Source organism: Streptomyces sp. CB09001 (genome assembly GCF_003369795.1).
In the GTDB taxonomy this organism is placed as follows: domain Bacteria; phylum Actinomycetota; class Actinomycetes; order Streptomycetales; family Streptomycetaceae; genus Streptomyces.
The window spans coordinates 2,844,645-3,764,270 of the sequence record NZ_CP026730.1; the positions used below are offsets into that span (position 1 = coordinate 2,844,645).

Annotated in this window: 801 protein-coding genes, 12 tRNA genes, 3 rRNA genes, 1 other RNA gene, 12 pseudogenes and 1 riboswitch (2 of these 830 running past the window's edge); of the genes and pseudogenes, 375 read left to right on the forward strand and 454 right to left on the reverse strand. The window is 72.0% G+C overall.

Going from position 1 to position 919,626, the window contains the following annotated elements; all coding sequences use genetic code 11:
- Positions 1-1,067, reverse strand: partial view of a gephyrin-like molybdotransferase Glp gene (glp, locus tag C4J65_RS13105; protein WP_162833572.1) — the 5' portion only. The gene continues 217 nt to the left of window position 1, outside the view; only the first 1,067 of its 1,284 coding nucleotides appear in the window; it begins with the start codon at positions 1,065-1,067; its stop codon lies off the left edge, out of view.
- Positions 1,068-1,129: 62 nt separating this feature from the next.
- Positions 1,130-2,041 (reverse strand): UTP--glucose-1-phosphate uridylyltransferase GalU, encoded by a 912-nt coding sequence (gene galU / locus C4J65_RS13110; protein ID WP_115746428.1) that lies wholly within the window; start codon positions 2,039-2,041, stop codon positions 1,130-1,132.
- Positions 2,042-2,134: 93 nt separating this feature from the next.
- On the opposite strand from galU, the gene C4J65_RS13115 reads away from it, so the two are divergent.
- Entirely contained in the window at positions 2,135-2,749 is a 615-nt protein-coding gene (locus C4J65_RS13115) for a 5-formyltetrahydrofolate cyclo-ligase (RefSeq protein WP_115742578.1), read from the forward strand.
- Positions 2,750-2,887: 138 nt separating this feature from the next.
- Here C4J65_RS13115 and C4J65_RS13120 read toward each other — a convergent pair whose 3' ends face one another.
- A complete protein-coding gene (locus C4J65_RS13120; protein WP_162833158.1) occupies positions 2,888-5,707 on the reverse strand; it encodes a penicillin acylase family protein in 2,820 nt (939 codons plus the stop codon).
- A gap of 317 nt (positions 5,708-6,024) precedes the next feature.
- Here C4J65_RS13120 and C4J65_RS13125 point away from each other — a divergent pair, with 317 nt between their 5' ends.
- The 6 genes from C4J65_RS13125 (at position 6,025) to mscL (ending at position 11,845) form a co-directional block, all read left to right on the forward strand.
- Positions 6,025-7,593, forward strand: a complete 1,569-nt coding sequence (locus tag C4J65_RS13125; RefSeq protein WP_115742579.1) for a potassium/proton antiporter — start codon at positions 6,025-6,027, stop codon at positions 7,591-7,593.
- 247 nt (positions 7,594-7,840) lie between these two features.
- The gene (locus C4J65_RS13130) at positions 7,841-9,106 is read left to right on the forward strand and encodes an MFS transporter (protein ID WP_115742580.1); all 1,266 of its coding nucleotides are present in this window, start codon (positions 7,841-7,843) and stop codon (positions 9,104-9,106) included.
- 67 nt (positions 9,107-9,173) lie between these two features.
- Positions 9,174-9,512 (forward strand): FmdB family zinc ribbon protein, encoded by a 339-nt coding sequence (locus C4J65_RS13135; protein ID WP_115742581.1) that lies wholly within the window; start codon positions 9,174-9,176, stop codon positions 9,510-9,512.
- Positions 9,513-9,646: 134 nt separating this feature from the next.
- On the forward strand, positions 9,647-10,504 hold the full coding sequence (locus C4J65_RS13140) for an S-methyl-5'-thioadenosine phosphorylase (protein ID WP_115742582.1): 858 nt from the start codon (positions 9,647-9,649) through the stop codon (positions 10,502-10,504).
- Positions 10,505-10,699: 195 nt separating this feature from the next.
- Positions 10,700-11,263, forward strand: a complete 564-nt coding sequence (locus C4J65_RS13145; protein WP_240330414.1) for a hypothetical protein — start codon at positions 10,700-10,702, stop codon at positions 11,261-11,263.
- 111 nt (positions 11,264-11,374) lie between these two features.
- Positions 11,375-11,845 carry a large conductance mechanosensitive channel protein MscL gene (gene mscL, locus C4J65_RS13150; protein WP_115742584.1) on the forward strand — a complete coding sequence of 157 codons (471 nt, stop codon included), beginning with the start codon at positions 11,375-11,377 and terminating at the stop codon, positions 11,843-11,845.
- Between the two features lie 25 nt (positions 11,846-11,870).
- On the opposite strand, the gene C4J65_RS36335 is transcribed toward mscL, so the two are convergent.
- Entirely contained in the window at positions 11,871-12,047 is a 177-nt protein-coding gene (locus C4J65_RS36335; protein ID WP_115742585.1) for a hypothetical protein, read from the reverse strand.
- 113 nt (positions 12,048-12,160) lie between these two features.
- Between C4J65_RS36335 and C4J65_RS13160 the strand changes: the two genes are divergently transcribed.
- The 4 genes from C4J65_RS13160 to C4J65_RS13175 all read left to right on the forward strand — a co-directional run bounded on the left by C4J65_RS13160 (position 12,161) and on the right by C4J65_RS13175 (position 16,853).
- Positions 12,161-13,393 carry a low temperature requirement protein A gene (locus tag C4J65_RS13160; RefSeq protein WP_162833573.1) on the forward strand — a complete coding sequence of 411 codons (1,233 nt, stop codon included), beginning with the start codon at positions 12,161-12,163 and terminating at the stop codon, positions 13,391-13,393.
- Between the two features lie 111 nt (positions 13,394-13,504).
- A complete protein-coding gene (locus tag C4J65_RS13165; RefSeq protein ID WP_115742587.1) occupies positions 13,505-14,551 on the forward strand; it encodes a P1 family peptidase in 1,047 nt (348 codons plus the stop codon).
- 160 nt (positions 14,552-14,711) lie between these two features.
- Entirely contained in the window at positions 14,712-15,935 is a 1,224-nt protein-coding gene (locus C4J65_RS13170) for an Ig-like domain-containing protein (RefSeq protein WP_115742588.1), read from the forward strand.
- 168 nt (positions 15,936-16,103) lie between these two features.
- Positions 16,104-16,853: a DUF6227 family protein gene (locus C4J65_RS13175; protein WP_162833159.1), complete on the forward strand. Its 750-nt coding sequence runs from the start codon at positions 16,104-16,106 to the stop codon at positions 16,851-16,853.
- A gap of 41 nt (positions 16,854-16,894) precedes the next feature.
- Here the strand turns inward: C4J65_RS13175 and C4J65_RS13180 are convergent, their stop codons facing one another.
- The 4 genes from C4J65_RS13180 to C4J65_RS13195 form a co-directional block, all read right to left on the reverse strand.
- Positions 16,895-18,982, reverse strand: a complete 2,088-nt coding sequence (locus C4J65_RS13180) for a fructose-specific PTS transporter subunit EIIC (protein ID WP_115742590.1) — start codon at positions 18,980-18,982, stop codon at positions 16,895-16,897.
- A 148-nt stretch (positions 18,983-19,130) separates the two neighbouring features.
- Positions 19,131-20,078, reverse strand: a complete 948-nt coding sequence (gene pfkB, locus C4J65_RS13185; protein WP_115742591.1) for a 1-phosphofructokinase — start codon at positions 20,076-20,078, stop codon at positions 19,131-19,133.
- Complete coding sequence (locus C4J65_RS13190) at positions 20,075-20,836, reverse strand: DeoR/GlpR family DNA-binding transcription regulator (RefSeq protein WP_115742592.1); 762 nt, start codon at positions 20,834-20,836, stop codon at positions 20,075-20,077. Before C4J65_RS13190 ends, pfkB begins: the two co-directional genes overlap by 4 nt.
- A 240-nt stretch (positions 20,837-21,076) precedes the next feature.
- On the reverse strand, positions 21,077-22,594 hold the full coding sequence (locus tag C4J65_RS13195; RefSeq protein WP_115742593.1) for an MFS transporter: 1,518 nt from the start codon (positions 22,592-22,594) through the stop codon (positions 21,077-21,079).
- A 62-nt stretch (positions 22,595-22,656) separates the two neighbouring features.
- Between C4J65_RS13195 and C4J65_RS13200 the strand changes: the two genes are divergently transcribed.
- Positions 22,657-23,628 (forward strand): YafY family protein, encoded by a 972-nt coding sequence (locus C4J65_RS13200; protein WP_115742594.1) that lies wholly within the window; start codon positions 22,657-22,659, stop codon positions 23,626-23,628.
- A gap of 74 nt (positions 23,629-23,702) precedes the next feature.
- Here the strand turns inward: C4J65_RS13200 and C4J65_RS13205 are convergent, their stop codons facing one another.
- Both C4J65_RS13205 and C4J65_RS13210 read right to left on the reverse strand, forming a co-directional pair.
- Positions 23,703-24,407, reverse strand: a complete 705-nt coding sequence (locus C4J65_RS13205) for a TetR family transcriptional regulator (RefSeq protein ID WP_115742595.1) — start codon at positions 24,405-24,407, stop codon at positions 23,703-23,705.
- 409 nt (positions 24,408-24,816) lie between these two features.
- On the reverse strand, positions 24,817-25,815 hold the full coding sequence (locus C4J65_RS13210; RefSeq protein WP_115742596.1) for a sigma-70 family RNA polymerase sigma factor: 999 nt from the start codon (positions 25,813-25,815) through the stop codon (positions 24,817-24,819).
- Positions 25,816-26,029: 214 nt separating this feature from the next.
- Here C4J65_RS13210 and C4J65_RS13215 point away from each other — a divergent pair, with 214 nt between their 5' ends.
- Complete coding sequence (locus C4J65_RS13215; RefSeq protein ID WP_115742597.1) at positions 26,030-26,545, forward strand: GNAT family N-acetyltransferase; 516 nt, start codon at positions 26,030-26,032, stop codon at positions 26,543-26,545.
- On the opposite strand, the gene C4J65_RS13220 is transcribed toward C4J65_RS13215, so the two are convergent.
- Positions 26,542-27,303: a class III extradiol ring-cleavage dioxygenase gene (locus tag C4J65_RS13220; RefSeq protein WP_115746431.1), complete on the reverse strand. Its 762-nt coding sequence runs from the start codon at positions 27,301-27,303 to the stop codon at positions 26,542-26,544. The genes C4J65_RS13215 and C4J65_RS13220 overlap by 4 nt on opposite strands.
- Before the next feature lie 119 nt (positions 27,304-27,422).
- Here C4J65_RS13220 and C4J65_RS13225 point away from each other — a divergent pair, with 119 nt between their 5' ends.
- Positions 27,423-27,914 (forward strand): MarR family transcriptional regulator, encoded by a 492-nt coding sequence (locus tag C4J65_RS13225; protein ID WP_011028826.1) that lies wholly within the window; start codon positions 27,423-27,425, stop codon positions 27,912-27,914.
- Between the two features lie 101 nt (positions 27,915-28,015).
- Here C4J65_RS13225 and C4J65_RS13230 read toward each other — a convergent pair whose 3' ends face one another.
- Positions 28,016-29,560 (reverse strand): MFS transporter, encoded by a 1,545-nt coding sequence (locus C4J65_RS13230; RefSeq protein WP_115742598.1) that lies wholly within the window; start codon positions 29,558-29,560, stop codon positions 28,016-28,018.
- A gap of 141 nt (positions 29,561-29,701) precedes the next feature.
- On the reverse strand, positions 29,702-30,355 hold the full coding sequence (locus C4J65_RS13235) for a TetR/AcrR family transcriptional regulator (protein WP_205351002.1): 654 nt from the start codon (positions 30,353-30,355) through the stop codon (positions 29,702-29,704).
- A 325-nt stretch (positions 30,356-30,680) separates the two neighbouring features.
- On the opposite strand from C4J65_RS13235, the gene C4J65_RS13240 reads away from it, so the two are divergent.
- Together C4J65_RS13240 and C4J65_RS13245 are read left to right on the forward strand one after the other, a co-directional pair.
- On the forward strand, positions 30,681-31,979 hold the full coding sequence (locus C4J65_RS13240; protein WP_115742600.1) for a M6 family metalloprotease domain-containing protein: 1,299 nt from the start codon (positions 30,681-30,683) through the stop codon (positions 31,977-31,979).
- Positions 31,980-32,037: 58 nt separating this feature from the next.
- A complete protein-coding gene (locus tag C4J65_RS13245) occupies positions 32,038-33,636 on the forward strand; it encodes an IclR family transcriptional regulator C-terminal domain-containing protein (protein WP_115742601.1) in 1,599 nt (532 codons plus the stop codon).
- A 214-nt stretch (positions 33,637-33,850) separates the two neighbouring features.
- Here C4J65_RS13245 and C4J65_RS36605 read toward each other — a convergent pair whose 3' ends face one another.
- The 6 genes from C4J65_RS36605 to C4J65_RS13280 all read right to left on the reverse strand — a co-directional run bounded on the left by C4J65_RS36605 (position 33,851) and on the right by C4J65_RS13280 (position 40,477).
- Positions 33,851-35,248 (reverse strand): 3-deoxy-7-phosphoheptulonate synthase class II, encoded by a 1,398-nt coding sequence (locus tag C4J65_RS36605; RefSeq protein WP_115746432.1) that lies wholly within the window; start codon positions 35,246-35,248, stop codon positions 33,851-33,853.
- A gap of 245 nt (positions 35,249-35,493) precedes the next feature.
- Positions 35,494-36,270, reverse strand: coding sequence for an indole-3-glycerol phosphate synthase TrpC (gene trpC, locus C4J65_RS13260; RefSeq protein WP_115742602.1), 777 nt, complete (start codon positions 36,268-36,270; stop codon positions 35,494-35,496).
- Positions 36,267-37,298, reverse strand: a complete 1,032-nt coding sequence (trpD, locus tag C4J65_RS13265; protein ID WP_115742603.1) for an anthranilate phosphoribosyltransferase — start codon at positions 37,296-37,298, stop codon at positions 36,267-36,269. The genes trpC and trpD overlap by 4 nt, the downstream gene beginning before the upstream one ends.
- Entirely contained in the window at positions 37,291-37,845 is a 555-nt protein-coding gene (locus tag C4J65_RS13270) for an aminodeoxychorismate/anthranilate synthase component II (protein WP_162833574.1), read from the reverse strand. Before C4J65_RS13270 ends, trpD begins: the two co-directional genes overlap by 8 nt.
- 80 nt (positions 37,846-37,925) lie before the next feature.
- Positions 37,926-39,434 (reverse strand): chorismate-binding protein, encoded by a 1,509-nt coding sequence (locus tag C4J65_RS13275; protein WP_115742605.1) that lies wholly within the window; start codon positions 39,432-39,434, stop codon positions 37,926-37,928.
- Positions 39,431-40,477 (reverse strand): class I SAM-dependent methyltransferase, encoded by a 1,047-nt coding sequence (locus C4J65_RS13280; RefSeq protein ID WP_162833161.1) that lies wholly within the window; start codon positions 40,475-40,477, stop codon positions 39,431-39,433. Before C4J65_RS13280 ends, C4J65_RS13275 begins: the two co-directional genes overlap by 4 nt.
- 265 nt (positions 40,478-40,742) lie before the next feature.
- Here C4J65_RS13280 and C4J65_RS13285 point away from each other — a divergent pair, with 265 nt between their 5' ends.
- Both C4J65_RS13285 and C4J65_RS13290 read left to right on the forward strand, forming a co-directional pair.
- Positions 40,743-43,133, forward strand: coding sequence for an HAD-IC family P-type ATPase (locus C4J65_RS13285; protein ID WP_115742606.1), 2,391 nt, complete (start codon positions 40,743-40,745; stop codon positions 43,131-43,133).
- 745 nt (positions 43,134-43,878) lie between these two features.
- Complete coding sequence (locus C4J65_RS13290) at positions 43,879-45,795, forward strand: AfsR/SARP family transcriptional regulator (RefSeq protein ID WP_115742607.1); 1,917 nt, start codon at positions 43,879-43,881, stop codon at positions 45,793-45,795.
- Positions 45,796-45,855: 60 nt separating this feature from the next.
- Here C4J65_RS13290 and C4J65_RS13295 read toward each other — a convergent pair whose 3' ends face one another.
- The 7 genes from C4J65_RS13295 to C4J65_RS13325 form a co-directional block, all read right to left on the reverse strand.
- Positions 45,856-46,071: an MbtH family protein gene (locus tag C4J65_RS13295; protein ID WP_003975599.1), complete on the reverse strand. Its 216-nt coding sequence runs from the start codon at positions 46,069-46,071 to the stop codon at positions 45,856-45,858.
- Positions 46,068-47,369 (reverse strand): lipase, encoded by a 1,302-nt coding sequence (locus C4J65_RS13300; protein WP_240330415.1) that lies wholly within the window; start codon positions 47,367-47,369, stop codon positions 46,068-46,070. The genes C4J65_RS13295 and C4J65_RS13300 overlap by 4 nt, the downstream gene beginning before the upstream one ends.
- Before the next feature lie 207 nt (positions 47,370-47,576).
- Positions 47,577-48,014: a hypothetical protein gene (locus C4J65_RS13305; RefSeq protein WP_115742608.1), complete on the reverse strand. Its 438-nt coding sequence runs from the start codon at positions 48,012-48,014 to the stop codon at positions 47,577-47,579.
- Positions 48,015-48,104: 90 nt separating this feature from the next.
- Complete coding sequence (locus C4J65_RS13310) at positions 48,105-48,959, reverse strand: prephenate dehydrogenase (protein WP_115742609.1); 855 nt, start codon at positions 48,957-48,959, stop codon at positions 48,105-48,107.
- 73 nt (positions 48,960-49,032) lie between these two features.
- Complete coding sequence (locus tag C4J65_RS13315; RefSeq protein WP_115742610.1) at positions 49,033-49,488, reverse strand: phospholipase; 456 nt, start codon at positions 49,486-49,488, stop codon at positions 49,033-49,035.
- 145 nt (positions 49,489-49,633) lie between these two features.
- On the reverse strand, positions 49,634-50,428 hold the full coding sequence (locus tag C4J65_RS13320) for an ABC transporter permease subunit (protein WP_115742611.1): 795 nt from the start codon (positions 50,426-50,428) through the stop codon (positions 49,634-49,636).
- Between the two features lie 6 nt (positions 50,429-50,434).
- The gene (locus C4J65_RS13325) at positions 50,435-51,388 is read right to left on the reverse strand and encodes an ATP-binding cassette domain-containing protein (RefSeq protein WP_003975592.1); all 954 of its coding nucleotides are present in this window, start codon (positions 51,386-51,388) and stop codon (positions 50,435-50,437) included.
- 136 nt (positions 51,389-51,524) lie between these two features.
- On the opposite strand from C4J65_RS13325, the gene C4J65_RS13330 reads away from it, so the two are divergent.
- Both C4J65_RS13330 and absA2 read left to right on the forward strand, forming a co-directional pair.
- A complete protein-coding gene (locus C4J65_RS13330; RefSeq protein ID WP_115742612.1) occupies positions 51,525-53,255 on the forward strand; it encodes a histidine kinase in 1,731 nt (576 codons plus the stop codon).
- Between the two features lie 18 nt (positions 53,256-53,273).
- A complete protein-coding gene (gene absA2 / locus C4J65_RS13335) occupies positions 53,274-53,942 on the forward strand; it encodes a two component system response regulator (protein WP_115742613.1) in 669 nt (222 codons plus the stop codon).
- Here the strand turns inward: absA2 and C4J65_RS13340 are convergent.
- The 3 genes from C4J65_RS13340 to hppD are packed head-to-tail and all read right to left on the reverse strand — an operon-like array spanning position 53,932 to position 57,640.
- Positions 53,932-55,263, reverse strand: a complete 1,332-nt coding sequence (locus C4J65_RS13340) for a PLP-dependent aminotransferase family protein (protein WP_115742614.1) — start codon at positions 55,261-55,263, stop codon at positions 53,932-53,934. The genes absA2 and C4J65_RS13340 overlap by 11 nt on opposite strands.
- Positions 55,260-56,567 (reverse strand): alpha-hydroxy acid oxidase, encoded by a 1,308-nt coding sequence (locus C4J65_RS13345; protein WP_115742615.1) that lies wholly within the window; start codon positions 56,565-56,567, stop codon positions 55,260-55,262. The genes C4J65_RS13340 and C4J65_RS13345 overlap by 4 nt, the downstream gene beginning before the upstream one ends.
- Positions 56,564-57,640 carry a 4-hydroxyphenylpyruvate dioxygenase gene (gene hppD / locus C4J65_RS13350; protein ID WP_115742616.1) on the reverse strand — a complete coding sequence of 359 codons (1,077 nt, stop codon included), beginning with the start codon at positions 57,638-57,640 and terminating at the stop codon, positions 56,564-56,566. Before hppD ends, C4J65_RS13345 begins: the two co-directional genes overlap by 4 nt.
- 308 nt (positions 57,641-57,948) lie before the next feature.
- On the opposite strand from hppD, the gene C4J65_RS13355 reads away from it, so the two are divergent.
- The 6 genes from C4J65_RS13355 to hasP are packed head-to-tail and all read left to right on the forward strand — an operon-like array spanning position 57,949 to position 100,160.
- Positions 57,949-80,133 carry a non-ribosomal peptide synthase/polyketide synthase gene (locus C4J65_RS13355; RefSeq protein ID WP_115742617.1) on the forward strand — a complete coding sequence of 7,395 codons (22,185 nt, stop codon included), beginning with the start codon at positions 57,949-57,951 and terminating at the stop codon, positions 80,131-80,133.
- A complete protein-coding gene (locus C4J65_RS13360) occupies positions 80,130-82,274 on the forward strand; it encodes a condensation domain-containing protein (protein ID WP_275898151.1) in 2,145 nt (714 codons plus the stop codon). Before C4J65_RS13355 ends, C4J65_RS13360 begins: the two co-directional genes overlap by 4 nt.
- The gene (locus C4J65_RS13365; protein WP_275898183.1) at positions 82,271-91,150 is read left to right on the forward strand and encodes a non-ribosomal peptide synthetase; all 8,880 of its coding nucleotides are present in this window, start codon (positions 82,271-82,273) and stop codon (positions 91,148-91,150) included. The genes C4J65_RS13360 and C4J65_RS13365 overlap by 4 nt, the downstream gene beginning before the upstream one ends.
- The gene (locus C4J65_RS13370; RefSeq protein ID WP_162833162.1) at positions 91,150-98,424 is read left to right on the forward strand and encodes a non-ribosomal peptide synthetase; all 7,275 of its coding nucleotides are present in this window, start codon (positions 91,150-91,152) and stop codon (positions 98,422-98,424) included. The genes C4J65_RS13365 and C4J65_RS13370 overlap by 1 nt, the downstream gene beginning before the upstream one ends.
- A 3-nt stretch (positions 98,425-98,427) precedes the next feature.
- A complete protein-coding gene (locus C4J65_RS13375; RefSeq protein ID WP_115742619.1) occupies positions 98,428-99,246 on the forward strand; it encodes an alpha/beta fold hydrolase in 819 nt (272 codons plus the stop codon).
- Positions 99,247-99,257: 11 nt separating this feature from the next.
- Complete coding sequence (hasP, locus tag C4J65_RS13380) at positions 99,258-100,160, forward strand: 3-hydroxyasparagine phosphotransferase (protein WP_115742620.1); 903 nt, start codon at positions 99,258-99,260, stop codon at positions 100,158-100,160.
- Between the two features lie 79 nt (positions 100,161-100,239).
- Here the strand turns inward: hasP and C4J65_RS13385 are convergent, their stop codons facing one another.
- The 14 genes and pseudogenes from C4J65_RS13385 to C4J65_RS13455 form a co-directional block, all read right to left on the reverse strand.
- Positions 100,240-102,087 carry an ABC transporter ATP-binding protein gene (locus C4J65_RS13385; protein WP_115742621.1) on the reverse strand — a complete coding sequence of 616 codons (1,848 nt, stop codon included), beginning with the start codon at positions 102,085-102,087 and terminating at the stop codon, positions 100,240-100,242.
- Positions 102,088-102,126: 39 nt separating this feature from the next.
- Complete coding sequence (gene asnO, locus C4J65_RS13390; RefSeq protein ID WP_115742622.1) at positions 102,127-103,128, reverse strand: L-asparagine oxygenase; 1,002 nt, start codon at positions 103,126-103,128, stop codon at positions 102,127-102,129.
- Between the two features lie 57 nt (positions 103,129-103,185).
- Positions 103,186-103,628 (reverse strand): annotated as a pseudogene (locus tag C4J65_RS13395) (alkaline phosphatase family protein); the annotation flags it as partial.
- A gap of 57 nt (positions 103,629-103,685) precedes the next feature.
- Complete coding sequence (locus C4J65_RS13400) at positions 103,686-104,678, reverse strand: beta-ketoacyl-ACP synthase III (protein WP_115742623.1); 993 nt, start codon at positions 104,676-104,678, stop codon at positions 103,686-103,688.
- Positions 104,675-106,474: an acyl-CoA dehydrogenase family protein gene (locus C4J65_RS13405; protein WP_115742624.1), complete on the reverse strand. Its 1,800-nt coding sequence runs from the start codon at positions 106,472-106,474 to the stop codon at positions 104,675-104,677. The genes C4J65_RS13400 and C4J65_RS13405 overlap by 4 nt, the downstream gene beginning before the upstream one ends.
- 48 nt (positions 106,475-106,522) lie before the next feature.
- Positions 106,523-107,743: a beta-ketoacyl-[acyl-carrier-protein] synthase family protein gene (locus tag C4J65_RS13410; RefSeq protein WP_115742625.1), complete on the reverse strand. Its 1,221-nt coding sequence runs from the start codon at positions 107,741-107,743 to the stop codon at positions 106,523-106,525.
- Positions 107,740-107,985: an acyl carrier protein gene (locus tag C4J65_RS13415; protein WP_115742626.1), complete on the reverse strand. Its 246-nt coding sequence runs from the start codon at positions 107,983-107,985 to the stop codon at positions 107,740-107,742. The genes C4J65_RS13410 and C4J65_RS13415 overlap by 4 nt, the downstream gene beginning before the upstream one ends.
- Positions 107,986-108,160: 175 nt before the next feature.
- Positions 108,161-108,604 (reverse strand): MarR family transcriptional regulator, encoded by a 444-nt coding sequence (locus tag C4J65_RS13420; RefSeq protein WP_240330416.1) that lies wholly within the window; start codon positions 108,602-108,604, stop codon positions 108,161-108,163.
- Positions 108,605-108,668: 64 nt separating this feature from the next.
- Positions 108,669-109,151 carry a hypothetical protein gene (locus C4J65_RS13425; RefSeq protein WP_162833164.1) on the reverse strand — a complete coding sequence of 161 codons (483 nt, stop codon included), beginning with the start codon at positions 109,149-109,151 and terminating at the stop codon, positions 108,669-108,671.
- Positions 109,148-110,182: an aldo/keto reductase gene (locus tag C4J65_RS13430; RefSeq protein WP_115742629.1), complete on the reverse strand. Its 1,035-nt coding sequence runs from the start codon at positions 110,180-110,182 to the stop codon at positions 109,148-109,150. The genes C4J65_RS13425 and C4J65_RS13430 overlap by 4 nt, the downstream gene beginning before the upstream one ends.
- 356 nt (positions 110,183-110,538) lie before the next feature.
- A complete protein-coding gene (locus C4J65_RS13440; RefSeq protein ID WP_115742631.1) occupies positions 110,539-111,579 on the reverse strand; it encodes a ketoacyl-ACP synthase III in 1,041 nt (346 codons plus the stop codon).
- Between the two features lie 84 nt (positions 111,580-111,663).
- On the reverse strand, positions 111,664-112,386 hold the full coding sequence (locus C4J65_RS13445) for an HAD-IB family hydrolase (RefSeq protein WP_115742632.1): 723 nt from the start codon (positions 112,384-112,386) through the stop codon (positions 111,664-111,666).
- Positions 112,383-113,441 (reverse strand): ScbA/BarX family gamma-butyrolactone biosynthesis protein, encoded by a 1,059-nt coding sequence (locus C4J65_RS13450; RefSeq protein ID WP_115742633.1) that lies wholly within the window; start codon positions 113,439-113,441, stop codon positions 112,383-112,385. The genes C4J65_RS13445 and C4J65_RS13450 overlap by 4 nt, the downstream gene beginning before the upstream one ends.
- An 81-nt stretch (positions 113,442-113,522) precedes the next feature.
- Positions 113,523-114,590, reverse strand: coding sequence for an aldo/keto reductase (locus C4J65_RS13455; RefSeq protein WP_115742634.1), 1,068 nt, complete (start codon positions 114,588-114,590; stop codon positions 113,523-113,525).
- A 367-nt stretch (positions 114,591-114,957) separates the two neighbouring features.
- Between C4J65_RS13455 and C4J65_RS13460 the strand changes: the two genes are divergently transcribed.
- Positions 114,958-116,568 carry an FAD-dependent monooxygenase gene (locus C4J65_RS13460; protein ID WP_115742635.1) on the forward strand — a complete coding sequence of 537 codons (1,611 nt, stop codon included), beginning with the start codon at positions 114,958-114,960 and terminating at the stop codon, positions 116,566-116,568.
- A 61-nt stretch (positions 116,569-116,629) separates the two neighbouring features.
- On the opposite strand, the gene C4J65_RS13465 is transcribed toward C4J65_RS13460, so the two are convergent.
- Both C4J65_RS13465 and C4J65_RS13470 read right to left on the reverse strand, forming a co-directional pair.
- Entirely contained in the window at positions 116,630-117,457 is an 828-nt protein-coding gene (locus C4J65_RS13465; RefSeq protein WP_115742636.1) for an alcohol dehydrogenase, read from the reverse strand.
- A gap of 122 nt (positions 117,458-117,579) precedes the next feature.
- Positions 117,580-118,794, reverse strand: coding sequence for an amino acid adenylation domain-containing protein (locus C4J65_RS13470; protein WP_162833165.1), 1,215 nt, complete (start codon positions 118,792-118,794; stop codon positions 117,580-117,582).
- A gap of 349 nt (positions 118,795-119,143) precedes the next feature.
- On the opposite strand from C4J65_RS13470, the gene C4J65_RS13475 reads away from it, so the two are divergent.
- The 14 genes from C4J65_RS13475 (at position 119,144) to C4J65_RS13540 (ending at position 136,815) form a co-directional block, all read left to right on the forward strand.
- The gene (locus tag C4J65_RS13475; RefSeq protein ID WP_162833166.1) at positions 119,144-123,070 is read left to right on the forward strand and encodes a type I polyketide synthase; all 3,927 of its coding nucleotides are present in this window, start codon (positions 119,144-119,146) and stop codon (positions 123,068-123,070) included.
- 204 nt (positions 123,071-123,274) lie between these two features.
- Positions 123,275-123,904 carry a TetR/AcrR family transcriptional regulator gene (locus tag C4J65_RS13480; RefSeq protein WP_115742639.1) on the forward strand — a complete coding sequence of 210 codons (630 nt, stop codon included), beginning with the start codon at positions 123,275-123,277 and terminating at the stop codon, positions 123,902-123,904.
- Between the two features lie 264 nt (positions 123,905-124,168).
- Positions 124,169-125,368, forward strand: coding sequence for an MFS transporter (locus C4J65_RS13485; protein ID WP_162833167.1), 1,200 nt, complete (start codon positions 124,169-124,171; stop codon positions 125,366-125,368).
- A gap of 28 nt (positions 125,369-125,396) precedes the next feature.
- Positions 125,397-125,702 (forward strand): putative quinol monooxygenase, encoded by a 306-nt coding sequence (locus C4J65_RS13490; RefSeq protein WP_115742641.1) that lies wholly within the window; start codon positions 125,397-125,399, stop codon positions 125,700-125,702.
- Positions 125,703-125,818: 116 nt separating this feature from the next.
- Positions 125,819-126,646 (forward strand): cyclase family protein, encoded by an 828-nt coding sequence (locus tag C4J65_RS13495; RefSeq protein WP_115742642.1) that lies wholly within the window; start codon positions 125,819-125,821, stop codon positions 126,644-126,646.
- Between the two features lie 16 nt (positions 126,647-126,662).
- The gene (locus tag C4J65_RS13500) at positions 126,663-127,856 is read left to right on the forward strand and encodes an acyl-CoA dehydrogenase family protein (protein WP_162833168.1); all 1,194 of its coding nucleotides are present in this window, start codon (positions 126,663-126,665) and stop codon (positions 127,854-127,856) included.
- Positions 127,849-128,589 (forward strand): SDR family oxidoreductase, encoded by a 741-nt coding sequence (locus C4J65_RS13505; RefSeq protein ID WP_115742644.1) that lies wholly within the window; start codon positions 127,849-127,851, stop codon positions 128,587-128,589. Before C4J65_RS13500 ends, C4J65_RS13505 begins: the two co-directional genes overlap by 8 nt.
- Positions 128,586-129,431: a class I SAM-dependent methyltransferase gene (locus C4J65_RS13510; RefSeq protein ID WP_115742645.1), complete on the forward strand. Its 846-nt coding sequence runs from the start codon at positions 128,586-128,588 to the stop codon at positions 129,429-129,431. The genes C4J65_RS13505 and C4J65_RS13510 overlap by 4 nt, the downstream gene beginning before the upstream one ends.
- Entirely contained in the window at positions 129,428-130,297 is an 870-nt protein-coding gene (locus C4J65_RS13515) for a menaquinone biosynthesis protein (protein WP_115742646.1), read from the forward strand. The genes C4J65_RS13510 and C4J65_RS13515 overlap by 4 nt, the downstream gene beginning before the upstream one ends.
- Positions 130,294-132,324 carry a CoA transferase gene (locus C4J65_RS13520; protein ID WP_162833169.1) on the forward strand — a complete coding sequence of 677 codons (2,031 nt, stop codon included), beginning with the start codon at positions 130,294-130,296 and terminating at the stop codon, positions 132,322-132,324. The genes C4J65_RS13515 and C4J65_RS13520 overlap by 4 nt, the downstream gene beginning before the upstream one ends.
- Positions 132,321-133,991, forward strand: coding sequence for a class I adenylate-forming enzyme family protein (locus C4J65_RS13525; protein ID WP_115742648.1), 1,671 nt, complete (start codon positions 132,321-132,323; stop codon positions 133,989-133,991). Before C4J65_RS13520 ends, C4J65_RS13525 begins: the two co-directional genes overlap by 4 nt.
- On the forward strand, positions 133,988-135,091 hold the full coding sequence (locus tag C4J65_RS13530) for an NADH:flavin oxidoreductase/NADH oxidase (RefSeq protein ID WP_115742649.1): 1,104 nt from the start codon (positions 133,988-133,990) through the stop codon (positions 135,089-135,091). Before C4J65_RS13525 ends, C4J65_RS13530 begins: the two co-directional genes overlap by 4 nt.
- 92 nt (positions 135,092-135,183) lie before the next feature.
- Positions 135,184-135,256: transfer RNA gene (locus C4J65_RS13535), tRNA-Arg, on the forward strand.
- Positions 135,257-135,639: 383 nt separating this feature from the next.
- Positions 135,640-136,815: a lipase family protein gene (locus tag C4J65_RS13540; RefSeq protein WP_162833170.1), complete on the forward strand. Its 1,176-nt coding sequence runs from the start codon at positions 135,640-135,642 to the stop codon at positions 136,813-136,815.
- Positions 136,816-137,025: 210 nt separating this feature from the next.
- On the opposite strand, the gene C4J65_RS13545 is transcribed toward C4J65_RS13540, so the two are convergent.
- The 4 genes from C4J65_RS13545 to C4J65_RS13565 form a co-directional block, all read right to left on the reverse strand.
- The gene (locus C4J65_RS13545; RefSeq protein WP_205351003.1) at positions 137,026-137,829 is read right to left on the reverse strand and encodes a hypothetical protein; all 804 of its coding nucleotides are present in this window, start codon (positions 137,827-137,829) and stop codon (positions 137,026-137,028) included.
- Between the two features lie 3 nt (positions 137,830-137,832).
- Positions 137,833-138,222 carry a TIR domain-containing protein gene (locus C4J65_RS13550; protein ID WP_205351004.1) on the reverse strand — a complete coding sequence of 130 codons (390 nt, stop codon included), beginning with the start codon at positions 138,220-138,222 and terminating at the stop codon, positions 137,833-137,835.
- 80 nt (positions 138,223-138,302) lie between these two features.
- Positions 138,303-139,172, reverse strand: a complete 870-nt coding sequence (locus C4J65_RS36045) for a hypothetical protein (protein WP_162833171.1) — start codon at positions 139,170-139,172, stop codon at positions 138,303-138,305.
- Positions 139,173-139,857: 685 nt separating this feature from the next.
- The gene (locus tag C4J65_RS13565; RefSeq protein WP_205351136.1) at positions 139,858-140,292 is read right to left on the reverse strand and encodes a MerR family transcriptional regulator; all 435 of its coding nucleotides are present in this window, start codon (positions 140,290-140,292) and stop codon (positions 139,858-139,860) included.
- A 413-nt stretch (positions 140,293-140,705) separates the two neighbouring features.
- On the opposite strand from C4J65_RS13565, the gene C4J65_RS13570 reads away from it, so the two are divergent.
- A complete protein-coding gene (locus C4J65_RS13570; RefSeq protein ID WP_115742654.1) occupies positions 140,706-142,205 on the forward strand; it encodes a SulP family inorganic anion transporter in 1,500 nt (499 codons plus the stop codon).
- Positions 142,206-142,275: 70 nt separating this feature from the next.
- On the opposite strand, the gene C4J65_RS13575 is transcribed toward C4J65_RS13570, so the two are convergent.
- Positions 142,276-144,810, reverse strand: a complete 2,535-nt coding sequence (locus C4J65_RS13575; RefSeq protein ID WP_162833172.1) for a helix-turn-helix domain-containing protein — start codon at positions 144,808-144,810, stop codon at positions 142,276-142,278.
- A gap of 170 nt (positions 144,811-144,980) precedes the next feature.
- Between C4J65_RS13575 and C4J65_RS13580 the strand changes: the two genes are divergently transcribed.
- Positions 144,981-146,291, forward strand: a complete 1,311-nt coding sequence (locus C4J65_RS13580; protein ID WP_162833173.1) for a hypothetical protein — start codon at positions 144,981-144,983, stop codon at positions 146,289-146,291.
- Positions 146,288-146,830 carry a hypothetical protein gene (locus C4J65_RS13585; RefSeq protein WP_240330417.1) on the forward strand — a complete coding sequence of 181 codons (543 nt, stop codon included), beginning with the start codon at positions 146,288-146,290 and terminating at the stop codon, positions 146,828-146,830. Before C4J65_RS13580 ends, C4J65_RS13585 begins: the two co-directional genes overlap by 4 nt.
- A gap of 64 nt (positions 146,831-146,894) precedes the next feature.
- Here the strand turns inward: C4J65_RS13585 and C4J65_RS13590 are convergent, their stop codons facing one another.
- A complete protein-coding gene (locus tag C4J65_RS13590; RefSeq protein ID WP_162833174.1) occupies positions 146,895-147,821 on the reverse strand; it encodes an aminoglycoside 3'-phosphotransferase/choline kinase family protein in 927 nt (308 codons plus the stop codon).
- A gap of 96 nt (positions 147,822-147,917) precedes the next feature.
- On the opposite strand from C4J65_RS13590, the gene C4J65_RS13595 reads away from it, so the two are divergent.
- A complete protein-coding gene (locus C4J65_RS13595) occupies positions 147,918-148,421 on the forward strand; it encodes a DUF4396 domain-containing protein (RefSeq protein ID WP_115742657.1) in 504 nt (167 codons plus the stop codon).
- A gap of 49 nt (positions 148,422-148,470) precedes the next feature.
- Here C4J65_RS13595 and C4J65_RS13600 read toward each other — a convergent pair whose 3' ends face one another.
- Both C4J65_RS13600 and C4J65_RS13605 read right to left on the reverse strand, forming a co-directional pair.
- Positions 148,471-148,881 carry a four-helix bundle copper-binding protein gene (locus C4J65_RS13600; protein ID WP_115742658.1) on the reverse strand — a complete coding sequence of 137 codons (411 nt, stop codon included), beginning with the start codon at positions 148,879-148,881 and terminating at the stop codon, positions 148,471-148,473.
- A gap of 91 nt (positions 148,882-148,972) precedes the next feature.
- Positions 148,973-149,344, reverse strand: coding sequence for a DUF6223 family protein (locus tag C4J65_RS13605; protein WP_115742659.1), 372 nt, complete (start codon positions 149,342-149,344; stop codon positions 148,973-148,975).
- Between the two features lie 264 nt (positions 149,345-149,608).
- Between C4J65_RS13605 and C4J65_RS13610 the strand changes: the two genes are divergently transcribed.
- The 3 genes from C4J65_RS13610 to C4J65_RS13620 all read left to right on the forward strand — a co-directional run bounded on the left by C4J65_RS13610 (position 149,609) and on the right by C4J65_RS13620 (position 152,275).
- On the forward strand, positions 149,609-150,874 hold the full coding sequence (locus tag C4J65_RS13610) for a sensor histidine kinase (protein ID WP_115742660.1): 1,266 nt from the start codon (positions 149,609-149,611) through the stop codon (positions 150,872-150,874).
- Positions 150,871-151,533, forward strand: coding sequence for a response regulator transcription factor (locus tag C4J65_RS13615; RefSeq protein ID WP_115742661.1), 663 nt, complete (start codon positions 150,871-150,873; stop codon positions 151,531-151,533). Before C4J65_RS13610 ends, C4J65_RS13615 begins: the two co-directional genes overlap by 4 nt.
- 79 nt (positions 151,534-151,612) lie before the next feature.
- On the forward strand, positions 151,613-152,275 hold the full coding sequence (locus C4J65_RS13620) for a precorrin-8X methylmutase (RefSeq protein ID WP_115742662.1): 663 nt from the start codon (positions 151,613-151,615) through the stop codon (positions 152,273-152,275).
- A 34-nt stretch (positions 152,276-152,309) separates the two neighbouring features.
- Here C4J65_RS13620 and C4J65_RS13625 read toward each other — a convergent pair whose 3' ends face one another.
- Entirely contained in the window at positions 152,310-153,098 is a 789-nt protein-coding gene (locus C4J65_RS13625) for a cobalt-precorrin-6A reductase (RefSeq protein ID WP_115742663.1), read from the reverse strand.
- Between the two features lie 441 nt (positions 153,099-153,539).
- Between C4J65_RS13625 and C4J65_RS13635 the strand changes: the two genes are divergently transcribed.
- The gene (locus tag C4J65_RS13635; RefSeq protein ID WP_115742664.1) at positions 153,540-154,820 is read left to right on the forward strand and encodes an RNA-guided endonuclease TnpB family protein; all 1,281 of its coding nucleotides are present in this window, start codon (positions 153,540-153,542) and stop codon (positions 154,818-154,820) included.
- A 310-nt stretch (positions 154,821-155,130) separates the two neighbouring features.
- Here the strand turns inward: C4J65_RS13635 and C4J65_RS13640 are convergent, their stop codons facing one another.
- Together C4J65_RS13640 and C4J65_RS13645 are read right to left on the reverse strand one after the other, a co-directional pair.
- Positions 155,131-160,167 (reverse strand): DNA repair ATPase, encoded by a 5,037-nt coding sequence (locus tag C4J65_RS13640; RefSeq protein WP_115742665.1) that lies wholly within the window; start codon positions 160,165-160,167, stop codon positions 155,131-155,133.
- Between the two features lie 87 nt (positions 160,168-160,254).
- Positions 160,255-162,288, reverse strand: a complete 2,034-nt coding sequence (locus tag C4J65_RS13645; protein WP_115742666.1) for a flotillin family protein — start codon at positions 162,286-162,288, stop codon at positions 160,255-160,257.
- Positions 162,289-162,890: 602 nt separating this feature from the next.
- Between C4J65_RS13645 and C4J65_RS13655 the strand changes: the two genes are divergently transcribed.
- The 4 genes from C4J65_RS13655 (at position 162,891) to C4J65_RS13670 (ending at position 167,657) form a co-directional block, all read left to right on the forward strand.
- Positions 162,891-163,628, forward strand: a complete 738-nt coding sequence (locus C4J65_RS13655) for a hypothetical protein (RefSeq protein WP_115742667.1) — start codon at positions 162,891-162,893, stop codon at positions 163,626-163,628.
- Between the two features lie 6 nt (positions 163,629-163,634).
- Positions 163,635-165,227, forward strand: coding sequence for a hypothetical protein (locus tag C4J65_RS13660; RefSeq protein ID WP_115742668.1), 1,593 nt, complete (start codon positions 163,635-163,637; stop codon positions 165,225-165,227).
- Complete coding sequence (locus C4J65_RS13665) at positions 165,224-165,973, forward strand: nucleotide-binding protein (RefSeq protein ID WP_115742669.1); 750 nt, start codon at positions 165,224-165,226, stop codon at positions 165,971-165,973. The genes C4J65_RS13660 and C4J65_RS13665 overlap by 4 nt, the downstream gene beginning before the upstream one ends.
- A gap of 226 nt (positions 165,974-166,199) precedes the next feature.
- A complete protein-coding gene (locus tag C4J65_RS13670) occupies positions 166,200-167,657 on the forward strand; it encodes a macro domain-containing protein (protein WP_115742670.1) in 1,458 nt (485 codons plus the stop codon).
- Positions 167,658-167,773: 116 nt separating this feature from the next.
- Here the strand turns inward: C4J65_RS13670 and C4J65_RS13675 are convergent, their stop codons facing one another.
- From C4J65_RS13675 to C4J65_RS13695, 5 genes are all read right to left on the reverse strand, one after another.
- Positions 167,774-168,331: a hypothetical protein gene (locus C4J65_RS13675; RefSeq protein ID WP_115742671.1), complete on the reverse strand. Its 558-nt coding sequence runs from the start codon at positions 168,329-168,331 to the stop codon at positions 167,774-167,776.
- Positions 168,332-168,390: 59 nt separating this feature from the next.
- Entirely contained in the window at positions 168,391-168,903 is a 513-nt protein-coding gene (locus C4J65_RS13680) for a hypothetical protein (RefSeq protein ID WP_205351005.1), read from the reverse strand.
- Positions 168,900-170,240, reverse strand: coding sequence for a transferase (locus C4J65_RS13685; protein ID WP_115742673.1), 1,341 nt, complete (start codon positions 170,238-170,240; stop codon positions 168,900-168,902). The genes C4J65_RS13680 and C4J65_RS13685 overlap by 4 nt, the downstream gene beginning before the upstream one ends.
- Before the next feature lie 104 nt (positions 170,241-170,344).
- Entirely contained in the window at positions 170,345-171,013 is a 669-nt protein-coding gene (locus C4J65_RS13690) for a CE1759 family FMN reductase (RefSeq protein ID WP_115742674.1), read from the reverse strand.
- The gene (locus C4J65_RS13695) at positions 171,010-172,131 is read right to left on the reverse strand and encodes an LLM class flavin-dependent oxidoreductase (RefSeq protein WP_115742675.1); all 1,122 of its coding nucleotides are present in this window, start codon (positions 172,129-172,131) and stop codon (positions 171,010-171,012) included. The genes C4J65_RS13690 and C4J65_RS13695 overlap by 4 nt, the downstream gene beginning before the upstream one ends.
- Before the next feature lie 127 nt (positions 172,132-172,258).
- On the opposite strand from C4J65_RS13695, the gene C4J65_RS13700 reads away from it, so the two are divergent.
- Positions 172,259-172,597: a YnfA family protein gene (locus tag C4J65_RS13700; RefSeq protein ID WP_030145264.1), complete on the forward strand. Its 339-nt coding sequence runs from the start codon at positions 172,259-172,261 to the stop codon at positions 172,595-172,597.
- 55 nt (positions 172,598-172,652) lie between these two features.
- Positions 172,653-173,435 (forward strand): SDR family NAD(P)-dependent oxidoreductase, encoded by a 783-nt coding sequence (locus C4J65_RS13705; RefSeq protein ID WP_115742676.1) that lies wholly within the window; start codon positions 172,653-172,655, stop codon positions 173,433-173,435.
- Positions 173,436-173,468: 33 nt separating this feature from the next.
- Here the strand turns inward: C4J65_RS13705 and C4J65_RS13710 are convergent, their stop codons facing one another.
- Positions 173,469-174,662 (reverse strand): RtcB family protein, encoded by a 1,194-nt coding sequence (locus C4J65_RS13710; RefSeq protein ID WP_115742677.1) that lies wholly within the window; start codon positions 174,660-174,662, stop codon positions 173,469-173,471.
- A 204-nt stretch (positions 174,663-174,866) separates the two neighbouring features.
- Between C4J65_RS13710 and C4J65_RS13715 the strand changes: the two genes are divergently transcribed.
- From C4J65_RS13715 to C4J65_RS13725, 3 genes are all read left to right on the forward strand, one after another.
- Complete coding sequence (locus C4J65_RS13715; RefSeq protein WP_162833175.1) at positions 174,867-175,745, forward strand: DUF3558 domain-containing protein; 879 nt, start codon at positions 174,867-174,869, stop codon at positions 175,743-175,745.
- 117 nt (positions 175,746-175,862) lie between these two features.
- Positions 175,863-176,717 carry a DUF3558 family protein gene (locus tag C4J65_RS13720; protein ID WP_205351006.1) on the forward strand — a complete coding sequence of 285 codons (855 nt, stop codon included), beginning with the start codon at positions 175,863-175,865 and terminating at the stop codon, positions 176,715-176,717.
- 88 nt (positions 176,718-176,805) lie between these two features.
- A complete protein-coding gene (locus C4J65_RS13725) occupies positions 176,806-178,125 on the forward strand; it encodes a DUF2637 domain-containing protein (protein WP_115742680.1) in 1,320 nt (439 codons plus the stop codon).
- Between the two features lie 68 nt (positions 178,126-178,193).
- Here C4J65_RS13725 and lysS read toward each other — a convergent pair whose 3' ends face one another.
- The gene (lysS, locus tag C4J65_RS13730) at positions 178,194-179,939 is read right to left on the reverse strand and encodes a lysine--tRNA ligase (RefSeq protein WP_115742681.1); all 1,746 of its coding nucleotides are present in this window, start codon (positions 179,937-179,939) and stop codon (positions 178,194-178,196) included.
- A 185-nt stretch (positions 179,940-180,124) separates the two neighbouring features.
- Between lysS and argS the strand changes: the two genes are divergently transcribed.
- Entirely contained in the window at positions 180,125-181,888 is a 1,764-nt protein-coding gene (gene argS / locus C4J65_RS13735; protein ID WP_115742682.1) for an arginine--tRNA ligase, read from the forward strand.
- Positions 181,889-181,928: 40 nt separating this feature from the next.
- Here the strand turns inward: argS and C4J65_RS13740 are convergent, their stop codons facing one another.
- The 4 genes and pseudogenes from C4J65_RS13740 to C4J65_RS13755 form a co-directional block, all read right to left on the reverse strand.
- Positions 181,929-182,378, reverse strand: coding sequence for a peptidoglycan-binding domain-containing protein (locus tag C4J65_RS13740; RefSeq protein ID WP_115742683.1), 450 nt, complete (start codon positions 182,376-182,378; stop codon positions 181,929-181,931).
- 189 nt (positions 182,379-182,567) lie between these two features.
- Positions 182,568-183,789: pseudogene (locus tag C4J65_RS13745) on the reverse strand (PLP-dependent aminotransferase family protein).
- Positions 183,790-183,872: 83 nt separating this feature from the next.
- On the reverse strand, positions 183,873-184,775 hold the full coding sequence (locus C4J65_RS13750) for an SAM-dependent methyltransferase (RefSeq protein WP_115742684.1): 903 nt from the start codon (positions 184,773-184,775) through the stop codon (positions 183,873-183,875).
- Between the two features lie 104 nt (positions 184,776-184,879).
- Positions 184,880-186,235 carry a helix-turn-helix transcriptional regulator gene (locus tag C4J65_RS13755; protein ID WP_115742685.1) on the reverse strand — a complete coding sequence of 452 codons (1,356 nt, stop codon included), beginning with the start codon at positions 186,233-186,235 and terminating at the stop codon, positions 184,880-184,882.
- 212 nt (positions 186,236-186,447) lie between these two features.
- Between C4J65_RS13755 and C4J65_RS36050 the strand changes: the two genes are divergently transcribed.
- Positions 186,448-187,221, forward strand: a complete 774-nt coding sequence (locus C4J65_RS36050) for a DUF4232 domain-containing protein (protein ID WP_162833176.1) — start codon at positions 186,448-186,450, stop codon at positions 187,219-187,221.
- 49 nt (positions 187,222-187,270) lie between these two features.
- On the opposite strand, the gene hemB is transcribed toward C4J65_RS36050, so the two are convergent.
- From hemB to C4J65_RS13780, 3 genes and pseudogenes are all read right to left on the reverse strand, one after another.
- Positions 187,271-188,263, reverse strand: a complete 993-nt coding sequence (gene hemB, locus C4J65_RS13770) for a porphobilinogen synthase (protein WP_115742687.1) — start codon at positions 188,261-188,263, stop codon at positions 187,271-187,273.
- Between the two features lie 10 nt (positions 188,264-188,273).
- Positions 188,274-188,566: pseudogene (locus tag C4J65_RS36615) on the reverse strand (hemerythrin domain-containing protein); the annotation flags it as partial.
- A gap of 19 nt (positions 188,567-188,585) precedes the next feature.
- Entirely contained in the window at positions 188,586-189,542 is a 957-nt protein-coding gene (locus tag C4J65_RS13780; RefSeq protein WP_115742688.1) for an NAD(P)-dependent alcohol dehydrogenase, read from the reverse strand.
- Positions 189,543-189,657: 115 nt separating this feature from the next.
- Here C4J65_RS13780 and C4J65_RS13785 point away from each other — a divergent pair, with 115 nt between their 5' ends.
- On the forward strand, positions 189,658-190,344 hold the full coding sequence (locus tag C4J65_RS13785) for a TetR/AcrR family transcriptional regulator (protein WP_115742689.1): 687 nt from the start codon (positions 189,658-189,660) through the stop codon (positions 190,342-190,344).
- Between the two features lie 21 nt (positions 190,345-190,365).
- Here the strand turns inward: C4J65_RS13785 and C4J65_RS13790 are convergent, their stop codons facing one another.
- The 8 genes from C4J65_RS13790 to C4J65_RS13825 form a co-directional block, all read right to left on the reverse strand.
- Entirely contained in the window at positions 190,366-191,142 is a 777-nt protein-coding gene (locus tag C4J65_RS13790; protein WP_115742690.1) for an SDR family oxidoreductase, read from the reverse strand.
- A gap of 48 nt (positions 191,143-191,190) precedes the next feature.
- Positions 191,191-192,120 (reverse strand): MBL fold metallo-hydrolase, encoded by a 930-nt coding sequence (locus C4J65_RS13795; protein ID WP_240330418.1) that lies wholly within the window; start codon positions 192,118-192,120, stop codon positions 191,191-191,193.
- 97 nt (positions 192,121-192,217) lie between these two features.
- Entirely contained in the window at positions 192,218-193,117 is a 900-nt protein-coding gene (locus tag C4J65_RS13800; protein ID WP_115742691.1) for a helix-turn-helix transcriptional regulator, read from the reverse strand.
- A 144-nt stretch (positions 193,118-193,261) separates the two neighbouring features.
- Positions 193,262-194,959 carry a bifunctional uroporphyrinogen-III C-methyltransferase/uroporphyrinogen-III synthase gene (locus C4J65_RS13805; protein ID WP_115742692.1) on the reverse strand — a complete coding sequence of 566 codons (1,698 nt, stop codon included), beginning with the start codon at positions 194,957-194,959 and terminating at the stop codon, positions 193,262-193,264.
- Entirely contained in the window at positions 194,956-195,915 is a 960-nt protein-coding gene (hemC, locus tag C4J65_RS13810; protein ID WP_115742693.1) for a hydroxymethylbilane synthase, read from the reverse strand. The genes C4J65_RS13805 and hemC overlap by 4 nt, the downstream gene beginning before the upstream one ends.
- Positions 195,912-197,663, reverse strand: coding sequence for a glutamyl-tRNA reductase (locus tag C4J65_RS13815; protein WP_115742694.1), 1,752 nt, complete (start codon positions 197,661-197,663; stop codon positions 195,912-195,914). Before C4J65_RS13815 ends, hemC begins: the two co-directional genes overlap by 4 nt.
- Entirely contained in the window at positions 197,660-198,436 is a 777-nt protein-coding gene (locus C4J65_RS13820; RefSeq protein ID WP_115742695.1) for a redox-sensing transcriptional repressor Rex, read from the reverse strand. Before C4J65_RS13820 ends, C4J65_RS13815 begins: the two co-directional genes overlap by 4 nt.
- A 274-nt stretch (positions 198,437-198,710) precedes the next feature.
- Positions 198,711-199,007, reverse strand: a complete 297-nt coding sequence (locus tag C4J65_RS13825) for a glutaredoxin family protein (RefSeq protein WP_162833177.1) — start codon at positions 199,005-199,007, stop codon at positions 198,711-198,713.
- 141 nt (positions 199,008-199,148) lie between these two features.
- Between C4J65_RS13825 and C4J65_RS13830 the strand changes: the two genes are divergently transcribed.
- The 3 genes from C4J65_RS13830 to C4J65_RS13840 all read left to right on the forward strand — a co-directional run bounded on the left by C4J65_RS13830 (position 199,149) and on the right by C4J65_RS13840 (position 202,709).
- Positions 199,149-200,090 (forward strand): HAD-IB family hydrolase, encoded by a 942-nt coding sequence (locus tag C4J65_RS13830; RefSeq protein ID WP_162833178.1) that lies wholly within the window; start codon positions 199,149-199,151, stop codon positions 200,088-200,090.
- 327 nt (positions 200,091-200,417) lie between these two features.
- Positions 200,418-201,212, forward strand: coding sequence for an ECF subfamily RNA polymerase sigma factor, BldN family (locus C4J65_RS13835; RefSeq protein ID WP_162833179.1), 795 nt, complete (start codon positions 200,418-200,420; stop codon positions 201,210-201,212).
- A gap of 249 nt (positions 201,213-201,461) precedes the next feature.
- Positions 201,462-202,709 carry a DUF5667 domain-containing protein gene (locus C4J65_RS13840; protein ID WP_162833180.1) on the forward strand — a complete coding sequence of 416 codons (1,248 nt, stop codon included), beginning with the start codon at positions 201,462-201,464 and terminating at the stop codon, positions 202,707-202,709.
- A 199-nt stretch (positions 202,710-202,908) separates the two neighbouring features.
- Here the strand turns inward: C4J65_RS13840 and C4J65_RS13845 are convergent, their stop codons facing one another.
- The 11 genes from C4J65_RS13845 to C4J65_RS13895 form a co-directional block, all read right to left on the reverse strand.
- Entirely contained in the window at positions 202,909-203,976 is a 1,068-nt protein-coding gene (locus C4J65_RS13845; RefSeq protein WP_115742699.1) for a lysophospholipid acyltransferase family protein, read from the reverse strand.
- A 14-nt stretch (positions 203,977-203,990) separates the two neighbouring features.
- Positions 203,991-205,052 (reverse strand): NAD-dependent epimerase/dehydratase family protein, encoded by a 1,062-nt coding sequence (locus C4J65_RS13850; RefSeq protein WP_115742700.1) that lies wholly within the window; start codon positions 205,050-205,052, stop codon positions 203,991-203,993.
- A 214-nt stretch (positions 205,053-205,266) separates the two neighbouring features.
- The gene (locus C4J65_RS13855) at positions 205,267-205,365 is read right to left on the reverse strand and encodes an AURKAIP1/COX24 domain-containing protein (RefSeq protein WP_003948845.1); all 99 of its coding nucleotides are present in this window, start codon (positions 205,363-205,365) and stop codon (positions 205,267-205,269) included.
- A 108-nt stretch (positions 205,366-205,473) separates the two neighbouring features.
- Complete coding sequence (locus tag C4J65_RS13860; protein ID WP_004984898.1) at positions 205,474-205,686, reverse strand: helix-turn-helix domain-containing protein; 213 nt, start codon at positions 205,684-205,686, stop codon at positions 205,474-205,476.
- A gap of 129 nt (positions 205,687-205,815) precedes the next feature.
- Positions 205,816-206,631: a phosphatase gene (locus tag C4J65_RS13865; RefSeq protein WP_115742701.1), complete on the reverse strand. Its 816-nt coding sequence runs from the start codon at positions 206,629-206,631 to the stop codon at positions 205,816-205,818.
- Positions 206,632-206,737: 106 nt separating this feature from the next.
- A complete protein-coding gene (locus C4J65_RS13870) occupies positions 206,738-207,910 on the reverse strand; it encodes an acetoin utilization protein AcuC (RefSeq protein ID WP_115746441.1) in 1,173 nt (390 codons plus the stop codon).
- Positions 207,861-209,114 (reverse strand): MFS transporter, encoded by a 1,254-nt coding sequence (locus C4J65_RS13875; protein WP_115742702.1) that lies wholly within the window; start codon positions 209,112-209,114, stop codon positions 207,861-207,863. Before C4J65_RS13875 ends, C4J65_RS13870 begins: the two co-directional genes overlap by 50 nt.
- Positions 209,115-209,227: 113 nt before the next feature.
- Complete coding sequence (locus tag C4J65_RS13880) at positions 209,228-209,875, reverse strand: HAD family hydrolase (RefSeq protein ID WP_115742703.1); 648 nt, start codon at positions 209,873-209,875, stop codon at positions 209,228-209,230.
- A 63-nt stretch (positions 209,876-209,938) separates the two neighbouring features.
- A 5S ribosomal RNA gene (rrf, locus tag C4J65_RS13885) occupies positions 209,939-210,055 on the reverse strand.
- A gap of 84 nt (positions 210,056-210,139) precedes the next feature.
- Positions 210,140-213,260 (reverse strand): 23S ribosomal RNA (locus C4J65_RS13890).
- 273 nt (positions 213,261-213,533) lie between these two features.
- A 16S ribosomal RNA gene (locus C4J65_RS13895) occupies positions 213,534-215,060 on the reverse strand.
- The 16S, 23S and 5S rRNA genes sit together here, the layout of an rRNA operon.
- An 838-nt stretch (positions 215,061-215,898) precedes the next feature.
- On the opposite strand from C4J65_RS13895, the gene trpS reads away from it, so the two are divergent.
- On the forward strand, positions 215,899-216,909 hold the full coding sequence (trpS, locus tag C4J65_RS13905; RefSeq protein WP_115742705.1) for a tryptophan--tRNA ligase: 1,011 nt from the start codon (positions 215,899-215,901) through the stop codon (positions 216,907-216,909).
- Here trpS and C4J65_RS13910 read toward each other — a convergent pair.
- Complete coding sequence (locus tag C4J65_RS13910) at positions 216,864-217,904, reverse strand: helix-turn-helix domain-containing protein (RefSeq protein ID WP_115742706.1); 1,041 nt, start codon at positions 217,902-217,904, stop codon at positions 216,864-216,866. The genes trpS and C4J65_RS13910 overlap by 46 nt on opposite strands.
- A gap of 74 nt (positions 217,905-217,978) precedes the next feature.
- On the opposite strand from C4J65_RS13910, the gene C4J65_RS13915 reads away from it, so the two are divergent.
- Entirely contained in the window at positions 217,979-218,560 is a 582-nt protein-coding gene (locus C4J65_RS13915; protein WP_115742707.1) for a cysteine hydrolase family protein, read from the forward strand.
- 57 nt (positions 218,561-218,617) lie between these two features.
- Here the strand turns inward: C4J65_RS13915 and proC are convergent, their stop codons facing one another.
- From proC to C4J65_RS13950, 7 genes are all read right to left on the reverse strand, one after another.
- Entirely contained in the window at positions 218,618-219,430 is an 813-nt protein-coding gene (gene proC / locus C4J65_RS13920; RefSeq protein ID WP_162833576.1) for a pyrroline-5-carboxylate reductase, read from the reverse strand.
- Positions 219,431-219,666: 236 nt separating this feature from the next.
- Entirely contained in the window at positions 219,667-220,467 is an 801-nt protein-coding gene (locus tag C4J65_RS13925) for an ABC transporter permease (RefSeq protein ID WP_115742709.1), read from the reverse strand.
- Positions 220,464-221,294, reverse strand: coding sequence for an ABC transporter ATP-binding protein (locus C4J65_RS13930; RefSeq protein WP_115742710.1), 831 nt, complete (start codon positions 221,292-221,294; stop codon positions 220,464-220,466). The genes C4J65_RS13925 and C4J65_RS13930 overlap by 4 nt, the downstream gene beginning before the upstream one ends.
- A 430-nt stretch (positions 221,295-221,724) precedes the next feature.
- Positions 221,725-222,507: a class I SAM-dependent methyltransferase gene (locus C4J65_RS13935; RefSeq protein WP_115742711.1), complete on the reverse strand. Its 783-nt coding sequence runs from the start codon at positions 222,505-222,507 to the stop codon at positions 221,725-221,727.
- 134 nt (positions 222,508-222,641) lie between these two features.
- Positions 222,642-223,145: an EamA/RhaT family transporter gene (locus C4J65_RS13940; protein ID WP_115742712.1), complete on the reverse strand. Its 504-nt coding sequence runs from the start codon at positions 223,143-223,145 to the stop codon at positions 222,642-222,644.
- A gap of 41 nt (positions 223,146-223,186) precedes the next feature.
- Positions 223,187-223,837 carry a DUF4232 domain-containing protein gene (locus tag C4J65_RS13945; RefSeq protein WP_115742713.1) on the reverse strand — a complete coding sequence of 217 codons (651 nt, stop codon included), beginning with the start codon at positions 223,835-223,837 and terminating at the stop codon, positions 223,187-223,189.
- Between the two features lie 150 nt (positions 223,838-223,987).
- Positions 223,988-224,317, reverse strand: a complete 330-nt coding sequence (locus C4J65_RS13950; protein ID WP_162833181.1) for an SH3 domain-containing protein — start codon at positions 224,315-224,317, stop codon at positions 223,988-223,990.
- 185 nt (positions 224,318-224,502) lie between these two features.
- Between C4J65_RS13950 and C4J65_RS13955 the strand changes: the two genes are divergently transcribed.
- Positions 224,503-226,686 carry a serine/threonine-protein kinase gene (locus tag C4J65_RS13955; RefSeq protein ID WP_115742715.1) on the forward strand — a complete coding sequence of 728 codons (2,184 nt, stop codon included), beginning with the start codon at positions 224,503-224,505 and terminating at the stop codon, positions 226,684-226,686.
- 28 nt (positions 226,687-226,714) lie between these two features.
- Here the strand turns inward: C4J65_RS13955 and ilvD are convergent, their stop codons facing one another.
- From ilvD to C4J65_RS13975, 4 genes are all read right to left on the reverse strand, one after another.
- The gene (gene ilvD, locus C4J65_RS13960) at positions 226,715-228,568 is read right to left on the reverse strand and encodes a dihydroxy-acid dehydratase (protein ID WP_115742716.1); all 1,854 of its coding nucleotides are present in this window, start codon (positions 228,566-228,568) and stop codon (positions 226,715-226,717) included.
- 121 nt (positions 228,569-228,689) lie between these two features.
- Entirely contained in the window at positions 228,690-229,346 is a 657-nt protein-coding gene (locus C4J65_RS13965) for a TetR family transcriptional regulator (RefSeq protein ID WP_115742717.1), read from the reverse strand.
- Complete coding sequence (locus C4J65_RS13970; RefSeq protein ID WP_115742718.1) at positions 229,343-230,203, reverse strand: sugar phosphate isomerase/epimerase; 861 nt, start codon at positions 230,201-230,203, stop codon at positions 229,343-229,345. The genes C4J65_RS13965 and C4J65_RS13970 overlap by 4 nt, the downstream gene beginning before the upstream one ends.
- Positions 230,204-230,329: 126 nt before the next feature.
- Positions 230,330-231,262 carry a Ppx/GppA phosphatase family protein gene (locus C4J65_RS13975; protein ID WP_115742719.1) on the reverse strand — a complete coding sequence of 311 codons (933 nt, stop codon included), beginning with the start codon at positions 231,260-231,262 and terminating at the stop codon, positions 230,330-230,332.
- A 95-nt stretch (positions 231,263-231,357) separates the two neighbouring features.
- Between C4J65_RS13975 and C4J65_RS13980 the strand changes: the two genes are divergently transcribed.
- Positions 231,358-232,182, forward strand: a complete 825-nt coding sequence (locus C4J65_RS13980; RefSeq protein WP_115742720.1) for a hypothetical protein — start codon at positions 231,358-231,360, stop codon at positions 232,180-232,182.
- Positions 232,183-232,360: 178 nt separating this feature from the next.
- Here the strand turns inward: C4J65_RS13980 and C4J65_RS13985 are convergent, their stop codons facing one another.
- A complete protein-coding gene (locus tag C4J65_RS13985) occupies positions 232,361-234,127 on the reverse strand; it encodes a sigma-70 family RNA polymerase sigma factor (protein WP_115742721.1) in 1,767 nt (588 codons plus the stop codon).
- Positions 234,128-234,619: 492 nt separating this feature from the next.
- On the opposite strand from C4J65_RS13985, the gene radA reads away from it, so the two are divergent.
- Positions 234,620-236,029 (forward strand): DNA repair protein RadA, encoded by a 1,410-nt coding sequence (gene radA, locus C4J65_RS13990; protein ID WP_115742722.1) that lies wholly within the window; start codon positions 234,620-234,622, stop codon positions 236,027-236,029.
- Positions 236,030-236,110: 81 nt separating this feature from the next.
- Positions 236,111-237,235, forward strand: coding sequence for a DNA integrity scanning diadenylate cyclase DisA (gene disA, locus C4J65_RS13995; RefSeq protein ID WP_003975482.1), 1,125 nt, complete (start codon positions 236,111-236,113; stop codon positions 237,233-237,235).
- 36 nt (positions 237,236-237,271) lie between these two features.
- Here disA and C4J65_RS36055 read toward each other — a convergent pair whose 3' ends face one another.
- Complete coding sequence (locus tag C4J65_RS36055) at positions 237,272-238,114, reverse strand: hypothetical protein (protein WP_162833182.1); 843 nt, start codon at positions 238,112-238,114, stop codon at positions 237,272-237,274.
- A gap of 186 nt (positions 238,115-238,300) precedes the next feature.
- On the opposite strand from C4J65_RS36055, the gene C4J65_RS14010 reads away from it, so the two are divergent.
- From C4J65_RS14010 to cseC, 5 genes are all read left to right on the forward strand, one after another.
- Positions 238,301-239,227 carry an A/G-specific adenine glycosylase gene (locus C4J65_RS14010; RefSeq protein ID WP_115742725.1) on the forward strand — a complete coding sequence of 309 codons (927 nt, stop codon included), beginning with the start codon at positions 238,301-238,303 and terminating at the stop codon, positions 239,225-239,227.
- A 289-nt stretch (positions 239,228-239,516) separates the two neighbouring features.
- Positions 239,517-240,050 carry a SigE family RNA polymerase sigma factor gene (locus tag C4J65_RS14015; protein WP_003975479.1) on the forward strand — a complete coding sequence of 178 codons (534 nt, stop codon included), beginning with the start codon at positions 239,517-239,519 and terminating at the stop codon, positions 240,048-240,050.
- Entirely contained in the window at positions 240,038-240,715 is a 678-nt protein-coding gene (locus C4J65_RS14020) for a hypothetical protein (protein WP_205351008.1), read from the forward strand. The genes C4J65_RS14015 and C4J65_RS14020 overlap by 13 nt, the downstream gene beginning before the upstream one ends.
- 131 nt (positions 240,716-240,846) lie before the next feature.
- Positions 240,847-241,551: a two-component system response regulator CseB gene (gene cseB / locus C4J65_RS14025; RefSeq protein ID WP_115742727.1), complete on the forward strand. Its 705-nt coding sequence runs from the start codon at positions 240,847-240,849 to the stop codon at positions 241,549-241,551.
- 16 nt (positions 241,552-241,567) lie between these two features.
- Positions 241,568-243,136, forward strand: a complete 1,569-nt coding sequence (cseC, locus tag C4J65_RS14030) for a two-component system sensor histidine kinase CseC (RefSeq protein WP_115742728.1) — start codon at positions 241,568-241,570, stop codon at positions 243,134-243,136.
- A gap of 64 nt (positions 243,137-243,200) precedes the next feature.
- Here the strand turns inward: cseC and C4J65_RS14035 are convergent, their stop codons facing one another.
- Positions 243,201-244,034, reverse strand: a complete 834-nt coding sequence (locus C4J65_RS14035) for a phosphotransferase (protein WP_115746442.1) — start codon at positions 244,032-244,034, stop codon at positions 243,201-243,203.
- A 144-nt stretch (positions 244,035-244,178) separates the two neighbouring features.
- On the opposite strand from C4J65_RS14035, the gene C4J65_RS14040 reads away from it, so the two are divergent.
- On the forward strand, positions 244,179-244,712 hold the full coding sequence (locus C4J65_RS14040; protein ID WP_240330419.1) for a GNAT family N-acetyltransferase: 534 nt from the start codon (positions 244,179-244,181) through the stop codon (positions 244,710-244,712).
- Between the two features lie 11 nt (positions 244,713-244,723).
- On the opposite strand, the gene C4J65_RS36620 is transcribed toward C4J65_RS14040, so the two are convergent.
- Positions 244,724-245,074, reverse strand: coding sequence for a DUF397 domain-containing protein (locus C4J65_RS36620; protein ID WP_240330420.1), 351 nt, complete (start codon positions 245,072-245,074; stop codon positions 244,724-244,726).
- A 72-nt stretch (positions 245,075-245,146) separates the two neighbouring features.
- Here C4J65_RS36620 and C4J65_RS14055 point away from each other — a divergent pair, with 72 nt between their 5' ends.
- On the forward strand, positions 245,147-245,935 hold the full coding sequence (locus C4J65_RS14055) for a methyltransferase domain-containing protein (RefSeq protein WP_205351009.1): 789 nt from the start codon (positions 245,147-245,149) through the stop codon (positions 245,933-245,935).
- Positions 245,936-246,006: 71 nt separating this feature from the next.
- Here the strand turns inward: C4J65_RS14055 and C4J65_RS14060 are convergent, their stop codons facing one another.
- Complete coding sequence (locus C4J65_RS14060; protein ID WP_115742729.1) at positions 246,007-247,605, reverse strand: MDR family MFS transporter; 1,599 nt, start codon at positions 247,603-247,605, stop codon at positions 246,007-246,009.
- Between the two features lie 147 nt (positions 247,606-247,752).
- On the opposite strand from C4J65_RS14060, the gene C4J65_RS14065 reads away from it, so the two are divergent.
- Positions 247,753-248,352 (forward strand): TetR/AcrR family transcriptional regulator, encoded by a 600-nt coding sequence (locus C4J65_RS14065; RefSeq protein WP_205351010.1) that lies wholly within the window; start codon positions 247,753-247,755, stop codon positions 248,350-248,352.
- A 33-nt stretch (positions 248,353-248,385) separates the two neighbouring features.
- On the opposite strand, the gene C4J65_RS14070 is transcribed toward C4J65_RS14065, so the two are convergent.
- A complete protein-coding gene (locus C4J65_RS14070) occupies positions 248,386-249,072 on the reverse strand; it encodes a M23 family metallopeptidase (protein WP_115742731.1) in 687 nt (228 codons plus the stop codon).
- 398 nt (positions 249,073-249,470) lie between these two features.
- Here C4J65_RS14070 and C4J65_RS37045 point away from each other — a divergent pair, with 398 nt between their 5' ends.
- The 4 genes from C4J65_RS37045 to C4J65_RS14090 all read left to right on the forward strand — a co-directional run bounded on the left by C4J65_RS37045 (position 249,471) and on the right by C4J65_RS14090 (position 258,549).
- Entirely contained in the window at positions 249,471-252,059 is a 2,589-nt protein-coding gene (locus tag C4J65_RS37045) for an NACHT domain-containing protein (RefSeq protein WP_115742732.1), read from the forward strand.
- Between the two features lie 9 nt (positions 252,060-252,068).
- Positions 252,069-254,654 (forward strand): NACHT domain-containing protein, encoded by a 2,586-nt coding sequence (locus tag C4J65_RS14080; protein WP_115742733.1) that lies wholly within the window; start codon positions 252,069-252,071, stop codon positions 254,652-254,654.
- 160 nt (positions 254,655-254,814) lie between these two features.
- A complete protein-coding gene (locus tag C4J65_RS14085) occupies positions 254,815-255,474 on the forward strand; it encodes an HAD family acid phosphatase (protein ID WP_115742734.1) in 660 nt (219 codons plus the stop codon).
- A gap of 45 nt (positions 255,475-255,519) precedes the next feature.
- Positions 255,520-258,549, forward strand: a complete 3,030-nt coding sequence (locus C4J65_RS14090) for an NACHT domain-containing protein (RefSeq protein ID WP_115742735.1) — start codon at positions 255,520-255,522, stop codon at positions 258,547-258,549.
- 82 nt (positions 258,550-258,631) lie between these two features.
- Here the strand turns inward: C4J65_RS14090 and C4J65_RS14095 are convergent, their stop codons facing one another.
- Positions 258,632-261,160 carry an ATP-dependent Clp protease ATP-binding subunit gene (locus C4J65_RS14095; protein WP_115742736.1) on the reverse strand — a complete coding sequence of 843 codons (2,529 nt, stop codon included), beginning with the start codon at positions 261,158-261,160 and terminating at the stop codon, positions 258,632-258,634.
- Positions 261,161-261,601: 441 nt separating this feature from the next.
- On the opposite strand from C4J65_RS14095, the gene C4J65_RS14105 reads away from it, so the two are divergent.
- The gene (locus C4J65_RS14105; RefSeq protein ID WP_115742737.1) at positions 261,602-262,309 is read left to right on the forward strand and encodes an SCO3374 family protein; all 708 of its coding nucleotides are present in this window, start codon (positions 261,602-261,604) and stop codon (positions 262,307-262,309) included.
- Here C4J65_RS14105 and C4J65_RS14110 read toward each other — a convergent pair whose 3' ends face one another.
- The 10 genes and pseudogenes from C4J65_RS14110 to C4J65_RS36630 all read right to left on the reverse strand — a co-directional run.
- Complete coding sequence (locus tag C4J65_RS14110; RefSeq protein ID WP_003975458.1) at positions 262,310-262,645, reverse strand: Lsr2 family protein; 336 nt, start codon at positions 262,643-262,645, stop codon at positions 262,310-262,312.
- A 285-nt stretch (positions 262,646-262,930) separates the two neighbouring features.
- Positions 262,931-263,440, reverse strand: a complete 510-nt coding sequence (locus tag C4J65_RS14115; protein ID WP_115742738.1) for an amino-acid N-acetyltransferase — start codon at positions 263,438-263,440, stop codon at positions 262,931-262,933.
- Positions 263,441-263,449: 9 nt separating this feature from the next.
- Positions 263,450-263,848, reverse strand: a complete 399-nt coding sequence (locus C4J65_RS14120; protein WP_115742739.1) for a BlaI/MecI/CopY family transcriptional regulator — start codon at positions 263,846-263,848, stop codon at positions 263,450-263,452.
- A gap of 137 nt (positions 263,849-263,985) precedes the next feature.
- Complete coding sequence (locus C4J65_RS14125) at positions 263,986-264,165, reverse strand: membrane protein (RefSeq protein ID WP_011028944.1); 180 nt, start codon at positions 264,163-264,165, stop codon at positions 263,986-263,988.
- 23 nt (positions 264,166-264,188) lie between these two features.
- The gene (locus C4J65_RS14130) at positions 264,189-264,848 is read right to left on the reverse strand and encodes a hypothetical protein (protein ID WP_115742740.1); all 660 of its coding nucleotides are present in this window, start codon (positions 264,846-264,848) and stop codon (positions 264,189-264,191) included.
- A gap of 460 nt (positions 264,849-265,308) precedes the next feature.
- Positions 265,309-266,106, reverse strand: coding sequence for a type III pantothenate kinase (locus tag C4J65_RS14140; protein WP_003975453.1), 798 nt, complete (start codon positions 266,104-266,106; stop codon positions 265,309-265,311).
- 5 nt (positions 266,107-266,111) lie between these two features.
- Positions 266,112-267,101, reverse strand: a complete 990-nt coding sequence (nadC, locus tag C4J65_RS14145; RefSeq protein ID WP_115742741.1) for a carboxylating nicotinate-nucleotide diphosphorylase — start codon at positions 267,099-267,101, stop codon at positions 266,112-266,114.
- Between the two features lie 5 nt (positions 267,102-267,106).
- Positions 267,107-268,840, reverse strand: coding sequence for an L-aspartate oxidase (locus C4J65_RS14150; protein ID WP_115742742.1), 1,734 nt, complete (start codon positions 268,838-268,840; stop codon positions 267,107-267,109).
- On the reverse strand, positions 268,837-269,850 hold the full coding sequence (gene panC, locus C4J65_RS14155; RefSeq protein ID WP_115742743.1) for a pantoate--beta-alanine ligase: 1,014 nt from the start codon (positions 269,848-269,850) through the stop codon (positions 268,837-268,839). Before panC ends, C4J65_RS14150 begins: the two co-directional genes overlap by 4 nt.
- 503 nt (positions 269,851-270,353) lie before the next feature.
- Positions 270,354-271,262: pseudogene (locus tag C4J65_RS36630) on the reverse strand (DUF2520 domain-containing protein); the annotation flags it as partial.
- Between the two features lie 200 nt (positions 271,263-271,462).
- Between C4J65_RS36630 and C4J65_RS14165 the strand changes: the two are divergent.
- Entirely contained in the window at positions 271,463-272,674 is a 1,212-nt protein-coding gene (locus C4J65_RS14165) for a beta-eliminating lyase-related protein (RefSeq protein WP_115742745.1), read from the forward strand.
- Positions 272,675-272,732: 58 nt separating this feature from the next.
- Here the strand turns inward: C4J65_RS14165 and C4J65_RS14170 are convergent, their stop codons facing one another.
- Complete coding sequence (locus tag C4J65_RS14170; protein WP_115742746.1) at positions 272,733-272,945, reverse strand: hypothetical protein; 213 nt, start codon at positions 272,943-272,945, stop codon at positions 272,733-272,735.
- Between the two features lie 163 nt (positions 272,946-273,108).
- Here C4J65_RS14170 and C4J65_RS14175 point away from each other — a divergent pair, with 163 nt between their 5' ends.
- On the forward strand, positions 273,109-274,215 hold the full coding sequence (locus C4J65_RS14175; protein ID WP_115742747.1) for a DUF5937 family protein: 1,107 nt from the start codon (positions 273,109-273,111) through the stop codon (positions 274,213-274,215).
- A gap of 49 nt (positions 274,216-274,264) precedes the next feature.
- Here the strand turns inward: C4J65_RS14175 and C4J65_RS14180 are convergent, their stop codons facing one another.
- The 3 genes from C4J65_RS14180 to C4J65_RS14190 are packed head-to-tail and all read right to left on the reverse strand — an operon-like array spanning position 274,265 to position 276,901.
- Positions 274,265-274,924 (reverse strand): AAA family ATPase, encoded by a 660-nt coding sequence (locus C4J65_RS14180; RefSeq protein ID WP_115742748.1) that lies wholly within the window; start codon positions 274,922-274,924, stop codon positions 274,265-274,267.
- 40 nt (positions 274,925-274,964) lie between these two features.
- The gene (locus tag C4J65_RS14185; RefSeq protein ID WP_003975444.1) at positions 274,965-275,639 is read right to left on the reverse strand and encodes a response regulator transcription factor; all 675 of its coding nucleotides are present in this window, start codon (positions 275,637-275,639) and stop codon (positions 274,965-274,967) included.
- 56 nt (positions 275,640-275,695) lie between these two features.
- Positions 275,696-276,901: a sensor histidine kinase gene (locus tag C4J65_RS14190; RefSeq protein WP_115742749.1), complete on the reverse strand. Its 1,206-nt coding sequence runs from the start codon at positions 276,899-276,901 to the stop codon at positions 275,696-275,698.
- Between the two features lie 118 nt (positions 276,902-277,019).
- Between C4J65_RS14190 and C4J65_RS14195 the strand changes: the two genes are divergently transcribed.
- Positions 277,020-278,108, forward strand: a complete 1,089-nt coding sequence (locus tag C4J65_RS14195; protein WP_115742750.1) for an SAM-dependent methyltransferase — start codon at positions 277,020-277,022, stop codon at positions 278,106-278,108.
- Here the strand turns inward: C4J65_RS14195 and C4J65_RS14200 are convergent.
- Entirely contained in the window at positions 278,073-279,224 is a 1,152-nt protein-coding gene (locus tag C4J65_RS14200) for an NADH-quinone oxidoreductase subunit D (protein WP_115742751.1), read from the reverse strand. The two genes, C4J65_RS14195 and C4J65_RS14200, sit on opposite strands and share 36 nt — an antisense overlap.
- Before the next feature lie 31 nt (positions 279,225-279,255).
- Between C4J65_RS14200 and C4J65_RS14205 the strand changes: the two genes are divergently transcribed.
- Both C4J65_RS14205 and C4J65_RS14210 read left to right on the forward strand, forming a co-directional pair.
- Positions 279,256-279,813 carry a PH domain-containing protein gene (locus C4J65_RS14205; RefSeq protein WP_162833183.1) on the forward strand — a complete coding sequence of 186 codons (558 nt, stop codon included), beginning with the start codon at positions 279,256-279,258 and terminating at the stop codon, positions 279,811-279,813.
- 404 nt (positions 279,814-280,217) lie between these two features.
- A complete protein-coding gene (locus C4J65_RS14210; protein ID WP_115746445.1) occupies positions 280,218-281,504 on the forward strand; it encodes a PH domain-containing protein in 1,287 nt (428 codons plus the stop codon).
- A gap of 43 nt (positions 281,505-281,547) precedes the next feature.
- On the opposite strand, the gene C4J65_RS14215 is transcribed toward C4J65_RS14210, so the two are convergent.
- Positions 281,548-282,846, reverse strand: coding sequence for a hypothetical protein (locus C4J65_RS14215; RefSeq protein WP_205351011.1), 1,299 nt, complete (start codon positions 282,844-282,846; stop codon positions 281,548-281,550).
- A gap of 136 nt (positions 282,847-282,982) precedes the next feature.
- On the reverse strand, positions 282,983-284,116 hold the full coding sequence (locus tag C4J65_RS14220) for an alpha/beta hydrolase-fold protein (protein WP_115742752.1): 1,134 nt from the start codon (positions 284,114-284,116) through the stop codon (positions 282,983-282,985).
- A 162-nt stretch (positions 284,117-284,278) separates the two neighbouring features.
- Here C4J65_RS14220 and C4J65_RS14225 point away from each other — a divergent pair, with 162 nt between their 5' ends.
- The 6 genes from C4J65_RS14225 to C4J65_RS14260 all read left to right on the forward strand — a co-directional run bounded on the left by C4J65_RS14225 (position 284,279) and on the right by C4J65_RS14260 (position 289,890).
- The gene (locus C4J65_RS14225; protein WP_115742753.1) at positions 284,279-286,075 is read left to right on the forward strand and encodes a phosphatidylglycerol lysyltransferase domain-containing protein; all 1,797 of its coding nucleotides are present in this window, start codon (positions 284,279-284,281) and stop codon (positions 286,073-286,075) included.
- Between the two features lie 674 nt (positions 286,076-286,749).
- Positions 286,750-287,616 (forward strand): dihydropteroate synthase, encoded by an 867-nt coding sequence (folP, locus tag C4J65_RS14240; RefSeq protein ID WP_115742754.1) that lies wholly within the window; start codon positions 286,750-286,752, stop codon positions 287,614-287,616.
- Positions 287,613-288,116 (forward strand): nuclear transport factor 2 family protein, encoded by a 504-nt coding sequence (locus tag C4J65_RS14245; RefSeq protein ID WP_115742755.1) that lies wholly within the window; start codon positions 287,613-287,615, stop codon positions 288,114-288,116. Before folP ends, C4J65_RS14245 begins: the two co-directional genes overlap by 4 nt.
- A 247-nt stretch (positions 288,117-288,363) precedes the next feature.
- Positions 288,364-288,723 (forward strand): dihydroneopterin aldolase, encoded by a 360-nt coding sequence (gene folB, locus C4J65_RS14250; RefSeq protein ID WP_011028954.1) that lies wholly within the window; start codon positions 288,364-288,366, stop codon positions 288,721-288,723.
- Positions 288,720-289,331, forward strand: coding sequence for a 2-amino-4-hydroxy-6-hydroxymethyldihydropteridine diphosphokinase (gene folK / locus C4J65_RS14255; RefSeq protein WP_115742756.1), 612 nt, complete (start codon positions 288,720-288,722; stop codon positions 289,329-289,331). The genes folB and folK overlap by 4 nt, the downstream gene beginning before the upstream one ends.
- A gap of 70 nt (positions 289,332-289,401) precedes the next feature.
- On the forward strand, positions 289,402-289,890 hold the full coding sequence (locus C4J65_RS14260) for a DUF3180 domain-containing protein (protein ID WP_115742757.1): 489 nt from the start codon (positions 289,402-289,404) through the stop codon (positions 289,888-289,890).
- A gap of 15 nt (positions 289,891-289,905) precedes the next feature.
- Here C4J65_RS14260 and folE read toward each other — a convergent pair whose 3' ends face one another.
- From folE to dacB, 6 genes are all read right to left on the reverse strand, one after another.
- Positions 289,906-290,511 carry a GTP cyclohydrolase I FolE gene (gene folE, locus C4J65_RS14265; protein ID WP_030405001.1) on the reverse strand — a complete coding sequence of 202 codons (606 nt, stop codon included), beginning with the start codon at positions 290,509-290,511 and terminating at the stop codon, positions 289,906-289,908.
- A 130-nt stretch (positions 290,512-290,641) separates the two neighbouring features.
- Positions 290,642-292,681 (reverse strand): ATP-dependent zinc metalloprotease FtsH, encoded by a 2,040-nt coding sequence (gene ftsH / locus C4J65_RS14270; protein WP_115742758.1) that lies wholly within the window; start codon positions 292,679-292,681, stop codon positions 290,642-290,644.
- Between the two features lie 195 nt (positions 292,682-292,876).
- Positions 292,877-293,437, reverse strand: a complete 561-nt coding sequence (gene hpt, locus C4J65_RS14275; protein ID WP_007452004.1) for a hypoxanthine phosphoribosyltransferase — start codon at positions 293,435-293,437, stop codon at positions 292,877-292,879.
- A 73-nt stretch (positions 293,438-293,510) separates the two neighbouring features.
- Positions 293,511-294,569: a tRNA lysidine(34) synthetase TilS gene (tilS, locus tag C4J65_RS14280; protein ID WP_115742759.1), complete on the reverse strand. Its 1,059-nt coding sequence runs from the start codon at positions 294,567-294,569 to the stop codon at positions 293,511-293,513.
- A gap of 192 nt (positions 294,570-294,761) precedes the next feature.
- Positions 294,762-295,889, reverse strand: a complete 1,128-nt coding sequence (locus tag C4J65_RS14285) for a zinc-dependent metalloprotease (protein WP_115742760.1) — start codon at positions 295,887-295,889, stop codon at positions 294,762-294,764.
- A 171-nt stretch (positions 295,890-296,060) separates the two neighbouring features.
- Positions 296,061-297,617 carry a D-alanyl-D-alanine carboxypeptidase/D-alanyl-D-alanine-endopeptidase gene (gene dacB, locus C4J65_RS14290; protein ID WP_240330422.1) on the reverse strand — a complete coding sequence of 519 codons (1,557 nt, stop codon included), beginning with the start codon at positions 297,615-297,617 and terminating at the stop codon, positions 296,061-296,063.
- A 124-nt stretch (positions 297,618-297,741) separates the two neighbouring features.
- On the opposite strand from dacB, the gene C4J65_RS14295 reads away from it, so the two are divergent.
- Together C4J65_RS14295 and C4J65_RS14300 are read left to right on the forward strand one after the other, a co-directional pair.
- Positions 297,742-298,233 (forward strand): inorganic diphosphatase, encoded by a 492-nt coding sequence (locus tag C4J65_RS14295; RefSeq protein WP_003975424.1) that lies wholly within the window; start codon positions 297,742-297,744, stop codon positions 298,231-298,233.
- Between the two features lie 113 nt (positions 298,234-298,346).
- The gene (locus C4J65_RS14300) at positions 298,347-300,056 is read left to right on the forward strand and encodes a threonine/serine exporter family protein (RefSeq protein WP_162833184.1); all 1,710 of its coding nucleotides are present in this window, start codon (positions 298,347-298,349) and stop codon (positions 300,054-300,056) included.
- Positions 300,057-300,063: 7 nt separating this feature from the next.
- Here C4J65_RS14300 and C4J65_RS14305 read toward each other — a convergent pair whose 3' ends face one another.
- Complete coding sequence (locus C4J65_RS14305) at positions 300,064-301,011, reverse strand: VTT domain-containing protein (protein ID WP_115742762.1); 948 nt, start codon at positions 301,009-301,011, stop codon at positions 300,064-300,066.
- A 135-nt stretch (positions 301,012-301,146) separates the two neighbouring features.
- On the opposite strand from C4J65_RS14305, the gene C4J65_RS14310 reads away from it, so the two are divergent.
- Positions 301,147-301,512, forward strand: coding sequence for a YbjQ family protein (locus tag C4J65_RS14310; protein ID WP_003975421.1), 366 nt, complete (start codon positions 301,147-301,149; stop codon positions 301,510-301,512).
- 34 nt (positions 301,513-301,546) lie between these two features.
- Here C4J65_RS14310 and C4J65_RS14315 read toward each other — a convergent pair whose 3' ends face one another.
- The gene (locus tag C4J65_RS14315) at positions 301,547-302,308 is read right to left on the reverse strand and encodes a MerR family transcriptional regulator (RefSeq protein WP_115742763.1); all 762 of its coding nucleotides are present in this window, start codon (positions 302,306-302,308) and stop codon (positions 301,547-301,549) included.
- 246 nt (positions 302,309-302,554) lie between these two features.
- Between C4J65_RS14315 and C4J65_RS14320 the strand changes: the two genes are divergently transcribed.
- Entirely contained in the window at positions 302,555-303,394 is an 840-nt protein-coding gene (locus C4J65_RS14320; protein ID WP_115742764.1) for a CPBP family intramembrane glutamic endopeptidase, read from the forward strand.
- Positions 303,395-303,449: 55 nt separating this feature from the next.
- A complete protein-coding gene (locus C4J65_RS14325) occupies positions 303,450-304,877 on the forward strand; it encodes a glutamate decarboxylase (protein WP_115742765.1) in 1,428 nt (475 codons plus the stop codon).
- A gap of 16 nt (positions 304,878-304,893) precedes the next feature.
- Here the strand turns inward: C4J65_RS14325 and C4J65_RS14330 are convergent.
- From C4J65_RS14330 to C4J65_RS14340, 3 genes and pseudogenes are all read right to left on the reverse strand, one after another.
- Positions 304,894-305,004, reverse strand: a pseudogene (locus C4J65_RS14330) (DUF397 domain-containing protein); the annotation flags it as partial.
- Positions 304,988-305,173 (reverse strand): annotated as a pseudogene (locus C4J65_RS36635) (hypothetical protein); the annotation flags it as partial. The pseudogenes C4J65_RS36635 and C4J65_RS14330, both read right to left, overlap by 17 nt.
- 63 nt (positions 305,174-305,236) lie before the next feature.
- Positions 305,237-305,866, reverse strand: a complete 630-nt coding sequence (locus C4J65_RS14340) for a TetR/AcrR family transcriptional regulator (protein WP_115742766.1) — start codon at positions 305,864-305,866, stop codon at positions 305,237-305,239.
- A 70-nt stretch (positions 305,867-305,936) separates the two neighbouring features.
- Between C4J65_RS14340 and C4J65_RS14345 the strand changes: the two genes are divergently transcribed.
- The gene (locus C4J65_RS14345) at positions 305,937-306,809 is read left to right on the forward strand and encodes a 2-dehydropantoate 2-reductase N-terminal domain-containing protein (protein WP_115746448.1); all 873 of its coding nucleotides are present in this window, start codon (positions 305,937-305,939) and stop codon (positions 306,807-306,809) included.
- A 35-nt stretch (positions 306,810-306,844) separates the two neighbouring features.
- Here the strand turns inward: C4J65_RS14345 and C4J65_RS14350 are convergent, their stop codons facing one another.
- The 5 genes from C4J65_RS14350 to C4J65_RS14375 form a co-directional block, all read right to left on the reverse strand.
- A complete protein-coding gene (locus C4J65_RS14350) occupies positions 306,845-307,612 on the reverse strand; it encodes an ABC transporter permease (protein ID WP_162833579.1) in 768 nt (255 codons plus the stop codon).
- A gap of 11 nt (positions 307,613-307,623) precedes the next feature.
- Positions 307,624-308,565 carry an ATP-binding cassette domain-containing protein gene (locus C4J65_RS14355; RefSeq protein ID WP_162833580.1) on the reverse strand — a complete coding sequence of 314 codons (942 nt, stop codon included), beginning with the start codon at positions 308,563-308,565 and terminating at the stop codon, positions 307,624-307,626.
- Between the two features lie 91 nt (positions 308,566-308,656).
- A complete protein-coding gene (locus C4J65_RS14360) occupies positions 308,657-309,298 on the reverse strand; it encodes a PadR family transcriptional regulator (protein WP_115742769.1) in 642 nt (213 codons plus the stop codon).
- Positions 309,299-309,866: 568 nt separating this feature from the next.
- Positions 309,867-311,327: an aldehyde dehydrogenase family protein gene (locus C4J65_RS14370; RefSeq protein WP_115742770.1), complete on the reverse strand. Its 1,461-nt coding sequence runs from the start codon at positions 311,325-311,327 to the stop codon at positions 309,867-309,869.
- Positions 311,328-311,402: 75 nt separating this feature from the next.
- On the reverse strand, positions 311,403-312,227 hold the full coding sequence (locus tag C4J65_RS14375; RefSeq protein ID WP_115746449.1) for a helix-turn-helix transcriptional regulator: 825 nt from the start codon (positions 312,225-312,227) through the stop codon (positions 311,403-311,405).
- A gap of 377 nt (positions 312,228-312,604) precedes the next feature.
- On the opposite strand from C4J65_RS14375, the gene C4J65_RS14385 reads away from it, so the two are divergent.
- Positions 312,605-313,069 (forward strand): ATP-binding protein, encoded by a 465-nt coding sequence (locus C4J65_RS14385; protein WP_115742772.1) that lies wholly within the window; start codon positions 312,605-312,607, stop codon positions 313,067-313,069.
- A 147-nt stretch (positions 313,070-313,216) separates the two neighbouring features.
- Here the strand turns inward: C4J65_RS14385 and C4J65_RS14390 are convergent, their stop codons facing one another.
- The 5 genes from C4J65_RS14390 to rpmG all read right to left on the reverse strand — a co-directional run bounded on the left by C4J65_RS14390 (position 313,217) and on the right by rpmG (position 315,628).
- Positions 313,217-313,468, reverse strand: a complete 252-nt coding sequence (locus C4J65_RS14390) for a DUF397 domain-containing protein (protein ID WP_011028968.1) — start codon at positions 313,466-313,468, stop codon at positions 313,217-313,219.
- A 304-nt stretch (positions 313,469-313,772) separates the two neighbouring features.
- Entirely contained in the window at positions 313,773-314,012 is a 240-nt protein-coding gene (gene rpsR / locus C4J65_RS14400; protein WP_115742774.1) for a 30S ribosomal protein S18, read from the reverse strand.
- Between the two features lie 3 nt (positions 314,013-314,015).
- Positions 314,016-315,206, reverse strand: a complete 1,191-nt coding sequence (locus C4J65_RS14405) for a GTP-binding protein (protein WP_115742775.1) — start codon at positions 315,204-315,206, stop codon at positions 314,016-314,018.
- The gene (locus tag C4J65_RS14410) at positions 315,203-315,457 is read right to left on the reverse strand and encodes a type B 50S ribosomal protein L31 (RefSeq protein ID WP_115742776.1); all 255 of its coding nucleotides are present in this window, start codon (positions 315,455-315,457) and stop codon (positions 315,203-315,205) included. Before C4J65_RS14410 ends, C4J65_RS14405 begins: the two co-directional genes overlap by 4 nt.
- Before the next feature lie 6 nt (positions 315,458-315,463).
- Positions 315,464-315,628, reverse strand: a complete 165-nt coding sequence (gene rpmG / locus C4J65_RS14415; RefSeq protein WP_059301677.1) for a 50S ribosomal protein L33 — start codon at positions 315,626-315,628, stop codon at positions 315,464-315,466.
- 72 nt (positions 315,629-315,700) lie between these two features.
- Between rpmG and rpmB the strand changes: the two genes are divergently transcribed.
- From rpmB to C4J65_RS14430, 3 genes are read left to right on the forward strand one after another with little or no spacing between them, the layout of a single operon-like run.
- Positions 315,701-315,937 (forward strand): 50S ribosomal protein L28, encoded by a 237-nt coding sequence (gene rpmB, locus C4J65_RS14420; RefSeq protein ID WP_003975404.1) that lies wholly within the window; start codon positions 315,701-315,703, stop codon positions 315,935-315,937.
- Positions 315,937-316,242, forward strand: a complete 306-nt coding sequence (rpsN, locus tag C4J65_RS14425) for a 30S ribosomal protein S14 (RefSeq protein WP_115742777.1) — start codon at positions 315,937-315,939, stop codon at positions 316,240-316,242. The genes rpmB and rpsN overlap by 1 nt, the downstream gene beginning before the upstream one ends.
- Before the next feature lie 52 nt (positions 316,243-316,294).
- A complete protein-coding gene (locus C4J65_RS14430; RefSeq protein ID WP_240330423.1) occupies positions 316,295-316,903 on the forward strand; it encodes a hypothetical protein in 609 nt (202 codons plus the stop codon).
- Here C4J65_RS14430 and C4J65_RS14435 read toward each other — a convergent pair.
- Positions 316,862-318,142 (reverse strand): DUF2786 domain-containing protein, encoded by a 1,281-nt coding sequence (locus C4J65_RS14435; protein WP_115746450.1) that lies wholly within the window; start codon positions 318,140-318,142, stop codon positions 316,862-316,864. The two genes, C4J65_RS14430 and C4J65_RS14435, sit on opposite strands and share 42 nt — an antisense overlap.
- A 109-nt stretch (positions 318,143-318,251) precedes the next feature.
- Between C4J65_RS14435 and C4J65_RS14440 the strand changes: the two genes are divergently transcribed.
- Together C4J65_RS14440 and C4J65_RS14445 are read left to right on the forward strand one after the other, a co-directional pair.
- Entirely contained in the window at positions 318,252-319,052 is an 801-nt protein-coding gene (locus C4J65_RS14440; protein WP_115742779.1) for a Clp protease N-terminal domain-containing protein, read from the forward strand.
- Positions 319,053-319,187: 135 nt separating this feature from the next.
- A complete protein-coding gene (locus C4J65_RS14445; RefSeq protein WP_115742780.1) occupies positions 319,188-320,879 on the forward strand; it encodes a bifunctional 3'-5' exonuclease/DNA polymerase in 1,692 nt (563 codons plus the stop codon).
- 112 nt (positions 320,880-320,991) lie between these two features.
- On the opposite strand, the gene C4J65_RS14450 is transcribed toward C4J65_RS14445, so the two are convergent.
- Positions 320,992-321,519 carry a PadR family transcriptional regulator gene (locus C4J65_RS14450; protein ID WP_162833185.1) on the reverse strand — a complete coding sequence of 176 codons (528 nt, stop codon included), beginning with the start codon at positions 321,517-321,519 and terminating at the stop codon, positions 320,992-320,994.
- 54 nt (positions 321,520-321,573) lie between these two features.
- Here C4J65_RS14450 and C4J65_RS14455 point away from each other — a divergent pair, with 54 nt between their 5' ends.
- Positions 321,574-322,242 carry an isochorismatase family cysteine hydrolase gene (locus C4J65_RS14455; RefSeq protein WP_115742782.1) on the forward strand — a complete coding sequence of 223 codons (669 nt, stop codon included), beginning with the start codon at positions 321,574-321,576 and terminating at the stop codon, positions 322,240-322,242.
- A 13-nt stretch (positions 322,243-322,255) separates the two neighbouring features.
- Here C4J65_RS14455 and C4J65_RS14460 read toward each other — a convergent pair.
- The 11 genes from C4J65_RS14460 to bldG all read right to left on the reverse strand — a co-directional run bounded on the left by C4J65_RS14460 (position 322,256) and on the right by bldG (position 338,724).
- Positions 322,256-322,332: transfer RNA gene (locus C4J65_RS14460), tRNA-Thr, on the reverse strand.
- A gap of 127 nt (positions 322,333-322,459) precedes the next feature.
- Positions 322,460-324,079, reverse strand: a complete 1,620-nt coding sequence (locus C4J65_RS14465; RefSeq protein WP_115742783.1) for an alpha/beta hydrolase — start codon at positions 324,077-324,079, stop codon at positions 322,460-322,462.
- 126 nt (positions 324,080-324,205) lie between these two features.
- A complete protein-coding gene (locus tag C4J65_RS14470) occupies positions 324,206-325,411 on the reverse strand; it encodes a DNA polymerase III subunit delta' (RefSeq protein ID WP_115742784.1) in 1,206 nt (401 codons plus the stop codon).
- Between the two features lie 135 nt (positions 325,412-325,546).
- On the reverse strand, positions 325,547-328,879 hold the full coding sequence (tmk, locus tag C4J65_RS14475; protein WP_115742785.1) for a dTMP kinase: 3,333 nt from the start codon (positions 328,877-328,879) through the stop codon (positions 325,547-325,549).
- Between the two features lie 106 nt (positions 328,880-328,985).
- Positions 328,986-331,823 (reverse strand): type I DNA topoisomerase, encoded by a 2,838-nt coding sequence (gene topA, locus C4J65_RS14480; protein WP_115742786.1) that lies wholly within the window; start codon positions 331,821-331,823, stop codon positions 328,986-328,988.
- A 268-nt stretch (positions 331,824-332,091) separates the two neighbouring features.
- A complete protein-coding gene (locus C4J65_RS14485; RefSeq protein ID WP_115742787.1) occupies positions 332,092-332,289 on the reverse strand; it encodes a hypothetical protein in 198 nt (65 codons plus the stop codon).
- Positions 332,290-332,511: 222 nt separating this feature from the next.
- Positions 332,512-334,029 (reverse strand): class I SAM-dependent methyltransferase, encoded by a 1,518-nt coding sequence (locus tag C4J65_RS14490; RefSeq protein ID WP_115742788.1) that lies wholly within the window; start codon positions 334,027-334,029, stop codon positions 332,512-332,514.
- A 178-nt stretch (positions 334,030-334,207) separates the two neighbouring features.
- Positions 334,208-334,798, reverse strand: a complete 591-nt coding sequence (locus C4J65_RS14495) for a small secreted protein (RefSeq protein WP_115742789.1) — start codon at positions 334,796-334,798, stop codon at positions 334,208-334,210.
- A 219-nt stretch (positions 334,799-335,017) separates the two neighbouring features.
- Positions 335,018-337,423 carry a sodium-translocating pyrophosphatase gene (locus C4J65_RS14500; protein WP_115742790.1) on the reverse strand — a complete coding sequence of 802 codons (2,406 nt, stop codon included), beginning with the start codon at positions 337,421-337,423 and terminating at the stop codon, positions 335,018-335,020.
- Positions 337,424-337,840: 417 nt separating this feature from the next.
- Entirely contained in the window at positions 337,841-338,272 is a 432-nt protein-coding gene (locus C4J65_RS14510) for an ATP-binding protein (RefSeq protein WP_115742792.1), read from the reverse strand.
- Between the two features lie 110 nt (positions 338,273-338,382).
- The gene (gene bldG / locus C4J65_RS14515) at positions 338,383-338,724 is read right to left on the reverse strand and encodes an anti-sigma factor antagonist BldG (RefSeq protein WP_003975386.1); all 342 of its coding nucleotides are present in this window, start codon (positions 338,722-338,724) and stop codon (positions 338,383-338,385) included.
- Between the two features lie 82 nt (positions 338,725-338,806).
- Between bldG and C4J65_RS14520 the strand changes: the two genes are divergently transcribed.
- The gene (locus tag C4J65_RS14520) at positions 338,807-341,272 is read left to right on the forward strand and encodes a DEAD/DEAH box helicase (RefSeq protein WP_162833186.1); all 2,466 of its coding nucleotides are present in this window, start codon (positions 338,807-338,809) and stop codon (positions 341,270-341,272) included.
- Here the strand turns inward: C4J65_RS14520 and C4J65_RS14525 are convergent.
- From C4J65_RS14525 to ssd, 7 genes are all read right to left on the reverse strand, one after another.
- Entirely contained in the window at positions 341,226-341,645 is a 420-nt protein-coding gene (locus C4J65_RS14525) for an Rv3654c family TadE-like protein (protein ID WP_162833187.1), read from the reverse strand. The genes C4J65_RS14520 and C4J65_RS14525 overlap by 47 nt on opposite strands.
- Positions 341,646-341,731: 86 nt before the next feature.
- Positions 341,732-342,184 carry a TadE family type IV pilus minor pilin gene (locus tag C4J65_RS14530; RefSeq protein WP_115742795.1) on the reverse strand — a complete coding sequence of 151 codons (453 nt, stop codon included), beginning with the start codon at positions 342,182-342,184 and terminating at the stop codon, positions 341,732-341,734.
- Between the two features lie 7 nt (positions 342,185-342,191).
- Positions 342,192-342,419, reverse strand: coding sequence for a DUF4244 domain-containing protein (locus tag C4J65_RS14535; RefSeq protein ID WP_115742796.1), 228 nt, complete (start codon positions 342,417-342,419; stop codon positions 342,192-342,194).
- A gap of 114 nt (positions 342,420-342,533) precedes the next feature.
- Positions 342,534-343,334, reverse strand: a complete 801-nt coding sequence (locus C4J65_RS14540; protein ID WP_115746453.1) for a type II secretion system F family protein — start codon at positions 343,332-343,334, stop codon at positions 342,534-342,536.
- On the reverse strand, positions 343,331-344,248 hold the full coding sequence (locus C4J65_RS14545) for a type II secretion system F family protein (RefSeq protein ID WP_162833583.1): 918 nt from the start codon (positions 344,246-344,248) through the stop codon (positions 343,331-343,333). Before C4J65_RS14545 ends, C4J65_RS14540 begins: the two co-directional genes overlap by 4 nt.
- Positions 344,249-344,283: 35 nt before the next feature.
- The gene (locus C4J65_RS14550) at positions 344,284-345,459 is read right to left on the reverse strand and encodes a TadA family conjugal transfer-associated ATPase (RefSeq protein WP_162833582.1); all 1,176 of its coding nucleotides are present in this window, start codon (positions 345,457-345,459) and stop codon (positions 344,284-344,286) included.
- A gap of 437 nt (positions 345,460-345,896) precedes the next feature.
- Complete coding sequence (ssd, locus tag C4J65_RS14555) at positions 345,897-347,096, reverse strand: septum site-determining protein Ssd (protein WP_115742797.1); 1,200 nt, start codon at positions 347,094-347,096, stop codon at positions 345,897-345,899.
- A 611-nt stretch (positions 347,097-347,707) separates the two neighbouring features.
- Between ssd and C4J65_RS14560 the strand changes: the two genes are divergently transcribed.
- On the forward strand, positions 347,708-348,565 hold the full coding sequence (locus C4J65_RS14560; RefSeq protein WP_162833188.1) for an HAD-IB family hydrolase: 858 nt from the start codon (positions 347,708-347,710) through the stop codon (positions 348,563-348,565).
- A 428-nt stretch (positions 348,566-348,993) separates the two neighbouring features.
- Here the strand turns inward: C4J65_RS14560 and C4J65_RS14565 are convergent, their stop codons facing one another.
- Positions 348,994-349,818 (reverse strand): Fic family protein, encoded by an 825-nt coding sequence (locus C4J65_RS14565; protein ID WP_115742799.1) that lies wholly within the window; start codon positions 349,816-349,818, stop codon positions 348,994-348,996.
- Between the two features lie 111 nt (positions 349,819-349,929).
- Between C4J65_RS14565 and C4J65_RS14570 the strand changes: the two genes are divergently transcribed.
- Positions 349,930-350,910, forward strand: a complete 981-nt coding sequence (locus tag C4J65_RS14570; protein WP_162833189.1) for an ATP-binding protein — start codon at positions 349,930-349,932, stop codon at positions 350,908-350,910.
- Positions 350,911-350,961: 51 nt separating this feature from the next.
- Here the strand turns inward: C4J65_RS14570 and C4J65_RS14575 are convergent, their stop codons facing one another.
- Positions 350,962-352,257, reverse strand: coding sequence for a hypothetical protein (locus tag C4J65_RS14575; RefSeq protein ID WP_115742801.1), 1,296 nt, complete (start codon positions 352,255-352,257; stop codon positions 350,962-350,964).
- Positions 352,258-352,512: 255 nt separating this feature from the next.
- On the opposite strand from C4J65_RS14575, the gene C4J65_RS14580 reads away from it, so the two are divergent.
- The 6 genes from C4J65_RS14580 (at position 352,513) to C4J65_RS36640 (ending at position 360,773) form a co-directional block, all read left to right on the forward strand.
- On the forward strand, positions 352,513-355,005 hold the full coding sequence (locus tag C4J65_RS14580) for a SulP family inorganic anion transporter (protein WP_115742802.1): 2,493 nt from the start codon (positions 352,513-352,515) through the stop codon (positions 355,003-355,005).
- Between the two features lie 262 nt (positions 355,006-355,267).
- On the forward strand, positions 355,268-357,223 hold the full coding sequence (gene acs, locus C4J65_RS14585) for an acetate--CoA ligase (protein ID WP_115742803.1): 1,956 nt from the start codon (positions 355,268-355,270) through the stop codon (positions 357,221-357,223).
- Positions 357,224-357,408: 185 nt separating this feature from the next.
- Positions 357,409-358,833, forward strand: coding sequence for a Na+/H+ antiporter NhaA (nhaA, locus tag C4J65_RS14590; RefSeq protein WP_115742804.1), 1,425 nt, complete (start codon positions 357,409-357,411; stop codon positions 358,831-358,833).
- Between the two features lie 134 nt (positions 358,834-358,967).
- Positions 358,968-359,456 (forward strand): phage holin family protein, encoded by a 489-nt coding sequence (locus C4J65_RS14595; RefSeq protein WP_003975371.1) that lies wholly within the window; start codon positions 358,968-358,970, stop codon positions 359,454-359,456.
- On the forward strand, positions 359,453-360,427 hold the full coding sequence (locus C4J65_RS14600) for an alpha/beta hydrolase (protein WP_115742805.1): 975 nt from the start codon (positions 359,453-359,455) through the stop codon (positions 360,425-360,427). The genes C4J65_RS14595 and C4J65_RS14600 overlap by 4 nt, the downstream gene beginning before the upstream one ends.
- A gap of 160 nt (positions 360,428-360,587) precedes the next feature.
- Complete coding sequence (locus C4J65_RS36640; protein ID WP_078582024.1) at positions 360,588-360,773, forward strand: hypothetical protein; 186 nt, start codon at positions 360,588-360,590, stop codon at positions 360,771-360,773.
- 48 nt (positions 360,774-360,821) lie between these two features.
- Here the strand turns inward: C4J65_RS36640 and C4J65_RS14610 are convergent, their stop codons facing one another.
- From C4J65_RS14610 to nth, 3 genes are read right to left on the reverse strand one after another with little or no spacing between them, the layout of a single operon-like run.
- Positions 360,822-362,027, reverse strand: a complete 1,206-nt coding sequence (locus tag C4J65_RS14610; protein ID WP_115742806.1) for a MarP family serine protease — start codon at positions 362,025-362,027, stop codon at positions 360,822-360,824.
- A gap of 45 nt (positions 362,028-362,072) precedes the next feature.
- Positions 362,073-362,819, reverse strand: coding sequence for a CoA pyrophosphatase (locus C4J65_RS14615; protein WP_115742807.1), 747 nt, complete (start codon positions 362,817-362,819; stop codon positions 362,073-362,075).
- A gap of 52 nt (positions 362,820-362,871) precedes the next feature.
- Entirely contained in the window at positions 362,872-363,876 is a 1,005-nt protein-coding gene (gene nth, locus C4J65_RS14620) for an endonuclease III (RefSeq protein ID WP_346265876.1), read from the reverse strand.
- 369 nt (positions 363,877-364,245) lie between these two features.
- Between nth and C4J65_RS14630 the strand changes: the two genes are divergently transcribed.
- The gene (locus tag C4J65_RS14630; RefSeq protein WP_003975365.1) at positions 364,246-364,920 is read left to right on the forward strand and encodes a Crp/Fnr family transcriptional regulator; all 675 of its coding nucleotides are present in this window, start codon (positions 364,246-364,248) and stop codon (positions 364,918-364,920) included.
- Between the two features lie 44 nt (positions 364,921-364,964).
- Here C4J65_RS14630 and C4J65_RS14635 read toward each other — a convergent pair whose 3' ends face one another.
- From C4J65_RS14635 to C4J65_RS14655, 5 genes are all read right to left on the reverse strand, one after another.
- Positions 364,965-365,807 carry an MBL fold metallo-hydrolase gene (locus tag C4J65_RS14635; protein ID WP_115742809.1) on the reverse strand — a complete coding sequence of 281 codons (843 nt, stop codon included), beginning with the start codon at positions 365,805-365,807 and terminating at the stop codon, positions 364,965-364,967.
- Entirely contained in the window at positions 365,804-366,742 is a 939-nt protein-coding gene (locus C4J65_RS14640; protein WP_115742810.1) for an NUDIX hydrolase, read from the reverse strand. The genes C4J65_RS14635 and C4J65_RS14640 overlap by 4 nt, the downstream gene beginning before the upstream one ends.
- Before the next feature lie 59 nt (positions 366,743-366,801).
- Complete coding sequence (locus C4J65_RS14645) at positions 366,802-367,821, reverse strand: alpha/beta hydrolase (protein ID WP_115742811.1); 1,020 nt, start codon at positions 367,819-367,821, stop codon at positions 366,802-366,804.
- 379 nt (positions 367,822-368,200) lie between these two features.
- A complete protein-coding gene (locus C4J65_RS14650; protein ID WP_115742812.1) occupies positions 368,201-368,668 on the reverse strand; it encodes a RidA family protein in 468 nt (155 codons plus the stop codon).
- Positions 368,665-368,826: a DUF4177 domain-containing protein gene (locus C4J65_RS14655; protein WP_003975360.1), complete on the reverse strand. Its 162-nt coding sequence runs from the start codon at positions 368,824-368,826 to the stop codon at positions 368,665-368,667. The genes C4J65_RS14650 and C4J65_RS14655 overlap by 4 nt, the downstream gene beginning before the upstream one ends.
- A 129-nt stretch (positions 368,827-368,955) precedes the next feature.
- On the opposite strand from C4J65_RS14655, the gene C4J65_RS14660 reads away from it, so the two are divergent.
- Both C4J65_RS14660 and C4J65_RS14665 read left to right on the forward strand, forming a co-directional pair.
- Positions 368,956-369,933 carry an ArsA-related P-loop ATPase gene (locus C4J65_RS14660; protein ID WP_115742813.1) on the forward strand — a complete coding sequence of 326 codons (978 nt, stop codon included), beginning with the start codon at positions 368,956-368,958 and terminating at the stop codon, positions 369,931-369,933.
- Complete coding sequence (locus tag C4J65_RS14665; protein ID WP_115742814.1) at positions 369,930-371,396, forward strand: ArsA family ATPase; 1,467 nt, start codon at positions 369,930-369,932, stop codon at positions 371,394-371,396. The genes C4J65_RS14660 and C4J65_RS14665 overlap by 4 nt, the downstream gene beginning before the upstream one ends.
- Before the next feature lie 58 nt (positions 371,397-371,454).
- On the opposite strand, the gene wblA is transcribed toward C4J65_RS14665, so the two are convergent.
- Positions 371,455-371,793 carry a transcriptional regulator WblA gene (wblA, locus tag C4J65_RS14670; RefSeq protein ID WP_011029097.1) on the reverse strand — a complete coding sequence of 113 codons (339 nt, stop codon included), beginning with the start codon at positions 371,791-371,793 and terminating at the stop codon, positions 371,455-371,457.
- A gap of 460 nt (positions 371,794-372,253) precedes the next feature.
- On the opposite strand from wblA, the gene C4J65_RS14680 reads away from it, so the two are divergent.
- Positions 372,254-374,530 carry a transglycosylase domain-containing protein gene (locus tag C4J65_RS14680; RefSeq protein WP_115742815.1) on the forward strand — a complete coding sequence of 759 codons (2,277 nt, stop codon included), beginning with the start codon at positions 372,254-372,256 and terminating at the stop codon, positions 374,528-374,530.
- A 109-nt stretch (positions 374,531-374,639) separates the two neighbouring features.
- Here the strand turns inward: C4J65_RS14680 and C4J65_RS14685 are convergent, their stop codons facing one another.
- Positions 374,640-375,104: a GatB/YqeY domain-containing protein gene (locus tag C4J65_RS14685; RefSeq protein ID WP_087790088.1), complete on the reverse strand. Its 465-nt coding sequence runs from the start codon at positions 375,102-375,104 to the stop codon at positions 374,640-374,642.
- A 119-nt stretch (positions 375,105-375,223) separates the two neighbouring features.
- On the opposite strand from C4J65_RS14685, the gene C4J65_RS14690 reads away from it, so the two are divergent.
- From C4J65_RS14690 to C4J65_RS14700, 3 genes are all read left to right on the forward strand, one after another.
- Positions 375,224-376,153, forward strand: a complete 930-nt coding sequence (locus C4J65_RS14690; protein ID WP_115742816.1) for a metallophosphoesterase — start codon at positions 375,224-375,226, stop codon at positions 376,151-376,153.
- A gap of 105 nt (positions 376,154-376,258) precedes the next feature.
- The gene (locus C4J65_RS14695; protein WP_115742817.1) at positions 376,259-377,011 is read left to right on the forward strand and encodes a Pr6Pr family membrane protein; all 753 of its coding nucleotides are present in this window, start codon (positions 376,259-376,261) and stop codon (positions 377,009-377,011) included.
- Positions 377,012-377,078: 67 nt separating this feature from the next.
- Positions 377,079-377,152 (forward strand) — tRNA-Pro (locus C4J65_RS14700).
- Between the two features lie 526 nt (positions 377,153-377,678).
- On the opposite strand, the gene C4J65_RS14710 is transcribed toward C4J65_RS14700, so the two are convergent.
- The 4 genes from C4J65_RS14710 to C4J65_RS36060 all read right to left on the reverse strand — a co-directional run bounded on the left by C4J65_RS14710 (position 377,679) and on the right by C4J65_RS36060 (position 380,406).
- Positions 377,679-378,104, reverse strand: coding sequence for a GNAT family protein (locus C4J65_RS14710; RefSeq protein WP_346265877.1), 426 nt, complete (start codon positions 378,102-378,104; stop codon positions 377,679-377,681).
- A gap of 305 nt (positions 378,105-378,409) precedes the next feature.
- A complete protein-coding gene (vanS-Sc, locus tag C4J65_RS14715; protein WP_115742820.1) occupies positions 378,410-379,504 on the reverse strand; it encodes a VanSc-type vancomycin resistance histidine kinase VanS in 1,095 nt (364 codons plus the stop codon).
- A complete protein-coding gene (gene vanR-Sc / locus C4J65_RS14720) occupies positions 379,497-380,192 on the reverse strand; it encodes a VanSc-type vancomycin resistance response regulator transcription factor VanR (RefSeq protein WP_115742821.1) in 696 nt (231 codons plus the stop codon). Before vanR-Sc ends, vanS-Sc begins: the two co-directional genes overlap by 8 nt.
- 76 nt (positions 380,193-380,268) lie before the next feature.
- Positions 380,269-380,406, reverse strand: a complete 138-nt coding sequence (locus C4J65_RS36060) for a hypothetical protein (RefSeq protein WP_162832942.1) — start codon at positions 380,404-380,406, stop codon at positions 380,269-380,271.
- Here C4J65_RS36060 and vanJ point away from each other — a divergent pair.
- The 5 genes from vanJ to vanX all read left to right on the forward strand — a co-directional run bounded on the left by vanJ (position 380,391) and on the right by vanX (position 385,534).
- Positions 380,391-381,401 (forward strand): teicoplanin resistance protein VanJ, encoded by a 1,011-nt coding sequence (gene vanJ / locus C4J65_RS14725; RefSeq protein ID WP_115746455.1) that lies wholly within the window; start codon positions 380,391-380,393, stop codon positions 381,399-381,401. The genes C4J65_RS36060 and vanJ overlap by 16 nt on opposite strands.
- Before the next feature lie 143 nt (positions 381,402-381,544).
- Positions 381,545-382,768, forward strand: a complete 1,224-nt coding sequence (locus C4J65_RS14730) for a peptidoglycan bridge formation glycyltransferase FemA/FemB family protein (protein WP_115742822.1) — start codon at positions 381,545-381,547, stop codon at positions 382,766-382,768.
- A gap of 96 nt (positions 382,769-382,864) precedes the next feature.
- Positions 382,865-383,878 carry a D-lactate dehydrogenase VanH-Sc gene (gene vanH-Sc, locus C4J65_RS14735; protein ID WP_115742823.1) on the forward strand — a complete coding sequence of 338 codons (1,014 nt, stop codon included), beginning with the start codon at positions 382,865-382,867 and terminating at the stop codon, positions 383,876-383,878.
- Between the two features lie 10 nt (positions 383,879-383,888).
- Positions 383,889-384,929 (forward strand): D-alanine--(R)-lactate ligase VanA-Sc, encoded by a 1,041-nt coding sequence (gene vanA-Sc, locus C4J65_RS14740; protein ID WP_115746456.1) that lies wholly within the window; start codon positions 383,889-383,891, stop codon positions 384,927-384,929.
- Positions 384,926-385,534, forward strand: a complete 609-nt coding sequence (gene vanX / locus C4J65_RS14745) for a D-Ala-D-Ala dipeptidase VanX (protein ID WP_115742824.1) — start codon at positions 384,926-384,928, stop codon at positions 385,532-385,534. The genes vanA-Sc and vanX overlap by 4 nt, the downstream gene beginning before the upstream one ends.
- Positions 385,535-385,575: 41 nt before the next feature.
- On the opposite strand, the gene C4J65_RS14750 is transcribed toward vanX, so the two are convergent.
- From C4J65_RS14750 to C4J65_RS14760, 3 genes are all read right to left on the reverse strand, one after another.
- Positions 385,576-386,403 (reverse strand): MBL fold metallo-hydrolase, encoded by an 828-nt coding sequence (locus tag C4J65_RS14750; protein ID WP_115742825.1) that lies wholly within the window; start codon positions 386,401-386,403, stop codon positions 385,576-385,578.
- A gap of 11 nt (positions 386,404-386,414) precedes the next feature.
- The gene (locus C4J65_RS14755) at positions 386,415-387,287 is read right to left on the reverse strand and encodes a CPBP family intramembrane glutamic endopeptidase (RefSeq protein WP_240330424.1); all 873 of its coding nucleotides are present in this window, start codon (positions 387,285-387,287) and stop codon (positions 386,415-386,417) included.
- A 142-nt stretch (positions 387,288-387,429) separates the two neighbouring features.
- Positions 387,430-388,386 carry an alpha/beta fold hydrolase gene (locus tag C4J65_RS14760; RefSeq protein WP_115742826.1) on the reverse strand — a complete coding sequence of 319 codons (957 nt, stop codon included), beginning with the start codon at positions 388,384-388,386 and terminating at the stop codon, positions 387,430-387,432.
- Positions 388,387-388,450: 64 nt separating this feature from the next.
- Between C4J65_RS14760 and C4J65_RS14765 the strand changes: the two genes are divergently transcribed.
- Together C4J65_RS14765 and C4J65_RS14770 are read left to right on the forward strand one after the other, a co-directional pair.
- Positions 388,451-388,990, forward strand: a complete 540-nt coding sequence (locus C4J65_RS14765) for a helix-turn-helix domain-containing protein (protein WP_115742827.1) — start codon at positions 388,451-388,453, stop codon at positions 388,988-388,990.
- Positions 388,991-389,094: 104 nt separating this feature from the next.
- Positions 389,095-389,580, forward strand: coding sequence for a TrkA C-terminal domain-containing protein (locus tag C4J65_RS14770; RefSeq protein WP_115742828.1), 486 nt, complete (start codon positions 389,095-389,097; stop codon positions 389,578-389,580).
- 40 nt (positions 389,581-389,620) lie between these two features.
- Here C4J65_RS14770 and C4J65_RS14775 read toward each other — a convergent pair whose 3' ends face one another.
- From C4J65_RS14775 to C4J65_RS14790, 3 genes are all read right to left on the reverse strand, one after another.
- The gene (locus C4J65_RS14775) at positions 389,621-390,832 is read right to left on the reverse strand and encodes a cation:proton antiporter (RefSeq protein ID WP_115742829.1); all 1,212 of its coding nucleotides are present in this window, start codon (positions 390,830-390,832) and stop codon (positions 389,621-389,623) included.
- Between the two features lie 625 nt (positions 390,833-391,457).
- Positions 391,458-392,999: a potassium/proton antiporter gene (locus tag C4J65_RS14785; protein WP_115742831.1), complete on the reverse strand. Its 1,542-nt coding sequence runs from the start codon at positions 392,997-392,999 to the stop codon at positions 391,458-391,460.
- A 72-nt stretch (positions 393,000-393,071) separates the two neighbouring features.
- Complete coding sequence (locus tag C4J65_RS14790) at positions 393,072-393,362, reverse strand: DUF3040 domain-containing protein (RefSeq protein ID WP_115742832.1); 291 nt, start codon at positions 393,360-393,362, stop codon at positions 393,072-393,074.
- Between the two features lie 372 nt (positions 393,363-393,734).
- Between C4J65_RS14790 and C4J65_RS14795 the strand changes: the two genes are divergently transcribed.
- Both C4J65_RS14795 and C4J65_RS14800 read left to right on the forward strand, forming a co-directional pair.
- The gene (locus C4J65_RS14795) at positions 393,735-394,022 is read left to right on the forward strand and encodes a zinc-ribbon domain-containing protein (RefSeq protein WP_115746458.1); all 288 of its coding nucleotides are present in this window, start codon (positions 393,735-393,737) and stop codon (positions 394,020-394,022) included.
- 119 nt (positions 394,023-394,141) lie between these two features.
- Entirely contained in the window at positions 394,142-395,224 is a 1,083-nt protein-coding gene (locus C4J65_RS14800; RefSeq protein WP_115742833.1) for a helix-turn-helix domain-containing protein, read from the forward strand.
- A gap of 39 nt (positions 395,225-395,263) precedes the next feature.
- On the opposite strand, the gene C4J65_RS14805 is transcribed toward C4J65_RS14800, so the two are convergent.
- On the reverse strand, positions 395,264-396,715 hold the full coding sequence (locus C4J65_RS14805) for a flotillin family protein (protein WP_115742834.1): 1,452 nt from the start codon (positions 396,713-396,715) through the stop codon (positions 395,264-395,266).
- Positions 396,716-396,816: 101 nt separating this feature from the next.
- The gene (locus tag C4J65_RS14810; protein ID WP_115742835.1) at positions 396,817-397,326 is read right to left on the reverse strand and encodes a hypothetical protein; all 510 of its coding nucleotides are present in this window, start codon (positions 397,324-397,326) and stop codon (positions 396,817-396,819) included.
- A gap of 233 nt (positions 397,327-397,559) precedes the next feature.
- On the opposite strand from C4J65_RS14810, the gene C4J65_RS14815 reads away from it, so the two are divergent.
- A complete protein-coding gene (locus C4J65_RS14815) occupies positions 397,560-399,461 on the forward strand; it encodes an NAD(P)-binding protein (protein ID WP_115742836.1) in 1,902 nt (633 codons plus the stop codon).
- A 95-nt stretch (positions 399,462-399,556) separates the two neighbouring features.
- Here C4J65_RS14815 and C4J65_RS14820 read toward each other — a convergent pair whose 3' ends face one another.
- Positions 399,557-401,377, reverse strand: a complete 1,821-nt coding sequence (locus tag C4J65_RS14820; protein ID WP_115742837.1) for a prolyl oligopeptidase family serine peptidase — start codon at positions 401,375-401,377, stop codon at positions 399,557-399,559.
- Between the two features lie 198 nt (positions 401,378-401,575).
- Here C4J65_RS14820 and C4J65_RS14825 point away from each other — a divergent pair, with 198 nt between their 5' ends.
- Entirely contained in the window at positions 401,576-402,409 is an 834-nt protein-coding gene (locus tag C4J65_RS14825; RefSeq protein ID WP_240330425.1) for an SURF1 family protein, read from the forward strand.
- Positions 402,410-402,462: 53 nt separating this feature from the next.
- Here C4J65_RS14825 and C4J65_RS14830 read toward each other — a convergent pair whose 3' ends face one another.
- The 8 genes and pseudogenes from C4J65_RS14830 to C4J65_RS14865 form a co-directional block, all read right to left on the reverse strand.
- A complete protein-coding gene (locus C4J65_RS14830) occupies positions 402,463-403,533 on the reverse strand; it encodes a hypothetical protein (protein ID WP_346265878.1) in 1,071 nt (356 codons plus the stop codon).
- A 263-nt stretch (positions 403,534-403,796) separates the two neighbouring features.
- Complete coding sequence (locus C4J65_RS14835; RefSeq protein WP_115746459.1) at positions 403,797-404,369, reverse strand: SigE family RNA polymerase sigma factor; 573 nt, start codon at positions 404,367-404,369, stop codon at positions 403,797-403,799.
- Between the two features lie 486 nt (positions 404,370-404,855).
- A complete protein-coding gene (locus tag C4J65_RS14840; protein WP_115742840.1) occupies positions 404,856-405,944 on the reverse strand; it encodes an aspartate-semialdehyde dehydrogenase in 1,089 nt (362 codons plus the stop codon).
- The gene (locus C4J65_RS14845) at positions 405,944-407,221 is read right to left on the reverse strand and encodes an aspartate kinase (protein ID WP_115742841.1); all 1,278 of its coding nucleotides are present in this window, start codon (positions 407,219-407,221) and stop codon (positions 405,944-405,946) included. Before C4J65_RS14845 ends, C4J65_RS14840 begins: the two co-directional genes overlap by 1 nt.
- A 63-nt stretch (positions 407,222-407,284) precedes the next feature.
- Positions 407,285-407,884 carry a Scr1 family TA system antitoxin-like transcriptional regulator gene (locus C4J65_RS36645; RefSeq protein ID WP_346265879.1) on the reverse strand — a complete coding sequence of 200 codons (600 nt, stop codon included), beginning with the start codon at positions 407,882-407,884 and terminating at the stop codon, positions 407,285-407,287.
- Positions 407,884-408,063: pseudogene (locus C4J65_RS37190) on the reverse strand (hypothetical protein); the annotation flags it as partial. The pseudogene C4J65_RS37190 and the gene C4J65_RS36645, both read right to left, overlap by 1 nt.
- 1 nt (position 408,064) lies before the next feature.
- On the reverse strand, positions 408,065-409,294 hold the full coding sequence (locus C4J65_RS14860) for an MFS transporter (RefSeq protein ID WP_115742842.1): 1,230 nt from the start codon (positions 409,292-409,294) through the stop codon (positions 408,065-408,067).
- A gap of 122 nt (positions 409,295-409,416) precedes the next feature.
- Positions 409,417-410,373 (reverse strand): EamA family transporter, encoded by a 957-nt coding sequence (locus tag C4J65_RS14865; protein WP_115742843.1) that lies wholly within the window; start codon positions 410,371-410,373, stop codon positions 409,417-409,419.
- A 535-nt stretch (positions 410,374-410,908) separates the two neighbouring features.
- On the opposite strand from C4J65_RS14865, the gene C4J65_RS14870 reads away from it, so the two are divergent.
- The gene (locus C4J65_RS14870; protein WP_115742844.1) at positions 410,909-411,811 is read left to right on the forward strand and encodes a LysR family transcriptional regulator; all 903 of its coding nucleotides are present in this window, start codon (positions 410,909-410,911) and stop codon (positions 411,809-411,811) included.
- Here the strand turns inward: C4J65_RS14870 and C4J65_RS14875 are convergent.
- From C4J65_RS14875 to C4J65_RS14885, 3 genes are all read right to left on the reverse strand, one after another.
- Positions 411,804-412,463, reverse strand: coding sequence for a DUF5063 domain-containing protein (locus tag C4J65_RS14875; protein ID WP_115742845.1), 660 nt, complete (start codon positions 412,461-412,463; stop codon positions 411,804-411,806). The two genes, C4J65_RS14870 and C4J65_RS14875, sit on opposite strands and share 8 nt — an antisense overlap.
- A complete protein-coding gene (recR, locus tag C4J65_RS14880) occupies positions 412,456-413,055 on the reverse strand; it encodes a recombination mediator RecR (protein ID WP_007451877.1) in 600 nt (199 codons plus the stop codon). Before recR ends, C4J65_RS14875 begins: the two co-directional genes overlap by 8 nt.
- A gap of 95 nt (positions 413,056-413,150) precedes the next feature.
- Positions 413,151-413,495 carry a YbaB/EbfC family nucleoid-associated protein gene (locus tag C4J65_RS14885; RefSeq protein ID WP_078494807.1) on the reverse strand — a complete coding sequence of 115 codons (345 nt, stop codon included), beginning with the start codon at positions 413,493-413,495 and terminating at the stop codon, positions 413,151-413,153.
- A 270-nt stretch (positions 413,496-413,765) separates the two neighbouring features.
- Between C4J65_RS14885 and C4J65_RS14890 the strand changes: the two genes are divergently transcribed.
- Positions 413,766-414,527, forward strand: coding sequence for an SLATT domain-containing protein (locus C4J65_RS14890; RefSeq protein ID WP_115742846.1), 762 nt, complete (start codon positions 413,766-413,768; stop codon positions 414,525-414,527).
- 24 nt (positions 414,528-414,551) lie between these two features.
- On the opposite strand, the gene C4J65_RS14895 is transcribed toward C4J65_RS14890, so the two are convergent.
- The gene (locus tag C4J65_RS14895) at positions 414,552-416,795 is read right to left on the reverse strand and encodes a serine/threonine-protein kinase (protein WP_115742847.1); all 2,244 of its coding nucleotides are present in this window, start codon (positions 416,793-416,795) and stop codon (positions 414,552-414,554) included.
- Positions 416,796-417,011: 216 nt separating this feature from the next.
- Between C4J65_RS14895 and C4J65_RS14900 the strand changes: the two genes are divergently transcribed.
- From C4J65_RS14900 to C4J65_RS14910, 3 genes are all read left to right on the forward strand, one after another.
- On the forward strand, positions 417,012-418,367 hold the full coding sequence (locus C4J65_RS14900) for an aspartate aminotransferase family protein (protein WP_115742848.1): 1,356 nt from the start codon (positions 417,012-417,014) through the stop codon (positions 418,365-418,367).
- Between the two features lie 127 nt (positions 418,368-418,494).
- Complete coding sequence (locus C4J65_RS14905) at positions 418,495-419,196, forward strand: GntR family transcriptional regulator (protein ID WP_115742849.1); 702 nt, start codon at positions 418,495-418,497, stop codon at positions 419,194-419,196.
- A gap of 116 nt (positions 419,197-419,312) precedes the next feature.
- Positions 419,313-419,963 carry a hypothetical protein gene (locus tag C4J65_RS14910; RefSeq protein ID WP_003975315.1) on the forward strand — a complete coding sequence of 217 codons (651 nt, stop codon included), beginning with the start codon at positions 419,313-419,315 and terminating at the stop codon, positions 419,961-419,963.
- A gap of 18 nt (positions 419,964-419,981) precedes the next feature.
- Here C4J65_RS14910 and C4J65_RS14915 read toward each other — a convergent pair whose 3' ends face one another.
- The 5 genes from C4J65_RS14915 to C4J65_RS14935 all read right to left on the reverse strand — a co-directional run bounded on the left by C4J65_RS14915 (position 419,982) and on the right by C4J65_RS14935 (position 423,454).
- Positions 419,982-420,272, reverse strand: a complete 291-nt coding sequence (locus C4J65_RS14915; RefSeq protein WP_115742850.1) for a hypothetical protein — start codon at positions 420,270-420,272, stop codon at positions 419,982-419,984.
- Between the two features lie 38 nt (positions 420,273-420,310).
- Complete coding sequence (locus C4J65_RS14920; protein ID WP_115742851.1) at positions 420,311-421,201, reverse strand: sigma-70 family RNA polymerase sigma factor; 891 nt, start codon at positions 421,199-421,201, stop codon at positions 420,311-420,313.
- Between the two features lie 85 nt (positions 421,202-421,286).
- Positions 421,287-421,487: a hypothetical protein gene (locus tag C4J65_RS14925; protein ID WP_115742852.1), complete on the reverse strand. Its 201-nt coding sequence runs from the start codon at positions 421,485-421,487 to the stop codon at positions 421,287-421,289.
- Positions 421,488-421,563: 76 nt separating this feature from the next.
- Positions 421,564-422,055, reverse strand: coding sequence for a DUF3515 family protein (locus C4J65_RS14930; RefSeq protein ID WP_115746460.1), 492 nt, complete (start codon positions 422,053-422,055; stop codon positions 421,564-421,566).
- 115 nt (positions 422,056-422,170) lie between these two features.
- Complete coding sequence (locus tag C4J65_RS14935) at positions 422,171-423,454, reverse strand: adenylosuccinate synthase (protein ID WP_003975310.1); 1,284 nt, start codon at positions 423,452-423,454, stop codon at positions 422,171-422,173.
- 185 nt (positions 423,455-423,639) lie between these two features.
- Here C4J65_RS14935 and C4J65_RS14940 point away from each other — a divergent pair, with 185 nt between their 5' ends.
- Positions 423,640-424,545 (forward strand): diacylglycerol kinase family protein, encoded by a 906-nt coding sequence (locus C4J65_RS14940; protein WP_115742853.1) that lies wholly within the window; start codon positions 423,640-423,642, stop codon positions 424,543-424,545.
- Positions 424,546-424,551: 6 nt separating this feature from the next.
- Here C4J65_RS14940 and C4J65_RS14945 read toward each other — a convergent pair whose 3' ends face one another.
- Together C4J65_RS14945 and C4J65_RS14950 are read right to left on the reverse strand one after the other, a co-directional pair.
- Positions 424,552-425,142: a Uma2 family endonuclease gene (locus tag C4J65_RS14945; protein WP_115742854.1), complete on the reverse strand. Its 591-nt coding sequence runs from the start codon at positions 425,140-425,142 to the stop codon at positions 424,552-424,554.
- Positions 425,143-425,227: 85 nt separating this feature from the next.
- Entirely contained in the window at positions 425,228-425,752 is a 525-nt protein-coding gene (locus tag C4J65_RS14950) for a MarR family transcriptional regulator (protein ID WP_205351014.1), read from the reverse strand.
- An 88-nt stretch (positions 425,753-425,840) separates the two neighbouring features.
- On the opposite strand from C4J65_RS14950, the gene C4J65_RS14955 reads away from it, so the two are divergent.
- The 4 genes from C4J65_RS14955 to C4J65_RS14970 all read left to right on the forward strand — a co-directional run bounded on the left by C4J65_RS14955 (position 425,841) and on the right by C4J65_RS14970 (position 429,332).
- Positions 425,841-426,776, forward strand: coding sequence for an ABC transporter ATP-binding protein (locus tag C4J65_RS14955; protein WP_115742855.1), 936 nt, complete (start codon positions 425,841-425,843; stop codon positions 426,774-426,776).
- A complete protein-coding gene (locus C4J65_RS14960) occupies positions 426,773-428,392 on the forward strand; it encodes an ABC transporter permease (protein WP_115742856.1) in 1,620 nt (539 codons plus the stop codon). Before C4J65_RS14955 ends, C4J65_RS14960 begins: the two co-directional genes overlap by 4 nt.
- A gap of 133 nt (positions 428,393-428,525) precedes the next feature.
- Entirely contained in the window at positions 428,526-428,990 is a 465-nt protein-coding gene (locus C4J65_RS14965; RefSeq protein WP_115742857.1) for a cupin domain-containing protein, read from the forward strand.
- A 57-nt stretch (positions 428,991-429,047) separates the two neighbouring features.
- Complete coding sequence (locus tag C4J65_RS14970) at positions 429,048-429,332, forward strand: hypothetical protein (protein WP_115746462.1); 285 nt, start codon at positions 429,048-429,050, stop codon at positions 429,330-429,332.
- Here the strand turns inward: C4J65_RS14970 and C4J65_RS14975 are convergent.
- From C4J65_RS14975 to C4J65_RS14985, 3 genes are read right to left on the reverse strand one after another with little or no spacing between them, the layout of a single operon-like run.
- The gene (locus C4J65_RS14975) at positions 429,315-430,535 is read right to left on the reverse strand and encodes a cytochrome P450 (protein WP_115742858.1); all 1,221 of its coding nucleotides are present in this window, start codon (positions 430,533-430,535) and stop codon (positions 429,315-429,317) included. The two genes, C4J65_RS14970 and C4J65_RS14975, sit on opposite strands and share 18 nt — an antisense overlap.
- A 40-nt stretch (positions 430,536-430,575) precedes the next feature.
- Positions 430,576-430,770, reverse strand: a complete 195-nt coding sequence (locus C4J65_RS14980; protein WP_240330426.1) for a DUF397 domain-containing protein — start codon at positions 430,768-430,770, stop codon at positions 430,576-430,578.
- A gap of 8 nt (positions 430,771-430,778) precedes the next feature.
- Positions 430,779-431,630, reverse strand: a complete 852-nt coding sequence (locus C4J65_RS14985) for a helix-turn-helix transcriptional regulator (RefSeq protein ID WP_115742859.1) — start codon at positions 431,628-431,630, stop codon at positions 430,779-430,781.
- 228 nt (positions 431,631-431,858) lie between these two features.
- Here C4J65_RS14985 and C4J65_RS14990 point away from each other — a divergent pair, with 228 nt between their 5' ends.
- Positions 431,859-432,296 (forward strand): ATP-binding protein, encoded by a 438-nt coding sequence (locus tag C4J65_RS14990; protein ID WP_115742860.1) that lies wholly within the window; start codon positions 431,859-431,861, stop codon positions 432,294-432,296.
- Here the strand turns inward: C4J65_RS14990 and C4J65_RS14995 are convergent.
- From C4J65_RS14995 to C4J65_RS15085, 19 genes are all read right to left on the reverse strand, one after another.
- Positions 432,266-432,931: a response regulator transcription factor gene (locus C4J65_RS14995; RefSeq protein WP_115742861.1), complete on the reverse strand. Its 666-nt coding sequence runs from the start codon at positions 432,929-432,931 to the stop codon at positions 432,266-432,268. The genes C4J65_RS14990 and C4J65_RS14995 overlap by 31 nt on opposite strands.
- Positions 432,928-434,352, reverse strand: a complete 1,425-nt coding sequence (locus C4J65_RS15000) for a histidine kinase (protein WP_115742862.1) — start codon at positions 434,350-434,352, stop codon at positions 432,928-432,930. The genes C4J65_RS14995 and C4J65_RS15000 overlap by 4 nt, the downstream gene beginning before the upstream one ends.
- Before the next feature lie 14 nt (positions 434,353-434,366).
- Positions 434,367-435,053: a response regulator transcription factor gene (locus C4J65_RS15005; RefSeq protein ID WP_115742863.1), complete on the reverse strand. Its 687-nt coding sequence runs from the start codon at positions 435,051-435,053 to the stop codon at positions 434,367-434,369.
- Entirely contained in the window at positions 435,050-436,429 is a 1,380-nt protein-coding gene (locus C4J65_RS15010; protein ID WP_115742864.1) for a sensor histidine kinase, read from the reverse strand. The genes C4J65_RS15005 and C4J65_RS15010 overlap by 4 nt, the downstream gene beginning before the upstream one ends.
- Positions 436,422-437,666: an acyltransferase gene (locus tag C4J65_RS15015; RefSeq protein ID WP_115742865.1), complete on the reverse strand. Its 1,245-nt coding sequence runs from the start codon at positions 437,664-437,666 to the stop codon at positions 436,422-436,424. Before C4J65_RS15015 ends, C4J65_RS15010 begins: the two co-directional genes overlap by 8 nt.
- Positions 437,659-438,648 carry an alpha/beta hydrolase gene (locus tag C4J65_RS15020; protein ID WP_115742866.1) on the reverse strand — a complete coding sequence of 330 codons (990 nt, stop codon included), beginning with the start codon at positions 438,646-438,648 and terminating at the stop codon, positions 437,659-437,661. The genes C4J65_RS15015 and C4J65_RS15020 overlap by 8 nt, the downstream gene beginning before the upstream one ends.
- A 159-nt stretch (positions 438,649-438,807) precedes the next feature.
- Positions 438,808-439,713, reverse strand: a complete 906-nt coding sequence (locus tag C4J65_RS15025; RefSeq protein ID WP_115742867.1) for an alpha/beta hydrolase — start codon at positions 439,711-439,713, stop codon at positions 438,808-438,810.
- 164 nt (positions 439,714-439,877) lie between these two features.
- On the reverse strand, positions 439,878-441,098 hold the full coding sequence (gene kynU / locus C4J65_RS15030; RefSeq protein WP_115742868.1) for a kynureninase: 1,221 nt from the start codon (positions 441,096-441,098) through the stop codon (positions 439,878-439,880).
- Positions 441,091-441,906 (reverse strand): tryptophan 2,3-dioxygenase family protein, encoded by an 816-nt coding sequence (locus C4J65_RS15035; protein WP_115742869.1) that lies wholly within the window; start codon positions 441,904-441,906, stop codon positions 441,091-441,093. Before C4J65_RS15035 ends, kynU begins: the two co-directional genes overlap by 8 nt.
- A gap of 144 nt (positions 441,907-442,050) precedes the next feature.
- Positions 442,051-442,464, reverse strand: a complete 414-nt coding sequence (locus C4J65_RS15040; protein ID WP_115742870.1) for a DUF3151 domain-containing protein — start codon at positions 442,462-442,464, stop codon at positions 442,051-442,053.
- A 139-nt stretch (positions 442,465-442,603) separates the two neighbouring features.
- Entirely contained in the window at positions 442,604-444,073 is a 1,470-nt protein-coding gene (locus tag C4J65_RS15045) for an MFS transporter (protein ID WP_115742871.1), read from the reverse strand.
- Between the two features lie 81 nt (positions 444,074-444,154).
- Positions 444,155-445,186, reverse strand: a complete 1,032-nt coding sequence (fbaA, locus tag C4J65_RS15050; protein WP_115742872.1) for a class II fructose-bisphosphate aldolase — start codon at positions 445,184-445,186, stop codon at positions 444,155-444,157.
- 163 nt (positions 445,187-445,349) lie between these two features.
- Positions 445,350-445,898 carry an orotate phosphoribosyltransferase gene (gene pyrE / locus C4J65_RS15055; RefSeq protein ID WP_115742873.1) on the reverse strand — a complete coding sequence of 183 codons (549 nt, stop codon included), beginning with the start codon at positions 445,896-445,898 and terminating at the stop codon, positions 445,350-445,352.
- A 10-nt stretch (positions 445,899-445,908) separates the two neighbouring features.
- Positions 445,909-446,697, reverse strand: a complete 789-nt coding sequence (locus C4J65_RS15060) for an aldose 1-epimerase (RefSeq protein ID WP_115742874.1) — start codon at positions 446,695-446,697, stop codon at positions 445,909-445,911.
- Between the two features lie 70 nt (positions 446,698-446,767).
- Positions 446,768-447,619: an SRPBCC domain-containing protein gene (locus tag C4J65_RS15065; RefSeq protein WP_162833191.1), complete on the reverse strand. Its 852-nt coding sequence runs from the start codon at positions 447,617-447,619 to the stop codon at positions 446,768-446,770.
- A 52-nt stretch (positions 447,620-447,671) separates the two neighbouring features.
- A complete protein-coding gene (locus tag C4J65_RS15070; RefSeq protein ID WP_115742876.1) occupies positions 447,672-448,418 on the reverse strand; it encodes a response regulator transcription factor in 747 nt (248 codons plus the stop codon).
- On the reverse strand, positions 448,415-449,575 hold the full coding sequence (locus tag C4J65_RS15075) for a sensor histidine kinase (RefSeq protein ID WP_162833192.1): 1,161 nt from the start codon (positions 449,573-449,575) through the stop codon (positions 448,415-448,417). Before C4J65_RS15075 ends, C4J65_RS15070 begins: the two co-directional genes overlap by 4 nt.
- 259 nt (positions 449,576-449,834) lie before the next feature.
- A complete protein-coding gene (locus tag C4J65_RS15080; protein WP_115742878.1) occupies positions 449,835-451,493 on the reverse strand; it encodes a polyamine aminopropyltransferase in 1,659 nt (552 codons plus the stop codon).
- Between the two features lie 121 nt (positions 451,494-451,614).
- On the reverse strand, positions 451,615-452,151 hold the full coding sequence (locus C4J65_RS15085; RefSeq protein WP_162833193.1) for a DUF2617 family protein: 537 nt from the start codon (positions 452,149-452,151) through the stop codon (positions 451,615-451,617).
- A gap of 884 nt (positions 452,152-453,035) precedes the next feature.
- On the opposite strand from C4J65_RS15085, the gene C4J65_RS15095 reads away from it, so the two are divergent.
- A complete protein-coding gene (locus C4J65_RS15095; RefSeq protein WP_115746464.1) occupies positions 453,036-454,226 on the forward strand; it encodes a pyridoxal phosphate-dependent aminotransferase in 1,191 nt (396 codons plus the stop codon).
- A gap of 82 nt (positions 454,227-454,308) precedes the next feature.
- Here the strand turns inward: C4J65_RS15095 and C4J65_RS15100 are convergent, their stop codons facing one another.
- The 4 genes from C4J65_RS15100 to C4J65_RS36070 form a co-directional block, all read right to left on the reverse strand.
- Positions 454,309-454,845, reverse strand: a complete 537-nt coding sequence (locus tag C4J65_RS15100; protein WP_003975279.1) for a YbjN domain-containing protein — start codon at positions 454,843-454,845, stop codon at positions 454,309-454,311.
- A gap of 312 nt (positions 454,846-455,157) precedes the next feature.
- On the reverse strand, positions 455,158-457,755 hold the full coding sequence (gene clpB, locus C4J65_RS15105) for an ATP-dependent chaperone ClpB (RefSeq protein WP_115742880.1): 2,598 nt from the start codon (positions 457,753-457,755) through the stop codon (positions 455,158-455,160).
- 282 nt (positions 457,756-458,037) lie between these two features.
- A complete protein-coding gene (locus tag C4J65_RS15110) occupies positions 458,038-458,373 on the reverse strand; it encodes a hypothetical protein (RefSeq protein ID WP_003975277.1) in 336 nt (111 codons plus the stop codon).
- 5 nt (positions 458,374-458,378) lie between these two features.
- On the reverse strand, positions 458,379-458,567 hold the full coding sequence (locus C4J65_RS36070; protein ID WP_162832943.1) for a hypothetical protein: 189 nt from the start codon (positions 458,565-458,567) through the stop codon (positions 458,379-458,381).
- Between the two features lie 132 nt (positions 458,568-458,699).
- Here C4J65_RS36070 and C4J65_RS15115 point away from each other — a divergent pair, with 132 nt between their 5' ends.
- Both C4J65_RS15115 and C4J65_RS15120 read left to right on the forward strand, forming a co-directional pair.
- Positions 458,700-459,689 carry a helix-turn-helix transcriptional regulator gene (locus C4J65_RS15115; RefSeq protein WP_115742881.1) on the forward strand — a complete coding sequence of 330 codons (990 nt, stop codon included), beginning with the start codon at positions 458,700-458,702 and terminating at the stop codon, positions 459,687-459,689.
- Positions 459,690-459,714: 25 nt separating this feature from the next.
- The gene (locus C4J65_RS15120; protein ID WP_115742882.1) at positions 459,715-460,698 is read left to right on the forward strand and encodes a helix-turn-helix transcriptional regulator; all 984 of its coding nucleotides are present in this window, start codon (positions 459,715-459,717) and stop codon (positions 460,696-460,698) included.
- On the opposite strand, the gene C4J65_RS15125 is transcribed toward C4J65_RS15120, so the two are convergent.
- The 7 genes and pseudogenes from C4J65_RS15125 to C4J65_RS15155 all read right to left on the reverse strand — a co-directional run.
- On the reverse strand, positions 460,661-461,698 hold the full coding sequence (locus C4J65_RS15125) for a helix-turn-helix transcriptional regulator (RefSeq protein WP_162833195.1): 1,038 nt from the start codon (positions 461,696-461,698) through the stop codon (positions 460,661-460,663). The genes C4J65_RS15120 and C4J65_RS15125 overlap by 38 nt on opposite strands.
- A gap of 156 nt (positions 461,699-461,854) precedes the next feature.
- Positions 461,855-462,973, reverse strand: a complete 1,119-nt coding sequence (locus tag C4J65_RS15130) for a substrate-binding domain-containing protein (RefSeq protein WP_115742884.1) — start codon at positions 462,971-462,973, stop codon at positions 461,855-461,857.
- 204 nt (positions 462,974-463,177) lie between these two features.
- Positions 463,178-463,633: a MerR family transcriptional regulator gene (locus tag C4J65_RS15135; protein ID WP_109029321.1), complete on the reverse strand. Its 456-nt coding sequence runs from the start codon at positions 463,631-463,633 to the stop codon at positions 463,178-463,180.
- 5 nt (positions 463,634-463,638) lie between these two features.
- Positions 463,639-464,841 carry a molecular chaperone DnaJ gene (dnaJ, locus tag C4J65_RS15140; RefSeq protein WP_115742885.1) on the reverse strand — a complete coding sequence of 401 codons (1,203 nt, stop codon included), beginning with the start codon at positions 464,839-464,841 and terminating at the stop codon, positions 463,639-463,641.
- Positions 464,842-464,883: 42 nt separating this feature from the next.
- Positions 464,884-465,561 carry a nucleotide exchange factor GrpE gene (gene grpE / locus C4J65_RS15145; protein ID WP_115742886.1) on the reverse strand — a complete coding sequence of 226 codons (678 nt, stop codon included), beginning with the start codon at positions 465,559-465,561 and terminating at the stop codon, positions 464,884-464,886.
- Positions 465,558-467,417, reverse strand: coding sequence for a molecular chaperone DnaK (gene dnaK, locus C4J65_RS15150; protein WP_115742887.1), 1,860 nt, complete (start codon positions 467,415-467,417; stop codon positions 465,558-465,560). The genes grpE and dnaK overlap by 4 nt, the downstream gene beginning before the upstream one ends.
- 329 nt (positions 467,418-467,746) lie before the next feature.
- Positions 467,747-468,705: pseudogene (locus C4J65_RS15155) on the reverse strand (MraY family glycosyltransferase); the annotation flags it as partial.
- 234 nt (positions 468,706-468,939) lie between these two features.
- On the opposite strand from C4J65_RS15155, the gene C4J65_RS15160 reads away from it, so the two are divergent.
- The 5 genes from C4J65_RS15160 to C4J65_RS15180 all read left to right on the forward strand — a co-directional run bounded on the left by C4J65_RS15160 (position 468,940) and on the right by C4J65_RS15180 (position 476,711).
- Positions 468,940-471,222 carry a heterodisulfide reductase-related iron-sulfur binding cluster gene (locus C4J65_RS15160; protein ID WP_115742888.1) on the forward strand — a complete coding sequence of 761 codons (2,283 nt, stop codon included), beginning with the start codon at positions 468,940-468,942 and terminating at the stop codon, positions 471,220-471,222.
- A 133-nt stretch (positions 471,223-471,355) separates the two neighbouring features.
- On the forward strand, positions 471,356-472,687 hold the full coding sequence (locus C4J65_RS15165; protein ID WP_115742889.1) for a VCBS repeat-containing protein: 1,332 nt from the start codon (positions 471,356-471,358) through the stop codon (positions 472,685-472,687).
- Positions 472,688-472,758: 71 nt separating this feature from the next.
- A complete protein-coding gene (locus C4J65_RS15170) occupies positions 472,759-473,793 on the forward strand; it encodes a Yip1 family protein (protein WP_115742890.1) in 1,035 nt (344 codons plus the stop codon).
- A 202-nt stretch (positions 473,794-473,995) separates the two neighbouring features.
- The gene (locus C4J65_RS15175; protein ID WP_115742891.1) at positions 473,996-475,435 is read left to right on the forward strand and encodes a recombinase family protein; all 1,440 of its coding nucleotides are present in this window, start codon (positions 473,996-473,998) and stop codon (positions 475,433-475,435) included.
- A 415-nt stretch (positions 475,436-475,850) separates the two neighbouring features.
- Positions 475,851-476,711 carry a hypothetical protein gene (locus tag C4J65_RS15180; RefSeq protein WP_240330427.1) on the forward strand — a complete coding sequence of 287 codons (861 nt, stop codon included), beginning with the start codon at positions 475,851-475,853 and terminating at the stop codon, positions 476,709-476,711.
- Positions 476,712-476,996: 285 nt separating this feature from the next.
- Here the strand turns inward: C4J65_RS15180 and C4J65_RS15185 are convergent, their stop codons facing one another.
- Together C4J65_RS15185 and dcd are read right to left on the reverse strand one after the other, a co-directional pair.
- Entirely contained in the window at positions 476,997-477,506 is a 510-nt protein-coding gene (locus C4J65_RS15185; protein WP_115742892.1) for a phosphoribosyltransferase, read from the reverse strand.
- Between the two features lie 28 nt (positions 477,507-477,534).
- The gene (dcd, locus tag C4J65_RS15190; protein WP_115742893.1) at positions 477,535-478,110 is read right to left on the reverse strand and encodes a dCTP deaminase; all 576 of its coding nucleotides are present in this window, start codon (positions 478,108-478,110) and stop codon (positions 477,535-477,537) included.
- 508 nt (positions 478,111-478,618) lie between these two features.
- Here dcd and C4J65_RS15195 point away from each other — a divergent pair.
- Positions 478,619-478,692: transfer RNA gene (locus C4J65_RS15195), tRNA-Gly, on the forward strand.
- A 306-nt stretch (positions 478,693-478,998) separates the two neighbouring features.
- Complete coding sequence (locus tag C4J65_RS15200; protein ID WP_037640758.1) at positions 478,999-479,541, forward strand: DUF1707 domain-containing protein; 543 nt, start codon at positions 478,999-479,001, stop codon at positions 479,539-479,541.
- A gap of 43 nt (positions 479,542-479,584) precedes the next feature.
- Here the strand turns inward: C4J65_RS15200 and C4J65_RS15205 are convergent, their stop codons facing one another.
- The 5 genes from C4J65_RS15205 to C4J65_RS15225 all read right to left on the reverse strand — a co-directional run bounded on the left by C4J65_RS15205 (position 479,585) and on the right by C4J65_RS15225 (position 484,067).
- Positions 479,585-480,064, reverse strand: coding sequence for an ASCH domain-containing protein (locus C4J65_RS15205; protein ID WP_224219990.1), 480 nt, complete (start codon positions 480,062-480,064; stop codon positions 479,585-479,587).
- The gene (locus C4J65_RS15210) at positions 480,061-482,127 is read right to left on the reverse strand and encodes a GNAT family N-acetyltransferase (RefSeq protein ID WP_054103071.1); all 2,067 of its coding nucleotides are present in this window, start codon (positions 482,125-482,127) and stop codon (positions 480,061-480,063) included. Before C4J65_RS15210 ends, C4J65_RS15205 begins: the two co-directional genes overlap by 4 nt.
- Positions 482,128-482,325: 198 nt before the next feature.
- The gene (locus C4J65_RS15215; RefSeq protein WP_115742894.1) at positions 482,326-483,471 is read right to left on the reverse strand and encodes a site-specific integrase; all 1,146 of its coding nucleotides are present in this window, start codon (positions 483,469-483,471) and stop codon (positions 482,326-482,328) included.
- Positions 483,471-483,683, reverse strand: coding sequence for an excisionase family DNA-binding protein (locus C4J65_RS15220; RefSeq protein WP_031043819.1), 213 nt, complete (start codon positions 483,681-483,683; stop codon positions 483,471-483,473). The genes C4J65_RS15215 and C4J65_RS15220 overlap by 1 nt, the downstream gene beginning before the upstream one ends.
- Positions 483,684-483,809: 126 nt before the next feature.
- Positions 483,810-484,067 (reverse strand): helix-turn-helix transcriptional regulator, encoded by a 258-nt coding sequence (locus C4J65_RS15225; protein WP_115742895.1) that lies wholly within the window; start codon positions 484,065-484,067, stop codon positions 483,810-483,812.
- Between the two features lie 505 nt (positions 484,068-484,572).
- Between C4J65_RS15225 and C4J65_RS15230 the strand changes: the two are divergent.
- The 4 genes and pseudogenes from C4J65_RS15230 to C4J65_RS15245 all read left to right on the forward strand — a co-directional run bounded on the left by C4J65_RS15230 (position 484,573) and on the right by C4J65_RS15245 (position 489,169).
- Positions 484,573-485,530 (forward strand): annotated as a pseudogene (locus C4J65_RS15230) (hypothetical protein).
- On the forward strand, positions 485,527-486,219 hold the full coding sequence (locus C4J65_RS15235; RefSeq protein ID WP_115746465.1) for an ATP-binding protein: 693 nt from the start codon (positions 485,527-485,529) through the stop codon (positions 486,217-486,219). Before C4J65_RS15230 ends, C4J65_RS15235 begins: the two are co-directional and overlap by 4 nt.
- Positions 486,220-487,097: 878 nt before the next feature.
- A complete protein-coding gene (mobC, locus tag C4J65_RS15240) occupies positions 487,098-487,430 on the forward strand; it encodes a plasmid mobilization relaxosome protein MobC (RefSeq protein ID WP_031043831.1) in 333 nt (110 codons plus the stop codon).
- Entirely contained in the window at positions 487,427-489,169 is a 1,743-nt protein-coding gene (locus tag C4J65_RS15245; protein ID WP_115742896.1) for a relaxase/mobilization nuclease domain-containing protein, read from the forward strand. The genes mobC and C4J65_RS15245 overlap by 4 nt, the downstream gene beginning before the upstream one ends.
- Positions 489,170-489,183: 14 nt before the next feature.
- On the opposite strand, the gene C4J65_RS15250 is transcribed toward C4J65_RS15245, so the two are convergent.
- The 4 genes from C4J65_RS15250 to C4J65_RS15260 all read right to left on the reverse strand — a co-directional run bounded on the left by C4J65_RS15250 (position 489,184) and on the right by C4J65_RS15260 (position 492,540).
- Positions 489,184-489,930, reverse strand: a complete 747-nt coding sequence (locus C4J65_RS15250) for a class I SAM-dependent methyltransferase (RefSeq protein ID WP_115742897.1) — start codon at positions 489,928-489,930, stop codon at positions 489,184-489,186.
- Positions 489,927-491,240: an asparagine synthase-related protein gene (locus tag C4J65_RS15255; protein WP_240330428.1), complete on the reverse strand. Its 1,314-nt coding sequence runs from the start codon at positions 491,238-491,240 to the stop codon at positions 489,927-489,929. Before C4J65_RS15255 ends, C4J65_RS15250 begins: the two co-directional genes overlap by 4 nt.
- Before the next feature lie 786 nt (positions 491,241-492,026).
- The gene (locus C4J65_RS36075; RefSeq protein ID WP_157852335.1) at positions 492,027-492,176 is read right to left on the reverse strand and encodes a hypothetical protein; all 150 of its coding nucleotides are present in this window, start codon (positions 492,174-492,176) and stop codon (positions 492,027-492,029) included.
- Positions 492,169-492,540, reverse strand: coding sequence for a hypothetical protein (locus C4J65_RS15260; protein WP_148315135.1), 372 nt, complete (start codon positions 492,538-492,540; stop codon positions 492,169-492,171). Before C4J65_RS15260 ends, C4J65_RS36075 begins: the two co-directional genes overlap by 8 nt.
- A gap of 167 nt (positions 492,541-492,707) precedes the next feature.
- On the opposite strand from C4J65_RS15260, the gene C4J65_RS15265 reads away from it, so the two are divergent.
- The 5 genes from C4J65_RS15265 to C4J65_RS15290 all read left to right on the forward strand — a co-directional run bounded on the left by C4J65_RS15265 (position 492,708) and on the right by C4J65_RS15290 (position 498,838).
- Positions 492,708-493,964, forward strand: coding sequence for a helix-turn-helix transcriptional regulator (locus C4J65_RS15265; protein WP_115742899.1), 1,257 nt, complete (start codon positions 492,708-492,710; stop codon positions 493,962-493,964).
- A 14-nt stretch (positions 493,965-493,978) separates the two neighbouring features.
- Complete coding sequence (locus tag C4J65_RS15270) at positions 493,979-494,344, forward strand: hypothetical protein (RefSeq protein ID WP_031043854.1); 366 nt, start codon at positions 493,979-493,981, stop codon at positions 494,342-494,344.
- A 715-nt stretch (positions 494,345-495,059) separates the two neighbouring features.
- A complete protein-coding gene (locus C4J65_RS15275; protein ID WP_162833196.1) occupies positions 495,060-496,787 on the forward strand; it encodes a SpoIIE family protein phosphatase in 1,728 nt (575 codons plus the stop codon).
- 394 nt (positions 496,788-497,181) lie between these two features.
- Positions 497,182-497,697: a DUF5994 family protein gene (locus C4J65_RS15285; protein ID WP_031043860.1), complete on the forward strand. Its 516-nt coding sequence runs from the start codon at positions 497,182-497,184 to the stop codon at positions 497,695-497,697.
- A 100-nt stretch (positions 497,698-497,797) separates the two neighbouring features.
- On the forward strand, positions 497,798-498,838 hold the full coding sequence (locus C4J65_RS15290) for an acyl-CoA desaturase (RefSeq protein WP_031043862.1): 1,041 nt from the start codon (positions 497,798-497,800) through the stop codon (positions 498,836-498,838).
- Here C4J65_RS15290 and C4J65_RS15295 read toward each other — a convergent pair.
- Both C4J65_RS15295 and C4J65_RS15300 read right to left on the reverse strand, forming a co-directional pair.
- On the reverse strand, positions 498,835-499,116 hold the full coding sequence (locus tag C4J65_RS15295; RefSeq protein WP_030401450.1) for a hypothetical protein: 282 nt from the start codon (positions 499,114-499,116) through the stop codon (positions 498,835-498,837). The genes C4J65_RS15290 and C4J65_RS15295 overlap by 4 nt on opposite strands.
- Before the next feature lie 5 nt (positions 499,117-499,121).
- Complete coding sequence (locus C4J65_RS15300; RefSeq protein WP_031043866.1) at positions 499,122-499,712, reverse strand: DUF5994 family protein; 591 nt, start codon at positions 499,710-499,712, stop codon at positions 499,122-499,124.
- Positions 499,713-500,027: 315 nt separating this feature from the next.
- Between C4J65_RS15300 and C4J65_RS15305 the strand changes: the two genes are divergently transcribed.
- Positions 500,028-500,423 carry a DUF5994 family protein gene (locus C4J65_RS15305; protein ID WP_203550461.1) on the forward strand — a complete coding sequence of 132 codons (396 nt, stop codon included), beginning with the start codon at positions 500,028-500,030 and terminating at the stop codon, positions 500,421-500,423.
- Here the strand turns inward: C4J65_RS15305 and C4J65_RS15310 are convergent.
- Entirely contained in the window at positions 500,391-500,924 is a 534-nt protein-coding gene (locus tag C4J65_RS15310; protein WP_115742901.1) for a DUF5994 family protein, read from the reverse strand. The two genes, C4J65_RS15305 and C4J65_RS15310, sit on opposite strands and share 33 nt — an antisense overlap.
- Before the next feature lie 242 nt (positions 500,925-501,166).
- Positions 501,167-502,543, reverse strand: coding sequence for an NAD(P)-binding domain-containing protein (locus tag C4J65_RS15315; RefSeq protein WP_191878945.1), 1,377 nt, complete (start codon positions 502,541-502,543; stop codon positions 501,167-501,169).
- Between the two features lie 129 nt (positions 502,544-502,672).
- Here C4J65_RS15315 and C4J65_RS15320 point away from each other — a divergent pair, with 129 nt between their 5' ends.
- Positions 502,673-503,755, forward strand: coding sequence for an NAD(P)/FAD-dependent oxidoreductase (locus C4J65_RS15320; RefSeq protein WP_115742902.1), 1,083 nt, complete (start codon positions 502,673-502,675; stop codon positions 503,753-503,755).
- Positions 503,756-503,794: 39 nt separating this feature from the next.
- Positions 503,795-504,163 (forward strand): metalloregulator ArsR/SmtB family transcription factor, encoded by a 369-nt coding sequence (locus tag C4J65_RS15325; protein WP_031045997.1) that lies wholly within the window; start codon positions 503,795-503,797, stop codon positions 504,161-504,163.
- A 10-nt stretch (positions 504,164-504,173) separates the two neighbouring features.
- Here the strand turns inward: C4J65_RS15325 and C4J65_RS15330 are convergent, their stop codons facing one another.
- The 3 genes from C4J65_RS15330 to C4J65_RS15340 are packed head-to-tail and all read right to left on the reverse strand — an operon-like array spanning position 504,174 to position 506,702.
- Positions 504,174-505,229, reverse strand: coding sequence for an ArsO family NAD(P)H-dependent flavin-containing monooxygenase (locus C4J65_RS15330; protein ID WP_115742903.1), 1,056 nt, complete (start codon positions 505,227-505,229; stop codon positions 504,174-504,176).
- Positions 505,230-505,287: 58 nt separating this feature from the next.
- Complete coding sequence (arsB, locus tag C4J65_RS15335) at positions 505,288-506,397, reverse strand: ACR3 family arsenite efflux transporter (RefSeq protein ID WP_037763984.1); 1,110 nt, start codon at positions 506,395-506,397, stop codon at positions 505,288-505,290.
- Positions 506,394-506,702 carry a metalloregulator ArsR/SmtB family transcription factor gene (locus C4J65_RS15340; RefSeq protein ID WP_019324863.1) on the reverse strand — a complete coding sequence of 103 codons (309 nt, stop codon included), beginning with the start codon at positions 506,700-506,702 and terminating at the stop codon, positions 506,394-506,396. The genes arsB and C4J65_RS15340 overlap by 4 nt, the downstream gene beginning before the upstream one ends.
- 92 nt (positions 506,703-506,794) lie before the next feature.
- Between C4J65_RS15340 and C4J65_RS15345 the strand changes: the two genes are divergently transcribed.
- Positions 506,795-507,208, forward strand: coding sequence for an arsenate reductase ArsC (locus tag C4J65_RS15345; protein ID WP_031046009.1), 414 nt, complete (start codon positions 506,795-506,797; stop codon positions 507,206-507,208).
- Positions 507,209-508,028: 820 nt separating this feature from the next.
- On the opposite strand, the gene C4J65_RS15350 is transcribed toward C4J65_RS15345, so the two are convergent.
- Entirely contained in the window at positions 508,029-508,634 is a 606-nt protein-coding gene (locus C4J65_RS15350) for a lytic polysaccharide monooxygenase (protein WP_115742904.1), read from the reverse strand.
- Positions 508,635-509,007: 373 nt separating this feature from the next.
- Here C4J65_RS15350 and C4J65_RS15355 point away from each other — a divergent pair, with 373 nt between their 5' ends.
- From C4J65_RS15355 to C4J65_RS15385, 6 genes are all read left to right on the forward strand, one after another.
- A complete protein-coding gene (locus tag C4J65_RS15355) occupies positions 509,008-509,520 on the forward strand; it encodes an alkyl sulfatase C-terminal domain-containing protein (protein ID WP_240330429.1) in 513 nt (170 codons plus the stop codon).
- 189 nt (positions 509,521-509,709) lie between these two features.
- On the forward strand, positions 509,710-510,357 hold the full coding sequence (locus C4J65_RS15360; RefSeq protein ID WP_115742905.1) for a dihydrofolate reductase family protein: 648 nt from the start codon (positions 509,710-509,712) through the stop codon (positions 510,355-510,357).
- A 152-nt stretch (positions 510,358-510,509) separates the two neighbouring features.
- Positions 510,510-510,905 carry a helix-turn-helix transcriptional regulator gene (locus tag C4J65_RS15370; protein WP_115742907.1) on the forward strand — a complete coding sequence of 132 codons (396 nt, stop codon included), beginning with the start codon at positions 510,510-510,512 and terminating at the stop codon, positions 510,903-510,905.
- 229 nt (positions 510,906-511,134) lie between these two features.
- Positions 511,135-511,926 (forward strand): molybdate ABC transporter substrate-binding protein, encoded by a 792-nt coding sequence (gene modA / locus C4J65_RS15375; RefSeq protein ID WP_115742908.1) that lies wholly within the window; start codon positions 511,135-511,137, stop codon positions 511,924-511,926.
- Positions 511,923-512,771 carry an ABC transporter permease gene (locus tag C4J65_RS15380; protein WP_115742909.1) on the forward strand — a complete coding sequence of 283 codons (849 nt, stop codon included), beginning with the start codon at positions 511,923-511,925 and terminating at the stop codon, positions 512,769-512,771. The genes modA and C4J65_RS15380 overlap by 4 nt, the downstream gene beginning before the upstream one ends.
- Positions 512,768-513,865, forward strand: coding sequence for an ABC transporter ATP-binding protein (locus tag C4J65_RS15385; protein WP_115742910.1), 1,098 nt, complete (start codon positions 512,768-512,770; stop codon positions 513,863-513,865). Before C4J65_RS15380 ends, C4J65_RS15385 begins: the two co-directional genes overlap by 4 nt.
- Positions 513,866-513,991: 126 nt before the next feature.
- Here C4J65_RS15385 and C4J65_RS15390 read toward each other — a convergent pair whose 3' ends face one another.
- From C4J65_RS15390 to C4J65_RS15400, 3 genes are all read right to left on the reverse strand, one after another.
- Entirely contained in the window at positions 513,992-514,588 is a 597-nt protein-coding gene (locus tag C4J65_RS15390; protein ID WP_115742911.1) for a hypothetical protein, read from the reverse strand.
- Positions 514,589-514,687: 99 nt separating this feature from the next.
- A complete protein-coding gene (locus C4J65_RS15395; RefSeq protein ID WP_115742912.1) occupies positions 514,688-515,308 on the reverse strand; it encodes a hypothetical protein in 621 nt (206 codons plus the stop codon).
- Entirely contained in the window at positions 515,301-515,855 is a 555-nt protein-coding gene (locus C4J65_RS15400; RefSeq protein ID WP_115742913.1) for a SigE family RNA polymerase sigma factor, read from the reverse strand. The genes C4J65_RS15395 and C4J65_RS15400 overlap by 8 nt, the downstream gene beginning before the upstream one ends.
- Before the next feature lie 165 nt (positions 515,856-516,020).
- Here C4J65_RS15400 and C4J65_RS15405 point away from each other — a divergent pair, with 165 nt between their 5' ends.
- The 3 genes from C4J65_RS15405 (at position 516,021) to C4J65_RS15415 (ending at position 518,947) form a co-directional block, all read left to right on the forward strand.
- Complete coding sequence (locus C4J65_RS15405) at positions 516,021-517,634, forward strand: PH domain-containing protein (protein WP_115742914.1); 1,614 nt, start codon at positions 516,021-516,023, stop codon at positions 517,632-517,634.
- On the forward strand, positions 517,622-518,014 hold the full coding sequence (locus C4J65_RS15410) for a hypothetical protein (RefSeq protein ID WP_240330430.1): 393 nt from the start codon (positions 517,622-517,624) through the stop codon (positions 518,012-518,014). The genes C4J65_RS15405 and C4J65_RS15410 overlap by 13 nt, the downstream gene beginning before the upstream one ends.
- A gap of 156 nt (positions 518,015-518,170) precedes the next feature.
- Positions 518,171-518,947 (forward strand): polysaccharide deacetylase family protein, encoded by a 777-nt coding sequence (locus C4J65_RS15415; RefSeq protein WP_115742915.1) that lies wholly within the window; start codon positions 518,171-518,173, stop codon positions 518,945-518,947.
- Positions 518,948-518,960: 13 nt separating this feature from the next.
- Here C4J65_RS15415 and C4J65_RS15420 read toward each other — a convergent pair whose 3' ends face one another.
- The 11 genes from C4J65_RS15420 to C4J65_RS15470 form a co-directional block, all read right to left on the reverse strand.
- Complete coding sequence (locus C4J65_RS15420; RefSeq protein WP_115742916.1) at positions 518,961-520,157, reverse strand: FAD-dependent oxidoreductase; 1,197 nt, start codon at positions 520,155-520,157, stop codon at positions 518,961-518,963.
- Positions 520,158-520,309: 152 nt separating this feature from the next.
- Complete coding sequence (gene sigJ / locus C4J65_RS15425) at positions 520,310-521,251, reverse strand: RNA polymerase sigma factor SigJ (protein ID WP_115742917.1); 942 nt, start codon at positions 521,249-521,251, stop codon at positions 520,310-520,312.
- A 21-nt stretch (positions 521,252-521,272) separates the two neighbouring features.
- Positions 521,273-521,950: a potassium-transporting ATPase subunit C gene (locus tag C4J65_RS15430; protein WP_115742918.1), complete on the reverse strand. Its 678-nt coding sequence runs from the start codon at positions 521,948-521,950 to the stop codon at positions 521,273-521,275.
- 5 nt (positions 521,951-521,955) lie between these two features.
- The gene (kdpB, locus tag C4J65_RS15435; RefSeq protein WP_162833584.1) at positions 521,956-524,094 is read right to left on the reverse strand and encodes a potassium-transporting ATPase subunit KdpB; all 2,139 of its coding nucleotides are present in this window, start codon (positions 524,092-524,094) and stop codon (positions 521,956-521,958) included.
- A 59-nt stretch (positions 524,095-524,153) separates the two neighbouring features.
- Positions 524,154-525,818 (reverse strand): potassium-transporting ATPase subunit KdpA, encoded by a 1,665-nt coding sequence (kdpA, locus tag C4J65_RS15440; protein WP_115742920.1) that lies wholly within the window; start codon positions 525,816-525,818, stop codon positions 524,154-524,156.
- A gap of 7 nt (positions 525,819-525,825) precedes the next feature.
- Positions 525,826-525,915, reverse strand: coding sequence for a K(+)-transporting ATPase subunit F (gene kdpF / locus C4J65_RS15445; protein ID WP_037922167.1), 90 nt, complete (start codon positions 525,913-525,915; stop codon positions 525,826-525,828).
- 273 nt (positions 525,916-526,188) lie between these two features.
- Complete coding sequence (locus tag C4J65_RS15450) at positions 526,189-526,977, reverse strand: ABC transporter permease (RefSeq protein WP_115742921.1); 789 nt, start codon at positions 526,975-526,977, stop codon at positions 526,189-526,191.
- Positions 526,974-527,978, reverse strand: coding sequence for an ATP-binding cassette domain-containing protein (locus tag C4J65_RS15455; protein ID WP_240330431.1), 1,005 nt, complete (start codon positions 527,976-527,978; stop codon positions 526,974-526,976). The genes C4J65_RS15450 and C4J65_RS15455 overlap by 4 nt, the downstream gene beginning before the upstream one ends.
- Before the next feature lie 74 nt (positions 527,979-528,052).
- On the reverse strand, positions 528,053-528,895 hold the full coding sequence (locus C4J65_RS15460) for a DUF4097 family beta strand repeat-containing protein (protein ID WP_115742923.1): 843 nt from the start codon (positions 528,893-528,895) through the stop codon (positions 528,053-528,055).
- A gap of 125 nt (positions 528,896-529,020) precedes the next feature.
- Positions 529,021-529,539, reverse strand: a complete 519-nt coding sequence (locus tag C4J65_RS15465; protein WP_115742924.1) for a hypothetical protein — start codon at positions 529,537-529,539, stop codon at positions 529,021-529,023.
- A gap of 162 nt (positions 529,540-529,701) precedes the next feature.
- Positions 529,702-530,325 (reverse strand): carbonic anhydrase, encoded by a 624-nt coding sequence (locus C4J65_RS15470; RefSeq protein ID WP_115742925.1) that lies wholly within the window; start codon positions 530,323-530,325, stop codon positions 529,702-529,704.
- A 120-nt stretch (positions 530,326-530,445) separates the two neighbouring features.
- Between C4J65_RS15470 and C4J65_RS15475 the strand changes: the two genes are divergently transcribed.
- Positions 530,446-530,784 (forward strand): metalloregulator ArsR/SmtB family transcription factor, encoded by a 339-nt coding sequence (locus tag C4J65_RS15475; protein WP_115742926.1) that lies wholly within the window; start codon positions 530,446-530,448, stop codon positions 530,782-530,784.
- Positions 530,781-530,948, forward strand: a complete 168-nt coding sequence (locus tag C4J65_RS36345; protein WP_205351015.1) for a DUF6126 family protein — start codon at positions 530,781-530,783, stop codon at positions 530,946-530,948. Before C4J65_RS15475 ends, C4J65_RS36345 begins: the two co-directional genes overlap by 4 nt.
- Positions 530,949-530,963: 15 nt before the next feature.
- Here the strand turns inward: C4J65_RS36345 and C4J65_RS15480 are convergent, their stop codons facing one another.
- Positions 530,964-531,317 (reverse strand): metalloregulator ArsR/SmtB family transcription factor, encoded by a 354-nt coding sequence (locus C4J65_RS15480; protein ID WP_115742927.1) that lies wholly within the window; start codon positions 531,315-531,317, stop codon positions 530,964-530,966.
- A gap of 259 nt (positions 531,318-531,576) precedes the next feature.
- Between C4J65_RS15480 and C4J65_RS15485 the strand changes: the two genes are divergently transcribed.
- The gene (locus C4J65_RS15485) at positions 531,577-533,025 is read left to right on the forward strand and encodes a GAF domain-containing SpoIIE family protein phosphatase (RefSeq protein ID WP_205351016.1); all 1,449 of its coding nucleotides are present in this window, start codon (positions 531,577-531,579) and stop codon (positions 533,023-533,025) included.
- Between the two features lie 19 nt (positions 533,026-533,044).
- On the opposite strand, the gene C4J65_RS15490 is transcribed toward C4J65_RS15485, so the two are convergent.
- From C4J65_RS15490 to C4J65_RS15500, 3 genes are all read right to left on the reverse strand, one after another.
- Positions 533,045-533,470, reverse strand: a complete 426-nt coding sequence (locus C4J65_RS15490; protein ID WP_115742928.1) for an ATP-binding protein — start codon at positions 533,468-533,470, stop codon at positions 533,045-533,047.
- A gap of 109 nt (positions 533,471-533,579) precedes the next feature.
- The gene (locus tag C4J65_RS15495) at positions 533,580-534,869 is read right to left on the reverse strand and encodes a phosphatase PAP2 family protein (protein WP_115742929.1); all 1,290 of its coding nucleotides are present in this window, start codon (positions 534,867-534,869) and stop codon (positions 533,580-533,582) included.
- Positions 534,870-534,947: 78 nt separating this feature from the next.
- Positions 534,948-535,568 (reverse strand): VOC family protein, encoded by a 621-nt coding sequence (locus tag C4J65_RS15500; RefSeq protein WP_115742930.1) that lies wholly within the window; start codon positions 535,566-535,568, stop codon positions 534,948-534,950.
- A gap of 130 nt (positions 535,569-535,698) precedes the next feature.
- Between C4J65_RS15500 and C4J65_RS15505 the strand changes: the two genes are divergently transcribed.
- On the forward strand, positions 535,699-536,283 hold the full coding sequence (locus tag C4J65_RS15505) for a TerD family protein (RefSeq protein WP_115742931.1): 585 nt from the start codon (positions 535,699-535,701) through the stop codon (positions 536,281-536,283).
- Between the two features lie 66 nt (positions 536,284-536,349).
- Here C4J65_RS15505 and C4J65_RS15510 read toward each other — a convergent pair whose 3' ends face one another.
- Entirely contained in the window at positions 536,350-537,081 is a 732-nt protein-coding gene (locus C4J65_RS15510; protein ID WP_115742932.1) for a ferritin-like domain-containing protein, read from the reverse strand.
- 109 nt (positions 537,082-537,190) lie between these two features.
- Positions 537,191-537,853: a DNA-binding response regulator gene (locus C4J65_RS15515; protein ID WP_240330432.1), complete on the reverse strand. Its 663-nt coding sequence runs from the start codon at positions 537,851-537,853 to the stop codon at positions 537,191-537,193.
- 606 nt (positions 537,854-538,459) lie between these two features.
- Between C4J65_RS15515 and C4J65_RS15520 the strand changes: the two genes are divergently transcribed.
- The 4 genes from C4J65_RS15520 to C4J65_RS15535 all read left to right on the forward strand — a co-directional run bounded on the left by C4J65_RS15520 (position 538,460) and on the right by C4J65_RS15535 (position 542,094).
- A complete protein-coding gene (locus tag C4J65_RS15520; protein WP_115742933.1) occupies positions 538,460-539,320 on the forward strand; it encodes an aldo/keto reductase in 861 nt (286 codons plus the stop codon).
- A gap of 284 nt (positions 539,321-539,604) precedes the next feature.
- Positions 539,605-539,808, forward strand: a complete 204-nt coding sequence (locus tag C4J65_RS15525) for a cold-shock protein (RefSeq protein ID WP_003975209.1) — start codon at positions 539,605-539,607, stop codon at positions 539,806-539,808.
- A gap of 283 nt (positions 539,809-540,091) precedes the next feature.
- Positions 540,092-541,684, forward strand: a complete 1,593-nt coding sequence (locus tag C4J65_RS15530) for a DEAD/DEAH box helicase (RefSeq protein ID WP_115742934.1) — start codon at positions 540,092-540,094, stop codon at positions 541,682-541,684.
- A gap of 80 nt (positions 541,685-541,764) precedes the next feature.
- A complete protein-coding gene (locus tag C4J65_RS15535; RefSeq protein WP_115742935.1) occupies positions 541,765-542,094 on the forward strand; it encodes an SCO5918 family protein in 330 nt (109 codons plus the stop codon).
- 7 nt (positions 542,095-542,101) lie between these two features.
- Here the strand turns inward: C4J65_RS15535 and C4J65_RS15540 are convergent, their stop codons facing one another.
- The 5 genes from C4J65_RS15540 to C4J65_RS15560 form a co-directional block, all read right to left on the reverse strand.
- Positions 542,102-542,455: a DUF952 domain-containing protein gene (locus tag C4J65_RS15540; protein ID WP_115742936.1), complete on the reverse strand. Its 354-nt coding sequence runs from the start codon at positions 542,453-542,455 to the stop codon at positions 542,102-542,104.
- Positions 542,455-542,979, reverse strand: coding sequence for a hypothetical protein (locus C4J65_RS15545; protein WP_162833585.1), 525 nt, complete (start codon positions 542,977-542,979; stop codon positions 542,455-542,457). The genes C4J65_RS15540 and C4J65_RS15545 overlap by 1 nt, the downstream gene beginning before the upstream one ends.
- Positions 542,980-542,986: 7 nt before the next feature.
- Positions 542,987-543,478: an RNA polymerase sigma factor gene (locus C4J65_RS15550; protein ID WP_003975205.1), complete on the reverse strand. Its 492-nt coding sequence runs from the start codon at positions 543,476-543,478 to the stop codon at positions 542,987-542,989.
- A gap of 61 nt (positions 543,479-543,539) precedes the next feature.
- A complete protein-coding gene (locus tag C4J65_RS15555; protein ID WP_115742937.1) occupies positions 543,540-544,157 on the reverse strand; it encodes a class F sortase in 618 nt (205 codons plus the stop codon).
- Positions 544,154-544,540 carry an LPXTG cell wall anchor domain-containing protein gene (locus tag C4J65_RS15560; RefSeq protein WP_115742938.1) on the reverse strand — a complete coding sequence of 129 codons (387 nt, stop codon included), beginning with the start codon at positions 544,538-544,540 and terminating at the stop codon, positions 544,154-544,156. Before C4J65_RS15560 ends, C4J65_RS15555 begins: the two co-directional genes overlap by 4 nt.
- A gap of 193 nt (positions 544,541-544,733) precedes the next feature.
- Here C4J65_RS15560 and C4J65_RS15565 point away from each other — a divergent pair, with 193 nt between their 5' ends.
- Positions 544,734-545,738: an NAD-dependent epimerase/dehydratase family protein gene (locus tag C4J65_RS15565; RefSeq protein WP_115742939.1), complete on the forward strand. Its 1,005-nt coding sequence runs from the start codon at positions 544,734-544,736 to the stop codon at positions 545,736-545,738.
- A 9-nt stretch (positions 545,739-545,747) separates the two neighbouring features.
- Here the strand turns inward: C4J65_RS15565 and C4J65_RS15570 are convergent, their stop codons facing one another.
- A complete protein-coding gene (locus C4J65_RS15570; protein WP_115742940.1) occupies positions 545,748-546,860 on the reverse strand; it encodes a HAMP domain-containing sensor histidine kinase in 1,113 nt (370 codons plus the stop codon).
- Positions 546,861-546,862: 2 nt separating this feature from the next.
- Positions 546,863-547,564, reverse strand: coding sequence for a response regulator transcription factor (locus C4J65_RS15575; RefSeq protein ID WP_205351017.1), 702 nt, complete (start codon positions 547,562-547,564; stop codon positions 546,863-546,865).
- Positions 547,565-548,062: 498 nt separating this feature from the next.
- On the opposite strand from C4J65_RS15575, the gene C4J65_RS15580 reads away from it, so the two are divergent.
- The 3 genes from C4J65_RS15580 to C4J65_RS15590 are packed head-to-tail and all read left to right on the forward strand — an operon-like array spanning position 548,063 to position 550,202.
- Positions 548,063-548,779, forward strand: coding sequence for a glycosyltransferase family 2 protein (locus C4J65_RS15580; RefSeq protein ID WP_115742941.1), 717 nt, complete (start codon positions 548,063-548,065; stop codon positions 548,777-548,779).
- Positions 548,776-549,417 carry a DUF2064 domain-containing protein gene (locus C4J65_RS15585; RefSeq protein WP_115742942.1) on the forward strand — a complete coding sequence of 214 codons (642 nt, stop codon included), beginning with the start codon at positions 548,776-548,778 and terminating at the stop codon, positions 549,415-549,417. Before C4J65_RS15580 ends, C4J65_RS15585 begins: the two co-directional genes overlap by 4 nt.
- Positions 549,414-550,202, forward strand: coding sequence for a methyltransferase domain-containing protein (locus tag C4J65_RS15590; RefSeq protein ID WP_115742943.1), 789 nt, complete (start codon positions 549,414-549,416; stop codon positions 550,200-550,202). The genes C4J65_RS15585 and C4J65_RS15590 overlap by 4 nt, the downstream gene beginning before the upstream one ends.
- Before the next feature lie 349 nt (positions 550,203-550,551).
- Here the strand turns inward: C4J65_RS15590 and C4J65_RS15600 are convergent, their stop codons facing one another.
- Complete coding sequence (locus C4J65_RS15600) at positions 550,552-551,799, reverse strand: molybdopterin-dependent oxidoreductase (protein ID WP_162833197.1); 1,248 nt, start codon at positions 551,797-551,799, stop codon at positions 550,552-550,554.
- A gap of 119 nt (positions 551,800-551,918) precedes the next feature.
- On the opposite strand from C4J65_RS15600, the gene C4J65_RS15605 reads away from it, so the two are divergent.
- Complete coding sequence (locus C4J65_RS15605; RefSeq protein ID WP_115746473.1) at positions 551,919-553,307, forward strand: hypothetical protein; 1,389 nt, start codon at positions 551,919-551,921, stop codon at positions 553,305-553,307.
- Between the two features lie 96 nt (positions 553,308-553,403).
- Here C4J65_RS15605 and C4J65_RS15610 read toward each other — a convergent pair whose 3' ends face one another.
- The 3 genes from C4J65_RS15610 to C4J65_RS15620 all read right to left on the reverse strand — a co-directional run bounded on the left by C4J65_RS15610 (position 553,404) and on the right by C4J65_RS15620 (position 555,890).
- Positions 553,404-553,607, reverse strand: coding sequence for a cold-shock protein (locus tag C4J65_RS15610; RefSeq protein ID WP_003975194.1), 204 nt, complete (start codon positions 553,605-553,607; stop codon positions 553,404-553,406).
- Positions 553,608-553,863: 256 nt separating this feature from the next.
- On the reverse strand, positions 553,864-554,502 hold the full coding sequence (locus C4J65_RS15615) for a hypothetical protein (RefSeq protein WP_162833198.1): 639 nt from the start codon (positions 554,500-554,502) through the stop codon (positions 553,864-553,866).
- A gap of 137 nt (positions 554,503-554,639) precedes the next feature.
- Positions 554,640-555,890: a sensor histidine kinase gene (locus C4J65_RS15620; protein ID WP_115742946.1), complete on the reverse strand. Its 1,251-nt coding sequence runs from the start codon at positions 555,888-555,890 to the stop codon at positions 554,640-554,642.
- 207 nt (positions 555,891-556,097) lie between these two features.
- On the opposite strand from C4J65_RS15620, the gene C4J65_RS15625 reads away from it, so the two are divergent.
- From C4J65_RS15625 to C4J65_RS15635, 3 genes are read left to right on the forward strand one after another with little or no spacing between them, the layout of a single operon-like run.
- Positions 556,098-556,358 (forward strand): hypothetical protein, encoded by a 261-nt coding sequence (locus C4J65_RS15625; protein ID WP_115742947.1) that lies wholly within the window; start codon positions 556,098-556,100, stop codon positions 556,356-556,358.
- Positions 556,355-557,113 (forward strand): ABC transporter ATP-binding protein, encoded by a 759-nt coding sequence (locus C4J65_RS15630; protein WP_115742948.1) that lies wholly within the window; start codon positions 556,355-556,357, stop codon positions 557,111-557,113. The genes C4J65_RS15625 and C4J65_RS15630 overlap by 4 nt, the downstream gene beginning before the upstream one ends.
- A gap of 2 nt (positions 557,114-557,115) precedes the next feature.
- Positions 557,116-559,668 (forward strand): FtsX-like permease family protein, encoded by a 2,553-nt coding sequence (locus C4J65_RS15635; RefSeq protein ID WP_115742949.1) that lies wholly within the window; start codon positions 557,116-557,118, stop codon positions 559,666-559,668.
- A gap of 40 nt (positions 559,669-559,708) precedes the next feature.
- On the opposite strand, the gene C4J65_RS15640 is transcribed toward C4J65_RS15635, so the two are convergent.
- From C4J65_RS15640 to C4J65_RS15685, 10 genes are all read right to left on the reverse strand, one after another.
- The gene (locus C4J65_RS15640) at positions 559,709-562,222 is read right to left on the reverse strand and encodes an ABC transporter permease (RefSeq protein WP_115742950.1); all 2,514 of its coding nucleotides are present in this window, start codon (positions 562,220-562,222) and stop codon (positions 559,709-559,711) included.
- Positions 562,219-563,061, reverse strand: coding sequence for an ABC transporter ATP-binding protein (locus tag C4J65_RS15645; protein WP_162833199.1), 843 nt, complete (start codon positions 563,059-563,061; stop codon positions 562,219-562,221). The genes C4J65_RS15640 and C4J65_RS15645 overlap by 4 nt, the downstream gene beginning before the upstream one ends.
- A gap of 160 nt (positions 563,062-563,221) precedes the next feature.
- Complete coding sequence (locus tag C4J65_RS15650; protein WP_115742951.1) at positions 563,222-563,899, reverse strand: response regulator transcription factor; 678 nt, start codon at positions 563,897-563,899, stop codon at positions 563,222-563,224.
- Complete coding sequence (locus C4J65_RS15655) at positions 563,896-565,197, reverse strand: histidine kinase (RefSeq protein ID WP_205351018.1); 1,302 nt, start codon at positions 565,195-565,197, stop codon at positions 563,896-563,898. Before C4J65_RS15655 ends, C4J65_RS15650 begins: the two co-directional genes overlap by 4 nt.
- Before the next feature lie 81 nt (positions 565,198-565,278).
- On the reverse strand, positions 565,279-566,331 hold the full coding sequence (locus tag C4J65_RS15660; RefSeq protein WP_115742953.1) for an acyl-CoA desaturase: 1,053 nt from the start codon (positions 566,329-566,331) through the stop codon (positions 565,279-565,281).
- 99 nt (positions 566,332-566,430) lie between these two features.
- Positions 566,431-567,642: an acyltransferase gene (locus C4J65_RS15665; RefSeq protein ID WP_115742954.1), complete on the reverse strand. Its 1,212-nt coding sequence runs from the start codon at positions 567,640-567,642 to the stop codon at positions 566,431-566,433.
- A complete protein-coding gene (locus C4J65_RS15670; RefSeq protein WP_115742955.1) occupies positions 567,639-568,616 on the reverse strand; it encodes an alpha/beta hydrolase in 978 nt (325 codons plus the stop codon). The genes C4J65_RS15665 and C4J65_RS15670 overlap by 4 nt, the downstream gene beginning before the upstream one ends.
- A 141-nt stretch (positions 568,617-568,757) precedes the next feature.
- On the reverse strand, positions 568,758-569,270 hold the full coding sequence (locus C4J65_RS15675; protein WP_115742956.1) for a hypothetical protein: 513 nt from the start codon (positions 569,268-569,270) through the stop codon (positions 568,758-568,760).
- Positions 569,271-569,344: 74 nt separating this feature from the next.
- Positions 569,345-570,367, reverse strand: coding sequence for a hemolysin family protein (locus tag C4J65_RS15680; RefSeq protein ID WP_115742957.1), 1,023 nt, complete (start codon positions 570,365-570,367; stop codon positions 569,345-569,347).
- On the reverse strand, positions 570,364-571,740 hold the full coding sequence (locus C4J65_RS15685; RefSeq protein WP_115742958.1) for a hemolysin family protein: 1,377 nt from the start codon (positions 571,738-571,740) through the stop codon (positions 570,364-570,366). Before C4J65_RS15685 ends, C4J65_RS15680 begins: the two co-directional genes overlap by 4 nt.
- A gap of 270 nt (positions 571,741-572,010) precedes the next feature.
- Between C4J65_RS15685 and C4J65_RS15690 the strand changes: the two genes are divergently transcribed.
- The 3 genes from C4J65_RS15690 (at position 572,011) to C4J65_RS15700 (ending at position 573,843) form a co-directional block, all read left to right on the forward strand.
- Positions 572,011-572,955, forward strand: a complete 945-nt coding sequence (locus C4J65_RS15690) for a sporulation protein (RefSeq protein WP_162833200.1) — start codon at positions 572,011-572,013, stop codon at positions 572,953-572,955.
- A gap of 98 nt (positions 572,956-573,053) precedes the next feature.
- Complete coding sequence (locus C4J65_RS15695) at positions 573,054-573,509, forward strand: tellurite resistance TerB family protein (RefSeq protein WP_115742960.1); 456 nt, start codon at positions 573,054-573,056, stop codon at positions 573,507-573,509.
- 103 nt (positions 573,510-573,612) lie between these two features.
- Complete coding sequence (locus C4J65_RS15700) at positions 573,613-573,843, forward strand: twin-arginine translocase TatA/TatE family subunit (protein WP_115742961.1); 231 nt, start codon at positions 573,613-573,615, stop codon at positions 573,841-573,843.
- 12 nt (positions 573,844-573,855) lie between these two features.
- Here the strand turns inward: C4J65_RS15700 and C4J65_RS15705 are convergent, their stop codons facing one another.
- Complete coding sequence (locus tag C4J65_RS15705) at positions 573,856-574,620, reverse strand: TetR/AcrR family transcriptional regulator (protein WP_115742962.1); 765 nt, start codon at positions 574,618-574,620, stop codon at positions 573,856-573,858.
- A 179-nt stretch (positions 574,621-574,799) separates the two neighbouring features.
- Between C4J65_RS15705 and C4J65_RS15710 the strand changes: the two genes are divergently transcribed.
- A complete protein-coding gene (locus tag C4J65_RS15710; RefSeq protein WP_115742963.1) occupies positions 574,800-575,939 on the forward strand; it encodes a cytochrome P450 in 1,140 nt (379 codons plus the stop codon).
- Between the two features lie 76 nt (positions 575,940-576,015).
- Here the strand turns inward: C4J65_RS15710 and C4J65_RS15715 are convergent, their stop codons facing one another.
- Together C4J65_RS15715 and C4J65_RS15720 are read right to left on the reverse strand one after the other, a co-directional pair.
- Positions 576,016-577,671: a penicillin-binding transpeptidase domain-containing protein gene (locus C4J65_RS15715; protein ID WP_115742964.1), complete on the reverse strand. Its 1,656-nt coding sequence runs from the start codon at positions 577,669-577,671 to the stop codon at positions 576,016-576,018.
- Between the two features lie 17 nt (positions 577,672-577,688).
- Positions 577,689-578,825, reverse strand: a complete 1,137-nt coding sequence (locus C4J65_RS15720) for a PHB depolymerase family esterase (RefSeq protein ID WP_275898154.1) — start codon at positions 578,823-578,825, stop codon at positions 577,689-577,691.
- Positions 578,826-578,940: 115 nt separating this feature from the next.
- On the opposite strand from C4J65_RS15720, the gene C4J65_RS15725 reads away from it, so the two are divergent.
- From C4J65_RS15725 to C4J65_RS15760, 8 genes are all read left to right on the forward strand, one after another.
- A complete protein-coding gene (locus C4J65_RS15725) occupies positions 578,941-579,873 on the forward strand; it encodes a LysR family transcriptional regulator (protein ID WP_240330434.1) in 933 nt (310 codons plus the stop codon).
- A 184-nt stretch (positions 579,874-580,057) separates the two neighbouring features.
- A complete protein-coding gene (locus C4J65_RS15730; RefSeq protein ID WP_115742966.1) occupies positions 580,058-580,936 on the forward strand; it encodes a serine hydrolase in 879 nt (292 codons plus the stop codon).
- 127 nt (positions 580,937-581,063) lie between these two features.
- Positions 581,064-581,435: a DUF6479 family protein gene (locus tag C4J65_RS15735; RefSeq protein ID WP_115742967.1), complete on the forward strand. Its 372-nt coding sequence runs from the start codon at positions 581,064-581,066 to the stop codon at positions 581,433-581,435.
- 171 nt (positions 581,436-581,606) lie between these two features.
- Positions 581,607-582,755 (forward strand): aminopeptidase P family protein, encoded by a 1,149-nt coding sequence (locus tag C4J65_RS15740; protein WP_115742968.1) that lies wholly within the window; start codon positions 581,607-581,609, stop codon positions 582,753-582,755.
- Between the two features lie 174 nt (positions 582,756-582,929).
- Positions 582,930-584,216 (forward strand): threonine--tRNA ligase, encoded by a 1,287-nt coding sequence (gene thrS / locus C4J65_RS15745; protein ID WP_115742969.1) that lies wholly within the window; start codon positions 582,930-582,932, stop codon positions 584,214-584,216.
- A gap of 319 nt (positions 584,217-584,535) precedes the next feature.
- Positions 584,536-585,528, forward strand: coding sequence for a nucleoside hydrolase (locus tag C4J65_RS15750; RefSeq protein ID WP_115742970.1), 993 nt, complete (start codon positions 584,536-584,538; stop codon positions 585,526-585,528).
- 484 nt (positions 585,529-586,012) lie between these two features.
- The gene (locus tag C4J65_RS15755) at positions 586,013-587,683 is read left to right on the forward strand and encodes a glycoside hydrolase family 13 protein (protein ID WP_115742971.1); all 1,671 of its coding nucleotides are present in this window, start codon (positions 586,013-586,015) and stop codon (positions 587,681-587,683) included.
- Between the two features lie 131 nt (positions 587,684-587,814).
- On the forward strand, positions 587,815-588,717 hold the full coding sequence (locus C4J65_RS15760; protein WP_115742972.1) for a hypothetical protein: 903 nt from the start codon (positions 587,815-587,817) through the stop codon (positions 588,715-588,717).
- Between the two features lie 13 nt (positions 588,718-588,730).
- Here C4J65_RS15760 and C4J65_RS15765 read toward each other — a convergent pair whose 3' ends face one another.
- Positions 588,731-590,080 (reverse strand): helix-turn-helix transcriptional regulator, encoded by a 1,350-nt coding sequence (locus tag C4J65_RS15765; RefSeq protein ID WP_115742973.1) that lies wholly within the window; start codon positions 590,078-590,080, stop codon positions 588,731-588,733.
- Positions 590,081-590,192: 112 nt separating this feature from the next.
- Between C4J65_RS15765 and C4J65_RS36350 the strand changes: the two genes are divergently transcribed.
- Positions 590,193-590,363, forward strand: a complete 171-nt coding sequence (locus C4J65_RS36350) for a hypothetical protein (protein ID WP_115742974.1) — start codon at positions 590,193-590,195, stop codon at positions 590,361-590,363.
- 18 nt (positions 590,364-590,381) lie between these two features.
- On the opposite strand, the gene C4J65_RS15775 is transcribed toward C4J65_RS36350, so the two are convergent.
- Together C4J65_RS15775 and C4J65_RS15780 are read right to left on the reverse strand one after the other, a co-directional pair.
- A complete protein-coding gene (locus tag C4J65_RS15775) occupies positions 590,382-591,461 on the reverse strand; it encodes a hypothetical protein (protein ID WP_115742975.1) in 1,080 nt (359 codons plus the stop codon).
- Positions 591,462-591,544: 83 nt separating this feature from the next.
- Positions 591,545-592,804, reverse strand: coding sequence for a PP2C family protein-serine/threonine phosphatase (locus tag C4J65_RS15780; RefSeq protein ID WP_115742976.1), 1,260 nt, complete (start codon positions 592,802-592,804; stop codon positions 591,545-591,547).
- 93 nt (positions 592,805-592,897) lie between these two features.
- Between C4J65_RS15780 and C4J65_RS15785 the strand changes: the two genes are divergently transcribed.
- The 4 genes from C4J65_RS15785 to C4J65_RS15800 all read left to right on the forward strand — a co-directional run bounded on the left by C4J65_RS15785 (position 592,898) and on the right by C4J65_RS15800 (position 595,884).
- The gene (locus C4J65_RS15785) at positions 592,898-593,410 is read left to right on the forward strand and encodes a hypothetical protein (RefSeq protein WP_115742977.1); all 513 of its coding nucleotides are present in this window, start codon (positions 592,898-592,900) and stop codon (positions 593,408-593,410) included.
- A gap of 72 nt (positions 593,411-593,482) precedes the next feature.
- Complete coding sequence (locus C4J65_RS15790) at positions 593,483-594,415, forward strand: hypothetical protein (RefSeq protein WP_115742978.1); 933 nt, start codon at positions 593,483-593,485, stop codon at positions 594,413-594,415.
- Positions 594,416-594,460: 45 nt separating this feature from the next.
- Positions 594,461-594,832 (forward strand): ADP-ribosylation/crystallin J1, encoded by a 372-nt coding sequence (locus tag C4J65_RS15795; protein WP_162833201.1) that lies wholly within the window; start codon positions 594,461-594,463, stop codon positions 594,830-594,832.
- A 35-nt stretch (positions 594,833-594,867) separates the two neighbouring features.
- Positions 594,868-595,884, forward strand: a complete 1,017-nt coding sequence (locus C4J65_RS15800) for an endonuclease/exonuclease/phosphatase family protein (protein ID WP_115742980.1) — start codon at positions 594,868-594,870, stop codon at positions 595,882-595,884.
- Positions 595,885-595,910: 26 nt separating this feature from the next.
- Here C4J65_RS15800 and C4J65_RS15805 read toward each other — a convergent pair whose 3' ends face one another.
- Complete coding sequence (locus C4J65_RS15805) at positions 595,911-597,989, reverse strand: PhoX family protein (protein ID WP_115742981.1); 2,079 nt, start codon at positions 597,987-597,989, stop codon at positions 595,911-595,913.
- 263 nt (positions 597,990-598,252) lie between these two features.
- On the opposite strand from C4J65_RS15805, the gene C4J65_RS15810 reads away from it, so the two are divergent.
- From C4J65_RS15810 to C4J65_RS15820, 3 genes are all read left to right on the forward strand, one after another.
- Entirely contained in the window at positions 598,253-599,563 is a 1,311-nt protein-coding gene (locus tag C4J65_RS15810; RefSeq protein ID WP_115742982.1) for a VWA domain-containing protein, read from the forward strand.
- Between the two features lie 116 nt (positions 599,564-599,679).
- Positions 599,680-601,296: a methionine--tRNA ligase gene (gene metG / locus C4J65_RS15815; RefSeq protein WP_115742983.1), complete on the forward strand. Its 1,617-nt coding sequence runs from the start codon at positions 599,680-599,682 to the stop codon at positions 601,294-601,296.
- A 101-nt stretch (positions 601,297-601,397) separates the two neighbouring features.
- Positions 601,398-601,763 (forward strand): PH domain-containing protein, encoded by a 366-nt coding sequence (locus C4J65_RS15820; RefSeq protein WP_115742984.1) that lies wholly within the window; start codon positions 601,398-601,400, stop codon positions 601,761-601,763.
- Between the two features lie 33 nt (positions 601,764-601,796).
- On the opposite strand, the gene C4J65_RS15825 is transcribed toward C4J65_RS15820, so the two are convergent.
- Positions 601,797-602,570, reverse strand: coding sequence for a glycosyltransferase family A protein (locus C4J65_RS15825; RefSeq protein WP_115742985.1), 774 nt, complete (start codon positions 602,568-602,570; stop codon positions 601,797-601,799).
- 84 nt (positions 602,571-602,654) lie between these two features.
- Entirely contained in the window at positions 602,655-604,418 is a 1,764-nt protein-coding gene (gene aspS / locus C4J65_RS15830) for an aspartate--tRNA ligase (RefSeq protein ID WP_115742986.1), read from the reverse strand.
- A 228-nt stretch (positions 604,419-604,646) separates the two neighbouring features.
- On the opposite strand from aspS, the gene C4J65_RS15835 reads away from it, so the two are divergent.
- Positions 604,647-606,818 (forward strand): SpoIIE family protein phosphatase, encoded by a 2,172-nt coding sequence (locus C4J65_RS15835; RefSeq protein WP_115742987.1) that lies wholly within the window; start codon positions 604,647-604,649, stop codon positions 606,816-606,818.
- Here C4J65_RS15835 and C4J65_RS15840 read toward each other — a convergent pair.
- From C4J65_RS15840 to C4J65_RS15850, 3 genes and pseudogenes are all read right to left on the reverse strand, one after another.
- Positions 606,743-607,832 (reverse strand): annotated as a pseudogene (locus C4J65_RS15840) (AI-2E family transporter). The gene C4J65_RS15835 and the pseudogene C4J65_RS15840 sit on opposite strands and share 76 nt — an antisense overlap.
- Before the next feature lie 65 nt (positions 607,833-607,897).
- Positions 607,898-608,875, reverse strand: coding sequence for a pirin family protein (locus C4J65_RS15845; protein WP_115742988.1), 978 nt, complete (start codon positions 608,873-608,875; stop codon positions 607,898-607,900).
- Between the two features lie 117 nt (positions 608,876-608,992).
- Positions 608,993-609,463, reverse strand: coding sequence for an SseB family protein (locus C4J65_RS15850; protein WP_003975142.1), 471 nt, complete (start codon positions 609,461-609,463; stop codon positions 608,993-608,995).
- Between the two features lie 148 nt (positions 609,464-609,611).
- Here C4J65_RS15850 and C4J65_RS15855 point away from each other — a divergent pair, with 148 nt between their 5' ends.
- The 3 genes from C4J65_RS15855 (at position 609,612) to C4J65_RS15870 (ending at position 613,531) form a co-directional block, all read left to right on the forward strand.
- Complete coding sequence (locus C4J65_RS15855) at positions 609,612-611,438, forward strand: acyl-CoA dehydrogenase (protein WP_115742989.1); 1,827 nt, start codon at positions 609,612-609,614, stop codon at positions 611,436-611,438.
- A gap of 98 nt (positions 611,439-611,536) precedes the next feature.
- Complete coding sequence (locus C4J65_RS15860) at positions 611,537-612,835, forward strand: M18 family aminopeptidase (RefSeq protein ID WP_115742990.1); 1,299 nt, start codon at positions 611,537-611,539, stop codon at positions 612,833-612,835.
- A gap of 447 nt (positions 612,836-613,282) precedes the next feature.
- A complete protein-coding gene (locus C4J65_RS15870; protein WP_052836626.1) occupies positions 613,283-613,531 on the forward strand; it encodes a DUF6458 family protein in 249 nt (82 codons plus the stop codon).
- Between the two features lie 59 nt (positions 613,532-613,590).
- On the opposite strand, the gene C4J65_RS15875 is transcribed toward C4J65_RS15870, so the two are convergent.
- Positions 613,591-613,995, reverse strand: a complete 405-nt coding sequence (locus C4J65_RS15875; protein WP_115742991.1) for a cupin domain-containing protein — start codon at positions 613,993-613,995, stop codon at positions 613,591-613,593.
- A gap of 51 nt (positions 613,996-614,046) precedes the next feature.
- Here C4J65_RS15875 and C4J65_RS15880 point away from each other — a divergent pair, with 51 nt between their 5' ends.
- Both C4J65_RS15880 and C4J65_RS15885 read left to right on the forward strand, forming a co-directional pair.
- Entirely contained in the window at positions 614,047-615,051 is a 1,005-nt protein-coding gene (locus C4J65_RS15880; protein WP_115742992.1) for a helix-turn-helix domain-containing protein, read from the forward strand.
- The gene (locus C4J65_RS15885) at positions 615,048-615,542 is read left to right on the forward strand and encodes an LURP-one-related/scramblase family protein (protein ID WP_115742993.1); all 495 of its coding nucleotides are present in this window, start codon (positions 615,048-615,050) and stop codon (positions 615,540-615,542) included. The genes C4J65_RS15880 and C4J65_RS15885 overlap by 4 nt, the downstream gene beginning before the upstream one ends.
- A gap of 22 nt (positions 615,543-615,564) precedes the next feature.
- On the opposite strand, the gene C4J65_RS15890 is transcribed toward C4J65_RS15885, so the two are convergent.
- Both C4J65_RS15890 and C4J65_RS15895 read right to left on the reverse strand, forming a co-directional pair.
- On the reverse strand, positions 615,565-616,029 hold the full coding sequence (locus tag C4J65_RS15890; RefSeq protein ID WP_115742994.1) for a DUF2867 domain-containing protein: 465 nt from the start codon (positions 616,027-616,029) through the stop codon (positions 615,565-615,567).
- A 66-nt stretch (positions 616,030-616,095) separates the two neighbouring features.
- Positions 616,096-616,890 carry a carbon-nitrogen family hydrolase gene (locus C4J65_RS15895; protein ID WP_115742995.1) on the reverse strand — a complete coding sequence of 265 codons (795 nt, stop codon included), beginning with the start codon at positions 616,888-616,890 and terminating at the stop codon, positions 616,096-616,098.
- A gap of 181 nt (positions 616,891-617,071) precedes the next feature.
- Between C4J65_RS15895 and C4J65_RS15900 the strand changes: the two genes are divergently transcribed.
- Positions 617,072-617,896 carry a maleylpyruvate isomerase family mycothiol-dependent enzyme gene (locus C4J65_RS15900; protein WP_115742996.1) on the forward strand — a complete coding sequence of 275 codons (825 nt, stop codon included), beginning with the start codon at positions 617,072-617,074 and terminating at the stop codon, positions 617,894-617,896.
- Positions 617,897-618,007: 111 nt separating this feature from the next.
- Here the strand turns inward: C4J65_RS15900 and C4J65_RS15905 are convergent, their stop codons facing one another.
- Both C4J65_RS15905 and C4J65_RS15910 read right to left on the reverse strand, forming a co-directional pair.
- Positions 618,008-619,318 carry an MFS transporter gene (locus C4J65_RS15905; RefSeq protein ID WP_115742997.1) on the reverse strand — a complete coding sequence of 437 codons (1,311 nt, stop codon included), beginning with the start codon at positions 619,316-619,318 and terminating at the stop codon, positions 618,008-618,010.
- A complete protein-coding gene (locus tag C4J65_RS15910; RefSeq protein ID WP_115742998.1) occupies positions 619,315-619,965 on the reverse strand; it encodes a GntR family transcriptional regulator in 651 nt (216 codons plus the stop codon). Before C4J65_RS15910 ends, C4J65_RS15905 begins: the two co-directional genes overlap by 4 nt.
- A gap of 220 nt (positions 619,966-620,185) precedes the next feature.
- Here C4J65_RS15910 and C4J65_RS15915 point away from each other — a divergent pair, with 220 nt between their 5' ends.
- From C4J65_RS15915 to C4J65_RS15930, 4 genes are all read left to right on the forward strand, one after another.
- Entirely contained in the window at positions 620,186-621,130 is a 945-nt protein-coding gene (locus C4J65_RS15915) for a serine hydrolase (protein ID WP_115742999.1), read from the forward strand.
- A gap of 159 nt (positions 621,131-621,289) precedes the next feature.
- Positions 621,290-621,637, forward strand: a complete 348-nt coding sequence (locus C4J65_RS15920; RefSeq protein ID WP_115743000.1) for a GntR family transcriptional regulator — start codon at positions 621,290-621,292, stop codon at positions 621,635-621,637.
- On the forward strand, positions 621,634-622,623 hold the full coding sequence (locus tag C4J65_RS15925; RefSeq protein WP_115743001.1) for a DUF1648 domain-containing protein: 990 nt from the start codon (positions 621,634-621,636) through the stop codon (positions 622,621-622,623). The genes C4J65_RS15920 and C4J65_RS15925 overlap by 4 nt, the downstream gene beginning before the upstream one ends.
- Positions 622,624-622,768: 145 nt before the next feature.
- On the forward strand, positions 622,769-623,746 hold the full coding sequence (locus C4J65_RS15930; protein ID WP_115743002.1) for a Bro-N domain-containing protein: 978 nt from the start codon (positions 622,769-622,771) through the stop codon (positions 623,744-623,746).
- A gap of 83 nt (positions 623,747-623,829) precedes the next feature.
- Here the strand turns inward: C4J65_RS15930 and C4J65_RS15935 are convergent, their stop codons facing one another.
- From C4J65_RS15935 to pdhA (C4J65_RS15945), 3 genes are read right to left on the reverse strand one after another with little or no spacing between them, the layout of a single operon-like run.
- The gene (locus C4J65_RS15935) at positions 623,830-625,230 is read right to left on the reverse strand and encodes a dihydrolipoamide acetyltransferase family protein (RefSeq protein WP_162833202.1); all 1,401 of its coding nucleotides are present in this window, start codon (positions 625,228-625,230) and stop codon (positions 623,830-623,832) included.
- Positions 625,231-625,240: 10 nt separating this feature from the next.
- Entirely contained in the window at positions 625,241-626,206 is a 966-nt protein-coding gene (locus tag C4J65_RS15940; RefSeq protein ID WP_162833587.1) for an alpha-ketoacid dehydrogenase subunit beta, read from the reverse strand.
- Positions 626,207-626,222: 16 nt separating this feature from the next.
- Positions 626,223-627,476, reverse strand: a complete 1,254-nt coding sequence (gene pdhA / locus C4J65_RS15945; protein WP_115743004.1) for a pyruvate dehydrogenase (acetyl-transferring) E1 component subunit alpha — start codon at positions 627,474-627,476, stop codon at positions 626,223-626,225.
- Positions 627,477-627,799: 323 nt separating this feature from the next.
- Here pdhA (C4J65_RS15945) and C4J65_RS15950 point away from each other — a divergent pair, with 323 nt between their 5' ends.
- Positions 627,800-628,456 (forward strand): response regulator transcription factor, encoded by a 657-nt coding sequence (locus tag C4J65_RS15950; protein ID WP_115743005.1) that lies wholly within the window; start codon positions 627,800-627,802, stop codon positions 628,454-628,456.
- Positions 628,457-628,583: 127 nt separating this feature from the next.
- Positions 628,584-628,991, forward strand: coding sequence for a pyridoxamine 5'-phosphate oxidase family protein (locus C4J65_RS15955; protein ID WP_115743006.1), 408 nt, complete (start codon positions 628,584-628,586; stop codon positions 628,989-628,991).
- Positions 628,992-629,063: 72 nt separating this feature from the next.
- On the opposite strand, the gene C4J65_RS15960 is transcribed toward C4J65_RS15955, so the two are convergent.
- On the reverse strand, positions 629,064-630,692 hold the full coding sequence (locus tag C4J65_RS15960) for a protein kinase (protein WP_205351019.1): 1,629 nt from the start codon (positions 630,690-630,692) through the stop codon (positions 629,064-629,066).
- Positions 630,693-631,039: 347 nt separating this feature from the next.
- Between C4J65_RS15960 and C4J65_RS15965 the strand changes: the two genes are divergently transcribed.
- Positions 631,040-632,707, forward strand: coding sequence for a protein kinase (locus C4J65_RS15965; RefSeq protein ID WP_115743008.1), 1,668 nt, complete (start codon positions 631,040-631,042; stop codon positions 632,705-632,707).
- Between the two features lie 129 nt (positions 632,708-632,836).
- Here C4J65_RS15965 and C4J65_RS15970 read toward each other — a convergent pair whose 3' ends face one another.
- Positions 632,837-633,376, reverse strand: a complete 540-nt coding sequence (locus C4J65_RS15970; RefSeq protein WP_003975113.1) for a bacterial proteasome activator family protein — start codon at positions 633,374-633,376, stop codon at positions 632,837-632,839.
- Positions 633,377-633,601: 225 nt separating this feature from the next.
- Between C4J65_RS15970 and C4J65_RS15975 the strand changes: the two genes are divergently transcribed.
- Positions 633,602-634,345, forward strand: coding sequence for a hypothetical protein (locus C4J65_RS15975; RefSeq protein WP_115743009.1), 744 nt, complete (start codon positions 633,602-633,604; stop codon positions 634,343-634,345).
- A 36-nt stretch (positions 634,346-634,381) separates the two neighbouring features.
- On the opposite strand, the gene C4J65_RS15980 is transcribed toward C4J65_RS15975, so the two are convergent.
- On the reverse strand, positions 634,382-635,362 hold the full coding sequence (locus C4J65_RS15980) for an NAD(P)H-quinone oxidoreductase (RefSeq protein ID WP_115743010.1): 981 nt from the start codon (positions 635,360-635,362) through the stop codon (positions 634,382-634,384).
- A 142-nt stretch (positions 635,363-635,504) separates the two neighbouring features.
- Here C4J65_RS15980 and C4J65_RS15985 point away from each other — a divergent pair, with 142 nt between their 5' ends.
- Positions 635,505-636,539: an ATP-binding cassette domain-containing protein gene (locus C4J65_RS15985; RefSeq protein ID WP_115743011.1), complete on the forward strand. Its 1,035-nt coding sequence runs from the start codon at positions 635,505-635,507 to the stop codon at positions 636,537-636,539.
- A complete protein-coding gene (locus tag C4J65_RS15990; RefSeq protein WP_115743012.1) occupies positions 636,536-637,384 on the forward strand; it encodes an ABC transporter permease in 849 nt (282 codons plus the stop codon). The genes C4J65_RS15985 and C4J65_RS15990 overlap by 4 nt, the downstream gene beginning before the upstream one ends.
- 46 nt (positions 637,385-637,430) lie before the next feature.
- Here C4J65_RS15990 and C4J65_RS15995 read toward each other — a convergent pair whose 3' ends face one another.
- The 6 genes from C4J65_RS15995 to pdhA (C4J65_RS16020) all read right to left on the reverse strand — a co-directional run bounded on the left by C4J65_RS15995 (position 637,431) and on the right by pdhA (C4J65_RS16020) (position 644,702).
- Positions 637,431-638,528 carry a potassium channel family protein gene (locus C4J65_RS15995; protein ID WP_115743013.1) on the reverse strand — a complete coding sequence of 366 codons (1,098 nt, stop codon included), beginning with the start codon at positions 638,526-638,528 and terminating at the stop codon, positions 637,431-637,433.
- Positions 638,525-639,934, reverse strand: a complete 1,410-nt coding sequence (locus tag C4J65_RS16000) for a molybdopterin molybdotransferase MoeA (RefSeq protein ID WP_115743014.1) — start codon at positions 639,932-639,934, stop codon at positions 638,525-638,527. The genes C4J65_RS15995 and C4J65_RS16000 overlap by 4 nt, the downstream gene beginning before the upstream one ends.
- Positions 639,934-640,908 (reverse strand): NTP transferase domain-containing protein, encoded by a 975-nt coding sequence (locus tag C4J65_RS16005; protein WP_205351020.1) that lies wholly within the window; start codon positions 640,906-640,908, stop codon positions 639,934-639,936. The genes C4J65_RS16000 and C4J65_RS16005 overlap by 1 nt, the downstream gene beginning before the upstream one ends.
- A gap of 103 nt (positions 640,909-641,011) precedes the next feature.
- Positions 641,012-642,532 (reverse strand): dihydrolipoamide acetyltransferase family protein, encoded by a 1,521-nt coding sequence (locus C4J65_RS16010; protein ID WP_115743015.1) that lies wholly within the window; start codon positions 642,530-642,532, stop codon positions 641,012-641,014.
- Positions 642,532-643,536, reverse strand: a complete 1,005-nt coding sequence (locus C4J65_RS16015; protein WP_115743016.1) for an alpha-ketoacid dehydrogenase subunit beta — start codon at positions 643,534-643,536, stop codon at positions 642,532-642,534. Before C4J65_RS16015 ends, C4J65_RS16010 begins: the two co-directional genes overlap by 1 nt.
- Positions 643,533-644,702, reverse strand: coding sequence for a pyruvate dehydrogenase (acetyl-transferring) E1 component subunit alpha (gene pdhA / locus C4J65_RS16020; protein ID WP_115743017.1), 1,170 nt, complete (start codon positions 644,700-644,702; stop codon positions 643,533-643,535). Before pdhA (C4J65_RS16020) ends, C4J65_RS16015 begins: the two co-directional genes overlap by 4 nt.
- A 190-nt stretch (positions 644,703-644,892) precedes the next feature.
- Here pdhA (C4J65_RS16020) and C4J65_RS16025 point away from each other — a divergent pair, with 190 nt between their 5' ends.
- On the forward strand, positions 644,893-645,396 hold the full coding sequence (locus C4J65_RS16025; protein ID WP_115743018.1) for an Lrp/AsnC family transcriptional regulator: 504 nt from the start codon (positions 644,893-644,895) through the stop codon (positions 645,394-645,396).
- Positions 645,397-645,441: 45 nt separating this feature from the next.
- Here C4J65_RS16025 and C4J65_RS16030 read toward each other — a convergent pair whose 3' ends face one another.
- Complete coding sequence (locus C4J65_RS16030) at positions 645,442-646,062, reverse strand: TetR/AcrR family transcriptional regulator (RefSeq protein WP_115743019.1); 621 nt, start codon at positions 646,060-646,062, stop codon at positions 645,442-645,444.
- On the reverse strand, positions 646,059-647,576 hold the full coding sequence (locus tag C4J65_RS16035) for a 3-hydroxyacyl-CoA dehydrogenase (protein WP_115743020.1): 1,518 nt from the start codon (positions 647,574-647,576) through the stop codon (positions 646,059-646,061). Before C4J65_RS16035 ends, C4J65_RS16030 begins: the two co-directional genes overlap by 4 nt.
- A gap of 190 nt (positions 647,577-647,766) precedes the next feature.
- Between C4J65_RS16035 and paaN the strand changes: the two genes are divergently transcribed.
- Entirely contained in the window at positions 647,767-649,458 is a 1,692-nt protein-coding gene (paaN, locus tag C4J65_RS16040; protein WP_115743021.1) for a phenylacetic acid degradation protein PaaN, read from the forward strand.
- 17 nt (positions 649,459-649,475) lie between these two features.
- Here paaN and C4J65_RS16045 read toward each other — a convergent pair whose 3' ends face one another.
- From C4J65_RS16045 to C4J65_RS16070, 6 genes are all read right to left on the reverse strand, one after another.
- Positions 649,476-650,282 (reverse strand): TrmH family RNA methyltransferase, encoded by an 807-nt coding sequence (locus C4J65_RS16045; protein ID WP_115743022.1) that lies wholly within the window; start codon positions 650,280-650,282, stop codon positions 649,476-649,478.
- Positions 650,279-651,577 (reverse strand): HTTM domain-containing protein, encoded by a 1,299-nt coding sequence (locus C4J65_RS16050; RefSeq protein ID WP_115743023.1) that lies wholly within the window; start codon positions 651,575-651,577, stop codon positions 650,279-650,281. The genes C4J65_RS16045 and C4J65_RS16050 overlap by 4 nt, the downstream gene beginning before the upstream one ends.
- Positions 651,574-652,632, reverse strand: a complete 1,059-nt coding sequence (locus C4J65_RS36665; protein ID WP_240330436.1) for a DUF5819 family protein — start codon at positions 652,630-652,632, stop codon at positions 651,574-651,576. Before C4J65_RS36665 ends, C4J65_RS16050 begins: the two co-directional genes overlap by 4 nt.
- A gap of 176 nt (positions 652,633-652,808) precedes the next feature.
- Entirely contained in the window at positions 652,809-653,138 is a 330-nt protein-coding gene (locus tag C4J65_RS16060; RefSeq protein ID WP_115743025.1) for a rhodanese-like domain-containing protein, read from the reverse strand.
- Between the two features lie 49 nt (positions 653,139-653,187).
- Complete coding sequence (locus tag C4J65_RS16065) at positions 653,188-654,003, reverse strand: hypothetical protein (RefSeq protein ID WP_115743026.1); 816 nt, start codon at positions 654,001-654,003, stop codon at positions 653,188-653,190.
- 57 nt (positions 654,004-654,060) lie between these two features.
- Entirely contained in the window at positions 654,061-655,545 is a 1,485-nt protein-coding gene (locus C4J65_RS16070) for a DUF2252 domain-containing protein (protein ID WP_115743027.1), read from the reverse strand.
- 415 nt (positions 655,546-655,960) lie between these two features.
- Here C4J65_RS16070 and C4J65_RS16075 point away from each other — a divergent pair, with 415 nt between their 5' ends.
- Positions 655,961-656,839: a carbohydrate-binding protein gene (locus C4J65_RS16075; protein WP_115743028.1), complete on the forward strand. Its 879-nt coding sequence runs from the start codon at positions 655,961-655,963 to the stop codon at positions 656,837-656,839.
- An 81-nt stretch (positions 656,840-656,920) separates the two neighbouring features.
- Here C4J65_RS16075 and C4J65_RS16080 read toward each other — a convergent pair whose 3' ends face one another.
- Both C4J65_RS16080 and C4J65_RS16085 read right to left on the reverse strand, forming a co-directional pair.
- A complete protein-coding gene (locus tag C4J65_RS16080) occupies positions 656,921-657,853 on the reverse strand; it encodes an NAD(P)-dependent oxidoreductase (protein ID WP_115743029.1) in 933 nt (310 codons plus the stop codon).
- Between the two features lie 28 nt (positions 657,854-657,881).
- A complete protein-coding gene (locus tag C4J65_RS16085; RefSeq protein ID WP_115743030.1) occupies positions 657,882-658,835 on the reverse strand; it encodes a ScbA/BarX family gamma-butyrolactone biosynthesis protein in 954 nt (317 codons plus the stop codon).
- Between the two features lie 465 nt (positions 658,836-659,300).
- Here C4J65_RS16085 and C4J65_RS16090 point away from each other — a divergent pair, with 465 nt between their 5' ends.
- Entirely contained in the window at positions 659,301-660,047 is a 747-nt protein-coding gene (locus tag C4J65_RS16090) for a response regulator transcription factor (RefSeq protein WP_115743031.1), read from the forward strand.
- Positions 660,048-660,105: 58 nt separating this feature from the next.
- Positions 660,106-660,714 (forward strand): ScbR family autoregulator-binding transcription factor, encoded by a 609-nt coding sequence (locus C4J65_RS16095; RefSeq protein ID WP_115743032.1) that lies wholly within the window; start codon positions 660,106-660,108, stop codon positions 660,712-660,714.
- Between the two features lie 29 nt (positions 660,715-660,743).
- Here C4J65_RS16095 and C4J65_RS16100 read toward each other — a convergent pair whose 3' ends face one another.
- The gene (locus tag C4J65_RS16100; RefSeq protein ID WP_115743033.1) at positions 660,744-661,331 is read right to left on the reverse strand and encodes a TetR/AcrR family transcriptional regulator; all 588 of its coding nucleotides are present in this window, start codon (positions 661,329-661,331) and stop codon (positions 660,744-660,746) included.
- A gap of 391 nt (positions 661,332-661,722) precedes the next feature.
- Between C4J65_RS16100 and C4J65_RS16105 the strand changes: the two genes are divergently transcribed.
- The 30 genes from C4J65_RS16105 to C4J65_RS16255 all read left to right on the forward strand — a co-directional run bounded on the left by C4J65_RS16105 (position 661,723) and on the right by C4J65_RS16255 (position 690,547).
- Positions 661,723-662,358: an OvmZ protein gene (locus C4J65_RS16105; RefSeq protein ID WP_240330437.1), complete on the forward strand. Its 636-nt coding sequence runs from the start codon at positions 661,723-661,725 to the stop codon at positions 662,356-662,358.
- Entirely contained in the window at positions 662,355-662,561 is a 207-nt protein-coding gene (locus C4J65_RS16110) for a hypothetical protein (RefSeq protein WP_115743034.1), read from the forward strand. Before C4J65_RS16105 ends, C4J65_RS16110 begins: the two co-directional genes overlap by 4 nt.
- A gap of 362 nt (positions 662,562-662,923) precedes the next feature.
- Positions 662,924-663,295 (forward strand): dehydrogenase, encoded by a 372-nt coding sequence (locus C4J65_RS16115; RefSeq protein ID WP_240330438.1) that lies wholly within the window; start codon positions 662,924-662,926, stop codon positions 663,293-663,295.
- On the forward strand, positions 663,292-663,837 hold the full coding sequence (locus C4J65_RS16120; RefSeq protein WP_115743036.1) for a nuclear transport factor 2 family protein: 546 nt from the start codon (positions 663,292-663,294) through the stop codon (positions 663,835-663,837). The genes C4J65_RS16115 and C4J65_RS16120 overlap by 4 nt, the downstream gene beginning before the upstream one ends.
- A gap of 27 nt (positions 663,838-663,864) precedes the next feature.
- A complete protein-coding gene (locus tag C4J65_RS16125; protein ID WP_115743037.1) occupies positions 663,865-664,332 on the forward strand; it encodes an ester cyclase in 468 nt (155 codons plus the stop codon).
- A gap of 184 nt (positions 664,333-664,516) precedes the next feature.
- Positions 664,517-664,918: a nitroreductase family deazaflavin-dependent oxidoreductase gene (locus C4J65_RS16130; RefSeq protein ID WP_115743038.1), complete on the forward strand. Its 402-nt coding sequence runs from the start codon at positions 664,517-664,519 to the stop codon at positions 664,916-664,918.
- On the forward strand, positions 664,915-665,490 hold the full coding sequence (locus C4J65_RS16135) for an NAD(P)H-dependent oxidoreductase (protein ID WP_115743039.1): 576 nt from the start codon (positions 664,915-664,917) through the stop codon (positions 665,488-665,490). Before C4J65_RS16130 ends, C4J65_RS16135 begins: the two co-directional genes overlap by 4 nt.
- A 75-nt stretch (positions 665,491-665,565) precedes the next feature.
- Positions 665,566-666,933 carry a cation:proton antiporter gene (locus C4J65_RS16140; RefSeq protein WP_115743040.1) on the forward strand — a complete coding sequence of 456 codons (1,368 nt, stop codon included), beginning with the start codon at positions 665,566-665,568 and terminating at the stop codon, positions 666,931-666,933.
- 138 nt (positions 666,934-667,071) lie between these two features.
- Positions 667,072-667,731, forward strand: a complete 660-nt coding sequence (locus tag C4J65_RS16145) for a hemerythrin domain-containing protein (RefSeq protein WP_115743041.1) — start codon at positions 667,072-667,074, stop codon at positions 667,729-667,731.
- Between the two features lie 127 nt (positions 667,732-667,858).
- A complete protein-coding gene (locus C4J65_RS16150; RefSeq protein ID WP_115743042.1) occupies positions 667,859-669,331 on the forward strand; it encodes an MFS transporter in 1,473 nt (490 codons plus the stop codon).
- A 119-nt stretch (positions 669,332-669,450) separates the two neighbouring features.
- The gene (locus tag C4J65_RS16155; RefSeq protein WP_240330439.1) at positions 669,451-670,413 is read left to right on the forward strand and encodes a MarR family transcriptional regulator; all 963 of its coding nucleotides are present in this window, start codon (positions 669,451-669,453) and stop codon (positions 670,411-670,413) included.
- 182 nt (positions 670,414-670,595) lie between these two features.
- Entirely contained in the window at positions 670,596-672,308 is a 1,713-nt protein-coding gene (locus C4J65_RS16160; RefSeq protein WP_115743044.1) for an FAD-dependent monooxygenase, read from the forward strand.
- Positions 672,309-672,383: 75 nt separating this feature from the next.
- Entirely contained in the window at positions 672,384-672,968 is a 585-nt protein-coding gene (locus C4J65_RS16165) for a flavin reductase family protein (RefSeq protein ID WP_115743045.1), read from the forward strand.
- A 1-nt stretch (position 672,969) separates the two neighbouring features.
- The gene (locus tag C4J65_RS16170) at positions 672,970-674,742 is read left to right on the forward strand and encodes a biotin carboxylase N-terminal domain-containing protein (RefSeq protein ID WP_115743046.1); all 1,773 of its coding nucleotides are present in this window, start codon (positions 672,970-672,972) and stop codon (positions 674,740-674,742) included.
- 5 nt (positions 674,743-674,747) lie between these two features.
- Positions 674,748-675,734 carry a questin oxidase family protein gene (locus C4J65_RS16175; RefSeq protein ID WP_115743047.1) on the forward strand — a complete coding sequence of 329 codons (987 nt, stop codon included), beginning with the start codon at positions 674,748-674,750 and terminating at the stop codon, positions 675,732-675,734.
- Positions 675,735-675,790: 56 nt separating this feature from the next.
- On the forward strand, positions 675,791-677,257 hold the full coding sequence (locus C4J65_RS16180; RefSeq protein WP_115743048.1) for an FAD-dependent monooxygenase: 1,467 nt from the start codon (positions 675,791-675,793) through the stop codon (positions 677,255-677,257).
- A 42-nt stretch (positions 677,258-677,299) separates the two neighbouring features.
- A complete protein-coding gene (locus C4J65_RS16185) occupies positions 677,300-677,629 on the forward strand; it encodes a TcmI family type II polyketide cyclase (protein WP_061443596.1) in 330 nt (109 codons plus the stop codon).
- Entirely contained in the window at positions 677,626-678,897 is a 1,272-nt protein-coding gene (locus C4J65_RS16190) for a beta-ketoacyl-[acyl-carrier-protein] synthase family protein (protein WP_061443597.1), read from the forward strand. The genes C4J65_RS16185 and C4J65_RS16190 overlap by 4 nt, the downstream gene beginning before the upstream one ends.
- Entirely contained in the window at positions 678,894-680,111 is a 1,218-nt protein-coding gene (locus C4J65_RS16195; protein WP_115743049.1) for a ketosynthase chain-length factor, read from the forward strand. The genes C4J65_RS16190 and C4J65_RS16195 overlap by 4 nt, the downstream gene beginning before the upstream one ends.
- A 238-nt stretch (positions 680,112-680,349) precedes the next feature.
- The gene (locus C4J65_RS16200) at positions 680,350-680,622 is read left to right on the forward strand and encodes an acyl carrier protein (protein WP_115743050.1); all 273 of its coding nucleotides are present in this window, start codon (positions 680,350-680,352) and stop codon (positions 680,620-680,622) included.
- A gap of 121 nt (positions 680,623-680,743) precedes the next feature.
- Positions 680,744-681,529, forward strand: a complete 786-nt coding sequence (gene fabG, locus C4J65_RS16205) for a 3-oxoacyl-ACP reductase FabG (protein WP_115743051.1) — start codon at positions 680,744-680,746, stop codon at positions 681,527-681,529.
- Between the two features lie 38 nt (positions 681,530-681,567).
- On the forward strand, positions 681,568-682,512 hold the full coding sequence (locus C4J65_RS16210) for an aromatase/cyclase (RefSeq protein WP_115743052.1): 945 nt from the start codon (positions 681,568-681,570) through the stop codon (positions 682,510-682,512).
- Positions 682,513-682,515: 3 nt separating this feature from the next.
- Positions 682,516-684,906, forward strand: coding sequence for an SDR family oxidoreductase (locus tag C4J65_RS16215; RefSeq protein WP_275898155.1), 2,391 nt, complete (start codon positions 682,516-682,518; stop codon positions 684,904-684,906).
- Positions 684,907-684,910: 4 nt separating this feature from the next.
- Positions 684,911-686,371: an MFS transporter gene (locus C4J65_RS16220; protein ID WP_115743053.1), complete on the forward strand. Its 1,461-nt coding sequence runs from the start codon at positions 684,911-684,913 to the stop codon at positions 686,369-686,371.
- Positions 686,372-686,406: 35 nt separating this feature from the next.
- Positions 686,407-686,856, forward strand: a complete 450-nt coding sequence (locus tag C4J65_RS16225; RefSeq protein WP_115743054.1) for an acyl carrier protein — start codon at positions 686,407-686,409, stop codon at positions 686,854-686,856.
- Positions 686,853-687,662, forward strand: a complete 810-nt coding sequence (locus C4J65_RS16230; RefSeq protein ID WP_115743055.1) for a 4'-phosphopantetheinyl transferase superfamily protein — start codon at positions 686,853-686,855, stop codon at positions 687,660-687,662. The genes C4J65_RS16225 and C4J65_RS16230 overlap by 4 nt, the downstream gene beginning before the upstream one ends.
- 7 nt (positions 687,663-687,669) lie before the next feature.
- Positions 687,670-689,313 (forward strand): acyl-CoA carboxylase subunit beta, encoded by a 1,644-nt coding sequence (locus C4J65_RS16235; RefSeq protein WP_115743056.1) that lies wholly within the window; start codon positions 687,670-687,672, stop codon positions 689,311-689,313.
- On the forward strand, positions 689,310-689,585 hold the full coding sequence (locus C4J65_RS16240) for an acyl-CoA carboxylase epsilon subunit (protein ID WP_115743057.1): 276 nt from the start codon (positions 689,310-689,312) through the stop codon (positions 689,583-689,585). The genes C4J65_RS16235 and C4J65_RS16240 overlap by 4 nt, the downstream gene beginning before the upstream one ends.
- Positions 689,582-690,154, forward strand: coding sequence for a nuclear transport factor 2 family protein (locus C4J65_RS16245; RefSeq protein WP_115743058.1), 573 nt, complete (start codon positions 689,582-689,584; stop codon positions 690,152-690,154). Before C4J65_RS16240 ends, C4J65_RS16245 begins: the two co-directional genes overlap by 4 nt.
- Positions 690,155-690,220: 66 nt before the next feature.
- A complete protein-coding gene (locus tag C4J65_RS16255; protein WP_115743059.1) occupies positions 690,221-690,547 on the forward strand; it encodes an acyl carrier protein in 327 nt (108 codons plus the stop codon).
- 147 nt (positions 690,548-690,694) lie between these two features.
- Here C4J65_RS16255 and C4J65_RS16260 read toward each other — a convergent pair.
- Positions 690,695-690,781: transfer RNA gene (locus C4J65_RS16260), tRNA-Leu, on the reverse strand.
- 526 nt (positions 690,782-691,307) lie between these two features.
- On the opposite strand from C4J65_RS16260, the gene fhaA reads away from it, so the two are divergent.
- The 7 genes from fhaA to C4J65_RS36090 all read left to right on the forward strand — a co-directional run bounded on the left by fhaA (position 691,308) and on the right by C4J65_RS36090 (position 700,189).
- On the forward strand, positions 691,308-692,180 hold the full coding sequence (fhaA, locus tag C4J65_RS16265; protein WP_115743060.1) for an antibiotic biosynthesis regulator FhaA: 873 nt from the start codon (positions 691,308-691,310) through the stop codon (positions 692,178-692,180).
- 10 nt (positions 692,181-692,190) lie between these two features.
- The gene (fhaB, locus tag C4J65_RS16270) at positions 692,191-692,709 is read left to right on the forward strand and encodes an antibiotic biosynthesis regulator FhaB (protein WP_003975090.1); all 519 of its coding nucleotides are present in this window, start codon (positions 692,191-692,193) and stop codon (positions 692,707-692,709) included.
- 141 nt (positions 692,710-692,850) lie between these two features.
- Positions 692,851-694,398, forward strand: a complete 1,548-nt coding sequence (locus C4J65_RS16275) for a Stp1/IreP family PP2C-type Ser/Thr phosphatase (RefSeq protein WP_115746481.1) — start codon at positions 692,851-692,853, stop codon at positions 694,396-694,398.
- A 27-nt stretch (positions 694,399-694,425) separates the two neighbouring features.
- On the forward strand, positions 694,426-695,862 hold the full coding sequence (locus tag C4J65_RS16280; protein WP_115743061.1) for an FtsW/RodA/SpoVE family cell cycle protein: 1,437 nt from the start codon (positions 694,426-694,428) through the stop codon (positions 695,860-695,862).
- Positions 695,859-697,331: a penicillin-binding transpeptidase domain-containing protein gene (locus C4J65_RS16285; protein ID WP_115743062.1), complete on the forward strand. Its 1,473-nt coding sequence runs from the start codon at positions 695,859-695,861 to the stop codon at positions 697,329-697,331. The genes C4J65_RS16280 and C4J65_RS16285 overlap by 4 nt, the downstream gene beginning before the upstream one ends.
- 190 nt (positions 697,332-697,521) lie before the next feature.
- Positions 697,522-699,519, forward strand: a complete 1,998-nt coding sequence (gene pknB, locus C4J65_RS16295) for a Stk1 family PASTA domain-containing Ser/Thr kinase (RefSeq protein ID WP_115743063.1) — start codon at positions 697,522-697,524, stop codon at positions 699,517-699,519.
- 121 nt (positions 699,520-699,640) lie between these two features.
- Positions 699,641-700,189, forward strand: a complete 549-nt coding sequence (locus C4J65_RS36090) for a hypothetical protein (RefSeq protein WP_162833203.1) — start codon at positions 699,641-699,643, stop codon at positions 700,187-700,189.
- Between the two features lie 139 nt (positions 700,190-700,328).
- On the opposite strand, the pseudogene C4J65_RS36670 reads toward C4J65_RS36090, so the two are convergent.
- A pseudogene (locus tag C4J65_RS36670) lies at positions 700,329-700,630 on the reverse strand (transposase); the annotation flags it as partial.
- 191 nt (positions 700,631-700,821) lie between these two features.
- On the opposite strand from C4J65_RS36670, the gene C4J65_RS16305 reads away from it, so the two are divergent.
- Together C4J65_RS16305 and C4J65_RS16310 are read left to right on the forward strand one after the other, a co-directional pair.
- Complete coding sequence (locus C4J65_RS16305) at positions 700,822-701,148, forward strand: hypothetical protein (RefSeq protein ID WP_240330440.1); 327 nt, start codon at positions 700,822-700,824, stop codon at positions 701,146-701,148.
- Between the two features lie 41 nt (positions 701,149-701,189).
- Positions 701,190-702,239, forward strand: a complete 1,050-nt coding sequence (locus C4J65_RS16310; RefSeq protein ID WP_115743064.1) for a restriction endonuclease — start codon at positions 701,190-701,192, stop codon at positions 702,237-702,239.
- A 94-nt stretch (positions 702,240-702,333) separates the two neighbouring features.
- On the opposite strand, the gene C4J65_RS16315 is transcribed toward C4J65_RS16310, so the two are convergent.
- Genes C4J65_RS16315 through C4J65_RS16335 form a run of 5 tightly spaced genes read right to left on the reverse strand, consistent with a single transcriptional unit; the run spans position 702,334 to position 705,803 of the window.
- Complete coding sequence (locus C4J65_RS16315; protein WP_115743065.1) at positions 702,334-703,095, reverse strand: class E sortase; 762 nt, start codon at positions 703,093-703,095, stop codon at positions 702,334-702,336.
- 13 nt (positions 703,096-703,108) lie between these two features.
- Positions 703,109-704,149 carry a class E sortase gene (locus tag C4J65_RS16320; protein WP_115743066.1) on the reverse strand — a complete coding sequence of 347 codons (1,041 nt, stop codon included), beginning with the start codon at positions 704,147-704,149 and terminating at the stop codon, positions 703,109-703,111.
- The gene (locus tag C4J65_RS16325; protein ID WP_115743067.1) at positions 704,146-704,784 is read right to left on the reverse strand and encodes an aminodeoxychorismate/anthranilate synthase component II; all 639 of its coding nucleotides are present in this window, start codon (positions 704,782-704,784) and stop codon (positions 704,146-704,148) included. The genes C4J65_RS16320 and C4J65_RS16325 overlap by 4 nt, the downstream gene beginning before the upstream one ends.
- The gene (locus C4J65_RS16330; protein WP_162832944.1) at positions 704,781-704,978 is read right to left on the reverse strand and encodes a hypothetical protein; all 198 of its coding nucleotides are present in this window, start codon (positions 704,976-704,978) and stop codon (positions 704,781-704,783) included. Before C4J65_RS16330 ends, C4J65_RS16325 begins: the two co-directional genes overlap by 4 nt.
- 45 nt (positions 704,979-705,023) lie before the next feature.
- A complete protein-coding gene (locus C4J65_RS16335) occupies positions 705,024-705,803 on the reverse strand; it encodes a DUF881 domain-containing protein (RefSeq protein WP_162833204.1) in 780 nt (259 codons plus the stop codon).
- 150 nt (positions 705,804-705,953) lie between these two features.
- On the opposite strand from C4J65_RS16335, the gene crgA reads away from it, so the two are divergent.
- Positions 705,954-706,208 carry a cell division protein CrgA gene (gene crgA, locus C4J65_RS16340; RefSeq protein ID WP_115743070.1) on the forward strand — a complete coding sequence of 85 codons (255 nt, stop codon included), beginning with the start codon at positions 705,954-705,956 and terminating at the stop codon, positions 706,206-706,208.
- 266 nt (positions 706,209-706,474) lie between these two features.
- Here the strand turns inward: crgA and C4J65_RS16345 are convergent, their stop codons facing one another.
- Together C4J65_RS16345 and C4J65_RS16350 are read right to left on the reverse strand one after the other, a co-directional pair.
- Positions 706,475-707,368 (reverse strand): rhomboid family intramembrane serine protease, encoded by an 894-nt coding sequence (locus C4J65_RS16345; protein WP_115743071.1) that lies wholly within the window; start codon positions 707,366-707,368, stop codon positions 706,475-706,477.
- Between the two features lie 104 nt (positions 707,369-707,472).
- A complete protein-coding gene (locus C4J65_RS16350) occupies positions 707,473-708,006 on the reverse strand; it encodes a peptidylprolyl isomerase (protein WP_115743072.1) in 534 nt (177 codons plus the stop codon).
- Between the two features lie 320 nt (positions 708,007-708,326).
- Between C4J65_RS16350 and C4J65_RS16355 the strand changes: the two genes are divergently transcribed.
- Positions 708,327-709,025 (forward strand): DUF5324 family protein, encoded by a 699-nt coding sequence (locus C4J65_RS16355; protein WP_115743073.1) that lies wholly within the window; start codon positions 708,327-708,329, stop codon positions 709,023-709,025.
- 115 nt (positions 709,026-709,140) lie between these two features.
- Here the strand turns inward: C4J65_RS16355 and C4J65_RS16360 are convergent, their stop codons facing one another.
- The gene (locus tag C4J65_RS16360) at positions 709,141-709,917 is read right to left on the reverse strand and encodes an isoprenyl transferase (RefSeq protein ID WP_115743074.1); all 777 of its coding nucleotides are present in this window, start codon (positions 709,915-709,917) and stop codon (positions 709,141-709,143) included.
- Positions 709,918-710,314: 397 nt separating this feature from the next.
- Positions 710,315-710,387 (reverse strand) — tRNA-Ala (locus C4J65_RS16365).
- A 180-nt stretch (positions 710,388-710,567) separates the two neighbouring features.
- Here C4J65_RS16365 and C4J65_RS16370 point away from each other — a divergent pair.
- Both C4J65_RS16370 and C4J65_RS16375 read left to right on the forward strand, forming a co-directional pair.
- Positions 710,568-711,116 carry a DNA-binding protein gene (locus tag C4J65_RS16370; protein ID WP_115743075.1) on the forward strand — a complete coding sequence of 183 codons (549 nt, stop codon included), beginning with the start codon at positions 710,568-710,570 and terminating at the stop codon, positions 711,114-711,116.
- A gap of 86 nt (positions 711,117-711,202) precedes the next feature.
- The gene (locus C4J65_RS16375; RefSeq protein ID WP_115743076.1) at positions 711,203-713,047 is read left to right on the forward strand and encodes a serine/threonine-protein kinase; all 1,845 of its coding nucleotides are present in this window, start codon (positions 711,203-711,205) and stop codon (positions 713,045-713,047) included.
- A 103-nt stretch (positions 713,048-713,150) separates the two neighbouring features.
- Here the strand turns inward: C4J65_RS16375 and C4J65_RS16380 are convergent, their stop codons facing one another.
- Complete coding sequence (locus C4J65_RS16380) at positions 713,151-714,509, reverse strand: hypothetical protein (RefSeq protein WP_115743077.1); 1,359 nt, start codon at positions 714,507-714,509, stop codon at positions 713,151-713,153.
- A 129-nt stretch (positions 714,510-714,638) separates the two neighbouring features.
- Complete coding sequence (locus tag C4J65_RS36675; protein ID WP_003999697.1) at positions 714,639-714,767, reverse strand: DLW-39 family protein; 129 nt, start codon at positions 714,765-714,767, stop codon at positions 714,639-714,641.
- 338 nt (positions 714,768-715,105) lie between these two features.
- Here C4J65_RS36675 and C4J65_RS16390 point away from each other — a divergent pair, with 338 nt between their 5' ends.
- From C4J65_RS16390 to C4J65_RS16400, 3 genes are all read left to right on the forward strand, one after another.
- Complete coding sequence (locus C4J65_RS16390; RefSeq protein ID WP_115743079.1) at positions 715,106-715,471, forward strand: DUF6344 domain-containing protein; 366 nt, start codon at positions 715,106-715,108, stop codon at positions 715,469-715,471.
- A 206-nt stretch (positions 715,472-715,677) separates the two neighbouring features.
- Positions 715,678-716,466 carry a GntR family transcriptional regulator gene (locus C4J65_RS16395; RefSeq protein ID WP_115743080.1) on the forward strand — a complete coding sequence of 263 codons (789 nt, stop codon included), beginning with the start codon at positions 715,678-715,680 and terminating at the stop codon, positions 716,464-716,466.
- 8 nt (positions 716,467-716,474) lie between these two features.
- Complete coding sequence (locus tag C4J65_RS16400) at positions 716,475-717,257, forward strand: glycosyltransferase family 2 protein (protein ID WP_115746483.1); 783 nt, start codon at positions 716,475-716,477, stop codon at positions 717,255-717,257.
- A 116-nt stretch (positions 717,258-717,373) separates the two neighbouring features.
- Here the strand turns inward: C4J65_RS16400 and C4J65_RS16405 are convergent, their stop codons facing one another.
- Together C4J65_RS16405 and C4J65_RS16410 are read right to left on the reverse strand one after the other, a co-directional pair.
- Positions 717,374-718,249, reverse strand: coding sequence for an FkbM family methyltransferase (locus C4J65_RS16405; RefSeq protein WP_115743081.1), 876 nt, complete (start codon positions 718,247-718,249; stop codon positions 717,374-717,376).
- A gap of 80 nt (positions 718,250-718,329) precedes the next feature.
- On the reverse strand, positions 718,330-718,542 hold the full coding sequence (locus C4J65_RS16410; RefSeq protein WP_115743082.1) for a ferredoxin: 213 nt from the start codon (positions 718,540-718,542) through the stop codon (positions 718,330-718,332).
- 267 nt (positions 718,543-718,809) lie between these two features.
- On the opposite strand from C4J65_RS16410, the gene C4J65_RS16415 reads away from it, so the two are divergent.
- Positions 718,810-719,364, forward strand: a complete 555-nt coding sequence (locus C4J65_RS16415; protein WP_162833206.1) for a hypothetical protein — start codon at positions 718,810-718,812, stop codon at positions 719,362-719,364.
- Between the two features lie 364 nt (positions 719,365-719,728).
- Positions 719,729-724,753, forward strand: a complete 5,025-nt coding sequence (locus C4J65_RS16420; RefSeq protein WP_115743084.1) for a hypothetical protein — start codon at positions 719,729-719,731, stop codon at positions 724,751-724,753.
- Between the two features lie 219 nt (positions 724,754-724,972).
- On the opposite strand, the gene C4J65_RS16425 is transcribed toward C4J65_RS16420, so the two are convergent.
- From C4J65_RS16425 to dnaA, 9 genes are all read right to left on the reverse strand, one after another.
- Positions 724,973-725,049: transfer RNA gene (locus C4J65_RS16425), tRNA-Ile, on the reverse strand.
- A 111-nt stretch (positions 725,050-725,160) separates the two neighbouring features.
- Positions 725,161-725,904: a DUF3566 domain-containing protein gene (locus C4J65_RS16430; protein ID WP_205351022.1), complete on the reverse strand. Its 744-nt coding sequence runs from the start codon at positions 725,902-725,904 to the stop codon at positions 725,161-725,163.
- Positions 725,905-725,922: 18 nt separating this feature from the next.
- Entirely contained in the window at positions 725,923-728,517 is a 2,595-nt protein-coding gene (gyrA, locus tag C4J65_RS16435; RefSeq protein WP_115743086.1) for a DNA gyrase subunit A, read from the reverse strand.
- A gap of 42 nt (positions 728,518-728,559) precedes the next feature.
- Entirely contained in the window at positions 728,560-730,620 is a 2,061-nt protein-coding gene (gyrB, locus tag C4J65_RS16440; protein ID WP_205351023.1) for a DNA topoisomerase (ATP-hydrolyzing) subunit B, read from the reverse strand.
- Positions 730,621-731,054: 434 nt separating this feature from the next.
- The gene (locus C4J65_RS16445) at positions 731,055-731,627 is read right to left on the reverse strand and encodes a DUF721 domain-containing protein (RefSeq protein ID WP_115743088.1); all 573 of its coding nucleotides are present in this window, start codon (positions 731,625-731,627) and stop codon (positions 731,055-731,057) included.
- Entirely contained in the window at positions 731,624-732,745 is a 1,122-nt protein-coding gene (gene recF / locus C4J65_RS16450) for a DNA replication/repair protein RecF (RefSeq protein ID WP_115743089.1), read from the reverse strand. Before recF ends, C4J65_RS16445 begins: the two co-directional genes overlap by 4 nt.
- A 30-nt stretch (positions 732,746-732,775) precedes the next feature.
- Positions 732,776-733,651 carry a phosphogluconate dehydrogenase (NAD(+)-dependent, decarboxylating) gene (gene gnd / locus C4J65_RS16455; RefSeq protein WP_115743090.1) on the reverse strand — a complete coding sequence of 292 codons (876 nt, stop codon included), beginning with the start codon at positions 733,649-733,651 and terminating at the stop codon, positions 732,776-732,778.
- A gap of 224 nt (positions 733,652-733,875) precedes the next feature.
- Complete coding sequence (gene dnaN / locus C4J65_RS16460; protein ID WP_003975054.1) at positions 733,876-735,006, reverse strand: DNA polymerase III subunit beta; 1,131 nt, start codon at positions 735,004-735,006, stop codon at positions 733,876-733,878.
- Positions 735,007-735,886: 880 nt separating this feature from the next.
- Positions 735,887-737,833, reverse strand: a complete 1,947-nt coding sequence (dnaA, locus tag C4J65_RS16470; RefSeq protein ID WP_115743091.1) for a chromosomal replication initiator protein DnaA — start codon at positions 737,831-737,833, stop codon at positions 735,887-735,889.
- Positions 737,834-738,210: 377 nt separating this feature from the next.
- On the opposite strand from dnaA, the gene rpmH reads away from it, so the two are divergent.
- From rpmH to C4J65_RS16515, 9 genes are all read left to right on the forward strand, one after another.
- Entirely contained in the window at positions 738,211-738,348 is a 138-nt protein-coding gene (gene rpmH, locus C4J65_RS16475; protein WP_003975051.1) for a 50S ribosomal protein L34, read from the forward strand.
- A 21-nt stretch (positions 738,349-738,369) separates the two neighbouring features.
- Entirely contained in the window at positions 738,370-738,741 is a 372-nt protein-coding gene (gene rnpA, locus C4J65_RS16480) for a ribonuclease P protein component (protein WP_042822545.1), read from the forward strand.
- Complete coding sequence (yidD, locus tag C4J65_RS16485; protein ID WP_115743092.1) at positions 738,738-739,112, forward strand: membrane protein insertion efficiency factor YidD; 375 nt, start codon at positions 738,738-738,740, stop codon at positions 739,110-739,112. The genes rnpA and yidD overlap by 4 nt, the downstream gene beginning before the upstream one ends.
- 3 nt (positions 739,113-739,115) lie before the next feature.
- On the forward strand, positions 739,116-740,411 hold the full coding sequence (gene yidC / locus C4J65_RS16490) for a membrane protein insertase YidC (RefSeq protein ID WP_115743093.1): 1,296 nt from the start codon (positions 739,116-739,118) through the stop codon (positions 740,409-740,411).
- Between the two features lie 15 nt (positions 740,412-740,426).
- Positions 740,427-740,939 carry a R3H domain-containing nucleic acid-binding protein gene (locus C4J65_RS16495; RefSeq protein ID WP_115743094.1) on the forward strand — a complete coding sequence of 171 codons (513 nt, stop codon included), beginning with the start codon at positions 740,427-740,429 and terminating at the stop codon, positions 740,937-740,939.
- A 124-nt stretch (positions 740,940-741,063) separates the two neighbouring features.
- Positions 741,064-741,783 carry a 16S rRNA (guanine(527)-N(7))-methyltransferase RsmG gene (gene rsmG, locus C4J65_RS16500; RefSeq protein ID WP_115743095.1) on the forward strand — a complete coding sequence of 240 codons (720 nt, stop codon included), beginning with the start codon at positions 741,064-741,066 and terminating at the stop codon, positions 741,781-741,783.
- Positions 741,784-742,056: 273 nt separating this feature from the next.
- Complete coding sequence (locus tag C4J65_RS16505; protein ID WP_162833589.1) at positions 742,057-743,130, forward strand: ParA family protein; 1,074 nt, start codon at positions 742,057-742,059, stop codon at positions 743,128-743,130.
- The gene (locus C4J65_RS16510) at positions 743,127-744,239 is read left to right on the forward strand and encodes a ParB/RepB/Spo0J family partition protein (protein WP_115743096.1); all 1,113 of its coding nucleotides are present in this window, start codon (positions 743,127-743,129) and stop codon (positions 744,237-744,239) included. The genes C4J65_RS16505 and C4J65_RS16510 overlap by 4 nt, the downstream gene beginning before the upstream one ends.
- Positions 744,240-744,537: 298 nt before the next feature.
- Positions 744,538-745,155, forward strand: coding sequence for a GNAT family N-acetyltransferase (locus C4J65_RS16515; protein ID WP_115743097.1), 618 nt, complete (start codon positions 744,538-744,540; stop codon positions 745,153-745,155).
- 116 nt (positions 745,156-745,271) lie between these two features.
- On the opposite strand, the gene trxA is transcribed toward C4J65_RS16515, so the two are convergent.
- From trxA to C4J65_RS16550, 7 genes are all read right to left on the reverse strand, one after another.
- A complete protein-coding gene (trxA, locus tag C4J65_RS16520; RefSeq protein ID WP_003975042.1) occupies positions 745,272-745,604 on the reverse strand; it encodes a thioredoxin in 333 nt (110 codons plus the stop codon).
- Positions 745,605-745,642: 38 nt separating this feature from the next.
- Positions 745,643-746,611 carry a thioredoxin-disulfide reductase gene (gene trxB / locus C4J65_RS16525; protein ID WP_115743098.1) on the reverse strand — a complete coding sequence of 323 codons (969 nt, stop codon included), beginning with the start codon at positions 746,609-746,611 and terminating at the stop codon, positions 745,643-745,645.
- A 158-nt stretch (positions 746,612-746,769) separates the two neighbouring features.
- Positions 746,770-747,621 (reverse strand): hypothetical protein, encoded by an 852-nt coding sequence (locus C4J65_RS16530; protein WP_115743099.1) that lies wholly within the window; start codon positions 747,619-747,621, stop codon positions 746,770-746,772.
- 17 nt (positions 747,622-747,638) lie between these two features.
- Complete coding sequence (sigM, locus tag C4J65_RS16535; protein ID WP_115743100.1) at positions 747,639-748,364, reverse strand: RNA polymerase sigma factor SigM; 726 nt, start codon at positions 748,362-748,364, stop codon at positions 747,639-747,641.
- A 28-nt stretch (positions 748,365-748,392) separates the two neighbouring features.
- Complete coding sequence (locus tag C4J65_RS16540; protein WP_115743101.1) at positions 748,393-750,090, reverse strand: protein kinase family protein; 1,698 nt, start codon at positions 750,088-750,090, stop codon at positions 748,393-748,395.
- Positions 750,091-750,229: 139 nt separating this feature from the next.
- Entirely contained in the window at positions 750,230-752,650 is a 2,421-nt protein-coding gene (gene murJ / locus C4J65_RS16545; protein WP_115743102.1) for a murein biosynthesis integral membrane protein MurJ, read from the reverse strand.
- A 44-nt stretch (positions 752,651-752,694) separates the two neighbouring features.
- The gene (locus C4J65_RS16550; RefSeq protein ID WP_115743103.1) at positions 752,695-755,058 is read right to left on the reverse strand and encodes a DUF6049 family protein; all 2,364 of its coding nucleotides are present in this window, start codon (positions 755,056-755,058) and stop codon (positions 752,695-752,697) included.
- Positions 755,059-755,282: 224 nt separating this feature from the next.
- On the opposite strand from C4J65_RS16550, the gene C4J65_RS16555 reads away from it, so the two are divergent.
- Positions 755,283-756,734 carry a CCA tRNA nucleotidyltransferase gene (locus tag C4J65_RS16555; RefSeq protein WP_115743104.1) on the forward strand — a complete coding sequence of 484 codons (1,452 nt, stop codon included), beginning with the start codon at positions 755,283-755,285 and terminating at the stop codon, positions 756,732-756,734.
- 97 nt (positions 756,735-756,831) lie between these two features.
- On the opposite strand, the gene C4J65_RS16560 is transcribed toward C4J65_RS16555, so the two are convergent.
- From C4J65_RS16560 to C4J65_RS16575, 4 genes are all read right to left on the reverse strand, one after another.
- Positions 756,832-757,359, reverse strand: a complete 528-nt coding sequence (locus tag C4J65_RS16560; RefSeq protein ID WP_240330442.1) for a hypothetical protein — start codon at positions 757,357-757,359, stop codon at positions 756,832-756,834.
- A 107-nt stretch (positions 757,360-757,466) separates the two neighbouring features.
- Positions 757,467-758,744, reverse strand: a complete 1,278-nt coding sequence (locus C4J65_RS16565) for an MFS transporter (protein WP_115743105.1) — start codon at positions 758,742-758,744, stop codon at positions 757,467-757,469.
- Positions 758,745-758,823: 79 nt separating this feature from the next.
- On the reverse strand, positions 758,824-759,906 hold the full coding sequence (locus C4J65_RS16570; RefSeq protein WP_115743106.1) for an inositol-3-phosphate synthase: 1,083 nt from the start codon (positions 759,904-759,906) through the stop codon (positions 758,824-758,826).
- 44 nt (positions 759,907-759,950) lie between these two features.
- The gene (locus tag C4J65_RS16575; RefSeq protein ID WP_115743107.1) at positions 759,951-760,628 is read right to left on the reverse strand and encodes a PadR family transcriptional regulator; all 678 of its coding nucleotides are present in this window, start codon (positions 760,626-760,628) and stop codon (positions 759,951-759,953) included.
- Between the two features lie 664 nt (positions 760,629-761,292).
- Here C4J65_RS16575 and C4J65_RS16580 point away from each other — a divergent pair.
- Positions 761,293-763,677, forward strand: a complete 2,385-nt coding sequence (locus tag C4J65_RS16580; protein ID WP_115743108.1) for a transglycosylase domain-containing protein — start codon at positions 761,293-761,295, stop codon at positions 763,675-763,677.
- 126 nt (positions 763,678-763,803) lie between these two features.
- The gene (locus C4J65_RS16585) at positions 763,804-765,312 is read left to right on the forward strand and encodes a glycosyltransferase 87 family protein (RefSeq protein ID WP_115746487.1); all 1,509 of its coding nucleotides are present in this window, start codon (positions 763,804-763,806) and stop codon (positions 765,310-765,312) included.
- A 75-nt stretch (positions 765,313-765,387) separates the two neighbouring features.
- Here C4J65_RS16585 and C4J65_RS16590 read toward each other — a convergent pair whose 3' ends face one another.
- The 3 genes from C4J65_RS16590 to C4J65_RS16600 all read right to left on the reverse strand — a co-directional run bounded on the left by C4J65_RS16590 (position 765,388) and on the right by C4J65_RS16600 (position 768,045).
- A complete protein-coding gene (locus tag C4J65_RS16590) occupies positions 765,388-766,419 on the reverse strand; it encodes an alanine racemase (protein ID WP_003975028.1) in 1,032 nt (343 codons plus the stop codon).
- Positions 766,420-766,480: 61 nt separating this feature from the next.
- Positions 766,481-767,602 carry a peptidoglycan bridge formation glycyltransferase FemX gene (femX, locus tag C4J65_RS16595; RefSeq protein WP_003975027.1) on the reverse strand — a complete coding sequence of 374 codons (1,122 nt, stop codon included), beginning with the start codon at positions 767,600-767,602 and terminating at the stop codon, positions 766,481-766,483.
- Between the two features lie 137 nt (positions 767,603-767,739).
- Complete coding sequence (locus tag C4J65_RS16600; RefSeq protein WP_115743109.1) at positions 767,740-768,045, reverse strand: hypothetical protein; 306 nt, start codon at positions 768,043-768,045, stop codon at positions 767,740-767,742.
- Between the two features lie 275 nt (positions 768,046-768,320).
- Here C4J65_RS16600 and rpsF point away from each other — a divergent pair, with 275 nt between their 5' ends.
- The 4 genes from rpsF to rplI all read left to right on the forward strand — a co-directional run bounded on the left by rpsF (position 768,321) and on the right by rplI (position 770,045).
- A complete protein-coding gene (gene rpsF / locus C4J65_RS16605; protein WP_003975025.1) occupies positions 768,321-768,611 on the forward strand; it encodes a 30S ribosomal protein S6 in 291 nt (96 codons plus the stop codon).
- Between the two features lie 80 nt (positions 768,612-768,691).
- Positions 768,692-769,297, forward strand: a complete 606-nt coding sequence (locus tag C4J65_RS16610) for a single-stranded DNA-binding protein (RefSeq protein ID WP_115743110.1) — start codon at positions 768,692-768,694, stop codon at positions 769,295-769,297.
- Between the two features lie 46 nt (positions 769,298-769,343).
- Positions 769,344-769,580: a 30S ribosomal protein S18 gene (rpsR, locus tag C4J65_RS16615; protein ID WP_003949403.1), complete on the forward strand. Its 237-nt coding sequence runs from the start codon at positions 769,344-769,346 to the stop codon at positions 769,578-769,580.
- A gap of 18 nt (positions 769,581-769,598) precedes the next feature.
- A complete protein-coding gene (gene rplI / locus C4J65_RS16620; protein WP_115743111.1) occupies positions 769,599-770,045 on the forward strand; it encodes a 50S ribosomal protein L9 in 447 nt (148 codons plus the stop codon).
- 141 nt (positions 770,046-770,186) lie between these two features.
- Here the strand turns inward: rplI and C4J65_RS16625 are convergent, their stop codons facing one another.
- Positions 770,187-771,524 carry an MATE family efflux transporter gene (locus C4J65_RS16625; RefSeq protein WP_115746488.1) on the reverse strand — a complete coding sequence of 446 codons (1,338 nt, stop codon included), beginning with the start codon at positions 771,522-771,524 and terminating at the stop codon, positions 770,187-770,189.
- Positions 771,525-771,983: 459 nt separating this feature from the next.
- On the opposite strand from C4J65_RS16625, the gene dnaB reads away from it, so the two are divergent.
- Together dnaB and C4J65_RS16635 are read left to right on the forward strand one after the other, a co-directional pair.
- Entirely contained in the window at positions 771,984-773,459 is a 1,476-nt protein-coding gene (gene dnaB, locus C4J65_RS16630; protein ID WP_115743112.1) for a replicative DNA helicase, read from the forward strand.
- 96 nt (positions 773,460-773,555) lie between these two features.
- Positions 773,556-774,941: a serine hydrolase domain-containing protein gene (locus C4J65_RS16635; RefSeq protein WP_115743113.1), complete on the forward strand. Its 1,386-nt coding sequence runs from the start codon at positions 773,556-773,558 to the stop codon at positions 774,939-774,941.
- An 81-nt stretch (positions 774,942-775,022) separates the two neighbouring features.
- Here the strand turns inward: C4J65_RS16635 and C4J65_RS16640 are convergent, their stop codons facing one another.
- Together C4J65_RS16640 and C4J65_RS16645 are read right to left on the reverse strand one after the other, a co-directional pair.
- The gene (locus C4J65_RS16640) at positions 775,023-775,475 is read right to left on the reverse strand and encodes a GNAT family N-acetyltransferase (protein ID WP_115743114.1); all 453 of its coding nucleotides are present in this window, start codon (positions 775,473-775,475) and stop codon (positions 775,023-775,025) included.
- Positions 775,476-775,517: 42 nt separating this feature from the next.
- Positions 775,518-775,982: a MarR family transcriptional regulator gene (locus C4J65_RS16645; RefSeq protein ID WP_115743115.1), complete on the reverse strand. Its 465-nt coding sequence runs from the start codon at positions 775,980-775,982 to the stop codon at positions 775,518-775,520.
- A gap of 140 nt (positions 775,983-776,122) precedes the next feature.
- Here C4J65_RS16645 and C4J65_RS16650 point away from each other — a divergent pair, with 140 nt between their 5' ends.
- Both C4J65_RS16650 and C4J65_RS16655 read left to right on the forward strand, forming a co-directional pair.
- The gene (locus C4J65_RS16650) at positions 776,123-777,337 is read left to right on the forward strand and encodes an MFS transporter (protein ID WP_115743116.1); all 1,215 of its coding nucleotides are present in this window, start codon (positions 776,123-776,125) and stop codon (positions 777,335-777,337) included.
- A gap of 110 nt (positions 777,338-777,447) precedes the next feature.
- Positions 777,448-777,867 (forward strand): heme-binding protein, encoded by a 420-nt coding sequence (locus tag C4J65_RS16655; protein WP_115743117.1) that lies wholly within the window; start codon positions 777,448-777,450, stop codon positions 777,865-777,867.
- A 117-nt stretch (positions 777,868-777,984) separates the two neighbouring features.
- Here the strand turns inward: C4J65_RS16655 and C4J65_RS16660 are convergent, their stop codons facing one another.
- From C4J65_RS16660 to C4J65_RS16685, 6 genes are all read right to left on the reverse strand, one after another.
- Positions 777,985-778,851: a GNAT family N-acetyltransferase gene (locus C4J65_RS16660; protein ID WP_115743118.1), complete on the reverse strand. Its 867-nt coding sequence runs from the start codon at positions 778,849-778,851 to the stop codon at positions 777,985-777,987.
- Positions 778,852-778,929: 78 nt separating this feature from the next.
- On the reverse strand, positions 778,930-779,412 hold the full coding sequence (locus C4J65_RS16665; RefSeq protein WP_115743119.1) for an NUDIX hydrolase: 483 nt from the start codon (positions 779,410-779,412) through the stop codon (positions 778,930-778,932).
- Positions 779,413-779,482: 70 nt separating this feature from the next.
- Complete coding sequence (locus C4J65_RS16670; protein WP_115743120.1) at positions 779,483-780,388, reverse strand: LysR family transcriptional regulator; 906 nt, start codon at positions 780,386-780,388, stop codon at positions 779,483-779,485.
- Positions 780,389-780,606: 218 nt separating this feature from the next.
- Positions 780,607-781,785 (reverse strand): cystathionine gamma-lyase, encoded by a 1,179-nt coding sequence (locus tag C4J65_RS16675; protein ID WP_115743121.1) that lies wholly within the window; start codon positions 781,783-781,785, stop codon positions 780,607-780,609.
- Complete coding sequence (locus C4J65_RS16680) at positions 781,782-782,276, reverse strand: low molecular weight protein-tyrosine-phosphatase (RefSeq protein WP_115743122.1); 495 nt, start codon at positions 782,274-782,276, stop codon at positions 781,782-781,784. The genes C4J65_RS16675 and C4J65_RS16680 overlap by 4 nt, the downstream gene beginning before the upstream one ends.
- A 5-nt stretch (positions 782,277-782,281) precedes the next feature.
- Positions 782,282-782,659 (reverse strand): phage holin family protein, encoded by a 378-nt coding sequence (locus tag C4J65_RS16685; RefSeq protein ID WP_115743123.1) that lies wholly within the window; start codon positions 782,657-782,659, stop codon positions 782,282-782,284.
- 59 nt (positions 782,660-782,718) lie between these two features.
- Here C4J65_RS16685 and C4J65_RS16690 point away from each other — a divergent pair, with 59 nt between their 5' ends.
- The 4 genes from C4J65_RS16690 to C4J65_RS16705 all read left to right on the forward strand — a co-directional run bounded on the left by C4J65_RS16690 (position 782,719) and on the right by C4J65_RS16705 (position 784,982).
- Entirely contained in the window at positions 782,719-783,036 is a 318-nt protein-coding gene (locus C4J65_RS16690) for a cupin domain-containing protein (protein ID WP_003975009.1), read from the forward strand.
- Between the two features lie 151 nt (positions 783,037-783,187).
- Positions 783,188-783,400: a DUF5326 family protein gene (locus C4J65_RS16695; protein WP_003975008.1), complete on the forward strand. Its 213-nt coding sequence runs from the start codon at positions 783,188-783,190 to the stop codon at positions 783,398-783,400.
- 318 nt (positions 783,401-783,718) lie between these two features.
- On the forward strand, positions 783,719-784,444 hold the full coding sequence (locus tag C4J65_RS16700; protein ID WP_115743124.1) for an IclR family transcriptional regulator C-terminal domain-containing protein: 726 nt from the start codon (positions 783,719-783,721) through the stop codon (positions 784,442-784,444).
- 100 nt (positions 784,445-784,544) lie between these two features.
- A complete protein-coding gene (locus C4J65_RS16705) occupies positions 784,545-784,982 on the forward strand; it encodes an SsgA family sporulation/cell division regulator (RefSeq protein ID WP_003975006.1) in 438 nt (145 codons plus the stop codon).
- A 48-nt stretch (positions 784,983-785,030) separates the two neighbouring features.
- Here the strand turns inward: C4J65_RS16705 and C4J65_RS16710 are convergent, their stop codons facing one another.
- Positions 785,031-786,566: a YibE/F family protein gene (locus C4J65_RS16710; RefSeq protein ID WP_115743125.1), complete on the reverse strand. Its 1,536-nt coding sequence runs from the start codon at positions 786,564-786,566 to the stop codon at positions 785,031-785,033.
- Between the two features lie 71 nt (positions 786,567-786,637).
- A riboswitch (TPP riboswitch) is annotated at positions 786,638-786,827 on the forward strand.
- Between C4J65_RS16710 and thiC the strand changes: the two genes are divergently transcribed.
- Together thiC and C4J65_RS16720 are read left to right on the forward strand one after the other, a co-directional pair.
- The gene (thiC, locus tag C4J65_RS16715) at positions 786,820-788,658 is read left to right on the forward strand and encodes a phosphomethylpyrimidine synthase ThiC (protein ID WP_115743126.1); all 1,839 of its coding nucleotides are present in this window, start codon (positions 786,820-786,822) and stop codon (positions 788,656-788,658) included. It overlaps the preceding riboswitch by 8 nt.
- 80 nt (positions 788,659-788,738) lie before the next feature.
- Entirely contained in the window at positions 788,739-790,175 is a 1,437-nt protein-coding gene (locus tag C4J65_RS16720; protein WP_115743127.1) for a VWA domain-containing protein, read from the forward strand.
- Positions 790,176-790,199: 24 nt separating this feature from the next.
- Here C4J65_RS16720 and C4J65_RS16725 read toward each other — a convergent pair whose 3' ends face one another.
- The 3 genes from C4J65_RS16725 to C4J65_RS16740 all read right to left on the reverse strand — a co-directional run bounded on the left by C4J65_RS16725 (position 790,200) and on the right by C4J65_RS16740 (position 793,918).
- A complete protein-coding gene (locus C4J65_RS16725; RefSeq protein ID WP_115743128.1) occupies positions 790,200-791,072 on the reverse strand; it encodes a hypothetical protein in 873 nt (290 codons plus the stop codon).
- Between the two features lie 182 nt (positions 791,073-791,254).
- Positions 791,255-792,361, reverse strand: coding sequence for a Ser/Thr/Tyr protein phosphatase SppA (gene sppA / locus C4J65_RS16730; RefSeq protein ID WP_115743129.1), 1,107 nt, complete (start codon positions 792,359-792,361; stop codon positions 791,255-791,257).
- A gap of 444 nt (positions 792,362-792,805) precedes the next feature.
- Positions 792,806-793,918, reverse strand: coding sequence for a LacI family DNA-binding transcriptional regulator (locus tag C4J65_RS16740; protein ID WP_003975000.1), 1,113 nt, complete (start codon positions 793,916-793,918; stop codon positions 792,806-792,808).
- 419 nt (positions 793,919-794,337) lie between these two features.
- Between C4J65_RS16740 and hisC the strand changes: the two genes are divergently transcribed.
- From hisC to C4J65_RS16770, 6 genes are all read left to right on the forward strand, one after another.
- Positions 794,338-795,417 (forward strand): histidinol-phosphate transaminase, encoded by a 1,080-nt coding sequence (gene hisC, locus C4J65_RS16745; RefSeq protein WP_115743130.1) that lies wholly within the window; start codon positions 794,338-794,340, stop codon positions 795,415-795,417.
- A 289-nt stretch (positions 795,418-795,706) separates the two neighbouring features.
- Positions 795,707-797,212, forward strand: coding sequence for a cytochrome ubiquinol oxidase subunit I (locus C4J65_RS16750; protein WP_115743131.1), 1,506 nt, complete (start codon positions 795,707-795,709; stop codon positions 797,210-797,212).
- Positions 797,213-797,232: 20 nt separating this feature from the next.
- On the forward strand, positions 797,233-798,237 hold the full coding sequence (gene cydB, locus C4J65_RS16755; protein ID WP_115743132.1) for a cytochrome d ubiquinol oxidase subunit II: 1,005 nt from the start codon (positions 797,233-797,235) through the stop codon (positions 798,235-798,237).
- A 75-nt stretch (positions 798,238-798,312) separates the two neighbouring features.
- Complete coding sequence (gene cydD / locus C4J65_RS16760; RefSeq protein ID WP_115743133.1) at positions 798,313-801,831, forward strand: thiol reductant ABC exporter subunit CydD; 3,519 nt, start codon at positions 798,313-798,315, stop codon at positions 801,829-801,831.
- A gap of 82 nt (positions 801,832-801,913) precedes the next feature.
- Complete coding sequence (locus C4J65_RS16765) at positions 801,914-803,596, forward strand: GAF domain-containing protein (protein ID WP_115743134.1); 1,683 nt, start codon at positions 801,914-801,916, stop codon at positions 803,594-803,596.
- 122 nt (positions 803,597-803,718) lie between these two features.
- Entirely contained in the window at positions 803,719-804,765 is a 1,047-nt protein-coding gene (locus tag C4J65_RS16770; protein ID WP_115743135.1) for a M23 family metallopeptidase, read from the forward strand.
- A 47-nt stretch (positions 804,766-804,812) separates the two neighbouring features.
- On the opposite strand, the gene C4J65_RS16775 is transcribed toward C4J65_RS16770, so the two are convergent.
- Together C4J65_RS16775 and C4J65_RS16780 are read right to left on the reverse strand one after the other, a co-directional pair.
- Entirely contained in the window at positions 804,813-805,700 is an 888-nt protein-coding gene (locus C4J65_RS16775; protein WP_162833209.1) for an HAD family hydrolase, read from the reverse strand.
- Between the two features lie 211 nt (positions 805,701-805,911).
- The gene (locus C4J65_RS16780; protein WP_115743137.1) at positions 805,912-806,808 is read right to left on the reverse strand and encodes an LLM class flavin-dependent oxidoreductase; all 897 of its coding nucleotides are present in this window, start codon (positions 806,806-806,808) and stop codon (positions 805,912-805,914) included.
- A gap of 199 nt (positions 806,809-807,007) precedes the next feature.
- On the opposite strand from C4J65_RS16780, the gene C4J65_RS16785 reads away from it, so the two are divergent.
- Both C4J65_RS16785 and C4J65_RS16790 read left to right on the forward strand, forming a co-directional pair.
- The gene (locus tag C4J65_RS16785) at positions 807,008-807,529 is read left to right on the forward strand and encodes a SigE family RNA polymerase sigma factor (protein WP_115743138.1); all 522 of its coding nucleotides are present in this window, start codon (positions 807,008-807,010) and stop codon (positions 807,527-807,529) included.
- Between the two features lie 62 nt (positions 807,530-807,591).
- A complete protein-coding gene (locus C4J65_RS16790; RefSeq protein ID WP_240330444.1) occupies positions 807,592-808,059 on the forward strand; it encodes a PASTA domain-containing protein in 468 nt (155 codons plus the stop codon).
- Between the two features lie 262 nt (positions 808,060-808,321).
- Here the strand turns inward: C4J65_RS16790 and C4J65_RS16800 are convergent, their stop codons facing one another.
- From C4J65_RS16800 to C4J65_RS16815, 4 genes are all read right to left on the reverse strand, one after another.
- On the reverse strand, positions 808,322-808,780 hold the full coding sequence (locus tag C4J65_RS16800; RefSeq protein ID WP_115743141.1) for a hypothetical protein: 459 nt from the start codon (positions 808,778-808,780) through the stop codon (positions 808,322-808,324).
- A 6-nt stretch (positions 808,781-808,786) separates the two neighbouring features.
- On the reverse strand, positions 808,787-809,335 hold the full coding sequence (locus C4J65_RS16805) for an RNA 2'-phosphotransferase (RefSeq protein ID WP_115743142.1): 549 nt from the start codon (positions 809,333-809,335) through the stop codon (positions 808,787-808,789).
- Positions 809,336-809,445: 110 nt separating this feature from the next.
- Positions 809,446-811,203: an SDR family oxidoreductase gene (locus C4J65_RS16810; RefSeq protein WP_115743143.1), complete on the reverse strand. Its 1,758-nt coding sequence runs from the start codon at positions 811,201-811,203 to the stop codon at positions 809,446-809,448.
- Positions 811,200-811,568 (reverse strand): hypothetical protein, encoded by a 369-nt coding sequence (locus C4J65_RS16815; RefSeq protein ID WP_115746489.1) that lies wholly within the window; start codon positions 811,566-811,568, stop codon positions 811,200-811,202. The genes C4J65_RS16810 and C4J65_RS16815 overlap by 4 nt, the downstream gene beginning before the upstream one ends.
- Before the next feature lie 290 nt (positions 811,569-811,858).
- On the opposite strand from C4J65_RS16815, the gene C4J65_RS16820 reads away from it, so the two are divergent.
- The 4 genes from C4J65_RS16820 to C4J65_RS16835 are packed head-to-tail and all read left to right on the forward strand — an operon-like array spanning position 811,859 to position 815,358.
- On the forward strand, positions 811,859-812,821 hold the full coding sequence (locus C4J65_RS16820) for an ABC transporter ATP-binding protein (protein ID WP_115743144.1): 963 nt from the start codon (positions 811,859-811,861) through the stop codon (positions 812,819-812,821).
- Complete coding sequence (locus C4J65_RS16825; protein ID WP_115743145.1) at positions 812,811-813,719, forward strand: ABC transporter permease; 909 nt, start codon at positions 812,811-812,813, stop codon at positions 813,717-813,719. Before C4J65_RS16820 ends, C4J65_RS16825 begins: the two co-directional genes overlap by 11 nt.
- A complete protein-coding gene (locus C4J65_RS16830) occupies positions 813,716-814,627 on the forward strand; it encodes an ABC transporter ATP-binding protein (protein WP_115743146.1) in 912 nt (303 codons plus the stop codon). The genes C4J65_RS16825 and C4J65_RS16830 overlap by 4 nt, the downstream gene beginning before the upstream one ends.
- Positions 814,628-814,638: 11 nt before the next feature.
- Complete coding sequence (locus tag C4J65_RS16835; RefSeq protein ID WP_115743147.1) at positions 814,639-815,358, forward strand: ABC transporter permease; 720 nt, start codon at positions 814,639-814,641, stop codon at positions 815,356-815,358.
- Positions 815,359-815,578: 220 nt separating this feature from the next.
- On the opposite strand, the gene C4J65_RS16840 is transcribed toward C4J65_RS16835, so the two are convergent.
- The 9 genes from C4J65_RS16840 to C4J65_RS16880 form a co-directional block, all read right to left on the reverse strand.
- Positions 815,579-816,421 carry an HAD family hydrolase gene (locus C4J65_RS16840; protein WP_115743148.1) on the reverse strand — a complete coding sequence of 281 codons (843 nt, stop codon included), beginning with the start codon at positions 816,419-816,421 and terminating at the stop codon, positions 815,579-815,581.
- Positions 816,418-817,695, reverse strand: a complete 1,278-nt coding sequence (gene serS, locus C4J65_RS16845; RefSeq protein WP_115743149.1) for a serine--tRNA ligase — start codon at positions 817,693-817,695, stop codon at positions 816,418-816,420. The genes C4J65_RS16840 and serS overlap by 4 nt, the downstream gene beginning before the upstream one ends.
- A 540-nt stretch (positions 817,696-818,235) precedes the next feature.
- A complete protein-coding gene (gene pheA, locus C4J65_RS16850; RefSeq protein WP_115743150.1) occupies positions 818,236-819,168 on the reverse strand; it encodes a prephenate dehydratase in 933 nt (310 codons plus the stop codon).
- Between the two features lie 80 nt (positions 819,169-819,248).
- A complete protein-coding gene (gene efeB / locus C4J65_RS16855; protein ID WP_115743151.1) occupies positions 819,249-820,586 on the reverse strand; it encodes an iron uptake transporter deferrochelatase/peroxidase subunit in 1,338 nt (445 codons plus the stop codon).
- 8 nt (positions 820,587-820,594) lie between these two features.
- Positions 820,595-822,631, reverse strand: a complete 2,037-nt coding sequence (locus tag C4J65_RS16860) for a copper resistance protein CopC (RefSeq protein ID WP_115743152.1) — start codon at positions 822,629-822,631, stop codon at positions 820,595-820,597.
- A 13-nt stretch (positions 822,632-822,644) separates the two neighbouring features.
- A complete protein-coding gene (locus C4J65_RS16865; RefSeq protein WP_205351024.1) occupies positions 822,645-823,142 on the reverse strand; it encodes a copper chaperone PCu(A)C in 498 nt (165 codons plus the stop codon).
- 92 nt (positions 823,143-823,234) lie between these two features.
- Entirely contained in the window at positions 823,235-823,885 is a 651-nt protein-coding gene (locus C4J65_RS16870) for an SCO family protein (protein WP_115743154.1), read from the reverse strand.
- A gap of 133 nt (positions 823,886-824,018) precedes the next feature.
- Positions 824,019-824,780: a YcnI family protein gene (locus C4J65_RS16875; protein WP_115743155.1), complete on the reverse strand. Its 762-nt coding sequence runs from the start codon at positions 824,778-824,780 to the stop codon at positions 824,019-824,021.
- Positions 824,781-824,907: 127 nt separating this feature from the next.
- On the reverse strand, positions 824,908-825,756 hold the full coding sequence (locus C4J65_RS16880) for a hypothetical protein (protein WP_115743156.1): 849 nt from the start codon (positions 825,754-825,756) through the stop codon (positions 824,908-824,910).
- Positions 825,757-825,997: 241 nt separating this feature from the next.
- On the opposite strand from C4J65_RS16880, the gene C4J65_RS16890 reads away from it, so the two are divergent.
- Complete coding sequence (locus C4J65_RS16890) at positions 825,998-826,462, forward strand: ATP-binding protein (protein WP_115743158.1); 465 nt, start codon at positions 825,998-826,000, stop codon at positions 826,460-826,462.
- A 69-nt stretch (positions 826,463-826,531) separates the two neighbouring features.
- On the opposite strand, the gene C4J65_RS16895 is transcribed toward C4J65_RS16890, so the two are convergent.
- Entirely contained in the window at positions 826,532-828,016 is a 1,485-nt protein-coding gene (locus C4J65_RS16895) for an aminopeptidase P family protein (RefSeq protein ID WP_115746490.1), read from the reverse strand.
- Positions 828,017-828,171: 155 nt separating this feature from the next.
- Entirely contained in the window at positions 828,172-829,605 is a 1,434-nt protein-coding gene (locus tag C4J65_RS16900; protein ID WP_115743159.1) for a PP2C family protein-serine/threonine phosphatase, read from the reverse strand.
- A gap of 659 nt (positions 829,606-830,264) precedes the next feature.
- Here C4J65_RS16900 and C4J65_RS16905 point away from each other — a divergent pair.
- The gene (locus C4J65_RS16905) at positions 830,265-830,930 is read left to right on the forward strand and encodes a bifunctional DNA primase/polymerase (protein WP_115743160.1); all 666 of its coding nucleotides are present in this window, start codon (positions 830,265-830,267) and stop codon (positions 830,928-830,930) included.
- 55 nt (positions 830,931-830,985) lie between these two features.
- Positions 830,986-831,651, forward strand: coding sequence for a hypothetical protein (locus C4J65_RS16910; RefSeq protein WP_115743161.1), 666 nt, complete (start codon positions 830,986-830,988; stop codon positions 831,649-831,651).
- 245 nt (positions 831,652-831,896) lie between these two features.
- On the opposite strand, the gene C4J65_RS16915 is transcribed toward C4J65_RS16910, so the two are convergent.
- The 3 genes from C4J65_RS16915 to C4J65_RS16925 all read right to left on the reverse strand — a co-directional run bounded on the left by C4J65_RS16915 (position 831,897) and on the right by C4J65_RS16925 (position 835,070).
- Positions 831,897-832,862 (reverse strand): DUF5926 family protein, encoded by a 966-nt coding sequence (locus C4J65_RS16915; protein ID WP_115743162.1) that lies wholly within the window; start codon positions 832,860-832,862, stop codon positions 831,897-831,899.
- 614 nt (positions 832,863-833,476) lie between these two features.
- Positions 833,477-834,115: an ATP-binding protein gene (locus C4J65_RS16920; RefSeq protein WP_115743163.1), complete on the reverse strand. Its 639-nt coding sequence runs from the start codon at positions 834,113-834,115 to the stop codon at positions 833,477-833,479.
- A gap of 127 nt (positions 834,116-834,242) precedes the next feature.
- Positions 834,243-835,070: a glycerophosphodiester phosphodiesterase gene (locus tag C4J65_RS16925; RefSeq protein ID WP_115743164.1), complete on the reverse strand. Its 828-nt coding sequence runs from the start codon at positions 835,068-835,070 to the stop codon at positions 834,243-834,245.
- 262 nt (positions 835,071-835,332) lie between these two features.
- Here C4J65_RS16925 and C4J65_RS16930 point away from each other — a divergent pair, with 262 nt between their 5' ends.
- Positions 835,333-836,934 (forward strand): trypsin-like peptidase domain-containing protein, encoded by a 1,602-nt coding sequence (locus C4J65_RS16930; protein WP_115743165.1) that lies wholly within the window; start codon positions 835,333-835,335, stop codon positions 836,932-836,934.
- 121 nt (positions 836,935-837,055) lie between these two features.
- Here the strand turns inward: C4J65_RS16930 and C4J65_RS16935 are convergent, their stop codons facing one another.
- Positions 837,056-837,949, reverse strand: a complete 894-nt coding sequence (locus C4J65_RS16935; protein ID WP_162833210.1) for an NADP-dependent oxidoreductase — start codon at positions 837,947-837,949, stop codon at positions 837,056-837,058.
- 71 nt (positions 837,950-838,020) lie between these two features.
- Here C4J65_RS16935 and C4J65_RS16940 point away from each other — a divergent pair, with 71 nt between their 5' ends.
- From C4J65_RS16940 to C4J65_RS16960, 5 genes are all read left to right on the forward strand, one after another.
- The gene (locus C4J65_RS16940) at positions 838,021-838,611 is read left to right on the forward strand and encodes a TetR/AcrR family transcriptional regulator (protein ID WP_115743166.1); all 591 of its coding nucleotides are present in this window, start codon (positions 838,021-838,023) and stop codon (positions 838,609-838,611) included.
- Positions 838,612-838,672: 61 nt separating this feature from the next.
- A tRNA-Ser gene (locus C4J65_RS16945) sits at positions 838,673-838,757 on the forward strand.
- A gap of 283 nt (positions 838,758-839,040) precedes the next feature.
- Positions 839,041-839,712: an SUMF1/EgtB/PvdO family nonheme iron enzyme gene (locus C4J65_RS16950; protein WP_205351025.1), complete on the forward strand. Its 672-nt coding sequence runs from the start codon at positions 839,041-839,043 to the stop codon at positions 839,710-839,712.
- A gap of 311 nt (positions 839,713-840,023) precedes the next feature.
- Positions 840,024-840,407, forward strand: coding sequence for a VOC family protein (locus C4J65_RS16955; RefSeq protein WP_240330445.1), 384 nt, complete (start codon positions 840,024-840,026; stop codon positions 840,405-840,407).
- 480 nt (positions 840,408-840,887) lie between these two features.
- Positions 840,888-841,700 (forward strand): DUF4232 domain-containing protein, encoded by an 813-nt coding sequence (locus tag C4J65_RS16960; RefSeq protein WP_240330446.1) that lies wholly within the window; start codon positions 840,888-840,890, stop codon positions 841,698-841,700.
- Here the strand turns inward: C4J65_RS16960 and C4J65_RS16965 are convergent.
- Together C4J65_RS16965 and C4J65_RS16970 are read right to left on the reverse strand one after the other, a co-directional pair.
- On the reverse strand, positions 841,667-842,146 hold the full coding sequence (locus C4J65_RS16965) for a hypothetical protein (RefSeq protein ID WP_115743168.1): 480 nt from the start codon (positions 842,144-842,146) through the stop codon (positions 841,667-841,669). The two genes, C4J65_RS16960 and C4J65_RS16965, sit on opposite strands and share 34 nt — an antisense overlap.
- Positions 842,147-842,384: 238 nt before the next feature.
- Positions 842,385-843,260 (reverse strand): bifunctional DNA primase/polymerase, encoded by an 876-nt coding sequence (locus C4J65_RS16970; protein WP_115743169.1) that lies wholly within the window; start codon positions 843,258-843,260, stop codon positions 842,385-842,387.
- A gap of 363 nt (positions 843,261-843,623) precedes the next feature.
- Here C4J65_RS16970 and C4J65_RS16975 point away from each other — a divergent pair, with 363 nt between their 5' ends.
- From C4J65_RS16975 to C4J65_RS16995, 3 genes are all read left to right on the forward strand, one after another.
- Entirely contained in the window at positions 843,624-843,950 is a 327-nt protein-coding gene (locus C4J65_RS16975; protein ID WP_115743170.1) for a hypothetical protein, read from the forward strand.
- Positions 843,951-844,312: 362 nt separating this feature from the next.
- Positions 844,313-844,915, forward strand: a complete 603-nt coding sequence (locus C4J65_RS16990) for a SigE family RNA polymerase sigma factor (protein WP_162833211.1) — start codon at positions 844,313-844,315, stop codon at positions 844,913-844,915.
- A 128-nt stretch (positions 844,916-845,043) separates the two neighbouring features.
- Complete coding sequence (locus tag C4J65_RS16995; RefSeq protein ID WP_115743173.1) at positions 845,044-846,720, forward strand: long-chain fatty acid--CoA ligase; 1,677 nt, start codon at positions 845,044-845,046, stop codon at positions 846,718-846,720.
- A gap of 84 nt (positions 846,721-846,804) precedes the next feature.
- Here the strand turns inward: C4J65_RS16995 and C4J65_RS17000 are convergent, their stop codons facing one another.
- Positions 846,805-848,094, reverse strand: coding sequence for an MFS transporter (locus tag C4J65_RS17000; protein ID WP_115743174.1), 1,290 nt, complete (start codon positions 848,092-848,094; stop codon positions 846,805-846,807).
- Positions 848,095-848,227: 133 nt separating this feature from the next.
- Between C4J65_RS17000 and C4J65_RS17005 the strand changes: the two genes are divergently transcribed.
- Positions 848,228-848,806 (forward strand): TetR family transcriptional regulator, encoded by a 579-nt coding sequence (locus tag C4J65_RS17005; protein WP_115743175.1) that lies wholly within the window; start codon positions 848,228-848,230, stop codon positions 848,804-848,806.
- Positions 848,807-848,822: 16 nt separating this feature from the next.
- Here the strand turns inward: C4J65_RS17005 and C4J65_RS17010 are convergent, their stop codons facing one another.
- Together C4J65_RS17010 and C4J65_RS17015 are read right to left on the reverse strand one after the other, a co-directional pair.
- On the reverse strand, positions 848,823-853,187 hold the full coding sequence (locus C4J65_RS17010) for a PAS domain-containing protein (protein WP_115743176.1): 4,365 nt from the start codon (positions 853,185-853,187) through the stop codon (positions 848,823-848,825).
- A gap of 174 nt (positions 853,188-853,361) precedes the next feature.
- Positions 853,362-853,826: an SSI family serine proteinase inhibitor gene (locus C4J65_RS17015; RefSeq protein ID WP_115743177.1), complete on the reverse strand. Its 465-nt coding sequence runs from the start codon at positions 853,824-853,826 to the stop codon at positions 853,362-853,364.
- Positions 853,827-854,007: 181 nt separating this feature from the next.
- Here C4J65_RS17015 and C4J65_RS17020 point away from each other — a divergent pair.
- The 3 genes from C4J65_RS17020 (at position 854,008) to C4J65_RS17030 (ending at position 854,881) form a co-directional block, all read left to right on the forward strand.
- Positions 854,008-854,098, forward strand: a tRNA-Ser gene (locus C4J65_RS17020).
- Between the two features lie 192 nt (positions 854,099-854,290).
- A tRNA-Arg gene (locus C4J65_RS17025) sits at positions 854,291-854,363 on the forward strand.
- A 110-nt stretch (positions 854,364-854,473) separates the two neighbouring features.
- Positions 854,474-854,881, forward strand: a complete 408-nt coding sequence (locus C4J65_RS17030) for a DUF6234 family protein (RefSeq protein ID WP_205351026.1) — start codon at positions 854,474-854,476, stop codon at positions 854,879-854,881.
- 22 nt (positions 854,882-854,903) lie between these two features.
- On the opposite strand, the gene C4J65_RS17035 is transcribed toward C4J65_RS17030, so the two are convergent.
- Positions 854,904-855,335, reverse strand: coding sequence for a DUF6010 family protein (locus tag C4J65_RS17035; protein ID WP_115743179.1), 432 nt, complete (start codon positions 855,333-855,335; stop codon positions 854,904-854,906).
- Positions 855,336-855,578: 243 nt separating this feature from the next.
- On the opposite strand from C4J65_RS17035, the gene C4J65_RS17040 reads away from it, so the two are divergent.
- A complete protein-coding gene (locus C4J65_RS17040) occupies positions 855,579-857,066 on the forward strand; it encodes a penicillin-binding protein 2 (protein WP_115743180.1) in 1,488 nt (495 codons plus the stop codon).
- A 22-nt stretch (positions 857,067-857,088) separates the two neighbouring features.
- Here the strand turns inward: C4J65_RS17040 and C4J65_RS17045 are convergent, their stop codons facing one another.
- Positions 857,089-857,448 (reverse strand): helix-turn-helix domain-containing protein, encoded by a 360-nt coding sequence (locus C4J65_RS17045; protein ID WP_115743181.1) that lies wholly within the window; start codon positions 857,446-857,448, stop codon positions 857,089-857,091.
- A 106-nt stretch (positions 857,449-857,554) separates the two neighbouring features.
- Between C4J65_RS17045 and C4J65_RS17050 the strand changes: the two genes are divergently transcribed.
- Both C4J65_RS17050 and C4J65_RS17055 read left to right on the forward strand, forming a co-directional pair.
- Complete coding sequence (locus C4J65_RS17050; RefSeq protein WP_115743182.1) at positions 857,555-858,436, forward strand: DUF2797 domain-containing protein; 882 nt, start codon at positions 857,555-857,557, stop codon at positions 858,434-858,436.
- Positions 858,437-858,652: 216 nt separating this feature from the next.
- On the forward strand, positions 858,653-859,561 hold the full coding sequence (locus C4J65_RS17055) for an amidohydrolase family protein (RefSeq protein ID WP_115743183.1): 909 nt from the start codon (positions 858,653-858,655) through the stop codon (positions 859,559-859,561).
- Positions 859,562-859,570: 9 nt separating this feature from the next.
- Here C4J65_RS17055 and C4J65_RS17060 read toward each other — a convergent pair whose 3' ends face one another.
- Both C4J65_RS17060 and C4J65_RS17065 read right to left on the reverse strand, forming a co-directional pair.
- The gene (locus tag C4J65_RS17060; RefSeq protein WP_115743184.1) at positions 859,571-860,269 is read right to left on the reverse strand and encodes a metal-dependent transcriptional regulator; all 699 of its coding nucleotides are present in this window, start codon (positions 860,267-860,269) and stop codon (positions 859,571-859,573) included.
- An 8-nt stretch (positions 860,270-860,277) separates the two neighbouring features.
- Positions 860,278-860,811: a YbhB/YbcL family Raf kinase inhibitor-like protein gene (locus C4J65_RS17065; RefSeq protein ID WP_115743185.1), complete on the reverse strand. Its 534-nt coding sequence runs from the start codon at positions 860,809-860,811 to the stop codon at positions 860,278-860,280.
- A 103-nt stretch (positions 860,812-860,914) separates the two neighbouring features.
- On the opposite strand from C4J65_RS17065, the gene C4J65_RS17070 reads away from it, so the two are divergent.
- The 6 genes from C4J65_RS17070 to C4J65_RS17095 all read left to right on the forward strand — a co-directional run bounded on the left by C4J65_RS17070 (position 860,915) and on the right by C4J65_RS17095 (position 868,567).
- The gene (locus tag C4J65_RS17070; RefSeq protein ID WP_115746495.1) at positions 860,915-861,598 is read left to right on the forward strand and encodes a GntR family transcriptional regulator; all 684 of its coding nucleotides are present in this window, start codon (positions 860,915-860,917) and stop codon (positions 861,596-861,598) included.
- A 154-nt stretch (positions 861,599-861,752) separates the two neighbouring features.
- Complete coding sequence (locus C4J65_RS17075; protein WP_162833212.1) at positions 861,753-862,493, forward strand: response regulator transcription factor; 741 nt, start codon at positions 861,753-861,755, stop codon at positions 862,491-862,493.
- Positions 862,490-864,088, forward strand: coding sequence for a HAMP domain-containing sensor histidine kinase (locus C4J65_RS17080; RefSeq protein ID WP_115743187.1), 1,599 nt, complete (start codon positions 862,490-862,492; stop codon positions 864,086-864,088). The genes C4J65_RS17075 and C4J65_RS17080 overlap by 4 nt, the downstream gene beginning before the upstream one ends.
- A gap of 14 nt (positions 864,089-864,102) precedes the next feature.
- Complete coding sequence (locus C4J65_RS17085) at positions 864,103-865,407, forward strand: bifunctional glycosyltransferase family 2/GtrA family protein (RefSeq protein ID WP_115743188.1); 1,305 nt, start codon at positions 864,103-864,105, stop codon at positions 865,405-865,407.
- The gene (locus C4J65_RS17090; protein WP_115743189.1) at positions 865,404-867,587 is read left to right on the forward strand and encodes a glycosyltransferase family 39 protein; all 2,184 of its coding nucleotides are present in this window, start codon (positions 865,404-865,406) and stop codon (positions 867,585-867,587) included. The genes C4J65_RS17085 and C4J65_RS17090 overlap by 4 nt, the downstream gene beginning before the upstream one ends.
- A 221-nt stretch (positions 867,588-867,808) precedes the next feature.
- Complete coding sequence (locus C4J65_RS17095; protein WP_115743190.1) at positions 867,809-868,567, forward strand: TetR/AcrR family transcriptional regulator; 759 nt, start codon at positions 867,809-867,811, stop codon at positions 868,565-868,567.
- A 98-nt stretch (positions 868,568-868,665) separates the two neighbouring features.
- On the opposite strand, the gene C4J65_RS17100 is transcribed toward C4J65_RS17095, so the two are convergent.
- Positions 868,666-869,136: a PPOX class F420-dependent oxidoreductase gene (locus C4J65_RS17100; RefSeq protein ID WP_115743191.1), complete on the reverse strand. Its 471-nt coding sequence runs from the start codon at positions 869,134-869,136 to the stop codon at positions 868,666-868,668.
- Positions 869,137-869,145: 9 nt separating this feature from the next.
- Positions 869,146-869,556: an STAS domain-containing protein gene (locus C4J65_RS17105; protein WP_115743192.1), complete on the reverse strand. Its 411-nt coding sequence runs from the start codon at positions 869,554-869,556 to the stop codon at positions 869,146-869,148.
- A 237-nt stretch (positions 869,557-869,793) separates the two neighbouring features.
- On the opposite strand from C4J65_RS17105, the gene C4J65_RS17110 reads away from it, so the two are divergent.
- The gene (locus C4J65_RS17110; protein ID WP_162833213.1) at positions 869,794-870,543 is read left to right on the forward strand and encodes an ANTAR domain-containing protein; all 750 of its coding nucleotides are present in this window, start codon (positions 869,794-869,796) and stop codon (positions 870,541-870,543) included.
- Between the two features lie 31 nt (positions 870,544-870,574).
- Positions 870,575-870,679: pseudogene (locus C4J65_RS36680) on the forward strand (antitermination regulator); the annotation flags it as partial.
- Here the strand turns inward: C4J65_RS36680 and C4J65_RS17120 are convergent.
- The 3 genes from C4J65_RS17120 to C4J65_RS17130 form a co-directional block, all read right to left on the reverse strand.
- Positions 870,677-871,498 (reverse strand): YceI family protein, encoded by an 822-nt coding sequence (locus tag C4J65_RS17120; protein WP_115743194.1) that lies wholly within the window; start codon positions 871,496-871,498, stop codon positions 870,677-870,679. The pseudogene C4J65_RS36680 and the gene C4J65_RS17120 overlap by 3 nt on opposite strands.
- A 109-nt stretch (positions 871,499-871,607) precedes the next feature.
- Positions 871,608-874,199, reverse strand: coding sequence for an MFS transporter (locus C4J65_RS17125; protein ID WP_115743195.1), 2,592 nt, complete (start codon positions 874,197-874,199; stop codon positions 871,608-871,610).
- 13 nt (positions 874,200-874,212) lie between these two features.
- Positions 874,213-874,713, reverse strand: a complete 501-nt coding sequence (locus tag C4J65_RS17130; RefSeq protein WP_109029062.1) for a MarR family transcriptional regulator — start codon at positions 874,711-874,713, stop codon at positions 874,213-874,215.
- Positions 874,714-874,918: 205 nt separating this feature from the next.
- On the opposite strand from C4J65_RS17130, the gene C4J65_RS17135 reads away from it, so the two are divergent.
- On the forward strand, positions 874,919-875,119 hold the full coding sequence (locus C4J65_RS17135; RefSeq protein ID WP_104635005.1) for a hypothetical protein: 201 nt from the start codon (positions 874,919-874,921) through the stop codon (positions 875,117-875,119).
- 114 nt (positions 875,120-875,233) lie between these two features.
- Here C4J65_RS17135 and C4J65_RS17140 read toward each other — a convergent pair whose 3' ends face one another.
- From C4J65_RS17140 to C4J65_RS17165, 6 genes are all read right to left on the reverse strand, one after another.
- On the reverse strand, positions 875,234-876,190 hold the full coding sequence (locus C4J65_RS17140; protein WP_115743196.1) for an RNA polymerase sigma factor SigF: 957 nt from the start codon (positions 876,188-876,190) through the stop codon (positions 875,234-875,236).
- 292 nt (positions 876,191-876,482) lie between these two features.
- Positions 876,483-877,322, reverse strand: coding sequence for an RNA polymerase sigma factor SigF (locus tag C4J65_RS17145; protein WP_115746496.1), 840 nt, complete (start codon positions 877,320-877,322; stop codon positions 876,483-876,485).
- 204 nt (positions 877,323-877,526) lie between these two features.
- Positions 877,527-877,820 carry a Dabb family protein gene (locus C4J65_RS17150; protein WP_115743197.1) on the reverse strand — a complete coding sequence of 98 codons (294 nt, stop codon included), beginning with the start codon at positions 877,818-877,820 and terminating at the stop codon, positions 877,527-877,529.
- Positions 877,820-878,041, reverse strand: coding sequence for a hypothetical protein (locus C4J65_RS17155; protein WP_003974925.1), 222 nt, complete (start codon positions 878,039-878,041; stop codon positions 877,820-877,822). The genes C4J65_RS17150 and C4J65_RS17155 overlap by 1 nt, the downstream gene beginning before the upstream one ends.
- A gap of 263 nt (positions 878,042-878,304) precedes the next feature.
- On the reverse strand, positions 878,305-878,982 hold the full coding sequence (locus C4J65_RS17160; protein WP_115743198.1) for an ATP-binding protein: 678 nt from the start codon (positions 878,980-878,982) through the stop codon (positions 878,305-878,307).
- Complete coding sequence (locus C4J65_RS17165) at positions 878,979-879,737, reverse strand: GntR family transcriptional regulator (protein WP_115743199.1); 759 nt, start codon at positions 879,735-879,737, stop codon at positions 878,979-878,981. Before C4J65_RS17165 ends, C4J65_RS17160 begins: the two co-directional genes overlap by 4 nt.
- A gap of 489 nt (positions 879,738-880,226) precedes the next feature.
- Here C4J65_RS17165 and C4J65_RS17170 point away from each other — a divergent pair, with 489 nt between their 5' ends.
- The 15 genes from C4J65_RS17170 (at position 880,227) to C4J65_RS17240 (ending at position 890,884) form a co-directional block, all read left to right on the forward strand.
- Positions 880,227-880,496, forward strand: coding sequence for a DUF6284 family protein (locus tag C4J65_RS17170; RefSeq protein WP_115743200.1), 270 nt, complete (start codon positions 880,227-880,229; stop codon positions 880,494-880,496).
- A complete protein-coding gene (locus tag C4J65_RS17175; protein ID WP_115743201.1) occupies positions 880,493-880,939 on the forward strand; it encodes a Pycsar system effector family protein in 447 nt (148 codons plus the stop codon). Before C4J65_RS17170 ends, C4J65_RS17175 begins: the two co-directional genes overlap by 4 nt.
- On the forward strand, positions 880,936-881,148 hold the full coding sequence (locus C4J65_RS17180; protein WP_115743202.1) for a hypothetical protein: 213 nt from the start codon (positions 880,936-880,938) through the stop codon (positions 881,146-881,148). The genes C4J65_RS17175 and C4J65_RS17180 overlap by 4 nt, the downstream gene beginning before the upstream one ends.
- The gene (locus C4J65_RS17185) at positions 881,145-882,044 is read left to right on the forward strand and encodes a DUF2637 domain-containing protein (protein ID WP_115743203.1); all 900 of its coding nucleotides are present in this window, start codon (positions 881,145-881,147) and stop codon (positions 882,042-882,044) included. Before C4J65_RS17180 ends, C4J65_RS17185 begins: the two co-directional genes overlap by 4 nt.
- The gene (locus C4J65_RS17190) at positions 882,044-882,391 is read left to right on the forward strand and encodes an RRQRL motif-containing zinc-binding protein (protein WP_115746497.1); all 348 of its coding nucleotides are present in this window, start codon (positions 882,044-882,046) and stop codon (positions 882,389-882,391) included. The genes C4J65_RS17185 and C4J65_RS17190 overlap by 1 nt, the downstream gene beginning before the upstream one ends.
- Position 882,392: 1 nt before the next feature.
- A complete protein-coding gene (locus C4J65_RS17195) occupies positions 882,393-882,710 on the forward strand; it encodes a hypothetical protein (protein WP_115743204.1) in 318 nt (105 codons plus the stop codon).
- Between the two features lie 2 nt (positions 882,711-882,712).
- Positions 882,713-882,898: a hypothetical protein gene (locus tag C4J65_RS17200; RefSeq protein WP_162833215.1), complete on the forward strand. Its 186-nt coding sequence runs from the start codon at positions 882,713-882,715 to the stop codon at positions 882,896-882,898.
- An 87-nt stretch (positions 882,899-882,985) separates the two neighbouring features.
- Positions 882,986-885,097: an FtsK/SpoIIIE domain-containing protein gene (locus tag C4J65_RS17205; RefSeq protein ID WP_115743206.1), complete on the forward strand. Its 2,112-nt coding sequence runs from the start codon at positions 882,986-882,988 to the stop codon at positions 885,095-885,097.
- A gap of 210 nt (positions 885,098-885,307) precedes the next feature.
- Positions 885,308-885,775, forward strand: a complete 468-nt coding sequence (locus tag C4J65_RS17210; protein ID WP_115743207.1) for a hypothetical protein — start codon at positions 885,308-885,310, stop codon at positions 885,773-885,775.
- A gap of 15 nt (positions 885,776-885,790) precedes the next feature.
- The gene (locus C4J65_RS17215; RefSeq protein WP_115743208.1) at positions 885,791-886,237 is read left to right on the forward strand and encodes a hypothetical protein; all 447 of its coding nucleotides are present in this window, start codon (positions 885,791-885,793) and stop codon (positions 886,235-886,237) included.
- The gene (locus C4J65_RS17220; protein WP_115743209.1) at positions 886,183-886,437 is read left to right on the forward strand and encodes a hypothetical protein; all 255 of its coding nucleotides are present in this window, start codon (positions 886,183-886,185) and stop codon (positions 886,435-886,437) included. Before C4J65_RS17215 ends, C4J65_RS17220 begins: the two co-directional genes overlap by 55 nt.
- 88 nt (positions 886,438-886,525) lie before the next feature.
- Complete coding sequence (locus C4J65_RS17225; RefSeq protein ID WP_115743210.1) at positions 886,526-887,377, forward strand: bifunctional DNA primase/polymerase; 852 nt, start codon at positions 886,526-886,528, stop codon at positions 887,375-887,377.
- Between the two features lies 1 nt (position 887,378).
- Complete coding sequence (locus tag C4J65_RS17230; protein WP_115743211.1) at positions 887,379-888,854, forward strand: ATP-binding protein; 1,476 nt, start codon at positions 887,379-887,381, stop codon at positions 888,852-888,854.
- Positions 888,855-889,296: 442 nt separating this feature from the next.
- Positions 889,297-889,530, forward strand: coding sequence for a helix-turn-helix domain-containing protein (locus C4J65_RS17235; protein WP_115743212.1), 234 nt, complete (start codon positions 889,297-889,299; stop codon positions 889,528-889,530).
- Positions 889,531-889,606: 76 nt separating this feature from the next.
- A complete protein-coding gene (locus C4J65_RS17240) occupies positions 889,607-890,884 on the forward strand; it encodes a tyrosine-type recombinase/integrase (protein WP_115743213.1) in 1,278 nt (425 codons plus the stop codon).
- Positions 890,885-890,949: 65 nt separating this feature from the next.
- Here C4J65_RS17240 and C4J65_RS17245 read toward each other — a convergent pair.
- The 4 genes from C4J65_RS17245 to C4J65_RS36095 all read right to left on the reverse strand — a co-directional run bounded on the left by C4J65_RS17245 (position 890,950) and on the right by C4J65_RS36095 (position 892,776).
- A tRNA-Ser gene (locus tag C4J65_RS17245) sits at positions 890,950-891,034 on the reverse strand.
- Between the two features lie 100 nt (positions 891,035-891,134).
- Positions 891,135-891,566, reverse strand: coding sequence for a tRNA adenosine(34) deaminase TadA (tadA, locus tag C4J65_RS17250; RefSeq protein WP_115746498.1), 432 nt, complete (start codon positions 891,564-891,566; stop codon positions 891,135-891,137).
- Between the two features lie 68 nt (positions 891,567-891,634).
- On the reverse strand, positions 891,635-892,186 hold the full coding sequence (locus C4J65_RS17255; protein ID WP_115743214.1) for a hypothetical protein: 552 nt from the start codon (positions 892,184-892,186) through the stop codon (positions 891,635-891,637).
- A 341-nt stretch (positions 892,187-892,527) separates the two neighbouring features.
- On the reverse strand, positions 892,528-892,776 hold the full coding sequence (locus tag C4J65_RS36095; protein ID WP_162832945.1) for a hypothetical protein: 249 nt from the start codon (positions 892,774-892,776) through the stop codon (positions 892,528-892,530).
- A 138-nt stretch (positions 892,777-892,914) separates the two neighbouring features.
- On the opposite strand from C4J65_RS36095, the gene upp reads away from it, so the two are divergent.
- Positions 892,915-893,550 carry a uracil phosphoribosyltransferase gene (gene upp, locus C4J65_RS17265; protein WP_115743215.1) on the forward strand — a complete coding sequence of 212 codons (636 nt, stop codon included), beginning with the start codon at positions 892,915-892,917 and terminating at the stop codon, positions 893,548-893,550.
- A 34-nt stretch (positions 893,551-893,584) separates the two neighbouring features.
- On the opposite strand, the gene C4J65_RS17270 is transcribed toward upp, so the two are convergent.
- From C4J65_RS17270 to C4J65_RS17300, 7 genes are all read right to left on the reverse strand, one after another.
- On the reverse strand, positions 893,585-894,199 hold the full coding sequence (locus C4J65_RS17270) for a LytR C-terminal domain-containing protein (protein WP_115743216.1): 615 nt from the start codon (positions 894,197-894,199) through the stop codon (positions 893,585-893,587).
- Positions 894,200-894,334: 135 nt separating this feature from the next.
- Entirely contained in the window at positions 894,335-894,631 is a 297-nt protein-coding gene (locus tag C4J65_RS17275) for a type II toxin-antitoxin system VapB family antitoxin (RefSeq protein WP_003955420.1), read from the reverse strand.
- A 151-nt stretch (positions 894,632-894,782) separates the two neighbouring features.
- A complete protein-coding gene (locus C4J65_RS37050; RefSeq protein WP_275898156.1) occupies positions 894,783-894,917 on the reverse strand; it encodes a hypothetical protein in 135 nt (44 codons plus the stop codon).
- A 69-nt stretch (positions 894,918-894,986) separates the two neighbouring features.
- Positions 894,987-895,307, reverse strand: a complete 321-nt coding sequence (locus tag C4J65_RS36100) for a hypothetical protein (RefSeq protein ID WP_162833217.1) — start codon at positions 895,305-895,307, stop codon at positions 894,987-894,989.
- 81 nt (positions 895,308-895,388) lie between these two features.
- Positions 895,389-896,075, reverse strand: a complete 687-nt coding sequence (locus C4J65_RS17285) for an HdeD family acid-resistance protein (RefSeq protein WP_115743217.1) — start codon at positions 896,073-896,075, stop codon at positions 895,389-895,391.
- 521 nt (positions 896,076-896,596) lie between these two features.
- Positions 896,597-897,190, reverse strand: coding sequence for an HhH-GPD-type base excision DNA repair protein (locus C4J65_RS17295; RefSeq protein WP_115743218.1), 594 nt, complete (start codon positions 897,188-897,190; stop codon positions 896,597-896,599).
- A gap of 25 nt (positions 897,191-897,215) precedes the next feature.
- The gene (locus tag C4J65_RS17300) at positions 897,216-897,941 is read right to left on the reverse strand and encodes a siderophore-interacting protein (protein ID WP_115743219.1); all 726 of its coding nucleotides are present in this window, start codon (positions 897,939-897,941) and stop codon (positions 897,216-897,218) included.
- 83 nt (positions 897,942-898,024) lie between these two features.
- Here C4J65_RS17300 and C4J65_RS17305 point away from each other — a divergent pair, with 83 nt between their 5' ends.
- From C4J65_RS17305 to C4J65_RS17330, 5 genes are all read left to right on the forward strand, one after another.
- Positions 898,025-900,220, forward strand: a complete 2,196-nt coding sequence (locus tag C4J65_RS17305) for a penicillin acylase family protein (RefSeq protein ID WP_115743220.1) — start codon at positions 898,025-898,027, stop codon at positions 900,218-900,220.
- Entirely contained in the window at positions 900,213-900,833 is a 621-nt protein-coding gene (locus C4J65_RS17310; RefSeq protein WP_115743221.1) for a GNAT family N-acetyltransferase, read from the forward strand. The genes C4J65_RS17305 and C4J65_RS17310 overlap by 8 nt, the downstream gene beginning before the upstream one ends.
- Positions 900,830-901,327 (forward strand): cupin domain-containing protein, encoded by a 498-nt coding sequence (locus C4J65_RS17315; protein ID WP_115743222.1) that lies wholly within the window; start codon positions 900,830-900,832, stop codon positions 901,325-901,327. Before C4J65_RS17310 ends, C4J65_RS17315 begins: the two co-directional genes overlap by 4 nt.
- Positions 901,324-902,109, forward strand: coding sequence for an SDR family oxidoreductase (locus C4J65_RS17320; RefSeq protein ID WP_115746499.1), 786 nt, complete (start codon positions 901,324-901,326; stop codon positions 902,107-902,109). Before C4J65_RS17315 ends, C4J65_RS17320 begins: the two co-directional genes overlap by 4 nt.
- A gap of 567 nt (positions 902,110-902,676) precedes the next feature.
- Positions 902,677-904,446 (forward strand): copper resistance protein CopC, encoded by a 1,770-nt coding sequence (locus C4J65_RS17330; RefSeq protein ID WP_115743223.1) that lies wholly within the window; start codon positions 902,677-902,679, stop codon positions 904,444-904,446.
- A 132-nt stretch (positions 904,447-904,578) separates the two neighbouring features.
- Here C4J65_RS17330 and C4J65_RS17335 read toward each other — a convergent pair whose 3' ends face one another.
- Positions 904,579-905,712, reverse strand: a complete 1,134-nt coding sequence (locus tag C4J65_RS17335; RefSeq protein WP_115746500.1) for a glutathione-independent formaldehyde dehydrogenase — start codon at positions 905,710-905,712, stop codon at positions 904,579-904,581.
- Positions 905,713-905,866: 154 nt separating this feature from the next.
- Here C4J65_RS17335 and C4J65_RS17340 point away from each other — a divergent pair, with 154 nt between their 5' ends.
- Positions 905,867-906,058, forward strand: a complete 192-nt coding sequence (locus tag C4J65_RS17340; protein ID WP_115743224.1) for a hypothetical protein — start codon at positions 905,867-905,869, stop codon at positions 906,056-906,058.
- Positions 906,059-906,068: 10 nt separating this feature from the next.
- Here C4J65_RS17340 and C4J65_RS17345 read toward each other — a convergent pair whose 3' ends face one another.
- The 7 genes from C4J65_RS17345 to C4J65_RS17370 form a co-directional block, all read right to left on the reverse strand.
- On the reverse strand, positions 906,069-906,959 hold the full coding sequence (locus tag C4J65_RS17345) for an MIP/aquaporin family protein (RefSeq protein WP_115743225.1): 891 nt from the start codon (positions 906,957-906,959) through the stop codon (positions 906,069-906,071).
- Between the two features lie 214 nt (positions 906,960-907,173).
- Positions 907,174-907,320 carry a hypothetical protein gene (locus C4J65_RS36105; RefSeq protein WP_162833218.1) on the reverse strand — a complete coding sequence of 49 codons (147 nt, stop codon included), beginning with the start codon at positions 907,318-907,320 and terminating at the stop codon, positions 907,174-907,176.
- Positions 907,321-907,882: 562 nt separating this feature from the next.
- Entirely contained in the window at positions 907,883-911,620 is a 3,738-nt protein-coding gene (locus tag C4J65_RS17350; RefSeq protein ID WP_162833219.1) for a DEAD/DEAH box helicase, read from the reverse strand.
- Positions 911,621-911,665: 45 nt separating this feature from the next.
- On the reverse strand, positions 911,666-912,565 hold the full coding sequence (locus tag C4J65_RS17355) for an effector-associated domain EAD1-containing protein (protein WP_115743227.1): 900 nt from the start codon (positions 912,563-912,565) through the stop codon (positions 911,666-911,668).
- Positions 912,562-913,101 carry a hypothetical protein gene (locus C4J65_RS17360; RefSeq protein ID WP_162833220.1) on the reverse strand — a complete coding sequence of 180 codons (540 nt, stop codon included), beginning with the start codon at positions 913,099-913,101 and terminating at the stop codon, positions 912,562-912,564. Before C4J65_RS17360 ends, C4J65_RS17355 begins: the two co-directional genes overlap by 4 nt.
- Before the next feature lie 411 nt (positions 913,102-913,512).
- Complete coding sequence (locus tag C4J65_RS17365) at positions 913,513-913,776, reverse strand: hypothetical protein (RefSeq protein ID WP_240330447.1); 264 nt, start codon at positions 913,774-913,776, stop codon at positions 913,513-913,515.
- Between the two features lie 329 nt (positions 913,777-914,105).
- Positions 914,106-914,193 (reverse strand) — tRNA-Ser (locus C4J65_RS17370).
- Between the two features lie 73 nt (positions 914,194-914,266).
- Between C4J65_RS17370 and ffs the strand changes: the two genes are divergently transcribed.
- From ffs to C4J65_RS17390, 4 genes are all read left to right on the forward strand, one after another.
- Positions 914,267-914,363: signal recognition particle sRNA small type (gene ffs / locus C4J65_RS17375), an RNA gene on the forward strand.
- A gap of 45 nt (positions 914,364-914,408) precedes the next feature.
- Entirely contained in the window at positions 914,409-916,754 is a 2,346-nt protein-coding gene (locus tag C4J65_RS17380; protein ID WP_115743229.1) for a DNA polymerase III subunit gamma and tau, read from the forward strand.
- Positions 916,755-916,866: 112 nt separating this feature from the next.
- On the forward strand, positions 916,867-918,117 hold the full coding sequence (purD, locus tag C4J65_RS17385; protein WP_115743230.1) for a phosphoribosylamine--glycine ligase: 1,251 nt from the start codon (positions 916,867-916,869) through the stop codon (positions 918,115-918,117).
- Positions 918,118-918,432: 315 nt separating this feature from the next.
- Positions 918,433-919,626 carry the 5' portion of a hypothetical protein gene (locus C4J65_RS17390; protein WP_115743231.1) on the forward strand. It continues 750 nt past the right edge of the window, so 1,194 of the gene's 1,944 nt are visible here — the first part of the coding sequence; it begins with the start codon at positions 918,433-918,435; its stop codon lies off the right edge, out of view.

The window sequence follows — 919,626 nt, forward strand, 5'->3', positions numbered from 1 at the left end:
ACCGTCGGGCGGTGCACGTCGGGCAGCCCCATGAGGGTGCGGATCGCGGGGCGCACGAACAGCTCGAAGGAGACGTACGACGACACCGGGTTGCCGGGCAGGGCGAGCAGCGGGGTGTGGTCGGGGCCGACGGAGCCGAAGCCCTGGGGCTTGCCGGGCTGCATGGCGAGCTTGCGGAAGTCCACGCCGCCGCCCGGCTCGTCCTCGTCGCCGACGTGCGCCAGCGCCTCCTTGACCACGTCGTACGCGCCGACGCTCACCCCGCCGGTGGTGACCATCAGGTCGGCGCGCACCAGTTGGTCCTCGATGGTGGAGCGCAGGGTCTCGGCGTCGTCGGCGACCGCGCCCACGCGGTAGGCGATGGCGCCGGCGTCGCGGGCGGCCGCGGTGAGGGCGAAGCTGTTGGAGTCGTAGATCTGACCGGACGCCAGCTGCTCGTCGGGCTGGACGAGTTCGCTGCCGGTGGAGAGCACCACCACGCGCGGGCGCGGGCGCACCCGTACGGTGCCCCGGCCGATCGCGGCCAGCAGGCCGATCTGCGGCGGGCCGAGGACGGTGCCCGCCGCCAGGGCGCGGTCGCCGGAGCGGACGTCGCTGCCCTTGGCGCGTACGTGCGCGCGCTCCTCGGCCGGCCGGTACACGTGCACGTGTCCCTCGGCGCCCTCCGGGGCCAGGCTGCGGGCCCGCATTCCGGAGACGGGGCCCTCGCCCGACCCGCCGTCGGTCCACTCCACGGGCACGACGGCCTCGGCGCCGGGCGGCAGCGGGGCGCCGGTCATGATGCGGGCGGCCTGGCCGGGGCCGACGGACGGCGCCTCGGCCTGGCCGGCCGCGACGTCCCCGACGACCTCCAGGACGGCGGGGAACTCCTCGCTGGCGCCCGCGACGTCGGTGACCCGCACCGCGTAACCGTCCATGGAGCTGTTGTCGAACGGCGGCAGGGACAGCGGCACCGTGATGTCGTCGACGAGGACACAGCCCTGGGCGTCGAGCAGGTTCAGCTCGATGGGATCCAGGGGACGGACGGTGGACAGGACGTCGTCCAGGTGGTCCTGCACCGACCACAGCCGGTCCGGGCCGGGGCCCGCGGCGGCGTGGTCGTGCCCGGGGTCACGGTGCGCGCTGCTGCTCAACGTCCCTGCATCTCCTCGGCTACGTAACTGCGAAGCCAGGTCCGGAAGTCCGGGCCCAGGTCTTCACGTTCGCATGCGAGTCGGACAATGGCACGCAGGTAGTCGCCGCGGTCGCCGGTGTCATAGCGGCGGCCCTTGAAGACGACGCCGTGCACCGGGCCGCCGACGGACTCGTCCTCGGCGAGCTGCTGGAGGGCGTCGGTCAGCTGGATCTCGCCGCCGCGCCCGGGCTCCGTCTTGCGGAGTATGTCGAAGACGTGCGGGTCGAGGACGTAGCGGCCGATGATGGCGTAGTTGGACGGGGCGTCGGCCGGGTCCGGCTTCTCGACCAGTCCGCCGACCTTGACCACGTCGCTGTCCGCGGTGCTCTCCACGGCCGCGCAGCCGTAGAGGTGGATCTGCTCCGGTGCGACCTCCATGAGGGCGATCACGCTGCCGCCGTACTGCTCCTGGACGTCGATCATGCGCTGGAGCAGGGGGTCGCGCGGGTCGATCAGGTCGTCGCCGAGCAGGACCGCGAAGGGCTCGTGGCCGACGTGCGGGGCGGCGCACAGCACGGCGTGGCCGAGGCCCTTGGGGTCGCCCTGGCGGACGTAGTGCATCATCGCGAGGTCGCTGGACTCCTGGACCTTGGCCAGACGGCTCGCGTCGCCCTTCTTCTGGAGGGCGGACTCCAGTTCGTAGTTGCGGTCGAAGTGGTCTTCCAAGGGGCGCTTGTTTCGGCCCGTGACCATGAGGACGTCGCCGAGGCCGGCGGCCACGGCCTCTTCGACCACGTACTGGATCGCCGGCTTGTCGACGACCGGCAGCATCTCCTTGGGAGTGGCCTTGGTGGCCGGCAGGAACCGGGTACCGAGACCGGCTGCTGGGATGACAGCCTTGTTGATCCTGGGGTGGGACTGAGTCATGCGCGCCACCATATCCGGTGCCTATAGGGAGAATCTGTGACTCGGGATCATTCGCGCTCATACGAGCGCATTAGCGTGTTACGGGAGTTGCCCATGCCTCATACCGATCCTGCCGACGAACCTGACAAGCGGACATTGCGGCGGGATTTCCTCACTGCGAGGAACAGGTTGACACCGGATGACGTGCGGGAATCCGCCGACGCTCTGGCCCGGCGGGCGCTGGAACTGCCGGAGGTCGCGGGGGCGCGCGCCGTGGCGGCGTACGTCTCCGTGGGCGCCGAGCCGGGCACCCTCGCGCTCCTGGACGCGCTGCGCGCGCGGGGGGTGCGCGTACTGCTGCCCGCACTGCTGCCGGACAACGACCTGGACTGGGGCGAGTACCACGGGGAGGGCTCCCTCGCGCGGGTGCGCCGCGGCGGGCGGATGGAGCTGTTGGAGCCCGCCGGTGAGCGGCTGGGGCCGGAGGCGGTGACGCGGGCGGACGTCGTGCTGCTGCCCGGAGTCGCGGTGGACGGCCGCGGTCTGCGCCTGGGCCGCGGGGGCGGCTCGTACGACCGGGTACTGGCCCGGCTGGAAGCGGCGGGCGCACGCCCCGCGCTGCTGGTGCTGCTCTACGACCGGGAGGTCGTCGCGCACGTCCCCGCGGAGCCGCACGACCGGCCGGTGGACGCGGTGGTGACACCGTCGGGGGTGCGCAGGTTCCGCTGACGCCCGGACCTGCGGGTACGCACGGCTGCACACGGGTGACGCGCGGCTGCACACGGCTACGGCTGCACACGGGTGCACACGGGAAACGGCCTCCACGCGCGCGTGGAGGCCGTTTCCCGTACGACGGGTGCGGTCCGGCTACGGCTTGAGCACCAGCGTGTCGCTCGTGCTCTCGTCGACGGCCTTCCTCGAGAAGGACCACGGCAGCAGCTCGCCGTTCGCCCACTTGTCGGTCTGGTCCGTGTAGTGGGCGCTGTAGGCGTGCCCGGAGGCGCCGGTGAGATTGATCCAGCGGGACTTGTCGAGGTCGCCGAGGTTGACCACCATCCGCATGGACGGCACCCAGATCACCCCGTAGCCGCCGGCCGCGTTCCAGCCGGAGGCGTTGACCGCAGCCTCACCCCCGCTGAGCTTCCAGGGACCACGGTTGAGGGCGTACTTCAGGAAGCCGGGGCCCTCGGTGCCCAGGGTCTGGTTCTTCAGGAACAGGCGGTGCAGGCGGCCCCAGTTCCAGGTGTCGATGTCCTTGCCGAGCTTGGCGGTCAGCTCCCAGCGGGCGTCGGTCATGGCCCGCTTGAACAGGTCGTCGCGGTTGTGGTCGGCGCCCTTGCGGGTGCCGTTGGCCGGCGTCGTCCACCAGTCGCTCTTCGGCTTCTCCATCAGCGTGCGGACCACCTCGAACCAGCGGTCGCCGCCGTCCGGCTGCGCCTGGTCCGCGTCGCGCTGGCCGCACTCGCGGACCTTGTTGGTCTCGTCCGCCGGTCCGGTGGTGTTGACCGGGTCCACCCACAGGCACTGGCCCTCGACCCGCAGCTCCTTGGGCAGCTTGTTGCCGAAGGCGAGCTTGAGGATGTTGCGCCAGACCGCGTTGAAATAGGCGGCGGCGGCCGAGTCGGCGTCCTGGGTGTAGTCCCAGCCCTCCAGCAGCTTCTGCGCCTCGCGGACGTCCTTGTCGGCGATGTCGATCTTCAGCAGCTGGGGCACGAGCAGCTTGGCCATCTCGCTGCTGTTGTCCAGCTGCATCTGGCGCATGTCGTCGGTGGAGATCTTGCCGCCGTCCTTGATCTTCTGCTCGATCAGGGAGGTGATGCGCTGGCTGCGGGCGCCGTAGCCCCAGTCCGTGGTCAGCGTGTACGGGTACTTGTCCGCGTCCACGACGGCCTGGTTGGCGGTCACGATGTAACCGCGCTCCGGGTCGTACTCGTAGGGCAGCTCGTCCTGGTCGATGTACTCGCCGGTCCAGCGGAACTTCGGGTCCCAGCCCGGCGCCGGGACCGAGCCGTCGTGGCCCTCGGCGCGCACCGGGATCCGGCCCGGCAGCGTGTAGCCGATGTGCTCTTCGTCGGCGTAGACCAGGTTCTGCGAGGGCACGTCGAACAGCGTGGCGGCCTCGCGGAAGTCGTCCCAGTTCTGCGCCCGGTCGATGGCGAAGACGGCGTCCATGCTGGTGCCCGCCTCGAGCGCGGTCCAGCGCAGCGCGACGCCGTATCCGTCGCCGCGGTCGGGGGCGGCGGTCTCGACGGTGGCCTTCTTGCCGGTCTTCACCAGCTCGTCGTCGCGGTCGGAGAGCAGGGGGCCGTTGTTCGTCTCACGGACGACGATCTTCTTGGAGTCGCCGCCGGCGACCTTGATGGTCTCCTCGCGCGTCTCGAACGGGACCACCTTGCCGCCGTACTGGTAGCCCTCGCCGGTGATCTTCTCCAGGTAGAGGTCGGTGACGTCGGCGCCGGAGTTGGTCAGGCCCCAGGCGATCTCCCGGTTGTGGCCGACGACCACACCGGGCATGCCCGCGAAGGTGTACCCGGCGACGTCGTACCGGCACTTGTCGGAGACGGTGCGGCAGTGCAGGCCCATCTGGTACCAGACGGACGGCAGGGACGGCGACAGGTGCGGGTCGTTGGCCAGCAGGGGCTTGCCGGTGATGGTGTGCTTGCCGGAGACGACCCACGAGTTGGAGCCGATGCCGTTGCCGTTCACGCCGACGGCGGTGGGGACGTTGTCCAGGACGTTCTGGAGCCCGGCCAGTTGGCCCTCCAGGGCGCTGCCGGAGCCGGTCCCCGTGCCAGTGCCGGTCCCCGTACCGGTGCCCGTACCCGTACCGCTGCCGGTCCCCGTGCCCGTGCCGTCGCTCTCGTCGCCGCCCGGCGTACCGCCGCCGTCGAACGTCTCGGTCAGCTCGTCGTACTGGCCCTCCTGGACGATCGCCTTGTTGCGGTCGTACGGGTAGGCCGGGTAGAGGTCGGCGACCTGCTTGGGGCCGAGGCGGCTGGTCATCAGCGCCCGGTCGACCTCGTCCTGCATGTTGCCGCGCAGGTCCCAGGCCATCGCCTTCAGCCAGGCCACGGAGTCGACCGGGGTCCACTCCTGGGGCTTGTAGTCGTTGGTGAAGCCGAGGGCCGCGTACTCCAGGGAGATGTCCGCGCCGTCCTTGCCCTTCAGGTAGGCGTTGACGCCCTTGGCGTACGCCTGGAGGTACTTCTTCGTGGAGTCCGAGAGCTTCTCGTCGTACTCCTTCTTCGCCACCCGGTGCCAGCCCAGCGTGCGCAGGAACTCGTCGTTGTCGATCTGGCTCTTGCCGAACATCTCCGACAGGCGCCCGGCGGTCATGTGCCGGCGGACGTCCATCTCGTAGAACCGGTCCTGCGCCTGGACGTAGCCCTGCGCCATGAACAGGTCCTCCTCGGTGGAGGCGTAGACCTGAGGGATGCCGTACCCGTCGCGCTTGACGTCGACCGGGCCCGACAGGCCGTCCAGCGTGATCGAGCCCTTGGTCTGCGGGAAGGACGCGCGGACGGTGCTGATCGACCAGTACGCCCCGTAGGCGAGGCCGCCGATGAGGGCCAGGACCAGCACGAGGACGAGCAGGCGGCCCTTGCGCCCCTTGCGCCCCTTCTTCCTGCCGGACGTGCCGGACGTGCCGGACTGCTGACCCGTGGAGGCGGTGGTGGTGGGGGGCATCGCTGTCCTTGCTGTCCTAACACGAGCGGCAGGGGCGGGCTGTGCTTCGTACGGAGCGCCGGGCGCTGAACGCCGAACGCTGGAGCAACTGTAGGCGCAGGCCCGGCTCCGCCTTGACGCGGAGTCGGGTACGCGGACGCACGGGCGTTCGATCTTGCCAAGCCGAGCGTCAAGAAAGCGTCAAGAGTTAGGTAAGGTAACGAAGTAGTTGCCCGCAGAGCATGGCGGATTCGTGTGCCATGGGGTGGTGCGCCGGTGCACCACCGGTGCACGCCTCGCGCGCCGAGCGGGCGCGCTCGCCCGCGCTGTGATCCACGCTGTGCGCCAGGGAAAGGGAACGGCCGCTGACTGTCCACCACCTCAACCAGCTCCTGCTCGTCTGCTCGCTCGTCCTGCTCATCGCCGTGGCGGCGGTCCGGATCTCCTCGCGCAGCGGGCTCCCCAGCCTGCTCGTGTACCTGGCCATCGGCGTCGCCATGGGCCAGGACGGCATCGGCGACATCAAGTTCGACAACGCCGAACTGGTCCAGGTCATCGGCTACGGGGCCCTGGTCGTGATCCTGGCCGAGGGCGGACTCGGCACGAAGTGGAAGGAGGCGAAACCGGCGCTCCCGGCCGCCTCCGCGCTGGCGCTGGGCGGCGTCGCGGTGAGCGTCGGCGTGACCGCGGCGGGCGCGCACTACCTGACCGGGCTGGAGTGGCGGCAGGCACTGATCGTCGGGGCCGTGGTCTCCTCCACGGACGCCGCGGCCGTCTTCTCCGTGCTGCGCCGGATCCCGCTGCCGAAGCGGATAACGGGCACGCTGGAGGCGGAGTCCGGCTTCAACGACGCCCCGGTGGTCATCCTCGTGGTGGCCTTCTCCACGGCAGGACCGATCGAGCACTGGTACGTACTCATCGGCGAGATCGCCCTGGAGCTGGCCATCGGCGCGGCCATCGGACTCGCGGTCGGCTGGCTCGGGTCGTGGGGCCTGAAGCACGTGGCGCTGCCCGCCTCCGGCCTCTACCCCATCGCCGTCATGTCGATCGCCATCGCCGCCTACGCGGCCGGTGCGATGGCCCACGGCAGCGGCTTCCTGGCGGTCTACCTCGCCTCGATGGTCATGGGCAACGCTCGGCTGCCGCACTGGCCCGCCACCCGGGGCTTCGCCGACGGGCTCGGCTGGCTCGCCCAGATCGGCATGTTCGTCCTGCTCGGCCTGCTGGTCACCCCGCACGAGCTGGGCGACGACATCCTGCCCGCCCTGGTCATCGGGCTGGTGCTCACCATGGTGGCGCGCCCGCTGAGCGTCGTGCTGTGCCTGGTGCCCTTCCGGGTGCCGTGGCAGGAGCAGGCCCTGATGTCCTGGGCCGGGCTGCGCGGCGCGGTGCCCATCATCCTGGCGACGATCCCCATGGTGGAGGGCGTCGCGGGCAGCCACCGCATCTTCAACATCGTCTTCGTGCTGGTCGTCGTCTACACCCTGGTGCAGGGCCCGACGCTGCCGTGGCTGGCCCGCAAGCTGCGCCTGGGCAAGGGCGACGAGGCGGCCGACCTCGGCATCGAGTCGGCGCCCCTGGAACGGCTGCGTGGCCACCTGCTGTCCGTGACGATCCCCGAGGGCTCCAGGATGCACGGCGTCGAGGTCAACGAGCTGCGGCTGCCCACCGGCGCCGCCGTCACCCTGGTCGTCCGCGACGGCACGTCCTTCGTACCGCTGCCGACCACAGGGCTGCGCCGCGGCGACGAACTCCTGGTGGTCGCCACGGACCCCGTCCGGGACGCCGCCGAGGCACGGCTGCGCGCGGTCGGCCACGGCGGCAAGCTGGCCGGGTGGCTGGGCAGCGGAGGCACCGGAGGCACCGGAGCCGGAGGTACCGGAAACGCCCGCGGCAATCGCAGGTGAGCGTGCGGGGGGTGCTCTCTTTCACAGGCCGCGCGTCTCCCACCCCTGTACGATGAAGGCCGCACCTGATCGAACCACCTCTGTCTGAAGCAGAGCTGGCGCGACCGTATGGCGGTCGGATCGCCCCCTCGTCCACGCGGGCTCCGGCATCTACCGCAGTCCGCGCGAGTGGACAGCTCTCGGCGCTCCCGCACGACGACCAGCACGAAGCGGGACCGCGCTACCAGGCGGCAGAAAGGCACGGGCCGTGGCATCCACGGTCACCCGTCCGGGATACGGGCAGCTGCTGCGCACCCGCGGCGCCTGGACGTTCCTGCTCCCCGGCTTCGCGGCACGCCAGCCGTTCGCCATGCTGACCCTCTCCATCGTGCTGCTGGTGCAGCACACCACCGGCTCCTACGGCGTCGCGGGCGCCGCCGCGGCCGTCACCGGCGTCTCCATGGCCGTGTTCGCCCCGTACAGCGGCCGGCTCGCCGACCGCTACGGACAGCGCGCGGTGCTGCTGCCCGGCGTGCTCGTGCACGCGGCCTCCGGTCTGACCCTGACCGCCCTCGCGCTCGCGGACGCGCCCCTGTGGGCGCTGTTCCTGGCGGCGGTGCCCACCGGCGCCTCCGTGCCGCAGGTCGGGCCCATGGTGCGGGCCCGCTGGGCCGTGAAGCTCAAGGACTCCCCCCTGATGAGCACGGCGGCCGCCTTCGAGTCCGTCACCGACGAGCTGACCTTCGTCCTCGGTCCCCTGCTGGCGACCGCCCTGTGCACCGCCGTCGACCCCGCCGCGGGCCTGGTCACGGAGGCCGCGCTCACCCTGGTGGGCGGTCTGCTGTTCGCCGCGCAGAAGAGCACCGAGCCGCAGGTCGGCGACGCCGACGGCGGGCACGCGCGCGTGGAGCACGTTTCCGCGCTGCGGGTCCCCGGCGTGCGGGTGCTGATCGTCGCCTTCCTGGGCATCGGTTCCGTCTTCGGCGGCATGCAGGTGTCGCTGGCGGCGTTCACCGAGTCCATCGGCGAGCCCGGTCTCAACGGCGTCCTGTACGGCGTCTTCGCGGCGGGCAACATGATCTCCGGCCTGGCCTGCGGCGCCATCGCCTGGAAGGTGGCCCCGCAGCGGCGCCTCCTGGTCGGCTACGCCGCCCTGGCGCTGACCGCGTCCGGCCTGTGGGCCGCGCACTCGGTGCTCGCACTGGCGGGCCTCGGCCTGCTCGTCGGCATGTGTGTCGCGCCCGCCATCGTCACCGGCTACACCCTGGTCGAGGGCCTGGTCCCGGCCGGTGCCCGCACCGAGGCCTTCACCTGGCTGACCGGTGCCGTCGCGCTGGGCCAGGCGGCGGCGGTGACCGTCGCCGGACAGCTGGAGGACGGGTTCCGGGACGGCGCCGGATTCCTGGTGCCGATGGGCGGCACGGTCCTCGCGCTGGCCGTCCTGGTGGCGCTGCGGTCGCGGCTGGCGACCCGGTCCCACGGCCGCACCGTCGCACGTGGTGTCGGTCACCGCGCGCCCGCCACAGTGGACTGATCCCGAGGAATAGGTCACTATAGACCGTCGTTAGCACTCATCGAGTGAGAGTGCCAGGAGGAAGACAGTGCCGACGTACCAGTACCAGTGCACCGAGTGCGGCGAGGGCCTCGAGGCGGTGCAGAAGTTCACCGACGACGCCCTTACCGAGTGCCCGAACTGCCAGGGCCGCCTGAAGAAGGTGTTCTCGGCGGTCGGCATCGTCTTCAAGGGCTCCGGCTTCTACCGCAACGACAGCCGCGGCAGCTCGTCGAGCAGCTCGCCGGCGTCGTCGTCCTCGAAGGCGTCCTCCGCTTCGTCGTCGTCCTCGGACTCGGGTTCGTCCTCGTCGTCCTCTGCGTCCTCGTCGGGGTCCGGTTCGTCGTCGGGCTCCGGCAGCTCCGCCGCGGGCACCACCGCCGCGTAGCACCCGGCTCCCACCGTCCGCGCGGGACCCGGTCCTTCACCCCTTCCCGTCGCGCGGGACCCACTTCTTACGAGACCCTGTCGTCGGCCGACGACGGGGTCCTCGGCGTCGTGCGGGGCGGTTAGGGTGCGGGCATGGCGAACAAGGTGAAGGCCGAGAACGTGCGGGCCGAGATCGGCGTGATCGGCGGCTCCGGGTTCTACTCGTTCCTCGACGACGTGACCGAGGTCCGGGTGGACACCCCGTACGGGCCGCCCAGCGACTCCCTCTTCGTCGGCGAGGTCGCCGGGCGGCGGGTCGCCTTCCTCCCCCGGCACGGTCGCGGCCACCATCTGCCGCCGCACCGGATCAACTACCGCGCGAACCTGTGGGCACTGCGTTCGGTGGGCGCACGCCAGGTCTTCGGACCGTGTGCGGTCGGCGGCCTGCGCCCCGAGTACGGGCCGGGCACGCTGCTGGTGCCGGACCAGTTCGTCGACCGCACCAAGTCCCGCCCGTCGACCTACTTCCACGGGCTGCCGACGCCCGACGGCACGGTGCCCAACGTGGTGCACGTGTCGCTGGCCGACCCGTACTGCCCCACCGGACGGGCCGCCGCGCTGAAGGCGGCCCGGGGGCGGGACTGGGAACCGGTGGACGGCGGCACCCTGGTCGTGGTCGAGGGGCCCCGTTTCGGGACCCGCGCGGAGTCCCTGTGGCACCGGGCGCAGGGCTGGTCGGTGGTGGGGATGACCGGCCACCCGGAGGCGGCGCTCGCCCGTGAGCTGGAGCTCTGCTACACCTCGCTGACCCTCGTGACCGACCTCGACGCCGGCGCGGAGAGCGGCGAGGGCGTCTCGCACGAGGAGGTGCTGCGGGTGTTCGCGGCGAACGTGGACCGCCTGCGGGGCGTCCTGTTCGACGCGGTGGCCGCGCTGCCGGCGACCGGCGAGCGGGACTGCCCGTGCGGGGCGGCGCTGGGCGGGATGGATCCGGGGATCACGCTGCCTTAGCGCCGTAGCTGCCTTAGCGCCGTAGCTGCCGTAGCTGCGGTGAGGGCGGTGGCGGCGGGACGGTTCCTCGGAACGACCCGTTCCGGTGAGGGAGTTGTCCACAACCGGTCCGTGGTCCACGGGCTTCGGCGGGACGCGGCGAAAAGCCTCATCGTGGGAGCGCAAGCCGGTCCCTCGTCACAGGTGGTGGTCCCCGTGTTCCGTCCCGCCCTGCCCTCTCCTCTTCCCTCCGTCTCCCCCTTTCCCTCCGCTCTTCCGCCCGGCGCCGATGCGCCGCCCACCTGCGAGGTGCCGCAGTTCGCCCCGGTGCGGGTGCGCGGCGGGCTGCACCGGCTCGTACGGCACCGACGGCGTGCCCTGGCCGCCGGGCTCGCGGTCACCGCCGCCGCGCTGGTGGCGGCGGGCCCGCATCCGGGGGCCGGCGGGCAGGACACCCGGCGGGCACGCGGACATCCGGTGGCCGATCCGGTGGGTGAGCGGCCCGCCACCCGGTTCGTGGCGGCGCCGGTGCGCATCGCCGACGCGGCCACGGTGCGGCTGCTCAGGCCGGGCGACCGGGTCGACGTCGTGGCGGCCGGGGACGGCGGTGCGGACGACGCCTCGGTGATCGCGCGCGGTGTACGGGTGACGAAGGTGCCGGAGCCCGTGGCGGATCCGGCGGCGGGCGGGGCCCTGGTCGTCGTCTCGGTGCCGCGCGCCACCGCCCACCGGCTGGTGGGCGCGGGTACCACGGAGCGGTTGGCGGTGACCCTGTGCTGAGCCCGTCAAGTCCCTCGTTCGTGGGATCGGATTGGACAGGACGGCCCAACGCTGTCGTAGGTTGCCAAGCGTTTGGTCCCTACACCTGTTCAAGCGAGGAGTGCTCCCACCGTGAGCGAGAAGAACGAACCGAGCGTCTGGCAGGGCTTCAAGGCCTTCCTGATGCGCGGAAACGTCATCGACCTGGCGGTGGCGGTCGTCATCGGCGCCGCCTTCACCAAGATCGTCAACTCGGTGGTGGACGGGGTCATCAACCCCCTGGTCGGGGCGTTCGGCACGCAGAGCCTGGACAGTTACAGCTCCTGCCTGAAGGGCCCGTGCACCGGGACCGGCGACAGCGCCACGGGCGTGCGGATCCTCTGGGGCTCGGTGCTGGGCGCCACCCTCACGTTCCTGATCACGGCGGCCGTCGTCTACTTCCTGATGGTGCTGCCCATGTCGAAGTACCTGGCCCGGCAGGAGGCCCGCCGCAGGGCGAAGGAGAGCGCCGAGGAGGTCATCGAGGTCTCCGAGCTGGAGGTGCTCAAGGAGATCCGCGACGCCCTGATCGCACAGCGCGGTTCGGGGCACGACCGCCCGTAGCGCGGGCGGTCCGAGCCCGGGCGGCTCACAGGTGGTGGGGCGGCTTCTCGTCGAGGAAGCGCTTCAGGTCGGCCGCACTGTCGCCCTCGGGCCGCTCGCCCCAGCCGCGGTCGGTGTCGTCCGAGCTCTGCTGGTCCAGCGGGTCGTCGAAGACCAGCGCGGGCCGGGGCGCGCCGGACTCGGGTTCGGGGGTGGTACTCATGCGTCCAGGGTACGGCTCGCCCCGTGGACGACGTCCGCTGCGGCCCGCTCGCCCCGGCGGACGAGGGGGTCCGCAAGCACGTCCGCGCCGTCTCTGCTGTGCTGGGAGCCATGATGTCCAGTCCCTCCTCCGCAAGCGCGGCCTCCGGGCCGCCCCCAGACGGCCATCCTCCGGTGCGCCGCCTGAAGGCCCGCCACCGGCACGAACCGCACCGCGCCGCCACACCGCTGGAGCTCTTCTTCGACCTCTGCTTCGTCGTCGCCATCGCCCAGGCGGGCGTCCAGCTGGTGCACGCCGTCGCCGAGGGGCATGCCGGCCAGGGCGTCCTCAACTACGCGATGGTCTTCTTCGCCATCTGGTGGGCGTGGATGAACTTCACCTGGTTCGCCTCCGCGTACGACAACGACGACGTCCTCTACCGGGTCGTCACGCTGGTCCAGATCGCCGGTGTGCTGGTCCTGGCGGCCGGGGTCTCCCGGGCCTTCGACGACCACGACTGGGTGGCCGTCGTCATCGGCTACGTGATCATGCGGGTGGCCATGGCCGCGCAGTGGCTCAGGGCGGGCCGGTCGGCCGCACCGCCGGAGAGCACCATGGCCCGGAGCTACTCGGTCGGCGTGCTGCTGTGCCAGATCGGCTGGCTGGGGATCCTGTTCCTGCCGGAGGACGACCGCGGTTGGCTGTTCCTGGTGATGGTGGTGCTGGAGCTGTGCGTACCGGCGTACGCCGAGCGCAGGCACCCGTCGTCCTGGCATCCGCACCACATCGCCGAGCGGTACGGGCTGCTCACGATCATCGTGCTCGGCGAGACCATCGCCGCGGCCACGGTCGCGGTGAAGTCGGGCATCGAGGAGAACGACGCGCTGGGCGAGGTCCTCCCGATCGCGGCCGGCGGTCTGCTGATCGTCTTCGCGGCCTGGTGGATCTACTTCGTGGTGCCCGTGCACAGCTATCTGAGGTCCAGCAGACAGTCCTTCCTGTGGGGCTACGGCCACTACCTGGTGTTCGCCTCGGCGGCGGCGATCGGGGCGGGGCTGGAGGTGGCGGTGGAGCAGGCCGTGGGCAAGGCGCACATCTCCGCGGTCGCGGCGTCCGCCGCGGTGACCGTGCCCACGTCCGTGTTCCTGCTCACGGTGTGGGCCCTGCACGCGCGGCACTTCAAGGTGGGCCTCACCGAGCAGCTCGTGCTGCCGACCGGCGCGCTGCTGGTACTCGGCTGCACCTTCCTCGGCGCCGATGCGGTGCTCGTGGCGGGGATCGTCCTGGCCCTGACCGTGGCGGCCGGGGTGGCGCTGACCGCGTGGCGCACCGAGCGGGAGCGGCGGGCGACGGCACCGGCCGCCTGAAGCACCGCCGCCTCCCGCCGTCTCCAGTCGCCTCCCCGCCGTCTCCAGTCGCCTCCCGCCGGTTCCCGCCGGTTCCCGCGCCGTCGCGGGTGGCTGGTCGAGACTGGCCGTATGACAGTTGACGCATTGACGGACGTCGCCGGTCTGCTGGTGGGGCACGCGACACGCACCGGGGACGGGTGGCTCACGGGGACGACGGTGGTGCTCGCGCCGGCGGGCGGGGCGGTCGCCGGTGTGGACGTGCGCGGCGGCGGCCCCGGTACCAAGGAGACGGACGCCCTCGATCCGCGCAACCTGGTGCAGAAGGTCCAGGCGGTGGTGCTGACCGGCGGCAGCGCCTACGGGCTGGACGCGGCCTCGGGGGTGATGGCCTGGCTGGAGGAGCGGGGGCGAGGGGTGCGGGTCGGCCCCGGTCCGGCGCACGTGGTGCCGGTGGTGCCCGCGGCCTGCGTCTTCGACCTGGGCCGCGGGGGCGACTTCCGGGCCAGGCCGGATGCGGCCACCGGGTACGCGGCGGTGGAGGCGGCGCACGCGAGCACGCCGGGCGCCGAGGTGGCGGAGGGGTGTGTCGGGGCGGGCACGGGTGCCGTGGTCGGCACGCTGAAGGGCGGGGTGGGCACCGCGAGCACCGTGCTGGACTCGGGGATCACGGTGGCGGCGCTGGTGGTGGCCAACGCGGCGGGGTCGGTGACGGATCCGGAAACGGGGGTGCTGTACGGGGAGTTGTTCCGGGGCGGGCGGGTGGAGTGTCCGGCTCCGGAGGTCCACGAGGCCGCGGGACGGCGGCTGGAGGAGGTCGCGGCGAGGAACGCGCCGCCGCCGCTGAACACCACGCTCGCCGTGGTCGCCACCGACGCCGACCTGTCCAAGGCGCAGGCCCAGAAGCTGGCCGGCACCGCGCACGACGGGATCGCCCGTGCGGTACGGCCCGTGCATCTGCTCAGTGACGGTGACACGGTGTTCGCCCTGGCGACCGGGGCGCGTCCGCTCGACGCCGGGCAGCCGCTCGCGCTGAACGAGGTGCTGGCGGCGGGCGCGGACATGGTGACGCGGGCGATCGTGCGCGCGGTCCGGGCCGCCGAGCCGGTGGACGGCCCGGGCGGGGCGTGGCCGTCGTACGGCGAGCTGTACGGGGGTCCGGGAGCCCGGGAGGTCTGAACGGGCCGTCGTTCCCGGCCGGTTGACCCGTCCGCGTTGCGATTGTCCGGGTTTTGTCACGTGACGGCGTTTCCGGCGGCCGGTGGGAACCCCACGGGCCGCCGGGGCCCTCTACACGGCTGAAGCGAACATCGCACACCACCCGAACCTGGAGCAGCCCGTGACAACGCCGGACATAGCCACGCGGCGCGTACTGGGGGCCTGTGCCGCCCTGGTGGTCGGCGCCCTCACCCTCACCGCCTGCGGCGGCAGCGCCAGCGCCGACGACAAGAAGGACGGCAAGGGCGGCGCCGGGTCCGCCGACACCTCGGTCGCCAAGCTCGTGATCTCGGCGAAGGACGGGTCGACCGGCGCCTCGATCAACTCGACCGGTGTGAAGGTCAGCGACGGCAAGCTCACCGACGTACGGATGACCGTGTCGGAGAGCGGTGCCGCCGTACCGGGCGCGGTGTCCGGCGACGGCGGCAGCTGGAAGCCGAAGGAGCAGCTGGAGCGGGGCACGAAGTACCGGATCACGGCACGGGCGAAGGACGCGAACGGCCGTACGGCCGCCGCCGACTCGGTCTTCACGACCGTCTCCCCGGACAACAGTTTCGTCGGCACGTACACCCCGGACGGCGGCAGCACGGTCGGGGTGGGGATGCCGGTGTCGTTCACCTTCGACAAGGCGATCACCGACAAGAAGAGCGTGCGGTCGCACATCACGGTCACCTCCAGCAGCGGGCAGGAGGTGGTCGGGCACTGGTTCGGCGCGCAGCGGCTCGACTTCCGGCCCGAGGAGTACTGGAAGGCCGGTTCCAAGGTCACGATGAAGATCGACCTGGACGGGGTGGAGGGCGCGAACGGCCGCTACGGCGTGCAGAAGAAGACCGTGACCTTCACCGTGGGCCGCGCGCAGGTCTCCACGGTGGACGCGGACACGCAGACCATGACCGTGGTGCGCGACGGCAGGACGCTCAAGTCGGTCCCGATCTCCGCGGGCAGCGCCGCGAACCCGACGTACAACGGGCAGATGGTGATCTCGGAGAAGTCCGAGCAGACGCGCATGAACGGGTCGACGGTCGGGTTCGGCGGCGAGTACGACATCCCGGACGTGCCGCACGCGATGCGGCTGAGCCAGTCCGGCACCTTCATCCACGGCAACTACTGGTACAACCGCGGAAACCCGCCCTTCGGCGCCCAGGGCACCAGCCACGGTTGCGTCGGGCTGGCGGACGCGCAGGGCGCGCAGGGCGACACCCCGGGCAAGTGGTTCTACGACAACTCGCTGATCGGGGACGTCGTGGTCGTCAAGAACTCCCCGGACGACACGGTCGCGCCGGACAACGGGCTCAACGGCTGGAACATGCCCTGGAGCGAGTGGACCGCCCAAAGCGCGGCCTGATCGGCTTGTGACCAGGGAATTTTGACGGTTCGTCGGGCCGCGCGGAAACTTTTCGCGCGGCCCACGCGTTTTTCGTGCGTACGTTTTCTCGGTTCCCGGACATGATGTCCGACCGAGGGGCTACGGTATGCACCCACAAGGTGACATGCAGCAACGCCGGGAGAAACCTTGAGCGTTCCGTACGAGACGGCAGCGTACGAACCACCCGAGTCGCCCGAGTCTCCGGAGGAGCACCTCATGCGACTGCTGGGCCGCGCCCTGAACTCCTTCGAGCTGCCCGACGAGACCATACGGCGGCTGGACTGCGCGCTGGCGCACGACGGTTCGCTGCACTCCGCGCACCACAGCGCCGGACTGCACCGGGAGACGTACCGGCACACCTGGCTGCTCGCCGACGGTTCGGCGCTCACGCTGTGGGAGCTGGTCCACAACACCGCCCCGGGCAGCGAGCCGCAGCACGAGGTCTACCTGGACGAGGAGGAGCTGCGCGCCGCCGGTTCCCGGCTGGCCCTGCCGCCCGACGCCCCCGACTTCGAACTGCCGGTGCAGGTGCAGCTGTCGCCCGTCCCGACCCCGCGCCACGCCTATGTGCCCGACGCCTCGGCGGACCACGCCCGCAGGCTGCTGCGCCGCGCGGAGAACGCGGACCGTCCCGACGCGGACCTCGCCGACCGGCTGGCCACGGCGTGCGGGCACCAGATCACCCAGGCCTTCGGCGGTCCGGGCCGCGCGGGTCGCGCCCGGGTCGGCTTCTCGCTCTACGAGCACGCGTTCCTGCTGCGCGACGGTGTGGAGGTCTCCCTGTGGGAGGTCGAGCACACGGCCACCCCGGACGGGCGCCACATGTGCGAGGTGTACGACAGCGAGGACACGGCCCGCCGGGCGATGGAGCGGCGCGCGGCCCGGGTTGCCCCCTAGGTTCTGTCGCGCCCCGCTCCCCCGGCCGGTCGAGTCCTGCCCTACGCGGCCACCGCCTGCTTCGCGCCCGGCGTCGGGGACGACGGGTCCGCGCCCCCGCCGGGTCCCTGGGCCGCCGTTCCCGGCGCCGTCTTGCGCAGCCCCTTGAGGACGATCACCAGAGCCGTGCTGACACAGACACCGGCCGCGACGGCGACCAGGTAGAGCAGCGGGTTGCCGATCAGCGGGACCACGAAGATGCCGCCGTGCGGGGCGCGCAGCGTCGCGCCGAAGGCCATCGACAGGGCGCCGGTGACGGCGCCGCCCACCATCGAGGACGGGATGACGCGCAGCGGGTCGGCCGCGGCGAACGGGATCGCGCCCTCGGAGATGAAGGAGGCGCCCAGGACCCAGGCGGCCTTGCCGTTCTCGCGCTCGGCGGCGTTGAAGAGCCGGCCGCGCACGGTGGTGGCCAGGGCCATCGCCAGCGGCGGGACCATGCCGGCCGCCATCACCGCCGCCATGATCTTCATCGCCGAGTCGCTGGGGCTGGCGACCGCGATGCCCGCGGTGGCGAAGGTGTAGGCGACCTTGTTGACCGGGCCGCCGAGGTCGAAGCACATCATCAGGCCGAGCAGCGCGCCGAGCAGGACGGCGTTGGCGCCGGACAGGCCGTTCAGCCAGTCGGTCATCCCCGACTGCGCGGACGCGATGGGCTTGCCGATCACGACGAACATCAGGAACCCGACGACCGCCGCCGAGATGAGCGGGATCACCACCACCGGCATGATGCCGCGCAGCGACTTCGGTATCGGGACCCGCTGGATCGCCAGCACCACCGCGCCGGAGATCAGACCGGCCGCCAGACCGCCGAGGAAGCCGGCGTTGATGGTCAGCGCGATCGAGCCGCCGACGAAGCCGGGGACCAGGCCCGGCCGGTCGGCCATGCCGTAGGCGATGTAGCCGGCCAGCACCGGGACGAGGAAGGCGAAGGCCACGCCGCCGATCTGGAACAGCAGCGCCGCCCAGCTGTCCGCCTGGGTCCACACGAAGTGGTCCATCACGGAGGGCGCCTTGTTGATCTCGTAGCCGCCGATCGCGAAGCCCAGGGCGATCAGCAGACCGCCCGCGGCGACGAACGGGACCATGTAGCTGACCCCGGACATCAGCCACTTGCGGAGCTTGGTGCCGTAGCCCTCGCCGGACTCGCCGCCGCGTTCGACGGGCGTCGCGCCCGGGGAGGCGGAGGTGACCTCACCGCGGGCCGCCTTGTCGCGGACCTCGCCGATCAGCTCTCCCGGCCGGTTGATGGCGGCCTTGACGCCGGTGTCGACGGTGGGCTTCCCGGCGAAGCGGCCCTTCTCGCGCACGGCGACGTCGTGGGCGAGGATCACGCCGTCCGCCGCCGCGATCACCGCCGGGTCGAGCCGGGTGAAGCCGGCCGAGCCCTGGGTCTCGACGACGAGGTCGACGCCCGCCGCGCGGCCCGCGTTCTCCAGGGACTCGGCCGCCATGTAGGTGTGCGCGATGCCGGTGGGGCAGGAGGTGACGGCGACGATGCGGAAGGGGCGCTCGGGCCCGCCGCCGTCCTCGACCGTGCTGCCCGGGGCGGTCTCGGCGGAGGCCGCCGCCGAGACCGCCCCGGTGTCCGCGCTCTCCTCGGTGGTCTCCTCAGTCGTGCCCTCGGTGCTGTCCTCGGCCGGTGCCGGCTCCTCCCCGCGGATGAGCGCGGCGGCGCCCGCCGCGTCGCCCACCGAGCGCAGGGCGGCGGTGAACCCGGCGTTCATGAGCTGCCGGGCCAGCGCGGAGAGGATCGTCAGGTGGGCGTCGTCGGCGCCCGCCGGAGCGGCGATGAGGAAGATCAGGTCGGCCGGTCCGTCCGCCGCCCCGAAGTCGACACCGGCCGTGCTGCGCCCGAAGGCGAGCGTCGGCTCGGTGACGTGCTCGCTGCGGCAGTGCGGGATGCCGATCCCGCCGTCGAGGCCGGTCGGCATCTGGGCCTCGCGGGCGGCCACGTCGGCGAGGAAGCCCTCCAGGTCGGTCACCCGGCCCAGGGCGACCATCCGCTCCGCGAGGGCGCGCGCCGCCGCTTGCTTGGTGTCGGCGGACAGGTCGAGGTCGACCAGGTCCGCGGTGATCATGTCGCTCATCGCGGGCTCCTTAGCTCGCGTATCGCCCGGATCGTGGGGTGAGGGGCGGGGGCGGGGAGGGGGACGGGGGCACAGCGGTGGGGGCTGGGGGCACAGCGGTGGGGGCTGGGGGTGGCCCCGGGGAGGAGGCCGTGGGCGGGTCGGGGAGTCATGGCGCCGGCTCCCCCAGTACGCGGTCCACGGGCACCTCGGTCGTGACCGTCACGGCGGCCGGGTCCAGGTCGTGCGGCGTCGGCATCACGCTGCCGGGCAGCTGGACGGCGGCGGCGCCGTGTGCGACGGCGGAGGCGAGGGCGCCGGGTCCGGTCCCGCCGGCGACCAGGAACCCGGCGAGGGAGGAGTCCCCGGCGCCGACGTTGCTGCGTACGGCGCCCACGCGGGCGGTGCCGAACCAGGTGCCGGCGTCGTCCACGAGCAGCTGCCCGTCGGCGCCCAGGCTGGCGAGCACGGCCCTGGCGCCCAGCTCCCGCAGCTCCTCGGCGGCCTTCACCGCGTCGCCGACCGTGGCCAGCGGACGCCCGACGGCCTCGGCCAGCTCCTCGGCGTTCGGCTTGACCACGTCGGGCCGCTCGCGCAGCGCCCGCAGCAGAGCCGGTCCCGAGGTGTCCAGGGCGATGCGGACACCGGCGGTGTGCGCCCGGGCGACCAGGTCGGCGTACCAGGAGGGGGCCAGGCCGCGGGGCAGGCTGCCGCAGCAGGCGATCCAGTCCGCGCCCGGCGACTGCCGCCGTACGGTCTCCAGGAGCAGTTCCCGTTCGGCCGGGGTGAGTTCGGGGCCCGGTGCGTTGATCTTCGTCAGGACGCCGTCGGCTTCGGCGAGCGCGATGTTGGAGCGGGTGGGTCCGGTGATCGGCACCGGCGCGACCTCGATGCCCTGCGCGTCCAGCAGGTCGGCGACGAGGGCGCCCGGTGCCCCGCCCAGCGGCAGCACCGCGACGGTGCGCTGCCCGGCGGCGGTCACCGCGCGCGAGACGTTCACGCCCTTGCCGCCGGGGTCGACCCGCTCGCCGGTGGCGCGGACGACCTCGCCGCGGTCGAGGGAGGGCACCTCGTAGGTGCGGTCCAGCGACGGGTTGGGGGTGACGGTCAGGATCATGCGCGTACTACTTCCGTGCCGGCGCGCTCGATGTCGCCCGCGTCCTCGGGGGTCAGTCCCTTGTCGGTGATCAGCAGGTCCACGTCGCCGAGGGCGCCGAAGCGGGCGAAGTGCTCCTGGGCGTACTTGGAGGAGTCGGCGAGCAGCACCACGCGCCGGGCGGCGCTCAGGGCGGCCCGCTTGACGGCGGCCTCGGCGAGGTCGGGGGTGGTCAGTCCGTGCTCCACGGAGAACCCGTTGGCCGCCACCACGGCCACGTCGGCGCGGATCTCGCCGTACGCGCGCAGCGCCCAGGCGTCCACGGCGGCGCGGGTACGGTGGCGCACGCGCCCTCCGACGATGTGGAGCTGGATGCCGGGGTGGTCGGCGAGGCGGGCCGCGATGGGCAGGCTGTGGGTGACCACGGTCAGCGAGGCCTCCGGCGGGATCGCCGCGGCCATGCGGGCCACCGTGGAACCGGCGTCGAGGATCAGCGTGCCCTCGGCCGGCAGTTCCGCGAGGGCCGCCCTGGCGATGCGGTCCTTCTCGTCGGCGGCCGTGGACTCGCGCTCGGCGAGGTCCGGCTCGAAGTCGAGCCGTCCGGCCGGGATCGCGCCGCCGTGCACCCGGCGGAGCAGCCCCGCGCGGTCGAGCGCCTTGAGGTCGCGGCGGATGGTCTCCGCCGTCACCTGGAACTCCTCGGCCAGCGACACCACATCCACCCGGCCGCCGTCCCGGGCGAGCCGGAGGATCTCCTGCTGCCGCTCCGGTGCGTACATGACCGTTCACCTCCGACCAGTGCCCGAACCTGTGGTTTCGCTGGGAGGCTACGCCTGGTTGTCCGGAATGTAAACAGGAAGCGGAAGCACTCGGACACAAGCAGGCGTGAACGGGCATTGGCATGGAGGAGGGCGGGTCCGGCACCCCCGTGCCGGCCCCCGCCCCTGTCCACCGTCCGTCCCGCCTGTCCACCGTCCGTCCCGCCCGTCCGCCGTCCGTGCCGTCGCGTGAGCGCGGTCTCAGACCAGTGCGGGCTCCTTCTCCTCCGCGCGGCCCTCGGCCGGGCCGCCTTCCGCGTGCTGGGCCGGCCGCCGGGGCAGCGCGAACATCAGCAGGAAGATGACGGCCAGCACGGCGGCCACCCACCCCAGGGCGTTCTGGAAGGCGTCCACATAGGCGGGGCCGACGCGGTCGGGGGTGAGGCGGTCGCTCATCGTGCCGAAGAAGACCACCGACACCAGCCCGAGTCCGAGCGCGTTCCCCATCTGCTGCACGGTGTTGATGAGCCCCGACGCCGACCCGGCGTGCTCGCGCGGCACCTGGGAGAGCACCGCGTCGGTCAGCGGCGCGACGATCAGGCCCATGCCGAGGCCCATCACGACCAGCGGCAGCGCCATCTGCCAGGACGTGATGGCGAGCCCGTAGCGCCCGGACTCCCAGATGTAGAGGAGCACTCCGGCCGCCATCACCAGCGCGCCCGCCTGGAGCACCTTGCGCCCGAAGCGCGGGACCAGCTTCTGCACCGAGATCCCGGCGGCCGTGGAGACGGCGATCGAGAACGGCACGCCGGTCAGACCGGCCCGCAGCGGGCTCCAGCCGAGCCCGAACTGCATGTACAGCGTCCACACCAGGAAGAAGACGCCGAGCGCGACCCCGAAGACCGTCTGCACGGCGATCCCGGCCGCGAAGCTCTTCACCCTGAACAGCGACAGCTCCACCAGCGGCGAACCGTCCCGGGCGCTCTTGCGCCGCTCGTAGGCGACCAGGACCGCGAGGACCACCAGCGAGCCGGCCATCGACAGGTGCCCCCACAGCGGCCAGCCCAGCTCCTCGCCCCGGGTGAGCGGGTAGATCAGCATCAGCAGGCCGAGGGTGACCAGCGCGACCCCGACCAGGTCCAGCCGGAGCGCGCGCGGCGCCCTGGACTCGGCGATGAAGCGGCTGCCGAGGACGAGGCCCGCGATGCCGACGGGCAGGTTGATGAGGAAGATGGGCCGCCATTCGAGGCCGAAGAGGTTCCACTCGGTGAGCAGGGCGCCCAGCAGCGGGCCCGAGACGGCCCCCAGACCCACGATCGCGCCGAACAGCCCGAAGACCTTGCCGCGTTCGTGTGCCGGGAAGGTGGCGTGCACGATCGACAGCACCTGCGGCACCATGAGCGCCGCCATGCCGCCCTGGAGGATGCGGGAGGCCACCAGCATCTCCGGGTTGGCCGCCAGGCCGCACAGGGCGGAGGCGAGGGTGAAGCCGCCGATGCCGACGAGGAAGACCCGCTTGCGGCCGTGGATGTCACCGAGCCGCCCGCCGGTGATCAGACCGGCCGCGAAGGCGAGGGCGTAACCGGCGGTGATCCACTGGATCTGGCTGAAGGAGGCGCCCTCGTCCCGCTGGATCGAGGGGATGGCGATGTTGACGATGGTGACGTCCACCAGGTCCATGAAGGCCGCGGTCATCACGATCGCGAGGGCGAACCAGCGACGCCGGTCGCCCGCCGCGGGCGGGACGGGAGCCGGTTGCGGGGTCTGCTTGTTGGTCATGGGAGGAACGTATGCGGCCAGTAGGTCGGATCGTGTCCTAGATATGCGGCATCCTCGGACGCATGACGACGGACACTCCGGCCCGGCTGCTGACGCTCCTCTCCCTCCTCCAGACGCCCCGCGAATGGCCCGGCGGCGAGCTGGCCGACCGGCTCGGGGTCTCCCGGCGCACGGTCCGGCGGGACATCGACCGACTGCGCGAACTGGGCTATCCGGTGCAGGCGACGATGGGCGCCGACGGCGGCTACCGGCTGGTCGCGGGCAAGGCGATGCCCCCGCTGGTCCTCGACGACGAGGAGGCGGTGGCCATCGCGGTCGGGCTGCGGGCCGGCGCGGGGCACGCGGTCGAGGGCCTGGACGAGGCGTCGGTGCGGGCCCTGGCCAAGCTGGAGCAGGTGCTGCCCTCGCGGCTGCGGCACCGGGTCACCACGCTCCAGTCCGCGACCACGCCGCTGACCACCGGGGACGGGCCGAGCATCGCGCCCGAGACGCTGACCGTGATGGCCTCGACGGTGGCGGGGCACGAGCGGCTGCGGTTCGCCTACCGGGCGGCGGACGGCACCGGGACGCGGCGCTCGACGGAGCCGTACCGGCTGGTCTCCACGGGGCGGCGCTGGTACCTCGTCGCCTACGACCTCGACCGGGACGACTGGCGGACCTTCCGGGTGGACCGGGTGAGCGAGCCCTTCGCGACGGGGGCGCGGTTCACTCCCCGGGAGCTGCCGACCGGGGACGCGGCCGAATACCTGCGGCGCTCGATGCAGCGGCGGCACGACTCCTACGGGATCACGGTCGTCTTCCACGCACCGGCCGAGGCCGTCGCGCCCCTGCTGCCGCACTGGATGGGAACGCCCGAGCCGGTGGACGGCTGCGCGTCGTGCGTGGTGCGGGCGACCGTGTCCGGCCCGGTGGAGTGGACCGCGGCCCGGCTGGCGACGACCGGGCTGGAGTTCCGGGTCCGGGAACCGGCGGAACTGGTGGAGTGCGTACGGGAGCTGGGGGCCCGGCTGGGGCGGGCGGCGGGGACCGACTGAACGGGGGGCCGACTGAACGGGGGCCGACTGAGGGGGACCGGCCGGCGGAATCCCCGGCGGCGCCCGCCGGGGTCTCACCGCTCTTCCGCGAGCCCGTCCTCCCAGGCGAATTCCCGCAGCACCTCCAGGTTCAGCAGCGCCTGCTCCAGAGGACTGCGCGCTCCTTGCGAGGAGGACGACGCCCAGTACTCCGCGGCGACGCGCACGGAGGCCCCCGCCACGGCCGCCGCGAAGTGCAGCCGGGGGGAGGCGGCGAGACGGGCGGCAACGTTGTCGTCGCCCCCGGACATCCGCGCCGCCAGCGCCTGGACCAGCCACCGCTCCGTGGAGTGGCAGACCTCCGCCCACACCTTGCGCAGCGCCGGACTGCTCTCGGCCAGGCGGATGAGGGTGCGGGCCCACTCCCAGGCCGGCGCCGACACACCGGCGCCCGGGGTCAGCGTGTGCCGCACGGCGCGTTCCAGGGCCTCGGGCGGCGACAGTTCGGCCGGTGCCTCGCGCACCGCCCGCACCCAGCGCTCGGCGCCCAGTCCGTAGAGCGGGGCGATCGCCTCTTCCTTGGTGGCGAAGTAGCGGTAGAAAGTGCGCGGGGCGACGCCCGCCGCCCTGGCGATGTCCTCGGCCCGGGTGGCCCGCAGTCCCTGTCCGGCGAAGAGGCGGGCCGCCGCCCGGGCGATCTCCATCCGGGTCTCGGCCTTGCGTCGCTCGGTCAGGGAGAGCGGTCCGGCCTGTTCCGGTCCGGGGCCCGGTCCGGGGAATTCTGGAATGGTGCTGCTCACTTCGGCAGGCTATGCCGCTGTGGCAGAATCTGCCATTCGGCGGGCCACCCCGGGGTTCAGGTTCGGGGTGCCCCGCCTCCCCGCCCTGCCCCGCCTCCCGCTCCGCTCCGGCTCGCGGCCCTCCGGGTCCCCTTGAGACGGAAAGAGCCGGGCTGCGGCGCCCCAGGGGGGAGGGGCAGCCGAGCCCGGCTCGGGAAGTCCCGGCGCCGGGGGGAGTGCGTCGGGACGTGGTCTCCAGTGATGCCGCCGTACGGGCTCGACCGTCTTGTTCCCGGCCCCCGCGGATTGAAGCAGCGTTGTACGGCCATGTTTGCGCCGGGTCCGACACCCGGCGTACGCCCCATCCGCCCCGTCACGCCCCCACGTCACGGGCATCCGGGCCGTACGGCCGGCGTGGTCCACGGCCGGGTCAGGCCGCCGCCTCGAAGCCGGTGTCGCGGGCCAGCTTCTTCAGCTCCAGCAGCGCGTGCTTCTCGATCTGGCGGATGCGCTCGCGGGTGAGGCCGTGCTCCTTGCCGACCTCGGTCAGCGTGCGCTCGCGGCCGTCGTCGATGCCGTACCGCATCTTGATGATGGAGGCCGTGCGCGGGTCGAGGCGGCCGATGAGGTCGTCCAGCTCCTCGCTGCGCAGCAGGGTCAGCACCGACTGCTCGGGGGAAACGGCCGAGGTGTCCTCCAGCAGGTCGCCGAACTGGGTCTCGCCCTCGTCGTCCACCGACATGTTCAGCGAGACCGGGTCGCGGGCCCAGTCGAGCACGTCGACGACGCGCTCCGGCGTCGAGCCCAGCTCGGCCGCGATCTCGGCGGGCTCCGGCTCGCGGCCGTGCTCCCGGTTGAACTCGCGCTGCACGCGCCGGATCCGGCCCAGCTCCTCGACGAGGTGGACGGGCAGCCGGATGGTGCGGGACTGGTCGGCGATGGAGCGGGTGATGGCCTGACGGATCCACCAGGTCGCGTACGTGGAGAACTTGAAGCCCTTGCGGTAGTCGAACTTCTCGACCGCGCGGACCAGACCGGCGTTGCCCTCCTGGATCAGGTCCAGGAGCGGCAGGCCGCTGCGCGGGTAGCGGCGGGCGACCGCGACGACCAGGCGGAGGTTGGAGCGGATGAAGACGTCCTTCGCCCGCTCGCCCTCGTCGATCAGGGCCTGGAGCTCCTCACGGGTGGCGTCCGCCCCGGTCTCCTCGTACCCTTCGAGGACCTGCCGCGCGAAGACACCCGCCTCGATGGTCTGGGACAGCTCGACCTCCTTGGCGGCGTCGAGCAGCGGTGTCCGGGCGATCTCGTCGAGGTACATGCCGACCAGATCGCGGTCGGCGAGCTCGCCGCCGTTCGCGCGGACGCTGGTTGCCGGGCCGGAGGTCTCGCCGGTGGCGGACTTACGACGGGCGACGGCACGGGTTGCCATGCGTGCTCCCTTGCGATGGTGGTTCAGCGGGTGGTCCGGTGGACGCTCGGGCGCCTTGCGGGGTTGTCTCCGTGTCTCCAGCCCCTCTCGGGACTCTCCTCGGGTGCCCTGCATCCGATGGAAACAACGACTGGAATCCGGACAGAATTCCCAACCCGCCCCTCGATTTTTCTGATCATGCAGTATCCTGTGCCGCCACAAGGGGAGGGCGGGGATGCCGGGAACCGCGGAGGTCCAGGTCAGACCGGGAGTCGAGGAGGACCTCAAGGGACTCACCGACCTCTACAACCATTACGTACGTGAGACGCCCCTCACGTTCGACACCGAGCCGTTCACCCCGGAAGAGCGCCGCCCCTGGCTGCTCTCCCACCCTGAAGACGGCCCGTACCGCCTCAGGGTTGCCACGGCCGCGGACTCACAGGAGATTCTGGGGTACGCCACATCCAGCCCCTACCGCGCCAAGCCCGCCTACGCGACCTCGGTGGAGACCACCGTCTACGTCGCCCCGGGGGCCGGCGGCCGCGGCATCGGCTCGCTCCTCTACACGTCCCTCTTCGACGCCCTGGCCACCGAGGACCTGCACCGGGCCTACGCGGGCATCGCCCAGCCCAACGAGGCGTCGGGGCGACTGCACGCGCGCTTCGGCTTCCGGCACGTGGGCACGTACCGCGAGGTGGGCCGCAAGTTCGGGCGGTACTGGGACGTGGCCTGGTACGAGAGGCCGCTCTAGCCGAACTGCACCGACCGCTTGGCCAGGCCCATCCAGAACCCGTCGATCACCGACCGCCGCAGGTCCAGCTCACCGGCCGCGTCCGCCGCGCCCATGGTCACGAACAGGGGCGCGAAGTGCTCGGTGCGCGGGTGGGCGAGCCGTCCCGCCGGGGACTTGTGGGCGAAGTCGAGCAGCCCGTCCACGTCCCCGCCCTCCAGCGCGCGCCGGCCCCAGTCGTCGAACTCCGCGGACCAGGAGGGGATGCCGCCCTGGCGCAGCGCGGCCAGGTTGTGGGTGAAGAAGCCGGAGCCGATGATCAGCACGCCCTCGTCGCGCAGCGGCGCGAGCCTGCGGCCGATCTCCATGAGCCGCGCCGGGTCGAGGGTCGGCATGGAGACCTGGAGGACCGGGATGTCGGCGCCGGGGTACATCTCCACCAGCGGCACGTAGGCGCCGTGGTCGAGGCCGCGGTCGGGGACGTCCTGCACGGGGGTGCCGGGGGCACGCAGCAGCTTGCGCACGGACTCGGCGAGCGCGGGTGCGCCGGGCGCTCCGTAACGCACCTGGTAGTAGTGGTCCGGGAAGCCCCAGAAGTCGTAGACGAGGGGGACGGTCCGGGTGGCGCCGAGGGCGAGCGGGGCCTCCTCCCAGTGGGCGGAGACGACGAGGATCGCCTTGGGGCGGGGCAGCTCCGCGGCCCACGCGGCCAGCTCGCCGGGCCAGACGGGGTCGTCGGCGAGCGGCGGGGCGCCGTGACTGAGGTAGAGGGCGGGCATGCGCTCCCGGACGGCGGCGGCCATGACTACTCCAATACTTGAACTCTCAATCTTTACTTGCCATCAATCTACGCCGACTTTGTTGAATATTCAAGGAACCGTTTCGTACAGTGGGACACATGAACGACGAACCCCGTTGGCTCACCGCCGAGGAGCAGCTCGTCTGGCGCTCCTACATCGAGGCGGCGACCCTCCTCGAGGACCACCTCGACCGGCAGCTCCAGCGCGACGCGGGCATGCCGCACGTCTACTACGGCCTGCTGGTCAAGCTGGCCGAGTCACCGCGCCGGCGGCTGCGGATGACGGAGCTGGCCAAGTACGCGAAGATCACCCGGTCCCGCCTCTCGCACGCGGTGGCGCGCCTGGAGAAGAACGGCTGGGTCCGTCGCGAGGACTGCCCCTCCGACAAGCGCGGCCAGTTCGCCATCCTCACCGACGAGGGGTACGAGGTGCTGCGCCGGACCGCACCGGGCCACGTCGACGCCGTGCGCCAGGCGGTCTTCGACCGGCTCACCCCGGAACAGCAGAAGTCCCTCGGCGAGATCATGCGGATCGTCGCCGAGGGACTTCAGCCGAGCGAAGCGGGTGCGGACCTGCCCTGGCTGCGCTGAGAAGCGCGGCCGGGGCAGGTCCGGGGGAACCGTGCGTACGGGGCGTCCCCTCCCCGTACGCACGGGTGGAACAGGGGCCCGAGCGGGTACCGGGGCGGTCGTCAGTGGGCGACGACCGGCACCCGCAGCTCGTCCTCGGCCTCGTCGCCCGCACCGGAGCCGGTGACGGCGCCGCCGCCCGGACGACCGGCGTTGATGAAGGTCAGGGCGATCGCGGCCGCGACGACCAGGATGCCGACGGCGAACCAGATCGCGCTGGTGTAGCCCTGCACCTGGCCCTCCAGCTGGACCAGCTGCTGCTGGGACCGGGAGGCCGCGCCACCCATGTGGTCGGCGATGTAGGACGTGGTGGCGGAGGCGGCGATCGTGTTCAGCAGCGCCGTACCGATCGCGCCGCCCACCTGCTGCGAGGTGTTGACCATCGCGGAGGCGACACCGGCGTCCCGGGCCTCCACGCCCATGGTGGCCATGGACATGGCCGGCATGAACGCCGTACCCATACCGAGGCCGAGCAGCAGCATGCCGGGCAGCAGCACACCGGCGTAGGAGGTGTTGACCTCCAGCTGGGTCAGGAACAGCATGCCGACGGCGGCGACCAGGAAGCCGGGGCCCATCAGCAGCCGGGGCGCGACCCGGGTCATCAGCCGGGCACCGATCTGCGTGGAGCCCGTGATCATGCCCGCGATCATCGGCAGGAAGGCGAAGCCGGTCTTCACCGGCGTGTAGCCCTTCACGATCTGCAGGTAGTAGGTCAGGAAGAGGAACAGGCCGAACATCGCGATGATGGCCAGGCCCAGCGAGAGGTAGATCCCGCCCCGGTTGCGCTCGGTGATGACGCGCAGCGGCAGCAGCGGGGCCTTGACCCGGGACTCCACGATCACGAAGGCCAGCAGCAGCACGGCCGAGCCGACGAACATGCCGATCGTCGTCGCGTCGCTCCAGCCGTTGGACTCGGCGCGGGTGAAGCCGTAGACCAGCGCGACCAGTCCGAGGGTGGACAGGATGACGCCGGGGATGTCGAGCGGCGAGCGGTTGCGGCCGCCCTTGGGCTCACGGATGACGAGGTACGCGCCGGCCGCGGCGACGATCGCGAACGGAATGTTGACGAAGAACGTCCAGCGCCAGTTCAGGTACTCGGTGAGGAAGCCACCGAGGATCAGGCCCACGGCGCCGCCGCCACCGGCGATCGCACCGTAGATGCCGAACGCCTTGGCGCGCTCCTTGGCGTCCGTGAACATCACGGCGAGCAGGGAGAGCGCGGCGGGCGCGAGCAGGGCACCGAAGACGCCCTGGAGGGCGCGGGAGCCGAACATCATCGCCTCGTTGGTGGCCGCGCCGCCCAGCGCGGAGGCGACGGCGAAGCCGGCCAGGCCGAGGACGAAGGTGCGCTTGCGGCCCCACAGGTCGGCTATCCGGCCGCCGAACAGCAGCAGACCGCCGAAGGCGAGGGCGTAGGCCGTGACGACCCACTGCCGGTTGCCGTCGGAGATGCCGAGGTCCTGCTGTGCGGAGGGGAGGGCGATGTTCACGATGGTGGCGTCGAGGACCACCATCAGCTGGGCGAGCGCGATGAAGACCAGCGCTTTCCAGCGACCGGCGTCCGGGGCGTCACTGACGCCGGACGCCTTGACGGCTGCTTGAGACATGGGGATACCCACTTCGGACTTCGTGACGGAAAAAGATGAGAAAAGGGACGAATCGACCCGCGCTGACGGCCCGCCCTCAGCGGCGGTGCTGACGGCTCGGCGTCGGTGACGGAACGTGCTGAACTGGCTGAACTGGCTGAACTACTGGTCGCAGGGCCGGCGCAGGTCCTCCAGCGTCACTGCCGGACCCGGAAGGACGGAGCGGGCAGGAGCCCGCAGCCCGTCCAGGAACAGCTGAAGATGGCGATGGACGAACCGGTCGGCGCTCACGCACCCCAGACCGGCCGGGGGCCGGCTGAGCTGGGCCGCGGCGATCATCAGATCACCGACGCCCACGTCGCCGCGGAGCTGACCGGCCGCCTTCGCCCGGTCCATGACCTCGGCGACCAGGCGCTCGACCCGTCCGCGGGACACCTCCAGGTCGGGGTGATGCTGGTCGAACGTGCTGGCCATCATGGGACACAGGGCGCTGATCCGCTCGTCGGCGGAGGCGTGCACGAAGCGCTCCAGCGCCTCGAACGCGTCACCGGTCTCCGCGAGGGCCAGCTCGGCCGCCCGTGCCGTACGGTCCATGACCGAACAGACGACCTCGCGGACGAGGGCGTCACGGTCGGGGAAGTTGCGGTACACCGTGGCGTTGCCCACCCCGGCCCGGCGGGCGACCTCGTCGAGCGGCACGTCCGGCCCGTGCTCGACGAACATCTCCCGGGCGGCGAGGACGATCCGCTCCCGATTGCGCAGAGCATCGGCGCGGGGCCGGGCAACCTTGCGCTGATCGGGGATCGCGGTCTGCACGGCGTACTCCTTGATGTCTGGCGTGTCTGTGGCGCCTGTGGTGTCTGTCACGGATGTGACGACTGGGTTCACGATCCGGGGAGGGAATCCCCGTTTCGCTCGGACACAGGTCTAAACGGGGAAACGATCCCCGGTTATTTCCCGCTTCCGAAGAACTTTCCGGTGACCTGAGTCACAACCGGCTCCCGGCCCGTCCCCCGGTCGGCGGCTACCGGTGAGAAACCCACGATCGGCCTCTCCAGCGCGCGCCCGCCCACCCCTCGGCACAGGGTGAGCGCAAGGGTGCAGCCGATGCCGGGCGGCTGCCGTGGCCGGGGAGGTCCGCATGCAGCCGCCGCCGCAGGCGCAGCCGCCGAGCCGCCGCATACGCCCGCGCAGACTGGCCGCGGCCGGGACCGTCGCCGTCCTGACCCTCGCGCTCAGCACCTCGGCCGGCACCGGCCGGCTCGCGCCCGGCACCTCGACCGCGGGCCCCGGCCCCGCCGCCCTCTCCCGCTCCTCCGCGCACGGCCCCTGCATGATCAGCGGCGGCGCCGAGATCCAGATGTCCGAGGGCGTGCCCACCTCCACCGGCTACGCCCGCTCGACCGGCACGGTCCGGGCGCTCAACCTGATGATCGACTTCTCGGACGCGCCCGGCGAGGGCAAGGCGCTCGACCGGTACGCGGAGTTCTTCCCGCAGACCGAGGAATGGTTCCGCACCAGCAGCTACGGCCGCCTCGACTACCGCCCCGAGACCCCGGTCCGGGACTGGCTGAGGATGCCCAAGTCGTTCGCGGAGTACGGCATAGAGCGCGGCGCCCCCTTCGAACCCGGCTACCGCAAGCTGGTCCAGGACCTGGTCGCGGCGGCCGACTCCAAGGTGGACTTCCGCTCGTACGACCTGCTGAACGTCCTGGTCACCCCGAACGCGGGCCCCTCCGCCCTGGACACGGTCCTGTCCGTGACCTTCGCCGGGAACCAGGAGGCCCCGGTCGCCGACGGCGTGCCGGTGGCCAACGCCTCCTTCGTCTACTCCCGGCAGGACGACGGATCCGGCTCCTACGACGAGACCGGCTACCGCGTGCTCCCGCACGAGAACGGCCACGTCTTCGGCCTCCCGGACCTCTACACCCAGGAGGGCGGCGGAGCCGTCGGCCACTGGGACATCATGAGCGAGGACTGGGGCGCCAACAACGACCTCCTGGGCTGGCACAAGTGGAAGCTGGGCTGGCTCGACCCGTCCCAGGTGCACTGCGCCACCGCGCCGGGGACCACGGAGTACACGCTGACCCCGCTGGCCCGCAAGGGCGGCGACAAGCTGGTCGTCCTCCCGCTGAGCGGCACCTCCGGCTACGCCGTCGAACTGCGCACCCGCGAGGGCAACGACGAGACGGTGTGCCGGCCCGGCGTACTGGTCTACAAGGTCGACGCGGACGTCGACACGGGCATGGGCCCGGTACGGGTGTACGACTCCCGGCGCGACAGCGGCGGCTGCACCCGCAGCCCCAACGTCCACGCCGAACTCTCGGACGCCGCCTTCACCGCGGGCGAGACCTTCAAGGACCCGCGCAAGGGCGTCACGATCAGGGTGTCGGAGAAGGACGGCGAGGGAGACGTCCGGGTGCGGGTGACGCGGCGGTGACCGCCGGGCGATCGGGGCTACCGTAGGCGGCCTGCCGTGATCGCCGTACGGAGAGCCGATGCCCGCCCACACCACTGACGACGCCGCCCGCGCCCCGGCCGAGGCGGTCGCGCCGCTGCTGCGCGGCATCGCCGTACTCGGCCGGCTGACCGAGGCGGACGACGGCACCCTCAGCCTCAGTGCCCTGGAGCGGACCACCGGCCTGGCCCGCTCCACGGTCGACCGCCTCACGGCGACCCTCGCCCGCATGGGGTACGTCCGCCTCGACGGCCGCGACGTGACCCTGGCCCCCCGCCTGATGGAGCTGGGCAACGCCTATCTCGCCGCGCTCCGCCTCCCCGCCCTGCTCTCCGCCCGCGCCGACGCCCTGGCCGACGAACTGGACGAGTCCGTGTCCCTGGCGGTCGGCGACCGGGACGGCATCCGCTTCATCCACCAGGCCACCCGGCGCCGCGCCATGTCCCTGAGCTTCCGCATCGGCGACCTGCTGCCGGCCGAACGCACGGCCCCGGGCCCCCTGTTCGCCGCGGAATGGACCGAACCGGACTGGCACCGCTGGCGGGAACGCCGGGCCACGGACCCGGGAGACCACTCCTTCCCCGCCGTGCCGCCGCGCGAACCCGGCACCCCCGGCGAACACGACGTCCCCGACGAGGACTTCGCCCGGCGGGCGGCGAAGGCGGCGGCCGACGGCTGGGCGCTGGACGACCAGCTGATCGAACCGGGCCTGGTCGCGGTGTCGGTCCCGGTACGGGACCCCGGCACCGGCCGGGTGGCGTGCGTGGCCAGCGTGGTGAGCCACACCAGCCGCCACACGGCGCCGGACCTGCGGGCGGCCCTGCTCCCCGGGCTGCGGGCGGCGGTCGCGGCGATGGAGGACGACCTGCGCACCGCGCCGGCCCCGGCACCGGGACCGCCGCGCGCCGGCCTGGCCCTGTGGACGGGCGCGTCCAAGCAGGAACTGGGCCGGGAGTTCGTCGAGTCCCTGGCCCGCGGCCTGACCGTACTGACCGCCTTCGGCGAGGGCCGCTCCGCGCTGACCCTGACCCAGGTCGCACAGGCGACCGGCCTGGCCCGCGCCACCGCCCGCCGGGCACTGCTCACCCACGCACACGCGGGCCTGGTGGCGTCCGGCGCCGACCACACCTTCACCCTCACCCCCCGGGTCCTGTCCCTCGGCTTCCCGCCGCTGTCCCGCACCTCCCTCCCCGAGATCGCCCAGCCCCACCTGACGGCCCTGGCCGACCGCGTCCACGAGTCGGCGTCCCTCGCCGTCCTGTCGGACTCGGGCGAGGAGATCCAGTACACGGCCCGGGCAGCCGCCGCCCGCGTCCTGAGCGCCCGGGTCACGGTCGGCGCCCGGCTGCCGGCCCGTGCGACGGCGCTGGGCCGTGTCCTGCTGGCCCTGCCCGAGGTCCGGGCGCGGGGCTACGCCCTGGTCGACGAGGAGCTGGAGGCCGGGCTGCGCGCCATCGCGGTCCCGGTGCGGGACCGTACGGGGCGGGTGGTGGCGGCCCTGAACGTCGCGCTGCACGCGGCCCGCCGGACGTCGGACGACTGCGTGGCGCAGATCCTGCCGGAGCTGCGGCACACGGCGGACCTGATCGAGACCGAGCTGCGGGTGGCGGGGCGTTTCTGCCGCGTGGCGGCCGTCTGACCGCCGGTGGGAGGCAGGCAGCGGCCCGGGGGCGGCGGGTCCGGACTCTGCGGACCCGCCGCCCCCGGGCCGGTTGCGCCGGGAGCCTGCGGGGGAATTTTCAGGCCCCTGCGCACGAGGGTACGGAGACCGTTCACGGCGGCGCACCTGGCGTTCGTCAGGTACGGGTCTTACCTTCGGCAGTACGCCGGCCGGGCGGCAGCACGCCCCGCCCTCATGCCGCGCCGCGCAGTTCGCGCAGGAACCGGGCGACGTGGAAGGCGAGTTCGATCGACTGGGCGGCGTTCAGCCGGGGGTCGCAGGCCGTCTCGTACCTGCTGGCCAGGTGGGTGTCCAGCACCTCGTCGAGGTCGCCGCCCAGGCACTCGGTGACGTCGTCGCCGGTGAGTTCGAGGTGGATTCCGCCCGGGTGCAGGCCCTCCTCGCGGTGCACCGCGAAGAACTCGGCCACCTCGGTGGTGATGTCCGACAGCCTGCGGGTCTTGTAGCCGCTCTCGGAGACGAAGGTGTTCCCGTGCATGGGGTCGCAGGCCCACACCGGCGTGTGCCCGGCGTCCCGCACGGCCCGCAGCAGCGGCGGCAGCAGCTCCGCGCCCCGCCCGGCGCCGAGCCTGCTGATCAGGACGAGCCTGCCCGGCGCCCGGTCCGGGTCCAGCCGCTCGCACAGTTCCCGCAGGTCGGCGACGCTCATGGTGGGGCCCACCTTGACGCCGACCGGGTTGTCCACCCCGGCGAGCAGTTCGACGTGCGCGCCGTCCACGCGGCGGGTGCGGTCGCCGATCCACAGCAGGTGCGCACTGGTGTCGAACCAGCCCCGCCGCTTCTCGTCGTACCGGATCAGCGCCTGCTCGTACTGCGGCAGCAGCGCCTCGTGCGAGGTGTAGAGCTGTACTTGGTGCAGGGCGGCCTGGGAGCGGGTGTCCAGGCCGCAGGCGGACATGAACCTGAGGGCCCAGGTGATGTCGTCGGCGGCCTTCTCGTACCGCTGTCCGGCGGAGCTGCTCCGGACGAACTCCTGGTTCCAGTCGTGGACCTGGCCCAGGTCGGCGTAGCCGCCCAGGGTCAGCGCCCGCAGTACGTTCAGGGCCGCCGAGGCGTGGTGGTAGGCGCTCAGCAGCCGGCCCGGGTCCGGGCGGCGGGCCTCGGCGGTGAACTCGGGTCCGTTGACGATGTCCCCGCGGTAGGCGGGCAGTTCGACGCCGTCGACGGTTTCCGTGGGGCGGCTGCGGGGCTTGCCGAACTGACCGGCGATCCTGCCCACCTTCACCACCGGCAGACCGGAGCCGTAGGTGAGCAGGATGGCCACCTGGAGGATGACCCGGAGTTTGCCGCGCACCCCGGCCTCGGTGCAGGAGCCGAACCGCTCCGCGCAGTCGCCCGCCTGGAGCAGGAAGCCCTCCCCCGCGGCGACCTGGGCCAGGGAGCGGCGCAGGTCGAGGATCTCGTCGGGGAGCACCAGGGGCGGCCTGAGGGCGAGGGTGTCCTCCACGTCGCGCAGTTCCCCGGGGTCGGGCCACTCCGGCTGCTGCGCGGCCGGCCGGCTCCGCCACGAGCCGGGGCTCCACCAGCCCCGCCCGCCGCCGCCCGCGGAACCGTTCGGTTCCGGAGCCACCGTGCCGGTCCCGACCGGAGCCGACGCGCCGGTCCCGACCGAGGCCGACGTGCCGGTCCCGACCGAGGCCGGCGTGCCAGTCCCGGCCGGAGCCGACGCTCCGGTCCCGACCGGAGCCGACGCGCCAGTCCCGACCGAGGCCGACGTGCCGGTCCCGTCCGAGGCCGGCGTGCCAGTTCCGTCCGAGGCCGGCGTGCCGGTCCCGTCCGGGGCCGTGTGGGGTTTCGTGTACGTGTGGCTCGGCGTCATCCGACCAGCTCCTTGATCGTGGCGCCGGGGTCGCCGGCCCGCATGAGCAGTTCTCCGACCAGGACCGCGTCGACTCCGGCCCCTTCCAGCGCGCGGGCGTCGGGTGCGCCGCGGACGCCGCTCTCCCCGACCATGACCCGCCCGGTGCCCACCCGCCCCCGCAGTCGGGCCGAAAGGGTCCGGTCGATCGAGAAGTCCCGCAGGTCGCGGTGGTTGACGCCGATGACGTCGGCGCCCGCCGCGAGGGCCACGTCCACCTCCCGTTCGTCGTGCACCTCGACCAGCGCCTCCATGCCGCAGGCACGGGTGCGCGCCAGGAGTGCGGCGAGCCGTTCGGGGCTGAGCGCGGCGACGATCAGCAGCAGCGCGTCGGCGCCGAGCGCCCGGGCCTCCAGGACCTGGTACTCGTCGACGACGAAGTCCTTGCGCAGCACGGGAAGTTCGCAGGCGGCGCGGGCGACGGCCAGGTGGTCCGGGCTGCCGCCGAAGCCCGCCTCGTGGGTGAGCACCGACACGGCGTGGGCGCCGCCGCCCTGATAGGCGCGGGCCAGTTCGGCCGGGCGGTAGTCGTCGGTGAGCGGCCCCTTGGAGGGGCTGCGGGGCTTCATCTCGGCGATGACGCCGAGCCCGGGTTCGCGCAGGGCGGCGGCGAAGTCCCGGGCCGGGGGCGCCGCGGCGGCCAGCTCGGTCAGCTTCGCCTCGGTGCGCAGCGCGCGCCGGCGCCCGGTCTGCAGCTCGGCCTCGGCGACGAGGCCGGCGAGGATGCCGCTCATGCCGGCACCTCCACCAGGTCCGCCCGCTGCCAGGAGGCGTGGGCCCAGCGGTCGAGCAGGTCGGCGGCGGCGCCCCCGTCGACGGCGGACGCGGCCAGCCGCAGCCCGTCGGACCAGGTGCCGGCCAGGTCGGCGACCCGCAGCGCCGCGGCGGCGTTGAGCAGGACGACGTCCCGCGCGGGCCCGCCCTCCCCGGCCAGGACACGGCGCAGGACGGCCGCGTTGACGGTGCGGCCGCCGCCGGCCAGGTCGCCGGGGCGGGAGCGGGCCAGCCCGTGCTCCGCGGCGTCGAAGCGGTGGGTGGTGCGCCGTCCGTCGCGCAGTTCGACCAGGTGGGCGGGGGCTCCGGTGCTCAGTTCGTCCATGCCGTCCGCGCTGTGGAAGACCAGGGCGCGGGTGACGCCGAGCCGTTCGAGGACCTCGGTCATCGGTTCCACCAGCTCGCGGCTCGGCACCCCCAGGGTGCGCAGCCGGGCGCCCGAGGGGTTGCACAGCGGTCCCAGCAGGTTGAAGACGGTCCGCGCGCCCAGTTCCCGGCGCGGTCCCGCCGTGTGCCGGAAGGCCGGGTGGAAGACCGGGGCGAACAGGAAGGTGATCCCGGTGCGGTCCAGGCAGGCCGCGGCCTCCTCGGCGCCGAGGTCGATGCGGACGCCCAGTTCCTCCAGCACGTCGGCGCTGCCGCAGGCGGAGGACGCGCTGCGGTTGCCGTGCTTGGCGACCCGTGCCCCGCAGGCGGCGGCGACGATCGCGGCGGCGGTGGAGATGTTGAAGGTGTTCAGTCCGTCGCCGCCGGTCCCGCAGGTGTCGAGCAGATCACCGCCCGCGCGTGGCACCGGCGTGGCGAACTCCTGGGCGGCGCGGGCCATGCCGACCAGGTCGTCGGGGGAGGCGCCGCGCACCGTGACGCCCAGCGCGAACCCGGCGATCTGGGCCGCCGTGGCCTCGCCGCGCATGATCACGCGCATCGCCTCGGCCGCCTCGGCCTCGGTGAGGGGCCGCCGTACGAGCGTTCTCAGTGACTCAATCATCGGCGCACTCCAGGAAGTTCGCGATCAGCTGCTTGCCCTCGGGGCTGAGCACCGACTCGGGGTGGAACTGCACCCCGTGGACCGGGTACGTGCGGTGGCGCAGGCCCATGACCGTGCCGTCCGCGGTTCGGGCCGTGACGGTCAGCTCGTCCGGCAGTCCGACGGGCTCGACCACGAGTGAGTGGTAGCGGGTGGCAGAGAACGGGTCGGGCAGGCCGGCGAACACCCCGCCGCCGTCGTGGTGCACGGCGCTGGCCTTGCCGTGCACCTGCTCGCCGCGCACCACCGAGCCGCCGTAGGCGACGGCGACGGCCTGGTGGCCCAGGCACACGCCGAGGACGGGCAGCCGTGCGCCGAGTTCGCGGACCGCGTCCACGCAGATGCCGGCGCCGGCGGGGGTGCCGGGGCCCGGCGAGAGCAGCAGGAGGTCGAACCCGGCGAGGTCGGCGACGGTGACGGCGTCGTTGCGGAACACCGTGGGCCGGCCGCCCAGTTCGGCGACGTAGTGGACGAGGTTGTAGGTGAACGAGTCGTAGTTGTCGATCATCGCGACCCGTGGGCCCGCACCCGCTCGGGTGCCGGCGGGGGTGGTGGCGACGGTGGGGGTGGTGGCGGCGGCGGGGGCGTTCATGTCGCCGCCTCCGCCCGCCGTACGGCCGTGAGCATGGCGCGCGACTTGTGCAGGGTCTCGCGGAACTCGGCCGCGGGGTCGGAGTCGGCGACGATCCCGGCGCCCGCCTGGACGTGCACCTGGCCGTCGGCGACAACCATGGTGCGCAGGGCGATCGCGAAGTCGGTCAGGCCGTCCGCGCCGACGAAGCCGAGGGCGCCGCCGTACACGCCGCGCTGCTCGGGCTCCAGCTCGGCGATGATCTCCATGGCCCGGATCTTGGGCGCCCCGGAGAGCGTTCCGGCGGGGAAGGCGGAGCGCAGGGCGTCCAGCGCGTCCCGGCCCTCGGCGAGCCGTCCGCGCACGGTGGACGACAGGTGCATCACGTGCGAGAAGCGCTCGACCCGCATCAGCTGCTCCACCCGGACCGTGCCCGGTTCGGTGACCCGGCCCAGGTCGTTGCGGCCGAGGTCGACCAGCATGACGTGCTCGGCGCGCTCCTTCTCGTCGGCGCGCAACTCCCGCTCCAGCCGCAGGTCCTCGGCGGGGTCGGGGTGCCGGGGCCGGGTGCCGGCGAGGGGCCGGGTGCGCACCGTGCGGCCCTCCGCCTTGACTAGCAGTTCGGGCGAGGCGCCGATCACGTGCCGGCCGCCGCCCAGGCTCAGGTGGTACATGTACGGCGAGGGGTTGGTGGCCCGCAGGTGCCGGTACAGGTCGAGCGGCCGGGCGCGCAGCGGCCTGCTGAGCCGCCGGGAGAGCACGATCTGGAAGGCGTCACCGGCCGCGATGTGCTCCCGGGCACGGGCGACCCGCTCGGTGAACTGTGCCTCGGTGAGGTTCGCGGTCCAGCCCTCCGTCCCGTGGTCCGCCGGTGTGGCGGCGGCGAGCGGGCGGCCGGAGAAGACGGCGGGCGCCGGCGCGCGGCGCAGTACGCGGTTGAGGCGGACGATGCGGGCGACGGCGTCGTCGTAGGACTCGCGGGCCGGGCGGTACAGGGTCATCAGCAGGACGCGCCGGGTGGCGTGGTCGAAGACGACGAGGTCGTCGGCGGCGAGGAAGGCGGACTCGGGCAGTCCGGGCGGCGGTCCGGCGGCCAGGGGGAGGTCCTCGAAGTGGCGGGCCGCCTCGTAGCCGAGGTAGCCGACGACCCCGCCGTGGAACGGGGGCAGGCCGGGCACCGGGGCCACGGAGCGGGCCAGGTGGGTGCGGAGCGCGGTCAGCGGGTCGCCGCCGGGCAGCTCGAGCGGGACCGGGCGGTGACCGACGTACGAGTACCGTGCCACGCCGCCGGAGACCGGCACGCTCTCCAGCAGGAAGCCCGCCTCGTCCGGTCCGCACAGCTGGGCGAAGGCGGTGACGGGGCTGACCGAGTCGTCCAGGAACTCCTGGTGGAGCGGGACGACGTCGTGCTCGCGGGCGAGTGCCGCGGCGGCGGCGCGGTGCGGGACGGTGGCGCGGGCGGCCTCCTCGGCCTCCGCTGCGCCCGGTGCGTCCGTCGTGGGCGCCTCGGCGGCGTGGGTGGTCATGCCGCCTTCCCGGCGGTGGCCGTGACCCGGCCCACTCCGACGACGGCACGCCGCGGAATGGTGACGCGCCACCCGCCGGTGGCCTCCTCGCGGCGCAGTTCGCTCGCGGCGAGGCCGCCCGCGGCGTCCGGGTAGCGGAAGACGGCCTTGGCGGTCTCGGCCACCCAGCGGTACGCCTCCTGCTCGGTGCGCCCCTCGAAGACCTTGACCAGTCCGTACATGTTCAGCAGGTACCGGCCGATCTCCAGCTCCGCCTCCTCCGGGGTGGCGGCGACCGCGGTGTAGGGGTCGTCGATCTCCACGACCTCGCGGTGGTCGTAGCCGGCCTTCTCCAGGTATCCCTCGATCTCGTCCCGGGTGAAGTGCAGGAACTTGTGGCCGGTCGCCGAGTACACGTCTGTGACCTCCTCGAACCACACGTCCACGGGCGAGCCGACGAGGAAGTCGTGCAGGACGAACGTGCCGCCGGGGCGGAGCATCCGGCGGGCCTCGGTGGCCACCGTCTGCCGGTCCGAGGGCGGCACGTGGTGCGAGCCGTAGGCCAGCAGTACGGCGTCGACGCTGTGGTCGCGCAGCAGCGGCTGCTCGGCCCGCTGGAGCAGGGCGGGCACGCCGGCCGCCCACGCAGTGGTCACCATGTGGGGGGACGCGTCGCAGGTGAGGATGTTGAAGTCGCCGATGCCCAGGTCCTCGCAGACCTTGCGCACCAGTCCGTCGCCGCCGAGCAGGTCGACCAGGACGGGCCGGTCGCCGTCCGGGGTGCGGCGGGCGGTTTCGGCGAAGCCGAGGAGCTTCCTGATCCCCGTCTCGCGGGCGCGCCGGTTGAGGGTCTGGGCCTGTACGTACTCCACGCCCCGGCTGCCCTCCCCGTCGGCGCCGAAGTCGTCGTGCCGCCCGGGGGCGCCGGCCCTGGCCGTCTCCCAGGCGGCGATCCGCCGCGGGTCGGCGAGGGCGTGCAGCTCGGGGTGGCTGCGCCGCAGTTCCGCCAGCTGCCCCTGCACGTCGTCCCCGGTCACGGTGGGTCCGCTCGTCTGTGCGCGCATGCGTCGGGATCTCCTCGGGTGGGGGTGGACGCGGGCAAGACGATGCCCGCCGGGCCTGCGGGCACGACGGTAGGAGCGTCAACTTTCTCCTCGATATCGAACGGATTTCGCCCCGCCGGGCCAAGATCCGTCCCTGTCGAAAGTAAGGCCCAAGAGACGTCGTTCGTGCCTGGTGACGGCGGATGACGGGCTCCTACAGTCACTTCGCGGGGGACGCAGCCGAGACCGGAACTGAGCGCGGAGTCGAGCCCGGAGGGCGTCAGGGATGAAGAACCAGTTGGACGAGCCGGGGGGCGCGACCCGCGTCGGCGGGGGTGGCGGCCTGAGCGCGGCGGAGGTCGCCGAACGGGTCGCGGCGGGGCAGGTCAACGACGTACCGGCCCGGTCGAGCCGCACGATCGGGGAGATCGTCCGGAGCAACCTGTTCACGCGCATCAACGCGATCATCGGCGTGCTGTTCGTCATCGTGATGATCGTCGGGCCGGTGCAGGACGGTCTGTTCGGCGGCGTCATCCTGGCCAACACCGCGATCGGCATCATCCAGGAGGTGCGCGCCAAGCGGACCCTGGACCAGCTTGCGATCGTCGGCGAGAGCCGGCCCCGCGTGTGGCGGGACGGGCAGCGGCTGGAACTCAGCGCCTCCGACATCGTCATCGACGACTCCATCGACCTCGGTCAGGGCGACAAGATCGTGGTGGACGGCACGGTCACCACGGGCGACAACCTGGAGGTCGACGAGTCGCTGCTCACCGGCGAGGCCGACCCGGTGGTCAAACAGCCCGGCGACCCGGTGATGTCCGGCAGCTTCGTGGTGGCCGGCTCGGGGACGTTCACCGCCACCCGGGTGGGCAGGGAGGCGTACGCCTCGCAGCTCGCCGACGAGGCACGGCGCTTCAGCCTCGTCAACTCGGAGCTGCGCAACGGCATCGACCGGATCCTGAAGTTCGTCACCTACGCGATCGTCCCGGCGGGCATCGCGCTGATCATCACGCAGTTCGTGGTGAACGACGACGACTTCTCGGAGGCGATCCGGCGCATGGTGGGCGGCCTGGTCCCCATGGTGCCCGAGGGCCTGGTGCTGCTGACCTCGCTGGCCTTCGCGGTCGGCGTGGTCCGGCTCGGCAAGAAGCAGTGCCTCGTGCAGGAGCTGCCCGCCATCGAGGGGCTGGCCCGGGTGGACACGGTCTGCCTGGACAAGACGGGCACGCTCACCGAGGCGTCGATGGACGTCGACGAGGTCCTTCCGCTGCTGCCGGAGCTGCCGGTCGGCGCGGTGCTCGGCGCGCTGGGCGCCGCCGACGAGCGGCCCAACGCCAGTCTCCAGGCGATCATCGACTCGTACCCCGCTCCCGAGGGCTGGCGGCGCACCGCCACCGCGCCGTTCTCGTCCGCCCGGCGGTGGAGCGGCGCCTCCTTCGTCGAGCCCTCCGGCACGGAGTCGGCGTGGCTGCTGGGGGCGCCGGACACGATGCTGCCGGCCGGGCACTCGGTGCTCACCGCCGCCGACTCCTACGGAGCCCGGGGGCTGCGCGTCCTGCTCCTGGCGCGCAGCGACCGGTCGCTGGACGCGCTCATGGACGACCCCGCGGCCGTGCCCGACGCGGTCACGGCCGCCGCGCTCGTCGTCATCAAGCAGCGGGTGCGGCCGGAGGCGCGGGCCACCCTGGAGTACTTCGCCGACCAGGGCGTCACCGCGAAGGTGATCTCGGGCGACAACGCGGTCTCGGTGGGGGCCGTGGCGTCGAGCCTGTCGCTGCCCGGGGCGGAACGGCCGGTGGACGCCCGGTTCCTGCCGGAGGACCAGGCGGAACTGGCCGACGCGGTCGAGGAGAACACGGTCTTCGGCCGGGTGGGGCCGCAGCAGAAGCGGGACATGGTGGGCGCGCTCCAGTCCCGCGGGCACACCGTGGCGATGACGGGCGACGGCGTCAACGACGTCCTCGCGCTCAAGGACGCGGACATCGGCGTGGGGATGGGCTCGGGCAGTCCGGCCACCCGGGCGGTCGCGCAGATCGTCCTGCTGAACAACAACTTCTCGGCGCTGCCCTCGGTGGTCGCGGAGGGGCGCCGGGTCATCGGCAACATCGAGCGGGTGGCCAACCTGTTCCTCACCAAGACCGTCTATTCGGTGCTGATGGCGCTGGTCGTCGTGATCGCCCAGGTGCCCTACCCGTTCCTGCCGCGCCACATCACCCTGGTCGGGTCGCTGACCATCGGCATCCCCGCGTTCTTCCTGGCGCTCGCGCCCAACAAGGAGCGGGCCCGGTCCAACTTCGTCGGCCGGGTCCTCAGGTTCGCGATCCCGGCCGGCGCGCTCGCGGCCGCCGCGACCTCGGTCGCCTATCTGATCGCCCGGTCGGTGTACGACGACAACCTGGACGCCGAGACCTCGGCGGCGACCCTCGCGCTGTTCCTCACCGCCCTGTGGGCGCTGGCCGTCATCGCCCGCCCGTACACCTGGTGGCGCGTGCTGCTGGTGCTGACCATGGCGGTGAGCTTCGCCGTGGTGCTGGTGGTGCCCTACCTCCAGGAGTTCTTCCAGCTGAAGCTGGTCGGCGTCACCGCGCCGTGGGCGGCGGTCGCCTGTGCGGCGGTCGCCGGGCTGGTGCTGGAGTTCGTGTGGGCACGTATGCGGCGTCGTCTCGACGCCGAGTGAGCCCACCGGGCGGTCCACCCCCGTACCGCCCGGTGAAGAGGAGGGGACGCCCGGTCCGTGCCGGGCGTCCCCTCCGTCTTTGTGCGTCCCGCGCCGACCGGAACGACACGATCCGGCCAAACCTGCGCACCGGCGTGACCGGAGGAGTCGCCTCCGGGCAGCCCGCCGAGCGGCCCGCCGCGGCACCGGAACGAGCCCCGGCATCCGCCGCCACCAGCGGATTTCACATTCCTTACGCAATCCGCGGCGAAAGTAACCGGCAGGTAACCTCGGGGCCGAATCCAGGCCATCGGGGAATAGCAAACGGCGCACTGACGAAAGCCAGGGCGGAGACCTGCCGAAAGTTGAGTGTTGGATTCCAAGAAGATCCGTATTATTCCGACTGCAGGCAGGGGGGAGCCGGCTACGAAGGTTGAAATCCGCAGGTCAGATTGGGCCGGGTCGCAGGCAGCGCCGCACCGGCAACCACGACCGCGACTTTCGCGACGTTCCCCCTCACACTGACGCCCGGCCACCGGTCCGGGCGCATGGACCCGGAGGGAAGTGAGGACCCACGCACAGACCAGCAGCTCCTGACGCAGCGACCCGGACCCGGAGGTGAGCGACATGACGACGAGGCCCCGACCAGCGGTGAACCCGACTGACCCGGACGTAACGGAGTCTTCCTGTCCGCGACACCCGACGGCTCCGGAGAGTTTCGGCACGCAGACATCAGCACAACTTGACGCGGGGGTATCAAGAGGTCATGGATCTTCGGCTGATAGAACCGATATACCAGAGAATCGGCAATGCGGAAGTCTCCCAAAAGGAAATCCCGGCCGCCGGTCTCGAATTCGGGGTGCTCGGGCCACTCGAAGTGCATATGAATGGCCGAGGTCTTACGGTGGGCGGCCCCCGGCAACGGGCCGTGCTCTCCGCACTACTTCTCTCCGCTAATCAGGTCGTATCTTTCGACTCCCTGATAGAGGAGGTGTGGAACGGCCGTCCGCCCAGTACCGCACGCACCCAGGTGGCCATTTGCATTGCCACACTGCGCAAAATATTCCGTACCGCGGGCTGGGAGCAGGAAACCATCATCACGGCCACACCCGGCTACATGCTCAGCCTCGCCGGCCACTCACTCGACTCGCTCCGTTTCGAACAACTGGTCTCCAGAGCCACCGAACTGACGGCGGACGACCGTCCGGCCCCGGCGGCCGAGGCGCTGCGCCAGGCCCTGGCCCTGTGGCGCGGCCCCGCCCTGGGCGGCGTCCACGCGCCCTTCGCCGAGACCGAGGCGGCCCGACTGGACGAGCAGCGCATGCTGGCCGTCGAACAGCACATGGCGTTGCGCCTCCAACTCGGCGAGCACCAGTCGGTCCTGGGCGAACTCCAGGCACTGGTGGGTGCCTGCCCGCTGCGTGACCGGCTGCGCTACTACCTGATGCTCGCTCAGTACCGTGCGGGACGGCGGGCGGAGGCGCTCACGACATTCCGCGACGGAATGCGGCATTCCATCGAAGAGATCGGTCTCGAACTGGGTACCGACCTCCAGTCGCTGCACGACTCGATCCTGCGCGACGAATTCCCACAGCTCGGCGTCCTGGGCATAGCCGCGGCGCGAAAGAACCGGCAGCAGACCGTTCCGAGTCAGCTTCCGGAAAGCGACGCCTACTTCATCGGGCGTAGCCGGGAGCAGTGGTTGATGGATGATGTGCTGCTCGACGGATCGGCGCAGAATCCACCCGCCATCGCCTACCTCACCGGAAGTCCCGGAATCGGAAAGACGAGCCTGGCGATCAACTGGGCGCACCGTGCGGCGCACAGATTTCCCGACGGGCAGCTCTTCGCCGACCTGCGGGAGGGCGGCCCGCTGGAGGTGCTCCACGAGTTCCTGCGCCAGCTGGGGCACGAGGGTCCGCTGCCCGCCGAGCCCGCGGAGGCGGCGGAGCGGTACCGCGGGCTGCTGGAGGGCAGGCGGGTCCTGATCGTGCTCGACCACGCCTCGTCCTACGCCCAGGTACGTCATCTGCTGCCCACGAGCGGCGGGTGCTGCGTACTCATCACCGGCCGGGCCAACCTGGACGAGCTGATGCAGAAGTACCGCACCTTCCGGCTGCGGGTCGCGCCCCTGTCGGACGACGAGGCGCGGGAGACGCTGGCCGGCGTGCTGCGGGACTCACGGGCGCAGGACGTCCCCGAAGCCACCAGCAGACTCGCCGCACTGTGCGGGCACTCGCCGCTGGCACTGCGGGCCGCCGCCGCCAGGCTGCTCACCAAGACGCACTGGCGCGTGCTCGACCTGGTCTGCCGGCTGGAACGTTCGGGCGACCGGCTGGCGGCCCTCAGCATCGGGGACGACTCGCTGCGCGCCCGGCTGGACCGCAGCATGCGGGAGCTGGACCCGAGAGTGGCTTTCGCCTACCGGGAGCTGAGCCGCCTCGGCGACGCGGACTTCGACGCGGCGCAGGCGGCCCAGGTGCTCGGCACCGATCTGCTGGAGGCCGAGGACCTGATCGAGACCCTGGTCGACGCGCAGCTCCTGGAGGCGGTCGGCCGCAGCCGCTGGGGCGGGATGCGCTTCCAGTGGCAGGAGCTGGTACGGCTGCACGCGTCCCACTGCCTGGCTGCCGCGGGGTCCCTGGAGACCGCGGCCCCGGTCGCCGCGGCTCTCACCGACTGAGCCGGAGACGGCGACGGCCCGTACGGCCCCTGCCGGGGACGTACGGGCCGTCGTGTCCGGTCAGTTGCCGGTGCTCATCGCCTCCACGAGGCTCCTGGGCCGCATGTCGGTCCAGTTCTTCTCCACGTACTCCAGGCACGCCTCCCGGTCGGACTCGCCGAGGGCGACCGTCCACCCGGCGGGCACGTCCACGAAGGACGGCCACAGCGAGTGCTGCCCCTCATCATTGACCAGCACGAGGTAGCGGCCGTCTGCGTCTTCGAACGGATTGGTCACGTCGCATTCCTTCCGGGAGCGTCGGGCTGGAGACTCTGCGCGGGTCGCGGACCCTGCCGACCCCGGTCAAGGTACTGAGACCGTTTTTCCATCCGATATCGATCCGTTTTCCCGCGGGCCGCTCGGCGTCCGTGGCTGAGGACCTCCGGGGACTGCCGGGCGGCGGTGTCGAGGCGGGGGCCGTACCGCCGCAGCCGTTCGTCGAGGAAGGCGACCACCAGCTCCCTGGTGATGCGCCCGGCGTCGGCCGCGCCGAGCGTGACCTCCTCGCCCGCCGTGCCGGTGCGTTCGAGGAGCCGGGCGTAGTCGGTGAAGGACAGGTGCCCGGCGCCCCGGACCGACAGCCAGCGGCGCGGTCCCGTCAGGTCCCGCCAGGCCCGCTGCCAGGTGGGGTCGGCGCCGGGCCGGCCGTGCTCGCCCGCGCCGAGCAGCAGGAACGGCCGGTCCACCGGGCTCCTGCCGCCGGTGTGGACGGTGCCGTCCAGGTTGGCCGCGGCGGCGAAGCCGGCGTCGGTGCGCAGCGCCTCGAAGGCACCGGCGCCGCCCATCGAGTGGCCCACCGCCGCCACCCGCGACGGGTCGAGCCGCGGCAGCCCCACGGCGCCCGGCGACGCCAGCAGCCGCTCGCGCACGAAGCGGAGGTCCTCGGCGCGGGTGGCGGCGACCCGTGCGCCGTCCGGGTGCCGTCGGCAGGCCAGGCAGCCGGTCACGCGGCCGTCGGGGTGGCTGATCGCCGGGGCCTCGTAGGCGTGGTCGACCGCGGCGACGGCGTACCCGCGGCTCGCCAGCTCCTCGGCGAGCCCGGTCAGCGACGAGCGGGGCAGCGCGAAGCCCGGTGAGAGCAGGACGAGGGGCAGTCCGCGGGCGGGCGCGGGCAGCGGCGGCGGGGCCGTGCGCGCGTGGACGCGGATGCGGCCGAGCAGGTCGGCGGGCACGCCCTCGACCTGGTGGAAGCGCAGGATCAGCGCCGACTCCCGGGCTGTGACGTACGCGGCGCGCGGCGCCCGCGAGGGCAGCGCCGGGTACCAGAGCGAGAGGGCCAGCTCGCGGTACCGGCCGGGGTTCCAGGGGTCGCGCCGGGAGGTGTCGCGCAGGTATGCGGTGCGCACGCCGACCGGCAGGGCGCCGGTCGGCGCGGGCAGGGCGGGCGCGGTCCACGCGGCGTCGGCGGCCGGTGCGGGCCGTGCGGCGGCCGTGCCGGGGACGCCCGCGCCGAGGGGCACGAGGGCCAGCAGCAGGGCCGCCAGGAGGGCCGCGCACCGGCGCGTCGGACGTCCGGCTCCCATCACGTTCGGCATCAGCGCTCACTTCGTCGGAAGCAGGAACACCGATCACGCTAGGAGTGCAAAACACGAGGTGGAAGCGGCAACGGCGGTTTCATCACCTTGGTCGTCACAAGTGGATGCGATCTCCGTGGGCCGGCCGGTGAAGCGCCTGGACTTCCGTCGTCCGCCGTGCGCGCCGGCCCTGTCCTTTCGACAGGGCCGGGCCCGCGGGCGGGAGCGTCACATGAAGACCATCGTGAGGTGGGTGTCCGCCACGCCCGTGACGTCCTTGGGGCCGTACTCCGACTCGGTCGGGTCGTAGTCGAACTCGACGTAGGGCTTGTCGGTGAAGTGCGGGCAGGCCAGGGTGCTGGTGCTGGAGTCGGGTCCGGACGCCGTCTCCCAGTCGATCCACCAGCCCACGCAGCCGGAGTCCCCTCCGTTGAAGGGGCCGCCGGGCTTGAGGTCCTCGACGTGGCCGGTCACCCGTACCTCGCCGTCCTCGACGCAGACGGTGATCTCGCCCCGGCCGAAGTCCTCGGTCTCGCTGTCCGTGACACAGCCGGACGCGGCGGGCACCGCGGTTCCGGTGGGCGCGGCGGAGGCGGTCGTCGTCGGGAACAGGGCGGCCGCGCCGATCGCGGCGGTGAGGGCCGTGGCGCGCAGGATTCCACGCATGGTCGTGTCCCTTCCATCGGTGATGCCGGATGACGGTGGTGGCTCCGGTCCTCGGGGTGCCGGGTCCGCGGCGGTCCGTCGTCCCGGGGCTCAGGGCGAAGGGATGTGCGGCTCCCGGATACGGGCACGTCCGGCCACGCCGAAACGCAGGGTCTCCCGCAGCCGGACCGGGCCGTCGGTGTCCCCGGACCGGGCGGCGTCCCGCAGTTCGCGGGCCATCGCCTGCGCCTCGGCCGCCCAGTCGTCCAACTGGTCGGCGACGGGACCGGCGTTGGCGGTCAGGATGCGGGCCCAGCGTTCCGGGTTGGCGTCCGCGGTCCTGGTGACGTCCCGCAGGTCCTGGCCGGCGAGCCGTACGGCCGACTCGTCGCCGCCGAGCAGCCGCGCGGCGACCAGGCTCGCGACCAGGTGCGGGGCGTGCGAGACGAGGGCCACGGCGCGGTCGTGGGTCTCGGGGTCCAGCAGCACCGAGACCGCCCCGCACAGCGCGACCAGTTCCAGCGCGCAGTTCAGGGCGAGGTTCCCGGTGGACTCGGTGGGCGTGAGGGCCCAGGGCCTGCCGTCGAAGAGGTCGGCGCGCGGCTGGACCGGGCCGCCGCCGCCGACCACGGGGGCGCCGCCGACCAGGGAGGTCAGGTCGCAGCCGTGCGCCCTGACCTCCCGGTACAGCCGCACCTTGACGCCGGAGACGTCGGTGTAGCAGCGGGCCGTGCCGAGCTTCTGGTGTTCGGCGAGCACCGGCGCGACCTGGTCGGGCGGCACCGCGAGCACCGCGATGTCGGCCTGCCGCGGCGGTGGCGCCGCGAAGCCGGCCCCGCAGCGTTCGCCGGCCAGCGCCGCCTCGGGGTCGGTGTCGGTCAGGTACGTGGTCACGCCGTGCCGCCGCAGCGCGAGCCCGACGGAGCGGCCGATCACACCGGCGCCCACGATGACGACGCTGCGCATGCGTCTTCCCCTCCTCGGCCCGAGGCCCGCGCTGCTCTGCTCGGCTCGGCAGGCTCGGTCGGCTCGGCTCGGCTCAGCCGAAGATCTTGACGGCCTGGTAGTAGGTCCAGGCGGTGCTGTTGCAGGCCGTGTTCTTCTCGCCGGTGTAGGCGGTGCAGACGCGCTTCATGTCCTCGTAGAAGGCGCTGTCGATGCGGCTCTTGTTGGCGTCGAAGCTGCCCGCCGCCTTGTAGTTGCGGTAGCCGAAGTCGTGGCGGGCGCAAGCCGTGTTGAACGGGAAGCCGAAGGGGTTGTCGGGTGCCTGGGTGCACAGGTCCGTGGACCAGTCGAACTCGTAGGCGGCCCAGGCGGACTGGTTCCGGTCGGCCGCGAGCCAGGCGTTCTGGCTGGACGCGCTGGTCTGGGTGAAGGAGGCGAGCACCTCGGGCTTGTCCGCGGGGGCGGCCTGGGCGGGCGCGGCGGCGACGCCGAGGGCGAGCGCCGCACCGAGGGCGGCGAGTGTGGTCCGGGTCCTGGTCGTGGTGCGCACGGGCGGCCTCCAAGGTGGGGGGCGGATACGGCTCCACCACCTTGGCCGGGCCCGCTATGGGCCCCTTATCGCACCGGTATCGACGAAGGGGCCGTGCTCCGGCAGCCGGAGCACGGCCCCTTGGGGAGCCAGGACGGGCGGGGCTTCAGGCGTCGCGGCGGCGCAGGACCGCGGTGCCGGCGGCGTAGGCGGCCAGCGCCCACAGCAGGAGGACCAGCAGCGCGGTACCGGCGCCGTAGGGGTCGCTGTCCTGGGTCAGCAGAACGGTACCGGCGACGCTCGGCATGTAGTCCGAGGCGGTCTCCAGCCACTTGGCGCCGACGACGCCCATCAGCTGGGGCAGCGCGAGCAGGATCATGATGAGGGTCGTGATGGTGCCCGCGGCGCTGCGCAGGACGGTGCCGAGCCCGATGGCCATGACGGCGAGGAGGGCCAGGTAGACCCCGGCGCCGAGCGCGGTGCCGAACAGCTGGCCGCTGCTGTAGTCGCCGTAGTGGCCCATCAGGGGCGCGGCCACCAGGGTGCCCAGCAGGCTGAAGACGATGCCCGCGGCGACCACGACGGCGGCGACGACCAGGGTCTTGGAGCGCAGCATCCGGCCGCGCGCGGGCACGCTCTGCAGCGTGGTGCGGATCGAGCCGCTGGAGTACTCGCTGGTGAGGACGAGGGTGGCGAGGACCACGATGGTCAGCTGGGAGATGAGGAAGGCCTGCGAGGCGTGGTGCGGGGCGGGCATCGTGACGTCGACGCCCTTCTTCGCGCTGGCGTCGGCGGAGGCGCCGACCATGGCGGCGAAGCCCACGGTGAGCAGCAGGCCGACGGCCAGGTTCCACCAGGTGGCCCGCACGCTCCAGAACTTGGTCCACTCGAACGCGACGGCGCCCTTGAAGCCGCCGCCCTTCACGGGACCGACGAGCTTGGGGACGGTTGTAGTAGTCATATCCAGTTACGCCTTCTGGTGGTCCGGGACTTCGGTGACCTGGGAGAGCGCGGGAGAGCCGTACTCCACGCTCGCGGCGGTGAGTTCCATGTACGCCTGTTCCAGGCTGGCCTTGCGCATGCTGAGTTCGTGGATCGGAACGCGGTGGTGGAAGGCGAGGTCGCCGATCTCCTCCAGGGTGCCGCCGACGACGAGGAGTTCGTCGGGCGCGGAGTCCGCGTTCGGCTCGACGCGCAGCCCGAACTCCAGCAGCTCCCGCCTGAGCACGTCGGGCTGCGGGGTCCGCACCCGTACGGCGGTCAGCGAGCTGCCCGCGATGACCTCCTCGATCGGCGCGTCCGCGATGATCTTTCCGCGGCCGATGACCAGGAGGTGGTCGGCGGTCTCCTGCATCTCGCTCATCAGGTGACTGGACACGAAGATCGTCCTGCCCTCCGCCGCGAGGGACCGCATCAGCTCGCGGACCCAGCGCACACCGTCCGGGTCCAGTCCGTTGACCGGCTCGTCGAAGAGCAGCACCTTGGGGTCGCCCAGCAGGGCGGCGGCGATCCCGAGCCGCTGGCCCATACCGAGGGAGAAGGAGCCGATGCGCTTGTTCGCCACCTCGGACAGGCCCACGGTCTGAAGGACCTCGCCGACCCGGGACGCCGGGATCCCGTTGCTGCGGGCCAGACCGAGCAGGTGGTGCCGGGCCGAACGGCCGGGGTGGCCGGCGCGGGCGTCGAGCAGCGCACCGACCTCCCGCAACGGGTGCCGCAGCTCCTCGTAGCGCTTGCCGCCCACCAGGGCCCGCCCCGAGGTGGGCGCGTCCAGACCGACGATCATGCGCATCGTCGTCGACTTTCCCGCGCCGTTCGGGCCGAGGAATCCGGTGACCTTTCCCGGATTGATCTCGAACGAGAGGTCCGAGACGGCCGTCTTGTCGCCGTACCGCTTGGTCAGTCGGTCCAAAGTGATCATCGCCTGGTGGCTCCTTCCAAAGTCACGTCCTCAACGCTAGGGAGGGGCAGGGGCCCGAAACATCTGGCGATCGGCAACGGCCGCAGTCGACTTTCGGCAGATCCGGCGGCCGGGGCCGCTCTTGTAGCGTGCTGGAATGCACCGATGGCAGGCCGTGCGCCGACGAATCGAATCGCTTGTACGGGTCCTTGGTTCCGAGCGCCCGTTCACCCGGCGCGCCGATCTCGTGCTGCTGCTCGTGCTGCTCGTGCCCTCCGCGTTCGCCACCGGGACGCTCGGGACCGCGCCGGTGGCCTGGCTGGCCGCGTGCCTGCTCATCGCGGCCGCGGTCGTGGTGCAGCGCACCGCACCACTGCTGTCCCTGCTGCTCGCGGCGCTGCTCACGCTGTTCTATCCGTGGTTCGGGGCGAACCTGTGGCCCGCGATGGCGACGGTGGTGCTGAGCTGCCTCGCGGGCCGCAGACTGACCCGGCTGTGGCCCGCGCACCTGGTGTTCCTCTGCGTCGCCGTGGCCGGGCTCCTGCTGGTGGGCACCGTCGGCCAGGGCAAGGACTGGCTGAGCCTGCTGATGACCGAGTTCGTCGCCGGTGTGCTGCCCTGGTGGGCGGGCAACTGGTGGAGCCAGCGCAGCGCGCTGACCCACGCCGGCTGGGAGCACGCCGAGCAACTGGAGTGGCGCCAGCGCTACATCGCCGACCAGGCCAGGATGAAGGAGCGGGCCAGGATCGCGCAGGACATCCACGACTCCCTGGGCCACGAGCTGAGCGTGATGGCCCTGCTCGCCGGCGGCCTGGAGCTGGCCCCCGGGCTGTCGGAGCAGCACCGGGAGTCGGTGGGCCAGTTGCGGGAGCGCTGCACGATGGCCACCGAGCGGCTGCACGAGGTGATCGGGCTGCTGCGGGAGGACCCCAATCCGTCGCTGACCCCCGCCGACGAGTCCGTCGCCCAGCTCGTGCGCCGCTTCCAGCGGTCCGGTACGCCGGTCCGGTTCCAGGAGGACGGGGCCCGGGAGCGGCCGGGCACGCCGCTGCTGTCCGACCTCGCGGCCTACCGGGTGGTGCAGGAGGCGCTGACCAACGCGGCCAAGCACGCGCCGGGCGCCCCCATCGACGTACGGGTGACGCACACCGTGGACGAGACGGTGGTGTCGGTCGTCAACGAGCGGCCGGAGCAGGGCGGAAGCGTCCCGGCGGCCGGGAGCGGGTCGGGGCTGATCGGCCTCGACGAGCGCGTCCGGCTCGCGGGCGGCACGCTGCGCACGGGCCCGCGGGCGGGCGGCTTCGAGGTGTACGCGCGACTGCCGCGCGGCGCCTCCTCGCCGTCGCGGTCCGTCGAACCGCCGGGTCCTGGCACGCCGGGGCCGACCGACGGGGACGACGCGGCCGGTGGCACGGGCGACGGCCCGGTGCCCGGCCCCGCGACGGCCGGGAAGGAGGGGCGGGCCGCGGCCGGCGCGGCGGACCTGCCCGCCGCCTCCGGGCCGTGGCGCAGCGCCTCCCGGGCCGCGCTGCTGCGCACCCGGGCCCGGATCAGGCGGGACGCCCGGCGGGCCGCGCTGATCCCGGCGGTGCTCGGCGTCGCCATCGTGGCGTTCCTCGGCGGGCTCTACGTCTTCACCTCGGCGACCACGTCCCTCGCCCCCGAGGACTACGCCCGGATCCGGGTGGGCGAGACCCGCGCCGATCTGGCGCCCGTGCTGCCGGAGCGCCGGATCAGGAAGCCGCCGCCGGTCACCTCCGAGCCGTCCGTCCCGGCCGGCACGACCTGCGAGTACTACCGGGCGAGCAGCGGTCTGCTCGACTTCGGCGGCGCCATGTACCGGCTGTGCTTCAAGGATGATGTCCTCATGGCCAAGGACACGCTCTGACCACCAGGGAAGGATCGGATGATTCGCGTACTGCTCGCCGACGACGAGACCATCATCAGGGCCGGAGTTCGCTCCATCCTGACGACCGAGCCGGGCATCGAGGTGGTCGCCGAGGCGGCCGACGGGCGGGAGGCGGTCGAACTGGCCCGCAGGCACCGGCCCGACGTGGCCCTGCTCGACATCCGGATGCCGGAGATGGACGGCCTGACGGCCGCGGGTGAGATGCGGACCACCAACCCGGACACCGCGGTGGTCGTCCTCACCACCTTCGGCGAGGACCGGTACATCGAACGGGCCCTCGACCAGGGCGTGGCCGGGTTCCTGCTCAAGGCGTCCGACCCGCGGGACCTGATCTCCGGCGTACGGGCCGTGGCGTCCGGCGGTTCCTGCCTCTCCCCGCTGGTGGCGCGGCGGCTGATGACCGAGCTGCGCCGGGCCCCCTCACCGCGCTCGGAGGTGTCGGGGGAGCGCACGACGCTGCTGACCAAGCGGGAGCAGGAGGTCCTCGGCATGCTGGGGGCCGGGCTGTCGAACGCGGAGATCGCGCAGCGGCTGCACCTGGTCGAGGGCACGATCAAGACGTATGTCAGCGCCATCTTCACCCAGTTGGAGGTCCGCAACCGGGTGCAGGCGGCGATCATCGCGTACGAGGCGGGACTGGTGAAGGACAGCGACCTCAACCGTTAGACGGCGCCCGGTCCTTGACGAAGCGGGCCAGCCGCGTCGCCCCCTCGGCGGCGCGGTCGGTGGTGAGGTAACTGCACGACAGCCGGATCTGCCGGTCGCCCGCGTCGTCCAGGTGGAAGTGGCGCATCGGCGTCCAGATGACGCCGTACTTCTCCGCGGAGACGTCCAGCGCGGCCTCGTCCGCCTCGAAGGGCACGTCGAGGGTCAGGAAGAACCCGCCGTCGGGATCGTTCCACCGCACTCCGTCGGACTCCGGTGAACCGGGCGGCAGTTCGGCGGCGAGGGTGTCCCGCAGGCACCGCATCGTGGACTGGTAGTGGCGGGCCGAGGCCTCGTTCGCCGCCCGCAGTCCCCCGCCGTTCTGCAGCAGCAGTCCGGCGACCGCGGCCTGGCTCAGGGTGGGGGTGTTGACGGTGACCATGCTCTTGACCTTGGCCAGTTCGTGGGCGAGCAGACCGGGCGGCCGCCCCTCCGCGCCGGCCACGAGCTGGTCGGCGACGACGAAGCCGACGCGGGCGCCCGGGAAGGCGGTCTTCGCGAAGGACCCGAGGTAGACGACGCGCCGTTCGGTGTCGAGGGACTTGAGGGTGGGACGGCGCACCCGGCTGAAGACCCCGTAGGGGTTGTCCTCCAGGAGGAGAAGGTCCAGCCGCGCGGCGGTGTCGAGCAGGGCGGTGCGGGCCTCGCGGCGCATGCTGACGCCGGTCGGGTTGGAGCAGTCGGGCACGACGTACAGGCACCTGGCGCGCCGGCCGCTCGCCTCGATCTCCCGGACGGTGCGTTCGAGCCCTTCCGGGCTCGGTCCGTCGGTGGTGCCGGGCACCGGTACGACGGGGATGTCCAGCAGGCCGGCCGCGCCGGTGATGCCGACGTAGGCGGGGCTGTCGACGAGGAGCACGTCGTCCGGTCCGGTGAACAGCGCGCGCAGGGTGAGCAGGACGGCCTCCTGGCAGCCGACCGTCACCACCACGGAGGCGGGGTCGACCGTCAGGTCCTCGTCCACCTCCAGCATGCGGGCGACGATGTCCCTGATCTGCCCGGCGGTCTCGCCGTACTGGTAGAGCGCGGTGCGGACGCGTTCCTCGGAGTGGCCGCGCTCGCGCAGGTGGTCGAGGTAGGTCTCGATGTACCCGGGGACGCGTGCGACGTCGAAGTCCCCCTCGTAGGGGCGCCCCGGGGCGAAGGAGATCGCCTGCGGGTAGCGGAGGGTCACCTCGTTGAGGAAGTTCATCGTGTCGAGCAGCGGGGCGGAGAGGCTGGGGTGCAGGGCGGTCCGCGCCAGGACGCCGTCCCGGTCCGTGCGCGCTGGGGTGGTGGTCATCCGTGGCTCCTGTCTCGGTGCGGCGCCGGTCGGGGCGCGGTGGGCGGGCCGTCGTGCGGCGGGCCAGGGTGTGGCGGGCCGGGGTACGGCGGGGCCAGGGTGTCCGGGCCGATCGTGCCGGTCGCCGCGTGGCCGGTGAGCACCATCGTGTCGGCGAAGTCCTCGGTCAGCAGGGTGAGCATCCGGCGCACGCCCGCGGCGCCTCCGGCCGCCAGCGCGTACAGCGCGGGGCGCCCGACCAGGACGGCACGGGCGCCGAGCGCCAGGGCGGCCAGGACGTCGGCGCCGGTGCGGACGCCGCCGTCCAGGAGGACCGGGCAGCGGCCGCGCACGGCGGACACCACCTCGGGCAGCGCCTCCAGGGTGGCCGGTGCGCCGTCGAGTTGGCGGCCGCCGTGGTTGGACACGACGATGCCCGCGACGCCCGCCGCGACCGCGGCCTCGGCGTCCGGTGCGGTCAGCACGCCCTTGGCCAGCACCGGGAGGCCGCTCGCCACGCCCAGGCGGGCCACGAAGGACCAGTCCAGGCGGCGGTCGAAGGCGAGTCTGCTGTGCGCGCCGGGGCTCGCGCTGCCGGCCGCCGCCGTGCCGGTCAGGTTGGCCGGGACGATGTGGGAGGGGACGGAGAAGCCGTTGCGCAGGTCGCGCAGTCGGCGGCCGGTGAACGGGGTGTCGACGGTGAGCACCAGCGCCTGGTAGCCGCTGTCGCGGGCCCTGCGGGCCAGGCCCAGGGTGGTCTCGTGGTCGCGGAAGCAGTACAGCTGGAGCCACAGCGGTGCGCTCGCCGCGTGGGCCACCTCTTCGAGACTCCGGCCGGCGAAGGTGCTGACGACGAGCGGGAGTCCGAGCGCGCCCGCCGCCGCGGCGGTCGCCGGTTCGCCGTCGGGGTGGGCGAGTTCGTGGTAGGCCACCGGCGCGATGCCCACCGGCGCCGGCCACCGGGAGCCGAGCACCTCCACGGAGGTGTCCGGCTCCTCGATGCCGGGCAGGGCCCGGGGCCGCAGCCGTACGGCGCCGAAAACGGCCTCGTTCGCGGCGAGGGTCCGCTCCCGCCCCGCGCCGCCCGCGATGAAGTCCCAGGTGGCGGCCGGCAGTTGCCCGTGAGCGAGCCGCGCGAAGTCGTCGAGCGTGAGCGGCTCCAACGCCCGGACACCGGCGCCGCCCGCCGGGCTCCCGGCCTCCCCCGGTGCCGGCGCCCCGGACCCCCCGGGCGCCACCGCCCCGGGGTCCACGGTCGCCACCGCCCCGGGGTCCGCGGGCGCCGGGCCCTCGGGGTCCGCCGGGCGCCGGACGGCGGGGGTCATCGGCCGGCCACTTCCCGCTCCCGCTCGACGGCCTCGTACAGGGCCTTGATGTTGGAACTGCCGAAGCCCCGGGCGCCGTTGCGCTGGATGTACTCGTAGAAGAGGGTGCCGCGCGGGTAGGGCGAGCGGGTGAAGATCTGCAGCAGGTAGCCCCACTCGTCGCGGTCCGCGAGGACGTTGGTCGCGCGCAGGTCCTCGATGGCGTCGGCCATCGCGCCGACCCGCTCGGTGAGCAGGTCGTAGTAGGCGCCCGGGGTGCTCAGGAAGGCCACGCCGCGGTTGCCGAGCGACCGGACCGAGTCGACGATGTCGTCCACCAGGAAGGCCAGGTGCTGGACGCCGGGCCCGTCGTGGGCGCTCAGGAACTGGTCGATCTGGCCCGGCACCCGGGTGTCGTCCGGCTCGATGAGCGTGAAGGTGATGCCGCCGCCGGCGTTGCGCACGACGATGGAGTCCATCGCCTGCTCGCCCACCTCGATGTACTCGGAGGAGTAGTAGGGCATGTCGAAGGCCGCTTCGTAGAACTCGGCGGTGCTCCGCAGCGTGCCGGACTCCAGGCAGACGGCCACGTGGTCGAGGAGGGGCCGCGGCCCCGTGCGGCCCGTGGCGGCCGGGAGAAGCGCCCAGTCCCGGTCGGGCGGCAGCAGCCCCGCGCCGTCCCCGCCGCCCGCCGGGACCAGGGTGTGCCGGATGTCCCCGAAGCCGGAGACGGTGGCGAACCACGCGTCCTGGCCCGCCCGGTGGGAGGGCGTCGGGGTCTGCAGCGCCTCGGCGCCGGCGAGGACCGCGCGGTCGAAGCAGGAGCGCACGTCGTCGCAGCCGAAGGCGAGGTCGGCGATGGAGTCGCCGTGCCGCTCCACGTACCGGGCGACCGGGGTGTCCGGCGCCAGCGCCTGGGTGACCACGAGCGTGACCTCACCGCTGCGCAGCACGGTGGACCGGCGGTCGTGGGTGCCGGTGGCGGGGCCCGCCACCGCCAGGGGGACGAAACCGAGGCTGTCGACGAGGAAGCCGGACGCCTCCCGGTCGTCCGCGACGTACAGCTCGGCGTACGCGATGTCACTGGGCGGCATGGCGGCTCTCCAATGAATGAAGGGGAAATGAAGGGAGCACTGAGGGAGCGCCCACCGGGAAAAGGGAAATGGACCCTCACCCTCTCCGGCAGCAATGAGAAATGCGCGTGGCCACACTCTACAAATGACCCGTATAACCTCGCTATCGACTGGTTATCAAGGCTCCTACCTGCGGTTATCTACTTGCATAAGGATATTGACCAGCTCGTCGCGACCTTGCTAGCGTCCCAGTTCGCTCTCAATTGAATGCCGTCCGGTAAACACCGCACGGGCACACATCTTGTTCGTTTTGCATGGTGAGGAGACAGGTGTCTGAGAACTCTTCGGTTCGGCACGGTCTGACGAGCGCGCAGCACGAGGTGTGGCTCGCCCAGCAGCTGGATCCGCGTGGCGCGCACTACCGGACGGGATCCTGCCTGGAGATCGACGGACCGCTGGACCACTCCGTGCTGAGCGCGGCCCTGCGGCACACCGTGGCCGGTACGGAGACGCTCTGCTCGCGCTTCCTCACCGACGAGGAGGGCCGGCCGTACCGCGCCTACTGCCCGCCCGCGCCGGAGGGTTCGGACGCCGTCGAGGACCCGGACGGGGTGCCGTACACCCCCGTGCTGCTGCGCCACATCGACCTCTCCGGTCACGAGGATCCCGAGGGCGAGGCCCAGCGGTGGATGGAGCGGGACCGCGCGACGCCGCTGCGCCTGGACCGGCCCGGTCTGAGCAGCCACGCGCTGTTCACGCTCGGCGGGGGACGGCACGTGTACTACCTGGGCGTCCACCACATCGTGATCGACGGCACCAGCATGGCCCTGTTCTACGAGCGGCTGGCCGAGGTGTACCGGGCGCTGCGGGACGGGCGTGCGGTGCCCGCGGCCGCCTTCGGCGACACGGACCGGATGGTCGCGGGCGAGGAGGCCTACCGCGCGTCGGCGCGGTACGAGCGGGACCGGGCCTACTGGACCGGCCTGTTCGCCGACCGTCCCGAGCCCGTCTCTCTCACCGGGCGTGGTGGCGGCCGGGTCCTCGCGCCGACCGTGACGAGCCTGGGCCTGCCCCCGGAGCGCACCGAGGTGCTGGGCCGGGCGGCCGAGGCGACCGGTGCGCACTGGGCCCGCGTGGTCATCGCCGGCGTGGGCGCCTTCCTGCACCGGACGACGGGCGCCCGGGACATCGTGGTGTCGGTGCCGGTCACCGGCCGCTACGGCGCGAACGCCCGGATCACGCCCGGCATGGTCTCCAACCGGCTGCCGCTGCGGCTGGCCGTGCGTCCCGGCGAGAGTTTCGCGCGGGTGGTCGAGACCGTGTCCGAGGCGATGAGCGGCCTGCTGGCGCACAGCCGCTTCCGCGGCGAGGACCTCGACCGCGAGCTGGGCGGCGCGGGCGTGTCGGGGCCCGCCGTCAACGTCATGCCGTACATCCGGCCGGTGGACTTCGGCGGCCCGGTCGGCCTGATGCGCAGCATCAGTTCGGGTCCGACGGCCGACCTGACCATCGTGCTCACCGGCACCCCCGAGTCCGGCCTGCGCGTCGAGTTCGAGGGCAACCCGCAGGTGTACGGCGCCCAGGACCTGACGGTGCTGCAGGAACGCTTCGTCCGGTTCCTGGCGGAGCTGGCGGCCGACCCCACGGCCACGGTCGACGAGGTCGCGCTGCTGACGCCGGACGAGCGGGAGCGGGTCCTCGACGGGTGGAACGACACCGCCCGCGAGGTCCCGGAGAGCACGCTGCCGGAGCTGTTCGCGGCGCGGGCCGCCCGCACTCCCGGGCACGAGGCCCTGGTGTACGAGGGCACCTCGCTGACGTACGCCGAACTGGACGCCCGCGCCGAGCGGCTGGCCGGTGCGCTGGCGGCGCGGGGCGCGGGCCCGGAGCGGTTCGTCGCGGTCGCGGTGGAGCGGTCCGCCGAGCTGGTGGTGGCGCTGCTCGCGGTGCTCAAGTCGGGTGCCGCGTACGTCCCGGTCGACCCGGGCTACCCGGCCGAGCGCATCGCGCACATCCTGCGGGACGCGGGCGCGATGCTCGTCCTGAGCACGCGGGACACGGCGGAGCGGCTGCCCGAGGACGGCACGCCGCGGCTGCTGCTCGACGAGCCGGCCGCGACGGGGCGGACACTCCCGGCCGTCACCGTCCCGCGCGCGGTGCCCGGCCCCGGCCACCCCGCCTACGTCATCTACACCTCGGGGTCCACCGGCCGTCCCAAGGGCGTGGTGATCTCCCACCGGGCGATCGTCAACCGGCTGGCCTGGATGCAGGACGCCTACGGCCTGGAGCCGTCCGACCGGGTGCTGCAGAAGACGCCGTCCGGCTTCGACGTGTCCGTGTGGGAGTTCTTCTGGCCGCTCGTCCAGGGCGCCACCCTGGTCGTGGCCCGCCCCGGTGGCCACACGGACCCGGCCTACCTGGCCGACACCGTCCGGCGCGAGGGCGTGACCACCCTGCACTTCGTGCCGTCGATGCTCGACGTGTTCCTGCGGGAGCCCGCCGCGGCCTCGCTGGGCGGTGCGACGCCGGTACGGCGGGTCTTCTGCAGCGGCGAGGCGCTCCCGGCGGAGCTGCGGGCCCGCTTCCGGGCCGTGTCGGACGTGCCGCTGCACAACCTGTACGGGCCCACCGAGGCCGCCGTCGACGTGACGTACTGGCCGTGCGCCGAGGACACCGGCGACGGACCGGTGCCGATCGGACGGCCGGTGTGGAACACCCGGATGTACGTGCTCGACGCCGCGCTGCGGCCGGTCCCGGCCGGCGTGCCCGGCGAGCTGTACATCGCCGGTGTGCAGCTCGCCCGCGGCTACCTGGGCCGCCCCGCGCTGAGCGCCGAACGCTTCACCGCCGACCCGCACGGCGCACCCGGCAGCCGGATGTACCGCACCGGCGACCTGGCGCGCTGGAACCACGACGGCAGCCTCGACTACCTCGGGCGCGCCGACCACCAGGTCAAGCTGCGCGGCTTCCGCATCGAGCTCGGCGAGATCGAGGCCGCGCTCGTACGGCAGCCGGAGATCGCCCAGGCCGCCGTCGTCCTGCGCGAGGACCGCCCCGGCGACCAGCGCCTGGTCGCCTACACCGTGCCGACCCGGGACCCGGGCGTGGACCCGGGCACACCCGCGGACACCGGGGAGCACCCCGGGCCGGACGGCACGGCCGCGAACGCCTTTGCCGACGCCCGACCGGACGCGGCCACGGGAACCGGCGCCGACACCGGCACAGACGCCCGAACCGGTACCGCACCGGGCGCGGACACGAACACCGAGCCCGCCGCCGGGGCGGACGCCGGGACGGGGGCCGGGGCACACGGCGGCCCGGACGGCGCCGTACTCGCCGCGCGGCTGCGGGAGTTGCTGCCCGGCTACATGGTGCCCTCGGCCTTCGTCGCGCTGCCCCGGCTGCCCGTCACGCCGAACGGCAAGCTCGACCGGCGGGCCCTGCCCGCCCCCGCGGAGGCCGGGCGCTCCGGCGGGCGGGCGCCGCGCACGCCGGGCGAGGAGCTGCTGTGCACGCTCTTCGCCGAGGTGCTCGGCGTGGCCGAGGTCGGTGTCGACGACAGCTTCTTCGACCTGGGCGGCCACTCCCTGCTCGCCACCCGGCTGATCAGCCGCATCCGCACCACCGCCGGCGCGGAGGTGCCGATCCGGCGCGTCTTCGAGGCGCCGACCGTGGCGGAGCTGGCCCCCGCGCTGACGGACGGCGGGCGGGCCCGTGCCGCGGTCACCGCCCGGCCGCGCCCCGACCGCCTGCCGCTCTCCTTCGCCCAGCGGCGCCTGTGGTTCATCCACCAGTACGAGGGACCCTCGCCGCTCTACAACATCCCGGCCGCGCTGCGCCTGTCGGGCCCGGTGGACGGCGCCGCGCTGTCCGCGGCCCTCGGCGACGTGGTGGCCCGGCACGAGAGCCTGCGCACCGTCTTCGCCGAGGACGCGCACGGCCCCCACCAGGTGATCCTGTCCGCCGAGCGGGCCGCGCCCCGGCTGGAGACGCTGGACAGCACCCCGGAGCGGCTGGCCGCCGACCTCGCGCGCACCGCCCGGCACACCTTCGACCTGACCCGGGACGTACCGCTGCGGGCCACCCTGCTGCGGGTGGCGCCCGAGGAGCACGTACTGCTCCTCGTCCTGCACCACATCGCGGGCGACGGCTGGTCGCTGGCGCCCCTCGCCCGTGACCTGGGCACCGCCTACGCCGCCCGGACCGCGGGCACGGCCCCCGACTGGGCGCCGCTGCCGGTGCAGTACGCCGACTACACGCTGTGGCAGCGTGAACTGCTCGGCGCCGACGGGGACGGCGCGGGCACCGAGGGCGGCGGTGAGGGCGCCCGGCAGCTCGCCCACTGGCGCGAGGCCCTGGCCGGGCTGCCGGAGCGGCTGGAGCTGCCCGGCGACCGGCCACGCCCGGTGCGCCGCAACAACTCCGGGGCGCGCCTGGACGTGTCCGTGCCCGCCGAGCTGCACCGCTCGCTGGCCGCGCTCGCCACCGAGACGCGGACCAGCGTCTTCATGGTGCTCCAGGCCGCGCTCGCGGGGCTGCTGACGCGGCTCGGCGCGGGCGAGGACGTGCCGATCGGCTCGACCATCGCGGGCCGCACCGACGCCGCCGTCGAGAACCTGGTCGGCTTCTTCGTCAACACACTGGTGCTGCGCACCGACACCGGCGGCGACCCGGCCTTCCGCGAGCTGCTCTCCCGCGTCCGCGAACGCGACCTGGCCGCCTACGCCCACCAGGACGTGCCCTTCGAGCGGCTCGTCGAGGCGGTCAACCCGGACCGGGCCACCTCCCACCACCCGCTGTTCCAGGTGATGCTGACCTTCGACACCACTCAGCAGGACGCCCTCGGGGAGCTGAACCGGCTGCCCGGGATCACGACGTCGCTGCTGCCCGTGCACACCGGACTGTCCCGGTTCGACCTCGTGTTCGGCTTCGACGAGCGGCGCGACGCCGCGGGCGGGCAGGCCGGTCTCGACCTCGCGGTGGAGTTCAGCACCGAGCTGTTCGACGCCGGCACCGCCCGCACCCTCACCGAGCGGCTGCTGCGGCTGCTCACACAGGTCGCCGCCGATCCCGGCGTGCGCCTGGGCGACCTCGACGTCCTCCTCCCCGGCGAGCGGCACGACCTGCTGGTGGCCGCCAACCGGCCCGGCACCGAGCCCACTTCACCCCCTCCGGTGACGGCCACGCTCCCCGAGCTGTTCGAGCGGCAGGCCGCCCGGCACCCGGACCGCACCGCGCTGACCTTCGAGGGCACCTCGCTGTCCTACGCCGAGCTGAACGCGCGCGCCAACCGCCTGGCCCGGCTGCTGACCGCCCGCGGGATCGGCCCCGACGCGCTGGTCGCCCTGGCCCTGCCGCGCTCCGTCGAACTGGTCGTGGCCCTGCTCGCGGTGGTCAAGTCGGGCGCCGCCTACGTGCCGCTCGACCCCGGGTACCCCGCCGACCGGCTCGCCCACGCGCTGTCCGACTCCGCGCCCGCGGCCCTGCTCACCGACCGCGCCACCGCCGGCCGGCTGCCCGCCCACGAGGTGCCCCGCATCGTCCTCGACACCCCCGCCCTCGCGGACACGTACCCCGCCACCGACCTGGTGCAGGGCGAGCGGGTCAGGCCGCTGGACCCGAGGGACACGGCGTACGTCATCTACACCTCCGGCTCGACGGGCCGCCCCAAGGGCGTGGCGGTGCCGCACGGCAACGTCGTACGGCTCTTCTCCGCCACCGCGCCCTGGTTCGGCTTCGACGAGCGCGACGTGTGGACGCTCTTCCACTCGTACGCCTTCGACTTCTCGGTGTGGGAGCTGTGGGGGCCGCTGCTGCACGGCGGGCGGCTCGTCGTCGTCCCGCACGACGTCACCCGGGACCCCGCCGCCTTCCTCTCCCTGCTCGCGCGCGAACGCGTCACCGTCCTCAACCAGACGCCGTCCGCCTTCCACCAGCTGGCCGCCGCCGACCGGGAGAACGGCGCGGAACTCTCCCTGCGCACCGTCGTGTTCGGCGGCGAGGCCCTGGACCTGTCCCGACTGGCCGACTGGTACGAGCGGCACGCCGAGGACGCGCCCGCCCTGGTCAACATGTACGGCATCACCGAGACCACGGTCCACGTCTCGCACTTCGCCCTGGACCGGGCCACCGCGGCCGCCGCCTCGGCGAGCACGATCGGCGTCAACATTCCCGACCTGCGGGTCTACGTCCTCGACGACCGGCTGCGCCCCACCGCTCCCGGCGTCACCGGCGAGATGTACGTGGCCGGTGCGGGTCTCGCCCGCGGCTATCTGGGCCGCCCGGCGCTGACCGCGGACCGCTTCCCCGCCGACCCGTACGCGGCCCTCTTCGGCGAGCGCGGCAGCCGCATGTACCGCACCGGCGACCTGGCCAGGCGCCGCACCGACGGCGGCCTGGACTACCTGGGCCGCGCCGACCAGCAGGTCAAGATCCGCGGCTTCCGCATCGAGCCCGGCGAGATCGAGGCCGTGCTCGCCGCCCACCCCGCCGTCGACGACGTGGCCGTGGTGGCGCGCGAGGACGTCCAGGGCGACCCGCGGCTCGTCGCGTACGTGGTGACCGGCTCCGGCGCTACGGCCCGCACGCTGCACGACCACGCGGCCGGGCACCTGCCCGACCACATGCTGCCGTCGGCGTTCGTCACCCTTGACGCCCTGCCGCTGACGCCCAACGGGAAGCTCGACACCAAGGCGCTGCCCGCCCCCGCCCACGCGGGGCAGGTGACCGGACGCGCGCCGCGCGGACCGCGCGAGGAGATCCTGTGCTCCCTGTTCGCCGAGGTGCTCGGGGTGCCCCGGCTGACCGTCGACGACAGCTTCTTCGACCTCGGCGGCCACTCCCTGCTCGCCACCCGGCTGGCCGGCCGCATCCGCAGCACCCTCGGCGTGGAACTGTCCGTACGACGGCTGTTCGAGACCCCCACGGTCGCCGGTCTCTCCGCCGCCCTCGACGGCGCCGAACGGTCCGGCACCGGCCCGACGGCCGGTGAGCGCCCGGAGCGGCTGCCGCTGTCGTACGCCCAGCAGCGGCTGTGGTTCCTGCACCAGCTCGAGGGCCCCTCCGCCACGTACAACATCACCGGCGCGCTGCGGCTGACCGGCGACCTCGACCCCGGCGCGCTGCGTGCGGCCTTCCAGGACGTCGTCACGCGCCACGAGAGCCTGCGGACCGTCTTCACGGAGGACGGGCACGGCGCCCGGCAGACCGTGCTCGACGCCGCCGGCGTGCGCTTCGAACTGCCGGTCACCGACGTCACCGACATCACCGAGGACCGGCTGGACGAACGCCTCGAGGAGGCCGCCCGGCACTGCTTCGACCTGACGAGCGACATCCCGGTGCGGGCGGAGCTGTTCCGGCTCGGCGCGCGGGAGCACGTCCTGCTGCTGATGGTCCACCACATCGCCGGTGACGGCTGGTCCCTCGGTCCGCTGATCCGCGACCTGGCCGCCGCCTACACGGCCCGCGCGGCCCGTCACGCCCCCGACTGGGCGCCGCTGCCCGTGCAGTACGCGGACTTCGCCCTGTGGCAGCGCGCCGCGCTCGGGGACGCCGCCGACACCACCAGCCCGGCGGGCCGGCAGCTCGCGCACTGGAAGGAGGCCCTGGCGGGGCTGCCCGACCGGCTCGAACTGCCCGCGGACCGGCCGCTGCCCGCCGTCGCCTCGCACCGCGGCGGTCGCGTGCCGCTCACCGTCCCCGCGCCCCTGCACCTCGGCGTGGCGGAGCTGGCCAGGGACTCCCGCACCAGCGTCTTCATGGTGCTCCAGGCGGCGCTGGCGGCCCTGCTGACCCGGCTGGGCGCGGGCGAGGACGTCCCGCTCGGCACCCCGGTGGCGGGCCGCGGCGACGACGCCGTCGACCAGGTCGTCGGCTTCTTCGTCAACACCCTGGTCCTGCGCACCGACACCGGCGGCAACCCCACCTTCCGCGAACTCCTCGACCGGGTCCGCGACACCGACCTGACCGCCTACGACCACCAGGACCTGCCGTTCGAGCACCTGGTGGACGTCCTCTCCCCGACCAGGTCGCTCTCCCACAACCCGCTGTTCCAGGTGCTGCTGAGCCTGGACACGACCCAGCAGGACGCGCTGGCCGCGCTCTCCGCCACCGGCCTCGATGTGCGGCTGCTGAACGTCGCCACCGGTGTCGCCAAGCTGGACCTGGCCCTGGAGATCGCCGAGCACCGCGCCGCCGACGGCACCCCCGCCGGGCTGGTGGGCGCGGCCGAGTACAGCGCGGACCTCTTCGACGAGGGCACCGTCACGCTGCTGGTGGAGCGGTTCCTGCGCCTTCTGGACGCGCTGGTCGCGGACCCGTCCCGGCGCATCGGCGACGTCGACGTGCTCGGCCCCCGGGAACGGGAGCGGGTCCTGGCCGAGTGGAACGACACCCCCCGCCTGCCGGTGGAGGGCACCTTCGCCGACCACGTCGCCCGGCACGCCGCCGAGCGCCCCGGCCACCCGGCGGTCGAGACGGCCGGCGCCGGGACACCCGACGGCGCGCTGACCTACGGCGAACTGAACGAGCGCGCCAACCGGCTGGCCCGCGTCCTCCTCGACCTGGGCGCGGGTCCGGAGCGGTTCGTGGCGGTCGCCCTGCCCCGCTCCGCCGACCTGGTCCTCTCGGCGCTCGCCGCCTTCAAGGCGGGCGCGGCCTACCTGCCGGTGGACCCCGCGCACCCCGCCGAACGGATCACCCACCTCGTCCGGGACGCGGCGCCCACCCTGGTCGTCACCACGTCCGCGCTGGCCGCGGGCCTCCCGGACACCGGCACGCCGGTCCTCCTGCTCGACACCCCCGAGACCGCCGCGACCCTCGCCGCACTCCCCGGCCACGACGTCACCGACGCCGACCGGCCGGTACCGCTGCGCCCCGAGCACCCCGCGTACATGATCTACACCTCGGGAACGACCGGCCGCCCCAAGGGCGTCGTCGTCACCCACACCGGGCTGCCCGGCCTCCTGGACATCTTCACCCGCGACTGCGCGGCCGGCCCGGACAGCAGGATCCTCCAGCACCTCTCCCCGAGCTTCGACGCCTCGTTCTGGGAGCTGGCGATGGGCCTGCTCACCGGCGCCACCCTGGTCGTGGCGCCGCCGGAGACCACGCCGGGACCGGAGCTGGCCGAGCTGGCGACCCGGCACGCGGCGACCCACCTGAGCCTGACCACGTCCGTCCTCGGACTCCTGCCGCCGGGCTCGCTGCCCGGTGGACTGACCCTCGTCGTGGGCGCCGAGGCCATCCCGCCCGAGCTGGTGGAACGCTGGTCGCCGGGCCGTACGATGCTGAACTCCTACGGTCCCACCGAGACCACCGTCTGCTCCACCATGAGCGGCCCGCTGTCCGGCCCCCTCGTCCCGCCCATCGGCTCCCCCGTCGCCAACAGCGCCGTGTACGTCCTGGACGCGGCCCTGCGTCCGGTCCCGCCCGGCGTACCCGGCGAGCTGTACGCGGCCGGAGCGCACCTGGCCCGCGGCTACCACGACCGCCGGGCGCTGACCGCCGAACGGTTCGTGGCCAACCCCTTCGGCGAGCCCGGCAGCCGGCTCTACCGCACCGGCGACCTGGTCCGCTGGCGGCCCGACGGCCAGTTGGAGTACCTGGGACGCGCCGACACCCAGGTCAAGATCCGCGGCCTGCGGATCGAGCCCACCGAGATCGAGGCGGTCATCACCGAACGCCCGCACCTGGCGCGGGCGGCCGTGATCGTCCGCGAGGACCGGCCCGGCGACCGGCGGCTCGTCGCCTACGTCGTGCCCGAGCCCGGCCGTGCCGTGGACACCGCCGAACTCCGCGCCGACCTGCGCGAGACCCTGCCCGACCACATGATCCCGACCGCGTTCGTGGTGCTGGACGCGCTGCCGCTGACCCTCAACGGCAAGCTGGACCGCACGGCGCTGCCCGCCCCCGACTACTCCGCCCGTGCCTCGGGCCGGGCCGCCCGCGACCCGCGCGAGCGGCTGCTGACCGGGCTGTTCCGCGAGATCCTCGGCGTGGAGCCGGCCGGCGTCGACGACGGCTTCTTCGACCTGGGCGGGGACAGCATCCTCTCCATCCAGCTCGTCGCCCGCGCCCGCGCGGCGGGCCTGGTCCTGTCGGTGCGGGACGTCTTCGAACACCAGACGCCCGCGCTGCTCGCCCGGTCGGCCGCCGCCGCACCCGCCGCCCGGGACGGTGCGGCGCAGGACTCCGACGTGCCCGCCGACGGCCCGGCGCCGCGCACCCCGATGATGGGCTGGTTCGCCGGTCTCGGCTCCGACCCGGCCGCGTTCAACCAGTCGCTGGTCCTGCGTGTGCCCGCCGCCCTCGACCCCGACGCGCTCGGCACCGCCCTGCGGGCCGTGCTCGACCGGCACGACGCGCTGCGCATGCGGGTGGCCGGCGACTGGACCATCGAGATCCCGCCGCCGGGCTCGGTGACTCAGGCCGACTGCCTGGTCCGCTTCGACGCCGGAGGCCTCGACGAGTCCGCCGTGCGCTCGGCGGTCACCGAGCAGGCACGGGCCGCCCGCGACCGTCTGGCACCGGCGGACGGCCGCATGCTCCAGGCCGTCTGGGTCGACCGGGGCGCCGACCGGGACGGGCTGCTCGTCCTGGTCGCCAACCACCTGGTCATGGACGGCGTCACCTGGCGCATCCTGGTGCCCGACCTGGCGGCCGCCTACGCGGGCGAGACCCTCGCCCCGGTGGGCACCCCCTGGCGGCACTGGGCGCTGTCCCTCGCCGACCTGGCCGGGCAGCCGCGGACCGAGGAGGAGCTGGACCACTGGCGTTCGGTCCTCGGCGACACCCCGCACACGCTCCGCCTGGACCCCGCGCGGGACACCCACGCGAACGCGGGCGAGATCACCGCCGAACTCGACGCGGACACCACCGAGGCCCTGCTCACCTGGGTCCCCGGCGTCTGCCACGCCACGGTCAACGACGTGTTCCTGAGCACCTTCGCCCTGGCCGTCGCCGCGTGGCGACGCGGACGCGGCGAGGACCCGGACGCCCCCGTCGTGCTCGACCTGGAGAGCCACGGCCGCCACGAGGAGGCGGTCCCGGGCGCCGAACTCAGCCGTACGGCGGGCTGGTTCACGTCGATGTACCCCGTCCGCCTCGCTCCACCCGCCACCTCCGGGAGCGGATCGGCGCTGCGCGCCCTGAAGGCCGTCAAGGAGCAGCTGCGCACCGTCCCGGGCGACGGCCTCGGCCACGGCCTGCTGCGCCACCTCAACCCCCGCACCCGGGACATCCTCGCCGCACTGCCCCTCCCCGAGTTCGGCTTCAACTACCTCGGCCGGATCGGCCAGGAGGGCACCGACGAGGCCCCCTGGACCATCGAGGGCGGCGACGTCGCCGGTATCGACGGTGCCATGCCGCTGGCCCACCCCGTGGATGTGAACGCCGTCGCCCGGGAGACCGCCGACGGCACCAGGCTGCGGGCCCGCTGGACGTACTCCCGCACCGCGCTGGAGCCCGAGGACACCCAGCGGCTGGCCGAGACCTGGTTCCGGCTGCTGCGCCGCCTCGTGGAGGAGGCCCGACAGCCCGGCGCGGGTGGCCTCACCCCCTCCGACATCACCCACCCGGCCCTCGCCCAGGACGAGATCGAGGACCTGGAGCACACCGTCCCCGGCCTCCAGGACATCCTGCCCCTCGCCCCCCTCCAGGAGGGCTTCCTCTTCCTCAACCTGTACGACGAGAAGGCCCGCGACGTCTACGTCGGCCAGCTCGCCTTCGACCTGGAGGGCTCCTTCGACGGCACCCGCATGCGCGCGGCGGCCGGGGCCCTGCTGCGCCGCCACGCCAACCTGCGGGCCGGGTTCCGGCAGACGACGTCCGGCACGTGGGTGCAGGTGGTGCCCGCCGAGCTCGAACCCGACTGGCGGGAGTGCGACCTGACCGACCTCGCCGACGAGGCGGAACGGGACGCCGAGGCCGGGCGGCTGGCGGCCGGGGACCGCGAACGCCGCTTCGACCTCACCAGCCCGCCGCTGATGCGCTTCACCGCGATCCGGCTGTCCGCCGACCGCGTCCGGCTGGTGATGACCAACCACCACATCCTGCTCGACGGCTGGTCCATGCCCCTGCTCTGGCAGGAACTGACCGAGCTGTACGTCTCCGGCGGCGACCCCGTGAGCCTGCCCCCGGTCCGCCCCTACCGCGACTACCTGGCCTGGCTCGGCGCCCGCGACCGGGACGCCGCCCGCGACGCCTGGCAGCGGTCCCTGTCCGGGCTCGACGAGGCCACCCTCCTCGCCCCGGACGCCGGCCCCGCCGAGGCGGCACCGCTGAGCATCCCGTTCGGCCCGGGCCGTGACGCCACGGCGGCTCTGTCCGCGTGGGCGCGCGGTCAGGGGGTGACCATGAACACGGTGGTCCAGGGCGCCTGGGCCCTCGCGCTGGCCCAGGCCACCGGACGCGACGACGTCGTCTTCGGCGCCACCGTCTCCGGCCGGCCGCCCGAGCTGCCCGGCGTCGAATCCATGATCGGCCTGTTCATCAACACCCTGCCCGTCCGCGCCCGCCTCGACCAGGCCGAACCCCTCGGCGACCTCTTCCGCCGCCTCCAGGACGAACAGGCCCACCTCCTGGACCACCAGTGGCCCGGACTCGCCGACATCCAGCACTGGGCCGGACACGGCGAACTCTTCGACACCGCCATGGTCTTCCAGAACTACCCGGTGAGCGCCGACACGACGAGCCGCCAGCTGGACGGACTGCGGGTGGCCGGTTTCGACGCGGTCGAGAGCACGGACTTCGCCGTCAACCTCGTCGCCCACACCCGCGACGACATCCTGCGGCTGCGCCTCGACTACCGCCCGGACGCCTGCGCCGGCGACCTGGTCCACTCGCTGGCGGACCGGATGCTGCGGGTCCTGGAAGCACTGGCCGCCGACGCGGACCGTCCCGTGGCCCACCTGGACACCCTCGACCCGGCCGCGCGGGAACGGGTCCTGGTGGAGTGGAACGGGGCCCCGACCGAACTTCCCGGGACACCGCTGCACGAGCTGATCAGCAGCCAGGCTCGGCTGACGCCGGACGCCGTGGCGGTGGTGTGCGACGGCACCTCCCTGACCTACGCCGAGCTGGACGGGCGCGCCAACCAACTCGCCCGGCACCTGCTGGGCGAGGGGCTGAGTGCGGAGCAGTTCGTGGCGGTCGCGCTGGCCAAGTCACTGGACGCGGTAGTCAGCATGCTGGCCGTGCTGAAGACCGGCGCGGCCTACCTGCCGATCGACCCGGACTATCCCGCCGAGCGCATCAGCTACATGCTCGACGACGCCCGACCCGCCTTGACCCTCACCGAACCGGTGGACTCCGCTGCGTATGCGAGTCGTCCCGACGGTCCGCTCTCGGACGCGGAACGCCGTAGCCCGTGGTCGGCCCGACATGCCGCGTACATGATCTACACCTCGGGCTCCACCGGCCGCCCCAAGGGCGTCGTCATCGAACACCACGCCCTGGCCACCTACCTCCACCGCGCCCGCAGCACGTACTCCGCCATGACCGGGGTCACCGTCCTGCACTCGCCCCTGGCCTTCGACCTCACCATCACCGCCCTGTGGACACCCCTCACCGCCGGCGGAACCGTCCACCTGACCAGCCTGGAGGAGGCTGACGTCCAGCCGAGCCTGATCAAGGCCACGCCCAGCCACCTCCCCCTGCTCACCACACTCCCCGAGACGGCATCCCCGTCCCACACCCTCATCCTCGGCGGCGAAGCCCTCCACACCGACCAGCTGACCGACTGGCGGACCCAGCACCCCGGCGTTCAGATCATCAACGCCTACGGCCCCACCGAATCCACCGTCAACATCACCGACCACCACGTAAGCGAAGACACCCCTGACGGTCCCGTCCCCATCGGCCGACCCTTCGCCAACACCCAGGTCTACGTCCTCGACTCAGCCCTGCGACCCGTCGCCCCCGGCGTCACCGGAGAGCTGTACCTCGCCGGGGAGCAATTGGCCCGCGGCTACCTCGGCCGCCCCGCGCTGACCGCCGAACGCTTCACCGCCAACCCCCACAGCCGGGTCTCCGGCGCCCGCATGTACCGCACCGGCGACCTCGCCCACTGGAACCACCACGGCCACCTCACCTACGACGGACGAGCCGACCACCAGATCAAACTCCGCGGCCACCGCATCGAACCCGGCGAAATCGAAGCCACCCTCACCACCCGGCCCGGCATCACCCAAGCCACCGTCCAACTCCGCGAAGACACCCCCGGCGATCAACGCCTCGTCGCCTACCTGGTCACCTCCACTGGATACGACGAGCCCACCCTTCGGGATGCACTGGCCAGCGCACTGCCCGACTACATGGTCCCCAGCGCACTCATCACCCTCGACGCCCTCCCCCTCACCCCCAACGGCAAACTCGACCGCACCGCCCTCCCCGCCCCGGCCTACTCGGCATCCACCGCAGGACGAGCACCTCGCACCCCCCGCGAAGAAGTCCTCTGCACCCTCTTCGCCGAAGTCCTCGGCGTCGACCTCGTCACCATCGACGACAACTTCTTCGACCTCGGCGGACACTCCCTCCTCGCCACCCGCCTCGTCAGCCGCACCCGCACCGCACTCGGCGTCGAACTGTCCATCCGGCAGCTCTTCGAGACGCCGACCGTGGCGGGTCTCGCCGAGGCCCTCGATGCGTCGGGCACCGTCCGTACCGCGCTCACGGCGAGGCCGCGCCCCGAGCGCATCCCGCTCTCCTACGCCCAGCAACGCCTCTGGTTCCTCCACCAGCTCGAAGGACCCTCGGCGACCTACAACACCGTGCTCACGCTGCGGCTCGGCGGCGCCCTCGACGTGGAGGCCCTGCGCGCGGCGATCGGTGACGTCGTCGCCCGGCACGAGAGCCTGCGGACGGTCTTCACCGAGGACGAGCGAGGCGCGTACCAGATCGTGCTGCCCGTGGAGGCGGCCTCGACGCCCTTCAGCGTCGCCGACGTGGCCGAGGAGGAGATCGGCGACCGGCTCGACGAAGCCGTCGGCCACTGCTTCGACCTCGCCCAGGAACTTCCCGCGCGTACGTCGCTGTTCCGGGTGTCGGAGCAGGAGCACGTGCTGCTGCTCCTCATCCATCACATCGCCAGCGACGCCTGGTCCCGGGCCCCGTTGGCCCAGGACCTCACGGCCGCCTACGCGGCCCGCGTCCGCAGTGAGGCTCCCGCCTGGGCCCCACTCACCGTCCAGTACGCCGACTACGCCCTCTGGCAACAGGAGATCCTCGGCGACGACACCGACCCCGACACCCTCGCCGGCCAGCAGCTCACCTACTGGAAACAGCAGCTCGCCGGCCTGCCCGACCAGCTCGACCTCCCCACCGACCGACCCCGACCGGCGGTCGCGGGGTACTCGGGGGACCGTGTTCCGTTCACCGTGCCGACGGAGCTGCACACGCGGCTGACGGAGCTGGCGCGCGCCACCAACACCAGCGCCTTCATGGTGATCCAGGCTGCGGTCGCCGTCCTGCTCACCCGTCTGGGCGCCGGTGAGGACATCCCGATCGGCACCCCGATCGCCGGGCGCACGGACGATGCCGCCGACGACCTGATCGGGCTCTTCATCAACACGCTGGTCCTCCGCACGGACACGTCCGGTGATCCGACCTTCCGCCGGCTCCTCGACCGTGTACGGGACACCGACCTGGCCGCCTACGCGCACCAGGACCTCCCCTTCGAGCGGCTGGTCGAGGCACTGAACCCGGCACGCACGCTGTCCCATCACCCGCTCTTCCAGGTCCTGCTGACCTTCAACAACACGGACCACGAAGGCGCGCTGAAGGACATCTCCGACCTTCCGGGTCTCACCGTCGCACTCCAGGAGGTCCAGCGGACCTCGTCGAAGTTCGACCTCTCCTTCGGGTTCGCGGAGTCCTTCGACACGATTCGCCGGCCACAAGGCATCGAAGCGGCGCTGGACTTCAGTACGGAACTTCTCGACCGCCGTTCCGCCCAGGCGATCGCGGACCGGTTCCTGCGGGTGCTGGAAGCCGTCACCACGGCTCCGGACCGGTCGATCGGCGCCGTCGAGCTGATGGACGCGGTCGAGCGGGAGCGGGTCCTGGTGGAGTGGAACGGGGCCCCGACCGAACTTCCCGGGACACCGCTGCACGAACTGATCAGCAGCCAAGCCCGGCAGACGCCGGACGCCGTGGCAGTGGCGTGCGACGGCACCACCCTGACCTACGCCGAGATGGACGGGCGCGCCAACCAACTCGCCCGGCACCTGATCGAACAGGGCGTCGGCGCCGAGAACTTCGTGGCGATCGCGCTGGCCAAGTCGCTGGACGCGGTGGTCAGCATGCTGGCCGTACTCAAGACCGGCGCGGCCTACCTGCCCATCGACCCCGACTACCCCGCCGAGCGCATCACCTACATGCTCCACGACGCCCGCCCCGTCCTGACCCTCACCGAAACCATCCCGCCTGCTTCCTACAGCAGCCGGTCCACCGGCGAGATCACCGACGCGGAACGCCGTAGCCCGTGGTCGGCCCGGCACGCCGCCTACATGATCTACACCTCGGGCTCCACCGGCCGCCCCAAGGGCGTCGTCATCGAACACCACGCCCTGGCCACCTACCTCCACCGCGCCCGCAACACCTACAGCGCCATGACCGGCGCGACCGTCCTGCACTCCCCGCTGGCCTTCGACCTCACCATCACCGCCCTGTGGACACCCCTCACCGCCGGCGGAACCGTCCACCTCACCAGCCTCGAAGAGTCGGACACGCAACCGAGCCTGATCAAGGCCACCCCCAGCCACCTCCCCCTGCTCACCACACTCCCCGAGACGGCATCCCCGTCCCACACCCTCATCCTCGGCGGCGAAGCCCTCCACACCGACCACCTCGCCACCTGGCGCACCCAGCACCCCAACGTCCAGATCATCAACGCCTACGGCCCCACCGAATCCACCGTCAACATCACCGACCACCACGTAAGCGAAGACACCCCTGACGGCCCCATCCCCATCGGCCGACCCTTCGCCAACACCCAGGTCTACGTCCTCGACTCAGCCCTGCGGCCCGCCGCGCCCGGCGTCACCGGAGAGCTGTACCTCGCCGGAGAGCAATTGGCGCGCGGCTACCTCGGCCGCCCCGCCCTCACCGCCGAACGCTTCACCGCCAACCCCCACAGCCGCACCCCCGGCGCCCGCATGTACCGCACCGGCGACCTCGCCCACTGGAACCACCACGGCCACCTCACCTACGACGGACGCGCCGACCACCAGATCAAACTCCGCGGCCACCGCATCGAACCCGGCGAAATCGAAGCCACCCTCACCGCACAACCCGGCATCACCCAAGCCACCGTCCAACTCCGCGAAGACACCCCCGGCGACCAACGCCTCATCGCCTACCTCGTCGTCAACGACCTCACCGAATACGACGAGCCCACCCTTCGGGACGCACTGGCCGGCGCACTCCCCGACTACATGCGCCCCTCCGCCTACGTCACCCTCGACGCCCTCCCCCTCACCCCCAACGGCAAACTCGACCGCACCGCCCTCCCGGCGCCCGCATACACGGCATCCGCCACCGGACGCACCCCCCGCACGCCCCGCGAAGAGATCCTCTGCACCCTCTTCGCCGAAGTCCTCGGCGTCGACCTCGTCACCATCGACGACAACTTCTTCGACCTCGGCGGACACTCCCTCCTCGCCACCCGCCTCGTCAGCCGCACCCGCACCGCACTCGGCGTCGAACTGTCCGTGCGGCAGTTCTTCGAGACGCCGACGATCGCCGGGCTCTCGGGGGCGTTCGACCGGGCCGGTCGTGCGCGGGCCGCGCTCACCGCGAGGCCGCGCCCCGAGCGCATCCCGCTCTCCTACGCCCAGCAACGCCTCTGGTTCCTCCACCAGCTCGAAGGACCCTCGGCGACCTACAACATCCCCACCACCCTCCGCCTCACCGGCACCCTCGACACCGAAGCCCTGCACGCCGCCCTCAACGACCTCCTCGCCCGCCACGAAAGCCTGCGCACCACCTACACCGAGGACGACCAGGGCCCCCGCCAGGTGATCCACGCCTGGGAGCCCGGAATGCTGCCGCTCGGTGTGGTCGACACCGGGGAGGGCGAGCTGGACTCGGCGCTCTCCGCTGGGGTTCATCACGCGTTCGACCTCACGGCGGGCATCCCGGTGCGGGCCACGCTGTTCCGGATCTCGGAGCGGGAGCACGTACTGCTGCTCCTCATCCACCACGTCGCCACCGACGCCTGGTCCCGCACCCCGCTGGGTCACGACCTCGCCACCGCGTACTCCGCGCGCTGTGCGGGCGACGCGCCGGCATGGGAGCCGCTGCCGGTGCAGTACGCCGACTACGCGCTCTGGCAGCGGGAGGTCCTCGGCGACGAGGCCGACGCCGACGCTCCCGCGGGCAGGCAACTCGCCTACTGGAAGCAGCAGCTCGCCGGCCTGCCCGAGCAGCTCGACCTGCCCACCGACCGGCCCCGGCCGGCCGTGGCGAGCCAGGACGGCGACCGCGTCGCCTTCTCGCTCGACGCGGACCTGTACGTGCGGCTGACCGAGCTGGCCAGGGCCACGCATTCGAGTACGTTCATGGTGGTGCAGGCGGCGCTCGCCGTACTGCTGACGCGGCTGGGCGCGGGCGAGGACGTCCCGATCGGCACCCCGGTCGCCGGACGCACCGACGACGCGACGGAGAACCTGGTCGGCTTCTTCGTGAACACGCTCGTCCTGCGCACCGACACCAGCGGCAACCCCACCTTCCGCGAGCTCCTGGACCACACGCGCCGCACCGACCTGGCCGCCTACGCGCACCAGGATCTCCCCTTCGAGCGGCTGGTCGAGGCGCTGAACCCGACCCGTACGCTGGCGCACCACCCGCTCTTCCAGGTGATGCTGATCCTGAGCACGGCGGAGACGGACCCGGACGCCTCGCTGGCGCTGCCGGGGCTGCGGGTCGGCGCGGAACGCAGCCGGCTCGGGGCGGCCAAGGTCGACCTGGCGTTCGCGCTCGCCGAGGCCCGGGACGGCGAGGGCCGGAGCACCGGGCTGACCGGCGCGCTGGACTTCCGGACCGACCTGTTCGACCGGTCCACGGCCCGGTCCTTGGTGGAGCGGTTCGTGCGGACGCTGGAAGCGGTCGTCGCCGATCCCGGTGTGCGGCTGTCCCGGGTGCCGGTGCTGAGCGGGTCCGAACGGCACTCGCTGCTCGGCCGGGGGACCGGCCCGCTGCTGGAGGGGCTGGACGCGACGCTGCCCGAACTGTTCGCGGAGCAGGCGCGCCGGACGCCCGGGGCACCGGCCCTGGTGCGGGGCGGGACGACGGTGTCGTACGCCGAACTCGACCTGCGCACGAACCGGCTGGCCCGGCTGCTGCGGCAGCAGGGGGTGCGGCCGGGTACGCCAGTGGTCATGCTGATGGAGCGGTCGCCCGCCCATGTCGTGGCGACGCTGGCCATCGCCAAGGCGGGCGGCGCCTACGTGCCCCTGCACGACACGTATCCCCTCGACCGGATGCGGCACGTGGTGGCGGACACCGCCGCGACGCTGATCCTCACCGACCGGGCCGAGGCGGCGCGGGCCGGGCAACTGGGCGCGCGGGTGATGGTGGTCGACGAGTTCGGCGCCGCCCCGTCCGGCTCGGAGGCCGACGCGGACCCCGGCTCCGGCACCGGCACCGGCTCGCGCTCCGGGTACGTCGACGATGCTCCGGAGGTGGGCCTGCGGCCGCAGGACCTCGCGTACGTGATGTACACCTCCGGGTCCACCGGAGTGCCGAAGGGCGTCGCGGTCACCCACCGCGGGGTCGTGGACCTGGTCCGCGACCACTGCTGGCGGCCGGGCGTCCACGAGCGGGTGCTGCTGCACGCCCCGCACGCGTTCGACGTGTCCTGCTACGAGATGTGGGTGCCCCTGGTCTCGGGCGGAACGGTCGTCGTGGCACCGCCCGGACACCTGGACCCCGCCGCGATCACCGACCTCATCACCGCTCACGACATCACCGCGATCCACCTCACCGCGGGCTTCTTCCGGGTCGTCGCGGAGGAGGCGCCGGAGTGCTTCGCCGGTGTGCGAGAGGTGCTGACCGGCGGCGACGTGGTCTCGCCCGCCGCGGTGGCCCGGGTCCTCGCACACAACCCGCGGGCCGTACTGCGTCACCTGTACGGGCCGACCGAGACGACGCTGTGCGTGACGCAGCACGAGGTCACCGCGCCGTACGAGGCACGCGGCAGCCTGCCGGTCGGGCGGCCGACGGGGAACACCCGGGCCTACGTCCTCGACCGGTACCTCCAGCCGGTGCCGGCCGGCGTGCCGGGCGAGCTGTTCATCTCCGGCTCCGGCCTGGCGCGCGGCTACCTGGACCGACCCGACCTGACCTGCGAGCGGTTCGTCGCCGATCCGTACGGTGGGTCCGGCGAGCGGATGTACCGCACGGGCGACCTGGTCCGCTACAACGCGGCGGGCGAACTGGAGTACCTGGCCCGCGCCGACGACCAGGTCAAGATCCGCGGCTTCCGGGTGGAACTGGGCGAGATCGAGACGGTCCTGTCCACCCGCCCGGAGCTGGCCCAGGCCGCCGTGGTCGTCCGCGAGGACCGGCCCGGCGACCGGCGCCTGGTCGGCTACGTGGTGGCCGCGGCGGGCCGGGACGGCGAGGTGGACCCGGACGCGCTGCGCGCCTTCGCCCGCCAGGCGCTGCCGGACTACATGGTGCCGTCGGCGTTCGTGGTCCTCGCCGCCCTGCCGCTGACCGCCAACGGCAAACTGGACCGCAAGGCGCTGCCCGCGCCCGACTACGGGGCGGCGTCCACCGGGCGGGCCGCCCGCACCCCTGCCGAGGAGCTGCTGTGCACGCTCTTCGCCGAGGTGCTCGGCCTGTCCGCGGTGGGTGTCGACGACGGGTTCTTCGATCTGGGCGGCGACAGCATCCTGTCCATCCAGCTCGTCAGCCGGGCCCGCGCCGCCGGTCTCGCCCTCGCCGTCCGCGACGTCTTCGAGCACCAGTCGACGGCCCGGCTGGCCGCCGCGCTGGCCGACCGGGACGACGCCGCTCCCTCCGTACCGGGGGCCGAGGAGGTGGTGCCGCCGTACGGCCGCACGCCGCTGACCCCCGTGATGGCGCGTACCGCCGAACTCGGTCTGGGCGGCGACGACTTCAACCAGTCGGTCGTGGTGTCCCTGCCGCCCGAGGCGGACGGGGACCGGCTCCTCCCGGCCCTGCAGAGCGTGCTCGACCACCATGACGCCCTACGTCTGCGCATCCTGCCCGACGGGAGCACGGAGGTACGTGTCCCGGGCAGTGTGCCGGCCGCGGACGTCCTGCGCGTCGTCACGCGGGCCCCCGGCGCCACCGGCGAGGAGTACGACGCCCTGGTCGCGGAGGCGGCGTGCGCCGCACGGGACCGCCTCGCACCGGCCGAGGGCCGCATGCTCCAGGCGGCCCTGGTCGCCGGAACGGACGGCACGGACGGCGTGCTGATCCTGGTCGCCCACCACCTGGTCGTCGACTCGGTGACGTGGAGCATCGTCGTACCGGACCTCGCCGCGGCGTACCGGGGCGAGGAGCCCGCCCCCGTGGGCACCTCCTGGCGGCAGTGGGCCACCTCACTGGAACGGCTGGCCACCGACCCCCGCGTCGAGGCGGAGACCGCCCACTGGGAGCACACGCTGGCCGGGGCGGGCACGCTGCGCCTGGACCGCGGGCGCGATGTCCAGGGCGACGCCGGACGCGTCGGCCTCGAACTGGCCGCGCGAACGACCGAGGCCCTGCTCACGCGGGTTCCGGGGAGCGTCAACGCGAGCGTGCACGACGTCCTGCTGACGGCCTTCGCGTTCGCCGTCGCCGGGTGGCGGCGCGGGCGCGGCGAGGACCCGGACGCGCCCGTCGTGCTCGACCTGGAGAGCCACGGCCGGCACGAGGACGCGGTGACGGGCGCCGAACTCAGCCGTACGGCCGGCTGGTTCACCGCCCTCCACCCGGTGCGGCTGGCGCCGGACGTCGCCGACTGGGCGCGGCTGCACCAGGACGGCGACGCGCTGAGGGACGGCCTCAAGCAGGTGAAGGAACAGCTGCGGGCCGTACCGGGCGACGGCCTCGGATACGGCCTGCTGCGCCACCTCAACCCCACCGCCGGGCCCCGGCTCGCGCGCCTCCCCGAGCCCGACTTCGGCTTCAACTACCTGGGCCGCCGGGTCACCCCGGCCACCGGCACCCCGGAGCCGTGGACCGTGACGGGCGGCGGTCTCGCCGGCTCGCGGCCCACGGCACCGATGGCCCACGCGGTGGAGCTGAGCGCCGTCGTCCACGAGGGGGCGGACGGCCCCCGACTGCGCGCGGAGTGGACCTTCGCACGCCGCCTGGTCCCCGATCACGACGCACGCCGCCTGGCCGAGCAATGGTTCCGGGCGCTGGAAGCCCTGGTGGAGCAGGCCGGCCGGGCCGGCACCGGCGGTCTGACCCCGTCCGACGTGACCCTCGGCTCGCTCAGCCAGTCCGAGATCGAGGAATTCGAGTCCGACCTTGAGTCCGAGTGGGAGATTGAGCAGTGAGCCAGCAACCGACCCGTGCGCGCGGCAAGATCGAGGACATCCTTCCGCTCTCCCCGCTGCAAGAGGGCTTCGTGTTCCTCGGGCTGCTGCACACGGAAGGACCCGACCTCTACATCGGCCAGGTGGCCTTCGACCTGGAGGGCCCCTTCGACGGCACCCGCATGCGGGCGGCGGCCGGGGCGCTGCTGCGCCGCCACGCCAACCTGCGCGCCGGGTTCCGGCAGCGCAAGAACGGGGCCTGGGCGCAACTGGTCCTGCGCGACGTCGACCTGCCGTGGCAGGACGCCGACCTGAGCACGCTGCCCGAGGACGAGCGCCGGGCGGAGGCCGACCGGCTCGCCGCCGCCGACCGCGCCCGCCGTTTCGACCTGGGCCGGCCGCCACTGCTGCGCTTCACCGCGATCCGGCTGTCCGCCGACCGCGTCCGGCTGGTGATGACCAACCACCACATCGTGCTGGACGGCTGGTCCATGCCGGTCCTCCTGCGCGAACTCATGGCGCTCTACGCCGCCCAGGGCGCCCCCTCCGCGCTCCCCCGGGTCCGCCCCTACCGCGACTACCTGGCCTGGCTCGAGGCCCGCGACCGGGACGCCGCCCGCGACGCCTGGCAGCGGTCCCTGTCCGGACTCGACGAGGCCACCCTCCTCGCCCCGGACGCCGGCCCGGCGTCGACCGCTCCCTCGCAGGTGTCCTTCACCGTGGACTCCGAGGTCAGCGGCGCGCTGTCGGCCTGGGCGCGGGGTCGGGGCGTGACCATGAACACGGTGGTCCAGGGCGCCTGGGCCCTCGCGCTGGCCCAGGCCACCGGACGCGACGACGTCGTCTTCGGCGCCACCGTCTCCGGCCGCCCGCCCGAGCTGCCCGGCGTCGAGTCCATGATCGGCCTGTTCATCAACACCCTGCCCGTCGGCGCCCGCCTCGACCAGGCCGAACCCCTCGGCGACCTCTTCCGCCGCCTCCAGGACGAACAGGCCCGCCTCCTGGACCACCAGTGGCCCGGACTCGCCGACATCCAGCACTGGGCCGGACACGGCGAACTCTTCGACACCGCCATGGTCTTCCAGAACTACCCCGTGGAGGAGGGCGACCTCACCGCCCCCGCCGACCCGGACCGGCTCCAGGTGACCTCGGCCGACATCAAGGGCGGCACGCACTTCGCCGTCAACGTCGTCGCGACGATGCGCGGCGCCGAACTGTCCTTCCGCGTCGACTACCGCCCCGACCTCTACGACGAGGCGTACGCCCGCGACTTCGGCCGCCGGATGCTGCGGGTATGGGAGACCCTGGTCTCCGACGCGGACCGTCCCGTGGCCCACCTCGACACCCTCGACCCGGCCGCGCGGGAGCGGGTCCTGGTGGAGTGGAACGGGGCCCCGACCGAGCTACCCGGGACACCGCTGCACGAACTGATCAGCGCGCAGGCCCGGCAGACGCCGGACGCCGTGGCGGTCGTGTGCGACGGCACCTCCCTGACCTACGCCGAGCTGGACGGGCGCGCCAACCAACTCGCCCGACACCTGCTGGGGGAGGGGCTGGGTGCGGAGCAGTTCGTCGCGATCGCGCTGGCCAAGTCGCTGGACGCGGTGATCAGCATGCTGGCCGTACTCAAGACCGGCGCGGCCTACCTGCCCATCGACCCCGACTATCCCGCCGAGCGCATCAGCTACATGCTCGACGACGCCCGGCCGGCGCTCACCCTCAGGGAACCCATACCGGCCGCTGCATACGGTCACCGGCCCACCGACGACATCACGGACGCGGAACGACGGACGCCCTGGTCGGCCCGCCATGCCGCGTACATGATCTACACCTCGGGCTCCACCGGCCGCCCCAAGGGCGTCGTCATCGAACACCACGCCCTGGCCACCTATCTCCACCGCGCCCGCAGCACGTACTCCGCCATGACCGGCGTGACCGTCCTGCACTCCCCGCTGGCCTTCGACCTCACCATCACGGCCCTGTGGACACCTCTGACAAGCGGCGGCACGGTCCACCTCACCAGCCTGGAGGAGACTGACGTCCAGCCCAGCCTGATCAAGGCCACACCGAGCCACCTCCCCCTGCTCACCAGCCTGCCGGACACGGCTTCCCCTCCCACACCCTCATCCTCGGCGGCGAAGCCCTCCACACCGACCAGCTGACCGACTGGCGAACGCAGCACCCCCATGTCCAGATCATCAACGCCTACGGCCCCACCGAATCCACCGTCAACATCACCGACCACCACGTAAGCGAAGACACCCCTGACGGCCCCATCCCCATCGGCCGACCCTTCGCCAACACCCAGGTCTACGTCCTCGACTCAGCCCTGCGGCCCGCCGCGCCCGGCGTCACCGGAGAGCTGTACCTCGCCGGAGAGCAATTGGCGCGCGGCTACCTCGGCCGCCCCGCCCTCACCGCCGAACGCTTCACCGCCAACCCCCACAGCCGCACCCCCGGCGCCCGCATGTACCGCACCGGCGACCTCGCCCACTGGAACCACCACGGCCACCTCACCTACGACGGACGCGCCGACCACCAGATCAAACTCCGCGGCCACCGCATCGAACCCGGCGAAATCGAAGCCACCCTCACCGCACAACCCGGCATCACCCAAGCCACCGTCCAACTCCGCGAAGACACCCCCGGCGACCAACGCCTCATCGCCTACCTCGTCGTCAACGACCTCACCGAATACGACGAGCCCACCCTTCGGGACGCACTGGCCGGCGCACTCCCCGACTACATGCGCCCCTCCGCCTACGTCACCCTCGACGCCCTCCCCCTCACCCCCAACGGCAAACTCGACCGCACCGCCCTCCCCGCACCCTCCTACACGACCACCACCACCGGACGAACCCCCCGCACCCCCCGCGAAGAAATCCTCTGCACCCTGTACTCGGAGATCCTCTCGGTGAACACCGTGGGCATCGACGACAGCTTCTTCGAGCTCGGCGGTCACTCCCTCCTCGCCACCCGCCTGGTCAGCCGCATCCGCACCACCCTCGGCCGGGAGCTGGCGATCCGGCAGCTCTTCGAGACGCCGACCGTCGCGGGCCTCTCCCGTGCCCTGGACACGTCCGGCACCCTGCGCACCGCGCTCACCGCGAGGCCGCGTCCGGAGCGCATCCCGCTCTCCTACGCCCAGCAACGCCTCTGGTTCCTCCACCAGCTCGAAGGACCCTCGGCGACCTACAACATCCCCACCACCCTCCGCCTCACCGGCACCCTCGACACCGAAGCCCTGCACGCCGCCCTCAACGACCTCCTCGCCCGTCACGAAAGCCTGCGCACCACCTACACCGAGGACGACCAGGGCGCCCAGCAGGTCGTGTTGCCCGTGGAGGCCGTCGCGACGCCCTTCACCGTCGTCGACGTGGCCGCGGAGGACGTGGCGGAGCGGGTGGCCGAGGCGGCGGCGCACGCCTTCGACCTGGGCGCGGAGATCCCCGTACGGGCGCGGCTGTTCCGGGTCTCGGAGCGGGAGCACGTGCTGCTGCTGCTCGTGCACCACATCGCCAGCGACGCCTGGTCCCGCACCCCCCTGGCCCAGGACCTCACCACCGCCTACACCGCCCGCTGCGCCGACGCCACACCCACCTGGCAGGCCCTGCCCGTCCAGTACGCCGACTACGCCCTCTGGCAGCAGGAGATCCTCGGCGACGACACCGACCCGGAAACCCTCGCGGGCCGCCAGCTCGCCTACTGGAAACAGCAGCTCGCCGGCCTGCCCGAACAGCTCGACCTCCCCACCGACCGGCCCCGGCCCGCCACCGCCGACCACACCGGCGACCGCGTCACCTTCACCGTCCCCGCCGACCTCCACGCCCGTCTGACCGAACTCGCCCGGGAGACCAACACCACGGCGTTCATGGTGCTCCAGGCGGCGTTGGCGGCGTTGCTGACGCGGCACGGCGCGGGTGAGGACATCCCGATCGGCACCCCCGTCGCCGGACGCACCGACGACGCCACCGACCACCTCATCGGCTTCTTCGTCAACACCCTCGTCCTGCGCACCGACACCAGCGGCAACCCCACCTTCCGCGAACTCCTCACCCGAGTCCGCGACACCGACCTCACCGCCTACACCCACCAAGACCTCCCCTTCGAACGCCTCGTCGAAGCCCTCAACCCCACCCGCTCCCTCACCCACCACCCCCTCTTCCAGGTGGTGCTCACGCTGCACAACACGCAGGGCACGAAGACGGAACGGTTCGCCGATCTGGCGGCCGAGGTGGTGGCGTCGGAGTCGGTCTCGGCGCGGTTCGACCTGTCGTTCGCGCTGGCCGAGCACTTCGGCGCCGACCATTCCTGCGAGGGCATGAGCGGCGGCGTCACGTACAGCACGGCGCTCTTCGACCGTGCCACGGTGCGGGACCTCGCCGACCGGCTGGTGCGGCTGCTCGACGCGGCGGTGGCGCATCCGGGGCGGCCCGTGGGGCAGTTGGAGATCATGGACGCGGCCGAACGGCGGCTGGTCCTCCAGGAGTGGAACGACACCGCGGCCGAGCCGCCCGCCGCGTCGGTGACCGGGCTCCTCGAACGGCAGGCGCGGCGGTCGCCGGATGCGACGGCCGTGGAGTTCGGCGAAGTGCGGCTGACCTACGCGGAGCTGAACGCGCGCGCCAACCGGCTGGCCCGGCACCTCGTCGCGCGGGGCGCGGCGCCGGGGCGGTTCGTCGCCGTGGCGCTGCCCCGCTCGGCGGAGCTGGTCGTGACGCTGCTCGCGGTCCTCAAGTCGGGGGCCGCCTACCTGCCGATCGACCCGCACTACCCGGCCGAGCGGGTGGAGTACATGCTGGCCGACGCGGGCCCCGCGCTCACCGTGGCCGAACCGGTGGCGGAGGCAGAGCTGTCTGGGTGCGGGGACGCGGACCTCGGGGCGGACGAGCTGCGGGGTCCGGTCCACGGGGCGCATCCGGCGTACACGATCTACACCTCGGGTTCCACGGGGCGGCCCAAGGGTGTCGTGGTGCCGCGCGGGGCGCTGGACAACTTCCTGGCCGACATGGGCCGGCGGTTCACGCCGGGGGCCGGCGACCGGCTGCTCGCCGTGACCACGGTGGGGTTCGACATCGCGGGACTGGAGATCTTCCTGCCGCTGCTGCACGGTGCGGTGCTGGTGCTCGCCGACGAGGAGACCGCGCGCGACCCCCACGCGCTGCTGCACCGGGTGTCGGCGTCGGAGATCACCATGGTCCAGGCGACGCCGAGCCTGTGGCAGGGGGTCGCGGCGGTGGCCGGGGACGAGCTGGCCGGAGTGCACGTGCTGGTGGGCGGGGAGGCGTTGCCGTCCGAGCTGGCGCGGGCGTTGACGGGCAGCGCCCGCTCCGTGACGAACCTGTACGGGCCGACGGAGGCGACGATCTGGGCGACGGCGGCCGATGTCACCGAGTCCGGGCCGGTCATCGGCCGGCCGCTCGCCAACACCTCGGCGTACGTGCTGGACTCGGCGCTGCGGCCGGTCCCGGTCGGTGTGCCCGGCGAGTTGTACCTGGCCGGGGAGCAGCTGGCGCAGGGCTATCACCTGCGTCCCTCGCTGACCTCGGAGCGGTTCACCGCCGACCCGTACGGCCCGGCCGGTACCCGGATGTACCGCACGGGCGACCTGGTGTGCCGCCGCCGGGACGGTGCGCTGCGCTATCTGAGCCGGGTGGACCAGCAGGTCAAGCTGCGGGGCTTCCGTATCGAACTCGGGGAGATCGAGGCGGAGCTGTCCCGGCATCCGGCGGTCGCCGAGGCCGCTGTGACGGTGCGCGAGGACCGGCCGGGCGACCGGCGGCTGGTCGGCTACGTCGTACCGAACGGAACGAACGGCCCGGCGGGTCCGGCGGCTCCCGCGGGCCCGGTGCCGAGCGCCCCGGAGCTGCGGGAGCGGCTGCGCGGACGGCTGCCGGAGTTCATGGTGCCGACGGCGTTCGTGGTGCTCGACGCGCTGCCGCTGACGCCGAACCGGAAGCTGGACCGCAAGGCGCTGCCCGCTCCGGAGTACGAGGGCGAGCCGGTGGGCCGGGGGCCGCGGGATCCGCGCGAGGAGATCCTGTGCGCGCTGTTCGCCGAGGTGCTGGGAGTTGCCCGGGTCGGCATCGACGACGGCTTCTTCGACCTGGGCGGGCACTCGCTGCTCGCGAGCCGGCTGGTCAGCCGCATCCGGACGGCGCTGGGCGTCGAGCTGTCCGTGCGCCAGTTCTTCGAGACGCCGACGATCGCCGGGCTCTCCGGCGCCCTGGACCGGGCGGCGGGCGCGCGGGCGCCGCTGGCGGCCCGGCCGCGTCCGGAGCGGGTCCCGTTGTCGCCGGCGCAGCAGCGCCTGTGGTTCCTGCACCAGTTCGAGGGGCCGTCGGCGACGTACAACATGCCGACGGCGCTCAGGCTGTCCGGTCCGGTGGACCGGGCGGCGCTGGAGCGGGCGATCGGTGACCTGCTGGTCCGGCACGAGAGCCTGCGGACGGTGTTCGCGGCGGACGACGGGGGTTCGTGGCAGGTCGTGCTGCCCGCCGACCGGGCCGCCCGCCGCCTGGACGTGGTCGACGTGGCCGCCGGGGAGGTGGCGGAGCGGGTCGGCGAGGCGGCCCGGCACGCCTTCGACCTGACGGCCGACATCCCGTTCCTGGCCCGGCTGTTCCGCGTCTCGGACACCGATCACGTCCTGCTGCTGCTCATCCACCACATCGCGGGCGACGGCTGGTCGATGGCGCCGCTGGCCCGTGACCTCACGTCCGCGTACGCGGCGCGCTGCGCGGGCACGGCGCCGGACTGGGAGCCATTGCCGGTGCAGTACGCCGACTACGCGCTGTGGCAGCGGGAGGTGCTCGGCGACGAGTCCGACGCCGACAGCGTGGCGGCGCGGCAGCTGGCGTACTGGAAGGACGCCCTGGCGGGGCTGCCCGAGCAGTTGGAGCTGCCCACCGACCGGCCCCGGCCGGCGACCGCGGGCTACACCGGCGACCGCATCGCGTTCACGGTGCCTACGGCGCTGCACGCGCGGTTGGCGGAGCTGGCGCGGTCCACGCACTCCAGTCTGTTCATGGTGGTCCAGGCGGCGTTCGCCACGCTGCTGACGCGACTGGGGGCGGGCGAGGACATTCCCGTCGGCACGGCGGTCGCGGGGCGCAACGACGCCGCCACCGAGGATCTCGTCGGGTTCTTCGTGAACACGCTGGTGCTGCGCACCGACACCGGCGGCAACCCGACCTTCCGTGAGCTGCTGGGCCGGGTGCGCGAGCGGGACCTGGCCGCGTACGCGCACCAGGACGTGCCGTTCGAGCGGCTGGTGGAGGCGCTGAACCCGGCGCGCAGTCTGGCCCACCACCCGCTGTACCAGGTGATGATCACCTTCAACAACACGGCCGGTGCGGGCGCCCGCACCGCTCCGGACGCCCCGGCGGTGTCCGGGGCGGCGGGCGCGCTCGTGAACGCGACCCGGATGACGGCCGGTACCGGGGTGGCCAAGTTCGACCTGGCGCTGACCTTCGGCGAGCGGCACGACCCGTCGGGCGGTCCTGCGGGCATGCGCGGTTCGCTGGAGTACCGCACGGAGCTGTTCGACCGGGAGACCGCGGAGTCGGTGATCTCGCGGCTGCTCGGGGTGCTGGGCTCGGTCACGGCCGACCCGGACCGGCCGATCGGCGGGATCGGCCTGCTGGACCCGGCCGAGCGGCGGCAGGTGCTGCGGGAGTGGAACGACACCGCGCGCCCGCAGCGCGAGGGGACCCTGCCGGAGCTGTTCGAGGAGCAGGTCGCCAGGACTCCGCGCCGCCCGGCGTTCTCGGCCGGCGGGACGACGCTGACGTACGCCGAGCTGAACTCCCGCGCCAACCGGCTCGCCCACCTCCTCGCGGAGTCCGGGGCGGGTCCGGAGCAGGTGGTGGCGATCTCGCTGCCGCCGTCGGTGGAGATGGGCGTGGCGGTGCTCGCGGTGCTGAAGACGGGGGCCGCGTACCTGCCGGTCGACCCGGGCGCTCCGCGCGAGCGGATCGCCACCATGGCCGAGGACGCGGCGCCGGTGTGCGCGCTGACGACGTCGGCGGTCCCCGCCGGGGTGTTCCCGGCGGAGCTGCCCCGGCTGCTGCTCGACGACCCGGACGTCACCGCCCGGCTGGCCGCGCAGCCCGCGCACGACCTGACGGACGAGGACCGCACGCAGCCGCTGTCGCCGTGGAACGCGGCGTACATCATCTACACGTCGGGCTCCACGGGCCGTCCCAAGGGGGTGCTCGTCGAGCACCAGCCGGTGCTGAACTACCTGGCGGTGTCGGCGGAGCTGTACCCGGGCGTGGCGGGCAACGCGCTGCTGCACTCGCCGCTCTCCTTCGACCTGACGGTCACGGGTCTGTTCGCGCCGCTGCTGAACGGCGGCCGCGTGCATCTCGCGGACCTGGAGGAGCTGCACGAGCGCGCGCTGGACGGCGAGGTGCCCGACCTGCCGCAGACGACGTTCCTGAAGGCGACGCCGAGCCATCTGCCGCTGATCACCGGGCTGCCTGGGGTGTGCGTGCCGGACGGGGAGCTGGTCCTGGGCGGCGAGTCGCTGACCGGCCGCGCGGTGCGGACGCTGCTCGCGGCGCATCCGGGGGCGCGGGTTCTCAACGAGTACGGTCCGACCGAGACGATCGTGGGCTGCACGACCTGGCGGGTCGAGACGCCGGACGACCTCGCGGACGGTGTGCTGACCATCGGCCGCCCGTTCCCCAACACGCGCATGCTGGTCCTCGACCCGTATCTGCAGCCCGTGCCGGCCGGGGTGCCGGGCGAGTTGTACGTGTCGGGGGTGCAGCTTGCGCGCGGCTATCTGAACCGGCCCGGGCAGAGCGCGTCCCGGTTCGTCGCCAACCCCTTCGAGGGGCCGGGCGAGCGGATGTACCGCACCGGCGACATCGTGCGCTGGAACCGGCGGGGCGACCTGGAGTTCATCAGCCGGGTCGACGACCAGGTGAAGATCCGCGGCTTCCGGGTGGAGCTGGGCGAGGTCGAGTCGGCCCTGTCGCGGCACCCGGGGGTGCCGGAGGCGGTGGCCGTGGTGCGCGAGGACCGGCCGGGCGACCGGCGTCTGGTGGCGTACCTGGTGACCGGGGCCGGGCCGGTGCCGGTGCCGTCGGACGAGGAGTTGCGGGAGCGGCTGCGCGAGACGCTGCCCGACTACATGGTGCCGTCGGCGTTCGTGCGCCTGGCGGAGCTGCCGCTGACCGGGAACGGCAAGCTGGACCGGGGGGGGCTGCCCGCGCCGGACTACGCGGCCGCCGGCACGGGCCGGGCCCCGGCCACGGCGCGCGAGGAACTGCTGTGCGCGCTGTTCGCCGAGGCGCTGGGCCTGGAGTCGGTCGGTGTCGACGACGGCTTCTTCGACCTGGGCGGCGACAGCATCCTGTCCATCCAGCTGGTCAGCCGGGCCCGTGCGAAGGGCCTCACGCTCTCCGTGCGGGACGTCTTCGAGCACCAGAGCGTCGCCCGCGTCGCCGAGGCACTCGAGCTCGCCGAGGCGCAGGCCGCCGACGGCGCGGCGGGGGTGTCGGCGGGCGCCGCACCGGGAGAGCCGGAAGAGGAGGAAGCGGCGAGCGGGCCGGTGCCCGCGACGCCGATCATGGGGTGGTTCGCCGCGCTGGGCGGGCCGGTCGCGCCGTTCAATCAGTCGGTGGTGGTGTCCGTGCCCGCGGACCTGGACGCGGAGCGGCTGGTGGCCGCCCTCGGAGCGCTCCTGGACCGGCACGACTCGCTGCGGCTGCGGGTCGCCGCCAACTGGTCCATGTCCGTGCCCGAGCCCCAGCCCGGCGGCTCGGACGCCGCCGGTCTCCTCACGCGCCGCGTGGCCGGGGACGTCGACGACGCCGGGCTGCACGCGGTGGTGGCCGCGGCGGCCGCCGCCGAACGCGACCGGCTGTCCCCGGCCGACGGACGGATGCTGCGGGCCTGCCACGTCGACCGGGGGCCGGACCGGCCGGGGCTGCTGGTCCTGGTCGCCCACCACCTGGCCGTGGACGCGGTCAGCTGGCGGCTGCTCGTGCCGGACCTGGCCGCCGCCTACGAGGGCCGCCCGCTCAGCCCGGCGGGCACCGCCTGGCGCCGGTGGGCGTCGGCGCTGCGGGACCTGGCCGGCTCCCCCGTCACCGAGGCGGAGACGGACCACTGGCTGGACGCGGCCCGCCCGGCGGCCGAGCCGGCGGACCCGGTACTGGATCCGGCGCGCGACACCCATGCCCGCTCGGGGCAGGTCGTCCTCGACCTCGACCCGGACACCACCGACGCCCTGCTCACCTGGGTGCCCGGGGTGTTCCGGGCGGAGATCAACGACCTGCTGCTCACCGCGTTCGGGCTGGCCGTCGCCGACTGGCGGCGCGACCGGGGCGCCCGGGGCACGGCGCCCGTCACGGTGGACCTGGAGAGCCACGGCCGCCACGAGCACCTGGTGCCGGGCGCCGACCTCACCCGCACCACCGGCTGGTTCACCTCGATGCACCCGGTGCCGCTGCACCCCGAGGTCGACGACCCGGACTGGGCCGAGGTGTGGGACGGCGGGGCCGCGGCCGGGCGGGCCCTGAAGCGGGTCAAGGAGCAGCTGCGCGCCGTCCCGCGCGACGGCGTGGGCCACGGCCTGCTCCGTCACCTCAACCCGCGCACCCGGGACCGGTTCGCCGCCCTGCCGGCACCGGCGTACGGCTTCAACTACCTGGGGCGCCATACCGGCGGCCGGGGCGGCGGCGCACCGGGCGGCGGCGCCGGGCCCGAACCGTGGAGCGTGCTCGGGCGGGGCCTGGCGGGCCAGCACCCCGACACCCCGCTGGCGCACCCGGTGGAACTGGTCGCGGGCGCCCACGACACCGACGAGGGGCCCCGGCTGCACAGCGTGTGGACGTACGCCGACGCCGTGCTGTCCGAGGCCGAGGTGCGGCGCCTGGGCGAGGGCTGGTTCCGGGCCCTGAAGGCGCTGGTCGAGCACGCCGGCCGGCCCGAGGCGAGCGGTCTGACCCCCTCGGACGTCTCCCTCACCTCGCTCAGCGAGGACGACATCTCCCGACTCGAGAGCGAATGGGGTTCCCTCTGATGGCCAAGTCCGGCTTGGAAGACATCCTGCCGCTGTCCCCGCTCCAGGAGGGGATGCTGTTCCACAACCTCTTCGACGACGAGGAGCTGGACGCCTACAACGTCCAGGTCTTCATCGACCTGGAGGGCGGCACGGACCCGGAGCGGCTGCGCCGGGCCGGGCAGGCGCTGCTGGAGCGGCACGCCAACCTGCGGGCCGCCTTCCGGCACGAGGGGCTCAAGCGCCCGGTGCAGCTCATCCCCCGCCGGGTCGTCCTGCCCTGGGGCGAGGAGGACCTGGCGGGCGTCGCCGAACCGGAGCGGGAGGCGGCGGCGGAGCGGATCGCCGAGCGGGACCGCTGGACGCGCTTCGACCTGTCCCGGCCACCGCTGATCCGCTTCACCCTGGTCCGGCTCGGCCCGGCCCGCCACCGGCTGCTGCTGACGCTCCACCACATCCTGGCGGACGGCTGGTCCATGCCGATCCTGCTGCGCGAGCTGATGACCCTCTACGCGGTCCACGGCGACGGCACGGCCCTGCCCCGGGTGCGCCCCTACCGCGACTACCTGGGCTGGCTCGGCGGCCGGGACCGGGACGCCGCCGGCCAGGCGTGGACGGAGGCGTTCGCCGGGTTCGACACCCCGAGCATCGTCGCCCCCGGCCGGGGCGCGCTCACCGCGGCGCCCGAGCGGATCGACTTCTCCGAGGACGAGCCGGCGAGCGCCGCGCTGACCCGGTTCGCCCGGTCCAACGGGCTGACGGTGAACACGGTGATCCAGGGCTGCTGGGGACTGGTCCTGTCCCACCTCACCGGTCGGGACGACGTGGTGTTCGGCGTGACCGTCAGCGGCCGCCCGCCGGAGCTGCCCGGCGTCGACACCATGGTCGGCCTGTTCATGAACACCCTGCCGCTGCGGGTGCGGCTGCGGCCCGCCGAGACGCTGACCGGGTTCCTGCGCCGGCTGCAGGGCGAGCAGGCGCGGCTCATCGACCACCAGTGGGTGGGCCTCGCGGAGATCCAGCGCTGGGCGGGATCCGGCGAACTCTTCGACACCGCCATGGTGTTCGAGAACTATCCGCTCAACTCCAGCCGCGGCCGCCCCCCGGGTGCCGCGCCGGACGCGGACCTCCCGACCGTCCTCGGGGTCCGTTCGAAGGACCAGATGCACTACCCGCTGGGTCTGCTGGCCCTGCCCCGCGAGACCCTGCGGTTCTCGCTGGGCTATCTGCCGCAGGTCTTCGACCGGGCGCGGGTCGAGGCGGTGATCGCCGCGTTCCGCCGGGCGCTGCGCACCGTCCTGGACGCCCCGGACACCCGGGTCGGCGCGGTCGCGCTGCTCGACCCGGAGGTGCGGGGCACCGTCCTGGAGAAGTGGAGCGGCTCGGACGACGTGCGGCCCGCCGAGCGGTTCACCGACCTGTTCGAGGAGCAGGTGGCGCGCACCCCGGGCAAGACGGCGCTGATCGCCCCCGACGGACGGCTGACCTACGCCGAACTCGACGCCGCCGCCAACCGGCTGGCCCGGCGCCTGGTCGAACTGGGCGTCGGCCCGGAACGGCACGTGGCGGTCGCGGTGGGGCGCCGCACGGAACTGGTGGTCGGCATGCTGGCGGTGCTCAAGGCGGGCGGCGCCTACGTGCCGGTCGACCCGGAGTACCCGCCGGACCGCATCCGCCACATGATCCAGGACGCGGATCCCGCACTGGTCCTCACCACCTCCGACGTGGACGACCGGATCGGCGAGGAGTGCTGCGGGCCGCTGACGTTCGTCATGGACGACCCCGGCACCGGAACGTCGCTGAGCAGGCACTCCGGGACCGTCCTCACCGACGCCGACCGCGCGGCGCCGCTGCTGCCGGACCATCCGGCGTACGTCATCTACACCTCCGGCACGACGGGCCGCCCCAAGGGTGTCGTCGTCGAGCACCGGGCCCTGTCGGCGTTCGTGCGGCACTGCCGGTCCTCGCAGGCACCGGACATCTCGGGGCTGTCCGTGATGCAGGCGTCCGCGTCCTTCGACCAGAGCGTCGGCTCGCTGCACGCCCCGCTGATCAGCGGCGGCTGCGTCCGGCTGACGGATCTGCGCGCCCTCGCCGAGACGGCCGGGTCCGAACCCGGCTTCCGCCGTGCCACGTTCATGAAGGGCACCCCGTCGCACCTGGCGCTGCTGGCCACCATGCCGCCGGAGGTCGCGCCCTCGGGCACCCTGACCCTGGGCGGCGAGGAGCTGCGCGGGGAGATCCTGGCGCCCTGGCGCGAGACCGTGCCCAACGTGACGGTGGTGAACGTCTACGGGCCCACCGAGGCCACCGGTCACTGCCTGGAGCACTGGATCGTCCCGGACCGCACGGTGGAGCCGGGCCCGGTGCCGATCGGCACCCCGCACGAGGGGGTGCGGGTGTACGTCCTGGACTCCGCGCTGCGCCCGGTCGCGCCGGGTCTGGACGGCGAGGTGTACCTGGCGGGCGTGCAGCTGGCGCGCGGCTACCTGGGCCGGGGCGGGCTGACCGCCGAGCGGTTCACGGCCGACCCGTTCGGGACGCCGGGCAGCCGCATGTACCGCACGGGTGACGTCGCGCACTGGAACGAAGCGGGGGAGCTGGTCTTCGCCGGGCGCGCGGACCGGCAGGTCAAACTGCGCGGGTACCGCATCGAGCTGGGCGAGATCGAGGCCGCCGTCGCGGGCGGGCCGGGGGTGCGCCAGGCCGCGGTCCTCCTGCGCGAGGACCAGCCGGGCGACCAGCGCCTGGTGGCCTACGTCGTCCCGGACCCCGGCCACTGGGACGAGGCCGCCGCCCGCACCCGGCTGGCCCTGTCCCTGCCGGACTTCATGATGCCCTCGGCGTTCGTCGCCCTGGACGCCCTGCCGCTCAGCCCGAACGGCAAGCTGGACCGGGCGGCGCTGCCCGCCCCGACGTACACCGGCCGGACCGCGGGCCGGGCGCCGCGCACCCCCGCCGAGGAGATCGTCTGCGACCTGTACGCGGAGGTCCTCTCGCTGCCGGGCGTCACCGTCGACGACGACTTCTTCGACCTCGGCGGGCACTCCCTGCTCGCCACCCGGCTGGTCAGCCGGGTCCGCACCACGCTGGGGGCCGAGCTGTCCATCCGGCAGTTCTTCGAGGCGCCGACCCCGGCCGCGCTCGCCGTGGTGCTCGCCGGGGCGGGCCGGGCGCGGGCCGCGCTCACCGCACGGCCCCGCCCCGAGCGCCTCCCGCTCTCCTACGCCCAGCAGCGCCTGTGGTTCCTGCACCTGCTCGAAGGGCCGAGCCCCACCTACAACATCCCGACCGTGCTCCGGCTGTCCGGCCCGCTGCGCCCGGACGCGCTGCGCGCGGCGCTGCTGGACGTGGTCGGGCGGCACGAGAGCCTGCGGACCACGTTCACGGAGGACGAGCTGGGCGCCCGCCAGGTGGTGCACCCGGCCGACGGGGTCCGGCCGGTCTTCGAGACGGCCGAGTCCACGGAGGCCGACTACGAGGCCGACCTCGCCCGGGCGGCCCGGCACCCCTTCGACCTGGGCGCGGAGATCCCCGTACGGGCCCGGCTGCTGCGGCTGTCGGAGCGGGAGCACGTCCTGCTGCTGCTCGTGCACCACATCGCCGGCGACGCCTGGTCCCGCACCCCCCTGGCCCAGGACCTCACCACCGCCTACACCGCCCGCTGCGCCGACGCCACACCCACCTGGCAGCCCCTCCCCGTCCAGTACGCCGACTACGCCCTGTGGCAGCGCGACGTCCTCGGCGACGACACCGACCCCGGCACCCTCGCCGGCAAGCAGCTCGCCCACTGGAAACAACAGCTCGCCGGCCTGCCCGAACGACTCGACCTCCCCACCGACCGGCCCCGGCCCGCCACCGCCGACCACACCGGCGACCGCGTCGAGTTCACCCTCCCCGCCGACCTCCACACCCGCCTGACCGAACTCGCCCGGGCCACGGACACGACCCTCTACATGGTGCTCCAGGCCGCCCTCGCGACCCTGCTCACCCGGCACGGCGCGGGTGAGGACATCCCGATCGGCACCCCCGTCGCCGGACGCACCGACGACGCCACCGACCACCTCATCGGCTTCTTCGTCAACACCCTCGTCCTGCGCACCGACACCAGCGGCAACCCCACCTTCCGCGAACTCCTCACCCGAGTCCGCGACACCGACCTCACCGCCTACACCCACCAAGACCTCCCCTTCGAACGCCTCGTCGAAGCCCTCAACCCCACCCGCTCCCTCACCCACCACCCCCTCTTCCAGGTGGTGCTGTCGCTGCGCAGCACCGCGTCGCGGGCGGACGGGGAGGGCGCGCCGGCGCTGCCGGGCGGGCTGACGGTGAGCGGCACGGGCGGTGCGGCGGCGACGGCGGCCAAGGTCGACCTCGGGTTCTCGGTGACGGAGCGCCGGGCGGCCGACCACACCCCCGACGGGGTGGCGGGCGTCCTCGACTTCCGCACCGACCTCTTCGACCGCGGCACCGCGCAGGGTCTGGTGGACCGGCTGGTGCGGGTGCTCGCCGACGCGGCCGCCCACCCCGACCGGCAGCTGAGCCGCATCGACGTGCTCGGACCGCGGGAGCGGCACCGGGTCGTCGAGGAGTGGAACTCGACGGCGAAGGGCCTCGCCCCGGCCACCCTGCCCGAGCTGTTCGAGCGGCACGTGCGGGAGCGCCCCGGCGCCGAGGCGGTGGTCGTCGGCGACACGTCGCTGAGCTACGCGGAGCTGAACGCGCGCGCCAACCGGCTGGCCCGGCACCTCGTCGCGCGGGGGGCGGGCCCCGAGCGGCTGGTGGCGCTGGCGCTGCCCCGCTCGGCCGAACTGCCCGTCGCCGTCCTCGCGGTGGCCAAGGCGGGCGCCGCCTACCTGCCGCTGGACCCGGCCCACCCGGCGGAGCGGATCGCGGGCACCCTCGACGACGCGGCACCGGTCGCGCTGCTGACCACGGCCGCGGTGGCCGCCGGCCTCCCGGACACGGACGTGCCCAGGCTGCTCCTTGACGAGGAGACCGCGGACGGGGCGGACGCCGGTGACCCGGGCGAGTCCGCCCGCGCCGGTGCCGACCTCACCGACGCCGACCGGCTCGCGCCGCTGCTGCCGGGGCATCCGGCGTACGTCATCTACACCTCCGGCACCACCGGCCGCCCCAAGGGCGTCACCGTGACGCACTCGGGCCTGCCCGCCCTGCTGGACATCTTCACCTCGCAACTGGACGTCGTCCCCGGCAGCCGCGTCCTGCACCACCTCTCCCCCGCCTTCGACGGCGGGTTCTGGGAGCTGGCGATGGGGCTGCTGACCGGTGCGACCCTCGTCGTCGTGGAGCCCGGCACCGTGCCGGGGCCCGCCCTGGCCGCGCTGGCGGTCCGCCACCGGGTCACCCACGCGGCGATCACCCCCGCGGTGCTCCAGCTGATCCCCGAGGGCGCGCTGCCCGCCGCCACGACCCTGGTCGTCGCCGCCGAGACCTGCCCGCCGGAACTGGTCGCCCGCTGGTCCGCGGGGCGCCTGATGCGCAATTCCTACGGCCCGACGGAGACCACGGTCTGCGCCACCATGAGCGCCCCGCTGGCGGGCGCGGCCGTCCCGCCGATCGGCGCGCCGATCGCCGACACCGCCGGGTACGTCCTGGACGACGCGCTCCAGCCGGTGCCGCCGGGCGTACCCGGGGAGCTGTACGTGCGCGGGCCCGGACTCGCCCGCGGCTATCTGGGCCGCCCGTCGCTGACCGCGGGCCGCTTCGTGGCGTGCCCGTTCGGGCCGGCGGGCGGCGTGATGTACCGCACCGGCGACCTGGTCCGCCACCGCGCGGACGGGAACCTGGAGTACCTGGGCCGCACCGACACTCAGGTCAAGCTGCGCGGCATGCGCGTCGAGCCGGCCGAGATCGAGGCGGTGACGGCGGGCCTGCCCGGCGTGGCGCAGGCGGCCGTGCTGGTCCGCGAGGACACGCCCGGGGACCGCCGCCTGGTCGGCTACGTCGTGCCGGACGCCGGGGCGAGTGTGGACCCCGGCGCGCTGCGGCAGTCGCTGCGCGGCTCGCTGCCCGAGTACATGGTGCCCGCCGCCCTCGTGGTCCTCGACGCGCTGCCGCTCACCACCAACGGCAAGCTGGACCAGCGCGCGCTGCCCGCCCCCGAGTACCGCACCGTCGAGGGCCGCTCGCCGCGCACCCCGCGCGAGGAGGCCCTGTGCCGGCTCTTCGCCGAGGTCCTCGGTCTGGAGCTGGTCGGTCTCGACGACGGCTTCTTCGACCTGGGCGGCCACTCGCTGCTGGCGATCCGGCTCGTGGAGCGGGTCCGTGCCGAGCTGGGCGAGGAGCTGGGCGTACGCGACCTGTTCGCCGCGCCCACGGTCGCCGACCTGGCGGTGCGGCTGGCGGCGCGCGGCGGCCGGGAGCCGATGGAGCGGCTGCTCCCGCTGCGTGCCGCCGGTGCCGCCCGGCCGGTGTTCTGCGTCCACCCCGGTTCCGGCATGAGCTGGTGCTACTCCGGCCTGGTGCGCCACCTGCCGCCCGGCATCCCGGTGTACGGCGTCCAGGCCGCCGGACTCGACGGCGACGGGCCGCTGCCCGCGACGCTTCAGGAGATGGCCGCCGAGTACGCGGACCTGGTCCAGGAGGCGCAGCCCGAGGGCCCGTACCGGCTGCTGGGCTGGTCGCTCGGCGGCAACGTGGCCTTCGCCATGGCCCGCGAACTGCGCGCCCGCGGGCAGGAGGTGGAGCTGCTGGCCTTCCTGGACGCCTATCCGCGGCAGGCGGGCGCGGGCCCGGACGCCCCGCTGGCCGAGGTGTTCGCGCACAACCTGCGCGACGCCGGGTTCGACGTCGCCGAGGAGGAACTCACCGGCGGCCACTTCCCCACGGCCCGCTACCGCGCGTTCCTGAACGCCGCCGGGGACCCGATGGGCCGCCTGGACGAGACCGAACTGGCCGCGGTTCTCCAGGTGTTCATGAACAACGCGGCCCTGATGCGCGGCCACACCCCCGGCACCTACGACGGCGACGTGCTGGTGCTGGCGGCCGAGCGGGCGGACGGCGACAAGCTGGCCCGCCGCGGCGCCGAGTCGTGGCGCCCGCACGTGAGCGGCCGGATCGAACGGGTCGGTGTCGACGCCGACCACCTCGGGCTCGTGCAGTCCGACGCCGCCCTCGCCGTCATCGGCCGCGCGCTGGCCGGCCGCCTGGACCCGGCGACGGGTCCCGCGGCTTCCGCAGCAGTCCCCGAGACCGAAGGAGTCACCGCCATGAACCCCTCGCCCGAGCCCGCCCCGTCGCCCGAGCCGCTCGATTCGACCGAGGTCGCCTGAGCCATGCCCGTCCTCACCGTCAACGGCATCAGGATCAACTACTACGACGACGCGCCCCCGGCGGGTGCGCAGACCGCGCCCGCCGTGCTGCTCGTCATGGGCTCGGGCGGCAGCGGCCGGGCCTGGCACCTGCACCAGGTGCCCGCGCTGGTCGCCGCCGGTTTCCGGGTGATCAGCTTCGACAACCGGGGCATCGCGCCGAGCGAGGAGTGCCCCGGGGGCTTCGGCATCGACGACCTGGTCGCCGACACGGCGGCCCTCGTCGAGGAACTGCGGCTGGGGCCCTGCCGGGTGGCCGGCATCTCGATGGGCGCGCACATCGCCCAGGAGCTGGCCCTGTCCCGGCCCGACCTCGTGGACCGGCTGGTCCTGATGGCGACCCGGGCCCGCCCGGACGCGCTGCGCGAGGCGCTGTGCCGCGCGGAGATGGAGCTGTACGACCAGGGGATCCGGCTGCCCGCCGCCTACGAGGCGGTCGTGCAGGCCATGCAGAACCTGTCGCCGCGCACCCTCGACAACGACGTGCAGGCCCGCGACTGGCTGGACGTGCTGGAACTGACCCGGCGCTCCGGTGCGGGCTACCGGGCCCAGCTCGGGGTGCGGGTGGTCGGCGACCGGCGGGAGGCCTACCGCGGCATCCGGGCCGCCACCCGGGTCGTCGCCTTCCAGGACGACCTGATCGCCCCGCCCCACCTGGGCCGGGAGGTGGCCGACGCGATCCCCGGCGCCGAGTACGAGCTGGTGCCCGACTGCGGGCACTACGGCTACCTGGAGTCGCCGGACGCGGTGAACAAGAGCCTCGTCGAATTCCTGCGCCGGTGAAGGAGAACCCGTTGAAGACCGAGCCCGATGTCCAGACCGGAGCGCCGACGCCCGCCGACGGCCCGCTGATCGCGCTGGCCCGTGAGGTGTGCCCCGGCTTCGCCCCCGGGGAGGTCGTCTACCGCAGCCGCACCTCGCTGGTGGTGGGCGGCAGGCTGGACGGCGTCGAGGCGCTGGCCAAGGTGCGCACACCCGACTGGCGGCGCCAGTGCCTGCGCGAGATCGACACCTACGACCTGTTCGACGCGGTGCCCCCGCCGGTGCCGGTGCCGCGCCGGTTCGCCTCCGACCGGGAGCGGGCCGTGCTGGTCATGGAGCGGCTCACGGGGGAGGTGCTGGCGCCGGACCGGTTCCCCCTCACCCCGGTCTCCCGGGAGGACCTGGCCGGGGTGCTGGAGGCCGTGGAGCGGCTGCGGCACTGGCGGCCCGCGGCGGCCGGCGCGTGGGCGGTGGACTACCGGGGGATGCTGGAGGGGGTGCACGCCCAGGGCGTCTTCGACGACGCGCACTGGGCGGACCTGCTCAGGCTCCTCGAACTGTCCGGTCCGCCGCGCGAGTTCGGTCACGGAGACCTGGTGCTGGCCAACGTGGTCCGCAGCCGGGGCCGGCAGGTCCTGATCGACTGGGCGAGCAGCGCCCTGTTCCTGCCCGGCCTCGACCTGGCCCAGCTCTGGATGCTCCTGGGCGACGTCCCCGGGGCGCGGGCCCGCGTCGAGGTGGAGGTGGCCGAACGCGCCGACGAGCGGGACGGGATGATGCCGTTCCTGGTGAACCTGACGCTGCTGCTGTACCGCGAGCGCCGCGCCCACCTGCGGTTCACCGACGAGGCCTCGCGGACCCGGGCGGTGGGGCTCGACGCCGCCTGGGAACTGACCCGGCACCGCGTCCGGCAGTGCCTGGCGACGGCCGGCTGACCGGCCCGGAGCACACGAAGGGGCCTCCCGGTGAAGTGCGCCGGGAGGCCCCTTCGTGTGGGGGGGGGTGAAAGGCGGTCTACTGGATGAGCAGTTGGTGGCTGGCCAGCTCCCGGTAGAGGGGGCTGGTGCCGGTCAGCTCCTCGTGCCGGCCCGCGGCGACGACCCGGCCGTGCTCCAGGACGACGATCTGGTCGCTGTCCACGACGGTGGACAGCCGGTGGGCGACCACGAGCAGCGTCCGGTCGGCGGTGACGGTGCCGATGGCCTCCCGCATCAGGGCCTCGTTGCGGGCGTCGAGGTTGCTGGTCGCCTCGTCGAGCAGCATGATCGGCGGCGCGGCCAGGAAGGTGCGGGCCAGCGCCAGGCGCTGCCGTTCGCCGCCGGACAGCAGGACGCCGCCCTCGCCGACCTCGGTGTCCAGGCCCTGCGGTGCCCGCTCGATCACGCCCATGAGGTTGACCGAGCGCAGCACCTCCCGCATGTCGTCGTCGGTGGCGTCGGGCGCGGCGAGGGAGAGGTTGTCGCGGACGGTGCCGGCGAGGACCGGCGCCGACTGCTCGACGTAGCCGAGGCGTCCGCGCAGTTCGCGGCGCGGCAGGTCGCGTACGTCGGTGCCGCCGACCCGGACGGTGCCGGAGGTGACGTCGTAGAACCGTTCCACCAGCGACAGCAGGGTGGACTTGCCCGCTCCGGAGGGGCCGACGAGCGCGGTGCGGGTGCCGCGGGGGACGGTGAGGGACACGTCCCGCAGGACCGTCTCGCCGTCGGCGTAGCCGAAGCTGACGTCCTCGAACTCGATCGCGGGCGGCCGTCGTTCGGCGCCGGCGGGCTCGGTCCCGGGCCGGGTGCGCTCGCGCACCGTGAGCGGTCCCGCGCCGGCGTCGGTCTCCTGCGGCAGGTCCACCATCTCCTCGATGCGCTGGAGGGCGCCGAGCCCGGACTGGAGCCGGGAGTAGGCGGTCAGCGCGCGGCCGAGGGGGAACCACAGCATGAAGAGGAAGAGCACGAAGGCGACCATGTCGCCGACCTGGATGGCACCGCTGGCCACCCGGGCGCCGCCGAGGCCGAGGACGACGAGGAACGCCACCTGGATGGTGGTCGAGGTGATCGGGTTGATCATCGCCTGGAGCCGGGCGATGCGCATCCCGGCGTGGTAGGCCTGCTGCGCGTACCCGTCGACGGCCTTGCCCTCGCGTTCCTCGGCGCCGCTGGCGCGGATGGTGCGCACGGCGGAGATGGCGCGCTCGACGGCGGACGTCATCTCGCCGATCCGGTCCTGGGCGTCGCGGGAGGCGCCCCGCACCCGCCGGGAGAGCCCGACGACGGCGAGGACGCCCAGTCCGAGGCCGAGGGCGGTGGCCGCGAACAGGGTGGGGTCGATCAGGCACATCATGAGCGCGGAGCCGCCGACCATGACGACGTTGGTCACGGTGTCGAAGAGGCCGGAGGTGACCACCGCGCGCAGCATGGTGGTGTCGGCGCCGACCCGGGAGAGCATGTCGCCGGTGCGGCGCTGGTCGTACTCGGTGATGGGCAGCCGCAGCAGCCGGGCCACCAGCCGGCGGCGGGCGGTCAGCACGAGCCCTTCGGCGGCCCGCTGGAGCAGGTAGTCGCGGACCCCGCCGAGTACGGCCACCACCACGAGGACGCCGATGAGCAGGGCCACCAGCCGCCCCACCGGCTTGTCCGCCTCGATGTCGGCCAGGACGTCCCGGGTCAGCACCGGCTGGCTGAGGGTCAGCAGGGTGACCACCAGGGAGAGCACCGCGACGATCCCCAGCGTCGGCCAGTAGCCCTGGAGATACGGGAACAGGGAGCGCAGCCCGACCTTGCGGACCGGCGGGGCGGGCGGTCCGGACTCCGGCGCGCCCTTCGCGCCGGTATCCCGGGCGGGCGGTCGCTCCCTGGTCTGCGTGCTCGTCATCGCACTCCTACTCCTGTCGCACTGCGGGGGCTTGGCCGGTCAGGCGGGCTGCGGGGCCGCTCCGAGCACGTAGCCGTCGGCCGGCCGCAGCGCGCGCGAGCGGCGCAGGTCGCTGAGCACGAAGGTGCGCTGCAGCCAGCGGTCGGTGCCGTCGTAGCGGGGGGTGAACTCGGTGCGGCCGTGCACGGTGACGCGGTTGTCCACGATCGCCAGCTCCCCGGGCAGGAGGCGGTGGGTGACGGCGGTGGCGTCGAAGCGGGCCTGGAGTTCGCGCAGGGCCTCGGCGGCCCGTTCGGTCACCGGCTCGGTGGCCGCCAGGTCCACCCGGAGGTCGGGGTCCGAGGGGTCGCCGAGGAGTACCGGTCCGGGTGCCTCCTCGGGGCCGCTCAGCTGGAAGGAGGGCGGCGGCGCGGTGCGGAACTCCGGTGCCCACAGGGCGTCCACGGTGGAGTCGGACAGCAGCGGCAGCACCCGCCGCACGCAGGCGGTGCGCAGGCCCGCCCGGCCGGTGGGGTCGGCGCGCAGGCACAGCAGCATCACGAAGTCGGGGCGGTGCTCGTGGAAGGCGTTCTCGTTGTGGAACGTCAGCAGGGTGGACCCGGCGTTGCCCTGGAACTCCTCCATGCCCGGCACGGGCACGACGTCCTGCACGAGGGCGCCGTTCTTCTCCGGCAGGAACGCGCCGGGGTCGCCGAGCCCGCAGGCGGTCATCAGCAGCACGGCGGCGCCCAGCGAGGCCTCGCGCTGCACGGAGCCGTTGACCCGTGGGGTCGGCGGCAGCCCCATGGAGTCGACGGGCAGGCCGCGCAGCACGATCGCGCCGTCCGGTCCCGAGTCCCGGCGGAATCCGGCGAGGTCCCGGCGCAGGGTCGCCGGCCAGGCGTGCCAGGCGTGCCTGGCCGCCTCGACCCATTCGGCGTCGTCGGGCCGCCCGGTCGCCTGCGTGGCGAGTTTCCAGGCGATCTCCTCGACGAGTTCCGCGTCCGACTGATCCAGCGTCACGTCGTAGCGCGACGCCGGTCCCGCGGCATTCGCAGCCATGGTCAGAGCCTCCGTCCACCGTCGTTTTGTGTGTACTCGGGACGCTATGGGCCGTCGTTATCGGCCGCGTATCGAGCGGGCATGGGGAGAGAAGCCGGCCGGCGAGAGCAGCAGGTCCTTGACCTCCGTCGCGGCGACGGACTCCCCCAGCGGCGCGTCCGGGTCGGAGACCAGGAGCACCGGTGCGTCCTCGGGGCGGCCGGACAGGCGTCCGTGGCTGCCGCGGAACCGGGAGCCGTCCAGGGGTCGACGTTCATGGTGGAGCGCAGACCGAGCTTCTCGCGGGCCAGTGCCGCCGCCGCGCGGAGCCGGGCCGCCGCCGGGGTGTGGTGGTCGAAGCCCAGCTCGGCCGGGTCGTAGCCGGGCTTGCGGTGGATCTCGACGGTGCGGGCGAAGTCCGGGGCGCGGGCGCCGTCCAGCCAGTAGCAGTAGGTGAACCAGGCCTCGGGCCGGGCGACGGCGACGAGTTCACCGGCCCGCTGGTGGGCGAGGCCGTGTTCAGCTTCGGCACCACGTAGGCCCTTCCTCTCGCGCGCCAGGTTCGTCGCTCGGTGCGGTCAGCTCCGCTGGTCCTGGACGGGTTCCGCGCCCGACCAGACGACGGCGGCGGAGCCCCAGGTCAGGCCGCCGCCGAAGGCGGTCAGGAGCAGCCGGTCCCCGGAGCCGATACGTCCCTGTGCGGCCGCCTCGGCCAGGGCGAGGGGGATGGACGCGGCGGCGGTGTTGGCCACGTCCGCGATGTTCGACACCACCCGCTCCCGGGGCAGCCGCAGCCGCTTCGCCACCGAGGTGAGGATGCGGAGGTTCGCCTGGTGCCCGACGAAGGCGTCCACGTCCGCCAGGTCCCAGCCCGCGTGGGCGGCGGTGGAGCGCGCGGACTCCGTCATGGTGGTGACGGCACGGGCGTAGACGTCGCTGCCGCGCATGGTGAGGTACGCGCCGTCCGGCGGGATGGTGATCAGCTCGTCGCCGGTGCCGTCGCTGCCGAGTTCGGTGTGCAGCACGGCGCCCGGGTCGCCGGTGCTGCCGCGCTCCAGGAGCACGGCGCCCGCGCCGTCGCCGAACACGACTGCGGTGCCGCGGTCACCGGGGTCCACGATCGAGGAGTAGACGTCCGCGCCGATGACCAGGGCCCGGTCGCAGGTACCCGCGGTGATCATCGCGTCGGCGACGGACAGCCCGTACACGAAGCCGGAGCACACGGCGGACAGGTCGAACGCGGCGGCGTCCCGCAGCCCGAGCCGGGACGCCACCCGGGGCGCGGTCGCGGGGCAGCGCCGGTCCGGTGTGGTGGTGGCGAGGAGGACGAGGTCGCAGTCGTCCCGTCCGGCGGACTTCAGCGCGGCGGCCCCGGCGGTGACGGCGAGGTCCCCCGTGGTGGTCCCCGGGGACACCCGGCGCCGGCGCTCGATGCCGGTACGGCTGTGAATCCAGGTGTGGTCGGTGTCCAGGTGCCGCGACACCTCGTCGTTGTCGACCACGGTCTCCGGCAGACAGGTGCCCACGCCGGTGACGACGGCCCCGGTCCGACCGCCGCCCGCGGCGCTCACGCGCGTACTCCGGCCTGCACGGTGCCGGGGGGCTGCACGGTACCCGGGGCCGGGACGCTACCCGGGGCCGGGACGCTACCGAGGGCCGGGACGGTGCCCGGGGCCGGTCCGGTGTCGGCATGGGCCGCGGCGGCGTGGCGTTCCGCGAAGTCCGGGTGGGCGATCGGGGCGCTGATCAGGCCCTCGGGCACGGCCAGTTCGCGCAGCAGCGCGGCGGCGTCGAGGGGGGCGCCCGCCGCCTCGTGCCGGGCCGCCTCGAACCCCAGGAGGGCGTGCTGGTCGAGGATCCCGGCCCGCAGCGCGGCCAGCGCGTGTTCCAGCACGCAGACCGCCGCGTACTGCGCGAGCAGCCGCTCGGACAGCGGGGTCGCGGCGTTCCGGGCCCAGTGGCCGATCGCCAGCGTCTGGTGGACGGCGCGGCTCCACTGCGCGCTGGCCTCACCGGCGCCGTCCCGCTCCACCCGGTCGAGCAGGACGTCGCAGACGGCCCGCAGCACCCGGACGGCGTCCAGCCGTTCGGCCCCGGCGACCGCCTCGTCCAGCACCCGGTCGAAGTCCTCGCGGTGGCGCAGGGCGAACCGGGTCGCCTGGTAGCCGAGGACGGTGTTGTCACCGCCGAAGGTGACCGCGATCTCGTAGTCGTGCAGCAGCGGCGCGATCTGGTTGGCGTCGTGGTAGCCGAGCCCGCCGCACAGCTCCCGGGTCTCGGCCAGCGTGTGCCGGGCGTCGCCGGTGCAGCCGGACTTGCCGCAGGAGATCAGGGCGTGCAGCACCTGGTCGCGGCCCGGGGCTCCCTCGGCGCTGCGGGCCACCGCCACCTCGGACAGCGCCGTCATGGCGTGCCGGGCGGCCAGCGAGCGCCCCACGGCCGCCGACAGCCGCATCCGGTAGTGCTCGTGACCGATCAGCGGCCTGCCGAAGGTCTGTTTGACGGCCGCGAACCGCGTGGTGATCGCGCAGGCGAGCAGTTGCGCGTACGCCGCTCCCACCGACGGGAAGAGCCGCTCGTGGGTGAAGGTGGCGAGGCACTCCTCGAACCGCCGGTGGCGCGGCAGCGGGGACCGGTAGGTGCCCTCCTCGTCGATCGACGCCCAGCGGTTCATCAGCGCGGACAGCGGCAGCCGGTGGTCCGTGAAGGTCAGTACGCCGGTCTGGTTGGCCGTGACTCCGCCCTTCGGCTCGGCCCGGCCGATGCGCACGCCGGGCAGTACGGTCCCGGCCTCGCGCAGCGGTACCCGCAGCCAGTGGTGTCCCTCGTCGCGCCCGCCGACCTCCAGCCGGCTCAGCACCATGGCGACGTCGCCGCTGTGCAGGCTGTTGCCGGTCCACACCTTGCTGTCGGCGGGTCGGGGCGTGTTCAGGACCAGGGTCCGGTCCTGCGGGTCGTACGTCGCGGTGGTCCGCACCTGCTTCAGGTCCGAGCCGGTCAGCAGTTCGGAACCGGCGAAGCAGTACAGCCGCTCCATCGTCTCGATCTCTCCGGCCCAGGAGTCCAGTTGCTCCGTGCCGCCGTGGCTGAGCAGCGCGTCACCGGCGATCTGGTGCGAGACCAGGACGTTGAGCAGGGAGAGGTCGTACGCGCCGATCCAGCCCATGGTGCGCAGGAACTCCGGGAAGCGGGCGCTGTCGCCGCGGCCCAGCCAGCGGGAGTTCGCCGCGAAACCGGCGCCGTTGAGGAGCCGCGCCCGGCGCAGCGTCAGCAGGCTGTAGTCGAGGATGCTCAGGTCGTCCGGTCGGATGGTGGCGAACTCGGGCCCGGAGAGGACACGGGCCAGCTCTTCTTCGCGTTGCGTCATGGGCTCTCCAGGAAGGGAAGCTCGGATCCGTGGACGCCGTGGCGTCGTTCAGCCGGCGGCCAGCACCAGGGCGCAGTTGCTGCCCCCGAATCCGAAGGAGGTGCTCACGGCCACGTTCCCGTCGTGCCGGCGCACCCCGCCGAGGACCAGGTCGAGTTCCGGCAGTGCGGGGTCGGCCCGCTCGGTGTGCGCGATCGGCGGCAGGACGCCGCTGCGCAGGCTGCGCAGGGTCAGTACGGCCTCGATGGCACCGGCCGCGCCGAGGGTGTGGCCCAGCAGGCCCTTGTTGGCGGTCACGGACGGACCGTGCGGGAAGAGGCGGGCGAGGAGCCGGGCCTCCGTCTGGTCGTTCTGCGGGGTCGAGGTGCCGTGCGCGTTGACGGTGGTCACGTCCCGTGTCGACAGGCGCGCGGCGGTCAGCGCCTGTTCCACGGCGGCCGCGGCGCCGGCGCCGTCCGGGCGGGGGGCCGTCGGGTGGTGGGCGTCGGAGGTGTCGGCATGGCCGAGCAGCCGCCCCAGCACCTCCGCGCCCCGGGCACGCGCCTTGGCCGGCGTCTCCATCACGACGGCCGCGGCGCCTTCCGAGATCACGAAACCGTCGCGCTCGGCGCAGAACGGCCGGGACGCGTCGACGGTCTTCTGCTCGGAGAGCGCGCCCATGCGGGCGAACCCGGAGACGACGAGGGGGGTGACACCCGCGTCCGTGCCGCAGGCGACGACCGTGTCGCAGACACCGGCGTTCAGCAGCGTCTTGCCGAGCCCGAACGCCGAGGCTCCCGAGGCACAGGCGGCGGCCACGGTGTGTCCGGGCCCGGTGATCCCGTAGCGGGCACCGATGGTTCCGGCCGCCATGTTGATCAGTGCCCGGGGGTGCAGGTACGGCGAGACCATGTCCGGGCCCTGGCGCTCCATCCGCCGGTACTGCTCGCCGTGCGTGGTCACGCCCCCCAGGCCGCTGCCCACCACGATGCCGACCCGGCCGCCGTCCCAGCTGTCCGGGTCGAGCCGCGACTGCGCGAGCGCCTCCGCGACCGCGACCAGCGCGAACCGTATGAACGGGTCCGTACGGGCGGTCCCGCGCCCGGTCAGCTGCCCCGGCCGCAGTGCGGGCACCCGCAGGCTGTGCCAGGCCCCGGTGCCGGCCAGCGGCTCGGGGTCACCGCTCTCCAGGGACCGGGCGGCGCACATCGCCTCCCAGGTCGAGTCGGTGTCGGTACCGGCCGGCGTCACCAGTCCGACACCGGTGATGGCGACGGGCCCCTCGGTCACGCCGCTTCCAGACCCGAGCCGGCCAGCAGGACCACTTCCCCGACGGTGAGATCCGCGATCCGCGTCTCCTCACCGCTGAGGTCCACGCCGGTCTCCTCCTTGATCCGCACGATCAGCTCGGCGACGGCCAGCGAGTCCAGCTCCAGGTTCCGCAGCGAGGCACCCTCCGTGATCTCCGCGGGGTCCACTTCCAGATCCTCGGCCAGAATCCCGTGCACAACCGACTTGGGGTCCGTACTCATCGCGTTCACCTCTGGGGCTCAGGATTGATTCGACACCTCGAAACGAGATCGGGCTCCACTGTGCTGGCGACGGATATGGGGGACCTATCGCGCCGTTATCGGGGAGCGGAGACGGCTGAAAAGAGGGACGGGCGGCCACTGTTCGGCCGCCCGCGGGAGTTCTGTCGTGGTGCCGCTACTTCGCCGCCCGGCGTGCGGCCGTCCAGTCCGTCAGCGCTTGCGAACAGCGCTCGAGCTGAGCGAGGAGACCCGCGGCCCCGTCCTCGCCCAACCGGCTCGCCAGGAGCTCCTCGAGGTCCCGGACGACGTCGTCGGCGCGCCGCACCAACGCGTGGCCCGACCGGGTCAGTCGTGCTTCGAGGATGTGCTGGTGGATCGGATGGGGCTGACGCTCGACAAGGCCACGCCCCTCCAGGTTCGACAGTACGGACGACATGGTCTGGGGGGTCACCATGCTGCGTCGCGCCAGTGCCGCACCGGACAGTCCGGGCTCCTGCTGCAGGGCGCGCAGCACGGTGTACTGAGGGACATTGACCTTGAGCGGCCTCAGGGCGGCGTGCTTGGTGGACGTGAGCTCCTGTTCCACCCGCTTGATGTGATCCCCGATTCGTCTTTCCATAGCTGATGACACCATGTCCTGGAGAGTACCTGCGCACCTCTTATTAGTGTATGTCTGCTGCGACTCATTCCAGATCGAAGAGTCGTACCGGCGGACGCCGCCAGGCATAGAAGAGCCGTACGGCCTCGGGCCGGTCCCGCGAGGGGCTCAGCGCGACGGACAGGAGCGACTCGCGCACGGCGGACCTGCGGGACGCCTCGTCGAGCACCAGGTCCCACTGCCGCACGGCGTGCGCCGCGGACCGGGGTACGGGCTCCGGGAGTTCGTGACCGAGGCGGCGCAGGAGCTGCTCCGCGGCCGCCATCCGGGCGAGCCCCGCCGGGGTGCACAGGCGTTCCATGACGGCGCGCCCCACCCGCGCCTCCAGTTCGGCGGCCGGGACCGCGGGCTGGCAGTCCGACCGGCAGTAGTACCTGGCCGGCTCGCCGGGCGCGGTGTGCGCGTACCGGCACGGTTCGCCGCACAGGCCGCAGACGGCACACTGGTCCAGGAGCGGCTCCCGCGCTTCCGGCCGCTTCCCGGCCTGCTCTTCGGGCACCGCTGTCATGTCCGGGAGCGCCGTCGCAGCGAGGCGTCGGCGAGGGCCGGCGGCGTGTAGTCGGCGTCGGACGGGTTCAGGTCCGTGCCCGGCGGGACGAGCTCGTCGATGCGGTCCAGGACCGCGTCCTCCAGCTCGACCGTGCCGGCCGCGAGCAGGTCCGTGAGCTGTTCCCGGGTGCGCGGGCCGATGACGGCGCTGCTCACCGCGGGGTGGTTGAGCACGAATGCCAGCGCCAGTCGGGTGAGCGGGACACCGGCCTCCGCCGACAGCTTGAGCAGTTCCTCGACCACCTGGCACTTGCGCACGTTCCCGGGCAGGTCCAGGTCGAACTTGTGCGGGATGAGGTTGCTCCGGAAGTCGTTGAGTGCCAGCGGGGCATCGCCGCGGAACCTCCCCGTGAGCCACCCGCTGGCCAGCGGGGACCAGGTGAGCACACCCATCCCGTAGCGCTGGGCGGTGGGCAGTACGGCACGCTCCACGCCCCGCATGAAGATCGAGTACGGCGGCTGTTCGGTGTGGAAGGGCGTGTGGCCGCGGCGGTCGGCCACCCAGCGGGACTCGACGATCTGGTCCGCCGGGAAGTCCGAGCTTCCGATGGCCATGACCTTGCCCTCGCGCACCAGGTCGGACAGGACCGAGAGGGTCTCGTCGAGATCGGTGTCCGGGTCGGGGCGGTGGACCTGGTACAGGTCGATGCGGTCCGTGCCCAGGCGACGCAGGCTCCCCTCCACGGCACGCCGGATCCACAGCCGGGAGTTCCCGGACCTGTTGAGTCCTTCGCCCATGGGGAAGTGGACCTTGGTGGCCAGCACCACCTCGTCCCGCCGTCCGCGCAGCGCCTTTCCCAGGATGCGCTCGGACTCGCCGTCCGAGTACATGTCGGCGGTGTCGACGAGGTTCACGCCGGCGTCCAGGGCGTCGTGGACGAGGCGTTCCGCCTCCGCGTGGTCACGCTGCCCCCACGCCCCCAGCATCATCGTGCCCAAGGCGATGCGACTCACCTTGATTCCGGTACGTCCCAGGGCGGTCGTGCGCACAACTCCTCCGTTCGTCGGCAGCGGCGACGGACACACCAGCACGGTGCGGCGCCGTACATCTATAAGAAACCTTACCCCTCTCCGTCACCTGTTGGCCAGACGGGCGGCCGGGCCGGGAGGTCCCGGTGGCCGGGGCAGGCGCGCGGCGGACGGCCGCGCGCCTGCCCCGGCTCACGGTGCTTCGGACTCCGTCGCACCGCCGACGTCGCCACCCAGGAGCCTGTGCCTCAGGGAGTGCTCCGCGGCCTGTCGCAGCCCCTCGCGTCTGCGGCGTTCGATGTGCCGGAGCACGAGTCCGCGAAGTTCCGGGTGGGCAAGCACGGAGTCGAGGGCCGTCGTGCGCGGCGGACGCACGGTCAGCCGACCGTGGCCGCGACGGGCCGGGTGTCACCGGCACGGGCGCACGCGGTCGGTGCCCACTGGGCCAGGATCGCCCCCACGGTCATCCCACCGCCGAAGCCGGCCATCAGGACGGTCTCGCCGTCGGCGAACTCCCCCTTGCGATGGGCGACGTCCAGCGTGATGGGCACCGAGGCCGACCCGGTGTTGCCGTACTTCTCCAGAGCGAGGTGCATCGTGGCCCTGGGGAGCTCCAACCGGGGCCACACCTCCCCCAGCATCACGCCGTTGGCCTGGTGCGGGACGAAGTGCCGCACCTGGTCGCGGTCGACCCCGGCCCGGTCCAGCAGCTCGTGCAGAGCGCCGGGGAGGTTGTCCTGCACGAAGGAACGCACCCCGCGGCCGTCCATCCGGAAGAAGTGGGCGCCTTCCCGCAGGGTGCGGTCGTTCGCCGGCCGGCGACTGCCGCCCGCGGGAACGCTGATCAGGCGGTACTGATCCCCACGGGTGAGCAGGCTGGTCTCCTGGATGCCACGCGCCCGGGGCACGCTGCCCAGTAGGACGGCCCCCGCGCCGTCCCCGAAGAGAATGGCGGTCTTCCGGTCGGAGTAGTCGAGGATGCGCGAGTAGATGTCGGCGCCGACGACCAGGGCGTAGCGCCCCTCCCCCGCGCCGCGCAGCAGGCGTTCGGCGACGGCGGTCGCGTACACGAACCCGCTGCACACCGCGTTGATGTCGAACGCGGCCGCGTTCACCGCGCCGAGGAGATGCTGCACGATGCTCGCCGTGGCGGGCTGCGGATGGTCGGGCGTGGACGTCGCGAGGACGATGTAGGCCACGTCCTCCGGCGCGACGTCGGCCTGCTCCAGTGCCGCCCGGGCCGCTCTGGCCGCGAGGTCCGAGGTGGCGTCGCGGTCGTCGGCCCGTCGCCGCTCACGGATTCCGGTCTTGCGTACGATCCACTCGTCGGTAACCCCCGCTCCCCGTGCGACTTCCTCGTTGCTGACCACCGTGTCCGGTACGTACGAACCGGTGGCCACGATTCCCACTTGAGGCACGACCCCTCCTCTCGATCAGGGCGAGGAGCCGGATGCCCCCCGCCAGCCGTGCCGGGCCGCGTTCGCCGCGCGACCCCGCGTCGCTCATCGCCTCGCCGCACCCGTGATCAGTCGTCCCCATCCGGCGCGCCGGGCATGGGCCAGGAGCTCGGGGTGGTCGCCGACGGCGATGGGCCGGCCGACCTCCCGCAGCATCGCGAGGTCGCTGATGTGATCGCCGTAGGCCGAACTGCGGGCGAGGTCGAATCCGCCCAGCACACCGGCGAGCCGTACCGCGCGCCCCTTCGTGGGGCCGATCATCGGCGCGAGCACCTCGCCGGTGAGCTCACCACGGCGGATCACCGGGCGGGTGGACAGCACCCGCCGGGCGCCGACGTCCGCGGCGATCGGGTCGAGACACGCGAAGAACGACCCCGAGACCAGTACGAGTTCGTGACCGGACGCGCGGTGGCCGGCGAGGGCCTCCTCGACCTCGGGCACGTACAGGCCGTCGGGCGACTCGTGCCACTCCTCGGTGAACCACGCCCGTCCGGCCGCGGCCAGACCACGGGCGCTCTCCCCGCCGAGGAGCCGGTAGTAGTCCCGGTTGATCCCAGTGCGGGGGACCCCGCGCCGCGCGGACTCCCGCAACCCGGCCACGAGGCGCTGATACGTGGCCGGGGGCTCGCCACGCCGTTCCAGGTAGAACTCCAGGAAGCGGAACATGCTCTTGACGCGGATCAGCGTCTCGTCCACGTCGCAGAACACGCCGGCGCGTGACGTCGTCGGGGGTGCCGGCCGCACTCCCTCGAAGGCGGTGGCGGTCATATCGGCATCCGGGCCAGTACGAGGTCGAAGGAGCACAGCGTCTCGCCCTTCTGCGTCGCCTCGACGTGCACGGGAAGCCGAGCGTCCACGCCCCCGCGCGAGTCCAGGACCCCGCCCAGCGTGTAGTCGGTGATCTCCTCGGCTCCGCCGCCCGTGAGCGGCGGTACGGTCGCGCTCAGGACGGTGTCGTCCTCCAGTTCGCCGAAACGCGTGAAGCGCACGTCCAGCTCGGTGATCAGCGTCTTGGAGGGGGCCAGTCCCCGGATGTCGAGTGCGGCGAACAGCGCGAGCTGCCGGGCGCCCTCCGCGATGACCATGCCCGGCAGGTGGTCCTGCGGGTGGTCGAAGAGGCTGGCGTGGTGGGCCGGTATGCGCAGGAGGGCCTGGGCGCTGTCACCGATCACGACACCGTCCAGCAGCACCACGTTGTCCGGGTTGGCCCGGCCGACGAGGTGGGGGGTGAGCGGTGCCCCGGGCGTGGCCGCGGGATGGCTGGCGGACGACGGCAGGGCCATGCCGTCGCGGTTGTTGAGGCGCAGCGTGAGGTAGCCGTTCGGGTTCTTGAAGCGGAGCCCGATGGCGGCGGTGCCGATCCGCGCACTGTCGACGTACAGGTCGATCTCGTAGTCGAGCCCCGTGACCCGGTTCTCCCGCTCCTTGCGGCTCGCGATGCGGATGCGCATGGAGAGGCGGAACGGTGACGTCCCGACGTAGGTCAGACTGGGGTGGTCCAGTCGCAGCCGCAGGTGCGTGAGGATGAACTTGTGGTCGGCGGGGACTGCGAAGAAGCGGTGGGCACCTGCGAGCGCGGCCTGTCGGCACGCCTCCAGGATCAGCAGCGGATCGTGGCAGCTGGGCCGCAGCAGGTGGTCTCCGTAGTAGGCGTGCGAGCGGGGCAGTTGGGCCCCGGCGGCGTAACCGGCCGCGTCGATGGCCTGCAGATCCGTCAGGAACACCTCGCCCAGGGCGTCCCGATGGACGAGCAGTCGGTCGACGGTCCGGGTGTAGTCCAGCGACGGCAGCGCCGGTGATGCGACTTGGGGTGCTGTGGTCATGGGTGGCCTGGCTTCCTGTTCGCGGTCGTGAGTTCCTTGCTCTGAGAATGCGGAGGTGGGCGTTTCGCCGGTCGGGGGAACTCAGGCCGGATACACGTCGCCGGGCAGCTTGCGGTCGGAGCCCTCGCGGCCGATGTGCCAGTAGGGGTAGGGCGCGGTGGTCTCGCTGACCTTGTCGAGCCGGGCGAGCTCCTCCTGGGTCAACGACCACTCCATGGCCTGGAGGTTGTCCGCCAGCTGGTGCGGCTTGGTGGCGCCGACCACGGCGGAGGTGATGCCCGGCTTGGCGAGCACCCAGTTGAGCGCGACCTGCGCGACCGACGCGTCGTGGTCGGCGGCGATCCGCTCCATCTCGTCGACGATGTCGTACGCCTGCGCCTCGTCGGTCAGCGGCGTGGTCTCGGACGGTGTGCGCTGGGCGAGGCGGCTGCCCTCGGGACGGCCCTCGCCACGCCGGTACTTCCCCGTGAGGAAACCGCCGGCCAGCGGCGACCAGGCGGTGATGCCGACGCTCTGGTCGACGGCCAGCGGAACGATCTCCCGCTCCAGGTCGCGGGCGCCGATGTTGTAGTAGCCCTGGTAGCAGACGAAGCGGTTGAGGTTGCGGCGCTCGGAGACCGAGAGGGCCTTCATCAGCTGCCAGCCGGCGAAGTTGGAGACCCCGATGTAGCGGATCTTGCCGGAGCGGATCAGGTCGTCCAGGGCGCGCAGCGTCTCGTCGAGCGAGGTGCGCGGGTCGAATCCGTGTATGTGGTAGAGGTCGATGTAGTCGGTGTTCAGCCGTCGCAGGCTGCTCTCGACCGCCGCGTACAGGTGGTGCCGGGTGGCTCCGAGGTCGTTGGGGTCGTCGGTGATGCGCCACCGGCCCTTGGTGCCGATGACGACGCGGTCGCGCACCTTGTTGAGGGTGCGGCCGAAGAACTCCTCGCCCTTGCCGTTCTTGTAGACGTCGGCGGTGTCGAAGAAGTTGATGCCGGCGTCGAGCGCCTGGTCCATCATCCGCGCCACGTTGGCGTCCTCGACCGTGCCGAACTCCGACCAGTTGCGGTCGGAGGCGCCCAGGAAGGTCGCCCCGCCGCCGAAGGTCATGGCGCCGAAGCACAGTTCGGAGACGGACAGACCGGTGTCTCCCAGGTAGCGGTATCGCATCTTCGCCTGCTTTCCCTTGGTGTGTGCGTGCGTTGGCCGGCTGTGTGTGGGGGGGGGCCGTGAGGGCGCGGACGGCGCTGTCCGCGCCCTCACAGGAGAGGGCCCGCGGGGGGAGTACGAGGGGGCGCGGGCCCGCGGGAGGGGGATCCCGTGGGACGGAGGGAGTGCCCGGGACGGGGGAGGAACCGGGCACTCCCCGCTCTCGGCGGATCCATCGGCATCCGGTGGTCCAGGAGACCGGGGCGTACTCCTGGACGGATCCCCTTTCTTACGGCCTGGGCTCGCCGAACCCCTGCGACCGGATGTATGATTCCTTAGGACCGTAAGACATCTGATGGCATTCGTCAATGAGAGGCGGGACCACCCCATGCCGAGTTCTTCCGCATCGCGACCGCAGGCCGAGGATCCCGAAGCGCACGAGGTCCTGATCGTGGGCGCCGGACCGAGCGGCATGGTGGCCGCTTGCGAGCTGCTGCGCCGAGGCGTGCGCGTGCGCGTCGTCGACCGCGCCCCGGCTCCCTCGCCCTTCCCGAAGGCCCTGCTCGTGTGGCCGCGCAGCATCGATCTCTTCGAGGACCTCGGCGTGCTCGCGCACCTGCGGGGCGCCGGAACCCAGATCAACGCCTTCAGCTACTTCTCCGAACGCCGGCTGCTGGCCAGCTTCGACTTCCCGCAGCACCTCAGCCCCGTGTGCCTGCCGCAGAACGAGACCGAGCGGATCCTGCGTGAGCGGATGGAGGCCCTCGGCGGCAAGGTGGAGCGGGGCGTGCGGCTGCTCACCCTCGAGGGGCTGGACTTCTCCGGCCGCATAGCGGGAACCGGGGATGTCACCGCGGTGCTCGAGCACGAGGACGGACGCGTCGAGCGCACCGGCGCCCGCTTCGTGATCGGGGCCGACGGTGCGGGAAGCGCTGTTCGGGGCCTGCTCGGAGGCGGCTTCGCCGGCAACACGTACGAGAGTGCCTTCGCCCTGGTCGACACGCACATCAAGGGCTTCCTGCCGCCGGACCAGGCCCTGTACTACCAGTCGCCCGCCGGGGCACTGGTGGTGGTGGCCCTGCCCGACGGGGTGTTCCGGTTCTTCTGCAGCCTGCCCGCCGGTGAGCGCGTCACGGTGGACCGCATGCAGCGGATCGTGGACGAACGCGGCCCGGCCGGAGTGACCCTGACGGATCCCGTCTGGGTCTCGGACTTCCGCATCCACGCCCGCCACGCCGACCAGTTCCAGCTCGGCCGGGTGTTCATCGTCGGTGACGCGGCGCACGTGCACAGCCCGGCCGGCGGCCAGGGGCTCAACACCGGTATCCAGGACGCCCACAACCTCGCCTGGAAGATGGCGGCAGTCCTGCACGGAAAGGCTCCCTCCGACCTGTTGCGCACCTACGGGCCCGAACGCGCCGCGGTGGCCCGGCGGGTGGTGCGGGACACCGACATCCAGACGCGGAGCTGGCTGGTCAAGCGCCCCACCGCGGTCGTGGCCCGGGATGCCGCGTTCCGGGTCGCCGAGCGCACCGGCCTGTTCCGGCTCTACGCGCCGGTGATGGCGGGACGCCGGCTCGCCTACCCGGCGGTGCGTCGGACCCAGCTGCCGACCGGGCGGACCTCCTGCCACCTCCGCTCGCGGCTCCCCGGCGGGCTGACCGTCGGTGCGGTCTTCCCGCGCTCACTGGCGGTTCCGGCCGGCTTCGCGGGAACCGCCGGCGAACCCGCCGGGTGGACCCTGGTGGTGACCTGCCGGGGCGACGCGGTGGCCTGGCGGGAGCAGGCGCGCGCGCTCGCCGCCGCCTGGCCGCAGGTCCGGTCCGTCGACCTGTCCGCCAGGTCCGCGCGGGCGGAGACGGGATGCCGGCACCAGGGCTACTACCTCGTGCGCCCCGACGGGCACGTCGCGGCGCACGGTCACGCCGGCGATCTGGACCGCCTGCACGTCGAACTGACCCGGTGGCTGGGCCCGGCGGACCGGGGCGCCGCCCGCTGAACCCGCCGGGAACAGCGTGAAGGGGGGTGCGGCCGACAGCCGCACCCCCCTTCACCCGGGCTCAGGCGGTGGCCTTGGCCCCGCTCCGCGTCGCGCCGAACGACAGCTCGCCCGTGGTCATCAGGTCGAGGAGCTGCGCCAGGCCGCGGTCCTCCGGCGTCGCCGTGCGGAAGACGAAGTGCCGGAGCCCGGCCTGCTCCGGACCGCCGAAGAACCGGAAGAAGCCGATGTCCTCGGGGTGAGCGGCGAAGCTCTCGTAGAGGTAGACACTGCCGCCCTCCGCCATGAGACCCCTGGCGGCCGCCGCGAAGACGCCGTCGGCCGCCTCGTAGACGATGTCGAACGGACCCGCCACGGCGGCGATGTCCGTCACGGCCCGGGCCGCTCCCGACCCCACCGCGAGCTCGGCCTGCCCGTGGTCGGCCACCACGGCGGTGACCTCGGCGTTCAACGCGGACAGCAGCTCGACCAGCAGCCGTCCGACCCCCACGTCGGCTCCGGTGACCAGTACGCGCCGGCCACGGACGACCCCGGCACCGCGCACCAGACGCAACGCCGTGAGCACCGCGACGCGCAGGGCCGCCGCCTGCTCGAAGCTCACGTGGTCGGGCAGCACCGTGGCGTACTCCGTGGGCAGCGCCATGCACGGAGCCCAGCGCGTTCCGGTCGCCACACCGACGACACGGTCACCCGGCTGCGGGCTGAAGCCCTCCGGCGCGGCCCGCATGACCACTCCCGCCACGTCCCAGCCCGCGACCCATCCCTCCGGCAGCGGCTCGGCCTTGATCATCTCGTCGAGTTCGGGAGCCACCGCGCGCACCGCGACGAGTATCTCGTCCTCGGCCTGCGCCGTGATCGCGTCCTTCATGATGCTGAGCTGCTCGGACATGGCTTCGTTTCCTCTCGTGCCTACGGTTCGTGCGTGCGGTTCGTGCGGGCGGTTCGTGCGGGCGGTTCGTGCGTGCGGTTCGTGCGTGCGGCGGTGTGCTTCGTCGATGACGCGCCCCGCCGTCAGAACTCCCCCTGGGCCAGGGGGGACGCGCCGAGCGGGTGGTCCACCGGGATCACCTCGAACGCCTCCGGCTGCTCGGCGACGCAGTCGGCGAGCACGAGATGGTGTTCGAGGACCTGGTACCTGACCCAGGCCCGGCTGTGGTGGTCGTCGACGGCGTCCGGGGCCAGGCGGACCCGCAGGTGGACGCACTGCTCCGGGGTGACGGTGACCTGGGCCTGCTCGACCTCGTCACATGCCGTCGCCAGCGCGACCAGTTCGCGGGAGTCGATGGTGCGTCCGCAGAAGCGGAAGGAGGGGGGCGTGGGGCCGAGCACCCGGAGCGCCGGGCCCCGCCGGCCGCACGAGCAGTGCGTGAACTCCGCGCGTTCCCGGGTCTCGTACCGGATCAGCGCAGGCGTGCGCACCGGGCTGAGCGTGGTGACCAGGACGCGGCCGTCGACCACCTCGACCAGTTGGTGCGGCAAGGGGTGGTAGACGTCCGCCAGGCACTGCGGACCGTGGTGGCCGATCACCCACGACGTCGGCGTGCCGTACAGGCGCCAGGTGTCGGTGTAGGGGAAGCGGTCGGCGAGGACGGCGTCCGGCGTGGTGTCGTGGGTCGTCCCGCCCAGGAGGAGGGTTCGCAGCCAGGGAATCGGCCGTCCCGCGGCGACGCCGCCGACCAGGCGTGCCATGGTCTGCGGCGGCGCCGCCAGTGCGGTCACCCCTTGCCTGGCGAGCAGGGCCAGCCAGCCCTCGGCGTCGCTCGGCGGCAGATCGCCGACGGGGAGCACCGTGGCTCCGGCCGTGGCGGCGAACCGGTTGAAGAAGTAGTGGTCGGGGCGGAGCCGGCCGGACGGGTGGAGGTTGGCCACGACGTCCCGCGGACCGAGCGGGCTCCAAGCGGAATGGATCTCGGAGGCGAACATGCCCTCCGGCAGCAGGCTCAGGCCGGGTGCCTCCAGAGTCCCGCCGTGGGCCCAGAGCAGGCCCGGATCACCTTCGCGGCAGGCGATCGCCTCCTGCGTCGCGGCCGCCAGCTCCTCCTGCGTCAGCACGGGGAGGTCCCGCAGCGCGAAGGTCCCGCGAGCGGTGTTCCGCTCGTACTTCGCCGCCAGCGAAGGCAACCGGACGGCGCTTCGCACCAGATCCTCCAGCGAGGACGCCGGTGCGCGTGCTCCCTGCGGCCGCTTGGCGCCGGTGCGCGCCTGGAACACGGGCGTGCCGCTCATTGGAGGCATCGGGCGGGCTGTTCGCGAACCCATCGGGCTCCCCCTCATCGCTCGTACAGCCGAACCGCAGCGAACCGCCGCAGCACCAGCATGCGTTGACTCCAGGCCACCTTATGACCGTGGTCGCAGATTAGTCTAGAGTCTTAGTTAGTACTCTGGAGCAACTTCCCCCTGTGCACACGCGCACCACTCGATTGCGCCACTGGCCATTTTCGAGTCAATCCTTGCATCAGGAACTAATGCTGGCCTGGGGTCCACATTTGGACTACGCTCCCTCCGTTGGCGCTGCCGGGGCGGCGCCACCTGCGTGTTCTTCGACGACACCTGGAATCCATAGGGGGGATTTGACGTGGGCATAGGCAGAGAAGGCACGATCATCGCGGTGGTGGGCATGGGGTGCCGTTTTCCTCAGGCCGACAGCGTTGAGGAGTACTGGTCCAACCTGGTCGGGAACCGGGACTGCGTGACACCCGTCCCGCCCGAGCGCTTCGACGTCGAGGCCTTCTACGCGCCTCAGCCGGGCACACCCGGACGGACGGTCAGCCGGTACGGCGGCTTCCTGGACGACCCCTTCGCCTTCGACCCGGGGTTCTTCGAGATCTCTCCGGCGGAGGCGGCCAGCATGGACCCCCAGCACCGGCTGCTGCTTCCCGTGGTGCGGGAGGCGCTGGAAGGCGCGGGCATCCGCCCGAGCGCGCTCGCGGGAACGACGACGGGCGTGTACATGGGCCAGGCCACCGCCGACTACGCGCACGACAGCCGCATCGAGACCCACGACCTGCACGAGGCCACCGGAAGCCACATCCGGGCCATGGGCTCCGGCCGGGTCTCCTACGACCTGGACCTCCGCGGGCCGAGCCTGACGGTCGACACCGCCTGCTCCTCCTCGCTGGTGGCCGTGCACATGGCCCGGCAGGGGCTGCTCACCGGGGAGACCGATCTCGCCATCGCCGGTGGCGTCAACCTCATCCTGTCGCCGCTCGACGCGGTGGCCTACTCGCAGGCCGCGATGCTCTCGCCGGAGGGACGCTGCAAGTTCGGCGACACCGCCGCGAACGGCTTCGTGCGCAGCGAGGGCGTCGGCATCGTGGTGCTGGCCCGGCTGAGCGACGCCCAGAAGGCCGGCTACCCCGTCCTGGCGCTGCTTCCGGGCAGCGCGGTCACCAACGACGGACGCGACAGCGGGTCACTGATCAAGCCTGCGGAGTCGGGCCAGGTCACCTTGATAGAGCGGGCGTGCCGGGACGCGGGCATCACCCCGGAGGAGCTCGACTACGTCGAGGCGCACGGAACGGGGACACCGGTCGGTGACGCGGTGGAGCTGCGGGCCCTGGCCGCCCTCGCCCGGCGGCGCGGTCCGGAACGCGGTCCGCTCCGGACCGGGTCGGTGAAGACCAACATCGGGCACACCGAGGCGGCCGCGGGGATCGCCGGGTTGATGAAGGCGGTTCTGATCGCCCACCACGGCGTCGTTCCCGGCTCGCTGCACCTGCGGGAACCGCAGTCCGCGCTGACCGACTCGGACGGGACGGTGCAAGTCGTCGCCGCCAACCACGCGTTGGCCGCCGAGGCCGAGCACACACTGGTCGGAGTCAGTTCCTTCGGACTGTCCGGCACCAACGCACACGTCGTGGTCGCCGGGGCCGAGGAGGAGGAGACCCGCGCGCCGCACGGCCGCACGGAGCTCCCGCCGGCCAGGCCGGCCCATCTGCTCGTGCTCAGCGCACGGTCCCGTACGGCGCTGCTGCGCCTGGCGGGCGACTACGCCGGCTTCCTCGCGCCGGGCGGCCCGGGCAACGAGCTGCCACTGTGGGACATCTGCGCGACGGCCGCACTCCACCGCGACGCGCACCCCTACCGGCTGTGGGCCACCGGCACGGACCACGAGGACCTGGCGGAGGCGCTCCGGACCCTGGCACAGGGCGGGGACACCGAACGGGCGGGCCTGGGGGAAGCGGGCTTCGGGGCCGCCAGGCGGACCGTGTTCGTCTTCCCCGGGCAAGGGTCGCAATGGGCCGGCATGGGGCAGTCCCTGTGGGGTTCCACGCCCGCGTTCGAGACGGCGATCACCGCGTGCGACGCGGTCGTCCGGGCCGAGACGGGCCGTTCGGTGACCGCAGCCCTCGCCGACGGGACCATCGGTGACGACGTCGCCGAGGTCCAGCCGATCCTGTGGGCCATGGAGGTGGCGCTCGCCGCCACCTGGCAGGACATGGGCGTCGACCCGGCGGTGTGTGTCGGCCACAGCATGGGCGAGGTCGCGGCGGCGGCGGTCACCGGCGCCCTGCCGCTCGCGGACGCCGCCGCGGTCATCTGCCGCCGCAGCGCACTGATGCGCCGCACCGTGGGGCAGGGCGCGATGATGTCGGCGGACGTCTCGGCCGAGCAGGCCGCGGACCTCGTCGCCGCCGAGAGGAACGTGTGCGTCGCCGCCGAGAACGCGCCCTCGTCCACGATCCTGGCGGGAGACGCCGCCGCCCTGCGCCGCATCGGCCGGCGCCTGGACCGGTCCGGGATCTTCCACCGGATCGTCCGTGTCAACGTCGCGTCCCACTCACCCGCCATGGATCCGATCCGTGACGACCTGCTCGCCGCGCTGGCCGGCCTCACACCCCGGGACGGCACCGTCCCGCTCTACTCCACCGCCCGCGACACCCTCCTGCCGGGGTCCGAACTGGACGCCGGGTACTGGATGGAGAACCTGCGGCAACCCGTGCGGTTCCTCGACGGGATACGGCACCTGGTGAAGGAGGGGGACCACGTCTTCGTGGAGGTCAGCCCGCACGCCGTTCTCCAGATGGCCGTCGACGACATCGCACGGGAGGCGGGTGCCGCTTCCGGGGTCGTCGCCTCCACGACGCGGAAGTCGCGCGAGGAGCCGCTCGCCCTGGCCCGGTCCCTGGGCGCGTTCTTCGCCATGGGCGGGACGGTCGACTGGGAACGCTGGTTCAGGGGGGAGGCACGGCAGGTGCCGCTGCCGCGCTACTCGTGGGAGCGCGAGGTCCTGCGCCGGGAACCGGCCGCTCCCCTCGCTCCGGCCGGGGCCGGCGGCCGGGTCACCGACGTCACGGCGAACCTGACCGACGCGACCGTGAGCCTGCACGGTTTCGAGGCCATTCCGCCGGTGGTCCATCTGGCCACGCTCCACGAAGCGGTGAGCGCCACGGCCGGCCGGTCCACCGTCACGCTGGAGCAGGCCGAGGTCAAGGAACCGATCGAACCGCCGGCCGGAGGCGAAACGACTCTGCGCGTCCGGGTCGCGGCCACACCCGGCGGGACGGTGGCCACGGTCCACCCGGCGCACGACACCACGCGAACGGCACTGACCGCCCGCGTCCGCGTCGAAGGCGAACCGGCCGTCGAGCAGCGGCACTCGCTGACGCGGCTGGACGCGGCCCTCGCCCGGTGCCGCACCCCGCGCACGTCGGCACAGTTCGCGGAGGATCTCGCCGACCGCGGATACACCGTCGGCTCCCGTGTACGCACCCTGCAGCGCCTGTGGCGGCGCGACGGCGAGGCCGTCGCGCTGGTCGCGAGCCCGCAGGGCTCACCGCACGTCGCCTGGGAGAGCTGCCTGCTGGTGCTCCTCGCCTGCGTGCCGGACCACGCGTACACCGTCACGTCCTTCGAGCGGGTCCGGTTCCACCGCCCGCTCACCGGTGACGTGTGGGTACGCGCACTCGTGACGCCCAGGGACTCCGGCCGGACCGCCGTGGCCCACGTGTGGGTGCTCGACTCGCAGGGGCGGCCGGTGGCCGATTTCGGCGGCATCGAGCTGCGTCGCGCCGCCTCCCCGCTCCGCGGCAGCGCCCCCGACGGACTCGGCCTCGCCCGCATAATCCGCAGGCCGGCCCGACGCCTGGTGGCGGCGACCCGCATGCTGCGCGGGCCACGTCCCGCGCAGGCCGCCCTCGCCGTGGGGATCCCCTCGCCACGCGCCGGCGAGGAGCGGTCGCCGCTCGCGGACACCGGTGACACCAGGGCCACCGGGGTCGGAGACACAGGGGTTGGGGACACCGGGGTCGGAGACACAGGGGTCGGGGACACAGGAGACCTGTTCCTGGCCCAGATCTCGCAGGTTCTGCGGCTCCCCGTCGAGCGTCTGGACCTGCGCCGTTCGCTGCGGGACTACGGGATCGACTCCTTGAGCGCGGCCAAACTGCGCGTCGGTTTCCGGCACGTCACCGACCGGGACATCGCGCTCTCCCGCCTGCTCAGCGACAGCGCCCTGAAGGAACTGGTCTCGGAGGCGAGCTCCCTCCAGCCCACCGTCTGAGTCGCGGACCGCCCGGGTCGCGGGCACGAGGCCGGGTGCGTGAGCACCCCGACCTTGGTAAACCCCAGGTCAATACTGCACTACTCATCATTCATGGATCGTGATACAAGTGAACATGATGCAAGTGCGCAGCCGGGGCGCGCGACACCGTGACCCGCGGCAGCCGGACCGTGCACGCCGTCCCGTGCGCTACTGGAGTTGAAGATGGTCGAGACGATTTCTCCCACCGCGGCGCAACCACAGGGGCGCCGGGAGCGCAACAAGATGCGCGTCAAGAACGGCATCTACGAAGCCGCCCTGGAGCTGTTCACCCAGCAGGGCTACGACCAGACCACAGTCGAAGAGATCGCCGAAAGGGCCGACGTCGCGCGCGGCACCTTCTTCAACCACTTCCAGCGCAAGGAAGACATCATCGGCGAGTGGAGTGAGCGGCGGCGGGTCCTGTTGCGGGAGGGGCTGGACCCGGAAGGGATCGAGAACCCCGAAGGTGCCGACATCCGGCACACCCTGTCGCGCTGCATGAGCATCCTCGCGCAGATCACCCTCGTCAACTCGGCCCAGACCAAGGCCCTGCTGAGCGCCTGGGTCCGCGCGGGGGCGCCCCTGCACGAGGAGCCGCACACCGCTCACCTGTTCAGCCGCTTCATCGAGGCGGGGCGGGCGAGTGGCGGCATCCCCGAGAGCGTCGACTCCGAGCTGGCGGGCCACCTGCTGCGCGACGTCTACCTCGGCACCCTGTTCCGGTGGGCACGCAAGCCCGCCGGCCAGGGCGACCTGGAGGCCGAACTGCAGGCCGCCTGCACCGCCCTGCTGGACGGGCTCGCCCCCCGCTGAACAGACACCCCCGCACACCGCCTCCGGAGCCCCGGGCCGACGCCGACGTCGCCCCGGGGCTCCGCCGTTCCCGCGTCCCGACCGGGCCCGCGAGGGGTAAGGTCTCAGCCAACCCGCACCCTCCTGAGTCATCTGGATTGACTGCTATGGATAAGATCTCTTATGGTCGACAGGAATCATCCGACAGATCGCATCCATATACCTCAGACAAGGAGGAGCTCCGTGTCCGACCACCGTTCAGGCGCCCGTCCGAGCGCAGTGGCCATGACTGTGGGGCTGACCCTGCTGGCCCTCAACCTTCGGCCCGCCGTCGGCAGCGTTTCCCCCCTGCTCGACGACATCCAGGAGTCCGTTGGACTGTCCGACTCGGCGGTGAGCGTTCTCACGACACTGCCGGTCGTGTGCCTGGGTGTCTTCGCCGCCGTGTCCCCCGCCCTGTCCCGCCGCTTGGGTACCCCCCGCGCCCTGGTGCTCGGCTTCCTCTTCCTGATCGCCGGAATCCTCGTCCGGCTCGACGAAGCCGCCTGGGCGCTCTTCCTCGGTACCGCTCTGGCGGGCGCCGGCCTCGCCATCGGCAACGTGCTGATGCCGGCCGTCATCAAGAGCGTCTTCCCCGACCGGGTGCGCCTGTACACCGGCATCGGCACCGCGGTGCTCAGCGCCGGCGCCGCACTGGCGGCGGGCGTGGCCGTCCCCCTGCGCAACGCCACCGACAGCTGGAGCGGCTCGCTCGCCCTGTGGGTCGTCCCCGCGGCACTCGGCCTCATCGTGTGGCTGCCGCTCGCCCGCCGTAGCGAGCGTCCCGCTCCCGCCGCCGGCTCCACGGCCCGCGGGTCCCTGCTGGGCGACGCCATGGCCTGGCAGGTCACCGGATACCTGGCCCTGCGCGCCCTCGCCTACTTCACCGCACTGGGCTGGCTGCCCACGATCCTCGCCGACCTCGGGCACAGCAACGCCGCCTCGGGAGCGCTGCTCTCGGTGGCCATGCTGGTGAGTGTTCCCGGAGCGCTCTTCGCCCCGATCCTCGTCGGCCGCAAGGGCACCGCCCCCATGGTCGTCGCCATCGCCGTCGGTGGCGCGATCAGCCTGCTGGGTCTGCTCTGGGTGCCGGGAATCGCCGCCCTGTGGGTCGTGATCCTCGGCGTCACCCTGGGGGCGGGCCACGCCATGGCCCTCACCTTCATCGGGCTCCGGTCCCCCAACCCCCAGGTCGCGGCCCAGCTGTCGGGCATGGTGCAGACCATCGGCTACCTCGTCGGCGGTATCGCGGGCCCGCTTCTGCTGGGCCTGCTGCACGGCGCCACCGACGGATGGACCGTCTCCCTCGTCCTGCTGGCCGCGTTCACGCTGCCCGAGCTGATCCTCGGCCTGTGCTCGGGCCGCGGCCGGGCCGTGCGTCCGCGCTTCCGCCAGACCAGTGCCACGCCGCAGCAGACGACCACACCGCCCGTGCTCGTCGACTGACCGTCCCGCATACCCAAGGAGGAACCCCATGTACCACGTTGCCGTCGCCTTCGACGTACAGCCCGACCGGCACGAGGACTTCATCGCCGCCTGCCACGCCGACGCCCGCGACTCCGCCGTGGACGAGCCGTTCACCCAGCGGTTCGAGCTGGTGAAGGACGAGAACGACCCCAACCGGTTCTACCTGGACGAGGTGTACGACGACGCGGCCGCCTTCGACAAGCACATGGCCGGTCCGCACTTCGCGAAGTTCTTCGAGCGGATCGGGGACATCGCCGAAGGCCCCACCTGGCTGATCCGCGGCACCCGGGTCGTGGACCCCACCGCGTCCTGACCCGTTCACAACCGGCGGTCGGCCAAGCCGAGAGGGCTCACGAGCCTCCGCGCCCACGCCGACCGCCGTACCCGTTTCCGCGCTTCCGCCCATCGCATCCCAAGGAGCATCCTGTTATGTGCAGCCCCAAGGTCATGGAGCAGGTCTACGGAGAGGCCGGCCACGACTGCGCCGGTCACAGCGCCGGCTCCGAGGACGAGCGGCAGACGACCGGGCGGCCGAGCGGCGGCAGCCCACTCATCAGGGGGAGCCGCGTCAGCGATCTGACGCACACCTTCGGCAACGACTTCCCCGTGCTGGAGCCGATCGTCCTCAAGCCGAACATCGATCACTTCGCCGATGTGGCCGGCGAGGGGTTCAACGCGAACAAGCTGGAGATCGACGAGCACACCGGCACCCACGTGGACGGTCCCGCGCATCTCGAGGACGGTCCGATGTACACCGACGAGATCCCGATCGACCGCTTCATCGCCCCCCTCTGCGTCATCCGCATCGCGGACCGTGCCGCGAAGGACCACGACACCACCCTCACCGCGGACGACGTCCTCAGGTACGAGAGCCGCCACGGCCGGATCCCGCAGGGCGCCCTGGTCGTCATGGACTCGGGCTGGTGCGACCGGATCAACACCCCCGGCGCCTACATCAACCGCGACGCCACGGGCGCGGCCCACTTCCCCGGCCTGGGCTTCGACGCCGCTGAGCTGCTGGTCCACGAGCGGGCGGTCAACGCCGCCGGCACCGACACCCCCAGCCTCGACGCCTCGAAGAACCTCCAGGTGGACGACCCGGGGGCGCACCGCATCGTCCTGGGAGACATGCGCTACGGGGTGGAGAACATCGCGAACCTGGCCACCGTGCCGGAGTTCGGCGCCACCGCGGTGATCGGGCTCATCAAGCACCGCAAGGGCTTCGCCGGACCGTGCCGTGTGTTCGGCATCCACTGACGGGGCGGGCACACAGGTGACGGCCACCGCACCGCACCGCCCGACGGCCGCCGAACCGTCGCCACCGCGGCGGACGGCTTCCGGGACAGACCTGCTGAACGCCGTTCCGGCCACGCTCTCGGCCGCCGGGCGCGGGGCGGACGCCGCGGACCGCGACGGCCGGCTCGCACCGGAGACGATCGCGTCGCTGACGGCCGCCGGGTTCCACCGGCTCTTCGTGCCACCCGAACGGGGCGGTGCGGGCGGCGGCTTCGCCACCCTGGTCACCGCGGTCGCCGCGGTCGGCGAGGGCTGCGCGTCCGCCGCCTGGGTCGCGGCCGTCTTCGCCAACTTCGGCCGGCTCGCCGGGTTCCTGCCCCCCGAGGGCCGGCGCGGGATATGGGGCGACGGTCCGGACGTCCGTCTGGTCGGTGCCGTGGCGCCCACCGGGCGCGCCCGGCCGGGCCCGGGAGGGTGGCTTCTCTCCGGAAGCTGGCGGTACGTCAGCGGGGCCGCCTTCTCCCACTGGGCCCTGCTCGCCGGGAGGACGGCCGAGGACGGCGGCGAGGGCGTGCGGTTCTTCGCCGTGCCCCGCCACGCGTACGAGATCACCGGCACGTGGTCGGCCCCGGGCATGCGCGGCACGGGCAGTGACACGGTCCGGGTCGACGAGGCCTTCGTCGCGCGGGAGCTGTCCTTCCCCCGACGGCTGGCCGCCGACGGTGCGGTCGCGGCGCACCCCTGGCTGACCGTGCCGTCCGCGGCGGTGACCCCCCTGTGCTTCGTGGCGCCGGCCCTGGGAGCCGCGACCGCGGCCCTGGCCGCCTGGGCCCAGCGGCTTCGGGACGCACCGACCAGGTCCACGGACGCCGCGCGCGTCGCGCTGGCCCGGTCCATGGGCGAAGTGGACGCCGCCCGCCTCCTCGTCGACCGGGCGGCCGCCACCGCCGACCGCGGCCGCGTCGGCCGCACCGACGCGCTGCGCAACGCACGCGACGCGGCCCTGGCGATGGAGCTGATCTCCACAGCCGTCTCCCGGCTGTACCGGCTGGTCGGAACCAGCGGCCAGTCGGAACCCCGGTTTCAGCGTCCTTGGCGCGACATCACCACCGCGGCCGGCCACGCCCTGCTGGACTTCGAAGCCGCCGGCCGCACCTACGCAGAGCAGTTGACCACTTCCCCGGGCGCACCCCACGGCGCCCGACGAGACGCGAGGAGCCATCGTGAGTGACACGGAATCGAGCAGGACGGAACGGCCCTGTGCACTGATCACGGGAGCCAACAAGGGGCTGGGCCGCGAGGTGGCACGCCAACTGGGACTGCGCGGCATGACCGTACTCGCGGGCGCCCGTGACCGCTCCCGGGGCACTCGGGCCGTGGAGGAACTGCGGCAGTCCGGGATCGACGCCCACTTCATCCACCTCGACGTCGACGACGAGTCGTCCGTGTCGGCCGCCGCCGACCGCATCGCGCGCGAACTCGGCCGTCTCGACGTGCTCGTCAACAACGCGGGCGTCGTCGAGGACGACATCGCGCCCAGCGCGACGACGTCCACGCTGGCCGAACGGATCTACCGCACCAACGTGTTCGGCGTGATCGCGACGACCCACGCCATGCTGCCCCTGCTGCGCGAGTCGGACGCCGGCCGGATCGTCAACCTCTCCAGCAGACTCGGTTCGCTGGCCAAGGCCGCCGACTTCGCCGCCCCCCACCGCGCGCTGCTCGCGTACAACTCCTCGAAGGCGGCGCTCAACTCGCTGACCCTGCACTACGCCCGCGAGTTCGCCGGAAGCCCCCTGAAGGTCAACTCCGCGACGCCCGGCTATGTGGCGACCGATCTGAACGGCCACCGGGGCACCCGCACGGTCGAGGAGGGCGCACGGGTGGTCGTGACCCTGGCCACCCTGGACAAGGACGGACCGACCGGTGGCTTCTTCGACGAGGACGGACCGGTGGCCTGGTGACCGGAGCGACGAACGACGCCCCCGGGAGGAGGACGGCGGGCGAACGCTACGGCGAGACCCTCTTCGTCCGGGACACCCCGGAGCACCGGCGCCTGCGGCTCCTGGGCGAGGTCTTCGACCCGCTCTCCATACGGACGCTGGACGCCATCGGCGTGCGCCCCGGCATGCGCTGCCTGGAAATCGGGGCCGGCGGCGGTTCCATGGCGCGGTGGCTGTGCGGACGGGCCGCGCCGGCCCAGGTCGTGGCCACGGACCTCGACATCTCCCCGCTCGTGGCCCAGCCGGAGGAGAACCTCCTGCCGTTGGTCCACGACGTGACCCTGGACGACTTTCCCGCGCACTCCTTCGACCTGGTCCACGCCCGCTTCGTACTCAACCATCTTCCCGAACGGGACGAGGTGCTCAGGCGGATCGTGCGGTGGCTGCGGCCCGGCGGTGTCCTGGTGGTCGAGTCGTTCTCGTGGTTCCCCGTGGACGGTTCCCCGGACGCCGGGTACCGCAAGGTGCTGCTCCGGTGGAGCGAGCTGCTGCGGGACACCATCGGAACCGACAGCAGGTGGGCCCGCAACTACCCCTCCGCCCTCGCACACCACGGCCTGCGCGACCTCGGCGCGAACACGGTCACCCAGCACGTCAGAGGAGGCAGCGACCTCGCCGACTTCTGGCGGCTCACCGTCGGCATGTCCAAGGAACAGCTCCTCGGCAAGGGCTATCTCTCCGCGAAGGAGTACGAGGAGTTCGCCGCGCGGATGCGGAACGTGGACTTCTGGGACCTGGCACCGGCCCTCACCCAGGCGTGGGGGCGGAAGGCGTGGGGGCGGAAGGCGTGGGGGCGGAAATGACCGCTGTCCGGCCCCGCCTCGGCCACATCTCGTTCCTGAACAGCTACCCGCTCCTGTGGTCACTGCGCAGGACGGGTGTCCTGCCCACGGTGTCGCTGCACATCGACACCCCGGACAAGCTGAGCGACGACCTGGTGGCGGGCCGGCTCGACGCGGGTCCGATCACCGTGGCCGAGTACCTCCGCCACCACGACCGCCTGCTCCTGCTCCCCGGCCTCGCCATCGGCTGCGACGGCCCGGTGCTCTCCTGCAACATCGTCAGCAAGGTGCCGTTGCGGGACCTGCACGAGCGCCCGGTCGGTCTCGGCACCACAAGCCGCACCACGGTGCTCCTGGCCCAACTGCTCCTGGAGGAGCACCTGGGAGTCCGCCCCCGCTACACCCCGTGCGTCCCGACGCTCTCCGCCATGCTGCGCCATGCCGATGCCGGTGTGCTCATCGGGGACGTGGCGCTGCGCGCCCGCCTGGCGGACGGGCCGCGTCTCGGCCTCGAGGTCCATGACACCGGCGCGCTGTGGAAGGACTGGACCGGGCTCCCCATGGTCTTCGCGGCGTGGGCCGTACGGCGCGAGTTCGCCGAACGGCATCCGGCCGAGACCGACGCACTGGCGCGCGGACTGCGACTGGCCCGCGCCCACAGCGAGGCCCACCTCGACACCGTCGCACGCGATGTCACCCTGCTCGGCACCACCGTCGCACCGCGTCAGGCCGCCGACTACTTCCGGCACCTGTCGTTCGACCTGACGGCACGGCACCTGGAGGGCATGCGGACGTTCGCCCGCCTCGCGGCCGAACGGGGCGCCGTCCCGGCATGCCCGCCGTTCTCGTTCCTCGGGTCCCCCCGCCCGGTGGGGAGCGACGCATGAACGTGGCACCCGCCGTCGACGGGAGGGCACGCACACACGGCCCGCACGCCGGCCCGCCGACCGCCCCCTCGACCGCCCCGCTGGCCGGTGTCACGGTCGACGGTACGGCCGCGGGACCGGCGGGCGCGGTCGCACTCGACCATCTCCGCGCGCTGGGCGCCAGGCACCGTCCCGGTGTCCGGACCCCGCGGCACGGGGCGACGGAGCACCTCACCGTGCTGCCCGAGGACGGCCTGCCTCCCCTGGTCTGCGAGATACTCCCGTTCCCGGACGCCCCCGGGTCCCGGCTCGGCGAGACGGCCCTCCAGGCCATGGCGGGCCTGATGGCGGTGAACGGCCGGCAAGGAAACGCACCACGCCGCCTGCCGCTGGACTACGTCTCCGCCTGCGCCGGGGTGATCGCGGTGCAGGGGGTACTCGCGGCCCTGATCGCGCGGACGCGTGGAGCGCCGCTGGGACGGATCCGCACGGCCCGTTCGAGCGCGGCGTTGCTGACCGTCTCGCAGTACTTGGCCGCCGAGACCGCCACGGACGGCACGGCGCCGGACGGGACTGGGCCGGACGGGACTGGGCCGGACGGGACTGGGCCGGACGGACCACCGGCACCTCGGCCCACGACCGGGACCGGGACCGGGACCGGGATTGGGACCGAGACCGGCCCGCCGTTCCTCAGCCGGGACGGAGTCTGGTTCGAACTGGAGGCGCTGGACGGTACCCCCTGGCGCGATTTCTGGGCCGCTCTCGGCCTTCGAGGCCGTGAGGTCCCGCTCGGCTGGCGGGCCTTCGTCAACCGCTACTCCGCGGCGACGGCGCCGCTGCCCCCGCTCCTGCACCGGACACTCGGCACCCGCGACTTCACGGACATCGCCGCCGCCGGAGCCCGCAGCGGCCTCAGCGTGTGCCGCATCCGTACGACGGCCGAGCGGTACGCGGAGGAGGAACCGCTCCCGGCGCCATGGAGTCTGCGCGCACCGGGCACGGAGCACACGGCGCACACGAAGCACCCCGGCTCCCGCCCGGCCCCGTGGTCCGCCCCCCACGTTCCTCCGACGGCCGGGCAACCGCTGCGGGGCATCACCGTGGTGGAGGCGACCCGGCGTATCCAGGGCCCGATGGCCGGGCACGTCCTCCAGATGCTCGGCGCGCACGTCGTACGCGTCGAACCCCCGGGCGGCGATCCGCAGCGCGGCGCGGAGCCGGTGGTCGGCGACTGTTCCGCCCGGTTCCTCGCCCTGAACGAGGCCAAGAGCGTGGTCGAGGCCGACCTCAAGACCGCCGAGGGCCGGCGCACGGTCCGGGAGCTGGCCCTGCGGGCCGACGTCTTCCTCCACAACTGGGCGCCGGGCAAGGCCGAGGTCTTCGGCCTCGACGCCGAGACCCTCTGCGCGGCCAACCCCGCCCTGGTGCACGCCCACGCCTCGGGGTGGGGGCCCTCGTCGGCTCCGGACCTCTTCCCCGGTACGGACTTCATGGTCCAGGCCCGGTCCGGTCTGGCCTGGGAGATGGCCGACGGCGCCGACCGGCCCCGGCCGACGCTGATGACGGTGCTCGACATCCTGGGCGGGCTCATATCGGCCGAGGGCGTTCTCGCCGGGCTGCTGGCCCGCGAACTCGGGGGCGGACCCCAGCGGGTGGACACGTCCCTGCTGTCCGCGGCGTCGGTTCTCCAACGCCTGGAAGCAGACCGCGGCCCCTCCGCACCTGCGCATGCGGCGTGGGAGGGCCCCTACCGCACGGCGAAGGGCCACATCGCCCTGTCGCTGCCGGCCGCCGGAGGGCGGAGGCTTCTGGCCACGGCGCTGAACATCCCGGCCACCGGGCCGCAGCCACCCCTGCGTGCCACCGTCGCCGCCCGCCTTCTGACCCGACCGGCCCGGAGCTGGATCGAGGACCTCGGCCGGAACGGGATCGAGGCGGTCCTCGTCCAGCAACACATCTCAGCCGTCGCCCGGGACCCGGCCTTCCGCGCGGACCTCCGTCATGGCGCGTGCGCGCTGGTGGCACCCCCTTGGAGGTTCCTGTCATGACCGTGCAGCTGCCCGACCTCGTCCCTGCCGGACTGCGCCGGCGCTGGAGGGCCGAGGGCGTCTATCCCGGACGCCCGCTGTTCGACCTCTTCCGGGAACGGGCGCGCGAACACCCCGACGCCCACGCCGTGGTGGAGCCGCACGGCACCACCACGTACGCCGGACTCCTGCGCGCCGCCACGGCTCTCGCCGCCGAACTGGACGAGCGGGGCGTTCGCGGAGGTGACGTCGTCGCGGTCAACCTGGCCAACGGATGGCGAGCGCTCGCCGCCGACCTGGCCATCGCGGCGACGGGGGCCGTCAGCCTGCCGTATCCCCTCGGCCGCAGACGTCAGGACACCAGGGCCATCCTGGGGAAGTCCCGCGCCGTCGCGGCACTCATCACCCGTACGGTCGGGGACCAGGACTACGCGCGGACGGTCGACGAGCTCCGGGCGGACCTGCCCGAACTGCGGCACGTGTACGTCGAGGGCCCACGACTGCCCGGCATGCGCGCGCTGGAACCGGTGTGGCACGGCCCGGTCCCGCCGCAGGACCGGCTCCCCCGGGCGTCCCCGGACCCCGACTCGGCCGCGCGCATCATCGTGTCGTCCGGCACGGAGGCGGCGCCCAAACTCGTGGCCTACTCCCACAACGCGCTCGCCGCCAGCCGTGGACGCCTGCTGCTGAACCTGCGCGCCGGCGACCGGGAACCCCTGCGCCTGCTGTGCATGGTCCCGCTGGCCTCCGCCTTCGGTTCGGTCGGCCTGGTCGCACTGTGCGTGCTGGGCGCGACGGTGCTCGTCACCCCCCGCTTCTCCCCCTCGGCGACACTCCGCATGGTCGCCGAACGACGCCCGACCCACCTTCTCGGCGTACCCACGATGTACCAGGAACTCCTCACCGACCCGACGCTGCCGGACACGGACGTGTCCTCGCTGCGCTGCGTCGTCAGCGGCGGTGCACCGCTCCACCCGGAGACCGCCGCGCGGTTGCGGCGCGGCCTGTGCGCCACGGTCACCACCGTGTACGGGTCGGCGGACGGGGTCAACTCCCACACCCGCCCCGGGGATCCCGCGGAGGTCGTGGACACCACGGCGGGGCGCCCGGACCCCTCCATCGTGCGGCTCAGGATCGCCGACGAGCACGGCACCGAGGTCCCCGCCGGCCACACCGGCGAGATCTGGGCGCGCGGCCCCATCACACCCCTGTGCTACGTCAACGACCCCGACCTCAACCGCCGTTACCGCGCCCCGGGCGGTTGGGTGCGCACAGGGGACCTGGGGGCGCTGACCCGCGACGGAAGACTACGGCTCACCGGCCGCAAGAAGGACATCGTGATCAGGGCCGGACTCAACATCAGCCCGGCGGAGGTCGAACTCCACGTCTCGTCCCACCCCGACGTGGCCGGCGCCGTGTGCCGCGGCGTACCGGACACACTGCTCGGCGAGCGCCTCGCGGTCTTCGTGGTCCCGACACCGGGCGCACCGCCTCCGACCCTGCCCGCACTCCACCGTTTCCTCCTCACCGACCGCGGCCTGGAGCGTGCGAAGCTGCCGGAGGTCCTGCGCGTCCTCCCGGCATTTCCGTTGGGCCCGTCGGGAAAAGTGGACCGCGAACGGCTCGACGCCCTCGCCCTCACTCCCGAACCCGGAAATTCCCCACCCTCGAGAGAAGACGCCCCATGAGCGCACTGTTCACCCCTCTCGTCATGCGCTCCCTCGACATACGCAACCGCGTATGGATGGCGCCGATGTGCCAGTACTCCGCCCCCGTCGGCGGAGAGCGGACAGGGGCACCGGGCGACTGGCACTTCACCCACCTCTCGACACGGGCCGTGGGCGGCGCGGGGCTCATCATGACCGAGGGAACAGCCGTGACGGCGGCCGGCCGGATCACCCCGGCGGACCTCGGCCTGTGGAACGACACCCAGCAGGCGGCGTTCCAGCGCATCGCGCAAGGTCTCCGGGCCCTCGGCTCGGTGCCCGCCATCCAGCTGACGCACGCGGGAAGGAAGGCGTCGACCGCCCGCCCCTGGGACGGCGGCACACCACTTCCACCGGAGTACGGAGGGTGGCGCCCGATGGGCCCGAGCCCACTCCCCTACGGCCCGGGCCATCTCGTTCCCGACGAACTGACCGTCCCCGAGATCCGCCGGATCGTCGGCGACTTCGCCCGGGCGGCACGACGCGCCCTGGACGCGGGTTTCCAGGTGGTCGAGGTGCACGGCGCACACGGCTACCTGATCCACCAGTTCCTTTCCCCCTACACCAATCGACGCGGCGACCAGTACGGCGGCTCATTCTCCAACCGGATCCGCTTCGCGCTGGAGGTGGTCGACGCGGTGCGCTCCGTATGGCCGGACGACCTCCCCGTCTTCTTCCGCGCATCGGCCACGGACTGGCTGGAGAGGCCGACCGCCGAGGGCCCGGGCAGCGGCTGGGAGGTCGAGGACACCGTGCGACTCTCCGTCGAGCTCATGGACCACGGCGTGGACCTGCTCGACATCTCCTCCGGAGGGGTGGCCCCCGGGATCAGAAAACCGGTGGCACCCGGCTACCAGGTCCCCTTCGCCACGGCAGTCCGGCACAAGGCCGGCGCCCCGGTCTCCGCCGTCGGCCTCATCACCGACCCGCACCAGGCGGAACACATCGTGGCAACGGGCCAGGCCGACGCGGTGATGCTGGGCCGAGAACTACTCCGCGATCCGTACTGGCCCCACCGGGCGGCACGGGAACTGGATGCCGACCACACCTGGCCAAAGCCATACGAAATGGCCCACCCATGACACCCCCCAAGCCCCCGGGGGACCCGCCCCTCCCCTACAACGCCCCCAGCGGCCGCCGGGGCTCACCCGCTACACTGTCGCCAGTCGCCAACGCCTCCGTAGCTCAGGGGATAGAGCACCGCTCTCCTAAAGCGGGTGTCGCAGGTTCGAATCCTGCCGGGGGCACGGGGAGAAGGGCCGGCTCGGGAGGGGTTTCCTCCCGGGTCGGCCCTTCGTCGTGTCCGGGGTCGTGCCACACGCGTGCCACTACGCGCTACCAGGTCTGGGGCACCATCCCTCAGGGCGTGTCCGACGGACCGCGTGGCACACCACCGCCCATCGACGTCCCCCGGACGAAGCCCTGGTGGCCCTCGCCCCCGGCCCGACCCATCCGCTGCCGAACAGTACGGTCCACTCCCCCGCACCATCAGGTATCCCCTACGGACCCCGAGGGGGTTTCCCCCTTTGCGGTCCGGGGGCTCGCTCCATGTCCCAGCGGAGCGGCCGACGGGCATGATCCATCCATGACTTTACGGCGAACAAGTATCCGGATTCTGGCTGGTGCGGCGGTGCTCGGCAGTGTGTCCGCCCTGGTGGCTCCGGTCTCGGCGGCGGCCGGCTCCCACAGCGAGCGGGCACAGGGTGGGGCCGTTGTCTCCGTCGAGCAAGCGGCCGACCTCACAGCGGAGGAAGTGGCCGGGGAACTCCGCGGAAAGATCGACTCCTCTCAGGTCCGCTACGGCGTGACCGCCTATCGGGTCACCTACCGCACCACCGACAGCACGGGCGCCCCCACGACCGCGAGCCAGCTCGTCGTCCTGCCCAAGAACGGGGCACGTCACCTGTCCACCGTCTCCTGGCTGCACGGCACCACCGTCTACCGCAAGGACGTCGCCTCGGAGAATCCGAAGTCGAACGACCGGCTCGTCGCCCTGCTGTTCGCCTCGACCGGGCGGGCCGTTTCGGCACCCGACTACGTGGGCCTCGGCTCGGGCGAAGGCTTCCACCCCTACGGTGACCCTCGGGCCACCGTCGCGGCCTCGGTGGACGGCCTGCGCGCAGCCCGGACCTTCGCCCACCGGAACGGCCGGGAACTGAAGCGGAAGGTCCAGGTCAGCGGGTTCTCGCAGGGCGGCCCCGCAACCATGCTGGTAGGCCGGGCGCTTCAGCAGGAGGGCGCCGACCGCTACTTCAGACTGGGGGCACTCGCCCCGGTCAGCGGCCCCTACAACCTCTCGGCCTTCGAAGCCGCCGCAGCCGACGACAAGATCGCCAAATCCGGCATCTACCTCGCCTACTTCGTCACCGCCTGGAACAAGACGTACGGCCTCTACACGTCACCTGGCGACGTCTTCCGCTCCCCCTACGACAGCGAGGTGGAGGGTCTCTTCGACGGCCATCACACCACCAAGCAGATCGTCGACACACTCCCGACGTTCTCCAAGGACCTGTTCACCGAGGACTTCCTGAACAAGATCCGCAAGCCCGACGGTGTCCTGAAGGACAAACTGCGCCCGATGGACAACACCTGCGACTGGCGGCCGAACGTACCAGTGGAGATCTTCCACGGCCGGGGCGACAAGGACGTCGACATCAGTCACGCGGCCTACTGTGCCGACCAGTTGACGAGGAACGGCGCCGCACACCGGCTGACCGACGTCGGCGAATACGACCACAACGGGTCGGTGCGGCAAGCCCTGCCCCGGATCGTCAGGTTCTTCGACGAGTCGGCGAAGATCGGCTGAAGTGCGCCACCGCCAACGGCCGGTCGGGCGAAGGGCGCGCCCGACCGTGCCGCTCGTCACCTGTTGGACATGCCCTAGCTAGGATCTTGGCCCCAACGTCGCGCTTCAACGGGCAGGTCCACAGACTGCCCGACTCGCCATCAGCTTACGGGCCCAAGATCACTCGCCCCAAAGCAGCTCCAGCACAAAGCCGCTCCGCCGACCTCGACTTTAAGGATTCCACACACCAACGGCAACTAGGGAGGCACCTGCAGCCGCAAGCGCGTACAGAGCGGTAAGCAGATGCGGTGCCCAGATTTCACGCGACGTGGAAGAGCGATACACCTTAGGGTTCTGGCCCCGCTCTAGAGCCTCCCACTCGGAATAGAAGATTGCAGCAGGCAGAAACCGCTCAAGTCTGTTGATTACCGCGAATTTTCCTGTATTGAGTTGCCCAAATGAGACGATAAGGCTCTTCCAGGCATTGGCGAGGATAAGGCCCGTCAGGGCGATCACAAGAACTCCGACGGACTTGAGTATCTGACTTCCACCCGCCTTGATGAAGAACCCTAGCCCTGTCAACATCACACCATTTGCAGTGATGAAGAAAGTATTTACGCCTTGACGACGACCTACTAGCCCTTCCGAGCTCTGCACCATGAGTTTATATAGCTCAAAAAGTCGCTCCTTATCCTCTTCCGTGGTTGGAGGACCATACGGAACCAACGCCTGAGTGACCCGATCCTGGCTCGTCAACCGCTCGGCCACTTTACGAATGGCCAGCACATAAACAGCGTCCTGCTGTTGCACTGATGAGGAAAGCTGATCGTACGGAAGTAAATAGGCATGGGAAGGATCATGCTTCAACTGCCATGCGCTCCAAACATCATGCACGTCTGAAGCTGTTACATCAACGCCTTTCGCGTAAGCGAGAGCCGCATACATGTTGAGCAAGTCATTCACGTCGCCGCGAGGCAAGACGGAGGTCGGAATCTCAGCCCGAATATCAGCGGCCACTTGTTCCAGATAGTTCATCCATCACACCCAGGTTGAGAGCCATGAGGAAATCTGAGCGAAGTCCCATCGAATTACACTCTCCGAGGGGATACCCTTCGGGAGTGGATGAGTTTCTCCATCGTTTACCTGAATCCCAAAGATTTGATGACCTTGCTCAAGAGTTTCTTTGATCTCCCACTCCACCGGCTCTGACTGATGCGTGGTTGCCCCAATCAGGACGATGGTTCCCTTCGTCTCGGCGATCCTCAGCTTGCACTGCCTCTTCCATGATGAGTCGAAAGGATCATGAATGGAGTAGTCGATGAACTCCACCGCGTCTTTCGTGTCCCGCGCGTGTTCCTTCAGGAAGTCCCGAGCCCAGCGATCTTCCATGCGGAAACTAATAAAGGCCCTCGGGCGCTCCATGTCCATACCTCGCCTCTCTTAGCGGCAGGCATCGTAACACTCGGAGTAAATAGGGGAACCGGGGAGCCAGTGGGAGGGTTCTAGCGCTAGACGGGGCGCAGGGTAGCCACGTTTTCCCTTTCCTCTCCGTCCCGCCCCTGCCACCTGACTGTGCAGTTGAACTGGCTCGGGCTACCCATGCTTAGCGCAAGTGGGAACCGGATTTCCGAATCGGGAGCAATCGCATCGATAGCCTGGTCGTCGTCACGTAGGATCATGCCATCGTCCGGCTCAATGAAGAACGTCACATTCTTTGCTGGGGTGCGCCCTCTGTTTGTGAGGACAATGTAGTGAGATCGGCGAGTACGCACCCTTCCCTTGGAGTCCGTTTCAACCCGCTCTCTGAAGTCCACACTCGGCCAAACTCCGGGGTCTTCCTCTGGTGTACGACTTTTCGCGCCAGAGGCTTTCGCCATGAACACTGTCGCCTGCCTGCTCAGCAGATTATCGACCCTGCTCACCAGTTCGGCCTCGTTGGCGTAAGTCATCACCAACGCGTTCGGTTCGATACTTTTAAGGTAGTCACGCAATGCGACTTGCTGCTCAAGGTCACCACTGGAAACCGGTCGAGTGCAATGCAAAATGGTCACTGTTTTGCCAGCACGTGCCATACGTTCAATCTCTTCAGATGTTCCGGATACTGCCCGATCCGACCTCGTTCCCAGACGGGCCCAGAAGATAGCAAGAGCCATATCTGCACCATCAACAAGTTGTCTGTTGATGACGTCTTGAGGGTGCTCTCCGAATTCTCCAGACGCATTCTCACCCCACCAAATCGGCAGGATCGTTAGCTGGAATTGCTGCCCATAGTTGACATTCCATCGATTCACTGATCGATGGATTACTTCCCGATCCTCATTGGTGATATCCCCCGGGCAGGAGATCAGCAAATGCAGCGTCGTGGCCTGGTACGCCATGGGCTATCCCCTCACTCTGGTGCACGAGGCAGATTGCCACGGCTGAGGTCAGCGAGACATCCAGTCGGGCATACCGTTACGGGCAGTCGAAGCCTGATCCGCGGTCGCACCCCCGCCTGCGGCCCGGCCGCCTGGGCCGCCCCTGGGCCGTCCAGAGCCAGCCGACGCTGACCAACAACGACGGAGGCCCACGGCATCTGAACTGGTCAGATGCCGTGGGCTTCTTCAGGTCCGCTGGTCAGCGGTAGGGGTGATCAGTAGACGGGCTTCTGAGCGCTGACAGGAGGGCCACCGGCATTTCCGGGACGCAGAGCCCTTCTGGGGTGCAGTCGGTGCAGGCGTCCACGGCGGATATACCCAGAGAGCCAGGTGCCACCATGTCGAATCGTGGCGAGCGCGGCAAGGATGAAAGTGCACGTAATAAGCGGCGAGGCCCCATCCTGCCCCGAGTGCGGCCAACCTCTAAGGCCGCTCGGGCTGATCCTCGCCAAGCGGGAAGACGACGGGCGGCGGACTTGCCGGGCAGTGTGGCGGTGCTCCGACCGGCACACGTGGTGGCGATGGGCAGACCGGCCGGAGGATGTGTTGGAGGTCTCCCCAGCTCCGGATCTGTTCCGTTGACATCCAACGGTGACATCAACCAGCGCACACGCCGCGCGTCCGGGATCGACGGGAGCGGCGCCGGTCAGGAGGTGTCGTCGTTGCGCTGTGCGTCCGCGGGCGGGGCCGTTTGGTTCAGGCGGGCTGCCAGGGTGGTGGCGAAGTCCTCGGCGCGGGAGAGTTGGGTTCGGAGTTTCTCCACCTGTTCGGCGGCGGCCTGCTGGTAGGTGCGGACGCGTTCCAGCAGGGCGTCGCGCTCGGCCGTGTCGAGTGGGGCGTCGCCGTCCAGGCGGTCGGTGGCGTCGAGCAGGTCGCGCATCTGCTCGAGGGTGAAGCCGAGCGGCTTCATCCGGCGGATGACCATGAGGCGGGCGACGTCGGTCTCGGTGTAGAGGCGGAAGCCGCCCTGGGACCGGGCGGAGGGGATGACCAGGCCGGTCTCCTCGTAGTGCCGGATGGTGCGCAGGGACAGCTCCGTCCGCGCGGCGACCTCACCGATCTGCATGTGCCTGTCGTCCACGTCGTCCACGCCGTTCTCCTGGCTCTTCGCGTCGGCCCGTCGGCTCGCCGGCCTCTACTCTAACGTTAGGGTAGAGTTGGGGACGGTGAGGGCGGCCTCGGCTGCCCACCCTGCCGTTCCGGGGCCGATGACGCCCCCGGCGAAGATCCGATTCCCGCGGGAGAGAGCGTGCGCGAGCCCCTGACGCCGGTCGCCGCCGCGTGCCCGCCGTGACCCTTCGCCCCTGGATGTGAGCAGCCCGGCCGGGTCCGCGTCGGCCCTGCCCCGCGTCCCTCGCCCCTGGACTTCCGGCCCGCCCCGCGGGTCACCCGCGGGGTGCCGGCCCGGCCCCCTGCGCGCCCCTGCCGCACGCCCGGCCTGCCCGTGGGTGTGCCCGAGCACGACAGGTACGCATCTCCTTGTCTTCTGCCGCTGTGACTGCCACGACTCCCGCGGCGCGGCTGCGCGCCCTCAAGCCCGACTGGCTGAACGATCCGAAGGTCTGGCGCACCGAGGTCCTGGCCGGCCTCGTCGTCGCCCTGGCCCTGATCCCCGAGGCCATCTCGTTCTCGATCATCGCCGGTGTCGACCCGGCGATCGGCCTGTTCGCCTCCTTCACGATGGCCGTGACGATCTCGATCGTCGGCGGTCGCCGTGCGATGATCTCCGCCGCCACCGGCGCGGTCGCGCTCGTCATCGCGCCGATGAACCGGGAGCACGGTCTGGGCTACCTGGTCGCGACCGTCATCCTGGCCGGCGTCTTCCAGATCGTCCTGGGCGCGGTGGGCGTGGCCAAGCTCATGCGGTTCGTGCCCCGGTCGGTGATGACCGGCTTCGTCAACGCCCTCGCCGTCATGATCTTCATGGCGCAGGTGCCGGAGATGCACGACGTGCCCTGGCCGGTCTACCCGCTGATCGTCGGCGGCCTGGCGCTGATGGTGTTCTTCCCGAAGGTCACCAGGGTGGTGCCGGCCCCGCTGGTGTCCATCGTCATCCTCACCGTGATCACCGTCGCGGCCGGGATCGCGGTGCCCACCGTCGGTGACAAGGGCGAGCTGCCGTCCTCGCTGCCGGTGCCGGGCCTGCCGGACGTGCCCTTCACCCTGGACACCCTGACCACCGTCGCGCCCTACGCCCTCGCCATGGCGCTGGTCGGCCTGATGGAGTCGCTGATGACCGCCAGGCTCGTCGACGACATCACCGACACCCACTCCTCCAAGACCCGGGAGTCCATCGGCCAGGGCGTCGCCAACATCGTCACCGGTTTCTTCGGCGGCATGGGCGGCTGCGCCATGATCGGCCAGACCATGATCAACGTGAAGGTGTCCGGCGCCCGTACCCGCGTCTCCACCTTCCTCGCCGGGTCGTTCCTGATGGTGCTGTGCATCGTCTTCGGCCCGGTCGTCTCCGACATCCCCATGGCCGCTCTGGTCGCCGTCATGGTCATGGTCGCCTTCGGTACCTTCGACTGGCACTCCATCGCGCCGAAGACCCTGAAGCGGATGCCCGCCGGGGAGATCGCCGTCATGGTCATCACGGTGATCGTCGTGGTCGCCACCGACAACCTCGCCATCGGCGTCGTCGTCGGCACGGTCACCGCCATGGTCGTCTTCGCCCGGCGCGTCGCCCATCTCGCCGAGGTCACCGCCGTCACGGACCCCGACCGCACCACGGTCGTCTACCGGGTCACCGGAGAGCTGTTCTTCGCCTCCTCCAACGACCTCGTCGGCCGGTTCGACTACGCGGGCGACCCGGACCGGGTCGTCATCGACCTGTCCGCCGCCCACATCTGGGACGCCTCCTCCGTGGCCGCCCTGGACGCGATCGAGACGAAGTACGGGCAGCGCGGCAAGACCGTCGAGATCACCGGCCTGAACACCCCGAGCGCCGACCTCCACGGCAGGCTCACCGGCGAACTCACCGGCAGTCACTGACCCTCGCGCCGGAGCCCGCAGCAGTGCACCCCGGCCCGACAGCCGGGGTTCTCCGGTCTCCACCGGTGCCCTACCCCGGCGAGGGACCGGGGCGGGCGCCGGTCGCCGCTGCCGGCCCGTTGTTCCGAAACGCCCTCTCCAGCGCGTGACGCAGACCGAGGGTCTGGCCTTCCTGGTACGCACGTGCGTACTCGATGTCACCGAGGGACGTACGGGCGTTGCGGATGCAGCGTTCGCGGTGGGAGGTCAGGAGAGCGAAGCCGAAGAGCCGAGGGGTGCCGGACGGGTGCCACACGCGGTCCACGGCCCCCAGTACGACTGCCGCCGAGCGTACGTCGCCATAGGAGGAGGACACCCAGGCCAGGGTCTCGCCGAGGACTGCCTCTCCCAGGTGTTCGTCGATCTCCCCGGTGTGCTGGAGCGCGCGGTGCAGGAGTCGCAGGGCGACCTCCGGTCGCTCGGCCTCGCCGTGATCCACGGCGAGGGCCCACAGCAGGTAGCACCGGTGCCATGTGTCCCCTCGGGCCTCGGACATCGCGAGGGCCTGTTCGAGCAAGGCGGTGGAGCGCGCACGATCGCCCTGGATGACGGCGGTGAAGCCGAGTTGGGCGATGCACTGTGCGTGCGTCAACAGGGAGTCGGACCACTGTCCGATCGCCAGGGAGGACCGCGCGTACGCCGCCGAGGCCTCCGTGTCGCCGGAGATCAGTGCCGCCAAGCCGCGTAACTGGAGGAACGCGGCAGAGATTTCGGCCCTGCTCGCCCCGTGCGCGGAGGGGCCCGTGTCGCCGGACGCGGCGGGCATGCCGGCCAGAGCTCGTTCGCCCCGGCTGATCATGTCCCCGGTCCTGCCGTGATCCCCGTGGAGAAGCAGCAGGAAGCCGGCCACCCAGACCGCTTGGCACCAGATGCCGACGGCCTCGGGGGACAGAGGCCGCGGGTACCGTTCGAGTGTCTTGCGCATCCAACGTGCGCCCTCTCCCACGTTGGCCGACGTCAGACAGTGCAGCCAGAAGCCGAGGGAGGCGCGCAGTACGGTCTCCGCGGGTTCACCGACCGGGGGCGGTGCGGTGACGATCTGCCGCAGATTGGGGTGTTCGGCGCGCAGGCGACGCAGCCAGCCGGCCTCTTCGCGGGAGCCGTAGGCGTTTCCCGCTTGTGCGGCCAGGCCGAGATACCAGGCGCGATGGCGTCGTAGGGCGTGCTGTGCCCGGCCGCTTTCGGCGAGGCGTTCCTGCCCGTAGGCGCGAACGGTCTCAAGCATGTGCAGACGGGTCTGACCGCCGGTCTCCTCACTGGTGAGCAGTGACTTGTCCACGAGACCGGCCACGGCTTCGAAGGCGTCGTCGGCCGCGTCGGAAACGGGCACGTCATGTTCGCCGGCACTCCCGCAGAGTTGCTCGGCATCGGCCAGCAGCGCCCCGCCGGAACACAGCGACAGCTGCTGCCAGGCCCTTCGCTCTGCCTGGGTGCACAACTCGTAGCTCCAGTCGAAGAGCGCGCGCAGTGCCTGGTGGCGGGGGTGGACCGTGCGGTCACGGCCGCCGGGACCGAGCAGGCGGAACCGGTGGTCGAGTCGTTCCAGAAGTTCCTCGATGGTCACTGTGCGCAGCCGGCGCGCGGCGATCTCCAGGGCGAGGGGAAGGCCGTCCAGCCGCCGGCACACGCGAGCGACGGTGTGCCGGTTCGCCTCGGTGACCCGGAAGCCGGGCGAGGCCGCCTCGGCCCGGTCGGCGAAGAGAGTCACGGCCGGTGAGGCCATGGGGTCCTCGTCCCCGGCGGGGCTGTGGAGCGGATGACCACGCCCCACGGCCGGCAGGTCCAGTGGCCTCACCCGCAGCACGTGCTCGGCGCCGACGTCGAGTGGTTGCCGGCTGGTGGCGAGCACGCGGAGGTCCGGCAGGAGCGTGAGCAGGTCGCGGACGGCGTGGGCACAACCGTCCAGCACGTGCTCGCAGTTGTCGAGCAGGAGGAGGACCCTCCGTCCACGCAGTGCCCCGGCCAGCGTGTGCATGGGGTCCTGCCCCGCCGCGACCTGTACGCCGAAGGCCGAGGTGACCGCCTCGACGATCGCGTCGCCGCTGCCCAGGTCGGCCAGCTCGGCACAGTACGTGCCGTCCTCGAACCGCTCGGCCACCTCACGGACGATGCGCCTGGCCAGCCGGGTCTTCCCCACCCCGCCCGTCCCGACCAGCGTGACCAGCCGGCACCGCTCCAGAAGCCCGCTGCCGACGGCCAGTTCGGGCTCGCGGCCCACAAAGCTCGTGGCCTCCGCCTGGTCGGGACGACGCTGGGTGGCGCGGGAGACCTTCTCCTGCTTCTCGGCCCCGTAGACCTCACGTCGTACGGACTCCCAGCGCTCTTCCCATCCGTGCGGGTCCCCACCGCAGGCGCGGACGTAGGCACGGAGTACCTCTCGGGTGGGGAGCCGCTGCCCGGCGGCGGCCTGGGACAGGGTGCTGGCGGAGTAGCGGGCCGTCTCAGCCATCTCCGTGTAGGTGAGCCCGGCCCGGTGGCGCAGAGCCCGCAGCCCCAGCGCGAAGCGTGCGAGCGGCCCCTCTCGTGGGTCGAGCGGCTGTTCCCGACGCCCCGGCCTGCCCGCCAACTCGGACCACCTCCCGGGCATTCGGATTGATTCATTGATTATGGCTTCTCCCGCCAGGTGGCGAACAAATCTCACCGTCCCCGATGCTCAAGATCAATCACCCGTCGGCAGCGGACGCCGGGGACAGCGCAGCGCTCCGATCGAACTGGAGCGCCATCAGCGGAGGAAGAATGACACTGGATCTGCGACGTCGAGGGTCGGTCGAAGAGGACATGGTCTTTTTCGCGATGCCCTACGACGAGAAGGAACTGCCGAACGGCCGCGTGGAGAACTTCGACGATCTGTACGAAGGTCACTTCGAGGACTGGATCAGGAACTGGGAACTGCGCGCCGAGCGCGCCGACAAGGCTCCGGGTACCACCGAGAGCGCGATGGACGTCGCCTGGTCCGGGATCGACCGGGCCGGCTTCGTGGTCGCCGATCTGTCCGTTCCCTCGACGTCCGTCGCCATGGAGTTGGCCTGGGCGCTGTGCCTGAGGAAACGGCTCGTGGTGATCGCGCACGAGGGCGCCGTGGTGCCCAGCAACACCCACGGGCAGTTTCGCGTGGTGTCGTACGAGTGGAGCTTCAGGGGCCTGGCCAAGCTGCGCAGCGATCTGCACGCGGAGATCGAAGCGATGCGTCAGCAACGGCGTGAGCCCGAGATGGATCTGCGCCCCTACATCCCTGAGGACCGGTTGCGCGCCAAAGCCAGAGTCGAGGAGATCAGCGAGGACCATATCCGAGTGCGCGACGTCCGCAATCCGCGTCGCATCGCCGAGATGCACAAACAAGACGTGAGCTACCGGGAGGCCGTCCCGGACCACATGTCGCAGAGGTTTTTCGTCGGCAAGGAAGTCTCCGGCTTTTTCGTGAATCGGGAGAACACCCTCATCTTCACGCAGCAGGAAGGCGAAGATCCGTGGGAGGAGTGGGAACAGACCTATCGGCGGGGCTCGGCATTCACCGCACGGGTGTACGACGTGAACAAGGCGGGTGTCTGGGTCGAGTTGCCCGGGGGCGGCCGCTCCCGGGTGCGGGACCATGAGGCGACGGGGCTGAAGGAGCAGGACGAGGTGCCCGTCGTCATCAGGTGGATCGACCGGGCGCGCCAGCGCATCGAGATCGCGCTCGCCAACCAGCCGACCGGTGTGCCGGCTCCCGCCGTTCCGCCTCCGGCTCCGTCGCTGGACGCGTACCCCCGGGTCGGGGAGCGGCAAGGTGCGACCGTAAGCGTCCCGAACGCGGGATTCGTGCTGGTGAGGCTGGACGGATACCCGGACCTGCCCACGCTCGCCCTGTTGCACGCGCGCAGGATGTCGCAGTCGCTGCGCGAGGACCTGGAGGCCAGCCGGGTCAAAGAGGGCAGGCGGATGTGGGTCGCCGTCGAGGAGGTCGCCCCTTCCCGCAACAAGCCGGGGAGGATCGACATCAAGGTGCGCGAGGTCGAGGAGGAACTGCCGCCGCCGGAGGCCGGGGACGTCGAGGAAGTGCCCGCGTGAGTCCTGACGCGACGGACACCCACGCCCTCACCGAGTTGGACGACCGACTGTGGAACGGCCGCCTGGACGCCGGGCATTACACCGCGGACAGGGAGAAGTACCAGGCGGCGATCATGGAGCAGTACAGGCTCTGCGTGGAGATGGCCGACCGGATCAGCGCCCGCAGGAGCCTGACCAACACCTTCTTCCTGACGGTCAACGCGGCCCTGCTGGCCGCCGCCGGCGCGGTCGGCGGCACCGTCCTGCGGGGCACGCCGGCCTGGGGAGTGGTGGTGGCCGGACTCGTCGCCGTGGGCCAATGCGGAGCCTGGTTCCTGCTCATCACCTCCTACCGGCAGCTCAACCGGGCGAAGTACAAGGTCATCGGCGCGCTCGAGCAGCGGCTGCCCGCGCGCTCGTACGACGCCGAGTGGGCAGAACTGGGCGACGGGAAGACGCTGAGGCAGTACGTCCCGCTCACGCTGGTGGAGCTGTGGATTCCGGCCTTGTTCATCGTGTTCTACGTGGCGGCAGGCGTCGCAGCCCTGAAGTCGGCCTGACGGCCGGGCCGGACCGGGCTGGGCCAGGAATCGGGGAGCAGGGGGAGGGAGCGCCTGACGCGCGTCAACTCGCGGTGCCGAACCACGCCTCCGCGAGCGACGGGAGTGTTTCCCCGGCCGGCACGGGCAGTTCGCGCAGGTACCAGGGGAGGTCGCTGTACACGTGCAGCAGCGTGTACGCGAGCAGTACCGACGGGTCGAAGGTGCGGCCGTACGCCTTGGCCAGGCGGGCCAGCAGGTCCGGGTCGCCGCCGGTGACGAACAGGCCCACTGCCACGAAGTCGTAGGCGCGGTCACCGATCATGGCGGGTTCGAAGTCGAAGAGCCCGGTCAGCCGCCACCCGTCGGGGTCGACCAGGAGGTGCTGTCGCATCACCTCGGTGTGCAGCAGGCAGCCGTCCGGGTCGCGCGGCAGCGGGACCGAGGCCAGGAAGCCGGGGATCTGCTCCAGCCGGCCGGCCGGCAGCCCGTGGGCGCGCTGCTGTGCCACGGCGCCGGCTCGCTGACGGTCCAGGAAGGCGCCCCAGTCGCCGGGACCGAGGACGTCCCCGAGGGGGGCGGGGTCGAGGGAGTGCAGTACCGCGAGGGTTTCGCCGACCTCGGTGACGAGCCGTTCGCGGTGGTCGCGCGGCACGCGGTCCCAGGCGTGGGCAAGGTTCTCGCCGCGGAGGCGGGACATCAGGACGTACTGCCAGCCGTTCTCGTACGGACCGAAGTCCCGGACTCGCGGGGTCGGTGTCGGCAGCCGTCCCTGGAGGTGGGTGAGGACGCGGCCCTCCGCGATGCCGTCCTGCGCCGCGGCTGCCGGGAACAGCTTGAGCACGTGCTCGTCGCCCACCGCGTAGACCGGTTGGGAGCCGTCCGGGAAGCGGGTCAGCGGCGCGTCGGCGAGGCCCAGGCGTGCGCACAGGTCGGCCGCACCGCGGCGCATCACCGTCTCGTCGGGGACGACCGCGCCCCACTCCTCGTCCGTTTCCACCGAGGGCAGCATGACCGGGACGGTAGGCCACCGCATGCCGGGGAGCAACGGAGATTCGCCGCTCCTCCTTCTGGACTGGATACCCCTGGGGGGTATATTCTCCCCGTCATGGACCACAGCACGCACCACTCCGCCCCCGCAGGCACCGGGCACGGTCACGGTCACACCCACAGGCACGGCACCACCTGGGCCACTGCCATGCAGGCGACGCTGCACTGCCTCACCGGGTGTGCCATCGGCGAGATCCTCGGCATGGTCATCGGCACCGCGCTGATGTGGGGCAATGTGCCGACCATGGTGCTGGCCATCGCCCTGGCCTTCGTCTTCGGCTACTCCCTCACGCTCTTCGCGGTGGTGCGCGCCGGGGTGTCCATGAAGGCCGCGATCAAGGTGGCGCTGGCCGCCGACACCGTCTCCATCGCCGTGATGGAACTGGTCGACAACGGGATCATCGCCCTCGTACCGGGCGCGATGGACGCGCACCTGTCGGACGGGCTGTTCTGGTACGCCCTGCTCGGCGGCTTCGCCGTGGCGTTCGTGATCACCACGCCGGTCAACAAGTGGATGATCGGCCGCGGCAAGGGCCACGCCGTCGTCCACGCCTACCACTGACCGCGCGCATCACCGACCGCGCGCATCACCGACCGGGCCGCGGCCCAGGTCAGCCCAGGCCGGCGAGCAGTTCCTCGCACGCCTGCTCGCAGCTCCGGCACGCCTCGGCGCAGACCCGGCAGTGCTCGTGCATGTCGGCGTGCCGGGCGCACTCGTCGCCGCACGCCGCGCAGACGGTCGCGCAGGCCTGGAGCACGGCCCGGGTGACGTTGGCGTCGTAGCCCGTGTGCCGGGACAGGACCGCGGCCGTGGTGGTGCAGACGTCGGCGCAGTCCATGTCGGTGCGGATGCACTTGGTCAGATCGGCGACGGTGGGCTCCGACAGACAGGCGTCGGCGCACGCGGTGCACGCCTGGGCGCACCTGAGGCACTCCTCGATGCACCTGGCCATGGCCTCCCGGTCCACGCCGCCGAGGTCGGCCGGGTAGGTACGGAGCAGGTCGTTGACGGTGGTGGGCATGGTGGCCGCTTCCCTTCCGTTCACGCGTACGTGTGGGTGCCTGCCGGGTTTCACCGTGCGGCGCACCGCAAACCGAGCACCGCCGCCCCCCTCAGCCCCGTACCCCTGAGGGGTACTTCTGCCCCCGGGTGCGGGCCAGTGCGCGGCCTCCGAGGACGGCGGCGACGAGGCCCACGAGCAGGGCCACGTAGGCGCCGCCGAGGCCGTTGCCCGTGCCGAGGCCCCCGTCCGCGGTGACCGCCACCAGGCCGCCGAGGGCCAGGGAGAACAGCCCGGCGGTCAGCGCCGTCACCGCTCCCAGCCGGCCGGTGCCGGTGCCGAGGCGGCCGGTGGGGCGGGCCAGCGCCAGCCATCCGGCGGCCACGCCGCACAGGGCGAGTACCGCTGCCGTCGAGGCCCCCAGCCGGCCGGCGCTCATGTCGTAGGCGTCGGCGGCGAGTGTCCAGGCCGCGGGTGTGAGCATGTCCGTCTCCCTCTCTCCCGTTTCGCGTCTTCTCGTGCGCCGCGCTCCCGATGCGGTGTGCGCGTCACGCCCGCACTGCAAGTGAGGGTGCCTGCCGGGACCGTCGCGGGTCGTCCCGCCGCGGCAGGCACTTCGCGCTGCCGCCGACGGCGTACGGGCCTGCCGCGGACGCGGCAGAGAGCCGCCCGCCTACCGCGGTCGCGGTAGTGGCGGCTCGTGCGCGCGCGGGACTCGCCTCGCACGGCGGGTGGCTAGGGTGCGCGCATGGGCAAACGACGGTTCGGTGTCCCGGTCCCGGTCCCGGTCCCGGTCCGGGCGCGGGCGCGGGTGCCGGTCCCCGTGCGGGTGCCGGTCCCCGTGCGGGTGCCGGTCCCCGTGCGGGTGCGGGTGCCGGTCCCGGTGCCGGTCGTCGACTGGACGATCGCCGTCGGCGTGGCGGTGGCACTGCTGCTCGCCGGCCGGTCCGGCGGGGACTTCGGCACCGGACCCGGTCCGCTGCTGGGCCACGCGCTGCTCGCCGCCGGCGGCCTGGTGCTGGCCGCCCGTCGCCGGGCTCCCCGGCTCGTACTGGCGGTGACCGCTCTGTGCGCCGTGGGTTACCAGGCGGCTGGGTTCGACGTGCCGGTCGTCGCGTTCCTGTTCGCGGTGTACGCGGCCGTGCGGGCCGGGCACCGCGCCGTCACGGTGATCGCCTCCGTGGCCATGGTGGCCGCCCTGCCGCTCGCCGCCCTGGTCTCGCTGCACGACCTGGGGGAGGCGTACGCGCGGGCCCGTGGCGCCCTGGAGATCGCGTGGCTGATCGCCGCGGCCGCCGCCGGAGAGGCGCTGCGGCAGGCCGAGCGGCGTGCGGAAGAGGCGGAACGCACCCGGGAGGAGACCGCGCGGCGCCGTGCCGACGAGGAACGGCTGCACATCGCCCGGGAGTTGCACGACTCCCTCACCCATCAGATCTCGATCGTCAAGGTGCAGTCCGAGGTCGCCGTCCACGTCGCCCGCCGGCGGGGCGAACCCGTGCCGGAGGCGCTCCTGGCGATCCAGGCGGCCGGCCGGGAGGCGACCCGGGAGCTGCGCGCCACCCTGCGGGCCCTGCGCGACGAGGACACCACCCCGCCGCGCGGACTCGACCACATACCGGAGCTGGTGGCGCGGGCCGGCCGCACCGGGCTGGCGGCGGAGCTGGTGGTCGACGGGCCGGCCGGCGCAGAGCGGCCCGACGTGCCGGCCGCGGTGGGCCGGACCGCCTACCGGATCGTGCAGGAGTCGCTGACCAACGTCGCCCGGCACGCCCGCGCCGGCACCGCGTCGGTCCGCATCGACTACCGCCCCGGCGTCCTCGCGATCCGGGTCGACGACGACGGCACGGCCACCCCGGACACCGTCGCGGTCCCCGGCATGGGGCTGCTCGGGATGCGGGAACGCGTCGACGCCCTCGGCGGCCGGCTGCGCGCCGAACCGCGCCGCGGACGCGGCTTCACCGTCCAGGCCGAACTCCCTCTGGAGCACATGGAGCACATGGAGCACACCCCTTGATCCGTGTCCTGCTCGTCGACGACCAGCCGCTCGTGCGCAGCGGCTTCCGCGCCCTGCTCGACCTCGAGGACGACATCGAGGTGGTGGCCGAGGCGGGCGACGGCAGGGAGGGCCTGGCCCTTGCCGGGGAACTGCGGCCCGACATCGCGCTCGTCGACGTGCAGATGCCGGTCCTGGACGGCATCGAGACCACCCGGCGCATCGCTGCCGACCCGGCGCTGGCGGGCGTGCACGTCGTCGTCCTGACCAACTACGGCATGGACGAGTACGTCTTCGAGGCGCTGCGCGCGGGCGCCGCCGGATTCCTCGTCAAGGACATCCTCCCGGACGACCTCGTGCACGCCGTGCGGGTCGCGGCCCGCGGCGAGGCGCTGCTGGCTCCGTCGATCACCCGCAGGCTGATCGACCACTACGTCAGCCGTCCGCTCCACCACGACGCCGGTACCCGGCTGGCGGAGCTGACCGGACGCGAACGCGAGGCCGTCGCACTGGTCGCGCAGGGGCTGTCCAACGACGAGATCGCGGCCCGCCTGGTGATCAGCCCGCTGACCGCGAAGACCCACGTCAACCGTGCCATGGCCAAGCTGCACGTCCGCGACCGGGCGCAACTCGTCGTCCTCGCCTACGAGTCGGGCCTGGTCGCTCCCCGCCCCCGTTGACTCTCCCGGCGCCCGTTCGGGTGGTCGGTATGCTCCCCGCCGTGGCCGTCCGCCGACCGAGAGCAGCGAGAAGAGCACCGTGACCCCGTACGACGCCAAGAACGAGTACGAGTACGAGTACGAGTACGAGAAGGACGGTGCGGCCATCTACCGCCAGTCCTTCGCCACCATCCGCGCGGAGGCCGACCTGTCCGGGCTGCCCGCCGACGTCGGCCGGGTCGCGGTCCGGATGATCCACGCCTGCGGCATGGTCGACCTGGTCCGCGACCTGTCCTGGTCCCCCGGCGTCGTCTCCCGCGCCCGCGAGGCCCTGCTGACCGGTGCTCCCGTGCTGTGCGACGTACGGATGGTGGCGAGCGGTGTGACCCGCGCCCGGCTGCCCGCGGACAACGACGTCGTGTGCACCCTGTCCGACCCCGCCGTCCCCGGGCTGGCGGCCCGGCTCGGCACCACGCGCAGCGCCGCCGCGCTGGAGCTGTGGCGGGACCGGCTGGAGGGCGCCGTGGTCGCCGTCGGCAACGCGCCCACCGCGCTCTTCCGGCTCCTGGAGATGATCGACGAGGGGGCTCCGCGCCCGGCCGCGGTCATCGGCGTACCCGTCGGCTTCGTCGGTGCCGCCGAGTCCAAGGAGGCGCTGGCCGCCCACCCGTCCGGGGTGGAGCACCTCGTCGTACGGGGGCGCCGCGGGGGCAGTGCGCTCGCCGCCGCCGCGATCAACGCGATCGCCCGCGAGGAGGAGTGAGGCGGGCGACCGGGCAGCGGCCGGTCGGGACTGGCTAGGCCCTGTCCTGGGGCCGGCGTCCCGCCCGCGCCCGCGCCTGCGCCTGCGCCTGCCGGACCCACTGTGCCGCCTGTCCGGGTCCGGCCACGACCGGCACTCCCTCGGGCAGCGGGGGCCTGCGGACCACGAGCACGGGCAGCCCCGCCTCACGGGCCGCCGTCAGCTTCGGGGCGGTGGCCGCTCCCCCGCTGTCCTTGGTGACCAGGACGTCGATCCGGTGCCGGCGCAGCAGCTCGCGCTCCCCGTCGAGGGTGAAGGGGCCGCGGTCCAGCAGTACCTCCGTGCGGGGCGGGCAGGGCGCCTCGGGCGCGTCGACGGACCGTACGAGGAACCACGGGTCGGTCAGAGCGGCGAAGGCCGCCAGGCCCGTCCGGCCGGTGGTCAGGAAGACCCGCCGGCCGAGCGCGGGCAGCAGCGCGGCGGCCTCCGCCAGGGAACCGGCCTCGTGCCAGTCGTCCCCTTCGACCCGCCGCCAGCCGGGGCGGCGCAGCGCGAGCAGGGGGACCCGGGTGGTGGCGGCGGCGTGTGCCGCGTTGCGGGTGATGGTGCCGGCGAAGGGATGCGTGGCGTCGACGAGCAGGTCGACGGCGTGCTCGCGGAGCCAGCCGGTGAGTCCTTCGGCGCCGCCGAAGCCGCCGACGCGCACCTGGCCGGGGGGTGTTCCGGGCGCGGAGACCCGTCCCGCCAGGGAGGTCGTCACGCGTAGCCCCGCCGGCTGTCCGGCCGCCAGCAGTTCGGCGAGGCGGCGGGCCTCCGTGGTGCCGCCGAGGATGAGCACGTGCACGGCAGTCCGTCTCCCTTCCCCGGGGTCTCGCGGTTTCTCCGGGGTTCTCGCGGCTGCGTCGCCCCAAGCACACCCGTCGGCCGAGTTGCCACGCGGAGCCGATGCGAGAAGGTGCGGTGGAAGACCGGGCCGCGAAGGGAGCGTGCGGCGCCTCCGCGCCGGATGCGAACGCGTCGGTGGCGACCTGCGCGGTCACCGTCGGCCTCTGGTCCTGGCCAGAGCTCCGCTCTCAAGGTATCAGGGCAGGGGTGAAGGGCATCCTTGGTCGCAAGGTGTCCGCCCCACAGGTACCGGCGGACGTGGCTGTAGTGAGCGCGCTCCGTCAACACTTGGCGACGAAGACCAAGTGAACGTGCAGGTTATAGACAATATGGCGACCGGTTCTGACATCCGGATTGGGGTTCCAGCGGAGCGACCCAAACCGATGCTAGTTTCTCGATCGTGAGCCAAGGCACCCTGGAGAAGCGACAGTTCGGGCACCGCTCCCGGCTCGCACTGTCGCCCGCCGAGGTGTCGAAGAACGATGCTCAGGCGCACGCCGCCCGCACGATGTGGAACCTGCTGCACGCATGGTGGCAGATGATGCCGAAGGAGAAGCGGACACTCGCACACGCCGACGCCGCAATCCGGCAGGCCCGTCAGGACATCGACTTCCTGGCGGTTCTCCCCGCCCAGGCCGCGCAAACGGTCCTCAAAACCTACTTCCGTGCGTGGAAGAATTGCTGGGAGGGGCGGGCGAACGCCCCGAAATTCAAGGGCCGGTTCCGGTCGGTGATGTCCGTGGACATCCCGCAGGGCCGGGACCTGAACATCGTCCGCGTGCACCGCCGCTGGGGCATGGCCAACATTCCCAGGGTGGGCCGGGTCCGCTTCCGCTGGACCAAGGACCTGCCCGTCGGCAAGCACGCCGGACCAGAGAACCGGATCACCGGGGCCCGGCTGGTCAAAGACGCCCTCGGATGGCACATCGCCTTCCGCGTCCAGACTCTTGGGACCAAGCCCGAGCCCCACAGCGGCCCCGAAGTCGGCATCGACGTCGGAATCAACGTGCCCATCGCCCTCTCCGACGGCGAAACCTACGAGCACGGCGAGTGGCTGACCGCCAAAGAACAGGCACGGCTCCTGCACCTCGAGCAGCGCGCCGCCCAGCGTAAACGGCACCGGAAGCCCGGCGAGCGCACCAGCCGCCGACTTCACCGTACCTATGACCAGATCGCAGAACTGCGCGCGAAAGCCAAGCGCCGGGCCTTTGACTGGCAGCATCGGACGACCACCGCCATCGCCCGCACCTACGGCACCGTCGTCGTCGAAGCACTCACCCTCACGAGCATGGTCAAGTCGGCCAGGGGAACGATCAAGGAGCCAGGGAAGCATGTAGCCCAGAAAGCTGGGTTGAACCGCTCCATCAGCGGGGAGGCATGGGGCCGGACGGTCAGCATGCTGACGTACAAGACCGCCCTGCTCGGCGGCACCCTGCACCAGGTCCCCGCCCCCGGCACCTCCCGACGCTGCTCGGCGTGCGGTATCACCACTCCCGGCAGCCGGGAGTCCCAGGCCGTGTTCGTGTGCAAGAACCCGGACTGCGGCTGGACGGGCAACGCCGACCACAACGCAGCCCGCAATGTCCTGCACCTGTACCGGACGGGCCTCGCGCGCGTCCCGGCTGCCGGGAGGGCAGTCGTCAGGCGCGCCAAGCGCGTCAAGCCCGCTGCCGCAAGGTAGGCAGGAATCTCCCGGCTTCGACCGGGAGAGCACTCCAAAACCCCGTCTCCCAGCACTGCACCAAGGTCCGCGCGGGACATCCCGAGCGACGGCCAGTGGTGAGCACGGCACGTCGGCTCGTCGACCGGCTGAGCACGCGCTGGGGCGTCCGGCACAGCCGCCACGACGAGACCATCTGGGCGGAACAGCGACTCGACGGAGCGCCCCCGAGGGCTCGGCGGACACGACCGACGCGGCGGACCTGGCGGGCCCGATGAACGCCTACGACCCGCCGGACACCCGGGATCCGTGAATGGCACCTCCCGGTGCCTCACCGCTCCGTTCCGCCGGCGGCGCGCCGCCGGTGCGGATCGGCCAGGAGGTGGCGGGGGTCGGTGGCGCGGGTGATGGCGGACTCGACGGCGGCGACGCGGTCCGCGAGCAGGCCCAGGGCGGCGACGGCACGGGTGAGCGGGTCGTCCTCCGGGCCGCCGAGGGTGCGGGCGCGGACGTGGGCGGTGCGCACCTCGGCCCAGCGGTCGGCCTCCTCGGGGGTGAGCGTGCCGCGCAGTTCGGCGAGCTTGAGGAGGTTGGCCTCGGCTCCGTGGGTGAGGGTCTGTGCCTCGGCCGTGTAGTGGTCGTCGAGGACGGCGGCGCGTTCGGCGTCGTTCATGACGGGGCGGATGCGCTGGGCGATCTTGTTCATGTTGCGGTAGGAGCCCTGGAGCCGGAAGGCGGGTTCCGTACGGGTCTCGTCCGACCGGGCCGCGGAGGCGATGTAGGCGGCGTTGACGGCCAGCACCGTCTCGCGGGCGGCCACGAGGTGGCGCAGGACGGACAGGATCCGCTCCAGTTCGGCCGGCGGTTGGGCGTGGGCGAGGCGGTCGGCGCGTGCGGTGGGGTCGCCGGTGGCGAGGCGGACGAGCAGCTCCAGGTCGGCGCGGTCGCGGCCGGCCAGCGGGGCCAGGACCGGGTTGGCGGTGAGCGCGTTCTCCAGGAAGCTGAGCGCGAAGGCCTCCTCCTTGCCGGTGAGGACGTCGCCGAGGTTCCAGACGTCGGCGCGGTTGGCGAGCATGTCGGGGACCTGGAAGCGGGCACCGGACTCGGTGTAGGGGTTGCCCGCCATGCAGACGGCGAAGCGCTTGCCGCGCAGGTCGTAGGTGCGGGGCGCGCCGTCCCACACGCCGTCCACCCGGCGGGTGGCGTCGCACAGCGGGATGAACTTCTGGAGGAGCTCCGGGGAGGTGTGCTGGATGTCGTCCAGGTAGAGCAGCGTGTTGTTCGCGGACGCCAGCGCGAAGTTGATCTTCTCGACCTCCTGGCGTGCGGTGGCGTTCGGCGCGTCGGCCGGGTCGAGCGAGGTGACGCCGTGACCGAGCGCGGGGCCGCCGACCTTCACCAGCATCAGCCCGAGGCGCTCGGCGACGTACTCGACCAGGGTCGTCTTGCCGTACCCGGGCGGGGAGAGCAGCAGCAGGAGGCCACCCGTGTCGGTGCGCTTGCCGTCGCCGGTGGCGCCGAGCTGTTTGGCCAGGCTGTCGCCGACGAGCGGCAGGTAGACCTCGTCCACGAGCCGGTTGCGGACGAAGGCGGACATGACGCGCGGCCGGTGGTCGTCCAGACGCAGGCGGGCCCGCTCGGCGCCCACGAGGGCGGTACGGCGCCGCTGGTAGGCGCGGAACGCGGGGACGTCCTCGGCCGCGAAGCGGGCGGTACGGGCGAGGAACTCGTCGAGGCGCAGCGCCAGCCTGCCTCCGGTGATGCGCGGGTGGGCACCCAGCAGGCCCTCCGCGGTGGCCGTCGGCGGGGCGTCGCCGTCATAGCGGGGCAGGTCCGGGCACAGCTCGGCGGCGACCGCCTCGGCCAGGTCGCCGGGGGCGAGGCCGGCGCCGGTGGCGGCGGCGTACGACGAGATCCATGCCTCGGCGAGCTGCCCGCGGGCGGCCAGGTCGTCCACCGCGGCCAGATCCTCGTCGTAGGCCGGGCCGCCCACGGTGCGGCGGAACTTCTCCAGGAGCGTGCGCGTACCGGCACCGAGAACGAAGCCGTCGGGGGCGGTGGTCAGTTCGTGGAAGAGGTACGCGGCGGCGGCTCGGGCGGTGTCCTCGCCGGTCACCGAGCCCGTCCGCGCCCACGCGCCGACGGCCTCCGCCAGTTCCTCCTCCAGGGCGGCGATCGCGGCCGAGAGGCCGAAGGTGTCGCGGGCGCGGGCCAGGGAACGGGCGCGCCGGGTCCAGGCCTCGCGCGCTCGCGGCGTGGTGCCGTGGACCCAGAAGAGCTGGGCGGCGGCGCGCGCGGCGGGCTCGTGGACGAGGGTCCCGGCCCGCTCGTACAGCGGCAGCAGCGCCGTCAGGACGACCGTCGCGTCGTGGTCGTGGACGCCCCGCTCGTAGCCCTCGTCGTACGCCTCCTGCGCGGCCTCGCGGACGAGGGCGGGCAGGTCGTCGGCGCCGGCCAGGGCGCTCGCGCCGTGCTGCCGCAGCAGGCGGGCGGCGAGGTGTTCGGCGCGGTAGACGCCGGGGGACTCCGAGGGCAGGGTGCGGTCCCAGTGGGCGCGGGTGGCCGCGAAGTCCGGGTCGGTGACCGGCGAGCGGTAGTCCGTGCCGGTGAGGGCGAAGGCGAGGCCGTCGCCGTCCGGGACGAGGGTGAGGTCGAGGGGCTGGGTGTTGACGGCGAAGAGGTGGGCGCCCAGGCGCAAGGTGCGGCCGTCGTCGGCGTACAGGTCGGTGCGGTCGCGCAGGGCGCGGGTGGCCTCCTGGCGGGCCGATTTGAGGCGCCCGTCCAGTTCCTCCGCGCGGACGCTGTCGCCGAGGGCGCGCAGTTCCTCGGCGGTGCGGCGGACCTTGGCCGGCATGGGGTCGGAGGCGAAGTAGGTGCTGACCGCGTCGGCGTCGGCGAGGGTGGCGCACCGTCGGGTGACGGTCTCCATGATCCGGGCGGCGGAGGCGGCGAGTTGCTCGGCGCGGCGGGCGCGGGTGTCGGCGAGGGCCTGCTTGCGGGCGGCGAGCGCGTCGTAGATCTCGGTGCGCTTGTCGGCGAGTTCGGTGAGGAAGCCGTCGAACTCCGCGAAGCGGGACTCCAGGTCCTCCAGGCGGGCCAGCAGACGGGCGAGCTGGTCGTCGCAGCGCTCGGGGGTGTCGGCGGCGGCGAGCGCGGCGGTGACGGCCTGGCCGAGCAGGGCCGTCTCGGCGGTGAACTCGGCGCGGCCCTCCCGGTCGAGGAGGGCGCGGCGGCGGGCGTCGAGGGTGGCGCGGGCGCGGTTGACGCCGCCCAGGACGGCGGCGGCGCGTTCCAGCAGGGCGGTGCGGACGGTGGCGTCGCCCATGTCGAGTTCGGCGACGACGTCGGTGACCGTGCGCAGCCCGTCGGCGAGTTCGTCGAGCCGGGCCGCGACCGGTACGGCCTCGGCGACGGTGGTGATGGCCTCCGCGTCGGCGACGAGCGCCGCGACGTCCGCGCGCTGGGCGTCGAAGGCGTCCTCGCGGGCGAGGAAGGCCACGGCCCGCTGCCCCAGCTCGGCGAGCGACGTCTCGGCCTCCTCGGCCAGGGCGTCGATGCCGGGGGCGTCGGCGTACCGCAGCTCCTTGACGGTCAGCAGGTGCCCGTGGGCGTGCCGCAGTTCGGTCAGGCCCCGTACCCAGGCGGCGGCCTCCTTGGGCGCCTCGCCGCGCAGCCGCCGGACCACCGACGCGATCCGCTCGGCGGCCTCGTCACGGGCCTCGGCGGCCAGCCGGGTCAGGTCGCGCACCGTCTCGAACTCGGCCAGCACCTGCTCGGCGGTCTCCCGGACCGCGGCCAGCGCGCCGGCCAGGTCGCCCAGGTCCGCCTCGCCCAGCCAGTGGTGGCCGTCGGCCGCGCGCACGCAGGAGGCGGCCAGCGCCCGGTAGCCCTCGGCGGTGGTGATGCCCTCGCCGACGGCCCCGGCGACGGACAGGCAGGCGGAGATGCCGCGCACCAGGTCGGCGTTGCCGACGCGAGCCAGCGGTCCGCTCCCGGCGGGCGCGGCGGCGGCGTGCGTGTCGGAGACGTACGGCGAGTGCCACAGCTGCACGGGGTGCACCTGGGCGGGTTCGTCGCCGTCCGCGCGCAGCACGGTGAAGGTGCCGTCCTCCGCCAGGGCCCAGCCCCGGCAGGGCAGCGGGTTGGCGACCTCCTTGCGGATGGTGTTGTACGACAGGAGCAGGCCCCGGCTCTCGCCGCGCGCGTGGAAGGCGTACAGCACGTCCTCGCCGTTCGGCGAGCGCACTTCCCGCTCGAACTCCAGCCCGGTCGCGTCGAGTTCGTACGTCTTGTGGACGCCGGTGGCCAGGCAGTAGCCGCCGGGGAAGACGATGCCCTGGTCGTCGGGCAGGCGGCGGCAGGCCAGGCCGACGCCGTCCAGGCGGAGCACCGACTTGGTGAGGGTGTTGAAGACCAGGTGACGGTCGGTGTCCTCCTTGTAGGGCCGTACGCGCAGCAGGATCAGGGCGCCGACCCGGGCGTGCGCGATGTCGGCGTCGGCCAGGGACTGGAGGGGTTCGTCGACGGGCTCGGAGTAGACGCCCTCGGCGGTCTCGGTGTCGTCCTCCAGTTTGACGGTGAGGGCGCCGCCGACCGCGCTGACGTGGAACTCGCCGCGCACCGACACGTGCGGGTGGCGGCCCAGGACGTGGTCCTCGCGGGTGGCGGCGGTCCACTCGAAGTCGTGGGACGGCGGGAACACGTCGTCGCGTTCGCCCCGCGCGTCCAGGAAGGCCGCCCGCCCGTCCTCGGTCGGCTCCCAGCGCAGGACGCGGATGTCGTCGGCCTTCTCGCCGGTGCGGAAGACGGCCAGCAGTCTGCCGTCGACGGGACGCAGCCGCAGCAGCCGGGCCTGCCGGTAGTAGCGGTGCAGGTCCGCGAACTCCCGCACGAAGGCCGGGTCGTCGAGCAGGCCGGGCACGGCCGACTCGGGCAGCGGGTTCAGGTCGCGGTCGTACAGCGTGAAGACGTCGGCCACGGCCGCCGTCCGGGTGCGGTGGCCCGGGCGGCCGGTGGAGCCGAGGAGCAGGGCGTCGCCGACGGCGACGAGGTCGCACGGCACCCCCGGGTGCTCGGTGCGCAGCCGCTCGGTGGAGGCCAGTTCGAGCCGGGCCGAGCCGAACTCCTCCACCCGGCGGGTGTTGAGGAGGTCGGCGCGGCGGGCGAGGTCGGCGGTCTGCGCGGCGAGACGGTCGCGGAGCACCTCGTACGCGCCGGCGTCGGTGGCGTCGTACGTGCCGGTGAGGCCCGTCGCGGCCGTCGTGTCGGTGGCGGCCGTCGGGTCCGTGGTAGCCCTCGGGTCCGTGGTAGCCCTCGGGTCCGTGGCAGCCGTCGGGTCCGTGGTAGCCGTCTCCGCAGCGGTGGCCATGAGCGGTTGGTCCTTCCAGGAAGCGAGGGGGTGCCGAAGCCGCCGACCCCCGTACGGCGGTCCCGGCACCCGGTCTGTGGTGGCCGGTCAGGCCCTGGCCGTGCCGTTCAGGGCGGTGAGCGGGGTGTCGGCGAGGCCGAGCTCGCCCGCGCGGTCCAGGAGGCGCTGCACCTGCCCGGCGTCCGTGCCGCCCGACTTCATCAGCTTCATCAGCAGCGCGGAGACCGTCAGGTTCTGCACGTCCGCCGTGGAGAAGGAGCCCAGTACGCGGGTCAGGTCGTCGGTGAAGCTCGACGAGCCGTCCAGCCAGGGCCCGGCGAGGGCCCGCGCGGTCTCGGAGTGCTTGACGAACCCGTCGACGCCCTTGCCGAGCGCGACCGAGGACATCAGGCGGTCGAAGAAGACCGTGTCGCCGCCGACGATGTCGATGTCGGCGTTCTCCAGGCCGGTGGCGAGCACCGTGGCCTGCGCCTCGGCGACCTGCCGCTGCACGTCCAGGCCGGCCAGCCGGATGTCCTTCTCCGCCTCCAGGCGCAGCCGGTACTCCTCGTGACCGCGCGAGGCGTCGTCCAGGGCGGCCATCGCCGCGGCCTTCTCGGTGAGTCCCGCGGCCTCCGCCTTCAGCTTGCTGCCGATGGCCTCCGCCTCGGCGAGGGCCTTGGCCCGCGCGCCCTCGGCCTCGGCACGCATCCGGGCCCCGGTCGCCTCCGCCTCCGCGCGGCCCGCCTTCTCGATGACCTCGGCCTCCTTGTCGCGGACCTGGACCGCCGCAAGGCCCGCCGCGGCCGCCTCGGCCTGGATGCCCTCGGCCATCCGCAGCTTGGCCTGCGCCTCCAGGTCGGCGCTCTTCAACCGGGCCTCGGCCATGGTGAGTTCCTCGGCGGCACGGTGGCCGGCCGCGGCCTCCGCCGCCTCGGCCGCCTTGATGTCCTTGACCAGCCGCTCCTGCGCCTGGGCCTCGGCGGCGATGATCACGGTCTGCCGGTCCCGCTCCGCCTCCTCCACGGCGCGCAGCTTCTTGATGGACTCCTCCTGCTCGGCGACCGTGCGGTCCACGGCGACGCGCTCGCGGATGACCTCGGCGATGTCCCGCCGCTCGGCCTCGACCTCCTTCTCGGCGGCGATCCGGGTCAGCTCGGTCTCCCGCTCCCGGCCGATGACCTCCAGCATGCGGTCCTTCTCGATGCGCTCGTTCTCCACGGCGATGACCCGCTCGCGGTTCTTCGCGGCGACCGCGACCTCGCGGGCCTGGTTCTCGCGCTGCACGCCGAGCTGCTCCTCCGTGCGCAGGAACGCCGCCTGCGCGCGCAGCCGCTCCTCCTCCACCACCCGTGCCGTCTCGGCCTCCTCGCGGGCCCGGGTGGTGTCGATCTCGCGCTTCTGCTTGATCTCGGCGTCGGCCTGCCGGCGCTCCAGCTCCAGTACGGCCTCGCGCGCGTCGACGTTCTGCCGGGTGATCTCCTTCTCCTCGGTGCGCCGCGCCTCGTTGGTGCGCACGTGCTCCACGGCCGTCAGCTCGGTGATCTTCCGGATGCCCTGGGCGTCGAGGACGTTGGCCGGGTCCAGCTGGGTCAGCGGCGTCTGCTCCAGGTAGTCGATCGCCGCGTCCTCCAGGTGGTACCCGCTGAGGTCGACGCCGATGACCTCGATGATCCGGTACCGAAGCTCCTCGCGCTTGGTGTAGAGGTCGGTGAAGTCCAGCTGCTTGCCGACGGTCTTCAGCGCCTCGGAAAACTTCGCGTGGAACAGCTCCTGCAGCGTGTCCCGGTCGCTGGCGCGGGCCGTGCCGACCGCCTGGGCGACCTTGACGACGTCCTCGACGGTCTTGTTGACCTTGACGAAGAAGGTGATGCGGATGTCCGCCCGGATGTTGTCCCGGCAGATCAGCCCCTCCTTGCCGGCCCGCGTGATCTCGATCGTCTTGACCGAGATGTCCATCACCTCGGCCCGGTGCAGCACCGGCAGCACCACCTGGCCGGTGAAGGTCACGTCCACCTTGCGCATCTTCGAGACGATCAGCGCCTTGCCCTGCTCCACCTTGCGGAAGAGCCGCGAGACGCCGAACAGCGCGACGGCGAGGAGGAGCAGGCAGACGAGGGCGAGGACACCGATGACTTCCATGGCATACGTCCTTACGGCATGAGGCGGCTGTCACGGCGGCCGGACGAGCGCGGCCGGCCGCCGCCGATGTTGGTGTGGTGACGCCCGTGCGGACAGGCGTGGTTCCGGGGGCGGGTCTTCGGACGGACCACGCCCGCGCCGGGCCCCCGGCAGAGGCGGTGAGCGGGTCTCAGACGGCGCGGCGGCCGTGCGCCGCGACACCGGCGGCGCGAGACGCGCGGCCGGGTTCGTCCGGGCGGGGGCGGAGTTGGTGGAGGGGGCGGACGAACGGACTGTGCGTCGTGTTCGTCGTCATCGCCCGGCCCCCTCTCCGCGGTGCTCCCCCGTGCGCCCCATGATGCGTGACCGCGCCACCTATCCGCATTGCCGGTTTCCGGAAGCGTTCACCAGGGCTTGGGTGCCGGTGAGCCGCCCGGGGCGATCAGCGGGGCGACCGACGGTCCGGCCATACCGGAAGCCGATCGGAAGCGCATCGGAACCCCGGAAATCTGGTTCCGGAAGCGCCGCCACTGGTCGGATCGGGCGATGCACATGGCACATCGGCCCACTCGGGACGCGTGCCGTATCCGCCCGGCCGGATACCGGCGGCAATGAGGTGACAGATGAGCAGTACACGCGTCCCGTCCGGCGCCAGGGGTTCCTACCCCGCACCGGGGCTCGCACTCACGCCCGGCCCCGTACGCAACCAGGCCCTGGCCGTGATCGCGGTCCCCTTCGTCCTCATAGTCGTGCTGGCCGTCGTGCTCGCCACGACCGGCCCGGACGACGGAGCGCCCGCCACCGACGGGCTCTACGGCAGCGGAGCGCTGCCGGACTGGGGGTCGGGCACGACCGACGAGGGCACGGCCGACGACGGCACCTCGGAGGACGGCACCGACCCCGACGGCACGTACGGCGGCAACGGCACGTACGAGGACGGCACTTACGGCGACGACACGTACGACGACGGCACGTACGGCGACGGCACCACGGACGAGACCCCCACGGACGACACCACGACCGGCGACACCGCGACCGACGACCCCGCCGCCGAGGACACCACCGCCGACGGGAGCGGGCCGGAGGCGACCGTGACGGCGTACTTCGACGCCATCAACAACCGTGATTTCGCGGCCGCGTGGGAGCTGGGCGGCAGGAACCTCGACCAGGACTACGACTCCTTCGTCGCCGGCTTCGGGACGACGCAGCGGGACGACGTCACCGTGACCGGCACGTCCGGCGACGACGTCTCGGTCACGGTCGTGGCCTGGGAGACCGACGGCACGCAGACGACGTACGAGGGCACCTACACGGTCAGCGGCGGCGTCATCACCTCGGCCGACATGCGGGAAGGGAACTGAGCAACCATGACCACCCACGCCGCCCCGCCGCCCCCGGACACGACGAGCAACGCCACCCGCCTGCTGTGCGCGGGCACCTACCTCGACCCCGTCTACCGCAAGGCCGTCATCCGGGAGCTGCTGACCCACCGCTACCGGGTGGTGGCCCCCTCCTACGGCTACGACGCCGCGCCCGTCCTGGCGCACGCCCTGGCCGCCCACAACCTGCGCCGCAACCAGCTGATCGCCCTCGGGGCGGGCGCGGCCGTCATCGCGCTGCTCATGGCCGCGGACGTGCTGGGCGGCTGGACGGCCGCCCTGTTCGCGTTCTGGCTCGCCTGGGCCACGATGTTCCTGCGCAGGCTCGCCGTCCTGCAGGCCCTCGCCGAGCACCTCGCGCCCCCGGCGGACGACCGCCCCGGATTCGACGGCTCCCACCCGATCACCTCGCGCCTCACCCCGGAGCTGGTCGGCAAGATCAACCGGGAGCAGGCCTCGGACACCGTGTACTACGGCGGCTACAAGCCGTTCATCGGCGCGGGCCACTCGGTCAAGCGGTGGGCCAACGCGGAACTGCTGCTCGGCGCCCCGAGGTCCCGGGCCGGCGCGCTCGGCCAGACCCTGCTCAACGGGCACGTCCCCGCCCAGCACGGACCGGCGGACGGCACGGACGGCACGGACGGAGCCGGGCGGACGGAACGCAAGCCGATCATCCCCTTCACGGTCGAGGACATCACCACCCGGGTCTGCGAGGAACTGCTCGCGGAACTGCGCGACAAGCCCGCGCCGAGCGACCGCGTCGAACTGCTCTCCGTCGACCGGCGCCGGTTCACCAAGGCGGTGCGGACCGCCGAGGGCAGCGACCCCGTCGCCGTGCTCCTGGACACGCCCGACCCCGGCCACCCCGACCACACCGCCGCACACTGGCGGGAGGACTACGACGCCCGCCGCGAGTACCTGTGCGTCCGCATCGGAGCCTGGCAACAGGAGCTGGTCACCTCGGTGTTCATCGGCTTCGACATCAAGGGCAGCACCCTGCACACCGAGTTCTACACCTACGTGCTCGGTCCCCTGCCGGAGAGCTTCCACCTCGCCGACCGGCTGCCGGCCGCCATCGACGGCAAGCTCATGTGCCGCATCGCCTGGGACGTGACCCGCAGCGCGCCCGGCGAGCTGCTGCGGCTGATCACCAACCCGCTGCGCGAACGGCTGCCCAGCCGCTTCTCCACCGACACCGTCCGCAAGCTGGTCGGCCAGCCCGCCGACACCAGCGAGTTCCGGCTCGGCCGCTACGCCCTGACCGCGGTGGACTGCGGCGCCCTCACCAGCGTCCGCGAGCTGGCGCCCGACCACGCCTTCCACCACTTCTTCCAGGAGTCGGACGCGATCAAGTACATCCAGATCATCGAGCGCCACCTGTTGCAGATCGTCGGCGACTTCCTGCGCGACCACGACGTCGACACCCGGGAGCACGAGGCGAACCAGACCAACATCCTCCAGCAGAACTTCGGCGCCAACAGCACCAACAACTTCGGCGGCAACCAGAGCGTCGGCAACACCAACACCACCCAGACCTTCGGCAACAACTCCGGCGTCACCAGGGAGGCACGGCAGGCATGAGCGGCCAGCAGTTCCACGGCAACGGCTTCGGTCAGGGCAGCACCAACAACTTCGGGGGCAACCAGAGCACCGGCAACACCGACACCACCCAGACCTTCGGCGACAACTCCCCCGTCCACGCCGCGCCGCCCGCGCCGTCCGCCCCGCCCGCACAGCCGTACGCCGACGGGTGGCGGCGCCCGGCCACCGCGGTGCCCTCAGACGCCGAGCGGGCCCGCGGCGTCTTCGTCGTGCACGGCCGCGACGACCAGGTGCGGCGCGAGATGTACGAACTGCTGCGCCGGCTCGACCTGCGGCCCAAGGAGTGGGAGGACCTGGTCCGGGCGACCGGCCAGGCCTCCCCCTTCCTCGGCGACGTGGTCGCGGGAGCCCCCGCCCAGGCCCAGGCGGCGCTGGTCCTGCTCACCCCGGACGACATCGTCACCCTCCACCCGGACCTGCGCGGCCACGACGAACCGGACCACGAGACCCGGCCGGTGTGCCAGCCGCGCCCGAACGTCCTGATCGAGCTGGGCATGGTGCTGATGGCCTACCCGGAGCGCACGCTGATCGTCGAGGTCGGCGGGGTGCGGCCGATCGCCGACATCGCCGGCCGCAACGTCATCCGCTTCGACGGCTCCGAGACGGCGCTGGGCAAGATCGTGGAACGGCTGAAACTGGCGGGCTGCACGGTCAACGACACCGGCTCGGACTGGCGCCAGACCTACCCCTTCCGCCACCTGTCGGCCTACCACCGCCGGCCGTAGGCGTCCTGCCACCGCCGGCGCAGTCGCCCGGCGGATCCGGCGCCGCTCGGGGGACCGGCGCAACCGGCCCCCGGGGCACGTCCCGTCACCGCGGTACGTGTCCCGGGGGCCGGCCCGCACCAACCGGCCGAAACCACAACTCCCCCAAACGGACAATTGATACGCTGCCGACACCTCTCCCGCGACCACCGGTCGGGAGAGTGTGAAGCGAGTGGAGACCACTTGTATGGCGCGCATCCGTGTGAGCGTCCTGGGTCCGGCCAGGCTCGAAATCGACGGCGCACCCGCCCGGTTGACCCCGTTGACGACACGGCTGCTGGTCCGGCTGGTGGCGGCGGACGGCGAGCCCGTGCCGGTGCGCCGACTGCACCGGGACGTGTGGGCACTCGCCGGCGACCAGCCGCACGCGGCGCAGCGCCACCGCAACGAAGTGCAAAAACGCGTCCTCGAACTGCGCCGCGCCCTCGATCCCGCGCAGCGCGGTGACGGCGCCCGGGTGCTGCGCACCGAGCAACTGCTGGCCGGCCCGGCGCCCGAGACGGCGTACCGGCTGGTGCTCGCGCCCGACGAACTGGACTGCGCGGAGTTCACCGACCTGGTCGACTCCGCGCTGCTCGCGGCGCCCGCGTCGGCCGCCGACCGGCTGGCCGCGGCGCTGGCCCTGGTGCGCGGCCGTCCCCTGGCCGAGGCGGGCGACGAGGACTTCGCCCGGCCGCTGGTGCGCCGGCTCACCGCGCTGTACGAGACCGCCCGCCGCCAGCTGATCCGCAGCCGGATGGACCTGGGCCGCCACGACCTCGCGCTGCCGGTCGCGGAACGGATGGCCCGGGAGCGGCCGGACGACCAGGACGTCGCCGAGCTGCTCGGCGCCCTGCGGACCCGGCTGCGCGAGCGGCACGGACGGGAACTGCTGCGGCAGCCGTTCCCCGGCGCCGGTGACCTCGTGGTGGTGCGGGGCGACCTGTTCGACCAGGAGGACGCCAATCTGGTCGTCGGGTTCACCGACACCTTCGACACCGCCACCGAGCAGGATCTGGTGATCAGCCGGGACAGCGTCCAGGGCCAGCTGGTGGAGCGGCTGTTCGGCGGGGAGCGCAAGCTGCTGGACGACCGGATCCAGGCCGGGCTGAGGGCGTTCCGGCCGCTGCGCACCGAGCGGCCCCAGGACAAGCCGCGCGGCCGGCGCGTCCGCTACCCCCTGGGCACCACCGTGCCGCTGACGGTGGACGGCCGCCGGGTCTTCGCCGTGGCCTACTCCCGGCTCGGCAACGACCTCGTCGCCCGCTCCGGACCGGCCGATCTGCGGGCGAGCCTGGACACCCTGTGGCCGGCCGTCGCCCGGTACGGCATGTACCGGCCGCTCGCGATCCCCCTGATCGGCTCCGGTCTCGCCCGGATCGTGGAGCTGGACCGCACCCGGCTGCTGCTCATGATCGTGGAGAGCTTCGCCGACCACTGCCGCCGCGATCCGGCGACCGCCCCCGAGCTGCGCGTCGTGATCCGCCCGGCCGACCTGGAGCGGACCGACCTGTCGGCGCTCGGCACTTATCTGCGCACCGCGCGACTGCCCGGCACCAACAGCACCGCCGACTCCGGCACCAGCGCCGACGTCGGCGCCGGCACCGGGAGCCAGGACACCGGTGCCGGCGCCGGCGACAGCGGTGGGGCGTACGGCCGCCGGTGACGTCGACATGCCTTTACGGCATCAGGGACTCCGCTTCCGGAACCAGCGGCCCACCGCTTCCGAACCGCTTCCGGTTCCGGGTTCCGGCACCGGTCCGCGCGGGTCGGCGGCCGTTCCTACCGGGAGTCCGCCCGGCGCGCGGCCCCCTCCGGCCACACGACGTCGACGGGGATCCCCGCCGCCCGGGCCGCGAGCACCAGGTCGGCGGTGCCGCCGCCCCGGCCGCTGGGCGGTTCGCCGTTCCACACGGCCACCAGCCGGTCGGCACGTTCGAGGAGCAGGGCGTTGGCGGCCTCGTACGCCTGCCGGTCGGCCCTCTCGCGGGGCAGGACGACGACCTCGTCGGCGGCTGCGGCGAGACGGTCGAAGAGGGGGGCGTCGTCGGGCTCGACCGTGCTGCGGCGGTAGTCCCGCGAGGGGACGACGACGACCAGGCGACCGCCGACGGCCAGTACGGCTTCGGCGAACAGCGAGTCGGCCCCCTTGGCGATGCAGGAGATCCCGACGAGCGGCTTCCCTGAGCCCCGGTCCCAGCTCTGACCCCAGTCCCGGTCCTGGTCCCGATCTTGGTCCAAGTCCCGGTACCGGGCCAGCAGTTCGTCCAGGGCGGCGCGGACCGCGGGGACGCTCTCCTCCGTCAGGTCCATGTGCCCGGTCACCGCGAGGGCCGTCACGGTCTCCCCCTCGGTCGATGGCCTGCCGGCAGGCCCCGGATCCTATCGCGGCCCGTGGCTCACCGGGCGACGAGGGCGGAGAATCCCATGACGTAGGAGACGGCGAAGACGGCCGGGACCCACTGCTCGACGTAGGTCAGGGGCAGATACCGGCGCCAGTCCCGGCCCTCGCCCAGCGCGCCCCACTCCGCCCTGCTGTACGCGAACGCCGGCAGCCTCTCCTCGAAGGCGCCGATCACCGCGTACTTGGCGCGGTTGAGCTGCCGGTACGACCGCACCATGACGTACCAGGCGGCGCACTGGACGAGCAGGATGACCAGCCCGGCCAGCAGCAACGGGACGGACGCGTCGGCCGGGGCGCCGCCCGACACCGCGGCGACCACGGCGACCACCGCGCTGTTGAGCGACAGGAAGAACGTGTTGGTCAGATTCCGCCGGGCACTGACCCGGTCGGCCATCTCCACGCAGAGCTTGTACTGGTCGAGCACCGCCTGCCGGTAGCGGTCGTCGGCCACCGAGTACTCGGCCGGGCCGACCTCCGTGTTCCACAGCGCGTCCCCCATGTCACTCATGCCTCGCCGTGCCCCCCGTCCGCCCGCAGTTCGAGTTCGGTCAGGCGCACCATGGCGGGCCACATGGCACGGTCCAAAGAGCCCACGAGCTGGTCTTCGAGCGGTGAGGGCCGGCGCAGGCGGACGAACTCCGCCGTCCAGTCCGGCTCGAAGTGGATGATTCCCCGGACCCGCGACGACAAAGCACGGCTGCGCCGGTACGCGGGCAGCACACCGGGCGCCAGGTCGCCCGCGAGCGCGCGGAACTCGTCGTACGCCTTCTCCTTCATCGGTACGAGCAGCAGCAGCCGCTCCGGCGGCAGGATCCGCATCGCCTCGCGGATCTCCCAGAGCGTCCCCCGGCCCTTCCCGAGCACGATCACGACGAGCGCGGCGCCGCGCATCATGGTGCTCACCGGTGTCTGCCAGTCGTCCGCCGGCAGGTACAACCGCCGGGCACCGGCCCGGGGCACACGCTCCCCGGGCGCCCCCACCCCGACGAGGGTGCCGGCCCAGGAGAGGGCGTCGGCGATGCGCTCCTCCTCGCCCTGGCCGATGCCGACGGCGGCGCCCAGCCAGGCACCGGCCAGGGGGATGCGGTGGGGGCGCGAGAGCCGCTGGTCGTCGCGGAAGGAGCGCAGGTAGAGGACGTACTGGCGGCCCGCGAGGTCGTCCGGGGAGGAGACGACCGTGTCGTAGTACTGCACTCCGGTGCGCAGGATCGTGTTGCCCAGGCCCATGAAGAGGACCGTCTGCACGGACAGACCGACGACGACCAGGGATGCCCACCACGGATCGTCGTCGGTCGTCAGCAGGTCCCGCAGGGCGAGGAGGGTGAGGCAGAAGAACAGCGAGCCGAGCCCGGAGACGACCGCGCCGAAGACGGCCGTCATCGTGAAGGGGACCCAGCGCGCCCCGGGCCGCGGCTCGCCGAGCGGCGCGGCGGGCTTGAGCAGCCCGTTCTCCGCACGGTGCCGCCGCAGTCCCGACAGGCCGAGCTGCGCCGCGCGCCGCACCTTCCTGCCGTGCAGGAAGAACTGGAGGCCCAGGAGGAAAAGGACGGCCGCGCTCCCGTGGGGGCCGAGCGAACCGTCCCGCAGCATCACGTAGTAGGCGAACGCCTGCGCCAGCACACCCGTCGCGCACAGCCCGGTCCCGGCCGCCAGGTGCCACAGCGCGGGCTTCCTGGTCGTGGCGTAGGCCACCGCCACGAAGGCCACGGCGCACAGCACCGCCGCGTACACCGGCCCCCACAGGACGGCCACCAGGAGGGAAGCGGGGAACACCGCCGGCAGCCACCGGGGCAGCGGCGGCTCGGGCACCCGGTCGGGCGACCGTCCCGGCTGGGGTCTGCTCATCCTGGCCACACCGTAGTGAACCGCCGACCGGGCCGGGCGGGAACCCCGTCGGCGTCACACGATCCGGTGATACGGCCGGGGCCCGGCCCCCGTCGGCAGCCGCCCTACGGCGCCGGGCTCGGGCCCGGGACGCTCAGCGCGGCGAGCCGCTCCGCGAAGGGCGTGACCTCCTCGAAGGAGTCCCGCTTCGGCAGCGGGCGCCCCGTGGACGGCCCGGACGCCCGCGAGGGCCCCGACAGCCCCGCCATCAGGGCCGCCAGCTCAGTCGCGGCCCGCCCGATCCGGGCGTCGAGCCCTTCCGCGCCCCAGTCCTCGGAGGCGGCGTAGACCCCGGTGGGGACGATCACCGCCTTCAGGTAGGCGAAGAGCGGCCGCAGCGCGTGCTCCAGCACCAGGGAGTGCCGGGCGGTGCCGCCGGTCGCGGCGATCAGGACCGGCTTCCCGGTGAGGGCGTCCTCGTCGGTGACGCCCAGCGCGTCGAAGAACGACTTGAACAGCCCGCTGTACGACGCCGAGAACACCGGCGTGACGACGATCAGTCCGTCGGCCGCCGCGACCTCGGCGAACGCGTCCGCGAGCGCCGGTGCCGGGAAGCCGCTGGTGAAGGTGTGCGCGATCTCCACGGCGAGGTCGCGCAGCTCGATCACCCGGACGTCGGCCGGGGCGGGCTCGGGCGCGGTGGCCGCCGGGGCGGCGACCGCGGCCAGCCGGTCGGCGAGCAGCCGGGTGGACGACGGCACGCTCAGCCCCGCGGAGACGACGACGAGCTTCATGCGCGCGCTCCTTCCTTGTCATGGCTGTCCCGCTTGTCCTGCCCGGCGGCCTTCGCGGCCAGCAGGGACGCGTGGGTCGGCGCGTCCGGCACGCCCGCTGGACGGTCCTTGGCGAACTCCTTGCGCAGCACCGGCACGACCTCCTCGCCGAGCAGGTCGAGCTGCTCCAGGACGGTCTTCAGGGGCAGCCCGGCGTGGTCCATCAGGAACAGCTGGCGCTGGTAGTCACCGGCGTAGTCGCGGAAGGCGAGCGTCTTCTCGATCACCTGCTGCGGCGAGCCGACGGTGAGCGGCGTCTGCGCGGTGAAGTCCTCCAGCGACGGTCCGTGTCCGTACACGGGTGCTTCGTCGAAGTACGGCCGGAACTCGCGCACCGCGTCCTGACTGTTCTTCCGCATGAACACCTGGCCGCCGAGGCCGACGATCGCCTGCTCGGGCGTGCCGTGCCCGTAGTGGGCGTAGCGGGCCCGGTACAGCTCGATCATGCGCTTGGTGTGGTCGGCGGGCCAGAAGATGTTGTTGTGGAAGAAGCCGTCGCCGTAGTAGGCCGCCTGCTCGGCGATCTCCGGCGAGCGGATCGACCCGTGCCAGACGAAGGGCGCGACCCCGTCCAGCGGACGCGGGGTGGAGGTGAAGCCCTGGAGCGGGGTGCGGAACTTGCCCTCCCAGTTCACCACGTCCTCGCGCCACAGGCGGTGCAGCAGGTTGTAGTTCTCGACGGCGAGGTTGATGCCCTCGCGGATGTCCTTGCCGAACCAGGGGTAGACCGGGCCGGTGTTGCCGCGCCCCATCATCAGGTCCACCCGGCCGTCGGCCAGGTGCTGGAGCATCGCGAAGTCCTCGGCGATCTTCACCGGGTCGTTCGTGGTGATCAGGGTGGTGGAGGTGGACAGGACCAGCCGCTCGGTGCGGGCCGCGACGTAGCCGAGCATGGTCGTCGGCGACGAGGGCACGAAGGGCGGGTTGTGGTGCTCACCGGTGGCGAAGACGTCGAGCCCGACCTCCTCGGCCTTGAGCGCGATGGCGACCATGGCCTTGATGCGCTCACGCTCGGTCGGCGTACGGCCCGTGGTCGGGTCGGGCGTGACGTCGCCGACGGTGAAGATGCCGAACTGCATGATCGCTCAACCTCCAGGTTGTTGACTGTTCAACTATACCCTGGAACGGAGCGCCCCCGGTCGTTATTCCCCCAGGTCCGCCGCTCCGGACGAACCCGGTGGGCACCCGGCGTGCGAAGCTGCCCGCATGCTCGTGCTCCGCTCCGCCGCCCTCTTCGTCGTCGCCGCCCTGTTCGAGATCGGCGGTGCCTGGCTGGTCTGGCAGGGGGTGCGCGAGCAGCGCGGCTGGCTGTGGGCGGCGGGCGGGGTCCTCGCCCTCGGCGCCTACGGCTTCGTCGCCACCTTCCAGCCCGACGCGCACTTCGGCCGCATCCTCGCCGCGTACGGCGGGATCTTCGTGGCCGGCTCGATCCTGTGGGGCGTGGTCGCCGACGGCTACCGCCCGGACCGCTGGGACATCGCGGGGGCGCTGGTCTGCCTGGCCGGGATGGCCCTGATCATGTGGGCCCCGCGCAACGGCGGCTGACTACCCTGGGCGGCGACCGTCCGCACCGCCCTTCGTACGCACCAGGAGCAGCCCCATGGCCACCGCAGCAGCCGCCCCGTCCGCCGCCTCCCGCATCGCCGTCGTCACCGGCGCGAGCAGCGGCATCGGCGCCGCCACGGCCCGGCAGCTGGCCGCGGCCGGGTACCGCGTCGTCCTCACCGCGCGCCGCAAGGACCGCATCGAGGCGCTGGCCGAGGAGATCGAGGCGGCCGGGCACAAGGCGACGGCCTACCCCCTGGACGTCACCGACCGCGAGGCGGTCGACGAGTTCGCCACCGCGTTCAAGACGGTCGGCGTCCTCGTCAACAACGCGGGCGGCGCGCTCGGCGCCGACCCGGTGGCCACCGGCGACCCGGACGACTGGCGCCGCATGTACGAGACGAACGTCATCGGCACCCTCAACCTCACCCAGGCCCTGCTCCCCAAGCTGGAGGCGAGCGGCGACGGCACGATCGTGGTCGTCTCCTCGACCGCGGGCCTGTCCACCTACGAGGGCGGCGCGGGCTACGTCGCCGCCAAGCACGGCGAGCACGTCCTCGCCGAGACCCTGCGCCTGGAGATCGTCGGCCGCCCGGTCCGCGTCGTCGAAGTCGCGCCGGGCATGGTCAAGACCGACGAGTTCGCCCTGACCCGCTTCGGCGGCGACCAGGACAAGGCGGCCAAGGTCTACCAGGGCGTCGCCGCCCCCCTGACCGCCGACGACGTCGCCGACACCATCACCTGGGCGGTCACCCGCCCGGCCCACGTCAACATCGACCTCCTGGTCGTCCGCCCCCGCGCCCAGGCCTCGAACACGAAGGTGCACCGAGAGGCGTAGACCCGCCCCCGGTGCACCTGGCGCGTCCGGGCGTCAGCCCTTCACGCAGACGACCTGCTTCAGCTTCGCCACGACCTCCACCAGGTCGCGCTGCTGGTCGATGACCTGGTCGATCGGCTTGTAGGCGCCCGGGATCTCGTCCACGACGCCGGAGTCCTTGCGGCACTCCACACCCCGCGTCTGCTCCTCCAGGTCCTTGGTGGAGAAGCGGCGCTTGGCGGCGTTCCGGCTCATCCGCCGACCGGCGCCGTGGGAGGCGGAGTTGAAGGACTTGGCGTTGCCGAGTCCCTTCACGATGTACGAACCCGTGCCCATGGAGCCGGGGATGATCCCGAAGTCCCCGGAACCCGCGCGGATCGCGCCCTTGCGGGTCACCAGCAGGTCCATCCCGTCGTACCGCTCCTCGGCCACGTAGTTGTGGTGGGCGCTGATCTCCTGCTCGAAGACCGGCTTGGCCTTCTTGAACTCCTTGCGGACCACGTCCTTGAGGAGCGCCATCATGAGCGTGCGGTTGTACTTCGCGTACTCCTGCGCCCAGAACAGGTCGTTGCGGTACGCGGCCATCTGCGGGGTGTCCGCGACGAACACCGCGAGGTCGCGGTCGACCAGACCCTGGTTGTGCGGGAGCTTCTGGGCGACGCCGATATGATGCTCGGCCAGTTCCTTGCCGATGTTGCGGGAACCGGAGTGCAGCATCAGCCAGACAGAACCGGTCGTATCCGTGCACACTTCGACGAAATGATTTCCGCCTCCGAGCGTACCCATCTGCTTTCCGGCCCGTTCGTGACGGAACTTGACCGCTTCGGCGACTCCGTCGAACCGCCCCCAGAAGTCGTCCCACCCGCCGGTCGCCAGCCCGTGGAAGCGCCCCGGCTCAAGAGGACTGTCGTGCATCCCCCGCCCCACCGGAATCGCCTGCTCGATCTTCGAGCGCAGCCGGGACAGGTCACCGGGCAGGTCGTTCGCCGTCAGGGACGTCTTCACCGCCGACATGCCGCAGCCGATGTCGACGCCCACCGCGGCCGGGCACACCGCGCCGCTCATCGCGATCACGGAGCCGACCGTCGCGCCCTTGCCGTAGTGCACGTCCGGCATGACCGCGAGGCCCTTGATCCACGGCAGGGTCGCGACGTTGCGCAGCTGCTGGAGCGCGCCCTCCTCGACCGTCGCCGGGTCGGTCCACATCCGGATCGGCACCTTCGCGCCCGGCATCTCCACGTACGACATATCGTCCTCATTCCCCCGGAAAACAAACAGAAGTCTCGAAGCGCAAAACCGGCGCCAAGGGCAGCCAAAGGGACGACTGACCGGCGTTCACGGCGGCGCGTGCGATACACATTGTCTCCAGGGGACGCCCCCGCGCGGCAAGCGAATAACCAGCGGGGACACTGGAGTACCGACCACAGCCACACCGGCGAGAGGAGCCGCACCGTGCAGCGGAAGGCCTACGTACCGGGCGTCGCCGCCCTCCTGGCGGCGTTGCTGGCCGGCTGCACCGGCGGCTCGGGCGGCGGCGCCACCGCGGACGACTCGAACCCGGGTCAGCCCGGGGTCGCGACCGAGGCGGCCGAGCCCGGCAAGTACCGCACCCTTCCGGAGCCGTGCGCCGTGGTCGGCCACAAGGCGCTGGACACCCTCCTGCCCGGCATCGAGGAGATCGCCGACGAGGAGCAGCGCGAGAAGGCGTACGCGGGCGAGCCGACGCTCGCGTACGACACGGACCGCAAGGTCGGCTGCCGCTGGAAGGTGGAGTCGGCGGAGGCCACCGATCATCTCTTCGTCGACTTCGAGCGGGTGGTGTCCTACGACGGCTCCGTGAGCGACGACAGCGAGGCCGAGCAGCTCTTCGCGCAGCAGGTGGAGGCCGCCGACCTGCCCGAGCCGGTCGTCTCGGAGTCCGGGTCCGCCACCTCGGACTCCCCGACCGGCAGCCCCTCCTCGTCCTCCGGAGAGTCCGGGGAGCCCGGGGAGTCCGGAGAACCGGCCGGCGGCGCGGGCGGCACGCCCTCGTCCTCGGCCTCCGCGCCCTCGTCCTCCCCCTCCTCCTCGTCGACCGCGTCCCCCGCCGAGGTCCAGCCCCGGCTCCTGGACGACCTGGGCGACGAGGCGTTCGTGGACGACGCGCTCAGCAGCTCCGGCTCGACGGCGAAGCGGCGCACCGTGACTGTGGCGTTCCGCACGTCGAACGTCATGGTGACCATCGAGTACGCGGAGCAGTCGGCGACGCTCGGAGCCGTCCCGGACAGCGAGGAAATGCAGGACATGGCGCGGAAACTGGCTTCCCAGCTGGCGGATTCACTGGGCGGTTGAGTCGCTCCGGGGCTCCCACGCGCCCGCGTGCGCTGCCGCCGAAGCGGGACCGCACGATTTCTTCACCGCGTACGGTGGCCCCTCGGACCCGTTCCGAACGCAGGAATGACGAGTGCCATGAGTGAAGGAACCATGCAGCTACGAGCCCAGCGTGACCAGCGAGACCCGCAAGCGAAGCGAGCGAAGCGACTCACCCGCGTCCTTGTCGGCGCGGCCGCCGTACCCGTGATGCTGGTGGCAGCCGGCTGCTCCTCGGACTCCGGCTCCGAGGACGGCAAGGACAAGGCCGCCGAGGAGTCCGCCGCGTCGAAGTCCGCGAGCCCGTCCCCGACGGTGCAGGCGGCGGCGTACGCGAAGCTTCCGGAGCCGTGCTCGGTGGTGACGAAGAAGACGCTGGACGACCTGGTGCCGAAGGGCGACTCCGGCAAGGAGGGCTCGTCCAACGACACGGCGATGCGGGCCGGTTGCTCCTGGGACAGTCTCGACGACAACGGCGTGAAGGGTTCCCAGTTCCGCTGGCTGAGCGTGTCGATGCTGCGCTTCGAGTCGGACGTGACGCGCGGCGAGGGCGAGAAGCTGGCGCACGACTACTACCTGAAGCAACTGAAGGACGCGCAGGCCGCGGAGGGGGCGAAGAGCCTCAGGACCGCGCCGGTGAGCCGCACGGGCAACGAGGCCTCCGTGGTGAGCTACGACCTGAAGAAGAAGGAAGGCACCTTCAAGCAGCAGACCGTCGTGGCACGGGTCGAGAACGTCGTCGTCACCCTCGACTTCAACGGCGCGGGCCTGGCGGGCGACAAGACCCCGGACGCCGACGACCTGGTGAAGGACGCGCAGAAGGCGGCCAAGGAGGCTGTGGCCGCGGTGATGAAGGCCAACGACACTGCCGCCGGTGCCAAACCGAGCGGCGCCCCGAGCGGCACGCCGGCGCCCTCCGGCTCGTCCTCCAAGGCGCCCTCGAAGGACAGCTGACGGTCTCTTCGACCCACCGGCCACCCGTCCCCCGCACACATGTGCCACTCTGTTGCGCGCAACAACACGCAATGGGAGGGGAGTACGGGTGGCCGCGCCACTTCAGCTGACCCGGACGCACCGCGTCCTCATCGGCCTGGTCGTCTTCGGTGCCGTGATCATCGCCGGGATCGGCTTCGCGGGTTCGTACGCGGCGGTGCGGGAACTGGCCCTGAAGAAGGGGTTCGGGAATTTCTCGTACGTCTTCCCGATCGGCATCGACGCGGGCATCTGTGTGCTGCTCGCCCTGGACCTGCTGCTGACCTGGATCCGCATCCCCTTCCCGCTGCTGCGGCAGACGGCGTGGCTGCTGACGGCGGCGACGATCGCGTTCAACGGCGCCGCGGCCTGGCCCGACCCGCTGGGCGTGGGCATGCACGGCGTGATCCCGATCCTGTTCGTGGTGTCCGTCGAGGCCGCCCGGCACGCAACTGGCCGGATCGCCGACATCACCGCCGACAAGCACATGGAGGGCGTCCGCCTCACCCGCTGGCTGCTCTCGCCGGTGCCGACGTTCCTGCTGTGGCGCCGCATGAAGCTGTGGGAGCTGCGCTCCTACGAGCAGGTCATCAAGCTGGAGCAGGAGCGGCTGGTGTACCGGGCCCGGCTGCGGTCCCGCTTCGGCCGCGCCTGGCGCCGCAAGGCTCCCGTGGAGTCCCTGATGCCGCTGCGGCTGGCCCGCTACGGCGTCCCGCTGGCACAGACCGGCCCCGCCGGGCTGGCGGCGGCGGGCATCGAACCGGCGCTGCTCCCGCCGGTGCCGCGGCAGCTCCCGGAGACGGACCCGCAGACCCCCGCGGGCGAACAGCGCGCCGAGCTGGTCAAGGGCCCCGAGGCGGACCGGCCCGGGCCCGAGGTCCGGTCCCGGCCCGCGGACCGTTCCGGGCCCGAGGATCTGCCGCCGCAGGGTGCCGGGGAGGAGGACGGCCCGGAGCAGAGCCCCTGGTTCAACACCCGCCAGGTCGCCTACCAGGGCGGTTACGACCCCAGCTACGACCCCGGCGAGCAGTACGCCCAGTGGTACGAGGAGCAGCAGCAGGCCGACCAGTACCGGGACCAGTACGAGGAGGAGCCCCCGCTGCAGGAGCCCTCGCCGGAGGAGACGGGCAGCTTCCCGATACCGGTCGTGCCGGGGCGCACCCGCGAGCTGGGTGAGGGCGTCGGCACGGCCGAGCCGGAACCGACGGAGGAGGACTACTACACGGTCTTCCGGAAGTCGATCGACGGCAGCTACCCCACGGTTGCCCAGTTCCGCAACGACGTGGAGGCGACCTTCGGCGTGCCGCTGGCTCCGCGGGAGGCCGATCGCATGGTGAAGGCGTTCAGCGAGCGCCACATGCGGGAGCTCCAGGAAGAGCACATCGCCTGAGGCGGCTACGGCGAAGGGGGCGCCCGGCGAGAACCGGGCGCCCCCTTCTTCGTACCGTCCGTGCGGTGCTACTCCCCGAGCAGGGCCCGCACCCGGTCCTGCCCCACCGCGAGCAGCAGCGTGGGCAGGCGCGGGCCGGTGTCGCGGCCGACGAGCAGGTGGTAGAGCAGCGCGAAGAACGTCCGCTGGGCGGTCTTGATCTCCGGCGGCAGCTCCTTGGGCGTGGCGTCGGCGGGGAAGCCGGCCTGGACCTTGGGAACGCCGTAGACGTGGTGGGTGAGCCCGTCCAGGGACCAGTGGTCGGCCAGCCCGTCGAGCAGCAGCCGCAGGGACTGCCGGCTCGGCTCGTCGAGGGACTTGAGCAGCTCGGCGTCGGGCTCCTGGCGCACGATGGTGCGCTGGTCGGCGGGGACGTGGGTGTTGATCCACGCCTCGGCCTTGTCGTAGCGCGGCCGGGCCTGGTCCAGCGACGCGATCGGGTCGGCCGGGTCCAGCTCGCCGAGGATGCGCAGCGCCTGGTCCTCGTGCCCGGCGGTGATGTCGGCGACGGAGGCGAGTGTGCGGTACGGCAGCGGCCTGGGCGTGCGCGGCAGCTCACCGGCGGCCGTGCCGACGGCGCGCGCGTGGGCGGCGGCGTCGGCGGGGAGGGCGCTGCCGTCGGCGACCTTGGCGTCGAGGCGGTCCCACTCGTCGTACAGCCGCTGGATCTCCTGGTCGAAGGCGATCTTGAAGGACTGGTTGGGGCGGCGGCGGGCGTACAGCCAGCGCAGCAGCTGCGGCTCCATGATCTGGAGCGCGTCGGCCGGGGTGGGGACTCCGCCCTTGGACGAGGACATCTTGGCCATGCCGCTGATGCCGACGAAGGCGTACATCGGGCCGATGGGCTGCTTGCCGCCGAAGATGCCGACGATCTGCCCGCCGACCTGGAAGGAGGATCCGGGGGACGAATGGTCGACACCGCTGGGCTCGAAGACGACGCCCTCGTAGGCCCAGCGCATCGGCCAGTCGACCTTCCAGACCAGCTTGCCGCGGTTGAACTCGCTCAGCCGCACGGTCTCGGAGAAGCCGCAGGCCGTGCAGGCGTAGGTCAGCTCGGTCGAGTCGTCGTCGTAGGCGGTGACCGTGGTCAGGTCCTTCTCGCAGTTGCCGCAGTACGGCTTGTACGGGAAGTATCCGGCGGAGCCGGAGCTGCCGTCGTCCTCGGCGGCGGCGCCGGAGCCCTCGGCGGCCTCCAGCTCGGCCTCGTCGACGGGCTTCTGCGACTTCTTGCCGGTCGTCTTCGGCTTGGTCCGGTACTGGTCGAGGATGGCGTCGATGTCCCGCCGGTGCTTCATGGCGTGCAGGATCTGCTCGCGGTAGACGCCGGAGGTGTACTGGGCGGTCTGGCTGATCCCGTCGAACTCGACGCCCATCTCGGCGAGCGAAGCGACCATCGCGGCCTTGAAGTGCTCCGCCCAGTTCGGGTGCGGGGAGCCCTTCGGGGCCGGGACGGAGGTCAGCGGCTTGCCGATGTGCTCGGCCCAGGACTCGTCCACGCCGGGGACGCCGGCCGGGACCTTGCGGTAGCGGTCGTAGTCGTCCCAGGAGATGAGGTGCCGCACCTCGTACCCGCGGCGGCGGATCTCGTCGGCGACCAGGTGCGGGGTCATGACCTCGCGCAGGTTGCCCAGGTGGATGGGACCGGAGGGGGAGAGTCCGGAGGCGACGACGACACCTGGTTTGCCCGGGGCACGACGCTCCGACTCGGCGATGACCTCGTCCGCGAAACGGGAGACCCAGTCGGTGGTCTCTGTGCTCTGAGCCACGATCGGCACGTCCTCTTCCCTGAAACTTCTCTGACTTCTTCTCCGGAACCGCTCCGAAGACAGCCGGTACGGTCGCACGGCTGACCGTGCCATTCTCCCAGCCCGGCCCGCATCCGCGAAAACCGCTTTTCACCGCGTGGGATACTCGGCTTCTGTACTACTTCCAGGAACCCGAGCAGAACGGCAGCCACTCCATGGCCTCGGTCACGTCCCTCAGCGACTCCGTCCAGCAGCACCTCGCGTCCGCCCTCACGGCCACCCGGCCGGAGGCCGCCGGCGCGGACCCGCTGCTGCGACGAAGCGACCGGGCGGACTACCAGGCCAACGGCATCCTCGCCCTGGCCAAGAAGGCGAAGGCCAACCCGCGGGAGCTGGCGGCCGAGGTCGTCGCGCGGATCACCACCGGTGACGAGCTGATCAAGGACGTCGAGGTCTCGGGACCCGGCTTCCTCAACATCACCGTCGCCGACCGGGCGATCACCGCGAACCTCGCCGCGCGGCTCGCGGACGGCGAGCGCCTCGGCGTGCCGCTGAAGCAGGACGCGGGGATCACGGTCGTCGACTACGCCCAGCCGAACGTGGCGAAGGAGATGCACGTCGGCCACCTGCGCTCCGCGGTCATCGGCGACGCCCTGCGCGGCATGCTCGACTTCACCGGCGAGCAGACGATCGGCCGGCACCACATCGGCGACTGGGGCACCCAGTTCGGCATGCTCATCCAGTACCTGTTCGAGCACCCCGGCGAGCTGGCCCCGCCCGGGGACGTCGACGGCGAGCAGGCCATGTCGAACCTGAACCGGGTGTACAAGGCGTCGCGCGCGGTCTTCGACGCGGACGAGGAGTTCAAGGAGCGGGCCCGGCGGCGGGTCGTCGCCCTGCAGTCCGGCGACAAGGAGACGCTGGAGCTGTGGCAGCAGTTCGTGGACGAGTCGAAGGTCTACTTCTACTCCGTCTTCGAGAAGCTCGACATGGAGATCCGCGACGAGGAGATCGTCGGCGAGTCCGCGTACAACGAGGGCATGCCCGAGACCGCCCGCATCCTGGAGGAGACGGGCGTCGCGGTGCGCTCCGAGGGCGCGCTCGTGGTGTTCTTCGACGAGATCCGCGGCAAGGACGACCAGCCGGTGCCGCTGATCGTGCAGAAGGCCGACGGCGGCTTCGGCTACGCGGCCTCCGACCTGACCGCGATCCGCAACCGCGTCCGGGACCTGCACGCCACCACGCTGCTGTACGTCGTGGACGTGCGTCAGTCGCTGCACTTCAAGATGGTCTTCGAGACGGCCCGCCGGGCCGGCTGGCTCGGTGACGAGGTCACCGCGCACAACATGGGCTACGGCACGGTGCTCGGCGCGGACGGCAAGCCCTTCAAGACGCGTGCGGGCGAGACCGTGCGGCTCGAGGACCTGCTGGACGAGGCGGTGCAGCGGGCGGCGGAGGTCGTGCGGGAGAAGGCGCGGGACCTCACCGAGGACGAGATCCAGGAGCGGGCGGCGCAGGTCGGCATCGGCGCCGTGAAGTACGCGGACCTGTCGACGTCGCCGAACCGCGACTACAAGTTCGACCTGGACCAGATGGTCTCGCTCAACGGCGACACCAGCGTCTACCTCCAGTACGCCTACGCCCGTATCCAGTCCATCCTCCGCAAGGCCGGCGAGGTCCGCCCCGCCGCCCACCCGGAGCTGGAGCTGCACGAGGCGGAGCGCGCGCTGGGCCTGCACCTGGACGCGTTCGGCACCACGGTCTTCGAGGCGGCGGCGGAGTACGCCCCGCACAAGCTGGCCGCGTACCTGTACCAGCTGGCGTCGCTGTTCACGTCGTTCTACGACAAGTGCCCGGTGATCAAGCCGCAGCCGCCGCGGGACGTGGCGGAGAACCGCCTGTTCCTGTGCGACCTCACGGCCCGCACCCTGCACCGGGGCATGGCCCTGCTGGGCATCCGGACGCCCGAGCGACTCTGAGCCGCCCGGGGCGGGAGCACCGCCCGCCCCGGCCGGACCGTCAGCAGCGGTGCCGGTCGGCGTAGTCCGCGAACGCGGCCTGGGTGCGAGCCCCGGCGATCCCGTCGACGGACAGGTTGTAGCCGTAGCCGCGGGAGTTCAGGTAGCGCTGGAGCGCCGCGACCGTCCCGGAGCCGACGATGCCGTCGATGGGGCCGCTGTAGAAACGCTGCGGAGTGAAGAAGGTCTGCGCCGCCTTCCAGCTGGTGGTGCCGAGCTGCCCGTCGATCGTGCCGGGCTTGTAGCCCAGGTCGCGCAGCCAGCACTGCCACTTCTTCGCCTGCGTAGTGGTCAGCCCCAGGTTGACCACCGCCAGCGGCGCCACCTCCGGGCTCGCGGACCGCTGGGTGGGGGCGGGCACCGCTCCGGCCGTCCCCGCGGCCGCCAGTCCTCCGCCGGCGATCGCCGCTGCCGTGGTGACGCTGACAAGTACCTTCGTGAGTGCTCGCATGCTGTCGTGCTCCCCTGATCGACGTTCGTTGTCGTGGTCGGCACCCAGCTTGCTCGTTCGGCGCCCCGCGGGGCGCCGAACGCCCCGAAGTGACGGCGTCCCGGGACGTCCCGCCGCCTGACCTGCTCGGACGCCGCCGTTCGAGTCCCTACGGTGGGACGGCCCGGGAGCGATCCGGCCGGCGCCGGGCTAACGCGCGGCCCGCAGACCCTCCCCCAGTCTCCGCAGCCCCTCCGCGATCTCGTCCGGTGTCTGGGTGACGAAGCAGAGCCGCAGCGTGGTGCGGTCGGGCTCGCCGGCGTGGAAGGGGGCTCCGGGGACGTACGCCACGTCGTGCCGGACCACCTCGGGGAGCAGGGCGGTGGTGTCGTACCCCGAGGGCAGTCGCGCCCACAGGAACATGCCGCCCTCGGGACGGGTCCACACCGACCCGGCCGGGAGGGCGTCCGCGAGGCCCGCGAGCATGGCGTCCCGGCGCTCGCCGTAGACGGCGGCGACGCGGGCGACGTGGGCGTCCAGGTCCCGGTCGGCCAGGTAGCGGGCGGCGGCGAGCTGGTTGACGGTCGGGGTGTGCAGGTCGGCGGCCTGCTTGGCGACCGCGCAGGCCCGGCGCAGCTCGGCGGGTGCCCGCAGCCAGCCCAGGCGCAGGCCGGGCGCCATGACCTTGGAGAAGGAGCCCAGCAGCACGGTCCGGTCCCGGGCGCCGTCGTAGGAGGCGATCCACGGCACCCGCTGGCCCTCGAAGCGCAGTTCGCCGTACGGGTCGTCCTCGACGATCCACAGGCCGCACCGCCCGGCGACCTCGGCGACGGCGGCGCGGCGGGCGGGCGGCGGGCATGGTGCGGCCGGTGGGGTTGGAGAAGGTGGGAACCGTGTAGAGCAGCTTGGGGCGCTCGCGCACCACCAGCTCCTCCAGCGCACCGGGGTCGATTCCGTGCTCGTCCCCGGGCACGGCCACCACCCGGGCGCCGGCGAAGCCGAACGCCTGGAGCGCGGCCAGGTAGCAGGGGCGCTCGACGAGGACGGTGTCGCCGGGTTCGAGCAGGGCGGTGGCGAGGAGCGAGAGGGCCTGCTGCGAGCCGGTGGTGACGAGGATGTCGTCGGCGCCGGTGGCCAGCCCGCGCGCCGAGGTGCGGGCGGCGAGCGCGGCCCGCAGCGTGGGCTCGCCCTCGGTCGTGGAGTACTGCAGGGCCCGCGCGGGCGTCTCGGCGAGGACGTCCCGGTACGCGGCGGCGATGCCCTCCGCGTCGAAGAGTTCGGGGGCCGGCAGCCCGCCCGCGAAGTTGATCACCTCGGGGCGGGCGGTGACGGCGAGGATGTCCCGTACGGGCGAACCGCCGATCGACCGGGCCCGCGCGGCGAGCGGCGGCAGCGGAGCGGTGGCGACGGGCACGTTCTCGGTCACGGTCATGCGCGCAGCCTAAAGAAATACGTGCCGTCTACAGGTGACTTTCCGCGATCCGGACACCCGCGCGACTCGCGACCGCCGAGCCGTCAGCCCTTGGTGCCCAGCCCGCCGTACACGTTGATGTCCGCGTCCGTGACGTCGTTGATGTCCCGGTAGCGGACCTTCTCGATGTCGTCCAGCTCGGCCAGGTACGACTCCTCCGGCTGCTCCGGCACCGGTGCCGCGTGGTCGGGCCGCCAGTGGTGCACCGGGACGACCCCCGGCTCGGCCAGCTCGAGACCGGTCTCGGTGAAGAACCGCTCGACGTCCTTGCGGGAGCGCAGCACGAAGGTGAAACCCCGCTCCGTGTACGTCCGCTGGACCGCGCGGATGTTCTCCGGGTTGAGGTCCTCCGTGAGGTGGCTGAGGACGAGCCGGCTGCCGGCGGGCAGCGCGTCCATCAGCTCGCGGACGATCGGGTACGCCTCCGCGTCCTCGACGAAGTGCAGGATGGCGACGAGGCAGAGCGCCACCGGCCGGTCGAAGTCGAGGGTCTCGGCGGCCTGTTCGAGGATCCGCGCCGGGCTCTTCAGGTCCGCGTCGATGTAGTCCGTACGCCCCTCGGGACCGCTGGTGAGCAGGGCACGGGCGTGGGCCAGTACGACCGGGTCGTTGTCGACGTAGACGACCCTCGACTCGGGGGCGATGCGCTGGGCGATCTGGTGCACGTTCTCGGCCGTGGGCAGCCCGGTACCGATGTCGAGGAACTGCCGGATGCCGTCCTCGCGGGCGAGCGCGGTCACCGCGCGCCGCAGGAAGTCGCGGTTGTGCCGTACGTCGAGGTAGCCGCGCGGGTTGGCGGCTAGCCCGGCGGCAGCGGCGGCCAGGTCGGCGGGGTAGTGGTCCTTGCCGCCGAGGAAGACGTCGTAGACCCGGGCCGGGTGCGCCTTGCTGCTGTCGATCCTCCTCCGCAGCTCCGCGGGGTCCTGACTGAGGGCGTCACCGGGCATGGGCGTCCCACCTTTCGGATGTCGCCTGAGGAAGCGAACCGGTTAGATGGTCAACAACCTATCCCCCGGCCGGACTTGCCGCTGCCCCGCCGCTGCCGCCCGCGTCAGCCGCCCTCGACCGGCTCCCAGTGGTCGCCGCCGAGGGGGTACGCGTAGGAGGAGTCGTCCCGGGAGGCGCTGGTGCGGAACGGCTTGCCGTGGTCGTCGACGCGCGTCATACCCTGCCGGCCGCCGCTGGACCACTCCAGCTCCAGGTACCAGCTGACGTCCTGGCCACTGGTGTGCGCGGTGGCGTGGAAGACCTCCGTGTCGGACTCCGTGACGCTGTACGGAAAGTCCCGCTGGCCCCCGATCGGTACCGCCGTCGGTGTGCCCAGGTCGAGCGAGACGTCGAAGGACGCGGTGTCCACCTGGCCGCCGCAGCCGTTGCCCATCACGTACTGGTTCCAGTCCAGCGCCGGACCGCTGCTCACCACACGGACGTGCAGGTCCTCCAGGACCACCGTCTCCGGGCCGGTGCCCTGCACGGTGAGGACGACCTCCTGCCGGTTCGCGGAGACCGCCTTGAGGGGGGCGGCCCAGCCGACGGCGCCCTGCTGCGGCGGCGGCTCCGGCACGTTCTGAGGGCTGCGGTCGACCAGGAAGGCGTGGTCGCAGGGCACGTCCCAGAAGTACGGGGTGGTCGACACGGTGAGCGGAGGCCCGGCGGGGGGTGCCTCGCGGCTCGGCCCGTCGGTGGCCCGGCGCGATGGCGTCGAGGAGGGGGACCCGGACGGGGGCGCGGAGGCGGACGGGGAGGACGTGGAGGCGGACGTGCTCGGGGAGCCCGACCCGGTCGCGGTCGCGGACACCGACGCGGAGGTCTGCGCGACGGCCCCGGCGGGACCGTGCCGGCCATCGCCGTCCGGGCTCGACACGAGGTTGGCCACCAGCGCCACGGCGGCACTGACGGCGACGACGCCGGACGCGGCGTAGAGCGCGGCGCGCGGCACCCGACGGCGGGCCGGAACGGGTGCGCCCAGGACGGACGGCGCGTCCGGCACGGCCGGGACCTCCGGCACGGGCGGAGTCGCCGAAGCCGGTGGGGCGGACGGGGCGCTGTCCGCGACCGGACCCTCGGAGTCCTCGGCTTCCCCGGAGCCGCCCTGGGAGCCCTCGGAGCCCTGGGAGCCCTGGGAACCCTCGCCGCCCTCGCCGCCCTCGGCCTCGTCCTTCTTCACGCCGCGCAGGGCGTCCGCGCGGATCCAGCGGCGGTGGAGTTCGAGCAGTTCCTCGGGCGTCGCCCGGCACACGCGGGCGAGGCGTTCGACGGGCGCGAACTCGACCGGCACCACCTCCCCGCTGACGTACCGGTGCAGGGTCGAGCCGCTCATGTGCAGCCGCTTGCCGAGTGCCCCGTAACTCAGTCCGGACCGCTCCTTCAGCTCCCGAAGCAGTCCCGCGAAGTCGTCCCCCGCCACCGTTCCTCCCTCTCCTCGCATCCCCGTACCGCATCCCAGAGGGACGTCGTTCCCGCAGGTCAGAGCGTTCCTGGCGTCCCATTGTCCCGCATGATCGCCCGACGCTGGCGGCTGGGACGAACCCGGCCGCAAGCTGTGGTCATCAAAGCAGCCGCTCCCGGAGAACAGTCGACCGGCTCGCCTCAACTCCCCTCTTATGAAGGAGAACCTCCATGTCCGCACGCCGTATCACCCGTACCCGCCTGTTCGCCGCCACCACGGTCGCGCTGGCCGCGCTCTCCCTCACGGCCTGCGAGGGCGACGAACTCACGGGCTCCCCGGCACCCGACTCCACCGCCTCCGCGTCGGCGGACGGGAACAGCGTCCAGCCGGCGGGCAGCGCGAAGGGTGTCGAGGGATCGACGGGCTCGAACGGATCCACCGGCTCCACCGGCTCGAACGGCTCGAACGGCTCGAACGGATCCACCGCCTCGAACGGCTCCGCCGGAAACGACAAGGCATCGGGCTCGGGCTCCGGCTCGGGCTCCGGCTCGGCCTCCGGCTCCAGCACCGGCGCCGACAAGGACTCCGACTCGGACGTCCCCGGCGAGTGCTCCGCCTCCGACGTGCGGATCACCGCGGCGAACGCCCCCCGCCCGATCAACCACCTGCTGCTGACCGCCACCAACACCGGCGCGAAGACGTGCGCGCTGCCGCCGTACCCGGCGGCGCGGTTCGGCGAGGCGCAGTCGGTGCCGCCGGTCGCGGAGTCCAGCAAGCCGCAGTCGCTGACGACGCTGGCCCCGGGCGAGTCGGGCTACGCGGGCGTACGGCTGTCGTCCGGTGACGGCAGCGGCGAGAACGGCTACGACGCGAAGACCCTCACCATCCCCTTCGAGGACGGCTCCATCGCCCGGGTCAAGCTGCCCTCCGGCGGCGTGTACGTCGACACCGCTCTGACGGTCACCTACTGGCAGACCAGCGTGTCGAACGCGCTCGACTACTGAAGGGGCCGGCACCCCCGCACCCCCTGTATGAAGGGCCGGCACAGGTCGCTCAGCGCAGGGTGCGAGCGACCTCGGTTGCCCAGTACGTCAGGATGTTGCGCGCGCCCGCCCGCTTGATCCCGGTGAGGGACTCCAGGATGGCCCGGTCGCGGTCGATCCACCCCTTCTCGGCGGCGGCCTCGATCATCGAGTACTCGCCGGAGATCTGGTAGGCGGCGACGGGCACGTCCGAGGCCTCGGCGACCTTGGCGAGGATGTCGAGGTAGGGCCCGGCCGGCTTGACCATCACCATGTCGGCGCCCTCCTCCAGGTCCAGCGCCAACTCCCGCAGCGACTCCAGCGCGTTGGCGGAGTCCTGCTGGTAGGTCTTGCGGTCCCCCTTGAGCGACGAGCCGACGGCCTCGCGGAAGGGCCCGTAGAAGGCGGAGGCGTACTTGGCGGTGTACGCGAGGATCGCGACGTCCTCCCGCCCGATCTGGTCGAGCGCGTCCCGGACGACCCCGATCTGCCCGTCCATCATCCCGCTGGGGCCCACCACGTGGGCGCCCGCGTCGGCCTGGACCTGCGCCATCTCGGCGTACCGCTCGAGCGTGGCGTCGTTGTCGACTCGCCCCTCGGCGTCGAGCACCCCGCAGTGTCCGTGATCGGTGAACTCGTCGAGGCACAGGTCGGACATCACCAGCAGCTCGTCCCCGACCTCGGCCCGTACGTCCCGCAGGGCGACCTGCAGAATCCCGTCGGGGTCGGTGCCCGCCGTTCCGGCGGCGTCCTTCTTCCCCTCCTCCGGCACCCCGAAGAGCATGATCCCGGAGACCCCGGCCTCGACCGCCTCCGCGGCCGCCTTCTTCAGCGTGTCCCGCGTGTGCTGCACGACCCCGGGCATCGCCGCGATCGGCACCGGCTCGCCGACGCCCTCGCGGACGAACGCGGGGAGGATGAAGTCGGCGGGGTGCAGCCGGGTCTCGGCGACCATCCGACGCATCACGGGGGTGGTCCGCAGTCGCCGGGGCCGGGTGCCGGGAAAGGATCCGTACGTCGTCATACCACCTACGCTACGCCCGCCCCACCCGTGCCTTTGCCGACGGGAAGTCGGCCCGGTTCGGCCTCGGGCAAGGGTTGACCTCGCCATACGCCGCCGGAGGGACCGGCGGCCACGGCACGTCGGCCGGCAACGGAAGCAGTACCTCCTCCTCGTGGTCGAGATGCGCGTTGAGCTGTGCGGACATCTCGTCCAGCTCGCCCGGAAGCGCACTGGATCGGCGATGGCGACACCGTCCAGCGGGGCGACCAGCTCACCCTGGATGCGGGCGACCGTGCGGTGCTCGTCGGCGAGCCGGTCGAAGACGTCGGTCAGCCCTGCCGGCCTACGCGACGCGCACGACGTGCTTGCCCCGAACACCCCCGGCCGCCAGGGCCCGTTGGGCGTCGGCGACCCGGTCGAGCGGGTGGACGGTGTCGACGACGGGGACGATGTCACCGCGCTCGGCGAGCCGGGCCACCTCGGCGAGCAGCGCGCTGTCGGGATTGCCGCTGAAGGCACGGATCCGCCCCTTCCCGTGCACGACGGAACCGAGCACGGTGCCGATCGCGGCGAGCGGCCGGTCGAAGTCGACGGTGACGGCGACCATGCGCCCGCCCGGCGCCAGCAGCCGCCGCACACGCGCCTGTTCGGTGCCGACGGTGTCGAGGACGACGTCGAAGCGGCCGAGGGTGGACAGCGGAGTCCTCCGGTGGTCCAGCACGTCCTCGGCGCCCAGCCCCCGCACGAAGTCGAGGTTCCTCCCACCGGCGAGCGCGACGACACGGGCACCCAGCAGCCTGCCCACCTGCACGGCGACGCTGCCCACGCCCCCGCTCCCGCCCCGCACGAGGAGCCGCTCACCGGGCTGCAGGGCGGCCTTGTCCCGCAGCGCGGTCACCGCCGTGGCCCCGCCCGCGAGCAGCGAGACCGCCTCCTCCGGCGTGAGGTTCTCGGGGGCGGACGCGATCCGCCGCGGGCTGACGGCGACGTACTCGGCCATGCTGCCGGTACGGCGCCCCAGCAGCCCCCACACCCGCTCCCCCACCCGCACCCCGGTGACGGACCTGCCGACGTCGGCCACCTCCCCCGCGAAGTCGATGCCGCACCCCTTGGGGAAGGCCCTGCCGGTCACCAGGCGCACCTTGCCGGCCCGGTCGTGCAGGTCGCCGCCGTTGACCCCCGCGGCGTGCACCCGCACCAGCACCTCGTCGGGGCCGACGTCGGGCACCGGCCGCCGCCCGACGTAGAGCACCTCGGGAGGCCCGTAACGGTCGAAGAGCACCGCGTTCATCTCGCTCATGTTTCATGATCCATATCGGGTTCGGGGGAGCGCGGGGGGTCGCGTACGCCCGCTGCTAGGCTCACGTTAGACCCACAAGTGGACGAGGCCTTCCACTTACCCGGAAGTGAGAAACATGCCTGATCAGACCTCTCACAAGCCCTCCGAGCACACCGCCGGCGACTCTCCGTCGGGGGCGCTGCGCGCCGATGCCCGCCGCAACCGCGAACGCGTCCTGGAGGCCGCGCGCGAGGTCTTCGCGGCCCAGGGCGTCGACGCCCCGATGAGCACGGTCGCCCGCCGGGCGGGCGTCGGCGTGGCCACCCTCTACCGCCGCTTCCCCACCCGCTCCGCGCTCGTCACCGCCGCCTTCGAGGACCAGCTCGCCGTGTGCGCGACGGCGTTCGAGGAGGCCATGGCGGACCCCAGCCCGGGCCACGGTCTGTACGCCCTGCTGGAGAAGGTGTGCGCCACCCTGGTCACCGACCGCGGCTTCGAAACCGTCTTCATGGCCGGCTTCCCCGAGGCCCTGCACTACGACCGGGAACGCGCCTGCGCCGAGGAGCGCCTGGCCCACCTGATCCGGCGCGCCCGCGACGCCGGCCAACTGCGCGAGGACTTCTCCCCCGCCGACATCCCCCTGCTCCTCCTGGCGGTGAGCGGCCTGGCCTCCCAGCCCCCCGAGACCGCCCTCCCCGCCGCCCACCGCCTCCTGACCTACCTCTTCCAGTCCTTCCAGGCTCACCCTCCGGCACACCCGGCCCCCCTGCCGCCCGCCCCGGCGCTGGACCTGGGCGGGCTGCGCCGGCCGGAGCGCCCGTAGCGGGTGCGCCCCGCGCCCCGGCTACTCGGGGAACGGACCGCGGACCGAGACCCCGCCGTCCAGCACGATCTGCTGGCCGGTGATGTAGCGCGCCTCGTCCGAGGCCAGATAGACGGCCGCGGCGGCCATCTCCTCCGACGTGCCGTAGCGGCCCGCCGGGATCTCCGGAACCCATGCGGCGGAGGGGCCGGCGTTGACGGCGGTACTGATCGCCCCGCCCGCGACGACGTTCATCCGGATGCCGTCGGCCGCGTACTCGGCCGCGACGGTCCGCGCCAGGCTGTGCAGGCCGGCCTTGGCCGCGCCGTAACCGGCCTGCATCGGCGCGGCCATGAAGCCGGTGACCGAGCCGATGCCGACGATGCTCCCGCCGGTGCCCTGTTCAAGGAACAGCCGGAGCACGCGTCGCACGGCACGAGCCACGTAGCGCAGGTTCAGTTCGTAGACGGTGTCCCAGTCGGCGTCGGCCATCTCGTGCAGTTTGACCGCGGGTACGAACGCCACCTGCCCGCCGACCACCGTGACCAGGACGTCGAGACCGCCGAGCCGTTCGGCCGCGCCGACGATCACGTCTTCGAGCTGCTCGCGGGAACGGACGTCGCCGCTCAGCGCATGGGCGACGTGTCCGGCCGCCAGCAACTCGTCCGCCGCCTCGGTCGCCCGGGCGGCGTCCACGTCGGCCACCGCCACTGCCGCCCCTGCGGCCGCACAGGAACGGACGATGCTCCGGCCGATCCCCGCCCCGCCACCGCCGATCACCAGAGTCCGCTTGCCTTCGAGCCTGCCCAACCCGGTCATGCACCCTCCACCGTCGTCAAGTCACCCAAGGCTAAGCGGGGTGGGGGGTCAGTAGCGGGGGAAAGGCGCCCACTGCTTGATCGCGAAGCCGGTGCCCGAGTTCTCGATCTCCAGGGCGGTGTGCCCGCTGAAGTGGGCGGGGAACATGAGGGCCTTGTTGTCGGCGGCCCAGCCGAGCAGCCGGAGACGGGTGGCCCGGGACTGGGCCGGGTCCAGGTCGAAGCAGCTGTTGTGGTCGGGGTGGGCGATCTGCAGGGGCGTGTGGAGGATGTCGCCCGCGAACAGCGCCCGGTCGCCGCGGGAGTCGAGAGTGATCACGGCGGCGCCGGGGGTGTGGCCGGGAGCGGCCTCCAGACGCAGGTTGGCGTCGATCTCCCGGCTCGTCTCCCACAGTTGGGCCTGGCCCGAGGCCAGGACGGGGGCGATGCTGTCCTCGAACGCGTTTTCGTTGACACCGCCGGTGATGTCCGGGTTGTTGGCGGGGTTCCAGTATTCGACGTCGATCTTCGGCATGAGGTAGGTGGCGTTGGGGAAGGTGGGTGCCCAGACGCCGTCGACGAGTCGGGTGTTCCAGCCGATGTGGTCACTGTGCAGGTGGGTGTTGACCACCAGGTCGACGTCCTCGGGCCGCACACCGGCACGGGCGAGGTTTCCGAGGTAGTCCAGCGTGAGGTGGTCCCAGCCTTCGACGGCCGGCCGGGTCTTGTCGTTGCCGACGCCGGTGTCGATCAGGATCGTCCGGCCGCCGCTGCGCAGTACCCAGGTCTGCATGGCGGTGTGGACCATGACACCGTCGGCTCCCAGGTGGTCGGGCACGAGGTTCTCGCGGTGGTCCTGCCACGCCTGCTCGGGCATGTCGGGAAAGAACTGGTCCGCGGGCATGATCGGCCCGTGCATCTCCTCGACCCGGCTGACGGTGACCTCGCCCAGGGTGATCTCGTGGGTGGTGTCGTGGGTGGTCTCGTACATGTCCTGCATGTGCTTCTCCTTCGGTGCGGATGCAGCCATCGGCGTGCCGCCGGGCAACATGTGACGTATGACGTTCGACGTGCGACGTGGTTGCGTCCCGCGCGGGTCAGTCCTGGGCGCCGCAGGGCCCGGTCCGTGTCGGTTCGGCGGAGGAACCGGACGGTGCGGTGGCTCGGGCGAGCAGGGTCAGCCCCGCCCGTGAGGGCGAGTCCGGTTCCGTGGTCGCGACTACCACGACGGGGCCCGGCCCGTGGCTGAGCGTCTGCTGCGTGACGGTCAGCGAACCCACCAGCGGATGGCGCATCCCGTAGGTGGCGACGGTGCACGCCCTGATCCGGTGGTCGGCCCACATGGTGGCGAACTCGCCACTCTTCGCGGACAGTTCACCCACGAGTGCGTGCAGTGCCGTGTCCTCCGGATGCCGGCCCGCCACCAGGCGCAGACTTCCGACCACCGCCCTGGCCTTGCTCGGCCAGTCCGCGTACAGCTCACGGACATGGGGGTCGAGGAACACCAGCCGGGCCATGTTGGGGCGCTCACGGGGAAGGTCCGGGGCGCCCGGGTCCAGGTGCCCGGCGAACAGCGCGTGCCCCGGCCGGTTCCACGCCAGCACGTCGCTGCGACGTCCCAGCACGATCGCCGGAACATCCCCCAGCACGTCCAGCAACTGGCGGGTCGGCTCCGACACGCGTTCCGGCGCGGGCCGCCGGCCGCGGGTGCGCTGCCTGCCCGTACGGGCCACGTCGTGCAGGTACCGCCGCTCGGACTCGTCCAGCAGCAGCGCCCCGGCGAGCGCGTCCAGCACCTCGGGGGACGCGCTCTGGGACTCCCCCCGCTCCAGCCGTGTGTAGTACGAGGCGCTCACCCCCGCGAGCAGCGCGAGCTCCTCGCGGCGAAGACCCGGCACACGCCGGCGCTCCCCGTAGGTGGGCACGCCGACATCCTCCGGGCGCAGTTGGGAGCGCCGTGTGTGCAGGAAGTCCCCGAGGGGCGTTTTCGCGGCCATGCCCCCAGTGTGGGACGTGTCCCCGCGGGTTGCCTGCCCCGACCAGGGGTAGGCAGCGGTGGTCCGGGGCAACGCCAACGGGGCGCCCGCAAAGGACGCCCCGCATCAGCTCACGCCGAAGACCACCTCACGCCGAAGACCACCTCAGGTCGAAGTCCGCCGCCTCCGCGACCCGGGCCGCCGCTCGCTCGGCCGGGTCACCGGATCCCCCGCCTCCAGGGCCGCCGCGCGGCGCCGCAGACCGAAGTCGGCCAGGGCCTCCGCCAGCTTGTGGACGGACGGTTCGGGGGCCATGACGTCGACGCGCAGCCCGTGCTCCTCGGCCGTCTTGGCCGTCGCCGGGCCGATGCACGCGATCACCGTGACGTTGTGCGGCTTGCCCGCGATGCCGACCAGGTTGCGGACCGTGGACGACGACGTGAAGAGCACCGCGTCGAAGCCGCCGCCCTTGATGGCCTCCCGGGTCGTGGCCGGGGGCGGCGAGGCGCGCACCGTGCGGTAGGCCGTGACGTCGTCGACCTCCCAGCCCAGCTCGATCAGACCGGCGACGAGAGTCTCGGTCGCGATGTCGGCACGAGGCAGGAAAACCCGGTCAATGGGATCAAACACCGGGTCGTACGGCGGCCAGTCCTCCAGAAGACCCGCCGCCGACTGCTCTCCGCTCGGCACCAGGTCCGGCTTCACGCCGAAGGCGATCAGCGCGTTCGCCGTCTGCTCGCCGACCGCTGCGACCTTGATGCCCGCGAAGGCACGGGCGTCGAGGCCGTACTCCTCGAACTTCTCGCGGACCGCCTTCACCGCGTTGACCGACGTGAACGCGATCCACTCGTAGCGGCCCGTCACCAGGCCCTTGACCGCCCGCTCCATCTGCTGCGGGGTGCGCGGCGGTTCCACCGCGATGGTCGGGACCTCGCTGGGGACGGCCCCGTAGGACCGCAGCTGGTCGGAGAGCGAAGCCGCCTGCTCCTTCGTGCGCGGGACGAGGACCTTCCAGCCGAACAGCGGCTTGGACTCGAACCACGACAGCTGGTCGCGCCGGGCGGCGGAGCTGCGCTCGCCGACCACGGCTATCACCGGGCGGCCGCCGTCCGGGGACGGCAGCACCTTCGCCTGCTTCAGGGTCTGGGCGACCGTGCCGAGCGTCGCGGACCAGGTGCGCTGCCGTGTCGTCGTACCGGCGATCGTCACCGTCAGCGGGGTGTCCGGCTTGCGGCCCGCCGAGACCAGCTCGCCGGCCGCCGCCGCGACCGAGTCGAGCGTCGTCGACACGACCACCGTGCCGTCGGAGGCGCCCACCTCGGTCCAACAGCGGTCCGACGCCGTACGGGCGTCCACGAAGCGCACGTCCGCGCCCTGGGCGTCCCGCAGCGGCACACCGGCGTACGCGGGCACGCCGACGGCGTTCGCGATGCCCGGGACGACCTCGAAAGGCACCCCGGCCGCGGCGCACGCCAGCATCTCCTCGGCGGCGTACGCGTCGAGCCCGGGGTCCCCGGTCACCGCACGCACGACCCGCCTGCCGCCCCGCGCGGCCTCCATGACAAGATGTGCGGCATCCCGCACAGCGGGGGCGCCGAGGGTCGTTGACGCACCGTCAACTACCGTCAGCTGGGGCGCGCCTGTGCCCGGATCCGCCGGATCGGCATCCGTGTGCACTTCCGACACGCCCTGCCTCGCATGCGTGCGTACGACGTCGAGCACCTCGTGCTCGGCGACGAGGACGTCCGCGTGCGCCAGCGCCTCGACGGCGCGCAGAGTCAGCAGTCCCGGATCTCCGGGTCCGGCACCGAGGAAGGTGACGTGCCCGTGTTCCGGACCGGCGGGAAGGGTGGTGGGGCTCACTGTGCTCGCTCCCCCATCAGACCGGCCGCGCCCTGGGCGAGCATCTCGGTGGCGAGTTCGCGACCGAGTGCCAGCGCCGCCTCGTGCGTTTCAGGCACGGGACCGGTGGTGGACAGCTGCACCAGCGTCGAGCCGTCGGTCGTGCCGACGACGCCGCGCAGGCGCATCTCCTTGACAGTCTGCCCGTCGGCCAGAAGGTCGGCCAGCGCGCCCACAGGGGCGCTGCAGCCGGCCTCCAGGGCGGCGAGCAGTGACCGCTCGGCCGTTACGGCGGCCCGCGTGAACGGGTCGTCGAGCTCGGCGAGCGCGGCGGTCAGCGAGGCGTTGTCCGCCGCGCACTCGACCGCCAGTGCCCCCTGGCCGGGGGCCGGCAGAACCGTGTCGACCGACAGGAAGTCGGTCACCTCGTCGATGCGCCCCACCCGGTTCAGGCCGGCGGCCGCCAGCACGACCGCGTCCAGCTCACCGCCGCGGACGTATCCGATGCGGGTGTCGACGTTGCCCCGGATCGGGACGGTCTCGAACTCCATCCCGTGGGTGCGGGCGTACGCGTTCAGCTGCGCCATGCGGCGCGGCGCGCCCGTGCCGATGCGCGCCCCGCGCGGGAGGTCGGTCAGCTTGCGCGCGTCCCGGGCGACGACCACGTCCCGCGGGTCCTCGCGCTCCGGGATCGCGGCCACGACCAGGCCCTCGTGCTGCGCGGTGGGGAGGTCCTTGAGCGAGTGAACCGCGAAGTCCACCTCACCCCGCAGCAGCGCGTCGCGCAGCGCGGCTACGAACACCCCCGTGCCGCCGATCTGCGCCAGGTGCTCCCGCGACGTGTCGCCGTACGTGGTGATCTCGACCAGCTCAACGGGCCGACCGGTCACCTGGCTCACGGCGTCCGCCACCTGCCCGGACTGGGCCATGGCGAGCTTGCTCCGCCTGGTCCCCAGCCTCAGTGCCTTCTCAGTCATGCCGGCCCTCGGTTCTTCTCAGTGCTGTTCTCGGCGCGGGAGACGGAGGCCACCGTCCCCTGGTCGAGGTCGAACAGGGTGCGCAGCGCGTCCGCGTACCCGGCACCGCCGGGTTCGGCGGCGAGCTGCTTGACCCGCACCGTCGGCGCGTGCAGCAGCTTGTCGACCACACGCTTGACGGTCTGGGTGATCTCGGCCCGGTGCTTGTCGTCGAGCTCCGGCAGCCGCCCTTCCAGGCGGGCGATCTCGCCGGCCACGACATCCGCGGCCATGCTGCGCAGCGCGACCACGGTGGGCGTGATGTGCGCGGCGCGCTGGGCGGCGCCGAAGGCCGCGACCTCGTCGGCGACGATCCGGCGGACCATGTCGACGTCGGCGGCCATCGGTGCGTCGGCCGAGGCGTCGGCGAGCGACTCGATGTCCACCAGGCGGACCCCGGCGAGCCGGTGCACGGCGGCGTCGACGTCCCGCGGCATCGCGAGGTCGAGCAGGAAGAGCACGGGCTCGGGGCGCGGCACCTCGGCGACCGGCTCCGGGCGGCGGCGCTCGGGGATGCGGCCGACGCGGGTCGCCGTCGCGGCGAGCGCGCCGATCAGCTCGGCGTCCGCCTCCGCTCCGGTCCGGCCCGACTCGCGCGGCCGGTCCACCGCCGTACCGCCCGCGGCCCACGCGCCGTGCTGCTCCAGCGTCGCCGCGTCCATGCCGGCCACGGCGGCCTCGCCCATGACGGAGAAGCCGGAGGGGACGGTGGACACGGAGGAGAGGTCCAGGGGGCAGTTCTCGTCGTCACCGGTGACGGTGCCGGTACCGGCACCCGGCGGTGGCGTTTCCGCACCCTGCCGCTCCTCGCGTACGCCGACGGCACCGCTGCCGGAACCGGCGCCGGACTCGACGGCGGGCGCGCCGGTGCGGCCCGCCACCGTCGCCGCCACGGAGTCGGCCGTGAGGACGAGACCGGTCGCACCGGTGCAGGAGACGGCCACGTCGGCACGTGTCAGCTCGCCCGGCACCGCGTCCATCGGTACCGCGCGGGCCAGCACGTCCGTGTCGTCGCCCTCGGTCAGGATCTGCGCGAGGCGCTCGGCGCGCTCGAAGGTGCGGTTGGCGACCACGATCTCGGCGATCCCGGCCCGCGCCAGCGTGGCGGCGGCCAGGGAGGACATCGAACCGGCGCCGATGACCAGCGCCTTCTTGCCCCGGGCCCACTGCTCGACGTCGGCCCCGGCGGACAGCTGCTCCAGGCCGAAGGTGACCAGGGACTGTCCGGCGCGGTCGATGCCGGTCTCGGAGTGGGCGCGCTTGCCGACCCGCAGCGCCTGCTGGAACAGGTCGTTCAGGAGCCGACCGGCGGTGTGCAGGTCCTGGGCGCGGGCCAGGGAGTCCTTTATCTGACCGAGGATCTGCCCCTCGCCGACCACCATCGAGTCAAGCCCGCAGGCCACCGAGAACAGGTGGTGCACGGCCCGGTCCTCGTAGTGCACGTAGAGGTGGGGAGTGAGCTCCTCCAGGCCGACCCCGCTGTGCTGGGCGAGCAGCGTGGACAGCTCGGCGACCCCGGCGTGGAACTTGTCCACGTCGGCGTACAGCTCGATGCGGTTGCAGGTGGCCAGGAGCGCGGCCTCGGCGGCCGGTTCGGCGGCGACCGTGTCCTGGAGCAGCTTGAGCTGCGCGTCCACGTTCAGCGAGGCCCGCTCGAGCACGCTGACGGGGGCGCTGCGGTGGCTCAGCCCGACGACGAGGAGACTCATGCCGGCATCACGGCGGGTACGTCCCCGTCGGGTCCCTTGTCGGCGGAGCCGGTGGAGTGCTGCTGCTTGCGGGCGGCGACGGGCGGTGCGACACCGTCGGCCGCGGCCTCCTCGCCCGCTTTGCGCTGCTCGTGGAAGGCGAGGATCTGCAGCTCGATGGAGAGGTCGACCTTGCGCACGTCGACACCCTCGGGGACGTTCAGCACGGTCGGCGCGAAGTTGAGGATGGAGGTGACACCGGCGGCCACGAGGCGCTCGCAGACCTGCTGGGCGGCGCCGGCGGGGGTCGCGATCACACCGATCGACACACCGTCGTCCTGGATGATCTTCTCCAGCTCGTCGGTGTGCTGCACCGGGATGCCGGCGACGGGCTTTCCGGCCATTCCCGGATCGGCGTCGATGAGCGCGGCGACGCGGAACCCGCGAGAGGCGAAGCCACCGTAGTTGGCGAGCGCGGCACCGAGGTTGCCGATACCGACGATCACAACCGGCCAGTCCTGGGTGAGCCCGAGTTCGCGCGAGATCTGGTAGACGAGATACTCGACGTCGTAGCCGACACCACGCGTCCCGTAGGAGCCGAGGTAGGAGAAGTCCTTGCGCAGCTTCGCGGAGTTGACCCCCGCGGCGGCGGCCAGCTCCTCGGAGGAGACCGTGGGCACCGAGCGCTCGGAGAGCGCGGTCAGCGCGCGGAGGTACAGCGGAAGCCTGGCGACGGTGGCCTCGGGAATCCCTCGGCTGCGGGTCGCCGGTCGGTGTGCTCGGCCAGTTGCCACGGTGCTCCTGCGGGTAGAGCGGGGCTGTAGGCGGTCATACGTCCCTACATGACCGCCCCGTCGAATGCAGGCTATGTCTTTGTGAACGCGTGCACAAAGATGGTGTCCGATTTGCCCGGCCAACGTGACCGGGGTCACGCACCCCCGGCGCACGGAACGGGAACCGGCGCATACGGACTCTCGTTCCTCACTCATCGAGGGCAAAGCCGCACACGCTCCTCACGATCAACGCCCCCGAGACCTGGTCGCCATCGATCCTAAGCGACCATACGGACTACTTGTACTGATCGGTCAGTACCTTGCGCAGCCGTTCCTCGTTCACACGCCAGAAGGTGTGCTGCCGGCCGTCGACCAGCACGACCGGGATCTGTTCCCAGTACTGGTCGTGGAGTTCGCGGTCCTCGGTGATGTCCTTCCCCTCCCAGGGGACGCCGAGTTCGGCACAGACCTTCGCGACGACGAGCTGTGCGTCATCACACAGATGACAGCCGGGTTTGCGAATGAGGGTGACGCGATGGTTCTCGGAGTGCTCAGGGGGCTGCGTGGGCTTCCGGCGGAAGAGGGGACTCATGCCGGTCATTCTCGCGCGCGCGGGCGGGACCGCGGGCGGGACCTCGGCGCTCGGCCGCTTAACGGCACCGCCGCCCGGAGTTCACGGCCCGCGAACCCGTCGGCTCCGAAGCATCCGAACAAGCTGGCTATGCTCACTGGCATGGCCGCTCTTCGATGGCTCACTCCCCGTAGGCGCTCCGCCACGGCGCGGAGCGTGTTGGCAGGCGAGGCCTCGGCGGAGGCAGCCCGCAAGTCCGCGGAAGCCGCCGAGACCCAGCAGGAGGCCGCGTCCGACTCCGGCGTCGCCGAACCGGAGTTCCCGGTCCACGGCGACGCCCGCGCGGCCGCCTTCTTCGACCTCGACAACACCGTCATGCAGGGCGCCGCGATCTTCCACTTCGGCCGGGGCCTGTACAAGCGGAAGTTCTTCGAGACCCGCGACCTCGCCCGCTTCGCCTGGCAGCAGGCGTGGTTCCGGCTGGCCGGGTTCGAGGACCCGGAGCACATGCAGGACGCCCGCGACTCCGCGCTCTCCATCGTCAAGGGCCACCGCGTCTCCGAGCTGAAGTCGATCGGCGAGGAGATCTACGACGAGTACATGGCCGAGCGGATCTGGCCCGGCACCCGCGCCCTCGCCCAGGCCCACCTGGACGCCGGACAGAAGGTCTGGCTGGTCACGGCGGCCCCGGTGGAGATCGCCCAGGTGATCGCCCGCCGCCTGGGCCTGACCGGCGCACTCGGCACGGTGGCCGAGTCGATCGGCGGCGTCTACACGGGCAAGCTGGTCGGCGAACCGCTGCATGGCCCCGCGAAGGCCGAGGCGGTCCGGGCGCTGGCCGCGGCCGAGGCCCTGGACCTGTCCCGCTGCGCCGCCTACAGCGACTCCCACAACGACATCCCGATGCTGTCGCTGGTCGGACACCCGTACGCCATCAACCCGGACTCCAAGCTGCGCAAGCACGCCCGCGAGCTGGAGTGGCGGCTGCGCGACTACCGCACCGGGCGCAAGGCCGCCAAGGTCGGCATCCCCGCGGCCGCGGGCGTCGGCGCGGTGGCGGGCGGCACCGCGGCGGCCATCGCGCTGCACCGCCGCCGCCGTTGACGCAGTCGTTGACCCACATCGTTGACCCAATCGGGATGACGTACCCCCGGGACGGGCTCTCCAGTCCCCTGTACTCACATCGGCCACAACACGCTCTGTAGTCACCAGGAATCCGAACCGTTCCGGTCACCAAGCGATCATTCTGGCGCATCTGATCGAGCGTCAATCGGGCACAGAAGCGACGTAATCGATGATTTGAGCAACTGGGCGTAGCAGTGCCTGCACGAAGCGTTATTCTCCTCAGACGCATTCCGGTGCCCCACCTTCGCTACGACGGGTGAATGGTTCCGTACTGCACGTGATGGAAGCTCTGCCTCTGGGAGTCCCGTGTACCCACACGTCGGGGTTGACGCCTCGGGCCTGGCTACGCTGCGCGCGACGGTCAAATCAGCCCAAGACCTGTTGCGCGGCCTCGTCCCCACCGCGTATGCCGTCCCCGCCCTCGCCGCGGCCGCCGTGCCCGCCGGTCCGTGCTACGCACTGGCCGAAGGAAGCGCCGCCGTCGGCAGACGAGCGCGGTCGTCCTCGTCCGGGGCCGCCGCCACCACCCACCGCCGCCCCGCCGCGGACAGCGACAGCGCCCGCATGATGGACCTGGTCGAACGGGCCCAGGCCGGCGAGGCCGACGCCTTCGGCCGCCTCTACGACCAGTACAGCGACACCGTGTACCGCTACATCTACTACCGCGTGGGAGGCAAGGCCACCGCCGAGGACCTCACCAGCGAGACCTTCCTGCGGGCCCTCAGGCGCATCGGCACCTTCACCTGGCAGGGCCGCGACTTCGGCGCCTGGCTCGTGACGATCGCCCGCAACCTGGTCGCCGACCACTTCAAGTCCAGCCGCTTCCGCCTCGAGGTCACCACCGGCGAGATGCTCGACGCCAACGAGGTCGAGCGTTCCCCCGAGGACTCCGTCCTCGAGTCCCTCTCCAACGCCGCCCTGCTGGAGGCCGTACGACGGCTCAATCCGCAGCAGCAGGAGTGCGTGACCCTGCGGTTCCTCCAGGGCCTCTCGGTCGCCGAGACCGCCCGTGTCATGGGCAAGAACGAGGGCGCCATCAAGACGCTCCAGTACCGGGCCGTACGCACCCTCGCCCGGCTGCTCCCCGACGACGCCCGCTGAGAGACGCCCACCGAGGGCGCTCACCCTTCGTATCCTTCAAGTCACCACTGGTGAAAGTCCGTTGAGTCCGCCGTCCGATCATCCAGCGTCCGTAACCCAAGTGCCGCGCCGATCGTTGTGCGGGATGCAGGCTCCCTGTGGTCACTCCCTGGCCGGCTCCGATCACCCGATCGGATGGTTCCGACCAGGGCGTGCAACCCTCAGGACCCCCTGGGGAGTCGACCGTGATGACGAGAGGAGGTGCCGCCAGTGATCGCGAACGTATCGGCACACCGGCGGGCGAACGCCTTCGCCCAGGCCCTGGAGGAGCAGTCGGATCCCGGGGCGGCGGCCGAGCAGTCCGGAGGGCCGGCGACCGCCGGGGCCACCGCGGAACCGACCGAGCAGGGTCGCCTGATGACCCTCGCCCATGGTCTGGAGACGCTGCCCCGGCCCAAGCTGGATCCCGAGGTCAAGGTCGTCCAGCGGGCCCAGCTCGTGGCCGCCTTCGAGGCCATGCTGCAGGAGGGCACCGCGAGCGGCGGGGCGGCGGACACGTCGGTACCGGAGCAGCGCCGGGCGCGCGGCACCCATCGGGCGGCGCCGTTGAGCAGGTTCCGGCCCCGTTCGCGGCTGGCCAAGGGCCTCACCGCGGGCGGACTGAGCGTGAGCGTGGCCGCCGGTGCCTTCGGCGGAGTCGCCGCCGCCAGTTCGGACGCCCTGCCCGGCGACTCGCTCTACGGCCTCAAGCGCGGCATAGAGGACTTCCGCCTCGGCCTCGCCGACGGCAACGACGAGCGGGGCCGGGCCTATCTGGACCTCGCCTCGACCCGGCTCAGCGAGGCCCGCCGGCTGATGGAGCGCGGCCGCAGCGGCCCCCTCGACCACGAGTCCCTGGGTGAGGTCCGCCGCGCCCTGTCCGGCATGCGGCACGACGCGTCCGAGGGCCACCGCCTGCTCAGCGCGGCCTACGCCCGCGACCCCGACTCACTGGCCCCCATGCAGGCGCTCTCCGCCTTCTCCCAGTCCCACCGGGAGACCTGGGGCGCACTGCGCGAGCGGCTGCCCGTGCAGCTCGGGGACGTCAGTGAGCAGGTGTCGTCGGTGTTCGACGCCATAGACGACGACGTGGCCCCGCTGGAGTCCATGCTGCCGCAGCCGCCGGCCCAGGACGCAGGCGGCGGGGACGGCGGTCTGCCGGGCGGTTCCGGCTCGACGACCACCGACACCCCCGGCTCCGGTCACTCCTCGGCGCCCCGCACCGGCGACGAGGGCACGTCCGAGCGCGGGCGTTCCCAGTCCGGCCGGCCCAGCGAGTCCGCCGAGTCCGGCGACGAGCGCGACGGGCTGCTCGGCGGCGGCACCGGCGGCCTGCTCGACCCGCCGAAGGACGACAGCGGCACCGCCTCCCCGTCCACGGGCGGCAACACCCCGCCCACGGAGCCGGACGTCACCCTCCCGCCCCTCCTCCCGGGCCTCCTGCCCGGCCTGGGCATCGAGGCGGAGGACGCGGACTGAGCACGGTGGGGCGCCCCGGCACCAGGGGCGCCCCACCACTGCCTCGGAAGAACACCGACCTCCGCCGCACCAGCAGCTTGGCCCCCTGTCTGCTGCCCTCGCACCGCTCCGCGGGCTTCGGCCGGCCGCGCCGGACTCCGTCCGTCGACTCACCGCCCCACCACGCCCTCGTCGCACCACGCCCTCGTCGCATCGCGCCTCAGAAGAACACCGACCTCCGCTGCACCAGCAGTTTGTAGAGCGTGTGCTGGATCTGCTCTCTCACCTGGTCGGTCAGGTTGAACATCAGCACCGGATCCTCGGCCGCCTCCGGCGCGTAGCCGTCCGTCGGGATCGGCTCACCGAACTGGATCGTCCACTTCGTCGGCAACGGCACCGCGCCCAGCGGCCCCAGCCACGGGAAGGTCGGCGTGAGCGGGAAGTACGGGAAGCCCAGCAGCCGCGCCAGGGTCTTGGAGTTGCCGATCATCGGATAGATCTCCTCCGCCCCGACGATCGAGCACGGAACGATCGGCGCCCCCTGCCGCAGCGCCGTGGAGACGAAGCCGCCCCGCCCGAACCGCTGGAGCTTGTAGCGCTCGCCGAACGGCTTGCCGATGCCCTTGAAGCCCTCCGGCATCACCCCGACCAGCTCGCCCTGGCCGAGCAGTCGTTCGGCGTCCTCCGCGCAGGCCAGCGTGTGCCCGAGCTTGCGCGCCAGCTCGTTGACCACCGGCAGCACGAACACCAGGTCCGCCGCCAGCAGCCGCAGGTGCCGGTCGGCCGGATGGTGGTCGTGCACGGCGACCTGCATCATCAGTCCGTCGAGCGGCAGCGTCCCGGAGTGGTTGGCGACGATCAGCGCACCGCCCTCGGCCGGGATGTTCTCCACGCCCTTCACCTCGACCCGGAAGTACTTCTCGTACACGGGGCGCAGCAGGGACATCAGCACCTGGTCGGTCAGCTCGGCGTCGTAGCCGAAGTCGTCGACCTCGTAGTCGCCGGTGAGCCGCCGGCGCAGGAAGGACAGGCCGGCCGCGACGCGCCGCTCCAGGCCGCCGTCCCGGTCGTCGCCGTCGCCGGCCGCCGGCCGCGGCTCGGGCGACTCGTCCGGCCCGGGTCCGGGGTCCTGCGCGGCGGCTCCCCGTACGGGCAGCGGCTGCACGTCGCCCACCGGTCCCTCACCCACCGGCGTGGACTCCGGCGAGCTGCCCCTGCGCCGGCTCCCCGCGCCGCGGCTCCCCCGCGACCGGTCGTCGTCGAACGGAATGACCTTGGCGTCCGCCATCGTTGATGCGCTCCTCAGTTGGCGCTCTGCGTCGGAAGGTGACCGCTGCCCCGCAGGGACAGCTCCGCGATCCGGTCGACGGCCCCCGCGAGGGCCTCGGGCGGCAGCAGCCCGGCACCGCGCCCGCGGGCGAAGTCCGTGAACGCCCCGGCCGTCGAGTACTTCGGCCGGAAGCCCAGCGTCTCGCGCATCTGCGTGGTGTCCACCACCCGACCGTGGGTGAGCAGCCGGATCTGCTCGGGGGAGAAGTCCGTCATCCCCAGCGTACGCACGAGCGAACCCGCCCAGGTGACCGCCGGCAGCAGCAACGGCACCGTGGGACGGCCGAGGCGCCGCGAGCACTGCGAGAGCAGCAGCACTCCGTCCCCGGCGATGTTGAAGGTCCCGCTGTTCAGCGTCCCCCGCGACGGCTCGTCCGCACAGACCCGCAGCGCCTCGATCACGTCGTCCTCGTGCACGAACTGCAGCCGCGGGTCGTAGCCGAACACCGTGGGCAGCACCGGCAGTCCGAAGTACGAGGCGAGCGGCGTGTCCGCGGCCGGGCCGAGGATGTTGGCGAACCGCAGCACGGTCACCGAGACGTCCGGACGACGGCGCGCGAAGCCTCGCACATACCCCTCGACCTCGACCGCGTCCTTGGCGAAGCCGCCGCTGGGCAGGGACTTGGGCGCGGTGGTCTCGGTGCAGACGGCCGGGTCGCGCGGCGCGGACCCGTAGACGTTCGTACTGGACTTCACCACCAGCCGCCGCACCGTCGGCGACTTCTGGCAGGCGCCGAGCAGCTGCATCGTGCCGATGACGTTGGTCTCCTTCACGGAGGCGCGACTGCCGCTGCCCAGCGGCGTGCCCGTCACGTCCAGGTGGACGACCGTGTCCGCGCGGGTCTGGGCCAGCACGCGTCCGATGGCGGACTGCCGGATGTCCGTCCGGACGAACTCCGCGCCGCCCAGATGGTGCTCGGGCGCGACGGCGTCCACGCCGATCACCCGCTCCACACCGGGATCACGCAGGACGCGCCGGACGAACCGGCCGCCCAGCTGCCGGGCCACTCCGGTCACGAGCACGACCTTGCCCAAGATCAGCGCCTTCCTTCCGCCTGCACCGTAGCCTGCCGCGTTCCCCGCCTGCGGGCCAACTTAGCCGGTAGGTGTTGCGCCGTGATGACCGCCGGACGCGGCACATGACGAAAAATGACGGCCGGACGCCGACCGGACGACGACGGCCGAACGACTGTGGCCCCCCACCGGATGCGGTGAGGGGCCACAGACCACGCCGACGGCGCAGCGTCGCTTACTTCTTGTTGCGACGCTGAACGCGCGTGCGCTTCAGCAGCTTGCGGTGCTTCTTCTTGGCCATCCGCTTGCGCCGCTTCTTGATTACAGAGCCCACGACTATCCTCGCTCACTTCTCATCACTCGGTTGGTGAGCGCCATGGGCCCACACGACCTACGAGGGGCCAGCCTACCGGTCCGAGCGCTGAGGGTGTAATCGAGGCCGTCAGGCCGTTTCCACCCCCACGTAGCTCTCGCGGAGGTACTCGTGAACCGCTTGCTCCGGGACGCGGAACGACCGTCCCACCCGGATCGCGGGCAGATGACCGCTGTGCACCAACCGGTACACGGTCATCTTGGACACGCGCATCACCGAGGCGACCTCCGCCACGGTAAGGAACTGAACCTCGTTCAGAGGCCTTTCGCCAGCTGCAGCCATGACACACCTGAACCTTCCGCACTCGACGGCCACCGGCTTCCCCTTCCGGTGACTCTTCGTCGCTGCGTGCTCACTCCCCAATGTAGGGGCGGGTGATGCGAATGGGGAAGAGGTGCACCCATCGCTTCCCTACCGTGACAGACACGCCCGATTGAGTACGTAGCGGGTAAGCGGTCGGTAGTACTCGGACCGCACAGCGTCATCAAGTGGAACGGCGACGGACACGAGCCCCTCGGCCTCCCCCACGAAGAGCGCGGGATCGTCCGTATCGGCCGGACCGATCGCCTCGAACCCCAGCTGACCTGCCCCGCAGACCCACCCGTGGTCCCCGATCACCAACTCGGGCAGCGGGCCGCCGCCCTCGGCCGCGGCCGCCAGCGCGGTCCGAACCGGCAGCGGCGAGTGCGTGTGCGCGCCGGGCTCACCACCGGCGCGCCCGGCACCGGGCTCCCGCACCAACGCGACTCCACGGACGTAGTCGAGGTTGTACGTGCGTAGACCGAACCGGGTCGTTATGTCGACAGAGCGACCCTGCGCCGGGGTGAGGACAGTACATCCCGCCGCCGACAGCGCCTCGGCCAAGGCGACGTAGAAACCGAGCAGTCGATGCGGGTGCCCGGTGCCGAGCAGCACCGGGGCCCGACGTCCGGCGACCGCCGCGAGCCGCCCGGCGAAGTCGTCCAGCGCCGCCAGGGTCCGGTCCGGGTCGATCACGTCCTGCCCCGAGACGTCACGCGGATCGGCCGAAACCCCGCACCTCTCCGCCATCAGCCCGAGCAGCTCCCGCTGCCCCCAGTCCCGCTCCGGATCGATCCCGATCAGCACCCGGGGATCCCGGGCGGCGAACAGCCGGTAACTCCGCAGACTCACCTCCCGAGGGGTCGCCACCACCCCGGCCAGCCGGACATCAACAAGATGAGCCCGAAGAGCTCCACGGGTCAGCACACCTCCGATGCTGCCGGGTCTTCCCCTGAGCAGAAGAGGAAACGGGAGAATCTACGCACGGTCGGCGTAACGCACCGCGTCGCTGCGCCGGGCCGCGCACCGCCCCCTACGCCAACAACCCCCGCAGCGGAAACACCGCCCGCCGAGCCGCCCGCACCGCCTGGTCCAACCGATCCGCGGGGTCGTACCCCGCCTCCCACGAGGCGTACGACACCGGCCACCGCCCGTCGGTCATCCGCATCGGCCCCAGCTGCCTCGTCCGCGCGTACACCTCCTGCCGCCACCCCTCCGGAATCACCGTCTCCGGCTCCACCGGCCGCCCCGCCGCGACACCCACCAGATGCGCCCACGACCGCGGCACGACCTCCACCACGGCGTACCCGCCGCCCCCGAGGGCCACCCACCGCCCCCCGGCGTACTCGTGCGCCAGCTCGTGACAGGCCACCTGCACCGCCCGCTGCGCGTCCAGTGACACCGCCAGATGCGCCAGCGGATCCTCGAAGTGCGTGTCGGCCCCGTGCTGCGTCACCAGCACCTGCGGCCGGAACTCCGCGAGGACCTCCGGCACCACCGCGTGGAACGCCCGCAGCCACCCCGCGTCCCCGGTCCCCGCCGGCAGCGCCACGTTCACGGCCGACCCCTCGGCGCAGTCCGCCCCCGTCTCCTCCGGCCACCCGGTCTGCGGGAACAGCGTCGCCGGATGCTCGTGCAGCGACACCGTCAGAACCCGCGGATCCTCCCAGAACGCCGCCTGCACTCCGTCCCCGTGATGCACGTCGACATCCACGTACGCGACCCGCTCGGCGCCCAGCTCCAGCAGCCGGGCGATCGCCAGCGCCGCGTCGTTGTACACGCAGAACCCGGACGCCGCCCCCGGCATCGCGTGGTGCAGCCCGCCCGCGAAGTTCACCGCGTGCGGCGCGTCCCCGCGCCACACCGCCTCCGCCGCCCCCACCGACTGCCCGGCGATCAGCGCGGACACCTCGTGCATCCCCGCGAAGGCCGGGTCGTCGACCGTCCCGAGCCCGTACGAACCGTCCGCCGACCGCGGATCCGCCGACGCCGCCCGCACCGCGTCGATGTAGTCCTCCCGGTGGACGAGCCGCAGCGTCGACTCCCCGGCCGGCCGCGCCGCGACGACCTCCACCTCCCGGTCGAGCCCGAGGGCACCGACCAGACTCCGGGTCAGGGCGAGCCGGACCGGGTCCATCGGATGCTCCGGTCCAAAGTCATAGCCCGTTACTGCCTCGTCCCACATCAGCTGTGCGCGGCCGCTCATGCCCGCCACCGTATCGGTCCGGTTGACCCTCGAACGATCCGGCGTACACGACCGTCACCAGCACCAACACCATCGGCACGAGCATCGCCCCGCGATAGCTCCAGGCGTCCCCGAGCGCGCCCACCAACGGCGAACCGATCAGGAAACCGACGTAGTTGAAGACGTTCAGCCGCGCCACCGCCGCATCGGAAGCCCCCGGACGACCGTCCTTCTGCGCCGCCAGCCGCCCCGCCGCCGCGAACGTCTGCGGCACCAGCACACACAGCCCAAGACCCAGCAGCGTGAATCCCAGCATCCCCACCCAGGCCCCCGGCGCCGAGGCCACCACGGCGAACCCGCCCGCCGCGACGACCGCCCCGCCCCGCACCACCGCCACGGCCCCGAAGCGCCGCACCCCGAAGTCCCCGAGGGCCCGCCCCACCAGCGTGGTCACCATGTAGACGTTGTACGGCACGGTGGCCAGCTGCTCCGAACTCCCCAGCACGTCCTGGAGGTACTTCGCGCTCCAGTTGGAGACGGTCGAGTCCCCGATGTACGCGAACGTCATCACCAGACACAGCGGCAGCAGCACCTTGAAGCCGACACCCGCGCCGACTCCGCCCCCGCCCGTGCCCCCACCGGTGCCCACGCCCTGCGCACCCTCGCGGTCCCCGTCGACGTACCACCGGCTCCCCACCAGCGCCGCCGGCAACAGCAGCACCACCACCGGCAGATACGACACCCACAGCGCCAGATCCCAGTGCGCCCCCGCCCAGGCCAGCGAGGCCCCCAGAATCCCGCCCAGGCTGTACGCGGCGTGAAACCCGAGCATGATGCTGCGCCCGTACGCCCGTTGCAGGCTCACCCCGAGCATGTTCATCGACGCGTCCAGCGCGCCCACGGCCAGCCCGAAGACGGCCAGGGCGACGGCCAGTACCGCCACCCGGTCCCCCGCCCCGACGCCGAGCAGCGCCAGCAGCACCACCGGCTGGGACCAGCGCAGCAGCCGGCTCGGCCGCACCCGCCGCACCAGGCGCTCGCTCGCCACGCTCCCGACCCCGGCCAGGATCGGCACCGCGGCGAGGAAGACGGGCAGCAGCGCGTCGGAGACGCCGTACCGGTCCTGGATGGCCGGGATACGCGTCACCAGCAGGGCGAAGGCGACACCCTGGGCGAAGAAGCCGAACGCGAGCGAGGCCCTGCCGCGCCGCAGCACATCAGTCATGGCGGCGAGCGTAGAGCCCCGGCTTACCCGTGGGTAGATCCATCCAAAGATGAATTCTTCTCAGCTTTCAGGACCGCGGCGAGCGCATCGACGGAGTCGTCCGTTGTCAGCCCTCAGCCGCGCACCAGGTCGGCCAACTCCCCCATGTCCGCGAAGAGCCGAGTGACTCCGTCGAGCTTCTCGGCGGGCGTCATCGCGGTGAACCCGTACACGTCCATCCCGGCCGCGACGGCGGCCCGCACACCGAGCGGACTGTCCTCGACCACGACGCACCGCTCCGGCGCCACGCCCATCCGCGCGGCCGCGTGCAGGAACAGGTCCGGGGCCGGCTTCCCTCGCCCCACGTCCTGGGAACTGAAGATCCGCTCGTCGTCGAACCACCGGTCAAGCCCGGTCTTCCGGTGCCCCACCCGAATCCGCTCATGACTCCCGGAGGAGGCCACGCAGTACGCCACCCCGTCCGCGGCGAGCTTCTCCAGCACACCGACGGCTCCGGGGACGGGCTTCAGCTCCCGCTCGAAGGCGGCGAACACCCTCCCGTGGAACACGTCGTCGAAGTCCACGGGCAGCCGCCGCCCGGTCCGCTCCAGGACGAGGTCGTGTACGCGGTGCATCGCGGCACCCATGTAGTCCCGCAGCGAGTCCTCGTAGGACGTCGGGTGTCCCAGCTCGGTGAGGTAGCCGGCCAGCAGCCGATTGGAGATCGGCTCGCTGTCGACGAGAACACCGTCGTTGTCGAAGATAACCAGGTCGTAGCGCATACAGAGACCCTAAACGCAGAAAACCCCACACCGTTCCCGGTGCGGGGTCTCCTCGCAATGATTGTTCGGCGGCGTCCTACTCTCCCACAGGGTCCCCCCTGCAGTACCATCGGCGCTGTAAGGCTTAGCTTCCGGGTTCGAAATGTAACCGGGCGTTTCCCCTACGCTATGACCACCGAAACACTATGAAACACTCAACCGCACCACGCTGTGGACGTGGGGTTGTTCGTGGTTTCAGAACCAACACAGTGGACGCGAGCAACTGAGGACAAGCCCTCGGCCTATTAGTACCGGTCACCTCCACACCTCACGGTGCTTCCAGATCCGGCCTATCAACCCAGTCGTCTACTGGGAGCCTTAACCCCTCAAGGGGGTGGGAGTCCTCATCTCGAAGCAGGCTTCCCGCTTAGATGCTTTCAGCGGTTATCCCTCCCGAACGTAGCCAACCAGCCATGCCCTTGGCAGGACAACTGGCACACCAGAGGTTCGTCCGTCCCGGTCCTCTCGTACTAGGGACAGCCCTTCTCAAGACTCCTACGCGCACAGCGGATAGGGACCGAACTGTCTCACGACGTTCTAAACCCAGCTCGCGTACCGCTTTAATGGGCGAACAGCCCAACCCTTGGGACCGACTCCAGCCCCAGGATGCGACGAGCCGACATCGAGGTGCCAAACCATCCCGTCGATATGGACTCTTGGGGAAGATCAGCCTGTTATCCCCGGGGTACCTTTTATCCGTTGAGCGACGGCGCTTCCACAAGCCACCGCCGGATCACTAGTCCCGACTTTCGTCCCTGCTCGACCCGTCGGTCTCACAGTCAAGCTCCCTTGTGCACTTACACTCAACACCTGATTGCCAACCAGGCTGAGGGAACCTTTGGGCGCCTCCGTTACTCTTTAGGAGGCAACCGCCCCAGTTAAACTACCCATCAGACACTGTCCCTGATCCGGATCACGGACCCAGGTTAGACATCCAGCACGACCAGACTGGTATTTCAACGACGACTCCACCCACACTGGCGTGCGAGCTTCAAAGTCTCCCAGCTATCCTACACAAGCCGAACCGAACACCAATATCAAACTGTAGTAAAGGTCCCGGGGTCTTTCCGTCCTGCTGCGCGAAACGAGCATCTTTACTCGTAGTGCAATTTCACCGGGCCTATGGTTGAGACAGTCGAGAAGTCGTTACGCCATTCGTGCAGGTCGGAACTTACCCGACAAGGAATTTCGCTACCTTAGGATGGTTATAGTTACCACCGCCGTTTACTGGCGCTTAAGTTCTCAGCTTCGCCCCACCGAAATGGAGCTAACCGGTCCCCTTAACGTTCCAGCACCGGGCAGGCGTCAGTCCGTATACATCGCCTTACGGCTTCGCACGGACCTGTGTTTTTAGTAAACAGTCGCTTCTCGCTGGTCTCTGCGGCCACCCCCAGCTCACGGAGTAAATCCGGTCACCGAGTGTGGCCCCCCTTCTCCCGAAGTTACGGGGGCATTTTGCCGAGTTCCTTAACCATAGTTCACCCGAACGCCTCGGTATTCTCTACCTGACCACCTGAGTCGGTTTAGGGTACGGGCCGCCATGAAACTCGCTAGAGGCTTTTCTCGACAGCATAGGATCATCCACTTCACCACAATCGGCTCGGCATCAGGTCTCAGACTATTGCCAGGCGGATTTACCTACCTGACGTCCTACACCCTTACCCCGGGACAACCACCGCCCGGGATGGACTACCTTCCTGCGTCACCCCATCACTCACCTACTAACCGCTTGGTTCGGCGGCTCCACCACTCCCCTCAACTCCGAAGAGATCAGGGCGGCTTCACGGCCTTAGCATCACGATGCTCGATGTTTGACGCTTCACAGCGGGTACCGGAATATCAACCGGTTATCCATCGACTACGCCTGTCGGCCTCGCCTTAGGTCCCGACTTACCCTGGGCAGATCAGCTTGACCCAGGAACCCTTAGTCAATCGGCGCAAACGTTTCTCACGTTTGTATCGCTACTCATGCCTGCATTCTCACTCGTGAACCGTCCACAACTCGCTTCCGCGGCTGCTTCACCCGGCACACGACGCTCCCCTACCCATCACAGCCGGCGTTGGCCGTATTGCTGCAATGACACGACTTCGGCGGTACGCTTGAGCCCCGCTACATTGTCGGCGCGGAATCACTAGACCAGTGAGCTATTACGCACTCTTTCAAGGGTGGCTGCTTCTAAGCCAACCTCCTGGTTGTCTGTGCGACTCCACATCCTTTCCCACTTAGCGTACGCTTAGGGGCCTTAGTCGATGCTCTGGGCTGTTTCCCTCTCGACCATGGAGCTTATCCCCCACAGTCTCACTGCCGCGCTCTCACTTACCGGCATTCGGAGTTTGGCTAAGGTCAGTAACCCGGTAGGGCCCATCGCCTATCCAGTGCTCTACCTCCGGCAAGAAACACACGACGCTGCACCTAAATGCATTTCGGGGAGAACCAGCTATCACGGAGTTTGATTGGCCTTTCACCCCTAACCACAGGTCATCCCCCAGGTTTTCAACCCTGGTGGGTTCGGTCCTCCACGACCTCTTACAGCCGCTTCAACCTGCCCATGGCTAGATCACTCCGCTTCGGGTCTTGAGCGTGCTACTGAACCGCCCTGTTCGGACTCGCTTTCGCTACGGCTTCCCCACCCGGGTTAACCTCGCAACACACCGCAAACTCGCAGGCTCATTCTTCAAAAGGCACGCAGTCACGAGGATGGAGCAAGCTCCACCCCGACGCTCCCACGGCTTGTAGGCACACGGTTTCAGGTACTATTTCACTCCGCTCCCGCGGTACTTTTCACCATTCCCTCACGGTACTATCCGCTATCGGTCACCAGGGAATATTTAGGCTTAACGGGTGGTCCCGCCAGATTCACACGGGATTTCTCGGGCCCCGTGCTACTTGGGTGTCTCTCAAACGAGCCGCTGATGTTTCGACTACGGGGGTCTTACCCTCTACGCCGGACCTTTCGCATGTCCTTCGCCTACATCAACGGTTTCTGACTCGTCTCACGGCCGGCAGACCGTAAAAGAGAGATCCCACAACCCCGCACACGCAACCCCTGCCGGGTCTCACACGTATACGGTTTGGCCTCATCCGGTTTCGCTCGCCACTACTCCCGGAATCACGGTTGTTTTCTCTTCCTGCGGGTACTGAGATGTTTCACTTCCCCGCGTTCCCTCCACACTGCCTATGTGTTCAGCAGCGGGTGACAGCCCATGACGACTGCCGGGTTTCCCCATTCGGACACCCCCGGATCAAAGCCTGGTTGACGACTCCCCGGGGCCTATCGTGGCCTCCCACGTCCTTCATCGGTTCCTGGTGCCAAGGCATCCACCGTGCGCCCTTAAAAACTTGGCCACAGATGCTCGCGTCCACTGTGCAGTTCTCAAACAACGACCAACCACCCATCACCCCGGAACCTACATCCCGAGTGCACTGGGGCCGGCAACTGAAGGAAATTCATTCCCTCAGATACCCAACAGCGTGCCCGACACCCTCGCCGCTCTTCCTTCCGTTCCACGCCGAAGCAGTACTAGGAATTCAAGCCGGTCAAGTGTGCCGAGTAGTCAACGTTCCACCCATGAGCAACCGTGCAGAACATTTGCCTGCAGTCGGCCATGTGCTCCTTAGAAAGGAGGTGATCCAGCCGCACCTTCCGGTACGGCTACCTTGTTACGACTTCGTCCCAATCGCCAGTCCCACCTTCGACAGCTCCCTCCCACAAGGGGTTGGGCCACCGGCTTCGGGTGTTACCGACTTTCGTGACGTGACGGGCGGTGTGTACAAGGCCCGGGAACGTATTCACCGCAGCAATGCTGATCTGCGATTACTAGCGACTCCGACTTCATGGGGTCGAGTTGCAGACCCCAATCCGAACTGAGACCGGCTTTTTGAGATTCGCTCCACCTTGCGGTATCGCAGCTCATTGTACCGGCCATTGTAGCACGTGTGCAGCCCAAGACATAAGGGGCATGATGACTTGACGTCGTCCCCACCTTCCTCCGAGTTGACCCCGGCGGTCTCCCGTGAGTCCCCAACACCCCGAAGGGCTTGCTGGCAACACGGGACAAGGGTTGCGCTCGTTGCGGGACTTAACCCAACATCTCACGACACGAGCTGACGACAGCCATGCACCACCTGTACACCGACCACAAGGGGGGCACCATCTCTGATGCTTTCCGGTGTATGTCAAGCCTTGGTAAGGTTCTTCGCGTTGCGTCGAATTAAGCCACATGCTCCGCCGCTTGTGCGGGCCCCCGTCAATTCCTTTGAGTTTTAGCCTTGCGGCCGTACTCCCCAGGCGGGGCACTTAATGCGTTAGCTGCGGCACGGACAACGTGGAATGTTGCCCACACCTAGTGCCCACCGTTTACGGCGTGGACTACCAGGGTATCTAATCCTGTTCGCTCCCCACGCTTTCGCTCCTCAGCGTCAGTATCGGCCCAGAGATCCGCCTTCGCCACCGGTGTTCCTCCTGATATCTGCGCATTTCACCGCTACACCAGGAATTCCGATCTCCCCTACCGAACTCTAGCCTGCCCGTATCGACTGCAGACCCGGGGTTAAGCCCCGGGCTTTCACAACCGACGTGACAAGCCGCCTACGAGCTCTTTACGCCCAATAATTCCGGACAACGCTTGCGCCCTACGTATTACCGCGGCTGCTGGCACGTAGTTAGCCGGCGCTTCTTCTGCAGGTACCGTCACTTTCGCTTCTTCCCTGCTGAAAGAGGTTTACAACCCGAAGGCCGTCATCCCTCACGCGGCGTCGCTGCATCAGGCTTTCGCCCATTGTGCAATATTCCCCACTGCTGCCTCCCGTAGGAGTCTGGGCCGTGTCTCAGTCCCAGTGTGGCCGGTCGCCCTCTCAGGCCGGCTACCCGTCGTCGCCTTGGTGAGCCATTACCTCACCAACAAGCTGATAGGCCGCGGGCTCATCCTGCACCGCCGGAGCTTTCGAACCTCGCAGATGCCCGCGAGGGTCAGTATCCGGTATTAGACCCCGTTTCCAGGGCTTGTCCCAGAGTGCAGGGCAGATTGCCCACGTGTTACTCACCCGTTCGCCACTAATCCCCACCGAAGTGGTTCATCGTTCGACTTGCATGTGTTAAGCACGCCGCCAGCGTTCGTCCTGAGCCAGGATCAAACTCTCCGTGAATGTTTACCCGTAATCGGGTGACACCACGAGAGCGGAACAGTCGGAGGAATAATCCGACCGTTCACAGCGTCCTCGCTGTTGTGTTACTTCAAAGGAACCTCAACCCGAACGGAAATCCGATCAGGTCGGGGTATCAACATATCTGGCGTTGACTTTTGGCACGCTGTTGAGTTCTCAAGGAACGGACGCTTCCTTTGTACTCACCCTCTCGGGCTTTCCTCCGGGCGCTTCCCTTCGGTCTTGCGTTTCCGACTCTATCAGATCTTTCCGATCCGATTTCCTCGGTGCTTTCCAGGTTCCCGCTTTCGCGTTTCCCTTTCCGGCGGTTCCGACTCTATCAGATCCTTTCGGCCCTGATTCCCCGTCAGAAGGGGTTGTCTCCGCGGCCCTTGGGCCGTTTCAACGAGGTGAGACTCTAGCGGACTCCCGGCTCCCGAGCTAATCGGGGGGCCGCGTTCTTTCGAACGTGGATTCCTCATTCCGTTAATACGCGCACCCACAGGACGACGACGCCGACAACGCGACTGTCCGTCGAAGAGTGGTTGGCACTTGCGGAATCGCTGTCCGGGGACCGACCGGGGTCGGCGCTCACGTCGGACAACTCGGAGAACACTAGGAGGGTGGGAAGGTCGTGTCAAATCCCGGGTCGTACGGCCTCCGTGGGCGTGTAGTGTGGGGTGCGTGATGACGCGTACGTGTACCCAGCTCTGGCGGGCCGCCTGACGGCGGCCGTACACACGTATGCACTCGACGGCCGCCGCTTCGGCGGCCGTTCTCGTACCTCCCTCCAGGAGGGGCGGCCGGCGGGTGGCGGCGGCCCTGACCAGGAGGTGGAGAGATGACACGGGTCTTCAGTGGGGTCAAGCCGACCGGGCACCTGACGCTGGGGAACTACCTGGGCGCCATGCGGCGGTGGGCCGCGGTGGACCAGCACCGGTCCGACGCGCTGTTCTGCGTCGTCGACCTGCACGCGCTGACCGTGGATCACGATCCGGCGCGGGTGCGCAGACTCAGCCGGCAGGCGGCGTCGCTGTTGCTGGCGGCGGGGCTGGACCCCGAGCTGTGCACCGTGTTCGTGCAGAGTCACGTGGACGAGCACGCCCGGCTGTCGTACGTACTGGAGTGCGTGGCGACCGACGGGGAGATGCGGCGGATGATCCAGTACAAGGAGAAGGCCGCGCGGGAGCGGGTCCGGGGCGGGAGTGTGCGGCTGTCGTTGCTCACGTATCCCGTGCTGATGGCGGCCGACATCCTGGCCTACGGGACGGACGAGGTGCCGGTCGGGGAGGACCAGACGCAGCATGTCGAGCTGGCGCGGGATCTCGCGGTCCGGTTCAACCAGCGGTACGGGCACACGTTCGTGGTGCCGCGGGCGACCAGTCCGGCGGTGGCGGCTCGGGTGATGAATCTGCAGGAGCCCGCGTCGAAGATGGGGAAGAGCGACGACACCGGGCCGGGGATCGTCTATCTGCTGGACGAGCCGGACGTGGTGCGGAAGAAGGTCATGCGGGCCGTGACCGACAGCGGGCGTGACGTGGTGTACGACCGGGAGGAGCGGGCCGGGCTCGCCAATCTGCTGGAGATCCTCGCCGCCTGCACCGGCGGGGACCCCGCGGAGCTGGCGGACGGGTACGACTCGTACGGCGCGCTGAAGAAGGACACCGCGGAGGCGGTCGTCGAGACGCTGCGGCCCGTGCGGGAGCGGCACAGCGAACTGTCCGCGGATCCCGGCTACGTGGACGGCGTGCTCCGGGAGGGGGCCGAGAAGGCCCGGGCGATGGCACGGCCGTCCGTGGACGCGGCCTACCGGGCGATCGGGCTGCTGCCCCCGGTGAACGCGGCCCGGTAGGCGCGGGGGCTGGTGGCGAGGCGTGCTGCGAAGTGCTGGCGCATCATGACCTCGCTGCCGAAGCCCGCCCGGCGGGCTACCTCGGGCATGAGCAGGTCGGTGCGTTCGAGGAGCTTCTGGGCCGCGGCGATGCGCTGGTCCAGGAGCCAGCGCAGCGGCGTGGTGCCGGTGGCCGCCGCGAAGTGGCGGGCGAAGGAGCGCGGGGACATGCCGGCGCGGGCGGCCAGGTCGGCGACGGTGAGGGGCTCGTGGAGGTGGCGCAGGGCGTGTTCGCGGACGGTGGCGAGGGCGTCGGCGTCGCGGTCCGCGTCATGGGTGGGGTGCTCGATGAACTGGGCCTGGGTGCCGGTGCGGAAGGGTGCGGTGACCATCGAGCGGGCGATGGTGGCGGCGGCTTCGGCGCCGTGGGCCAGGCGGACCAGGTGGAGGCAGAGGTCGATGCCGGCTGCTGTGCCGGCGGCGGTCCAGATGTTGTCGTCCTCGATGAAGAGCGCGTCCGGGACGACGGTGACCCGGGGGTGACGGGTGCGCAGGAGGTCGAGCAGGCGCCAGTGCGTGATGGCGCGGCGGCCGTCGAGCAGCCCGGCCTGGGCGAGGGTGAAGGCGCCTCCGCACAGGGCGGCGACGGTGGTGCCGCGGGCGTGGACGTGACGGAGGGCGGCGAGGACCGGGGCGGGGGCTGGGGTGAGGTGGTCGTCGAGACCGGGGACGACGACGAGGTCGGCTTCCGTCAGCCAGTCGAGGGGACGGTCGGGGTGGAGGGCGAGGCCGCCGCGCATCGGGACGGCGGTGGTGCCGTCGGCGGCGACGCGGCGCAGGTCGAAGGCGGGGGCACCGCGGTCGGTGCGGTCGGTGCCCCAGACCTCGGTGATGACGGCGACGTCGAAGGCCCGGATGCCGGGGAAGGCGACGAGGGCCACGCGGTAGGGAGACGCTGCCGCTCGTACTGCTCGTACTGCTCGTACTGCACGTACCGCTCCTGCTGCTCCTGCCATGAGTGGCAGTAAATCATCGATCGCTGGCTTTTGGACTTCTGGGGCGTCTGCTCTCCGGGCGGCACGATCAGGGCATGGACATCGCTGAGAACGCAGCACTGGTGATCGTGGACGTGCAGAAGGGCTTCGAGGAGGTCGACTTCTGGGGTACGCGCAACAACCCGGGGGCGGACGACCGCATCGCCGCGCTCATCGACGCGTGGCAGTCGACCGGGCGGCCGGTCGTCTTCGTACGGCACGACTCGGTGAAGGCCGGGTCGCCGTTGCGGCAGGGGTACGAGGGCAACGGGTTCAAGGAGTACGTGGAGCAGCGGCGCGGGAAGGGGGGCGGGGCCGAGCTGCTGGTCACGAAGAGCGTCAACTCGGCGTTCCTCGGTGCGCCGGACCTGGGCGCCTGGCTGCGGGCGGCGGGTGTCCGGCAGCTCGTGCTGGCCGGGATCCAGACGAACATGTGTGTCGAGACGACGGCGCGGATGGGCGGGAACCTCGGGTACGAGGTGGTGGTCCCGTTGGACGCGACGTACACCTTCGACCTGGAGGGACCCTTCGGCTGGCGGCAGAGCGCGGACGAGCTGGCGCGGGCGTCGGCGGTGTCGCTGCACGGGGGCGGGTTCGCGCGGGTGGTGACGACGGAGGAGGTGCTGGCCGGGTGCTGACCCGCGTGCGGTGACGCGGTGAGCGCCCTGCGGTCCTTCGCGGTGTCGGTCGCGGTGTCAGTCCTTGCTGCCGGAGGCCAGTTCGCGGCTGCGGTCGCGGGCGGCTTCGAGGGCGGCGATGAGGGCGGCGCGGACGCCGTGGTTCTCCAGTTCGCGGATCGCGTTGATGGTGGTGCCGGCGGGGGACGTGACGTTCTCGCGGAGCTTGACCGGGTGTTCGCCGCTGTCGCGGAGCATCTTCGCCGCGCCGATCGCGGACTGGACGATCAGGTCGTGGGCCTTGTCGCGGGGCAGGCCGAGGAGGATGCCGGCGTCGGTCATGGCCTCGACCAGGTAGAAGAAGTACGCCGGTCCCGAGCCGGAGAGGGCGGTGCAGGCGTCCTGCTGGGACTCGGGGACGCGGAGGGTCTTGCCGACGGCGCCGAAGATCTCCTCGGTGTGGGTCAGGTGGGCGGCGGTCGCGTGGGTGCCGGCCGAGATGACGGACATGGCCTCGTCGACGAGGGCCGGGGTGTTCGTCATGACCCGGACGACCGGGGTGCCGGGGGCGAGGCGTTCCTCGAAGAAGGAGGTGGGGATGCCTGCCGCGCCGCTGATGACCAGGCGGTCGGCCGGGACGTGCGGGGCGAGTTCGTCGAGGAGGGTGCCCATGTCCTGCGGCTTGACCGTGAGGATCAGGGTGTCGGCGGTCTTGGCGGCCTCGGCGTTGGTGACCGGGGTGACGCCGTGGCGGGCGCGGAGTTCGTCCGCCCGTTCCCGGCGGCGGGTGGTGACCAGGAGGTCGGCGGGGGCCCAGCCGGCTCCGATCATGCCGCTGAGCAGGGCTTCGCCGATCTTGCCGGTGCCGAGGACTGCGACTTTCTGGGTCATGGGTTCGGTGCCCTCCGGGGTGTGCGCGTCGTCCGGGGTCATCTTCGCACCGCGTGTGCGAGTGGGGGTCGCGCGTCCAGTCCGCGGGATGCGGGTGGGTGGTGCGGTTCAGGTTTTCGCCCCCGCCGCCCCTTCCCGTCCCGTCCCTGGGGGCTGCCGCGCCCAGACCCCCGCTTTCGGCCCTGGACGGGCCTCGTCCTCAATCTCCCCCGGAGGGGGGACCCCCAACGGGCTGACTATGCCGTTCGGCGTTTCAGGGTTGCTGCTCCCAGAGCGAGGACCAGGAGGGCGCAGCCGGCGACGATCAGGGCGTCGCGGACGAAGGTGGCGGTCATGTCGGTGTGGCGCAGGACCTCGTTCATGCCGTCGACGGCGTACGACATCGGCAGGACGTCGGAGACGGCCTCCAGGGCCGGGTGCATGTTGTCGCGCGGGGTGAAGAGGCCGCAGAGGAGGAGTTGGGGGAAGATCACGGCCGGCATGAACTGGACCGCCTGGAATTCCGAGGCCGCGAAGGCCGAGACGAAGAGGCCGAGTGCGGTGCCCAGGAGGGCGTCGAGCAGGGCGACCAGGAGGAGGAGCCAGGGGCTGCCCGTCACGTCCAGGCCCAGGAACCAGACCGCCAGGCCGGTGGCGAGGGCCGACTGGACGATGGCTAGGGCGCCGAAGGCGAGGGCGTATCCCGCGATGAGGTCGCCTTTGCCGAGGGGCATGGCGAGGAGGCGTTCGAGGGTGCCCGAGGTGCGCTCGCGCAGCGTCGCGATGGACGTGACCAGGAACATCGTGATCAGCGGGAAGATGCCGAGGAGTGAGGCGCCGATGTTGTCGAAGGTGCGCGGGCTGCCGTCGAAGACGTAGCGCAGCAGGAAGAGCATCACGCAGGGGATCAGCATCAGGAGCGCGATGGTGCGGGGGTCGTGGCTCAGTTGACGCAGGACGCGGGTCGCGGTGGCTGTGGTGCGGGAGAGGCTCAGGGGGCGGGTGGGGGCCGGGGTGAGGGCGGGTGCGGGGGCCGCGGTGGCTGCGGGCGTGGTCATCGGGTGGTCTCCTTCGTGCGGGCCGCCGCGTTGGCCTTCGCCTCGTCGACCAGGTGGAGGAAGGCTTCCTCGACCGTCTCGGAGCCGGTACGCGTGCGGAGGGCGTCGGGGGTGTCGTCGGCGAGGACCTCGCCCTCGCGCATCAGGAGCAGCCGGTGGCAGCGCTCTGCCTCGTCCATGACGTGGGAGGAGACGAGGAGGGTGGCGCCGCGGTCGGCGGCGATGGAGTGGAAGAGGGTCCACAGGTCGCGGCGGAGTACCGGGTCGAGGCCGACCGTCGGTTCGTCGAGGACGAGGAGTTCGGGGGCGCCCAGGAGGGCCACGGCGAGCGAGACCCGGCTGCGCTGGCCGCCGGACAGGTTGCCGGCCAGGGCGTCGGCGTGGGTGGTGAGGTCGACGTCGGCGATGACCCGGGTGACGTCCTCGCGGCGGCGGTCGGAGGCCGCGTGGCCGGGGTCGAGGATCTCGGCGAAGTAGTCCAGGTTCTGGCGGACGGTCAGGTCGTCGAAGACCGACGGGGCCTGGGTGACGTAGCCGATGCGGGTGCGCAGGGCGGGGTGGCCGGCCGGGCGGCCGAGGACGTCCAGGGTGCCGGTGACCTTGGCCTGGGTGCCGACGATCGCCCGCATCAGCGTCGACTTGCCGCAGCCGGAGGGGCCGAGGAGACCGGTGATCCGGCCGCGCGGGACGGTGAAGCCGAGACCTCGCAGGACGGTGCGGGGGCCGCGGACGACGGTGAGTTCTTCGGCGTGGACGGCGGGTGGTGCGGGGTCGCCGCCTTGCCCTTCGGGCGGCTGGGAGGAGTGCTCCGTCGAGTAATTCATCATGTGATGAATACTCCTCCTGGGCGCCTGCGGCGTCAAGCGCCGTCGGGGGGGACGTCGGGCCGGCGGATCGGCGGGGCAGCGGGGGCAGCGGGTCGCCAGGGCCATCACGTTGTCGTGACAGCGGGACAGCGGGCCAGCGGGCCAGCGGGCCAGCGGGCCAGCGGGCCAGCGGGGCAGCGGGCTGGCGGTGCGGCGGCCGCCAGACCCCCGCGCCGCCACGCCGCGGGGCCACGGGGCCGCGGGCCCGGCGGATCGGCGGGGGTAGCGGGACACCACGCCGCCGGGCCAGTGGGTCACCGGCCGCCGGGCCGACGAGGGGGGCGGGCCGACGAGGCCGCCAGGCCGACGAGGGTGGCGGGGCGGCGAGGCCGACGAGGGGGGCGGGCCGGTGAGGGTGGCGGGGTGGCGGGCTGGTCTGTCGGTGCGGGGGTCAGGTTGTTGGGGTCGGGGCGAGGAGGAGGTGGATGTCGTATGTCTCCTCGACCAGGCCGTCGGGGAAGGCGGCCAGCAGGTGGCGGCGCTCCTCGGTGAAGAAGGCCGTGGCGCGTTCCTCGGTGTCGGTCAGGAAGACCGAGTGGCTGCCGAGGTTGGCCAGGTGGGTGTCGAGGGGGACGCGGCGGCTCCAGCGGATCTCGTGGTGGACGAAGTCCAGGTTCCCGGTGGGGTCGGCGAAGCGGGCGTCGAGGTTGCGTTTCTCGGCGGGGAGGTTCAGGTCCGCGAAGTGCCGGTCGATGCGCCGCGACGACTCCGCGATCCACGGCACGTCGTGGGCGTCGGTGTTCCACCACAGCGCCAGCGCGCCGCCCGGACGCAGCACGCGCAGCGCCTCCGGAACCGCCAGGGCCGGGTCGGTCCAGTGCCACGCCTGGGCGTAGGTGAGGAGGTCGGCGCTGCGGTCGGCGAGGGGAAGGGCGTTGCCGTTGCCGCGGACCACGGGGACGCCGGGGAGAGTACGGCGGAACTCGGTGGCCATGCCGGCGCCGGGTTCCACGGCGATGACGTCGGCGCCGCGTTCGTGCAGGCGGGCGGTGGCCAGGCCCGTACCGGCGCCGACGTCGACGACGCGGGAGCCCTTGAGGGGGCGGCCGGTCAGCTCCTCCAGCGCGTCGAAGAGGGCGGGCGGGTAGGACGGGCGGTTGGCGGCGTACTGGGCCGCGGCCGCGTTGAAGGAACGGGCCCGGGCGCTGTGGCCGGCCCGCGGAGGTGTCGTCATACGGCCATGGTGGACCGGTGGACCGGCGGGGCGAAGGGGGCCTCCGGGCTCTCGGTTCCGGTCGGCCCGTCAGCCGTTCGGCCCGTCGGCCCGCTACTTTCGGCGGTCCGCCGGCCCGTCGGCCCGTCGGTCCGCTACTTTCGGCGGCGCTTCTTCATCGGGTTGCCCGAGCGGCGGGTGGTGCGCTTCTCGTACTCCTCGCGGGCCCTGTCGTACTCCGCGCGGTGCAGTTTCTCGCCCGGCGCCTCGGTGAAGGTGCGGAAGAAGTACGCGAGGAGGGAGCCGACGAAGCCGATGGCGAGCAGGCCGCGCATGGAGGCCTGGCGGTCGGGGTCGGGGCGGCTGGTGAAGCCGGACCAGGTGTGGCGGAAGGCCAGGGCGCTGCAGATCGCGAACATCACGATCATCAGCAGCGAGACGAAGCTGCCGATGTCGGCGATCTGCAGGCCCTGGTAGGCGACGCGGAGCACGAAGCAGGCGGCGGCCGCCAGGGCCAGGGAGCCCACGGCGAGGCCCGCCCGGCGGGCGGCGTAGCCGTCGTCGTGGTGCACCCAGGTCGTGCCGTAGAACCGGAGGGGTTCGGGGCGGGGGCCCGCGGGGGTGTCCGGGCTGCCGTTCTTGCCGTTCTCTGCGCTCACGGGTCGATTATGGCGCGCACCCTTCGGGGCGTGCGGTGCGGTCAGCCGCCCTGGCCGGCGCTGCCGAGCGGGCCGACCCGCACCGGGGTGCCGGAGCCGTCCGTGACGGGCAGCGAGGCACCGCCCGGCCAGTCGAGGGTGACCGACTTCGTCTCGTTGGGCGGGGTCACCACCAGGCCGGTGATGCGGACGCCGGAGCCGCCCGAGTCGTTGACCGGGTAGGTGATGCCGAAGGTGGTCCGCTCCCCGTCCTTGAGGACGGCCGACGGGGCCGGCTCGCCCGTGCGCTCGGCGGACACGGTGCCGGAGTCCGTCTTCAGGTCGACGCCCGCGTAGCCCGCGAGGGAGCAGTCCCGGCCGCCGCCGTTCTTCAGGTCGACCGCGACGGTCCCCTCGGTGTCGCCGCCGACGGTGGCGTCGATCGCCGTGATCTCCAACTCGTCGGTGGTGCACTTGGCGGCCTTGCCGTCCTCGCCGGTGCCGCCGGTCCCCCCGCTGCCGCCGGTCCCGTTGGAGGACTCCGCCGCGGAGTCCGAGCCCGCCGATCCCGAGCCGCCGTCCGAGGACGCCGCGGTGGAGGCGGCCGGCGGAGCGGTGCTCTGGTCCGTGCCGTCGTCGTCGTTCTGGCAGGCCGTGAGTGAGAGACCGGCGGCGAGGGCCATGGCGGCGATGGTCAGCTTGCGAACGCGCATCGTTGTCTACCTCGGGATCGGTTGGCGTGCCGGTCCGCCCGTACCCATCGGTGCGTGCGGGCGTTTCTGACCACCAAGAGCCGCTCGCCCCGGCACGCCGTTCCCCTCGGCAACCTCCTAGTACGTTCCCAGGACATCCCTGTTACAAGGTCAGCAGCGCGGGGCCACCCAACCGTCGCTGCCGGTGAGGATGTACGCGTCGGAGACGTACTGACCGCTGCCGATGCTGTCCCAGATGTTCGAGGTGCCGTAGGGGCCGGAGACCCACTGCCCCGTGCGCTGGCAGTTGATCGCGACGCTGGAGCCCTCGGCCAGGACCCGCACCACGGAGTAGTTGGTGCCCGGGCCGCTGCGCACGTTCAGGCGGTAGCCCGGCGCGACCGGGTAGGAGCGCCGGGCCGCCGCCGCGACGACTCCCTCGCCCTCTGTCTCTTCTCCCTCTCCCCCGCCGCCGATGTTCCGTACCTGGTCGACAGACATGAAGGAACTCCCCCCGTTGAACACCCCACGACTTTCGCGGGGCACCGTTGATACCCCAAGAACAAGCCATGAAACGCCAGTTCGCAACTCGCACACGCGAGTCGGCAGGCCGCCTCTGTCCCGTAGGCCCCATCGACTAGGCTCCGAGCATCGCTCGCGCGAACGAACAGCACGGGGGTGGTTCCATGGCGCCGCAGCGGGATGCCGGAGCGGACGCGGAAGCGGAACTTCCGGAGTACGCCGGCCACTACCGGCTGGAGTCCCGCCTCGGCTCGGGCGGCATGGGCGTCGTGCACCTGGCTCGCAGCACCTCCGGGATGCGCGTCGCGGTCAAGGTCGTCCATGCGACGTATGCCAGGGACCCCGAGTTCAGGGGGCGTTTCCGGCAGGAGGTGGCGGCGGCCCGGCGGGTGAGCGGGGCCTTCACGGCGCCGGTCGTGGACGCCGATCCGGAGGCCGGGCGCCCCTGGATGGCGACGCTGTTCATCCCCGGTCCCACGCTCTCGGAACAGGTGAAGCGGAACGGGCCGATGGACGAGCCCCAGTTGCGGCGGCTGATGGCCGGACTCGCCGAGGCACTGCGCGACATCCACCGGGTCGGCGTCGTGCACCGCGACCTGAAGCCGAGCAACGTCCTGCTCGCCGAGGACGGTCCGAAGGTCATCGACTTCGGCATCTCCCGGCCAAAGGACAGCGAACTGCGCACCGAGACGGGGAAGTTGATCGGCACGCCGCCGTACATGGCGCCCGAGCAGTTCCGGCGGCCCCGGGAGGTGGGGCCCGCGGCCGACGTCTTCACCCTCGGTTCGCTGATGGTGCACGCGGCGACCGGTCGGGGGCCCTTCGACTCCGACAGCCCCTACGTCGTCGCCTACCAGGTCGTGCACGACGAGCCCGAGCTGACCGGCGTACCGGACTCGCTCGCGCCGCTGGTGCTGCGGTGTCTCGCCAAGGAGCCCGAGGACCGGCCGACGCCGGACGAGCTGATGCGGGAACTGCGGTCGGTCGCGGCGGCCTACGACACGCAGGTGTTCATACCGGCACCGCGGACGGAGCGGGCCGCCTCCCCGGGGGACGCCGGTGAGGAACCCGCCCCGCAGTCCTCCGCCGAGCCGTCCGGACGCGTCCTGCGGTCCGGGCGGTCGGGGCGGGTCCTGCGGTCCGGGCGGGTCGTACGGTCGGGGCGGGTCGTACGGCGGCTCGGGAAGCGGTCGGCGCTCGTCGCCGGGGCGGTGGGCGTCGCCCTGATCGGGAGCCTCGTGGCCGTGCAGGCGCTCGGCGGTTCCGAGCCCGCGCGCACGCCCACCGCGCAGAGTGCGCCGGGCGGGTTCGGGGCGTGGGAGGCGGTACCCGCGGCGAAGGGCTACGGGATGCCGCAGTGCTCGTACGCGGCGCGACGGCTGCTGTGCGCGCGGCCCGGCGTGGTCTTCGCCCTCGATCCGGCCGACGGGAGCACGCTGTGGCGGCACCCCGTCGAGGAGACCGTGCGGGACGAGCCGCCGGTCGTGTCGGGCGGGCTCGTGCAGCCCGAGATCGGCCTGCTGGGGCGCCCGCTGGAGGCGCTCGACCCCGCGACGGGCGAGCCGGGGTGGCAGGAGGACATGCCCGCGTACGAGGGGCTGCGTACCGTCGGCGACATGCTGCTGCTCACTCGCGCCGACGGGACGGTCACCGGCGTGGACAGCGCCTCGGGGCGGACGAAATGGACGCACCGGATCCCCGGGCAGGCGGCGCCGTACTTCACCTCGTTCGCCGGGGAGCGGAATCCCGCGGCGTACGCGACGAGCCAGAGCGCGGACGGGCTGCGGACCCGTGTCACCGCGGTGGACCCGGCGAGCGGGGACGTGCGCTGGGACACGGAGCTGGCGGGGACGCTGACGCCGGTGGCAGCGGCGGACGGGTCCCTGTTCCTCGTCGTGGACGGGGAGCCGGGGGGCGTCGGGAACGTGGTCCGCCACACGCCCGCCACCGGGGCGACCCGCCGGGTGACGCTGCCCATTCCGGTCGAGCACCCGGAGGCCGGGGTGCACGGGGACACCGTGTACCTCATGGGCGCCGGCGGGTCGCTGGTCGCCGTCGACATGGCGGCGGGGAAGCAGGCGTGGCGGCTGGAGACGGGCGTGAGCCGGGGCTCGGTGCCGGTCTCCGACGGGCGGCACGTGTACGTCACCGCGCCCGACGGGCGGCTCCTGGGCATCGACGCGCGCGAGGGCAGACTCCTCGGGCAGACCCGGCCCCGGCTCGGCGCCGACTCCGACACGGTGCCCGCGTCACTGCCCGCGCCGCTGCTCGCGGGCGGGCACGTGTACGCCGGGGCGCCCGACGGAACGGTGTTCGGAGTGGCGGGGCGGGACCCGGGGGCCTGGTAGGCCGCCGCCCCGGGTCCGCCGGTGGGCCTCAGCCCAGCTTGCTGACGTCGCGCACCGCGCCCTTGTCCGCGCTGGTGGCCATCGCGGCGTACGCCTTGAGGGCCGCGGAGACCTTGCGGTCCCGGTTCTTCGGGGCGTACACGCCGTTCAGTGCCTGCTCGCGGCGGGTCAGCTCGGCGTCGTCCACCAGCAGCTCGATCGAGCGGTTCGGGATGTCGATGCGGATGCGGTCGCCGTCCTCGACCAGCGCGATGGTGCCGCCGGCCGCCGCCTCCGGGGAGGCGTGGCCGATGGACAGGCCCGAGGTGCCGCCGGAGAAGCGGCCGTCGGTGACCAGGGCACAGGCCTTTCCGAGGCCGCGGCCCTTCAGGTACGAGGTGGGGTAGAGCATCTCCTGCATGCCGGGGCCGCCCTTGGGGCCCTCGTAGCGGATGACGACGACGTCGCCCTCCTCGACCTGCTGGGTGAGGATCTTCTGGACGGCCTCCTCCTGCGACTCGCAGACGACCGCCGGGCCCTCGAAGGTCCAGATGGACTCGTCGACGCCGGCCGTCTTCACCACGCTGCCGTCCACGGCGAGGTTGCCGCGCAGGACCGCGAGGCCGCCGTCCTTGGAGTAGGCGTGCTCGACGGAGCGGATGCAGCCGCCCTCGGCGTCCTCGTCCAGGGAGTCCCAGCGCTCGGACTGGGAGAAGGCCTCGGCGGAGCGGACGCAGCCGGGGGCCGCGTGCCACAGCTCGACCGCCTCCGGGGAGGGGGAGCCGCCGCGCACGTCCCAGGTCTTCAGCCAGTCGGCCAGGGACGGGCTGTGCACGGAGTGCACGTCCTCGTTGAGCAGGCCGCCGCGGTGCAGTTCGCCGAGGAGGGCGGGGATGCCGCCGGCGCGGTGCACGTCCTCCATGTAGTACGTGCGGTCCTTGGCGACGTTCGGCGCGACCTTGGCGAGGCACGGGACGCTGCGGGAGAGGGCGTCCATCTCGGCGAGGCCGTAGGAGACCTCGGCCTCCTGGGCGGCGGCCAGCAGGTGCAGGATCGTGTTGGTGGAGCCGCCCATGGCGATGTCCAGCGCCATGGCGTTGCCGAAGGCGGCGGGGGTGGCGATGTTGCGGGGCAGGACCGAGTCGTCGTCCTGCTCGTAGTAGCGGCGGGTCAGGTCCAGGACCGTGCGGGCGGCGTTCTCGTAGAGCGCCTTGCGGGCGGTGTGGGTGGCCAGGACCGAGCCGTTGCCGGGGAGGGAGAGGCCGATGGCCTCGGTCAGGCAGTTCATCGAGTTGGCGGTGAACATGCCGGAGCAGGAGCCGCAGGTCGGACAGGCGTTCTCCTCGATGCGGAGGATGTCCGCGTCGGAGATCTTGTCGTTGACCGCCTCCGACATCGCGTCGACCAGGTCCAGGGTGCGGACCGTGCCGTCGACCAGGGTGGCGCGGCCGGACTCCATCGGGCCGCCGGAGACGAAGACCGTCGGGATGTTCAGGCGGAGCGCCGCGTTGAGCATGCCCGGGGTGATCTTGTCGCAGTTGGAGATGCAGATCAGGGCGTCGGCGCAGTGGGCCTCGACCATGTACTCCACGCTGTCCGCGATCAGGTCGCGGGAGGGGAGGCTGTAGAGCATGCCGCCGTGGCCCATCGCGATGCCGTCGTCGACGGCGATCGTGTTGAACTCGCGCGGGATGCCGCCGGCCGCGGTGACCGCCTCGCTGACGATCCGGCCGACCGGTGCCAGGTGCGTGTGGCCCGGCACGAACTCCGTGAAGCTGTTGGCGACGGCGATGATCGGCTTCCGCCCGATGTCCGCGCCGGGTACACCGGAGGCACGCATAAGGGCGCGGGCGCCCGCCATGTTGCGGCCGTGGGTGACTGTGCGGGACCTCAGTTCGGGCATCGTCGCTCGCTCCTTCGGAGAGTTATGACTGCCGTCGAGCGTACGCCGGTCATCCAGGGGTCGGGACGGGGTGTCCGGAATGCGGGACGCATGTCTCGCCGTACGCCGTCGGCGGGTGGCCTCAGGGGCCGGTGAGGTGGCCCTGTACGACCGGTGCCAGGCGGGCGACGAGCTGCTCCGGGTCGGCCGAGGCCAGCGGCTCCACCCTGATCACGTAGCGGAGCATCGCGCACCCCACCAGCTGCGCCGCCGCCAGCTCGACGCGCAGTTCCGCGTCCGGGACGTTCAGCTGGGCGGCGACCCGGTGCAGCAGCTGGGCGGCGATCAGCCGGCGGAAGACGGTGGCGGCGGTCTCGTTGTTCACGGCCGAGCGGAGGATGGCCAGCAGGGGGGTGCGGGTGGCGGGGTTCTCCCAGACTCCGAAGATGAAGCGGGTCAGACGCTCGCCGACCCCGTCCAGGGGGCCGTCGGCGATCGCCTCGGGGGCGTCCATGGCGGGCGCGAAGGCGACCTCGATGGCCGCCGCGAAGACCTGCTCCTTGGTGCCGAAGTAGTGGTGCACCAGCGCGGGGTCCACGCCCGCGGTCTTGGCGATGCCGCGCACGGACGTCTTCTCGTAGCCGCGCTCGGAGAACTCCTCGCGGGCCGTGGTGAGGATGCGGTCGCGGGTGGCCCCGGACTCCGTACGCGGCGGGCGGCCGCGGCGGCGGGTGGCCCCGCCCCCATTGGCGCCGCTCCCGTTGACCCCGTTCCCGTTCCCGTTGGCGCCGTCGCTCACCGGTGGTCCGTCCGCGCCGCGTGTGCGGTCCCCGGTGCCGGGGACACGGTCTGGGCCAGGTGCAGGCGGGTGAAGGCCAGGGCCTCGGCGAGATCGGCCTCACGTTCGGCGCCGGACATCGCGCGCCTGGTGTTGACCTCGATGACGACGTGGCCGTCGAAGCCGGTGTGCGCCAGGCGCTCCAGCACCGCCGCGCAGGGCTGGCTGCCGCGGCCGGGGACGAGGTGCTCGTCCTTGGCGGAGCCCTTGCCGTCGGCCAGGTGGACGTGACCGAGCCGGTCGCTCATGCGGTCGATCATGTCGAGGGTGTCGGTGCGGGAGGTCGCGGCGTGGCTGAGGTCGATCGTGAAGTGCCGGTAGTCGTCCTTCGTCACGTCCCAGTCGGGGGCGTAGGCCTGCATCTCGCGGTCTCGGTAGCGCCAGGGGTACATGTTCTCGACGGCGAAGCGGACGTCCGTCTCGTCGGCCATCCGCCAGATGCCGTCGACGAAGTCCCGCGCGTACTGGCGCTGCCAGCGGAACGGGGGGTGCACGACGACGGCGGACGCGCCGAGCTTCTCGGCGGCGGCGCGGGCGCGCTGGAGCTTGACCCAGGGGTCGGTGGACCAGACGCGCTGGGTGATGAGCAGACACGGTGCGTGCACGGCGAGTATCGGCATGCGGTGGTAGTCGCTGAGCCTGCGCAGCGCCTCGATGTCCTGGCTGACCGGATCCGTCCAGACCATCACCTCCACGCCGTCGTAACCGAGGCGGGCGGCGATCTCGAAGGCCGTCGCCGTCGACTCCGGGTAGACGGAGGCCGTCGACAGGGCGACCTTCGTGTCCTGGATGCGGACGGCGTCGCTTGGTTTTGCCACGGGGGTCAGGTTACGGGGTGGGCATGGGGAGTCGTCGGGTGCTCAATCGCCGTTGTGGTCATTGCCATACGGCGCCTACCGGTCGGCTGTGGCTCGTCGCGCCGTTCCCGCGCCCTTCTCCGGGCGCTATTCCTGGCCCATGTGGTCGAGGCGCCGCAGGATCACGCCCTCCCTCAGGGCCCATGGGCAGATCTCCAGGCTCTCCACGCGGAAGAGGTCCATCGCGGCCTCGGCCACCAGGGCGCCGGCCAGGAGCTGGTGCGCCCGGCCCTCGGACACGCCGGGGAGTTCGGCGCGCTCGCCGCTGGTCATGGCGGCCAGGCGGGACACCCAGGCCTCCAGCGAGGCACGCTTCAGCTCGCGCTGGACGTAGAGGCCCTCGGCGGAGCGGGCGGCGCCCGCGATGCGGGCCAGCTGCCGGAAGGTCTTCGAGGTGGCGACCACGTGGTCGGGGGCGCCGAGGCGGCTGAACTCGCCGACCGTCCGGGCGATCTCCGTACGGACGTGGCGGCGCAGCGCCCTGACGTCGTCCGGGTGGGGCGGGTCGTCGGGCAGCCGGGCCGCGGTCAGCCGGCCCGCGCCGAGCGGCAGCGACACGGCGGCGTCCGGTTCCTCGTCCATGCCGTACGCGATCTCCAGGGAGCCGCCGCCGATGTCGAGGACCAGCAGCCTGCCCGCGGACCAGCCGAACCAGCGGCGGGCGGCGAGGAAGGTGAGCCGGGCCTCCTCGGCGCCGGTCAGGACGGTCAGCTCGACGCCGGTCTCGGCGCGCACGCGCGCGAGGACGTCGTCGGCGTTGCTCGCCTCGCGCACGGCCGAGGTGGCGAAGGGCAGGAGGTCCTCGACGCCCTTGTCCTCGGCCGCCTGGAGCGCCTCCCGGACGACCGCGGCCAACCGGTCGACACCGTCGGGGCCGATCGCCCCGTCCTCGTCGAGGAGCTGGGCGAGGCGCAGTTCCACCTTGTACGAGTGGGCGGGCAGCGGGCGGGCGCCGGGGTGCGCGTCCACCACCAGCAGATGCACCGTGTTCGAACCCACGTCGAGGACACCGAGTCTCATGTACGGAACGCTACTGCCAGCGGCGCTCGCGGTGGTCCCGTCCGTGGTGTCGTCCTTGGTCCCGTCCTGTCGCTCCGGCGACTTACCCTGGAGCCGTGCCAAAGACGAAAAAGGCGAAGGACGAGAAGTCGGCCAAGAAGGACAAAAAGCGCGTACTGGGTGAAGGTGCGGGCGATGAGAAGGGGCTCGACTTCGCGCGCGCGTGGGTGGAGTTTCCGGATCCGGCGGACGACGAGCAGGTCTTCCGGTGCGATCTGACATGGCTGACCTCCCGCTGGAACTGCATCTTCGGCAGCGGCTGCCAGGGCATTCAGGCGGGCCGCGCGGACGACGGGTGCTGCTCGCTGGGCGCGCACTTCTCCGACGAGGACGACGAGAAGCGGGTCGCCGGGCACGTGGCGCGGCTCACGCCGGACATCTGGCAGCACCATGCCGAGGGCACGCGGAACGGCTGGACCTCCGAGGACGACGAGGGCTCCCGGCAGACCCGGCCCTTCCAGGGCTCGTGCATCTTCCAGAACCGGCCGGGATTCTCCGGTGGTGCGGGCTGCTCGCTGCACATCCTGGCGCTGAAGGAGGGCCGGGAGCCGCTGGAGACCAAGCCGGACGTGTGCTGGCAGCTGCCGGTCCGGCGGACGTACGAGTGGATCGACCGGCCCGACGACACGCGCGTGCTGCAGGTGTCGATCGGTGAGTACGACCGGCGTGGGTGGGGCCCCGGCGGGCACGACCTGCACTGGTGGTGCACGTCGGCGACCTCGGCGCACGGCGCGGGCGACCCGGTGTACGTCTCCTACCGGCCGGAGCTGATCGAGCTGATGGGCAAGGCGGGGTACGACCAGCTGGTCGAGCTGTGCGAGGAGCGGCTGGCCTCGCAGCTGCCGTTGCTGGCACCGCATCCGGCGGACCCGGCCCGCTGAGACGGGGCCGGGCCGGGCGGGGCGACGGAGGCGGGGACGCGCACGTGCCCGCCTCCGTGTCTGGCCTGATGCCGGGGGCCGTGCCCCGGGGCGGGTGCTGTGTCGGGTCCCGTGCGTCGTCCCGTGTCGGGTGCCGTGTCCCGTCCCGTGTCGGGTGCCGTCCCGTCCCCTGTCGGGGCTACCCGGCGGATGGGCTCGGGCCGCTCGTCGGTGGTGGGGACGAGCCGTCCGTGCCGCCGGTCGGGGACGGTTCGTTCGTCGTCGGGTCCGGGTCGGGCGGGGTCGGCGACGGGTCGTCGGTGGGCGTGGGGTCCGGCGGCTGCGACGTGGACGGTGACGGGGCCGGGTCCGGGTCACCGCCCGGGTGGGACGGGGACGACGTGTCGTCCGGCGGGCCGGGGCGCGGGCCCGGGCGGGACGGGGCGGGCGCGGTGCCGTAGCCCTCGATCGCCACGACCGCGCCGGCGGGCGCGACGGACACCCGTGCGCTCCACCGGCCGGACGGCTCGCGCAGGTGGTCGACGTACACCCTGACCGTCACGGCCTCGCCGGGGCGCAGGGTCCCGGAGGACTGGCTCAGGTAGAGCCAGGAGGCGCCGGCGGACGCCGACCAGTGCACCGGGGCGTCGCCGGTCGCGGTGAGGGTGACCAGCGTGGTGTCGCCGTCGTGGCCCGCCGTCACCTCCAGGTGACCGGCTCCCTTCTCACCGGCGCCGGAGACGCCGACGACCTCCACGGAGACGTCGGCCTCGCCCTTCTCGCCGAAGCCGGTGCCCGGGGTGGTGCTCGCGTTGCCGGCGTTCTCGTACCCGTAGGCGCCGCCCGCGGACTCGCCGTCCAGGGCGTCCGGGTCCTGCGCCTCGCTGGCGCTGGCCGAGCGGCCCTCCTCGCCCTCGACCACGGGGGTCCCCCGGTACGCCGCCCACAGGGCGAGCACCGGGGCGGCCACGACGGTGGCGACGACGGTGGTGGTGACGGCACGGGCGCGCAGCCGGTCCCGCCGGGCCGCGCGATCCTTCGGGTCCATGGGGAAACCGCGCCGGTCGAAGCGCGGGGCGGCGGCCCGCGCGCGCGGAGTGTGGGCCAGGGCGACGTGCAGCGCGGTGCGGGGGGCCTCCAGGACGGGCAGTTCGGCGGGGGTGACGCTGGTGCCGGGCCAGCGGCCGGGGATCGCGCGCTCCGCGGTCCGGCGACAGCGCGGGCAGTCGTCGACGTGCCGGACCAGCTCGCGGCGCAGGGCGCTGCTGAGGACGTACCGATTGTCGCCGGTGAGGCGGGCGACACCCGCGCAGGTGCCGGTCTCCACGACGGCCAGGGCGGCTCGGGTGCGTTCCACCTCGCAGGCGGCCGAGGCGAGCAGTTCCCTGGTGGCGGCGAGGTCCATGCCGAGGACGGCGGCGACCTCGTGGGGGGTGAGGTGGTGGCGCACGGCCAGTTCGAGGGCCTCGCGCTGCTCGGGGGTGGTGCCGGCGGCCTCCGGCCAGGCGAGGAGGGCGAGTTCGCTGCGGTGCCGCTGGCGGGTCTCGTCGGTTGCGGGGGTGGTGGCTGTGGGGGTGGTGGCGGGTGCGGGGCGGCCCGCCGCGTGGCTGCTCGGACGTTTCTGCTTGGCCTCGGCCAGCTTGCGCAGGCAGGCCCAGCGGGCCAGCGCGTACAGCCAGGCCCTGCGGTCGGCCGCGGGGCCGGGGCCGCGGTGGCCGCGGTGGCCCCGGCGCTCGGCGATGGCGAGGACGTCGGCCAGGGCGGCGGTCGCGGCCTCGTGGTCGCAGAGCACGGACAGGCAGTACGTGAACAGGCTGTCCAGATACGCGTCGTACGCGGCGTAACGCGCGGGTGGGCGCCGCGCCGGCGGCTGCGCCAGGGCCCTCGCCGCGGTGCGGTCACGCGCTTCCCGGTGCGCCCGGTGTGCGCCGGTCGTGCGGGTCGTGGTTTCCGGACTGCTCCTCATCACTCGGCGACCGTAGGGGGCTATGGGTGGCGCGAACTGGCGCGTTGGGCACTTTTAATCCGTACGGGTGAAACGATCCCTCATAAGGGGACAGGAAGCTGTTCTTCCGTGGCCGGGGCGGGGTGGGAGTCGTCCGTTCGGGGTGCCTGCGGCGCCTGTGCGGGTGTGGTGGGGGTGCGCGTGGCGCCGTTTGTGCGGTGGGTGGGTCGGGGCCGCGCCGGGGGGTGTCCGTCCTCGGAACGGCGCGGAATCGGTTCCTTCAAGAGGTTCGGGGCGTTGACGCGCCAACCGCTGCGGGCGGACACCCCCCGACACGACCCCTCACCGCCGTACGCGACTGCCGCCCGCCCACTCTCCGCGTTCCGCTCCTCGCCGTACGCGACTGCCGCCCGCCCGCACACCGGCACCCCGCCCCGCCGTACGCGGCTCTCCCGCCGCGTCGCCGCCGGCACCGCGCGGTCGGCTGTCAGTGGGGGCGGTTACGGTTCGTGCATGGCTGCCCGTACGAAGTCCGCCAAGGAACGGCCGTCCTACCGCTGCACGGAGTGCGGCTGGCAGACGGCCAAGTGGCTCGGCCGCTGCCCCGAATGCCAGGCCTGGGGCACGGTCGAGGAGTACGGCGCGCCCGCCGTGCGTACGACCACCCCGGGGCGCGTGACCACGTCCGCGGTGCCGATCGGCCAGGTCGACGGGCGTCAGGCGACCGCCCGCTCCACCGGCGTGCCCGAGCTGGACCGGGTGCTCGGCGGCGGTCTGGTGCCCGGGGCGGTGGTGCTCGTCGCGGGTGAGCCGGGCGTCGGGAAGTCCACCCTGCTCCTTGACGTGGCGGCCAAGTCCGCGAGCGAGGAGCACCGGACGCTCTATGTCACCGGTGAGGAGTCCGCCAGCCAGGTGCGGCTGCGGGCCGACCGGATCCACGCCATCGACGACCATCTGTATCTCGCCGCCGAGACCGACCTCGCGGCGGTGCTCGGGCACCTCGACGCCGTGAAGCCGTCGCTGCTGATCCTGGACTCCGTGCAGACGGTGGCCTCGCCCGAGATCGACGGTGCCCCGGGTGGCATGGCGCAGGTGCGGGAGGTGGCGGGGGCGCTGATCCGTGCCTCCAAGGAGCGCGGCATGTCGACGCTCCTTGTGGGCCATGTCACCAAGGACGGGGCCATCGCCGGGCCACGGCTGCTTGAGCACCTCGTCGACGTCGTACTGCACTTCGAGGGTGACCGGCATGCGCGGCTGAGGCTGGTGCGGGGGGTCAAGAACCGGTACGGGACGACCGATGAAGTCGGCTGCTTCGAGTTGCACGACGAAGGGATCACGGGGCTTGCCGATCCCAGCGGGCTCTTTCTCACGCGGCGGGCCGAGCCCGTGCCCGGTACCTGTCTGACCGTCACCCTGGAGGGGCGCCGGCCGCTGGTCGCCGAGGTGCAGGCGCTGACCGTCGACTCGCAGATTCCCTCGCCCCGGCGTACGACCTCCGGGCTCGAGACCTCCCGGGTGTCGATGATGCTGGCCGTGCTGGAGCAGCGCGGGCGCATCAGTGCGCTGGGGAAGAGGGACATCTACAGTGCGACGGTGGGCGGGGTGAAGCTCTCCGAGCCGGCCGCAGACCTCGCCGTCGCGCTGGCGTTGGCGAGTGCGGCCAGTGACACCCCGCTGCCCAAGAACCTCGTCGCGATCGGCGAGGTCGGGCTCGCGGGAGAGGTGAGACGGGTCACGGGGGTGCAGCGCAGGCTCTCCGAAGCTCATCGGCTGGGCTTCACGCACGCCCTGGTGCCGGCCGATCCGGGCAGGGTCCCTGACGGCATGAAGGTCCTGGAAGTCGCGGACATGGGAGACGCCCTGCGGGTGCTTCCGCGCTCGCGTCGGCGAGAGGCCACACGGGAGGAGGACGACCGCCGGTAGACTTTGCCCTGGTCTCGCCCGTCCGTACGACCGAGTGTGCGACACGGGAGCGCCAGAAGAACCTGCGACCGGAGGAGTGCAGTGGCAGCCAACGACCGGGCAGCAGCTCCCGGAAAGTCCGGTGGGAGTGCCGGTGCCGATGGCCTGATGCGCGCCTCACTGAGCGCCGTGGCGCCCGGCACCTCCCTGCGCGACGGCCTGGAGCGGGTCCTGCGCGGCAACACCGGCGGTCTGATCGTGCTGGGTTCCGACAAGACCGTCGAGTCGATGTGCACGGGCGGTTTCGTGCTGGATGTCGAGTTCACCGCGACCCGGCTGCGCGAGCTGTGCAAGCTCGACGGCGGCATCGTGCTGTCCTCGGACCTGTCGAAGATCCTGCGGGCGGGGGTGCAGCTCCTTCCGGATCCGACCATTCCGACGGAGGAGACCGGTACGCGGCACCGTACTGCCGACCGGGTGAGCAAGCAGGTCGGCTTCCCCGTCGTGTCGGTGTCGCAGTCGATGCGGCTGATCGCGTTGTACGTGGACGGGCAGCGGCGGGTGCTGGAGGATTCGGCCGCGATTCTGTCGCGGGCCAATCAGGCGCTGGCGACGCTGGAGCGGTACAAGCTGCGCCTCGACGAGGTCGCGGGGACGCTGTCGGCGTTGGAGATCGAGGACCTGGTGACGGTGCGGGACGTCTCGGCGGTCGCGCAGCGGCTCGAGATGGTGCGCCGGATCGCCACCGAGATCGCCGAGTACGTGGTGGAGCTGGGGACCGACGGGCGGCTGCTGGCGCTGCAGCTGGACGAGTTGATCGCCGGTGTGGAGCCGGAGCGCGAGCTGGTCGTGCGGGACTACGTGCCCGAGCCGACCGCGAAGCGCTCGCGGACGGTCGACGAGGCGCTCGCCGAGCTGGACAAGCTCAGCCATGCCGAGCTGCTGGAGCTGTCCACGGTGGCACGGGCGTTGGGGTACACCGGGTCGCCCGAGACACTGGACTCCGCGGTGTCGCCGCGCGGGTTCCGGCTGCTGGCCAAGGTGCCGCGGCTGCCGGGCGCGATCATCGACCGGCTGGTGGAGCACTTCGGCGGCCTGCAGAAGCTGCTCGCCGCCAGTGTCGACGACCTCCAGACGGTGGACGGCGTCGGTGAGGCGCGGGCGCGCAGCGTGCGGGAGGGGCTGTCGCGGCTGGCGGAGTCGTCGATCCTGGAGCGCTACGTCTGACGCGCGGCGAACCCGAGGGGGCGGTCGCGCGTCGTGTCAGTCGTTCTTGAGGACGAAGGACGTCTGGACCTTCTCGAAGCCGGGCGCCTCGGCCTCCACCAGGTAGGTGCCCGCCTTGGCCGAACCCGCCGGCGGCGTCCCGCACTCGGGGGCGCTGGGCTTGCGGTCCCACTTGGTGGTGTAGGTGATGCCGCTGCCTGCGGCGACCCGGTAGCGCAGGCTGCCCGTGCCCTCGACGCAGTCGTCGGAGGCCCAGTAGGCGTCGTCGCCGTCGGCCGGGGTGATGGTGAACACCGCGTTCTTCGGGCCGAGATCGACCTTGCAGTCGCTGCCGGAGGTGTTCCGCGCGGTCAGTTCGAAGGCGGGGGTCTGTCCGGGCGAGTAGCTGTTGCGGACGCTGCGCAGGCTCAACTTCACGGCACCCGGCGTGCAGTTGGGCAGGGCCGACCCGGCCGGCAGCGCATCGCCCGCGCCGACGCCGGTCACCGCGCCGCCCCCGCCGCCTCCGGCACTTCCCGACCCGGCCGATCCGCCGCCGCCGGACGCGTCGGCGCCAGACCCGGAACCGCTACCGGAGCCGTCACCGCCGGAACCCGAGCCGGAACCCGAGCCGTTGGAGTCGCCGGTCCCCGACTCGTCGCGTCCGCCCGGTGCCTGGCTGATCGCCGGGCCGGACCCCGAGGGGCCGGGAGTGATCGACGGTGCCGGGTTCTTGCCGTTGGCCCCGTCCTCGCGGCCCTTGCCGCCGTCCCCGCCGCCGGAGACCACGATCCACGTGATCAATAGCGCCAACAGGGCGAAAAGAGACAGCAGTACGGCCCTCCGCCGCCAGTAGATGGTGGAGGGAAGCGGCCCGACCGGATTGCGCAGAGATCCCACGGCGCAAACTGTACGAGAGATCGGCGCGTTCCCTTGTCCCACCCGCCGTTTGGGCCCGCAACTTTTACGGATCATCATTTCGGAGACCCTCCCGGTGCCCCTGTCGACGGCCGGATCACGTCCGCGACGGTCTCCGGGTGGCGGTGTTCCCGTGCGGCGGTCCTCCCGTGGCAGGATCGGAGGGACATGACTGCGCCCACGAAGCCTTCGCCAGGCGGACCCTCCGACCCCGCCGCGTCCGGTGTGCCGCTGCACGCCCCCGTCATCGACTGGTTCGACGAGCACGCCCGCGATCTGCCGTGGCGGCGCCCCGAGGCGGGCGCCTGGGGCGTGATGGTCAGCGAGTTCATGCTCCAGCAGACGCCGGTCAGCCGCGTCCAGCCCGTCTACGAGCAGTGGCTGGCCCGCTGGCCGCGCCCCGCCGACCTCGCCGCGGAGGCGCCCGGCGAGGCCGTGCGCGCCTGGGGCCGGCTCGGCTACCCGCGCCGCGCCCTGCGCCTGCACGGTGCCGCGGCGGCCATAACGGAACGGCACGGCGGCGACGTACCCGCCGACCACGCCCAGTTGCTTGCGCTGCCCGGCATCGGCGAGTACACGGCCGCCGCGGTCGCCTCCTTCGCCTACGGCCAGCGGCACGCCGTGCTGGACACCAACGTCCGCCGGGTCCTCGCCCGCGCGGTCACCGGCGTGCAGTACCCGCCGAACGCCACCACCGCCGCCGAGCGGAAGCTGGCGCGGGCGCTGCTGCCCGAGGAGCAGGCGAGTGCCGCCCGCTGGGCCGCCGCCTCGATGGAGCTGGGCGCACTGGTCTGCACGGCGAAGAACGAGTCGTGCCACCGCTGCCCGATCGCGGCCCAGTGCGCCTGGCGGCTGGCCGGCAAGCCCGCCCACGACGGTCCGCCGCGGCGCGGCCAGACGTACGCGGGCACCGACCGGCAGGTGCGCGGACGGCTGCTCGCGGTGCTGCGGGACGCGGCCGGGCCGGTGCCGCAGGCGGCCCTCGACCAGGTGTGGCAGGAACCGGTCCAGCGGGCCCGCGCCCTGGACGGCCTGGTGGCCGACGGTCTGGTGGAGCCGCTGGCGGACGGTCTGTACCGGCTGCCGCTGAGCTGACGCACAGCCCGCTCGTTTTGTGACAGCTCCGGCGGCATCGCTGTGACAGCCTCTCCGCCGGACAAATCGCCCGATGTCACTATCAAGTGGGCTGCTGATTTACCCGGTTCCTACTTCCGTTACACAACCGACGGACAGCCGAGGGTTTGCCGCAGGCTGCATCGCACAGCGCCGTGACAACGCTTCCCTACCTTCGTTTGTGTGCCCCCGGGCACAGCACGACTACGGACCACAGGCAGTGGACCGGCGGTGACCACCGTCGGAGTACGGGGATCGGAAGGCGGTTGACATGGGCGAGGTGCTCGAGTTCGAGGAGTACGTCCGCACCCGGCAGGACGCGCTGCTGCGCAGCGCCAGGCGCCTGGTCCCCGACCCCGTCGATGCCCAGGACCTGTTGCAGACCGCGCTGGCGCGGACGTACGGGCGCTGGGAGACCATCGAGGACAAGCGGCTCGCGGACGCCTACCTGCGCCGGGTGATGATCAACACCCGGACCGAGTGGTGGCGGGCGCGGAAGCTGGAGGAGGTGCCGACCGAGCAGCTCCCCGAGTCCCCCATGGACGACGCCACCGAGCAGCACGCGGACCGCGCCCTGCTGATGGACGTCCTGAAGGTGCTGGCCCCGAAGCAGCGCAGCGTCGTCGTGCTGCGACACTGGGAGCAGATGTCAACGGAGGAGACCGCCGCCGCCCTCGGCATGTCGGCGGGAACGGTCAAGAGCACGCTGCACCGGGCGCTCGCCCGGCTCCGCGAGGAGCTGGTCGCCCGCGATCTGGACGCACGGGCGCTGGAGCGTGAGGAGCGGGAGCGTTGCGCGGCCTGACCGGCGGTCGGACACCCGGGGGGACCCGGAGAACCACGCAGGCGGCGAGTACGGCGGTGGCCGTGTTCGTCGCCCTCGGCGTTTCCCTGTCCGGCTGCGGGACCGGGGGCACCGGCGCCCGGGACGAGGGGCCGGCCCACGCGGACGCCGTGGGCGGCGCGGGCTCGCCGTCCCCCGCGCCGGCGGCGAAGGCGTCCCCCTCGAAGGCCCCCGACCGCGTCGACGCGGTGCGGCTCGTGAAGGCCGATCCCAAGGTGTCCCCGGAGGTCAAGCGCGAGCTGAAGCCCTGCGTCGCCGACGAGTACCCGGTCGACGTGTCGTACGGGAAGCTGACGGCCGGCTCGGCGGACGACGTCGTGGTCAACGTGCTGACGTGCGGTGACGCGGTCGGTGTGGGCAGTTACGTGTACCGCGAGGAGGACGGCGCATACCAGAATGTGTTCAAGGCCGAGGAGCCTCCGGTCTACGCGGAGATCGACCGCGGCGACCTGGTGGTGACCAAGCAGGTGTACGACAAGGGCGACCCGGTGTCGAGTCCGTCCGGCGAGAACGTGATCACGTACCGCTGGGCGTCGGACCGGTTCACCGAGGAGTACCGCACCCACAACGACTACAGCAAGGCCGCGGGCAACGCGCCCACCCCGGCTCCGGAGCCGGACAGCTGAACCGTCGGCCGCCCCGACCGGCGTGAACCGACCGGGCCGCTCGTACCGATGACCCAGTGAGCGCGGTACGCGTACCTGCGGCCCGTTCGACCGTTCGACCCGACCACACCATGAGGACTGAGAGCACCGGGATGGCAGATCAGACCCACGTCCTGTTCGTCGAGGACGACGATGTCATCCGCGAGGCCACCCAGCTCGCCCTCGAGCGGGACGGCTTCGCGGTCACCGCGATGCCCGACGGGCTCTCCGGCCTGGAGTCCTTCCGGGCCGACCGTCCCGACATCGCCCTGCTCGACGTCATGCTCCCCGGCCTCGACGGCGTCAGCCTGTGCCGCCGGATCCGGGACGAGTCCACGGTGCCGGTGATCATGCTGTCGGCGCGGGCGGACTCCATCGACGTCGTCCTGGGGCTGGAGGCGGGCGCCGACGACTACGTCACCAAGCCGTTCGACGGGGCCGTGCTGGTCGCCCGGATCCGGGCGGTGCTGCGCCGCTTCGGGCACGCCGGGGGCGGCGACCGGGCGGAGGCCCCCGGTGCCGGCGATACCGGGGGCGTGCTCACCTTCGGCGACCTGGAGGTGGACACCGACGGCATGGAGGTGCTCCGGGCCGGGCGGCCGGTGGGGCTCACGCCGACCGAAATGCGCCTGCTGCTGGAGTTCTCCTCCGCGCCGGGCACCGTGCTCTCGCGCGACAAGCTGCTGGAACGGGTGTGGGACTACGGCTGGGGCGGGGACACCCGGGTCGTCGACGTGCACGTCCAGCGGCTGCGTACCAAGATCGGCCAGGACCGGATCGAGACGGTCCGCGGCTTCGGCTACAAGTTGAAGGCCTGAGCGGGGATACAGGGATATGCGGGGGTTCTTCCGACAACGCCGGAGCGTCTCGTCACCGGGGCACCCGTACGACCGCACGAGGCGCGGCGAGAACACGGGATCCGGTGAGCACGCGGGTTCCGGTGAGCACACTGGATCCGGTGAGCACGCGGGGCCGGGCGGGCGTGCGCGCGGCATCGGTGTGCGCGGTCTGCGTGCCCGGGGTATCCGCACCGGGCTGCGCTGGAAGCTGAGCGCGGCCATCGCGCTGGTCGGCGCGCTGGTGGCGGTCGCGCTGAGCCTGGTCGTGCACAATGCCGCCCGGGTGTCGATGCTCGACAACGCCCGCGACCTCGCCGACGACCGGGTCCTGATCGCCCAGCGCAACTACGAGCTGTCCGGGCGGCAGAACTTCCCCAACGCCCAGATCGACGACCCCGCCCTGCCGCCGGAGCTGCGCCGCAAGATCGACGCGGGGCGGCGGGCCACCTACGTCTCCGAGCGGCCGGACGGTGTGACGGACATCTGGGCGGCCGTGCCGCTCAAGGACGGGCACGTGATGTCCCTGCACTCCGGTTTCACCGACCGCAGCGCGGACATCCTCAGCGACCTGGACCAGGCCCTGGTCATCGGTTCCATCGCGGTCGTCCTCGGCGGCAGCGCGCTGGGCGTGCTCATCGGCGGTCAGCTGTCGCGCCGGCTGCGCGAGGCCGCCGCCGCGGCGAACCGGGTCGCGAGCGGTGAGGCGGACGTCCGGGTGCGGGACGCCATCGGCGGCGTAGTGCGGGACGAGACGGACGACGTAGCGCGTGCCGTGGACGCGATGGCGGACGCCTTGCAGCAGCGCATCGAGGCCGAGCGCCGGGTCACCGCGGACATCGCGCACGAGCTGCGCACCCCGGTCACCGGTCTGCTCACGGCCGCCGAACTGCTGCCGCCGGGCCGGCCGACCGAGCTGGTCCTCGACCGGGCGAAGGCGATGCGCACCCTCGTCGAGGACGTCCTGGAGGTGGCCCGGCTCGACGGGGCCTCGGAGCGGGCCGAGCTGCAGGACATCATGCTGGGCGACTTCGTGTCCCGACGGGTCGCCGCCAAGGACCCCGCCGTCGAGGTGCGGGTGATCCACGAGTCGGAGGTCACCACCGACCCGCGCCGCCTGGAGCGCGTGCTGTTCAACCTGCTCGCCAACGCCGCCCGGCACGGCCGCTCGCCCGTCGAGGTCAGCGTCGAGGGCCGGGTGATCCGGGTCCGGGACCACGGGCCGGGCTTCCCCGAGGACCTGCTGGCCGAGGGCCCGAGCCGGTTCCGCACCGGCAGCACGGACCGGGCCGGCCGCGGACACGGGCTCGGCCTGACCATCGCGGCCGGTCAGGCCCGTGTCCTGGGCGCCCGGCTCACCTTCCGCAACGTGCGCCCGGCCGGCGCCCCCGCGCACATACCGGCCGAGGGCGCGGTCGCGGTCCTGTGGCTCCCGGAACACGCACCGACCAACACGGGGAGCTACCCGATGCTGCCGGACCGTTCGAAAGGCGGGATGCCGTCGTCCAGGGACTCGTCCCAGGGTGCGTCTCGGGAGGCTTCCCAGGGGGCGTCCCGGAGGCCGTGACGCCGGGCTCGGCGCTCAGGTCTCAGAGCTCGGATCTCAGAGCTCGGATTTCAGAGCTCGGGTCTCAGATCCGGTCGAGTGCGGCTCGGACCCGGTCGAGCCCTTCCGCCCGCCAGTGGTCCCGGTCGGGCATCTGGTCGTCCCGGCGCCAGCGCCAGGCGGAGAACAGCGCCCAGTTCAGCGCGCGGCACCGGAGCGTCAGCGTGTGATCGGCGCCCGCGTAGTGCTCCGCCACCTTCTCGGGCCCATGGGCGAGGTCGAACTCGACCGGCCCGCGGCAGCACGTGGCGAGGTCGACGAAGAGCGGGCCTCGGCGCGTGTTCAGGAGGTTTCCCGGGTGCGGCTCGCCGTGCAGCAGTTGGTCGCGTGCCCGGTCGGAGCCGATCTCGGCACTGAGGCCACCGAGTGTGTCGTGGAGGAATCCCCGGTCGGAGTCGGACAGCTCGGGTGACCGCTCCGGGTCGTCCACGCTTCCCAGTGCCGTGGCCACCCGGTCGGTGAAGTGCGGTGCGTCCACGTCGATCCGGCGCAGGGCGGCGTGCTGCCGCATGAGCGCGTCCGCGTAGTCGGCCGGCGCGATCTCCGGCCCCACCGGTGCGTAGTAGGTCCAGAGCGAGATGGCGAAGGTGTCCCGCACCTGAACCCTGGGGTCGGTCCGAGGGTCGAGCTCGGCCACCGGAGCACCGGCTTCGGTGAGCCGCCGAGCGACCTCCACTTCGAAGGCGGAGTCGGGCAGATGCCCTGAAGGCGCGACCCGGGCGAGAACGTCACAGGGCAGCAGACGCAGCACGACGCGGTCCGAGTCGTGGACGACGACCACGTCGTCGGCCTGGAGGCCCTGCTCCGAAGCGGCCGTCCGGCCGGCCTCGACTGCGCGGCGGAGTTCCGCTGGTTCCACACCGTCCTCCTCTGTGGGGTCGGCGCTCATGATTCCGGCGCGAGCGGTCCCGGTCGAGAGGTTTTTGCTCCCAGGGACCAGTTGCCCGAGTCGTCGCGGAACAGGGCCTCCGTGCCCGGGGGCCGACACATTAGTCTGACGATCATGGCGGATTGGCGCGTTCGGACGGCTTCGGCGGCGGACGTCGAGGCGGTGGCCGAGTTGCGCGCCCTGGTGCTGCGGGCGGATCTGGAGCGGCTCGGGCGGTACGACGCGCGGCGGGTGCGGCAGCGGCTGCGGGACGGGTTCGTCCCGGCGCACACCCGGGTGATCGAGGTGGGCGGCGCGTTCGCCGGGTGCGTGTCGCTGCGGCCGGCCGAGGACGCCCACTGGCTGGAGCACTTCTATCTGGACCCGCGGGTGCAGGGCGGCGGCATCGGTACGGCCGTGCTGCGCGAGCTGCTGGAACGGTGCGACCGCGAGGGCACGCTGGTCCGGCTGAACGTGCTGCGGGGCAGTCCCGCCCGGCGGCTGTACGAACGGCACGGATTCGCCGTGGAGAGCGAGGATCCGGTGGACGTGTTCATGGTGCGCCCCGCACGGCCCACCGCCTACGCGCCGGGAGACAGGGGTGAGGAGGCCGAGCCGGCCCACCCCGAGGATTTCCCCGCCCGGCAGGCGGACCGGGGTGAGCAGTAGCGGGCGGGCGGTTACCGCAGGCCGTCGACGAAGGACTGCCAGGCACCGGCTCCGACGGTGACCACCGGGCCGGACGGGTTCTTGCTGTCGCGTACGGGGACGGCACCGGTGGCGCGGTTGTCGGCGACTTCGACGCAGTCGCCGCCCGGACGGCGTGGCCGCGTGTGCTTTCTGCTGCGGCCCGGCGGGGTGCGGGTGTAGGTCGCCGACGGGTGCCCGGAACTGCCGGTCCCGGCCGCGGAGGACCCGCTGGGCGAGGGCGGGCGGGGGCTCGTGATCGTCGCGGCGGTGGCCGATCGGTGGGGCGTCACGCCGTACCCGGACGGGCGGGGCAGGACGGTGTGGTTCGAGTGCGCCGGCAAGGCGGCTCCGTCGCATCCGGCCGGGCGAAACCGGGTTGTTTCCGGGTGAGTGATCGGCTTGGGTTCGTGGTCGTGACCGACTTGAGTGAACTCGTACGTCCCGACCGCTATCCGCGTTCCTCCCGCTACGACCCCGCGTGGCTGCTGGACCTCGACATGGGGCCCCATCCGCTGTGGCTGCTGGAGGATCTCGCCCGGGATCTGGAGCTGCGGCCGGGGATGCGGGTTCTCGACCTCGGGTCCGGGAAGGGCGCGACGGCGGTGTTCCTGGCCCGGGAGTACGGCGTCGAGGTCGTCGCGGCGGACTGGTGGATCGCGGCCGAGGAGGCGGCGGCCGTGTTCGCAGCGGTGGGGGTCGGGGACCGGGTGGAGGCCGTGCGGGCGGAGGCGCACGCGCTGCCGTTCGAGGAGGGGAGCCTCGACGCGATCGTCAGCGTCGACGCGTTCGAGTACTTCGGGACGGCGGACGGCTATCTGCCGTATCTCGTCCGATTCCTGCGGCCCGGGGGGCAGTTGGGTGTGGCGACGCCTGCTCTCACGCGGGAGGTGCGTGAGCTGGGGGCGATCCCGCCGCACATCAAGGAGGTGGTGGGCTGGGAGGCGATGGCCTGGCACACCGCCGAGTGGTGGCGTTTCCAGTGGGAGACCACCGAGCTGGTGGACGTCACCTCGGCGCGGCTGCAACCGGACGCCTGGCGGGACTGGCTGCTGTGGGCCAGGGCGGGGGCCGCGTACCGGAGCGCGGACGGCGCGGGTACGGACACCGCTCGCGCCGAGGGCGACCGGGCCGTCGTCGGCATGCTCACCGCCGACCACGGCGAGTACCTCTCCTTTGCCCTGCTCGCCGCGCGCAGGCGGTGAGCAGGGCACAGACCCCCGGGGCCGTAGCCACCCGGGGGGTCCGGTGAGGGGGCGGGCGGGCCGCGGCGGGGTCAGACGGCCTCGGTCACCGGGGCCTTCGCCGCAGCCGGGTCGCCGTCACCGTCGGCCGGGGCGTCGGCCGCCTTCGGGCCCGCGCCCTTGAGCGGGACCTCCTTCACGAAGACCGCCGCGACCAGCGCGAGGACGGCCACCGCGGCGCCCAGCAGGAACGCGGTGTGCGTGCCTGCGGACACCGCGTGCTGGTAGGCGTCGCGGATCCCGGCCGGCAGCGCCTTCAGCGCCTCCGCGGTGAGCGTCGCCGACTGCTCCGTCGCCTTGGCACCCGAGCCCGCGGCCCGCTCGGCCATGACGTCCTGGACGCGGTTGTTGAACAGTGCGCCCATGATCGCGACGCCGAAGGAGGAGCCGAGGGTGCGGAAGAGGGTGGTGGAGGAGGACGCGACGCCCATGTCCTTCATCTCCACGCTGTTCTGCGCCACCAGCATGGTGATCTGCATCAGGCAGCCCATGCCGAGACCGACGACGGCCATGTACAGGCCGGACGTGAAGCGGGTGGTGTCGGTGTCCATGGTGGACAGCAGGAACAGGCCGACCGTCATCAGCGCACCGCCCGCCACCGGGAAGATCTTGTAGCGGCCGGTGCTGGTGGTGACCCGCCCGGCGACCATCGACGTGACGAGCATCGCGCCCAGCATCGGCAGGAGCAGCAGCCCGGAGTTGGTGGCGGACGCGCCCTGCACCGACTGCTGGTACAGCGGCAGGAAGAGGGTGGCGCCGAACATCACGAAGCCGACGATGAAGCCGATGACGGACATCAGCGTGAAGTTGCGGCTGCGGAAGATGTGCAGCGGCAGGATCGGCTCGGCGGCCCTGGTCTGCCAGAACACGAACCCGACCAGCGCGGCGACGCCGATGCCGATCAGCTCCATGATCCGCGCGGAGGTCCAGGCGTACTCGGTGCCGCCCCAGGTGGTGACGAGCACGATGGCGGTGATGCCGACGGTCAGGAGCGCGGCGCCCGGATAGTCGATCCGCGCCTCGCTGCGCTTCTTCGGCAGGTGCAGTACGGCGCTGATGGCGATCAGCGCGATCACACCGAGCGGGATGTTGATGTAGAAGGACCAGCGCCAGCCCCAGTTGTCGGTGATGGTGCCGCCGACGAGCGGTCCGCCGATCATCGAGAGCGCCATGACACCGGCGATCATGCCCTGGTACTTGCCGCGCTCACGGGGCGGTATCAGGTCGCCGATGATCGCCATGACGCCGACCATCAGTCCGCCGGCGCCCAGGCCCTGGACGGCGCGGAAGCCGATGAGCTGGCCCATGTCCTGGGCCATGCCGCTGAGCGCCGAGCCGATCAGGAAGATCACGATGGACGTCATGAAGACGCCCTTGCGCCCGTACATGTCGCCGAACTTGCCCCACAGCGGGGTGGAGGCCGCGGTGGCGAGGGTGTAGGCGGTGACGACCCAGGACAGGTGCTCCAGGCCGCCCAGCTCGCCCACGATCGTCGGCATCGCGGTGCCGATGATCATGTTGTCGAGCATCGCGAGCATCATCGCGATCATGAGGGCGAGCAGGACGACCCGCACGCTCCTCGGCTGCTTTCCGGCGTCGGCCCCGGCCGCCGCGTCCGTTTTCTCGGCCATCTCTCCTACTCCCCCAGCTACCGCTGTGCCACTTGCCACTTACTTGCCGCCCGGCAAGCTGTCTACACTGGGAAAGGTAGGCGCGTAACTAGCCGGTCGTCAAGTAAGTTTTTCGGAAAGTGCGCGGGGCAGGAGGTGCGTAGGAGGATGGGCGGCACAATGAACGGCACCAAGCAGCAGCGACGCCGCGGGGACACCCGCCAGCGCATCCAGGACGTGGCCCTCGAGCTCTTCGCGGAGCAGGGGTACGAGAAGACCTCCCTGCGCGAGATCGCCGAGCGCCTGGACGTCACCAAGGCCGCGCTCTACTACCACTTCAAGACCAAGGAAGAGATCCTCGTCAGCATCTTCGAGGACCTCTCCCGGCCGCTGGAGCACCTGATCGACTGGGGGCGGGAGCAGCCGCACACGCTGGAGACGAAGCAGGAGATCATCCGCCGCTACAGCGAGGCGCTGGCCGGCGCGGCGCCGCTGTTCCGCTTCATGCAGGAGAACCAGGCGACGGTGCGGGACCTGCGCATCGGCGAGCTGTTCAAGCACCGGATGTTCGACCTGCGCGACATCCTCATTGACCCCGAGGCGGACCTGGTCGACCAGGTCCGCTGCATCAGCGCGCTGTTCACGCTGCACGCCGGGATGTTCGTGCTCCGGGACCTCGAAGGCGACCCCGAGGAACAGCGTGCTGCCGTTCTCGAGGTCGCCACCGATCTGGTCACCCAGGCCCACCGTGGAGCCACGGGCACGTAGGGGTGCCGTCACGGCACCCCCGGGCCCCGTCCGTCAGACGGTCACGCCCTTGGCGCGCAGGAAGGAGACCGGGTCCACGGCCGAGCCGTAGTTCGGGGTGGTGCGGATCTCGAAGTGCAGGTGCGGACCGCTGGAGTTGCCGGTGTTGCCGGACTTGGCGATCGACTGGCCCGTCTTCACGATCTGGCCGATCTTCACGTTGATCTTGGACAGGTGCGCGTACTGGGAGTACGTGCCGTTGCCGTGCTTGACGACGATGGCGTTGCCGTAGGCGGGGCCGTCACCGGCGCCGTTGCCGCCGGCCTTGACCACGGTGCCGCCGTGGGCGGCGACGACGTTGGTGCCGATCGGCACGGCGAAGTCCTGGCCGCTGTGCTTGTGCGCCCACATGCCGCCGTTCTGGGCGAAGCTGGCGCTCAGCTCGTACTTCTTGACCGGGTCGACCCAGGAGGCGGCCTTCTTCTTGGTGGCCGTCTTCTTGGCGGTGGTGGTCTTCTTGGCGCTCGCGGCGGCCTTCTCGGCCTTCGCCGCCTTGGCCTGCGCCGCGGCCTGGGCCTCTACGGCGCTCGCGGTGGCGGTGGTGCTGGAGGCCGCCGTGGTGCCGGTGGCGGCCGCGACCCCGGCTCCCAGTGCGACCGAGGCTCCCAGGCCTGCGGCCATCACCGCGGCGCGGGTGCGGATGGTCGTACGGGAAGAACGGGACGTGACACGCGGAAACATTCGAACCTCATGGGGACGGGTGCAGAGGAATGCCCACCGGCGGGACGCACAAGGCGCTCACCGGGCGGGCTCAACCTTGGTAACCCGGCGACCCCGAACCGCACAAAGGTGTGACCTACGACCCTATTTAGTACTTCAGAGTGAAACTTCATGACTCACGCCAGAGCGGCCATTTTGGACAAAACCAGCTCAGAGTCCCGGAAAGCCTCCCGCCGGGCACTCCGTTATGTCCGGTTTCGTGGTTCTTGTGGGCGCCACTATTCCCCGTAGTACACGGCAATCGGCCTGTGCGGCACATCACCGGCGGCCGTGATCGAAGAGCCGGTGAATGTGACGGGGGCTACTCCCGTCCCGGTTAACCCGCCCCCTGCACAAGGGGGTTCACCTAGGCTCGGAGCATGGTCGACGTCACAGCACTCGGGGCCCGTGTCGCGTCCAGCGCGGTCGCACCGCTCGTCCGCCGGCTCTTCGTACGGGACGGGCCGGGAGCGGGTCTGGTGGACCGGCCGGTGCGGATATCGGCGCTGGTGTCCTTCCGGGGCGAGCAGCGGAACGTCACGCCCAAGGACGTCGACAAGATCGCTTCGGAGCTGGTCCGCAGGGCGCTGACCTCGGCCGGACCCGGCGAGGAGCCCGTGGACGCCGCGGAGGCGGCGGTCGTCAAGGACGCCCTCGCCCGCACGCTCGCCCGGCTCGGCGAGATCACCGTCGAGGACTACGAGGCCGTCGGGCTCGGCCCCGAGCGGTTCGCCCGCGAGCTGGGCGCCGGCGTACCCCTGGCCCCGTACGGGCTCGGCGAGGGCGGCACGCTGCTGTACGAGCGGCTGCTGCACACCGCCTCGCTGCACATCCTGAACTTCCTCACCCAGCGCTCCACCTACGTCGCCCGGCAGCTGACCGTCCAGACGCAGCAGCTGTCCCGGCTGGTCCAGGCCGTCGACGTCCTGCTGGAACGGCTGCCGTCCCAGTCGGCCGAGGACGCCGGCTTCGAGGAGCGTTACGCGGACCACGTCGCCGCCCGGTACGGCACGCTCACCATCTACGGGCTGGACGCCGGGACCCGGGAGTGGCCGCTGGACACGGCGTACCTGAGCCTGGAGGCGACCCGGCCGCAGCACGGGCGGCAGCGCCCCGCGGGGGCCGGGCAGCTGCGCGTCTCCGCCGAGCAGGTGCTCGCCGGACACGACCAGGTGTTCCTGCGCGGCGTCGCCGGATCCGGCAAGACGACCCTCGTGCAGTGGCTCGCGGTGACGGCGGCCGGCCGCGTCTACGACCACGGGCTGACCCACCTCATCGGGCGGGTGCCGTTCGTGCTGCCGATGCGCCGGATCGTGCGGCCGGGCGCGGAGCTGCCGCTGCCCGGGGACTTCCTGAGGGCGGTCGGCGCGCCCGTCGCGGGAGAGCAGCCGCCCGGCTGGACCGAGCGCGTTCTGCGGGCCCGGCGCGGGGTACTGCTGATCGACGGCATCGACGAGATCGCGGACGACCGCCGGAGCGCCGTCCGCCGCTGGCTGCGCGAACTGGTGCGGACCTTCCCGGGGAACCTGTGGCTGGTCACCTCGCGCCCCTCGGCCGTACCGCGGGACTGGCTGGCCGCCGAGGGGTTCCACGAGCTGGACCTAGCCCCGATGGGACGTACGGAGGTCGACACGTTCATACGGCGCTGGCACCGCGCGGCCGGCGCCGAGGAAGCGGTCGGCGAGGCACTGCGGCGGTCCGTGCGGACCACCTCGGAACTGAACCGGCTGGCCACCAACCCCCTCATGTGCGGCATGCTGTGCGCCCTGCACCGCGACCGGCGCGGCTTCCTCCCGCAGGACCGCCGGTCCCTGTACGAGGCCGCCCTGACCATGCTCCTCGAACGCCGGGACCGCGAGCGCGAGCTGCACGCCCCCGCCGGGACCGCCCTGCCGTACGCCACCCAGGTGCAGCTGCTGCAGAAGCTGGCGTGGTGGCTGATCCGCAACGGCCGGGCGGAGATGGACCGGTCCGAGGCACTCCAGATCGTCGGCCGGGCCCTGCCCGCGCTGAACCTCGCGGGTGTCGACGACGAGGAGGTCTACGCCGCGCTGCTGCTGCGCTCCGGGCTGCTGCGCGAGCCCGCCGAGGGGCGGGTGGACTTCCTGCACCGCACCTTCCAGGACTATCTGGGCTCGCGGCTGGCCGTGCAGGAGATGGACTTCGACCTGCTGGTCGACCACGCCGACCGGGACGAGTGGGAGGACGTGATCCTGCTCGCCCTCGCTCACGCCCGGCCCAAGGAGGCGGAGCACATGCTGCGCCGGCTCACGGAGCCGGGCACCCCGCGCGGCTCACTGCTCGCCGCGGCCGGGCTGCGCTATGCGGCGGAGGTGGAGCCGGGCGTCCGCGAGCGGGTCGAGGAGGGGCTGGCGGCCCATGTCCCGCCGGCCGACCTGGCGGCGGCCCGGGAGGTGGCGCGGGCCGGGGGTGATCTGGTGCTGGGCATGCTGCCCGGCCCGGCCGGCATCGACGAGCGGACGGCGTACATGACCGTGCAGACCGCGATCGAGGTCGGCAGCGAGGCGGCGCTGCACTTTCTGCGCCGCTTCCGGGACCATCCGAGCGAGGACGTCCAGCGGGCCCTGGCCGCGGCCTGGGACCGCTTCGACCGGGCCCGGTACGCGCGGGAGATCCTCGCCCACCTGTCCTACCAGTCGTATCTCATGGTGACCACGCCCGAGGACCTCCGCATGCTCGGTGCGCTGGGCGGCTGGCAGCGCCTCATGATCCACGGCTCCTACCGGGTCGAGGACCTGACGGCCCTGATCGTGCCCGACCGGCTCACCCACCTGGCGCTCGACGCACCGCACCCGGTGGAGGGGCTGTCCTGGCTGTCGGCCTTCCCCCGCCTGTCATCCGTCTACGTGGGCACGGACGTGGACGGGTCGGTGGCCGGGCAGGTCCCGGCCTGGGTGGCGGAGTTCGAGACGCCGTCGTCCGCAGAGCGCAGCCACCTCGGGGAGTGACCCACCTTCATGGATGCCGTCGTCCGCACGCCCTCCCGTCTCGCCGCCCCGCTCGTCCACCGGCTCTTCCGCGACCCCGCCCGCCCACCGGTGTTCTCCGAACCGGTCCCCGGCCTCGTCTCCTGGCGCGGCGCCAGGGCCACGGCCACCCCGGACGACGTCCACCGCACCGCCGCCGACCTGGTGCACCTCGCCGCCGAGCGGCATGCCGCGCCCACCGCCGAACTGGCCCCGGTCGTCGACGTCCTGGCCCGCACCCTGCTCGCCATCGCCGAGGTCGACGTCACCGACGCCGACGCCGTACGACTGGGACCGCAGGACTACGCGCGGCGGCTGCGGGGCGCGGTACAGGGCGCCGACCGGGAGCTGTCGCCGGACGCGGCCTGGTTCCACGACGCGCTGCTTGTGTCGGTGTGCCTGCACGTCCTGCACCACCTGGTGCGGCGCTCCGCCTACCTCCAGCGGCAACTGCCGGGACGGGCGAGCCGGATCGCCCAGCTGGTCGACCTGGGCGACGCCGAGGCGGCGGCCCGGCATGCCGAACGGCCTCAGGAGGACGTGGCGTTCGAGGCCGAGTACGCCGAGTGGGTGGCCCGGCGGCACGGCTGGCTGACCATCGTCGGCGTGGACTTCCCCAACGCGCCCGACCGTTGGCCGCTGGAGGAGACGTACCTGAGCCTGGAGGCGGAGGAGCGCAGCGGCGGGGTGGGCGGAGCCGAGGACGAGCAGCGCACCGTGCTGCTCGCGGACCGTGCCCTGGAGGACCACGACCGGGTGCTGCTGCGCGGCGGTGCGGGTTCGGGCAAGACGACCCTGGTGCAGTGGCTGGCCGTGGCCGCCGCCCGGGAGGGCTCCCGGGTCCCCTTCGTGCTGCCGGTGCGGCGTTTCGCCCGCGAGGGCTTCCCGGCCCCGGACGACTTCCTGCACGCGGTCCGGCATCCGCTCGCCGACCGGGCTCCGGAGGGGTGGGTGGTGCGCACCCTGCTCGCGGGCCGGGCCCTGCTGCTGGTCGACGGCATCGACGAGGCGCCGGAGAAGACCCGCGGCGAGCTGCGCGACCGGCTCCGCCGGCTGCTGCGCGTCTTCTCCGGCAACGGCTGCCTGGTCACCTCCCGGCCCTCCGCCGTCTCCGAGGGCTGGCTGTCGGGCGGCGGACTGGCCGAGGAGGACTTCGTCGAGCTGTCCCTCACGCCCATGTCCCGCGACCAGGTGACGCGGTTCGTCCGGGACTGGCACTCGGCGGCCCGCCTCGACGAGCAGAGCCGCTCCCCCGGACCGCGGGAACGCGAGCGGGAGCGCAGCACGCTGGACGAGTACGAGCAGCGGCTGCTGCACTCCGTGCGGATCTACCGCGAGCTGCGCCAGCTCGCCACCAACCCCCTGATGTGCGGCCTGATATGCGCCCTCAACCGCGACCGGGCGGGCTCCCTGCCCAGCGGCCGCAAGGAGCTGTACGACGCCGCCCTGGAGATGCTGCTCCAGCGCCGCGACCCCGAACGGGACGTCCTGTACGCCGACGACGTGCGGCTCCAGCAGAGCACCAGGGAACGACTGTTGCAGAAGCTGGCCCACGCCATGCTGGAGGAGGACGCCTCCGAACTGACCCGGGAACGGGCGGTCGGCATCCTGGACGCCGCGCTGCCCGCGATGCCCGCCGCCCGCGCGCAGGGAGACGGCGCGAAGATCTTCCGGCATCTGCTGCACCGCACGGGCCTGCTGCGCGAACGGTCGGGCGAGTCGGTCGACTTCGTCCACCGCACCTTCCAGGACTACCTGGCCGCCAAGGAGATCGTGGCCCGCGGCCGCTTCCCCACGCTGGTGGACCACGCCCACCAGTCCGAGTGGGAGGAGGTCATCCGGATGGCCGCCGCCCACGCCCGCCCCGAGGAGTGCGCCCAGTTCCTGGAACGGCTGCTGGCGCCCGCACCGGGGCTGCGCCGCCCGCAGATCAACCACCGCAGACTGATGGCCGCGGCCTGCCTGGACCACGTCACCGAACTCGACCCGGCCGTCCAGCGCCTCGTCCACGACCGCACGAAGAACCTGGTGCGCCCGACCACGGAGCTGGCCGCCCGAGGGCTCGGCTGGGTCGGCCCCATCGTGCTCGAGCTGCTGCCCGACCCGGGCCAGGTGCCCGACGACCGGCAGGCCCTGCTGCTCGCCTGCACCGCGACCCGCGTCCAGGACGACGCGGCCATCGACTACCTGGTCCGGCTGCGCTCCCGCGCCGCCCTGCCGGTGCGCACCGAACTGGCCCGGGGCTGGCGGCACTTCGACACCGAGCGGTACGCCCAGGAGATCATCGCCCACCTGGACCCGGACGGCCTGTACTTCCCGGTCGCCGACACCGCCGAGCTGGCGGCCCTGCGCGAACTCGGCGGGCGGCCGCGCATCCAGGTGGCCGGGGTGATGCGGGCCGAGGAACTGCTGGCGGGACTGCTCCCCGACCAGCTGACCCACCTGTGGCTCAACGCGGAGCTGCCCGACACGGACGTCTCGTGGCTGTCCGGCCTGCCCCGGCTGCGGGTGCTGCGGGTCAATCCCCGCCTGCCGCGGGTACGGAACGTGCCGGACGGGGTGGAGATCACGGCGTAGGCATGGGCGCAGGCGTAGTCATGGGCGCGACCGCGCAGGTCGGACGGCTGACTACTGCTCAGTAACCCAATCGTTGCCGTCCGGCCACTTGCTGGGGCAAGCATGCACGCGACAACTTTGCCGTCAGGCATCCGCGCAGGCATGAGAGGACCCACCCCCCATGACCGACCAGAACGGACAGACCAGGCAGACCCGGCGCCGCACCTGGACGCGGGTCGCCGCGTCGTCCGCCGTCACCGTGGCGGCGCTCACCGCGACGGTCACGCCGTCCGTCGCCGCCCCCGCCGAGGCGCCCCGCACGGCGGCGCCCGCCGCGGCCGCCGCCGACGTCGGCTACGACACCTGGCAGCGGGACTGCCGGGCCGTCATGGACGCGGCGCTGCCGTACCTGAAGGAGCGGATCGCCGACTCCGCCCCCGGTGAGAAGCAGGCCGTCGTCCTCGACATCGACAACACCTCCCTGGAGACGGACTTCGGCTTCAGCTACCCCCAGCCCGCCAACCGGCCGGTCCTGGAGGTCGCCGAGTACGCCCAGGAGCACGGCGTCGCCCTGTTCTTCGTGACCGCCCGCCCCGGCATCATCGAGGCGCCCACCGAGTGGAACCTCGCCCACGCCGGGTACGAGTCCTCCGGGCTGTACGTGCGCGGCTTCCTGGACCTGTTCAAGGACGTGGCCGAGTACAAGACCGAACAGCGCGCCGAGATCGAGTCGAAGGGCTACACGATCATCGCGAACATCGGCAACAGTGCCACCGACCTGTCGGGCGGCCACGCCGAGAAGACGTTCAAGCTGCCGGACTACGACGGTCAGCTGTCCTGACGCCGGATAGGCTCCGGGGAGGACGACCGACCACGGGGGTGGCACATGGAACCGGCGGTGCTCGGCGGGAAGTTGGCGTCCAGCCTGGTGGCCCCGCTGGTGAGGAAACTGTTCGTGTCGGGCGGCCCCGGCGCCGGACTGGTCGACCGACCGGTCCGGCTGACCCGCCTGGTGTCCTTCCGGGGCGAGCAGCGCTCGCTGGGCGAGAGGGAGGTACGGGGGCTCGCCGGGAAACTGGTGGCGGCGGCCTTGGACTCCCGGGGCGAGCCGCCCTTCCCCCACGACGAGGAGACGGCCGTCACCGACGCCCTGGCGGCGCGCCTCCTCGCCCTCGGCGACCTGGACATGGACGACGTCCAGGCGGTGCGGCTGGGGCACGGTGAGCTGGCCGCCCGGCTGCGTCGGCAGGCGGCCGGCTCCGGAGACGGGCTCTCCAGCGACGCCCGCTACTTTCTCGACTCGGCGACCGAGTGGGCCTGCCTGCACATCCTGGAGTTCTTCACCCGGCGCTCCACCTTCGTGGCGCGGACGCTGGTGGAGCAGACCCGCGGCCAGGCCGAGCTGATCGCGAAGGTCGACGAGCTGATCAGCCGCGTACCCGGGCCGGACGCCCGGGACACGGCGTTCGAGCGCCGGTACCTGTCGTACGTCGCCGAGCAGCACAACCGCATCACCATCTACGGCATCGACCTGCGCGACTCGCCCGACCGATGGCCGTTGGAGGTCGCCTACCTGAGCCTGGAGGCGACCGCGGAGGAGGAACGGACCGCGGCGCTCCCGGGTGAGTACGCCGACCCCGAGCGCACCGTCCGCCTCGCCGCCGAGGACGCCCTGCGCACCCGCGACCGGGTACTGCTGCGCGGCGACGCGGGCTCCGGCAAGACGACGCTGGTGCAGTGGCTGGCGGTGACCGCCGCGCGAGACGGGGACCGGGTCCCGTACGTCCTGCCGCTGCGCACACTGACCCGGGCGGGCGCGCTGCCCTCCCCCGCGGCCTTCCTCACCGCCGTGGGCTGCCCCCTCGCCCCTCCGGAGGGCTGGGCCGAACGGGTGCTGAACGCCGGCCGCGGCCTGGTCCTCGTCGACGGTCTGGACGAGATCCCCGGCGCCGACCGGAACCGCGCCCGCGACTGGCTCCTCGCCCTCATCCGCGCCTTCCCCGGCAACCGCTGGCTGCTCACCTCCCGCCCCACCGCCGTACGCTCCGACTGGCTCGCCGCCGAGGGCTTCCGGGAGCTTGCCCTCACCCCCATGCGCCAGGACGACGTGGCGACCTTCGTACGGCGCTGGCACGCGGCCGCCGAGGCACCCGAGTTCGAGGTCCGGCTGCTGGACTCCCTGCGCACCAAGCGCGACCTGGCCCGGCTCGCCACCAACCCCCTGATGTGCGGCCTGATCTGCGCCCTGCACCGGGAACGCCGGGGCTACCTCCCCACGGGCCGCAAGGAGTTGTACGACGCCGCCCTGACGATGCTGCTCGCCCGCCGGGACCGGGAGCGGGGCCTGGACGAGGTGGAGCTGGGCGAGGAGGCCCAACTGGAGCTGCTCCAGCGGCTGGCGTACGCGCTGGTGCTGAGCAGGCGCACGGAGATGGCGGTGGAGACGGCCGAGGGCATCGTGGAGCGCGCCCTGCCGTCGGTGACCTCGGCGGCGGGGCAGGGCGACGCGGCGACGGTGCTGCGGGCGCTGGTCCTGCGCAGCGGGCTCCTCCGGCGGCCCGACGAGGGGTCACTGGACTTCGTCCACCGCACCTTCCAGGACTACCTGGGCGCACGGTACGCGGTCGAGGAGGGGCACCTCGACGTCATCGCGGGGCACGCGGGCGACAGCCAGTGGGAGGACGTCGTCCGCATGGCGGTGGCCCACGCCCGGACCGGGGAACGGGCGATGCTCCTGCGGCGGCTGCTGGCGGAGGACACCCCCCGGCTGACCCTGCTGGCCCTGGCGTGCCTGGAACACGCCACCGCCCTGGACCCGGTGGTGCGGGCGGAGGTGGAGAGCCGGGCGGGCGAGCTGATCCCGCCGACGACGAAGGAGGACGCGAAGACGCTGGCCGAGGCGGGACCGCTAGTGCTGGAGTTGCTGCCGGGGCCGGAGGGGCTCTCGGACTCGGAAGCGCACGGGGTCGTCGTCGCGGCCTCGCTGCTGGCACCGCACGAGCCGGCCGGGGCCTTGGCCGTACTGGGCCGGTACCGGAAACATCCCTCGCTCGATGTGCGGCGGCAGTTGGTGGGAACGTGGGGAAGGTTCGACGCGCGGGAGTACGCGAGTGAGGTGCTGGACCACCTCGACCGGACGGACCTGTTCCTGACGTGTGAGACACCGGCCCAGCGCGAGGCGGTCGCCACGATGGCTCCCTGGGGCCAGCTCACGTTGCGCGGGGCGCACCGCATGGCCGACATCATCGGATCCACGCATCCGGAGTCGGTCACCTCATTGCAGCTGATCGCGAATCGGGAAGTGACCGAGCTGGGCGGGCTGACGGCCTTCACCGCCCTGCGCGTGCTCCTGGTCAATTGCCCGGCGGCCCGGAACCTGGAGCAGTTGGCGGCGTTGTCGCTCACGGGCCTCCTGGTCACCGAGGCAGCCGACCTCTCCGGGCTCGCCGCGCTGGACTCACTGGTTCAGCTGTCGGTGGCCGACCGACTCCCCGGCCGACAGCTGACCGACGCCCTTCCGGCCGAGGCGCCCCTGCAGTACCTCCACCTCGGCGACGACGCCACCATCGACACCGGTCTGCGGGGGCTGGCGCACTGGCAGACTCTTCGCGCCCTCTACCTGGCCCCGACGGCGCCTCTGACCACCGAGGACTGGGCGGAGGTCCAGCGGTTGCCCCGGCTCAGCATCCTGCTGCTGCACGGCTCCCTCTTCCCGAAGAACATCGGGCCCGTGCCGCCGCTGCCGGGGGTCCTCGACCTCAGTCTCCTCGCCTGTACGGGAGACGAGGACCTGTCGCTGCTCGCGACCCGGCTCCCGGACGTGCGCACCGTTCTCCTCGGCTCCGCCACCGGCCTCCCCCTGAACACCGGGCAGGTCGTCACGCTCTTTCCCGACGCGGAAGTGACCGCGGAGTGAGCACCTGGGCGCGGCAAAAAAAGGGGGCTTCTCCGGGACCGAGGTCCCGGAGAAGCCCCTTTTCAGGCTCACCCCCGGAGGGCTACGCCTCCTTGCTCAGGTTCGGGCCCGCGCCGCCACCGGCCGCCTGCTCGATCGGCGGGACGTCGGGGAGGGTCGACTTCTCCTCGCCCCGGAAGGTGAAGGTCGCCGTGTCGCCCTCGCCCTCGGTGTCCACGACCACGATGTGACCGGGACGCAGCTCGCCGAAGAGGATCTTCTCCGACAGCGAGTCCTCGACCTCGCGCTGGATCGTGCGGCGCAGCGGACGCGCGCCCAGCACCGGGTCGTAGCCCCGCTTGGACAGCAGCTCCTTGGCGGACTGGGAGAGCTCGATGCCCATGTCCCGGTCCTTGAGGCGCTCGTCCACCTTGTCGATCATCAGGTCGACGATCTTCAGGATGTCGTCCTGGCTGAGCTGCGGGAAGACGACCACGTCGTCGACACGGTTGAGGAACTCGGGCCGGAAGTGCTGCTTCAGCTCGTCCTGGACCTTGTTCTTCATGCGCTCGTAGTTGGACTTCGTGTCACCCGCGGCGGCGAAGCCCAGGTTGAAGCCCTTGGAGATGTCCCGGGTACCGAGGTTGGTCGTCATGATGATGACCGTGTTCTTGAAGTCCACGACCCGGCCCTGGGAGTCGGTCAGGCGACCGTCCTCCAGGATCTGGAGAAGGCTGTTGAAGATGTCCGGGTGGGCCTTCTCGACCTCGTCGAAGAGGACGACCGAGAACGGCTTGCGGCGGACCTTCTCCGTCAGCTGGCCGCCCTCCTCGTAGCCCACGTAGCCGGGGGGCGAACCGAAGAGGCGCGAGACCGTGTGCTTCTCGCTGAACTCCGACATGTCGAGGGAGATCAGCGCGTCCTCGTCGCCGAAGAGGAACTCGGCGAGGGCCTTGGACAGCTCGGTCTTACCGACACCGGACGGGCCGGCGAAGATGAACGAGCCACCGGGACGCTTCGGGTCCTTCAGGCCGGCACGGGTACGGCGGATCGCCTTGGAGAGCGCCTTGACGGCGTCCTTCTGGCCGATGACCCGCTTGTGGAGCTCGTCCTCCATGCGCAGCAGGCGGGACGACTCCTCCTCCGTGAGCTTGAAGACCGGGATGCCCGTCGCCGTGGCGAGGACCTCGGCGATCAGCTCGCCGTCGACCTCGGCGACGACGTCCATGTCGCCGGCCTTCCACTCCTTCTCCCGCTTGGCCTTCGCGGCGAGGAGCTGCTTCTCCTTGTCCCGCAGGGAGGCGGCCTTCTCGAAGTCCTGCGAGTCGATCGCGGACTCCTTGTCGCGGCGGACGCCGGCGATCTTCTCGTCGAACTCGCGGAGGTCCGGCGGCGCGGTCATCCGGCGGATGCGCATCCGGGAACCGGCCTCGTCGATCAGGTCGATCGCCTTGTCCGGCAGGAAGCGGTCCGAGATGTAGCGGTCGGCGAGCGTCGCCGCCTGGACGAGGGCCTCGTCCGTGATGGAGACGCGGTGGTGGGCCTCGTAGCGGTCGCGCAGGCCCTTGAGGATCTCGATCGTGTGCGGCAGCGACGGCTCCGCGACCTGGATCGGCTGGAAGCGGCGCTCGAGGGCCGCGTCCTTCTCCAGGTGCTTGCGGTACTCGTCCAGCGTGGTCGCACCGATGGTCTGCAGCTCACCGCGGGCCAGCATCGGCTTGAGGATCGACGCGGCGTCGATGGCGCCCTCGGCGGCACCCGCACCGACCAGCGTGTGCAGCTCGTCGATGAACAGGATGATGTCGCCGCGGGTACGGATCTCCTTGAGCACCTTCTTCAGGCGCTCCTCGAAGTCACCGCGGTAGCGGGAGCCGGCGACCAGGGCGCCGAGGTCCAGGGTGTAGAGGTGCTTGTCCTTGAGGGTCTCGGGCACCTCCCCCTTGACGATGGCCTGCGCGAGGCCCTCGACGACGGCGGTCTTGCCGACACCGGGCTCACCGATCAGCACCGGGTTGTTCTTGGTACGGCGGGACAGCACCTGCATGACCCGCTCGATCTCCTTCTCGCGCCCGATGACCGGGTCGAGCTTGGACTCACGAGCGGCCTGGGTGAGGTTCCGGCCGAACTGGTCGAGGACCAGGGACGTGGAGGGGGTGCCCTCCGCAGGACCGCCGGCGGTGGCGGTCTCCTTGCCCTGGTAACCGGAGAGCAGCTGGATGACCTGCTGCCGCACCCGGTTCAGATCTGCGCCCAGCTTGACCAGGACCTGGGCGGCGACGCCCTCGCCCTCGCGGATCAGGCCGAGCAGGATGTGCTCCGTGCCGATGTAGTTGTGGCCCAGCTGGAGGGCCTCGCGGAGCGACAGCTCCAGAACCTTCTTGGCACGGGGGGTGAAGGGGATGTGGCCGGACGGGGCCTGCTGGCCCTGGCCGATGATCTCCTCCACCTGCTGGCGGACCGCCTCGAGCGAAATCCCGAGGCTCTCAAGGGCCTTGGCGGCGACACCCTCACCCTCGTGGATCAGGCCCAGGAGGATGTGCTCGGTGCCGATGTAGTTGTGGTTGAGCATCCGGGCTTCTTCCTGAGCCAGGACGACAACCCGCCGCGCGCGGTCGGTGAACCTCTCGAACATCGTTAATCGCTCCTCAGAGCGGTCAGGCAGTAAGGGGAACTTCCCCTCCCTGTCCTTCCGCAGCTTAGTCCCGCAAGCGGGGACCGCTCATTCCAACTGCCGACACCGTCGATGGCCTCCTGACCCCTGACGCCGACATCTGCCACAACCCGATGGTGCGAGACGATGTTCCCGCAGGCCAGGCACTTACCCCACTCGCCAGTACGCCGATGGCGAACGCGAGACGGCCCGATCTGCATGTCGCCCCCTCCCACTAGGGATGTCTTACCCGCGGGGGCTGACACTCCATGCCGCGCGCACCGGTTCCCTCCGCTACGGGCGAACAGCCTTGCGCCTCCCCGCACCCCCGCACGCCCCCTCTTGACGCCCTTCTTCAGCACTCTGCGCATTCATGACACCACCCAGCGTAACCCGAGTGCTCTTTCGACTGTTGCACTTGGCATGGTTGGCGCCCCGCACTCGGTCCCCGTCGCTCCCGCCCCCGCGGTGCCGTCGCCCCGCCGGCCCACCGGGAACGGCGGCTCGGCGTGGGAGCGGGCGCGGTGGTGGTACGAGAGCGTGCTCGGGTGGCCGACGGCGCCCGGGGAGCCGGTGCGGCTGCGCACGGGCGTCCGCTTCGACGTCCTGGACGTGCCGGCCGCCGCGGGGTACGCGACGCTGGAGCGGCTCGGATGGTCCGGACGGGGCGTGCAGGCCAGTACGGGAACGCGGGCGCCGGGGTTTCCGGTGGCCGTCCGGGGCGAGCGGATGCTGCTGCTCGTGGCGGCGGGCGGCGCGGAGGAGCTGCCCGGGCTGCTGGAGTGGCTGGAGTGGGGCTCGCTGGCGCTGGACCTGACGGCGGTCGGAGCGGGCGGCCTCGTGGAGGCGCCCCTCGCTCCCGTCGTCCCGGTCCCTGCGGAGCCCGGCCCGGCCGGGCCGCCGCCGCGTCCCCCGGACCGCGACGGCGTGCGGGGCGCCGCCGTCTGGCTGCGGCCCCCGGAGCCGTGGTGCGAGGCGGAGTCCTCGCTGCCGGCGCTGTCGGCCCTCGGCTGCGCCGGAACCGTCCTGGATCTCGCCCGGCTGGTCCGGACACTGGCCACGCAGTGCCACCGGGTCCGGCTCACCGCGAGCGGCCCACCGCGGGCGCGGGCGGTGGCGCGGGCCGGGTGATCAGCCGTTCGCCTGCTCGTACGCCTCGCGGACCTTCGCGGGGACACGGCCGCGGTCGTTGACGTCCCAGCCGTTCTCCTTGGCCCAGGCGCGGATCGCCGCGGTGTCCTGGCTGCCCCCGGAAGCGGCGCGTGCCTTGCCGCGGCCGCCCGAGGCGCGGCCTCCGGTACGACGGCCACCCTTCAGGTACGGATCGAGAAGACCGCGGAGCTTGTCCGCGTTGGCGGTGGTGAGGTCGATCTCGTAGGTCTTGCCGTCCAGTGCGAACGTCACGGTCTCGTCTGCCTCGCCGCCGTCGAGGTCGTCGACAAGAAGGACCTGAACCTTCTGTGCCACCGGATTTCCTTTCATCGATAACTTGAGGGCCGGGGGTCCGTCGGCGTCCGCCGTATCGCCGTCCCTTGTTATATGCAGTACTGCAGTACGCCGGAAAGCAAACCGCTTTTGCCGGAAAAACACAAACCCCCGGCGGAGACCGGTAGCCCGGCTCCGGGCCGGAAACATGCGCGTTTCGGACATAGGGAACCCATGAAGGGCACGTCGGTGGAATAAACCTCGAACGACTGCGAAGGACTCGCGAAGGGTTGCCAAGCGTCACGGATGCCTACCGTCGGGCGGCGATCACAGATGCAGAAGCATCCGGCTGTTGCCCAAGGTGTTCGGTTTCACTCGTTCGAGCCCCAGGAACTCCGCAACGCCCTCGTCATAGGAACGCAGCAGCTCCGCGTACACATCGGCGTCGACGGGTGTCTCCCCGATCTCCACGAACCCGTGCTTGACGAAGAAGTCCACTTCGAAGGTCAGACAGAAAACGCGGCGAACACCGAGCCGGCGTGCCGTGTCCAGCAACTTCTCCAGCAGCTGGTGGCCGACACCGTAGCCCTTCAGGCCGGGCTTCACCGCGAGAGTGCGTACTTCCGCGAGGTCTTCCCACATCACGTGCAGGGCGCCGCAGCCGACCACCTCGGCGTTGTCGTCCCGTTCCGCGACCCAGAACTCCTGGATGCTCTCGTAAAGCGTCACCATCGCTTTGTCGAGCAGGATGCGGTCACCGACGTACGTGTCGAGGAGCCGGCGTACGTCCGGGACATCCCTGGTGCGGGCCCGCCGGACGCTGATGGCATTTGACATGTGGGGACGCTATCGCTCGCCGCCGTCCGCTACCGCGCCGGGTCCCGGCGCGGGGGTTTCAGGTCCCTGCACGATGCGGATGGCGTCTCCGAGCGCCTGGCGCTGTTCCTCGCTCATCATGCCGAAGAAGGCGACGAGGGCCGCGGCGGGGTTGTCGCTCTGGGACCAGGCGTCGTTCATGAGGGCGGCGGCGTAGGCGGCGCGAGTGGAGACCGCCTCATATCGATAGGCCCGGCCTTCGGACTCGCGGCGCACCCAGCCCTTCTGATGGAGATTGTCCAAAACGGTCATCACGGTGGTGTACGCGATGGACCGTTCCTGTCGCAGGTCTTCCAGGACTTCCCGAACGGTCACGGGGCGGTTCCACTTCCACACCCTCGTCATGACCGTGTCTTCGAGTTCTCCCAATGGGCGAGGCACGCTTCGAACGATAGTGGGAGATCGGGGCGATCGCGTCCGGGACGTGCGCCTTCGCCGGAATACGGGCACAAAAGGGGCGTACGGCTCCTCGGGCGAGGGAGCCGTACGCGGGGTCCGCCGGCCGGTCAGGCCTCGGGATGGGGGGACTGCTGCCGGGCGCCCTCCGCACGGGCGAGGGCGGCGTCGACGACCGCGTCCTCCTTGGCCTTGTTGGCGCCGCCCTGGGTCTTCACGATCACCCGGATCAAGCCGATGAAGAAGACGGCCATGACGGCCGGGGGCAGGAGCGCGGAGACGTAGTCCATGGGACCAGGGTAGCCAGGCGCCGTCAGCCGGCGGCGAGGTGGTGCCGGGTGTCCGGGGCTGGCGGGGCCGGCGGGGCGGGTTTGCGGGGCGGGAAGACCTCGCCGGGGGTGGGGACGGGGCGCTTGGGGGCGGCGGGAGCGGGGGTGGGTCGGGGGGCCGGTTTCGCGGCGGGCTTCTGCGGGGGCTCCTTGCCGGACTGCCTGCCGCCGGGGACGGCGTGGAGGCGGGTGCGGGCGGCGGGGAGGGTGACGGTGGTGGACGTGGCGGGGGTGGTGGACGTGGCGGACGTGGTGGGGGTGGTGGACGTGGTGGACGTCTCGGGGTCGCAGCGGGCCAGGAGGGCCGCCGCGGCGGGGTTGCCGCGCAGGGCGCCCAGGGCGGCCAGGTCGTCCGCGCCGGGGCGGTGGCCGGCGGCCACCGCCTCGTCCAGGAGCGCGAGGTAGCCGGTGGTGGTGCCGGGGAGGGCAGCGCGGTAGCGGGCCAGGTCGGCCATCAGGAAAGCGCGCAGCCTGGCGCCCTCCCACATCGCCTCGTCGAGCGAGTCGGCGAGGTGGAGGCAGTCCTGGGCCTCCTGGGCCGAGACCGGGCTGGGGTTCAGGGCGAGGGCGAGGGCTCGCCGGAGCACGCGAAGCTCCTGAGCACCGAACGCCATGCCGCCGCGGGGTCCGTAGGGCGTGGGCATGTGGTGACGATACGCGCTAATCAGACAAACCCCGCATAGGGTGCGCGGGTGTGGCGTATGCACCCACCCGGATGCGGGTGCCTGCGGCGGCCTGTGGGGGGGGTCGGTGGGGGTGCGCGTTGCGCCGTTTGTCCGGTGGGTGGGTCGGGGCCGCGCCGGGGGGTGTCCGTCCTCGGAACGGCGCGGAATCGGTTCCTTCAAGAGGCTCGGGGCGTTGACGCGCCAACCGCTGCGGGCGGACACCCCCCGACACGACCCCTTCTCGCCGTACGCGGCTGCCGCCCGCCCACTCACCGGCACCCCGTCCCGCCGTACGCGGCTGCCGCCCGCCCGCTCACCGGCACCCCGTCCCGCCGTACGCGGTTCTCCCGCCGCGTCGCCGCCCGCCCAGCTGCGGGCAGTCGTGGGTGGGCGCAGCGGCACACCCCGCTGCGCTCCCTCGCACCCGCACCCCGGGTCGCTACATGCGTGACACGTTGCGCTCGTACACCAGCCGCAGACCCATCAGCGTCAGCCACGGCTCGTGCTCGTCGATGACCGAGGACTCGCCCAGCACCATCGGCGCCAGCCCGCCCGTCGCGATGACCGTCACGTCGTCCGGGTCGTCGGCCAGCTCCCGCGCCATGCGGTTGACTACGCCGTCGACCTGGCCGGCGAAGCCATACACGATCCCGGACTGCATCGCCTCGACCGTGTTCTTGCCGATCACACTGCGAGGACGCGCCACCTCGATCTTGCGGAGCTGCGCGCCCTTGACGCCCAGCGCCTCGACCGAGATCTCGATGCCGGGCGCGATGACGCCGCCGATGTACTCCCCGCGCGCGCTGACCGCGTCGAACGTCGTCGCCGTGCCGAAGTCCACGACGATCGCCGGACCGCCGTACAGCTCGACCGCGGCGACCGCGTTGATGATGCGGTCGGCGCCGACCTCCTTGGGGTGGTCGGTGAGGATCGGGACGCCGGTCTTGACGCCCGGTTCGACGAGGACCGCGGGGACGTCGCCGTAGTAGCGGCGGGTGACCTCGCGGAGTTCGTGGAGGACGGAGGGGACCGTCGCGCAGATGGCGATGCCGTCGATGCCGTCGCCCAGTTCGTCGCCGAGGAGGGGGTGCATGCCCATGAGGCCCTGGAGGAGGACCGCCAGTTCGTCGGCCGTGCGGCGCGAGTCCGTGGAGATGCGCCAGTGCTCGACGATGTCCTCGCCGTCGAAGAGGCCGAGGACGGTGTGCGTGTTGCCTACGTCGATCGTCAGCAGCATGGCGTCTACTCCGCCGCTCGCAGGTCCAGGCCGATGTCCAGGATCGGAGAGCTGTGGGTGAGGGCGCCCACGGCCAGGTAGTCGACCCCCGTGTCGGCGTACGCCTTGGCGTTGGTGAGGGTGAGGCGGCCCGAGGCCTCCAGGGCGGCCCGGCCGGCGACCAGGGCCACCGCCTCCTCGCACTCGGCGGGGGTGAAGTTGTCCAGGAGGATCAGGTCGGCGCCCGCGTCCACCACCTCGCGCAGCTGGTGCAGGGTGTCGACCTCGACCTCGATGGGCACCTCGGGGAAGCTCTCGCGCACGGCGTTGAAGGCCTCGGCTACGCCGCCCGCGGCGACCACGTGGTTGTCCTTGACCAGGGCCGCGTCCGAGAGCGACATGCGGTGGTTGACGCCGCCGCCGCAGCGGACCGCGAACTTCTCCAGGCCGCGCAGGCCCGGCGTCGTCTTGCGGGTGTCGCGGACCTTGGCCTTCGTGCCGTCCAGGGCGTCCGCCCACGCGCGCGTGGCCGACGCGATGCCCGACATGCGGCACAGGAGGTTCAGCGCGCTGCGCTCGGCGGTCAGGATGTCGCGGGTGCGGGTGGTGACGGAGAGGAGCTTCTGGCCCTCCTCCACGCGGTCGCCGTCCTCGACGTGGCGCTCCACCTCGAACTCGTCCGTGCAGACCACCGACAGCACCGCCTCGGCGACCCTGAGGCCCGCCACGACGCCCGCCTCGCGGGCGGTGAAGTCGGCCGTGGCCACGGCGTCCTCGGGGATGGTCGCCACCGTCGTCACGTCCACGCCGCCCGCCAGGTCCTCCTGGATGGCGACGTTCGCGATGTCCTCGACCTCGACGGGGTCGAGTCCGGAGTCCAGCAGGAGTGCGGCGAGAGCGGGGTCGAGGCCGCACTCCATGAAGGCGCCTTCTTCGGTTTCCGCGCCGCAGGCACAGCCGTCGCCGCAGCCTCCGCCGGAGGCGAGGGGGAGTTCGGTGGGGTCGGAGGGGTTCACTGCTGTCACTGCTCCTGGGGACGGTGCGTCGGCTGGGCGCCGTGGACGGTCGGGGGGAATTCTGGCGTGTCCGTGGTGTGCACGGCGAGCGAGCGGTCCGGGTTCAGCCGTACGACGACGTGGCGGCGCCACGTCGTGTCGTCGCGGTCCGCGTGGTCCTCGCGCCAGTGGCAGCCGCGGGTCTCCTCGCGCCGTGCCGCCGCGGCGACCAGGACGCGGGCCACGCACAGGAGGTTGGTGGCCTCCCAGGTGTCGACACCCGGCTCGGACGTCTTGCCGTGCTCGTGCAGGGACTCGCGGGCCTCGGTGTGGAGGCCGTGCAGCCGGTCGGCCGCGCGGGTGAGGGAGTCCGCCGAGCGCAGGACCCCGGCGCCCTCCGTCATGATCCGCTGGATGGTGAGGCGCGCCTCGGGAGGGAGGAGCGGGTGTTGCGGGTGGTCCGGGTGCGGGAGGGGGTCCGGTACGCGCGCGTGGAGGGTGCCGGCCGTGTGGGCGGCCGCTATGTCGGCTGCGATGCGTTCGGCGTAGACCAGGCCCTCGAGGAGGGAGTTGGAGGCCAGGCGGTTGGCGCCGTGCACGCCCGTGCAGGCGACCTCGCCGCAGGCGTACAGGCCGGGGACCGTCGTGCGGCCGTGGGCGTCGGTGCGGACGCCGCCCGAGGCGTAGTGGGCGGCCGGGGCGACGGGGACCGGCTCGGTGACCGGGTCGATGCCGTGGGTGCGGCAGGCGGCGAGGATCGTGGGGAAGCGGTGCTCCCACATCTCCCTGCCGAAGTGGCGGGCGTCCAGGTACATGTGGTCGGCGCCGCGCTCCTGCATGCGGCGGGTGATGCCCTTCGCGACGATGTCCCGCGGGGCGAGTTCCGCCAGTTCGTGCTGCCCCTGCATGAAGCGCACGCCGTCCGCGTCCACCAGGTGGGCGCCCTCGCCGCGTACCGCCTCGGAGACCAGGGGCTGCTGGCCCTCGGCGTCCGGGCCCAGGAAGAGGACGGTGGGGTGGAACTGGACGAACTCCAGGTCGCTCACCTCGGCGCCGGCGCGCAGGGCGAGGGCCACTCCGTCGCCCGTGGAGACGGAGGGGTTCGTCGTCGCCGAGAAGACCTGGCCCATGCCGCCGGTGGCCAGCACGACCGAGGGGGCGTGGACCGCCCCGACGCCGTCGTGCTGGCCCTCGCCCATCACGTGCAGGGTGACGCCCGCGGTACGGCCCTCGGCGTCCGTGAGGAGGTCCAGGACGAGCGCGTTCTCCACCGTGCGCAGCCCTCGCGCGCGTACCGCCTCGACCAGGGCGCGGGAGATCTCGGCGCCCGTGGCGTCGCCGCCCGCGTGGGCGATGCGGCGGCGGTGGTGGCCGCCCTCGCGGGTGAGGGCCAGGCCGCCCTCGGTGGACTCGTCGAAGTGCGCGCCGGTCGCGATGAGCCGGCGTACGGCGTCGGGGCCCTCGGTGACCAGGATGCGGACCGCTTCCTCGTCGCACAGGCCGGCGCCGGCGACCAGGGTGTCGTCCAGGTGCTGCTCGGGGGTGTCGCCCTCGCCGAGGGCCGCGGCGACGCCGCCCTGGGCCCAGCGGGTGGAGCCGTCGTCCAGGCGGGCCTTGGTCACGACGACGGTCCGCAGGCCGGCGGCCTCGCAGCGCAGGGCCGTGGTGAGGCCCGCGACGCCGGAGCCGACGACCACCACGTCCGCGGCGATCGCCCAGCCGGGCGCGGGGGCGTGCAGTCGTATGCCTGTGCTGGTCACGAGGCGGCTCCGAGGGGTCCGAAGGTGAGGTGGACGTTGTCGATCAGGCGGGTCGCGCCGACCCGGGCGGCGACGGCGAGGACGGCCTCGCCGGTGTGGTCGTCGCCGATCTCGGTGAAGTCGGACGGGTCGACCAGGGCGAGGTAGTCCAGCTCCAGGGGCGGGGTGGCCCTGGCCGCGTCGTCCAGCACCAGGCGGGCGGCGTCCCGGACGGCCGTGGCGCTGCCGGGGGCGGAGGTGGCGACGGCGTGGGCGTCGGCCGCCGCGCGGGACTCGCCCAGCGCGCTGAGCGCCTCGGCGCGTGCCTGGGTGGCGGGCACCTCGCGGGCCCGCGCGCACAGCGCCTCCTGGGCGGCGTGCCGGTCCAGCCCTGCGAAGAGGGCCTGCGAGAGCGCGAGGGCGGTGCGGCGTTCCGGCGTCGAGAGGAAGCGGTTGCGGCTGGACAGAGCGAGGCCGTCCTCCTCGCGCACGGTGGGGACGCCGACGATCTCCATGCCGAAGTTCAGGTCGCGGACCATGCGGCGGATCAGCGCGAGCTGCTGGGCGTCCTTCTGGCCGTAGAGGGCGAGGTCGGGGCGGGTGAGGTGGAGCAGCTTGGCGACGACGGTGAGCATGCCGTCGAAGTGGCCGGGGCGGGAGGCGCCCTCCAGGCGTTCGCCCATGGGGCCCGCGGTGATGCGCACCTGGGGTTCGCCGCCCGGGTAGACCTCGTCGACGGCGGGGGCGAAGACGGCGTCGGCGCCCGCCCGCCCGGCGATCTCCAGGTCGGCGTCCAGGGTGCGCGGGTAGCGGTCGAGGTCCTCGCCCGCGCCGAACTGGAGCGGGTTCACGAAGACCGTGACGACGACCTCGCCGTCCGGTCCGGCGAGGTCGCGCGCCGTACGGATCAGGGTGGCGTGGCCCTCGTGCAGGGCGCCCATGGTCATCACGACGGCCCGGCGGCCGCGGCGCACACGCGCGTGCAGCTCGTCGGCGGTGCGCAGGAGGGCGGGAGGGGTGTGGGTCGTCATCGGGCGCCTCCGTCGTCGGTGCCGGTGGGGCCAGTGGGACCTTCGGGACCGGTGTTCCCGCCGGGGCTGGGGGTGCCCTCCCGGTCGTGGGTGCCCTCGGGGCCCGCGCTTCCGTCGGAGGTGCCTTCCGGGCCGGGAGGTCCGTCCGCGCCCGGGCCTCCCGGGGTACCTGCGGGGCCGGTGGGGCCATCGGGGCCGGTGTTCGCGCCGGGGCTGGGGGCGCCTTTGGGACCGTCGGCGCTGTCGGGGCCGGTGGGGCCATCGGGGATCGGGGTGTTGTCCTCCGCGTCCAGGGTGCCCTCGGGGTCCACGTCTGCGTCGGAGGCGCGTTCGGCGGCCGGGGTGCCCTTGGGGCCGCCAGCGCTGTCGGGGCCGGTGGGCCCGTCGGGGATCGGGGTGTTGTCCTCCGCGTCCAGGGTGCCCTCCGGGTCCGTGTCTGCGTCGGAGGTGCCTTCCGGGCCGGGGGGTCCGTTCGTGTCCGGGCCTCCCGGGGTGCCTGCGGGGCCCGTGGTCCCGTCGGCGAGGACACCGAGCAGGTCCTCGGCGAGTTCGGCCTTCAGCAGGCCGTGGTCCAGGGCGCGGTCGGCGGTCGCGCGGGCCATCGCCAGGTAGCCTGCGACGGTCTGCGGGGCGTGTTCGCGCAGCTCCACGATGTGCGCGGCGACCGTGCCCGCGTCACCGCGCGCGACGGGGCCGGTGAGGGCCGCGTCGCCGGAGCGCAGGGCGTTGTCGAGGGAGGCGCCGAGCAGCGGGCCGAGCATCCGGTCGGGGGCCGCCACGCCGGCCGTGCGCAGCAGCTCCATGGACTGGGCGACCAGGGTGATCAGGTGGTTGGAGCCCAGCGCCAGCGCCGCGTGGTACAGCGGGCGCCTGTCCTCGGCGATCCACTCCGGCTCGCCGCCCATCTCGATGACCAGGGCCTCGGCGGCCATCCGCAGCTCCTCGGGCGCGGTGACGCCGAAGGAACAGCCCGCCAGGCGCTGCACGTCCACCGGGGTGCCGGTGAAGGTCATCGCCGGGTGCAGGGCCAGCGGCAGGGCGCCGGCGCGCAGCGCCGGATCCAGGACCCTCGCGCCGTACCGGCCGGAGGTGTGCACCAGCAGGTGGCCCGGACGCACCGCCCCGGTCTCGGCGAGCCCGGTCACCAGGCCGGGCAGGGCGTCGTCGGGGACGGTCAGCAGGACGAGCTCGGCGTGCTGGAGGACCTCCGCGGGCGTCATGAGCGGCACGTCGGGGAGGAGGGCGGCGGCGCGCCTTCTGGAGGCGTCGGAGACCCCGGAGACGGCCACCGGGCGGTGCCCGGCGAGCTGGAGGGACGCGGCCAGCGCGGGACCCACCCGTCCGGCGCCGACGACGCCTACGGTGAGCCGCGCGGGGCGGTCCTTGGGGTCTGGCTGTGGGGTTCTGTTCACGCGACGGCGGCCTTCCCGTTCCAGTCCGCTCGGGGTACCGGACGATTTCTCGTCATGTTAACGCGATCGGTCCTGGCGACGTCCGGTTGTCCACAGGCTGTGGGTTTCCGTGCGGTGCCGGAGCACACACCTCGCGCGCGTGTCGGAACGTGTGCGGAAAGCGGGTGCCCGGCCCGCGGTCCGCGCGACATGATCCCTGCATGAGCGACACGGCAGAGCAGGAAGAGCGGGCGGCACTGGCCGGACCGGAAGAACCGGCGGCACGGGCCGAGCCGCAGGAGCGGCGGAACAGGCGCAGCCGGGAGCGACGCGTGGCCGCCCTCCGCGGCGCGCGGCGCGTACTCGCCCGCCCGGGCTTCGTCACGACCCTGCGCGAGCGCATCGCCCTGCTCGACGGGGCCGAGGAGCTGTACGACCTCGACGAGCCCTCCGACATGTACGGCAACGGCGTCGTGGCGGCCCTGGAGGAGAGGACCGCCGCCCTGCTCGGCACGGAGGCCGCCGCCTTCTTCCCGACCGGGACCATGGCCCAGCAGGTGGCCCTGCGCTGCTGGGCGGGCCGCACCGGCAACCCGGTCGTCGCCCTGCACGGGCTCGCGCATCCCGAAGTGCACGAGCGCGACGCCCTGAGCCGGGTCAGCGGTTTGCACCCGGTACGGCTGACCGACGCGCCCCGGCCGCCGACCGCCGACGAGGTGCGCGGCTTCGAGGAGCCGTTCGGGGCGCTCATGCTGGAACTCCCGCTCCGGGAGGCCGGATACCTGCTGCCCACCTGGGAGGAGCTCACCGAGGTCGTCGCGGCCGCCCGCGAGCGCGACGCGGTGGTCCACTTCGACGGGGCCCGCCTGTGGGAGTGCACCGTCCACTTCGGCCGCCCCCTGACCGAGATCGCGGGCCTGGCGGACAGCGTGTACGTCTCGTTCTACAAGTCCCTCAAGGGCTACGGCGGCGCCGCCCTGGCCGGTCCCCGGACGCTGGTCGAGGAGGCGAAGGCCTGGCGGCACCGGTACGGCGGCCAGGTGTTCCAGCAGTTCCCCACGGCGCTGTCCGCCCTGGCCGGCCTGGAGCGCGAGCTGCCCCGGCTGCCCTCGTACGTGGCCCACGCGCGCGTGGTGGCGGCCGAGCTGCGCGAGGGTCTCGCGGCGGCCGGGCTGCCGTGGGCGCGGGTGCACCCCGAGGTGCCGCACACGCACGAGTTCCAGGTCTGGCTGCCCTGCGACCCCGATGCCGCGGGCGAGGCGGCGCTCCGGCAGGCCGAGGAGACCGGGACGATGCTGTTCTCCCAGCCCTGGGACGCGGGCGGCCCCGGGATCGCCCTCACCGAGGTCGGGGTGGGCGAGTCGGGACTGGAGTGGACGGCCGACGAGGTGCGGGCGGCGGTCGCCGACTTCGCCGCCCGGCTGACGGCCTGACGCGGACCGCGCGGCCGGTCAGCCGGTCAGCCGGTCAGCCGGTCAGCCGGTCAGCCGGTCAGCCCAGGGTGCGCGGCCACCGGGACCACCGGCGCAGGGCCCGCCGTACCCGCCCGCGCGCCGGGCGGCCGGCGAGCACGGCCCGGAACCTGCGGCGGTCCTGCCACTCGCGCACGACCCGCAGGTCGTGGGTGCCGGGCGCGGGCGGCGCGGGCTCGCCGAGCCGCCCGGCCCGGTAGGTGTCCAGGAGATACTGCTGCGTGATGCTCATGACGGATCGCCTTCGTCGTGGAGACGCGAACGTGAGGACGGACGGGGCTCCGCGGCAGCCCCGACGGTCCCAGCCTGCTCCCGTCGGCGGCCGCGGCCGCGCCGATTGACGGCGGCGGTCAATCGGCGGCGGCGTTGTCGGTGGCGGCGTGCACCATGGGGTCATGAGCGTGCGCATCGACATCACGGGGCTGCGGCCGGAGCGGGTCGCCGTCGTGCCCTCTCCGCTGGCCGAGCTGGGTATGGCGCTGCACGCGCTGTCCGAGCCCGGCCACCACCCGGGGCTGCAGGCCTGGGTGACGGGCGTGACCGCCCGGCTCGACTCGCACCTGGCGGACCGGATGTGCGAGGCCGACTTCCTGTGGCGGACGACGTTCTCGGACCTGTTCATGCCGTTCGCCGGGGTGCCGGGCCGCAGCGCCCTGCCCGGCGCCACCCTCGCCGAGGACCTGGACCTGCTCGACAAGCTGTCCGACGAGCAGTTCGTCGACGCGGCCCTGGAGTTCACCTGCGCGCTGCCGTACAGCACCGGCGGGGTCTCCGCGCTCGACGACCCGGAGGTGCGCCGGCGCGCGCTGGACCTGGCCGCAGCAAGGGGGCCGCAGCAGCTGCGCTTCAGCGAGCGGCTGCTGGCCGATCCGCCGCGGATCCGGGACTGGCTGCGGCAGTTCGCCCGGGACTGCGACGAGGCGTTCTTCGCCGAGGCCTGGTCCCGGCTGCGCCACCAGCTCGCGGCCGACGCCCGCCGCAAGACGGACCTGCTGCGCCACAAGGGCCTGGCCGAGGCGCTGGCCGCCGTGTCCCCGGCGGTGACCCTGGACGAGGGCGCCGCCCGGATCACCGTCGACAAGCTGGGCGACGGGCGTTCCGCGACGGCGGACGGCGGCCTGCTGCTGGTCCCGACCAGCCTGGGCTGGCCGCACCTGATGGTCCTGCACCGGCACGACTGGCAGCCGGTCCTGCACTACCCGGTCGGCTCCCCCGAGCTGGCCGCACCGCCCTCGGTCGAGCAGCTCACGATGCGGATGACGGCGCTGTCCCACCCCGTCCGGATGCGGATCTGCCGGTACCTGGCCCGCAGCGCGTACACCACGGGCGAGCTGGCCCAGGTGCACGGCATGACGGCGCCCGAGATATCCCGGCACCTGGGCGTGCTGAAGAAGGCCGGACTGGTCACCACCCGCCGCCGCGGCCGGTACGTCCTGCACCAGCTGGACGTCACGGTGGTGGCCCGGCTGGGCAGCGACTTCCTGGAGGGGATCCTGCGCTAGCCCGCCCCTGCCTCCGACCCCGCCGTCGCGGGGAGCCCGGGCCGGCCGGTCAGTCGACCCGGATGTGCCGGATCCCGACGCCCGCCTGCCTCATCCGGGTGCGCAGGGCCCCCTCGTTGTTGGGCTTCAGGGTGAGTCCCGCGAGGACGGCGATCCGGTCGGCGGTCTTCGGGACGGTCGTGTGGTCGGTCCACAGGTGCTCGGCGAACTCCGGCTCGGCCAGCCGCTCCAGGCAGTGGTCGAGCTGCCGCACGGCCCAGCTCTCCCGGCGCGGCCCGCTCCGCTTCCCCGTCACGTACCGCAGGGCCCGCCCGAGGCCGCGCTCGCGCAGCCGCCGCAGGACGGTCTCGCGTTCGGCGAGGAGGCTGAAGTGGTGGACGTCGTGGCCCAGTTCGCGCAGTCGCCCGACGGTCTCGGCGAAGTACCCGGGGTCGGTGACCGTCATGGGCGCGATCACCACGCCGTCGTGCTTGGTCAGCGCCAGGTCCAGCACCTCCACGACGCCCTGCCGCCAGGAGACCAGGTCCTGGAAGTCGTCGATCAGCGGCCTCCGGCCGCGGGCGTCCCGCAGCTCGGGCGGCAGCATGCGGCGCAGCCCGAAGCCCGCGTGCTCGGGGTCGCAGACGACGCTGCCGGGGAGTCTGCGCCGTATCTCGTGCGCGGTCTGTGTTTTTCCGCCGCCGAAGGGGCCGTTGATCCACAGGAGCATGCGCAGACCCTACCGACGCGGAGCCCTCCGCACAGGCCCGTCAGCCCTGTCCGCCGCCGGCCCGCACCAGCCCGGTCTCGTAGGCGAGGACCACCACCTGCACGCGGTCGCGCAGGCCCAGCTTGGTCAGGATGCGGCCCACATGGGTCTTCACGGTCGCCTCGGACAGCACGAGCCGCGCCGCGATCTCGCCGTTGGACATGCCCTGTGCCACCAGCACCATCACCTCGCGCTCCCGCTCGGTGAGCCGCTGGAGCTCCTTCTGCCGGGGTTCCTGTCCGGTGGCCGGCAGCATCGGCGCGAACCGGTCCAGGAGCCGCCGGGTGGTGGAGGGGGCGACCACCGCGTCGCCGCTGTGCACGGAGCGGATCGCGGCGAGCAGCTCGCCGGGCGGCACGTCCTTGAGCATGAAGCCGGAGGCGCCCGCCTTCAGCGCCGAGAACGCGTACTCGTCGAGGTCGAAGGTGGTCAGGATCAGCACCTTCGGCGCGTTCGGGTCCACGCAGATGCGGCTGGTGGTCTCCACGCCGTCGAGCTTGGGCATGCGGACGTCCATCAGGACGACGTCCACGGCGGTCGAGCGCAGTACCTGGAGCGCCTCGACGCCGTCGCCCGCCTCCGCGACCACCTCCATGTCCGGCTGGGCCGCCAGCACCATCCGGAACCCGGTGCGCAGCAGCACCTGGTCGTCGACGAGCATCACGCGGATCGCCATCGGGGCCTCTTCTTCCTTACAGGTGTCAATGCGGTACGTGCGTGGGGGCCCGGTGGTCAGGGCGCGGGTTTCAGCGGCAGCAGCGCGCTGATGCGGAATCCTCCGCCCGGACGCGGGCCCGCGTCCAGGGTTCCGCCGACCATGCCGATCCGCTCGCGCATGCCGATCAGCCCGTGGCCCTGGCCGTCGAAGCCGCCCTCCTCGTACAGCTCGTGCGGGGCGCCCTTGCCGTCGTCCTCGATGAGCAGCCCGAGACCGTCGTCGAAGTAGACCAGGCGTACGCTCGCGCCCGCGTTCTCGCCGCCGTGCTTGCGCGTGTTGGTCAGCGCCTCCTGCACGATGCGGTACGCGGTCAGCTCCACGCCGCTGGGCAGCTGCCGGGGGGTGCCCTCGACCTTGAAGTCGACGGGCAGCCCGGAGGTGCGGCACTGCTCGACGAGGTCCTCGATCTGCTCGACGTCGGGCTGCGGCACGTACTCTCCGGCCTCCTTGTGCTCGCCTGTGCGCAGCACGCCGAGCAGGCGGCGCATCTCGGCGAGTGCCTGGCGGCCGGTGGAGGAGATGGTCTCCAGCGCCTTCTTCGCCTGGTCGGGCGCCGCGTCCAGGACGTAGGCGGCCCCGTCGGCCTGCACCACCATGACGGAGACGTTGTGCGCGACGACGTCGTGCAGCTCCCGCGCGATCCGGGCGCGCTCGGCGGCGACCGCGACCTTGGCCTGTGCCTCGCGTTCCTTCTCCAGCCGGGTCGCGCGTTCCTCCAGCTGTGCGAAGTAGGCGCGCCGGGTGCGGATGGAGTCGCCGAGCACCCAGGCGAGGGCGAAGGGGACCGCCTGGAAGACCGTCACCGCGATGGTGGTGCCCATGCCCAGCTCGCTGTCGGACCAGCGCAGCTGGGCGAGGGGGGCCGCGCACAGACCGGTGGCCAGCGCGGTCCGGGAGGCCCAGCGGGCGCCGGTCGCCGCCACGGTGTAGATGATCACCAGGAAGGCGAAGTCGGCGGGCATCGTGGAGACGTCCAGCGCCAGCTGTCCCACGCCGAGGGCGACGGCGAGCAGCAGCATCCGCTCCGGCGTCCGCTGGCGCAGCGCGATCACGACACTGAGCAGCACCACGAAGGGGATGATCAGCGCCAGGTTGTCCGTCCCGTCCGCACGCGTCCCCGGGGTCGCCGCGGAGACCAGGGAGATTCCGAGCACGACGACGGCCCAGAACGAGTCGACACCGGTCGGGTGTCGGCGGAGGAAGTCGTAGAGGCGCTGCACGTAACCCAGCGTAGGGAAGTGGAATAGGTGCAGGGGTCAACCGGAGGGCCGATCCGCATCGCCCGCGCATACTCCGCAAGGTGGAGGGACCGCTCTTCTGTGCCCCTAGCCTGGGCCTGTGACACCAGGAACGGCAGGGCTCAGAGGGGCTCCCGAGACGCATGGGGAATGGCGGGGCTGGCGGGAGGCCACGCACGAGGCCCTCTACGGACCGCAGGGGTTCTACCGCGCGGCACCCGAGGGCCCCGCCGGGCACTTTCGCACGTCCGTACACGCGTCACCCCTGTTCGCGGGGGCCGTGGCGCGGCTGCTGTGCCGGGTCGACGAGGCGCTGGGGCGCCCTGCCTCGCTGGACTTCGTGGACATGGCGGCCGGACGGGGCGAGCTGGTCACCGGGGTGCTGGCGGCCCTGCCCGCCGGCGTGGCCGCCCGCACGCGCGCGTACGCCGTCGAGGTCGCCGCCCGCCCCGAAGGCCTCGACCGGCGGGTCCAGTGGCTCACTCGGCCGCCGGACGGCGTCACCGGGCTGCTGTTCGCCAACGAGTGGCTGGACAACGTACCGGTGGACGTGGCGGAGGTGGACGCCGCGGGCGTGGCGCGCCGGGTGCTCGTACGGGGCGACGGGGCCGAGCGGCTCGGGGAGCCGCTGACCGGGGCGGAGGCCGAGTGGCTGGCCCGGTGGTGGCCGCTGCCCGCCGAGGAGGGCCGGCGGGCGGAGATCGGGCTCCCCCGCGACGTGGCCTGGGCGTCGGCCGTGGCGGCCCTGGACGCCGGGCTGGCGGTGGCCGCCGACTACGCCCACACCGCGGCTGCCCGGCCGCCGTTCGGGACGCTCACGGGCTTCCGGGAGGGGCGGGAGACGGAGCCGGTGCCGGACGGGTCGTGCGACATCACCGCACACGTGGCGCTGGACGCGTGCGCGGCCGTCCACACCACGAGGTGCACTCCGGAGCACGCGCCCCCGAATGCCCTCATGCGCCCCCAGCGCGAGATCCTGTACACGCTCGGTGTCACCGGCGCACGCCCCCCGCTCGCGCTGGCCTCCACCGACCCGGCGGCATATGTGCGCGCCCTCGCGAGCGCCTCCCAGGCCGCCGAGCTGACCGCTCGGGGCGGCCTGGGCGACTTCGTCTGGCTGCTCCAGCCGGTGGGGGCGGTCGACGCCGGCGGGCTACTTGTCGATGTCGCCGACGACGAAGAACAGTGACCCCAGGATCGCGACCATGTCCGCGACCAGCGTCCCGGGCAGCAGCTCGGCGAGCGCCTGGATGTTGTTGTACGACGCCGAGCGCAGCTTCAGCCGGTAGGGGGTCTTCTCGCCCTTGCTGACCAGGTAGTACCCGTTGATGCCGAGCGGGTTCTCGGTCCAGGCGTACGTGTGGCCCTCGGGCGCCTTCAGCACCTTCGGGAGCCGCTGGTTCACCGGCCCCGGCGCCAGCCCGGCCAGCCGGTCCAGGCAGGCGTCGGCGAGGTCGAGGGCGTTGTGCGTCTGCTCCAGGAGGCACTCGAAGCGGGCCAGGCAGTCGCCCTCGGTGCGGGTGACGACCTTGAGCGTGTCCTGGAGTTCGCCGTAGGCGAGGTACGGCTCGTCGCGGCGCAGGTCGAAGTCGACGCCGGAGGCGCGCGCGATCGGTCCGCTGACGCCGTAGGCGTGCACGGCCTGCGGGGTCAGCGCGCCGACCCCCCGCGTACGCCCCCGGAAGATCTCGTTGCCGAGCACCAGGTCGTCGAAGACGTCCATGCGCGGGCGGACGGCGGCGACAGCGGCACGCGCGCGCGTGGTCCAGCCCGCCGGGAGGTCCTCCTTGAGCCCGCCGACGCGGTTGAACATGTAGTGCATGCGCCCGCCGGAGACCTCCTCCATCACGTTCTGGAGGACCTCCCGCTCCCGGAAGGCGTAGAAGACCGGGGTGATGCCGCCCAGCTCCAGCGGGTACGACCCGAGGAACATCAGGTGGTTGAGCACCCGGTTCAGCTCGGCGAGCAGCGTCCGCGTCCACACCGCGCGGGTGGGGACCTCCATGCCGAGCATCCGCTCGACGGCGAGGACGACACCCAGCTCGTTGGAGAACGCCGACAGCCAGTCGTGGCGGTTGGCCAGCATGATGATCTGACGGTAGTCACGGGCCTCGAACAGCTTCTCCGCGCCGCGGTGCATGTAGCCGATCACCGGCTCCGCGCTGGTGATGCGCTCGCCGTCCAGCACCAGCTTGAGCCGCAGCACGCCGTGGGTGGACGGGTGCTGGGGCCCGATGTTGAGCACCATGTCGGTGCTCTCCGCGGCACCGCCGATTCCGACCGTGGTCTCCGTCGTAGGAGTCATGAACACAGTCTCCCCTACGTACGCTGGCCCCATGGAGACGGGGAGCCCGGACGACGCGGGCACGGCGGGGACTGCGGAAGCGGCCGGGCGGGGGACTCCGGCGGGCCCGTCGGCCGCGCCGAGGGACGAGCCGGGGTGGACCGGCCTGCCACCGGGGCTGCTGCACCTGCGACGCCTCATGCTGGTGGTGTGGCTGGGACTGCTGGCAGTCGCCGGAGGCGTGCTGCCCGCCCTGTTCCTGGACCCTTTCTGGACCGCCCTGGCCCTCCTGCCGTTGGCCCTGCTGGCCTGGGGCTGGGTGATGCTGGAGCGCAACTGGCGCTCCTGGAGGTACGCCGAGCGTGCCGACGACCTGTTGATCAGCCGGGGTGTGCTGTGGCGGGAGGAGACCGTCGTCCCGTACGGGCGCATGCAGCTGGTCGAGGTGACCTCCGGGCCGGTCGAGCGCCACTTCGGCCTGGCCAGCGTGCAGCTGCACACGGCCGCCGCCGCGACCGACGCGACCATCCCCGGCCTCGACCCGGCCGAGGCGGAACGCCTGCGCGACCGCCTCACCGAGCTGGGCGAGGCCCGATCGGCGGGCCTGTGACCGGGCCCGGGGCAGGGAGGGGCGCGGCCGAGGGCGGTGCCGCGGGGCACGCGGGAGACGCAGGCGGTCCGGCGCAGTACACGAGCGAGCCCCGCCCGGCGGCCCCCGACCGGAACGGGGACGACCCCCCGCGGGACCCGAAACACGACACCGCCGAGCCCTCGGACCACCCGGCAGACCCCGCACCCGAGGCCACCGGCCCCGGCCGCGAGGACCTGGGCGCCGGCGTCGGCCGCGAGGACCCCGGCGCCGGCGTCGGCAGGACACCGGCGAGGGAGGACGGCGCGAGCCGGGGCCGGGGCGCCGCCCCCGTCACCGGGCCGGGCCCGGGTCGGGGCGGCGCCGACGTCGCCGCCGCCGGGGCCGCGACCCGTACCGAAGCGCCCCCGTCCCCCGGCGACGTCGTGGAGCGGCGTCTGCACCCCGTCACGCCCCTGCGGCGGGCGTGGGCGCCGGTCGCGGTACTCGTCGGGTGGGCCGTGCACGATCCCGACCAGGCGCAGCGCCAGCTGACCCGGCTGACCACGACCCATCTGCTGATCGGCCTCGCCGTACTGATCCCGGCCGCCGCCCTGTACGGCTTCCTCACCTGGTGGTTCACCCACTACGCGGTGACCGACACCGAGCTGCGGATCCGCACCGGCCTGCTGTTCCGCCGCACCGCGCACATCCGCCTCGAACGCATCCAGGCGATCGACGTCACCCAGCCCCTGCTGGCCCGGGTCGCGGGGGTCGCCAAGCTCAAGCTCGACGTCGTAGGCACCGGCAAGAGGGACGAGCTGGCCTTCCTCGGCGCCGACGAGGCGCGTGCGCTGCGGGCCGAGCTCCTCGCGCGCGCGGCGGGCTTCGCGCCCGAGACCGCGCACGAGGTCGGCGAGGCCCCCGCGCGGCAGCTGCTGCGGGTGCCGCCCGGCGTCCTCGCCGTCTCCCTCCTGCTGACCGGCGCGACCTGGGGCACACTGCTCGCCGCCGCCGTCGTACCGACGCTGCTGTGGCTGGCCACCCACAACCTGTGGACGGTGCTGGCGACCGCCCTGCCGCTGGTGGGCGCCGCGGGCGCGAGCAGCGCCGGCCGGTTCGTCGGGGAGTACGACTGGACGGTGGCCGAGTCCCCGGACGGGCTCCGTATCGATCACGGGCTGCTCGACCGCGCCCACGAGACGGTGCCGCCGGGCCGGGTACAGAGCGTGCGCCTCGTGGAGCCGCTGCTGTGGCGGCGCCGCCGCTGGGTGCGGGTGGAGCTGGACGTGGCCGGTTCCTCGAACTCCGTGCTGCTGCCGGTCGCCCCGCGCGAGATCGCCGAGTCGGTCGTCGCCCGCGTGCTGCCCGGCGTGACCGTGCCGGCGGGACGGGAGCTGGCGCGCCCGCCGCGCCGGGCGGCGCGGTGCAGACCGCTGTGGTGGCGCGGCCACGGGCTCGCCGTCACCGACGCGGTCTTCGCCGCCCGGTACGGCCTGCTGCGCCGCAGCCTGGCGCTCGTGCCGCACGCCAAGGTCCAGAGCGTCCGCCTGACGCAGGGACCCTGGCGGCGCGCCCTGCGGCTGGCCGACGTCCATGTGGACACGGGCGCGAACAAGACGGTGACCGCCCGCCTGCGTGACGCCGAAGAGGCCGCGGAACTGCTGCGGAGCCAGGCGGAACGGTCCCGGACCGGCCGCCGCGACGCCCCGCCGGACCGCTGGATGGCCTGAGGCCCCCGCTCCGCGGCGTCCCGGAGGGGAGACGGTCAGGCGGTCAGGAGACCGCGCTGCGCAGTCCCTGTACGTCGATCTGCTCGGTCTCGTCGTGGGCCGTCAGGTCGATCACCTGGCCCACGCCCCGGGACTCCTCGCCGGCCGGCTTGAAGGAGACCTCGGCCTCGGCCTTGTGCAGGGCGAGCGCCTCCTGGCCGACCACGTCGGCGAGGTCCTCGTTCTGGACGGTCTCCAGAGCGGCGTCGGACGCGCCCGCCCCGCCCGTCGCGTCCGCCCCGTTTTCGACGGGCTTGGTGCCGAAGAAGTCGAAGCCGCCCTCGACCACCGGACGCCGCGCCGGGGCCGCCGGTACGACGGCCACCGCGGTCGGCACCGTGAAGTGCCCGTCGGCCCGCCGGGTGGGCTGACTCGACTGCGTGGACTGGGTGGGCTGCGCGGGCCGCTCGTCGGACGTCGTCGTCGGGGAGGCGGCGGTGCGCTCATGGCCGTCGGCCGCCTCGGGCTGCCCCTGCGCCTCGTCCTCCTGCCTCGCCTCGGTCGCGGGCACGCCCTCGCCGCCGCCGTCCCCGTCGTCGTCACCGTCGGAGCCGTCCGGGGCCTCGGAGACGGCAGCCCGGTCGCCATCGTCCGGGTCGTCGGGCGCGTCGCCGTCGAAACGGGCCAGGGCAGCGTTGGCGCGCAGGAACAGCCGGGAGCCCTCGGGCGAGAAGACCGCGGGTACGGCAGCCTCTTCGGCCGCCGCGTCCTCCTCGCCGGGCACGTCCTCGGCTGCGGCGTCCGCCGCAGGCGTTTCCGCCCCGGGCGTCTCCTGCTCCCGCGTCTCCTGCTCCCGCGTCTCCTCCGCCGGGGCGGTGCGGGCCGCCGGCAGCGCGGGTGCCTGCGGCGCGGCCTCGATCTCCAGCAGCCGGCGGCCCTCCAGCGCGCTGGCACGCTCGGTCTCCGCCGTGGCGTAGCGCCGCAGCAGCGAGGCGTGCTCGTTGCGCAGCCCCGCCAGCTCGGTGCGCTTGGCCCGCAGCCGGTGCTCCAGCTTCTGCCGCAGCTCGCGCGACTCCTCCAGGTCGGACTCCAGTTCGGCGACCCGTTCCTCGAAGCGCCACTCGTCGCTCGCACGCGCGCGTGTGAGGTCGGCGACCTGTCGGCCCGCCTGCGCGTCCCAGTGCCGCATGACGACCGCGCCGACCACAGCCGTCACCGCGGCGGCCGCGGCCAGCACGCGAAGGATCATGGTCTCGCTGAACAACCAGGGCCCGAGGGCGCAGACGACCGAAACACCTGCGATCGCCGACGGAGGAAGCAGCCTGTGCAGAGGCGGGGAATGGCGATGACGTCCACGTGGCATGGCCAGAAACTTACCGCGCGTAGGCGAATCTTGGCGCCCCGCCCCGTAAAAACACGGCCATCTCCGACGCGTTCACAGGTATCGGGGAATCCACATCCCCGACGACGGACGAATTACTCCCGGATTCCAAGATCATTCACGTGTCCCGTCCGCCGCCCAGCCGCTCGTCCAGCCACCGCAGCGTCGCGGGAATCTCCCGCCGCCAGGTATTGAAGTTGTGCCCGCCGCTTTCCAGGATGATCGACGAGATCCGGGTCGGCCTCTTGCCCTTCACCAGATCAATGAACTTCAGCGTGTCCTTGTAGTTCGTCTCACCGGTCCTGCTGCTCGTGACGAGCAGTGAAGTGTCGGGCGCGGGCGCGTTCTTGAGATACCACCACAGGCTGGCCCGCTTCTCGAGCTCGTCGTCCCCCTGGAAGAGGTCACCCGTGGTGGGGTCGTCCGGCGCGTCGTAGTACGGCGACAGCCCCGCTCCGGCGGCGTACACCTCCGGATGGTGCGCGGCGAGTTTCAGGGCGCAGTAGCCGCCGGTCGAGTTGCCCACGACCCCCCAGCTCCGCGGCCCCTTGTCCACCCGGTAGTGGGCGCCCACCGCCTCGGGCAGGTCCTTGGCGAAGAACGTCTCCGTCCGTGGCCCGCCCGGTACGTCCACGCACTCCGTGTCGCGCGGCGGTGCCACCGTGGGCCGCAGCATCACCAGGATCATCGGCCGCATCCGACCGGCCTTCGCCAGCTCCAGCGCCGTACGCGGGTAATGGAGTTTGTCCACCAACGCCTCGGCGGTACCCGGATAACCGGTCAGGACGACGGCCGCGGGAAACGTACGGCCACGGTGCCGCGGCTGAAAGTACTCCGGCGGCAGATACACATACGCCGGTGACGCGATCCGCGAGGTACGCCCGACCACCCGTATCTCCTCCACCCGCCCCGAGACGTCCGGCCGCGCCCCGCCCGCCGGGGTCACCCGCCGGTCCCCGACGACCCGCAGCGGCCCGCCGCCCGCACCGGCCGAGTGGTCCACGACCACGCCCTGCCCGTCCTCCCGCCCGAACAGGTCGGCCCAACTGCCGTAGAACCCGAAGGACTGGTTGGCGACCAGTCCCACCGACGCGAAGACCGCCACCTGGGTGGCGAGCAGCAGACCGACCCTCCCCAGAACGGCCCGCATGCCTCGCCGGGCCAGTCGCGGCCACAGCCACACCGTCCCGGCGAACAGCAGCACGCCGGCCACCACCGCCAGCGCCAGCACCTTGTTGCTCGTGAGACCCATGCCTTGCTACCCGCCCGCGCTTTCCGTCGATCAGGGGAGTGAACCTCTCCCTCCGAGACACCGTCCTAGAGGGCGCAATGTCGCCGGATGCCCGGAACGGGCCCGGAATCCACGATCTCTCGCAGAACCACAGGTGCGATGTCTGTCAGGACAGATGAGGAAATGTCGGGCGAGGTTCCGACGAGGCCCACCCGCATACGCCGCGCACTACGCGGCCCCCGCCCGGACCGGATCCCCCTCCTCGTTGGCCGCGCCTGCGTGCTCGTCGGCCTGCTGGACATCGCGGCCGGCTCCTTCCCGCGCTTTCGCCACAGCCGGATGCACGCCTTCGCCGAGGTCCTGCCCGGCGCCTTCGGCCCCTTCGCCGCCGCCCTCTCGCTCAGCGCGGGCGTCCTGCTCCTCCTGCTCGCCCACGGCCTCAAACGCCGTAAGCGCCGGGCCTGGCGGGCGGCGGTCGCCCTGCTGCCACTGGGCGCCGTCGCACAGTTCACATACCGCCACTCCCTCCTCGGCGCACTGATCTCCCTGGCCCTGCTGGTTCCCCTCCTGCGCCACCGCGACGAATTCGCCGCCCTCCCCGACCCCCGCAGCCGCTGGCGGGCCCTGGCCAACTTCGTCCTCATGAGCGCCGGTTCCGTCCTGCTGGGCCTGCTCGTCGTCAACGCCCACCCGCACCGCATGCTCGGCGACCCGAGCCTGGCCGACCGCCTCACCCACGTCCTCTACGGCCTGTTCGGCGTCGAGGGCCCGGTGGACTACCGCGGCAACACCTCCTGGACGGTCGCGTTCTCCCTCGGCGCCCTCGGCCTCCTGACCGCCATCACCACCATCCACCTGGCCTTCCGCCCCGAGCACCCGGCGGCCCGCCTCACCGAGGACGACGAGACCCGCCTGCGGGCCCTCCTCGCCCGGCACGGCGGCCGCGACTCCCTCGGCCACTTCGCGCTGCGCCGCGACAAGGCGGTCGTCTTCTCCCCCAGCGGCAAGGCCGCCGTCACCTACCGGGTGGTCTCCGGCGTGATGCTGGCCAGCGGCGACCCGATCGGCGACGTCGAGGCCTGGCCGGGCGCCATCGAACGCTTCATGGACGAGGCCCGCGCCCACTCCTGGACCCCGGCCGTCATGGGCTGCTCGGAGACCGGCGGCGAGGTCTGGACCCGCGAGACGGGTCTCGACGCCCTCGAACTGGGCGACGAGGCGGTGGTGGACGCAGCGGATTTCTCCCTGGCCGGCCGCGCGATGCGCAACGTGCGCCAGATGGTCAAACGCATCGAGCGCGCCGGTTACGAGACCCGGGTACGGCGCGTGGCTGACCTCTCCGACGCCGAACTGGACCGGGTGCGCCGCGCCGCCGACGCGTGGCGCGGCACGGACACCGAGCGCGGCTTCTCCATGGCCCTGGGCCGCGTCGGCGACCCGGCCGACGGCGACTGCCTGATCGCGACGGCCCACAAACAGGACACGGAACCCGGCGAGTACGGCGACCTGAAGGCGGTCCTGCACTTCGTGCCGTGGGGCACGGACGGCGCGTCCCTGGACCTCATGCGGCGCGACCGCGCGGCCGACCCCGGCATGAACGAACTGCTGATCGTGGCCGCGCTCCAGGCGGCCCCGAAGCTGGGCATCGCCCGCGTGTCCCTGAACTTCGCGATGTTCCGCGCGGCGCTCGCACGGGGCGAGAAGATCGGCGCGGGCCCGGTCCTCCGCGCGTGGCGCGGACTGCTGGTCTTCCTCTCCCGCTGGTTCCAGATCGAGTCCCTGTACAAGTTCAACGCGAAGTTCCGCCCCCGGTGGGAGCCGCGCTTCGTCGTCTACCGCCGCTCGGCCGACCTCCCGCGCATCGGCTTCGCCGCGATGCAGGCGGAGGGCTTCGTCACGATCCCCCTCCCGCGCTTCCTCCAGCGCCGGACGCCGTCACGCCGCCCCTGCGCCCACCAGGTGCCGGCGCGGGCGGCGTGACGGTCGGCGGGCCGGCGTGTTCTTCGGCACCCGGCGTGAGTGTGGCCGCCGGGGCGGGAAGCGCGGCCCGGCGCATACGGGGCGCCGCTGCGCCCACCCGTGCCGCCCCAGCGGCACGACTGCCCGCAGCTGAGGGGGGTGGCGCCGCAGCTGCGGCGAGGGGGCGGCAACCGTCCGCGGCGGCGGCCGGGGCGACAGCCCGCAGCTACGGCCACGCACGTGGCGACGGCGGGGAGCCGCGTACGGCGACGCCGACGCCCCGCAGCGGCGACGGCGGGGAGCCGCGCGCGGCTGGGGCGGAGAGCCGCGTACGGCGAGAAGGGGACTCGGCGCGATGGCGGGCCGCAGCCGCGTACGGCGTGCAGCGGGAGGCGGACCGTTGGCGGGCCGCAGCCGCGTACGGGCGTGCAGCGGGAGGCGGACCGTTGGCGGGCCGCAGCCGCGTACGGCGAGAAGGGGTCGTGTCGGGGGGTGTCCGCCCGCAGCGGTTGGCGCGTCAACGCCCCGCACCCCCGTAGCCGACCGATTCCGCGCCGTTCCGAGGACGGACACCCCCCGGCGCGGCCCCGACCCACCCACCGGAGATACCGCGCTACGCGCACCCCCACCACACCCCCACAGGCCGCCGCAGGCACCCCGCGCACCCGCCGCAGCCCACCGCCTACGCTGAACACATGAGCAAGCAGACCGGCCGCCACCGACGCCATCTCGCGGGACTGACCGCATGGGACCGCTGCGCGGTCATGGGAGTCGTCAACGTGACCCCCGACTCCTTCTCCGACGGCGGCCGCTTCTTCGACACCACCGCGGCCATCAAGCACGGCCTGGACCTGGTCGCCCAGGGCGCCGACCTGGTGGACGTCGGCGGCGAGTCCACCCGCCCCGGCGCCACCCGCGTGGACGAGGACGAGGAACTCAGGCGCGTCGTCCCGGTGGTGCGCGGCCTCGCCTCCGAGGGCGTGACGGTCTCCGTCGACACCATGCGCGCCTCCGTCGCCGAGCAGGCCCTCGCCGCCGGCGCCGCCCTGGTGAACGACGTCAGCGGCGGCCTCGCCGACCCCCGGATGATCCCGGTCGTCGCCGACGCTGGCGCCCCCTTCGTCGTCATGCACTGGCGCGGCCTCCTGAAGGACGGCAACGTGAAAGGCACCTACGCCGACGTCGTGACAGAGGTCGTCGACGAGCTGCACGCACGCGTGGAGGCCGTCCTGGACGGCGGCATCGCCCCCGACCGCGTGGTCGTCGACCCCGGCCTCGGCTTCTCCAAGGACGCCGAGCACGACCTCGTCCTCCTCGCCCACCTCGACCGCCTCCTCGCCCTCGGCCACCCCCTCCTCGTCGCCGCCTCCCGCAAACGCTTCCTCGGCCGCGTCCTCGCCGGCCCGGAGGCCGCCCCGCCCCCCGCACGTGAGCGCGACGCGGCCACCGCCGCGGTCTCCGCGCTCGCCGCGCAGGCCGGCGCGTGGGCGGTCCGCGTCCACGAGGTCCGCGCCACGGCCGACGCCGTCCGCGTCGCCCGCGCCGTCGAAGGCGCCCGGTGAACGCGCCGCACCTCGACGTCGAACAGGTCGAGGCCGCGAACACCGCCTTCTACGAGGCACTGGAGGAGGGCGACTTCGAGAAGGTCTCCGAGTTCTGGCTCACCCCCTCCGACCTGGGCATCGACGAGTCGTACCACGACCCGGCCGACGCCGGCGTGGTCTCCTGCGTCCACCCGGGCTGGCCGGTGCTCACCGGCCGCGGCGAGGTCCTGCGCTCCTACGCCCTGATCATGGCGAACACGGACTACATCCAGTTCTTCCTCACCGACGTGCACGTCTCCGTCACCGGCGACACCGCCCTGGTCACCTGTACCGAGAACATCCTCAGCGGCGGCCCCGCCCCCGACGGCGGCGAGGAGCTCGGCCCGCTCGTCGGCCAGCTGGTCGTCGCCACCAACACCTTCCGGCGCACGCCCGCCGGCTGGAAGCTCTGGTCCCACCACGCCTCCCCCGTACTCGCGGAGACCGAGGACGAGGACGGCGAGGACACACCGCCCTGACCCGGCCGGCGGCCACCGGCACCGAGAAGTGGTTGGAATCACGGACCGGCGGGCAGGGGCGGCTACCAACCCGTGATCCACCGGGACCGCCAGGGAGAACGCACGGTGAAAACCTGCCCCCTCCCCACCCCGCCCCGCACCCCGCGCCCCGGCACTGTCGGTGCACGCGGGTAGATTCGACTGGGGCCGCCGTACCACCCGCACGTGGTACGACCGGCCGAGACCGACGACTGCAGGAGTGATTCGCGTGGATCGTGTCGCGCTGCGCGGCCTGAAGGCCCGCGGGCACCACGGTGTGTTCCCCAAGGAGCGCGAGGACGGCCAGACCTTCCTCGTGGACATCGTCCTCGGCCTGGACACCCGCCCGGCCGCGGCCGACGACGACCTGGCGAAGACCGTGCACTACGGCATCGTGGCCGAGGAGGTCGTGGCCGTCGTCGAGGGCGAGCCGGTCAACCTCGTCGAGACCCTCGCCGAGCGCATCGCCCAGGTCTGTCTGAAGCACGAGGGGGTCGAGGAGGTCGAGGTCTGCGTCCACAAGCCGGACGCGCCGATCACCGTCCCCTTCGACGACGTGACCGTCACCATCATCCGGAGCCGTGTATGAGCGCCCCCTTCGCCAAGGGTCCGAGCGACCCGACCGTACAGCCCGTGCCCGCCTCCGTCATCGAGCAGGTCGACGCCGCGGACACCACCCTGTCCAACCCCAAGCGTGCGGTGATCGCCCTCGGCGCCAACCTCGGCAACCGTCTGGAGACCCTCCAGGGCGCGATCGACGCCCTGGAGGACACGCCGGGCGTACGCGTCAAAGGGGTCTCCCCGGTCTACGAGACCGAGCCGTGGGGCGTCGCCCCCGACAGCCAGCCCTCGTACTTCAACGCGGTCGTGATCGTGAAGACGACGCTGCCCCCGTCCTCGCTCCTGGAGCGGGCGCACGCGGTCGAGGAGGCCTTCCACCGGGTCCGCGACGAACGCTGGGGCCCGCGCACCCTGGACGTCGACATCGTCGCCTACGCCGAGGTCGTCTCCGACGACCCGCAGCTCACCCTCCCCCACCCGCGCGCCCACGAACGCGCCTTCGTGCTGGCCCCCTGGCTGGACGTGGACCCCGACGCCGACCTGCCCCACCGGGGCAGGGTCGCCGACCTCCTGGCGGCCGTCACCCGCGACGGCGTCGCGCCCCGTGCCGACCTGGAACTCCGGCTGCCCGAGTAGTCGTTAAGGTCGACGAGGACGACGAGGTCAGGACGACCGCGCCGGGGAGCCGAAGGGACACCGGAACACCGTGAAAGAGCTGCGCATCAGGGTGCTGGCCGGCGTGTTCGTCGTCGCCGGAGTGCTGTCCTGGGCCGTCGCCCGCCTGTGGAACTCGGTGGGTACCCTCCCGAGCGTCCCCCTCGCCGCCCCCGTCGTCCTCGCCCTGATCGCGGTGATCCTGCTGGCCACGGCGCTCTCGATCCGCGCCCGCCTCAAGGCCCAGCGTGAGCGCGTCCCCGGCGCCAAGGGCGTCGATCCGATGATGGCGGCCCGCGCCGTCGTCTTCGGCCAGGCCAGCGCCCTGGTGGCCGCCCTCGTCGCCGGCATGTACGGCGGCACGGGCGTCTTCCTGCTGGAGTACCTCGACATCCCGGCCCGCCGCGACCAGGCCATCTACGCGGGCGCCTCGGTCGTCGCAGGCATCGCCGTGATAGCGGCCGCCCTCTTCATGGAGCGGGTGTGCAGACTCCCGGAAGACGAGGACGACGACCAGCCGGGCGCCGCCTCAGCGGCGTGACCCGCACCCCGCGACTCAGCGAGCCATGATCAGACTCATGGCCTCGTTGCGCGTGGCGACATCCCGCAGCTGCCCCCGCACGGCCGAGGTGAGGGTCTTCGCGCCGGGCTTGCGGATGCCCCGCATGGACATGCACATGTGCTCGCACTCGACCACGACGATCACCCCGCGCGGTTCCAGGATCTCCATCAGCGAGTCCGCGATCTGCGTAGTGAGACGTTCCTGCACCTGCGGGCGGCGCGCGTAGACGTCCACGAGCCGGGCCAGCTTCGACAGACCGGTGATCTTCCCACTGGTGGACGGGATGTAGCCGACGTGCGCCACCCCGCGGAACGGCACCAGATGATGCTCACAGGTGGAGAACACCTCGATGTCCTTCACCAGGACCATCTCGTCGTGCCCGAGGTCGAACGTCGTCGTCAGGACGTCCTCCGGCTCCTGCCACAGGCCGGCGAATATCTCCTTGTACGCCCGTGCCACGCGCGCCGGAGTCTCCCTGAGGCCCTCGCGGTCCGGGTCCTCGCCGACCGCGATCAGCAGTTCGCGTACGGCGTTCTCGGCCCGCTTCTCGTCGAACTCGCCGATCTGGCCCTCGCCGTCCAGCGTCACGGGGTCGGTCATGTGATGCCTCGTTCCTGATCCGTCCTGCGACGGCATACGAAAATGCCGCACCCCCAAGGCTAGAACCTGGGGGGTGCGGCATACATTCCGGGCTGCCTCGGGCCGCCGGGGCGGCCCGAGGTGACCGGGGTCAGCTCTCCGGGCGGTCCTCCGGTGCTCGCTCCGGTGCCGGAGCGGGCTCCACCGTGGTGCTCTTGGCGGTGGAGATCGCCGCCGTCGCGCCGTTCGCCCCGTTCGTCAGTGCCAGCTCCTTGGGGGAGAGCACCGGCGGACGCGTCGAGGGCGTACGGCGGGAGGAACCGGTCCAGGCGGGCCGGGCGGGGCGCTTGACGATCTGGGCGAAGACCTCGGCGATCTCCTCCTTGCCCAGCGTCTCCTTCTCCAGCAGCGCGAGGACGAGGTTGTCGAGGACGTCGCGGTTCTCGACCAGAATCTCCCAGGCCTCGTTGTGCGCCGTCTCGATGAGCTTCTTGACCTCCTCGTCGACCAGCGCGGCGACCTCTTCCGAGTAGTCGCGCTGGTGCGCCATCTCACGCCCGAGGAACGGCTCGCTGTTGTCGCCGCCGAACTTGATCGCGCCGAGGCGCTCGGTCATGCCGTACTGCGTGACCATCGCCCGGGCCAGACCGGTGGCCTTCTCGATGTCGTTGGCCGCGCCGGTCGTCGGGTCGTGGAAGACCAGCTCCTCGGCCGCGCGGCCGCCCAGCATGTAGGCGAGCTGGTCGAGCATCTCGTTGCGCGTGGTCGAGTACTTGTCCTCGTCCGGGAGGACCATCGTGTAACCGAGGGCCCGGCCTCTGGACAGGATCGTGATCTTGTGGACCGGGTCGGAGTTCGGTGAGGCCGCCGCGACCAGGGCGTGGCCGCCCTCGTGGTACGCGGTGATCTTCTTCTCCTTGTCCGACATGATCCGGGTCCGCTTCTGCGGGCCCGCGACCACACGGTCGATCGCCTCGTCCAGCATGTGGTTGTCGATCAGCTTCTGGTCGCTGCGGGCCGTCAGCAGGGCGGCCTCGTTCAGCACGTTGGCCAGATCGGCACCGGTCATGCCGGGCGTACGGCGGGCGACGGCCGACAGGTCGACGTCCGGAGCGACCGGCTTGCCCTTCTGGTGGACCTTGAGGATCTCCAGACGGCCCTGCATGTCCGGGCGGTCGACCGCGATCTGCCGGTCGAAGCGGCCGGGGCGCAGCAGCGCCGGGTCGAGGATGTCGGGCCGGTTCGTCGCGGCGATGAGGATCACGCCGCCCTTGACGTCGAAGCCGTCCATCTCGACGAGCAGCTGGTTCAGGGTCTGCTCGCGCTCGTCGTGACCGCCGCCGAGGCCGGCGCCGCGGTGGCGGCCGACCGCGTCGATCTCGTCGACGAAGACGATGGCCGGGGCGTTCGCCTTGGCCTGCTCGAACAGGTCGCGCACCCGGGAGGCACCGACACCGACGAACATCTCGACGAAGTCGGAACCGGAGATCGAGTAGAACGGCACGCCCGCCTCGCCCGCGACGGCACGCGCGAGCAGCGTCTTGCCGGTGCCGGGCGGACCGTACAGCAGCACGCCCTTGGGGATCTTGGCGCCGACGGCCTGGAACTTGGCCGGCTCCTGGAGGAACTCCTTGATCTCGTGGAGCTCCTCGACGGCCTCGTCCGACCCCGCGACGTCGGAGAACGTCGTCTTCGGGGTGTCCTTGGTGATGAGCTTCGCCTTGGACTTGCCGAAGTTCATGACCCGGGAGCCGCCGCCCTGCATCTGATTCATCAGGAACAGGAAGACGACCACGATGAGGACGAACGGGAGCAGGGAGAGCAGAATCCCGACGAACGGGTTCTGCTTCGACGGCGACACGGTGTAGCCGTCGGAGATCTGCTTGTCCTGGTACTTGTTCTGAAGTGTGTTGGCGAGGGTCACGCCCTGGTCGCCGATGTAGCTCGCCTGGATCTTCGAGCTGCCCTCGACCTTTTCGCCGTCCTTGAGCTGGACCTTGATGGTCTGCTCGTCACCGGTGGTCAGCTTGGCCGACTCGACCCGGTTGTCGTTGATCGCCTGGACGACCTGGCCCGTGTCCACCGTCTTGTAGCCACCGGACGAGCCCACGACCTGCATCAACACGACCACGGCAAGGACGGCCAGCACGATCCACATGATTGGCCCACGGAAGTATCGCTTCACGTCCATCCACACGGAGCGGTGTCGCCCCGTCCCTCCTGCCATAGTGAGTTTGATAAGACAGTTCTTCTGACGGTACCCCAGCGTGGCGGCCGTCAGCCGCACGGGCGGGCCGACGTCCCGTCTGCATGCTCCAACGGCGCGAGGGCCCGGGGGGTTCCCGGTGACCCGCCGAAACGCCGTGAAGTCCGTTACAGGGGCGCGTCAGCCGCCGTACACGTGGGGCGCGAGCGTACCGACGAACGGGAGGTTGCGGTACTTCTCGGCGTAGTCGAGGCCGTAGCCGACGACGAACTCGTTGGGGATGTCGAAGCCGACCCACTCCACGTCGATGGCGACCTTCGCGGCGTCGGGCTTGCGCAGCAGCGTGCACACCTTGAGGGAGGCGGGCTCGCGCGAGCCGAGGTTGGAGATCAGCCAGGACAGGGTCAGTCCGGAGTCGATGATGTCCTCGACGATCAGGACGTGGCGGCCCTTGATGTCGGTGTCGAGGTCCTTGAGGATCCGCACCACACCGGAGGACTGGGTGCCCGCGCCGTACGAGGACACCGCCATCCAGTCCATCGTGACGGGGGTGGACAGCGTGCGCGCCAGGTCGGCCATGACCATCACGGCGCCCTTGAGCACGCCGACGATGAGCAGGTCCTTGCCCGCGTACTCCGCGTCGATCTTCGCGGCCAGCTCGGCCAGCTTCGCGTCGATCTCTTCCTTGGTGATGAGTACCTTCTCGAGGTCGGCACCCATGTCGTTCGCGTCCACCCGCATCACTTTCGGTCGTCCCACCGGCCAGTCCGGAGCATCCGTCGATCCGTGCGCGGATCGGTGGGAGGGTCCGGATTCAGCCTTGCCGGATCACCAGTCTGCCACCCTGCCGCCGGGCGACGACTTTGCCGGGGAGGTTGATGGCCCCCTGACCGCGCCAGCCGGTGATGAGCCGGTCGACTTCCTCGATGTGGCGGGCGAACAGGGCACCGCCGGGGGCACCGGCCTCCAGGGCGGCGCGGCGCAGGATGCGGCGGCGTACGGCGGGCGGCAGGGCGTACAGCTTGGCGCACTCCAGTCCGCCGGTGGCGTCGCGGACGCCGGCCTCGGCCTGGCGGGCCCAGGTGTCGAGGGCGTCGGCGTCGTCCCGGGAGAGTTGCGCCGTACGGGCGAGGGCCTCGACGACGCCCTTGCCGAGGGCCTTCTCCAGGGCGGGCAGGCCCTCGTGGCGCAGCCGGGAACGGGTGTAGGCGGGGTCGGTGTTGTGGGGGTCGTCCCAGACGGGGAGGGACTGGACCATGCAGGCCTTGCGGGCGGTCTGACGGTCGACCTGGAGGAAGGGGCGCCGGTAACGGCCGCCGGCCCCCGAGACCGCGGCCATGCCCGACAGGGAGCGGATGCCGGAGCCGCGGGCGAGGCCCAGCAGGACGGTCTCGGCCTGGTCGTCGCGGGTGTGGCCGAGCAGGACGGCGGCGGCGCCGTGGCGGGCGGCGGCGGCGTCGAGTGCGGCGTAGCGGGCGTCGCGGGCCGCGGCTTCCGGGCCGCCGGCGCGGCCGACGGTCACGGCGGTGGCCTCCACGGGGTCGAGGCCCAGTTCGCGCAGGCGCAGGACGACCTCCTCGGCGCGCAGGTCGGAGCCGCTCTGCAGGCCGTGGTCGACGGTGACGCCACCGGCCCGGACGCCGAGCCGGGGGGCCTCGAAGGCGAGGGCGGAGGCGAGCGCCATGGAGTCGGCGCCGCCGGAGCACGCCACGAGCACGAGCGGTGCCGTCGGCAGTCCGGGCGCACGCTCGGGCGCACGTTCGACGGCCGTCGCGGCGGGGACGCCGGCCGGGGTGTTCAGTTCGGTGAGGATGTCGTGGAGGACGCGGCGGACCGCCAGGCGTATCGCCGCGACCGCAGGATGGGGACCCATGTCCGGTGCCCTTCATGAAGTTGTCGGGGGTGAGCCCGAGGTTCGGTCACGCAGAGTGTGTAGATGGTGACAGAACCGGGCCGTTACCCGAGCATCGCACGCCTGCCGAAGGCTCACGGTCCCTCGGACGGGTGATTGAAGGGTCGTTCGCCTGCCGTCGGCCGGAATCGTTTCACGCCCCGCCCGCGCGGCTCACGCCTCCGGCTTGCGGTGCACCCGCGCGATCCAGTCCGCCGGTTTGGCGATCTCCGACTTGGTGGGGAGCGTGTTGGGCGAGGTCCAGACGCGGTTGAAGCCGTCCATGCCGCACTCGTCGACGACGGCCCGGACGAAGCGTTCGCCGTCCCGGTACTGGCGGAGTTTGGCGTCCAGGCCGAGCAGCTTGCGCAGCGCCATGTCGAGGCGGGAGGCGCCCTTGGCGCGGCGCTGCTGGAACTTCTCCCGGATCTCCCCGACGCTCGGCACGACCTCCGGTCCGACGCCGTCCATCACGAAGTCGGCGTGCCCCTCCAGGAGGGACATCACGGCGGTGAGGCGGCCGAGAACCTCCCGTTGGGCGGGGGTCTGCACCAGCTCCACGAGCGAACGGCCGTCGTCGCCCTCCTCCGCCTCGGGACGGCCCCCGGCCAGCGACTGGGCGGCCTCGCGGACCCGCTCGAGCACGGTCATGGGGTCCACGTCGGTCTCGGCCAGGAACGACTGGATTTCGCCCTCCAGGTGGTCCCGCAGCCAGGGCACGGCGGTGAACTGCGTGCGGTGCGTCTCCTCGTGCAGGGTCACCCACAGGCGGAAGTCGTGCGGCTCGACGTCGAGTTCGCGCTCCACGTGCACGATGTTCGGCGCGACCAGAAGCAGCCGGCCGCCGCCGTTCGCGCCGGCGGGCAGTTCCCGGGTGGCCGGGGCGAACGTCTCGTACTGGCCGAGGACGCGGGAGGACAGGAACGACAGCAGCATGCCCAGCTCCACGCCGGTGACCTTGCCGCCGACGGCGCCGAGGACCGCGTTGCCCGCGCCGCCGCCGCGCCGCTCCTGCATCTTCTCCAGCAGGGGCTTGAGCAGCTCCCGGAACCCGGCGACGTTGGCCCGGACCCAGCCGGGCCGGTCGACCACCAGGACGGGGGTGTCGTGGGTCTCCTCGGTGCCCATCCGGGTGAAGCCGCGGACGTGCTCCTCCGAGGACTTGGCATGGCGGCGGAGCTCTCCGACGACGGCCCTGGCCTCGTCGCGGCTCACCTCGGGGCCCGGCCGTACGAGCCGGGTCGCGGTCGCCACCGCGAGGTTCCAGTCGACCATGCCGGAATTTGCGCCGATGCTCGTCATGCGTCAACGGTACGGGAGCGCTGCCGCTGGGGGGCAGTCGTGCGGGGTACCAGGTCGGCATGGGGTGAGGTCCGTTGCCTGGGCACCCGGCGTTGCGGTGCCGCTGCGCCCACCCGTGCCGCCCCAGCGGCACGATTGCCCGCGGCTACGGCGGCTGGCGACTGCCCGCAGCTACGGCGTCTGCGACGCCAGCGCCGTTGCCGCTCGGTCCAGGGTCGTCTGGGCCGACCAGGCGTCCGTCGTGTCGTTGGCCAGGAAGGCGAAGCCGAGGAGCCGGCCGTCGGGGGTGGTGACCGTGCCGGCGAGGGTGTTCACGCCCGTGAGGGTGCCGGTCTTGGCCCGGACGAGGCCCGCTGCGCCGTCCGTGTAACGGCCGGCCAGGGTGCCGGTGAAGTGGGCGACGGGCAGGCCGGTGAGGACCGGACGCAGTTGGGGGCGGGCCGGGTCGGCCGCCTCGGTCAGCAGCGCGGTGAGCAGGTCGGCGCTGATCAGGTCGGTGCGGTCCAGGCCGCTTCCGTCGTGGAACCGCGCGCCGCCCACCGGCAGGCCGAGCTGTTCCAGGCGGGCCGTGACGGCGGCGCCCGCCCCGGCGAAGTCGGCGCGCTTGCCGGTCGCCACGGCGGTGTGGCGGGCCAGGGCCTCGGCGAGGTCGTTGTCGCTGTTGGTCAGCATCCGCTCGACCAGGGCCGACAGCGGGGGCGAGGAGACCGCGGCGAGGGTGTCGGCGCGGCCGGTGGCCTTGGAGGGGCCGGGGGCCGACGCGGTGATGCCGTGCTGCTTCAGGAGGCCGGCGAAGGTGCGGGCGGCGTCGGCGGCCGGGTCTTCCGTGCGTGGGGCCGGGCCGCTGGTGGAGTCGTCGGTGCGGCCCTCGTCGGCCATCAGGGCGGTGACGCGGGCGAGGTTCTCGTTGACCCCTATCGGGTGCATTTCCGTACCGGCGTAGAGGGTCGTGTCGTACGACAGCGTCACCTCGCGCACGCCCCGCTTCTTCAGGGCGGCGGCGGTCTTCTCGGCGAGGGCGCGCAGGCTGGCCAGGTCCCGGGCGTCCTCGCGCGCGGTGAGGGTGGGGTCGCCGCCGCCGACCAGGACGACCTCGCCGGTGTCGGCCTCCAGGGCGGTGCGGGTGGTGAGGCGGTGGTCGGGGCCGAGGGCGGTGAGGGCGGCGACGGCCGTGGCGATCTTGGTGGTGGAGGCGGGGGTGAGCGGGGCGTCGGAACCGAGGCCGTACAGGCGCTTGCCGGTGGTGAGGTCGACGACGGCCGCCGCGCGGCGCTCGCCGAGCCCGGCGGCGTCCTTGAGCAGGGGGTCGAGGAGGTCCGCGAGGTCCTGGTCGCCGGGTGCCGCCTTGACGCCGCCCGGGACGGAGGTGCCGCCGAGACCGGCCAGTACGGCCCCGGCGCTGGGCGCGGGCCGGGGTGAACCGGAGGACGTACCGGAGGCCCCGGATCCGCGGCCGTGATCTGTGCCACCCGTCTGCTCCAGGGCGACGGCCCGGTCCCGCTCGGCCGTACGCTGACCCGTGGAGTCCCAGGGGCCGGCGACGGTCACCACCCCGGCGGCCAGTGCCAGCCCGGCGGTGGCGGCACCGGCGGTGTACTGCCAGGTCTTCGGCCTCGTGATCCGGGCGAGCCGCGGCGCCGTGGCCCGTGCCAGCCGTGCGGCCCGCGGTCCGGCGGCCCGGACGAAGCGGGCCAGACGGGGACGTACGGCATCCGCGGCCCGCGCCACACGCGGTCTCGCGGTCCGCCAAGGCCTCAGCTCTGGCACTGTCACCAGCCCCTTTCGCGATCACACACCTGCGTGAGGGACACTTAACCACCAGAACTATGTGCTGATCATGGAGGAGCGTCCGGTGGAGTTCGACGTCACGATCGAGATCCCGAAGGGTTCGCGGAACAAGTACGAGGTGGACCACGAGACCGGTCGTATCCGCCTGGACCGCCGCCTGTTCACCTCGACCGCCTACCCGACCGACTACGGCTTCGTCGAGAACACCCTCGGCGAGGACGGCGACCCGCTGGACGCGCTGGTCATCCTGGACGAGCCGACCTTCCCGGGCTGCCTCATCCGCTGCCGCGCGATCGGCATGTTCCGGATGACGGACGAGGCCGGCGGCGACGACAAGCTGCTGTGCGTGCCGTCGACCGACCCGCGCGTGGAGCACCTGCGTGACATCCACCACGTGTCGGAGTTCGACCGCCTGGAGATCCAGCACTTCTTCGAGGTCTACAAGGACCTGGAGCCCGGCAAGTCCGTCGAGGGCGCCGACTGGGTGGGCCGCACCGAGGCCGAGGCCGAGATCGAGCGGTCCTACAAGCGCTTCAAGGACCAGGGCGGCCACTGATCAGGCGCCTCTGTCGTAACGGGCCGCACGCACACGCGTGCGGCCCGTTCGTGTTTGAGTGACCATACTGAGGTCAACAGGAGGGTGTGTCGGTACCAGGGAGCGTTGCGCAGGTGACGGAGGCGGAGGAGCCCAAACCGCAGTCGGACGAGGCCCGCAGTGCCTTCCGACAGCCCAGTGGGATGGCTGCGTCGATCGACGGCGAGTCGTCGACGACGTCCGAGTTCGAGATCCCGCAGGGGCTCGCCGTTCCCCGGCCCGCCGGCGGCGAGTCCGAGACGACCTCGGAGTTCTCGCTCCCCGACGGCCTGGAGGCGCCCCCGGCCGTCCCCGCGGACGCCGAGGGCTCGGCGTTCACCATGCCGAGCACGCACAGCGCGTGGACCGCCCCGACCGCCTTCACCCCGGCGAGCGGCTTCCCCGCGGTGAGCCTGGCGGACGTGCCCTGGCAGGACCGGATGCGCGCCATGCTGCGGATGCCGGTGGCCGAGCGGCCCGCGCCCGAGCCCTCGCAGAAGCACGACGACGAGACCGGCCCCGCCGTACCGCGTGTGCTCGACCTGACGCTGCGCATCGGGGAGCTGCTGCTGGCGGGCGGTGAGGGCGCCGAGGACGTCGAGGCGGCCATGTTCGCCGTCTGCCGCTCCTACGGCCTGGACCGCTGCGAGCCCAACGTCACCTTCACGCTGCTGTCGATCTCCCACCAGCCGTCCCTGGTCGACGACCCGGTGACGGCGTCGCGGACGGTACGCCGCCGGGGCACCGACTACACCCGGCTCGCGGCCGTCTTCCACCTGGTGGACGACCTCAGCGACCCCGACACGAACATCTCCCTGGAGGAGGCCTACCGGCGCCTGGCGGAAATCCGCCGCAACCGGCACCCGTACCCCACCTGGGTGCTGACCGTGGCGAGCGGTCTGCTGGCCGGCGGGGCCTCGCTGCTCGTCGGTGGCGGGCTGACCGTGTTCTTCGCGGCGATGTTCGGCTCGATGCTCGGCGACCGGCTGGCGTGGCTGTGCGCCGGGCGCGGGCTCCCGGAGTTCTACCAGTTCGCGGTGGCCGCGATGCCGCCGGCCGCGATGGGCGTCGCACTGACGGTGACGCACGTCGACGTGAAGGCGTCCGCGGTCATCACCGGTGGGCTGTTCGCGCTGCTGCCCGGGCGGGCGCTGGTCGCGGGGGTGCAGGACGGTCTGACCGGCTTCTACATCACCGCCGCGGCACGTCTGCTGGAGGTCATGTACTTCTTCGTCAGCATCGTCGCCGGGGTGCTGGTGGTGCTGTACTTCGGGGTCCAGCTGGGCGCCGAGCTCAACCCGGACGCCAAGCTGGGCACCGGTGACGAACCGTTCGTGCAGATCTTCGCCTCGATGCTGCTGTCGCTGGCCTTCGCGATCCTGCTCCAGCAGGAACGGTCCACCGTCCTCGCGGTGACCCTGAACGGCGGCGTCGCCTGGTGCGTGTACGGCGCCATGCACTACGCGGGCGACATCTCGCCGGTGGCCTCCACGGCCGCCGCGGCGGGGCTGGTGGGCCTGTTCGGGCAGCTGATGTCCCGCTACCGGTTCGCGTCGGCGCTGCCGTACACGACGGCCGCGATCGGGCCGCTGCTGCCCGGTTCGGCGACGTACTTCGGTCTGCTGGGGATCGCGCAGGGCGAGGTCGACTCGGGGCTGCTGTCGCTGTCCAACGCGGTGGCGCTGGCGATGGCCATCGCGATCGGGGTGAACCTGGGCGGGGAGATCTCGCGGCTGTTCCTGAAGGTGCCCGGCGCCGCGAGTGCGGCGGGACGCCGGGCGGCCAAGCGGACGCGGGGTTTCTAGCGCGCGGTCAGCGCCCCTGGTTGTACGGGTACTGGTCGCCGTACTGCTGGGGCTGGTCGCCGTAGCCCTGCGGGTACTGCTGGGCGTACGGCTGCTGCGGCTGCTGCGGCTGCTGCGGGTGCTGCGGGTGCTGCGGGTGCTGCTGACCGTCGTAGGGCTGGTTGCCGTAGGGCTGGTTGCCGTAGCCCTGGTCGTACTGCTGGTCGTACTGCTGCTGCGGCTGGTCGTAGGGGTCGACCCGGCGGAGCTGGGTCGTCGCGTCGTCCATGACCGGGTACGGGGGCTGGGGCTGGTGCTGCTGGGCGGCCTGGGGGGTCGGTCCGGCCGCGGCGGCGCGCTGCTTCTTCCTGCGCTCGCGCAGGTACTCGATGGCGATCGGGACGACCGAGACCAGGATGATCAGGACGAGGATGCCCTCGACGTGGGCCCGGATGAACTCGATCTGGCCGAGCCAGTAGCCCGCGAGGGTGACGCCGGTGCCCCAGGCGACGCCGCCGATCACGTTGTACGTGAGGAAGGTGCGGTACTTCATGCGGCCGGCGCCCGCCACGATGGGGGCGAAGGTGCGCACGATGGGCACGAAGCGGGCCAGGACGATCGCCTTGGGGCCGTACTTGTCCATGAACTCGTGCGCCTTCTCCAGATTCTCCTGTTTGAAGAGCTTGGAGTTGGGGCGGCTGAAGAGCTTCGGGCCGAAGAACTTGCCGATCATGTAACCGACTTGGTCGCCGAGGACGGCGGCGGCCACGATCAGGGTGCACACCAGCCACAGCGGCTGGCTGATGTACTGGCCCTGGGCGACGAAGAGGCCCGCGGTGAACAGCAGCGAGTCGCCGGGCAGGAACGCGAAGAGTCCCGACTCGGCGAAGACGATGAGCAGGATGCCGGGCAGACTGAACGTCTCGATCAGATAGTCCGGGCTGATCCACTCGGGACCGAGCGCAAGGGTGGTCACGGGATTGTGGCTCCTGCTGCTGGGGGGAGGCGGGCTGGACCTGGCTGCCCAAACGTACAACGCAGCCGCGGTGCCCCAGGTTCCACGGGGCGTCTTGGGGTGCGCCGTGACGTTCCCCGGGGAAACCTGAGAACCATGGGTATTGAAGAATACGGCGGCGGCCAGGGCCCGCAGCCCGACGTGCTCGTCGTGACCACCAACGATCTGCCGGGCCACCGGGTGCAGGAGGTGCTCGGGGAGGTCTTCGGGCTGACCGTGCGCTCCCGGCACCTGGGGAGCCAGATCGGTGCCGGGCTGAAGTCGCTGGTCGGCGGTGAGCTGCGCGGTCTCACCAAGACGCTGGTCGAGACCCGCAACCAGGCGATGGAGCGGCTGGTCGAGCAGGCACGCGCGCGGGGGGCCAACGCGGTGCTGTCCTTCCGCTTCGACGTGACGGAGGCGGCGGACGTGGGCACCGAGGTGTGCGCGTACGGGACGGCGGTGGTCGTGGCCCGGGAGTGAGTTCCGGGTGTGCGACCCGGGCCACGACCACCGCTCAGGGGGTGTGCCGGACGGCGTTGGCGAGGATCGCGTCGCGCATGTAGGCGGCGAGGCCCGGCTTGGCGGCGTCGATGTTCCGCGTGAAACGTTCGTCCGAGACGTACATCTCGCCCAGGCAGGTGTGCATCTCGTACCCGCAGTCGTAGTGGTTGCGGGCGATGCCCTGCCGGTGGTCCTCGGCGGCGTTCATGGCACCCTCGGAGTCGGCGGGCTCGCCGGCCTCCATCAGGGCGACGAAGCGCCGGGTGAGCTCGTCGGCCTCGTCCTGGATGCGCTGCCAGTCCTCCTTGGTGTAGGAGGCGGTCTTCTCCTTGGACTGGCGGTAGGCGTCGGTGTCGCCCCAGCGTTCCTGGACCTCCTCCTCGTACTGGTCGGGGTCGAAGTCGCCGAAGACCTCGAACTTCTCCTCCGGCGTGAGGTTGATTCCCATGCTGCGTGCCTCCATGGCCTGCTCCACGGCCGCCGCCATCTTCTGCAGCTTCTCGATCCGGGCGGACAGCAGCTCGTGCTGGCGGCGCAGGTGCGCGCGCGGGTCCGCGGCCGGGTCGTCGAGCAGCGCGGCGACCTCGTCGAGCGGGAAGCCCAGCTCCCGGTAGAACAGGATCTGCTGCAGCCGGTCGAGGTCGGCGTCGCTGTAGCGCCGGTGGCCCGCGTGGCTGCGCTCGCTCGGTACGAGCAGGCCGATGTCGTCGTAGTGGTGCAGCGTGCGCACCGTCACTCCGGCGAAGCCGGCCACCTGTCCCACGGAGTAGCTCACTTCCGCTCCCTTCTCTGACGCCGTCCACGCTGCCTCCTCACGTGACGTGAGGTGCAAGCCCGGAGGTTCCGCGCGCCACATCGTGGACGCTCCGCCCCGGCGGCCACCGACGCTCCGTATCACCGCAGTCCCCCGTGAGAGCTACCCCGCACTGTCCCCTCAGGGGTGATTCGGACAGGTCGCCGCTCTCATAGCGTGCTCGGCAGGTCGCGCAAGGCACGCGGCCGACGCCCTACGGAGGTCACCATGAGTACGACGCACACCGCAGCGCCGCAGCCCACGCGTCGGCAGGGTGCCCGGTTCCTCCGGTCTCCCCTCGGCTGGATGCTGACCGGGGCAGTGGGTGTGGGCCTGGCCTCCAGCCTGGCCTCCGTGGGTGGAGTGGTGGCCGTCGTGGGCTCGGCCGTGGCGGTCGTCATCTACTGGGCGGTCATGCGCCACGTCGCCCGGCGGGACGTGCCGGAGATCGCGAAGCCGGGGGCCGTGACCCACGCGTTGGCCGGCTCCGCGATCGGCTTCGCGTTCATCACCGTGTCGATGCTCACGCTCCTCACCGAGTTCTCGTTCACCGAACGGTCCGGTGACGCCCTGTCGATCGTGGCGAGCATGGCCGCGATGCAGCTCGGTGCCGCCGTGACCGAGGAACTGATCTTCCGCGGCCTCGCCCTCCAGGCGCTGGAGAAGATGTGGGGCAGCTGGGCGGCTCTGACGACCACCGCGGCGCTGTTCGGCCTACTCCACCTGGCCAACCCGGACGCCACACTGTGGAGCTCGACCGCGATCGCCGTCGAGGCCGGCGTCCTCCTCGGTGCCGCGTTCCTGTGGACGCGCAACATCTGGTTCGTCGTGGGCCTGCACTGCGCCTGGAACACCACCCTGGGCCTCATCGGCATCCCGGTCTCCGGCCACGCCTCGGAGGGTCTGATGATCACCAACCCGACCGGCCCCGACCTGGTGACCGGCGGAGACTTCGGCCTGGAGGCGTCGATCGTGCCCGTCGTCGTCAGCCTGCTGATGGCGATCCCGATGCTCATCGCCGCCCACCGGCGCGGCAACCTGGTCCCCATGGCCCGCGGGCGGCGCTGATTGCCCGTCGCGGCCCCGGGTGCGGGGTCCGGTGCCCCGGCCTACCGTCGGTCGTATGCCACTGCACCACGGGCCCCACCCGCCGCAGGACGGCGACCGGGAGCGGCGCCGGCTCGCCGTGAACCCGTTCTACGCGACGGCGGACCCCCTCGGCGGCATGACCGAGGCCCCGCCCACGCACCGTCTCCCCGACACTCCCCTGCCGCCGTCGACGGCGTACCGCCTCGTGCACGACGAGCTGATGCTCGACGGCAACGCACGGCTCAACCTGGCCACCTTCGTCACCACCTGGATGGAGCCGCAGGCCGGGGTGCTGATGAGTGAGTGCCGCGACAAGAACATGATCGACAAGGACGAGTACCCGCGCACCGCCGAGCTGGAGCGTCGCTGCGTGGCGATGCTCGCCGACCTGTGGCACGCGCCCGACCCGGAGGCGGCCGTGGGCTGCTCGACGACCGGGTCGAGCGAGGCGTGCATGCTGGCCGGGATGGCGCTGAAGCGGCGCTGGGCGCTGCGCAACGCCGACCGGTATCCGGCGAAGGACGTGCGGCCCAATCTCGTGATGGGCGTGAACGTCCAGGTCTGCTGGGACAAGTTCTGCAACTTCTGGGAGGTGGAGGCCCGCCAGGTCCCGATGGAGGGCGACCGCTTCCATCTGGACCCGCAGGCCGCCGCCGAGCTGTGCGACGAGAACACCATCGGGGTCGTCGGCATCCTGGGCTCCACCTTCGACGGGTCCTACGAGCCGATCGCGGACCTGTGCGCGGCCCTGGACGCCCTCCAGGAGCGGACCGGACTCGACATCCCGGTGCACGTCGACGGGGCATCGGGCGGGATGGTCGCGCCCTTCCTGGACGAGGGCCTGGTGTGGGACTTCCGGCTGCCGAGGGTCGCCTCGATCAACACCTCGGGGCACAAGTACGGGCTGGTCTACCCGGGGGTCGGCTGGGCGCTGTGGCGGGACGCGCAGGCCCTTCCGGAGGAGCTGGTGTTCCGGGTCAACTACCTGGGCGGCGACATGCCGACCTTCGCGCTGAACTTCTCCCGGCCGGGTGCGCAGGTGGTCGCGCAGTACTACACCTTCCTGCGGCTGGGCCGCGAGGGCTACCGGGCCGTACAGCAGTCCGCGCGGGACATCGCGGGCGCCCTCGCCGGGCGGGTGGAGGCGCTCGGCGACTTCCGGCTGCTCACGCGCGGCGACCAGCTGCCCGTGTTCGCCTTCACGACGGCCGACGACGTGACGGCGTACGACGTCTTCGACGTGTCCCGGCGGCTGCGGGAGGGCGGCTGGCTGGTGCCGGCGTACACCTTCCCGCCGCACCGCGAGGACCTGTCGGTACTCCGGGTGGTGTGCCGCAACGGCTTCTCGACCGACATGGCGGACCTGCTGCTGGCCGATCTGGAGCGGCTGCTCCCGGAACTGCGACGCCAGCCCGGCCCGCTGACCCGGGACAAGGGGGCGGCGACCGGGTTCCACCACTGACGGCTCCGCCGGTGGGTCAGGCGGGGAAGTGTCCGCTCCTGACCGCCGTGACGAACGTCGACCAGGCCGGGGCGGGGACGATCACTGCGGGGCCGTGAGGGTGCTTCGAGTCACGTACGGGGACGCCCCGGCGGTGGCCGTCGAGACTCCTTCAGCGGCGGTCCGTCGCTGAGCGCAAAATCGTAGCGGCCCTGCAACTCTCGGACCACTGACGGGGAGTCGTGCGGCATCCCCATGCGCATGCCTTCGCCGTAAGCCACTGGCGGTTGGTCTTCAAATTCCATGAACGTGACCATGCCGACGGGAGCTGACTGTTCCCTCGCGGATCCCGGCAGCGTCCTCCCGGCCGGCCCGAGTGGTCAGGTCTCCGTCGGTGGTGCGCTCATCGCCGCCGTCAGGAACGTGATCGCCCAGTGCCGGGCTGCCTCGCCGGCCACCTGGGACTGGCAGTCCGGGGAGGGCTGCTGGTAGACCTCGACGCGGTCCACCGTCGTCACGGCGAGGATCCCCCGCATCCGGAACCGCAGCTCCTCCGGGGAAAGGCCGGGCAGTGCGCGCCCGAAGGCCGCCAGGTAGCGCTCACGGACCGTGTCCTCGGCCGGACCGGTCCAGCTGCGCACCTCCTCGGCCGGGTCGCTGAGGATCGTCACGATCAGCCGGGATGTCCGGGCACCACCCTCGTCACCGGCCGGCATCTCGTCGAACAGCGGCCCCATGAATGCCTCCACCAGTTCGGCGACCGCGGGGTCCGGGGTCCTGGCGAGCAGTCGGTCGAGCCCGGCGCACTGCGCGGCGTTGATGGGCTCGATCACGCGGCGGGCGACCGCCGCCAGGAGTTCTGCCTTCGAGCCGAAGTGGTACCCAACAGCGGCCAGGTTCGCTCCGGCGAGGTCGGTGATCGCGCGGACCGAAGTGCCGCGGTAACCGCGCTCGGCGAAGAGGTGTTCGGCCGCGGCGAGGATCTGGGTGCGGGTGTCAGGTGGCGCCATACCTGCGTACGCTACAGACGTTCAATTGAAACGAACGTATGACTGAAACGAACGTACGAATAGGATGGCCATGAAACTGCTCGTATACGGCGCCGGGGTTCTCGGCAGCCTGTTCTCCGCCCGCCTGCATGAGGCCGGGCACGACGTCTCGCTCCTCGCCCGGGGCAAGCGCCTGGCCGCCCTGCGCCGGCACGGCGTGCAGCTCGCCGAGGAGGACAGCCCGGCCGTCAGGCGGGTACCGGTGCCGGTGGTCGAGCACCCGGCCGGCGGGTACGACCTGATCGCGGTCTTCGTCCGCACCCATCAGGTTGACGCCGTGCTGGAGTCACTCGCCGGTCTCGAAGGCGACGTGCTGTTCCTGCTGAACTGGGCGGCCGGCGCGGAGCCGCTGGGCGCGGTGATCGGCCCCGAGCGGGTGCTGCTCGGCTTCGGCACGGCCGGCGGCACGATGGACGGCGACGTGGTCCGCTACCGCGCTCCAAACTTCATGACCCGCCGGATCGCGACGCCGATCGGCGAACCCGACGGCCGGACCACCCCGCGACTGGAACGGATCGTGGCGGCGTTCCGGACCACCGGGATCAACGCCAGGGCCGAGCCGAAGATGGATGCCTGGCTCAAGACGCATGCCGCGTTCGAGGTCCCGCTCGGGCAGGCGGTGCACACGGCGGGCGGCCCGGTAGCGCTGGCCGACGATCCGGACGCGGTCCGCGGCATGCTCCGCCTCATGCGGCAGAACCTGGCCGCCATGCCGACGCCGCCGGTCCCCCGCGGGTTCGCCGCGTTGCAGACCCTGCCGGAAGGACTGCTCGTGGCCACGCTGCGGCGCTTCCTGCGCAGCCCGACGGCCGTACACAGCGGACTCAGCGACGCCTCGCCCGCGACGGTGGCCGAACTCGCGCGGCTGGCCGAACAGATCCGCGCCCATACGAGAATCCGGTAGGCGACAGGCGGCTGCGCCTCCTCGGCCGAGCTGCCCTAGCGGCTCAGCCGCGCGAACCTCCCCACCGCCAGCGGGAAGAACACCGCGAGCAGTGCCAGCGGCCAGGCGATCGCCGCCCATACGTGGCCGGACTCGCCGCCGGGGCCGCCGAAGAGGTCGCGGACGGCCGTGGCGGTCTGGGACATCGGGTTCCACTCGACGACCGTGCCCAGCCAGCCGGGCATGGAGTCGGGCGTGGCGAAGGCGTTGGAGAGGAAGCCGACCGGCCAGACCAGGATCTGCACCGCCTGCACCAGCTCGGGCTTCCCCGCCACCAGGGCCAGGAAGATGCCGATCCACAGCATGGCGAAGCGGAAGAGGAGGAGCAGGCCGACCGCGCCGAGGAAGCCGCCGGGGGCGCCGTGGGCCCGCCAGCCGAGCGCGTACCCGACGCCGATCAGCACGGCGAGGCCGAGCGCCGACTGGAGCATGTCGGCGGCGGAACGGCCCACCAGGACCGCGCCGTTGGTCATCGGCAGCGAGCGGAAGCGGTCGACGACACCCTTGTTGAGGTCCTGGGTGACGGCGATCATGGTGCCCTCCAGTCCGAAGGCCATGGTGAGGGCCAGCATGCCGGGGACCAGGTAGTCGACGTACTCGCCGCTCACGCCCCGGCCGCCGCCGACCAGGTAGCCGAACATCAGCAGCAGCATGACCGGGAAGACCAGGTTGACGACGACCGCGACGGGCTGCCGTCCCCAGCGGGCCAGTTCGCGGCGGGTCATGGTCCAGGAGTCGGTCAGGGCGTACGTCGCCGGGCTCATGCCTCCCGTACTCACGCGGCCTCCTTCGTGCGGTCGGTGAGGTGCAGGAACACCTCGTCCAGGGTCGGCCGGCGCAGCGCCACGTCCTCGGCCTCGATACCGGCCTCCTCCAACGCCCGCACGACCCCGGAGAGCGCTGCCATGCGGTCGGTGACGGGTGCGCTGAGCAGCCGGCGGTCGGGGTCCACGCGGACGCCGGTGAGCGGCAGCAGGGCCACCGCGGCGCCCAGGTGGCCGGGGTCGCGCAGGACGACGTCGACGCGGTCGCCGCCGGTGGCGGCCTTGAGTTCGTCCGCCGTGCCGTCGGCGACGACACGGCCGGCGTCGACGACCGAGATGCGGTCGGCGAGCTGGTCGGCCTCCTCCAGGTACTGGGTGGTGAGCAGGACCGTCGTACCGGCATCGACCAGGGAGCGGACCGAGTCCCACACCTCGGCGCGGCCGCGCGGGTCGAGGCCGGTGGTCGGCTCGTCCAGGAAGAGCACCTCCGGGTCGGTGATGAGGGACGCGGCCAGGTCCAGGCGGCGCCGCATGCCTCCGCTGTAGGCGCTGACCGGCTTGCGGCCGGTGTCGGAGAGGCCGAAGCGCGCGAGCAGTTCGTCGGCACGCGCGCGTGCCCGCCGGGCGCCCAGGTGGTGCAGGCGGCCGAACATCTCCAGGTTCTGCCGGCCGCCCAGCTCCTCGTCGAGCGCCGCGTGCTGGCCGAGCAGGCCGATGCGCAGCCGCACCGCGTACGCCTCGGCGACGACGTCGTGTCCCGCCACCTCGACGCGGCCCGCGTCGGGCCGCAGCAGGGTGGACAGGATCCGGACCAGGGTCGTCTTGCCCGCTCCGTTCGGGCCCAGCACGCCGTGCACCGTGCCGCGCGTGACCGTGAGGTCGAGTCCGTCCAACGCGTTCTTGTTGCCGTACCTCTTGCGTGCACCTTCGACGGTGATCGCCGTGTCGGCCACTGTCACTCCCCGTTCCCTTCGAGAGCCGAGCTAGCCAAATTTGACTACTGCCACAGAAGATAGCGCCCGCCCTTTGATTGGTCAAACTTGATTAGCGGGCATCCCCGTGATGCGGCCGCCCCGCCGCGAAGGGGTTCTCCTCGCCCTCCGCCAGCACACCGACGAACGGCTCGCCCTCGCCCGCGAAGGTGTACGCGCCGCCCCGCACGCGTTCGATGAGGCCGCGGGTCCATTCGGCGCCCGAGTCGGCCGAGTGGACCCAGTAGTTCATGATCTCGCCGATGTGCCCGTACTGGCCGGGCCCCTCCGCGGGCAGGTAGTACTCGGTGACGGAGGCGCGCCACTCCTCGATCTTCCGCACCCGCTCCTCCAGCAGGGCGAGCGCCTCCTCGCGCGGGAGGTCGACCATGAAGCCGAGCGCCGCCGTGAGCACGTCCGGCCGCTGGTCGTAGGCGGTGAGGTAGTCACGGAGCAGGGTGAGGTACTCCTCGGTGCCCTGCCCGGTGATCTCGTACTCCACCCGCGGCGGGCCGCCCGCCGTGGACGGCGCGATCTCGTGCGCGAGGAGCAGCCCCTGTTTCGCCATCTGCTTCAGCGCGTGGTAGATCGAGCCGGGCTTGGCGTTGGACCACTCGTGCGCGCCCCAGTACTCCAGGTCGTTGCGCACCTGGTACCCGTGGGCCCGCCCGTGCTGGCGGACGGCGCCGAGCACGAGGAGACGGATCGCTGACATGGGGTCCAGATTAGGCGGGCGCCGCCTCCTCCCTCGCCACCAGGTCCCAGGCGGAGGCGCCGTCGCAGCCTGTACCCCGCCTCAGACCTCCCGGCGCCCGACGTGCTCGACGTACAGCGTGCGGGCCTCCGCATCGAGGCGGCAGAGGATGCGCCATCGAGCGTGATGGAGCCGCCGGTGGTCGACTCCCCAGGCACGGGAGCCCGCCGGCCGCGGGCTCCCCCGCGAGCCGATCGGTGGCGTGCAGGAGGTCGTCGACACCTGCCGGGTCACCCTTGAGGTGCCCGGTGGCCGCGTCCAAAGCAGCCGGCTCCCAGACGACCTGCCCGGTCACTCGTCAACCCGCCCGGCCGCGCCTCCAGCAGAGCGCGTCGTGCCTCGGCGTGCGGGACGGGAGTCTCGTGGCGCCCGAGCGCGCGGTCCCGCTCCAAGCGGGCCGGCGCCCGTGCGTCCTCGAGGTCTTCCGACTCGGCCGGTGACACGAGGACCGCAGCTGGTACACCCCGGGCGGTCGGCGTGACGTGTTCGTGCTGCGCGGCCCGCCCGGCAAGCTCACGGAGATACGGACTCAGAACGGGAACCCGCTCCGCCCGTGCTGCACCGAGATCCACTTCTGGGTGGTGAAGGCGTCCAGCATGGTGTCGCCGTTCAGACGGCCGAGGCCGGAGTGCTTCTCGCCGCCGAAGGGCACGATCGGCTCGTCGTGCACGGTGCCGTCGTTCACGTGGAACATGCCGGTGTCGATCTGCTTGGCGAAGTTGACGCCCCGCTCCACGTTCCCGGTGTGCACGGCGCCGCTCAGCCCGTACGGCGTGTCGTTGACGAGGCGTACGGCCTCCTCCTCCCCATCGAACGGGACGAGGAAGGCGACCGGGCCGAAGACCTCCTGCTGGAGCAGCGCGGAGTCGGCGGGCAGGCCGGTCAGGACCGACGGCTCGACGAGGTTGTCGGTGACCGAGCCGCGCACCAGGGCGGTCGCGCCCTCGGCGAGGGCCTGCTCGACCACGCCGGAGAGCGCGTCGGCCTGCGAGGAGTTGATCACCGGGCCGATGACGGTGGCCGGGTCGCGCGGGTCGCCGACCTTGAGGGACTTCACCTTGGCGACGAACTTCTCGGTGAACTCGTCGGCCACGGCGCGGTCGACCAGCACACGGTTGGCGGCCATGCAGACCTGGCCCTGGTGGACGTACCGGCTGAAGACCGCGGCGTCGACCGCGTAGTCGACGTCGGCGTCGTCGAGGACCACCAGCGCGCTGTTGCCGCCCAGTTCGAGGACCGAGCGCTTGAAGTTCGCGGCGCAGACCGTGGCCACGTGCCGGCCGACCTTGTCGGAGCCGGTGAAGGAGATCACCTTGGGGACCGGGTGCTCGATGAAGGCGTCGCCGATCTCCGCGATGTCGGTGACCACGACGTTGAGCAGGCCGCCCGGCAGTCCGGCGTCCTCGAGGAGCTTCGCGACCAGCGTGCCGCCGACGACCGGCGTGTTCTGGTGCGGCTTGAGGACGACGCCGTTGCCCAGGGCGAGGGCCGGGGCGACCGACTTCAGGGAGAGCAGGAAGGGGAAGTTGAAGGGGCTGATGACGCCCACGACGCCGACCGGCACCCGGTAGACGCGGTTCTCCTTGCCGTCGACCGGGGACGGGATGATCCGGCCCTCGGGCGCCAGCGCCAGGTGGACCGCCTCGCGCAGGAACTCCTTGGCCAGGTGCAGCTCGAAGGCGGCCTTCAGACGGGTGCCGCCCAGCTCGGCGACGATCGCCTCGCCGATCTCCGCCTCGCGCTCCTCCACCAGGCGCAGGGCCTTCTCGAACACCGCGCGGCGCGCGTAGGGGTTCGTCGCGGCCCACTGCTTCTGCGCGCGCTCGGCGGCCCGGTAGGCGGCGTCGACCTCGTCGACGGTGGCTATCGTGATCGAGGCGAGCTTCTCGTTGTCGTACGGGTTGAAGTCGATGATGTCCCAGGAGCCGGTGCCGGGGCGCCACTCGCCGTCGATGTACTGCTGGGCGAGGTCGGTGAAGTACGACGACATGTGTTCCCTCAATCCCCTTAGCTGCCGCAGCCGCCGCGAGCGAGCCGCCTGATTGGGCGTCATCGTACTTATGTTTCAGGAGAGTTGAAGGAGTCCTCGCAGAAGGTCCCGGCTCTCGCCCGGGCCCGGGCTGTCCTGCTGGAGCTCCTTCAGCGCCGTCTCGTACTGGGTGACGTCCTCCTGCTTGTCCAGGTACAGCGCACTGGTGAGCTGCTCCAGGTAGACGACGTCCGAGAGGTCGGACTCGGGGAAGCTGAGGAGCGTGAACGCGCCACTCTCACCGGAGTGCCCGCCGAAGCCGAAGGGCATGACCTGGAGCCGCACATTGGGGCGTTCGGACACCTCGATCAGGTGCTGGAGCTGGCCGCGCATCACCTCGCGGTCGCCGTACGGGCGGCGCAGGGCGGCCTCGTCGAGCACGATGTGGAACTCGGGGGCGTTCTCCGCGACCAGGTGCTTCTGCCGCTCCAGGCGCAGCGCCACCCGCCGCTCGACGTCCGCCTCTCCGGCGCCCTTCATGCCGCGCCGGACGACCGCGCGGGCGTACTCCTCGGTCTGCAGCAGGCCGTGCACGAACTGCACCTCGTAGGCCCGGATCAGCGAGGCGGCGCCCTCCAGCCCCACGTAGGTGGGGAACCAGCTGGGCAGTACGTCGGAGTAACTGTGCCACCAGCCCGCGACATTGGCCTCCTTGGCCAGGGAGAGCAGGGAGGCGCGCTCCTGCTCGTCCGTGATGCCGTACAGCGTCAGCAGGTCCTCGACGTCCCGCGTCTTGAAGCTCACCCGGCCCAGCTCCATCCGGCTGATCTTCGACTCCGAGGCGCGGATCGAGTAGCCCGCGGCCTCGCGCGTGATCCCCCGCGTCTCACGCAGTCGCCTGAGTTGTGATCCGAGCAGCATGCGCCGCACCACCGATCCGGGCTCTCCCGCGCTCACGTTCGCCAGCCTCCCCAACCGTCTTCAGGGGCCGAAGTCTGCCACTAAAACACTCCGAGCAGTACTCGTCCGGTTACGGAAACGGAATTGAGCCAACGGAAACGTGCAGGATCATGCACGCGGCAGGCCGGAACCGGCCGTCGCGGGAGATGAAGGGGAGGCGAAGATGACGGAAAAATTGACCAACAAGCGGTACGGGCAGGTCCATTTCGGTCACGTGCACGTGCATCTGCCCTTGCATCTGCGGTACGCATCCGAAACCATGGTCCCGCACCACCGCGCCGCATCGCTATGACCGCGAATTCCCGGGAGTGCCTCGCATGGGGACGAATGGATCGACCATGCTCGAGCCGTTACGGCAGGGCCTTCCGCCACTCGACCCCGCGGCCGTGTCCAACGCCGCCTCCTGCGCCCTGCCGCCCCGGTACGAAGCGGTGCGCGAGGCCCGGAGGTTCACCCGCAGGACGCTCGACGGCTGGGACACCGGCGACCGCTTCGACGACGTCTGCCTGGTGGTCTCCGAACTCGTCACCAACGCCCTGCGCCACGCGCTGCCGGCGGACACCCCGCGCCACGACGAGCAGCACGGGCCGGTGCGGCTGCACCTGATGCGCTGGACCGAGCGGCTGGTGTGCGCGGTGCGCGACCCCAGCCACGAGAGCCCGGTGGCCCGCGAGACGGACGACTTCTCGGCGGAGTCGGGCCGGGGCCTGTTCCTCGTCGACTCCTTCAGCGACAGCTGGGGCTGGCATCCCCTGGCCGGGACGCTCAACGGCAAGGTGGTCTGGGCGCTGTTCCGGACATAGCCACGGCAAGGTGGCCTGGGCGCTGATCCGGACATAGCCACGGCAAGGTGGCCTGGGCGCTGATCCGGACATAGCCACGGCAAGGTGGCCTGGGCGCTGATCCGGACATGGCCGGAGACGGGCGGCCCGGCGCCGGACCGTTCCGGGTCAGCTCGCGATCAGGTGGTCGAACTCGCCGTCCTTGACGCCCAGCAGCATGGCCTCGATCTCGGCGCGCGTGTAGACCAGCGCGGGGCCGTCGGGGAAGCGGGAGTTGCGCACCGCCACCGCACCGTCGGGCAGGCGCGCGAACTCCACGCACGATCCCTGCGAGTTGCTGCGCCGGCTCTTCTGCCAGGCCGCATCGTGCAACTGCGTGGCGGCCATGCCGTTGTACACGTCGTACACGTCGTGGTCCACAGGTCGCTCCCCGGTGTGCACTGGCTGATGTGGCCATTGATGCAGTGGTCAACTGATCCGGATCATAACCCTGTTCACGTGCAGATGCATGAGCAAATGCACGTGCACGCGCGGTGTTCCCGCGGTTACAGCTTTGACGACCGCTTTACCGAGCCCTGCCCTCTACGACGCCGAGGCCCGGGAAGTCGTTCCCGCATGTGCCCCCGAATTCGAAGAATATGCAACAACATGCGACAGCACCGGGGCCCGACCGGTACGGGCGTGCCCCGGTGCTGTCGCTGGTGCGCGAGGTACGGCGGGCCGGTCAGCGCGTGCCGTACGGCAGCAGCGCCATCTCGCGCGCGTTCTTGATCGCCCTGGCCAGCTGCCGCTGCTGCTGGGACGTCACCCGGGTGACGCGGCGGCTGCGGATCTTGCCGCGGTCGGAGACGAACCTGCGCAGCAGCTCGGTGTCCTTGTAGTCGACGTACGTCACTCCCGCCTGGTCCAGCGGGTTGGGACGCTGCCGGGCGGGCGTCCGGTCGTTCTTGCGGGGTCGGGGCATGGTTCAGACCTCCAGGAGAGTGTCGAAGGCGGGCGGCAGCCGGTCCCAGGCGGCCTGACCCGCGGCGTACTCGGCGTCGGTCAGCAGGCAGGACTCCAGGAGCCGTTCCAGGCCGTCGCGGTCGAGGCCGGGGGACGTGAAGACCAGGTGCTGGCAGCGGTCGCCGTGCTCGGGGTGCCAGTCCAGCGCGGCGGCGGCACGGCGCACGGGCGGGACCAGTTCCCAGGCGGCGTCGGGGAGCGAGGCGAGCCACGGCCCCGCGCTCTCCACGCACAGAGCGCCGCCGGCGGCGTCCCAGTGCAGCAGCGTGTCCCCCTTGCCGGCGAGCCAGAACCGCCCCCGGCTGCGGGCCGCGGCACAGGTCAGGTCCTCGAGCGCCGCGTACAGCCGCTCCGGGTGGAAGGGGCGACGGCGGTGCCAGACCAGGGTGGCGACGCCGTGCGCGTCGGCCTCGGCGGGCAGCAGCGCGCAGGCCGGATGCTGGGCCGCGGCCGCCGCCTCCACGTCGAACCCGGCGAGGGCGGCCCGCGCCAGCTCCAGGACCGCGGACGGTGCGCCCGCCCGGTTCCCGTGGCCGATCGGGACCCGGCGGGCCGTCGGGTGCAGCTGGGCCAGCAGCTCGCGGTCCTCGTCGTCGGCCTCCGGCGAGCCGGGGAGGGACTCGGCGAGCGCGAGGACGGAGGCGTACTCGAGCTGCCGCGCGAAGGTGTCGGCGACGGTGCGCCGGTCGGTGGCCGCCGCGGCCAGACCACCCTCGGCGAGGTCGTCGCCGTTGCCGAGGTACGGCAGGACCAGGGCCGGGTCGACGGCGGTGACCACGCCGGCGACGGTGAAGCCGCCCGCCGTCACCACTTCCGCCATCGCCTTGGGCTCGACGGAGTCCCACAGCTCGACCACCGCCAGCGGGGTGCCCCCGGCCTCCGCGAGCCGGACCAGCTCGGGGACGAGGTCCTCGCGCAGCGCGCAGCACGCGCAGTCGTTGACCAGGGGCGCCTCGCCGGCGGTGAGGATGCCGGTGGCGTCCCGCACGGTCCGTACGACCGTGCCCGCGGCGGCCGTCGCCAGGTCGTGGTGGAGGACGACGCTGCCGGGCACGTCGGCGAGCAGCCGGGCCACGGCCGCCCTGCGCGCGTCGGCGTGCAGCCCGCCGACGATCACCACCGGCGGTTCGGGGAAGCGGCCCGGCTCGCTCATGCCCCGTCCTGCTTCCCGTACCGGCGCTCGAAGCGCTCCACGCGTCCGGCGGTGTCCAGGACGCGGGCGGTGCCGGTGTAGAAGGGATGGCTGACGTTCGAGATCTCGACGTCGACGACCGGGTAGGTGTGGCCGTCCTCCCACTCGACGGTGCGCTCACTGGTCATGGTCGAGCGGGTGAGGAAGGCGTAGTTGGCGGCCCGGTCACGGAAGACGACCGGGCGGTACTCGGGGTGGATTCCCTTGCGCACGGCGTCTCAGCGCTCCTCTCGGAAGTCGACGTGACGGCCGGCCGTCGGGTCGTACTTGCGCAGGACCAGCCGGTCGGGGTCGTTGCGGCGGTTCTTGCGGGTGACGTAGGTGTAGCCGGTCCCGGCGGTGGACCGGAGCTTGATGACCGGACGGAGTTCGTTGCGTGCCATGCTGCTACCTTACTGAAAATGACTTCCATTAACACCTAGGACCCGTCCGGTCCGGAGGAGAGGTACGTCACCGTGTCCGCCCACTGCATGCTGACCGGGGCCCGGCCCGGCTTCGGCAACCGCATCTCCCACTCCCACCGGCGCACTTCGCGCCGCTTCGACCCCAACATCCAGACCAGGCGCTACTGGCTGCCCAGCGAGAACCGGCACGTGCGGCTGCGGCTGAGCACGAAGGGGATCAGGACGGTCGACTCGATCGGCGTCGAGGCGGCCGTGGCGCGCATCCGTGCCCGGGGAGTGAGGATCTGATGGCGAAGAAGAGCAAGATCGCGAAGAACGAGCAGCGCCGGGCCGTCGTCGCGCGCCACGCCGAGCGCCGGGCCGAGCTGAAGGAGATCCTCCGCCGGCCCTCGTCGACGGAGGCCGAACGGCTCGCCGCCCAGCGGGAACTGCGCAGGCAGCCGCGCGACGCGAGCCCCACGCGGGTGCGCAACCGCGATCAGATCGACGGACGCCCGCGCGGATACTTCCGGGTCTTCGGGCTCTCCCGGGTGAATCTGCGCGAGCAGGCGCACGCCGGGCATCTTCCCGGGGTGCGCAAGTCGTCCTGGTAGCTTGCGGCTGTTCGGGGCCGAACGGCCGTCCGGCTACAGCTTGGAGCTTCCGGTGACGTGGGTGACTGCGGGGAACACGGCGAGCACGGAGAACACGGCGCGCACGGACGCCGGGTACGGCGGGGTCGCGGTCCGGCGGACGCGGCGGTCCGTGCGGGCCGCGGTGCTGGCCCTCGGGCTGGTGGGGGCGCTGGCCCTGACCGCGTGCACCGACGGCGGGGACTCCGACGGCGGCGGTTCGGGTGAGGGCCCGGGCGGCGGCGACAAGTCCTCGGCGGCGCCCGGCGCGTCCGCGAGCACGGACCCGGGCGACGACACGGGCGGATCGCCGTCCGCCGGTGCCGGCGGCGAACTGGAGGGCAGCTGGCTGGCGACCACCGACGGCCAGGCCGTCGCCCTGATGGTCACCGGCGACAGGGCGGCCCTCTTCGCGACCGGCGGGACCGTGTGCAGCGGTACGACGGAGGAGACCTCCGGCACCCGGACGATCCGCCTCAAGTGCGCCGACGGCAGCGCCGAGCGCGCCACCGGCAAGGTCGGCGCGGTCGACGCCACCTCGCTCACGGTGGCCTGGGAGGGCGAGCTGGGCGAGGAGACGTACACCAGGTCCGAGGGCGGCTCACTGCCGCCGGGACTGCCGACCACCGGCATCGGTTCCTGAGCGGGGCTTCCGCCCCGAGCTCCCCGGGGTCTGCTCCAGCGGTCGGTGACGGCCGACCCGGGCGGCGTCGGCCGCCCGGGTACCCTCCGTCCAGCCGGCCTCGTCCGCGGCGCCGCGCAGACGGGTCGTGGTCGTCTCCGGGAACATGCGCTCCATCCGGTCGGTGACCGCGGCCTCGCGGGAGGCGAGCACCGGCAGGAGGTCCGCGTCCGCCGCCCCCGCCGTGGCGGATTCCTCGGCCGCTTCCGTGGCCGCCTCTGTTGCCGCTTCCGTGGCCGCTTTCGTGGCCGCTTCCACCGCGGCCCGCAGCCTGGCGCCCGCGCGGTGGGCGTAGGCGGCGAGGAACGACTGCCGGAAGGTCTTGGTGCGCTTGCGTCCGCCGGCCCGCTGGCCGGCCTCCGCCTTCGTCATCGCCGCCTCGGCCTGCACCAGCAGGGAGGTGTAGAGGAGTTCGACCGCCTCCAGGTCGGCCTCGAAACCGACGACGGTGGAGAAGCCGAAGGGCTCGTTCCACACCGCCCTGCAGTGGTTGGCGTCGGCCACCGCGTCCAGCAGCACGGCCTTGGCCTGCTCGTAGGGCGGCTCCACCCCGATCCGGCAGGCCCCCGGTGTGTCGGGCGAGGACGCGTGTCCGTGCGCCTGCGCGGCCAGCAGGGCCTCGTCGACGCTGTGCCGCGCCATCAGCTCCTGTGCCTTCCCGCTCAGCGCCTCCGCCTCCTCCGGATACCCGGTCGCCTCCGCCTTGGCGAGCAGCGCGCGGATGCGGGCGAGGGCCCGGGACTCCGGCCGCCTCTCCCGGTCCCGACGCGGCACCTCCCCCGCCTCCAGGGGTTCGAGGCCGGGCAGCCGCAGCAGCAGGCGGTACAGCTCCAGCACGGTGGTGGCGTACGAGAAGCGGTCGGTGCGGGGCGCCGTCGTGCCATCCGCATCCGCCACGTCGTCGAGCTGCGCGGCCCAGCGGGGCCCTCGGGCACGGTCGTTCGGCGCCTGGGCTCGGATCAGCGCGGCCACCAGCCGTACGTGCACGTCGCCGAGTTCGCGTCGCACGATCCGTACGAGGTCGGCGGGCTGCCAGCCGCGACGCCAGGCCGTGGCCACGAACTCCTCGCCGCGCCGGGCCAGTTCCGCGTCCGCCGCCGGATCGGCTGCGAGCAGCGAGGCCGCGGCGTCCAGGGCGTCGTCGGCGGTGGCGTACAGGGCGGTCTCGAAGGCACGGTCGACGGTGCGGGGCGTACTCACCCGGCGATGGTGCCACGACCGCCGGACCCGTCCCACTCCGCGGATTCCGGGCACCGAGGACTGTCAACCGACAGTTGACAGTCCTCGGGGGGCAACCTACGGTTGACACATGACGACGAACCCGAGCATCACGTCATCCGTACGCCTCGACGAACTCATCACCGCGATCAAGAAGGTGCATCCGGAGCCGCTGGAACAGCTCCAGGACGCCGTCATCGCCGGCGAGCACCTCGGCGAGGTGGCCGACCATCTCATCGGCCACTTCGTGGACCAGGCCCGGCGTTCGGGCGCGTCCTGGACGGACATCGGCAAGAGCATGGGCGTCACCCGGCAGGCGGCGCAGAAGCGCTTCGTGACCAAGGAGTCGGCCGACCTGGACGCGAGCCAGGGCTTCAGCCGCTACACGCCCCGCGCGCGCAACGTCGTGATGACCGCCCACAACGCGGCCAAGACCGCGGGCAGCACCGAGGGCCTGCCCGAACACCTCGTCCTCGGCCTGGTCACCGAGCGCGAGAGCCTCTCCGCCAAGGCGATCGCCGCACAGGGCGTGACCCTGGACGCGATCCGCGAGGCGGCGACCGCGGCGCTCCCGCCGGCCGCCGCGGAGGTCCCGGAGCTGGTGCCCTACGGCGCCGCGGCCAAGAAGGTCCTCGAACTCACCTTCCGCGAGGCCCTGCGCCTCGGCCACAACTACATCGGCACGGAACACATCCTGCTCGCCCTGCTGGAGCACGAGCACGGCGAGGGCGTGCTGAGCGGGCTCGGCCTCGACAAGGAGGCGACGGAGCGGTACGTCGTCGACGCGGTGGCGGAGTTCATCCACCTCACCGAGAAGGCCGAGAAGACCGAGGCGAGGGGGGCGAGCGAGGCGAGCGGGGACGGCGGGGGCGGGTCCACCGGGGAAGCCTGAGCGAGCCACCAGGCGACAGCCGTGGCGACGACCGTGGCGACAGCCGTGGCGACAGCCGTGGCGACAGCCGTGGCGACAGCCGTGGCGACGGCCGTGGCGACGGCTGTTGTCAGACCCGCCTGCGACACTCGCGACATGGCCGAGAGGTGGGCGCTCGCGGTGGCCGAGGGCGGTGGCGTGGAGGTCGCCCCCCTCGGCCCCGACGGGCTGCCCGCCGGCCCCGTGCGGCGGGAGCCCGGCCTGGCCGAGGCCGTCCGGGCCAGGCCGGACGTCGCGCGCTGGGTGTGGCGGTCCACCGCCGAGATCGCGCCACGCCTGCTCGCCGCGGGGGTGCGAGTGGAGCGGTGCTACGACGTGGAGGCCTCCGAGACCCTCCTGCTCGGCCACGAGGGGCGGTACGGGGAGCCGCACTCGGCCGCGGCCGCCCTGGCCCGGCTGCGCGGCGGACCCGTACCGTCCGACCCGCCGCAGCGCTCCGCCGAGCCGGGCGCGCAGTCCCCGCTGTTCGAGCCCGAGGGCGTCCACCTCCCCCTGTCCGACCTGCTCGCCGTCTACGCAGAGCAGCAGCGCCGGCACGACCGTTCGGCGCACCCCGACCGGCTGCGGCTGCTGACGGCGGCCGAGTCGGCGGGCATGCTGGTGGCCGCCGAGATGAACCGCGCGGGGCTGCCCTGGCGGGCCGACGTGCACCGCGAGGTGCTGCACGGCCTGCTGGGCGAGCGGTACGCGGGCGGGGGCGAGCCGCGCCGCCTGGCCGAGCTGGCGGAGGAGGTGTCGGCGGCGTTCGGGCGCCGGGTGCGGCCCGACCTCCCCGCGGACGTGGTCAAGGCGTTCGGGCAGGCGGGCGTGAAGGTCGGCTCCACCCGCCGCTGGGAGCTGGAGTCGCTGGACCACCCGGCCGTGAAACCGCTGATCGAGTACAAGAAGCTGTACCGGATCTGGGTCGCCCACGGCTGGTCCTGGCTCCAGGACTGGGTGCGCGACGGGCGGTTCCGCCCCGAGTTCCTGGCCGGCGGCACCGTGACCGGGCGCTGGGTGACCAACGGCGGGGGCGGGCTACAGATCCCCAAGGTGATCCGGCGGGCCGTCGTCGCCGACCCCGGCTGGCGACTGGTCGTCGCCGACGCCGACCAGATGGAGCCGCGCGTCCTCGCGGCGATCTCCCGGGACCCCGGCCTGATGGAGGTGGCCGGCCGGGAGAGCGACCTCTACCAGTCCGTCTCCGACCGCGCCTTCTCCGGCGACCGCGCCCAGGCCAAGCTCGCCGTGCTCGGCGCGGTCTACGGCCAGACGTCCGGCGACGGCCTGAAGAACCTCGCCGCGCTCAGACGCCGTTTCCCCCGCGCGGTGGCGTACGTCGACGACGCGGCGCGCGCGGGCGAGGAGGGCCGGCTCGTGCGCACCTGGCTGGGCCGCACCTGCCCGCCCGCGGCCGGCGCGGCCGACGGCACCGAGGAGGCGGGCCTGCCGCAGGACGATCCCGCCGACTCCGGGGACCGCGCCCGGGAGTGGGTGCCGGGGTACGCCTCGACCAATGCCCGCGCGCGGGGCCGCTTCGCCCGCAACTTCGTCGTCCAGGGCAGCGCCGCCGACTGGGCCCTGCTCCTGCTCGCGGCCCTGCGGCAGACCTGCGCGGACCTGGCGGCCGAGCTGGTCTTCTTCCAGCACGACGAGGTGATCGTGCACTGTCCCGAGGAGGAGGCCGACACCGTCGTCGCGGCGATCCGGGACGCGGCGGAGCTGGCGGGACGGCTGACGTTCGGTGCGACGCCGGTGCGGTTCCCGTTCACGACGGCGGTGGTGGAGTGCTACGCGGACGCGAAGTGAGCGGAGGCGGGGCGCCTGTCCCCCACCCCGAGGGACACCGAAGCAGACCGGGCCGGACTCCATCCGACCTGGTCCCCGCCCGAGCCGCCTCCGGAATTCGAACCCGCAGGCGCTACCCCGTACCGGCCAGGCCCAGCGTCTCCCGGAGCCAGGACCTTTCCGCACGGCTGGTGGCGCGGGCGATGGTGAGCATGCCACGCCGGTAGGGGTCGTCGGTGTCGTCGGCACCCAGCGGGCGGTCGCCGTCGTGGAAGAAGCTCGCGGGCTGCTCCAGGAACTCCAGCCGCCGACGCAGGACCGAGTGCTGGTCGGCCGTGTCCGGCAGCTGGGACAGGAAGGCCAGCACCGTGAAGTACCGAGTGCTGTCACTGATGTCCAGGCCGTCGGCCTCCCGCAGCCGACGCAGCAGCTCACCGCGACCGGCCTCGGTCAGGCTCAGAGTGTGCCGCTGAGCGGCCGAGACACCCGGCTCGGTCCTTCGGCCGAGCAGCCCGGCGTTGACCAGCCTGCTGATCGCCGGATAAAGGCTGCCGTCGCTGACCGGCCGGGCATGGCCGGACAAGTGGGCTATCCGAAGCCGCAGTTGATACCCGTGCAGCGGCCCCTCCGCCAGGAATCCCAGGATCGCGAGTTCGAGCATGCTGCTATTCTCGCACATCGAAACGAGGTACCTCGAATCGATGCAGGAGAGAGCGTGACGTACACCGAGGAATGGGTGACCGGGCGGGCGCGCACCGCCTACGAAATGGGCCGGGCCTCGTTCGGCCTGCGGCCCGAACGGACCGCACTGCTGGTCATCGACATGCAGGACGAGTTCGTCCAACCGGGCTGGAGTCCCTACTGGGTGCCCGCGGCCACCCGGATGGCCCCGCAGCTGCGGCGACTGGTCGAGGACTGCCGGGACGCCTCGGTCCCGGTGATCTGGACCATCTTCGACGACACGCATCTCGGCCTGGACCGGCCGCACGCCCTGCGCTTCCTGCCGCACGCCCACAGCGACTGGCGCCGGCCGGGCCCCGCCGGGGTGTGGGACCCGATGGGCCGCCGCCCCGACGAAGCCCTGATCCGCAAGCCGTCCTACGGGGCGTTCTACGACACCCCGCTCGACACCATGCTGCGCAACCTCGACCGTGACACCGTCGTCGTGACGGGCACGCTCACCAACTACTGCTGCGGCACCACGGCTCGACAGGCATATGAACGCGGCTACAAGGTCGTCTTCGGGTCCGATGTCACGGCCACCGACGACGAGTCCCGGCAGGAGCCGGAACTCGCCGTCCTGCGCAAGGGTTTCGCACTCGTACTGACCGCCGAAGAGATCACCGACCGGCTGACCGCAAAAAACCCCCGAATCAGGGCCTGACCCGGGGGTTCAATGGAGCCGCCTTCGGGATTCGAACCCGAGACCTACGCATTACGAGTGCGTTGCTCTGGCCATCTGAGCTAAGGCGGCGCGCCGTGCACCCATGGTGCGATCAGCAACGTCGGTAAGTCTACACAGTTTCCCGGGGTGCTCCGAACCCGCCCCGGAAGCGTCGGATCCGGGGCGGGCGGGACGGCGGGGCGCCTGAGGGCGGGGGCTACGAGCAGCGCTTGCCGTCCGTCGGGGCGGTGCCGGTCAGCAGGTACGTGTTGATCGCGGAGTCGATGCAGGAGCTGCCGCGGCCGTACGCGGTGTGGCCGTCGCCCTCGTAGGTGAGGAGGTGGCCGGAGGCGAGCTGGCCGGAGAGTGCCTCGGCCCAGCGGTACGGGGTGGCCGGGTCACGGGTGGTGCCGACCACGACGATCGGGGTGGCCCCGGCCGCCTCGATGCGGTGCGGCTCCCCCGTGGGCTTCACCGGCCAGTACGCGCAGTTCAGGGAGGACCAGGCGAGGCCCTCGCCGAAGACCGGGGACGCCTTCTCGAACTCGGGGAGGGCCTCGCGCACCTCGTCCGGGGAGGAGAAGGCGGCGGGGAGGTCGAGGCAGTTCACGGCGGCGTTGGCGAACATCAGGTTGCTGTAGCCGCCGTCGGCCTCGCGCTCGTAGTAGCTGTCGGACAGGATCAGCAGGCCGGCGCCGTCCTTCTCCTTGATCGCCGAGGTCAGGGACTCGCGCAGCTGCTGCCAGGCGCCCTCGTCGTACATCGCCGCGATCACGCCCGTGGTGGCGAGGGACTCCGTGAGTTTGCGGCCGTCGGCGTCGCCCGCCGAGAGTGGCTTCGCGTCCAGGTCGTCGAAGAAGGACTTCAGGTTCTTGCCGACCTGGTCGGGGGTGGTGTCCTTGTCTCCGAGGGGGCAGTCGGGCTGCCGTACGCAGTCCTTCGCGAAGGACTGGAACGCCGTCTCGAAGCCCTTGGTCTGCTCCAGGTTCAGGCGGCGGGCGGGCAGGGACGGGTCCATCGCGCCGTCCAGGACCAGGCGGCCCGTCCGGTCCGGGAACAGGCCGGCGTAGGTCGCGCCCAGGAAGGTGCCGTACGAGGCTCCGACGTAGGTCAGCTTCTCGTCGCCCAGCACCGCGCGCAGTACGTCCATGTCGCGTGCCGCCTCGACCGTGGAGACGTGGCGCAGCAGCTTCGGCGCGTCCGCCCCGCAGCCCTCGGCGAACTCCTTGTACGCGTCGACCAGCTCGTCCGTCTCGCCCGCGTCGTCCGGGGTGACGTCGGTCCGCGTGTAGGCGTCCATCTCGCGGCCGTCCAGGCACTCGACGGGTTCGCTGCGGGCCACGCCCCGGGGATCGACCGCGACCATGTCGTACTGGGCACGGACCTTCGCCGGGTAGCCGATGCCCGCGTACTGCTGGAGGTAGCCGATCGCCGAGCCGCCGGGTCCGCCCGGGTTGACCAGCAGCGAACCGAGGCGCTTGCCCGGCCCCGTGGCCTTCTTGCGGGCCACCGCGAGCCGCACGTCGCCCTCGGTGGGCTTCGCGTAGTCGAGCGGGGCCTTCATGGTGGCGCACTGGAAGCCGGGGACGCCGCAGTCGCGCCAGCCGAGCTTCTGCTCGTAGTACGGCGACAGCCCGGCGGGCGTGGCCTTCGGCAGTGGGGTCAGGGTCGCCGTGGCCGCTTCCGTCGAGCCTGCCGCCTTGGCCGCGGGGGATCCGGCGGACGTCGACGCGCCCCCGGCCGAGCAGGCGGTGGCGAGCAGCGCGGCGGCGAGCAGCGTGGCCCGGAAACGGGTGCCGCCGGTGCGGGTCCTGCGGTGAGTGCGCCTTGTGTGCATTCAGCGAGCGTAACTCTCCGCGATGGCGCTGTTGCGGTGCGTGGTTCGCGTGCCCCGGACGTGTTACGGCGTCAACCGGTCGTGGCGCCGGTACGGAGTCGGGGGCGCGGGCTCGGGCGGGCGGGTTCAGCCCGATCTGAGCGCCATCGTCATCGCCTCCACCGCGAGCAGCGGGGGCACATTGCGGTCCAGGGCCTCTCCGCAGGCGGCGACCGCCTCGATCCGGCGCAGCGTGGACTCGGGTGTGCTGCCGCGGGCGAGCCGCTCCAGGGCGTCCTCCGCGTCGGCGTTGGCGATGGCCACGCGGGAGCCGAGCTGGAGCGCGAGGACGTCGCGGTAGAAGCCGGTCAGCTCGCTGAGGGCGAGGTCGAGGCTGTTGCGCTGGGTGCGCGCCTTGCGGCGTTTCTGGTCGGCCTCCAGGTCCTTCATCACACCTGCCGTGCCGCGCGGGAGCCGGCCGCCCTGGGCGGCGCCCAGGGCCGCCTTCAGTTCCTCGGTCTCCTTGGCGTCCATCTCCTCGGCGAGCTGCTTGGCGTCCTCCGCCGCGGCGTCGACCAGCTCCTGGGCCGCCTTGAGGGCACCGCCGACGTCCTCGACCCGCAGCGGCAGCTTCAGCACGGCGGCCCGGCGGTCCCGGGCGGCCTTGTCGGTGGCCAGGCGGCGGGCGCGGTCGATGTGGCCCTGGGTGGCGCGGGCCGCTGCGGCGGCGACGTCCGGTTCGATGCCCTCGCGCCGTACGAGCATGTCGGCGACCGCGTCGACCGACGGCGTGCGCAGGTTCAGGTGGCGGCAGCGGGAGCGGATCGTGGGCAGGACGTCCTCGACGGAGGGGGCGCACAGCAGCCACACGGTCCGTGGCGCCGGTTCCTCCACGGCCTTCAGGACGGCGTTGGCCGACTTCTCGTTCAGCCGCTCGGCCTCCTCGACGAGGATGATCTGCCAGCGGCCGTTCGCGGGTGAGGTGAACGACTTGCGGACGGTGTCCCGCATGTCCTGGGCGCGGATCTCGGCGCCCATGGCGACCACGGTGCTCACGTCGGCGTGGGTGCCGACCAGTGCCGTGTGGCATCCGTCGCAGAAGCCGCAGCCGGGGACGCCGCCGAGGGCGCGGTCGGGGCTCACGCACTGCAGCGCGGCGGCGAAGGCCCGGGCCGTCTGTGCCACGCCGGAGCCGGGCGGACCGGTGAACAGCCAGGCGTGCGTCATGCTCGTCGACTGCGGCAGCGGGCCCCCGCCCGCGGCGGCGGTGACGAAGGCGTCGGCGTCCCGGGCGGCGGCGGCGAGCGGCTCGCACGCCTTCTCCTGCCCGACGAGGTCGTCCCACACGGTCATGGGTCACGCCGTCCTTCCATCACACCGAGCCGTCACACCGAGCCGTCACACCGAGCTCACACCGATCCGCCGCGCTGATCCGCGTCGCGCCCTCCATTGTGCGGGGCGGCACCGACAACGCGGCGGTCCCGGTGCTCAGCGTCGTCCCCGGCCCCTGCCGCCGCGGCTCCCGTCGTCCCGGCCGCCCTCGTCCTCGTCGTGCGGCCCGAGCAGTTCGTCCGCCAGCGTCGGCAGGTCGTCCAGCGGGGTCTCCTCGGCCCAGTCGGAGCGGCGCCTGCGGGACGGCGGTGCCTGGTCGGGGTCGATCTGGGGCAGTTCGCGCGTGCGGTCCTGGGCGTCCTCGGCCGGGCCCTCCTCCCGGAAGTAGCCCGGCGGGACCCGGTCGGCGGGGTCGTCCCCGCGTACGGGCGGCAGGACCGCCGTCTCGTCGGCGGCCCCCGGCGGCGTCACGGGCGGCAGCACGGCCGTCTCGTCGGCGGCGTCCGGCTGCACCGCCGGAAGCACCGCCGTCTCGTCCGCCGCGCCGGACGGCACCGGCGGCTTGGGCAGCTCGGTCGTCACCTCGGACTCGGACTCGCCGGACGTCCGGCGGCCGCCGCCGCGCCCGTCCCGGGCCGCGCTGTCGTTCTCGGTGCCGCCCTCGCTGTCGTCGGCCCGGTCGCCGTCCCGCGTGTCCCGGACCGGCCGCAGTACAGCCGTGTCCTCCACCGGTCCGCCGGAGGCGTTGGCCGGGGTCACGATGGGGGTGGGCACGGTCGCGGCGTCGTTGGGGGCCGCCGTGTCGTCGGGGGCCGGCGCGGCCGGCTTCGGGCGGGGTGCGTCCGCCGCCGCGGGGGCCGCCGACTTGGGCCCGGCCACGGCCGCTGCCGCCGCCTGCTCCGCCGCCCGGCGTGCCTCCTCGGCGCGCAGCAGGGCCTCCTCGGCCTTGCGCTGCTTCTCCAGACGCCGGGCCTCGGCCTCGGCCCGCAGCCGCTCCTCCTCCTCGGCCTGCTTGCGGCGCCGCTCCTCCTCGGCCCGCAGCCGTGCCTCCTCCTCGGCGCGCGCCTTCTCCTCGGCGAGCAGCCGGGCCCGCTCCTCCTCGGCCTTGCGGCGCGCTTCCTCGGCCCGCAGCCTGGCCTCCTCGGCCTGCCGCTCGGCCTCGCGCCGCTGCGCCTCCTCCAGCTCGCGGCGCTTGCGCTCCTCCTCCTCGGCGCGCACCCGCGCCTCCTCCTCGAGGCGCTCACGCTCCAGGCGCTCCTCCTCGGCCTTGCGCGCGGCCTCTTCCTCGGCCTTGCGGCGGGCTTCCTCCTCGGCCTTGCGGCGCGCCTCCTCCCGGGCCTGGATCTCGGCCTCGGACAGCGGCAGCACCTGGTCGAGCCGGTGGCGTACGACGGTGGTGACGGCCTCCGGCTCCTGACCGGCGTCCACGACGAGGTAGGGCCCGGGGTCGGCGGCGGCCAGGGTGAGGAAGCCGGAGCGCACGCGCGCGTGGAACTCGGCGGGCTCCGACTCGAGGCGGTCCGGCGCCTCGGTGAACCGCTCGCGGGCGGCCTCCGGCGCCACGTCCAGCAGGACGGTCAGGTGCGGTACGAGTCCGTTGGTGGCCCAGCGGTTGATGCGGGCGATCTCGGTCGGCGACAGGTCGCGGCCGGCGCCCTGGTAGGCGACCGAGGAGTCGATGTAGCGGTCGGAGACGACCACGGCGCCGCGCTCCAGGGCGGGCCGCACCACGGTGTCGACGTGCTCCGCGCGGTCGGCGGCGTACAGCAGCGCCTCCGCGCGGTGCGACAGTCCGGCGCTGGAGACGTCCAGCAGGATGGAGCGCAGGCGCTTGCCGACCGGGGTCGCGCCGGGCTCGCGCGTGAGCACGACCTCGTGCCCCTTGCCGCGGATCCACTCGGCGAGAGCCTCGGCCTGGGTGGACTTTCCGGCGCCGTCGCCGCCCTCCAGGGCGATGAAGAAGCCGGTCGCCGCCGACGTCGGCACCGGGTCGTCGCCGCCGAGCAGCGCGTCCCGCAGGTCGTGGCGCAGCGGCACGCCGGAGCGGTCGTCGACCTTGGCCAGTATCAGCGCGGCCAGTGGCAGCAGCAACGCGCCGAGCAGCATCAGGACGAACGCGGCGCCGCCGTGGGCGAAGACGAACCTGCCGTTCTCCAGCCGGTGGGGTCCGATCGCCGCGGCCAGCACGGGCCCGACGACGGCGCCGAGCGCCACGCAGACCCGGACGACGGCGTGCAGGTGCTCGGTGGTCCGGGCCCGGCGGTGGTCCTCGGTCTCCTGGTCGAGCAGTGCGTGCCCGGTGTTCGCGGCCACGCCCGCGCCGACACCGGCCAGCACGAGGAGCAGCAGCACGGTGGTGTCGTCCGGGACGAGCCCGGCGGCCAGCAGGGTGACGCCGACGAAGGCGATCGCCAGGGCGAGCAGCCGACGGCGGGACAGGGAGGGCAGCAGGGCGGGGGCGGTGCGGATGCCGACGACGACGCCGCCGGTCAGCGCGCCCACGGCCAGGCCGTACAGCACGGGGCCGCCGCCCAGGTCCTTGGCGTGCAGCACCGCCACGGCGACCGTGGCGGCCACCACGCCGGCGACCGCGGCGCAGGCGAACACCAGCAGCGGGAGCGCTCCGGTGCGGCCCTTGTCGACGCCGCCGCCGTTCTTGGGGCGGCGCATGCCCTCCAGCGGCGACCGCGCGCGCGGGGTGCGGACCCCGGGCAGCTCCAGGAAGGTCACGAGGGACAGGGACGCGGCGAACAGGCCGGCCGCCACGTACGAGCCGAGCGCGGCCTGGTGCTCGGCGAACCAGTCGACGCCGGCGCCCAGCAGGTTGTTCAGGAGCCCCGCGACGACCAGCGCGACGGCCGCCAGGGGGATCGCGACGAAGCTCGTGCGCAGCGACAGGCGGCGCAGCGCGTCCATGTGGTCCGGCAGCGGTCGTACCGTGGCCCCCTCCAGGGGCGGGGCGGGCAGCAGGGCGGGGGCCGCGCTCTCCCGGCACACCGTCCAGAAGCGCTCGGCGACTCCGGTGACGAAGGCGGTCACCAGGAGGTAGGCCAGCGCGTCGTCGGGCGTCCAGTCGATCCACAAGGGCGCGACGATCAGCAGGGCGGTCCGCAGCCCGTCGGCGCCGACCATGGTCCAGCGCCGGTCGAGCGGGCCGTCCTGCGAGGTGAGGGAGGTCAGTGGCCCGAGCAGGACTGCGCCGAAGAGCAGCGTCGCCAGGATCCGGACGCCGAAAACGGTCGCCACTGCGAACGCCACGCCCCGGTAGCCCCCGCCGAACGAGCCCGCGCCGATCGCGGCCTGGACCACGAGGAGGACGAGCACCAGGAGGGCGAGGATGTCGCCGACACCCCCCACGAGCTGTGCGCTCCACAAACGCCTCAGCTGCGGACGGCGCAGCAGGGCGCGGACGGCGCGCTCGCGGGAGTCCGCGACCAGGGCGTCGTCCGGGGCCGGGTGAGGGGCCGTTGGCTGCTCGGCTCGCGTCATGCGTTCAGCCTATCGGTCGCCACCGACAGTCCGGTGTGCGCGGCCGAACGTACGGGCGCCCCGACACCGAAATGATGCCGGGGCGTTCGTTTTGCGAAGGGGGCGCTCAGTCCTCCGACGCCTTCGACGCGGTCGCCTTCTTCGCCGCCGTCTTGGCGGTCGTCTTCTTCGCGGTGGTCTTGGCGGCGGTCTTCTTGGCCGCCGTGGTCTTGGCGGCGGTCTTCTTGGCCGCCGTGGTCTTCGCGGCGGCCGTCTTCTTCACGGCCTTCTTCGCCGTCTTCTTGGCGGGCGCCTTGGCGCGCTTCTCGGCGAGCAGTTCGTAGCCCCGCTCCGGCGTGATCTCCTCGACGCTGTCGCCGGAGCGCAGGGTCGCGTTGGTCTCGCCGTCGGTGACGTACGGGCCGAAGCGGCCGTCCTTGACCACGACCGGCTTCTCGCTGACCGGGTCGGTGCCCAGCTCCTTCAGCGGCGGCTTGGCCGCGGCCCGGCCACGCTGCTTGGGCTGGGCGTAGATCGCCAGCGCCTCCTCCAGCGTGATCTCGAAGAGCTGCTCCTCGGTCTGGAGGGACCGCGAGTCCGTGCCCTTCTTCAGGTACGGGCCGTAGCGGCCGTTCTGCGCGGTGATCTCGACGCCCTCCGCGTCGGTGCCGACGACCCGCGGCAGCGACATGAGCCTCAGGGCGTCGTCGAGGGTCACCGTGTCCAGCGTCATCGACTTGAACAGCGAGGCGGTGCGCGGCTTCACGGCGTTCTTGCCGGTCTTCGGGGTGCCCTCGGGGAGCACCTCGGTGACGTACGGGCCGTAGCGGCCGTCCTTGGCGACGACGGCGTGGCCGGTGCCCGGGTCGGTGCCCAGCTCGAAGTCGCCGCTCGGCTTGGCGAGCAGTTCCTCCGCCAGTTCCACGGAGAGCTCGTCGGGCGCCAGGTCCTCGGGGACGTCGGCGCGCTGGTGGTTCTCGGCGTCCTTCTCGCCGCGCTCGACGTAGGGGCCGTAGCGGCCGACGCGCAGCTTGATGTCGTTGCCGACGGGGAAGGACGACACCTCGCGGGCGTCGATCGCGCCGAGGTCGGTCACCAGTTCCTTGAGGCCGCCGAGGTGGTCCCCGTCGCCGTTGCCCGCGTCGGCCGCGCCGCCGCCCACGCCGCCGCCCTCGCCGAAGTAGAAGCGGCGCAGCCACGGCACCGACTTGGCCTCGCCGCGGGCGATGCGGTCGAGGTCGTCCTCCATCCTGGCGGTGAAGTCGTAGTCGACGAGGCGCCCGAAGTGCTTCTCCAGGAGGTTGACCACGGCGAAGGAGAGGAAGGACGGGACGAGGGCCGTGCCCTTCTTGAAGACGTAGCCGCGGTCCAGGATGGTGCCGATGATCGACGCATACGTCGACGGGCGGCCGATCTCGCGCTCCTCCAGCTCCTTGACCAGCGACGCCTCGGTGTAGCGGGCCGGGGGCTTGGTGGCGTGGCCGTCGACCGTGATCTCCTCGGCCGTCAGCGCGTCGCCCTCGGCGACCTGCGGCAGGCGCCGCTCGCGGTCGTCCAGCTCGGCGTTCGGGTCGTCGGCGCCCTCGACGTAGGCCTTGAGGAAGCCGTGGAAGGTGATGGTCTTGCCGGAGGCGCTGAACTCGACGTCCCGGCCGTCGGAGGCGGCGCCGCCGATCTTCACCGTGACGCTGTTGCCGGTCGCGTCCTTCATCTGGGAGGCGACGGTCCGCTTCCAGATCAGCTCGTACAGCTTGAACTGGTCGCCGGTCAGACCGGTCTCGGCGGGCGTGCGGAAGCGGTCGCCGGAGGGGCGGATCGCCTCGTGCGCCTCCTGGGCGTTCTTGACCTTGCCGGCGTAGGTCCGCGGCTGGGGCGGCAGGTAGTCGGCGCCGTACAGCTGCGTCACCTGGGCGCGGGCGGCGGTGACCGCCGTGTCGCTCAGGGTCGTGGAGTCCGTACGCATGTAGGTGATGTAGCCGTTCTCGTACAGCTTCTGGGCGACCTGCATGGTCGACTTCGCGCCGAAGCCGAGCTTGCGCGAGGCCTCCTGCTGCAGCGTCGTCGTACGGAACGGGGCGTACGGCGAGCGGCGGTACGGCTTGGACTCGACGGAGCGGACGGCGAAGCGCGTGTTCTCCAGGGCGGCGGCGAGCGCGCGGGCGTTCGCCTCGTCGAGGTGGAGGGTGTTCGCGCTCTTGATCTGCCCCAGGGAGTCGAAGTCGCGGCCCTGCGCGACCCGCCGTCCGTCGACCGTCTGGAGGCGGGCGACCAGCGAGGACGGGTCCGAAGCGTCTCCCGCGCGGCCCGTCGCGAAGGTGCCGGTGAGGTCCCAGTACTCGGCGGAGCGGAACGCCATGCGCTCGCGTTCCCGCTCGACGACGAGCCGGGTGGCGACGGACTGGACGCGGCCGGCCGACAGGCGCGGCATGACCTTCTTCCACAGGACCGGCGAGACCTCGTAGCCGTAGAGGCGGTCGAGGATGCGGCGGGTCTCCTGGGCGTCGACGAGCTTCTGGTTCAGCTCGCGCGGGTTGGCGACGGCGGCCCGGATCGCGTCCTTGGTGATCTCGTGGAACACCATGCGCTTGACCGGGATCTTCGGCTTGAGGACTTCCTGCAGGTGCCAGGCGATGGCCTCGCCCTCGCGGTCCTCATCGGTGGCGAGGAAGAGTTCGTCGGAGTCCTTCAGCAGGTCCTTGAGCTTCTTGACCTGGGACTTCTTGTCCGCGTTGACCACATAGATGGGCTGGAAGTCGTGTTCGACGTCCACACCGAGGCGGCGGACCTCGCCGGTGTACTTCTCCGGCACCTCCGCCGCGCCGCTGGGAAGGTCGCGGATGTGCCCGACGCTCGCCTCGACGACGTAGCCAGGGCCGAGATAGCCCTTGATCGTCTTCGCCTTGGCGGGCGACTCGACGATGACGAGTCGCCGGCCGCCCTTCGCGGTCTCGCTGGTCGGGGACAACTTCGCTCTTCTCTCCGGTCGACGCTGGGCCTCCCCAGGCCGTGGTCCCGGGTCGGGTCGTTCTGTGTTTCGATCGTGACGCTGCGGAGTGTGACGGTACCTCCCGCCCCCGTGTCAAACGGGAAAAGCCCGCAACGGCCACTCGAACGGTAACCCGACGAACCGTGTTCCTGCCGCCCGGAGTACTCACCTGCCCCGACGCAGGTATCCGGAGTGCGATCCCCCGGTTACCCGGGCGGAGTCCCGGCCGGGGTACGGAACCGGCTCCTCACACCTGGGTCAGGCACCAGGCCCCGAGGCCCAGCGCGACCACGGCGGCGACACTCGCGACGGTCGCCGATGCGACGGGGCTCACACCGTACGCGACGGGCCGGCCGTGCCGCACCCGCGTCGTGGTCCACACCAGCAGACCGGCCCCGAACAGGGCGAACACCACTCCCGCGAAGATCGCCGGCCCGCTCTCCATGGTCCCCGTGCCCCTTTTCTCCAGCCCGCGCGTGTCCAGCCTCCGGGAGGCTGTCACGCACGGGCGGCGGGCAGGCGAACCCGAGGTGTACGGGGAGCCGACGGATCCGCCGGGTGCCGTCGTCGGGCGTGGCCGGTGCCCGTACGCCGGGTGGGGCGGGCGGCGCGGGCAGTCGCGGAAAAAGAAATGGTGCGCGCCCCCACGCCCGGCGACTGGGCCGCCCTACGCCGGTTCGAGGAAGCCCTGCTCCACCAGCAGCCGGATCTGCGCGGGCGTGCGGTCGCGCAGGGCCACCGGGTCCTCGCCGACCAGCTGGGCAATGGCGTCCAGGATGCGGCCCGCGCTCATCGTGCCGTCGCAGACGCCCGCGAAACCGGCGCCGACGGTGTCGACCCGGGTGGCCCGGCGCATGCCGCGGTTCTGGCGCAGGACGACGTGCTCCGGGTCCTCGGCGCCGGGCAGCCCGACCTGCTCCTGGACGACCTCGCCGGACAGCGTGAAGTGCGCCTCCAGCAGGGCCGCGTCGTCGTGGGAGCGGAGGTAGTCGACGCGGTCGAAGTGGGCGCGCACGGTCTCGCCGAGCGGCTGCTCGACCGGGTGCGGCCATTCCTCGGCGACGACCGAGGGCTCGGCGGCCCCGGTCCGGCGCAGCGTGATCCAGCCGAAGCCGACGGCCCTGACCTTGCGCGCCTCGAACTCGTCCAGCCAGGCGTCGTACCGCGCCTGGTAGTCGGCGGGATCACCGCGGTGGTCGCCCGCGTCCCGCAGCCACAGCTCGGCGTACTGGGTGACGTCCTGGACCTCGCGCTGCACGATCCAGGCGTCGCAGCCGCGCGGCACCCAGGAGCGCAGCCGGTCCGTCCAGTCCTCCCCCTCCACGTGCTGCCAGTTGGCGAGGAAGTGCGCGAACCCGCCCTCGTTCAGACGCTCCCCCGTCTGCTGAACGAGCGAGCGGCACAGATCGTCCCCGCCCATCCCGCCGTCGCGGTAGGTGAGCCGGGCGCCGGGCGAGATCACGAAAGGCGGGTTGGAGACGATGAGGTCGTACGTCTCGTCGTCGGCGACCGGCTCGTAGAGGGAGCCCTCGCGCAGGTCGGCGGCCGGAGCGCCGGACAGGGCCAGGGTGAGCGCGGTGATGTGCAGCGCGCGGGGGTTGACGTCGGTGGCCGTCACGCGCGTGGCGTGCGCGGCGGCGTGCAGCGCCTGGATGCCGGAGCCGGTACCGAGGTCGAGGGCTGCGGAGACGGGCGTACGGACGGTGAGGCCGGCCAGGGTCGTGGAGGCGCCGCCGACGCCGAGGACGACGCCTTCGGCGTGGTTGCCGATGCCGCCGGCGCCGCCGACGGCGCAGCCGAGGTCGGAGACGACGAACCAGTCCTCGCCGTCGGGGCCGCCGTAGGGCCGGACGTCCACGGTGGCCGCCACCTCGTCGTCGCCCGCGCGGTCGAGCCAGCCGCTCTCCAGGCAGGCGTCGACGGGCAGAACGTCCCCCACACGCGCGTGGGGGACGGGTTGCTGGAGCAGGAACAGCCGGACGAGCAGTTCGAGCGGCGTGTCGCCGCGGGTCGCCCGGAGGGCCGGCACGGTCTCGCTGCGCGACAGCGCCGCGTAGGCGGGGGCGCCGAGCAGCTCCAGCAGTCCGTCGGCGGTGAAGGACGCCCCGAGCAGGGCGTCCCGCAGCCGGGCGGTGACGTCGGGGCGGTCGGCGGAGGGCAGGGGGGACAGGCTGGCGTTACTCACACCCCCATTGTGGCCCTGCGGTCCGCACCCCGCCCCGCGTCCGCACGGGGAGACCGGCCCGCGTCCGCACGGGGAGACCGCCCCGCGTCCGCACGGGGAGACCGGCCCGGGCCCGCGTGCGGGACCGGCCCGGGTCGCGTGGAAGACCGGCGGTGTTCGCGTGGGGCGTCCGGTCCGGTCAGCCCTCGGCGGCCGACGGGGTCACCGAGGCCGACTTGCAGCTGGGCTGCTTGGCCATCGCCTGGCCGACGTCGCCCTCCTCCAGGGTCTTCAGCGCGTTGCTGCCGCTCTTGCTGAGCTTGTTCAGCTCGGTGGCGATGTCCTTGAGGCCGTCGGCGAACTTGGCCTGGTCCTTGGTGTCGAGCTCCTCCACCTGCTTGCGCAGGGAGGCGTACGAGGAGGAGAGGCCGTTCAGCTCGGTGACCGCGTCCTTCTGCTTCTTCTCGCCGTCGTCGACGTCCGGGGGGCCGGCCTTCTGGACGGTGGCGCCCATCGCCTTGTAGGCGTCGGACATGTCCTGGAACGCCGTGGCGTCGGTCTTCTGGACCTCGGCGGGAGTGCTGTTGTCCGAGGTCTCCTTCTGGATCGCCGCGTTGGCCGCCTCGATCTTCTTGGCCTGCGGCTGCACGCCCTCGCAGACGTCCTTGGCCCAGGAGTCCAGCTTCTCGTTGTCGTCGCTGCTGCTGCATCCCGTCAGCGCCAGTACCAGTACCGCACCGCCGGACAGTGCGGCCGCGAGCTTCTTGTTCACCGGATTGGTCCCTTCCATGGCTCTCGGCCCCGGAACATACACGCCGGATGGGGGACATCCACCGGACGAACATCCGTTATGACGGTATTGAAGCCATTTGCACCAAGAGAGAGAAGGCTCACGGTGAAACGGTGCGCGCCAGCGCGAAACGGGCGGACGACGCGTCAACATGCGCCGTCCGCCCGTTCCTTGAGCAGTGCCCGGAGCGAATCCGGGCGGTGAAACGGAGAGCGGGTGCTACGAAACCACCGCCGGATCGGCCGACTTGGGTTCCGGATCGGAGTTGTCCTCGTCACCCATGGCGATCCCGCGCCGCTTGGACACGTAGACCGCCGCCGCGATGACGACGAACGCGACGACGGCGATCAGCACCCGTACGCCGACACTCTTGTCGGCTCCGTAGGAGAACTTGATGACCGCCGGGGCGATGAGCAGCGCCACCAGGTTCATGACCTTCAGCAGCGGGTTGATCGCCGGACCCGCGGTGTCCTTGAACGGGTCGCCGACCGTGTCGCCGATGACGGTGGCGGCATGGGCCTCGCTGCCCTTGCCGCCGTGGTGGCCGTCCTCGACGAGCTTCTTGGCGTTGTCCCAGGCACCACCGGAGTTGGCGAGGAACACCGCCATCAGCGTCCCGGCGCCGATCGCGCCCGCCAGGAACGCGCCGAGCGCGCCGACGCCTAGCGTGAACCCGATGAAGATGGGTGCCATCACGGCGAGCAGCCCGGGCGTGGCGAGTTCCCGCAGGGCGTCCCTGGTGCAGATGTCGACGACCTTGCCGTACTCGGGTTTCTCGCTGTAGTCCATGATTCCGGGCCGTTCCCGGAACTGCCGCCGCACCTCGTAGACTACGGCGCCCGCCGACCGCGACACCGCGTTGATCGCCAGCCCCGAGAAGAGGAAGACGACCGCAGCGCCGGCGATGAGCCCGACGAGGTTGTTGGGCTGCGAGATGTCCATCATCAGGTTCATCGGCGCGCCCTCGCCGCTGAGTTTCTCGCCCACGTCCGCCGCGCCGGTGGTGATGGCGTCGCGGTACGACCCGAAGAGGGCCGCGGCGGCCAGTACGGCGGTGGCGATGGCGATGCCCTTGGTAATGGCCTTGGTGGTGTTGCCGACGGCGTCCAGGTCGGTGAGCACCTGGGCGCCGGCGCCCTCGACGTCGCCGGACATCTCCGCGATGCCCTGCGCGTTGTCGGAGACCGGCCCGAAGGTGTCCATGGCGACGATCACACCGACCGTGGTGAGCAGGCCGGTGCCGGCCAGCGCCACCGCGAACAGCGCCAGCATGATCGACGTGCCGCCGAGCAGGAAGGCCCCGTAGACGCCGAGGCCGATCAACAGGGCGGTGTAGACGGCGGATTCGAGGCCGAGCGAGACTCCGGCGAGGACGACGGTGGCGGGACCGGTGAGCGAGGTCTTGCCGATGTCCTTGACGGGGCGCCTGGTGGTCTCGGTGAAGTAGCCGGTGAGCTGCTGGATCAGGGCGGCGAGCACGATGCCGATCGCGACCGCGACCAGTGCGAGGATCCGCGGATCGCCGCTCTTGCCCGCGATCGCCGCGTCGGTGACGCCGTCCAGGTCGGTGTACTTGCCGGGCAGGTAGACGAAGACGGCGACCGCCACCAGCACCAGCGAGATCGCCGCGGAGATGAAGAAGCCCCGGTTGATCGCGCTCATGCCGCTGCGGTCGGACCGCCGGGGCGCCACCGCGAAGATGCCGATCATGGCCGTGAGCACGCCGATCGCCGGGACCAGCAGCGGGAACGCCAGCCCGGAGTCGCCGAACGCCACCTTGCCGAGGATCAGCGCGGCCACCAGGGTGACGGCGTACGACTCGAAGAGGTCGGCCGCCATGCCCGCGCAGTCGCCGACGTTGTCGCCCACGTTGTCGGCGATGGTCGCGGCATTGCGCGGGTCGTCCTCCGGGATGCCCTGCTCGACCTTGCCGACCAGGTCGGCGCCGACGTCGGCGGCCTTGGTGAAGATGCCGCCGCCGACGCGCATGAACATCGCGATCAGCGCGGCACCGAGGCCGAAGCCCTCCAGGACCTTCGGCGCGTCGGCCGCGTACACCAGCACCACGCAGCAGGCGCCCAGCAGGCCCAGCCCCACTGTGAACATGCCGACGACGCCGCCCGTGCGAAACGCGATCTTCGTCGCTTTGTGCGAGACGAGGGTGAGATCCTTTTCCGGTTCGCCGGGGGCCGGTGTCGCTTCCCGGGCCGCCGCGGCGACGCGCACATTGCTGCGCACGGCGAGCCACATACCGATATAGCCGGTGGCCGCCGAGAACGCCGCGCCGATCAGGAAGAAGATCGAACGTCCGGCACGTTGATTCCAGTCGTCCGCGGGCAGCAGCATGAGCAGGAAGAACACGACGACGGCGAATACGCCGAGCGTGCGCAACTGCCGGGCCAGGTACGCGTTCGCGCCTTCCTGGACGGCCGCCGCGATCTTCTTCATGCTGTCGGTTCCCTCGCCCGCCGCGAGCACCTGGCGCACCAGGAAGCCCGCGAGCACCAGCGCTGCCAGCGCGACGACCGCGATGACCGCGACCAGGGCGCGGTTTCCGTCGGTCAGCACGGCGGCCGCGAGGTGGGAGGGATCGCCCAACTGATGAGGGGTGGAAAGCTCCGCCATTCGTCCTCCTTGACGCTTGGGCTGAGCTCAAGATGTGGACGGGATTGTAGGTACCGGAACCTGATCAAAACAGTGCACGACAAAATGAATTGCGCTGTCAACCACAAGGGGGCCGGAAGTAGTAATGGCCCTCCGGCATTAATACGTGATCCGTTCGATGATCCGTACGGGATCCGTTCGGTGATCCGTACGGGATCCGTTCGGTGATCCGCACGGGATCCGTTCGGTGATCCGCACGGGATCCGTTCGGTGATCCGTTTCGTGAACCGCCGGGTGATCAATTCTCGTGCGATTGATCGTGAATGAATTCACTTAACGCCCGCACGACCTCAATGTATGTCCGCGCATGGCAAAGGGCCCCACCAGGTGGGGCCCTCTGGGTGACGCAGGGGTGATACGGGGGTGACGCGGGCGGGGTCAGATCGGCGGCAGCACCGCCGACGCGGTGGGCCAGGTCATGCGGATCAGCCCGCCGCCCTCGCCCGCCGTGACCTCGACGTCGTCGACGAGTCCACTGATGACCGCGAGGCCCATCTCGTCCTCCTCACTGTCCTGTGCGTCGGCGGCGTCCCCCGAGGACTTGGCCCCGGGGACCGTGTGCGGCGCCTCGTCGCCGACCTCGATGGAGAACTGCTTCTCCTCCTCGATCAGCGCCACCTTGACCGGCGCCGTGATGCCGACGTGCTGATGCAGGCCCACGGCCCGCGTGCAGGCCTCACCGACGGCGAGCCTGACCTCGTCGAGGACGGCCTCGTCCACTCCGGCCCTGCGCGCCACCGCGGCCGCCACCAGACGGGCGGTGCGGACGTGCTCGGGCAGCGCGCTGAAACGGAGTTCGACGGTGGCCATGCATCCCCCTTGGAACTGCGGGCGTGCTTTCGAGGGTCCGGGCCGCCGACAGCCCGGACCCCCCTCGTTCTACTTGCTGTCCCGAGCCCCAAGAGGCCCGGGACCGGTCGTCAGTCGGTGGCCGCCACCGCTTCCTCGACCGAGGTGTGAATGGGGAACACCTTGGTGAGGCCGGTGATACGGAAGATCTTGAGAATGCGCTCCTGGTTGCAGACCAGCCGCAGCGAGCCCTCATGGGCACGCACCCGCTTCAGTCCACCCACCAGCACGCCGAGCCCTGTGGAGTCGAGGAAGTCCACGCCCTCCATGTCGACGACGAGGTGGAAACTCCCGTCGTTCACGAGCTCGACCAGCTGCTCACGCAGCTTGGGCGCGGTGTATACGTCAATTTCGCCACCGACCTCGACGACCGTACGATCGCCGACGGTACGGGTCGACAGGGACAGGTCCACGGATCCTCCAGCACCTTGCTATCGAGCGGTCGTCCCTCGGGACACCTCGGCTTGAAGCCCCCAGGACGGTTCGCCAGCCGCGATGGCATTCAATCACTTACCGGCAGGCGTGCACGACGCCTTGGTCCCATTGTCCGTCACGCCAGTGACAGACTCGGTGCCGATGGCCAAGAATCACCGACCCGATCGATCCCCGGCGGAGCCCGGCTCCCGGCCGGAACCGGGCATGCTCCTGGACCGGCTCGCCGCGGGACCGAGCCGGGCTGCGCGCATCACTCATACGGAGCACTTGCCCCCGCGTGCGGGCCGTCATGCCGTCTGGCCGGAGGGGATTCGGCCGGAGGTCCTGGCCGCGGTACGGGCCGCGGGCATCGAACACCCCTGGGCCCACCAGGCACGCGTGGCCGAGCACGCCCTGGACGGCGACTCGGTGGTCGTCGCCACCGGCACCGCGTCGGGCAAGTCGCTGGCCTATCTGGTGCCGGTCCTGTCGACCCTCGTGGACGGCTCCGAGGCGCCCAACGGGCGTGGCGCCACCACGCTCTACCTGGCCCCCACCAAAGCGCTGGCGGCCGACCAGTGCCGGTCGGTGAAGGAACTTTCACAACCCCTCGGGACCTCCGTGCGAGCCGCGGTCTACGACGGCGACACGCCGTTCGAGGAACGCGAGTGGATCCGCCAGTACGGAACGTACGTCCTGACCAACCCGGACATGCTGCACCGCGGCATCCTGCCCTCCCACCCCCGTTGGTCCTCGTTCCTGAAGGCACTGAAGTACGTCGTCATCGACGAGTGCCACACCTACCGGGGCGTCTTCGGCTCCCACGTCGCCCAGGTGCTGCGCAGACTGCGCAGACTGTGTGCGCGCTACGGCGCGTCGCCCGTGTTCCTGCTCGCCTCCGCCACCGCCGCCGAACCCTCGGAAGCGGCCCGCCGGCTCACCGGGCTCCCGGTGATCGAGGTCGCCGACGACGCGTCACCCCGCGGTGAACTGGTGTTCGCCCTCTGGGAACCACCGCTGACCGAACTGGAGGGCGAAAAGGGCGCGCCGGTGCGCCGCACGGCCACCGCGGAAGCCGCGGACCTGCTGACCGACCTCACCGTGCAGGGCATGCGCTCGATCACCTTCGTCCGCTCCCGGCGTGGCGCCGAGCTGATCGCGGTGATCGCCCAGGAGCGTCTGGCCGAGGTCGACCGCTCCCTGGCCGGGCGCGTGGCGGCGTACCGGGGCGGCTACCTCCCCGAGGAGCGCCGCGCCCTGGAACGTGCCCTGCACTCCGGTGACCTCCTCGGCCTGGCGGCGACGAACGCCCTCGAACTCGGCCTCGACATCTCCGGCCTGGACGCCGTGGTGATCGCGGGGTACCCGGGCACGCGGGCCTCGCTGTGGCAGCAGGCGGGCCGGGCCGGCCGGGCCGGACAGGGGGCGCTGGCCGTGCTGGTCGCCCGTGACGACCCGTTGGACACCTTCCTCGTCCACCACCCGGAGGCCCTTTTCGACCAGCCGGTGGAGTCCACCGTCCTCGACCCGGACAACCCGTACGTCCTCGCCCCCCACCTGTGCGCGGCGGCGGCGGAACTGCCTCTGACCGAGGAGGACCTGAAGCTCTTCGGGCCCGCCTGCGAGGAGCTGCTGCCCCAGCTGGAGGCGGCGAAGCTGCTGCGCCGTCGGACCCGGGCCTGGCACTGGACCCGCCGTGAGCGGGCGGCCGACCTGACCGACATCCGCGGCGAGGGCGGACGTCCGGTCCAGGTCGTCGAGGAGGGCACGGGCAGGCTGCTGGGCACCGTGGACGCCGGTGCGGCCCACACGGCCGTGCACGAGGGCGCCGTGCACCTCCACCAGGGGCGCACGTACCTCGTCCGCTCGCTGGACCTGGAGGACTCCGTCGCGCTGGTAGAGCAGGCCACCCCCGCCTACTCGACGGTGGCCCGCGACACGACGGCGATCTCGGTGCTGGAGACCGACATCGAGGTCCCCTGGGGCGACGGGCGCCTCTGCTACGGCTCCGTCGAGGTAACCAACCAGGTGGTCTCCTTCCTGCGCCGGCGCCTGATCACCGGCGAGGTCCTGGGCGAGACGAAGCTCGACCTCCCTCCCCGGACACTGCGCACCCGCGCGGTGTGGTGGACGGTCACCGAGGACCAACTGGACGCGGCCCGGATCAACCCGGAGATCCTCGGCGGGGCCCTGCACGCCGCCGAGCACGCCTCGATCGGCATGCTGCCCCTGTTCGCGACCTGCGACCGCTGGGACATCGGCGGCGTGTCCGTCCCCCTGCACCCGGACACACTGCTGCCGACGGTCTTCGTGTACGACGGCCACCCCGGCGGCGCGGGCTTCGCCGAGCGGGCCTTCCACACGGCCCGCGACTGGCTCACGGCAACCCGTGAAGCCATCGCCTCCTGCGAGTGCGACGCGGGCTGTCCTTCCTGCATCCAGTCCCCCAAGTGCGGCAACGGCAACGATCCGCTGCACAAGCGGGGAGCGGTACGGCTCCTCACGGTGCTGCTGCGGGGGGCGGCGGAGACGGACCAGCCGGGGTAGGCGGTACGGAGGGTGGTGGCGCGGGTGGCGCCGGTGCGGTGAGTGGGGCCGGGCCCGCCCTCGCCCGGACCTCCGCCGTGAAGGGGCCTCTGCCCGACGCCGCCGTCACGTCCGAGATCTGTCCGGTGAGCACACAGCGCACCAACCGCACCTCCTGCGCCCGCGCGACCCGCCCCGCCCTTTCGCACGCCGTAGTGGCGCCCTGCGCCCATTCGTCCGCCGCGGCGAGCGCCGCCAGGTCGGCGCCGCCCGCCGCGCGGTGCCGGGCCACGACGGCCTGCCCCAGGGCCAGCACGACGCCGAACACGACACACAGAACGGCGATGGCGGCAACGCTCCACACGGTCGCCGACCCCTGGTCGGAGGCACCCATGGCTCGGCCCCCGCCGGCACGGTCCCTCACGGCTCCGCCCGCACCGGTTCCCTCTCGGACGGCTCGGCATCCGCCGGGCCCGCCCCTCACGGCTCGGCCCCCACCGGTTCCGCCGCCGTCGGCGCCGTCCCCGCCGGCTGCTCCACCGAAGCCACGGCTTCCTCCCGTACTTCGAACGGCAGCCCGTGCAGAGCCGGCGGCTCGGCCACCACGACCACACGGACCAGTCCCGCCTCGCGGCTGACCGTGACCCGCGCTCCGCTCGGTGCCGCCTGACGGGCGAGCTCCACGACCGCGTCTTCCGGGTCCTGTCGTGCCGCCGCGCGGGCCCCCGCCCGGGCCGCGTCCACGCACTGGATCTGGGCGGCGACCACGAGCAGCCCCCACACCAGCGCCATCGTGAACACCACCAGCACGGGAAGCACCACGGCAGCCTCCGCCGTCACGAATCCGCTGTCCGGCCCGGTGCTCGCCCCGGCGTCCGGTGCGCCGCGCAGGCGGCGTCCGCGCACACCGCGGACCGGGATTCCGGCTCTCACCGCCCTTTCACATCCGCGCATTGAGAGCCCCCTTCACGATGCCCTGCAGCTCCGCGCTCACCGTCCCGCTCGTGACGACCTTGTAGAGGATCACGGCGAAGGCCACCGCCGCGACGATCCCCATCGCGTACTCGGAGGTGACCATTCCAGCGTCCCGCCGCGCGGCCTGCCGTCGCACCGCCCCGACCACTCCGCCCACCAAGGCACCCAGCCGTGCCCGCACCATCTGATACATCGCAACCCCCGTATGGCTCGATTCCGTTGCTCGCTTGCTCATCCGTTGCTCATCCGTTGCTCGACCACTGGTCGACCGCTGTTCGACCCGCTGTTCGTCCGACGCGCCGATCCGTCAGCCACCTCCTCCTTGACCCAGCACCCCGCCGGCCAGTCCGATGACCACCGGCAGTACGCCCACCGCGATGAACGCGGGCAGAAAGCACAGCCCCACCGGCGCGGTGACCATGACGGCCGCCCGGCGGGCCCGGACCGTCGTGGTGCGGGCCCAGTCGGCACGGGCCTGGGCGGCCAGGCGGGCGACCGGGCCCGCCGCGGGCAGGCCGGACACCTCGGCCCGCTCCAGCAGCCGCGCCAGGGGTGCGGCCCCCGGGACGGCGGCCAACCCCCGCCAGGCACCCTCCGGTTCGCCGCCGAGGCGTACCTCCGCGGCACCGCGCCCCAGCGCGTCCCCGACCGGTCCGCCGAGGGCATCGCCGACCGCCCGCGCCGCCGCCACCGGACTCGCGCCCGCCGCGATGCAGGCCGCCAGCAGATCGGCGGCCAAGGGCAGTTGACGGGCGGCTCGCGCGGCTGCGGCCTCCGCCGCCTCCGTGCCCGCGGCCGAACGTCGGGCACTCCGACGCCACAGTGCGGCCGCGCCCACCAGCCCCACCAGTACCCCGGCCAGACCGCCGACCAGGGCCCAACCGACGCCCACCGTGCCGGCCAGCGGCAGCCACGGGCGCAGGGTGCGCAGCGCCTCGGCGCGTCGCGAGGCGGAACGGACCGGCGCCCGCTGCGGTCCCAGTAGGCCCCTGAGCCGCCTGCGCAGCGCCCGCTCCCGCCGCATGGCTCCGAGTCGGCGTGTCAGCCAGCCGGCGGCCAGGACCATCGCCGCCGCTGCCCCCAGCCTGTGGACAAGGTCGCCGTTCACGAAGTCGCCTCCGCCCCGCGCACGATCCGCGTCACCCACCACACGCCCAGGCTCTCCAGAACCCCGCCGGCCAGCAGACAGCCCACCCCGGCACCGGTGTGCAGCAGCACGTGCAGGGGATCGGCCCCGAGGGCGACGCCGAGCAGGAGACCCAGAACCGGAAGGCCGGCGAGCATCACGGCCGTGGCCCGGGCGCCGGCCAATTGGGCACGCAGGTCCGAGCGCTGGTCCCGCTCGGCACGCAGCGCGCCCTCCAGCCTGTCGAGACCGGCCGCGAGCCCCGCGCCCTGGTCGACCGCGACCCGCCAGCACGCCGCGAGCCCACGCAGCCCCTCGGCGCCAGGTTGCCCGGCTGCCGACGCCAGGGCCCCGGGGACGTCCCCGCCGAACCGGGCCGCCGCCAGCACCGCCGCCTGCGCGTCACCGAGCCCGCCGGAGTCGTGCGCGGCGCACAGGAGCGCCTCGCCCGGTTGCCGCCCCGCCCGCACCTCGCCGGCGAGTGTCCCGCACAGGGCGATCACCGCGTCCTGCCGGTGCTCGCCGGCCCGCCTTTCCCGGCCGGCCAGTCGCACTCGCCGCAGCGCCGGTACGCCGGCCGCACCCGCGACGACCGGCAGCACCGAGGTGCCCAGGATCGCCAGCACCAGCCCGGCGGCCAGTGACCACCACTCGGGCCTCAGCCGGCCCCGGACACGCCGCAACCCGTCCGTCATCCGACGCGCCGCGGGCGGCCCGGCAGCGTGCGTCCCACCAGACCTGCCAGTCTCACTCGTGCCACCGGTCGCGCGCGTCCGGCCTTCGGCGAGCACCGTCCGCGCTCGCCGTACTCCTGAGTGCCACCCTCCCGCCAACCAGGCGGCCGATCCCAGGCACACCAGGATCACGCCCGTCGAGAGCTCGCCCGTCCCCGGCATGCCCGTCGCCGGAGGGCCGGTCACCGTCATGCTCATCATCTCCGTGCCTCCCGTCCGACCGGCGCCCGCTCCTCGGTCCCCGCGTCGCGAAACAGCTCCCGCAGCCGCTGCCAGCCGCGTTCGGCCACGAAGGCCTCCGGCCCCCATCGCAGCGCCGGCACCGTCCGCACCAGCCCCGACGGGTCCCGCTCCAGTACGTGCACCTCGGCGATCCGGCGCCGTCCCGCGCGGTCACGGACCAGGTGGAGGACCACCGAGAGGGCCGCAGCGAGCTGGCTGTGCAGAGCCGCACGGTTCAGGCCCGCGGTCGTCCCGAGCGCCTCCAGCCGAGCCGGTACGTCGGCGGCGGCATTGGCGTGCACCGTCCCGCAGCCGCCTTCGTGACCCGTGTTCAACGCGGCGAGCAGATGGACCACTTCGGGACCTCGCACCTCGCCCACGACCAGCCGGTCCGGCCGCATGCGCAGCGCCTGGCGCACCAGGTCCTCCAGGGTGACCAGACCGGCGCCCTCCTGGTTGGCCGGTCTGGTCTCCAGGCGGACGACATGCGGGTGGTCGGGGCGCAGTTCCGCCGAGTCCTCGGCCAGCACGATGCGTTCGTCCGGTCCGACCAGTCCGAGCAGGGCGCTGAGCAGCGTCGTCTTGCCACTGCCGGTACCGCCGCTGACGAGGAAGGACAGCCGGGCCCGCAGCAGAGCGCGCAGCACGCGGTCACCGCCAGGCGGCACGGTGCCCGCCGCCGCCAGCTCGTCGAGGGTGAAGGCGCGCGGCCGTACCACCCGCAGCGCGAGGCAGGTGCAGTCGACGGCGACAGGTGGCAGCACGGCGTGCAGCCGGGTGCCGTCGGGCAGCCTGGCGTCCACCCAGGGCCGTGCGTCGTCGAGCCGGCGCCCGGCCACGGTCGCGAGGCGCTGCGCGAGCCGCCGCACCGCCGCCGCGTCGGGGAAGGAGACCGGTGCCAGCTCCAGGCCACCGCCCCGGTCCACCCAGACCCGGTCCGGGGCGGACACCAGCACGTCGGTCACCGAGGGGTCGGCGAGCAGCGGCTCGAGTGGTCCGCTGCCGACCAGTTCCGACCTGAGCTGTTCGGCGGCACCGAGGATCTCGGCGTCCCCGAGCACCCGCCCCTGTTCCCGCAGCGCCTGCGCCACTCGCGCGGGTGTCGGCTCCGCCCCGCTCTCGGCGAGCCACCGCCGCACACCGTCGAGCATCCCGGGCGCGGCGCCGAGGCCGTTCCGCGCGACCGGTGCCGCAGACCGCAGGGAGCCCTGCGCCCGCGTCCGCACCGGCCGCCCGGAACCCGGTCCGGTCAACGCTGCGGGCGCCGAGCCGACCAATGTCGTGGTTGCCGAACCCACCCGTGTCGCGGTTGCCGGGACCACCGATTCCCCGGAGGCCTGGTGCCCAGCACCACCGGCGGGTGACAACGATCCCGTAGGCGTTCCGCCGGACGGCCGGATCACCCAGCCCGGAACCGCCCGCGCGTCCACTGCGCCGGGTGTCCCGGGGGCCCCGGGTCCCCGGCCGCCCGTGTCCTCCCCCTCAGTCGCCCCGGCGAGCCTCCCCGGGATCCCGGCCTGCTCTCCCGCAGCCACCACGTCCATCTCGATCCGCCTTCCACCGCTCACCACCGACCGGGCCGCGCCGCTCACGAGCCGCTCCCGCCCGGCCCGCCGCTCTCCGCCAGCGCCCGTTCCCAGAACCCCCGGCAGAAGCGCGCCAGCGGACCACGACCGGGTGTGCCCGGAGGGCGTTTGCTCTCCGTGGCCCGCAGGAGCCCTGACTCGACCGGTACTTCGCCGGCCAGGGGAAGGCCGAGCAACCGGGCCACCTCACGGTCGTCGAGCCCGGAGCCGTAGGGTCCGCGCACCGCGACCCGGAGGTCGCGCAGAACCATGCCCACCGAGGCCGCCACCCGGCCCGCCGCCGCCACGGCCCGCAGCTCGGCGGGGACGACGAGGATCCCGATGTCGAGCTGCGCGAGGACCTCGGCGACGCCGTCGTCGATCCGGCGGGGCAGGTCGACGACGACCGTGCCGCCCCTCCTCCGGGCCGCCGCGAGCACCGCGCGCACGGCCTGCGGCGGTACCGCGACGCAGTCGCCCCGGTCCCAGCTGAGCACCCGGAGCGAATGCAGCCGGGGCAGCGACTCCTCCAGGGCGCCGCCGCCGACCCGCCCTCGCGAGGCCGCGAACGCCGGCCACCTCAGCCCCTCGGCCGTCTCGCCGCCCAGGAGGACGTCGAGGCCGCCGCCCAGGGGATCGGCGTCCACCAGCAGACTGCGCAGCCCCTCCCGCGCGGAGGTGACGGCAAGCGCGCAGGCCAGTGTGGACGCCCCGGCGCCGCCCCGGCCGCCGATGACGCCGACGGTGAGGGCCGGACGGCCGACGCCCTCGGCGACGTCGGCGATGCGGTCGACCAGCCACTGCTCACCGTCGGGCAGCATCAGGACGTGGTCGGCGCCGATCTCGACGGCCCGCTGCCAGATCCCCGAATCGTCCTGATCACGGCCCACCAGGACCACTCCCCGTCTCCGCACCGCTCCGCGTACCCGCCGCGCCGCGTCGTCCCCGACGAGGACCAGGGGCGCGGTCTCCCATCCGGTCCGCCTCCCGGACGCCGCAGGTGCGCGCGCCGCCGCAGAAGCCGCCGCCGTCAAGGCCGAAGGCGTCGAAGGAGGCGATGGCGGTGTCACGGGTACCGAGTGGTGCACCTCCGGCGTGGCGCCCGCGGCCGCGCACAGGCGCAGCAGGTCGTCGAGGAGCTCCGGGTCCTCGGTGACGATCAGGGGCCCGCTCTGCCGCCCTCCGGCGGTGGGCGGCGGGCCGTGCGTGATCGTTCCGGTCATGGTCTTTCCCCCTTCGGCACGGCTCCCGCAGCCGCGCCCGGCATCTCGTGGTCTCTCGCGCAGCCCCCGCGGCCCCGCGTTTTGCGGCCGCGTGAAGAACCGGAAAGCGGTCCCCGCACGAGCGGCGCACATCACGCGTCCGGCAAACAGATCCGGCCATGGAACTCGGCACGGCCCGGACGCATGGGAATCACGGTGCAGCGATCCGGGAAATCGTGTGGATCTTGGTAAAAAACTGTGGACAACTCGATGGTTGTGAATATCGACTCACTCGAACCGGTGAGCCTTCTACGGCTCCGCTCCACCCGGCGTGCGACTGCCGCAGAGCAGTCCGACCGCTACGCTGCGTGGCCGACTTTGGTCGCGACAACGCCTGGGCCCCGCGCCGCAACGGCACGGGGCCCAGATCGTAAGAAGAGCGAGAAACCCACCCGGACATGCGACGACCCCCGCCGGGGGGGAGAGCGGGGGTCGTCTCCACGGCCGACTCGGGGGGGGAGGAGTCGGACCGGGTTAGCACGGTCGCGAACGATCCGTGACTTCCATGGTGTACCCGAGAGCCCTCTCAGGCAAACCCACGCGCCCCAGCTTACGCCGAATGGGCTGCGCCTATGCTCAGGGTTGTGGAAAACCACTCCTCGCCGCACTCCGCGTCTCCCTCCATGCCCCGCACGGCGGCCTTCTTTGACCTGGACAAGACGGTCATTGCGAAGTCGAGCACGCTCACGTTCAGCAAGTCGTTCTACCAAGGCGGGCTGATCAACCGCAGGACCGTGTTGCGTACCGCATATGCCCAGTTCGTGTTCCTCGCCGGCGGAGCCGACCACGACCAGATGGAGCGGATGCGCGAGTACCTCTCCGCGCTGTGCCGCGGGTGGAACGTCCAGCTGGTCAAGGAGCTCGTCGCCGAGACCCTGCACGACCTGATCGACCCGATCATCTACGACGAGGCGGCCTCCCTGATCGAGGAGCACCACACCGCCGGTCGCGACGTCGTGATCGTCTCGACGTCGGGCGCCGAGGTGGTCGAGCCGATCGGCGAGCTGCTGGGCGCGGACCGGGTGGTGGCGACGCGCATGATCGTGGGTGAGGACGGCTGTTTCACCGGAGAGGTGGAGTACTACGCGTACGGCCCGACCAAGGCGGAGGCGATCCGGGAGCTGGCCGGGTCCGAGGGGTACGACCTGTCCCGCTGCTACGCCTACAGCGACTCGGCGACCGACCTGCCGATGCTGGAGGCCGTCGGCCACCCCCACGCGGTCAACCCGGACCGGGCGCTGCGCCGCGAAGCCCTCGCGCGCGAGTGGCCGATTCTCGATTTCCACCGCCCGGTGCGGCTCAAGCAGCGGATCGGGGGATTTTCCGTGCCCCCCCGACCCGCGCTCGTCGCAGCCGCCGCGATAGGCGCCGCGGCGGCGACCGCGGGTCTCGTCTGGTACGCGAGCCGACGACGGTCCACGGCGGCCTGATCGGGGCCCTCGGACCCCTCGGACCCCTCGGACCCGTCCGAGCTCGGTCCCGGTCGGCCCAATGAGTCCTTTCACCCGCGTATGACCGCAAAAGTAAAGAAGTGCGGCGGGCACTTCCGCTTACTCGGGCCCGGTAGTACAAAGGACTCAACGGCCCGCGAGACCAAGGACATCCGAAAGGATCACCTTTACACGCATTTGGCCCCACGGACCGAGCATGGACACCGGGCACCCACGCGACGTCGACCCGTCGATTACGGGCCAGCCGCACCAGGTCACGGGCGAAGCTCCCGGCCTGATGGGCACATATCGAGGACGCTTGGTAACCGGGTGGTCATGCCAGCGGCGGTACGAGCACTCGTACCGCCGCATTTCTGTGCCGCCCGCCCAAAACGGGCCCCGGTCCGGCGAACTGGGGCGGCCAGGTCCTACGCCGCCCCGCGCTGGAGCGCCTCGCACACCGCCGTCGACTCGCGGGCACCCAGGGCGACCGCCTTGCCGCAGTGGGCGATCCAGGCGGCCACACCCTCCGGGGTCCCGGAGACGTAGCCGTCGAGCGCCGCCAGGTAGGCCGCGCGTCCCAGCTCGGCGTGACCGACCTCGGCCGGGCACACCGACTTGGGGTCCAGTCCGCTGCCGACCAGGACGATGCGCTCAGCCGCGCGGGCGACCAGACCGTTGTGGGAGGTGAAGGGACGCAGCGCCAGCAGTTCCCCGTGCACCACCGCGGCCGTCACCAGCGCCGGTGCGGTACCGCCCGCCGCGACCAGCGCGGCCAGGCCGTCCAGCCGGCCGTGCGCCTCCTCGGCATCGGGCAGCGGCAGCTCGACGAGCGGTTCGTCCACCGGCTCGCCGTTCTGGCGGGGCCGCCCCACCTCGTCGTCCTTGTCCGCGGCCGCCACCAGGTGCAGTCGGGCCAGCACGCGCAGCGGCGACTGCCGCCACACGGACAGCAGTTGCCCCGCCTCGGCGGTCAGCCGCAACGCGGCGCCCACCGCACGCGCCTCGGCATCGCCACTGAAGTCGCTGCGTCGGCGCACCTCCTCCAGGGCCCAGTCCGCCCCGGACAGCGCCGCCGAACCCCGGGCGCCGCGCAGGGCCGCCTCGGAGGTGATCCCGTTGCTGCGGCGCCGCATGATCCGGTGGCCGTAGACGCGGTCCACGGCCTTGCGTACGGACTCCACGGACTCGGCCACGCCGGGCAGGTCGCCCAGGGCCGCGAGCGGATCGGCGTTCGCGCCTGTCGTACTCATGAGTAAGACCCTACGCAACCCTGCGCCGTGCCCCACGAATGAGTGGTCTTCTTCACCCCCGGCCCCTCTCGCGTGCCACTTACAGCTATCGAGCCACTACGCTTGGTGAACATGAAAATTGCTTTCGTCGGGAAGGGCGGCAGCGGCAAGACCACCCTGTCCTCCCTCTTCGTCCGCCACCTCGCCGCCACCGGCGCACCCGTCGTCGCGATCGACGCCGACATCAACCAGCACCTGGGGGCAGCGCTGGGTCTCGACGACGCGGAGGCGGCCGGGCTGCCCGCGATGGGCGAGCACCTTTCGCTGATCAAGGACCATCTGCGCGGCACCAACCCGCGCATCGCCTCCACCGAGAAGATGATCAAAACGACGCCGCCCGGCGAGGGCTCCCGCCTGCTGCGCGTGCGCGAGGACAACCCGGTCTACGACGCCTGTGCCCGGCCGGTGGAACTCGACGGCGGGACCGTCCGTTTGATGGTCACGGGGCCTTTCACGGACGCCGACCTGGGGGTCGCCTGCTATCACTCCAAGACCGGAGCGGTGGAGCTGTGCCTGAACCATCTGGTCGACGCACGTGACGAGTACGTCGTGGTGGACATGACCGCCGGCTCGGACTCGTTCGCCTCTGGTATGTTCACCCGCTTCGACATCACGTTCCTCGTCGCCGAGCCGACCCGCAAGGGTGTCTCCGTCTACCGCCAGTACAAGGAGTACGCCCGCGACTTCGGCGTCACCCTGAAGGTCGTCGGCAACAAGGTGCAGGGGCAGGACGACCTCGACTTCCTGCGCGACCAGGTCGGGGACGACCTGCTGGTCACCGTCGGACACTCGGACTGGGTGCGTGCCATGGAGAAGGGCCGCCCGCCCAGGTTCGAGCTCCTGGAGGAGGCCAACGGCCGGGCGCTGCGCACGCTGCACACGGCCGTCGACGCGACGTACGGTCTGCGGGACTGGGCGCGTTACACCCAGCAGATGGTCCACTTCCATCTGAAGAACGCCCACAGTTGGGGCAACGAACGCACCGGGGACGACCTGGCTGCGCAGGTCGACCCCGGTTTCGTCCTCGGCGAGGAGGTCGCCGCCCCCGCGTGAACCGCCGGTCACCGCGTCCCCGTACCCCTCGGAGCGCGCGGCGGCCCGGCCCTACTGCTTGGCGGCCGGCGCCCCGGGCACGCCCTTCGGCGCCGGTGCGGGCGCGGCCGAGAGGAAGGACGCCCAGCTCTTCTTCGGAGCCTCACCCACGCCGAGGGTGCGCAGCTTCTTCAGGACCTTGGGGTCCTGGGCGTCCAGCCAGTCCGCGAGTTGCCGGAAGGAGACACAGCGCACCTCCTCCTTGGTGCACACCGTCTCGACGACCTCCTCCACGGCGCGCATGTAGGTGCCGCCGTTCCAGGACTCGAAGTGGTTGCCGATGATCAGCGGCGCGCGGTTCCCGTCGTAGGCCCGCTCGAAGCCCTTGAGCAGGCTGTCGCGCATCTGGTCGCCCCAGAACTCGCGCTTGGCGGGGTCGCCCTGGGTGGCGGTGCCCGACTGGTTGACCATGTAGTTGTAGTCCATGGTGAGCTGCTCGTAGGAGTGGCCGGGGAACGGCACGAGCTGCATCGACAGGTCCCACAGGCCCTCCTTCTTCGACGGCCAGACCTGGTTGTTCACCCCGCTGCTGTCGTAGCGGAAGCCCATCTGGCTCGCCGCCTTCATGAAGTTCTTCTGCCCCTCCAGGCACGGGGTGCGGGCGCCGATCAGCTCCTTTTCGTAGTCGAAGGGCAGGGGCGCGGCGTTCTTCATCCCGGTGTTGGTCTTCCAGGTCTTCACGAACTGCTTGGCCTGGCTGATCTCCGCCTTCCACTCCTCGACGGACCACTCGCCGACCCCGCCGCCGGCGCCGCAGAAGTGCCCGTTGAAGTGGGTGCCGATCTCGTTGCCCTCCTGCCAGGCCAGCCGCAGCTGTTTGATGGTGTCGGCGATTCCCTGCTCGTCGTTGAAACCGATGTCGGAGCGGCCCGGGGAGTGCTGGGGCGGGTTGTACAGGTCCCGCTTCTCGGTCGGCAGCATGTACACGCCGCTCAGGAAGTACGTCATGGTGGCGTTGTTCTCCTTGGCCACTTCGCGGAAGTGGGAGAACAGCTTCTGGCTGTCCTCACCCGCACCGTCCCACGAGAACACCACGAACTGCGGGGGCTTCTGGCCGGGCTTGAGACGTTCGGGCCGGGGCAGGTGCGGCTGGGCCCCGGTGTACGCGGTGGAACCGTCGCCGATCAGCCGGACCGCGTTCTTGGGCGCCGGTGCCGCTTTCCCCTTCTCCTTCGCCGGGCCTTGCGTCCCTTCGCCGGAACCGGTCCCGTTGTCGATCGCGCAACCGGCCAGCGACGCGGCGCAGACCGCGGCGACCACGGCGCGCGCGGCCGTCTTGCGGGAGGCCATCCTGCGGGTGGCGGCCATGTCCGCCCACCTTCTTCCTTCTCTCGGGCCAACGCCGACTAGGCGATGTCGGGTGCTGAGCCGGGCCGTGCCGTCAGCGCCGTCAAGGTGACACGGAAATGAGAGGGAATTAGTACGACAAGCCGATGAAATAACTGATCCACTCGAATGCGCGGGGCGTTACTCCATTCGTGCTAAAAACCTATGCCTCTTCTTTACTCTGAATTACTCTCTATTTACTCGCTGTAATCGAACGGATTCTCAGGAGACGGGAACATGTCAGCCTGCGTCCCCGCCCGCGCCGATTCGGCCCGGACCAAGCACGTCCACCAACCCCACAGCCCGCCGCCCAAGGGCCCCCGGCGCTTCCGCGTCGCGGGTGCCGATGTCTCGGCCGCGATCGCGGTCTTCCTGATCGCGCTCCCCCTCTCCCTGGGTATCGCCCTCGCCACCGGCGCCCCCCTCCAGGCCGGCCTCGTCGCCGCCGCGGTGGGCGGGATCGTCGCCGGACGGATCGGCGGCTGTCCCCTCCAGGTCAGTGGCCCCGCCGCCGGGCTCACCGTGGTCACCGCCGACCTCATCCAGCACTACGGATGGCGTACGACCTGTGCCATCACCGTTCTCGCCGGGCTCGCCCAACTCGGCCTGGGCTGCCTGCGCGTGGCGCGCTCGGCGCTCGCCGTGAGCCCTGCCATCGTGCACGGCATGCTCGCCGGCATCGGCGTCACCATCGCCGTCGCCCAGCTGCACATCGTCCTCGGTGGCACCCCCCAGAGCTCCGTGCCCGACAACCTGGTCGCGCTGCCCGCCCAGTTGGCGAACGTCCACCCCGCCGACCTGGCCGTGAGCGTGCTGACCCTGACCCTGCTGCTGCTCTGGCCCCGCGTCCCCGGCCGGGCGGGCCAGCTCCTGGGCAGGCTGCCCGCCGCCCTGATCGCCGTCGCGGGTGCCACCGCGGTCGCCGCCCTCACCGGACTTCGCCTGCCCAAGGTCGACCTGCCGTCCTGGAGCAGCCACGCCCTGGCCTCGCTGCCCGACGGCCCGGTACTGGGTCTCGTCGCCGCCGTCCTCACCACCACGTTGGTGTGCAGCGTGCAGTCCCTGCTCGGCGCTGTCGCCGTGGACAAACTGGTCGCCGCCCGGCCCGCCCTGACCGGCCGCGTCAAGCGCTCCGACCTCGACCGGGAACTGCTCGGTCAGGGCGCCGCCAACATCGTCTCCGGGTCGCTCGGCGGACTGCCCATCGCCGGTGTGGCCGTGCGCAGTTCCGCGAATGTGGCGGCGGGCGCCGTCAGCCGGAACTCCACGATGCTGCACGGCGTTCTCGTAGTGATCGCCGCACTGCTGATGGTCCCGGCCCTCGAGTTCATCCCGCTCGCCTCGCTCGCCGCCCTGGTCATGGCCGTCGGCCTCAAGATGGTGTCGCTGAACCACATCCGTACGGTGACCCGCCACCGTGAGGTGCTGGTCTACGCGGTCACCACCTGTGGCGTGGTGTTTCTCGGCGTCCTGGAGGGCGTCGCACTGGGCATCGCCGTCGCCGTCGGCGTCGCCCTGCACCGCCTCACCCGCACCCGGATCACCCACGACGACACGGAGGGAGTCCATCACGTACACGTACGCGGCCAGTTGACCTTCCTCGCCGTGCCGCGGCTCAGCCGGGTCCTGCACCAGGTGCCCCACGGAGCGGACGCCGTCGTCGAGCTGGACGGTTCGTTCATGGACCATGCGGCGTACGAGACGCTGCAGGACTGGCAGAAGACGCACACCGCGCAGGGCGGCTCCGTCGACATCACCGGCCGCCGGCCGGGCACCCGGATCTCCGAACCCGCCGAGGAGGACGGCTGCCGTTGCCGTCCCTGGACGCCCTGGCGCAACCACCAGTGCGAACGCCCGCCGAAGACCCCGTCATCCGGCCCGGTCGGGCAGGCGGCCACCGAAGGCTCCCCCGGCGGGACCCTCGGCACCACGACCGGCCTGAAAACACCCGGCACAGGACGGACGAGAGGCGCAACAGACGCAACAGACGCGTCCGGTACCCCGGACGGACCCCTCGGACACGAACTCGCCCGTGGCATCAACGCGTTCCATCGCAACACCGGTCCGCTGATGCGCCGTGAGCTGGCCCGGCTGGCCCGGGAGGGACAGCAGCCCTCCCAGCTCTTCCTGACCTGCGCCGACTCGCGGGTCGTCACGTCGATGATCACCTCCAGTGGTCCCGGCGACCTCTTCGTGGTGCGCAACGTCGGCAACTTCGTGCCGCTGCCCGGCGAGGAGAGCGGCGACGACTCGGTGGCCGCGGCGATCGAGTACGCCGTGGACGTACTGAAGGTGCGGTCCATCACGGTGTGCGGGCACTCCGGGTGCGGGGCGATGCAGGCGCTGCTCGGCGCCGAACACAGGGGTGCGCGCACGCCCCTCCAGCGGTGGCTGCGGCACGGGCTGCCCAGCTTGGAGCGCGCCCTGCCGGACCTGGACGCGTACGCGAACGAGCACGAGTCCGAGCCCGAGCGCGAGTCCGGTCGCTCCCGCGTCCGGCCGGCCGAGCACGGGGCCGCCGACGCGGCCGAGCGGCTGTGCCTGGCCAACGTGGTCCAGCAGCTGGAGCACCTGCGCGCCCACGACTCGGTGGCCCGCGCGCTGGGAGCCGGGGACCTGGAGCTGCACGGCATGTACTTCCACGTGGGTGAGGCCCAGTCGTACCTGCTGTCCGAGGACGCGGAAGGCGGCGTGTTCGAGCTGGTACGGGAGACGAACCTGACCGGCTGACCGCCCGAGCCGACCGTCCGAGCGGTCCCGGGGAGCCGCGGCGCGGGCAGGTGTGAGCGGCGTTACACACCCTGAACCCCGCGCCGTCGGCGTCCGTGGGTACGGGTGACCACGGACCACAAAGCCACGGAGGAGACACAGCAGGCAGGCGGCGACCAGAACAGGTCTAAACCATTTGCCCGTCGACCCTTGTCATCGGCCCCCCGGGTCTGATGAGCTGTGGCCTGGGACACAACGGACAACCCTGAGAAAGGGAGATGTCGTGAGCAACGAATCCTTGGCCAACCTGCTCAAGGAAGAACGCAGGTTCGCACCCCCCGCCGACCTGGCCGCGAACGCCAACGTCACGGCGGAGGCGTACGAACAGGCCAAGGCTGACAGGCTCGGCTTCTGGGCCGAGCAGGCCCGCCGACTGACCTGGGCGAAGGAGCCGACCGAGACGCTGGACTGGTCGAACCCGCCGTTCGCCAAGTGGTTCGAGGACGGCACGCTGAACGTCGCCTACAACTGCGTGGACCGCCACGTGGAGGCGGGCAACGGCGACCGCGTCGCCATCCACTTCGAGGGCGAGTCCGGCGACAGCCGCGCCCTCACCTACGCCCAGCTCAAGGACGAGGTCTCCAAGGCCGCCAACGCCCTGCTGGAGCTGGGGGTGCAGAAGGGCGACCGGGTCGCGATCTACATGCCGATGATTCCCGAGACGGCGATCGCGATGCTGGCCTGTGCCCGCATCGGCGCCGCGCACTCGGTCGTCTTCGGCGGCTTCTCCTCGGACGCGCTGGCCACCCGCATCCAGGACGCCGACGCCCGCGTCGTCATCACCGCCGACGGCGGCTACCGGCGCGGCAAGCCGTCCGCGCTCAAGCCGGCCGTCGACGAGGCCGTCGAGCGCGCCGGGATCGTCGAGCACGTGCTCGTCGTCCGCCGCACCGGCCAGGACGTCGCCTGGGACGACTCCCGCGACAAGTGGTGGCACGAGATCGTCGACGGCCAGTCCGCCGAGCACACGCCCGAGGCGTTCGACGCCGAGCACCCGCTCTTCATCCTGTACACGTCCGGCACGACGGGTAAGCCCAAGGGCATCCTGCACACCTCCGGCGGCTACCTCACGCAGACGGCGTACACCCACTGGGCCGTCTTCGACCTCAAGCCGGAGACCGACGTCTTCTGGTGCACCGCCGACGTCGGCTGGGTCACCGGGCACTCGTACATCGTCTACGGCCCGCTCACCAACGGCGCCACACAGGTCATGTACGAGGGCACCCCGGACACCCCGCACCAGGGCCGCTTCTGGGAGATCGTGCAGAAGTACGGCGTGACGATCCTGTACACGGCGCCCACCGCGATCCGGACGTTCATGAAGTGGGGCGACGACATCCCCGCGAAGTTCGACCTGTCCTCGCTGCGCGTCCTCGGCTCGGTCGGCGAGCCGATCAACCCCGAGGCGTGGATCTGGTACCGCAAGAACATCGGCGCGGACACGACGCCGGTCGTCGACACCTGGTGGCAGACCGAGACCGGTGCGATGATGATCACACCGCTGCCGGGCGTCACGGCGGCCAAGCCGGGCTCCGCCCAGCGGCCGCTGCCCGGCATCTCCGCCACCGTCGTCGACGACGAGGCGCGCGAGGTGCCGAACGGCGGGGGCGGCTACCTGGTGCTCACCGAGCCGTGGCCGTCGATGCTGCGCACCATCTGGGGCGACGACCAGCGGTTCATCGACACGTACTGGTCGCGCTTCGAGGGCAAGTACTTCGCGGGCGACGGCGCCAAGAAGGACGACGACGGCGACATCTGGCTGCTCGGCCGCGTCGACGACGTGATGCTCGTCTCCGGCCACAACATCTCCACCACCGAGGTCGAGTCGGCCCTCGTCTCCCACCCGTCGGTCGCCGAGGCGGCCGTGGTCGGCGCGGCGGACGAGACGACCGGCCAGGCCATCGTGGCCTTCGTAATCCTGCGCGGCACCACCGCGGAGAGCGAGGGCCTGGTCGCCGAGCTGCGCAACCACGTCGGTGCCACCCTCGGCCCGATCGCCAAGCCCAAGCGGATCCTGCCGGTCTCGGAGCTGCCGAAGACACGCTCCGGCAAGATCATGCGGCGCCTGCTGCGAGACGTGGCGGAGAACCGCCAGGTCGGCGACGTCACGACGCTGGCGGACTCGACGGTCATGGACCTGATCCAGACGAAGCTCCCGGCCGCGCCCAGCGAGGACTGAGCCGGCCGCACGCACAGGGCGAGGGCACCCGGCGCCGGACGCGCGCCGGGTGCCCTCGCCCTGTGCGACCTCCGGGGCCCGGGTAAGCTGGACGGCACGTAAGAGAATCATCAAGATCCTCATGGTGCGCCGGGAAGTCTGGTCGGCATGTGTTCCGTGCTGCCCACCGACCGGAGGTTCTCCTCGTGACCGCGCCCCGCACCCCCCGCAAAGCCTTCGGCCGGCTGTCCCTGCCGGAGCGCACCTACATCGCGGACGCGCTGCGCACCGAGACCGTCGGCGGTGTCCTGCTGCTCGTCGCCGCGATCGCCGCCCTGGTGTGGGCGAACATCCCGGCACTGCACGACAGCTACGAGAGCGTCAGCCACTTCCACTTCGGCCCCGCGGCCCTCGGCCTGAACCTGTCGGTCGCCCACTGGGCCGCCGACGGACTCCTCGCGGTCTTCTTCTTCGTCGCCGGCATCGAACTCAAACGCGAACTCGTCGCCGGTGACCTGAAGGACCCCAAGGCCGCCGCGCTCCCGGTGGTGGCGGCGCTGTGCGGCATGGTCGTACCGGCGGTCGTGTACACCGTCACCAACACCGCGGGCGGCGGCTCCCTGTCCGGCTGGGCCGTGCCGACCGCCACCGACATCGCCTTCGCGCTCGCCGTACTCGCCGTCATCGGCACGTCGCTGCCGAGCGCCCTGCGCGCCTTCCTCCTGACCCTCGCCGTCGTCGACGACCTGTTCGCCATCCTGATCATCGCGGTCTTCTTCACCGACGGCCTCAACTTCGCCGCGCTCGGCGGCGCGGTCGTCGGCCTCGTCGTCTTCTGGCTGCTGCTCCGCAAGGGCGTGCGCGGCTGGTACGTGTACGTCCCGCTCGGCCTGGTGATCTGGGGCCTGATGTACAACAGCGGCGTCCACGCCACCATCGCCGGTGTCGCGATGGGCCTGATGCTTCGCTGCCACACGCGCGAGGGCGAGGAGCACTCGCCCGGCGAGCACATCGAGCACCTGGTGCGCCCGCTGTCGGCGGGCCTGGCCGTGCCGCTGTTCGCCCTGTTCAGCGCGGGGGTGGCCATCTCCGGCGGGGCGCTGGCCGACGTGTTCACCAAGCCGGAGACCCTCGGCGTGGTGCTCGGGCTGGTCGTCGGCAAGACGCTGGGCATCTTCGGCGGCACCTGGCTGACCTCGCGCTTCACCAGGGCCTCGCTCAGCGACGACCTCCAGTGGGCGGACGTGTTCGCGGTGGCGACGCTGGCCGGTATCGGGTTCACCGTCTCGCTGCTCATCGGCGAGCTGGCGTTCGAGGACGACGCGGCAATGACCGACCAGGTCAAGGCCGCCGTCCTGACCGGCTCGCTGATCGCGGCGGGCCTGGCGACGGTGCTGCTGAAGATACGGAACGCGAAGTATCGGGGGATGGTCGCGGAGGAGGAGCGCGACGACGACCTCAGCGGTGTCCCCGACATCTACGAGGAGGACGACCCCGCGTACCACCTGCGGGTGGCCGCCGTCTACGAGAGGAAGGCCGCCGAGCACCGCCGGATCGCCGGGGAGATGGAGGCGGCACGGCTTGCCGAAGTGGCGGGCGGGGCAGGCGATGAGGGCGACGGTCCGGCATGATCTGACGAGACGGTACAAAAGACGGGGCCGTACGCAGTCGAACGGACACGGGTCGGGCCGGACACGGCCGGACCGAGGACGATCCGACGCCACGGAACCGTACGCAGAAGAGCCAGCAGAAGAGGGAGACCGCGATGAGCGCACCCGACGGCAGCCCGGTCGGCACCGAACGCAGCATCGGCCAGCTGTTCGCCTCGGCGACCACCGAAATGTCGGCGCTCGTGCACGACGAGATCGCGCTGGCGAAGGCGCAGCTGAAGCAGGACGTCAAGCGTGGGGCGACGAGCGGCGGCGCGTTCTCCGCCGCGGGCCTGCTCCTGCTCTTCTCCCTGCCGATGCTGAGCTTCGCGCTGGCCTACGGCATCCGGACCTGGAGCGGCTGGAACATGGCCGTCTGCTTCCTGCTGTCCTTCGCCGCGAACGTGCTGGTTGCGGGCCTCCTAGCGCTGATCGGCATCGTCTTCGCGAAGAAGGCCAAGAAGGGCCGCGGCCCGCAGAAGGTCGCCGCCTCGGTGAAGCAGTCGGCGGGCGTGCTCCAGAACGCCAAGCCGCACCCGCGCCCGGAACTGCCCGCCGACCGGTCCCCCGAAGCGATCGAGGCTGTGGCACGCTCGTCCTCATGACGGGCTCCAGCACACCTTCGGGGCAATCCCCCTCGCCGCAGCGCCCCAATCCCACCTCGGTGGTGCGCCTCGGCATCCCGGGCGGACCCGAGGTGACCCACCGGGACGTCGCGGCCAACGGCGCCCGCTTCCACATCGCCGAGCTGGGCGACGGACCGTTGGTGCTGCTGCTGCACGGCTTCCCGCAGTTCTGGTGGACCTGGCGGCACCAGCTGGTGGCGCTCGCCGACGCCGGTTTCCGCGCGGTCGCCATGGACCTGCGCGGCGTCGGAGGCAGCGACCGCACCCCGCGCGGTTACGACCCCGCGGGCCTCGCCCTCGACATCACCGGCGTGATCCGCTCCCTTGGCGAGCCGGACGCCGCGCTGGTCGGTCACGACCTCGGCGGCTACCTGGCCTGGACGGCGGCCGCGATGCGGCCCAAGCTCGTACGACGGCTCGCGGTGTCCTCGATGCCGCATCCCAGGCGCTGGCGCTCGGCCATGCTCGGGGACGTCCGCCAGAGCCGCGCGGGCTCCTACATCTGGGGTTTCCAGCGGCCCTGGGTGCCGGAGCGTCAACTGACCGTGGACGACGGCGCGCTGGTCGGCCGGCTGCTCCACGACTGGTCCGGGCCGCGGCTCCTGGACGACACGGCGGTGACGGCGTACCGGCGCGCCATGTGCATCCCCTCCACGGCGCACTGCTCGGTCGAGCCGTACCGCTGGCTGGTGCGCTCCCTGGCCCGTCCGGACGGCGTCCAGTTCTACCGCCGGATGAAGCGGCCGGTGCGCGTGCCGACCCTGCACCTGCACGGCTCCCTGGACCCCGTGATGCGGACACGGAGTGCGGCGGGGTCGGGGCAGTATGTCGAAGCGCCGTACCGCTGGCGGTTGTTCGACGGGCTCGGGCACTTCCCGCACGAAGAGGATCCGGTCGCCTTCTCGACCGAACTGATCAACTGGCTGAAGGATCCCGAACCCGATCGATGACCTTTCGGTGATGGTTCGGTGAGCGATCGGTCACCGAACGGACGCGCCCGGTATCCGAACCGGAACGCTTGTCCTATGAACGGCCACTTGCCCGGCGCATAGGCCAATTGGGGGCCCCGGGAACGGTTATCGACCTTGGGGCGGGGGCACACGTCCGGGTATGGGCTGGACGCACGACTACAGTGACGTAGCACGCGACGGCCGCTCCACGAGCGGCGTGAGCAGCACCCACCGACGCGGCGGCACCCCGCAACTCGCGGGTGCGGACCTTCGGGTGGGTATTCCGCGCATCCTGCGCCGCCGGGCCCGCTGGGTCTCCGTACGCCTGCGCCATCCACGGACCTGAGACACAGCGCCTCGACACTCCCGTACCCGGGTCTGCCCGGACGCGGAGCTAGAGGGCGCAGCTGTCGCTGTCCACCTGCTGGCCGGCGGTGCGGCCCTTGTTGATGTCCTCGCGGATCTCGTCCGCGGTGAGCGCGTAACCGGTGTCGGGGTCGTCCAGGGACTTGGCGAAGACCACGCCGTACACCTCGCCCTCCGGCGTCAGCAGCGGGCCGCCGGAGTTGCCCTGACGGACGGTCGCGTACAGCGAGTAGACGTCCCGGCGGACGGTGTCGCGGTGGTAGATGTCCGGGCCGTTGGCCGTGATGCGCCCGCGCACCCGCGCGGCACGGACGTCGTACGCCCCGTTCTCCGGGAAGCCCGCGACGATCGCGTCGTCGTCTCCCCGCGCGTCCTCGTCCTCGTCGGTGAACCGCAGCGCGGGCGCGTCCAGTTCCGGCACGTCCAGTACGGCGATGTCGCGCTTCCAGTCGTACAGGACGACCGTCGCGTCGTACTTCAGCCCCTCGCCGCCTATCTGCACCGTGGGTTCGTCGACGCCGCCGACGACATGCGCGTTGGTCATGACTCGCCGGTCGGCGAAGACGAAGCCGGTGCCCTCGAGGACCTTGCCGCAGTCCGGGGCGGTGCCCATGACCTTGACGATGGACCGCTTGGCGTTGACGGCGACCGGGCTGTTCACCAGCGCCGGGTCGGGCGGCGGCGTGTCGAGGACCGGCTCGTTGGAGAACGGGCTGAAGACCTGTGGGAAGCCGTTCTCCGCGAGGACCGAGGTGAAGCTGTCGAACCAGGTGTCGGCCTGCGCGGGCAGCACCTCCTGCACCCCGGCGAGCACCGTGGACTGCCGCACCTCCTTGCCGACCGTCGGCATCGTGGTCCGCGCGAGGGCGGAGCCGAGCAGCCAGGCGACCAGGAGCATGGCCACGACGTTGACCAGGGCGCCGCCGGTGGCGTCCAGGGCGCGGGCCGGGGACCAGGTGATGTAGCGGCGCAGCTTGCTGCCCAGATGGGTCGTCAGGGCCTGACCGACGGAGGCGCACACGATGACGATGACGACCGCGACGACGGCGGCGGTCTGGCTCACCTCGGCGTTGTCCGTCAGCGCGTCCCAGATCACCGGCAGCAGGGAGACGGCGACGAGACCGCCGCCGAGGAAGCCGATCACCGACAGGATGCCGACGACGAAGCCCTGCCGGAAGCCGACGATCGCGAACCAGACGGCGGCCAGCAGCAACAGGATGTCCAGCACGTTCACCGATTCAGGCCTCGCCTTGTCGTCTGCGGTATGCAGGCCACCCTGTCATGCGCGCCAGTCCAGCGGGACCTGCTTCTCCCGGTCCCAGGGCCGCTCCCAGCCCGCGAAGTGCAGCAACCGGTCGATGATGCCGGCGGTGAAGCCCCACACGAGCGCCGATTCGACCAGGAATGCCGGGCCTCGGTGACCGCTGGGGTGGATGGTCGTCACCCTGTTGGCGGGGTCCGTGAGATCGGCCACGGGGACCGTGAAGACACGCGCGGTCTCGGCCGGATCGACGACGCCCACCGGGGTGGGCTCGCGCCACCAGGCCAGCACCGGGGAGACGACGAAGCCGCTCACCGGGATGTAGAGCTTGGGCAGGACCCCGAAGAGTTGCACGCCGGAAGGGTCGAGTCCGGTCTCCTCCTCGGCCTCGCGCAGGGCGGCCCGCAGCGGGCCGTCACCGCGCGGATCACCGTCCTCGGGGTCGAGGGCGCCGCCCGGGAAGGCGGGCTGGCCGGGGTGGGAGCGCAGGGAGCCGGCCCGCTCCATGAGCAGCAGCTCCGGCCCGCGGCCGGGCTCCTTCTCGCCGTCCTCGCCCGCGCGCGTGCCGTCGCCGAAGAGGATCAGGACGGCGGACTGGCGGCCGGCGCCGTCCGCCGGCGGCAGGAAGCGGCTCAGCTGGGTCGGCCGGACCGTCTCGACGGCCCGCACCACCGGGTCCAGCCAGCCGGGCAGACCCTCCTTGCTGAGCATCGCGCCCCGAGTGTGGTCCCGCGCGGGGCCCTGCGTGTCGCTCGCCCGTGTCATCTCCACCCCCGTCCTGCAGACTCCAACGCCCCGAGCCCCCGAGATCGTTCCGTCACCCGGCCCCCAGCGGCGGGGCCGGCTTGCCGCCCGCGTCCAGGTAGGCCTGCGGGGGCTTCAGCCGCTGCCCCGGGAAGCCGCCCTTCTCGTACTTCAGCAGCTTCTTCGCCTTCTCCGGGTCCGTCTCGCCCTCGCCGAACGCGGGGCAGAGCGGGGCGATGGGGCAGGCACCGCAGGCGGGCTTGCGGGCGTGGCAGATGCGGCGGCCGTGCCAGATCACGTGGTGGGAGAGGTCGGTCCAGTCGCTCTTCGGGAAGAGCGCGCCGACGGCGGCCTCGATCTTGTCCGGGTCGGTCTCCGCGGTCCACCGCCAGCGGCGCACCAGGCGCTGGAAGTGCGTGTCCACGGTGATGCCGGGGCGGCCGAAGGCGTTGCCGAGCACGACGAAGGCGGTCTTGCGGCCGACGCCGGGCAGCTTGACGAGGTCTTCGAGGCGCCCGGGTACCTCGCCGCCGAAGTCCTCCGTGAGCGCCTTTGACAGCCCTATGACCGACCTGGTCTTGGCCCGGAAGAAGCCGGTCGGGCGCAGGATCTCCTCGACCTCCTCGGGGACGGCGGCAGCCAGGTCCTCGGGGGTGGGGTACTTGGCGAAGAGGGCGGGCGTCGTCTGGTTGACCCTGAGGTCGGTGGTCTGGGCGGACAGCACCGTGGCCACGACCAGCTGGAACGGATTCTCGAAGTCCAGCTCCGGGTGGGCGTACGGGTAGATCTCGGCGAGCTCGCGGTTGATACGGCGGGCGCGGCGCACCAGCGCGGTACGCGACTCGCCGCCCGGCGGTTTCGTGGCGACGGTCTTCGCCGGGGCGACGCCCTTGACGGCGGCGGCGGCCTTCTTCGGGGCGATGGCGGGCTTCTTGGCGGGCGCCTGCCTCTTGAGGGGCGGGGTCTTCTTCGCGGCGGCCTTCTTGCCCGCAGCTGCCGTGTCGCCCGCGGCGGTCTTCTTACTCGCGGCGACCTTCTCGCTCGCGGCGGTCTTCTTACTCGCGGCGCTCTTCTCCACGGCACCCTTCCCTGCAGTCACCCTCTTGGCAGGCACTGCCTTCTTTGTCGCTTTCGCCGGTTTTCTACGACCATCGGGGCCCTGTTCGCCCACAGCGGAATCGCGACGGGCATTCACCCGCGCAGCCCCCTCGGCCTGTGCTCTCACCGGCGATTTGGACACCCGGCCAGCCTACGACCCGGCACCGACATCCGCCCCGGACCTCGAAGATCGGCGCCCAATTGGACCCCTGCCGCGTACCCCGGGACATCAGTGCGGCATCCTTGTGACAGATCACACTGTTTGGACTGTCCGGCAAAATGGGCACCACGGACCCCTGGTACACCGGGGGAACAAGATCCTCTGAGCCGGTCGACAAGGAGAGAACTCGTGGACGACGTTCTGCGGCGCAACCCGCTCTTCGCGGCGCTCGACGACGAGCAATCCGCGGAGCTCCGCGCCTCCATGAGTGAGGTGACCCTCGCCCGCGGCGACACCCTGTTCCACGAGGGGGACCCCGGAGACCGCCTGTACGTGGTCACGGAAGGCAAGGTCAAGCTCCACCGCACGTCCCCCGACGGGCGCGAGAACATGCTGGCCGTGGTCGGCCCCAGCGAGCTGATCGGCGAGCTGTCGCTCTTCGACCCGGGCCCGCGCACGGCGACCGGCACCGCGCTGACCGAGGTCAAGCTGCTCGCCCTCGGCCACGGCGACCTCCAGCCCTGGCTGAACGTCCGCCCCGAGGTGGCCACCGCGCTGCTGCGCGCCGTCGCGCGCCGCCTGCGCAAGACCAACGACGCCATGTCCGACCTGGTCTTCTCGGACGTCCCCGGCCGTGTCGCCCGCGCCCTGCTCGACCTCTCCCGTCGCTTCGGCGTGCAGTCCGAGGAGGGCATCCACGTGGTGCACGACCTCACGCAGGAGGAGCTGGCCCAGCTGGTCGGCGCGTCCCGCGAGACGGTCAACAAGGCACTCGCGGACTTCGCCCAGCGCGGCTGGCTCCGACTGGAGGCCCGCGCGGTGATCCTGCTGGACGTGGAGCGACTGGCCAAGCGCTCCCGCTGACCCGCTGGGCTCTCCCCGGGGCCGAGTCGGGGCCTACTCGGGTCCTACTCGGGCAGCTGGACGATCCCGTGCTCGCCCAGGTACTCCAGCTGCGCCCGCACCGACAGTTCCGCCGCCGGCCACAGGGAGCGGTCGACGTCCGCGTACACGTGGGCGACGACCTCGCCCGGCGTGCGGTGGCCGTCCTCCACCGCCGTCTCGACCTGGGCGAGACGGTGGGCGCGATGGGCGAGGTAGTACTCCACGGCGCCCTGGGCGTCCTCCAGGACGGGCCCGTGCCCCGGAAGCACCATGTGCACCCCGTCGTCGGTCGTGAGCGACCTGAGCCTGCGCAGGGAGTCCAGGTAGTCGCCGAGGCGGCCGTCCGGGTGGGCCACCACCGTCGTGCCGCGGCCCAGGACGGTGTCGCCCGTCAGGACCGCCCGGTCGGCCGGGAGATGGAAGCACAGGGAGTCCGCTGTGTGCCCCGGGGTCGCCACGACCCTCAGCTCCAGGCCGCCGACCCCGATCACGTCACCGGCCGCCAGCCCCTCCTCGCCCAGCCGCAGCGCCGGGTCCAGGGCCCGTACGTTCGTGCGGGTCAGCTCGGCGAAACGGGCGGCGCCCTCCGCGTGGTCCGGGTGACCGTGCGTCAGCAGCGTCAGCGCGACCCGCTTTCCGGCCCGCTCGGCCGTCTCGACGACGCGCCGCAGGTGGGCGTCGTCCAGGGGGCCCGGGTCGACGACGACGGCCAGGTCGGAGTCGGGCTCGGCGAGGATCCAGGTGTTCGTGCCGTCCAGGGTCATCGCGGAGGCGTTGGGCGCGAGGACGTTCACCGCGCGCGCGGTGGCCGGTCCCGACAGGACGCCGCCGCGCGGCTGTCCGGGCAGTGCTGCTGCGTCCGTCATGCGGGGGCTCCCCCGGTCGGGTCGTTGGGTGTCGCCGGTGCCGTACTGGGGACGTGTTTGGTGAACTCCTCGTGCCCCGGCCAGGAGAGGACGATCTCACCGTCGACGATCCGTGCCCGCGCCAGCACGGGCGTCATGTCGCGGCCGGGAGCCGACGCCAGCGCCTCGGCCGCCGTGGCGCACCCGGCGAGGCCGCGCAGGGTCGCGACGGTGGGCGGCATCATCAGCAGCTCGCCCCTGTCGTACCCGGCGGTCGCCTCCGCCGGTGTGATCCACACGGTCCGGTCGGCCTCCGTGGAGGCGTTGCGGGTGCGCTGCCCCTCGGGGAGCGCGGCCACGAAGAACCAGGTGTCGTAGCGCCGGGACTCGAACTCCGGGGTGATCCAGCGCGCCCAGGCCCCCAGCAGGTCGGAGCGCAGGACCAGGCCCCGGCGGTCCAGGAACTCCGCGAAGGACAGCTCACGGTCGACCAGGGCGGCCCGGTCGGCCTCCCAGTCCGCGCCCGTCGTGTCGCCGACCACGGAGTCGCCGGTCGGCCCGGCGAGCAGGACGCCGGCCTCCTCGTACGTCTCCCGTACGGCCGCGCAGACGATCGCCTGGGCGCCCGCCTCGTCGACGCCCAGCCGATCCGCCCACCACGCGCGCGTGGGGCCCGCCCAGCCGACGGCCCGGTCGTCGTCACGCGGGTCGACCCCGCCGCCCGGGTAGGCGTACGCGCCACCGGCGAACGCCATGGAGGTGCGGCGGCGCAGCATGTGCACGGTGGGACCGGACCGGGACCCGGTGGCGTCGGTGCCGGTACCGGCGTCCTTGAGGAGCATGACGGTGGCCGCGCGTTTCGGGGTGACCGGGGTGAGGGTGCCGGCCGCCAGCGCGCGGATGCGGTCCGGCCACTCCGGTGGGTACCACTGACCATTCGCCTGACCATTCGCCATGGCCGGAGGCTATCCGGTGACGGGCGGATGTTCGAGTGGCCCCCGGGGCCCGGGAGGCCTCAGGAGGGCAGGCCGGTCAGCCACTCGGTGAGCAGCCGGTTCGTCTCCGCGGGGCGCTCCTGCTGGAGCCAGTGGCCGCAGCCGTCGAGGAGGTGCGAGGCGCTCAGCCCCGGCAGGGTGACCGGGTACGCCTCGATCGCGTCGGACAGCCAGGTGGTGGAGGCGTCCAGGGCGCCACCGAGGAAGAGCGACGGCTGGGTGATCGGGGCGCCCTCGTGCGCGGCCAAGTCGGCCCAGTCGCGGTCCATGTTGCGGTAACGGTTGAGGGCCCCGGTCAGGCCGGTGCGCTCGAACTCCCCGGCGTAGACGTCCAGGTCCTCCTCGGTCAGCCAGTCGGGCAGCCGCCCGGCGGCCGGGAACCGGTCGCGCATCCGGCCGCCGGCGGCGACGAAGTGCGGGTCGGGCTCCTGGGGGCCGGGCATGGTGTCGGCGGACAGGGCGGCGTAGAGGCCGGCGAGCCAGCCACGTACGTCGGGCTCGATCTCCGCCTCGGCGCGCCCGGGCTCCTGGAAGTAGGAGACGTAGAACTCCTGCCCCGCGAAGGGCCCGGCCGGGTCGCTCATGCCGGCGAAGACCTCGCTGGGCCTCGGTCCGCCCGGCGGGGCGTACGGCACGCTCAGCAGGCCCACCGCGCGGAAGACGTCCGGCCGCAGCAGCGCGGAGTGGGCGGCGATGTTCGCGCCCCAGTCGTGGCCGACGACCACCGCGGAGCGTTCCCCCAGGGCCTCCACCACGGCGACGTTGTCCGCCACCAGGTCCAGCATCCGGTACGCCTCGACGGCGTCCGGCCGCGAGGAGCGCCCGTAGCCGCGTACGTCGACGGCGACGGCGCGGAACCCGGCGGCGGCCAGCGCGGGCAGCTGGTGGCGCCAGGAGTACCAGGACTCGGGGAAGCCGTGCACGAGCAGGACCAGCGGCCCGCTGCCCTGCTCCACCAGATGGATCCGGCCTGCGGGTGAGGGCACCAGACGATGGACGGGCTGGTCGGCCGGCTGGACGGTGACGGGCGGCTGCGGCATGGCTCCTCCTGGCGCATACGGTCGGTACGGCCCGGGTACGGACCGGGACCGCCGGGCGGGGCCGGCTCCCGCGCCGTACGGGGCACCGGGACCGATCCTGCGGGGCCGGGGCGGCGGGCGCGAGGTTTGTTGCCGGCCTGGCAACGCGCGCGCCGCACCCGGCATCCGTTCCCCGCGCTCCGTCGGCGTACGGCGGAAGTCCACTCCGTCGGCGTACGACGGGAAGTCCGCTCCGTCGGCGTTCCGAAAGCCCTGCCCGTCGATGTTCCGGAAACCCTGTCCATCGGCGTTCCGGAAGCTCTGCCCGTCGGCGTTCCGGAAGCCCGGTTCGTCGGCGTTCCGGAAGCCCGGTTCGTCGGCGTTCCGGAAGCCCGGTTCGCTACGGCTGGACGAGCTCCACCTGGATCTCGACCTCCACCGGCGCGTCCAGCGGGAGGACCGCCACGCCGACCGCGCTGCGGGCGTGCACGCCCTTGTCGCCGAGGACCTCGCCGAGGAGCTCGCTGGCGCCGTTGACCACGCCGGGCTGGCCGGTGAAGTCGGTCGCCGAGGCGACGAAGCCGACGACCTTGACGACACGCGCGACGCGGTCGAGGTCACCGGCGACGGACTTCACGGCGGCCAGAGCGTTCAGCGCGCAGGTGCGGGCCAGTTCCTTGGCCTCGTCCGGGGTGACCTCGGCACCGACCTTGCCGGTGACCGGAAGCTTGCCCCCCAGCATCGGCAGCTGGCCGGACGTGTAGACGTACGGGCCCGACTGCACGGCCGGCTGGTACGCGGCCAGCGGCGGGACGACCTCGGGCAGTGTCAGACCGAGCTCGGCGAGCTTCGCCTCCACCGCGCTCATGCCTGCTTCTCCCGCTTCAGGTAGGCGACGAGCTGCTCGGGGTTGTTCGGCCCGGGCACGACCTGGACGAGCTCCCAGCCGTCCTCGCCCCAGGTGTCCAGAATCTGCTTCGTGGCATGGACGAGCAGCGGCACGGTTGCGTATTCCCACTTGGTCATGCGGCCGACTCTAGCCGCTGGCCGGGGCGCCTCCGCAGCCGCTGTCCGGGCCCCTGCGCGTGCCGGCCGCGGCGACGTTGTCCACAGCCACCGGAGTACTCGGCGCGCGGACTGGTTACGCTCGAATACGTGAGCAGGCTCCAGGTCGTCAGCGGCAAGGGCGGTACCGGCAAGACCACGGTGGCCGCGGCCCTCGCGCTGGCCCTGGCCACCGAGGGGAAGCGCGCGCTTCTCGTCGAGGTCGAGGGCCGCCAGGGCATCGCGCAGCTCTTCGAAACGGAGGCGCTGCCTTATGAGGAGCGGAAGATCGCCGTCGCTCCCGGGGGCGGGGAGGTGTACGCCCTCGCCATCGACGCCGAACTGGCCCTTCTGGACTACCTCCAGATGTTCTACAAGCTGGGCAGCGCCGGACGGGCCCTGAAGAAGCTCGGCGCGATCGACTTCGCGACCACCGTCGCGCCGGGGGTCAGGGACGTCCTGCTGACCGGCAAGGCCTGCGAGGCGGTCCGGCGCAAGGACAAGCAGGGCCGGTTCGTGTACGACTACGTCGTCATGGACGCCCCGCCCACCGGCCGCATCACGCGCTTCCTCAACGTCAACGACGAGGTGGCGGGGCTCGCGAAGGTCGGTCCCATACACAATCAGGCGCAGGCCGTGATGCGGGTGCTGAAATCGCGGGAGACCGCCGTGCACCTGGTGACGCTGCTGGAGGAGATGCCGGTCCAGGAGACCGTGGACGGCATCGCCGAGCTGCGGACGGCACGGCTCCCGGTGGGCCGGGTCGTCGTGAACATGGTCCGGCCCCAGGTCCTGGACGCCGCCGGCCTGGAGCTCGTACGGGAGACACCGCGTACGGCGCTGGCCCGGTCCCTGTCCGGGGCGGGACTCGGCGGGGCGCGGCGGGGCGGGCACGCCGAGCGGCTGGTGGACCCGCTCCTCGCCCAGGCCGGGGAGTACGCCGAGCGGTACGCGCTGGAGCAGGAGCAGCGGGCGGTCCTCGGTGAGCTGGGCCTGCCGACGCACGAACTGCCGCTGCTCGCGGAGGGCATGGACCTGGCGGGCCTGTACGAACTGGCCACCGAGCTGCGGAAGCAGGGGATCGCATGAGTCCGGACGACCCGGCCCGTCACCGGAAGGGCGGCCCTGCCCGTCACCAGGAGGGCGGCCCGGCCCGTCACCAGGAGGGTGCGCGTCGCCTGGCCCCCGCGCGCGTGCTCGACGTCGACGCCCTGCTGGAGGACCCGCAGAACCGCATCGTGGTGTGCTGTGGTTCGGGCGGGGTCGGCAAGACGACCACGGCGGCGGCCCTGGGCCTGCGGGCGGCCGAGCGCGGCCGCAAGGTGGTCGTCCTCACCATCGACCCGGCCCGGCGGCTCGCGCAGTCCATGGGCATCGACTCGCTCGACAACACCCCGCGCCGGGTGAAGGGCGTCGACGACGCGGCGGGCGGAGAGCTGCACGCCATGATGCTCGACATGAAGCGGACCTTCGACGAGATCGTCGAGTCCCACGCGGATCCCGAACGGGCGGCGGCGATCCTGGGCAACCCCTTCTACCAGTCGCTCTCGGCGGGCTTCGCGGGCACGCAGGAGTACATGGCGATGGAGAAGCTGGGGCAGCTGCGGTCGAGGGACGAGTGGGACCTCATCGTCGTCGACACGCCGCCCTCCCGCTCGGCGCTGGACTTCCTGGACGCGCCCAAGCGCCTCGGTTCCTTCCTGGACGGCAAGCTGATCCGCGTCCTGCTGGCCCCCGCGAAGGTCGGCGGCCGGGCCGGGATGAAGTTCCTGAACGTCGGCATGTCGATGATGACCGGCGTCCTGGGGAAGGTGCTGGGCGGGCAGTTCCTCAAGGACGTGCAGACCTTCGTGGCCGCGATGGACTCGATGTTCGGCGGCTTCCGTACCCGCGCGGACGCGACGTACAAGCTGCTCCAGGCGCCCGGGACAGCGTTCCTGGTGGTGGCGGCTCCGGAGCGGGACGCACTGCGCGAGGCCGCGTACTTCGTGGAGCGGCTGGCGGCCGAGGACATGCCGCTGGCCGGTCTGGTGCTCAACCGGGTCCACGGCAGCGGCGCCGACCGGTTGTCGGCCGAGCGGGCACTCGCCGCCGCGGAAAATCTTGAGGATCCCCGCATTGTGGATCAGGACGGCGGGAAAGCTGGAGTTCGTACCTCCTCCGGCAACTCTCCCGACACGTACGGCAGTTCAGACGACACACCCGGCAGTTCAGAAGCGGTCGGCTCCGAGCCCGGCGACTCGGCCCCCGACTCCTCACCCGGGGCCTCCCAGGCCCCGCCCGAGGCTTCCGACACCTCACCCGGGGTTTCCGACACGGCGGAGCGGTCCGTCGACGCGCTCACCGCGGGCCTGCTTCGGCTGCACGCGGAGCGCATGCACCTGCTCGCTCGCGAGCAGCGCACGCGTGACCGCTTCACCGCGCGTCATCCCGAGGTCGCGGTCACCGAGGTGGCCGCGCTGCCCGGCGACGTGCACGACCTCGCGGGACTGCGGGACATCGGGGCACGCCTGGCGACCGGCCGGCCCGAGCTGCCCGGGCCGGGCGCCTGATCCTGCCCCGGCGGGCCCTTGGCCGCTCTGGAGACCTGGGGCCGTGCGGCCTCGGGGCTCAGCCCACGGCCGCGTAGTTCTCGTACACCTCGTCGTCGTCGAGGGGCACGATGCCGACCCCTCGTTCGTACTCCGTCCGCGCCGTCTCGAGGAGCCGGCGCCAGGAGGTCACGGTGGGCCGCCTGCGCAGCAGTGCGCGGCGTTCCCGCTCCGTCATGCCTCCCCACACGCCGAACTCGACGCGGTTGTCCAGCGCGTCGGCCAGGCACTCGGTCCGCACCGGACATCCGGTGCACACCGCCTTGGCCCTGTTCTGCGCTGCTCCCTGAACGAACAGTTCGTCCGGATCGGTAGTGCGGCAGGCGGCCTGCGCACTCCAGTCGGTTACCCAGCCCATACCGGCGCCGTCCTCTCCCGAATCGAGGCTCCCCCACGGCGGCAGCGGCATATTCACCGCCGCCAGTTGAGGACGTTACGGAAGGTGGGCACAGCGCAACACCCCCTTCGGGCCCAATCTTGAATGGCCCGAACGGACTATGGGTAAGCGGCAGATCACCCGGGGGAGTGAGCTGGCGACATGCGCGACGATCCCGACATTCAGGTCATCTCTGTTGCGCCACAACGGACACCGGTTGACACACAAGGCGGATTCGGACACGCACCCCACACGCCGTGGCACGCGCCGGTACACACCAACGCGCCCCCCAGCGGGGCCCCTCGGAAAAAAATCGAGCGGATCCGGAACGATTCGGGGTCGCCGGACGTATTGATACGTGGCCTCACTGCTGTGACAGTTGAGTGCAGCTTAGGCCAAGGCATATACGCGTGTCCGGCGAATGAGAACGTAGGCTGCCTCCATGCCAAAGAAGCGCTCGGGCGGTGGTCTGTCGCCAACGCAGCAGGCCGCCAAGTTCCTCGGTGTCAGTGTGCTCGCGGGAGCAGTGCTGGCCGGCATCGCGTTGCCCGCCGTGGGCGCGCTGGGGCTGGCCGCCAAGGGGTCGGTGGAGGGCTTCGACGCCCTCCCGACCAACCTGAAGACTCCCCCGCTGAGCCAGCGCACCACCATCCTCGACGCCGAGGGCGGCACCATCGCCACGGTCTACTCGCGCGACCGGACGGTGGTGGACCTCAAGGACATCTCGCCGTACATGCAGAAGGCGATCGTCGCGATCGAGGACTCCCGCTTCTACGAGCACGGCGCGATCGACCTCAAGGGCGTCCTGCGCGCCCTCAACAAGAACGCGCGCAGCGGCGAGGTCTCCGAGGGCGCCTCCACGCTCACGCAGCAGTACGTCAAGAACGTCTTCGTGGAGGAGGCGGGCGACGACGCGACGAAGGTCGCCCAGGCCACCCAGCAGACCATCGGCCGCAAGATCCAGGAGCTGAAGCTCGCGATCCAGGTCGAGGAGGAGCTGGGCAAGAAGAAGATCCTCGAGAACTACCTGAACATCACCTTCTTCGGCCAGCAGGCCTACGGCGTCGAGGCGGCCTCCCAGCGCTACTTCTCCAAGCACGCCAAGGATCTCACCGTCCAGGAGGCCGCCCTCCTGGCCGGCATCGTCCAGTCGCCCAGCCGGTACGACCCGGTCAACGACGAGGCGGAGGCCACCAAGCGGCGCAACATCGTCCTGAACCGCATGGCCCAGGTCGGCGACATCTCCCCGGCCCAGGCCGAGAAGGCGAAGAAGGCACCGCTCGGGCTGAAGGTCAGCAGGCCGAAGAACGGCTGCATCACGGCCGTGAACGACGCGAGCTTCTTCTGCGACTACGTGCGCGAGGTCTTCCTGAGCGAACCGGTCTTCGGCAAGACCCGCAAGGACCGGGCCAAGGTCTGGAACCAGGGCGGCCTGACCATCCGCACGACGCTCGACCCGCAGGCCCAGGAGTCGGTGCACCAGTCCCTCAAGGACCACGTCAACAAGTCGGACTCGGTCGCCGCGGCCAGCACCCTGGTCGAACCCGGCACCGGCCGGATCGTCGCCATGGGCCAGTCGAAGCCGTACGGCTACGGCAAGAACGAGACCGAGATCAACTACTCGGTCGACCACGCGGTCGGCGGCTCCAACTACGGCTTCCCGACGGGTTCGACGTTCAAGCCGTTCCTGGCGGCCGCGGCCCTGGAGGAGAACGTACCGGCGACGAAGGAGTACTCGTCGCCGTACGACATGGACTACCCGAGCCCCATCCAGACCTGTGACAAGCCCTGGATCAACGACTCGGGCTACCGCCTCGAGAACGAGAACGAGTCGGAGGTCGGCCCGTACCGGCTGAAGGAGGCGATGGCCAAGTCGGTCAACACCTACTTCGTCCAGATGCTCGCCGACATCGGTCTGTGCCCGGTCGCGTCCATGGCGGACAAGCTCCACGTCCACCAGGGCAACGGGGACAAGCTGCCGCAGAACCCCTCGGCCCTCGCCCTCGGCTCGGTCGGTATGTCCCCGCTGACGATGGCCAGCGCCTACGCGACCTTCGCCTCGCGCGGCATGTACTGCACGCCGGTCGCGATCGAGTCGATCACCCAGAAGGTCGGCAACAAGCAGAAGTCGCTCGAGGTGCCGAAGTCGACGTGCTCGCGCGCCATGACCGAGAAGACCGCGGACAGCGTGAACACCCTGCTGCAGGGCGTGGTCGACTCCGGTACCGGTAAGGCGGCCGGTCTGAGCGACCGCGCCAACGCCGGCAAGACGGGTACGACCGACGAGCGCAAGAACGCCTGGTTCGTCGGCTACACGCCGAACATGTCGGGCGCCGTCTGGGTCGGCAGCGCCAGCCAGGAGGTCGAGATGAAGGACATCACGATCGGCGGCGTCTACCACCCCCTCGTCTTCGGTGGCGCGGTCCCGGGCCCGATCTGGAAGGACGCCATGACCGGCGCCCTGTCGGGCAAGGACTCCCCCTCGTTCAACCTCGTCGACATCCCGGACGGCGACAAGAACAAGGACAAGGACAAGAACAAGGACAAGGACAAGGGCCGCGACGAGGACAAGCCCGACGACGGGAACAACGGCGACGACGACGGCTTCATCGCCGGCCTGACCAACGGCGGCACCGCCGGCGACGGCGGCGGCGGGGACGGCGGCTTCCCGGGCAACCTGATCCAGGGCCCGGGCAACGGTCCCGGCGGACGCCGCTGACCCGTTCCCTTCACCTGTGAGGGCCCTCCCCGCGACTGCGGAGAGGGCCCTCACAGGTGTTACCGGCGTAACCGGCTTCATCCGCGCGTCGCAAGGACGCCGCGGTGGCTCAGCCGGCCAGGAGCTTCTTCACCGCGGCGGCGACCCGGCCGCCCTCGGCCTGCCCGGCCACCTTCGGGTTCACGATCTTCATCACGGCGCCCATGGCCCGCGGCCCCTCGGCACCGGCCGCCTTCGCCTCCTGCACGGCCTGCGCGACGATCGCGTCCAGCTCGTCGTCGGAGAGTTGCTTGGGCAGGTAGGCGGCGAGCACCTCGCCCTCCGCCTTCTCCCGCTCGGCCTGCTCGGCGCGGCCGCCCTGGGCGAAGGCCTCGGCGGCCTCGCGGCGCTTCTTCGCCTCGCGGGTGATCACCTTCTGCACCTCGTCGTCGGAGAGCTCGCGCTTCTCCTTCCCCGCGACCTCCTCCTTGGTGATCGCGGCCAGCGTCAGCCGGAGCGTCGAGGAGCGGAGCTCGTCGCGCTCCTTGATCGAGGAGTTGAGGTCGTCGTGCAGCTTCGCCTTGAGCGTGGTCATGGACCTGATTGTCGCAGGTACGCGAGGAACGGCGCCCGCTCATTTCCGCGCCCCCGGTGAAGGCGACCGCGGACGGCCTCCCACCGCTGCTTCCCCGTCGCTTCTGAGACGATGGACGTATGCGCGCGCGATACGGAGTACCCCTGGGAATGACGGCGGTTGGCGCCGCCGGTCTGATCTACGCGGCGGGGGTCGAGCCCCGCTCCTTCCGCCTCCGGCGGGTGACGGTCCCCGTCCTCCCGTCCGGGATGCGTCCCCTGCGGGTGCTCCAGGTCTCCGACATCCACATGGTCGGCGGTCAGCGCAAGAAGCAGCGCTGGCTGCGGTCGCTGGCCGGGCTGCGTCCCGACTTCGTGATCAACACCGGCGACAACCTGTCCGACCCGGAGGGAGTCCCCGAGGTCCTGGACTCCCTGGGACCCCTGATGGAGTTCCCGGGCGCCTACGTCTTCGGCTCCAACGACTACTACGGGCCCCGGCCCCGCAACCCCGCCCGGTACCTGCTCGAGAAGGTCCAGGGCCGCCACGGCCTCAACGGCAACCCGCCCGTCGTCGGTGCCGTCCACAACCCGTGGGAGGACCTGCGTGACGGTTTCGACGCCGCGGGCTGGCAGAACCTGACGAACACCCGAGGCACGCTCAAGATCGAGGGCATGTCCGTCGAGCTGACGGGACTGGACGACCCGCACATCAAACGGGACCGGTACACGGAGGTGGCCGGCGGCCCGTCCCCCACGGCCGACTTCTCGATGGGCGTGGTCCACGCGCCGTACCTGCGCGTCCTGGACTCCTACACGGCGGACGGCTACCCCCTGATCCTGGCCGGCCACACCCACGGCGGCCAGCTGTGCATCCCCTTCTACGGCGCCCTGGTCACCAACTGCGACCTGGACACCGACCGCGTGAAGGGCCTGTCCACGCACACGTCCGACGGTCACACGGCCCACCTCCACGTCTCGGCCGGCTGCGGCGCGAACCGATACACCCCGTTCCGCTTCGCCTGCCCACCGGAGGCGACGCTGCTGACGCTGGTGGGCCGGGAGAGCTGACCGACCTCGGGGGGAGCCTGCGGGAGAATCCAGACGGTCGCCGGGGGGTAACCCACACGGCCCACCCACATAGCCCGCCATGTCCGGTCTGTCTACGTTGAGGTCATGACAGCCCCGATACCGCGGGACCTCCCGGACCTCCCCCCGATCCCGGGCCACGTCGTCCTGCCACCCACCGTCGTACCGGCCCGTGCCGTACTGATCCCGGCCCGCCGTCGCCCGGTCGCCGCCTTCCGTGGCCTGACCGCCCTGCTGGCCCTGACCGGCGTGGCGATCGAACTGCTCGCTGCCGGTATCCCGGCCACGACGGCCCTGAGCCACTTCACGATCCAGAGCGGCATCCTGCTGGCCCTGGTCATGCTCGCCTCCGCCCGGTGCGCCTGGTCCGCCCACCACCCCCTGCCGAGCGCCCTCACGGGTGCGGCCCTCTTCTACGTCATCGCCGCCGCCCTGGTCCACCACGTGCTCCTGGCGCACACGTCGAGCCCGTTCGCCACGCCCGACGGCACCGGCACGGCCTGGCAGACCGCCGCGACCCACATCCTCCACACGGCGGTACCGGTGGCCGCAGCCCTGGACTGGCTCCTCCTCACCCCCGCCGGCCGCCTGCACCTGCGCCAGGCCCCCGCATGGCTCCTGTACCCCCTGGCCTACCTGGCCTTCTCGCTGGCCCGCGGCGAGCTGCTCCTCCCCGGCACCCAGGGCCGCTACCTCTACCCCTTCCTCGACGTCGCCCAGCACGGCTACAAGATCGTCCTCGGCAACGCCCTCCTCATCGGCCTCGCCCTCTACGCCCTGGCCGTACTCCTCGTAGCCCTGGACCACATCCGCCCGGACCCGCTCCGCCGCCCCCGATAAACCGGATTTCGTCTCCGGCCACCGGTGGGCTAAAGTAAACGACGTCGCCGCGACGAGCAGCGACGATCGGGGTGTGGCGCAGCTTGGTAGCGCGCTTCGTTCGGGACGAAGAGGTCGTGGGTTCAAATCCCGCCACCCCGACAGTGAAGTACCAGGTGAGGCACCTACTCAATTGAGTAGGTGCCTCACCTGTTTCGTCTGCGTGTCCAGCTGCGTGACCAACGCTTCCCGCGTCCATGACCGCGACGACGTCATTGAGGCACCCGACCGGCGGTGAACCCCTCGCCGTCCTGGACGGGCTCACCCGGGCTTGCCAGCTCGCACAGCATCCTCCGGAGCTCCGCGCCGTCGAACGCTGCAGAGCTCCGTAGGACTTCGGCACCTCGCCAGTCCAGCCGAGAGGACCCAACAGCGCCGAAGCGGCTCAAGCTCAGTGCGGCAAACGTGCTGTCCTCGTCATAAGGGAGAACCATTGCCGCATCACCGAGAACCTCCAGCAGGCCCGCGAGCACTTCGACCTGTGTCCCGTAACCGGCCTCAGCGCCCAAGCCTTTTCCTCCTCTGCACCTGTCACCCTCCACAGCGTCAGCAGCTACTTGGCGCACCAGGGCGTGCGGCAACCAATCCTGAGGTACGCCCATCGCCCCTGCACCACCGTGTCGACGCTTCAGGCGGGGGCCTCAAAGACGAGTTCGAGACCGTCCTCTTCGTCCCACTGCTCGCCGACCTCGACGAAGCCGAAGCCCGAGATCGTGGCCAGGGACGCCACGTTGTCGGGGCTGACCGCCGCTCGTACGGTCGTGACCGCGGGTTCGGCTGCTGCCCGGCGAAGCAACTCGGTCAGTATGGATCGGGCGTATCCCTGGCGACGGAAGTCGGGAGCGACGGAGTAGCCGATCTCGACCATGCCGACCTCATCAGGAGGTCCGTGGAACCCGGCATGTCCCACGACGAGGTCCTTGTCGCCGACGACCGCCTGCCGCACCATCCACCGCGAGTGGTCGGGATCGGCGGCCATCTGGTCGAGCCGGAACCGCCACAGCCACCGTGCTCCGTCGGTCACGAAGTACTCGGTCAGCGGAACCCCGGCCATCCTGCCGGCTCCAGCCAGGTCTCCGTCCAGCAAAGCGGACATCACCCTGCCGGACAGTTCGACGAAGCGGATGCTTTTCGGGCTCCGTCTGAGCGGTTTCCGGTGATCGGCTTCATCTGTCACCCGCGGATACTCGCCGACTGACCCGACAGACGTCTACAGGTCAGCCGGAAGCTCAACGAGGCACCGGCGGTCCCGGAGAACAGCCGTCGACCGAGCCCCCGTCGGCTCAGGGACGGCGGCGGCCGCCCTTGACCCCGCTTATGACGCTGAGCCGGCGGGCGGCCCGGCGCGGTCTCCATGGCTCACCTGCCGGTGTGCGCCGAGGCCGCCGGTAGTTGCACCGTGACGCGGAGGCCGCCGGTGGGGCGTGGTGTGAGGGTGAGGGTGCCGTCGTGGGCCTCGGTGATGGTGTTGACGATGGCCAGGCCGAGGCCGACGCCCGGGTGGTCGGTGTGTACGCGTTCCGTGCCGCGTTGGAATGGTTCCGTGAGGGTCGAGGCCTGGCGGGGGCTGATCAGGTCGCCGGTGTTCTCGACGACGAGCCGCGTGGTGTGAGGGCCGGGGGTGGTGTGGATCCAGACTCTGCCCCGGCCGGGGAGGTTGTGGACGATCGCGTTGTGGACGAGGTTCGTGGTGAGTTGAAGGAGGAGGGCCGGTGATCCGAGGGCGGGGGTCACGTCGCCGCTGGTTTCGAGGGTGACGCCGTGCTTCTCCGCGAAGGGGAGCAGGGTCTCGGTGGCTTCCTCCGCGAGGAGGGACAGGTCGACCTGTTCCCGGGTGAAGGAGCGCTGGCCAGCGCGGCTGAGCAGGAGCAGGGCCTCCGTGAGGTCGATCGCCCTGGTGTTCACGGCGTGGAGGCGGTCGATGATCTCGCCGGGGTCCTGGTGCGGGTCGGTGCGGGCCACGTCGAGTATGGCCTTCGAGACGGCCAGCGGGGTGCGCAGCTCGTGCGAGGCGTTGGCCGCGAAGCGCCGCTGTTCGGCCACGTGGTCTTCTAGGCGGGCGAGCATCTCGTCGAAGGCGTCGGCCAATTCGCGGTATTCGTCCCTGCGACCCGGCAGCCGGATGCGGTGGGAGAGGGACCCGGTCGCGGCCGTGCGGGTGGCTTCGGTGATCCGGTCCAGGGGAGCGAGCATGCGTCCGGCGAGGAGCCATCCGCCCACGAGGCCGAACACCAGGAGGAACGCCATGACCCAGGCTGCCGTCGGGGCGAAACTGCGGAGGAAGATCGTGCCCGGGGTCGCTCTCACCGCCCCCCATTCATTGGTGATCAACCACCCCTGTCGCACGAGGAACACCCCCACGGCTACGAGCAGCAGAGCACCCGCGAGCATGAGGAATCCCGCGTAGCTGAGGGTGAGCTTCAGGCGGACGCTCAGGCCGGGCCGCCTATCCACGGTCGCCGCCCACCGACTCGGTGACGGGTGCCGTGTCGATGCGGTAGCCGACGCCCGGCACGGTGGCGATGATCCACGGTTCGCCGAGGCGCTTGCGCAGGGCCGAGACGGTGATGCGGACGGCGTTGGTGAAGGGGTCGGCGTTCTCGTCCCATGCGCGTTCCAGGAGTTCCTCAGCGCTGACGACACCGCCCTCGGCGGCTACCAGCACTTCGAGTACCGCGAACTGCTTCCTGGTCAGCGCGACGTAGCGGCCACTCCGGTAGACCTCCCTGCGGAACGGGTCGAGGCGCAGGTCGGCGACCTCCCGCACCGGAGGCCTGCTGTGGGCGCGCCTGCGGTCGAGTGCCCGGAGCCTGAGCGCGAGCTCCTGCAGTTCGAACGGCTTGGTCAGGTAGTCGTCGGCGCCGAGTCCGAAGCCGGAGGCCTTGTCGTCGAGGCGGTCGGCCGCGGTGAGCATGAGGATCGGCATGCCACTGCCGGAGGCGACGATGCGTTCGGCGATCTCGTCACCGGACGGGCCGGGGATGTCACGGTCGAGCACCGCGATGTCGTAGGCGTTGACGCTCAGCAGCTCGAGCGCGGTGTCGCCGTCGCCTGCGATGTCGGCCGCGATGGCCTCCAGGCGCAGGCCGTCGCGGATCGCCCCCGCCAGGTAGGGCTCGTCCTCGACAATCAGCACACGCATGGTGTCGAGGTTACGAGTCGCCACATATCGTCGGCATATCGAAAACCGCATACGTGCCGACAACACCGCGCCGCCTTCACTGGGCGTATGCGTCAGACCTCGCCACCGGCACCACCAGTACCGTCGGCCCCAGCAGTCCCACCACCGCCGGCCACAGCGACACCTGCACCTTCACCGGCACCGGCACCGGCACCGGCACTGAGACGGCTTTCACGGGCGGCGCTCCGCGGCGCCGTACGGCCGGAGCTCTGGAAGCGTGCGCCGGTGCTCACGGTGTCGGCGCTGCTGCTGGGCCTCGTGATGATGCTGCACGCGGAGATTCCGAACCGGTTCGGGTCCGTCGGCAGCCTGGTCGAGACCTTCCTGCCGTGGTTCGGCCTGTTCGTCCCCGTGCTGGCCGCCGGAGCGCTGTGGCGCCGCTCCCCCGCCGCGGTGACCGCGCTGGTGCTGCCGGTCACCGTGTGGCTGAGCCTCTTCGGCGGGCTGCTCGGCGACAAGTCCGGCTCGGGTGGCGACCTCACCATGGCCTCCCACAACGTCGGCGCCGAGAACCGGGACCCGGCCGGCACCGCCCGCGACCTGGCCGCTTCCGGAGTGGACGTGCTGGCGCTGGAGGAGATCACCGCACAGGACCGGGGTGTGTACGAGAAGGGGCTGGCCAGGGAGTACCCGTGCCACACGGTGCAGGGCACGGTCGGGGTGTGGAGCAAGCTGCCGCTGTCGGGCACACGGCCGGTCGACATCGCGACGGACTACGGGCCGCTGGCGGACACCAAACCGGCCGACGTCACGATGGCCGGCAACCGGGCGCTGCGCACCACGGTGGCCACGGACAAGGGCCCGCTGGTCGTGTACGTGGCCCACCTGGGCTCCGTACGGCTCACTCCCCGGACGGGATTTTGGACCGACTCCCGCGACCGGAACGCGCAGGCACTCGGCGAGGTCCTCGCCGCCGACCGCAGTGAGCGGGTCGCGCTGCTCGGCGACCTGAACGGCACCGTGGACGACCGCGCGTTGGCGGGCATCACCTCGCAGTTGCACTCGGTCCAGGACACGGCCGGGGACGGGTTCGGCTTCAGCTGGCCGGCGAAGTTCCCGGTGGCGCGGATCGACCAGATTCTGGTGCGCGGCGTGAAGCCGACCGATTCGTGGACGCTGCCCGCCACCGGCAGCGACCATCTGCCCGTGGCGGCCGGGGTCAGCTGGTGAGTCTGGTTGGCCTGGTGAGCATCGTCTGACGGGCAGGGCGCGGTCGGCCCTGCCCTGCCCTGCCCTGCCCTGCCCGGAACATATCGTCGGCGTATCGAAAACCGCATACGCGTCGGCAACACCCCGCCGCCTTGACTGGTGGCATGGCCTACAGCGAACCAGTACGAACAGCGGCCCCGACGCGGCCGACCGTCCGGCCGATCAGCGCTGCCGAGCACCTGGCGTTCGTGCGGGCACAGCGTTCGGTCAGCTTTCTGCAGACTCCGGCCTGGGGGCGGGTCAAGACCGAGTGGCGCAGCGAGTCCCTGGGCTGGTACGACGGCGGGCGGCTGGTCGGTGCCGGGCTCGTCCTGCACCGGCCGGTGCCACGGCTCGAGCGCTTCACGCTGGCCTATCTGCCCGAGGGCCCGGTCATCGACTGGACCGGCGACATCGCCGCGTGGCTCGATCCGCTGGCCGCGTATCTCAAGGCGCGCGGCGCGTTCGCGATCCGGCTCGGTCCGCCGGTGTGCACGGACGTCTGGAGCGCCGACGAGATCAAAGAAGGCATCGCCGATCCGGACACGCGGCGGCTCACCGCACTGCCCACCCGGTGGACCGATCCGGTCGGCGCCCACGTGACCGGCCGGCTCAGGGACACCGGCTGGCTGCCACAGAGCCCGGAGGACGGCTTCGGGGTCGGCCATCCGCAGTTCAAGTACGAGGTCCCCCTGGCCGGAAGAACCGAGGACGACCTGCTCAGAGGCATGAACCAGCTCTGGCGGCGCAACATACGGAAGGCAGCCAAGGAGGGCGTCGAGGTCACGCTCGGGAATGCCACGCTCGGAGATGCCAAGGTCGGGGAGTCGGCGGGCGGGGATGTCACGGTCGGAGAGCCGGCGGTCACGGACGACGTGAAGGCGTTCCACGACCTCTACGTCCACACCGCCGAGCGCGACCGCTTCACGCCCCGGCCGCTGCGCTACTTCGCGACCATGTTCGCCGTGCTCGGTGCCGAGGACCCCGAGCGAATCAAGCTCTACCTGGCCCGCCACCGGGGCGACCTGGTCGCCGCCACCGTCATGGTCCGCGTCGGCACCCACGCGGTGTACGCCTACGGCGCCTCGTCCACCGGGAAGCGCGAGGTGCGTGGCTCCAACGCCTGCCAGTGGGCGATGATCCGCGACGCGCTCGCCGCCGACTGCGACGTCTACGACCTGCGCGGCATCACTCCGACCCTCGACGCGGACGACCCCCACGTCGGGCTGATCCAGTTCAAGGTCGGCACCGGCGGTCGGGCGGTGCGGTACGTGGGCGAGTGGGACCTGCCGCTGCGACCGCTGGTGTACAGGACCTTCGACCTCTACATGAAGCGACGTGGGCGATGAGCGATCTCCAACCCGGACTTACCGATCGGTAATATATCGTCAGGATATCGAAAAGTGCATACGGGACGGCAACACAGAGGCGCGTTGAATGGAGACATGACCTTCTCCACGACCTCCTCGATCCCTCCCCCGCCAACGTTCCTTCCGACAACGGGACTCACGGTTTACGGCTGCGGGCAGGACGAGGCCGTCTTGTTCCGTCGGTCGGCGCCGCATTTCGGCGTCGAGGCGACTCTCACGGAGGCCGCCGTATCCGAAGAAAACGTCGAACTGGCGGCCGGAAACCAATGCATCAGCATCGGGCACAAGACCCCGGTCACACCTGCCACCCTCCGCGCACTCCACCGAGTCGGCGTGACGTACATATCCACTCGGAGTATCGGCTACAACCACATCGACGTGGAATACGCGACCGGTATGGGGATATCCGTCGAGAACGTCGTCTACTCCCCCGACAGCGTGGCCGACTACACCCTGATGCTCATGCTGATGGCGGTGCGCAACGCGAAATCCACCGTCCGCCGCGCGGAGCTGCACGACTACCGGCTGAACGAGGTACGCGGGAAGGAGCTGCGCGACCTGACCGTCGGGGTGATCGGAACGGGGCGCATCGGTGCGGCGGTCGTGGACAGGCTGCGGGGTTTTGGCTCCCGCGTACTGGCCCACGGAAATCGGCCCACCGTCGCGGCAGATTACGTCTCTCTCGACGAGTTGCTGCGGTCGAGCGACATCGTGTCGCTTCATGTACCGCTGACCCCGGAGACGCATCACCTCCTCGAGCAGCGACGTATCCGGCGGATGAAAAGGGGCGCGTTCGTCATCAATACCGGCCGTGGCCCACTCATCGACACCGAGGCACTGGTCCCGGCGTTGGAGAGCGGCAGATTGAGCGGTGCGGCGCTGGATGTCATCGAGGGCGAGGAAGGAGTCTTCTACGCCGACTGCAGAAACAGAACCATCGAAAGCACATGGCTGCCGCGGCTGCAGAAGATGCCGAACGTACTCATCAGCCCGCACACCGCCTATTACACCGACCACGCCCTGAGGGACACGGTCGAGAACTCCATCATCAACTGCCTGAATTTCGGAAGCAGGAAACAGCATGGCTGAGTCGGACAAGTTGGCCAGGTTGAAGGTCGGCATCGTATTCGGGGGCTCTTCCGAAGAACACGCCGTATCCGTCAAGTCGGCCCAGGAGGTCGCACGCAACCTCGACACCGAGAAGTACCAGCCCTTCTTCGTGGGGATCACGAAGGACGGTGCCTGGAGGCTCTGCGACGGTCCCGGCCCGGACTGGGAGAACGGCGACTGCCGTCCGGTCGTGCTGTCACCGGACCGGAGCGTGCACGGGCTGCTCGTCCTGGATCAGGGGCGGTACCGGACGGTCCGCCTGGACGTCGTCCTTCCCGTCCTGCACGGCACCCTCGGCGAGGACGGTGCGACGCAGGGGTTGCTGGAGCTCTCCGGCATTCCGTACGTGGGCTGCGACGTCCAGAGCTCCGCCCTGTGCATGGACAAGTCCCTCGCGTACGTCGTCGCCAGGAGCGCCGGGATCGCCACACCGGACTTCTGGACCGTGGCGGGGGACGAGACCATCGATCCCGACCGGCTCACGTATCCCGTCTTCGTGAAGCCGGCCCGTTCGGGGTCGTCCTTCGGCGTCAGCAAGGTGTCCCGGCCGGAAGACCTGGCAACCGCGGTGGAGTCCGCCCGGCGGTACGACACGAAGGTGCTGATCGAAGCGGCCGTCGTCGGCAGCGAGATCGGCTGCGCCATCCTGGGGAACGACCCCGACCTGATCGCGGGCGAGGTGGACCACATAGCTCTCTCCCACGGATTCTTCCGGATCCACCAGGAGGAGGAGCCCGAGAGCGGCTCGGAGAACTCGACGCCGGTCGTTCCCGCCGACATCCCGGCGGAGAAGCGGTCGCTCGTCCAGGAGACCGCGAAGGCCGTGTACCAAGCCCTGGGATGCCGGGGGCTGTCCCGGGTGGACATGTTCCTCAAGGAGGACGGGGAAGTCGTCCTCAACGAGGTCAACACCCTGCCCGGCATGACCTCGTACAGCCGCTATCCGAGGATGATGGCGGCCGCGGGCCTGCCGCTCTCCGAGGTGATCGACCGGATGCTGTCCCTGGCGTTGACAGGGAAGCTCCGATGACCGGGGACTTCGCCTTCGTGGACGAGCTGGTGTCCGGAATCCGGTGGGACGCCAAGTACGCCACCTGGGACAACTTCACCGGCAAACCCGTGGACGGATACCTGGCGAACCGGATCGTCGGCACGAAGGCCCTGTGCGCGGCTCTGGGAAAGGCACAGGAGCGGGCCGAAACACTCGGCTTCGGGCTGCTCCTCTGGGACGGCTACCGCCCGCAGCGCGCCGTGGACTGTTTCCTCCGCTGGTCACAGCAGCCGGAGGACGGCCGGACGAAGGCCCGGCACTATCCCAACATCGGCAGGGCCGAGATGTTCGACAAGGGGTACGTGGCCGCCAGGTCCGGGCACAGCCGCGGCGGCACCGTGGACTTGACGCTGTATCACCTGACTACCGGTGAACTGGTGGCCATGGGCGGCGACCACGACCTCATGGACGCGATATCGCATCACAACGCCCAAGAAGTCTCGCGGGTCGAGGCGGCCAACCGCCGGCATCTGCGCTCGATCATGGCTGCCTGCGGTTTCGTCTCCTACGACTGCGAGTGGTGGCACTACACGCTGAGGGAGGAACCGCACCCGGACACGTACTTCGACTTTCCGGTCGCGTAGGCGTGCAGCCGAGCAGCCGGGCCGAGCGAGCCGGGCCGCGCTCAGGCCACCACGAAGGTGCGGCCGGGCGCCGCGTACTCCACCGGGCCCGCGTAGCGCGTCGCCGCCCGGTCGAGAGCGGCCGACGGCTCCAGGAACGGGCCGAGATGGGTGACGACCAGGCGGTGCGCACCGGCGGTAGCAGCGGTCGTACCCGCCTGCTCCGGAGTGTGGTGCACCGCCTCGGTGCCGTCCGGTGGCGCCTGCGCGGAGTCGGCCTCGCACAGCAGCACCGTGCAGTCGTCGGCGAGCGCGGTGAGCGCCTCGCAGGGGGCGCTGTCCCCGGAGTAGGCGAGACAGGCACCGTCCTCGGTCTCGACGCGGACCCCGAAGGCGGGCATCCCGTGCGACACGGCGCGGCTGGTGAGCGTGAGGCCGCCGATCCGGACGCGGTGACGGTCGTGGAGTTCGACGACCCGGAAGGCGTCCTCGACCGGGCTCCGCCGCGGGCCGTTGGTGAGGAAGCCGGCGAGTCGGTCGGCGATGCCGGGCGGAGCCAGCAGGGGGACGGGGGCGGCGAGTTCGACGTCCGCGTACAGCAGGCCGTAGTACGCGGTCAGCAGGTCGGAGCAGTGGTCCGCGTGCAGGTGGGAGATCCAGATGGCGTCGAGCTGGTCCAGGCGTATGTGCTCGCGCAGCGCGCCGAGCGTCCCGCTTCCGGCGTCCATCCACAGTCGGGCGTCCCTGCCACCGCCACCTCGATCGCCACCGACGCCGACACCTCGATCGCCTACGCCTCCGCCCTCGACGAGGTACCCCGAGCAGGGATTCCCTGCCCGGGGGTACGGACTCGCGCTGCCGAGGACCGTGAAGCGGAGATCGTCCGTCATGGTCGCGGAGTTTACGGGCGTCGCCGTCCCGTGCGGTGGGTGAGCAGGAGCGCCGTCACCGTGAGGCTCTGGATGCCGAGGGTCATGGCCTGCACCTCCGGCTCCTCCACGGCGAGCAGGATCATCGTCGCGTTGACCGCGAAGTGCACCGCGATCGAGGCGACGATGCCGGCTCGCTCGTAGGCGGCGGTGACCAGCATGGCCATCGGGATGTTGCTGACGACGAACAGGACACCGCTCGGGGTAGCGAGGCCCAGGTCGTGCTGGACGGTGCCGTCGATGAAGAAGAGCGGGAGGTGCCACACGGCCCAGGTGACGCCCAGGACCAGACAGACCTGGAGGGTGCCCAGCTTCTCGCGCAGCCTCGGGTAGGCGGTGCCCCGCCAGCCCGGCTCCTCGGACAGCGGGCCGCTGACCAGCATGCCGACGAGGAACGCGGCGGGCCCGCCGAAGTCGTCGACGGCGTCCTTCGCCACGTCCATGCCCAGCTCGGGGCCGCCCGCACGGCTCGCCAGCAGGGCGGCGGCCAGTACGGTCGCCGAGCCCAGTACCAGCAGCAGTACGGCCTTGAGCAGGAGTGCCGCCCGGAAGGGGACCACGTGCTCCGGGACCGGTTCGCCGCGTCGGCGGCGGCGCACGCGGATGACGAGGGCGCCTATCAGGGGGCCGAAGGCGCCGAGCATGTAGGGGGCGTTGGCGGCTTCGTTCGTCTCCGTGCCGCCCAGCGCGATCGCCGTACCCCAGGAGAGCCAGCTCACGGCGAAGGCGATGACCATGAAGAGGGTCAGGTCGGCGCGGTAGTGGCGGCCGGGAGCCGGTGCGGCGGCGGTGTGAACGGATGCGCCGAGTGAGGTGCCCTGCGACACAGTTCCTGAAGTGAGCATGCCAAACCTTCGATTGTCCGTGGTGACGGGTCACGCGGCTGATGAGTGACGCGTGTGATGGGTGACGCGTGTGATGGGTGACGTGCGTGATGTGTGACGGGCGTGATGTGTGACGGGCGCGCCCGACGTTGATTCGTCGAGGTCAGGAGCGGGTCGTACGCCGCTTCTCCGCGGGGGCGCCCGAGGGCTCGCCCAGGCGGGTCCGGAGCCAGGTCGCGACGAGGGCGAGCAGCTCCGGGTCGACCGGTTCGCGCAGGAGGCGACGGTAGGCACGGAGCGTGGGCCGGCCCGTGTCGCGGCGCAGTACATGGGTCAGGTCGGGGACGCGGTGGATCTCGGTGTCGCCGCCGGGCACCAAGCGCCGGATCTCGTCCAGGTCGGCGGGAGGCACCTGGATGTCCTTGTCGCCGGTGACGGCGAGCACGGGGACCGCGGCCGGGACGGCGGCCAGGTCGTCACGGGTGTCGTGGACGAGCATCTCGCGCATCCAGCGGGCGTTGACCCGGAGACCGGCGATGCGCGCCACGTCGGTGCGGGTGCGCTTGACGCGGGCCAGGACGCGCTCGCCCAGAGCGCCCAGCGGGCGGCGCAGGAGGCGGACCGGGGCGGGCATGCCCCCGAGGACCGACGCCGCCTGCCAGCGGAAGGCCGCCTCACCCTCGCGGGCGAACCCGGCCAGCAGTACCGCCGCCGCCACCTCCTGCCGGGCGGCGAGGGACATCGCGTGCAGCGCGCCTTCGCTGTGGCCGACGACGCCGACGGCGTCGGGGCGTATGTCGGGGTGCGCGGCCAGAGCGCGCAGGGCGGCGCCGGCGTCGCGGCGGTTGTCGGTGAAGCCGCTCTCCTCCCAGACGCCGGGCGTGGCACCCGCGCCGCGCCGGTCGTAGCGCAGCGTGGCGAGGCCCGCCGCGGCCAGGGTGTCGGCCAACGGGCGCCCGAGGTTCAGCGGCAGCCTGGGCGTGTTGCCCTCGCGGTCCAAGGGGCCCGAGCCGTGCAGCAGGAGGACGGCGGGGTGCGGTCCGGGGCCGGCGGGAAGGCTCAGAGTGCCGGCCAGCGAGGTCCCGTCGTCCGCGGTGACCGTCAGGTCGGTTTCGGGCAAGGCTCCGCCTCTCTCGATTTCTCTCAACTACGAGAACGTTATCAGATGTGAGAACATGAGCCTCATGGCTACCTCGAATCTCCTTCTCCACCCGGTCCGCATGCGCATCCTCCAAACCCTGGTCGGTGCCGGTGAACTGACCACGGCTCAGCTGCGCGAACGGCTCCCCGACGTCTCGCCCGCGTCCATGTACCGGCACATGGCCACCCTCACCGAGGCCGGTGTCCTGGAGGTGAGCCAGGAGAGACGTGTACGCGGCACCGTCGAGCGCAGTTACCGGGTGCGCCAGGACGAGGCCCTGGTCGACGAGGATGCCCGCGCCGCCATGACCAAGGACGACCACCGGCAGGCCTTCACCGTCTTCACCGGCGCCCTCATGGCCGACTTCGACCGCTACCTCTCCCGCGACGACACCGAGCCCGTCCGCGAAGGCGTCCTCTATCGGCAGGGCGCGGTCTGGCTGAGGGACGAGGAGTTCACCGAACTCGTCGCGGAGCTTGAGGCCGTGGTCGCCCGTCGCACCGGGCACCGACCGGACGACGGCCGCGTCCGCCACCTCATCAGTCTCGTCGTCATGCCGGACAAGGAGGGCGGTCCGGCGTAAGGGACCCGTATGGGAGTGGCACGGGGTGGTGGCGCCCGGCCGGGCAGGACCTAGGGTGTCCCGGGTTGCCGGAAGGACTGGCCCGGGGAGACAGGGAGGCGGCCGTGGGTGCTGCGCGTACGAGCAGGACACCGTTGCCGGGGATAGGGGTGCGCTACGACCTGGTCACCCGGGAGCGGCGCCGGCTGTCGGTGGTGGCTGAGCCTGCCGGGGCGCGGACGCTGAGCGCGTACCGCAAGGACGACCCGGACGACGCCGCGCTGTCGGTGCGGCTGGACGCGCAGGAGGCGGCCCTGGTCGTCGATGCGCTCAGGCCCGCCCATCACAGCCCGAGCCTGCTGTCGACGACCGAACTGGGGCTGGTCGCGGAGCGGATCGGGCTCTCGACCGCGTCGCACTGGAACGGGCGCCTGCTGGGCGACACCCGCACCCGTACCGAGACCGGGGTGTCCATCGTCGCGGTGCTGCGGCGCACCGAGGCGCTCCCGTCCCCGGGGCCGGACTTCCGGCTGGCCGGCGGCGACACGCTGATCGTGATCGGGACCCGCGAGGGTGTCGACACGGCCGCGGAGATCCTCGGGCGGGAGTGAGCCCAGCCCCCGCGTCGGTGCGCGTGCCGCCGCCCCGCCCTCACACGTTGGCGTGCGTCGACTCCGCGGGAGTGGACGCGGCGACGGGCGCACCCTTGCGGGGGCCGCGGGTGAGGCGGCGGGCGAGGGGCTCGGTGAAGCGGGCCGTGAGCGGGCCGAGTACGACGAGGATGAGGACGTACGCCGTCGCCAGCGGGCCGATACGGGGCTCGACGCCCACCGCGAGCCCGGCGATGACGATCGAGAACTCGCCGCGGGCCACCAGCGTGCCGCCCGCCCGCCAGCGGCCCGCGCCGCGCAGGCCGGCGCGGTGGGCGGCGTACCAGCCGGTGGCGACCTTGGTGAGGGCGGTGACGGCGGCGAGGAGCAGGGCCGGGACCAGGACCGGCGGGATGTCGGCCGGGTTGGTGGACAGCCCGAAGAAGACGAAGAAGACGGCGGCGAACAGGTCGCGCAGCGGGGTGAGGAGGCTGCTGGCGCCCTCGGCGACCTCGCCGGACAGGGCGATGCCGACGAGGAAGGCGCCGACCGCCGCCGAGACCTGGAGCTCCTGGGCGAGGCCCGCCACCACGAGGGTCAGGCCGAGAACCACCAGCAGGAGCGTTTCCGCACTGTCGGAGGAGACCGCGCGGCTGATCAGCCGCCCGTGGCGCAGCGCGAGGTACAGGACGGCACCGACGGTGCCCAGGGAGATCAGCAGGGTGACGGTGCCGCCGGCCAGGCTGACGCCGGCGAGCAGGGCCGTGAGGATCGGCAGGTAGACGGCCATGGCGAGGTCCTCGATGACGAGGACGCCGAGGACGACGGGGGTCTCGCGGTTGCCGAGCCGGCCCAGGTCGCCGAGGACCTTGGCGATCACGCCGGAGGACGAGATCCAGGTGACGCCCGCGAGCGCGACGGCGGCCACCGGGCCCCAGCCCAGGACCAGTGCCGCTACGGCGCCGGGTACGGCGTTCAGGACGAAGTCGACCGCGCCGGAGGGGTATTGGGTCTTGAGGTTGGTGACCAGTTCGGAGGCGCTGTACTCGAGGCCGAGGAGGAGCAGGAGCAGGATGACGCCGATTTCCGCGCCCGTGGCGGTGAACTCCTCGCTCGCCTGCAGGGGCAGGATGCCGCCGTGGCCGAAGGCGAGGCCGGCCAGCAGGTAGAGGGGGATGGGCGAGAAGCCCACGCGGCCGGCGATGCGGCCGAGGACGCCCAGGGCGAGGATGATCGCTCCGAGTTCGATGAGCACGGCGGTCGTGTTGTGCACGGGCGTCTGTCCTCCGGGGTGGGTCGGTGGCGGGCGGGTGCGCGGGGCCGCGGGGCGTGTCGTGCGCGGGTGCGGGTGCGGGTGGGAGTGCGGGGTGGGAATGCGGTGCGGGGTCCGTCCGTGATCGGTGCGGGTACGTGGTTGGTGGGGGGTGCGTGGTCGGTGGGGGGTGCGTGGTCGGTGCGGGGAGCGTGGTTGGTGCGGGCCGGGTGGGCGCGGGCCGGGTGGGTGCGCCGCCCGGCTTTGCGGGGTGCCTCCCCCAGTGCCTGAACGGCCTGGGAGCTACCCCCGCCGCCCACCCGTGCCGCCCCGGCGGCACGACTCCCCGCAGCTGCGGCGGGGGGACTGCTGCCCTCAGCTGACTGGGGGTGACTGGCCGCAGGTGCGGGCGCGTGGGTGCGTCAGGATTCGGGGACGCTGTCTCGGGCCGTGTTGTCGATGCGTACGGGGTTCACGGGGTCGGTGGGGCCGACGGTCGGGGCGGCTCGGTGCGTCTGGTGCATCCGGCTTGCCCCCGTCTCCTCGAACTGCCGTACCCTCTGGGTGAACTGAGCGCCCGTCCGCTCGACGAAGCATCACGGAACGAAGCATCACGGCGCGGTAAAGAAGTTTACCGCATCACTTATTACGCATTGTGATGCTTTTCGGGGTGCATGGGGAGCAATGGCTCCGCCTCCGGAGCGCCGTGCTCGCCGAGCCAGCGGGCCAGTTTGCCGCGGCGGCCGACGGCGCGCAGTCGGCGTTCCGCCGCCTCCCGGACCTGGGGTGTGGTGATGAGCAGCAGTTCGTCACCAGCGCGCAGCACGGTGTCGCGGTCGGGTACGAGACTGGCGCCGTCGCGGACGACGAGGGTGACGGCCGTCGGGTGCGGCAGCCGCAGTTCGAAGACGGTGACGCCGTGCAGCCGCGACCCCGCCGGGACGGACACCGTGAGCAGGTCGGCGTCCAGGACGTCGAGCGGCGCCGTCTCGACCTGGATCTCGCGCAGCGCGTCCGGACGGGTCACCCCCGTCCACCGGGCCACGGCGGGCAGCGTGGGCCCCTGGAGCAGGGTGAAGAGGACGACGAGCACGAACACGATGTTCAGGGCGTCGCGCGCACCGGTCACCCCGGCCACGACCGGGAAGGTCGTGAGCACGATGGGGACCGCGCCGCGCAGACCGGCCCAGGAGATGAAGACCTGCTCACGCCAGGGCACGCGGAACGGCAGCAGGCAGAGCAGCACCGACACCGGCCGGGCGAGCAGCAGCAGGACCAGGCCGACGACCAGGGCCGGGAGGATCGCGGAGGGCAGTTCGCTCGGGTCGACGAGCAGGCCGAGCATGACGAACAGCCCGATCTGGGCCAGCCATCCGACGCCCTCGGCGAAGGAGCGGGTGGCCGCGCGGTGGGGCAGCTTGGCGTTGCCGAGAACGAGCCCGGAGAGGTAGGCGGCGATGATGCCGCTGGCCCCGAGGGCTCCTGCGGCGGCGAAGGCGATGACGCCGAAGCCGACGGTGGCCAGCGGGTACAGGCCGGTCGCGGGCAGGGCGATGTGCCGCAGCGCCGCGACGCCCAGGCGGCCGATCACCACGCCCAGGACTCCGCCGACCACGAGCTGGAAGAGGAGGTTGCCCACGACGGGGAGCGGTCCCGGCAGGTCGGCGGTGGTGGAGAAGAGCAGGACCAGGATGATGGTGGGCGCGTCGTTGAAGCCCGACTCGGCCTCCACCAGCACGCTGACCTTGCGCGGCAGCGGCAGGGCGCGCAGTACGGCGAAGACGGCGGCGGCGTCGGTGGAGGAGACGATCGCCCCGATCAGCAGGGCCAGCCGCCAGTCCATCCCCAGCAGCCAGTGGGCGCCCGCCGCGGTCACCACGACGGAGATCGCCACGCCCACCGTGGCGAGCACGCCGGCCGGGGCGAGCAGCCGCCGTACGTCGCTCCACCGGGTGGTCAGGCCGCCCTCGACCAGGATGAGCGCGAGGGCGGCCGCGCCCAGGGCCTGGGCCAGCTGGGCGTCGTCGAAGCGCAGGCCGAGACCGTCCTCGCCCGCGACGAGCCCGACGCACAGGAACAGCAGCAGGCTGGGCAGGCCGACGCGGTGGGCGGCGCGGGCCGCGGCGATGCTGGCCAGCAGTACCGTGCCGCCGATCAGCAGCATCACGTACAGCTCGGACAGGGTCATCGGACGCGCCCCGGGCCGTACGCGTCCGCGTCCGCCGCCCCGTACGCGTCCGCCACCCCGTACGCGCCGGGGTCAGGACCCGGAGGGCGGGGACCGGGTGCCGCGCTCGCGCCGGTGCGGGTCGAAGAGTTCACCGGCGATGCCGGCGAAGACCAGCCCGGCAGCGATGAGCAGCCCGTGGGCCAGGAACATGCCGGCGGCCAGCGCGCCCAGGGCGACGGCGAGCAGCAGCCAGGCCCGGTGGTACCGGCACTCGCGCGGGCGGCAGGGACGGCCGTCGGCGAAGGCCCGGGCGAACTGGGGATCCTCGCGGTGCAGGCGGGACTCGATGTCGCTGAGCCTGCGGTCTTCGGGTACGGGCATGGGGTCCTCCTCCCGACGCGGGGCCCTGGGCGGGCGACGCGGTCAGTGGGGCGGGCCATGTGCTCTCCTTGCGGGGTGGGACATCACGATCACACCAGGACGTAGCGGCCGGGTTGGGGGAGTGGGCTCCAGACTGGCCCGCGCGGGCCCGTCCGGGCCATCCGGGGCGGCACCCAAATACGGCGGCGTGCGACCTGTAGTCCACGTGTACGTGGGGTCTGCGTGTACGTGGGGTCTACGCACATGTGAGGTCGACGTGTACTCGGCGCCCACGTGTACGTGGCGGTGAAGCCGCGAGCGGCCGAGGCGCGGCCGGGGGAAGATCTGGGTGTCCTGCGCGCTCGCGGGGGGCCGACCGGGAAGGACCAGCTCGTGATCATTTTTGGCACCAAGGGATACCTCTACCAACTCGCGATACTGACCCTGGTGTGCGGCCGGTGCGGCAACCCCGCCGCGCACACGCTCAGGAAACGCGTCACGAAGTTCACCCTGTTCTTCGTGCCGCTGTTCCCCTTCTCGACGAAGTACGCGACCCAGTGCACCTTCTGCGGCGCCGAGCAGCAGGTGACCAGGGAGCAGGCGGAGCAGCTCCAGGCGCAGGAGGCCGGCGGCGGTCAGGCGTACGGGCCGTCCGGTCAGCAGCCGTACCAGCGGCCTTAGGGGCCGGCGGAGGTTAGCGGCTGCCCCCTGCCTTCCGCGTTGCCGGTTTCCGGCAGCGTTGACTACCCTCACGTTGCCGGACACCGCGCACCGGGCGTGAACGGCAGGGGAGGCGCGGGGTGACGGACCTGCAGACGGAGCAGCGGGAGACGTACCTGGCCGGGTACGCCGAGATTCTGGCGGGCGTCGCCGACACGGGGCGCCGGCCGACCCGGGACGAGCTGGAGGAGCGCAGGCTCTTCGGCGAGCAGGCCGCAGAAGCCGGACACAGCCTGCGCAGTCTCGTGCGGCTGCACCTGGACGCCACGCGCACGTCCTGGCCCGGCCGCGGTGCGACGGTCTCCGGCGCCGACGTCACGGGCACCGTGCTCGCCGCCGTCGCCCAGGCCGTGGACGCCTTCGCCGAGGGCTACGAACGCGCGCAGCGGCTCGCCGTACGCCAGGAGGAGGCCGCGCGACGGGAGTTCATCGACGACCTGCTCTACGGGCGCAGCGATCTCGGCCGCCTCGCCGAACGGGCCGAGCGCTTCGGGCTCGTCCTCTCCCGCGACCACGCCGTCGCGGTGGCCCAGGGCCCCGAGGCGTACGACGACACCGCCCCGGTCACGCGGGTCGTGGAGAGCGCGCTCATCTCCCGTTTCGGCGACCGACGCGTCCTGATCACCACCAAGAACGGGCAGTTGATCTGCATCGCGCCCGGCGACCAGGACGACGTGCTGTCCTTCTTCGCCAAACAGGCCTACGCCGCCACGGACGGCAACCGGGTGGCCATCGGGCGCCCGCAGAGCGGCGCGGGCGGCGTCGTGCACAGCTACGAGGAGGCGCTCAGCACCCTCGAACTCGCCGACCGGCTGGGCCTGGAGGAGCCCGTGGTGCGTGCCGCGGACATGCTGGTCTACCCGGTCCTCGCCCGGGACCGGCAGGCGATGGCCGACCTGGTGCTGAGCGTGCTGGGTCCGCTGCGCGAGGCCCGCGGCGGTGCCGAGCCGCTGCTGCGGACCCTGGAGGTGTACTTCGACGCCGGCTGCACCGCGGCCGAGGCCGCCCGGCGTCTCACGCTCAGCGTGCGGGCGCTCACCTACCGGCTGGACCGCATCCACCAGCTGACCGGGGCGAACGCCTCCGACCCGGTGCACCGCTACACGCTGCAGACCGCGGTCATCGGGGCCCGGCTGCTGGGGTGGCCCGCCCAGGAGATCTAGGCGGGCGGGCCGTCCCGGCAACCGGTCGACGTGGGTGCGTCAGTCCGTGATCTCCACCTTGCCGTTCTCGGTGGAGGCGTTGCCCGCCTCGCCCCTGGCCGTGATGCCCTTCAGCAGGGACGCCAGGTCGACGCCCGTGGTCGAGCCCAGCAGTTCCATGCCCTGCGCCACGTTGTCGGCGACCGTACGGGTGAGGCGGCTCGCGCCGTCCGTCGAGATGACCGTCATCCTGTCCACGGCCGCCAGCGGCTCGGACGCCTTCGCCACCACCTGCGGCAGCACCTCGACCAGCATCTGCAGCACGGCGGCGTCGCCGTACCGGTCGAACGCGTCGGCCTTCTTCTCCATCGCCTCGGCCTCGGCCGCGCCCTTGGCACCGATCGCGGCGGCCTCGGCGTCGCCCTCCAGCCGTACGGCGTCCGCCAGGGCGCTGCGCCGCTGCTTCTCGCCCTCACCGGTGAGCCGGGCCCGCTCGGCCTCCGCCTGGGCGGCGGCGATACCGGCGGCGCGCTCACCCTCCGCCTGCTTCACCCGCGCCACCCGGCGGGCCTCCGCCTCCTGCTCGGCGGCGTACCGCTGGGCGTCGGCGGGCTTGCGCACCTCGGTGTCCAGCTGGCGGTCCTTCAGCGCGGCCTGCCGCTCGGCGACCTTCTCCTGCTCGGCGAGGATGTCCTGCTGCCGGGCCGCCTCCGCGAGGGGACCCGAGGCGTTGGCGCGGGCCGCGGCCTGGTCGGTCTCGGCCTTGATCTCGGCCTGCTTCAGGTAGAGGGTCCGCTGGGCGACCGCGATCTCCTCCTCCGCCTTCAGCCGCGCCTGCTCGGCCGCCCGCCGGGCGACCGCCTCCGCGATGTCGGCCTCCTGCTTCGCGCGTGCCGCTTCGGGGCGGCCGAGGTCCTCCAGGTAGGAACCCTCGGTGGTGATGTCCTGGATCTGGAAGGCGTCGAGCACCAGGCCCTGTCCGGACAGGCTCGCCTCCGCCTCCTCGGCGACCTGGCCGGCGAACGCGGCCCGGTCCCGGATGACGTCCTCCACGGACATCCGGCCGACGATCGCGCGCAGTGCGCCGGACAGCACCTCCTGGGTGAAGCCGACGATGCCGTCCTGCTGCATCAGGAACCGCTGCGCGGCGGCCCGGATCGCGTCCTCCGTGCCGCCGACCTTGACGATCGCGACGCCTTCGAGATTGGCCTTCACCCCGCGCAGCGTCACCGCGCCGCGCACGGCGACCGGGATGTGCCGGGAGGAGAGGTCGAGCGTGAACCGCTGCTGCACGAACGGCACGACGAACACACCGCCGCCCACCACGACCTTCTGGCCGCTGTTGTCGGTGAACACGCGGCCCGTCTCCGGATCGGTGGACCTCTTGCCGCGCCGCCCGGTGACGATGAACGCCTCGCTCGGACCGGCCACCTTGTAGCGGCTCACCACCACCAGGGCGAGCAGCACCAGGAGTACGACGACTCCCACCACCGCGATGACGACAGGACTCATGACAACGCCCCCGAATCACACAGAGAGAACAGCGAGAACAGCGAGAAGACAGAGAACACAGAAAGCAGAAGACGAGAGAGAAGGCGGAGACGGCGCGGACCTCAGCGGTCCACCGGGCGCACCACCACCGACGTCCCGGTCGGTACCCCCTCGACCCACACCTCGACGCCCCGCGCCAGCGGCACCGTGCTGCGCGCCGCGCACTTCAGCGGCTGCCCGGCGAGCCGGAGCAGGACCTCGCCGTAGCCGTCCGCCGGGATGGCGGTCACGACTTTGCCGGACGTGCCGAGGAGGTCGTTGGTACGAGGCGTGACGGCGGTCTGGTCGCGCATCAGGGCGCGGCCGAAGCGGTACGTCAGCCAGCCGGCCCCCACTCCGGCGACCGCGCCGACGCCGGCGGCGCCCGCGGGACCGGTCCAGCCGGTGCCGAGGGCGATGGCGCCACCGAAGCCGGTCATCGCCACGAACCCGGCGACGACCGGCAGCGACAGCCACCCCTCCAGGACGCCGTCCAGCACTCCGTCGAAGGCGCCTTCCAGCAGTCCGTCGAAGACCAGCGACAGGGCGAGCAGCACGACCCCCGTGATACCCAGCCCGAGAAACCAGGCCATGCGTGCCGTCCCCCTCCCGCCCGTCGCTGAGCTTCGGTGAGATGCATCGTCACATGCGGCGCGGCAGCCGGTCATTGCCGCGTTCCGGCAATCTTTACGCGTCTTTGATGCCGCCCTCGATCTCTTCCGGCGCTCCTGGAACCGCTCCCGGTGCCTGTACTGTCCTTCTCCAAATGGGGACTCATACGGGGAGCGTTCCGAACCAGGTTCCGCAGGGCGACGGGTACGCGCACATGGTGGTGTGCGGCGACGACGGACTGGCCCATCGGCTGGCCGCCGAACTGCGCGGCGTCTACCGCGAACAGGTCACCCTCGTCGTCCCGCCCGCCGGGCGTCGGGTGCGTCAGCCGGTGGTCGGGCGGGCCCGGGCCGCCTCGGCGGCACTGCTGGACATGGTCAACGCGGCCGTCAACCGGACGGGCAGCGGTGATTCGGGCGGCGCCGACCGCGAACTCGACGCCACCGAGCCGACCGAGGACGTACTCGCGGACGCCGGCGTCGAGCGGGCCACCGCGCTGGCCCTCGTGTACGACGACGACGAGACCAACATCCGCGCCGCTCTGACCGCCCGTCGGCTCAACCCACGGCTGCGGCTGGTCCTGCGTCTGTACAACCGGCGCCTGGGCCAGCACATCGAGGAACTCCTCGACCAGAGCGCGACCTTGGCGACGGGCAGCAGTCCCGGGACCGGCTCCGGGTCCGGGGCCGGGTCCGGGGCCGGGGCCGGGTCCACGACCGTCCTGTCCGACGCCGACACCGCCGCTCCCGCGCTGGCGGCCACCGCCCTCGTCGGCACCAGCAAGGTCGTCGAGACGGACGGTCTGCTGCTGCGCGCCGTCGAACGCAATCCACCCCGGCCCGGCGAGGTGGCCGATCCGGGACTGTGCACCCTGGCACTGCTGTCCGCGACCAGCAACGATCCGGCCGGTGCTGACGGTTCGGAGGAAAGCGGCGAGCACGGGCCGCAACTGCTGCCCGACGCGGCGGCGGTGGAGGCGGCCACCGGACGCGGGACGGTGGCCCTGGAGCACGTGTCGTACTCCGGGCCGCCGCTGCCCGCCGGGCGGGCCGGTGTGCCCGCCTTCGGCGAACTGTTCTCGCGTCGGCTGCGGTGGTCGCTGGCCGGTCTGGCGGCGTGCGTGGTCGCCCTCGCCGTGGCACTGATGGTGGCCACCGGCGATCACCCGCTGCACGCCACGTACGTGACACTGCTCGACCTGTTCTCCATCAACGAACCCGCGCACAACAAGGACACCGGACGTCAGATCCTCCAGCTCCTCTCCGGGTTCGTCGGACTGCTGCTGCTGCCCGTCCTGCTGGCCGCCGTGCTGGAGGCTCTCGGAACCTTCCGCAGCGCGTCGGCTCTGCGGAAGCCGCCGCGCGGGCTCGGCGGGCATGTCGTCCTGCTGGGCCTCGGCAAGATCGGCACCCGCGTCCTGACCCGGCTGCGGGAGATGGACATCCCCGTGGTGTGCGTCGAGGCCGACCCCGAGGCACGCGGCATGGCGACCGCGCGGCGGCTGCGAGTGCCGGTGGTGCTGGGGGACGTCACCCAGGAGGGCGTCCTGGAGGCCGCCAAGATCCACCGGGCGCACTCGCTGCTCGCCCTGACCAGCGTGGACACGACCAACCTGGAGGCGGTGCTGTACGCGCGGTCCGTACGGTCGCGGCTGCGGGTGGTGCTGCGCCTGTACGACGACGACTTCGCGACCGCCGTGTACCGCACCCTGCGGGCCGCCCACCCGGGCGCGCTCACCCGCAGCCGGAGCGTGACGCACCTGGCGGCGCCGTCCTTCGCCGGGGCGATGATGGGCCGCCAGATCCTCGGGGCGATCCCCGTCGAACGGCGGGTGCTGCTGTTCGCGGCGGTGGAGGTGGCGGGGCATCCCCAGCTGGAGGGGAAGACGGTCGGGGAGGCGTTCCGGGCGGGGGCGTGGCGGGTGCTGGCGCTCGAGGTCTCCGACGGTGGGCGGGGCGAGGGTGGTGCGCCGGAGAGGGCGCGGGAGTCGCGGTTGGTGTGGGAGCTGCCCGACACGTATGTCCTGCGGGGCTCGGACCGGGTGGTGCTGGCGGCGACTCGGCGGGGGCTGGCGGAGTTGCTCGGGCGGCGGGCGCGGCAGCGGACGGATGTGTAGGGGCGCCGCCCCTACGACCCCGCCAGGGGGCTCCGCCCCCTGGACCCCCGGCCTGTGCCCACCCACCACCCGACTCGGCCGGTGGGCGGACCGCTCTACGGGTTCGGGAGGTGCCTTCTTGCGAAGTCCAGCTCCAGGCGTACCTGCTTGATGCGTTCGTCGACGACCAGGGAGCCGTGGCCCGCGTCGTAGCGGTAGACCTCGTGGACGGCGCCCCTGGTCTCCAGGCGCTCGACGTAGTTCTCGACCTGGCGGATCGGGCAGCGCGGGTCGTTGACGCCCGCCGAGATGTACACCGGGGCCTTGACCTCGTCGACGTAGGTCAGCGGGGAGGACGCCTCAAAGCGCTCGGGGACCTCCTCGGGGGTGCCGCCCAGCAGGGTGCGGTCGAGTGCCTTGAGGCCCTCCATCTCGTCGTGGTACGCGGTGACGTAGTCGGCGACCGGCACGGCCGCGATGCCCAGCGTCCACGCCTCGGGCTGGGTGCCGATGCCGAGCAGGGTGAGGTAGCCGCCCCAGGAGCCGCCGGTGAGGATCAGGCGCTCGGGGTCCGCGAGGCCCGAGGTGACCGCCCATTCCCGCACCGCCGCGATGTCCTCCAGCTCGATGAGACCCACCCGGTGCTTGAGGGCGTCGGTCCACGCGCGGCCGTACCCGGTGGAGCCCCGGTAGTTGACGCGGACCACCGCGTACCCGTGATCGACCCAGGCGGCCGGGCCCGCGGCGAAGGCGTCGCTGTCGTGCCAGGTCGGGCCGCCGTGGATGTCGAAGACCGTCGGGAGCGGACCGGCCGCCCCGGCGGGCTTCTGGACCAGGGCGTGGATGCGGCCTCCGGGCCCCTCGACCCACACGTCCTCCACCGGGACCGAGCGGGGCGACTTCAGGCCGGGCGGGTCCAGGACGACGCGGCCGGTGGTGGAGCGGACGGCCGACGGTTCGGCGGCCGACGACCACAGGTACTCCACACTGCCGTCCGGGCGGGCCGTGGCCCCCGAGACGGTGCCGGCGGGGGTGTCGATCTCGGTGAGCCCGCGCTCGGCGAAGTCGTAGCGGAACAGCTCGCTGCGGGCCTCGAAACCGTGCACGATCAGCAGGCCGGAGCCGTCCGGATACCACTCCGCGCTCACGTCGCCCGGCAGCTCCAGCGCGAGGTCGGTCTGCTCCCCCGTCGCCACGTCCCACACCAGGGGCTCCCAGCGGCCCCGGCGCTGGTGGCCGATGAGCAGCCGGGTGTCACCGTCGACCGGCGCGAAGCCCAGGACCTCCAGGCCCAGCTCCTCCTCGCCGCCTCTGGTGTCGTCCAGCTCGGCGACCGTGCCGCCGTCGGGGCGCAGGACGCGCAGCGCCGAGTGCATGGCGTCACCGTGCTCGGTGTGCTCGATCGCGATCAGGGAGCCGTCGTGGGAGAGGTCACCGACGCCCGCGGACTCGCGGTGCCGGTAGATCTCCGCCGGTGCGCCGCCGTCCCCGCGCGCGAGGTGGATCGTCGTACCGTCCTCGTCGGTGGAGCGGCCGATCACCGCCGTGCGACCGTCCCGGCCGAGGGCGAGGCCCGCCGGGTAGGAGGGGGCGAGGCCCGGCACGGCCTCCTCGTCCGCGCCGCCCGCGAAGGGCTGGCGGCGCCAGACCCCGAACTCGTCGCCGTCCTTGTCGTCGAACCACCAGATCCAGTCGCCGTCCGGCGCGAGCACGCCGTCCGTCGTGCCGTTGGGCCGGTCCGTGACCTGGCGCTGCTCGCCGCTCGACCGGTCCCAGGCGTACAGCTCGTAGGTCCCCGTCGCGTTCGAGACGAACAGGGAGCGGTCCGGGGCGTCCTCGGCCCAGTCGGGCAGCGACACCCTCGGTGCCCGGAACCGCTTCTCCCAGTCGGGCACCTGCTCGCCCTGCGTCTGCCGCAACCCGTTGCTCTCAGTCATGGCCCCATACTGCCCCGACCCGGCGACAACGCGCAGAAGAGATCCCCAGCCTGTGGACAACCTCCTCCGTCCACCCGCCCGTCCCCGTGCTTCCCCCGCCTTTCCCCCTTCCTTCCTCCGTCCTTCCTCCGTCCTTCCCTCATGTTTTCCACAGCCCCGCGGCCGGGCCGTCCGGGCGCGCACCGTACCGTGGAGGGCGTGTACCGGTTTCTGCTGACGCCCCGATGGTGGGGGATCAACGTCTTCGTCGTCCTGGCCATCCCCTTCTGCATCTTCATGGGTTCCTGGCAGCTCGGCCGTTTCGAGGACCGGGTCCAGGACCACGAGACCGCCTCCACACAGCAGGAGTCGGCCGCCCGGGACGCCGCGCGCCCGCTGACCGAGCTGCTGCCCGTGGACAAGGCGACGGTCGGCAGGCAGACCACCGTGACCGGCCGGTACGACGATCAGCTGCTGGTACCGGAGCGGAAGCTGGACGACCGGGAGGGCTTCTACGTCCTCACGCTCCTGCGCACCGACGGCGGTGAGGCCCTGCCCGTCGTGCGGGGCTGGCTCCCCGGCGAACCCGACCCGGCGAAGGCCCCGGCCCCGCCCGCCGGCGAGGTCACCGTCACCGGGGCGCTGCAGGCCGCCGAGTCCCCGGGCGCGGGCGGCGTCAGCGGCCGTTCCGGGTGGCCCGACGGCCAGACCGGCGCGATCAGCGCGGCGACCCTGCTGAACCTCGTGCCCTACGACGTGTACGACGCCTGGGTCACGCTGAACGAGGGCGACTCGGGGATGCGGGCCGTGCCCGTGAGCGCGCCGCAGAACACGGGCCTCGACCTGAAGGCCTTCCAGAACCTCGGCTACACCGCCGAGTGGTTCGCGTTCGTCGGCTTCGTGATCTTCATGTGGTTCCGGCTGCTGCGCCGCGAGGTCGAACTCGCCCGGGACGCCGAGCTGGGCCTGGTCACGGAGGACGGGGAGGACAGGGAGGACGCCGGAGAGAGCGGGGGCCAGGCCGACCGGGCCAGGGCCGGGCTCGTCTCCTGAACCGCTGAACCCGCTGAACCACTGAACCCGCTGAACCCGCTGAACCGCTGGGGCTACGCCCCCGAGCCCGAGTCCGCCAGCAGGCCGGTCCAGTAGACGGTCCCCGCACACGCGTTGGACACCGTGGCCGTCGCCGATCCGGAACCGGCTTCCGGGGTGTACGTCACCGACACGCTGCCCTCGGCCGGGCCGTCCTCGGTGATCAGCTGGGCCGTGGGCCCGGCCTCGCCGCCTCCCGCGGAGGTGCCGCCCGCGGCGGTCGTGTCCGCGGTCGGCGAGGGGTCGGGCGAGGGCCCGCCGCTGCCGCCTCCCGTGGTGCCGCCGGTGGTGGGACAGGTCTCCGAGGGCACCCAGGCGAACTGCACCTCGTACGCGGCGCCCGGCGCCAGGGCCAGCGAGGCGGTCTCCAGCGACGGGTCGGGCAGTCCGGCCGCGGCATCCCCGGCGGCGTGCCGCGCGGTGCCGATCCGGGTGGCCTCCGCGGCGCCCAGCGAAGCGGTGACCACATTGCCGGGGCCCGTGACGGTGCAGCCGTCCGACGAGACGTTGGTGACGCGGAAGGAGCCGTAGACCACGCCTGTGGAGTCGGGCTCGGCGCTGCTCGCGACGGCCGGGCCGAGCGACCCCGGCGCGCACGCGGGGACGTCGGCGGGGCTGCTGGCGCTGGGGACGCCCGAGGGGGGCGCGCCCGTCGCGGCGCCGGGCTCCTTGCCGCCGGGCGTCTCCTTGGGGCCGGCCTTGTCCTGTTCCTCGGGAGTGTCCCCGGCGCCGGCGATGCCGCTCTGGCCGCCGGCCGGGTCCTTGCCCTGGGAGGCGCCGCCCTGGGCCTGGGAGGCGTTGCCCGCGACGGACGGGTCGGCACCCGCGCCGGTGGAGTTGGAGACGTGCACGAGGGCCGGGACCGCCGTGCCGAGGAAGAGGGCGGCGGCCGCCGCGCCGACGAGGGCCTGGCGCTTGCGGGCCCGCCGGGCGGGCACCGCGCGCCGCAGGTGCTCCAGGGTGCCGTCGCTCGGCTCCATCTCCCGGACCGCCCGGTGCATCATCGCGCGCAGGGCGGCCTCGTCGATGGCCGGCCCGTCGGCCCCAGGAGCGTCGGGGCCCTGCGCGGCGGGGCCGTGGTTCACAGTTCCGTTCCCAGCGTGTGTGTCGTGCGTGTGCTTCTGCTGCTCCCACCCGGCCGGTCCGGCGGGCGCGTCATGCCCGTCGCGGGCGTCCGGTCGCGCGTCGAGCCCATCGCGGGCGTCCGTTCCCGGGACATACCCGTCCCGGGCGTCCGGTCGCGCGTCGAGCCCTTCACGGGCGTCCGTTCCCGCGTCAAGCCCTTCACGGGCGTCCGTTCCCGGGACATACCCGTCCCGGGCGTCCGGTCGCGCGTCGTTGCCGTCGCTCATGCCGGAGCCTCCATGGCCACCCTGAGCGCCGCGATCCCGCGCGACCCGTAGGCCTTGACCGAGCCCAGGGATATGCCGAGCGTCTCGGCGACCTGGGCCTCCGTCATGTCGGCGAAGTAGCGCAGCACCAGCACCTCGCGCTGCCGGCGCTGGAGCCCCTTCATCGCCTTGATCAGGGAGTCGCGCTCCAGCTGGTCGTAGGCCCCCTCCTCCGCGCTCGCCATGTCCGGCATGGGCTTGGAGAGGAGCTTGAGGCCGAGGATGCGGCGGCGCAGCGCCGAGCGCGAGAGGTTGACGACGGTCTGCCGCAGGTACGCCAGGGTCTTCTCCGGGTCGCGGACGCGTTTGCGCGCCGAGTGGACCCGGATGAAGGCCTCCTGGACCACGTCCTCGCAGGAGGCCGTGTCGTCGAGGAGGAGGGCGGCGAGACCGAGCAGCGAGCGGTAGTGCACCCGGTAGGTCTCGGTGAGGTGGTCGACGGTGGTACCCGCCGCCACGTCCTCGGCGCCGTCGCGCTGGTTCGATATGCGGGCCGGCCGCGCTGCGGGCATCGGCGCGATCACCGGCATGCCACCGGCCGGACCGGCCACACGGGGACGGACGGTCCGGACGGGAGGGCGCAGAGCCGCGCCCCGCGTGCCTGCGGTGAAATCGAGAACCTCTGCCACGCCAGTTGGACACGTCCACCCCCGTGAGGGTTGTACGTGCCGGGCGTCACGTTCCCGTGTCCGTCGGGCAGCCGCCCGGGCGGCCACCCGGCTGACGGTGCGTCATAGGCCCTCATCGTCCGCTCTTCCCCTGTGTCCCATGTGAACGGGCGTCCCCACGCCCGTCCTCGGCGTCCCCCGCGCCGAACCACGCCCCGCGGCCCCGAATGGGTGACCGCAAAGACGCTCCCCGCCGCTCGCACGGTTGCGGAGGGCGGGGAGGAAATCCTCTGACGGCGCGGGTGCCCGGTACAAGTAGTCCGGACCAACTTCCGGATCACATCTCGTCCATGGATCCTACAAACGAAACCCACGGCCGCCGGGCCTTTTTGCCTCTCTGATCCCGGTTCAGCCGAACTCGGCCGCCACCAGCTCCGCGATCTGCGCGGTGTTGAGCGCGGCGCCCTTGCGCAGATTGTCCCCGCAGACGAAGAGTTCGAGCGCGGTCGGGTCGTCCAGGGCCCGGCGCACCCGGCCGACCCAGGTCGGGTCGGTGCCGACCGCGTCGGCGGGCGTCGGGAACTCCCCCGCGGCCGGGTTGTCGAACAGGACGACACCGGGAGCGGTGGCCAGGATCTCCCGGGCCCCCTGGACACTGACCTCGCCCTCGAAGCGGGCGTGCACGGTCAGGGAGTGCGTGGTGACGACCGGCACCCGTACGCAGGTCACCGCGACCGGGAGGTTCGGCAGCCCGAGGATTTTGCGGGTCTCGTCCCGCACCTTCATCTCCTCCGACGACCAGCCGTCCTCCCGCAGCGAACCGGCCCACGGTACGACGTTCAGCGCGACCGGCTCCGGGAACGGCCCGGTGTCGTCGCCGACGGCCCGCCGCACGTCACCGGGGTGCGTCCCCAGCTCGGTGCCGGCCACCAGCGACAGCTGCCGGCGCAGCGTGTCCACACCGTCCCGCCCGGCCCCGCTGACCGCCTGGTACGAGGAGACGACCAGCTCGCGCAGCCCGAACTCGGCGTGCAGCGCGCCCAGCGCCACGATCATGGACAGTGTCGTGCAGTTCGGGTTGGCGACGATCCCGCGCGGCCGCATCCGCACCGCGTGCGGATTGACCTCGGGCACCACCAGGGGCACGTCCGGGTCCATCCGGAAGGCGCCGGAGTTGTCGACCACCACCACGCCCTTGGCGGCGGCGACCGGCGCCCACTGGGCGGCGACCTCGTCGGGGACGTCGAACATGGCGACGTCGACCCCGTCGAAGGCCTCTTCGCCCAGCGCGACGACCTCGACCTCCTCCCCGCGCACGGCCAGCTTGCGGCCGGCCGAGCGCGGGGAGGCGATCAGGCGGATGTCGCCCCAGACGTCCGCGTGCTGGGACAGGATCTGGAGCATGACCGAGCCGACGGCACCGGTCGCGCCCACGACGGCGAGCGTGGGCCTGCCGGTACGGCCGCCGTCCCGGCCGCTGTCTTGCGTGGCGGACATCAGCGTCCGGTGCCCCCGTAGACGACGGCCTCGTCACTGTCGGAGTCGAGCCCGAAGGCGGTGTGCACGGCGCGCACGGCCTCGTTCACGTCGTCCTTGCGGGTGACGACCGAGATGCGGATCTCGGAGGTCGAGATCAGCTCGATGTTCACCCCGGCGTCGGAGAGCGCGGTGAAGAAGTCGGCGGTGACGCCGGGGTTGCTCTTCATCCCCGCGCCGACCAGCGAGATCTTGCCGATCTGGTCGTCGTAGCGCAGCGAGTCGAAGCCGATGCCCGGGCGGTTCTTCTCCAGCGCGTCGATGGCCTTGCGGCCCTCGCTCTTGGGGAGCGTGAACGAGATGTCCGTCAGGCCGGTGGAGGCGGCGGACACGTTCTGCACAACCATGTCGATGTTGACCTGGGCGTCGGCGATGGTGCGGAAGATCGCGGCCGCCTCGCCCGGCTTGTCGGGCACGCCGACAACCGTGACCTTGGCCTCGGAGGTGTCGTGCGCGACTCCGGAGATGAGGGCCTGCTCCACGTGCTTTTCCCCTTGCTTGATCGGCTCGCTGCTGACCCACGTGCCCTGCAGTCCGCTGAAGCTGGACCGCACGTGGATCGGGATGTTGTACCGGCGGGCGTACTCGACGCAACGGTGGAGCAGCACCTTGGAGCCGGAGGCAGCGAGCTCCAGCATGTCCTCGAAGGAGATCCAGTCGATCTTCTTCGCCTTGGGCACCACGCGCGGGTCGGCGGTGAACACGCCGTCGACGTCGGTGTAGATCTCGCAGACGTCCGCGTCGAGCGCGGCGGCGAGGGCGACGGCCGTGGTGTCGGACCCGCCGCGGCCCAGCGTGGTGATGTCCTTGCTGTCCTGGCTGACGCCCTGGAAACCGGCCACGATGGCCACGTTGCCCTCGTCGACCGAGGTGCGGATGCGACCCGGCGTGACGTCGATGATCCGGGCCTTGTTGTGGACCGAGTCGGTGATGACTCCGGCCTGGCTGCCGGTGAACGACTGGGCCTCGTGCCCCAGGTTTTTGATCGCCATGGCCAGCAGCGCCATGGAGATACGCTCTCCGGCCGTCAGCAGCATGTCGAGTTCCCGCCCGGCAGGGATCGGGGAAACCTGCTCGGCGAGATCGATCAGCTCGTCCGTCGTGTCGCCCATCGCGGAAACGACGGCGACCACCTGGTTGCCGTTCTTCTTCGCTTCCACGATCCGCTTGGCGACGCGCTTGATGCCCTCGGCATCGGCTACGGAGGAGCCTCCGTACTTCTGCACGACAAGGCCCACGTGCGCTCCTCGCTCAATCCGTCTCTTTCCGCACGTACGTATATGTACTGCGGTCGGCTCATTTTACCGAGCGTCCGGGTTCCGCCCCTGCGGTATCGCATGGTGAGACTCCGGACCGCCCACTGTTCGGGGTGGCTCATGCCCAGGGGGACGCGGGTCACTCGGGAAAGTGCCGTGCATCACACGTTCACAAGTGAGAGACCTCAGTCCGCCAGCTCTTCGAGGGGCTCGGCGACCGGCACCTCCCGCGCGCTCACGGGCGCTCCAGGTGAAGGCGTTCCCGGCCCGCGCAGGCGGCCGGCGCTCGGATGTCGCCCAGGTCGTCGGTGGGGGCCGGGGCGTCGCCGTGGGCGAGCGGGGCGAGGCAGGCGATGGCGTCGATGACATCGGCCTGCGTAGCACTGCCTCGTAGACGACGAAGCTCAGGCCGGCAGGCGGCTTACGCCTGGTGAGGGTCGCCTGCCGTTCCAGACGGGCGTCGATCCGCTGCTCCACGACCTCTTCGTCCCGAGGCGGGTACCGGTTCTCCATGAGAGTCCGTGCGTACCTCTCCGTTGGCAGCAGGCCGGACACCAGCGTGGCCTCGTACGACCAGCGGCTGATCGCCTCCTTTGCAGCCGCACGTCCTGAGATGCCCACCGCTGCCGAAACAGCTCGCCGCACGTCGACAGTTCGCCGATCAGGGCGATCAGGCCCTCGTCGTGCGGATTGCGGCCGGCTTCCATGCGCGGCTTCGCGGCCACGTCACCGGAAACCTGCTCGTAGTCGACAGCTCCTCGGGGTCCACCCCGTCGAGGCGGTGGACCCAGGTGAGGTTCTCCAACGTCACGTCTTCCCTTCATCTCATCCGGCGGTGGGGGCGAGGTCGTCCTCGGACACGTTGTCCGGGGTCTTCTCCTCCCCCCGGCCCGTGCCCAGCCGCAGCAACAGCGAGGCCGCGGCCAGCACCACACCGAACCAGATGACGCTCGTGACGCCGACGTGGTCGACGAACAGACCGCCGAAGAGCGCGCCGAGTGCGATGCACGTGTTGTACGCCATGGTGTTGAGCGACATGGCGGCTTCGAAGGTGTCGGGCGCGGAGGCGAGCGTCATGTTGATCTGGGACAGCTGCACGGCGCCGAAGGAGAGCCCCCACAGGACCAGCGCGATGACGGCGCCCGTCTCACCGCTGCCCGTGGCGCGCAGCAGCAGCAGGGCCACCAGGAGCCCTGCCAGACCGGTGACGAAGGTGCCGCGCAGGCTCTTGTTCACCGTGTGTCCGGCGATGAAGTTCCCGACCGCACCGCCGACACCGAAGATGATCAGGACGGTGGTGATGAAGCCGGCCGAGGCGTCCGCGGTGTCCTCGAGGTAGGGGCGCACGAACGTGTAGGCACCGAAGTGCCCGAGCACGAAGAAGACGACGATGAACAGCACCGTGCGCAGCTGCCCGTTCCTGGCCGGCAGCTGGAAGACCTCCCGGACGGACACCGCGTTCTGCGACGGCATCGACGGGACCAGGGCCGCGACCGCGATGAAGACCAGCACGCTGAGGCCGGCCCAGATGCCGAAGGTGGTCCGCCAGTCGGTCTGTGCCTCGATGACGGTGCCGAGGGGGATGCCGACGACCGTTGCGATGGCGATGCCGGACATCACCACCGCGGCGGCCCGGTTGGCCTGTCGTTCCGGCACGATCCGCATGGCCATGCTCACGCCGATGGCCCAGAAGACGCCACTGGCGAAGCCCATGCCGAGCCGGGTGCCGAGGATCAGCGCGTAGTTGGGCGAGACGGCGGTGATGACGTTGCCCGCGGCGAGCACCGCGAGCAGCGTGGTGAGCAGCGGGCGCCGGTTGACGCGCCGGGTCCAGGCGACGATGAACGGCACGCCCAGGCCGGCTGCCACGCCCTGTGCGGTGACCATGAGGCCGGCGACGCCGACGGAGATGTCCAAGTCCTCGCTCAGCGGAGTGAGCAGGCCCACGGGCATCAGCTCAGTGGTCAGGAAGACGAAGAGACTGGCCGTGATGGCGGCGACGCCCAGCCATCCCTTCACGGGGGAGGGTGAACTCTCGTGCACTTGTGCAGACATGACAACTCTCCAGCGATGTACTCATACGTGGGCAGGTGCGGGGAGGACGTGCGGGGAGGACGTGCGGGAAGAGGAGCGTGTGGGAAGAGGAGCGTGTGGGGACTCGGTCGTGCGCCGGTGCGTCAAGGGCGTGGCTCGCCCTGACGCATGGCGTGCCTGGGTCCGCCCGACACGGGCCCGTCGGCCGCGGCGGCCTTCCCGGCCTCGGTGTCGCGTCGCTTGGACGGCCTGGGCTGGGCGAGCACCACGGCCGCGAGGACCACCAGGATCCCGACCGTCTGCAGAGGGGAGAAGGACTCGTCCTCGAAGGCGATCCCCAGGATCGTCGCGACGACCGGACTGCCCAGGGCGAGGAAGGAGACCGCCGGCGCGGGCAGCTTCTCGATGCCTCGGAACCAGAGCGCATAACTGATCACGGCGCCGAACACGATGAGGTAGGCGAACCCGAAGACGTTGCCGCCCGTGAGGGAGCTGGGCAGTCCTTCGACGGTCAGGGTGAACGGCAGTGACACGAGGCCGCCCGCCGTCAGCTGCCAGCCGGTGAAGGGCAGCAGGCCCACTCCCGCCGGGCGCCCCCAGCGTTTGGTGAACGTGATGCCGGTGGCCATACAGGCCGCCCCGCCGAGCGCGGCCAGCATTCCGACGGTGTCCAGTGCGGCCGAGCCCTGGAACACGAGCAGAACGACGCCTGCCGCGCCGAGAGCGCAGGCCGCCACGTGGGAGGCGCGTATCTTGTCGCCGATGATCAATGCCGCCAGGACCAGCACGATCATCGGCTGCACCGCCATGACCATCGCCGCGATACCGCCGGGCAGGCGGTAGGCCGCGACGAACAGCAGCAGGTTGAAAGCGCCGATGTTGAGTGTTCCGAGCACGAGGGAACGCCATAGCCATTCCCCTTTCGGCAGCACCCGGGAAATGAGCAGCAGAATGAGACCCGACGGAAGCGCCCGCACGGTGGTGGCGAGCAGCGGACGGTCCGGCGGAAGCCATTCGGTCGTCACGAGATAGGTGCTGCCCCAGATCGCGGGCGCGAGCGCCGTCACGGCTGAGGTGAGAAGCTGTCGGCCATGGTTCATGGCACATCTGCATTCACGTCGATCATTCCCTGAGAGTGCGGGTCTGCCCGGGCCGGGACCCTTCGGCCGGCTGAAAACGGCACCACGGTCGCGCGTGCGCTTGAGCTCGAAGAATCCGTCGGTTCCGGCCCTGGTGAGAACGGCGCCGCAGAGACGTCCGGCGGCCTCGCCCCGGGGCGCGGGCGTGCTGACGGCACGCCGTCCAGTCAGCAGGTGAAGAGCGCTGTCGACATGTGGTTCGACCCCGCTGCCCGTGGCTGGTCATGACGGGCCGGTCCTTTCCGGTTGGTATTTCCGATGGGTACTGCCGACCCATTCGTCGGCGCTGAAATGTCTGCGGCAACGAAAAGACCGCACTCGCGGCATGAAAAGTCCGTCAGCACACATGAGGGAAATTGCGTGAGCGACGAACCTTCAATACCGCGGAGGAACATTCCGCGAGTCCGGACGGGGCACTCTTCGATGCTGCCGCGCCGTCATCAATGAGTCCAACACATGTTTGTCATCTTGTTTATCGTGCGGCAAGATGAATCACATGGAGCTCCAGCAGATGCGCTACGTACTCGCGGTCGCCGAGACCCTGAGCTTCACCCGTGCCGCCGAGCGCTGCCTCGTCGTCCAGTCCGCCCTCAGCCACCAGATCGCGCGGCTGGAGCAGGAGCTGGGAGCCAGGCTGTTCGAGCGCACCACCCGCCGGGTGCGGCTGACACCGGCCGGGGAGGCGTTTCTGCCGGCCGCCCGCCAGTGCCTGGCGGCCGCCGAGCGCGCGGCCGACGAGGTCGCTGCCGCCGTCGGGGAGGTCCGCGGGCAGCTCCGCGTCGGCGTGATCTCGTCCGTGGCCGCCGTCGACATCCCGCGCGCCCTGCGCGACTTCCGCCGGCGGTGTCCGAAGGTACGCGTCAGCCTGCGCGTGGGCGCCAGCGAGGAACTCGTCGAGCGGGTCAAGGAAGGGGACATCCAGGTCGCCTTCGTCGGGCTTCCGACCACCGCGCGTCCCAAGGGGGTCGAGGCCCACGTGATCGGGCGTGACCGGCTCGTCGCCGTGGTCTCCCCCGATCACCCGCTCGCCGGCGGGGGGCCGGTCGATCTGCGACGGCTCGCCGAGGAGGTGTTCGTGGACCTGCCGGCGAAGACCGCCGGCCGCGCCCAGTCCGATCTGGCCTTCTCCGCCGCCGGCCTCACCCGTGACGTCGCCTTCGAAGTGACGAACACGCAATTCCTGGCACGGCTGGTCGGACAGGGCCTCGGCGTGGCGATGCTGCCCTCCGCCTACGTGCCCCAGCTCAGCGGCGTGACCACGCTCCAGGTCGTCGACGCACCGGCCCGCGTCGAGTACGTCGTCTGGCCCCCCGGCAGCCGTACGCCCGCGGCGACCGCGTTCCTCCGCCTGATCGACGTCCCGGACGTCCCGAACGCCCCGGAGGGCGCCGCTACTTGACCGGCCGCAGGCCCAGCGGCCTCGCGATCTCCCGGACCATGACCCGGCCGGCCTCCGACTCCAGGGTCTCGTCGCCCAGCTCCTGGTCGGTGTCGAGGCCGTCCAGCTCCTCCAGGGGCTGGTTCAGGCGGACGTGGGCGACGACGGACTGGAGGGCGCGCAGGGTCGCGGAGGCGGTGGAGCCCCAGTTGGAGAAGTAGGAGAACTGCCACCACCACAGGGCCTCCGTGGTGCGGCCGGCCTTGTAGTGGACCATGCCGTGGCGGAGGTCGGTGATGACGTCGGTGAGGTCGTCGGAGATGCGCGCCGGGACCGCGGCCTTGCGCGGCTCGTAGGGGTCGAAGACCTCGGAGTAGACGTCGATCGGGTCGAGGATGCGGGCCAGGTTCTCGCGGATCTCGTCCACGTCGAGTTCCGGGCCCGGGTCGGGCTCGTAGCGCTCGTCCGGGACGATGTCCTCGTGGGCGCCCAGCCGGCCGCCGGCCAGCATCAGCTGGGAGACCTCCAGGAGGAGGAAGGGGACGGCCGAGTCGGGCTCGTCGCCCTTCGCCACCTCGGTGACGGCCACCAGGAAGCTCTCGATCTGGTCGGCGATCTGGACCGCGAAGTCGTCCGGGTTCTGGTCGGTCGCGTGCAGCGTGGCGTCAGACATCTAGGAGTCGTCTCCCCTCGAAGGCGCGGCCGAGGGTCACCTCGTCCGCGTATTCCAGGTCGCCGCCCACCGGGAGGCCGCTGGCCAGGCGGGTGACCTTGAGGCCCATGGGCTTGATCATGCGGGCGAGGTACGTGGCCGTGGCCTCGCCCTCCAGATTCGGGTCCGTGGCCAGGATCAGTTCCGTGACCGTGCCGTCCGCCAGGCGGGCCAGCAGCTCACGGATGCGGAGGTCGTCGGGGCCGACCCCGTCGATCGGGCTGATCGCGCCGCCGAGCACGTGGTAGCGCCCGCGGAACTCGCGGGTGCGCTCGATGGCGACGACGTCCTTCGGCTCCTCCACCACGCAGATGACGGAGGGATCGCGCCGGGTGTCGCGGCAGATGTTGCACTGCTCCTCCTGCGCGACGTTCCCACAGGTCGCGCAGAAGCGGACCTTGGCCTTCACTTCCATGAGGGCCTGGGCGAGCCGCCGTACGTCGGTCGGCTCCGCCTGGAGGATGTGGAAGGCGATCCGCTGCGCGCTCTTGGGACCGACGCCGGGCAGCCGCCCGAGTTCGTCGATGAGGTCCTGGACCACGCCTTCGTACAACGGACTGCCGTCCTTCCTGAGGTTCGTGCACTACGTACGGTAGATGGCTTCGGCCGGTCTGAGAAAGGCGAACCCGGAAAGCCGGGAACGCGGGCTCAGAACGGCAGGCCGGGGATGCCGCTGCCGCCGCCCAGCCCCTGGGCGAGCGGGCCGAGCTTCTGCTGCTGGAGGTTCTGCGCGTTCTCGTTGGCCGCCTGGACGGCGGCGACGACCAGGTCGGCGAGGGTCTCGGTGTCCTCCGGGTCCACCGCCTTCGGGTCGATGACGAGGCCGCGCAGCTCGCCGGAGCCGGTGACCGTGGCCTTCACCAGGCCGCCGCCCGCCTGGCCGTCGACCTCGGTCTGCGCCAGTTCCTCCTGGGCCTTCGCCAGGTCCTGCTGCATCTTCTGGGCCTGCTGGAGCAGCTGCTGCATGTTGGGCTGGCCACCACCGGGGATCACTTTCAGCTCCCATCACGTCCGGTCACTACGGTTTTGCCGTTCGGCACGAGCCTACGTGGTCCGGGCGGCCCTCGCCCCAGCACTCTTTCGAGTGACTCCCCGGGAGCCCTATACCTGATCAACACCCTCTTCCGGGCGGAAAAGCGACGGAACCCGGCCCTTCGCCACCCATCGGGCGGTAGGAAGGGTTCCGGCGCGGGGTTCCGGCGTATGAGTCCTCGCGGAGGGCGAGCGGTACGGCGAGCAGTGGCGAGCAGTAGGGAGTGCCGGGTGGGTCAGCCGGAGATGCAGCCCGAGAGGCCGCCGCGGGACGGCCGTGGCGGCGAGGGGACGGCCGGAGCGCGGCCGGGCGACCTGACCGGACGGGCGTTTCCCCTCGGGGACTGGGCACTGCCCGCCGAGCGGCTGGACGAGCTGTACCGGTGGGTGGAGCGGGGCGCGCTGGACACGGCGGCCTGGTATCTCGCGGACCGGGTGTGGAAGCGGCGCGGTGCCGTACTGCTGCGGGGCGGGGCCGCGGTGGGCGCGGCCGCCGGGGCGGCGCTGCCGCTGCTCGACCTGTCGGGTGCGGTGGGCGGGGTCGCGCCCTGGGGGTATCTGGCGCTGCTGTGGGCGGTGGCGTGTGTGGCGGGCGACCGGTACTTCGGGGTGACGTCCGGGTGGATGCGGGACGTGGCCACGGCGCAGGCGGTGCAGCGGCGGCTCCAGGCACTCCAGTTCGACTGGGCGTCGGAGAGCGTGCGGGAGGTGCTGGGCCCGGCGGACGGGACGGCGAGCGAGGCGGCGGAGCGGTGCCTGCTGGTGCTGCGGCGGTTCTCGGAGGACGTGACGGAGCTGGTGCGGGCGGAGACGGCGGACTGGATGGTGTGCTTCCGCCCGGGGCCGGGGCCGCTGGGACCGCACGCCGCGGCGGCGGCCGACGGGCCGCGCCCGGACGGCTCGGGCACGGGTGCCACCGGCCGCTTCCCGCTCCCCCCGCAGAACGGCACCCGTCCGAACATGCCCCGCCAACGTCCGCCGGAGCCCCGCTGACGCCGACGGCAGGACCACGTCCCCTCACTGACGGGTGTAGAGCAGGGACTCGCCGGTGTCGTCGTTGGTGCGTTCCAGGCTGCCGTCCGGCAGCAGGGTGACCGTGCTGGGCCCGCCCGGGGTGCAACTGCTGGACGGGCCGGTCCTGACCTCGGACGGACCGAGCCGGAGCGGACCGCCGGGGCTCGGCTCGGCCGTGAGGGCGGCGTCGAACACGCAGTGGTACGTGCCGGTGGCCGTCGGCCCGTCCGCCACGAGGGTCAGCACCGTGTCGCCGACCTCGCCCTGCACGATGCTCAGCGTGCGGGGGTGTGTCCCGGAGGCGTTGTCGATGCCGCTCGACCAGTCACCCACGTACCCGGTCGGGACCGTGCCCTCGTCGGCGGCCGGGGCGGTCGAACCGGTCGACGGCGACCCGCCCCCCGTCGGACCGGACGAGCCCGTACCCGGATCCTGCGGGGCGCCCGTGGACCGGGTGGGTGTGGGGTCGCCGCCCGTCCGGTTGTCGCCGTCGCCGCGCATCAGGGCGTAGACCGTGCCGCCCGCACCGAGTGCGACGACCAGGGCGACGACGATCAGCAGGGCGGTGGAGCGGGCGCTCCGGACGGGCTCGTGCGGGGGTCCGTACGGGGGTGGGGGCCCCTGGGGCGGGGTCGGGCCGAGGCCGCCCCCGCCGCCGTAGGGGTGCTGGTGTCCGGGCTGCGACGCGTGCCAGGCCGGGCCCGGGGCATACCCGGGGGCGGGCGGCTGAGAGTGGCCGTGGGCGTCGGGCGGGGGCGTGGCCGGGTGCCGGCCCGCGACGAAGGTGGGGAGGTGGTTCAGCGGGGCGCCGCCGCCGCTGCCCGGCTCACGAGGGGGAGGCGGACCGCCGGGCGCGGGGCCGGCCCCCTGGGCAGCACCCTCGTCGCCGGGTCCGCCGCCGCCGGGCCCACCGCCACCCGACCATGCGCCACCGGCGCCTACACCACCGGGTCCCGCACCACCGGGCCGCACACCGCCGGGGCCCACGCCACCCGGGCCCACGCCACCGGGTCCCGCACCGCCAGGGCCCACGCCACCAGACCCCGCACCGCCAGGGCCCACGCCGCCGGGCCCCACACCACCAGACCCCACACCGCCAGGGCCCACACCACCCGGGCCCACACCACCGGGTCCCACACCGCCAGGGCCCACGCCACCAGACCCCACACCGCCAGGGCCCACGCCGCCGGGGCCCACACCACCAGACCCCACGCCCCCAGGCCCTGCGCCACCCGCCGCCGCGCCGTCGGGCGCCGCGCCGTCGGGCGGCGCCGCGGCCGCTCCGGGTGTGGTCGAAGGGCCCGGGGCTCCGGTCTGTGCCGGGTCTTCGGGGTTCTCCGTGTCCAGCAGCTGTACCGCGTGCCGGCCGAGCTGGGCCACCAGCGCGCTGGGCAGCCACGGGTCGCGGGAACGGCCGCCGGTCACCGTGTCCTGCGCGCCCGTGCGCTCCAGGACGTCGGCGAGGCCCGGCCGCGCCGCGGGGTCCTTCCTCAGGCAGTCCCGTACGAGGTCGGCGATGCCCTCGGGCACACCCTCCAGGTCGGGCTCCTCCTGCGCGATGCGGAACATCAGGGCGTGCACGCCGCTGTTCGCGGCGCCGAAGGGCAGCTTGCCGGTGGCGGCGTAGGTGAGGACCGAGCCGAGGCAGAAGACGTCGCACGCGGGCGTGACCCGGTCGCCGCGCACCTGCTCGGGCGCCATGAAGCCGGGCGAGCCGACGAGCGCGCCGGTGCGGGTGAGACCGCCGTCGGCCACCGTCTGAAGGGCGCGGGCGATGCCGAAGTCGATGACGCGGGGGCCGTCGATGGTGACCAGCACGTTGGAGGGCTTGAGGTCGCGGTGGACGATCCCGGCGGCGTGGATGTCCTGGAGCGCGTGCGCCAGACCGGCGCCCAGGGTGCGGACCGAGCGCTCCGGCAGCGCGCCGTGGTCGTGTCCGACGACCTGCTGGAGGCTGGGCCCGGCGACGTACCCGGTGGCCACCCACGGCACGGCGGCCTCGGTGTCGGCGTCCAGTACGGGCGCCGTCCAGTACCCGCCGACCCGGCGCGCGGACGCGACCTCCTGCCGGAACCGCTCGCGGAACTCGTCCAGCGCGGCCAGTTCCTCGCGCACCAGCTTCACGGCGACCGTGCGCCCGCGGTCCGAACGGGCCAGGTAGACGTGGCCCATGCCGCCCGTGCCCAGCCGGCCCAAGAGCCGGTAGACCCCGATGTGATGCGGGTCCCCGTCCCCCAGTCTCCGCATGCCGTGCCGCCTTCCCCCCGAACCGTGAGCAACAGGCCGAGGATAGTGCGGGGCGGCCCCGCGGTGAGTCGCCGCTTGTCCACGGTTGCGTAACGGAGGGGACCCCGCGCACCGGCAACACGTCCGCCACCCGTCGACAACCTGTCGTGGAAAGCCCCCGACCGCAGACAGGACGCCGATTCCGTTTCCGCATCGCGGACATCTACCCTCGGCCGCATGACCCCTCAGCCCTCCCCCCAGGCCGGCGCCGCCGTGAAGGCCGCGGACCGCGCGCACGTCTTCCACTCCTGGTCAGCGCAAGAGCTGATCGACCCGCTCGCCGTCGCCGGCGCCGAGGGGTCCTACTTCTGGGACTACGAAGGCAAGCGCTACCTCGACTTCTCCAGCGGACTCGTCTACACCAACATCGGCTACCAGCACCCCAAGGTCGTCGCCGCGATCCAGGAGCAGGCGGCGCGGATGACGACGTTCGCGCCCGCGTTCGCCGTCGAGACGCGCTCGGAGGCGGCCCGGCTGATCGCCGAGCGCACGCCCGGCGACCTGGACAAGATCTTCTTCACCAACGGCGGCGCCGACGCCGTCGAGCACGCCCTGCGCATGGCCCGGCTGCACACCGGCCGCCCCAAGGTGCTCTCCGCCTACCGCTCGTACCACGGCGGCACCCAGCAGGCGGTCAACGTCACCGGTGACCCGCGCCGCTGGGCCTCCGACAGCGGCACGGCCGGGGTCGTGCACTTCTGGGCGCCGTTCCTGTACCGCTCGCGCTTCTACGCCGAGACCGAGGAGCAGGAGTGCGCGCGGGCGCTGGAGCACCTGGAGACGACGATCGCCTTCGAGGGCCCGGGGACGATCGCCGCGATCGTCCTGGAGACGATCCCGGGCACCGCGGGGATCATGATGCCGCCGGCCGGTTACCTGGCCGGGGTGCGCGAGATCTGCGACAAGTACGGCATCGTGTTCGTACTCGACGAGGTCATGGCCGGTTTCGGCCGCACCGGCACCTGGTTCGCGGCCGACCTGTACGACGTCGTGCCCGACCTGATGACCTTCGCCAAGGGCGTGAACTCGGGCTATGTGCCCCTCGGCGGTGTCGCGATCTCCGCCGAGATCGCCGCGACCTTCGCCGAGCGGCCCTACCCCGGCGGACTGACCTACTCCGGCCACCCGCTGGCCTGCGCCGCCGCCGTCGCCACCCTCAACGTGATGGCGGAGGAGGGCGTCGTCGAGCACGCCGCGCGGCTCGGCGCCGAGGTCGTCGAACCGGCGCTGCGGGAGCTGGCCGAGCGCCACCCGAGCGTGGGCGAGGTGCGCGGGACCGGCATGTTCTGGGCGCTGGAGCTGGTGCGGAACCGGGAGACCCGGGAGCCGCTGGTCCCCTACAACGCGAGCGGACAGGCGGCCGCGCCCATGTCCGCGTTCGCCGCCTCCGCCAAGGCGCACGGCCTGTGGCCGTTCGTGAACATGAACCGGACCCACGTGGTCCCGCCGTGCAACGTCTCCGAGGCGGAGCTGAAGGAGGGCCTGGCGGCCCTGGACACGGCACTGTCCGTGGCGGACGAGTACACCGAGTAAGCGGGACGGGGCGAGGGAACCGAGCGCGTAGGGTTGCGTGCTCGTACGCGGTAGACATGTGTACGAGCACGCCCCCGGACGGCGCCCTTGAGCGACGCCCCGAACGCGACGAGGAGACGCCCCGCCCATGCCCGGCTCCAGCGGTACCGGTGCCGTCACACGCAGCACCCTGCGGCAGCAGATCGCCGACGCGCTCCGTGACGAGGTGCTGGCCGGGCGGCTCCAGCCGGGGCAGGAGTTCACGGTCAAGGAGATCGCCGAGCAGTACGGCGTGTCCGCGACGCCGGTGCGCGAGGCCCTGGTCAACCTGTCCGCGCAGGGGCTCCTCGACGCCGACCACCACCGCGGCTTCCGCGTCCACGAGTACTCGGTCGACGACTTCCGCGGCATGATCGAGGCCCGCAGTCTCGTGACCGACGGGATGTTCCTCTCCCTGGCCGCCGATCTGCCGGGTGGTCCCGACCCGGCCGACCCGCGCATCGCCGCCGCCCTCGCCGGGGTCCGCCGGCGCGGCGAGGAGGCCCAGCGCGCCGCCGCGGCCGGGGACCTGACCGTCCTGATCGGCTACGACCTGCGCTACTGGCGCGAGCTGGCCACCCTGTTCGGCAACCCCTACCTCTGCGACTTCCTGCACCGGCTGCGCGTGCAGAGCTGGGTGTGCACCGTGCAGCACCTGCGCCGGCTCAGCGAACTGCGCGGCGCGCTGTGGTGCGGGCACACCGCACTGGTCGACGCCCTGGCCCGGCGTGACATCCAGGGCGCGCGTTCGCTCGTCGACGCGTACAACAGCCACTCGCTCGCTTTGATCGAGGGGCTCGCCGGCGAATGACCAACGCCGTACGTGTCGTGGCCCGGCCCCAGATGGGTATGGGATCTGCACGCAACGCGCACCGGCGCACACCGACTACGCTGCCCTGACCACCGTGCTGTGTGAGGAGCCCTCTTTTGGCCTGTGACCTGTGGCTGGTACCGCTCGTCGACGTCTTGTGCCACACGCCGGACAACCCGTTCGCCGAGGAACTCGCGCAGTACGACAAGGTGCTGGCCGAGGCCGGGCTGCCGCCGGTGCCGGTGTACCAGTACATGCCGGGACTCTCCGGCGAGGTCGCGCCGGTGGCCGGTTTCGACTACGACGCGCTGCACTTCCTGCGCCGGGCACACCTCCTTCAGGTGTGCGGCCTCCCGGTGACTCCGGTGGACGAACTCGGCGGCGACTACGAGCAGTTGCTGGAGATGTTCGAGTCGACGGCCCAGCAGTCCCACCTGGTCTGGCACTACGACCACGCGGGCGCCTACGTGCCGGTCGACTTCCCGCACCCGCTCTCCAGTGACGAACTCCTGGCGGGCGGCGGCCCCCTGGGCTCCTCGCACACCCTGCTGCGGGAACTGGAGGCCGTGGCCCCGGCCCTCGGCATCGACCCGGCCAACCCCCCGGCCCCGCCGCAGCCGCCGCTCGCCCCGACGGAGCTGGAGGAGCCCGCGGTGCCCGCGCCGCACGACTCCAGCCCGTTCGCCCGGGAGCGCCATGTGTGGCTGGGCCTGCACGCGGCGGCGACGCGGAGCCTGGCGCAGGGGTCGATGATCGTCTTCAGCTGACCCGTTCTCCCGCACCGGTCAGCCGAGCTGGGCCAGGCCCTTGCGCAGATCGTCCGCGTTCATGATCGGGGAGACCTCGATCTCGGCGTTCAGCTCGGTGAAGAACGGCTCACCCGTGGGCGGCAGTTCCGAGCTGTCCTGCATGTCGAAGACCATCAGGGCGGTCCGCCGGCCGCCGAGGGGGCCGAAGTAGGCGGCCTCCGGCTTGATGTGGTCGAGGGTGCGGTTGATCAGCTCGGGCAGCTTCCCGCTGCGGATCGCCTCGTTCGCCTTCTCCGTGTCCAGCGTCGCCTTGAGCAGCACGCGCATCGCACTCACCTTCTTCTGCCGACGCGACGTGTACGACTTCAGCCTATGCCCGTAATGTCCAGTTCGTTGAGGCGGGCCGGTTCCGCGACCACGTCGATGCCGGTGATGCGGCCGTCGGCGGCGAAGTCGAAGCGGAGCACGACGCGCAGCCTGCCGTTCTCGGCCATCGCCATGCCCACCCGGCCGTCGACGAGGACGACGGCGGCGGCCTGTGCCCGGCCCGTCGAGGCCATCGCTCCCCCGGCCACCCGCTCCACACCGCTGATGGTGACGGGCTCGGGCGTCGGGACGACCGCCGCATCGGCGCGCAGCACGACGTCCGGGTGGAGCAGGGCCACCAGCGCGTCGAAGTCGCCGCCCCGGGTGGCCGCCAGGTAGGCGTCGACCGCGCGGCGCCTGCGGGGCAGGTCGGCGTCGGGCGCGGGGACGCCCCGGACCCGGCGGCGGGCGCGGGCGGCCAGCTGGCGGGTGGCGGCGGGGGTCTTGTCGAGCATCGCGGCGATGTCGCCGAAGGGCACGTCGAACATGTCGTGCAGGACGAACGCGAGCCGCTCGGCGGGACCGAGGGTGTCCAGGACGATCAGCAGCGCGATCCCGACCTCGTCGGCGAGCTGCGCCTCCTCGGCCGGGTCCGCGGCGGTGCCGGTGCCGGTGCCGGCCGGCTGCCTGCGGGCCCCGTCGTCCAGCGGCTCCTCGCGCCGGGTGTCGCGGGCACGGAGCAGGTTGAGGCAGACCCGGGCCACGACCGTGGTGAGCCAGGCCGAGGGGTTGTGCACCTCGGAGGTGTCCGCCCGGTCGGCCCGCAGCCACGCCTCCTGGAGGGCGTCGTCCGCCTCGCCGAGCGAGCCGAGGATCCGGTACGCGACCGCCCGCAGCCGGGGCCGGTCCAGCTCGAACCGCCGGGCCATGTCGTCGGGTCGTGCGGGCACCGTACGGCTTCCTTCCGCCTCCGGACGCCCTCGGGGGCGCGTCGCCCCAGTGAACCATCCCGGCGTGCCCGGGCCCGCGGCGGTCTCAGCGCACCAGGACGATGCCCGGCGGCCACAGCACCCCGGTGGCCAGCAGCAGCGACGGTCCCAGGTGGACGGGGCACACCCGCAGCGGCTCCCTCAGGTGCCGGGCGACCTCGAAGCGGACCGGGTCTCCGCAGTCCTCGGGGCCGTTCTCGCCGCCGTACGGGCCCTGGCAGGAAGCGGCGCTGTAGCGGTCGGTCATGCCCCCGATCCGACACCACCGGGCACGCCGACGCCCGGCGAGGAGGGCCGAACGAAGGGCTGCGGGGGAGGGACGGCTACAGGACGGTGGCGGCGTCGTCGAGGCCGATGCACTTGCGCTCCTGCGGGATCCACTTCACGGCGGGGTCCAGCGCGGCGAGGATGCCGCCCACCTCCTCGCGCGGACCGGAGTACGTGAACTCCACGGCCGGTGAGCGGCCGTAGGTCCGCAGGACGCTCACGCCGTCGCGCTTGAGCCGTGCCTCGTCCAGGACCCAGTCGACGCCGTCCGCGGTGACGCAGAGGTTGACGTTGGGCTGGAGCTCCTCGGCGCCGCAGCGGAACACCGCCTTCTGGCCGCCCCAGGACGCGACCCCGTCGCCCAGGGCCCAGTCGCGCGAGGCGCCGGGTATGTCGTCGGGGAGCCGGGAGACCACCTTGTCGCACTTGGCGTCGTCGGCGTGCGGCGCGGCGGAGACCCGGTGGCCGTCGACGTAGAAGGCCCCGCCGGTCACGACGACGACCGCCGCGGTCAGCCAGATCCACGTCCGGGTGGTGGGCTTCCGCATGTCCGCTCGCTCCGCGCTGTCCGTCACTGCTGGTTCCGGGCCAGCGTATCCGCCGCCCGGAGGCCGGCGGCCGGGGCCCCGGGCGGGGTCCCGGCCGTCGGTGTGCGTCCGGTTCCTACAGGAACGAGTTGATCTCGATCGTCTCGTCCCGGCCCGGGCCGACGCCGATCGCGGAGATCGGAGCGCCGGACATCTCCTCCAGGGCCTTGACGTACGCCTGGGCGTTCTTCGGCAGGTCGGAGAAGGACTTCGCCTTGGTGATGTCCTCGCTCCAGCCGGGCAGCGTCTCGTAGACCGGCTTCGCGTGGTGGAAGTCGGACTGCGAGTACGGCAGCTCCTCGACGCGCTTGCCGTCGATCTCGTAGGCCACGCAGACCGGGATCTGCTCCCAGCCGGTGAGGACGTCGAGCTTGGTGAGGAAGAAGTCGGTGAGGCCGTTGACGCGGGTGGCGTAGCGGGCGATCACCGCGTCGAACCAGCCGCAGCGCCGGTCGCGGCCGGTGGTGACACCGCGCTCGCCGCCGATGCGGCGCAGGGCCTCGCCGTCCTCGTCGAACAGCTCGGTCGGGAAGGGTCCGGCGCCGACGCGGGTCGTGTACGCCTTGAGGATGCCGATGACCCGGCTGATCTTCGTCGGGCCCACGCCGGCGCCGGTGCAGGCGCCGCCCGCGGTCGGATTCGACGAGGTGACGAAGGGGTACGTGCCGTGGTCGATGTCCAGGAGCGTGCCCTGGCCGCCCTCGAAGAGGACCACCTTGTCGTCGTCGAGCGCCTGGTTGAGGACCAGGACGGTGTCGGCGACGTACGGGGCGAGCTTGTCCGCGTAGCCCAGCAGCTCCTCGACGACCTGGCCGGTGGCGATGGCGCGGCGGTTGTAGAGCTTGGTGAGCATCTGGTTCTTGACGTCGAGCGCCGCCTCGACCTTCTGGGTGAGGATCGACTCGTCGTAGAGGTCCTGGACCCGGATGCCCACGCGGTTGATCTTGTCGGCGTAGGTCGGGCCGATGCCGCGCCCGGTGGTGCCGATCTTGCGCTTGCCGAGGAAGCGTTCCGTCACCTTGTCGACGGTGACGTTGTACGGCGTGATGATGTGAGCGTTGCCGCTGATCAGGAGCTTGGACGTGTCGACGCCGCGCTCGTTCAGCCCGCTCAGCTCGGAGAACAGGACCGACGGGTCGACGACGACGCCGTTTCCGATGACCGGCGTGCAGCCGGGGGAGAGAATCCCGGAAGGGAGCAGGTGAAGGGCGTACTTCTGGTCGCCCACGACTACCGTGTGGCCGGCGTTGTTGCCGCCCTGGTAGCGCACCACATAGTCGACGGAGCCACCGAGCAGGTCCGTCGCCTTTCCCTTGCCTTCGTCACCCCACTGAGCACCGAGCAGCACAAGTGCGGGCACGCGCGTACACCCCTTCCGGGCGGGGCATGTCCATGGTCGGGGGCGTATGCGACGGGTTTCCGCCACGTACACCGCGACCGTCGTTGGCCGCCAACCGTCGGACCGGGTGCCCCGGAATAGACGAAGCCCCTGGCGCAACAGCGCAAGGGGCTCTTGCACAAAGATGCTACCCGAGGAAGCGAGGCATGGCCGAGGTGGCGACTTCCATGAGCTCTTCCGCGAACTCTTCCGCGAGGTCCGATCAGCTTCTGGTGGTCGTCGATCCGGTCGCCCGACGGCTGGACGGGGAGTCCGTCCGGATCGCGAAAGACGTGCTCAGCGCGGGCGCGGCGCACACGAAGGTGTGTCTGCCGGACGACCCGGAGGAGTTCGCGCGGGCGCTCGGACGGCGTGGTTCGCGGCGCCCGGTGGTGGTCGGTGACGACAGGGCGCTGCTGCGGGCCGTGGCCCTGCTGCACCGGCAGCGGGAGCTGGCGGGCTGCGCACTGTCCGTGGTGCCGGTGGGGTCGGCGCTCGGCCTCGCCCGGTCCCTGGGGCTGCCGACGGGGGCGGTGGCGGCGGCGCGGGCGGTGCTCGACGGCGCGGTGCGGCGCCTGGACCTGCTCGTCGACGACAGCGACGGGGTGGTGCTGGGGGCGGTGGGAATTCCGCCCGCTCCCGTGCCGGTACCGGTGCGGGAGGACGCGGGCTCCGGTCCGGAGGGGACGGCGTCGGTCCGTCCCTGGCTGCGGACCTGCCAGTCGCTCGTACGGACGCTGGCCTCCTCGCGTACGGCCCGGACCGCCGTGGCGCCGGGTATGCCCGGTCCGGCCCGGCTGCGGGTGGAGGTCGACGGGGTGACGCTGGTGGACCTGGACCAGCCGGTCGAGGGGGTCTCGGTGACGCCGGGCGCGTCGGGGGTGGCCGTGGTGGAGGTGCGGCCCCTGTCGGTGGGCGCGCAGGCGTCGCCGCTGACGGCGAGCGGGCGGACGGTGACCGTGTCGGGGGCGCACTTCCGCTACCGGGCCGACGCGGTGGTGTGCGGGCCGGTCGGGACCCGGACGTGGGTGGCGCGCGAGGGAGCGTGGGGGCTGACGCTGCCGGCGGGGTAGGGCCGCTCAGGGCGCCTTGAAACCGGCGGTGTCCAGCAGGCAGTCGAACGGGGCGGGGATCGGGAGCTTCTCACCGAAGGGCCGGGTGATGCGCGACTCGTATCCCTTGGCGGACGGCGTCCACAGGACTGTGGCCTGCTCCTCCTGCATGTCGAGGAGCAGGTAGACGGGGACGCCGGCGCGGCCGTAGACCTCCACCTTCTCGGTCAGGTCGTTGTTCCGGGTGGCGGGAGACGTCAGCTCGGCGACGAAGGACAGGGCCTCCCCGTCCAGGTGGTGGCTCTCCGTCTCGAAGACTCGCTCGTGTGCCACGTGGATGTCCGGCCCGTAGGCGCACCCGTCTCCCGGGAAGACGTAGAGGAACGGCCCTCGTTCGATCACGTGAGATTCGGGCAGATGTGCCTCCAGTTGTGCGCACACCAGGCGCATCACTCGGAGGTAGTAGCCCTTCGACCACGGCGACACAACGATGCTCCCCCTCGTGATCTCGGCCCTGTAGCCGTCGGGTACAGCCAGTTCGTCGAGGGCTACCAGCAGTTCCTCGAAGCCCTGGTATTCAGTGCCGCTCGTCGTCGGTCGCTCCGCCATGACAGTCATGATGCGCCCTCCCCGTGATGCGGACCAGTGACGACTCAGCGTAGTGGATTGCTCACGCTGCCGTGACCCGCTTTTACGATCACCGTCACCCCCGCCCGAACCGCTCCTCCCGGTGCACCCGCCAGCGTTCCATCATCGCCACGATCTCCCCGTCGACGAACTCGAAGAAGGCGAGGGTCTCGGCCATGCGGCGGCCCGCCGGGGTGTCGGCGCCGAGGCTGGCGACGCCCTCGCTCAGCGCGTTCTCCCAGCGTTTGAGGACGGCCTCGCGGTTGGTGAGCGCCTCGTACCACTGGTTGCTGTGCACCCGGTAGCGCTCCCGGCGCGAGCCGGGTTCGCGCTCGCGCGCGACCATGTGCTGCTGCGAGAGGTAGCGCACGGCGCCGGACACGGCGGCCGGGCTGACCTGGAGGACTTCGCCGAGTTCCGCGGAGGTCAGCGTGCCCGAGTCGGAGGCCAGCAGCGCGGCGAAGACCCGGGCGGGCATGCGCTGCATCCCGGCCTCGACCAGCTGCGCCGCGAAGCCCTCCACGAACTGGGACACCGCCTCGGGGTCGCGCCCCGGCCCCGCCGCATCCACCGCCGCCGCTTCCGCTGGTTCCTTCGTCATCCGTCGATCATCTCTCACCCTGCGTCGCTCATCATCCTGACGGTTTCTTAACTTCACAAGTTTCTGAAAGAAGCGTACGTTCCGAATCATGACGAAGGCAATCAGCGTCTCCGGACTGCACAAGTCGTTCGGACGCACGCATGCTCTGGACGGTCTCGACCTGGAGGTCGAGACCGGCGAGGTCCACGGGTTCCTCGGGCCCAACGGAGCCGGCAAGTCCACCACCATCCGGGTCCTGCTCGGCCTGCTGCGCGCCGACGCCGGCGCCGCGCAGGTGCTCGGCCGCGACCCGTGGGCGGACGCGGTGGAGGCGCACCGGCGGATCGCTTACGTCCCCGGTGACGTGACGCTGTGGCGCAACCTCTCCGGCGGCGAGGTCATCGACCTCTACGGCAGGCTGCGCGGCGGGCTCGACACCCGGCGGCGCGCGGAGCTGGTCGAGCGGTTCGAACTCGACCCGACCAAGAAGGGCCGCACGTACTCCAAGGGCAATCGCCAGAAGGTGGCCCTGGTGGCCGCCTTCGCCTCGGACGTCGACCTGCTGATCCTCGACGAACCCACCTCCGGGCTCGACCCGTTGATGGAGGAGGTCTTCCAGCGCTGCGTGGAGGAGGAGCGCGAGCGCGGCCGGACGGTGCTGCTCTCCTCCCACATCCTCAGCGAGGTCGAGGAGCTGTGCGACCGGGTCAGCATCATCCGCACGGGACGGACCGTCGAGAGCGGCTCGCTCGCCGACCTGCGCCACCTCACCCGGACCAGCGTCACCGCCGAACTCGCGGGCGCCCCGAACGGCCTGGCCCACCTGCCCGGCGTGCACGACCTCGACGTCCAGGGCCACCGGGTCCGGCTCCAGGTCGACACCGACAAGCTGGACGCCGTCCTCAGGTCGCTGAGCGAGACCGGCGTGCGGTCGCTGACGTCGACGCCGCCGACGCTGGAGGAGCTGTTCCTGCGGCACTACCAGGCCGGGGACGCCGCGGACGCCGAGGACGCGGAGTCCGGAGCGGAGGTGACGGCGCGATGACCGCCACCGCCGAAACCGCCGCCACCGCCTTCGCGGCCCGGTCCGGGGGCTCGCGCCACCTGGCCGGCACCGGCACGCTGCTGCGCTTCGCCCTGCGCCGCGACCGCGTACTGATCCCCGTCTGGGTCGCGGTGAACGCGCTCATGGTGCTGTCCATGCCGGGCACCATCAAGGGCCTGTACGGCACCGCCGCCGAACGCGCCGACCTGATGCGGCAGATGGAGACCAACTCCTCGCTGCGCGCGCTGGTCGGCCCCGTCTTCGACGACGGTCTCGGCGCGCTCACCGCCTGGCGGGTCGGCCTGTACGCGGGTGCGCTCGCCGCCGTGATGAGCCTGCTGATCGTCGTCCGGCACACCCGGGACGAGGAGGAGAGCGGACGGCAGGAGGTCGTCGCCTCCGGAATGGTCGGCCGCCGGGCCCCGCTCACGGCGGCGCTGCTGGCGGCGGCGGTCGCCAACGCCGTCCTGGCCCTGCTGATCGCCGTCGGACTGGGCGGACAGGGGGCGGCGGGCGCGCTGGCCCTCGCGCTCGGGGTCGCGGGCGTCGGGATGCTCTTCGCGACCATGGCGGCGATCGTCGCCCAGCTCACCGAGAGCGCCCGGCTGGCCCGGGGCCTGACGGCGGCCGTGCTGGGCACGGCCTTCGTACTGCGGGCGGCGGGCGATTCGGCGACGGACGACGGGTCGTCGGTCCTCACCTGGGTGTCGCCGCTCGGCTGGCTGGAGAACGTGCGGGCCTTCGCCGGTGAGCGGTGGTGGGTGCTGCTGCTGATCGCGGGCGCGACGGTGGCGCAGGGGGCGGTGGCCTATGCCCTGGCCGGTCGCCGGGACCTCGGCATGAGCTTCCTGCCGACCCGGCCGGGGCCGGCCGCCGGGCGCCTGCGTACGGCGGGTGCGCTGGCCTGGCGCCTGCAGCGGGGCAGCGTCCTCGGCTGGAGCATCGGCTTCTTCCTCGCCGGTGTCGTCTACGGCGGGATGACGGAGGGCGCGGCCGATCTGGTCGGGGACAACGAACAGGCCCGCGAGATCATCGAGCGGATGGGCGGACAGGCCGGGCTGACCGACGCGTTCGTGTCGGCGATGGTCGGCATGCTCGGGCTGATCGCCGCGCTCTACGTCGTGGCGTCGGTGCTGCGGCTCAGCGGCGAGGAGATCTCCGGGCGCGCGGAACCGGTGCTGGCGGGCGCGGTGGGCCGGCTGCGGTGGGCCGCGGGCCACCTGGTGATCGCCTTCGGCGGCGCGGCGCTCATCATGCTGCTCGCCGGGCTCGGCTTCGCCGCCGGGTACGGGCAGGACTTCGGGGCGATCCTGGGCGCGTGCCTGGTCCAGCTCCCGGCGGTGTGGGTGATCGGCGGGGCGGCGGTGCTGCTGCACGGTCTGCTGCCCCGGGCGGCGGTGGGCGCGTGGGCCGTCGCGGGCGCGGTGCTGCTGCTCGGGTGGGTCGGACCGGCGCTGGACGTGCCGCAGAGCGTCCTGGACGTGTCCCCGTTCGGCCACCTGCCGAAGCTGCCGGGCGGGGAGATGAGCTGGCCGCCGGTGCTGGCGCTGGTCCTGATCGCGGGGGCGCTGGTGGCGGCGGGGCTCGCCGGGCTGCGGCGGCGGGACCTGACGTGACGTTCGCGGGGCCGGTCCGGGCCGCCGACGTCGGAATCCGGACAGATCGCGGCGGATCGCGGCGGCCCCTTGCGGGGAGGCGACGCAACGGAAATAGTTGAACGCTAAACCACAACGGGAGGGGAGCACCCACATGAGCGTCGCGCTCGTACGCAACCCCGGCGAAGGCACCCACTACCACTACTACGACAGCGTCCAGGAACAGGTCGTGTCGCACACCGAGACCCAGGGAGTCGTCAGCGTCGCGCGGCTGACCATGCGCCGCGCGGACGCACCGCCCCTGCACGTGCACAGCCGCGAGGACGAGAGCTGGGTGGTGCTGTCCGGGCGCGTCCGCTTCTGGATCGGTTCGGCCTCGCTCGACGCGTGCGAGGTCCACGACGCCGGGCCCGGTGCCTACGTCTTCGGCCCCCGGTCGGTCCCCCACACGTTCCAGCCGCTCACCACCACGGGGGAGGTGCTGGTCATCAACAACCCGGGGGCGATCGAAGGCTACTTCCGCTCGGTCGGGCAGGCCGGGGCGCGGCACGATCGGGACCACGTGGACGGACTCGCCCGCTACGGGGTGGCCCTCCTGGACGACCCGCCCCACGCGTAGCGGCGTGCCGCGCCCCCGCGGTGAAACCGGCGCGGGCGCGACGGCGTCCTCGTGGACATGAAGCGAGACGCGGTGACGGGTGGCGGGTGCCTGGTGTCGACGGCGGGTGTCGTGGGCGCCGTATGGCTGTGGGGCGCCTCGGACCGCACGCAGCGGCATCTCGGCAACGAGTTCGAGAACAACGGGCAGGACTTCGGCGCCGTCCTCACCGAGCTGCCGTTCGTCTTCCTCGCCGGGGCCGTCGTGCCCGCCGTGGTGTGGGGGCTCGGGGCCTGGCTGCTGGTGCGGCACCGACGCGCGGCGTCCGCGACGTCCTCGACGCCCTCAGACCTCCACGCGTAGCTCCGTCAGTCCGCGCATCACGAAATTCGGCCGGCGTTCCGGTTCCGCCGCCAGGTGCAGCCCCGGGGCCCGCTCCAGCAGGGACGTCATGGACGCCGCCAGTTCGATGCGGGCCAGCGGGGCACCGATGCAGTAGTGGATGCCGGCGCTGAAGGAGATGTGAGGGTTGTCCCGGCGGGTGAGGTCGAGGCGTTCCGGGTCGGTGAAGACCGCCGGGTCGTGGTTGGCGGAGCCGAACAGCATCGCCACCTCCGCGCCGCGCGGGAGGGTCGTCCCGTCGATCTCGATCTCGTCCAGGACCCAGCGTTCGAAGAGCTGGAGCGGGGTGTCGTAGCGCATCAGCTCCTCCACGGCCGACGGGACGAGGGAGTGGTCCGCGCGCAGGGCCGCCAGCTGGTCGGGGTGGCGGAAGAGCGCCAGCCAGCCGTTGGTGGTGGCGTTCACCGTGGCCTCGTGACCGGCGTTCAGGAGCAGGACGCAGGTCGAGATCATCTCCTGCTCGGTGAGGCGGTCGTCGTCCTCGTCGTGGGCCGCGATCAGGCCCGAGATCAGGTCGTCGCCGGGGTCCTTGCGGCGGGCCGCGATCAGTGCGCGCAGGTAGTCCGAGAAGTCGAGCGAGGCCCGGACCGCCTTCGCCGCCGTCTCCTCGGACGGGTTCAGCTCGTACATCCCGCAGATCTCCGCCGACCAGGGGCGCAGCGGGGACCGCTCGGACTCCGGGATGCCCAGCATCTCGGCGATCACGGCGACCGGCAGCGGCTCGGCCACGTCGGTGAGCAGATCGCCGCCGCCCGCCGCCACCAGCCGGGCCACCAGCTCGTCCGCCAGCCCGTGCACGTACGGCTTCAGCCGCTCCACCGTGCGCGGCGTGAACGCCTTCGACACCAGACGCCGGATACGGGTGTGGTCCGGCGGCTCCAGGTCGAGCATGCCGTGGTCGTTGAGGGTGTGGAAGGGCTCCTGCTCCGGCGGGGGCGGCGTGCGGCCGAAGTCCTCGTGCGAGAAACGGTGCTGGTAGGTCCGGCCCAGGCGGCGGTCGCGCAGCAGCGCCGAGACGTCCGCGTGGTGCGGGACCAGCCACTGGTCGGTCGGCTCGTAGTAGAGCACGCGCCCCCGGGCCCGCAGCTCGGCGAAGGCGGGGTAGGGGTCGGCGACGAACGCGGGGTTCCAGGGGTCGAACGCGAGGTCGGACGCAGACGTCATGGATGGACCATAGGAAACGAGGAGCCTCGGACGGAAGCCCTCATCCCCGGGAGTGCCGCTTGATGCCCTCGACGAAGGCGGCGAAGGCGGGCGCAGGGACGGAGAGGGTCCCGCGGGCGGGAGCCTTGGAATCGCGGATGGATATGTGAGTGTCCGACTCGGCGATCTCGACGCAGGTGTCGCCGTCGCCACCGCCCGAGTAGCTGGACTTACGCCAGTGCATGCTCTCGGTCATGTCTCGCCTCACAGCTCCTTCGTCAAGCGGTGGATGAAGTCCCGCGACGCGGTGGGACTCAGCGACGCGCCCTGCATTCTATGAAGGAGCGTTCGAAGCTGCTTCAGCTGCGCAGCCGCATCGATGAGGGCGACCCCGGTAGGGGCATCACGAAGACCGGTGTCCAATTGAGGCACCGAACCGCCCGCGTACATCATCGAGACCCCGGCACCGCCAAAGCCGTCCTGATCGAACGGAATGACCCTCACGTTGGCATGCCCTTCTTCGATCTGGTCGAGGATCCGCTGTAGTTGGACGCGGCAAACGCCGCGATCTGCCACCCGAACACGAAGAGCGCACTCGTGGATCAGCGTCTCGTAGGGGGTCGCGTTGTCACCTGCGACCACCCCGCTCCGCTTCATCCGGTGTTCCACCCGAGGGTTCAGCTCACTCTCGGGCAAGCCGGGATGCACATACGTATAAAGCGCGCGTGCGTAGTCAGCGGTCTGCAACAGCCCTGGGACGTGCGTAATCACGACCTCACGTAGGTACGTCGCATGGTGTTCGATCTCAGCGGTGTTCTGGAAAACCGGCGGCAGCACTCCCCGGTACGCCTCCCACCAACCGCGCGTACGGTCTGTCGCCATAGCAACGAGCGCATCGATCAACGCCTCGTCCGTACACGCGTAGTGAGCCGCGAGCCGCCTCACTCGTTCTTCGCTGACACCAGCAAAGCCCAGCTCCATCTGACTGATCTGTGCTGAGGTCGAATTCAGCAAACCGGCTACCTCGCGCGCCTTGAGCCCAGCCGCCTCACGCAGACGTCGCAGCTCGACTCCCAGGCGCACCTGGCGCCCGGTCGCATGACTCCTCGGCGGCATCCGATCTCCTCAACAGTCCCGTCGACGCGCCTCGTTCGAGTGTCAGACTACGGGAACCAGTTGCGTTGGCAATAATTGTTGCCCTACCGTCAGTGACGCGACGCACACGCTGCGGAACCCCGGGGCACCGGAAGCGCACCGCACCGTCCTGCCATGACGGACGCGGCATGGACACCGCCCGGAGGCCGCGCCCTCCCCCACCTCCCCGCACCCGAACGGAGTTGCCGCATGCCCGAAGACGAGTCCTGGGAGTACTCCCTGTACATCCCCAACGACCCGCGCGCAGTCACGATCAGTCGGCGCACCCTGCGTCTCATCCTCACCATGCACGGACTGATCCGCCTCGTCGACCTCGCGGAGCTCCTCGCGGCGGAGCTGATCGGCAACGCCGTGCTGCACACCAAGGGGCCCGCCGCACTGCGGGTGCGCTGGTCACCGCCAGGGACGCTGCGGATCGGCGCGTGGGACGCGGATCCCGAACCTCCCGGTGCTCCCGCCCGGTTGGCGGACGTGACCGGCGACGAGAGCGGCCGGGGGCTCGCCCTCGTCAGAGCCTGCTCCGACCTGTGGGGGTGGCAGCCGCTCTCCCGGTTCGGCAACAGGGGCAAATACGTGTGGTGCGAGGTCGGTGCCGGTCAGCCCGGGGTGACCAGTCGCGCCTCGTAGGCGAAGACCGCCGCCTGGGTGCGGTCGCGCAGGCCGAGCTTCACCAGGATGCGGCTGACGTGGGTCTTGATCGTCGACTCGGCGACCACCAGGCGTTCGGCGATCTCCGAGTTGGACAGGCCCTGCGCGATCAGGACCAGGACCTCCGTCTCGCGTTCGGTCAGGTCGCCGTAGGCCGCCTGGGCCGAGGGCATCAGGCGCGGGGCGTCGGAGAGCTTGGAGAACTCGGTGATCAGGCGCTTGGTGATCGAGGGGGCGAGGAGGGCCTCGCCGGACGCCACCACCCGGACGCCGTCCGCGAGCTGGCGGGCCGAGGCGTCCTTGAGGAGGAAGCCGGACGCACCCGCGCGCAGCGCCTGGTACACGTACTCGTCGAGGTCGAAGGTGGTGAGGACCAGCACCTTGGACGTGCTGTCCGCCGCCACGATCTCCCGGGTCGCCTCGATGCCGTTCAGCTCGGGCATGCGGATGTCCATCAGGACGACGTCCGGAGCCAGCTCGCGGACCTTCGCCACCGCCTCGCGGCCGTTGACCGCCTCACCGGCGACCTCGATGTCCGGCATCGCGTTCAACAGGACCGAGAAGCCCTCGCGGACCATCATCTGATCGTCGGCGATCAGTACGCGGATCGTCATGCGTCACCTTCGGTCTGGGAAGCGACCGGAAGGAACACCGCCACCTCGTACCCTCCGTCGTCCGTAGGGCCCGCGGTCATCTCGCCGTTCAGCATCGCCACCCGCTCCCGCATGCCCGTGACACCGTGTCCTGCTCCGGGCGACGGCTTGACCAGGGTGTTCTGCGGGACGGCGGCGTTGACTATGCGCAGGCCCAGGCCGCCCAGCACGTAGGAGACCTCGACACGGGCCGTCGCGCCGGGTGCGTGCCGCAGGCTGTTGCTCAGGGCCTCCTGCACGATCCGGTACGCCGACAGCTCCACACCGGGCGGCAGCTCCCGCACCGCTCCGGTCACCGCCTTGTCCACGGCCAGGCCCGCCTCGCGCACATTGGCGAGCAGGGCGTCCAGGTCGGCGAGCGTCGGCTGCGGGGCGTCCGGGGCCTCGTAGTCCTCGGCGCGGACGACTCCCAGGACGCGGCGCAGCTCGGTGAGGGCCGCCACCGCGTTCTCCCTGATGGTCGCGAAGGCGCGCTCCAGCTCCTCCGGCGGATTCTCCACCCGGTAGGGCGCGGCCTCCGCCTGGATGGCGACCACCGACATGTGGTGGGCGACCACGTCGTGCAGCTCACGGGCGATGGTGGTGCGCTCCTCCAGCAGGGTGCGGCGGGAGCGTTCGTGCGCGGTGACCGTCTGCTGGGCGGTCACCTCCTTGCGGGCGGTCTGCCGTATGTGCCAGAGACAGACCACGAGCAGGGCGAACGCCGACGTCACCATCATCGGCCCGCTGTTCGTGTAGTAGTACGACCCGCCGAAGAAGACGTCCGAGAGGAAGGCGTACACACACGTCAGGACCCACATCCACACAGCGGTGCGGGGACGGGTGCGCAGCGCCACGATGATCAGGACCGCGAGGTGGCAGATGAACGCGCCCGGCATCCAGGGCCAGTCCCACCCGGCGCCGTTGATGAGCGCGACCAGCGGCGTCACGGCGAGGGACAGCCAGAACGCGCCGATCGGCCGCACCAGCGTGGCGAGCACCGGGAGGGCGCACAGGATGCCGCTCAGCAGGGCCGGTACGTCGCCGCCGGGCAGGTCGCCCGAGACCGCGCCCACGACGAAGGTGATGAACGCGAGCGCCCCGACCACCGCGTGCGGGAGGTACCGCGCGTCCGAGCGCAGCCGGCCGGGCAGCCGGCGGACGAACGGGCCGTCCGTGTGCCGGGGCGGCAGAACGCGGTAGGCGAAGGGGTCCTGGAACAGATCCTGGCGCAGTCCCCGCAGGGAGGTCCGGACAAGCCGGTACTCCTGGCTGCGGGTCCCGCCCTCGTGCTGCTGGTGAATCGTCTCGGTCACGCTCACACGGTAGGCCGACCGGGAGTGGCCGGTCGTCCCCGTGGAGAGGGGTTCTCGGGCATCCGTCTCAAGTACTACGGGGGGCAACTGCGCGTCGCTCCTCAGTAGCCCGAGGGGCGGACCAGCCCCGACTCGTACGCGAACACCGCCGCCTGCGTGCGGTCCCTGAGGCCCAGCTTCACCAGGATCCTGCCCACATGGGTCTTCACCGTCTGCTCGGCGACCACCAGACGCTGGGCGATCTCCGCGTTCGACAGGCCCTGCGCAATCAGGGCGAGCACCTCCGTCTCCCGCTCGGTCAGCTCGCCGACGCGGGCCTTCAGCGGGGCGCGCGGGCGGTCGTCCAGCCGGGAGAACTCGGCGATCAGCCGCCGCGTGATCCCCGGCGCGAGCAGGGCGTCACCGGCGGCCACCACCCGGACCGCCTCGGCGAGCTGGTCGGCGGAGGCGTCCTTCAGCAGGAACCCGGAGGCCCCCGCCCGCAGTGCCTCGTACACGTACTCGTCCAGGTCGAAGGTGGTCAGCACCAGCACCCGGATCTGCGGGGTGGCCGTGGTGATCCGCCGGGTGGCCTCGATGCCGCCCAGCTCGGGCATCCGGATGTCCATCAGGACGACCTCCGGGGCCAGCTCGGCGACCTTGGCCACGGCGTCCAGGCCGTCCACCGCCTGCCCGATCACCTCGATGTCGGGCTGGGTGTTGAGCAGCACGGTGAAACCCTGCCGGACCATCTGCTGGTCGTCGGCGATCAGCACGCGGATCACGCGGCCGTTGCTGCTGGTCGTCATGGGGAGTCGTCCTCGATGGAAGGGTCAGGGATGAGGTCCGTGGGCAGGTCGGGGCCGTCGGCCGGCAGGAACGCCGCCACCTGGTAGCCGCCGTCCGGCAGCGCCTGCGCCGTCAGCGTGCCGTCGAGCATCGCCACCCGCTCCCGCATGCCGAGCAGCCCGTGCCCGGCACCCTGCGACGGCGCCGGTGTGCGCAACGGCCGGGTGTTGGAGACCACCACACGCAGCCCGATGGGGAGGTGGATGAGGTGGACCTCGGCACTCGCGCCCGGCGCGTGCCGCAGCACGTTGCTGAGCGCCTCCTGCACGATCCGGTACGCCGACAGCTCCACGCCGGGCGGCAGCGGTCTGCGCGTCCCGCTCGTATCGGTGGTGACGGACAGTCCGGCGGCCCGGGTGTTCTCCACCAGCGCGTCGAGCCGGTCCAGGGTGGGCTGCGGGGCGTGCGGTGCGGCGGCGTCCCCTCCCTCGGGCGCCTCCACCACGTCCGGGTACTCGGAGCGCAGCACGCCCAGCACCCGGCGCAGCTCGGTGAGCGCCTCCAGCGCGTTCTGCCGGATGCCGGCGAGGTTCTCCTTCAGCTCGTCCGTCGGGTTCTCGACGAGGAGGGGCGCGACCTGGGCCTGGATGGAGATCACCGACATGTGGTGGGCGACCACGTCGTGCAGCTCGCGCGCGATGCGGCCGCGCTCCTCCAGCAGGGTGCGCCGGGCCCGCTCCTCGGCGGTGAGCGTGGTCTGCTCCGCCAACTGCGTGCGGGCTTCCCTGCGGCCGCGCAGGGCGATGCCGAGGACGACGACGACCGCGAACAGGATGACGGCGAGCTGACCGGTCGGCTGGTAGTTCGACGCGCCCATCACGCCCTGCACCAGGTAGGTGGTGAGCGCGGTCAGGGCCAGCGCCTCCAGGGACACGCGCGTCCGCACCCGCAGGGCGAGCAGCAGCATCACGAACAGGTGCCCGATCAGCCCGGCGGCCGTCCAGGGCCACGTGAACTCGTAACCGCCCGGGACCATCTCGGCCCGCACCGCGAAGGCCCCGACCAGCATGCCCGCCATCGACAGCCACCACGCCGCGACCGGCCGCCACAGCGCGAACACCATCGCGCCGGCCTGGGCGGCACCGATGAGGAAGGCGAAGCCCGGCTCGATCCCGCCGTTGTCCCCGAGTTGGGCGGCGTCACCCAGCAGCACCCCGAGCGCCGCCAGACACACCACCCCGTGCGGGAACCAGCGCAGCCACACCGACGGCGGCAGCGGATCGGCCCGCCAGGTCCACAGGTCGTCGTGGAGCACGCGCAGCACGCGCTCGGCCCGGGCCCGGAACCACGCCCACTGCCGTTTCCCCCATCGCGTCACAGGCTCCACCCTAGACATGGCGTGCACCCGCCGTGGTCGCCCGGCGCTGCGGGCGGTGCGCGCGCACGACCCGCGTACGGCGCCGTCCTGGACCGCGCTGCTCGCAGGAGCGGAACGTGGCCCAGCAGCCGGCCAGGACCAGCGCGAACACCGGGAGCCAGGCGAGCCGGGCCGCGACCCAGTCCAGGCCGTCGGGAGGCGTGTGCAGGCCGGGCAGACGGCCCGCGAGGAGACCGGTGGCCGTGGTCGCCATCAGCGCCGTCTGGTGCCAGAGGAAGATCGTCATCGCGGAGAGGTTGACCAGCGCGACCGCGGCCCACGCCATGGGGCGCCGCATCGCACGGCGCAGCCGCTCGCGCAGCAGCAGGGCGAGCCCGCACTGGGCCAGGCCGAAGGTGACGGCGGCCAGGGTCGGCGGGTTGAGGTTCGACACCGACGCGCCGGGGACACCGACCATCGACGCCGGGTAGCCCGCCCAGGCGACGAGCGCCGCGGTCGCCGCCGTGCCACCGGTGAGCAGGATCCAGCCCGATCGGCGACGGTCCAGTTCGCCGCGGGACCAGGCGGCGCCGAGGGTGTAGGGGACCAGCCAGCCGGCGGCGAGGTTGACCCAGCCGAGCCAGGACGGGGCGCCGAGACCGAAGCGCAGCAGGTCTATGTGGAGGACGACGACCAGCGGCCACAGCGGATGCAGCCGGGTCAGCAGCGGCGTCGCCGCGGTCAGCACGGCGAAGACCAGCAGGAACCACATCGGGGACAGCGCCAGCTTCACCAGCGTGTGCACGGTCACGAAGTCCGCGCCCGTCAGGAGCAGCAGCGCCGCCGTCACCGTCCACAGGCCGAGGACGGCCAGGACCGGCCGGAAGAGCCGGGACAGCCGGGCGGTCAGCCAGCGGCCGTAGGACTCGCCGCGGGCGCGGGCCGACGCGTATCCGCGGGTGGCGACATGACCGCCGACCAGGAAGAACACGGCGAGGGTCTGGAAGGCCCAGGAGACCGGGGCCAGCCGGGGCATCTCCCCCAGCGGGCTGGCCGCGTGCAGGCTGCTGCCGTCGGCGACCAGGGCCGTCACCAGCCAGTGCCCGAGGACCACCCCGAGGATGGCGAGGGCGCGCAGGGCGTCCACGGCCCGGTCCCGGTCCTCGGGGGTGGCCCCGTCGATACGGGCGGCGGCCTCGCGCAGGCCCCCGCGCGAGAACGACGGTATGACGGCCGGGGTCGGTGTCGGGGTCGGGGTCAGGGCAAGGTCAGGCATGGGTCACCTCCGTGGTGTCGCCCAGGGCGATCCGGGCCAGGTTCGTCAGGGCGAGGGAGCCGGTGTCGAAGTAGTCGCTGTGGCCGCCGTCCCCGGCGTCGAAGACCCGCGCGCCGAAGTCCGGGGAGACCGGATCCGTGCCGAAGCCGACGGTGGTGCCGAAGATGCCGGCGCTGACGTGCGGAACGTGCTCCACCCAGTCGTCGGCGCCGCGCCCCGCCCATATCCGGGCGTCGGAGCGCAGACCGGCGGCGGTGTCGGCGCCGGTGCCGGGGCTGCCGACCAGAGCGATGTCGGCCACGTCCAGGCCGTCGGCGGCGCGGGCGCAGACCACCGAGCCGTAGGAGTGGCAGAGGAGGGCGAGGCCGGTGTCGGGGCCGGTGATCCGGCGCAGGTCGCCGACCAGGGCACGCAGTTCGGGGGCGGCCCGGTCGGCGCGGTCGGTCGTGGCGACGGTGGTGCTGACGGTGCCCGGCGTCTCGTACCCCAGCCAGGCCACGACGGCGGTGCGGGTGCCCGCGGGAGCCTCGGCGACGAGCTGCCGGTGCAGGGCGAGGGCGGCGGCGCGGAAGCGGCCGTAGGTGTCGAGGCCGGTGTCGGAGCCCGGGACGAGGACGGCTACGTGGTCGGCGCGCGCCAGGTCGCCGAAGACCTCGGTGGCCAGTCCGGCGCCCCGGCCGTCGAAGGCGAGGAGATGGCGGGACCGGTCGGCCATCGCGCGGTCCGCCGCCGCACGGTGACGGTCGCCGTGGTCGGCGGCCATCCGGGAGGCCTCAACCGCGTTGGCCCGGTTGGCGGCGTACGCCTGCTCCAGCGTGGCGGCCGTCGGGGCCGCGAGCGCGGCAGGTGGCGGGGCGGGGATCTCGGGCCGCGCGGCCCCGGAGAGGGGAAGCGCCACGGCACCGGCGATGAGGGTGGCGCAACCGGCGCGGCGCCATCCGCGCACGCGCCGCCGCCAACGTACCGTCGTCCCGGGCCTCATGGCCGCTCCCCTCCAGCGCGCCCGCCCACCGGGTGCGTCTGGAAGGGAAGTTATGGATCGGGCCGGGTAACCCGCGTCCCGCCAGGGAACTCACCTGCGGGGTAGCTCTGAGGTACTACGGGTACGACAGGTGTCGCCGGGCGTCGGCTCCCACCCCGTTCACCATGCCAACTGCGCGATCTCCTCCGCCACCACCGCACACGCGTCCGCCGCCGGGTCGATCAGCGGGTAGTGGCCGACGTCCTCCAGCAGCGTCACCCCCACCACCTCCCCGGCCTTCGCCGCCGCGTCCGCGTACGCCTCGGCGACCGCCTGCGGGACGTCCACGTCGGCGCGGCCCTGCACGAGGGTCGTCGCGATCCCGGTGGGCAGCAGCAGGGCGGGGTCCGCGTACGGGCGGCGCTCGGTGAACAGCTCGCCGTCGCCCAGCAGTTGCCGCGTCGCGCCACCGCACACGCCGAGCTCGTCGGCGACCTCGAAGTCGGCGATCGGCGCGAGCGCGACCACGCCGCGCAGAGGCGTCGGACGCTCGGTCCGCCACGGGGCGTCCGCGGGCAGCAGGTGCCGGGCGGCCGCCCACAGGGCGAGGTGGCCGCCGGCCGAGTGGCCGGTGAGCACCACGCGCCGCGCGTCCGCCCGCGGCAGGTGCCGCCGGACCAGCTCCGGCAGCGCGTCCAGCGCGGCGGCCACGTCGTCGAACGTGTCGGGCCAGCGCCCCGCGACGGGATCACCGCCCGAACCCGGCGCACCGGCTCCCTCCGCCCCGCGCCGGTACTCCACACTGGCCACGGCGAAGCCCCGGCGGGCCAGGAAGCCGGCGAACGGGCTGATGTGCCGCCGGTCGTACGGGGCGCGCCACGAGCCTCCGTGCAGGACCACCACCACGGGAGCGGCCTCGCCCGGGCCCGCGCCGCCGCGCGGCACGTAGAAGTCGATCACCTGGTCGGGGTGGTCGCCGTAACCGGCGGTGCTGTCGGGTTCGACCGCCGGGTGGGAGAGGGCCGATTTCTCCTCCGCGGCGTCCCTCGCGGCAGCGGTGCCCGGTTCTGCGGCGGCGTCCGGCATGGTCAACCTCTCAGCGACGGAACGGTGTTGGCGGACCGGAGGAAGGAAAGAATCGGCCGTTGGCCGGACGTTATCAGGCCGATGACGTGCGCGGACACGGGGATGTGACGCTGGGTGAGGACCGGACGGCGTGTCCGGTCCCCGCCCCCGTTCGACCGCGCGGCTCAGCCGGCCAGCGTCCGGGCCAGCACCCGCGCCGCCCGCTCCACGTCCGCGAAGCCGACGTACAGCGGGGTGAAGCCGAAGCGCAGCACGTCCGGAGCGCGGTAGTCCCCGACCACCCCGCGCTCGATCAGCCGCTTCATCACCTCGCCCGCACCCTCGCAGCGCAGCGCGACCTGGCTGCCCCGCTCGACGTGCGCCGCCGGGGTCACGGACTCCACGCGGCCGTCCGGGACGTACGCCCCGACACAGCGCAGGAAGAAGTCCGTCAGCGCCAGCGACTTGGCCCGCACCGCCGCCACCGAGACGCCGTCCTCGTCCCACACGTCCAGCGCCGCGTCCAGGGCGAGCAGGGAGAGGATGTCCGGCGTGCCGACCCTCCCGCGCACCGCGCCGGAGGCCGGGGCGTAGGCGGGCCGCATGCCGAACGGCTCGGCGTGCGAGTTCCAGCCGGGCAGCGGGGAGTCGAAGCGGGGCTGGAGGTCACGGCGCACGTACAGGTACGCGGGCGAGCCGGGGCCGCCGTTGAGGTATTTGTAGGTGCAGCCGACCGCCAGGTCCACGCCGTGCTCGTCGAGTCCGACCGGCAGCGCACCCGCGCTGTGGCACAGGTCCCAGACCGTGTACGCCCCCGCCGCGTGCGCCGCGGCCGTGAGCGCGGGCAGGTCGTGCAGCCGGCCCGATCGGTAGTCGACGTGGTTGAGCAGCACCGCGGCGGTGCGGTCGCCCAGGGCGCCGGGGACCTCGGCCGGGGCCACGGGCCGCAGGGCGCAGCCCGTCATCCGGGCCGCCGACTCGGCGATGTACCCGTCGGTGGGGAAGGTGGTGGCGTCGACCAGGATCTCGTCCCGGACCGGACCGGACCCGCCGCCCTCACCGCCTTCCTGCGCCATGCGCACCGCGGCGACCAGCGCCTTGAAGACGTTGACGCTGGTCGAGTCGCCGACCACGATCTGCCCGGCGGCCGCGCCGACCAGCGGGGCGATCCGGTCGCCGATCCGCTCGGGCGCGGTCCACCAGCCGCTCTCCTCCCAGGACCGGATGCGCAGCTCGCCCCACTGACGCCGTACGACGTCCGCCACGCGCGCGGGAACGTGCGCGGGGAGGGCGCCCAGCGAGTTGCCGTCGAGGTACGTCACGTCGTCCAGGACGAACTTCCCGCGCACCGCGGCCAGTGGGTCGGCGGCGTCCAGTTCCTCGGCGGTCCGTTGGAGTTCAGACATACGACCGCGCCGTCCACAGCTCGGGGAACACGTTGCCCCGGGCCCGCTTCTCCAGCCAGGCCACCCCGGCGGAGCCGCCCGTGCCGGTCTTGGAGCCCATCGCGCGCCGGGTGGCGACCAGGTGGTCGTTGCGCCAGCGCCACACCAGCTCCGCGACGTCGGTGAGGGCCTCGCCGAGGCGGGCCAGCTCGCCGTTCTGGTCGCCGGAGTAGACGGCCGTCCAGGCGGCCTCGACCTCGGGGGCGGCCTCGTACTTCCGGGTGAGGTCGCGCCGGAGCACGGCGTCCGGGATGTCGTACCCGTGCCGGGCGAGCAGCCGGACCACCTCGTCGTACAGGCTCGGCTCGTGCAGCGCCTTCTCCAGTTCCGCGTGGACGCGGGGGGCGCCGCGGTGCGGGACGAGCATGGACGCGGACTTGTCGCCGAGCAGGAACTCCAGGCGGCGGTACATCGCCGACTGGAAGCCGGAACCCTCGCCGAGGGCGGACCGGTAGGAGTTGAACTGGGCCGGGGTGAGCTGCCCCAGAGGTGTCCAGGAGGCGTTCAGCGCCTCCAGCTCCCGCACCGAACGCTTGAGCGCGTCGGTCGCCACCGGGATCCGGTCCTCGCGCAGGGCGCGGGCGGCGGTCTCCCATTCGTGGACGATGACGGTGAACCACAGCTCCATGACCTGGGTCGTGACCAGGAAGACCATCTCTCCGGGGTCGTCCGAGAGGGTGTGCTGGAGGTGGGTGAGCACGTCCGCCTTGACGTAGTCCTCGTACGGCGTGCTGCCCTCGAAGTCGAGATTCGGGGCGTCGTGGGACATCGCTGTCTCCTGATGTGCACGGGTAGCGGTCCGCCCTGCCGTTACCGGCACGGGGCCCCGGTCCCCAACGGCATCCTCCGCAATCGTCGCAGGAAACCGCAAGGCCCGCCCGCGGACGGCGGACGGGCCGGATACACGCAGGGGTCAGCCCAGCACCTCGGCCGCGCTCGGCGAGGAGTCCTTCAGGAACTGGCTGCAGCGCTCGTACTCCTCCTTCTCGTCGATCGCCTGGGCGGCGCGGGCGAGGGCGTGCAGGGCGCGCAGGAAGCCGCGGTTCGGCTCGTGCTCCCAGGGCACCGGGCCGTGCCCCTTCCAGCCGCTGCGGCGCAGGGCGTCGAGGCCGCGGTGGTAGCCCGTACGGGCGTACGCGTACGACTCCACGACGCTGCCCCGCTCGAACGCCTCGTCGGCCAGCCGGGCCCAGGCGAGCGAGGACGTCGGGTACTTCGCGGCGACGTCGGCGGGAGAGGTGCCGCCCGCCAGCAGCTCGCGCGGCCCGGGGTCGTCGGGGAGGTGGGTCGGGGGCGGTCCCCCGAGGAGGTTCTCGTGAATGGACATGGGACAAGTCTGCGGCATCGCCGGGGGCGGCCGGGCGGGGCGGGGTGCGTTGTCGGGTGCGGGTGCGCTGTGGTTGAGCGCGCGGTTCCCCGCGCCCCTTAGGCATGACCCGGGGGTCGGTCCGAGGTGGTGCCCTGCGTCACCCTTCCTGCGCGGTTCCCCGCGCCCCTTCCAGCGGCGGCGTCAGCACCGAGCCGTGGGTGCGGCACTCGGGGCGGGGGCAGTCCGGGGCCGGGCGGCGCACCGTGGTGAAGGCGATCACGGAGCCCGCCACCAGGACACCCGCGCAGATCAGCATCGCCGGTCCGAACGCGTCGTCGAACGCGTCGGCCGACCGGTACGCCTCCTCACCCATGCCGGTGAGCAGGGGCAGCGCGGCGACCGCGACGAGCCCCGCCGCACGGGCCGCCGCGTTGTTGATGCCGCTGGCCAGACCGGCGCGCGCGGTGTCCACGGCCGCCAGCACGCTCGCCGTCAGCGGGGCCACCAGCGTGACCATGCCGAGGCCGAGCACCAGCAGGGCGGGCAGCACGTCGGCGAGATACGAGGCGCCGGGGCCGACCCGCAGCATCAGAACCATCCCGGCCGCACAGAACAGGGGCCCCACGGTGAGCTGGAGGCGCGGGCCGAGGCGCTCGGCGAGCTCGCCGGAACGGGCGGAGAGCAGCAGCATCAGGACGGTGGTCGGCAGCAGCGCCGTACCGGCGGCCAGCGCGGACCAGCCGACGACGACCTGGAGCTGGAGCGCGGCGAGGAAGAAGAAGCCGCCGAAGGCCGCGTACACGCACAGGGTGACCAGGTTGACCGCCGTGAACTGGCGGGAGGAGAAGACGCCGAGCGGCATCATCGGATCCTTGCCGCGCCGCTCGACGAGGACGAAGGCCACGGCGGCCACCGCCCCGGCCACCGCGCTGAGCGCCACCGCCCAGGACGCCGTACGGGCCTCGATCAGCGCGTAGGTGAGCAGCGCGAGGGCCGCCGCGCACAGGGCGGCGCCGAGCACGTCGAAGCGGGCGGTGTGGGCGCGCTCGTCCGAGGACTCGGGGACGTGCCGCAGCGCGATGGGGGCGCACAGCAGTGCCAGCGGGACGTTGAGGAGGAAGACCCAGCGCCAGCCCGCGCCGTCCACCAGCCAGCCCCCGAGGAACGGCCCGATCGCCGCGCCGACGCCCCCGAACCCGGACCACAGCCCCACCGCACGGCCCCGGTCGTCGGCGTGGAAGGAGGCCTGGATCAGGGCGAGGGAGCCGGGGGTGAGCAGCGCCCCGCCGACGCCTTGGAGGGCACGGGCGGCGATCAGCACGCCGGCGTTCGGCGCGAGGCCGCACAGCAGGGAGGCGGCGGCGAACCACAGCACGCCGAGGACGAAGATCCGGCGGCGGCCGAACCGGTCGCCGAGGGCGCCGCCGAGGAGGATCAGGCCGGCCAGCGTGACCATGTACGCGTTGACGGTCCACTGGAGGGCGGCCAGGTCCGCGCCGAGGTCGCGCCCGATGTGGGGCAGCGCGACGTTGACGACGGTCGAGTCCAGCAGGGCCATGCTGGAGCCGAGGACGGTGGTCAGCAGGATCCACTTGCCCTGCGGTGAGGACAGCCGGACATCGGGCATGGTCCAGATATACACCCAGCTGTGCGGCGAGCCCGGCGCGAAGGGCGCCGGGCTCGTGCGTACGGTCGTGTCGACCGGGTGTTACTTGATCTTCTGGCCCGCCGAGCGCAGGTGCCCGCAGGCCTCCACGACGCGCGCGGCCATGCCGGCCTCGGCCAGCTTGCCCCACGTGCGCGGGTCGTACGTCTTCTTGTTGCCGACCTCGCCGTCGACCTTCAGGACGCCGTCGTAGTTGCGGAACACGTGGTCGACGACCGGACGCGTGAAGGCGTACTGGGTGTCCGTGTCGATGTTCATCTTGACCACGCCGTTCTCCAGCGCGGTGGCGATCTCCTCGGCGGTGGAGCCGGAGCCGCCGTGGAAGACGAAGTCGAACGGCTTGCTGCCGGCCGGCCGGCCGTACTTCGACGCGATGCCCTCGTTCAGCTCCTTGAGCAGCTCGGGGCGGAGCACGACGTTGCCCGGCTTGTAGACGCCGTGCACGTTGCCGAAGGACGCGGCGAGCAGGTAGCGGCCCTTCTCGCCCAGGCCCAGGGCCTCGACGGTGCGGACCGCGTCGTCGACCGTGGTGTACAGGGAGTCGTTGATCTCGTGGGAGACGCCGTCCTCCTCGCCGCCGGTCGGGGTGATCTCGACCTCGAGGATGATCTTGGCGGCGCGGGCGCGCTCCAGCAGCTCGGTGGCGATGGCGAGGTTGTCGGCCAGGGTCTCGGCGGAGCCGTCCCACATGTGCGACTGGAAGAGCGGGTTGCGGCCGGCCTTCACGCGCTCCTCGGAGACCGCCAGCAGCGGGCGGACGTACCCGTCGAGCTTGTCCTTGGGGCAGTGGTCCGTGTGCAGGGCGACGGTGACGTCGTACTTCTCGGCGACGATGTGCGCGAACTCGGCGAGGGCGACGGCGCCGGTCACCATGTCCTTGTTGTGCTGGCCGCCCAGGAACTCGGCGCCGCCGGTGGAGATCTGGACGATGCCGTCGCTCTCCGCCTCCGCGAAACCGCGCAGGGCGGCGTGCAGCGTCTGGGAAGAGGTCACGTTGATGGCGGGGTAGGCGAACTTTCCTGCCTTCGCCCGGTCCAGCATCTCGTTGTAGACCTCGGGAGTTGCGATGGGCATCTGTCCGCTCCTTGTTTACGCGGGTGGGCGTGTTGTTGCTTATGGCCCTGACCTAGGACTGGGGGGCGACGTCATCGTCGGCCCCATCCTTCCAGACGGACCGGGAATACCCGAGTGGACCCCGGCCCCGTCTCGGCCCCTGGTACCCCTGGTACCCCTGGTATCAGTCCAGGCCCAGCTCGTCCTTGTCGTACGCGTACAGGTACGGCACTCCCGCGCCGTCCTGGATCTTCTCGGCGGCGCCCGTCGCCCGGTCGACGATCGTCGCGACGGCGACCACCTCGGCGCCGGCCTCGCGCACGGCCTCGACGGCGGTGAGCGGGGAGCCGCCGGTGGTGGAGGTGTCCTCCACGACCACGACGCGGCGGCCCCTGATCTCCGGGCCCTCGACGCGGCGCTGCAGCCCGTGCGCCTTGGCGGTCTTGCGGACGACGAACGCGTCCAGCCTGCGGCCGCGCGCGGCGGCGGCGTGCAGCATGCTCGCGGCGACCGGGTCGGCGCCCATGGTGAGCCCGCCCACCGCGTCGAACTCCAGGTCGGCGGTCAGGTCGAGCAGCACCTGACCGACCAGCGGCGCGGCCTCGCCGTCCAGGGTGATGCGGCGCAGGTCGACGTAGTAGTCGGCCTCCAGACCCGAGGAGAGGGTGACCTTGCCGTGCACCACGGCCTTGTCCTTGATCTGCTGCAGCAGCTCGCCACGTACGTCCGTCATGTACGCCAGCTTAAAGGCGGCGCCAGGCCCAGGTCGTCGTGGCCTCCAGCGGCTCCAGGGGCGTGACCAGGCGGGGGAGGGTGTTCAGGCCGTTGGGCGGGCCGGTCTGCGGCTCCACGCAGACGGCGGCCTCCTGCTCGTCGTACACCACGGCCCACTGCTCCCGGCTGGTCACCTTCAGCTCCAGCCGCCCCGGCCAGGTCAGGGTGACGTCGACGCCGTCCGGCATGCCGAAGCAGTCGTCCCAGGGGCCGGGCTTCGGCTCGACGCGGTTGCCGGTGGGGAGGTGGTCGTCGCCGCGCTCCTCCTGCCATGCGGGGTCGAAGGCGATCCCGACGTCCGCACCGTCGAGGGTGCGGTTGAACCAGGGGTGCCAGCCGATCTGCGCCGGGAAGGACGACTCGTACGTCTCCACGGCCATCGACAGCGTGAGCCCGTCCTCGGCGAGCGCGATCACCTGGGTGACGCGGCCGGGGTAGGGCCAGGGATCGACGAGGTCGTACGTGATGACGGCCTCGTCGGCGGTGACGCGGGCGGTGCGCCAGGCGGCGTCGCGGGCAGTGCCGTGGATGGCGTGCGGCGGGGAGTTCAGCGGCATCTGGTGGACCACGGCGCCGTCGCTGAAGCGGCCGTCGCGGATGCGTCCGCACCAGGGGACCATCGGGAAGCAGCCGTAGCGCTCGCCCTGGCGGAGCAGTTCGGTGCCGCCGACGCGGAGTCCGCCGATCCGGCCGCCGTTGCCCGGCAGCACGGTCGCCTCCGCGTCGCCCGCGGTCAGCGTGATGGGTTCGTTACTCACGCCATGACCCTACTGGGGCGATCAAGGGGGCCCCACCCGGCGGTGGGCTCCGCGGCGGGTCCGGCGGTGGTCAGCGGCGTCTGCGCAGTGCGCGGCCCACCACGATCGCCGACGCCACGACCAGCGCCGCCGCGGGGGCGGCCCAGCGCAGGGGGGCGCCGACCGTGCTCGCATGGGGCGCGGGCACGGGGGCGTACCGGCCGCGCGGCGGGGCGTGGTCCACCTCCTCGGCGCTGCGGCCGATCATCGTGCGGCGCGCGTGCGCGGCCTCCGCGGGCGGTGGGGCGGGTTCGGCGGGCGGTGGGGCGGCCGGCTCGTCGTCCGTGCGCCCGACGCCCTCCGCGTCCCCTTTCGCGTCCCCTTCCGCTTCCGCCTTCTCGCCCGCCTGCGCGTCCGCGTCCTCGTCGCCGCCCATGAGGGAGGACGGGGGGACCTCGGTGTCGAATACGGAGGTGGGGCGCGGTTCGGGGTGCGGGCTCGGCTCCGGTGCGGGGGGCTCCTGCGCCGCCGTGCCCAGGTTCTCGGCGAACCGGGCCAGCAGCCGTGTCGTGGCCGCCGCCACCGAGTCCGGCGGCAGCTCCTTGACCCGCCCGTCCGCGGTGGCCGTCCCGGTGAACGTGAGGGTGGTGCCGCCCTCGGCGTCGTCCGCGCGCAGCGTCAGCGCGAGCGCGACCGCGCCGGTGCCGCGCGACTCGGTGGCGTCGCCCTCGACGGCGTACGTGCCGTCCGCGCGCGCGGACAGGCGCAGGGAGCCGCGGTAGGTGATGGAGTGACTGCCGATGCGTACCTTCAGCCGGCCCGCGACGGGCTCGGCCCCGGCATCCTGCTGGAGCCCCGGAACCGCCCGGGCGACCCGGACGGGGTCGGCCAGCACGTCCCTGAGCCGCTCGGCCGGAACCGGAACGAACACCTCATGCTCCATGTCACGGCACCCTACCCAGCGGGGGCCCGCCGCACCCCCCGTCGGCACAAAGTCACCCGGTGCCCGCGCTCCCCGGCGTCACCAGTCCCGTCTCGTACGCCACGACCACCGCCTGGGCCCTGCTGGTCAGGCCCAGCTTGGTCATGGTGCGGTTGAGGTGGGTCTTCACGGTGGCCTCGCTGATGAACAGCCGGTCGGCGGCCTCGGCGTTGCTCAGACCGCGGGCGACCAGTTGCAGGACCTCGGCCTCGCGGCCGGTCAGCGTCGTCAGCGCGGGCGGTGGCGGACCGGCGTCCGGCGGGTCCGCGCGGCCCGTGTCCGTCATCCGCGTGAACGCCTCCACCAGGCGCCGGGTGACCACGGGAGCGAACAGCGCGTCGCCGCCGTGCACCGCGGTGACCGCGGCCAGCAGCCGTTCGGGGCCCGCGTCCTTGAGCAGGAAGCCGGACGCGCCGGCCCGCAGGGCGCCGTACACGTACTCGTCGAGGTCGAAGGTGGTCAGGACGAGGATGCGGGGCGCCGGGTCCACCGCCTCGGCGAGGATCCGCTCGGTGGCCTGGATGCCGGTGAGGCCGGGCATGCGGATGTCCATCAGGATCACGTCCGGCCGGGTCCGCGCGGCCAGCTCCACCGCCTCGGCGCCGTCGGCCGCCTCGCCGACGACCTCCATGCCGGGGGCGGCGCGCAGCAGCGTGGCGAGGCCGCTGCGGACGAGGTACTGGTCGTCGACGACGAGCAGGCGGATCGGCCCGGCGGCGTCGTGGTGCGGCCCGTCCGTCGGGCGGTCTGCGTCGGTCATTCCCGCACGGAGTCTCCCCGGCGTGCGACTTGTACCGGCGTCGGAAGGGTCAGGCGCACGCCGAATCCACCCTCGCTGCGCGGGCCGACGGCGATCGTCCCGCCGTAGAGCTTGGCCCTCTCCCGCATCCCGATCAAGCCGTGGCCGCCCCGTTCGGCAGGTGTGTCCGGATCCGGTCCCCCGGCCGGTCCGTCGTCGGTCACCGAGACGGTCACCTCGCCCGCGCGGTAGGCGAGTTCGACGGCGGCGTCGGCGCCGGGCGCGTGCTTGAGGACGTTGGTGAGGGCCTCCTGCACCACCCGGTAGACGCACAGCTGAACGCCTGGCGGCAGGGGGCGCGGGGTGCCGGTGACACGCAGCCGAACGCCCACGCCGCCGGTGCGCACCCGGGTGACCATCTCGTCGAGCTGGTCGAGGCCGGGAGCGGGGGCGCCGTCCGCGCCCTGCACGCCGTCGGCGCGCAACAGGCCGAGCATGCGGCGCAGTTCGGCCAGTGCCTCGCCGCTGGCGCCCTCGATGGTGTCCAGGGCGTCGCGCGCCGTGCGGGCGTCGGACCGGAAGACGAAGCGGGCCAGTCCGGCCTGGACGTTGATGACGGCGATGTGGTGGGCGACCACGTCGTGCAGCTCGCGGGCGATCCGCACGCGTTCCTCGGCGACCTCGCGCCGGGCCCGGTCGGCCTGTTCGGCGCGCAGCCGCAGCGTCAGCTCGCCGGTCCGGCGGGCCACGTACCCGAACCGCCACAGCACCAGCGGGAAGCCCACGGCCTGTCCCGCGACCGAGGCCATGGCCCCGGAGTCGCTGTGCAGCCCGGCGTAGATCCACACTCCGGCGAGCAGGGCGGCGCAGGCGGCGGCGGCGCGGGTGGGGCGCTGGGCGGCGACGGTGTAGACGGCGAGCATGGGGCCGAAGGATCCGACCACGGGCCAGTAGTCGAGGGTGACGTAGAGCGCCCAGCAGGCGTGGACGGCGAGGCAGACGGTGACGGGGGCGCGGGTGCGCAGGACGAGGGGGAGGGTGAGCAGGGCGACGAGCGTCCAGGCGAGCGGATCGAGCGCGGGCCACCCCTGGGCGACGGCCTCGGTGCCGAGCAGAACGGCCACGGTCGTCAGCGCCGCGGCGATCAAACCGTCGGCCGCCAGGGGGTGCAGGCGCATTCCCGCAGCGTAGGTCCGCCGCCCGGCGTCGGCGTCATCCTTCCGCGGTACCGCGGAAGTTGCAGGAACCGGACGACTACCGCGCCGGGTTGGCTCCGGTCTCCACCCACCGCCGGATTCCGGGACGCGCGGGGCGGCCGTAGATTCTCGGTGCGAGCGATCCACCGGGGGGTGTGGCGGTCCGTCCCGCACCTGGGGAGGGACGGGCCGCCGCACGGGGACGCGGTGGATCGCGGTCACGGCACCCGTGCGGGCGGGCTCAGAACCGCGGATGCACGAGTGTGGAGGGCGGCAGCCCGGCCGTCCGGGTGCGGGCCGCGTCGCGGGCGCCCCGGGCCAGGGAGTCCGGCGTGAGGCTGCGCGGGCGTGGTGCCGCCGGGTCCAGACGCAGGGCGGGGGCCGTGCGCGCGGCCAGCAGGAAGCCCCAGCCGCGGAGCGCGGGAGGCTCCGCGGCCGCGCGTCGGGGGCCGGGCCCGGAGCCGGAGCCGGCGTCGCGTGCGCCGACGCGGTAGGCGACGGCGGGCAGGCCCGCCGCGCGAAGGGTGGCGTCCACGGTCCAGAAGGCCCGGGGGTGTGCGTCGACCGGGCCCGCGTGGACCGCCAGCCGCCCGTCGGGCGCGAGCACCCGCCGCAGCAGTCCGTAGAACTCCTGGGAGTACAGCTTCGTACTGGCCGTGACGCCCGGGTCGGGCAGGTCCGAGATCACCACGTCGTACGTCGCGGAGGGCGTCGCGCGCAGCCGGTGGAAGGCGTCGCCCGCGAGGACGTGGACGCGCGCGTCGCCGTAGGCGTGCTCGTTGAGGGTGGACAGACCGGGGTCGTGCCGGGCCAGCCGGGCGAGGCCGGGGTCGGCTTCGAGGACGTCGACGCAGCGCACGCCGGGGTGGCGCAGCACCTCCCGCGCGGCCAGGCCGTCGCCTCCGCCGAGGATCAGCACGCGCGCGTGCGGGCCGCTCATGGCGGGGTGTACCAGCGCCTCGTGGTAGCCCCGCCCGTCGCTGCCGCGCACCCGCAGCCGCCCGTCGAGGAACAGGTCGAGGGGCCGGCCGTCGGTGTCGCCGGTGAGGACGATCTCCTGCACGTCGGTCCGGACGGCCACGCGGACGTCCTGGCCGTACACGGCGTGCCGGGCGGCGCGTTCGAAGTCGTCGGCGAGGACGGTCGCGGTGGCGAGGAGGGCGAGGACGACCGCGTTGGCGATCAGCAGCAGCCAGCGCGCCCGGCGGGTCAGGTCGCGCCGGAACAGCCCGAGGACCAGGGCGGCGCCGACGACCGCGTTGACGGTGCCGGTGAGCAGCGCGCCGGTGAGCTGGCCGAGGTGGGGCAGCAGGACGAAGGGGAAGGCGAGGCCGCCGACGAGCGCGCCGACGTAGTCCGCGGCGAACAGGTCGGCGACGGCACCGCCCGGGTCCTGCCGGCGCACCCGCTGGATCAGCTCCATGAGCAGCGGCACCTCGGCGCCGATCAGCACGCCGATGGCGAGGGAGAAGGCGACCAGCAGGACGCGCGGGCCGTCGGCCCACAGCCCACCCCAGCCGCCGGTCCAGGCGAAGACCGCGTACAGCAGCATGGCGCTGGAGCCGCCGACCAGGGCGAGCGCGGCCTCGAGCGCGCCGAAGCCGGCCGCCGCCAGGCCGCGCAGCCGTTTGGCGGCGAGCGAGCCGAGGCCCATGGCGAAGACCATGACGGACAGGACGACGGACGCCTGGGTGACCGAGTCGCCGATCAGGTACGAGGCCAGCGCGACGAGTTCGAGTTCGTACACGAGCCCGCAGGCCGCGCACACGAACACGCCCGCCAGCACCAGGAACCGCCCGACGGCCGGCCGGACCGGCAGCCGCGCGGGCGCTTCCGGGCCGCAGGGGCCGCCCCAGGACGGCGGAGAGCCGGGCGGGGCGGGCGCGTGCGGTTCGATCACGCAGTGACGTTACGTCACACCGGCACTGCGCTTCGTCACCCACACGTGTGAAACTCAAGGCCGGTCGGGCACCGCAGGTTTATTCGGTCCCCACCCGCTCGCGCCCGCCGGTGCCGCCCGCTCACACCGGGGTCGGACTGAGCCCGGCCGTCGGCACCCGCACGCCCACCCGCGTACGGGTCGCGACCAACTGGCCGTCCTGCGGATAGGCGTGCCAGGTCCGCCAGTGCACCTGCCCCTCGTGCCGCTGGGCCAGCAGCGCGGTGAAGGCGTGCGGGCTGCCGGGAAAGACACCGGCCAGGCCGTGCGGGTGGTCGGAGACCAGGGCCAGCAGTTCCTGGGCGCGGCCGGCGAAGGAGCCCGGCGTCAGCACCTCGACGCGGGCGGCGAACTCGTACTCCCAGTCGCCCACCCGCTTGGCGACGCCCAGCGGGAGGGGGGTGCTGCTGCCGGGGATGCACGCCACCGTCTCCGAGCAGCTGCCCCGCTCCTCCTCGAGCAGGACTTGGTGGGAGGCGCCGAGCAGCCTCAGCTGCAGACGGGCGTCGGTCAGTTCGACGTCGAGACAGGCGAGCGCGGGCAGCGGCTCGCGGCCCAGGGCCCAGGCCAGGTCGGCGGCGCGGGTGTCGGTGTAGGCGGTATTCAGGGTCGTGAGCATGGATCGGCTCCGCAAGCACACAAGGAGAGGAAGGTGTGGGGCCTGCGCATCCGTGGCACTGCCGGGGATGCGGCCCGCTCAGCCCAGTCGGCCGGTCAGGAGGGGGGTCAACAGGTCGTCCGAGGAGCTGCGTTGGTGAGGGAGAGCGAATCATGAACGATGGGGCCGCCACAGCGTTTTTACCCAACTTCGTGACGTTTCCATCCCTCAGGGGGCTCCACAGCTCAACTGTTCAACCACGGCGCACACCCCGCCCGTACGGAGTGCGCCGGGCGTGGGAGCGCCCACCGGGCGTGTGGCCCGGCGGGCGCTCTTCGTGGGGACGCGGGGCCCGGTCCCAGGAACGGGCCCCTTGCAGGGGATGCGGTTCCCCCTGACCAAAGGCTCAGCTGCCCCGTGTCAGCCGCCGCCTCCGCCGCATCCGCCGCCCCCTCCCCCGCAGGACGACCCGCCTCCGCAGGACGAGCCGCCACCGCAGGAGTGGCCCGAGTGGTGGCCGCCGGAGGACGAACCGCCCCCGTCACCGGCCCACCAGCTGTTGCTGCTGCCGCCGCTGCCACTGCCGCCGCCCGAGCCGGACCAGGGCCTGCCCCGCCCGGCGCGGGAGGCGCGCCGGCTCACCGAGATTCCCCTGATCAACAGGGCTGCGACCAAGACCAGAACAATGCCTGTGACCATGGCTCCACCCTCCTTCCGTTCCCGGGCTCGCGCCCGGAAGTCCCCCGAAGCAGTCCCCCGTCGGACGCCTCGCTGCGTGTCGATTACCTGTCGCCTGCCTGTGGATCGCGCCGTGAAGCTCACCGGCGTGAACGGGAGATGCCCCTCGCCGCCACGCCCCAAAGCAGAGTTGAGGAAGTCCAGAGCTTCGGCGCAGGATGACCGGCATGACCTCGATGAGCTCCAGCGCCCGTCCCCTCCTGAACCGCCGGCTCGCGGAGTTCGGGACGACGATCTTCGCCGAGATGTCCGCCCTGGCGGCGCGGACCGGGGCGATCAACCTCGGCCAGGGCTTCCCCGACACCGACGGCCCCGAGGAGGTCCGGGAGGCCGCGGTGCGGGCGCTGCGCGACGGGCGCGGCAACCAGTACCCGCCGGGCCCCGGAGTCCCCGAGCTGCGCGCCGCCGTCGCCGATCACCAGCAGCGCCGCTACGGCCTGTCCTACGACCCCGACACCGAGGTCCTGGTCACCGCCGGCGCCACGGAGGCCATCGCGGCCGCCCTGCTGGCCCTGCTGGAGCCCGGCGACGAGGTCGTCGCGCTGGAGCCGTACTACGACTCGTACGCGGCGTGCATCGCGATGGCGGGCGGCACGCGCGTGCCGGTGACCCTGCGGCCGCACGAGGGCGCGTTCCGCCTGGACCTGGACGAGCTGCGCGACGCGGTCACCGACCGCACCCGCCTGCTGCTGCTGAACACCCCGCACAACCCGACGGGCACGGTCCTCACCCGCGACGAGCTGGCCGCGATCGCCGAGCTGGCGGTGGAGCGGGACCTGCTGGTGGTGACCGACGAGGTCTACGAGCACCTGGTCTTCGACACCGCCGAGCACATCCCGCTGGCGTCCTTCCCGGGAATGCGGGAGCGCACGGTGACCATCGGGTCGGCCGGCAAGACGTTCTCGTTCACCGGCTGGAAGGTCGGCTGGGTCACCGCCGCGCCCGCCCTGCTCACGGCGGTCCGCTCGGCCAAGCAGTACCTGACGTACGTGGCCTCGGGACCCTTCCAGTACGCGGTCGCCGAGGCGCTCGCGCTGCCGGAGTCGTACTTCACGGCCTACCGGCGGGACATGGAGGCGAAGCGGGACCTGCTGGCGGCGGGACTGGCCGAGGCCGGCTTCGGCGTGTACCGCCCCGCCGGGACGTACTTCGTCACCACCGACATCCGCCCGCTCGGCGAGCGCGACGGCTTCGCCTTCTGCCGCTCCCTGCCCGAGCGCGCGGGCGTCGTCGCCGTCCCCAACGCGGTCTTCTACGACCACCGCGAGGAGGGCGCGCCCTTCGTGCGGTTCGCGTTCTGCAAACGGACCCCGGTGCTGGAGGAGGCGGTGCGGCGGCTGAAGACGCTCTCGGCGTGAGCCGCGCGGGAAGCAGAAGGCCCGGCACCCGCTGCCGATGCAGCGAGGGCCGGGCTCTCCGGCGTGGTGCCGTGAGGGCGGACTACTCGCCGTCCTCGTCGGTCGGCTTCTCCGACTCGTTGACGTCCTGCTCCAGGCCGAGCTGCTCCACGAGCCACCGGTCGAACTCGATGGCGGCCCGCACCCAGCTGACCGTCGAGGAGACGAAGTGCTCCAGGCTGACGCCCATGCCGATCAGCATCTGCGCCTCGCCGATCAGGCGGACCGTGCCGTCGTCGTGGGTGTGGGAGTACACCTTGGGCCACAGGGTGCGCCGGTTCCAGTCGTCGACCGACTCGAGCAGCTGCGGCTTCTCGTCGATCTGGTGGGACCGGTCGTAGAACGTCCGCACCGAGAAGACCTGCTGGTCACCCTCGCCGCGGAACATGAAGTACGTACGGAACTGCTCCCACGGCGCCGCGAGGTCGCCCTCGTCGTCGACGACGTACTTCAGCTCCATCTGTTCGAGGAGCTGCTTCACAAGATCCTGATCCGGGACGACGGGGCCCGCCGGTCCTTGGGGCTGCGGCTCGGGCTGCTTGCCCCCGAAGTTCGGAATCGAAGACGGGTCGATAGACATTCTGGGACACTCCTGCGGTCGTCTGGCTCGTCCGGCCATAGCTGAGGCCAGACGTACGGACCACCCTCTCTCGCCTGGGCGGTGCCCGGCAACCTGCCTGGCCGGGCGTCGGCCGCGTGGCCGGATCAGCGCGAGTACCAGAACCCCGGTCCCATCCCCTTGGTTCGCCGCAGATGTGTGAAATATCGGCGGGCCTCCTCCTCGAGAGGGTCGATCCCGACGACCTCCTCAGCCTCTCTCGAAGGACTCACGCCGCTCACCGCGGTCCTGGAGGACCACTCCAGGACCGCGGTGGGGAGGACCTTGCGCTCTCTACAGCGTCTTGCCGCTCGCCGGGCCCACGATCAGGTTGTCGCCGAAGCGGTCCACGCGGACCGTGTCGCCGTCCTTGATCTCGCCGGAGAGGATCTCCCGGGCGAGCCGGTCGCCGATCGCGGTCTGCACGAGGCGGCGCAGCGGGCGGGCGCCGTAGGCCGGATCGTTGCCCTCCTCGGCCAGCCAGGCGAGGGCCTCGTCGGTGACCTCCAGGGCGAGGCGGCGTTCGGCGAGCCGACGGGCCAGGCCGTTGATCTGGAGCCGCGCGATCCGGCTCAGCTCCTCCTTGCTGAGGGCCGAGAAGACCACCAGGTCGTCGAGCCGGTTGAGGAACTCCGGCTTGAAGGAGGACCGGACCACCTCCAGGACCTGCTGCTTCTTCTCCGCCTCGCCGGTCGTCGGGTCGACCAGGTACTGGCTGCCCAGGTTGGAGGTGAGCACCAGGATGGTGTTGCGGAAGTCGACGGTGCGGCCCTGGCCGTCGGTGAGGCGGCCGTCGTCCAGCACCTGGAGCAGGATGTCGAAGACCTCGGGGTGCGCCTTCTCCACCTCGTCGAGCAGGACGACGGTGTACGGCCGCCGCCGCACGGCCTCGGTGAGCTGGCCGCCCTCCTCGTACCCGACGTATCCGGGCGGCGCGCCGACCAGCCGGGCGACGCTGTGCTTCTCGCTGTACTCGGACATGTCGATGCGGACCATGGCCCGCTCGTCGTCGAAGAGGAAGTCGGCGAGCGCCTTGGCCAGCTCGGTCTTGCCCACGCCGGTGGGGCCCAGGAAGAGGAAGGAACCGGTCGGGCGGTCCGGGTCGGCGATCCCGGCCCGGCTGCGCCGTACGGCGTCGGAGACGGCCCGCACGGCCTCGGTCTGCCCGATCAGCCGCTTGCCCAGCTCGTCCTCCATGCGCAGCAGCTTCTGCGTCTCGCCCTCCAGGAGGCGCCCGGCGGGGATGCCGGTCCAGGAGGCGACGACGTCGGCGATGTCGTCGGCGCCGACCTCCTCCTTGACCATGGTGTCCCGGGCGACCTCCTCCTCGGCCTCGGAGGCGGCCTCCAGGTCCCGTTCCAGGGTGGGGATCTCGCCGTACAGCAGCTTGCTGGCGGTGTCGAAGTCGCCGTCGCGCTGGGCGCGTTCGGCCTGCCCGCGCAGTTCGTCGAGCTTCTCCTTCAGCTCGCCGACCCGGTTGAGGGACTGCTTCTCCTTCTCCCAGCGGGCGGTGAGGCCGCGCAGTTCCTCCTCCTTGTCGGCGAGGTCGCGCCGCAGCCGCTCCAGGCGCTCCAGGGAGGCGGCGTCGGTCTCCTTGCCGATCGCCAGCTCCTCCATCTTCAGCCGGTCGACGGAGCGCTGGAGTTCGTCGATCTCGACGGGCGAGGAGTCGATCTCCATGCGCAGCCGGGAGGCGGCCTCGTCGACCAGGTCGATGGCCTTGTCGGGCAGGAAGCGGGAGGTGATGTACCGGTCGGAGAGGGTGGCGGCGGCCACCAGGGCGCTGTCGGCGATCTGCACCTTGTGGTGGGCCTCGTAGCGGCCCTTGAGCCCGCGCAGGATGGCGATGGAGTCCTCGACGGTCGGCTCGGCGACCAGCACCTGCTGGAAGCGGCGCTCCAGGGCGGGGTCCTTCTCGATCCGCTCCCGGTACTCGTCGAGCGTGGTCGCGCCGACCATGCGCAGCTCGCCGCGCGCGAGCATGGGCTTGAGCATGTTCCCGGCGTCCATGGCGGAGTCCCCGCCGGCGCCGGCGCCCACGACGGTGTGCAGCTCGTCGATGAAGGTGACGACCTGCCCGTCGGAGTCCTTGATCTCGGCGAGCACAGTCTTCAGCCGCTCCTCGAACTCACCGCGGTACTTCGCCCCGGCGACCATGGCGCCGAGGTCCAGCGCCACCAGCCGCTTGTCCTTCAGCGACTCGGGCACGTCCCCCTTGACGATCCGCTGGGCGAGTCCTTCGACGACGGCGGTCTTGCCGACGCCGGGCTCGCCGATGAGGACGGGGTTGTTCTTGGTCCGCCGGCTGAGCACCTGGACCACCCGCCGGATCTCCTGGTCCCGCCCGATGACGGGGTCCAGCTTGCCGTCCCGTGCGGCGGCGGTGAGGTCGGTACCGAACTTCTCCAGGGCCTTGTACTGGCCCTCGGGGTCGGCGGTGGTCACGCGACGCCCTCCCCTCGCCTTGCGGAAGGCCTCCTGCAGCTTCTTCGCACTGGCTCCCTGCCCCTCCAGTACCCCACCGGCCGCGCCGCCCTTCGCGGCGATGCCGAGGAGCAGGTGCTCGGTGGAGAGGTACTCGTCCCCGAGCTCCTTGGCGCGTGCCTGGGCGTCGGCGACCACGGCGAGCATCTCACGGCTGGGTTGCGGGGGTGCGACGGTGGACCCGGTCACGCTGGGCAGCCCGGCGACGATGCGCTCGGCGCCGGTGCGTACGGCGGCGAGGTCGGCCTCGACGGCGACGAGCAGGTCGGTGATGTTCTCGTTGTCCTGTCCCTGGAGCAGGGCCAGGAGCAGGTGGGCGGGGGTGAGGTCGGCGTTTCCCTCGGTCACGGCCCGGTTGCTGGCCGCGTTGATCGCGTCCCGGCTCCGGTTGGTCAGCTCGGCGTCCACGTTCTGGCTCTCCTCCTCGCGTCAGTGCTGACTCGTCCAGCGTACACAAAGTTGAGTCGATTCCACTCAATGTGGAGGCGCACGTCCTCCCTGGGAGACGCCAGGGTGGTCGCACGAGGGGGCGGGGCCATGTCGCACGAGTGCCTTTTCGGCCAGCCGTGGAACCGGCCACTGTCGCGAGATGTCCGCACATGCGACAGCGGCGTCACCGTGTTCAGGTCACGGTGACGCCGCTGCCGGGGGGAAGCACCTGAGCGATTGTGTTACGACGGGGGAATCGCGTCAGGCACTGCGGGGGGTGGCCGAGATGGTCCTCACTTCGGGGATCTCCGGCTGTTCGAGCCGGTGGTCCCGCTGGTCCAGGTTCACAAAAATCATTCCGTACCGGATGGCGCACCGTACGGGCTGCGGCGCCCCCCGAGGCCGCCGCAGACACCGGTACGCGCGCACGTCGCCGTCCTCGTCCAGCGTGACGACGACCGGCTCGCCGAAGACGGTCACCATCAGGGAGTCACCGGCGTGCGGGATCGCGGTGACCAGGTCGATGAAGTGCCAGCCGGAGCGGTAGGCGGTGGCCATTTCACGACGGAAGGAGCGGTCGTCGGGTGGTGTCGTCATGTCGATCAGTCCCACTTGCTGTCCGCCGGGAGACTGACCGCCTCGTCGCCGACCACGACGGCGTGCGCAATCTCAACCCCAACAGTCGCACCGTGCGCGTCGCTCTCCGCACCGGAGAGGCCAGCCAGAACCCCGAAGGCCACAACGGCGGAGACGGCGACAACAAGCACCGAGCGAAGCATTTTCTTACGCATAGTCGGCTTCGTCCTCACTTGAAGATCCCCTCTATCCCCCGTCGAGTACGACGATGGCTCATTCAGGCACGTCATGGCCACACAATCGGTGCATCATGTTCCTGCACGTTCAGGACCCTGGGGGGTGGAGATTTGATATCAAATGGGACTAACGCGACACATCCCCATGCGGTTACCGAGCTCTGTGAGGACGGAAGGCGTCTCTATGCGGGCGCTTTGCGAACAGGACGCATATTGCGGACGGACGCCGAGTCGGCTCCGTGTCTGGTGGAGTTCGCGCTGCTTCATCCCGATCCCGACGACGCACAATGGTTGCGTCCTGTGCCTGCGGTGATCGCCCTGGCCCAGCGGCTCAACCCCATCGAGCGCGACATCGCCGAGCAGCGACGGCGCTCCATCGCACTCTCCGAAGTCTTCGAACCGTTCATGGCTCTCGGTGCCCAGGACACCGCCCCCACTCACTCCATCAGCGTGCTGGAGGGCCTGGACCGCATCAACGCGGCTCTCGACCTGGCCACGGCCCAATGCCAGACCGAGATGCTCACCGTTCAACCGAGTGGCAGCGTTCGCAGCGCCGAGAACCGCCTCCTGGAAGCGTTGGAGCGCGACAAGCCGCTGATCGAGAGGGGAGTGCGCATCCGCACCCTCTACCAGCACACCGCGCGGTACAACCCCGAACGACTCGCCTACGTAGACCAGTTCGCAAACGGCAAGGTCGAGTACCGCACCATCGACGAACTCGTCGAGCGGCTCATCATCTGTGACGAGGCTGTCGCTTTCATCCCCATCCGTGACGACCGGCAGGTCGCCCTGGAGCTGCGTCACCCGGGACTGGTGCGCTACCTCATCAAGGTGTTCGAGTTCATGTGGGGCCGCGCGGTGCCGTTGTCCGCCGGCGCCCCCTACGAAACCGCCTCCGACGGCATCACCGGCATCCAGCACTCCATCGCCAAGCTGCTCGTCGAGGGCCACGTCGACGAGGCCATCGCCCGGCGCCTGGGCATGAACGTCCGGACCTGCCGGGCCCACATAGCCAAGCTGGCGTCCGCTCTGGGCAGCGGCAGTCGCGCCCAACTCGGCTTCCTCATAGCCCAGTCCGGGATCCTGGAGAAGGAACACTGACGCCAACCGACGAAGAGAGCCACCCATGACCCCAGAGGTGCATCACCACGGAACGGAGGAGCTGTGTGATGCGGGCCTGGAGATCTACGCCCGTGCACTGCGGGAGGGTCACCTTCCCAGCGCCGCGGTGGCGGCGGCACCCTGCCTGATCGACCACGGCGTCCTCCACCCCGCAGTCGACGACCTGGACCGCCTGGAGCCCGTGCCGCCCACCGTGATGCTGCAACGCCTGCTCCGGTCCTCGGAGGACCGCATCGCCGGCGAACGCCGCCGTGGGCAACGCCTCGCGGACGTCTTCGAACCTCTCATACGGCTCGGGGGGCCGACCCCGTCAGGCGATGAAGCCTCTTCCCTGCGGCTCCTCCACGGCAAGGAGCGAACCGGCCGGGCCATCACCGAAGCCATGGCCGAGGGCAGGGAACAGCTCCTGGCGATCCAACCGCACGACGGTCTCGTCGCTCCCCCCTTCCACTACCACGAAGCAGCCCTGGAGAGGGACCAGGCCTTCCTCGACCGCGGTGGCCGCGTCCGCGCCCTGTACCAGCACACCGTCCGCCACGCTCCACTGATCATCGGACGGTACGAGCGCCTGACCGGCGACGTGGAGGCGCGGTCCCTCAACGAGGTGACCGACCGCCTCATCATCGTCGACCGCACCGTCGCCTTCATCCCCGCCAGCGCCGACCGCTCCCTCGCTCTCGAGGTCCGCCACCCCGCCCTCATCGCCTACTTCGTCAACACCTTCGACCGGCTGTGGCACCTCGCCACCCCCATGCACCCCCAGGCCGTCCAGCAGCCCACTCTCAACGGCATCACCGCCCGCCAACGCGCCATAGCCGCCCTGCTCATCGAGGGCCACACGGACACCGACATCGCCGACCGCCTCGGCATGAACGTCCGTACCGCCCGCGTCCACATCGCCAAACTCGCCGCCACCCTCGGCAGCGAGAGCCGGGCTCAGCTCGGGTATCTCATCGGGCGGTCGGGGATTCTCGACCGGGAAGGATGACCGGGGCCGGAGCGCTGCGCGGGGAGCCGTCCAGGCCGGCCTGGGCTATGCGGACGCCCAACTGCGTGCGGCTGGCCGCGCCCAGGGTCTCCGAGAGCCGGGCGATGTGCGCCCGGGCCGTACGGACGCTGATGCCGAGGCGTTCCGCGATCACCGCGTCCTGGTGGCCCTCGGCGAGGAGCGCCGCGATGGACTGCTCGCGGTGGGAGATGCCCTCGATGCCGGTGTCGGGGAGGGGCACGGTCAGGGGGATGGCGAGGCGCCAGAGGCGTTCGAAGACCGTGACCAGGTAGGAGATCAGGGCGGGGTGGCGCAGCTCCAGTGCCATCGTGCGGTCGGTGTTGGCGGGGATGAAGGCGACGGTGCGGTCGAAGAGGATGAGGCGGTCGATGACCTCGTCCAGGGTGCGGGCCTCCACCGCGTCGCCCATGAGTTCGAGGTAGTTGAGCAGGCCCTGCCCGTGCCGGGCCACGTGCGTGTACAGGTCCCGCATCCGCACCCCGCGCCCGCGCAGCGCCAGCGCCCGGTGCAGGCCCTCGGACAGTTCGTGCTCGCGCCGGATGCCGCCGGGCTGGACGGTGAGCACCTCCGTCGTACAGGCCTGCGTCGCCTCGTCCATCGCGGCCTGGATGCGGGACAGCCCGTCGAGGACCCGGATTGCCGTGCTCTCCGTGCCGGCCGGGGTCTGGAGCAGCCGGCCGAGGCCCGCGTACCACTCGAAGGCCTCCACGGCCGAGCCCACCCGCCGCTGACTGGCGCTGACCTCGTCGTGGACCCCGCGCAGCAGCCGCGTCATGACCTCCTGCGGGGAGGTCGGCACCAGCCAGTCCATGTCGTCGGGATCGGGGTGCAGCAAAGCCAGTTCCAGGAGGCAGGGCACCGGCTCGGCGTCCTGGCGCGGCACCCGGCCGCGTCGGACGGCCCGGGAGTACACGCGGTCCCCGGCCGCGCACAGCCGGTCGGCCCCGTGGGGGTGCTCCTGAGCCCCGTGCCCGGCCATCACCCATCCCACCCCCGGTTCCGGCTCTTCCGCAGCGCAACTATGCGCGGCCGGGACCGGCTCCGCAACAAGGCTCCGCTGCGAACGGAGGCCGAAAAGAGCCGGTTGCGGACGGAACACCCGGTCCCAGGGGAACCGGGAGGGCACCCGGGCTGTCTACTTCAGACCGAGCTCCGCGCAGGCGTCCGCGTACTTGGCCGTGCAGATGTCGGTGACCTTGTAGAAGTCGTCCGCGATGACCGTCTCCTCGATGTTCGCCTTGGTGAGGGCGACGACGGGGACGAGCTGGGCGGGGACGCCCTTGTGGGTGGGGCTGTCGACCTTGTCGCGGGCGAGCGCGTCGAACTGGATGTCCCGGCCCTGGACCCGTGCCACGGCCATCTCCGCGGCGTTCTCGGCCTCCTGCGGGTAGGACTTGTACACGCTCATGTACTGCTCGCCGGTGACGATCCGCTGGACCGCGGCGAGTTCCGCGTCCTGGCCGGTGATCGGCGGCAGGTCGGTGACGCCCGCGTCCTCCAGGGCCTTGATGATGCCGCCCGCCATGCCGTCGTTGGCGGAGTAGACGCCCGCGATGTTCTTCTTGCCGATCTTCTCGATCGCCTCGGCCATGTTCGCCTCGGCGTTCTCCGGCTTCCAGTCCTTGGTGTCGAAGGACTGGGCGATCGTCACCTTGCCGTTCAGCTCGGACAGCGCGCCCGCCTTGAACTGCTTGGCGTTCGGGTCGATGGACGAGCCGTTCATCATGACGATCTTCTCGGAGCTCTCCGGGTCGCCGCCGAGCGCCTCGATGAGCGAGCGGCCCTGGACCTCGCCGACCAGCTCGTTGTCGAAGGAGATGTAGGCGTCGATCGGGCCCTCGGCCAGCCGGTCGTAGGCGATGACGGGGATACCGGCGTCCTTGGCCTTCTGCACGCCGTCCGCGATGGCGTGCGCGTCGACCGCGTCCAGCACGATCACGTCGACCTTGTCCTCGATCATCTGCTGCATCTGGTCGGCCTGCTTGGTGGCGCTGGCCTCGGCGTTGGCGTACTTGACGATGCCCTCGTCACGGGTCAGCTCGCCGACCTTCTTCTTGAAGAAGGGGTAGTCGAACTGCTCGTAGCGCGTGTTCTCCTTCTCCGGCAGCAGCAGCCCGACCAGGAGGTCGTTGCCCTTGGTCGGGCTGGCGTCGTCGCTGCTCTCCGACGCGCCCAGCATGCCGCAGGAGGCGAGCGAGAAGGTCATCAGGGACGCGGCCACGGATATGGCTGTTCGACGGGCACGGCTGCTCACTGCGCTAGACCTTCCGACACACGGGCGTAGTTGGTATCCAGGTGACCCAGGTGACCCCGGTGAAGAGAGCCAACGCTGTCTTCACCAAATCGTCAAGAAGTACTAGACCAATGAGACAGCACCGTTGTGAACCGGCCCCGGAGGACGCGGTGGTCCTCCGGGGCCGATGATGCCGTTTTCCCTTGTGCCGTCTGCCGGTCCGGCTCAGTCCGAGGACTGGCCGCGGCGCCCCGGACGCCAGACCACCAGGGCGCTGGTCTGCTGTACCTCTTGGTAAGGGACCAGGTCACGGCGGTACGACGCGTGTACTGCGGCCTCGCGCTGGCGCATCGCCGTGGCCGCTCCGTCGAGGGCGGCGGCCAGCTCGGCCGCGCGGGCCTGGAGCTCGGCGACCTGGTTCTCCAGTTCGATGATGCGCTTGATTCCGGCCAGGTTGATGCCCTCGTCCTGCGACAACTGCTGCACCTGACGGAGCAGTTCGATGTCGCGGGCCGAGTAGCGCCGGCCGCGGCCGGCGGTGCGGTCCGGGGAGACCAGGCCGAGACGGTCGTACTGGCGCAGCGTCTGCGGGTGCAGGCCGGAGAGCTGGGCCGCCACCGAGATGACGTAGACCGGGGTGTCCTCGGTCAGTTCGTACGGGTTGCGTCGACGACCGTCCATTCCCGTCAAGCTCCCTTCGCGGCCTGGAACAACTCCGCCCGCGGATCCTCGTCCGCGGTCGCCTCGCGATACGCCTCGAGCGCGTCACGAGCCTTCCCCGTCAGGTCCTTCGGAACACTCACCTCCACGGTGACCAGGAGGTCGCCGCGGGTGCCGTCCTTGCGGACCGCGCCCTTGCCCCGGGCCCGCATGGTGCGGCCGTTGGGCGTGCCCGCCGGCAGCTTCAGCGTGACGGACGGACCGCCCAGGGTCGGGACCCGGACCTCGCCGCCGAGGGCCGCCTCGGCGTAGGTGACCGGGACGGTGACGGTGAGGTTGTCGCCCCTGCGGCCGAAGACGGGGTGCTCCTTGACGTGCACGACCACGTACAGGTCGCCCGCCGGACCGCCCCGCTCGCCCGGCGTGCCCTTGCCGCGCAGCCGGATGCGCTGCCCGTCCGAGACCCCGGCGGGGATACGGACCTGCATCGTCCGCGAGGACTTGGCGCGTCCGGAGCCCTTGCAGACCTCGCAGGGGTCCTCGGCGATCAGACCGCGGCCCTTGCAGTCCGGGCACGGGTCGGTGAGGGAGAAGCCGCCGCCCGAGCCCCGGGCGACCTGGCCGGTGCCGACGCAGGTCGGGCACACGCGCGGGGTGCCGTTCTTGTCGCCGGTGCCGGAACAGGCCTTGCAGGGCGCCTGCGAGGACATCCTGAGCGGCACGGTCGCGCCCTCGATGGCCTCGGTGAAGCTCAGGGTGACCTCGGACTCGATGTCCTGCCCGCGCCGCGGCTGCGTGCGCGTGCCGGTGCCCGGTCCGCCGCCGGTGCGGTTGAACAGGCCGCCGAAGACGTCCCCGAGGCCGCCGCCGAAACCGCCGCCGGCGCCGCCCTGGCCTCCCCCGCCCTGGGCGCCGCCTCCGAAGAGGTCGCCCAGGTCGAAGTTGAAGGTGCCGCCGCCGCCCGCGCCCGGCCCCGGACGGAAGCCGCCGTTGCCGAAGAGCGCGCGGGCCTCGTCGTACTCCTTGCGCTTCTTGGGGTCACCGAGGATGTCGTTGGCCTCGGAGATCTCCTTGAAGCGCTCCTCCGCCTTGACGTTTCCCTTGTTGGCGTCCGGGTGGTTCTCGCGGGCGAGCTTCCGGTACGCCTTCTTGATCTCGGCCTCGGTGGCGTCCTTGGGGACGCCGAGAACCTTGTAGTAGTCCTTCTCGATGAAGTCCTTCGTGCTCATCCCCGACGTCCCTCCTCTCGCGCCCTGTGCGTCACTTCGAGCTCAGCCCTCGTCCGGGCCACCGCTCTCCTTGGTCCCGGCGTCGTCCTCCGCGCCGGAGGCGTCCTGCGCCTCGGTGGCGTCCTCGGCCGGCTTGACCGTCTGGGCGCCCGGCTGCGGCTCGGCGACCGCCACCCGCGCGGGGCGGATGGTGCGTTCGCCGATCCGGTACCCGGGCTGCAGGATGGCCACGCAGGTCGTCTCGGTGACGTCCGGTGCGTAGGAGTGCATCAGGGCTTCGTGGATCGTCGGGTCGAAGGGCTCGCCCTCCTTGCCGAACTGCTGGAGGCCCATCTTGGCGATGACCGTCTCCAGCGACTCCGCGACGGACTTGAAGCCGCCGACCAGTTCGCCGTGCTCCCGGGCGCGCCCGACGTCGTCGAGCACGGGAAGCAGCTCGGACAGGAGGTTCGCGACGGCGACCTCCTTGACCGCGACACGGTCCCGCTCCACCCGGCGGCGGTAGTTCTGGTATTCGGCCTGGAGGCGCTGGAGGTCCGCCGTGCGCTCGCTCAGCGCGGTGCGCACCTGGTCCAGCTGGGCCACCAGACCCGCGTTCTCACTCGCGTCCCCGGCCGGGGCCGCCCCCTCTTCGGAGGCGGCCTGCGGCTCGGCGTCGTCAGGGGTGGCGCCGGAGGGGACGTCGGGCTTCTCGTCGAAGCCCGGGGTCTCCTCGGTCACGCGGCACCGTCCTTGCGCTCGTCGTCCACGATCTCGGCGTCGACGACGTCGTCGTCGGCCTTGTCACCGGTGCCCGCGTCGGCTCCGGCGCCCGGGGCCTCGCCGCCGGCGGCCTGCGCGGCCTGGGCGTCGGCGTACATGGCCTGGCCCAGCTTCTGCGAGACGGCGGCGACCTTCTCGGTGGCGGTGCGGATCTCGGCGGTGTCCTCGCCCTTGAGCTTCTCCTTCAGCTCGGCGACGGCGCCCTCGACCTCGGTCTTCACCTCGCCGGGGACCTTGTCCTCGTTGTCCTTGAGGAACTTCTCCGTCTGGTAGACGAGCTGCTCGCCCTGGTTGCGGGACTCGGCGGCCTCGCGGCGGGCGTGGTCCTCCTCCGCGTACTTCTCGGCCTCCTGGCGCATCCGGTCGACCTCGTCCTTCGGCAGCGAGGAGCCGCCGGTGACGGTCATCTTCTGCTCCTTGCCCGTGCCCAGGTCCTTCGCGGTCACGTGCATGATGCCGTTGGCGTCGATGTCGAAGGCGACCTCGATCTGCGGGACGCCGCGGGGCGCCGGCGGCAGACCGGTCAGCTCGAACATCCCGAGCTTCTTGTTGTACGCCGCGATCTCGCGCTCGCCCTGGTAGACCTGGATCTGCACGGAGGGCTGGTTGTCCTCGGCGGTGGTGAAGATCTCCGAGCGCTTGGTCGGGATCGTCGTGTTCCGCTCGATCAGCTTGGTCATGATGCCGCCCTTGGTCTCGATGCCGAGGGACAGCGGGGTGACGTCGAGCAGCAGGACGTCCTTGACCTCGCCCTTGAGGACACCGGCCTGCAGGGCGGCGCCGATGGCGACGACCTCGTCCGGGTTGACGCCCTTGTTGGCGTCCTTGCCGCCGGTCAGCTCCTTGACGAGCTCGGCGACGGCGGGCATACGGGTGGAGCCGCCGACGAGAACGACGTGGTCGATCTCGGACAGCTGGATGCCGGCGTCCTTGATGACGTTGTGGAACGGCGTCTTGCAGCGCTCCAGCAGGTCGGAGGTCAGCTGCTGGAACTGGGCGCGGGTGAGCTTCTCGTCCAGGTGCAGCGGGCCCTCGGCGGACGCCGTGATGTAGGGGAGGTTGATCGAGGTCTCGGTGGACGAGGACAGCTCGATCTTGGCCTTCTCGGCGGCCTCGCGGAGGCGCTGGAGGGCCATCTTGTCCTTGCCGAGGTCCACGCCGTGGCCGGACTGGAACTGCTTGACCAGGTAGTCGACGACGCGCTGGTCCCAGTCGTCACCACCGAGGTTGTTGTCACCGTTGGTGGCCTTCACCTCGACGACGCCGTCGCCGATCTCCAGCAGCGAGACGTCGAAGGTACCGCCACCGAGGTCGAAGACCAGGATGACCTGCTCGTCCTTGTCGAGGCCGTACGCCAGCGCGGCGGCGGTGGGCTCGTTGACGATGCGCAGGACGTTAAGGCCCGCGATCTCACCTGCCTCCTTGGTGGCCTGGCGCTCGGCGTCGTTGAAGTACGCCGGGACGGTGATGACCGCGTCGGTCACCTTCTCGCCCAGGTAGGACTCGGCGTCCCGCTTCAGCTTCTGCAGCACGAAGGCGCTGATCTGCTGCGGGTTGAAGTCCTTGCCGTCCAGGTTGACCTTCCAGTCGGTGCCCATGTGGCGCTTGACCGAGCGGATGGTCCTGTCGACGTTCGTGACCGCCTGGCGCTTGGCCACCTCGCCGACGAGCACCTCGCCGTTCTTGGCGAAGGCGACGACGGACGGCGTGGTCCTGGCGCCCTCGGCGTTGGTGATGACGGTGGGCTCGCCGCCCTCCAGAACGCTGACGACGGAGTTAGTCGTGCCCAGGTCGATGCCGACCGCACGTGCCATGGTGAATAACCTCCAGCTGACTTGAGTGGAACAGGCTCAAGTGTGCATGACGCCCGGCGATGGGTCAACAGAGGTGAGTCGAGCCGACTCAACTCTTATCCGTTCCTTACACGCAACGAGGCTCCGACCTGCACGTTCTCGGTACTCGTGGCCTGACGAACCGGAAAAATCGTCGCCCGGAAGGACGCACCGCCCGGGACTCCGGTTGCCCCGCGAGGCACCTGGGACCCTCCGGCCCGAGGCCGCCGCACCGCGGCCCGCGCCGTCGCACCCCGCCCGGCCGGGCGGGCCGGAGCCCGCGCCCCCGCGCCCCGCCGGAGTCGCGGCGCCCCGTACACCCCTACCCGCAGCAGCCCCAGCACCCCGGCGGCCGCCCCGCCCGCCACCCACAGGGCGGCCTGCCCGCCCACCCGGCCGGTGTGGGTGAGCACGCCGACGAGCACCGCGCACAGGGCGGCCCCGCCGAGGACCACCACCGCACCCTGCGCGGTGAGCCCGAGCCGCCGCAGCCGGTGCGCGAGGTGGTCCGGCCCGCCGCGCGACAGGGGCCGTCCGGCCAGCCGGCGCGAGAGGAGGACGAGAACGGCGTCCGCCACCGGCACCGCGGTCAGCGCGAACAGCGCCCCCGCGCCGCCGCCCGGCCCGTACCCCGCCCGGGCGGACAGGCCCCGGCGAGCAGGAACCCGGTGAACAGCGACCCGCACGCGCCGAGCGCGATCCGCGCGGGATGCCAGTTGTGCAGCAGGAACCCGGCGAGCGCGGCGGCCAGCACGAGCAGCAGCACCGCGGGCCCGTCCATCAGCTCCACCGCGGCACACGCGCCGACGCCGAAGGCGGTCACGACACCCACCGCACCGGCCACCCCGTCGGCGTGATCGAGGCCCCGGAAGGCGCCGGTGACCAGCACGACGCAGCCGACGGCGAGCACCCCGGCCACCGGCCCCGTCCCGCCGTACGGCACCGCGCAGGCCGCCGCCACGGCCGTACCGGCGAGGAGCCACCGCCGCCGCAGCCGCCACACGTCGGCCGCCAGGCCCAGCGCGCCGACGGCGGTGGCGGCCGCCAGCAGCCGTCCGGCCGACGGACCGAGCGGCACGACGCCGGACCGGTCCCCGGCCCAGGCCACGACCGCGGTGACGAGGACGACGGCCACCCCGCCGGCCAGCGGGACGGGCCGCTGCCGGCGCCGGTCGACGACGGCCAGACGCAGGGCGGGGGCCCGCAGCAGTGCGGCGAGGACGGCGGCGAGGAGGAAGGAGGCGGTGGCGGCGGCGATCCCGTAGAGCACGGGCACAAGCTATGCCGAATATCATGTTTTGCGATGAATCGCGCGGCCGCACCGGCGTGGCGCCGTCCGCCCCGGGGGTGCGGCCCGCCGGGGTCAGGGTTGCCTCAGCGACGCAGATCACCGCACGTCCGACTACAGTGCGGCGGAGGATGGGGGTACTCTCAGACGAACTGAATAAGTTACCGCTTAGTAATACCGCCCCCTCGTAACCTCGCAGGCCCGAGGAGCCCCCAAATGCAACTCGCCGCGATCATCGTGTCGCTGGTCCTGATCGTGGTCGGCGTCGCACTGTTCGGCCGCGCCGTCCTGCAGATCTTCACCTACCTGCGGCTGGGCCAGCCGGTGCCGGCCGGAACGCGGACCAACGACCCCGTGGACCGCACCGTCACCGTGGTCAGGGAGTTCCTCGGCCACACCCGGATGAACCGCTGGGGCATCGTCGGCGTGGCGCACTGGTTCGTCGCGGTGGGCTTCTTCTCCCTGCTGCTGACCATCGTCAACGCCGTCGGCCAGCTCTTCCAGGCCGACTGGATCCTCCCGGTCATCGGCGACTGGGCGCCGTACAACGTCTTCGTCGAGTTCATCGGCACGATGACGGTCCTCGGCATCCTGGTCCTGATCGTGATCCGGCAGCTCAGCCACCCGCGCAAGCCGGGCCGCAAGTCCCGCTTCGCCGGTTCCAACTTCGGCCAGGCGTACTTCGTCGAGGCCGTCATCCTCGTCGTCGGCGTCTGCATCTTCATGCTGCACGCGCTGGAGGGCGCCCTCCACCACGTGGACGGCTACGAGGCGTCGTTCTTCATCTCGTACCCGGTCGTCTCCGCGCTCCGGGACGCCGACCTCGGCACGCTCCAGAACCTCGTCTACCTCTTCGCCGGGCTGAAGATCGCGACCTCCTTCATCTGGATGATCACGGTCGCCCTGAAGACCGACATGGGCGTGGCCTGGCACCGCTTCCTGGCCTTCCCGAACATCTGGTTCAAGCGCGACGCGAAGGGCGGCACCGCGCTCGGCCCGCTGCTCCCGATGACCTCGGGCGGCAAGCCGATCGACTTCACCGACCCCGGCGACGACGACGTCTTCGGCGTCTCCCAGGTCGAGCAGTTCTCGTGGAAGGGCCTGCTGGACTTCTCCACCTGCACCGAGTGCGGCCGCTGCCAGTCGCAGTGCCCCGCGTGGAACACCGGCAAGCCCCTCTCCCCCAAGCTCCTGATCATGTCCCTGCGCGACCACGCGCACGCCAAGGCCCCCTACCTGCTGGCCGGCGGCGGCAAGACCATGGAGGGCGAGGAGAAGGCGTCCGAGGAGCAGCTCGCCGGCGTCCCCGCAGCCGCCCTCGCCGAGGCCGAGCGCCCGCTGATCGGCACCCTCGAGGAGCAGGGCGTCATCGACCCGGACGTCCTGTGGTCCTGCACCACCTGCGGCGCCTGCGTCGAGCAGTGCCCGGTCGACATCGAGCACGTCGACCACATCGTCGACATGCGCCGCTACCAGGTCATGATCGAGTCGGCGTTCCCGTCCGAGGCGGGCACGATGCTCAAGAACCTGGAGAAGAAGGGCAACCCCTGGGGCCTGGCGAAGAAGCAGCGCCTGGAGTGGCTCAAGGAGCTGGACTTCGAGGTCCCGGTCGTCGGCAAGGACATCGAGGACCTCACCGAGGTCGAGTACCTGTACTGGGTCGGCTGCGCCGGCGCCCTGGAGGACCGCGCCAAGAAGACCACCAAGGCCTTCGCCGAGCTGCTCCACATCGCGGGCGTGAAGTTCGCGATCATGGGCGGCGACGAGAAGTGCACCGGCGACTCCGCCCGCCGCCTCGGCAACGAGCCCCTGTTCCAGGAGCTCGGCATGGAGAACGTCATGTCCCTCAACGCCGCCTTCGGCGAGGAGATGGACGAGGACGGCAAGGTCACCGACGAGTCCCGCAAGCCGAAGTCGGCCAAGAAGATCGTCGCGACCTGCCCGCACTGCCTCAACACCCTCGGCAACGAGTACCCGCAGCTCGGCGGCGACTACGAGGTCATCCACCACACCCAGCTGCTCCAGCACCTCGTCGACGAGGGCAAGCTGCTCCCGGTCACCCCGGTCGAGGGCATCATCACCTACCACGACCCCTGCTACCTGGGCCGCCACAACAAGATCTACACGCCCCCGCGCGAGATCATCGCCGCCGTCCCGGGCGTCCGCAACGAGGAGATGCACCGCCACAAGGAGCGCGGCTTCTGCTGCGGCGCCGGCGGCGCGCGGATGTGGATGGAGGAGCGGATCGGCAAGCGCATCAACAACGAGCGCGTCGACGAGGCCCTGTCCGTCAACCCGGACATCGTCTCCACGGCCTGCCCGTTCTGCCTGGTCATGCTGACCGACTCGGTCAACGGCAAGAAGAACGAAGGCAAGGCCAAGGAGTCCATCCAGGTCGTCGACGTCGCCCAGCTCCTGCTGGACTCCGTCAGGACCCCGGCCGACCCGACCGGCGAGCCGGAGCCGGAGAGCGAGCCGACGCCGGAGCCGGTGAAGTAACCGCCGCCCACCCGCTCGACCGACACCCCCGGGTTCCGCCGAACCCGGGGGTGTCGCCGCATGTCGAACGCGTGCATGATTACCCGGTCGTTGTCGGTGCTGGTGGCACGGGTTGATACGGACGAGGTGAACGGTGCGGCGCCTGCGAAGAAGCACCCTGACGGGAACGGCCGCCGCCGGCTGCCTGCTGCTGCTCACCGCCTGCGGCCACGGCCCGGCACCCGCGGCCGATGACGCCGCCGCACCCACCCCCGTACGCGCCGCCCAGGCCCCCGCCCTGCTCCCCGTCCCGCACGGCGAGGGCAGCGAGGTGCCCGACGACTTCAACGGCGACGGCCACCGCGACCTGGTCCTCGACAACCTGGTCACGGCGGAGACCCACACGGACGACGCGGGTATCGGCATCGTCTACGGCTCAGCCCGCGGACTGGTGCCGGGAGCCCGGCAGTTGCTCACACCCAAGAAGTACGCGGCGCCGACGGACGGCCAGTTGCCGGCCGTCTTCGAGGCGGAAGCGAGCTGCGACCTCGACGGCGACGGCTTCACCGACCTGGTGGTCACCACCGACCCGCCCTACGACGGCCAGGGCCGCCCCCCGGTCCCCCTCCAGCTCCTCTTCGGCTCCCCGTCGGGACCGACCGGCCGCGCGGTCCCGCTGACCATCCCCGACAAGGCCCGCTACGGCAACGACTGGCCCGAGCGCCCGGTGTGCGGCGACTTCGACGGCGACGGCGCCCAGGACCTGGTCGTCCACGCCTCCGCCGGCCGCCTCAGCCATCTGCGCGGCCCCTTCACCCGCGAGGGCGCCCCGCACAAGGCCGGCGCGGCCATCCCCTCCCCCGGCGAGGCACCGACCGGCCCCGCCGCCGACGTGAACCGCGACGGGTACGACGACCTCGTCGTCCGCGTCTCCGCGGGCCCCGGCAGAGCGGCCCTCGTCCTGGGCGGCCCCGACGGCCCGACCCGCACCGGGGTCACCCTCCCCACCGGCGTCGACCTCGCCCTGGGCGCCTTCGGCAACGGCAAGGCGCTGGACGCGGCGGTGGGCACCCCGGACGGCACCACGCTGCGCTACGACCTCCCCACCGCGGCTGGGGGTACCTCCCACGCATCAAGCGGTGGGGGAGGCACCCTCGGCGCACCGGGCTCGATGCTCGACGCCGCCGACTTCGACGGCGACGGCCTGAGCGAGCTGGTCTCCAGCGGCTCCGGAGTACGCGTGTACCCCGGCCGCGCGACGGGCCCCACGACGCGGGGCGCGGTCACGGTACGGCCCGCGGCGACGGGCACCACCCGGGTGCTGACGGCCGGCGACTTCGACGGCGACGGCCTGGCCGACCTGGTGCTGCGCACGTCCCAGGGCGACACGAAGGACTCCGTCGAGGTCCACCGGGGCGCGGCGAAGGACCTGGTCACGGCACGGGCCGCGGTCACGTTCTCGACGGCCCAGTTCCTGGCCCCGTAGGGGACCGGCGGACGGACGCGTCGGGTCCGCCGACCGGACCTCGGGGACGCCTCGGGGAGCACCCGTAAGGGATGTCACAGCTCGGCCGCAAAGGACCCCCCGAACGGCCGGGCCCCGCACGTCACTCTCCGGGACCAGGTACGTTCGAAGGCGTGGCTGGATTCAGGATCGGACGCGGCCGGGACAACGGCGCTCCAAACGCGCGACCGCAACGCCCCCCGTACGGACAGCAGGCGCCCCAGGGACCGCCGTACGGCGGCCCGGCGACGCCTCAGCAGCCGTACCCGCAGCCGCCGTACGGCGGCGGTGGCGCCCCCGCGCCCGGCGGCTCCCCGTGGCCCCAGGCACACGGCGGCGGTCACCCCGGACAGGGCGGACACGGCGAGCCGGAGTACTTCGGGGACGGCGGCTACGGGCAGGGCCCCGGCGGGCACCCCCAGCAGGCCCCGTACGACCCGTACGCCGCCAACAACCCGGGTCACACCCAGGCGTTCACGGTCGACGACCCCTACAACCAGGGCGACACCTACCGCGCCGGCACCGCACCGGCCCCCGGCCCGGTCGGCCCCCGCCTGCACTGGAAGGACCTCCTGAAGGGCGTGATCCTCGCGCCCAACCAGACCTTCCTCCAGATGCGGGACTACGCGATGTGGGCCCCGGCGCTCATCGTGACGTTCCTCTACGGCCTGCTGGCGGTCTTCGGCTTCGACGGCGCCCGCGAGGAGGCGATCAACGCCACCCTCTCCAACGCGATCCCGATCGTCCTGACCACTGCGGTGGCGCTGGTGCTCAGCGCCTTCGTCCTGGGCGTGGTCACCCACACCCTGGCCCGCCAGCTCGGCGGCGACGGCGCCTGGCAGCCCACGGTCGGCCTCTCCATGCTGATCATGTCCCTCACGGACGCCCCGCGCCTGGTCGTCGCGATGTTCGCCGGCGGCGACGCGCCCTTCGTCCAGATCCTCGGCTGGGCCACCTGGGTCGCGGCCGGTGCCCTCCTCACCCTGATGGTCGGCCGCTCCCACGACCTGCCCTGGCCGAAGGCGCTGGGCGCGTCCGCGATCCAGCTGATCGCCCTGCTGTCGATCGTGAAGCTGGGCACGTTCTAGTCCCGGACATGTGGAAGGGCCCCGGCGCGCACGTCACGCCGGGGCCCTTCGCGTCGCCGCCGTCCGCCCGGTCAGGCGTCGAGAACCTGACCCTGTCGCCGTACGACGGGCGGTTGAACGCTCCAGGCTGAGTGACCTGTATGAGGGTAGTAACCTTGCTTCACTCCGGCAGAGGCCCGCCGGGGTGGGGGAGGAACCAAGCGTGGCACGCAAGGTGGCCATCTACACCCGGATCTCACGAGACGACGAGGGCGACGGTCTAGGCGTCGCCCGCCAGCGGCAGGACTGCGAACGACTGGCCGACCTGCGCGGACTGAGCGTGGCGAAGATCTACGAGGACAACGACGTCTCCGCGTACAAACGGAACGTCCGCCGCCCCGAGTTCGAACTGATGCTGTCCGATCTGACGGCGGGGCTCATCGACGGCGTGGTGTCCTACGACCTGGACAGGCTGGCCCGTCAGCCGAAGGATCTTGAACGTCTGATCGAGGTCTTCGAGACCCGGAAGCGCCTGACGTTCGTCACCGTCACGAACGACATCGACCTGTCGTCGGCAGACGGCCGGACCATGGCACGCGTGATGGTCGCGTTCGCCAACAAGTCGTCACACGACACCGCCCGCCGCATCAAGCGCAAACATCTCGAACTCGCGTTGAACGGGAAGTCGAACGGTGGCCCGTCGCCGTACGGGTGGAAGAAGGACGACCCGAACAAGGTCGACCCCGAGGCGGCACGGCACATCCGTGAGGCGCAGAAGGAGATCCTGGCCGGAGTGCGCATCGGCACCATCCGTAAGCGCTGGCAGGAAGAGGGGATCGGCCGACCGCGCGAGGGAACCAAGCGGATGGCACACCACCACGTCGAACTCATGGTGACCAGCCCCCGACTGTGCGGCTACCGCACCTACCACGGTGAGATCCTTCTCAACGACAGTGGGGAAGCGGTGATCGGCGAGTGGGACACGATCAACACTCCGGAGGAGTGGGAAGCGGTCTGCGCCGCCGTTGCCGAGCGGAAGCAGGCCAACCCTGCCGCCGGTAGGCCGGTCGCGCGCAAGTATCTGCTCTCCGGTATCGCCCGCTGCGGACTGTGCCACAACAAGATCAGGGGTCAGATCAACCGACTCTGGAAGCCCGGATCGAAGGCGTCGAAGTACAGCTATCAGTGCTCCGTCGTGAACGGCGGTTGCGGCAAGGTCGGACGGGTCGGGGAACCCATTGAGAACCTGATCATTGACCTCGTCCTGGAGGAACAGCGCAGGAGGGCGGCCGAGGATGGCAGCCCTACGTCTGCGGAGTGGCCCAGGGAGGCCGAGTTCACGGCCGTATCGGACGACATCAAGGCCCTGACCACGGCCGCGAACAACCGCGAGATCACCATGTCGTCCCTGCTTCAGCTCCTGCCGGATCTGGAACGCCGACGGGACGAACTGAAGCTGGAACGTGGCCGCTTCCAGCGAGAGATCAAGCGAACTGAGTCTGTCAGCGAAGGGATCAAGAGCCGTGAGGAGTTGAGGGAGCTTCCCATCGAGCGGCAACAAGAGATCATCCTGCACAGCCTGTCGGCTGTGGTGATCCACCCGGCCGGGCGCGGCAAGCGGATCTTCAATCCTGACCTGATCGAACCCGTCTGGCGGGACTGACCAGGACGGCCCCAGACATCATGAGTCTGGGGCCGTCCTCTGTTTGACGCTGCTCACTCGCCATGAAGTATGCGGAGACGCCTGACCCATGCCCGATCCCTCAGACTCGCCAGGCTCCACGGCCACATCAGCTTCGCCAAGATCGCTGAAGCCGTCGGCTACAAGCGCGAGCACATCGGCAAAATGGCCCGGCCGGAAACCGAGGGTAAGGGCGTCCGGCCACGGATCGCCCAGTTCCACAAGGTTCTCGAAGTGGTCGACGGCCTACGTATCCCGGGCCACCTCGCGGGGTTTCCCTCGACCGTGGGAGCTGGAGAAGCCAGCCACAACGACCCGCACGGACGATCCCAGCGCGTTGATCGCGCAGGGTGGCGCAGGGCTCTGGGACGTCGCCGAGGTGCTCCGGCGTACGGAGATGTCCAGCATCAACAGCGCCGCTTTGGAGTCGATCGAACGCAGCGGGCTGCACTACGTCACCAAGCAGCTTGAATCCCGGATGACGCTCCGCCAGCACCGGAAACTCCTGGTTGACGCCGGATGGCTGTTCCTGCTGAATCCCTGCGTTCAGTACGACCGGGGCAGCGTGAAGCGGCGAACCTCAGCAAAGCTGCCGCACTCCGCATCGGTGAAGAGGCCGGCCACGGCGAGATCAAGGCATGGGCATGGGAGATCGAGGCGTGGTTCGCCCTCGCTCAAAACCGCTGGCAGGACATGCTTGACGCAGTTGAGGCCGGACACGTCGCCGACCAAACGCACTCCGTCGGCGTGCAGCTGTACGCCCACAAGGCCCGCGCCGCCGCCCGCATGGGAGACGGCCGCCTCGTACGCGATTCTCTGGACGCCGGACGCACACGCCTCGACCGGCTACCACGCCCCGGAGCACCACTTCATCATCGACCCGGACAAATGGGACTTCTACGAGATGGACGCATACCGTCTCATCGGCGACGACGAGCGCGCCGCCACGCACGCGCGGTCAGTTATTCGCATTAGCACCGGTCCTGACGGAACCGAGATCTCACCTATGCGCGCCACGGAAGCCCGTCTCACACTCGGCGTCGCCGCCGCCCGCACCGGCGAGACCGATGAGGCAATTGGTATGGGTGCGACGGCCCTGGAGGCGGACCGCAAGTCTCTGCCATCGCTGCTTTCAGTCGCCGACGAGCTGGATAACGAACTACGGTCTCGGCACCCCCGCGGAGCCGCCGCTCGGGACTTTCACGAACAGGTCATGCTTATTAAGCGAGGCACCACAAGAACCGAGCTCCCATTCTAATTCCACCCTTGACCATCTCGACTACCAGCTAAAACCACAAAAAATCGTACTAGACCATGAAGGGCAAGCCGCACATTAGGCAGTGAAGCTCACCTAGTCGATTTTCAATAACCTTGAGCGGCTCAAAGGGATGACACGGTGGCTCGGTTGGGTCCCAGCACACTTCACACCCGCCACAAGTGGGGCAAGTCCCTGTGGCAGGGCCTTTCCTTCTTTCGATCAGCATCCGGGTTCAGAGACTAGAGGCCCCCCGGATCGGTGGTCCTAATTGACCACTCCGAAGTCTCAGAGGGCGTCTTTCGAAGGAGTGATCGGCGTGCCAGACTTACGGCATGGAGGCAAAACGGACCAGGGGAAGTTGATCCAGTCATCGGTCCGCTTCCACACGTACTCGCACTGGACGAGGGAGTGGGACTTCTCATAGATCACCGCGCTGCGGACCTCGGCGACCGTGTCGAGGCAGAAGTCGCGCACCAGCTTGAGCGTCTTGCCGGTGTCGGCGACGTCGTCGGTGATCAGGACCTTCTTGTCGGAGAAGTCGATGACGTTCGGGACCGGCGCGAGCATGACGGGCATGTCCAGGGTGGTCCCGACTCCGGTGTAGAACTCCACGTTCACGAGGTGGATGTTCTTGCAGTCGAGCGCGTACGCCAGCCCACCGGCGACGAAGACGCCCCCGCGGGCGATGGACAGCACTATGTCCGGCTCGTACCCGTCGTCGGCGACGGCCTGCGCCAGCTCGCGCACGGCGACGCCGAACTGCTCGTAGGTCAGATTCTCCCGAACATCACTCATGCGCGCGTCCTGCCTGCGTTCTCGCCGCTCATACCTGGGTCCGATGGAAATTGAGGAAGGACCGGGAGGCGGTCGGCCCCCGCTGGCCCTGGTAGCGGGACCCGTAGCGCTCGCTCCCGTACGGGTGCTCGGCCGGCGAGGTGAGCCGGAACATGCACAGCTGCCCGATCTTCATCCCCGGCCACAGCTTGATGGGGAGAGTCGCGAGATTGCTGAGCTCCAGCGTCACGTGCCCGGAGAACCCCGGGTCGATGAACCCCGCGGTGGAGTGCGTGACCAGCCCGAGCCGCCCGAGCGAGCTCTTCCCCTCCAGCCGCGAGGCGAGGTCGTCCGGCAGCGTGATGACCTCGTACGTGCTGGCCAGCACGAACTCGCCGGGATGCAGGATGAACGGCTCGTCGCCGTCCGGCTCCACGAGCCGGGTCAGATCCACCTGCTCGACGGAGGGGTCGATGTGCGGGTACCGGTGATTCTCGAACACCCGGAAGTAGCGGTCGAGACGCACGTCGATGCTCGACGGCTGCACCATGGAGTCGTCGAACGGATCGATCCGCACCCGCCCGTTGTCGATCTCGGCCCGGATGTCCTTGTCTGAGAGAAGCACGCACCGAGGATACGCAAGACGCGCGGAGCAGCGACAACCGCCGCCGCGCCGCGCGCCCGAACCCGCTCTGCCGCTGTGCTACCGCTTCTCCGCACCCACGGGCACGGCGCTCCGCAGCCGCGCACACCGCGGACATCGGACGAGCCGACCGGGGCCGAGTCGCTCGGCCTGCTGCATCGGGAACGAGGTGGCGGTGAACACGTGCCCATCGGCACAGCGGACGACGGTGCGCTCCATCAAGTCCTTCAAGTCCCTTCCCCAAGAGCCGCGTCTGGCTTACTACCCTGACGACAAAAGCCACAGTACGGGATGAAAGAGACGACTCTCCAAGCGGCACTCCGCCCTCACGCACACCCTCTGCGAGGCCCCCACCGTACGCCCCAACTCCGAGCCGTCGCAGCCGCATCCCCACTCCGAAACGACCACCGGCCCCACGGCGCGAACGCCGGGAGCCGGGCATGGGGTAGAGTGAGCGAGCGTCCAGGCACCGATTCGGTCGGCGTCTTACGCGGGTGTAGTTTAATGGTAGAACATCAGCTTCCCAAGCTGAGAGCGCGAGTTCGATTCTCGTCACCCGCTCCACGAAGAAGGCCCAGATCACCGATCTGGGCCTTACTTGTTGTCTAGTCCAATCAGGGGGCGGCGTGCCCTCGGCGTGCCCTAAGTCGAGTCCAGGCCGCCACACCAGCGCCATTCGGGTGCCCAGCAGGCATCAACCTGCCCCGGCGTCCCATATCGCGAGACGCAATTCGTGTGACCTGCGCCACACAGGGCGCAAAGGGTCACCAAGACGCATACGCAAAGGGTGGTTTGCGGGACGGGTGGCGCCCCGGTCTCCGGGCCTGCCTTGACGGGTTTACCTCGCCGACTCGGCAGTACGGTGAACCCGTGACCTCCTTACCGGAAGAATCGCCCTCACTGATCCGTGAAGGCGACCGCGAGGCAGCCGTGCGACGTCTGCAGGAGGCGTACGCGGAAGGGCTCATCCCACACGAGGTGTTGGACGAGCACCTCCACCAGGTGCTCAGCGCTAAGACGCGGAGCGAACTCGCGTCCGCTCTGGTCGCGCTCCCGGAGGAGCAACCGGGAAGCACTGCCACGATCGCCGCCGCCGGTGGGCGGATCAAGCGGCGTGGCGCGTGGCGGGTGCCTCGGGTCCTCAAGGTCGAGTCAGCATATGGAAGGGTGCGCCTGGACCTGTCCCGGGCGGTCATCGAGCACCCGATCGTCGACATCGAGCTGCAACTGGGAACCGGCGGGGCCCGGATCACGGTGCCCCGGGACGCGGTGGTCGACGTCGAAGGACTGAGCACGGGATGGAAGGACCTGCGCTACAAGATCCCGCGACAGCCCCGGCCCGGCGGGCCGACGATTCGAATCTCCGGGGTCATGGGATACGGACGCTTGAAGATTCGCCACGCCCTGCGTTGAAGCCCCGTCCGGTGCTTCGGCCCCGCCGGCGGCGAGTGCAGCACTAGGCGGGTACCAGGTCTCCCAGCGCCTCGCGAAGCGCCGTGCCCACGACAGGTCCCGCCACGGCCACCTGTCGAAGCTCGTCGCCCTTCATGTAGCGGTAGCTCTGCGGAGGGTGGAAGGACCCGGCGGAGCGCAGCGCATTGAGCGATACCGGCTCATCGAAGGAGACAGGATTCTCCATCGTGAGACCGCTCGCCTGCCTCGCGCCGCTCATGTAGGCGTCGTACTCCCGCCGGGTGATCCCGGTCTGTCCCCGATGAGCCGACCAGACCTCGCTGGGCGTGGCGACGTAGATGGCGGCAATGCGCGCCATGCCCACCACCGCCATGGTGGGCGCGGTCGCGTACAAGAGGACGGGCGTTCCCGGAGGCGCGGCGACGCGCTGGCGGCGAACCTCCACCGTCTTGCTGCCGGCCAGGATCGCGTTGGCGAAGCGCGGGTGGACGGACAGCAGCATCGCGCGTTCCGGATCGCTCACGTCGTTCGGTGCCCCTCTTGGTAAACCGCCTGGAACAGCTCACTGCTGATCTTGGACAGCGAGATCAGCGAGCCAGGCGACCACGTTAGCCCCCGGCCCCTGGCCAGCGAGGTCAATCGGCGCAGCGTCACCGGCTTCGGGAAGATCTCAGTGTCCGAGAACCTCAGCGCCATGGCGTGACCGGACGCGTCTGCAGCCCTCTCGACCTCAGCCCGACCATATACGCCCAGGTGTTCGAATTTCGAGAACAGAACATCCGGAGTGTCGATGAGCACCTCGTCGAGCCGCGAGCTGCCCACCACCATCTGACCCTCTCCCGTGGAGTTGCCGTCGCTGACGTACCAGAGCAGTCGAGCCGGGACGCTCTCTCCTCGACGCTGCGAAGATCGGTAGTAGACGTGTTCCCTGCTGATGCCCAGGGCGTCGCTCCGCGCGATGAGCATGGCCGGGACGTTGAACAGCTCAGTCGACCAGCGCGGCTTGATGGGCACCATGAAGGACGGCAGCTCGGAGTCGATGACCTTGGCCGGCCACCACGCACGCTCCAGCACGGCGGTCACCTCCGCCGGCATGCCGACGTCGAGCACGGTCGCATCGACAGCAAGCTCTCGGGCCAACCCGCCGGCCACCACCTCCACCTCGGCGGCGGTCCCGCACACGTTCACCAGGAGCGCGACGAGCTCGCCGTTGTGCTCGAAGAAGCCGTCGTCACCGGCCGCGGCCCGCGCCGCCTCGGAGGGGTGCGGATCACTGATGCGGACGATCTCGGCCCCGCAATCCCTCCCGAGCCGCTTAAGCAGGAAGAGGAGCTGCCGGGCCAGGGTCTCTTCCAGGGGGTGGCCAGCTGTGCGAAGGACGGGTACAACCAGGGTTCGGCCGTCCAGCGACCACGCGTAGAGGGCGACCGGTCGGCCCTGGCCGTCCCGGAGAAGCTCACGACGCCATGCGATCCCGCCCTCGTTCAGCGACCGCAGCCGCTCAGAAAAGGCTGAGCCGTCGTCAGCGCCCGACTGCTCGAAGAAGGCGACCAGTTCATCCTCCGCGCCCGGCGCCACCTCCGCGGACCGGAACTCCGTCCCCATCAGGTCAGCCGGGCGATACACCTGGGCCTGCCGCAGCTCATCGACGTGAAGCGTCACGGTCGACGGTGAGACGACCCGGACGCGAGCCACCTCCCAGGCCACATCTGTCAGGCGAGACAGCAGCGGATCACGGGTCGCCAGGACTTGTAGACCAGCACACGAGGTCTCGGCCACATACCGCATGCCTCGCAGAAGTGCTGGGTCGGCAGCCAGGCCGGGAACCGCCTGCGTAGCGGCTTGCACCAGTTCGCGGGTTCGCTCCTCCACGGCCGCGGAGCCGGGAGAGAGCTTGTGGAGCCCGGTCAGCGCCGCCTGCTGGTGCTGACGCTCTGCCGTGTCCGTGAGGTCCCGGATCTGATGGACCAACTGCGGGGTGTAGGCAAACTCAACGAGATCCGCCATCCATCCGGCTTCGAGCGCACGGGACTCCTCGGCACCGGTGGTGTCCGTGAGGCCGCGCAGATCGGCGAACACACCATGGTCGACCGTCACCACGAGGAGCGCGTCGCTCTCCATCTCCGTGAACAGGTCCGGATGGCCGAGGTCCAGCCACCAGCCGTCCAAGATCTCCCCGTCACGACCACGCCCACGGACCTCACCGTCCGGAACGAAGCCCAGACTCCTCCACATCCCGCTCAGGTCATAGTCCCGACGGCACTTGGCCTTGATCCCAAGGCGTTGTGGATACCGCTCCTTGATGCCCTCCACCAGACGGCCCGCAATTCCCCGCCCCCGTTCCTCCTCAGCCACACACAGGTGCGCGAGTCGGATACGCGCGCTCCTCTTCGGCAGCCCGAACAGCGCGTAGCCGATCACTTCGCCGGCCTCGACCGCGACCAGAAGGCCACCGTCCTCAGCTGCCTTCTCATAGGCAGGAGGCGTCAGAAGCCCCAGCGTCTTCGTGTACCGGTCCCCCAGGGCTATGGCCTTAACGATCAACTCTTCTTGCGCGGGCGAAACGGACACCAGCTTGATCGCCATTACTACCCCCTCCAGCTGTGGCTGATCGCGACCGGCCACAACTCCCCTGTCACTGCATACAGGGAGAAGCTGATCTCAGTTGCTGCCATCCCTCAAGGGGGCACGAGGGGCGCACGGTGCTGCGGAGACCGTCGCCTGCCTCCAGAGTCCGGCCGATGGAACCGTCCCGCCGGACTCGTAGCCCCGATACCGGTCCGCCTAATTGGCTTCCGACCGATCGGCACCCGCCTCACGCAAGCGCTCGCGCACTTCAGTGTCGATCCCCTGGGCCAGCCTCCGCTGATGCTTGACCGTCGAGTGCTGGTAGATGAGCTGGGCGCGCTCCGAGGACTGGCCGGCGCGCACCATGAGGTCCTTCAGCTTGGCGCCGGTGTCGGCGGCGAGGGTGTTACCGGTGTGCCGGAGGTCGTAGAAGCGGAAGTTGTCGGGCAGCCCCACCTTCGTCCTGGCCTTGCGCCACTTCCGTCCGAACGTCGAGCGGCGGAATGGAGCGCCCTTCTCCCCGACGAAGAGGAGACCATCCGGCTCCTTCTCGGCGAACCACTGCACGTGGCGTCGCAGCTCGGGCAGGAGGAAGTCGGGCAAGTAAACGGTGCGCTTGCCCGCTCGGGACTTGGGATCGCCGGTGACCCTCCTGCCGTTGGTCAGCTCCGGTGACGCATGCGTGATCCGCAGGGAGCATTCGTCGAGATCGACACTGCGGCGGCGCAGTTCAGCCAGTTCCTCGGGGCGGAGCGAGGCGAAGGCACCGAGCAGGACCATCAGGCGCCAGCGCGGACCCATGGCGTCGGCGAGGTCGAAGACCTGCTCCACGGTGGCGGTCGGCCGCTCGTCGGCTTCCTCCCGACCGGCGCCCTTGATCCGGCACGGGTTGGTCCGCAGGAGGTCGTCATCGACCGCGGTCTGCAGAATGGCCTTCAGCAGCCGGTACGACTTGGCGACCGTCGTGGCACCCGTTGCCTTGAGCCGCCCGGCTCGCCAGGTGCGGACGGAAGGCGGTGTGATCTCGTCCAGGTCCTTGCTGCCGAAGGCCGGCAGGAGGTGCAGGCGTAGCAGGCCGTCGTAGCGGTCGACCGTGGTCGGGGCCAGACCGCGCTCCTCCACCCAACGGAGGGCGTACTTCTCGAAGTTGATCGCGCCGGCGTCCGGGTCACGCCAGTGGTCACGCTCGATGTCGGCGCGGACCAGGTTCAGCCAGTCCTGCGCGTCGGTCTTCGTGTCGAAGGTCTCGGGGGCCTTGTGGCGCTGCCCGTCCGGGCCCAGGTAGCGGGCCTGCCATCGACCGGACGGGAGCTTGCGTACGGTACCGAACTCCCGACGACGCTGGAGCTTGCGTGTCGGCATCAGGCGGCCCGCCCGTACCGAGTGCGGGTGCGCCGGGTCGGCTCGACCGTGCGCGCCTCGATGTACTCGGTGACGGCACTCTCGGGGACGCGCACGGGACGTCCGAGCTTGACGTAGCGAATGCGGCGCTCGGCGATCAGACGGCGAACGAAGCGTTCGCCGGTACCGAGCTGTTCGGCGGCTTCGGCCACCGTCAGAAGGCGGTCAGTCATGGGCGACCGCCCCCTTTCGGCTGTGCTGCTGAGTGCAACGGGCCGGGGCTATTGCGAGTCGGTGCAACGGTGAGACTTCCTTACCGAGGTCGAAACTGGAGCGGGCACGGCGGACCGGTGGTGGCTTCAACAGGTCGCGGAGTCCTGGAGCAGGGCGCGGGCCGGGACGCGAAGTGCCTGCGCGAGGGTGAGCAGGTCGTCGACGTCGCAGCGGCGCTGAGCGCGTTCGATGCGGGACAGCATCGTGTTGGACATTGGCCGGCCAAGGGCGGTGACGCGAGCGGCCAGCTCTCGCTGGGAGAGGCCGCGCTCGGTGCGGAGAATTTCGATCGTGTGGGCGGCCCTTATCCCGGCTGCGCCGATTTCCAGTGAACGTGCTGCCATGACTCCAATTCTCGGCTGTGTTCGCCGGTTTGGTTAACCGGCGATCGTCGGCTATGTTGCGCCGCCGTGCGTTTGGCAGGCGGGTGGCCATTTCGTCGATGGGTTCCCTGTGACGGCGACCCGAGCAGTGCTCGACAGCGTCTCTGACGTGGGGTGTTGTGTTGTAGCTTCGCCACTCGCCGGACGTCAACGCCTTGCCGGTGTGATCCTTCTGGCTTGACGCCCGGAACAACTATTTGGTCAACCGCAGATCGTGACCTACCGTTTTCACGCCGCCCTCGCCGCCCCGATTCCCGACGGCCTTTCTGCCGACAGAGATTCGACAGGTCAGGGCTGGACTTGTGCCGCCCGGGTGTGGCTATGTTGACGACACCCCCGGAAAGCGCGCCCGGCTCTCAGCCAGCCTCGCGTCAACGGCCGACCAACTCCCCCGCCTTTGCCGTCACGACCGAGGGTGAGCCATGGGTGCCCGCCCATCGGCCACCGAGTAAGGAACACTCCGCTCTTGGCACGGATCCGCACCATCAAGCCCGAAGCCTTCGTCTCCGAATCCCTCGCCGTCGTCACCCTGACCGCCGAGCGCACCTTCTTCGGTCTGCTCACTCAGGCCGACGACCAAGGCCGCTATCGCGACCACGCGGCGATCATCGCCGGTCAGCTGTGGGTTCTGCGTCCGGAGCACACTCCCGCCGAGGTCGAGAAGGATCTCGCCCAGCTGGCCGACGCCGGCCTGGTCTGCCGGTACAAGGGCCCGGACGACAAGCGCTACCTGCACATCGTCACGTGGCACAAGCACCAGAAGATCAACCGGGCCAGCAAGAGCCGCATCCCGGCCTGCCCTCGCCACAACGATCCGAACGGTGCCCCGGGCGGCACCGAGGCTGTCGAGGCCGTGGCACCCGCGCCGTCCGTAACGCACGGAGCCGTCGCGGACCATGCGCCGAACCCTCGCGGAGGTGGCAGTGAAGGGGCACGGAACCCGCACGATCCCTCGAACCAAACGGAAACCACCAGCAAAACCGCAGGTCAGAAGGCGTTCAGTGAGCCCTCACCTGAACCTCACGGACTCGTGCTTGAGGCCGCGGTGACACCTCACGGTCCGGATCTAGGACCTAGGATCATGGATCTAGGATCTACCCCTTCGGGGGGGCGCAAGCGCCCCCGCGGCCAGCACCGTCTCGGCCAAGCAGCTCATCGCCGAATACAGCGCGGCATGCGCCCACCGCCCGCCCCAGGACGTCCTGGGCCATCTCGGCCGAGAGGTGCGCAAGCTGCTCGCCGAAGGCATCGCTCCCGACCACGTCAGGGCAGGGCTCGTCCTCCACAGGACCAAGGGCAGGCACCCCAGCATCCTGCCGAGCCTGGTGCACCAGGCCATGAACGCCGCCCTCGCCCAGCCCGTCATCCACAGGGCGTGGACAAACCCCGCCGACGTCGAAGCCGCCTACGGAGAACAGCTCTGACCTCCACCCTCACCCGCGAACCCCAGCCCGTCGGCCCGCTCGCCGACCGTCTGAACGGCATACTGGCGGGCCGTGGCATCGACCCCGGCGCCGTAGCCGCGGAGCCGTCCGCCGAACCCGTCACCGCCTTGGAGCTGGCCGACGCCCGCATCCCGGCCCGCTACCGCCGTGCCCTCGCCGACCACCCTCAGATCATCGCCTGGGCCGACCACATCGCCCATGCCGGACGCCCCGGCCCGAGTGGGCCTGGCATCGCCGAGGGTCCCTCCCTGCTGATCGCCGGCCCCACCGGCACGGGCAAGACGCATCAGGCGTACGGCGCCGTCCGGGCTCTCCTCACCCGCGGGGTTCGCCTGCGCTGGGAAGCCGTCACCACCGCCGACCTGTACGCCCGCCTGCGTCCCCGTGCCGGCCACGACGCCGAACGCGACCTGCAGACCCTGGCCCGCAGCCCACTGCTGCTTCTGGACGACCTCGGTGCGGCCAAGACCAGCGAGTGGACCGAGGAGCTGACCTACCGGCTCATCAACCACCGGTACGAGCACTTGCTCCCCACCCTCATCACGACCAATCTGCCCACCGCCGAGCTGCGCACCACCCTCGGTGACCGCGTCGCTTCCCGCCTCGCGGAGATGACCGACCGCGTCATCCTCAAGGGCCCTGACAGACGACGTCACCGCTCCCCCTGACGATGGAGAAGGACCGGATGACGGAAGGGCAGTCCGCGAGCGCGCGTCCTTTCACCAGGAGGACCGGCCGCGTGCCGCGTCGAGGACCGAGCGAGGGTGTCGGGGACCGGTCCTCAATGGCCGGGGACCGGACGGCACATGCGAGGACCGAGCATCCCGGTCCCGGGACCGTGGCCGCCCGAGGTGGGGACCGGTCCTCACCAGACATCGGGGACCGGTCCCGTACGTCTCGGGGACCGGTCCCCGACGGTCCCGTCGGACACGAGAACGGTCTCCTGGCAAAGCAGCAGGTCACAGCCCCCAGGTGGGCGGAAACAACGGTCCTGCACCGCGCATGACAGTCAATCGTGAGGGAGGACCGAGCCCTGCCGGGTCCCGGTCCTGCCGAGGACCGAAGACCCGCACAACGCGGTCCGCGGTCCCCGAGCGTGATGCACAGAGGAAGAGAGGACCGGTCCTCGCGGACCGCTCCAACCTGGAGCCCACCCCACACGGTCCCGTAACGAGCCCGCCCGGTGTCAGCCGCGCACGGCCGCCGCTACGGGTTCTCATCGTGGAACACCCACCCAGAAAAGCGACCCATGCACCAACCACATCAGCACACTCCTGACGACGTGCGTCAGGGGGCCGCCATCTCAGCCTCCGACGGAGCAAGTTGGTGCAAGAGCATTGCTCCCGACGGGAGCAATGCTCTTGCGTCTCCCGCCCCGAGAGCGGCGGGCCCGGAAGCGACCGAGGACGGATCGCAAACCGGCGGGGAAGAGCTACACGCGAACCACAGCATCGACTGCGCGCGCACCTCTCCGTCACAGCCTCGCATACAGCAGCGCGAACGCCTGCGCGACGAGAACAAGCGCCTGCACCAGCCCAGCTGCCGCATGAACGACGCCGAGTACCAACTGCTCGCCCGAGCAGCCGCCACGTGCCACATGAGCATCGCCGGCTTCCTCGCCCGCGCCGCTCTCAACGCCGCCCACGACCTCGGCCGCACCGCCGAGGACATCGCGGGCGAGCGAGAGATGCTGCACGAGCTGTTCGCGCTGCGGCGCCACCTCGGGCAACTCGGCAACAACCTCAACCAGGTCGCCAAGGCACTGAACTCCGGCGCCGACGCACCGCAGGCAGAGGCGGTCCTCGCCGCCGTACAGCGCGCCGCCAGGCGCGTCGACGCCTTCACCCAGCACCACTTGGACAACAGGAGGGCCAGGTGATCCCCCGCATCCACGCAAGAGGCACGCGCACCATCGGCCTGCTCCACTACCTGTACGGGCCCGGCACGCACGAAGAACACACAGACCCGCACCTGGTGGGCGCCTGGGACAGCCTCGCCCCTGATCCCGGGCGCGACCTCGACGCCACGTACGGAGATCTCCAGCGGCTGCTCGACCAGCCGGTCAACGCCCTGCCGAAGAACCGACGGCCCGCCGAGCACGTGTGGCATCTGTCGCTACGCGCCGCTCCTGAGGACCCGGTCCTGTCGGACGAGCAGTGGGCCGAGATTGCGCGCCGAATGGTCGCCGCCACCAGCATCGCTCCCGACGGTGACGACGCCGCCTGCCGCTGGGCAGCGATTCGGCACGCCGACGACCACATTCACATCATCGCCACCGTCGTACGAGAGGACGGCCGGCAAGCCCGCATTCGCCGGGACGGCAAGCGTTCCCAAGCGGAAGCCCGCGTGATCGAGATCGACTACGGGTTGCGCCGCCTCGCCACCGGCGATGGCACCGCAGCCCGTCGTCCGACCAGCGCCGAACGGCACAAGGCCCAGCGGGAAGGCCGGGAGCGCACGGCGCGGGAGGAACTTCGTGAGTCCGTGCGCCGGGCAGTGGCCGGTGCTGCCTCGACGGACGAGTTCTTCGACCGCCTGGCCGCCGCCGGTCTGCTGATCCGCAAGCGTCTCGCGCCTTCCGGCGACCTCCTCGGGTACAAGGTCGCCCTCCCTGATGACCGGAACAAGGACGGCGAGCCGGTCTTCTACTCAGGCTCCAAGCTGGCGCCCGACCTGTCCCTGCCCCGTGTCCGCGAACGCTGGAGCCGGCCCTCGGAGACGCCCACCGCCATCGACGGTTCATGGCCGGATCAGCCTGCACTGCCGCCCGTGACAGGCCCCGCGTTCGCGCGGCGGCGGGCCGCGGCTGCCACGTGGCAGGCCCTGCTGGTGATCGACCACGGCGACGACGGCACCGCAGCAGCCCAGATCGCCGCGACCGGAGAGGTCCTGGACGCGCTGGCCAAGACCTCCGCCGCCCACACCCGGGCTGAACTGCGCGAGGCAGCCTCCGCGTTCGAGCGCGCGAGCCGCTCCCACGTGAAGGCGGTACGCGGGCACGACCGGGGCCTGCGACAAGCCGCCCGTGATCTCGTCCACAGCGGGCCGGTCCTGGGCCGGGGCGAAGACGGCGCATGCACGGCCATGCTCATCGACATGGCCTTCTTCGTCGTGACCGCCGCGGCAAAGTGGCACGCCAGGAAGCATCACACCCAGCAGGCCACAGCAGCCCAGCAAGCCGCCGAGCACCTCCGCGCCGCCTACCAGGCCGCCTCAGTCCAGCCCATGACCGCACTGAGCCAGCGAGGCCGGCGGCTGACTCAACGTGTTCGGCAACAGCAGGCGAACCTGCTCCACCAAGTGCTGCCGGAGCTGGCCGACCAGATCGAGGCTGAGGCCGGTTGGCCCGCCTTGGCCGCCACACTGGACGACGCCCGGAGGGCCGGCCATGACCCGGCCGCCCTGCTGACCGAAGCCACGGCACGGCGCGAACTACGCTCCGCCGGATCCATGAGCGACGTCCTCGTCTGGCGCCTGCGCCGCAGCGCTCACCTGCCCGCACTACCCGACGACCGCAACGCCACGGCCCTCCGAGCCAACCGGCACACCTCGCACTCGGCGCCCACCACGCAGTCGGCGCCCGGCCCGACAGGGAACGATCCCCGCCGTGGCCGCTGACGACCGTGTCCTGATCATCTGTACCGGGCCACGGTGTACGCGGTAGGCCCGTGCAAGGTGCCTGCTCCGATCTCGTCGCTGATCTGGAGGACGTCGAAGCCGGCGAGCGTCGCGTACAGCTCCAGCTCACGCGGCCCGAGAACACGCCGACGAATCACGTCCTGTGTTTCTTCACCTGAGTTGAACACCCAGTGCCGGCGCATGGTGTTCATCTGGGTCCGCAGGTCCCACTCGTAGGTGATGGTCACGTGGGCTGTGTCCGATCCGGTCTCGACCTCTGCTTCCTGCGGCTCATCACGCTCGATCGGGGCTACGGAACAGCAGAGTACAAGGAGCGTCCCGGGACGGGCGTGCGCTGCGAAGGTCCGGAAGACCGCCTGGATGTCCTGGTTGTCGTGCACGTAGGAGAGGGAGTTTCCCAGGCAGGTCAGCACGTCAGCGGTGTGGTCGAGTCGGATGGTGCGCATGTCGCCGAGGCGGATGTCGAGGCCGGGCCGTGTGCGGCGGGCGTAGTCGACCAGGCCGGGCTGGAACTCGACACCGATGCAGTCGAAGTGGCGGGCCAGCAGCTCCAGCTCTCTCCCGGTTCCGCAGCCCAGATCCAGCAGAGTGCGGGCGTCCGGGCGGTGCCGATGGACGAGCGCCCGACAGCTGCTCGCGCTGGTGCTGTCGGACTGCACTCTGTCGTACAGGGCGGGGTCTCGGTAGAAGAGGTTGGAGGCTGCCAGGTGTCTGGGTTCGGCGATGTCCAGGCCGCTCATGCGAGGCTCCGCAGTCCGACTTCCAGGGCGAGTGTGTCGCACAGCAGGTCGGGCACCGCGGGAGTCCGCTCGGCGTGGTCGCGGGCCCGGCTGAGGGCGTCGGCATCAACGTAGCCGAGATCGATCAGCAGGGAATCGGTCAGCATCTCGTCCAGGAGAGGTAGCCCGTAAGTGCGCAGTCCCGACTCCATGACCGCGAGGAAGTTCTCCGGCTCGGTCGGAGCCGCAACGGACTCGGGCAGACCCGTCCGCCGAAGTCGGTCGCGGAACATCTTCTTGTCGCGTTTGTACTCGTACGGCAGTTGCTCCATGAAGCGGATCATCCGGGGGTGGACGAGCGGGGCCACCGGCCAGATACCGAGTCTCACGTACGCCGGGTTGTGCAGGCCGAATGCCATGAGCGTCGGCACAGGCAGGACCGGGATGGGAGCGAGGTTCTCGTTCACCTGGGCCAGCGCCGCGGTGGCCTTGTCGCCGAGCCATGGCACCGGCTCCATCGGCGGGAGTCCGGCTTCCGTACGCGAGTGGTGGGCGTTGACCTCGTCCCCGCCGCCACCTGTGAAGATCAGCTCGCAGCCGTGTGCGGCCACGTGCCCGCGCATGATGTCGAACGCTTCCTGGTAGAAGGCGCCTGCCGGATCGTGCGGCCGTCTGCGTTCCCTCACGCCTCCAGGCACGAAGGGCGGGTGCTGCATCGCCGGCACGGCGGTGTCGCGCAATCCCAGGTGGTCCACCAGGGAGCGGCGTCGGTCTCGCTGGAGCTGGCCGATGCTGCCGCCCATGAGTAGCCCGAAGGTGTGCACGGAGCCGAATCCGGCCGCTACGGCGGACAGTGCCACGTTGGCCGAGTCCGCTCCGCCTGACACCTCGACGCCGACGCGGCCGGCCGTCGATCGCCACTCGGCCACGGCCTCGGTGAGCAGTGCGTCGAACGCGGTCACGGGGTCCACTCCGCTACGGAGGCTGCGGGGTTCCAGGACGTGCTGGGCGGGCTCGGGGTAGAGGATGGAGAGCCCTGCCGGCGTGAAGACCGCGGTAGCGCGTTCGGTGAGTCGGTACACGCCGTCGAAGAGGGTGTCGGTGCTGTAGCGGTGTTGGCGGCTCAAGGTGCGGGCGACCGCTCGTGGATTGAGCTGGTCAGGTCGCAGGTGCGGCCGGAGGTCGACGATGTCCCACGCCCCGAAGATCTCGTCGCCGACAGCTGTGAGGTACAGCGGGACGGTACCCAGCATTCCCGCCGAGACCTGGATCTCGTCGGGCCGGACGAGCAGCGACGTGTAGTCGGCTTCACCGTCTCTGTCTTCTCGCACCAGCACACAGACGCTCGATCCGTCGCCTGGTATGAGGTCCGCGACCAGGACGGTTGCGTGAGCGGGCCGGATCCAGCTCTCCCCCTTGACCCAGCGGTCTGTGTCCCATCGCCAGCCGGCGTCCCGGGTGTCTGCCAGTCGCACACGAAACGAGAGCACTCCGCTCCCCTCCTCTACGGAGCGGCGGAGCAGGACGCCAGGCCCTGCTCCGCCGCGTTCACCGGCCGGTCAGCTGCAGTGGTCGCCGTTGTTGTCGCCACCACCGGGCATCTTGTCGAGCAGCGCCGCGTCCATGCTGGGGACGCCGGTGACCAGGTCTCCCGTGAAGAGCTCGTCGATGATCATGACTGTTCCTTCCTCCTGCGGAGTGGGTGGACGGGCACCGCGAGCTGCGGAACCCGGACCCGTCCCTGCCGCCGGCGTTCACGGCGAACTGGACGGGAGCTCGTCGGGTGGGGGCCCGCTCTGGCCGAGGGGAGAGAGCGGCTGAGCCCTTCCCCGGTGGGGACCGGGTCTTCCCGAGGGCTCGCTCGGCCAGAGCGGGAGTCCGTAGGTCCGGAGCGGACCGGTGGTCTCTCTCAGTCGGGGGCGAGGTGCCACAGAGCCCAGGCGACCGGGGTAGTGGAGACGATGATCAGGGCCGACAGCAGCCACTGCCGCCAGCCATAGGGGCGACCTCGCCTGTTGCGCCGCCGGCTCACCATCCCAGGGACACCGCCACCACGATCGATCCCCCGAGCACCATGACGCACGCGATGTACATGACCTGAGCCGTGACCTGGCCTTTCACTGCGCGCCCTGGTCCTTGCCACGCTGTTGCCCCACGGTCGGCGCGAGGCCAGGTCGGCCGACGAAGACGCGTCGTGCTCGTTCCTGGTCGGGCAGGGTGGCGCCGATCCGGCACACCGGCGGCTCGGCCGGCGTTTGGTCAGCCATCGTTCTGGTCCTTCCTCCGGGTCGCGCGGTAGACGTCGGCGAAGCGTCTGGTCAGTGAGCCGAGATCCCGCATGTACTGGTAGGCATGGAAGTGAGGGGACTGCTCCGTCGGCCGGCGCGTCAGGTCGAGGACCCGGTAGCCCTCCCGGAACAGCGCCTGGACGGCCGGGTTCTCGTCGAAGCCGAGCTCCTCGGCCATCAGCACTCTCAGGTGGCTGACCAGGTCTCGGGTCGTGGCGTCGATCACCGGGCGTTCGGGCATCATCAGGCGAATGGCCAGCGCGGTTTCCACGGTCTCGTCGACCGCCTCCAGGACGATCGACACTCCAGCCACCTCGAACGACGTGACGCTTCCTGCTGCCATTGCCCGCACCCCTTCTCCGGTCTCCACCGTTGTCGTGCCTGACAACGTCCAGAAAAGCGGCTCGTGTTGGCGCAGACCACGGCATCCGCGGGGCAGTCCTGAGACACTTCTGGGACAGCCCGGTGCCGTCGGGTTAGACGCGGGTTGGTGCGTGGAAAGGGGGCGGCATGGGGCTTGCTGAGCGGCGCAGGGCGCTGGGCTACAGTCAGGAAGAGCTCGCGCACGCCCTCGGCGTGGACCGACGGACCGTCGGCCGCTGGGAAGGCCGCTCCACCACGCCGCAGCCGCCGCTGAGACCACGGCTGGCCGAGCTGCTCCACCTCGACCTTGACGAACTCGACGCCTTGGTGGGACAGCCACGAGCAGCCCACCCGGAGTCGGCAGGGCCGCCGCCTCGCGACCACCACGGCTCAGGGGACCTCGACGACATGATCCGACGCCAGTTCCTGCGCGCCATCACCGTCACCAGTGCCCTGGTGGCCCTGCCCCCCGACGAGGGCGCAGCCCTCGCGGAGGGCGCGCTGCGCGGGATGTCCGACGACTTCCTGCGCATGAACGGACACCTGTGGCAGGTCTACCAACTCGCCCGCGCCAAGCGTTCCGTCTACCCGGTCGTCCGCGACCAGCTCACCGCCCTGAACGAGACCCTCGACGGGCGGCCCGAGGTCGAAGCACAGGCCCTGTGCGGCGCGGCCGGCGACCTCTTCCAGCTCGCAGGAGAACTGGCCTTCGACGGCAACCGCTACACCGACGCCGCCGCCTCCTACACGCTCGCCGCCTCTGCCAGCCAGGAGGCGAAGTCCTACGACCTGTGGGCGTGTGCCCTCGTCCGCCACGCCTACGTCGATCTGTACGAACGCCGGTACGCCGACGCGGTCGGCACGCTGTCGGCCGCCGAGAAGGTGGCAAGGCGCGGGGACGGTTCCCTGTCCACCCGCTACTGGGTCGCTGCCGTCCAAGCCGAGGCGTACGCCGGCCTCGGCGACCTCTCCGCCTGCGAACGCGCCTTGGACGAGGCGGAGAAGGTGACCGGCCTGAGCGGGGCGGCCCACAACGGTGGCTGGCTGCGTTTCGACGGCTCCCGCCTCGCAGAAGAGCGTGGCGCGCGCTACCTCCAGCTTGGACGCCTCGACCTCGCTGAGAAGGCACTCAGCAGCGCGCTCAGCCAGGACATCCTCGCTTCCGGCCAGTCCTTCCGCCGACGCGGTGCGGTACTGACCGACCTCGCGGCCATCGGCGCCCGGCGCCAGGACCCCGACCAAGTACTCGCCTACGGCGGGGAGGCGCTGCGACTCGCCCACACGACCTCCTCGGGTTACGTCGCCCATAAACTTCAGGGGCTACGAACCGACCTCGGCCCGCTCTCCCGCGACGCTCGTGTGGCGGAGCTGGGCGCCGAGATCGACGCACTGTGCACGACGTGACGAGAGGGGAAGGCATGTCGCAGTCCGAGGGCGCCCGACTGTTCCGCGAGGCTTGGATCACCGGAGTGCGCAAGCACTTCCCCGGCGAGCCGAAGCCCGGCTACGTCACCCCCTGGGACGAGACCCCCGAGTGGGAGCGCCAGGCCGCCGGTGCCGTCCACGACCAAGTGCGCCAGTTCCTCGACCTCAGCGACCGCCACGCCTCCCGCCTCACCCGCGAGCAGAAGAGCCGCTTTGTCGCCACCTGCTGGACCGCGCAGATGTACAAGCACTTCGAGAACCCGAAGCCGGGCTATGTCGCCGACTGGCCCGACCTGCCCGACTGGCAGAAAGAGACCGACGCGGACATCTTCGAGGCGATCGAGGATGCTCTGAAGTAGTCGCACGGGGCTGCCATTCAAGTCGGCCTGCGCAACCGCCGGGCTTCCTATGGCGTCGATCGGCCCTCCCTTCGCGGCTCGTTTCCGACCGCCGCGTCACGGTTCAGCTCCTGTGGGACCGGCGCGGCGAGGGGGCCGGACAGCGGGCGGATCCTGTTGAGCATGCGCGCGGCTCCGAACTGTTCGCCGGGGTCTCCGGTTGTCCCTTTTCGGGACGGGCGTCATGTCCCGACTCGGGACAAACCTCTTGTCCCGACTCGGGACGGGCTTCCTCCCCCACGACCGCCGAGGCTTTGACTGTCACCATCGCGGCCGGCCCGACAGCCGCCGCAACACCGTCGTAGCCGTGAACAGTGTGCTCGCCGTCCTGACGGTCAGCGACGACGCCTTCATCGAGCAGCATCCCGGAGATCCTGTCACCTGCTGGCCTCGCCGTCCTCGTCACGGGCCTGGCCGCGTCCGTGCCCGGGCGGAGCTGCGCTCCCCGCGGTCCGGGGCGAGGACGGCGCGGGGTACGGCTCGCCGGAGACGAGCGGACCAACCGCCCGGGAGACCCGGCGTCTGGCCAGACGGCGGGATGACGACTGCCCCTGGTCCGGACATACCTGGCTGGCCCGTGGGCCGTGCCCGCGCGGTGTGCGCCGTCTGCCCCGGTGCCGTGCGAGCAGGGCCGCGTCGGAGCACCATCGACGGGAAGACAGCCTCTGGAGGGTCCGTGCGCGATGCGGTGGGTGATGACGTGGGGGCGTGGCCGGTGGGCGAGCCGGGTTTCTGGCGGCGGGTCGTCGAGCGGCTGGGCACGGCGGTGCTGGTGCTGGACACAGCCGGAAGCGTGATCGTCGCGAACCCGGCGGCCGAGCGGCTGCTGGGCCGCACCACCGGGGCGATGCGGGGAGCCGACGCACACGATCTGCTGCACCGGGACGCGGACGGCAACAAGGTGCCGCGAGACCGGTGCCCCCTGCTCCACGCGCTGGCCGAGGGGCAGGGGGCGCGAGGGGAGGGCGGCACATACCTGCGCGGTGACGGTCGTCTGCTGGCTGTCTCCTGGTCCGCATCCCCCTTGACGGAGGACGGCTCCGTGCAAGGCATGGCACTGCTGTTCACGGACGCCACGGGGGACCGCCGCGTCCACCGGGAGCGAACGGCGCGCACGCGCGCCCTGGAGGACCTCAACGAGCGGCTGTCCCTGGTCGCGGAGATCACGGACGTCCTGGGGCAGACTCTGGAGACCGACGAGGCGCTGGCCCGCCTGGTGCGGCTGCTCGTGCCCCGTCTGGCCGACTGGGCCGCGGTGGACCTGCGGACCGGTTCCGGCGAGGTCCACCGGGTGGCGGTGACCGGTCCGGAGGGACGGGACGCCGGATTCCAGGGCCGGAGCGTACTCGGCGCGGAGGGGGCCGGTGAGGGGGAGGACTCGCCGCTGGGCCGTGCGCTGGCCGGGGGCGAATCCGTGCTCCAGGAGCGGGTGGCTGCCGTCACCCCGGCCGCCGGACATCCTCCTCTGGCGGCTCTCCACAGTGGCTTCCTGGCGGCGGTGGGCGCGAGTTCCGCCGTTACGGTGCCGCTCGGCGCCCGGGACCGGATCACCGGGGCGCTGACGGTGGTGCGCACCGACCCGGCGCATCCCTTCGACGAAGACGATCTGGCGGCAGTGAGTGACGTCGGTCGCCGGGTCGGCGTGGTCATCGACAACACCCGCCGCTACGGCCGTCAGCGCGCCGTCGCCGAGGCCATGCAGCGCAACCTGCTCGTCCCGCTGCCCCGGCCGGGCCACCTCCGGCTGGCCGCCCGCTACCAGCCCGCACCCGCGGGCTCCCAGGTCGGCGGGGACTGGTACGACGCCTTCATGCTGAAGGACGGCGCGCTCGCCCTGGTCATCGGTGACGTCGTGGGCCACGACCTGACCGCGGCGGCCGGCATGGCCCAACTGCACGGCATTCTGCGTTCGCTGGCCTGGGATCACACGGGACCGCCCGGCGCCGTCGTCGACCGCCTCGACGCCGCCATGCCGGTCATCACCACCGTCCCGCTGGCCACCCTGATCCTCGCCCGCGTCGAGGGCGACCCGGACACGGGACCGTGGACGCTCCGCTGGACCAGCGCGGGGCACCCGCCCCCGCTGCTCCTCTCCCCGGACGGCACCGCATGCTTTCTGGAAGCCGGCCAGGGGCTGCTCCTCGGCACCGGATCCGTCGGCGACGCGGACCGACCGGACGCCACGCATCCCCTGAAGCCCGGCTCCACCCTGCTGCTGTACACGGACGGGCTCGTCGAGACACCGGGCAGCGACCTCGACACGGGCCTGGACCGGCTGCTCCGGCACGCCCTCACTCTCGTCCACGAACCGCTGGACAGGCTGTGCGGAAAGGTGCTCGCCCACCTGCCGCCCGGCAGCACCGACGACGTGGCCCTGCTCGCCCTGCGCGTACCGCCGCCATGAGACGTGGTGGCCGTCGGACCGGGCCGGTGCCGCGGAGGCGCCCACCATCTCCCACACCACTGATGACCTGCTGTCACGCCGCCTTTACTCGCCGAGGAGTAGTCTGAGGAGACCGAGGGCATCAGGCACGCCGGTGGCGGACCGGCTCCACCCCGGTATCCACCGGCGTTCGTCACGCGGAAGGGTCTCCCCCCTTCACCCCGCATACGCCCGCCGACTCCCTTCCCGCGAACTCGCGGCGGTCGTCGGCGCTTTCCTCCGGCAAGAGCGGCCAGGCACGACCTCCAGCACCCGGATCCACCGGCCACGTCCGGCGCTGCCCGACAGCCCGCGGACCGTCGGCCGCCGTGCCCTGCCGAACCGGCCGGCACCCAACTCGTCAGAGAGATCCCACGTGATCGCCACAGTCCCCACCGCACCGTCCACCCTGTCCCCGCCCCTGCCCCTCGTCCGCCTGCGTCTCGCGCCGCACGGCGCGCTGCCGCGCCGGATCGACGGAGTGTGGTGGCCGTACTCCCGCGATCTTCTGACACAGCTCCCGAAGATGCTCGCCGCGCTGCCGAGAGCGTGGGGCGACATCACCGGCGTCACCGTGGACGCCGCGGCCTGGTCGGCGGCACCGGGGCGCATGTTCGTCGCCAACCAGGTCGTCCGCCTGCACAAGGCCCCCGCCTCTCCGCACGCCCCGGACCGGGTCGTCCTGCTCTCCCCCGGGCTCGGCCGTTGGGACCTGCAGGTGATCCCGCCGGACGCGACGGAGGAAGCAGCCGCTCTCCTTACGACGGCCGCCTTGGACGACCGGCGGCCCGGCGCCGAGGGAGAAGCCCGGCCCCCGGCCCCGACGGCGGCGGCAGGTCCGCGCGGCCGTGTGGGACCCACCGGGCGGGGAACCCGGGCACCTCGGTGGTAGGAGCCGCCGCGGGCACGTCCATGTACGCACCTGCTCCCCGCGCCCTACTCGCCCTGCGGCCGCCCCGAGTCATCCGCCCGCTTCTGAGAGAGACGTCCTCATGACCATGGCCACCACCACCGCCACGCGCCCCGACACTCCCGGCAGCGACTTCGCCCGGTTGTCGAAGAAGATCGCGGACGCCGGACTGCTGGGGCGTCGCCCCGGCTACTACACGTTACGCATCACCGCCGTGACCGGGCTCTACGCCGCCGGATGGGCCGCGTTCGTCCTCGTCGGCGCCTCCTGGTGGACACTGGCGATCGCCGCGTTCCTGGCCGTGATGTACGGGCAAGTCGCCCTGGTCGCCCATGACATGGCCCACCGGCAGGTGTTCCGCCGCCGCCGGGCCAGCGAGTTGTCCGGACGGATCGCCGGCGCGTCGATCGGCATGAGCTACGGCTGGTGGCAGGACAAGCACACCCGTCACCACGCCAACCCCAACACCGAGAACCTCGACCCCGACATCGGACCCGACCTGCTCGTCTGGTCCCCGGACCAGGCCCGCGCCGCCACCGGACTGCCCCGCCTGCTCGGCCGCTGGCAGGCGTTCCTCTTCTTTCCCCTGCTCACGCTGGAGGGCTTCAACCTGCACGTGGCGAGCGGCAGGGCCATGGCCAACCGCCGGCTCAAACGCCGGGCGGTCGACGGCGCTCTGCTCCTGGGGCACTGCGCCGTCTACCTGGCCGCCCTGTTCTGGGTCCTGCCGCCCGGGATGGCGATCGCCTTCCTCGCCGTCCACCAGTGCCTGTTCGGCGTCTACCTCGGTTCGGCCTTCGCGCCCAACCACAAGGGGATGCCGATCCTGACGGCCGACGACCGCCCCGACTTCCTCCGCCGCCAGGTGCTGACCTCACGCAACGTCAACGGCGGCCGGTTCACCGACCTGGCGCTCGGCGGCCTGAACCACCAGATCGAGCACCACCTGTTCCCGAGCATGCCCAGCCCCAACCTGCGCAAGGCCCGCGCCATCGTCCGGCGGTACTGCCGGGACCTGGGCGTCGACTATGCGGAAACGGGCCTGGTCGCCTCCTACCGGTTGGCACTCACCAGCCTCCACGACGCCGGCGCCCCGCTCCGACGGACCCGCGTCCCCACCTAGCGGGGCGAGACGCCGCCGTGGGTACGGCGGCGTCCAGGACGCAGCCGTCCGCGTCCGCCGTACCGGGAGCCCCGGCGCTCGCCGGCGTCGTTCGCGACCGGAGACCGTCGGCGTACCGCCGGCCCTTCGTCGGTCTTCCGGTCTGGTGCGACGACACCGCTGCGGCCGTAGTGGAAGGCGGCACTTCTGCCCCCGTGCTGGGAGTTCAGGCGGTGGATGAGGAACGCGCCTGCCGCGATCACCGCCAGCAGCACGAACACCGTCACGAGGATGTCCATGGCCCTCACACCCTTTCCGGCCGGTCCCTCGCGGTGGCGACGGCGACTCGAAGCCATGGAGAAGTGACGGAAGCACCGGCTCCATGTCCTCCTTCGGACTCCCACACCGCTTCCCTGGTGCGGTCGGCCTCGGCGGTCACCGTCAGACGCGCGGCATCCGCCAGCAGGCTGCTCGCGGTCGCTGTCCGGCGCGGGTCGCTCGCGGCGGCCATCAGCCAGGCGGCCGCGGCCGGAGGCGTCTGCGGGGGAACGACCAGCAGGTTCCAGCGGCCCACGTGGTAGGAGAGCAGCAGCAACTCGTGCTCGTCCTGCTCGAAGCGGAACCAGCCCACCTTCACCACGTGCCCGGCGACAGGCACCTTGCGCGGGACGACCGGCCACTGGGCGGGGTTCACCGTGATCCGGGTGATCCGCCCCCACAGCGGATCCAGAACGGACGCCAGGGCCGGCAGTTCGGCGGTGAGATCACGCGAACGCGGCCACCAGGCGCCGTCCAGCAGGAGCGGTGCCGAACCGGCGGGGACGAGCGAGAGACGTACGGGAGACGTGGGACGCCGGTCTTCGGACGTCGTCGGAGGGGAGACGGTCGCAGTCATGACGCGAACCCTGCCCCGGGCGGGCCTGAGCCGACCCGGCGTATTCGATCACCGAAAACGGCACAGACGCGATATGTCCGTGCGCGGAGTGTTCCCGGTTCCTCCAGCCTACTCTTCGCGGCGCCCGAGCAGGCCGTACGCCGGGAGCAGCCCGCCCGATGAGGCCGAAGCCTCTTGTCGGGGCTCGTCGAGGAGTAGCCTGAGGACTTCGAGGGCTTTCGTGCACCGGCGCCGCCGGTCCCGTCCTCGGTCACCCAACCACCGGGCGCGCCGTCAGCCAGCGCAGGCCCGCAGTCAGGCTTCTTCCTCATGATCATGAACTCCACTCAGCTGCGTCCGCACGCGGCACCGTTCCGCTCACGTGCCGCGCGCCTCGTCCTCGGATCCGCCAGCCGTTTCGGCCGTCCGGACGGCGCTTGGTGGCCACGGACCCGCGACCTGGCACGAGAACTCGGCGAACTGGCCGACGTGATCGATCCGCTGTGGGGCCGGCTCACCCACGTGGCCGTCAATCCCCGCCACTGGCAGCCTCTCCCGCACGGCCTGGTCGTCGTCAACGGCTACGAGGTGGCGGTCGACCGATTCACCGAGGTGCTCAACCCGCACAGGATCCTGCTGCAGTCCTACACCGCGGGCCGCTGGGATCTCCTCGTGGTGCCGCCCCCGACGAGCGCGTCGTCAGCAGCCCGGCTCATGGCGGCCGTGGCGTAGCGCAGCGGCGCGTGCATGCCCCGGACCCACACGCTCCGTGCCGGTGTCGATGAGGATCTGTTCCGCCGACGTCTGACTGCCGGCGCGCACGGCCGCGGCCATGGCCGCGCGGGCCGCGTCGGCCGCGGTGTGCGGCGGAACCACCAGCAGCGAAAAGAGATCATTGCTGCCCCGAGTGATGAGAACGGTGTCGTCTCCGACCGGGAAGGAGTCGATGCGGACGACACGACCGTCGATCGTCAGCAGCGTCGGCAGCTCGTCCCAGGCGTCGGTGTCCAGACCGACACGTGTGATCGGCCCGAGGTACTCGGACAGCGCGGAGACGAGGCCGGGCAGTTCACCGGCGATGTCGCGGGAGCGGGGCCACCACGCCCCGTCGAGCGCGCCCTTCCGGTCATGCGTCGTCTCAAGCCGCACCACCGCGGTTCCAGGTCGCGAAACCGCCTGATGCACAGCGTCGGGCAGGAGCCTGCTCACCCGCGGGGGGTCGGGGTCGGACATCGCACTCGCCTGCCTACCGGGAACGGCAAACCGAAAGCCTCCTGGTTTCACGGTACTCCTCGACCGACGACGGCCGGAATTCCACGATCACCGGGCTACTCACCGTCATCGCCGCACGCGATGAAGAACAAGGTCGAGGTGTGCTTCCCTCGACCTGCGCTTCTGGGCGGCACCAAGGCCCGTCACCCCGACGTACTCGCCGCCAACGCAAGGAACGCGCCAGCGCCCGCGGTGTCGGTCTGTCAGCAGCCGCCGGAGGCGGCCGGTGCGCCGATGCCGATCTGCAGCGTGGCAGGGGCCGCGCAGCAACCTCCGCCTTCGCCGCTCCGCGCGGCGTCGGGCTCGTCGAACAGACCCGCGCCGCCACACACACCGGTCTCCGGCAGGGTCAGCTCGACGCGTTCGGCCGCCTCGTGGTCACCGGCGAGAGCGGCCGTGATGGAGCGGACCTGCTCGTAGCCGGTCATGGCGAGGAAGGTGGGGGCGCGGCCGTAGGACTTCATGCCGGCCAGGTAGACGCCCTGCTCCGGGTGGGACAGCTCCTTCACGCCGTGCGGGTAGACCGTGCCGCAGGAGTGGACGTTCGGGTCGATCAGCGGAGCCAGCGCGGTCGGGGCCTGGAGGCGTTCGTCGAGGCCGAGGCGGAGCTCGGAGAGGAAGCTGAGGTCGGGGCGGAAGCCGGTCAGGACGACGACCTCGTCGACCGCGTCCAGGCGGCGGCCGTCCTCGGCGACCAGGACCAGCCGGTCGCCGTCACGCTCGACCGCTTCCGTACGGAACCCGGTGACGGCGCTCGCGTGCCCCTGCTCCACCGCCGCCTTGGCACGCAGGCCGAGGGCGCCGCGGGCCGGGAGCTGGTCGGCCTCGCCGCCGCCGTACGTGGCGTCGCCGATGCCTCGGCGCAGGATCCAGACCGCGTGTGTGTCCGCCTCTTCCCCGGCCAGGTCGGCGAGCAGGGCGAGAGCGGTGAAGGCGGAGGCGCCGGAACCGACGACCGCCGTGCGCTTGCCGGCGTAGCGGGCTCGGACAGCCGGGTCCTTCAGGTCGGGGACGCGGTAGGTGATGCGGTCGGAAGCGGACTTCTCACCGAGGGCGGGGATGCCGTTCGCACCCATCGGGCCGGGCACGGACCAGGTGCCGGAGGCGTCGATGACGGCGCGGGCGGTGATCCGCTCCTCGCCGCCGTCCGCTGTCTCGATGTGCACGGTGAAGGGCTGCTCCTCGCGGCCGGAGTCGACAATCCGGTCCCGGCCGGCGCGGGCCACGCCGGTGACCGTCACTCCGTAGCGGACCTGGTCGCCGAGGACGTCCGCGAGCGGCTGGAGGTACCGCTCGACCCAGTCGCCGCCGGTCGGGTACGTCGTCTCGTCGGGGCGGACCCAGCCGGTTGAAGCGAGCAGCTTCTCGGCGGCCGGGTCGGTGACCTCGGCCCAGGGCGAGAACAGGCGGACGTGCGCCCACTCGCGCACCGCAGTGGCAGCGGACTGGCCGGCCTCCAGCACCAGGGGCTCCGCGCCGCGCTCAACGAGGTGTGCGGCTGCGGCCAGGCCGACGGGGCCGGCGCCGATGACCACAACGGGCTGCTGGTGGTCGGTGGTGGACACGCTGGTGTTGGACACGGCGACGACACTCCCTTTTGCTTCGACATCTGTCGATCCCTTGCGAGACCAGGATGGCACCTGCTTCGATGGGCGTCAACATAGACACTTATCGAAGCCGTAGTACTTGAGCGATCCGAGGGAGCGGGCATGGAACACGTCGACGTGGCGGTCATCGGTGGTGGCCAGTCCGGACTGGCCACCGCACACGCCCTGCGCAAGCAGGGTCTGGCACCGGTGATCCTGGAAGCGTCCGGGCAGCCGGCGGGGTCATGGCCCCGCTACTACGACAGCCTCGCCCTCTTCTCCCCCGCGGCCCGCAGCTCCCTTCCGGGCCTGCCGTTCGGCGGCGATCCGGACCGCTACCCGCACCGGGACGAGGTCGTCTCCTACCTGCTGCGTTACGCCGAGCGCCTGGACGCCGACGTCCGCACCGGTATGCGTGTGCAGGAGGTGCGTATGAGCGACGGAGCCTTCGTCCTTACCCTGGAAACCGGAGAACGCATGACGGCCCGGGGCATCGTGGCGGCCTCTGGAACCTTCGGCCGGCCTCACCGGCCCGCCCTCCCAGGGTTGGACGACTTCACGGGCACCGTGCTGCACGCGGCCGAGTACTGCGGGCCGGAACCACTCGCCGGGCTGGGGGGCTCCCCGGCCGGAGGTTGGGGGAGGGTGGTGGTCGTCGGGGCCGGCAACTCGGCGGTGCAGATCGCCGCCGAGCTGGCCACACATACCCGGGTGACGCTCGCGGCGCGGCATCCGGTGCGGTTCGCCCGGCAGCGCCCGCTGGGCCGGGACCTGCACTGGTGGCTACAGCGGACAGGGCTCGACACCTTGCCGGTGGGCAGGTTCCTGCGCACGCCGCCGACACAGTTGGTGATCGACGACGGCCGCTACCGCGCCGCGGTTGCAGCCGGCGCCCCTGACTTGCGCCCGGTGTTCAGCGCGATCGACGGCACGAAGGCGACATGGACCGACGGCGCCATCGAGGAGATCGACACGATCGTCCTGGCCACCGGCTACCGACCCGACCTCGGCTATCTGCGCCCGCTCGGCGCCCTCGACTGCGACGGCCAACCGCGCCACCGGGAGGGCCTGTCGACCACCCATCCCGGACTGGCGTACGTCGGCCTGGAATGGCAGCGCAGCCTCTCCTCGAACTCCCTGCGCGGGGTCGGCAGGGACGCCGCCCGCGTCGTACGGCGCCTTGTCGCCCATCTCGACGCCCGCTGACTCTGGCTGGGCTAGTTCGACATGTGTCAACATAGGCGTATGTCGAATGCCAAGGCACTGCCGCTGCTGGAACGATCCGAGGCCCCCGTCGCCGCGGTGCCGTGCTGCCCGCCGTTGAGCGAGCGTCCCTTCACCGCCGAGGAGGCCGAGCGCACCGCCCGTATGTTCAAGGCGCTCGGCGACCCCGTGCGGCTGCGGCTGTTCTCGGCCGTCGCCTCGCACGAGGGCGGCGAGGCATGCGTGTGCGACATCTCCGACGTCGGTGTCTCGCAGCCGACCGTCTCCCACCACCTGAAGAAGCTCAAGGAGGCCGGCCTGCTCACGTCCGAGCGGCGCGGCACCTGGGTCTACTACCGGGTCGAGCCGTCGGTACTGGCGGCGATGGGACAGCTGCTGGCCGTTCGGTAGCGCACGCGGATCACCTTGCACCTTTGAGAAGCCCGGCGATCTGCCGCGCTGCGTCGCGGGCCGCCCGTCCGACGCCGATGAGCGTGGCGGAGGCGGGGCCCGTCCAGTCTCCGTATCCGAGGAGGTGCAGCCGGGGGTCCGCCACTGCACGCGTGCCCTGGGTGGGGATGTGGCCGCGCAGGCCCAGGGGTGACAGGTGGGAGAGGGCAGGCCGGAAGCCGGTGCACCAGATCACCACGTCGGCGGGCGCTCGCGTGCCGTCGACCCAGGCGACGCCGTCGCGGTCGAGGCGGGCGAACATGGGTGACGCTTTGAGCCGCCCGGCGTCCCGGGCCTCACGCACGGGCGGTACGGCGACGATGTCCCCCAGCGAGGCGACGCCTCCGGTGTCGGTGCGGCCCTCGTCGAGGGCGCGACGTCGGGCGGTGGCCGCGTCGAACAGGGCGCGGCCGTCGATGTCGTCGGCGAGGTACCGGGGCGGACGCCGGGTCACCCAGGTCAGTTCGGTGTCGTGGGCGAGGTCGGCGGCGATCTGCGCGCCGGAGTTGCCGCCCCCGACGACGATCACGCGTTGGCCCGCGAAGTCCCGCGGTCCGCGGTACGAGACGGTGTGCAGTTGCCTGCCCTGGAAGTCGCCGCGGCCGGGGACGGCGGGGAGGAAGGGACGCCACCAAGTGCCGGTCGCGCTGATCACCGCGCGTGTGTACCACGGGCCGGAGTCGGTCTCCACTCGCAGCAGCCGGCTGTCGGCGTGCACGCCGATCACCCGGACGGGTCGCTGCACCGGGAGGTCGTATCGCTTCTCGTAGTCGCTCAGGTAGGCGACCAGGTGCCCGGCGTCCGGGTACTCCTGGCCCGACTGCGGCGGCATGAGGCGGCCGGGGAGCGAGGAGAAGGCTGCCGGGGAGAACAGGTGGAGCGAGTCCCAGGTGTGCTGCCAGGCCCCGCCCGGGGTGGCCTGGGCGTCGAGGACAACGAAGTCGAGGCCCAGGCGGCGCAGGTGGTAGCCGGCGGCGAGCCCTGCCTGACCGCCGCCGATCACCACCACGTCGGAGTGCTGTGTCATGCCGCCTGCGCCGCCGCGCACGTGATGGACCGGACGGTGCGGGCCGTGAGGCAATGCATCAGTAGCCTCTGCCCTCGGTGGTCGGAGCGGACGGGGTGAACTTCTTGCGCCAGGCCAGCGAAACATAGACGAGGCCGATCAGGACGGGCACCTCGATGAGCGGACCCACCACGCCGGACAGGGCCTGGCCGGAGGTGACACCGAAAGTGGCGATGGCGACGGCGATGGCCAGCTCGAAGTTGTTGCCGGCGGCGGTGAAGGCGAGGGTGGCCGTCCGGTCGTAGGCGAGGCCGATCGCCTTGCCCAGCAGGAAGGTGCCGAAGAACATGACCGCGAAGTACACCAGCAGCGGCAGCGCGATGCGGACCACGTCCAGCGGCTGCGAGGTGATGGTCCTGCCCTGCAGGGCGAACAGGATGACGATCGTGAACAGCAGGCCGTAGAGCGCCCACGGACCGATCCTCGGCAGGAAGCGGGACTCGTACTTCTCGCGGCCGAGCCTCTTCTCGCCGATGCGGCGGGTGAGGAAGCCCGCGAGCAGTGGAACACCGAGGAAGATGACGACGTTCAGGGCGATCTTCCACATGGAGATGTCCAGGCGTTCGCCGTCGCCCAGACCCAGCCAGCCGGGCAGCAGGTCGAGGTAGAACCAGCCGAGCAGACCGAACGCCAGGACCTGGAAAACGGAGTTGAGGGCGACGAGTACGGCGGCGGCCTCGCGGTCGCCGCAGGCGAGGTCGTTCCAGATGATGACCATGGCGATGCAGCGGGCCAGGCCGACGATGATCAGGCCGGTGCGGTACTCGGGCAGGTCCGGCAGGAAGATCCAGGCGAGCGCGAACATCACCGCCGGGCCGACGATCCAGTTGATCACCAGCGACGAGGCCATGAGCCTGCGATCGCCGGTAACGGCGTCGAGCCTGTCGTAGCGGACCTTGGCCAGGACCGGATACATCATGACCAGCAGGCCGACGGCGATCGGCAAGGAGATGCCGCCGATCTCGACCCTGGCAAGGGCGTCGTCCAGACCCGAGACGGCTCGGCCCAGGCCGAGGCCGATGGCCATGGCGATGAGGATCCAGACGGCGAGGAAGCGGTCGAGCGTCGACAGCTTCGCGACGACGGAGGGCTCCTCGGTGGTCGTCGCGGGGGCTTCGGTGCGGGTCACGGACAGGCCCTCTTGTTCTCGACGGCGTTGCGTGCGGAGTCGGCCAGGTCGGCGAACTGGCCGGCGAGCGAGGCGATGACGTCCGGGCGGAGCCTGTAGTACGTGTAGCGGCCGCACGGCTCGGTTTCGACGACGCCGGCCTCGCGCAGCACTCTCAGGTGGTTGGAGAGGTTGGTCTGCCGGGCACCGGTCTCCTCCACGAGGTGGGTGGTGCACAGCGTCTCTTTGGCGAGCAGGGTCACGATCCGCAGCCTGAGCGGGTCCGCCAGGACCCGGATCAGGTCAGTGTCGACTGACGTCATCATGCACTGATACTCTCACATCAGTGGTGACTGACACCATCGGGCGCTGATGCCATGCGCGCCTGATGCCGTCTCGAGACAAGAGAGACCTCCTGATGCCCGACAAGCCTTCCGTGCTGTTCGTCTGCGTCCACAACGCCGGCCGCTCGCAGATGGCAGCCGCGTGGCTGACCCACCTGGCCGGGGATCGCGTCGAGGTCCGTTCCGCCGGATCCAACCCGGGCGAGAACGTCAACCCGGCCGCCGTCGAGGCGATGCGCGAGGTCGGTGTCGACATCTCCGCCGAGGTGCCAAAGATGCTGACCGTGGACGCGGTCAAGGAGTCCGACGTCTGCATCACCATGGGCTGTGGCGACACGTGCCCGGTCTTCCCGGGCAAGCGCTACTTGGACTGGCAGTTGGAGGACCCGGCCGGCCAGGGCGTCGAGGCCGTCCGCCCGATCCGCGACGAGATCAAGGTGCTGGTCGAGGGCCTGATCAAGGAGATCGCGCCAGAGCCGCAGTCATGAGCAACGCCCGCAGCCCGCACTCGGATCGACCATGGCCTCACGACAGATCGCCTACTTGAGCCGGCGTACACACCTCGGAGCATCCACGGCCCCGGGGCACCGATAGCGCGCAGCGCAGCAACCAACCCGTCGGCCTTCCCCACCACCGATACTCGACAAAACCTCGGTCCAGGCTCGCGTCACGTCGCCGAAGTCCAGCAACAGCCCCCGGACCTGCCGGAGCAGAACGCGCAGGACCACAACACCCGCGACGCTTCCGAGCCCCATCCCGATCCACCACATCGGCCGCCTCCTCGCCCAGAACCCCAGGCTGCCTGCGGCGAAGATCGAAGTCTGTACCCAAAGAGACGCTTTTTGTGATCTTGGCATCCTCGGTTAGGAGTGTGCACACGCAAGTCACCGTGGCAGCAGTGCTCCCCCGCCAGGCATTCCTCATCGCCAAGTGCCCAGCGGCCCTCCGCGAAGCAGCGCCGACCAGCCTCGTGCCCACAGCGTGCCCATACGACCGGAGAACAACGGTAAACAGCGGCGCGGAACAGGTAGCCGAAAGCGCGCTCCAGAATACGTAGCCGCAGGTGAGAGGTGGTCTCACCCGTGAAGCGCCCTCGCTTCCCAAGCTGAGAGCGCGAGTTCGATGCTCATCACCCGCTCCACACGAAACCCCAGGTCAGCGACCTGGGGTTTGTGTCTATCGCTGGCTCTTCGTCGGTCCTTCGCACATCATGCACTCGAAAATGGGACACGCGGAGGGCACGGATACGTGGCCAGGACCGCCCAACCACTGTCCCTCAGGCCGGTGCCTTGTGCGGCGCTCCCCGGCTCAGCCGAAGCTCACGTCGCTGCACCACATGTAGGCCTGGTCGAGGTGCGAGGCCTGCCAGATCACGAACACGACGTGGTGTCCGGTGTAGCCGGCAGTCTGGACGGGGAACGTGATGTCCTGCGCCGGGGCGAAGCGGCCGGTCTGCGTGATGAAGTCGAGGTTGCCCCAGCCCAGTGTCTGGGTCTTGGGGTCGAAGCCCTGCTTGCTCACGTAGACCTTGAAGTAGTCGGCACCGTGGGACGCCTGGTCGTACAGGTGGACCGAGAAGTTGTTGCCGACGGTGGTGGTCTTCCACTGCCCGGGCTTGTTCAGGCTGGCGTTCCTCGACAGGTTGTTGCTGCAGAGCGTCCCGTCGGGGGTCCGCGCCTGGAACTGGCCACCGAGGCCGTCGCGGAGCGCGCTCATCCAGTTCCACATGGTGTCGGGGTTGGCCTGGAAGGCCTGCCAACACATGGGATCTTCGGTCTGCATGGCCGGGTTCGTGTGGTTGCTGCCCCACGTCTTCCAGCACTGGTACGCCCGGGAGGCGGGGCCGACGATGGTGCCGTGAGCCTGGGCGGGGGCCGACCAGGTCAGTGCGCCGACAACCACGGCGAACAGCATGACGAGCGCCTGGAGAGGGCGACGGAGGGGCGACCGCGAACGCCCGGTTAACGGACTCTGTGTGCGCATGTGGGGGGAACTCCTTCCAGTTGCAAGGCTGTTATGGGAGCGCTCCCAACGGTAGGTCGCCTGGGTGAAATGTCAATGAAACGCACAAAGTTGATCACAGCGGTGGGCAACGAGCGGGGAATCTGCCGTGCGCCGGACGCGCCGCAACTCACCCGGGGGCGCCTCCGCGGCCCCGGGACGCTCGCGGACCAGGCGCCGGAGCACTTCGCGGTGGACCGTCCGCCGGGCCATGGAGAAGCAACCTGGCTGATCAGTCGCCGTCCCCGAATCCCAGCTCCTTGTGGGGGACGGCGCGGATGCTGTGGTGCAGGCCGACCTCCAGGCCGACGCCTACGAGCAGATGGGCTACCAGGCCGAGGGCCCGCAGTGGCGCGGCATCTTCCTGACCGCCGCCAAGGAACTGCGCGAGGGCGTCGTCCCGGCCGCCTTCGCCACCGCCAGCCCGGACTCGATCCTGGCCATGCCGATCGACATCCTCTTCGACTTCGCCGCCGTCCACCTCGTCGGCGACAAGGCCGCCACGGCCGACCTGCGCATCGACTTCCGCTTCACCGACACCGACACCGACACCGACGAGACCTGGACGATGTGGGTTCGCCGAGGCGTCCTCAACGCACGCCGCGGCGCCTCGCCCGACACTCGCTTGACGGTCAGCGGCCCCAAGCCCGCCCTCGTCGCCTGCCTCCTCAAGCCGGCCGACGCGGAACGCCTCGCCCGGGCCGGGAAGATCACTCTCGACGGGGACGAGTCCGCCCTGACAACCCTGGCCGGACTCCTGGACGACTTCGACCCGGACTTCGCCGTCGTCACCCCCTGATGCGCGGCTCCTCGGTCAGTCATCCGGAGCGGGAGCGGGAGCGGGGTACGCATCCGCGAAATCCTCCCGTGGCGCCTTTCGGAAGAACTCGCGCGCCGCTGTCGATCCCGTCGGGTCCCGTTCGACATCTTGATGCAGGACGCATCGCCAGGAAGCAACAGGAACCCACAGGACCTGATGAGGGAACGCATGGATCAGCTGCTGCGAGTACAGAACTTCACCGTCTCACGCGACGGCGTCGCCGCCGGCGAGGACCAGAGCCTGGAGCGGCCCTTCGGGCACGACGTCGATCCGGGGCGGCTGTTCGCCTGGGCCGGCGCCACGGCGAGCTGGCCCAACCGCACCGAGCCTGGAGGAACCCGGGGCCTCGACGACTACTTCGCCCGGGACTTCAGCCACAACATCGGCGCCGAGATCATGGGCCGCAACAAGTTCGGGCCCCAGCGCGGCCCGTGGCAGGACCACGAGTGGCAGGGCTGGTGGGGTGACGAGCCGCCGTTCCGCACTCCGGTGTTCGTCCTGACCCACCACGCGCGTCCGTCGTTCACGCTCTCCGACACCACGTTCCACTTCGTGGACGGCGAACCCGCCACCGTGCTCGCGCAGGCGCGGGAGGCCGCGCAGGGCAAGGACGTCCGGCTCGGCGGCGGGGTGACCACCGTCCGGGAGTTCCTCGACGCCGGTCTCGTCGACACGCTGCACGTGGTCGTCGCGCCGGTGACGCTCGGCTCCGGGCTGCGCCTGTGGGACTCGCCGGAGCATCTGCTGGACCGGTACCACATGGAGGTCGTGCCCAGCCCGAGCGGCGTGACGCACCACCTCTTCTGGCGCAGATGACAAGAGCGAGAGAGGGAGGGGAACGCGCGATGCGACGTCGGAAGTGTGGGGCTCGCGACGGGGCTTCCTGAGGGTCGCGAGCGCCGGGGCCGGGGAGGGCGGCCCCGGCCTCCCCGGTGAGCCGTTCCCGCCGCTGATCTATCTTGGCGGCCATGCAGTCATACACGATCGGCCAGGCCGCCCGGCTGCTCGGCGTGAGTCCGGACACCGCGCGGCGGTGGGCGGACGCGGGCCGGGTGGCGACCCATCGCGACGAGGCCGGGAAGCGGCTCATCGACGGGAAGGACCTGGCCGCCTTCTCCGTGGAGCTGGCGCAGAGCGGGAGCGGTGAGGAGGACACCTCCTACACCTCGGTGCGCAACGCCTTCCCCGGCATCGTCACCGCCATCAAGCTCGGGGACGTGGCGGCCCAGGTGGAGATCCAGGCCGGTCCGCACCGGCTGGTTTCGCTGCTCACGCGGGAGGCCGTGGAGGAGCTGGGGCTGGAGGTCGGGGTGGAGGCCACCGCCCGGGTGAAGTCGACGAACGTGCACGTCGACCGGGTCTGAGCCGGCCCGCCCTGGAACGTACCCGGCGAGCCCGGCCGCACGTGCGCGCCGTACGCGCCGTACGCGCCGTACGAACGCACATGCCAGGTAGAGGGATCGATGATCCCTCTCATGCGAAGCGCCAGGAGACTTTCGGCTTGCATCTGCGGCAGTATGGTCGGCGTATGTTCTGTCCAGGAGCTGGAGGAGTGGACTCGTGACGACCCGTTCCGCGCGCCGGAGTCGCCGGATGCTTCAGGTGACCGGCGCAGGCGCCGCCGCGCTGCTGGCCCTGAGTGCCTGCTCGTCCTCCGGCTCCGACTCACAGTCCGGTGCCTCCTCGTCGGGCGGCGGTTCGGGCGGACTGTCCGGGACCGTGAACGTCTTCGCCGCGGCCTCGCTGACGGAGAGCTTCACCGAGTTGGGCGAGGAGTTCGAGAAGCAGCACCCGGGCACCGAGGTCGTCTTCAACTTCGGCGGCAGCGACTCGCTCGCCGCGGGCATCACCAGCGGGGCACCGGCCGACGTGTTCGCCTCCGCCAGCCCCGGGACGATGAAGGTCGTCACGGACGCGGACGCCGCCGCCGGGACGCCGGTCACCTTCGTCCGCAACCGGCTGGAGATCGCCACCCTGCCCGGCAACCCGGACCGGGTCGCCTCGCTGAAGGACCTCACCGGGGACGGTCTGAAGGTCGTGCTGTGCGACAAGGCGGTGCCGTGCGGGGCGGCCGCCCACAAGGCGCTGACCGCCGCCGGTCTCGAACTCACCCCGGTCTCCTACGAGGAGGACGTGAAGTCGGCGCTCAACAAGGTGGTCCTCAAGGAGGCCGACGCCGCGGTCGTCTACAGGACGGACGTGGAGGCGGCCGGTGACAAGGTGGCGGGCGTGGAGTTCCCCGAGTCGGCGAAGGCCGTCAACGACTACCCGATCACCCTGCTCAAGGACGCCCCCAACGCGGACGTCGGCGAGGCGTTCATCGAGCTGGTGCGGTCCGCCGAAGGGCGGAAGGTCCTGACCGGCGCCGGGTTCACGGCGCCGTGACCACCCCGCACAGGACCGGTGCCGCCGGTCCCCGCACGGATGGGCCGCGGCGCCGCCGCCAGGTCCGGGGCGGTGCTCCCTTGCCGCTGCTCGTGCCCGCACTGGTCGGCCTGGCGTTCCTGGTGCTCCCCCTCGTCGCCCTGCTGATCCGGGCCCCCTGGGCGAGCATGCCCGAGCTGCTGACCAGTACCGAGGTGTGGCAGGCGCTGCGCCTGTCGCTGATCTGCGCCACGGCGGCGACCGTGGTGAGCATGGTGATCGGCGTGCCGCTGGCCTGGCTGCTGGCCCGGGTGGAGTTCCCGGGCCGCGGCCTCGTCCGGGCCCTGGTGACGCTGCCGCTGGTGCTGCCGCCGGTGGTGGGCGGTGTCGCCCTGCTCATGGCGCTGGGCCGCAACGGCGTCGTCGGGCAGTGGCTGGACTCCTGGTTCGGGATCACGCTGCCGTTCACCACCACCGGTGTGATCCTCGCGGAGGCGTTCGTGGCGATGCCGTTCCTCGTCATCAGCGTCGAGGGCACCCTGCGCGCCGCCGATCCCCGCTACGAGGAGGCGGCCGCCACCCTCGGCGCCTCCCGCTTCACCGCGTTCCGCCGGGTCACGCTGCCGCTGATCGCGCCCGGGATCGCCGCCGGTGCCGTGCTGGCCTGGGCGCGGGCGCTCGGCGAGTTCGGGGCGACGATCACCTTCGCCGGGAACTTCCCGGGCCGCACCCAGACCATGCCGCTGGCGGTCTACCTCGCCCTGCAGAGCGACCCGGAGGCGGCCGTCGCCCTCAGCCTGGTCCTGCTGGCCGTGTCCGTCGCCGTCCTCGCCGGACTGCGCGACCGCTGGATGACCGCCTCATGACCGACGCCGAGAAGACCACCGAGCCGGCCACCCGGGGTGCCGCGGAACCCGGGCCGTACGGGCTCGACGCGCGGCTCGTCGTCGAGCGGGGCGCCTTCCGCCTCGACGTGGCCCTGACCGCGGCCCCCGGCGACGTCGTCGCGCTGCTGGGCCCGAACGGCGCCGGCAAGACCACCGCCCTGCGGGCCCTCGCCGGTCTCGTCCCGCTCACGGACGGACATCTGCGGCTCGACGGGGCGGAGTTGGACCGTACGCCGCCGGAGTCCCGGCCGGTCGGGGTCGTCTTCCAGGACTACCTGCTCTTCCCGCACCTGACCGCGCTCGACAACGTGGCCTTCGGGCCGCGCTGCCGGGGCGCGACCAAGGCACAGGCCCGGACGCAGGCCGCCGCCTGGCTGGAACGGCTGGGTCTCGCCGGGCACGCCGCCGTCAGACCGCGCCGGCTCTCCGGCGGCCAGGCCCAGCGCGTCGCCCTCGCCCGCGCCCTGGCCACCCACCCCCGGCTGCTGCTCCTCGACGAACCGCTCGCGGCCCTCGACGCCCGCACGCGCCTCGACGTCCGCGCGCAACTCCGGCGCCATCTGGCGGACTTCGAGGCCGTCGCCGTACTGGTCACGCACGACCCGCTGGACGCCATGGTCCTCGCCGACCACCTCGTCGTCGTCGAGGACGGCCACGTCGTCCAGGAGGGCACCCCCTCCCACATCGCCCGCCGTCCGCGCACGGACTACATCGCCCACCTGGTCGGGCTCAACCTCTACCGAGGCCGGGCCGAGGGCCACACGGTACGGCTCGAGGACGGGCCGGCGATCACGACCGCCGAGGAGCTGACCGGGCCGGTCTTCGTCGCCTTCCCGCCCGGCGCCGTCACCCTGCACCGGGACCGTCCCACCGGCTCCAGCGCCCGCAACGTCTGGCGCTGCGAGGTGGCCGGTCTGGAGACCCACGGCGACCGGATCCGCGCCGACCTCACCGGCGACCTCCCCCTCGCCGCCGACCTGACCACGCTCGGCGCCGCCGACCTGGACCTGCACCCCGGCGCCACCGTCTGGGCCACGGTGAAGGCCACCCAGACGCACGCCTACCGCGACTGACCCGTGGTCCCCCTCGACGGGCCGGACCGGTGGACCTCGCCGGCGCGTCGGCCGGAGCGTGCGGTGGCCCGCCGCCCGCCACCGCCGGTTCCGCCGCGCGGCGGATCTCCGGGCCCCGCCCGCGCGTCAGGGCGTGTACAGCGACTGCACCCTGGTGACCCGTCCCTGGCCGTCGAAGCTCAGGTCGTAGCCGAGGAGCGCGCGGTCCGGGGAGGGCCGGGCCGACAGGCGGCTGACGAACTCGTCCTGGGCGTACGCGGCGGGGTGCTTCGCGTCGCCGAGCGGGACCGACAGGAGCACCTGGGCGTCCTCGGTCATGCTCACCTCGGTGTAGGGCCCCTCGCCCGGGACGATCACCCATGCCTCGAACTGGGGGTGGGGCTTCTTCTCGGCGGGCCGCACCGACAGGTAGGTCCGTCCGTCGGCGGTCCGGGCGCCGTCGATCTGCACGAACTGCTTGGTGCCGGCCCAGCGGGCCGCGGTGCCGCTCGCCGCGGTGGCGCTCGGTGCGATGGCGCTCGGCGCGGTGCTCGGGTCCGTCCCGTCCGACGACGGGGCAGGCGTCGTCGAGGCCACGGACGCGGTGGCACTGGCGGTGGCGGTGGCGGCCTGCCCGTCGTCCGGTCCGTCGTCCTGGCCGCTGCACCCGGTCAGGGCCAGCAGGCCGAGGGTGAGGGCGGTGAGGCAGCGGACGGTGGTGGTCCGGCGGTGTGCGACGCGCATGGTGAAGTCCCCCCAAGGACGTGGTGCGTTCTGGATACGCACTCTCTACGCGCCACCCCACCCGGCGGGTTGCATCCCGGCGCGAATTTCTTCCCCGGATCAGTCGTCGAGCCAGTACGCCTCCCGCAGCGAGTGCACGCGGCCCTCGCCGTCGTAGTCGATCGCGAAGGCCCACTTCCGCCCGGCGGACAGCCGGTCCAGCAGCTCGTCCAGTCGCAGGTCCGCCGGGTTCCCGCCGGACAGCCGCCGTGCCTCGACCGGCGTCCCCCGCGGCAGGGTCAGCGGGTGCGCCTCGCCCGCGGGCGTCGCCCCGCCCCGCACGGTACGGAGCGGCTCGACGGTGACCCGCACGGTGTCGCCCTGCGCCACCGCGTCGTACACGTAGGCCAGTTCCCCGGCGTACTCCGCTCCGGGGGCGGGCGTCGGCGGCACGAAGGGCGAAGCGGTCGCCGTCGGGGGGACGGCGGGCGGCTCGGGGTCCCGGACGGCCCGGACCAGTGACAGGCCGCCCAGGGCCACCGCCGCGGCCAGCAGCGCGCCGCCGGACGCCAGCGCGGTCCGCCTGCGGCGCAGGCGCTGCTCACCGCGCGCCCGGATCCGCTCCGCGGCCGGCGGCACCACGTGCCGGCGACCCGACTCGGCGAGGTCCGCCAGGGACTCCTCCAGCCCGGGCAGCGGTCCGGGTGCCGGTCCTGGCCCCGGTTCCGGCCTGTCAGCCATGACGCACCTCCGGCAGGCGACTCGTCCGCGGATCCAGCTCGGTGTCGGACAGCAGCCGTGCCAGCGCCGCCCGGCCCCGGCTCAGCTGTGCCTTGACCGTACCGACCGGGCAGCCGACCTCGGCGGCCACCTGCTCGACCGGCAGGTCGCACAGGTGGTGGAGCACCACCGCCCGGCGTTGCGCCTCGGGTATCCGCCGCAGCGCCTGGACCAGCAGCACATGGTGCGGCTCCGGGGGCGGAACGGCGGCCGGCGGGCCCTGGCCCCGGGCGAAGGCGAGCGCGGTGCGTACCTTCCGCCACCGGCTGACCGCCAGCCGCCAGGCCACCGTGCGCACCCACGCCTCGGGGGCGCCGTTCAGGTCCAGCTCGGTCCGGCGTTCCCAGGCCCGGGCGAAGGCCTCCTGGACCACGTCCTGCGCCTCGGCGAGGTCGCCCGTCATCGCGTACAGGTGACCGATGAGCCGGCCGACGCTCTCGGCGTAGAAGGCGTCGAACTCGTGCGCGTCGGTGCCCCGGCCGGTGCTCGTTTCGTCTGGTGGTCGCATGTCTCCCCTGTCAGGCTGCACGGTGCCACCCGACCGCCTCCCGGTACAAGGAGCCCGCGTCGTCCGCCCGGCCGCCCTTCCACCGGTCCCCGGCAGCCTGGCGGGCCGGAACACTGCCGGATGCCGTACAGGCGGGGACGTCGCGGCCGGTGGCACCATGCGCGCATGACCGTCGGCCAGGAAGTGCGTGTCCGGCCCCCGCTCAGGCGGCCCCTGTGGGTGTGCGTCGGGGTGGGGGCGGCGGGGGCCGTCCTGGCCTTGGGGCGCCTGGTGTACTCGGGAACGTTCGTGGACTGGTGGGTGGGCGGCGGGCTGCTGGCCGCTCTGGTGGGCGTCGCCTTCCTCCACGGGGTCACCCTGGAGGTGAGCGCCGACGCGTACGGCGTGCGGTACGGCTCGCTGCCGCGCCGTCACCGGAGCATGCCGTGGGGCGACATCGCCGACCTGCGCGTCCACATCCAGTACGGGCGGCACGGGGAGGAGTACTTCCGGGTCGGCGTCCTGCTGCGCGACGGGCGGACGCGGCGGCTGCCCCTGCCGGTGTCCGGGTCCCGGGCCGGCCGGCCGGACTTCGACGCGACGCTGGACGCGCTGCGGGCCCTGCACCGTCGGTACGGGAGCCCCGAGTCGGACCATCTCGCCGTCATCTCCAGACGCACCGCGGGGCGCGGCGCCGCCGTACCGCTGGTCCTGTGCCTGCTGCTGTTCGCGGGGGCGGGGCTGGCCGCGTGGTTCGTGCCGGTCACGGGGGCGACGAAGGAGGCGTGGGACTCGGCCGTCCCGTGCGCGGCCGGGACGCCGTCCGAGGAGCGCGGCGCGTGCCTCACCACCCGGCCGGCCGTGATCGCGCGGACCGAGGTGGGCCGGGCGAAGCAGCCCAGCCGGCTGTACTTCGCCGACGGGCGGCCGGTGGACCGGCTCACGGTCTCGCGGGAGGGCGCCCAGGGGTTCCGGGCCGGTGACCGCGTCGAACTCACCCTGTGGCGCGGACAGGTGAGGGTGGTGGCGGCGGAACACCACGTGTGGCGCGAGCACTTCACCAGCGCCGGTTCGGTGGCCGTACTCGCCGCCGCGCTCGCCCTCGCGGCCGGGTACCCGGGGGCCCGGGTGCTGGTGCACCGGCGCGGGCGCCGGCTTCCCGACGACGAGGTGCTGCCGTCGGCGCTGCCGTTCGCGGGCGTTCTGGCCGGCACCGCGCTGTGGCTGCTGCCGTTCTGCTACGTCCATCCCCTGGGCCCGCCGGCCTCCCCCGGGCCCCTCGCCTGGGCGGCCGCGGGGTCCCTGGCCACACTGGGCCTCCTCGTCCTGGCGTGGCGCGCCACCCGGATCAGCACGCCGCAGACCGCCGCGACGGCCACGGTGACCGGAGCCGTGCCCCGGGAGGACGGCGGAGCGGACGTGTTCCTCGCCGCCCGCTTCCTGGAGAGCACCGACTACAACCCGAACCACTTCGGCACCCATGTCGTACTCGGCGACGGCCCGCCCGCCGTCGTCCCCCACCCCGGGCCGGGGCGGTTCGCGGCGCGGCCCGTCCCCGCGCACCGGCTCACCGTCAAGGGCGTACGGCGTCCGCGCGGTGGCGACGGCGACGGCGTGCCCCGCGGCTGGCACGTCGCCGAGCTCGACGACGCGGGCGAGCCGGTCCGCCTCGCGGCGGCCCCGGCCGACCTGGCCCGCATCCTGCACGCCCTGGGCGCGGCGGGGGCCGCCACGGACACCGAAGCGGCCAAGCTGCCCGGACTTCCGTCCGAAGGGGGCCCGCGATCATGTCTGTTCTGAGCACGGAGGACTGGTGGCTCATCGCCTTCGGCGCCACCGTCGTCCACACGGCCGCGATGTACTGGTGCATGCCGACGTCCAAGGCCCGGCTGCGCATGTTCGCCGCCCCGCTGGCCGGTTGGCTCTTCCTGCTGCCCAACGCCACGGTGAAGGGCTACTCGGTCCCGCACACCCTCTACATCTACAGCGGCGTCCTGCTCACGTTCGTCGTCATGCTGGCGCCGATCGCCAGGAAGGTCGCGGCCGACATCCGGGAACAGGAGGAGAAGCCCTGGGACAAGGTCCCCCTCAACACCTTCTCCCTGTACTGGATGGCGGGGTCGGGCACGGCTTGCACAGGAGTCGCGGCCTATTTCTGGGAGTACCTCGCCCATGGGTGAGCCGTAGCCCGCGTCGAGTTGTCCGCGAACTCCCCCGGGATTGTCCGTGATCGGTAACGGAGGGATCCCGGGGCGGGTTTCTCCCGTCCTGTCATGTGGTCCCCGACGTGAGCGGGGACCGGCGGCGAGCAACTACGCGAAGGCGGGGCGGCGGACATGGCGCGGCACGGTGGCGGGCGGGGCTGGTACGGCAAGGTGGTCGGGGCGGCGCTCGGTGTGACGGTGCTCGCCGTCGGCGCCTCGGTGTGGACCGCGCAGGCCGACTCCGTCGGCGGCGGCGCGACGCCGCGGGCGTCCGCGCCGGCCACTCCGGGCGGCGCCGCCAAGCCCGTCGACATCAGCATCGCGCACGCCTCGGACGCGGGGCCGCGCGGCGTGAACATCACCATCGACGACGGCCCCGACCCCGCGTGGACGCCTCAGGTGCTCGACCTGCTGGACGAGTACGGCGTGAAGGCCACCTTCTGCATGACGGGCCTTCAGGCCGAGGCCCACCCGGATCTCGTGAAGGACGTCGTCGCGGCCGGGCACCGGCTGTGCGACCACACGGTGTCGCACGACACCACCATGGACAAGAAGTCCGAGGCCTACCAGTCCAAGGAGATCCTCGACGCCGAGCGCATGATCATCAAGGCGTCCGGGGGTGTGCGGCCGGTGTACTACCGGGCCCCCGGCGGGGCGTTCACCCCCTACAGCCGCAAGCTCGCCGCCTCCCACGGCATGCGCCCGCTGGGCTGGAACGTGGACACCAAGGACTTCGAGCGGCCGGGCGCGGACGCCATCGTCGCCACCGTCAAGCGGGAGCTGCCCAACGGGCCGACCATCCTCTTCCACGACGCCGGGGGCGACCGCACCCAGACCGTCGAAGCCCTGCGGCAGGTCCTGCCCTGGCTGAAGGAGCAGGGCCACACCTTCGGCTTCCCGGTGCGGTGAGCGCGTCCCTCGTTCAGGTCGTCGGGACCGGCTCCGGGGTGCGGGGCGCCACCGGGCGGCGACGGGTCGGGACGCCGAGGGTCGGGTTGGCGACGCCCCAGGCCGCGGACTTGCAGACGAGTTCCTTGTAGAGGGCGGCGAGCCGTCCGGTCAGCGCCGCGCGCACGGCGCGGTCGTCGGCGGTGACGTACTGGATCAGGCCCTGGCCCCGGCCCAGCGAGATGCACTGGTTGAAGTAGCGCGGCGTCACCTTCGGCAGCTTCCCGCCGGTCAGCCGGGCGGCGATGGCGTCGGCGGCCTGCCAGGCGGTGGGCACGCCCGAGGCGCACGACATCCGCAGCGGCCGGTCGCCGGGTCCCGCCGCCAGCGCCGCGTCGCCGACCGCGTACACGTCCGGGTGGGACACCGAGCGCATGGTCCCGTCGACCACGATCCGGCCGGTGTCGGTGACGTGCAGCGTGGTGGCGCTCGCCAGGGGGTGGACGGCGAATCCGGTGGTCCACACCGTGACGTCGGCCGGGACGGCCGTGCCGTCGGCGGTGACGACGTGGTCCGCGGCCACGGCCGTGACGGCGGCGTTCTCGTGCGCCGTGACGCCGAGGGCGGCGAAGACCTTCCGCAGGTGGCGGCGGCCCTTGGGGGAGAGCCAGTCGCCGAGTTCGCCGCGGGCCGTGAGCGACACGTCGAGGTCCGGACGGGCCTCGGCGATCTCGGACGCGGCCTCCAGGCCGGTGAGCCCGCCGCCGACGACGACCACGGTCCGGCCGGCCTCCAGCCCCGCCAGGCGTTCGCGCAGCCGGAGCGCTCCCGGCCGGCCGGCGATCTCGTGGGCGTGCTCCGCGGCACCGGGGACGTCCTGCGGGTTCCAGGCGCTGCCGAGGGCGTAGACGAGGGTGTCGTAGGCCAGTTCACCGGCGCCGTCCTCGTCGGTGACGGCGACGGTCCTGCGGTCGGCGTCCACGCCGGTGACCCGTGCGATCCGCACCTCGACCCCGGTGTTCGCGAACATCTCGTCGAGCGGCCGGGCCCTGAGGTCCTGGCCGACGGCGAGCTGGTGCATCCTGACCCGTTCGACGAAGTGGGGCTCGGCGTTGACGAGGGTGATGGCCGCGTCCTCGCTCCGCAGCCGCCTGGCGAGACGGCCGGCGGCGACGGCTCCGGCGTATCCGGCGCCCAGGACGACGATGCGGTGCCGCGGGGTGTGCTGCATGGCGTACTCCCTTGTCTCCGGCCGCCGGCGCTCTGTCCGGCGGAACTCGCCCCTTGAACCGGGCAGCCCGCTGATTCCTGACAGGGGTGGGGAGTGACGCGCACCACACTCCGGCCGGGGGTGGGGAGCGGCGGGGTCCAGGAGACCCGGGGTCAGATCTGGAACAGGGGTTCCCCGTGCTCGCCGGCCTCCCACCGGCGGGTGGCGCGTTCGAGCTTGTCGGGGTTGACCTGGTTGCGGAAGCCCGCGAGCCCCTCGGGGGTGACCTCCAGGCACATGATCCCGATGACCCGGCCGTGCACGACGGCCACCAGGGCGGGGTCGCCGTTGGCGGTGGCGGCGTGGATCTCGGCGGGACCGCCGGTCAGCTCGCGCTTGGCCCTGCCGGGCTTGAACAGGCCCCGCAGGAACGTCGCCACGGCGTGGGCGCCCTCGAACGCCTTGGCGCGGGCCGGCACCTTTCCGCCGCCGTCGCCGATCGACACGGCGTCCTGGGTGAGCAGTTCGACCAGCGGTTCGGTCCGGCCGCTGGTGGCCGCCGCGAGGAACTCGTCGACGATCCGCCGGGCCGCGGTCTCGTCGACCTCGGTGCGGGCCCTGCCCTGCGCGACGTGCTTCCTGGCCCGGTGCAGGGTCTGCTGGCTGGCGTCCTCCGTGATGTCGAGGATCGCGGCGATCTCCCGGTGCGGGTAGCCGAAGGCCTCACGCAGGACGTACACCGCCCGCTCGCCCGGGGAGAGCCGCTCCAGCAGGGCGAGGACCGCCAGGGAGACCGACTCGCGCTGCTCGGCCGTCTCCGCCGGGCCGAGCATCGGGTCCCCGGCGAGCAGCGGCTCGGGCAGCCACTGGCCCACGTAGGTCTCCCGGCGGGCGCGGGCCGAGGTGAGCTGGTTGAGGCACAGGTTGGTGAGGACCTTGGTCAGCCAGGCCTCGGGAACCTCGACCCGTGCGACGTCGGCCGCCTGCCAGCGCAGGAACGTCTCCTGCACGGCGTCCTCCGCCTCGCTCGCCGAGCCGAGGAGGCGGTAGGCGATGGCCTCCAGACGGTGCCTGGAGGCCTCGAACCGTTCCACGTCGCTCACGGTCAGGGCCATGGCCCGGATTGTAACCGCGGCTCAGCGGCCGGCCCCCGGCGCCACCAGTTCCCCGAGCGCGATGTTGAGTTCGAGGACGTTCACCCGCGGTTCGCCGATGAAGCCGAGGGTGCGGGGTGCGGTGTGCTCGTCGACGAGCTCCTGGACGCGCTCGGCGGGCAGGCCGTTCCTCTCGGCGACCCGGTGCACCTGGAGGTCGGCGTACCGCGGGGAGATGTCCGGGTCCAGGCCGGAGCCGGAGGAGGTGACGGCGTCCGCGGGTACGTCCTGCGGCCGCACAGGGTGTCCGGGCACGGAGTTGTCCTTGACGACGGCGGCCTTGGCGTCCTTCACCCACTGGACGAGTTCCGGGTTGTCGGCGGAACGGTTGGTGGCCCCGGACAGGATCAGCTCGTACTGCGTGTTGACGCTGTTGGTGCCGAGGCCGTTGGCGGGGCGGCCCTGGAACCATTTCAGGTCCGGCTCCGGAGTCTCCTGGCCCTCCTTCAGCGGCAGGTTGTAGGACTGGCCGATCAGGGAGGATCCGACGACTTTCCCGTCCGCCTCGATCTCGGAGCCGTTCGCCTTTCCGGGGAACAGCCCCTGGGCGACGCCGGTGACGACGAGCGGGTAGACGATGCCGGTGACCACGGTCAGGACGAGCAGGGCGCGCAGGCCCGCCGTGAACAGCCGGGCGGCGTTGGTCAGGGAGGTGTTCATGTCGGTCAGCCGATCCCGGGAATGAGCGAGACGATCAGGTCGATGAGCTTGATGCCGATGAACGGGGCGATCAGCCCGCCCAGTCCGTAGACGGCGAGGTTGCGGCGCAGCATCCGGTCGGCGCTCATGGGCCGGTAGCGCACGCCCTTCAGCGCGAGCGGCACCAGCACGAGGATGATCAGCGCGTTGAAGACCACCGCGGACAGGATCGCGGAGTCCGGGGAGGACAGACCCATGATGTTGAGCTTGTCCAGGCCCGGGTAGACCGCCGCGAAGAGCGCCGGGATGATCGCGAAGTACTTGGCCACGTCGTTGGCGATGGAGAACGTCGTGAGCGCCCCGCGCGTGATCAGCAACTGCTTGCCGATCTCGACGATCTCGATCAGCTTGGTGGGGTCGGAGTCGAGGTCGACCATGTTGCCGGCCTCCTTGGCGGCCGACGTGCCGGTGTTCATGGCCACCCCGACGTCCGCCTGGGCCAGCGCGGGGGCGTCGTTGGTGCCGTCGCCGGTCATCGCGACCAGCTTGCCGCCGGCCTGCTCGCGCTTGATGAGGGCCATCTTGTCCTCGGGCGTGGCCTCGGCGAGGAAGTCGTCGACGCCCGCCTCCTCGGCGATCGCCTTCGCCGTGAGCGGGTTGTCGCCCGTGATCATGACGGTCCTGATGCCCATGCGGCGCAGCTCGTCGAACCGCTCGCGCATGCCCCGCTTGACGACGTCCTTGAGGTGGACGACGCCCAGGACGCGGGCGCCGCGCCCGTCCTCGACGGCGACGAGCAGCGGGGTGCCGCCCGCCGCGGAGATGCGCTCGACGGCCGCGTCCGCGTCCTCGGTCACCGAGCCGCCGCGCTCCCGGACCCAGGCGACGACGGAGCCCGCCGCGCCCTTGCGGACCTTGCGGCCGTCGGCGTCCACGCCCGACATGCGGGTCTGGGCGGTGAACCCGATCCATTCGGCGCCGACGAGTTCGCCCGAAGAAGAGGCGCGAAGCGCTTCCTCAGAAGGGCGGTGGTGGGCGACGGGTGGGCGTTTACGCAGGCCGTACTTCTCCTTGGCGAGGACGACGATCGAGCGGCCCTCGGGGGTCTCGTCGGCGAGCGAGGAGAGCTGGGCGGCGTCGGCGAGTTCGGCCGCCGTCACACCGCCCACCGGCACGAACTCGGCCGCCTGCCGGTTGCCCAGCGTGATCGTGCCGGTCTTGTCGAGGAGCAGCGTGGAGACGTCACCGGCGGCCTCGACCGCGCGGCCCGACATCGCCAGCACGTTGCGCTGCACCAGGCGGTCCATGCCCGCGATGCCGATCGCGGAGAGCAGGGCGCCGATCGTGGTCGGGATGAGGCAGACCAGCAGGGCCACCAGCACGATCATGTCCAGGTGGGTGCCCGCGTAGCCGGCGAACGGCGGGAGGGTGGCGCAGGCCAGCAGGAAGACGACGGTCAGCGAGGCCAGCAGGATGTTCAGCGCGATCTCGTTCGGCGTCTTCAGCCGGGCCGCTCCCTCGACCAGGCTGATCATCCGGTCGATGAACGTCTCGCCCGGCTTCGTGGTGATCCGGACGACGATGCGGTCGGAGAGCACCTTGGTCCCGCCGGTGACCGCGGACCGGTCGCCGCCGGACTCGCGGATGACGGGCGCCGACTCGCCGGTGATCGCCGACTCGTCGACCGAGGCGACGCCCTCGACGACGTCGCCGTCGCCGGGGATGACGTCCCCGGCCTCGCAGACCACCAGGTCGCCGACCGTGAGTGCGGTGCCGGGGACCGTGGTGCCGTCGGCGCGGTGGGCGACGGTGTCGGTCCTGGCCTTGCGCAGGGTGTCGGCCTGGGCCTTGCCGCGGCCCTCGGCGACCGCCTCCGCCAGGTTGGCGAAGAGCACGGTCAGCCAGAGCCAGGCGCTGATCGTCCAGCCGAACCAGTCACCGGGATCGGTGAAGGAGAAGGCCGTGGTCAGCACGGAGCCGACGAGGACGACGAACATGACGGGCGACTTCACCATCACCCGCGGGTCGAGCTTGCGGAACGCGTCGGGCAGCGACTTGACCAGCTGCTTGGGGTCGAAGAGGCCCCCGCCGACGCGGCCCTGGCCGGGCTGGTGCCCGGAGGGTGCGTCGTCGTGCGGCGCCCGGGTCGGGGTGGTTGTGGACATCGCGTTCCCTTGGTTCCGCGGGTCGGTGTTCTGCGTGTCGGTGTTCTGCGTGTCGGTGTTCATGCCGCCAGCCCTTCGGCGAGCGGGCCCAGGGCGAGGGCCGGGAAGTAGGTCAGACCGGTGATGATCAGGACGGCGCCCACCAGCAGGCCGGCGAAGAGCGGCTTCTCGGTGCGCAGCGTGCCCGCGGTGGCCGGTACCGGCTGCTGCCGGGCCAGCGAGCCCGCGAGGGCCAGGACGAACACCATCGGCACGAACCGGCCCAGCAGCATGGCGAGGCCGAGGGTGCTGTTGAACCACTGGGTGTCGGCGTTCAGGCCGGCGAAGGCCGAGCCGTTGTTGTTCGAGGCGGAGGTGTAGGCGTACAGGATCTCGGAGAAGCCGTGCGCCCCGCTGTTGGTCATCGAGTCGCCCGGGGTGGGCAGCGCCATCGCCGCGGCCGTGAACACCAGGACCAGGGCCGGGGTGATCAGGATGTAGCAGGCGGCGAACTTGATCTCGCGGGTGCCGATCTTCTTGCCCAGGTACTCCGGGGTGCGGCCGACCATGAGCCCCGCGATGAACACCGCGACGACCGCCATGACCAGCATGCCGTAGAGGCCGGACCCGACCCCGCCCGGCGCGATCTCGCCCAGCATCATGCCGAGCATGGTGATGCCGCCGCCGAGTCCGGTGTAGGAGGAGTGGAAGGAGTCCACCGCGCCGGTCGAGGTCAGGGTCGTGGTCACCGCGAAGAGCGACGAACCGCCGATCCCGAAACGCAGCTCCTTGCCCTCCATCGCCCCGCCGGCCGCCTGCAACGCGGGGCCCTGGTGGGCGAACTCGGTCCACATCATCAGGGCGACGAAGCCGACCCAGATGGTGGCCATCGTGCCGAGGATCGCGTAGCCCTGGCGCACCGAGCCGGTCATGACGCCGAAGGTCCGGGTCAGCGCGACCGGGATCAGCAGGATCAGGAAGATCTCGAACAGGTTGGTGAACGGCGTCGGGTTCTCGAAGGGGTGGGCGGAGTTGGCGTTGAAGTAGCCGCCGCCGTTGGTGCCCAGCTCCTTGATCACCTCCTGCGAGGCGACCGCGCCCCCGTTCCACTGCTGCGGCGCGCCCAGGAACTGGCCGACCTCGTGGATGCCGGAGAAGTTCTGGATGACCCCGCAGGCCACCAGGATCACCGCGCCGACCGCGGCGATCGGCACCAGGACGCGGACGACGCCGCGGACCAGGTCGGACCAGAAGTTGCCCAGTTCACCGGTGCGGGACCGCGCGAAGCCCCGTACGAGAGCGACGGCGATGGCGATGCCGACGGCCGCCGAGACGAAGTTCTGCACGGCCAGACCGGCGGTCTGCACGACGTGGCCCATGGCCTGCTCGCCGTAGTACGACTGCCAGTTGGTGTTGGCGACGAAGGACGCGGCGGTGTTGAACGCCTGGTCCGGGTCGATGGAGGCGAAGCCGAGCGAGCCGGGCAGCACGCCCTGCAGCCGCTGGAGCAGGTAGAGGAAGAGGACCCCGGCGAGGGAGAAGGCGAGAACGCCGCGCAGGTACGCGGGCCAGCGCATCTCCGTGTCCGGGTCCGCCCCGATGCCCTTGTAGATCCACTTCTCGACCCGCAGGTGCCTGGGCGAGGAGTAGACACGGGCCATGTGGTTGCCGAGGGGGACGTGGGCGAGCGCCAGCGCGGCCATGAGGGCGAGCAGCTGGAGCACGCCGGCGAGGAGGGGGCTCATACGGTGCTCAGAACCTCTCCGGGTGGATCAGGGCGAGGACGAGGTAACCGAGCAGGGCGACGGCCACGATCAGGCCGACGATGTTCTCCGCGGTCACAGCTTCGTCACCCCCTTGGCGACAAGGGCCACGAACGCGAACACCGCGATCGTGGTGACGACGAAGGCCACGTCGGCCATCGCTGGCTCCTAGTGAGGTTCGGAAAAGAAGCTGACACCGAGATGAGAGCCCCCTTCCGACCGTTTTCGGCCGCCGTTGATGGCTTCCATACGGCGGCGCGAACGCCTTTGACACCTCTCTGACGACATGCGGGCGCCACCCGACGAGATGCCGGGTGGCGGAGATGCCGGGTGGCGCCGCTGCGGGGTCGCGCTACTTCGCGTCGCGGTTGAAGACCGACTTCGACCAGACGTAGCCGAGCACGGTGAGGGCGAGGCACCAGACGAGGGCGAGCCATCCGTTGTGCCCGATCTCGCTGCCGAGGAGGAGGCCGCGCAGGGTCTCGATGGCGGGCGTGAAGGGCTGGTACTCGGCGACCGGCTGGAACCAGCCCGGCATCGAGTCGATGGGCACGAAGGTGCTGGAGATCAGCGGGAGGAAGATCAGCGGCAGCGCGTTGTTGCTGGCGGCCTCGGCGTTCGGGCTGATCAGGCCCATCCCGACCGCGATCCAGGTGAGCGCGGTGGCGAACAGGGCGACCAGCGCGAAGGCCGCGAGCCACTCCAGGACGGTGGCGTCGGTGGAGCGGAAGCCGATGGCCGCGGCGACGGCGCCGACCAGGACCACACTGATCACCGACTGCAGCACGCTGCCGATGACGTGGCCGGTGATCACCGAGCCGCGGTGGATGGGCATGGTGCGGAAGCGGGCGACGATGCCCTCGGTCATGTCGTTGGAGACGGAGACCGCGGTGCCGACCGTGGTGGACCCGATGGTCATCAGCACCAGGCCCGGCACGAGGTAGGCGATGTACGCGGACCGGTCGGCGCCGCCGCCGATGCCGGCGCTCATCGTGTCCCCGAAGACGTAGACGAAGAGGAGCAGCAGCATGATCGGCGTGAGCAGGAGATTGAGGGTGAGGGACGGGTAGCGGCGGGCGTGCAGGAGGTTGCGGCGCAGCATGGTGGAGGAGTTGCGCGCGGCGAGGGTGAGCGTGCTCATCGGACCGTCTCCTTGGTCGCGTCGGTCTGGGCGGGGACGGTGGCGGTGAGGGCGAAGAAGACGTCGTCGAGGTCGGGGGTGTGGACGGTGAGTTCGTCGGCCTCGATGCCCGCGGTGTCGAGGCGGTCGAGGATGGTGCGCAGGTCGCGTTGGCTGCCGTCGCTGGGGATCTGGAGGGTGAGGGAGTTGTCGTCGGGGGTGCTGTAGGGCAGGGCGGTGGTGGCGGCGCGGTAGGTGGTGGGGTCGGTGAAGCGGAGCCGGACGTGTCCGCCGGGGACGATCCGTTTGAGTTCTTCGGCGGTGCCTTCGGCGGCGATCCTTCCGTCGTTGAGTACGGCGATGCGGTCGGCGAGTTCGTCGGCCTCGTCCAGGTACTGGGTGGTGAGGAAGACGGTGACGCCGCCGGTGACGAGTTCGCGGATGATCTGCCACATGGTGTGGCGGGAGCGGGGGTCGAGGCCGGTGGTGGGTTCGTCGAGGAAGATGATGCGGGGGTCGCCGACCAGGGTCATGGCGATGTCCAGGCGGCGTTTCATGCCGCCGGAGTAGGTGGAGGCGGGCTTGTGCGCCGCTTCGGTGAGGTCGAAGCGCTCCAGCAGTTCGGCGGCGACCCGCCGGCCCTCGCGCCGGGGGAGCAGGTGCAGGTCCGCCATGAGGAGCATGTTCTCCTCGCCGGTGATCAGGCCGTCCACGGCGGAGAACTGACCGGTGACCCCGATCGCGGCCCGCACGGCCTGCGGGTCGGCGGCGAGGTCGTGGCCCGCCACCTGGGCCTGCCCGCCGTCGGCGGAGACGAGGGTGGAGAGGATCTTGACGGCGGTGGTCTTGCCCGCGCCGTTCGGGCCGAGCAGCGCGAACACGGAACCGGCCGGGATGCGCAGGTCGATGCCGTCGAGGACGGTCTTGTCGCCGTACGACTTGCGCAGACCCACGGCGGAGACGGCGGCGGGTGCCTGCGGACCGACTCCCGAGGTGGTCGTGGGCATGACAGATGAAGGCATGGAGCCCTCCCGTTCGAGGGGATGACAGGGGATGACAGGGGTGGGTGGGTGACGGACGGGGGCGGGCCCGGCGCTCAGGCCTTGGCGCGGCGGACGTCGATGTTGCCGTACCGGGTGCGGGCGTGGACCTCGACGGTCTCCTCGGTCTCGGCGGGGCTGTCGGACGCGGCGAGGGTGTTGCGCACCTGCCCGCCGCTGGAACGGGCGTCGAGCCAGGCGGCGGTGCCCTCACGAATGCCGACCTCGATGGCGCCGTAGGAGGTCTCCAGGCGGACCTCGCCGCGGACCACCTCGTCCACCCGCAGGGTGCCGTGGGCGGTGGTGGCGGTGAGCGAGGCCTCGGCGTGGGCGACGTTGATGTCACCGTTGGCGTTCTTCACCCGCAGGTCGCCGAGCGCGGCGCCCACGGTCGTGGAGCCGTGCGAGTTCTTCAGTACGGCCGGGCCGTCGATGACGCCGACGCGGACACTGCCGGAGCTGGTGGTGATCTCGGCCGAACCCTCGACCCGGTCCACGGTGACCGAGCCGTGGGCGGCGGTGAGCTGGAGCGGCCCCGTCGTGTCCAGGCGGACGTCACCGCCCGGGGTCTTGACCCGGACCTCGCCGAGCCGGCCCTCGCCGAGGACCTGGGTCCAGGAGCCCTCCATGTCGACGCGCGATCCGGCGGGCAGCTCCACCGTCACGTCGACCGCGCCGGTGGGGCCGATGAAGCGGCGCTCCCTCGTGCTGATCGTCAGGACGCCGCCCGCGTAGGAGACCTCGGTCTGCTCGGCGGCCCGTACGTCCTTGTCCCGCCCGGGGTCGCCGGGCCGCACCTCGACGACCGTGTCGAGCCGGTCGCCCGCGGTGAACCGGATGGAACCGGCGCCCACGTGGGCGGTCACCGCGATCGGTTGGGGAGTGTCGAAAGAAGGCATGGCTGTACCGTCCTCGTGAGTCCGTGGGGTGTACCCGCAGGTGGGGCGTGGTGTGAGCGCGGTGCTGTGTTTCTCCCGGGGCGCGGGTGCGAGCGCGAGGGGCCGGGCCCGCCCCGGGGGCCGGCCTAGCGCACCCAGCCCGTGAAGCTCTGTCCGACGTTTCGGGTCCGCTCCGGCGGACGCGGGGTGCCGCCGCCGTCGACCGCGGCCGACACCGCCCGCACCAGCCAGGCGTTGACCGACAGCCCCTCACGGCTCGCGGCCTCCTCGGCGCGCGTCTTGAGGTGGGCCGGCAGGCGCAGGTTGACGCGGGCGGTGCCGCCCTCGTCGCCGTCGGCGGGTGGCTGCGCCTTGAGCGTCTCGACGGGCCCGGCCGGCTCCGCGGGGCCACCGCCCTCGGCGGGCGGCAGCGTCACCACGAAGTCGGGCTCGAGCCCGCGCAGCCGTACGTCGACGGAACCGGGGGCCAGGTCGCGGGTGATCTCGTCCATCGCGGCGGAGAGCACGTTGAGCATGGTCAGCCGGGTCGCCGACTCCAGCGGAGCGATGAGCCGCTCCGCCAGTTCGCGGGCTTCGTGGCCACCGGCCTCGGCGGCCACCGCGAGTTCACGGCGGAGGGTGTCGACATACGGAGTGAGGTCCATGACGCCATGATGGCACCACAATGGCGCCACACACAAGCCCGAATGACACCCGAATCGAGGCAATGGCGCCGCCATGGCCTTTGACCAGGGAAAACGAAGGTGAAACGCATGGCACCGCTATGGCGTCACGGTGGACACCATGGTGTGCCATGCGTCGGGCGGCTACTCCGGGAGCCCGTGGGCCGCCACGCGCTTCACCGTTCCCCCGGCCAGCCGGTAGGACAGGCCGACGACCGCGCACCGGCCGGCGGCCACCTCGTTCGCCAGCAGCGCCGAGCGCCCCACCAGCCCGTCGACGCTCCGGCGGATGTGCTCGTCCACGAACTGGTCGATCCCCGTACGGCCCAGGGCACGTGCCGCGAGCACGCTCGGGATCACCCGTTCCACCACGTCCCCGAGGTAACCGGCCGGTGCCGTGCCGCCGCGCTCGGCCTCGGCGGCCGCGGTGACCGCGCCGCAGGAGTCGTGCCCGAGCACCACCACGAGCGGTGCGCCCAGCACGTTGACGCCGTACTCGACACTGCCCAGCACCTCCGCACCCGCCACGTGGCCGGCCGTCCGCACCACGAACAGGTCGCCCAGCCCCCGGTCGAAGATGATCTCGGCCGCCAGCCGCGAGTCCGAGCAGCCGAAGAGCACCGCGAACGGATGCTGCCGCGGGGCCAGCTCCGACCGGCGGTCGGCGTCCTGGTTGGGGTGCAGACGGTCGCCGCTCACGAAGCGGGCGTTGCCCTGCAGCAGCGCCGCGTAGGCCTCGGCAGGGGAGGAAGGGCTCAGATCAGGCATGGGAGCAAGGTACTGGCCCGCTCGCGGAACCGCGGGCAGGCGGTAGAGTGGGAAAGACTTGCGGACTTCTTCAATTCATCAGTTGCCGTGATTCATACGTCCTTCACGGAGGTGATCGGGATGCCGGTTCCGCTGTACGAGGCGAAGGCCGACTTCTTCCGGATGCTGGGTCACCCCGTACGCATCCGGGTGCTGGAACTGCTGCAGGGCGGCCCGAGACCGGTCCGCGAGCTGCTCGCGGAGATCGAGATCGAGCCCTCGAACCTCTCCCAGCAGCTCGCCGTGCTCCGCCGTTCCGGCATCGTCACCGCCACCCGCACCGGCTCCACCGTCGTGTACGAACTGGCCGGCGGGGAGGTCGCCGAGCTGCTGGCCACCGCCCGGCGGATCCTCTCCGAGCTGCTCACGGACCAACGGCGGCTGCTGGAAGAGCTGCAGACCGCGGAGCCCGTCCGATGAGCGGGCGCGGCAGCACTGGGCGCCGCGACGCCGGGCGCGGCAACGCCGAGCGCCGGTTCGAGCGCGGCGTCGCCCTCCGGGCGGGTTTCTACATCTTCGGCACGCACCTGCTCGCCGGTTTCATCTGGCTGCTGTTCTACGTGGGCGAACACGCCCACAAGTGACCGGCCGCCGCGGCGCTACGGCCGCTCGGGCGCCGGCTCGGGCCGTCCGGCCCGGAGATCGGCGAGCAGTTCCGCCTGTCCGGCGAGCACACCGGACAGGATGCCGCGCGCGACCCTGAGCAGCTCCGCGACCTGCGGGCTGGTCAGGGAGTAGTACACCGTCGACCCCTCCTTGCGGGAGACCACCAGGTTCGCCCGGCGCAACACCGCGAGCTGCTGGGACAGGTGGGCCGGTTCGATCCCCACCTCGGGGAGCATCTCCGCCACCGCGTGCTCGCGCTCGCTCAGCAGTTCCAGGACGCGGATGCGCGCCGGGTGGCCGAGCGTCTTGAAGAACTCGGCCTTCAACTGGTACAGCGGCGTGCTCATCGTGCCTTCGCCTTCCTCGCGCCGCGGCGGCGCGGCCCGGTCGGCCCGCCCGGGGCGCGTCGCGCCCGTCCCGTCCTCATCAGCATGCCGCCCATCCTCGCCCGAGCCACCCGCCAGACCCGAATCCGCCGGGACGAACCCGGTCGCACCGGGACGGTGCCGGGTTACTCCGACCGGCTGTGGACGGACGGCACACCCCGGACCGCCGGGCGAGGGTGGGCGGAAGGCGATCCGCACGGCGGGAAGCGAGGCACGCGTGATGGCGGAGGAACGGCGGCGCTCACCGGACGAGCCGGCCTCGGCCGGCGAGGACTCCGGGGAGAGGCCCCGGGAGGGGGCCGCGGAGGGCTCCGGGGAGGGCTCCGCGGAGGGCTCCGGCGTCGGCGAGCCGTACGCCTCGCTCCTCGACCTGCCGCTCAGCTCCGACCTGAACCGGATCGGCGAGCAGCTGCACGCCCTGGCCCGCGCCCAGCGGACCCTGCAGGAGCTGCTCCAGGCGGTCGTGAACATCACCGGCGAGCTGGAGCTGCCCGCGGTGCTGCGCCGCATCGTGCGCACCGCCATGGACCTGGTGGGCGCCCGCTACGGGGCCATGGGCGTCCTGGACCAGGAGGGCAGGCTCCTGGCGGAGTTCATTCCACTGGGGCTCACCACGAAGGAGCTGGCCGACCTGGAGGGGGTGGAGCTGCCGCGGGGCAGAGGCCTGCTGGGGCACCTGATCCACCACCCCGAGCCGCTGCGGGTCAAGAACATCTCGCGCCACCCGGAGTCGGCGGGCTTCCCGCCCGGACACCCGCCGATGCGCAGCCTGCTCGGGGTGGCGATCAGTGTGCGCGGCCGGATCTACGGCAACCTCTACCTCTCCGAACGCAAGGACGGGCAGCCCTTCGACCGGCACGACGAGGGCGTGATCCGCGCGCTGGCCGGCACGGCGGGCGTGGCGATCGAGAACGCCCGCCTCTACCAACAGGTCCAGAACAGCAGCGAGCAGTTCCAGCGGCTGCTGCTGCCGCGCCTGCCCGACCTGCGGCCCTTCACCGCGGGTGCGGCCTACCGGCCGGCGAGCGCGCCCGCCGCCGTGGGCGGCGACTGGTACGACGCCATGCTGCTGCCCGGCGGGGCCTGCGCGGCGGTGATCGGCGACGTCGTGGGGCACGACCTGCGGGCCGCGGCCGACATGTCCCAGATCCGCAACATGCTGCGCGCCCTGTACTACGACCCCGGTGCCGCGCCCAGCACGTCCCTCGCCCGGCTCGACCGGATCATGAACGCGGCCCTGGACGAGGCCCCCGTCGCCACGGCGCTCCTCGCGCGGCTGGAGCCCGCCGACGGCACGTGGCAGCTGCGGTGGTCCAGCGCCGGCCACCCGCAGCCGCTCGTGCTGCTGCCCGACGGGCGGGTCCGCTACCTGGACGTGGAGCCCGGGCTGCCCCTCGGGGTGGCGCCGGACCTGCCGCGGCCCGACCACTGCCGGCCCCTGCCGGTGGACAGCACCGTCATCCTGTTCACCGACGGCCTCGTGGAGGTCCCCGGCCAGCCGCTGGACCGGGGCCTGGACGCCCTGGCCGTCGCCGCCTCCCGGCTGGCGGGACTGGCGCCCGAGGAGCTGTGCCGCGCCCTGGTCGCCCACCGGCCCGGCAACGGCCACGACGACAAGGCCGTCATCGCGCTGCGCACCCCGCCCCTGACGAGCTACGGCTCCTCGTGACGCCGGGCCGGTCCGCGCCTCACAGCGGGAGCGTGATCCAGATGCTCTTGCCCCGGCCGTCGCCGTCGCCCCGGACCACCGCGGTGCCGCCCAGGGTGCCGGTGAGCTCCATGACGGTCGCCAGGCCCCCGGCCCGGCCGGTGGTCTCCGCGCCGTACAGCCGCGGCTGGTGCGGGTGCCGGTCGTGCACGGCGAAGGCCAGGCAGTCGTCGCCGACCGCGTACGTGACGGTCACCTGCTCGCTCGGCGGCGACGCGTGGCGGACGCTGTTGGTGACCAACTCGCTGAGGATCAGCAGGGCGGGTGCGACGGTCGGGTGCCCTGGGTTCACGCCCCACTCGGCGAGCGCCTGCTCGGCGGTCTCGCGGGCCACCCGGACCGCCGGGGGCGCCGCGGGCAGGGTGAGCACGTGCCGGTGGGGCAGGGGCTGGAGCAGGGTGCTCATCGCGTCTCCACAGGGGAACCCGGTCCGCGGCTTCCTGCGGACCCGGGGACCCCAGCATCCAACGACTTGCGAACTTTCGCAATTCAGCAGACATGCGGCCCCGGGGCGCTCAGGCCGCCTCGAGCCGTGGTTCCGGAAGGGCCGGCGGCGTCGCGGTCACCGGCTCCCACCCCTTCGTGGTCCGTACGTACCCGTGGATCACGGAGGTCATCGCCAGCAGCAGGAGCGGTCCGAAGACCCACGGATGCCGGGCCATCTCCAGCGACAGGTAGCGCGTCGAGGCCAGGATCGCGGCGAACACCAGCGCTCCGTGGGCGACCAGCAGGCTTCCCGACCGGTCCCAGCCGCGGTCCAGGGAGCGCAGCCCCGCCTCGACCGTGACCGCGAACACGACGCCGGCGATGAGGTCGATGGCGTAGTGGTAGCCGAACCCCAGCGTCGCGGTGAGCGTGGCGACCAGCCAGAACGTTCCCGCCCAGCGCAGGACCCGCGGACCCTTCCGGGAGTGGATGAAGATCACGGTGGCCCATGCCGTGTGCAGGCTGGGCATGCAGTTGCGAGGGGTGACCCCGTCGTACGTGAACGCCTGGGGCGGGCCGACCGGCGGGAGCGTGTGCGGCCACAGGTCGGCGATCGCCCACTCCGTGCCGCCGGTGCCGAAGGCCCCGGTGCCGTAGGCGAAGACCGGTCCGACGACCGGGAAGATCATGTAGATGCCCGGCCCGAGCAGGCCTATCAGCAGGAAGGTGCGGACCAGGTGGTGGCGCGGGAACCGGCGCTCGGCCGCCACCCTGCGCAGCTGGTACAGCGCGACGACGACCGCGGCCACCGCGAGCTGGACGTAGACCCAGTCCAGTACGTGCCCACCGACCGCGCCCGTGGCCTCGACGGCCCGCCCCACCAGCCACGACGGGTTCCCCAGCGCGTGGTCGGCGGTCGCCACGTACGGGTCGAGCACCTCCGGACGCGTCTTCGACGTGATCAGCAGCCAGGCGTCACCGGTCTTGCGGCCCGCCACCAGCAGGAGGCCGAGCCCGACGCCCTTCAGCAGGAGGATCCGTTCGGGACCGGTGCGCCGGGTCACGGCGACGACGCCGCAGCCCAGGACCACCCACAGCGCTCCGTTGCCGAAGGAGTGGCTGCCGGACGCGGTGGCGTCCGCCGCCCACCGCACCAGGGCGACGGCGAGGTCGATACCGACCGCGACGGCCGCGGCGACCAGCCGCTGCCGCCAGGTGAGGACCACCATCGTCAGCGCCAGCCCGGCGTAGAGCAGGGGCCCCGAGGCGGGGGCGAACACCAACTCCTCGGCCTGGTTGGTCATCGGCCCCGGCAGGCCGTAGCGGCGCGCGGCGATCTCCAGCGCGACGAGGAACGCCAGGGTCGCCACACCCGCCACGGCCCAGAGTCTCGCCCGCGTCCCGCCCCTGGGTATTCGCGGTGTTTCCCGTGAAGACATGCACAGGAAACTAGCCCATCAGTGGCTGAGCTCCGGCTGCCAGGCGAAGCCGTCCGGGTCGGCGAACGGACGGGTGCCGCCGGAGACGACGAGACGGTGGGAGCCGGTGCCGTCGGCGGAGACGCCCGCGACCTTGGCGAGGGCCCGGCGCTTGTAGAGGGAGAGCTTGACGGTGCCCGGGCCGGTGGCGAACTCGACGTACTTGCCGCCGAAGCTCTTGCCCACGGTGAGGCCCTGCTCGACGTAGAACCGCTTGGTGGCCTTGACGTCCTCGACGCCCAGGAGCAGCACGATCTCGTCCACGTCGCGGGTGACCGGGGCGGTGTCCTTCTTCGCCGAGGTCGCGATCTGCCAGACCGTGCCGTCCGGTGCCCGCACGACTCCGCCGTAGCCCCACAGCGACTTCGCGGCGGGCTTCAGGACGGTGGCGCCGGCGTCGACCGCGGCGGTGAACAGGGCGTCGACGTTGCCGGGCTGGGCGACGACGAGCGACAGGGTGAAGCCGCGGAACCCGCTCGTCGGGTCGTCCGAGGCGCGGAACCGCACCCGCGATCCGTCGAGCCCGAAGGCGTCGGCGTAGAAGCGGGCGGCGGCCTCGGTGTCGGCCACCTCGAGGGTGACGGAGTCGATGGAGTTCATGTCCTAGACGGTATGAGCGGGCGGGCCCGCGGTGCTTCTCGAAAACTGACCGACCGCCCCGCCCTGCCGAAACGTTCCGGCGCCAGGCAGACTCTGGGGCACAGGCACGACCACGGAGGATGACGTACACATGATCACGCTCACCAAGGAAGGCGGCCCCGCGGACCTGGACGGAGTGACCCACCTGTCCATCGGCGTCTCCTGGGACCCCACCGCCGGCAGCAGCGGCGGAGTGCTCGGCAAGCTGCGGCGCAAGACCGGCACCGACCTCGACCTGATCGCCGTCGCGCTGCAGGGCGGCGACCCGGTGCGGCTCGCCGGCCTCGACTCGCTCGACCCGATGGGCAACGGCTCGCTGCTGCACAGCGGCGACAACCAGACCGGTCACGGGGACGGTGACGACGAGACGGTGACCGTCGAGTTCGCGCGGCTCCCGAGCGCCATCACCTCGATCGTGTTCGTCGCCGCCGCGTACAAGAAGGGCAGCTCCTTCCAGAAGGCGCGCAACATCAGCTTCAAGGTCTACGACGCGACCGGGGGCAGCTCGGAGCAGGTCGCCGACATCTGGCCCAGCCTGCTCAGCCAGGACAACGGCTGTGCCGTGGCCAAGGCGGTGCGGGTCGGCGGCACCTGGAAGCTGGAGGTCGTCAACGAGACGGGCAAGATCAAGCAGGGCGACGAGCACGCCCTGATGCGCTTCGCCGTCAGCAAGTAGTACGGCGGTACGGCCCGACGGGGACGGTACGGCCCGACGGCGGGCGCCCGGCCGCCGCGCCGGTCCTCACGCGCCGCCGGACCAGGCGTCCGGCCGCGGGGTCAGTACCGCGTCGGCCACCTCGGCGGACGAGGCCATGACGTCGGCCGCGAACCGGCGCCGGCCGACGCCGAGCCGGCGCAGCCCCGCGCCGTGGTCGGCGGCGACGACCACGGTGGCGGCGAGCAGGAGCAGCCGCCACAGGGCCATCACGGGGCGGCGGGTGACGGCCGGGAGCTCGGCCAGCGAGTGGTGCAGCCGCTCGCAGTGGAAGGGCACGTGGCGCCGCTCGTCGGCCAGGATCCGGCCCGCCACCTCCGAGGTCAGCGCGTCGTCGGTGCCGTCCCGCAGGGCTCGGTAGTAACGCAGCGCCACGACCTCGGCGATCATCAGCACCAGCAGTTCGGTGCGCAGGCCCAGCAGCCGCCGCAGCCGTACGAAGACGGTGTCGCTCCAGTGGCCGCTCAGCGTCGGCCGGCCCCCGGCGGCCAGCAGCCGGGCGAGCAGCCGGGCGTGGTTCTGCTCCTCGGCGACGAAGAGCCGCACCGCCCGCGCGTAGTCGGCGTCGCCCGCCTCCTCGGCCTTGGCGACGAGGTTCGCGCCGTCACCGTCCTCGCCGACCTGGAAACGCTGGATGCCCGCCCACACCGCCCGGTGCAGTACGGCGCCCCGCGCCCAGTCCGGATCGCCCTGTGCCGCTCTGCGCTCCCGCTCGTCCTCGAACCGCCGTGTCCACTTGGCGAACCCGTCCGTACCCACTGCGCAGCCCCTCCCCGGGACACGGCCGCCGTGCCCTGGAAGGGGACGACGCAGCCGGACGCCGATCCGTTCCCCGCGGGCCGTCCCGGCCGTCGCGGCCGTCGCGCCGTCAGCCGCTCAGCCCCAGTTCGCCCGCGCGCACACCCGCCTGGAACCGCGACCCGGCGTCGAGCGCGTCGAGCAGCTCGGCGACCCGGCGCCGGTAGGTGCGCAGCGACATGCCCAGTTCCCGTGCGGCGGCCTCGTCCGTGGCGCCCGAGCCCAGCGCGCGCAGCACCGTCCGGCTCCCGGCGTCGAGGTGCGGCTGCTCGCCCCGGAGGAAGGACGCGAGGTCGGTGGCCGCCTGCCAGGCGGCTTCGAACAGGGCGTGCACGCCGCCGACCAGGGTGGGCGCACCGGTCACGGTGTACGCGCGACCGCCGGGCGAGTCCGCTCCGGCGAGGATCGCCCAGCGCCGGTCGATGATGATCGTCTCCTGCGGCAGGGCACCGGCGGCGATCCGCACCCGGGCGCCCCGGGCAGCCAGCTCGGCCAGGTGCGCCCGGCCGCCCTCGTCGGCCAGTGCGGCCGGGCTGAGCAGCTTGCGGACGTGCGCGGCACCGCTGTCCCGCACCCGTGCCTGGGCGACCTGCCGGGCGGCGGGACGGGGCCAGGTGTCGAGGTCACGGGCGGCGCAGACGAACTCCTCCCGGACCGAGGAGAAGAGATGCCCGGCACGGGCCAGCAACTCCGTGTCACCGTGCACCGTCATGCTCTCTGCCATGGGGGCCATACGCCCATTGTGACGCCTCCGGCCGGAGCGCCCGCCGCACGCTCCCGCACTCCCGCAGGCAGGCGCCACCGACACCCGGGTCACGACACCCCCGCCGTCACCGCCCCCCGGTCCCCGGTCCCCGGCACCACCGGACGCCACGCCGCTCACCGGACACTCCCGCACTCCGCCAGGACCGCCGACGGTCTCCACGCCGCTCGCGGGACACTCCCGCACCCCCACAGGCCGACACCGCCAACCGCCCGATGACCCCTGCACCCCGACGCCCTCGGCGACAACCGGGACCCGACACCCCCCGCCGTCACCGCCCCCCAGCCCCCGTCACCGCCCGACGCCCCACCACCCACCGGACACTCCCGCACTCCGGCACTCCGGCACCCCACAGGCCGGCACCGCCACCCGGCCCCGGCCCCCGGCACCACCGGACGCCACGCCGCTCACCGGACGCTCCGGCCCTCCGGCCCTCCGGCCCTCCGGCGCCCGCAGGCCGGGACCGCCGACGGTCCCCTGGCCACTGCGTCCCGACGGGCGACGTGCCGCGGGCGGGGCTTGGCAGCAAGCTGCCACGGGCTCGTCGGCCGGGGGCGCGGCGCGCAGGGTGGGGGCATGAGCAACGACTTCCGCCTCGGTGGCGACCTTCCGATCGGGCGGCTCGGCTTCGGAGCCATGCGCCTGCCCACCAACAGCTTCCACGGCCCGGCCCGCGACCCGGAGACCGGTCGCGCCGTGCTGCGCCGGGCCGTGGAACTCGGCGTCGACCACATCGACACCGCCGCCTTCTACACCAGCGGCGACGGCTCCGTCCGCGCCAACGACCTGATCCGCGAGGCCCTGCACCCCTACCCGGACGGCCTGGTGATCGCCACCAAGGTCGGCCCGCTCCGCACCCCGGACGGCGGCCTGGAGGCGACCACCGATCCGGGTGCGCTGCGGGCCCTGGTCGAGGAGAACCTGGCGGGCCTCGGGGTCGACCGCCTCGACCTGGTCTACCTCCGCATCGGCGGCATCCAGCCGCCGCCGCACGGCGAGTCCGTCGCCGCCCGCTTCGAGGCGCTGGCCGCGCTGCGCGAGGAGGGCCTGATCCGGCACCTGGGCCTCAGCCACGTGGACGCCGGGCACCTCGCCGAGGCGCGGGCGATCGCACCCGTCGCGGCCGTCCAGAACCGCTTCCTCCGCGCCGACCGGCGCGACGACACGGAGGTGCTGGCCCGCTGCGAGGAGTCCGGCATCGCCTACGTGCCGTACTTCCCGCTGGGCGGCGGCCTGGACGACATCGGCGGCGACCGCGTCGCCAAGGTCGCGGACCGGCACGGCGCCACGGTCCCGCAGATCGCCCTGGCCCGGCTGCTCGCCTCCTCGCCCGTCACCCTGGCCATCCCCGGCACGGGCTCCCCGGCCCACCTGGAGGAGAACGTCGCCGCCGGGTCGATCGTCCTCACCGCCGAGGACCTCGCCGACCTCCGCTGACCCCGCCCGCACGGACGTGTCCTTTGTCTCGGTACGGGGGGTTTCCGCACCACGTACCGGCGCTGTCCGCCAGGTCGGCGGGGGAACCCGGCGGCCGCGCGGGGAATATTCCCCCGGCGGCCGATCGGGCCAAGATTATCGCCGGCACCCGGCCGATCACGGCGTGCTACTGTCGGACGAAGTTGCAGTTGTGGTTGCCTGAAGGTTTTTTCCGACGGGGTGATCATCACGGCGACCGGAGTGCACACAGGGTGAACTCCGAGCACCGTACCGAAGGAGAAAACATGGCTTCCGGCACCGTGAAGTGGTTCAACGCCGAAAAGGGCTTCGGCTTCATCGAGCAGGACGGCGGCGGCCCCGACGTCTTCGCCCACTACTCGAACATCAACGCGCAGGGCTTCCGCGAGCTGCTCGAGGGTCAGAAGGTGACCTTCGACATCGCGCAGGGCCAGAAGGGCCCGACGGCCGAGAACATCACCCCGGCCTGACGCTCACGCACACCGCGCAGCTGGGGCCCGCACCTTGGGGTGCGGGCCCCAGCTCGCCGCGTTTCCGGGCGCACGGCGCCCCGCGGGGGCCACGGATGTCGCCCCGCGCACCCGCCCCGCCCGCGTTCATCGCATCTCCGTGTTCCCCCGCATTCACCAATTCTCCCGGTCCGCCCGGCCCACCACGCCGAAATCGACCGGTCCGGCTCGTTCTTGCGATTCCCTGCGCCGCTCATCCGCTGCGGGTCTCCCTTGATACGTGCCGTATCAAGGAAGGTTCCCCATGAACCGCGCACGCACCAACGACCGCCGGCGCGCCGGCGACGGCCCCCGTCGCTCCCGTTCGGCCGGCCGCCCCCAGAACTCCGGCCGCCGCCCGGCCGCCGCGCCCCAGGGCGGCGAGTTCGCCCTGCCCAAGACCGTCACCCCGGCGCTGCCCGCCGTCGAGACCTTCGCCGAACTGGACCTGCCGGCCCGCATGCTGGCCGCGCTCGGCGACCAGGGCGTGACCGTGCCGTTCCCGATCCAGGCGGCGACCCTGCCGAACTCCATGGCCGGACGCGACGTGCTCGGCCGCGGCCGCACCGGTTCGGGCAAGACGCTCGCCTTCGGTCTCGCCCTGCTGGCCCGCACGGCCGGCAGGCGCGCCGAGCCGCGGCGTCCGCTCGCCCTGGTCCTCGTCCCCACCCGTGAGCTGGCCCAGCAGGTCACCGACGCGCTCACGCCGTACGCCCGCGCCGTGGGCCTCAGGTCGGCCACCGTGGTCGGCGGCATGTCCATCGGCCGGCAGGCCGGGGCGCTGCGCTCCGGCGCCGAGGTCGTCGTCGCGACGCCCGGACGGCTCAAGGACCTCATCGACCGCGGCGACTGCGCCCTCGGCGACGTCACCATCACGGTCCTGGACGAGGCCGACCAGATGACCGACATGGGCTTCATGCCGCAGGTCACCGCCCTGCTCGACCAGGTGCAGCCGGACGGGCAGCGGATGCTGTTCTCGGCCACCCTGGACCGCAACGTCGACAAGCTGGTCCGCCGCTACCTGACCGACCCGGTGGTCCACTCCGTCGACCCGTCGGCCGGTGCCGTCACCACGATGGAGCACCACGTGCTGCACGTGCACGAGGAGGACAAGCAGCGCGCGACCATCGAGATCGCGGCGCGCGACGGCCGGGTCATCATGTTCCTGGACACCAAGCACCGGGTGGACCGGCTGGTGAAGCACCTGCTGAAGAGCGGGGTGCGCGCCGCAGGCCTGCACGGCGGCAAGTCCCAGCCGCAGCGCACCCGGACCCTCGCCCAGTTCAAGGACGGGCAGGTGACGGCGCTGGTGGCGACCAACGTCGCGGCCCGCGGCATCCACGTCGACAACCTCGACCTGGTCGTCAACGTGGACCCGCCCGGCGACCACAAGGACTACCTGCACCGGGGCGGTCGTACGGCCCGGGCCGGCGAGTCCGGCAGCGTCGTCACCCTGGTGACGCCGGACCAGCGGCGCGAGATGACCCGGCTGATGTCCCTGGCCGGCATCACCCCGCAGGTCACCCCGATCCGCTCGGGCGAGGCGGAGCTGGCACGCATCACCGGTGCGCAGGCCCCCTCGGGCGTCCCCGTCGTCATCGCCGCACCGGTCGTGGAGCGCCCCCGGCGCGCCGCCGCCGGCGCGGGGTCCTCGTCCCGCGGCCGCCGCGGCCGTTCCGCCCAGGGACGCGGCAGCGGACAGGGGGCCGGCGCCCAGGCCCGCTCCGGCGCCGCACAGCCCCGCACCGCCGGCCAGGGCCGCGCCGCCCAGGGGCGGCCCACCGGCGAGTCCCCGCGCCGCAGGCCGCGCCGCCAGTCCACCGGCGGCTCGGCCGGTTCGACCGGCTCGGCGGCCTAGGACACCCGCCCCCCGGGTTCGGACCCGGTCCGGACCCGGGTCCTGACCCCACCCGCCCCATTCCGCTCGTTGGAGGCATCATGCGCTGTGTCATCGCCCGGTATCCGTTCGACCTCACCAAGAGCGGGGTGCTGGACTCGATGAAGGGCGTCACGCCCGAACCCGTCACCGGTGAGTCCGTGACCATCGGCCGCCGCCGCTACCCCGTCAAGCAGGTGGGCGAGGTCGTCACCCGGCAGGACCGGCGCGACTTCAGCGGCGGCGAGGTGACCCGGGCCATGGCCCGCCTCGGCTTCACGTGCCACCCCGCCCCCGGGGCCGAACCCGCGCCGTCGGCGCCCGCCACGACGCCGGTCGAGACGGCGTCCGCGCTGCTCGGCGGCACCGTCGGCACGCCCCAGGAACTCTGAGGCCGGATCAGAACAGGCCCGTCGCCCGGCCCTCGTCGTCCCAGCGGACCTCCAGCACGCGCTGCACGGCCGCGCGGTCGACGGGGCCGAACACGTGCGGGAACAGGGTGCCCCCGGCGACTCCGGGCGGCGGGGCGGCTTCGGCCGCCTCCCACACGCACCTCGCGGTGAGCCGGTCCTCGTCCAGGAGCAGGGCCGCCAGAGGCCGGGGCGCGCCGCGGTAGAAGGCGTTGACGACGGCGAGCGTGGTCTCCTCGTCGGGCGAGCAGTGGACGAACCCGTCCTCCGTGAGGGATGCGGGCGTGTACGGCCGGCCCGGGTCGGCGTTCCACTCGGCGAGCGGCACGATGTGGTAGATCATCACCCTGTTGTAGCAGCCGCGCCGTCCGTGGCAGGCGTGGGCACCACGGTCCCGGGCGCGTTCGACGGTGTCTGCCGCACGGGCGGGTGGCTCGGCCCGGCCGAGGGTTCGGACGAAGGCGTCGACGACGTCGACGGCGATGGCTCCGACGGCGACGGTGTGGCGTCGGCCGGCGCGGTTTCCTCGGTCGGCAGTGCGGGGCCCGTGCCGGGCGCCCGGGTGGAGTCGCTCGGCGGCGCCGGGCTCGGTGTGGCCTCCGGCGTGGGGGCGGCCGGGGCCGGGGCCATGGGCGGCGTCGGGCGCGCGGGCGGGGCGGGAGCCGCCCAGTTCAGCGGCAGCGCGATCAGGGCGGCGGCGGCAGCGGTCGCGGCGGCACCGGCGGCGGCGCGCAGCAGGCGCCGCCGGGACGCGGCCCGGCGGATCGCCTCGTAGCGGCCCGGCGGCGGGCCCAGGAAGTCGGCGCCCGGACGCAGCACGACCAACAGCGGATCGTCGCCGTCGCGTTCGAATCCGGGCTCGTCCATCTCGTCCTCAAGGCGTGTGGTCAAGGCTTCTCCTCAGATGGACGCGGAGCAGTTCGCGGGCCGCGTGCAGGTCGGCCTTGACGGTTCCCTCCTTGCGTCCGGTCAGCACGGACACCTCCCGGATCGGCATGTCGGCGTAGTAGTGGAGCAGGATCGGCACGCGCAGCCGCTCCGGCAGCGACTGTACGAGCAGCCGCACCGAGGGGTCGGCCTGTTCGGGGTGCGGACGTACGGCGACCTCCGCGGTGACCCGGCGCACCGCCCGGCGCTCGCGCTCCAGCTTGCGCCAGTGGTCGCGGACGAGGTTGGCGGCGGTGACGTAGAGGAAGCCGCGGGGCTCCTCCACGGACGTCCAGCGCGCCCAGAGCCGGGTGAACGCCTCGGAGGCGATCTCGTGGGCCGTCTCGTCGTCGTCGACGAGACGGCGGCACCAGCCGGCGAGGCGCGGATACAGGGCGGCGAACAGCTCGGACGCCGCCCTGTCACGGGACCGTTTCAACGCTCTCCATGGTCGTGGGGCTTTGCGGTGCGCACCAGGTGCCTGTCCGCCGGACGGGGGCCTAGGCGACCGTGGTGGCGGTCAGTTCGGCGAAGACGATCACGTTGTCCCGGTACTCCTCGCCGTCGCGCGGGCCGCCGCAGGTGATGAGCCGCAACTCCGGTCCCGCCACGTCCCCGTAGACGTCGTCCGTCGGGAAGTCGGCCTTCGTCACCGTCCGTACGGCGGTGACCGCGAACTCGGCGGCGGTGCCGTTGCGCAGGCGGGCCTCGATCCGGTCGCCGCGGTGCAGTCGCGCGAGGTGCCGGAAGACCCCGTCGCCGTAGGTGCCCACCGTGACGTGGCCGAGGAGGACCGAAGGGCCCACCTGGCCCGGGGTCGGCGAGTGCCGGTACCAGCCGGCGCGGTCGTCGTCCGTGACGGGCGGGACCTCCACCGTGCCGTCCGCGGCCAGCCCGAGGCCCATCACCGGGGTGTCGACCCCGATGGCGGGGATCCGCAGCCCCACCGGCACCGAACGCGCCAGGGGCCGCACCGACTTCGCGGGTGCCTGCGCGGGCGGTGCCGCGGGCGCCGGCCGGTCGGGTGCGGTGTCGCCGTCCCCCTGGCCGCCGCCGCAGCCCACGAGCAGCGCGGCCAGCGCGGCGGTCGCGAGGGCGCGGCCGGGGCGCGGGATCATGCGCCGGTCGCCGCCGCCCGTCGACGGCGTACGACGAAGAGGACCGCGCCGCCCGCGAGGAGGACCCCGCCGGCACTCGCGCCGATCAGCCCCTCGTCGGTCCCCGTCGGGTCCGAGGGCGCCACTCCGGTGTCGGCCGCGCCCTCCGGCACGACGGAGACCTGACCGTCGGCGGGCGCGGGGGCCGGTACCTCGGCCGGCTTGGTGGGAGGCGCGCTGACGGACGGCACAGGAGTCGCGTCGGTCGGTCCGGTGCCGGGGCTCGGGACGCTCTCGGCGGGGGCGGAGGGGACCGGGGAGGGGTCGTCGGCGAACGCGGGTGCGGTGCCCGCCAGTACGACGGTGCAGGCCAGGGCCACGGCACTGAGGATGGTTCGGCGCATCGGGTCGCTCTCTCTCGTCGTCGGCGCACCACTTGGGGGTGATGCGGGTCGGACGGAGAGACGAGGCGGGGACCGGGCGGGTTGCAAAGAAATGGCAAAGCCGCCTTCGGCCGCGGTCGCCCCCTCTTACGAACCGGTGACGTGCGGGCCGGCACACCCGGCCGGGCGCCCGCTCGGGCCTAGCGTGTCGGACATGCGCGTACTGGTCACCGGCAGCGCCGGTTTCATCGGGTCCCATGTCGTGGATGCCCTGCGGGAGCACGGGCACGAGCCCGTCGGCTACGACGTCCGCGAGGACCCCGGCGCCGACGTGCGCGATCCGGCGGCCCTCGCGCGGGCGCTCGCCGGTGTGGACGCCGTGTGCCACCAGGCGGCGATGGTCGGCCTCGGCAACGGGTTCGCCGACGCGGCGGAGTACGTCTCCCGCAACGACCTCGGCACCGCCGTCCTGCTCACCGCGATGGCCGGGGCGGGCGTACGACGGCTGGTGCTCGCCGGGTCGATGGTCGTGTACGGGGAGGGCCGGTACGCGTGTGCGCTGCACGGGGTGGTGCGGCCGGGCCCGCGCGCCGCCGCCGACCTGGACGCGGGCCGGTTCGAGCCGGCCTGCCCGGAGTGCGGCGCGGACCTGGCCCCGGGGCTGGTCGGCGAGGACGCCCCGGCCGACCCGCGCAACGTGTACGCCACGACCAAGCTGGCCCAGGAGCACCTGGCCGCCGCCTGGGCCCGGACGACCGGCGCGACGGCGGTGTCGCTGCGCTACCACAACGTGTACGGCCCCCGGATGCCCCGCGACACCCCGTACGCCGGGGTCGCCTCCTTCTTCCGCTCCGCGCTGGCCCGCGGTGAGGCGCCGCGCGTCTTCGAGGACGGCCGCCAGCGCCGGGACTTCGTGCACGTGCGGGACGTGGCCGCCGCGAACGTCGCCGCGCTGGAGGCCGCCAGGCCGCCGGAGGGCGCCCTCAGCGCCTACAACACCGGCAGCGGCGAGCCGCACACGGTGGGCGAGATGGCCGTCGCCCTGTCCGCCGCCCACGGCGGCCCCGAGCCCGTCGTCACCGGCGAGTACCGCCTCGGCGACGTCCGGCACATCACCGCCGACTCCGCGCGCCTGCGGGCCGACCTGGGCTGGCGGCCCCGGGTGGGATTCACGGAGGGCATGCGGGAGTTCGCGCGGGCGGGTCTGCGCGGGAACTGACCCCGGGCCTCAGGCCTCCGCCGGCGGCAGGGTCACCTCGAAGCGGCAGCCGCCGGGGATGTTGCGGACCGTGGCCCGGCCCCGGTGGGCCTCGACGATGCCGCGGACGATGGCGAGGCCCAGGCCCGCCCCGGCCGGGGGCGTACGGGCGTGGGTGCCGCGCCAGCCGGTGTCGAAGACCCGCGGCAGGTCCTCCTCGGGGATGCCGCCGCAGCCGTCGGTCACGGAGACCACCACTCCGTCGCCGGACCGCTCGGCGGCGATCGCGACCGTGCCGTCGGCCGGGGTGCGGCGGATCGCGTTGACCAGCAGGTTGCCCAGGACCCGGCTCATCTCCTTGCCGTCCACCTCGACCGGTACGGCCGCCACCGCGTCGCCGACCAGCCGTACGCCGTGCCGGCGCGCGAGCGGGTCCGCGCCCGCGAGCGCGTCGCCGACCAGGTCGTAGAGCGAGATCCGGGCCGGGGCGAGGACGAGCGTGCCGGCGTGGATGCGGGAGAGTTCGAAGAGGTCGCCGACCATGTCGTTGAGGCGTTCCACCTCGGCGCGGATCTGCCGCAGGTAGCGGTCGGGGTCGGCGGCGACCCCGTCCTCCAGCGCCTCGGACATGGCGCGCAGTCCGGCCAGCGGGGTACGCAGGTCGTGCGAGATCCAGGCGACCAGCTCGCGCCGGGAGGTCTCCAGGGCGCGCTCCCGCTCCCGGGACCGGGCGAGCCGGGCGCTGGTGGCCGCCAGTTCGCGGCTGAGCGCGTCCAGTTCGGCGGTCGCCGGGGTGCTGGGGGCCGCGTAGTCCCCCTCGTCACCGAACGACCTTGCCGCGGCGGCCAGTTCGCGGCTGCGGGCGACCACCCAGCGGCCCAGCAGCAGTGCGGTGGCCAGGGAGACGACGGCCGCCATCGCCACGACGGTGGTGACGACGGACAGGTCGTGCGGGGACAGGAACATCGCCCAGGCGACGGCCAGCGTGCCCGCGAGCATGGCGAGGACGGCGACCGCCGCCACCACGGCGAGCGAGGCGGTCAGCGAGCGCCGCCGGATCAGCCGCAGCACGGCCGCGCCGACCAGGCCGGCGGCGGCGGCGCCCGCGAAGGCGTAGAGGGCGATGAGGAGGGTGGCGTGCACGGTCAGTCCGCCTCCCGGCCCGCGGGGTCGAAGCGGTAGCCCACGCCCCACACCGTCTGGATCAGCCGGGGCCGGGCCGGATCGTCCTCGACCTTGCCGCGCAGCCGCCGGACGTGGACGGTGACGGTGGACAGGTCCCCGAAGTCCCAGCCCCACACCTCGCGCATCAGCTCCTCCCGGGCGAACGCCCGCCCCGGATGCCGCAGGAAGAAGACGAGCAGGTCGAACTCACGCAGCGTCAGGGCCAGTTCGGTGCCGTCCTTGGTGGCCCTGCGGGCGGTCGGGTCGGCGGTCAGACCGGCCGCGGACGGCGGGCGCGGCGCCGGTGCGGGCCGGGTGCGGCGCAGCACGGACTCCACCCGCAGGACCAGCTCCCGCGGGCTGAACGGCTTGGTGACGTAGTCGTCGGCGCCGACCTCCAGTCCGAGGATTCGGTCGTCCTCGTCGCCCCGGGCGGTCAGCATGATGACCGGCACGGGCCCCTGTTCACGCAGCCGCCGGCACACCTCCAGTCCGTCCATGCCGGGCAGCATCAGGTCGAGCACCACCAGGTCGGGCCGGTGCCCGGCGGCCCGGGCGAGCGCGTCCGGACCGTCCCCGGCCCGGTCGACACGGTAACCGGCCCGGTCGAGGTACCCGGCCACGACCTCCGCGACGGTGGGATCGTCGTCCACGACGAGGATCCGGGCGGGACCATCCACCACGACGGCCACCGGCCCACCGACGGAACCGACCGCGGCGGCGGCCGGGGGCCCGCCGAGGGGCGGAGCCGCATGCCTGCCAGGGGACGCGCCCGCACCGGGTTCGGCGGCGCCACGGACGACCTCGGGCACGGCCGCCGGCCCAGCCTCGGGCACGACCGCGGGCACGACCGCGGGTGCGGCCGCCGGGGCGGCCGAGGACCTACCGCCGGGCAGGGGCGAGGGACCGCCCGGGAACGCCTCCGCAGCGGGTTCCGGGCCATGGGCATCCACGGGCCCGGCCGCGGACACAGCCTCGGGTGCGGCCGCCGGGGCGGCCGGGGGCCCGCCGAGGGATGGGGCCGGGGATGCGGCCGTCGGAGCGGGCTCGCGGGGCTGTTGGTGCATGCGTCCAGCCTCGCACCGCGCCCCCGCCGGCGTGCCTCCCGAGCGGGGCCGGACCCGCGACGTCCGTGTTTCGTAAGGAGTGGAAGCCCGATTCGTCCGGTTCCGGTTCGTAGGGTGAACGCCGTGACCACCTCGCCCGCTCCGGACGTCGACGTCGTACTCCCCTGCCTGAACGAGGCCGATGCCCTCCCCTGGGTGCTGGCCCGCGTCCCGGCCGGCTGGCGTGCGCTCGTCGTCGACAACGGCTCCACCGACGGCTCGGCGGACCTCGCCCGCTCGCTCGGCGCCACGGTCGTGACCGAGCCGCGCCGCGGTTTCGGCGCCGCCTGCCACGCCGGACTGACCGCCGCGACCGCCGACGTCGTCTGCTTCTGCGACTGCGACGCCTCCCTCGACCCGTCCCTGTTGATCCCCTTCGTGGACGAGGTCCGCGCCGGGGTCTCCGACCTGGTGCTCGGGCGCCGACGACCGCAGACCAGGGGCGCGTGGCCGGTGCACGCCCGCGTGGGCAACCTCGCCCTCGCGCGGATGCTGCGCCGCCGCACCGGCCTGCGGCTGCACGACCTCGGCCCGCTGCGCGCCGCCCGCCGCGAGCGGCTGCTCGCCCTCGGTCTCACCGACCGGCGCAGCGGCTACCCGCTGCAGATGGTGGTGCGGGCCGCGGACGCGGGCTGGCGTATCGCCGAGCACGACGTCCCGTACCTGCCCCGCACCGGCGCCTCGAAGGTGACCGGGACCTGGCGCGGCACCTGGCACGCGGTGGGGGACATGCGCCGCGTGCTGGCCGAGCCGCCGACCCGCGGCCAGGTCCGTGAGGGGAGCCCGAGGTGACCGCCACGACCACCCTCCTCGTCATCGCCAAGGAGCCGCGCCCGGGCCGGGTCAAGACCCGGCTCACCCCGCCCTTCACCCCCGCCGAGGCGGCCGCGCTGGCCGAGGCGGCCCTCGCCGACACCCTGGCCGCGGTGGCGGCGACGCCCGCGCGGCGCCGGGTGCTGGTGCTCGACGGCGCCCCGGGCCCGTGGCTGCCGCCCGGCTTCGACGTCGTACCGCAGTGCGCGGGCGGGCTCGACGAACGGCTCGCGGAGGCCTTCGCCGGGTGCGCGGGGCCCGCCCTGCTGATCGGGATGGACACCCCACAGGTGACGCCCGGCCTCCTCGACGTGGACTTCCGCGACTGCGACGCGTACTTCGGCCCGGCGGAGGACGGCGGCTTCTGGGCCCTGGGCCTGGCCCGGCCCGAGCCCGCCCTGCTGCGGGGCGTGCCCATGTCGACGCCGGTGACCGGGACCGTGCAGCGCGAGCGGCTCCTGGCGGCGGGACTGGGGGTGCGGGACCTGCCGCCGCTGCGCGACGTCGACACCGCGGCCGACGCCCGCGCCGTCGCCGCCCTCGCCCCGGGCGGCCGGTTCGCGGCGCGGCTGGCGGCCTGCGCACCGGCGGCGGACCGGCGGCGGGCGAGCCGGTGAAGGGGGTCGCACGTCTCGCGCCCGGCCGGCCGTCCCCCGCCCCCGCCTGGGAGACCTCCGACCCCTACGCCGCCGCCCTGCGGTCGGGGCACGGGCCGCTGTTCCTGCGCCGCACCGACGGCTGGCTGCTGCCGCTGGAGGTGGAACGCTGGTGCGCGCGGGCCGACGCCGTCGACCTGGACGTCCTCGACCGGTGCGAGGGTGCGGTACTCGACGTGGGCTGCGGCCCCGGCCGGCTGGTGGCCGAACTCGCCGCCCGGGGACGGACCGTGCTCGGCATCGACGTCAGCGAGGCCGCCGTGTCCCGCACCGAGGGGCTCGGCGGGCAGTCGCTGCGGCGCTCCGTGTTCGAGCCGCTGCCCGGCGAGGGACGCTGGGACACCGTGCTCCTCATGGACGGCAACGTCGGCATCGGCGGCGACCCCCGCGCCCTGCTCGGCCGCGTCGCCGCCCTGCTCGCGCCCGGCGGTCTGCTGATCGCCGAGACGGCCCCGGTCGACGTCGACGAACGCGTCCACGTACAGCTCGTCGACGTCGCCGACGGCGACGAGGCGTACGGGAGCCCCTTTCCCTGGGCGCGGATCGGCACCCGCGCCCTGCTGCGCCGCGCGGACGCCGCCGGCTGGCGGACCGCCGGTCAGTGGACGTCGGGGGAGCGCCGCTTCGTCGCGCTGCGCAGCAGCCGCAGGGCGAGCAGCAGCGCCGAGCCGCCGAACAGCGCCGCCGTGGTCAGCAGCCACCGGGTGAGGAAGCCGTCCGCCGACAGCCCGGTGACCCCGGCGTAACTCGCGTCGACCCGGCCGCCGATCAGCGGGAACCACACGAGCAGGAGCAGCCCGGAGAAGGCCGCGGGAAACCGGACGTACGAGGTCGACTCGCGGTGGCGGGCCGCGCCGAGACCGCCCGTGACCGCCCGGTCAAGCAGCGCGTACAGCGGCAGCAGCACCAGGTCGTGCAGGAGCGCCGCGCCCACGAACCAGAGGACCACGCCGAGCCAGTCGCCGGCGAGCAGCCGCACCCCCGCGTAGCCCGCGAGCGCGAAGGAGCAGGCCAGCAGGAGGATCTGGAGGGGGCTGCCGGCCACGCGCCGCGGCGACCGCGGCCGGCTCGGCCACGACGGCCTGCGCACGGGGTTCACCGGAGCTCTCCGAACGTCATCCGGGCCACCCACTTGGTGTTGAGCACGCCGGGTGCGGCGGGCACGATGATCCGGGCCGGGTGGCCGTGGTCCGGGCTCAGCTCCTCGCCGTTGACGTACAGGGCGAGCAGGGAGCGCGGGTCGGCCACCTGGTTGGCGCGCAGCGCCCCGCTGCGGAAGGCGCCGCGCCGCTGGAGGGACTCGACGAACACGTCCGGCGGGTCGGCCTCGTGGCCCACGCGGGCGGCGAGGTCCCGCAGCCGCACGCCGCGCCACCACTGGTCGGACGTCGACCAGCCCTCGACGCAGGCGATGGGGAGGGCCACGCTGTGCTGCTCCATGGCGAGCAGCTCGGCCCGGCTGAACCGGACGGTCCCCGAGCGCCCGGTGACGACGAGCCGCCAGGTGTCCTCGGTCGTCTCGGCCGGGTCGATGCCCACGTGGGCGGCGGTCTTGTTGATCTGGAACCCGTTCGGACCGCTGCCCGGCTCGGGCCCGCCGTGCGGGGAGAGCACGGCGGTGGCCCGCAGCGGCCCGTCGAAGCTGCGCCCCGCGTTCGTGGCGAGCATCAGCAGCGAGCCGCCCCCGACGAACCACAGGGCCCCGCGCCGCGTGACGGTGGGCGCCGCCGGACGCGGGGAGACCAGGTCGTCGCGCTCCTCGTGCTCCTCGCGCATCGCCCGGAGGTTGCGCAGCGCCTGCGGCGTCTTCAGCACGGCGTGTGCGACGAACGCGGCGAAGAAGACCCAGGCACCGTAGAAGTGCAGCGGGTAGAAGGAGCCGGGGAAGAGGTACTCCAGCTGGATGTTGAGCACCCCGGTCACGAACTCGAACAGTGCGCCCCCGACCAGCAGCAGCAGCGAGATCCGTTCCAGCGCGTGGGCGAGCGAGCGGACCGGCGGCAGCGTGAACAGCCTCGGCACCACCGACCACAGCTTGGCCAGCAGCACCGGGATCAGGGTGAGCCCGAGAGTGACGTGGACACCCTGCGTGAGCCGGTACAGCCAGGGCGGGTCGGTCGGCCAGGCGAAGAGGTAGAAGCCGAGGATCCCCTTGTCCGGGGTCTTGTCGTTGACCGGCGCCAGATCGGGGTTGTAGGCGGCGTAGGACACCAGTCCCGTCACGAACAGCACCGTGATGCCGACGAGCAGGACGAGGCCGAGCACCGAGGTGAACCGGGGGCCGCGCAGCGGGCTGCGCCAGAAGCCCGGGGAGGAGGGGAGCCGTGGGGCGAGGTCGCGCATGTCCCGACCGTAGGCCTGGACCGGCCGCCGGAACGGTCCGCGACCCATGACGAAACGCTGACGTCCGCCGTGCGCACCGCCCGCCGGGTGATCTCCCGGCCTACGGTGCCGGGGTGACCGTGACCCGCCCGCACTCCGTATCCCGCGACCTGTACGCCGCGGCGGCCGCCGTGCTGCTCGTGACGGCCGCCGTCCTGGTCGGCCGGTACGTGTACACCTACGACGACCTGATCGTCGGCTGGCCGCCCCTGCTGGGCCGCTGGGACCCGCACCTGGGCCCCGGCACCCCGGCGGCCGTCCTGGTGGCGGTGGGGGTGGTGGCGTACGGGCCGGCCGTCGCCGCCCGGCTGCCGTGGCGCGCGCTGCTGCCCGCGGCCTGGGGCACGGCACTGGCCTGGACCTGGTCGCTGGCCCTGATCGACGGCTGGGAACGGGGCGTCGCCGGACGGCTCACCACGCGCCAGGAGTACCTCTCGGTCATCGGCCGCTGGCACGACATCCCGGCGACCCTGCGCGACTTCAACGGGCACATCCTGCTCCACTCCCCCGACAACTGGCCCGCCCACGTCGCCGGTCACCCGCCCGGGGCCACGCTGGCCTACGTACTGCTGGAGCGGATCGGGCTCGGTGGCGGAGGCTGGGCCGGGGCCCTGACCATCACGGTGGGCGCGACCGGCTGCGTGGCGGTGCTGGTCGCGGTGCGGGCACTGGCGGGCGAGCGGCTCGCCCGGCGGGCGGCGCCGTTCCTGGCCCTGGCACCGGCCGCGGTGTGGATGGGCACGTCCGCCGACGGCTGCTTCGCGGCGGTCGCCGCGTGGGCGGTGGCGCTGCTCGCCCTCGCGGTCACCGGCCGCCCGCTGTGGTGGGCGGCGGGCTCGGGGCTGCTCTTCGGACTCACCTGCTATCTCTCGTACGGCCTGACGCTGTTCGCGGTGATCGCGGCGGCGGTGCTGCTGCTCGGCCGGCGCGGGGTGCGGGCGCGGCCGGTGCTGTTCGTGCCGCTGCTGGCGGGAGCGGCGGTGGTGCCGGTGGCGTTCACGGCGGCCGGGTTCGACTGGTGGGAGGCCTACCACCTGCTGGTCACCCGCTACTACGAGGGCGCGGCCGGCGTCCGCCCCTACGTGTACTGGGTGTGGGCCAACCTCGCCTGCACGGTGCTCATCACGGGCCTGGCGACGGTGGCGGGCCTGCGGCGGGCCGGGGGCGTACTGGTCCGGCGGCGCGCCAAGGGCGGACGGGTGGCGGACGGTGCGGGGGCGGCCAGTGCGGAGGCGGACGGTGTGCGGGCCGGGGAGGCCCGTCTGGCGTTTCTCGTGGCCGCCGGGCTGCTCGCCCTGCTGGCCGCCGACCTGTCCGGCATGAGCAAGGCGGAGACGGAACGCATCTGGCTCCCCTTCGCCCTGTGGCTCCTCCCGGCCTGCGCGTTCCTCACCCGGCCGCGCGGCTGGCTGACGGCGCAGGCGGTGCTGGCCCTGCTCCTGAACCACCTGGTGGCGACCGGCTGGTGAACACACGCAAAGGGCCCGCACCGTGCGGTGCGGGCCCTCGACACGTACTGCGGGACGTACTGCGCGACTACCGCACGACGTACCGCACGCGTGTTGTTACGCGGGAACGATGTTCTCCGCCTGCGGGCCCTTCTGGCCCTGCGTGACGTCGAAGTTCACCCGCTGGCCCTCCTGGAGCTCGCGGAAGCCCTGGGTGGCGATGTTCGAGTAGTGGGCGAAGACGTCGGCGCCGCCGCCGTCCTGCGCGATGAAACCGAAGCCCTTTTCGGCGTTGAACCACTTCACGGTACCGGAAGCCATGCTTTTTTCTCCTAGGCAGTGTTGAAGGCCCGCACTGTGCGAGCCCCCCATCGCCGCGATGATCACCTGCCCGGAAACCCGGTAACACAAATGGCAACCACAACTGCAACTGATGTCCAGCCTAGCACGAAATGCATCGACAACCCGGTAAGAAATCGCCGACGGAGATCGGTAATTTTCGCGGCCGAATTTATTCCCGCCCTGGACGAATATATGTTTCAACGGGGCCGGATTTCCACTCACCGTGCGGTCTCGCTCAGGGCCCGAGGACCAGGACGCCGTACGGGCCGAGCACGGACGACTGGAGGGTGTCGCCCTCCGCGTAGCGCCAGCCCCAGGAGCGCAGCGCCCGTACGGTCGCGCCGTCGGCGCGGTCCACCAGCGTGACGCCGAGGGCGGCGTCGTGCTCGGCGAGCAGACGGGCCTGCAGGCGGCGGGCGAGGTTCCAGGCCCGGTCGTGGTGGTCTCTGCGCACCCGGGCCGGGACGACGATCCCGGAGACCAGGAAGAGTCGGCCCGACGCGGCGGCGGGCAGCACGCTCCCGGTCAGGTAGCGCTCCAGCCCCCGCACGCCGCGCGGGTCGCCGCCGGGCACGGGGTAGCCGTAGGCGCAGCCGGTCAGGACGGTGGTCTCCGCTATCAGCAGGCCGAAGCCCGGACGCCGTACGTCGGCGGCCAGTCGGCGCAGGAAGGCGCCGCGGGCCGCGTTCCACGCCCGGGGTCCGCCGCCGGAGGTCTGCGCGTACAGGTCGCCCAGCTCGGCGAACCGGTCCTCGATCTGACGCCGGGTCAGTTCCCGCAGCCGTTCCCCGGCCTGCGGCGAGGAGCGCTGGGCCGGCCCCCGCCGCCCGTGGGGCTCTGTGGTCGCCGGCCGCACCGGCACGTGCACCGTCATGAGGCGAGTCCCGCCCCGGGCTCGGGTCCGGCCCGGTGTCGTCGATCGCCGGGAGCGGCACCGGTGTCGGGGCCGGTGCGCGGCAATTCCCCCGGTCCCTCCACCGTACTCCCGGCCCCGGGCCCCGACCCGGTGGGTCACCTCCCGCAGGGGAGGTCCACGTCCAGGGTGGTGGGGCCGCCGGGTGGGCTGGTCAGGCGGAGGGTGCCGTCCAGTGCCGCGACGCGGCGGCGGATGCCGGTCAGGCCCGAGCCGTCGTTCTCGTCGGCGCCGCCCCGGCCGTCGTCCTCGACCAGCAGGCGCAGCCGGCCCCCACGGGCCCGGGCCGTGACCGAGGCGCGGGCGGCGCCGCTGTGCTTCGCGATGTTGGTGAGCGCCTCGGCCACCACGAAGTACGCCGTCGCCTCGACGGAGGCCGCGCACCGCTCGGGAATGTCGGCCTCGACGCGGCACGGCACACCGCAGTCCGCCGCGAGTCCCGACAGCGCGCCCGCGAGGCCCCGGTCGGCCAGGACCGGCGGCAGGATGCCCCGCGCCACCTGGCGCAGCTCCGCCAGGGCCTGTTCGGCGGCGGACTGCGCCCTCTCCAGCAGTTCGTCGGCGCCCGCCGGGTCCCGCGCCGCCATCCGGCGCGCCGCGCCCAGCAGCACCGTCACCGACACCAGCCGGTTCTGCGCGCCGTCGTGCAGGGACCGTTCGATCCGGCGCAGCTCGGTGGCGTGCGCGTCCAGGGCCGCGGCCCGGGTCGCGGTCAGTTCGGCCACCCGCAGGGACAGGTCCGTGTCCGGGCCCGCCACCAGCAGCCGCCGGGCCGGGGCGGCCTGAAGGCGTGCCATGCCCGGGCCGAGACCCAGGACGATCGCGGTCCAGCCCACGCCCAGCAGCGTCGCCGCGAGCGCGTCCGGCCAGCTGTGGGCGGTGCCGATGCCGATGGACGTGGTCGTCGCGTCCCCGGGGCTCAGCCGCCACCACAGCGGGAAGGTGGTGTCCCGGACGGCGCAGAGCGGCAGCAGGAGGCCGAGCAGGCCCAGCAGGAACCCCGCGGTGGCGTGCCGGACCAGCCAGCTCAGCTCGCGCCGGGTGGTGGGGTCGGCCAGGGCGAGCCGCAGCCGGGTGGGCGGCGGGTCGGGCGGGACGATCTCGATGCCCCGGCCGGACAGGCGTTCGCGTTCCCGGCGGGCCAGCGCGTGCAGGGCGCGCAGTGCGCCGGGGGCGAGGAGCAGCCCCACGCCGGCCGGCGCGGTCACGGCGGCCACCGCCAGCAGCACCAGCACGCCCAGCCCCTGGAACGCCGTACCCAGCCCGCCGACGAGCTGCCCCGTCGCGGCGCGGGCGGCGCGCAGGGTCCGTACGGCGGTCTCCCGCACGGACGCGACCGGAACCGTCATCCGCCTGCCTCCCTCCGGGCCGTACGCACCGCTGCGGCGTGCCCGGCGTGCCCGACCCTATGCCGCCGGACGGGCCTTCGGCGGGTGCGGAGCCGGAAAGTACAGCCTGCTGTACCCCGGACCGGGCGGCCCACGGGATCGGCCGCGGGGGGTCTCGCTCCCTAGCGTCGGAGACGACCGAGAGCGACGCCGACGGAGGCCGCAGCCATGACGCACCAGGACCACCAGGACCCCTACCGCCTGGGCACACCCCGGACCATCCCCACCGCCCCCGGCGACGGCCCGGACGCCGTCTCCCGCGGGGACGTACTGCGTGCGCTGCTGTGGGCGGTCGTGGTGCTCAGCGCGGTCGCCAACATGGCCCTCTCCTTCACCGGTGCCGCCGCGCCGCTCCACCTGGCCAGCGGTGTGGTCACCGTCCTCGCCGCCGGCGCCCTCGTCGTACGCGGCCTGCGGGGGCGGCGATGAGCACCGCCGTTCCCGCCGCGACCGTCACCGGGCGCCGGGCGCCCGCCATCGCGCTGGACCGCGTCGCCCGGACCTACCCGGGCGGTGTCCGCGCACTCGACGACGTGTCGCTGACCGTGGAGCACGGCACGTTCCTCGCGGTGATGGGGCCCTCGGGCTCCGGCAAGAGCACCCTGATGCACTGTGCCGCCGGGCTGGACTCCCCCACCTCCGGCAGCGTCCGCATCGACGGGCGGGAGATCTCCGGCCTGAACGAGACCCGCCGCACCGAACTGCGCCGCGAACGCGTCGGGTTCGTCTTCCAGGCGTACAACCTGATTCCCTCGCTCAGCGTCGAGGACAACATCACGCTGCCGCTGCGCCTGGCCGGCCGGCGCCCGGACCGGGACTGGCTGCACGCGCTGACCGAGCGGGTGGGGCTGGCCGACCGGCTGGCGCACCGCCCGGCCGAGCTGTCCGGGGGCCAGCAGCAACGGGCCGCCGTCGTAAGGGCGCTGGCGGCGAAACCGGCCGTCGTCTTCGCGGACGAGCCGACCGGCGCGCTCGACCTGCGCAGCGCCCACCAGGTCCTCGGCCTGCTGCGCGCGCTCGTCGACGACCTCGGTCAGACGGTGGTCATGGTCACCCACGACCCGGCCGCCGCGGCCCGCGCCCACCGGGCGCTGGTGATGGCCGACGGCCGGGTGGTCGAGGCCCTGGAGCGGCCGACGGCCCCGCAACTGGCCGAGCGCCTCGTCGCGTTGGGAGAGCGGTAGGCATGCTGCACCTCGCCCTGCGGATGGCCGCGCACCGGATCTCCGCACTGCTCGCCGTGGCGTGCGCGGTGCTGGGCGGCGCGGCCCTGATCACCACCACCGGCGTACTCGCCGAGTCCGGGCTGCGCTCGCAGCTGCCGCCCGGGCGGCTCGGCGGCGCGGACGTCGTGGTCGCCGCCGACCAGGAGTTCCACCCGAGCGGGGACCTGCCGATGGCGCTGCCCGAGCGGGCCACGGTCCCGGCCCCGCTCGTCGACCGGCTGGCCGCCCTGCCCGGCGTCACCGCGGCCGTCGGCGACATCGGCTTCCCGGCGGCGCTCGTCGACGGGCGCGGACGGCCCGTTCCCGCCGCGGCGGACCCGGGGACGGCGGGGCACGGCTGGTCCTCGACGCGACTGCTGGCGGGCGCGCGCGTCGAGGGGCGCGCGCCGTCCGGTGCGAAGGCGGTCGCCGTGGACGCGGCCGCGGCCGACGCGGCGGGCCTCGCGGTGGGCGACCGGGTCCGGATCGTGGCCAACGGCCGCCCTGCCGCGGCCTACCGGATCTCCGCGCTGGTCGACGCCCCGGGTTCGGGCGGCGGCGTCTGGTTCGCGGACGGGACGGCCGCGGCGCTGGCCGGGCGCGGTACCGGGGGCGAAGGCCCGCGTGCCGGGACCGTGGACCTGGTCGGCCTGCGGGCCGCCGACGGTGCCGGGGCGCGGGTGGCCGCCGCCGTCCGCGAGGAGGTCGCGGGCACGGGTCTTCGGGTGACCACCGGCGCGGACCGGGGCGAGGCGGTGGCGCCGGGCGTGGGTTCGGCGCGCTCGCTGCTGGTCCTGCTCGCCGGCTCGCTGGGCGGGATCGTGCTGCTGATCACCGGGTTCGTCGTCGCGGGCGCGCTGGGGGTGACCATCGCCGGGCAGCGCCGCGACCTGGCGCTGATGCGGGCCGTCGGCGCGACGCCGAAGCAGATCCGGCGACTGGCCGTCGGGCAGTCGACGGTCGTCGCAGCCCTCGCCCTGGTGCCGGGCGTGGCGGCCGGCTATCTACTGGCCGGCCACTTCCGGGAGCTGCTGGCCGACCGCGACGTGCTCCCGTCCGAACTCCCCCTCACCGTCAGTCCCTTGCCCGCCCTCGTCACGGTGCTCCTGGTCACGGCGGCCGTGCGGCTCTCCGCCCGGTGCGCGGCCTGGCGCACCTCGCGCATGCCGGCCACCGAGGCGGTCGCCGAGTCGCGCAGCGAGCCGCGCACCCCGTCGCGAGCACGGACCGGGGCCGGGCTGCTGCTGATCCTCGGGGCCTTGGCACTCTCGGTGGTGCCGCTGCTGTCCCGGACGGTCCTCGGCGCCTCGGTCACCTCCATCGCGGGCATCCTCGCCGCGATCGGGCTGGCGCTGTGCGGCCCGGCGCTGGTCAGGAGCGCGGGCGAGGCCGCCGTGCGGCGGCTGCGGCCCGGGGTGGCGGCGCCGACGTGGCTGGCGCTGTCCAACGTACGGGCCTACGCGCTGCGGCTGTCGGGTGTGGTCAGCCCGCTGGCCATGGGCATCGTCTTCGTCCTGACGTACACGCTCACCCAGACGACGGTGCTGGCCGCCACCTCCGACGACACCCGCACCGGCACGCTCGCCCAGTACGAGCTGACGGCCCCGGCGCTGGGCGGGCTGCCCGACGGCACCCTGTCCGCCGTGCGGGAGGTGCCCGGGGTACGGGCCGCCGCGCCGGCCGGGGAGACCACGGTGGTGTGGGAGTACGAGGAGCTGGGCGAGCCAGCGGCCGAGTCGGCCCCGGCGATGATCCTGGCGCCGGACGCCCGGGACGTCGTGGACCTCGGCGTGACGGACGGCGGCCTGGACCGGCTGACCGGGGCGACGGTCGCGGTCAGCGCGGAGGCCGCCCGCACGCGGGACGCCGGGCTCGGGAAGCGGGTGCGCCTGGTGCTCGGCGACGGGGCACGCGTGGAGGCCCGGGTCGTCGCCGTGTACGACCGGGGGCTGGGCTTCGGCCCCGTCGTCCTCTCCCGCCAATTGGCCGCCGGGCACACCACGACCGGCCTGGACCAGCGGGCCCTGGTCCGCACCGACGGCACGGCCCGGGCCGGGGCGGGCCTGACCGCGCTGGCCGCCGGCCGCCCCGGCCTCGCCGTCGCGAGCACCGCCGCGGACGCCACCGGCGCGGACGCGCCGCCCGAGGTGTGGATCAACCTGGCGGTGGTCGTGGTGCTCCTCGGCTATCTGCTGCTGAGCATCGCCAACAAGCTGGTCGCCGCCACCGCCCAGCGCCGCACGGAGATCGCCGCGCTGCGCCTGGTCGGCACGACGCCCCGGCAGATCCGCGCGATGATGCGCCGCGAGGCCGCGGTGATCGCCGCCGCGGCCCTCGTCTGCGGCCTCCTGCTGTCCGCCGTCCCCCTGGCCCTCCTCGGCCAGGGCTTCCTCGGCCGCCCCTGGCCGGCGGGCCCCGCCTGGCTCCTCCCGGCGGTGGCGGCGACGGTCGCGCTGACGTCGTACCTCACGACCGAACTCCCCACCCGCCACGCCCTGCGCACCCCTCCGGCGGACGGGCTGCGGGCGGGCTGACCCGACGACCGGGGGCGGGTCTCCGCCCCCGGTCACGCTCTCAGGCACCCCGGTCGCGCAGGGCCGTGCGGGCCGGGAGGGTGACGGCGGCCAGGCCGAGGACCGCCGCGGTCGCCGCGAAGGCGGCGTACAGCAGCGGTGGGACGTGCGGGAGCTCGCCGGTCAGGCCGCGCATCATCGGGGTCAGCGTGATCATGGCGATGGCGGTGCCCAGGGCCACGCCCGCCGCCGACACCAGCAGGCTCTCCCAGCCCAGCATGCGCAGCACCTGGCGCCGGGTGGAGCCGACGAGGCGGAGGGTGTTCAGTTCGCGGCGGCGGTCCAGGACCGTCATCACCAGGGTGTTGACCGCGGCGACGGCGGCGAAGCCGCCCAGGACGGCGGCCATCATGTAGTTGGCCCAGGCGCCGAACTCGCGGTCCACGTTCTGGGCGAGCGCGTAGCCGGAGGCGTCGGTGACCTCGCCGAGGGGGGCGAGCGGCTCGGCGTCGCCGCCGCTGACCAGCAGGGTGTCGGCGAAGGCGGAGGTGACGTGCCCGTCCAGGGAGGCGCGGTCCATGGTCACGGCCGGCAGGCCCAGCCCGCGGCCGTAGACGGCGACGACTTCCGGGTCGGCCTTCGTGCCGTCGGGGAGGTAGAGCGGCAGCTTGTCGCCGAGGCCGGTGTCCGTGGCGGTGGCGAGGGTCCGGTCGATGGCGATGCGGCCCTCGCCCACGCGGTCCAGGCTGCCCTCGCGCACGTCCAGGTCCTGCACCTGCGCGAGCTGCGCGCCGGAGCCCGAGATGCCCTGGGTCGCCGTCCCCTGCAGCGAGGTCTCGCCGCCGCCCCGGACGGGCACCAGCACCTGCGTGTCCAGCAGGCTCACGGCCGCGTCGACGCCGGGCGCCCGGGCGGCCCGGTCGGCTGCGTCGGCGGACAGGCCGGCCGGGGCGGTGACGACGTGGTCCGCCGTGATGCCGTCGCGGAGCTGCTCCGAGGCGACGTGGCTCTCGCTCGTGTGCATGAAGACCAGCGTCGAGGCGAAGGCCATCGCCAGCACGATCGGCGTGATCGCGGAGGCCAGCCGGCGCGCGTTGGTGCGGGAGTTGGCGGCGGCCAGCGACGCGGAGGCACCGCCGCCGCGCAGCAGCAGGCCGAAGAGGGCCGCGCACGCCCTGGCCAGGATCGGGCCGAGCAGGGCGACGGCCAGCATGAAGAGCATGACGACGCCGAGAGAGGCGTTGGCGGCGTCGGAACCGGCGGCGGAGGCCGCCACACCGGCGAGCGCCGAGCCGCCGCCGACCGCGGCGAGACCGAGGACGGTACGGACGACGCCCGGCCGCAGCCGCTCCACCGAGGCCTCGGCGAGCGCCTGGCCCGGCTTGATCTTCGCGGGCCTGCGCCCGGCCGCGAGGCCCGCGCCCAGCGCCGTGAGCAGCCCGACGCCGACGGCGGCCAGCAGCGGAAACCCCGAGACGTGCAGTTCGACCGCCTCGGGAACCGCCCCGCGGTCCTGCATCTGCCCGAACCACCAGTGCGCGAGCCCGATGCCCGGCAGGCAGCCGAGCAGCCCGGCGAGCGGGGCGACCAGGAGCGCCTCGGCGGCGACCGCGCGGCGGATCTGCCGCGGGGTGGCACCGACGGCGCGCAGCAGCGCGAACTCGCGGGTGCGCTGGCCGACGGAGAGGGCGACCGTGCCGGCCGCGGTGAAGACCGCGACCAGGGTGGCGATGCCGCCGAAGGAGCCGCCGATCGCGAAGAGCGTCTCCTTGCCGTACGCCAGCCCGTGGTCCTCGACCTCGCCGCGGTCGTCCCCGGTGAGCGTCTGCGCGCCGGAGCCGGTGAGGGCCTTCTCGACGGCGGCGGCGAGGGCGTCCGTGTCGGCCCCGTCCTTCGCCATGACGGCGATGGCGTCGGCCTTGCCGGGATGCCCGGCCAGTACGGACGCCTCGGCGTCGGCGAACCAGGCGGTGGCCCCGCCGCCCGCCCTCTCGCCCGCGGTGTCCCCGGCACCGGCCTCGGCCAGCCCGGACACCCGGAATCCGGTGCGGCCGTCGGCCGTCTCCAGCACGACGGTGTCGCCGACGCCCGCCTTGGCGGTACGGGCCGCGTCCGCGCCGAGCACGACCTCGCCCGGGTGCGGTGCGGCGCCCTTCGACAGCGCGGTGCCGGTGAAGGCGTGCGAGCCCCAGCCGTGGCCGGTGAGCGCGCCCGACGAGTCGCCGCCGTGCACCGGGAAGGTGAAGTCCGGTACGGCGCCGGCCGCGCCCGGCACCTGGGCGGCCTTCGCCGCGAGCCCCGTGTCCACGCGGGCGGTGTCGGGCAGCGGGTACTCGGTCTCCTCGGGGCCGTCGATGGTGTCGGCGACGACGCGCGCGGACTGGTCGGCCGCCGCGACGACCGGCGCGTTCGCGTACCGCTCGGCCGGCACCGAGGCGCGGAGGCTGGTCTCCAGCAGGACACCGCAGGCCGCGACGATCAGCGCCGACATCATCAGCGCGACGAACGTGCCCGCGAACGAGGCGGGCTTGAAGCGTACGGCCGCGCGGGCCAGGCCGTTGGGCTTGAGGCTCATGCCGCCACCCCCGCCCCGGCCATCGCCCGCGCCCGGCCGGTGAGCGCGGTCATCCGCGCCGCGATCTGCTCCGCCGAACCCCGCTCCAGGTGGTCGGCGAAGGCCCCGTCGGCGAGGAACAGCACACGGTCGGCCCAGGCGGCCGCGGCCGGGTCGTGGGTGACCATGACGACGGTGGCGCCGAGGGTGTCCACCGCCTGCCGGAGCAGGCCGAGGACCTCGGCCGCGGTGCCGGTGTCGAGGGCGCCGGTGGGCTCGTCGGCGAAGATCACGTCGGGGGCGGTGACCAGGGCGCGGGCGACGGCCACACGCTGCTGCTGGCCGCCGGACAGCTCGCCGGGCCGGCGCCGCGCCTTGTCGGCGAGCCCGACCTGAGCGAGCACCTCGGCCGCCCGGCGGTGGTCCTGGCGCTGCCCTGCCAGGCGCATCGGCAGCAGGACGTTCTGCTCCACGGTCAGCGACGGCAGCAGGTTGAACGCCTGGAAGACGAAGCCGAGGCGGCTGCGGCGCAGCTCGGTGAGCTCGTTCTCGTTCATGCCCGTGATCTCCGTGCCGCCGAGGCGCACCGATCCCGCCGACGGCCGGTCGAGCCCGGCGGCGCACTGCAGGAAGGTGGACTTGCCGGACCCGGACGGGCCCATGACGGCGGTGAACGTGCCGCGCGGCAGGGCGAGGTCGATGCCCGCGAGGGCGTGCACGGTGCCCGCGCCGCGGCCGTACTGCCGCCGGACCCCGCGCAGCTCGACGGCGAGGCCGGGCGTGGCGGCCGGAACCTCGGGGCGGTGGTCCACCCCCGCCCGGTCGTCCGCCTTCTGCCGCTTGCCCTTGCGTAGCCTCATGGTGCCGTCTCCTCGTCCGTGCTTCGTGCGTCTTGGTGACGAGGTGAAGAGTGCGGGGACGGCTCGGCGCCGGGCGTCATACCCGGGAGCCAATGTGGAGGTGATACCCCGGTAGGGGGCGAAGGAGAGAGGCCGGGCCCGCGGGACCGGCCGGGCGGGACTACTCTCCCGGGGCCACGAGCCCCGACTCGTACGCGAAGACCACCGCCTGGGCGCGGTCGCGCAGGTCGAGCTTGGTGAGGACGCGGCTGACGTGGGTCTTGACCGTCTGCTCGGCCAGCACCAGGGTGCGGGCGATCTCCGTGTTCGACTGGCCGCGGGCGACCAGGGTGAGGACCTCGGTCTCGCGTTCCGTCAGGCCCTTGAGCCGCAGCGCGGGCTTGCCCCGTGAAGCAGCGGGGCGCTGCTTGGCGAAGTCCGCGATCAGGCGGCGCGTCACGGAGGGTGCGAGCAGCGCGTCGCCCGAGGCCACGACGCGGACCGCCGCGATGAGGTCGGCCGGCGGCGCGTCCTTCAGCAGGAAGCCGCTGGCGCCCGCCCGCAGCGCCTCGTACACGTAGTCGTCGACGTCGAACGTGGTGAGCATCAGCACCCGCGGCCGGTGGGTCACCCCGGGCGGGGGCGACAGCAGCCGGCGCGCGGCCTCCAGCCCGTCCATCTCGGGCATCCGCACGTCCATGAGGACGACGTCCGGATGCGTACGGCGGCTCAGCTCGACGCCCTGCGCGCCGTCGGGAGCCTCGCCCACCACGTCGATGTCGCTCTGGGCGGCCAGCAGCGCGGCGAAGCCGGCCCGCACCATGGCCTGGTCGTCGACGATGATGACGCGCGTCGTCACGTGGTCTCCTCTTCCGTCAGGGGGAGTTGTGCGGCGACCCGGAAGCCGCCGTCCGGCAGCGGTCCCACGTCGAGGGTGCCGCCGACGAGCCTTACCCGCTCGCGCATGCCGACCAGTCCGTGTCCGGTGCCGCCCACTTCGAGCGGCCCGGCGGGCGGCTCGGGCGGCGGGTCGTTGACGACCAGGACGGTGAGCCGCTCCCCGCCCTGCCCCTCGCGCCGCCCGTCGCCCCGCCGTTCGTCCCGCCCGTCGCCCTGCTCGTCGCCCCGCACGTCGGCGGGCCGCGCGACCGACAGCGACACGTGCGTCGCCGCTCCCGGCGCGTGCCGTACGACGTTGGCGAGGGCCTCCTGGACGATCCGGTACGCCGAGAGGCCCACCGCCTCCGGCACCTCGGCGTCGCAGGGGGTGAACTCCACCGGCCCGCCCGTCCGCGCCGTCGCCTCCACCAGCTGCCCGATCTGCGCGAGGCCCGGCTGGGGCACGAGTTCGCCGTGCGCCTCCTCGTTGCGCAGCACGCCGAGGAGGCGTCGCATCTCGCCGAGCGACTCCCGCGCGGTCGCCGCGATCGACGTGAACTCCTCCCGCACGTCCGGCGGGAGCGCCGCGAGGCGGTACTCGGCGGTGTCCGCCTGCACCGTGATGACGGACATGTGGTGCGCCACCACGTCGTGCAGCTCGCGTGCGATGCGGGCGCGTTCCTCCAGCAGCGTGCGCCGGCCCCGCTCGGCCTCGCTGATCGTCTCCTGCTCGACCAGCCTGCGCTGCACCTCGTACCGCTCGCGCAGCGCGCCGCCCAGCAGGAGCGCGACGCCCCCGAGGATGGTGAGCAACAGGTCCTTGGCGCCGGTGCCGTGGGGCGCGACGAACCCCAGGCCGACGTTGGCGCCCGCCGTCGCCAGCCACACCAGCAGCAGCGTCCGGCGCCGCTCGCGCAGGCCCAGGGCGAGGCAGAGGCCGACGTAGCCGACGATCTGCATGGGCGGGAACGGCCACAGCAGCCGTTCCTGGAAGTCGACGGCGAGCAGGGCGAGCGCACCGGCCACGTCCGCGGCGAAGACCACGTACCAGGCCTGCAGCGGCCGTACGACGGCGAGCAGCAGCGGGGCGGCCTGGGCGACGGCCAGCGCGCTCGCGAGGCCGCCGTTCAGCCCGTAGTCGGCGGTGAGGACCACGATGGTCGTGGGCAGCAGCGCGACGCACAGCACGAACGCCACGGCCCACGGCAGCAGCCGCACCCACCGCCGCGACGCCCCCGCGAGCAGCGCGCGCGGACGTTCCGCCTCCACTGGGGTCATGGGCACCAGCCTAGGTGCCCGGTGTGCGCCGCGACGGCGTCCGAAGGGGCGGCGTCCACGGGGGCGCACGGCGTCGGCTCCTCAGATGTCGGCACGGAGCGGTTCTCCCACCTCGTGCAGGTGGCGCAGGGCCTGCCGGTAGGAGTCGACGAGGCCGGTCTCCCTGTAGGGGATGCCGAGGTCGCGGCAGTGGGCCTTGACCGCGGCCTGGGCGAGCCCGAGGTGCGGGCGGGGCATGCTGGGGAACAGGTGGTGCTCGATCTGGTAGTTGAGGCCGCCGAGGAACCAGTCGGTGAGGAGGCCGCCCCTGATGTTGCGGGAGGTGAGGACCTGGCGCCGCAGGTGCCCCCACTTCTCCGCGCCGGAATCCGGGTCGGGCATGTCCATCCCCTTGTGGTTGGGCGCGAAGGCCATGCCCAGGTGCAGCCCGAACAGCGCCTGGTGGAGCGCGGCGAAGACGAGGGCGTGCGCGAGCGGCATGGTCGTCAGGAGCAGGGTGACGTACCCGGCGACGTGGGCGACCAGGAGCGCGCCCTCCACCACTCGCGCACGGCCCTCCTGCCGCCGCAGGTCCTGGAAGCCGTGGAGCTTCAGGGCGAGGCCCTCGAGGAGGGTGAGCGGGAAGAACAGCCACGCCTGGTGCCGGGTGAGCCAGCCGCGGAAACCCGCGCGCGTGGCGGCCTGCCCGCTGGTGAAAACGAGGACGTCGGCGGCGACGTCGGGGTCCTTGTCGATGTGGTTCGGGTTGGCGTGATGGCGGTTGTGCTTGTCGTTCCACCACGCGTAACTCATGCCGAGCAGCAGATTGCCGTGGACGAGTCCGATGCGTCGGTTCACGGCGCGGCTGCCGCTGATCTGGGCGTGACCCGCGTCGTGGCCGATGAACGCCGTACGGGCGCACAGGACGGCGAGGACCGGCGCGAGCGCGAGCACCCACCAGGAGCCGCCGAGCAGCACCATGCCGGTGCCGACGGCGGCGAGACCCAGCGCGTTGACCGCTATGGTGCGCGCGTACCAGCCGGTGCGCCGCTCGAGCAGCTGCTGCTCCTTGACGTCGCGCAGCAGCGGCGTGAACTCACTGCCGTCGCGTGATCTTCCGGTGTCCGGCGGGACGGTTTCGCGGGCCGGGGACATGGGGCTCCTTGATGGTGTGGGCGGGGCTCTCGGGGCGGCCGGCTGACGGTGTGGGTCGGGGCGGCCGGTTGACGGTGTGGGGCTCTCGGGGCGGCCGGCTCACGCCGCCAGCGCGAAGTAGCCGAAGCCCGCCGCCAGCACCGCCGCCGCCGCACGCCGGGCCGTGCCGGTGCGGTCCCACGGGGCCTCCAGCGGCCGGGCGAACCTCGCGATCACCACGAGCAGCCCCGCGAAGAGCGGCATCCAGGCCAGCCGGGCCAGGACCCAGCCGCCCGTGTCGGGGGCACCGGTCAGGCCGGGGATCTCACCGAAGTACGAGCCGGGGACGGCGGCGGCGAGCATCGCCGTCTGGTGCCAGCACAGGATCGTCATCGCCGACAGGTTGACGATCACCACCGGCGCCCACAGGGCGGGCCGCCGCAGCAGCCGGGCCAGCCGGTCGCGCAGCAGGATCGCCGCGCCGGACTGGACGGCGGCGAGCGCGAGGACCAGCAGGGACGGCGGGTGGGAGTTGGTCCGGGCCTCGCCGGGCACGCCCACCATCGACATCGGGTAGTGGAAGGCGAGCAGCAGCACGGCGAACAGCGCGGCACCGCCCGCCAGCAGCAGCCACGCCCCGCGCCGGCCGATCCGCTTGTCCGCCCAGGACACGCCCAGTTGGTAGGCGAACATCCAGCCCGGCAGCAGGTTGAGCAGACTCAGCCAGGAGGGCATCGCGTCCGCGAAGGGCCCGTAGCGCAGGAAGTCGACCACCGCGACGGACCCGGTCAACGGCACCGCGGCCCAGGCGCCCAGGCGTTCGGACGCGCGGACGCAGTACGGCGTGAGGGCCGTGATCACGGCGTAGACGCCGACGAACCACAACGGCTGGACGACGAGCGTGGAGGCGGTGTGCAGGGTGTCGCCCGGCACACCGAGGCCGTAGTGCAGAAGGGGAAGGAGCAGCGCCCATACGGCCGTGACACCGAGGACCGGACGCCCCAGCCGCCTGAGGCGGCCGACCGTCCACTCCCGGACCGACCCCTTGCGACGCCGGTAGGAGAGGTAGGAGGAGTAGCCGCCGACCAGGAAGAAGATGCCCAGCATCTGGAGGATCCAGCTCGCGGGGGCCAGGGCGCCGAACGTGGCCAGCGGGCTGGCGTTGTGCAGGCCGCCGCCGTCGAGGGTGAACCCGCCGACCAGCCAGTGACCGGTCGGCACGGCCAGCAGCGCCAGCGCGCGCAGGCCGTCGATCGCACGGTCGCGGTGTGCCGGGGTCCGCTCGTCGACCCGGGCGCCGAGCCGGACGAGTTTGGCGAGCGGCCCCCTCATGACCGCTCCCCGTTCGCGATCGCCGCGAACGCGGCCAGGGTGGAGGTGCCGGGCGCGAAGTACTCGTCGTGCGCCGGGACGTCGTCGGCGGGCAGGACGGTCGCGCCGAAGCCGGGCGAGGTGGGGTCGGCGCCGTGGCCGAGGCCCAGGAACTCGACGTTGGGGACGCGGTCGATCCAGTCGTGCGGGGACTTCGCCGCCCAGACGTGGGCGTCCGTGCCGAGGGCGCCGGCGTCGTCGGCGCGCATGCCGGGCGAGCCCATGACGACGATGTCGGCGGCGTCGGTGTGGTCGGCGGCGAGGCCGCAGACCACCGAGCCGTAGCTGTGGCAGAAGAGGGAGGGGTCGGGGAGACCGGCCGCGTCCAGCCCCTCGGTGAGACGGACCAGCCGCTCGGCGCCCGCCTCGGCGAGCCGCCCGGTCGCCAGGTCGAGTCCGATGCCGGAGGGCGTCGTGTACCCGGCCCAGGCGATGACGGCCGTGTCGTCGCCCGCCGCCGCCCGGAGGTCGGCGGCCCGCTGCGCCGTGCGGTCGAAGGTCCCGGCGTCGATGTCCGAGCCCGGGACGATCACCGAGACGTGGGCGGCGTGCTCCAGGTCGCCCGCGACCCGCGCGATCGTCCCGCGCCCGCGCGGGTCGTACGCCAGCACCCGGTCGCCCGCGGGCGCGTTGGCCTCGTAACGGAGGTGCACGGGGACGCCGTCCAGGTTGCCCACCACGGTGGGATGGTCCTCGACGAGTCTGTGCTGCTGGGCGCCGCTCAGCCCGGCGAAGAACGCGGCCACCTCGGCCGGGGTGGCCGTGGCGGGGTCCGGCAGTTCCCTGCCCAGGGAGTCGTCCGCCAGCCAGGCGGCGGTACCGGGGAGCGGGCCGCCGGGCGCGCTCGCACTGCTCGCCGACGCCCAGCCGGCGGTGCCGCCGACCAGCAGCGTGGTCAGTACGGCGGTGGTCAGGACCCTTCTGAAGCGACCCATCCGTCCGCCTCCTCCGTCTCGTCGTGACGCTGACGGAGGGAAGGTAGGAAGACGGTGCGAGCCGGGACGTCACCCTGGGGAGCCAAGTCGGGGGTGATACCCCGGTAGGGGGTCGGCTACGTGGGTGCCCCGACCCGTCGGTCAGACGGCGGCCGCAGTCCACTCCCGCAGCAGCGCCAGGCGCTGGTCCTTGGTGGGGGCGACGTCCTCGGGCTCGTCCCGGCGCCAGCCGATCAGCTCCCCGACGGTGGTGGTGCCGTCGACGAGGCGGGCGAGAAGGGAACGGGAGAGGTCGTACTCGTCGGGCGTGTGGATACCACCGGTGACGGCGGCCAGAACGCTCGCCTCGACCGTGCCGTCGCCGTCGGTCTCCACGCACACCGTGAACAGCGGCGGCTGTTCGCCGTCGCCCGTGAACAGCACGACCACCGAGTCGAACGCCATGGACGCCAGCCGCCGCCCGGCCGACCGCACGGCCACGTCCCGCACGTCCAGCCCCCGCACCTCGTCCCACCCCCAGGACCGGCCGCCCTGCTCGCCCCCCAGGATCTCCACCCCGCCCTCGGTCAGCCGCACACCGGGCGCCGCACCGGCGGGCTTCGCCCCCAGATACACACAGCCCTCAGTGATCCAGAACAGGCCGACCATGGCCATGGGCGTCTCCTCCGACGGTACGGATGCCGTTGTCGCCGGAGGAGACGAACCTGGCCGGTGGAAGGTTCCCGGCGTCAGGCCACCGGCGTCGTCGGGCCCACCAGTTCCGTCAGGACGTCCTCCATCGTGACGAAGCCCAGGACCGAGCCCGTCTCGCCGGTGACGGCGGCCAGGTGGCTGTCCTCGGTGCGCAGGGCGGTGAGGGTGTCGTCCAGGGGGGTGTCGATGCGGACCCGGGTGACGCGGTGCAGGGCCGTGCGCGGGAAGGGGCTCTCGCGGTCGGTCAGGCCCAGGGTGTCCTTGATGTGCAGGTAGCCGAGGACGGTGCCGCCGGGGCCGGTGACCGGGAAGCGGGAGTAGCCCGCGTCGGCGGCCATGCGTTCCAGCTCGGCCGGGGTGACCGTGTGCGGGACGGTGCGCATCTTCTGGGCCGGCACCAGGATCTCGCCGACCGGGCGGGTGCCCAGCTCCAGCGCGTCGCGCAGGCGCTCGCCGTCGGCCGGGGTGAGCAGTCCGGCCTCGCTGGCGTCGACCACCATGCGGGCCAGCTGGTCGTCGGTGAAGACGGCCTCGACCTCGTCCTTCGGCTCCACCCGCAGCAGCTTGAGGAGCGTGTTGGCGAAGGCGTTGATGCCGAAGACGACCGGCTTCAGGGCCCGGGTGAGGGCGACCAGCGGCGGGCCGAGGAGCAGCGCGGTGGTCGCCGGGGCGGCCAGCGCGATGTTCTTCGGGATCATCTCGCCGATCAGCATGTGCAGGTACGTCGCCAGCGCCAGGGCGATCGCGAAGGCGACCGGGTGGACCAGCGCGTGCGGCATGTGGACCACCTCGAACACCGGCTCCATCAGGTGCGCGATGGCCGGTTCCGCGACCGCGCCGAGCACCAGGGAGGAGACGGTGATGCCGAGCTGGGCCGTGGCCATCATCTGGGAGATGTGCTGCAGGCCCCACAGGGTCATCCGGGCGCGCTTGTCGCCCATCTTCGCGCGCGGCTCGATCTGGCTGCGGCGCACCGAGATCATGGCGAACTCGGCGCCCACGAAGAACGCGTTGGTCAGCAGCGTCAGCGCGCCGATGAAAAGCTGTACGACGGTCATCGGGCCGGCTCCCGCTCGTCCCGCGCCGACCGCTCGCCGGCCAGCTGCTCGTACACCGACCGGGCGTCGTCCGCCGCGGGCGCCGTGACGCGGAGGCGGTCGGCGCGGTGGTGGTCGACGTCGAGGACGTCGATGCGCCAGCCGTCCAGGGCGACCACGTCGCCCTTGGCGGGGATGCGCGTCAGGTGGGTGGCGACCAGTCCTGCCAGGGTCTCGTACGGACCCTCCGGCGCGGTCAGGCCGATGCGCTCCAGGTGGTCCAGGCGCAGCGAGCCGTCGGCCTCCCAGGCCGCGCGGCCGTCCGGGTCGGCGGGGGCGGGCAGCAGGTCCGGTATCTCGACCGGGTCGTGCTCGTCGCGCACCTCGCCGACGACCTCCTCGACGATGTCCTCGACCGTCGCGACGCCCGCCGTGCCGCCGTACTCGTCGATGACGACGGCCATGGTGCGGGTGGCGCGCATGCGTTCCAGGAGGCGGTCGGCGGGCAGGCTGTCCGGCACCAGGAGGGGCGCGGTGGCCAGCTCGGTGACGGGGGTGGCCCGGCGCCGGTCCGGCTGCAGGGCCAGCACGTCGCGGATGTGGACCGTGCCGACCACCTCGTCCAGGCTGTCCCGGTAGACCGGGAAGCGGGACAGGCCGGTGGCGTGCGAGAGGTTCGCGGCGTCGGAGGCGGTGGCGTGGGCCTCCAGGGCCTTGACGTCCACGCGCGGGGTCATGACGTTCTCCGCGGTCAGGTCGCTCAGGTGCAGGGTGCGCACGAACAGCTCCGCGGAGTCCGCCTCCAGGGCGCCCTCGGCCGCCGAGTGCTGGGCCAGGGCGACCAGCTCCTCGGCGCTGCGGGCGGACGCCAGCTCCTCGGCCGGTTCCAGGCCGAAGCGGCGCACGAAGTGGTTCGCCGTGTTGTTCAGGTGCCGGATGAAGGGGCCGAAGGCGGTGGTGAAGCCGCGCTGCGGACCCGCGACGACCTTGGCGACGGCCAGCGGGCGGGAGATCGCCCAGTTCTTGGGGACCAGCTCGCCGACGACCATCAGGACGACGGTGGAGAGGATCACGCCGAGCAAGGTCGCCACCGTGGAGGCGGCGCCGCCCAGGCCGATCGCCGTCAGCGGTCCGCGCAGCAGCACCGCGATCGACGGCTCGGCCAGCATGCCGATGACCAGCGAGGTCACCGTGATGCCGAGCTGGGCGCCGGACAGCTGGAGGGTCAGGGAGCGTACGGCCCTCAGGGCACCGTCCGCGCCGCGCTCACCGGACTCGGCGGCACGCTCCAGGTCGGAGCGCTCGACGGTGGTGAGGGAGAACTCGGCCGCGACGAAGAGCGCGCAGGCCAGGGTGAGGAGGAGGGCCAGCAGGAGCAGCAGGACCTCGGTCACCGTGCCACCCCGCTTCCCTCACGCACGTACGGGGGAACTGGCGGGCGGGCCGCGGCACGGCCGGTACTAGGGGGCTCCATTACGGAACGGGACTCCTTAACGGGGTCGATGGGCGCCGGTACCAGCCGGGCACCCGAGGGTTCTCCCTCATGGTAAAGGACGAGCAAAAAGATCGGGAGTCCTGAGACCCCTATGCTTCTACTCGCCTGTAGAGAACGGCCGGGCGGTTCCGGTTGTTCCCCGCCCGAAAGTGAAGGAGCGAACGCCTCGATGGTGTTCAAGCGGCTGCTCGGTTCCCTCGGCGTGGGTGGACCCACGGTGGACACGGTCCTCGACCCGGGTGCCGCCCGGCCGGGAGGCACCCTGTCGGGCCGGGTCCACCTCGTCGGCGGCACCGCCGACCACGACGTCGAGCACGTCGCGCTGGAGCTGGTGGCCCGCGTGGAGACCGAGCACGAGGAACGTGGCGACGGCGAGGGTGTCGTCGTCTTCGACCGGCACGCCGTCGGCGGGGCCTTCCGGCTCGGGGCGGGCGAGGAGACGAGCATCCCGTTCGCGGTGACGCTGCCCTGGGAGACCCCGGCCACCGAGCTGTACGGGCAGCCGCTGGGCGTCGTCCTCGGCGTGCGCACCGAGCTGGCGGTCGCCGGCGCCCGGGACAGCGGCGACCTGGACCCGTTCGCCGTGGCGCCGCTCCCGGCCCAGGAGGCCGTTCTGGAGACCCTCGGCCGGCTCGGCTTCGGCTTCCGCTCCGCCGACCTGGAGTACGGCCGCATCGGCGGCACCGGGCAGCAGCTGCCCTTCTACCAGGAGATCGAGCTGACCCCGCCCCCGCGCTACGCCCACCAGGTCGACGAGATCGAGCTGACCTTCCTGGCCGTACCCGGCGCCCTCGAGGTGGTGCTGGAGGCGGACAAGCGCGGCGGCCCGCTCTCCGGCGGCCACGGCGGCCACGACGCGCTCAGCCGCTTCACCGTCCCGCACGAGGGTCCCGCCGGACCGCAGGGCTGGGACGCCCTCGTCGACGGCTGGATGCAGGAGCTGGTCGAGCACCGGGCGTCGTACGGCTCCCACGCGGTGTACGGCCACGACTCCGGGGTCGGTGGCGCCGTCATGGCCGGGGCCGCGGGGATCGCCGGAGGGATGGTGGCGGCCGAAGTCGTCGACGAGGTGGGGGACTTCTTCGAGAGCGACTCCGACGACGGGGAAGACTGATAACTTCTACAGTGATGTAGAGGATCGAGCGGGCCGGGCCGGCCCGGACGTCCTCGATCGCCCCTTCCCGTCCGACCGGTACGGAGTACGGAGTTCTCATGGCCCTGTGGGACCGCTTCAAGGAGTCCGCGTCGCAGATGCAGACGCAGCTCGTGGCGAAGAAGAACGACCTCAAGAGCGGCGCCTTCCGCGACGCGAGCATGGCGATGTGCGCCCTGGTCGCCGCGGCCGACGGCAGCGTCGACGCCTCGGAGCGGCAGCGGGTCGCCCAGCTGATCTCGACCAACGAGGTGCTGCAGAACTTCCCCGCCGACGACCTGCGCCGCCGCTTCGAGGAGAACCTGGACAAGCTGACCGCCGACTTCGCCTTCGGCAAGGTCGGCATCCTCCAGGAGATCGCCAAGGCGAAGAAGAAGCCCGCCGAGGCCCGGGCCGTGATCCAGATCGGCATCGTGATCGGCGGCGCCGACGGGGACTTCGACAAGGACGAGCGCGCCGTGGTCCGCGAGGCGTGCTACGCCCTCGACCTGCCGCCGCACGAGTTCGACCTCTGAGAGCCACCGGGCCCCGCGGGCACCGAGCCCGCCGGCCTTGCCGTAGATTCCGTGTGCGGGTCCGTGCCGCGGGCCCGCACCGTTCGTCCACCAGGGGAGCGCCGTGTTCGGACTCAGCGAGCTCGCGATCATTCTTGTCGTCGTCGCGGCCGTCCTGGCCGTCAAGAAGCTCCCCGAGCTGACCCGCTCGGCGGGCAAGTCGGCCCGCATCCTCAAGTCCGAGGCCCGCGCGGCCAGGGACGCGGACGAACCGGGCACGCCGCGCGTCATCCCGGGGGAGACGGTCAAGCGCGAGGACACCGGTACCGACAGCGGCACCGGCCCCCGGGGCTGAGCCGGGCCCGTCTCACCCGCGGGGCTCGCGGTCCCCGGCACGGGTGCGGTGCGGGCCCAGTTCGCGCAGGACGTCGCCGAGTTCGGCGGCGGTGAGCGCGGGCGCGGGCAGGGCCCCGGCGGCCGGCGCGGTGCGCAGGCCGCCCAGGAACAGCGCGAGGGGGCGGCGCCAGGCGTCCGGCGCGGGTACGGCCGCGGCCGCGGACCCGGGGGCCGCCGCCGTGGCCGCGGACCCGGGGCCCGCCGCGGCCGCGGTCGCGGCGGTCAGTGCTGGGACGGCGCGGCCGAGCGCCGCGAGCCCGAACAGGACGTCCTCGGTGGTGACGTCGGCGCGGACGGTGCCCTCGTCGCGCAGGCGGGTCAGCAGCGTGTCCACGGTCCGGCGGTTGTGCTCGTGCACCGCCTCCAGGCTCTCGACACCCCGCAGGTGCGTGGTCATCAGGTCGTTGGAGCCGCGGTCCGCGGCCAGGGTGCCGAAGACCACCTCCAGATAGGCGGCGAGCCCGGCCCACGCGTCCGGCGCCTTCCTGGCCCGCTCCCCGGCGTCCATCGTGCCGGTCAGCGAGTCCCGGAACACGGCGTCCACCAGGGCCGCACGGGTGGGGAAGTGGCGGTAGAGCGTCGCGTTGCCGACCCCCGCCCGGCGCGCGATCACGTCCAGTGCGGCGTCCAGCCCCTGCTCGGTGAACACCTCGTGGGCCGCCTCCAGCAGAAGCTCCCGGTTGCGCCGCGCGTCGCGTCGCTGCCGGGGCGCTCCGTCGCGTGCGCCGACGGTCATCCTCACCCTCCGCGTCTCCGGTCTCCGTCTCCGGGTCTCCGGGTCTCCGGGTCTCCGGGTCTCCGGGTCTCCGGCCGTACGGAACCGGGGAGTGCTCCCCGTGCTCCGGGTGCCGATGCTATCGTCGGCCGTCGAAACGGGGAGCACTCCCCGTTTAGCCGCTCCCCCAGGAGGCCCCCATGACCGCGCCCACCCTCGAGGAACTGGCCGCCCTGCGGGCCCGGGGTGCCGTGCACCGGGTGCTCGTGCCCGGCAGCGGGGAGAGCTGGCTGGTGGTGACGCGCGACGCGGCGCGGGCCGCGCTCACCGACCCCCGGCTGCGCAACGACATCCGGCACTCCGCGTCCTGGCGGAGCGACGGCGGGCACGCCATCGGCCACAACATGCTCCAGAGCGACCCGCCGCAGCACACGCGGCTGCGCCGACTGGTCGCCGGGCACTTCACGCCGGGCCGGACCGCCGCCCTGCGTCCGCGCGTCGAACGCATCGCGGGCGAGCTGCTGGACGCGTTGCCGCGAGCGGGCACCACCGACCTGGTCGCCCGGTACGCGCTGCCCCTGCCCGTCACCGTGATCTGCGAGCTGCTGGGCGTGCCCGAGGCCGACCGCCGGGTCTTCCACACCTGGTCGAACGAGCTGGTCATGCCCACCTCGCCCGAGGCCGCCGGGTCGGCGGCGACCGCGCTGACCGGTTACCTCACCGAGCTGACCGACGCCATGCGCCGCACCCCGGACGGCACGCTGCTCGGCGACCTGGTCGGCGCCGCCGGTCGCGGCGAGCTCACCGCCGGGGAACTGCTCGGCATGGCCTTCCTCATCCTCGTCGCCGGGCACGAGACGACCGTCAACCTGATCTCGGCCACCGTCCACGGCCTGCTCACCCATCCCGGCCAGCTCGCCCGCCTGCGCGCCGAGCCGGAGCTGACCGAGGCCGCCGTGGAGGAGTCGCTGCGGTACCACTCGCCCGTCCACGCCTCCGCGTTCCGTTTCGCGGCCGAGCCGCTGGAGCTGGCGGGCACCGCGATCGCGGCGGGCGACTCGGTGCTCGTCTCGCTCGCCGCCGCCTCCCGCGACCCGGCGCACTTCCCCGACCCCGACCGCTTCGACATCGGCCGCCGCCCGCAGGGCCACCTCGGTTTCGGGCACGGCCCGCACCACTGCCTGGGCGCCCCGCCGGCCCGCGTCGAGGCCGCCGTCGCCGTACGCCTGCTGCTCGACCGGCACCCCGCACCCGCCCTGGCCGCCGACCCGGCGACGCTCACCTGGCGCACCGGCACCCTGCTGCGGGGGCTGGTGGAACTGCCGGTGCGGCTCGGCTGATCCGCGGACCGTCGGCAGCGGCGCCCACGGGCCCGAGACGGGTTCCGGACGGGATCAGGACGGGTTCCGGACGGGATCAGGACGGGTCCTCCGGTACGGCCGACAGCAGGCTGTGCACGATCGGTCCCGCCGAGCCGCCGCCGGTGACGCCCTCCTCGACGACCACGGCGACGGCCACGTTGCCCCGGTGGGCGACCAGCCAGCCGTTGTTGTCCTGGTCGTCGGAGACCTCGGCGGTGCCGGTCTTGGCGCCGATCTCGCCCGGCAGGTCGGCCAGGACGCGCGCGGTGCCGTCGGTGACGGTGGCCCGCATCAGCCCGCGCAGCTGGGTGACGACCTCGTCGGGCAGCGGTTCGGTGCGGGTCCCGTCCTCGTTGCCCGCGGTGACGGACGGCTGGTGGAACTCCCCGGACACCGCGGTGGCCGTCACCGACGCCATGATCAGGGGGTTGGCCTGGACCCGGCCCTGCCCGATCATCGACGCCGCCTTCTCCGTCTCGTCCTTGGGCGCCGGCACCGACCCGTCGTACGTCGGGATGCCGACGTGCCACTCCTGGCCGACCCCGAAATAGGTCCGCGCGACCTTCCCCAGCTCCCCGTCGTCGAGCTTGCCACGCAGGCTGATGAAGGCGGTGTTGCAGGACTCGGTGAAGTCCTTGCGGAAGGTGGCGCCGGGGTGTTCGGAGGTCTCCACGTTGTGGAACTCCTTGCCCACCGTCAGGTACTTGGGGCAGTCCACGACGTCGTCGGGCGCGACCGCGTCCTTGAGCAGCAGGGCGCTGCTGGTGACGATCTTCCAGGTGGAGCCGGGTGCGTAGGTGCCGGAGGCGGCGCGGTTGAAGCCGGAGGAGGGCGAGTTGGCGAGGGCGAGGACCTCGCCGTTGTCGACGCGCAGCGCGACCAGGGAGGCGTTCTTGCCGTCGGCCTCGCCGAGGGCCTGCTCGGCGGCCGACTGCCAGCCCGCGTCCAGGGTGGTGCGCACGGGCCGGTCCGCCGTCGCCGGGTCGGGCTCCTTGCCGAAGGACGCCTCGGTGCGCACGGTCTCGCCCGTGGTCCGGTCGACCAGCTCGACCGCGCCGCGCGGGCCGCCCCCGCCCGCGTCACCGGCCAGCCGCCCCAGCAGCGGGGACAGGGACGGGTACTCGGCGCCCACGAGCGGGACGCCCTCGCGGTCCGTGACCTTCGGCGGGGCGCTCTCCTCGCGCTCCAGGCGGAACTTCTCCGTCTCGCTCAGCCGCGGGTGCACCAGCGACAGCCGCCAGTCCACCTTCCAGCTGCCGTCGTCCTGCTCGCGGAGCGGCAGCTCCGACTCGTACGTCCAGGTGCCCAGGCCGGTGACCGGCATCCGCGCGGTGAAGGGGATGCCGAGGGTGCCGTCCTCGGCCTCCTTCACGCCGTCGTCCGCCGCCGTCAGCTTCGGTTTCTCGATGTCGAGTCCCGCGGTGAAGCTCTGCAGCACCTCCTGCGCCTTGCCGGGCTCGGTGGTGCGTCCGGCCGCGCCCGGCAGGCGCCCGGCGGCCCAGTCGGCGAGGAACGCGCGCGCCTGTTTCAGCGCGGCGGGGTCGGGTCCGTCGTCGCCGCGCGCGAAGGGGCCGAACCCGGCGGCGTACGAGCCGCCCGCGGCGATCGCGAGGACGACACCCACGGCGGCGACGGCCCGCACACCGTTGCGGGGCCTGCGGCGGCGGGGCGGGGTGAGGTGGGGAGAGGCCAGGTGAGGAGCGTCAGGCATGGGGAGGTCCTTGTCGGTCAGCGGCCGGGGCCGGTGAGGAAGTCGAGGATCGTGTCGGTGGCGTCGAGGGCCTTGCTGACGGGGCCGAACCCCTCGGGCGGGGGCACGGTCGAGCCCGGCCAGGTGTGACCGGCGTCGTCGACGACGAGGAGTTGCACGGTGCCGCCGGGCCGCCGGGAGCCGCCGGGAGCCTCGTTCCCGAGCCGCCACACCGTCCGGTCGTAGCCCTTCTCCGCCCGCGTGACCGGCTCACCCGCGCCCCCGGCCGCCGCGAACGCCGCCGCGCTGTCCCGGGCCGACCGGGTCGGCAGGATCGGCTCCTCGGGATCCGGCGGCGGGGAGGGCAGGCCCGCGAGGGGCCGTACGGGGTCGTCGGCGCCGTAGACCACCATGACCGGGACGGGGCCGGTGGGCTCCACCGCGGCGTCACCCGTCGGCAGCTGGCCGGAGACCGAGGCCGCACCCGCCAGCAGGGCGGGGCGTTCGGCGGCCATGCGCAGCGCCATCGAGCCGCCGTTGGAGAACCCGGCGACGTAGACCTGACGGGGGTCGGCCCGCTCGGTGCGGACCAGGTGCTCGATCAGCGCCTCGGTGAACCGCACGTCCAGGCCGGGGTCCGGGCGCTGCTTCGTCGCCCGTGTGCCCGCGCCCCAGCCGTGGCCGAGGCCCTCGGGAAAGGCGACGAGCATGCCGCGCGCGGTGGCGGCCCGCTCCAGCCGGGTCTTCGCCCGCAGTTCGGCGGCGTCGGCGCCGCGGCCGTGGAAGGCGACGAGGAGGGGCCGCGGGCCGTCGGCGGCCGGGGCGGGGGGCCGGTGCAGGAGGTACTGGCGGGTGTCGCCGTCCACCCGGAGCCGGGCGCGGACCTCCGGCGCCGCGGTGGCCGTACCGCTGCCCGCGCCACTGCCCGTGCCACTGCCGGTGGCGGTGGCGGTGGCGGTGGCGGTGGTGGACGGACCGCTCGACGCGGCCGCTTCCGGACGGCCGGAGCCGGCGTCGGTGGCGCAGCCGGCCAGCGGGAGGACGAGGACGAGGGCGAGCCCGCCGGCCCACCTACGGGCACGCAGCGCGGGGCCAGGGTCGCCGACGGGGTCGCCGACGGGGTCGCCGACGGGGGAACCGGCGCGGTCACGGTCACGGTCACGGAAGGAGCGCATGGCCCGAGGAGAGCAACCCCGTTGAGCCCCTGTCCAAGACCGATATGAATGTCGGATCGATCAATCCCCGATATGATTACTGGTCGTGGACCTGGTGCGGCACCTGGAGTGCTTTGTGGCTGTTGCAGAAGAGTCACACTTCGGGCGTGCCGCCGCCCGGCTCGGCATGGCCCAGCCGCCCCTGTCGCAGCGCATCCGGCGGCTGGAGAAGGAGCTGGGCGTCCGGCTCTTCGAGCGCACCAGCCGGCAGGTGACGATCACCGAGGCGGGCACGCTGCTGCTCGCCGAGGCCCGTGAGCTGCTGGCCCGCGCCGAGGCGCTGCGGACCGCGGCGCGCCGCATCCGGGACGGCGAGAGCGGTCTGCTGCGCGCCGCCCTGTCCCCCGACATCTCCGGCGAGACCGTCGCCGCGCTGCTGGCCGACTTCCGCCGCCGGCACGCGGGGCTCGAACTGGAGCTGCACGAGCTGACCACCGCCCAGCAGCTCGCCGGGTTCGCCGCCCACGAGCTGGACGTCGGCCTCATCCACCACCCGTGCGATGTCACCGGCCTGGAACTGGGCCCGGTGCTCCGCCGCGACCTCGGTGTACTGCTGCCGCGGGGCGCGCCCCAGACGGAGCTGGACGCCGTGCCGCTCGCCGCCCTCACCGGCTACGACCTGGTCCTCTTCCCGCGCGCCGACGCGCCCGCGGTCTACGACGACCTGCTCACCGCCTGCGCCCGGGGCGGCTACACTCCCGCCGCGGTACGGCACGGCCAGGGCGCGAGCTTCGTCCGCGGCCTGGTCCTGTCGTCCGGGGCCGTCGCCCTCGGCCCCCGCGACACCCGGCTCGTGAGCCCCGGCGACCAGGACCTGGTGTGGCGCCCGCTGGCCGGGGCCCCGCCCGCCTGGCGGCACTCCGCGGCCTGGCCCAAGGGGCGTGGCGACGCCGCCGTCGGCGCCTTCGCGGACGCGGCCACCCACGCCCTGCGCACCACGGCCGGCGCCCACTCCGAGGCACCCGCCCGGCCCCTGCACCTTCGCCCGGCATCGGAGTACTGGCTTTGACCGACACCGCCCCCCTCAGCCACCGACCGGCGCCCCCCGCCAACGCCGCCCACCGCCACCCACCGACCCCCACCCGCCCCCGCACACCCGGCGGCGCCCTCCGGAACGCCCGTGCCCGGGCCGGGGTGCGCGTCGCGGTGGCCGCGCGGTCGGTGGGAACCGACGCGGCGCCGGAGGCCCGGTCATGACCGACAGCGTCACCGCCGCCCGGCTGGACGCCGCGTTCGCCGATGCCGGGGTCACCGGGTGGCTGCACGCCGTGGACATCGACTCGGGGGCGCAGGTCGGGGCCGGGGCGGACCGGCCGGTCTGCACGGCCAGTGTCCACAAGCTGTGCGTGCTGGTGACGCTGCACGAGCTGGCGGCGGCCGGGGAGCTGGACCTCACCGAGCGGATCGAGTGCCCGCCGACCGGACGCACCCCGGGGCCCACCGGGCTCGCGGCCATGCTCGACCCGGTCCTGCTGTCCCTGCGCGACGCCGCGTTCCTGATGATGTCCGTCAGCGACAACACCGCCGCCGACCTGCTGCTGCGCCGGGTCGGCCTGGACGCCGTCAACCGCACCGCGGCCCGGCTCGGCCTCACCCGGACGCGGGCGGTGCACGGCTTCGGCGAGATGCTGGGCACCATGCGCGAGGACGCCGGGCCCGACGGTGCCCGGGCGCTGACCGACCCGCACGTCATCACCCGGCTGCGCGCCCTGGACCCGGCCCGCACCAACCACAGCACCCCGCGCGACATGACCCGCCTGCTCGGCGCGGTGTGGCGGGACGAGGCCTGCCCGCCCGAGTACGGTGCCGCGATGCGCCGGATCATGGGTCTCCAGGTCTGGCCGCACCGCCTCGCCTCGGGCTTCCCCTTCGACGACGTGCACGTGGCCGGCAAGACCGGCAGCCTGCCCACCCTGCGCAACGAGGTCGGCGTCGTCGAGTACCCCGACGGCGGCCGCTACGCCGTGGCCGTCTTCACCCGCACCGCCCACACGGCGGCCGTGCTCCCGGCGGCGGACGCGGTGATCGGCACGGCGGCCCGGATCGCGGTGGACGCCCTGCGGGCACCCTGACGGGCACCAGCCACCGTCCCGCTCCAAGCGCGCGTTCGCGCGTCAGGGCACAGGCAAGGGCACAGGCAAGGTCATAGGACAGGACATATCAGGCGCTTTATCTCATTTGGGGGTACATAATCAGAACATGAGTACGGCAACGTATGTACTGCTGGCCGCGCCCTCGGGCGGGCTCAAAGTGACAGTGGTCTTCATCATCGGACTGGTGATCGCCGGGGCGTTGGTCTGGGCCGTACGCGTCGGCATGCGGGTCATGGACCGGGAGCCCGACCGCCCCCGCGCCGACGAACAGCCGCATCTCCCGGACACCGGTGCCGTCCACGAGGAACGGGAGATGCGCGAACCCGACGAGATCCCGCTGAACTCCGACGGAAGCCCGCGGCTCATGCCCTACGAGCTGCACCACTCGGGCAGCCGCCGCGGCGAGGACCAGAAACGGCGCCGCTGGCTGCCGGGGTCGAGCGGAGCCTTCGGCAGCGGTGGGCCGGGACACGTCTGAGTCACCGTCCCGGTCACCGGTTCGGCGGTACACCGGAGGGCGTGGCGGCGCCCTCCGGCCTTCACTGGAGGAGACCCGCGCGCTCGCGCGGGAGCTGCCCCACCAGGTCCCTGGAGGCGACGACATGGCCGGTACCGGAAGGCCCGCACCCGCGGTGCGCGACCGTCGGCCATGAGCGACCCGGGCGACGGCGGGGGTGACGCCACCCCCGCCGCCTTCACCGACGAGATCTACGCGGCCCGCATGGACCGCACCGCGTACGAGGCCGCCGCCCTCGGGCTCGCCGGAGTGCTGGTCACCCCCGGCCCCGACCTGGACTGGCTGTGCGGCTACCGGCCCACCGCCCCCACCGAGCGCCTCACCCTCCTCGTCCTCACCGCCACCTCCCAGCCCCGGCTGCTGGTGCCCGCGATCGACCGCCCGACCGCCGAGGCGGCCCCCGGCGCGGGCGCGATACGGGTGTCCGACTGGTGGGAGGGCCAGGACGCCTACGCCGCCGCGGCCGGACTGCTGCGCCCGCACGGCCGGTACGCCGTCTCCGACGCGACGTGGGCGCTGCACCTGCTCTGCCTCCAGGCGTCCCTGCCGCTGGCCACCTACCAGCCCCTGTCCGTCGTGCTGCCCATGCGGCGCGCGGTGAAGGACGAGCACGAGGTGGCCCGGCTGACGGCCGCGGCAGCGGCGGCGGACGCCGCGTACGAGCAGGTCCTCGGGCTGCGTTTCGGCGGGCGCAGCGAGCGCGAGCTGGCCGCCGACCTGGCCGGGCTGCTGCGCGCGCACGGCCACAGCCGCGTCGACTTCACGGTGGTCGGCGCCGGACCCCACGCGGCCGACCCGCACCACCGGCCCGGTGACCGGGTCATCGTCGACGGGGACATGGTCGTCCTGGACTTCGGCGGCCTCAAGGACGGCTACGGCTTCGACATCGCCCGCACCGTCCACGTCGGGGCGCCCACGGACGAGGAGCGGCGGGTCCACGAGACCGTCCGGGCCGCGCAGCGGGCGGCGTTCGAGGCGGTCCGGCCCGGGGTGTCCTGCCAGGAGGTCGACCGGGCGGCCCGCGCGGTGATCGAGGAGGCCGGGCACGCCGGGCACGGCGCGCACCGCACCGGCCACGGGGTCGGCGTCACCACCCACGAGCCGCCCTATCTGGCGGAGGGCGAGGAACAGCCCCTCGAACCGGGCATGTGCTTCTCCCTCGAGCCCGGCATCCACCTCCCGGACCGCTTCGGCGTCCGCATCGAGGACGTCGTGACCTGCACGCAGGACGGCGGCCGGCGGCTCAACACCACCTCGCACGAGCTGGTGATCGTGCACTGACGGCTTCGCCGGGTCCGGGGAAATTCGCTCGCGTCCGCGCCCGGCGCCCCCGTACCGTCGTCCCCATGAAGCGCGTCCGTCCGTTCTTGGAGACGACGCCGGGATTCGTCCCGGCGCGCTGACTGCTGACCAGAAGTCCGAAGCCCCGGGGCGAGCGCCCCGGGGCTTCGTCACGTGGTGCTCGTCCCGTGGACCGTTCCGAGGGAGACCACCATGCACGACCGGGACCACGACCACGACCACGACCATGACCACCGGCGGCTCGGCCGCGAACTGGCGCTGTTCGACACCGACCCGCTCATGGGCGCGGGCCTGCCGTACTGGCTGCCCGACGGCGCGGTCGTGCGCCACACCCTGGAGGAGTACGTCCGCGAGGCGGAGCGCCGGGCCGGCTACCGCCACGTCTACTCGCCCGTCCTCGGCAAACGCGAGCTGTACGAGATCTCGGGGCACTGGGAGCACTACCGCGACGACATGTTCCCGCCGATGGAGCTGGGCGCCGAGGAGGTCGTGCTGCGGCCGAGCCTGTGCCCGCACCACGCCCTGGTCTACCGTTCCCGCGCCCGCAGCTACCGCGAACTTCCCCTGCGCATCGCCGAGCTGGGCGCCATGTACCGTTCCGAGCACTCCGGCGTCCTCGGCGGACTGACCCGTGTGCGGGCCATCCACCTCAACGACGCCCACATCTTCTGCACCCCGGACCAGGCCGCCGCCGAGGCCCGCGCCGCCCTCGGGCTCATCCGCCGTGCCCACGCCGACCTCGGCATCCGGGCGGCGCGCCACCGCCTGTCCCTGCCGGGTCCCGGCGGCAAGTACGTCGCCGACCCGGAGCTGTGGCGGCGGGCCACCGCGCTGCTCCGCGAGGCCCTCGACGGACTGCCCTACGAGGCGGTGGAGGGCGAGGCCGCCTTCTACGGCCCCAAGATCGACGTGCAGATCGAGGACGCGGCAGGACGCGAGTCCACCCTGTCCACCGTCCAGATCGACTTCCACCAGCCCGAACGCTTCGGCCTGCGCTACGTCGGCCCCGACGGCACCAGGCACCGCCCGGTCATGGTGCACCGCAGTGTCATCGGCAGCGTGGAACGAGCGGTCGCCCACCTGATCGAGGCGCACGGCGGCGCGTTCCCGGCGTGGCTGGCCCCGGTGCAGTTGGTGGTGCTCCCGGTGGCCGGGGCGCAGCGGGAGGCGGCGTACGTCCTGGCGCGGCAGGCCGCCGACCTGGGCCTGCGTGCCGAGGTCGCCGACCCGGAGCGCGGCAGCCTCGGTGCCCGGGTCCGGGCGGCGCGGAAGGTGCCGTACCAGGCGGTGATCGGCGCGCGCGAGGCGCAGGACGGCGACCTCGTCGACGTACGCCTGCGCGACGGCCGCCGCCCCGGACAACTGACCGGCACCGAGCTTCTGCACCGCATCACCGACCGCGTCGAGGCACGCGGCCCCGAGCTGTGGCCGTCCGACTGAGCCCGCACTCCCGGCGCGGGGGCCACGCCCCCCGGGCCACGCCCCCCCCGCGTCCCGCACAGCGGCCACGACTCCCGACGTCCAGCTCGGGCCGTCGCGCGCCGGGCTCCGGGCACGGGGCGTTCGGGCGTCGAGCGGGGCGCCCCGCGCCGGGCGTCACGCGTCTCGTCGCGGCGGCCGTCGGCCGGACCGGTTCCCGCGGCTCAGGGCCGCGGACCCGGCGGAGCCCGTGCCGCGGCGCCGATCCGGGGGATTCGATCGTGCCCGCGTAAGGTCGCCGCATCGGCGTCCCCCCGCGAAGTACAAGGAGCCCCCGGCCGTGAGCAGCGTCTCCGAGCAGCAGCAGCCCATTCCGGTGATCATCGACTGCGACACCGGCATCGACGACGCCCTGGCCCTGCTGCTGGCGGTCCGGCATCCGCTCCTCGACCTGCGCGCGGTCACCTGCGTGGCCGGGAACACCGACGTGGCCGGGGTCGTACGGAACACGCTGACCGTGCTGGAGCGGGCGGGTGCCCCGGACGTTCCCGTCGCCCGGGGTGCCGAGCGGCCGCTGATCGAGGGCGTGCGCACCGCGCGGCACGTGCACGGGGCCGACGGCATGGGCGACCTCGGGCTGCCCGCGCCCACCCGCGTCCCCGCCGACGTGGACGCGGTGACGCTGCTGCGCCGGGAGATCCTCGGCTCCCCGCGGCCCGTCACCCTGATCCCCACCGCGCCGCTGACCAACATCGCGCTGCTGCTGCGCACCCACCCGGAGGTCACCCGCAACATCGAGCGGATCGTGTTCATGGGCGGCGCGGTCGCCACCGGGAACGCGACGCCGGTCGCCGAGTTCAACGTGTGGCACGACCCGGAGGCCGCCGCGATCCTGCTCACGGCCGGGGTGCCGATCACGATGTACGGGCTCGACGTGTTCGAGCGGGTGATCGTGCCCGGCGCGGACGTACGGCGGCTGCGCGCGAGCGCCGAGCCCGGCACCCGGCTCGCCGGGGAGCTGCTCGCCCACCGCGGCCCGGCCACCGACGCCACCGACCCCGGCGGCGGGCTCGGCGACGCGGGCGCGGTCTGCGCGGTGATCGACCCGGCGGGCCTGACCACGCACCGGCTGCCCGTCGAGGTGTCCCTGGCCCCCGGCCCCTCCCGCGGCCAGACCCTCGTCGACCGCCGGCTGCGCGTCGGCGAGTCCGAACTGCACGACGGCATGCGTGAACAAGCCCTGGTCGACGTGGCGTTGGACGTGGACGTGGCCCGGTACGTGGAGCTGTACCTGACTGCCGTCGAGCAGTCCTGCGGAAATCCGGGGAACTGAACCGCCGCGGGACGGAAGGGCGCACGTCGGGTGTGACTTTCCGCCCCGCGTCCTGCTGACGCTGGGAGACGGCGGATCGTGCCACAGGCACGCTGGTGGCGGGAGGGGCCACCTTCCTCGAAGTGGCCACGCTCGGGATCGCGGTGGGGAGCTTTCTGTGGCGGTCGCCGGTCCGGGATCAGGGGGCGAAAAGCCCTTCGTGTCTCTTCTCGGGGAGGCGAAGTGGGGAACCGCCATGGGGATGAACCACCTGGAGCGTCTCATGCGGGCCCGGGACGTTCTCGCCGAGCGGGGATACGACACGACGCGGTGCGCCCTGGGATGTTTCAGCGCCGCCGGATTCAGCGACACGCTGCATGCCCAAGCCGAACGAGGTGGCGTTCCAGGCGTGTGGTCCCCGGCGCGTCGTAGCGGCACGGGTTCGCTTTTCGGGTGATGTGGACAGATCTGTTCATGTCGCCGCACGCATCGCGAAGGAGGCCGCGTGACCGTACGCAGCACCGCCAGCACCCCCGATCTGTCGTCCAGGGACCCCAACTGGTGGCGGCAGGCCGTCATCTACCAGGTCTATCCCCGCAGCTTCGCCGACGCCGACGGCGACGGGCTCGGGGACCTGCGCGGCGTCACCCACCGGCTGACCCACCTGGCCGCCCTCGGCGTCGACGCGCTCTGGCTCAGCCCCTTCTACCCCTCGGAACTCGCCGACGGCGGCTACGACGTCGACGACTACCGCGACGTCGACCCGCGCCTGGGCACGCTGGACGACTTCGACGCGATGGCCGCCGAGGCCCACCGGCTGGGCCTGAAGGTGATCGTCGACCTCGTGCCCAACCACACCTCGCACCGCCACGTCTGGTTCCGGGAGGCCCTGGCCGCCGGCCCCGGCTCCGCCGCCCGCGACCGGTACGTCTTCCGCGACGGCCGCGGCGCGCACGGCGAACTACCGCCCACCGACTGGCAGTCCGTCTTCGGCGGCAGCGCCTGGCAGCGGGTGCCCGACGGGCAGTGGTACCTGCACCTGTTCGCGCCCCAGCAGCCCGACCTGAACTGGGAGAACGAGCAGGTCCGCGCCGACTTCCGCACCACGCTGAAGTTCTGGTGCGACCGGGGCGTCGACGGCTTCCGCGTCGACGTCGCGCACGCGCTGGTCAAGGACCTGACCGAGCCGCTGCGCGACCTGGGCGATCCCGAGCTGAGCGGCGAGGCGGCCCTGGCCCGGTTCGCACCGGGCACCCACCCCTTCTACGACCGCGACGACGTCCACGAGGTCTACCGCGACTGGCGCAAGATCCTCGACGCCTACACCCCGCCCCGCACGGCCGTCGCCGAGGCCTGGGTCCCGGGCGCCCGGCGCGCCCTGTACGCCCGCCCCGACGAACTGGGCCAGGCCTTCAACTTCGAGTACCTCCAGACCGGCTGGGACGCGGCCGAGCTGCGCGAGGTCATCACCGCCTCACTGGCCGACGCGCGGGCCGCGGGCGCCTCCGCGACCTGGGTGCTGTCCAACCACGACGTCGTCCGGCACGCCACCCGCCTGGTCCTGCCGCCGGACACGGACACCGACGCCTGGCTGCTGTCCGGCGGCCGCGCACCCGCCGTCGACCCGGCGGCCGGGCTGCGCCGGGCCCGGGCGGCGACGCTGCTGATGCTGGCGCTGCCCGGCTCGGCCTACGTCTACCAGGGCGAGGAACTGGGGCTGCCCGAGGTGGCCGACCTGCCCACCGAGGTCCTCCAGGACCCGATCTGGGAGCAGACCGGCCATGTCCGCAAGGGCCGCGACGGCTGCCGGGTGCCGCTGCCCTGGACGACGGAGGGGCCCTCGTACGGCTTCGGCGCGGGCGGGGCGTGGCTGCCGCAGCCGCCGGGCTTCGCGGCGTACGCCGTCCAGGCCCAGGACGGAGTGGCGGGCTCGACGCTGGAGCTGTACCGCACGGCCCTGCGCCTGCGCCGCAAGCTGCTCGACGGCGAGTCGCTGACCTGGTCGGACGACATCCAGGCGGGGGTACTGCGGTTCGACCGCTCGGACGGCTGGCGCTGCGTCACCAACCTGTCCGGCACCGCGGTCGACCTGCCGGCCGGTGAGGTGCTGCTCACCAGCGCTCCCCTGGAGGACGGCCGGCTCGGCCCGGACACGACGGTGTGGCTGGGCCTGTAACGGGTCCGCGCGGTCGACCGGCGCCCTCACCCGGACGGCCGCGCGCGCTGGTGGCGGGGCGGGGACGGTGGTGCCGTGGAAACGTGACCGATCCTGACCGGCGCCGGTCGCACCGGCCCCAGGAGGCACCGATGCAGCCCGCCCCCGCCGCCCGCCCGCTGCCCCACGCCGCCGCGCCCCCGTCACACGCCCCCGCCGCCCAGCCGCCGCACGCTCCCGCCGCCCGACCACCGCGCGCACCCGGCGCCCGGCCGCTGCTCGGTGCCGCGCTCGCGGCGGTGCTGGCGCTGACGGCGACCGCCTGCGCCGGGGGCGGGCGGGACGCGGACGAGGCGGCCGGCACCGTGCCGCCGGCCGCGCAGTCCCCGGCCGCGCTTCCGTCACCCGGCCTGCCGCCGGTGCTCACCCGGGGGCAGGCGCGGGCGGCCCTGATCACGGCGGCCGACCTGGGGGAGGCGTGGGAGCCGACGCGGGGTGCCGCGACCTGGCGCGACGAACTGCTCAAGGCCACCGCCGAACGGCCCGACTGCCGACGGCTGCTGGACATCCTCTACACCGAGGACCTCTTCGGCGCGGACGCCGCCACCGCGCCCCGGGCCACGGCCGCCCTGGACGACGCGGCGGACGGGGCCCAGCTGCACTACCGGGTGACCTCCCACCGCGCCGCCGACCTCGACCGGACGCTGGCCTGGCTCGGGACGCTGCCGGACACGTGCGGGCACTTCACGGCCCGGGCCGCCCGCGGCGCGGCCCGGGACGTCCGCGTCACCGGACTGCCCCTGCCGGAGGCGGGGGACGCCCGCCGGGGCCTGCGGGTGACGGTGGGCGGCGCGGCGCCGGACGGCGGTTCCCCGGGGGACGCCCGCGACGCGATCCTCACCGTGGACCTGGTCGCCGTCCGCCTCGGCGACGACGCGATCAGCCTCACCAACGGCACCCTCGGCGAACCGGCCGACGACGCCACCCGGACGTCCGTCGAGATCGGCACCGGCCGCCTGGCGGAGGCGCGGCGACAGGGGCGGGCCGAGGTGTAGCGCCGGACAGGCCCTACAGCGGGGGCTGGGCGGGCGCCGGGCCCAGGGTGGTCGTGCCGGGCGCGGTGCGGTGCCCGAGTCCGGTGCGGTAGGCGTCCAGGGCCGCCTCGACGCGGCCGGTGCGGCGCAGCAGGTCGCCGAGGAGGCGGCACAGGTCGGCCAGGTCGCCGGCCGCGCCGGCCCGCTCCAGCAGGCTCAGCGCACGGACGTAGTGCTCCTCGGCGGCCTCGGTGTCCCGGGCGTCCTCGGCGATGATGCCGAGCAGCCGGTGCGCGCCCGCGGAGTGCACGGCGCCGCGTTCGGAGGAGAGGTCGTCGAGGACGCCGTGCAGCAGCTCGGCGGCGTCCTCGGACTTGCCGCGCCGGTGCAGTACGTCGGCCAGTTCGACGGCGACCTGGCTGCTGTACAGGGCGGCGCGGGTGGCCGAGAGCATGCCGAGCGCCTCACGCATCTCCGCCTCGGCGCGCGGCAGTTCGCCGTTCTGGGCGCAGACGTAGCCCCGCATCCAGTGGCAGTTGGCCAGCTCGGTGCGCAGTTGCAGCGTGCGGTACAGCTCGGCCGCCTTGGCGAGCGAGGCATCGGCGTCGGCGAGGCGGCCCTCGGCGAGCAGGGTGCGGGCGAGGGAGCGGTGCATGCGGGCCACCAGCGCGGGGTCACCGGCGCTGGGCGCGAGGGCGAGGGCGAGTTCGGCGGCCTGGGCGGCGCGCGCGTGGGCGCCCATGTCCATGTACGGGCCGATCGCGCTGGCGTAGAGCAGCAGCAGCGCGTCGGGGTCGTGCAGGCCGCCGCGGTTCAGCTCGTCGAGGGTGGTCTCCAGCAGGTAGACGGCGTAGCGCAGTTCACCGGCGAGGTAGTGGGAGAGAGCGCGTCCGCGCAGGGCGGGGACCCGGGCGGGCAGCGGGGCTCCGGCGTCGGCGAGGCACTGCTCGGCCCGCTCGAAGTACTGCCGCCCCGCGGCGAGTTCACCGGTCTCCACGGCACACTCGCCGAGCCCGAGCAGCGCGGCGGCCCGTTCCTCGGCCAGCTCGTACGTCTCGGCCTCGGCGAGCAGCGCGGTGTACTGCGTGGCCGCCTGCTCCGCGCCCTCGGTGGCGAGGGTGCGCTGCGCCTCGGTGAGCCTGAGCCGCAGGTCGGTGGCGAGGCGGGCGGGGCGTCCGGTGGCCAGCTCCTCGTATGCGACACCGAGCCGGTCGGCGAGGTGCCGCAGCGCCTCGTCGGAGGGGCGGACGCGGCCGGCCTCCAGGGTGGAGATGTAGGCGGGTGTGTACGCCGGCTCCGCGAGCTGGCGCTGGGTCATCCCGCGCTCGGCGCGCAGGCGCTGCACCCGGCGTCCGATGGCGTTTCGGTCGTCACGGTCCCCCACTGCCAACTCCCCATGAGGCTCTTGCCGTTCGGCGCGGACGGCTCTAGGTTAAACCGCGTATTAAGCGCGCTTAACCGCGCTTGACACAATCCCTCATCCCGCAGAGGACACCGTGCCCGTACGCTTCCGCACCGCCGAACGTTACGCCAGAGCGCTCGCCGCCGCCCTCGCCGCCGTGGCCTGCCTGCTGCTGGCCGCGAACGCGGGCCCCGCGGACACGGCACCGACCCCGGCCCAGGACGCCGCCCCACTCACGGACGAGCCCGCCTCGGCGGGCGGCTAGCCGGCGGGAGGGGTTCGCTCAGCCCTGGGTCTGGAGTCGGCCCAGTTCGCGCTGGACATGGTCCAGGGCGCCCTCGCGGCGGCCCGGTACGCGGCCACGCAGCGCGGCGAGGGCCGCGCCCAGTTCGCGGGCCGGTCCGGCGTCGCGGATCCGCCCCCACTGGTGGTGGGCCCGGTCGACGGCCGCCTCCACGGCGGGCGCCTGCGGCGGCTGCCCGGCGCCGAGCCGGGCCTCGGCCACCGTCAGCCAGGCCCGGCAGCTGCGCACCGGGTCGCCCGCGAACATCGCCAGGTCGGCCCGGACCTCCGTCCAGTGCAGCGCGTCCTCGGAGGCGGGCCCGTGCGCGTGGGCCGCGGCCTGCTCGTGCCGGGCGGCGAGCGCGTCGGCGTCCCCGTGCCGCCCGGAGCGCACCGCGGCGGTGATGACGGCGTGCGGGTCGCCCACCACCGGTCCCGGCGCCGTCAGCACCAGGTCGGCGCCGGTCACCGCGCCGCTGCCCGGGGCGTCGGCGGCGGCGCGGGCCAGCGCCTGCTGGTGCAGCTCGTCCGGCGGCGGCCGGTGCCCGCTGCGCAGGATCGTCGCGACGCCCCGCATGTACGAGGGGAAGGCCACCGTCCGCCGTGCGGGCGGCGGCGCGACCCGACCGTAGACGGCGTTGTTGCGCCCGGAGTCCAGCGGGCTGGTCCGCAGCCACTGCCAGGTCTCGTGGTCGGCGTGCAGATCGAGCAGCAGCGTCGTCGCGCCGCTCGGCCGCAGCCGCAGCTCCTCGCGGATCCAGTGCCAGGGCAGTGCCGTGTAGCGGACGGTCGACGGGGTCGTGCGGGCCAGCGCCAGGTGCGGCAGGCGCTGGCGCCGGTCCAGCTGGAGCTGCCCGGCGACGTAGACGGTGAGCGGTCCGGGGGCCGCCGCCGCGGCCCGCAGCCGGGTCAGGACGGCCTGCGGCTCCAGCGGGTCGGCGAGTTCGACGACGTTCGCCGTGTCCGTGCCGGAGAGCACGGCGGGCGGCACGGCCGCGAGCACGGGGAGCACGGAGGCGGCGTCCACCAGGCATCCGCGGCCCACGGGCGACGCCGCGAGCAGCAGCACGGTTCCGGGCATGTCCTCGTCCCCTCCCCCTGTCGATCACGTACGTCGATCACGTACGGCAGCACCGTAACCGCTGCGGCTGCGCAGCGGGGCACTCAGCCGCCGCCGGCCCGCTCCCGACCGGCCGGCGGCCGCCGTACCGCGAAGACCGTGGTGTCGTCGGCCACCCGCCCCCGGCAGTGCCGCAGCGTGCCGTCCCGTACGAGGGACACCAGTCGCGCGGGCACGGCGCTGCGCGGGTCGACGGCGAGGGCGACGGCGATGTCGTCGGCCGGCCGGTAGAAGACCCCGCCGGGGTCCCGGGCCTCGGTCACCCCGTCGGTGACCAGCAGCAGCGTCTCGTCCTCGGCCAGGCGCAGCCGGTGCACCGGCGGCGTCCCGGACCGGCCGGTGGGCGCCAGTTCGGCCATGCCCAGCGGCAGCCCGCCCACGACCGGCAGCAGGCGCACCCCGCGCGGGCCGACCGCCATCGGGGGTTCGTGACCGAAGACGACGGCGTCCACGGCGTCCGGCAGACCGGGCTGGAAACCGATCAGCACGGCGGTGGCGAACCGGTCGCCGTCGGCCCGGCCGAGGCCCGCGGTGTGCTCACGGTGGCGCACCATGCGGATCTCCAGGCGCTCGGCGACCGTCGCGAGGTCCGGTTCGTGGTAGCCGGCCTCGCGGAAGGTGCCGAGCAGCGCGGCGGCCGTCTCCACCGCGCCGAGCCCCTTGCCCTGCACGTCGCCGACGAGGACCCGGGTGCCGTGCGGTCCGGGCTGGATGTCGTAGAAGTCGCCGCCGACGCGGGCCTCGCTGTCCGCGGCCAGGTAGACGGCGGCGTGGTCGAGCCCGCCGAAGCCCACCGGGAGCGGGCGCAGCACGGTGCGGCGGGTGGTGTCGGCGATGTCCCGCATGTGCAGCATGCGCCGCTCGCCGCCGACCCGGAACCCGGCGGCCACCACGGCGATGACACCGCCCAGGACGACGAGGACGAGACCGGGCAGCCCGGTCTCGTCACGGTGCTGCCACACGGTGTCGGCGCAGACGTAGACGAGGACCGCGAGCACGGCGAAGGCGGCCGTTCCCCGCACCCCGCAGATCGCGGCGGCGACACCCGGCACCAGCACGGTCCAGGAGATGATCTCGAACGCGCCGGTGGTGACGTCGCCCGCGGTGATGCCGACGAGCAGCAGCAGGGGGAACACCCAGGCCACCGTGCGGCCGCGCACGCTGAGCAGCTCGTGCCGGGACACGGCGTCGCCCCCGCCGGCGGCGTGCACGAGCCGGCCGAGCGGCCGCCACCGGGCGCGCACCGGCCTGCGGACACGACCCCTCACGGGCCCCAGCGAAACACGCGACCGGCCGGCCCGCATCCCGACCGGCCCGCATCCTGACTTGCCAGTCGGCGGACCCAGGTGTGCGCTGGTAGACGGGGGCAGACGGGGCGAGGCGAGAGGAGTGCTCTCATGGCTCACGCGGTACCCACACGCGGAACGTCCACCGCCGCCCGCGGCGGCGGCACCGGTACGGGAAGCGACACGTCCGGGCGCCGGACGCCCGACGTCTTCGGCGCGCGGACCCACCTGCTGGCGAGGTGGGCGATGCCGCTGGCGATCGGCCTGGTCTACGGTTACTGGGCGGCGTCCGTCCGCCGCCACGGCGGCCCCATCACCGGCTGGAACCTGCTGTTCGGCTTCATGACGGTGCTCGCCTTCGCCATCCTCTGGTACGTGGTCCGCGCCGTGGCCGACCGGCTGCCGCGCGAGGGTCACGCGGTGCTGTGGGGGGCGTTCACGGGCAGCGCCCTGGGGTTCCTGTACTCGGGCAGCGGCGTGGCCATGTTCACCTGCGTCCTCGCCTCCCTGCTGCTCGCGGGAGCGGTCACGGCCGGGCTGTACTACCTCTACGCCACCCACGAGGACGCCGAGGAGGCCAGGGCGGCCAGGCACCGCGCCCGCACCCTCACCCGCACCACCTGACCGGCTCGTCCCCGGGGGCCATATGCAGTCACGCCGGTCGCCCGGCGGGGGCGCGGGGGTTTGCCTGGGAGCGTGTCCCCCCGCCTCCGGAACGCCCTGTCGGCCGCCCTGCTCGTCCTCGCCGGCCTGCTCGCCCCGTGCGCCACGCTGGCGGCCTGGGCGATGCACGGGCCGGCCGACACGGGCCGCTACGTCGCGTCCATGGCCCCGCTCGCCGACGACCCGGCCGTGCGGGACGCCGCCGCCGACACGCTGGGCGCCGGGTTCGCGGGGCTCGTCGACGAGGTCGCGGCAGGCCCCGTGAACGGCAGCGTGCGGCTCTTCGTGCGGGACGCGGCCCGGTCGTTCACCCGCACCGAGGCCTTCCACGAGGGCTGGAACGCGGCCAACCGCACCGTCCACACCGCCGTCCTGCGCGCCCTGCGGGACGACGGCGCCGCCGGACGCGCGGTCACCGTCGACCTGGCCCCGGTCACCGAACGCGTGCGGGACCGGCTCGCCGCGGACCACGTGCCCTTCGCCCGGCGCATCCCGGTCCGCCACCTCGCGGTCACCGTGCTCCCGGCCCACGAGGCGGACCGGCTCAGGAAGGGCTACCACGTGCTCGACGTCGCCGCCTTCTGGCTGCCGCTGGCGGCCGTCGTCTTCGCGGTCGCCGCGATCGCCGTCGCCGCCTGCCGCCGCCGCGCCCTCACGGCCGCCGGGATCGGCACCGCACTCGGCGGCGCCCTGCTCGCCCTCGCCGTCCTGGTCGGCCGCCGGCTCACCGTCGGCGAACTCCCCGGCCCGGTGGACGGCCCCGCCGCGGGCGCCGTGTACGACGCCCTCACCGAAACGCTGCGCACCGCCTCCTGGCTCCTCGTCGCCCTCGGCCTCACGGTCGCCCTGGCCTCGTGGCTCACCGGCCGGTACGGGCGTCCGCCGCGCCGCCGGTCCACCGCGGAGCCCGCCTCGGAGCCCACCGCCGAGCCCGGCCCGACCCGGCCGACGCGCACCCGGCTCTGAAACCGCTTGGCGGGGACCGCGCCCGGGCGGCTAACGTCGCCGCCCATGACCGAGCAGCGGACCAAGAGCGGCACGACGACCCTGTGGCGGCCCACCGGCCCCGAGGAGCTGGCGCTCGTCGAGGCCTCCGGCTGGACGGCCTGGCCCCCGCGCCTGCCCGAGCAGCCGATCTTCTACCCGGTCCTCAATGAGGACTACGCCGTCCGCATCGCCCGCGACTGGAACGTCCCCGCCTCCGGCTCGGGCTACGTGACCCGCTTCGAGGCCGACACCGCCTTCCTGGCCCGTTACCCCGTACGCCGGGCAGGCGGCGAGACCATCCTGGAGCTGTGGGTCCCGGCGGAGGAGCTGGCGGAGTTCAACCGGCACATCGTGGGCCGCATCGAGGTCGTCCGGGAGTTCCACGCCCGGGCGTAGATTCGGGCATCGCACCGCGAGCGAAGGGCCGGGACTTGGACACCGAGACCGACACGGCGACCGGCACGTCGCCGGACGCCGACGACGGGCGGGCCCCCCGCCGCACCGGACGGCGCCTCGGGGCCTGGTGCGCGGGGCTGCTGTTCGCCGGGGTGAGCGTGGTCGTCGGCTGCCGGGCCGCCGACAGCGACGGCGTCACCCCCGTACCGCAGCTCCTCGCCTTCCTGCCCTGGCTGCTGGTGCCGACCGGCGCCGGGCTGCTGCTGACGCTGCTCGCCCGGTGGTGGACCGGCGCGGTGTGGGGCGTCGCGCTGCTCGGGCTCCTCGCGTGGTTCATCGAGCCGTACGGCAAGAGCGTGGAACCCACCGGACCGCCCGTCGCCGACATCCGGGTGCTGACCTCCAACGTGGAGTTCGGGCAGGGCACCGACGCGCTGATCGCCGCCGTGCGCCGCGAGAAGCCCGACCTCGTCTTCGTACAGGAGTGCGAGCGCACGTGTGACGCGGCGCTGCGGCGCGACCTGGCCGCCCGCTATCCGCACCGGCGGGCCGTCGAGGGCGACGGCTCCAAGGGCTCCGTGATCCTGAGCGCCTTCCCGCTGAGGGCCGCCCCCGCCGTCCCCGGCACCATGGGCATGCCCGCCGCCGTCGCCGACGTACGCGGCCACGCCGTACGGCTCCGGCTCGCCCACCCGATGCCGCCGCTGGCGGACCGGGTGGACCTGTGGCGCGAGGAGCTGGACGCCCTGCGCGACGCCGCCGCCGGGGACCGCGGGACGCCCACCGTCCTGGCCGGCGACTTCAACGCCTCCCAGGACCACGCCGCCTTCCGCCGCATCCTGGACACGGGGCTGCGCGACGCGGCCCGGCTCGCGGGCGAGGACCGCACGCCCAGCTGGCCCGCGAGGACCCTCCCCGTGTTCGGCACGCAGATCGACCACGTCCTGGTCTCCGGGGACTTCGCCGCACGCGACGCCCGGTTCCTGGACCTGGCCGGCACCGACCACCGCGCACTGGTCGTCGACCTGACCCTGCACGCGGCGGCCGGCTGACCGCGCCCCTTCGCCTCCCGGCCGGCTCAGACGCCGATGTCGCGGCCGTCCGCGCGCCACACCGCCACGACCGCCGGGCGCACGATCTTCCCGGGCCCGTCGGGCCAGGAGCTGGCCGGCTGCTCCACGGAGGCGCCGTCGACCTCGCCCGGGTGCTGCACGGCGACCAGCACCCGCCGGTCCTGGACGAGCGGGCCGCAGGTCTCCGCACCGGTCGGCACGGTCAGGAACTGCTTCAGCTCACCGCGCCGGTCGCCCCTGGTCGCCACGCCGAAGAGCCCGTCGTGGGTGCCGAGCGCGTTGCCGTCGGTGGAGATCCACAGGTTGCCGTGGTCGTCGAAGGCGACGTTGTCGGGGCAGGAGATCGGGCTGACCCGGTCCTTGGGGAAGCCCGCGAAGTAGGTCGCCGGGTCCTCCGGGTCACCGGCGACCAGGAACAGCGACCACCCGAAGCGGGTGGCGTCGGCCCGGTTCCAGCGCTCGGTCAGCTCCAGGACGTGGCCGTGCTTGTTGGAGTTGCGCGGGTTGGCCTCGTCCGGGCCCGCGTAACCGGCCTTGCCCCGGTTGGAGTTGTTGGTGAGGGCGACGTACACCTTGCCGGTCGCCGGCGAGGGCTCGATGTCCTCGGGCCGGTCCATCTTGGTCGCGCCGACCTTGTCCCCGGCGAGCCGCGTGAAGACGCACACCTCCTCGGCGCTCATCCCCTCGACGTGCGAGACGGCACCGTCCTCGGTGGCGGTCACCAGCGGAATCCACTCGCCGCCGCCGTCGAACTCGCCGTCGCGCGGCAGCGTCCCCGTCCCGTCGATCTCGATGGCGGGGGAGTCGCCGCTGAGCTTGGCGACGTACAGCGTCCCCTCGTCGAGCAGCGAGAGGTTGTGCTCGCGCGCCCAGCGGGAGTCGCCGTGCCGCATCCGCTTGCTGCCGACGAACTTGTAGAAGTAGTCGAACCGCTCGTCGTCGCCGGTGTAGACGACCGGCCGCCCGTCGTGCGTCAGCCGCACGGTCGCGGCCTCGTGCTTGAACCGGCCCAGCGCGGTGTGCTTGCGCGGCGTCGACTCCGGATCGTACGGATCCAGCTCCACGACGTACCCGAACCGGTGCACCTCGTTCGGCTCCCGGGCGACGTCGAACCGCTTGTCGAACCGCTCCCACTTGCGCTCGGTGGCGCCGGTCCCGATCCCGTACCGCTTGTCGGTGGCGCTGGAGGCGTTGGCGAAGTACTGGTTGAAGTTCTCCTCGCCGTGCAGCGTGGTGCCCCACGGGGTGGTGCCGCCGGAGCAGTTGTTGAGGGTGCCGAGCACCTTGCGGCCGGTGCGGTCGGCGGAGGTCTTCACCAGGTCGGACCCGGCGGCCGGGCCGGTCAGCCGGAACTCGCTGGTGGCGGTGACCCGCCGGTTCAGCCGATGCCGCGCAACAGACGTCAGCCGCCCACTCCTCCGCTCCTCCTCCACGGCGACGACGGACAGCCCGTGCGCGGCCCAGGCGATCTCGACCTGCTCGCGGGTCGGGTTCTCGGGGTCGTAGCCGCGGAACATGAGCACCTCGTCGGTGTACTCGTGGTTCGCGACGAGGAGCTGGCGGTCGTGCTCGCCCCGCAGCGGCAGCAGCGCGAGGAAGTCGTTGTTGTACCCGAACTGCCCGGCCTGCGCCCTGGCGCTCTGCTTCTCCGGGTCGAAGGCGGGCGCCCCGCGCAGAATGGGTTCACCCCAACGAATGACGACCTCCTGCCGGTACCCCTCCGGAACGGTCACGGCGTCGTCGGTGTTGGGTGCGACGGGCGTGAACCGCAGCCCCCGCGCACCGGACGCCTTGGAGGGCCTCCCGTGCCCCTTTCCGGCCGCGGGCGCGGCCTGCGCCGACGGCGCCCCCACCACGCCGACGGCCCCGGCGCCCGCCGCGGCGACGGTCACGACGGCGGCGGCCCGCATCATGGAACGGCGGCTGAGCGCACCCGCGATGACATCGCCGACGTACTCGTTGGAGCTGGTGTTCGGCACCTCGTGGAAGCAGGCGTCGCCGCACCGGAAACGGCAGGTCATCGCGGACCGGCCGCCAGGATGCGAACCGGACGGCGTCCCGATCAACGGCAGGAGCTTGCGCACTGTGTTCTCCCCTTGAGAATCCCTGTATGCCCTGGTGTCAGCGCGACCGTAGGCGCGCATACGTGCCGGGACCGGGCGTCGCGGTGAACGCCGGGTGAACCCGCGGAATCCTTGGGGGAATTGCGGCGACGACCGGATCCTGCCTTGACGCCTCGCCGCCCGCATGTCAGACCCTGCACAAGATCACAAGCCGGGACCGCTAACCTTACGTGTCCGTCCTGGCCAGGGATTGACGGCACCAACTCACTCGAAGGGTTGCGCACATGGGCATTCTCACTCTCCTGCGGAACGCGTTCGGCCGCTCACGCAAGGAACGGACCGCACAGGCGGAGGGTGCGACGCAGGAGACGGCACCGCCGGTCACCGCACCGGAGCCGAAGCTCCCGTCCCAGCCCACCGCACCCCCGGAGCCGGCCGAGACCACCTCGACCGAGCCGGAGTCCTCCCAGATCCCCGAGCCCCGCTCGGAATCCACCCCCGACGAGCACGACCTCGTCAAGGCCGCCTTCGCCAACATCACCGTCCCCAAGCCCACCCCGTCGACCCCACCCACGAACCCCGAGCCCGAGGTCGCCCCCGAGGCAAACCCGGAGCCGGAAACCAGCCCGGAGGCGAAGCCCGAGCCCGAGGCGAAGGCAGAGGCGAAGGCCGAAGCCGAGGCGGAAGCCGAGGCGGAAGCGGAAGCCAAGCCGGAGGCGAAGGCGCAGCCCGAGGCGGAGGCCACCCCCGAACCCGCAGCCGCCGACGGCGAGGAAGCCCCACAGGGGCCACCCGCACCCGACAACGAAGGCAGCACGGGTGGTGCGGGTGGGAACACGGACGCCGAAGGCGCAGCCGAGGCGTCACAGTCCGCCACCCCGCCGGAGGCACCCCGTGGGAACACGGACGCCGAAGGCGCAGCCGAGGCGTCAAAACCCGCAACCCCCGCGGCGCGCCTCCGCTCCCGCGCCCCCGGCCTCACCACCGCCTACAAGGCAGCCGGCACCGCCCTCAAGAAGCACGACCTCACCGGCGCCCGCGCCAAGGTGCACCTGGTCCTCGACCGCTCCGCCTCCATGCGCCCGTACTACAAGGACGGCTCCGCCCAGGCCCTCGCCGAGCAGGCCCTCGCCCTCGCGGCACACCTCGACCCCGAGGCCACGGTCCACGTCACGTTCTTCTCCACGGAAGTGGACGGCACCGGCGACCTGACCCTCACCGACCACGAGAACAAGATCGACGAGCTGCACGCGGCGCTCGGCCGCATGGGCCGCACCAGCTACCACGCCGCCGTCGAGGCCGTCCTCGCCCACCACGAGAAGGAAGCGCCCGGCACCCCCGCCCTCGTGGTCTTCCAGACCGACGGCGCCCCCGACGCCAAGACCCCCGCCACCCAGGCCCTCACGGACGCCGCCGCGAACCACCCGCACGTCCACTTCTCCTTCGTCGCCTTCGGCGACCCGGAGAACAAGGCCTTCGACTACCTCCGCAAGCTCAAGACGGGCAACGCCTCCCACTTCCTGGCCGGCGAGACCCCGAAGGAGCTCACCGACAAGGAGCTGTACGAGGGCGTACTGGCCACCTGGCGCCCGTAGCCGGTCACCACAGCCGCACGATCGGCGCTTTCGGGGGGTGGACGAAGGGGAAGCCCTCCGTCCACCCCCCGAAACGCGTGTGAGTCGATCTCCGCGGGCCCAGTAGGATTTCGACCATGGCGGCCACTGGAACCGAGAAGCAGGGGGCGAAGGCGTACTACGTCTCGACCCCCATCTACTACGTCAACGACGCTCCTCACCTGGGCCACGCCTATACGACCGTCGCAGGCGACGTGCTCACCCGCTGGCACCGCCAGCGCGGCGAGAAGGTGTGGTACCTCACCGGCACGGACGAGCACGGTCAGAAGATCATGCGTACGGCCGAGGCGAACGGGGTCACCCCGCAGGCCTGGGCCGACAAGCTCGTCACGGAGTCCTGGAAGCCCCTGTGGGAGCACCTGGAGATCGCGAACGACGACTTCATCCGCACCACGCAGAAGCGCCACACCGACCGCGTCCAGGAGTTCGTGCAGGACCTGTACGACAAGGGCGAGATCTACAAGGGCGGCTACGAGGGCCCGTACTGCGTGGGCTGCGAGGAGTACAAGCTCCCCGGCGAGCTGCTCGACGGCGAGGGCGAGTACGCGGGCCAGAAGCTGTGCCCGATCCACAAGAAGCCGGTGGAGATCCTCAGCGAGGAGAACTACTTCTTCAAGCTCAGCGAGTACAGCGAGAAGCTGCTCGCCCACTACGAGGCCAACCCGGGCTTCATCCAGCCCGAGTCCGCGCGCAACGAGGTCGTGAATTTCGTCCGCCAGGGCCTCCAGGACCTCTCCATCTCCCGCTCGACCTTCGACTGGGGCGTCCCGGTCCCCTGGGACGACAAGCACGTCATCTACGTGTGGGTCGACGCCCTCCTGAACTACGCCACGGCGGTCGGCTACAACGAGAACCCGGAGAAGTTCGAGTCGACGTTCCCCGCCGACGTGCACCTGGTCGGCAAGGACATCCTCCGCTTCCACGCGATCATCTGGCCGGCGATGCTGATGGCGCAGGGCCTGCCCCTGCCCGGGAAGATCGCCGCGAACGGCTGGCTGATGGTCGGCGGCGAGAAGATGTCGAAGTCCAATCTGACCGGCATCAAGCCGCAGGACCTCACCACGCACTTCGGTGTGGACGCGTACCGCTGGTACTTCCTGCGCGCGATCGCCTTCGGCCAGGACGGCTCGTTCTCCTGGGAGGACTTCTCCGCCCGCTACACCAGCGAGCTGGCCAACGACTACGGCAACCTGGCGTCCCGCGTGGCGGCCATGGTCAACAAGTACTTCGGCGGCGAGCTGCCGGCCGCGACGGCCGACGGCGACGCGGAGCAGGCGATCCACGACGGTCTGGCCAAGGCGGTCGCGGAGGCGGACCGGAAGATCGGCGAGGAGCTGGACTTCCAGGGCGGCATCCTGGCGGTGTTCGACTTCGTCAAGCAGGTCAACGGCTACATCACCGAACAGGAGCCCTGGAAGGTCGCGAAGGACGAGTCCCCGGAGGGCAAGGCCCGCCTGGCCACGATCCTCTACACGGCCGCGGAGGCGCTCCGCGCCGTGGCCGTCCTGCTGAACCCGATCATGCCGGACACCTCCCAGAAGCTCTGGGACTCCCTCGGCGCCGAGCCGTCCCTCGGCGGCCTCGCGGACCAGAAGGTCCAGGACGCGGCGGACTGGGGCCGGCTGCCGTCCGGCGCGACGGTCACCAAGGGCGCGGTGCTCTTCCCGCGTCTCGAGGAGAAGCCGACGGCGTAACGCGCTCGCTACAGCAGGGGCCCGGGAGAGGCGGAAGCTTCTCCTGGGCCCTCCACGTTTGCGAAGATCGTACGAACAGCCAGCTCACGTGGGGGACATCCATGGCACTGTTCGGCAACGCGCACAGCATCGACCCGGCCCAGGCGCAGCAGGAGTACGCGCGTCTGCTCGGCCACGGCGAGCAGGTCCACGCGGCCTACCTGCTGATCCGCGACACCATCCTGTTCACCGACCGGCGGCTGGTCCTGATCGACAAGCAGGGCATCACCGGCAAGAAGACCGAGTACCACTCGATCCCGTACCGCAGCATCACGCACTTCGCGGTCGAGACCGCCGGCCACTTCGACCTCGACGCCGAACTGAAGATCTGGCTCTCCGGCTCCCAGACCCCGGTCCAGAAGACCTTCACCAAGGGCGTCGACATCTACGAGGTCCAGGCGATCCTGACCCAGTTCGTGGCCCGCTAGGTCGCTGCCGCCCGTTCCCCGGTCCCGTGCACGCTAGATGCGCGAGTTGCGCAGCGACTGCCACACGGCGCCGGCCAGTGCCCGCGTCGCCCGCGGGACCGACAGATGTTCGTGTTCGCGGTACAGGGCCCAGTTGTACTCCACGAGCGAGAGCTTGTTGGAGGACAGCGATCCCGCCTGATGGGCCCTGTACACCGCGAGCGGCTCGGCCAGTCCCCGGGCGTCGGCGCCGTCCCGCATGATCGACAGCCACAGGGCGTAGTCCTGGCGCTTGCGCATCTCCGGCATCAGCCTCGTGCCCAGGACGTTGCGGTCGTACATGGCGGTGAGAGCACCGATGTGGTCCTGGACCAGCATCGCGCGGTAGTCCACGTGTTCCCGCGCACGGATCACCCGGCCGTTCGGGACCCAGTCGGTGCTCTCGCCGGGGTGGTCGGCGTCCATCTTGAAGTACGAGGTGAACGTCAGGGGCGCGGTGCCCTCCGCGGCGAAGGCGAGCTGCTTCTCGGTCTTCTCCGGCAGCCACATGTCGTCCGAGTCGAGGAAGGCGACGTAGTCCCCGCGGGCCCGCTCGATGGCGAGGTTGCGGGCCCGGCCCGCACCGCCCCGCTCCGGCGAAGAGCGGGGCAGGACGCGCTCGTCCTGGGCGGCGAACTCGCGCAGCAGGTCCATGGAGCCGTCGGAGGACTGGTCGTCGGTGACCAGCAGCTCCAGATCGCCGTGGGTCTGCGTGAGCACCGACCGGACGGCCGCGCCGAGGGTGGCCGCCGAGTTGTACACGGGCATCACGACGGACACCAGGGGCACAGCACTTCTCCTTCGTGGTTCAGGAACGGCGGATCATGACCGGCGGATCGGGAACGACGGTCGCTGCGGGGCTGGGGCCGCGGACTACTTCGGCTGCGGCTTGCGCACCGTCAGGTGCAGTTCCCTCAGCCGGGTCTCGTCCAGCTCGGTCGGGGCGCCCATCATCAGGTCCTGGGCGTTGCCGTTGAGCGGGAAGGCGATGGTCTCGCGGATGTTGGGCTCGTCGGCCAGCAGCATGACGATGCGGTCGACGCCGGGGGCGATGCCGCCGTGCGGCGGGGCGCCGAAGCGGAAGGCGCGGAGCATGCCGGCGAACTCGCGCTCGACGGTCTCGGCGTCGTAGCCCGCGATCTCGAAGGCCTTGAGCATGATCTCCGGCTCGTGGTTCCGGATGGCGCCGGAGGACAGCTCGACGCCGTTGCAGACGATGTCGTACTGCCAGGCGAGGATGTCCAGCGGGTCCTGGTTCTCCAGGGCGTCCATGCCGCCCTGCGGCATCGAGAAGGGGTTGTGGGAGAAGTCGATCTTCCCCGTCTCCTCGTCCTTCTCGTACATCGGGAAGTCGACGATCCAGCAGAAACGGAAGACGTTCTCCTCGAAGTGGCCGGCGCGCTTGGCGGCCTCGACCCGCACCGCACCCATGATCTTGGAGACCTCGTCGAACTCGCCCGCGCCGAAGAACACCGCGTGGCCGGGGGCCAGCGAGAGCCGCTTGGTCAGCTCCGCGACGTTCTCCTCGGTGAGGAACTTCGCGATCGGGCCGGACAGCTTGCCGTCCTCGGCGACGCGGACCCAGGCCAGGCCCTTGGCGCCCTGCGAGACGGCGTAGTCGCCGAGCTGGTCGAAGAACTTGCGGGGCTGGCCCGAGACGTCCGGGACGGGCAGGGCGCGCACGTGCTTGCCGGCGAAGGCCTTGAACTCCGAGCCCTCGAAGACGTCGGTGATGTCGACCAGCTCCAGCTGGGCGCGCAGGTCGGGCTTGTCGGAGCCGTACTTCAGCATCGCCTCGCGGAACGGGATCCGCGGGAACGGCGAGGTCACGTGGCGGCCGTTGCCGAACTCCTCGAACAGCTCGGTCATGAGCTGCTCGATCGGGCGGAAGACGTCCTCCTGCTCGACGAAGCTCATCTCGACGTCGAGCTGGTAGAACTCGCCCGGCGAACGGTCGGCGCGGGCGTCCTCGTCGCGGAAGCAGGGCGCGATCTGGAAGTACCGGTCGAAGCCCGAGATCATCAGCAGCTGCTTGAACTGCTGGGGCGCCTGCGGGAGGGCGTAGAAGCGGCCCGCGTGCAGGCGGGAGGGCACGACGAAGTCGCGGGCGCCCTCGGGGGAGGTGGCGGTGAGGATGGGCGTCGCCATCTCGTTGAAGCCCAGCGCGACCATCTTGCTGCGGATCGAGGAGATGACCGACGTGCGCAGCATGATGTTGCGGTGCATGCGCTCGCGGCGCAGGTCCAGGAAGCGGTACTCGAGCCGCCGCTCCTCGTTGACCCCGTCCTCGGTGTTGATGGTGAAGGGCAGCGGCTGGGCGGCGCCCAGCAGCTCGACCTCGCCCACCTCGACCTCGACCTCGCCGGTGGGCAGGTCGGGGTTGATGTTCTCGGCGCCTCGGGAGACCACCCGGCCGTCGACACGAACGGTCGATTCCTTGGTGAGCTTGTCCAGCGCCTCGTACGCCTCGGTGCCCGGACGGGCGACGAGCTGCGTGATGCCGTAGTGATCGCGCAGATCGATGAAGAGGATGCCGCCCAGGTCGCGCCGATTGTGCAGCCAGCCACTCAGTCGGACGTCGGTGCCGACGTCAGAGGAGCGGAGCTCGCCGCAGGTGTGGGACCTGTACCGATGCATCGTCGTTCATCCAGCCTTCGCGGATCGGGGATGGTGTTTCGCGTTTCACGTGAAACAACCCCAGCGTACCGGGCAGCCACGGCTGCCTTCCTCCCGATTGCCCGGCCACCAGCCCGCCATGAGCCCGCTCCGGACCCCCTCGGGGCCCGCTCCGAACCGGCTCGGGGCCCGCTCCGGCGCCCCGGTGAGCGGTGGCAGCGTTCGACGACCTCTTCTTAAAGTGGGGCAATGCGCACTGGTGAGCCCCTGCCCGAGGTGGGGGACGTCCTTGCCGCCCTCGCGACCGGACTGTGGCACTGGGACACCGCCACGGGTGAGGTCACGGTGGACGGAGAGGCCGCCCGTCTGCTCGGCCTGCCCGCCGGACCGGCGACCCTCACCGAGGCGCAGGTACGGGCCCGGCTGCATCCGGTGGACTGGAACGAGATCACCGGGGTGGTCCAGCTGGCCGTGGCCGAGGGCACGCTCGCCGAGGTCCGGATCCGGATCATGGATGAGCACGGCCATGTCGTCCGGGTCGTACGCAGCCGCTCCAAGCCCTCCTTCGACCCCGAGCGCAAGGCGTACGTGCTGACCGGCACCCTCCAGGAGGTCGCCGAGCCAAGGCCGGGCACCCCCGCGGGGCGCAGCGCGGTCACGGGCGAGTGGCGCCGCTCGCGGGAGGCCTTCCTGCTGGACGCGGGCCGGGCACTGGCCGAGGCGCGGTCCACCGAGGAGGTGCTGCGGGTCGCGGCGGGGCTGTCGATGCCGGGGTTCTCTCCGGACGGGCTCGCGGTGTTCGGGGTCTCGGGGGACCGTCTCACCGTCATCGGGCACCACGGGCAGCCCGACGACGAGGCCAACCCGTTCGTGGACATGTCCCTGGAGACCGACTATCCGGCCGCCGAGGTGGTCCGCACCGGCCGCGCGGTCTACCTCTCCTCCCCGCAGCAGTACCGGTCCCGCTATCCCATGACGTGGTCGCTCGCCGAACGCTTCGGCCGCCGTTCCTGGGCCTATCTGCCGCTGACCGTGGCGGGCCGCACGATGGGCGCCTGGATGGCCGCCTTCGCCTATCCGGTCGCGTTCACGCCGGACGAGCGATCGGTGCTGACCACGGTGGCGCGGATGCTCGCCCAGGCCCTGTCCCGGGCCGGCGCCGCGGAGAACCAGCGGGAGCTGACCGAGGGGCTGCAACGCTCGATGCTGCCCATGCTCGGCCCGGAGATCCCCGGCATGGACATCGCCGCCCGCTACGTCCCCACCGGTGGCGGCCTCCAGGTCGGCGGCGACTGGTACGACATGATCCCGCTGCCCGGGGGCCGCTTCGCCCTGGTGATCGGCGACGTCCAGGGCCACGACGTGCGGGCGGCCGGGCTGATGGGCCAGCTGCGCATCGCCCTGCGCGCCTACGCCTCCGAGGGGCACCGTCCCGACGCGGTGCTCGCCCGTGCCTCGCACTTCTTCCACGGCTTGGCCGCGGCCGAGGACGACCCCGGCGACCTGCGCTTCGCGACCTGCTACTACGCCGAGGTCGACCCCGCCACCGGCACCGTGGAGAGCGCCCGTGCGGGGCACCTGGACCCGGTGGTGCGGATGGCGGACGGGACGGCGCTGATCCTCGCCACGGCGGGCGGGCTGCCGCTGGGCATCGACCCGGACACCGACTACCCGACGACACGGCTGGCCCTGGAACCCGGGGACACCCTGATGCTGTGCACGGACGGCCTGGTCGAGACCGGCGGCCACGATCTGCAGAGCGGCTGGCACCGCCTGCGCGTGATCCTGGAGGAGCACGCCGACGGTCTGGAGGAGCTGGCCGACGCCCTGGTCCAGGCCGTGCACGGCCCCTCCTCGCACCACACCGTCGGCCCGCTGTCCGACCGCCGGGAGGACGACATCGCGCTGTTGCTGCTGTGCCGGCAGGGCGCGGGCTGCGGCTGCGGCGAATCCACCGCGACCCGGGCGCCGGTGCGCCGCACGATGCTGACGGTCGCCCAGGCCGAGCCGGCCCGGATCGCCGCCGCCCGGCAGCACCTGCGCGACCTGCTCCACGACTGGCCGGACGAGGAGCAGCGCGACGCGGCGGTACTCCTGCTCTCCGAGATGCTGACGAACGTCCTGGTCCACACCGACACCGACGCCCTGCTCGTCGCCGAGGTGGCCGGGGAGCCGGGCGAGCGGTGGATCCGGGTGGAGGTCACCGACAACGGCGACGACCTGCCGCACAAGCGCAGGCCGGGCGAGATGGCGTCCTCCGGACGCGGGCTGATGCTGGTCGAGCTGCTCGCGGACGCGTGGGGCGTCGCCCCGCGCGGCGAGGGCAAGAGCATCTGGTACGAGCTCTACGAGCCCGCGGCCCCGGTCGACGGTGCCGGTCCCGCCTCCGGCCCGGAGGCTCCGGAACCGGCGGCCCCGTAACGGCCCTGGAGCTCGTGCACGATCCCGAACGCCGCGGCGGTCAGGGGCACGGCGAGGAGCATCCCCAGGATGCCCGCCACCGACGCACCCGCGGTGAGCGCCAGCAGCACGACCGCCGGGTGCATCTGCACCGTCCGGCTCTGGATCATCGGCTGGAGCACGTGCCCCTCCAGCACCTGCACGGCCAGCACCACGCCGAGGGCCCACAGCGCGATCACGAACCCCCGGTCGGCCAGCGCCACCAGCACGGCGACGGCCCCGGAGAGAAACGCGCCGAGATAGGGGACGTAGGCGCCGACGAAGACCAGCGCCCCGAGCCCGACCGCGCCGGGGACGCGCAGGACTAGCAGCCCGACGGTGATGCACAACGCGTCGATGAGGGCGATCAGGGTCGTCCCCCGCATGAAGCCCTCGACGGCCTCGAAGGCCCGCCGGGCCATGGCCTCGACCGTGTCGGCGGCGCCGCGCGGGGCGAGGGCGCACCGTGGTGACGGCGCGGTCGGAGTCGCGCAGGAAGAAGAAGACGAGCAGCAGGGCGAGCACGGCCATGGCCATCATCTCGCCGACGACGCTGATCCCGGTCACCACGCCCGAGGCGGCCGTACCGCCGAACTTGCCCAGCAGCTCACGCGCGTTGGAGGCCACGTCGTCCAGCGAGCTGCCCGCCGCACCGAAGTGGTCCGCGATCCCCCGGGCCGCGTCCCGCAGCGAGGTGACGATCTGGTCGCCGGTCTCGACCAGCGCGGAGACCACGATGTACACGGCGCCGCCGACCACGGCCAGCACGGCCGCACAGGTCAGCCCGGCGGCCAGCGACCGCTGCACATGGGCCTTCACCAGCCGCGCGTGCAGCGGCCTGAGCAGCGCGGTGCCGAGCAGCGCGAGCAGCACCGGGGTCACCGCGGTGCGGAACTCGACGCAGAGCCGGATCGCGACGTAGACGACACCGCTGGCGAGCAGGATGACGGCGCACCAGGCGGCGAACCGGCGCACCGGACCGGGGAGCAGCTGCACGCCTCCACCCGATCACGCACCGGGCGGGCTGTCCTGCGCGGACGGCCCGCCCGGGTGACGTGCTGTCAGGCGCCGGGGCCCTCGCCCGACATGCCGTGCACCGCCGGGACGGTGCCGAGGCGCCCCTTCTGGAAGTCCTCGAAGGCCTGCATCAGCTCGTCCTTGGTGTTCATCACGAAGGGGCCGTAGTGGGCCATCGGCTCCCGGATCGGCCGGCCGCCGAGCAGCACGACCTCCAGGTCCGGGGTGTGCGCGTCCTGCTTCTCGTCCGCGCGGACGGTCAGCGAGCCCCCGGCGCCGAACACGGCGGTCTGCCCGAGGTGCACCGGACGCCGCTCCACGCCCACGGACCCGCGCCCGGCCATGACGTACGCCAGGCCGTTGAAGTCCTCCCGCCAGGGCAGGGTGACCTCGGCGCCCGGCGCCAGCGTGGCGTGGACCATCGTGATCGGCGTGTGCGTGATACCGGGGCCGTCGTGCCCGTCCAGCTCACCCGCGATGACGCGCAGCAGCGCGCCGCCGTCGGGGGAGGTGAGCAACTGGACGGAGCCGCTGCGGATGTCCTGGTACCTGGGGGCCATCATCTTGTCCTTGGCCGGCAGGTTCACCCACAGCTGGAGCCCGTGGAACAGCCCACCGGACATGACCAGCTGCTCCGGCGGCGCCTCGATGTGCAGCAGGCCCGAGCCCGCCGTCATCCACTGGGTGTCGCCGTTGGTGATGGTGCCGCCGCCACCGTTGGAGTCCTGGTGGTCGAAGATCCCGTCCACGATGTAGGTGACGGTCTCGAAGCCGCGGTGCGGGTGCCACGGGGTCCCTTTCGGCTCCCCAGGCTCATACTCCACCTCACCCATCTGGTCCATCATGATGAACGGGTCGAGATGGCGGTAGTTGATCCCGGCGAAGGCGCGGCGTACCGGGAAGCCCTCGCCCTCGAAACCGCTGGGCGCGGTCGTGACGGTCAGCACGGGACGTGCGACGGCGTCGGCGGGCGCGGATACGCGGGGCAGCGTCAACGGGTTCTCGACGGTCACGGCGGGCATGTCGACCTCCTCGGGCGGCGTACGCCCCACTTTAGTTGAGCATTGAACTTCTTGCCACCTGGAACCACGAGAGCCCGGAGGGCATTCCCTCCGGGCTCACGGATTCCCAGGCGTCGATCAGCCGTACATCCTGCGCATCGCAAAATCGACCATCTGTTCGACGGCTTTGGCGTCGAACACCATCCGGTGCTCGCCCTCCATGTCGAGGACGAAGCCGTAGCCGGTCGGCAGCAGGTCGATCACCTCCGCCCCGGTGATCACGAAGTACTTCGACTCCTTGCCCGCGTACCGGCGCAGCTCCTTCAGGCCGGTGAACATCGGGATCACGGGCTGCTGGGTGTTGTGCAGCGCGAGGAAGCCGGGGTTGTCGCCGCGCGGGCAGTAGACCTTCGAGGTCGCGAAGATCTGCTGGAAGTCCTCTGCGGACATCTGGCCGGTGGTGAAGGCGCGCACCGCGTCCGCGAGCGAGGGCGGGGACGGCTCGGGGTACAGCGGCGGCTGCTGCCCGTACCCGCCGCCCATCGGCTGCTGCGGGGGCGGGGCGTACTGCTGCTGCTGTTGGCCCGCGGTCTGGTCGTAGCCGTACATGCAGCCCAGAGTAACGAGTAACGAGTCACAGATGGGCGACCCGGGGTTGCTTCTTATTACCGACGGGTAGCATCATCGTAGCTACTAGTTGGTACGTGTACGGATGCGAGGAGCGAGTGCCTCGCCGATCTCTCAAGGGAGCGTCGCCATGGGGCACTACAAGCCGAATCTCCGGGACATCGAGTTCAACCTCTTCGAGGTGCTCGGCCGTGACAAGGTCTACGGCACGGGCCCGTTCGCGGAGATGGACACCGACACCGCCAAGAGCGTGCTCGAGGAGCTGACCCGCCTCTCCGAGAACGAGCTGGCCGAGTCCTTCGCCGACGCCGACCGCAACCCGCCGGTCTTCGACCCGGAGACCAGCACCGCGCCGGTCCCGGCCTCCTTCAAGAAGAGCTACCAGGCCTTCATGGACTCCGAGTACTGGCGGCTCGGCCTCCCCGAGGAGATCGGCGGCACCACCTCGCCGCGCTCCCTGATCTGGGCGTACGCGGAGCTGATCCTCGGCGCCAACCCGGCCGTGTGGATGTACTCCTCGGGCCCGGCGTTCGCCGGCATCCTCTTCGAGGAGGGCAACGAGGTCCAGAAGCACATCGCCTCGATCGCGGTCGAGAAGCAGTGGGGCTCCACCATGGTCCTCACCGAGCCGGACGCCGGTTCGGACGTCGGCGCCGGCCGCACCAAGGCCGTGCAGCAGGAGGACGGCTCCTGGCACATCGAGGGCGTCAAGCGCTTCATCACGTCCGGCGAGCACGACATGTCGGAGAACATCCTCCACTACGTCCTCGCCCGCCCCGAGGGCGCCGGACCCGGCACCAAGGGCCTGTCCCTCTTCCTCGTCCCCAAGTACGAGTTCGACTTCGAGACCGGCGAACTGGGCGGGCGCAACGGCGTCTACGCCACCAACGTCGAGCACAAGATGGGCCTGAAGGCCTCCAACACCTGCGAGATGACCTTCGGCGACCGCCACCCCGCCAAGGGCTGGCTGATCGGCGACAAGCACGACGGCATCCGCCAGATGTTCCGCATCATCGAGTTCGCCCGCATGATGGTCGGCACGAAGGCGATCTCCACCCTCTCCACGGGCTACCTCAACGCCCTGGAGTACGCCAAGGAGCGCGTCCAGGGCCCGGACCTGGCCAACTTCATGGACAAGGCGGCCCCCAAGGTCACCATCACGCACCACCCGGACGTGCGCCGCTCCCTGATGACGCAGAAGGCCTACGCCGAGGGCATGCGCGCCCTCGTGATGTACACCGCCTCGGTCCAGGACGAGATCCAGGTCAAGGAGGCGAACGGCGAGGACGCCGCCACCGAGCACGCCCTCAACGACCTGCTCCTGCCGATCGTCAAGGGCTACGGCTCGGAGAAGGCCTACGAGCAGCTCGCGCAGTCCCTGCAGACCTTCGGCGGCTCCGGGTTCCTCCAGGAGTACCCGATCGAGCAGTACATCCGCGACGCCAAGATCGACACCCTGTACGAGGGCACCACGGCGATCCAGGGCCAGGACTTCTTCTTCCGGAAGATCGTCCGCAACCAGGGCGCCGCGCTGAACTCGCTCGCCGAGGACATCAAGAAGTTCCTGGCGCTCGCCACCGGCGGCGAGGAGCTGTCCGGCGCCCGCGAGCACCTGGCCAAGGCCGCCGTCGAGCTGGAGGCCATCGTCGGCCTGATGCTCACCGACCTCGCGGCCACCGAGCAGGACGTCAAGAACATCTACAAGGTCGGGCTCAACACCACCCGCCTGCTGCAGGCCTCCGGCGACGTGATCGTCGGCTACCTGCTCCTCAAGGGCGCCGCCATCGCCGCCGAGAAGCTGCCGACCGCGTCCGCCAAGGACAAGGCCTTCTACACCGGCAAGATCGCCGCCGCGAAGTTCTTCGCCGCGAACGTCCTGCCCGGCCTCACCCTGGCCCGCAAGGTCGCCCAGGGCGTCGAGCTGGACCTGATGGAGCTGGACGAGGCGGCGTTCTAGGACCGGCCCGGCCGCCCGAGTCCGTTCCGCACACCCCCACGAGGGCCCGCTCCCGCCAGACGGGAGGCGGGCCCTCGCACGTCGTTAAGGTGAACCCCATGAGCGCACCCTCCCGCTTCGACCGCGGCCACACCGACGACCTGATGACCTTCCTGTCGGCGAGCCCGACCCCGTACCACGCCGTGGCGTCCGCCGCCGCGCGGCTGGAGAAGGCCGGTTTCCGCCAGGTCGCGGAGACCGACGCCTGGGAGGCCACGAGCGGCGGCAAGTACGTGCTGCGCGGCGGCGCGATCGTCGCCTGGTACGTCCCGGAGGGCGCCGCGGCGCACACCCCCTTCCGCATCGTCGGCGCCCACACCGACTCCCCCAACCTGCGGGTCAAGCCCCGCCCGGACACCGGGTCGCACGGCTGGCGCCAGGTCGCCGTGGAGATCTACGGCGGCCCGCTGATGAACTCCTGGCTGGACCGCGACCTGGGCCTGGCCGGCCGCCTCTCGCTGCGCGACGGCTCCACCCGCCTGGTCAACGTCGACCGCCCGCTGCTCCGCGTCCCGCAGCTCGCCATCCACATGGACCGCAACGTCTCCACCGAGGGCCTCAAGCTGGACAAACAGCGCCACCTCCAGCCCGTCTGGGGCCTGGGCGACACCGTGCGCGACGGCGACCTGATCGCCTTCATGGAGGACGAGGCGGGGCTCGCCCGCGGCGAGGTCACCGGCTGGGACCTGATGACGCACTCCGTGGAGCCCCCGGCGTACCTGGGCCGCGACCGGGAGCTGGTGGCGGGCCCGCGGATGGACAACCTGCTGTCCGTGCACGCCGGGACGGCCGCCCTGGCCGCGGTCGCGGCCTCCGGCGCCGACCTCCCCTCCATCCCGGTGCTGGCCGCCTTCGACCACGAGGAGACCGGCTCCCAGTCGGACACGGGCGCGGACGGACCGCTGCTCGGCGGCGTGCTGGAGCGCTCCGTGTTCGCGCGCGGCGGCTCCTACGAGGACCGGGCGCGCGCCTTCGCCGGCACCGTCTGCCTGTCCTCCGACACCGGGCACGCCGTCCACCCCAACTACGCGGAACGGCACGACCCGACGCACCACCCACGGGTCAACGGCGGCCCCCTCCTCAAGGTCAACGTCAACAACCGGTACGCCACCGACGGTTCGGGCCGCGCCGTGTTCGCCGCCGCCTGCGAGAAGGCGGACATCCCCTTCCAGACCTTCGTCTCCAACAACTCCATGCCGTGCGGCACCACCATCGGCCCCATCACCGCCGCCCGGCACGGCATCAGCACCGTCGACATCGGCGTGGCCATCCTGTCGATGCACAGCGCCCGGGAGTTGTGCGGCGCCGACGACCCGCACCTGCTGGCGAACGCGCTGATGGCCTTCCTCCGGCGTTGACCTGCCCCTCGGGCCGAAGCCCGGGCATTCCGGCCTTCTCGACCTGTTGCCGTGCCCCTACGCGGCACGGCATCGGTCGGGAATCCGTGGCTTCCTGTTTCTTCGCGCGGTGCCGGGACCGCTCCCGGTCCCACCGGCGCTCCGCAGGCTGGTGCCGCCAGTCCGGCGGCCTGTTGGACGCTGACCGCGGCGTTGTGGTCCCGGTCGTGGACGGTGCCGGCCAGTCCCTCCTGACCCGCCCGGCTCCGCCGGAACGCCACTGCGGCGCTCCGTGCCGCAATCCCGGGATGCCACTGCGCTGGGACCGCAAGATGCAGCAGCGAACCTTGGTAGCGGGGACGACACAACACCGCCCCACGGCATGAGGGTTGGAGCCGGGGGTACCCGCACGGAACCGGATCGACCGGATTCCCGGAACCGACCGGATCTGACAGGGAGGCAACACTCATGGGCCTCGGCGGGTGCATCATCCTCATCGCCGTGGGAGCCATCCTCACGTTCGCGACCGACTGGGACATGCAGGGCGTCAACCTCGACCTGGTCGGTGTGATCTTCATGGTCGTCGGCCTGATCGGTGTCGCGACGTTCAGCAGCATCGCCCGGCGCCGCCGCGTCGTGATGCCGCCGTCGACCCCGGTCGTCGAGGACCGGCCCCACCACACGCAGGACGGCTACCACAACGGCTACGGTGCCTGACAGCGCCGGAGAGTCCACCGGCGCCGCCCCCGGCTTCGCCCCGCCTCCTCGCGGGTCCGTCAGACGGCGCCCGGGGTCAGCGCGTGTCCGCTGGTCTCGTCCACATGCCCCGGCACCTCGTCGTGCCGGTCGCCGACGGTGAGGGTCCCGGTCGGTTCGAACAGCAGGATGGCCGTGGGAACGGGCGCGTACGGCTTGTGTTCCGTGCCGCGCGGGACGGTGAAGACGGAGCCCTTCGGCAGGACGACGACGCGCTCGCCGGCGGGCTCGCGCAGGCCGATGTGCAGTTCGCCGTCGAGGACGAGGAAGAACTCGTCGGTGTGGTCGTGCACGTGCCAGAGGTGCTCGCCCTCGACCTTCGCGACACGGACGTCGTAGTCGTTCACGGCGGTGACGATACGAGGACTCCACTGCTCGGCGAAGGAGGCGAGGGCGGAGGCCAAGGAGATCGGTTCCTGAGTCATGGCACCATCGTCCGGGGTGACGGGGGCGCGGACGAGTGCTAGGAATCGCATATGTCGCAAGGATCCTCTCAGCCCTCGCGCCCTCATCGTGTCGCGGTGATCGTCGACGAGGGCACGAACCCGTTCGAGGTCGGCTGCGCCACCGAGCTGTTCGGGCTGCCGCGGCCCGAGCTGGGGCTGCCGGGACCGCTGTACGAGGTGACGTTGTGTGCTCCGAATCCCGGGATCCGCATGAATCACGGGTTCTTCACGCTCACCGACGTGCCGGGGCTGGACGCCGTGGACGACGCGGACACGCTCGTCGTGCCCGGCCGGCCGGACAACGTGGTACCACGCGTCCCCGCCGTGCTCGAGGCGATCCGGCGCACACACGCCCGCGGCGCCCGTGTGGTGAGCCTGTGCACCGGCAGCTTCGCACTCGCCGAGGCCGGTCTCCTGGACGGGCGGCGGGCCGCGACCCACTGGCTGTGGGCGGAATCCTTCCGCCGGCTGCACCCCCGTGTGCTGCTCGAACCGGACGTGCTGTTCGTGGACGACGGCGACGTTCTCACCGCCGCGGGGAGCGCGGCGGCACTGGACCTCGGGCTACACCTCTGGCGCCGGGACCACGGCGCCGAGATCGCGAACGCGGTGTCCCGGCGTCTGGTGTTCGCCGCCCACCGGGACGGCGGTCAGCGGCAGTTCGTGGAGCGGCCGGTGCCGGACGTGCCGGACGAGTCACTCGCACCCCTGCTGGCGTGGGCGCAGGAGCGTCTGAGTGAGCCGCTGACGGTGACCGACCTGGCGGCGCGCGCGGCGGTGTCCCCGGCCACGCTGCACCGGCGGTTCCGGGCGCAGCTCGGGACGACGCCCCTCGCCTGGCTGACCGCCGAGCGCGTGACCCTCGCGCGGCGGCTGATCGAGCGCGGGGAGGAGCGGCTGGACGCGGTGGCGGCCCGCAGCGGACTGGGGACCGCCGCGAACCTCAGGGCACGGCTGCGACGCGAGACGGGACTCAGCCCGTCGGCCTACCGGCGGCGTTTCGGGACGGGTGCGGGGGAACCGGTCAGAGCATGAGATTCCTCGTGTATGACCGGCTCCTCGGCATCGGTGACGACTACTGGATCGAGGACGACAGGGGCAACAAGGTCTTCCTCGTCGACGGCAAGGCGATGCGGCTGCGGGACACCTGGGAGCTGAAGGACACCCAGGGGCACGTGCTCATCGACATCCACCAGAAGATGTTCGCCCTGCGCGACACGATGGTGATCGAACGGGCCGGCGAGCCCCTGGCCCGCATCAGGCGCAAACGCCTGTCCCTGCTCCGCAACCACTACCGGGTCACCTTGGCCGACGGCACCGAACTGGACGTCAGCGGCAAGATCCTCGACCGGGAGTTCGCCATCGAGTACGACGGCGAACTGCTGGCCGTCGCCTCCCGGCGGTGGCTCACCCTCCGGGACACCTACGGCGTGGACGTCGTACGGGACGACGCGGACCCGGCGCTGCTGATCGCGCTGACGGTGTGCGTGATCCACCTGGCGGAGAAGGAGCGGGAGGAGGACTGAGGAGCGGCGGACCGGCGGCTCCTCACGCCGTGCGGCGGACCGCGCGGCCGAGGAGCAGCGGCACGGCCAGGTGGTGCACGGGTGCCGCCAGGGCCCACAGCACCCGCCCGGCCCGGCGCTCGTAGAAGGCGTACGTCGCCCAGAGCAGCCGTGCGTCGTCGACGGTCACGACGTTGCGCACGGTCAGCGACGGCGCGCGGGCCTCCAGGGCGATCCTGCCCGGCCCGGTCTCCAGTACGCGCCAGCCCACCACGTGCCGTCGCGAGGTGCGCGGCCCCAGCCGCAGCCCCAGCACGCCCGCCCACCCCGTCCGGATCAGCTCACGCAGTATCACCGGGACGTCCTCGAAGCTGGCGCGCACCCATTCCTCGGGCGCCAGCGGGGGAAGTCCCGCGGTCGGAAGCTCGAAGGCCGTCGCGAAAGGGGCGCCGAGGGGGTCCACCCGCACCCGGCGAATGGCGGAGGTACCGGTACGCGTCCGTGTCATACCGACATACTGGGCACCGTGACGCCACGTCAAACACGTGGTGTCACGGCTTCGCACGCTCCGCGCTCAGTCGCGCGGCGGCTCCAGACCCAGCACCCGGTCCTTCAGGGCCGGGAACTGCTCCCGGGTCCGCGCCACCCGCTCCGGGTCGAACTCCACCGCGAGGACCTCCTCGTCCGCACCGGCCTCCGCGAGCACCTCGCCCCAGGGATCCACCACGATCGAGTGACCGGCCTGGGGAACCCCGGCGTGCGTCCCGGCCGTTCCGCAGGCGAGGACGAACGCCTGGTTCTCCACGGCCCGCGCCTGGGCCAGGAGCGTCCAGTGCGGCCGACGGCGCTCCGGCCAGCCCGCCGGGACGACGAAGATCTCGGCACCGGCGTCGACGAGGGAGCGGAAGAGTTCGGGGAAGCGCAGGTCGTAGCAGGTCGCCACGCCGAGCGTGGTGTCCGGCAGCCGGACCGTCACCGGCTCCCGCCCCGCGCCCATCAGCACGGCCTCGCCCTTGTCGAAGCCGAAGCGGTGGATCTTGCGGTAGGAGGCGGCCGGCTCGCCGGAGGGGGAGAAGACCAGAGAGGTGTTGTAGAGCCGCCCGTCCGGGCCGCGTTCGGGGACCGACCCGGCGTGCAGCCACACACCGGCGTCGCTCGCCGCCTTCGCCATCGCCTCGTGCGTCGGTCCCCGCAGCGGCTCGGCCGCCGCGTCGAACTCCTCGAAGGCGAACGCGCCCGTGGTCCACAGCTCCGGCAGCACGACGAGGTCGGCGCCCGCCTGCTCCCTTACCAGAGCCGCCGCCCGCGCGCGACGCGCTTCGACCGATTCGTCCTCGTTCACGGCGATTTGAATCAAAGAGGCGCGCACACTACCACCGTCCTGGCATTCGAGCCGTCCACACGGGCCTACGATCGTCACACGAAAGCACTGCCGGGGTGCCGCACAGCAGCGTAACTTAGCCTCCCAAGACGCCCGCCGACTGCCGCCGCCGCCACTGGCACCGCTGCCGCCAACCGCCCGTGTACCGACCGCCGAGGGGTCCCGTTCCGTGAGTCTGCATCCCACCCTCCAGCCCTACGCCGACGCCTGGACTCACTCCATCGAGGCGATATCCGAGCTGGTCCAGCCGCTTGTGGAGGCAGAGTGGAACCGCCGGACCCCCTGCCCGGCCTGGTCGGTGCGCGACATCGTCTCGCACGTGCTGGGCCTGGACTCCGAGATGCTCGGCGACCCCCGCCCCATCCACACCCTCCCGCGCGACCTCTACCACGTCACCAACGACCACCAGCGCTACATGGAGATGCAGGTCGACGTCCGCCGCCACCACACGGCGCCGGAGATGACGTCCGAGCTGGAATACATGATCATCCGGCGCAACCGTCAGCTGCGGAACGAGTCGCGGGACCCCGGCACGAAGGTGCGCGGCCCGCTGGGCACCGAGCTGACCCTGGAGGAGGCGATGCGCCGGCACGCCTTCGACGTGTGGGCGCACGAGCAGGACCTGCGCACCACCCTCGGCCGCCCCGGCAACCTCGACTCCCCCGGCGCGCACGTCGCGCGGGACGTGCTGCTCGGCGAGCTGCCCGCCGTCGTCGCCGAGCGGGCGGACGCGCCGCGCAGCTCGGCCGTCGCCTTCGACGTGCACGGTCCGGTCGAGTTCCTGCGCACCATCCGCGTCGACATCCAGGGCCGCGGCACCCTCGAATCGTCTCCGGCCCTCGGCCCGGCCGCCACCCTCACCCTCGACTGGGAGACGTACGTCCGCCTGGCCTGCGGCCGGGTGACCCCGGAGGCGGCGGCGGACCGCATCAAGGCAGAGGGCGACCCGGACCTGACGGCGGCGATCCTGCGGAACTTCACGGTGACGCAGTAAGCGCCGGGGAGTATCTCCAGCCCGTCCGGCGTTTGAGGACGAGGCCGTTCAGGCCGAAGCGGAGGTCTGGGGGCGGCAGCCCCCAGCCCGGCCGGCACCCGCGCCGGCCGCCTACACGGGCACGTGCACCGTCTCCACCCGACTGGCAACCAACCGCTCGCGCTCCCGCGACGCGGCCCGCTTCCGCAACCGCAGAATCTGCGTGACACCAAGCGCCTGCAGCACGAACACCGAGGAGAACGCGACCCCGTAGTCGTCCCCCGTCGCGTCCAGCAGCACCCCCACCGCGAACAAGGTGGTCATCGACGCCACGAAGCCCCCCATGTTCGTGATCCCGGACGCCGTCCCCTGCCGCTCCGCCGGATTCGCCGGCCGCGCGAAGTCGAAACCGATCATCGACGCCGGCCCGCACGCCCCCAGCACCGTGCACAGCACCACCAGCAGCCACATCGGCGCGTGCTCGGCCGGGTAGGCCAGCGTCGCCGCCCAGAGCAGCGCCGTCGCCCCCACCGTGCCGAGCGCCAGCGGCAGCCGCGCCGCGTGGTGCCGGGCGATGACCTGGCCGTAGACCAGGCCGACCGCCATGTTGGACAGCACGACGAGGGTGAGCAGCGTACCGGCCGTGGCCCGGGACAGCCCCTGTGCCTCGACCAGGAACGGCATCCCCCACAGCAGCAGGAACACCATCGCCGGGAACTGGGTGGTGAAGTGCACCCACAGCCCGAGCCGCGTCCCCGGCTCCCGCCAGGACATCGCGATCTGCCGCCGTACGTACGCGGCCCCCTGGTGCGACAGCGGCTCCGGCTCCTGGCCCTCGGGGTGGTCCCTGAGGAAGAGCAGCAGCAGGACGAAGACGACGACACCCGCGAGCGCGCTGCCCGCGAACGCCGCGGTCCAGCCGATGCCGTGCAGCAGCCGGGCCAGCACGAGGGTGGAGACCAGGTTGCCCGCCATGCCGACGAGACCGGCCAGCTGGGCGACCATCGGCCCGCGCCGGGCCGGGAACCAGCGGGTGCCGAGCCGCAGCACGCTGATGAACGTCATCGCGTCCCCGCAGCCCAGCAGCGCCCGCGAGGCCAGCGCCATGCCGTACGACGGGGAGAAGGCGAAGCCCAGCTGCCCGGCGGTGAAGAGCACCACGCCCAGGCCCAGCACCTTCTTGGTGCCGAGCCGGTCGACCAGCAGGCCGACGGGTATCTGCATGCCCGCGTAGACCAGCAGCTGGAGGATGGAGAAGGTGGACAGCGCGGAGGCGCCCACGTGGAAGCGGTCGGCGGCGTCGAGACCGGCGACGCCGAGGGACGTGCGGAAGATGACGGCGACGAAGTAGACGGAGACGCCGATGCCCCACACGGCGATCGCGCGCCGGCCCCCCGGCGGATCACCGGGCAGGGCGCGGCCGGCCGAGGTGGCCGTACTCATCGGACCTCCCCCCGCGCCAGGTGCGAGAACCAGCCCACGTGCCGGCCCACCACGGCGACGGCCGCCTCCGCGTCCCCGGCGCGCAGCGCGCCGAGGATCTCCTCGTGCTCGGCGAGGGTGTGGGCGATCCGGTCGGGGTGGGAGTGCATCACGGCGACGCCCATGCGCAACTGGCGGTCGCGGAGCTGGTCGTAGAGGCGGGAGAGGATCTCGTTGCCGCCACTGCGGACGATCTCGGCGTGGAAGCAGCGGTCGGTGACGGAGGCGGCGGCGAAGTCACCGGCGGCGGCCTGCTCCTGCTGCCGGGCGAGCAGCTCCTCCAGCCGTTCGAGGAGCCCCGGCGGGGCGGGTACGGCCTTCCTGGTCGCGTGCTCCTCGACCAGCAGCCGGGTCTCCACCACGTCGGCGATCTCCTGCGCGGAGACGGGCAGGACCAGGGCGCCCTTCTTGGGGTAGAGCCGGATCAGCCCCTCGGCCTCCAGCCGCAGCAGCGCCTCGCGCACCGGAGTACGGGAGACGCCCACGGCCTCGGCCAGCTCGCCCTCGGTGAGCAGCGTCCCGCCCTCGTACCGGCGCTCCAGGACGCCCTGCTTGACATGGGTGTAGACGCGGTCCGCCGCGGGGGGCTGCTTCACTGCCGTGGTCATGCCGACAGGATAGATACAACAGGGACACAAGAGGGATCCGGTCCAGCATCCGGACGCCGGCCCGCCCCGCTCGCCTTCCAGGGGGAACCCTCGCCCTCACTCCGCCCCACCGCGCAACCATTTGCCCTCTTCGGCTGTCGCACTGACGCGGCCACCGCACCACCGACCACAACTCGGCCGCGTTCCAGGCGACTTCACCTTAATCGGGGTAATCAACTCAATGAATGCCATTCCGGGCGCCACCCAGTCCGTCCGTCTGCGCAGGGCTTTGGCCGCCGCCCTGACCGGCACCGCCGTCCTCGCCACCGGCGTCCTCGCCGCCGCACCCGCCCAGGCCGCCGCACCCGAGCGCGCCCTCGCGGCACCCGTGCGGGCCGCCGCCGCGCCCTCGATCGCCGCCAAGGGCGGCTTCGTGATGAACAACGCGACCGGCAGGTCGCTCTACACCAAGGCCGCCGACACCAAGCGATCCACCGGCTCCACGACCAAGATCATGACCGCCAAGGTCGTGCTCTCCCAGCCGAAGCTGAACCTGGACGCCAAGGTCACGATCCAGAAGGCGTACAGCGACTACATCGTGTCGAAGAACGCCTCGTCCGCCCGCCTGATCGTCGGCGACAAGGTGACGGTCCGCCAGCTGCTGTACGGGCTGATGCTGCCCTCCGGCTGCGACGCCGCGTACGCGCTGGCCGACAAGTTCGGCTCGGGCAAGACGCGGGCGGCGCGGGTGAAGTCGTTCATCGGCAAGATGAACGCGACCGCCAAGAGCCTCGGCCTGAAGAACACGCACTTCGATTCGTTCGACGGCATCGGCAACGGCAAGAACTACTCCACCCCGCGCGACCTCACGAAAATCGCGAGCAGCGCGATGAAGAACTCCACCTTCCGCACCATCGTCAAGACCAAGAAGTACACGGCGAAGACGAAGACCAAGAAGGGCGGCACCCGCACGATGGCGCCCTGGACCAACACCAACACGCTGCTGGGCAGTTACAGCGGAGCGATCGGCGTGAAGACGGGGTCCGGACCGGAGGCCAAGTACTGCCTGGTCTTCGCCGCGACCCGGAAGGGCAAGACCGTCATCGGCACGGTGCTGGCCTCCTCGTCGTCCACGCAGCGCGCCAAGGACGCCACGAAGCTCATGAACTACGCCTTCACGAAGTAACCCGCGCACCACCGCACAGCCACGAAGGGCCCGTCGCACCGGCGACGGGCCCTTTCGCTGTACGGATCTCGCCGTACGGAGCCGTACGTACAGAGCTGGATGTACGGCTCCGTACGGAGCTGTACGGATGAAGTGGATGGTGATAGTTTCATTAGCACCATGCTGCTGAGTCTGGACAAGACCGACACCCGGCCCCTGCACGAACAGGTGGCAGGCGCCGTCCGGCGCGCCATCGCCGAGGGCGAGTGCGCGCCGGGGGACCGCCTTCCCTCGGCCCGCGACCTCTCCGAGGCCCTGGACGTCAACGTCAACACCGTGCTGCGCGCACTGCGCGGCCTGCGGGACGAGGGCCTGCTGGAGTTCCGCCGGGGCCGGGGGGTGACGGTGGCCGAGGGCGCCCGGCCCCACTCCGAACTGCAGATCCGGGTGCGGGAACTGCTCGCCGAGGCGGCCCGACTGGGCTACAGCAGGACCGATCTCGTCGACATGATCAGGGGGATGCCATGAGGGGCAGGACGACCGCGAGGCGTACGACGGCGGCACTGTGGACGGCCGGGGTCACGGTCGTCCTCGCCGGGATGCCGCTCCTGGCGAGGGACCGGCTGCCCGACCGGCTGGCGACCCACTGGGGCCTGAACGGCACGTCCCCCGACGGCTCGATGCCCCTGTGGGCGGCCTCCCTCGTCCCCGCGCTGATCTGGCTGGTCACTGCGGCCGCGGTCACCGTCCCGCTGATGCGGGCGGGCCCGCCGACGCGTCCCCGGACCGCTGTGACCCTGCTCCCCCTGGGCGTCGTCCTCGCCGGCGTGCAGGCCGCGGTCATCCGCTCCAACCTGGACCGCGCGGACTGGCACGAAGCCCGTCAGCCCACCGGCTGGGTCGTCGCGATCCTCGTCTCGGCCGTACTCGCGGGAGTGGCCGGATGGCTGCTCGCCACCCGGCGGAACGACGCCCCGGGCGACGGCACGACGTCCGGGGACGACGCTCCCACGCTGGACATCCCGAAGGGCCGGAGGCTGGTCTGGTTCTCCCGGACCGCCAATCCCTGGCTCCAGCTGCTTGCGGCCGCAACCGGCCTGGTGGCCGCGGGCGCGCTCGTCGCCCTGATCGGCGGCCTGGCCGCCCCGGGCACCCTGTGGGCGCTGTTCGCCGGCTGCGGCGCCGGTTCCCTCGCCTGCGCCATGTTCTCCTCCGTCCAGGCCCGCGTCTCGGAGCGGGGCCTGGAGGTCTCCTTCGGCCCCCTCGGCTGGCCCGGACGCCGCTGGGCACCCGCCGACATCGACACGGCGCGGATGGAGGTCCGCCGTCCCGCCGAGGTCGGCGGCTGGGGCTACCGCCTCAGCGGCCTCGGCACCACGGTGATGCTGCGCGCCGGCGAGTGCCTGGTCATACGCCCGCGGGGCCGCCGGAGCGACTTCGCGGTGAGCGTCGACGACGCCGAACGCGGCGCGGCTCTGCTCAACGCCCTGCGCACGGACCGGACCCGGGGCTGAACACGGCGGCCCGGGGCCTGTTACACGCCCCTTGGCGACCGCCGCAGCACTTTCGATCATCTTCGCTCGCAGTCGTGAACATCTGCGGATCTGGCTGGCATATGCCCTTGGCTTCGCCCTACGTTCCGCGACGGAGGTGGTTCACATGAACGAACCCAGCAAACGACAGAACTCCGGCGCGCGGCACGAGGCGATCGACGCCGGCGACTTCGTGTACGCGGCCACCGGCGCCCGAGTGCGACGGCTGACCATGCCGGACGGAAGCCACTGGTTTCCGGCGGCGGACGTGTGCAAGGAGTTGGGATACACCACGACCCGAAAGGCACTCACCGATCACGTCCCGGAGGAGCACCGAGACAATCTCGAGACTGTGACTGGAAGTCACAGTCTCAGCGTTCCCGCAGGTAGGACATGGCGCCGAGACTTGCAACTGATCGATCTGCAAGGTCTCATCCTCCTCGTCAACGCCTGCACCAAACCGGCCTGCGCCCCCTTCAAGCAGTGGGTCGCCGAAGTCATCGAGACCGTGCAGCGCGAGGGTTCCTACTCGCTGGACGAGGCCGAGGTGCAGCCCGCCGAGCCCGGTGCCCCCGTCGCCTACGCCATGCCGGACCAGGTGGCCGAGGCGATCGTCCGGCTGGAGGCGCACAATCTGCAGCTGGACGAGCAACTGGCCGAGGGACAACGCACGTCGATCGCGTTGCAGCGGGAGATGCTGTCCACGCAGCAGGCCACCCTCGCCACCCAGCAGGCCACTCTCGCCGTGCATCAGGCCATGGTCCGGGCACTGGAACGCATCGCGGACCGGTTCGACACCCTCGTCCTCCACCAGGGTGTGCCCCGCGGGCATCTCGCCCCGATGCCGACCACGGAGTCCGTGCTGGCCGACTGGCGGCAGCGGTTGTCCGTGACGGAGGACGTGTGGACGGTCGCCCGGGCCATCGCGCCGGTGCTCGTCGAGAAGGGTGAGCTGCGGGAGCCGCTGGAGTCGATCGCCGCCCGTACGGGGCTCTCCGTCCGGCGGGTCAACGCATGCCTGCGGCTGCTGCGCACCCACGCCTGCATCCGCTCACGGGGCGGGTCCGAGGACGGGGCTCCGGTGTACGTGCTGCACCAGGTCTGACCCCGGTACGACACAGCGGGAGGGGCGTCGCAACTCCAACTTGCGGCGCCCCTCCCGTCACGAACCTACTCGGTCCGCGGCTCTCAGGCCCAGCTGATCAACCGCTTCGGCTGCTCCAGGACCGCCGCCACGTCGGCGAGGACCTTGGAACCGAGCTCGCCGTCGACCAGACGGTGGTCGAAGCTCAGGGCGAGCGTCGTCACCTGACGCGGCTTCACCTTGCCCTTGTGGACCCACGGCTGGAGCTTGATCGCACCGACGGCGAGGATCGCGGACTCGCCCGGGTTGAGGATCGGCGTACCGGTGTCGACGCCGAAGACGCCGACGTTGGTGATGGTCACCGTGCCGCCCTGCATGGCGGCCGGGGAGGTCTTGCCCTCCCTGGCCGTCGACACCAGTTCGCCCAGCGAACCCGCCAGCTGCGGCAGGGTCCGGGCGTGGGCGTCCTTGATGTTCGGGACGATCAGACCCCGCGGGGTGGCGGCGGCGATGCCCAGGTTGACGTAGTGCTTGACCACGATCTCCTGGGCGGCCTCGTCCCAGGACGCGTTGATGTCCGGGTTGCGCTTGATCGCGACCAGCAGGGCCTTGGCGATCAGGAGGAGCGGGTTCACGCGCAGGCCCGTGTACTCCTTGTCCTGCTTCAGCTCCTCGACCAGCTTCATCGTGCGCGTCACGTCGACCGTCACGAACTCGGTGACGTGCGGCGCGGTGAACGCCGAGCCGACCATCGCCGCCGCCGTCGCCTTGCGCACGCCCTTGACCGGGATGCGGGTCTCGCGCGTCGTGTCGTACGACGCCGGGGCCGACGGGGACGGGGCGGGGGTCTCGGGCCGGGGGGCCGTCTGTGCCGGCTCGGGCGCCGACACCGCCGCGTGCACGTCCTCGCGGGTGATGACGCCGTCCGGGCCGGACGGAACCACGGTCGCCAGGTCGACGCCGAGGTCCTTGGCGAGCTTGCGCACCGGGGGCTTGGCCAGCGGACGGTCCCCGGTGGCCGGGGCTGCCGGTGCCGCGGGTGCTGCCGTTCCGTGGCCGTTCAGCTCGGCCTGGATCGCCGCCGACGGCGCCTGCGCGGCGGCCGGGGCCTCCGCGCCCTTGCGGGGGCGGCGCTTGGTCGAGGAGGTGGAGACCCCGTACCCGACCAGGACCGGCTGGCGGCCCTCCGGCCTGGGCTCCTCCGCCACGGCCTCCTGCACCGGCTCCGCGGCCGCCGCCGCGCCGTCGCCGACGGCCACCGCGATGATCGACGTACCCACGTCGACCGTGGTGCCCTCGGGGAAGTGCAGCTCGCGGACCACGCCGTCGTAGGGGATGGGCAGTTCGACGGCGGCCTTGGCCGTCTCGACCTCGCACACCACCTGCCCGTCGGTGACCGTGTCACCGGGCTGGACGTACCACTTGAGGATTTCGGCCTCGGTGAGCCCCTCACCCACGTCGGGCATCTTGAACTCACGCACGGAGCTGTCCGTCATCGTCGTCACGCTCCCCTCCTCAGTACGCCAGCGAGCGGTCGACGGCATCCAGCACCCGGTCCAGGTCGGGCAGGTACTCCTCCTCCAGGCGGGCCGGCGGGTACGGGGCGTGGTAGCCGCCGACCCTCAGCACCGGGGCCTCCAGGTGGTAGAAGCAGCGCTCCGTGATCCGGGCGGCGATCTCCGCGCCCGAGCCCAGGAACACCGGCGCCTCGTGGACCACGACCAGGCGGCGGGTCTTCTCCACCGACGCCTGGATCGTGTCGAAGTCGACCGGCGAGATCGAGCGCAGGTCGACGACCTCCAGGGAGCGGCCCTCCTCGGCGGCCGCGTCGGCGACCTCCTGGCAGAGCTTCACCATCGGGCCGTAGGCGGCCAGCGTCAGGTCGGTGCCCTCGCGCACCACGCGCGCGGTGTGCAGCGGGCCGGGGATGGCGTCCGCGTCGACCTCCGCCTTGTCCCAGTACCGGCGCTTGGGCTCGAAATAGATCACCGGGTCGTCGCTCTGGATGGCCTGCTGCATCATCCAGTACGCGTCCGCCGCGTTGGACGGGCTGACCACCTTCAGGCCCGCCACGTGCGCGAACAGCGCCTCGGGGGACTCCGAGTGGTGCTCGACCGCACCGATGCCGCCGCCGTAGGGGATGCGGATGACGACCGGCATCTTGACCTTGCCGAGCGAGCGGGCGTGCATCTTCGCCAGCTGGGTGACGATCTGGTCGTAGGCCGGGAAGACGAAGCCGTCGAACTGGATCTCCACCACCGGGCGGTACCCGCGCAGGGCCAGGCCGATGGCGGTGCCGACGATGCCGGACTCGGCCAGCGGGGTGTCGATGACCCGGTCCTCGCCGAAGTCCTTGTGCAGGCCGTCGGTGACCCGGAAGACACCGCCGAGCTTGCCGACGTCCTCGCCCATGATCAGGACCTTGGGGTCCGACTCCAGCGCGCGGCGCAGCGACTCGTTGATCGCCCTTGCCAGCGCCATCTTTTCCTTGGCCATGTCAGACCCCCTCTGCGTCTGCGAACGATGCCTGGTAGGCGGCGAACTGGGCCCGCTCCTCGTCCACGAGCGCGTGTCCGTCCGCGTACACGTTCTCGAAGATGGCGAAACGGTCCGGGTCCGGCATGGCACGGACCACTTCGCGCACTCGTTTGCCCAACGTCTCGCTCTCGGCCTCCAGTTCCGCGAAGAATCCCTCGTCCGCGTGGTTTGCGGACTCCAGGAAGCGGCGAAGGCGCAGGATCGGGTCCTTCGCCTCCCAGGCGGCCCGCTCGTCGTCGTGCCGGTAGCGGGAGGGGTCGTCCGAGGTGGTGTGGGCGCCCATGCGGTACGTGTACGCCTCGATCAGCGCCGGACCCTCACCGCGCCGCGCGCGGTCCAGGGCCCAGCGGGTGACCGCGAGGGAGGCCAGCACGTCGTTGCCGTCGACGCGGACGCCGGGGAAGCCGAAGCCCTGGGCGCGCTGGTAGAGCGGCACCCGGGTCTGCTTCTCGTTGGACTCGGAGATCGCCCACTGGTTGTTCTGGCAGAAGAACACCACGGGCGCGTTGTAGACGGCGGCGAAGTTGAACGCCTCGCTGACGTCGCCCTGGCTGGAGGCGCCGTCGCCGAAGTACGCGATCACGCCCGAGTCGGCACCGTCCTTGGCCACGCCCATGGCGTAGCCCGTGGCGTGCAGCGCCTGCGAGCCGATGACGATGGTGTACAGGTGGAAGTTGTTGCTGTTGGGGTCCCAGCCGCCGTTGTTCACGCCGCGGAACATGCCGAGCAGGTTGGTCGGGTCCACCCCGCGGCACCAGGCGACGCCGTGCTCGCGGTAGGTCGGGAAGACGTAGTCGTCCTCGCGGGTGGCCCGGCCGGAGCCGATCTGGGCGGCCTCCTGGCCCAGCAGGGAGGCCCACAGGCCCAGCTCGCCCTGGCGCTGCAGGGCGGTGGCCTCGGCGTCGAAGCGCCGGGTGAGCACCATGTCGCGGTACAGACCGCGCAGCTCGTCCGGGGTGATGTCGGCGACGTACGAGGCGTACTCGGCGTAGGCGGCGTCCTCGACGCGCTCGCCCTCGGGCGTCAGCAGCTGCACCAGCTCCGTGTCGGAGCCCTTCTCGGCAGCGGTACGGGTGGTGCTGGTGGTGCGAGTCGTGCGCTTGCCGGTGCCGGCCTTGCTGCCGGTGGTCCCGGCCGCCTTGGTGCCGGTGGTGCCGGCCGCCTTGCTTCCGGCGCTGCGTCGCGGCTTGCGCGCGGCAGTGCTCTCGGTCACGTGTGCTCCTCCGTCGGTCCGGCCCCCGGGTTCGCCGGAAGCCAGTGCGGCTCACCTGCGGCCCGGCGGACGCACAAGGGTGGGTGCGGCCCGATCGGGAACAGGCGTGACAGGTGCCCCGGCGAGCGCCCTGCGAACAGCACGTTACCCAGTGCTCCACATTTCTGTGAAACCCCTCCTGACCTGCGTTTTTACTCGGATTTCCAAGTAAATCGGCGCAGGGCGGAAGTTTTACTGGTCACAGCCTTGCAGGGGGCCGGAACAACGGCACGTTATCCCGGCCACCCCGGGCACGGGAAGAGTCGGTGTGTGACACTGACCGCGTGCGCGAAGAAGGAAAAATCCGGGTATTCCTCCTCGACGACCACGAGGTGGTCCGGCGCGGGGTGCACGATCTGCTCGCCGGCGAGGCCGACATCGAGGTGGTGGGCGAGGCCGGTACGGTCGCCGAGGCACACGCCCGGGTCGCGGCCACCCGCCCGGACGTCGCCGTGCTGGACGTGCGGCTGCCCGACGGCAGCGGCGTCGAGGTCTGCCGGGACATCCGCTCCCGGGACGAGTCCGTCCGCTGCCTGATGCTGACCTCCTTCGCCGACGACGAGGCCCTCTTCGACGCGATCATGGCGGGCGCCTCGGGTTACGTCCTCAAGGACATCCGCGGCGCCGAGCTGCTCGGCGCCGTACGGGAGGTGGCGGCCGGGAAGTCGCTGCTCGACCCGGCGGCCACCGCGCGCGTGCTGGAGCGGCTGCGGGGCGGCGGAGCGAAGCCGGACGACCGGCTGGCCGGCCTCACCGAGCAGGAGCGCCGCATCCTGGACCTCATCGGCGAGGGACTGACCAACCGCGCGATCGGCGAGCGGCTGCACCTGGCGGAGAAGACGATCAAGAACTACGTGTCGAGCCTGCTGGGCAAGCTCGGCATGCAGCGGCGTTCCCAGGCGGCCGCCTTCGTGGCCCGCCTGGAGGCCGAGAACCGCTGACGGGTCCCGTCTCCCCCCGCCGGGCGCGCTCCGGGCTTGCCCGGGGCGACTTACTCGGGACTTACGTCCCCTCCTGCCGGGGCGGGCGGCCCTGTTCCCGGGCCCCGGGCTCCCGCACAGTGACATCATGCGCTCCGACGAACAGCTCGCCGTCGGCCTGCTCGGCCGCACCGCCTACGGCCGGGCGGCCACCACCCTGCGCGCCCTGCCCTTCCTCGCCCACGCGCGGCACATCGTGGCCGACGGCCGGGTCCTGCTGCGCATGCCCAGGAGCTGGGGGTACCACCGGGTGTGCGCCGGGAGCGTCGTCGCGTACGGAGCGGACAACCTGACCTCCGCGCGGCCCGGCGAGAGCCTGTGGACCGTGCAGGTCGTGGGCCGGTGCGAGGCCCACCAGCCGAGCAGCGCCGAACTGGAGCGGTTCGGTCCGACGCCGGACCGGGTGGACGGCGAGCCCTTCGAGCCCGCCTACCTGCGCGTCGACCCGCAGTTCGGCACGGTGCACTTCACGGACGGGTCGGCCGGGCCGCTGTGACGTCCCCGCAACGCAACGCGCGCGTGGAGCCCGTTTCCGGGCCGCACGCGCGCGTAGGGATCACGGTACGGGTCAGCTGTCGCCGCCCTCGGAACCGCCCGGGGCGCCGGTCGCGCCGCCCGTCGGCTCGCCGCCGCCGGTGGGATCGCCGCCGCCGGTCGGCTCACCACCGCCGGTCGGCTCACCGCCGCCCGTCGGGTCACCCGTCGGATCGCCGGTCGGGTCGCCCGTGGGATCGCCGGTCGGGTCCCCCGTCGGATCGTCCGTCGCGGTCTCCGACGGCGTCCACGTCGGGGTGTACGGCTTGTCCCAGTCCCCGTCGCCGGTGCCGCCGCCGCCCGAGCCCTGCTCGGTGCCGGGGTCGGTGGTCTCCTGCGTCGCCTCGTCGCTCGGCGAGGAGCTGGGCGACTCCTCGCCGGTGCTCTGGGAGGTGGTCGCCGAGGGGCTCTTGTCCGTCTCGGTGCCGCCCTTGCCGTCGTCGCCGTTGTTCAGGGCCAGCGCGACACCGGCCGCGATGGCGATCACCGCGAGGACGGCCAGTATCCACAGCTTGCCGCGGCCGCTGCCCTTGTTGCCGGCGCCCTCGAAGCCGCCGTCGTCGCCCCCGCCGTAGCCGTTCGGCAGGATCGGCTGGGGGATCTGCTGGGTGCCGGACGCCCCGTGCTGGTCGGGGTGCGGCAGCACCGTCGTGCCCGCGAGACCGGCCGACGGAGTGTGCCGGCCGTCGTGCGCGGCGACCGGGCCGGTGTTCCAGGTGCCGGTGTGGCCGCCCTGCTCGTACAGCATCTGCAGCCCGTACTGGACCAGGCCGCGCATCTCCTCGGCGGTCTGGAAACGGTCGTCGGGCTCCTTGGCCAGCGAGCGCATCACCAGGCCGTCCAGCTCCGGCGGGGTGGCGTCGGAGACCTCGGACGGGGGCGTGGGAATGTCCTGCACGTGCTGGTAGACCACCGACAGCGGGGTCTCGCCGGTGAACGGCGGGCGCAGTGCGAGGAGTTCGTAGAGCAGGCAGCCGGTCGCGTACAGGTCGGAGCGGTGGTCGACGGCCTTGCCGAGGGCCTGCTCGGGGGAGAGGTACTGCGGGGTGCCCATGACCATGCCGGTCTGCGTCATCGTCGACTGGGCGCCGTGCAGGGCGCGCGCGATGCCGAAGTCCATCACCTTGACCGCGCCGTTGTTGGTGATGATGACGTTGGCGGGCTTGATGTCGCGGTGCACGATGCCGTGCTGGTGCGAGTAGGCCAGTGCTTCCAGGACGCCGGAGACGATGATCAGCGCCTGCTCGGGGCCGGGTGCCTCGGCGTTGAGGAGGAGGTCGCGGATGGTGCGTCCCTCGACGATCTCCATCACGATGTACGGCACGGACTGGCCGCCGACGACGTCCTCGCCCGAGTCGTACACGGCCACGATGGCGTGGTGGTTGAGGCCGGCCACCGACTGTGCCTCGCGCGTGAAGCGGGCCTTGGAGACGGGGTCCTCGGCGAGGTCGGCGCGCAGCAGCTTGACCGCCACGGTGCGTCCGAGGCGGACGTCCTCGGCGGCGAACACCTCGGCCATGCCGCCCCGCCCGAGTCTGCGGGTCAGCCGGTACCGGCCGTCGCCGACCAGGCCGCCGTTGCCCCAGTTCTCCGGCGCGTCAGACATACCGCCGCCAGATGCCTCGGGTTCGGACGGGCCCTGGGCGCGCTGCTGCTGTGCCATCAGTCCTCGCCGTCGTTTCTGCCCGCGGTACGCGCGGTGTTGTTACGGTCTCCGTCGGCCACGCTACAGCCTCCGCGCTGGCCGCCGGTCCGAGATGGGCGCCGGGACCGGTACATGAGACGGACCGGTCATGAAACCCTGGTTCCGTACTCTCGTGCAAATTCCGTGTAGCGGCAGTACGCCGGCTGTAACGCTTCCGCGACGCTTCTTTCGCGTACGGTCACGGAACGGGCACCGCGCTTGACGTGTCGGTGCCCTGGGGCAGACTTGGCCGGGAATAGCACTTTCGATCACGAACGCGCGTGCCGCCGCCACCGGCGCCCGCCGTCTATGGGGGACGCAGAGACATGAGCCAGGACGCCGGACAGGGACGGTATGCGGGGCGGGCTCTCGCCGGCGGCCGTTACCAGCTGCGCGACTTGCTCGGCGAGGGCGGCATGGCCTCCGTGCACCTGGCGTACGACTCGGTGCTCGACCGGCAGGTCGCGGTCAAGACACTGCACACCGAGCTGGGTCGCGAACAGGCCTTCCGCGAGCGGTTCCGCCGCGAGGCCCAGGCCGTGGCCAAGCTCACGCACACCAACATCGTCTCGGTCTTCGACACCGGCGAGGACGACCTCGACGGCATGACCACTCCGTACATCGTCATGGAGTACGTCGAGGGCCGCCCGCTGGGTTCGGTGCTGGACGAGGACGTGCGGCAGCAGGGCGCGATGCCCGCCGACAAGGCACTGAAGATCACCGCGGACGTGCTGGCCGCGCTGGAGATCAGCCACGAGATGGGCCTGGTCCACCGGGACATCAAGCCGGGCAACGTGATGATGACCAAGCGCGGCGTGGTCAAGGTGATGGACTTCGGCATCGCCCGCGCCATGCAGTCCGGCGTGACCTCGATGACGCAGACCGGCATGGTCGTCGGCACGCCGCAGTACCTCTCGCCGGAGCAGGCCCTCGGCCGCGGCGTCGACGCCCGCTCCGACCTGTACTCGGTCGGCATCATGCTGTTCCAACTGGTCACCGGGCGCCTGCCGTTCGACGCCGACTCGCCGCTGGCGATCGCGTACGCGCACGTGCAGGAGGAGCCGGTGGCCCCGTCCGCCGTCAACCGCGCCCTGCCCCCGGCGGTGGACGCGCTGGTGGCCCGCGCGCTGAAGAAGAACCCCAACGAACGCTTCCCCAGCGCCGAGGCGATGCGCGACGAGTGCCTGCGCGTGGCGGCCTCCTTCCAGGCGGCCCCGCCGAGCATCGTGCCCGGCGCCCAGACGTCGAGCGGCGCGGGCGTCGGCTCCGCCGTGTTCCCGCCGGTCGGCCAGGGCACCGGGGCACCCACGGGCCCGGTCCAGACGCCGTACCAGCCGACGCCGGCCCCCGGCCCGAACCCGTACGGCACCCCGGCCCCCGCGGCGCACTCGCCGGCGTACGGCTATCCGCAGCAGGCGGGCTACCAGACTCCCGCCCCGGCGCCGTACGCGCAGCAGCAGGGCGCGGCCACGCCGCCGCCGTACCTGACGCCGTCGGCCCAGGGCTCCGGCTCCGGTTCCCCGGGCGGCAAGAGCAACAAGCCGGTGATCATCGGCTCGATCGTGGTCGCCGTCGTGGCCGTCGGCGGACTGATCGGCGCGCTGCTGATGAACGGCGGCGGGGACGAGGACCCGGAAGCCGGTGGCGGCGGCTCCTCCACCGCGTCGGTCTCCGCCTCACCGTCGAAGGCGGCGGGCTACCGCGGGCCCGACAAGGAGAAGACGATCGAGAAGGACAAGTGCACCGAGCCGCAGGAGTCGTACAACGACCCCGAGAAGATCCAGGTGCCGGACTTCACCTTCAAGTACATCGGCTCGGTCAAGGAGTGCTTCAACGCCGCGGGCTGGCAGATGGAGGTCGTCGAGGTCGACGAGAACACCTACGGCGAGGGCTCGGTCCGGGACCAGTTCCCCACCGCCGGCACGGACGTCGACCCGGAGAACATGCCGGAGATCCAGCTCAAGGTCTCGACGGGCAACCCGCCGTCCGAATGAGCCCGTGAGGTGACGGGCGGCTGACGTCGAAGGGCCCGGCAGCGCTTGCTGCCGGGCCCTTCGCGGTGTCGGTGTTCGTCGTTCCGCAGTGGGTCGTCGTGAGTGGGTCGTCGTGAGGAGGTCGGCGTCCTACAGGTAGGGGCCGCCGGAACGGCCGCCCGGGTGCGGGGGCTCCTCGCCCTCCGGGACGGCGCCCGGCGGAAGCGCGCGGCGCATCTGCTCCAGCTGGGCCCGCGCGGCCATCTGCTGGGCGAACAGCGTGGTCTGGATGCCGTGGAAGAGGCCCTCCAGCCAGCCGACCAGCTGGGCCTGCGCGATCCGCAGCTCCGCGTCGGTCGGGGTGCCGTCGTCCGTGAAGGGCAGCGAGAGCCGCTCCAGCTCCTCCACCAGCTCCGGGGCCAGACCGTCCTCCAGCTCCTTCACCGAGCTGGCGTGGATCTCCTTGAGCCGGACCCGGCTCGCCTCGTCCAGGGGGGCGACCCGCACCTCTTCGAGCAGCTGCTTGATCATGCTGCCGATCCGCATGACCTTGGCGGGCTGCTCCACCTGCTCGGTCACCGGAATCTCACGGGAGTCGTCGTCCCCGCCGCCGCTGAGCGCCATTCCGTCCTGGCCGACGACCAGGATCTGGGGGTTCTCCGGCGACCTGTCGTTCCTCGGCATCTCCATGCCGTCATTGTCTCGCACCCGGGGTCCCCGGGCGGGCGGTGCCCCCGCGGAAACCGCCCCGACGCGTTCGGCGGCGCCCGGAATGCCGGTGTCGCCGACCGGTGTGAGGCTTGTCCCGGCGATTTTGTTCCGTCGCTTCTGTTCTGTCGTTTTCGTTACGTCGTTCGTTCCGTCGTTCGTTCCGTCGTTTTTACGACTGCTCATCACCGGGAGGGGGTCACGGACGTGACTCCATGGCTGCGCACACTGCGGGCGACGGGGCTGGTGGGAGTTCTGGGCGTCGGCGCGGTGGTGGCGCCGTACGGGGCGGGGCCGGCCCACGGCTCCGGGTTCCCCGCGGTGGTGGCGCCGTTCGCGGCGGCGCCACCACCGGAGCCCGCCGCGCCGGGGGCTGCCACCGTCCCGGGCGGCTCCGGCACCCATGACGGGCGGGGCGGTCACGAACGTCCCCGGCGCCCCGACGGCCACGAGCGTACGGAGCGCCCGGACACCGGATCCGCCTCCCGGCCCGCCGAGGACTCGGGCCCGGCCGACAGCGCGGGGCGCCGTTCGCCCAAGCCCTCCCGCCCTTCCCCTTCCCCTTCGCCGTCGGAGTCGGCGTCGGCGTCCGGCACCGAGACCGACGCCGAGCCCTCCCGGACCGGGAGCCGGCCGGGTGAGGGAAGGCAGCGGCCCGGTCACGCCGAGGAGCCGGCGCCGGAACAGGACGGCACGGACGAGGACGCCGGCCGGTACGGGGACGGCGGCGACGACGTCCCCGAGGCCCCGGCCACCGCGGCGCCGCCCGGTCGGACCGAGGCCGCGGAGGTGCCCGCGGCCACCCCGTCCCGATCCCCGTCGCAGCGCGGCACGCCCGCCCGGGCCGCCGCCGAGCCCCTGCTGCGGGTGCTGCCGCTGGGCAGCGGGCTGGTGCTCATCGGGCTCGGCCTGGCCCTCGGCCTCGTGGGACTGCGCCTGCGCCGGGGGTAGGAGCCGCCCCTGCACCACGACCCGGCCGTGCGCCGCCTACGAGGTGACCAGCAGCACCTTGCCGATGTGCCCGCTCTCCTCCACCACCCGGTGGCCGTCCGCGGCCTCGCTCATCGGCATCTCGCGGTCGACCACCGGGCGGACGTGTCCCCCCGCGAACAGCGGCCAGACGTGCTCCTTGACGGCCGCCACGATCGCCGCCTTCTCCTCCAGGGGGCGGGCCCGCAGCGAGGTGGCGCTGACGGCGGCGCGCTTGGCGAGCAGCGTGCCGATGTTCAGCTCGCCCTTCCGTCCGCCCTGCATGCCGATGATCGCGAGCCGGCCGTTCACGGCGAGGGCCTGGACGTTGCGGTCCAGGTACTTCGCACCCATGTTGTCCAGGATGACGTCGGCGCCCGCGCCGCCGGTGGCGTCCCTCACCTCGGCGACGAAGTCCTGCTCCCGGTAGTTGATCAGGATGTCCGCGCCCAGCTCGGCGCAGCGCTCCAGCTTCTCCTTGGTGCCGGCCGTCACCGCGACCTTCGCGCCGACGGCCTTGGCGAGCTGGATCGCCATGGTGCCGATGCCGCTGGAGCCGCCGTGCACGAGCAGCGTCTCGCCGGGGCGCAGGTGGGCGACCATGAAGACGTTCGACCAGACGGTGCAGACCACCTCGGGCAGCGCCGCCGCGGCCTTCACGTCGACGCCCTGCGGCACCGGCAGCAGCTGGCCCGCCGGGACGACGGCCTTCTCGGCGTAGCCGCCGCCCGCGAGCAGCGCGCACACCTCGTCGCCGACGGCCCAGCCGGACACCCCGGGGCCGACCTCGGCCACGCGCCCGGAGCACTCCAGGCCGGGGTACGGGGAGGCGCCGGGCGGGGGGTCGTAGAAGCCCTGGCGCTGCATGATGTCGGCTCGGTTGACGGCGCTGGCCGTCACCTCGACCAGGACCTCGCCCTCGCCGGGCTGCGGGTCGGGGACCTCCGCCCAGACCAGCGCCTCGGGGCCTCCGGGTTCGGGAATCGTGATCGCATGCATGAGGGCGACGCTACTCCTGTGGCCCTGCGTCCTCCCCCGCAGGAAAATCCCCGTGCGCCGCCGATGAGTTTGCGCGACGGTAAAGGTCTTCCCATGCGTAGCCCAAGAACGCGTACACCAAGAACGCGGAAGGACCCACAGCATGAGCACGCACACGTCCGGACTCGCCATCGAGACCGCGGGACTGGTGAAGACCTTCGGTGAGACCCGGGCCGTGGACGGGGTGGACCTCGCCGTGCCCGCCGGCACGGTCTACGGCGTCCTCGGCCCGAACGGCGCCGGAAAGACCACCACGGTGAAGATGCTCGCCACCCTGCTGCGTCCGGACGACGGCCACGCCCGCGTCTTCGGTCACGACGTGGTGCACGAGGCGGACGAGGTACGGGGCCGGGTGAGCCTCACCGGGCAGTACGCGTCCGTGGACGAGGACCTCACCGGCGCCGAGAACCTGGTCCTGCTGGGCCGGCTCCTCGGGCACGGCAAGGCGGCCGCACGGGAGCGGGGCGACCAGCTGCTGGCGGCCTTCGGCCTGACGGACGCCGCGGCGAAGCAGGTCAAGCACTACTCCGGCGGCATGCGGCGGCGTATCGACATCGCCGCCTCCATCCTCAACACCCCCGACCTGCTCTTCCTCGACGAGCCCACCACCGGACTCGACCCGCGCAGCCGCAACCAGGTCTGGGACATCGTGCGGGCGGTCGTCGCCCAGGGCACGACCGTGCTGCTGACCACGCAGTACCTGGACGAGGCCGACCAGCTGGCGTCCCGGATCGCCGTCATCGACAAGGGGCGGGTGATCGCCGAGGGCACCAAGGGCGAGCTGAAGGCATCCGTCGGGGCGGGTTCGGTGCATCTGCGGCTGCGGGACGCGGAGGAGCGGCCCGAGGCCGAGCGGGTGCTGCGGAACCTGCTGGTGGCCGAGGTGCAGCCGGAGCCCGACCCGGTGGCGCTGACCGCACGCCTCGGGGTGGCGGCCAGTGACACCGCCGCCGACCAGGCCGCCAAGGCGCTCGGTGAGCTGGCCCGGGCCGGCATCACCGTCGACAGCTTCTCCCTGGGACAGCCCAGCCTCGACGAGGTCTTCCTGGCGCTGACCGGGCACGACACCGGCCAGAGCACCGACGGCGACTCCGGCACCGGCACCGGCACCGGCACGAAGGACGGGGTGGCGGCATGAGCACGGCCACGAGCACCGAGAACCAGGATCTCTCGCCGGTCAGCACCGAGTCGCTGGCGGCCCTGCTGGTGACGAGGGAGCGGCCGCCGCGGCCCAGCGCCCTGTCCACGTCCCTGACCTTCGGCTGGCGCGCGATCCTCAAGATCAAGCACGTGCCGGAGCAGCTCTTCGACGTCACCGCCTTCCCGATCATGAACCTGCTGATGTTCACGTACCTCTTCGGGGGTGCGCTGGCGGGTTCGCCCAGCGACTACATCCAGTTCGTGCTGCCGGGCATCCTCGTGATGTCGGTCGTGATGATCACGATGTACACCGGGGTCTCAGTGAACATCGACATCGAGAAGGGCGTCTTCGACCGCATCCGCTCGCTGCCGATCTGGCGGCCCTCGGCGATGGTCGGCTATCTCCTCGGCGACGCGCTGCGCTACACCATCGCGTCCGTCGTGATGCTCTCCGTCGGGCTGCTGCTCGGCTACCGGCCCGACGGCGGGTTCGTCGGCGTGGTCGCCGGGATCGCGCTGCTGCTGCTCTTCTCGTTCGCCTTCTCGTGGATCTGGACCATGTTCGGGCTGATGCTGCGCACCGAGAAGTCGGTGATGAGCGTCAGCATGATGGTGATCTTCCCGCTCACCTTCCTGTCCAACGTCTTCGTCGACCCGAAGACCATGCCGGGCTGGCTGCAGGCCTTCGTCAACAACAGCCCGATCACCCACCTGGCGTCCGCGGTGCGCGGCCTGATGGCGGGCGACTGGCCCGGCGCCGAGATCGCCTGGACGCTGGGCTGGGCGGCCCTGCTCCTGCTGGTCTTCGGCCCGGTCACGATGCGGCTCTACAACCGCAAGTAGTGCGTCCCCGGGGAACGGGCCCCGCGACCGGGCCGTGCGGAACGGCTCAGTCGCGGGGGAGCGGGCGGGCGTCGGGCGCCACATGGGTGGCAGGCGTCGCCCGTACGATCGTGATCAGACGGTCCGTCAGCTCCAGCCCGCCGACGGCCGGGTCGTCGTAGCCCAGGACCCGGTGCCCGCGCAGCACGCTCACCACCAGGTCGTCCACCTCCCGCAGGTGCTTGCCCACCTCGGCCTTTATGACGGGCCGTTCGACGAGGTCGAGTCCGCTGCCCTGGCTGATCAGGTCCTCCATGACCATGCCGGCGGCGGGGCTGAGCACGGAGAGCCCGAGCAGCCGCCCCGCGGCACTGGCGCTGGTGATCACGGCGTCGGCGCCGGACTGCTTCAGCAGCGGCGCGTTCTCCTCCTCGCGGACCGCGACCACGATCTTCGCCCCGCGGTTGAGCTGCCGGGCCGTCAGTGTGACCAGCACGGCCGTGTCGTCGCGCTGCGTGGCGATGATGATCTGCTTCGCCCGGTACGCCTCGGCCCGGTTGAGCACGTCGCTGCGGGTCGCGTCACCGACCACACCCGCGTAGCCGTGGGCCGTCGCGGCCTCGATGGCCTTGCCGCTCGGGTCGACCACGACCACCTGGTCCTTGCGCAGCCCGGTCGCGCAGACGGTCTGGATCGCCGACCGCCCCTTGGTTCCGAAGCCGACGACGACGGTGTGATCCCGCAAGGCGGACCTCCAGCGGTTCAGGCGCCACTCCTCCCGAGTGCGCTCGGTGAGGGCTTCCAGCGTGGTGCCGACCAGGATGATCAGGAAGAGCACGCGCAGGGGCGTGATGACGAAGATGTTGGTCAGCCGGGCGGCGTCGCTGACGGGCGTGATGTCACCGTATCCGGTGGTGGAGAGGGTGACGGTGGCGTAGTAGAAGGAGTCGAGGAGGTCGACGGAACCGTCGGAGTTGTCGGTGTAGCCGTCATGGTCCGCGTACACGATGACGGCCGTCACGACGAGGACCACCAGGGCGATGGACAACCGCTTGGCGACCTGACGGAACGGATGCTCCACCAGTTTCCTGGGGAGCTTCACCTTGTGGGTCACGAAGTGCTCGTCCGCCTGACGCGCGATGGCGTCCTGGCCCGGAAGTTTCACGTGAAACACACCCCGATTCCGCCGGTGGCCCAGGGCAGGTCAAGCAGCTCGGCCTCCTGTCCCGACCGCGCACCGCCCGGGGGTACGACGGCCAGGGCGTCGGCGGCCGCGATGCCGCGCAGCATCGCCGGGCCGTTGTAGTGCAGCGGCACGGCGCCCTCGCCGCGCAGTACGACGGGCACGAGCCGGGTGTCGTACGGGTGCCCGTGCACGGCGTCCCGCAGCGGCAGCGTGTACGGCTCGGGCGCCGGGCGGGCGGCGAGCGTGCGCAGCAGCGGCTCGGCGAGGGTGAGCAGTCCGGAGACGGCGGCGAGGGGATTGCCGGGCAGCCCGACGAGGTGCTGGTCGTCCTTGAGACGGGCCAGCAGCATCGGGTGGCCGGGGCGGGCCTTGACGCCGTCCACGAGGAGTTCGGCGCCGATACGGCGCAGCGTCGGGTGGACGTGGTCGACCGGGCCCGCTGCGGTGCCGCCGGTCGTGACGATCAGGTCGGCCTCGGAGGTCGTGACGGCGCGGTGCAGGGCCTTGGCGTCGTCGCCGATCCGGCGGGCGGTGCGGACCTCGGCGCCGAGGGCGCGCAGCCACGGAGGCAGCATCGGGCCGAGCGCGTCCCGGATGAGTCCGTCGTGCGGGAGACCCTGGGTGAGCAGCTCGTCACCGAGGACCAGGACGTCGACGCGGGGGCGGGGTACCGCGGTGAGCGTGTCGTATCCGGCCGCCGCCGCCAGCCCCAGGACCGCCGGGGTCGCGAGGGTGCCGACGGGCAGCAGCTGGTCGCCGCTGCGGCACTCCTGGCCGCGGGGACGGATGTCCTGGCCGTGGACGACCTCGCGGGTGGGGTGCAGGCGTCCGCGTTCGTCGGAGCGGCCGTGCTCGGTGCGCAGTACGGCGGTGGTGTCCGGGGGGATCCGTGCGCCGGTGGCGATGCGGACGGCCTCGCCGTCGGTCAGGGGCGCGGGCGCCGCGTGTCCGGCCAGGACCCCCTCGTCGCGCACCGCCCAGGGGCCCGGTCCGGCGACGGCCCAGCCGTCCATCGCGGAGGTGTCGAAGGAGGGCAGGTCGGTGAGAGCGGCCAGGGGTGCGGCCAGGGTGAGGCCGAGGGCCGTGTCGAGAGGCACGGCGACGGGGGTGCGGCGGGCGGCACGGGCGGCGGTGCGGGCGGCGCGCTCCGCGGTCGCCCGGGCCTCGGGCCAGGGGGTGGCGTGGTGGTGCGCGTCCGCCGGGTGGTGCGGGGCGGGCGCACCTTGGCCGCCGTGACCACCTTGTCCGTCGCGTCCTCCGTGACCTCCGTGGCCGCCGTGACCGCCGTGACCGCCGTGACCCGGGTTCTCCCTCACGAGGGCGAGCGCCTCCTCGACATCGAGGTCCTCGGCCTCCGCGTCGGCACGCGTGCCGGGGGAGGTCATCACGCGTCCGGACGGGTGTCGGGGGTGGCGTCGGGAGCCACGTCGGGCTCGCCCTGCGCAGGGCCGGGCCCGGTGTCGGCGGCCTCCTCCGCCCAGCGCTGGGCCAGGGCGGCGGCCTTGCGGGCGGTCTCGGCGACGGCCTCGGGCCCTCCTCCGGACCGCCCGGCCGCGTAGCCGACGAGGAAGGTGGTCAGCGGGGCGGCCGGCCGGGCCACCCCGTGGGCGGCGTCGCGCGCGAGATCGAGCAGGATCCCGGTGTCGACGTCCAGGTCGATGCCCAACTCGTCCTTGGCTGCGGAAATCCATTCATCCAACACGTGACCATGCTCCCTGATGCGTGCCCTTGCGGTGGCGAGGTCGTCCCAGGTGTCGCAGTCGAAGGAGGCGACGGCGTCCGGGACGCGGGTGAGGCGCAGAGCGCCGGTCAGGCGGCGCAGCGGCAGCCCGGTGAGGTCCGGCCGGCCCGCCCGCTCCGTCCGGTCGCGGGCCAGCGCGGCGAGGCCGCGGCGCAGCGCGGGCGCGCGGTAGGCGGCGACGAGGGGCTGGTCGCGGCCGTCGGCGTCGGTGAGCAGCGCCCCGTCGGTGTCCCCCTCGGCGAGGACCGACAGCAGCCGCCCGACGGCCGGCCCGGCGAGGAACGGCAGGTCGGCGGAGAGCACCACGACGCGTTCCGCCGTGGTGTGCCGCAGTCCGGCGGCGAGGGCGGCGAGCGGTCCGCCGCCGGGCGGGTCCTCGCGTGCCCAGGTCACCGGGCGCGCGGTGGGCCGGGGATCGGCGACGACGACCGTCGTGCGCGCTCCGGCGCAGGCGGCGAGCACCCGGTCGAGGAGCGCGCGTCCGCCCACCCGCAGGCCGGGCTTGTCCGCGCCCCCGAGCCGCCGGGCCGCTCCGCCGGCGAGCACGACGGCGTCGTACCCGGCGGGGCCGGGACCGGTGTCGGCGCCTGGGTCGCCGGGGGGCTCGTACGCGGTCACCCCCCGAGTATGGGGCCCTGCGCGATCACAGGGAACGCGGCGGAGCCCGCGTGATCGGAGTGTGCGCGGACACACCGTCATCCTGTGGGCGTCATCACCCCGGTCACAGGGTCCGCAGCAGCACCGCCGGCTGTTCCACGCAGTCCGCCACGTACCGCAGGAAACCACCCGCCGTACCGCCGTCGCACACCCGGTGGTCGAAGGTGAGCGAAAGCTGCACCACCTGACGCACCGCCAGCTCGCCCTCGTGCACCCAGGGTTTGGGGACGATGCGGCCGACGCCGAGCATGGCCGCCTCGGGGTGGTTGATGATCGGCGTGGAGCCGTCGACGCCGAACACGCCGTAGTTGTTCAGCGTGAAGGTGCCGCCGGTCAGCTCACCCGGCGTCAGCCGGCCCCCGCGCGCCGCCTCGGTCAGCCGGACGAACTCCGCGGTGAGCGCTTCGGCGTCGCGCGTGTGCACGTCCCGGACGACGGGCACGACCAGGCCCCGGTCCGTCTGGGCGGCGAAGCCGAGGTGGACCCGGTCGAGCCGGACGATCTCCCGGGCCTCGGTGTCGACCGTCGAGTTCAGCTCCGGGAACCGGGCCAGGGCGGCCGTGCAGATCCGGGCCAGCAGGGCGACCAGGGAGATCTTCGGGCCGCCGGACGCGTTCATCGCGGTGCGCGCCCGCATCAGCTCGGTCGCGTCGGCGTCCACCCAGCAGGTCGCGTCCGGGATCTCGCGCCGACTGCGGGAGAGCTTGTCGGCGACGGCTCCGCGCACGCCCTTGAGGGGGACGCGGGTGCCGTCGGAGCGCGCGGCGGAGGATGCGGCGGACGCGGAGGAGAGGGCGGCGGACGCGGCATCCGGCACCCGGCTCGTCCCGGCCTCCGTCTCCGCCGTGCGGCCGCCCTGTGCGGCGGCGGCACGCAGCGCGTACTCGACGTCCGCGCGCAGGATCAGCCCGTCCGGTCCCGAACCGGTCAGCTCCCGCAGATCCAGGTCGTGCTGCCGGGCAAGCCTGCGCACCAGCGGGGAGATGACCGGGACCGGTCCGTCCACCGGCTCGGCGGTACGCACCGGTCCGTCCACCGGCTCGGCGGTACGCACCGGTCCGTCCACCGGCTCGGCGGTACGCACCGGTCCGTCCACCGGCTCGGCGCCGCGGACCCGGCCGTTCGCCCGTTCGGACGCGCCGGTGGCGGCCTGGTGCCCGGGCCGCACCCTGCGCCGCCGCGCGGGCGCCTCGGAGGTGCCGTAGCCCACCAGGACGTTGCCGGAGCCCTCCGCCTTCCGCTCCGCGGCGGGCGTCTCGGCGACCGGTGTCCCGGCGGCACCGCCACCGGAGTCCCGCGCCGGGCCGGCGCCCACCGCTGCGGCCCCGCCCACCGCGACGGTCACCAGCGGCGCCCCCACGGGCAGCTCCGTGCCCTCCTCGCCGAAGCGGGCGGTGACCACACCGCCGTAGGGGCAGGGCACCTCGACCATCGCCTTGGCCGTCTCGACCTCGACGACCGGCTGGTCCACGGCGACCACGTCGCCGACCTCGACCAGCCAGCGCACGATCTCCGCCTCGGTGAGCCCCTCACCGAGGTCGGGCAGCTTGAACTCCAGGCTGTGCCCGTCAGAAGCGTGTGCCATCAGCTTTCGGCCTCCCACTGCAGGCGCCCCACGGCGTCCAGGATCCGGTCCACACCGGGCAGGTGGTGACGCTCCAGCATCGGCGGAGGATACGGGATGTCGAACCCGGCCACACGCAGCACCGGCGCCTCCAGGTGGTGGAAGCAGCGCTCCGTGACCCGGGCCGCGATCTCCCCGCCCGGGCCCCCGAAGGAACCCGACTCGTGGACGACGACCGCGCGTCCCGTCCGCCGCACCGAAGCGCACACCGTCTCGTCGTCGAACGGCACCAGGGAGCGCAGATCGACGACTTCGAGGTCCCACCCCTCGGCCCGGGCCGCCTCGGCCGCCTCCATGCAGACGGCCAGCGACGGCCCGTACGTGATGAGCGTGGCGCTCCGGCCGGAGCGCCGCACCACCGCGCGGCCCATCGGCTCAACGGACGTCGGCTCCTCGGGGTTCCACGTGTCCTTCGACCAGTACAGCCGCTTCGGTTCGAGGAAGACCACCGGGTCGTCGGAGGCGATGGAGGCGCGCAGCAGCCCGTAGGCGTCGGCGACCGTCGCGGGCGTGACGACATGGAGCCCCGGAGTCGCCATGTAGTACGCCTCGGACGAGTCGCTGTGGTGCTCGACGCCGCCGATGCCGCCGCCGTAGGGGATGCGGATGGTCAGCGGCAGGGGCAGCTTTCCGCGCGTGCGGTTGCGCATCTTGGTGACATGGCTGACGACCTGCTCGAACGCCGGGTAGGCGAAGGCGTCGAACTGCATCTCGACGACCGGGCGAAGCCCGTACATCGCCATGCCGACGGCCGTGCCGAGGATGCCGGCCTCGGCGAGCGGGGTGTCCGTGCAGCGGTCCGCGCCGAACTCCGCGGCGAGGCCGTCGGTGATCCTGAAGACGCCGCCGAGCGTGCCCACGTCCTCGCCGAGGACGTGCACGGCCGGGTCGGCGGCCATGGCGTCGCGCAGCGCGCGTGTGAGGGCCTGCGCCATGGTGGCCGGCTTGACGGCGACGGTGGTCATCGGTGTCCGCCTTCCTGTGGACCGGACGCGGAACCCGTCTCGGACTCGGCCTCGGCCGCCAGCTCCGCGCTCAGCTGGGCCCGCTGCTCGCGCAGTTGCGGTGTGGGCTCGGCGTAGACGTGGTCGAACAGGTCCAGGGGGTTCAGCTCGGGGTCCTGGTTCATGCGGGCACGCAGGTCGGCGGCCATGGTCTCGGCGTCCTCGCGGGCGGCGCGGATGCCGTCCTCGTCGAGCAGCCCGCGCTCGGTCAGCTCCCGCTCCAGCAGCTCGACCGGGTCGTGCCGGCGCCAGGTCTCCACCTCGGCGTCGCCCCGGTAGCGCGTGGCGTCGTCGGCGTTGGTGTGCGCCTCGACGCGGTACGTCACCGCCTCCACCAGCGTGGGACCGCCGCCCGCGCGGGCGTGCCGCACGGCGTCGGACAGGACCTCGTGCACCGCGGCGGCGTCGTTGCCGTCGACCAGGCGGCCGGGCATCCCGTAGCCGACGGCCTTGTGGGCCAGCGACGGGGCGGCGGTCTGCTTGTCGAGCGGGACGGAGATCGCGAAGCCGTTGTTCTGCACGAGGAAGACGACCGGGGCCCGCCAGACGGCGGCGAAGTTCAGCGCCTCGTGGAAGTCGCCCTCACTGGTGCCGCCGTCGCCGACCATGGCCAGGGCGACCACGTCGTCGCCCTTGAGGCGGGCGGCGTGGGCGAGGCCCACGGCGTGCGGCAGCTGGGTGGCCAGCGGCGTGGACAGCGGGGCGACCCGGTGCTCGTAGGGGTCGTAGCCGGTGTGCCAGTCGCCGCGCAGCAGGGTGAGGGCCTCGACGGGGTCGACGCCGCGGGAGACGACCGCGAGGGTGTCGCGGTAGCTGGGGAAGAGCCAGTCGCGCTCCTGAAGGGCCAGCGCGGCGGCGATCTCGCACGCCTCCTGGCCGGTGCTGGAGGGGTAGACGGCCAGCCGGCCCTGCTTGGTCAGCGCCGTGGCCTGCGCGTTGTAGCGCCGGCCGCGCACCAGCCGGGCGTACAGCGTGCGCAGCAGCTCGGTGTCGGCGCGGTCCGCGGCCTTGGTGCCGAGGACTCGGTAGGGCTCCGTGTCGGGCAGCAGCGGCGCGGGGTCGGTTCGGGGCTGCCAGGCGGGCGGCGGTGTGGGCCGGTACGCGCCCCGCTGCTCCATGACCGTCATGACGGCACCTCCTCGTGGGAGACGGCTACGGGCTCGCCACGGGTGTGACGGGCCTCACCTACCGATTGTTCGGTCGCCGGCACATTTTGGCTACATGCGGCCCCAGGCTGTGGACAAACGGTTCTCCACAGCCTGTGATGGACGCAGTACGTCCATGAGGGGAAGGCGGGGGCGCGTGGCATCTGAACAAATGGCCGACCGCCCCGGGGAGGGCGGCGGCCCCGACGAGCCCGGTGCCCCGCCGCCCGCGCGCCCGCTGGACGCCATCGACCAGGACATCCTGCGCATGCTCCAGGCGGACGGCCGGGCCTCGATACGGTCGGTCGCGGAGCGGGTGCACGTCTCGCGCGCGAACGCCTACGCCCGCATCAACCGGCTCGTCGAGGACGGTGTCATCCGCGGCTTCGGCGCCCGCGTCGACCACGAGCGCGCCGGGCACGGCACCTCGGCCTACATCACCCTGAAGATCGTCCAGAACTCCTGGCGGACGGTCCGCGCCCAGCTGCGGCAGCTGCCCGGGGCCTCGCACATCGCCCTGGTGGGCGGCGACTTCGACGTCCTGCTGCTGGTGCACACCCCGGACAACCGGGCCCTGCGCGAGCTGGTGCTCAGCCGCCTCCAGGCCATCCCCGAGGTGCTCAGCACCCGCACCCTGCTGGTCTTCGAGACCGAGGACCTCGAACCGCAGGGCTGACCGGCGGCCGGTCCGGCGGCCCAGGACCCGCCCGTCCCGGGCGGCTCAGGACGCCTTGCGCAGCCCGCCGAACACCAGCCGCGCCACCGCGTCGACCACCTCGCGCTCGCCCGCGCCGCTCACGCCGCTCGCGCCGTCCCGGCCGTCGGGACCGTCGGGGCGGTACCACTCGACGATCGAGTTGATCATGCCGAAGACGAGGCGGGTCGCGAGCCGCACCTCCACGTCCGCGCGCACGTCCCCCTCGGCCGCCGCGTCCTTCAGCAGCGCGGCGACCCGGTGGTCGAACTCGCGCCGCCGCTCCAGCGCCCACCGCTCGGTGCCGGTGTTGCCGCGCACCCGCAGCAGCAGCGTCACATAGGGCAGCTCCGCCATGAGCACCTCGACCATGCGCCGCACGACGTACTCCAGGCGCTCGGCGGCGGACCCCTCGCGCGCGTGCTCCTCGTCGAGGATCCCGAAGAGCTCGTCCAGGGCCCGGCTCACGGCCCGGCGCAGCAGCTCCTCCTTGCCGCTGACGTGGTGGTATATCGACGACTTGGAGATCCCCGCCGCCTTGGACAGATGCTCCATGGAGGTGCCGTCGTAGCCACGCTCGATGAAGACCTGCACGGCGACGGACAGCAGCGTCTCGGGCGTGTACGTGTCGCGCTTGGCGGTGGTCATGAGGGGGTGCCCTCCCGGGCCTCGGCGGCGTCGACGTGGCGGCGGAGCGCGAGGGACGGCGCCCAGCGCCCCGACGGTTCCCACTCGTGCGCCTGGCAGAGCAGGTAGTAGGCCCAGGTGTCACCGAGCCGGCGGCTCCATTCGAACGGGCCGAGGGGGTAGTTCACACCCAGCCGCATCGCCGTGTCGACGTCCTCCGGGGTGGCCACGCCCCTGGCCACGGCATCGAACGCCAGGTCGATGATCCGGGCGACGGTCCGGGCCACGATCATGCCGGGGACGTCGCCGACGACGCTGACCTTCTTGCCGAGCGCCTGGAACAGGCCGGTGGCCTCGGACAGGAGGCCCGGACGGACCTCTTCGGACGCGGACAGGGCGATCCGGGTGGCCGCGCGGTAGTCGAGGGCGAGGTCGAAGTGGACGACGTCCTTCGACACGAGCGCCTCACCGTCGGTGAGGCGCAGCGTGCCGCCGCCGGGCAGGACGAGCCTTCCCTCGTCGCCGTACCCGTCCTCCGGACGCACCTCCACGCCCGCCTCCCGGATCAGCCCGACCAGGTCGGCCGCCGGGCCCAGGTCGCCCTCGACGACGACGTACGCGGGCGCATCGGCCGGTTCGGCGGTGTGCGGCCGGGGGCGCTCGGCACCGTCCCGGTAGTCGTACCAGCCCTGTCCGCTCTTGCGGCCGAGCCTGCCGGACTCGACCAGGCGGCGCTGGGCCAGCGACGGGGTGAAGCGGACGTCCTGGAAGAACGCCTGCCACACGGAGTGCGTGACGGACTCGTTGACGTCCTGCCCGATGAGGTCGGTCAGCTCGAAGGCGCCCATCCTGAAGCCGCCGGACTCGCGCAGCACGGCGTCGATGGTGGCCGGGTCCGCGCCCTGGTTCTCGAAGACCGCGAGGGCCTCGGCGTAGAAGGGCCGGGCGATGCGGTTGACGACGAAACCGGGGGTGTCGGCGCAGGCGACCGGGGTCTTGCCCCAGGCACGGGCCGTCTCGTACGCGCGCGTGGCCGACGCCGGGTCGGTGGCGAACCCGGAGACCACCTCCACCAGGGGGAGCAGCGGCGCGGGGTTGAAGAAGTGCAGTCCGACGAAGCGGCCGGGCGCGCGCAGTTCGCCGCCGACGGCGGTGACGGACAGGGACGAGGTGTTGGTGGCGAGCAGGCAGTCGTCGCCGACGACGTCCTCCAGGGCGCGGAACAGCTCCTGCTTGACGTCGAGGCGTTCGACGACCGCCTCGACGACGAGCGCGCAGCCGGCGAGACCCGCGAGGCTCTCGGCTGGCGTGAGCCGGGCCCGGGCGGCGTCCCGTTCGGCGCCGGTGAGGCGGTCCTTCTCGACGAGCCGGTCGAGCCGGGCGCCGATCGCGTCGGCCGCTTCCCGGGCCCGCCCGGGAGCGGCGTCGTACAGCCGCACGGGATGGCCCGCGACCAGCGCCACCTGGGCGATGCCCTGGCCCATGGTGCCGGTGCCGACGACGGCCACGGGGCTGCTGAGGTCGAGTGCTGTCATGTGCGCGATCCTCCCGCACGGGGTTTTCCACAGATGCGGCGGTCCCCCTTGTCCCGACCGATCGTTCGGTTACTCTAGCCGTGTCCGCCTGTTCCTGCCCAGGTTTCCCCCAGGTCCACGGACTCGACAGACAGTCGACGGAGCGTCGGCGACGCGTCGGGAGCCGTGAGAGACGAGGAGTTGGTCCCGCATGGCCGCCGAACTCACCGCACACCAGCTGATCGCCCGGCACCGGCCGACCCTGGACCTGGCGCTGGAGACGATCCGCACGCGCGCGTACTGGTCCCCCCACCCCGAGCACCCCAAGGCCTACGGGGAGAACGGCAGCCTGGACATGGCGGCGGGCAAGGCCGCCTTCGACGCCCTGTCCGGCACCCGCGTCGACCTCGGCCAGCCCGGCACCGACGGCTGGGTGGGCGGCGAGGTCTCCCCGTACGGGATCGAGCCGGGCGTGGAGTACCCGCACGCGGACCTCGACGTGCTGCTGCCCGCCATGCGGGCCGGACAGAAGGCGTGGCGGGACGCGGGCGCGGAGCTGCGCGCGATGGTCTGCCTGGAGATCCTCGGGCGTATCGCGAACCGGACGATGGAGTTCGCCCAGGCGGTCATGCACACCTCGGGACAGGCCTTCATGATGGCCTTCCAGGCAGGCGGCCCGCACGCCCAGGACCGCGGCATGGAGGCCGTGGCCTACGCGTACGTGGAGCAGTCCCGCACCCCCGACACGGCGGAGTGGACCAAGCCGCAGGGCAAGCGCGACCCGCTCGCGCTCACCAAGCGCTTCACGCCCGTCCCGCGCGGCATCGGCCTGGTCATCGGCTGCAACACCTTCCCGACGTGGAACGGCTACCCGGGCCTGTTCGCCTCCCTCGCCACCGGCAACGCGGTCCTGGTCAAGCCCCACCCCCGCGCGGTGCTGCCGCTCGCGCTGACCGTCCAGGTCGCCCGCGACGTCCTCACCGAGGCGGGCTTCGACCCGAACCTGGTGGCGCTGGCCGCCGAGCGCCCCGGCGAGGGCATCGCCAAGACCCTGGCCACCCGCCCGGAGATCCGGCTCATCGACTACACCGGGTCCACCGCCTTCGGCGACTGGCTGGAGGCCAACGCCCGCCAGGCCCAGGTGTACACGGAGAAGGCCGGCGTCAACACGGTGATCGTGGAGTCGACCGACGACTACCGCGGCATGCTCGCCAACCTGGCCTTCTCGCTCTCCCTCTACAGCGGCCAGATGTGCACCACCCCGCAGAACCTGCTGATCCCCCGCGACGGCATCCGCACCGATCAGGGCGCCAAGTCCTACGACGAGGTCACCGCCGACCTGGCCCGCGCCGTCGACGGCCTCCTCGGCGACGACGCCCGCGCGAACGCCCTGCTCGGCGCGATCGTCAACCCGGACGTCAAGGCCCGCCTGGAGGCCGCCGCCGGTCTCGGCGAGGTCGCCCTCGCCTCCCGCGAGGTGTCCAACCCGGAGTTCCCGGACGCGGTCGTGCGCACCCCGGTGATCGTCAAGCTGGACGGCGCCAAGCCCGAGGACGAGGCCGCCTACACCAGCGAGTGCTTCGGCCCGGTCTCCTTCGCCGTCGCCGTCGACTCCGCCGAGCACGCCGTGCGGCTGCTGCGCCGCAGCGTCCGGGAGAAGGGCGCGATGACGGTGGGCGCGTACACGACCGACCCGGAGGTCGAGGAGGCCGTGCAGGAGGTCTGCCTGGACGAGGCGGCCCAGCTCTCCCTGAACCTCACGGGCGGGGTGTACGTCAACCAGACGGCCGCCTTCTCCGACTTCCACGGCTCCGGCGGCAACCCGGCGGCCAACGCGGCCCTGTGCGACGGCGCGTTCGTCGCCAACCGCTTCCGGGTGGTGGAGGTCCGCCGCCCGGCCTGAGACAAGAGCCCCAGCGCCTAGGGCACCTGCGGTGCGCCCCCGCCGGCGCTCCAGTGGTACAGCGTCATGGCCACACTGGTCGCGAGGTTGTAGCTGGAGACCTGGGGGCGCATCGGCAGCGCGACCAGACGGTCGGCCCGGGCGCGCAGCTCGGGCGTGAGCCCGCTGCGCTCGGAGCCGAACGCGAGCAGCGCGTCGTCCGGCAGCTCCAGCCCCCTGATGTCCTCGCCCTCCGGGTCCAGCGCGAACAGCGGCCCCCGCGGCAGCCCGGCCACCTCCAGCCGCTCCACCGCGGTCGCGAAGTGCAGCCCCGCCCCGCCGCGCACCACCGTGGGGTGCCAGGGGTCGAGCGTGCCGGTGGTGACCACGCCGGTCGCGCCGAAACCGGCGGCCAGCCGGATCACCGCCCCCGCGTTGCCCAGATTGCGAGGCTGGTCGAGGACCACGACGGGGGCGCGGCGGGGCGTGCGGGCCAGCGCCTCCAGCCCGGCCGCCCGCGAGGGCCGTACGGCCAGGGCGGCCACCGCCGTGGGGTGCGGCCGCGCGACGAGCGACGCGTACGCCTCCCGCGACACCTCGGTCAGCAGCCCCGCCAGCGCCTCGCGCACGTCCGGCGCCAGCTCGTCGGCGAGGGCCAGGGCGCCCGCGCGGTCGCTCGTGACCGCCACCGGCACCTCGGCGCCGAAGCGCAGCGCGTGCTTGAGGGCGTGGAAGCCGTCCAGCAGCACGCACCGGCCGGCTGCCTGCCGGTGCCAGGCGGCAGGCGGGCCGGGAGCAGGTCCGGAGCCGGGAGCAGGTCCGGAGCCGGGTCCGGGGTCGGTCATGCCCGGAAGCCTACGTGCGTGTGGTCGGGGTCCTTCCCGCCCACCGCGCCCGCTCCGGCCGCCGCCCCCTCGCCCTCCCGGGTCCGGGGCCCGGGCACCGTCGCCGTACGCCCGTCCCCGTGCCCGTCCGGCGCCTTGGACAGGACCCCCGCGGGCCCGCGGCCGGACAGCCGGCCGCGCGCGCGTGCCGCCCAGCCGCCCAGCCGGCGCAGGAACGAGGTGGGCAGGAACACCGCGTCGGCGGCGATCATCGCCAGTGAGAAGAACGGCAGCCCGAGCGTCACGGCGATCACCGCGTGCTCGATCATCATCGCGGCGAGGAGCACGTTCTTGACCCGCCGGTTGAACAGCGTGAACGGGAAGGCGACCTGGACCGCGACCGTGCCGTACGTGATGAGCATGACCATCGTGCCGTTGGCGGCCAGCGCGTCGGAGAGCGCGGGCCACGGCGAGAAGTAGTCCAGGTGCAGCGGGTAGTAGACGGCCGTGCCGTCCTGCCAGCGGGAACCCTGGATCTTGTACCAGCCGGCCGTCGCGTAGATCAGACAGGCCTCGGCCATGATCACGACCAGCGCGCCGTTGTGCACGATGTTGGTGACCACGTCCAGCAGGATCCGCGGCTGACTGCCCTCCGCGCCCCGCCCCACGACCCACCACAGGCCCAGCGCGACCCACACCGCCCACAGCAGCGCCGGGACGAACCAGTCGCCCTCGAGTCCGCCCGCCAGCGTCACCGTGAGCAGCAGGAACCCCAGGGCGCACCACAGCACCGGACCGACCCGGTCCCCGACCCGCTCACCGCGCGCACGTGCCGCCGCCGCGCGCCGGGCACGGCGGGCGTCCAGCGACCACACCCGGCCGCACCGGGTGAGGACCAGGTAGATGCTCATCAGGTGCACGACGTTGTCGCCGCCGTCCCCCATGAAGACGCTGCGGTTCTGCAGCGAGAGCACGCCGACCATGAACAGCACGGACATGGTCCGGGTGCGCCAGCCCAGCAGGAGCAGCACGCTGCTCAGCACGGCCACCGCGTAGACGATCTCGAACCAGGCCCGCCCGTCCGACCACATCAGCGCAGTGAAGGCGCCGTTGTCCGAGATCAACTGCTCGGCGAGGTCGTGGCCCCAGGGCCCGTCCGGGCCGTACAGCTCGTTCCGGTGGGGCAGTTCGCGCAGCAGGAAGAGCAGCCAGGTGACGCTGAAACCGATGCGGATCACGGCGCTCTGGTACGGGCCGAGCGCGGCACCGGTGACGCGGGCGATGCCGCGGGAGACGGAGAGGACGGCGGCGTTCACGCGGCGCCCCCTTCCTGCTCGGACTGCCCGGAGCGCCCCGCGCCCGTGTCCCGGGTCTCCGCGGCCACGGACCACCAGGGCAGCTCGCGGACGGTCGGACGGTCGGAGATCTTCTCACCGCTCCACGGGGGCGGCTCCACGTTGGTCGTCCGGGAACGGTACTGGACGCGCTCGACGACGTCCCCGGGCGCGGCGGCGCCGTCACGGTCCAGGCGCAGGAGCGCGATGCGCCGCAGATACGCCTCGGCGAGGGTGCCCCGCAGGCCCACCGGACGGTCCTCGGAGTCGTGGCTGGCGACGAAGAAGTCCCAGGCCCGGCGCAGTTCGTTCTGCTGGGTGTGGCTCGGCAGCGGGTTGCCGTCGATGGCCCGGCCGTCCTCCGCCGACAGGTCGTACCAGCGGGTCGTCCGTATCTCGCCGTCCGCCGTGCTGACCTCCGCGCGGAGCTGGACGGAGACGTTCTGCTGGAGGGGGTTGGGAGCGAAGAGCTTCCAGTTCTGCTCGAACTCGGGGAAGACCCACTCGTCCACCACGGAGCCGTGCTGCTTGGTCAGGGTGTTGGACGGGGCCACGTGCAGGAACACCAGGCCTATGTGGGCACAGACGGCGACCGCGACCACCGCGAGGGCGACCACGGCACCGACCTGGTAGCGCGGGGAGAGCGCGGCGACCCCCGTGGGCCCGGCGACCCCGGCGGGCCCGGCGGACCCGGCGACCCCGGCGGGCCCGGCGACCCCGGCGGGCCCGGCGACCCCGGCGGGCCCGGCGACCCCGGCGTCCGCGGACGTCCCGACGGCTCCGGAGGCCCCGGCCGCCTCGGCAGCACCGGCCTGCTCGGCAGTCGTGGCGCGCTCGGCGGGCCGACCCGGCTCGGCGTGCTCGGCCAACTCGGCGGGCTCGGCCGGCTCGGCCGGCTCAGCGGGCTCGGCGGGCTCAGCGGCCCCGGCCGGTCCGCCGGTCTCCTCCGGGCCCGCTTCGCCGCCCGGCCCGCCCTGCCGCTGCCGCCCCTGCCCCTGCCCCTGCCGGGCGTCCGAGCCCTTGTCGTACGCGTCCATTCCGCCCCGTTCGGTCCCGATCCGTCCATCCGCCCGCCCCGCCGGGGGCGCCCACGCGCCACCCTCGCGGCTGCTCGGCGACGTTCGCACGCGAACGGTACTCAGGACCGGCCACCCGCACAGCCCCCGGTGGGCCGACCGCATCGTGGCCGTCGCCACATGCGGCGGGGGACAGCCTAGAGAACGTGCCCCGGCCCGCCCTTGTCGTCCACCACGGGACGCCCGGCCGCGGCCCACTCCTGCATGCCGCCGTCGACGTTCACCGCGTCGACGCCCTGCTGGACCAGATACATGGTGACCTGCGCCGAACGGCCCCCGACACGGCAGAGCACGTGCACCCGGCCGTCCTGCGGCGCGGCCTCGGTCAGCTCTCCGTAGCGGGCCACGAACTCGCTGAGGGGAATGTGCAGCGCCCCGGCGGCATGACCCGCCTGCCACTCGTCGTCCTCGCGGACGTCCAGCAGGAAGTCGCCGTCCTTGAGATCTTCGATCCCGACCGTGGGCACACCAGCTCCGAAACTCATGCCCCAGACGCTACCGGAGCCGCCACCCGGTTCAGTCCCCCGCGAGCGCCGCCGCCAGCTCGGCCTCCCGCTCGCGCACCTGGGCCGCCAGCTGCTCGGCGATCTCGTCGAGGAGCCGGTCGGGGTCGTCCGGGGCCAGCCGGAGCATGGCGCCGATCGCGCTCTCCTCCAGCTCCTTGGCGAGCAGCGTGAGCAGCTCCTTGCGCCGGTCGAGCCATTCGAGGCGCACGTACAGCTCCTCGCCGCGGCTCGGGCGCCGCTCGGGCACCGGCCCGGCGGCCCACTCCTCGGCCAGCTCGCGCAGCTCCGCCTCGTCGCCGCGGGCGTAGGCGGCGTTGACGCGGGTGATGAACTCCTCGCGCCGCACCCGCTCGGCCTCCTCCTGGGCCAGGTCGGGGTGGGCCTTGCGGGCCAGCTCGCGGTAGAGCTTGCGGGCCTCCTCGCTCGGCCGGACCCGCTGCGGGGGCCGTACCGCCTGGTCCGTCAGCATCGACGTGGCCTCGGGGAACAGCCCGTCCCCGTCCATCCAGCCGTTCAGCAGCTCCTCGACCCCGGGGATCGGCATCAGGCGGGCCCGCGCCTCGTCCGCCCGGCGCCGGTCGTCGGCGTCGCCCGTGCGGGCCGCCCTGGTCTCGAGGATCTGCGCCTCCAGCTCCTCGAGCCGGGCATACACCGGGCCGAGCCGCTGCTCGTGCAGCCGCGAGAAGTTCTCGACCTCCACGCGGAAGGTCTCCAGGGCGATCTCGTACTCGATGAGTGCCTGCTCGGCGGCCCGTACGGCCTGTTCCAGCCGTTCCTCGGGACGCGGCGCACCCCCCTGCTCGGGCTCAGCTTCGGGCGTCGTCACCCGACCAGCCTAGGGCCTGCGGACCCGGGGAGCCGCCCGCGCGGTCCCCGTCCCCCCTCACACCCCCAGCTCCGCCGCGATCCGCCCCGTGCGCACCGCGCCGACCAGCTCCGCGTGATCCGCCTCGGTACGGTCGGCGTAGGCGACGGCGAAGGCGGCCACCGCCTCGTCCAGTTCGTCGTTCTTGCCGCAGTAGCCCGCGACGGTCCGCGGGTCGGCGCTGTGCGCGTGGGCCCGGGCCAGCAGGGCGCCGGTCATGCGGCCGTAGTCGTCCAGCTGGTCGGCGGCCAGGGCCGCGGGGTCGACACTGCCCTTGCGGTTGCGGAACTGCCGTACCTGGAAGGGCCGTCCCTCGACCGAGGTCCAGCCCAGCAGGATGTCGCTGACCACCTGCATCCGCTTCTGCCCCATGACGACCCGGCGGCCCTCGTGCGCGGCCTCGGGAGCCTCGAACCCGGCGGCGGCGAGGTGGGGCAGCAGCGCGGAGGGCCGGGCCTCCTTGACCTGGAGCACGAGCGGTTCGCCCCGGTGGTCGAGGAGCAGCACGACGTACGACCGGGTGCCCACGCTGCCGGTGCCGACGACCCGGAAGGCCACGTCGTGCACGGCGTACCGGGCCAGCAGCGGCAGCCGGTCCTCGGAGAGGGTGGCCAGGTACGCCTCCAGGGCGCCCGCGACCGCCGCCGCCTCGGCGTCCGTCACCCGGCGCAGCACCGGCGCCGCGTCCACGAAGCGCCGCCCGCCGTCCTCGGTCGCCTCGGTCGACTTCGCGGCGAAACGCCCGCTGGTGTTGGCCCGCGCCTTCTCGGACACCCGCTCCAGGGTGCCGAGCAGGTCGTGGGCGTCCGTGTGGGAGACCAGCTCCTCGTCCGCGATGGCGTTCCAGGCGTCCAGCGCGGGGAGTTTCGCGAGCAGCCTCATGGTGCGCCGGTAGGCGCCGGTCGCGTCGTGGGCGGCCTCGCGGCAGGTGTCCTCGTCGGCCCCGGCCTCCCGGCCCGCGAGCACGAGGGAGGCGGCGAGCCGCTTGAGGTCCCACTCCCAGGGGCCGTGGACCGTCTCGTCGAAGTCGTTCAGGTCGATGACCAGGCCGCCGCGGGCGTCGCCGTAGAGGCCGAAGTTGGCGGCGTGCGCGTCGCCGCAGATCTGGGCGCCGATCCCGGTCACGGGCGTGCGCGCCAGGTCGTGGGCCATCAGGCCCGCCGACCCGCGCAGAAACGCGAACGGCGTGGCCGCCATCCGCCCGGCGCGGATCGGGGCGAGCCCCGTTATCCGGCCGCGGCTGGACTCCTCGACCGCGCTCACCGCGTCCGGCCGGGCGGCGTCCAGGTCGAGCGCGGCGTGCGCGGACCGCGGAACGCGCGTGCGCAGCGCCTTGCCCTCCGCCTTCGGCGAACCGGCCACGGGCCACCGCGCGAACCCCGGGACGTACGGCATCCGACTGCCCCGCGCCGCGTCCCCGCCCGCACGAGCCGCCGGCACCACCCGGGTCGCCGCCTCCCCGGTCGCCGCCCCCGTGCCCGTCCCCGCCGTCGCCCCGGTCATCCCGGCCGCCCTCCCCGTCCTCGTCCGTACCGGTGCGTCGCTTGAACGTCGCACCGCCTCGCAGCGCCTCGCAGCGCGTCGTACCGCCTCGCAGCGCGTCGCACCACCTCGCACCCGGCCGATCCGCCCGGGCGCCGGTGCGCCGGTGCGCCACGACCGTACCCCCGGCCGCGCGGCCCGTACACGGGCCCTGCCCACCGCCCTCATAACGCCGGGCAGGGGGTGAAACAGGAGGTGCCCCCGACCCCTGCGGCGCGCCTACGGTGGCCAGCGATCACCACGGAGCGCGCCCGTCGAGCAACACAGCAGCCTGCCCCGCGCCGGCGGGCGCGCTCCCTGTCCCCGACGTCCCGGATGTCGCACGTCCCGTTCAGCTTCCCCAGGGACCACCCACCGAGGAGACCGAGGAACCGCCATGACCTCCGACACCCCCACCACCCCTGACGGGCCCGGGCCCGGCCCGGGCTCCGGCGCCGACCGCGGGATCAGCCGCAAGACGCTGCTCAGGGCGGCCGTCGCCGCCGGTGCCACCGTTCCGCTGCTCGCCACCGGCGGTATCGCGCTGGCCCGGGACGCCGCCCGCTCCTCCGGCGGCCAGAGCCTGACGCCGACCCCGTACTGCGACGACGGCGACGACCTGACGCCCGACCAGATGGAGGGTCCGTACTTCAAGCCGAACTCCCCGCTGCGCACCAACCTGGTCACCCCCGGCACCCCGGGCACCCCGCTGACCGTCGGCGGCTACGTCTTCGGCCGGAACTGCGTCCCGCTGTCCGGCGTGCTCCTCGACTTCTGGCAGGCCGACGACAACGGCGGCTACGACATGGCCGGGTACACCTTCCGCGGCCACCAGTTCACCGACGCCACCGGTGCCTTCGCCCTGCGGACGATCGTGCCCGGCCTCTATCCGGGCCGCACCCGGCACATCCACGTCAAGGTGCAGGCCCCCGGCGAGCCCGTGCTCACCACCCAGCTGTACTTCCCCGGCGAGCCCCGCAACAGCACGGACATGATCTTCGACCCGGCCCTGCTGATGAACGTCCGCGGCGCCGGCAACGGCAAGGAGGCCACCTTCGACTTCGTCCTGAACGTCGACGGCGACACCGGCCCCACGGACCCGCCCACCGACCCGCCCACCGACCCGCCGGACGGCACCTGGGCGAGCGGCCACGCCTACACCGCCGGTGACCGGGTCACGTACGGGGGCGGTTCCTTCCGCTGCCTCCAGGCGCACACCTCCATGGCGGGCTGGGAGCCGCCGAACGTGCCGGCGCTGTGGCAGCGCGAGTCCTGACGGTGCGGAGCACGGGCGAGTGCCCGCTCCCCGATCCCAAGGCCCTCCGCCGGGCGCGCGACCGGCGGGGGGCCTCGCCGTTCACGGGCGCCCGGCGGACGACAGCGTGGACCGGTACCAGGGCTCGGCACGCCGGAACCCGGTGCCGAAGGGCTCGCCCGGCGCCTCCCGGAGGTCCGACCAGAGGGTGTCGGACTCGAAGAGGTGATCGGTGGTCAGCAGGTCGACCACGCCCGGCAGGACGTCGTTCCCGGCCAGCAGGTCCCGTGCCCGCCGTACCGTGAGGTCACGCCGCGGCCAGGGGATCCCGGCGCAGGCGGCGACGGCGCGCAGGGCGCCGCCGACGCCGACCGGATCCGGGTGCGCCGCGTGGTAGACGGACGCGGACAGCGCCGAGTCGGGCGCGAACGCGGCACCCACCAGGGCCCGGGCCAGATCCGGTACGGCGATCATCGACATCCGCGCGGACCAGCCCGCCACCGTGCCCGGCAGCTCGCGCAGCACCCGGGCCATGCCGGGTCCGACCCAGGCGTCTCCCGCCCCGTACACCAGGTGGGGCCGCAGGACGACCCCGCCGGCCGCGAGCACGGCGTCCTCGGCGGCGGCGCGGGTGCGGGAGGTCCAGGACCCCGGGTTGCGGACGAGCTCCTCGGGCCGCTGGCCCCGGTAGGTGCCGCGGCCGTAGACCGAGGCGGTGCTCAGGTGCACGACACGGCGGACCCCGGCCCGGCGGGCCTCCGCGACCAGCGCGGTCGTGCCGTCGGCGTTCACGGCCTCGTTGGCCGCCTTCGTGCCGCCTATCTGCGCCGCGCAGTGGATCAGCACGTCGACGCCGTCGCAGACGCCGCGCAGGCTCTCGGGGTCGGTCAGGTCGCCCCGTACGCACCGCGCCCCGGAGCGGGGGACGGGACGACGGTGCGCCAGCAGCCTGACGCCGGCCCGCCGCCGTTCCGCCTCGCGGACGACGTGTCCTCCCACGAAGCCGGACGCGCCGGTGATCAGTACGGTGGGCACGGGGCACTCTCCCAGGGGTCGGGCCGGGTCAGCTGACGCGGGGACGCAGGACGAGGTCGGCGGTGAAGACGGTCTCGCCCTCCTGGCTGCCGCACACCCGCACCGGCAGCTCGCCCCGGGTGCCGTGCCCCTCGACGGTGGCCGTGACCCAGCACGGGGAGTCGAACTCGGCGTAGCGCGCGAAGTCGGCCCGCACGTCCGAGAGCAGGGCGCAGGGGAGCCCGGTGACGGCGTGGGCGGCCTGCCGGGCGGCCTCCAGCAGGACCATGCCGGGGATGTGGTCGGTCGGGTGGTCGAAGTAGGTCGGGTGGGCCGTGTCGACCCGCAGCTCCCAGCGGCCCGGCGTCGCCGGCGCGGGTTCGCCCAGCAGGACGTGCCAGGGGCTGCCGTGGCGCACGGCCGCGGGGTCGAGCGCCGGCGGGGGTGTGCGGTGGCAGTCCGTGGGGCGCTCTCCCCGCAGCCGTCTGTACACGTCCGGACTCATGCACCGGAAGGCGGCCGAGGCGGTCGCCCGCACCTCGTTGCCCCGCCGCACGGTGACGTCGTAGCGCATCTCGCGCAGGCTGCGGCCGCGGCGCACGACGTCCCGGCACAGGGTGTGCATCTCGACGTCGGTGGGGACCGCGTCGGCCCTGAAGAGCTCCGGGTCGGCGCTCACGCTGAGGTCGGACATGAGGAACTGATAGCCGAACGGCACGTCGAACTCGGCGTGCGCGAGCAGGGAACCGATCTGCCGCACGGACTCGACCAGCAGCATCGGATCCTGGTATCCGCGGTCGGAGGCGAACAGGGAGTGGCAGCGGGGCCACTGGGCCCCGACCACGAAACCGCTGCGGTCGCCGGCGGCGGAACCGTCGTGCTCCCAGCCGGTGAGCAGGACTTCGGAGACGGCTGCGCGGTGCACGTATTCACGCGGAACCGTGGAGGTCAGCTTCCGGGGCTGTGCCGTGACGCCGGGTGCCGTCGGGGCGAGGTTCGGCATGTGCGGGGCTCCCATCAGGTGCAGACAGGGGGCGGCACGGCCGTAAGTCGGCTGCCCACCCCCGTGGCCGACTAGCTGCGACTAAAGATACAGACAGGTCGGTCCAGTTTTTCAAGAGGCAGGAAGGTTTCGTCGGCCACACGTGCGTCAAGTGCTGTACGCGCGACTCCGCCGCACCCCCACACCGGACCGGTCGATGAAACATGCCGACGCGCACGGTTCCGAGCGCATTGACCCACTCTTGGCCAAGTGTTTTCCAGGGCCAACACGCACACGAAGGCGACACGATCCACGCCCGTGCGCGGGAAACACACAGCTCACCAGGCATGGACCCCAGTGATCGAGGGGTCACCCAGAGGCACGAGGCAACCTTTGACAATCAGACAAGTCTGTTTGGTACTGTCTTCTCCGTGAACCTCAGTCAGTGATGTCGTGGTGTGTTTTCAGGTGCCTCCAGGGGGACAGATGAACCGGCAGTACGCGGAGCTCGTCGGACCGTCGCCGCAGCACCCTCTCCGACCCGCCCCGGTCCGCCGCGCGGCCCGGAACGTCCTGGTCGTCGAGAACGACCAACGGTCCGCCGAAACGCTCCTGCGGGGGCTGACCCGGCAGGGGTACGCCGCGCGGGGCGTGGACACCGGCGCCCAGGCGCTGCGCGGCCACCGCGACGCCGACCTGATCCTGCTCGACCTCGACCTGCCCGACCTGGACGGCCTCGAGGTGTGCCGGGCCATCCGGGCGATCAGCGACACACCGATCATCACGGTGACCGCGCGGCGCTCGGAACTCGACTGTGTGCTCGGCCTCCAGGCGGGCTCGGACGACTACCTGGTCAAGCCGTACGGCTTCCGCGAGCTGCTGGCCCGCATGGAGGCGGTGATGCGCCGCTCGCACGGCCGGCCGGCCACCGCGGACACCGGCCGGGTCATCACCCACGCCGGGCTGCGCATCGACGTGGCCGCCCGGGCGGCCACCCTCCACGGGGAGCCCCTGGACCTGACCCGCAAGGAGTTCGACCTGCTCCACCTACTGGCCCTGCAGGCCGGTACGGTGCTCACCCGGCGCCAGATCATGGCCCACGTCTGGGACGACGCCTGGTCGCCGCGGGGCCGGACCGTGGACACGCACGTCGGCACCCTGCGCGGCAAACTCGGCTCCAGCGCCTGGATCGTCACCGTGCGCGGGGTGGGTTTCCGGCTCGGCCAACCGTGACCGCGGCAACAATACAGACTAGTCTGTTGGGCTAACAGCGGCAGGGTAAGGATGAGGCATGGCTCAACAGGAACGCGGCAGGCAGTCGCGACGGTCGATTCTCGAGGCCGCCGCCCACGTTTTCGACGAACGCGGTTACGACGCCGCCAGCACCAACGACATACTGGCCCGCACCGGGCTGACCCGTGGCTCCCTCTATCACCACTTCCCCTCCAAGGAAGCCATCGCCGTGGCCCTGGTCCAGGCCCACGGCGAGGCCCTGGACGTACCGGAGGGGCCGGTGCGGCTGCAGTCGGTGATCGACCTGACCCTGGAGTTCGCCCGCCGTCTCCAGCACGACCCGGTACTGCGCGCCAGCGTGCGTCTGACCACTGAGCAGACCTCCTTCCACCGCCCTCCGCAGACCGCCTACGAGCAGTCCCTGGAGGCGATCGAGAAGCTGCTGCGGGAGGCGAAGGAAGGGGACGAGCTCCTGCCGGGCGTCGATGTGGACGAGGCGGCGTCGATGATCGTCGGCTGCTTCACCGGCCTGCAGATCATGTCCCAGGCGTACACCGGCCGGGAGGACCTGGGCGACCGGGTCGGCTCCTTCTGGCGCTTCTTCCTGCCCGGACTCGCCACCCCCGGCCTGATCGGCCGGCTCCGCACCGCGGCCCCCGCGTCCTGACCCCGTTCGCGGACGACGTGCGAACGTTGTCACGGCAGGCGGCGGTGGCCGCCGTCCGCCTGGGGGAACGGCGGGCGTATCAGTCCCCACAGGCGCCGGGAGGTGTCGCCGTCCCACCACCCGGGGTCCGACCGGCCCAGTGTCTCGATGCCGGCCGCCACGACCACGGCCAGATCGGCCAGGTCCCCGGGCGGCGCGCCGTGCCGCCGGCCGGCCGCCTCGTGCGCGGCGGCCACCCGGTCGCGGAGCAGCGACATCAGGTGGTCGCGCAGCCTCGGCGGCCCCGCTGAGCCGTCCGGGGCCAGTTCCATGCCCGCCCGGACGATCTTGTCGCTGCCCAGCGCCTCGGTGAGCGCCAGGCAGAAGCGCTCCGGCGCGTCCACGGCCGCACCGGAGAACGCCACGTCGACGATCTCCTCCAGCCGGCCGCGCGCCTGTTCGTGGACGGCGGCCGCGAGGGCGGCCGTCGAGGAGAAGTGGTGGTAGAGCGCGCCGCGGCTCACGCCGGCCCGGCGGCAGATGTTGACCAGGCCCGCGTCGGCCGGGCACCCGTCCGCGATCAGCTCCGCCGTGGCCCTGATCAGAGCCTCACGAGTCCGCTCGGACCGTGTCTGCATCGGACCCCACCTGCCTTCTTCGTCCTTGTCGGCCTCTCAGCCAAAGGAAGCATACAAGGAGGTCTGTTTTACCGGACCCACACCCGCATGCGACACCCTCATATGATCTTCCTTCATTCACAGATCCCCCACATACATACGTCAAATGGCCTGAACCTTCCCTTCCGAAACGATCGAACGGCACCGAACCGAGTAGACTTGCCTGTATGTTTTCCTGGATCGAACGCTCGCCGAGGCGCCCCGATCTGGGCACTTGGCACGGCATTGACATGGGGCTGACCCAACCTCGAACGCTTGATGGAACCCTGCATCGCTGTCGGTAGAAGTAGCCCCGGGAGCCCGGTGAGACTGAATGTCGTCTTGCGAAACTGCCACGGATCGGGGGATTTCGATGGATGAGCGTGAGAGAGCCACCGAGGAGCACACGAGCAGGGACTGCGCACGGCGGTGCGGCCGGATCTGCACCCGCTGCCTGGACCGGACCGGCCGTGAACTGCGGACGCTGCTCGCCCTGTACAAGGAGAGCGACGAAACCCTGGCCGCCACCCCCGCGACGGCGCTGCGGCAGCGGGTGAGCGGCAGTCGCGGCAGCGTCGGCATCGTGCTGGACGAGCGGGTCGTGTCCCTGCGGAGCCGGGTGACCGAGACCCTGAGCCTGTGGGCCCGGCTCGTCCTGGACGAGCGCGGCGACACCGCCCTCGGCACCACGGAGCGGGGGCTCGGCCGGCTGGTGCGGTTCCTGGGGCAGCAACTGCCGTGGTTCGCCGACCACCCCGCCGGTGTCGAGTTCACCGAGGAGATCACCGAACTGCTCACGGATCTGGACGAGTTGTTCGGTCCTGGGCCGGTGAACAGGTTCCCGCTCGGGCCGTGTCCGCGGCCGGAGTGCGGGGGCGCCCTCTTCGGCGTCCGGCCGGCGGACCGCGACCGCGTTCCCAGCCATGTCTCCTGCGACGCCGGCCACCCGGTGCCGCCCCGCCAGTGGCTGCTGCTGGCCGGCCGTACGGAGAAGGAGCGGGCGGCGTGAGCGGCTTCGCGGAGCGCACCGGCGGGACGGCCCGACGCCGTACGGTGCCCACGGAACTGGCCGCCCTGGCGATGGGCGTCTCCCAGGCCACCATCCGCAAATGGGCCAGCCGCGGAAAGATCACCCGGCACGGCGGCCCGCAGCGCGCGGAGTACGACCTGGAGGAACTGCTGGCCCTGACCCGCCACGACCCCCGCGAATGACCCGGGCCCGGAAAGGGCCCTCCTCTTGACCGACCGTTCCCTCAAGGACCGATCCGTGCGGGGATCGGGTCCACAGCTGCCCCCGCGGCCCACACCGGCCGCGGGGGCAGCTCGGTTTCGTCAACTCCCTTATGTATAGCGGCAGTTGACGACGCGGACGACAACTGTCACACTTTCTGCGGCGCCCCCATGCCCGGACGCCGCCACTTCTTCGGCGGCGGTCTCCACGGGCGGGGCCTCCCGCGGCAGGCTCTTCGCAGCCCCGCGTTCCGCACGTTCCAGGAGATCCGCGGCGAGTCGGCAGCACCGACCCGCCGCGGATCTCCTTTTTTCTGCCGCCCCCATTCGAGGAAGTGTGGTCGATGCCTGTTTCTACCTGGACCCCCGTCGGACGATGGACGGGTACGGTCACGCACGACGACGAGGTGGACGAGTACACGGTCGCCTTCGCCGCGGACGGTTCGCTCTCGGTCACGACGCGGAAGAGCACCGGCTACGGCGCGTGGACCGCCGTCGGCGACGAGACCCTGGAGTTCTCCCTGCGCGAGGACTTCAACGTCGACGTCACCCAGATCAGCCCGAACGGCCACCACGCCGCGTACATACAGATCGACATCACGGCGCGCCTCACCGGGGACACGCTCTCCGGCGAGGGCAAGGCCGTCGTGCACGGTCCCGACGACGCCGTGATCTACGCGACGGGCGCCCGGACCGAAGCGCGCAGGGTGTCATGACCACCCCGGTGCAGGCCGCGGTCCCCGCCGACCTGGCCGCCGAGGTGGCCCGGCTGTCCGACGTCACGGCGCTCAAGGACCTCGCCGACCGTTATCTGGCCAGCCTCGACGCGGGCACCTTCGACGCGGCGTGGGCCGGCGCGCTGTTCACGGACGACGTGGAGATGACGTTCCCGGTCGGCAGCCACCGGGGCAGCGCGGGTGTCGACGGCTTCACCGCGCAGATCATGGCGCGCTGGGGCCGTACGCACCACCACGGCTCCGAGAGCACGGTCGAGGTCGACGGCGACCGCGCCGAAGTGGGCTGGAGCCTGATCGCCTCCCATGTGCACCACGGCTCGCCGCTGCCGCCGGACGCCTCCGAGTACTTCCAGCTCGGCGGCCGTTTCGCCGGTACGGCCCGGCGCACGCCGGACGGCTGGCGCTTCGACCGGCTGCGGCTGCGCATCGTGTGGACCACCGGAGCCGTACCCGCCGGTGTCACCCGGGTCGACGCGCGGACGCTCGACACCCGCGGCGGCCGCGGCACCCCCGCCCAGTAGCCCGATCCCAGCGAAGGAGAACCCGCCATGCCCACCACGCTCACGCCGGACCAGCAGAAGGAACTCATCGAGAAGGTCTTCCACGAGGGCCTCGACCTCGGCGACCTCTCGGCCGCCGACCGCTACCTCACCGCGGACTTCCGCAACCACGGCAGCCACGACGACTCCATGCGCGGACCGGAGGCGTTCAAGCACACCATCCGGATCCAGCAGTCCGCCTTCAGCGACATCAAGTACGAGATCCTCGACTTCATCGCCATGGGCGACAAGGCCGCCATCCGCTGGGTGATGCACGGCCGGCACACGGGCCCCTTCATCGGGATCCAGCCGACCGGGCTCCAGGTCCAGCACCAGGCGATCATCTGGTTCCGCTTCGAGGGCGACCGGATCGCCGAACGCTGGGGCATCGTCGACAACTTCGCCCTGCAGCGCTTCCTGCAGTCGGGCGGCAAGCCGGCCGGCCCCCTCACCCCGGCCGGCCGCCCCGGCGCCTGACCCGCCCCAGCTCCGGCGTCGGCCGCGCGCGCCGCACGGGCGCTGCCGCGGCCGGCGCCGGACCGCCGCAGAAGACACACCACGAAGCAGCACCACGAAGCAGCACGACGAAGCAGCTGGACGAAAAAGCACCAGGAAGCAGCGCAAGGAAGCAGCTAGCGCAAGGAAGCCCAAGGAGGACGTCATGCCCATCGACAGAAAAGTCGCCCGGTTCAACCGGCGGTTCGCCAACCGGTTCGTCGGCCCCCTGTTCAGCCGCCTGCCGGGCTTCGGGAAGGTCCATCACCGGGGCCGCAAGTCCGGACGGGAGTTCGCCACGCCGGTCAAACTGTTCCGGCGCGGCACGGACATCGTCATCACGCTGCCGTACGGGCCCGGCTCCGACTGGGTCAAGAACGTGCTGGCGGCGGGCGGTTGCGAGATCACCACCCGAGGGCGCCGCATCCGGGTCACCGACCCCGTGGTCTTCACCGACGACGGCAGCACGCGCATGCCGGCCGTGACCCGCCGCATCCTGTCCCGGGTCGAGGCCACCGAGTTCCTCGCCCTGACGCCGGTGCCCGCGCCGCTGCCGGCGGGCCGGTGACGCCCGCGCCGGTCCGGGTCGCGCTCCTCGTCGGCTCGGCCCGCGAAGGGCGGCTCGCCCCGGACGTCGCGGGCTGGTTCGCCGGTGTCGCCCGGCGGCGCGGGGACCTCGTCCTGGACGTCGTGGACGTGGCCCACCATCCGCTGCCGTCCGACCTGGCCGCGGACGACCCCGTGGCCGCGGCGCTGCGTCCCCGGCTCGCGGGCGCCGAGGCCTACGCGGTGGTCGTGCCGGAGTACAACCGCAGCATTCCCGGGCCGCTGAAGACGCTGGTCGACAGCTTCCAGACCGAGTGGCGGGCCAAGCCGGTCGGCTTCGTCGGCTACGGGCTCGGCGCGGCGGGCGGAGTGCGCGCGATCGAGCATCTGCGGCAGATCTTCGCCGAGTTCCACTGCGTGGGGATGAAGGACGTCGTCACCTTCCCCCGCGTGCTCGACCACTTCGACGCCGAGGGACGGTTTCCCGCCGAGCCCGAGCGGTGCGAGGCGGCCGCCAAGCTCATGCTCGACCAGCTGATGTGGTGGGCCGACGCCCTGCGCGCGGCCAAGGCGGCCCGCCCCTACGGCTCCTGACCCCTCCGGCGACGCCGCGACGCCACCCGGTGCCCGCACCGCACCGCCCCGCCCCTCCCTGTCTCAGGAGACGTGATGGCCGCTGTTCCCGTCCCTCTCTCCGACCTCCTCATCGCCGTTCCGACGGTGATCCTCGTCAGCCGGGCGGCCGCCCAGTTCCTGCGCCGGGCCGGTCAGCCACCGGTGGTCGGAGAGATCCTCGCCGGCATCCTGCTCGGCCCCTCCCTGCTGGGCGCGCTGTGGCCCGAGGGCCAGGCCTGGCTGTTCGGCCCGTCCGTGATCCCGTACATCGACATGCTCGGCAATGTCGGGCTGCTCGTCTTCATGTTCCTCGTCGGGCTGGAACTCGACCTCGGCGCACTGCGCGGGGACCGCAGAACCGCCCTCGCCGTCTCCCAGGCGGGCACCGCCGTGCCGCTCGTGCTGGGTGCCCTGCTGGCGCTCGGCATGTACGGCCCGCTCGCCCCGGACGGCACCGACCGGCTCTCGTTCGTCCTGTTCATCGGGGTCGCGCTCAGCATCACCGCGTTCCCGGTCCTGGCCCGCATCCTCACCGATCGCGGGCTGTACCGCAGCCGGGTGGGCGCGCTCGCCATGGCCAGCGCGGCCGTCGGCGACGTGAGCGCATGGTGCCTGCTGGCCGCCGTCGTGGCGATCGCGAACAGCGGTTCGCCCTTCGACGCCGTCACGACCGCGCTGTACGCGACGGCCTTCGCGTGCGTCCTGTTCTACGTCGTCCGGCCGCTGCTGACCCGGTGGACCGCGCGGGCCGAACGGGGTCACTCCGACGCCGTGGTGCTGGTCGTGCTGTTCAGCGGCCTGTGCCTGTCCGGATACGTCACCGATCTGATCGGTGTGCACGCGCTGTTCGGCGCCTTCCTGTTCGGTGTGGTCACCCCGCGCGGCAGCCGGCGGACCGCGACGGCGGCGATACGACTGCGTGCCTTCGCGGTGCCGGTACTGCTGCCGCTCTTCTTCGTGAGCACCGGGCTGCGGACCGACGTGTCGCTGCTGGGCGGCGGTTCGGCGCTGTGGCTGTGGGCCGGTGCCGTACTCGCCGTGGCGGGGCTGGGGAAGTGGGGCGGGGCCGCGCTCGCGGCCCGGCTGACCGGCAACGGGTGGCGCGATGCGATGTCCCTCGGCGCGCTGATGAACTGCCGGGGGCTGACCGAGCTGGTCGTGCTGGACATCGGTCTCGGCCTCGGGATCGTCGGCCCCGACCTGTTCACCGTCCTGGTGCTCATGGCCCTGGTGACCACGGCGATGACCACGCCGGCGCTGAGCCTGATCCGCCGGAGGGCGGACGCCGCGGACGTCCCGGACGGCCCGGACGGTCCGGACGGTCCGGACGGTCCGGACGGTCCGGACGGTCCGGACGGTCCCGGTGCACCTGAAGCCGCCGATGCGGAGAACCCCGTGCTGCAACCTGCCGAACGGCGCTGACCTGCTCTTTCGCCATCACCGTCAAGCCCTTGCGACACTGATGGTTGGTGAATTGCTAGTTGGCATCTTGATAGATAAGCAAGTTGACGATACCTTCGCAGTACCGCACGGAGCAGTGAGGCGATGAGGGAGAGAGCCATGAACCAGGACTTCAAGAACCTCGACATGACGATGATGTTCGCGATCCACGACGCCCTGCGGCGTGAGCTGGAGCGCATCGCCCGGATCACCGCCCGGGTCGACGAGGACCCCCGGCACGTACTGAGCACCGCCGTCGGCTGGGAGCTGTTCAAGAAGTTCCTGACCGCCCACCACGTCTCCGAGGACGTCACCGTGTGGCCCCCGATGGAGCGCGCCCTGGCCGGCCGCCCGGACGAACTGGCCCTGCTGGAGGCCATGGAGGCCGAGCACGCGGTGATCGAACCCCTGCTGGCCGACATCGACACGGCCCTCGCCGACCGGGAGTCCGGGCTGCAGCGCCTGGGGGGCCTGACCGACACCCTCGTCACGCAGCTCGGCGGCCACCTCGACCACGAGGAGCGGGACGCCCTCGCCCTGATGGACCTCACCCTGAGCCAGGAGGAGTGGACCGCCTTCAGCGCCGAGCAGCGCACCCGCATCGGCGACGACTCCACCCGCTACCTGCCCTGGCTGCTGGACGACATCGACGCCGCCAAGGTCGCCACCGTCCTCGGCAAGATGCCCGAACCGCTGCGCCAGGCCTACGCCACCGAGTGGCGCGCCGCCTACGAGGACCTGGACATCTGGACCCCGAAGGCCGACGCCGCCCTGCGCTGAACCGCGGCCGCCGTCCGCCCCGGGACCGCCGCACCCATCCCCACCCCGCCAGAGACGCCCGCCCCCTTCCCGCCAGAGACGCCCATCCCCTTCCCGCCAGGGACATCAGAGACATCGGAGAGAACTCATGTCGCTGCAAGACCGCACCCAGGCCGTCCCCAAGGCCGCGGCACCGCCGCGGCAGGACGGCCGGCTCGGCCTCGCGCTGCTGGTCATCGCCGCAGCTCAGCTGATGCTGGTCCTCGACAACACCATCGTCGCCGTCGCCCTGCCGAGCATGCAGAGCGCCCTCGGCCTCAGCGAGTCCGGCCTCGGATGGGTCGTCACCGCCTACGCGCTGGCGTTCGGCGGCCTGCTGCTGGCCGGCGGCCGCGCCGGTGACCTCTTCGGCCGGCGCCGGGTCTTCCGCATCGGCCTGGTCCTGTTCACCGCCGCCTCCCTGCTCGGCGGCGTGGCCCAGAACGGGGAACTGCTCATCCTGGCCCGGGTGATCCAGGGCGCGGGCGCGGCCATCGCCGCCCCCACGGCCCTGTCACTGCTGGCCACCACCTTCGAAGCGGGCCCCGCCCGCAACAAGGCGCTCGGGGTGTACGGCGCCATGGGCGGACTCGGCTCGGTCGTCGGCCTGCTGCTCGGCGGTGTGCTCACCGAGTTCCTGAGCTGGCGCTGGGTGATGTTCATCAACATCCCGATCGCCCTGGCCGTACTGCTCGGCACCGGCGTCCTCGTCGAGGGCGACCGTGAGCGCGGCAAGGTAGACGTGCCCGGCGCGTTCGCCGCCACCTTCGGCTTCGGCGCCCTCGTCTTCGGCATCACCCGGGCCGGCGAGGAAGGCCTCGGTGACGGCCTCACCCTGATCGGCCTGGCCACCGCCCTCGTCCTGCTCGTCGCCTTCGTCGCCATCCAGCGCGGCAGCCGGGCGCCCATGGTCCCCCGGGGTCTGCTCGCCGACCGCAGCCGGGTCGGAGCCAACCTGATCATGTTCCTGGTCGGCGCCGGCATGCTCGCCACCTTCTACTTCCTCACCCTCTACATGCAGGTGGTCAAGGGCTACGAGCCGATGGTCACCGGCCTCGCGTACCTGCCCTTCGCACTCGGCATGGGCATCGCGGCCGGCGGTCTGGGCCCGCAGCTCCTGGCCCGGATCTCCGAGCGTGCCGTCATCTCCGTGGGTCTGGTCGTCGGCATCGCGGGCATGGTCTGGTTCAGCTTCCTGGCCCCCGGCCAGAACCCGATGGTGGCGCTGCTGCCCGCCCAGCTGATCGTCGGCCTCGGGCTCGGCATGGTCTTCGTGACCGTCACCGTCATCAGCGTCCGCGGCGTCGAACCGCAGGCGACCGGGGCCGCATCCGGCCTGGTCAACACCGCCCAGCAGATCGGTGGAGCGATCGGCCTGGCGGCGCTGGCCGCCGCCGCCACCGTGGTCACCGAGAACGAGCTGCCGGGCAGCGTGCCCGACGCGCTGACCACCGGATACTCCTACGGTTTCCTGCTCGGAGGCGGCCTGTACCTGCTGGCCCTGGTCGTCGCCCTGGTGACCGCCCCCGCGACCGCCCCCCAGCCGCAGCGCGACATGCAGCACCCCCCGGTCGCGCTGTGACCGTCCGGCGGCCCCGCCTTGTCCCCCGGGGCGGGCCGCCGGAGCCCCCGACCACAGGACCGCGGGGCGGCACACGCCACCGGATGCTCCCGGACACCGCCCGTATACTCGGGCAGGAGGTGCTGTTCTTGCGGTATGAACGCGACGCCGGGCGAGGCCCCGTCACACGGACCGAGGAGACCGCGGAAGTCCCCGGTGTACTCCCGGAGGCACTCACCGACTTCATCGGATACCTCCTGCGCCGGGTCCACGCCCAGTTCTCCTCGACCGGCACCGGCGGCGACGCGGACTCCCGCGACTTCCTGGTCCTGGACGCGCTCACCGGCCACGACTGGGAGTCCCAGCTCGACCTGGCCGAGCGGCTCGGCATCAACCGCACCATCATGGTGTCGGTCATCGACCGCCTCGAGGAGCGCGGTGAGGTCCGGCGCACCCGCAACCCCGACAACCGTCGCCAGTACGTGCTCTCCCTGACGGACGAGGGCCGCCGGGCACTGGACGTCCGGCGGCGTGCGGTGGCCGAGCGGGACGCCCTGCTCACCTCTGTCCTCACCCCCGACGAGACCGCCCGGCTCGACACCCTCCTCGCCCGTCTGCTGCCCGAGTCCGCGCAGTCCCTGGTCCAGGGCACCGAGTACCTGGTGGCCCAGGCCCACCACCGGCTGCGCCGGCTCGGCGACGAGAAGCTGGCCGGCACCGGCCTGCGGGTGCGCCACTACGGCCCGCTGTCCGCCCTGGCGACGTTCGGGCCCTGCGCCCAGCAGCGGCTCGCGGAACTGCTGGCGATCACCGGGCCCGCCGTCTCCCAGCTCGTGGACGAACTGGTCAAGCAGCAGCTCGTACGCCGGGGCCGCGACCCGCACGACCGGCGCCGCTACGCCCTCGAAGTGACCGACACCGGCCGGGAGAAGCTGGACACCGTGGCGCGGGCCGTGGCCGGCCTGGCGGCGGACGTGACGGATCTGCTCGGTTCCGGCGGCACGGAGGAATTGCGCACCCTGCTGCTGAAACTCCTTTCCCCCACCCATTCCGGAAGCGCCTTCTCCGCTATTTCTGCGCCTTCTGTTCCGGCCGGGGGTTGACCCAGCGGGCAAAGGCTGTCACGCTTAATCCAGCGGTTCTCGCATGCCCTTTCCACAATCTTCCAGAAGCCGTACCAAGGCTCTTCATTCCAAACGGAGTGAAGGGCCTTTTTTCATGCGGTCACACCGCCGTGCCCACCACCGAAACCCGCTGTGCACCGCCCCGACGAAGGAGACAGCTCATGGTCGCGACACGGACCGAAGGCATACCCGAACCGGCCGGCGTCCCCGAGGAGATGACCTTCGACGTCATCGTCCTGGGCTCGGGACTGGCCGGCTCCGTGACGGGGACGATCCTGGCCCGGCACGGCGCGAAGGTCCTGCTGGTCGACGCGGCCGCGCACCCCCGCTTCGCCATCGGCGAATCCATGACCCCGCAGCTCGTCGAGTGGATCCACATCCTCTCCGAACGGCACGGGATACCCGAGCTGAAGAGCCTGTCCAGCGTCCAGGCCTCCACCCGGGACATCGCCCCGACGTTCGGCACCAAGGCGCACTTCGGGTTCATGAAGCACGAGGTCGGCAAGGAACCCGATCCCCGGCAGGCGACGCAGCTGGCGCTGCCGAAGATCTTCCACCAGAACAGCCACATGTTCCGCCAGGACAGCGACGCCTTCATGTTCCACGTGGCGATCAAGTACGGCTGCACCCCCCGCCAGAACTGGCGGGCGAGCGAGGTCGACTTCGACGACGACGGCGTGACGGTCCTCGGCAAGAGCGCCGCCCCCGGCGCCCAGCCCGAGCTGTACCGGGCGAAGTACCTGGTGGACGCCTCCGGGTTCCGCTCACCGCTCGCCGACAAGCTCGACCTGCGGGAGAAGCCGGCCCGCTTCAAGCACCACTCCCGGTCGATGTTCACCCACTACGTCGGCATCAAGCGGTTCGACGACGTCAGCGGGCACCCCGCGGCACTCCGCCCGCCGGCCGACTGGCACACCGGCACCATGCACCACCTCATCGAGCGCGGCTGGTTCTGGATCATTCCGTTCGACAATCACGAGAAGTCCCGGAATCCGCTGTGCAGCGTCGCGCTGACCATCGACGAACGCACCTATCCGAAACCCAAGGACCTGTCCCCGGAGCAGGAATTCCAGCTCTTCCTGGACAAATATCCGGCAGTCAAGCGGCAATTCGACGGTGCCACCCGAGTGCGGGAATGGGTGTCCACCGACCGGCTGCAGTATTCCTCGAAACAGACCGTCGGCGACCGCTGGTGCCTGATGTCGCACGCGGCCGGCTTCCTCGACCCGCTGTTCTCCCGTGGGCTGTCGAACACGCTGGAAGTGGTGGACGCGCTGACCTCGCGTCTGGTGACCGCCCTGAAGGACGGCGACTTCTCGGCCGAGCGCTTCGAGTACGTCGAGCGCCTGGAGCAGGGGCTGCTCCAGTACAACGACGAGCTCGTGAACAGCTCGTTCATCTCATTCTCCCACTTCCGACTGTGGAACGCCGTCTTCCGGATCTGGGGTTCCTTCATCACCCCCGGCACCATGCGGCTCACCCGGGCCCGCCTCAAGCATCTGCGCGACGGCCGTCAGGAGCACTTCGACGAGCTGGAGAACGTCCCCCACCCGGGCCTGTGGTGGCCGCAGAGCGACTCCTTCAAGCAGCTGCTGGAGGCCACGGCGGAGACCTGCGAGAAGTACGAGGCGGGTGCGCTGACCGGTGACGAGGCCGCCGACATCGTCTTCAAGCTGATCGACGAGTCCCCGGTCGTCAACCCGGTCTTCGGCTGGAAGGACGAGAGCCGCCGCTTCATCTACCCCTCGACGATGACGATGGCGCGCTTCCTGTACTGGGCCTCCGCGCAGGCGCCGGCCGAGATGAACAGCGTCGGCCGGGAGTTCCTGCTCGGCATCCTCAAGGCCGGCTCCAAGGTCCGCAAGCTCCTCTGACCCGCGCAGCCCCCTCAGACACCGCCAAGAGCCAAGACCCATGAGCCATGAGCCATGAGCCAGGAAGGGATGCCCATGTCCGCAGCAGCGCGGTCACTGACCCGCGCCCCCGAGCAGCGCCGGCCCGTCGATCCCCTGGGCCTGCGCCGTGTGTGCGGCCTGTTCACGACCGGCGTCACCGTGATCACCACCGGATCGGAGGGCGAGGCGGACGGCACGACCGTCAACTCCTTCACCTCGGTCTCCCTGGAGCCCCCGCTCGTCCTGTTCTGTCTGCACCGGCGGTCCCGGCTGCACACCCTGCTGACCGAGAGCGGCGGGTTCACCGTCAACTTCCTCTCCGGCCGCCAGCAGTCGCTGGCCCGGCACTTCGCCGAGCGGCGGCCGGACATGCTCGCCGGGGTCCCGCACCACTTCAGCGCGGACGGACTGCCCGTGCTGAGCGAGGCGCTGGCCCATCTGACCTGCACGACGGTCGACGTCCACACGGCCGGTGACCACGACATCGTCGTCGGCGAGGTGGTGGACCTCGGAGCGCCGGAGCAGGGCCGCGAACCGCTGGTCTTCTTCGACGGTTCGCTGGGGCCGCTGCAGTCCGGCGCCGGCCGGTTCCACCACGCGGCCCCGGACGCGCCGACGACCGCCCGGCAGGCGTCCTGACATGCGGAGGGTGCTCATCGCCAATCGTGGCGAAATCGCTGTCCGTGTGGCCCGGGCCTGCCGGGACGCCGGGATCGCGAGCGTGGCCGTCTACGCGGATCCGGACCGGGACGCGTTGCATGTCCGTGCCGCTGATGAGGCGTTCGCCCTGGGTGGTGACACCCCCGCGACCAGCTATCTGGACATCGCCAAGGTCCTCAACGCCGCCCGTGAGTCGGGCGCGGACGCCATCCACCCCGGCTACGGATTCCTCTCCGAGAACGCCGAGTTCGCGCAGGCGGTCGGGGACGCCGGTCTGATCTGGATCGGCCCGCCCCCGCACGCCATCCGGGACCTGGGCGACAAGGTCGCCGCCCGCCACATCGCCCAGCGGGCCGGCGCCCCCCTGGTCGCCGGCACCCCCGACCCCGTCTCCGGCGCGGACGAGGTCGTCGCCTTCGCCAGGGAACACGGCCTGCCCATCGCGATCAAGGCCGCCTTCGGCGGCGGCGGCCGCGGCCTCAAAGTCGCCCGCACCCTCGAAGAGGTCCCCGAACTCTACGACTCCGCCGTCCGCGAGGCCGTGGCCGCCTTCGGCCGCGGCGAATGCTTCGTCGAGCGCTACCTCGACCAGCCCCGCCACGTGGAGACCCAGTGCCTGGCCGACACCCACGGCAACGTGGTCGTCGTCTCCACCCGCGACTGCTCCCTCCAGCGCCGCCACCAAAAACTCGTCGAGGAGGCCCCCGCGCCCTTCCTCTCCGACACCCAGGTGGAGGAGCTGTACGCGTCCTCCAAGGCCATCCTCAAGGAAGCCGGCTACGTCGGCGCCGGCACCGTCGAATTCCTCGTCGGAGCAGACGGCACCATCTCCTTCCTGGAGGTCAACACCCGCCTCCAGGTCGAACACCCCGTCACCGAGGAAGTCGCCGGCATCGACCTGGTCCGCGAGATGTTCCGCATCGCCGACGGCGAAGAACTGGGCTACGACGACCCCGCCCTGCGCGGCCACTCCTTCGAGTTCCGCATCAACGGCGAGGACCCCGGCCGCGGCTTCCTGCCCGCCCCCGGCACCGTCACCCGCTTCGACGCACCCACCGGCCCCGGCGTCCGCCTCGACGCCGGCGTCGAATCCGGCAGCGTCATCGGCCCCGCCTGGGACTCCCTCCTGGCCAAACTGATCGTCACCGGCCGCACCCGCGCCGAGGCACTCCAGCGCGCCGCCCGCGCCCTGGACGAGTTCACCGTCGAGGGCATGGCCACCGCCCTCCCCTTCCACCGCACCGTCGTCCGCGACCCCGCCTTCGCCCCCGAACTCACCGGCTCCACCGACCCCTTCACCGTCCACACCCGCTGGATCGAGACCGGCTTCGTCAACGAGATCACACCCTTCACCGCCCCCGCGGACACCGAGGCGGACGAGGAGAGCGGCCGCGAGACGGTCGTCGTCGAGGTCGGCGGCAAACGCCTGGAAGTCTCCCTGCCCTCCAGCCTGGGCATGTCCCTGGCCCGCACCGGCCTGGCCGCCGGCGCCCGCCCCAAACGCCGCGCGGCCAAGAAGTCCGGCCCCGCCGCCTCCGGCGACACCCTCGCCTCCCCCATGCAGGGCACCATCGTCAAGATCGCCGTCGAGGAGGGCCAGGAAGTCCAGGAAGGCGACCTCATCGTCGTCCTCGAAGCCATGAAGATGGAACAGCCCCTCAACGCCCACAAAACCGGCACCGTCAAGGGCCTCACCGCCGAAGTCGGCGCCTCCCTCACCTCCGGCGCCGCCATCTGCGAAATCAAGGACTGACGGCCGTGGCAGCACTCAGCTACTCCGAGGCCGTGAGCGAGGCGCTGGAGCGTCTGCGTCCGGTCGGTTTCGAGCACGGCAGAAGCTTCGTCAACCACGCTCCGATGGCCGCCGAGGCCCTGGCTCACATGGGGTACGCCGACGAGGTGCCGGCGTGGGTCGAGCGGAACCTGCGCAGCCGCTCCTATCACGACGTGCCCGAGCGCCGCTGGCCCATCGATCCCGACGACCCCGCCGACTGGCGGGCCGCGCTGGGAGACTTCTCCCGGGTGGCCGACTGGACGGCGCTGTTCGAGAGGGAGTTGGCGCTGAGCCCGTGGCCCCAAGTGCTGGCCCGCTGGTGGCCCCGGCTGCTGCCCGGCATGTCCGCGGTGCTCACGCACGGCGTGATCCGTACCGCGCACGCGGTCCGGGCCGTGGCCGCCGCCCCCGGCGACAACCGGTTCCAGCTGGGCGAACTGGCCCAGGGCCTGGGCTACTGGGCCGCACGCCATTCGACCCACGGCATCGTCGCCGACCCCGACGACGTGCCGGGACCCGGACGCGCCCCGGACACCGGGCACGACGGGGACGGAGGCCGCGACGAGGTCGCGCGGGCCCTGGACGCGCTCGTCGCCGAGTACGCCGGGATCTACGCCACCGTCTCCCAGCACCATCCGATCCCCCTGATCCACGCGGTCACCGGGCCCGCCGCGGTGCGCCTGGTGGTCGACCACCTGCCGCCCGCCCAGCGCCGCCCGTCCTACCTGACGGCGCGGGCGGTCAGCCGCACGATGCTCGACTGGTTCCGCGCGGCGCCCGGCACCGCCACCCCGGCGCCGGCCGGCCCGCCCGCCCTGGCGGAGGTCTTCGCGAGGGCCGTGGAGATCGGCGACGAGCACACCATCAAGCTCGCCGAGGTCGCGGTGCGCCACGAGGCGTTCTCACCCGATCCCCGGCACGCGGCGGCCGCGCACCTGGCGAACCAGGCCATCGGGCGCCTGTCCCGCTGATCCGCCCCACACCCGTTCCCTGCCCCGCCCGCCCGGCGGGATTCCCGAGGAGTGTCATGGACGCACAAGTCATCGTCGTGGGCGCCGGGCCGGCCGGCATGATGCTCGCGGGCGAGCTGCGGCTCGCGGGCGTCGACGTCGTCGTACTGGAGAAACTCGCCGCACGCACCGGAGAGTCACGGGGCCTCGGCTTCACCGCACGCACCATGGAGGTCTTCGACCAGCGGGGCCTGCTGTCCCGCTTCGGGGACGTCGAGGTCAGCAACGTGGGCCATTTCGGGGGCCTGCCGGTGGACTTCGGCGTGCTGGACGGCGCCCACCAGGCGGCCAAGAGCGTCCCGCAGTCGGTCACCGAGACCGTGCTGGAGGAGTGGTGCACCCGGCTCGGCGCCGACCTGCGGCGCCGCCACGAGGTGCGGTCCGTCACGGAGAAGGAGGACTGCGTCGAGGTCGAGGTGAACGGCCCCGACGGAGTTCAGCGGCTGCGCTGCGAGTACCTGGTCGGCTGCGACGGCGGCCGCTCGGTGATCCGCAAGAAGGCCGGCTTCGACTTCCCCGGCACGCCCTCGACCCTGGAGATGTACCTCGCCGACGTCAAGGGCGTGGACCTGCAACCGCGGATGATCGGCGAGACCCTGGAAGGCGGCATGGTCATGGTCGGCCCGCTGCCCGGCGGGATCACCCGGCTGATCGTGTGCGAGCGCGGCACCCCGCCCAAGCGGCGCGAGCAGCCCCCGACCTGGGACGAGGTCTCCGCCGCCTGGCAGCGGCTGACCGGCGACGACATCTCGCACGCCGAACCGGTGTGGCTGTCGGCCTTCGGCGACGGCACGCGGCAGGTCTCTCAGTACCGGCGCGGCCGGGTCCTCCTGGCCGGCGACTCCGCCCACATCCACCTCCCGGCCGGCGGCCAGGGCATGAACACCAGCATCCAGGACTCGGTGAACCTCGGCTGGAAGCTCGGCGCCGTGGTGCGCGGCCGGGCCCCCGAGTCGCTGCTCGACAGCTACCACGCCGAACGCCACCCGGTCGGGGAGCGGCTGCTGATGAACACCCGGGCCCAGGGACTGCTGTTCCTGTCCGGACCCGAGGTGCAGCCGCTGCGCGACGTACTGACCGAACTGATCCGCTACCCCGAGGTCGGCCGGCACTTCGCGGCGATGGTCTCGGGCCTGGAGATCCACTACGACCTCGACGGCGGCTCCCACCCGCTGCTCGGCCGCCGCCTGCCCGACGTGGAGCTGAGCGGCCACAAGCTGCTGTCCCGCAGCACCGAGGCGCTGCGGGCCGGGCGCGGTGTGCTGCTGGACCTCGCCGACAACGGCCGGCTGCGCGAGCGGGCCCGGCCCTGGCTGGACCGGATCGACGTGGTCACCGCCGCCCCCGTACTGCCCGAGGACAGCGCCTTGGCCCGCACCACCTCCGTACTGGTCCGCCCCGACGGCTACGTGGCCTGGGCGGCCCCCGGCAGCCACGCCGACCTGCCCATGGCCCTGGAGCGCTGGTTCGGATCGGCCCGCTGACCCGCCTGCCCGCACCCGCCCCACCCGCCCAGAGGAGAGACCATGCACAGCACGTTGATCGTCGCCCGGATGGACCCGGGCAGCAGCACCGAGGTCGCCCGGCTCTTCGGCGAGTTCGACGGCACCGAGATGCCCCACCTGATGGGCACCCGGCGCCGCCAGCTCTTCGCCTACCGCGGCCTCTACTTCCACCTTCAGGACTTCGACGGTGACAACGGCGGAGAGCTGATCGAGCAGGCGAAGACCGACGACAGGTTCGTGCGGATCAGCGAGGACCTCAAGCCGTTCATCCAGGCGTACGACCCGGCGACCTGGCGCTCGCCCGCCGACGCCCTCGCCACCCGCTTCTACGACTGGGAGGGCCGGGCGTGAGCGCCAGACGAGTGGTCATCACGGGCGTCGGCGTCACCGCGCCCGGCGGGGTGGGCCGGAAGAACTTCTGGAGCCTGCTCAGCGAGGGCCGCACCGCCACCCGGGGGATCACCTTCTTCGACCCCTCCGCCTTCCGGTCCCGGGTCGCCGCCGAGATCGACTTCGACCCCGAGGAACACGGGCTGAGTCCCCAGGAGATCCGCCGGATGGACCGGGCGGCCCAACTGGCGGTGGTCACCGCCCGCGAGGCGCTCGCCGACAGCGGACTCGACCTGTCCGGCGCCGACCCGTACCGGGTCGGGGTCACCATCGGAAGCGCGGTCGGCGCCACCATGGGCCTCGACCAGGAGTACCGCGTCGTCAGCGACGGCGGCCGGCTCGACCTGGTGGACCACCGGTACGCCGTGCCGCACCTGTACAACTACCTCGTGCCCAGCTCCCTGGCCGCCGAGGTGGCGTGGGCGGCGGGCGCCGAGGGCCCGGCCACGGTCGTCTCCACCGGCTGCACCTCCGGGCTCGACTCCGTCGGGCACGCCGTGGAGCTGATCCGCGAGGGTTCGGCGTGCGCCGTGGTGGCCGGGGCCACCGACGCGCCCATCTCACCGATCACCCTGGCCTGCTTCGATGCCATCAAGGCCACCACTCCCCGCAACGACGACCCGGAACACGCCTCGCGGCCCTTCGACGGCACGCGCAACGGTTTCGTGCTCGGCGAGGGCTCCGCGGTGTTCGTGCTGGAGGAGCTGGAGGCCGCCCGGCGGCGCGGCGCACACATCTACGCCGAGATCGCCGGCTACGCCTCGCGCTGCAACGCCTTCCACATGACGGGCCTGCGCCCGGACGGCGCCGAGATGGCCGAGGCCATCACGGTCGCGCTGGACGAGGCCCGGCTCAACCCCGAGGACGTCGACTACATCAACGCGCACGGTTCGGGCACCAAGCAGAACGACCGCCACGAGACCGCCGCCTTCAAGAAGAGCCTGGGCGACCACGCCTACCGGACGCCGGTGTCCTCCATCAAGTCCATGGTCGGACACTCGCTCGGTGCGATCGGCTCGATCGAGATCGCCGCCTCGGTCCTCGCCATGGAGCACGGCGTGGTGCCGCCGACGGCCAACCTGCACACCCCCGACCCCGAGTGCGACCTCGACTACGTACCGCTGACGGCGCGCGAGCACCGCACCGACGCGGTACTGACCGTCGGCAGCGGGTTCGGCGGCTTCCAGAGCGCGATGGTGCTCGCCCGACCGGAGAGGAGCGCCGCATGAGCACGGCCACCGCACGGACCGTGGTGACGGGGCTCGGCATCGCCGCGCCCAACGGCCTGGGCACGGCCGACTACTGGGCGGCCACCCGGGCCGGGAAGAGCGGCATCGCCCGCATCACCCGCTTCGACCCGTCCTCGTACCCGGCGCGGCTGGCCGGCGAGGTGCCCGGCTTCAACGCGGCCGACCACCTGCCCAACCGGCTGCTGGCGCAGACCGACCGGATGACCCGGCTCGCCCTCGTGGCCGCCGACTGGGCGCTGGCCGACGCCGGCACCGTGCCCGCCGACCTGCCCGCCTACGACATGGGCGTGGTCACCGCGAGCTGCTCCGGCGGCTTCGAGTTCGGCCAGGGCGAGCTGCGCAACCTGTGGAGCCGGGGCAGCCAGTACGTCTCCGCCTACCAGTCCTTCGCCTGGTTCTACGCCGTCAACAGCGGCCAGATCTCCATCCGCAACGGCATGAAGGGCCCGAGCGGCGTCCTCGTCTCCGACCAGGCCGGCGGGCTGGACGCGCTGGCGCACGCGCGGCGGCAGATCCGCAAGGGCACCCGGCTGATCATGTCCGGGTCGATCGACGCCTCGATCTGCCCGTGGGGCTGGGTGGCGCAGCTGGCCGGCGGCCGGCTGACCACCGAGCAGGAGCCCGAGCGGGCCTACCTGCCCTTCGACGCGGCGGCGAGCGGACACGTGCCCGCCGAGGGCGGCGCGCTGCTCGTCCTGGAGTCGGAGCGGTCGGCCGCCGAGCGCGGCGCCCGGGTGTACGGCGAGATCGCCGGCTACGGGGCCACGTTCGACCCCGCCCCCGGCAGCGGCCGGCCGCCGGGCCTGCGCAAGGCGATCGAGCTCGCCCTCGCCGACGCGGGCGTGGACGCGGGCGACGTCGACGTCGTGTTCGCGGACGCGGCCGCGGTGCCGGAGCTGGACCGGGCGGAGGCGGACGCGCTCAACGCGGTCTTCGGGCCGCACGGCGTGCCGGTCACCGCGCCCAAGACGATGACCGGACGCCTCTACTCGGGTGCCGCCCCGCTGGACGTGGCGACCGCCCTGCTCGCCGCCCGGGACGGCCTCGTCCCCGCCACCACCAACGTCGACCCGGACACCTCCTACGACCTCGACCTGGTCACCGAGGCGCGCCCCGCCGACCTCCGCACCGCCCTGGTCCTCGCCCGTGGCGAGGGCGGCTTCAACTCGGCCCTGGTCGTCCGCACCCCCTGACCTCCCGCCCCACGAGCACGACCGGCCGCCGCCGGACGCCACCCGGCCTCCCCTCCCCTCCGCCCGGCCGGCGCACGCCCCGGCTCCGGCGGGGCCGGTCTTCCCGTGCTCCCCCCAACGCGCCCGCCTCCCGGTCCGTCATCCGTGTCCCCCACGCCGGACCGGGCGGCGGGCGTTCGTCCGTCCGCGCCCCGGGGCCCGCCCGGGACGCGGGGCACCGACAGAGAGGACCCCACCCATGCCCACGCAGTCCTTCACCCTCGACGACCTCCGGCGCGTCCTGCTGGAGGCGGCAGGCGCCGACGAGAGCGTGGATCTCGACGGCGACATCCTCGACACCGACTTCGAGGAGCTCAGCTACGAGTCCCTGGCCATCCTCGAAACCTGCGGCCGCATAGAGCGGGAGTACGGCATCACGCTCGACGACTCCGTGGTGACCGAGGCGACGACGCCCCGGGCCCTGCTGGGCCTGGTCAACACGCAGCTCGCCGGCCTGCCCGCCGCCGCCTGACCCACCTGTCCCGGGCCCCCCACTGCCCGCCGCGGCCGGGTCACCCCAGGGCCTGTCCCGGCCCGGCCGCGGCGGCACCGGACGCGGCCGTCCACCCAGCACCCACAAGGGAGTACCAGTCATGTCCGACAAGCATCAGCGGGTCGCCCTCGTCTCCGGGGCCACCAGCGGCATCGGCCGCGCCGCCGCGCGGCTGCTGGCCGAGCAGGGGCACCGGGTCTTCATCGGCTCCCGCGATCCCGAGAACGTCAGCACCACCGTGAAGGAACTGCGCGCCGAGGGCCTCGACGTCGACGGCTCCGTCCTGGACGTCCGCTCCGCGCTGTCCATCGAGACCTTCGTCCAGTCCGCCGTGGACCGCTACGGCACCGTGGACGTCCTGGTCAACAACGCGGGCCGGTCCGGCGGCGGCGTCACCGCCGACATCGACGACGAACTCTGGTACGACGTCGTCGAGACCAACCTGAACAGCGTCTTCCGGCTGACCCGCGCCGTGCTGACCACCGGCGGCATGCGCGGCAAGGACCGCGGCCGGATCATCAACATCGCCTCCACCGCGGGCAAGCAGGGCGTGATCCTCGGCGCCCCCTACTCCGCCTCCAAGCACGGGGTGGTCGGTTTCACCAAGGCCCTCGGCAACGAACTCGCCCCCACCGGCATCACCGTCAACGCCGTCTGCCCCGGCTACGTGGAGACGCCGATGGCGCAGCGCGTGCGCGCCGGATACGCCGCCGCCTACGACACCACCGAGGACGCCATCCTCGACAAGTTCCAGGCCAAGATCCCGCTCGGGCGCTACTCCACGCCCGAGGAGGTCGCCGGCCTCGTCGGCTACCTCGCCTCCGACACCGCCGCGTCCATCACCGCACAGGCCCTGAACGTCTGCGGCGGCCTCGGCAACTTCTGACCCGGCCACCACCGCCCACCCCGACGAGGAGATCCCCCATGTCCGCATCCGAGCCACGGGAAGTCGAGCACGAGATCACGGTCTCGGCCCCGGCCGGCGACGTCTACCGGCTGATCGCCGACGTGACGAACTGGCCGCGCGTCTTCCCGCCGACCATCTACGTCGACCACCTGGAGCGCTCCGGCGACGAGGAACTGATCAGGATCTGGGCCACCGCCAACGGCGAGGCCAAGAACTGGACCTCGCGCCGGGTCCTGGACCCCGGGAACCTGCGGATCACCTTCCGGCAGCAGGTCTCCACGCCCCCGGTCGCCACCATGGGCGGCACCTGGATCGTCGAGCCGGCCGGCGAGCACACCGCGCGCGTCCGGCTGCTCCACGACTACACGGCAGTCGACGACGACCCCGCCGGCCTGGCCTGGATCGAGGAGGCCGTCGACCGCAACTCCCGCACGGAGCTCGCGGCGCTGAAGACCAACGTCGAACTCGCCACCGCCTCCGAGGAACTGACCTTCTCCTTCGAGGACACCGTCGCCATCGACGGCTCCGCCAAGGACGCCTACGACTTCGTCAACGAGGCCGGCCGGTGGGCCGAGCGGCTGCCGCACGTGGCGACCGTGCGCCTCACCGAGGACACCCCCGGCCTGCAGACCCTGGAGATGGACACCCGGGCCAAGGACGGCTCCACCCACACCACCCGGTCCTACCGGGTGTGCCTGGAGGGCCGGAAGATCGCCTACAAGCAGACCACGCTGCCGGCCCTGATGAGCCTGCACACCGGCTACTGGACCTTCCGCGACACGGACACCGGCGCCACCGCGTCCTCGCAGCACACCGTCGTGCTGCGCCCCGAGAACATCGAGCGGATCCTGGGTCCAGAGGCGGGGGTCGCCGAGGCCCGCGAGTACGTGCGCACCGCGCTGAGCACCAACAGCCGGGCCACGCTGGGCCATGCCCGTGACTACGCCGAGGCGAGGCGCTGACCCGTGTCCGGTGCCGACACGGCCGACACGGCCGGCACAGACACAGCCGCCCCGCAGGTCGTCGTGGTCGGCGCCGGCCCCGTCGGGCTGATGCTCGCCGGCGAACTGCGGCTCGGCGGCGCCGAGGTGACCGTGCTGGAACGGCTGGCCACCCCGACCACCGAGTCCCGCGCCTCCACGCTGCACGCGCGGACGATGGAGATCCTCCGGCAGCGCGGTCTGCTGGACGCCCCCGGCGGCTTCGCGGACCCGCTCCCGCCGTGCGAGCCACGGGGCCACTTCGGTGGCCTCCCCCTGGACCTGACGCTGCCCAGCTCCCACCCCGGGCAGTGGAAGGTCCCGCAGGTGCGCACCGAGGCGATCCTCGGCGCCCGGGCGGAACGCCTCGGGGTGCGCGTGCTGCGCGGCCACCGCGTCGTCTCCGTCGAGCAGGACGCCCACCGGGTGCGGGTGGTGGCCGAGCACGCGGGCCGGCGCACCACGTTCACCGCCCGCTACGCCGTGGGCTGCGACGGCGAGCGGTCGGCCGTACGCCGGCTGGCCGGAATCGGCTTCCCGGGCGCCGACGCCGAACGGGAGCTGCTGCGCGCCGACGTCGACGGCCTCGAGATCCCCGACCGGCGCTTCCAGCGGCTGCCGAAGGGACTGGCGATCGCGGCCCGGCGCGGCGACGGCGTCACCCGCGTGATGGTCCACCGCTTCGGTTCCCCGCCGCGCGGCGCCGGGGAACCGGACTTCGGGGACGTCGTGGCGGCCTGGCGGGACGTCACCGGCGAGGACGTCTCCGGCGGCACCCCGCTGTGGGTGAACTCCTTCGGGGACGCCTCCCGGCAGGCCGAGCACTACCGCCAAGGGCGGATCCTGCTGGCCGGCGACGCCGCCCACCAGCAGATGCCGATCGGCGGCCAGGCACTCAACCTGGGCCTCCAGGACGCGGCCAACCTGGGCTGGAAACTCGCGGCCACCGTGTCCGGCCGGGCCCCCGAAGGCCTCCTGGACACGTACCACCGGGAGCGGCACGCGGTCGGACGGCGCGTGCTGTCCACCATCCGCGCGCAGGCCCGCCTGCTGCTCGGCGGCCCCGAGGTGGAGGCGCTGCGCTCGGTGATCGGCGAACTGATCCCGTACGAACCGGTCCGGACGCACCTGGCCGGACTGATCAGCGGTCTCGACGTCCGCTACGGCGCAGACGAGGACCCGGCCCCGGTGGGCGCGCGGCTGCCCGGCCCGCCGCCCGGCGACCACGGCAGCACGCAGGAGGCCCTGCGCCGGGCCCGGGGGGTGCTCCTCGTGGCGACCGGCGACGGGGACCCGCGCGAGGCCCTCGTGCGCGCCGCACGCCCCTTCGCGGGCGCCGTCGACACCGTGACCGTCCCGCCGGCCGGGGACGGCCCGCTGCGGGACGCCGCCGCCGTCCTCGTCCGCCCCGACGGCCACATCGCCTGGACGGGCGACGCACCGGACGGCCTGCGGACGGCGCTCGCCCACTGGTTCGTCCCCGACGAGGAGGCCGGAACGGCCCCCCACCGCGACGGGCACACCGACGGGCGGCCGCGCCCCGCACGCCACCCCGCCGCACGACACCAAGCCGCACGACACCAAGCGGCACGACCTCACGGCAGGAGAGAGAACATGGGCAGTCTGACCGGACGCACGGCGCTCGTCACGGGCGCCAGCCGGGGCATGGGACGGGCCACCGCCGAGCGGCTGGCCCGCGACGGCGCACTCGTCGTCGTGCACTACGGCACCAACGAGGACGCGGCCGCCGAGGTCGTCGACGGCATCGAGCGGGACGGCGGGCGGGCGTTCGCCGTGCGGGCCGAACTCGGCGCCCCCGGCGACGTGCACGAGCTGTTCCTCGCCCTGGAGGAGGGGCTGAAGGAGCGCACCGGCTCCACCGAACTGGACATCCTGGTCAACAACGCCGGGGTGATGGGCGGCGTCAAGGCCGAGGACACCACGCCGGAGCAGTTCGACCGGATCGTCGCCGTGAACGCCAGGGCGCCGTTCTTCATCATCCAGCGGGCGCTCACCAACATGCCCGACGGCGGCCGGATCGTGAACGTCTCCTCCGGACTGACCCGGTTCGCCAACCCCGACGAGATCGCCTACGCGATGAGCAAGGGCGCCGTGGAGCAGCTCGCGCTGCACTTCGCGAAGGCGCTCGGCCCGCGCCGCATCACGGTGAACAGCGTCGCTCCGGGCATCACCCGCAACGGCAACCCGCTGTTCGACATCCCCGAGGCGGTCGAGGCGATGGCCGCGCTGTCCGCCTTCAACCGGGTCGGCGAACCGCAGGACGTCGCCGACGTCGTCGCCTTCCTGGTGTCCGACGACGCCCGCTGGATCACCGGCTCCTTCGTCGACGCCAGCGGCGGCACCCTCCTGGGCTGACGACATGACCAGGACCGTTCCCGGGCCGGTGGCCGACGCCGGGGAAGGACGGTGGAGCCCCCGGCTGTGGGGGCTGCTGCTGGTCCTCGCCGGCAACATGCTCATCGACGCGCTCGAGGTGTCCGTGGCGGTGGTGGCACTGCCCTCCATCGGCACGGACCTCGGGCTGCCCCTGACGAGCGCGCAGTGGGCGATGACCGGCTTCGCCGCCGGCTTCGGCGCCCTCATGCTCTTCGGGACCCGGCTGGTGGCGCTGCTGGGCCGTCGCCGGGTCTATCTGGTGGCGCTCCTCGGGTTCGCCGCCGCCTCCCTGCTCAGCGCCTTCGCCCAGGAGCCCGCGCTGCTCGTCGCGACCCGGCTGGTCAAGGGGTTCTGCGCCGCGCTGACGGCTCCCACGGGGCTGGCCATCATCGCCACCGCCTTCCCCGAGGGCCGTGCCCGCAGCCGTGCCGTCTCCGTCTACACCCTCTTCGGCGCCGGCGGGTTCACCGCGGGCCTGCTGCTGTCCGGCTGGCTGAGCACGTACAGCTGGCGGCTGGCCTTCGCCTTCCCGGCCCCCGTCGTCCTGCTGCTCTTCGCCGCCGCGCTGCGCCTGGTCCCCGGCGGCGACGGCCCGCCGGGCGGCCGCCCGGCCACCCCCCGGCACTACGGCGTGGGGGGCGCGGCCGCCCTCACGGGCGCGCTGCTCGCCCTCGTGCACGGCGTCACCGCGCTGCCCGGGCACGGCTGGGGCGACGTCCGCTTCCTCGGGTCCGTGGCGGCGGCGGCCCTGCTGCTGGCGTGGTTCCGGGCGCTGGAACGCGCCGCGCCGGCCCCGCTGCTGCCTCTCCGGCTGCTGCGCAGCGGGGCCCTGATCCGCTCGGCCCTCGGCGCGGCCTGCCTCAACGGCTCCTATCTCGGGCTGCTGTTCGTGCTGACGTACCAGACGCAGACCCTCGCCGGCTGGTCACCGCCGATGGCGGCCGCGGCCCTGCTGCCGGCCGCCGTGCCGCCGGCGCTCACCGCGCTCGCCTCGGGGCGGCTGATCGCCCGGTTCGGTGCGCCGCGCCTCGTCGCGGCCGGTGCCGCCAGCGCGTTCGCCGGCTGTCTGCTGCAACTGCGGTCCGGCTGGCCCCTGGACTACACCGGGCGGCTGCTGCCCACGCTGCTGCTGGTCGGGCTGGGCTTCGTGCTGTCCTTCGCCGCGCTCAACGTGCAGGCCACCTCCGGGCTGGCGCCCGCCGACCGCGGTGCGGGCAGCGGGCTCTACCAGACCGCCGTGCAACTCGGCGCGGTCCTCGCGGTCGCGCTGGTCGCGGCGCTGCTCGCCGGTGCGGGCGGGGACGGCGGGCCCGCGGCGCGGCTCGCCGCCTGCCGCCCGGCACTGGTCCTGGTGGCCGCGCTCGGCGGTCTCGGCGTGCTCACCTCGCTCTTCGGACTCGCCGGTCCCGGCGCCGCGGGCCGCACGGCCGCACCCCGCACCTGACGTTCACTCCTTCCACTCCACGACGGGGGACGATCATGGATCTGACCACGAGGAACTGGGTCTTCGACGACCTGGACGACCTGGACGACCTCGACTACGAGTTCGAGCGGGACCACGTCGCCGAGCCGGAGCCGCCCGACCTGGCGCACCTGGCCGCCTGCGACCCGGCCGAGCGCACCCGCCTCATCGACGTCTACGTACGAGGCGAACTGGCCCGCGTGCTGCGGGTGCCGCCGGACACCATCGACACCGTGGGGCGCCCCATGAACAGCCTGGGCATCGGGTCCATCAACGGCCTCGAACTGCAACGCCGCATGGAGTCCGTGCTGCGCGTCGACGTCAACCTCAACCGGCTGCTGCGGGCCAACAGCGCGGCCGAGCTGATCGACTGCCTGGCCGGGCAGCTCGGCCCCGAGGACAGCCTCCACAAGCACGACGGGCGCGGCGACCACCTCGTCGCGCACGACGCGCTGGGCACGACGTGATCGGACAGCTCGCGCACCGGCCGGACGCGGCGACCGGCGCGCCGCGGCTGCCCGTGCCCGGGCACCTCGACGTCTGGCTGGTGCGCCGCCCCCGGCTGGACACGGCGGCCGGGACGCTCGCCCTGGACGAGCTGAGCGAGCCGGAACGCCGCCGCACCGCCTCCTTCGTCCGCCCCGCCGACGGGGTCACGTACGCGTCCGCGCACATCGCGCTGCGCCGGCTGCTCGGCGCCTACCTCGGGCTGCCCGCGGCGGGCGTCCCGTTCGTGCGCGAGCCCTGCCCCGGGTGCGCCGGACCGCACGGCAGACCGGCCGTCCGCCATCCCGACCCGCCGCTGCACTTCTCCCTGGCGCACAGCCACGGGATGGCCGTGGTGGCCGTCTCCCGCGCCGTGCTCGGCGTGGACGTGGAGCGGCTGCCGCGGGCCGAGACCGTCGAGGTGTGCGCCGCGGCGCTGCACCCCGACGAGCAGTCCGAGCTGGCACGGCTGGGCCCCGAGGAGCGGCGCCCGGCCTTCGGCCGGATCTGGACCCGCAAGGAGGCCTACCTCAAGGCGCTGGGCACCGGCCTGTCCCGCGATCCCGCCCGGGACTACCTGGGCGCCGACCAGGCCCGCCGGCCGGATGGCTGGACGCTGCTGGACCTGGCGTCCGGCCCCCGGCACAACGCCGCCGTCGCCGTGCGCGGCGCGCCGCCCGAACGGGTCGCCGTGCGCTGGCTGCCGCCCACCGCGACACACGTCGACGGGTCGGTGGACCTGGCCGCCGGCGGTGTGACCACCCGCGTATCCGACTGGGGAGCGTGACACGACGATGTCGACCGACCAGAGAACCGAGCAGACGGCCGATCAGACGACCGAGCAGACCACCGAGCGACAGCCCCTGCACCGGCGCGAGCACCGGGGCCAGTGGAGCGCCGAGGAGCGCATCGAGGAACTCGGCCTGATCAAGCAGGCCGCCCGGCACGGCGACCCGACGGCCACCGAACGGCAGCACGCCAAGGGGAAGCTCACCGCCCACGAACGGATCGAACTCCTGCTCGACGAGGGGTCGTTCACCGAGGTCGAGATGTTGCGCCGGCACCGCGCCACCGGCTTCGGACTCGAGAAGAAGCGCCCCTACACCGACGGCGTGATCACCGGCTGGGGCACCGTCCACGGCCGCACGGTCTTCGTGTACGCCCACGACTTCCGGGTGTTCGGCGGCGCCCTCGGCGAAGCGCACGCACTGAAGATCCACAAGATCATGGACATGGCGATCTCGGCCGGCGCGCCCCTGGTGTCGCTCAACGACGGAGCGGGCGCCCGCATCCAGGAGGGCGTCTGCGCGCTCGCCGGCTACGGCGGCATCTTCCAGCGCAACACCAGGGCCTCCGGCGTGATCCCGCAGATCAGCGTGATGCTCGGCCCCTGCGCGGGCGGCGCCGCCTATTCACCGGCGCTGACCGACTTCGTCTTCATGGTCCGCGACATCGCGCAGATGTTCATCACCGGCCCGGACGTGGTGAAGGCGGTGACGGGCGAAGAGATCAGCCAGGACGCCCTCGGCGGCGCCGACGTCCACGCCACCGCCTCCGGCGTCGCCCACTTCGCCTACGACGACGTGCACGGCTGCCTGGAGGACGTACGCCACCTGCTGTCCCTGCTGCCCTCCAACAACCGCGAACTGCCACCGGCCGCGCCCGGCTCCGACCCGGCCGACCGGCGCACCGACCGGCTGCTGGAGATCGTCCCCGACGACCCCGGCCGGGTCTACGACATCCGCGCCGTCATCGAGGAGATCGTCGACGACGGCGACTACTTCGAGGTGCACCCCGGCTGGGCGACCAACATGGTGTGCGCCCTGTCCCGGCTCGACGGCGAGGTCGTGGGCATCGTCGCCAACCAACCCACGTCGTACGCCGGGGTCCTGGACATCGACGCGAGTGAAAAGGCCGCGCGGTTCGTGCAGTTCTGCGACGCCTTCAACATCCCGCTGGTGACGCTGATCGACGTCCCGGGCTTCCTGCCCGGCGTCGACCAGGAGCACAACGGCATCATCCGGCGCGGGGCCAAGCTGCTGTACGCCTACTGCAACGCCACCGTGCCGCGCGTCTCCCTCGTGCTGCGCAAGGCCTACGGCGGCGCGTACATCGTGATGGACTCCCGCTCCATCGGCTCCGACCTGGCGCTGGCCTGGCCCTCCAACGAGATCGCGGTGATGGGCGCCGAGGGCGCCGCCAATGTCATCTTCCGCCGGGAGATCGCCGCGTCGGACGACCCCGAGGGCACCCGCGCGCAGAAGATCAAGGAGTACCAGGCGGAGCTGATGCATCCGTACTACGCCGCCGAACGCGGCCTCATCGACGACGTGATCGACCCGCGGGACACGCGGCGCGCCCTCGTCGGGGCCCTGTCGATGCTGCGCAGCAAACAGGCCGACCTGCCGTGCCGCAAGCACGGCAACCCCCCGCAGTGAGCGGGACCGACGGCGCGGACGCCACCGACGGGACCGCGGTCGTCCGGATCCTGCGGGGCCGGCCCACCCCCGCCGAGATCGCCGCCCTCACCAGCGTCCTGCTCGCCCACGCCGCCGCCCTCGGCGCCGTCCCGCCCGGCCCGCCCCGCCCCCGGCCGACCGCGGGCTGGCGCCGCCCGGAACGCGCCGCCGCGCACCGCGACCCCCGCGGCTGGCACACCGCCGGCGGCCCGGGCGGCCGCCCACCCCACGGAAAGGACCTCGCCCCATGACCCGCCCACCCTCCGGCCCCGTCGCCGGCCCGGACACGGTCACCCTCGCCCGGGCCGAATTCGACGCCCTGCGCGCCCAGGTCCGGGCACTGAGCGACCGGACGGAGATCGCCGGACTGGTCGACCGCTACGTCACCCTGCTGGACACCCAGGACGAGAACGGTTTCGACGACGGCTGGCCCGCGGAGGTCTTCACCGAGGACTGCCTGCTGGAGTTCCCCGTCGGCACGCTGGAAGGACGGGAGGGCGCCGCCGCCTTCCACTTCGACCGCAAGTCCCGGTTCGCCCGCACCCATCACCTGGCGTCCAACTACGGCATCACCACCGACGGCGACACCGCCCGGATCCGCGTCCACCTCGTCGCCTCGCACGTGCACCACGAGGACGGCCCCGACCCCGGCGGCCGCTTCGACATCGGCGGCCACAGCGCGGCCGAGGCGGTCCGCACCCCCGACGGCTGGCGGATCCACCGCTGGCGGTTCCACCTGACGTGGTCGGACGGGGCCGGCCCGCGACCCGGTCCCGAAGCGCACGCCCTGCGCGCCTCCCAGCCCCGCCCCCGCACCTGACCGACCCGCACCCGCACCCGCACCCGCACCCGCACCCGCACCCGCACCCGACGAAAGGACACCACCGTGCCGGGCAACCCAGTCACCCTCGACACCGACGCCCTGCGAGACCTCCACGGCGCGGCCCGCGTGCGGGCCTTCGAGACGTTCCTGTGCCGCAGCCTGGCACCCCACCTCCACGTCCCGCCGGCCCACCGGGTCTCCCTGACCCGGCCGCTGTACGCCCAGGGCATCGACTCGCTGACCGCGCTGGCCCTCCAGCGCACCCTGGAGTCGGCGCTGGGAATTCCCGTCCCCTCGCACCAGCTGCTGCGGGAACAGACCGTCGGGGAACTCGCCGCCGTCCTCAGCACCACGACGGAGCGGGCGGCTCCCGAGGAGGCCACCGGCTGATCACCGGCCGCCGGACGACGGCCCTGTGAGTAAAGTCTCAGACCCCGGGAGCGGTCCGCTCCGCGGCCCGGCGCACAGCAGAACGGGGCGGCATCTTCACGATGCCGCCCCGTCTTTTTGCGTATCCAGAGCATCTGCCATGCTCCGTGGTGCGCGAGGGGGGAGTTGAACCCCCACGCCCTTGCGGGCACTGGAACCTGAATCCAGCGCGTCTGCCTATTCCGCCACCCGCGCATTGGGTGTGTCTTCCGGGCCTTTCCTTGCGGTCCGGCGCCTTCCGACACGAGAACATTAGCACGCTGGAAGGGGTCGATTCACATCCCTTTCCCCTGGCGGACCGGGGCGCCCGACCTCCTTCGGGCACTCGTCCCGGTCCGTGGCCGTTCACGTATCAACCTCGTACCGGTCCGGCCCGTCTCCCCAGGAGCCGGTGGGGGAGCGCGGTCAGGTGCGGGACACTGGTCTGCGGCCGCCTCTACGATCCTGGGCATGAGTTACCTGCGGGAGCGCATCCCGAAGGTCCGCGGGAGTTCGAAGGGGAGCTCCGGCGGGAACTCCGTCAGGCGTCGACACCCGTCGACCGGGCCGACAGGGGGAACCAGCCGATCGACCGGCGCGTGGATACGATCAGTAAGCAGTACCAGGTGGGCAGTGCACGGACGCAGGGCACTGCGCGAGGCAGCACGGCGCAACGCAGCACGACGCAAGGCAGCAGCACGCAAGGCAGTCGACAGGACGGCAGCGACGGAGGAGGTGCCCCATGGGAGTCCTGAAGAAGTTCGAGCAGCGTCTCGAAGGTCTGGTCAACGGCACCTTCGCGAAGGTGTTCAAGTCCGAGGTGCAGCCCGTGGAGATCGCGGGAGCGCTCCAGCGCGAATGCGACAACAACGCGACCATCTGGAACCGCGACCGCACCGTCGTGCCCAACGACTTCATCGTGGAACTGAGCACGCCCGACTTCGAGCGCCTCAGCCCCTACTCCGGACAGCTCGGCGACGAGCTGGCCGGCATGGTCCGCGACTACGCCAAGCAGCAGCGCTACACCTTCATGGGACCGATCAAGGTCCACCTGGAGAAGGCGGACGACCTCGACACCGGCCTGTACCGGGTGCGCAGCCGTACGCTCGCCTCCTCCACCAGCCACCAGGGCGGCCCGGGCCCCGCCGCACCCCCGGCACCGCCCGCGCGGCCCGCCGCACCGGGCGGTGGTTACGGCTACCCGCCGGCCGCCGCCCCCGCGGGCGCCCCGCCCATGCCGTCCGCGCCGCCACCCGGCGGCCGCCCCGGCGGCTACGGCTACCCGCAGCCCGCCGGCGGCCAGCAGCCCCCGGCCGCACCCGCACCCGGCGGACGCACCCGCCACTGGATCGAGATCAACGGCACCCGCCACCAGATCTCCCGCGCGACGCTCGTGCTCGGACGCAGCACCGAGGCCGACGTGCGGATCGACGACCCCGGCGTCTCCCGCCGGCACTGCGAGATCCGGACCGGAACGCCCTCGACGATCCAGGATCTCGGGTCCACCAACGGCATCGTGGTGGACGGGCAGCACACCACCCGCGCTACGCTCCGCGACGGCTCGCGGATCGTCGTGGGCAGCACCACCGTTATCTACAGGCAAGCCGAAGGGTGATCCGGGGGCAATGTCAGAGCTGACCCTCACGGTCATGCGGCTGGGTTTTCTCGCCGTACTGTGGCTGTTCGTGATCGTGGCCGTGCAGGTCATCCGCAGCGACCTCTTCGGTACGCGGGTCACCCAGCGCGGCGCGCGGCGCGACGCCGCCCGACCGCAGCAGACCGCCACGCGCCAGGGCCAGGCGCCTCCACCGCAGCGCCAGCAGTCCGGCGGTGGCCGCGGCCGCCGGGGCGCGCCCACCAAGCTGGTCGTGACGGAGGGCACCCTCACCGGCACCACCGTCGCCCTCCAGGGCCAGACCATCACGCTCGGCCGGGCACACGACTCGACGATCGTGCTGGACGACGACTACGCCTCCAGCCGCCATGCCAGGATCTACCCGGACCAGAACGGCCAGTGGATCGTCGAGGACCTGGGCTCCACCAACGGCACCTACCTGGACCGGGCCCGGCTGACGACCCCCACACCGATTGGCCCCGGGGCGCCGATCCGCATCGGCAAGACCGTCATCGAGCTGCGGAAGTAGTGCTACACCAATGAATGAGCGCGAGCGGAGCGAGCACGCAGCGGCGGCCGGCACCCCGGGCCCCGGCGCGCTCCCGACCGGAGGGTGGGCAGTGTGGCTCGACACGACCGGCTGCAGTCGGAGCCGACGGGCGAGGTGCGCATGAGTCTGTCACTGCGCTTCGCCGCCGGTTCCCACAAGGGCATGATCCGGGAGGGCAACGAGGACTCCGGCTACGCCGGTCCCCGCCTGCTCGCCATCGCCGACGGCATGGGCGGCCAGGCCGCCGGTGAGGTCGCCTCCTCCGAGGTGATCTCCACCATCGTCGCCCTCGACGACGACGTGCCCGGCTCCGACGTCCTCACCTCCCTCGGCGCCGCCGTCCAGCGCGCCAACGACCAGCTGCGGCAGATGGTCGAGGAGGACCCCGCCCTGGAGGGCATGGGCACCACGCTCACCGCCCTGCTGTGGACCGGCCAGCGCCTGGGCATGGTCCACGTCGGCGACTCCCGCGCCTACCTGCTGCGCGACGGCGTCCTCACCCAGATCACCCAGGACCACACCTGGGTGCAGCGCCTCGTCGACGAGGGACGGATCACCGAGGAGGAGGCGGGCACCCACCCGCAGCGCTCCCTGCTGATGCGCGCCCTCGGCAGCGGCGACCACGTCGAGCCCGACCTGTCCATCCGCGAGGTGCGGGCCGGCGACCGCTACCTGATCTGCTCCGACGGACTCTCCGGCGTCGTCTCCCACCAAACGATGGAGGACACCCTCGCCAGCTACCAGGGCCCCCAGGAGACCGTCCAGGAGCTGATCCAGCTCGCCCTGCGCGGCGGCGGCCCCGACAACATCACCGTCATCGTCGCCGACGTCCTCGACCTCGACACCGGCGACACCCTCGCCGCACAGCTCTCCGACACCCCCGTGGTCGTCGGCGCCGTCGCCGAGAACCAGGCCCAGATGGGCGACAACGGCATCATGCAGACCCCGGCCGGCCGCGCCGCGGGCCTCGGCCGGCCCGGCGGACAGCGCGGCGGGGGCGGCGAGTTCGGCCCGCCCGGCAGCGGCGACGTCACCGGCTTCATCCCCACCGGCGGCTTCGACGACTACGGCCCCGACGACTTCGTCAAGCCCCGCAAGAACCGCAAGTGGCTCAAGCGGTCCCTCTACACCGCCCTCGCCCTCGCCGTCATCGGCGGCGGCACCTACGGCGGCTGGCGCTGGACCCAGACCCAGTACTACGTCGGCACCAAGGACGACCACCTCGCGCTGTACCGCGGCATCAGCCAGGACCTCGCCTGGGTCTCGCTCTCGAAGGTCCAGAAGGACCACCCCGAGATCGAACTCAAGTACCTGCCGCCCTACCAGCAGAAACTGGTCGAGGCCACCATCCCCGAGGGCGACCTCAACGACGCCCGGGCCAAGATCGAGGAACTGGCGGTCCAGGCCTCCGCCTGCAAGAAGCAGGCCGACCGGCGCACCGCGGAGACCGAGAAGAACGCGAAGACGGGCGAGGGCGAGGCCGGAGGCACCACGGGAACCACTCCCGCCTCCTTCACGTCCAAGGCCTCACCCAGCCCGAACCCGTCGGGCTCGCCCGAGGCACCCGAACCGTCCGAGTCCCCGTCCACGACCGCACCCACTCCAGGCTCAGGACCGACCCTCTCGGAGGAAGAGCAGAAGGTCGTCTCGCTGTGCGGTAAGCAGTAGGCAAGCCGTGAGAGGCCCTTTCACACGATGAGCAGTACTACCAACCCGTCGACGCACCACACGTCCACGATCGGCGCCATCGGCGCCCCGAGCCGGCGCAACACCGAGCTGGCTCTGCTCGTGTTCGCCGTCCTCATCCCGGTCTTCGCCTACGCCAACGTGGGCCTCGCCATCAACGACGAGGTGCCCGCGGGCCTGCTGAGCTACGGCTTCGGCCTCGGCCTGCTGGCCGGCGTCGGCCACCTCGTCGTGCGCAAGTTCGCCCCGTACGCGGACCCGCTGCTGCTGCCGCTGGCCACCCTGCTCAACGGCCTCGGACTCGTCGCCATCTGGCGCCTGGACCAGTCCGAACTGCTCCAGAGCATCCACCAGGCCGGCAACGCCGCACCCCGCCAGCTGATCTACACCGCGATGGGCATCGCCCTGTTCGTCGCCGTGCTCGTCTTCCTCAAGGACCACCGCGTCCTGCAGCGCTACACCTACATCTCCATGGTCGGCGCCTTGTTCCTGCTGCTGCTCCCCCTGGTGCCGGGCCTCGGCAAGAACATCTACGGCGCCAAGATCTGGATCCAGGTCGGCTCCTTCTCCATCCAGCCCGGCGAGTTCGCCAAGATCGTCCTCGCGATCTTCTTCGCCGGCTACCTGATGGTGAAGCGCGACGCGCTCGCCCTGGCCAGCCGCCGCTTCATGGGCCTCTACCTGCCACGCGGCCGCGACCTCGGCCCGATCCTGGTCGTCTGGATCGTCTCGATCCTGATCCTCGTCTTCGAGACCGACCTCGGCACCTCGCTGCTGTTCTTCGGCATGTTCGTGATCATGCTGTACGTCGCCACCGAGCGGACCAGCTGGATCGTCTTCGGCATGCTGATGTCCGCCGTCGGCGCCGTCGGTGTGGCCACCTTCGAACCGCACATCCAACAGCGCGTCGACGCCTGGCTCGACCCGATGCGGGAGTTCATGCTCTCCCGCGCCAACCAGGTCGGCCACTCCGAGCAGGCCATGCAGGCCCTGTGGGCCTTCGGCTCCGGCGGCACCCTCGGCACCGGCTGGGGCCAGGGCCACTCCGAGCTGATCCGCTTCGCCGCCAACTCCGACTTCATCCTCGCCACCTTCGGCGAGGAACTCGGCCTCGCCGGCCTCATGGCCCTGCTCCTGCTCTACGCCTTGATCGTGGAACGCGGCGTGCGCACCGCCCTCGCCGCCCGCGACCCCTTCGGCAAGCTCCTCGCCATCGGCCTCTCCGGCGCCTTCGCCCTCCAGGTCTTCGTCGTCGCTGGCGGTGTCATGGGCCTCATCCCGCTCACCGGCATGACGATGCCCTTCCTGGCCTACGGCGGTTCCTCCGTCATCGCCAACTGGGCGTTGATCGGCATCCTGCTGCGCATCAGCGACACCGCGCGCAGACCGGCACCCGCCGCGCCCGCCAGCCCCGACGCCGAGATGACCCAGGTGGTCCGACCGTGAACAAGCCACTGCGCCGAATCGCGATCTTCTGCGGCCTCCTCGTCCTCACCCTGCTCATCCGGGACAACTGGCTCCAGTACGTCCAGGCCGACGAGCTCAAGGAGGACGAGCACAACCGCCGGGTCGCCATCGAGCGGTACGCCAGCCCCCGCGGCGACATCATCGTCGACGGCAAGGCCATCACCTCACACGCCACCACCGAGGGCGACTTCAAGTACAAGCGCACCTACAAGGACGGCGCCATGTGGGCGCCCGTCACCGGTTACGTCTCGCAGGCCTTCGGCGCCACCCAGCTCGAGGCCATCGACGACGGCATCCTCACCGGCAACGACGACCGGCTCTTCTTCCGCAACACCCTCGACATGATCACGGGCAGGAAGCGCGAGGGCGGCAACGTCGTCACCACCCTCAACAGCGCCGCCCAGAAGGCCGCCTACGACGGTCTGAAGAAGCAGGGCGCCAAGGGCGCCGTCGTCGCCATCGAGCCGTCCACCGGCAAGATCCTCTCGATGGCCTCCTACCCGTCGTACGACCCCACCGTCATCGCCGGCAGCAACGACGCGGCCGGCGAGGCCTGGAACAAGCTCCAGAAGAAGAACAACCCCGACGACCCGATGCTCAACCGCGCGCTGCGCGAGGTCTACCCGCCCGGATCCACCTTCAAGGTGGTCACCGCGGCGGCGGCCCTGGAGCACGGGAAGTACGACTCGGCCGACGAGAAGACCGACTCCCCGCTGCCCTGGACGATGCCCGGCACCAGCACCGAGCTGAAGAACGAGGGCAACATCCCCTGCGAGGACGCCACCCTCCGCGAGGCCCTGCGCGTCTCCTGCAACACCGTCTTCGGCAAGCTCGGCTACGACCTCGGCAACGACAAGATGCTGGAGACGGCCAAGAAGTTCGGCTTCACCGACGAGCAGTTCGTCCCGGTCCGCTCCAGCGCCTCGGTCTTCTCCGAGGGCATGAACGACTCCCAGGTCGCGCTCTCCTCCATCGGCCAGTTCAACACCGCGGCCACCCCGCTGCAGATGGCCATGGTCACCTCGGCCATCGCCAACAACGGCACCCTGATGAAGCCGTACATGGTGGACGCGCTCCAGGCGCCCAACCTCGACACCATCGAGAAGACGGACCCCGAGGAGATGAGCAAGCCGCTGTCCGCGGACAACGCCCAGATCCTCCAGTCCATGATGGAGACCGTCGTCGACGAGGGCACGGGAACCAACGCCAAGATCGACGGCGTCAAGGTGGGCGGCAAGACCGGTACCGCACAGCACGGCGAGAACAACAGCGAGAACCCCTACGCCTGGTTCATCTCGTACGCCAAGGCCGACGACGGCAGCTCACCCGTCGCCGTCGCCGTGGTGATCGAGGACGAGAACGCCGTGCGCGACGACATCTCCGGCGGCGGCCTCGCGGCACCGATCGCGAAGAACGTCATGGAGGCCGTCATCGACAGCAAGAAGTGACCGCGCCATGAAGGGGGCGTGACTCCCGTCACGTCCCCTTCACATCGGCGCACGTTGCGATACCGGTCCTGTATCGGCTGCCCGGCTCGGCCAAAGGGCCAGGAGCGAGCCGGGTACGGTAGGCCGGACGGCAGCCTCCGACCGTACAAGCATGCCGGTCGGGACCGACGGAGAGGGCTGGTAGGTAACCATGGAAGAGCCGCGTCGCCTCGGCGGCCGGTACGAGCTGGGCCCTGTGCTCGGCCGTGGTGGCATGGCGGAGGTTTACCACGCTCATGACACCCGGCTCGGACGCCAGGTGGCGGTGAAGACACTCCGCGCGGACCTCGCGCGCGACCCGTCCTTCCAGGCCCGCTTCCGCCGGGAGGCCCAGTCGGCCGCCTCGCTCAACCACCCCGCGATCGTGGCGGTCTACGACACGGGCGAGGACTACATCGACAACGTGTCGATCCCGTACATCGTCATGGAGTACGTCGACGGCTCCACGCTCCGTGAGCTGCTCCACTCCGGCCGCAAGCTGCTGCCGGAGCGGACGCTGGAGATGACCATCGGCATCCTCCAGGCGCTGGAGTACTCGCACCGGGCCGGCATCGTCCACCGCGACATCAAGCCGGCCAACGTCATGCTCACGCGCAACGGCCAGGTCAAGGTCATGGACTTCGGCATCGCCCGCGCCATGGGCGACTCCGGCATGACGATGACCCAGACCGCGGCCGTGATCGGCACCGCCCAGTACCTCTCCCCGGAGCAGGCCAAGGGCGAGCAGGTCGACGCCCGCTCCGACCTGTACTCCACAGGCTGCCTGCTCTACGAGCTGCTCACCGTGCGCCCGCCGTTCGTCGGCGACTCCCCGGTGGCCGTCGCCTACCAGCACGTGCGCGAGGAACCGCAGGCGCCGAGCGTCTTCGACCCCGAGATCACGCCCGAGATGGACGCGATCGTGCTGAAGGCCCTGACCAAGGACCCCGACTACCGCTACCAGTCGGCCGACGAGATGCGCGCCGACATCGAGGCCTGCCTCGACGGCCAGCCCGTCGCCGCCACCGCCGCACTGGGCGCCATGGCCGCCGGCGGCTACGGCGCCTACCCCGACGACCAGCCGACCACCGCCCTGCGCTCGGACGGAGGCGGCGGCGCCACGACCATGCTGCCGCCCATGAACCCGGACGACGGCGGCTACGGCTACGACGAGCGCCCCGACCGGCGCCGCCAGCAGCCCCGCAAGAAGAACACCTCCACGATCTTCCTGGTGCTGGCCGGCATCCTCGTCCTCGTCGGCGCCATCCTGATCGGCAAGTACGCCTTCAGCGGGGACGGCGGACCGAGCAACGACAAGGTCCCGGTGCCCGCCTTCGTCGGCCTGAGCAAGGCCGACGCCCAGCAGCAGGCCGACAACATCGACCTGGTGCTGACGTTCAAGCAGCAGGAGTGCGAGGACCAGCCCAAGGGCAACATCTGCGCCCAGGACCCCAAGCAGGGCACCGACGTCGAGAAGAAGTCCACCGTCAACCTGGTGGTCTCGACCGGCGCACCCAAGGTCGAGGTCCCCGACGTCGAGGGGCTCACCTTCAGCGAGGCCGAAGCCGCCCTCAAGGAAAAGGGCTTCGAGGTCGAGAAGCAGTCGGAGGAGTCCACCCAGACCCCGGACACCGTGCTCACGCAGGACCCCAAGAGCGGTGCGTCACAGGAGAAGGGCTCCACCGTCACTCTCACCGTCGCCAAGGAGACGGCACAGGTGACCGTGCCCGACCTGAGCGGCATGGCGCCCGAGGACGCCAGGAAGCGGCTGGAGGAGCAGGGGCTCGTGCTCGGCACACAGGAGCAGGTCGAGTCCACCGCGCAGGCCGAAGGAACCATCTTCGAGCAGACCCCCAACGGCGGGAAGGACGTCGACCGCGGCAGCACGGTCAACGTGAAGATCGCCAAGGCCCCGGCCAATGAGAAGATCCCGATGCCGAAGGTCACTCAGATGACCGTTGCCCAAGCCAAGCAGGTCCTCGCTCAGAACGGCCTTCAGCTCGAGAAAGTCGAAGGCGGCGGTGACGACAACGCCGTAGTGGTGGCCAGCAACCCGGTGGAGGGCCAGGAGGTCAAGAAGGGCGACAAGGTCATCCTCTTTGCCCCCGCCCAGCAGGGTGGCAACAATGGCGGGGGCACCATCGCTGGCCTCCCCGGATTCGGCAACTGACACCATCTCCCACACTGCCCAGAGCCCCGGACCTCAGCGGAGGGACCGGGGCTCTACAGCGCGTAGAGGCAGCGTCACGTGACGGTCATCAATCCAGCTGTATTTTTGCTATTTTGTCACATTGCAGGGACATGCCAAGCCGGGTAACGTCTCTTTGCGCAAGATCAACTCCCGTCTGAGACATCTTGGAGATGACCTCATGCGCAAAACACTGTCCACCCTTTTCGCGGTATTTGCCATGCTCGCTAGTGGTATCGCCTTCGCACCCAACGCCAGCGCAGCGGCATCCGCCTATGGGTGTAGCGGAAATCTGGTCGGCACTTACGACGTAAGAACCGGCGGTGGCACCAAGTACGGCGTCATCAACGTCTACTACAGCTCCGCAAACGGCGGCACCAACTGCGCCGCCGTCGTCGATACTTACTGGGGTACCGGCACGACCAAGAACATGATCGCCAGCATCTGGAAGTGCAAGGCCGGAACCGTACCAGGCGGCGGCACCTGCAGCATCGACACGCAAGACAACGACAACGGCTACTACTCCTGGTACGCCGGACCCGTCACCGTCACGGGTACGGCTTCTCGCTGCATCTCCGTCTGGGGCACGATCTGGAGCCCCTCCAACTCAACGGACGCCAACGGCCGTGGGGTAGCAGTCCACTGCGGCTAGCCTCGATCTTTCGTGAGGGTCCGCTGACGGAGTCGGCGGACCCTTTCGTCTCCCGAGCTGATGGTCGGCAGACCGGTAGCGCGGCTGTCGCGCCGGGTGGGCGTCGGATTCCGCTGCCCGGGACAGTTGACGGTGCTGGTCAGCCAGGGTTTGGCAGGAGCCCGAGTCGTTCGAGTGCGGTACTGATCTCGCCGGTCAAGGGCCAATGCTTGTTGAGGCAGAGGATCTTGCGGCGGCTGGTGGTGACGAGTTGGGCGGCCGCGGAGGGCTGGCGGAATTGCCGCAGCGGGGTTCCCGGAGCCGGGTAGTGCCGGTGAGAGCGAGCATGGGCAGCCAGGCCGGCAGGTCGGAGCGATCTGGACGATCTCAAGCCAGGCCCTGTTCTGAGCTGCCTGGTGCAGGGGCAGGTTGTGCAGGCCGGTGCCGTGCGGCTCGGATCCGGTGGACGTGCCTTCATATGTCAGAACTCGTTAAGTCCGGTTGACCACGTCATCCCAAAAGGGAAAGCCGGGCAATGATCAACGAGACGGCTCTACTGGAATCGCGCACCCTGCGCAGCGGCACGGCATCCTCGAACGCACGGACGTACTCGACCGCATAAAGGCCTGTCCCTCCTGCCGAACGGCATACACGTGACTACGGTGATGGTGGCGACGTACTTCCAAGTCACCGCCGAAGCCGTCCGACAGCTGACCACGCGCCATCGTGAGGAACTCGAAGTCAACGGAATGACCGTGCTCCGAGGCGCCGACCTGAGGGAATTCGAGAGTAACAACATGTCACTCTCGCTGGCCAGTTATCCACAGGCCCGCCGAAGCCTCACCATCTACTCCAGGCTAGCCGTACTCACCAGCGCTCTGCTCCTGCGCGACAGCGACATCGCCCGCCGGTTGCGCCCCCTGCTCGACACCCAGGGCGACCGCGAACCGATCGTGTCTTCGTATGTCATGACTCGTTAACCCAGGGTGACCACACAACTCCCTCTTTAGGGGCAACGATCATGATCAGCGAGACCGTCCTGCTCGAATCACCGGCCCTACGCAGCAGCGTGCGCGACCGCACGGACGTACTCGACCGCGTCAAAGCACTGTCCTTGCTGCCGGACGGCATGCACGTAACGACGGCAATGGTAGCGACGTACTTCTGCGTCACCACTGACGCCATCCGTCAGCTCAAGGCACGGCACCGTGAGGAACTGTCGAGCAGCGGGCTGCGCACTCTCCAAGGCCCTGCGCTCGCTCAATTCAAGCGTGACGTCCTGTCACGCTATCCGGGAGGTCATCCACAGCCCCGGTCAAGCCTCACCCTCTACTCCCGTCGTTCCGTCCTCAACGTCGCCATGCTTCTCCGGGACAGCGAAGTCGCACGTCAGGTGCGCACCTACCTCCTGGACACGGAGTACCTGGCCCGCAGGCAGCCTGTGGAAAACCCGGCCCCTGCAGACACCTCCGCCCTCGACGCCCGCATCGACCAGCGCATCACCCACATTCTCGGCCGGACGGTCGTACCGATGTTCAATGCCTTGATCGAAACGTCCAGCGATCACCAACGAGAGCTCATCGCTCTCCGGACGGGAGTCCAGCGCATCGAGAAGCGGCTCCGGCAACACAACGCCCGGCTGCAACGGCTGGAAGGCCCGCGGGAAGACCGTCCACTCGCCGGGGTCATGGCCTCCATGGACGCCATGAACGGCCGCGAGTTCGAGGAGCATGTGGCCCTACTGCTCCGCCGTGACGGATGCACCGACGTTCTCGTGCGCGGTGGCAGCAGGGACCGAGGTATCGACATCACTGCGCTCACCGCCGACGGGCGAACGCTCGTCGTCCAGTGCAAGAGGTTCGCGCCGCACCTCAGCATCACCAGTCCCGAGATCCAGAAGTTCATCGGGGCCGCCAAGGTCCTGCACAGCTCCGAGCTCGCCCTGTTCGTCGCGACTTGCCCATTCACACGTGACGCCCAGAACCTCGCCGTCGAGAGCGGCATCACCGCCGTGCACCGCGGACTCCTGGAAGAGTGGAGCGCCGGTGCACCACTGAACGTCTTGCAATAGGCGAACGGAGAGGCCCGAAGCCGCAAGAGCAAGTTGCGGCTTCGGGCCTCCATCATTCTAAGGCGACTGAGGTCCCTGAAGGACCTCAGCCACCTCACCGCAGCTCCTCCGGCGGCGTCCGGTCGCCGTCGACCTTCTCCGTGCGGACCAGCTCGCCCCAGACCACGTACCGGTAGCGGCTCGTGTAGACCGGGGTGCAGGTCGTCAGGGTGATGTAGTGGCCGGCCTTCTTCTTGCCGGACTCCTTGGGGATGCCGCCGAGCACCTCGACGTTGTACTTCGAGGTCTCGGGCAGGACGGCGTACGTCTTGTACACGAACCAGGTGTCCTTCGTCTCGAAGACGATCGGGTCACCCTTCTCGATCTTGTCGATGTTGTGGAACTTGGCGCCGTGCCCGTCGCGGTGGGCGGCGAGCGAGAAGTTGCCCTTCTTGTCCGAGGTGGGCAGCGTCGCCTTCACCGGGTCGGTGTAGTAGCCGGCCACGCCGTCGTTGAGGATCTTCATCGACGTGCCCTTCTCCACCAGGACGTCGCCCTCGCCCATCGCCGGGACGTGCAGGAAGCCGATGCCCGCCTTGGTGTCCAGCGCCCCGGGACCGTCCGGGCCGTTCCCGCCCACCCGGTCCTGGGCCCAGTTGTCACGGACCTTCTCGGCCTGTTTGTCCGCCGCGCGGTCGGCGACCACGTTCGTCCACCACAGCGAGTACACGACGAACAGGCCCATCACCAGGCCCGCGGTGATGAGCAGTTCACCCAGGACGCTGACCGCCTGCGCGACGATCCGGCCGGGACGACGCCGCCCGCGACCGCCCGCCTCGGCCTGCTCCTGGTGCTCCGTGTCGGTGGTCGCTGCCACTGGTCATCCGCCCTTAACTGACGAGCGCATCCGGCTTGCCCTTGCTGCGCGGCCGTTCCTCGACCATCTTGCCCCACACGATCATGCGGTACTTGCTCGTGAACTCCGGCGTACAGGTGGTGAGGGTGATGTAGCGGCCGGGTCCCTTGAAGCCGGACTGCTTCGGGACCGGGTCCAGCACGCTCACGTTGCTCGGCGAGGTCACCGGCAGGATCGACGCCATCTTGTAGACGAAGTACTTGTCCTGCGTCTCCACGACGATCGGGTCGCCCGGCTCCAGCTTGTTGATGTACCGGAACGGCTCGCCGTGCGTGTTGCGATGCCCCGCGAGCCCGAAGTTGCCGGTCCTCGCGTCCGGCATCGCCGTCTTCAGCCCGTCCTCCGCGTAGTGCCCGACCATGCCCCGGTCCAGCACCTTCTTGCTGCTGATGCCCTCCGCGATCGGCACCACCACGTCCAGCTTGGGGATGTGCAGCAGCGCGAACCCCTGGCCCGGTTCGAACGACCCGGGACTGCGCTTGCCGTTCGCCCAGTCGTCCTGGAGGTTGCTCGCGGCCTGGTTCGCCTGCGCGTGCGCCCGCACGTTCGTCCACCACAACTGGTAGGTGACGAACAGCAGCATCAGCACACCGGTCGTGATGAAGATCTCACCGATCGCCCGGCTGGCGACCACCGCGGCCCCGGGCTTGCGCGCCCGGGCCTGCCGACGGGCCTCCACGCGCGACAGAGGCGCCTTCGGGGCCTGCTCGGCCTCTTCCTCCGGAGCCTGGCCCCTGGGCGCCCCACGGCGCCCGTGACGCCGTTTCGCGGCCTTCCTGCGGGCCGCGCGACCGCCACCCACGGGACCGTCCCCGTCAGAAGCGGCGACGGAGCCACTCCCGGCGGCCGTCCGGCGCACCGGGGGCTCCGGGACCCGCAGCGCCACCGTCTCGTCGTCGGGAAGCGGCGGCCGGTACTGCTCCCCGAACGCACCGGAATCCCCGTACGGCTGCCCGTACGAGGATCCCTGGTCACCGGCCGTGCCGGAGTCGCGCTCGGGGCGCAGCGCGGTCACGCCGTGGCCCTGCCCACCACCGGGGCGAGCCCCGCCGACCTCGCCACCGCGTCCTGGTCGCCGCACTCCACCAGCCAGTTGGCCAGCATCCGGTGCCCGTGCTCGGTCAGCACCGACTCCGGGTGGAACTGCACGCCCTCGACGAGCAGTTCCCGGTGGCGCAGGCCCATCACGATCCCGTCGGGCGTACGGGCCGTCACCTCCAGCTCGGCCGGCACCGTGGCCGGCTCCGCCGCCAGCGAGTGGTACCGCGTCGCCGTGAACGGCGAGGGCAGCCCCGCGAAGACGCCCCGGCCGGTGTGCTCCACCGGCGAGGTCTTGCCGTGCAGCAGCTCCGGCGCGCGGTCCACCACACCGCCGTACGCCACCTGCATCGACTGCATGCCCAGGCACACACCGAAGACCGGCACACCGGTGGCCGCGCAGTGCCGCACCATCTCGACGCACACCCCGGCCTGCTCCGGCGTGCCCGGGCCCGGCGACAGCAGCACGCCGTCGAAGCCGTCCTGGGCGTGCGCCGTCGACACCTCGTCGTTGCGCAGCACCTCGCACTCGGCGCCGAGTTGGTAGAGGTACTGGACGAGGTTGAAGACGAAGCTGTCGTAGTTGTCGACGACGAGGATGCGCGCGCTCACTGGTTGTCCACCGTCACATCGTTGAAGGGCAGCAGCGGTTCGGCCCACGGGAAGACGTACTGGAAGAGGACGTAGACCACGATCATCGCCAGCATGAGCGAGAGCAGCGCCTTCACCCACGCGTTCCCCGGCAGATGCCGCCAGATCCAGCCGTACATGCCGTCCCTTCCGTCGCACCACGACGCCAGACTCACGCCGTACCGCACCAGACTAGCGGCGCGCGGCCCCCGGGAACGGCCCTAATCCACAGGCTGGGCATAGTGCAGGTCGGCCGTGCCGGAGTAGCCCGGCAGGGTCACCCGGCCGTCGTCCTCGACCTTCCAGCCGAGCCCGTACACGTTGACGTACACCATGTAGTTCTGGATCGCCGGCGCCTTCGCCAGCGCCTTCTTCAGCCGCTCCGGGTCGCCGACCGCCTGGATCTTGTACGGCGGTGAGTAGACGCGGCCCTGGAGGATCAGCGTGTTGCCGACGCAGCGCACCGCGCTGGTGGAGATCAGCCGCTGGTCCATGACCTTGATGCCCTCGGCACCGCCCTGCCACAGCGCGTTCACCACGGCCTGGAGGTCCTGCTGGTGGATGACCAGGTAGTCGGGCTGCGGCTCCGGGTAGCCGGGGAGCTTCGCGGTGGCGTCCGGCGGGGCGTCGTCGAGCGTGACGGTGATCGCCTCGCCCTTCAGCTGCTGCGTACCCGCCTTCTCCTCCAGCGCCGCCAGCTTGTCGTCCTCCGACTTCGTACGGCCGTCGTCGCGCTCGGCGAGTGATTCGACGTCCTCGCGCAGGGTCCCGTTGGACTCCTCCAGGTCGCCGTTCTCCCGGCTGCGCTCATGGATGAGATCGGACAACTTGAGCAAAGAGGAGTCCGTCCGGATATTGGTGCCCTTCGCGGTATTGAAGCTGGTGAAGAAGATAAGTCCCGCGAGTGCGAAGACGGCCGCCGTGAGCACCCGCACGGGCCGGAAACGGCGCCGGCGGACAGGGCTGGATCCCGTCCCGGGGGAGTCGGCAGAATTGCTCAACGTACCCTTATCTCCTTCGGCGCCACGGAAGGACTACGCTAACGGACGCCCGGGGGAGCGCTCAGAGTCCCCTCGTCCCTTCCACGCCACACCCGAGACCGAGCCCCGTTCCCTGCGCGGCCACGCAGCGCATCGACAGGAGAGACCCTCGTGCCGAAGTCACGTATCCGCAAGAAGGCCGATTACACGCCGCCGCCCTCGAAGCAGGCGACCAGCATCAAGCTGACCAGCCGCGGCTGGGTGGCGCCGGTCATGCTGGCCATGTTCGTCCTCGGCCTGGCCTGGATCGTCCTCTTCTACGTCACCGACGGTTCCCTGCCGATCGACTCGCTGGGCAACTGGAACATCGTGGTGGGCTTCGGCTTCATCGCCGCGGGGTTCGGCGTCTCGACGCAGTGGAAGTAGCCCCGGCGGCGGCTCCGCGGTAGCTCTGCCCAGGGGTATTCGCGGAGTTATCCACAGGCATTGTCCACACGCTGGGGAAAAGAAAGACGATCTGTGGATAACCCGCCCGGCGTTGACGCCGGTGTGACGGAATTACCGGCTGTTCCAGCTTCCGAAAGCATGTTCGCCCCCTGCCTGACCTGCGATAACACTGGTCAGCGACAGGGGGCTCATGTGTTCCCGCACGCTATGCACAAGATCCGCCACCTACTGTGGACAACGGGCGCTCAGGTGAGCTGGGCCGACCTCAGCAGGGTCAGGCCGACGACGACCAGGAGGACCAGCGCACAGGTGCCGTACTGGACGAGCGTGCGCCGCTCACGGGGCGCGTGGAGCATGGCGTAGCCGATCACGGCACCCGCGACGAGGCCGCCGACGTGGGCCTGCCAGGAGATGTTGCTCCGGGTGAAGGTGAAGATGAGGCTGATCACCAGCAGGATGACGACCGGCCGCATGTCGGCGTTGAGCCGGCGCACGAGGGCGGCGGTGGCGCCGAAGAGGCCGAAGATCGCGCCGGAGGCGCCGAGGGTGGCGGTGGTGGGCGAGGCCAGCAGGTAGGCGAGCACGCTGCCGGCGAGGCCGGAGACGAGGTAGAGCGCGAGGTAGCGGGCTCTGCCGAGGGCGGCTTCCAGAGGGCCGCCGAGGAACCAGAGGCTGATCATGTTGAAGCCGATGTGCCAGATTTCCTCGTGGGTGAACATCGTGGTCACCAGCCGGTACCACTCGCCCTCCGCGACGCCCTCGGTCGGGACGAAGGGGGCGGGGGGCCAGCGTCCGATGAGCACCATGTCGCTGAGGAAGGACGACGGGAGCGCCTGGACGGCGATGAACACCGCCACGTTGATCCCGATCAGGATCTTGGTGACGAGGTGGGGGTCGGCAGCGACGGTGCCGCCCGCGAGGGTGCGGGGCCGGGAGGCACTCGGGGCCGGGCCGGTGGCTCCCGGTGTGCGGCCGGCGGCGCAGTCGGGGCAGTGGAAGCCGACGGATGCGTTGACCATGCAGTCCGGGCAGATGGGGCGCTCGCAGCGGGTGCAGCGGATGCCGGTCTCGCGGTCCGGGTGGCGATAGCAACCGGGCAGGCTCTGGGCATCCGGTCGGCCGGCGGCCGCGTGGTCCATGGCATCCCCTCGGTCGTCCCTGCGGGCGGTGTGTGCAGATGCACCGCCCCGCCCTTCTCTACGGATGAGCGGGGCGTTTGGTTCCTGCCCGGTGTGGCGGGGTGTCAGGCGTTCCGTGTCTCGACGACGACCGACTCGATGACGATGTCGGTGAGGGGCCGCTCGGTGCGGGGGTTGGTTCGGGCGGCGGCGATGGTGTCGACGACCTTCTGGCTGGGCGTGTCGGTCACTTCGCCGAAGATCGTGTGTTTGCGGTTGAGCCAGGTCGTCGGGGAGACGGTGATGAAGAACTGCGAGCCGTTGGTCCCGGGGCCGGCGTTGGCCATGGCCATCAGGTAGGGCTTGTCGAAGGCGAGGTCGGGGTGGAACTCGTCGGGGAACTGGTAGCCGGGGTCGCCGGTGCCGTTGCCCAGCGGATCGCCGCCCTGGATCATGAAGCCGCTGAGGACCCGGTGGAAGACGGTGCCGTCGTAGAGCCTGGCCATGGATGTCTCGCCGGTGGCGGGGTGGGTCCACTCCCGCTCGCCGCGGGCCAGCTCGACGAAGTTCTTGACGGTTCTGGGTGCGTGGTTCAGCAGCAGCCGGACCTCGATGTCACCTTGGCTGGTCTTCAGGGTGGCGTAGAGCTGCGCGGCCACGAGGTGCCTTCCGTCGTCCTGTTGTGCGCACCGATCCTCGCACGGCCGGGGGCGCGTTCGGTGCTCTTACCGCTGGGTCACGAGCGTGGGGCGCCGATCCGTGGCATGGTCGTGGACAGGCTCGTGTTGCCCGGTATTCATCGGTTATTGACGTTGATCGGCTCTTGTTCGCAACTTCATCACCACTTGCCCCAGAGGCCGCGGCGGCATCGTCCGTGACCCGGATGCCCGCCCTCGCATGCCTGGCGGCGCGTCCCCAGGCATGATCCGTAAAAGGGTGGAAAGTCGAATTACCGTACGCCACCGAGGAGGAGGAACCCGTGACCCGCATCGACAGCGTGCGCGCCGCGACCGGTTCGGCGAAGGACAGCGTGCTGCACGCCGCGGAAGTGGTGGCGCCCTACGCCGACACGGCCAAGGACAGGGCCGCTCACTATGCACAGGAGGCGCGCGTACGGCTGGCGCCCAAGGTGTCGCAGGCCACGTGCCAGGCACGCCTTCAGTACGGCACGCACGTGGCGCCGCGGCTGGAACAGGCCCGTACGCATGTGCCGCCGAAGATGGACGCGGCCGCGCAGGAGGCCGCTGTCCGTACGCGTCTGGCCGCTCGGCAGGCGGCCGACTACTCACGTCCGAGGATCGAGCAGGCGGTGGCCGCGGCCGGTCCCGTGCGCGACGAGGCCACGGCGCGCGGTGCTGCCGCGCTGGCCGCGCTGCGTGGTCAGGTCACGGCGAAGGAGATTCAGAGGCTGACGCGCAGGCATCAGCGACGGGCCCGGGCCGGCCGGGTCGCCAAGGTCCTCGCGGTGGTCGGTGTCGTCGCGGGTGGTGCCTTCGCCGCGTGGAAGTGGTGGGACAAGCAGGCCAACCCGGACTGGCTGGTGGAGCCGCCGGAGGCGACGGAGGTTCCCGAGTCGGGCCGGCTGACGTCGGTGGACGGCACGGGTGAGGCGCTCCTCGATCCCGAGGTGCAGGCCAAGCAGGCTCAGGAGGAGGCGGAGGGCGACGAGCCCCGCTGATCCCCGCGCGCTGTACTGGCGACGGCCGTTTTCTGTCGTTTCCACATCGCCGCGGGGCGGGAGACCGTGAGTCTCTCGCCCCGCGGCGATGTTTCACGTGAAACGGTGCCGGCGCTCAGCGGCCGTAGCGGCGTTCCCGCAGGGAGTAGGAGCGCAGGGCGCGCAGGAAGTCGATCTCCCGGAAGTCCGGCCAGTACGTTTCGCAGAAGTGGACCTCGGCGTAGGCGGACTGCCAGAGCAGGAATCCGGAGAGCCGCTGTTCGCCGGAGGTGCGGATGATGAGGTCGGACTCGGACCGTGTCTTGGAGTACAGGTGCTTGGAGATGTGCTCCATGGTGAAGGTCTCGATGAACTCGTCGATGTCGCCGCCCTGGGAGCTGTGCTCGGTCAGGGCGGAGCGCACGGCGTCGACGATCTCGCGTCTGCCGCCGTAGCCCACGGCGACATCGACCTTGGTGCCGCCCTTGCGGCCCTGGGTGGCGGCGGTGGCGGTCTTGAGGCGGCCGGCGGACTCCGCGGGCAGCAGGTCCAGGGCGCCGACGGCTTCGACGGGCCAGGGGTTGCCCGGCGCGGCCAGTTGCTCGACGACCTCGGCGATGATGTCGATGAGGGGGTTCAGCTGCTCCTCGGGGCGGGCAAGGTTGTCGTCGGAGAGCATGAAGAGGGTGACGTGTTCGATCTGCGCGGAGTCGCACCAGCGCAGGAAGTCCAGCACCTTGGCGCCGCCGGCCCGGTAGCCCTCTCGGGGGTCGTCGATGCCCGACATCTTGGCCCACCGGCGGTTGCCGTCGAGCATGATGCCGATGTGCTGGGGGCGTGGGCGTCCTTCCAGCTCTCTGACCAGCCGCTTCATATAGAGCGCATCAAGAGCGGCCCGTACCTTCGCCCGCATGGTCTACCCCTTCCACCTCGTCGGTAGCGACCGGACGGCTCCGACGGCGATGAGCCACGTGGCACCGCCCCGCAGGGGTCTGCGCTGATGCCCTGTGGGGTGACGATATCAAGAGCAGACAGCGCCTCCGGGGCACCGAGAGGGGCCCGTCCGGGGGCCGGTTCCCGTGGTGGTGCGGACGTCGGAGCGCTGTTCCACGTGCTCAACTGGCCCTTTCCCTCCGGTCGTTGTTGATCACCCGGGCGGTGCGTGCGGTGTCGGGCACCGTGTGGGGCCGGCGACGGTGAGGAACGTCTCCGTCCGCCGGCGCCCGCGAGGGCGGACGCGCTGCGGCCCCCCGGAAGCGAACAGAGCGCCTCCGATCTACGTTTCCGCAGGTCGGAGGCGCTCTTGACGGTGGAGCCTAGGGGAGTCGAACCCCTGACATCTGCCATGCAAAGACAGCGCTCTACCAACTGAGCTAAGGCCCCTCGGGTGGCGTTGCCGGTCCTGGTGCCGCGGACCGCCGGTCGCCGCGGACAAGAGTACCGGGTCGCCCCCCGTATCTCACAAATGATTGGGGCTCCCGGGGAACGACCACGCTCCGTAAGATGCTCGGCGTGGTTCGCTGGAGCGAACTGCGGTTTTTGGGGAAGCGATGGGGAGACGCAATGGACGCCGCACAGCAGGAAGCCACCGCAAGAGCGCGGGAACTGCAGCGGAACTGGTACGGGGAGCCGCTGGGGGCGCTCTTCCGCAGGCTTATCGACGATCTCGGTCTCAACCAGGCTCGTCTCGCGGGGGTGCTGGGGCTGTCCGCGCCGATGCTGTCGCAGCTGATGAGCGGCCAGCGGGCGAAGATCGGCAATCCCGCGGTGGTCCAGCGGGTACAGCTGCTGCAGGACCTGGCTGGGCAGGTCGCCGACGGCAGTGTGAGCGCGGCCGAGGCCACGGAGCGCATGGACGAGATCAAGAAGTCGCAGGGGGGCTCGGTGCTCAGCAACACCACGACGACCACGAGTAGTTCGGGTGCGCCCACGGTCAAGCGGGTGGTCCGGGAGATCCAGTCGCTGCTGCGGTCGGTGTCGGCCGCCGGGGACATCATCGACGCGGCGGACTCGCTCTCCTCCTCGCATCCGGAGCTGGCGGAGTTCCTGCGGGTGTACGGCGCGGGCCGCACCTCGGACGCGGTCGCGCACTACCAGTCCCACCAGAACTGATCCCTCGGGTCCGGTCGCCGAGGGGGTCGGCGGCCGGGCCCGCGGGAGTGGCGCGACAGGTCCCAGGGGAGGAGCGGCGCACAGCCATGGGTGAGGTCTTCGCGGGCCGGTACGAGCTGGTCGATCCGATCGGCCGGGGCGGGGTGGGTGCCGTCTGGCGTGCCTGGGACCACCGGCGCAGGCGTTATGTGGCCGCGAAGGTGCTCCAGCAGCGGGACGCGCACTCGCTGCTGCGGTTCGTCCGTGAGCAGGCGCTGCGGATCGATCACCCCCATGTGCTGGCCCCCGCGAGCTGGGCCGCCGACGACGACCAGGTCCTGTTCACCATGGACCTGGTGACGGGGGGTTCGCTGGTCCATCTGGTCGGGGACTACGGGCCGCTGCCGCCCGAATTCGTGTGCACGCTGCTCGACCAGCTGCTGTCGGGCCTTGGGGCGGTGCACGGGGAGGGGGTGGTGCACCGTGACATCAAGCCCGCCAACCTGCTCCTGGAGGCGACGGGGACGGGCCGGCCGCGCCTCAGGCTGTCGGACTTCGGCATCGCGATGCGGCTGGGTGAGCCCCGGCTGACGGAGACCAACCTCGTGGTGGGGACGCCGGGTTATCTCGCGCCTGAGCAGATGATGGGTGCGGAACCGGACTTTCCGTCGGACCTGTTCGCGGTGGGTCTGGTCGCGCTGTATCTGCTGGAAGGGGCCAAGCCGGACGCCAAGGTGCTCGTCCAGCATTTCGCCGAGCACGGTACGCCGCCCGCGCCGCGGGGGATTCCCGAGCCGCTGTGGCAGGTCGTGGCGACGCTGCTGCAGCCGGATCCGTCGGCGAGGTTCCGTACCGCCACGGGGGCGCGCAAGGCGCTGGCCGCGGCGGTGGAGCTGTTGCCGGAGCCCGGGCCCGACGACGAGCTGATCGAGATCTTCGACCAAGTGGGGCCGCTGCCAACCGGGTTCGGGCCCGAGGGCCCGCTCAAGAGGGCCTCCGGAGTGGACGACGTACCGACGGACCCGCGAGGCCCTGCGAGCGCGCCTCCGGGCGCGGACCCGTCCCCGCCCGCCGCCCCGCCGGCACCCCCCTGGCCGGGCACGCCCCCGGGCGGCCCGTCCCCGCAACCGGACCGGACGCCTTCGGTTCCGCGACCGGCCGGCTCGCCCCCCGGCCAGGACTGGTCGTCGCCCGGCGTCCCGAGCGCGCCCCCACCGGGCCCGGACTCGACGCCCGCGTCCACACCGCCCGGCGCTCCCGCGACAGCGCCCGGCGCATCGTCCGACACCGGACTGCCGTCCTCCACGCCGGGCCTGCCGCCGCCGGGCGCGCCGCCTGTCTTCGGGGGCACGGTGGGACCGGCCGTTGCCCCGTCCGATCCCGCCGGACACGCGTCCTACGGGGCCGGTGAACCGTCCGGCCAGGGCTGGACGCCGTCCACACCCTCCAGGCCCGCCGCAGCGCCCTCGGCGCCCTCGCGCCCCGGCCGGACGCGTCCCGCCCCGGACGGGACGCATTCCGAGGAGGTGCCGGAAGCCGGGCGGTCGGGTGCCATGTCGGAGACCGGGAGTTTCCACCTGCCGCCGCCGCGGCCGACCGTCACCCCGGCGTCGGCCGCGGCGGCCGACGCGGCGCGGCCGCCCGCACCGCACCCGGCGTTCACGGGCGGACCGCAGCACCTTCCGCCGGACCGGACGCCCGACCGGAGTCAGTACCCGGCGCCGCACGGGCCGCCGCTCCCCGCCCAGGCCCTCGCGCCGTCCCCGGCGCCGCGTGCCGACGTCCCCACCGCCGCGTACACCGCCCGGAACCCGCAGTCCACCCCTCCCGCCCAGCACCGCGGGGCACGGCGCCGCCGCCGTCCCGGCCCTCCGGCACGGGTGGTCCTGCCACTGCTGCTGCTCGCCCTGGCCTGCTACGCGGTGGGCTTCTGGGCGCTGACCCGTATCTGAGCCCAGGGCGCCGGAGGGTTAGGGCGTGTCGTTCGGATCAGGCCGACTCCGGGCCACGGCGCCTTGTGGCCCCGCGACCCCGGCAAGACCCGAACGACACCCTCTAGGTCCTGCGCCGGACTGTCGCCGTCCACACGGCCAGGCCGAGCAGCAGCAGGCTGCCGGTGCCGATTCCGCCGACGGCGACGGCCTTCATGGCGAGGTCGCCGTCCGCCGCTCCGCCGGCCGGGGCGGCCACCCGGTCCTGCGCGGAGATCTCGAAGAGGCCCTTCGGCCGGGACTCCCCCGCGTATCCGGGGCCGGTCCCCGCCGATCCCCCGAGTCGCAGGCGCAGCGTCAGCGCGAAGGGCCCCTGGCCGAAGTCGTCGGCCACCTGGGCCGCGAGGTGGACCACGACGTAGTAGTCACCGGCGAACCGCAGCGCGCCGACCTGTCCCGCGGTGGCGTACCGGTTGGGGTAGGCCACGGGGGGCAGGGGGGCGAGGCCGACCGTGGTCGTCCGCCCGGTGTAGCCCTTGGCCGCGTCGTCGACCTCGGCGCGCACGGGGTTGTGCAGGGCCAGTCGCAGGGCACCGGTGGCATAGCCGGAGGCGTCCGCGGAGCCGGCGAGTTCGGCGGTGGCGTACACCTGGCGGCCCCAGTCGACCGGCACCTTGTAGTAGAGGGTCTCCCCGGGCCGGATGTCGTCGCGCCAGACCCCCTGCCTGACGAGGGCGGCGTGGGCGAATCCGTTGCCGCCCGGCCGGCGTTCCGGCTCGCCGGCGAGGGGTTCGGGCGAGGCGGAGTCCCAGGCCTCGGGGGCCTTCGTCGCGCCGGTCTCACGCGGGCGGGGCTCGGTGGCGACGGTGAGTTCCAGGTCCCAGTCGTCCGGCGGGGAGTCCTGGGGCCGGGTCCGCTCGACGCCCACGTAGTAGGTGCCGGGGTCCTGGCACCGCTGGGCGGCGGGATCGATCTCGCGCATGCCCCGGGCGGTGACCGGGCGGGGGCTGCGGGCGGCGCCGAAGGTCGCGCTCTGCACGGAGCACGAACCGCCGTCGGCGTCCTGCACGGAGACCCGGATGCCGTCGACCGCGGTGACCTCCCCGTCGGCGCCGGGAACGGCGGTGACGGAGACGTAGGCGTCCGAGGCGGCGTCGAGTTCGAGGCGGTAGTAGAGGGTGCCGTTCCTCGGCAGGGAGCTGCGGTAGGTGGCGCCCGCCTCCAGCGGTTCGGCGCCCGCGGTGGCACTCGCGCCCGCGATCCGTACGGCGTCGTCGGCGAAGTCGTATCCGGCGGCCGGACCGGCCGAGCCGGCCGCCGGGCCGACCGCGGGGCCGACCGCGAGGGCGGTCGCGCCGGGCAGGGCGGTGGTCGTGGCCAGTACGGCGGTCGTGGCCAGTACGGCGGTCGTGGCCAGTACGGCGGCCACCACGGCCGCTCGCCCCGCCCCGGCGCTCCGTCGAGCCGTACACCACCGTCCCATGACCCGCCACCCCTCGCGCTCACCGGCTCTGTCGCCGCCCGCCCCGAGCGGACCGTGCCCCCTCAGGGCAACACAAAACCCCGACCGTTTGACGGCCGGGGTCTGCTCAGGACCGGATGTCGGTCGTACTCACGAACCCGTGGGCACGGAGTCAGTCGCCTCCGTCCACAGATCCTGCTCGGCGCGATCCGCCTGGATCTGGCGGTACACGAGGAGCCCGCCGATGGCGGCCAGTGCGACCAGGAGAAGCTTCTTCACCGCGCGACCTCGTCTTTCCTTGACGTAGGGGACCTTCGGCGCCCGACTATACACACCGGCCGATACCGATCGGTGACCTGTGTCGGCGGTCAACTGCCCGTCACCGGACCCCTTTAGAAGCGGACGAACCCATTCTGATCGGAGGGTGATCACACCCTCACGTGCCGTGACTTTTGCCCGCCTCCCTCCCGTCTGCGCACCTTTTCCAGCGCCTTGCGGCTATTCGGGTGGTGTTCATCTGAACATCGACGCGCCACGGGCGTCGGTCCACTACTTCGCGGCCCTCATACACATCATGAGGAAAGTACGCAAATCGCCCAACCCGAAAGTGAGGGGCCATGGCCCGGAACAAGGTCCTGACGCTGTGGACCAGCATCGTCACCGCCTTCCTCGCGCTGTGCACGGCGCTCGGACTCGTCACGACGACGGCCGCCGCGGCCGTACCGCAGACCGGAACGCACAGCAACACCGAGAGCGCCTCCCCCGAGGCGGCACCCGCGGCCGCGCTCCCCCTGCCCCGGTCCCGAACCGGCTCCCTGCCCCCCACCATGAAGCAGCGCATCCGCGCCGAGGCGCACGGCGCGGCGCCCAGCTGCCGCCACCACCCGCTCGCCGGCGCCGCCACCGCCACGACCACCGGCCTTCCCTGCGACGACACCGCGGTCGAATCCCGGGCCCAGCACACCATCCCGCTCCAGCGCTGAGCGCCCCGCGCCACCCCCGACCCTGACGTAACGGCGATCTGCGTACCGCACCACACGCGAGAAACGGCCCGGCCGCTCGACAGAGCAGCCGGGCCGCCGCCGTGTGTGCGCGGAACACCGCGCTGCCCGTCCGGTCCCGCCCCTTCGACCACCCGACCACCCACCCCGGCTCTTCAAGACCTCTTGAGGAGTTGTAGCCTGCGACCGTGCCCAAGGCCTACGAAGTGATCGCGGACGATCTGCGCCGCTCCATCCGGGCGGGTGAGCGGCGCCCCGGCGACCGGCTGCCCTCGGAGGCCGACCTCGCCCACCACTACCGGCGCAGCGTGCCCACCGTGCAGAACGCGCTCCGGCTGCTGAGCGACGAGGGCCTGATCGACAAGCGGCACGGGCTCGGCACCTTCGTCCGCCGCCCCCGCACCCCGGCGGTGCGGGACAACCGCCGCCACCAGTGGGAGAAGGACCGGGCCCGCCGGCCGCTCGCCACCAGGGCCGCCACCGGCGCCACGGAGCACGACACCGGCCTGCGGGGCGACGACCTCGTCTTCCACGCCGAGTACCGCGAGCAGAAGGCGTCCGGGGAACTGGCCGAGGCCTTCGGCGTTCCCGAGGGCACCGTGCTGCTCCAACGCACCTTCCGCACGCGGTACTCGGCCGAAGCCGCTCCCTTCAGCCTCGTCACCTCCTACCTCGTCCGCGATGTGATCGCGGCCAATCCCGACCTCCTGGACGAGGCCAACGAGCCCTGGCCGGGCGGCACTCAGCACCAGCTCCACACCGTGGGCGTCGAACTGGACCGCGTGGAGGAGCGCTTGACCGCCCGCCCGCCGACACCGGAGGAGGCCGCGGCCCTGGACCTGCCGCCGGGCACGTCGGTGATCCTGCTCCGCAAGACCTCGTACGACACCGGCGGCCAGGTGGTGGACGTCTCCGACGTCACCCTGCCCGGCGACCGCACCGAACTGCGCTTCACGACCCGTCTGGAAAGGTGGTGAGTGCCGCCGTGAACCGGCGCGTCGTCATCGTCACGGCCGTCCACGGCCCCTCCGCCCCGTTCCTCCCCGAGGCCTACGCCTCGCTGTGCGCACAGGAGCTGCCCGACGGCTGGGAGTGGCGCTGGGTGATCCAGGAGGACGGCCGTACGCAGGACGTCCGGCCGCACGTGCCCGACGATCCGCGGGTCGTTTTCCACCAGGGGCGCCGCGGACGGCAGGGCGGGCCGGGGGTGGCGCGCACGATGGCGCTGGCCCACGCGGACGGTGCGTACGTGAAGGTCCTGGACGCCGACGACCGGCTCACGCCGGGCGCCCTGGCCCGCGACCTGGCCGCCCTGGAGGGCGACCCGTCGATCGGGTGGGCGACCTCGCGGGTCCTGGACCTCCTGCCCGACGGTTCTACGGCCGGATTCCCCGGCGACCCGGCGCACGGGCCGGTCGAGCGGGGTGAGGTGCTCGACTTCTGGAAGGCGAACGGCTTCCGGGCCCAGGTCCACCCGGCGACCCTGCTGGTCCGGCGCGACCTGCTGCTCGCCGTCGGCGGCTGGATGGCCCTGCCGGCGTCCGAGGACACCGGCCTGCTGCTGGCGCTCAACTGCGTGAGCCGGGGGTGGTTCTCCGAGGACGTGGGCCTTCTCTACCGCAAGTGGGAGGGCCAGGAGACCGGCCAGGCGTCCCACGTGGAACCCGCGGAGCGCGATGCCCGGATGGCGGTGGTGGAGGCCAGGGCGCGCGCCCTCGCGTCCTTCGGATGGCGTCTGCCGGAGGGTACCGGCGGCTTCGACCGCTGAACGGCAGTGGCACCGAACGGCGGGAGCACCGAACGGCAGGAACACGGAACGGCAGGAACACGGAACGGCGGGAACACGGAACGGCAGGAACACGGAACGGCGGGAGCACCGAACGGTCAGGGCAGCCGTTCCGCGTCCACCCGTGAGAAGACCAGGTCGCTCTCCCCGGTCACCGGCCCGCGCAGACGCACCGGCGCCCGGGGCGCACCGCCCAGTGCCGGGGGATAGCTCCCGGGCGCGTAGTCGTTGGCCAGCTGGTAGACGTGGAACCCGGCGTCTCTCATCACCGCCAGCAGGTCGTCGACCCGGTCCCCGAGCCGGGCCATGCGCTCCGGTGCCACCTCGACCGCGATCTCCGCGTCCGGCCGCAGAGCGCCCAGCATCGGCGCGAGACCGCGCACGACACTCCCCTCGGCGCCCTCGACGTCGATCTTGATCACCCGGGCGGTCGCGATCTCCGCCGGGTCGAGGAGTTCCGGCAGCGGCCGCGCCTCGGTCCGGAAGCTGGACTCCACCGGGCCGTCGTACGGGACGATGCTGTTCGCCCCCGTGTTCCGCGAGCTGGCGAGCGCGAAGGTCAGCGTCCTGGGACGGTCCGAGACGGCGGCGTTGAGCGCGCGGATGTTCCCGAGGGCGTTGAGCCGGACGTTCTCCACCAGGCGCCGGTGGACGTCGGGGGAGGCCTCGATGGCGACGACCCGGCCGGCGTCGCCGACCAGCCGGGCCGCCAGGACGCTGAAGACGCCGATATTGGCCCCGACGTCGACGAAGCCGTCCCCCGGGCGCAGCCGACGCCGCAGCCAGGCCGTCAGGTGCGGCTCCCAGGCGCCGAACAGGTACAGGTACCGCTGGATGAGATCCTGCGTGTCCACGGCGAAGCGACCGCCCGAGGGCAGCTCGACGACGGCCCTGCGGGGGTGCTCGCGCAGGTGCGCGTTGAGCCAGCGCGTGGCGAGGGCCGCCTTCCCGAGGGTGCCGGGGCCGTTGCGCACGTACCGCGTCGCGAGGCCGACCAGGGCCTCGGCGACGGCGGCGCCCGGTTCTCCGCGGGTGCTCGGCTCTCCGCGGGTGCTCAGCCTCGGACCTCTTCCGCTTCCGTGCGGGCGATGGTGATCGCGGCGGACGGACACCCGTCGGCCGCCTCGCGCACCCGCGGGGCGTCGACGGCGTTCTCCCTGCCGGGTATGACGGCACCGAGGCCGTCCACCTGGGTGAAGACGGACGGGGCCCGGTGGACGCAGTCTCCGGAGCCGTAACACTGCTCGGGGTCGACGGAGATCCTCATGCGCACTCCAGCGGCGGTCGGTTTCGGAGCCTTCACGACCTGCCTGCCCACGGATCGGCGTACTGAACCCGCCCCGCACGCACGCCTGTTGACCGGCCCGCCGGTTGGCCTGCCCGCCCCGGTCCTCGTAAGATCGTCCGGCAATCCCACATTCCGCCGCGGCCCCGCGGTGGCCTGCGACGGTCCGTGCCGGGTCGTGAGGCCCTGCGGAGGCTGAGGGCGGAGTTGTGACCGAGGGGGGACGGTTTGGGGACCGGCGAGCAACTCGTGACGATCGCGGCCGTGCTGGTCGGCGCGCTGACCACACACGTCACGAATTACCTGATGGAGCGGAGCCGCAACCGCAACCAGCTGCTGACGCGGTGGGACGACAAGAAGGTCGACGCCTACGGGGAGTACGTGGACGCCGCCAAACTGCGGATCGCCGCGTCCGTGCCGCTGTACGAGGCACGGGAGGGGCTGCGCGAGACCCACCGCAGCGAGGAGGAACTCCGCGACGACCTCGCGGAGGCGAGCCTCCGCTGGGGGGCGGCCTTCGAGCGCGTCATGCTGCTCGGCGGGGACGACGCCATCGAGTCCGGGCACGAGCTGAACGTGGTGCTCGCCGAGATCGACTGGCAGGCGAGCGGCCGGGTCGACGGCAGCCTGAAGGATTGGCGGGAGCGGCACCGGGCGGCGTTCCGCGCCATCAACGCCTTCCACGAGGCGGCCAGGGCCGACCTCGGCATCCGGGGCCGCGTCACCGGCGAGAAGCACCCGGAGCGCGACCTGCTGGTCCCGCCCGCCCGTGGCTCGTCCACCGGGTCGTCCGCCGGGGACTGACCCACGGCAGCCGCCACTGCCCGTTCACATGTGCGCGTCGGCATGGTTTGGCTCCGGTCCCTCCCCTCGTGGGGACCGGTGCCAAACCATGCCGGCGCCGTTTTCGCGTGCGGTACCGGACGGGTTCGGGAGGGACGGGCCACCGAAAGCTGACCGAGAACATGCGGCCTCATGGGGTGGCTCTCCGAGTGCTGAGCCGCTGACCTGTCCGGGTGCCGCGGGGCCGCCTCGCCACTGCGACGCGATCCTGCCACCCGAGGTCGCCGCGGAGGAGGTTCCGGAACCCGGACACTGCTGTAGCCGCAGGTCAGCCGTATAGAGTGAGTTTTCCGGTCCGGACGTCCAGGTGCGGGGGAAGTAAGGAGTGGAGACCTTGAGTTTCGACTCAGGGGCACGCACGGCCTTCGCAGAACGCCTCGCACTGCTGTACAGGGAGGCCGGCAACCCTCCCCTCAAACGCGTGTCCGAGGCCGTCGTCCGGCTCCAGCGCGTCGACGAACGAGGGCGGCCGGTACGGGTCTCCGCCCAGCGGATCAGCGACTGGCGGCGGGCCAAGAACGTGCCCGCGCAGTTCCCCGCCCTCGCGGCCGTCCTGCACGTCCTCATACCCCAGGCCCGGCGCGCACGGCCCGTACCGGTCTCCGCCGGCCTGTACGACCTGGTTCAGTGGCAGCGCCTGTGGGAGCGGGCGGTGGCCGACCCGAGCGGGGAACGCCCCGGGCCGGCCGCGGCGGAAAAGCGGATCCCCGCCGAGGCTCCGGCGGCCCCGGGCGGGGTCTGCCCGTACCGGGGCCTGGCCGCCTACCGCCGACAGGACGCCGACTGGTTCTTCGGGCGGGAACGGAGCACGCGGGCCCTCCTCGCCCAGCTCCACGCCACACGGGACACCGGCGGTCTGGTCATGCTGGTCGGCGCCTCCGGGGCAGGGAAGTCCTCCCTTCTGAACGCCGGTCTGGTGCCCGCCCTGCGCACCGGTACGCAGGACGCCGGGGGCGGTCCGCCCAGAAGGGTGCTCCAACTCGTGCCGGGCGCCGACCCGCTCGGCGAACTGACCCGCCTGATCCCACAGCTCACGCCCGTCGTCGGCGCCATAAGGGAGAGGGCGGACCGGGAGACGGCGGCGGCCCAGGACGCGTGCTCCCCCGAGACCTGGAACCCGGGTGATCCGCAGGCCGAGGACGCCGCCAGGGCAGCCTTCGCCGCCTGGGCGGCATCCACGGAAGCACCGTCCGGACGGGCGGACCGGGACGGGCCGGACAGCCGGAAGGGGCGGAAGGGGCTGGACGGACCAGACAGGCCAGACGGGCCAGACGGGCCGGACAGCCGGAACGGGCCGGACGGACCGGACAGGCAGGACAGCCGAAACGGGCCGGACAGGCACCGGGCCAGTCCTGCCGACCCGGCCGACCCGGCCGACCCGGCCACCCAGGCGGCCTGGGTCGGTCGGACAGGACAGGCCGACCGAACGGACCAGGCAAGCGAGGCAGGCCGAACCGACTGGGACAGACAGACCAACCGGACAAACAGGACCAGCCGAACGGGCCTGAGCAGCGGAGGCGGCCCGAGCGTCTCGGCATACCGGAACGGCCGCCCAGGACGGACGGTCCGGGCGAGCCTCGCCGACGAGCCGGGCCAGGGTGCCCGGACCGACCCGGACGGCCTGCACCACCTGGTCGCCCCAGCGGGGCAGACGGGCCGGGACGGCAGCGCCGGCCCGGACGGCCGGACAGGCAACGCGGCCCAGGTCGACCAAGCAGATCAAAAAGATCAAACAGACCAGGCAGACCAGGCAGACCAGAAGGGCCGAACAGGCCAACAGAGCCGAACAGACCAGAGCGGACTGGACAGCCGGGAGATTCGGCCCGCCCCGATCGCCCCAGCGGGGCAGCCGGGCGGGAACGGCAGGGCCGGCTCGGACGGCGGAGACGGCCGGGACGGGCGGATCGGCCTCAGCAGCCAAGGCGGCCCGAACGGCCACTCCGGACAGCTCGACCGGACACGCGACGACCAGGCACGACGGCCCGGCCGGACACACTCGGACGGCGAGCCCCGCCCAGAGGGCCCGCCAGGGCAAGCGGGCCCGACCGGCCGGGCCGGGCGGACGCGCCCGCCGGTCCAGGAACCCTCCGACGGCCGGGAAGACCACCAGGACCCCGATGCCCGGCCGGTCGTCATCGTGGACCAGTTCGAGGAGCTGTTCACGCTCTGCGCCGACGAGGCGGACCGGCGCGTGTTCATCCGGCTGCTCCAGGCGGCCTGCGTGCCCGGCGCCGACGGGGACCCGCCGCCGGTGCTGGTGACCCTGGGCGTACGCGCCGACTTCTACGACCGCTGCCTGCGGTACCCCGAGCTGGCCGACGCGCTGCAGCACCGGCACATGGTGCTCGGCCCGCTGACCACCGCGGAGCTGCGCGAGGCGGTGACCGCTCCCGCCAGGGCCGTCGGCATGGAGCTGGAACCGGGGCTCGCCGAGCTGATCATCCGCGAGGTGAGCACCGACGGCCCCCGCGGCGGGAGCGCCTCCCACGCCTTTCGGGCCGTGGGGGAGCACGACGCGGGCGTACTGCCGCTCCTGTCCCACGCCCTGCTCGCCACCTGGCAGCGGCGCAAGGCGGGCCGGCTGACCCTGGCCGGGTACCGCGCGGCCGGCGGCATCCAGGGCGCGGTGGCCGCGACCGCAGAGCGGGCCTGGTCCGGTCTGGACCCGGCGGCGCGCACGGCCGCGCGGCTGCTGCTGCTCAGGCTGGTCCGGCTGAGCGAGGACACGCAGGCCACCCGCAGGCGCAGTACGCGACGTCGGCTGGCCGAGGAGTCGAGGGACCCCGGCAAGACCGAGGAGTCCCTCGAGGCGCTGGTGCGGGCCCGGCTGGTGACGCTCGACGCGGACACCGTGGAGATCACCCACGAGGCGCTGCTGCACGCCTGGCCCCGGCTGCGCGACTGGATCGACGAGGACCGCGCCGGAAACCTGCTGCGCCAGCGGCTCGAGGAGGACGGCCTGGCCTGGGAGGAGTCGGACCGCGACGCCGCGCTGCTCTACCGGGGCTCCCGGCTGGCGCAGGCCGACGGCTGGGCGAAGTCGGCCGACGACACCTTCCTGACCCGCGGCGCGGTGGAGTTCCTGGCCGCCGCGGTCAGGCTGCGCAGGCGCACCGTCATGATCAGCCGTGCCGCGGTGTCGGCGCTGGTCGTCCTGGCCCTCCTGGCCGTCGGTTCCGCGGTGGTGGCCTGGCAGCAGCGCAACGACGCCGTGTTCGAGCAGGTGGTCGCCGAAGCGGACCGGGTCCAGGACACCGACCCGTCCCTGTCGGCCCAGCTCGACCTGGCGGCACACCGCCTGCGGCCGGACGACGAGGACGTCAGGAACCGGCTGATCTCGATCGTGAACGCGCCCCTGGCCACCCCGCTCCTCGGGCACACCGGCGCCGTCTACCTCACCTCCTTCAGCCCCGACGGGCGGATCCTGGCGACGGCCAGCTACGACCGGACCGTCCGGCTCTGGGACGTTTCGGACCCGGACCGTCCGGAACAGCTGGGCAAGCCCCTCAGCGGACACACCAGCTGGGTGAGCACCGCGGTCTTCAGCCCGGACGGCCGCACCCTGGCCAGCGCCTCGGACGACGGCACGATCCGGCTCTGGGACGTCGCCGGCCCCGGCCGCCCGCGGCCGCTCGGCGCCCCGCTGGCCGGTCACGGCGGCACCGTCTACCTGCTCGCCTTCAGCCCCGACGGCCGCACCCTGGCCTCCGCCCACGACGACCACGCCGTCCGCCTGTGGAACGTGGCCGACCGGCGCCGCCCCGAGGCGCTCGACACCCTGACCGGTTCCACGGGGGCGGTGCGCTCGGTGGCCTTCAGTCCCGACGGGGACACGCTCGCGGCCGGCGGCGACGACGACAAGGTCCGGCTCTGGGACGTGAGCGATCCCCGCCGTCCCGAGCCGGCCGGCGCACCGCTGGCCGGTCACAGCGCCCTGGTGCACTCCGTGGCCTTCAGCCCCGACGGCCGCACCCTCGCCAGCGGCAGCGCCGACGACACCGTCCAGCTCTGGGACGTCTCCGACCCCGCCCGGGCGAAACCCGTCGGCGCGCCGCTCACCGGCCACAGCGGTCCCGTCTGGGCGGTGGCGTTCAGCCCCGACGGCGCCATGCTCGCGGTGAGCAGCGCGGACAGTACGGCGAGCCTGTGGAACGTCAGCGACCCGGCCTACCCCTCGCAGGTCGGCGTGCCCCTCGCCGGAGGCAGCGGTGAGATGTACGCCCTCGGCTTCAGCCCCGACGGCAGCACCCTCGCCACCGGCAGCGGCGACAGCAAGGTCCGCCTGTGGTCGCTGCCGACGTCGGACATGATCGGCCGCATCGGGGCCTTCCGCCCGGACGGGCACGTACTGGCCACGGCGGCCCGCGACGGCCGGGTCCGGCTGTGGGACGTGACGGAGCCCGGCCGGCCCGTCTCGCTGAGCGCACCCTTCGAGCCGGGGGACGGGGACATACGGTCACTGGTGTTCTCCCCGGACGGCGGGACGCTCGCGGTGCTCGTGGGAGGCCGCGCGCTGCAGCTGTGGGACGTCACGGACCCGGCCGGGCCCACCGCCCACGGACCGCCCGTGGCGCTGAGCACCCGCTACGCGGGCCCCGACACGCTGGCGTTCAGCCCGGACGGCCGGACCCTCGCCACGGCCCACGACGACCGCACCATCCAGTTGTGGAACGCCGAAGACCCGGCCCGCCCGCCCCGTCGCCTGGGCAAGCCGCTCACCGGCCACTCGGGATACGTGAACACGCTCGCGTTCAGCCCGGACGGCCACACCCTCGCCAGCGGCGGTGCCGACGACGCCGTACGCCTCTGGGACGTCACCGACCCCGCGCACGCCACCCGTCTCGGCGCGGCCCGTACCGGGCACCTGGGGCCCGTCAACGTCCTCGCCTACAGCCCCGACGGCCACACCCTGGCCAGCGGCAGCGACGACGGCACGGTCCGGCTCTGGGACGTCACCGAGCCGGGCGAGGCGTCCGGGGCCGGGGCCGGGACCACGCTCGCCGGACACACCGACTCGGTGGTGTCGCTGACGTTCAGCCAGGACGGCAACACCCTGGCCAGCGGCGCCAACGACAACACGGTCCGGCTCTGGAGCGTCACCGACCCCGCCGAGGCCGCCCCCATCGGCCGGGCGATGAGCCCCAACTCCAAGACGGGCAACTTCCTCTCCTTCAGCCCCGTGAGCCACATGCTCGGGGTCTCCAGCGGCACGGACACGGTCCGGCTGTGGAGCCTGGACGTGGACGACGCCATCGACCGCATCTGCTCGGCCACCCGGGGTGTACTGACCGAGGAGAAGTGGCACGAGTACCTGCCCCGCCTGGACTACGAGCCACCGTGCCACCAGTGAGGCACTCCCCGCCCCACACGTGATCCCTGTCACATCTCCGGTCCCCGACCGACCAGTCGGCACCCACCGGACACCCGGCCTTGTTAGCCTTGGCCACAGCCCGACCGCTGGCGCATCCCCCGTCGCCAGCGGTCGGGTCTTTTCCTGGACTTGTCCCACCGCGGCGCCCGACGGCGAACGCGAAGACCCCCAGCCGGTACCGGCTGGGGGTCTTCGTGCTGGTGGGGCTAACAGGATTTGAACCTGTGGCCTCATCCTTATCAGGGATGCGCTCTAACCAACTGAGCTATAGCCCCGCCGCGCTCTGCGGTGTACGTCCCGCGCGCTGACTCCTGAAGATTAGCGCACGAGGCGGGCAGTCCCAAAATCGGTTGTCGCGCGGCCCGAGGGCCAGGACGGCCCGGGGATCACTCGTCCTCGGCGAGCGTCAGCTCCACACCGCCGACGAAGCCGGCGGACAGGTTGTAGATGAACGCACCCAGCGTGGCCAGGGCCGTCGCGAGGACGACGTCGATGACCGCGATGATCGTCGTGAACATCAGCACGTTGGGCAGCGACAGGAAGGACTGCAGGTCGAAGCCGTTGGACTCGTTGGAGCCGGTGGCCTCGGCGATGGTCCCGCCGACCGTCGAGAAGACGCCCATGGCGTCCATGACCATCCACAGCACGGCGGACGCGACGATGGTGCAGATGCCCAGCGCGATGGAGAGCAGGAAGCTGACCTTCATCACCGACCACGGGTCGGCCTTCGACACGCGCAGCCGCGCCTTGCGGACGCGGGGCGTGGTGCGAGCGCCGGTGCGCGGGCGGCGCACGGCGGACGCGTTGCCGCCGTGGGTCTGATTGCCGCCCTGGGTCTGGTAGGCCTGCGGCGGGTGGTACGGCCCGCCGGGCTGCTGGGGCTGCCGTTCTCCCGGCAGCGGCGAGGCCGCCTGCTGAGTCCGCTGGCCTCGGGTGTCCGTCACAGTTCCCCCCTGGGATCCATGCGTTGAGGACGAGCTCCCCGAGTGCGAGTCGGTCGCTCCGTCGTCGATCTTGCGCAGTTGAGTCGTGTGCGAATCCGTCGCACGCGCGGCTGAGCCACGGCCGCCGCCGCCCGTTTCCGTACCCGTGGGGGTACCGGCCGATCCGGCGCCCGTGGCTCCGCTCACGATGACTCTCTCCTCGTGCTACTCGGCCGAGGGCGCCTCGCCCTCGTCCGTGCCGGTGGTCGCGGCACCCTCGGCGGTCTCGTCGACGGCCACATCGCCGTCGACCTCCTCCGCCTCGCGTCCCGCCTCGGCGTTGCGTGCGATGCCGACGACGGCATCGCGCTTGCCCAGATTGATCAGTTGAACGCCCATGGTGTCACGGCCGGTCTCCCTGACCCCGCTGACTCGCGTACGAATCACACCGCCCGAGAGTGTGATGGCGAGGATCTCGTCGTGCTCCTCGACCACCAGCGCGCCCACGAGCGACCCGCGGTCCTCGACGATCTTGGCGGCCTTGATGCCGAGGCCGCCGCGACCCTGGACGCGGTACTCGTCGACGGAGGTCCGCTTCGCGTAACCGCCGTCGGTGGCAGTGAACACGAACGTACCGGCTCGAACAACATTCATCGAGAGCAGCTCGTCCCCTTCGCGGAAACTCATGCCCTTGACGCCCGAGGTGGCACGCCCCATCGGGCGCAGCGTGTCGTCCGACGCGGTGAACCTGATCGACTGTGCCTTCTTGCTGATCAGCAGCAGATCGTCCTCGGCCGAGACGAGTTCGGCTCCGATCAGCTCGTCGTCGCTTCCGTCCGCCTGCTCCCGCAGGTTGATCGCGATGACACCGCCCGAACGCGGCGAGTCGTAGTCCTTCAGCGGCGTCTTCTTCACCAGGCCGGCCTTCGTGGCCAGGACCAGGTAGGGAACCGCCTCGTAGTCGCGGATCGCGCGGATCTGCGCGATCGTCTCGTCCGGCTGGAAGGCCAGCAGGTTCGCCACGTGCTGGCCGCGCGCGTCCCGGCCGGCGTCCGGCAGCTCGTACGCCTTGGCGCGGTAGACGCGGCCCTTGTTGGTGAAGAACAGCAGCCAGTGGTGCGTGGTGGACACGAAGAAGTGGTTGACGATGTCGTCTTCCTTGAGCTTCGCGCCGCGCACGCCCTTCCCGCCGCGCTTCTGCGCCCGGTAGTCGTCGGTCTTGGTGCGCTTGATGTAACCGCCACGCGTGACCGTGACGACGATGTCCTCCTCGGCGATCAGGTCCTCGATGGACATGTCGCCCTCGTACGGGATCAGCTTCGTCTTGCGGTCGTCGCCGTACTTCTCGACGAGCGCGGTCAGCTCCTCGCTGACGATCCCGCGCTGGCGGACGGGCGAGGCGAGGATCTCGTTGTACTCGTTGATCTTCATCTGGAGCTCGTCGTGCTCGCGGACGATCTTCTGCCGCTCCAGGGCCGCCAGGCGGCGCAGCTGCATCTCCAGGATGGCGTTGGCCTGGATCTCGTCGATCTCCAGGAGGTCCATCAGGCCGCCGCGCGCGATCTCGACGGTGTCGCTGCGCCGGATCAGCGCGATGACCTCGTCGATGGCGTCCAGGGCCTTGAGCAGGCCGCGCAGGATGTGCGCCCGCTCCTCCGCCTTGCGCAGCCTGAAGCGCGTACGGCGGACGATGACCTCGATCTGGTGGTTCACCCAGTGGCGGATGAACGCGTCCAGGGACAGGGTGCGCGGCACGCCGTCGACCAGCGCCAGCATGTTGGCGCCGAAGTTGGTCTGCAGGTCGGTGTGCTTGTACAGGTTGTTCAGGACGACCTTGGCGACCGCGTCGCGCTTGAGCACGATCACCAGGCGCTGGCCGGTGCGGGAGCTCGTCTCGTCGCGGACGTCCGCGATGCCGCCGATCTTGCCGTCCTTCACCAGGTCGGCGATCTTCTGTGCGAGGTTGTCGGGGTTGGTCTGGTACGGCAGCTCCGTGACCACCAGGCACTGGCGGTTCTGGATCTCCTCGACCTCGACGACCGCGCGCATCGTGATCGAGCCGCGGCCGGTGCGGTACGCCTCCTCGATGCCCTTGCGGCCCACCACGAGGGCGCCGGTCGGGAAGTCGGGGCCCTTGATGCGCTCGATGAGCGCGTCCAGCAGCTCCTCGTGCGAGGCCTCGTAGTTCTCCAGGTACCACTGGGCGCCGGCCGCGACCTCGCGCAGGTTGTGCGGCGGGATGTTGGTGGCCATGCCGACCGCGATCCCCGCCGAGCCGTTGATCAGCAGGTTCGGGAAGCGGGCGGGCAGGACGGTCGGCTCCTTGGAGCGGCCGTCGTAGTTGTCCGTGAAGTCGACGGTCTCCTCGTCGATGTCGCGGACCATCTCCATCGACAGCGGCGCCATCTTGCACTCGGTGTACCGCATGGCCGCGGCCGGGTCGTTGCCCGGCGAGCCGAAGTTGCCGTTGGAGTCGACGAGCGGCATCCGCATCGACCAGGGCTGGGCGAGGCGGACCAGGGCGTCGTAGATGGAGCTGTCGCCGTGCGGGTGGTAGTTGCCCATGACGTCGCCGACGACGCGGGCGCACTTGTAGAAGCCGCGCTCGGGGCGGTAGCCGCCGTCGTACATGGCGTACAGCACGCGGCGGTGCACGGGCTTGAGTCCGTCACGGACGTCGGGCAGCGCGCGCGAGACGATGACGGACATCGCGTAGTCGAGGTACGAGCGCTGCATCTCCGTCTCGAGCCCGACGGGCTCGACACGCATGGCCAGGGCGTCACCCTCGGGCGTCGTCACGGGAGTGTTCTCGTCGGTCATTGCTGGTGAAGGTCCTTCCTGGTGCGGTCAGCTGAGACCGACTCAGATGTCGAGGAAGCGGACGTCCTTGGCGTTGCGCTGGATGAACGCGCGCCGGGCCTCGACGTCCTCGCCCATCAGCACCGAGAACAGGTCGTCGGCCTGCGCGGCGTCGTCGAGCGTGACCTGGCCGAGCACGCGGTGCTCCTGGTCCATGGTCGTGATGCGCAGTTCCTCGGCGTTCATCTCGCCGAGGCCCTTGAAGCGCTGCACGGAGTCCTCACGGATGCGCTTGCCCGCGTTGCGGCCCATCTCGATCAGCGCGTCGCGCTCGCGGTCGGAGTACGCGTACTCGAAGTCGTCCCGGCCCCACTTGATCTTGTAGAGCGGCGGGCGGGACAGGTACACGTGCCCGGACTCGACCAGCGGCCGCATGAAGCGGAACAGGAAGGTCAGCAGCAGGGTGTTGATGTGCTGGCCGTCGACGTCGGCGTCCGCCATCAGAATGATCTTGTGATAGCGGAGCTTCTCGATGTCGAAGTCCTCGTGCACACCGGTGCCGAACGCGGAGATCATCGCCTGGATCTCCTGGTTCTGCAGGATCCGGTCGATGCGCGCCTTCTCCACGTTGAGGATCTTGCCGCGGATCGGGAGGATCGCCTGGTACTGCGGGTTCCGGCCGGACTTGGCGGAGCCGCCGGCGGAGTCGCCCTCGACGATGAAGATCTCGCACTTGGTCGGGTCGTTCGACTGGCAGTCGGACAGCTTGCCCGGCAGCGAGGCCGACTCCAGCAGACCCTTGCGGCGCGTCAGGTCGCGGGCCTTGCGGGCCGCCACGCGCGCGTGGGCCGCCTGGATGCCCTTGCGGATGATGTCCGCGGCCTCGTTGGGGTTGCGGTCGAGCCAGTCCGTCAGGTGCTCGTAGACGACCTTCTGGACGAAGGTCTTCACCTCGGTGTTGCCCAGCTTCGTCTTGGTCTGGCCCTCGAACTGCGGCTCGGCCAGCTTCACCGAGATGATCGCGGTCAGACCCTCGCGGATGTCGTCACCCGTGAGGTTGTCGTCCTTCTCGCGCAGCAGCTTCTTGTCGCGCGCGTACTTGTTGATCAGCGAGGTGAGCGCCGCGCGGAAACCCTCCTCGTGCGTGCCGCCCTCGTGCGTGTGGATGATGTTGGCGAAGGAGTACACGCCCTCCGTGTAGCCGCCGTTCCACTGCATCGCGACCTCGAGGGACAGGCTCTTGTCCCTGTCCTCGGCCTCCAGGTCGATCACGGTCGGGTGCACCAGCTCTCCCTTGCGGGAGTTGAGGTACGTCACGAAGTCGACGATGCCGCCCTCGTAGTGGTACGAGACGCTCTTGACCTCGTGCTTCTCGTCCTCGCCCGCCTCGTCCGCGCCGGCGGTGGCCTTCGCCGACTCGCGCTCGTCGGTGAGGTTGATCTTGAGACCCTTGTTGAGGAAGGCCATCTCCTGGAAGCGCCGGGAGAGCGTCTCGAAGGAGTAGTCGGTGGTCTCGAAGATGTCGCCGTCGGCCCAGAAGGTGACCGTCGTGCCGGTCTCCTCGGTGGCCTCGTGCCGGGCCAGCGCCGCCGTGGGGACGCCCAGCTTGTACTCCTGCGTCCAGCGGTAGCCGTCGGTCTTGACCTCCACCGCCACCCTCGTGGAGAGGGCGTTGACGACGGAGACACCCACGCCGTGCAGACCACCGGAGACCGCGTAGCCGCCGCCGCCGAACTTGCCGCCCGCGTGCAGCACGGTCAGCACGACCTCGACGGCGGGCTTCCCCTCGGAGGGGACGATGCCCACCGGGATGCCACGGCCGTTGTCGACGACGCGGACACCGCCGTCGGCGAGGATCGTCACGTCGATCGTGTCCGCGTGACCGGCGAGTGCCTCGTCGACGGAGTTGTCCACGACCTCCTGCACCAGGTGGTGCAGGCCCCGCTCACCGGTCGAACCGATGTACATACCGGGTCGCTTGCGGACCGCGTCCAGACCCTCGAGGACGGTGATGGCACTGGCGTCGTACGACGCGGAAGCATCGCCGTGCGGGGTGCTCACCGCGTCGTTCACGCCGGTGTCGGTGGACGGGTTGTTCTCGTTGGGGTTGCCGGAATCGGCCACGAAGCGCCCTTTCTGGCACAGCACGAGCCGGGCTCGTCGGCAGGTTGCCGGAGCGGCTGCGGCATGTTGCGTTGGTAAGCCTTGATCAGCGTTGCTCAGCTAGTCCCGGACGGTCCCCACGTTCGGGGCGGGATTCTCTCTCATTCTACCGGTACCACTGACACTGATGGGGGTTTGCCGGTACCTGAGTCCGCATGTGCCGCCCTGAACCAGCCTCGTCCGACTCCCGATATGCGGATGGGGGCCTCAAGAGGCTCACAACGGCACTCAGCGCTTCGGGGCGTCAACCCTTTGCTACTTGGGAGTCAGATCGTGCCGCGCGATCACGCGCGGGGGTACGACGCGGGGCGCGCCGACGGCTCACGCCGCCCACCGTCACCCACTTTTGTGAGGTACATCACGCACCCCTGACGGGGTGCCAGATCGCCCGCACATCACCCGTAGGTGTCACCCGGGCCCTGGCTGCCAGGGGCCCGCAACGGCCCGTACCTCCGACCCGGACCACCCGGCCCACCGGGACCGAGGACCTTGATCATCCGTACCGACCCGTGCCCCAGGTCCTCGTTGAGGCGTGCCACCAGCGTCGGCGCGAGCAACCGCAGGTTCGTCGCCCACGCCGTCGAGTCGCAGCGCACCACCAGCACCCGCTCGTCCTCGTCGTACCGCTCCGGCACACAGTGATTGGCCACGTCCTCACCGACGATCTGCGGCCAGCGGCCCATCACCCCGCCCACCGCCGCCGGTGTCTCCCAGCCGCGCTCGGTGATCAGCCGGTTGATCGCGGAACCCAGCGCCATGGGGTCACGGCCGTCGGCCCGCGCCCCGGAGCGCAGTCCCCCGCGCCGCGCCTGCTTCTTCTGCCGGGCCGCGTCCCCACGCGCGCGTGCCGCCTCCCGCGCCGCCCTGAGTGCCACGCGCGCGAGGTCGACGCCGGACGGCTCCGGGCCGCCGCTCGCGCCCTCGCCGGGGGACTGTCCGGGGCCCGACTCCGGTGCGTCCGCGCTCATACGCGCTCCACCGTCCCCTCCGCCACCGTGAACCGTGCCCCCGCCAGCACATGCGGTACGTCGTCGTCGACCGCGGCCGTCACCAGCACCTGCTCCCCGGCCGCCACCAGCTCGGCCAGCCGCTCCCGGCGCCGCGCGTCCAGCTCGGCGAACGCGTCGTCCAGCACCAGCACCGGCTCGTTGCCCTCGGCCCGCAGCAGGTCGAAGGAGGCCAGCCGCAGCGCCAGCGCGTACGACCACGACTCGCCGTGGGAGGCGTAGCCCTTGGCGGGCAGCGAGCCGAGCTTGAGCAGCAGGTCGTCCCGGTGCGGACCGACCAGGGTGACGCCCCGCTCGATCTCCTGCTTGCGGGCCTCGGCGAGTGCCGCCATCAGCTGCTCGTACAGGTCCTCGCGCGTGTGCGCCTCACCGGGCGCCGACGGCTTGTACTCCAGGGCGACCGGACCCCCGCCCGGGGCCAGCTGCTCGTACGCCTTGTCGGCCAGCGGCTGCACGGCCGCGATCAGGTCCAGGCGCTGGGCGAGCAGCTCGGCGCCCACGCGCGCGAGGTGCTGGTCCCAGACGTCGAGCGTGGACAGGTCCATCGTGCGGCCACCGTGCCGGCGGGCGAGCGCGGCCGACTTCAGCAGGGTGTTGCGCTGCTTGAGGACCCGGTCGTAGTCGGAGCGCACCCCGGCCATCCGCGGGGAACGGGCGGTGATCAGCTCGTCCAGGAAGCGGCGCCGCTCGCCCGGGTCGCCCTTCACCAGCGCGAGGTCCTCCGGCGCGAACAGCACGGTGCGCACGATGCCGAGCACATCACGGGGTTTGACCTGCGAGGACCTGTTGACGCGGGCGCGGTTGGCCCGGCCCGGGTTCAGCTCCAGCTCGATCAGCTGCTGCCGCTCGCCCTGCCGGACCTGGGCCCGGATCACGGCGCGCTCGGCGCCCATGCGCACCAGGGGCGCGTCGGAGGAGACCCGGTGGCTGCCGAGGGTGGCGAGGTAGCCGACCGCCTCGACGAGGTTCGTCTTGCCCTGCCCGTTCGGGCCGACGAATGCGGTGACGCCCGGGTCCAGGGGCACCTCGACCCGGGCGTACGAACGGAAGTCGGCCAGCGACAGATGCGTGACGTGCATGGTCGTGCGCCGACCTCCCCAGCGTTCCGGTTACTTCTTCTCGACCGCGTGGCCGCCGAACTGATTGCGCAGCGCCGCGATCATCTTCATCTGCGGCGAGTCGTCCTGCCGGGACGCGAACCGCGCGAAGAGGGAGGCCGTGATCGCGGGCAGCGGCACCGCGTTGTCGATCGCCGCCTCCACCGTCCAGCGTCCCTCACCGGAGTCCTGTGCATAACCCCGGAGCCCGTCCAGGTGCTCGTCGTCGTCGAGCGCGTTGACCGCCAGGTCGAGGAGCCAGGAGCGGATGACGGTGCCCTCCTGCCAGGACCGGAAGACCTCGCGCACGTTCTCCACGGAGTCGACCTTCTCCAGCAGCTCCCAGCCCTCCGCGTAGGCCTGCATCATCGCGTACTCGATGCCGTTGTGGACCATCTTCGCGAAGTGGCCCGCGCCCACCTTGCCGGCGTGCACGGCGCCGAAGTCGCCCTCCGGCTTGAGGGCGTCGAAGACCGGCCGCACCTTGGCGACGTTCCCGGCGTCGCCGCCGTACATCAGCGCGTAACCGTTCTCCAGGCCCCACACGCCGCCGGAGACACCGCAGTCGACGAAGCCTATGCCCTTGGCCGCCAGCTCCTCCGCGTGCCTCTCGTCGTCCGTCCAGCGGGAGTTGCCGCCGTCCACGACCACGTCGCCGGGTTCCAGCAGCTCGCCGAGCCGGTCGACGGTGGCCTGGGTGGCCTCGCCGGCCGGGACCATCACCCACACCACGCGCGGTGCGCTGAGCTTGCCCACAAGCTCTTCCAGGCTGTGGACGTCGGCGAGGTCCGGATTGCGGTCGTATCCGACGACGGTGTGGCCCGCGCGGCGGATCCGCTCGCGCATGTTGCCGCCCATCTTGCCGAGGCCGACGAGACCGAGCTCCATCAGTTGCGTTCCTTAGGTGTGCGAGGTGGCAAGGCGGCACCTCCGTACCCGCCGGATGGGTGCCGCGGCACTTTCGTACCCGCGTCGAGCCTAAACCCGCACGCCCGTGCACAGCTGTGGGCATACGCGCTCAGACGTACGCCCCCACCTGCGCATTCGTCCCCACCCTGTGGACAGCGACCGACGGTTCGGTGGCTTGCTCAGCCGCTCAGCCGCTCAGCCGCTCAGCCGCTCAGCCGCACCGGCATGATCAGGTACTTGTAGGCCTCGTCCGCCTCGGCGTCCACCGCGGGCCTGCCGCTGAGCAGCGCCGGCTTCGTGGAGGTCGTGAAGGACAGCTGGGCGACCGGGGAGTCGATGGCGCTCAGACCGTCCAGCAGGAAGGTCGGGTTGAAGGCGATCGAGATGTCGTCGCCCTCCAGCTGGGCGTCAACCCTTTCCACAGCCTGTGCGTCGTCGCTGGAGCCGGCCTCCAGGATGAGCACGCCCTGCTCGAAGCTGAGCCGCACCGGGGTGTTGCGCTCGGCCACCAGGGCCACGCGCTTGACGGCCTCCACGAAGGGGGCGGTCTCGATCACGGCGACGCTGTTGAACTCCGTCGGGAACAGCGTCTTGTACTTCGGGAGGTCACCCTCCAGCAGACGCGTCGTCGTCCGGCGGCCCGCGCCCTCGAAACCGATCAGGCCCTCGCCCGCGCCCGAACCGGACAGCGCCAGGATCACCTGGTCACCGCTGGTCAGCGCCTTGGCGGTGTCCTGGAGCGTCTTGGCGGGCACCAGGGCGACCGCGGAGATGTCCGGGTTCTCCGGCTTCCACAGGAACTCGCGGACCGCGAAGCGGTAGCGGTCGGTGGAGGCCAGCGTCACCGAGTCGCCCTCGATCTCGATGCGCACACCGGTCAGGACGGGCAGCGTGTCGTCGCGGCCGGCGGCGATCGCCACCTGCTGCACGGCCGAGGCGAAGACCTCGCCGGGGACCGTGCCCGTCGCCTCCGGCATCTGCGGCAGCGCCGGATACTCCTCCACCGGCAGGGTGTGGAGGGTGAACCGCGAGGAGCCGCAGACCACCGTCGCCCGTACACCGTCCGTGGAAATCTCCACCGGCCGGTTGGGCAGGGCGCGGGAGATGTCGGCGAGCAGACGGCCGGAGACGAGGACCGTGCCCTCCTCCTCGATCTCGGCCTCCACCGACACCCGCGCCGAGACCTCGTAGTCGAAGCTGGACAGGCTCAGCTGCCCCTCCTCGGCCTTCAGCAGCAGGCCCGCGAGGACCGGCGCCGGCGGACGGGCCGGGAGGCTGCGAGCCGCCCAGGCCACTGCCTCCGCGAGTACGTCGCGTTCCACCCGGATCTTCACTGTTGCCGCCTCCTGCTGTTGCCGGCGCTGCTCGCCCTGCTTCGCCTTCGTCGTCTGATCGGTGTCGCCCGCCGCTGTGAGGGGCAGAACACCGGGGACCAGTCTGACGCACCCCACTGACAGTAGGTGCCGTTCGGGGTCAAGTCGTGACGAGGCGCGGTCGGGCCCGAGAGACCGAGTTGTGCACAGGACCCGCTTCGAAACGAATTCCGCTCTCTCTCTAGTCGTCAGTAGTAGTAGGGCCTGTGGATACCGTGGATAACCTCGTTTGCCCAGGTCAGAGCACGAATTTTGTCCACGGGGCCTGTGGGCGGAGCCGGTGGACAACCGGGCGTATCTGTGGAGAACAGAAAGTTCTGCACACACCGTGCACAGGGAGAGGCGACTTCTCCCCAGCGCCGTCCCCAGCTTTGAGCAGGTTTCCCACAGCCCGCCCAGGCAGCTTGGTGTGACGGCTTTCACTCGACGCGGTGACAGGGCGCGTCACGTTGCCGAACAGTGGACAGGCATGTGGAGAACCTGGCGATCGCTGGGGACAACGCCCTCCAGCCTGTGGGTTGCCCGTGGACAACTGAATGCACAGCCTGTGGATCATTTCTTTGTCCACAGCCTGTGGAGATCCTTTGTCCACGAATCCACAGGGATCTGACCTGCCCTGATGATCCCTCACCAGCCTGGCCTGTGGACAGGATCGGGACAACTTCCCAGTCCCCAAGGTGTGGATGGAAAAAACTGGCCGAATCTGTGGAGGACGGCCGTAACCCGGCATGGATTCGAACAGCGGACAGGACAGCCGTACGAGCACCTGGGCGGCCGGGGAGCATGCGAAAGGCGCCCCCGGGGGTCCCGGAGGCGCCTTCGTGACCGGTTCCGGCGGTCGTCAGCCGTTCTTGATGCGGTTGGTCAGCTCGGTCACCTGGTTGTAGATCGAGCGCCGCTCGGCCATCAGATTGCGGATCTTGCGGTCGGCGTGCATCACCGTGGTGTGGTCCCGGCCGCCGAACAGCGCGCCGATCTTCGGCAGCGAGAGGTCCGTCAGCTCACGGCACAGGTACATGGCGATCTGCCGGGCCGTCACCAGCGCCCGTCCGCGAGAGGTGCCGCACAGGTCCTCGACCGTGAGGCCGAAGTAGTCGGCGGTCGCGCCCATGATGGCCGTGGAGGTGATCTCGGGGGCCGAGTCCTCGCCGCCGGGGATCAGGTCCTTGAGGACGATCTCGGTGAGGCCCAGGTCCACCGGCTGCCGGTTGAGCGAGGCGAACGCCGTCACCCGGATCAGCGCGCCCTCCAGCTCGCGGATGTTGCGCGAGATCCGCGAGGCGATGAACTCCAGTACCTCCGGCGGGGCGTTGAGCTGCTCCTGCACCGCCTTCTTGCGCAGGATCGCGATGCGCGTCTCCAGCTCCGGCGGCTGGACGTCGGTGATCAGCCCCCACTCGAAGCGGTTGCGAAGCCGGTCCTCCAGCGTCACCAGCTGCTTGGGCGGCCGGTCGCTGGAGAGCACGATCTGCTTGTTGGCGTTGTGCAGGGTGTTGAAGGTGTGGAAGAACTCCTCCTGCGTCGACTCCTTGTCCGCGAGGAACTGGATGTCGTCGACGAGCAGGATGTCCATCTCGCGGTAGCGCTTGCGGAAGCTGTCGCCCTTGCCGTCGCGGATGGAGTTGATGAACTCGTTGGTGAACTCCTCCGAACTCACGTAGCGCACGCGCGTGCCCGGGTAGAGGCTGCGCGCGTAGTGCCCGATGGCGTGCAGGAGGTGGGTCTTGCCGAGTCCCGACTCCCCATAGATGAACAGGGGGTTGTAGGCCTTGGCGGGTGCCTCGGCGACGGCGACGGCCGCCGCGTGGGCGAAGCGGTTGGAGGCGCCGATGACGAAGGTGTCGAAGAGGTACTTCGGGTTCAGGCGCGCGGTCGGCTCGCCCGGACCGGTGGCCGGCGCGGGCTGGGCCGCCAGCGGTCCGGGTGCCCCGGTGGCGGGCCCGGGGCCGACGGGGCCGCCGCGGTGGACGTGTCCGGATCCCGCCGGGGGCTCGGACAGGTCGCGGCGCGGACCGCGCTGCTCGTAGTCGCCCCGCTGCTGGTCGTAGTTGTCGCGGGGTTTGTCGTAGTCGCCCCGGGCCTGCTCGTAGTCGCCGCGCTGGGCGTCGTACGACGGGCGTTCCGGGGGCTGCGGCCGGTAGTCCTGCTGGTACGGGGTGTGGGACTCGTGGGAGTACGGCGGCGGCTCCTGGCCGTACGGCTCCTGCGACGGGGACGCGTAGGGGTCCCGTTCCGGGAAGCCGAGGCGCTGCTGCTGCCAGCCGTAGTCGTCCTGCTGCGCGGGGCGGGGCCAGGAGCCGGGCTCCGGGCGCTGGTACTCCTGCGGATAGGCGGGCCGGGCGGTGGGGAGCTGGTCGGCGCGGTTGCGGCCGTACCCCTCGTACTCGTCGCGGTCGCGGTACTCCTCGCGGCCGCCCTGGCCTGGGGCGGGGAGCTCGGGCTCCTCGTAGCGGTGCTGGGGACGGGTGGGCGGCGCCTGGGGTGCCTGCGGAGCGGGCCCGGCGGGTTCGCCCGCGGTGTCGTCGACGGTGATCGCGATGCGGATCGGGCGCCCGCACTCGCGGCTCAGGGTCTCGCTGACGACCGGCGCGAGGCGGCCCTCCAGTACGCCCTTCGCAAATTCGTTCGGTACGGCGAGCAGGGCGGTGTCGGCGACCAGCGCGAGCGGCTGGCAGCGGCGGATCCAGTGCTCGTCCTTCGACTCGACGCCCTGCCCGCGGCCCTCTCCGAGAAGTTGCTCCAATACGCGTGGCCACACTGCGGCAAGATCGGCAGGTACGTCAGCCACAGGGCACGCTCTCTCACGAGTCCCTCGAAGGTGTGATTCGGGGACGGGTCGGGATGAAACTCGGGTGGGGCAGGGATAAGGGAACGAATCGGAGTCCAGTCACGGTAGTCAGCGCGACGGGTAGGGTTCAAGTTGTTGTCCCCAGCCTGTGGACAAGTGTCTCCCGGTCACCGCTGGTTTGACCGAATGGCGCAGTCGCACGTACCGTAACCAGGTCGAGTTGTCGATGGCTGCTGCCGCCTGCCTCCGATGGGCACAGGTCACGTCCAAGGTGATCGAAAAGCGGTGCACTCGGGCGTAACGCGAGCTACTCGTGGGCGCACGGTGACAGCCAGGACGGCACCCCGCCAACACCCGAATCTTTCTGGAGCCCCCGAGTGAGCAAGCGCACCTTCCAGCCGAACAACCGTCGCCGCGCGAAGACCCACGGTTTCCGGCTGCGTATGCGTACCCGTGCCGGCCGCGCGATTCTCGCGACCCGCCGCAGCAAGGGTCGCGCCCGTCTGTCCGCCTGATCCCGGTCAGGTCATGACATCGTGCTGCCCACCGAGAACCGGCTGAGGCGGCGCGAGGACTTCGCGACCGCTGTACGACGAGGTCGCCGGGCCGGCCGCCCGGCCCTCGTCGTCCACCTTCGAAGCGGTGCCACGGACCCGCACGCGCCTGGGGAGAGCGCTCCCCGGACACGTGCGGGTTTCGTCGTGAGCAAAGCCGTGGGTGTCGCGGTCGTGCGCAACAAGGTGAAGCGCAGACTTCGCCATCTGATGCGCGACCGGATCGACCTGTTGCCCCCCGGTAGCCTGGTAGTCGTACGAGCGCTGCCCGGTGCGGGTGACGCCGACCATGCACAGCTGGCCCGAGACCTGGACGCCGCCCTGGCGCGGCTACTGGGAGGGGGCGCGCGATGAAGTACCCGCTGCTGGCTCTGATCAAGCTCTACCAGTGGACGATCAGTCCGCTGCTGGGGCCGGTGTGCAAGTACTACCCGTCGTGTTCCCACTACGGCTACACGGCCATCGACCGGCACGGAGCCGTCAAGGGCACGGCACTCACCGCCTGGCGCATCCTGCGGTGCAATCCGTGGTCGCTGGGCGGCGTGGACCATGTTCCGCCGCGCAAGCGCCCGCGGTGGCACGAAATGCTGCGTGCCGCCTGGCGGGCACGCAAGGGCGGGACCTCCGCCGCCGAACCGGCCACCGAAGGAAGGCCTGCTCACCCGAGCCCGTCCGACCCTTCGAGCCCGGCCGCAGAGACCTCGCCCCATGCCCAAGGAGCATGATTAGTGGACACGATTGCCAGCCTCTTCAGCTTTATCACCTGGCCCGTCTCCTGGGTCATCGTCCAGTTCCACACGGTGTACGGGGCGATCTTCGGACCTGACACCGGATGGGCCTGGGGCCTGTCCATCGTGTCCCTGGTGGTCCTCATCCGCATCTGCCTGATCCCGCTCTTCGTGAAGCAGATCAAGGCGACGCGCGGGATGCAGACGCTCCAGCCGGAGATGAAGAAGATCCAGGAGCGCTACAAGAACGACAAGCAGCGTCAGTCCGAAGAGATGATGAAGCTGTACAAGGAGACGGGCACCAACCCGCTCTCCTCGTGCCTTCCCATCCTGGCGCAGTCCCCGTTCTTCTTCGCCCTGTACCACGTGCTCAACGGCATCGCCTCCGGCGACACCATCGGTGCCGTCAACCAGGACCTGCTGGAGAGCGCGCAGAAGGCGCACATCTTCGGAGCCCCGCTCGCTTCCAAGTTCTTCAGCAGCGAGAGCGACGTCGCTGCCCTCAGTGCCTCCCTGACCGACGTCCGCGTCGTGACCGCGATCATGATCGTGCTGATGTCGGCCTCGCAGTTCTTCACCCAGCGCCAGCTGATGACGAAGAACGTCGACACCACGGTGAAGACGCCGTTCATGCAGCAGCAGAAGATGCTGATGTACGTCTTCCCCGTCATGTTCGCCGTCTTCGGTGTCAACTTCCCCGTCGGTGTCCTCGTCTACTGGCTGACCACGAACGTGTGGACCATGGGCCAGCAGATGTACGTCATCCGCAACAACCCGACGCCCGGCTCCAAGGCGCAGGCCTCCTACCTGGAGCGGCTGCACAAGAGCGTCACCGAGCACGGCAAGACCCGTCGCCGGGGCGAGAAGGCCATTGTGAAGGCCATTGTCGCCAAGGGCCGGGACCGCAACGAGGCCGAGCGGAAGTTCATCAACGGTTTGAACAAGGCGGGCCTGGCGGCTCAGGCCGACGGCACCGTGGTGAAGAGCGACACCGCCGTGGCCGCCCAGAGCGCGGACGGCTCGACCGTGGCCACCGCGGCTCAGCCCAAGCGCCAGCAGCCCAAGCGCCAGAGCAAGTCCCAGCGCCAGGCCAAGCCCGCCGGCGAGGCCGAGCCGAAGACGTCGCTGACCAAGTCGGACGAGCCGCAGGACGCCAAGCCGGCCGACAAGGAGGACGCCAAGCCTGCCGCCGGTGCCAAGAAGCCGGCTCAGAAGTCCGGCGGCGGTGGTCGCAGCAAGGCCCAGTCCGGACAGCGCAAGGGCCCGCAGCGGCCCAAGTCCCCGTCGAAGAAGTAAGAAGGAGTCCATCCCGTGACGGAAGGCACCACCTCCGCCGCTGCCGAGGGTGCAGACACCCTCACCCGCCTCGAGCAGGAGGGCGAGATCGCCGCGGACTACCTGGAGGGTCTGCTCGACATCGCCGACCTCGACGGCGACATCGACATGGACGTCGAGGCCGACCGTGCCTCCGTCTCGATCATCAGCGACAGCAAGAGCAGGGATCTGGAGAAGCTGGTCGGCCGGGACGGTGAGGTGCTGGAGGCTCTGCAGGAGCTCACACGCCTGGCGGTGCACCGGGAGACCGGTGACCGCAGCCGGCTGATGCTCGACATCGCGGGGTACCGGGCCGACAAGCGCGCCGAGCTGTCCGAGCTGGGTGCCAAGGCCGCGGCCGAGGTCAAGAGCAGCGGCGAGTCCGTGCGGCTGAAGCCGATGACGCCCTTTGAGCGCAAGGTCGTGCACGACGCGGTCAAGGCCGCGGGACTGCGCAGTGAGTCCGAGGGTGAGGAGCCGGAGCGCTTCGTCGTCGTGCTCCCCGCCTGATCGGTTCTCTCGTTCTCCGGCCCCGTCTGTTGCGCAGGCGGGGCCGAATTTTGTCAGCCTGATAGTTCTGGTGGTTCTGGTACCGGCGCCCGGCGCGCCGGTGCCGTACGGAAGGACGGTCCCCGTGTCGGAGGCAGCGGAGCTCCCGCCTGTACCCGAGCAGGCACGTGATGTGTTCGGTGATCGCTACGCGGACGCGGTCCGCTACGCGGAACTGCTTGCCGAGGCGGGGGTGAAGCGTGGTCTGATCGGCCCACGCGAAGTACCCCGGCTCTGGGAGCGGCACCTGCTGAACTGCGCGGTGCTCTCGGAGGTCGTGCCCGAGGGAGTGACCGTGTGCGACGTCGGCTCGGGAGCCGGCCTGCCCGGAATCCCGCTGGCGCTGGTGCGGGAAGACCTGAAGATCACCCTCCTTGAGCCGCTGCTGCGACGCACGAACTTCCTGACCGAGGTCGTGGAGCTGCTGGGCCTGGACCATGTCACCGTGGTGCGGGGCCGGGCCGAGGAGGTCATGGGCAAGCTGCCGCCGGTGCATGTGGTGACGGCCCGTGCCGTCGCTCCCCTGGACCGCCTCGCCACCTGGGGGATTCCTCTGCTGCGCCCCTACGGGGAGATGCTCGCCCTCAAGGGCGACACGGCCGAGGAGGAGCTGAAGGCGGCGACCGCGGCGCTGAGCAAGCTCGGTGCGGAGCAGACGTCCATCCTCCACGTGGGAGAGGGTGTCGTGGATCCCCTGTCCACCGTGGTGCGAGTAGAGGTAGGCGAGAGCCCCGGTGGTGTGCGCTTCGCCGCCAAGCGGGCCAAGGCTGCCCGGACCGGACGGACACGTCGGCGCCGCGGATAGCATCCGACTTCGCTCGGATGGCCCGCCGTACTCCACACAAGCTGCCCTGCTCACGCATGCCGGAGTGTCGCGGCAGTTCGGCATCAGCTGCTGTGCATCGTGTTTCACGTGAAACGTCGCTCACTGCTGCACGGCATCATCAGCCGCGGCCGCGCCGCGGCCGATCCCCGCGACCGGAAGCCTCTCGGGTCGCTCGGAGAGGGCACGGAGTTGTCCACAGAGGTGGATTTCTCCACAGAAGACCAGGCCTCACTGGTTCATGACCCGGGAGGCATGGGAGGCTCTGTTCATAGCGAGCCTGAAGTCGAGGAGAGTGAATCCTTGCGGTCCGACGCCAATATCGCGGGACCGATGACCGATCCGGTCCCCGGTCCCCGTACCGAGTCGATGGGGGCGGATGTTTCACGTGAAACACCGCCTCCCATGGATGACACACCGATCGGTCGTGCTGCCCAACTGGCGGTGGAGGCTCTGGGCCGCGCCGGCGAGGGGTTGCCGCGACCCGAGCAGACCCGGGTCATGGTCGTAGCGAACCAGAAGGGCGGTGTGGGCAAGACGACGACGACCGTCAATCTTGCCGCGTCACTCGCCCTGCACGGTGCGAGAGTCCTGGTCGTCGACCTCGACCCGCAGGGCAACGCCTCCACCGCGCTGGGTATCGACCATCACGCCGATGTCCCCTCCATCTACGACGTGCTGGTCGAGAGCCGACCGCTCTCTGAAGTGGTCCAGCCGGTCCCTGATGTCGAGGGTCTGTTCTGCGCTCCCGCCACGATCGATCTCGCCGGTGCGGAGATCGAACTGGTCTCTCTGGTCGCACGCGAGAGCCGGCTCCAGCGAGCGATCACGGCGTACGAGCAGCCGCTGGACTACATCCTCATCGACTGCCCGCCCTCCCTCGGTCTGCTGACCGTCAACGCTCTCGTCGCGGGCCAGGAGGTGCTGATTCCGATCCAGTGCGAGTACTACGCCCTGGAAGGACTGGGGCAGCTACTGCGCAACGTCGACCTGGTCAGGGGCCATCTCAACCCCACGCTGCATGTGTCGACGATCCTCCTCACCATGTACGACGGCCGTACGCGGCTCGCGTCGCAGGTCGCGGACGAGGTGCGCAGCCACTTCGGTGAGGAGGTGTTGCGGACGAGCATTCCCCGCTCGGTCCGTATCTCCGAGGCCCCGAGCTACGGGCAGACGGTACTGACCTACGATCCAGGATCAAGCGGAGCCCTCTCCTATCTGGAGGCGGCCCGTGAGATCGCGCTGAGGGGTGTGGGCGTCGCCTATGACGCGACCCACGCTCACCTCGGCGCTCAGAACGATCCGAGCATGGTGGAGGGGACCCAGTGAGTGAGCGACGGAGGGGGTTGGGCCGTGGCCTCGGTGCACTGATCCCCAATGCCCCGACCGAGAAGTCGGTTGCCTCGGCGGCCTTGGGAAGTGCGGCTGGCACGGCCCCGGGGGCGATGCCTCTGCTGCCGAACGAGCGTGGGGTGGCCGCGGCAAGGGTGGCCACGCTGCCGCATGTTTCACGTGAAACGGAAGAGTCGACGGCACCCCAGGGCATGGAAGGGCTCCGGCCGCCCCTGGGGGCGCACTTCGCCGAGGTTCCTCTCGACGCCATCACCCCGAACCCGAAGCAGCCGCGCAAGGACTTCGACGACGACGCGCTGGCCGAGCTCGTCACCTCCATCCGAGAGGTTGGTCTCCTCCAGCCGGTCGTCGTTCGGCCGACGGAGCCGGGGCGCTACGAGTTGATCATGGGTGAGCGCCGATTCCGCGCTTGCCGGGAGCTGGAGCTGGATGCCATCCCGGCGATCGTGCGGGCGACGGAGGACGAGAAGCTCCTCCTGGACGCGCTCCTGGAGAACCTGCACCGCGCTCAGCTGAATCCGCTGGAGGAGGCCTTCGCCTACGACCAGCTGCTGAAGGACTTCAACTGCACGCATGACCAGCTGGCGGACCGCATCGGCCGTTCCCGCCCGCAGGTGTCCAACACGCTGCGTCTGCTGAAGCTCTCTCCCAAGGTGCAGAACCGGGTGGCCGCAGGGGTGCTCTCCGCGGGGCACGCGCGAGCCTTGCTGTCCGTCGACGATCCGGAGGAGCAGGATCGACTGGCACATCGCATCGTGGCCGAAGGGCTCTCGGTGCGATCGGTCGAGGAGATCGTGACCCTGATGGGTTCACGGCCGCAGAAGCCCCAACGAGCCAAGGGCCCCCGGGCCGGCTCTCTGGTCTCCCCAGCGCTGTCGGACCTCGCGACGCGGCTCTCGGACCGCTTCGAGACGCGGGTGAAGGTCGACCTGGGACAGAAGAAGGGCAAGATCACCGTGGAGTTCGCCTCCATGGACGACCTTGAGCGGATCCTCGGCAGTCTCGCTCCCGGTGAAGGCCCCGTACTGCAGAAGGGCCTCCTGGAGGACGAGGACGAGGACGGGGACGGGGACATCGAGTCCTGATCGGCTGTCTTGAGGGCGGGCCGCGGCCGGTGCATACCGGAACACGGTCCGCCCTTTGCTCTGCGTCGGTGTCGGGTCCACCGCATCGTGGATACGATGCGAGCGGGAGGGCGTAGTCACCTGGCGGTACCTCTGGGAGGAAGGCAGGGGCCATGCGAACGATGAGCCGCACCGAATGGGTGAGCGCGGGCTTGGGGCTGGGCGCGGTCGGTGGGTTCATCGGCAGCTTGCTCAGGGAACGGAGCGCTCTGACAGCCGCCCGCGACGCGGCAGGGGAAGGAAGCGAGGAACAGCCTTCATGGGGCGCCGGCTCGTACCGCTCACGCTGGACAACCTTCAGGACCTTCCCCAGCGCTGTCGCTCGTGCGTCTTCTGGGAACTGGACCCCGTCAGCGGCAAGGCCGCGGTAGAGGCCGGCACGCCGGCCCTGGAGAAGGAGTCCTGGATCTCCGCCGTACTGCTGGACTGGGGATCCTGCGGCCGGGTGGTCTACGTCGATGACGTGCCGGTGGGCTTCGTTCTCTACGCACCGCCCGCGTATGTACCGCGCTCAGCGGCTTTCCCCACCAGTCCGGTCTCCTCCGACGCGGTTCAGTTGATGACCGCGTTCGTGATGCCGGGGTACCAGGGCCAGGGACTGGGCCGGGTGATGGTCCAGACGGTTGCCAAGGATCTCCTGCGTCGTGGCTTCAAGGCCATCGAGGCGTTCGGGGATGCCCGCTGGAAGGAGCCCGCATGCGTCCTGCCGGCGGAGCATCTCCTGGCGGTGGGCTTCAAGACGGTCCGACCACATCCCCGGCACCCGCGGCTGCGGCTGGATCTTCGCTCCACGCTGTCCTGGAAGGAAGACGTGGAGATGGCACTGGACCGCCTGCTCGGCGCCGTGCAGAAGGAACCGGCGTTGCGTCCGCTGTAGTGACGCACCGGAGACCGCTGTACACCAAATGGGCCGACCCGTTCGGGTCGGCCCATTCGTGTTTCACGTGAAACGTCGGTCGAGATCATCAGTCGACGATCGTCAGTTGACGTTCGTCAGTCGGCGATGAAGTCCTCGAGGTCGCGGACGATCGCGGCCTTGGGCTTCGCACCGACGATGGTCTTGGCGACCTCGCCACCCTGGTAGACGTTCAGGGTCGGGATGGACATGACGCCGTACTTGGCGGCCGTACCCGGGTTCTCGTCGATGTTCAGCTTGACGATCTCGATCTTGTCACCGTACTCGGCGGCGATGGCCTCGAGGGACGGCGCGATCTGGCGGCACGGACCGCACCAGGCGGCCCAGAAGTCCACCAGGACGGGCTTGTCGTTCTTGAGGACGTCCTGCTCGAAGGAGTCATCGGTCACATGCTTAAGGGTGCCGGCCACGGCGGGCTCCTAACTCGTTGGTGCGAGGGATGGGGTGGTCAGACGGCGGTCTTCTCGGGCTCCGCCTTGTCCTCGTCGCTGAGAGCGGCGAGGAAGCGCTCGGCGTCGAGAGCGGCGGAGCAGCCGGTGCCCGCGGCGGTGATCGCCTGGCGGTAGGTGTGGTCGACCACGTCACCGGCCCCGAACACACCTGTCAGGTTGGTGCGGGTCGAGGGCGCGTCGACCTTCAGGTAGCCCTCCGGGTCCAGGTCGAGCTGGCCCTTGAAGAGCTCGGTGCGCGGGTCGTGGCCGATCGCGATGAACAGGCCGGTCACCGGCAGATCGGAGAGTTCGCCGGTCTTGACGTTGCGCAGCTTCAGGCCCGCCAGCTTCTGGTCGCCCTGGACCTCGGCGACCTCGCTGTCCCAGACGAATGTGATCTTGGGGTCGGCGAAGGCACGCTCCTGCATAGCCTTGGAGGCGCGCAGGGTGTCCCGGCGGTGGACGATCGTCACGGACTTCGCGAAGCGGGAGAGGAAGGTGGCCTCCTCCATCGCGGTGTCCCCGCCGCCGATCACGGCGATGTCCTGGTCCTTGAAGAAGAAGCCGTCACAGGTCGCGCACCAGGAGACACCGCGACCGGACAGCGCGTCCTCGTTCGGCAGGCCGAGCTTGCGGTGCTGGGAGCCGGTGGTGACGATGACGGCCTTGGCCTGGTGGACCGTTCCCGCGGTGTCGGTGACGGTCTTGATCTCACCGCTGAGGTCGACGGCCACGACGTCGTCGGGGATCAGCTCGGCCCCGAAGCGCTCCGCCTGGGCCCGCATGTTGTCCATGAGCTCGGGGCCCATGATGCCGTCCTGGAAGCCGGGGAAGTTCTCCACCTCGGTGGTGTTCATCAGCGCTCCGCCCGCGGTGACGGCACCCTCGAACACCAGCGGCTTCAGGGACGCTCGCGCGGTGTAGAGCGCCGCCGTGTAGCCGGCGGGCCCGGAGCCGATGATGATCACGTTTCGGACGTCGCTCACGGCTTCATTCCTCGTCTCTGGACTGCGTCTTCAGGGCCGGGTGGAGCTGCACTCGGAACTCTCACCCCACCTAACGGATCCTACGGGGCGCGCATTCCCGCTGTGCCCGGGCACACGGCGGCAGGGTCCCGTCGCCTGGTGAGGGGAAGGAAGGACCGCTACGAACGCGCGTAGGAGTGCTTGAGAAGGATCTTGGCCTTGCCCACCGCGGGCTGATCCACGCACGCCGTTTCGACGATGTAGGCGGTGACCCGGGTGTCATTGGTGGCGTCGGGCAGTACCACCAGCAAGGCTTCCCTGCCCTTGTAGACGCCGGGCTCCGTGGCGATCACAGCATCGTCGCGGCCGATCCCCTTACGGATGCACTCGGGGACGGTCGGTTGCTTGAAGACATGGTTCTCGGCGGTCTCGCCACCGTTCTCGGACTCCATGCCGAGACTGCGCGGCGTACGTGATCCGCCACTCTCGGCGCTCCCGTCCGCGAGGAGACCGGTGACCTTGTCCTGGAGCCGGCCCTCGGCGAAGGTGTCCGGGAGCGCGGTCTGCTGCCCGTGGGCGGTGTCGTGGGAGGGGCTCTCTCCGGTGAGGGAGGACACGATGACCGAGCCGAGCCCGATCGCGGCAGCGGCGGCCACGGCGCCGAGTACGGCGATCCTTCGCCGACCGCTTCGGCGGCGGTCCTTGCGGCCGGGACCGGTGGAGGGGGTTCGGGCGTGTCCGGCGGGCCGGTCGGCCGGTGCCGATGTTTCACGTGAAACACGCGGGCGGTCTCCGCTCCCCGGCAGGGGCTCGTTCGCCAGGGCGGCGTCGATACGGGCGGACACGTCGTCGGGCATGGGCGTGGGGGGAGGCAGGGTGCCTAGCAGTCCCTGGATCTCTTCCAGCGACGCGTAGACGTCCGCGCAGAGCTCGCAGCTTTCCAGGTGCCTCCGCACATGGGTGGTCCGTGTGCTCGGGAGGAGGCCTTCGGCGAGGTCGGAGATCTCCGCGACGTCCGGGTGCCCGGTCATGCCTGTCGTCGACGACGTCACGCTCGTCCACCTCCGCCCTTCACTGCGGCTGAATCACTCGACCCTGCTTCCGGCGGACCCGCACGCTGCGGTCCCGCTGCGGGTGGGACGGATGCCCCCGGCGTCCGGTTCCGCTCCGGGCCGGGCTTCCTGCCGTCTCCGCTGCCGTCCGGACGCAGGTGGGCGATCAGCGGCAGGAGTCGGGCTCTGCCCCGGGCACACCGGCTCTTGATCGTGCCATTCGGTACATCGAGGATGCGGGCGGCCTCCGCGACGGGATAGCCCTGCATGTCGACCAGGACGAGAGCGGCCCGCTGGTCGGCGGGCAGGGTGCCCAGGGCCTCCAGCAGCTGGCGGTGCAGATCGTTGCGCTCCGCAGGAGCGGAGGCCGACTCGTGCGGCTCCAGCAGCTGCTCCAGGCGTTCGGTGTCGTCGACGGGCGCGGTCTTCCGCGAGGCGGCCTTGCGGGCACGGTCCAGACAGGCGTTCACCGTGATCCGGTGCAGCCAGGTGGTGACGGCCGCCTGTCCACGGAAGGTGTGGGCGGCCCGATAGGCGGAGACGAGTGCGTCCTGGACAGCGTCGGCGGCCTCCTCGCGGTCCCCCAGCGTCCGCAGGGCCACCGCCCAGAGCCGGTCGCGGTGACGGCGCACGAGCTCACCGAAGGCATCGGGGTCGCCCTCGACGTGGCGGGCGAGCAGTTCCTGGTCGGTCACTCCGTCATGACTCGTGCCGCCCGCCATCACACCCCTCTCCCCGCGGTAGATGCCGTCAGCTGGTCACCTTGATGTCGGCCAGCCGGCCGCGCCAGTTCCCGTCTGACTGCACCGGCAGATCGGTGAGCCACACCAGGAGGTACCGGCTCTGGACGGCCTTGTCGGGCTTGAGTTCCACCGTCGTGCCCGAGCCCCCGGCGACCTTCTCGTACTGGTCGAAGGAGGTCGGCTCCGCCGTCGTGTCCTTGCCCGCACTGCGCAGCTCGACGGAAGTGTTCCCGACGAAGGTGACGGTCACCTTGCCGACCTGCTGTACCTTGCCGAGGTCCAGGATGACGCCGACGCCGGGCTTTAGGCGGCCGAAGTCGGAGCTGAGGTAGTAGTCCGTCTGCCAGTAGGTGGACTTGCTGCCGTCGTAGACATTCCCGATCTCGGAGGGCTTCTCGGACTGGTCGCCGAAGGGGTCGAAGTCCCGGGCACTGGTGATCGGAACGGCCTTGCCGGAGGCCGGGGGCTTCGAGCCCTTGTCGTTGTCACCGTCGACCGTCTGCGTCTGGTTCGGGTCGTCGGCCTTGCCGCCCCGTTCCATGAGCGCATCGGCGAGCTGCCAGCTGCCGAGTCCCAGTGCCGCGATCAGCAGGGCCGACACCCCCCACTTCAGGGCCTTGCCGGTGCGGCTCTGCAGCGGGGGCGGCGGCGTCGGCACGGGCTGGGTGGCACCGGGGCGCGGCGCCGGACGACCGTACGCACCCTGTTGGTAGGCCGTGCGCTGGTATTGGGGCGGTGCGGTGTACGCCGGCTCCGGCGGGCGGATGCGCGGCATCTCCGCGATCGCCTTCACCAGTTCCTCCGGCGTGGTGCACGGGGACTCGTGCCGGGAAGCGGTGGCACCGTCGTTGGCGAGCGCCCGCATGGCCAGTTCGGACAGGCCGCGGTGGACACCGGCACGTACCTGGTCCGGCGGGATCAGGCCGATGTCCTTGGGCAGGCCTGCCAGACCGTACGCGTCGCTCTCGTACGGCCAGCGCTGGGTGAGCGTGGCGTACAGCAGAGCGCCGATGGCCTCGGTGTCGGTGCGCTGTGGAGTGTCGGAACTGATGCCGCGCAGTGCGGCGTTGACGGCCAGCCCGCGGATCCGCCACTGGCCCGTCGACGTGCGCAGCACCGCGTTGGGGCTCAGACGCAGATGGGCGAGGCCCTCCCGGTGCGCGGCCGCCATGGCCGACGCGACCTGACTGACCATCTGGTAGGCGTCGTACACCTCCAGTGGCCCGGCGGCGAGGAGAGCGGTCAGCTCGGTGGCATCGGGGAGCCACTCGTGCACGACGTAGACGAGGTCGTTGTCCTCGACGGCGTCCAGTACCTGGACGAAGCGAGGGTCGCCGAGCAGGGCGGACGAGCGTGCCGCGGCCAGCACCGACCGGGCGCGCGAGTGGTCCGCGGGGAGTAGGTGGACTCCGACCGCGCGGCGCAGCTTCTCGTCGACGGCCCGCCAACTGCTGAAGCCGTCCAGACGGGTGACGCATTCCTCGAGGCGGTAGCGTCTGGCGAGCTTGTGCCCGCTGTGCAGTTCGGGAGGCGAGGCCTTGCCGGACTCCTCGCTCGTGGGGTTCCCCTGTGCCTCGTCGCTGTCCGTGTCCCGCTCCCGGTTGTTGGCCACCCCGTCGGCCGTGGACTGGTCCGCCTGTGCGGTCAGCGGCTCATCGCCACTGTTGTCTGCCACGTCGACGGCAGCTGTGCTCCGTTCCGCCACCGTCGTTCCTGCCTCCCCATTCCGTGCGCGTCGGCCGACTCCCGATCCGCGCGTCCGACGCCGAACCCAATTGTGCCCACAGTCCGCCGCTAAGCACGACACACAGCGGCGGACGATGGTTGTGCGCCTACCCCGGGTCTCAGCGTCCCAGGCGTCCGCGCACCATGCCGACCAGAGAGTTGACCTCCTCGATGCGCATGCGGCGGGCGGCGACGAAGAAGACACCGAACAGGAGCACTCCGCCGGCCAGCAGCGCGGCGAACGATCCCACGACGTCCTGGCCGAGCGAGCGGCTGATCGCGTAGCAGGCGGCGCCACCGACCAGGGCGGCCGGGACGGACGCGATGCACAGCCGGGCGTACGTGCGCAGCACCCGTGCGCCGTCCAGGTCCCCGCCGAGCCGCTTGCGCAGCCTGCGCCAGGCGACGCCCACGCCGATCACGTAGGCCAGGCCGTAGGAAGCGGCCATGCCGACGACGGCCCAGCGCGAGGGCAGCAGGAGGTAACACAGGCCCGAGGCGGCGGCGTTGACCACGGCGACGATGACGGTGTTGTAGAACGGCGTCCTGGTGTCCTCGTAGGCGTAGAAGGCGCGCAGGACGACGTACTGCACGGAGTACGGGATGAGACCGAGGCCGAAGGCCATCAGCATGTAGCCCATGTTGGTGGCTTCGCTGGTGCCCGAGGAGCCGAACATGAGCGTGCACATCGGGATGCCGAGCGCGACGAAACCGAAGGAGACGGGAACGATGGCCACCGCTGTCGTGCGCAGGCCCTGGGAGATGTCGTCCCGGACCGCTCCCCCGTCCTCCTCGGACGCCGAGCGGGAAATGCGGGGCAGCAGGGCGGCCATCAGCGAGACGGTGATGATGGCCTGCGGCAGTCCCCAGATCAGTTGTGCGTTGGCGTAGGCCGCGAAGCCGGTGCCGTCGACGGGCGAGGCCTTGCCCGCAGCGGTGGAGAGCTGGATGACGATCATGGCGCCCGCCTGGTTGGCGAGGACGAACAGGACCGTCCACTTGGCGAGGGTGATGGCCTTGCCCAGCCCGTGCCCCCTCCAGTCGAAGCGCAGCCGGAGCCGGAAACCCGTCTCCCGCAGGTAGGGGATCATGGCCAGGGACTGCACGATGAGTCCCAGCAGCACCCCGATGCCGAGCAGACGCTCGCCCTCCGGCGGGATGCTCGTCACCTTCATGCCCGAGGTTTCCGCGGTGCCGTAGACCCAGATGAACAGGCCGAGGGTCACGATGATGACGATGTTGTTCAGGACCGGGGTCCACATCATCGCGCCGAACCTGCCGCGGGCGTTGAGGACCTGCCCCATCACCACGTGCAGACCCATGAAGAAGATGGACGGCAGGAAGTAGCGGACGAAGGTGACACCGACCTCGTTGGCGGCCGGGTCACTGGCGACGGGGTTGGACAGGAGCCGGATCAGCAGGGGCGCGGCGAAGACCGTGATCACTGTCAGCGTGCCCAGCGCGACCATGACGAGGGTCAGGAGGCGGTTGGCGTAGGCCTCGCCTCCGTCGTCGTCGTCCTTCATGGCGCGTACGAGCTGTGGAACGAAGACCGAGTTGAGGCCGCCGCCGACGGTGAGGATGTAGATCATCGTGGGCAGCTGGTAGGCGACCTGGAACGTGTCGCCGAGCAGACCGACGCCCAGCGCCGAGACGATCAGCGCCGACCGGACGAACCCGGTCAGTCGCGACACCATCGTGCCGGCCGCCATCACGGCGCTCGACTTCAGCAGGCCTCCCGCGCGCCCGCCCTTCTTGGGCGCGGCGGCCGGTGCGGGCTCGGGCTCCTGGAGGGGAGCCTCGGCCGCCTCGGGGGTGGGGGCCACCGCGTACTGGCCGGGGGCGGGCGCCGCGTGCTGCCCGGGTGTCGGAGCGGGACCGCCGTACTGAGCGGGGCCGCCGTACTGACCGTGTGTCTGAGCGTTCCCGTACGGATCGGGGCCCTGGTGCCCGCCGTACTGGCCCGGAGGCTGTGGCGCGCCGTACTGGCCCGGCCCGGCGGCCCCGCCGTACGGCCCCGGTGCCGGTGCGGGGGCCGGTACGGCAGCCGGGTCGTCGTACGAGGGGTGGCCGCCGCCCTGCTGCTGGTCGCGGAACAGGTGCGCGAAGGCGTCCGGCTCCTGACGCTGGTCGCCGGCCTGGCCGACCAGGTCGTCGACGCCCACGAACTGGGTGGTCCGAGGATCGTCGCCGTACGGCAGGTACTGCGTCGGTCCCTCCGGTTCGGGGGCCGGTGTCTGGGCCCACATACGGGGGTCGGGAGCGTAGGGCGACTGGGCGGGCTGGGAGTACAGCGGCTGCTGCGGCGGGTACGTGCCCGGGGGCGGAGGAGGGTGCGCCGCGCGGTCGTAGAGCGCCTCGGAGACCGGGTCCTGGGCGGAGAGGTCCTGAGCCCGGTAGGGATCCTGGTCGTAGGCGTCCTGGAGGTACATGTCCGCGGGCGGCTGCGGCGGCGTCTGGCGGGGGTCCGGCGGCGGGCCCTGGGGGTGACCCGAGCCGTCCGCGGCCTGACCGCGGTCACCGTCGTACGGCGCGTTCATGGTTACCCCACCTCATCGTCCCGGGCCGACCGGCCACGACATCCTCAACGGTCCACTCTCTCACCCGTGCCGGACGGGTCGTCGCTTTCCGCTGCGGTGTCCGGTGTCGGGTCACTCGGCTGCTCCGGATCGTCGTCGGCGTTCTCCGAAGCCTCCGACTCTCCGGAATCACCCTCCTCGACCTCCTCGCCGGCCTCGTCCGACTGCGCCTTCTCGGCGGCGCGGGCCGCGGCGCGCTTGCGCTGCGTGTACATCCGGAAGCCGGCGAGGACGAGCAGCAGGACGCCGCCTCCGATGACGAGCATCACCGTGGCCGTGATCTCGGTGACCTTCACGTCGAAGGTGACCGGCTTGCCGTACGGCCGTCCGTCCGCCGTGTACAGCTGGGCGATCACCGTCGCCCGGCCGTTGGCGTTGGCCGACGTGGTGAACTTCACCGACTGGCTGTGGCCGCCGGAGACCGAGATCGGCTGCTCCTCGTAGCGGGCGCCGTCGATCTCGAGGCGGGTCGGGTTCGTCGAGGTGAGCCGCAGGACCAGGGGGCCGACGTCCTGCACCAGGTTGTTCTGCACCGTTACCGGGATGGTGGCGCTGCGGCCGGAGAGCTTCGTCTCCGACTTGTCGATCAGTCTGACCCGGCCGGACAGACCGTCGAGGTACCTCTTCACTCCGGCGCGGAACGACTGCGCCTCGGCGGGCCGACCGCGCCACGACACGGACAGCTCCCGGTTCAGGGCGCGTCCGAAGGGGGTCACCACCCGGGACGGGTCCGAGAGCACGACCTTGAAGCTGTCCAGCGCGTCCTGCGTCTGCGCGTTCTCCACGAACGCCGACCGGGGCAGCTCCTTCTTGCGCAGTGCCGACGGGTAGGAGGAGGTGCCCGGAACCTTGGTGGCGGCGTCCGGATCCGGTTTGGCCGCGGCGGCCGCCGCCAGCTTCTGGGACTGGGACCACGTGCCGCTCTGGAGAGCCCGCAGGCCTTCGGCCATCGCCCGCGCCTGACTTCCGGAGGGCGTGCGCTGCGGGGCGATGACCACGCTGCGCTGCTTGTCGGTCTGGAGGCCCAGACCCAGGCTCTGGGCGAGGAAGCGCTGCACGGCGAGCGTGGACGCGGACGCCGTCGTCAGGTCGCCCTCGAACGCCGTGGACATCCGGGCGTCCGCCACCACGGCCGTGGTGCCCCCGCCGATGGGGCGGGCGGCGGACGGTGTGTACGGCAGGGCGTCGGTCTCCTGGAGGCTGTCGCTGCGCGCGATCACCTTGTCGGCGCCCGCGGAGGTGGCGACCTTGACGATGGACCGGTCGACGGCGCCTTCCACGGGCCAGGCGAACTCGGTGCTCGGCTTCACATGGAGGATCGGCTCGACGGTGTTGGCGACGACGTCCGTCGCGTCCTTGAGCTGACTCAGCGAGCCGGTGACGTCCGTGCCGTTGTGGGCGAGGGACGCCAGGTCGGGGTCGGCGAAGGGGAGGGCGACGACCTCCTCGTCGGCCACCGCGTCCTGCAGGTCGGCGAGCCACTGCTTGGCGACCGTCTGGTGGGTGCCGGCGGTGGTCTGGTCCCCGTCCCGGACGCGGTAGCTGCCCGTCATCGCGTCGACGGAGGCCAGCAGGTCCGGATCGACCACCCAGGTGACGTCGAGGTCCTTGCCCAGCGTCACCATCTGGTTCAGGCGGCCGCCGGGAGAGATCTCCTTCGCCAGGTCGTCGTTGAGGAAGACCGGGGTCTGCTCCTCGTTCGGTCCCGTTTCGGCGGCCATGTGCGTCGTCGAGACGAGTGGCCACAGCGCCGTGGTCCTGGTCTTGGTGTCGGCCTCGTCGGGCTGCCAGGGCAGGAAGGTCCGCTGGATGCCGAGGATCTGCTCCCACGGCTGTGCGGAGGTCTCCCCGGACAGCGAGACCGCGAATTCGTAGACGCCGTCGCTGCCGAGGTTCAGCTCGTCGACCGGCACCGAGATGTTGAAGTGCTCTGCCACGCCGGGAGTGAGCTTGGAGAACTTCTCGGTGTACTCGTTGTCGATCTCCGGGGAGATGGAGCCCTGGAGATCGTCGCTGTCCTTGGCGATCGCGTCGACGGACGAGCGGGTGTCGAGCGGTGGGCCCACACGCAGGCCCACATGGGCGTCGGTGACGGTCCGCTTGCCGTGGTTGGTCACGGTGCCCGCCACGGTCACCGTGTCCCCGTCCGTGGGCGCGGAGGGGGTGAGGGAGTCGACGGCCACGGCCACCGAGCCCGAGTCGGAGTCGGCCAGGGCGGCGGCCGCCTCGTCGGCGTGCGCCGAGCCGGCGGCGGGCAGCTGGACCAGACCGGCCAGCAGCGGCGCCCCGGCGAGCAGCGCCGTGGTGCGCCGGAGCCACCGGCGGGCAGGTGAGGCACTGGTCCCCTGGAAGTCTGCCGCCTCGGCCACGCGCTCGCCCGTCCCTCGTCGTGATCAGTGGTCGTCGGAATGTGCGTCCACGCATGGTAACGAGGTGCGCGGAGGGGAAGTGCCGCGGACTACGTCACAAGATCCGCTGCCAGGCCGGGCTTCCCTCTATGTGCGCCTATAAAGGGAGCGGTACGAAAGCGGGGGATTCGGTGCGCGCTTTATGGGGCGCCCGTCTCCGCCGAGGCCACGTACCCTGTTTTGTTGTGCCGAACGCCAACGAAGTCAGCCCCAGTGTCCTGAGCCAGGAGCAGCACCGCGCGACGGGTGAGCCGCTGCGGATCGCCCCTGTCGCCGACGATCTCGCCCGCCGATTTCAGGAGGCCGGGTTCTCACTCGCCCTGGTCGGCGGCTCGGTCCGGGACGCCTTGCTCGGGCGGCTCGGCAACGATCTGGACTTCACCACCGACGCCCGTCCTCAGGACGTACTGAAGATCATGCGTCCCTGGGCGGACGCGGTCTGGGAGGTCGGGATCGCCTTCGGCACGGTCGGGGGGCAGAAGGACGGCTGGCAGATCGAAGTGACCACCTACCGCTCAGAGGCGTACGACCGCACCTCGCGCAAGCCCGAGGTGTCCTACGGCGACTCCATCGAGGAGGACCTCGTCCGGCGGGACTTCACGGTGAACGCGATGGCCGTCGCGCTTCCGGAGAAGGTGTTCATCGACCCGCACGGGGGACTTGACGACCTCGCGGCCCGGGTGCTGCGCACTCCGGGTACTCCCGAGGACTCCTTCTCGGACGACCCGCTGAGGATGATGCGGGCCGCGCGCTTCGCCGCGCAGCTCGACTTCGAGGTGGCGCCGGAGGTGGTCAAGGCCATGCACGACATGGCCGGACGCATCGACATCGTCTCCGCCGAGCGGGTCCGGGACGAGCTGAACAAGCTCATCCTCTCCCCTCACCCGCGCAAGGGACTGAGTCTGCTGGTGGAGACGGGCCTCGCCGAGCGGGTCCTGCCCGAGCTGCCGGCCCTGCGGTTGGAGCGTGACGAGCACCACCGGCACAAGGACGTCTACGACCACACTCTCATCGTCCTGGAGCAGGCGATGGCGCTGGAGAGCGAGGGACCCGACCTGCCCCTTCGTCTGGCCGCCCTGCTGCATGACATCGGCAAGCCGCGCACCCGTCGCTTCGAGGAGGACGGCAGAGTCTCGTTCCACCACCACGAAGTGGTCGGGGCGAAGATGACGAAGAAGCGCATGCTGGCGCTCAAGTACTCCAACGAGCTGGTGAAGGACGTCTCGCGCCTGGTCGAGCTGCATCTGCGTTTCCACGGCTACGGCACGGGCGAGTGGACGGACTCCGCGGTCCGCCGCTACGTCCGGGACGCCGGGCCGCTGCTCGACCGACTCCACAAGCTGACGCGGTCGGACTGCACGACGCGCAACAAGCGCAAGGCGTCAGCCCTCTCCCGTGCGTACGACGGTCTGGAGGAACGGATCGCGCAGCTTCAGGAGCAGGAGGAGCTCGACGCGATCCGCCCGGACCTGGACGGCAACCAGATCATGGAGATCCTCGGCATCGGGCCCGGGCCGGCCGTCGGGCAGGCGTACAAGCACCTGCTGGAGCTTCGCCTGGAGAACGGGCCGATGGCGTACCCCGCGGCGGTGGCGGCACTGAAGGAGTGGTGGGCTCAGCACCCGGACAACGCATGAGAACGGGCGGCACGTTTCACGTGAAACGTGCCGCCCGCTGAGCCATGTTTCACGTGAAACATGGCTGTGAAGCAGAAGAGGAGAGAACTCTCTTCCCTCAGGCCTCGCCGAGGCAGAGCAGGAACTCTTCACCGTCGCCGGTCTCGGCGTAGAAGCCGGTGGCTCCGTCGACCTTCCGGCACTCCGTCTCGGCGGTGAGCGACGTGAAGTGCCCCTTCACCTTCGACAGCACCTTGCCCTCGGCCTCCGAGGAGGAGCAGTCCACGACCTCCATGCGGTCCGAGGACGACGACGCGGACTTCAGGCAGTCACCCACGCCGGCCTGGTCGGCGTCGTCCCGGCTGGCGATGTAACCGCCGACCGCGACACCCACGATGACCACCGCGATGACGATGTTCTTGATCGTCTTGAAGCTCGGCTTGCGGCGGGCCGGCTGCGGCGGCACCGGAGCGTACGGTGCGCCCTGCTGCGGAAAACCGGGCTGACCAGGCTGTCCGGGCTGTCCGGCCTGCTGCGGGAAGCCGGGCTGCCCCTGGGCGTAGGGGTTCTGACCCTGAGGCTGCTGCGGAGCCTGCGGCTGGTTCTGCGCGAACGGGTTGCCCTGGGGCGGCGGCTGGGTGGTCACTGGGGGTCCCCCTGAAATAGGTGCGTGTCGCGGACATGCCCGCGAGATAAGACGCACGTAAGCTACCGGGTCCCACTGACAACTCTGTAGTCCGGTGGGGCTCTGTGTCACTGATGTGACACTTGCCGACTCTCAAACCGGGCCATAGCTGCCGCAACCACTCCGTAGATGGCGGCGACCGTCACGACCAGCGGCACCGACCGGCCGTCCGGCGGCAGCATGAGCGCGGCAACCCCGGCCGCGCCGACGAAGGCCACGTTGAACAGCACGTCGTAGACGGAGAAGATCCGGCCCCGGAAGGTGTCGTCGACCGAGGACTGCACGACCGTGTCGGTCGCGATCTTCGCCCCTTGTGTCGTCAGGCCCAGCACGAACGCGGCGGCGAGCAGGGGCGCCGTTGCGAACGGCAGGCCCAGCGCCGGCACCAGCACGGTGGCGACTGCCGCGCACACTGCCATCCAACGGCCGGGCCCCAGCCGTCCCGCCGCCCAGGGGGTGACCACCGCCGCCGCGAAGAAGCCCGCCCCCGAGACCCCCAGCGCCAGCCCCAGCAGGGCGAGCCCCTCGTCCGTGTCCGAGGTCAGGGAGTACCGGCACAGCATCAGCAGCATGACCAGCAGGGCGCCGTAGCAGAACCGCATCAGCGTCATGCCCGCGAGGGCCCAGGCCGCTTCGCGGCGGGCGGGGGCGGCGAGGTGGCGTACGCCCGCGGCCAGGTCGCGGGCGGTGCCGTTGAGCGCCGAGGTCAGCCTGGGCGGCACGAGTGCCGGATCGGGGCCCAGCAGTTCCACGGCGATCCGCAGCGACGCCAGGGCTCCGCACAGATAGAGGCCGGCACCGAGCAGCACCACGGCGGCGTCGGAGTCCGAGACCACGAGGCGTACGACGAAGGCGAGGCCACCGCCCGCCGTGGCGGCCAGGGTGCCGGCCGTCGGGGAGAGCGCGTTGGCGATCACCAGTCGCTCGGCGTCGACCACCCGGGGCAGTGCGGCGGACAGGCCCGCGAGTACGAAACGGTTGACGGCCGTGACGCAGAGGGCGGAGACGTAGAAGAGCCAGTCGGGGACGGAGGCGATCATCAGAACGGCCGTCACCGAGGCCAGCGCGGCGCGCAGCAGGTTGCCGTACAGGAAGACCTGGCGGCGGCGCCAGCGATCCAGCAGGACACCGGCGAACGGGCCCACCAGGGAGTAGGGGAGCAGCAGGACCGCCATCGCGGAGGCGATCGCGGCGGGCGAGGTCTGCTTCTCCGGGGAGAACACGACGTAGGTGGCGAGCGCGACCTGGTAGACGCCGTCAGCGCCCTGGGAGAGCAGGCGAACGGCGAGCAGGCGCCGAAACCCCTTCAGGCGCAGCAGGACGCGCAGGTCACGGACGACGGCCATGGGGCACAGCCTCACATATGGGAAGGGTCCCCGGGTCATGCGACCCGGGGACCCTCGGCAGACCGGGGTCAGCGGCTGATCAGCGCTCGACCTCGCCCGCGATGAACTTCTCGACGTTGGCGCGGGCCTCGTCGTCGAAGTACTGGACCGGCGGGGACTTCATGAAGTAGCTCGACGCCGACAGGATCGGGCCGCCGATGCCGCGGTCCTTGGCGATCTTCGCGGCGCGCAGGGCGTCGATGATGACACCGGCCGAGTTCGGGGAGTCCCAGACCTCGAGCTTGTACTCCAGGTTCAGCGGGACGTCACCGAAGGCGCGGCCCTCGAGGCGGACGTAGGCCCACTTGCGGTCGTCCAGCCAGGCGACGTAGTCGGACGGGCCGATGTGGACGTTGTCCGCACCCAGGTCGCGGTCGGGGATCTGGGAGGTGACGGCCTGCGTCTTGGAGATCTTCTTGGACTCCAGGCGCTCGCGCTCGAGCATGTTCTTGAAGTCCATGTTGCCGCCGACGTTCAGCTGCATCGTGCGGTCCAGGACGACGCCCCGGTCCTCGAACAGCTTCGCCATGACGCGGTGCGTGATGGTGGCGCCGACCTGAGACTTGATGTCGTCGCCGACGATCGGGACGCCCGCCTCGGTGAACTTGTCCGCCCACTCCTTGGTGCCGGCGATGAAGACCGGGAGAGCGTTGACGAAGGCGACCTTGGCGTCGATGGCGCACTGGGCGTAGTACTTCGCCGCGTGCTCGGAACCGACGGGCAGGTAGCAGACCAGAACGTCGACCTGCTTGTCCTTGAGGACCTGGACGATGTCGACCGGCGCCTCGGCGGACTCCTCGATGGTCTCGCGGTAGTACTTGCCGAGACCGTCGTGCGTGTGGCCGCGCTGGACCTGGACGCCGCTGTTCGGCACGTCGCAGATCTTGATGGTGTTGTTCTCGGAGGCGCCGATGGCGTCCGCGAGATCCAGGCCGACCTTCTTGGCATCCACGTCGAATGCGGCGACGAACTCGATGTCACTGACGTGGTAGTCGCCGAACTGGACGTGCATCAGGCCGGGGACCTTGGCCGCCGGGTCGGCGTCCTTGTAGTACTCGACGCCCTGCACCAGCGATGCGGCGCAGTTGCCCACACCGACGATGGCTACGCGAACCGAACCCATTCCGGTTGCTCCCTGTGTGTACGAGTGAGGCCCTGACTGGGCGCTCACGTGGCGGTGTCGCCGGGCGTATCCGGCCGGGGGTCGTCCCCCGGCCGGGGCAGGCCGCCCGTCGCTCCAGATGTCGTGTCCTGTTGAGCGGTCCCCTCGGTGGCGGAACCTCTGAGGTCCCGCCCCGCCCGCTCGCTCTCGATGAGCTCGTTCAGCCAGCGCACCTCGCGCTCCACGGACTCCATTCCGTGGCGCTGCAGCTCAAGCGTGTAGTCGTCGAGTCGCTCCCGGGTGCGGGCCAGCGAGGCCCCCATCTTCTCCAGGCGCTCCTCCAGCCGGCTGCGCCGGCCCTCGAGCACGCGCATGCGTACGTCTCGCGACGTCTGCCCGAAGAACGCGAAGCGGGCGGCGAAGGTCTCGTCGTCGTACGCGTCCGGGCCCGTCTGGGAGAGGAGCTGCTCGAAATGTTCCTTACCGTCGGCCGTCAACCGGTAGACGATCTTGGCGCGGCGTCCCGTGAGGGAAGCGGCGGCCTCGCCGACGTTCCCCGGTTCCTCGATCAACCAGCCGTTGGCGACCAGCGTCTTGAGGCAGGGATAGAGCGTTCCGTAGCTGAACGCCCGGAACACACCCAGTGACGTGTTGAGCCGTTTACGCAGCTCATAGCCGTGCATCGGGGACTCGCGGAGCAGGCCGAGTACGGCGAACTCGAGGATGCCGGATCTCCGGCTCATCGTCGCCTCCTCTCGCCCTTATGCCGTGCTGATGTATCGAGTCGATACATCAGCACGATAGAACGAGCTTCTGCGTGCGACAAGGGGGGAACTGGTGAACGGGATCACATCAGGGTTTCATCGCGAGCAAGTTGCCTGATTTGAGGTGAACTTCGGGCCGCGGGGGTTTTGACGGTGCGTAGTGTGTGCGCCATGCAAACCACCGGGAACCGAGTGACGTCTGGGGGCGTCCCTGTCCCCGGTGCAGTACGGGTGAATGCGGAAGGGGCCGCATCCGTACTTCGGGGGGACCGGAAACCAGCCGCCTTTACCAGGCGCGCAAAGGTGCGCCTGCCCGAGGAGTAGTCGTTCGATGAGCGAGCACCGTCGCAAACCGCCGCAGCCGCAGGGAGGCGGACGTGCCGCGGCCCGACGCGGTCAGTCCGGCTCGTCCTCCGGCCGCCGTGCGGCACCGCGAGGCGCCACAGGGTCTCCGTCCGGCTCGTACGGTCCGGAGAACGAGGAGCGTGAGTACGGGAGCCGCGCCGAAGCCCGGCGCGCGGCACAGCGGAACGGGGGCGGCCGTCGCAGAGCGGCCGAGCCGGGCCGCGGCGGCCGGCGAGGGACACCCGGCGGCCCGGCAGGCCCCGGGCGAGGTCGTGCCGCGGCGCCCGGCAAGAAGCGAATGATCGACTACCCGCGCCACGACAGGGACGGGTGGCAGCGCTGGGTGCCCTCCTGGAGGCTCGTCTCCGGGCTGTGCATCGCGTTCTTCGGCTGCCTGATCGGTGCCGCCGGCCTCGCGTACGCCATGGTGAGCGTCCCCGTCATCGACGAGAGTGCCACCGCCCAGAACAACGTCTACTACTGGGCCGACAACACCCAGATGGTGGCCACGGGCGGTGACCGCAACCGCCAGAGCGTCAATCTCTCGCAGATTCCCAAGGAGATGCGCTACGCCGTCATCTCGCAGGAGAACAAGACGTTCTACTCCGACAGCGGCATCGACCCCAAGGGCATCGCCCGCGCCGTGTTCAACATGGCCAAGGGCGGGGACACCCAGGGTGGCTCCACCATCACCCAGCAGTACGTCAAGAACGCGATGCTGAACGACCAGTCGCAGACGATCTCCCGCAAGGTCAAGGAGATCTTCGTCTCGATCAAGGTCGGCGCCGAGGAGCCGAAGGACAAGATCCTCGAGGGCTACCTGAACTCCGCCTACTACGGCCGCGGTGCCTACGGCATCCAGGCGGCCGCACGGGCGTACTTCAACGTCGACGCCGTCGACCTCAACCCGGGACAGTGCGCCTTCCTGTCAGCGGTGCTCAAGGGCGCCACCTACTACGACCCGGCGGGCTCGATCGCGATCGACCCGGCGGCCACACCGGACGCCAACAAGAAGCGGGCCCAGTCCCAGATGCAGGACACCCTCGACAAGATGGTGGAGTACGGGCATCTGAGTCAGGCGGAGCGGGCCAAGTACACCGAACTCCCCACCACGCAGAACCCGCAGTCGAACGCGAAGCTGGGCGGCCAGATCGGCTACCTCGTCAGGCTCGCCAAGGCCTCCGTGGTCAGGAGCGGTGCGGTGACGGAGCAGCAGCTGGAGAAGGGCGGCTACTCGGTCTACACGACCTTCGACAAGAAGAAGGTCAACGAGATGGAGAAGGCGGTCCAGAAGGTCTACAAGGAGGAGATCGACCCCAAGAAGCGGCCCGAGAAGGACACGCACGTCCAGTTCGGCGGGGCGTCCATCGATACCAGGACCGGGGCCATCAAGGCCATCTACGGTGGTCAGGACGCCACGAAGCACTTCACCAACAACGCCGACGTGACCGGTGCCCAGGTCGGTTCGACGTTCAAGCCGTTCGTGCTCGCGGCGGCGATGAAGTGGGGTGTGCGCGACCCGGACCTCGGTCCGGTCCAGGCCCAGGACGAGCGCACCGTCGTCTCCCCCAAGAGCCTCTACAGCGGCAAGAACGACCTGAAGATCAATAAATATGACGGGTCGATCTGGGAGAACGAGAAGGGCGAGCAGTGGCGTCAGGAGAACGACGGTCAGGACGACGTCGGTAGCCCGCCGGACTACAAGATCGACCTTCGTGAGGCGATGCGGGAGTCGGTGAACTCCGCCTTCGTGCAGCTCGGCATGGACGTCGGTCTGGACAAGGTGAAGGAGTCCGCCGAAGACGCGGGACTCCTGGAGGACAGCCTGGCCGGCGCCGGCTACCCGTCCTTCTCCATCGGTGTGTCGGACCCCAGCGCCATCCGCATGGCGGGCGCGTACGCCACCTTCGCCGACAGCGGCAAGCAGCGCGAGCCTTACTCCGTCACGAAGGTGACGAACAAGGACGGCACGCTCTACACGCACAAGGTGGAGGAGAAGCAGGCGTTCACGGCGAAGGTCGCGGACAACGTGACGGACGTCCTGAAGACCGTCGTCGAGAAGGGAACGGGTACGAACGCCAGGCTTCCCGGTCGTGAGGTGGCGGGCAAGACCGGTACCACCGACGGCAACAAGTCCGCCTGGTTCGTCGGCTACACCCCGCAGCTGTCGACCGCGATCAGCATGTACCGCTATCCGGACGACGAGACCATCAAGGACCGCACGTTCCTGGAGATGTACGGAACGGGTGGCGAGAAGAAGATCCACGGTGCCTCCTTCCCGTCCACGATCTGGCAGGACTACATGTCGGACGCGGTCAAGGGCATGAAGGTGGAGAAGTTCCCGAAGCCGGAGTCCATCGGCGAGGTCATCAACGACACGCCGTCGCCGACTCCGACTCCCTCCCCGTCTCCGTCCGCTTCCGAGACCGAGGAAGTCAGTCCGTCGCCGAGCCCGTCGCCCAGCGACACGGGGACCAGCCCCTCGCCTTCCGCGACTGAGACGTGCAGCGTCTGGGACTGGAACTGCGACGACGGGAGTAGCGCCGGCAACGGAAACGCGGGCACCGGCCCAGGCGGCTCCGAGGGCAGCGAATCGCCTTCACCATCAACCAGCGAGACGGAGGGCGACGGCGACAACAACGGAAACAGCCGTGGAAACTCCATCTTGGGGCCAAACGGCTAGCTGGTCCCGGAAGTCGCTGAGAATGGGTGTTTCACGTGAAACACCCGCAAGTTTCACGTGAAACAGGGGCCGCCGCACCCACGAGGGTGCGGCGGCCCCGCCGTGTTCCCAGGCGCGTACGGCAGGATGTGCCCCATGCCCAGTGCAGAATCGACGCCAGCGAGCGTGCACGAGCCGGACCCGGTGCCGCCGACCACGCAGGACACGGTCGCCGCAGCCGGCAGCGAGCTGATCGGCGGCCCGCTGGGACGACGTGCCCTGCTCGGCACGTCCTGGTGGACCCCCGTACGGGTGATCGCGCTCGTGGCGATCGGCATGTTCGCCCTAGGACTGGTGCAGAAAGCACCCTGCTACAACGGGGCCTGGTTCTTCGGAGCCAGTTCCCAATACACGCACGCGTGCTACTCGGACATCCCGCACCTCTATCAGGGACGTGGATTCGTCGACGGGCTCGTGCCGTACTTCGACAAGCTCCCCGGCGACATGGAGTACCTGGAGTACCCCGTGCTGACCGGCCTGTTCATGGAGGTCGCGTCCTGGCTCACGCCGGGCGGCGGCTCCATCCAGCACCAGGAACAGTGGTACTGGATGGTCAACGCCGGGATGCTCATGGTCTGTGCGGCCGTGATCGCCGTCTGTGTGACCCGCACGCACACCCGGCGCCCCTGGGACGGTCTGCTGGTTGCCCTGGCCCCCGCTTTCGCGCTGACCGCCACCGTCAACTGGGACCTGCTGGCCGTCGCCCTCACAGCCGCCGCCGTCCTCATGTGGTCCCGGGAGCGTCCGCTGGCCTTCGGCGTGCTGCTGGGCCTGGCCACGGCCGCCAAGCTCTACCCCTTCCTCATCCTCGGGCCCCTGCTCGTCCTGTGCTGGCGTGCGGGGAAATGGCGGGCGTTCGGAACGGCGCTGGGGGGTGCGGCCGTCGCCTGGCTCGTGGTGAACCTGCCGGTGATGCTCTACGCCTTCGACGGCTGGTCGAAGTTCTACACGTTCAGCCAGGAACGGGGCGTGGACTTCGGGTCCTTCTGGCTGATCCTCGTCCAGAACTCCGACAACCCGCCCAGCACCGAGACCGTCAACACCCTCGCCACGCTTCTGATGCTGCTGTGCTGCGGCGCCGTCGCGGCGCTCACGCTGACCGCCCCCCGGCGCCCGCGGTTCGCCCAGCTCGCCTTCCTGATCGTCGCGGCGTTCATCCTCACCAACAAGGTCTACTCACCGCAGTACGTGCTCTGGCTGGTGCCGCTGGCCGCGCTGGCCCGGCCGAAGTGGCGGGACTTCCTGATCTGGCAGGCGTGCGAGGTCGCCTACTTCCTCGGCATCTGGATGTACCTCGCGTACACGACCAGCGGCGACGCCCACAAGGGATTGCCGACGGACGGCTACCACTGGGCCATCGGCCTGCACCTGTTGGGAACGCTGTTCCTCTGTGCCATGGTCGTGCGCGACATCCTGATGCCGGACCGGGACCCTGTCCGGCGGACGGGTGACGACGACCCGTCGGGCGGCGTGCTGGACGGCGCGGAGGACGTCTTCGTTTTGGGCCCCGCGGCTCGGACCGAGCGGCCCACGGCTCACTTCGAGGGGCCCCAGGTGCACTGGGGCAAGGGCCGACAGCCGAACGGTTCGCTCTGAGCGAGCGTGTGAAGGGCCGTACACGAGGATCACGAAGACGTCGTGTACGGCCCTCTCGCCGGCGGAGCCGGCTCGCTAGCGATCGAGGATGCGGTCGAACTGCGTGGTGGTGTGCCGAAGATGGGCCACCAGCTCGTCACCCACCTGGGGCTCCGACGCGTCCGAGGGAACGAAAAGGATCGACACCTGCATGTGCGGCGGCTCCGCGAACCAACGCTGCTTGCCGCTCCAGACGAACGGCGAGAGGTTCCGGTTGACCGTGGCAAGGCCGGCCCGGGCGACACCCTTGGCGCGCGGCATGACGCCGTGCAACGCCTTCGGGGCCTCCAGCCCCACCCCGTGCGACGTGCCGCCCGCCACGACCACCAGGAAGCCGTCCGAGGCGGCCTTCTGCTGCCGGTAGCCGAAACGCTCGCCCTTGGCGACGCGCGTGACGTCCAGGACCGCCCCGCGGTACTCGGTGGCCTCGTGGTCCCCCAGCCACAGCCGGGTGCCGATCCGGGCGCGGAAGCGGGTCTGCGGGAACTGCTGCTGGAGCCGGGCCAGTTCGTCGGCCTTGAGATGGCTGACGAACATGGTGTGCAGTGGCAGCCGGGCCGCGCGCAGCCGGTCCATCCAGCCGATGACCTCCTCGACGGCGTCCGAGCCGTCGGTACGGTCCAGCGGCAGGTGGATGGCGAAGCCCTCCAGCCGGACGTTCTCTATGGCGGCGTGCAGCTGTGGCAGGTCCTGCTCGCTGATGCCGTGCCGCTTCATCGAGGACATCACCTCGATGACCACGCGCGCGCCCACCAGGCCGTACACGCCGTCGATGGACGACACCGAGCGCACGACCCGGTCGGGCAGCGGAACGGGCTCCTCACCGCGGCGGTACGGCGTGAGGACCAGCAGGTCGCCGCCGAAGAAGTCCTTGATCCGGGCGGCCTCGTAGGTGGTGCCGACAGCCAGCACGTCCGAGCCCAGCCGCGTGGCCTCCTCCGCCAGCCGCTCGTGACCGAATCCGTAGCCGTTGCCCTTGCAGACCGGGACCAGTCCGGGGAACTGCTCCTGTACGTGCTTGTGGTGCGCCCGCCAGCGCGCGGTGTCGACGTAGAGCGTGAGCGCCATGGCCGGACCTGGAACCTTTCTCGTGGCTGTCAGAGGTGCGGATCGGGGATGGGCGGTGCGGTCAGCGGCGCGACATGTAGATGTCGAGCGCCTTGTGGAGCAGCTTGTTCAGCGGGAAGTCCCACTCGCCGAGGTACTCGGCCGCCTGACCGCCCGTACCCACCTTGAACTGGATCAGGCCGAAGAGGTGGTCGCTCTCGTCCAGCGAGTCGGAGATGCCGCGCAGGTCGTAGACGGTGGCGCCGAGCGCGTAGGAGTCGCGGAGCATGGCCCACTGCATGGCGTTCGACGGCCGGACCTCGCGACCGATGTTGTCGGAGGCGCCGTAGGAGTACCAGACGTGTCCGCCGACGACCAGCATGGTCGCCGCCGACAGGTTGACCCCGTTGTGCCGGGCGAAGTACAGCCGCATGCGGTTGGGGTCCTCGTTGTTGAGGGCCGCCCACATGCGCTGGAAGTACGACAGCGGCCGCGGCCGGAAGTGGTCGCGCACGGCCGTGATCTCGTACAGGCGCTGCCACTCCTCGAGGTCGTGGTAACCGCCCTGGACGACCTCGACACCGGCCTTCTCGGCCTTCTTGATGTTGCGGCGCCACAGCTGGTTGAAGTTCTTGTGGACCTCTTCCAGGGAGCGGTTGGCCAACGGCACCTGGAAGACGTAACGGGGCTGCACGTCACCGAAGCCGGCGCCGCCGTCCTCGCCCTGCTGCCAGCCCATGCGGCGCAGCTTGTCGGCCACCTCGAAGGCGCGCGGCTCGATGTGGTCGGCCTCTATGTCCCGCAGTCGCTTGACGTCCGGGTCCTGGATGCCCTTCTTGATGGACGTCGCGTCCCAGCGCCGGATGATCACCGGCGGGCCCATCTTCACGGAGAAGGCGCCCTGCTGCTTGAGGTGCGCCAGCATCGGCTCCATCCAGTCCTGGAGGTTCGGCGCGAACCAGTTGATGACCGGGCCCTCGGGGAGGTAGGCGAGGTAGCGCTTGATCTTGGGCAGCTGCCGGTACAGGACGAGACCCACACCGACGAGCTCACCGGTCCGGTCGTCGAACCAGCCGAGGTTCTCCGAGCGCCATTCCGCCTTGACGTCCGCCCATGCCGGGACCTGCATGTGACTCGCCGCCGGCAGGCTCTGGATGTAGGCCAGATGCTGCTCGCGGCTGATGGTCCTCAGGGTCAGGCTCATTCGGGGCGCTCCTCGGGCTGGTGTGTCCCCATGGGTACAGGGGCTCCGGCTCTCGCGCGAAGCCTACTGCGCCCTGTGAGCGCCCCGTCCGGCGTACGGCTGGAAGGGCTTGTGCGGCGGGCAGCCGCCGACGGGGCTCAGCCGACGAGCCCGCCGTGGTAGATGCCGAAGAACAGACCGAGTGCGGAGGCGCCGAGTCCGAGTACCAGGCCGAAGCGCTCCCGTGTCGTCTCGGACACGTACTGACCGTACCCGCCGGTCAGGACGCCGAGCAGCCCCGCCCAGGAGGTCAGGACGTGCAGTCCGCGGAAGCTCGCGGTGGCCAGGGCGAGCACCCCGAGCACCACGGTCACGGCCAGCAGTGCGTCCTGGAGGGGGTGTCGTTTGCCGTCGGTGGCCAGCAGGCCGGTCCGGGGCCTGGCGGGTCGCATGATCTGTGCCATGGAGAACCTCCTGCCGAAGGCAGTGTGTTTTAGCCCTCACATCCCTGACTACCGATTGTGTCCCCTCGGGGCCGGATTTCAACCGCAAGGCAGGGGCCGGGTACGCTGTACCTTCCGCACCGGTGTCTGTTGCCGGCCCCGGCCGGGCCACCTCCTCGGAGGAGACCCGATTGTCAGTGGGTCCTGGTTAACTCGTTGATGCCGGTGCGAACGCATCGCAACCCTCCTGCCACGGAACGACCGTGGCCGCTGAGTCCAAAGGAGGTGGGTTCCACATGCGTCACTACGAGGTGATGGTCATCCTCGACCCCGATCTCGAGGAGCGCTCTGTCTCCCCGCTGATCGAGAACTTCCTCTCTGTCGTCCGTGACGGCGGCGGAAAGGTCGAGAAGGTCGACACCTGGGGCCGTCGTCGTCTCTCGTACGAGATCAAGAAGAAGCCCGAGGGCATCTACTCGGTCATCGACCTGCAGGCCGAGCCTGCGGTCGTCAAGGAGCTCGACCGCCAGATGAACCTGAACGAGTCGGTCCTCCGGACCAAGGTCCTCCGTCCCGAGATGCACTGAGCCTTCCCGCTCAGCTGATCCCGGGATTCGAGTAGCAGCAACCAAGCAGCCAGAGCAGCAAACCCGCCGAGAGGTTCCCCATGGCAGGCGAGACCGTCATCACGGTCGTCGGCAATCTTGTCGACGACCCCGAGCTGCGCTTCACCCCGTCCGGTGCGGCCGTCGCGAAGTTCCGCGTCGCGTCGACTCCCCGCACCTTCGACCGCCAGACGAACGAGTGGAAGGACGGCGAAAGCCTCTTCCTGACCTGCTCGGTCTGGCGTCAGGCGGCGGAGAACGTCGCCGAGTCGCTCCAGCGAGGCATGCGCGTCATCGTGCAGGGCCGGCTGAAGCAGCGGTCCTACGAGGACCGTGAGGGCGTCAAGCGCACGGTCTACGAGCTGGACGTCGACGAGGTCGGCGCCAGCCTGCGCAGCGCCACGGCCAAGGTCACCAAGACCTCCGGCCAGGGCCGCGGAGGCCAGGGCGGTTACGGCGGCGGTGGCGGCCAGGGTGGCGGCGGCTGGGGCGGCGGCTCCGGCGGCGGCCAGCAGGGCGGCGGCGCTCCGGCCGACGACCCCTGGGCGACCGGTGGTGCTCCCGCCGGTGGCCAGCAGGGCGGTGGCGGCCAGGGTGGCGGCGGCTGGGGCGGTGGCTCCGGCGGCGGCCAGCAGGGCGGCGGCTACTCGGACGAGCCCCCCTTCTAAGGGGACGGGCTCTACCCACACTTCTTGATCACACAGGAGAAACATCATGGCTAAGCCGCCTGTGCGCAAGCCGAAGAAGAAGGTCTGCGCGTTCTGCAAGGACAAGGTCACGTACGTGGACTACAAGGACACGAACATGCTGCGGAAGTTCATTTCCGACCGCGGCAAGATCCGTGCCCGCCGCGTGACCGGCAACTGCACCCAGCACCAGCGCGACGTCGCCACGGCTGTGAAGAACAGCCGTGAGATGGCGCTGCTGCCCTACACCTCCACCGCGCGATAAGGGAAGGGTGACCGAAACATGAAGATCATCCTCACCCACGAGGTCACCGGCCTCGGTGCCGCGGGCGACGTCGTCGACGTCAAGGACGGTTACGCTCGCAACTACCTGATCCCGCGGAAGTTCGCGATCCGCTGGACCAAGGGTGGCGAGAAGGACGTCGCGCAGATCCGTCGGGCTCGCAAGATCCACGAGATCCAGACCATCGAGCAGGCCAACCAGGTGAAGGCCCAGCTCGAGGGTGTGAAGGTCCGTCTGGCCGTCCGCTCCGGCGACGCCGGTCGTCTCTTCGGCTCCGTCACCCCGGCCGACGTCGCTTCGGCGATCAAGGCCGCCGGTGGCCCCGAGGTCGACAAGCGCCGCATCGAGCTGGGCTCGCCGATCAAGACCCTGGGCGCCCACGAGACGTCCGTGCGTCTGCACCCCGAGGTTGACGCCAAGGTCAGCGTCGAGGTTGTCGCTGCCTGAGCACTGCTCTCGCTGAAGCGATGAGAGGGGCCGCATCTCCCGTCGGAGATGCGGCCCCTCTTCGTGACCGCACTCGTAGCCGTGTTTCACGTGGAACGTCGCGTTTCACCATTTCACCGTTCACCGTTTCACGTGAAACGGTCAGCGCGTCGCCCCGGTGACGATCCAGCGCCCCGATCGGGTACGCAGCCACAGCGTCACCAGACGCATCGCCATCATCAGCGTCATGGCCGCCCACAGGGCGGTGAGCCCACCGCCGAGCGTCGGGACGAGAAGCGCCGCGGGAGTGAAGACCGCCAGAGTGAGCAGCATGGCCCAGGCCAGGTAGGGTCCGTCGCCCGCACCCATGAGGACGCCGTCCAGGACGTAGACCACGCCGCAGACCGGCTGTGCGACGGCCACGATCACCAGCGCGGGCAGCGCGGCGTCCTTGACCAAGGAGTCGCCGGTGAACAGGGGCAGGAACGCCGGGCGGGACAGCACCACGAGCAGACCCAGTACGACCCCGACCGCGACGCCCCACTCCACCATCCTGCGACACGCGTCGCGCGCACCCTGGGCGTCGCCCGCGCCCAGATAGCGCCCGATAATGGCCTGCCCCGCGATGGCGATGGCGTCGAGGGCGAACGCGAGCAGGCTCCACAGGGACAGGACGATCTGATGCGCGGCGATGTCGGCGTCTCCGAGGCGGGCCGCCACGGCCGTCGCGATCATGAGAATCGCCCGCAGGGAGAGCGTGCGCACGAGCAGGGGCATCCCGGCCTGGGCGGAAGCCCTGATGCCGGCCAGGTCCGGGCGCAAGGAGGCGCCGTGACGTCGGGCTCCGCGGACGACCACCCACAGGTAGACCGCGGCCATGCCGCACTGGGCGATGACGGTGCCCCAGGCGGAGCCCGCGATGCCGAGTCCGGCGCCGTAGACGAGCAGGACGTTGAGGACGGCGTTGGCGATGAAGCCGGCCACGGCCACGTAGAGAGGGGTCCGGGTGTTCTGCAGTCCCCTCAGGACACCGGTCGAAGCCAGCACGACGAGCATGGCGGGGATGCCGAGGGAGGAAATCCGCAGATAGGTGGTGGCATAGGGGGCTGCGGTGTCGGAAGCGCCGAAGAGTTCCACGAGGGAGGGGGCCGTGGGCAGAAAGACGGCGATGACGGCGGCGCCGAGCAGCAGTGCCAGCCAGATGCCGTCCATGCCCTGACGGATCGCTGCTTGCAGGTCGCCCGCGCCGACGCGGCGCGAGACGGCCGCGGTGGTGGCGTAGGCGAGGAAGACGAATACGCTGACGGCCGTGGTGAGCAGGGCCGAGGCGATGCCGAGTCCGGCGAGCTGAGCGGTTCCGAGATGGCCGACGATGGCACTGTCGGCCATGACGAAGAGGGGCTCGGCGACGAGCGCTCCGAAGGCCGGAACGGCCAGCGCGACGATCTCTCGGTCATGCCGACGCCGGACGGACCGGGTACGCGCGGGGGCCTGTGTCATGAGCACCAATCTAATCGTCCACAGGTAAGAGATGCAAAGCTTTGATGACCCTTACGTCTGGTCTCGAACCGTGTACTTCCGGGTACGGTTCGAAGTGATCTTGGTCCAACTGGGAAAGTTTTTCTTCTGCACAGGCGGTGGACGGCAAAGGTGCAGCTCAAGGGGGGTTGCCGGGTCAGGGTGCGGGCTTGTTCACAGGGCTGTCCACCGGGTCGTGCACAGGTTTCGCGGGGTTCTCCACAGCATCTGGCCAGTCGTCCACATGGCCTGTGGATAACCAGATTGGCTGACGGTGCCCGCGGGCCTACGGTTATCCGGCGCCCGCTCCGTCCGTCGGCCGGTGAACCCTCACAAAACCGACGCGCCAGAACCGGAGTTGGGCGTCTTATTTGTCAGTGCCGTGCCGTAGAAATGAGGGGCACGGCGAGGTCCGCTCGGCGGACGGGAGGAGGTGGCTCGGTGAGCATTTCCGAGCCCTTGGACGACCCGTGGGCCGACAGTGGTCCCAGTGATCGTCTGCCTGCTTCCCGCCGCCGCAGCGAGGGCGGCCGCAGCCGGGACGAGCAGCACGAGCGCGGCCCGGACAGCGGGTGGGACGGCGGTGGCGCGTCCTTCGAGCGGGTGCCGCCGCAGGACCTGGACGCCGAGCAGTCCGTCCTCGGCGGGATGCTCCTGTCCAAGGACGCCATCGCCGACGTCGTCGAGATCCTCAAGGGCCACGACTTCTACAAGCCGGCCCACGAGACGGTCTACCAGGCCATCCTCGACGTCTACGCCAAGGGCGAGCCGGCCGACCCCATCACGATCGCCGCCGAGCTCACCAAGCGCGGGGAGATCAACAAGGTCGGCGGCGCCTCGTACCTGCACACCCTCGTCCAGACGGTGCCGACGGCCGCGAACGCCGCGTATTACGCGGAGATCGTGCACGAGCGCGCGGTGCTGCGCCGCCTGGTGGAGGCCGGTACCCGGATCACACAGATGGGGTACGCGGCCGACGACGACGTCGACGAGATCGTCAACCGCGCCCAGGCCGAGATCTACGCCGTCACCGAGCAGCGCACCAGCGAGGACTACCTTCCGCTGGGCGACATCATGGAGGGCGCGCTCGACGAGATCGAGGCCATTGGATCGCGCAGCGGCGAGATGACCGGGGTGCCGACGGGTTTCACGGACTTCGATTCGCTGACCAACGGCCTTCACCCCGGGCAGATGGTCGTGATCGCCGCACGTCCCGCGATGGGCAAGTCGACGTTGGCGCTGGACTTCGCCCGGGCCGCCTCGATCAAGAACAACCTGCCGAGCGTCATCTTCTCGCTCGAGATGGGGCGGAACGAGATCGCGATGCGACTGCTGTCCGCCGAGGCCCGCGTCGCCCTGCACCACATGCGGTCGGGCACGATGACGGACGACGACTGGACCCGGCTGGCCCGCCGGATGCCCGACGTGTCGGCCGCCCCGCTCTACATCGACGACTCCCCCAACCTGTCGATGATGGAGATCCGCGCCAAGTGCCGTCGCCTCAAACAGCGCAACGACCTGAAGCTGGTCGTCATCGACTACCTCCAGCTGATGCAGTCCGGTGGTTCGAAGCGCGCCGAAAGCCGACAGCAGGAGGTTTCGGACATGTCCCGAAACCTGAAGCTGCTGGCGAAGGAGCTGGAGCTCCCGGTTATCGCGCTCTCCCAGCTGAACCGTGGTCCGGAGCAGCGCACCGACAAGAAGCCCATGGTCTCCGACCTGCGTGAGTCCGGTTCGATCGAGCAGGACGCCGACATGGTCATCCTGTTGCACCGCGAGGACGCCTACGAGAAGGAGTCACCGCGCGCGGGCGAGGCGGACCTGATCGTGGCCAAGCACCGTAACGGTCCGACGGCGACGATCACGGTCGCCTTCCAGGGCCACTACTCGCGCTTCGTGGACATGGCACAGACCTGACGGTCACGGTCCGATTCGGCTCCGCCCTCGTCGGTTCGCTGCGGCCTCAGCGGAAATGGGCTCGACGTGAGGTGTCCCGGCCGGTGGACTGAGCCCATGACGACACCTCAGGGAGAGCTGCTCCCCACCACCCGGCGAGCGCTGACGCACCGGATCGCCGTGGCCCAGGCGGAGGGGCGTACGCCGTCGCTCGTCGCGGCGGTGGTCCGGGGCGGGCGGGCCGTGTGGCACGGTGCGCGGACCTCGGTCGACGGGCACGGTCCGGACGAGAACGTGCAGTACCGGATCGGCTCGATCACCAAGACGTTCACCGCCGTCCTCGTCCTGCGGCTGCGCGACGAAGGCGTGCTCGACCTCGGGGATCCGCTGGAGAAGCACCTGCCGGGCACCGGGGCGGGAGAGGCCACCATCGCCGAACTGCTCGCGCACTCGGGAGGACTGGCCGCCGAGTCACCCGCGCCCTGGTGGGAGCGGACGCCGGGCTCGCTGCGGCCCGAACTCGCCGATGTGCTGGGCCAGCAGCCGCTCCTGCACCCGGTGGGCCGTCGGCACCACTACTCCAACCCCGGCTACACGCTTCTCGGCGCGCTGGTCGAGAAGCTGCGTGGCGCTCCGTGGGAAGAGGTGTTGCAGCGAGAGGTGTTGGACCCGCTGGGGCTGCGGCGTACGGCCACCCGGCCCAGCGCCCCGCATGCCGGTGGCTGGGCGGTGCACCCGTGGGCCGACGTGATGCTTTCCGAGCCCGTCGAGGACCTCGGCCGGATGGCCCCGGCCGGCCAGCTCTGGTCCACCACCGGGGACCTGGCACGGTTCGCCGTCTTTCTGACGGCGGGGGACGACCAGGTCCTCGCGGCGGAGACCGTGCGGGAGATGCGGGCGCCCGCCGCCCCGGCCGAGGCCGCGGATGTCGTGGACGGCGCGGCCTACGGACTGGGGCTGCAGATCCAGCACCGGGACGGGCGGCTGCTCGTCGGGCACTCCGGGTCCCTGCCGGGCTTTCTGGCCAACCTCACCATCGCGGTGGAGGACGACGTGGCCGCGGTGGTCCTGACCAACTGCACCTCGGGGCCGCTCCTCGCCGGGGTCGGCGCCGACCTCGTGCGCATCGTCGCCGAGGCGGAGCCCCGGATTCCCGAACCGTGGCGTCCACTGCGAGAGGTCGACTCCTCCGTACTGGAGTTGGCGGGGCAGTGGTACTGGGGGACGCACGCCTTCGCCCTGCGGCTGACGCCGGACGGAGGGGTCTCGCTGGGGCCGCTGTCCGGCCAGGGGCGCCGCTCACGCTTCCGGGTGAACGGTGACGGCAGCTGGACGGGCCTGGAGGGGTATTACGCGGGGGAGTCGCTGCGTGCGGTGAGGCGTCCGGACGGCAGTGTCAGCCATCTGGACCTCGGTTCGTTCGTCTTCACGCGTCAGCCGTACGACGAGGGTGCTTCCGTACCGGGCGGAGTGGACCCGGAGGGTTGGCGGGGGATCGGCTAGCAGCCGTCCGTGCTGAAGCGGCCCTGTTTCACGTGAAACAGGGCCGTGCGCCGTTGACGGCGGGTGACGGGATCCGGGCACTCAGAGCTGGAGTTTGAAGCCCGTGTGGGAGGCCTCGAAGCCGAGTCGCTCGTAGAAGCGGTGGGCGTCGGTCCGGGTCTTGTCGGAGGTGAGCTGCACCAGGTGGCAGCCCTGCCGCCGGGACTCGTCGATCGCCCACTCGATCAGCTGCGTGCCCAGTCCGCTGCCGCGTTCGTCACCGTGGATGCGTACCCCTTCGACGATCGAACGGGTGGCTCCGCGCCGGGACAGGCCGGGGACGATCGTCAGTTGGAGCGTGCCTACGACGCGACCGTCGCGGAGGGCCACCACCAGATGCTGGTTCGGATCAACCCTGAGGCGTTCGAAGACGGCCAGGTACGGGCCCAGGTCGTCCGGTGATTCGCGCTGTGCGCCCAGCGGGTCGTCGGCGAGCATCGCGACGACCGCCGGGATGTCCTCGGCGGCGGTGGGGCGTATTTCGAGATCTCCCATGCCGGCACTCTAGAACCGGACCCGGGCTCGATCGGACAGTTCCTAGGCGGGCACCGGTGCCTTCAGGGTCTCCACGGCCCGGACCAGCGGGGCGAGGTCGGGGTTCGTCGCTGCCTCGTCGAGGGCCTCGCGCAGGGCGGCGTCATTGGTGGGCCGGGCCTCGTCCAGCAGTTGCAGTCCCGCAGCGGTGACGTTGGTGTAGATGCCGCGCCGGTCGGTGGGGCACAGGTAGCGCTCGAGCAGGCCCCGGTCCTCGAGCCGGGTGACCAGCCGGGTGGTCGCGCTCTGGCTGAGGACGACGGCGTCGGCGACCTGCTTCATCTGCAGATGCCCCCCGTCGCCGTCGTGCTGGCGGCTGAGCACGTCGAGCAGGGAGTACTCGCGGACGCTCAGGTCGTGCCCGGTCTGCAGAGCGCGCTCGATGTGTGCCTCGATCCTCCCGTGCAGCAGGGAGAGGGCGCACCAGCCCTGGGAGAGGGCGGTGAGCGCGGGGTCCGTCGCTGTCATGTGGATCCTCCGTCCAGGAGCGGCTCACACCAGGGTAGACCAGTCGCGCGATTGTCGGCGCTTGCATATTGCCCGCGTGTGCAATTATTGTGAGCGAACGCAAAGCGCTCCTGCAATCGTTTGGGAAGGTGTACTCCTCCATGCCTCTCGCGCTTCTGGCCCTCGCGATCGGGGCCTTCGGGATAGGAACGACCGAGTTCGTGATCATGGGCTTGCTGCCCGAGGTCGCGAGCGACTACGGGGTCTCCATCCCCACCGCCGGCTACCTGGTGACCGGATACGCGCTCGGTGTGATGTTCGGCGCCCCGCTGATGACCGTGCTCGGCACCAGGGTTCCGCGCAAGCGGATGCTGATGCTGCTGATGGGCCTGTTCATCGTCGGCAACCTGCTCTCCGCCCTCGCCCCCGCCTTCTCGGTCATGCTGATCGGCCGCGTGGTCGCCTCGCTCGCCCATGGCGCCTTCTTCGGCATCGGATCGGTCGTGGCGGCCGGCCTGGTCGCTCCGCACAAGAAGGCCGGCGCCATCGCGATGATGTTCACCGGACTGACCGTCGCCAATGTCGTCGGCGTCCCGCTGGGCACGCTGATCGGGCAGTCCGTCGGCTGGCGCGTCACCTTCGCCGTCGTCGCCGCGCTCGGAGTCGTCGGCCTGGCCGGAGTCGCCAAGCTGGTCCCCGACGTGCCCAGGGCCGAGGGCGTGCGGCTGCGCCACGAAATGGCCGCTTTCAAGAACGTGCAGGTCCTGCTCGCGATGGCGATGACCGTTCTCGGATTCGGCGGGGTCTTCGCGGCGATCACCTACATCGCGCCGATGATGACCCATGTCGCGGGCTTCGCCGACGGCTCGGTCACCTGGCTGCTGGTCCTCTTCGGCCTCGGCATGGTCGGCGGCAACCTCGTCGGCGGCCGGTTCGCCGACCGCGCCTTGATGCCCATGCTGTACATCTCCCTGGGCGCCCTGTCCGTCGTACTCGCCCTCTTCACCCTCACCGCGCACGACAAGATCGCGTCCGCCGTGACCATCGTCCTGATCGGGGCCCTGGGCTTCGCCACCGTCCCTCCGCTGCAGAAGCGCGTCCTGGACCACGCGCACGGCGCCCCGACGCTGGCCTCCGCGGTGAACATCGGCGCCTTCAACCTCGGCAACGCCCTCTCCGCATGGCTGGGCGGGGTCGTGATCGCGGCCGGCTTCGGATACACCGCCCCCAACTGGGTCGGCGCCGTGCTCGCCGCCGCCGCGCTGGTCCTCGCCGTCCTCTTGGCCGCCCTGGAACGGCGCGGGAGCGCTCGCGGCACGGTCGTCGCGGGGTCCGTGTCCTCCACCGAGCAGCAGGCAGCCGTCGTCCACCACTGAGCCACCCACCCCGGCCCCCGGGACACGGGGCCAGGGCCGTCCCCACACCACCACCGCCTCGACGACCACCGAGGCACCGCACCGCTCGGCACAGCCAAGGAGAAGGACCCATGAGCACCACCACTGTCACCCCGCTGACGATCCAGGACGCCGAAGCGCTCGTCACCGCGGCCCACCGCGCGGCCGAGGCGGCCGGTGTCACCGTCAGCGTCACCGTCCTCGACGCCGGGGGGCACCTGCTCGCCTTCCGGCGCGACGACCGGGCCGTGCTGATCTCCGGGGAGACCAGCACGCGCAAGGCCTACACGGCGCTCCAGCTGAACGCTCCCACCGCTGACCTGGTCGACGCCGTGCAGCCCGGAGGCCTCTTCCACACCCTGCCCACCGCCCTCGACCGGCCGCTGCTGTTCCTCGCGGGCGGCGTGCCCCTGCACCGCGACGGCCGGCTGATCGGAGCGATCGGTGTGGGCGGCGGCGCGCCCGACCAGGACCACGGCTTCGCCTCGGCCGCCGCACGGGCGCTCGCCTGACCCTCGTGCGACGGCAACAGCCGTCCAGCGGTCGGCGGCGCGGCCGCCGACCCGACCGCCGGTTCCCGAGAGACCCGGGAACCGGTCGCGTCGTTTTGGAGGCCCCACCCGCCGGAGTCAGCCCGCCGCCACCGTCAGCGGCGCGAAGCGCCGGGTCCAGTCCCCGGGCAGCTCGGTGATCCCGTAGGTCATGACCGCGTTGGGGGCGACCGAGGAGAGGCCTCGCTCCCTCACCCACTCCAGCAGCTCCTGGTGCCGTACGTCGATGTCCGTGCGCAGCGGTCGGTCGGTGCGGGCGGCGAGCGAGCCGATCAGAGCCTTGGCCGTCTCGGTGTCACGGGCGATCAGTGGGCCCACCACGTGGGTGTCCATGTTCGGCCAGGCCGCGGCGTATCCGATGATCCGGCCGCCCTCCTCGGCGACGCGCAACTGGTCGGCGAAGGCCGGCAGCCGCGTGAGGATGGGGGTGCGGTCCGCACCGAAGACCTCCTCGTCGAGCCGGAGGACGGCGGCGAGGTCCTCGGCGGTGGCCGCGCGGGTGGCGGTCTTCGATTCCGGCCCGCCCGGGACGAAACGGCCCCGCACCATCTCCGCCCCGCCCGTCACCTTGAAACCGAGCTCCTCGTAGAGCGGCCGGCCGTACGGCGTCGCGTGCAGGGTCAGCGGAAGGGTGCCCAGCCCGGAGACGATGTGCCGCATCAGACGGCGTCCGACGCCCTGACGGGCGTGCCGCTCGGCGACCAGCACCATGCCGATGGCGGCGAGCGAGGGGCGTTCCTGCGGTCCGTACTCGGTGACGGTGCAGGCGGCGACCAGACCGCCGCCGGGGTCGTCGATGCCGTACCCCTGTCCGGCCGTGAGGAGGAACCCCCACTTGTGCTCCTCGCGCGGCCACCCCCGGTCCTCGGACAGGTCGGCGCAGGCGGTGAGATCGCGCAGCGTCAGACGGCGGATCGGAGCAGAGGCGAGGAAAGGTGTCGGCACGCAGGTCAGGCTGTCCGACGGCGGCCTCCCGCGTCCACCTCTTTCCGGTGGAACCTGCGAGCTTTCGGCCAAGTCGGTTCAGCCGAGGTCGGGGGCGTGCAGAGCACGTACACCTTCGATGTTGCCGTCCAGGTAGTGCCGCAGGGACAACGGCACGAGGTGGACGGAGGCGATCCCGACCCGGGTGAAGGGCACTCTGACGATCTCGTACTCACCGGCCGGCTCGTCGACCTCGGGACCGTGACGCAGGGACGGATCCATGGATTCCAGGTGACAGACGAAGAAGTGCTGCACCTTCACGCCGGTCGCGCCGCCGTCCTCGCCGATGTGCTCGACGGTGTCGACGAAGCAGGGCACCACGTCGCTGATCTTGGCGCCGAGTTCCTCGTACACCTCGCGGTGCAGGGCGTCCACGACGGTGGTGTCGTCCGGCTCGACCCCGCCGCCGGGAGTGACCCAGTAGGGGTCGACGCCGGGCTTGGTCCGCTTGATCAGGATCAGGTGGCCGCCGTCCAGCAGGACGGCGCGAGCGGTGCGCTTGACCACGGGTCGGACGGTCATGGGAGAAATGTGGCCCGGCTGGTTCCACGTGAAACATCGTGGCGCGCGACCGGTTCGTGAGTCCGCCGGCTCAGTTCCAGTCGGCTGCCGCGCGCAGCAGCCACTCGTGGGCCCGGGCGATGCGCGGCACCGCCACCGTGCCGGCGCGCACCACCAGGAAGTATGTCCGCAGCGGCGGCACCGGCGGATCGTGCAGGGCGACGACGTCACCGCGCTCCAGCGCCTCCGCGCACAGATAGCGGGGCAGGACGGCCAGCCCGGCGCCCGCGACCGCGCAGGCGAGAACTGCACGCAGGTCGGGGGCGACGACCGTGGCCGGGGCGGCCGGACGGGAGTCGAAGACGGAGGCCCAGTAACGGGAGACAAAGGGCAGTGACTCGTGCACTTCGACCACGGGGACGTGTTTCAGGGCGGGAGCATCGGTGTCGCGTGCTTCTTCGACGCCCGCGCGCTCCGCCCAGTGCGGCGTGGCGACCAGGACGTGCACTTCGTCGCAGAGCGGAGTCGCGGTGAGCAGCGCCCCGCGTGGACGAGCCGTTCCGATGGCCAGATCGTGATGCCCGGCGGCCAGGCCCTCCAGGGTCTCCTCGGCGTTCCCGAACGAGGCGCGCAGGGCGAAGGCCTGGCCGTCCTCGCCGGTGAGTTCGCCGAGCGCGGGCAGTGCCCGTTCGGCGGTGAACTCGGGCGGTCCGGCCAGGTGCAGGGTCCGCAGGGAGGAGTCGTCCTCCAGTCCGGTCTCGGCGATCTCCACCAGGGCGTCGAGATGCGGTGCGGCCTTGTGGGCGAGTTCGTCGCCGATGGTCGTCGGGGTCACGCCGCGGGCCTGTCGAAGGAACAGCGGGCGGCCGAGCTGACGCTCCAGCGTGCGGATCTGCGAGGTGACGGCGGGCTGCGAGAGGCCGAGCAGAGCGGCCGCGCGGGTGAAGGAACCGGACCGGTGCACGGTGACGAACGTGCGGAGCAAGGCCAGATCCACGGAAAACCCGTCCCCTCTTCTGTTCTTCTCCAGCCCCCGCCCGTGCCCAACTATAAATAAGTCGATAGGTCGCTGTCGCTACCGTGATTGGACACTGACACTGAGTCAACTAGCCTTGTGCGCGCGGTTCTTCGCGCGCGGAACCGGAGGACGGTCCGAGCCACGAGGGGGGAGGCTCGGACCGTCCGTCGACGTCCGCCGACGTCATTGAGCCGACGTCATTCCGTCGTTTCGTCCAGCGCACGCAGCAGATCCGCCACCAGGTCGTCGGGGTCCTCCGCGCCGACGGAGAGCCGGATGAAGCCCTCCGGCACCGCGTCGCCGCCCCATCGCCCGCGCCGCTCCGCGGTGGATCGCACCCCGCCGAAGCTCGTCGCGCCCTCGACGAGGCGCAGCGCGTCGAGGAAACGATCGGCACGCGCGCGCGAGGGCAGCGTGAAGGAGACGACACAGCCGTAGCGCAGCATCTGCTGCGAGGCGACCTTGTGGGACGGGTCGTCGGGCAGTCCGGGGTACCGCAGGCCGGTGATCTCGGACCGCGTCCGGAGGGCTTCGGCCACCTTGAGCGCGGTGGCGTCCTGCCGGTCCACGCGCAGCTGGAGGGTGGCGATCGAGCGGTGGGCGAGCCAGGCCTCCATGGGGCCGGGAATCGCACCGACGATCTTGCGCCAGCGCCGAACGGCGGCCATCGCTCCGGTGTCGCGGCCGGCCACGTAGCCCAGCAGGACGTCTCCGTGGCCGGTGAGCTGCTTGGTTCCGCTGGCCACCGAGAAGTCCGCGCCGAGCTCCAGCGGGCGCTGCCCGAGCGGTGTGGCGAGGGTGTTGTCGACGGCGACCAGGGCACCGCCCGCGTGCGCCGCCTCGACGAGCCGCCGTACGTCGCACACGTCGAGGCCGGGGTTCGACGGCGTCTCGATCCACAGCAGCTTCGCCCCGTCCAGGACGTCGAGCTGGGCGTCCCGGCCGGTCGGCGCGGTGCGCACCTCGATGCCGTACGCCTCCAGCTGCGCACGGACCAGAGGCAGCGCCTGGTAGCCGTCGTCGGGCAGGACGGCCGTGTCGCCGGCGCGCAGCTGCGAGAAGAGCACGGCGGAGATCGCGGCCATGCCCGAGGCGAAGACGATGGTCTCCGCGTCGGACCGTCCCGGAGCCTCCAGCTCGCCGATGGCGCGCTCGAGATGGGTCCAGGTCGGATTCTCGTCGCGGCCGTAGGTGTACGGCCCGGTCGGGTCGCCCGGCAGGTGGAAATGGGCGGCGAACACCGGGCCGGGCAGGGTGGGCTCGTGTTTGACCGGTTCGGGCAGCCCGGCCCGCACCGCGCGCGTGCCGTCACCGGTGCCGGTGGCGGATCTCTCCGCGCTCCCACCGGAGCCGTCGTTCGTAGCGGAATCACTCATGCCGCCCGTCCTTCCACTTGCTCGCGTACCGCGGCGAGCAGTCCGGTGCTCGCCGCCTCCACCATCTCAAGGCATTCCTCGAAGCCGTCCCGGCCCCCGTAGTACGGGTCCGGGACGTCCAGGTCATCGCCCCTGGCCGCGGGGTCGTACGACCGCAGCAGACGCACCTTGGCCGCGTCCCGCTCCGTGGGGGCGAGACGCCGCAGCGCCCTCAGGTGACCGGCGTCGAGGGCGACGACCAGGTCGAGACGGGAGAACCAGGACTGCTGGAACTGCCGGGCCGTGTGATCGAGGGCGTACCCGTGCTCCGCCAGCACGGCCACGGTGCGCGGGTCGGCCCCCTCGCCCTCGTGCCAGCCGCCGGTGCCGGCGCTGTCGGCCTCGACCCGGTCGCCGAGCCCGACGTCCGCCACGCGCGCGTGGAAGACCGCCTCGGCCATCGGGGAACGGCAGATGTTGCCCGTGCACACGAAACAGACGCGGTAGGTCATCGGGATCAGTCCCCGTCGGGCAGGAAGGCGTTGAGGGCCCAGGAGACGATCGAGATGATCAGGCCGCCCAGTACGGCGGTCCAGAACCCGTCCACGTGGAAGCTCAGGTCGAGCTTGTCGGCCACCCACGACGTGAGCAGCAGCATCAGCGCGTTGACCACCAGCGTGAACAGGCCGAGGGTCAGGATGAACAGCGGGAAGGTCAGCACCTGCACGATCGGCTTCACGACCATGTTGACCAGGCCGAACACCAGGGCGACCACGATCAGCGTGAGGGCCTTCTCCCCGGTGCTGCCCCCGGACAGGGTGATCTTGTCCAGCAGCCACACGGCGACGGCGAGGGCGCCGGCGTTGGCGATCGTCTTGACTAGGAAATTCTTCATGTGTCTGATCGTGGCAGACGCGATCGGACACGAACGGCGAGGCAGGGGCGGACGAGGCGATGAAGGCATTCCGGCTGGACGAACTGGAGGCGGAGCGCGCCGCCAACGACGGTGCCTACCTGCAGTTCCTGCGGGAGCGGAACATGTCGGTCGGTCTGTACGCCCTCGACGCGGGCACGACCGACCCGCAGAAGCCGCACGCGCAGGACGAGGTGTACTTCGTGGTGAGCGGGCGGGCCGCGATCACCGTGGGCATGGAGACCACCCAGGTCGCCCGGGGCAGTGTGGTCTACGTTCCGGCCGGGGTCGCCCACAAGTTCCATCACATCAGCGAGGACCTGCGGGTTCTGGTGGTGTTCTCTCCGCCGGAGAGCTGACGCGCGACGCCGGGGTTCCCTAGGGGATCGGTCAGGGGGAGACAAGGGGTGCGGGGCCCCCGCCATGGCGCTCGCGGCTCTAGCATCGAGTGCAGGACATCAGAGGATTCCCCAGACTCCCTGGGGCTCCCCGAAAGGTGAGGCAAGGGCGATGCGAGAGATCTTCACGGGACTGCCGTGGTGGGTGAAGTGGATCGCGGTGCCGGTCATCGCCCTGGTCGTGTTCGGCGGGCTGATCGCCAGCGTGGTCGGGTTCGTGGTCGGACTGCTGTTCAAGCTGCTGGTCTTCGTCGCGCTCGTCGGCGGACTGATCTACGTCGTACGCAAGTTCATGTCGAGCTCGTCGTCGCGCAGCGACTGGTGAGAGAGGTGGGACACCGGTGGCGGTAACAGGAACCACCGGTTCCCTCGGGCGAGGGAAGTTTCCCGGACGGGGCGTCGGTGAGCGGTGACCGACGGTTAGAGTCCGGAACTCCACGCGGGGGTGACTCCGCGAACGGCGTACACCCCCACTCGTGTTCCCCGCACGGGCTGCCACCTCGCGTTCCGGGAGTGACCCTTGGCCACGGCTGACACCGCATTCGCTCAGCTGCACGCCCCTCCCGTGCAGCCCTGCTCGACGCCTCGGACACCCCCCGCGCCGGCCTCCGCCGACCCGCCGTCCGCCACTCTGATCGGCTCCGTGCAGCGGGCGATGCGCCTGCTCGAGCGCGTCGCGGAGCACGAGTACGGAGCCCCCGCCAAACAGCTGGCCCGCGAGACGGGGCTGGCCTTGCCCACGGCGTACCACCTGCTGCGCACCCTGGTGCACGAGGGCTATCTGCGCCGGGAGAAGGGACTGTTCTTCCTCGGTGAGGCCGCCGAGCGGCTGAGCAGCAGCGGGGCCGAGCAGAAACGTCGCAGCACGGTGGTGGACACCATGGCGCGCTGGCGCGACGCGATCGGCGTTCCCGTGTACTACGCCATGTACCGGGACGGCGAGATCGAGGTCATGTGCGTCTCCGACACCCCGGGCAATCCGGCGGTCGAGGAGTGGGCGGACTTCCGGGAGACGGGACACGCACACGCCATCGGACAGTGCCTGCTGTCCCAGCTGGACGAGGACGCGCGCCGCGACCACCTGCACCGCTACCCGGTGCAGCCCCTCACTCCGTACACGGTGCGTGACGGCCACAGTCTCCTGAAGCGACTGGAACGCATGCGCCGGATGACGCCGGTGACCGAGCGCCAGGAGTACGCGCTGGGGACGGTCTGCGCGGCGATCCCGATCACCGTCGGCACCACGGCCGCCACGATGGCCATCTCACTGCCCCTCCATCAGGCGGACCGTTTGCTCCCCGCGGCTCAGCGGCTGCAGAACGAGGTGGGGAGGCGTCTGGGGTCCCTCGCGCTCTCTATCAGTATCTGAAAACTCACTCCTTGTGATCTGGTGTGTACGTTGAGCAAGATGCCACCAGTGTTAGAGGTTTGATTCCCGGACAGTCGACGGCGAATGACGGGGTAGGCGAATGGGCGAGTCCGTACAGGCAGAGGTCATGATGAGCTTTCTCGTGTCCGAGGAGCTCTCTTTCCGCATCCCGGTGGAACTGCGCTACGAGACCCGGGATCCCTATGCCGTACGCCTGACCTTCCATCTGCCCGGAGACGCGCCGGTGACCTGGGCCTTCGGCCGGGAGCTGCTGGTCGACGGGGTGGGCCGGCCCTGCGGCGACGGTGACGTACGCATCGCACCGGTGGAGCCCGAGCCGCTGGCCGAGGTGCTGATCCGCCTTCAGGTCGGCAGCGACCAGGCACTGTTCCGTTCCTCCGCCGCGCCCCTGGTGGCCTTCCTCGACCGCACCGACAAGCTGGTGCCGCTGGGCCAGGAGGGTGCGCTCGCCGACTTCGACAGCCACCTCGACGAGGCCCTGGACCGCATCCTGGCGGAGGAACAGAGCGCGGGCTGAACCGTTCCGGCAGCCAGGCGGTGGTGGCGTAACGCTTCGCCGGACGCGTCAGCGCTTGCGGCGACGGCCCCGCCCGCCACGGGCCGGGGCACTGGCCCCGCCACCCGCCGTCGCCGCCCGGGCCGGTCGTTCGGCCGGCCGGTCCGCCGACACGACCAGGGCGGCCAGGGCCGTGGTGACCGGCACGGAGGCCACCAGCCCGATCGAGCCGACCAGCGTCCGCACGATCTCCTCCGCGACCAGCTCGCTGTTGGCGACGGTCCCGACACCGCTCTGCGCGATCGAGAACAGCAGCAGCAGGGGCAGCGCCGCGCCCGCGTAGGCGAGGACGAGCGTGTTCACGACCGAGGCGATGTGGTCGCGGCCGATGCGGATGCCCGCGCGGTACAGACCGCGCCAGCCCATCGTCGGGTTGGCCTCGTGCAGTTCCCACACCGCCGAGGTCTGGGTGACCGTCACGTCGTCGAGGACACCGAGCGAACCGATGATGACCCCGGCGAGCAGCAGACCACTCATGTCGATGGACGGGTACAGGCCGTGGATGAGGCCGGTGTTGTCGTCCGTGTTGCCGGTGAGCGCGGCCCAGCCGATGAAGAGCGACCCGAGCACGCCGATCAGCAGCAGCGAGATCAGGGTGCCGAGCACCGCCACGGAGGTGCGGGCCGACAGTCCGTGGCACAGGTACAACGCGATCAGCATGATGGCGCTGGACCCGATCACCGCCACGACCAGGGGGTTCGAGCCCTGCAGGATGGCGGGCAGGATGAAGAAGTTCAGCAGCAGGAAGCTGATGGCCAGCGAAACCAGCGCCATGAGTCCGCGCAGTCGTCCGACGACCACGACGGCGAGGGCGAAGATGCCGGCGAGCAGGGCCAGGGGGAGCCTGCGGTTGATGTCGGTCACCGAGTACTGCAGGTCCTTCGGCGCGGAGGGCTCGTAGGCGACCACCACCTCCTGCCCCTCGTGCAACTGCCGTGACTGGTCCGGCTGCACGATCTCGTCGAACGTGCGGCCCTTGTCGTCGCCGGTGTCGACGCGGATGGTCGCCCGTTTGCAGTCGCCCTTCGCCTGCTGCACCGCGGAGGAACCCTCGGCGGTGGATGTGTCGCCGGTCGGGACACCGCCCGAGGCGTTGACGGACTGGCAGCTCAGTTCGACCACCTTGGTGACCGTGGCCTGCTGCGTCTGCCGGTCGAAGCCGACGCCGGTGCGCTCGTGCGGCGGTGCGCCGCCCGGCCACAGCACCGCCAACCCGACCAGTACGGCCGCGGTGAAGGGGATCAGGATCGCGGCGATGACCTTCCGCAGATGCCGGGAGACGGGAGCCGCCGGTCCGTGCCCGTGCGAGTGCCCGTGCCCGCCGCCGTGTCCGTCGCCCGCGCCGTGCCCGCCGCCCGCGCCGTGTCCACCGCCCGCGCCGTGTCCATGGTCCGCATCGTGCCCGTAACCCGCCTCATGTCTGCCGGCGTTCACGTCGTCAGCGACGCCGGGGACGTGGCCGGCTGCCCGGCCGTCGCCCTCTTCGGCGTTCGGTCCCCGGCGGGGCCGGCGCGGCGGGAAGGAGGGATGCTGCGGTGTGGTCACCGCCCGATCATCGCAAGAACGAGGGGGGCCCTCTGTTCACCGCGCCCGAATGGGGGCTAGCGTGGAGGCACCTTTGTACACGCGGGAGCTCGGAGCACCGGGCTGAGAGGGCGCTGACCTCCGTTCCAGCGATGTTTCACGGGAAACGTCACCGAAGTCGAGTGACGTATCCCACGAAGCGTCGACAGACGGAAGCCGCTGCGTCGACCGCCGAACCTGTTACCGGGTAATGCCGGCGTAGGGAGTAGGTCTCATGACCATCAAGGACGCACGCACGCCTGCCTCCGCACAGAGCACCGCACAGCACTCGACGCAGGACTCCACGCAGGACTCCGCACAGGAGGACACCGCGGAGACCACGGAGGCCGGAAAGTCCATCGGCTGGCACAAGGCGTACGTCGAGGGATCGCGCCCCGATCTGCGGGTGCCGGTCCGTCAGGTGCACCTCACCAACGGGCAGTCGGTCACGCTGTACGACACCTCGGGCCCGTACACGGATCCACTCGTCGACACCGATGTCCGCAGGGGACTGGCGCCACTGCGGGAGAACTGGATCATCGCTCGCGGCGACACCGAGGAGTACGCGGGCCGTCCCGTCCGTCCCGAGGACGACGGACTCAAGCACACCTCGCCGCGCGGCGGCCTGCGCAACCTCGATGCCGTCTTCCCCGGACGCCCGCGCCAGCCGCGCCGGGGCCGGGACGGCAGCGCGGTCACGCAGCTCGCCTACGCGCGACGGGGCGAGATCACGCCGGAGATGGAGTACGTGGCCGTCCGGGAGAACGTCTCCCCGGAGGTGGTCCGCGAGGAGATCGCCGCGGGACGTGCCGTGCTGCCCGCCAACGTCAACCACCCCGAGATCGAGCCGATGATCATCGGCAAGCGGTTCCTGGTGAAGGTCAACGCCAACATCGGCAACTCGGCCGTGACGTCCTCCATCGAGGAGGAGGTGGACAAGATGACCTGGGCGACCCGGTGGGGTGCGGACACGGTCATGGACCTCTCCACCGGCCGCAACATCCACACCACCCGCGAGTGGGTCCTGCGCAACTCCCCCGTTCCCATCGGAACCGTGCCGCTCTACCAGGCCCTGGAGAAGGTCGACGGCCGTGCCGAGGAGCTGACCTGGGAGATCTACAAGGACACCGTCATCGAACAGGCCGAGCAGGGTGTGGACTACATGACGGTCCACGCGGGCGTGCGCCTGCCGTACGTCCCCCTGACCGCGAACCGCAAGACCGGCATCGTCTCGCGCGGCGGATCGATCATGGCGGCGTGGTGCCTGGCGCACCACAAGGAGTCGTTCCTCTACGAGAACTTCGAGGAACTCTGCGAGATCCTCGCCGCCTACGACGTCACCTACTCCCTCGGCGACGGTCTGCGTCCGGGGTCGATCGCGGACGCCAACGACGAGGCGCAGTTCGCCGAGTTGCGCACGCTCGGGGAACTCAACCGGATCGCCAAGCGTTGCAACGTACAGACCATGATCGAGGGCCCGGGACATGTCCCGATGCACAAGATCAAGGAGAACATCGACCTTCAGCAGGAGATCTGCGATGAAGCTCCGTTCTATACGCTCGGCCCGCTGACGACGGACGTCGCGCCGGCGTACGACCACATCACCTCCGGCATCGGTGCCGCGATGATCGCCTGGTGGGGCACGGCCATGCTCTGCTACGTCACGCCCAAGGAACACCTGGGCCTGCCCAACCGTGACGACGTCAAGACCGGCGTCATCACCTACAAGATCGCCGCCCATGCCGCCGACCTCGCCAAGGGTCACCCAGGTGCACAGGAGTGGGACGACGCGCTGTCGGACGCCCGGTTCGAGTTCCGGTGGGAGGACCAGTTCAACCTGGCCCTCGACCCGGACACGGCCCGGGAGTTCCACGACGAGACACTGCCGGCCGAGCCCGCCAAGACCGCTCACTTCTGTTCCATGTGCGGGCCCAAGTTCTGCTCGATGAAGATCTCGCAGGACATTCGCCGGGAGCACGGGGGCAGCAAGGGCGAGATCGAGGAGGGCATGGCGCAGAAGTCGAAGGAGTTCGCGGCGGCGGGCAACCGCGTGTACCTGCCGATCGCGGACTGAGTGCACCCGCGTGGGGAGGGGGACAGGCCGCAGGGTCGGCCCTCTCCCCGCGGAGGGGCCCTGCTCGGCAGACTGGGCGCATGACAGCCACCTCCCTGAGCAAGGGTGCCAACGTCGCCGTCGACTCCCCCGCGGTGCGCGCCGAACTCGTGTGGTCCCCGGGACCGGGCGTCCCCGAGGTCGACGCCTCCGCCCTGCTGCTCACCTCGGCCGGACGGGTGCGGGACGACGGTGACTTCGTCTTCTACAACCAACCCCGTCACACGTCCGGCGCGGTGGGCCACCTGGGCAAGCGGGTCGGCCCCGGCACGGAGGCGGGTGTCACGACCGATGCCGTCGAAGTGGATCTGAGTGCGGTCGAGTCGGCGGTCGAACGCATCGTCCTGTGCGCCTCGGCGGACGGCGGCACCTTCGGCCGGGTCCCGGGGCTGTCGCTGCGGCTGCTGGACGCCACGAGCGGTACCGAACTGGCCCGGTTCGACATCACGGCCGGTACGGAGACCGCGCTGGTCGGCGGCGAGTTGTACCGGCGCCAGGGGGCGTGGAAATTCCGTGCGGTCGGGCAGGGCTACGCCTCCGGGCTCGCGGGGCTGGCGACCGACTTCGGCATCACCGTCGACGACGAGGCTCCCCCGACGGGGCCCGCCACCCCGGCCACCGTCCCGCCGACGGCTCCTCCGGTGCCCGCCCGGCCGACGACGGCCGTACCGCCGCCGCCACCGGCCTCGGCCCCGGCGCCGGCCGCCACCGGCCCCCGGCTCACCAAGGGCGAGGAGCGCCTGCCCGTGGACATGCGCAAGCGGTTGTCCCTGCGCAAGGAGCAGGTCGCGGTCAGCCTGAGCAAGCACGGGGCGGCCGGGATCACCGCGCGCGTCGTCCTCGTACTGGACGCCTCCGGGTCCATGTCCTTCCTCTATTCCAAGGGCGTCGTAGCGGACGTCGTGGAGCGGATGGCCGCCGTCGCCGCGCAGTTGGACGACGACGGGGAGATGCAGGCCTGGACCTTCGCCTCCCATCCGGCCCGCCTGCCCGACCTGCGCCTGGGCGAGCTGCCCGAGTGGCTGCGGCTGCACGTGCGGGTGGGGGAGATCAGCCTGTTCCGGCGGGGCAGGAAGAAGGGCCTGCACCCCGATCAGGTCGACATGCGGGCGGTCGGCATCCAGAACGAGGAGCAGAAGGTGATCGCCGAGGTCCGTGCCTTCGTCCGGGCCGATCCGGCACCGGTCCCGACGCTGGTGCTGTTCTTCTCCGACGGCGGTGTCTACCGCAACGCCGAGATCGAGCGGGAGCTGCGGGAAGCCGTGGAGGAGCCTGTCTTCTGGCAGTTCGTCGGGCTCGGGCGCTCCAACTACGGGGTGCTGGAGCGGTTCGACACCCTGCCGGGCCGTCGCGTCGACAACGTCGGCTTCTTCGCCGTCGACGACATCGGCACCGTACCGGACCCGGAGCTGTACGACCGTCTGCTGTCCGAGTTCCCGTCCTGGATCACTGCCGCCGGCCGGGCGGGCATCCTCTGAACCGCTGCCCGCCCGTGCCGGTGGCTATTCGGGCCGGTGTTCCGGGCCCCCGAAGTCCGGGCTGCTGTAGTCCGGGCTCGAGTAGCTCGGCCGCGGGCCCGCGTCGGGCCCGCCGTCGGGGCTGGTGAACCCGGGGCGGCCGTAGCCCAGGTGCGGCATACGACTGCTGCCCGGGGCGGCCGGTGCGGTGCGGCGCAGTGCCGCCGTGCCCGGGTCGCTGAGCGCCTCCCGGAGGAAGGGCAGTATGCCGCGTTCCAGCAGGGCCTCGTGCCAGGCGTCCCTGGCTCGGGCCACCTCCTCGTCGCGTGCGCTGTAGAAGCCGGACTCGGCCGAGGGGCGGTTGCGCAGTGCGGTGAGCAGTAGCCCCACGGCGGCGACGAGGATCGCCACCGCGGTCACGGCGCCGAACACCCATCCCGTGGTGAGCATGGTCTGGGCGAAGGTCTGCCCCGGGTCGAGCATCTTCAGGAGATAGCCGACCAGCAGGAATATCGCCGCGGCCGTGCCGGCCAGGACCGGCGCCAGGACGGCTACGACGGCGACGGCCCCCGCACCGGTCGCCTCGGCCATCTCGCCCATGGTGGCGGCCAGTCCCCCCGCGCCGGTGGCCTGCTCCTGGGAGCCTGACTCGCGCGTGGCGGGCGACGGTGCCGAGGGCGCCGGGTGGCGCAGTTCCTCGCGGACCTTCACGTAGTGCTGGTACTCGGTCGTGGCCGCCGCCGTGATGAGGGCGGTGGCGTTGAGTGCCATGGTGCGCAGTTGTTCGGAGTTGAGCCGCTGACCGACGGCGGCCAGCTCCGGGCGGTGTGGTGCGGAGCGCAGCGCCTCGTCGAGGATCCGCTCGTACTCTTGGCGGTCCTCGCTCGGCAGGTGCTGCGGAACGCTGTTCATGTGCATCCCCCGATGCTCCGTAGGGCTTGGGGCTCGCATGCCAACGAGCCGTCGGGCAGAAACGGAGGGGAGCCTGCTACGGATAAGCCGATGGTAGAGCGGTGACGGCGGACGGTGACAGGGGGTTTCCAGAAATTGGGTGCCGGTCTGTACGAACGGTACCCCCGCGAAAGCCGTCCGGTGAACGGTCAGACGTCCAAGGGAAGCTGTTGGACCAGCAGCTTTCCGGCCATGGTCACGCCGCCGTCCATCGCGATGGCCAGGCCCTCCGCGTAGACGTGCGGTCCCTCGACCACGGTGCGGGTGTCGTCCTCGCCGTCCTCGGAGCCGACTTCGCCCAGCAGGTAGGGGATGGGGCTGTGACCGTGAACGATCCGGGTGCCGCCGTACGTATCAAGCAGTGAGCGCACGGCGTCGGCGCCGCCCTCGTCGCGGAAGGAGAAGCGCTTGGTGAACTTGCGGAACAGGTCCCACACCTCCTCCGCGTCGTTGCGCGTGAGCGTCTCGCGGACGGTGTCGTTGACCTCTTCGATGGAGCGGCCGTAGTCGAGGTAGGTCGTGGCGTCCGAGTGGACCAGGAGGTGGTCGTCGACCTCCTCCATGGCGTCGAGGCGGGCCATCCACTGCAGGTGGTGGTCCTGCAGGCGGTCCATGTCGGTCTTCTGGCCGCCGTTCAGCAGCCAGGCGGCCTGGAAGGTGGCGGTGCCCGCCCCGGAGTTGACGGGCGTGTCGCCGAAGCGCTTGGCGCCGAGCAGCAGCAGCTCGTGGTTGCCCATCAGCGCCTTGCAGTAGCCGCCGGCCGCGGCGGCCTCGGCGGACAGCCGCATCACCAGGTCGATGACGCCGATGCCGTCCGGGCCGCGGTCGGTGAAGTCGCCGAGGAACCACAGCCGGGAGGTGCCCGCGCACCACTGGCCGGCGTCGTCGACGAGGCCCTTCTCCCGCAGGGCGGCCAGCAGCTCGTCCAGGTAGCCGTGCACGTCGCCGACGACGAACAGGGGGCCCTGCCCGGTGGCGGGCTGCTGCACCGCCGCCGGTGCCGGCTCGACGGTGACCTGAACCGTGTCACCCCGACGGATGACGGGCAGATCGCGCTGCGTGGGCGTGTAGCCCTCGGGAAGGGCCTCCTCGAGCTCCTCCTCGGAGGGAGGCGCGGACTCGCCCGTGTGCGTGCCGGGGGCAGCGTACGGAGCGGTCTCGTGGACGTACGCGGGTACCCGGAAGTCGCGCACCGTCGCCGTCCGCTCCACCTCGGGTCCCTGACCGGCCCCCTGAGTCATCGACCCCTCCACCATCGCGCCGCATCTGCACCGCTTCGGACTGCCTGGTCGCAGCGGCCCGCGGTGTGTGGGCCCATCATAGGAATGCGGATCGCGCTGTGTGATGACCCAGGGGTGGTGAATCAGGCCAGGACTCCGGTTCGCTGCGGCTTTCGCCCTGATTGGGCCCGGCTTCGCCCGCCCGCGACCGTGGCCCGGCCGTGGTTCTGCCGTGTTCCGGACGTGCCGGGTGTGGCCCTCGCCGCCCTGTTTCGCCGTCGTTCCGCGTCGTCGTTCTTCGTCGTTCTTCGGGGCAGCTCGCCGCTCTTCGTCGTGCTTCGCCGTTCCACCGTGCTTCCCGCCGCGACCGGGACGCGCCGCCGTGCGGTGCGCTGCCGGGCTCCAGGGGGCGTCGGCCGGGTCGTGCGTACGGCCGCGACCCGGTCCCGCATCCGGCGTCCCGGGGGTGCCGGACGACCCCTACTCGCCCTCCGGCGACCGCGGTGGGCTGACCGTCGTACGCGGCGGGCGCCGCTGCGACGAGGTACGCACGATCAGTTCGGTCGGTATGACCTGCTCGACCGGCTGGTCGGAGTGCAGCCCCTCGATCGCGTCGATGAGGACCTGGATCACGGCGGTGCCGATGCGGCGGGGCTTCAACGAGAGGGTGGTGATGGGCGGCTCGGTGCTGGCGTACACGGTGGACTCGCTGCAGCAGACCAGCAACAGGTCCTCGGGAACGCGCAGGCCGTAGCGGCGGGCGGCGGCGAGCAGGTCGGTGCCGTTCGGATCGAACAGCCCGTATACGGCGTCGGGCCGGTCGGGGCGGGCGAGCAGCCGGTCGGCGGCGACCGCGCCGGCGCACGGGTCGTGCGCGGGGTAGGCCTCGTAGACCGGGTCCTGGCCGACGCGCTCGCACCAGCGCAGGTAGGCGGTGGTCGACAGATGGGTGTACGTGTCGGTCGTGGTACCGGTGAGCAGGCCGATCCTGCGGGCGCCCGCGTCGGCGAGGTGGTCGAGGATGCCGAGTACGGCCGCCTCGTGGTCGTTGTCCACCCAGGCGGTGACCGGCAGTGAGCCGGCCGGGCGACCGTCGGAGACGACGGGCAGGCCCTGGCGGACGAGTTCGCTGACGACCGGGTCGTGGTCCGAGGGGTCGATGACGACCGTGCCGTCGAGCGCGACGTTGGACCACACGTCGTGACGGGACGTCGCCGGGAGGATGACGAGGGCGTAGCCGCGGGCGAGCGCGGCGGACGTGGCGGCGCGCGCCATCTCGGCGAAGTACGCGAACTCGGTGAAGGTGAAAGGTTCATCCCCGTACGTCGTCACGGTCAGGCCGATGAGTCCGGACTTGCCGGTGCGGAGTGTGCGGGCGGCCGCCGAGGGCCGGTAGCCCAGTCGGTCGGCGACCTCGCGCACATGGCGCCGGGTGGCATCCGGGAGTCGGCCCTTGCCGTTGAGGGCGTCGGAGACGGTAGTGATGGATACTCCGGCGGCGGCGGCCACGTCCCTGATGCCTGCCCGACCCGGCCGACTGCCTCGACGTGAGGTTTCCGCGCGGCTCACCTGGTGCTTCCCTGCTGCTGTCATGGCGAGCCGATAGTAGGGCTCATGGGGTGGGGTAGTGCGGACGCATATGCACGCGTTGACAGTCACGTTTCTGCAAGATCATTAATGCTTAACGGCCTTGGAAAGTAAGCCAGTTGAGCCCATCCACCCCATTACCTGGCGCGTTGACCAGTGAGGGCCTGCGGGGTGGCGGATGTTGCGAAGAGGTCTCAACTCACCTGCACGAGGGATGCGCGCCACGGCGCGAGCCACCGGCGCGTAGATATATGTGCGGCGCGCCCCCCGAATCGTGCGCCTTCGTGCACTGATGCCCCTGATGCCAGTGTGACGAACGAGGTCTGCTCCCACCTCTCCCGTCTCTCCCGCCTATACGCAGCGGCGGTGAATCCTCATAAGGTGAGAAGTATTCGATGCCGGTGCTGGTCACGAGGAGGACTGCGGTGAGCGAGACGAGCCCCAAGCTGCGCGCCGAGCTGGAGGGGATTCCCACCTACAAGCCGGGCAAGCCCGCCGCGGCCGACGGCCCGGTGGCCTACAAGCTGTCCTCCAACGAGAACCCGTACCCGCCGCTGCCGGGAGTGATGGAGACGGTGACGGCCGCCGCTTCCTCCTTCAACCGCTACCCGGACATGGCCTGCACGTCGCTGATGGCCGAGCTGTCCGACCGCTTCGGGGTGCCCCTGGCCCACCTGGCCACCGGCACCGGCTCGGTCGGTGTGGCCCAGCAGCTGATCCAGGCGACCTCGGGCCCCGGCGACGAGGTGATCTACGCCTGGCGCTCCTTCGAGGCGTACCCGATCATCACGCAGATCAGCGGCGCGAGGTCCGTGCAGGTGCCGCTGACGCCGGACGAGGTGCACGACCTGGACGCCATGGCGGACGCGATCACCGACCGCACCCGCCTGATCTTCGTCTGCAACCCCAACAACCCCACGGGCACGGTGGTGCGGCGGGCCGAGCTGGAGCGGTTCCTGGACCGGGTGCCGAGCGACGTGCTGGTGGTCCTGGACGAGGCCTACCGCGAGTTCATCCGGGACGCCGAGGTTCCGGACGGCGTCGAGTTCTACCGTGAGCGGTCCAACGTCTGCGTTCTGCGCACCTTCTCCAAGGCCTACGGCCTGGCGGGACTGCGGGTCGGGTTCGCGATCGCCCACGAGCCGGTGGCGGCGGCGCTGCGCAAGACGGCGGTGCCCTTCGGGGTCAGCCAGATCGCGCAGGAGGCGGCGATCGCCTCGCTGCGCGCGGAGGACGAGCTGATCGGCCGGGTCGGCTCCCTGGTGTGCGAGCGCACGCGGGTGGCCGACGCGCTGCGCGCGCAGGGCTGGACGGTGCCGGAGACCCAGGCCAACTTCGTCTGGCTGCGGCTGGGGGAGCGCACGCTCGCCTTCGCGAACGCCTGTGAGCAGGCCGGCGTGGTCGTCCGCCCCTTCGCGGGCGAGGGCGTGCGCGTGACGGTCGGGGAGAGCGAGGCGAACGACATCTTCCTGAAGGTGTCGGAGGAGTTCCGCAAGGAGCTGTAGCCCCGCACGGGTCGGGACGACGAAGCGCGGGACGGCAGGTGCCGTCCCGCGCTTGCGCATGCCGCGAGGCCGTCACCCTCCCTCTAATTCAACGGTTTGTTGAAGTTCCGGCGGAGGGGTTGACGTCACAGGGGACCCCCCTTCCGGTGTCGAAAAGCAGTAGGTCATAATTGCTTGTGAATGTGAACGCGTTCACAAGCGTGTCCCGATTGCGCCCGCGCTGGGTGTGACAAACACGCTCAAACTGCCGCTGACCACGGCGGTGTGGCGATGTGAGGAGAGTGACCACGTGGACCTGGCTCTGGCGCCGGAGACGCTGGCGCGATGGCAGTTCGGCATCACGACCGTCTACCACTTCCTGTTCGTCCCGCTGACGATCTCGCTGGCCGCCCTCACGGCCGGACTGCAGACCGCCTGGGTCCGCACGGAGAAGGAGAAGTACCTCAGGGCGACGAAGTTCTGGGGGAAGCTCTTCCTGATCAACATCGCGATGGGTGTCGTCACCGGCATCGTGCAGGAGTTCCAGTTCGGCATGAACTGGTCCGACTACTCCCGCTTCGTCGGTGACGTCTTCGGTGCCCCGCTCGCCTTCGAGGCGCTGATCGCCTTCTTCTTCGAGTCCACCTTCATCGGCCTGTGGATCTTCGGCTGGGACAAGCTGCCCAAGAAGATCCACCTGGCCTGCATCTGGATGGTCTCGATCGGCACCCTGCTGTCGGCCTACTTCATCCTCGCGGCCAACTCCTGGATGCAGCACCCCGTCGGCTACCGGATCAACGAGGAGAAGGGCCGCGCCGAACTCACCGACTTCTGGCAGGTCCTCACCCAGAACACCACCCTCAACCAGGTCTTCCACAGCTTCTCGGCGGCCTTCCTCACGGGCGGCGCCTTCATGGTCGGCATCGCCGCCTTCCACCTGATGCGCAAGAAGCACATCCCGGTGATGCGGACCTCGCTCCGGCTCGGCCTGGTGACCCTGGCGGTCGGCGGCCTGCTCACCGCGGTCAGCGGCGACACCCTCGGCAAGGTCATGTACGAGCAGCAGCCCATGAAGATGGCCGCCGCCGAGGCCCTGTGGGACGGCGAGAAGCCCGCACCGTTCTCGGTCTTCGCCTACGGGGACGTGGACAAGGGACACAACAAGGTCGCCCTGGAGATCCCCGGACTGCTCTCCTTCCTCGCCCACAGCGACTTCGAGTCCTACGTGCCCGGTATCAACGACACCAACAAGGCCCTCCAGGAGCAGTTCGGGCCCGGTGACTACAAGCCCATCGTCCCCGTCGCCTACTGGGGCTTCCGCTGGATGATCGGCTTCGGCATGGCGTCCTTCTCCCTCGGCCTGCTGGGCCTGTGGCTGACGCGGAAGCGTTTCCTGCTGCCACCGGCCCTGCGTACCGGGGAGGACGAGGTCCCGCACCTGGTGCTGCTGAGGAAGCCGCTCGGGGCGAAACTCTCCCGGATGTACTGGCTGCTGGCGCTGTGGACGATGGCGTTCCCGCTGATCGCCAACTCCTGGGGCTGGATCTTCACGGAGATGGGCCGGCAGCCCTGGGTGGTCTACGGCGTGATGCAGACCCGGGACGCCGTCTCCCCCGGTGTCTCCACTGCCGAGGTCATCATCTCGATGTCCGTCTTCACCCTGCTGTACGCCGTCCTGGCCGTCATCGAGGTCAAGCTCCTGGCGAAGTACGTGAAGGCCGGACCGCCCGAGCTGACCGAGGCCGACCTCAACCCGCCCACGAAGATCGGCGGCGATCTCCGTGACGCCGACAAGCCGATGGCCTTCTCGTACTAGGCCGAGGGAGCTGCACAGTCATGGAACTGCACGACGTCTGGTTCGTTCTGATCGCCGTCCTGTGGACCGGCTACTTCTTCCTGGAGGGCTTCGACTTCGGGGTGGGGGTGCTCACCAAGCTGCTCGCCCGCAACCGGGCCGAGAAGCGGGTGCTGATCAACACCATCGGGCCCGTGTGGGACGGCAACGAGGTGTGGCTGCTCACGGCCGGCGGTGCCACCTTCGCCGCCTTCCCCGAGTGGTACGCCACGCTCTTCTCCGGGTTCTACCTTCCCCTGCTGGTCATCCTGGTCTGCCTGATCGTCCGCGGGGTCGCCTTCGAGTACCGCGTGAAGCGGCCCGAGGAGAACTGGCAGCGCAACTGGGAGACGGCGATCTTCTGGACCTCGCTGCTCCCCGCGTTCCTGTGGGGCGTGGCCTTCGGCAACATCGTCCACGGCGTGGAGATCGACCGGAACCTGGAGTACGTCGGCTCGGTCTGGGACCTGCTCAACCCGTACGCCCTCCTCGGCGGCCTGGTGACGCTGACGCTGTTCACCTTCCACGGCACGGTGTTCACCGCGCTCAAGACCGTCGGTGAGATCCGTGAGCGGGCGCGGACCCTGGCGCTGCGGGTCGGTCTGGTCACGGCCGTACTGGCCCTCGCCTTCCTGCTCTGGACGCAGGCCGCCAGCGGGGACGCCAAGAGCCTGGTCGCCCTCGTGGTGGCCGTGGCCGCCCTGGTCGCCGCGCTGATGACGAACCAGGCGGGGCGGGAGGGCTGGTCGTTCGCCCTGTCCGGCGTCACCATCGTGGCCGCCGTGGCGATGCTCTTCCTGACGCTCTTCCCGAACGTCATGCCGTCGACGCTGAACGCGGACTGGAGCCTCACCGTCACCAACGCCTCGTCCAGCGCCTACACGCTGAAGATCATGACCTGGCTGGCCGTGATCGCCACGCCCGTCGTCCTGCTCTACCAGGGCTGGACGTACTGGGTGTTCCGCAAGCGCATCGGCACCCAGCACCTCGCCGACGCCGCGCACTGAGTCCTGGGGTGCGTTTCACGTGAAACGTTGCGAAACGCTGGAACGCATCCCGCCGGGCAGGAAGGCCTGTTTCACGTGAAACCCATCGATCCACGTCTTCTGCGGTACGCCCGCGCCACGCGGTTCTTCCTGGCGGCGGTGGTCGTCCTGGGCACCGTCGGGGCCGGACTGCTCGTCGCCCAGGCCATGCTCGTCGCCGAGGTGGTGGTCGGCGCCTTCCAGCACGGCACGACGGCCGCCGGACTCCGCACCCCGCTGCTGCTGTTGGTGGCCGTCGCCTGCGGCCGGGCGCTGGTCGGCTGGCTCACCGAACTGGCCGCGCACCGGGCCAGCGCGGCGGTCAAGTCGGAGCTGCGGGGCCGACTGCTGGAACGGGCCACCGCGCTCGGCCCCGGCTGGCTGGGCGGACAGCGGACCGGCTCCCTGGTCGCCCTCGCCACCAGGGGAGTCGACGCCCTCGACGACTACTTCTCGCGCTACCTTCCGCAACTGGGCCTCGCGGTGGTCGTGCCCGTGGCGGTGCTGGCCCGCATCGTCACCGAGGACTGGGTGTCGGCGGCCATCGTCGTCGGCACCCTCCCCCTCATCCCGGTCTTCATGATGCTGATCGGCTGGGCCACCCAGTCCCGGATGGACCGCCAGTGGCGGCTGCTGTCGCGGCTGTCGGGACACTTCCTGGACGTGGTCGCGGGGCTGCCCACGCTGAAGGTCTTCGGCCGGGCCAAGGCGCAGGCCGAGTCGATCAAACGCATCACCGGCGAGTACCGCCAGGCGACCATGCGCACCCTGCGGATCGCCTTCCTGTCGTCCTTCGCGCTGGAACTGCTGGCCACGCTGTCCGTCGCCCTCGTCGCCGTCACCATCGGTATGCGCCTGGTCCACGGGGACATGGCCCTGTACGACGGCCTGGTCGTGCTGGTCCTCGCACCCGAGGCCTATCTGCCGTTGCGGCAGGTGGGGGCGCAGTACCACGCGGCGGCCGAGGGTCTCGCCGCCGCCGAGGACATCTTCTCGGTGCTGGAGCGTCCGGTACCGGCGTCGGGAACCGGCCCGGTTCCGGCGGACAATGCGCTGCGCTTCGAGGGCGTGACGGTCCGCTATCCCGGACGTGCCGCGGCGGCCGTCACGGACGTGGACTTCACCGTCGAGCCCGGGGAGACGGTCGCACTCGTCGGTCCCAGCGGGGCGGGCAAGTCGACGCTCCTGAACGCCCTGCTCGGCTTCGTGTCCCCGGCCGGGGGGCGGGTCCGGGTAGGGGGAGCCGACCTCGCCTCGCTCGATGTCGCGCAGTGGCACACCCGCGTCGCCTGGGTGCCGCAGCACCCGTACCTGTACGCCGGCACCATCGCGGAGAACGTACGGCTGGCCCGGCCCGACGCCGACGACACCGCCCTGCGCCGGGCCCTGCGGGACGCGGGCGCCCTGGAATTCGTGGACGCGCTGCCCGAGCGCACGGCGACCGTCCTCGGGGAGGACGGAACCGGTCTGTCCGCGGGACAGCTGCAGCGGCTGGCGCTGGCCCGGGCGTTTCTCGCGGACCGGCCGGTGCTGCTGCTCGACGAGCCGACGGCGGCCCTGGACGGTGCCACCGAGGCGGAGGTCGTGGACGCGGTCCGCAGGCTGGCACAGGGGCGGACGGTCCTGCTGGTGGTGCACCGTCCGGCGCTGCTGGAGGTCGCCGACCGGGTGGTGCGGCTGGACGTGCCGGCGAGCGACGCCGGGGCCGAGGACACCAGCGGGCCGCCGGTCGCTGCGCAGGTCAGCCCGCGCGCCGCCGCTCCGGACTCCTTCGACGAGCCGCGCTCCGCGTCCGCCGGGCCCGCTGAGCCCGCCGCGATGGTGCGGGGAGGCGTGCTGCCCCGGGTCCGCGCCATGTCGGGCGCCCGGCGCGGGCGGCTCGGCCTGGCGCTGCTGCTCAGCAGCCTGGCACTCGGCAGCGCCGTCGGCCTGATGGCGACCTCGGGGTACCTCATCTCGCGGGCCTCCGAGCAGCCGCCGGTGCTGTACCTCATGGTGGCCGTGACGGCGACGCGGGCCTTCGGCATCGGGCGGGCCGTGTTCCGCTACGCGGAGCGGCTGGTGTCGCACGACGCCGTGCTGCGGATGCTGGCCGACACGCGGGTCGCCGTGTACCGGAGGCTGGAGCGGCTGGCCCCGGCGGGGCTGCGCCACAGCCGCCGGGGCGACCTGCTGTCCCGGCTCGTCACCGACGTCGACGCCTTGCAGGACTACTGGCTGCGCTGGCTGCTGCCCGCCGGAAGCGCGCTGGTCGTCTCCGCCGCCTCGGTCGGGTTCACGGCCTGGCTGCTGCCGGAGGCGGGCGTCGTGCTCGCGGTCGGCCTGCTCGCGGCCGGTGTCGGTGTTCCGCTCCTCACCGCGGCCGTGGCACGGCGCGCGGAGCGCCGGCTTGCCCCCGCGAGGGGCGTGCTCGCCAACCGGGTGACGGACCTGCTCACCGGTACCGCCGAGCTGACCGTCACCGGCGCCCTGCCCGGTCGTGCCGCCGAGGCGCGGCGGGCCGACGGCGCCCTCACCCGGATCGCCTCGCGTGCCGCCACGGCCACCGCGCTGGGCGACGGGCTCACCGCGCTGGTCTCCGGCCTGACCGTCGCGGGCGCCGCCCTCGTCGGGATCCAGGCGGTCGCCGACGGCCGGCTCGCCGGCGTGGCCATGGCCGTCGTCGTCCTGACCCCGCTGGCCGCCTTCGAGGCCGTCCTCGGACTGCCGCTCGCCGTGCAGTACCGCCAGCGTGTGCACAGGAGCGCCGAGCGCGTCTACGAGGTGCTCGACGCCCCGGAGCCGGTGCGCGAGCCGGAGAGGCCCGGGCAGGCGCCCGCCTCGCCGTTCCCGGTGGTCCTCGAAGGGCTGGCCGCGCGTCACCCCGGGCAGGACAGGGACGCGCTGGCGGGGCTGGACCTGACCCTGGAGAAGGGGCGCCGCGTCGCCGTGGTCGGTCCGTCCGGGTCCGGCAAGACGACCCTCGCCCAGGTGCTGCTGCGCTTCCTCGACTCGGCGGCGGGCTCCTACACGCTGGCCGGTGTCGACGCCTACGCCCTGGCCGGCGACGACGTACGGCGCCTCGTCGGGCTGTGCGCCCAGGACGCGCACCTCTTCGACAGCTCGGTGCGCGAGAACCTGCTGCTGGCCAGGAAGGACGCCACCGAGGCCGAGCTGCGCGACGCGCTGGCGCGGGCCCGGCTGCTGGAGTGGGCCGACAGTGTGCCCGACGGTCTGGACACGCTGGTCGGCGAGCACGGGGCCCGGTTGTCCGGCGGTCAGCGCCAGCGGCTCGCCCTGGCCCGGGCGCTGCTCGCCGACTTCCCCGTCCTCGTGCTCGACGAGCCCGCCGAGCACCTCGACCTGCCGACCGCCGACGCGCTCACCGCCGATCTGCTGGCCGCCACCGAGGGCCGTACGAGCCTGCTGATCACACACCGGCTCGCGGGGCTGCGGGCCGTGGACGAGGTAATCGTCCTGGACCGCGGTCGGGTCGTGCAGCGTGGTACGTACGAGGAACTGGCGGCCGTTCCGGGGCCGCTGCGGGAGATGGCCGGACGGGAGGCTGCCGCGGAACTGCTGGTGGGAGCGGTGTGACCGGCCGACCCGGCCACGGGTCCGCGAAAATATGCCGCAATACGACTTTCGTGAACAAAAAGGTCTCATTAGGCTCGGGGTCATGCCTCAGGCGCCGCCTCCCGGTTCCCCGCCGCCCCGTGCGGGAGCCTCGGCCGAACTACTGGCACGGGTGCCGAAACTGCTGGACGCGATGCGGTCCGTCGGCAGCGGACTGGAGCTGCACTCCACCCTGCACCGGATCTGCGAGACGGCCGCCGACCTGGCGCACGCCCGCTACGCGGCCATCGGCGTCGCCGACGAGGACGGCGACGGCCTCGCCGACTTCGTGCACCACGGCCTCGACGAGGCGACGGTCCAGCGCGTCGGCCGCCTCCCGGACGGCCGCAGGGGACTGCTCGGCGCGCTCATCCGCGCCCCCGAGCCGGTCCGGGTGACCGACCTGACCCAGGACCCGCGCTCGTGCGGCTTTCCCGAGCACCATCCGCCGATGCGCAGCTTCCTGGGGGTTCCCATCCGGGTGCAGGGCGAGATCTTCGGCAACCTCTACCTGACCGACAAGCACGGGGGCGAGCCCTTCGACGACCACGACCTCGCCATGGTCCGGGTCCTGGCCACGGAGGCCGGTATCGCCATCGGCAACGCGCGACTGCACGAGGCCGCCCAGCAGCGGGAGCGGTGGATCGACGGATCGGTCGCCGTCACCACCGCCCTGCTGTCCGGCGGCGACACCGACGACGCCCTGCAGATCGTCGCCGAGCAGGCCCGCCGCCTCTCCGGGGCGGCCGCCGGGATCGTCCTGCTGCCGGCCGACGGGGGCGGCCTGGAGATCGTGGCCGTCGACGCACCGCATCCCACGAACGCCCTTGGCGCGGTCATCCCACCGGAGAACGGCATCGTGGCGGAACTGCTCGCCGGACGCGCCGTGTTCGTGGACGACGCCGCCACCGACCCGCGCCTGAACGCCGGACCGGCGCGCTCCTACGGTCCGGTCATGCTGGTGCCACTGTGCCGGGACGGGAAGGTCCTCGGGAGCCTGGTCATGCCGCGCGCCCGGGGAGAGCGCCCGTTCACCCGGACGGAGCGAGCGCTCGGCGACCAGTTCGCCTCGCAGGCCGCGCTGGCGCTCATGATGGCCGAGGCCCAGCGTGACCGGGAGCGGCTCGCCGTGTACGAGGACCGGGACCGGATCGCCCGGGACCTGCACGATCTCGTCATCCAGCGGCTGTTCGCGACGGGGATGATGCTGGAGAGCGCCCAGCGCAGGTCGGCCGTGCCCGAGGTGCGCGACGGGGTCGGTGGAGCCGTCGACGAACTCGACGTCACCATCCAGGAGATCCGCTCGGCGATCTTCGCGCTCCAGCAGCCCGCCGAGGTGCCCACGGGACTGCGCACCCGTGTACTGCGCGAGATCAGCATGGCCGCCGCCCCGCTGGGCTTCACGCCCTCGCACCGCTTCCTCGGCCCGGTCGACACCGCCGTCGGCGACCTGACCGGCAAGAACCTCATCGCCGCGCTGCGCGAAACCCTGTCCAACGCCTTCCGGCACGCCCACGCCGGCCGGATCGAGGTGGTCGTGGACGCGACGGTGACTCTGCCGGACGGCCGGCCGGGCGTCCGGCTGACCGTCGCGGACGACGGTGTCGGCGTTCCCGAGGGCGGTCGGCGCAGCGGCCTGCACAACCTGGAGCGCCGCGCCGAGACCGTGGGCGGCGCCAGTCGGCTCGGGCCGGGCATCGGGGCGGACGGGGGTGGCACGACGGTGCTGTGGGAGGCGCCGTACTGAGCGCCGCCGACGCCGCGTTACCCCGTGTGCAGCAGCCGCACTGAGCTGTGTGCAGCAACGGGTCCCCCACTCGTACGACCTGAACGAGACCCCGGGCGCCGAGCAGGTCCACGATCGCTGACATGTGCTCATCCCGCCGACGTCCGCTGCTGGTTCCGGTGCTGCTGTGCGCACTGGCCCTGCTCGCCGCCCGCCCCACCGACGGCATGGACGGGGACGCCGGGCCCGGCACCGGCCTCGGCCCGCAGGTGGCGCGACTGTACGAGGACGCGGCGAAGGCCACCCGGCAGTACGAGGACGGGCGGCGAGAGGCCGAGGCGCAACGGTCGAGGGCCCTGGAGTACGAGCGTCGGCTCGACGGGCAACGGCAGAGGACCGATGCCATGCACGAGGACCTGGGGCGTATCGCCCGTGCCCAGTACCGCGACGGCGGGCTTCCGCTCACCGCGCGGATGCTCCTCGCCGACGACCCCGAGGAGCTGATGCGCGGTCAGCGGGCCGTCTCCCGAGCGAATCTGGCCGTCGACCGGGCCATCGGGCAGAACCTGCGGGCCGAGGCCCGGCTCGCCGCCGAGGAGGCCAAGGCGCGGGCGGCCTGGCAGGCGCTGGACAAGCGCAACGCCGACCTGGCGAAGCTGAAGAAGGAGATCGAGAGCAAGCTGGAGGCGGTCCGGTCACGGCTGGAGGGGCAGGCGGACTCCTCCGTCGCGGCCGGCGCGTGCCCCGGAGCGGTCCGCCTCGACCAGCCGGACATGCCCTCGGGCCAGGCCTGGGTGGCCCCGGTCGAGGCCTACGAGCTGTCGGCGTCCTTCGGCAGCGGCGGATCGCGGTGGGCGCACCGGCACACCGGCCAGGACTTCGCGGTGCCGGTCGGGACACCGGTGCGGTCGGTCGGCACGGGCCGGGTCCTGAAGGTGTCCTGCGGCGGGGCCTTCGGCATCCAGGTCGTCATCGAGCACGCGGGCGGCTACTACACGCAGTACGCGCACCTTGCCGCCGTCGCCGTCGACCAGGGCGACCGGGTCGACGCCGGGCAGTGGATCGGGCAGTCCGGCAGCACCGGCAACTCCACCGGTCCCCACCTGCACTTCGAGGTCCGGGTCACCCCGGAGATGGGTTCGGCGCTGGACCCGGTGCCGTGGCTGTCACAGCGCGGGGTGCCGCTGTGACAGCCACGGGTGCGGGGCGGCACCGGGCGGTCCGCCGAGGTGGGAGGTCAGGGCAGGTCCGCCAGCATCCGCTCGATCACGACCGCCACCCCGTCGTCGTTGTTGGCGACCGTCCGCCCCGACGCGGCGGCGATCACGTCCGGGTGGGCGTTGCCCATCGCGTACGACCGTCCCGCCCAGGTGAGCATCTCGACGTCGTTCGGCATGTCGCCGAAGGCCACGACCTCCTCGTGCGAGATGCCGCGCTCGGCGCAGCACAGGGCGAGCGTGCTGGCCTTGGAGACGTCGGGGCCGCTGATCTCCAGCAGGGAGCTGGGGCTGGACCGGGTGACGTTGGCGCGGTCGCCGACGGCGAGGCGGGCCAGCGTGAGGAAGCCGTCGGGGTCGAGCTCCGGATGGAAGGCAAGGATCTTGAGGACGGGCTCGGTGGCGGCGCGCCCACCCGGCGCCAGGATCTCCTCGGCGGGCAGAAGGTCGTCGGGGACCTCCATGTGCAGTTTCGGGTACGCCGGCTCCTGGTGGAAGCCGTACGTCTGCTCGACCGCGAACACCGTGCCGGGCGCCGCCTCCCGCAGCAGCCGTACGGCGTCCAGCGCGTTCTCCTGGGGCAGCTCGCGGACCTTCACGAACCTGTGTTTGCCGGGGCCGCCGTGCAGGTCGACCACGGCGGCACCGTTTCCGCAGATGGCGAGGCCATGCCCGTGGACGTGGGCGCTGACCACGTCCATCCAGCGGGCGGGGCGTCCGGTGACGAAGAAGACCTCGAGGCCCGCCTTCTCCGCGGCGGCCAGCGCGGCGACCGTACGCGGGGAGACCGACTTGTCGTCGCGCAGCAGGGTGCCGTCGAGGTCGGTGGCGATGAGTCGCGGGCGGGTGGCGGCGGCCGGGGGCTCGGGCTGTCGGGTCGCTGAGGTCACCCGGTCATTGTCACGCATATGCGTGCACGCCCGTGCGCGGGTCCGCACATATGTGAGCTACGGCTCTCCTGCCCGGCCTGCCCGGCCTGCCCGGCCTGCCCGGCCTGCCCGGCCTGCCCGGCCTGCCCGGTCGCTCCCGGCCTGCCCGGCCTGCCCGGTCGCTCCCGGCTTCCAGTCGCTCCTGGCTCCGAGTCGCTCCCGGCTCCCCACCCCGCTCGATTCCGTGCCCTCATTCCTTCAGCTGGGCCAGTGCCTCCATCGCGATCCGCTCGAAGACCTTCTCGTCGGCGGCGAAGTCCGAGTCGGGGATCGGCCAGTGGACGGCCAGCTCGGTGAAGCCCAGGTCGCGGTGGCGTCCGGCGAAGTCCACGAACGCGTCCACGGACTCCAGCGGGCGGCTGCGCTCCGGAGTGAAGCCGGTGAGGAGGACCCGCTCCAGCTCGCCCGCCTCGCGGCCGATCGCGGCACAGGCGTCGGCCAGCCGGTCGCCCTGCTGCCGCAGCGCCCGGTCCGACTGCTGGGGGGTGCCGTTCTCGAACAGCTTCGGGTCGCCGGTGGTCACCCATGCCTGGCCGTGACGGGCGGCGAGCGCCAGACCCCGCGGGCCGGTCGCGGCCACCGCGAAGGGCAGCCGGGGCCGCTGTACACACCCCGGGATGTTGCGGGCCTCGTGTGCCGAGTAGAAGTCGCCCTCGTACGACACGGCGTCCTCGGTCAGCAGCCGGTCGAGCAACGGCAGGAACTCGCCGAACCGGTCCGCCCGCTCGCGCGGCGTCCACGGCTCCTGGCCCAGCGCCGTGGCGTCGAAGCCGGTGCCGCCCGCTCCTATGCCGAGGGTGATCCGGCCGCCGGAGATGTCGTCGAGGGAGATCAGTTCCTTGGCGAGCGTCACCGGGTGCCGGAAGTTCGGCGAGGTGACGAGGGTGCCGATGCGGATGCTTTCCGTAGCCGCAGCCGCTGCGGTGAGAGTCGGCACAGCGCCGAACCACGACTGATCTCGAAAGCTCCGCCAGGACAGGTGGTCGTAGGTGTACGCGGTGTGGAAGCCGAGCTCCTCGGCCCGGCGCCAGACCTTCCGGCCCTCGGCCCAGCGGTGGATGGGCAGGATGACAGTGCTCAGACGCATGCCGTGACCTTAATCCCTGTGGGCGGGCGGCTCGTGGCGGTCGGCCGAGCCGACGGACGTCGCGCACGAGGTCGCGTCGTACGACCTTGACCTGTGGTGGTGACGCCGCTTCGAGGCCTGTGACCCAGGTCTCAGTGCAGTCGTGCAGCAGATGAGGCGGTGTTCACGTCGAGGAGGGGTGACAGGAAGGGAGGAGCGTATGGAGACGGACTTCCAGGCTTTCGTCGCCGCGAGGTCGACCGCGCTGTTCCGGGGAGCCTTCGTCCTGACGGGCAACCGTGAGGCAGCGGAGGATCTGGTCCAGGAGACCCTGGAGCGGGCCTGCCGCAAATGGCGCACCATCGCAGGGAAGGACGCTCCGGACCTCTATGTGCGGCGGATCATGGTGAACCTGGCCAACGACCGCTGGCGCAGGTTCCGCCGTCTGGGCATGACCTCCGATCCGGAGAGCGACGACAAGGCCGCTGCGGGAGACGAGTTCGGCCAGGTGGACAACCGGGACCAGTTGGTGCGCGCCCTGCAACAACTGCCCATGCGGATGCGCACGGTCGTGGTGCTGCGGTACTTCCACGACCTCTCCGACACCGAGATCGCAGCCGACATGGGCATATCGCCCAGCACGGTGCGCTCCCAGCTGGCTCGTGGGATCGAGAAACTCAGAAGTCAGATCCCCGTGCTCTCCGCCCCTTCGCCACGGCAGCACACGGAAGGAATCCGATGACCTCTTACGGCGACGCACGGCCTTCCGGCTGCACACCTTTCGAAGAGGAACTGATGAACGCCATGGACCGATTCGCGAACTCCGCCAACGCCCCCGACTTCGACGCGTCCCAGATCCTGCGCCGCACCCGGCGCAGGCGCACCATCGGCGTCGCCGCCGTTGCCGCCGCCCTCATCGCTGCGGGCGGGGGCACCGCCCTGGCCACCTCGGTAGCCGGCGGCAGCAGCTCGACCCCGGCGGCTACCAGCGCGGCCACCAACAGCGCGGCCACCAACAGCGACGCCACCAGCAGCGACGCCACCACCATGCTGTACCTCTTCTCCAACGGCCAGAGCGTCCCGATCGACTTCGCGGGCTGGAGCCAGTACGAGGCCAAGAGGTACATGCAGAAGACGCAGACGACGCTCGGCACCGTCACCGAGAAGGCCGTCAAGGGCTGCAAGCCGGGCTCGGTGCTCGGCGTGTCCCCGCACGCCCCGAAGACCGTCAAGAAGGGCGACACGGTCGACTTCACCGTATGCGCCGGCTGACCAGGTCCTGAGCCGATAGGACGCCCGCCCCTGCGTCAATCAGGGGCGGGCCCCCGTCACAACATCACACCGGACCAGACTCCCGCAGCGGAATTGGCTGGAGAGGGACGACTGGTGGACACGCGCTCTCTGGTGCGATCAGGTCCGGGCACTACCCCGCTGCCCAGACGGTTCTCCGGAAGGATCACGGTGCTCAGGCTCAGACTCATGTCTCCGAGCCTGAGCGGCCGTCCCCCGGTTTCACGTGAAACAGCGTCCGTCGTCACCGTACGCGACTGCTCAGCCACGGGGTGAGGAGGAGCATCGACACGTGCTCCTTGTGGGCCCGGTCGCCCGGCAACGGAACGATCAGGCGGTATCCGGGCGGAAAGCGGCGCCCGTGGACGTGGGCGAGGCCGCCGAAGACGGAGCGCAGGAACGCGGGCACGTCGTCGCGTTCGACATCAGGAAACTCCACGTTCTCGACGGTGATCAGGGCATCGCCCTCGTGGAAGAGCCGGACGCTCACCCGGGGAGCACCGCCGAACTCGACGAACGCCTCGTGCGGGAGAGAGCCGTCGGTGTCGGTGGTCACTCCCACCCCGGCGGCGCTGTGGCGGGAGGTCTGGTCGGCGCCGATGTCGTCGGTGACCTCGATCTCCAGCGCGTACTCCTGGGCGACGGCGCGGAGGGCGGTGACGGCGGCCTGGGTGGTGGGCAGGTGCTCCATGCCTTCGATCATGCTGGGTCAGTGCGGAGCGGGAAAGCGCAGATAGCGGGACGGCACGTGCTGCGTCAGCCAGACCCCGTTCGCGCTGACGTGGAAGAGGTGTCCGTCGTGGTGCATGGCGGCGGCGTCCACCGGGAGGACGACCGGCCGGCCACGGCGTGCTCCGACCCGGGTCGCGGTCTCCCGGTCCGGCGAGAGGTGGACGTCGTGCCGGTTCATCGGCCGCAGGCCCTCGGCGCGAATGGCCTCCAGATGCCGGGCCACGGTCCCGTGGTAGAGGTACGGCGGCGGGGTGGCCACGGGCAGCTGGAGATCCACCTCGATGCTGTGGCCCTGGCTGGCCCGGATGCGGGTCCCCTCCACCGCGAAGCGCCGCTTGTCGTTGGTGGCGACCACGTGGTCGAGCTCTTGGCGGGTGAAGCGGAAGCCGTGCGCGGCCGCCGCGGCGACGAGTGTGTCGATCTCGACCCAGCCGCCCTCGTCGAGCGTGAGGCCGATCCTCTCCGGCTGGTGGCGCAGGTGCTTCGACAGATACTTGGACACCTTCACCGTGCGTTCCTGTTGCATGACACCAGCCTGCCTAGTGAGACGCGTGTCACGCGATCGATTTTGGCGCCAGGGTTTGATCCACAGTCAAGTCGAGTTATCCACAGGATGGTTGGGGGATCCTGTGGAAACTACAGGGGCGGCTTCACCCGGGCGAGGCGCCGCAGCACCCGGGGTGCGAAGCGGGACACGAGGTGAGCACCGCGCGCCTCCGGCGTCACCGGGACCACCGCCCGGTTGCGCACGACCGCCTCCAGTACGGCGTCCGCCACCTTCTCCGGCGGATAGTTGCGCGCCCCGTACAGCCGGGCGGCGCGCTGCTGCCGGCGCTTCTCCTCCTCGGCGTCCACGCCCGCGAAGTGGGCCGTGGAGGTGATGTTGGTGTTGACCAGGCCGGGGCAGATCGCCGTGACGCCGATGCCCTGGTCGGCCAGCTCGGCACGCAGGCACTCGCTCAGAATCAGCACGGCCGCCTTGGAGGTGGCGTAGGCGGGCAGCACCCTGGAGGGCTGGAAGGCCGCCGCCGACGCGGTGTTGACGATGTGGCCGCCCTGCCCGCGCTCGGCCATCTGCCGGCCGAACAGACGGCAGCCGTGGATCACACCCCACAGGTTGACGTCGAGGACCTTCTTCCAGTCCTCCGGCGTGGTGTCGAAGAAGGAGCCGGACAGCCCGATCCCGGCGTTGTTCACGAGCACGTCCACCACGCCGTACTCGGCGGCGACCCTGGCCGCCAGCTTCTCCATGGCCTGCTCGTCGGAGACGTCCACGGCCTCCGCCCAGGCGGCCGGCGCGCCGATCAGCCGGCACAGCTCCGCGGTCCGGGCGGCGGCCTCGGCCTCCCGGTCGACGGCCACCACGCGCGCGCCGGCCTCGGCGAACGCGAAGGCCGTCGCCCGCCCGATGCCGCTGCCCGCGCCGGTGACCAGGACCAACTGCCCGCCGAAGCGGTCCGCGTACCTCCCGTTCGCCGCGATCTCGGACCGGCCGTCCTCGGTGGCGGTGACGAACTCCGTGATCCAGTCCGCCAGCCGGTCCGGCCGGGTGCGCGGCACCCAGTGCTTCGCGGGCAGCGTGCGCCGGGTGAGCGACGGCGCCCACTGCTCAAGACCGTCGTAGAGCCGCTCCGACAGGAAGGCGTCGCCGAGGGGTGTGATGAGCTGCACGGGCGCGTGCGCGTAGGCGTCCTCGCGCGGCCTGCGCAGCCGGGGCCGGACGTTGTCCCGGTACAGCCACGCCCCGTGTGCGGCGTCCGACGGCAGCGACGGGGTCGGGTAGTCGCCGCCGGGCACCTTCTCGAGGCGCTCCAGGATGCCCGGCCAGCGCTTGCCGAGGGGGCCGCGCCAGGCCAGCTCCGGGAGCACGGGGGTGTGGAGCAGGTAGACGTACCAGGACTTGGCGCCCTGGCCGAGCAGCTGTCCGACCCGGCGCGGGGTGGGACGCCTGAGGCGCTTGTTGATCCAGTGCCCGAAGTGGTCGAGGGAGGGTCCGGACATCGAGGTGAAGGAGGCGATGCGGCCCTCGGTGCGCTTGACCGTGACGAACTCCCAGGACTGCACCGAGCCCCAGTCGTGGCCCACCAGGTGCACGGGACGGTCAGGGCTGACCGCGTCGGCCACCGCCAGGAAGTCGTCCGTCAGCTTCTCCAGCGTGAACCCGCCCCGCAGCGGGCTCGGCGCGGTGGACCGGCCGTGGCCGCGGACGTCGTAGAGGACCACGTGGAAGCGGCCGGCCAGGCGGGCGGCGACCTCGGACCAGACCTCCTTGCTGTCCGGGTAGCCGTGCACCAGGACGACCGTGGGCCGCCGCGGATCGCCCAGCTCCGCCACGCACAGCTCGACCCCGCCCGTGCGCAGCCGGCGCTCCCGCGCACCCTCCAGCACCGTCATGTCTCCTCCGCCCAGCGCCGCACGTGCGGCAGATCGTCGTCCAGCCAGAAGGCGCTCTCCTCGGGATCCGCGGAGTCGGTGACGACCAGGATCTCCTCGAACTTCGCGCCCGTACCCCGGAGACCGGGGCGGGGTTCGACCGCCCACAGCCCCGCGCGGGGCGGGTGGGCGGAGAAGCGGTACGGGCCGAGCGCCCCGGAGCGGCCGATGTCGGCGGTGCATCCCCGGTACACGGGTGCCAGGTCCAGGATGAACGGCATTCTCGGCTCCCGCCGGGCGGCCACGGAGTCGGCGCACTCGTAGGCGAGGCGCCGCACCTCGCGGAACCCCCGCAGTCCCGCGCGGAGTCCGGTCGCCGTCGTCATCGTCATCGCCGTCGCCGTCGCCGTCGTGCCACCCATGCCGTGTCACCCCCGTCCCACCGTCCCGGCGCGGTCCGCGCCGACCGTGCTACTCGCCCGTAACGTGACGCCGCCGAATCTCCCAGTTGTTAGACCCATCGTCAATAGGGTGGTCGGTGCGGACTCGGAAGCCGGCGCCGTGGCTCTCAGGTACGGCATCCCCTACGGGCCCGTACTACTCGAGACTGACGCCAAGACGGCTCTGCGGTCTGACGACCGCAGTGGCGGACGTCACTACTGTCATCGATGTGACTGTGATCGCGACCGAAAGCCTGAGCAAGCGGTTCCCCCGGGTGACCGCGCTCGACCGGCTCTCCGTGGACGTCGGACCCGGTGTGACCGGACTCGTCGGTGCCAACGGCGCCGGCAAGTCCACCCTGATCAAGATCCTGCTGGGTCTGTCTTCCGCCACCGAGGGCCGGGCCGAAGTGCTCGGACTCGATGTCGCCACCAAGGGCGCCGACATCCGCGAGCGGGTCGGCTACATGCCGGAGCACGACTGCCTGCCACCCGACGTCTCGGCCACCGAGTTCGTCGTCCACATGGCACGCATGTCCGGCCTGCCGCCCACCGCCGCCCGCGAGCGCACCGCCGACACCCTGCGCCACGTCGGCCTCTACGAGGAGCGCTACCGTCCCATCGGCGGCTACTCGACGGGCATGAAGCAGCGTGTGAAGCTCGCGCAGGCCCTCGTCCACGACCCCCAGCTGGTCTTCCTCGACGAGCCGACCAACGGCCTCGACCCGGTCGGCCGCGACGAGATGCTCGGCCTCATCCGCCGCATCCACACCGACTTCGGCATCTCCGTCCTGGTCACCTCGCACCTGCTGGGCGAGCTCGAGCGCACCTGCGACCACGTCGTCGTCGTGGACGGCGGCAAGCTGCTGCGCTCCAGCTCCACCACGGACTTCACCCAGACCACCACGACCCTCGCGATCGAGGTCACCGACACCGACGCCCACCCCGACGGCACCCTCGCGGTGCGCGACGCGCTCGACGCGCGCGGGGTGACCGTCCAGGACGGCAGCGGCCTGCCCGGCGCCGGCCACGTCCTGCTGCTCACCTCGGCGGGCGAGGAGACCTACGACCTGGTCCGCGACGTCATAGCGGACCTCGGCGTCGGCCTGGTGCGCATGGAGCAGCGCCGGCACCACATCTCGGAGGTCTTCACCGACAGCGACGCAGCACGGAAGGAGGCGGTCGGCCATGGCAGCTGAACAGCCCACAGCCACGGTGCCGGGTGACCAGACCCGCATCCACAACATCGGCTACCGCAGTTACGACGGCCCCCGCCTCGGCCGCGCCTACGCCCGCCGTTCGCTGTACTCGCAGTCCCTGCGCGGTGCCTACGGCCTCGGCCGCTCGGCCAAGTCCAAGGTGCTGCCGATGCTGCTGTTCGTGGTGATGTGCCTCCCGGCGGGCATCATGGTCGCGGTCGCCGTCGCCACCAAGGCCGACGACCTGCCCGTGGACTACACGCGCTACGCGATCGTCCTGCAGGCCGTCATCAGTCTCTACGTCGCGGCCCAGGCCCCCCAGTCCGTCTCGCGCGACCTGCGCTTCAAGACCGTGCCGCTGTACTTCTCCCGGCCGATCGAGACCTCCGACTACGTGCGCGCCAAGTACGCCTCGCTGGCCTCGGCCCTGTTCATCCTCACCGCCGCACCCCTGCTGGTGCTCTACGTGGGTGCGCTGCTCGCCAAACTCGACTTCGCGGACCAGACCAAGGGGTTCGCCCAGGGGCTGGTCTCCGTGGCACTGCTCTCCCTGCTCTTCGCCGGCCTCGGCCTGGTCGTCGCGTCGGTCACCCCCCGTCGCGGCTTCGGCATCGCGGCCGTCATCGCAGTCCTGACCATCACCTACGGGGCGGTCTCCACGCTCCAGGCCATCGCGGACGTCCAGGGCAGCTCCGGAGCCGTCGCCTGGATAGGCCTGTTCTCGCCGATCACCTTGATCGACGGAGTCTCATCGGCCTTCCTGGGAGCGACCTCGGCCTTCCCCAGCGGGGTCGGCCCGAGCAACGGCGAGGGCGCCGTCTACGTCCTCGTCACCCTCGGCCTGATCGCCGGCGCCTACGGCATGCTGATGCGCCGCTACAAGAAGGTGGGACTGTGACCACGCTGAACATCGACCACGTCTCCCGCTGGTTCGGCAACGTGGTCGCCGTCAACGACATCACCATGACGATCGGCCCCGGCGTCACCGGCCTGCTCGGCCCCAACGGCGCCGGAAAGTCCACCCTCATCAACATGATGGGCGGCTTCCTCGCCCCCTCCACCGGCAGCGTCACCCTCGACGGCCAGGCGGTCTGGCGCAACGAGGACATCTACAAGCACATCGGCATCGTCCCCGAGCGGGAGGCGATGTACGACTTCCTCACCGGCCGCGAGTTCGTCCTCGCCAACGCCGAACTGCACGGGCTGGGGGCCAAGGCGGCCGACGAGGCCCTCGCCACCGTGGAGATGGCCTACGCCCAGGACCGGAAGATCGCCACGTACTCCAAGGGCATGCGCCAGCGCGTGAAGATGGCGTCCGCCCTCGTCCACCAGCCGTCGCTGCTCCTGCTCGACGAGCCGTTCAACGGCATGGACCCGCGCCAGCGCATGCAGCTGATGGACCTGCTGCGGCGCATGGGTGACGAGGGCCGCACCGTGCTGTTCTCCTCGCACATCCTGGAAGAGGTCGAACAGCTCGCCTGGCACATCGAGGTCATCGTCGCCGGACGCCACGCGGCCAGCGGCGACTTCCGCAAGATCCGTCGCCTGATGACCGACCGGCCGCACCGCTACCTGGTGCGTTCCAGCGACGACCGGGCCCTCGCGGCCGCGCTGATCGCCGACCCGTCGACGTCCGGCATCGAGGTCGACCTCGCCGAGGGAGCCCTGCGCATCCAGGCAGTCGACTTCGGCCGGTTCACGGTCCTGCTGCCGAAGGTCGCCCGCGACCACGGCATCCGGCTGCTCACGGTCTCGCCGTCCGACGAGTCCCTCGAGTCCGTCTTCTCGTATCTCGTCGCGGCGTAGGAGGCCGAAGAATGTACGACCCCACAGTCGCCCGACTCACCTACCGGGCCCTGCTCGGCCGCCGCCGGGCCCTCATCCTGGGCGTGCTCCCCCTGCTGCTGCTCGTCATCGCCGTCGCGGTGCGCGCGCTCGCCGGGGCCGACGACCAGACCTCGGTCGACGTGCTGGGCGGGTTCGCCCTCGCCACCATGGTGCCGATCATCGGCGTCATCGCCGGTACCGGCGCCATCGGCCCCGAGATCGACGACGGCTCGGTGGTGTATCTGCTGTCCAAGCCGATCAAGCGGCCGACGATCATCTTCACCAAGCTGATCGTCGCCATAGCCGTGACCATGGTCTTCTCCGCCGTGCCCACGCTCCTCGCGGGCCTGATCCTCAACGGCAACGGCCAGCAGGTCGCCATCGCCTACACGATCGCCGCGTTGGTCGCCTCCATCGCCTACGCCGCGCTGTTCCTGCTGCTGGGCACGGTGTCCCGGCACGCGGTGGTCTTCGGGCTCGTCTACGCCCTCGTCTGGGAGGCCCTGTTCGGCTCCCTGGTGCCGGGGGCCCGCACGCTGAGCGTCCAGCAGTGGTCGCTGGCGGTGGCCCAGAAGGTCGCCGACGGGGACATGGTGACCTCCGACGTCGGTCTGCCGACCGCGACGGTGCTGCTCGCCGCGGTGACCGTGCTCGCCACCTGGTACGCCGGCCAGAAGCTGCGCTCCCTGACCCTCGCCGGGGAGGAGTGACCGCGAGCCGTCGGTAACGCGGCGTACGTCCGCTTTTAATCGGTGGCGCCCGGCTTCCCGCGGCGGCACTGTGGGGGATGCACGAGGACGGACGGTGCCGACGCAACGGGAGGCCGCTTCGAGCACGCGGGTCACCCCGCGTGGGCCGACCGACGGGGACGTCGGCGCCGTCCGGACCGTGTGCCGGGGCCACGCCGAGGGGCCGGGCGCCGCGTCGGTATCAGGCCGACAGACGCTCCAGCACCACCGCGATGCCGTCCTCGTCGTTGGAGGACGTCACCTCGTCGGCCACCGCCTTCAGCTCCTCGTGGGCGTTGGCCATCGCGACACCCCGCGCCGCCCAGCCGAACATCGGGACGTCGTTGGGCATGTCGCCGAAGGCGATCGTGTCCGCCGCCTTCAGACCGAGCCGCCGTGCCGCCAGCGACAGACCTGTCGCCTTGGACAGACCCAGAGGCAACAGCTCGACCACGCCCGCCCCGGCCATGACGACCGTGACGAAGCCACCCGCGGCGCGGCGGGCGGTCTCGGCCAGCTCGTCGTCCGACAGGGTCGGATGCTGGATGTAGATCTTGTTCAACGGCGCCGACCACAGGTCCGAGGCGTCCGTGAACGGCACGGCCGGCAGGTCGCCCCCGACCGCGTAGCCCGGGCCGACCAGCACGTCGCCCTCCAGACCGTCCCGGCTCGCCGCCAGATACAGCGGACCGGTCTCCGCCTCGATCTTGGCCAGCGCCACCCCGGCCAGCTGCCGGTCCAGGGTCACGGAGGTCAGCAGCCGGTGCTCCCCGGCGTGGTAGACCTGCGCGCCCTGACCGCAGACGGCCAGCCCCTCGTAGCCGAGGTCGTCCAGGATGTGCCGGGTCCACGGCACCGCCCGCCCGGTGACCACGATGTGGGCCGCGCCCGCCGCGGTGGCCGTGGCGAGTGCGTCGCGGGTGCGCTGCGAGACGGTGTCGTCGCCGCGCAGCAGCGTGCCGTCGAGGTCGGTCGCGATCAGCCGGTAGGGGAAGCCCCCGCCGGTGCCGGTGCCGGGGACCGCGGCGGTGCCGGTGTCAGTCACTTGGCCACCGGCTCCAGGACCTCCCGGCCGCCCAGGTACGGGCGCAGCACCTCGGGAACGCGGACCGAGCCGTCGGCCTGCTGGTGGTTCTCCAGGATCGCCACGATGGTGCGCGGAACGGCGCACAGCGTGCCGTTGAGCGTGGCCAGCGGGCGCACCTTCTTGCCCTCGCGGACGCGGATCGACAGCCGACGGGACTGGAACTCGGTGCAGTCCGAGGTCGAGGTCAGCTCGCGGTACTTGCCCTGGGTCGGGATCCACGCCTCGCAGTCGTACTTGCGCGCGGCCGAGGAGCCCAGGTCGGCCGAGGCCACGTCGATCACCCGGAACGGCAGCTCCAGCGACGTCAGCCACTGCTTCTCCCAGTCCAGCAGGCGCTGGTGCTCGGCCTGCGAGTCCTCGGGGAGGACGTAGGAGAACATCTCGACCTTGTCGAACTGGTGCACGCGGAAGATGCCCCGGGTGTCCTTGCCGTGCGAGCCCGCCTCGCGGCGGAAGCAGGGCGAGAAGCCGGCGTAGCGCAGCGGCAGGCGGTCGCCGTCCAGGATCTCGTCCATGTGGTACGCGGCGAGTGGCACCTCGGACGTGCCGACCAGGTACAGGTCGTCCTTGTCGAGGTGGTAGACGTCCTGGGCGGCCTGGCCGAGGAAGCCGGTGCCGGCCATCGACTGCGGGCGCACCAGTGCCGGGGTCAGCATCGGCGTGAAGCCGGCCGCCGTGGCCTGCGCGATCGCCGCGTTGACCAGCGCCAGCTCCAGGAGGGCGCCCACGCCGGTCAGGAAGTAGAAGCGCGAGCCGGAGACCTTGGCGCCGCGCTCCACGTCGATGGCGCCGAGCAGCTGGCCCAGCTCCAGGTGGTCCTTGGGCTCGAAGCCCTCGGCGGTGAAGTCGCGGTGCGTGCCGTGCGTCTCCAGCGTGACGAAGTCCTCCTCGCCGCCGACGGGTACGTCGGGGTGGACCAGGTTGCCGAGCCGCTGGAGCAGTTCCTGGGTCTCGGCGTCGGCCGCGTCGCGCGCGGCGTCGGCGGCCTTGACGTCGGTCTTGAGCTGCTCGGCCCGCTTGAGCAGCTCGGCCTTCTCGTCTCCGGTGGCCTTGCCGATCAGCTTGCCGAGGCCCTTCTGCTCGGCACGCAGCTCGTCGAAACGGACGCCGGACGACCTGCGCCGTTCGTCGGCGGACAGGAGGGAGTCGACGAGCGCGACGTCCTCTCCACGGGCGCGCTGCGAGGCGCGCACACGGTCGGGGTCCTCACGGAGCAGGCGAAGGTCAATCACGTGGTCAAGGCTACCGGTGCGTGGTGTCGGCTCTCGACCCACTATTGCCGTACGCGGGCCGCACGTCCCCTCCCACGGTCAATGAAGCGTTGCGGAATCCCCGGAACGAGGCGCCGCACGGGCGTCGGGTTGACCGGATTCCCTTGTGGAGAACGGGACTTGGAGTGTGACTGTCCACAGGAATCCACAGTCGGGAAAAGTTATCCACAGGCTGTGCGAAAGATCTGTGGATGCACGGAAGAGATCCTTCCTCATTCCTGGAGGCGGGCTGCCCAAACCCTCCAGGGCCCCACTTTCGAGTGGAAACGGGGCACCCGGTGTCACTCCGGAGGATGGGCGGCAAGAAACAGGTGGACGAAGGGTGACCTGGACCCCTGTGGGCGAAGCGGGGGACTGCAGGCGGATATGTCGACTGAATACCACTTCGTTGTCGACTTGTCCCCAGGTCGAGAAGCGGACCTGTGGATAACTTCTGTGGACAACGAAAATCGGCAGATACGCCCGACGCCGGCACCCGACGTCAGCGGAGGGGCCCGACGGTCAGAACCGGCCGTCCTGGCAGCGTGCCACCCAGTCCGCCGCCGCCACGAACGCCTCGTCGGAGGTGCCCGGTCGCAGTGCGTCCACATCCGCGGGCGTGACCTCCGCACGCGGGTACGACCCCAGGTAGCGCACCTGGAGGCAGGTGCGCTTCAGGCCCATCAACGCGTCCGCCACCCGCCGGTCGGAGATGTGTCCCTCGGCGTCGATGCAGAAGCAGTAGTTGCCGATACCGGCACCGGTGGGCCGGGACTGGAGCAGCATCAGGTTGATGCCCCGGGTGGCGAACTCGCCGAGCAGATCGCGCAGGCCGCCGGGGTGGTCGTCGCGCTGCCAGAGCACGACGGACGTCTTGTCCGCCCCGGTCGGTGCCGCGGGCCGGGCAGGCCGCCCCACCAGCACGAAGCGCGTCTGGGCGTTCTCCGCGTCGTGGATGTCGGCCTCCAGCACCTCCAGGCCGTAGCGCTCCGCGGCGAACTCACCGGCGAAGGCGGCGTCGTACCGCCCCTCCTGCACCAGACGGGCACCGTCCGCGTTGGAGGCGGCCGACTCCCAGGCGACGTCCGGGAGGTGCGCCTTGATCCAGTTGCGGACCTGGGGCTGGGCGGCCGGGTGGGCGGTGACCGTCTTGATGTCCGACAGCTTGGTGCCGGGGCGGGCCAGCAGGGCGAAGGTGATGGACAGCAGCACCTCGCGGTAGATCATCAGCGGCTGGCCCGCGACCAGCTCGTCCAGGGTGGTGGTGATGCCGCCCTCGACGGAGTTCTCGATCGGCACGAACGCGGCCTCGGCCTCGCCGGTGCGCACCGCGTCGAGCGCGGACTGCACGGAGACGTACGGGACCAGTTCCCGGGTCGCCGTTTCCGGGAGAGTGCGCAGGGCGACTTCGGTGAAGGTGCCTTCAGGGCCGAGATACGCGTAACTGGCTGGCATGTCCTCACCCTAATGGGCCCTGGGACACCCGGCTCACGCGTCTCGCACAAGCCCCTCCGCGGGGTGACGGACCCCCGGATTCACCCCTCCAGCAGCGGCTGGCCCACGTACTCTCCCTCCGACGCCCCGCCCGGCACCGCGAACAGGCCGCTCGCCTCGTGCCGGATGAACTTCGACAGCGCGTCGCCCCGGTCCAGCTTGCGCTGCACGGGCACGAAGCCCCGCAGTGGATCGGCCTGCCAGCAGATGAAGAGCAGGCCGGCGTCCGGGACGCCGTCGGTGTCGAAGCCGTCGTGGTACGAGAAGGGCCGGCGGACCATCGCCGCGCCGCCGTTCTGGTCGGGGCGGGTGATCCGGGCGTGGGCGTTGATCGGAACGACGAGCTCTCCGGACGCGTCGGTCTTCTCCAGGTCCATCTCCGTCGTCTCGGTGGCCCCGCCCCCTCCGGACAGCGGTGCCCCGTCGGACTTGCGGCGCCCGATGACGTCCTCCTGGTCCTTCAGCGACAGCTTTTCCCAGTCGTCGAGGAGCATGCGGATGCGGCGTACGACGACGTAGGAGCCGTTCGCCATCCAGGCAGGCACGCCGTTCCCGGACTCGGGCTCCTCGGGGACGAAGATCCGCCGGTCGAAGTCGGTCTCGCCGGGCTTCGGGTTGCGGGTGCCGTCGACCTGGCCCATGAGGTTGCGGGCGGTCATCGGGTGGGCGGTGGCGCCGGGGGAACGGTTGAAGCCGTTCATCTGCCAGCGGACGCGGGCGGCCGCCCCGGCATCCCGCTGGATCGCGCGCAGCGCGTGGAAGGCCACCAGCGCGTCATCGGCGCCGATCTGCACCCACAGGTCGCCGTTGCTGCGGTTCTTGTCGAGATGGTCGGAGGAGAAGTCGGGGAGCGGGTCGAGCGCGACCGGGCGCTGCTTCTCCAGGCCGGTCCGGCCGAAGAAGCTGTGCCCGAACCCGAAGGTGACGGTCAGCGAGGAGGGTCCGGCGTCCCGGGCCACGTCCGTGTCACGGCTTCCGGCGGGCTCGCCCGCCATCAGCCGCCGGGCGGTGTCGGACCAGCGGCGCAGCAGCGCGGCGGCCTCCTTGCGGCCGGCGCCCGCCGCGAGGTCGAAGGCGACGAGGTGCCCGCACGCCTGCATGGGGGTGGTGATGCCGGGCTGATGTTTCCCGTGAAACATCGCCCGCTCGCTGCCGAGCGAGGTGAGGGGGGTGGCGGCGGAGGAGGGTGCGGCGGCGTAGCCCGCGGCGGCGCCCGCCGCGCCGAGGACGAGCCCGGTGGCACCGGCGGTGCCGATCAGCCGCCGGCGGGAGATGCCCTCGGGGGCGGTGGCGGCCCCGGCGTTCTCGGAGTCGAGTGCTCCGGGCGTCCCACGAGTCGCCTCGGGGTCTCGGGCCTGCGGAATGGACTGGTCAGCCATGGTGCGGTTCAGCCGATCTGCGTGTTCTTGGAGATGGTGACCTGGTCGATGTCGGAGGTCCGCACGGTGACGGCGACTTCCCAGTCTCCGGCCATCGGGATCTGTACTCCGCTCGCCGACCAGTGGCCGGTGGTGATGTGGTCGGGGGCGACGGGCAGCGGCCCGATGTCCTTGGCCTTCTGGGTGAGGGCCACCTTCACCTCGGGAATGTCGAAGGCGGTGCCGTCGGGGCGCTCGACGTAGAGGTGCATGTCGTTGGCGCCGACCCGGGCGGGGTCGAGTTCGACCCGTACCACTCCCTTGCCGTTCTGGCTGCCGGTGTCGAAGGGTATGTCCAGCGTCACCGCGCCGGTGGAGGGCGCGGAGGCGGCCGCGGAGGACCCGGCGGCGGCCTTGGCCTCCTCCTCGGTGCGGCCCGGCTCGGTCTGCGTGAGGACGGTGGTGACCACGAGCAGGACGACGGCGACACCCGCCTCGGCGAGTACGGAGCGGCGCAGTCCGAAGCGGTGCGGATCGGCGTCCCGCTGCCGCTTCTGCCGGGCCGCGTCCACGGCCGCGCGCTGCCGCGCGAGCTGAGCGGCGCGCTGGGAGCCGCCGGAGCCCTTCGCGGTGCCGGACGTCTTCGTGGTGCCGGAGCCCTTCGTGGTGCCGGACGTCTTTTCCGCGACCTTCGCGTTCCCGGACGTCTTGGCGGACGCGTTCCCGGACGTCTTCGTGAGCGCCTTCGCGGTCGCCTTGCCGGTCGCCTTTCCGGACGCTTTCCCGGCCCTTTTCTCCGCGCGCCGTGCAGCCGACGAAGCCCCGATGACGGCGGGTGCCGCCGCCAGCTGTGCCGTCCACCGCCGCGAGAAGTAGGCGACGCCGACGAGCACGGCGACGAGTCCGATCTTCACCAGGAGCAGCTGTCCGTACCGGGTGTCCGTGAAGGCCGTCCAGGAGCCGAGCTGGCGCCAGGACTGGTAGGTGCCGGTCACCACCAGCGCGATCACGCTGCCGAAGGCGATGCGCGAGAACCGGCGTACGGCGAGGGCGGGCACCGGTGTGTCCGCCGGGCCGCGGTACAGGGCGACGAGCAGCGCGGTGAGTCCGCCGAGCCAGGTGGCGACGGCGATGAGGTGGACCACGTCGACGGGCATGGCGAGCCCGGCCTGGAGGCCGACGGAGGCGTGTTCGGACATCGCCCAGGTCGCGGCGAGGCCCGCCGCCACGACGCTCCCGCCGACCGCGAGCCCGAAGGTGAGGTCCCGCTTCTCCTCGTCCTCGCGTTTGTCGTACGCGCCGAAGAGCACGGCGATGAACAGCGCGGCCGCCGCGAGCAGCAGCAGCCGGGAGACCAGCGCGGCGCCGGACTTGGTCTGCAGCACCTCGCCGAGCAGGTTGAGGTCGAAGACGTCGGCGAACTTCCCGGAACCGGTGTACGAGCCGCGCAGCAGAAGGAGCAGGAGGGTGGCGGCGGTCAGCGCGAGCCACCCGGAGACGACGACCCGCTGCAGGACGCGCACCCCGGAGCCGCGCGGCCAGCAGGCGAGGACGAAGGCGGCGCCGCCCACCAGCACGGCGAACCCGGTGTACGACACGTACCGTCCGACGCCGTACAGCCCGCCGACGAATCCGCCGCCGGCCGACTGCCCGGAGACGGCGACCGAGGTCTCGGAGGGGGCGCCGACGGAGAAGGTGTAGGCGCCGGCGACCGGGTGGCTGTCGGCGGAGACGACCTGGTAGGTCACGGTGTACGTGCCGTCGGGCAGCCCGGCGTGCAGTTTCACGGAGTACGTGGTGCCGCCCGTGCCGGACGGCTTGCCGTCGTCGACGCGCTTGCCCTTGGGGTCGAGGACGCGCAGTGAGTCGTCGTCCATGGAGACCGACTCGGAGAAGGTGAGCGACACCTGGGCCGGAGCCCTGTCGACCACCGCCCCCTCCCGGGGGTCGCTGCCGGTCAGCGCGGCGTGCGCGGAGGCCGGTCCGGCGCCGGCCAGCAGCGCGCAGGCCGCCGCCAGGAGCAGCAGCACCAGGGTCCGGAGGCGCGGGGCGATGGTCTGCGTCAAGGTGGTCCCTCCCTCAGTGTCCGGAGTCTTCGGAGTGCCCGGAGTGTCCGGTGGTGGGCTGGTAGGTGGCCGCCTTCACGGGCAGCTTGACCGTGACGGGGTCGGAGTGGGCGAAGTGCAGTTCGACGGTGACGGACTGTCCCTGCTTCGGCTGTTGCTTCAGCTTCTCGAACATCAGGTGGTTTCCGCCGCTCTTGAACACGAGTTGACCGTGCGCGGGGACCTCGAGGCGGTCGACCTCCGTCATGGTCCCGTCGACGGTCTCGTGCACGGTGACCTCGCCGGCCTCGCTGGTGACGGAGGTCAGTTCGTCGGCCGACCCGCCCTCGTTGGTGATCGTGAGGAATCCGGCCGCCATCGAGTCGGAGACCGGCTGCGGTATGTAGGCGGCGTCGACCGAGAGTTCGGCACCGGAGGCCGCGGAATCGGAGTCGGAGTCCGAGCCGCCGCACCCCGCGAGTGCCAGGGCGCCGATCACCGCGACGGCGGCGAGGGCGTGGCGTCGCCCCACGGGGCCCCCCGGGAACCGCCTCACGGGGCTTCCCGCGAACCGCTTCACGGGGCCTCCCGCGATCCGCCTCACGGGGCTTCCCGCCGGCCGCCTCACGGGTTCTCCCCCTTGATGAGCTTGGGGAGGTCCTTGGTGTAGTCGTCGACCGTGGCGTCCTCGCCGTACAGGACGTAGCCCGCGTCGGACTTCGGGGAGAAGGCGACGACCTGGGTGCCGTGGGTCGAGACGATCTTGCCGTCCTTGTCCTTGGTCGGCGGGTCGATCGAGATGCCGAGTGTGCGGGCGCCGGCCTGGATGGTGTCGAATTCGCCGGTGAGGCCGACGATCTGCGGGTCGATGCCCTTGAGCCACTTGCCGAGCGCGGCCGGGGTGTCGCGCTCCGGGTCGGTGCTGACGAACACGACGCGGAGTTTGTCCTGCTCCGCCTGGGCGAGCTGCTTCTTGGCCACGGCGATGTTGTTCATGGTCAGCGGGCAGACGTCGGGGCAGTGGGTGTAGCCGAAGTAGATCAGGGTGGGCTTGCCGGCGGTCTGCTCGCGGAGGTCGTACTTCTTGCCCCGGGTGTCGGTGAGGACCAGGTCGGGCTTCTCGAAGGGCTTGTCGAGGACGGTGGCGGCCTGCTGGCTGTTGTCCTCGGAGACCACGGTCACGGGCTTGTCGCTGTCGGCACCGCTGCCGCACGCGGACAGCGTCAGCGAGGCGGCGGCGAGCAGGGCGGCCGTGGCGAACGTCTTCTTGCGCATAGAAAAATGTCCCAGATGTGAGGTGCACCGGTGCGCGCCGGGGTCCGCCGGAGGACCGGCGGACGGTGTCCGGCGCGCACCGGACGAGATGATGCGCCGACGCGGTCACGCCGACGCACCGGCACGGGTGCTGTTACGCCGCCGCGCCGGAGTTGCGCCGACGGCCGGCCAGCACGCCGTACGCGACGCCCGCGGCACCGACGACGATGCCGACGATGCCGAGGACCCGGGCGGTGGTGTCACTGCCGTCGCCGGAGCCGGAGTCCGACGAGGAGGCGTCGGCGGCGGTGTTCTGTGCGGCCGCCCCGGTGTCGTCGGCCTTGGCGTCCGAGGCACCCGACGCGCCGTGGGCGTCGTCCTCGGCGGCGGAGAGCTTGAGCACGGGTGCCGGGGTGTCGGGCTCGTCCTGGCCCTCCTGCGGCACCTCGATCCAGCGCACGACCTCCTTGTTGGAGTACGTCTGGATCGCCTTGAACACCAGCTGGTCGGCGTCCTCGGGCAGCGCGCCGATGGAGACCGGGAACTTCTGGAAGTAACCCGGCTCGACACCCTTGCCGTCGGCGGTCCAGGTCACCTTGGTGACGACCTCGGTGATCTGCTTGCCGTGCGCCTCCAGCGGCTTGGCCGGCTTGGCCCTGGTGACGTCGGCCTTCCAGCCGGGGACCGGCTGCGGCATGACGGACGCCAGCGGGTGGTCGGTGGGGAAGCTGACCTCCAGCTTGGTGGTGGAGGCGTTGTCGCGCTCGTTGGGGACCTTGAAGTCGACGACCGCGTAGCCGCCCTTGGCGGCCGCGCCCTCCGGCTGCACGCTGACGTGCGCGAAGGCGGGGGCGGACAGGGCGAGGACGGCGATGCCGGACACGGCGCCGGCGGCGGCGATACGGGAAGCCTTCATGGACGGAGTACTCCGCTTCGTGGGGACACCGGTGCTGGCCCGGTGCCGAGTGACGGGAGGAATGCGCGCACGCGCGCGTGCCGCACGACGGCGGCCTCTCCCGGAGCGGGACGGTGGTCGCGTCGTGTCAGGCGGCGAGGGCGAACGCGTCACTCGGCGGGCCGCGCCTGATGACGGTGTGCTGGAGCGCGGTGGTACGGGGCCGGGGCGGCATCCACGGGCCGGGGCGCGGCGGGCGCGGACCCGTACCGGGGGCGCCGGCCAGCCCGGCGTGCAGGGCGCGCACCAGGGAGAGCGCCGCGCGCAGGGCGCGGACGAAGGCCGCTTCGGCCATGGACTGGGCCGAGTGCGCCGACAGTTCGACGAGCCGGGCCACGGCCAGGTCCCCGCGCCGCAGCAGCCAGCCGGCGGCCAGGGCCGCGAGGACGTGCCCGAGCAGCATCGGCAGGGACGGCAGCAGGGAGGCGGAGGCACCCGCGGTGGACAGGGCGTCGGCGGAATGGTGCGCCGCACCCGTGGGGACGTCCGGCGCGATCCGCGCGTCGGTGAGGATCCGCTGTGCCTGGGTCGGGCTGATCGCCGCCGCGGTGGTCCCGCAGACCAGGCGTGCGGCCTGCTGGACCAGGGAGGCGTCGGACAGCGCACCCGCCCCGCCGCCGGAAGCGGCGGCCGTACCGGAGGCCGTGGCCGCGGCGGTGCCGTGCTGGCCGAGGCCGAACAGGGTGTGCAGCGCGGTCTGTCCGACGGTGAGCAGTACCGCGATGCCGGGCAGCGAGCGCCGGCGGCCGGCGAGCGGCGCGGCGACCAGGACCACCCCGAGGAACCCCGCGCCCAGCGACCACAGGGGAACGGTGGCGCAGGAGGCGAGGGTGTGCCCCGCCGCGGCCAGCACGACGCAGACCGCGGCGAACACCGCGGCCCGCAGGATCCGGAGATCGTTCCCGGAGCGCGCCGTTGGCGGGTGGGGGGCAGTCATGGCGGGCTCATCATCGCACTCACGGCCCGCACGCCGTACGGCAGGTCCACAAGATGCCGTACGACCGGAACGCGGGGACAGGCACCGAAGGTCACGTTCTGTTCCGGGCCGCCCCGCATACACCGGTCGGCGGCGGCGACGCATCCGCCAGACGAGCGGTGTCACGGGTGCGGCGTGCTTACGCCACGCCGTGAGGGGCAATACGTATCGGTATGTCGAGCCGCGGCCGGGAGGCTGGAGCATGAGCATCTGGTGGTCACTCCATTTGCGGCGCGAGGCTGCGAGCGTGCCCCTGGCCCGCCGCCTGCTGATCGGCACCATGGAGACCGCGGGCGTCGACCCCGACATCTCCTTCGACCTCTCCGTCGCGCTGAGCGAGGCCTGCGCGAACGCCGTCGAGCACGGCGGGGACGACGGGTCCGGCGGCCCGGGCGAGGCGTACCGCGTCACGGCCTACCTGGACGGCGAGCGGTGCCGGATCGAGGTCGCCGACACGGGCCCCGGTTTTCCCGCCCCCGCTCCGGGCGGGCCGCACGGTGTGATCCGCCCGGCGGCCCCGGAGGCGGAGAGCGGTCGCGGCCTGTGTCTCATCCGGGAGCTGGCCGACCACGTCCACATCGGCAGTGCGCCGGGGCGGGCCGGTGCCGTCGTGAGCTTCGACAAGGTCCTCAAGTGGCGCGAGAACGCCCCGCTGGTGGCGGTGTGACGGCAGGGTCCGGACACGCCGACGGCCGGGCACCCGCGTGGTGCCCGGCCGTCGAACGGCAGGTGCGGGTCAGCCCTTCAGCGCGGCCATCCACTCCTCGACCTCGTCCGACCGGCGCGGCAGCCCGGCGGACAGGTTCCGGTTGCCGTCGGCGGTGACGAGGATGTCGTCCTCGATGCGCACACCGATGCCCCGGTACCCCTCGGGCACGGTCAGGTCGTCGGCCTGGAAGTACAGGCCCGGCTCGACGGTGAGCACCATGCCGGGCTCCAGCGTGCCGTCGACGTACGACTCGACGCGCGCGGCGGCGCAGTCGTGGACGTCCATGCCGAGCATGTGGCCGGTGCCGTGCAGCGTCCAGCGGCGCTGCAGGCCCAGCTCCAGCACGCGCTCGACGGGGCCCTCGACCAGGCCCCACTCGACGAGCCGCTCGGCCAGCACGCGCTGGGACGCGTCGTGGAAGTCGCGGTACTTGGCGCCCGGCTTCACTGCCGCGATGCCGGCCTCCTGGGCGTCGTACACGGCGTCGTAGATCTTCTTCTGCAGCTCGCTGTAGGTGCCGTTGACCGGCAGCGTGCGGGTGACGTCGGCGGTGTAGTAGGTGTGCGTCTCCACGCCCGCGTCGAGCAGCAGCAGGTCGCCGGAGCGGACCGGGCCGTCGTTGCGGACCCAGTGCAGGGTGCAGGCGTGCGGGCCCGCGGCGCAGATGGAGCCGTAGCCGACGTCGTTGCCTTCCACGCGCGCGCGGAGGAAGAAGGTTCCTTCGATGTAGCGCTCGCTGGTCGCCTCGGCCCTGTCGAGGACCTTCACGACGTCCTCGAAGCCGCGCACGGTGGAGTCGACGGCTTTCTGCAGCTCGCCGATCTCGAACTCGTCCTTGACGATGCGGGCCTCGGAGAGGAAGACGCGCAGTTCCTCGTCGCGCTCGGCGGTGACCTTGTCGGTCAGGGCCGCCTCGATCCCGGCGTCGTAGCCGCGCACGACGCGCACGGGGCCGGTGGCCTCGCGCAGGCTGTCGGCCAGTTCGCGGACGTCGGAGGCGGGGATGCCGTACAGCGTCCCGGCCTCGGTGAGGGAGTGGCGGCGGCCGACCCACAGCTCGCCCTGTCCGTTCAGCCAGAACTCGCCGTTCTCGCGGTCCGAGCGCGGCAGCAGGTAGATCGTCGCGGTGTGGCCGTCGCCGCGGGGCTCCAGGACCAGGACGCCGTCCTCGGTCTGGTTGCCGGTCAGGTACGCGTACTCGACCGAGGCGCGGAAGGAGTACTCCGTGTCGTTGGAGCGGGTCTTCAGGTTGCCCGCGGGGATCACCAGGCGCTCGCCGGGGAAGCGGGCGGACAGGGCGGCACGGCGGGCGGCGGTCTCGGCGGCCTGGGCGATCGGCTCCAGGTCGTGCAGCTCCGTGTCGGCCCAGCCGGACTTCATGTTCTCGGCCAGCTCGTCGGACACGCCCGGGTACAGGCCGTTCTTGCGCTGCTTGATCGGCTCTTCGGACTCGTCCGGGGTCTCCGGGTTCTCCGGGTTCTCCGAGATCTCCGGGGTGAGCTCATCCGCCACGGTCATCCTCCTAGTACGGCACTGGACCACCCCCATCGTACGGTCGTACGGAAGGGGGCCCAGGGCCGAAGGGCCTGTTACACGGAGGCGCTACCGTCCGCTGTCCGGTACGGAGCGGGTGTATGTGTCCGATATTCGGCCACTGCCGGAATCCGTTATTCGAATCTGACCGCCAGCAGGACGACGTCCTCCTCGGAGTCCGTCTCCGCCTTCCCGTCGGGCAGCACCGTGCGCAGCACGTGCTCGACGACCGCGTCCGCGTCCTGCCGAGCGGCCCGGGGGACGCCGGCCGCCGCGGCGTGCAGCCGGGCGAAGGCGCGGTCGGCCGGGTCGCCGGTGCGGTGCAGCAGTCCGTCGGTGTAGAGCAGAACCGTCTCTCCGGGTTCGGCCTCGAGCTCCACGCTGGGCGCCTCCCAGCAGGCGAGCATGCCGAGCGGCGCGGAGAGGGAGGTCTCGACGAACTCGGTGCGCCGCTGACCGATCAGGAGGGGCGGGCTGTGCCCGGCGCCGGCCAGGGTGATCCGGCGCAGCGCGGGCTCGCAGTAGCCGAACAGCGCGGTGGCCGAGCGGGCCGGCTCGGTGAGCCGCAGCAGCAGCTCCAGGTCGGACAGGACGGCGACCGGGTCCTCGCCCTCCATCACGGCGTACGCCCGCAGCGAGGCGCGCAGCCGCCCCATCGCCGCGACCGCGCTCGGTCCCGACCCGGTGACGGAGCCGACGGAGAGGCCGAGGGCCGCGTCCGGCAGCGGCAGCGCGTCGTACCAGTCGCCCCCGCCGAGCGGGCCGGTGCGGTGCCGGGCGGCGAGCTGCACGCCGGGCACCCGGGGCAGCCGGGAGGGCAGCAGCTCCTCGGCCATGGTCGCCATGGACGTGCGGGTGCGCTCGATCTCCAGGAGGTGTGCCAGGTGCGGGGCGGCGTAGCGGGCGTACAGGCCGGCCAGGTGACGCTGCCGTTCTGCCGGTTCGGCGGGCTCGTCGTAGAGCCAGACGGCGGCGCCGAGGCGCGCGGTGCCCTCGGCGGACAGCGGGATCGCGTAGCTGGCGGCGTAGCCGAGGCGGGCGGCGACCTCGCGGTGGCGGGGGTCGAGGGTCTTCTCGGCGAGCAGGTCGGGTTCGGCGATGCCGTCCTCGTCGAGGGGCGGTCCGTCCAGAATCCGCCCGTGGGGCAGGGCACTTCGGGGCACGGTCTCGATGTGGCCGAGATCGGCGCGGGCGAGTCCGAGACCGACGGTGGTGTCGGGGCCGAGTCCATCGGCCGGTTCCAGTGCGACGAGCCCGCGACGGGCGCCGACCAGGGCGGCTCCGGCGCGCAGCACTTCCTGGAGGCCGTCGGCGAGGGTGCCCGTGCGGACCAGGCGTTCGGTCAGTTCGTGCAGGGTCGTGAGGTCCGAGACCCAGCCGGCGAGCCGGTCCTGGAGCAGGGCCCCGGGGGCACAAGGGGTGCCCGAGGCGTCCGTGACGGCCGCGGCGTCCGCCGTGTGGGACTCGGCAGCCGGGGAGGTGTCCGCGGCGGCGGGCGCGACAGTGTGTGCGGGGGACGGAACCGTTGAATCGATTCCGGCCACTTTCGCAGGGTGCGGGGCGTTCATGGCGTCCGGCCTTCCGACCGGCGCTTACTGCTCAAAAGCATCGCAAACCCCCATGTCATTCTGCGCCGCCAGCAGTGTCTCCACATGTACACGCACTCGTAAGGGGATGTCCAGCATTGTCCTGCCGGGATTCCTGGTGTCCATGGGGTGTGAGCGGCCTCCTTCTCGACCCCTTGCGGAAAAGCGAAATTGGCTTGAAACTGCCCCAGAGGACGCCTTGTTGCGGTCGACTGGGGGTGCTTCACGGAGCGTCACAGCGGTCGCGATGGGTACGTACTCGGAGAAAGCCGGGGGTGGTTGGGGGCCACCTGGAACCCGGCGACGGACCCGGGCGTCCTATCCACCGACGACCGTGCCCCATCCTCCCGTGGCGGAGGCGAAGAGAAATACGCGCGACGGCAAAACGCCAGACTTCGCCACCCCCGCGCCACGCCCCTGCTTTTGCCAGACGCAGTGGCCGGTACCGTCACGGACGAAGTCAGTGCTCGACCGTGTTCGACCCACAGGGGTTTCCCTTGCCCTTGGCGGAGGTGTTCCTCGTGGGAACACCCCTCGGCAGGGGTGTGATGCGCCACCAGCAACGCACAGCGAAGTGATCGACACATGGTGTGAAGTGACCACGGTGTTGCCAGGCGTGCAACGGAAAGGAACGAGCGCTCATGCGCGAGATCCTCGGAAGGCGACGCAGGCTCCTGTCCCAGCACGACGACGGGCAGCCTGAGCTGATCGGCGCGGCCCTGACCTACGCGACACAATGGCAGTGGCCCGTACTCCCGGGCGCGGCGGCGGACCCGCGGTCGCGGTCGCGCTGCGGCTGCCCCGACCCCGAGTGCACGGTGCCGGGCGCGCATCCCTTCGACCCCGGTCTCCTCGCGGCGACCACCAATGCGCGCATGGTGCGCTGGTGGTGGACCAACCGGCCGGCCGCGCCGATCGTCCTGGCCACCGGGGGCAGCGCCCCGTGTGCCGTCTCCCTGCCCGCCCTGCCGGCCGCCCACGCCCTCGCCGCGCTCGACCGCGACGGGCTGCGGCTCGGCCCGGTCGTCGCCTCGCCCACGCGCTGGTCGCTGCTGGTCAGGCCGTACTCCATGGAGCAGTTGGGAGAGCTGCTCTACGCCAAGGACTTCGTCCCCGGCTCCCTGCGCTTCCACGGTGAGGGCGGCTACCTCGCGCTGCCCCCGTCCGAGACCGGCAGCGGCGCCGTCCGCTGGGAGCGGGCGCCGCTGCCCGGCTCCGCCTCGCCCTGGGTGCCCGACGTGGAGGCCGTGGTGGACGCGGTGGTCGACGCCCTCACTCGTACGGGTGTGAGCGCGCCCGAGTTGTAGGGGTGTCCGGCGCGCGCCGGGTCCGCGACCGCCCTCGGTCGTTATCGTCCGCCCCATGCCGCTTCATGCACGGGAGCACCGCGCCGTCGGACCCCACCGCGCCGGGACACGCCGCGGCGGGCCGGACCGACGGCGGATCCGTCTGTACGGGCTCGCGGTGGTCGTGGTGTGTGCGGTCGTACTGCCGTTCGCGGTGGCGTCCGCGGGGCCGTCGGGCGACGACACGGACGGGGAGACCGCGGTGACCGTCCCGCTCCTCGCCCGGGGCGGTGACGGCAAGGCGTCCGCGGTCCCGGCCGCGGAGGGGACCGCGCCCACCCGTCCGCCGCTGCCGCCCGGCCCCGCGCTGGCCGCGCGCTGCGGTCCCGAACTCACCTCCCCCGCGGGCGTCGAGGCGCAGACCTGTGTCCTGGCCCGGGGCTCGGAGACCTGGGCGCGGACCTACTACCGCAACGCCACCGGCGGCCCGCTCGAGACCGTACTGAGCCTCATGGGGCCCGGCGGACGAAGCGTGCGGATGAGCTGTGCGGTGAGCGCCGAGGACGCGCCGGGCACCTGCGAGACGCCGCCGGGGGACACCGGCGGCGCGAGCCGCGGCGGGCTGGCGGGGTACTCCGCGGTCGCGGAGTTCGCGCGCCGGGCCGGGTACGGGCCGTTGCTGCTGCGTGCCGGGAGCGGTGCGGACGGCGCGAGCAAACACCCTGCGGAAACGGGGAGTTGACCGGCGACTGCGTTGCGTGTGCGACCGCGGTCATGGAAAGACCCGGTTGCTGGCGACGGGGGATGCACCAGCAACCGGGCTACTGAAACGGTAACAAGAGATCGGCGGTTAGCAAATTCGATCTCCTGTTTTCCGGTCACCGACTGGCCTGTCCCTACCGGGAGTTGTGACTGGAGTCACCCGTCCACGGGTCGCCGCCCGGCTGACCGGTCGGTCAGCCGGGGGCGGGCCGGTGCGGCTGTGCGTCAGCTGAGAGTGACCTGCCGGTTGGTCAGGCCGCCGCGCGCCCGGCGCTCGTCGTGCGTGAGCGGAGCGTCGGCGGCCAGCGCCTCGGCGAGCCGCTCGGCGAACTCCGCGGCCGGCTTCTCGATGTCCTGCGCGGTGACCTCGCTCGGCAGGTCCCACACCGGCACCGTAAGACCGTGGGCGCGGAAGGAGCCGACGAGGCGGGTGCTCTCGCCGAGGGACGACCGGCCCGCGGCGTGCAGCCGGGCCAGAGCGTCCAGAAGCCGCTCCTCCTCGTGCGGCATGACCCAGCGCAGGTGGTTCTTGTCCGGGGTCTCGCACCAGTAGGCGGCGTCCACGCTCTGCAGCCGGACGGTCGGGATGGCCGCGGCGTTGGCCCGCTCCAGGGAGGCGGTGACGTCGGGCGTGGCGTTCTCCGGGTCCGGCACCCAGAACTCGAAGCCCGAGTGCACCTCGGGCTCGAAGGCGGCCTCGGGGGCGAGCAGGTCCTGCAGCCGCGGTCCGTCGGCCGGCGCGCGGCGGCCCTGCACCGGGGTGCCCGGGGCGGCGGTCAGCGCCCGCGCGAGGGTGTCGGCGAGGTCGCGGCTGATGTCACCGGACGCCGTGTCGTTCTGCAGGCCGAGGAGGACCGAGCCGTCGTCGCGGCGCAGCGCCGGCCAGGCCATCGGCAGCACCGTGGCCAGCGTGACGGAGGGAACGCCCTCGGGCAGTCCGTCCCGCAGGGTCAGCTCGACCGTGGCGGCCGGCACCAGCTCCCGCAGCGCCACCCAGTCGCGCTCCCCGGCCAGCCCTTCGAACGGGCGCTGCACCAGCGCGGTCGTGGCCTGTGCGGCGGTCCGGCCGTGACAGGCCTTGTACCGCCGGCCGCTGCCGCAGGGGCAGGGTTCGCGGGCGCCGACGACCGGGACCTCGGCATCGTCGAGCTGGGGCCGCTTGGCCTTGGTCTGGGGTCGCTTCTTGGCCATCGTGGGTGTCTCCCGGTTACGGCTCTACTCGTACGGGCGCGAGCCTAGCCGTTCCCACACGGGCCGACGGGACCCTGTGGACGACGGGCCGTCTGTGGACAACTCGCCCCGTCCCACGCGGAACGCGGCCCGCAGGGTCGGCCCGGGGCGTCGAACGGGTCGGCGCGGACCGGCGAACGGGATGCCCCGGACCGGCGAACGGCGGGGTCGGCTCCGGCCGCCGAGGGGCGGGGACGGGCCCCGGCCGTCGAGGCGAGGGGCGGGGGTGGGCCCCGGCCGTCGAGGGACGGGCCGGCTCCGGCCGTCGAGAGACGGGGTGGGCTCCGGTCGTCGAACGGCGGGTGGCTCCGGTCGTCGAGAGGCCGGTCGTTCCGGGCCGTCGCGCGGCGGGTGGGCCTCCGCCGTCGCACGGCGGGTCCGCTCAGGCCGTGGAACGGCTGGTCAGCCGTTGGGAGACCGGTCGCCCCGGGCCGTCGAGAGACGGGGTGGGCCCCGGCCGTGGAGCGGCGGGTCCGCTCAGGCCGTTGGGAGACCGGTCGCCGCCCCTGGCTGTCGCGAGGTGGGTCGGCCCTGGTCCTCGAACGGCGGGTGGGCCCCGGCCGTCGGGAGGCCTGTCACCCCAGGTCGTCGAAGGCGTCGGCGAAGTCCAGGCCGGGGATCTCCGACACCGCCGGTGCCGAGATCCGGGCGGCGAAGTCGTCGCGCCGGTGCCCTGCGTCGGGGTCGTGCACGTCGTCGTGGACGACGACCCAGACCGTGACCTCTCCGCGGGCGTCGTCCCGTACGCCCCAGTCGTCGGCGAGCGCCGTGATGATGTTCAGCCCCCGGCCGCCGTGCGCGGTGACCGAGGGGGTCGCCGGAGCCGGGCGGGTCGGGCCGCCGCCGTCCGTCACCTCGACGAGGAGCCGGCCGTCCATGTCCACCTGCCACGCGGCCCGGACGTCGCCGTCCCCGGCCAGGGCGTCGCCCAGCGGGCGGCCGTGCTTGCAGGCATTGCTCAACAGTTCGGAAAGGACCAGTACGGCGTCGTCGATGACCGATTCCGCCACGCCGCCTCTGCGCAACTGATCACGCATGCGGTGTCTCGCTTTCCCCACGCCCGCAGGGCCATGGGGCACGGCCATGCTCGACGACGTGGGCACTTCCTGTGCCACCACCAACGCCACCCCCGAGACCTCCTTCGCCCCACGCCACGGTGTGGATGCCCCATCGCCCTGAGCCGGAAACCGGCCGATCTCCGCACAGTGACGCATTCGACACGGTCGAACACGTACCGAACGCGCCGGAGCACTCCCTGTAGTCGCCTGGCTGGATTTGGTCGGTGTGGCCGAGACCGGAGAATGGGGCAGCCGGGGCGCCGGGTCAAGAGCCGTGGACGAATCAGCGGCCCAGGTGGTCCAGGACCGCGCGCGGCCGGTTGGTGATGATGGCGTCCACGCCCAGGTCGGAGCAGAGGTCCACGTCGGAGGTCTCGTTCACCGTCCACACGTGCACCTGGTGACCTGCCCGCTTCAGGCGCTCGATGTAGGCGGGGTGATTGCGCACGATCCGCATCGAGGGGCCCGCGATCCGGACACCCGCGGGCAGTCGCCCGTCGCGCAGCCGGGGCGAGACGAACTGCATCAGATAGACCGTCGGCAGCGTCGGCGACGCGGCCCGCACCCGGTGCAGCGACCGTGCCGAGAAGCTCATCACCCGTACCGGGGACTCCTCGGCCGAGTCCGGGGCGTCGAGTCCGAACCGCTTCAGGAGCAGCAGCAGCCGCTCCTCCACCTGCCCCGCCCAACGGGTGGGATGCTTGGTCTCGATGGCCAGCTCCACGCGCCGCCCCGCGTCGGCGACCAGTTGCAGCAGTCGTTCCAGGGTCAGGACGGAGGTCTCCTCCCGGTCCTCGGGCCGGTGCTCCCAGTCGGGCTGCTCGTCGCGCGTGCGCCAGAACTCCCGGGTCCGGCGGGCGCCGAAGTCCAGGGCGGCGAGATCGGCGAGCTCCAGCGCGGACACCGCGCCGCGGCCGTTCGACGTACGGTTGACGCGCCAGTCGTGGACGCAGACGAGGTGGCCGTCGGCGGTCAGGCGCACATCGCACTCCAGGGCGTCCGCCCCGTCCTCGATCGCCTTCCGGTACGCGGCCAGCGTGTGCTCGGGCGCCTCCTCGGAGGCACCTCGGTGGGCGACGACCTGAATCCGGTGCTGTCGTGCGTGGGTCACCGCGTCATGGTGCCACCGCGGGCGGGTAGACGTGCCATCGGCGGAATCGGCAACGTGTCCGTTTAGTCTTGGATGACCTATGTAAAGGACGGTCGGGGACCCACAGCTACCGCTTATGGTGCTCTGACGGCCCGTGGGAAAAGCTGATGGCATACAAAATCACCAGCACATCCGCATCGCGCCGGACCGTGGAGCAGCGCGTGAGCGTGGCTGAGCGCGACCAGGGTGAGCGACAAACAGCCGTGGAACGAGGAGAGAAGCTGTGAGCACCGAGAACGAGGGCACCGCGGTACCCCCGGCCCCGTCCGCACCTCCCGTGCCGGTGGATGCTCCCGCTGCCTCCGCCCAGCCCCCCGCGCCGCACGCCCCGCACCAGCCCCCGTCCGCCCCACCCGAGGCCCCGGCGGCTCCCCCCGTCCAGGCCCAGGATCCGGCGTCCCGGAACGACCCGGCCCCCCAGGACCGGCCGGCACCCCAGGGCGGCGAAGCCCCGCACGGCTCCACGGCTCCCGACGCCTCGTGGCCCCCGCCCCAGCCGCCCGGCACCCCGGCGCAGACCCCGGCGTACGGCGCGGACGGAGACAACGGCTTCGGCAACGGCGCCACCTTTGGCAACGGCACCAGCAACGGCACCAGCAACGGCACCGGCTTCGGCGAAGGCCCCGGTGAAGGGGCCGGCGGCGGTGCGGGCGGCTGGGGTGCGGGCGGCTGGGGCTCCTCGTACCAGCAGCCCGCGCCGAAGCCGGGCCGCGGCCGCGGCGGTGTGCTCGCCGGTGTCCTGATCGCCGCGCTGGTCGCGGGCGGCCTGGGCGGCGGCCTCGGCTACACCCTGGCCAAGAACAACGACGAGGGCGGCTCCACGACGGTCTCCGCCTCCGACACCGGCGGCTCCGTCAAGCGTGACGCGGGCACCGTCGCCGGTGTGGCCGCCAAGGCGCTGCCCAGCACGGTCACCATCCAGGCCGAGGGAAGCAACGGCGAGGGCGGCACCGGCACCGGCTTCGTCTTCGACAAGGAAGGCCACATCGTCACCAACAACCACGTGGTGGCGGAGGCTGTCGACGGCGGCAAGCTCAGCGCGACCTTCCCCAACGGCAAGAAGTACGACGCCGAGGTGGTCGGCCACGCCCAGGGCTACGACGTCGCGGTCATCAAGCTCGAGAACACTCCCTCGGACCTGAACCCGCTCCCCCTCGGCGACTCCGACAAGGTCGCCGTGGGCGACTCGACGATCGCCATCGGCGCCCCCTTCGGCCTGTCCAACACGGTGACGACGGGCATCATCAGCGCCAAGAACCGCCCGGTGGCCTCCAGCGACGGCAGCGCGGACAGCAAGGCCTCGTACATGAGCGCCCTGCAGACCGACGCGTCGATCAACCCGGGCAACTCCGGCGGCCCGCTGCTGGACGCGCAGGGCAACGTCATCGGCATCAACTCCGCGATCCAGTCGACCGGCAACGGCGGCTTCGGCACCGGTCAGGCCGGCTCCATCGGCCTGGGCTTCGCGATCCCGGTCAACCAGGCGAAGTTCGTCGCCCAGCAACTGATCAAGAGTGGCAAGCCGGAGTACGCGAAAATCGGCGCCTCCGTCTCCCTGGAGGAGACGACGAACGGCGCCAAGCTCACCGAGCAGGGCGTGGGCGGCTCCGACCCGGTCGAGAAGGGCGGTCCCGCCGACGACGCGGGCCTCAAGCCCGGTGACATCATCACCAAGCTCGACGACCGGGTGATCGACAGCGGTCCGACCCTGATCGGCGAGATCTGGACCCACAAGCCCGGCGACGAGGTCACCGTCACCTACGAGCGCGGCGGCAAGCAGCACACCGCCGAGGTCACCCTGGGCTCGAAGCTCGGCGACGACTGACGCCGGGTTCCGAACACCACGATCATCCATTTCGCCACCGGGAGCCGGCCCCCGGTGGCGAAATGCGTTCGGTCAGGCAGGCGGCCGGGCCACGGGACCGGACACCGCACTCCGGGCAGGCTCAGATGACGAGGACGCGGCGCCCGCGCGTGTGACCGGCCTGGCTGTCGACGTGCGCGGCGGCGGCCTCGGCGAGTGGGTACGCCTTCTCGACCGGGATGTGGAGCTTCCCGCGCGAGATCAGGTCGACGGCCTCGGCGAGCGCCGCCGGCACACTGCCGGCCACACCGGAGAACCGGACGCCGAACTCGGACGCCCCCAGATCGGCGATGCTGACGACCCGATCCGGATTCCCGGTCAGCTCGACCAACTCGCGGATCACGCCCGAACCGGCCAGATCGAGAGCCGCGTCGACAGCACCGAGCCGCCGCACCCGCTCGACCCAGCCCTCGCCGTACGTCGTGGCGACGGCGCCGAGGTCGCGCAGGTACTCCTGGTTGGCGGCACCGGCCGTACCGATCACCGTGACGCCGCGCTCGCGGGCGATCTGCAGCACCGCCGACCCGACGCCCCCGGAGGCCCCGCTGACCAGCAACGTCTGCCCCGGCCGCACCCCGACCTCCCGGATGACGCGCAGCGCGGTCTCCACCACGGAGGGGTACCCGGCCGCCTCTTCGAAGGCCAGCCCGTCCGGCATCCGCGCCCACGCCCCGAGCACGGCGAACTCGGCGTACGTGCTGGCACCCTCGCCGAACACCCGGTCCCCGACCTCGACCCCGGCGACCCCCTCGCCGACCTCGTCCACCACCCCGGCGGCGTCCAGCCCGACCCCGGAGGGCAACTCGATCGGATGGGCCCCCAGCACCTGCCCTTCCCTGACCCGCCAGTCGACGGGATTCACGCCCGCCGCCCGCACGGCGATGCGTATCCGACCAGGCCCCGCGTGGGGCTCCTCGGCGTCGACCAGCTGGAGAACGTCCGGACCGCCGAACTCGGCGAAGCTCACTTTCTTCATACTGCCGAACGTAGCACTAACAGATAGCGTTTCATAACGGTTATTGTTTCCTACCTGCTAGCCTGCGCGTCATGACCGTGCAGCAGTCGGGCCGCCGTGAGCGCAAGAAGGCCGCGACCCGCCAGAAGATCGCCGACACCGCGCTGCGGCTCTTCCTGGAACGCGGGTACGACGCGGTGGGCATCCGTGACGTGGCCGCCGAGGCCGACGTGGCCGTCACCACGCTCTTCTCCCACTTCGCCTCGAAAGAGGCCCTGGTCTTCGAGCAGGACGAGGACTTCGAGCACCGCCTCACACGGGCGGTCACCGACCGGGAGCCGCAAGCACCCCTGATCCCCGCTCTGCGCCATGAGATCCTGGCTCTGGTCCGGCACTGCACCGCGGACGGCGCGGCCCCGATCTGGCGCATGATCGACGCGTCCCCCGCCCTGCGGAAGTACGACGAATCGGTCCGCCTGCGCCACGCGGAAGCCCTGGCCGCGGCCATCGCCGCCGACCCCACCCTCACCCGGAGCGAAACCGCCGCCCGCACCCTCGCCAGGTTCGTGATCGACGCCTATTCGCTGTCCCGCGAGGCCCCCGACCCCGAGGCCGCCCTCGACGAGATCTTCCCGATGATCGAGGCGGCCTGGGCGGCGGCCCGCCCTCCCCACCACACGTGAGCCCGCGCCCGGACGGGGCCGGTAGGCTGTACCCGCTCCGCCCCGGGCGGGACGGCGCGAAGGTGGGTTGCCCGAGCGGCCTAAGGGAACGGTCTTGAAAACCGTCGTGGCGCAAGTCACCGTGGGTTCAAATCCCACACCCACCGCGGTGATTGACGGCCCCTGACCAGGCGTTACGGTCGGGGGCCGTCGTCGTGTGCGCTACCTCTCGGGGACCGCCGTTCCCCGCGATTTTCCTGCCCCGTCTGTGGTGTGCAGGTGGTGACCAGTCGGCCGTGCTCCCTCCTGGTGCCTTCCTTGATCCGAGATGGCCGGCCGCTGCTAGCGTCCGGCACCATGTGGGCTCAAGAGATCGTGGCCGGCCGGCCGGCTTGGCGGCACGTCCCCTCCGGTGTGGTCTTCCGGGCCGTTCCCGGTGGGACGTTCCGGATGGGTTTGTCCGACGCGGAACTGGAGGCGGTGCGTGCCATCGAGCGGGCCGACGGCGCCGATGACAGCCTCGAACCGTTCTTTGCCGGCGCCGCGCGGGCCCGGCCGGTGCGAGAAGTGCGGGTCGAGCCGTTCCTGATCGCACGGCATCCGCTCACCGTGGCGCAAGTACGGCATTGGCAGCCCGCGTACGAGGACAGCTTCGCCGAATCGGCGTCGAACGCGGCCCGGCTGGAGGACGACTTGGACGACCTGCTCGGGGCATTGCCGTTCCGGCTGCCCAGCGAGGCGGAGTGGGAGTATGCGGCCCGGGCGGGCACGACCACTCTGACCTTCCGCGGGGACGGGAGGCCGGACGAGGACCAGGTGCTCGGTGACTTCGCCGACGAGAAGCGCACGGCCGCGGCGGAGAACGCCTTCGGGCTGGCGGCGATGGGGTCGGCGAACGAGATCTGTGCCGACGTGTGGATCCCCCATTTCACGGACGCCCCCGCGGACGCCCGCCCTCGCACCGGGGACGGGCCGCGGGTGGTACGCGGAGGCGGCGGCGACCTCCATCCGTGGCAGGGCTGCGACGAGTGGCTGCTGTTGCTCTCCGCCACCCGCTACGAGCTCCAGGACTTCACCGCGGTCCGTCCGGCGGCACCTCTGCCAACCAGTCAGGGGACGTGATCTGCTCGGAAGGGGGCGCGGTGCGTCCTCATGCCCCGGGAGGCGGCGGCCTTGCTTGTCGCTCGCCGACTTGGCCGAAGCAGAACCGGGCCCTTCGCGAAGGGCTCTCCTGGAGTCGTTTCCCCGCGCCATGTCACGCCCGGCCGTGCCGCCGAGGACTGCCGGCGGGCCGTCAACGCACCGCACCTGGTTCCGCTGGCCCGGGCCGGCGCGACGTTGGAGCGCGGCGTTTGGTGGAGTGCAACGAAGTCGTCGCCGCGTGAGCGCGCCTCACCCGCGACACGGAGGCGATCACACGACAGGCTGCCGGAATGAAATCTCGAACTGATGGTATGTGGTGGGGAACGGCGATCGAGGCGCCGGACCCCGGTGGTCTGGCGAGGTTCTACGCCGAGCTCCTCGGTTGGCACGTCGGACACGAAGAACCCGGGACGGCCATCGTCGCGGCCTCACCGCACGGGCCATTCTTCGTATTCCAGCAGGCCGAAGGCTACCGGGCTCCGGTCTGGCCGCCGGTCGACGGCGAACAGCGCCCGATGATGCACTTCGACTTCCAGGTCGGGGACCTGGACTCGGCGGTCGCCGAGGCGGTCGCCCTGGGCGCCACGCCGGCCGAGGACCAGCCGCAGGAGAACGTCCGAGTGCTCCTCGATCCCGCCGGCCACCCCTTCTGCCTCTGCCTCGACGAGGGGTGACCGGGCCAGGCACCCGCCACGCAGTCCACAGCTCCTGACGATTGCTCCCGCCCTCGGCGCCCTCTTGCCGCTCGATGCCGAGCTCGCCCCTGGCCAGGCGTTGTGGTCAGGGGCCGTCGTCGTTCCGGTTGTGACAGGGCTGTGACCGGAGGTGTGGCTTCCGCCACGGCCGGGGTGTGGCGGGGCTGGTGGGGTGGGGCGATGCGAATTCCCCCGTTCCGCACGGCGTTGGCGGTCTCCGGTGTTCTTGTGGCCGGTCTTGTGTTGGGCGGCTGCGGTACTCAGACCGCCGGCTCCGCGCCAGGTGGTGGCGGGGAGACGAAGGGGCCGTGTGCGAGCGGTGCCACCGCCGACGGGGCTTCCGGCGGCACGGCCGGCGCCTGGGCTGAGCGGGACGGGGTCCGGGTCGTCGGGGTGGTGGAGCGGGCCGGTGCCGGGGCGAGTGCGTCTCCCAGTGGGCGGGCGAGTCGGAGGCCCGGGGTGTCGGTCACGGCGGACAGTCTGCCGGGGGCCGGGGCAGCGGCCGGGCCGTGTGCCGTCCAGTACGACGTGACCAATCCGGGGGCCGAGCCCTTCACGTACACCATCACCTTCTCCCTGATGGACGAGCAGGGCCGGGCGATGTCGAACGTCGAGGAGACGGTGGCCTCCGTGGGGGCGGGGAAGACCGTGCGGAGGACGCTCGAGCCGGGCACGTATGCGGGTGGCGGGCCCGTCGACGCCGCGCGGGTGCGGATTCTCGGTGTGGAGCGGGTGCCCTCCGACGAGGCACCGGCCTCCGCGGGTTCCTGCCCGGAGTCCGGGCTGCGGCTGACCGCCGACCGGGGCGACGCGGCGATGGGGCTGCGTGTCGTGGGGCTGCACCTGGAGAACTGCGGGGGCCGGACGTACTCCCTGGAGGGTTACCCGGCACTGCAGTTGCTCGACGCGGAGCACCAGCCGGTGGAGGGGATCGCGATCCTGCGCGGTACCGACGGCATCCCGATGGCGGGCGGGGACGAGGGGCCGCCGCGGCCGGTGACGCTGCGGCCCGGTGAGTCCGCCGTGTCGGGGCTGGCGTGGCGCAACACCACCGAGTTCGGCGAGGCGGTGTCCGTGCCCTACGTCAGGGTCCGGGCCGAGGCCGGTTCCGAACCGGTGATGGTCGCACCGCACCTCGACCTCGGCACCACCGGCGAGTTGGGGGTCCGGCCGTGGCGGAAGGACGAGACGCATGCGGACGGGGGCACGGGGGAGAGCGGCAGCGAACGGCCGGGGGCTCAAGGCCCGTACGGCAGGTCTTCCAGCTCGTAGTCCTGTGCCAGGGACGTCCAGTCGACGTCCCGCAGGGCCTGGTCCGTGTCGTACGGGTCCGGAACCCGGGTCGTCGGCTGGAACCAGATGACGGTCAGGCCGGAGCGGTGGACGACCGGGTCCTTGGCCGGGGCCAGGGGCATGGAGGAGAAACGGCCGACGCAGGCCACGCGCGGGAGTGTCTCGACGGGGCCCAAGGCGCCCGCGTACTGGTCCGGGTACTCGCGCGGCGGCGGGATCAGGTGTACCGGCACGGTGGGGGTCATCCCGGCGGCGGTGTGCAGGAGTGCCCGGATGCGCAGGTCGTTCACGGGGCGGCACGGGTAGCTCGCCGGCAGGTCGCCGTAGGTCGGTGTGAGGCGCAGTTCGGTCAGTTCGACGCTGCGGCCGCAGGACAGGACGATTCGGGTCAGCGACAGGGTCGGCACTCTGGGGTGGTCGTGCATCGGGGTCTTTCGGTTGCGTGCCGGTGAGGTGCGTGGAGTGCGGAGTGGGGGTGCGGAGGGGGTGCGGGGTGGGGGCGGTGCGGGGTGGAGAGTGGGGCGCAGCGCAGGGGCGGGTGCTCGGTTTCCGTCCGGCCGGTTTCCACCGGGCCGCTTCCACCGGGCCGCCGGGCCGGTTTCCACCGGGGCATCGGGCCGCTTCCACCGGGCCACCAGGCCGGTTTCCGCCGGGTCGTTTCCGTCAGGGGTGCCGGCCCGTCATGCGGGCCGCCGACGCGATCGTCGCGCGGGCCTCGCGTTCGGTCAGGCCGGTGGCCCGGGCGGCGTCCAGCAAGGGGGCGAGGAGGGCCGCGCCGACGCCGTTCTCGTAGGCGCGGCAGGCCGCCCAGAAGAGGCGGGTGTTGCGCTGGCCCTCGTGGGCGGCCAGGACGAACTGGACGAGGCCGCGCCCGGCGCCCGCGGTGTCGCCGCCGGCATGCCGTACGGGGGGCGGGAGCAGCAGGCGCAGGAGCGCGGGCGGGCAGGGCGCGGGCCTCAGGTGGGACGTGCCGGGGGCGATCGTGTAGGCGCCGTGGCGGGTGCGGGAGCCGGGGCCGACGAGGTAGCCGCCGGCGCCCCGGATGTCGATGCCGGGGGCGAGCCGGCCGGCCGAGTTGGGGACGACGTGGTCCGGCGGGCCGGTCAGCCAGAGGTGGCGGCCTCCGCTGGGGGTCAGGACGACGACCGTGGGCGGGATCGTGAACAGGTGGCGCAGGGCCAGTTCGCGCAGGGCGGTGGAGGAGTCCGTCTGCGACATGGCCGACTTCGTGTCCAGGTCGACGCCGATCAGGTCGTGTGGCGGCAGTCCGCAGGCGATGCCGTAGCCCGTGGCCCACGGGGCGGCGGCGAACAGCGCGCGGACGCGGTCCGGGTCGGTGGAGGCGTCGTGGACGCCGTGGCCGAAGCGGCCGCACTCGCCGCGGCAGGCGAAGGGCTCGGAGGCCGGGGCGTCGCGGTGGGGGGAGCGCAGCGCCGGGAGCTTCGTCCGGGCCAGCGGGATGACGGCCAGTCCGCGTTCCGCGGCTGACAGGGCGTGTGCGAGGGCCAGTGTCGTGGCCCGCCGGTCGGTGGTGGCCATGGGTCTATGTTCGTACGTATGTTCGAGAAAGGGAAGGGTGAGGGGTGCGACACGCCGGGGCGGCGGGGCGTGGGGAGAAAGTGGCGGAACGCTTCACCTCTTGCGGGGCTTGAGGAGGAGTCGTCCGTGCTGACCCGAGGTGGGAGGGAAGGGAAGCAAAGGGGTTTATCGACTTGTCCTCACGCTTGAGGGCGAATCAGGGCTTCCGGGGTGGTTCGCCGGGGATTCGGTGGGCAATTCTGATCACGCGACGTCGTGCACAGCGTCGAGGCGGTCGGCCAACTGCCTTGGCACAAGCCGTAGTTCACGTACTTCTCGCGTTGTCGGCTGGAAGCCGGTGCGCACTTGTTCTGGAGGAACAACATGGCAAGCATCCGTACCGCCCGTGTCGTCGCCGCCGTTGCCGCCCTTCCGCTCGCCGCCGCTCTCTTCGGCGGGGTGGCGACGGCGGACAACGGCGCCTTCGCGGACGACGGATCGAACGCGACCGCCGCCAGCGCCTCCGCGGGCATCATCGGCAGCGGCGTCGGCGACGACAACAACGGCAACTCGTCCACCACGCAGCAGCAGGCGGTCGGCTCGGGGGCCTCGAACCAGAGCAACACCGCGCAGGTCGACGGCTCCGCCTTCACGTCGATCAACCAGGGCAACGACAACGTGGCCGTCACCTTCTCCCCGCTGTGGTGGTGAGCTGAGGGACCGGCGCGGGTGCGCTGCCGCGCCGGCCCCTCGGTTCTTGTGCGGGTGTGCTTCATGGGGTCTCAGTGCGTCCGGGCGACGGTACTCCGGTACCGTCGCCCGGACGTTTTCGTGCCCGCGCCGGCCGTGCCGCGGGTGCCGGCACGTCCTCGCCAGGTGCGTGCTTCGCGGTACTCCGGGCCCCCTCCGGTGCGCGCCTCGTGGGAACCCCCAGGGGTCAACCCGCAGTACCCCTCCTCCCCCACTCCACCTACAGGAGGTGGGGCCAACACCACCCCTACAACCTGAGGCGGACTCGGCTTCGGGACCTGCGGCCGATCCGCGGGGTGCCCCCTCGCTCATAGCGTTGAGCCATGACCACACCCGTCTGCACCAGCGCTTCGAACGCCGCCACAGCCATGGCGCCGGCCACGGCGAGGGCCACCGCGCCGGCCGCGGCCACAGCAAGGACGCAGACCTTCCCGTACCCGTCGTTCTCGTCGTACGTGAAGGCTCGCCAGCCGGTGCTGCTGCGTACCGCCCGGTCGCTCACCGCGAACCCGAGCGACGCGGAGGACCTGCTGCAGACCGCGCTCACCAAGACGTACGTGGCCTGGGAGCGCATCGAGGACCATCGCGCCCTGGACGGCTATGTGCGCCGGGCGCTGCTGAACACCCGGACGTCGCAGTGGCGCAAGCGCAAGGTCGACGAGTTCGCCTGCGACGAGCTGCCCGAGCCGGAGCCCGTGTCCGGCGACGACCCGGCGGAGCGGCAGGCCCTGCACGACGCGATGTGGCGGGCGATCATGAAGCTGCCCGCGCGGCAGCGCGCGATGGTCGTCCTCAGGTACTACGAGGACCTCAGCGAGGCCCGTACGGCGGAAGTGCTCGGAGTTTCCGTGGGTACCGTGAAGTCGGCCGTCTCCCGGGCCCTCGGCAAGCTCCGTGAGGACCCTGAGCTGGGGTTCGTGCGGTAATGACCTGGTATGTGAACACCGGGTGGGATCGCGTATTCGGCGCCGCCCACTGATCGATCACCCGGGACTAGTGACATACCGCGCGGTATGTGCGCAGAATCAGCGCAACCCTTACCGCCGCGTAGGCAATGTCGCCCCGGGAGGACACCGTGCTGAGCACGATGCAGGACGTACCGCTGCTGATATCGAGGATCCTGACCCACGGGTCGACCATCCACGGCAGCTCGCAGGTGACCACCTGGACCGGTGAGGACGAGCCGCACCGCCGCTCCTTCGCCGAGATCGGTGCCCGCGCCGCACAGCTGGCGCACGCCCTGCGCGAGGACCTCGCCGTCGTCGACGACGAACGCGTGGCGACCCTCATGTGGAACAACGCCGAGCATGTCGAGGCCTACTTCGCGATCCCCGCCATGGGCGCGGTCCTCCACACCCTCAATCTCCGCCTCCCGCCCGAGCAGCTGGCCTGGATCGTGAACCACGCCGCCGACCGGGTCGTGCTCGCCAACGGTTCGCTGCTGCCGCTGCTCGCCCCGCTGCTGCCGCACCTGAAGACGGTCGAGCACGTCGTCGTCACCGGGCCGGGCGACCGCTCCCTGCTGGACGGGGCCGCCGTCCAGGTGCACGAGTACGAGGACCTGATCGCCGGCAAGCCCACCACGTACGACTGGCCCGAGCTGGACGAGCGGGCGGCGGCCGCCATGTGCTACACCTCCGGCACCACCGGCGACCCCAAGGGCGTGGTCTACAGCCACCGCTCGATCTACCTGCACTCCATGCAGGTCAACATGGCCCAGTCGATGGGCCTGACCGACCAGGACATCTCGCTGGTCGTGGTCCCGCAGTTCCACGTCAACGCGTGGGGACTGCCGCACGCCACCTTCATGACCGGCGTGAACATGCTGATGCCGGACCGCTTCCTGCAGCCCGCGCCCCTCGCCGCGATGATCGAGGGCGAGCGGCCGACGCACGCCGCCGCCGTCCCCACCATCTGGCAGGGCCTGCTGGCGGAGCTGACGGCCACGCCCCGGGACGTCTCCTCCCTCACCCAGGTCACCATCGGCGGCTCGGCCTGTCCGCCCTCCCTCATGGAGGCGTTCGACGCGCTCGGCATGCGGGTCTGCCACGCCTGGGGCATGACGGAGACCTCGCCGCTCGGCACCATCGCCCGGCCGCCGGCCCACGTGGTCGGGACGCCGGAGGAGTTCGCCTACCGCCTCACCCAGGGGCGTTTCCCGGCCGGTGTCGAGGCCCGGCTCACCGGTCCCGGCGGCGAGCGCCTGCCCTGGGACGGCGAGTCCGCCGGTGAGCTGGAGGTGCGCGGCAACTGGATCGCCGGTGCCTACTACAACGGCCCCGGGGCCGATCCGCTGCGTCCCGACGACAAGTTCAGCGAGGACGGCTGGCTGAAGACCGGCGACGTCGGCACGATCTCCCCGGACGGTTTCCTCACCCTCACCGACCGGGCCAAGGACGTCATCAAGTCCGGCGGGGAGTGGATCTCCTCGGTCGAGCTGGAGAACGCGCTGATGGCCCACCCGGACGTCGCCGAGGCCGCCGTCGTCGCCGTACCGGACGACAGGTGGGGCGAGCGCCCGCTGGCCACCGTCGTCCTCCGGAAGGGCGCCACCACCGACTTCGCCGCCCTGCGCACCTTCCTCGCCGAGGACGGCAAGATCGCCAAGTGGCAGCTGCCGGAACGCTGGACGGTCATCGAGACGGTGCCGAAGACGAGCGTCGGCAAGTTCGACAAGAAGGTGCTGCGCCGGCAGTACGCCGACGGCGGCCTGGACGTGACCCGGCTCTGAGGCGTACGCGCGGGAACCCGGGCGCGATCGCCCGGGCGGCGGGAGGTCCGCACGGCCTTCCCGCCGCCCGGCACGCGCCCGTCGTCACCGCGCAGGCCTTGCGGTCCGCGCCGGCCGTACGGCCGTAGCCGTCCACCCCAGCACCAGCCAGGCCCCCGCCACCGCGCACACGCCGCCCCAGCCCCAGTGGCCGAACGCGGGCCCCACGAGGGCCGAGGCCAGCGCGCCGCCCGCGAAGCTCGAGACGACGTACGCCGTGTTGGCGGTGGCCGGGGCCGAGGTCGTGGTGAGGGCCAGGGTCTGGTTGGCGACGTGGGAGGCGACCAGGGCGGCGTGTACCAGGACGGCCGCCGCGCACAGGGCCGCCATCACCTGCCCGCCCAGCCAGAACAGCGGCACCGAGAGGGCGGCCAGGGCGTACGCGGACCGTACGACCTTGGCGGCGCCGAACCGGTCGACCAGGCCCCCGGCGAGCGGCGCGACGACGCTCGCCGCCAGCCCGAACAGGCCGAACAGGCCGGCCGCGGCGGTGGTCATGCCGTACCCCTCGTCCTCCGCGAGCAGCAGGGCGAGCGAGGTCCACAGGGCGCTCCAGGCCCCGTACATCCCCGCCTGGCGCACGCATGCCCGCCACAGGTCGGGCGAGCGGCGCACCACGCCCGGTATCGCGACGAGCCCCGCGAACAGCGGGCCCTGCCGCTGCCGCCGCTCCACGGGCAGGACGTACGCGGTCGTCAGCCCCAGCACGGCGGTGAGCACGGCCGCGCCCACGAACACCGTGCGCCAGCCGAAGGCCTGCCCGGCGAGACCGCCGAGCACCCGGGCCGCGACGACGCCGGTGAACAGGCCCGCGACGACGGCCGCGACGTGCCGGGCCCGGCGGTCGGCGGGGGCGCGCCCGGCGACCAGCGGGACGAGCAGCTGCGGTACGACGGTGGCGGCCGAGGCGACCAGGACGGCGCCCGCGAGCGCGCCGGTCCCGGCCGACGCGGCGGCGGCGAGCAGGGCGGCGGCGGCGACCAGCGAGAGGACGGCGACCAGACGGCGCCGGTTCACGCTGTCCCCGAGCGGCGCGAAGAAGAGCAGGCCGGCCGCGTACCCCAGTTGCGCTACCGAGGCGAGCCAGGCGACCGCCGACGGGGTGGAGCCCATGTCGTGGGCGATGAGGGGGAGCAGCGGCGCCGCGAGGTAGATGTTGGCGGCCGTCACGGCGGTGCACAGGGCGATCAGGGGGAGGAAGAGCCGGGCGGCGGCACCGGACGGCCCGTCCCCGGCCCGGGTGGACGTGTCGGTGGACGTGGACGTGGACGTGGACGCGGACCTGGACGTGCCAGTTGGAGTGGGAGTGGGAGTGGGAGACGGCGATGACGGCATGGGTGGAGCGACTCCTTCGGGCGCACGCCAGTAACTAACTGGTTGGTTGGAACTAACTCCGGGAGCCCGGCCCGCATTCCCGAGCAGGCCAACCAAATAGTTGGTATCCGTTCCGCCCCGCTACCCTTGCCCCATGGCAGCAAGGGACCCCGAGGCCACCAAGGCCCGGATCTTCGAGGCGGCGGTGGCGGAGTTCGCCCGCCACGGCATCGCCGGCGCGCGCATCGACCGCATCGCGGCCGAGGCCAAGGCCAACAAGCAGCTGATCTACGCCTACTACGGCAACAAGGGCGAGCTGTTCGCGTCCGTCCTCGAGAAGAAGATGCTCGACCTCGCGATCTCCGTCCCCGTCGACCCGGACGACGTCGAGGGCTGGATCGACCGTCTGCTGGACTACCACGCCGCCCACCCGGAGCTGCTGCGCCTGCTCTTCTGGGAGGGCGTGGAGTACGGCACTGCCGAGCTGCCCCACGAGGCCGAACGCCAGGCCCACTACGCCCGCAAGGTCGCCGCCGTGCGGGACGCCCAGGAGCGCGGCGTGGTCACCGCCGCCATCCCGGCGCCCGACCTCCTGTTCCTGCTGATCGCGATGGCCAACTGGGCGGTCGTCGTGCCCCAGATGAAGCGCATCCTCGTCGGCGGCGGGGACGACGACGCCGACCGCCTGCGCGACTCGATCAAGAAGGCGGCCCGCCGCATCGTCGAGGGATGACCCGGCGGGAGGGGCGTCAGTTGGTCCCGATCCGCGAGAGCAGCTCGACGATCCGGGACTGCACCTCACCGCTGGTGGAACGCTCCGCCAGGAACAGCACCGTCTCGCCCGAGGCCAGCCGCGGCAGGTCGTCCTGGTCGACGGCGGCGGTGTAGACGACCAGCGGGGTGCGGTTGAGCTGCCCGTTGGCGCGCAGCCAGTCGACGATCCCGGCGGACCCCTCCTGGCGCCGCTGCACCCGCATCAGGTCCATCACGACCAGGTTCGGCCGGAACTGCCCGGCCAGCGTCACCGCGTCGGCGTCGCTCGCCGCCCGCGCCACCTGCATCCCGCGCCGCTCCAGCGTCGAGGTCAGCGCCAGCGCGATCTCCGCGTGCTCCTCGATCAGCAGGACGCGCGGCGGGTGCTGCTCGCTGTCCCGGGGCGCGAGCGCCTTCAGCAGGACGGCCGGATCGGCGCCGTAGGCGGCGTCCCGTGAGGCCTGTCCGAGCCCGGCCGTGACCAGCACCGGCACCTCGGCCGCCACCGCCGCCTGCCGCAGCGACTGGAGCGCCGTACGCGTGATCGGCCCGGTCAGCGGGTCCACGAACAGCGCGGCCGGGAACGCCGCGATCTGCGCGTCGACCTCCTCGCGCGAGTTCACGATCACCGGCCGGTAGCCGCGGTCGCTGAGCGCCTGCTGCGTGGAGACGTCCGGCGCGGGCCACACCAGCAGCCGACGCGGGTTGTCCAGCGGCTCCGGCGGCAGCTCGTCGTCCATCGGCTGCGGGCGCGGCGGGTCGGCCACCTCGACGGCACCGCCGGGTCCGTCCAGCGGTTCGGGTCCCTCGGCGGCGTTCCGGTCCGGCGCCCCTATGGCGTACGACCGTCCGGCGCCCTCGGTGACCGGCGCGAGCCGTCCCTGACCGCCGGCCAGGGACGGCTGATCCTGGGACTGCCTCGGGGGCTGCGGCTGGGCCTGCTTCTTCGGCTGCGTGCCCGGCGGCTGCTCGGCGGGCGGGTGCGGGCGGGCCGACGGCGCCGTCCCGGTGGCGGCCGGGTCGGGCGGCGTGCCCAGCTTGCGGCGTCGGCCGCCGCCGCCCGGCTGGTGCGGGGCGGGTGTGGCCGACGGCTGCTGCACCTGGACCGCCTGCCGGTTGAACGGCACCCCCTGGCCCAGGGTCCGCACGCTGATCGCCCGTCCCTGTGTCGAGTTCGGGTCGACGGGGGCGGAAGCCTCGGCGGGCAGCGGCTGCGCCGCGCGCGGGGCGGGCGCGTTCTCGGGCGGCAGCGGGGTGCCCCGGCTCGGCGTGTTGGCGGGAACGCCCTGTGCGGCCGCGGGGGCGGCAGGAGCGGCGGGAGCTGGAGAGGCCGGAGGCGGAACGGGAGCGGCGGGCGCTCCGGACGCCGGCGGTACGGGGGCCCCGCCGGGCGGTACGGAGGCGCCGGCGCCCTGGGTGTCCGCGGCGGCGGGCCACGGCTGCGGCGCCGGGGCGGGCGACCCCGGGACGGCGGGCGTCGCGGTCCCGGCACCGGACCCGGCGGGCCGGGGCGCCGGTGCCTCGGCGCGGGCGCGGGCCGGGGCGGGCACGGGGGCTCCGTGCACCGGCGGCGCCCCCTGGACCGGGACGCTCTGCGCGGGCGCGTTCTGCGGCGGGACCGGAGCCGCCTCGTCGGCCGGGCGCGCGGCCCCGGCCCGTCGGCGGCGCCCGGTCGGTGCCTCGGCCGGGTGGGGCTGCGGCGGCGTGTGGTCCTCGGACTGGTCGTGCGGTACCGCGTCGTGACGGCCGACGTGGGGCAGGGCGTCACCGGGAGCGGCGGGCCCGGGCACCCGGACCCGACCGGGCTGCCCCTGCACCGGGGCCGGCACCGGCGTCGGTCCCTGAACCTGAACCTGCCCCTGGGCCTGCGCCCCCACCGCCTCGGTCGTCTCCTCGGAAGGACGGTCGGCGTCGGCGGGAGGCAGGGCGAACACCTGGCGCGGAGCGGCCTCCTGCGCCGCGGCGCGCTCGTTGGCCGAGGCCAGGGCACGGCGTCGGCGCCCCGTCGGCCGGTCGGTGTTCGCCGGGTCTGCCGCGTCTGCCGGGTCCGACTCGCCGGCCTGGGCGGGCAGGGCCGGGGGCAGCGCGTGCTGCTCGCCGCCGTCCTGTCCGGCCCGGCGTCCGGTGGGCGCGGGCACGCCCTGCGGCGGGACGGTCCCACCGAGACCGGTGTTGGACGCCGCGGCCCCTCCGCCGTGCTCGCCGGCCATGACGACGGCACCCTCGGACACCCCGCCGAGCGCTGCCTGCGGCATCCCGGCGGCCTCGGCGCCCGACCCCTCCGCGGACCGTCCACGCCGACGCCCGGTACCCCCGGCCCCGGCATCCGCGCCGGGCCCGGCCTGCGCGGGCACGGGAAGCGGAGCCGATACGTCGTCCGGCCCCTGCCCCGGCAACTGCGCGCCGGTCTCGGCCCCGGTCTCGGCCTGGGCGGCACGCCGCCTGCGCCGTCCGGTCGGTGCGGAGTTCCCCGCCTCGGGCCCGGCAGCACCGGCACCGCCCGGCGCACCGGGGACCTCGCTCTCCAGGAACGCGTCGACGGAGGCCCGGCGCGCCCTCCGCCGCCCGCCCCCGGGAGCGGGCTCGCGAACGGCCACGGTGCCCTGCGAGCCCACGCCACCGGCCGCGCCGGCCCGGGCGTCCGGCACGGCGGGGGCGACCTGCGCCAGCTCGGCACCCTGGGCGGTGACGGCACCCGCCCCGCCGCCGATCGGCACCTCCAGCACGAACGCGCTGCCGCTCATGCCCGGCACGTCGTGCGTCTGCAGCACGCCGCCGTGCGCCCGCACGATCCCGCGCACGATCGGCTCGTGCACCGGGTCTCCCCCGGCGTACGGCCCGCGCACCTCGATGCGCACGACCTCGCCGCGCTGCGCCGCCGCGACCACGACGGTGTTGTCCAGGTAGCCGCCCGTCGCCGACACGGGCGAGTTGCCGGTGGCGTCGACGCCCGCGACGTCCGCGACGAGGTGCGCGAGCGCGGTGGCCAGCAGCCGGGGATCGACCTCGGCCTCGATCGGCGGCGCGTGCACGGCGAACTGCACCCGCCCCGGGCCGATCAGCTCCACGGCCCCGTCGACACCCGCGGCGACGACGGCGTCGAGCATCACCTTCGTACGGGCGACCTGTTCGTTGCCCACGTCGAGGCGCTGGTAGCCGAGGACGTTGTCGATGAGGGTGGTGATGCGCGAGTAGCCGGCCGACAGGTGGTGCAGCACCTGGTTGGCCTCGGGCCACAACTGCCCGGCGTCGTCCGACGCCAGCGCCGCCAGCTCCCGGCGCAGCTCGTCCAGCGGTCCGCGCAGGGAGTCGCCGAGGAGCACGAGCAGCTGTTCGTGCCGTCCGGCGATCGCCTCGTAGCGGTCCTTCTCCCGCTCACCGAGGGCGGCGTAGCGGTCGGCGTCCGCGGCGAGCTCCTCCGCGTGCTGCTCCCGCAGCTCCTCCAGCTCGGCGGCGTGCCGCTGCCGCAGCTCGGTCAGCTCGGCGGCATGCTCCTCGGCGAGCCGCTCCAACTCCTCGGAGTGCCGCCGCTCCGCGTCCTCGTGCTCCTTGACGAGGGCGTCGTAGGGGCGCCGGTCGGTGAAGGTCATCACGGCGCCGACGAGCTGGTCGCCGTCGCGCACGGGTGCGGTCGTCAGGTCGACCGGCAGCTGTTCGCCGCTCTTGGCGAACACCACCTGCCCGCGCACCCGGTGCTTGCGTCCGGAGCGCAGGGTGTCGGCGAGCGGGGACTCGTCGTACGGGAAGGGCGAGCCGTCGGCGCGCGAGTGCAGGACCAGGGTGTGCAGCTCCCGGCCGCCCAGTTCACCGGCGCGGTAGCCCAGGATCTGCGCGGCGGCCGGGTTGACGAGGACGATCCGCCCGTCGGTGTCGGTGCCGACGACGCCCTCGGAGGCGGCCCGCAGGATCATCTCGGTCTGCCGCTGCGAACGGGCCAGCTCGGCCTCGGTGTCGACGGTGCCGGAGAGGTCGCGGACGACCAGCATCAGCAACTCGTCGCCGGTGTAGCCGTAGGTGTCGTAGGCCTGCTGGCCGGTCTCCAGGTTGGCGCTGGTGACCTCGACGGGGAACTCGGAGCCGTCGGTGCGCCGCGCGACCATCCGCGTCGGCTTGGTGCGCGCCCGCGGGTCGATGTGGTCGGGGCGCCGCATGGAGCCCGGGATCAGCCGCGAGTCGAACTGCGGCAGCAGATCCAGCAGCCCCCGCCCCACCAGCGCGGTGCCCGGCGTCTCGAACGCCTCCAGCGCGATGGTGTTCGCGTTGACCACGGTGCCGTTGGCGTTGACCAGGACCAACGCGTCCGGCAGCGCGTCCAGTATGGCTGCGAGGCGAGCAGTGCCTCGGGATGGCCTGCTGCTCACGAGACGCTTCCCTCCTGTTACCGCACTTGCCGACCGCCTGGGCCATCTTGCCAATCGGCCCGCAGCGTGTCACGCGAGGGAGTCTAAGGGTTGGGGCCCCGCGGGCGGCGGGGGATGGGACGGAGGTCGCACGAGGAAGTGACGTAGAACGTGTGACCGATGACCGTCCGGGCCCTACGACCGGGCCGGGGTCCCCACCTCGGGCAGTAGCGGCACCATGCGGTCCCAGCGGGAGATCTCGCAGCCGTCGCGGCGGTCGTACGTCGCGTCGACGGGGCGCCCGGCCCAGGTGCCGGTGACGTGTGCGGTGGCGGGTCCGCCGTACTGCATGGTGCAGACGCTGCCCTCGGGCACCGGCGCGAAGACCTCCTGACCCCACCGGGTGTCGCGGTCGACGACGGCACAGGCGCCCTCCGGGTCGGGGTGGTCGCCGTTGGCGGGGTGGCAGGACAGCTCGTACGTGCCGTCCATGCCCGGGCCGGCGTCGCGGAAGGTGACCGTGAGGCGGTCACCGTCCCGAGCACCGGGACCGGCGACCGCGGCCGAGGGCGCGGCGCAGACGGAGGCGAGGGCGGCGGCGGACAGGGCGGCGGCGCCGAGGAGGCGGGCGGCGGCGGGGGTGCGGGTCACCTGGAACATGACCTGACCAACGCGCCGGCCGCCCGGACGTTGCGCGCCGGGCCGGTGGACTACGCCGTAAGGGCTTTGCTCTGTGGCCTGCCCGCCTAGTACCGTAGGGGTCGATTGGTGACAGCGCGCTCAACTGTGTCATCATCGGCACGCGCCACTCGCGCTCGCCCGCGAGATGGTGATGTTGTCTGGAGGCGTCGCCTAGTCCGGTCTATGGCGCCGCACTGCTAATGCGGTTTGGGTTTTAAAGCCCATCGAGGGTTCAAATCCCTCCGCCTCCGCACGATCACTGAAGCCCCGGCCCCACACGGTCGGGGCTTCGGTGTTGTCGGCAGCCCGCAACAGTCGTTTGCCCAGGTCACAAGGGGTGCGGCCAATGGATTTCACATGACGGCGGCAGTCATGTAATGTTCTTCCTGTCGCCGCGAACGGGCCGGAAGGAACGGGAGCGGCGGTAGAACTGAACAAGACAAGCACTCGTAGCTTAACGGATAGAGCATCTGACTACGGATCAGAAGGTTGCAGGTTCGAATCCTGCCGAGTGCACAGTGAGTCGGAAGCCCCGTGGATATCTCCACGGGGCTTCCGCTTTCTCTTGAGGTAGCTGAGTAGGCGTACTCATGTGCCCGTTCCGCGTGCGGGACAGGGTGGCGGACATGGACCTGCCTGTTGCTCCGCCGGCGTTCGACGCCACCAGCGGCACCGGACGCCGGCGCCGTGCGGACGTCGGTGTCGACATCGGGGCCGGGTGCGGTCTCGTGCTCCTGGAGTTGACCGCCCTGGCGGTGATCTTCGGCCTCTGGTTCCTGTCCGGGTTCAACCTCGACCCGGCGGAGAGCGCCGCGCCGGACCCGCTGTGGAACTACCTGGCCGCCGTCGGCGGAGTCGGAGTCCTCGCCGGGGTGGCGGCTGCGGTCGCCGCGCGGGCCAGGGCCGTGGTGACGGTGGTCGGTCAGGCCGTCATGGTCGGCTTGGTCTGTGTCGTCGTTTTCGGTGGTGTCGTGCTTCAGTCCCATCAGGAACAGCGGTGCCGTGACATGCCGTCGGCGGTGGGGTGCACGTAGGGCGAGCAGGGCGTGCGGCTCGTCACGTGAGCTCGCGTCGGCCCGGAACGCCGCGCCCCGGGAGGAGTTCGCGCAGGGGCGGCCCGCCGCGCAGGCACCACAGGGCGATGACCGGGTCGCAGATCGCGCAGCCCAGGGACGAGTCGTGGGCGAAGGGGAGGATCGGGTTGCCCTTCAGGTGGTGGACGACGTCCCACGCGGTGTGCAGCAGCCAGCCGATGCCGATGAACGTCCAGGACGTGAGGCCCCGGTAGGCGACGTACAGCATGAGCGCGCCGAACGGGAGCTCCCAGACGCCCAGGCCGCCGCCCGAGAAGTAGACGCCCCCGGCCCCGGCGATCCCGAGGGCGTTCAGGGGACGGCGGTGCGGGTCCGGGACGAGGGACAGGAGCAGGACGACGAGGAGGCCGATGCCGATCGGCATGACGTGAGGGAGGAGGCCGGCAGGGTTCATGCGGGCACGCTATGCACGGCACGAGGGGTGTCCCAGTGGCGCGAGTGACAGGTTCCGACGGATTGTCGCCGACGGAACTCGACGGCCGTGGGCCCCGGGAGCCGGGCGACACGGCGGGTGCGGCGGCCGACCGGACGTGAGTACGGTCCGCAACTGTGTCTAGGGTGTGCGCATGTTGAGAGGACCAGTCTTCATATCCGACCGGGCGATATCCGACCGGCCGAGCCTCGACGGAGGCGCACGGTGAACAAGCCGCTGAGGGCCGTGGCGATCTTCTGCGGACTGCTGGTGCTCGGCCTGCTGATCCGCGCGAACTGGCTGCAGTACGTCCGGGCCCCGGAGCTGGCCTCCGACACCAAGAACAGACGGGTGCAGATCGAGCAGTTCGCCACCCCGCGCGGTGACATCATCGTCGGCGGCCGGGCCGTCACCGGTTCCAAGGAGACCGAGACCACCGACCTCAAGTACAAGCGCACCTACGCCGACGGGCCGATGTACGCGCCGGTGACCGGATACGCGTCGCAGGCCCAGGGCATGACGCTGCTGGAGAAGACCTACGACTCGATCCTCACCGGCAAGGACGACCGGCTGGCCTTCCAGCGGTTCGCCGACGTGGTCAGCGGTGAGGGGAGGCGGGCCGGCTCGGTGGTCACCACCATCGACCCGAAGGCGCAGAAGGCCGCCTGGGAGGGGCTGACCGACCTGAAGGGCGCCCGGGGGGCCGTGGTCGCGCTCGACCCGCAGACCGGGAAGGTGCTGGCGATGGTCTCGGCGCCCTCCTACGACCCCTCCACGTTCGCGGGCAGCACCTTCAAGGAGTCCGACCGCTTCGTGGCGCTGGACAAGAAGAAGAACAAGCCGCTGGCCAACCGCGCGCTGCGGGAGACCTACCCGCCCGGCTCCACCTTCAAGATCCTCACCGCGGCGGCCGCGCTGGAGCACGGCATCGTCACCGACGTCGACGCCCGCACGGACGCCGTCTCCCCGTACCCGCTGCCGCAGTCCACCAACAAGATCGGCAGCGAGGCCGGTGACGCGGTCTGCAACAAGGCCTCGATGAAGACCGCCATGCAGTACTCCTGCAACAACGTCTTCCTCGACGCCGCCTCCAAGCTGGGGCAGGACAAGATGCGCGAGACGGCCGAGAAGTTCGGCTTCAACGAGGACGTCTACTCCGAGGACTTCGGCGACCTGCTCGCCACCAAGAGCCTCTACCCCGAGGACCTCGACAAGCCCGGCACCGCGCTCACCGGCATGGGACAGGGCAGCCTCACCAGTACGCCGATGCAGATGGCCCTGGTCACCGCCGGGATCGCCAACGACGGAAAGGTGATGCAGCCCTACGTCGTCGACGAGGTCAAGGGCCCCGACCTGGACACCCTGGAGAAGACCGAGCCCGCGGTGATGAGCGAGGCGGTCTCCGCCGAGACCGCGCAGAAGGTCCAGGAGATGATGGAGTTCACCGCCAAGGAGGGCAGCGCCAAGCGCGCCCTGATCGACGGCGTCACGGTCGGCGGCAAGACCGGTACCGCGCAGCGCGGTGTCGACGTGAACGACGAGGTGCCGTACGGCTGGTTCGTGTCCTACGGCAAGAAGGACGACGGCTCCTCCGTCGCGGTGGCCGTGTTCATCGACCCGACCGACATGGACATCTCCCGCGAGGACATCTCCGGTGGCGGGCTCGGCGCGCCCATCGCCAAGAGCGTCATGAAGGCGGTCCTGAAGTCGTGACCCCGCAGGGGGCGGCGACGCGTCACGCCCTGTCCGCGTCGTACGCCCCCCGGGCCCGCTCGACCGCCGCCAGCCGCCGCTCCGTCCAGCGCGCGAGGTCCCGGACCTGTTCGGCTGCCTCGCGGCCGAGGCCGGTGAGGGAGTAGTCCACGCGGGGCGGGATCACCGGCTTGGCGTCCCGGTGGACCAGGCCGTCGCGCTCCAGGGTCCGCAGGGTCTGGGACAGCATCTTCTCGCTGACCGAGCCGATCTCCCGGCGCAGTTCGCTGAAGCGGTGGGGGCGGTCGAGCAGAGCGATCAGGGCGAGGGTGCCCCAGCGGCTGGTGACGTGCTCCATGAGCAGGCGCTCGGGGCACATCGGTTCACTTTCTGCCATGGTCATACGGTACGTCCGGGCGGGCGCTCACCATGAGTGAGTGCCCGCCCGGACGTCGTTGCCGGGCCGGGGCACCGGCCGTTGTCAGTGGTGCCCTCTACTGTCGGTGGGGATGGCACAGGCGTGGAAGTGCGCGGGGCTGCGGTGGGCGGCGGACGGTCCCGTGCTGACGTGGGTCGGGGGCCGGCGCAGTGCGCCGGCCCGGGGGAAGCGGGTGGCCTTCGGGGTCGCCGAGGGGGGTGTGCGGACGTGTGTGGGAGCACGGGGGCACGCGTGTCCGGTGCGGGCCGGCGTGCCGGGGCGGAGTACGGGGGCGCGGTGCGAGGAGTGCGCACGGCTGGACCGGGCCCACTCCGTGGCCGCCGACACCATGGCGGACGATCCGCGGCCGTACCGCGTCTATCTGGCGTGGTTCGGTCCGGGCCTCGTCAAGGTGGGGATCACCGCATACGAACGGGGGTCGGCCCGGCTGCTCGAGCAGGGCGCCGTGTGCTTCAGCTGGCTGGGGTGCGGTCCGCTGATGGCCGCGCGCCGGACCGAGGAGCTGCTGCGGGCCGCGCTGGGCGTGCCCGACCGCATCCCGTACGCCCACAAGCGCGCGGTGCGGGCCGCCCTGCCCGAGTCGGAGGCGGAGCGGGCGGCCGAGATCGCCGGGCTGCACGAGCGGGCGGTGGCGCTGGGCGGCTGGCCGGAGGCGCTGGTGCCGGAGCCGTTCCGGGGCGTCGACCACGCGGGCGTCTTCGGGATCGCGGGCGCGGAGCGCGGGCCGGCCGCCGTGGCGGAGGTGGCCGAGCTGGTGGCGGGCGGTGCGATCGGGGGTGAGCTGGTGGCGGCCGCCGGGCCGGATCTGCATCTGGCGACGGAGCGCGGGGTCGTCGTGCTCGACACCCGGCTGATGACCGGGTGGGAGCTGGTGGCCGCCGAGGGGGAGCCCTGCACGGTGCCCCTGCGGGCGCTCAAGCGAGCGGCGGGGGTACAGGACGGGCTGTTCTGACCTCGCCCCGCGGGCGCCCCCTCGCCCCCCGGGTGCTCCTTCGCCCCCCTCGCCGTCCCTCCTCTCCCTCGCCCTCCGGGCGCCCCCTCGTCCCTCGGGTGCTCCTTCGCCCCCCTCGCCGTCCCTCCTCTCCCTCCCCGCTCGCCCTCCCCTCTCTCCCTCGTCCCTCACCGTCGCCCCCTTGTCCGTGGGAGCGCGGGGCGCGATCGTGGCCGCATGAGTGATCACGAAGTCGGGCAGGTCCGCCGGTTCTGGGAGGGGCTCGGGCTGCCCGGGCTGGTCGACGTGCACACGCACTTCATGCCCGAGCGGGTGCTGCGCAAGGTCTGGGCCTACTTCGACGCCCTCGGGCCGCTGACCGGCGGGGTCGAGTGGCCGATCACCTACCGGCAGGAGGAGGACGAACGCGCCGAGCTGCTGCGCGCGTTCGGGGTGCGGGCCTTCACCGCCATGCTCTACCCGCACAAGGCGGGCATGGCCCAGTGGCTGAACGACTGGGCGGTGGACTTCGCCCGCCGCACGCCGGACTGCCTGCACACCTCCACCCTCTTCCCCGAGCCCGGCGTCGAGACGTACGTGCGCCGGGCCGTCGAGGCGGGGGCGCGGGTCTTCAAGGCGCACGTGCAGGTGGGGGCGTACGACCCGGCAAACGAGCTGCTCGACCCGGCGTGGGGCGTGCTCGCCGAGGCGGGCGTACCGGTCGTCATCCACTGCGGTTCGGGCCCGGCGCCCGGCAAGCACACCGGGCCCGAGCCGATCGCCCGGGTGCTGGCACGCCACCCCCGGCTGCGGCTGGTCGTCGCACACCTCGGGATGCCCGAGTACGAGGACTTCCTGGACCTCGCCGACCGGTACGGGGAGGTGCGGCTGGACACGACCATGGCGTTCACCGACTTCAGTGAGCGTCTCGCGCCCTTCCCGCGCCGGGCGCTGTCCCGGCTGGCGGACCTCGGCGACCGCGTCCTGCTCGGCACCGACTTCCCCAACATCCCGTATCCCTACCTGCATCAACTGCACGCCCTGGAGCGGCTGGGACTGGGCGACGCGTGGCTGCGCCGGGTGTGCCACGACAACGCGGCCCGGCTGTTCGGGCTGCCCGGGAGCCAGCAGGTCCGGGGCAGCTGAGGTGCGGGCTCAGAGCGGGGCGACGAAGACGTGCGCGGCGGTGCGCGCGGGGAGCCGGGCGGTCCCCTCGCCGCTGCCGACGGTCACACCGCCGGGCCACGGCGTGACGGTCACGAGCGCGCCCGGCAGCACCCCGGCCCGCCGCAGGGCGGACAGCAGCCCGCGGTCGGTCTGGACCGGCTCCCCGATGCGCCGGACGACCGCGGTCACGCCGTCCGGGCCGGGGAGGAGGTCACCGAGGCTGACCGTGCTTCCGGCCGGGGACGGGCGCGGGGGTGCGGGGTTCGTCCTGCCCAGCTCCTCCAGGCCCGGGATCGGGTTGCCGTAGGGCGACTCGGTCGGGTGCCGCAGCAGGCGCAGGAGGCGGCGTTCGACGGCCTCGCTCATCACGTGCTCCCAGCGGCAGGCCTCGGCGTGGACCTGCTCCCACTCCAGGCCGATCACGTCGACGAGCAGGCACTCCGCGAGCCGGTGCTTGCGCATCACGCGCGTCGCCAGCCGCCTGCCCGTGTCGGTCAGCTCCAGATGCCGGTCGGCGGCGATCCGCAGCGGGCCGTCGCGTTCCATGCGGGCGACGGTCTGGCTCACGGTGGGCCCGCTCTGGTCCAGGTGCTCCGCGATGCGGGCGCGCAGTGGGATTACGCCCTCCTCCTCGAGTTCCAGGACGGTGCGGAGATACATCTCCGTGGTGTCGATGAGCCTGGACACGCGGTGGGTCAGGCGGAGGTCTCGGCGGTGGCGGTCAGGACCGCGCGGCCGAGGATGTGCCCGGCCATGGTGAAGCCGAGGACGGCCGGGGTGGCGTCGGCCGGGACGCCGATGGACTCGACGTCCAGGGCGTGCACCACGACGAAGTACCGGTGCGGGCCGTGCCCGGCCGGCGGGGCGGCGCCGAGGTAGCGGGCGGCGCGGGCGTCGTTGGGGAGCTGGAAGGCGCCCTCGGGCAGGCCCGGGCCGGTGTCGTCGCCGGCGCCCTCGGGCAGCTCGGTGACGGCGGCCGGGATGTCGGCGACCGCCCAGTGCCAGAACCCGGACCCGGTGGGGGCGTCGGGGTCGTAGACGGTGACGGCGTAGCTCCGGGTGCCCTCCGGCGCGCCGCTCCACGACAGCTGCGGGGAGACGTCCTTGCCGCCGGGGACGCCGGAGGAGTGCTGCGCGGGCGGCCAGGGGGCGCCGTCGGTGACGGTCGTGCTGGTGAGGGTGAAGGAGGCCGCCTCGGGGAGGCGGGCGAACGGGTCGTTGGCGCTCATCGCGTCGTTCCTTTCGGGCGGGCCGGTCCCTGTGGACCCGGCCACTGCAATCGACCATAACACTAATAATCGATTATTCAATGGATCGTCTATGCTGTCCCTCATGACTCAGACCGGCCCCACCCCGCCCCCGCAGACGGGCAAGCGGATGCTCTCCGAGCAGGTCTACGCACATCTGCGGGACGCGATCATGCGCGGCGACCACGCCCCGGGTGCCGCCCTCAAGCCGCAGGACCTCGCCAAGGAGCAGGGTGTGAGCCTGGCCGTGGTGCGCGAGGCCCTCGTGCGGGTGGTCGGTGACGGGCTCGCCGACCGGCTGCCCAACCGCGGCTTCGCCGTGCCGGCCTACTCCGACCGCCGCTGGCAGGAGATCGCGGAGGCCCGCCGCACCATCGAACCGGTCCTGCTGCGCATGTCCGTCGAGCGCGGCGACGTCGACTGGGAGGCCCGGGTGCGCGCCGCCCACCACCGGCTGTCCCGCACGCCCGCGTACACGCCGGAGGAGGGCGAGTACTACAGCGAGGCGTGGTCCGAGGCGCACCGGCTCTTCCACCGCGCCCTGATGGAGGGCTGCGGCAACCCCGTGCTGTTGGAGACCTTCGACCGGCTGTGGACGGCGAGCGAACTGGCCCGCCGCTGGTCGACGCACCGCAACCCCGGCCGGGACGGCGTCGAGGAGCATCGCCGGCTGGAGGAGGCGGCGCTGGCCCGCGACGCCGACACCGCCGCCGAGGTGCTGGTCCGCCACCTCACCCTCACGGCCGAGGGCCTGGCCGCGGACGGCTGAAGGCCGGTGCCGGAGCGCTTGAGGACCCGTGCCGGTGCGCTGAGGACCCGTGCCAGGGGCTGAGGACCGGTGGCCGGCGGCTCCCGCGGGCTTCTCAGAGAAATCACAGCTTGGGGAAAGGACCCTCTCAGAGCGCCTCGACAAGGTGACCGTCATGACCACGACCTCGCCCCAGGGGCGCACCGAACTGCTGAGGCCGGACGGGAGCCCCGTCCGGGTGCTTGTAGTGGACGACGAGCAGTCCATCACCGAACTGCTGTCCATGGCCCTGCGCTACGAGGGCTGGCAGATCCGCAGCGCGGGCGACGGCCACGGCGCCGTCCGGACCGCGCGCGAGTTCCGGCCCGACGCCGTCGTACTGGACATGATGCTGCCCGACATGGACGGCCTGAGCGCGCTGGGGCGGCTGCGCCGTGACCTGCCGGACGTGCCGGTGCTGTTCCTGACCGCCAAGGACGCCGTCGAGGACCGGATCGCCGGGCTGACCGCGGGCGGCGACGACTACGTCACCAAGCCGTTCAGCCTGGAGGAGGTCGTCGCCCGGCTGCGCGGGCTGATCCGGCGCTCCGGCGCCGCCGACCGGCGCTCCGACTCCGTCCTCGTCGTCGGCGACCTCACCCTCGACGAGGACAGCCACGAGGTCACCCGGAGCGGCGACGGCATCCACCTCACCGCCACCGAGTTCGAGCTGCTGCGTTTCCTCATGCGCAACCCCAGGCGGGTGCTGAGCAAGGCGCAGATCCTGGACCGCGTGTGGTCCTACGACTTCGGCGGCCAGGCCAACGTCGTGGAGCTGTACATCTCCTACCTGCGCCGGAAGATCGACGCGGGGCGCGAGCCGATGATCCACACCCGGCGCGGCGCCGGATACCTGATCAAGCCCGCGGTCTCGTGAACGGACGGCGACGACCGCGGCCGCGCACCCTGCGGACGCGGCTCGTCGTCGTGTCCGTGGCGCTGATCGCGGTGGTGTGCGCGGTGATCGGGACGGTGACGACGGTCGCACTGCGCTCGCACCTGTACGAGCAGTTGGACGGGCAGGTGGGCGAGGTCGTGCGGCGCGTGTCCGGCTTCGGGCCGCCGGGCGAACCGGGGCCCGGCGGCGGGGTGAAGCAGCGGATGGACCTCGACGACTTCGTCACGCGCGGCGGTCCGCAGCCGCGCGACACGATCGTCGCCGAGACGCGGGACGGTGCCGTCGTCGACGCCAAGTACGGCAAGAAGGACGACGAGAGCACGGACCCCAGCAGGACCACGGCGGTCTCCCTCGACCAGGCCCAGCGCACCGCGCTCGCCTCGGTCCCCCGGGACGGCGCGGCGCACACCGTCGAGATCGCCGGCCTCGGTGACTACCGCGTCGAGTACCACGACGGCTACTACGCCGCCCTGCCCACCTCCGACGTCGACGGCACCATCGGCACCCTGATCCTCGTGGAGGCCAGCGTCACCGCAGCAGGACTCGTCGCCGCCTCTCTCGCCGGGGCCGTCATCGTCGGCGTCGCCACCCGCCCCCTGCGCCGGGTCGCCGCCACCGCCGGCCGGGTCTCCGAACTCCCGCTGCACACGGGCGAGGTGAACCTCGACGAACGGGTCCCGGAGTCCGAGTGCGACCCGCACACCGAGGTCGGCCGGGTCGGCTCCGCGCTCAACCGCATGCTCGACCACGTGCACGGAGCCCTGCACGCACGGCAGCAGAGCGAGACGCGGGTACGGCAGTTCGTCGCCGACGCCAGCCACGAACTGCGCACCCCGCTCGCCTCCATCCGCGGCTACGCCGAACTCACCCGCCGGGGACGCGAACAGGCCGGCCCGGACACCCGGCACGCGCTGGGCCGCATCGAGTCCGAGGCCGGCCGTATGACGCTGCTGGTCGAGGACCTGCTGCTGCTCGCCCGCCTGGACGCCGGACGCCCGCTGGAGTTCGGCCGGACCGACCTCGTACCGCTGGTCGTCGACACCGTCGGCGACGCCCGTGCGGCCGGTCTCGACCACACCTGGCGGCTCGACCTGCCCGACGAACCGGCCCTGGTGTCGGCGGACCCGGCCCGGCTCCAGCAGGTGCTGGTCAACCTGCTGGGCAACGCCCGCGACCACACCCCGCCCGGCACGACCGTCACCGCGCGCGTCCGACGCGAGGGGGCGTGGCTCTGCGTGGACGTGGCGGACAACGGGCCGGGCATCCCGGCCGAGTTGCTGCCGCGCGTCTTCGAACGGTTCGCGCGCGGGGACTCGGCACGGTCCCGCGCGACCGGCTCGACGGGCCTCGGGCTCGCCATCGTGCAGGCCGTGACGACCGCGCACGGCGGTGCTGTGACCGTGGACAGCGCGCCGGGCCGGACGGTCTTCACCGTGTATCTCCCCGCGGTCCACGACCGGTCCCTGCCCGCGGTCCACGACCGGTCCCTGCCCGCGGTCCACGACCGGCCGGGCCGGCGGGCGCACTCACAGGCGCAGCACAGCACCACCACACGGGTGCGACAGGGGAGTTGAGAAGAGTCGGTCCCATGCGAACCGACTCTTCTCCCGGCTCCCTGCCGGCGCGGGAGCACCTCCCGGCCGCCGGAGCCGGTACGCCTGTCCTGGACGTAGTGGTCCCCGTCTACAACGAGGAGAAGGACCTCGGGCCGTGTGTCCGGAGACTGCACGAGCACCTCATCCGGACGTTCCCCTACGCCTTCCGCATCACGGTCGCCGACAACGCCTCCACGGACGGCACCCCGCAGGTCGCGGCCCGTCTGGCGGCCGACCTCGCGGCGGTCAGGTCGGTCCGGCTGGAGCAGAAGGGGCGCGGCCGGGCCCTCCGGACCGTCTGGTCGGCCTCGGACGCCCCGGTCCTCGCCTACATGGACGTGGACCTCTCCACCGACCTGAACGCGCTGCTGCCGCTGGTGGCGCCGCTGATCTCCGGCCACTCGGACCTCGCCATCGGCTCCCGGCTCGCCCGCAGTTCGCGGGTGGTGCGCGGCGCCAAGCGGGAGTTCGTCTCCCGCACCTACAACCTCATCCTGCGCGGCTCCCTGCAGGCCCGTTTCTCCGACGCCCAGTGCGGCTTCAAGGCGATCCGCCGGGACGTGGCCCAGGTGCTGCTGCCGCTGGTGGAGGACACCGGCTGGTTCTTCGACACCGAGATGCTGGTGCTCGCCGAGCGCGCCGGGTGCCGGATCCACGAGGTACCCGTCGACTGGATCGACGACCCGGACTCCACCGTGCACATCGTGCGGACGGCGACCGAGGACCTCAAGGGCGTGTGGCGGGTCGGCAGGGCCCTGGCCACCGGTTCGCTGCCGCTGGACCGGCTGGTCCGCCCCTTCGGCGACGACCCGCGCGACCGCGACCTGACCGGCGTACCGCAGGGCCTGGCCCGGCAACTCGTCGGCTTCTGCGTGGTCGGCGCCCTGTCCACCCTCTTCTACCTCCTCCTCTACAGCGGCTTCCGCCACTTCGCCGGCTCCCAGCTCGCCAACGCGCTCGCGCTGCTGGTCTCGGCGGTCGCCAACACCGCCGCCAACCGGCGGCTCACCTTCGGGGTACGGGGCCGGGGCGGCGCCGTGCGGCACCAGGCGCAGGGACTGGTCGTGTTCGGCATCGGCCTCGCGCTGACCAGCGGTTCGCTGGCCGCCCTGAGCGCGGCGACGGCCCACCCGGACCACTCCACCGAGCTGGCGGTGCTGATCGCCGCCAACCTCGCCGCCACCGTGCTGCGCTTCCTGCTCTTCCGCGCCTGGGTGTTCCCCGACGCGCCGCCCACGGCCCACACGCCGGACCCTCACCTTCCGGACCCGCAGCGCACCTGGAGCGACGCCCGATGACGACGCACTACGACCCGACCACGCACGCCGACGGCACGAGCACCCCGGCCGACGAAGACGCGGGACCGCCGCCCGACCACCGGCAGCCCCGGCGGTCCCGGCTCGGCCGGGTGTGGCACGGCCGCCCCGAGGACCCGCGCTGGGTACGCCCCGCCTTCCTCGGCCTCCTGCTGGCCACCGCCCTCCTCTACCTCTCCAACCTGAGCGCCTCCGGCTGGGCCAACTCCTTCTACTCGGCGGCCGTGCAGGCGGGCAGCCAGTCCTGGAAGGCGTTCTTCTTCGGCTCGCTCGACGCGGGCAACGCCATCACCGTCGACAAGCCGCCGGCCGCGCTGTGGCCGATGGCGCTGGCGGTGCGGATCTTCGGCCTCTCCTCCTGGTCGGTCCTCGTCCCCGAGGTGCTGATGGGGGTGGGCACGGTCGCCGTCGTGTACGCGGCCGTCCGCCGACGGTTCAGCCCCGCGGCCGGACTGATCGCGGGCGCCGTCCTCGCGCTGACGCCCGTCGCCGCGCTGATGTTCCGGTTCAACAACCCGGACGCGCTCCTCGCCCTGCTGATGTCCGTCGCCTGCTACCTCGTCGTACGGGCGCTGGAGGACGGCCGGACCAAGTGGCTGGTGTGGGCGGGTGTCGCGATCGGTTTCGCGTTCCTGGCCAAGACCCTCCAGGCCTTCCTGATCCTGCCCGCCCTCGCCCTCGTCTACGGCGTCTGCGCACCGGTGCGGCTCAGGAAGCGCCTCGGCCAGCTCGCGCTGGCGACCGCCGCGATCGTCGTCTCCGGCGGCTGGTGGGTCGCGGTCGTCGAACTGTGGCCGGCCTCGTCCCGCCCGTACATCGGCGGGTCGCAGAACAACAGCTTCCTGGAGCTGACCTTCGGCTACAACGGCCTCGGCCGCCTCAACGGCGAGGAGACCGGCAGCGTCGGCGGCGGGGGCGGCGGCATGGGCGGCGGCGGTGGCGGTGGCGGCGGACAGTGGGGCGAGACGGGCTGGGACCGGATGTTCGACTCCCAGATCGGCGGCCAGATCTCCTGGCTGCTCCCGGCCGCCCTGATCCTGCTCGTCGCGGGCCTGGTCGCCACCCGCCGCGCCGGCCGCACGGACCCGGTGCGCGCGTCCTTCCTGGTCTGGGGCGGCTCGCTGCTGATGACCGCGGCCGTATTCAGCTACATGGCCGGCATCTTCCACCAGTACTACACGGTGGCCCTCGCCCCGTACCTGGCGGCGGTCGTCGGCATGGGCGCGGCGACGCTGTGGGAGCGGCGCGAGCGGATCCGGGCGTCGCTCGCCCTCGCCGCCGCCGTCACGGCGAGCGCGGCCTGGGGGTACGTACTGCTCAACCGGACGCCCGACTACCTTCCCTGGCTGAAGATGCCGGTCCTGGTCGGCGGCCTGGTCGCCGCGCTCGGGCTGGTCTTCGCGGGGCGGCTGGGGCGGCGGACCGCCCTCGCGGCGGCGGGCCTCGGCCTCGTGGCGTCGCTGGCCGCGCCCACCGCGTACACGCTGAGCACCGTGCGCGAGGGGCACAGCGGGTCCATCGTCACGGCCGGTCCGTCCGGCGCGGGCATGGGAGGCGGCCCCGGCGGTGGCGGCGGCTTCCCGGGCGGTGGGAACGCCCCTGGTCAGGGCCAGGGCCAGGGTGGTCCCGGTGGTGGCGTCCTCCCCGGCGGTGGCACAGCGCCGGGCGCCGGAGGCACCAACCAGAACGGCCAGACGCCCAACGACCAGAACGGCCGGAACGGCCAGGCACCGAACGGCCGGAACGGCGGTCCGACCGGCGAGGGCGGCCGTATGGGTGTGGGCGGCGGCATGGGTGGCCTGCTCAACGGCGCCGAAGTCGACTCGGAGGCGAAGAAGCTGCTGGAGACCGACGCCGGCGCGTACACCTGGGCCGCCGCCGCGATCGGTTCCCAGAACGCCGCGAGCTATCAGCTCGGCACCGGCGCCCCGGTGATGGCGATCGGCGGCTTCAACGGCACCGACCCGTCGCCGACCCTGACCCAGTTCAAGAAGTACGTGACGGACGGCCGGATCCACTACTTCATCGGCGGCGGTACGGGTGGCGGCATGGGCGGCGACTCCGGCACCGCGTCGCAGATCACCTCGTGGGTCGAGGCCAACTTCAAGGAGGTCACGGCCGGCTCGGCCACCTTCTACGACCTCACCTCGCCGACGGACTGATCGCTCCGGACACCCCGGGAGCCCCGTACGAGAAGCTGTTGTACAGCGCATGAGAGTCTCCCGTGCGCTGTACGGCATGACGACGTCCCCCGAGGAATCCGCCGAGGAACGGGAACGGGAGCTGGTCGCGGCCGCGCGGCGGAGCCGCATATCGTCACGCCTCGCGCCCCCGAAGGGACGCCTAGCATGTGCGGCATCGACGAAGTCGAGGAGAGGTGCGCATGGCGAAGGCAGGGCGGGAGGGGCCGCGGGACAGTGTGTGGCTGTCGGGGGAGGGGCGGCGCGGCGGGCGCCGTGGGGGGCAGCCGTCCGGGCTCGACCGGGACCGGATCACCGGGGTCACCGTCCGGCTGCTGGACGCCGAGGGCCTGACGGGGTTCTCGATGCGTCGCCTGGCCGCCGAACTGAACGTCACCGCGATGTCCGTGTACTGGTACGTCGACACCAAGGACCAGTTGCTCGAACTCGCCCTGGACGCGGTCTTCGGCGAGCTGCGCCACCCCGATCCGGACGCCGGCCTCGACTGGCGCGAGGAGCTGCGGGCCCTGGCCCGGGAGAACCGGGCTCTGCTGGTGCGCCACCCCTGGTCGTCCCGGCTGGTCGGCACCTACCTCAATATCGGGCCGCACTCGCTGGCCTTCTCCCGGGCGGTGCAGAACGTCGTGCGCCGCAGCGGGCTGCCCGCGCACCGCCTGACCGGCGCCATCTCCGCCGTCTTCCAGTTCGTCTACGGCTACGGCACCATCGAGGGCCGCTTCCTCGCCCGGGTGGCGGACACCGGGCTGAGCCCCGAGGAGTACTACCAGGACTCGATGACCGCGGTGACCGAGGTGCCGGACACCGCGGGCGTCATCGAGGACGCGCAGAACATCATGGCGGCCCGGGGCGGCGACACCGTGGCGGAAATGCTGGACCGGGACTTCGAGTTCGCCCTCGACCTGCTCGTCGCGGGCATCGACGCGATGGTCGAGCGGAGCTGATCGGCCCGGCACCGGCCGTCCACCCCGGCGTACGGCCCCCGGACGCCTCCTGGGGCCCGTCTGACAATTCCCGTCTGCCTCGCGACCCCATGCAGGCCCTAGCCGTCCGCCGCCAGCCGGGCCGGGAAGCCGCCCGTCGCGACCGGTCCCCACTTCTCCGGTGTCACCCGGACGATGGACTTGCCCTGCTTGACCATGGCCTGCCGGTACTCGTCCCAGTCCGGGTGCTCGCCGGAGATGTTGCGGAAGTACTCCACGAGCGGCTCCACGGAGTCGGGCGCGTCGATGACCTCCGCGGTGCCGTCGATCTGGACCCACGGGCCGTTCCACTCGTCGCTGAGCACGATGAGGCTGACCCTCGGGTCGCGGCGCGCGTTGCGGGTCTTGGCCCGCTCGGGGTAGGTCGAGACGACGATCCGGCCGGCGTCGTCGACCCCGCAGGTCAGGGGCGAGCCCTGAGGGCTGCCGTCGGCCCGCCGGGTCAGCAGGATCGCCCGGTGCCGGGGGCGTACGAAGTCCAGCAACTTGTCCAGGGAGACGCGGGTGTTCGTCGCGATGTTCGGTGACATGCCGCCAGCCTAGGCCGCCGTGCCGCTCCCCGCCGTCCCGTTCCCCGCCGTGCCGCTCCCCGTGCGCAGCGCCTCCGCGAGGTTGTCGTGGACCGGCACGTCGCGGCGCAGGCCGGAGAGTTCCAGGACGCGGCTCGGTACACCCTTCGGGACGGCCACCACACGCAGCTGAGCGTGGTCGGGCAGCCGGTGGCGTACGGCCGCGACGAGGCGGACGCCCTGGGAGTCCATGAAACGGGTCGAGGAGAGGTCCAGGACGAGCAGGCGCAGTCCGTCCGAGTGCTGCTCCACGGCGGTCGTGATCAGGGGCAGCAGCCCCGCGGCATTGCAGAAGTCGATCTCGCCGGGCATCGCGAGCACGACGCATCCGGGTGGATCACACGGCTCGCAGGGCTCGAAGGGCTGGGGGAGGAAGGTCACAGCACTCACCTGACAGACGTCCGTCGGGCTTTTGGCCGGGCCGCTTCCTGACCCGGCCCCATTCCACCACGCGGCAGGGCGGTGCGGAAGGCACACCGCTCGCCCGGCCGCCGGGCCGCCCGGACCGTCGGCCGAGCGTCACCGACACGCAACCGAGCAGCTAAAGTGCTGTTCGTCCTGTGCTCGCAGTCGGGAATGTGCTGCGGAGCTCTCCTGCGCACGGCCGTGAGGCCGCGCTTGCCGAAGAGGTTCGTGGTGGCTGCGTCCGAATTTACTGATTTGCCGCGTTTTCCAGTGGGTTTCGAGCTGGCCGAGGCCCTGACCGCCGCGGCCGGTGACCTGCACGCGACGAGTTCCCCCGGCGACACCATGAACACCGCCGTCGCACTGGCGGTACGCCTGCTGCCCGACGCCGAGCACGCGGGCATCTCGGAGATCCAGCGCGGTGGCCGGCTGCGCTCCCTCGCCTGGACCGACGAGACCGTGCGGTTCGCCGCCGAGCCCCGGCAGGGCGGCCACACCCCGCACCCGGACTGGGAGCGGCTGTGGACCACGCCCGTGGTGCGGACGGACGACAGCGAGGCCGAGGGCGGCGGCAGCGTCCTGTCCGGGCTCGGCCTGCGCTCCACGCTGTCCCTGCGGCTGCGCGCCGACCGGCGCCGGCTGACCGTGCTGACCGCGTACGCCCGCAAGCCGCAGGCCTTCGGCGAGGACGCCACCCGCATCGGGCGGCTGTTCACCGCGCACGTCTCCCTCGCCCTGGACTCCGCGACCGTACGCGAGCAGCTCACCGAGGCGATGCGCACCCGGGACCTGATCGGCCAGGCCACCGGCATCCTGATGGAGCGCCTGGACATCGACGCGGCCGGCGCCTTCGAGTCCCTGGTGAAGGCCTCGCAGCGCGAGAACGTGAAGCTGCGCGACCTGGCCCGCCGCATCGTCGACGCCAACTCCGGTACGGGCGGCCGAGGCGTGACCGAACGGTGAGGGGACGTCCGTACGGTCACGACCTCACTGCACCGCCCCGCTCTCCCGCGGCGTCATGGACCAGGCGGCCGGTATGCCCGTGGCCCGGGAACGCATCGACGCCCACCGGGCCCTGGAGCGGCCGCGCCGGGCCTCACACCGCGGGCAGTGACTCCCCCTGGACCGCCTGGACGTCCAGCTCGACCCGGAGCGTCGTGCCGATGGCGGCGATGCCGGCCTGGACGACCTGGTTGTAGTTCATGGCGAAGTCCTCGCGGTGCAGTTCCGCCGTCGCGCGGAAGGCCGCCCGGGTGCCGCCCCAGGGGTCGGCGCCGGTGCCGAGGTAGGCCAGGTCGAGGTCGACCTCGCGGACGACCCCGTGCAGGCCCAGCTCGCCGTGGACGGTCCAGCGGTCCGGGCCCGCCTCCGAGACGCCGGTGGAGCGGTAGGTGATCTCGGGGAACCGCTCGACGTCCAGGAAGTCCGGCGAGCGCAGGTGGGTGTCGCGCATGCCGTTGCCGGTGTCGATGGAGGCCGCCCGGATCACCGCCTCCACCCGGGACTTGGTGACGTCGTCCGGGGCGATCTCGACGGTGGCGGCGAAGTCGGTGAAGCGGCCCCGCACGCTGGAGATGCCGAGGTGCTGGGCGACGGCGGCCACGCTGGAGTGCGCCGGGTCCACGGTCCACGGCCCCGGCGGCGGCAGTTCGGTGCCGCCCTGGCGGGCCAGCGTCACCGTGCCGACCTCGGCCCGGCCGCTCGCGGTGACGATCGCGCTGGAGGCGGCCGGCGCGTAGCCGACCGCGGTGACGATCACGGTGTACGCCCCCGGCGTCAGCGCGGTGGTGTCCCGCACGGCGCCCTCGGTGTCCGCCTCGGCGCGCAGCACCTGCGTGCCGGTCATGTCGGTCACCGTGACGACCGCGTGCGACACGGCCCATCCGTCCCGCGTTCGGATCCTCGCGGTCAGTCCCATCCCGTTTTCTCCCTGCAAAGGCTCAGAAAGTGGTCGTAAAGAAACCGGCCCGTGGTGGGCGGGCGCACCTCCGCTCAGAGCGCGCACGCCACCACGGGCCGGGGTTCTGCTACTCGCCGGGGTGGGCGAGCTCGATGTCGTGGCCGTCGGCACCCGGGCCGGCGACCGTCAGGGCCGTCGCCACGGGCGGGTAGCCGGTCGCGATGACGGTGTACTCACCGGTGTCCAGGTCGGTGAAGGCGTACGCCCCGTCCGCCCCGGTGGTGGCCGTGCCGACCACGTTGCCCGCCGCGTCGACCAGGGTGACCCGGGCGTCGGCCAGCGGACCGTGCGGGGCCCGCACGACACCCTGGACCTGGGCCCCGGCCTGGAGGTCGACCTCGACGCGGGTGACGCCGGTACCACCGACCTCCAGGGGCAGGGCGCGGGGCCGGTAGCCGGCGGCGTTGACCGCGACGGTCACGGTGCCCGGCACCAGCTCGGTGAAGGCGAACTCGCCCGCCTCGCCGGTGGTGGCGCTGGCCAGCAGGTCGCCGCGCACGTCGGTGACGATCACCATGGCGTCCTTGACCGGCAGCCCGCCCTCCACGGCCCGGACCAGGCCGGTGAGCCCGCTGGTGCCGCTGAGCAGGATGTCGTAGGCGACCGGCTCGTCGTTGACGACGATGGTGGAGGCCTGCGGCTGGAAACCGTCGGCGGAGGCGATCAGCACGTACGACCCGGCGCTCGGCGCGTCGACGGCGTAGGAGCCGTCGGCCTGGGCGACGGACCGGCCGAGCTGGCGGCCGGCCAGGGAGATCAGCGTGACGGCGGCCTGCGGGACCGGGGCGGACTCGGCGCCGCGGACGAAGCCGCGGACCGCGATGCCGCCGGAGACGGGCGCCTGCGGTTCACCGGAGCCGGCCGTCGTGGCGACGGCGGCCAGCCGCTGGGTGGCGGCCGGTCCGGCGGCCGGGGCGGCCGCGGTGTCCGAGACGGCCGAGGCGGCCGGGTTGCCGGACGGCGTGGCCGACACGGCGGCCATCGCACCGGCCGGAACCGGCTCGTCGGCGACGCGGACGGCCTCCGCGGGGATGCCCGCCACCGGCGGGGCGGCCTCGGCCGAGGACTCGGCCGCCTGGGCGAGGGCACCCTTGGTGCGCAGCGGGACCTCCTTGATGAACAGCGTCACCAGGAAGCCGAGCAGGGCGATCGGCGCGACGTACAGGAAGATGTCGGCGATGCCGTGCCCGTAGGCGCTCTCCAGCCAGCTGCGGATGGGCGCGGGGAGCAGGTCCATGTCGGGGATCTGCCCGGAGCCCAGGGCCTTGCCGGCCGCCATCCGGTCCTCGGGCTTGAGCTGCCCGATGGTGTCGGTGGCGTAGTGGCTGATCCGGGTCGACATGACGGAGCCGAGCACCGAGACGCCCACCGCGCCGCCGAGGGACCGGAAGAAGGTGACCGTGGAGGACGCGGAGCCCAGGTCGCTCGGCTCCACCTGGTTCTGCGTGCAGAGCACCAGGTTCTGCATCATCATGCCGACGCCGAGACCCATCAGCGCCATGAAGATCGCGATGTGCCAGTACGGGGTGTCGTAGCGCATGGTGCTGAGCAGGCCCAGGCCCGCGGTCAGCAGCACGCCGCCGGCCAGCAGCCAGCGCTTCCACTTGCCGGTCTTGGTGATGATGATGCCGGAGAGCGTGGACGAGACGAACAGGCCGCCGATCATCGGGATCGTCATGACGCCCGACATGGTCGGGGACTTGTCCCGGGCCAGCTGGAAGTACTGGCTGAAGTAGACGGTGCCCGCGAACATCGCGATACCGACGAACAGCGAGGCCAGCGAGGCCAGGGTGATGGTGCGGTTCCTGAACAGGCGCAGCGGGATGATCGGCTCGCTGGCCTTCGACTCCACGAGGAGGAAGATCAGCGTCAGCACGATGGCGCCGCCGACCATGGCAGCGGTCTGCCAGGACATCCAGGAGTACTTGTCGTCGGCGAAGGTGACCCAGACCAGCAGCAGACAGACGGCCGCGGTGACGAAGAAGGCGCCGGCCCAGTCGACCTTGACCTTCCGCTTGACCACGGGCAGGTGCAGGGTCTTCTGGAGCACGACCAGCGCGAGGATCGCGAAGGGCACGCCGACGTAGAGGCACCAGCGCCAGCCGAGCCAGCTGGTGTCGGTGATGACGCCGCCGAGCAGCGGGCCGCCGACGGTGGCGACGGCGAAGGTGGCGCCGAGGTAGCCGGAGTAGCGCCCGCGCTCACGCGGGGCGATCATCGCGGCCATGATGATCTGCGCCAGGGCGGACAGACCGCCGGCGCCGAGTCCCTGGATGGCCCGCGCGGTGATCAGCATCGCGGGGTTCTGCGCCAGACCGGCCACGACGGAGCCGATGACGAAGACGATCAGGGCTATCTGGACCAGGGCCTTCTTGCTGAACTGGTCCGCGAGCTTGCCCCACAGGGGGGTCGAGGCGGTCATCGTCAGCAGCGAGGCCGTGACGACCCAGGTGTAGGCGCTCTGGCCGCCGCCGAGGTCCCCGATGATCTCGGGCAGGGCGTTGGTGACGATGGTCGAGGACAGGATCGCGCAGAACATGCCGAGCAGCAGCCCGGACAGTGCCTCCATGATCTGCCGGTGCGTCATCGGAGCGTCTCCGGTGGAGCCTCCCCCGTGCTTGGCATGAGCCCGCACACCGGCTGGTGTGGTCGTTGCCATGGACTTCCTTTACTTACGTGGTGATCGCGGGTGTACGGGTGGACTGTTCGTCCCCGGACAGTGCGGGAGGCCGGGCCGCGGGGGCCCGGCAGTCGTCGAAGCTGGCCCTGAGGCGGGCCATGAGCCGGGAGAGCTGGCCGACCTCGTCGTCGGACCAGTCGCTCAGGCGGTGGGAGAGCAGCTGGGTGGTCCGCTCGGCGATCTCGTCGAGCTGGTCCTGTCCCGCGGGCGTCAGGCGCAGGATGCGCGAGCGCTTGTCCGCGGGATCGGGAAAGCGTTCGATCCAGCCCCGTTCGGCGCCGTGGGCGACGTGGCGGCTGGTCACCGACATGTCCACCGCGAGCAGCTCCGCGAGCTTGCTCATGCGCATGTCCCCGTGGCGGCCGAGCAGTGTCAGTACGGCGACGGACCCGCCGGGACAGTCGGACGGCAGCAGCCGCCCCATCTCCCGTTTCACGGCGCCGAAGGCGCTGAACTGGCGGATCAGCTCCTCGTACTGCGCCTTCTCGGCCATGCGCACCTCCCGATTCGTTGCTTAGGGCAACCATAAGGACAGTTAGTTGCTACAGGCAAACAAAAACGGCCGGTGCGGCATAAAAAGTTGGCAAAGGCAAGTATTGCGAAAGTAAATGCGCAGGTGGTAAGGGGTGGGGTGGGTCAAGAGGACTCGGCGGCCCCGCACTTGGGCCGCACGAGCGGATTCGCTAGTGTCTCGGCCCATGGCTAACACCCAGGGCCCCCAGGGCAATAACGACCCCGCAGGCAGCACCCAGATGTTCCGTGCGTTCGTCGACGACGCCCCGCAGAGCCGGCAGGCGGCGGCCCCTGCCGCCTCCTCCGGACCCCGCGTCGGCCTGATCGTCGGCATCGTGGCCGCCGTGATCGTCGTCGCGGCCGTGGCCTGGCTGGCGCTCGGCTAGAACCGGTACCGGGCCCTGCGGCCGGTACCGGTACATACGAAGACGACCGCCGCGGCACCCCCGAGGTGCCGCGGCGGCCGTCGCGCTGTCCTGTCCGCCGTCCCGTGACGGGGCTCAGTCGGAGATGAGGCCCTCGCGCAGCTGCGACAGGGTCCGGGTGAGCAGCCGGGAGACGTGCATCTGCGAGATGCCGACCTCCTCGCCGATCTGCGACTGGGTCATGTTGGCGAAGAAGCGCAGCATGATGATCCGCCGCTCCCGGGGCGGCAGCTTGGCCAGCAGCGGCTTGAGGGACTCGCGGTACTCCACGCCCTCCAGCGCCGTGTCCTCGTAGCCCAGGCGGTCCGCCAGCGAGCCCTCGCCGCCGTCGTCCTCCGGGGCCGGCGAGTCCAGCGAGGAGGCGGTGTACGCGTTGCCCACCGCGAGGCCGTCGACGACGTCCTCCTCGGACACGCCGAGGACGGCGGCCAGCTCACCCACGGTCGGGGAGCGGTCCAGCTTCTGCGACAGCTCGTCGCTGGCCTTGGTCAGGGCCAGGCGCAGCTCCTGGAGGCGGCGCGGGACGCGGACCGACCACGAGGTGTCGCGGAAGAACCGCTTGATCTCGCCGACGACGGTCGGCATGGCGAACGTCGGGAACTCGACTCCCCGTTCGCAGTCGAAGCGGTCGATCGCCTTGATCAGGCCGATGGTGCCGACCTGGACGATGTCCTCCATCGGCTCGTTGCGGGAACGGAACCGCGCGGCGGCGTAGCGCACCAGCGGGAGATTGAGCTCGATCAGGGTGTCCCGGACGTAGGCACGCTCGGGGCTGTCCCGGTCGAGGGCGGCGAGCCGCAGGAACAGGGAGCGGGACAGGGTGCGGGTGTCGATGGCCTCCGTTGCCGGAAGGGTCTGGGCCGGCACGGCGTCGAGGTCAGGCCCGGCTTCGACGGCCGGAGCGCCGTCGAGAGAGCCGACGGAGTCGATGGGGCCGACGGGCTCGACGACGGCGAGCGCCTCGATCGAGTCGGGCGCGGTCTCGCTCTCCGCGAGCGCGAGCACCTTCGAGCTGCCCTGTTCTGCGGACATGCCACCCCCTTTGGGTCGCGGGACGGTCGCGGCACACGCTCCCACGCCGGGAACGCAGCCCTCACCTGAATACCGGAGCCGAAGCCCCGGCAAACGCGTCTCCGGCAGAATGTCACATGTCGGCAACGCGCTGTAGTGACATGTCGACATCCGAGATGCGAATACCCCCTGGAAACAGGGGGTCTGATGGGCTTTCAGCCCGATTCCGCCCGCAACGGCCCCGGTGAGCGATTCGCTCTCCCCGGTGATCCCTCGCTCGTGCTTTCGACTCCGCCCGGAGCTCTGGCCGAGCTTACGCTTCGATCCGGTTCGCGGACCTCAACCGCTGGAAACTACGCGCCAGTAGCCGCGAGACGTGCATCTGGGAGACGCCGAGTTCGGCGCTGATCTGCGACTGCGTGAGGTTGCTGTAGTAGCGCAGCAGCAGGATCCGCTGCTCCCGCTCGGGCAGCTGGACGAGCAGGTGGCGCACCAGGTCCCGGTGCTCGACCCCGTCCAGCGCCGGGTCCTCGTAGCCGAGCCGGTCGAGCAGTCCGGGCAGCCCGTCGCCCTCCTGGGCGGCCTCCAGCGAGGTGGCGTGGTACGACCGCCCCGCCTCGATGCAGGACAGCACCTCCTCCTCGGTGATGCGCAGCCGCTCGGCGATCTCGGCGGTGGTCGGGGAACGGCCGAAGGCGGTCGTCAGGTCCTCGGTGGCGCTGTTGACCTGCACCCACAGCTCGTGCAGCCGGCGCGGCACGTGCACGGTGCGCACGTTGTCGCGGAAGTACCGCTTGATCTCCCCGACCACCGTGGGCATCGCGAAGGTCGGGAACTGCACGCCCCGCTCCGGGTCGAAGCGGTCGATGGCGTTGATGAGCCCGATGGTGCCGACCTGGACGACGTCCTCCATCGGCTCGTTGCGGGAGCGGAACCGGGCGGCGGCGTAGCGCACCAGCGGGAGGTTGGCCTCGATGAGCGCCGCGCGCACCCGGTCGTGCTCCGGCGTGCCCGGGGTGAGGCCCTTCAGCTCCCCGAAGAGCACCTGGGTCAGGGCCCGGGTGTCGGCACCCCGGCTGCGCTGCGGCGCGGGGGCCTCCTGGGCCTGGGCGGGCGGCGCGGGCGGTGCTTGAGGCGCAGTACTGGCCGGCACGGTCAACTCCACCTCGTGATCTGTCAACTCTTCCGTCAACTCATCCGTCAAAAGCGGTCATAGCATCACAAGACATGTCCACTGTGTGCAAGCACCGCATAACGTCGTGTTGAGTGAACGCGGAACGGCCCCGCACCGAGCTGGTGCGGGGCCGGGCCACGGTCCGCGGGTCCCTGCGGACCCGCGGTCGTACTGGGGGCTGTCCTAGAACTCGTAGTCGGCGATCACCCAGGTGGCGAACTCGCGCCACAGCGCGACGCCCGCCTGGTGCGCCGGGTGTTCGAGATAGCGCTTGAGCGCGTCCGCGTCGTCCACGGCCGAGTTGATGGCGAAGTCGTAGGCGATGGGCCGGTCGCTGATGTTCCAGGCGCACTCCCAGAAGCGGAGGTCGTCGATCTGGCCGCCGAGCGCCCGGAACGCCTCGACGCCCGCCACGACGCGCGGGTCGTCGCGCTCGACGCCGTCGTTCAGCTTGAACAGCACGAGATGGCGGATCATCATTCTCCTCCGTTGGCGGCCCAAGTCATGAAGTCGCCCACGGCGCCCGCCGCGTCGGATATGCCCTGGAAACCTATCTGCACGTAGTCGGCTGCCTTGGCCGGATCAGTGATGATCACGTACAGCACGAAGACCACGACCACATAGACGGCGATCTTCTTCGAGTTCACCGCCACCGCGGCCTCCCCTGTCCCTTCGACCCACGCCTTTCGGTCGCTCATGATCGCACGAAGGGCCCCGTCTTTCGACGGGGCCCTTCAAAAGCGGTAGCGGAGGGATTTGAACCCTCGGTGACTTGCGCCACACTCGCTTTCGAGGTCTGTTCGTGCTGGTCGGAGGGTTGTTCAGGGTCGTTCAACCCCGTTCGCTCCCGGCTCCTCGCCCGTCGCGCGAACGGCTCCGGACGATGCCGAACGGGGTTGAATGAGACGGAAACTGAGACGGGGAGCGGCCCGGCTGACCTGCGCGTCTACCCCTGAAAGTATCAGTGGTCGGACTCTTCCACGGCCGCGATCACGACGGCGGGGTCCCCCTCGTACAACAAGTGGGGCTCATCTGCCGTGGGGGGTATGAACCGGCCCCGGTACCGCTGAAGGTCGCTCTCCGCGAAGTAGATCGAGTTCGGATCGTCCGCGTGGAACTCGTTGCGCTTGCTGATCCTCGCCCACAGCTCCTCATGGCTGGCGGCAAGGTAGACGAGTAGGGGGACGGCCCCGGCGTCGGTGGCGATCGCCTGCCATTTGGCCCGGTCCTCGGGAGTCCAAAAGCCGTGGTCAACGACGACATCGTGTCCGGCCTTGAGGTGCTCCCGCAGTTCGACCGCAATGTCTTCCAGCACCGGCCGTTCAAGAGTGGGGAAGGTGCCCCGGGGGAAGTCGACCCCGTATACGCCGTGCCGGCGGTACATCTCCTCATCCGGGCACAGCCTCACGAATCCGCGATCCGTGAGGGCGCGGGACAGCGTGGTCTTGCCTGACCCGGGGAGTCCGGCCATCAGGACGCAGAACGGTGGGCGTGGGGACATCGGACTCGTCATGGTTCGGGAGATGGCGGACACTTCTGCTTCGACTTCCGGCGTGATTGTGCCATCCCTGCGGGCTGCAAGCAGTGCATCCAGTCGGTCTTCGAGCACGCTCACGAGCGTGTCGTCCGCGACCGTCACGGGGTGACCTCCGATTCTGTGCGCCATGTACGGCCCGGCCCTCCGAGGTCGACGCCGTACTCCACGATGCTGCCCTCGCTGTCGACGAACTTCGCGGTCATCACGACCACCGGTTCGGTCGGCGGGTTGTCAGGGTCCAGCTCCAGGAGGCGCGCGTACTCCGGCGTCAGTGTGCGGGCGGACGCCGTGTCGATGCGATGGCTGATCGGATGGCCGGTCGCCTGGGCAATGAGCTGAAGCGAGGTTCCCCCCGTCAGGCGCTCGCTCGCTGCTAGCTGCGGGATCAGCTTGCCGTACCGGGCAGGGATCCAAGAGGTGCTGTGAGCCACGATGCCGTGTCGGTCCCTGTAGACCCGGCTACGCCGGACAACGTCTGAGCCGGGCTCGATGTCCAGTGCCTGCGCCACTTCGGCGGGCGCGGGTACTACGGCCGCCTGGTGGGAGTCGGACCGTTCTCCTGCTCCCCAGCTAGAGCCAGTACGGCGTCCCCGGTCCTGCCGCTGGGCACCTGAGGACATCGGGGCGGGTCGGTCCAGGACTTCGGTGCCGATGCCGTGGATGCCTCGCACGAGTCCCTCGTTGCGCAGCTTGCGAAGCGCCTTCTCGGCTGTGGCGGTGCTGACCTTCCACTCTTCCGACAGGTTCTTGATGCTCGGCAGGAGCGTTCCCGGCTGAAGCTCGCCGGACGAAATCAGCTCCATGTAGTGGGCGGCAATCTTCGCGTACGGGGCCCGATTGTCGGCCTGGCCTGCCATGTCGCTTGCTCCTTTTCGTCACTTCCCTGAGGTTCCCTACCTTACCGCTTGACACCGCAGGGAACCCTAGGGAACCTTAGGGATGTGCCCGCCGGTCGGTTCGTCCGGCAAGCGGGTGCAGGACCTCAATGCGCTCTGATTCAGGGCTCGTTCGGGGTCAAGGGGCCCGGGACAGAGCGGGCCGAGGGCGCACCCGACCCTTGTCATTCGGGAGGGCTTAGACCGAAAGGTCACGTCTCCATACGCCTACAACGGGGTCATGCCGCGCTACCTGGTACGGGTGCGGCACCCCCGAAGGAGACATGCACGCCGCCCCGGCATTCAGCCGTGAAGGGCGCGAGATCGAATCTCGCCCGGGGCACTCCGGCCGCTTCATCTGGCCGTGCCGCGCGTCTCGCGCAGCTGATCACTACAACGGCGCGCGCCCCCGGTGCTGGAACACCGGGGGCGCTGTTCGGGCCGTTTCGCCTGCTAGGGAGACCACGACCCATGAACCACATCGTCACTGTTCAGGACGCTGTTACTGCGTTCGCCGACTTCATGGAGCCGACGGATGCGGAGCTGGACGCGATCGAGCAGGAGATGCCCGTGATCCTCGCGGACGTCGACCTGCTGGACGCGCACATCATCACCCTCGACCGCACGCCGACCGAGGTCGACGAGCGCCGCATCCGCCGGGCTCGCCGCCGCGCGCTCGCCGCCCGCGTCGCCCTGGTCAACCACGCGGCCGGAACGAGCCTGCCCGGGGGTGCCGCGTGAGCGCCGCCGACCAGAACTTGACCGCCGCGCACGCCGAGGTGAAGGCGGAGATCACGCGGACGGATACCAAGACGGCGCTGCTGCTGGCGTTCGTCGGCGCCGTCCTCGCCGGCACGTGGACGGTCGCCCGTGACCTGTCGCTGACCGTGGCCGCCGTCGTCGTGGGCAGTGCGGGTCTGGCGCTGCTGGTCGGCGCGGCGGGTCTGCTGCTGCGGTCGGTCCGCCCGAACCTGAGTGGCCGGCACGGCTTCCCCCTGTGGGCCACCCTCACCGCCGAGGAGATCGGCGCGGCCGTCACCCGGGACCTGGCCGCCGACATCGCCGGACTGTCCCGGCTCGCGGTCGCCAAGTTCACGTGCCTGCGCCGCGCGGTCGACCTCACCCTGACCGGCGGCGCCCTGCTCATCCTCGCTGCCCTGCTCACCGCCGGGGGTGCGGCATGAGGACGTCGCTGCTCGAAATGGTCTACGGGCCGTGCCCCGATGAGGAAGTAGAGGCGGACTTTTTCACGCTCGTTGACCGGGCGCTGGAAGCGGTCGTCACCCGGGCCCGGACCTGCGCACTGACAGGTGACACGGCGAATGAGGCTCTGTGCCACCGTCAGATCAACACGCTCCTGAACCTGCGCGAGCGTGAAGGCGGTGCGGCATGAACCTTCACCGCAAGGGCCGTGCAGCCCTGGTGCTCGCCCTGGTCGCCGTGGTCGGCATGGCGTTCCGGGTGTCGTGGAATGCGCTGCGGGACATCGCCGGTGCCGTCGGCGCCGATGACACGGCGGCGATGCTGTACCCGTTCGTGGTCGACGGACTGATGGCGCTCGCTCTGATCGCCACGCTGGTCCTGGCCGACCGCGACCGCACGTTCGCCCTGCGGGTGCTGGGGGCGTATACGGTCGCGTCGCTGGTCCTCAACTACGTGCACGGGTTGGTGCCGGAGCTGCACGGCCGTACGGTCGACTGGGGTCGACTGGCCGACTGGGACCCGGCGAACTGGGCCCTGGTCCTGCTCGCCACCTCGTTGCCGGTCGGGTCGATCTACTTCGGTTCCGACCTCGTGGCCAAGGTGCTCCACCACCGCCCCGCCTCGATCCCTGCCGTGAGCGCGAATGCGGAGGAATCTACCGAGACCGATATGAAACGGTCTACGGCTGACCTGCCGGTATCGGCCCCTGCGCCGATCACCCCGAACGTGTCTGGTCTGCCCCGGCCGGTGGCCGTCGGCTTTCTGAAGTCGACTCTCCCAGCTAAGCCGCTCCCCTCGATCGCCCCGGCCCCGGTCGCGCCGATCGAGCGGCGCGCGGTGGCGGCGGAGTCGACCCGACCGCGCCGCGCGACGGGCCGTGTCCCGGCGGTGGCGAAGTCGACCCGCCCGAAGCGCACGCCGGATCAGTTGCTCGCCGAAGCACGCAAGGCGACGGCCGATTGGCCGGATGCGAAGGTGACCGGCGAGGGTATCCGCCGCGCCATCCGCACCTCGCCCGCGAACGCCCGGTCGCTGCGGGACACGATCCTCGCCGAACGCGCCGCGACGGCAGCTGAGGTCGCGTGATGGGGGCGCTGCCGGTGTTCCGGTGGCGCCTGGCCCCCGACGGCTACGCCACCCGCCGCCAACTCCGCGCCCGTGGCTTGCGGCCCGGTGGTCAGGAGGTGGCGGCGACGCTGGAACGGCCGCGCCGCCGCCGTGGGCCGCTGGTCGCCCACCTCTACCGCGTCGACCTCGCCCTGCCGGTCCGGCCGATGACGCCGGGCCGCTGGGCCGCCCTCGCGAAGGCCAACGCTGCTCGCCGCATCTGCCCGCAGTGCCGGCGGGATGCGGGCTACGTGATCCCCACCTCGCTCGGCACGTGCGTGACCTGCGCCTTCCCTGAATCTTCCGATTGCCTGAGGAGCGCCTGACATGGGCAAGCCCGACACCCGCCGCCTGGATCGCGAGATCCACAAGGCGAACCGCAAGCTGATCGCTGTCCGCGAGCGGGAACTGTGGCCGCTGGACAGCCGAGAGCGCCGTGCCGTCATGGGCGCCGCCGCGCGCGGTGGCTACCGGCTCCACCGGGGCGAGAGCACCGGCCGCGCCGAGACCGCCATGGACACCGCATGGCAGGCCGCCGAGACCCGGCTCACCGCCGAGATCACCGCTTTGCAGACCGAGCGGCAGCGCATCGTCACCGAGGCCGCCAAGGACAAGGCTGCCAAGAAGTCGTCGGGGTGGTGGTGAGCATGCCGCGCACCCCCGCTCTGGTCTCGCACTTTCACTGCCCGGACTGCGGACCGCTGGTGTTCGGCACGACGCGGGCCGTCTGCGGTCACGTCATCCCCGCCCCGGTCGTCGGCAACGGCCCGGAGCGCCAGTGCCCGGCCTGCAAGGCGGCCCTGCGCTCCCACAAGGCCAGCCACCGCCGCTGAACCCTCCCAGGGGCGCCGCTCCCTCCCCGGTGGGCGCCCCCTTCTCGTCTTCCCGCCCCGGTCGGGGCAGTCAGGAGCAGTTCCCGCATGTCTGAGAACGTCGTTCACCTGCACAAGCCCACCGACCCGCCCGCCGACAACGTGACCACGCTGACCGTAGTCCCCGACGCGCCCCCGGCTCGCCCGGTGCCGCTGTGGGTGCGCTCCGGCCGCGTCGTGAAGACGGCCGTCACGCACGAGACGACTCGGGCCACGGTCCGGGCGGCGGCCCGGCACGGCCTCTACACCTTCAACGGCGGCCGGATCGTCGCCCGCCGGGCGTGGGACGGCCGCACCGGCTCCCGGTACGAGCGGATGATCCGCGCGGCCGAAGCCGCGGGGAACCTGGAAGCGGCGCAGGAGTGGGAAGAGCGGTTGCAGCGCTTCCGCGCCGCCCGCCACCACCGCCGCATGGACCTCCTCCACTCCCCGGTCGACGCCGCCAAGGGCGTCGCCGTCGGCGCCGGCATGAGCATCGGTGGCCTGGTCGCCCTCGGCGTCGTCATGGCCATCAGCACCGGCCACGTCGGCGACGTCATCACGCCGCTGTCGGCAACGATCGACTTCATCGCCCTGCTCATCCGCATCGTGCAGATCGTGTGGGGCCCGGCCCTGTCGATCGGCCCGTTCCTCGCCCTGCTCGCCCTGTGGTCAGTGGGCCGCAAGCAGCACGCCGCCCCGAACTGGGCACTCCCGGCAAACGTCCGGACGGGCGAGGGTGAGCCGATCACCCCGTCCATCGTGGTCAAGGCCCTGCGCGACCTCGGCGTACCCGCCCTGGCCCGGGCCATCAAGGAGATGGGCGACGCTGGCGCCTCCATGCTCGGCCCGATCCGGATCGCCGGATGCGGTGTCGAGGTCGACGTGACCCTTCCCTCTGGAGTGGCCACGAACGAGGTGCAGGGCAAGCGGCGCAAACTCGCGGAGAACCTGTCCAGGCACGAGCACGAGGTGTTCATCACGATCCCGCAGGCGGCGCGGACGGTGCGGCTGTGGGTCGCCGACTCGGGCGCGCTGGACGAGCCGATCGGCCCGTCGCCGCTGGTCACCGACGACACGATGACCGCCGATTACGCCAAGGGGAAGGCCCCGTGGGGCCAGGACCTGCGCGGGGATGCCGCCGCGCTGAGCCTGTATCAGCGCCACCTGTTGATCACGGGCCTGTCGAACCAGGGCAAGACCGTGGCCCTGCGCTCCCTGGCCCTGTGGCTGTCCCTGGACAAGTCCGTGCAGTTCCTCATGGGCGACCTCAAGGGCGCAGGCGACTGGAACATGTTCGACGGCCTCGCCACCACGCTGATCCAAGGCCCGACGGATGAGCACGTGATCCAGGTGACCGAGATGGTGGAAGGCGCCGTGGACGAGATGAACCGGCGTCTCCAGGCACCGAAGGGCACGGTGTTCCCTCCGCTGATCGTGCTGGTCGACGAAGCGCAGGTCGCGTTCATGTGCCCCGCCAAGGGCACGGGCAAGGACAAGCGGCCCTACGGCGGCGCCAAGGCCGACTCCCGGTACTTCACGGCCGTCCGCAAGATCCACAACCAGGGCCGCGCGGTCAACGTGCTGATGTGGCAGGGCACGCAGGATCCGACCAACGAGAACCTGCCCAAGCTCGTGCGCGAGGGCGCCCACACCCGCGCCTCCCTCGCCCTGGGCACCGAGTCGCAGGCCCGCATGGCCCTGGGGGACAAGGCCGTCGACGGGGGCGCCGCCCCGAACCTGCTGCGTCCGGGCCTGGACCGCGGAACCCTGGTCGTCGCATCCGATGGCATCAGCATCCCGGCGGGACAGGCGTCCATCACGGTGCGCACGCACTACATCGACGACGACGCCGCGAAGGTCATCACCGACCGGGCCAAGGCCCTGCGCGACGGCGTCACCACCCTGCACGCCATCGACCGCAGCGCGGAGCACGACCCGCTCGCCGACATCGCCGCGGTCGTCGGCGACGCGCCGCGGGTGCGGACGAAGGACGTGCTGGCGCGGCTCGCCGGACGGAACGCGGACGCCTACGGCGACTGGTCGTTCCTCGACCTCAAGCGCGTCCTCGACGACGCCGACGCCAGCCCGTACAAGTCCGACGGCGTCATGTGCGTCGCCCGCGACCGCGTCGCCCGCGCCCTCGCCAACCGCGACACGGACGGTTCCGCTTCCGCCTAATGACGGCAGGGAGCGACCGGACGTCGGGGCAGGGAGGCAGGGAGAACTCCCTGACCGCCTCCCTGCCCTGACTCACTGGCTCTGACCTGCACGAATGATCGTTCAGGGAGTCAGGGAGGCACGCAGGTCACACCCCCGAAACACCCCTCTGCAGGGCATCCCGAAGGGGGTGTCTCTGCCTCCCTGGCCATCGGCCGGAAGGGATTCCGCATGTACCCCGAACAGGCTCCGCACGTGCCCGTACAACGGGCCGTGGAAGTCCACCAGCCCACCCCGTACCCGCCCGCCGTGCCCGTCGCGGCGCCGGTCGTGCCGGTGCAGCCGAACGCGGTCCCGGCGGTGGCGAGCATCGTCCTGCCCGACGGCCGCGTCGTCACCGGCTACGCCATCAACCCCGCCCAGCCCGAACCGGTCGCCGCCAAACCGGCCGTGTCCCGGACGGCCGTGAACGTCGCCCTCGGCGGCGCCGGGTTCCTCGCGGTGTGCGGCGGGCTCATGCTGCTCACCTCGTTCATCGCCGCCCTCACCGCGTTCATCACCCAGCTCGTCATCCTGGCCGCCGTGATCTTCGGCGGATGGATCGCCGTGCAGCTCTTCAGCGCGAGCGGCCACCAGGGCGGCGGGACCACGGTGAACATCCGCAGGGCCGTGTTCAAGCGCAACCGATTCCACGGCTGACCGGGGGCAGGACGCATGTCCGGGCTCCACTGGCACGCCTACGCGTGGAACGGCAGGGAACGGCCGCCGGACAACGACCGCCGCAAGCCCGCCCTTCCCCTCCCCCCGATGGACGTCGGGCACTGGCTGCTCAAACCCGCCCGGCTCAGGCTCGCCACCTACCCCGCCCCCGACACCGGCCAGGACGCCTACGGGTGGCTGCGGGCCGAGCTGGACGCCTTCCCCCGCAGCCCCCGGGACCTGCCGGCCACTGTCCAACTCGCCTATGCCCGTGGCTGTCTCGATCGGGCCACGGATGTGGTGTGGGGCTACTGGTCGGCCACTGGCCTCTACATCGCGCGGGCCCTGATCACCTGCCCCCGCGCAGACATCCCCTGCCCCCTACGGCCGACCGAGGAGACCAACCCGTGTTCCGACTCCGCATCAAGGTCACCCACTGCCCCCGCCGGGCTCTGGCTCTGACCGACACGCCCCGCCCCGACTGCCCCGACTGCTTGGGAGAGGGCGGCATTGCGCACGACTACGGCGACCACACCGGCGAGTACGCGGGCACCGAGTGGGAGTCCTGCCCGTGCTGGACGCAGTGGGCCGTGATCCTCCTGCCCCTGCCGCGCTGGCCGCGTCGCCCGCCGACCGGCTACAGCGACGAACCGCCCTTCTAGCTACGCCAAGGGCGGCCCCCCTCACGCCAATGAAGACGGGGCCGCCCTTGCCAGCCAGAACCCATCAAGGAACTGGAGATACCCCAGCATGACGCAACCCACGCTCTCTCCGCAGCACGCGGCGCTGAGTCTCGCCGCGTCCGGCGTGCCCGTGCTGCCCCTGCGCCGGGGCAAGGTCCCGTTCGGCAACTGCACCGCGTGCGCGGACAACGCGTGCGGCGGACGGCCGAACATGAAGACCCCGGGCCCGTGCCAGTGTGCGGCCCCCTGCCACGGATGGGCCGCCGCCACCACCGACCCCGCCGCCATCGTCTCCCCGCCGTGGGCGGCGGCATGGCGGCAGGCGGTGTGCGTCGCCTACCACCCCGGCGGCGCCGGACTGACCGTCGTCGACCTGGACGACGCCGACGCCATCACCTGGGCCCGCACCGCACTGCCCACCACCCGGAGCGTGCCGACGACGCGAGGCGAACACTGGATCTACCAGGGCGCCATGCGGTCCGTGAACGCGGTCCGACCCGGCGTCGACATCAAGTCGACCATGGCTTACGCCCGTTGGCTCGGATCCGGCACCGGCACCATCGCCGCTCTCCCGGACGCTGTGCGCGCCCTGGCAGTAAAGGAGCCGTCCCCCGCCCCCAGGGCGGCACAGACGCTCCCAGGGCCCCTGAGGGGCGGGCAGGGGGAGTGCCCGCACCGCACGCCCGCGTTCCTGGAACGGGGCGTCGCCATGGCCGTGCAGGGCATCACGGAGGCGTCCAGCGCGGTCCACGCGACCGTGTACCGGACGTTCCTCGCCGTGCTGTCCCGGCACGGCCGGTGCGGCTGCCTCACCGACACCCACGTCGCCCGGCTGTTCACCGCAGCGCAGGCCAAGGGCGAGACCCCTCGGCACTGCACGGACGCGTGGACCAACGCCCGCACCACGTTGGGACTGTGACATGTCCGAGGACGAGAAGACCCCGGCACGTGAGATCATCACCGACTACGCACAGGCGCACTTCCGGTACTTCCGCACTGCCGACGGGACCGTGTACGCGCAGCGCAACGGCCATCCGGTGGCCCGCCCGATCCGCTCCCAGGGCACCACCGGAAGCCACCGGCAGGAACTCATGGTCGGCCTCTTCCGCGACGGGCAGGGCGTGTTCAACGGCACTGCGCTCAAGGAAGCGCTGGACCTGATCGAGGCCCTGGCGCTGACCGAGGACGTGCAGCCCGTGCACATCCGCGTCGCCCCGGGATTCGACGGCGCGACGTGGCTGGACCTGGGACGGGGCGACGGACAGTCCGTGCGTATCCACCCCACCGGGTGGGACATCGCCATCCCGGACCCGCGTGAGGTGTGCTGGCGGCGCACGCAGCTCACCGGGGAGCTTCCGGTGCCGGTCAAGGACACCGACGGCAAGGGCATCGATCTCCTGCTCAGGCTGTGCAACTTCGCCACCGCCGAGACAGAGTGCCTGGCCATCGCGTGGCTGATCGGCTGTCTCGGACCGTCCGTGCCCGTCCCGGCACCGTTCCTGACCGGTCCGCAGGGTGCCGGCAAGTCCACCGGCGGCCGGATGCTCGTGCGGATCATCGAGGGCATGACCGGAGACCTGCGTCGGGCACCGAAGGATGAAGAGAACCTGATCGCGGCGGTGGCGGCCGGATGGGTCACGGCCCTGGACAACCTCTCCCACATGACCCCGGACCTGTCCGACGCCATGTGCTGCATCGTCACCGGCGCGGAGAGCGTCAAGCGCGCTCTCTTCACCGACGGCGACGTGTTCCGCGCCCGCTACCGCCGCCCCCTGCTCCTGACCGGCATCGACGTGGGCGTCATCCGTCCCGACCTCGCCGAACGCCTCCTGCCGCTCCGACTGGAACGGCCGAAGGTCCGGCGCACTGAGGCGGAGCTGTGGGCGGAGTACGCGGAAGTGCTGCCTGTGGTCCTCGGCTCGCTCCTGGACCTCACGGTGAAGGTGCGGGCGGCTGAGGCGGAGACCCCGACCGACCTGCGGATGGCGGACTTCGCGCACCTGTGCGCGCAGCTCGACGCCGCGACCGGTCTCGGGGCCCTGGCCGCCTACCGGGCCAGCCTGGACGACCTCAATGACGACGTGATCGAGGGCGACCTGTTGGCACAAACCGTCCTCCGGCACGCCGACACCATCGAGCCGGGCGCAGCGCAGCGGATGACGTCCACCGAGTGGCTGCACTGCCTCAGCCAGCTCTACACCGGCGAGGACTTCCGGCCCCTGCCCAAAGGCTGGCCGACTACCGGCAAGGTGCTCTCCGACCGGCTCAAGCGGCTACAGCCCACTCTCGCCGCCCGGGGCGTCGTCATCGACTCGGGCCGCACCATGGAAGGCCGCTACCTCGAAATGACCCGCCAACAAGCGGCGCTGTCCCACGAGGCAAAGCGGATGTTTTGACCGCGCTGGTGATCACTGGACAAGCAAGAGGAGCACCACGCGCGGCGAGGCGTGCTCCTCTTGCTGTTCGGCGGCGGCGCCGCCCTGCGCAAGACGTGCCGCGAAGCGGCTCCTTCTTCACGCGCTGAGTCGCACCGAACCACCACAGACACCCCCTCTTTTTTCCTAAGAGGGGAAACCCTGCGTCATCTGCGTCATGCAGACGGGAAGACGGCCCCCGACCTGCGGCTACAGCCATGACGCAGACGGCCACCCCTGCGTCATGGCTGCGTCATCTGCGTCATGCCATGACGCAGCCCAAACCTCTGCGTCATGCAAATACGCAGGTCACAAGCGCGCATGACGCTGATGACGCAATGACGCAGAAATCCGAACTTCGGACAGGCGCGAACTCCCGATACCGGCTCCGCCATCGCCGGACAGTCCCAGAGGAGACCGTTCCATGAGCATCGCCACCGTGGACATCGCACCGCTCGCTGAGTCTGGCGACCCGACCCCCGTGCTACTGACCGTCGAAGAGGCCGCCCGTTGCCTCCGCATCGGTCGCACGACCTGCTTCGCCCTCATCCGCACCGGAGAGCTGGAGTCCCTGACCATCGGCGGACTCCGACGCGTCCCAGCCGACGCCCCGGCCGCCTACCTCGCACGCCGCCGCGCCGAACAGCGCGCCGCCTGATCTCGCCCCGAACCGGGACACCACCTCACCGGGTGGTGTCCCGGTCGCTTTCACCCCAACTCGAAGGAGTCCGCCCGTGGCGGAAGACAAGAAGCGCACCCGACAGCCCAACGGCCGTTCCTCCATCTACCAGGGCAAAGACGGCAAGTGGCACGGACGCGTCACCGTGGGAATCCGTGACGACGGCCGACCCGACCGCCGCCACGTCGAACGCAAGACCCGAGCAGAGGTCACGGCGGCGGTCCGTGAGCTGGAGAAGCAGCGCGACGGTGGAGCGGTACGCAAGGCGGGCCGCACCTGGACGGTTGAGGCGTGGCTGACCCACTGGGTCGAGACCATCGCCCCGCTCGCCGTCAACGAGAACACGATGGTCGGGTACGGCGTCGCCGTGCGGAAGCACCTCATTCCTGCGCTCGGGGCTCACCGTCTCGACAAGCTTGGGCCGGAGCACATCGAGCGCTTTTATGGGCGGATGCAGACGGACGGCCGACGCGCGGGCACGATTCACCAGATCCACCGCACCTTCCGCACTGCGCTCAACGAGGCGGTCCGGCGTGGCCACCTCACCCGCAATCCGGTGCAGCTCGCCAAGGCCCCCCGCGTCAGCGAGGAGGAGATCGAGCCGTTCACCGTCGAGGAGGTCAAGCGGCTACTGCGGGCCGCCGACGACCGGCGCAATTCTGCTCGCTGGGCCGTCGCCCTCGCCCTCGGCCTGCGCCAGGGCGAGGCGTTGGGGCTCAAGTGGGCAGACGTGGACATGGAACGCGGGGTCCTGATGGTCCGCCGTAGTCGGCGCCGTCCGCGATACGCCCACGGATGCGGCGACACGTGCGGCCGAAAGGCGGGGTACTGCCCGCAGCGCCAACGGACCAACCCGGAGACGGCCGACACGAAGTCCCGCGCGGGTCGGCGGTCGGTCGGTCTGCCCGCTCAGCTCGTTGACCTGCTCCGGGTCCACCGAGCGAAGCAGGACGCCGAACGTACAGCGGTGGGGGAGAAGTGGGCGGATGAGGGATGGCTGTTCGCCACCCCGGACGGGCGTGGCACCCCGCCCCGCACCGACTACGACGACTGGAAGGATCTGCTGGCCGCCGCCAAGGTGAGGGACGGCCGTCTGCACGACGCCCGGCACACCGCCGCCACGGTACTGCTGATTCTCGGAGTCTCGGAACGGGCCGTCATGGGGCTCATGGGGTGGTCGACAACGGCGATGGCCGCCCGGTATCAACACATGGTCGACACCGTTCGGGTGGACGTGGCCCGACAGGTTGACGGGCTCATCTGGAAACCGGAAACAAGGGGACCCGGCGAGGACGACGACGGGGCCGCCGGGGCGCTCGTACCGGCCAACTGAGACGAAAACCGAGACGGAGATGCGCGAAGGGTCCGGCTCGATGAGCCGGACCCTTCGTCTACCTGCGGTAGCGGAGGGATTTGAACCCTCGGTGACTTGCGCCACACTCGCTTTCGAGGCGAGCTCCTTCGGCCGCTCGGACACGCTACCGAGAGAGACCTTACAGCACGGAGCGGCGTGCCCAGAAATCGGTATTGCGGCCGACGAACGGCCGTACGGGCAGTGGTTCCGGCACCCCGTCCGGACCGGGTCAGCGGTCGCGGAAGAAGTCCGTGAGCAGCCGCGCGCAGTCGTCCGCGAGCACGCCCTCGATCACCTCGGGACGGTGGTTGAGTCGCCGGTCGCGCACGACGTCCCACAGGGATCCGGCCGCGCCCGCCTTGTCGTCGCGGGCGCCGTAGACCACGCGGTCCACGCGGGACTGGACGAGCGCGCCCGCGCACATCGTGCAGGGCTCCAGGGTGACGACCAGCGTGCACCCCGACAGCCGCCACTCGCCCAGCTCCCCCGCGGCCCGCCGGATCGCGAGGACCTCGGCGTGGGCCGTCGGATCCCCGGTGGCCTCGCGTTCGTTGTGCCCGGCGGAGAGCACGGTGCGGCCGTCCGGCGCCAGCACGACGGCGCCGACGGGCACGTCCCCGCCCGCCGCGGCCCGACCGGCCCCGGCCAGGGCGAGCCGCATCGCGGCCCGCCACCGGTCGCGCACCGGATCGGGCGGTGCCCCCTCGGGATCCTCCTCGGCCGGCGCGGTCAGCGGACGGTCTCCAGTACGTCCAGCGCGCCCAGCGCCTCGGCGATCTCCCCGACCGCGTCCCCCGACATCGAGCGCAGCTCCTTCTCGCTCACGCCGAGGTCGTCGAGGACCTCGGCGTCGCCGACCGGCCCGTGCGGCACGGCCTCGCCCGACCCGGCGGCCGCGTCGGAGCCGCCGCCGCCGTCCTCGTCCTCGTCGTCGTCGGACTCGCCGTCCTCGGTGCCATCGAGGTCGAGGGCGTCGAGGTCGTCACCGTCGTCACCCGGCTCGCGGCCGAGCAGCTCGTCGGTGAGCAGGATCTCGCCGTAGCTGCTGCGGGCGGCCGCGGCGGCGTCCGACACATAGATACGGGGGTCCTCCTCGCCGTCCACCCGGACGACTCCGAACCACGCGTCCTCCTGCTCGATCAGCACGAGCACCGTGTCCTCGTCGGGAGAGGCCTCCCGGGCCAGGTCGGCAAGATCCGACAGGGTTTCCACATCGTCGAGCTCTGTGTCGCTCGCTTCCCACCCGTCTTCGGTGCGCGCGAGCAGTGCGGCGAAGTACACCGTGACTCTCCCACTGGTCCTAGGCGTGCCGGTTGGGGATCCCCCCGGCGGAGGCTACGGGCGGGGGAGCGGTGCTCCGAGCCCCACCCACTCGGAATCGTGGCAGAAACAAGGCACTCAGGGGACGTCTTCGGCGCCCTGTGTCCGGCTGTTTCGACCGGCGTCCCGGAAGGTGCGCACCCGGGCAGCCGTCCAGCAGCGCCCTCGTCGCCGCCACGTGCGGATCGTACGCGGATTCTCGCGGTCCCCGCGTACGTCCGTCACGACCAACGTCGGCGCGGCGCACGATCTTCCCCGGCCGGGTCAGGAAGTTCTCCGGGAGCCTGGACCGCCGGAAGGTGCTACCAGCGGAACGTGCGCATGCGCATCGCGTGCCGCAGCCGGGCGGTCTTGGCGCGGCGCGGCTGCACGCGGTCCCGCAACTGCCGGGCCTCCGCCAGATCACGCAGGAACTGGGCCCGGCGCCGGCGCCGCTCGGCCTCACGCTCCCGCTCCTGTTCCCCCCGCGGCACCGCACTCGGCTCGACCCCGCGTCCCGCACCCCGTTCCGCGCCGGGGGACGGCGTGTTGTGGAAGTCCCGGTCAGGCACAGTCTCACCACCCAGCGTCCGTCCCTCCCACCTTCCCCCGACCGGGCGGTTTGACGCCCGCGAACGAGTGGAGCCCCGCCCCGGGCCTTGCCCGCCGCGGGGACGCCGCCCCCACGGGGCCCGGTTAATGTGGTGGACATGCGTCTCCACGTCGTCGACCACCCCCTGGTCGCCCACAAGCTCACCACGCTGCGCGACCAGCGCACCGACTCCGCGACCTTCCGCCGTCTCGCCGACGAGCTGGTCACCCTGCTCGCCTACGAGGCCACGCGCGACGTCCGCACCGAACAGGTCGACATCCACACGCCGGTCTCCCGGACCACCGGCGTCAAGCTCTCCCACCCGCGCCCGCTGGTGGTGCCGATCCTGCGGGCCGGTCTCGGCATGCTCGACGGCATGGTCCGGCTGCTGCCGACCGCCGAGGTGGGCTTCCTCGGCATGGTGCGCAACGAGGAGACGCTCCAGGCCTCCACGTACGCCACGCGCATGCCGGACGACCTGTCCGGGCGTCAGGTGTACGTCCTGGACCCCATGCTGGCCACCGGCGGCACCCTGGTCGCGTCCATCAGGGAGCTGATCAGGCGCGGCGCCGACGACGTGACGGCGGTGGTGCTGCTCGCCGCCCCCGAGGGCGTCGAACTGATGGAGCGCGAGCTGGCCGGCACCCCGGTGACGGTCGTGACGGCCTCGGTCGACGAGCGGCTCAACGAGCAGGGCTACATCGTCCCGGGCCTCGGCGACGCGGGCGACCGCATGTACGGAGCGGCCGAATAGCGGTCCGGGAAGTCCTGGACCGTTCCGGACCCGCTCAGCAGCCCTTCTTCTCCGCAGCGGGCGTCGACCGCGGCGCGGCCAGCTCGGCCAGCGCCGTGTCGGCGTCCGCGGGCTTCGCCAGCCCCTTGAAGCCGTTGCCGATGATCAGGTCGAGGGCGGCGCCCTTGCGGGCCGCGTCGGTGCGGTGCTCGGCGCCGGGGAGCTGGGTGCCGAGCACGGTGAGCGACGTCTTCAGGGAGGCGGTCGGCCCGAGCAGCAGGCCCGTGCCGGCGACCTTCTTGTCGTACTCCTTGGGCGCGTTGCTCACGTCGCCCACGCGGAAGCCGCGCTTCTTCAGCTCGTCGGCGGTCTTCTGCGCCAGGCCGCTGCGGGTCGTCGCGTTGAGCACGTTGACGGTGACCTGACCGGGCTTCGGCAGCACCACGGCGGCCGGCGAGGCGCTCGCCCTCGCGGTGGTGGCACAGCCCGCGGCACCGGCCGCCGAGGCCTTGTCGCCGCCGGTGAAGACGTCGATGAGCTGCAACGTGCCCCAGCCCAGCACTCCGAGAACGGTGACGCAGGCGACGGCGACGACCGCCAACCGGCCACGTCGCCGGGCCGGGCGCATCCGCGGGTACTTGTCCCCCGTGATCTTGTACTGGCCACCCATGCCGGGAGGAGTCAGCATGCTCATGGGCGCAGCGTAGTGCGCCGGAGCAGGGATGCCTATTAGATGATCAGTCGACGTTCCGAGGTTCGACGCAAGGCAACCCGAAAGGGTCAACCGGAAGCGCCGCCGGCCCGGTCAGCCGAGCTCGAGAACCCGGGCGTGCAGCACCTGACGCTGCTGCAGCGCGGCCCGCACCGCCCGGTGCAGACCGTCCTCCAGATACAGATCGCCCTGCCACTTCACGACGTGCGCGAAGAGATCCCCGTAGAAAGTGGAGTCCTCGGCCAGGAGCGTCTCCAGGTCGAGCTGGCCCTTGGTCGTCACGAGCTGATCGAGGCGGACCGGGCGCGGCGCGACGTCCGCCCACTGCCGGGTGCTTTCCCGGCCGTGGTCGGGGTACGGCCGGCCGTTTCCGATGCGCTTGAAGATCACACGGAAAGCCTACCGGCCCCGGCGTTGCGGGCGCAGCCATGGCGCCGGAGTGCGGCGCCGGAAAAGACGCCGCAAACCGGATCAATCGGCTGGCCCTCCCCGAGATCGGTGACCGCGGGACGGGTCACGCCCCGCCGCCCCGGCCCTTCCGTCAGCCGCGCCGCCGTTCCCGTGCGGGCCGCTGCTGTTCGCCGGCCGACTGCTGCGCGGTGCCGGGCCTGGGCGCACGGCGGGCCGCCTCGGCGCGCAGGAGGGCGCGCAGGACGGCGTAGGGGTCGTTGGGCATGTCGAGTCCTCGTTCCTGGTTCGCGTGTCGGGTTCGCGGGGGACCGGCGGTCGGGCCGGTCCGGCGCGGTCAGCAGCGCAGAACCACGGAGCGCGGGCCGCGGGGGAGGACGGCGGCCCGGTCGGTACGGGCGTCGAACCGGAGGTGGGCCCGGCGCCCCGCCACGAAGGCCGGCGGAACCGGCCGAACCACAACGACCCGCCGGCCGCTTCGCCCCGGAATCCTCAGGACGGTGTCGAGATGGTCGTACTCCCCCGCGGCGGCGGCCACCGGCACGACCGGTGCCGCCTGGACGGCCACATGCGTGCAGGGCACGAGCAGGACGAGCAACAGGACCAGGGCCCGCAGACAGGCGTCACGGCGGACGGCGGCGTGCGGTGCGGGTCTCACCTCAGTCGTGTCCCCGCCAGGCGTACGCCGTCCATCGCACCGGGGACGAGAACCGCCCGCTCGGCGTAGGCGGGGCGCCGCTCACAGGGCGCGGGGGACCTGGTGCGCCCGTCCGCGCAGCCGCACGGACGTCACGATCTCGACGACGCCGACGACGACCAGCCACCAGCCGCCGACCAGCATGAGGACGGTGGCCGACTCGACCGGCGAGTCGATCAGGACGATGCCGGCGACCACGGTGACGGCGCCGAGGAAGATCTGCCAGCCGCGCGCCGGCATCGTCGGGTCGTGTGCGGCGGCCACGATCTGGGTGACGCCGCGGAACAGCCAGCCGATGCCGATCCACAGGGCGAGGAGAAGCACCGACTGCAGGGGTCCGCGGAAGCAGAACAGACCCAGCAGGATCGACACGGCGCCGCTGATGAAGGCCAGCACCCGCAGCGAGGTCCTGCGGTGCGTACCGAACGCGGCGGCCAGTTGGAGGACGCCGCTGATGACGAGGTAGAGGCCGAAGAGCACGCCGGCGGCGAGGAGTGAGGCGCCGGGCCAGACCAGGACCAGGATGCCCAGGATCAGCGAGGCGACGCCGGTGAACAGCACGGTCTGCCAGGCGGCGCGGGACAGGAGGTGCAACGGCCCCTCGAAGGGCGGCTCGGGCTCGGGCTCCTGTCGTCCGAGGGCCGGGCCGTGCGTCGTCCCGTGCCGGGCGTGCACCCCGCGGTCGTCGTACGGCGTCCCGCCGGGGGACCCGCTAGGTGGTTCTGTCATGCCCCATGCTGGGAGCAGGCCCGACACGGGTGCCACCTGGGTTGGGCCACGGGGCTGATGTGCGGGCGCGAGGGGAGCGCGGCCCGGCGTTGCGGGGTGCCTCCCCCAGTGCCTGAACGGCCTGGGAGCTACCCCCACCGCCCACCCGTGCCGCCCCAGCGGCACGATTTGCCCGCAGCTGCGGCGGCGTGGGGCGGGAGGCGACGCGGCGGGAGAGCCGCGTACGGCGGGGTGGGGCGCCGGAGGGTGGGCGGACGGTCAGCCGCGTACGGCGAGGAGCGGAACCGGAGCGTTGGCGGCGGCAGTCGCGTACGGCGAGAAGGGGTCGTGTCGGGGGGTGTCCGCCCGCAGCGGTTGGCGCGTCAACGGAGTTCGCTTCTGTGGCCGACCGATTCCGCGCCGTTCCGAGGACGGACACCCCCCGGCGCGGCCCCGACCCACCCACCGGACAAACGGCGCAACGCGCACCCCCACCACACCCGCACAGGCGCCGCAGGCACCCACCCCACCCCACCCCACGCCTACGTGCCGGAGGCCTTCGCCGCCTTGGCCGCCGCCTTCATCTCCTGCTTGTGCGCGCGCACCTTGGTCAGGGACTCCGGCCCCCTGATGTCCGCGACCGACCGGAAGGAGTCGGGCTCTCCATACGCCCCCGCCGCCTCGCGCCACCCCTCGGGACGGACGCCGAGCTGCTTGCCGAGCAGCGCGAGGAAGATCTGGGCCTTCTGCTTGCCGAACCCCGGCAGTTCCTGGAGCCGCTTCAGCAGCTCCTTGCCGGTGTTCACCCCCCGCCAGACGGCCTCGGCGTCACCGTCGTACGTCTCGACGAGGTACCGGCACAGCTGCTGCACCCGCCCGGCCATCGAGCCGGGGTAGCGATGAACGGCCGGTTTGCCGGACAGCAGCGCGGCGAACCCCTCGGGGTCGTACGAGGCGATGTCGTGCGCGTCGAGGTCCTCCGCTCCCATGCGCCGGGCGATGGTCGAGGGCCCCTTGAACGCCCACTCCATGGGCACTTGCTGGTCGAGCAGCATGCCGACCAGCGCGGCGAGCGGGCTGCGCCCGAGGAGTTCGTCGGCCTCGGGGTCCTGGGCGAGGTGAAGTGTGACGTCCATGGTCTCGATGATCGCGCGTACGGGCTCAGGTCGCGCGCCAGTACCCCAGCGCGTTCACCCGCTGCTTCGGCAACCCCAGCTCCTTGCGGACGTACGACGAGAGCGCCCGCGTCGTCGCCGTGTCGCAGGCGATCCACACGAACGGCTCCGAGACGTCCCGCAGCAGCTCAGGCAGTTCCTCCTTCACGCGCGCCACCAGATGCGCCCCCGCGTCCCGCCGCGCAACCGCCCGGACCTCGTGCCGCCCGGGATCGGTGCGGAAGGGCAGGCCGTCGTCCGTGCCGCCCTCGAACCAGACGGTCGCCGGCACCGACTCGAACGCGTCGAGCAGGGAGTTGAGCGCCGGCAGGGACGCCGGGTCCGCGACCGCGAGGACACGGGAGGGAAGGGGCCGCGGCACCTCGAACCCGGTGCCCTGGACCGTCGCCTCGATGGTGTCCCCCGGCTTCGCCGCCCGCGCCCAGTCGCTGGCGCACCCCTCGTGCAGGGCGAACTCCAGGGCGAAGGTCCCGGCCGCCGGATCCGGCTCGACCAGCGTGTACCCCCGCTGGTGCGGCCTGCCCGCGTTGTCGAACCACAGCCGTACCCACATCGTGGGGTGGACCCCGGTCGCCGCCAGCATGCCGCCGTCGCTCAGGCGAAGCCGCCGGTAGTGCGGGGTCACGTCCTCCACGCCCGTCACGGTGAACTCGAAGTCCTTCGCGCGCATCAGCTTGAGGACCGCGCCCTCCCAGCCCCGCCCCTGCCCCATGTTCCTTCACCCTTCACGTACTATTCGGCCACGACAGTCATAACTTAGGTGAGCCTAACCTAATGGAAAGTAGAGGCACAGGGGTGAGCGCCGAGACCTACCGCGACGCCTGGGGAATCCCGCACCTGCGCGCGGACACCCCGCACGAACTCGCCCGCGCCCAGGGCCGGGTCACCGCCCGCGACCGCGCCTGGCAGCTGGAGGTCGAGCGGCACCGCGCCCAGGGCACCTCCGCTTCCTTCCTCGGACCCGAGGCCCTCTCCTGGGACCGCCTCGCCCGCCGCGCCCGCCTCGCGGACACCGCACGCCGCTGCTTCACCGCCCTGGAGCAGAAGGACCCGGAGACGGCGGCCTGGGTGCGGGCGTACGTGGACGGCGTGAACGAAGGACTCACCGAGACCGGCCACCCGGCCCCCGAGTTCGCCCGCACCGGCCTCACTCCGGGCCGCTGGGACCCCTGGACCCCGCTCGGCGTCTGGCTCGCCACGCACATCCTCTTCGCGGGCTTCCCCGCCAAACTCTGGCGCGAGCACGTCTCCACGCACCTCGGCCCGGAAGCCGTCGCCCTGTTCGCCGCCGACGGCCCCGGCACCGCGGGCAGCAACGGCTGGCTGGTGAGCGGCGGGCGGACCACGACCGGACACGCACTGATCGCGGGCGACCCGCACCGCTTCATCGAGGACCCCGGCGTCTACCAGCAGATCCACCTGTCCTGCCCGGAGTTCGACGTCGTGGGCCTCGCCGTGCCCGGCATCCCCGGAGTCGCCCACTTCGGCCACACCGGCACGGTCGCCTGGGCCATCACCAACGCGATGGCCGACTACCAGGACCTGTACCGCGAGCGCCTGCGCCGCACCGGCGCCGGAGTCGAGGCGCTGGGCCCCGACGGCACCTGGCACCGCGCCGCCCGCCACACGGAACGCATCGACGTCGCCGGGGAGGACACCGTGGAGGTCGAGATCATCGAGACCGACCGCGGCCCGGTGATCGCGGGCGGCCCCGAGGGCCTCGACGACGGCACCCCGGCCGCCCTCAGCCTGCGCCACCCGCCCCGCGTCACCGCGGACCTCGGCTTCGGCGCGCTGCTGCCGCTGCTGCGGGCCCGCCGGGTCGCCGACGTGGACCGCGCCCTGGACGCGTGGACCGAGCCGGTCAACGTGGTGCAGGCCGCCGACACGGAGGGCGGCCTGCTGCACCGGGTCGCGGGCCGCGTCCCCGTGCGTTCCGCCGAGAACGGCCTGCGTCCGGTCCCCGCCTGGGAGCCCGGCCACGAGTGGACCGGCTGGCACACCCCGCCCCGCGCCGGCCTCACCGACGGCGTCGCGGTGATGGCCAACCAGCGCGGCCCGGCCACGCCCCTGGGCGTCGAGTTCGCCCCGCCGCACCGCGCCGACCGCATCACCGCGCTGCTCGCGGGCAAGGAGCACTGGTCGGCGGCGGACATGCCCGCGATCCACACGGACACCCACCTGGGCTCGGCCGCCCCCCTCCTGAAGCACCTCGCGGCCCTGCCTTCCGAAGCCGCACCGACCGCCGAAGCCACGCCGACCTCGGATGCCGCACCGACCGCGGAGGCCGCGCCGACCGCCGAAGCCGCACCGACCGCCGCGCCCTCCGAGGCCCCACCGACCCCCCTCACCCCCGAGGCCGCCGCCCTGCGCGACCGCATCCTCGCCTGGGACCGGCGCATGGACGCCGACAGCACCGACGCGGCGGCGTACGCGGCCGTGCGCGCAGCGGTCGTACGCGGACTCGCGGCGCACCCGGCCCTCGCCCGGGCGTCCGTGCCGCCCGCCTACCCCGAGGTGCTCCTGCCGTGGCTCGCGCTCGTGCCGCGACTCGGCCACGCCCTGGAACACCTGCTGCGCGCGGAGGACCTGTACGGCATCGACCGCGCCGCGACCGTCCGCGCCGCGCTGGAGGAGGTCGCCGCGGCCCCACCCGCCGGTACCTGGGGCGACACCCACCGCCTGGCCCCCTGGCGGGCGCTGCCGGACGCCGCCACCGCCACGGACGAGCCCGGCCTCTCCGGGGACCACGACTGCGTCCTGTGCACGTCCCCGGTGCCCGGCCTCACCGACCGCGCCGCCCGCGGTCCGGCCGCGCGGTACGTCTGGGACCTGGCCGACCGCGCGAACAGCCGCTGGGTGGTGCCGCACGGCGCCTCGGGCCTCCCCGGCTCACCCCACCACCGCGACCAGCAGCCCCTGTGGCTCGGCGGGGAACTCGCCCCGGTCGTGACCGACTTCGACCGGCTCACGAAGGAATCCGATGACTGACACACCCGCGACCCCGTACGCCTCCCGTACCCCGGTCCACGAGCAGCACCTCGACGGCTTCGGCACCGTCCGCGTCCTCCCCCTGGACCCCGCCGCGGACGCCGCGGTGGTCCACGGCTGGGTCGGCGAGGAACGGGCCGCCTTCTGGGGCATGACCAACCTGACGCGCGACCAGGTCGCCGCCGTGTACGCCCACATGGACACCCTCGACACCCACCACGCCTTCCTGGTCGTGCAGGACGACGCGCCGGCCGCCCTGTTCCAGACCTACGACCCCGCGGCCGACCGGGTGAGCGAGTGCTACGCCGCCGAGCCGGGCGACATCGGCGTCCACCTGCTCCTCGCCCCCGCCGGAACCGAGGGCGCGCGCCCCGGCTGGACCGCCGCGCTGTCGGGCGCCCTCATGGCGTACGTGCTGCTGGGCCTGGACCGGACGCGGATCGTGGTCGACCCGGACGTGGCCAACGAGAAGGCGATCGCCCGCTTCCTCAAGCAGGGCTTCACCGCGGGTCCGGCGGTGGTGCTGCCCGAGGTGGACCTGCCGGAGGTGTACCTGCCGGAGAAGAAGGCGCAACTGGCTTTCCTGCGGCGGGAGGTAGCGTTCGGCGCGTGACTCCCGCGCCGACACCGACCGCCGAGGACCTGATCGCGCACTACGCACTGGAGCCCATTCCGCGCGAGGGCGGACTGTTCCGGCGCACCTGGGCAGGCCCCGAGCGCCCGGACGGACGCCCCGCCGGGTCCGCCATCGTCGCCCTGCTCACCGCCCGGCCGGGCGACTTCTCCGCGCTGCACCGCCTGCCCGCCGACGAGGTCTGGCACTTCTACCTCGGCGACCCCCTCGAACTGCTCCTCCTCGCCCCGGACGGCAGCGCGCGCACGGCCGTGCTGGGACCGGACGTCCTGGGCGGGCAGCACGTGCAGTACACGGTGCCCGCCGGCACGTGGATGGGCGGCCGGGTGGCAGCGGACGGCGCGTGGTCGCTCTTCGGCTGCACGATGGCACCCGGCTTCACCTACGGGGACTACGAGCACGGCGACGCCGCCGATCTCACGGCGCGCTACCCGGCCGAGGCGGCGAGGATCGTGGCACTGTGCCGCCCATGACGCCCTCGCCCCCTTCCGCACACCTCCTCGACGGTCAGGTTGCCCTGGTCACCGGCGCGGGCGGCGGCATCGGCCGGGGCATCGCGCTGCGCTTCGCCGAGGAGGGCGCGGCGGTGGCGGTGCACTGCCGTACGGCGGTGGCGTCGGCGCGGGAGGTGGCGGAACGCATCCGCGACCGGGGCGGACGCGCCACCGTCCTGCGCGCCGACCTCACCGACGAGGACGCCTGCCGGCGCCTGGTCGGGGAGGCCGCCGACTGGGGCGGCGGACGGCTCGACGCGCTGGTCAACAACGCGGGCGTGCAGCCGCTGCGGGAACTGCCGGGCATGACGGCGACCGAGTGGCGGGCGGTGGTGGACACCAACGTCACCGGCGTCTTCGCGTGCACGCAGGCCGCGGCCGACGTCATGCGGGCCCAGGACGGCGGCGGCACGGTCACCCACATCGCCTCCATCGAGGCGGGCGCCCCCGCTCCCGCGCACGCGCACTACGGCGCATCGAAGGCGGCGGTGGTGATGCACGCCCGGTCGGCGGCGCTGGAGTACGGCCCGTGGGGCGTGCGGGTGAACTCCGTCTCACCCGGCCTCGTCGACCGGGAGGGACTCTCCGAGGCGTGGCCGGAGGGCGTACGGCGGTGGCGGCGGGCGGCGCCCACGGGTCGGCTCGGGCGCCCGGAGGACGTGGGGGACGCGTGCGTGTTCCTGGCCTCGCGGCTGGCGTCCTGGGTGACGGGTCACGACCTCGTGGTGGACGGCGGGGTGACGGCGCGCCCGTCGTGGTGAGGAGCCGCCGGGCGACCCGCTGAGCGGGACGGCCTCCGCGTCCGTACGTATCCCCGAGGCAGTGGGCCCCGACGACGGAGATGCGACGTGAGGTGTGGTGACGATGCGCACGCTGGACGCCGGGGGAGAGGGGGAGGACGGGACCGGCCAGAGCGCTGGGACCACCGGGGCCGAGGAGACGGAAACACCTCCCGGCACTGCGGGGACGGCCAAGCCGGCCGGAACCGCAGACTCCGGCGCAACCGCCGGGACTTCCCAGCCGGTCAGAACCGCCAGGCCGATCGGGCCAGCCAGGCCAGCCGGACCAGCAGGACCAGCCGAGACCGCCAGGCCGGCCGGGACCGCCGTCGGCTCCGGCCGGACCGTCGGGACCTCCGAGCCGATCGGGACCGCCGGGTCAGTCGGACCAGCCGAGTCCGTCGGGCCGGCCGGGACCTCCAGGCCGGCCGGGACCGCCGTCGGCTCCAGTGGGACCGTCGGGACCGCAGGGCCGGTCGGAGCAGTCCCGACCGCCAGGTCATCCGGCACCGCCGGCCCAGCCGGGCCCCCCGGAGACTCCGGTGGCTGGTGCTGCTGGGCCCCATGCTGGTCCTGCTCCTCCTCGGTGGCGCCGGGCCGGCGTCCGCCCACGCCGCCCTCGGTTCCACCGACCCCGCCGACGGAACGGTCCTTCAGCGGGCCCCCGGCCACGTCACCCTGACCTTCAGCGAGTCCGTCGGCCTGCGCGACGACTCCTTCCGCGTCCTGGACCCGGGCGGTCACCGCGTCCGCACCGGGGCGGCCGGGCACGCGGACGGCCGGTCCGACACGGCCAGGGTCGCGCTGCCGGACGGACTGGGGAAGGGCACGTACACCGTGGCCTGGCGGGTGGTGTCCGCCGACAGCCACCCGGTGTCGGGCGCGTTCACCTTCTCCGTGGGCAAGCCGTCGCAGACGTCCGCACCCGTGGACGCGGGCCCCACCGAGGACCCGCTGACCGCGACCCTCCACAAACTCGCCCGCTATCTCGCCTACCTCGCCGCCGCCCTGCTCATCGGTACCGCCGCCTTCGTCGCCCTGTGCCGCCCGCCGGACCCGGCACCGTTGCGCCGCCCGCTGGTGGCGGGCTGGTGGACCCTGCTGGCGGCCACCGTCGCCCTGCTGATGCTGCGCGCCCCGTACGAGGCGGGTACGGGCCCGTCGTCGGCCCTGGACGCCGACGCGCTCGCCGACACCCTCACCGCGCGCCCCGGCGTGCTGCTGCTGATCAGGCTGGCGCTGCTGGCCCCGGTCGCGCTCTTCCTCGTCCGGGTGGCCCGCGCGGACCGGCGGGGGGAGCGCACTACCCGCGCCGGCGCGGTGGGCATCGCCCTGGCCCTCGGCCTCGCCCTGACCTGGGCCGCCGCGGAACACGCCTCCGCCGGTGTCCAGGTGCCCCTCGCGATGACGTCCTTCACCCTGCACCTGCTCGCCACCGCGGTCTGGCTGGGCGGCCTCACCGCCCTGATCCTCACCCTGCGCGCCACCACGGACGCCGCCACCGTCGCCCGTTTCTCCCGCGTCGCCTTCGCCTCCGTGACCGTCCTGGTGACCACCGGCGTCTACCAGTCCTGGCGCGGCCTTGGCTCCTGGCAGGCGCTCACCGGCACGACGTACGGCAGGCTGCTGCTGGTCAAGGTGCTCCTGGTGGCCGTCCTGCTGGCCGCGGCGGCGGTGTCCCGGAGATGGACGACGGCGCTGGTGACGGAGCCCGCCGCCGTACGCGAGCCCGACCGCGCGTACGGGCGGGTACCGCAACCGGCGGGCGGCCCACCCCCGGAGTCACCGCGGCCACCGCGCCCGCCGGATGCCGGCACCGGGACCGAGCCCGCCCTCCGGCGCGGGCTGTACCGGTCCGTCCTCGTCGAGGCCGTGGTCGCGGCCGTCGTGCTGGGGATCACGACCGTGCTCACCGCCACCGTGCCCGGCCGTGCGGCGGACGACGCGGCGCGGGCGGCCGTACCGGCGGGCGGGGTGCTGCCCGCGTCGGTCACCACGATCCCGTTCGAGATCGGCGCCTCGGGCCGCGGCACGGTCCAGATCACCCTGGACCCCGGCCGCACCGGCGACAACGCCGTCCAGGCCGTCGTCTTCGGCCCTGACGGCAGCCTGGCCGCCGTACCCGAACTGCGCCTCTCCTTCACGCTCCCCGACAAGGACGTCGGCCCCATCGAGGCGGACCTGGTCGACCGGGGCGGCTACTGGAGCGCCAACACCGTCACCCTGCCCCTCCCGGGCACCTGGGCGATGAAGGCGACGGTCCGGGTGTCGGAGATCGACCAGGTGAGCGAGACCCGGCGGATACGGGTGGAGCGGTAGACGACGACGGACGGATTGCCGGGGCACGGCAGTCGCAGACCCTCACCGGTCGCCGTCCGGCTTCGTCCCCCTGGCGGTGTGCGTGGCGCTGTGGTTCCGGCTGCGCCTGCGTCCGCGCCCGCTTCCGCGCGGCTAGGGGTGCAGGACCACCTTCGTGTAGCCCTCGATCCGCTTGTCGAACTTGTCGTACCCGGACGGAGCCTGGTCCAGGGGAAGTTCGTGGGAGACGACGAAGCTGGGCTTCGCCCTGCCCTCGATGATCATGTCTCGCAGCTGGCGGTTGTAGCGCTTCACGTTGCACTGACCCGTCCCCACCCGCAGGCCCTTCTCGAAGAGCTTGCCGATCGCCACGAGGAGCATGCCCTGCTTGGCCTGCTCGTCCGGACCGCCCGGGTCGGCCGGGACGTAGAGCCCGGGAACGCCCAGGGCTCCGGTGGGCCTGACCGTGTTGACCAGCGAGTTCAGGACGGTCGCCGGTTCCTCCTTGCCGGTCCCGCCCGCCGTCGCCTGGTAGCCGACGGCGTCCACGCCCTTGTCCGTGCCGACGCCGTCGGTCTGCTCCCTGATCTGCTCGACCGGGTCGCCCGCGGAGAAGTCGACGGGCACCGCTCCGATCTCCTCGGCCTTCCCCAGCCGCTCCGGGACGCGGTCGACGACGAAGACCTTCTTCGCGCCGCGCAGCAGCGCCGAGTAGGCCGCCATCAGCCCGACGGGACCCGCCCCGTACACCGCGACGCTCTCGCCGGGACGGACACCGGCGAGTTCACAGCCGTGGTAGCCGGTGGGGAAGATGTCGGCGAGCAGGATGAAGTCGGTCTCGTGCGCGTCGCCCTCGGGTAGTTTCAGGCAGTTGAAGTCGGCGTACGGGACCCGCAGGTACTCGGCCTGGCCGCCCTGCCAGGGGCCCATGGACACATAGCCGTAGGCGCCGCCCGCGAAGCCGGGATTGACGGTGGTGCAGTAACCCGTGTACCCGGCGGCGCAGTTGGTGCAGAAGCCGCAGGCGACGTTGAAGGGCATGACCACCCGGTCGCCCTCCTTCAGTCCCGTGACGCCCTGGCCGACCTGATCGACGATCCCCATGTTCTCGTGGCCGAAGACGATGCCGGGCTCCGCCGCCGTGCGCCCCTCGTACATGTGCAGGTCCGAGCCGCAGATCGCGGTCGACGTGACGCGCACGATCACGTCGTTCGGATGCTGGATGTCCGGCTTCGCGACGTCTTCGACCGCGACAGTGAACGGTCCCTTGTAGACGACAGCCTTCATGGTCGTGACCTCCGTCCGCGCACGCATTTCCGTGACCCATCTCTCATGGTTCTCCGGTCGACGGGACGGGGCAAGTCGGTAATCTCGGGAATCTCAGGAATCTCGGGCGAACGAGACGCCTGCCGCACACCGCACCGTGAAAGGAGGCCACAGGGTGTCAGCGCAACGACTGGGAACTCTGCTGGTTCCCGTGCCGGGTCTCTCCGGCACCACCTACCCGCCCGGCACGACGGTCACCGTCCGCGGCCGCGGCGCCACCGTCGACGCCTTCGTCAACGGTGACTGGCTTCCGCTGTCGTGGTGGGAGTTCTCCGACGGACTCCGCGAGGACGTCGCCGACCGCTAGGGCTCCTCGGTCAGGAGGGTTCCTCGGTGGCCGGTCCCTCCTCGCGCGCGGTCAGCCTGGCCTTGAGCACCGGGCTGATGAGCAGGTCGTACACGAGGACCCCGACCACCCCGCCGATGAGCGGCCCGACGATAGGGATCCACCAGTAGCCGCTGAACCACTGGAAGGTGCCTGGCAGGGCGATGTCGCCCCATCCTTCGAAGAAGGTGAACAGGCGGGGTCCGAAGTCGCGGGCCGGGTTGATCGCGTATCCGGCGTTGGTACCGAAGGCTAGGCCGATCGCGACGACCACGAGCCCGATGAGGAACGGGTGGAGATTGGACATCGGGGCCGTGTTGCGCGTGTCGATGAGCGCGCAGATCAGCAGCAGCAGGATCCCGGTGCCCACGATCTGGTCGAGCAGGGGGCCCCACCAGGAGTCGCCGAAGTACTCCGCGGGGAACGTGGCGAAGATCGAGTACGTGTTCAGGGACGTCTCCCGTGTCTCGCCCGCCTTGGTGATGGCCGCGTCGATCGCCCACCGGTAGCAGGCGTACACGAGCGCGGCGGCGACGAAGGCGCCCACGACCTGGGCGAGCCAGTAGGGCAGGACCTTCCGCCAGGGGAAGTCCCGCCGTACCGCGAACCCGAGGGTCACCGCCGGGTTGAGGTGCGCACCGCTGATGCCGCCGGCCACGTAGACGCCGAACACGACGGCGAGGCCCCATCCCCACGCGATGATGAGCCAGTTGGCGGCCCCGAACTCCACGGCCTGCCGGCCCGAGCCCGGCAGCCCGGCGACCGCGACGGCCACCGAACCGACGCCGAAGAGAATCAGGACGAACGTCCCCAGAAACTCGGCGCACATCTCACCGCCGATGCCTTTTCGGTAGCCGCGTCGATGAACAATGCGTTCGGCCATCGGCCCTCCTTCATTGGAACGTCGGAACAGTCCAATCCGCTCCATACCCGGAAAAACCGGATGGTCAGAGGATCAACCGGGTGAATGCGCGCGCGAACGGGCGAAAATCCACCCTTCAGGAGGCAACGCGACTCACTCCCGCTGCCGCGGCTCTGCGCGGCGCCAGCCAGATCAAGCCGATGGCCGGTGGCAGTGTCACCTCCGTGTACTCCGTCTACGACCCGCTGGACTCGATCCAGTTCGCCGCCGACGAGCTGCTGGCCGCCGTCGAGGCCGCCGCCGACTGGAGCATGTACGTGTCCGTGCCCGTCTTCACCCCCGAAGGGACGCGCCCCGCGGTGGCGGCGGGCGTGAAATCCATCGAGCGCAAAGAACCTGGCGCTCGTCGTCAAGGGAGGCAGGATCCACAAGAACCGACTCGGCTGAGACAGCGCCCCGGAACCGTGCCCAGGGGGGCGCCGGTCATACTCGCTCGACGACGATCGATTCCGGAACCAGCTTCTCCAGGACAACGAAGACCGAGGCACGTCGAAGGGCCCCACCGCGAACGGTGGGGCCCTTCGACTTCGTGCCCGGTGAGGCACTGGCGGAGGATACGAGATTCGAACTCGTGAGAGGTTGCCCCCAACACGCTTTCCAAATGTTCGTACGGGGGTCCGGCGGGGGCCGTGGGTGTCCTGACCTGCGGCGGAGCTTCCAGCCTTGCCACGTCCGAACACCCCTGGACGGATATGTATGAGACCAGAACTGAGACCGGTGCTGCCTTGGCGCGCTTCTTCAGGGCCTGTCCACCTCACGAGGCGGATCGTGGGGCGTCGGTCGAGGCAGAACTGGGCATCTCCGGCGCCGGGCGCTCGGGCCGACGGTGCGCGGCGGCCACCGACCTGTGACGGACCCAGGCCGCGCCGACAGCTCTGGCCAATTCAGTTGGCCTGCGCAGGCACCGACCAGCTAATACTGCCCAGCGACGATAGCCGGATGCCTGACAGCTCCTCCACAACTTCCCTCCCACGCACCTGCCCCCGGGTCTTTACCAAATGTGCGAGGACTGACAGAAGGTGGTCGGGCTCAAGGAACCGGGCAACCAGGCCCTGCGAAGCCAGTGCCTCCTGCACCCCCGGCCGCCGACCCCGGACCACGACCAGCGTGCGTTCCTCCCGGACGTCCGAGACCATCCCGGCGGTGAGGTCCGATACAGGCACGCGGACGGAAACCGCCGCGCCGGCCTCCCCAGAGCTCCACTCGGCGACGTAGAACGACCCGTCGATCCCACCGTCGGTCACCTCCAATCCCAGGCACACGGCGAGCTGACTGAGCCGCTCCAGGTATGCGACGGCCCCGTTGGCGTTCTCCAGGTCCTCCGACACGTCGTCGAAGATCCGGCCCTCGCCATTGGGGATCACCACGTCGGCCCACTCACGGGCGATCCGCTCGCGGTGGGCCTGTTCCTGAGCCAGCCGGCTGTCGATGATCCGACGGGCATAGACGCGTTCAGCGTCGGTCAGGACCTCCTTCAGCGGGTCCACGTCCACCAGCAGCGACGGCGGGTCGGGTTGCTGATCTTCGGGCAAACCCGTCAGCTTCGCAAGCCGCTCGCGGTGCAGGCCGGTGATCCGCATCTTGGACACCTTCGCCAGCCACGCCGGCAGCCCGGAATCCACCTGCTGGGCGATCAGTTGCATCCGCGCGGAGTGGTCGACCCCGTCCTCAGTGAAGCTGATGTCCGCGGCGGCCCGAATATAGCCGGCCATCTGCTCGCAGAGCTGCTCGACGTCGGAGTAGTTCAGCGACAGGGACGGCGCCTTGAACTTTCCCTTGTCCGGGTCCTCCTCCGATTTGATCGCGCCTGAGAACCGCTGCTGCATATCGGCGAACGGCACCCCGTGCAGCCACTCGTACGCCACCAGTGCCCGCAGCAGGGCGTTGACCTCGTCGGTGGCGGCGGCATCCTCGTCGCCAGCCAGCAGACCCCGGAGCTCCTGCGAGACCACTGGCCGCCCGGCCTCGCGCAGTAGCCGCTCCGGCAGTGGGGCGCCCTCAGCGGCCACCCAGTCCGCGCAGTCCTGGCGCTTCTGCCCGTCCTCGGCGCAGTACGTCAGGGCCATAGTGAGCACCGCTCCCTTCAGAGAGGGAAGATGGCGGTTGCTTCCTTCGCCTGGAAGCGCCACCCAGGCCGTGACCTGCTTAATGGAGCGGGCCCGAGAGGCGTGCCACAGCAGCTCTAGTGTTCCGGCGCCGCTGCGGACCAGCCCGGCCAGGCGTTCTAGGTCGGGGGCGTCGTCGAGCTCCAGACCGGACCGCCCGACGGCTTGGCCTAAATCGGTGAGCTTCAGGCTCTTCGCCGCGCCGGGACGTGTGCTCCGGCCAACCTCGTGGATTAGCCTACGCTGCTGGAACTCTCGCAGTATATCGATGGGTTCGGGCAGCGTTGGGTGGCTCGGCTCGTAGCTGATCAACAGGTTGTCGAGGATCACTCGACTCCGCGCCAGCCACTTGCTCTCCACCAGGATCCGGTTGTCCTGGCAGAGCACCTGAAGTACTAGGCCGCTGATTGCCTCCAGGTCGCGGTACTGAGACCGGACGGCCAGGGAGCGGCGCTTGCTTTGCACAAACCTTTTGGATACCCCCTCAACCGTGGCCAGATCCTTGATCTCGACGGTGGTCAGACCGTCGACGTTTTGGAGCTCCAGGTCGGAGGGGACCAGGATGTAGAACTGGCCGCGCTCGGCGACCGTCTTGCCCCGGCGGCCCGCCCGCCCCCCCCTGTTATCCAGGTCCGCTGGCAGTAGCAGCTGCCGGGTGCGTTTCGAACCGGCGCCCGACAGGCCGGAGATGCTGGTTGCGACGACCGTGTCTGCGGGGAGGTTGAGGCCCACGGCGAGGGTGTCGGTAGCCACCAGTACGCGCAGCAGGCCGTCCTCGGCCCGGAACTCCTCCTCCAGCAGCCGCCGCATCGGGGGTGCCAGCGCTGCCGAATGCGCGGCCACGCCCGTGCGGAGGCTGCGGATCACCAGCTCGTAACCAGGGATGTCCGAGGTCAGCAGCCGGTCGTACAGGTCACCGTCCCGGCCTCGGTGGGCGGACTCCGCACTCTTGTACCGGCCGTTGGCCCAGGGTGAACCACCTTTGGGAGGCTGGAAGGCGGCGTCCAGGACCTGGCGGATGCCACCCGCCAGCTGGTCTGCGGCAGTCCGGGTCGGGACGAAGCAGATGATCCGGCGCTTGTCGTTCGTCTGGAGGATGCTGAGGACGAGGGTGGCGGCGAGCTCGGCTGTGGACAGCTTTCGATGGAGGCCGTTGAGGCCCTTGGATAGCGCTTGGGCATACTTGCTGCGCAGAGCGGGCAGCCGGTGCTGCTCCCGCACCGACTCCGGCGGCATTCGGCTGCCCGGCATGTTCATGCTTAGTAGGTGGGCGTCGCGCTGGACCAGCCAGGTCCCCTGGTCCACGACGTAGGTGTCGAGCGGGACGGGCCGCTCGTTGCTGCTTGGGGTGAAGGTGGTGCGCTGGTTGCCCAGCCACTGTTCCAGCGTCTCGCCCGCTTCGGGGCTGAGGGCGGCCGACAGGCCGAGCAGTGCCGGTCGGTCCCCGGGCCGCAGCTTGATTAAGGTGAGCAGGGCCTCCAGCTTGGCTGCGCGGTCGCCGGTCTCGGACAGCATCTGGAGTTCGTCGACGACCACCAGTCGAGTGCGGTCCAGCGGGCGCATCCCGTTAACTAGGTACACGCCTAGCTTTTCGTAGATGGCCACGGCGATCTTGTAACGGCCGTTGCCCACCGGCCGATCGCTCTCGGGATAGTCGCGAGACACCCCGTACACCTGCCCTTGGAGCCGCTCTAGCGCCTCGTGGCTACCGAGCCAGCCCTGCCACCCGGCCTCCTCCTGCGCCACCAGCGCCTTGATCGGCAGTAGCATCATGGCTGACTCGTCGTTGTTGAGGGCCATCGTCATGCCGACGCGGGCGATGGTGGTCTTGCCGCTGTTGGTCACGGCGTACACCAGGGCCACGCCGCGGTCGTCAATGATCTTTCGGCAGACCTGGACCAGATTCTGCTGGAACTGGTTGAGCTCCTCCCACGGGCCGAGCCTCTGTTCCCACAGGGCCAGAATTGCCTTCCGGAGGTCGGGACGGGGGGACTTGGGGAGCAGCTCACCGTAACCGCCGACGGGCGGCAGGCGGGCGTCGAGGAGGGGCGCCGTTGCGGTGGCGCACGGCTCGCCGGTCCCCGGTACGTCGGGGGTCTCGGGACCGGTCGAGGTCTGTGCCGGGACGATGGTGATGTCGATGACCGCTTCGGGCGAGGGCGCAAGCCCGTGGGGCGGCATGACGTCGGGGGCGAGGGACGTGTCCAAGCCGTGCTCGGTGACGAGACGCATGATCTCTGGGTTGTACTGCACACGACTGGCGCTGCCCAGATGCCGGACGATCTTCCGCCAGCCCCACCGGACCGCACCTTGTTCGGTGCGTGTGCGTACGTGGTACCAGAAGTCCTCCGCGCCCTTGGCATCGATGGGGAACTCGGTTGACGGGTACCCGAGTTCGGTGAGGATTCGTCGCCACTCGTCGTGGCTGAACGCCTCGGAGAGGAGCTTGAGGAGCGCCTGCCAGTCCTCGGGCGGGATGTCCCATGGGCCGATTTCGTCGTGGTCCTCGTCGTTCACATCGGGTTTAGGCACACGGGAAGGCGGCACTGCGTCTCCTTCACCTCAGGAGGTGCGGGTCAGGACGATGAGGTCGGAACGGATGGGACGGCAAACTCCGGCGCGGTTCACCACGTCCTGGGCGGCCAAACGGGCGGCGGCAACGAGTCCCCTTTGAGACAACGGGGCGGACAGCGCAGCGAGTTCTACGTAAAGGGCGGCGGCGAAGAGGGTCGAGCAGTCCGAGTCGAGTTTGCCACGGTGGGCAATCACCACGTCGGCCAGTTCCGTGAACTGACCCGCGATCGCGTCGCTATCGCACGAGCGCAAGACGAGGGCCCGCAGGCGATGGTCGTAGTGCTCGGCGGCCAGCCGGAGAGTGCTGGCTAGTTCGGCGGCGGGCAGGGTGTGGGGCTCGCCGTCCTGGTCCTCCAGCAGCAGTCCCTCCTCGGTGCCGTGGCAGGCCAGGTGCAGAATGTCGGGCAGCTCGCGCCGGATCCGGACGAGGTCCGCGACGGTGGCCGCGGGGCCGGGGATGACCTCCAGGGAGCTGCCGCTCGCCGTCAGGATCTCGCGCAGCTCGGCTCCAGCCCGTACGGCGCCCCGCCGGGCCGGCTCTGCACCGAGCACCATGACCTTGGGCACTCCGGTGGCGGCCGTGTCCACGGCAGTGTCCGCACCAGGGGCGGGGGCCGCCGCGAACACTGGGTTGAACGGGCGTCGCGCCCGGGCCTCGGCCAGGATCCGCCGTCGGCCGTCGGCCATGATGCCGGTCGCGATATTCGCCGACACCGTCTCCCAGTACTCACGAGGCGACCTTGGCGCATACGGCAACGCGTCGGACGGGTAGCCGGCGGCCAACAGCAGCGTCTCTGCCTGCCCGGGGGCGTTGTAGACGCTGGCCAGTTCTCCGATCTCTTCCCGGAGCAGCGGCTCCAGGCGGGCGTCGGCGGTGCCCCCGCTCACAGGGTGGCGTCCAGACGCAGTGGGTGGGGCAAGGTGCGGGTGTAGCGGCGCAGCAGGGGGATCTTGACTCCTGCGGTCACCGTGCACGCCAGATCCGTGACGGAGCCGACGGTAGTACGGACGACCATGCGGAGCGCGTGACAGCCGGTTAGCTCGGTGGCGATGGTTCGCCGGAACTCCCAGCCGGGCGTGGGCCCGTGCAGCCCCAGGGCCTGGGCGAAGGGCTGGTGGGAGGTGTACTCCTGGTGCCGTCCGACCTCGCCGAGCGAGGCGTCGGCACCGAGGAGGGAGAGCTGAGGGCCGAGCCGGCGGGTCCGGGTGACCTGGACGGCGTCCGTCAGGCGCATCGGGTCCATGGAATGGGCCAGCGGTGGCGGAAACTCGGGCTTGGCGGAGAAGTTTAGGGCGAGGTGGGCGAACTCGAGCCGGGGCCGCTGGGGGGTGGGAGCGAAGGTGAGGGATAGGTGGACCAAGTGGTAGTCGCACGTGTCGGCCTGACCGGTGAGGTATTCGCTGAGGTCGGGATCGTCGGCCAACTGCTCGGGTGTGAGGCGCTGGGCGAGAGGGCCACCCAGCCGAACCCGGCCGCGCAGCGGTGGGGGAGCATCGAGGGCCTGGCCATCACCAGGTTCATGGCCCCGCAAGGCTTCGTCGGGTAGCAGGACTAGGTCCTGTTCGGGCAGTTGGGGATCGTCGAACTCAATCATCCGTCACCTCTCGGGCAGCGCGACCTTCGAGGGGGCCGGCTGGAGGCCATCCAGGCGTATCCCCCGTGGCAGCCTGTGCAACGGAAGGTTAGCGACTGTCGACCTTCCGGAACCAGCCGGAGCGCCAACTTCCACCCGACAAGTGACCATGCGGGACTGCTGCATGACCGACGCCAGTACCTCCCCGGCAGCACCGCTTCTGAGGTCCGGGACATGGACCCGAAGATGCGGGAGAACTTGTCAGGGTTGGCCGACTCGATGGCCTGGAGGGAAGCGCGCACCCGCTGGCCCGAGGCCGTGCTGGGCGACGGTGGAGAGGATGGATGACCAAGAGGCGCGGCTCTCGGCGACGGTGCCAGGGAAGATGAGGGGGATCTTGAACGTCTGGTAGTTGCTGTACTCGACCTCGTCGGCTTCTTCGACTGAGAGGCCGAGGCCCTCGTTCTCCTTGAGGAAGATCTGGTGAGTGTGGTCCCAGGTATCGGACAGGTACTTCCAGAACATCAGTGCTCGTGTCCGGGTGGCGATCTCAGGGCTGTGGAGCTTCCGCCGGGCATCCTTTTTGTGCCTCTGCCGGTGAGGCGGTGATCGACCTCTGTTGCTGGGCGGTTCAGGGAGCCGACTTGGGACGGGGGCCGTGCATGTTCCCGCGGAGCGCTGAGCGGGTCGCCCTGGAGGATCTCCGCCTCTAAGCAGCAGGGCGCCGACGAAGCCCGTTCGCGGGCGTCCGCGACCGTCCGCCCTGCGTAACTGAGACCAAAACTGAGACCACGCACGTCGAAGGGCCCCACCGCGAACGGTGGGGCCCTTCGACTTCGTGCCCGGTGAGGCACTGGCGGAGGATACGAGATTCGAACTCGTGAGGGGTTGCCCCCAACACGCTTTCCAAGCGTGCGCCCTAGGCCTCTAGGCGAATCCTCCGCCGAGAACATTACATGACGCCGGGGAGTGCTTGCGAACTCGTTCTGAGGCCCCCACATCGGGTAACGTGTGGCCCAGCCCCTCACGCGGCGCTATCTGACTGAACTCCCCCAGGGCCGGAAGGCAGCAAGGGTAGGTCGGCTCTGGCGGGTGCGTGGGGGGCGTCTCTTTTGCGGGCGGTCCGGTTGTCGGTGGGCGCCTATAACCTCGTATGCGTGTCGTCTCTCGCGCTCTACCGCCGTTACCGCCCGGAGTCCTTCGCCGAGGTCATCGGGCAGGGGCATGTCACCGACCCGCTGCAGCAGGCGCTGCGGAACAACCGGGTCAATCACGCGTACCTGTTCAGCGGTCCGCGCGGCTGCGGCAAGACGACCAGCGCCCGGATCCTGGCGCGCTGTCTGAACTGCGAGCAGGGCCCCACGCCGACCCCGTGCGGCGAGTGCCAGTCCTGCCGCGACCTCGCCAGGAACGGGCCGGGTTCGATCGACGTCATCGAGATCGACGCCGCCTCCCACGGCGGTGTGGACGACGCCCGTGACCTGCGGGAGAAGGCCTTCTTCGGGCCTGCCTCCAGCCGGTACAAGATCTACATCATCGACGAGGCCCACATGGTCTCCCCGCAGGGCTTCAACGCCCTGCTGAAGGTCGTCGAGGAGCCTCCGGAGCACCTGAAGTTCATCTTCGCGACCACCGAGCCCGAGAAGGTCATCGGGACCATCCGGTCACGGACCCACCACTACCCGTTCCGGCTCGTGCCGCCCGGCACCCTGCGCGACTACCTCGCCGAGGTGTGCGGCCGGGAGGGGATCGCGGTCGAGGAGGGCGTGCTCCCGCTCGTCGTGCGGGCCGGCGCGGGGTCCGTGCGTGACTCCATGTCCGTCATGGACCAGCTCCTCGCGGGCGCCGGCGCCGACGGTGTGACGTACGACATGACCACCGCCCTGCTCGGCTACACGGACGGCTCGCTGCTCGACTCCGTCGTCGAGTCCTTCGTCTCCGGGGACGGCTCCGCCGCCTTCGGGGTCGTGGACCACGTGATCGAGGGGGGCCACGACCCGCGGCGCTTCGTCACCGACCTGCTGGAGCGCCTGCGCGACCTGGTGATCCTCGCCGCCGTGCCCGACGCGGCGGACAAGGGGCTCATCGACGCCCCCGCCGACGTCGTCGAGCGGATGCAGGCCCAGGCACGGTCCTTCGGCGCCGCCGAGCTGAGCCGGGCCGCCGACATCGTCAACGAGGGGCTGACCGAGATGCGCGGCGCCCACTCGCCGCGCCTCCAGCTGGAGCTGATCTGCGCGCGCGTGATGCTGCCCGCCGCGTACGGCGACGAGCGGTCGGTGATGGCCCGGCTGGACCGGATCGAGCGCGGGGTGCAGTTCTCGGCCGGTGCGGGCGCTCCCGCCATGGGGTACGTGCCCGGGCCCGAGGCGCACGCCGGTGCGGGGGCGGGGGCCGCGGTGCCCGCAGCGGCTCCCGTTCCGCCGGGCGGCGGACCCGCCGCGGCCCGTGCGGCGGTGCGGGGGCAGGGCGCCGGGACCCCGACGGGCGCACCGGGCGGTGGCCCTTCCGACGCGCCCGCCGGTGCCGGTGCCGGTCCTGCCCCCGACGCGGGTGGCCGGCCCGCCGGTGGCGGACACCCGCAGCCGGCGCCCTCGTCGGCCGACACCACTCCCGCTCCGGCCCCGCCTTCAGCTGCGACACCTTCACCTGCGGCACCTTCAGCTGCGGCACCTTCACCTGCCGCCGCTTCCGCGCCTGCTCCCGCCCCGGCGTCCGCGCCCGGTGCCTGGCCGACCGCGGCCCCCGCGGGTGGCGGGCGCCGCCCCGGTGGGTGGCCCACGGCGGCACCGGCGGGCGGTGGACAGCCCCGGACCCCGGCTGCGCCCGCATCCGGCCCCGCCGCGACTCCGGCGCAGGCGCCGGCTCCCGCGGCGGCCGCCCCCGCGCCCGTCTCTCCGCCGCCGGGTGCCTCCGGGGTGGACCCCCGTTCGCTCTGGCCCAACATCCTGGAGGCGGTCAAGAACCGCCGCCGGTTCACCTGGATCCTGCTCAGCCAGAACGCCCAGGTGACCGGCTTCGACGGCACCTCCCTCCAACTCGGATTCGTCAACGCCGGCGCCCGCGACAACTTCGTGAGCAGCGGCAGCGAGGACGTGCTGCGGCAGGCCCTGGCCGAGCAGTTCAACGTGCAGTGGAAGATCGACGCGGTCGTCGACCCGTCCGGCGGCGGCGCGGCACCCCCGCCCGCCGGCGGTCCCTCCGGCGGATCCGGGGGCGGCGGCTTCGGTGGCGGTGGCGGTATCGGCGGGGGCCCGCCCGCCCAGCGGCCGTCGGCGTCCACGCCCACGCCCGCCGCGCCGTCTCAGGCCCACGCCCCGGCCCCGGCGCCCGCTCCCGCCCCCGCGTCTCGGCCCTCGGCACCCGAGCCGCCCCCGGTCTCCCCCGAGGACGACGTCCCCGAGGACGACGACCCGGACCTCGACGAGTCGGCTCTTTCCGGCAAGGAGCTGCTGGTCCGCGAACTGGGCGCCACCGTGGTCGAGGAGATCACGAACGAATAGCCGCCCGCCGTCGGTCTTCCGCCGGGTCTGGAGGAAGGCACAAGTCGCCGCCTCCCGTCCGTTCGGAAGCCCGCACAAACCGCACCGGCCCGTTCCCATTAGGCTGCACCCCGTGAAGGTCCTTGTCATCGGCGGCGGCGCCCGCGAACACGCCCTGTGCCGTTCCCTGTCCCTCGACCCCGACGTCACCGCGCTGCACTGCGCACCCGGCAACGCCGGTATCGCCGAGGTCGCCGAACTGCACCAGGTCGACGCCCTCGACGGCGCGGCCGTCACCGCGCTGGCCACCCGGCTCGGCGCCGAGCTGGTCGTCGTCGGACCCGAGGCGCCCCTGGTCGCCGGGGTCGCCGACGCCGTCCGCGAGGCGGGCATCCCGGTCTTCGGCCCCTCGGGGGAGGCGGCCCGGCTGGAGGGCTCCAAGGCCTTCGCCAAGGACGTGATGGCCGGCGCGGGCGTGCCCACGGCCCGCTCCTACGTCTGCACCGACCCCGCCGAGGTCGACGCCGCCCTCGCCGCCTTCGGCGCGCCCTACGTCGTCAAGGACGACGGGCTGGCCGCGGGCAAGGGTGTCGTCGTCACCGACGACGTCGAGGCGGCCCGCGCGCACGCGAACGCCTGCGACCGCGTCGTCGTCGAGGAGTTCCTGGACGGCCCCGAGGTCTCCCTGTTCGCCGTCACCGACGGCGAGAACGTCCGCCCGCTCCAGCCTGCCCAGGACTTCAAGCGCGCCCTCGACGGCGACGAGGGTCCGAACACCGGCGGCATGGGCGCGTACTCGCCGCTGCCCTGGGCCGACCCGAAGCTGGTCGACGAGGTCGTGCAGAGCGTGCTCCAGCCGACCGTCGACGAGATGCGCCGACGCGGCACCCCGTTCTCCGGGCTCCTGTACGCCGGGCTCGCGATCACCTCGCGCGGTGTGCGCGTGATCGAGTTCAACGCCCGGTTCGGCGACCCGGAGACCCAGGTCGTGCTGGCCCGGCTGAAGACCCCGCTCGCCGGTCTGCTGATGGCCGCCGCCACCGGCAACCTCGCCGACCTCGAGCCCCTGCGCTGGAGCGACGAGGCGGCCGTCACCGTGGTCCTCGCCTCGCACAACTACCCAGGCACCCCGCGCACCGGCGACCCGATCACCGGCCTCGACGAGGTGGCCGCGGAGGACGCCCCGCACGCCTACGTCCTGCACGCCGGCACCCGTGCCGAGGGTGACGCCGTCGTCAGCGCCGGAGGCCGCGTCCTGTCCGTCACGGCCACCGGCACCGACCTCACCGAGGCCCGCGACCGTGCCTACCGGGCGGTCGCCCGGATCGGCCTCGACGGCTCGCAGCACCGCACCGACATCGCGGCGAAGGCGGCGGGCGCGTAGCCCCTCACCCCCACGGCTTCACGGTCACCGAACCCGGCAGGCCCCGGCTCCGTCTCAGGAGTCGGGGCCTGACCTTTGCTGTCCGTCTCCACCTTTCCCCAAAGCCATTCCATCGGGTGACCGATGGGCCATACGGCTGACGGGGGCGGGGGCCCCAACTATGGTGCCGCGCAAGCATTCCGGCACTTGGCCCACCGGCATTGCGATGTCAGTGCCGGGTGCCACAGTGGGTGGAGTGAGCAAGAGCGGAAGCACAAAAGAGCAGCAGGACGGTCCAGGACAGACAGGACAGCGATGAGGGGGTGAGGTCCGGTCGTGACCGGTATCGGTGGTGTGGAGATGGGTGCTCAAGCCGCGCGTTCCCGGGCACTGGCGGTGCTGCGGGTCCGCAGCCGCGCGCTGGCCGTGGCCCTGCTGCCCGCCGCCGTCGCCGTGATCCTTCTCGTCGGCGGCTCCACCGGGCGCCTGGCGGGCGGCGGCTGGGACGCCCTGCGCTGGGTCGTGTGCGTCCTCGCGCTGCTCGTCCTGCTGGCCGCCGCCGCAGTCGCCCTGGTCGTGGTCCGCTCCCGGCCCGCCGTGACCCCCACGGTCACGGTCGCCGAGGAGTCGGCGCCGGACCTCTACCGGTTGGTGCGCGACCTGGCCGACCGGCTCGACGTCCCCGCCCCCTCCGCGATAGCGCTCACTCCGGACTGCGACAGCTGGCTGGAGGACCGCACCCGCCCGGCCCACTGCCCGCCCCCCGTGGAGAAGCACGACGACGACCTGGCCGGCCCGAGCGGGCTCGCCCGGGGCCGGAGCGTGGCCGCCGCGCCCGTCCTGGTCATCGGCTCACCGTTCCTGTGGTGGATGCGGGTGGGCGAGCTGCGCGCCGTCCTCGCCCCGGTCGTCGCCGGTACGGGGCCCTCGGCGCACCCCGACATAGCCGCGGCCCGGCGTTTCATACGCGGCCTGGACGCCGCCGTGGCGGTGGCCTCGGCGGGCCGGCGCGACCCGCTGTCCCGTGTGGCGTGCGCGGGCCTCGGCTGGGCCTCCCGGCTTCTGCTGCGCAGCTGCCGGGGTCACGCGACCGAGATGGAGCGCGGAGTCGCGGCCGCGGCCGCCGAGCGCGCACAGGCTGTGGACTACGGTCTGCGGATCGTCGCGCAGGAGCAGGTCGGGCTCGCCTACGCGGGCTGGGACCGGCTGCTGACCCGGGTGGCGCTGCCCGCCTGGCGGATGGGCCGCTGGCCCTCCCGGCTGGACGTCGGTGTCGTCGCCGCCCTCACGGAGCTGTCGCGCCGGGACCGCCTGGCCGAGGGCTTCGCCTCCCGCCTCGGTGAGCGCCCCGCCTGTGATCTGCTGGAGGAGCCCGGGGCGATGGACGAGGCGGTCTCGCTCCTCGCCGCGCGTCTCTTCCACGGCGGGCCGGCCGAGACCGGCCCGGACTGGTCGCCGGTCGGGTGGGACGAGTATCCCGAGGAGGTCGTCGACCGGACCTGGCGCACGGACGCGGCCCGTCTGCACCGC

Bases quoted from the DNA above. Each gene is read 5' to 3' on its own strand.
- galU (WP_115746428.1), bottom strand. From the start codon at position 2,041: ATGACTCAGTCCCACCCCAGGATCAACAAGGCTGTCATCCCAGCAGCC.
- C4J65_RS13115 (WP_115742578.1), top strand. From the start codon at position 2,135: ATGCCTCATACCGATCCTGCCGACGAACCTGACAAGCGGACATTGCGG.
- C4J65_RS13120 (WP_162833158.1), bottom strand. From the start codon at position 5,707: ATGCCCCCCACCACCACCGCCTCCACGGGTCAGCAGTCCGGCACGTCC.
- C4J65_RS13140 (WP_115742582.1), top strand. From the start codon at position 9,647: ATGGCGAACAAGGTGAAGGCCGAGAACGTGCGGGCCGAGATCGGCGTG.
- C4J65_RS36335 (WP_115742585.1), bottom strand. From the start codon at position 12,047: ATGAGTACCACCCCCGAACCCGAGTCCGGCGCGCCCCGGCCCGCGCTG.
- C4J65_RS13160 (WP_162833573.1), top strand. From the start codon at position 12,161: ATGTCCAGTCCCTCCTCCGCAAGCGCGGCCTCCGGGCCGCCCCCAGAC.
- C4J65_RS13165 (WP_115742587.1), top strand. From the start codon at position 13,505: ATGACAGTTGACGCATTGACGGACGTCGCCGGTCTGCTGGTGGGGCAC.
- C4J65_RS13180 (WP_115742590.1), bottom strand. From the start codon at position 18,982: ATGAGCGACATGATCACCGCGGACCTGGTCGACCTCGACCTGTCCGCC.
- pfkB (WP_115742591.1), bottom strand. From the start codon at position 20,078: ATGATCCTGACCGTCACCCCCAACCCGTCGCTGGACCGCACCTACGAG.
- C4J65_RS13190 (WP_115742592.1), bottom strand. From the start codon at position 20,836: ATGTACGCACCGGAGCGGCAGCAGGAGATCCTCCGGCTCGCCCGGGAC.
- C4J65_RS13195 (WP_115742593.1), bottom strand. From the start codon at position 22,594: ATGACCAACAAGCAGACCCCGCAACCGGCTCCCGTCCCGCCCGCGGCG.
- C4J65_RS13200 (WP_115742594.1), top strand. From the start codon at position 22,657: ATGACGACGGACACTCCGGCCCGGCTGCTGACGCTCCTCTCCCTCCTC.
- C4J65_RS13210 (WP_115742596.1), bottom strand. From the start codon at position 25,815: ATGGCAACCCGTGCCGTCGCCCGTCGTAAGTCCGCCACCGGCGAGACC.
- C4J65_RS13215 (WP_115742597.1), top strand. From the start codon at position 26,030: ATGCCGGGAACCGCGGAGGTCCAGGTCAGACCGGGAGTCGAGGAGGAC.
- C4J65_RS13220 (WP_115746431.1), bottom strand. From the start codon at position 27,303: ATGCCCGCCCTCTACCTCAGTCACGGCGCCCCGCCGCTCGCCGACGAC.
- C4J65_RS13225 (WP_011028826.1), top strand. From the start codon at position 27,423: ATGAACGACGAACCCCGTTGGCTCACCGCCGAGGAGCAGCTCGTCTGG.
- C4J65_RS13230 (WP_115742598.1), bottom strand. From the start codon at position 29,560: ATGTCTCAAGCAGCCGTCAAGGCGTCCGGCGTCAGTGACGCCCCGGAC.
- C4J65_RS13240 (WP_115742600.1), top strand. From the start codon at position 30,681: ATGCAGCCGCCGCCGCAGGCGCAGCCGCCGAGCCGCCGCATACGCCCG.
- C4J65_RS13245 (WP_115742601.1), top strand. From the start codon at position 32,038: ATGCCCGCCCACACCACTGACGACGCCGCCCGCGCCCCGGCCGAGGCG.
- trpC (WP_115742602.1), bottom strand. From the start codon at position 36,270: ATGAGCGGCATCCTCGCCGGCCTCGTCGCCGAGGCCGAGCTGCAGACC.
- trpD (WP_115742603.1), bottom strand. From the start codon at position 37,298: ATGATTGAGTCACTGAGAACGCTCGTACGGCGGCCCCTCACCGAGGCC.
- C4J65_RS13270 (WP_162833574.1), bottom strand. From the start codon at position 37,845: ATGATCGACAACTACGACTCGTTCACCTACAACCTCGTCCACTACGTC.
- C4J65_RS13275 (WP_115742605.1), bottom strand. From the start codon at position 39,434: ATGACCACCCACGCCGCCGAGGCGCCCACGACGGACGCACCGGGCGCA.
- C4J65_RS13280 (WP_162833161.1), bottom strand. From the start codon at position 40,477: ATGCGCGCACAGACGAGCGGACCCACCGTGACCGGGGACGACGTGCAG.
- C4J65_RS13285 (WP_115742606.1), top strand. From the start codon at position 40,743: ATGAAGAACCAGTTGGACGAGCCGGGGGGCGCGACCCGCGTCGGCGGG.
- C4J65_RS13290 (WP_115742607.1), top strand. From the start codon at position 43,879: ATGGATCTTCGGCTGATAGAACCGATATACCAGAGAATCGGCAATGCG.
- C4J65_RS13300 (WP_240330415.1), bottom strand. From the start codon at position 47,369: ATGCCGAACGTGATGGGAGCCGGACGTCCGACGCGCCGGTGCGCGGCC.
- C4J65_RS13305 (WP_115742608.1), bottom strand. From the start codon at position 48,014: ATGCGTGGAATCCTGCGCGCCACGGCCCTCACCGCCGCGATCGGCGCG.
- C4J65_RS13310 (WP_115742609.1), bottom strand. From the start codon at position 48,959: ATGCGCAGCGTCGTCATCGTGGGCGCCGGTGTGATCGGCCGCTCCGTC.
- C4J65_RS13320 (WP_115742611.1), bottom strand. From the start codon at position 50,428: ATGACTACTACAACCGTCCCCAAGCTCGTCGGTCCCGTGAAGGGCGGC.
- C4J65_RS13325 (WP_003975592.1), bottom strand. From the start codon at position 51,388: ATGATCACTTTGGACCGACTGACCAAGCGGTACGGCGACAAGACGGCC.
- C4J65_RS13330 (WP_115742612.1), top strand. From the start codon at position 51,525: ATGCACCGATGGCAGGCCGTGCGCCGACGAATCGAATCGCTTGTACGG.
- absA2 (WP_115742613.1), top strand. From the start codon at position 53,274: ATGATTCGCGTACTGCTCGCCGACGACGAGACCATCATCAGGGCCGGA.
- C4J65_RS13340 (WP_115742614.1), bottom strand. From the start codon at position 55,263: ATGACCACCACCCCAGCGCGCACGGACCGGGACGGCGTCCTGGCGCGG.
- C4J65_RS13345 (WP_115742615.1), bottom strand. From the start codon at position 56,567: ATGACCCCCGCCGTCCGGCGCCCGGCGGACCCCGAGGGCCCGGCGCCC.
- hppD (WP_115742616.1), bottom strand. From the start codon at position 57,640: ATGCCGCCCAGTGACATCGCGTACGCCGAGCTGTACGTCGCGGACGAC.
- C4J65_RS13370 (WP_162833162.1), top strand. From the start codon at position 91,150: ATGGCCAAGTCCGGCTTGGAAGACATCCTGCCGCTGTCCCCGCTCCAG.
- C4J65_RS13375 (WP_115742619.1), top strand. From the start codon at position 98,428: ATGCCCGTCCTCACCGTCAACGGCATCAGGATCAACTACTACGACGAC.
- C4J65_RS13385 (WP_115742621.1), bottom strand. From the start codon at position 102,087: ATGACGAGCACGCAGACCAGGGAGCGACCGCCCGCCCGGGATACCGGC.
- asnO (WP_115742622.1), bottom strand. From the start codon at position 103,128: ATGGCTGCGAATGCCGCGGGACCGGCGTCGCGCTACGACGTGACGCTG.
- C4J65_RS13405 (WP_115742624.1), bottom strand. From the start codon at position 106,474: ATGACGCAACGCGAAGAAGAGCTGGCCCGTGTCCTCTCCGGGCCCGAG.
- C4J65_RS13415 (WP_115742626.1), bottom strand. From the start codon at position 107,985: ATGAGTACGGACCCCAAGTCGGTTGTGCACGGGATTCTGGCCGAGGAT.
- C4J65_RS13420 (WP_240330416.1), bottom strand. From the start codon at position 108,604: ATGGAAAGACGAATCGGGGATCACATCAAGCGGGTGGAACAGGAGCTC.
- C4J65_RS13425 (WP_162833164.1), bottom strand. From the start codon at position 109,151: ATGACAGCGGTGCCCGAAGAGCAGGCCGGGAAGCGGCCGGAAGCGCGG.
- C4J65_RS13445 (WP_115742632.1), bottom strand. From the start codon at position 112,386: ATGACCGCCACCGCCTTCGAGGGAGTGCGGCCGGCACCCCCGACGACG.
- C4J65_RS13450 (WP_115742633.1), bottom strand. From the start codon at position 113,441: ATGACCACAGCACCCCAAGTCGCATCACCGGCGCTGCCGTCGCTGGAC.
- C4J65_RS13455 (WP_115742634.1), bottom strand. From the start codon at position 114,590: ATGCGATACCGCTACCTGGGAGACACCGGTCTGTCCGTCTCCGAACTG.
- C4J65_RS13460 (WP_115742635.1), top strand. From the start codon at position 114,958: ATGCCGAGTTCTTCCGCATCGCGACCGCAGGCCGAGGATCCCGAAGCG.
- C4J65_RS13465 (WP_115742636.1), bottom strand. From the start codon at position 117,457: ATGTCCGAGCAGCTCAGCATCATGAAGGACGCGATCACGGCGCAGGCC.
- C4J65_RS13470 (WP_162833165.1), bottom strand. From the start codon at position 118,794: ATGAGCGGCACGCCCGTGTTCCAGGCGCGCACCGGCGCCAAGCGGCCG.
- C4J65_RS13480 (WP_115742639.1), top strand. From the start codon at position 123,275: ATGGTCGAGACGATTTCTCCCACCGCGGCGCAACCACAGGGGCGCCGG.
- C4J65_RS13485 (WP_162833167.1), top strand. From the start codon at position 124,169: ATGACTGTGGGGCTGACCCTGCTGGCCCTCAACCTTCGGCCCGCCGTC.
- C4J65_RS13490 (WP_115742641.1), top strand. From the start codon at position 125,397: ATGTACCACGTTGCCGTCGCCTTCGACGTACAGCCCGACCGGCACGAG.
- C4J65_RS13495 (WP_115742642.1), top strand. From the start codon at position 125,819: ATGTGCAGCCCCAAGGTCATGGAGCAGGTCTACGGAGAGGCCGGCCAC.
- C4J65_RS13515 (WP_115742646.1), top strand. From the start codon at position 129,428: ATGACCGCTGTCCGGCCCCGCCTCGGCCACATCTCGTTCCTGAACAGC.
- C4J65_RS13520 (WP_162833169.1), top strand. From the start codon at position 130,294: ATGAACGTGGCACCCGCCGTCGACGGGAGGGCACGCACACACGGCCCG.
- C4J65_RS13525 (WP_115742648.1), top strand. From the start codon at position 132,321: ATGACCGTGCAGCTGCCCGACCTCGTCCCTGCCGGACTGCGCCGGCGC.
- C4J65_RS13530 (WP_115742649.1), top strand. From the start codon at position 133,988: ATGAGCGCACTGTTCACCCCTCTCGTCATGCGCTCCCTCGACATACGC.
- C4J65_RS13545 (WP_205351003.1), bottom strand. From the start codon at position 137,829: ATGAACTATCTGGAACAAGTGGCCGCTGATATTCGGGCTGAGATTCCG.
- C4J65_RS13550 (WP_205351004.1), bottom strand. From the start codon at position 138,222: ATGGACATGGAGCGCCCGAGGGCCTTTATTAGTTTCCGCATGGAAGAT.
- C4J65_RS36045 (WP_162833171.1), bottom strand. From the start codon at position 139,172: ATGGCGTACCAGGCCACGACGCTGCATTTGCTGATCTCCTGCCCGGGG.
- C4J65_RS13580 (WP_162833173.1), top strand. From the start codon at position 144,981: ATGACACTGGATCTGCGACGTCGAGGGTCGGTCGAAGAGGACATGGTC.
- C4J65_RS13590 (WP_162833174.1), bottom strand. From the start codon at position 147,821: ATGCTGCCCTCGGTGGAAACGGACGAGGAGTGGGGCGCGGTCGTCCCC.
- C4J65_RS13595 (WP_115742657.1), top strand. From the start codon at position 147,918: ATGGACCACAGCACGCACCACTCCGCCCCCGCAGGCACCGGGCACGGT.
- C4J65_RS13600 (WP_115742658.1), bottom strand. From the start codon at position 148,881: ATGCCCACCACCGTCAACGACCTGCTCCGTACCTACCCGGCCGACCTC.
- C4J65_RS13605 (WP_115742659.1), bottom strand. From the start codon at position 149,344: ATGCTCACACCCGCGGCCTGGACACTCGCCGCCGACGCCTACGACATG.
- C4J65_RS13610 (WP_115742660.1), top strand. From the start codon at position 149,609: ATGGGCAAACGACGGTTCGGTGTCCCGGTCCCGGTCCCGGTCCCGGTC.
- C4J65_RS13640 (WP_115742665.1), bottom strand. From the start codon at position 160,167: ATGGCCACCGCTGCGGAGACGGCTACCACGGACCCGACGGCTGCCACG.
- C4J65_RS13645 (WP_115742666.1), bottom strand. From the start codon at position 162,288: ATGGAAGTCATCGGTGTCCTCGCCCTCGTCTGCCTGCTCCTCCTCGCC.
- C4J65_RS13655 (WP_115742667.1), top strand. From the start codon at position 162,891: ATGAGCAGTACACGCGTCCCGTCCGGCGCCAGGGGTTCCTACCCCGCA.
- C4J65_RS13660 (WP_115742668.1), top strand. From the start codon at position 163,635: ATGACCACCCACGCCGCCCCGCCGCCCCCGGACACGACGAGCAACGCC.
- C4J65_RS13665 (WP_115742669.1), top strand. From the start codon at position 165,224: ATGAGCGGCCAGCAGTTCCACGGCAACGGCTTCGGTCAGGGCAGCACC.
- C4J65_RS13670 (WP_115742670.1), top strand. From the start codon at position 166,200: ATGGCGCGCATCCGTGTGAGCGTCCTGGGTCCGGCCAGGCTCGAAATC.
- C4J65_RS13680 (WP_205351005.1), bottom strand. From the start codon at position 168,903: ATGAGTGACATGGGGGACGCGCTGTGGAACACGGAGGTCGGCCCGGCC.
- C4J65_RS13685 (WP_115742673.1), bottom strand. From the start codon at position 170,240: ATGAGCAGACCCCAGCCGGGACGGTCGCCCGACCGGGTGCCCGAGCCG.
- C4J65_RS13690 (WP_115742674.1), bottom strand. From the start codon at position 171,013: ATGAAGCTCGTCGTCGTCTCCGCGGGGCTGAGCGTGCCGTCGTCCACC.
- C4J65_RS13695 (WP_115742675.1), bottom strand. From the start codon at position 172,131: ATGCAGTTCGGCATCTTCACCGTCGGCGACGTCACGCCCGACCCGACC.
- C4J65_RS13700 (WP_030145264.1), top strand. From the start codon at position 172,259: ATGCTCGTGCTCCGCTCCGCCGCCCTCTTCGTCGTCGCCGCCCTGTTC.
- C4J65_RS13705 (WP_115742676.1), top strand. From the start codon at position 172,653: ATGGCCACCGCAGCAGCCGCCCCGTCCGCCGCCTCCCGCATCGCCGTC.
- C4J65_RS13710 (WP_115742677.1), bottom strand. From the start codon at position 174,662: ATGTCGTACGTGGAGATGCCGGGCGCGAAGGTGCCGATCCGGATGTGG.
- C4J65_RS13720 (WP_205351006.1), top strand. From the start codon at position 175,863: ATGAGTGAAGGAACCATGCAGCTACGAGCCCAGCGTGACCAGCGAGAC.
- argS (WP_115742682.1), top strand. From the start codon at position 180,125: ATGGCCTCGGTCACGTCCCTCAGCGACTCCGTCCAGCAGCACCTCGCG.
- C4J65_RS13740 (WP_115742683.1), bottom strand. From the start codon at position 182,378: ATGCGAGCACTCACGAAGGTACTTGTCAGCGTCACCACGGCAGCGGCG.
- C4J65_RS13750 (WP_115742684.1), bottom strand. From the start codon at position 184,775: ATGCCCGGTGACGCCCTCAGTCAGGACCCCGCGGAGCTGCGGAGGAGG.
- C4J65_RS36050 (WP_162833176.1), top strand. From the start codon at position 186,448: ATGTCCGCACGCCGTATCACCCGTACCCGCCTGTTCGCCGCCACCACG.
- hemB (WP_115742687.1), bottom strand. From the start codon at position 188,263: ATGACGACGTACGGATCCTTTCCCGGCACCCGGCCCCGGCGACTGCGG.
- C4J65_RS13780 (WP_115742688.1), bottom strand. From the start codon at position 189,542: ATGAGCGAGATGAACGCGGTGCTCTTCGACCGTTACGGGCCTCCCGAG.
- C4J65_RS13785 (WP_115742689.1), top strand. From the start codon at position 189,658: ATGCCTGATCAGACCTCTCACAAGCCCTCCGAGCACACCGCCGGCGAC.
- C4J65_RS13790 (WP_115742690.1), bottom strand. From the start codon at position 191,142: ATGACCGGGTTGGGCAGGCTCGAAGGCAAGCGGACTCTGGTGATCGGC.
- C4J65_RS13795 (WP_240330418.1), bottom strand. From the start codon at position 192,120: ATGCAGGACATGTACGAGACCACCCACGACACCACCCACGAGATCACC.
- C4J65_RS13800 (WP_115742691.1), bottom strand. From the start codon at position 193,117: ATGGCCGCGAAAACGCCCCTCGGGGACTTCCTGCACACACGGCGCTCC.
- hemC (WP_115742693.1), bottom strand. From the start codon at position 195,915: ATGACTGAGAAGGCACTGAGGCTGGGGACCAGGCGGAGCAAGCTCGCC.
- C4J65_RS13815 (WP_115742694.1), bottom strand. From the start codon at position 197,663: ATGAGTCTCCTCGTCGTCGGGCTGAGCCACCGCAGCGCCCCCGTCAGC.
- C4J65_RS13825 (WP_162833177.1), bottom strand. From the start codon at position 199,007: ATGAGTCCCCTCTTCCGCCGGAAGCCCACGCAGCCCCCTGAGCACTCC.
- C4J65_RS13830 (WP_162833178.1), top strand. From the start codon at position 199,149: ATGGCCGCTCTTCGATGGCTCACTCCCCGTAGGCGCTCCGCCACGGCG.
- C4J65_RS13845 (WP_115742699.1), bottom strand. From the start codon at position 203,976: ATGGCGGACGCCAAGGTCATTCCGTTCGACGACGACCGGTCGCGGGGG.
- C4J65_RS13860 (WP_004984898.1), bottom strand. From the start codon at position 205,686: ATGGCTGCAGCTGGCGAAAGGCCTCTGAACGAGGTTCAGTTCCTTACC.
- C4J65_RS13870 (WP_115746441.1), bottom strand. From the start codon at position 207,910: ATGAGCGGCCGCGCACAGCTGATGTGGGACGAGGCAGTAACGGGCTAT.
- C4J65_RS13875 (WP_115742702.1), bottom strand. From the start codon at position 209,114: ATGACTGATGTGCTGCGGCGCGGCAGGGCCTCGCTCGCGTTCGGCTTC.
- C4J65_RS13880 (WP_115742703.1), bottom strand. From the start codon at position 209,875: ATGCGCTACGACCTGGTTATCTTCGACAACGACGGTGTTCTCGTCGAC.
- trpS (WP_115742705.1), top strand. From the start codon at position 215,899: ATGACACGGGTCTTCAGTGGGGTCAAGCCGACCGGGCACCTGACGCTG.
- C4J65_RS13910 (WP_115742706.1), bottom strand. From the start codon at position 217,904: ATGGCAGGAGCAGCAGGAGCGGTACGTGCAGTACGAGCAGTACGAGCA.
- C4J65_RS13915 (WP_115742707.1), top strand. From the start codon at position 217,979: ATGGACATCGCTGAGAACGCAGCACTGGTGATCGTGGACGTGCAGAAG.
- proC (WP_162833576.1), bottom strand. From the start codon at position 219,430: ATGACCCAGAAAGTCGCAGTCCTCGGCACCGGCAAGATCGGCGAAGCC.
- C4J65_RS13925 (WP_115742709.1), bottom strand. From the start codon at position 220,467: ATGACCACGCCCGCAGCCACCGCGGCCCCCGCACCCGCCCTCACCCCG.
- C4J65_RS13930 (WP_115742710.1), bottom strand. From the start codon at position 221,294: ATGATGAATTACTCGACGGAGCACTCCTCCCAGCCGCCCGAAGGGCAA.
- C4J65_RS13935 (WP_115742711.1), bottom strand. From the start codon at position 222,507: ATGACGACACCTCCGCGGGCCGGCCACAGCGCCCGGGCCCGTTCCTTC.
- C4J65_RS13945 (WP_115742713.1), bottom strand. From the start codon at position 223,837: ATGCGCGTTCGCAAGCTGACCATCGCCGCCATGGCCCTCGCCGCCGGT.
- C4J65_RS13950 (WP_162833181.1), bottom strand. From the start codon at position 224,317: ATGTCTGTCGACCAGGTACGGAACATCGGCGGCGGGGGAGAGGGAGAA.
- C4J65_RS13955 (WP_115742715.1), top strand. From the start codon at position 224,503: ATGGCGCCGCAGCGGGATGCCGGAGCGGACGCGGAAGCGGAACTTCCG.
- ilvD (WP_115742716.1), bottom strand. From the start codon at position 228,568: ATGCCCGAACTGAGGTCCCGCACAGTCACCCACGGCCGCAACATGGCG.
- C4J65_RS13975 (WP_115742719.1), bottom strand. From the start codon at position 231,262: ATGAGACTCGGTGTCCTCGACGTGGGTTCGAACACGGTGCATCTGCTG.
- C4J65_RS13985 (WP_115742721.1), bottom strand. From the start codon at position 234,127: ATGAGGAGCAGTCCGGAAACCACGACCCGCACGACCGGCGCACACCGG.
- radA (WP_115742722.1), top strand. From the start codon at position 234,620: ATGGCTGCCCGTACGAAGTCCGCCAAGGAACGGCCGTCCTACCGCTGC.
- C4J65_RS14010 (WP_115742725.1), top strand. From the start codon at position 238,301: ATGACTGCGCCCACGAAGCCTTCGCCAGGCGGACCCTCCGACCCCGCC.
- C4J65_RS14015 (WP_003975479.1), top strand. From the start codon at position 239,517: ATGGGCGAGGTGCTCGAGTTCGAGGAGTACGTCCGCACCCGGCAGGAC.
- cseB (WP_115742727.1), top strand. From the start codon at position 240,847: ATGGCAGATCAGACCCACGTCCTGTTCGTCGAGGACGACGATGTCATC.
- cseC (WP_115742728.1), top strand. From the start codon at position 241,568: ATGCGGGGGTTCTTCCGACAACGCCGGAGCGTCTCGTCACCGGGGCAC.
- C4J65_RS14040 (WP_240330419.1), top strand. From the start codon at position 244,179: ATGGCGGATTGGCGCGTTCGGACGGCTTCGGCGGCGGACGTCGAGGCG.
- C4J65_RS14060 (WP_115742729.1), bottom strand. From the start codon at position 247,605: ATGGCCGAGAAAACGGACGCGGCGGCCGGGGCCGACGCCGGAAAGCAG.
- C4J65_RS14065 (WP_205351010.1), top strand. From the start codon at position 247,753: ATGGGCGGCACAATGAACGGCACCAAGCAGCAGCGACGCCGCGGGGAC.
- C4J65_RS14070 (WP_115742731.1), bottom strand. From the start codon at position 249,072: ATGTTTCCGCGTGTCACGTCCCGTTCTTCCCGTACGACCATCCGCACC.
- C4J65_RS37045 (WP_115742732.1), top strand. From the start codon at position 249,471: ATGGTCGACGTCACAGCACTCGGGGCCCGTGTCGCGTCCAGCGCGGTC.
- C4J65_RS14080 (WP_115742733.1), top strand. From the start codon at position 252,069: ATGGATGCCGTCGTCCGCACGCCCTCCCGTCTCGCCGCCCCGCTCGTC.
- C4J65_RS14085 (WP_115742734.1), top strand. From the start codon at position 254,815: ATGACCGACCAGAACGGACAGACCAGGCAGACCCGGCGCCGCACCTGG.
- C4J65_RS14090 (WP_115742735.1), top strand. From the start codon at position 255,520: ATGGAACCGGCGGTGCTCGGCGGGAAGTTGGCGTCCAGCCTGGTGGCC.
- C4J65_RS14095 (WP_115742736.1), bottom strand. From the start codon at position 261,160: ATGTTCGAGAGGTTCACCGACCGCGCGCGGCGGGTTGTCGTCCTGGCT.
- C4J65_RS14105 (WP_115742737.1), top strand. From the start codon at position 261,602: ATGGTTGGCGCCCCGCACTCGGTCCCCGTCGCTCCCGCCCCCGCGGTG.
- C4J65_RS14115 (WP_115742738.1), bottom strand. From the start codon at position 263,440: ATGTCAAATGCCATCAGCGTCCGGCGGGCCCGCACCAGGGATGTCCCG.
- C4J65_RS14125 (WP_011028944.1), bottom strand. From the start codon at position 264,165: ATGGACTACGTCTCCGCGCTCCTGCCCCCGGCCGTCATGGCCGTCTTC.
- C4J65_RS14130 (WP_115742740.1), bottom strand. From the start codon at position 264,848: ATGCCCACGCCCTACGGACCCCGCGGCGGCATGGCGTTCGGTGCTCAG.
- C4J65_RS14140 (WP_003975453.1), bottom strand. From the start codon at position 266,106: ATGCTGCTGACGATCGACGTAGGCAACACGCACACCGTCCTCGGCCTC.
- panC (WP_115742743.1), bottom strand. From the start codon at position 269,850: ATGACGACCCACACCCCTCCCGCCCTCCTGCGCACCGCCGACGAGCTG.
- C4J65_RS14165 (WP_115742745.1), top strand. From the start codon at position 271,463: ATGAGCGACACGGCAGAGCAGGAAGAGCGGGCGGCACTGGCCGGACCG.
- C4J65_RS14170 (WP_115742746.1), bottom strand. From the start codon at position 272,945: ATGAGCATCACGCAGCAGTATCTCCTGGACACCTACCGGGCCGGGCGG.
- C4J65_RS14175 (WP_115742747.1), top strand. From the start codon at position 273,109: ATGAGCGTGCGCATCGACATCACGGGGCTGCGGCCGGAGCGGGTCGCC.
- C4J65_RS14180 (WP_115742748.1), bottom strand. From the start codon at position 274,924: ATGCTCCTGTGGATCAACGGCCCCTTCGGCGGCGGAAAAACACAGACC.
- C4J65_RS14185 (WP_003975444.1), bottom strand. From the start codon at position 275,639: ATGGCGATCCGCGTGATGCTCGTCGACGACCAGGTGCTGCTGCGCACC.
- C4J65_RS14200 (WP_115742751.1), bottom strand. From the start codon at position 279,224: ATGACTCCTACGACGGAGACCACGGTCGGAATCGGCGGTGCCGCGGAG.
- C4J65_RS14205 (WP_162833183.1), top strand. From the start codon at position 279,256: ATGGAGACGGGGAGCCCGGACGACGCGGGCACGGCGGGGACTGCGGAA.
- C4J65_RS14215 (WP_205351011.1), bottom strand. From the start codon at position 282,846: ATGCCACGTGGACGTCATCGCCATTCCCCGCCTCTGCACAGGCTGCTT.
- C4J65_RS14220 (WP_115742752.1), bottom strand. From the start codon at position 284,116: ATGGGTCTCACGAGCAACAAGGTGCTGGCGCTGGCGGTGGTGGCCGGC.
- C4J65_RS14225 (WP_115742753.1), top strand. From the start codon at position 284,279: ATGTCGGGCGAGGTTCCGACGAGGCCCACCCGCATACGCCGCGCACTA.
- folP (WP_115742754.1), top strand. From the start codon at position 286,750: ATGAGCAAGCAGACCGGCCGCCACCGACGCCATCTCGCGGGACTGACC.
- folK (WP_115742756.1), top strand. From the start codon at position 288,720: ATGAGCGCCCCCTTCGCCAAGGGTCCGAGCGACCCGACCGTACAGCCC.
- folE (WP_030405001.1), bottom strand. From the start codon at position 290,511: ATGACCGACCCCGTGACGCTGGACGGCGAGGGCCAGATCGGCGAGTTC.
- ftsH (WP_115742758.1), bottom strand. From the start codon at position 292,681: ATGGACGTGAAGCGATACTTCCGTGGGCCAATCATGTGGATCGTGCTG.
- hpt (WP_007452004.1), bottom strand. From the start codon at position 293,437: ATGCGGGTGGACGCGAACGACATGGGTGCCGACCTCGAGAAGGTACTC.
- tilS (WP_115742759.1), bottom strand. From the start codon at position 294,569: ATGGGTCCCCATCCTGCGGTCGCGGCGATACGCCTGGCGGTCCGCCGC.
- C4J65_RS14285 (WP_115742760.1), bottom strand. From the start codon at position 295,889: ATGACGAGCATCGGCGCAAATTCCGGCATGGTCGACTGGAACCTCGCG.
- C4J65_RS14310 (WP_003975421.1), top strand. From the start codon at position 301,147: ATGGGTATTGAAGAATACGGCGGCGGCCAGGGCCCGCAGCCCGACGTG.
- C4J65_RS14320 (WP_115742764.1), top strand. From the start codon at position 302,555: ATGAGTACGACGCACACCGCAGCGCCGCAGCCCACGCGTCGGCAGGGT.
- C4J65_RS14325 (WP_115742765.1), top strand. From the start codon at position 303,450: ATGCCACTGCACCACGGGCCCCACCCGCCGCAGGACGGCGACCGGGAG.
- C4J65_RS14340 (WP_115742766.1), bottom strand. From the start codon at position 305,866: ATGGCGCCACCTGACACCCGCACCCAGATCCTCGCCGCGGCCGAACAC.
- C4J65_RS14345 (WP_115746448.1), top strand. From the start codon at position 305,937: ATGAAACTGCTCGTATACGGCGCCGGGGTTCTCGGCAGCCTGTTCTCC.
- C4J65_RS14350 (WP_162833579.1), bottom strand. From the start codon at position 307,612: ATGAGCCCGGCGACGTACGCCCTGACCGACTCCTGGACCATGACCCGC.
- C4J65_RS14360 (WP_115742769.1), bottom strand. From the start codon at position 309,298: ATGTCAGCGATCCGTCTCCTCGTGCTCGGCGCCGTCCGCCAGCACGGG.
- C4J65_RS14370 (WP_115742770.1), bottom strand. From the start codon at position 311,327: ATGTCGTCGTACTTCACCGACCTCGCCCAGCAGTACATCGACGGCGAG.
- C4J65_RS14375 (WP_115746449.1), bottom strand. From the start codon at position 312,227: ATGCTGCTCGGATCACAACTCAGGCGACTGCGTGAGACGCGGGGGATC.
- C4J65_RS14385 (WP_115742772.1), top strand. From the start codon at position 312,605: ATGCTCGAGCCGTTACGGCAGGGCCTTCCGCCACTCGACCCCGCGGCC.
- rpsR (WP_115742774.1), bottom strand. From the start codon at position 314,012: ATGCCCCGACCCCGCAAGAACGACCGGACGCCCGCCCGGCAGCGTCCC.
- C4J65_RS14405 (WP_115742775.1), bottom strand. From the start codon at position 315,206: ATGAGCGAGCCGGGCCGCTTCCCCGAACCGCCGGTGGTGATCGTCGGC.
- rpmG (WP_059301677.1), bottom strand. From the start codon at position 315,628: ATGGCACGCAACGAACTCCGTCCGGTCATCAAGCTCCGGTCCACCGCC.
- rpsN (WP_115742777.1), top strand. From the start codon at position 315,937: ATGGCGAAGAAGAGCAAGATCGCGAAGAACGAGCAGCGCCGGGCCGTC.
- C4J65_RS14440 (WP_115742779.1), top strand. From the start codon at position 318,252: ATGACGACGAACCCGAGCATCACGTCATCCGTACGCCTCGACGAACTC.
- C4J65_RS14445 (WP_115742780.1), top strand. From the start codon at position 319,188: ATGGCCGAGAGGTGGGCGCTCGCGGTGGCCGAGGGCGGTGGCGTGGAG.
- C4J65_RS14450 (WP_162833185.1), bottom strand. From the start codon at position 321,519: ATGCTCGAACTCGCGATCCTGGGATTCCTGGCGGAGGGGCCGCTGCAC.
- C4J65_RS14465 (WP_115742783.1), bottom strand. From the start codon at position 324,079: ATGCACACAAGGCGCACTCACCGCAGGACCCGCACCGGCGGCACCCGT.
- C4J65_RS14470 (WP_115742784.1), bottom strand. From the start codon at position 325,411: ATGACCGTGTGGGACGACCTCGTCGGGCAGGAGAAGGCGTGCGAGCCG.
- tmk (WP_115742785.1), bottom strand. From the start codon at position 328,879: ATGACGCGAGCCGAGCAGCCAACGGCCCCTCACCCGGCCCCGGACGAC.
- C4J65_RS14485 (WP_115742787.1), bottom strand. From the start codon at position 332,289: ATGGAGAGCGGGCCGGCGATCTTCGCGGGAGTGGTGTTCGCCCTGTTC.
- C4J65_RS14495 (WP_115742789.1), bottom strand. From the start codon at position 334,798: ATGGAAGGGACCAATCCGGTGAACAAGAAGCTCGCGGCCGCACTGTCC.
- C4J65_RS14500 (WP_115742790.1), bottom strand. From the start codon at position 337,423: ATGGCGGAGCTTTCCACCCCTCATCAGTTGGGCGATCCCTCCCACCTC.
- C4J65_RS14510 (WP_115742792.1), bottom strand. From the start codon at position 338,272: ATGGCCACCGTCGAACTCCGTTTCAGCGCGCTGCCCGAGCACGTCCGC.
- C4J65_RS14520 (WP_162833186.1), top strand. From the start codon at position 338,807: ATGGCATTCAATCACTTACCGGCAGGCGTGCACGACGCCTTGGTCCCA.
- C4J65_RS14525 (WP_162833187.1), bottom strand. From the start codon at position 341,645: ATGGGTGCCTCCGACCAGGGGTCGGCGACCGTGTGGAGCGTTGCCGCC.
- C4J65_RS14535 (WP_115742796.1), bottom strand. From the start codon at position 342,419: ATGTATCAGATGGTGCGGGCACGGCTGGGTGCCTTGGTGGGCGGAGTG.
- C4J65_RS14545 (WP_162833583.1), bottom strand. From the start codon at position 344,248: ATGCCGGGGACGGGCGAGCTCTCGACGGGCGTGATCCTGGTGTGCCTG.
- C4J65_RS14550 (WP_162833582.1), bottom strand. From the start codon at position 345,459: ATGCTCGACGGTGTGCGGCGGTGGCTCGCCGAGAGCGGGGCGGAGCCG.
- ssd (WP_115742797.1), bottom strand. From the start codon at position 347,096: ATGACCGGAACGATCACGCACGGCCCGCCGCCCACCGCCGGAGGGCGG.
- C4J65_RS14560 (WP_162833188.1), top strand. From the start codon at position 347,708: ATGCTCAGGGTTGTGGAAAACCACTCCTCGCCGCACTCCGCGTCTCCC.
- C4J65_RS14565 (WP_115742799.1), bottom strand. From the start codon at position 349,818: ATGAGTACGACAGGCGCGAACGCCGATCCGCTCGCGGCCCTGGGCGAC.
- C4J65_RS14570 (WP_162833189.1), top strand. From the start codon at position 349,930: ATGAAAATTGCTTTCGTCGGGAAGGGCGGCAGCGGCAAGACCACCCTG.
- C4J65_RS14575 (WP_115742801.1), bottom strand. From the start codon at position 352,257: ATGGCCGCCACCCGCAGGATGGCCTCCCGCAAGACGGCCGCGCGCGCC.
- C4J65_RS14580 (WP_115742802.1), top strand. From the start codon at position 352,513: ATGTCAGCCTGCGTCCCCGCCCGCGCCGATTCGGCCCGGACCAAGCAC.
- C4J65_RS14595 (WP_003975371.1), top strand. From the start codon at position 358,968: ATGAGCGCACCCGACGGCAGCCCGGTCGGCACCGAACGCAGCATCGGC.
- C4J65_RS14600 (WP_115742805.1), top strand. From the start codon at position 359,453: ATGACGGGCTCCAGCACACCTTCGGGGCAATCCCCCTCGCCGCAGCGC.
- C4J65_RS36640 (WP_078582024.1), top strand. From the start codon at position 360,588: ATGGGCTGGACGCACGACTACAGTGACGTAGCACGCGACGGCCGCTCC.
- C4J65_RS14615 (WP_115742807.1), bottom strand. From the start codon at position 362,819: ATGACACGGGCGAGCGACACGCAGGGCCCCGCGCGGGACCACACTCGG.
- C4J65_RS14635 (WP_115742809.1), bottom strand. From the start codon at position 365,807: ATGACGGACGCAGCAGCACTGCCCGGACAGCCGCGCGGCGGCGTCCTG.
- C4J65_RS14640 (WP_115742810.1), bottom strand. From the start codon at position 366,742: ATGGCGAATGGTCAGGCGAATGGTCAGTGGTACCCACCGGAGTGGCCG.
- C4J65_RS14645 (WP_115742811.1), bottom strand. From the start codon at position 367,821: ATGCCGCAGCCGCCCGTCACCGTCCAGCCGGCCGACCAGCCCGTCCAT.
- C4J65_RS14650 (WP_115742812.1), bottom strand. From the start codon at position 368,668: ATGAGCGCGGTGGAGGCGAAGCTCGCCGAGCTCGGTCTGACACTGCCC.
- C4J65_RS14655 (WP_003975360.1), bottom strand. From the start codon at position 368,826: ATGACCAAGTGGGAATACGCAACCGTGCCGCTGCTCGTCCATGCCACG.
- C4J65_RS14665 (WP_115742814.1), top strand. From the start codon at position 369,930: ATGAGTCCGGACGACCCGGCCCGTCACCGGAAGGGCGGCCCTGCCCGT.
- wblA (WP_011029097.1), bottom strand. From the start codon at position 371,793: ATGGGCTGGGTAACCGACTGGAGTGCGCAGGCCGCCTGCCGCACTACC.
- C4J65_RS14680 (WP_115742815.1), top strand. From the start codon at position 372,254: ATGCCAAAGAAGCGCTCGGGCGGTGGTCTGTCGCCAACGCAGCAGGCC.
- C4J65_RS14685 (WP_087790088.1), bottom strand. From the start codon at position 375,104: ATGACCACGCTCAAGGCGAAGCTGCACGACGACCTCAACTCCTCGATC.
- C4J65_RS14690 (WP_115742816.1), top strand. From the start codon at position 375,224: ATGCGCGCGCGATACGGAGTACCCCTGGGAATGACGGCGGTTGGCGCC.
- C4J65_RS14695 (WP_115742817.1), top strand. From the start codon at position 376,259: ATGACAGCCCCGATACCGCGGGACCTCCCGGACCTCCCCCCGATCCCG.
- C4J65_RS14710 (WP_346265877.1), bottom strand. From the start codon at position 378,104: ATGGCCGGGGTTCCGCTGACCGAGTACTTCGTGACCGACGGAGCACGG.
- vanR-Sc (WP_115742821.1), bottom strand. From the start codon at position 380,192: ATGCGTGTGCTGATTGTCGAGGACGAGCCCTACCTGGCGGGGGCGATC.
- C4J65_RS14730 (WP_115742822.1), top strand. From the start codon at position 381,545: ATGGCCTACAGCGAACCAGTACGAACAGCGGCCCCGACGCGGCCGACC.
- vanH-Sc (WP_115742823.1), top strand. From the start codon at position 382,865: ATGACCTTCTCCACGACCTCCTCGATCCCTCCCCCGCCAACGTTCCTT.
- vanX (WP_115742824.1), top strand. From the start codon at position 384,926: ATGACCGGGGACTTCGCCTTCGTGGACGAGCTGGTGTCCGGAATCCGG.
- C4J65_RS14750 (WP_115742825.1), bottom strand. From the start codon at position 386,403: ATGACGGACGATCTCCGCTTCACGGTCCTCGGCAGCGCGAGTCCGTAC.
- C4J65_RS14755 (WP_240330424.1), bottom strand. From the start codon at position 387,287: ATGCTCACTTCAGGAACTGTGTCGCAGGGCACCTCACTCGGCGCATCC.
- C4J65_RS14765 (WP_115742827.1), top strand. From the start codon at position 388,451: ATGGCTACCTCGAATCTCCTTCTCCACCCGGTCCGCATGCGCATCCTC.
- C4J65_RS14785 (WP_115742831.1), bottom strand. From the start codon at position 392,999: ATGACCCTGTCCGAGCTGTACGTGATGCTGCTGATCGGCGGCACGGTA.
- C4J65_RS14790 (WP_115742832.1), bottom strand. From the start codon at position 393,362: ATGCCCGTACCCGAAGACCGCAGGCTCAGCGACATCGAGTCCCGCCTG.
- C4J65_RS14805 (WP_115742834.1), bottom strand. From the start codon at position 396,715: ATGAGTCCTGTCGTCATCGCGGTGGTGGGAGTCGTCGTACTCCTGGTG.
- C4J65_RS14810 (WP_115742835.1), bottom strand. From the start codon at position 397,326: ATGGCCTGGTTTCTCGGGCTGGGTATCACGGGGGTCGTGCTGCTCGCC.
- C4J65_RS14815 (WP_115742836.1), top strand. From the start codon at position 397,560: ATGGTGGTGTGCGGCGACGACGGACTGGCCCATCGGCTGGCCGCCGAA.
- C4J65_RS14820 (WP_115742837.1), bottom strand. From the start codon at position 401,377: ATGACTGAGAGCAACGGGTTGCGGCAGACGCAGGGCGAGCAGGTGCCC.
- C4J65_RS14835 (WP_115746459.1), bottom strand. From the start codon at position 404,369: ATGCCGGTGATCGCGCCGATGCCCGCAGCGCGGCCGGCCCGCATATCG.
- C4J65_RS14840 (WP_115742840.1), bottom strand. From the start codon at position 405,944: ATGTCCGCCACGCAAGACAGCGGCCGGGACGGCGGCCGTACCGGCAGG.
- C4J65_RS14860 (WP_115742842.1), bottom strand. From the start codon at position 409,294: ATGTCTGCACAAGTGCACGAGAGTTCACCCTCCCCCGTGAAGGGATGG.
- C4J65_RS14865 (WP_115742843.1), bottom strand. From the start codon at position 410,373: ATGAACCATGGCCGACAGCTTCTCACCTCAGCCGTGACGGCGCTCGCG.
- C4J65_RS14870 (WP_115742844.1), top strand. From the start codon at position 410,909: ATGGAGCTCCAGCAGATGCGCTACGTACTCGCGGTCGCCGAGACCCTG.
- C4J65_RS14875 (WP_115742845.1), bottom strand. From the start codon at position 412,463: ATGTCTGACGCCACGCTGCACGCGACCGACCAGAACCCGGACGACTTC.
- C4J65_RS14895 (WP_115742847.1), bottom strand. From the start codon at position 416,795: ATGCGGAGACTGGGGGACGGGGACCCGCATCACATCGGGGTCTACCGG.
- C4J65_RS14900 (WP_115742848.1), top strand. From the start codon at position 417,012: ATGACCCCTCAGCCCTCCCCCCAGGCCGGCGCCGCCGTGAAGGCCGCG.
- C4J65_RS14905 (WP_115742849.1), top strand. From the start codon at position 418,495: ATGCCCGGCTCCAGCGGTACCGGTGCCGTCACACGCAGCACCCTGCGG.
- C4J65_RS14915 (WP_115742850.1), bottom strand. From the start codon at position 420,272: ATGCGCGTGCTGCTCAAGGCGACGCTGGACACGGAGAAGGCGAACGAG.
- C4J65_RS14925 (WP_115742852.1), bottom strand. From the start codon at position 421,487: ATGACCGACCGCTACAGCGCCGCTTCCTGCCAGGGCCCGTACGGCGGC.
- C4J65_RS14930 (WP_115746460.1), bottom strand. From the start codon at position 422,055: ATGCGGAAGCCCACCACCCGGACGTGGATCTGGCTGACCGCGGCGGTC.
- C4J65_RS14940 (WP_115742853.1), top strand. From the start codon at position 423,640: ATGGCCGAGGTGGCGACTTCCATGAGCTCTTCCGCGAACTCTTCCGCG.
- C4J65_RS14945 (WP_115742854.1), bottom strand. From the start codon at position 425,142: ATGACTGTCATGGCGGAGCGACCGACGACGAGCGGCACTGAATACCAG.
- C4J65_RS14950 (WP_205351014.1), bottom strand. From the start codon at position 425,752: ATGACGAAGGAACCAGCGGAAGCGGCGGCGGTGGATGCGGCGGGGCCG.
- C4J65_RS14955 (WP_115742855.1), top strand. From the start codon at position 425,841: ATGACGAAGGCAATCAGCGTCTCCGGACTGCACAAGTCGTTCGGACGC.
- C4J65_RS14960 (WP_115742856.1), top strand. From the start codon at position 426,773: ATGACCGCCACCGCCGAAACCGCCGCCACCGCCTTCGCGGCCCGGTCC.
- C4J65_RS14965 (WP_115742857.1), top strand. From the start codon at position 428,526: ATGAGCGTCGCGCTCGTACGCAACCCCGGCGAAGGCACCCACTACCAC.
- C4J65_RS14970 (WP_115746462.1), top strand. From the start codon at position 429,048: ATGAAGCGAGACGCGGTGACGGGTGGCGGGTGCCTGGTGTCGACGGCG.
- C4J65_RS14975 (WP_115742858.1), bottom strand. From the start codon at position 430,535: ATGACGTCTGCGTCCGACCTCGCGTTCGACCCCTGGAACCCCGCGTTC.
- C4J65_RS14980 (WP_240330426.1), bottom strand. From the start codon at position 430,770: ATGACCGAGAGCATGCACTGGCGTAAGTCCAGCTACTCGGGCGGTGGC.
- C4J65_RS14985 (WP_115742859.1), bottom strand. From the start codon at position 431,630: ATGCCGCCGAGGAGTCATGCGACCGGGCGCCAGGTGCGCCTGGGAGTC.
- C4J65_RS14990 (WP_115742860.1), top strand. From the start codon at position 431,859: ATGCCCGAAGACGAGTCCTGGGAGTACTCCCTGTACATCCCCAACGAC.
- C4J65_RS14995 (WP_115742861.1), bottom strand. From the start codon at position 432,931: ATGACGATCCGCGTACTGATCGCCGACGATCAGATGATGGTCCGCGAG.
- C4J65_RS15005 (WP_115742863.1), bottom strand. From the start codon at position 435,053: ATGACGACCAGCAGCAACGGCCGCGTGATCCGCGTGCTGATCGCCGAC.
- C4J65_RS15010 (WP_115742864.1), bottom strand. From the start codon at position 436,429: ATGTCTAGGGTGGAGCCTGTGACGCGATGGGGGAAACGGCAGTGGGCG.
- C4J65_RS15015 (WP_115742865.1), bottom strand. From the start codon at position 437,666: ATGCCTGACCTTGCCCTGACCCCGACCCCGACACCGACCCCGGCCGTC.
- C4J65_RS15020 (WP_115742866.1), bottom strand. From the start codon at position 438,648: ATGAGGCCCGGGACGACGGTACGTTGGCGGCGGCGCGTGCGCGGATGG.
- C4J65_RS15025 (WP_115742867.1), bottom strand. From the start codon at position 439,713: ATGCCGGACGCCGCCGCAGAACCGGGCACCGCTGCCGCGAGGGACGCC.
- kynU (WP_115742868.1), bottom strand. From the start codon at position 441,098: ATGTCTGAACTCCAACGGACCGCCGAGGAACTGGACGCCGCCGACCCA.
- C4J65_RS15035 (WP_115742869.1), bottom strand. From the start codon at position 441,906: ATGTCCCACGACGCCCCGAATCTCGACTTCGAGGGCAGCACGCCGTAC.
- C4J65_RS15040 (WP_115742870.1), bottom strand. From the start codon at position 442,464: ATGTCCATTCACGAGAACCTCCTCGGGGGACCGCCCCCGACCCACCTC.
- C4J65_RS15045 (WP_115742871.1), bottom strand. From the start codon at position 444,073: ATGCCCGATGTCCGGCTGTCCTCACCGCAGGGCAAGTGGATCCTGCTG.
- fbaA (WP_115742872.1), bottom strand. From the start codon at position 445,186: ATGCCCATCGCAACTCCCGAGGTCTACAACGAGATGCTGGACCGGGCG.
- pyrE (WP_115742873.1), bottom strand. From the start codon at position 445,898: ATGACGGACGTACGTGGCGAGCTGCTGCAGCAGATCAAGGACAAGGCC.
- C4J65_RS15065 (WP_162833191.1), bottom strand. From the start codon at position 447,619: ATGGAGCATGAGGTGTTCGTTCCGGTTCCGGCCGAGCGGCTCAGGGAC.
- C4J65_RS15070 (WP_115742876.1), bottom strand. From the start codon at position 448,418: ATGACCGACGCAGACCGCCCGACGGACGGGCCGCACCACGACGCCGCC.
- C4J65_RS15075 (WP_162833192.1), bottom strand. From the start codon at position 449,575: ATGCGCCTGCACCCCCTGGCGGCCGACGGTTTGATCGCCGCGGCGCTG.
- C4J65_RS15085 (WP_162833193.1), bottom strand. From the start codon at position 452,151: ATGCTCACGACCCTGAATACCGCCTACACCGACACCCGCGCCGCCGAC.
- C4J65_RS15095 (WP_115746464.1), top strand. From the start codon at position 453,036: ATGACCTCGATGAGCTCCAGCGCCCGTCCCCTCCTGAACCGCCGGCTC.
- C4J65_RS15100 (WP_003975279.1), bottom strand. From the start codon at position 454,845: ATGTCTATCGACCCGTCTTCGATTCCGAACTTCGGGGGCAAGCAGCCC.
- C4J65_RS15110 (WP_003975277.1), bottom strand. From the start codon at position 458,373: ATGACGACACCACCCGACGACCGCTCCTTCCGTCGTGAAATGGCCACC.
- C4J65_RS36070 (WP_162832943.1), bottom strand. From the start codon at position 458,567: ATGCGTAAGAAAATGCTTCGCTCGGTGCTTGTTGTCGCCGTCTCCGCC.
- C4J65_RS15120 (WP_115742882.1), top strand. From the start codon at position 459,715: ATGACCCCAGAGGTGCATCACCACGGAACGGAGGAGCTGTGTGATGCG.
- C4J65_RS15125 (WP_162833195.1), bottom strand. From the start codon at position 461,698: ATGGCCGGGCACGGGGCTCAGGAGCACCCCCACGGGGCCGACCGGCTG.
- C4J65_RS15135 (WP_109029321.1), bottom strand. From the start codon at position 463,633: ATGGACGGTCGTCGACGCAACCCGTACGAACTGACCGAGGACACCCCG.
- dnaJ (WP_115742885.1), bottom strand. From the start codon at position 464,841: ATGAGCACGAAGGACTTCATCGAGAAGGACTACTACAAGGTTCTCGGC.
- dnaK (WP_115742887.1), bottom strand. From the start codon at position 467,417: ATGGCACGTGCGGTCGGCATCGACCTGGGCACGACTAACTCCGTCGTC.
- C4J65_RS15160 (WP_115742888.1), top strand. From the start codon at position 468,940: ATGCAACTCGCCGCGATCATCGTGTCGCTGGTCCTGATCGTGGTCGGC.
- C4J65_RS15170 (WP_115742890.1), top strand. From the start codon at position 472,759: ATGTCACAGCTCGGCCGCAAAGGACCCCCCGAACGGCCGGGCCCCGCA.
- C4J65_RS15180 (WP_240330427.1), top strand. From the start codon at position 475,851: ATGTCCAGCATCAACAGCGCCGCTTTGGAGTCGATCGAACGCAGCGGG.
- C4J65_RS15185 (WP_115742892.1), bottom strand. From the start codon at position 477,506: ATGAGTGATGTTCGGGAGAATCTGACCTACGAGCAGTTCGGCGTCGCC.
- C4J65_RS15210 (WP_054103071.1), bottom strand. From the start codon at position 482,127: ATGGCGATCAAGCTGGTGTCCGTTTCGCCCGCGCAAGAAGAGTTGATC.
- C4J65_RS15215 (WP_115742894.1), bottom strand. From the start codon at position 483,471: ATGCCGACACGCAAGCTCCAGCGTCGTCGGGAGTTCGGTACCGTACGC.
- C4J65_RS15220 (WP_031043819.1), bottom strand. From the start codon at position 483,683: ATGACTGACCGCCTTCTGACGGTGGCCGAAGCCGCCGAACAGCTCGGT.
- C4J65_RS15225 (WP_115742895.1), bottom strand. From the start codon at position 484,067: ATGGCAGCACGTTCACTGGAAATCGGCGCAGCCGGGATAAGGGCCGCC.
- mobC (WP_031043831.1), top strand. From the start codon at position 487,098: ATGAACGACGCCGAGTACCAACTGCTCGCCCGAGCAGCCGCCACGTGC.
- C4J65_RS15250 (WP_115742897.1), bottom strand. From the start codon at position 489,930: ATGAGCGGCCTGGACATCGCCGAACCCAGACACCTGGCAGCCTCCAAC.
- C4J65_RS36075 (WP_157852335.1), bottom strand. From the start codon at position 492,176: ATGGCTGACCAAACGCCGGCCGAGCCGCCGGTGTGCCGGATCGGCGCC.
- C4J65_RS15260 (WP_148315135.1), bottom strand. From the start codon at position 492,540: ATGGCAGCAGGAAGCGTCACGTCGTTCGAGGTGGCTGGAGTGTCGATC.
- C4J65_RS15265 (WP_115742899.1), top strand. From the start codon at position 492,708: ATGGGGCTTGCTGAGCGGCGCAGGGCGCTGGGCTACAGTCAGGAAGAG.
- C4J65_RS15270 (WP_031043854.1), top strand. From the start codon at position 493,979: ATGTCGCAGTCCGAGGGCGCCCGACTGTTCCGCGAGGCTTGGATCACC.
- C4J65_RS15290 (WP_031043862.1), top strand. From the start codon at position 497,798: ATGACCATGGCCACCACCACCGCCACGCGCCCCGACACTCCCGGCAGC.
- C4J65_RS15295 (WP_030401450.1), bottom strand. From the start codon at position 499,116: ATGGACATCCTCGTGACGGTGTTCGTGCTGCTGGCGGTGATCGCGGCA.
- C4J65_RS15300 (WP_031043866.1), bottom strand. From the start codon at position 499,712: ATGACTGCGACCGTCTCCCCTCCGACGACGTCCGAAGACCGGCGTCCC.
- C4J65_RS15305 (WP_203550461.1), top strand. From the start codon at position 500,028: ATGAACTCCACTCAGCTGCGTCCGCACGCGGCACCGTTCCGCTCACGT.
- C4J65_RS15310 (WP_115742901.1), bottom strand. From the start codon at position 500,924: ATGTCCGACCCCGACCCCCCGCGGGTGAGCAGGCTCCTGCCCGACGCT.
- C4J65_RS15320 (WP_115742902.1), top strand. From the start codon at position 502,673: ATGGAACACGTCGACGTGGCGGTCATCGGTGGTGGCCAGTCCGGACTG.
- C4J65_RS15325 (WP_031045997.1), top strand. From the start codon at position 503,795: ATGTCGAATGCCAAGGCACTGCCGCTGCTGGAACGATCCGAGGCCCCC.
- C4J65_RS15330 (WP_115742903.1), bottom strand. From the start codon at position 505,229: ATGACACAGCACTCCGACGTGGTGGTGATCGGCGGCGGTCAGGCAGGG.
- C4J65_RS15340 (WP_019324863.1), bottom strand. From the start codon at position 506,702: ATGATGACGTCAGTCGACACTGACCTGATCCGGGTCCTGGCGGACCCG.
- C4J65_RS15345 (WP_031046009.1), top strand. From the start codon at position 506,795: ATGCCCGACAAGCCTTCCGTGCTGTTCGTCTGCGTCCACAACGCCGGC.
- C4J65_RS15350 (WP_115742904.1), bottom strand. From the start codon at position 508,634: ATGCTGTTCGCCGTGGTTGTCGGCGCACTGACCTGGTCGGCCCCCGCC.
- C4J65_RS15360 (WP_115742905.1), top strand. From the start codon at position 509,710: ATGGATCAGCTGCTGCGAGTACAGAACTTCACCGTCTCACGCGACGGC.
- C4J65_RS15370 (WP_115742907.1), top strand. From the start codon at position 510,510: ATGCAGTCATACACGATCGGCCAGGCCGCCCGGCTGCTCGGCGTGAGT.
- modA (WP_115742908.1), top strand. From the start codon at position 511,135: ATGCTTCAGGTGACCGGCGCAGGCGCCGCCGCGCTGCTGGCCCTGAGT.
- C4J65_RS15385 (WP_115742910.1), top strand. From the start codon at position 512,768: ATGACCGACGCCGAGAAGACCACCGAGCCGGCCACCCGGGGTGCCGCG.
- C4J65_RS15390 (WP_115742911.1), bottom strand. From the start codon at position 514,588: ATGCGCGTCGCACACCGCCGGACCACCACCGTCCGCTGCCTCACCGCC.
- C4J65_RS15395 (WP_115742912.1), bottom strand. From the start codon at position 515,308: ATGGCTGACAGGCCGGAACCGGGGCCAGGACCGGCACCCGGACCGCTG.
- C4J65_RS15400 (WP_115742913.1), bottom strand. From the start codon at position 515,855: ATGCGACCACCAGACGAAACGAGCACCGGCCGGGGCACCGACGCGCAC.
- C4J65_RS15405 (WP_115742914.1), top strand. From the start codon at position 516,021: ATGACCGTCGGCCAGGAAGTGCGTGTCCGGCCCCCGCTCAGGCGGCCC.
- C4J65_RS15410 (WP_240330430.1), top strand. From the start codon at position 517,622: ATGTCTGTTCTGAGCACGGAGGACTGGTGGCTCATCGCCTTCGGCGCC.
- C4J65_RS15415 (WP_115742915.1), top strand. From the start codon at position 518,171: ATGGCGCGGCACGGTGGCGGGCGGGGCTGGTACGGCAAGGTGGTCGGG.
- C4J65_RS15420 (WP_115742916.1), bottom strand. From the start codon at position 520,157: ATGCAGCACACCCCGCGGCACCGCATCGTCGTCCTGGGCGCCGGATAC.
- sigJ (WP_115742917.1), bottom strand. From the start codon at position 521,251: ATGGCCCTGACCGTGAGCGACGTGGAACGGTTCGAGGCCTCCAGGCAC.
- C4J65_RS15430 (WP_115742918.1), bottom strand. From the start codon at position 521,950: ATGAACACCTCCCTGACCAACGCCGCCCGGCTGTTCACGGCGGGCCTG.
- kdpB (WP_162833584.1), bottom strand. From the start codon at position 524,094: ATGTCCACAACCACCCCGACCCGGGCGCCGCACGACGACGCACCCTCC.
- kdpA (WP_115742920.1), bottom strand. From the start codon at position 525,818: ATGAGCCCCCTCCTCGCCGGCGTGCTCCAGCTGCTCGCCCTCATGGCC.
- C4J65_RS15450 (WP_115742921.1), bottom strand. From the start codon at position 526,977: ATGAGCACGCTCACCCTCGCCGCGCGCAACTCCTCCACCATGCTGCGC.
- C4J65_RS15455 (WP_240330431.1), bottom strand. From the start codon at position 527,978: ATGCCTTCATCTGTCATGCCCACGACCACCTCGGGAGTCGGTCCGCAG.
- C4J65_RS15460 (WP_115742923.1), bottom strand. From the start codon at position 528,895: ATGCCTTCTTTCGACACTCCCCAACCGATCGCGGTGACCGCCCACGTG.
- C4J65_RS15465 (WP_115742924.1), bottom strand. From the start codon at position 529,539: ATGGACCTCACTCCGTATGTCGACACCCTCCGCCGTGAACTCGCGGTG.
- C4J65_RS15470 (WP_115742925.1), bottom strand. From the start codon at position 530,325: ATGCCTGATCTGAGCCCTTCCTCCCCTGCCGAGGCCTACGCGGCGCTG.
- C4J65_RS15475 (WP_115742926.1), top strand. From the start codon at position 530,446: ATGCCGGTTCCGCTGTACGAGGCGAAGGCCGACTTCTTCCGGATGCTG.
- C4J65_RS36345 (WP_205351015.1), top strand. From the start codon at position 530,781: ATGAGCGGGCGCGGCAGCACTGGGCGCCGCGACGCCGGGCGCGGCAAC.
- C4J65_RS15480 (WP_115742927.1), bottom strand. From the start codon at position 531,317: ATGAGCACGCCGCTGTACCAGTTGAAGGCCGAGTTCTTCAAGACGCTC.
- C4J65_RS15485 (WP_205351016.1), top strand. From the start codon at position 531,577: ATGGCGGAGGAACGGCGGCGCTCACCGGACGAGCCGGCCTCGGCCGGC.
- C4J65_RS15490 (WP_115742928.1), bottom strand. From the start codon at position 533,470: ATGAGCACCCTGCTCCAGCCCCTGCCCCACCGGCACGTGCTCACCCTG.
- C4J65_RS15500 (WP_115742930.1), bottom strand. From the start codon at position 535,568: ATGAACTCCATCGACTCCGTCACCCTCGAGGTGGCCGACACCGAGGCC.
- C4J65_RS15505 (WP_115742931.1), top strand. From the start codon at position 535,699: ATGATCACGCTCACCAAGGAAGGCGGCCCCGCGGACCTGGACGGAGTG.
- C4J65_RS15515 (WP_240330432.1), bottom strand. From the start codon at position 537,853: ATGGCCCCCATGGCAGAGAGCATGACGGTGCACGGTGACACGGAGTTG.
- C4J65_RS15520 (WP_115742933.1), top strand. From the start codon at position 538,460: ATGAGCAACGACTTCCGCCTCGGTGGCGACCTTCCGATCGGGCGGCTC.
- C4J65_RS15525 (WP_003975209.1), top strand. From the start codon at position 539,605: ATGGCTTCCGGCACCGTGAAGTGGTTCAACGCCGAAAAGGGCTTCGGC.
- C4J65_RS15530 (WP_115742934.1), top strand. From the start codon at position 540,092: ATGAACCGCGCACGCACCAACGACCGCCGGCGCGCCGGCGACGGCCCC.
- C4J65_RS15535 (WP_115742935.1), top strand. From the start codon at position 541,765: ATGCGCTGTGTCATCGCCCGGTATCCGTTCGACCTCACCAAGAGCGGG.
- C4J65_RS15540 (WP_115742936.1), bottom strand. From the start codon at position 542,455: ATGATCTACCACATCGTGCCGCTCGCCGAGTGGAACGCCGACCCGGGC.
- C4J65_RS15545 (WP_162833585.1), bottom strand. From the start codon at position 542,979: ATGGACGAGCCCGGATTCGAACGCGACGGCGACGATCCGCTGTTGGTC.
- C4J65_RS15555 (WP_115742937.1), bottom strand. From the start codon at position 544,157: ATGATCCCGCGCCCCGGCCGCGCCCTCGCGACCGCCGCGCTGGCCGCG.
- C4J65_RS15560 (WP_115742938.1), bottom strand. From the start codon at position 544,540: ATGCGCCGAACCATCCTCAGTGCCGTGGCCCTGGCCTGCACCGTCGTA.
- C4J65_RS15565 (WP_115742939.1), top strand. From the start codon at position 544,734: ATGCGCGTACTGGTCACCGGCAGCGCCGGTTTCATCGGGTCCCATGTC.
- C4J65_RS15600 (WP_162833197.1), bottom strand. From the start codon at position 551,799: ATGCGCGACCTCGCCCCACGGCTCCCCTCCTCCCCGGGCTTCTGGCGC.
- C4J65_RS15610 (WP_003975194.1), bottom strand. From the start codon at position 553,607: ATGGCTTCCGGTACCGTGAAGTGGTTCAACGCCGAAAAGGGCTTCGGT.
- C4J65_RS15615 (WP_162833198.1), bottom strand. From the start codon at position 554,502: ATGACGGTGCACGTGCCGGTGCGGCCGGCGACCACAGAGCCCCACGGG.
- C4J65_RS15620 (WP_115742946.1), bottom strand. From the start codon at position 555,890: ATGACGGTTCCGGTCGCGTCCGTGCGGGAGACCGCCGTACGGACCCTG.
- C4J65_RS15625 (WP_115742947.1), top strand. From the start codon at position 556,098: ATGACGCACCAGGACCACCAGGACCCCTACCGCCTGGGCACACCCCGG.
- C4J65_RS15630 (WP_115742948.1), top strand. From the start codon at position 556,355: ATGAGCACCGCCGTTCCCGCCGCGACCGTCACCGGGCGCCGGGCGCCC.
- C4J65_RS15635 (WP_115742949.1), top strand. From the start codon at position 557,116: ATGCTGCACCTCGCCCTGCGGATGGCCGCGCACCGGATCTCCGCACTG.
- C4J65_RS15640 (WP_115742950.1), bottom strand. From the start codon at position 562,222: ATGAGCCTCAAGCCCAACGGCCTGGCCCGCGCGGCCGTACGCTTCAAG.
- C4J65_RS15645 (WP_162833199.1), bottom strand. From the start codon at position 563,061: ATGAGGCTACGCAAGGGCAAGCGGCAGAAGGCGGACGACCGGGCGGGG.
- C4J65_RS15655 (WP_205351018.1), bottom strand. From the start codon at position 565,197: ATGACCCCAGTGGAGGCGGAACGTCCGCGCGCGCTGCTCGCGGGGGCG.
- C4J65_RS15660 (WP_115742953.1), bottom strand. From the start codon at position 566,331: ATGTCCCCGGCCCGCGAAACCGTCCCGCCGGACACCGGAAGATCACGC.
- C4J65_RS15665 (WP_115742954.1), bottom strand. From the start codon at position 567,642: ATGAGGGGGCCGCTCGCCAAACTCGTCCGGCTCGGCGCCCGGGTCGAC.
- C4J65_RS15670 (WP_115742955.1), bottom strand. From the start codon at position 568,616: ATGGGTCGCTTCAGAAGGGTCCTGACCACCGCCGTACTGACCACGCTG.
- C4J65_RS15675 (WP_115742956.1), bottom strand. From the start codon at position 569,270: ATGGCCATGGTCGGCCTGTTCTGGATCACTGAGGGCTGTGTGTATCTG.
- C4J65_RS15680 (WP_115742957.1), bottom strand. From the start codon at position 570,367: ATGACCGTCGTACAGCTTTTCATCGGCGCGCTGACGCTGCTGACCAAC.
- C4J65_RS15690 (WP_162833200.1), top strand. From the start codon at position 572,011: ATGGTGTTCAAGCGGCTGCTCGGTTCCCTCGGCGTGGGTGGACCCACG.
- C4J65_RS15695 (WP_115742960.1), top strand. From the start codon at position 573,054: ATGGCCCTGTGGGACCGCTTCAAGGAGTCCGCGTCGCAGATGCAGACG.
- C4J65_RS15705 (WP_115742962.1), bottom strand. From the start codon at position 574,620: ATGACCGTCGGCGCACGCGACGGAGCGCCCCGGCAGCGACGCGACGCG.
- C4J65_RS15710 (WP_115742963.1), top strand. From the start codon at position 574,800: ATGACCGCGCCCACCCTCGAGGAACTGGCCGCCCTGCGGGCCCGGGGT.
- C4J65_RS15715 (WP_115742964.1), bottom strand. From the start codon at position 577,671: ATGCCTGACGCTCCTCACCTGGCCTCTCCCCACCTCACCCCGCCCCGC.
- C4J65_RS15720 (WP_275898154.1), bottom strand. From the start codon at position 578,825: ATGCGCTCCTTCCGTGACCGTGACCGTGACCGCGCCGGTTCCCCCGTC.
- C4J65_RS15730 (WP_115742966.1), top strand. From the start codon at position 580,058: ATGACCGACAGCGTCACCGCCGCCCGGCTGGACGCCGCGTTCGCCGAT.
- C4J65_RS15735 (WP_115742967.1), top strand. From the start codon at position 581,064: ATGAGTACGGCAACGTATGTACTGCTGGCCGCGCCCTCGGGCGGGCTC.
- C4J65_RS15740 (WP_115742968.1), top strand. From the start codon at position 581,607: ATGAGCGACCCGGGCGACGGCGGGGGTGACGCCACCCCCGCCGCCTTC.
- C4J65_RS15760 (WP_115742972.1), top strand. From the start codon at position 587,815: ATGCAGCCCGCCCCCGCCGCCCGCCCGCTGCCCCACGCCGCCGCGCCC.
- C4J65_RS15775 (WP_115742975.1), bottom strand. From the start codon at position 591,461: ATGCCCGGAACCGTGCTGCTGCTCGCGGCGTCGCCCGTGGGCCGCGGA.
- C4J65_RS15780 (WP_115742976.1), bottom strand. From the start codon at position 592,804: ATGCGGGCCGGCCGGTCGCGTGTTTCGCTGGGGCCCGTGAGGGGTCGT.
- C4J65_RS15785 (WP_115742977.1), top strand. From the start codon at position 592,898: ATGGCTCACGCGGTACCCACACGCGGAACGTCCACCGCCGCCCGCGGC.
- C4J65_RS15795 (WP_162833201.1), top strand. From the start codon at position 594,461: ATGACCGAGCAGCGGACCAAGAGCGGCACGACGACCCTGTGGCGGCCC.
- C4J65_RS15810 (WP_115742982.1), top strand. From the start codon at position 598,253: ATGGGCATTCTCACTCTCCTGCGGAACGCGTTCGGCCGCTCACGCAAG.
- metG (WP_115742983.1), top strand. From the start codon at position 599,680: ATGGCGGCCACTGGAACCGAGAAGCAGGGGGCGAAGGCGTACTACGTC.
- C4J65_RS15820 (WP_115742984.1), top strand. From the start codon at position 601,398: ATGGCACTGTTCGGCAACGCGCACAGCATCGACCCGGCCCAGGCGCAG.
- aspS (WP_115742986.1), bottom strand. From the start codon at position 604,418: ATGCATCGGTACAGGTCCCACACCTGCGGCGAGCTCCGCTCCTCTGAC.
- C4J65_RS15835 (WP_115742987.1), top strand. From the start codon at position 604,647: ATGCGCACTGGTGAGCCCCTGCCCGAGGTGGGGGACGTCCTTGCCGCC.
- C4J65_RS15845 (WP_115742988.1), bottom strand. From the start codon at position 608,875: ATGCCCGCCGTGACCGTCGAGAACCCGTTGACGCTGCCCCGCGTATCC.
- C4J65_RS15850 (WP_003975142.1), bottom strand. From the start codon at position 609,463: ATGTACGGCTACGACCAGACCGCGGGCCAACAGCAGCAGCAGTACGCC.
- C4J65_RS15855 (WP_115742989.1), top strand. From the start codon at position 609,612: ATGGGGCACTACAAGCCGAATCTCCGGGACATCGAGTTCAACCTCTTC.
- C4J65_RS15860 (WP_115742990.1), top strand. From the start codon at position 611,537: ATGAGCGCACCCTCCCGCTTCGACCGCGGCCACACCGACGACCTGATG.
- C4J65_RS15870 (WP_052836626.1), top strand. From the start codon at position 613,283: ATGGGCCTCGGCGGGTGCATCATCCTCATCGCCGTGGGAGCCATCCTC.
- C4J65_RS15875 (WP_115742991.1), bottom strand. From the start codon at position 613,995: ATGACTCAGGAACCGATCTCCTTGGCCTCCGCCCTCGCCTCCTTCGCC.
- C4J65_RS15880 (WP_115742992.1), top strand. From the start codon at position 614,047: ATGTCGCAAGGATCCTCTCAGCCCTCGCGCCCTCATCGTGTCGCGGTG.
- C4J65_RS15885 (WP_115742993.1), top strand. From the start codon at position 615,048: ATGAGATTCCTCGTGTATGACCGGCTCCTCGGCATCGGTGACGACTAC.
- C4J65_RS15890 (WP_115742994.1), bottom strand. From the start codon at position 616,029: ATGACACGGACGCGTACCGGTACCTCCGCCATTCGCCGGGTGCGGGTG.
- C4J65_RS15905 (WP_115742997.1), bottom strand. From the start codon at position 619,318: ATGAGTACGGCCACCTCGGCCGGCCGCGCCCTGCCCGGTGATCCGCCG.
- C4J65_RS15910 (WP_115742998.1), bottom strand. From the start codon at position 619,965: ATGACCACGGCAGTGAAGCAGCCCCCCGCGGCGGACCGCGTCTACACC.
- C4J65_RS15915 (WP_115742999.1), top strand. From the start codon at position 620,186: ATGAATGCCATTCCGGGCGCCACCCAGTCCGTCCGTCTGCGCAGGGCT.
- C4J65_RS15920 (WP_115743000.1), top strand. From the start codon at position 621,290: ATGCTGCTGAGTCTGGACAAGACCGACACCCGGCCCCTGCACGAACAG.
- C4J65_RS15925 (WP_115743001.1), top strand. From the start codon at position 621,634: ATGAGGGGCAGGACGACCGCGAGGCGTACGACGGCGGCACTGTGGACG.
- C4J65_RS15930 (WP_115743002.1), top strand. From the start codon at position 622,769: ATGAACGAACCCAGCAAACGACAGAACTCCGGCGCGCGGCACGAGGCG.
- C4J65_RS15940 (WP_162833587.1), bottom strand. From the start codon at position 626,206: ATGGCGCTGGCAAGGGCGATCAACGAGTCGCTGCGCCGCGCGCTGGAG.
- C4J65_RS15955 (WP_115743006.1), top strand. From the start codon at position 628,584: ATGCGCTCCGACGAACAGCTCGCCGTCGGCCTGCTCGGCCGCACCGCC.
- C4J65_RS15960 (WP_205351019.1), bottom strand. From the start codon at position 630,692: ATGGCACAGCAGCAGCGCGCCCAGGGCCCGTCCGAACCCGAGGCATCT.
- C4J65_RS15965 (WP_115743008.1), top strand. From the start codon at position 631,040: ATGAGCCAGGACGCCGGACAGGGACGGTATGCGGGGCGGGCTCTCGCC.
- C4J65_RS15970 (WP_003975113.1), bottom strand. From the start codon at position 633,376: ATGGAGATGCCGAGGAACGACAGGTCGCCGGAGAACCCCCAGATCCTG.
- C4J65_RS15980 (WP_115743010.1), bottom strand. From the start codon at position 635,362: ATGCATGCGATCACGATTCCCGAACCCGGAGGCCCCGAGGCGCTGGTC.
- C4J65_RS15985 (WP_115743011.1), top strand. From the start codon at position 635,505: ATGAGCACGCACACGTCCGGACTCGCCATCGAGACCGCGGGACTGGTG.
- C4J65_RS15990 (WP_115743012.1), top strand. From the start codon at position 636,536: ATGAGCACGGCCACGAGCACCGAGAACCAGGATCTCTCGCCGGTCAGC.
- C4J65_RS16000 (WP_115743014.1), bottom strand. From the start codon at position 639,934: ATGACCTCCCCCGGCACGCGTGCCGACGCGGAGGCCGAGGACCTCGAT.
- C4J65_RS16010 (WP_115743015.1), bottom strand. From the start codon at position 642,532: ATGGCACACGCTTCTGACGGGCACAGCCTGGAGTTCAAGCTGCCCGAC.
- C4J65_RS16015 (WP_115743016.1), bottom strand. From the start codon at position 643,536: ATGACCACCGTCGCCGTCAAGCCGGCCACCATGGCGCAGGCCCTCACA.
- pdhA (WP_115743017.1), bottom strand. From the start codon at position 644,702: ATGACGGTCATGGAGCAGCGGGGCGCGTACCGGCCCACACCGCCGCCC.
- C4J65_RS16025 (WP_115743018.1), top strand. From the start codon at position 644,893: ATGGCCGACCGCCCCGGGGAGGGCGGCGGCCCCGACGAGCCCGGTGCC.
- C4J65_RS16030 (WP_115743019.1), bottom strand. From the start codon at position 646,062: ATGACCACCGCCAAGCGCGACACGTACACGCCCGAGACGCTGCTGTCC.
- C4J65_RS16035 (WP_115743020.1), bottom strand. From the start codon at position 647,576: ATGACAGCACTCGACCTCAGCAGCCCCGTGGCCGTCGTCGGCACCGGC.
- paaN (WP_115743021.1), top strand. From the start codon at position 647,767: ATGGCCGCCGAACTCACCGCACACCAGCTGATCGCCCGGCACCGGCCG.
- C4J65_RS16045 (WP_115743022.1), bottom strand. From the start codon at position 650,282: ATGACCGACCCCGGACCCGGCTCCGGACCTGCTCCCGGCTCCGGACCT.
- C4J65_RS36665 (WP_240330436.1), bottom strand. From the start codon at position 652,632: ATGGACGCGTACGACAAGGGCTCGGACGCCCGGCAGGGGCAGGGGCAG.
- C4J65_RS16070 (WP_115743027.1), bottom strand. From the start codon at position 655,545: ATGACCGGGGCGACGGCGGGGACGGGCACGGGGGCGGCGACCGGGGAG.
- C4J65_RS16075 (WP_115743028.1), top strand. From the start codon at position 655,961: ATGACCTCCGACACCCCCACCACCCCTGACGGGCCCGGGCCCGGCCCG.
- C4J65_RS16085 (WP_115743030.1), bottom strand. From the start codon at position 658,835: ATGCCGAACCTCGCCCCGACGGCACCCGGCGTCACGGCACAGCCCCGG.
- C4J65_RS16090 (WP_115743031.1), top strand. From the start codon at position 659,301: ATGAACCGGCAGTACGCGGAGCTCGTCGGACCGTCGCCGCAGCACCCT.
- C4J65_RS16095 (WP_115743032.1), top strand. From the start codon at position 660,106: ATGGCTCAACAGGAACGCGGCAGGCAGTCGCGACGGTCGATTCTCGAG.
- C4J65_RS16100 (WP_115743033.1), bottom strand. From the start codon at position 661,331: ATGCAGACACGGTCCGAGCGGACTCGTGAGGCTCTGATCAGGGCCACG.
- C4J65_RS16105 (WP_240330437.1), top strand. From the start codon at position 661,723: ATGGATGAGCGTGAGAGAGCCACCGAGGAGCACACGAGCAGGGACTGC.
- C4J65_RS16115 (WP_240330438.1), top strand. From the start codon at position 662,924: ATGCCTGTTTCTACCTGGACCCCCGTCGGACGATGGACGGGTACGGTC.
- C4J65_RS16120 (WP_115743036.1), top strand. From the start codon at position 663,292: ATGACCACCCCGGTGCAGGCCGCGGTCCCCGCCGACCTGGCCGCCGAG.
- C4J65_RS16125 (WP_115743037.1), top strand. From the start codon at position 663,865: ATGCCCACCACGCTCACGCCGGACCAGCAGAAGGAACTCATCGAGAAG.
- C4J65_RS16130 (WP_115743038.1), top strand. From the start codon at position 664,517: ATGCCCATCGACAGAAAAGTCGCCCGGTTCAACCGGCGGTTCGCCAAC.
- C4J65_RS16140 (WP_115743040.1), top strand. From the start codon at position 665,566: ATGGCCGCTGTTCCCGTCCCTCTCTCCGACCTCCTCATCGCCGTTCCG.
- C4J65_RS16145 (WP_115743041.1), top strand. From the start codon at position 667,072: ATGAACCAGGACTTCAAGAACCTCGACATGACGATGATGTTCGCGATC.
- C4J65_RS16150 (WP_115743042.1), top strand. From the start codon at position 667,859: ATGTCGCTGCAAGACCGCACCCAGGCCGTCCCCAAGGCCGCGGCACCG.
- C4J65_RS16160 (WP_115743044.1), top strand. From the start codon at position 670,596: ATGGTCGCGACACGGACCGAAGGCATACCCGAACCGGCCGGCGTCCCC.
- C4J65_RS16165 (WP_115743045.1), top strand. From the start codon at position 672,384: ATGTCCGCAGCAGCGCGGTCACTGACCCGCGCCCCCGAGCAGCGCCGG.
- C4J65_RS16170 (WP_115743046.1), top strand. From the start codon at position 672,970: ATGCGGAGGGTGCTCATCGCCAATCGTGGCGAAATCGCTGTCCGTGTG.
- C4J65_RS16180 (WP_115743048.1), top strand. From the start codon at position 675,791: ATGGACGCACAAGTCATCGTCGTGGGCGCCGGGCCGGCCGGCATGATG.
- C4J65_RS16185 (WP_061443596.1), top strand. From the start codon at position 677,300: ATGCACAGCACGTTGATCGTCGCCCGGATGGACCCGGGCAGCAGCACC.
- C4J65_RS16195 (WP_115743049.1), top strand. From the start codon at position 678,894: ATGAGCACGGCCACCGCACGGACCGTGGTGACGGGGCTCGGCATCGCC.
- C4J65_RS16200 (WP_115743050.1), top strand. From the start codon at position 680,350: ATGCCCACGCAGTCCTTCACCCTCGACGACCTCCGGCGCGTCCTGCTG.
- fabG (WP_115743051.1), top strand. From the start codon at position 680,744: ATGTCCGACAAGCATCAGCGGGTCGCCCTCGTCTCCGGGGCCACCAGC.
- C4J65_RS16210 (WP_115743052.1), top strand. From the start codon at position 681,568: ATGTCCGCATCCGAGCCACGGGAAGTCGAGCACGAGATCACGGTCTCG.
- C4J65_RS16220 (WP_115743053.1), top strand. From the start codon at position 684,911: ATGACCAGGACCGTTCCCGGGCCGGTGGCCGACGCCGGGGAAGGACGG.
- C4J65_RS16225 (WP_115743054.1), top strand. From the start codon at position 686,407: ATGGATCTGACCACGAGGAACTGGGTCTTCGACGACCTGGACGACCTG.
- C4J65_RS16235 (WP_115743056.1), top strand. From the start codon at position 687,670: ATGTCGACCGACCAGAGAACCGAGCAGACGGCCGATCAGACGACCGAG.
- C4J65_RS16245 (WP_115743058.1), top strand. From the start codon at position 689,582: ATGACCCGCCCACCCTCCGGCCCCGTCGCCGGCCCGGACACGGTCACC.
- fhaA (WP_115743060.1), top strand. From the start codon at position 691,308: ATGGGAGTCCTGAAGAAGTTCGAGCAGCGTCTCGAAGGTCTGGTCAAC.
- fhaB (WP_003975090.1), top strand. From the start codon at position 692,191: ATGTCAGAGCTGACCCTCACGGTCATGCGGCTGGGTTTTCTCGCCGTA.
- C4J65_RS16275 (WP_115746481.1), top strand. From the start codon at position 692,851: ATGAGTCTGTCACTGCGCTTCGCCGCCGGTTCCCACAAGGGCATGATC.
- C4J65_RS16280 (WP_115743061.1), top strand. From the start codon at position 694,426: ATGAGCAGTACTACCAACCCGTCGACGCACCACACGTCCACGATCGGC.
- pknB (WP_115743063.1), top strand. From the start codon at position 697,522: ATGGAAGAGCCGCGTCGCCTCGGCGGCCGGTACGAGCTGGGCCCTGTG.
- C4J65_RS16310 (WP_115743064.1), top strand. From the start codon at position 701,190: ATGATCAGCGAGACCGTCCTGCTCGAATCACCGGCCCTACGCAGCAGC.
- C4J65_RS16345 (WP_115743071.1), bottom strand. From the start codon at position 707,368: ATGGACCACGCGGCCGCCGGCCGACCGGATGCCCAGAGCCTGCCCGGT.
- C4J65_RS16360 (WP_115743074.1), bottom strand. From the start codon at position 709,917: ATGCGGGCGAAGGTACGGGCCGCTCTTGATGCGCTCTATATGAAGCGG.
- C4J65_RS16370 (WP_115743075.1), top strand. From the start codon at position 710,568: ATGGACGCCGCACAGCAGGAAGCCACCGCAAGAGCGCGGGAACTGCAG.
- C4J65_RS16375 (WP_115743076.1), top strand. From the start codon at position 711,203: ATGGGTGAGGTCTTCGCGGGCCGGTACGAGCTGGTCGATCCGATCGGC.
- C4J65_RS16380 (WP_115743077.1), bottom strand. From the start codon at position 714,509: ATGGGACGGTGGTGTACGGCTCGACGGAGCGCCGGGGCGGGGCGAGCG.
- C4J65_RS16390 (WP_115743079.1), top strand. From the start codon at position 715,106: ATGGCCCGGAACAAGGTCCTGACGCTGTGGACCAGCATCGTCACCGCC.
- C4J65_RS16410 (WP_115743082.1), bottom strand. From the start codon at position 718,542: ATGAGGATCTCCGTCGACCCCGAGCAGTGTTACGGCTCCGGAGACTGC.
- gyrA (WP_115743086.1), bottom strand. From the start codon at position 728,517: ATGACCGACGAGAACACTCCCGTGACGACGCCCGAGGGTGACGCCCTG.
- C4J65_RS16445 (WP_115743088.1), bottom strand. From the start codon at position 731,627: ATGAGCGCGGACGCACCGGAGTCGGGCCCCGGACAGTCCCCCGGCGAG.
- recF (WP_115743089.1), bottom strand. From the start codon at position 732,745: ATGCACGTCACGCATCTGTCGCTGGCCGACTTCCGTTCGTACGCCCGG.
- gnd (WP_115743090.1), bottom strand. From the start codon at position 733,651: ATGGAGCTCGGTCTCGTCGGCCTCGGCAAGATGGGCGGCAACATGCGC.
- yidD (WP_115743092.1), top strand. From the start codon at position 738,738: ATGAAGTACCCGCTGCTGGCTCTGATCAAGCTCTACCAGTGGACGATC.
- C4J65_RS16505 (WP_162833589.1), top strand. From the start codon at position 742,057: ATGGGAGGCTCTGTTCATAGCGAGCCTGAAGTCGAGGAGAGTGAATCC.
- C4J65_RS16515 (WP_115743097.1), top strand. From the start codon at position 744,538: ATGGGGCGCCGGCTCGTACCGCTCACGCTGGACAACCTTCAGGACCTT.
- C4J65_RS16530 (WP_115743099.1), bottom strand. From the start codon at position 747,621: ATGACCGGGCACCCGGACGTCGCGGAGATCTCCGACCTCGCCGAAGGC.
- sigM (WP_115743100.1), bottom strand. From the start codon at position 748,364: ATGGCGGGCGGCACGAGTCATGACGGAGTGACCGACCAGGAACTGCTC.
- murJ (WP_115743102.1), bottom strand. From the start codon at position 752,650: ATGAACGCGCCGTACGACGGTGACCGCGGTCAGGCCGCGGACGGCTCG.
- C4J65_RS16565 (WP_115743105.1), bottom strand. From the start codon at position 758,744: ATGGCCGTCGTCCGTGACCTGCGCGTCCTGCTGCGCCTGAAGGGGTTT.
- C4J65_RS16570 (WP_115743106.1), bottom strand. From the start codon at position 759,906: ATGGGTTCGGTTCGCGTAGCCATCGTCGGTGTGGGCAACTGCGCCGCA.
- C4J65_RS16575 (WP_115743107.1), bottom strand. From the start codon at position 760,628: ATGAGCCGGAGATCCGGCATCCTCGAGTTCGCCGTACTCGGCCTGCTC.
- C4J65_RS16580 (WP_115743108.1), top strand. From the start codon at position 761,293: ATGATCGACTACCCGCGCCACGACAGGGACGGGTGGCAGCGCTGGGTG.
- C4J65_RS16585 (WP_115746487.1), top strand. From the start codon at position 763,804: ATGTGCCCCATGCCCAGTGCAGAATCGACGCCAGCGAGCGTGCACGAG.
- C4J65_RS16590 (WP_003975028.1), bottom strand. From the start codon at position 766,419: ATGGCGCTCACGCTCTACGTCGACACCGCGCGCTGGCGGGCGCACCAC.
- femX (WP_003975027.1), bottom strand. From the start codon at position 767,602: ATGAGCCTGACCCTGAGGACCATCAGCCGCGAGCAGCATCTGGCCTAC.
- C4J65_RS16600 (WP_115743109.1), bottom strand. From the start codon at position 768,045: ATGGCACAGATCATGCGACCCGCCAGGCCCCGGACCGGCCTGCTGGCC.
- rpsF (WP_003975025.1), top strand. From the start codon at position 768,321: ATGCGTCACTACGAGGTGATGGTCATCCTCGACCCCGATCTCGAGGAG.
- C4J65_RS16610 (WP_115743110.1), top strand. From the start codon at position 768,692: ATGGCAGGCGAGACCGTCATCACGGTCGTCGGCAATCTTGTCGACGAC.
- rpsR (WP_003949403.1), top strand. From the start codon at position 769,344: ATGGCTAAGCCGCCTGTGCGCAAGCCGAAGAAGAAGGTCTGCGCGTTC.
- rplI (WP_115743111.1), top strand. From the start codon at position 769,599: ATGAAGATCATCCTCACCCACGAGGTCACCGGCCTCGGTGCCGCGGGC.
- C4J65_RS16625 (WP_115746488.1), bottom strand. From the start codon at position 771,524: ATGACACAGGCCCCCGCGCGTACCCGGTCCGTCCGGCGTCGGCATGAC.
- C4J65_RS16635 (WP_115743113.1), top strand. From the start codon at position 773,556: ATGACGACACCTCAGGGAGAGCTGCTCCCCACCACCCGGCGAGCGCTG.
- C4J65_RS16640 (WP_115743114.1), bottom strand. From the start codon at position 775,475: ATGGGAGATCTCGAAATACGCCCCACCGCCGCCGAGGACATCCCGGCG.
- C4J65_RS16645 (WP_115743115.1), bottom strand. From the start codon at position 775,982: ATGACAGCGACGGACCCCGCGCTCACCGCCCTCTCCCAGGGCTGGTGC.
- C4J65_RS16650 (WP_115743116.1), top strand. From the start codon at position 776,123: ATGCCTCTCGCGCTTCTGGCCCTCGCGATCGGGGCCTTCGGGATAGGA.
- C4J65_RS16655 (WP_115743117.1), top strand. From the start codon at position 777,448: ATGAGCACCACCACTGTCACCCCGCTGACGATCCAGGACGCCGAAGCG.
- C4J65_RS16665 (WP_115743119.1), bottom strand. From the start codon at position 779,412: ATGACCGTCCGACCCGTGGTCAAGCGCACCGCTCGCGCCGTCCTGCTG.
- C4J65_RS16675 (WP_115743121.1), bottom strand. From the start codon at position 781,785: ATGAGTGATTCCGCTACGAACGACGGCTCCGGTGGGAGCGCGGAGAGA.
- C4J65_RS16680 (WP_115743122.1), bottom strand. From the start codon at position 782,276: ATGACCTACCGCGTCTGTTTCGTGTGCACGGGCAACATCTGCCGTTCC.
- C4J65_RS16685 (WP_115743123.1), bottom strand. From the start codon at position 782,659: ATGAAGAATTTCCTAGTCAAGACGATCGCCAACGCCGGCGCCCTCGCC.
- C4J65_RS16690 (WP_003975009.1), top strand. From the start codon at position 782,719: ATGAAGGCATTCCGGCTGGACGAACTGGAGGCGGAGCGCGCCGCCAAC.
- C4J65_RS16695 (WP_003975008.1), top strand. From the start codon at position 783,188: ATGCGAGAGATCTTCACGGGACTGCCGTGGTGGGTGAAGTGGATCGCG.
- C4J65_RS16705 (WP_003975006.1), top strand. From the start codon at position 784,545: ATGGGCGAGTCCGTACAGGCAGAGGTCATGATGAGCTTTCTCGTGTCC.
- thiC (WP_115743126.1), top strand. From the start codon at position 786,820: ATGACCATCAAGGACGCACGCACGCCTGCCTCCGCACAGAGCACCGCA.
- C4J65_RS16720 (WP_115743127.1), top strand. From the start codon at position 788,739: ATGACAGCCACCTCCCTGAGCAAGGGTGCCAACGTCGCCGTCGACTCC.
- C4J65_RS16725 (WP_115743128.1), bottom strand. From the start codon at position 791,072: ATGCACATGAACAGCGTTCCGCAGCACCTGCCGAGCGAGGACCGCCAA.
- sppA (WP_115743129.1), bottom strand. From the start codon at position 792,361: ATGGTGGAGGGGTCGATGACTCAGGGGGCCGGTCAGGGACCCGAGGTG.
- C4J65_RS16740 (WP_003975000.1), bottom strand. From the start codon at position 793,918: ATGACAGCAGCAGGGAAGCACCAGGTGAGCCGCGCGGAAACCTCACGT.
- cydB (WP_115743132.1), top strand. From the start codon at position 797,233: ATGGAACTGCACGACGTCTGGTTCGTTCTGATCGCCGTCCTGTGGACC.
- C4J65_RS16765 (WP_115743134.1), top strand. From the start codon at position 801,914: ATGCCTCAGGCGCCGCCTCCCGGTTCCCCGCCGCCCCGTGCGGGAGCC.
- C4J65_RS16770 (WP_115743135.1), top strand. From the start codon at position 803,719: ATGTGCTCATCCCGCCGACGTCCGCTGCTGGTTCCGGTGCTGCTGTGC.
- C4J65_RS16775 (WP_162833209.1), bottom strand. From the start codon at position 805,700: ATGCGTGACAATGACCGGGTGACCTCAGCGACCCGACAGCCCGAGCCC.
- C4J65_RS16780 (WP_115743137.1), bottom strand. From the start codon at position 806,808: ATGCGTCTGAGCACTGTCATCCTGCCCATCCACCGCTGGGCCGAGGGC.
- C4J65_RS16785 (WP_115743138.1), top strand. From the start codon at position 807,008: ATGGAGACGGACTTCCAGGCTTTCGTCGCCGCGAGGTCGACCGCGCTG.
- C4J65_RS16790 (WP_240330444.1), top strand. From the start codon at position 807,592: ATGGACCGATTCGCGAACTCCGCCAACGCCCCCGACTTCGACGCGTCC.
- C4J65_RS16800 (WP_115743141.1), bottom strand. From the start codon at position 808,780: ATGATCGAAGGCATGGAGCACCTGCCCACCACCCAGGCCGCCGTCACC.
- C4J65_RS16805 (WP_115743142.1), bottom strand. From the start codon at position 809,335: ATGCAACAGGAACGCACGGTGAAGGTGTCCAAGTATCTGTCGAAGCAC.
- C4J65_RS16810 (WP_115743143.1), bottom strand. From the start codon at position 811,203: ATGACGGTGCTGGAGGGTGCGCGGGAGCGCCGGCTGCGCACGGGCGGG.
- C4J65_RS16815 (WP_115746489.1), bottom strand. From the start codon at position 811,568: ATGACGACGGCGACCGGACTCCGCGCGGGACTGCGGGGGTTCCGCGAG.
- C4J65_RS16825 (WP_115743145.1), top strand. From the start codon at position 812,811: ATGGCAGCTGAACAGCCCACAGCCACGGTGCCGGGTGACCAGACCCGC.
- C4J65_RS16835 (WP_115743147.1), top strand. From the start codon at position 814,639: ATGTACGACCCCACAGTCGCCCGACTCACCTACCGGGCCCTGCTCGGC.
- pheA (WP_115743150.1), bottom strand. From the start codon at position 819,168: ATGCCAGCCAGTTACGCGTATCTCGGCCCTGAAGGCACCTTCACCGAA.
- efeB (WP_115743151.1), bottom strand. From the start codon at position 820,586: ATGGCTGACCAGTCCATTCCGCAGGCCCGAGACCCCGAGGCGACTCGT.
- C4J65_RS16870 (WP_115743154.1), bottom strand. From the start codon at position 823,885: ATGCGCAAGAAGACGTTCGCCACGGCCGCCCTGCTCGCCGCCGCCTCG.
- C4J65_RS16875 (WP_115743155.1), bottom strand. From the start codon at position 824,780: ATGAAGGCTTCCCGTATCGCCGCCGCCGGCGCCGTGTCCGGCATCGCC.
- C4J65_RS16880 (WP_115743156.1), bottom strand. From the start codon at position 825,756: ATGACTGCCCCCCACCCGCCAACGGCGCGCTCCGGGAACGATCTCCGG.
- C4J65_RS16890 (WP_115743158.1), top strand. From the start codon at position 825,998: ATGAGCATCTGGTGGTCACTCCATTTGCGGCGCGAGGCTGCGAGCGTG.
- C4J65_RS16900 (WP_115743159.1), bottom strand. From the start codon at position 829,605: ATGAACGCCCCGCACCCTGCGAAAGTGGCCGGAATCGATTCAACGGTT.
- C4J65_RS16905 (WP_115743160.1), top strand. From the start codon at position 830,265: ATGCGCGAGATCCTCGGAAGGCGACGCAGGCTCCTGTCCCAGCACGAC.
- C4J65_RS16910 (WP_115743161.1), top strand. From the start codon at position 830,986: ATGCCGCTTCATGCACGGGAGCACCGCGCCGTCGGACCCCACCGCGCC.
- C4J65_RS16915 (WP_115743162.1), bottom strand. From the start codon at position 832,862: ATGGCCAAGAAGCGACCCCAGACCAAGGCCAAGCGGCCCCAGCTCGAC.
- C4J65_RS16920 (WP_115743163.1), bottom strand. From the start codon at position 834,115: ATGCGTCACTGTGCGGAGATCGGCCGGTTTCCGGCTCAGGGCGATGGG.
- C4J65_RS16935 (WP_162833210.1), bottom strand. From the start codon at position 837,949: ATGAAGAAAGTGAGCTTCGCCGAGTTCGGCGGTCCGGACGTTCTCCAG.
- C4J65_RS16940 (WP_115743166.1), top strand. From the start codon at position 838,021: ATGACCGTGCAGCAGTCGGGCCGCCGTGAGCGCAAGAAGGCCGCGACC.
- C4J65_RS16950 (WP_205351025.1), top strand. From the start codon at position 839,041: ATGGGTTTGTCCGACGCGGAACTGGAGGCGGTGCGTGCCATCGAGCGG.
- C4J65_RS16955 (WP_240330445.1), top strand. From the start codon at position 840,024: ATGAAATCTCGAACTGATGGTATGTGGTGGGGAACGGCGATCGAGGCG.
- C4J65_RS16965 (WP_115743168.1), bottom strand. From the start codon at position 842,146: ATGCACGACCACCCCAGAGTGCCGACCCTGTCGCTGACCCGAATCGTC.
- C4J65_RS16970 (WP_115743169.1), bottom strand. From the start codon at position 843,260: ATGGCCACCACCGACCGGCGGGCCACGACACTGGCCCTCGCACACGCC.
- C4J65_RS16975 (WP_115743170.1), top strand. From the start codon at position 843,624: ATGGCAAGCATCCGTACCGCCCGTGTCGTCGCCGCCGTTGCCGCCCTT.
- C4J65_RS16990 (WP_162833211.1), top strand. From the start codon at position 844,313: ATGACCACACCCGTCTGCACCAGCGCTTCGAACGCCGCCACAGCCATG.
- C4J65_RS16995 (WP_115743173.1), top strand. From the start codon at position 845,044: ATGTCGCCCCGGGAGGACACCGTGCTGAGCACGATGCAGGACGTACCG.
- C4J65_RS17000 (WP_115743174.1), bottom strand. From the start codon at position 848,094: ATGCCGTCATCGCCGTCTCCCACTCCCACTCCCACTCCAACTGGCACG.
- C4J65_RS17005 (WP_115743175.1), top strand. From the start codon at position 848,228: ATGGCAGCAAGGGACCCCGAGGCCACCAAGGCCCGGATCTTCGAGGCG.
- C4J65_RS17015 (WP_115743177.1), bottom strand. From the start codon at position 853,826: ATGTTCCAGGTGACCCGCACCCCCGCCGCCGCCCGCCTCCTCGGCGCC.
- C4J65_RS17030 (WP_205351026.1), top strand. From the start codon at position 854,474: ATGGACCTGCCTGTTGCTCCGCCGGCGTTCGACGCCACCAGCGGCACC.
- C4J65_RS17035 (WP_115743179.1), bottom strand. From the start codon at position 855,335: ATGAACCCTGCCGGCCTCCTCCCTCACGTCATGCCGATCGGCATCGGC.
- C4J65_RS17045 (WP_115743181.1), bottom strand. From the start codon at position 857,448: ATGACCATGGCAGAAAGTGAACCGATGTGCCCCGAGCGCCTGCTCATG.
- C4J65_RS17050 (WP_115743182.1), top strand. From the start codon at position 857,555: ATGGCACAGGCGTGGAAGTGCGCGGGGCTGCGGTGGGCGGCGGACGGT.
- C4J65_RS17055 (WP_115743183.1), top strand. From the start codon at position 858,653: ATGAGTGATCACGAAGTCGGGCAGGTCCGCCGGTTCTGGGAGGGGCTC.
- C4J65_RS17065 (WP_115743185.1), bottom strand. From the start codon at position 860,811: ATGAGCGCCAACGACCCGTTCGCCCGCCTCCCCGAGGCGGCCTCCTTC.
- C4J65_RS17070 (WP_115746495.1), top strand. From the start codon at position 860,915: ATGACTCAGACCGGCCCCACCCCGCCCCCGCAGACGGGCAAGCGGATG.
- C4J65_RS17075 (WP_162833212.1), top strand. From the start codon at position 861,753: ATGACCACGACCTCGCCCCAGGGGCGCACCGAACTGCTGAGGCCGGAC.
- C4J65_RS17085 (WP_115743188.1), top strand. From the start codon at position 864,103: ATGCGAACCGACTCTTCTCCCGGCTCCCTGCCGGCGCGGGAGCACCTC.
- C4J65_RS17090 (WP_115743189.1), top strand. From the start codon at position 865,404: ATGACGACGCACTACGACCCGACCACGCACGCCGACGGCACGAGCACC.
- C4J65_RS17095 (WP_115743190.1), top strand. From the start codon at position 867,809: ATGGCGAAGGCAGGGCGGGAGGGGCCGCGGGACAGTGTGTGGCTGTCG.
- C4J65_RS17100 (WP_115743191.1), bottom strand. From the start codon at position 869,136: ATGTCACCGAACATCGCGACGAACACCCGCGTCTCCCTGGACAAGTTG.
- C4J65_RS17120 (WP_115743194.1), bottom strand. From the start codon at position 871,498: ATGGGACTGACCGCGAGGATCCGAACGCGGGACGGATGGGCCGTGTCG.
- C4J65_RS17125 (WP_115743195.1), bottom strand. From the start codon at position 874,199: ATGGCAACGACCACACCAGCCGGTGTGCGGGCTCATGCCAAGCACGGG.
- C4J65_RS17130 (WP_109029062.1), bottom strand. From the start codon at position 874,713: ATGGCCGAGAAGGCGCAGTACGAGGAGCTGATCCGCCAGTTCAGCGCC.
- C4J65_RS17135 (WP_104635005.1), top strand. From the start codon at position 874,919: ATGGCTAACACCCAGGGCCCCCAGGGCAATAACGACCCCGCAGGCAGC.
- C4J65_RS17140 (WP_115743196.1), bottom strand. From the start codon at position 876,190: ATGTCCGCAGAACAGGGCAGCTCGAAGGTGCTCGCGCTCGCGGAGAGC.
- C4J65_RS17150 (WP_115743197.1), bottom strand. From the start codon at position 877,820: ATGATCCGCCATCTCGTGCTGTTCAAGCTGAACGACGGCGTCGAGCGC.
- C4J65_RS17155 (WP_003974925.1), bottom strand. From the start codon at position 878,041: ATGAGCGACCGAAAGGCGTGGGTCGAAGGGACAGGGGAGGCCGCGGTG.
- C4J65_RS17165 (WP_115743199.1), bottom strand. From the start codon at position 879,737: ATGGCAGGCCAGGCCGACAATCGGGCCCCGTACGCGAAGATTGCCGCC.
- C4J65_RS17170 (WP_115743200.1), top strand. From the start codon at position 880,227: ATGAACCACATCGTCACTGTTCAGGACGCTGTTACTGCGTTCGCCGAC.
- C4J65_RS17180 (WP_115743202.1), top strand. From the start codon at position 880,936: ATGAGGACGTCGCTGCTCGAAATGGTCTACGGGCCGTGCCCCGATGAG.
- C4J65_RS17185 (WP_115743203.1), top strand. From the start codon at position 881,145: ATGAACCTTCACCGCAAGGGCCGTGCAGCCCTGGTGCTCGCCCTGGTC.
- C4J65_RS17190 (WP_115746497.1), top strand. From the start codon at position 882,044: ATGGGGGCGCTGCCGGTGTTCCGGTGGCGCCTGGCCCCCGACGGCTAC.
- C4J65_RS17195 (WP_115743204.1), top strand. From the start codon at position 882,393: ATGGGCAAGCCCGACACCCGCCGCCTGGATCGCGAGATCCACAAGGCG.
- C4J65_RS17200 (WP_162833215.1), top strand. From the start codon at position 882,713: ATGCCGCGCACCCCCGCTCTGGTCTCGCACTTTCACTGCCCGGACTGC.
- C4J65_RS17205 (WP_115743206.1), top strand. From the start codon at position 882,986: ATGTCTGAGAACGTCGTTCACCTGCACAAGCCCACCGACCCGCCCGCC.
- C4J65_RS17210 (WP_115743207.1), top strand. From the start codon at position 885,308: ATGTACCCCGAACAGGCTCCGCACGTGCCCGTACAACGGGCCGTGGAA.
- C4J65_RS17215 (WP_115743208.1), top strand. From the start codon at position 885,791: ATGTCCGGGCTCCACTGGCACGCCTACGCGTGGAACGGCAGGGAACGG.
- C4J65_RS17225 (WP_115743210.1), top strand. From the start codon at position 886,526: ATGACGCAACCCACGCTCTCTCCGCAGCACGCGGCGCTGAGTCTCGCC.
- C4J65_RS17230 (WP_115743211.1), top strand. From the start codon at position 887,379: ATGTCCGAGGACGAGAAGACCCCGGCACGTGAGATCATCACCGACTAC.
- C4J65_RS17235 (WP_115743212.1), top strand. From the start codon at position 889,297: ATGAGCATCGCCACCGTGGACATCGCACCGCTCGCTGAGTCTGGCGAC.
- tadA (WP_115746498.1), bottom strand. From the start codon at position 891,566: ATGCGGCTCGCCCTGGCCGGGGCCGGTCGGGCCGCGGCGGGCGGGGAC.
- upp (WP_115743215.1), top strand. From the start codon at position 892,915: ATGCGTCTCCACGTCGTCGACCACCCCCTGGTCGCCCACAAGCTCACC.
- C4J65_RS17270 (WP_115743216.1), bottom strand. From the start codon at position 894,199: ATGGGTGGCCAGTACAAGATCACGGGGGACAAGTACCCGCGGATGCGC.
- C4J65_RS37050 (WP_275898156.1), bottom strand. From the start codon at position 894,917: ATGCCCAACGACCCCTACGCCGTCCTGCGCGCCCTCCTGCGCGCCGAG.
- C4J65_RS17285 (WP_115743217.1), bottom strand. From the start codon at position 896,075: ATGACAGAACCACCTAGCGGGTCCCCCGGCGGGACGCCGTACGACGAC.
- C4J65_RS17295 (WP_115743218.1), bottom strand. From the start codon at position 897,190: ATGGACGTCACACTTCACCTCGCCCAGGACCCCGAGGCCGACGAACTC.
- C4J65_RS17300 (WP_115743219.1), bottom strand. From the start codon at position 897,941: ATGGGGCAGGGGCGGGGCTGGGAGGGCGCGGTCCTCAAGCTGATGCGC.
- C4J65_RS17310 (WP_115743221.1), top strand. From the start codon at position 900,213: ATGACTGACACACCCGCGACCCCGTACGCCTCCCGTACCCCGGTCCAC.
- C4J65_RS17320 (WP_115746499.1), top strand. From the start codon at position 901,324: ATGACGCCCTCGCCCCCTTCCGCACACCTCCTCGACGGTCAGGTTGCC.
- C4J65_RS17335 (WP_115746500.1), bottom strand. From the start codon at position 905,712: ATGAAGGCTGTCGTCTACAAGGGACCGTTCACTGTCGCGGTCGAAGAC.
- C4J65_RS17345 (WP_115743225.1), bottom strand. From the start codon at position 906,959: ATGGCCGAACGCATTGTTCATCGACGCGGCTACCGAAAAGGCATCGGC.
- C4J65_RS36105 (WP_162833218.1), bottom strand. From the start codon at position 907,320: ATGGATTTCACGCCCGCCGCCACCGCGGGGCGCGTCCCTTCGGGGGTG.
- C4J65_RS17365 (WP_240330447.1), bottom strand. From the start codon at position 913,776: ATGTTCTGGAAGTACCTGTCCGATACCTGGGACCACACTCACCAGATC.